Origin of the sequence: Paenibacillus sp. FSL E2-0190 (assembly GCF_037992965.1) — a bacterium.
GTDB lineage: Bacteria > Bacillota > Bacilli > Paenibacillales > Paenibacillaceae > Paenibacillus_AQ > Paenibacillus_AQ odorifer.
This window is the reverse complement of sequence record NZ_CP150306.1, coordinates 4,324,864-5,247,609: the sequence shown is the minus strand read 5'-3', so window position 1 is coordinate 5,247,609 and position 922,746 is coordinate 4,324,864. Positions and strand designations below refer to the sequence as shown.

At 43.6% G+C, this 922,746-nt stretch carries 807 protein-coding genes, 1 tRNA gene, 4 pseudogenes, 4 riboswitches and 2 other annotated features (1 of these 818 only partly in view); of the genes and pseudogenes, 654 read left to right on the top strand and 158 right to left on the bottom strand.

Features of this window, described 5'->3' with window-relative positions; all coding sequences use genetic code 11:
- Window positions 1-1,035, top strand: partial view of an MMPL family transporter gene (locus NST25_RS23090; protein WP_340392567.1) — the final stretch only. The gene continues 1,188 nt to the left of window position 1, outside the view; 1,035 of the gene's 2,223 nt are visible here — the last part of the coding sequence; its start codon lies beyond the left edge, outside the window; the stop codon is at window positions 1,033-1,035.
- Between the two features lie 22 nt (window positions 1,036-1,057).
- Entirely contained in the window at window positions 1,058-1,762 is a 705-nt protein-coding gene (locus NST25_RS23085; RefSeq protein ID WP_340392565.1) for a glycosyltransferase family 2 protein, read from the top strand.
- A 103-nt stretch (window positions 1,763-1,865) separates the two neighbouring features.
- Here the strand turns inward: NST25_RS23085 and NST25_RS23080 are convergent, their stop codons facing one another.
- Entirely contained in the window at window positions 1,866-2,519 is a 654-nt protein-coding gene (locus NST25_RS23080; RefSeq protein ID WP_076279252.1) for a GntR family transcriptional regulator, read from the bottom strand.
- 219 nt (window positions 2,520-2,738) lie between these two features.
- Here NST25_RS23080 and uxuA point away from each other — a divergent pair, with 219 nt between their 5' ends.
- From uxuA to NST25_RS23005, 15 genes are all read left to right on the top strand, one after another.
- Window positions 2,739-3,815 carry a mannonate dehydratase gene (uxuA, locus tag NST25_RS23075; RefSeq protein ID WP_076128893.1) on the top strand — a complete coding sequence of 359 codons (1,077 nt, stop codon included), beginning with the start codon at window positions 2,739-2,741 and terminating at the stop codon, window positions 3,813-3,815.
- Window positions 3,816-5,426, top strand: a complete 1,611-nt coding sequence (locus NST25_RS23070; RefSeq protein WP_340392563.1) for a mannitol dehydrogenase family protein — start codon at window positions 3,816-3,818, stop codon at window positions 5,424-5,426. It abuts the gene before it with no gap.
- 221 nt (window positions 5,427-5,647) lie between these two features.
- A complete protein-coding gene (locus tag NST25_RS23065; RefSeq protein WP_076128897.1) occupies window positions 5,648-7,027 on the top strand; it encodes a sugar ABC transporter substrate-binding protein in 1,380 nt (459 codons plus the stop codon).
- Between the two features lie 150 nt (window positions 7,028-7,177).
- Window positions 7,178-12,259 carry a pectinesterase family protein gene (locus tag NST25_RS23060; RefSeq protein WP_339188095.1) on the top strand — a complete coding sequence of 1,694 codons (5,082 nt, stop codon included), beginning with the start codon at window positions 7,178-7,180 and terminating at the stop codon, window positions 12,257-12,259.
- A gap of 81 nt (window positions 12,260-12,340) precedes the next feature.
- Complete coding sequence (locus NST25_RS23055; RefSeq protein WP_076279248.1) at window positions 12,341-14,098, top strand: S-layer homology domain-containing protein; 1,758 nt, start codon at window positions 12,341-12,343, stop codon at window positions 14,096-14,098.
- Window positions 14,099-14,136: 38 nt separating this feature from the next.
- Window positions 14,137-20,874, top strand: a complete 6,738-nt coding sequence (locus tag NST25_RS23050) for a pectinesterase family protein (protein ID WP_340392562.1) — start codon at window positions 14,137-14,139, stop codon at window positions 20,872-20,874.
- A 152-nt stretch (window positions 20,875-21,026) separates the two neighbouring features.
- A complete protein-coding gene (locus tag NST25_RS23045) occupies window positions 21,027-22,829 on the top strand; it encodes a histidine kinase (RefSeq protein WP_340392561.1) in 1,803 nt (600 codons plus the stop codon).
- The gene (locus NST25_RS23040; RefSeq protein WP_340392559.1) at window positions 22,822-24,093 is read left to right on the top strand and encodes a response regulator; all 1,272 of its coding nucleotides are present in this window, start codon (window positions 22,822-22,824) and stop codon (window positions 24,091-24,093) included. Before NST25_RS23045 ends, NST25_RS23040 begins: the two co-directional genes overlap by 8 nt.
- A 164-nt stretch (window positions 24,094-24,257) precedes the next feature.
- Complete coding sequence (locus NST25_RS23035; RefSeq protein ID WP_076128908.1) at window positions 24,258-25,202, top strand: sugar ABC transporter permease; 945 nt, start codon at window positions 24,258-24,260, stop codon at window positions 25,200-25,202.
- Window positions 25,195-26,034, top strand: a complete 840-nt coding sequence (locus NST25_RS23030; protein ID WP_076128910.1) for a carbohydrate ABC transporter permease — start codon at window positions 25,195-25,197, stop codon at window positions 26,032-26,034. Before NST25_RS23035 ends, NST25_RS23030 begins: the two co-directional genes overlap by 8 nt.
- Window positions 26,035-26,064: 30 nt before the next feature.
- Window positions 26,065-27,624 carry a glycoside hydrolase 43 family protein gene (locus tag NST25_RS23025; RefSeq protein ID WP_076276792.1) on the top strand — a complete coding sequence of 520 codons (1,560 nt, stop codon included), beginning with the start codon at window positions 26,065-26,067 and terminating at the stop codon, window positions 27,622-27,624.
- Window positions 27,625-27,670: 46 nt separating this feature from the next.
- Window positions 27,671-28,654, top strand: a complete 984-nt coding sequence (locus NST25_RS23020) for a glycoside hydrolase family 43 protein (RefSeq protein WP_339188086.1) — start codon at window positions 27,671-27,673, stop codon at window positions 28,652-28,654.
- Window positions 28,655-28,854: 200 nt separating this feature from the next.
- Complete coding sequence (locus NST25_RS23015) at window positions 28,855-30,900, top strand: carbohydrate-binding protein (RefSeq protein WP_339188084.1); 2,046 nt, start codon at window positions 28,855-28,857, stop codon at window positions 30,898-30,900.
- A gap of 737 nt (window positions 30,901-31,637) precedes the next feature.
- Entirely contained in the window at window positions 31,638-31,865 is a 228-nt protein-coding gene (locus tag NST25_RS23010) for a hypothetical protein (RefSeq protein WP_340392557.1), read from the top strand.
- A gap of 33 nt (window positions 31,866-31,898) precedes the next feature.
- Window positions 31,899-32,120, top strand: a complete 222-nt coding sequence (locus tag NST25_RS23005; RefSeq protein WP_340392556.1) for a hypothetical protein — start codon at window positions 31,899-31,901, stop codon at window positions 32,118-32,120.
- A gap of 528 nt (window positions 32,121-32,648) precedes the next feature.
- On the opposite strand, the gene NST25_RS23000 is transcribed toward NST25_RS23005, so the two are convergent.
- Window positions 32,649-33,491, bottom strand: coding sequence for a hypothetical protein (locus NST25_RS23000; RefSeq protein WP_076191803.1), 843 nt, complete (start codon window positions 33,489-33,491; stop codon window positions 32,649-32,651).
- 365 nt (window positions 33,492-33,856) lie between these two features.
- Here NST25_RS23000 and NST25_RS22995 point away from each other — a divergent pair, with 365 nt between their 5' ends.
- The 9 genes from NST25_RS22995 to NST25_RS22955 all read left to right on the top strand — a co-directional run bounded on the left by NST25_RS22995 (window position 33,857) and on the right by NST25_RS22955 (window position 51,919).
- Complete coding sequence (locus NST25_RS22995) at window positions 33,857-37,774, top strand: X2-like carbohydrate binding domain-containing protein (RefSeq protein WP_340394453.1); 3,918 nt, start codon at window positions 33,857-33,859, stop codon at window positions 37,772-37,774.
- A 338-nt stretch (window positions 37,775-38,112) separates the two neighbouring features.
- Window positions 38,113-40,323 (top strand): helix-turn-helix domain-containing protein, encoded by a 2,211-nt coding sequence (locus tag NST25_RS22990; RefSeq protein WP_340392554.1) that lies wholly within the window; start codon window positions 38,113-38,115, stop codon window positions 40,321-40,323.
- A gap of 271 nt (window positions 40,324-40,594) precedes the next feature.
- On the top strand, window positions 40,595-41,527 hold the full coding sequence (locus NST25_RS22985) for an ABC transporter permease subunit (RefSeq protein ID WP_248548341.1): 933 nt from the start codon (window positions 40,595-40,597) through the stop codon (window positions 41,525-41,527).
- Between the two features lie 15 nt (window positions 41,528-41,542).
- Complete coding sequence (locus NST25_RS22980; RefSeq protein WP_036683268.1) at window positions 41,543-42,445, top strand: carbohydrate ABC transporter permease; 903 nt, start codon at window positions 41,543-41,545, stop codon at window positions 42,443-42,445.
- Between the two features lie 136 nt (window positions 42,446-42,581).
- Window positions 42,582-44,207: an extracellular solute-binding protein gene (locus NST25_RS22975; RefSeq protein ID WP_339191256.1), complete on the top strand. Its 1,626-nt coding sequence runs from the start codon at window positions 42,582-42,584 to the stop codon at window positions 44,205-44,207.
- A gap of 96 nt (window positions 44,208-44,303) precedes the next feature.
- A complete protein-coding gene (locus NST25_RS22970) occupies window positions 44,304-45,437 on the top strand; it encodes an SGNH/GDSL hydrolase family protein (RefSeq protein ID WP_339188078.1) in 1,134 nt (377 codons plus the stop codon).
- 66 nt (window positions 45,438-45,503) lie between these two features.
- Window positions 45,504-47,219 carry a right-handed parallel beta-helix repeat-containing protein gene (locus tag NST25_RS22965; RefSeq protein WP_143765002.1) on the top strand — a complete coding sequence of 572 codons (1,716 nt, stop codon included), beginning with the start codon at window positions 45,504-45,506 and terminating at the stop codon, window positions 47,217-47,219.
- Window positions 47,220-47,230: 11 nt separating this feature from the next.
- Complete coding sequence (locus NST25_RS22960; protein WP_076308192.1) at window positions 47,231-49,615, top strand: glycoside hydrolase family 95 protein; 2,385 nt, start codon at window positions 47,231-47,233, stop codon at window positions 49,613-49,615.
- A 249-nt stretch (window positions 49,616-49,864) separates the two neighbouring features.
- The gene (locus NST25_RS22955; RefSeq protein ID WP_340392552.1) at window positions 49,865-51,919 is read left to right on the top strand and encodes an alpha-galactosidase; all 2,055 of its coding nucleotides are present in this window, start codon (window positions 49,865-49,867) and stop codon (window positions 51,917-51,919) included.
- 55 nt (window positions 51,920-51,974) lie between these two features.
- Here the strand turns inward: NST25_RS22955 and NST25_RS22950 are convergent, their stop codons facing one another.
- The gene (locus NST25_RS22950; RefSeq protein WP_076187461.1) at window positions 51,975-52,844 is read right to left on the bottom strand and encodes an AraC family transcriptional regulator; all 870 of its coding nucleotides are present in this window, start codon (window positions 52,842-52,844) and stop codon (window positions 51,975-51,977) included.
- 214 nt (window positions 52,845-53,058) lie between these two features.
- On the opposite strand from NST25_RS22950, the gene NST25_RS22945 reads away from it, so the two are divergent.
- From NST25_RS22945 to NST25_RS22935, 3 genes are all read left to right on the top strand, one after another.
- Window positions 53,059-55,380 (top strand): glycoside hydrolase family 95 protein, encoded by a 2,322-nt coding sequence (locus NST25_RS22945; RefSeq protein WP_340392550.1) that lies wholly within the window; start codon window positions 53,059-53,061, stop codon window positions 55,378-55,380.
- A 242-nt stretch (window positions 55,381-55,622) separates the two neighbouring features.
- Window positions 55,623-57,164, top strand: a complete 1,542-nt coding sequence (locus tag NST25_RS22940; RefSeq protein WP_076281319.1) for a response regulator — start codon at window positions 55,623-55,625, stop codon at window positions 57,162-57,164.
- A 382-nt stretch (window positions 57,165-57,546) separates the two neighbouring features.
- Complete coding sequence (locus NST25_RS22935) at window positions 57,547-62,565, top strand: S-layer homology domain-containing protein (RefSeq protein WP_340392549.1); 5,019 nt, start codon at window positions 57,547-57,549, stop codon at window positions 62,563-62,565.
- Window positions 62,566-64,213: 1,648 nt separating this feature from the next.
- Here NST25_RS22935 and NST25_RS22930 read toward each other — a convergent pair.
- Window positions 64,214-65,938, bottom strand: coding sequence for a sensor histidine kinase (locus NST25_RS22930; protein ID WP_340392547.1), 1,725 nt, complete (start codon window positions 65,936-65,938; stop codon window positions 64,214-64,216).
- Window positions 65,939-66,195: 257 nt separating this feature from the next.
- Between NST25_RS22930 and NST25_RS22925 the strand changes: the two genes are divergently transcribed.
- From NST25_RS22925 to NST25_RS22915, 3 genes are all read left to right on the top strand, one after another.
- Window positions 66,196-67,152 carry an ABC transporter permease subunit gene (locus NST25_RS22925; protein ID WP_051491272.1) on the top strand — a complete coding sequence of 319 codons (957 nt, stop codon included), beginning with the start codon at window positions 66,196-66,198 and terminating at the stop codon, window positions 67,150-67,152.
- A gap of 26 nt (window positions 67,153-67,178) precedes the next feature.
- Window positions 67,179-68,069 carry a carbohydrate ABC transporter permease gene (locus NST25_RS22920; RefSeq protein WP_036683186.1) on the top strand — a complete coding sequence of 297 codons (891 nt, stop codon included), beginning with the start codon at window positions 67,179-67,181 and terminating at the stop codon, window positions 68,067-68,069.
- Between the two features lie 107 nt (window positions 68,070-68,176).
- Entirely contained in the window at window positions 68,177-69,790 is a 1,614-nt protein-coding gene (locus tag NST25_RS22915) for an extracellular solute-binding protein (protein WP_038574721.1), read from the top strand.
- A 71-nt stretch (window positions 69,791-69,861) separates the two neighbouring features.
- Here NST25_RS22915 and NST25_RS22910 read toward each other — a convergent pair whose 3' ends face one another.
- On the bottom strand, window positions 69,862-70,713 hold the full coding sequence (locus tag NST25_RS22910; RefSeq protein WP_076128941.1) for a helix-turn-helix domain-containing protein: 852 nt from the start codon (window positions 70,711-70,713) through the stop codon (window positions 69,862-69,864).
- A 133-nt stretch (window positions 70,714-70,846) separates the two neighbouring features.
- On the opposite strand from NST25_RS22910, the gene NST25_RS22905 reads away from it, so the two are divergent.
- A complete protein-coding gene (locus NST25_RS22905; protein ID WP_340392546.1) occupies window positions 70,847-73,312 on the top strand; it encodes a glycoside hydrolase family 2 protein in 2,466 nt (821 codons plus the stop codon).
- Window positions 73,313-73,547: 235 nt separating this feature from the next.
- Window positions 73,548-75,737 carry an alpha-galactosidase gene (locus NST25_RS22900; RefSeq protein WP_076304597.1) on the top strand — a complete coding sequence of 730 codons (2,190 nt, stop codon included), beginning with the start codon at window positions 73,548-73,550 and terminating at the stop codon, window positions 75,735-75,737.
- 1,741 nt (window positions 75,738-77,478) lie between these two features.
- Here NST25_RS22900 and NST25_RS22895 read toward each other — a convergent pair.
- The 3 genes from NST25_RS22895 to NST25_RS22885 form a co-directional block, all read right to left on the bottom strand.
- Window positions 77,479-78,357, bottom strand: a complete 879-nt coding sequence (locus NST25_RS22895) for an AraC family transcriptional regulator (RefSeq protein WP_076130289.1) — start codon at window positions 78,355-78,357, stop codon at window positions 77,479-77,481.
- A gap of 75 nt (window positions 78,358-78,432) precedes the next feature.
- Window positions 78,433-79,788 carry a response regulator gene (locus NST25_RS22890; RefSeq protein ID WP_076308185.1) on the bottom strand — a complete coding sequence of 452 codons (1,356 nt, stop codon included), beginning with the start codon at window positions 79,786-79,788 and terminating at the stop codon, window positions 78,433-78,435.
- Window positions 79,769-81,499, bottom strand: a complete 1,731-nt coding sequence (locus tag NST25_RS22885; protein WP_076308184.1) for a histidine kinase — start codon at window positions 81,497-81,499, stop codon at window positions 79,769-79,771. The genes NST25_RS22890 and NST25_RS22885 overlap by 20 nt, the downstream gene beginning before the upstream one ends.
- Before the next feature lie 228 nt (window positions 81,500-81,727).
- Between NST25_RS22885 and NST25_RS22880 the strand changes: the two genes are divergently transcribed.
- The 5 genes from NST25_RS22880 (at window position 81,728) to NST25_RS22860 (ending at window position 88,852) form a co-directional block, all read left to right on the top strand.
- Window positions 81,728-82,684, top strand: a complete 957-nt coding sequence (locus NST25_RS22880) for an ABC transporter permease subunit (protein WP_081382600.1) — start codon at window positions 81,728-81,730, stop codon at window positions 82,682-82,684.
- Between the two features lie 36 nt (window positions 82,685-82,720).
- Complete coding sequence (locus NST25_RS22875; protein ID WP_036683169.1) at window positions 82,721-83,596, top strand: carbohydrate ABC transporter permease; 876 nt, start codon at window positions 82,721-82,723, stop codon at window positions 83,594-83,596.
- A gap of 41 nt (window positions 83,597-83,637) precedes the next feature.
- Window positions 83,638-85,311 carry a hypothetical protein gene (locus NST25_RS22870; RefSeq protein WP_076147914.1) on the top strand — a complete coding sequence of 558 codons (1,674 nt, stop codon included), beginning with the start codon at window positions 83,638-83,640 and terminating at the stop codon, window positions 85,309-85,311.
- A gap of 86 nt (window positions 85,312-85,397) precedes the next feature.
- Window positions 85,398-86,822, top strand: a complete 1,425-nt coding sequence (locus NST25_RS22865) for a family 43 glycosylhydrolase (RefSeq protein ID WP_076308183.1) — start codon at window positions 85,398-85,400, stop codon at window positions 86,820-86,822.
- Between the two features lie 26 nt (window positions 86,823-86,848).
- Window positions 86,849-88,852, top strand: coding sequence for a beta-galactosidase (locus NST25_RS22860; protein ID WP_076279232.1), 2,004 nt, complete (start codon window positions 86,849-86,851; stop codon window positions 88,850-88,852).
- Between the two features lie 77 nt (window positions 88,853-88,929).
- On the opposite strand, the gene NST25_RS22855 is transcribed toward NST25_RS22860, so the two are convergent.
- Window positions 88,930-91,218 (bottom strand): AraC family transcriptional regulator, encoded by a 2,289-nt coding sequence (locus NST25_RS22855; protein WP_340392544.1) that lies wholly within the window; start codon window positions 91,216-91,218, stop codon window positions 88,930-88,932.
- A 293-nt stretch (window positions 91,219-91,511) separates the two neighbouring features.
- Here NST25_RS22855 and NST25_RS22850 point away from each other — a divergent pair, with 293 nt between their 5' ends.
- The 22 genes from NST25_RS22850 (at window position 91,512) to NST25_RS22745 (ending at window position 119,633) form a co-directional block, all read left to right on the top strand.
- Complete coding sequence (locus tag NST25_RS22850; protein WP_051491278.1) at window positions 91,512-92,462, top strand: ABC transporter permease subunit; 951 nt, start codon at window positions 91,512-91,514, stop codon at window positions 92,460-92,462.
- A 15-nt stretch (window positions 92,463-92,477) separates the two neighbouring features.
- Entirely contained in the window at window positions 92,478-93,347 is an 870-nt protein-coding gene (locus NST25_RS22845; protein ID WP_076130282.1) for a carbohydrate ABC transporter permease, read from the top strand.
- Between the two features lie 43 nt (window positions 93,348-93,390).
- Window positions 93,391-94,953: an extracellular solute-binding protein gene (locus NST25_RS22840; protein ID WP_248548356.1), complete on the top strand. Its 1,563-nt coding sequence runs from the start codon at window positions 93,391-93,393 to the stop codon at window positions 94,951-94,953.
- A gap of 46 nt (window positions 94,954-94,999) precedes the next feature.
- Entirely contained in the window at window positions 95,000-95,779 is a 780-nt protein-coding gene (locus NST25_RS22835) for a glucosamine-6-phosphate deaminase (RefSeq protein WP_076279229.1), read from the top strand.
- Entirely contained in the window at window positions 95,776-96,936 is a 1,161-nt protein-coding gene (locus tag NST25_RS22830) for an amidohydrolase family protein (RefSeq protein WP_340392543.1), read from the top strand. Before NST25_RS22835 ends, NST25_RS22830 begins: the two co-directional genes overlap by 4 nt.
- Window positions 96,937-96,962: 26 nt before the next feature.
- The gene (locus tag NST25_RS22825) at window positions 96,963-98,768 is read left to right on the top strand and encodes a DUF4838 domain-containing protein (protein ID WP_340392541.1); all 1,806 of its coding nucleotides are present in this window, start codon (window positions 96,963-96,965) and stop codon (window positions 98,766-98,768) included.
- Between the two features lie 167 nt (window positions 98,769-98,935).
- On the top strand, window positions 98,936-101,077 hold the full coding sequence (locus NST25_RS22820; RefSeq protein ID WP_340392540.1) for an S-layer homology domain-containing protein: 2,142 nt from the start codon (window positions 98,936-98,938) through the stop codon (window positions 101,075-101,077).
- Between the two features lie 71 nt (window positions 101,078-101,148).
- A complete protein-coding gene (locus NST25_RS22815) occupies window positions 101,149-104,079 on the top strand; it encodes an insulinase family protein (RefSeq protein ID WP_076304639.1) in 2,931 nt (976 codons plus the stop codon).
- A gap of 156 nt (window positions 104,080-104,235) precedes the next feature.
- Window positions 104,236-104,667: a MarR family transcriptional regulator gene (locus NST25_RS22810; protein WP_036683144.1), complete on the top strand. Its 432-nt coding sequence runs from the start codon at window positions 104,236-104,238 to the stop codon at window positions 104,665-104,667.
- 18 nt (window positions 104,668-104,685) lie between these two features.
- Window positions 104,686-106,068 (top strand): MATE family efflux transporter, encoded by a 1,383-nt coding sequence (locus tag NST25_RS22805; RefSeq protein ID WP_076281334.1) that lies wholly within the window; start codon window positions 104,686-104,688, stop codon window positions 106,066-106,068.
- A 190-nt stretch (window positions 106,069-106,258) separates the two neighbouring features.
- On the top strand, window positions 106,259-107,164 hold the full coding sequence (locus NST25_RS22800) for a sugar ABC transporter permease (RefSeq protein ID WP_036683142.1): 906 nt from the start codon (window positions 106,259-106,261) through the stop codon (window positions 107,162-107,164).
- Window positions 107,165-107,227: 63 nt separating this feature from the next.
- Entirely contained in the window at window positions 107,228-108,010 is a 783-nt protein-coding gene (locus tag NST25_RS22795; protein ID WP_052097522.1) for a carbohydrate ABC transporter permease, read from the top strand.
- Between the two features lie 140 nt (window positions 108,011-108,150).
- A complete protein-coding gene (locus NST25_RS22790; RefSeq protein ID WP_340392538.1) occupies window positions 108,151-109,515 on the top strand; it encodes an extracellular solute-binding protein in 1,365 nt (454 codons plus the stop codon).
- A 104-nt stretch (window positions 109,516-109,619) separates the two neighbouring features.
- Window positions 109,620-111,419 carry a sensor histidine kinase gene (locus NST25_RS22785; RefSeq protein ID WP_339188046.1) on the top strand — a complete coding sequence of 600 codons (1,800 nt, stop codon included), beginning with the start codon at window positions 109,620-109,622 and terminating at the stop codon, window positions 111,417-111,419.
- Window positions 111,394-112,992: a helix-turn-helix domain-containing protein gene (locus NST25_RS22780; protein WP_076194771.1), complete on the top strand. Its 1,599-nt coding sequence runs from the start codon at window positions 111,394-111,396 to the stop codon at window positions 112,990-112,992. Before NST25_RS22785 ends, NST25_RS22780 begins: the two co-directional genes overlap by 26 nt.
- A gap of 24 nt (window positions 112,993-113,016) precedes the next feature.
- On the top strand, window positions 113,017-114,882 hold the full coding sequence (locus NST25_RS22775; RefSeq protein WP_340392537.1) for a DUF2264 domain-containing protein: 1,866 nt from the start codon (window positions 113,017-113,019) through the stop codon (window positions 114,880-114,882).
- Window positions 114,872-115,987 carry a glycoside hydrolase family 88 protein gene (locus NST25_RS22770; protein ID WP_076281336.1) on the top strand — a complete coding sequence of 372 codons (1,116 nt, stop codon included), beginning with the start codon at window positions 114,872-114,874 and terminating at the stop codon, window positions 115,985-115,987. The genes NST25_RS22775 and NST25_RS22770 overlap by 11 nt, the downstream gene beginning before the upstream one ends.
- A gap of 217 nt (window positions 115,988-116,204) precedes the next feature.
- Window positions 116,205-116,870: an amino acid ABC transporter permease gene (locus NST25_RS22765; RefSeq protein ID WP_076186917.1), complete on the top strand. Its 666-nt coding sequence runs from the start codon at window positions 116,205-116,207 to the stop codon at window positions 116,868-116,870.
- Entirely contained in the window at window positions 116,851-117,528 is a 678-nt protein-coding gene (locus NST25_RS22760; protein WP_340392536.1) for an amino acid ABC transporter permease, read from the top strand. Before NST25_RS22765 ends, NST25_RS22760 begins: the two co-directional genes overlap by 20 nt.
- A 22-nt stretch (window positions 117,529-117,550) precedes the next feature.
- On the top strand, window positions 117,551-118,306 hold the full coding sequence (locus tag NST25_RS22755; RefSeq protein WP_076134604.1) for an amino acid ABC transporter ATP-binding protein: 756 nt from the start codon (window positions 117,551-117,553) through the stop codon (window positions 118,304-118,306).
- 19 nt (window positions 118,307-118,325) lie between these two features.
- On the top strand, window positions 118,326-119,201 hold the full coding sequence (locus NST25_RS22750; protein ID WP_340392535.1) for a transporter substrate-binding domain-containing protein: 876 nt from the start codon (window positions 118,326-118,328) through the stop codon (window positions 119,199-119,201).
- A gap of 120 nt (window positions 119,202-119,321) precedes the next feature.
- Entirely contained in the window at window positions 119,322-119,633 is a 312-nt protein-coding gene (locus NST25_RS22745; protein WP_076308237.1) for a hypothetical protein, read from the top strand.
- Window positions 119,634-119,718: 85 nt separating this feature from the next.
- Here NST25_RS22745 and NST25_RS22740 read toward each other — a convergent pair whose 3' ends face one another.
- The gene (locus NST25_RS22740; RefSeq protein ID WP_038572647.1) at window positions 119,719-119,931 is read right to left on the bottom strand and encodes a hypothetical protein; all 213 of its coding nucleotides are present in this window, start codon (window positions 119,929-119,931) and stop codon (window positions 119,719-119,721) included.
- Window positions 119,932-120,176: 245 nt separating this feature from the next.
- The gene (locus tag NST25_RS22735) at window positions 120,177-121,622 is read right to left on the bottom strand and encodes a hypothetical protein (RefSeq protein WP_340392534.1); all 1,446 of its coding nucleotides are present in this window, start codon (window positions 121,620-121,622) and stop codon (window positions 120,177-120,179) included.
- Between the two features lie 85 nt (window positions 121,623-121,707).
- On the opposite strand from NST25_RS22735, the gene NST25_RS22730 reads away from it, so the two are divergent.
- Both NST25_RS22730 and NST25_RS22725 read left to right on the top strand, forming a co-directional pair.
- Window positions 121,708-122,319, top strand: coding sequence for a DedA family protein (locus NST25_RS22730; protein WP_076130264.1), 612 nt, complete (start codon window positions 121,708-121,710; stop codon window positions 122,317-122,319).
- 160 nt (window positions 122,320-122,479) lie between these two features.
- The gene (locus tag NST25_RS22725) at window positions 122,480-122,833 is read left to right on the top strand and encodes a VOC family protein (RefSeq protein WP_076310136.1); all 354 of its coding nucleotides are present in this window, start codon (window positions 122,480-122,482) and stop codon (window positions 122,831-122,833) included.
- Between the two features lie 367 nt (window positions 122,834-123,200).
- Here the strand turns inward: NST25_RS22725 and NST25_RS22720 are convergent, their stop codons facing one another.
- Window positions 123,201-123,641, bottom strand: coding sequence for a MarR family transcriptional regulator (locus NST25_RS22720; protein ID WP_042193018.1), 441 nt, complete (start codon window positions 123,639-123,641; stop codon window positions 123,201-123,203).
- Between the two features lie 120 nt (window positions 123,642-123,761).
- Here NST25_RS22720 and NST25_RS22715 point away from each other — a divergent pair, with 120 nt between their 5' ends.
- A complete protein-coding gene (locus tag NST25_RS22715; protein WP_340392533.1) occupies window positions 123,762-124,733 on the top strand; it encodes an aldo/keto reductase in 972 nt (323 codons plus the stop codon).
- A 655-nt stretch (window positions 124,734-125,388) separates the two neighbouring features.
- Here NST25_RS22715 and NST25_RS22710 read toward each other — a convergent pair.
- Complete coding sequence (locus NST25_RS22710; RefSeq protein WP_179087558.1) at window positions 125,389-125,562, bottom strand: hypothetical protein; 174 nt, start codon at window positions 125,560-125,562, stop codon at window positions 125,389-125,391.
- Between the two features lie 219 nt (window positions 125,563-125,781).
- Between NST25_RS22710 and NST25_RS22705 the strand changes: the two genes are divergently transcribed.
- Together NST25_RS22705 and sigJ are read left to right on the top strand one after the other, a co-directional pair.
- Entirely contained in the window at window positions 125,782-126,966 is a 1,185-nt protein-coding gene (locus tag NST25_RS22705) for an FAD-dependent oxidoreductase (RefSeq protein WP_340392532.1), read from the top strand.
- A 39-nt stretch (window positions 126,967-127,005) separates the two neighbouring features.
- Complete coding sequence (gene sigJ / locus NST25_RS22700) at window positions 127,006-127,869, top strand: RNA polymerase sigma factor SigJ (protein WP_340392531.1); 864 nt, start codon at window positions 127,006-127,008, stop codon at window positions 127,867-127,869.
- 271 nt (window positions 127,870-128,140) lie between these two features.
- On the opposite strand, the gene NST25_RS22695 is transcribed toward sigJ, so the two are convergent.
- Window positions 128,141-128,296 (bottom strand): IS110 family transposase, encoded by a 156-nt coding sequence (locus tag NST25_RS22695; RefSeq protein ID WP_256717512.1) that lies wholly within the window; start codon window positions 128,294-128,296, stop codon window positions 128,141-128,143.
- A 460-nt stretch (window positions 128,297-128,756) separates the two neighbouring features.
- Here NST25_RS22695 and NST25_RS22690 point away from each other — a divergent pair, with 460 nt between their 5' ends.
- The 3 genes from NST25_RS22690 to NST25_RS22680 all read left to right on the top strand — a co-directional run bounded on the left by NST25_RS22690 (window position 128,757) and on the right by NST25_RS22680 (window position 131,542).
- Complete coding sequence (locus tag NST25_RS22690) at window positions 128,757-129,110, top strand: hypothetical protein (protein WP_340392530.1); 354 nt, start codon at window positions 128,757-128,759, stop codon at window positions 129,108-129,110.
- Between the two features lie 619 nt (window positions 129,111-129,729).
- Entirely contained in the window at window positions 129,730-130,206 is a 477-nt protein-coding gene (locus tag NST25_RS22685) for a hypothetical protein (protein WP_076220135.1), read from the top strand.
- A gap of 520 nt (window positions 130,207-130,726) precedes the next feature.
- Window positions 130,727-131,542: an ankyrin repeat domain-containing protein gene (locus NST25_RS22680; protein ID WP_340392528.1), complete on the top strand. Its 816-nt coding sequence runs from the start codon at window positions 130,727-130,729 to the stop codon at window positions 131,540-131,542.
- A gap of 428 nt (window positions 131,543-131,970) precedes the next feature.
- Here NST25_RS22680 and NST25_RS22675 read toward each other — a convergent pair whose 3' ends face one another.
- On the bottom strand, window positions 131,971-132,162 hold the full coding sequence (locus NST25_RS22675) for a hypothetical protein (RefSeq protein ID WP_076220132.1): 192 nt from the start codon (window positions 132,160-132,162) through the stop codon (window positions 131,971-131,973).
- Window positions 132,163-132,352: 190 nt separating this feature from the next.
- Here NST25_RS22675 and NST25_RS22670 point away from each other — a divergent pair, with 190 nt between their 5' ends.
- From NST25_RS22670 to NST25_RS22660, 3 genes are all read left to right on the top strand, one after another.
- A complete protein-coding gene (locus NST25_RS22670) occupies window positions 132,353-133,006 on the top strand; it encodes a hypothetical protein (protein WP_218642216.1) in 654 nt (217 codons plus the stop codon).
- Entirely contained in the window at window positions 132,978-133,493 is a 516-nt protein-coding gene (locus tag NST25_RS22665; protein ID WP_218642215.1) for a hypothetical protein, read from the top strand. The genes NST25_RS22670 and NST25_RS22665 overlap by 29 nt, the downstream gene beginning before the upstream one ends.
- A gap of 348 nt (window positions 133,494-133,841) precedes the next feature.
- The gene (locus tag NST25_RS22660; RefSeq protein ID WP_218642214.1) at window positions 133,842-134,171 is read left to right on the top strand and encodes a DUF6678 family protein; all 330 of its coding nucleotides are present in this window, start codon (window positions 133,842-133,844) and stop codon (window positions 134,169-134,171) included.
- 103 nt (window positions 134,172-134,274) lie between these two features.
- On the opposite strand, the gene NST25_RS22655 is transcribed toward NST25_RS22660, so the two are convergent.
- From NST25_RS22655 to NST25_RS22645, 3 genes are all read right to left on the bottom strand, one after another.
- Entirely contained in the window at window positions 134,275-134,751 is a 477-nt protein-coding gene (locus NST25_RS22655; protein ID WP_076194765.1) for a hypothetical protein, read from the bottom strand.
- An 82-nt stretch (window positions 134,752-134,833) separates the two neighbouring features.
- Window positions 134,834-135,241 (bottom strand): VOC family protein, encoded by a 408-nt coding sequence (locus tag NST25_RS22650; RefSeq protein WP_076279218.1) that lies wholly within the window; start codon window positions 135,239-135,241, stop codon window positions 134,834-134,836.
- A gap of 80 nt (window positions 135,242-135,321) precedes the next feature.
- Window positions 135,322-136,182 (bottom strand): LysR family transcriptional regulator, encoded by an 861-nt coding sequence (locus tag NST25_RS22645; protein WP_340392525.1) that lies wholly within the window; start codon window positions 136,180-136,182, stop codon window positions 135,322-135,324.
- A gap of 183 nt (window positions 136,183-136,365) precedes the next feature.
- Between NST25_RS22645 and NST25_RS22640 the strand changes: the two genes are divergently transcribed.
- From NST25_RS22640 to NST25_RS22550, 19 genes and pseudogenes are all read left to right on the top strand, one after another.
- Window positions 136,366-137,547: an MFS transporter gene (locus tag NST25_RS22640; RefSeq protein ID WP_339244384.1), complete on the top strand. Its 1,182-nt coding sequence runs from the start codon at window positions 136,366-136,368 to the stop codon at window positions 137,545-137,547.
- 276 nt (window positions 137,548-137,823) lie between these two features.
- Window positions 137,824-138,747 (top strand): helix-turn-helix transcriptional regulator, encoded by a 924-nt coding sequence (locus NST25_RS22635; RefSeq protein WP_076130257.1) that lies wholly within the window; start codon window positions 137,824-137,826, stop codon window positions 138,745-138,747.
- A 249-nt stretch (window positions 138,748-138,996) separates the two neighbouring features.
- Window positions 138,997-139,752, top strand: a complete 756-nt coding sequence (locus NST25_RS22630) for a phosphotransferase (protein ID WP_340392524.1) — start codon at window positions 138,997-138,999, stop codon at window positions 139,750-139,752.
- Window positions 139,753-141,010: 1,258 nt separating this feature from the next.
- Window positions 141,011-141,829: a helix-turn-helix domain-containing protein gene (locus NST25_RS22625; protein ID WP_076194965.1), complete on the top strand. Its 819-nt coding sequence runs from the start codon at window positions 141,011-141,013 to the stop codon at window positions 141,827-141,829.
- Window positions 141,830-141,852: 23 nt separating this feature from the next.
- Complete coding sequence (locus NST25_RS22620) at window positions 141,853-143,022, top strand: MFS transporter (protein WP_340392523.1); 1,170 nt, start codon at window positions 141,853-141,855, stop codon at window positions 143,020-143,022.
- Between the two features lie 948 nt (window positions 143,023-143,970).
- Window positions 143,971-144,519 (top strand): RNA polymerase sigma factor, encoded by a 549-nt coding sequence (locus tag NST25_RS22615; protein ID WP_076279283.1) that lies wholly within the window; start codon window positions 143,971-143,973, stop codon window positions 144,517-144,519.
- Complete coding sequence (locus NST25_RS22610; protein WP_081387989.1) at window positions 144,501-145,640, top strand: DUF4367 domain-containing protein; 1,140 nt, start codon at window positions 144,501-144,503, stop codon at window positions 145,638-145,640. Before NST25_RS22615 ends, NST25_RS22610 begins: the two co-directional genes overlap by 19 nt.
- Before the next feature lie 916 nt (window positions 145,641-146,556).
- Window positions 146,557-147,015: a hypothetical protein gene (locus NST25_RS22605; RefSeq protein WP_076130208.1), complete on the top strand. Its 459-nt coding sequence runs from the start codon at window positions 146,557-146,559 to the stop codon at window positions 147,013-147,015.
- 736 nt (window positions 147,016-147,751) lie between these two features.
- Complete coding sequence (locus tag NST25_RS22600) at window positions 147,752-148,606, top strand: hypothetical protein (protein WP_340392522.1); 855 nt, start codon at window positions 147,752-147,754, stop codon at window positions 148,604-148,606.
- 177 nt (window positions 148,607-148,783) lie between these two features.
- Complete coding sequence (locus NST25_RS22595; protein WP_076281344.1) at window positions 148,784-149,227, top strand: GNAT family N-acetyltransferase; 444 nt, start codon at window positions 148,784-148,786, stop codon at window positions 149,225-149,227.
- 95 nt (window positions 149,228-149,322) lie between these two features.
- Window positions 149,323-149,763 carry a DUF6678 family protein gene (locus NST25_RS22590; protein WP_081386470.1) on the top strand — a complete coding sequence of 147 codons (441 nt, stop codon included), beginning with the start codon at window positions 149,323-149,325 and terminating at the stop codon, window positions 149,761-149,763.
- A 183-nt stretch (window positions 149,764-149,946) separates the two neighbouring features.
- Window positions 149,947-150,528, top strand: a complete 582-nt coding sequence (locus tag NST25_RS22585; RefSeq protein WP_076184227.1) for a TetR/AcrR family transcriptional regulator — start codon at window positions 149,947-149,949, stop codon at window positions 150,526-150,528.
- Between the two features lie 23 nt (window positions 150,529-150,551).
- The gene (locus NST25_RS22580; RefSeq protein ID WP_076194975.1) at window positions 150,552-151,175 is read left to right on the top strand and encodes an HXXEE domain-containing protein; all 624 of its coding nucleotides are present in this window, start codon (window positions 150,552-150,554) and stop codon (window positions 151,173-151,175) included.
- 222 nt (window positions 151,176-151,397) lie between these two features.
- Window positions 151,398-152,582 carry a glycosyltransferase gene (locus tag NST25_RS22575; RefSeq protein ID WP_340392520.1) on the top strand — a complete coding sequence of 395 codons (1,185 nt, stop codon included), beginning with the start codon at window positions 151,398-151,400 and terminating at the stop codon, window positions 152,580-152,582.
- A 202-nt stretch (window positions 152,583-152,784) separates the two neighbouring features.
- Window positions 152,785-153,849, top strand: coding sequence for a serine hydrolase domain-containing protein (locus NST25_RS22570; RefSeq protein ID WP_340392519.1), 1,065 nt, complete (start codon window positions 152,785-152,787; stop codon window positions 153,847-153,849).
- A 114-nt stretch (window positions 153,850-153,963) separates the two neighbouring features.
- Window positions 153,964-155,073, top strand: coding sequence for a hypothetical protein (locus NST25_RS22565; RefSeq protein ID WP_340392518.1), 1,110 nt, complete (start codon window positions 153,964-153,966; stop codon window positions 155,071-155,073).
- Between the two features lie 154 nt (window positions 155,074-155,227).
- Entirely contained in the window at window positions 155,228-155,686 is a 459-nt protein-coding gene (locus tag NST25_RS22560; protein ID WP_340392517.1) for a GNAT family N-acetyltransferase, read from the top strand.
- Window positions 155,687-155,714: 28 nt separating this feature from the next.
- Window positions 155,715-157,187: pseudogene (locus NST25_RS22555) on the top strand (amidase family protein).
- Between the two features lie 199 nt (window positions 157,188-157,386).
- Complete coding sequence (locus tag NST25_RS22550) at window positions 157,387-157,962, top strand: dihydrofolate reductase family protein (protein WP_076184220.1); 576 nt, start codon at window positions 157,387-157,389, stop codon at window positions 157,960-157,962.
- 140 nt (window positions 157,963-158,102) lie between these two features.
- Here NST25_RS22550 and NST25_RS22545 read toward each other — a convergent pair whose 3' ends face one another.
- Complete coding sequence (locus tag NST25_RS22545; protein ID WP_076130220.1) at window positions 158,103-158,300, bottom strand: hypothetical protein; 198 nt, start codon at window positions 158,298-158,300, stop codon at window positions 158,103-158,105.
- Between the two features lie 97 nt (window positions 158,301-158,397).
- On the opposite strand from NST25_RS22545, the gene NST25_RS22540 reads away from it, so the two are divergent.
- The 5 genes from NST25_RS22540 to NST25_RS22520 all read left to right on the top strand — a co-directional run bounded on the left by NST25_RS22540 (window position 158,398) and on the right by NST25_RS22520 (window position 161,857).
- Window positions 158,398-159,021 carry a hypothetical protein gene (locus NST25_RS22540; RefSeq protein WP_076130221.1) on the top strand — a complete coding sequence of 208 codons (624 nt, stop codon included), beginning with the start codon at window positions 158,398-158,400 and terminating at the stop codon, window positions 159,019-159,021.
- Between the two features lie 23 nt (window positions 159,022-159,044).
- Window positions 159,045-159,395 carry an MmcQ/YjbR family DNA-binding protein gene (locus tag NST25_RS22535; protein ID WP_340392516.1) on the top strand — a complete coding sequence of 117 codons (351 nt, stop codon included), beginning with the start codon at window positions 159,045-159,047 and terminating at the stop codon, window positions 159,393-159,395.
- 77 nt (window positions 159,396-159,472) lie between these two features.
- Window positions 159,473-159,664, top strand: a complete 192-nt coding sequence (locus tag NST25_RS22530) for a hypothetical protein (RefSeq protein WP_339281257.1) — start codon at window positions 159,473-159,475, stop codon at window positions 159,662-159,664.
- A gap of 278 nt (window positions 159,665-159,942) precedes the next feature.
- Window positions 159,943-160,545 carry a GNAT family N-acetyltransferase gene (locus NST25_RS22525; protein ID WP_340392515.1) on the top strand — a complete coding sequence of 201 codons (603 nt, stop codon included), beginning with the start codon at window positions 159,943-159,945 and terminating at the stop codon, window positions 160,543-160,545.
- Window positions 160,546-160,717: 172 nt separating this feature from the next.
- Complete coding sequence (locus NST25_RS22520) at window positions 160,718-161,857, top strand: 5-methyltetrahydropteroyltriglutamate--homocysteine S-methyltransferase (RefSeq protein WP_340392514.1); 1,140 nt, start codon at window positions 160,718-160,720, stop codon at window positions 161,855-161,857.
- A 393-nt stretch (window positions 161,858-162,250) separates the two neighbouring features.
- Here the strand turns inward: NST25_RS22520 and NST25_RS22515 are convergent, their stop codons facing one another.
- From NST25_RS22515 to NST25_RS22505, 3 genes are all read right to left on the bottom strand, one after another.
- A complete protein-coding gene (locus tag NST25_RS22515; protein ID WP_076217959.1) occupies window positions 162,251-163,192 on the bottom strand; it encodes an NAD(P)H-binding protein in 942 nt (313 codons plus the stop codon).
- A gap of 78 nt (window positions 163,193-163,270) precedes the next feature.
- A complete protein-coding gene (locus tag NST25_RS22510; RefSeq protein WP_076130226.1) occupies window positions 163,271-164,170 on the bottom strand; it encodes a LysR family transcriptional regulator in 900 nt (299 codons plus the stop codon).
- A gap of 91 nt (window positions 164,171-164,261) precedes the next feature.
- A complete protein-coding gene (locus NST25_RS22505; RefSeq protein ID WP_076130227.1) occupies window positions 164,262-165,452 on the bottom strand; it encodes a coenzyme F420-0:L-glutamate ligase in 1,191 nt (396 codons plus the stop codon).
- 147 nt (window positions 165,453-165,599) lie between these two features.
- Here NST25_RS22505 and NST25_RS22500 point away from each other — a divergent pair, with 147 nt between their 5' ends.
- The 3 genes from NST25_RS22500 (at window position 165,600) to NST25_RS22490 (ending at window position 168,401) form a co-directional block, all read left to right on the top strand.
- Window positions 165,600-166,796 (top strand): macrolide family glycosyltransferase, encoded by a 1,197-nt coding sequence (locus tag NST25_RS22500; RefSeq protein ID WP_340392513.1) that lies wholly within the window; start codon window positions 165,600-165,602, stop codon window positions 166,794-166,796.
- A complete protein-coding gene (locus NST25_RS22495; RefSeq protein WP_076130229.1) occupies window positions 166,793-167,740 on the top strand; it encodes a YafY family protein in 948 nt (315 codons plus the stop codon). The genes NST25_RS22500 and NST25_RS22495 overlap by 4 nt, the downstream gene beginning before the upstream one ends.
- 67 nt (window positions 167,741-167,807) lie before the next feature.
- The gene (locus NST25_RS22490; RefSeq protein ID WP_076130254.1) at window positions 167,808-168,401 is read left to right on the top strand and encodes a DinB family protein; all 594 of its coding nucleotides are present in this window, start codon (window positions 167,808-167,810) and stop codon (window positions 168,399-168,401) included.
- 17 nt (window positions 168,402-168,418) lie between these two features.
- Here NST25_RS22490 and NST25_RS22485 read toward each other — a convergent pair whose 3' ends face one another.
- Together NST25_RS22485 and NST25_RS22480 are read right to left on the bottom strand one after the other, a co-directional pair.
- Entirely contained in the window at window positions 168,419-170,035 is a 1,617-nt protein-coding gene (locus NST25_RS22485) for a response regulator (RefSeq protein ID WP_340392512.1), read from the bottom strand.
- Window positions 170,036-170,039: 4 nt separating this feature from the next.
- Window positions 170,040-171,779 carry a sensor histidine kinase gene (locus NST25_RS22480; protein WP_076130231.1) on the bottom strand — a complete coding sequence of 580 codons (1,740 nt, stop codon included), beginning with the start codon at window positions 171,777-171,779 and terminating at the stop codon, window positions 170,040-170,042.
- A 347-nt stretch (window positions 171,780-172,126) separates the two neighbouring features.
- Between NST25_RS22480 and NST25_RS22475 the strand changes: the two genes are divergently transcribed.
- From NST25_RS22475 to gnpA, 4 genes are all read left to right on the top strand, one after another.
- Window positions 172,127-173,602: a carbohydrate ABC transporter substrate-binding protein gene (locus NST25_RS22475; RefSeq protein WP_076302696.1), complete on the top strand. Its 1,476-nt coding sequence runs from the start codon at window positions 172,127-172,129 to the stop codon at window positions 173,600-173,602.
- Between the two features lie 90 nt (window positions 173,603-173,692).
- Entirely contained in the window at window positions 173,693-174,634 is a 942-nt protein-coding gene (locus tag NST25_RS22470) for a sugar ABC transporter permease (RefSeq protein WP_244886367.1), read from the top strand.
- A gap of 9 nt (window positions 174,635-174,643) precedes the next feature.
- Complete coding sequence (locus NST25_RS22465) at window positions 174,644-175,498, top strand: carbohydrate ABC transporter permease (RefSeq protein ID WP_312150139.1); 855 nt, start codon at window positions 174,644-174,646, stop codon at window positions 175,496-175,498.
- 26 nt (window positions 175,499-175,524) lie between these two features.
- Window positions 175,525-177,684: a 1,3-beta-galactosyl-N-acetylhexosamine phosphorylase gene (gnpA, locus tag NST25_RS22460; RefSeq protein WP_340392511.1), complete on the top strand. Its 2,160-nt coding sequence runs from the start codon at window positions 175,525-175,527 to the stop codon at window positions 177,682-177,684.
- A gap of 467 nt (window positions 177,685-178,151) precedes the next feature.
- On the opposite strand, the gene NST25_RS22455 is transcribed toward gnpA, so the two are convergent.
- Window positions 178,152-179,057, bottom strand: coding sequence for an AraC family transcriptional regulator (locus tag NST25_RS22455; protein ID WP_076281361.1), 906 nt, complete (start codon window positions 179,055-179,057; stop codon window positions 178,152-178,154).
- 182 nt (window positions 179,058-179,239) lie between these two features.
- On the opposite strand from NST25_RS22455, the gene NST25_RS22450 reads away from it, so the two are divergent.
- Genes NST25_RS22450 through NST25_RS22440 form a run of 3 tightly spaced genes read left to right on the top strand, consistent with a single transcriptional unit; the run spans window position 179,240 to window position 182,167 of the window.
- Window positions 179,240-180,088, top strand: a complete 849-nt coding sequence (locus NST25_RS22450) for a sugar phosphate isomerase/epimerase family protein (protein ID WP_076130236.1) — start codon at window positions 179,240-179,242, stop codon at window positions 180,086-180,088.
- Window positions 180,089-180,108: 20 nt separating this feature from the next.
- Window positions 180,109-181,122 carry a Gfo/Idh/MocA family oxidoreductase gene (locus NST25_RS22445; protein WP_340392510.1) on the top strand — a complete coding sequence of 338 codons (1,014 nt, stop codon included), beginning with the start codon at window positions 180,109-180,111 and terminating at the stop codon, window positions 181,120-181,122.
- Window positions 181,123-181,153: 31 nt separating this feature from the next.
- Window positions 181,154-182,167 carry a Gfo/Idh/MocA family oxidoreductase gene (locus NST25_RS22440; RefSeq protein WP_340392509.1) on the top strand — a complete coding sequence of 338 codons (1,014 nt, stop codon included), beginning with the start codon at window positions 181,154-181,156 and terminating at the stop codon, window positions 182,165-182,167.
- 77 nt (window positions 182,168-182,244) lie between these two features.
- Here the strand turns inward: NST25_RS22440 and NST25_RS22435 are convergent, their stop codons facing one another.
- Window positions 182,245-182,454 (bottom strand): hypothetical protein, encoded by a 210-nt coding sequence (locus NST25_RS22435; protein WP_340392508.1) that lies wholly within the window; start codon window positions 182,452-182,454, stop codon window positions 182,245-182,247.
- A 205-nt stretch (window positions 182,455-182,659) separates the two neighbouring features.
- Between NST25_RS22435 and NST25_RS22430 the strand changes: the two genes are divergently transcribed.
- The 4 genes from NST25_RS22430 (at window position 182,660) to NST25_RS22415 (ending at window position 185,410) form a co-directional block, all read left to right on the top strand.
- Entirely contained in the window at window positions 182,660-182,974 is a 315-nt protein-coding gene (locus NST25_RS22430; RefSeq protein ID WP_076130239.1) for a hypothetical protein, read from the top strand.
- Between the two features lie 117 nt (window positions 182,975-183,091).
- Window positions 183,092-183,625, top strand: a complete 534-nt coding sequence (locus NST25_RS22425) for a hypothetical protein (protein ID WP_340392507.1) — start codon at window positions 183,092-183,094, stop codon at window positions 183,623-183,625.
- Window positions 183,626-183,722: 97 nt separating this feature from the next.
- Window positions 183,723-184,841: a hypothetical protein gene (locus NST25_RS22420; protein WP_340392506.1), complete on the top strand. Its 1,119-nt coding sequence runs from the start codon at window positions 183,723-183,725 to the stop codon at window positions 184,839-184,841.
- Complete coding sequence (locus tag NST25_RS22415; protein WP_076184206.1) at window positions 184,838-185,410, top strand: type 1 glutamine amidotransferase family protein; 573 nt, start codon at window positions 184,838-184,840, stop codon at window positions 185,408-185,410. Before NST25_RS22420 ends, NST25_RS22415 begins: the two co-directional genes overlap by 4 nt.
- A gap of 65 nt (window positions 185,411-185,475) precedes the next feature.
- Here NST25_RS22415 and NST25_RS22410 read toward each other — a convergent pair whose 3' ends face one another.
- Complete coding sequence (locus NST25_RS22410) at window positions 185,476-186,069, bottom strand: hypothetical protein (protein ID WP_076281367.1); 594 nt, start codon at window positions 186,067-186,069, stop codon at window positions 185,476-185,478.
- A gap of 208 nt (window positions 186,070-186,277) precedes the next feature.
- Here NST25_RS22410 and NST25_RS22405 point away from each other — a divergent pair, with 208 nt between their 5' ends.
- The 3 genes from NST25_RS22405 to NST25_RS22395 are packed head-to-tail and all read left to right on the top strand — an operon-like array spanning window position 186,278 to window position 188,082.
- Complete coding sequence (locus NST25_RS22405) at window positions 186,278-186,934, top strand: ribonuclease H family protein (protein ID WP_076184205.1); 657 nt, start codon at window positions 186,278-186,280, stop codon at window positions 186,932-186,934.
- 44 nt (window positions 186,935-186,978) lie between these two features.
- Window positions 186,979-187,647: a uracil-DNA glycosylase gene (ung, locus tag NST25_RS22400; protein WP_076130244.1), complete on the top strand. Its 669-nt coding sequence runs from the start codon at window positions 186,979-186,981 to the stop codon at window positions 187,645-187,647.
- Window positions 187,648-187,677: 30 nt separating this feature from the next.
- Window positions 187,678-188,082 (top strand): hypothetical protein, encoded by a 405-nt coding sequence (locus NST25_RS22395; protein WP_036683006.1) that lies wholly within the window; start codon window positions 187,678-187,680, stop codon window positions 188,080-188,082.
- 110 nt (window positions 188,083-188,192) lie between these two features.
- Here NST25_RS22395 and NST25_RS22390 read toward each other — a convergent pair whose 3' ends face one another.
- Together NST25_RS22390 and NST25_RS22385 are read right to left on the bottom strand one after the other, a co-directional pair.
- Window positions 188,193-189,302 (bottom strand): AI-2E family transporter, encoded by a 1,110-nt coding sequence (locus NST25_RS22390; protein WP_076130245.1) that lies wholly within the window; start codon window positions 189,300-189,302, stop codon window positions 188,193-188,195.
- A gap of 190 nt (window positions 189,303-189,492) precedes the next feature.
- Window positions 189,493-189,765, bottom strand: coding sequence for a hypothetical protein (locus tag NST25_RS22385; RefSeq protein WP_076130246.1), 273 nt, complete (start codon window positions 189,763-189,765; stop codon window positions 189,493-189,495).
- 251 nt (window positions 189,766-190,016) lie between these two features.
- Between NST25_RS22385 and NST25_RS22380 the strand changes: the two genes are divergently transcribed.
- The 5 genes from NST25_RS22380 to NST25_RS22360 all read left to right on the top strand — a co-directional run bounded on the left by NST25_RS22380 (window position 190,017) and on the right by NST25_RS22360 (window position 195,441).
- A complete protein-coding gene (locus NST25_RS22380) occupies window positions 190,017-190,781 on the top strand; it encodes a DeoR/GlpR family DNA-binding transcription regulator (protein WP_339244350.1) in 765 nt (254 codons plus the stop codon).
- Window positions 190,782-190,898: 117 nt separating this feature from the next.
- Window positions 190,899-191,810, top strand: coding sequence for a 1-phosphofructokinase (gene pfkB / locus NST25_RS22375; protein ID WP_340392505.1), 912 nt, complete (start codon window positions 190,899-190,901; stop codon window positions 191,808-191,810).
- A 39-nt stretch (window positions 191,811-191,849) separates the two neighbouring features.
- A complete protein-coding gene (locus tag NST25_RS22370; protein ID WP_076279190.1) occupies window positions 191,850-193,778 on the top strand; it encodes a fructose-specific PTS transporter subunit EIIC in 1,929 nt (642 codons plus the stop codon).
- 175 nt (window positions 193,779-193,953) lie between these two features.
- Window positions 193,954-194,454 carry a Crp/Fnr family transcriptional regulator gene (locus tag NST25_RS22365; RefSeq protein ID WP_076134543.1) on the top strand — a complete coding sequence of 167 codons (501 nt, stop codon included), beginning with the start codon at window positions 193,954-193,956 and terminating at the stop codon, window positions 194,452-194,454.
- 315 nt (window positions 194,455-194,769) lie between these two features.
- Window positions 194,770-195,441 carry a YitT family protein gene (locus NST25_RS22360; protein ID WP_076130250.1) on the top strand — a complete coding sequence of 224 codons (672 nt, stop codon included), beginning with the start codon at window positions 194,770-194,772 and terminating at the stop codon, window positions 195,439-195,441.
- A 255-nt stretch (window positions 195,442-195,696) separates the two neighbouring features.
- Here NST25_RS22360 and NST25_RS22355 read toward each other — a convergent pair whose 3' ends face one another.
- Window positions 195,697-196,593, bottom strand: coding sequence for a rhodanese-related sulfurtransferase (locus NST25_RS22355; protein ID WP_340392504.1), 897 nt, complete (start codon window positions 196,591-196,593; stop codon window positions 195,697-195,699).
- 300 nt (window positions 196,594-196,893) lie between these two features.
- On the opposite strand from NST25_RS22355, the gene NST25_RS22350 reads away from it, so the two are divergent.
- Window positions 196,894-197,688 carry a TIGR00266 family protein gene (locus NST25_RS22350; protein WP_038572584.1) on the top strand — a complete coding sequence of 265 codons (795 nt, stop codon included), beginning with the start codon at window positions 196,894-196,896 and terminating at the stop codon, window positions 197,686-197,688.
- Window positions 197,689-198,546: 858 nt separating this feature from the next.
- Here NST25_RS22350 and NST25_RS22345 read toward each other — a convergent pair.
- Together NST25_RS22345 and NST25_RS22340 are read right to left on the bottom strand one after the other, a co-directional pair.
- Entirely contained in the window at window positions 198,547-198,969 is a 423-nt protein-coding gene (locus tag NST25_RS22345; protein WP_340392503.1) for a hypothetical protein, read from the bottom strand.
- Window positions 198,970-199,027: 58 nt separating this feature from the next.
- Window positions 199,028-199,177, bottom strand: a complete 150-nt coding sequence (locus tag NST25_RS22340; protein WP_340392502.1) for a hypothetical protein — start codon at window positions 199,175-199,177, stop codon at window positions 199,028-199,030.
- Between the two features lie 243 nt (window positions 199,178-199,420).
- Here NST25_RS22340 and NST25_RS22335 point away from each other — a divergent pair, with 243 nt between their 5' ends.
- The 8 genes from NST25_RS22335 (at window position 199,421) to metE (ending at window position 208,831) form a co-directional block, all read left to right on the top strand.
- Window positions 199,421-199,867 carry an NlpC/P60 family protein gene (locus tag NST25_RS22335; protein ID WP_340394452.1) on the top strand — a complete coding sequence of 149 codons (447 nt, stop codon included), beginning with the start codon at window positions 199,421-199,423 and terminating at the stop codon, window positions 199,865-199,867.
- Window positions 199,868-200,029: 162 nt separating this feature from the next.
- Window positions 200,030-200,731 carry a response regulator transcription factor gene (locus tag NST25_RS22330; protein ID WP_038572574.1) on the top strand — a complete coding sequence of 234 codons (702 nt, stop codon included), beginning with the start codon at window positions 200,030-200,032 and terminating at the stop codon, window positions 200,729-200,731.
- A complete protein-coding gene (locus NST25_RS22325; protein ID WP_076130702.1) occupies window positions 200,728-201,735 on the top strand; it encodes a sensor histidine kinase in 1,008 nt (335 codons plus the stop codon). The genes NST25_RS22330 and NST25_RS22325 overlap by 4 nt, the downstream gene beginning before the upstream one ends.
- An 85-nt stretch (window positions 201,736-201,820) precedes the next feature.
- On the top strand, window positions 201,821-202,591 hold the full coding sequence (locus tag NST25_RS22320) for an ABC transporter ATP-binding protein (RefSeq protein ID WP_076280509.1): 771 nt from the start codon (window positions 201,821-201,823) through the stop codon (window positions 202,589-202,591).
- On the top strand, window positions 202,566-204,515 hold the full coding sequence (locus NST25_RS22315; protein WP_076280508.1) for an FtsX-like permease family protein: 1,950 nt from the start codon (window positions 202,566-202,568) through the stop codon (window positions 204,513-204,515). Before NST25_RS22320 ends, NST25_RS22315 begins: the two co-directional genes overlap by 26 nt.
- Window positions 204,516-204,532: 17 nt before the next feature.
- A complete protein-coding gene (locus tag NST25_RS22310) occupies window positions 204,533-205,156 on the top strand; it encodes a DedA family protein (RefSeq protein WP_076281532.1) in 624 nt (207 codons plus the stop codon).
- 50 nt (window positions 205,157-205,206) lie between these two features.
- Window positions 205,207-206,067 (top strand): undecaprenyl-diphosphate phosphatase, encoded by an 861-nt coding sequence (locus NST25_RS22305; protein ID WP_076130699.1) that lies wholly within the window; start codon window positions 205,207-205,209, stop codon window positions 206,065-206,067.
- Window positions 206,068-206,166: 99 nt separating this feature from the next.
- A riboswitch (cobalamin riboswitch) is annotated at window positions 206,167-206,373 on the top strand.
- 154 nt (window positions 206,374-206,527) lie between these two features.
- Complete coding sequence (gene metE / locus NST25_RS22300; protein WP_076281372.1) at window positions 206,528-208,831, top strand: 5-methyltetrahydropteroyltriglutamate--homocysteine S-methyltransferase; 2,304 nt, start codon at window positions 206,528-206,530, stop codon at window positions 208,829-208,831.
- A gap of 146 nt (window positions 208,832-208,977) precedes the next feature.
- Here metE and NST25_RS22295 read toward each other — a convergent pair whose 3' ends face one another.
- Complete coding sequence (locus tag NST25_RS22295; protein WP_076098619.1) at window positions 208,978-209,130, bottom strand: DUF1540 domain-containing protein; 153 nt, start codon at window positions 209,128-209,130, stop codon at window positions 208,978-208,980.
- Between the two features lie 428 nt (window positions 209,131-209,558).
- Here NST25_RS22295 and NST25_RS22290 point away from each other — a divergent pair, with 428 nt between their 5' ends.
- Window positions 209,559-210,674 carry a DUF4349 domain-containing protein gene (locus NST25_RS22290; protein ID WP_175619032.1) on the top strand — a complete coding sequence of 372 codons (1,116 nt, stop codon included), beginning with the start codon at window positions 209,559-209,561 and terminating at the stop codon, window positions 210,672-210,674.
- 97 nt (window positions 210,675-210,771) lie between these two features.
- Here the strand turns inward: NST25_RS22290 and msrA are convergent, their stop codons facing one another.
- Together msrA and NST25_RS22280 are read right to left on the bottom strand one after the other, a co-directional pair.
- Window positions 210,772-211,758, bottom strand: a complete 987-nt coding sequence (msrA, locus tag NST25_RS22285) for a peptide-methionine (S)-S-oxide reductase MsrA (protein WP_340392499.1) — start codon at window positions 211,756-211,758, stop codon at window positions 210,772-210,774.
- 98 nt (window positions 211,759-211,856) lie between these two features.
- Window positions 211,857-212,477 (bottom strand): VTT domain-containing protein, encoded by a 621-nt coding sequence (locus tag NST25_RS22280; RefSeq protein WP_076130695.1) that lies wholly within the window; start codon window positions 212,475-212,477, stop codon window positions 211,857-211,859.
- A gap of 163 nt (window positions 212,478-212,640) precedes the next feature.
- On the opposite strand from NST25_RS22280, the gene NST25_RS22275 reads away from it, so the two are divergent.
- The 11 genes from NST25_RS22275 to NST25_RS22225 all read left to right on the top strand — a co-directional run bounded on the left by NST25_RS22275 (window position 212,641) and on the right by NST25_RS22225 (window position 223,552).
- On the top strand, window positions 212,641-213,576 hold the full coding sequence (locus NST25_RS22275) for a Gfo/Idh/MocA family oxidoreductase (RefSeq protein WP_340392498.1): 936 nt from the start codon (window positions 212,641-212,643) through the stop codon (window positions 213,574-213,576).
- 23 nt (window positions 213,577-213,599) lie between these two features.
- Entirely contained in the window at window positions 213,600-213,923 is a 324-nt protein-coding gene (locus NST25_RS22270; RefSeq protein ID WP_076184188.1) for a hypothetical protein, read from the top strand.
- Between the two features lie 124 nt (window positions 213,924-214,047).
- Window positions 214,048-214,365 carry a helix-turn-helix domain-containing protein gene (locus NST25_RS22265; protein ID WP_036682958.1) on the top strand — a complete coding sequence of 106 codons (318 nt, stop codon included), beginning with the start codon at window positions 214,048-214,050 and terminating at the stop codon, window positions 214,363-214,365.
- A 211-nt stretch (window positions 214,366-214,576) separates the two neighbouring features.
- On the top strand, window positions 214,577-215,302 hold the full coding sequence (locus NST25_RS22260) for a hypothetical protein (RefSeq protein ID WP_076130692.1): 726 nt from the start codon (window positions 214,577-214,579) through the stop codon (window positions 215,300-215,302).
- A 274-nt stretch (window positions 215,303-215,576) separates the two neighbouring features.
- Window positions 215,577-217,343 (top strand): hypothetical protein, encoded by a 1,767-nt coding sequence (locus tag NST25_RS22255; RefSeq protein WP_312150461.1) that lies wholly within the window; start codon window positions 215,577-215,579, stop codon window positions 217,341-217,343.
- A gap of 27 nt (window positions 217,344-217,370) precedes the next feature.
- Window positions 217,371-217,763 carry a hypothetical protein gene (locus NST25_RS22250; RefSeq protein WP_081387696.1) on the top strand — a complete coding sequence of 131 codons (393 nt, stop codon included), beginning with the start codon at window positions 217,371-217,373 and terminating at the stop codon, window positions 217,761-217,763.
- A 381-nt stretch (window positions 217,764-218,144) separates the two neighbouring features.
- Window positions 218,145-218,840, top strand: coding sequence for an iron-sulfur cluster repair di-iron protein (gene ric, locus NST25_RS22245; protein ID WP_076308971.1), 696 nt, complete (start codon window positions 218,145-218,147; stop codon window positions 218,838-218,840).
- Window positions 218,841-218,990: 150 nt separating this feature from the next.
- Window positions 218,991-219,701, top strand: a complete 711-nt coding sequence (locus tag NST25_RS22240) for a hypothetical protein (RefSeq protein ID WP_076308946.1) — start codon at window positions 218,991-218,993, stop codon at window positions 219,699-219,701.
- A gap of 230 nt (window positions 219,702-219,931) precedes the next feature.
- Window positions 219,932-222,355 (top strand): nitrite reductase large subunit NirB, encoded by a 2,424-nt coding sequence (nirB, locus tag NST25_RS22235; protein ID WP_076308945.1) that lies wholly within the window; start codon window positions 219,932-219,934, stop codon window positions 222,353-222,355.
- Between the two features lie 32 nt (window positions 222,356-222,387).
- Window positions 222,388-222,708 (top strand): nitrite reductase small subunit NirD, encoded by a 321-nt coding sequence (gene nirD / locus NST25_RS22230; protein ID WP_076130684.1) that lies wholly within the window; start codon window positions 222,388-222,390, stop codon window positions 222,706-222,708.
- 52 nt (window positions 222,709-222,760) lie between these two features.
- Window positions 222,761-223,552, top strand: a complete 792-nt coding sequence (locus NST25_RS22225) for a formate/nitrite transporter family protein (protein WP_076130683.1) — start codon at window positions 222,761-222,763, stop codon at window positions 223,550-223,552.
- Between the two features lie 179 nt (window positions 223,553-223,731).
- Here NST25_RS22225 and NST25_RS22220 read toward each other — a convergent pair whose 3' ends face one another.
- A complete protein-coding gene (locus NST25_RS22220) occupies window positions 223,732-224,457 on the bottom strand; it encodes a Crp/Fnr family transcriptional regulator (protein ID WP_036682945.1) in 726 nt (241 codons plus the stop codon).
- A 422-nt stretch (window positions 224,458-224,879) separates the two neighbouring features.
- Between NST25_RS22220 and NST25_RS22215 the strand changes: the two genes are divergently transcribed.
- From NST25_RS22215 to NST25_RS22120, 20 genes are all read left to right on the top strand, one after another.
- Window positions 224,880-227,186: a glycosyl hydrolase family 65 protein gene (locus NST25_RS22215; RefSeq protein ID WP_340392495.1), complete on the top strand. Its 2,307-nt coding sequence runs from the start codon at window positions 224,880-224,882 to the stop codon at window positions 227,184-227,186.
- Complete coding sequence (locus tag NST25_RS22210) at window positions 227,183-229,465, top strand: glycosyl hydrolase family 65 protein (protein ID WP_340392494.1); 2,283 nt, start codon at window positions 227,183-227,185, stop codon at window positions 229,463-229,465. Before NST25_RS22215 ends, NST25_RS22210 begins: the two co-directional genes overlap by 4 nt.
- Window positions 229,466-229,497: 32 nt before the next feature.
- Complete coding sequence (pgmB, locus tag NST25_RS22205) at window positions 229,498-230,136, top strand: beta-phosphoglucomutase (protein ID WP_340392493.1); 639 nt, start codon at window positions 229,498-229,500, stop codon at window positions 230,134-230,136.
- Window positions 230,137-231,368: 1,232 nt separating this feature from the next.
- The gene (locus NST25_RS22200) at window positions 231,369-233,162 is read left to right on the top strand and encodes a histidine kinase (protein WP_076193077.1); all 1,794 of its coding nucleotides are present in this window, start codon (window positions 231,369-231,371) and stop codon (window positions 233,160-233,162) included.
- Between the two features lie 19 nt (window positions 233,163-233,181).
- A complete protein-coding gene (locus NST25_RS22195; RefSeq protein WP_076278412.1) occupies window positions 233,182-234,510 on the top strand; it encodes a response regulator in 1,329 nt (442 codons plus the stop codon).
- 117 nt (window positions 234,511-234,627) lie between these two features.
- Window positions 234,628-235,548: a sugar ABC transporter permease gene (locus tag NST25_RS22190; protein ID WP_076129625.1), complete on the top strand. Its 921-nt coding sequence runs from the start codon at window positions 234,628-234,630 to the stop codon at window positions 235,546-235,548.
- A 1-nt stretch (window position 235,549) separates the two neighbouring features.
- The gene (locus NST25_RS22185) at window positions 235,550-236,422 is read left to right on the top strand and encodes a carbohydrate ABC transporter permease (protein ID WP_036682930.1); all 873 of its coding nucleotides are present in this window, start codon (window positions 235,550-235,552) and stop codon (window positions 236,420-236,422) included.
- A 132-nt stretch (window positions 236,423-236,554) separates the two neighbouring features.
- Entirely contained in the window at window positions 236,555-238,021 is a 1,467-nt protein-coding gene (locus tag NST25_RS22180) for an extracellular solute-binding protein (RefSeq protein ID WP_076129626.1), read from the top strand.
- Window positions 238,022-238,429: 408 nt separating this feature from the next.
- The gene (adhE, locus tag NST25_RS22175) at window positions 238,430-241,051 is read left to right on the top strand and encodes a bifunctional acetaldehyde-CoA/alcohol dehydrogenase (RefSeq protein WP_036682925.1); all 2,622 of its coding nucleotides are present in this window, start codon (window positions 238,430-238,432) and stop codon (window positions 241,049-241,051) included.
- A 254-nt stretch (window positions 241,052-241,305) separates the two neighbouring features.
- The gene (gene pflB / locus NST25_RS22170; RefSeq protein WP_076129627.1) at window positions 241,306-243,567 is read left to right on the top strand and encodes a formate C-acetyltransferase; all 2,262 of its coding nucleotides are present in this window, start codon (window positions 241,306-241,308) and stop codon (window positions 243,565-243,567) included.
- Window positions 243,568-243,784: 217 nt separating this feature from the next.
- Window positions 243,785-244,522 carry a pyruvate formate-lyase-activating protein gene (pflA, locus tag NST25_RS22165; protein ID WP_036682920.1) on the top strand — a complete coding sequence of 246 codons (738 nt, stop codon included), beginning with the start codon at window positions 243,785-243,787 and terminating at the stop codon, window positions 244,520-244,522.
- Between the two features lie 439 nt (window positions 244,523-244,961).
- The gene (locus NST25_RS22160) at window positions 244,962-246,368 is read left to right on the top strand and encodes an extracellular solute-binding protein (RefSeq protein WP_076129628.1); all 1,407 of its coding nucleotides are present in this window, start codon (window positions 244,962-244,964) and stop codon (window positions 246,366-246,368) included.
- Window positions 246,369-246,496: 128 nt separating this feature from the next.
- Window positions 246,497-247,381, top strand: a complete 885-nt coding sequence (locus NST25_RS22155; RefSeq protein WP_036682917.1) for a sugar ABC transporter permease — start codon at window positions 246,497-246,499, stop codon at window positions 247,379-247,381.
- Window positions 247,381-248,211, top strand: coding sequence for a carbohydrate ABC transporter permease (locus tag NST25_RS22150; protein WP_036682912.1), 831 nt, complete (start codon window positions 247,381-247,383; stop codon window positions 248,209-248,211). The genes NST25_RS22155 and NST25_RS22150 overlap by 1 nt, the downstream gene beginning before the upstream one ends.
- A gap of 28 nt (window positions 248,212-248,239) precedes the next feature.
- On the top strand, window positions 248,240-250,093 hold the full coding sequence (locus NST25_RS22145) for a sensor histidine kinase (RefSeq protein ID WP_076179044.1): 1,854 nt from the start codon (window positions 248,240-248,242) through the stop codon (window positions 250,091-250,093).
- Window positions 250,071-250,862, top strand: coding sequence for a response regulator (locus NST25_RS22140; RefSeq protein WP_076134515.1), 792 nt, complete (start codon window positions 250,071-250,073; stop codon window positions 250,860-250,862). Before NST25_RS22145 ends, NST25_RS22140 begins: the two co-directional genes overlap by 23 nt.
- 322 nt (window positions 250,863-251,184) lie before the next feature.
- Window positions 251,185-251,484 (top strand): hypothetical protein, encoded by a 300-nt coding sequence (locus NST25_RS22135; protein ID WP_340392490.1) that lies wholly within the window; start codon window positions 251,185-251,187, stop codon window positions 251,482-251,484.
- 306 nt (window positions 251,485-251,790) lie between these two features.
- Complete coding sequence (locus tag NST25_RS22130) at window positions 251,791-252,783, top strand: ABC transporter permease subunit (protein WP_305953563.1); 993 nt, start codon at window positions 251,791-251,793, stop codon at window positions 252,781-252,783.
- A 15-nt stretch (window positions 252,784-252,798) separates the two neighbouring features.
- On the top strand, window positions 252,799-253,761 hold the full coding sequence (locus NST25_RS22125) for a carbohydrate ABC transporter permease (protein WP_235219483.1): 963 nt from the start codon (window positions 252,799-252,801) through the stop codon (window positions 253,759-253,761).
- 94 nt (window positions 253,762-253,855) lie between these two features.
- Complete coding sequence (locus tag NST25_RS22120; RefSeq protein ID WP_076134514.1) at window positions 253,856-255,454, top strand: ABC transporter substrate-binding protein; 1,599 nt, start codon at window positions 253,856-253,858, stop codon at window positions 255,452-255,454.
- Between the two features lie 74 nt (window positions 255,455-255,528).
- On the opposite strand, the gene NST25_RS22115 is transcribed toward NST25_RS22120, so the two are convergent.
- The 3 genes from NST25_RS22115 to NST25_RS22105 are packed head-to-tail and all read right to left on the bottom strand — an operon-like array spanning window position 255,529 to window position 259,857.
- Window positions 255,529-256,812 carry an extracellular solute-binding protein gene (locus NST25_RS22115; protein ID WP_340392489.1) on the bottom strand — a complete coding sequence of 428 codons (1,284 nt, stop codon included), beginning with the start codon at window positions 256,810-256,812 and terminating at the stop codon, window positions 255,529-255,531.
- 18 nt (window positions 256,813-256,830) lie between these two features.
- Window positions 256,831-258,075: a response regulator gene (locus tag NST25_RS22110; RefSeq protein ID WP_340392488.1), complete on the bottom strand. Its 1,245-nt coding sequence runs from the start codon at window positions 258,073-258,075 to the stop codon at window positions 256,831-256,833.
- A 12-nt stretch (window positions 258,076-258,087) separates the two neighbouring features.
- Window positions 258,088-259,857 (bottom strand): sensor histidine kinase, encoded by a 1,770-nt coding sequence (locus NST25_RS22105; protein ID WP_036682901.1) that lies wholly within the window; start codon window positions 259,855-259,857, stop codon window positions 258,088-258,090.
- Window positions 259,858-260,203: 346 nt separating this feature from the next.
- On the opposite strand from NST25_RS22105, the gene NST25_RS22100 reads away from it, so the two are divergent.
- The 8 genes from NST25_RS22100 to NST25_RS22065 all read left to right on the top strand — a co-directional run bounded on the left by NST25_RS22100 (window position 260,204) and on the right by NST25_RS22065 (window position 269,757).
- On the top strand, window positions 260,204-262,438 hold the full coding sequence (locus tag NST25_RS22100; protein ID WP_248548414.1) for a copper amine oxidase N-terminal domain-containing protein: 2,235 nt from the start codon (window positions 260,204-260,206) through the stop codon (window positions 262,436-262,438).
- Window positions 262,439-262,657: 219 nt separating this feature from the next.
- Window positions 262,658-263,119 (top strand): transcriptional repressor, encoded by a 462-nt coding sequence (locus NST25_RS22095; RefSeq protein WP_036682896.1) that lies wholly within the window; start codon window positions 262,658-262,660, stop codon window positions 263,117-263,119.
- 2 nt (window positions 263,120-263,121) lie between these two features.
- Entirely contained in the window at window positions 263,122-263,385 is a 264-nt protein-coding gene (gene yidD, locus NST25_RS22090; protein WP_036682893.1) for a membrane protein insertion efficiency factor YidD, read from the top strand.
- Window positions 263,386-263,425: 40 nt separating this feature from the next.
- Window positions 263,426-263,686, top strand: a binding site (T-box leader).
- A gap of 47 nt (window positions 263,687-263,733) precedes the next feature.
- Window positions 263,734-265,746 carry a methionine--tRNA ligase gene (gene metG, locus NST25_RS22085; protein WP_340010843.1) on the top strand — a complete coding sequence of 671 codons (2,013 nt, stop codon included), beginning with the start codon at window positions 263,734-263,736 and terminating at the stop codon, window positions 265,744-265,746.
- A 203-nt stretch (window positions 265,747-265,949) separates the two neighbouring features.
- Window positions 265,950-266,948 carry a zinc ABC transporter substrate-binding protein gene (locus tag NST25_RS22080; protein WP_248548416.1) on the top strand — a complete coding sequence of 333 codons (999 nt, stop codon included), beginning with the start codon at window positions 265,950-265,952 and terminating at the stop codon, window positions 266,946-266,948.
- A gap of 34 nt (window positions 266,949-266,982) precedes the next feature.
- Entirely contained in the window at window positions 266,983-267,732 is a 750-nt protein-coding gene (locus NST25_RS22075) for a metal ABC transporter ATP-binding protein (RefSeq protein ID WP_036682888.1), read from the top strand.
- 371 nt (window positions 267,733-268,103) lie between these two features.
- A complete protein-coding gene (locus NST25_RS22070) occupies window positions 268,104-268,907 on the top strand; it encodes a metal ABC transporter permease (RefSeq protein ID WP_036682884.1) in 804 nt (267 codons plus the stop codon).
- A gap of 136 nt (window positions 268,908-269,043) precedes the next feature.
- Window positions 269,044-269,757 (top strand): cytochrome c biogenesis protein CcdA, encoded by a 714-nt coding sequence (locus NST25_RS22065; RefSeq protein ID WP_076129637.1) that lies wholly within the window; start codon window positions 269,044-269,046, stop codon window positions 269,755-269,757.
- On the opposite strand, the gene splB is transcribed toward NST25_RS22065, so the two are convergent.
- Window positions 269,754-270,830 carry a spore photoproduct lyase gene (gene splB, locus NST25_RS22060; protein WP_340392486.1) on the bottom strand — a complete coding sequence of 359 codons (1,077 nt, stop codon included), beginning with the start codon at window positions 270,828-270,830 and terminating at the stop codon, window positions 269,754-269,756. The two genes, NST25_RS22065 and splB, sit on opposite strands and share 4 nt — an antisense overlap.
- A 193-nt stretch (window positions 270,831-271,023) precedes the next feature.
- Here splB and mntR point away from each other — a divergent pair, with 193 nt between their 5' ends.
- The 3 genes from mntR to NST25_RS22045 all read left to right on the top strand — a co-directional run bounded on the left by mntR (window position 271,024) and on the right by NST25_RS22045 (window position 274,412).
- On the top strand, window positions 271,024-271,449 hold the full coding sequence (gene mntR / locus NST25_RS22055) for a transcriptional regulator MntR (protein ID WP_036682880.1): 426 nt from the start codon (window positions 271,024-271,026) through the stop codon (window positions 271,447-271,449).
- A gap of 262 nt (window positions 271,450-271,711) precedes the next feature.
- Complete coding sequence (locus NST25_RS22050; protein WP_340392485.1) at window positions 271,712-273,394, top strand: family 10 glycosylhydrolase; 1,683 nt, start codon at window positions 271,712-271,714, stop codon at window positions 273,392-273,394.
- An 88-nt stretch (window positions 273,395-273,482) separates the two neighbouring features.
- Complete coding sequence (locus NST25_RS22045) at window positions 273,483-274,412, top strand: patatin-like phospholipase family protein (protein ID WP_076129640.1); 930 nt, start codon at window positions 273,483-273,485, stop codon at window positions 274,410-274,412.
- A gap of 87 nt (window positions 274,413-274,499) precedes the next feature.
- Here the strand turns inward: NST25_RS22045 and NST25_RS22040 are convergent, their stop codons facing one another.
- Both NST25_RS22040 and NST25_RS22035 read right to left on the bottom strand, forming a co-directional pair.
- The gene (locus NST25_RS22040; RefSeq protein WP_076129641.1) at window positions 274,500-274,838 is read right to left on the bottom strand and encodes a hypothetical protein; all 339 of its coding nucleotides are present in this window, start codon (window positions 274,836-274,838) and stop codon (window positions 274,500-274,502) included.
- A 7-nt stretch (window positions 274,839-274,845) separates the two neighbouring features.
- Window positions 274,846-275,844 carry a DUF1385 domain-containing protein gene (locus NST25_RS22035; protein ID WP_036682868.1) on the bottom strand — a complete coding sequence of 333 codons (999 nt, stop codon included), beginning with the start codon at window positions 275,842-275,844 and terminating at the stop codon, window positions 274,846-274,848.
- Window positions 275,845-276,000: 156 nt separating this feature from the next.
- On the opposite strand from NST25_RS22035, the gene NST25_RS22030 reads away from it, so the two are divergent.
- The 5 genes from NST25_RS22030 to NST25_RS22010 all read left to right on the top strand — a co-directional run bounded on the left by NST25_RS22030 (window position 276,001) and on the right by NST25_RS22010 (window position 280,384).
- Entirely contained in the window at window positions 276,001-276,492 is a 492-nt protein-coding gene (locus tag NST25_RS22030) for a YqhR family membrane protein (RefSeq protein WP_036682865.1), read from the top strand.
- Between the two features lie 74 nt (window positions 276,493-276,566).
- Complete coding sequence (locus tag NST25_RS22025; RefSeq protein ID WP_036682862.1) at window positions 276,567-277,637, top strand: Xaa-Pro peptidase family protein; 1,071 nt, start codon at window positions 276,567-276,569, stop codon at window positions 277,635-277,637.
- A gap of 46 nt (window positions 277,638-277,683) precedes the next feature.
- On the top strand, window positions 277,684-278,241 hold the full coding sequence (efp, locus tag NST25_RS22020; protein WP_038572538.1) for an elongation factor P: 558 nt from the start codon (window positions 277,684-277,686) through the stop codon (window positions 278,239-278,241).
- 147 nt (window positions 278,242-278,388) lie between these two features.
- Window positions 278,389-278,937, top strand: coding sequence for a dihydrofolate reductase family protein (locus NST25_RS22015; RefSeq protein WP_076129642.1), 549 nt, complete (start codon window positions 278,389-278,391; stop codon window positions 278,935-278,937).
- A 193-nt stretch (window positions 278,938-279,130) separates the two neighbouring features.
- The gene (locus tag NST25_RS22010; protein ID WP_076129643.1) at window positions 279,131-280,384 is read left to right on the top strand and encodes an aspartate kinase; all 1,254 of its coding nucleotides are present in this window, start codon (window positions 279,131-279,133) and stop codon (window positions 280,382-280,384) included.
- Between the two features lie 134 nt (window positions 280,385-280,518).
- Here NST25_RS22010 and NST25_RS22005 read toward each other — a convergent pair whose 3' ends face one another.
- Entirely contained in the window at window positions 280,519-281,385 is an 867-nt protein-coding gene (locus tag NST25_RS22005) for a YitT family protein (protein ID WP_081382367.1), read from the bottom strand.
- A gap of 323 nt (window positions 281,386-281,708) precedes the next feature.
- Here NST25_RS22005 and NST25_RS22000 point away from each other — a divergent pair, with 323 nt between their 5' ends.
- The 33 genes from NST25_RS22000 (at window position 281,709) to NST25_RS21840 (ending at window position 310,492) form a co-directional block, all read left to right on the top strand.
- Window positions 281,709-281,951, top strand: coding sequence for a YqhV family protein (locus NST25_RS22000; RefSeq protein ID WP_036683194.1), 243 nt, complete (start codon window positions 281,709-281,711; stop codon window positions 281,949-281,951).
- 82 nt (window positions 281,952-282,033) lie between these two features.
- Window positions 282,034-283,035 carry a stage III sporulation protein AA gene (spoIIIAA, locus tag NST25_RS21995; protein ID WP_076303984.1) on the top strand — a complete coding sequence of 334 codons (1,002 nt, stop codon included), beginning with the start codon at window positions 282,034-282,036 and terminating at the stop codon, window positions 283,033-283,035.
- The gene (gene spoIIIAB / locus NST25_RS21990) at window positions 283,028-283,546 is read left to right on the top strand and encodes a stage III sporulation protein SpoIIIAB (RefSeq protein WP_076104383.1); all 519 of its coding nucleotides are present in this window, start codon (window positions 283,028-283,030) and stop codon (window positions 283,544-283,546) included. The genes spoIIIAA and spoIIIAB overlap by 8 nt, the downstream gene beginning before the upstream one ends.
- A gap of 13 nt (window positions 283,547-283,559) precedes the next feature.
- Window positions 283,560-283,763, top strand: coding sequence for a stage III sporulation protein AC (spoIIIAC, locus tag NST25_RS21985; protein ID WP_036682849.1), 204 nt, complete (start codon window positions 283,560-283,562; stop codon window positions 283,761-283,763).
- Window positions 283,764-283,770: 7 nt separating this feature from the next.
- Complete coding sequence (spoIIIAD, locus tag NST25_RS21980; protein WP_036682847.1) at window positions 283,771-284,160, top strand: stage III sporulation protein AD; 390 nt, start codon at window positions 283,771-283,773, stop codon at window positions 284,158-284,160.
- 44 nt (window positions 284,161-284,204) lie between these two features.
- Window positions 284,205-285,437 (top strand): stage III sporulation protein AE, encoded by a 1,233-nt coding sequence (gene spoIIIAE / locus NST25_RS21975; protein ID WP_036682845.1) that lies wholly within the window; start codon window positions 284,205-284,207, stop codon window positions 285,435-285,437.
- A 27-nt stretch (window positions 285,438-285,464) separates the two neighbouring features.
- Entirely contained in the window at window positions 285,465-286,241 is a 777-nt protein-coding gene (gene spoIIIAF, locus NST25_RS21970) for a stage III sporulation protein AF (protein WP_340392482.1), read from the top strand.
- Window positions 286,242-286,284: 43 nt separating this feature from the next.
- Window positions 286,285-286,929: a stage III sporulation protein AG gene (gene spoIIIAG, locus NST25_RS21965; RefSeq protein WP_175617305.1), complete on the top strand. Its 645-nt coding sequence runs from the start codon at window positions 286,285-286,287 to the stop codon at window positions 286,927-286,929.
- Between the two features lie 67 nt (window positions 286,930-286,996).
- Window positions 286,997-287,914, top strand: a complete 918-nt coding sequence (locus NST25_RS21960) for a SpoIIIAH-like family protein (RefSeq protein WP_076129647.1) — start codon at window positions 286,997-286,999, stop codon at window positions 287,912-287,914.
- Window positions 287,915-288,061: 147 nt separating this feature from the next.
- Window positions 288,062-288,571: an acetyl-CoA carboxylase biotin carboxyl carrier protein gene (accB, locus tag NST25_RS21955; RefSeq protein ID WP_076098642.1), complete on the top strand. Its 510-nt coding sequence runs from the start codon at window positions 288,062-288,064 to the stop codon at window positions 288,569-288,571.
- A gap of 54 nt (window positions 288,572-288,625) precedes the next feature.
- Window positions 288,626-289,969 (top strand): acetyl-CoA carboxylase biotin carboxylase subunit, encoded by a 1,344-nt coding sequence (gene accC, locus NST25_RS21950; protein WP_076129648.1) that lies wholly within the window; start codon window positions 288,626-288,628, stop codon window positions 289,967-289,969.
- A 115-nt stretch (window positions 289,970-290,084) separates the two neighbouring features.
- Window positions 290,085-290,501, top strand: coding sequence for an Asp23/Gls24 family envelope stress response protein (locus tag NST25_RS21945; protein ID WP_076129649.1), 417 nt, complete (start codon window positions 290,085-290,087; stop codon window positions 290,499-290,501).
- Window positions 290,502-290,575: 74 nt separating this feature from the next.
- The gene (amaP, locus tag NST25_RS21940) at window positions 290,576-291,115 is read left to right on the top strand and encodes an alkaline shock response membrane anchor protein AmaP (protein ID WP_036682827.1); all 540 of its coding nucleotides are present in this window, start codon (window positions 290,576-290,578) and stop codon (window positions 291,113-291,115) included.
- A gap of 15 nt (window positions 291,116-291,130) precedes the next feature.
- On the top strand, window positions 291,131-291,364 hold the full coding sequence (locus NST25_RS21935) for a DUF2273 domain-containing protein (protein WP_036682825.1): 234 nt from the start codon (window positions 291,131-291,133) through the stop codon (window positions 291,362-291,364).
- A gap of 257 nt (window positions 291,365-291,621) precedes the next feature.
- Window positions 291,622-292,074, top strand: a complete 453-nt coding sequence (gene nusB, locus NST25_RS21930; protein ID WP_036682824.1) for a transcription antitermination factor NusB — start codon at window positions 291,622-291,624, stop codon at window positions 292,072-292,074.
- 42 nt (window positions 292,075-292,116) lie between these two features.
- Window positions 292,117-292,974 carry a bifunctional methylenetetrahydrofolate dehydrogenase/methenyltetrahydrofolate cyclohydrolase FolD gene (folD, locus tag NST25_RS21925; protein ID WP_036682821.1) on the top strand — a complete coding sequence of 286 codons (858 nt, stop codon included), beginning with the start codon at window positions 292,117-292,119 and terminating at the stop codon, window positions 292,972-292,974.
- An 11-nt stretch (window positions 292,975-292,985) separates the two neighbouring features.
- Complete coding sequence (xseA, locus tag NST25_RS21920; RefSeq protein ID WP_339187942.1) at window positions 292,986-294,365, top strand: exodeoxyribonuclease VII large subunit; 1,380 nt, start codon at window positions 292,986-292,988, stop codon at window positions 294,363-294,365.
- Window positions 294,343-294,600: an exodeoxyribonuclease VII small subunit gene (xseB, locus tag NST25_RS21915; RefSeq protein ID WP_036682818.1), complete on the top strand. Its 258-nt coding sequence runs from the start codon at window positions 294,343-294,345 to the stop codon at window positions 294,598-294,600. Before xseA ends, xseB begins: the two co-directional genes overlap by 23 nt.
- Window positions 294,587-295,534 (top strand): polyprenyl synthetase family protein, encoded by a 948-nt coding sequence (locus tag NST25_RS21910; RefSeq protein ID WP_339187940.1) that lies wholly within the window; start codon window positions 294,587-294,589, stop codon window positions 295,532-295,534. The genes xseB and NST25_RS21910 overlap by 14 nt, the downstream gene beginning before the upstream one ends.
- A gap of 99 nt (window positions 295,535-295,633) precedes the next feature.
- The gene (dxs, locus tag NST25_RS21905) at window positions 295,634-297,538 is read left to right on the top strand and encodes a 1-deoxy-D-xylulose-5-phosphate synthase (protein ID WP_339187937.1); all 1,905 of its coding nucleotides are present in this window, start codon (window positions 295,634-295,636) and stop codon (window positions 297,536-297,538) included.
- Between the two features lie 45 nt (window positions 297,539-297,583).
- Entirely contained in the window at window positions 297,584-298,486 is a 903-nt protein-coding gene (locus NST25_RS21900; protein ID WP_248548420.1) for a TlyA family RNA methyltransferase, read from the top strand.
- A gap of 331 nt (window positions 298,487-298,817) precedes the next feature.
- The gene (locus NST25_RS21895) at window positions 298,818-299,291 is read left to right on the top strand and encodes a hypothetical protein (RefSeq protein WP_232061423.1); all 474 of its coding nucleotides are present in this window, start codon (window positions 298,818-298,820) and stop codon (window positions 299,289-299,291) included.
- A gap of 31 nt (window positions 299,292-299,322) precedes the next feature.
- On the top strand, window positions 299,323-299,772 hold the full coding sequence (gene argR / locus NST25_RS21890; RefSeq protein ID WP_036682813.1) for a transcriptional regulator ArgR: 450 nt from the start codon (window positions 299,323-299,325) through the stop codon (window positions 299,770-299,772).
- Between the two features lie 46 nt (window positions 299,773-299,818).
- Window positions 299,819-301,546 (top strand): DNA repair protein RecN, encoded by a 1,728-nt coding sequence (gene recN / locus NST25_RS21885; protein ID WP_076129654.1) that lies wholly within the window; start codon window positions 299,819-299,821, stop codon window positions 301,544-301,546.
- A gap of 114 nt (window positions 301,547-301,660) precedes the next feature.
- Window positions 301,661-302,797: a SpoIVB peptidase gene (gene spoIVB / locus NST25_RS21880; protein ID WP_076129655.1), complete on the top strand. Its 1,137-nt coding sequence runs from the start codon at window positions 301,661-301,663 to the stop codon at window positions 302,795-302,797.
- 197 nt (window positions 302,798-302,994) lie between these two features.
- Window positions 302,995-303,810: a sporulation transcription factor Spo0A gene (spo0A, locus tag NST25_RS21875; RefSeq protein WP_036682806.1), complete on the top strand. Its 816-nt coding sequence runs from the start codon at window positions 302,995-302,997 to the stop codon at window positions 303,808-303,810.
- A gap of 216 nt (window positions 303,811-304,026) precedes the next feature.
- Window positions 304,027-304,968, top strand: a complete 942-nt coding sequence (locus NST25_RS21870) for a tyrosine-type recombinase/integrase (RefSeq protein ID WP_340394450.1) — start codon at window positions 304,027-304,029, stop codon at window positions 304,966-304,968.
- Window positions 304,969-305,427: 459 nt separating this feature from the next.
- A complete protein-coding gene (locus NST25_RS21865) occupies window positions 305,428-306,114 on the top strand; it encodes a YdaS family helix-turn-helix protein (protein ID WP_340392481.1) in 687 nt (228 codons plus the stop codon).
- 51 nt (window positions 306,115-306,165) lie between these two features.
- The gene (locus tag NST25_RS21860; protein ID WP_340392480.1) at window positions 306,166-306,735 is read left to right on the top strand and encodes a hypothetical protein; all 570 of its coding nucleotides are present in this window, start codon (window positions 306,166-306,168) and stop codon (window positions 306,733-306,735) included.
- Window positions 306,736-307,117: 382 nt separating this feature from the next.
- Window positions 307,118-307,735 (top strand): hypothetical protein, encoded by a 618-nt coding sequence (locus NST25_RS21855; protein WP_340392479.1) that lies wholly within the window; start codon window positions 307,118-307,120, stop codon window positions 307,733-307,735.
- Window positions 307,732-308,466, top strand: a complete 735-nt coding sequence (locus tag NST25_RS21850) for a hypothetical protein (RefSeq protein WP_340392478.1) — start codon at window positions 307,732-307,734, stop codon at window positions 308,464-308,466. The genes NST25_RS21855 and NST25_RS21850 overlap by 4 nt, the downstream gene beginning before the upstream one ends.
- A complete protein-coding gene (locus tag NST25_RS21845; RefSeq protein WP_340392477.1) occupies window positions 308,441-308,959 on the top strand; it encodes a hypothetical protein in 519 nt (172 codons plus the stop codon). Before NST25_RS21850 ends, NST25_RS21845 begins: the two co-directional genes overlap by 26 nt.
- 372 nt (window positions 308,960-309,331) lie before the next feature.
- The gene (locus tag NST25_RS21840) at window positions 309,332-310,492 is read left to right on the top strand and encodes a hypothetical protein (RefSeq protein WP_340392476.1); all 1,161 of its coding nucleotides are present in this window, start codon (window positions 309,332-309,334) and stop codon (window positions 310,490-310,492) included.
- A gap of 519 nt (window positions 310,493-311,011) precedes the next feature.
- On the opposite strand, the gene NST25_RS21835 is transcribed toward NST25_RS21840, so the two are convergent.
- Both NST25_RS21835 and NST25_RS21830 read right to left on the bottom strand, forming a co-directional pair.
- Window positions 311,012-311,371: a hypothetical protein gene (locus tag NST25_RS21835; protein ID WP_340392475.1), complete on the bottom strand. Its 360-nt coding sequence runs from the start codon at window positions 311,369-311,371 to the stop codon at window positions 311,012-311,014.
- Between the two features lie 106 nt (window positions 311,372-311,477).
- Window positions 311,478-312,416, bottom strand: a complete 939-nt coding sequence (locus tag NST25_RS21830; RefSeq protein WP_340392474.1) for a restriction endonuclease — start codon at window positions 312,414-312,416, stop codon at window positions 311,478-311,480.
- Window positions 312,417-313,080: 664 nt separating this feature from the next.
- Here NST25_RS21830 and NST25_RS21825 point away from each other — a divergent pair.
- The 5 genes from NST25_RS21825 (at window position 313,081) to NST25_RS21805 (ending at window position 316,907) form a co-directional block, all read left to right on the top strand.
- Complete coding sequence (locus tag NST25_RS21825) at window positions 313,081-314,304, top strand: restriction endonuclease (RefSeq protein ID WP_340392473.1); 1,224 nt, start codon at window positions 313,081-313,083, stop codon at window positions 314,302-314,304.
- 48 nt (window positions 314,305-314,352) lie between these two features.
- A complete protein-coding gene (locus NST25_RS21820) occupies window positions 314,353-314,748 on the top strand; it encodes a hypothetical protein (protein ID WP_340392472.1) in 396 nt (131 codons plus the stop codon).
- A 94-nt stretch (window positions 314,749-314,842) separates the two neighbouring features.
- A complete protein-coding gene (locus NST25_RS21815; protein WP_340392471.1) occupies window positions 314,843-315,565 on the top strand; it encodes a hypothetical protein in 723 nt (240 codons plus the stop codon).
- Window positions 315,566-315,909: 344 nt separating this feature from the next.
- Window positions 315,910-316,539 carry an HNH endonuclease gene (locus NST25_RS21810; protein WP_340392470.1) on the top strand — a complete coding sequence of 210 codons (630 nt, stop codon included), beginning with the start codon at window positions 315,910-315,912 and terminating at the stop codon, window positions 316,537-316,539.
- A gap of 8 nt (window positions 316,540-316,547) precedes the next feature.
- A complete protein-coding gene (locus tag NST25_RS21805; protein ID WP_340392469.1) occupies window positions 316,548-316,907 on the top strand; it encodes a Rha family transcriptional regulator in 360 nt (119 codons plus the stop codon).
- On the opposite strand, the gene NST25_RS21800 is transcribed toward NST25_RS21805, so the two are convergent.
- Window positions 316,902-317,216, bottom strand: a complete 315-nt coding sequence (locus tag NST25_RS21800; protein ID WP_340392468.1) for a hypothetical protein — start codon at window positions 317,214-317,216, stop codon at window positions 316,902-316,904. The genes NST25_RS21805 and NST25_RS21800 overlap by 6 nt on opposite strands.
- Before the next feature lie 162 nt (window positions 317,217-317,378).
- Here NST25_RS21800 and NST25_RS21795 point away from each other — a divergent pair, with 162 nt between their 5' ends.
- The 6 genes from NST25_RS21795 to NST25_RS21770 all read left to right on the top strand — a co-directional run bounded on the left by NST25_RS21795 (window position 317,379) and on the right by NST25_RS21770 (window position 325,176).
- Window positions 317,379-317,591, top strand: a complete 213-nt coding sequence (locus NST25_RS21795) for a helix-turn-helix transcriptional regulator (RefSeq protein WP_076193137.1) — start codon at window positions 317,379-317,381, stop codon at window positions 317,589-317,591.
- Between the two features lie 383 nt (window positions 317,592-317,974).
- Complete coding sequence (locus tag NST25_RS21790) at window positions 317,975-319,831, top strand: AAA family ATPase (RefSeq protein ID WP_081387879.1); 1,857 nt, start codon at window positions 317,975-317,977, stop codon at window positions 319,829-319,831.
- A 50-nt stretch (window positions 319,832-319,881) separates the two neighbouring features.
- Window positions 319,882-320,238: a hypothetical protein gene (locus tag NST25_RS21785; RefSeq protein WP_076193142.1), complete on the top strand. Its 357-nt coding sequence runs from the start codon at window positions 319,882-319,884 to the stop codon at window positions 320,236-320,238.
- Between the two features lie 29 nt (window positions 320,239-320,267).
- Window positions 320,268-323,435 (top strand): metallophosphoesterase, encoded by a 3,168-nt coding sequence (locus NST25_RS21780; RefSeq protein ID WP_340392465.1) that lies wholly within the window; start codon window positions 320,268-320,270, stop codon window positions 323,433-323,435.
- A 243-nt stretch (window positions 323,436-323,678) separates the two neighbouring features.
- Window positions 323,679-324,257 carry a recombinase family protein gene (locus NST25_RS21775; protein ID WP_340392463.1) on the top strand — a complete coding sequence of 193 codons (579 nt, stop codon included), beginning with the start codon at window positions 323,679-323,681 and terminating at the stop codon, window positions 324,255-324,257.
- A gap of 559 nt (window positions 324,258-324,816) precedes the next feature.
- On the top strand, window positions 324,817-325,176 hold the full coding sequence (locus NST25_RS21770) for a hypothetical protein (protein ID WP_340392462.1): 360 nt from the start codon (window positions 324,817-324,819) through the stop codon (window positions 325,174-325,176).
- 49 nt (window positions 325,177-325,225) lie between these two features.
- On the opposite strand, the gene NST25_RS21765 is transcribed toward NST25_RS21770, so the two are convergent.
- Window positions 325,226-325,480 carry a helix-turn-helix transcriptional regulator gene (locus NST25_RS21765; RefSeq protein ID WP_340392460.1) on the bottom strand — a complete coding sequence of 85 codons (255 nt, stop codon included), beginning with the start codon at window positions 325,478-325,480 and terminating at the stop codon, window positions 325,226-325,228.
- A 121-nt stretch (window positions 325,481-325,601) separates the two neighbouring features.
- Here NST25_RS21765 and NST25_RS21760 point away from each other — a divergent pair, with 121 nt between their 5' ends.
- The 3 genes and pseudogenes from NST25_RS21760 (at window position 325,602) to NST25_RS21750 (ending at window position 327,863) form a co-directional block, all read left to right on the top strand.
- Entirely contained in the window at window positions 325,602-326,396 is a 795-nt protein-coding gene (locus NST25_RS21760) for a hypothetical protein (protein ID WP_340392458.1), read from the top strand.
- A gap of 271 nt (window positions 326,397-326,667) precedes the next feature.
- Window positions 326,668-326,892, top strand: a pseudogene (locus tag NST25_RS21755) (sporulation initiation factor Spo0A C-terminal domain-containing protein); the annotation flags it as partial.
- A 251-nt stretch (window positions 326,893-327,143) separates the two neighbouring features.
- A complete protein-coding gene (locus NST25_RS21750) occupies window positions 327,144-327,863 on the top strand; it encodes a hypothetical protein (RefSeq protein WP_312149864.1) in 720 nt (239 codons plus the stop codon).
- Window positions 327,864-328,093: 230 nt separating this feature from the next.
- Here NST25_RS21750 and NST25_RS21745 read toward each other — a convergent pair whose 3' ends face one another.
- Window positions 328,094-329,836 (bottom strand): ATP-binding cassette domain-containing protein, encoded by a 1,743-nt coding sequence (locus NST25_RS21745; protein WP_340392457.1) that lies wholly within the window; start codon window positions 329,834-329,836, stop codon window positions 328,094-328,096.
- A 382-nt stretch (window positions 329,837-330,218) separates the two neighbouring features.
- On the opposite strand from NST25_RS21745, the gene NST25_RS21740 reads away from it, so the two are divergent.
- The 11 genes from NST25_RS21740 (at window position 330,219) to NST25_RS21690 (ending at window position 338,773) form a co-directional block, all read left to right on the top strand.
- Entirely contained in the window at window positions 330,219-330,692 is a 474-nt protein-coding gene (locus NST25_RS21740; protein WP_076184159.1) for a hypothetical protein, read from the top strand.
- A 322-nt stretch (window positions 330,693-331,014) separates the two neighbouring features.
- Window positions 331,015-331,791: an RNA ligase family protein gene (locus NST25_RS21735; RefSeq protein ID WP_076184157.1), complete on the top strand. Its 777-nt coding sequence runs from the start codon at window positions 331,015-331,017 to the stop codon at window positions 331,789-331,791.
- Window positions 331,792-332,198: 407 nt separating this feature from the next.
- Window positions 332,199-332,975: an ABC transporter ATP-binding protein gene (locus NST25_RS21730; RefSeq protein WP_340392455.1), complete on the top strand. Its 777-nt coding sequence runs from the start codon at window positions 332,199-332,201 to the stop codon at window positions 332,973-332,975.
- 43 nt (window positions 332,976-333,018) lie between these two features.
- A complete protein-coding gene (locus NST25_RS21725) occupies window positions 333,019-334,029 on the top strand; it encodes an aliphatic sulfonate ABC transporter substrate-binding protein (RefSeq protein WP_076129472.1) in 1,011 nt (336 codons plus the stop codon).
- A gap of 37 nt (window positions 334,030-334,066) precedes the next feature.
- Complete coding sequence (locus tag NST25_RS21720) at window positions 334,067-334,918, top strand: ABC transporter permease (protein ID WP_076129473.1); 852 nt, start codon at window positions 334,067-334,069, stop codon at window positions 334,916-334,918.
- Entirely contained in the window at window positions 334,915-335,727 is an 813-nt protein-coding gene (locus tag NST25_RS21715; RefSeq protein WP_076129474.1) for an ABC transporter permease, read from the top strand. Before NST25_RS21720 ends, NST25_RS21715 begins: the two co-directional genes overlap by 4 nt.
- A gap of 31 nt (window positions 335,728-335,758) precedes the next feature.
- Window positions 335,759-337,117, top strand: a complete 1,359-nt coding sequence (locus NST25_RS21710; RefSeq protein WP_076098651.1) for an LLM class flavin-dependent oxidoreductase — start codon at window positions 335,759-335,761, stop codon at window positions 337,115-337,117.
- 308 nt (window positions 337,118-337,425) lie between these two features.
- A complete protein-coding gene (locus NST25_RS21705; RefSeq protein WP_175618933.1) occupies window positions 337,426-337,584 on the top strand; it encodes a hypothetical protein in 159 nt (52 codons plus the stop codon).
- A gap of 3 nt (window positions 337,585-337,587) precedes the next feature.
- Window positions 337,588-337,956, top strand: coding sequence for a type II toxin-antitoxin system PemK/MazF family toxin (locus tag NST25_RS21700; protein ID WP_076129476.1), 369 nt, complete (start codon window positions 337,588-337,590; stop codon window positions 337,954-337,956).
- A 111-nt stretch (window positions 337,957-338,067) separates the two neighbouring features.
- Entirely contained in the window at window positions 338,068-338,421 is a 354-nt protein-coding gene (locus tag NST25_RS21695) for a cyclic-phosphate processing receiver domain-containing protein (protein ID WP_175618934.1), read from the top strand.
- 61 nt (window positions 338,422-338,482) lie between these two features.
- Window positions 338,483-338,773 carry a MazG nucleotide pyrophosphohydrolase domain-containing protein gene (locus NST25_RS21690; RefSeq protein WP_036676004.1) on the top strand — a complete coding sequence of 97 codons (291 nt, stop codon included), beginning with the start codon at window positions 338,483-338,485 and terminating at the stop codon, window positions 338,771-338,773.
- A 78-nt stretch (window positions 338,774-338,851) separates the two neighbouring features.
- Here NST25_RS21690 and NST25_RS21685 read toward each other — a convergent pair whose 3' ends face one another.
- Window positions 338,852-339,601, bottom strand: coding sequence for an SDR family oxidoreductase (locus NST25_RS21685; protein WP_340392453.1), 750 nt, complete (start codon window positions 339,599-339,601; stop codon window positions 338,852-338,854).
- A 164-nt stretch (window positions 339,602-339,765) separates the two neighbouring features.
- Between NST25_RS21685 and NST25_RS21680 the strand changes: the two genes are divergently transcribed.
- From NST25_RS21680 to NST25_RS21665, 4 genes are all read left to right on the top strand, one after another.
- Window positions 339,766-340,683, top strand: coding sequence for a LysR family transcriptional regulator (locus tag NST25_RS21680; RefSeq protein WP_076134485.1), 918 nt, complete (start codon window positions 339,766-339,768; stop codon window positions 340,681-340,683).
- Between the two features lie 117 nt (window positions 340,684-340,800).
- Window positions 340,801-347,304, top strand: a complete 6,504-nt coding sequence (locus tag NST25_RS21675; RefSeq protein WP_340392451.1) for a phosphodiester glycosidase family protein — start codon at window positions 340,801-340,803, stop codon at window positions 347,302-347,304.
- A gap of 1,007 nt (window positions 347,305-348,311) precedes the next feature.
- Entirely contained in the window at window positions 348,312-348,971 is a 660-nt protein-coding gene (locus NST25_RS21670) for a helix-turn-helix transcriptional regulator (RefSeq protein WP_036676012.1), read from the top strand.
- Window positions 348,972-349,093: 122 nt separating this feature from the next.
- The gene (locus tag NST25_RS21665) at window positions 349,094-349,402 is read left to right on the top strand and encodes a hypothetical protein (protein WP_036676014.1); all 309 of its coding nucleotides are present in this window, start codon (window positions 349,094-349,096) and stop codon (window positions 349,400-349,402) included.
- A 181-nt stretch (window positions 349,403-349,583) separates the two neighbouring features.
- On the opposite strand, the gene sda is transcribed toward NST25_RS21665, so the two are convergent.
- From sda to NST25_RS21645, 4 genes are all read right to left on the bottom strand, one after another.
- A complete protein-coding gene (sda, locus tag NST25_RS21660; protein ID WP_081393959.1) occupies window positions 349,584-349,757 on the bottom strand; it encodes a sporulation histidine kinase inhibitor Sda in 174 nt (57 codons plus the stop codon).
- A gap of 220 nt (window positions 349,758-349,977) precedes the next feature.
- Window positions 349,978-350,313 carry a LytTR family DNA-binding domain-containing protein gene (locus tag NST25_RS21655; RefSeq protein WP_036676016.1) on the bottom strand — a complete coding sequence of 112 codons (336 nt, stop codon included), beginning with the start codon at window positions 350,311-350,313 and terminating at the stop codon, window positions 349,978-349,980.
- 21 nt (window positions 350,314-350,334) lie between these two features.
- Entirely contained in the window at window positions 350,335-350,454 is a 120-nt protein-coding gene (locus NST25_RS21650; protein WP_139329854.1) for a cyclic lactone autoinducer peptide, read from the bottom strand.
- Window positions 350,455-350,958: 504 nt separating this feature from the next.
- Window positions 350,959-351,624, bottom strand: a complete 666-nt coding sequence (locus tag NST25_RS21645) for a hypothetical protein (protein ID WP_139332061.1) — start codon at window positions 351,622-351,624, stop codon at window positions 350,959-350,961.
- A 137-nt stretch (window positions 351,625-351,761) separates the two neighbouring features.
- Between NST25_RS21645 and NST25_RS21640 the strand changes: the two genes are divergently transcribed.
- Window positions 351,762-352,280 (top strand): DinB family protein, encoded by a 519-nt coding sequence (locus tag NST25_RS21640; protein ID WP_076184145.1) that lies wholly within the window; start codon window positions 351,762-351,764, stop codon window positions 352,278-352,280.
- A 64-nt stretch (window positions 352,281-352,344) separates the two neighbouring features.
- Here NST25_RS21640 and NST25_RS21635 read toward each other — a convergent pair whose 3' ends face one another.
- Window positions 352,345-352,914 carry a thymidine kinase gene (locus tag NST25_RS21635; protein ID WP_036676019.1) on the bottom strand — a complete coding sequence of 190 codons (570 nt, stop codon included), beginning with the start codon at window positions 352,912-352,914 and terminating at the stop codon, window positions 352,345-352,347.
- A gap of 136 nt (window positions 352,915-353,050) precedes the next feature.
- On the opposite strand from NST25_RS21635, the gene NST25_RS21630 reads away from it, so the two are divergent.
- Genes NST25_RS21630 through NST25_RS21620 form a run of 3 tightly spaced genes read left to right on the top strand, consistent with a single transcriptional unit; the run spans window position 353,051 to window position 356,872 of the window.
- Window positions 353,051-353,281 carry a hypothetical protein gene (locus tag NST25_RS21630; protein ID WP_036676022.1) on the top strand — a complete coding sequence of 77 codons (231 nt, stop codon included), beginning with the start codon at window positions 353,051-353,053 and terminating at the stop codon, window positions 353,279-353,281.
- Between the two features lie 17 nt (window positions 353,282-353,298).
- Entirely contained in the window at window positions 353,299-355,032 is a 1,734-nt protein-coding gene (locus NST25_RS21625) for an ABC transporter ATP-binding protein (protein ID WP_076184143.1), read from the top strand.
- The gene (locus NST25_RS21620) at window positions 355,013-356,872 is read left to right on the top strand and encodes an ABC transporter ATP-binding protein (protein WP_076184140.1); all 1,860 of its coding nucleotides are present in this window, start codon (window positions 355,013-355,015) and stop codon (window positions 356,870-356,872) included. The genes NST25_RS21625 and NST25_RS21620 overlap by 20 nt, the downstream gene beginning before the upstream one ends.
- 243 nt (window positions 356,873-357,115) lie before the next feature.
- Here the strand turns inward: NST25_RS21620 and NST25_RS21615 are convergent, their stop codons facing one another.
- Window positions 357,116-357,421 carry a DUF2627 domain-containing protein gene (locus tag NST25_RS21615; RefSeq protein WP_076129486.1) on the bottom strand — a complete coding sequence of 102 codons (306 nt, stop codon included), beginning with the start codon at window positions 357,419-357,421 and terminating at the stop codon, window positions 357,116-357,118.
- Between the two features lie 167 nt (window positions 357,422-357,588).
- On the opposite strand from NST25_RS21615, the gene lpdA reads away from it, so the two are divergent.
- From lpdA to lipB, 5 genes are all read left to right on the top strand, one after another.
- Window positions 357,589-359,010 carry a dihydrolipoyl dehydrogenase gene (lpdA, locus tag NST25_RS21610; RefSeq protein WP_340392448.1) on the top strand — a complete coding sequence of 474 codons (1,422 nt, stop codon included), beginning with the start codon at window positions 357,589-357,591 and terminating at the stop codon, window positions 359,008-359,010.
- A gap of 141 nt (window positions 359,011-359,151) precedes the next feature.
- Window positions 359,152-360,183, top strand: coding sequence for a thiamine pyrophosphate-dependent dehydrogenase E1 component subunit alpha (locus tag NST25_RS21605; RefSeq protein WP_076184133.1), 1,032 nt, complete (start codon window positions 359,152-359,154; stop codon window positions 360,181-360,183).
- A 3-nt stretch (window positions 360,184-360,186) separates the two neighbouring features.
- Window positions 360,187-361,173, top strand: coding sequence for an alpha-ketoacid dehydrogenase subunit beta (locus NST25_RS21600; protein ID WP_340392447.1), 987 nt, complete (start codon window positions 360,187-360,189; stop codon window positions 361,171-361,173).
- Between the two features lie 145 nt (window positions 361,174-361,318).
- Complete coding sequence (locus NST25_RS21595) at window positions 361,319-362,689, top strand: dihydrolipoamide acetyltransferase family protein (RefSeq protein ID WP_076193183.1); 1,371 nt, start codon at window positions 361,319-361,321, stop codon at window positions 362,687-362,689.
- 55 nt (window positions 362,690-362,744) lie between these two features.
- Entirely contained in the window at window positions 362,745-363,464 is a 720-nt protein-coding gene (lipB, locus tag NST25_RS21590) for a lipoyl(octanoyl) transferase LipB (protein WP_340392446.1), read from the top strand.
- Between the two features lie 70 nt (window positions 363,465-363,534).
- On the opposite strand, the gene prli42 is transcribed toward lipB, so the two are convergent.
- Window positions 363,535-363,636, bottom strand: a complete 102-nt coding sequence (gene prli42, locus NST25_RS21585; protein WP_094872112.1) for a stressosome-associated protein Prli42 — start codon at window positions 363,634-363,636, stop codon at window positions 363,535-363,537.
- 94 nt (window positions 363,637-363,730) lie between these two features.
- On the opposite strand from prli42, the gene NST25_RS21580 reads away from it, so the two are divergent.
- Window positions 363,731-364,858, top strand: a complete 1,128-nt coding sequence (locus NST25_RS21580; RefSeq protein WP_340392445.1) for a tripeptidase T — start codon at window positions 363,731-363,733, stop codon at window positions 364,856-364,858.
- Window positions 364,859-366,949: 2,091 nt separating this feature from the next.
- Here NST25_RS21580 and NST25_RS21575 read toward each other — a convergent pair.
- Complete coding sequence (locus tag NST25_RS21575; RefSeq protein WP_179088798.1) at window positions 366,950-367,123, bottom strand: hypothetical protein; 174 nt, start codon at window positions 367,121-367,123, stop codon at window positions 366,950-366,952.
- A 77-nt stretch (window positions 367,124-367,200) separates the two neighbouring features.
- Between NST25_RS21575 and NST25_RS21570 the strand changes: the two genes are divergently transcribed.
- The 9 genes from NST25_RS21570 to NST25_RS21530 all read left to right on the top strand — a co-directional run bounded on the left by NST25_RS21570 (window position 367,201) and on the right by NST25_RS21530 (window position 375,483).
- Window positions 367,201-367,773 (top strand): NUDIX hydrolase, encoded by a 573-nt coding sequence (locus NST25_RS21570; RefSeq protein ID WP_036676048.1) that lies wholly within the window; start codon window positions 367,201-367,203, stop codon window positions 367,771-367,773.
- A complete protein-coding gene (locus NST25_RS21565) occupies window positions 367,764-368,963 on the top strand; it encodes an endonuclease Q family protein (RefSeq protein WP_076129492.1) in 1,200 nt (399 codons plus the stop codon). The genes NST25_RS21570 and NST25_RS21565 overlap by 10 nt, the downstream gene beginning before the upstream one ends.
- A gap of 82 nt (window positions 368,964-369,045) precedes the next feature.
- On the top strand, window positions 369,046-369,696 hold the full coding sequence (gene spoIIM, locus NST25_RS21560; RefSeq protein ID WP_036676050.1) for a stage II sporulation protein M: 651 nt from the start codon (window positions 369,046-369,048) through the stop codon (window positions 369,694-369,696).
- A 90-nt stretch (window positions 369,697-369,786) separates the two neighbouring features.
- Window positions 369,787-370,251 (top strand): Fur family transcriptional regulator, encoded by a 465-nt coding sequence (locus tag NST25_RS21555; RefSeq protein WP_036676051.1) that lies wholly within the window; start codon window positions 369,787-369,789, stop codon window positions 370,249-370,251.
- A 163-nt stretch (window positions 370,252-370,414) separates the two neighbouring features.
- Complete coding sequence (locus tag NST25_RS21550) at window positions 370,415-370,648, top strand: DUF4227 family protein (RefSeq protein WP_036676052.1); 234 nt, start codon at window positions 370,415-370,417, stop codon at window positions 370,646-370,648.
- Between the two features lie 159 nt (window positions 370,649-370,807).
- Entirely contained in the window at window positions 370,808-371,701 is an 894-nt protein-coding gene (xerD, locus tag NST25_RS21545) for a site-specific tyrosine recombinase XerD (protein ID WP_340392444.1), read from the top strand.
- Between the two features lie 242 nt (window positions 371,702-371,943).
- The gene (deoB, locus tag NST25_RS21540; RefSeq protein ID WP_340392443.1) at window positions 371,944-373,122 is read left to right on the top strand and encodes a phosphopentomutase; all 1,179 of its coding nucleotides are present in this window, start codon (window positions 371,944-371,946) and stop codon (window positions 373,120-373,122) included.
- A 49-nt stretch (window positions 373,123-373,171) separates the two neighbouring features.
- Window positions 373,172-373,990: a purine-nucleoside phosphorylase gene (locus tag NST25_RS21535; protein WP_036676055.1), complete on the top strand. Its 819-nt coding sequence runs from the start codon at window positions 373,172-373,174 to the stop codon at window positions 373,988-373,990.
- 161 nt (window positions 373,991-374,151) lie between these two features.
- The gene (locus tag NST25_RS21530; protein WP_340392442.1) at window positions 374,152-375,483 is read left to right on the top strand and encodes a pyrimidine-nucleoside phosphorylase; all 1,332 of its coding nucleotides are present in this window, start codon (window positions 374,152-374,154) and stop codon (window positions 375,481-375,483) included.
- Window positions 375,484-375,593: 110 nt separating this feature from the next.
- Here NST25_RS21530 and NST25_RS21525 read toward each other — a convergent pair whose 3' ends face one another.
- Entirely contained in the window at window positions 375,594-376,607 is a 1,014-nt protein-coding gene (locus NST25_RS21525; RefSeq protein ID WP_340392440.1) for a serine hydrolase, read from the bottom strand.
- 373 nt (window positions 376,608-376,980) lie between these two features.
- On the opposite strand from NST25_RS21525, the gene NST25_RS21520 reads away from it, so the two are divergent.
- The 13 genes from NST25_RS21520 (at window position 376,981) to NST25_RS21460 (ending at window position 392,464) form a co-directional block, all read left to right on the top strand.
- Window positions 376,981-378,117: a D-alanyl-D-alanine carboxypeptidase family protein gene (locus NST25_RS21520; RefSeq protein WP_235219379.1), complete on the top strand. Its 1,137-nt coding sequence runs from the start codon at window positions 376,981-376,983 to the stop codon at window positions 378,115-378,117.
- 175 nt (window positions 378,118-378,292) lie between these two features.
- A complete protein-coding gene (gene spoIIAA / locus NST25_RS21515; protein ID WP_036676057.1) occupies window positions 378,293-378,646 on the top strand; it encodes an anti-sigma F factor antagonist in 354 nt (117 codons plus the stop codon).
- A complete protein-coding gene (spoIIAB, locus tag NST25_RS21510; protein ID WP_036676058.1) occupies window positions 378,643-379,098 on the top strand; it encodes an anti-sigma F factor in 456 nt (151 codons plus the stop codon). Before spoIIAA ends, spoIIAB begins: the two co-directional genes overlap by 4 nt.
- Before the next feature lie 11 nt (window positions 379,099-379,109).
- On the top strand, window positions 379,110-379,865 hold the full coding sequence (sigF, locus tag NST25_RS21505; RefSeq protein WP_036676059.1) for an RNA polymerase sporulation sigma factor SigF: 756 nt from the start codon (window positions 379,110-379,112) through the stop codon (window positions 379,863-379,865).
- Window positions 379,866-379,961: 96 nt separating this feature from the next.
- Window positions 379,962-382,892, top strand: a complete 2,931-nt coding sequence (locus tag NST25_RS21500) for a PAS domain S-box protein (RefSeq protein ID WP_340392439.1) — start codon at window positions 379,962-379,964, stop codon at window positions 382,890-382,892.
- Between the two features lie 37 nt (window positions 382,893-382,929).
- Window positions 382,930-383,592, top strand: a complete 663-nt coding sequence (locus tag NST25_RS21495) for a response regulator transcription factor (protein ID WP_076219667.1) — start codon at window positions 382,930-382,932, stop codon at window positions 383,590-383,592.
- A 208-nt stretch (window positions 383,593-383,800) separates the two neighbouring features.
- Entirely contained in the window at window positions 383,801-385,399 is a 1,599-nt protein-coding gene (locus tag NST25_RS21490; RefSeq protein WP_076129498.1) for a methyl-accepting chemotaxis protein, read from the top strand.
- A gap of 41 nt (window positions 385,400-385,440) precedes the next feature.
- Window positions 385,441-386,544 (top strand): chemotaxis-specific protein-glutamate methyltransferase CheB, encoded by a 1,104-nt coding sequence (gene cheB, locus NST25_RS21485; RefSeq protein WP_076220075.1) that lies wholly within the window; start codon window positions 385,441-385,443, stop codon window positions 386,542-386,544.
- Window positions 386,545-386,709: 165 nt separating this feature from the next.
- Window positions 386,710-387,714 (top strand): helix-turn-helix domain-containing protein, encoded by a 1,005-nt coding sequence (locus NST25_RS21480; RefSeq protein ID WP_076129500.1) that lies wholly within the window; start codon window positions 386,710-386,712, stop codon window positions 387,712-387,714.
- Window positions 387,715-387,913: 199 nt separating this feature from the next.
- Complete coding sequence (locus tag NST25_RS21475; protein ID WP_339187893.1) at window positions 387,914-389,329, top strand: MFS transporter; 1,416 nt, start codon at window positions 387,914-387,916, stop codon at window positions 389,327-389,329.
- A 133-nt stretch (window positions 389,330-389,462) separates the two neighbouring features.
- On the top strand, window positions 389,463-390,230 hold the full coding sequence (locus NST25_RS21470) for an ABC transporter ATP-binding protein (protein ID WP_339187891.1): 768 nt from the start codon (window positions 389,463-389,465) through the stop codon (window positions 390,228-390,230).
- Window positions 390,220-392,196 carry an ABC transporter permease gene (locus NST25_RS21465; RefSeq protein ID WP_339187889.1) on the top strand — a complete coding sequence of 659 codons (1,977 nt, stop codon included), beginning with the start codon at window positions 390,220-390,222 and terminating at the stop codon, window positions 392,194-392,196. Before NST25_RS21470 ends, NST25_RS21465 begins: the two co-directional genes overlap by 11 nt.
- Window positions 392,197-392,242: 46 nt before the next feature.
- On the top strand, window positions 392,243-392,464 hold the full coding sequence (locus NST25_RS21460) for a hypothetical protein (RefSeq protein WP_042190339.1): 222 nt from the start codon (window positions 392,243-392,245) through the stop codon (window positions 392,462-392,464).
- Between the two features lie 88 nt (window positions 392,465-392,552).
- Here NST25_RS21460 and NST25_RS21455 read toward each other — a convergent pair whose 3' ends face one another.
- Window positions 392,553-393,560 carry an ABC transporter substrate-binding protein gene (locus NST25_RS21455; protein WP_076276692.1) on the bottom strand — a complete coding sequence of 336 codons (1,008 nt, stop codon included), beginning with the start codon at window positions 393,558-393,560 and terminating at the stop codon, window positions 392,553-392,555.
- A 213-nt stretch (window positions 393,561-393,773) separates the two neighbouring features.
- Here NST25_RS21455 and NST25_RS21450 point away from each other — a divergent pair, with 213 nt between their 5' ends.
- From NST25_RS21450 to NST25_RS21410, 9 genes are all read left to right on the top strand, one after another.
- A complete protein-coding gene (locus tag NST25_RS21450) occupies window positions 393,774-394,832 on the top strand; it encodes an iron ABC transporter permease (protein ID WP_076129506.1) in 1,059 nt (352 codons plus the stop codon).
- Window positions 394,832-395,869, top strand: coding sequence for an iron ABC transporter permease (locus tag NST25_RS21445; RefSeq protein WP_076129507.1), 1,038 nt, complete (start codon window positions 394,832-394,834; stop codon window positions 395,867-395,869). Before NST25_RS21450 ends, NST25_RS21445 begins: the two co-directional genes overlap by 1 nt.
- Before the next feature lie 42 nt (window positions 395,870-395,911).
- A complete protein-coding gene (locus NST25_RS21440; protein ID WP_339187885.1) occupies window positions 395,912-397,627 on the top strand; it encodes an ABC transporter ATP-binding protein in 1,716 nt (571 codons plus the stop codon).
- 42 nt (window positions 397,628-397,669) lie between these two features.
- Complete coding sequence (locus NST25_RS21435; RefSeq protein WP_076129508.1) at window positions 397,670-398,710, top strand: NAD(P)/FAD-dependent oxidoreductase; 1,041 nt, start codon at window positions 397,670-397,672, stop codon at window positions 398,708-398,710.
- Between the two features lie 144 nt (window positions 398,711-398,854).
- Complete coding sequence (locus NST25_RS21430; protein ID WP_076192280.1) at window positions 398,855-400,480, top strand: helix-turn-helix domain-containing protein; 1,626 nt, start codon at window positions 398,855-398,857, stop codon at window positions 400,478-400,480.
- A 132-nt stretch (window positions 400,481-400,612) separates the two neighbouring features.
- Complete coding sequence (locus tag NST25_RS21425; RefSeq protein WP_339187884.1) at window positions 400,613-401,638, top strand: iron-hydroxamate ABC transporter substrate-binding protein; 1,026 nt, start codon at window positions 400,613-400,615, stop codon at window positions 401,636-401,638.
- 156 nt (window positions 401,639-401,794) lie between these two features.
- Window positions 401,795-403,309, top strand: coding sequence for a spore germination protein (locus NST25_RS21420; protein WP_139329852.1), 1,515 nt, complete (start codon window positions 401,795-401,797; stop codon window positions 403,307-403,309).
- Window positions 403,306-404,511 (top strand): Ger(x)C family spore germination protein, encoded by a 1,206-nt coding sequence (locus NST25_RS21415; RefSeq protein ID WP_339168922.1) that lies wholly within the window; start codon window positions 403,306-403,308, stop codon window positions 404,509-404,511. The genes NST25_RS21420 and NST25_RS21415 overlap by 4 nt, the downstream gene beginning before the upstream one ends.
- 37 nt (window positions 404,512-404,548) lie before the next feature.
- Window positions 404,549-405,646 carry a GerAB/ArcD/ProY family transporter gene (locus NST25_RS21410; protein ID WP_339168920.1) on the top strand — a complete coding sequence of 366 codons (1,098 nt, stop codon included), beginning with the start codon at window positions 404,549-404,551 and terminating at the stop codon, window positions 405,644-405,646.
- Window positions 405,647-405,652: 6 nt separating this feature from the next.
- Here the strand turns inward: NST25_RS21410 and NST25_RS21405 are convergent, their stop codons facing one another.
- The 3 genes from NST25_RS21405 to NST25_RS21395 all read right to left on the bottom strand — a co-directional run bounded on the left by NST25_RS21405 (window position 405,653) and on the right by NST25_RS21395 (window position 408,732).
- Window positions 405,653-405,883: a hypothetical protein gene (locus NST25_RS21405; RefSeq protein ID WP_076220622.1), complete on the bottom strand. Its 231-nt coding sequence runs from the start codon at window positions 405,881-405,883 to the stop codon at window positions 405,653-405,655.
- A gap of 142 nt (window positions 405,884-406,025) precedes the next feature.
- On the bottom strand, window positions 406,026-407,042 hold the full coding sequence (locus tag NST25_RS21400) for an ABC transporter substrate-binding protein (protein ID WP_339168917.1): 1,017 nt from the start codon (window positions 407,040-407,042) through the stop codon (window positions 406,026-406,028).
- A gap of 103 nt (window positions 407,043-407,145) precedes the next feature.
- Window positions 407,146-408,732, bottom strand: a complete 1,587-nt coding sequence (locus NST25_RS21395; protein WP_339168915.1) for an AraC family transcriptional regulator — start codon at window positions 408,730-408,732, stop codon at window positions 407,146-407,148.
- A gap of 149 nt (window positions 408,733-408,881) precedes the next feature.
- Between NST25_RS21395 and NST25_RS21390 the strand changes: the two genes are divergently transcribed.
- From NST25_RS21390 to NST25_RS21375, 4 genes are all read left to right on the top strand, one after another.
- Window positions 408,882-409,241, top strand: coding sequence for a (2Fe-2S) ferredoxin domain-containing protein (locus NST25_RS21390; protein ID WP_340010768.1), 360 nt, complete (start codon window positions 408,882-408,884; stop codon window positions 409,239-409,241).
- 243 nt (window positions 409,242-409,484) lie between these two features.
- A complete protein-coding gene (locus NST25_RS21385; protein ID WP_076127413.1) occupies window positions 409,485-410,639 on the top strand; it encodes an AI-2E family transporter in 1,155 nt (384 codons plus the stop codon).
- A 19-nt stretch (window positions 410,640-410,658) separates the two neighbouring features.
- Window positions 410,659-412,131, top strand: coding sequence for a carboxylesterase/lipase family protein (locus NST25_RS21380; protein ID WP_340392430.1), 1,473 nt, complete (start codon window positions 410,659-410,661; stop codon window positions 412,129-412,131).
- Between the two features lie 23 nt (window positions 412,132-412,154).
- Window positions 412,155-412,559, top strand: coding sequence for a VOC family protein (locus NST25_RS21375; protein WP_076306175.1), 405 nt, complete (start codon window positions 412,155-412,157; stop codon window positions 412,557-412,559).
- A 48-nt stretch (window positions 412,560-412,607) separates the two neighbouring features.
- Here the strand turns inward: NST25_RS21375 and NST25_RS21370 are convergent, their stop codons facing one another.
- The gene (locus NST25_RS21370) at window positions 412,608-414,110 is read right to left on the bottom strand and encodes an N-acetylmuramoyl-L-alanine amidase family protein (protein WP_340394448.1); all 1,503 of its coding nucleotides are present in this window, start codon (window positions 414,108-414,110) and stop codon (window positions 412,608-412,610) included.
- A gap of 207 nt (window positions 414,111-414,317) precedes the next feature.
- Window positions 414,318-415,490, bottom strand: coding sequence for a substrate-binding domain-containing protein (locus NST25_RS21365; protein WP_340392429.1), 1,173 nt, complete (start codon window positions 415,488-415,490; stop codon window positions 414,318-414,320).
- A gap of 209 nt (window positions 415,491-415,699) precedes the next feature.
- Window positions 415,700-415,848: riboswitch (FMN riboswitch) on the top strand.
- A 126-nt stretch (window positions 415,849-415,974) separates the two neighbouring features.
- Between NST25_RS21365 and NST25_RS21360 the strand changes: the two genes are divergently transcribed.
- The 13 genes from NST25_RS21360 (at window position 415,975) to NST25_RS21300 (ending at window position 434,801) form a co-directional block, all read left to right on the top strand.
- Window positions 415,975-416,931, top strand: coding sequence for a DMT family transporter (locus NST25_RS21360; RefSeq protein ID WP_340392427.1), 957 nt, complete (start codon window positions 415,975-415,977; stop codon window positions 416,929-416,931).
- 244 nt (window positions 416,932-417,175) lie between these two features.
- Entirely contained in the window at window positions 417,176-420,697 is a 3,522-nt protein-coding gene (locus NST25_RS21355) for a glycosyl hydrolase 53 family protein (RefSeq protein ID WP_340392425.1), read from the top strand.
- A 139-nt stretch (window positions 420,698-420,836) separates the two neighbouring features.
- Complete coding sequence (locus tag NST25_RS21350; protein WP_339281207.1) at window positions 420,837-422,582, top strand: histidine kinase; 1,746 nt, start codon at window positions 420,837-420,839, stop codon at window positions 422,580-422,582.
- A gap of 18 nt (window positions 422,583-422,600) precedes the next feature.
- Complete coding sequence (locus NST25_RS21345; RefSeq protein ID WP_076127424.1) at window positions 422,601-424,241, top strand: response regulator; 1,641 nt, start codon at window positions 422,601-422,603, stop codon at window positions 424,239-424,241.
- Between the two features lie 107 nt (window positions 424,242-424,348).
- A complete protein-coding gene (locus NST25_RS21340; protein ID WP_076127426.1) occupies window positions 424,349-426,067 on the top strand; it encodes an extracellular solute-binding protein in 1,719 nt (572 codons plus the stop codon).
- 234 nt (window positions 426,068-426,301) lie between these two features.
- Window positions 426,302-427,192 carry an ABC transporter permease subunit gene (locus NST25_RS21335; protein WP_036676126.1) on the top strand — a complete coding sequence of 297 codons (891 nt, stop codon included), beginning with the start codon at window positions 426,302-426,304 and terminating at the stop codon, window positions 427,190-427,192.
- Window positions 427,193-427,219: 27 nt separating this feature from the next.
- Window positions 427,220-428,098, top strand: a complete 879-nt coding sequence (locus tag NST25_RS21330; RefSeq protein WP_036676128.1) for a carbohydrate ABC transporter permease — start codon at window positions 427,220-427,222, stop codon at window positions 428,096-428,098.
- Window positions 428,099-428,100: 2 nt separating this feature from the next.
- On the top strand, window positions 428,101-429,147 hold the full coding sequence (locus tag NST25_RS21325; protein WP_339168905.1) for an arabinogalactan endo-1,4-beta-galactosidase: 1,047 nt from the start codon (window positions 428,101-428,103) through the stop codon (window positions 429,145-429,147).
- Between the two features lie 224 nt (window positions 429,148-429,371).
- Window positions 429,372-430,028, top strand: a complete 657-nt coding sequence (locus tag NST25_RS21320) for a stage V sporulation protein AA (RefSeq protein WP_036676129.1) — start codon at window positions 429,372-429,374, stop codon at window positions 430,026-430,028.
- 2 nt (window positions 430,029-430,030) lie between these two features.
- A complete protein-coding gene (locus tag NST25_RS21315) occupies window positions 430,031-430,456 on the top strand; it encodes a stage V sporulation protein AB (RefSeq protein ID WP_036676132.1) in 426 nt (141 codons plus the stop codon).
- A gap of 606 nt (window positions 430,457-431,062) precedes the next feature.
- Complete coding sequence (locus NST25_RS21310; protein WP_076127621.1) at window positions 431,063-432,763, top strand: spore germination protein; 1,701 nt, start codon at window positions 431,063-431,065, stop codon at window positions 432,761-432,763.
- A gap of 126 nt (window positions 432,764-432,889) precedes the next feature.
- Window positions 432,890-434,224 carry a diaminopimelate decarboxylase gene (gene lysA / locus NST25_RS21305; protein WP_340392421.1) on the top strand — a complete coding sequence of 445 codons (1,335 nt, stop codon included), beginning with the start codon at window positions 432,890-432,892 and terminating at the stop codon, window positions 434,222-434,224.
- A gap of 145 nt (window positions 434,225-434,369) precedes the next feature.
- On the top strand, window positions 434,370-434,801 hold the full coding sequence (locus NST25_RS21300) for a peptidylprolyl isomerase (protein WP_036676135.1): 432 nt from the start codon (window positions 434,370-434,372) through the stop codon (window positions 434,799-434,801).
- A gap of 54 nt (window positions 434,802-434,855) precedes the next feature.
- On the opposite strand, the gene NST25_RS21295 is transcribed toward NST25_RS21300, so the two are convergent.
- Window positions 434,856-435,611 carry a TIGR02206 family membrane protein gene (locus NST25_RS21295; protein WP_076127434.1) on the bottom strand — a complete coding sequence of 252 codons (756 nt, stop codon included), beginning with the start codon at window positions 435,609-435,611 and terminating at the stop codon, window positions 434,856-434,858.
- Window positions 435,612-435,854: 243 nt separating this feature from the next.
- Here NST25_RS21295 and NST25_RS21290 point away from each other — a divergent pair, with 243 nt between their 5' ends.
- Entirely contained in the window at window positions 435,855-439,331 is a 3,477-nt protein-coding gene (locus NST25_RS21290) for a collagen binding domain-containing protein (protein ID WP_340392420.1), read from the top strand.
- 87 nt (window positions 439,332-439,418) lie between these two features.
- Here the strand turns inward: NST25_RS21290 and NST25_RS21285 are convergent, their stop codons facing one another.
- The 4 genes from NST25_RS21285 to NST25_RS21270 form a co-directional block, all read right to left on the bottom strand.
- Entirely contained in the window at window positions 439,419-440,927 is a 1,509-nt protein-coding gene (locus NST25_RS21285; protein WP_339168900.1) for a stalk domain-containing protein, read from the bottom strand.
- Between the two features lie 14 nt (window positions 440,928-440,941).
- Window positions 440,942-442,321, bottom strand: coding sequence for an MBOAT family O-acyltransferase (locus NST25_RS21280; protein WP_076184053.1), 1,380 nt, complete (start codon window positions 442,319-442,321; stop codon window positions 440,942-440,944).
- A 128-nt stretch (window positions 442,322-442,449) separates the two neighbouring features.
- Window positions 442,450-443,553 carry a HAMP domain-containing sensor histidine kinase gene (locus tag NST25_RS21275; protein ID WP_076184051.1) on the bottom strand — a complete coding sequence of 368 codons (1,104 nt, stop codon included), beginning with the start codon at window positions 443,551-443,553 and terminating at the stop codon, window positions 442,450-442,452.
- Window positions 443,550-444,260, bottom strand: coding sequence for a response regulator transcription factor (locus tag NST25_RS21270; RefSeq protein ID WP_076127445.1), 711 nt, complete (start codon window positions 444,258-444,260; stop codon window positions 443,550-443,552). Before NST25_RS21270 ends, NST25_RS21275 begins: the two co-directional genes overlap by 4 nt.
- Before the next feature lie 419 nt (window positions 444,261-444,679).
- Between NST25_RS21270 and mscL the strand changes: the two genes are divergently transcribed.
- From mscL to NST25_RS21165, 21 genes are all read left to right on the top strand, one after another.
- On the top strand, window positions 444,680-445,075 hold the full coding sequence (gene mscL / locus NST25_RS21265) for a large-conductance mechanosensitive channel protein MscL (RefSeq protein ID WP_076127447.1): 396 nt from the start codon (window positions 444,680-444,682) through the stop codon (window positions 445,073-445,075).
- A 188-nt stretch (window positions 445,076-445,263) separates the two neighbouring features.
- Window positions 445,264-445,437, top strand: a riboswitch (FMN riboswitch).
- 218 nt (window positions 445,438-445,655) lie between these two features.
- The gene (ribD, locus tag NST25_RS21260) at window positions 445,656-446,756 is read left to right on the top strand and encodes a bifunctional diaminohydroxyphosphoribosylaminopyrimidine deaminase/5-amino-6-(5-phosphoribosylamino)uracil reductase RibD (RefSeq protein ID WP_340392419.1); all 1,101 of its coding nucleotides are present in this window, start codon (window positions 445,656-445,658) and stop codon (window positions 446,754-446,756) included.
- Window positions 446,757-446,811: 55 nt separating this feature from the next.
- Entirely contained in the window at window positions 446,812-447,480 is a 669-nt protein-coding gene (gene ribE, locus NST25_RS21255) for a riboflavin synthase (protein ID WP_248548481.1), read from the top strand.
- A gap of 62 nt (window positions 447,481-447,542) precedes the next feature.
- Window positions 447,543-448,796, top strand: a complete 1,254-nt coding sequence (locus tag NST25_RS21250; RefSeq protein ID WP_076127453.1) for a bifunctional 3,4-dihydroxy-2-butanone-4-phosphate synthase/GTP cyclohydrolase II — start codon at window positions 447,543-447,545, stop codon at window positions 448,794-448,796.
- Between the two features lie 36 nt (window positions 448,797-448,832).
- Window positions 448,833-449,300 (top strand): 6,7-dimethyl-8-ribityllumazine synthase, encoded by a 468-nt coding sequence (gene ribE, locus NST25_RS21245; RefSeq protein ID WP_036676377.1) that lies wholly within the window; start codon window positions 448,833-448,835, stop codon window positions 449,298-449,300.
- A gap of 136 nt (window positions 449,301-449,436) precedes the next feature.
- Window positions 449,437-450,228 (top strand): segregation/condensation protein A, encoded by a 792-nt coding sequence (locus NST25_RS21240; RefSeq protein ID WP_036676147.1) that lies wholly within the window; start codon window positions 449,437-449,439, stop codon window positions 450,226-450,228.
- On the top strand, window positions 450,197-450,799 hold the full coding sequence (gene scpB, locus NST25_RS21235) for an SMC-Scp complex subunit ScpB (protein WP_036676149.1): 603 nt from the start codon (window positions 450,197-450,199) through the stop codon (window positions 450,797-450,799). The genes NST25_RS21240 and scpB overlap by 32 nt, the downstream gene beginning before the upstream one ends.
- Window positions 450,800-450,980: 181 nt before the next feature.
- Complete coding sequence (locus NST25_RS21230; protein ID WP_076127459.1) at window positions 450,981-451,688, top strand: DUF2953 domain-containing protein; 708 nt, start codon at window positions 450,981-450,983, stop codon at window positions 451,686-451,688.
- Window positions 451,689-451,777: 89 nt separating this feature from the next.
- Window positions 451,778-452,266, top strand: a complete 489-nt coding sequence (gene ytfJ, locus NST25_RS21225) for a GerW family sporulation protein (protein ID WP_076127461.1) — start codon at window positions 451,778-451,780, stop codon at window positions 452,264-452,266.
- A gap of 247 nt (window positions 452,267-452,513) precedes the next feature.
- Window positions 452,514-453,713, top strand: coding sequence for a D-alanyl-D-alanine carboxypeptidase family protein (locus NST25_RS21220; RefSeq protein ID WP_175618935.1), 1,200 nt, complete (start codon window positions 452,514-452,516; stop codon window positions 453,711-453,713).
- 36 nt (window positions 453,714-453,749) lie between these two features.
- A complete protein-coding gene (locus tag NST25_RS21215) occupies window positions 453,750-454,415 on the top strand; it encodes a nucleoside recognition domain-containing protein (RefSeq protein WP_076127464.1) in 666 nt (221 codons plus the stop codon).
- 7 nt (window positions 454,416-454,422) lie between these two features.
- Entirely contained in the window at window positions 454,423-454,956 is a 534-nt protein-coding gene (locus tag NST25_RS21210) for a spore maturation protein (RefSeq protein ID WP_036676158.1), read from the top strand.
- Window positions 454,957-455,016: 60 nt separating this feature from the next.
- On the top strand, window positions 455,017-455,361 hold the full coding sequence (locus NST25_RS21205) for an N-acetylmuramoyl-L-alanine amidase (protein WP_076127466.1): 345 nt from the start codon (window positions 455,017-455,019) through the stop codon (window positions 455,359-455,361).
- A 20-nt stretch (window positions 455,362-455,381) separates the two neighbouring features.
- Window positions 455,382-456,140: a pseudouridine synthase gene (locus tag NST25_RS21200; protein WP_036676166.1), complete on the top strand. Its 759-nt coding sequence runs from the start codon at window positions 455,382-455,384 to the stop codon at window positions 456,138-456,140.
- A gap of 120 nt (window positions 456,141-456,260) precedes the next feature.
- Complete coding sequence (locus tag NST25_RS21195; RefSeq protein WP_038572444.1) at window positions 456,261-456,782, top strand: redoxin domain-containing protein; 522 nt, start codon at window positions 456,261-456,263, stop codon at window positions 456,780-456,782.
- Entirely contained in the window at window positions 456,782-458,467 is a 1,686-nt protein-coding gene (locus NST25_RS21190) for a cytochrome c biogenesis protein ResB (RefSeq protein ID WP_076192222.1), read from the top strand. Before NST25_RS21195 ends, NST25_RS21190 begins: the two co-directional genes overlap by 1 nt.
- Window positions 458,464-459,726, top strand: a complete 1,263-nt coding sequence (gene ccsA, locus NST25_RS21185) for a cytochrome c biogenesis protein CcsA (RefSeq protein ID WP_340392417.1) — start codon at window positions 458,464-458,466, stop codon at window positions 459,724-459,726. Before NST25_RS21190 ends, ccsA begins: the two co-directional genes overlap by 4 nt.
- 76 nt (window positions 459,727-459,802) lie before the next feature.
- On the top strand, window positions 459,803-460,519 hold the full coding sequence (locus NST25_RS21180) for a response regulator transcription factor (RefSeq protein ID WP_036676174.1): 717 nt from the start codon (window positions 459,803-459,805) through the stop codon (window positions 460,517-460,519).
- Complete coding sequence (locus NST25_RS21175) at window positions 460,520-461,956, top strand: ATP-binding protein (protein WP_076127471.1); 1,437 nt, start codon at window positions 460,520-460,522, stop codon at window positions 461,954-461,956.
- A 118-nt stretch (window positions 461,957-462,074) separates the two neighbouring features.
- On the top strand, window positions 462,075-463,568 hold the full coding sequence (gene glpK, locus NST25_RS21170; protein ID WP_076184033.1) for a glycerol kinase GlpK: 1,494 nt from the start codon (window positions 462,075-462,077) through the stop codon (window positions 463,566-463,568).
- 14 nt (window positions 463,569-463,582) lie between these two features.
- Complete coding sequence (locus NST25_RS21165) at window positions 463,583-463,798, top strand: DNA-binding protein (protein ID WP_076184031.1); 216 nt, start codon at window positions 463,583-463,585, stop codon at window positions 463,796-463,798.
- Between the two features lie 76 nt (window positions 463,799-463,874).
- Here NST25_RS21165 and NST25_RS21160 read toward each other — a convergent pair whose 3' ends face one another.
- The 6 genes from NST25_RS21160 to NST25_RS21135 all read right to left on the bottom strand — a co-directional run bounded on the left by NST25_RS21160 (window position 463,875) and on the right by NST25_RS21135 (window position 470,252).
- A complete protein-coding gene (locus NST25_RS21160) occupies window positions 463,875-464,867 on the bottom strand; it encodes a ketoacyl-ACP synthase III (RefSeq protein ID WP_076184028.1) in 993 nt (330 codons plus the stop codon).
- 54 nt (window positions 464,868-464,921) lie between these two features.
- On the bottom strand, window positions 464,922-465,272 hold the full coding sequence (locus NST25_RS21155; RefSeq protein WP_076127478.1) for a hypothetical protein: 351 nt from the start codon (window positions 465,270-465,272) through the stop codon (window positions 464,922-464,924).
- 205 nt (window positions 465,273-465,477) lie between these two features.
- Entirely contained in the window at window positions 465,478-465,846 is a 369-nt protein-coding gene (locus NST25_RS21150; protein WP_036676184.1) for a carboxymuconolactone decarboxylase family protein, read from the bottom strand.
- A gap of 10 nt (window positions 465,847-465,856) precedes the next feature.
- Window positions 465,857-467,497, bottom strand: a complete 1,641-nt coding sequence (locus tag NST25_RS21145; protein ID WP_139330031.1) for a thiamine pyrophosphate-binding protein — start codon at window positions 467,495-467,497, stop codon at window positions 465,857-465,859.
- A gap of 155 nt (window positions 467,498-467,652) precedes the next feature.
- Window positions 467,653-467,749: riboswitch (cyclic di-GMP riboswitch) on the bottom strand.
- Between the two features lie 174 nt (window positions 467,750-467,923).
- Window positions 467,924-469,174, bottom strand: a complete 1,251-nt coding sequence (locus NST25_RS21140; protein WP_036676188.1) for a HAMP domain-containing methyl-accepting chemotaxis protein — start codon at window positions 469,172-469,174, stop codon at window positions 467,924-467,926.
- A 121-nt stretch (window positions 469,175-469,295) separates the two neighbouring features.
- Entirely contained in the window at window positions 469,296-470,252 is a 957-nt protein-coding gene (locus NST25_RS21135) for a YafY family protein (RefSeq protein WP_340392415.1), read from the bottom strand.
- A 156-nt stretch (window positions 470,253-470,408) separates the two neighbouring features.
- On the opposite strand from NST25_RS21135, the gene NST25_RS21130 reads away from it, so the two are divergent.
- On the top strand, window positions 470,409-471,242 hold the full coding sequence (locus NST25_RS21130; protein WP_076302765.1) for an SDR family NAD(P)-dependent oxidoreductase: 834 nt from the start codon (window positions 470,409-470,411) through the stop codon (window positions 471,240-471,242).
- A gap of 374 nt (window positions 471,243-471,616) precedes the next feature.
- Here the strand turns inward: NST25_RS21130 and serA are convergent, their stop codons facing one another.
- A complete protein-coding gene (gene serA, locus NST25_RS21125; protein WP_036676193.1) occupies window positions 471,617-473,209 on the bottom strand; it encodes a phosphoglycerate dehydrogenase in 1,593 nt (530 codons plus the stop codon).
- A 243-nt stretch (window positions 473,210-473,452) separates the two neighbouring features.
- Window positions 473,453-473,683 (bottom strand) — a binding site (T-box leader).
- A gap of 110 nt (window positions 473,684-473,793) precedes the next feature.
- Window positions 473,794-474,699 carry a hypothetical protein gene (locus tag NST25_RS21120; RefSeq protein ID WP_076127483.1) on the bottom strand — a complete coding sequence of 302 codons (906 nt, stop codon included), beginning with the start codon at window positions 474,697-474,699 and terminating at the stop codon, window positions 473,794-473,796.
- Between the two features lie 115 nt (window positions 474,700-474,814).
- Here NST25_RS21120 and NST25_RS21115 point away from each other — a divergent pair, with 115 nt between their 5' ends.
- From NST25_RS21115 to NST25_RS21105, 3 genes are read left to right on the top strand one after another with little or no spacing between them, the layout of a single operon-like run.
- Window positions 474,815-475,408 carry a CPBP family intramembrane glutamic endopeptidase gene (locus tag NST25_RS21115; protein ID WP_036676197.1) on the top strand — a complete coding sequence of 198 codons (594 nt, stop codon included), beginning with the start codon at window positions 474,815-474,817 and terminating at the stop codon, window positions 475,406-475,408.
- Window positions 475,405-475,809: a hypothetical protein gene (locus NST25_RS21110; protein ID WP_076127485.1), complete on the top strand. Its 405-nt coding sequence runs from the start codon at window positions 475,405-475,407 to the stop codon at window positions 475,807-475,809. Before NST25_RS21115 ends, NST25_RS21110 begins: the two co-directional genes overlap by 4 nt.
- A gap of 17 nt (window positions 475,810-475,826) precedes the next feature.
- A complete protein-coding gene (locus tag NST25_RS21105; RefSeq protein ID WP_340392414.1) occupies window positions 475,827-476,645 on the top strand; it encodes a metallophosphoesterase in 819 nt (272 codons plus the stop codon).
- Between the two features lie 149 nt (window positions 476,646-476,794).
- Here the strand turns inward: NST25_RS21105 and NST25_RS21100 are convergent, their stop codons facing one another.
- On the bottom strand, window positions 476,795-477,691 hold the full coding sequence (locus NST25_RS21100; protein WP_076192320.1) for a polysaccharide deacetylase family protein: 897 nt from the start codon (window positions 477,689-477,691) through the stop codon (window positions 476,795-476,797).
- A 94-nt stretch (window positions 477,692-477,785) separates the two neighbouring features.
- On the opposite strand from NST25_RS21100, the gene NST25_RS21095 reads away from it, so the two are divergent.
- From NST25_RS21095 to NST25_RS20905, 39 genes are all read left to right on the top strand, one after another.
- Window positions 477,786-478,157, top strand: a complete 372-nt coding sequence (locus tag NST25_RS21095) for a hypothetical protein (protein WP_076141316.1) — start codon at window positions 477,786-477,788, stop codon at window positions 478,155-478,157.
- Window positions 478,158-478,391: 234 nt separating this feature from the next.
- The gene (locus NST25_RS21090) at window positions 478,392-479,006 is read left to right on the top strand and encodes a genetic competence negative regulator (protein WP_036676203.1); all 615 of its coding nucleotides are present in this window, start codon (window positions 478,392-478,394) and stop codon (window positions 479,004-479,006) included.
- Between the two features lie 152 nt (window positions 479,007-479,158).
- Window positions 479,159-479,854, top strand: a complete 696-nt coding sequence (gene prsW / locus NST25_RS21085) for a glutamic-type intramembrane protease PrsW (RefSeq protein ID WP_076134692.1) — start codon at window positions 479,159-479,161, stop codon at window positions 479,852-479,854.
- Between the two features lie 322 nt (window positions 479,855-480,176).
- Window positions 480,177-481,535 (top strand): germination protein YpeB, encoded by a 1,359-nt coding sequence (ypeB, locus tag NST25_RS21080; RefSeq protein ID WP_076127490.1) that lies wholly within the window; start codon window positions 480,177-480,179, stop codon window positions 481,533-481,535.
- A 133-nt stretch (window positions 481,536-481,668) separates the two neighbouring features.
- On the top strand, window positions 481,669-482,322 hold the full coding sequence (locus tag NST25_RS21075; protein ID WP_036676209.1) for a flagellar brake domain-containing protein: 654 nt from the start codon (window positions 481,669-481,671) through the stop codon (window positions 482,320-482,322).
- 207 nt (window positions 482,323-482,529) lie between these two features.
- On the top strand, window positions 482,530-483,240 hold the full coding sequence (gene cmk / locus NST25_RS21070) for a (d)CMP kinase (protein ID WP_254848699.1): 711 nt from the start codon (window positions 482,530-482,532) through the stop codon (window positions 483,238-483,240).
- Entirely contained in the window at window positions 483,237-483,824 is a 588-nt protein-coding gene (locus NST25_RS21065; protein ID WP_036676211.1) for a lysophospholipid acyltransferase family protein, read from the top strand. Before cmk ends, NST25_RS21065 begins: the two co-directional genes overlap by 4 nt.
- Window positions 483,825-483,998: 174 nt before the next feature.
- Window positions 483,999-485,321, top strand: coding sequence for a 30S ribosomal protein S1 (gene rpsA, locus NST25_RS21060; RefSeq protein ID WP_170914203.1), 1,323 nt, complete (start codon window positions 483,999-484,001; stop codon window positions 485,319-485,321).
- A gap of 176 nt (window positions 485,322-485,497) precedes the next feature.
- Window positions 485,498-486,823: a ribosome biogenesis GTPase Der gene (der, locus tag NST25_RS21055; RefSeq protein ID WP_036676212.1), complete on the top strand. Its 1,326-nt coding sequence runs from the start codon at window positions 485,498-485,500 to the stop codon at window positions 486,821-486,823.
- Between the two features lie 12 nt (window positions 486,824-486,835).
- On the top strand, window positions 486,836-487,453 hold the full coding sequence (gene plsY, locus NST25_RS21050) for a glycerol-3-phosphate 1-O-acyltransferase PlsY (RefSeq protein ID WP_340392410.1): 618 nt from the start codon (window positions 486,836-486,838) through the stop codon (window positions 487,451-487,453).
- Window positions 487,446-488,486 carry an NAD(P)H-dependent glycerol-3-phosphate dehydrogenase gene (locus NST25_RS21045; RefSeq protein WP_076127494.1) on the top strand — a complete coding sequence of 347 codons (1,041 nt, stop codon included), beginning with the start codon at window positions 487,446-487,448 and terminating at the stop codon, window positions 488,484-488,486. Before plsY ends, NST25_RS21045 begins: the two co-directional genes overlap by 8 nt.
- Window positions 488,487-488,552: 66 nt before the next feature.
- On the top strand, window positions 488,553-488,828 hold the full coding sequence (locus tag NST25_RS21040) for a stage VI sporulation protein F (protein WP_038572437.1): 276 nt from the start codon (window positions 488,553-488,555) through the stop codon (window positions 488,826-488,828).
- Between the two features lie 197 nt (window positions 488,829-489,025).
- On the top strand, window positions 489,026-489,205 hold the full coding sequence (locus NST25_RS21035) for a DUF2768 family protein (RefSeq protein WP_036676218.1): 180 nt from the start codon (window positions 489,026-489,028) through the stop codon (window positions 489,203-489,205).
- Between the two features lie 34 nt (window positions 489,206-489,239).
- Entirely contained in the window at window positions 489,240-489,608 is a 369-nt protein-coding gene (locus NST25_RS21030) for a 2Fe-2S iron-sulfur cluster-binding protein (protein WP_339187837.1), read from the top strand.
- Between the two features lie 30 nt (window positions 489,609-489,638).
- Window positions 489,639-490,385 carry a DUF3939 domain-containing protein gene (locus NST25_RS21025; protein ID WP_254847661.1) on the top strand — a complete coding sequence of 249 codons (747 nt, stop codon included), beginning with the start codon at window positions 489,639-489,641 and terminating at the stop codon, window positions 490,383-490,385.
- 437 nt (window positions 490,386-490,822) lie between these two features.
- Window positions 490,823-492,301 carry a stage IV sporulation protein A gene (gene spoIVA / locus NST25_RS21020; RefSeq protein WP_036676222.1) on the top strand — a complete coding sequence of 493 codons (1,479 nt, stop codon included), beginning with the start codon at window positions 490,823-490,825 and terminating at the stop codon, window positions 492,299-492,301.
- A 377-nt stretch (window positions 492,302-492,678) separates the two neighbouring features.
- Window positions 492,679-492,951, top strand: coding sequence for an HU family DNA-binding protein (locus NST25_RS21015; RefSeq protein ID WP_036676223.1), 273 nt, complete (start codon window positions 492,679-492,681; stop codon window positions 492,949-492,951).
- Between the two features lie 116 nt (window positions 492,952-493,067).
- Window positions 493,068-493,316: a trp RNA-binding attenuation protein MtrB gene (gene mtrB, locus NST25_RS21010; RefSeq protein WP_051490908.1), complete on the top strand. Its 249-nt coding sequence runs from the start codon at window positions 493,068-493,070 to the stop codon at window positions 493,314-493,316.
- Between the two features lie 94 nt (window positions 493,317-493,410).
- Complete coding sequence (locus NST25_RS21005; RefSeq protein ID WP_076184017.1) at window positions 493,411-493,953, top strand: hypothetical protein; 543 nt, start codon at window positions 493,411-493,413, stop codon at window positions 493,951-493,953.
- Window positions 493,954-494,044: 91 nt separating this feature from the next.
- Entirely contained in the window at window positions 494,045-494,938 is an 894-nt protein-coding gene (locus tag NST25_RS21000) for a heptaprenyl diphosphate synthase component 1 (RefSeq protein ID WP_254857027.1), read from the top strand.
- A gap of 3 nt (window positions 494,939-494,941) precedes the next feature.
- Entirely contained in the window at window positions 494,942-495,694 is a 753-nt protein-coding gene (locus NST25_RS20995; protein ID WP_139329851.1) for a demethylmenaquinone methyltransferase, read from the top strand.
- Window positions 495,687-496,559 (top strand): UbiA-like polyprenyltransferase, encoded by an 873-nt coding sequence (locus tag NST25_RS20990; protein ID WP_076184015.1) that lies wholly within the window; start codon window positions 495,687-495,689, stop codon window positions 496,557-496,559. The genes NST25_RS20995 and NST25_RS20990 overlap by 8 nt, the downstream gene beginning before the upstream one ends.
- On the top strand, window positions 496,559-497,161 hold the full coding sequence (locus NST25_RS20985; RefSeq protein WP_036676229.1) for a flavin prenyltransferase UbiX: 603 nt from the start codon (window positions 496,559-496,561) through the stop codon (window positions 497,159-497,161). Before NST25_RS20990 ends, NST25_RS20985 begins: the two co-directional genes overlap by 1 nt.
- A 4-nt stretch (window positions 497,162-497,165) precedes the next feature.
- A complete protein-coding gene (locus NST25_RS20980; protein ID WP_076127500.1) occupies window positions 497,166-498,026 on the top strand; it encodes a menaquinone biosynthesis protein in 861 nt (286 codons plus the stop codon).
- On the top strand, window positions 498,023-498,991 hold the full coding sequence (locus NST25_RS20975) for a polyprenyl synthetase family protein (protein ID WP_076127501.1): 969 nt from the start codon (window positions 498,023-498,025) through the stop codon (window positions 498,989-498,991). Before NST25_RS20980 ends, NST25_RS20975 begins: the two co-directional genes overlap by 4 nt.
- Window positions 498,992-499,090: 99 nt before the next feature.
- Window positions 499,091-499,534, top strand: a complete 444-nt coding sequence (gene ndk, locus NST25_RS20970; RefSeq protein WP_076127503.1) for a nucleoside-diphosphate kinase — start codon at window positions 499,091-499,093, stop codon at window positions 499,532-499,534.
- A 27-nt stretch (window positions 499,535-499,561) separates the two neighbouring features.
- Window positions 499,562-500,365 (top strand): protein-glutamate O-methyltransferase CheR, encoded by an 804-nt coding sequence (locus NST25_RS20965; protein ID WP_036676236.1) that lies wholly within the window; start codon window positions 499,562-499,564, stop codon window positions 500,363-500,365.
- Between the two features lie 105 nt (window positions 500,366-500,470).
- Window positions 500,471-500,632, top strand: coding sequence for a hypothetical protein (locus tag NST25_RS20960; protein WP_169744788.1), 162 nt, complete (start codon window positions 500,471-500,473; stop codon window positions 500,630-500,632).
- Between the two features lie 192 nt (window positions 500,633-500,824).
- A complete protein-coding gene (gene aroC, locus NST25_RS20955) occupies window positions 500,825-501,994 on the top strand; it encodes a chorismate synthase (protein ID WP_076134686.1) in 1,170 nt (389 codons plus the stop codon).
- A 2-nt stretch (window positions 501,995-501,996) separates the two neighbouring features.
- Window positions 501,997-503,100 (top strand): 3-dehydroquinate synthase, encoded by a 1,104-nt coding sequence (gene aroB / locus NST25_RS20950; RefSeq protein WP_076184012.1) that lies wholly within the window; start codon window positions 501,997-501,999, stop codon window positions 503,098-503,100.
- Window positions 503,094-503,468: a chorismate mutase gene (aroH, locus tag NST25_RS20945; RefSeq protein ID WP_076127508.1), complete on the top strand. Its 375-nt coding sequence runs from the start codon at window positions 503,094-503,096 to the stop codon at window positions 503,466-503,468. Before aroB ends, aroH begins: the two co-directional genes overlap by 7 nt.
- Window positions 503,469-503,900: 432 nt before the next feature.
- Complete coding sequence (gene trpE / locus NST25_RS20940; RefSeq protein ID WP_076127509.1) at window positions 503,901-505,466, top strand: anthranilate synthase component I; 1,566 nt, start codon at window positions 503,901-503,903, stop codon at window positions 505,464-505,466.
- A gap of 40 nt (window positions 505,467-505,506) precedes the next feature.
- Entirely contained in the window at window positions 505,507-506,547 is a 1,041-nt protein-coding gene (gene trpD, locus NST25_RS20935; RefSeq protein WP_175617300.1) for an anthranilate phosphoribosyltransferase, read from the top strand.
- Window positions 506,537-507,367, top strand: a complete 831-nt coding sequence (trpC, locus tag NST25_RS20930) for an indole-3-glycerol phosphate synthase TrpC (RefSeq protein WP_339187832.1) — start codon at window positions 506,537-506,539, stop codon at window positions 507,365-507,367. Before trpD ends, trpC begins: the two co-directional genes overlap by 11 nt.
- Window positions 507,360-508,037, top strand: a complete 678-nt coding sequence (locus NST25_RS20925) for a phosphoribosylanthranilate isomerase (protein WP_076304034.1) — start codon at window positions 507,360-507,362, stop codon at window positions 508,035-508,037. Before trpC ends, NST25_RS20925 begins: the two co-directional genes overlap by 8 nt.
- A complete protein-coding gene (trpB, locus tag NST25_RS20920) occupies window positions 508,034-509,233 on the top strand; it encodes a tryptophan synthase subunit beta (RefSeq protein ID WP_076127515.1) in 1,200 nt (399 codons plus the stop codon). Before NST25_RS20925 ends, trpB begins: the two co-directional genes overlap by 4 nt.
- Window positions 509,230-510,054 carry a tryptophan synthase subunit alpha gene (gene trpA, locus NST25_RS20915; RefSeq protein ID WP_076127517.1) on the top strand — a complete coding sequence of 275 codons (825 nt, stop codon included), beginning with the start codon at window positions 509,230-509,232 and terminating at the stop codon, window positions 510,052-510,054. Before trpB ends, trpA begins: the two co-directional genes overlap by 4 nt.
- 60 nt (window positions 510,055-510,114) lie before the next feature.
- Window positions 510,115-511,212 carry a histidinol-phosphate transaminase gene (gene hisC, locus NST25_RS20910; RefSeq protein ID WP_076127634.1) on the top strand — a complete coding sequence of 366 codons (1,098 nt, stop codon included), beginning with the start codon at window positions 510,115-510,117 and terminating at the stop codon, window positions 511,210-511,212.
- 46 nt (window positions 511,213-511,258) lie between these two features.
- Window positions 511,259-512,353 carry a prephenate dehydrogenase gene (locus tag NST25_RS20905; protein WP_036676253.1) on the top strand — a complete coding sequence of 365 codons (1,095 nt, stop codon included), beginning with the start codon at window positions 511,259-511,261 and terminating at the stop codon, window positions 512,351-512,353.
- 488 nt (window positions 512,354-512,841) lie between these two features.
- Here the strand turns inward: NST25_RS20905 and NST25_RS20900 are convergent, their stop codons facing one another.
- Together NST25_RS20900 and NST25_RS20895 are read right to left on the bottom strand one after the other, a co-directional pair.
- Window positions 512,842-514,146, bottom strand: a complete 1,305-nt coding sequence (locus NST25_RS20900) for an MFS transporter (RefSeq protein WP_081383403.1) — start codon at window positions 514,144-514,146, stop codon at window positions 512,842-512,844.
- A gap of 217 nt (window positions 514,147-514,363) precedes the next feature.
- Window positions 514,364-514,930, bottom strand: a complete 567-nt coding sequence (locus tag NST25_RS20895) for an XRE family transcriptional regulator (RefSeq protein WP_038572428.1) — start codon at window positions 514,928-514,930, stop codon at window positions 514,364-514,366.
- 191 nt (window positions 514,931-515,121) lie between these two features.
- Between NST25_RS20895 and NST25_RS20890 the strand changes: the two genes are divergently transcribed.
- From NST25_RS20890 to NST25_RS20835, 12 genes are all read left to right on the top strand, one after another.
- Window positions 515,122-515,298 (top strand): hypothetical protein, encoded by a 177-nt coding sequence (locus NST25_RS20890; protein ID WP_339187829.1) that lies wholly within the window; start codon window positions 515,122-515,124, stop codon window positions 515,296-515,298.
- Between the two features lie 553 nt (window positions 515,299-515,851).
- Window positions 515,852-516,439, top strand: a complete 588-nt coding sequence (locus tag NST25_RS20885) for a sigma-70 family RNA polymerase sigma factor (protein WP_036676255.1) — start codon at window positions 515,852-515,854, stop codon at window positions 516,437-516,439.
- Between the two features lie 152 nt (window positions 516,440-516,591).
- A complete protein-coding gene (locus tag NST25_RS20880; protein ID WP_051490909.1) occupies window positions 516,592-517,038 on the top strand; it encodes a hypothetical protein in 447 nt (148 codons plus the stop codon).
- A gap of 178 nt (window positions 517,039-517,216) precedes the next feature.
- On the top strand, window positions 517,217-517,804 hold the full coding sequence (locus NST25_RS20875) for a histidine phosphatase family protein (protein ID WP_076127520.1): 588 nt from the start codon (window positions 517,217-517,219) through the stop codon (window positions 517,802-517,804).
- 89 nt (window positions 517,805-517,893) lie between these two features.
- On the top strand, window positions 517,894-518,979 hold the full coding sequence (locus tag NST25_RS20870; RefSeq protein ID WP_076101463.1) for a hypothetical protein: 1,086 nt from the start codon (window positions 517,894-517,896) through the stop codon (window positions 518,977-518,979).
- 244 nt (window positions 518,980-519,223) lie between these two features.
- Complete coding sequence (locus tag NST25_RS20865; protein WP_036676261.1) at window positions 519,224-519,403, top strand: IDEAL domain-containing protein; 180 nt, start codon at window positions 519,224-519,226, stop codon at window positions 519,401-519,403.
- Window positions 519,404-519,587: 184 nt separating this feature from the next.
- The gene (locus NST25_RS20860) at window positions 519,588-520,007 is read left to right on the top strand and encodes a DUF2487 family protein (protein WP_076127523.1); all 420 of its coding nucleotides are present in this window, start codon (window positions 519,588-519,590) and stop codon (window positions 520,005-520,007) included.
- A gap of 239 nt (window positions 520,008-520,246) precedes the next feature.
- Entirely contained in the window at window positions 520,247-520,801 is a 555-nt protein-coding gene (locus tag NST25_RS20855; RefSeq protein ID WP_076127525.1) for a ubiquinol-cytochrome c reductase iron-sulfur subunit, read from the top strand.
- A 5-nt stretch (window positions 520,802-520,806) separates the two neighbouring features.
- Window positions 520,807-521,478 carry a cytochrome b6 gene (locus NST25_RS20850; RefSeq protein WP_036676266.1) on the top strand — a complete coding sequence of 224 codons (672 nt, stop codon included), beginning with the start codon at window positions 520,807-520,809 and terminating at the stop codon, window positions 521,476-521,478.
- A 26-nt stretch (window positions 521,479-521,504) separates the two neighbouring features.
- Window positions 521,505-522,377 carry a menaquinol-cytochrome c reductase cytochrome b/c subunit gene (locus tag NST25_RS20845; RefSeq protein ID WP_076134674.1) on the top strand — a complete coding sequence of 291 codons (873 nt, stop codon included), beginning with the start codon at window positions 521,505-521,507 and terminating at the stop codon, window positions 522,375-522,377.
- A 91-nt stretch (window positions 522,378-522,468) separates the two neighbouring features.
- Window positions 522,469-523,116, top strand: a complete 648-nt coding sequence (locus NST25_RS20840; protein WP_051490910.1) for a DUF1405 domain-containing protein — start codon at window positions 522,469-522,471, stop codon at window positions 523,114-523,116.
- Between the two features lie 155 nt (window positions 523,117-523,271).
- Entirely contained in the window at window positions 523,272-524,174 is a 903-nt protein-coding gene (locus NST25_RS20835) for a sporulation protein YpjB (RefSeq protein ID WP_340010728.1), read from the top strand.
- Window positions 524,175-524,234: 60 nt separating this feature from the next.
- On the opposite strand, the gene NST25_RS20830 is transcribed toward NST25_RS20835, so the two are convergent.
- Entirely contained in the window at window positions 524,235-525,104 is an 870-nt protein-coding gene (locus NST25_RS20830) for a YitT family protein (protein ID WP_076127532.1), read from the bottom strand.
- 167 nt (window positions 525,105-525,271) lie between these two features.
- Between NST25_RS20830 and NST25_RS20825 the strand changes: the two genes are divergently transcribed.
- The 26 genes from NST25_RS20825 to NST25_RS20700 all read left to right on the top strand — a co-directional run bounded on the left by NST25_RS20825 (window position 525,272) and on the right by NST25_RS20700 (window position 550,455).
- Window positions 525,272-525,601, top strand: a complete 330-nt coding sequence (locus tag NST25_RS20825) for a nucleotide pyrophosphohydrolase (RefSeq protein ID WP_036676271.1) — start codon at window positions 525,272-525,274, stop codon at window positions 525,599-525,601.
- Window positions 525,602-525,660: 59 nt separating this feature from the next.
- Window positions 525,661-526,182 (top strand): tetratricopeptide repeat protein, encoded by a 522-nt coding sequence (locus NST25_RS20820; protein WP_036676272.1) that lies wholly within the window; start codon window positions 525,661-525,663, stop codon window positions 526,180-526,182.
- A 34-nt stretch (window positions 526,183-526,216) separates the two neighbouring features.
- Complete coding sequence (gene dapB / locus NST25_RS20815) at window positions 526,217-527,020, top strand: 4-hydroxy-tetrahydrodipicolinate reductase (protein ID WP_036676273.1); 804 nt, start codon at window positions 526,217-526,219, stop codon at window positions 527,018-527,020.
- A gap of 15 nt (window positions 527,021-527,035) precedes the next feature.
- Window positions 527,036-527,458 carry a methylglyoxal synthase gene (mgsA, locus tag NST25_RS20810; protein WP_036676275.1) on the top strand — a complete coding sequence of 141 codons (423 nt, stop codon included), beginning with the start codon at window positions 527,036-527,038 and terminating at the stop codon, window positions 527,456-527,458.
- Entirely contained in the window at window positions 527,455-528,147 is a 693-nt protein-coding gene (gene bshB1 / locus NST25_RS20805; RefSeq protein WP_340392401.1) for a bacillithiol biosynthesis deacetylase BshB1, read from the top strand. The genes mgsA and bshB1 overlap by 4 nt, the downstream gene beginning before the upstream one ends.
- 236 nt (window positions 528,148-528,383) lie before the next feature.
- On the top strand, window positions 528,384-529,544 hold the full coding sequence (gene bshA, locus NST25_RS20800) for an N-acetyl-alpha-D-glucosaminyl L-malate synthase BshA (protein WP_036676278.1): 1,161 nt from the start codon (window positions 528,384-528,386) through the stop codon (window positions 529,542-529,544).
- 10 nt (window positions 529,545-529,554) lie between these two features.
- A complete protein-coding gene (locus NST25_RS20795) occupies window positions 529,555-530,916 on the top strand; it encodes a CCA tRNA nucleotidyltransferase (protein ID WP_340392400.1) in 1,362 nt (453 codons plus the stop codon).
- Entirely contained in the window at window positions 530,906-531,706 is an 801-nt protein-coding gene (locus NST25_RS20790) for a biotin--[acetyl-CoA-carboxylase] ligase (RefSeq protein ID WP_340392399.1), read from the top strand. Before NST25_RS20795 ends, NST25_RS20790 begins: the two co-directional genes overlap by 11 nt.
- Before the next feature lie 336 nt (window positions 531,707-532,042).
- Entirely contained in the window at window positions 532,043-532,909 is an 867-nt protein-coding gene (panB, locus tag NST25_RS20785) for a 3-methyl-2-oxobutanoate hydroxymethyltransferase (RefSeq protein WP_076127540.1), read from the top strand.
- Window positions 532,910-533,800, top strand: coding sequence for a pantoate--beta-alanine ligase (gene panC, locus NST25_RS20780; RefSeq protein WP_076141304.1), 891 nt, complete (start codon window positions 532,910-532,912; stop codon window positions 533,798-533,800).
- On the top strand, window positions 533,793-534,176 hold the full coding sequence (gene panD / locus NST25_RS20775; protein ID WP_036676288.1) for an aspartate 1-decarboxylase: 384 nt from the start codon (window positions 533,793-533,795) through the stop codon (window positions 534,174-534,176). The genes panC and panD overlap by 8 nt, the downstream gene beginning before the upstream one ends.
- Before the next feature lie 111 nt (window positions 534,177-534,287).
- The gene (locus tag NST25_RS20770) at window positions 534,288-534,929 is read left to right on the top strand and encodes a hypothetical protein (protein ID WP_076278335.1); all 642 of its coding nucleotides are present in this window, start codon (window positions 534,288-534,290) and stop codon (window positions 534,927-534,929) included.
- Window positions 534,930-535,055: 126 nt separating this feature from the next.
- Entirely contained in the window at window positions 535,056-537,917 is a 2,862-nt protein-coding gene (dinG, locus tag NST25_RS20765) for an ATP-dependent DNA helicase DinG (RefSeq protein ID WP_076127545.1), read from the top strand.
- A gap of 130 nt (window positions 537,918-538,047) precedes the next feature.
- Window positions 538,048-538,701 (top strand): redox-sensing transcriptional repressor Rex, encoded by a 654-nt coding sequence (locus NST25_RS20760; RefSeq protein WP_036676294.1) that lies wholly within the window; start codon window positions 538,048-538,050, stop codon window positions 538,699-538,701.
- Window positions 538,688-539,989: an amidohydrolase gene (locus NST25_RS20755; RefSeq protein WP_340392398.1), complete on the top strand. Its 1,302-nt coding sequence runs from the start codon at window positions 538,688-538,690 to the stop codon at window positions 539,987-539,989. The genes NST25_RS20760 and NST25_RS20755 overlap by 14 nt, the downstream gene beginning before the upstream one ends.
- A gap of 172 nt (window positions 539,990-540,161) precedes the next feature.
- Window positions 540,162-540,680 carry a DUF5590 domain-containing protein gene (locus tag NST25_RS20750; RefSeq protein WP_036676299.1) on the top strand — a complete coding sequence of 173 codons (519 nt, stop codon included), beginning with the start codon at window positions 540,162-540,164 and terminating at the stop codon, window positions 540,678-540,680.
- 410 nt (window positions 540,681-541,090) lie between these two features.
- Window positions 541,091-541,633 (top strand): hypothetical protein, encoded by a 543-nt coding sequence (locus tag NST25_RS20745; protein WP_076127549.1) that lies wholly within the window; start codon window positions 541,091-541,093, stop codon window positions 541,631-541,633.
- Entirely contained in the window at window positions 541,626-543,128 is a 1,503-nt protein-coding gene (locus NST25_RS20740; RefSeq protein ID WP_076127550.1) for an AAA family ATPase, read from the top strand. The genes NST25_RS20745 and NST25_RS20740 overlap by 8 nt, the downstream gene beginning before the upstream one ends.
- Window positions 543,129-543,261: 133 nt before the next feature.
- On the top strand, window positions 543,262-544,134 hold the full coding sequence (locus NST25_RS20735) for a 3-hydroxyacyl-CoA dehydrogenase NAD-binding domain-containing protein (RefSeq protein ID WP_036676304.1): 873 nt from the start codon (window positions 543,262-543,264) through the stop codon (window positions 544,132-544,134).
- Window positions 544,131-545,339 carry an acetate kinase gene (locus NST25_RS20730; protein ID WP_036676305.1) on the top strand — a complete coding sequence of 403 codons (1,209 nt, stop codon included), beginning with the start codon at window positions 544,131-544,133 and terminating at the stop codon, window positions 545,337-545,339. The genes NST25_RS20735 and NST25_RS20730 overlap by 4 nt, the downstream gene beginning before the upstream one ends.
- Before the next feature lie 21 nt (window positions 545,340-545,360).
- Window positions 545,361-546,659: an asparagine--tRNA ligase gene (asnS, locus tag NST25_RS20725; protein ID WP_036676308.1), complete on the top strand. Its 1,299-nt coding sequence runs from the start codon at window positions 545,361-545,363 to the stop codon at window positions 546,657-546,659.
- 31 nt (window positions 546,660-546,690) lie between these two features.
- Complete coding sequence (locus NST25_RS20720; protein ID WP_076302747.1) at window positions 546,691-547,443, top strand: DnaD domain-containing protein; 753 nt, start codon at window positions 546,691-546,693, stop codon at window positions 547,441-547,443.
- A 71-nt stretch (window positions 547,444-547,514) separates the two neighbouring features.
- Complete coding sequence (locus NST25_RS20715) at window positions 547,515-548,123, top strand: sigma-70 family RNA polymerase sigma factor (RefSeq protein WP_305954008.1); 609 nt, start codon at window positions 547,515-547,517, stop codon at window positions 548,121-548,123.
- Window positions 548,114-548,611 (top strand): hypothetical protein, encoded by a 498-nt coding sequence (locus NST25_RS20710; RefSeq protein WP_339187817.1) that lies wholly within the window; start codon window positions 548,114-548,116, stop codon window positions 548,609-548,611. Before NST25_RS20715 ends, NST25_RS20710 begins: the two co-directional genes overlap by 10 nt.
- Before the next feature lie 15 nt (window positions 548,612-548,626).
- Window positions 548,627-549,733 (top strand): hypothetical protein, encoded by a 1,107-nt coding sequence (locus NST25_RS20705; protein WP_076127557.1) that lies wholly within the window; start codon window positions 548,627-548,629, stop codon window positions 549,731-549,733.
- A complete protein-coding gene (locus NST25_RS20700; RefSeq protein WP_081388300.1) occupies window positions 549,730-550,455 on the top strand; it encodes a hypothetical protein in 726 nt (241 codons plus the stop codon). Before NST25_RS20705 ends, NST25_RS20700 begins: the two co-directional genes overlap by 4 nt.
- Before the next feature lie 50 nt (window positions 550,456-550,505).
- Here the strand turns inward: NST25_RS20700 and proC (NST25_RS20695) are convergent, their stop codons facing one another.
- Genes proC (NST25_RS20695) through proB form a run of 3 tightly spaced genes read right to left on the bottom strand, consistent with a single transcriptional unit; the run spans window position 550,506 to window position 553,812 of the window.
- A complete protein-coding gene (proC, locus tag NST25_RS20695; RefSeq protein ID WP_076308388.1) occupies window positions 550,506-551,375 on the bottom strand; it encodes a pyrroline-5-carboxylate reductase in 870 nt (289 codons plus the stop codon).
- 49 nt (window positions 551,376-551,424) lie between these two features.
- Window positions 551,425-552,672 (bottom strand): glutamate-5-semialdehyde dehydrogenase, encoded by a 1,248-nt coding sequence (locus tag NST25_RS20690; RefSeq protein WP_340392397.1) that lies wholly within the window; start codon window positions 552,670-552,672, stop codon window positions 551,425-551,427.
- A 36-nt stretch (window positions 552,673-552,708) separates the two neighbouring features.
- Window positions 552,709-553,812 (bottom strand): glutamate 5-kinase, encoded by a 1,104-nt coding sequence (proB, locus tag NST25_RS20685; protein ID WP_076308387.1) that lies wholly within the window; start codon window positions 553,810-553,812, stop codon window positions 552,709-552,711.
- A gap of 432 nt (window positions 553,813-554,244) precedes the next feature.
- Between proB and NST25_RS20680 the strand changes: the two genes are divergently transcribed.
- Window positions 554,245-554,442, top strand: coding sequence for a hypothetical protein (locus NST25_RS20680; RefSeq protein WP_076308386.1), 198 nt, complete (start codon window positions 554,245-554,247; stop codon window positions 554,440-554,442).
- A gap of 85 nt (window positions 554,443-554,527) precedes the next feature.
- On the opposite strand, the gene NST25_RS20675 is transcribed toward NST25_RS20680, so the two are convergent.
- Window positions 554,528-555,439, bottom strand: a complete 912-nt coding sequence (locus NST25_RS20675; RefSeq protein WP_076101451.1) for a LysR family transcriptional regulator — start codon at window positions 555,437-555,439, stop codon at window positions 554,528-554,530.
- A 669-nt stretch (window positions 555,440-556,108) separates the two neighbouring features.
- On the opposite strand from NST25_RS20675, the gene leuC reads away from it, so the two are divergent.
- The 19 genes from leuC to NST25_RS20580 all read left to right on the top strand — a co-directional run bounded on the left by leuC (window position 556,109) and on the right by NST25_RS20580 (window position 585,330).
- Window positions 556,109-557,533, top strand: a complete 1,425-nt coding sequence (leuC, locus tag NST25_RS20670) for a 3-isopropylmalate dehydratase large subunit (protein ID WP_076127568.1) — start codon at window positions 556,109-556,111, stop codon at window positions 557,531-557,533.
- A 29-nt stretch (window positions 557,534-557,562) separates the two neighbouring features.
- Complete coding sequence (gene leuD, locus NST25_RS20665; RefSeq protein ID WP_076127570.1) at window positions 557,563-558,165, top strand: 3-isopropylmalate dehydratase small subunit; 603 nt, start codon at window positions 557,563-557,565, stop codon at window positions 558,163-558,165.
- A 186-nt stretch (window positions 558,166-558,351) separates the two neighbouring features.
- Window positions 558,352-559,944, top strand: coding sequence for an N-acetylmuramoyl-L-alanine amidase family protein (locus tag NST25_RS20660; protein WP_081391820.1), 1,593 nt, complete (start codon window positions 558,352-558,354; stop codon window positions 559,942-559,944).
- Window positions 559,945-560,094: 150 nt separating this feature from the next.
- Window positions 560,095-561,537, top strand: a complete 1,443-nt coding sequence (locus NST25_RS20655; protein WP_076127574.1) for an N-acetylmuramoyl-L-alanine amidase family protein — start codon at window positions 560,095-560,097, stop codon at window positions 561,535-561,537.
- Between the two features lie 116 nt (window positions 561,538-561,653).
- The gene (locus NST25_RS20650) at window positions 561,654-562,313 is read left to right on the top strand and encodes a GerMN domain-containing protein (protein WP_076281440.1); all 660 of its coding nucleotides are present in this window, start codon (window positions 561,654-561,656) and stop codon (window positions 562,311-562,313) included.
- A gap of 87 nt (window positions 562,314-562,400) precedes the next feature.
- The gene (locus tag NST25_RS20645; RefSeq protein WP_340392395.1) at window positions 562,401-565,133 is read left to right on the top strand and encodes an S-layer homology domain-containing protein; all 2,733 of its coding nucleotides are present in this window, start codon (window positions 562,401-562,403) and stop codon (window positions 565,131-565,133) included.
- 313 nt (window positions 565,134-565,446) lie between these two features.
- Window positions 565,447-566,127, top strand: a complete 681-nt coding sequence (gene nth / locus NST25_RS20640) for an endonuclease III (RefSeq protein ID WP_036676333.1) — start codon at window positions 565,447-565,449, stop codon at window positions 566,125-566,127.
- Between the two features lie 32 nt (window positions 566,128-566,159).
- Window positions 566,160-566,426 carry a hypothetical protein gene (locus tag NST25_RS20635; protein ID WP_036676334.1) on the top strand — a complete coding sequence of 89 codons (267 nt, stop codon included), beginning with the start codon at window positions 566,160-566,162 and terminating at the stop codon, window positions 566,424-566,426.
- A gap of 344 nt (window positions 566,427-566,770) precedes the next feature.
- Window positions 566,771-570,457, top strand: coding sequence for a dynamin family protein (locus tag NST25_RS20630; protein ID WP_340392394.1), 3,687 nt, complete (start codon window positions 566,771-566,773; stop codon window positions 570,455-570,457).
- A gap of 149 nt (window positions 570,458-570,606) precedes the next feature.
- A complete protein-coding gene (gene purT, locus NST25_RS20625) occupies window positions 570,607-571,797 on the top strand; it encodes a formate-dependent phosphoribosylglycinamide formyltransferase (protein ID WP_340394445.1) in 1,191 nt (396 codons plus the stop codon).
- Window positions 571,787-572,251, top strand: coding sequence for a GNAT family N-acetyltransferase (locus tag NST25_RS20620; RefSeq protein WP_232061416.1), 465 nt, complete (start codon window positions 571,787-571,789; stop codon window positions 572,249-572,251). Before purT ends, NST25_RS20620 begins: the two co-directional genes overlap by 11 nt.
- A 194-nt stretch (window positions 572,252-572,445) precedes the next feature.
- On the top strand, window positions 572,446-574,098 hold the full coding sequence (locus NST25_RS20615; protein WP_076127582.1) for a response regulator: 1,653 nt from the start codon (window positions 572,446-572,448) through the stop codon (window positions 574,096-574,098).
- Between the two features lie 2 nt (window positions 574,099-574,100).
- The gene (locus tag NST25_RS20610) at window positions 574,101-575,930 is read left to right on the top strand and encodes a sensor histidine kinase (RefSeq protein ID WP_080742537.1); all 1,830 of its coding nucleotides are present in this window, start codon (window positions 574,101-574,103) and stop codon (window positions 575,928-575,930) included.
- Window positions 575,927-576,949 (top strand): substrate-binding domain-containing protein, encoded by a 1,023-nt coding sequence (locus NST25_RS20605; protein WP_036685687.1) that lies wholly within the window; start codon window positions 575,927-575,929, stop codon window positions 576,947-576,949. The genes NST25_RS20610 and NST25_RS20605 overlap by 4 nt, the downstream gene beginning before the upstream one ends.
- 198 nt (window positions 576,950-577,147) lie before the next feature.
- Complete coding sequence (locus NST25_RS20600; protein WP_094903385.1) at window positions 577,148-578,218, top strand: galactose ABC transporter substrate-binding protein; 1,071 nt, start codon at window positions 577,148-577,150, stop codon at window positions 578,216-578,218.
- A gap of 146 nt (window positions 578,219-578,364) precedes the next feature.
- Window positions 578,365-579,876, top strand: a complete 1,512-nt coding sequence (locus NST25_RS20595) for a sugar ABC transporter ATP-binding protein (protein ID WP_076101437.1) — start codon at window positions 578,365-578,367, stop codon at window positions 579,874-579,876.
- Window positions 579,877-579,969: 93 nt separating this feature from the next.
- Entirely contained in the window at window positions 579,970-580,977 is a 1,008-nt protein-coding gene (mglC, locus tag NST25_RS20590) for a galactose/methyl galactoside ABC transporter permease MglC (protein ID WP_076127586.1), read from the top strand.
- 1,358 nt (window positions 580,978-582,335) lie between these two features.
- Complete coding sequence (locus NST25_RS20585) at window positions 582,336-584,300, top strand: WG repeat-containing protein (protein ID WP_340392391.1); 1,965 nt, start codon at window positions 582,336-582,338, stop codon at window positions 584,298-584,300.
- Window positions 584,301-584,613: 313 nt separating this feature from the next.
- The gene (locus NST25_RS20580; RefSeq protein WP_036685704.1) at window positions 584,614-585,330 is read left to right on the top strand and encodes a CAP domain-containing protein; all 717 of its coding nucleotides are present in this window, start codon (window positions 584,614-584,616) and stop codon (window positions 585,328-585,330) included.
- A 133-nt stretch (window positions 585,331-585,463) separates the two neighbouring features.
- Here NST25_RS20580 and NST25_RS20575 read toward each other — a convergent pair.
- A tRNA-Lys gene (locus NST25_RS20575) sits at window positions 585,464-585,536 on the bottom strand.
- A 239-nt stretch (window positions 585,537-585,775) separates the two neighbouring features.
- Here NST25_RS20575 and NST25_RS20570 point away from each other — a divergent pair.
- From NST25_RS20570 to NST25_RS20545, 6 genes are all read left to right on the top strand, one after another.
- Window positions 585,776-586,615 carry a GDSL-type esterase/lipase family protein gene (locus NST25_RS20570; protein ID WP_340392389.1) on the top strand — a complete coding sequence of 280 codons (840 nt, stop codon included), beginning with the start codon at window positions 585,776-585,778 and terminating at the stop codon, window positions 586,613-586,615.
- 102 nt (window positions 586,616-586,717) lie between these two features.
- Complete coding sequence (locus tag NST25_RS20565; protein ID WP_036685707.1) at window positions 586,718-587,698, top strand: ABC transporter ATP-binding protein; 981 nt, start codon at window positions 586,718-586,720, stop codon at window positions 587,696-587,698.
- Window positions 587,691-588,680, top strand: coding sequence for an ABC transporter permease (locus NST25_RS20560; protein ID WP_036685819.1), 990 nt, complete (start codon window positions 587,691-587,693; stop codon window positions 588,678-588,680). The genes NST25_RS20565 and NST25_RS20560 overlap by 8 nt, the downstream gene beginning before the upstream one ends.
- 169 nt (window positions 588,681-588,849) lie before the next feature.
- A complete protein-coding gene (gene parE, locus NST25_RS20555; RefSeq protein WP_076183949.1) occupies window positions 588,850-590,832 on the top strand; it encodes a DNA topoisomerase IV subunit B in 1,983 nt (660 codons plus the stop codon).
- Between the two features lie 177 nt (window positions 590,833-591,009).
- Window positions 591,010-593,451, top strand: a complete 2,442-nt coding sequence (gyrA, locus tag NST25_RS20550; RefSeq protein WP_339168788.1) for a DNA gyrase subunit A — start codon at window positions 591,010-591,012, stop codon at window positions 593,449-593,451.
- 192 nt (window positions 593,452-593,643) lie between these two features.
- The gene (locus tag NST25_RS20545; RefSeq protein WP_076127601.1) at window positions 593,644-594,075 is read left to right on the top strand and encodes a MarR family transcriptional regulator; all 432 of its coding nucleotides are present in this window, start codon (window positions 593,644-593,646) and stop codon (window positions 594,073-594,075) included.
- 754 nt (window positions 594,076-594,829) lie between these two features.
- Here NST25_RS20545 and NST25_RS20540 read toward each other — a convergent pair.
- Complete coding sequence (locus NST25_RS20540; RefSeq protein ID WP_340392388.1) at window positions 594,830-595,576, bottom strand: RluA family pseudouridine synthase; 747 nt, start codon at window positions 595,574-595,576, stop codon at window positions 594,830-594,832.
- Window positions 595,577-595,579: 3 nt separating this feature from the next.
- The gene (locus NST25_RS20535; RefSeq protein ID WP_036685718.1) at window positions 595,580-596,443 is read right to left on the bottom strand and encodes a class I SAM-dependent methyltransferase; all 864 of its coding nucleotides are present in this window, start codon (window positions 596,441-596,443) and stop codon (window positions 595,580-595,582) included.
- 231 nt (window positions 596,444-596,674) lie between these two features.
- On the opposite strand from NST25_RS20535, the gene NST25_RS20530 reads away from it, so the two are divergent.
- The 4 genes from NST25_RS20530 to NST25_RS20515 all read left to right on the top strand — a co-directional run bounded on the left by NST25_RS20530 (window position 596,675) and on the right by NST25_RS20515 (window position 599,349).
- Window positions 596,675-597,505: a helix-turn-helix domain-containing protein gene (locus NST25_RS20530; RefSeq protein ID WP_076304048.1), complete on the top strand. Its 831-nt coding sequence runs from the start codon at window positions 596,675-596,677 to the stop codon at window positions 597,503-597,505.
- An 85-nt stretch (window positions 597,506-597,590) separates the two neighbouring features.
- Window positions 597,591-597,956, top strand: a complete 366-nt coding sequence (locus NST25_RS20525) for a VOC family protein (RefSeq protein WP_076304049.1) — start codon at window positions 597,591-597,593, stop codon at window positions 597,954-597,956.
- Between the two features lie 171 nt (window positions 597,957-598,127).
- Window positions 598,128-598,580, top strand: a complete 453-nt coding sequence (locus NST25_RS20520) for a flavodoxin (RefSeq protein WP_076219230.1) — start codon at window positions 598,128-598,130, stop codon at window positions 598,578-598,580.
- Between the two features lies 1 nt (window position 598,581).
- Window positions 598,582-599,349: a hypothetical protein gene (locus tag NST25_RS20515; protein WP_076281448.1), complete on the top strand. Its 768-nt coding sequence runs from the start codon at window positions 598,582-598,584 to the stop codon at window positions 599,347-599,349.
- Between the two features lie 94 nt (window positions 599,350-599,443).
- Here the strand turns inward: NST25_RS20515 and NST25_RS20510 are convergent, their stop codons facing one another.
- On the bottom strand, window positions 599,444-600,289 hold the full coding sequence (locus tag NST25_RS20510) for a GNAT family N-acetyltransferase (RefSeq protein WP_340392386.1): 846 nt from the start codon (window positions 600,287-600,289) through the stop codon (window positions 599,444-599,446).
- Window positions 600,290-600,370: 81 nt separating this feature from the next.
- Complete coding sequence (locus NST25_RS20505; protein ID WP_076134638.1) at window positions 600,371-600,664, bottom strand: GNAT family N-acetyltransferase; 294 nt, start codon at window positions 600,662-600,664, stop codon at window positions 600,371-600,373.
- 1,590 nt (window positions 600,665-602,254) lie between these two features.
- Between NST25_RS20505 and NST25_RS20500 the strand changes: the two genes are divergently transcribed.
- The 18 genes from NST25_RS20500 (at window position 602,255) to NST25_RS20415 (ending at window position 627,482) form a co-directional block, all read left to right on the top strand.
- The gene (locus NST25_RS20500; RefSeq protein WP_076301780.1) at window positions 602,255-603,157 is read left to right on the top strand and encodes a winged helix-turn-helix domain-containing protein; all 903 of its coding nucleotides are present in this window, start codon (window positions 602,255-602,257) and stop codon (window positions 603,155-603,157) included.
- Between the two features lie 234 nt (window positions 603,158-603,391).
- Window positions 603,392-605,140 (top strand): ABC transporter substrate-binding protein, encoded by a 1,749-nt coding sequence (locus NST25_RS20495; RefSeq protein WP_036685737.1) that lies wholly within the window; start codon window positions 603,392-603,394, stop codon window positions 605,138-605,140.
- A gap of 64 nt (window positions 605,141-605,204) precedes the next feature.
- Window positions 605,205-606,158 carry an ABC transporter permease gene (locus NST25_RS20490; RefSeq protein ID WP_339187788.1) on the top strand — a complete coding sequence of 318 codons (954 nt, stop codon included), beginning with the start codon at window positions 605,205-605,207 and terminating at the stop codon, window positions 606,156-606,158.
- A gap of 16 nt (window positions 606,159-606,174) precedes the next feature.
- Entirely contained in the window at window positions 606,175-607,098 is a 924-nt protein-coding gene (gene opp4C / locus NST25_RS20485; RefSeq protein ID WP_036685740.1) for an oligopeptide ABC transporter permease, read from the top strand.
- Between the two features lie 11 nt (window positions 607,099-607,109).
- Window positions 607,110-608,093, top strand: coding sequence for an ABC transporter ATP-binding protein (locus tag NST25_RS20480; protein WP_076130798.1), 984 nt, complete (start codon window positions 607,110-607,112; stop codon window positions 608,091-608,093).
- Window positions 608,086-609,051, top strand: coding sequence for an oligopeptide/dipeptide ABC transporter ATP-binding protein (locus tag NST25_RS20475; protein WP_036685744.1), 966 nt, complete (start codon window positions 608,086-608,088; stop codon window positions 609,049-609,051). Before NST25_RS20480 ends, NST25_RS20475 begins: the two co-directional genes overlap by 8 nt.
- A gap of 210 nt (window positions 609,052-609,261) precedes the next feature.
- Entirely contained in the window at window positions 609,262-609,870 is a 609-nt protein-coding gene (locus NST25_RS20470) for a 50S ribosomal protein L25 (RefSeq protein WP_076130800.1), read from the top strand.
- Window positions 609,871-610,194: 324 nt separating this feature from the next.
- On the top strand, window positions 610,195-612,042 hold the full coding sequence (locus NST25_RS20465) for a fibronectin type III domain-containing protein (protein ID WP_081386409.1): 1,848 nt from the start codon (window positions 610,195-610,197) through the stop codon (window positions 612,040-612,042).
- Between the two features lie 270 nt (window positions 612,043-612,312).
- A complete protein-coding gene (locus tag NST25_RS20460; protein WP_076301777.1) occupies window positions 612,313-612,957 on the top strand; it encodes a YhbD family protein in 645 nt (214 codons plus the stop codon).
- A 12-nt stretch (window positions 612,958-612,969) separates the two neighbouring features.
- A complete protein-coding gene (locus NST25_RS20455) occupies window positions 612,970-613,656 on the top strand; it encodes a hypothetical protein (protein ID WP_076305540.1) in 687 nt (228 codons plus the stop codon).
- The gene (locus tag NST25_RS20450) at window positions 613,649-614,320 is read left to right on the top strand and encodes a hypothetical protein (RefSeq protein ID WP_076305541.1); all 672 of its coding nucleotides are present in this window, start codon (window positions 613,649-613,651) and stop codon (window positions 614,318-614,320) included. The genes NST25_RS20455 and NST25_RS20450 overlap by 8 nt, the downstream gene beginning before the upstream one ends.
- Window positions 614,321-614,360: 40 nt before the next feature.
- The gene (locus NST25_RS20445) at window positions 614,361-615,908 is read left to right on the top strand and encodes an MDR family MFS transporter (RefSeq protein WP_076301775.1); all 1,548 of its coding nucleotides are present in this window, start codon (window positions 614,361-614,363) and stop codon (window positions 615,906-615,908) included.
- 2,830 nt (window positions 615,909-618,738) lie between these two features.
- Complete coding sequence (locus NST25_RS20440) at window positions 618,739-619,698, top strand: ABC transporter permease subunit (RefSeq protein ID WP_076130774.1); 960 nt, start codon at window positions 618,739-618,741, stop codon at window positions 619,696-619,698.
- Window positions 619,699-619,715: 17 nt separating this feature from the next.
- Complete coding sequence (locus NST25_RS20435; protein ID WP_036685756.1) at window positions 619,716-620,612, top strand: carbohydrate ABC transporter permease; 897 nt, start codon at window positions 619,716-619,718, stop codon at window positions 620,610-620,612.
- 91 nt (window positions 620,613-620,703) lie between these two features.
- Window positions 620,704-622,539, top strand: a complete 1,836-nt coding sequence (locus NST25_RS20430; RefSeq protein WP_340392383.1) for an ABC transporter substrate-binding protein — start codon at window positions 620,704-620,706, stop codon at window positions 622,537-622,539.
- A gap of 134 nt (window positions 622,540-622,673) precedes the next feature.
- Window positions 622,674-624,419, top strand: a complete 1,746-nt coding sequence (locus NST25_RS20425; RefSeq protein ID WP_076130772.1) for a sensor histidine kinase — start codon at window positions 622,674-622,676, stop codon at window positions 624,417-624,419.
- Window positions 624,412-625,818, top strand: a complete 1,407-nt coding sequence (locus NST25_RS20420) for a response regulator (protein ID WP_340392382.1) — start codon at window positions 624,412-624,414, stop codon at window positions 625,816-625,818. The genes NST25_RS20425 and NST25_RS20420 overlap by 8 nt, the downstream gene beginning before the upstream one ends.
- Window positions 625,815-627,482 (top strand): extracellular solute-binding protein, encoded by a 1,668-nt coding sequence (locus NST25_RS20415; RefSeq protein ID WP_340392381.1) that lies wholly within the window; start codon window positions 625,815-625,817, stop codon window positions 627,480-627,482. The genes NST25_RS20420 and NST25_RS20415 overlap by 4 nt, the downstream gene beginning before the upstream one ends.
- 52 nt (window positions 627,483-627,534) lie before the next feature.
- Here NST25_RS20415 and NST25_RS20410 read toward each other — a convergent pair whose 3' ends face one another.
- Window positions 627,535-627,954, bottom strand: coding sequence for a MarR family winged helix-turn-helix transcriptional regulator (locus NST25_RS20410; RefSeq protein ID WP_076309285.1), 420 nt, complete (start codon window positions 627,952-627,954; stop codon window positions 627,535-627,537).
- A gap of 164 nt (window positions 627,955-628,118) precedes the next feature.
- Here NST25_RS20410 and NST25_RS20405 point away from each other — a divergent pair, with 164 nt between their 5' ends.
- Window positions 628,119-629,579, top strand: coding sequence for an MFS transporter (locus tag NST25_RS20405; RefSeq protein WP_076190510.1), 1,461 nt, complete (start codon window positions 628,119-628,121; stop codon window positions 629,577-629,579).
- 33 nt (window positions 629,580-629,612) lie between these two features.
- Here NST25_RS20405 and NST25_RS20400 read toward each other — a convergent pair whose 3' ends face one another.
- Window positions 629,613-630,680, bottom strand: a complete 1,068-nt coding sequence (locus NST25_RS20400; protein ID WP_076190512.1) for a glycoside hydrolase family 99-like domain-containing protein — start codon at window positions 630,678-630,680, stop codon at window positions 629,613-629,615.
- A gap of 13 nt (window positions 630,681-630,693) precedes the next feature.
- The gene (locus NST25_RS20395; protein WP_340392378.1) at window positions 630,694-631,731 is read right to left on the bottom strand and encodes a glycosyltransferase; all 1,038 of its coding nucleotides are present in this window, start codon (window positions 631,729-631,731) and stop codon (window positions 630,694-630,696) included.
- Between the two features lie 207 nt (window positions 631,732-631,938).
- Here NST25_RS20395 and NST25_RS20390 point away from each other — a divergent pair, with 207 nt between their 5' ends.
- Window positions 631,939-632,349 carry a hypothetical protein gene (locus NST25_RS20390; protein ID WP_340392376.1) on the top strand — a complete coding sequence of 137 codons (411 nt, stop codon included), beginning with the start codon at window positions 631,939-631,941 and terminating at the stop codon, window positions 632,347-632,349.
- Between the two features lie 90 nt (window positions 632,350-632,439).
- Here the strand turns inward: NST25_RS20390 and NST25_RS20385 are convergent, their stop codons facing one another.
- Window positions 632,440-633,795, bottom strand: a complete 1,356-nt coding sequence (locus NST25_RS20385; RefSeq protein WP_248548616.1) for a PFL family protein — start codon at window positions 633,793-633,795, stop codon at window positions 632,440-632,442.
- A 17-nt stretch (window positions 633,796-633,812) separates the two neighbouring features.
- Window positions 633,813-634,082, bottom strand: a complete 270-nt coding sequence (locus NST25_RS20380; protein WP_036685776.1) for an ACT domain-containing protein — start codon at window positions 634,080-634,082, stop codon at window positions 633,813-633,815.
- 217 nt (window positions 634,083-634,299) lie between these two features.
- Between NST25_RS20380 and NST25_RS20375 the strand changes: the two genes are divergently transcribed.
- The 5 genes from NST25_RS20375 (at window position 634,300) to cysI (ending at window position 643,473) form a co-directional block, all read left to right on the top strand.
- Window positions 634,300-635,931 carry a diguanylate cyclase gene (locus tag NST25_RS20375; RefSeq protein WP_076130764.1) on the top strand — a complete coding sequence of 544 codons (1,632 nt, stop codon included), beginning with the start codon at window positions 634,300-634,302 and terminating at the stop codon, window positions 635,929-635,931.
- A 61-nt stretch (window positions 635,932-635,992) separates the two neighbouring features.
- Window positions 635,993-636,364 carry a response regulator gene (locus NST25_RS20370; protein ID WP_076130763.1) on the top strand — a complete coding sequence of 124 codons (372 nt, stop codon included), beginning with the start codon at window positions 635,993-635,995 and terminating at the stop codon, window positions 636,362-636,364.
- Window positions 636,351-639,611: an ATP-binding protein gene (locus NST25_RS20365; RefSeq protein ID WP_076278762.1), complete on the top strand. Its 3,261-nt coding sequence runs from the start codon at window positions 636,351-636,353 to the stop codon at window positions 639,609-639,611. The genes NST25_RS20370 and NST25_RS20365 overlap by 14 nt, the downstream gene beginning before the upstream one ends.
- 234 nt (window positions 639,612-639,845) lie before the next feature.
- The gene (locus tag NST25_RS20360) at window positions 639,846-641,702 is read left to right on the top strand and encodes an assimilatory sulfite reductase (NADPH) flavoprotein subunit (protein ID WP_340394443.1); all 1,857 of its coding nucleotides are present in this window, start codon (window positions 639,846-639,848) and stop codon (window positions 641,700-641,702) included.
- A gap of 46 nt (window positions 641,703-641,748) precedes the next feature.
- On the top strand, window positions 641,749-643,473 hold the full coding sequence (gene cysI, locus NST25_RS20355) for an assimilatory sulfite reductase (NADPH) hemoprotein subunit (RefSeq protein ID WP_076281461.1): 1,725 nt from the start codon (window positions 641,749-641,751) through the stop codon (window positions 643,471-643,473).
- Between the two features lie 1,381 nt (window positions 643,474-644,854).
- Here cysI and NST25_RS20350 read toward each other — a convergent pair.
- Entirely contained in the window at window positions 644,855-646,498 is a 1,644-nt protein-coding gene (locus NST25_RS20350) for a cellulase family glycosylhydrolase (RefSeq protein ID WP_339187768.1), read from the bottom strand.
- A 399-nt stretch (window positions 646,499-646,897) separates the two neighbouring features.
- Between NST25_RS20350 and map the strand changes: the two genes are divergently transcribed.
- A complete protein-coding gene (gene map / locus NST25_RS20345; protein ID WP_076278759.1) occupies window positions 646,898-647,644 on the top strand; it encodes a type I methionyl aminopeptidase in 747 nt (248 codons plus the stop codon).
- Window positions 647,645-647,698: 54 nt separating this feature from the next.
- On the opposite strand, the gene NST25_RS20340 is transcribed toward map, so the two are convergent.
- Window positions 647,699-648,103: a CBS domain-containing protein gene (locus tag NST25_RS20340; RefSeq protein ID WP_038572361.1), complete on the bottom strand. Its 405-nt coding sequence runs from the start codon at window positions 648,101-648,103 to the stop codon at window positions 647,699-647,701.
- Between the two features lie 178 nt (window positions 648,104-648,281).
- On the opposite strand from NST25_RS20340, the gene NST25_RS20335 reads away from it, so the two are divergent.
- The 6 genes from NST25_RS20335 (at window position 648,282) to NST25_RS20310 (ending at window position 654,215) form a co-directional block, all read left to right on the top strand.
- Window positions 648,282-650,390 (top strand): methyl-accepting chemotaxis protein, encoded by a 2,109-nt coding sequence (locus NST25_RS20335; protein ID WP_339168704.1) that lies wholly within the window; start codon window positions 648,282-648,284, stop codon window positions 650,388-650,390.
- A gap of 683 nt (window positions 650,391-651,073) precedes the next feature.
- A complete protein-coding gene (locus tag NST25_RS20330; RefSeq protein WP_036685790.1) occupies window positions 651,074-651,274 on the top strand; it encodes a cold-shock protein in 201 nt (66 codons plus the stop codon).
- 64 nt (window positions 651,275-651,338) lie between these two features.
- Window positions 651,339-651,566, top strand: a complete 228-nt coding sequence (locus tag NST25_RS20325; RefSeq protein WP_038572358.1) for a hypothetical protein — start codon at window positions 651,339-651,341, stop codon at window positions 651,564-651,566.
- 207 nt (window positions 651,567-651,773) lie between these two features.
- Window positions 651,774-652,583 (top strand): GNAT family N-acetyltransferase, encoded by an 810-nt coding sequence (locus NST25_RS20320; RefSeq protein ID WP_339187766.1) that lies wholly within the window; start codon window positions 651,774-651,776, stop codon window positions 652,581-652,583.
- Window positions 652,584-652,591: 8 nt separating this feature from the next.
- A complete protein-coding gene (locus tag NST25_RS20315) occupies window positions 652,592-653,695 on the top strand; it encodes an LCP family protein (RefSeq protein ID WP_081383220.1) in 1,104 nt (367 codons plus the stop codon).
- A gap of 37 nt (window positions 653,696-653,732) precedes the next feature.
- Window positions 653,733-654,215: a DinB family protein gene (locus NST25_RS20310; protein WP_175617285.1), complete on the top strand. Its 483-nt coding sequence runs from the start codon at window positions 653,733-653,735 to the stop codon at window positions 654,213-654,215.
- On the opposite strand, the gene NST25_RS20305 is transcribed toward NST25_RS20310, so the two are convergent.
- Window positions 654,212-654,421: a hypothetical protein gene (locus NST25_RS20305; protein ID WP_076100132.1), complete on the bottom strand. Its 210-nt coding sequence runs from the start codon at window positions 654,419-654,421 to the stop codon at window positions 654,212-654,214. The two genes, NST25_RS20310 and NST25_RS20305, sit on opposite strands and share 4 nt — an antisense overlap.
- A 279-nt stretch (window positions 654,422-654,700) precedes the next feature.
- On the opposite strand from NST25_RS20305, the gene NST25_RS20300 reads away from it, so the two are divergent.
- A complete protein-coding gene (locus tag NST25_RS20300) occupies window positions 654,701-655,060 on the top strand; it encodes a hypothetical protein (protein WP_076129905.1) in 360 nt (119 codons plus the stop codon).
- 39 nt (window positions 655,061-655,099) lie between these two features.
- On the opposite strand, the gene NST25_RS20295 is transcribed toward NST25_RS20300, so the two are convergent.
- Window positions 655,100-656,371: a serine hydrolase domain-containing protein gene (locus tag NST25_RS20295; RefSeq protein ID WP_339187763.1), complete on the bottom strand. Its 1,272-nt coding sequence runs from the start codon at window positions 656,369-656,371 to the stop codon at window positions 655,100-655,102.
- Between the two features lie 66 nt (window positions 656,372-656,437).
- Here NST25_RS20295 and NST25_RS20290 point away from each other — a divergent pair, with 66 nt between their 5' ends.
- The 4 genes from NST25_RS20290 (at window position 656,438) to NST25_RS20275 (ending at window position 661,675) form a co-directional block, all read left to right on the top strand.
- On the top strand, window positions 656,438-657,121 hold the full coding sequence (locus NST25_RS20290) for a response regulator transcription factor (RefSeq protein ID WP_076301764.1): 684 nt from the start codon (window positions 656,438-656,440) through the stop codon (window positions 657,119-657,121).
- A 2-nt stretch (window positions 657,122-657,123) separates the two neighbouring features.
- Window positions 657,124-658,398: a HAMP domain-containing sensor histidine kinase gene (locus NST25_RS20285; RefSeq protein ID WP_076301763.1), complete on the top strand. Its 1,275-nt coding sequence runs from the start codon at window positions 657,124-657,126 to the stop codon at window positions 658,396-658,398.
- Between the two features lie 158 nt (window positions 658,399-658,556).
- Window positions 658,557-659,330 carry an ABC transporter ATP-binding protein gene (locus NST25_RS20280; RefSeq protein ID WP_076183127.1) on the top strand — a complete coding sequence of 258 codons (774 nt, stop codon included), beginning with the start codon at window positions 658,557-658,559 and terminating at the stop codon, window positions 659,328-659,330.
- 2 nt (window positions 659,331-659,332) lie between these two features.
- Window positions 659,333-661,675 carry an ABC transporter permease gene (locus NST25_RS20275; RefSeq protein ID WP_076301762.1) on the top strand — a complete coding sequence of 781 codons (2,343 nt, stop codon included), beginning with the start codon at window positions 659,333-659,335 and terminating at the stop codon, window positions 661,673-661,675.
- A gap of 64 nt (window positions 661,676-661,739) precedes the next feature.
- Here NST25_RS20275 and NST25_RS20270 read toward each other — a convergent pair whose 3' ends face one another.
- The gene (locus tag NST25_RS20270; RefSeq protein WP_076183122.1) at window positions 661,740-662,168 is read right to left on the bottom strand and encodes a VOC family protein; all 429 of its coding nucleotides are present in this window, start codon (window positions 662,166-662,168) and stop codon (window positions 661,740-661,742) included.
- Window positions 662,169-662,621: 453 nt separating this feature from the next.
- Between NST25_RS20270 and NST25_RS20265 the strand changes: the two are divergent.
- Both NST25_RS20265 and NST25_RS20260 read left to right on the top strand, forming a co-directional pair.
- Window positions 662,622-664,226, top strand: a pseudogene (locus tag NST25_RS20265) (glycoside hydrolase family 6 protein); the annotation flags it as partial.
- On the top strand, window positions 664,218-665,270 hold the full coding sequence (locus tag NST25_RS20260; RefSeq protein WP_340394441.1) for a cellulose binding domain-containing protein: 1,053 nt from the start codon (window positions 664,218-664,220) through the stop codon (window positions 665,268-665,270). The pseudogene NST25_RS20265 and the gene NST25_RS20260, both read left to right, overlap by 9 nt.
- Window positions 665,271-665,328: 58 nt before the next feature.
- On the opposite strand, the gene NST25_RS20255 is transcribed toward NST25_RS20260, so the two are convergent.
- The gene (locus NST25_RS20255; RefSeq protein WP_076129897.1) at window positions 665,329-665,724 is read right to left on the bottom strand and encodes a DUF2871 domain-containing protein; all 396 of its coding nucleotides are present in this window, start codon (window positions 665,722-665,724) and stop codon (window positions 665,329-665,331) included.
- A 186-nt stretch (window positions 665,725-665,910) separates the two neighbouring features.
- Here NST25_RS20255 and NST25_RS20250 point away from each other — a divergent pair, with 186 nt between their 5' ends.
- From NST25_RS20250 to NST25_RS20190, 13 genes are all read left to right on the top strand, one after another.
- On the top strand, window positions 665,911-666,465 hold the full coding sequence (locus NST25_RS20250) for a GNAT family protein (RefSeq protein ID WP_081387118.1): 555 nt from the start codon (window positions 665,911-665,913) through the stop codon (window positions 666,463-666,465).
- Window positions 666,466-666,611: 146 nt separating this feature from the next.
- Window positions 666,612-667,274: an MgtC/SapB family protein gene (locus NST25_RS20245; RefSeq protein WP_094903188.1), complete on the top strand. Its 663-nt coding sequence runs from the start codon at window positions 666,612-666,614 to the stop codon at window positions 667,272-667,274.
- Window positions 667,275-667,739: 465 nt separating this feature from the next.
- Window positions 667,740-668,897 carry an ROK family transcriptional regulator gene (locus NST25_RS20240; protein ID WP_340392371.1) on the top strand — a complete coding sequence of 386 codons (1,158 nt, stop codon included), beginning with the start codon at window positions 667,740-667,742 and terminating at the stop codon, window positions 668,895-668,897.
- 28 nt (window positions 668,898-668,925) lie between these two features.
- Window positions 668,926-669,930, top strand: a complete 1,005-nt coding sequence (locus tag NST25_RS20235; protein ID WP_076281469.1) for an asparaginase — start codon at window positions 668,926-668,928, stop codon at window positions 669,928-669,930.
- Between the two features lie 89 nt (window positions 669,931-670,019).
- Window positions 670,020-671,624 (top strand): glutathione ABC transporter substrate-binding protein, encoded by a 1,605-nt coding sequence (locus NST25_RS20230; RefSeq protein WP_076141089.1) that lies wholly within the window; start codon window positions 670,020-670,022, stop codon window positions 671,622-671,624.
- A 112-nt stretch (window positions 671,625-671,736) separates the two neighbouring features.
- Window positions 671,737-672,660: an ABC transporter permease subunit gene (locus NST25_RS20225; protein WP_340392369.1), complete on the top strand. Its 924-nt coding sequence runs from the start codon at window positions 671,737-671,739 to the stop codon at window positions 672,658-672,660.
- A gap of 66 nt (window positions 672,661-672,726) precedes the next feature.
- The gene (locus tag NST25_RS20220) at window positions 672,727-673,638 is read left to right on the top strand and encodes an ABC transporter permease subunit (RefSeq protein WP_038572342.1); all 912 of its coding nucleotides are present in this window, start codon (window positions 672,727-672,729) and stop codon (window positions 673,636-673,638) included.
- Window positions 673,639-673,651: 13 nt separating this feature from the next.
- Entirely contained in the window at window positions 673,652-674,653 is a 1,002-nt protein-coding gene (locus tag NST25_RS20215) for an ABC transporter ATP-binding protein (RefSeq protein ID WP_076129893.1), read from the top strand.
- A complete protein-coding gene (locus NST25_RS20210) occupies window positions 674,650-675,642 on the top strand; it encodes a dipeptide ABC transporter ATP-binding protein (protein ID WP_139332068.1) in 993 nt (330 codons plus the stop codon). Before NST25_RS20215 ends, NST25_RS20210 begins: the two co-directional genes overlap by 4 nt.
- A 41-nt stretch (window positions 675,643-675,683) precedes the next feature.
- Window positions 675,684-677,123, top strand: a complete 1,440-nt coding sequence (locus tag NST25_RS20205; RefSeq protein ID WP_076307630.1) for a leucyl aminopeptidase family protein — start codon at window positions 675,684-675,686, stop codon at window positions 677,121-677,123.
- A gap of 24 nt (window positions 677,124-677,147) precedes the next feature.
- Entirely contained in the window at window positions 677,148-677,840 is a 693-nt protein-coding gene (locus tag NST25_RS20200) for a copper homeostasis protein CutC (protein ID WP_340392365.1), read from the top strand.
- A gap of 28 nt (window positions 677,841-677,868) precedes the next feature.
- Window positions 677,869-678,819: an ROK family protein gene (locus NST25_RS20195; RefSeq protein ID WP_076301755.1), complete on the top strand. Its 951-nt coding sequence runs from the start codon at window positions 677,869-677,871 to the stop codon at window positions 678,817-678,819.
- Between the two features lie 49 nt (window positions 678,820-678,868).
- On the top strand, window positions 678,869-680,146 hold the full coding sequence (locus NST25_RS20190; protein WP_076301800.1) for an alpha-L-fucosidase: 1,278 nt from the start codon (window positions 678,869-678,871) through the stop codon (window positions 680,144-680,146).
- A gap of 394 nt (window positions 680,147-680,540) precedes the next feature.
- Here the strand turns inward: NST25_RS20190 and NST25_RS20185 are convergent, their stop codons facing one another.
- Window positions 680,541-681,536: a hypothetical protein gene (locus NST25_RS20185; protein ID WP_076129887.1), complete on the bottom strand. Its 996-nt coding sequence runs from the start codon at window positions 681,534-681,536 to the stop codon at window positions 680,541-680,543.
- The gene (locus tag NST25_RS20180; RefSeq protein WP_076301754.1) at window positions 681,523-681,870 is read right to left on the bottom strand and encodes a PadR family transcriptional regulator; all 348 of its coding nucleotides are present in this window, start codon (window positions 681,868-681,870) and stop codon (window positions 681,523-681,525) included. Before NST25_RS20180 ends, NST25_RS20185 begins: the two co-directional genes overlap by 14 nt.
- Before the next feature lie 571 nt (window positions 681,871-682,441).
- On the opposite strand from NST25_RS20180, the gene NST25_RS20175 reads away from it, so the two are divergent.
- From NST25_RS20175 to NST25_RS20145, 7 genes are all read left to right on the top strand, one after another.
- Complete coding sequence (locus NST25_RS20175; RefSeq protein ID WP_340392358.1) at window positions 682,442-683,137, top strand: response regulator transcription factor; 696 nt, start codon at window positions 682,442-682,444, stop codon at window positions 683,135-683,137.
- A 1-nt stretch (window position 683,138) separates the two neighbouring features.
- Window positions 683,139-684,479: a HAMP domain-containing sensor histidine kinase gene (locus NST25_RS20170; protein ID WP_076183110.1), complete on the top strand. Its 1,341-nt coding sequence runs from the start codon at window positions 683,139-683,141 to the stop codon at window positions 684,477-684,479.
- 98 nt (window positions 684,480-684,577) lie between these two features.
- Window positions 684,578-685,291 (top strand): type II CAAX endopeptidase family protein, encoded by a 714-nt coding sequence (locus NST25_RS20165; RefSeq protein ID WP_340392356.1) that lies wholly within the window; start codon window positions 684,578-684,580, stop codon window positions 685,289-685,291.
- Between the two features lie 80 nt (window positions 685,292-685,371).
- Window positions 685,372-685,839, top strand: a complete 468-nt coding sequence (locus NST25_RS20160) for a MarR family transcriptional regulator (RefSeq protein ID WP_076129882.1) — start codon at window positions 685,372-685,374, stop codon at window positions 685,837-685,839.
- An 87-nt stretch (window positions 685,840-685,926) separates the two neighbouring features.
- Window positions 685,927-686,898 (top strand): ring-cleaving dioxygenase, encoded by a 972-nt coding sequence (locus tag NST25_RS20155; RefSeq protein ID WP_076190569.1) that lies wholly within the window; start codon window positions 685,927-685,929, stop codon window positions 686,896-686,898.
- A 26-nt stretch (window positions 686,899-686,924) separates the two neighbouring features.
- Complete coding sequence (locus NST25_RS20150) at window positions 686,925-687,986, top strand: LLM class flavin-dependent oxidoreductase (protein WP_340392354.1); 1,062 nt, start codon at window positions 686,925-686,927, stop codon at window positions 687,984-687,986.
- A 90-nt stretch (window positions 687,987-688,076) separates the two neighbouring features.
- Window positions 688,077-689,171: a winged helix DNA-binding domain-containing protein gene (locus tag NST25_RS20145; RefSeq protein ID WP_340392353.1), complete on the top strand. Its 1,095-nt coding sequence runs from the start codon at window positions 688,077-688,079 to the stop codon at window positions 689,169-689,171.
- Between the two features lie 415 nt (window positions 689,172-689,586).
- On the opposite strand, the gene NST25_RS20140 is transcribed toward NST25_RS20145, so the two are convergent.
- Window positions 689,587-691,512, bottom strand: a complete 1,926-nt coding sequence (locus tag NST25_RS20140; RefSeq protein ID WP_339244149.1) for an FAD-dependent oxidoreductase — start codon at window positions 691,510-691,512, stop codon at window positions 689,587-689,589.
- A 181-nt stretch (window positions 691,513-691,693) separates the two neighbouring features.
- Between NST25_RS20140 and NST25_RS20135 the strand changes: the two genes are divergently transcribed.
- The gene (locus NST25_RS20135; RefSeq protein ID WP_036688994.1) at window positions 691,694-692,215 is read left to right on the top strand and encodes a PadR family transcriptional regulator; all 522 of its coding nucleotides are present in this window, start codon (window positions 691,694-691,696) and stop codon (window positions 692,213-692,215) included.
- Between the two features lie 542 nt (window positions 692,216-692,757).
- Here the strand turns inward: NST25_RS20135 and NST25_RS20130 are convergent.
- Window positions 692,758-694,026: an alkaline phosphatase gene (locus NST25_RS20130; protein ID WP_248548534.1), complete on the bottom strand. Its 1,269-nt coding sequence runs from the start codon at window positions 694,024-694,026 to the stop codon at window positions 692,758-692,760.
- A gap of 128 nt (window positions 694,027-694,154) precedes the next feature.
- Window positions 694,155-694,763 carry an isoprenylcysteine carboxylmethyltransferase family protein gene (locus NST25_RS20125; RefSeq protein WP_076183090.1) on the bottom strand — a complete coding sequence of 203 codons (609 nt, stop codon included), beginning with the start codon at window positions 694,761-694,763 and terminating at the stop codon, window positions 694,155-694,157.
- A gap of 107 nt (window positions 694,764-694,870) precedes the next feature.
- Here NST25_RS20125 and NST25_RS20120 point away from each other — a divergent pair, with 107 nt between their 5' ends.
- The gene (locus NST25_RS20120) at window positions 694,871-695,401 is read left to right on the top strand and encodes a hypothetical protein (protein ID WP_340392350.1); all 531 of its coding nucleotides are present in this window, start codon (window positions 694,871-694,873) and stop codon (window positions 695,399-695,401) included.
- Here the strand turns inward: NST25_RS20120 and NST25_RS20115 are convergent.
- Window positions 695,371-695,919 (bottom strand): MepB family protein, encoded by a 549-nt coding sequence (locus tag NST25_RS20115; protein ID WP_340392347.1) that lies wholly within the window; start codon window positions 695,917-695,919, stop codon window positions 695,371-695,373. The genes NST25_RS20120 and NST25_RS20115 overlap by 31 nt on opposite strands.
- Window positions 695,920-696,174: 255 nt before the next feature.
- Here NST25_RS20115 and NST25_RS20110 point away from each other — a divergent pair, with 255 nt between their 5' ends.
- The 9 genes from NST25_RS20110 to NST25_RS20070 all read left to right on the top strand — a co-directional run bounded on the left by NST25_RS20110 (window position 696,175) and on the right by NST25_RS20070 (window position 706,789).
- Window positions 696,175-696,366 carry a cysteine-rich CWC family protein gene (locus NST25_RS20110; protein ID WP_076129911.1) on the top strand — a complete coding sequence of 64 codons (192 nt, stop codon included), beginning with the start codon at window positions 696,175-696,177 and terminating at the stop codon, window positions 696,364-696,366.
- Between the two features lie 85 nt (window positions 696,367-696,451).
- Entirely contained in the window at window positions 696,452-697,021 is a 570-nt protein-coding gene (locus NST25_RS20105) for a hypothetical protein (protein ID WP_076129874.1), read from the top strand.
- 219 nt (window positions 697,022-697,240) lie between these two features.
- A complete protein-coding gene (locus tag NST25_RS20100) occupies window positions 697,241-698,941 on the top strand; it encodes a molecular chaperone HscC (protein WP_340392345.1) in 1,701 nt (566 codons plus the stop codon).
- Window positions 698,938-700,422 carry a J domain-containing protein gene (locus NST25_RS20095; protein ID WP_340392344.1) on the top strand — a complete coding sequence of 495 codons (1,485 nt, stop codon included), beginning with the start codon at window positions 698,938-698,940 and terminating at the stop codon, window positions 700,420-700,422. Before NST25_RS20100 ends, NST25_RS20095 begins: the two co-directional genes overlap by 4 nt.
- Before the next feature lie 16 nt (window positions 700,423-700,438).
- Window positions 700,439-701,116 carry a DUF1266 domain-containing protein gene (locus NST25_RS20090; RefSeq protein WP_051491590.1) on the top strand — a complete coding sequence of 226 codons (678 nt, stop codon included), beginning with the start codon at window positions 700,439-700,441 and terminating at the stop codon, window positions 701,114-701,116.
- Window positions 701,117-701,725: 609 nt separating this feature from the next.
- Window positions 701,726-702,349 carry a TetR/AcrR family transcriptional regulator gene (locus NST25_RS20085; RefSeq protein ID WP_076129871.1) on the top strand — a complete coding sequence of 208 codons (624 nt, stop codon included), beginning with the start codon at window positions 701,726-701,728 and terminating at the stop codon, window positions 702,347-702,349.
- 42 nt (window positions 702,350-702,391) lie between these two features.
- Window positions 702,392-703,639, top strand: coding sequence for an MFS transporter (locus NST25_RS20080; RefSeq protein ID WP_179088802.1), 1,248 nt, complete (start codon window positions 702,392-702,394; stop codon window positions 703,637-703,639).
- Between the two features lie 31 nt (window positions 703,640-703,670).
- Window positions 703,671-706,010, top strand: a complete 2,340-nt coding sequence (locus tag NST25_RS20075) for an FtsX-like permease family protein (RefSeq protein WP_076307642.1) — start codon at window positions 703,671-703,673, stop codon at window positions 706,008-706,010.
- A 14-nt stretch (window positions 706,011-706,024) separates the two neighbouring features.
- Window positions 706,025-706,789 carry an ABC transporter ATP-binding protein gene (locus NST25_RS20070; protein ID WP_076129868.1) on the top strand — a complete coding sequence of 255 codons (765 nt, stop codon included), beginning with the start codon at window positions 706,025-706,027 and terminating at the stop codon, window positions 706,787-706,789.
- A 243-nt stretch (window positions 706,790-707,032) separates the two neighbouring features.
- On the opposite strand, the gene NST25_RS20065 is transcribed toward NST25_RS20070, so the two are convergent.
- Window positions 707,033-708,895, bottom strand: a complete 1,863-nt coding sequence (locus NST25_RS20065; protein ID WP_179086769.1) for a rhamnogalacturonan lyase — start codon at window positions 708,893-708,895, stop codon at window positions 707,033-707,035.
- Between the two features lie 156 nt (window positions 708,896-709,051).
- Between NST25_RS20065 and NST25_RS20060 the strand changes: the two genes are divergently transcribed.
- The gene (locus tag NST25_RS20060) at window positions 709,052-710,095 is read left to right on the top strand and encodes a phosphotransferase (protein WP_076307643.1); all 1,044 of its coding nucleotides are present in this window, start codon (window positions 709,052-709,054) and stop codon (window positions 710,093-710,095) included.
- A 136-nt stretch (window positions 710,096-710,231) separates the two neighbouring features.
- Entirely contained in the window at window positions 710,232-710,984 is a 753-nt protein-coding gene (locus NST25_RS20055; protein WP_076307644.1) for a hypothetical protein, read from the top strand.
- Between the two features lie 23 nt (window positions 710,985-711,007).
- On the opposite strand, the gene NST25_RS20050 is transcribed toward NST25_RS20055, so the two are convergent.
- A complete protein-coding gene (locus NST25_RS20050; protein WP_076307645.1) occupies window positions 711,008-712,273 on the bottom strand; it encodes an MFS transporter in 1,266 nt (421 codons plus the stop codon).
- Window positions 712,274-712,321: 48 nt separating this feature from the next.
- Complete coding sequence (locus NST25_RS20045; RefSeq protein WP_340033308.1) at window positions 712,322-713,233, bottom strand: LacI family DNA-binding transcriptional regulator; 912 nt, start codon at window positions 713,231-713,233, stop codon at window positions 712,322-712,324.
- 640 nt (window positions 713,234-713,873) lie between these two features.
- Here NST25_RS20045 and NST25_RS20040 point away from each other — a divergent pair.
- Together NST25_RS20040 and NST25_RS20035 are read left to right on the top strand one after the other, a co-directional pair.
- Window positions 713,874-714,425 (top strand): polymer-forming cytoskeletal protein, encoded by a 552-nt coding sequence (locus NST25_RS20040; RefSeq protein WP_076183054.1) that lies wholly within the window; start codon window positions 713,874-713,876, stop codon window positions 714,423-714,425.
- A gap of 620 nt (window positions 714,426-715,045) precedes the next feature.
- Entirely contained in the window at window positions 715,046-715,291 is a 246-nt protein-coding gene (locus tag NST25_RS20035) for a hypothetical protein (RefSeq protein ID WP_036688955.1), read from the top strand.
- A 62-nt stretch (window positions 715,292-715,353) separates the two neighbouring features.
- Here NST25_RS20035 and NST25_RS20030 read toward each other — a convergent pair whose 3' ends face one another.
- Entirely contained in the window at window positions 715,354-715,971 is a 618-nt protein-coding gene (locus tag NST25_RS20030; protein WP_340392339.1) for a histidine phosphatase family protein, read from the bottom strand.
- A gap of 158 nt (window positions 715,972-716,129) precedes the next feature.
- Here NST25_RS20030 and NST25_RS20025 point away from each other — a divergent pair, with 158 nt between their 5' ends.
- The 8 genes from NST25_RS20025 (at window position 716,130) to rbsB (ending at window position 723,405) form a co-directional block, all read left to right on the top strand.
- The gene (locus NST25_RS20025; protein WP_340392336.1) at window positions 716,130-717,032 is read left to right on the top strand and encodes a LysR family transcriptional regulator; all 903 of its coding nucleotides are present in this window, start codon (window positions 716,130-716,132) and stop codon (window positions 717,030-717,032) included.
- Between the two features lie 62 nt (window positions 717,033-717,094).
- Window positions 717,095-717,562 (top strand): DinB family protein, encoded by a 468-nt coding sequence (locus tag NST25_RS20020; RefSeq protein WP_076127369.1) that lies wholly within the window; start codon window positions 717,095-717,097, stop codon window positions 717,560-717,562.
- Window positions 717,563-717,709: 147 nt separating this feature from the next.
- Window positions 717,710-718,690: a LacI family DNA-binding transcriptional regulator gene (locus NST25_RS20015; RefSeq protein ID WP_076127368.1), complete on the top strand. Its 981-nt coding sequence runs from the start codon at window positions 717,710-717,712 to the stop codon at window positions 718,688-718,690.
- A gap of 27 nt (window positions 718,691-718,717) precedes the next feature.
- Window positions 718,718-719,596, top strand: a complete 879-nt coding sequence (gene rbsK, locus NST25_RS20010; protein ID WP_076281539.1) for a ribokinase — start codon at window positions 718,718-718,720, stop codon at window positions 719,594-719,596.
- A 2-nt stretch (window positions 719,597-719,598) separates the two neighbouring features.
- On the top strand, window positions 719,599-719,994 hold the full coding sequence (gene rbsD, locus NST25_RS20005) for a D-ribose pyranase (RefSeq protein ID WP_340392334.1): 396 nt from the start codon (window positions 719,599-719,601) through the stop codon (window positions 719,992-719,994).
- 21 nt (window positions 719,995-720,015) lie between these two features.
- Window positions 720,016-721,497: a sugar ABC transporter ATP-binding protein gene (locus NST25_RS20000; protein ID WP_076218180.1), complete on the top strand. Its 1,482-nt coding sequence runs from the start codon at window positions 720,016-720,018 to the stop codon at window positions 721,495-721,497.
- A gap of 2 nt (window positions 721,498-721,499) precedes the next feature.
- A complete protein-coding gene (gene rbsC / locus NST25_RS19995; RefSeq protein WP_076127362.1) occupies window positions 721,500-722,468 on the top strand; it encodes a ribose ABC transporter permease in 969 nt (322 codons plus the stop codon).
- Between the two features lie 13 nt (window positions 722,469-722,481).
- Window positions 722,482-723,405 (top strand): ribose ABC transporter substrate-binding protein RbsB, encoded by a 924-nt coding sequence (rbsB, locus tag NST25_RS19990; protein ID WP_339187698.1) that lies wholly within the window; start codon window positions 722,482-722,484, stop codon window positions 723,403-723,405.
- A gap of 69 nt (window positions 723,406-723,474) precedes the next feature.
- On the opposite strand, the gene NST25_RS19985 is transcribed toward rbsB, so the two are convergent.
- A complete protein-coding gene (locus tag NST25_RS19985; RefSeq protein ID WP_076218177.1) occupies window positions 723,475-725,340 on the bottom strand; it encodes an LTA synthase family protein in 1,866 nt (621 codons plus the stop codon).
- Window positions 725,341-725,546: 206 nt separating this feature from the next.
- Here NST25_RS19985 and NST25_RS19980 point away from each other — a divergent pair, with 206 nt between their 5' ends.
- The 3 genes from NST25_RS19980 (at window position 725,547) to NST25_RS19970 (ending at window position 727,907) form a co-directional block, all read left to right on the top strand.
- Window positions 725,547-726,095, top strand: coding sequence for a sigma-70 family RNA polymerase sigma factor (locus NST25_RS19980; RefSeq protein ID WP_076218176.1), 549 nt, complete (start codon window positions 725,547-725,549; stop codon window positions 726,093-726,095).
- Window positions 726,085-727,377, top strand: a complete 1,293-nt coding sequence (locus NST25_RS19975) for a DUF4179 domain-containing protein (RefSeq protein ID WP_340392330.1) — start codon at window positions 726,085-726,087, stop codon at window positions 727,375-727,377. The genes NST25_RS19980 and NST25_RS19975 overlap by 11 nt, the downstream gene beginning before the upstream one ends.
- A gap of 68 nt (window positions 727,378-727,445) precedes the next feature.
- Complete coding sequence (locus tag NST25_RS19970; protein WP_340033303.1) at window positions 727,446-727,907, top strand: hypothetical protein; 462 nt, start codon at window positions 727,446-727,448, stop codon at window positions 727,905-727,907.
- A gap of 734 nt (window positions 727,908-728,641) precedes the next feature.
- Here the strand turns inward: NST25_RS19970 and NST25_RS19965 are convergent.
- Complete coding sequence (locus tag NST25_RS19965) at window positions 728,642-728,884, bottom strand: hypothetical protein (RefSeq protein ID WP_340392327.1); 243 nt, start codon at window positions 728,882-728,884, stop codon at window positions 728,642-728,644.
- A 643-nt stretch (window positions 728,885-729,527) separates the two neighbouring features.
- Here NST25_RS19965 and NST25_RS19960 point away from each other — a divergent pair.
- From NST25_RS19960 to NST25_RS19950, 3 genes are all read left to right on the top strand, one after another.
- The gene (locus NST25_RS19960) at window positions 729,528-730,043 is read left to right on the top strand and encodes a GNAT family N-acetyltransferase (protein ID WP_076183033.1); all 516 of its coding nucleotides are present in this window, start codon (window positions 729,528-729,530) and stop codon (window positions 730,041-730,043) included.
- A gap of 48 nt (window positions 730,044-730,091) precedes the next feature.
- Window positions 730,092-730,580: an LURP-one-related family protein gene (locus NST25_RS19955; protein WP_076183031.1), complete on the top strand. Its 489-nt coding sequence runs from the start codon at window positions 730,092-730,094 to the stop codon at window positions 730,578-730,580.
- Between the two features lie 257 nt (window positions 730,581-730,837).
- Entirely contained in the window at window positions 730,838-731,245 is a 408-nt protein-coding gene (locus tag NST25_RS19950; RefSeq protein WP_076201483.1) for a transporter, read from the top strand.
- Between the two features lie 203 nt (window positions 731,246-731,448).
- Here NST25_RS19950 and NST25_RS19945 read toward each other — a convergent pair whose 3' ends face one another.
- Window positions 731,449-732,348 (bottom strand): LysR substrate-binding domain-containing protein, encoded by a 900-nt coding sequence (locus NST25_RS19945; protein ID WP_076183026.1) that lies wholly within the window; start codon window positions 732,346-732,348, stop codon window positions 731,449-731,451.
- 136 nt (window positions 732,349-732,484) lie between these two features.
- On the opposite strand from NST25_RS19945, the gene NST25_RS19940 reads away from it, so the two are divergent.
- From NST25_RS19940 to NST25_RS19925, 4 genes are all read left to right on the top strand, one after another.
- On the top strand, window positions 732,485-732,796 hold the full coding sequence (locus tag NST25_RS19940) for an antibiotic biosynthesis monooxygenase (protein ID WP_076190617.1): 312 nt from the start codon (window positions 732,485-732,487) through the stop codon (window positions 732,794-732,796).
- A 154-nt stretch (window positions 732,797-732,950) separates the two neighbouring features.
- Complete coding sequence (locus NST25_RS19935; protein WP_340392324.1) at window positions 732,951-733,424, top strand: GNAT family N-acetyltransferase; 474 nt, start codon at window positions 732,951-732,953, stop codon at window positions 733,422-733,424.
- Window positions 733,425-733,627: 203 nt separating this feature from the next.
- Window positions 733,628-734,068 carry a 3-hydroxyacyl-ACP dehydratase FabZ gene (gene fabZ / locus NST25_RS19930; RefSeq protein ID WP_340392322.1) on the top strand — a complete coding sequence of 147 codons (441 nt, stop codon included), beginning with the start codon at window positions 733,628-733,630 and terminating at the stop codon, window positions 734,066-734,068.
- A complete protein-coding gene (locus NST25_RS19925; RefSeq protein WP_076127335.1) occupies window positions 734,065-734,664 on the top strand; it encodes a chorismate mutase in 600 nt (199 codons plus the stop codon). The genes fabZ and NST25_RS19925 overlap by 4 nt, the downstream gene beginning before the upstream one ends.
- Before the next feature lie 171 nt (window positions 734,665-734,835).
- Here the strand turns inward: NST25_RS19925 and NST25_RS19920 are convergent, their stop codons facing one another.
- The gene (locus NST25_RS19920; protein ID WP_076127333.1) at window positions 734,836-735,255 is read right to left on the bottom strand and encodes a hypothetical protein; all 420 of its coding nucleotides are present in this window, start codon (window positions 735,253-735,255) and stop codon (window positions 734,836-734,838) included.
- A gap of 325 nt (window positions 735,256-735,580) precedes the next feature.
- Between NST25_RS19920 and NST25_RS19915 the strand changes: the two genes are divergently transcribed.
- The 4 genes from NST25_RS19915 (at window position 735,581) to NST25_RS19900 (ending at window position 738,473) form a co-directional block, all read left to right on the top strand.
- Window positions 735,581-736,819 carry an ATP-binding protein gene (locus NST25_RS19915; protein WP_076127331.1) on the top strand — a complete coding sequence of 413 codons (1,239 nt, stop codon included), beginning with the start codon at window positions 735,581-735,583 and terminating at the stop codon, window positions 736,817-736,819.
- A gap of 122 nt (window positions 736,820-736,941) precedes the next feature.
- Window positions 736,942-737,595, top strand: a complete 654-nt coding sequence (locus tag NST25_RS19910) for a DUF421 domain-containing protein (protein WP_340392318.1) — start codon at window positions 736,942-736,944, stop codon at window positions 737,593-737,595.
- Window positions 737,596-737,689: 94 nt separating this feature from the next.
- Entirely contained in the window at window positions 737,690-737,959 is a 270-nt protein-coding gene (locus tag NST25_RS19905; RefSeq protein WP_248548548.1) for a hypothetical protein, read from the top strand.
- 40 nt (window positions 737,960-737,999) lie between these two features.
- Window positions 738,000-738,473, top strand: a complete 474-nt coding sequence (locus NST25_RS19900; RefSeq protein WP_076127325.1) for a GNAT family N-acetyltransferase — start codon at window positions 738,000-738,002, stop codon at window positions 738,471-738,473.
- Between the two features lie 68 nt (window positions 738,474-738,541).
- Here the strand turns inward: NST25_RS19900 and NST25_RS19895 are convergent, their stop codons facing one another.
- Window positions 738,542-739,951 carry an MDR family MFS transporter gene (locus NST25_RS19895; RefSeq protein WP_076183007.1) on the bottom strand — a complete coding sequence of 470 codons (1,410 nt, stop codon included), beginning with the start codon at window positions 739,949-739,951 and terminating at the stop codon, window positions 738,542-738,544.
- An 88-nt stretch (window positions 739,952-740,039) separates the two neighbouring features.
- A complete protein-coding gene (locus NST25_RS19890) occupies window positions 740,040-740,465 on the bottom strand; it encodes a MarR family transcriptional regulator (protein WP_076183004.1) in 426 nt (141 codons plus the stop codon).
- Window positions 740,466-740,731: 266 nt separating this feature from the next.
- On the opposite strand from NST25_RS19890, the gene NST25_RS19885 reads away from it, so the two are divergent.
- Window positions 740,732-740,812 (top strand): YjcZ family sporulation protein, encoded by an 81-nt coding sequence (locus NST25_RS19885; protein ID WP_232061537.1) that lies wholly within the window; start codon window positions 740,732-740,734, stop codon window positions 740,810-740,812.
- A 95-nt stretch (window positions 740,813-740,907) separates the two neighbouring features.
- Here the strand turns inward: NST25_RS19885 and NST25_RS19880 are convergent, their stop codons facing one another.
- Together NST25_RS19880 and NST25_RS19875 are read right to left on the bottom strand one after the other, a co-directional pair.
- On the bottom strand, window positions 740,908-741,963 hold the full coding sequence (locus NST25_RS19880) for an ankyrin repeat domain-containing protein (protein WP_339187683.1): 1,056 nt from the start codon (window positions 741,961-741,963) through the stop codon (window positions 740,908-740,910).
- Between the two features lie 295 nt (window positions 741,964-742,258).
- Window positions 742,259-743,149: an AraC family transcriptional regulator gene (locus NST25_RS19875; protein ID WP_076143736.1), complete on the bottom strand. Its 891-nt coding sequence runs from the start codon at window positions 743,147-743,149 to the stop codon at window positions 742,259-742,261.
- Window positions 743,150-743,297: 148 nt separating this feature from the next.
- Between NST25_RS19875 and NST25_RS19870 the strand changes: the two genes are divergently transcribed.
- From NST25_RS19870 to NST25_RS19860, 3 genes are read left to right on the top strand one after another with little or no spacing between them, the layout of a single operon-like run.
- Window positions 743,298-744,203, top strand: a complete 906-nt coding sequence (locus NST25_RS19870; RefSeq protein WP_340392313.1) for a DMT family transporter — start codon at window positions 743,298-743,300, stop codon at window positions 744,201-744,203.
- A 43-nt stretch (window positions 744,204-744,246) separates the two neighbouring features.
- Window positions 744,247-744,579: a chaperone CsaA gene (gene csaA / locus NST25_RS19865; RefSeq protein WP_076182994.1), complete on the top strand. Its 333-nt coding sequence runs from the start codon at window positions 744,247-744,249 to the stop codon at window positions 744,577-744,579.
- 50 nt (window positions 744,580-744,629) lie between these two features.
- The gene (locus NST25_RS19860; RefSeq protein WP_076182991.1) at window positions 744,630-745,223 is read left to right on the top strand and encodes a hydrolase; all 594 of its coding nucleotides are present in this window, start codon (window positions 744,630-744,632) and stop codon (window positions 745,221-745,223) included.
- A gap of 70 nt (window positions 745,224-745,293) precedes the next feature.
- On the opposite strand, the gene NST25_RS19855 is transcribed toward NST25_RS19860, so the two are convergent.
- Window positions 745,294-746,106 (bottom strand): undecaprenyl-diphosphate phosphatase, encoded by an 813-nt coding sequence (locus NST25_RS19855; RefSeq protein ID WP_036688882.1) that lies wholly within the window; start codon window positions 746,104-746,106, stop codon window positions 745,294-745,296.
- A 404-nt stretch (window positions 746,107-746,510) separates the two neighbouring features.
- Between NST25_RS19855 and NST25_RS19850 the strand changes: the two genes are divergently transcribed.
- The 4 genes from NST25_RS19850 to NST25_RS19835 all read left to right on the top strand — a co-directional run bounded on the left by NST25_RS19850 (window position 746,511) and on the right by NST25_RS19835 (window position 754,011).
- Window positions 746,511-746,891, top strand: coding sequence for a GNAT family N-acetyltransferase (locus NST25_RS19850; protein ID WP_339187675.1), 381 nt, complete (start codon window positions 746,511-746,513; stop codon window positions 746,889-746,891).
- A 372-nt stretch (window positions 746,892-747,263) separates the two neighbouring features.
- The gene (locus NST25_RS19845; RefSeq protein ID WP_143761875.1) at window positions 747,264-748,772 is read left to right on the top strand and encodes a hypothetical protein; all 1,509 of its coding nucleotides are present in this window, start codon (window positions 747,264-747,266) and stop codon (window positions 748,770-748,772) included.
- A gap of 12 nt (window positions 748,773-748,784) precedes the next feature.
- Window positions 748,785-749,543 (top strand): DUF6063 family protein, encoded by a 759-nt coding sequence (locus NST25_RS19840; RefSeq protein WP_076190642.1) that lies wholly within the window; start codon window positions 748,785-748,787, stop codon window positions 749,541-749,543.
- Window positions 749,530-754,011, top strand: coding sequence for a hypothetical protein (locus tag NST25_RS19835; protein ID WP_340392307.1), 4,482 nt, complete (start codon window positions 749,530-749,532; stop codon window positions 754,009-754,011). Before NST25_RS19840 ends, NST25_RS19835 begins: the two co-directional genes overlap by 14 nt.
- 81 nt (window positions 754,012-754,092) lie before the next feature.
- Here NST25_RS19835 and NST25_RS19830 read toward each other — a convergent pair whose 3' ends face one another.
- From NST25_RS19830 to NST25_RS19820, 3 genes are all read right to left on the bottom strand, one after another.
- Window positions 754,093-754,977: a DMT family transporter gene (locus tag NST25_RS19830; protein WP_256720981.1), complete on the bottom strand. Its 885-nt coding sequence runs from the start codon at window positions 754,975-754,977 to the stop codon at window positions 754,093-754,095.
- The gene (locus NST25_RS19825) at window positions 754,977-755,828 is read right to left on the bottom strand and encodes an AraC family transcriptional regulator (protein WP_076218426.1); all 852 of its coding nucleotides are present in this window, start codon (window positions 755,826-755,828) and stop codon (window positions 754,977-754,979) included. Before NST25_RS19825 ends, NST25_RS19830 begins: the two co-directional genes overlap by 1 nt.
- An 86-nt stretch (window positions 755,829-755,914) precedes the next feature.
- Window positions 755,915-757,378 (bottom strand): ATP-binding protein, encoded by a 1,464-nt coding sequence (locus NST25_RS19820; protein WP_256720974.1) that lies wholly within the window; start codon window positions 757,376-757,378, stop codon window positions 755,915-755,917.
- Window positions 757,379-757,575: 197 nt separating this feature from the next.
- Between NST25_RS19820 and NST25_RS19815 the strand changes: the two genes are divergently transcribed.
- Window positions 757,576-758,298 (top strand): MOSC domain-containing protein, encoded by a 723-nt coding sequence (locus tag NST25_RS19815; RefSeq protein ID WP_076276121.1) that lies wholly within the window; start codon window positions 757,576-757,578, stop codon window positions 758,296-758,298.
- A 92-nt stretch (window positions 758,299-758,390) separates the two neighbouring features.
- The gene (locus tag NST25_RS19810; RefSeq protein WP_339187665.1) at window positions 758,391-760,463 is read left to right on the top strand and encodes a serine hydrolase domain-containing protein; all 2,073 of its coding nucleotides are present in this window, start codon (window positions 758,391-758,393) and stop codon (window positions 760,461-760,463) included.
- Window positions 760,464-760,519: 56 nt separating this feature from the next.
- Here the strand turns inward: NST25_RS19810 and NST25_RS19805 are convergent, their stop codons facing one another.
- A complete protein-coding gene (locus NST25_RS19805) occupies window positions 760,520-760,951 on the bottom strand; it encodes a flavodoxin domain-containing protein (protein WP_076190655.1) in 432 nt (143 codons plus the stop codon).
- 427 nt (window positions 760,952-761,378) lie between these two features.
- Between NST25_RS19805 and NST25_RS19800 the strand changes: the two genes are divergently transcribed.
- The gene (locus NST25_RS19800; protein ID WP_076127294.1) at window positions 761,379-761,720 is read left to right on the top strand and encodes a DUF4181 domain-containing protein; all 342 of its coding nucleotides are present in this window, start codon (window positions 761,379-761,381) and stop codon (window positions 761,718-761,720) included.
- Between the two features lie 302 nt (window positions 761,721-762,022).
- On the opposite strand, the gene NST25_RS19795 is transcribed toward NST25_RS19800, so the two are convergent.
- Window positions 762,023-762,832, bottom strand: coding sequence for a lipase family protein (locus tag NST25_RS19795; protein WP_076127292.1), 810 nt, complete (start codon window positions 762,830-762,832; stop codon window positions 762,023-762,025).
- 133 nt (window positions 762,833-762,965) lie between these two features.
- Here NST25_RS19795 and NST25_RS19790 point away from each other — a divergent pair, with 133 nt between their 5' ends.
- From NST25_RS19790 to nagA, 5 genes are all read left to right on the top strand, one after another.
- Window positions 762,966-764,255 carry an L-serine ammonia-lyase, iron-sulfur-dependent, subunit alpha gene (locus tag NST25_RS19790; protein WP_339187662.1) on the top strand — a complete coding sequence of 430 codons (1,290 nt, stop codon included), beginning with the start codon at window positions 762,966-762,968 and terminating at the stop codon, window positions 764,253-764,255.
- A gap of 199 nt (window positions 764,256-764,454) precedes the next feature.
- Window positions 764,455-765,921, top strand: a complete 1,467-nt coding sequence (locus NST25_RS19785; protein ID WP_340392303.1) for a YdiU family protein — start codon at window positions 764,455-764,457, stop codon at window positions 765,919-765,921.
- 38 nt (window positions 765,922-765,959) lie between these two features.
- Entirely contained in the window at window positions 765,960-766,442 is a 483-nt protein-coding gene (locus tag NST25_RS19780) for a DinB family protein (protein ID WP_339187658.1), read from the top strand.
- A gap of 175 nt (window positions 766,443-766,617) precedes the next feature.
- On the top strand, window positions 766,618-767,403 hold the full coding sequence (locus NST25_RS19775) for a DeoR/GlpR family DNA-binding transcription regulator (protein ID WP_076182961.1): 786 nt from the start codon (window positions 766,618-766,620) through the stop codon (window positions 767,401-767,403).
- Window positions 767,404-767,425: 22 nt separating this feature from the next.
- Entirely contained in the window at window positions 767,426-768,574 is a 1,149-nt protein-coding gene (gene nagA / locus NST25_RS19770) for an N-acetylglucosamine-6-phosphate deacetylase (RefSeq protein ID WP_339187656.1), read from the top strand.
- On the opposite strand, the gene NST25_RS19765 is transcribed toward nagA, so the two are convergent.
- Complete coding sequence (locus NST25_RS19765) at window positions 768,563-769,333, bottom strand: AraC family transcriptional regulator (protein WP_076190665.1); 771 nt, start codon at window positions 769,331-769,333, stop codon at window positions 768,563-768,565. The genes nagA and NST25_RS19765 overlap by 12 nt on opposite strands.
- 19 nt (window positions 769,334-769,352) lie before the next feature.
- Window positions 769,353-769,934: a LysE family transporter gene (locus NST25_RS19760; protein WP_076278710.1), complete on the bottom strand. Its 582-nt coding sequence runs from the start codon at window positions 769,932-769,934 to the stop codon at window positions 769,353-769,355.
- A gap of 116 nt (window positions 769,935-770,050) precedes the next feature.
- Between NST25_RS19760 and NST25_RS19755 the strand changes: the two genes are divergently transcribed.
- The 14 genes from NST25_RS19755 to NST25_RS19690 all read left to right on the top strand — a co-directional run bounded on the left by NST25_RS19755 (window position 770,051) and on the right by NST25_RS19690 (window position 785,698).
- A complete protein-coding gene (locus tag NST25_RS19755; RefSeq protein ID WP_340392300.1) occupies window positions 770,051-770,605 on the top strand; it encodes a GNAT family N-acetyltransferase in 555 nt (184 codons plus the stop codon).
- Window positions 770,606-770,802: 197 nt separating this feature from the next.
- Window positions 770,803-771,282 carry a DUF6530 family protein gene (locus NST25_RS19750; protein WP_038572158.1) on the top strand — a complete coding sequence of 160 codons (480 nt, stop codon included), beginning with the start codon at window positions 770,803-770,805 and terminating at the stop codon, window positions 771,280-771,282.
- Window positions 771,283-771,324: 42 nt separating this feature from the next.
- On the top strand, window positions 771,325-771,684 hold the full coding sequence (locus NST25_RS19745) for a GIY-YIG nuclease family protein (protein ID WP_340392297.1): 360 nt from the start codon (window positions 771,325-771,327) through the stop codon (window positions 771,682-771,684).
- Window positions 771,685-771,873: 189 nt separating this feature from the next.
- Window positions 771,874-772,872: a Gfo/Idh/MocA family oxidoreductase gene (locus NST25_RS19740; protein WP_076127279.1), complete on the top strand. Its 999-nt coding sequence runs from the start codon at window positions 771,874-771,876 to the stop codon at window positions 772,870-772,872.
- A gap of 2 nt (window positions 772,873-772,874) precedes the next feature.
- Window positions 772,875-773,792 (top strand): AraC family transcriptional regulator, encoded by a 918-nt coding sequence (locus tag NST25_RS19735; protein ID WP_254857007.1) that lies wholly within the window; start codon window positions 772,875-772,877, stop codon window positions 773,790-773,792.
- Window positions 773,793-773,809: 17 nt separating this feature from the next.
- Window positions 773,810-774,892 carry a Gfo/Idh/MocA family oxidoreductase gene (locus tag NST25_RS19730; protein ID WP_076190679.1) on the top strand — a complete coding sequence of 361 codons (1,083 nt, stop codon included), beginning with the start codon at window positions 773,810-773,812 and terminating at the stop codon, window positions 774,890-774,892.
- Window positions 774,893-775,030: 138 nt separating this feature from the next.
- Window positions 775,031-775,735, top strand: coding sequence for a response regulator transcription factor (locus tag NST25_RS19725; RefSeq protein ID WP_076127275.1), 705 nt, complete (start codon window positions 775,031-775,033; stop codon window positions 775,733-775,735).
- A gap of 3 nt (window positions 775,736-775,738) precedes the next feature.
- Entirely contained in the window at window positions 775,739-777,124 is a 1,386-nt protein-coding gene (locus tag NST25_RS19720; RefSeq protein WP_339187648.1) for a HAMP domain-containing sensor histidine kinase, read from the top strand.
- A gap of 90 nt (window positions 777,125-777,214) precedes the next feature.
- On the top strand, window positions 777,215-777,748 hold the full coding sequence (locus tag NST25_RS19715; RefSeq protein WP_076182931.1) for a hypothetical protein: 534 nt from the start codon (window positions 777,215-777,217) through the stop codon (window positions 777,746-777,748).
- Between the two features lie 138 nt (window positions 777,749-777,886).
- On the top strand, window positions 777,887-779,008 hold the full coding sequence (locus tag NST25_RS19710) for an FtsW/RodA/SpoVE family cell cycle protein (RefSeq protein ID WP_076278706.1): 1,122 nt from the start codon (window positions 777,887-777,889) through the stop codon (window positions 779,006-779,008).
- Between the two features lie 30 nt (window positions 779,009-779,038).
- A complete protein-coding gene (locus tag NST25_RS19705) occupies window positions 779,039-780,058 on the top strand; it encodes an LCP family protein (RefSeq protein WP_340392292.1) in 1,020 nt (339 codons plus the stop codon).
- A gap of 179 nt (window positions 780,059-780,237) precedes the next feature.
- A complete protein-coding gene (locus NST25_RS19700) occupies window positions 780,238-781,413 on the top strand; it encodes an MFS transporter (protein WP_340392291.1) in 1,176 nt (391 codons plus the stop codon).
- A gap of 252 nt (window positions 781,414-781,665) precedes the next feature.
- A complete protein-coding gene (locus tag NST25_RS19695; RefSeq protein WP_340392289.1) occupies window positions 781,666-784,836 on the top strand; it encodes a GNAT family N-acetyltransferase in 3,171 nt (1,056 codons plus the stop codon).
- On the top strand, window positions 784,823-785,698 hold the full coding sequence (locus tag NST25_RS19690; RefSeq protein ID WP_076104960.1) for an amidohydrolase family protein: 876 nt from the start codon (window positions 784,823-784,825) through the stop codon (window positions 785,696-785,698). Before NST25_RS19695 ends, NST25_RS19690 begins: the two co-directional genes overlap by 14 nt.
- A gap of 137 nt (window positions 785,699-785,835) precedes the next feature.
- Here the strand turns inward: NST25_RS19690 and NST25_RS19685 are convergent, their stop codons facing one another.
- Window positions 785,836-786,225: a hypothetical protein gene (locus tag NST25_RS19685; RefSeq protein ID WP_340392287.1), complete on the bottom strand. Its 390-nt coding sequence runs from the start codon at window positions 786,223-786,225 to the stop codon at window positions 785,836-785,838.
- 273 nt (window positions 786,226-786,498) lie between these two features.
- Here NST25_RS19685 and NST25_RS19680 point away from each other — a divergent pair, with 273 nt between their 5' ends.
- Window positions 786,499-786,888, top strand: coding sequence for a BlaI/MecI/CopY family transcriptional regulator (locus NST25_RS19680; RefSeq protein ID WP_076143756.1), 390 nt, complete (start codon window positions 786,499-786,501; stop codon window positions 786,886-786,888).
- The gene (locus tag NST25_RS19675) at window positions 786,888-788,717 is read left to right on the top strand and encodes a M56 family metallopeptidase (protein WP_340392284.1); all 1,830 of its coding nucleotides are present in this window, start codon (window positions 786,888-786,890) and stop codon (window positions 788,715-788,717) included. The genes NST25_RS19680 and NST25_RS19675 overlap by 1 nt, the downstream gene beginning before the upstream one ends.
- Window positions 788,718-789,385: 668 nt before the next feature.
- Here the strand turns inward: NST25_RS19675 and NST25_RS19670 are convergent.
- Entirely contained in the window at window positions 789,386-790,012 is a 627-nt protein-coding gene (locus tag NST25_RS19670) for a glycoside hydrolase domain-containing protein (RefSeq protein ID WP_340392281.1), read from the bottom strand.
- A gap of 254 nt (window positions 790,013-790,266) precedes the next feature.
- On the opposite strand from NST25_RS19670, the gene NST25_RS19665 reads away from it, so the two are divergent.
- On the top strand, window positions 790,267-791,385 hold the full coding sequence (locus tag NST25_RS19665; RefSeq protein WP_175617282.1) for a copper amine oxidase N-terminal domain-containing protein: 1,119 nt from the start codon (window positions 790,267-790,269) through the stop codon (window positions 791,383-791,385).
- Between the two features lie 77 nt (window positions 791,386-791,462).
- On the opposite strand, the gene NST25_RS19660 is transcribed toward NST25_RS19665, so the two are convergent.
- Window positions 791,463-792,017 (bottom strand): XRE family transcriptional regulator, encoded by a 555-nt coding sequence (locus NST25_RS19660; protein ID WP_339187641.1) that lies wholly within the window; start codon window positions 792,015-792,017, stop codon window positions 791,463-791,465.
- A gap of 114 nt (window positions 792,018-792,131) precedes the next feature.
- Between NST25_RS19660 and NST25_RS19655 the strand changes: the two genes are divergently transcribed.
- Window positions 792,132-792,713, top strand: coding sequence for a LysE family transporter (locus tag NST25_RS19655; RefSeq protein ID WP_076304549.1), 582 nt, complete (start codon window positions 792,132-792,134; stop codon window positions 792,711-792,713).
- Between the two features lie 21 nt (window positions 792,714-792,734).
- Here NST25_RS19655 and NST25_RS19650 read toward each other — a convergent pair whose 3' ends face one another.
- Entirely contained in the window at window positions 792,735-793,724 is a 990-nt protein-coding gene (locus NST25_RS19650) for a ketoacyl-ACP synthase III (RefSeq protein WP_076127253.1), read from the bottom strand.
- A 435-nt stretch (window positions 793,725-794,159) separates the two neighbouring features.
- Between NST25_RS19650 and NST25_RS19645 the strand changes: the two genes are divergently transcribed.
- Window positions 794,160-794,825, top strand: coding sequence for a CAP domain-containing protein (locus NST25_RS19645; RefSeq protein ID WP_081391877.1), 666 nt, complete (start codon window positions 794,160-794,162; stop codon window positions 794,823-794,825).
- Window positions 794,826-795,250: 425 nt separating this feature from the next.
- On the opposite strand, the gene NST25_RS19640 is transcribed toward NST25_RS19645, so the two are convergent.
- The 4 genes from NST25_RS19640 to NST25_RS19625 are packed head-to-tail and all read right to left on the bottom strand — an operon-like array spanning window position 795,251 to window position 799,381.
- The gene (locus tag NST25_RS19640; protein WP_340392277.1) at window positions 795,251-796,357 is read right to left on the bottom strand and encodes an endospore germination permease; all 1,107 of its coding nucleotides are present in this window, start codon (window positions 796,355-796,357) and stop codon (window positions 795,251-795,253) included.
- A gap of 23 nt (window positions 796,358-796,380) precedes the next feature.
- Window positions 796,381-796,623, bottom strand: coding sequence for a hypothetical protein (locus tag NST25_RS19635; RefSeq protein ID WP_340392275.1), 243 nt, complete (start codon window positions 796,621-796,623; stop codon window positions 796,381-796,383).
- Between the two features lie 2 nt (window positions 796,624-796,625).
- The gene (locus tag NST25_RS19630; RefSeq protein ID WP_340392273.1) at window positions 796,626-797,795 is read right to left on the bottom strand and encodes a Ger(x)C family spore germination protein; all 1,170 of its coding nucleotides are present in this window, start codon (window positions 797,793-797,795) and stop codon (window positions 796,626-796,628) included.
- A 5-nt stretch (window positions 797,796-797,800) separates the two neighbouring features.
- Entirely contained in the window at window positions 797,801-799,381 is a 1,581-nt protein-coding gene (locus NST25_RS19625; RefSeq protein WP_340392271.1) for a spore germination protein, read from the bottom strand.
- Between the two features lie 336 nt (window positions 799,382-799,717).
- Here NST25_RS19625 and NST25_RS19620 point away from each other — a divergent pair, with 336 nt between their 5' ends.
- The 7 genes from NST25_RS19620 to hcp all read left to right on the top strand — a co-directional run bounded on the left by NST25_RS19620 (window position 799,718) and on the right by hcp (window position 807,563).
- Window positions 799,718-800,932, top strand: coding sequence for an MFS transporter (locus NST25_RS19620; protein ID WP_340392270.1), 1,215 nt, complete (start codon window positions 799,718-799,720; stop codon window positions 800,930-800,932).
- Window positions 800,933-801,061: 129 nt separating this feature from the next.
- On the top strand, window positions 801,062-801,787 hold the full coding sequence (locus NST25_RS19615; RefSeq protein ID WP_076307676.1) for a LytTR family DNA-binding domain-containing protein: 726 nt from the start codon (window positions 801,062-801,064) through the stop codon (window positions 801,785-801,787).
- The gene (locus NST25_RS19610) at window positions 801,788-803,110 is read left to right on the top strand and encodes a sensor histidine kinase (RefSeq protein ID WP_076127243.1); all 1,323 of its coding nucleotides are present in this window, start codon (window positions 801,788-801,790) and stop codon (window positions 803,108-803,110) included.
- A gap of 110 nt (window positions 803,111-803,220) precedes the next feature.
- A complete protein-coding gene (locus NST25_RS19605) occupies window positions 803,221-803,829 on the top strand; it encodes a CPBP family intramembrane glutamic endopeptidase (RefSeq protein WP_340392268.1) in 609 nt (202 codons plus the stop codon).
- A 201-nt stretch (window positions 803,830-804,030) separates the two neighbouring features.
- A complete protein-coding gene (locus NST25_RS19600; protein ID WP_076127240.1) occupies window positions 804,031-804,588 on the top strand; it encodes a cysteine hydrolase family protein in 558 nt (185 codons plus the stop codon).
- 188 nt (window positions 804,589-804,776) lie between these two features.
- Window positions 804,777-806,177, top strand: a complete 1,401-nt coding sequence (locus NST25_RS19595; protein WP_340392266.1) for an MFS transporter — start codon at window positions 804,777-804,779, stop codon at window positions 806,175-806,177.
- 93 nt (window positions 806,178-806,270) lie between these two features.
- Window positions 806,271-807,563 (top strand): hydroxylamine reductase, encoded by a 1,293-nt coding sequence (gene hcp / locus NST25_RS19590; RefSeq protein ID WP_076127238.1) that lies wholly within the window; start codon window positions 806,271-806,273, stop codon window positions 807,561-807,563.
- Between the two features lie 137 nt (window positions 807,564-807,700).
- Here the strand turns inward: hcp and NST25_RS19585 are convergent, their stop codons facing one another.
- Window positions 807,701-808,459 carry an SDR family NAD(P)-dependent oxidoreductase gene (locus tag NST25_RS19585; RefSeq protein ID WP_076127236.1) on the bottom strand — a complete coding sequence of 253 codons (759 nt, stop codon included), beginning with the start codon at window positions 808,457-808,459 and terminating at the stop codon, window positions 807,701-807,703.
- A gap of 135 nt (window positions 808,460-808,594) precedes the next feature.
- Between NST25_RS19585 and NST25_RS19580 the strand changes: the two genes are divergently transcribed.
- The 9 genes from NST25_RS19580 (at window position 808,595) to NST25_RS19540 (ending at window position 817,703) form a co-directional block, all read left to right on the top strand.
- A complete protein-coding gene (locus tag NST25_RS19580; protein WP_076127234.1) occupies window positions 808,595-808,966 on the top strand; it encodes a MerR family transcriptional regulator in 372 nt (123 codons plus the stop codon).
- Window positions 808,967-809,254: 288 nt separating this feature from the next.
- Complete coding sequence (locus NST25_RS19575) at window positions 809,255-811,186, top strand: AraC family transcriptional regulator (protein WP_076127233.1); 1,932 nt, start codon at window positions 809,255-809,257, stop codon at window positions 811,184-811,186.
- 410 nt (window positions 811,187-811,596) lie between these two features.
- On the top strand, window positions 811,597-812,169 hold the full coding sequence (locus NST25_RS19570) for a hypothetical protein (protein WP_076127231.1): 573 nt from the start codon (window positions 811,597-811,599) through the stop codon (window positions 812,167-812,169).
- Between the two features lie 68 nt (window positions 812,170-812,237).
- A complete protein-coding gene (locus NST25_RS19565; RefSeq protein ID WP_076127230.1) occupies window positions 812,238-812,855 on the top strand; it encodes a hypothetical protein in 618 nt (205 codons plus the stop codon).
- A gap of 180 nt (window positions 812,856-813,035) precedes the next feature.
- Window positions 813,036-813,785, top strand: coding sequence for a hypothetical protein (locus NST25_RS19560; protein ID WP_076127228.1), 750 nt, complete (start codon window positions 813,036-813,038; stop codon window positions 813,783-813,785).
- Window positions 813,786-813,822: 37 nt separating this feature from the next.
- Complete coding sequence (locus NST25_RS19555; protein ID WP_076127226.1) at window positions 813,823-814,389, top strand: hypothetical protein; 567 nt, start codon at window positions 813,823-813,825, stop codon at window positions 814,387-814,389.
- A gap of 63 nt (window positions 814,390-814,452) precedes the next feature.
- Window positions 814,453-815,004 carry a DUF4303 domain-containing protein gene (locus tag NST25_RS19550; RefSeq protein ID WP_076127224.1) on the top strand — a complete coding sequence of 184 codons (552 nt, stop codon included), beginning with the start codon at window positions 814,453-814,455 and terminating at the stop codon, window positions 815,002-815,004.
- A 61-nt stretch (window positions 815,005-815,065) separates the two neighbouring features.
- Window positions 815,066-816,460, top strand: coding sequence for a hypothetical protein (locus tag NST25_RS19545; RefSeq protein WP_076306911.1), 1,395 nt, complete (start codon window positions 815,066-815,068; stop codon window positions 816,458-816,460).
- 34 nt (window positions 816,461-816,494) lie between these two features.
- Window positions 816,495-817,703 (top strand): hypothetical protein, encoded by a 1,209-nt coding sequence (locus NST25_RS19540; protein WP_076307679.1) that lies wholly within the window; start codon window positions 816,495-816,497, stop codon window positions 817,701-817,703.
- 102 nt (window positions 817,704-817,805) lie between these two features.
- Here the strand turns inward: NST25_RS19540 and NST25_RS19535 are convergent, their stop codons facing one another.
- Window positions 817,806-818,279: a hypothetical protein gene (locus NST25_RS19535; RefSeq protein ID WP_339187626.1), complete on the bottom strand. Its 474-nt coding sequence runs from the start codon at window positions 818,277-818,279 to the stop codon at window positions 817,806-817,808.
- A 267-nt stretch (window positions 818,280-818,546) separates the two neighbouring features.
- On the opposite strand from NST25_RS19535, the gene NST25_RS19530 reads away from it, so the two are divergent.
- The 3 genes from NST25_RS19530 to NST25_RS19520 all read left to right on the top strand — a co-directional run bounded on the left by NST25_RS19530 (window position 818,547) and on the right by NST25_RS19520 (window position 821,439).
- Window positions 818,547-819,815: a hypothetical protein gene (locus tag NST25_RS19530; RefSeq protein ID WP_076307680.1), complete on the top strand. Its 1,269-nt coding sequence runs from the start codon at window positions 818,547-818,549 to the stop codon at window positions 819,813-819,815.
- A 343-nt stretch (window positions 819,816-820,158) separates the two neighbouring features.
- Window positions 820,159-820,710: a polysaccharide deacetylase gene (locus tag NST25_RS19525; RefSeq protein WP_076183172.1), complete on the top strand. Its 552-nt coding sequence runs from the start codon at window positions 820,159-820,161 to the stop codon at window positions 820,708-820,710.
- Between the two features lie 78 nt (window positions 820,711-820,788).
- The gene (locus NST25_RS19520) at window positions 820,789-821,439 is read left to right on the top strand and encodes a polysaccharide deacetylase family protein (protein WP_175618995.1); all 651 of its coding nucleotides are present in this window, start codon (window positions 820,789-820,791) and stop codon (window positions 821,437-821,439) included.
- 20 nt (window positions 821,440-821,459) lie between these two features.
- Here NST25_RS19520 and NST25_RS19515 read toward each other — a convergent pair whose 3' ends face one another.
- Window positions 821,460-822,299: an AraC family transcriptional regulator gene (locus NST25_RS19515; RefSeq protein WP_076217885.1), complete on the bottom strand. Its 840-nt coding sequence runs from the start codon at window positions 822,297-822,299 to the stop codon at window positions 821,460-821,462.
- A gap of 235 nt (window positions 822,300-822,534) precedes the next feature.
- Between NST25_RS19515 and NST25_RS19510 the strand changes: the two genes are divergently transcribed.
- From NST25_RS19510 to NST25_RS19495, 4 genes are all read left to right on the top strand, one after another.
- Entirely contained in the window at window positions 822,535-823,443 is a 909-nt protein-coding gene (locus NST25_RS19510) for a chitosanase (protein WP_248548588.1), read from the top strand.
- 88 nt (window positions 823,444-823,531) lie between these two features.
- Window positions 823,532-826,120 (top strand): metallophosphoesterase, encoded by a 2,589-nt coding sequence (locus tag NST25_RS19505; protein ID WP_339187619.1) that lies wholly within the window; start codon window positions 823,532-823,534, stop codon window positions 826,118-826,120.
- Between the two features lie 528 nt (window positions 826,121-826,648).
- Window positions 826,649-827,023, top strand: coding sequence for a hypothetical protein (locus NST25_RS19500; RefSeq protein WP_076182861.1), 375 nt, complete (start codon window positions 826,649-826,651; stop codon window positions 827,021-827,023).
- A 172-nt stretch (window positions 827,024-827,195) separates the two neighbouring features.
- Window positions 827,196-828,827, top strand: coding sequence for an alkaline phosphatase (locus NST25_RS19495; RefSeq protein WP_076307683.1), 1,632 nt, complete (start codon window positions 827,196-827,198; stop codon window positions 828,825-828,827).
- Between the two features lie 131 nt (window positions 828,828-828,958).
- On the opposite strand, the gene NST25_RS19490 is transcribed toward NST25_RS19495, so the two are convergent.
- Window positions 828,959-830,005, bottom strand: a complete 1,047-nt coding sequence (locus tag NST25_RS19490) for a DUF418 domain-containing protein (protein ID WP_076182853.1) — start codon at window positions 830,003-830,005, stop codon at window positions 828,959-828,961.
- Between the two features lie 184 nt (window positions 830,006-830,189).
- Between NST25_RS19490 and NST25_RS19485 the strand changes: the two genes are divergently transcribed.
- The 4 genes from NST25_RS19485 to NST25_RS19470 all read left to right on the top strand — a co-directional run bounded on the left by NST25_RS19485 (window position 830,190) and on the right by NST25_RS19470 (window position 834,524).
- Complete coding sequence (locus tag NST25_RS19485) at window positions 830,190-831,338, top strand: VanZ family protein (protein ID WP_076307684.1); 1,149 nt, start codon at window positions 830,190-830,192, stop codon at window positions 831,336-831,338.
- A gap of 153 nt (window positions 831,339-831,491) precedes the next feature.
- Window positions 831,492-832,259 (top strand): ABC transporter ATP-binding protein, encoded by a 768-nt coding sequence (locus tag NST25_RS19480; protein WP_076307685.1) that lies wholly within the window; start codon window positions 831,492-831,494, stop codon window positions 832,257-832,259.
- Complete coding sequence (locus NST25_RS19475) at window positions 832,246-834,165, top strand: ABC transporter permease (RefSeq protein ID WP_076307686.1); 1,920 nt, start codon at window positions 832,246-832,248, stop codon at window positions 834,163-834,165. The genes NST25_RS19480 and NST25_RS19475 overlap by 14 nt, the downstream gene beginning before the upstream one ends.
- Window positions 834,166-834,170: 5 nt before the next feature.
- Window positions 834,171-834,524 (top strand): YxeA family protein, encoded by a 354-nt coding sequence (locus NST25_RS19470; protein WP_036688737.1) that lies wholly within the window; start codon window positions 834,171-834,173, stop codon window positions 834,522-834,524.
- Window positions 834,525-834,606: 82 nt separating this feature from the next.
- Here NST25_RS19470 and NST25_RS19465 read toward each other — a convergent pair whose 3' ends face one another.
- Both NST25_RS19465 and NST25_RS19460 read right to left on the bottom strand, forming a co-directional pair.
- The gene (locus NST25_RS19465; RefSeq protein ID WP_076307687.1) at window positions 834,607-836,001 is read right to left on the bottom strand and encodes a HAMP domain-containing sensor histidine kinase; all 1,395 of its coding nucleotides are present in this window, start codon (window positions 835,999-836,001) and stop codon (window positions 834,607-834,609) included.
- A gap of 6 nt (window positions 836,002-836,007) precedes the next feature.
- Window positions 836,008-836,709: a response regulator transcription factor gene (locus NST25_RS19460; protein WP_076127196.1), complete on the bottom strand. Its 702-nt coding sequence runs from the start codon at window positions 836,707-836,709 to the stop codon at window positions 836,008-836,010.
- A 313-nt stretch (window positions 836,710-837,022) separates the two neighbouring features.
- On the opposite strand from NST25_RS19460, the pseudogene NST25_RS19455 reads away from it, so the two are divergent.
- The 12 genes and pseudogenes from NST25_RS19455 to NST25_RS19400 all read left to right on the top strand — a co-directional run.
- Window positions 837,023-837,267, top strand: a pseudogene (locus NST25_RS19455) (hypothetical protein); the annotation flags it as partial.
- Window positions 837,268-837,594: 327 nt separating this feature from the next.
- Window positions 837,595-838,458 (top strand): MurR/RpiR family transcriptional regulator, encoded by an 864-nt coding sequence (locus NST25_RS19450; RefSeq protein ID WP_042129113.1) that lies wholly within the window; start codon window positions 837,595-837,597, stop codon window positions 838,456-838,458.
- Window positions 838,459-839,032: 574 nt separating this feature from the next.
- Window positions 839,033-839,938: an N-acetylmuramic acid 6-phosphate etherase gene (gene murQ / locus NST25_RS19445; RefSeq protein WP_076217895.1), complete on the top strand. Its 906-nt coding sequence runs from the start codon at window positions 839,033-839,035 to the stop codon at window positions 839,936-839,938.
- A gap of 57 nt (window positions 839,939-839,995) precedes the next feature.
- Complete coding sequence (locus NST25_RS19440) at window positions 839,996-841,450, top strand: extracellular solute-binding protein (RefSeq protein ID WP_076190768.1); 1,455 nt, start codon at window positions 839,996-839,998, stop codon at window positions 841,448-841,450.
- 104 nt (window positions 841,451-841,554) lie between these two features.
- Window positions 841,555-842,457, top strand: coding sequence for a sugar ABC transporter permease (locus tag NST25_RS19435; RefSeq protein ID WP_060622964.1), 903 nt, complete (start codon window positions 841,555-841,557; stop codon window positions 842,455-842,457).
- A gap of 18 nt (window positions 842,458-842,475) precedes the next feature.
- Window positions 842,476-843,336, top strand: coding sequence for a carbohydrate ABC transporter permease (locus tag NST25_RS19430; protein WP_076127188.1), 861 nt, complete (start codon window positions 842,476-842,478; stop codon window positions 843,334-843,336).
- Complete coding sequence (locus tag NST25_RS19425; RefSeq protein ID WP_340392264.1) at window positions 843,336-844,556, top strand: anhydro-N-acetylmuramic acid kinase; 1,221 nt, start codon at window positions 843,336-843,338, stop codon at window positions 844,554-844,556. The genes NST25_RS19430 and NST25_RS19425 overlap by 1 nt, the downstream gene beginning before the upstream one ends.
- Window positions 844,557-845,528: a GNAT family N-acetyltransferase gene (locus tag NST25_RS19420; RefSeq protein ID WP_340392262.1), complete on the top strand. Its 972-nt coding sequence runs from the start codon at window positions 844,557-844,559 to the stop codon at window positions 845,526-845,528.
- Between the two features lie 2 nt (window positions 845,529-845,530).
- Window positions 845,531-846,238, top strand: a complete 708-nt coding sequence (locus NST25_RS19415) for a PIG-L family deacetylase (RefSeq protein WP_076106428.1) — start codon at window positions 845,531-845,533, stop codon at window positions 846,236-846,238.
- Between the two features lie 98 nt (window positions 846,239-846,336).
- Complete coding sequence (locus tag NST25_RS19410) at window positions 846,337-847,479, top strand: DUF1343 domain-containing protein (protein WP_076306900.1); 1,143 nt, start codon at window positions 846,337-846,339, stop codon at window positions 847,477-847,479.
- Between the two features lie 17 nt (window positions 847,480-847,496).
- Complete coding sequence (locus NST25_RS19405) at window positions 847,497-849,059, top strand: glycoside hydrolase family 3 protein (protein WP_340392258.1); 1,563 nt, start codon at window positions 847,497-847,499, stop codon at window positions 849,057-849,059.
- A 28-nt stretch (window positions 849,060-849,087) separates the two neighbouring features.
- Window positions 849,088-850,005 (top strand): BadF/BadG/BcrA/BcrD ATPase family protein, encoded by a 918-nt coding sequence (locus tag NST25_RS19400; RefSeq protein WP_340392257.1) that lies wholly within the window; start codon window positions 849,088-849,090, stop codon window positions 850,003-850,005.
- Window positions 850,006-850,101: 96 nt separating this feature from the next.
- Here NST25_RS19400 and NST25_RS19395 read toward each other — a convergent pair whose 3' ends face one another.
- Entirely contained in the window at window positions 850,102-851,310 is a 1,209-nt protein-coding gene (locus NST25_RS19395; protein ID WP_340392255.1) for a GNAT family N-acetyltransferase, read from the bottom strand.
- A gap of 343 nt (window positions 851,311-851,653) precedes the next feature.
- Here NST25_RS19395 and NST25_RS19390 point away from each other — a divergent pair, with 343 nt between their 5' ends.
- The 3 genes from NST25_RS19390 (at window position 851,654) to NST25_RS19380 (ending at window position 854,430) form a co-directional block, all read left to right on the top strand.
- The gene (locus tag NST25_RS19390) at window positions 851,654-851,794 is read left to right on the top strand and encodes a hypothetical protein (RefSeq protein WP_179089372.1); all 141 of its coding nucleotides are present in this window, start codon (window positions 851,654-851,656) and stop codon (window positions 851,792-851,794) included.
- Window positions 851,795-852,141: 347 nt separating this feature from the next.
- The gene (locus tag NST25_RS19385) at window positions 852,142-853,230 is read left to right on the top strand and encodes a DUF1648 domain-containing protein (RefSeq protein WP_076307695.1); all 1,089 of its coding nucleotides are present in this window, start codon (window positions 852,142-852,144) and stop codon (window positions 853,228-853,230) included.
- A 210-nt stretch (window positions 853,231-853,440) separates the two neighbouring features.
- Window positions 853,441-854,430, top strand: coding sequence for an aldo/keto reductase family protein (locus NST25_RS19380; protein ID WP_076127171.1), 990 nt, complete (start codon window positions 853,441-853,443; stop codon window positions 854,428-854,430).
- A gap of 8 nt (window positions 854,431-854,438) precedes the next feature.
- Here the strand turns inward: NST25_RS19380 and NST25_RS19375 are convergent, their stop codons facing one another.
- Window positions 854,439-855,338, bottom strand: a complete 900-nt coding sequence (locus NST25_RS19375; protein WP_076127169.1) for a LysR family transcriptional regulator — start codon at window positions 855,336-855,338, stop codon at window positions 854,439-854,441.
- 205 nt (window positions 855,339-855,543) lie between these two features.
- Here NST25_RS19375 and NST25_RS19370 point away from each other — a divergent pair, with 205 nt between their 5' ends.
- From NST25_RS19370 to NST25_RS19350, 5 genes are all read left to right on the top strand, one after another.
- Complete coding sequence (locus NST25_RS19370; protein ID WP_076127168.1) at window positions 855,544-856,551, top strand: zinc-binding alcohol dehydrogenase; 1,008 nt, start codon at window positions 855,544-855,546, stop codon at window positions 856,549-856,551.
- A gap of 15 nt (window positions 856,552-856,566) precedes the next feature.
- Entirely contained in the window at window positions 856,567-857,400 is an 834-nt protein-coding gene (locus tag NST25_RS19365; RefSeq protein ID WP_076307696.1) for a sugar phosphate isomerase/epimerase family protein, read from the top strand.
- A 35-nt stretch (window positions 857,401-857,435) separates the two neighbouring features.
- A complete protein-coding gene (locus NST25_RS19360) occupies window positions 857,436-858,275 on the top strand; it encodes a sugar phosphate isomerase/epimerase (RefSeq protein WP_076304571.1) in 840 nt (279 codons plus the stop codon).
- Between the two features lie 41 nt (window positions 858,276-858,316).
- A complete protein-coding gene (locus NST25_RS19355) occupies window positions 858,317-859,207 on the top strand; it encodes an AraC family transcriptional regulator (RefSeq protein ID WP_076307697.1) in 891 nt (296 codons plus the stop codon).
- Window positions 859,208-859,368: 161 nt separating this feature from the next.
- Window positions 859,369-862,485, top strand: a complete 3,117-nt coding sequence (locus tag NST25_RS19350; protein ID WP_340392253.1) for an ATP-binding protein — start codon at window positions 859,369-859,371, stop codon at window positions 862,483-862,485.
- Here the strand turns inward: NST25_RS19350 and NST25_RS19345 are convergent.
- Complete coding sequence (locus NST25_RS19345; RefSeq protein ID WP_076127162.1) at window positions 862,472-863,017, bottom strand: CDP-alcohol phosphatidyltransferase family protein; 546 nt, start codon at window positions 863,015-863,017, stop codon at window positions 862,472-862,474. The two genes, NST25_RS19350 and NST25_RS19345, sit on opposite strands and share 14 nt — an antisense overlap.
- A gap of 151 nt (window positions 863,018-863,168) precedes the next feature.
- Here NST25_RS19345 and NST25_RS19340 point away from each other — a divergent pair, with 151 nt between their 5' ends.
- Window positions 863,169-864,302: an SGNH/GDSL hydrolase family protein gene (locus tag NST25_RS19340; protein ID WP_340392252.1), complete on the top strand. Its 1,134-nt coding sequence runs from the start codon at window positions 863,169-863,171 to the stop codon at window positions 864,300-864,302.
- 69 nt (window positions 864,303-864,371) lie between these two features.
- On the opposite strand, the gene NST25_RS19335 is transcribed toward NST25_RS19340, so the two are convergent.
- The 3 genes from NST25_RS19335 to NST25_RS19325 form a co-directional block, all read right to left on the bottom strand.
- Window positions 864,372-866,057 carry an ABC transporter substrate-binding protein gene (locus NST25_RS19335; RefSeq protein WP_076127158.1) on the bottom strand — a complete coding sequence of 562 codons (1,686 nt, stop codon included), beginning with the start codon at window positions 866,055-866,057 and terminating at the stop codon, window positions 864,372-864,374.
- Between the two features lie 105 nt (window positions 866,058-866,162).
- On the bottom strand, window positions 866,163-867,773 hold the full coding sequence (locus NST25_RS19330; RefSeq protein ID WP_340392251.1) for a response regulator: 1,611 nt from the start codon (window positions 867,771-867,773) through the stop codon (window positions 866,163-866,165).
- 4 nt (window positions 867,774-867,777) lie between these two features.
- Complete coding sequence (locus NST25_RS19325; RefSeq protein ID WP_036688684.1) at window positions 867,778-869,589, bottom strand: sensor histidine kinase; 1,812 nt, start codon at window positions 869,587-869,589, stop codon at window positions 867,778-867,780.
- Between the two features lie 144 nt (window positions 869,590-869,733).
- On the opposite strand from NST25_RS19325, the gene NST25_RS19320 reads away from it, so the two are divergent.
- Together NST25_RS19320 and NST25_RS19315 are read left to right on the top strand one after the other, a co-directional pair.
- Entirely contained in the window at window positions 869,734-870,690 is a 957-nt protein-coding gene (locus tag NST25_RS19320) for an ABC transporter permease subunit (RefSeq protein ID WP_036688682.1), read from the top strand.
- Between the two features lie 15 nt (window positions 870,691-870,705).
- A complete protein-coding gene (locus NST25_RS19315; protein ID WP_036688680.1) occupies window positions 870,706-871,578 on the top strand; it encodes a carbohydrate ABC transporter permease in 873 nt (290 codons plus the stop codon).
- A gap of 150 nt (window positions 871,579-871,728) precedes the next feature.
- Here the strand turns inward: NST25_RS19315 and NST25_RS19310 are convergent, their stop codons facing one another.
- Window positions 871,729-872,721, bottom strand: a complete 993-nt coding sequence (locus NST25_RS19310; protein WP_076201646.1) for an AraC family transcriptional regulator — start codon at window positions 872,719-872,721, stop codon at window positions 871,729-871,731.
- A gap of 147 nt (window positions 872,722-872,868) precedes the next feature.
- Between NST25_RS19310 and NST25_RS19305 the strand changes: the two genes are divergently transcribed.
- The 21 genes from NST25_RS19305 to NST25_RS19205 all read left to right on the top strand — a co-directional run bounded on the left by NST25_RS19305 (window position 872,869) and on the right by NST25_RS19205 (window position 896,679).
- Window positions 872,869-874,248 carry a PTS transporter subunit EIIC gene (locus NST25_RS19305; protein ID WP_340392249.1) on the top strand — a complete coding sequence of 460 codons (1,380 nt, stop codon included), beginning with the start codon at window positions 872,869-872,871 and terminating at the stop codon, window positions 874,246-874,248.
- Window positions 874,249-874,455: 207 nt separating this feature from the next.
- On the top strand, window positions 874,456-875,928 hold the full coding sequence (locus tag NST25_RS19300) for a family 1 glycosylhydrolase (protein ID WP_340392247.1): 1,473 nt from the start codon (window positions 874,456-874,458) through the stop codon (window positions 875,926-875,928).
- Window positions 875,928-876,935 carry a Gfo/Idh/MocA family oxidoreductase gene (locus NST25_RS19295; RefSeq protein WP_340394438.1) on the top strand — a complete coding sequence of 336 codons (1,008 nt, stop codon included), beginning with the start codon at window positions 875,928-875,930 and terminating at the stop codon, window positions 876,933-876,935. Before NST25_RS19300 ends, NST25_RS19295 begins: the two co-directional genes overlap by 1 nt.
- A gap of 40 nt (window positions 876,936-876,975) precedes the next feature.
- Window positions 876,976-877,464, top strand: coding sequence for a PTS glucose transporter subunit IIA (locus tag NST25_RS19290; RefSeq protein ID WP_340392245.1), 489 nt, complete (start codon window positions 876,976-876,978; stop codon window positions 877,462-877,464).
- 249 nt (window positions 877,465-877,713) lie between these two features.
- Complete coding sequence (locus tag NST25_RS19285) at window positions 877,714-878,361, top strand: FusB/FusC family EF-G-binding protein (protein ID WP_076307702.1); 648 nt, start codon at window positions 877,714-877,716, stop codon at window positions 878,359-878,361.
- 250 nt (window positions 878,362-878,611) lie between these two features.
- The gene (locus NST25_RS19280; protein WP_076127152.1) at window positions 878,612-879,964 is read left to right on the top strand and encodes a sodium-dependent transporter; all 1,353 of its coding nucleotides are present in this window, start codon (window positions 878,612-878,614) and stop codon (window positions 879,962-879,964) included.
- 261 nt (window positions 879,965-880,225) lie between these two features.
- Window positions 880,226-880,897, top strand: a complete 672-nt coding sequence (locus NST25_RS19275; RefSeq protein WP_052097124.1) for a GntR family transcriptional regulator — start codon at window positions 880,226-880,228, stop codon at window positions 880,895-880,897.
- 20 nt (window positions 880,898-880,917) lie between these two features.
- On the top strand, window positions 880,918-882,078 hold the full coding sequence (locus NST25_RS19270) for an amidohydrolase (RefSeq protein ID WP_076278667.1): 1,161 nt from the start codon (window positions 880,918-880,920) through the stop codon (window positions 882,076-882,078).
- A 27-nt stretch (window positions 882,079-882,105) separates the two neighbouring features.
- Window positions 882,106-883,149 carry a methionine ABC transporter ATP-binding protein gene (locus tag NST25_RS19265; RefSeq protein WP_036688670.1) on the top strand — a complete coding sequence of 348 codons (1,044 nt, stop codon included), beginning with the start codon at window positions 882,106-882,108 and terminating at the stop codon, window positions 883,147-883,149.
- Complete coding sequence (locus NST25_RS19260) at window positions 883,124-883,783, top strand: methionine ABC transporter permease (protein WP_036688669.1); 660 nt, start codon at window positions 883,124-883,126, stop codon at window positions 883,781-883,783. The genes NST25_RS19265 and NST25_RS19260 overlap by 26 nt, the downstream gene beginning before the upstream one ends.
- Window positions 883,784-883,813: 30 nt before the next feature.
- On the top strand, window positions 883,814-884,833 hold the full coding sequence (locus NST25_RS19255; protein ID WP_076307703.1) for a uroporphyrinogen decarboxylase family protein: 1,020 nt from the start codon (window positions 883,814-883,816) through the stop codon (window positions 884,831-884,833).
- Between the two features lie 11 nt (window positions 884,834-884,844).
- Window positions 884,845-885,672 carry a MetQ/NlpA family ABC transporter substrate-binding protein gene (locus NST25_RS19250; protein ID WP_076307704.1) on the top strand — a complete coding sequence of 276 codons (828 nt, stop codon included), beginning with the start codon at window positions 884,845-884,847 and terminating at the stop codon, window positions 885,670-885,672.
- A 17-nt stretch (window positions 885,673-885,689) separates the two neighbouring features.
- Entirely contained in the window at window positions 885,690-886,496 is an 807-nt protein-coding gene (proC, locus tag NST25_RS19245) for a pyrroline-5-carboxylate reductase (RefSeq protein ID WP_076127142.1), read from the top strand.
- Window positions 886,497-886,498: 2 nt separating this feature from the next.
- On the top strand, window positions 886,499-887,263 hold the full coding sequence (locus NST25_RS19240; protein ID WP_076127140.1) for a VOC family protein: 765 nt from the start codon (window positions 886,499-886,501) through the stop codon (window positions 887,261-887,263).
- Window positions 887,264-887,640: 377 nt separating this feature from the next.
- Window positions 887,641-888,285 (top strand): Type 1 glutamine amidotransferase-like domain-containing protein, encoded by a 645-nt coding sequence (locus tag NST25_RS19235; RefSeq protein ID WP_076127138.1) that lies wholly within the window; start codon window positions 887,641-887,643, stop codon window positions 888,283-888,285.
- 310 nt (window positions 888,286-888,595) lie between these two features.
- Window positions 888,596-889,744 (top strand): DUF3626 domain-containing protein, encoded by a 1,149-nt coding sequence (locus tag NST25_RS19230; protein WP_340392240.1) that lies wholly within the window; start codon window positions 888,596-888,598, stop codon window positions 889,742-889,744.
- Between the two features lie 296 nt (window positions 889,745-890,040).
- Complete coding sequence (locus tag NST25_RS19225) at window positions 890,041-892,617, top strand: glycosyl hydrolase (RefSeq protein ID WP_340392238.1); 2,577 nt, start codon at window positions 890,041-890,043, stop codon at window positions 892,615-892,617.
- A 53-nt stretch (window positions 892,618-892,670) separates the two neighbouring features.
- A complete protein-coding gene (locus NST25_RS19220; protein ID WP_143761879.1) occupies window positions 892,671-892,862 on the top strand; it encodes a hypothetical protein in 192 nt (63 codons plus the stop codon).
- 159 nt (window positions 892,863-893,021) lie between these two features.
- Entirely contained in the window at window positions 893,022-894,071 is a 1,050-nt protein-coding gene (locus NST25_RS19215; protein ID WP_076309706.1) for an iron-siderophore ABC transporter substrate-binding protein, read from the top strand.
- 1 nt (window position 894,072) lies between these two features.
- On the top strand, window positions 894,073-894,849 hold the full coding sequence (locus NST25_RS19210) for an IucA/IucC family C-terminal-domain containing protein (protein ID WP_076307712.1): 777 nt from the start codon (window positions 894,073-894,075) through the stop codon (window positions 894,847-894,849).
- A 108-nt stretch (window positions 894,850-894,957) separates the two neighbouring features.
- Window positions 894,958-896,679 carry a helix-turn-helix domain-containing protein gene (locus tag NST25_RS19205; protein WP_340392235.1) on the top strand — a complete coding sequence of 574 codons (1,722 nt, stop codon included), beginning with the start codon at window positions 894,958-894,960 and terminating at the stop codon, window positions 896,677-896,679.
- 97 nt (window positions 896,680-896,776) lie between these two features.
- Here the strand turns inward: NST25_RS19205 and NST25_RS19200 are convergent, their stop codons facing one another.
- A complete protein-coding gene (locus NST25_RS19200; protein ID WP_340392233.1) occupies window positions 896,777-896,995 on the bottom strand; it encodes a helix-turn-helix transcriptional regulator in 219 nt (72 codons plus the stop codon).
- 60 nt (window positions 896,996-897,055) lie between these two features.
- Window positions 897,056-897,274 carry a helix-turn-helix transcriptional regulator gene (locus NST25_RS19195; protein WP_076100339.1) on the bottom strand — a complete coding sequence of 73 codons (219 nt, stop codon included), beginning with the start codon at window positions 897,272-897,274 and terminating at the stop codon, window positions 897,056-897,058.
- Between the two features lie 105 nt (window positions 897,275-897,379).
- Between NST25_RS19195 and NST25_RS19190 the strand changes: the two genes are divergently transcribed.
- From NST25_RS19190 to NST25_RS19175, 4 genes are all read left to right on the top strand, one after another.
- Window positions 897,380-897,682, top strand: coding sequence for a DUF6809 family protein (locus NST25_RS19190; RefSeq protein WP_340392231.1), 303 nt, complete (start codon window positions 897,380-897,382; stop codon window positions 897,680-897,682).
- A gap of 435 nt (window positions 897,683-898,117) precedes the next feature.
- Entirely contained in the window at window positions 898,118-898,309 is a 192-nt protein-coding gene (locus NST25_RS19185) for a hypothetical protein (RefSeq protein WP_340392230.1), read from the top strand.
- Between the two features lie 381 nt (window positions 898,310-898,690).
- Window positions 898,691-899,683: a hypothetical protein gene (locus NST25_RS19180; protein ID WP_340392228.1), complete on the top strand. Its 993-nt coding sequence runs from the start codon at window positions 898,691-898,693 to the stop codon at window positions 899,681-899,683.
- A gap of 15 nt (window positions 899,684-899,698) precedes the next feature.
- On the top strand, window positions 899,699-899,959 hold the full coding sequence (locus NST25_RS19175) for a helix-turn-helix domain-containing protein (protein ID WP_036688642.1): 261 nt from the start codon (window positions 899,699-899,701) through the stop codon (window positions 899,957-899,959).
- Window positions 899,960-899,990: 31 nt separating this feature from the next.
- Here NST25_RS19175 and NST25_RS19170 read toward each other — a convergent pair whose 3' ends face one another.
- Window positions 899,991-900,824: a MurR/RpiR family transcriptional regulator gene (locus tag NST25_RS19170; protein ID WP_340392226.1), complete on the bottom strand. Its 834-nt coding sequence runs from the start codon at window positions 900,822-900,824 to the stop codon at window positions 899,991-899,993.
- Between the two features lie 181 nt (window positions 900,825-901,005).
- On the opposite strand from NST25_RS19170, the gene NST25_RS19165 reads away from it, so the two are divergent.
- The 4 genes from NST25_RS19165 to NST25_RS19150 are packed head-to-tail and all read left to right on the top strand — an operon-like array spanning window position 901,006 to window position 905,271.
- On the top strand, window positions 901,006-901,884 hold the full coding sequence (locus tag NST25_RS19165; protein ID WP_340392223.1) for a cell division protein FtsQ: 879 nt from the start codon (window positions 901,006-901,008) through the stop codon (window positions 901,882-901,884).
- Window positions 901,877-903,619: an energy-coupling factor transporter ATPase gene (locus NST25_RS19160; RefSeq protein WP_340392220.1), complete on the top strand. Its 1,743-nt coding sequence runs from the start codon at window positions 901,877-901,879 to the stop codon at window positions 903,617-903,619. Before NST25_RS19165 ends, NST25_RS19160 begins: the two co-directional genes overlap by 8 nt.
- Complete coding sequence (locus NST25_RS19155) at window positions 903,606-904,439, top strand: energy-coupling factor transporter transmembrane component T (RefSeq protein ID WP_339187586.1); 834 nt, start codon at window positions 903,606-903,608, stop codon at window positions 904,437-904,439. The genes NST25_RS19160 and NST25_RS19155 overlap by 14 nt, the downstream gene beginning before the upstream one ends.
- Window positions 904,440-904,473: 34 nt before the next feature.
- Window positions 904,474-905,271, top strand: a complete 798-nt coding sequence (locus NST25_RS19150; RefSeq protein WP_305953529.1) for a PHP domain-containing protein — start codon at window positions 904,474-904,476, stop codon at window positions 905,269-905,271.
- A 308-nt stretch (window positions 905,272-905,579) separates the two neighbouring features.
- Here the strand turns inward: NST25_RS19150 and NST25_RS19145 are convergent, their stop codons facing one another.
- Window positions 905,580-905,804, bottom strand: coding sequence for a hypothetical protein (locus NST25_RS19145; protein WP_339187582.1), 225 nt, complete (start codon window positions 905,802-905,804; stop codon window positions 905,580-905,582).
- Window positions 905,805-905,978: 174 nt separating this feature from the next.
- Here NST25_RS19145 and NST25_RS19140 point away from each other — a divergent pair, with 174 nt between their 5' ends.
- The 7 genes from NST25_RS19140 to NST25_RS19110 all read left to right on the top strand — a co-directional run bounded on the left by NST25_RS19140 (window position 905,979) and on the right by NST25_RS19110 (window position 912,239).
- A complete protein-coding gene (locus tag NST25_RS19140; RefSeq protein ID WP_036688632.1) occupies window positions 905,979-906,818 on the top strand; it encodes a DegV family protein in 840 nt (279 codons plus the stop codon).
- A 155-nt stretch (window positions 906,819-906,973) separates the two neighbouring features.
- A complete protein-coding gene (locus tag NST25_RS19135) occupies window positions 906,974-907,681 on the top strand; it encodes a response regulator transcription factor (protein ID WP_170914177.1) in 708 nt (235 codons plus the stop codon).
- A complete protein-coding gene (locus NST25_RS19130) occupies window positions 907,659-909,077 on the top strand; it encodes a HAMP domain-containing sensor histidine kinase (protein WP_076182735.1) in 1,419 nt (472 codons plus the stop codon). The genes NST25_RS19135 and NST25_RS19130 overlap by 23 nt, the downstream gene beginning before the upstream one ends.
- 41 nt (window positions 909,078-909,118) lie before the next feature.
- Window positions 909,119-910,225, top strand: coding sequence for an AI-2E family transporter (locus tag NST25_RS19125; protein WP_036688627.1), 1,107 nt, complete (start codon window positions 909,119-909,121; stop codon window positions 910,223-910,225).
- Between the two features lie 28 nt (window positions 910,226-910,253).
- Window positions 910,254-910,604, top strand: a complete 351-nt coding sequence (locus tag NST25_RS19120; RefSeq protein ID WP_076127105.1) for an Asp23/Gls24 family envelope stress response protein — start codon at window positions 910,254-910,256, stop codon at window positions 910,602-910,604.
- 80 nt (window positions 910,605-910,684) lie between these two features.
- Window positions 910,685-911,062: a hypothetical protein gene (locus tag NST25_RS19115; protein ID WP_036688624.1), complete on the top strand. Its 378-nt coding sequence runs from the start codon at window positions 910,685-910,687 to the stop codon at window positions 911,060-911,062.
- 160 nt (window positions 911,063-911,222) lie between these two features.
- Window positions 911,223-912,239, top strand: a complete 1,017-nt coding sequence (locus tag NST25_RS19110) for a S66 peptidase family protein (protein WP_339187578.1) — start codon at window positions 911,223-911,225, stop codon at window positions 912,237-912,239.
- Window positions 912,240-912,287: 48 nt separating this feature from the next.
- On the opposite strand, the gene NST25_RS19105 is transcribed toward NST25_RS19110, so the two are convergent.
- The 4 genes from NST25_RS19105 to NST25_RS19090 form a co-directional block, all read right to left on the bottom strand.
- The gene (locus tag NST25_RS19105; RefSeq protein ID WP_036689115.1) at window positions 912,288-912,572 is read right to left on the bottom strand and encodes a YxcD family protein; all 285 of its coding nucleotides are present in this window, start codon (window positions 912,570-912,572) and stop codon (window positions 912,288-912,290) included.
- An 8-nt stretch (window positions 912,573-912,580) separates the two neighbouring features.
- On the bottom strand, window positions 912,581-913,021 hold the full coding sequence (locus NST25_RS19100) for a hypothetical protein (protein WP_076127101.1): 441 nt from the start codon (window positions 913,019-913,021) through the stop codon (window positions 912,581-912,583).
- A gap of 165 nt (window positions 913,022-913,186) precedes the next feature.
- Complete coding sequence (locus tag NST25_RS19095) at window positions 913,187-913,747, bottom strand: carbonic anhydrase (RefSeq protein ID WP_339187575.1); 561 nt, start codon at window positions 913,745-913,747, stop codon at window positions 913,187-913,189.
- Between the two features lie 14 nt (window positions 913,748-913,761).
- Window positions 913,762-914,103, bottom strand: coding sequence for an iron-sulfur cluster biosynthesis family protein (locus NST25_RS19090; RefSeq protein WP_076127099.1), 342 nt, complete (start codon window positions 914,101-914,103; stop codon window positions 913,762-913,764).
- A 162-nt stretch (window positions 914,104-914,265) separates the two neighbouring features.
- Between NST25_RS19090 and NST25_RS19085 the strand changes: the two genes are divergently transcribed.
- From NST25_RS19085 to trmD, 8 genes are all read left to right on the top strand, one after another.
- On the top strand, window positions 914,266-915,783 hold the full coding sequence (locus NST25_RS19085; protein WP_036688614.1) for a carboxypeptidase M32: 1,518 nt from the start codon (window positions 914,266-914,268) through the stop codon (window positions 915,781-915,783).
- A 56-nt stretch (window positions 915,784-915,839) separates the two neighbouring features.
- Window positions 915,840-916,487 carry a hemolysin III family protein gene (locus NST25_RS19080; protein ID WP_036688612.1) on the top strand — a complete coding sequence of 216 codons (648 nt, stop codon included), beginning with the start codon at window positions 915,840-915,842 and terminating at the stop codon, window positions 916,485-916,487.
- A 149-nt stretch (window positions 916,488-916,636) separates the two neighbouring features.
- Complete coding sequence (gene ylxM, locus NST25_RS19075) at window positions 916,637-916,993, top strand: YlxM family DNA-binding protein (protein ID WP_036688609.1); 357 nt, start codon at window positions 916,637-916,639, stop codon at window positions 916,991-916,993.
- A 21-nt stretch (window positions 916,994-917,014) separates the two neighbouring features.
- Window positions 917,015-918,403 carry a signal recognition particle protein gene (ffh, locus tag NST25_RS19070; RefSeq protein WP_036688607.1) on the top strand — a complete coding sequence of 463 codons (1,389 nt, stop codon included), beginning with the start codon at window positions 917,015-917,017 and terminating at the stop codon, window positions 918,401-918,403.
- A gap of 54 nt (window positions 918,404-918,457) precedes the next feature.
- A complete protein-coding gene (gene rpsP, locus NST25_RS19065; protein ID WP_036688604.1) occupies window positions 918,458-918,730 on the top strand; it encodes a 30S ribosomal protein S16 in 273 nt (90 codons plus the stop codon).
- Window positions 918,731-918,752: 22 nt separating this feature from the next.
- A complete protein-coding gene (locus NST25_RS19060) occupies window positions 918,753-918,983 on the top strand; it encodes a KH domain-containing protein (RefSeq protein ID WP_036688600.1) in 231 nt (76 codons plus the stop codon).
- 89 nt (window positions 918,984-919,072) lie between these two features.
- Window positions 919,073-919,597, top strand: coding sequence for a ribosome maturation factor RimM (gene rimM, locus NST25_RS19055; RefSeq protein WP_076190860.1), 525 nt, complete (start codon window positions 919,073-919,075; stop codon window positions 919,595-919,597).
- Window positions 919,597-920,388, top strand: coding sequence for a tRNA (guanosine(37)-N1)-methyltransferase TrmD (trmD, locus tag NST25_RS19050; protein WP_339174549.1), 792 nt, complete (start codon window positions 919,597-919,599; stop codon window positions 920,386-920,388). The genes rimM and trmD overlap by 1 nt, the downstream gene beginning before the upstream one ends.
- A 603-nt stretch (window positions 920,389-920,991) precedes the next feature.
- Here the strand turns inward: trmD and NST25_RS19045 are convergent.
- Entirely contained in the window at window positions 920,992-921,168 is a 177-nt protein-coding gene (locus tag NST25_RS19045) for a hypothetical protein (protein WP_155288145.1), read from the bottom strand.
- A 205-nt stretch (window positions 921,169-921,373) separates the two neighbouring features.
- On the opposite strand from NST25_RS19045, the gene NST25_RS19040 reads away from it, so the two are divergent.
- The gene (locus NST25_RS19040; protein WP_036688596.1) at window positions 921,374-921,604 is read left to right on the top strand and encodes a hypothetical protein; all 231 of its coding nucleotides are present in this window, start codon (window positions 921,374-921,376) and stop codon (window positions 921,602-921,604) included.
- Window positions 921,605-921,662: 58 nt separating this feature from the next.
- Here NST25_RS19040 and NST25_RS19035 read toward each other — a convergent pair whose 3' ends face one another.
- Window positions 921,663-922,613 (bottom strand): hypothetical protein, encoded by a 951-nt coding sequence (locus NST25_RS19035; protein ID WP_340392215.1) that lies wholly within the window; start codon window positions 922,611-922,613, stop codon window positions 921,663-921,665.
- Window positions 922,614-922,746: the final 133 nt, after the last annotated feature.

Below are 922,746 nucleotides of genomic sequence, written 5' to 3'. Positions count from 1 at the left end.
TCGCCGGAATTAACTGAGCGGCGGGCATACGATCTGATGACAGAGGCATACGGTGTTGGGTATCATAGTCCGCTCGTTATCCTAGCCGAAACTGATGGTGGACAAGATGCTGCAGCCAATCTGTCTGGGGCGCTGGAACAACTTAGAACCTATCCTAACATTGGTACGATTGCTCCTGCTGTTCCTGGTCCTTCCGGAAAGATTTCTTTGATTCATGTGATTCCGGCTACCGGTCCTGCAGATAATAAAACGGTAGATCTGGTTAAACAAATTCGCAGTCAAGCAGCAGAAATCGAGAGTCAAAATCATGTGAAACTGAAAGTAACCGGGAGCACAGCCGTAAATATCGATATCTCTCAGAAGCTGAACGAGGCGCTGCCTGAATTCTGTATCATCATCGTTGGCTTGGCTTTTGTTCTTCTAGTGATGGTATTCCGGTCCATCCTGGTTCCCATCAAAGCGGTCCTGGGATTTATTCTTTCTTTGGGGGCTACATTAGGTTTCATTACCTTCGTCATACAGGATGGACATTTGCAAAATGTGTTCCATTTTAATGGGCAAGCTCCCATACTCAATTTTCTCCCAATCATGGTCGTCGGCATTTTGTTCGGACTTGCCATGGACTACGAAGTTTTCCTCGTCAGTAGAATGCGGGAAGAATTTAAGAAAAGTGGGGATGCCAAAAAGTCCGTTCTGGCCGGTATTCATCACAGCGGCGGGGTAGTTACAGCTGCAGGACTGATCATGATCTCTGTTTTCACGGGATTCATGCTGGCAGAAGATCCGAACATCAGGGTGATGAGCTTTGCACTTCTCTTTGGGGTTTTGTTCGATGCTTTTGTTGTCCGGATGCTCATCGTTCCCGGTGTAATGACTTTGCTGGGAAAATCAGCGTGGTATTTGCCGAAGTGGCTCGATCGCTTGCTTCCTAACCTGGATGTAGAAGGTGAGGAAGTGATGAAGGCGGTTGAGAAAAAACAATTAAGACTAGTGAGGGATCCTAAAACCAACCTCTCTACTGAACTCCTAAAATAAGTGGATAGTGAGGTGTTGCTCGATGACTCACCTTTCCGTGGTCGTACCTATTTTTAATGAAGAGGAAAATATATACGATCTTTACTTAAGTATTACTGAAGCATTAAGAGGGAGAATTGAGCATTACGAAATCGTACTGGTGAATGATGGAAGTAGGGATCGTAGTGCCGTGCTGTTAAATGAAATCGCACAGATGGATCAAGCGGTAAAGGTCATTCATTTTGAAAAAAACTACGGGCAAACGGCAGCCATTTGGGCGGGGATGAAAAATTCCCAGGGCGAACTGATCGCCCTTATGGATGCAGCGCTACAGACAGATCCACGGAACATCTTTAGATTAATGCCTTTCATCAAGAAAAGAGATTTTGTAAATGGAAAATGGGCAGATCATAAAGATACGTGGTTTAAGAAAGTTTCTTCAGGTTTCGCGAAAAAAATCCGTAATTGGATTATTGGAGGTTCAATTTATGATATAGGCTGTCCTATGAAGCTCTTCAAAAGGGAGGTAGCTGACAGTTTCTATTTATATAATGGAATGCACCGCTTTTTGCCCACGGTGGCTAAGATGAACGGCTTTTCAGTTATTGAAGTTACGGTAACCTATCAAGCGAGGAAACACGGAAACTCTAAATATGGGGAAATCAATCGTGGCGGTATGGGTTTCATGGATGCCATATTGATTGGCTGGCTCAAAAAGAGAGTCATTCTGTATCGGATTAAGAGATAATTGGATTTAGAGAACGTTATGTAAATTTAACAAGAGACATCACGGAGAATTCCATACGATGTCTCTTTGTTTGTTTTAAGGCAGTAAGCCGTCTTATGGCTGACTATTTCTTTAAAAATTCCGAGAAATTCTCCTGAAAATCCAGTGAATGAATATCTTCCCGGAGATGGTGGTGGATTAGCGGGCCGATTTTGGCGGTTTCTTTTTGCACCATAAGCTCAAGAATGGATTGGTGTTCGTTCCAGATTTCTTCCAGCTTGTCGGTCTTAAGCATGTGCAGTCTGCGGTACCTGAGATAATGCACATTCGACTGCTGGATCAGAGTCCACAGATACTCACGTCCAGCAAGCCTGTACAAGGCCCGGTGAAACTCGTCATCTAAATTAAGGAAAGAATCTACAGCATTCTCCTGCCCGATGATCTCTTTCTGTTTCTTAAGAATTTCTTTAAGCTCGTGCACTCCTGGTAGTAAAAGCTGTGCAGAAAGATCCTTGAGGATCTCCTTTTCCAGTGTGCAACGCAAGTATGTGATTTGTTCAACAGATTCAAGATCAATAAAGGAGACAATATTACCTTTTTTCGGATAGATATCGGTATAAGATTCCAGTGCAAGCTGTTTGAGAACATCACGCAACGGCGTACGTGAAATCTGAAACCGCTCAGACAAGGCTGTTTCACTCAGAATGGTGCCTGGCTTTAACGCCAGCGTGAGGATTTCTTGCTTCAGTGTGTTTAGAATTTCAGCTTTAATTGACATTTCTGTTCCTGCTTTCAATTGTTAATGACAGATACAGTACTAGTATACATGATAAGTTCGTTCATTAAAATCATTGGGATGAAAATAGGGTGGATATTCCTTGATTTCAGGATAAAATTCCTGATCAAATTGTGATTGACAAAGAATTGTTCTTATTCTATGATCAAGTAAATCTTGTATACAAGATAGTTGAAAACGAATTCACAGGAGGGTTTATCAATGAACATGACGTGGAGATGGTATGGCGAGGGCAATGACAATATCACGCTGGATCATATTCGGCAGATTCCGGGTGTTATGGGGATTGTCTGGTCTTTGCATGAGAAAGTAGCCGGAGAAGTGTGGGAAATGGAACGGATCCAAGAAGTGGCGGATCAAATCACCAGCAAGGGTTTCAGCACGGCTGTAGTAGAAAGCGTCAACGTTCATGATGATATCAAAATCGGCTTGCCGACCCGTGATAAATATATCGATATTTATATCGACACCATTCGTAAACTCGCCAAGGTTGGCGTTAAGGTGATCTGCTATAATTTTATGCCTGTTTTCGATTGGACCCGCACAGAGCTGTATAAAGAGTTGCCTGATGGCTCGAATGCTCTCTTTTATGAAAAGGCTGCCATTACCGATAATCCGCGTGAGATGGTGGACCGGATTCTGAAGGGAGCTGGAAAGTTCACGATGCCGGGCTGGGAGCCGGAGCGGCTGGCAAAGCTGGATGAGCTGTTTGCGGCTTATGCGGATGTGACAGAAGATAAACTGTTCGACAACCTCCAGTATTTCCTGGAACGCATTATTCCAGTATGCGAGGAAGTGGACATCAAGATGGCTATCCATCCCGATGATCCGGCTTGGCCGATCTTTGGACTGCCGCGTATTATCCGCAATCGGGATATGATCCGCCGCTTTCTGGATTTAGTGGACAGCCCGTACAACGGTTTGACGTTCTGCACAGGGTCACTCGGCACGAATCCGGATAACGATCTGCCAGCGATGATCCGCGAGTTCCATGATCGTATTCATTTTGCCCATATCCGCAATGTGAAGGTATTTGAGAACGGTGATTTCATTGAGGTGTCGCACCGTGGGCGTGACGGAAGCGTTGATGTGGCCGAGGTGGTCAAAGCCTATCATGAGAACGGATACATTGGTTATGTGCGTCCGGATCACGGGCGGCATCTGTGGGGGGAAGAGAAGAACTGCCGACCGGGTTATGGCTTGTATGATAGAGCTATGGGCATCATGTATTTGCTTGGTGTCTGGGATAGCTTGGATAATGTCAAGGAGGCAAAATAAATGCTGCATCTGACCAGAAGCAGTATCCAAGGGGAAAAAGCAGCTTGGAAAGCTGCTGGAGTGGAGCTTCCGCAGTTCGACTATGAGCAGATAGCAAACAATACACAGCTTAAACCGGAATGGATTCATTTCGGTGCAGGTAATATTTTCAGAGGATTCGTGGCAAATGCTCATCAGAAGCTGCTGGATGGCAGGAAGTCGGATACAGGTATTATTGCGGTGGAAACCTTTGATTTCGAAATGATTGATAAAGTCTACAAGCCCTACGACAATCTGACCCTTTTAGTGCTGATGAATGCTCGTGGTGATTTCCAGAAAAGAGTAGTCAGTAGTATTGTGGAGGGAATCGCAGCGGACAAAAACCGCGAAGCGGAGTACCGTAGATTGATCGAGGTGTTCGAGAATCCCAGCCTGCAAATGGCTAGCTTCACCATCACGGAGAAGGGATACTCGTTGACGGATCCGCACGATAAATATCTTGGCATTGTGGAAAAGGATATTGTGAGCGGACCGGAGCATCCTGTTCATGTCATGAGCATTGTTGCTTCGCTTGCTTATCGAAGATATCTGAAAGGCCAATATCCGATGACCTTTGTCAGCATGGACAACTGCTCACACAATGGCGACAAGCTGAAGAATGGTGTTGTGTCCATCGCTAAGGAATGGGCCCAAAGAGGACTTGTTATAGAAGACTTCGTGCATTATCTGGAAGATGAACGAGTAATAACCTTTCCCTTGTCCATGATCGATAAAATCACACCACGTCCTTCGGAGAGTGTACAGGCAGCGCTTCTGGAACAGGGAATTGGTGATATGGATGTGATCATTACCTCCAAAAACACATATACCGCTCCTTTCGTAAATGCTGAGATCAGCGAATATCTTGTAGTGGAGGATAACTTTACGAACGGACGTCCACCACTAGAGGAAGCCGGAATTATTTTTACGGACCGGGAGACAGTCAACAAGGTGGAGACGATGAAAGTAACGACCTGCCTTAATCCGCTGCATACGGCGCTTGCTGTTTCCGGTTGTCTGCTTGGCTACACCTTGATCGCGGATGAGATGAAGGACGATACTTTGCGGAGGTTTGTGGAGATAATCGGTTACAAAGAAGGCCTGCCCGTCGTAGTGGACCCGGGGATTCTCAGTCCAAAGCAGTTCCTGGACGAAGTCCTTACGGAGCGTTTTGCCAATCCATTTATCCCCGATACTCCGCAGCGGATTGCTACAGACACTTCGCAGAAGGTAGGTATACGGTTTGGTGAAACTATTAAATCCTATATTCGACGGGAGGAGCTCGATCCAGCGCAGCTAACGGCGATTCCACTGGCTATCGCTGTGTGGTGTCGTTACTTACTTGGAGTGAATGATGCTGGAGAAGTCTTCACATTGAGTTCAGATCCGTTACTAGAAACACTGCAAGGTTACCTGCAGGGAGTTTCGCTTGGAGACCAAACTGCAAGTGTGCGCCCCATTCTTGAAGATGAGCGACTTTTTGGGGTTCCGTTGTACGAGATTGGTCTAGGTGATAAGATTGAGATTATGTTCCAAGAAATGATGGCAGGCCCAGGAGCGGTACGGAGAACATTAGAGCACTATTTAAAGTGAAAGCTAGGCAGTTAAGTAGATTTGAATTAATATAGAAGAAAATAAAGCGAAAAAAGTCCCGAGGCAATCAATCGGGGCTTTTTTTTGTATGATTTTAAAAAATCCAAACAAAGTGTGAAAAGAATCTTATGTAAAATGAGAAGGACGAAAGTTAAACTAAACACATGACGAATAACCGGTGTTCGTCAACTGAGCGACGAATTTTGAGGGGGTTCAACACCATGTTCAAAAGAAAAAAAAGCTGGGCACTTGTCATGGCTTCGGTCATGTTGGCTGGAGGCGTGTTAAGTGGTTGCGGAAGCAGTAACAATAACAACAACTCGTCGAATGCCAGTCCCCAGCCAAGCAGCTCGACTAGCGACAGTGGTACTGAAACGAAAGATTCCGGCAAGAAGACAACGCTTACGTTCTGGGCTGCGGCTACTACGCCGGACCGTGATGTATTCTGGCAAAAAGTTACGAAGGAGTTCATGGCTGAGCATCCGAATATTAAAATCGAATACTTGGGCGTGCCTGGAGATTTGAACGGTTATATACAAAAGCTGAATGTCGCTATTGCTGCTGGACAAGGGCCGGACCTGATCAATAACTTTACGTCCGACTTTATTGCACGCGATGTGCTTGAGCCAATCGATTCTTATTTCGATAGCTGGGAAGGAAAGGACAAGATCACAACGGGTTCGGTTACCTCAATGAGAGCAGCGGATCCGGTTGACAAGAAGTTATATGGATTGCCTTATGGCGTTCTGCCTTGGATGGAATGGATTCGTTCGGATTGGCTGAAGGAATCAAATCTACCGAATCCGGACACATGGGATCAATTCTTTGACAACGCACAGAAGTTGACTGACAAGTCCAAGGATCGTTACGGATACTCTATACGGGGTGGAGCCGGAAGTGCTACCTCGCTGGAATATCTTATGTACTCATACTCGGGAATTACGAACTATTTCACGCCAGAAGGCAAAGCCACGATCAACGATCCACTGAATGTAGAGTTTCTGGAGAAATACTTGAGCGGTTATAATGTCAATACACCTGAAGATGACTTGAACAAAGGTTGGACGGAATTGGCTGCTTCGTTCCAGTCCGGCAAGGTAGGTATGATTTTCCATAACCTTGGTTCCGCAAGCGCTCACAGTAAAGCATTCAATGACGATTTAACCAAGTTTACAGCTGTTCCATTCCCTATGGGTGCCAAAGGCTATCGCGTTCACCCCGGCGTTACACCATCGGTGATGATGATGACAAAGAACTCCGAGAATAAGGAAGCAGCATGGGAATTCATGACGTATTTCGTAACGCACAATGATAGTGAGTACGGAGAGCTCTATGGCGAAATTCCGACTTATCTTGATGCTTTGGATGCTGATTGGATTGTAAACGTGCCTTACGTGAAGACGGGCGCAGACCTGATGAGCTCACCGGACACGAAGTTTACCGATAATCCCGTTTATCTGCCGGGCTATAACAAGGTTCAGACGAATATGGAGCCTATGATCCAGAAGGTAATGGCCAAAAAGATGAGTGCCAAAGAACTATTGGATGAATGGGCAAAGCAGCTTGAAAAAGAAAAAGCAAGTTTTGACTCTTCGAAATAAAACAGTTAATATCCCCGAACAATAAATAATCTCAGCAGGCGGGCTCTTGACGATACTTGGGCCGCCTGTCTTTTGAATGACAACTCCCTAATGATTAATGCCACTAATTGACAGCGTTTTCATCACCTGCAAATGAACAGGAGGTAAGTTATGAAAAGAATTAAGAGTGTCCTTATTGCATTATGCGCTTTATTGCTCATCCCGATCGTACCTGAAATCGCCTTTGCCGGAGAGACCAACACGGCTTATGCCGCTGCGAACATTAATGATTCCTTATCGGCTAATATTTACTCCCCGACGGATTTACGAATGGCACCTGCCTCTAATACGGATACAACCGTAGTGTTAGCATGGGAGAAACCGCTATTTTATTCCAACATTACTAAGTACAATATTTATGACAGTGATGGAACCCGGGTTGGTTCGACGGACAAAACTTACTATAAGTTTTTAGGATTAACTCCAGAGAGGACATATACCTACACGGTACGAGCCCAGGATACATCTGGCAACGAATCTTTAGATAGCAATACGGTCCAAATCACAACTAAAAAGACGGGCATCAGGTTTAATGTTAAGGATTATGGAGCATCCGGAGATGGCAACACATTGGATACCGTGGCAATTCAAACCGCGATTGACGCGGTTACTCCAGGAGACACTTTATACTTTCCACCCGGGAAGTATGTGACTGGCGGATTGTTCCTGCACAGCAATATGACTGTATTTGTAGATGCAGGGGCTCAAGTGATGCCTAGTTCACACAAGGCTGACTTCTTGCCGTTCGTAACGGCCAGACACAGTATTGAGGAACCCGAGGCTTATCAAAGTTTATTTAACGCCGGAGTTATGGATCATGACAAGTACGATGATTATAGTGTAACTGATATTACATTCCTTGGACCCGGAACAATTGGTGACGAGGAGAGCGGCTTGAAGCTGCGTGAGGAATACGATAACGACAAGGTTGAAGTTGGAACAACCTACGGTGGTGGACATCTGCTATCTTTTAATAACGCACACAATGTCTATATCGATGGATTGAAAATCCGCAATGGAATGATGTGGACCGTAGTACCTGTATACAGCAAAGACATCACCGCCTATAACCTCGATATTAACACCACGCAACATAATGGAGACGGCTTTAATCCGAATTCTTCCGAGAGCGTTTACATTTTGAATTCTACCTTTCAAACCGGGGACGACGGCAGTGCAATTAAATCCGGGATCAATCAAGAAGGCCGGGATATCGGCAGACCCTCCAGATTTATTTATTATCGCGGAGATACCTTTAGTGGTGGACACGGCGGGGTCGTTATCGGAAGCGAGATGTCTGGCGGAATAAGCGACATCTACGTGGAAGACTGCAATCTGATTCCCCTCGACGTCAAGTCGAACACTGTGGCACCGGGCTTTAAGATCAAAACAAGCACATCCCGGGGCGGCTACATTCGGAACATTCAAGTGAGGGATTCGCTTATCAACAAAATTGATCTGAATTCCAACTATGACAAGCTTCCTGTTCCTGATATTTACCCACCGGACATGAGTAATTTCCGGTTTACCAACCTGCGGAACAACGATATCTCTGGAACGGATAACATTATTTCGTTGACAGGGGCAGCCTCCACTTCAACAGCTGATAACGCTTTGAAGAATTTGCAGTTCATTAATTGTGCTTTTGCTAAAGCTCAATTAGCCTACACGGAGAATATCTTTTTCACCAATAGCAGCTTGCCCAAAGGAATTAGCGCTACGAACAGTGCGAATATCGTTCAGGATGGTGTGGTCGTAACTGATAAAGCCTTCCCGGTTCACGAGGATTTCACTGAATACAAAACCGGGGATACGCCGGGCGGATATTGGAGTGCTTCGAGCTATGCCCCGGGTCTGATCACTATTGCGGCGGACGGAGATTTGAATCCGAACAGTATTTTCCTTAATGACCAGGATAGCGGTTATGTAAGTGCATCCCGTGGTTTTGGTTCGCAGACGGGAACCTTATCGGCAGAAGTGCATATGAAGTTCCCGGCCCCTCCCAACTTAACGAACGGTGTGCCGAACGGTACTTATGCGAACAAACCTACCTCGAATAATCGGGTATTTCAGCTGCTCGGATCGAATGGTAAAGTAGCCGTCTGGTTAAACACTGAGAATTCAGGAGCATTAAGTTATGTCATCAACGGAAAAACATCTCCTATCATCATTCCTGCGATCCCGCTTGATAAGTGGTTTACAGTCAAGACTGTGGTAGATTTTCCAAACAAGCTTGTGGATGTTTATTACAACGGAACGAAGGTGTTAAGCAAACAGCCATTCTATGATTCAACCCTGGCGATGGCGGATATTAGCACCTTCAAATCCATAGGGCCTAATAATAATACGACAGTGGCATCTCAAGTTTACTTGGATAATCTGTACATTAGTGCTTCTGAGGAAGCTACCAGCGGTTATGGAATCCAGCTAACACACTCAGGTTCGACGAATTCAATCTCCGATAAAGGAGGGCGTTTAACCTTTAGTGCCACCAAAACTACGGGAGAAACTTCGCAGGTTACATGGGCTGTCTATAATAGTGATCTGACCCCTACAGATGTGGCTACAATCGACGATAATGGAGTACTGACCGCTAATAGCAATGGTAAAGTCATCGTCGCAGCGACGATGAATGACGGAACAGCGATTATCGGATTGATGCCAATCACCATAACAGGACAAGAAACAGTTGTTGGCTATAAGTCCTTACAGGTAACGACCGCATTAGGCACGAAGCCTAATCTGCCGAATCAGATGCCGATTTTGAGAGAGGATGGAGCGGTAAGTTATGCTCCGGTAATCTGGGATTTAGTTCCGGCGTCTGAATATCAGCAGATAGGAGCATTCACTTTACAGGGTACAGTAACGGGATATTCAGCAAGAGCTGAAATTCAAGTGGAAGTGGTTTCGGCTGGCATGACCGGTTATCGGCCTGTCATCGCGACAACTGCGAAGGGCATCGCACCGAGTTTGCCAGATCACGTAACGGCGATCTTCAATGATCAAATGACCAAATCTCTGCCAGTGTCCTGGGAACCCATCTCTCCAGACTTGTATGCGGATACAAATATTGACGGGTTCAAGGTTATGGGTACGGTACAAGGGTCGGACCTACCGGTTACTGCTCATGTATATGTTCTGTCTGATATCGCTCCAGACGCGAAGGTTATCGTCGTTGCCGCAGATGGAAGCGGAGATTATAAAAGTATCCAAGCTGCTGTCGATGCAGTCCCGGACCAGAACCGCAATCGCATCATTATTTTTGTGAAAAACGGCTTGTATTATGAGAAGGTTCTTATTCCAGATACCAAGCCTTACATCTCTTTAATGGGTGAGAGCAAGGATGGAACGATTCTCACCTACGATGATAATCCGAAAAAAACGGCCCCGGATGGTACCTCGTTAGGTTTGGGCACTTATACGGATTATACGCTCATGATTAAAGGCCATGATTTCTATGCCAAGGATCTAACGGTCATTAATTCCTCGGGTTCCGGAGCAGGTCAATCCGTTGCCGTCGACGTATATGCGGATAAAGCTTTTTTCGAAAATTGCAACATCATCGGTTATCAGGATACACTGTTAACCCGCAATCTGACCGATAACGCGGATCCTAACAACTATGCCAATAATGCAATCATTCAATCCTATCGTTCCTACTTCAAGGATTGTTTCATCTCGGGTTCGGTAGACTTTATCTTTGGTCCGGGTATTGCTGTTTTTGATAACAGCGAGATTCATTCCAGATTGGCTGGGCATGTGACGGCAGCTTCCACTCCTGAGGGACAGGAGTATGGCTATGTATTCCTGAACAGCAAAGTGACCGGCGAAGCGTTGCTTTCGTCTATATCCGCTGTTGATTTGGGAAGACCATGGCGTCCATATGCGAAGACTGTATATCTGAACAGCTATATGGGAGATCACATTGCTCCAAGTGGCTGGAACAACTTCGGCAATTCAAAAAACGAAGCAACCGCATATTACGGTGAATATCAAAGCTTTGGTCCGGGAGCAAATCCGCAGGCTAGAATGAACTGGACCCATCAATTAACGGACACGGAAGCCGAAGCGTATACATTGCACAGTATTTTCAGCGCAACGAGTGCGATCAACGGGAGAGAGGATTGGGATCCTACCCAGCTCGCTTCCGACAATCCAATCGAATCGCTTCTGCCAGTTCATGTTGAGACACCAGTAGGTGTGGCTCCTATTTTGCCAACAGTTGTAGGCGCTGTTTATGCAGATGAAACAGTGAAGCAAGTGCCTGTCGTTTGGGAAGCAATCAACCCTGAGTTATATGCGGTAGAAGGGCGATTTACAGTTACGGGCGCTGTCTATGGCACGGAGTTAAAGGCCGAAGCCAAAGTTACTGTTCGATCGGGAAGTTTTTTAACCGGACCGGGCTCTGTGGAGAAGGGGCAGTCCTTTGAAGTCGTATATGGCATGTCTCGTGTTACAAGTGATGTATATGGCTTGGATTTGACGCTGAACTACGATCCTGAGCAAATTCAGTTCTTGGCAGCGGAATCCTTGCTGGATGGAATTCGTGTCATCGATTCCTTTGATAATGAGGGACAAACACGGATTCTCATGGCAAGCACAACCCCAGGGGTTGGCATGAGCGGCGATTTGCCGAGAATTCTTCAACTTCACTTCACTGCAAAAGATGTAACGGAAGCGACGGTTGCTTCATTAGAAGCGACCCGCATTATTATGAGCGATGGCGAAGGTAATGAATCTTCTGTGGAAGGCACTGCTTATCAGGTTAACATTACTGTGACTGATACAGGTTCGGGAGATGTCATTAGAACAGCACTCCAGTCTATCCTTCACGAAGCCGCCAGCACTTTGGCGTCGGCATCGATGGGTACACTTTGGGGGCAATATTCGCAGTCAGCTATTGCTATCTTTAAGGATGCCATTGCGAACGCAACCGTTGTCTTAAACGACAGCGATGCTACACAAGAGGAAGTGAATCTAGCGGCTCAAGATTTGTCTACTGCACTTCAAAAGCTCGCTACAGTGATGAATCTCGAGGCCGGCATGGATGATCTTCTTCTTCTGAGCTCCAAATATGGCATCACTTCAAGTGATAACGGTTGGAGTGAGGTAAGTAGGTATGATCTGAATAAAGACCAGCAGATCGACATCGTCGATCTGGCTGGAATGGCCCGTAAAATCACTTCAAATTAAGTTTGCTAAATCTGGAGGGCGCTGACTCAACGGCAGCGGCGCTCTCTCCTATCTTGCTATTGAAAGGGTGGATGAATCGAAATGGCTAAACTCAGAATCGCGATGCTTATGCTCCTTGTCTTTTTTCTAGCGAGACCTGTGGTAACGCAGGCTAGTAGTGAACCCAACTTCCAAACTGTGTTATCAAAAGAAAGTCCTATCCTCAACAGTACCTTTACTGTTGAGATTGCAGCGAACCTAATGACGGATTTGTACGCGTACGAGTTGAATCTGACCTATGATCGCTCAAAGCTGGAGTTCGTGAGTTACACAGCAGGCGAGGGCGGCTTCAACATTGACGCCCTATTGACGAATAACGGCGTGCGGCTAGCGCATACAGAGCTTGAGAAGAAATCTGGCAAGAACGGAGATCTAAAACTGGCCACAGTTACTTTCAAAGCGCTTGAGAGTGGCGATGTCAAAATCGTTCTATCCCGTGTGAAGTTAGTAGATTCGCAACTGTCTGCGGTTAACTATACCCCTGATGCATCGGCGATCGCGCATATTGTTAGTATCGATGACAACAACGGAAACAACGGAAACAACGGCAATAACGGTAATAATGGAAACAACAGTAACAACGGAGCGGAAGGAAACGGCAGTTCGATCCAGCCTACAACTCCGAGTAATGTCAACGGTTCTACGATCAAACCGGTGATTCGTTATGACGCAGCTGCACAATCTGTACAATCAACCGTGGATCTAGAATCACTGCAGAAAGCTCTTAACCAAACTACCGCCAACGACAAAGGAGTAAAAAAAGTAATCATTGAAGTCGAGTCGAAGCCCGGGGCAAAAGAGTACGTTCAGACGATTCCAACTTCGGCTATATCCAATGATGTCAAAAAGGCGGAAATTGAAATTGTAACACCACTGGCTAACCTCACTCTCCCTGATAATATGCTGCAAGCTGGGGTTACCTCCAATGAACAAATAAGTCTTCATATCACAAGTGTTGATCCTAAATCCTTGCAGCCGTCCGTGCAAAACCAAATCGGCAACCATCCCGTCATTCAAGTAACTTTAACGTCGGGTGGCAAGATCATAACCTGGGATAATCGCCAAGCTCCGGTCACAGTCAGCATCCCCTACGTTCCTACTGCACAAGAGCTGCTTAATCCAGAGCATATCGTTGTGTGGTATGTAGACAGTCAAGGGAAACTTACTTCGGTTCCTAGTGGTAGATATGATGCGAAGTCCGGTCGCGTCAGCTTTAAGACTACACATTTCAGCATGTATGCAATTGGTTATACGAATAAATCCTTTAAGGATCTTGAGTCTGTGGCTTGGGCTAAAAATCCGATCGAGGTTATGGCTTCCAAGGGAATTATTAGTGGTGTGTCCGATACAGAATTCCGCCCATCTCAAGCTGTTACTAGAGCCGACTTTTTGGTATTGCTCGTTAGGACGCTAGAACTGAGCGGAAAAGCTGGAGATACCTTCGCGGACGTCCCATCCCAAGCTTATTATTACGAGGCCGTTGGCATTGCTCGGGCACTTGGCATTGCGGAAGGCTCAGGAGACAACTTGTTCAAACCGCTTGAGCCAATCACCCGTGAGGACATGATGGTCCTAACCGCCAGAGCCTTGAAGGCGTCAGGTCAACAGGTTACAGGTGGAGATACATCCGTGCTTCAACCGTTCAGCGATGTTGCGAAGATTTCTGCCTATGCGTCTGAATCTGTCGCAAGTCTAGTGAAAGCGGGTTTGATTCACGGGAATGGCCGCCAAATCGAGCCTAAGTCTACGACGACACGAGCGGAAGCAGCTGTGTTAATGTACAACATATATAACCTCTGATAGTATTCGTGCACTTCTATTCTAAGGAGGAAGAAGATATGAACAGGACCGCACCCTGGGGGCAAGAAGACACCATAAGCCGAAAAGTAACGGCTATAGCCATAATCGTGGCGATGATAATGAGTCTTTTATATGGTTATTCTCCGCGAACCGCTGCGGCCGCTGCTGCCAGCTGGCAGGCGAATACCACTTATACGATCAACGATTGGGTCATCTATAATGATCTGGAATATCAGTGTATACAAGCACACACCTCGGAGGAAGGGCTGAAACCTTCAATTGCGGTGGCGTATTGGGCGAAGAATGGCAAGCCGATTCCGGGCAAGCTTGAAGCCGAGAACTGGGACAGCATGCAAGGGGTTCAGAACGAGGCAACCACGGATACTGGAGCCGGTTTAGATGTGGGCAATATTGAAGCCGGAGATTGGCTGGAATACAAGGTAAATGTGGCTTCCGCAGGAATCTACACCGTAGATTTTCGTCTTGCTACGAAGTATTCAGATAAGGAGCTTCAATTGCAAGATAGCAGAGGAACTGTTCTGGCAGCGGTTTATGTGCCAAATACGACCGGTTGGCAAAAATGGACGACCGTAAGTGTGTCGGCAAATCTGAGTGCGGGTCCGCAAACCCTGCGCATCACGACGAATACCGGCAACTTCAATATTAACTGGATGATGTTCACTGATGTATTATCAGCCTCGACCCCGACAGGAGTAACCGGCAAGGCTGGTGATACACAAGCGATGCTTAATTGGCCGGCGGTTACCGGAGCGATTTCGTATAATGTGAAGCGTAGTGAAACAACTGGCGGGCCCTACGAGCTGATTAAGAACATGGATTCCAACCGGTATGTAGATAGCAAATTGATGAACGATAAAACCTATTATTATGTCGTCAGTGCAGTAACCGATTCCGGCGAAAGCCCAAATTCCATGGAAGTAGGCATCACGCCAATTCTGCTACCCGACATACCAGCTGCTCCGACAGGGTTGACGGGAATAGCAAGGGACAGCCAAGTGACCCTGAAATGGGAGTCTGTCGAAGGTGCGGAGCAATACCATTTGCTCAGAAGGGATGACGGAGGGGCTAAGTATTCGGTCATCGCGTCGGATTTGACGGCAACCCAATATAACGACGCCGGATTGACTGACGGAATGGTATATGAATACACCGTTCAAGCTCAAAATGCGGGTGGCTTAAGCGAAAATTCGGTCTCCGCTAAGATTTCTCCAGTTACCCCTTTAGCGAAACCAGCTGGATTGATTGCTGTTCCTGGTGATGCCCGCGTGGATATAACATGGAACCCTGTGCCGGGAGCCTCCTCGTACTCAGTGAAGCGAAGTGTAATATCGGGGAGAACGTATTCGGTCGTGGCTAGCAACCTGACCGCTCCGGAATTTACTGATAGCACCGTACACAACGGAACGAATTATTATTATGTTGTATCTGCCTTAAGTGCTCAGACGGAAAGTATGAATTCCGATCAAGCACGCGTATCTCCGGTTCATTTCCAGCAGGGGGTACCTTCTTCGCCGAATGAAGTAACAGCACAAGCGGGAGTTAGCAAGGTTAACTTGCAGTGGACCGAGGTTGCTGAGGCTGATTCATACCTCGTTAAACGGGCGGCTTCGTTGGCGGGACCCTTTACAACGATCGCTAGCGTAACCCAAACAAACTATCTGGACAACAGCATAACAAACGGTCTGACCTATTATTATGTTGTATCTGCTGTTAATGCGAGGGGCTCGGGAGCAGATAGCCTGATCCAAATCGCCACTCCAGCTAAAGTAATTGTAGTTGCGAAGGATGGAACGGGAGATTATACGACCGTTACGGATGCTCTGAATTCGATTCCAACTGGGAATTCGACCCGGCGGGTGATCTATATCCAAGACGGTATCTATCATGAAAAGGTAGCCGTGCCGAATTCTAAGCCATTAGTTAGTTTAGTTGGTGAAAGCAGAGACGGAACGATTTTGACCTATGACGATTATGCTAATTCCGGAATAGGTACTGGAAACAGCCACACGTTGTTAGTTTCTGCCAGCGACTTTACGGCAGAAAATATGACGATTCGCAATACTTCGTTTGAGAGAGGAAATGTAGGTCCCGCAGTCGCACTTAACGTAACGGGCGACAGAGCAATTTTTACGAACGTTTATCTGGCAGGGTTCCAAGATACCTTGTACGCAAACGGCGGGCGACAGTACTTTAACCGATGCATAATTGAAGGGGACGTCGACTGGATCTTTGGGAATGCTGCGGCTTATTTCTACGATTCGGAGATTAAGTTCGTTGGTGGCTTTGGCGGTCATATGACGGCAGCCTCTACGGATGAGAAAGCTGAGTTTGGCTATGTTTTCATGAACTCGCGATTGACCCGCGGTACTTCTTCTTTGAAGGAATCGGTGACTCATGATCCTTGGAGACCGGAATGGGATATCGACACTAAGCTGGCTGCTACTAACGGTTTGCTAGATCTGGGTAGACCTTGGAGAGCTAACGCCAACGTGAAGTACATTAATACCTGGATGGATGCGCATATCAAAGCAGTAGGTTGGGATAATTGGGGAAATCCTTCTAACGAATCGACGGCGCGGTATGGTGAATACAACTCTTCGGGACCAGGTGCCAATGCGAAGGGCCGCTATCGCTGGTCGAGCCAATTGACATCTGACGAAGCCAATCAATACACCGTTCAGAATGTGCTGAAAGGAGCGGATGGGTGGGATCCTACGCTGTTCGGCACGCTTCCTGGGCATGAACAGAATGAACAGCAACCTGCTTCTCCAACCGGACTGAGTGTGACTTTCCCGAGCGGTGTTGATGCGACATTAGGCGATTCTCCCGTAGCTCTGTCGTGGAACACGGTTGAAGGAGCAAGTTCTTATCGTGTCTATCGCGGAAGCGAAGCGGGTGGTCCTTACTTGCCGATTGTATCCGATCTGATTCCGTCATCCACTTCCCCGCTGGCAACGATCCAAGGTGAGGATTGGACAGCGATGTACGGTGTCAAAACTCAGAATACGAGTGATGAAGGCGGAGGTCTAAATGTCAGTTATATCGATCCGGGAGATTGGATGGATTACGCGATACAGGTTCCTGCGGGTGGATTCTACACCTTGGATCTGCGCGTCTCTGCTCCGGACAGCGGTAAACAGCTTCAATTAAAGAGTGGGAATGGCAGCGTGCTGAGCACCGTAGATATTCCGCAAACCGGTGATTGGCAGAGCTGGACAACGGTCAGTGTGAATGTCAATCTTCCCGCTGGGAATCAAACTTTACGCCTTTATTCCGTAACGGGGAGCTACAACTTGAACTGGCTCCGCTTGACGGAGGGAGTGAAAGATAAGGTTCAATATTCGGATATGGTTGTGAACACAGGAGCTCCTTTTTATTATGTAGTAACTGCTGTGAATGCCAATGGAGAGAGCGTCTATTCAACTGAAGTATCTTTGTCTTCAGCTCCGGTGAAATTTGATCGTAATCATGAGAATCAAGCGGATCTGACTGTATCTGTTAAACGCTCGGGAGACACAATGACGGGAATTATGCTCGGAACCCATGCACTGAATAAGGGGACCGATTACACTGCCAATGGAAGTATTTATACTCTTCGTGATGTCTTCTTGTCTCAGTTGCCGATTGGAAAAAATACACTAACTTTCACTTTCGCTTCCGGTACTAAAATTCTGTTAGCCATAGAAGTTGTGAATTCCACCATGCTGCCGGGACAGACCCTATCGAACATACCGACACTGGAGCTTTATAGCCTTGAGGGGGTAGCTCCATTTTTGCCAAGCATCGTTCCCGTTCAATTTACGGATGGATCGGAGAAAGCATTGGCTGTCGTGTGGAGTTCAATCGATCCAGCTAAGTATGCATCTGTGGGGAACTTTACTGTGCAGGGAACTGTAACGGGCACCGATGTAAAGGCGACTGCGAAGGTTAGCGTCAAATCCGCGGATTCCGTGGGGGTTGTAACGGGCGGGGATGACTTGCAAACGTATCAAAAAGATCTGCCATTCGATATGCCAGCGATTACGCTTCCAACATTTCCAAACGTAGATTTTAATATTGAAGATTATGGCGCTGTTGGAGATGGTATAACCAAAAATACGGCGGCATTCGCAAAGGCAATTGAGGCGGCTACACTGGCAGGTGGAGGGCGTGTCGTCGTACCTGCTGGTGTATGGCTGACAGGAAGTATCCAAATGGCAAGTAATATTGATCTGCATGTAGAGGCTGGTGCACTCATTCAATTTAGTCCCGACTATGATGACTACAATTTGGTGAATGCAAAATATCAACCGATGCTGGCGGCATCGGGGCTCAGCAACATCGCGATCACAGGAAAAGGTGTTATCGATGGCAATGGGCAATATTGGCGTTATGTGAAGAAGGGCAAGGTCACAACCACGCAGTGGAATTATCTGTTGTCCTTGGGCGGAGTGTTGACCGATAACGGCAGTGTTTGGTATCCGTCTCAACAAGCTGTTGGGGTATATCGTCCTATCATGGTCGACATCTATAATAGCAGCAATGTGTTAGTTGATGGACCTACCTTTATGAATTCACCACAATTTGCGACTAGCTTTACGAAGATTCGGAATCTGGTGATCCGTAATTCAACGGTCAATAACGACGCTTGGTACCAGAACGGAGACGGTCTTGATGTCACTTCTTCGCAGAATGTTGTTTTATATCACAACACGGTGAATGCCGGAGATGATGGAATCGGGATGAAGGCCAGCTATGACCCGAGTCCGACAAACGCTTTGTCCGAAGTCGTAATTGCCGACAACATTGTTTTTCGTGGCCATGGCGGATTGTCTATCGGAAGTAACACATCCGGAGGCATTCATAACCTTGCGGTTCGCAACAATCAATATATCGGAACGGATAATGGGATCAATATTAAAAGTTTTGTTGGTGGTGGTGGTCCTATCGAGAATATCTATATCGATGGTCTCCATATGCAGAATATTGGTTATACGGCATTATCCATTAATGATTTCTATACGGGGCACAGCGAAGCAGTGGATAATGCGCAGCTGGGAGTCGATAACCGGGTTCCAGAGGTTAAAAATATCCACATTCGTAACGTTACGGTGGACGGAGCTTCGGAAGCAGTGTCCATCGATGCACTGGCCAATGTGCCTTTGCGTAATGTGGAGTTGACCAATGTAAAAATGTCGACTCAAACTGGATTCGTGTCCAGTAATACGACTGATATTCATTTCAATCATGTTCAGATCGTTCCGGCGAACGGAACCCTCTATACCATGAACAATGCAGCCGATATTTTATTGAATGACGTTCTTTGTCCGCCTGGCACAAGCACCTTTATCCATTTGAAGGGATTCGCGAGTAATATCCTATTGCAGGATACGGATTTTTCGCAGGCGGGGATACCGTTTCACTTGGATTCAGGCATAAGTCCTTCAGTTATTACGGTCTCTAATCCGGGTTCCATTCAGATTCCTAAAGCACCCGCAAACGTAAGTGCAACTACGGGCAGGGCCGAAATCTTGCTACGCTGGGATGAGGTTGCCGGAGCTGATTATTATGCAGTGAAGCGAAGCGTAAATAGCTCAGAGGGGTATGTAACCATTGCCTCCAATGTCACGGACAGCACTTATTTGGACAATGCCGATCTTACTGCTGGTAATTATTATTATGTGATTACGGCAGTTAATGTTGGAGGTGAGAGCGATAACTCTAACGAGGTCAGCGCGATTGTAAATGCTCCGTCCTTAAGTCTTCCCTATGCTACGGTTATGGGAGAAGGAACAACGTTTGCCGGCCAACAATTTGGTTTGGTTTATGGCTTAAATAATGATTACGTTACAGAAAGTGTCAGCACTGTTGTTTATGGTCAAGAGTTGACGTTTGAATATGACCCGGACCTAATTCTTTACGATTCGGTAGAATGCTTAGCGGATGAATGGGGAGTGGAATCCGTCGATAAGGATGAGGTGAATGGAAAAATCACAATCAAGCTCGCAAGCACTGGAGCGGGTATCCTTCCAAGCGGAGACATGCTCAAAATGCTCTGGCATTCATCAAACCTGAACTATGCCGGCGATAAGACGGCCTATCTTCATTTGCACCCCGTTTTGATTGCCGATGGTAGCCAAACGGTATCAAAGCTATCTAATACGATCTATGGCATGAAGATCATGATAGACAAAACGGTCCTGGCCAGCAGGGTTGATGTAGCGAAGAGCCTTACGGCAGATCAATACAATCCATCCACTTGGTTAATCTTGCAAACCTATCTAACCTCTGCGAAAGTGATTCTTGCTGGATCGCAAGCTACACAGAATCAGGTGAATGCAGCTGCCTCGAACTTGCAGTTGGCTATGGATGGGTTAGACGGCGCCTCGGACAAATCGGCTCTGGCATTAAAGATTGCTATAGCACAAGCAACATCCGATTACGCCACTATTGGCAGTAAATGGGGGCAATATACGAAGACGGTAGTGAATGAGCTTAATAATGCAATCGGTAAAGCTATGCAGGTCGTGAATAATCCGAACGCAACTAAGGTTTCTGTGGAGCAGGCAATCATTGATCTGGATGCGGCGCTGGCAACTTTCTTGAGCTCGGCCAATCCAGCAAGTATCGGTGATTTGGCTATTCTGTCCGCTCATTACGGTATAAGCTCCGCACATACGGATTGGATCCGATATCAGATTTATGATCTGAATAAAGATGGTCTTTTGGATATTGTGGATCTTGCGGCGTTAGCCCAGCTTATTCTACATCCATAAAGTAGCCAAAGACGAGTCCCAATCAGGGGCTCGTCTTTTTTTTGAGAAATTGAATAAAAACAAACAAGGTTTGATAAAAAACAAACCCATCTCTTCGAGCTAGGAGTTATTATAAGAGGAGAATCCGAAACGACTTCATTTGGGGGAAATACATGTTCTCGTATCTTTCTAGAAGCCCAATCAAAATTAAGCTGCTTATCTATTTTTTGCCTATTCTTGTGTCATCCGTTGCGCTTACCGGTTTTTTTTCCTATTTCACTGCCGTTAAGCAGCTCGAACAAAACGCTTATTATTTGCTAAGCGATACGACCGAGCAAACGGGCTTTTTTCTTAACGACAAGCTTTATACGATCTTCGAACAGCTGGTGTCAATCGAGAACAATTCGGCTTTTCAATATATTTTATTAGATAATGGACAAGACGAAGGAGAACATCGCTACGATGATATCATCGATCTTCATAAACAGTTCGAGGAAGCCTACCGGAATCATTTGCAAGTCATCGACTCAATTTTTGTCACGTTTAATAATGGCCGGACCTTCAACATACAGAAGGACTTTATTCCCCGGCATGTCGGTGTGAATCTTAATGAATGGCTGGCCCGATACAACCAAAAGGATGCAGAAAGCAGTTATTACTGGTTGAATACGCATGAGGATCAAGTGTTTACTACTGTCACGAAACGTAATGTTGTAAGCGTATTTAAAATTATCGGAAATCTTGATTCCGAGGTCAGTGGCATGGCTCTCATTAATATGAAGGAATCCTATCTGCTCGACATTTTACAGAATGTCAATATTAGTCCCAATGGCTCGCTGGCTCTGATCAGTCCAGATGGGGTGATGTATTCCAAGCCGTTATCCAAAGAGTACGCTATCGGCGATGAGATCGTGAACGATATCCGTAATAACGCTAATCACCAGGGAGATTTAAGGGCGGCCAGCAAGTCGAACCAACGTATGATGATTCACTTTACAACGTTATCGCTGAACGGGTGGAAGCTCGCCGCCATCGTTCCTGAAAGCGATATCTTAGCCAAGGCAAGCCAGATTAAATCGATAACGCTTACAATCGTAGCTGTTATTCTCGTAGTTTTTATTATCATGGCAACCTATTTTGCCAGCAGCCTGACGAATCCCATCCGTTATTTGTCCAAACAAGTGAAGAGTTTTAGACAAGGGAACCTAAATGTTAACTTTCAGCTGAAAGAGCAAAATGAAATTGGTGTATTAGCCAGTGGGTTGGAGAATTTGGTCGATTCGGTTCGCCAATTGCTGGAGCAAGTTAAGGATGAACAGGAACAGAAGCGGCAAATGGAGTTATTAGCATTGCAGTCGCAAATTCAACCACATTTTCTATACAACACTCTCGGATCTATCAAACATATGATTGATTTGGGTGAGAAGGAAAAGGCATCGACTATGGTTAGTGCGCTGGCCCACTTTTTTCGGATCGGCATTAGCAGAGGGCGGGAGGTCATAACGCTTAGAGAAGAGATCGAGCATGTTCAAAGCTACTTGCAAATTCAAAATATCCGTTACCAGAAAGATTTTGAATTTGAGATTCAAGTTGAAGAGAGCATTATGCATCTTCCTATCATGAAACTGACCTTGCAGCCAATTGTCGAGAACGCCATCTATCATGGCATCAAAAACAAGAAGGGAAAAGGGATCATCAGAATAACAGGAAGGCCAAGCGGGGATGCAGCGATAATTGAAGTCTTCGACGATGGTGCAGGGATGGATGTAGAGAAGGTACAGGAGATGAATACTTCTATTCAAGCGCAGAATGTTCAAGAGGCTCCAGTGACATTCGGGCTGCGTAATGTTCACCGACGGCTGGCGCTGCAATTCGGCTACGGGTTCGGGATTCGGCTGGATAGTGAAGAAGGGGTTTATACCATAGTGACTGTAAGGATTCCATATACGAAAAATGAGGTGACGAATCGTGCATAAGCTGGTCATTGCAGACGATGATGAATGGATTAGGGAAGGGCTTCGCAGGAATATTCATTGGGATCAGGGAAACATTCAGGTGGCAGGAGTTGCAGTGGACGGGAAGGAAGCTTGGGAACTTATCCAAAGGGAGAAGCCGGATCTACTGCTCTCGGATATTCGCATGCCTTTTATGGATGGACTGAAGCTTGCCGCCCAAGTGAAGGAGAATGGCTTAGATTTGAAGATTGTCTTCTTAACGGGGTATGATGATTTTTCTTATGCTAAGGAGGCGCTACAGCTTCAAGCGTTTGATTACATATTAAAGTATGAAGATAACGATAAAATCCTGCGGACAATCATGAATGCGTCTGAGGCACTGGAGGAAGAGCGGAGAAAACGTGAGAAGGATATAAAAAGCCATGGTCTTATCGTGAACCAATTTTTTAGCGAGTTGATCTCTGGGTCGGGGAATGAGGAAGCGATTGATAGGGAGGCGAAGCTGCTCGATTTAACGTTTTGCGGCTCGGTGTTCGTGATGGCTGTTCTGAGCTTGGATGGTGTCGGAAGGTTTCTTAAACCCAATAAACCCGTCGATCTGGAGCTATTATTGTTCACTCTCAAAAACCTCTGCAATGAGGTGCTAGAATCTGCAAATTGCGACGGGGTTCAGGTGTATGCGATTCAATATAACCACCGGATCAATCTGTTGTTCAACTACCGAAACGAGGATGCGGAGAAGCTGAAGCAGGATACCGAGCTTATTGCCCGCCGCTTAACAGTGATGATTGAGCAATATCTCAAAATTCACGCCAAGATCGGTATAGGCAGCATTGGTGAAGGGTTTAAACATATTGGCGTCTCCTATGAGGAAGCATTGATTGCGACACAGATGAAGGATGTCCGGATGGATCAATCGATTATTTTCTATGATCAGGTCAAATATTCAAGCAATTCGCATCAAGCTATTCTTCGCACAATTATGGATTATATCGCAAATCATTATCAGAATGAGAATCTGGACTTAAAAGAAGTAGCGGAGACGGTCCACATTACACCATCGTACGTCAGTACTTTGTTTAAAAAGTATACGGATGTTAATTTTTGTGAGTATATTGTCCAAGTGCGAATAGATAAAGCTACTGAACTGCTTGTGCATACCGATTTAAAGGTATATGAGGTTGCTGAGAAAATTGGGTATGTGAATACCCAGTATTTTAGTGTTTTGTTCAAGCGGCATACAGGGTTTACCCCGATGGAGTATAGACAGCAGCATAGCTCGTAATAGTTGGAAAGCGTTCACAAACAACCTTATTCCAGTCAGTGATTGGAATAAGGTTGTTTTTTTGCTGCTATTTTTTATTTTCAAAAAAACAAACAAACTTTGCAAGATATATTATTTAGCTAGCTTCATGCATAGCCTATTATTCTTATTGAGGTGATTATTTCATGAAGGTGAAACAACAATTAGCAACAGGACAAGTGACGGGAACGTCCAAGAGAAAAAACAAGATGATCGGCAGCGACAGGATATTTCCTTACGTTCTGATTATCCCGACTGTCGTTCTCATGGCGGTCATTATGTTCTACCCTATTTTACAAGTCTTCCAACTAAGCTTTCAGAACTATGACTTGACTCGGCCGATGGATGACGGTTTTGCCGGGTGGAGTAACTTTAAGCAGATTTTATTCCATGACGATCTGTTCCCAAGCTCGCTATGGATAACCATCAAGTGGGTGGTTATTGAAGTCGTTCTTCAGCTCGTGTTCGGCTTAGGTGTGGCCCTGCTGCTTAATCAGGCCTTCCGGTTTAGAGGCGTTATACGTTCGCTCGTGCTGATTCCTTGGGCGGTATCAGGCGTTCTTACGACAATGCTGTGGTCGCTCATGTACAACCAGCATATCGGAGTCATTAACGATCTTTTGAAGAGGTTAGGGATTATTCACGAGAATATCGCTTGGCTGTCGAACACCCATACCGTATTCGGTTCGGTTGTACTGGCCGAGTTGTGGAGAGGGATCCCGTTCTTTGCAGTCGCACTGCTTGCTTCCTTGCAGTCTATTCCGAAAGAAGTCTACGAGTCCTGCGAAGTCGACGGTTGCGGAAAGGCAAGAAAGTTATTTTCCATTACCCTGCCTTATCTTAAGGAAAGTATTATTTTCACTACGATGCTAAGAGCCATCTGGGAGTTCAATTCTATCGATATGATCTTCACGATGACAAACGGCGGTCCAATGAATATGACAACCACTCTCCCGATTTATATGTTCCAGACGGCAATTTTGAACGGGAATTATGGCTATAGTTCGGCTATGGGGGTCCTTTCCTTCGCTGTTCTAATGATTTTCGTGGTCGTCTATATGAAATTAAGCAGAGGTGGCCAAAATGAGTAAGCTTAAACGTTTTTTAACCACTTTGTGTTTGTTCTATATTCCTATGACTGTTACGTTGTTGTTTGTCCTGCTGCCTTTTCTTTGGGACATCTCAACTTCCCTTAAACATGAGAATGATATTATCAGCTCCACGATTCGTTACCTTCCGCATCCAATTACGTTTGATAATTTCATAAAGGTGTGGAGTGTCAACAATTTTTCGAGATTTTTTGTAAACAGTCTTTTCATCTGTACGGTGTCGGTGATTTTTATTACATTGCTGTCGATTTTCAACGGCTATGCTTTGAGCAGATTTAAATTTGTTGGAAAAAATGCTTTTATGCTTATGATGCTGGGCACTCAGATGCTTCCGGTTATCTTATTCGTCATCCCGTTGTTCCTGATTTTTAAGAGCATGGGGATTATGAATACGCCTTTTGCGATCATATTGTTCTATATCGTTTCACAGGTTGCGTTCAACTCGCTGTTGATGCAAGGATTTGTATCTGGTATTCCGAAGGAAATTGACGAAGCGGCTATGGTCGACGGAGCAGGAAGATTCCGGGTCTTGTTCACGATCATTACGCCAGTGATTCTACCGGGGATCGTAGCGACTGCTCTGTTCGCCTTTATCGGCTGCTGGAATGAGTTCTTGGTTGCTTTCTCATTCCTGACAGATGCGTCCAAATTTACGATCCCAATCGGACTGAAGTATTTAATCGGCCAGTACAGTGTAGAGTATGGATCGCTCGCAGCAGGCAGCATTATTGGATTGATACCGCCTATTGTGCTCTTTATGTTTATTCAGCGTTATCTGATTCAAGGTCTGACAGGCGGTTCGGTCAAAGGATAAAAAGGAAAAGGACGTGGGGAGGATTACTACATGAATCTTGGAGAATACGCAGAGCCTTGGGTTTCAGATCAGGGAGACGGAACTTATATCAATCCAATCCTGCATGCGGACTATTCGGACCCGGACGTAATTCGCGTCGGTGATGACTTTTATATGACCGCTTCTAGCTTCGGGCACATTCCCGGATTGCCGATCCTGCATTCGAAGGACTTAGTCAATTGGGCAATCATCAATCATGCTGTGCTGGAGATGAACTTGGAGGGGTATGACCGTCCGCAGCATGGCAATGGCATTTGGGCACCTAGCCTAAGATTCCATGGCGGGAAGTTCTGGATCTTCTATGGCGATCCAGATGTCGGCATCATGATGACTTCGGCGGTGGACCCTGCCGGAGAATGGACGCCATTGCATCTGGTTCAGGCAGGCAAAGGCTTAATTGATGCTTGTCCCTTCTGGGATGAGGACGGACAGGCGTATTTGATTCATGCCTATGCGAAGAGCCGCAGCGGCATTAAGCACAAGCTGCGGCTGTGCCGAATGTCCGCTGACGGTAAAGGGCTGCTGGACGAAGGCCGGATTATCTATGATGGAACCGAAAATCATCCGACTCTGGAAGGACCAAAGTTATACCAGCGCAACGGATATTATTATATCCTTGCTCCGGCAGGGGGCGTGGCAACCGGATGGCAGACAGTGTTCCGTTCCCGAAACATCTGGGGCCCTTACGAGGACCGAATCGTTCTGCAACAAGGGCAGACCTCAGTAAACGGCCCGCATCAAGGCGGACTAGTGGAGCTGGATTCGGGCGAATCGTGGTTTATCCATTTCCAGGATAAAGGACCTTATGGCCGGGTCGTTCATTTGCAGCCGGTCAGCTGGGTAGATGACTGGCCTTTGATGGGAGAGCTTCAAGCAAGCGATGGAGCTGGAGTGCCAGTGATACGTTACCGAAAGCCTGAGGTCGGGAAGGCATACGCAGTGTCAGTGCCTGCAACTTCTGACGATTTCGAGTCTTCAACGCTTGGATTGCAGTGGCAGTGGCAGTCTAACCCCAAATCGTCTTGGTATAGTCTCGAGGCAAGAGAGAGCTATCTTCGGTTAAATGCTGAACATAAACCCGTAGACAACAAAGGGCTATACCATAGTCCGCAGCTCTTGCTGCAGAAATTCCCAGCACTTTCGTTTACAGCAGCCTGCAAGGTTGACCCTTCGGGCTTGGGAATAGGGGAGTCCGGAGGTTTGATGATTTTTGGTTATCGTTATTGTTGCTTGGTGGTACGAAGATTAGAGGATCAAGAACTGAAGGGGACGCTAGCCCTATCGCTTATGCAAGGAGATGATACGGGAGAGACAGAAATGTGGTCATATCCTTTGATAGACACGGATAGTCTCTTCTTGCGGGTCGAGGTATTAGAGGATGCGACTTGCCATTTCGGCTACAGCTTGGAGGGTACAGACTTCACTTCCGTACCTGTAGAGTCATTTCAAGCTATAGAAGGACATTGGGTGGGGGCTAAGACAGGTCTATTTGCCGTAGGTTCCGGCAATGGAGGATATCTTGATATCGATTGGTTCCGAATCACCAAGTAAGTGAATAACCAAGTAACCGAATAACCCCAAAACAAAGGAGAAGCTTATGCTGAATGTTTCGAAGCGAAATGAGCCTCTGGTAAAACATATTTACACTGCTGATCCGTCGGCTCATGTTTTTGAGGATAAACTATATATTTATGTGTCTCACGATCTTGAAATCAGCGTTCCCAACAACTTAGATGGAGATCATTATGCTATGGAGGATTACCATGTTCTAACTATGGATGATAGGTCAGCAGAATTCGTAGACGATGGTGAAATACTCCATATGAAGGATGTCCCGTGGGTATCCAAGCAAATGTGGGCTCCAGACGCTGGCTTCCGAAACGGCAAATATTATCTTTATTTTCCGGCGCGGGATCTCAGCGGGGTGTTTCGGATTGGTGTGGCGACAGCGGATTCACCGGCGGGACCTTTTACGCCGGAGGCGGATTACATGGAGGGAAGCTTCAGCATTGATCCGGCCGTATTCAACGACGATGACGACGAGGTTTATCTGATCTTAGGAGGGCTTCGCGGGGGGCAGCTGGAGAAGTGGAGTACGGATACCTACATGCCTGATGGCACAGGGCCGGCTCCACACGAACCTGCATTGGGACCTCGCGTGGCAAAGCTAAGCAAGGATATGTTGTCCTTTCAGGACAAATTAATGGAAATCTCCATCATTGATACTGAAGGACGTCCTATTCTGGCAGGCGATGAAGAAAGAAGATTTTTTGAAGGTCCTTGGATGCATAAATACGAGGGGAAATACTACCTCAGTTATTCTACAGGGAACACACATAAAATCGTCTACGCCATTGGAGACAATCCGCTGGGACCCTTTACGTTTCAAGGCACACTTCTGACCCCGGTGATCGGATGGACAACGCATCATTCCATCGTGAACTTTCGGGACAAATGGTACCTATTTTATCATGATAGTTCTATGTCGGACGGTGTGAGCCATAAGCGCTGTGTGAAGGTTACTGAATTAAAGTATAATGCGGACGGAACGCTGCGAATGATCGATCCAAATTTAGTATAGATAGACTTGTATGGCAACAAGGAATGGTTTTGTAGGATTCCCCTCAGGTAGGCAGTGGAAACAGACCTCATGGTAGATGAGTCTAATCACAGTCAATCGGAGGGGATCTTTTTATATCATTATTGGATGCGCTTTCATTAAAGGGGGTGATCATTCAGGTAGGGTCGTTTCACTAAAATAAGTAGGAGGGATCGGATCAAATGATTAAAAAAGTGCTACGTAGTTTAATGCTGGGAAGTTTATTGGTGACTTTAACTTGTTCTAATCTAGCAGGCAAAGCAGAGGCGGCAGCGGTAAATACAATTCCTAACGCATCTAAGGTTGAGCAGGGTTATGACAGCAGTTTTTTATCAGTTCCTGGTTTTGCATCATTAGGTGTAAAAGATAGAAGCAGTTATGCAGGTACCTCATATTATCGAACGGTCAGCAGTGGCCGAGAGTTTTTACAAGCAATCTTGGATGCAGGCAGTGGTGCTGTAAAAGTTATTGAAGTTACAGATAATCTAAACTTAGGGTGGACTGAATTAGCACTAAATTCTACTGAAATTTCAAAATATAGCTTTGTTACAAAATATCCTGATCCATCAAACGGATTCACGAACCCACTCTTAATAACCTCCGGTGTATCCAAATTAAGCATAGCCAATATTGATGGATTAACGATTTTTTCAGCTTCAGGTAAAACTATTAAACACGCAGAATTAAAATTGCAGAGCTCAGTGAATGATATTGTCATTAGAAATCTCAATTTTGATGAAATGTGGCAATGGGATGATACAGGTGAGCACAAAGAGGTAGGCTGGACTTTTATCAAGGTAAATGGCGCAAACAATGTATGGGTAGACCACTGTAAGTTTTCGATAGCCGCGGATGGAATGATTGATATGGAAAATGGTTCAACGAATGTAACTTATTCTTGGAACGAATTTGGTCTAGCGGCAGCTCAAAATCCAGCGACTAGTAGCTCTATTTATAAGTCAATTGAATATATGGAGCAAAAATATGCAACAGGATCACTGAACTCCTCCACCAGCCTTTATTATAAAATGCGTAACGAAGGGGCTACCAAAAATCAAATTATGGCTTATGCCGCCTATCACTCCAAAGTTCATTTGGTAGGATCGGGTGACAAGGATTATACGAATTATGTGGGTTCTAACGGTGTGGAAATTAAAGATGGAAATCAAAGACTTCGCTTAACTTTAGCATACAATCGTTATACAAATGTTGGGTCGCGTCTGCCAATGATTCGTCAAGGAGTCGGGCATCTATTTAATAATTCTTTTGATAATTCTACACATCAGAATGTACTCGACAGCGTTACTGCAATCTCCAAATATGGTCATGATAAATTATCGCGTGGAATGAACGCCAGAAATGGAGCTTCTATAGCGGGGGACACCAATGTCTATAATGCTTTTAATGAACCGCTGATTGGTGCGGAGCGTCAAGGGGATGATACCGCTAATATGAATGCACCTTTTGACGTATTGTTTAAGGATGCGATGAACCATAGTTTAATTGTAAATTCTACAGTAACAACTAGTAGCGGAACAACCTATACAGGCAGCAGCTGGGATAATAATGGCGTTAATGCCTTTACTAACGGAATGAATTGGAATAACAAAGCAACCATTGGCCAGTGGGCTTGGTCATCATCAATAGTCGGAATTGAAAATATGAGTAAATCAAACCCGCCATCTACGCCTTTTACATTCACTTATGGGTATAACGAGCAATTGCCTTATGCTTATAAAACAGTTCCTCTATCTGGCGTTGTCTCCACAGTAAATCAATATGCCGGGGTCTCAAAAGTTTCTTGGAACACTGCGGAGTGGTTAAAAACAAATTATTATGATGCCTATTCGACGATCGAAGCAGAACGTTATACCAGCATGTCTGGTGTGAAAAATGAAGCGAGTTCCGAAGGCGGTCAGAATGTCGGCTATATAGAGAATGGCGATTATATCGCGTTTAATAATGTTAACTTTGGAAGCGTCGGACCCACAAGTTTCGAAGCAAGAGTAGCGAGCGGTACATCTGGAGGAACTATCGAAATTAGACTGGACAGCTCAACTGGAACTCTGGTTGGAACTTGTCCGGTAGCGGGAACAGGCGGCTGGCAGACCTGGGTGACTAAAACATGTGCAATCAGCGGCGCCACCGGCACGCATAATGTATATCTAAAATTTACCGGCTCTAGCGGATATTTATTGAATCTTAATGGGTTCAAGTTTATTAAGTGATTTTATTAAGCGAGGTTCTGAGGGGGAGTGAAAAACCTTTATGCTGGGGCGGGCAGATAGACCTCGGCTGGAGTGGAAGCGGCGAAAAGGGAGCGGGAGTTATACCGTAGAATGTGGCGGATGGAGCGGAAGTGGCGAAAAGAGAGGCAAAAATGCCTTAGAATGAGGTGGATGGGGCGGATGTAGCGGAAAGAGAGGCAAAAATGCCTTAGAATGAGGCGGATGGAGTGGATGTGACGAAAAGAGAGGCAAAAATGCCTTAGAATGTGGCGGATGGAGTGGATGTGGTGAAAAGAGAGGCATAAATGCCTTAGATTGTGGCGGATGGAGCGAATGTGGCAAAAAGAGAGGCAAAAATGCCTTAGAATGAGGTGGGTGGAGCGGAAGTGGTGAAAAAAGAGGCAAAAATGCCTTAGAATGAGGTGGGTGGAGCGGAAGTGGTGAAAAGAGAGGCATAAATGCCTTAGATTGTGGCGGATGGAGTGGATGTGGCGAAAAGAGAGGCATAAATGCCTTAGAATGTGGCGGATGGAGTGGAAGTGGTGAAAAGAGAGGCATAAATGCCTTAGAATGTTGCGGATGGAGTGAATGCGGCGAAAAGAGAGGCATAAATGCCTTAGAATGTTGCGGATCGAGCGGAAGTGGTGAAAAGAGAGGCATAAATGCCTTAGATTGTGGCGGATGGAGCGGATGTGGCAAAAAGAGAGGCAAAAATGCCTTAGAATGTGGCGGATGGAGTGGATGTTACCGGATCGAGCAAAACGCGGAGAAATGAACGGTATAAATCCCGCAGAATGCAGCTGATCGAGCGAATGTGGCGAAAAGAACGGTATAAATCCCGCAGAATGCAGCTGATCGAGCGGATGTGGCGAAATGAACGGTATAAATCCCGCAGAATGCAGCTGATCGGGCGAATACGGAGAAATCTACGGTATAAATCCCGCAGAATGCAGCTGATTGGGTGAATACGGAGAAATCTACGGGATAAATGCTTTAGAATGCAGCGGATGGAGCAGATGTGGAGAAATGAACAGGATAAATCCCGCAGAATGCAGCTGATCGAGCGGATGTGGCGAAATGAACGGGATAAATCCCGCAGAATGCAGCTGATCGAGCGAATGTGGCGAAAAGAACGGTATAAATCCCGCAGAATGCAGCTGATCGAGCGAATACGGAGAAATCTACAGTATAAATCCCGCAGAATGTACCGGATCGAGTGAAGGTGGCGAAAAGAGAGGCATAAATACCCTAGAAAGTGGAGGATGGAGTGGAAGCAGCGAAAAGAGAGGCATAAATGCCCTAGCATGTGGCGGATCGGGCGAATGTGGTGAAATAAACGGTATAAATCCCGCAGAATGCAGCTGATCGAGCGAATACGGAGAAATCTACAGTATAAATCCCGCAGAATGTAGCTGATCGAGTGAAGGTGGGGAAAAGAGAGGCAAAAATGCCCTAGAATGTGGCGAATCGAGCGAATGTGGGGAAAAGAGAGGCATAAATGCCCTAGAATATGGCGGATCGAGCGAATGTCACCAGATCGAGCATATACGGTGAAATAAACGGTATAAATCCCGCAGAATGCAGCTGATCGAGCGAATGTGGCGAAATAAACGGTATAAATCCCGCAGAATGCACCGTATGGACCGGGACCAATACACCCTAAAGGAGTGATTCCCACCATTAACCGGAGAACCACTCCTTTTTTATAACCAACTTTATAATCCAATCAACGACGACCTCCGTGATGCTTAACTGTGTATTTTGCTGAACTCGATTCGCGAGCTGAAGGACCTGGTAAACTCTTTTTCGATTATTGTTTTCATGATGTTGTGATGCACTTTGAGTTGTGATTGATCGGCGTGGTCTCTAAGGAGTTCAAAGAGCGCTGCTGATTTTTTGAAGCCTGTATCATCGTCTAGCTTGATGCTTAATAACAAGATTTCTAGAATAGTGTTGATTGTATCGTACATATTCTCTTGTTTATAGTAATACATAGCCAGCAAATAAATGTAATCTTCATGGTATTTGATATTCACAATAGTCTCATGTTCTCCTATATCATCAACATTGATTTTGAATTCCTTCAGAATCCAATCAACGGAATAATCATGTATTATCGAAGATTCTAAGATGGTAATGAGTCCCGGCAATAATTCTTCATCATCACTTTTTCTAATAAACTCAACGTATTTATGTAGCACTCCCATTTTGCCTTCCAGCAGATCGATAACGTATGAATTGGCTTTTGCTATATTGCGGTAATATTCGACTTCATAAATGGCCTCTTCATCTAAACCTCCTATCCAGCCAAGGTCAGCATACTTCTGAATACATAGTTTTGCCTCGTCAAACTTACCGGACTTTTGTAGTGCTATACCTTTTGCGCATGAGCTATATCCAAAATAATAGGGGATACTCCGCTTCAGTTTAGGACCTCTTATGAGGTTACTATTGTTTTCATATATGATGGAAATTTGTTCATGTAGCTTGTCTGCAATTTCAATCATGGCATCCCAATTCTCAAATGAAAATGATGCCTTAAGCATCTGAATCAAGGAATCCACATTCAACTCTTCCAAATCCAACTTCAATCCTATCTCCCTTTCTAGAGCATATCATGCATCGATTAAGATAATTGTATTTCATTTCTAAATTATTCATTTATTTTACATTAAATCATGTGATTTCCATCACGTTACATAAGGTCAAAAGGGTCTTTATTAATAATTTTCAAAATACATCCAGCTCACATTATCTTCCTTAAGTTTCTAGTGTTGGAGGAATAATGTTTGTTCCGTTGTTCATTTGTCCCCTTGTTTTTGGGTTATTTGTACGTAAAATGCGGAAATGTACCTATCGTGGAACTCGTTCTTCCTTTATGATCATCCCGTAAAGAAAGCGCTATCAAAGAAATTTTAACCACATTTCATGAGGGGGTAAGGATGATTTGAAGCGAATGGGAAAAAAGCTGGGAATGAGCCTGTTGGTATTTATAATTGCAGCAGCGCAGTTCGGTTTCACAGGAACGCAGGGCAATGTGGCACTAGCAGCAGAGAAAAGTATGGCGCAAAAGCCGTATATGGGTTGGAGCAGTTACAGCATGCAGGTGTACGACGGTGCAGGTAACTGGACCTCGGCCGAAAGCATTAAGAAACAATCGGATGTTATGCATGAGAAGTTGCAAGCCCATGGATATGAATACATCAATATTGATGCGGGCTGGAATGGCGACATGGATGAATACGGCAGACCGATTCCAAGTGAGACCTTATATCCTAACGGATTTCAAGAGGTCATCGACTATGTTCATAATAATGGACAGAAAATTGGAATCTATATGATTCCGGGGGTATCCATCGATGCCTATAATCGGAATCTTGAGATTTACGGGACTGGTGGCCAATGCCGCATACAGGACATTACAGCCAAGCCGCTTACCATTATGGATTATTGGAATTCCTACACTTATAAAATTGATTTCACGAATCCATGTGCCCAGAAGTATGTGGATTCTATTGCCGATATGATTGGCGAGTGGGGCATTGATTTCGTCAAATTTGACAGCGTGACTCCTGGCTCGGGGATTGATAACTTGAGCCGTGATGCGCGCGGCGATGTTGAGGCATGGTCTAAGGCTTTTGACAGAAATAACATCTGGTTTGAGCTGTCCTGGGCGCTCGATCACAATTACGTGGATTTCTGGAAAAAGTATGCCAACGGTTGGCGAATTGACTGGGATGTGGAAGCTTACGATGGCAGTGGGCTGACAGCCTGGCCGAGTATTTCCCGCTTGTTCCCCAAAGCAGCACTTTGGTGGAGGGATGCAGGTCCTGGGGGTTGGAATGATTTTGATTCGCTGAACGTTGGTAACGGATCTATGGATGGTCTGACCAAAGACGAGCGGAAATCCGCGATGACATTCTGGTCAATCTCTTCCGTGCCACTGTATACAGGGAATGACATGACTAGGCTGGACAGCTATGGTCTAGAACTGCTTACCAATGATGAGGTAATTGCCGTAAATCAGGCAGGACGTCCAGGCCATCCGGTATCTATGGATACCCAGCAGCAGGTTTGGTATGCCAATAATGGAGATGGCACTTACAGCGTAGCTCTGTTCAATCTGGGCAGTCGGAGTGCGGAGGTGAAAGTCAAATGGAGTGATCTCGGCCTTGAAGGTCCGGCTTCCGTTCGCGATTTATGGAGTCACACTGAGCTGGGAGACTTTGAGAAGGAATTTAGCGGAGGCATACTTGAACCTCATGCGTCACGGATGCTTAAAGTTACAGCATTAGGTGGCACCTCTACAGTCAATGATGATGATACAGGTATGCGCTACAGCGGGGATTGGAAGCGTAATGGCGGCAAAGAGCTGCTAGAAGGAAAGCAGGATTTGAGCATTACGATCAAGGATTCCTCGTCTGCTCCGTCGATGGCTTCACAATCGGATATTACGAACTATGGGACTGACCCGTCTGAGAATTCGTCTGCTGCGAACAAGGCAACGGTCACCAATGTAGTTTACATTAATGATAATGACAGCGGCATTAAATATAATGGCGCATGGCAGGTAAGCTCATCTCGAGGATTGGGTGATTATAGAGACGATGTGCATTATGCCGAGAAGAACGGGGATTCCTTTGAGTACACCTTTACGGGCACTGGCATTGACCTGCTGACCGAAAAGCATGAATCTCAGGGAGATATGATTATTACGCTGGACAATGAGGCTGCACAGACCGTTAGTGCTTATAAAACTGGATCAAGAGAGGTACAGCAAAATCTGTACAGTGTCTCAGGACTGGCTAACGGCTCTCACAGGCTTAAAGTGGTCAAAAGCTCAGGTGATTTTATGCTGCTTGACGCATTTAAGGTGACTACAGAAACTCCAGCAGGAGAACAGAATAGTACCATTACTCCGACATCTGCTCGATTCGACCAAGCAATAGAACAACAAGAGGATGTTACTGTCACTCTGAATTTGAATGGTAATACACTGAGCGGTATTGAAAATAATGGCGAGGCACTTTCGGAAGACGATTTTACGGTGACGAATGATAAATTGACCATTCATAAGCAATACCTTGCGCAGCAGCCGGCAGGCACAACCGACTTGATTTTCATTTTTAACACTGGTGATCCACAGACCCTGTCGATACAAATTAGTGATTCTACAGGCATTCGTTATGTGATGATTAATAACGATGATTCGACAGTTAAGTACAATGGCATTTGGAACCGCAGCAGTGGCAGAGGATTGGGTGACTATAAAGACGATGTGCAATATACGGAGCAGAATGGTGATTCTTTTGAATATACCTTCAGAGGAACGGGGATTCAGCTGTTCACAGAGGTAGATGAGTCACAGGGTGATATGGATATATATGTTGACGATCAATTTAAGGAAACCGTCAGTGCCTATCATCATGGACAAATGTCACTTCAGAACCTTTACAGCATTTCTGGCTTACCGGATGGAATGCACACGCTCAAGGTTGTGAAGAAATCAGGCAGATTTATGCTCCTTGATATGCTTAAGGTAGAAATTCCGAATATGATTAATCCGATCGCTGCCAGCTTTGATAAAGCTGCTTCCGCTCAGGTAGATATTGAGGTGACATTACTGCAGCAAGCGGAAAGCTTTGCCGGCATTACTAACGGATTATATGATCTGGTTCTCGGGACTGATTATTCAGTAGCAGGTAACCGTGTTACACTGAATAAATCTTATCTTGCTGCACAGCCAGTGGGGACGCTGAACCTTAAGTTTACTGTGGAGGGAGATTATCTTAACGATGTTCACTCCACATCAGTGGACGGTGATTTCTTTGAATATACCTTCAAGGGTACCGGAATCAGCCTGATCACACCTATGGGTCCAGAGCAAGGTGATATGGATATTTATGTGGATGGACAACGGGTCCAAACCGTAAATGCGTATAGTCAGAGCCGCCTGACCCGTCAGGAAATTTATAGTATTTCGGGATTGGAAGGCGGGATACACACGCTTAAAGCTGTGAAGAAATCTGGTGATTTCATGCTGACGGATCAATTGAAATTCACAGTTTCAACGAGTCCTGCTGTATCTCCGACACCAACGCCAAGTCCAACACCAACGCCAAGTCCGACACCGACACCAACACCAACATCAACGGACTCAGGTGGCTCGTACATTCCAGCTCAGCCATCTTCTACACCACCTGCCCTGACACCGACGCCAACTCCGGCAACTGGAAATGAGGATGGATCTGCAGGGAATGGCGAGTCTAATCCGATCCGTCATACCGCATATATCAAAGGTTATCCGGGTGGGTTCTTCCAGCCGGAGCACGAAATTACGCGTGCTGAGATGGCAACGATTCTTGCCAATGTTGCTGAGAAGGAGGCTACTGGAGCAGGGGTTGTGTTCAGTGATGTGCCTTCTGGTTACTGGGGTGCTGATGCCATAACCAAAGCAGCGAAGATGGGACTAATGAAGGGTTACAGCGATAGCACCTTTAAACCTAATCAACCATTGACGCGTGCAGAAATGGCAAGTCTGGTGACCCTGCTTAGACCGGATTCGACGCAGAAGGGTTCCGGTTTCTCTGACATCATTGGACATTGGGCACAGGCGGCGATTTTGCAAGCCCAAGGTACTGGCATTTTCACTGGTTATAATGACGGGACTTTCCGTCCTAATGTCAAGCTTACTCGTGCCGAAGCTGTTGTGGCTATGAATAGGGCTTTGGGCAGAGGTCCTCTAACCAATGTAACAAATCCACAGTGGGCAGATGTTCCGGCAACGCATTGGGCCTTCGGCGACATTGAAGAAGCTTCGACGGATCATGTCTTTACATCTGGATCAGAGGCCAGAGATCAGAAGAAGAACTGATTGTCTAGCCAAAGCATTGAAGAAGGGGGGCCGTTACTGGCCCCTTTTTTCTAAATGACAGGAGGGTCACGCACTATAGATAAAATATCGGAATTGCCGATAAAAGGCAGTGATAACGGCGTAGATCGCTGTTTTTTTTCCATTTCTGAAGAGGTGCAGGAGGGTGAAGTGAGTTCAAACCCTTGACTATGAAGCAAAATGTTTTAATCTATGGTAATGATAGCGCTATCGAAATGTCATATTGAGGGAGGCTAACTACGCTGAAATATTCCAATATCTTTCGTAAATTTCTAATCTCTTATGTGGTCATTTTGGTCATACCCAGCATTGGCGGGTACATGTCCTATCTAACCTCGATCTCCGTGACACAGTCCATCTCGATTGAGAATGGAGTCACTCAGCTTCAGAAAAGTCAGGAGATATTGGAGCGCCGTATGGCGGAGGTTGAAGGCTTTACCAGGCAATTGGCGGTCAACCAGGAGCTAAATGTTCTTATGAATGAAAGTGAAAATGAGACGAATGTGTATGGGATTTGGAAAACGATGCGGAATGTTTTGACCTTCGGCCAGACTAATGATTTTTTGCAAAACTATTATATTTACCTCGCCAACTATAATCTTATCCTAACCCCAGGTTCGACCTATCGTCCGGAGCATTACTATTCTAATTTCAACTATAAGGATCTTTCGTTACAGGATTGGAGAAAAGATGTGCTTGAGACAACCCACCGCAGCGAGATCAAGCCACTTAGTGATTTTGTCAGCAGGGGGATGCAAACCTCGGTTATTACCTATATGCAGTCACTCCCCTTGGATAGCTTTAATGATTCCTCGCCGGCTGTCGCAGTAGTGATTATTGATGAAAAAAATATTTCCAGCCTGCTTTCAGGCCTGACCGAGCGATATGGGGGTTGGGTGCATATTAGTGATGCTAAAGGGAATACGATTGTTCTGCAAGGAAGTGATGAGCAGAAAATGGTCAAAATGCTCGACGATCCAGCTTTTGATAAGAACAAGGTCAGTCAGTTTTATAAGGATGATCTGGTGATTACTACCCGTTCCGATTCCAATGGCTGGGTGTATCAGACCGGGATTCCTCAAGATATTTTGATGGAGAATGCTAACAAAATCAAGAGAATCTCCATACAAATTACGGGAGGCACTCTAATTATCGGTTTGATTGCCGGACTGATATTAGCTTACCGTAACAGCGCGCCAATCAACCGTATGCTCAGTGTCATGAAGGAGCAATTCGGCAAAGAAGAAGCCTCGGAGAGAAATGAATTTGACTTTTTGAGCGGCAATATAGCCGATATGATTACCAAAAATAAGCTGCTCGAGTCCGAGCTTAACCGCCAGCTTCCTCTGGTCCGAGATGCCTTCCTGAAACGGCTGATTGCCGGTGAATTCAAAACGCGGGATGAAATTATCTCTGCCGCCAAACAGGCGGATATCAGCATGAATCAGAATACTGGCTACGTAGGAATTGTTCAGATTAACGGTTATGCGGGTATGGACAGTGTTGAAATTCTGAACGAGCTGAGTGCTTCCCGGCTGCTGCTGAAACAGACCTTGGCTGAGCTTGGCGTGGATGTCCTGATGACGGATATGGGCTCTGATAAAGTTGTAACGCTGTTCTTTTCTAGGGAAGAAGGAGCTGACAAGGAACAGGAAGCAGCGAATATCACCCAGACGATGGAGGAGCTCGCTATAAATGTCTTTAATGAGTACCGCATTACCATTCTGGCGGGGTTCGGGGATCTATTCACAGAGGTAACAGAGGTTAGCCTTTCGTATGATCAATCGAAGCAGGCACTGGAATATGCTGTTTACATGAATAAAAAAGGGATTATCTGGAGCAGTGAAGCTCAAATTGAGAATACAACTTATTATTATCCGCTGGATTCGGAGCAACGGTTAATCAGCACGATTCGAGCCGGAGAGCTAGAGGAAGCCAAACGGATTGTGCGTGCGATTATTGTCCAGAATATGGAGCAGCGAGAATTATCCATCGAAATGAAGCACCAGCTTGTCGGGGAAATGAAGGGGACTTTTCTCAAGCTATTGGATCAAAAGGCATTTACCGAATATTCAGATATCGAGAGTGTCAAACGGCGGGTCATAGACATTGGCTCATCAGAGTCGCTTGAGACGATCCAGAACGAATTTTTTGACATTATGGAAGAGCTGTGCGGACTCATTGCGAATAAAAAGAAAGATATTCATATTCAAATCATCAAGCAGATTAAGGACTACACAGCAAAAAACTACTCGGATACGGAACTAACCCTTTACCGGGTGGCGGAACAGGTGGAGCGGCCGGAAAAATATATTTCCCAGCTGTTTAAAGAGGTCACGGGTGTTAATTTCTCCGACCATTTGATAAAAGTCAGAATGGATCAGGCCATCATCCTGCTCAAAGAGAGCGGATTAACGGTGGATGAGATTGCCGTGCGGGTGGGCTACAACAGTTCACATTCCTTCAGACGCGCATTCAAAAGGTTGATGGGTGTCTCCCCGAGTGCCTATAGACAATCTGTGGATGAATAAAAAAATAGGCCATAACATAAGGCTGCACTGTCCACTTTGGATGATGCAGTCTTTTTCTGATTTCAACCCTGCAATTCGGAAAAATGGCCGTTCTACTGCTATTTTGTGCTCCTCAGATAGGGCGATTTGTACGCTGAAGCACCCAAGTGTACCTTTCTTTTGGAGATAAAAGTCATCTATGATCAATCCGTAGAAAGCGCTATCACAAATCACAGACATCTGCTTAGGGGGAATTGTTCTGGAGAAAGAATTAGTACTACATCGCAAGTCGTTGCCGAAAAGCAAAGGCCCCGTATTCTTACAAAATGCTCGCAAAAGCATAAAAAAGCACTGGCAGTTACATCTGCTTGTGATTCCGCCTTTGCTGTTTTTTATCATCTTCAAGTATTATCCGATGCTGAACACTGTCCTAGCCTTTAAGGACTATAACGTCATAAAAGGGATATGGGGAAGTCCATGGGTCGGATTTAAAAACTTTCAGCTCTTCTTTGAGAATCCGCAGTTTTGGACACTGCTCAAGAATACTATTATGCTTAGTGGCTATCAGCTGCTGGCGGGTTTTCCAATCCCGATTATTCTTGCGCTCATGATTAATGAGGTACGGGGAGGAAGGTTTAAGAAATTCGTTCAGCTTGTATCGTTTGCCCCTTATTTCATCTCGACGGTTGTCATGGTGTCAATCGTTATGCTCTTTCTGGCCCCTCGGCTCGGTTTTGCCAACATTGCACTCAACTTCTTCGGACTGGATTCTATTAACTTCCTAGGAGAACCCGGCATGTTCCGTTCGATTTATGTGTGGTCTGATATTTGGCAGACAGCGGGCTACAGTGCAGTCGTATATTTGGCAGCGCTTGCAGGGATAGACCCAACACTTTATGAAGCTGCCAAAGTTGATGGAGCCTCGCGGTTTCAAAAAATCCGCCACGTCGATTTGCCAGGGATTGTGCCAACCATCGTTATCATTTTGATTCTGAATGTAGGGAATGTAATGGCGATTGGCTTTGAAAAAGTCTACCTGCTACAGAACCCGCTTAACCTCGTTAATTCTGAGATCATTGCCACCTATGTCTACCGTGTTGGCCTGTTGAATGCCAATTACAGCTTTGCAACTGCGGTGGGCCTGTTCAACTCCATCATCAACTTGGTTCTCTTATTTACAGTAAACGGTCTGGCGAAAAGAATCACTAAGAACAGCATCTGGTAGGAAAGGAGCTCATCTATGGCAGCAGCAGTTCAAAAAAAGATTAAAGAATCCGTCGGCGACAAAGCGTTCCTGATCACAATCTATATTGTGCTTACTCTTGTGGTAATCGCTGTACTTTATCCGCTTATTTTTATCATCAGCAGCTCAATCAGTAGTCCGGCAGCCGTGACCTCTGGTCGTGTCTGGCTCTGGCCTGTAGATATATCCTTCAAAGGTTTCAAAGTATTGCTGAATACGCCTGAGATTATCACTGGTTATGGAAACTCAATTTTCTACACCGCAGCGGGAACGCTGATTAGTATAACTTTAACGGTCATGATCGCTTACCCGCTGTCTCGAAAAGGTTTTTTCGGACGAAATACACTGATGATGATCATTACCTTCACCATGATCTTCAGTGGGGGGCTAATTCCCACCTATTTGGTAGTGAAGGAGATGCATCTGATCGACACTCGCTGGGCGCTGCTGATTCCGAACGCCATTTGGGTCTGGCAGGTCATTATTGCCCGCTCCTTCTTTCAATCCTCGATTCCGGAGGAGCTTTTGGAAGCTAGTGAAATCGACGGCTGTAGTGATATGAGATTCATCTGGAGCGTGGTACTCCCGTTATCCAAACCGATTCTCGCAGTGTTGGTGCTTATGTACGCGGTAGGTCAATGGAATGCCTATTTCGATGCGTTGATTTATCTGAAATCAGCAGATTTGTTCCCCTTACAGCTTGTCCTGCGAAGCATCATCATTCAGAACAACAGCGCTGGTGGGGCCATGGACGTGGGGAAACTGGTTGAGAAACAACAGCTTTCCGAGCTGCTGAAGTATTCCTTAATTGTGATTGCCACCTTGCCGGTACTTGTTATCTATCCTTTCGTACAGCGTTATTTTGTACAGGGGATGCTTGTTGGTTCCGTCAAGGGTTGATCTTAGAAATCTCTTTTTTGGAAAGGAGGTATGCCCGGAGTACACACTTAAGGTATCATCGTATCACCTGCTAAATTACAAAAGGGAGTGATAATATTTGAAGAAGCAAAGCTTGATAACTTTACTAATTCTGGTCATGGCATTTACGGTTGTAATTAGCGGATGTGCAAATAAAAATACAGATAACACATCCAGCACGCAGCAGGGTTCTGGTTCGGGTTCGTCTGGCAAGCCGGTTGAGATCAGCGTGTTCTCAGTTCAGGAATCCGGCATCGACCTTCCGACCAATAAATTCACAAAACATGTAGAAGAGAAATTTAATTTCAAATTCAACTGGCAGATCAACCCATCGGATGGTGCTCAGGAAAAACGCCAGATCTCACTGGCGAGTGGTGACTATCCGGATGCTTACCTGCTTACTCACTATATTGATCAATTCTCACAGGCCGATCTACTGAAATACGGCAAGCAAGGTGTACTCATTCCTCTAAATGATCTGATTGATAAATATGCTCCAAATATTAAAGCAGCCATGGAAAAGAACTCTGACCTAAGAACGCTTAATACTGCACCTGATGGCAACATTTACGGACTTGTAGCTTATACAGAATGTTTCCACTGTTCCTATCCTAGCAAAATGTGGCTGAATTCTGAGTGGATGAAAAAGCTTAACTTGGAGATGCCGAAGACCACTGAGGATTTCAAAAATGTACTGAAAGCCTTTAAAACGCAAGACCCGAACGGCAATGGCAAAGCGGATGAAGTGCCGCTAAGCGGTTCCATCGAGGAGTTCGGCGTACGGATCGTTCCTTTCTTGATGAACGCATTTGTTTATGATGATGATCGTAATTACCTGAACATGAAGGATGGAAAGGTGCAATCTGCTGCCATTACTCCGGAGTGGAAAGAAGGATTGACCTATATTAAATCCCTGTTTGACGAAGGGTTGATTGATCCGGGTGCCTTTACACAAAACGCGGAAGCTTTTAAGAAAATCGGTGAAAATGCTGATGCAGAAATTCTAGGTGCAGGTGCAGGTATGCACCCAGCGATCTTCGTAAACATCGACCCGGGGAATACCCGTTCAGCACATTACAACCCGCTGCCTCCGATTTCGGGACCTCAAGGAATTTCCTATGCGACTCATGATGGAGGCGGCGTAGTCCCGGGTGCAAAATTCGTGATCACAAACAAAGCAAGTGAAGAAGCACAAATTACACTGATCAAGATGGTGGATTATATGTTCACACCAGAAGGCCAAACGAATGGCGCAGCTGGCCTGAAGGGAACCGATTGGACAGATCCGGTCGAAGGTGATGTGGCGTTGGGTAAAGATGTTAAACCGATGATCAAACTAATTCCAGGTGAAGAAGGCGCAGCACCACGTAATGCAGGCTGGAGTGGTATGGCTCACTTCTATGAGCCTAAAGAATACCGTGATACTTACGTTCAAGGTACCGACATCTTTGCTTCTGATGGTTATGAACGTAGACTGTATGATGCGACTCTGCTATACGAAGGTCATGAGCCTAAAGAGTTATTCCCCATCTGGTCGATCTGGATTGATCCAAGTGAGATTGATGAAGCCAGCTTGCTGCAGACAAATTTGAAAAATTACATCGAACAAAATGAGCTGCAATTCATTACAGGCAACAAGGATCTGAACAAGGACTGGGACGCTTATGTAAAGGGATTGCAGAACTTGAAGCTTGACCGTTATCTCGAAATTTTACAAAAGGCTTATGATACTTCAAAAAAATAAATATTGAAATCAGAATCAGGTGCTGTATGATAGACCCCGCACCTGATTTCTTGATTTCAGGGGAAAATATGGGTTTTTGTGGATGGAGGTTGAGTTATGACAGACGAGAATCATTGCAATCATTCATTTGTAGTTCCGCGCCGTGGACTACCTCAAGTTAACGGCAGGCTTACGGAAAAAGGGACTGTAACCGTTGCCTTTTTAGGCGGCTCAATTACGGAGGGGGCAGGTGCTTCCGAAGCAGACACATATAGCTGGAGAGCACTCACTGGTAAGTATCTTCAGGAGCGGTTTGCGGATCAGGAGTTCCGCTTCATCAACGCGGGAGTGGGGGGGACGAACTCAACTTTAGGTGCTCATCGATTACAGGAGCATGTCCTGCAGCAGGGCACAATTGATTTGTTATTCGTTGAATTTAGCGTCAATGACGGCAATGACCGGGAAGAATCCATTAGAGGGATGGAGGGCATTGTCCGCCAATGCAGGCGGTTGTCACCGGGCACTGATATTTGCTTTTTGTATACAGCAGCAGAGAAGAATCTCTCCGGGAGCAATCCCTTTAATATTGCTGTCCATGAAGAAGTAGCTGAACATTATCAGCTTCCCTCTGTTAATTTTGCAGCTAGAGTCTATGCGCAGCTAGAGGCGGAACAAATGGAGTGGACTAAGCTGGCACCGGATGGATATCATCCCAATGATGAAGGTCATGCGCTGTATGCCTCTTTTTTGCGAGAGTATCTGGAGACAGCGCTTGTTCCTAACAAGACGAATTTGAGTAGCGAAAGCTCTTTAGATATTCCACCTTTGGCGGAGCAAAATTATGAATACGGCAGCCTGCTTGATTTCCGTGCGGCTGATCTTGTGAACGGTTACGAACTTCGCGAACTGGCTGCAGGAGATTCGCTGATGAACTGGCGTTTTGGAACAGAGCATCTGTATACCCATAGCAAGGAGGCTGTTTTTTCTTTTACAGTGACCGGGCAAAGCGCAGGCTTGATGCTGCTCTACGGACCGGATAGCGGGATTTTTGAATATTCGCTAAATGGCAGTTCTTATAAAGCTGTGAACTTATTCGATGAATGGTGTCCGCTTGCCTTTCGGCCTATTATCGCCATGTTTCCGATCCAGGAACAACGTCAAGAATTGCATGTTTCAGTACGCATTACGGGGCTGAAGGATGAACAGAGTAAAGGCACCAGTCTGCGTATTCTGAAACTGCTGCACAATTGATTATTTTAAGCGGAGAGATTATACTGCCAAATATTAAGCGTTTACAAAAAAAGAAAGGCGGTGCCGATGATTACTTCTGCTGAGAATAACGCCTTAACTACTCCTGCTGTAATCCGCCTAACGGATTATGGAGTGCTGCCGGATTCTGGTTTAGACGCGCAGCCAGCCATGGTTCGGGCTATACAGGCTGTCGCTGAAATTCCCGGTCCAGTACTACTGGATTGCCCGAAGGGCTGCTATCATTTCTATCCGGACGAGGCTATCCGCAAACCTTATTTTATCTCAAATACTGCCAGTGAAGAAGAGAACAGGGATGTCACTAAGACCATCGGTATTTTGCTGAAGGGACAATATAATTTAACGCTGGAAGGGAATGGTTCATTATTTATTTTTCACGGCAAGCAAACGATGCTCCTGCTGGATGGCTGCAAGAATGTGGAGATCCGTAATTTACATACCGACTATGCCCGGCCAACTGTGACGGAGATGACGATTACCGAAAGCGGTGACCATTCGTTCGATGTCCAAGTACATCCCGATTCACGTTATGAGATTAGGGAGGATAAGTTGGTCTGGAACGGTGAGGGCTGGAGCTTTTCTGAAGGCCCAATGCAGACTTATGATCCGCAGCGCAATACGACTTGGCGGATGGATAACTGGCTGGAGCAGGCAGACACTGTCGAGGAACTGGAGCCGATGAAGCTCCGTCTGCATTTTAATTTTCAGCCTGAGGTTATTCCGGGGCATGTTCTACAAAGCCGTGACGGCATCCGTGATCAGGTGGGCGTATTCATTACGGAAAGCTCGAACATCACCTTGAGCGATATTGGGCTACATTTTCTGCATGGACTTGGCATCGTTGGCCAGTTCAGCGAGAATCTCAGCTTCCGCCGTATGGATCTCTCACCGCGTCCGGAAACGGGACGAACGGTCACAGGCTTTGCGGACTTTATTCACATGTCTAGCTGCCGGGGAAAGGTGATCATTGCCGATAGTAATTTTTCCGGTTCACATGACGATCCCGTTAATGTCCATGGTACTTATCTGCGGATCGTAGAGCAGCCATCGGCGAATGTAGTAAAGGTCCGGTTCATGCATCATCAGACCTACGGATTTATGGCTTTCTATCCGGGGGACGAAATTGAATTTGTTCGCTCCGGTTCATTGACCACTTATGCGGCTAATGAAGTGGTCGAAGTGAAGCGGCTAAATCCACGCGAGCTTTTGTTGACGTTGGCTCATCCGGCTCCTGATGATATAGGCAGCCATGATGTTATAGAGAATGTTACCTGGACTCCAGAGGTTGAAGTCACTAATAATCACTTCGCGAGAGTACCCACCCGCGGTATTCTTGTGACAACCCGGCGCAAAGTGGAAATTAAGGGTAACATTTTTGAACGGATGCATATGAATGCCATTCTGATTGCAGTGGATGCTGAGTCCTGGTATGAATCCGGCAAGGTGGAGGATGTGATCATCAGCGGCAATCATTTTCTGGAATGTGGAAGTCAAAAGCATCCGGTTATCTTTATTTCGCCGGAGAATGTGGAGATAGATAAGCGTGCTCCCGTTCACCAGAGAATTGTCATCACGAATAACAAGTTTGAAAGTATTGATGTGTTGGCCCTTAGTGCCAAGAGCACCTGCGGACTGGTCTTTAAGTGCAATGGAATTCTGGCAGGCAGTGGTGAGGCGAGTCTTTCGAATCTTGATGATGCGATTGAATTAAATGCCTGCAGTGAGGTTGAAATTACTGATAATTTATTAAATGACAGATGGTGAGGAGAGCGCGTATGAAACTTCAATATGACAAGCCAGCAAATGTATGGACGGAAGGACTTCCAATTGGGAATGGACGTCTGGGCGGTATGATCTTCGGTGGTGTGGAACAGGAGAAAATTAGTCTAAACGAGGATACGCTTTGGTCAGGATACCCAAAAGAGGGGAACAATCCCGGTGCTAAGAACGTTCTGCCAAAGGTGCGACAGCTGATTCAAGAAGGCCGTTATGTTGAGGCGGACACGCTGACCAGAGAAATGATGGGGCCGTATACTCAATCTTATTTACCTTTTGGTGATCTATTGCTTCGTTTTGAGCATGGCAACGTCTATCATTCTTATCAGCGTACATTGGATGTGGAAAATGCGCTGCATCGCATTGAATATCAGATTGGCAATGTTACTTATACCCGTGAGATGTTCGCTTCTCATCCTGATCAGTTGCTTGTACTTCGTTTGACCGCAAGTGTGCCAGGCGCATTGAATGTGCATGCCACGCTGGAAAGTCCACTCCGGCACAACCTTTATCCGCAAGGTGACAGCTTTGTTCTATCGGGAACGGCACCGGAGCATGTAGATCCAAGCTATTTCGGGAGCGACAATCCCATCCAATACGGTGAATTAGGCAGCAGCAAGGGAATGGCTTTCGAAGGACAACTCTCCGTGACGGCGGATGACGGCCAAGTAACGGTTGATGGCAATGGGATTCATTTGCTGGGTGCGACAGCGGCAACCTTTTATTTCAGTGCGGCTACAGGTTTTAACGGGTATGACCTAATCCCGGGAATTGAAGGAAAAGATGCCTCCACCATTGCAGCTTCCTTCTTGGCAAGTGCTCAAGGCAAGTCTTACACCAGCCTGCTTCAAGCGCATATCACTGATTACCGGGCACTTTTCGATCGGGTGAAGCTTCGGCTGGGCAAGCCGCTGGCACCGGAAGGAATGTCAACCGAGCAGCGGATTACGACTTACTCCGCGCAAGATCCGGGTCTAGTTGAGCTGCTGTTTCATTTCGGACGTTATTTGCTGATCGCAAGCTCGCGTCCCGGAACGCAGGCCGCCAATCTTCAGGGAATATGGAATGCCTCTACTCGTCCGCCTTGGAGCAGTAACTATACACTGAATATCAATACAGAAATGAACTATTGGCCCGCTGAGATTTGCAATCTGGCAGAATGTCATGAGCCACTTTTGGATTTCGTCGGCAATCTGGCGAAGAGAGGGGCGGATACCGCTCGGACCAACTATGGCACCCGGGGCTGGGTAGCTCATCATAACTCGGATCTTTGGGCACACACTGCACCGGTAGGTGATTATGGTGATGGAGATCCAAGCTGGGCCTATTGGCCAATGGGCGGCATCTGGCTGACCCAGCATCTTTGGGAACATTTTGCTTTTGGCGGAGATACTGAATACTTGCGGACTTCGGCTTATCCTGTCATGAAGGAGGCGGCTCTGTTCGCATTGGATTGGCTGATTGACGACGGCAAGGGTAATCTTGTGACCTCCCCGTCCACTTCACCAGAGCATAAATTCCGGACAGCGGAGGGTGTGGCTGCGGTCAGCCCGGGTGCCACAATGGATATATCACTGATCTGGGAGTTGTTCACGAACTGTATCGAGGCATCAGTGATTCTTGGAACGGATGAGGCTTTGCGTGAAGAGCTGAAAAGTACCCGTGAGCGTCTATTGCCACTGCAGGTTGGCAAGTACGGGCAACTGCAGGAATGGTTCTCTGATTTTGAGGATGAGGACATGTACCACAGACATACCTCGCATCTGGTTGGAATTTATCCGGGCCGCCAGTTGTCAGAAGAAGAGACCCCTGAGCTATTTGCTGCGGCAAGAACCTCGCTGGAGCGGCGCGGGGATGAAAGCACAGGCTGGAGTCTGGGCTGGAGAGTCGCTTTATGGAGCCGCTTCCGGGATGGAAACCGTTCCTTGCGTCTGCTCTCCAACATGTTGCGGCTGGTGAAGGACGGGGAGTCGGAGCAATATAATCACGGCGGAGTTTATGCCAATCTGCTCGGTGCACATCCGCCGTTCCAGATTGATGGCAACTTTGCAGCCTCCGCCGGGATTGCCGAAATGCTGCTACAATCTCACCGCGGCTATCTCGAACTACTGCCTGCATTGCCGAATGAATGGCAGGAGGGAAGCGTTGCAGGTGTACGTGCCCGCGGTGGCTTTGAAGTCAGCATTCAGTGGGACAACGGCAAGCTAGTGGAAGCGCAGATCACTTCCCTGCTGGGCACAGAATGTGTGATCCGCATGGATACCCCACTTAAGGTAACCTGTGGCAGTCAGGATATACAGTGTGAACGTTCCGCCGAAGGAAGGGTAAGTTTCGCTACAACCGCGGGACAATCCTACAAGCTTATCATTGGTGATCAGCAATAATCCGTTTTATAAGCGTATGAACAGCAGTAGGACCTGAACGTTTGGTCCTGCTGCTGTTTTTTGCATTTTCAGCATGAAGCTTCAGGGCCAGCAGAGTTTAGGTAGGATGTGTTAGATCGCGGTATGGATCGGAAGATTGTTGTATAGAAAACGCTTTATCCGCTCTTTATAATGAGGTCATACTTGGGGGATACAGCTACTGAGACTGCGGCCTTCAAGGTCCAAAATGCAGCAACAAGGAGGCAAATTATGCTAACTGACAGTAATACAACCGTAAACGTGAATACAGACACAACGTCTCTTATCCGTGTAACCAATGGCCTGGTGAATCTGGAGATTGATCTCGGAACGGGTGAGTCATCCGTTGTCGGCGGGACTTCTGCACATGTAAAGGGGATTCGCAGCGCCTTTCGCTGGCAGGGCCGGGAATATAATACTGAACACTATCAGAGCCACGTGCTGAAGTTGCAGGAAGAGGTTGTTCGTGAAGGTTTTGGTAAAGGTGTTCATCTAGTGATTGTGCATGAAACATCCCTGCTGCCTCAGCTGGAGCAGCATTTTTATATTTATGAGTCCTCCTCATATGTGTTGATGCAAAGTGTGATCGCAAGCGATGAGGATATCAAAGCGAACCGCATGGCGGTCATTCAGAGCAAATCGGTATCCCTCGGCGGCGAGTCAGGTCAACCGGATGAACCAAGCATCCTGCGTGTGCCTTACGACAACGATAAATGGGTCAGATATACAGTGGTGAAGCCACCTATGGATACAGAGAGCTACGAGGTAACGGCAGTGTTCGCACCGGATAGCCGGCGAGGAATTATCATGGGTTCCATAACTCACAAGGTGTGGAAAACGGGTATTCGTATCAAAAGCGAGCGATGCGGCCAGATCGAGGAGCTGGATCTTTACGGTGGGGCTGTGAGTGAATTAACCCGCGACTTTCAGCCGCATGGTTATGTAAAAGGCAAAAGAGTGGAGTCACCGCTCGTATTCGTAGGTTTTTATGATGATTACAGAGAAGGTCTTGAAGCTTACGGACGGGCCAATACATGGATTGAAGCTCCGCTGGCTTGGGAGGGTGGCGTTCCTGTTGGCTGGAATAGCTGGTCTGCTGCAATGGCTGATCTGGATTATGATTTGTATACGTCGACCAGTGAGTTTTTGAAAAAAGAAGTGCAGCCGTTAGGATTCCAGAATGAGGATACGCTGTACATCAACTTTGACGCTTTTTGGGATAATTTCACAGCAGAAGAGATGAAAAATGCACTTGAGCTAGTGCGGAAGAATGGTCATAGACCGGGAACTTACTGGACCCCTTTCGCTTTCTGGGGAAGTCCTACTCAGTTTGGAGATGTCGTGGAAGGTACGAACGGTAAATACACCTATGGCGATATCCTGCTTCGGGACAGCGAAGGAGAGATTCTGCCGGATGTTGATGGAGGGCTAGCCATTGACCCCACACATCCGGGGAACCTGCAAAGAATAGATTGGTATACAAATAAATTCATCTCGGAAGGATTCGAGTATATCAAGCTGGATTTCCTGGCACATGGCGCACTGGAAGGCCAGCATCACAATCCGGAGATTACGACGGGCATTGCGGCGTATCACTACGGTATGTCCTACTTGCAGAATAAGCTGTCTCCAGAGGTTATTGGTCGACCGTTCTTTATTAATCTGTCCATCGCACCGTTGTTCCCTTATGCATTTGCACATAGCCGGCGTGTCTCTTGTGATGTTTTTGGCACGCTGCAGGACACAGAATATATGCTCAACTCTTTGACCCATGGCTGGTGGATGAGCGATTCATTGTACCGTTTCAATGATCCCGACCATTCCGTACTGTACAAGAGCCATAACCAGGAAGCCACGGGCTGGCATGAAGGCCGGAGCCGGCTAACCGCTTCGGTGATCGCGGGAACGGTGCTGCTGCTAGGGGATGACTTCCGAAAAGAGGAAGCCGCCGCCCGGGCTAAAGCTTGGCTGAGCAATAAGGACATTATGGATGTTGCTCGTCTTGGCAAAACCTTCAGACCGATAGAAGGGGACCTCGGCAAGCAATCCTGTGATACTTTTGTGCTCGAATCTTCAGAAGAAAATGCCTTTTATATAGCTGTCTTCAATTACGATGTCACGAAATCTGCTCCTAAATCCCTCTCATTAGAACGGGCAGGGCTGAATGCTCAAGCTGCTTACCAGCTGCTGGACCTATGGGAAGGTGTAGAAGGGGAAACCTCAGGAAAGCTGGAAGTTACGCTTGAACCCGCAGAATCTAAAATCTTCAAATTGACGGCAAAATAACAAAAGAATACGCGCCCTCTGCTTCTTGCGGATAGCGCGTATTCTTTTTTACAACCTATATTTGTTTTCGGCTTTGCGGATTAAGGCGGTATTGTGTGGGATTTATGCCGTAGCAGGCACTGAAATGTCTGGAAAAGGGATGGATCGAAGGATAGCCTAATTTCTCAGCAATGGCAGTAACACTTAGCTCGCTCTCCAGAAGCAGACCTGCCGCCCGCCGCATAACGAGATTATGATGATAAGCGCGCGGCGTCATTCCGGTTTCTCGCAGAAACAGCTCATGAAAATAGGTTCGCTTGAGTCCGCAGAGCTGTGCCCAGTCTTCGATAGATTTACCACGTTCGGGATGAGTGTTCAAATATTCCAACAGGCGCACAATCCGATAATCGCTTGGCTGATGCTGATGGAGGGCATTATACCAGCTTAATATCCAACCGTATAACAAGCTATGAACCGCTTCATTCCGGTAGAATATCGCTTCATTGTATATTTTGGCAATCATCACAAGACTATCGTATAGCTGTGGATATTTAGCTAGCGGGAAAACGCAGGGCAATTCTTTCAGCTCGGCACAGGGGACTTCGGTGGCCTTTTTCTCAAGCCTAAAGGGTTCAGGCGCATGGATAAAAGAAAGATTAGTAGACATAGGCGACTGCTTGTCCCACAAATCAAAATAGACATTGTAGGACGAGAGTGGATGAGAAGGGGAAATATGAAAGGCATGTGGCTGGCCGGGACGGAGAAACACCAGTGTTCTACGCTCAATCGGATAACGAATTCCGTCGATTTCCATGTCACCGGGGCCATCGGTAAACAGATGAAAAGCGTAGGCATTGCCGACGCGCAGATGCTCATTGCTGCTGCCGTCGTACAGATAAGGCATGATTGCTCCAACATACGGTGTGATTTCAGATAGTTTGTTCATACTATACCCCTTTGCTAGCAGCATTTCTTAATTTTGGCCTGTAGTTAAATATTTGGGATAACGGATAAATTGTCAAATGAATGAACGAGTCAACAAAGACTTGTAGTACTGATGATGTTACGATAAATGCGATAAATACACAATGTTAATAACAGAGAAAGCGGATTAATTAACAACAACTTTTGAAGGTCTATTACAGACAGGAGACGATCAAATGAGCGATTTTAAATTGTGGTATTCAACCCCTGCAACAAGCTGGTCGCAAGGGTTGCCGTTGGGTAACGGAAGAATAGGTGCTGTTGTAATGGCAGCGCCGCATCGTGAGGTGTGGAGCATGAGCGAGGTGACCTATTGGTCTGGGCAAACGGATCCCGACCCTGCTCCTGCCGGAGGTAGAACTGCGCTGGAAGAGATGCGAAGTCACTTTTTTGCCGGCGATTATGACAGCGGTGATCGTTTAGCCAAACAGTATTTACAGCCTAAAAAACAAAATTTCGGTACGAACCTGGGATTATGCGAGGTGGTTATTGATTTTGCCCAGGATGCGGATGTTAAATCAGGCGGTGTGTTTCGGCGGGAGCTGGAATTGACAAGCGCAGTGTCTGGGGCGGTCTATGAGAGCGGCGAAACAACAATCCGTCGAGAGGTCTTCGCTTCACATGCCGATGATCTGGTAGTTTCAAGAATTTGGAGCGATAGGCCTGGAGGTGTATCCTTTACGATTGCCATCGAAGGTGGGACAGAATCGTTTACGACTGAGGTTGTGGATGGCGACACTATTGAATTCAAGGGGCAAGCTACAGAAAAGGTGCACAGTAATGGTAAATGCGGGGTATGGGCAAAAGGGCAGCTCAAAATAAGTCTATCCGGCGGTACGATCTACAGGGGGGATGGCCGATTAAGAGTTTCCGGAGCTAATGAGGCCCGGATTTATTTTGGGGTCAGTACCGATTATCGCCGGAGCAATCAGGAATGGGAGACGGAGAGCTACAGCAACCTACGGCAGGCATTAACCAAAGGTTATGCACAGTTAAAAGAAGATCATATTCAAGATTACCGTCAGGATTATGCAAAGGTGGATATTCAATTGGGTAGCTCCGGGAAAGAAGGTCTGCCTACCGATCAGCGGATTAGGTTACTGGCACAGGATCAGGCTGAGGACCCTCAGTTGTTCGCATTGTTCCTCCAGTATGGCCGCTACCTAACCATTGCCGGATCACGAGAAGATTCACCTCTTCCACTGCACTTGCAGGGAATCTGGAATGACGGTGAGGCTTGCCGTATGGGCTGGAGCTGCGACTATCATCTCGATATTAATACACAGATGAATTATTATCCGACAGAAGTCGTGAACCTTGCAGACAGCCACCTTCCATTGATGCGATATATTGAAGATTTATCTCAGGCGGGAAAATCAACTGCACGCGATTTATATGGCAGCAAAGGATGGGTAGCGCATGTATTCTCTAACGTCTGGGGGTTTACAGCTCCGGGCTGGGAAACCTCATGGGGGCTCAATGTCACAGGCGGATTATGGATTGCAACCCATCTGATGGAGCATTATGAATATAGTCAGGATCGTGTATTTCTAGAGCGCCAGGCATATCCTGTGCTAAAAGAAGCCGCAGAATTCTTCCTCGACTATATGACGATTCATCCGAAATATGGCTGGCTGGTGACGGGTCCTTCTAACTCGCCAGAGAACAGCTTCTATCCCGCAGATAGCAGCGAGGGTGCACAGCAGCTGTCTATGGGCTCGACCATGGATCAAGTGCTCGTGCAAGATCTTTTCGAGTTCTGCCTGAAGTCTGCGGTGTTGCTCGATACAGATGTGGAGCTTCAGCTGAAGCTAAAGGAAGCTATGGCTAAGTTACCCCCGCTACAGATTGGTAAAAGAGGTCAGCTGCAGGAGTGGCTTGAAGATTATGAAGAAGCGCAACCTGAGCATCGACACTTGGCTCATTTGTTCGCTTTGTATCCAAGCAACCAGATTACACCGGACAGAACACCGGAGTTAAGCGCGGCAGCAAGGGTAACGCTGGAGAACCGGATGGCTCAGGAAGAACTGGAGGATGTAGAGTTCACCGCCGCCTTATTCGGTCTTAGTTTTGCCAGACTATATGACGGGGAGAAGGCGTATAAGCATATCTCTCATTTAATTAGCGGACTGTGCTTCGATAATCTGTTCAGTTTCTCCAAATCAGGGATTGGTGGGGCAGAGTGCAATATCTTTGTCGTGGATGGCAACTTTGGCGGGACGGCTACCATTGCAGAGATGCTGCTGCAAAGCCACGCGGATGAAATTCATCTGTTGCCAGCGCTTCCGCAAGCCTGGAATACAGGATCGGTGTCTGGATTACGAGCCAAAGGAAAGGTAGAGGTAGACGTAGTTTGGGAGAAGGGGCAGTTGACGGAAGCTACGCTTCGCACCTACGCACCGGGAACGGTGACCCTTCGATGGGGAGATCAGAGAACTACCTTCCAAGCAGAAACAGGAGGAAGCTACTATTTCAACAGCCAATTGGAGCTGTTATAATGATTCGGCGGGGGCGATGAGCCTCCGTTTTCATTATGCGTCCGAATAATGATGAGTAGGTATCGAAGGGCTATCTGGTCTGCTTAGGACCCGATAGCCTTTTTACGAGCACGTTGGGATTAGATCTTACAAAGTAACGATTCATGCCTGAAAATGACTTACATTTATTTGGTCGATGATCGCCTAAGGGGAAAAGAATATAATAGGAGCAAATACAGACAACAAGAAGGAGGGAACCTCAGGTGTATAGTATTTTTTTGGTAGATGATGAAGAAATGGGTCTTGAGATGATGAGAGATTATATCCGCTGGGAAGAGATGGGCATCTATGTAGTCGGAACAGCGAGCAATGGTAGAGAAGCTTTGGAGAAAATAGAGGCTTTTCAACCGGATATTATTCTTACAGATGTTCAGATGCCGATAATGAATGGAATTGAGTTGGCTAAAAAAATACATGAATGTTATGACCAGATGCAAATTATGTTCCTCACCGGACATGATGAATTCCACTATGTTAAATCGGCCCTTAATGTAGGAGCTGTTGGATATTTACTGAAGCCGCTAGATTTGACTGAAATTGAAAGCGTTATCGAAAAGGTTAAAGCGCGCTGCGAAGAGGTTCAGATGAAACAACGTTCTATGGAGGCTGCTAAAACTAAGATTCTTAAGGAGCTTTCTTTTGAAAAAAATGCGGAGCAAGCCGCAGAGCTGGCAAATAACTTCAATAGGCTGACACGTCTCCCAGAGAGTAATCGTTATACCATGGCACTGTTCAGCATTGATCCCAAAGAGGCGGAGGGTGAGCAGCAGAGTCTGGAAGAGTGTATGAGCCGGTTGATTTCTTATCTGGATCACTTTTTTAAGGCGAAAAATATAGAGGTTGTTTTTGTTCCTTACAAGGATGGCGAGACAGGTGTGTTCATGGAAGCGACTCAACAGCCTGGCTATTATGCTTGGGAGGATTTAGCTGTGGCTATTCGTAGTGCGCTGGATTTTACGGTGACGGCAGCAGTCGGAGCGCAGGCAGCAGAATTAGCGCTGGTCTATAATCTGTATAAGCAGACGCGTGTGATTTTAAATGAACGTTTTTATAAAGGCACGGGCTTAATTATTCATGCCGAGGCTATTTCGAATCAGTTCGACAGTGAACATATGCCACCTTTTGAGAGAAAAGAGTGGTTTGAAGCTATCCATCAGCTGGACTTCGAGCAGGCCGCACAAAAGCTGCATCAATATTTCGTGGGACTGGCCACACTGAGAATCAAGAAAAAAATCATCTGTGATTGGGCGATTGATCTTGTTGATGAACTGCTAGAGCAGCTGCATCAGTCTGTTCCCGAGGGCTTTAAGCGGGCGGAGCTCTATCATTCCATCTATAATGCGCTGACTTTACATGAGATCGAGGATTTAATCCTGGGCACTGCGGGTGATGCCGTGAGCATGCTAGGTGAGCGACTTATGGATAAAAATACAAAGCTCGTCCACAAGGTTCGCAGCGTGATTGAACAAAATTACGATCAGCCGATTACGATTAATAGTCTGTCTGATCAGGTTTATCTGTCACCGAACTACTTAAGATCTATTTTTAAGGATAAAACAGGCATCACGATCCACGATTATTTAACCCGTATTCGGCTTGATAAGGCTAAGGAGCTGCTCGCAGACGGGTCACTGAAGATTCAAGATATTGCCCAGAGAGTGGGGTACGAAAGCACGTCTTATTTTATTTCTCTATTTCTGAAGAACCTTGGGGTCACACCTAACGAGTACAGGAAAAATATTTAACCTTCCGCACTTCTGCTTACTGAATAGAAAGAAAAGTCGCTTTCCTTTATGAATTGTAAACTTGCGATATGGAAAGATGCCCCTTTGCTTTTTACAATAAGCATGTATTACAACTCAGCACATGTGAGGGGCTTGATTCATTATTGCGATTAAAGGAAGCTTTTTTACACATCTAATTGCGATAGCGCTTTCAAGAAATCCAGACGGCAATAGTTGGATACAGCATTCTTGAGAGAGTAATCGGTACGGGCCGTACATTCCTTACATGACGTTACTTACAACAAGGAGAGGAGTTCTGAAGACGTTATTTGGAAAGAGGAACAACTGATGAATTGCAACCGGAAGGCTTTTCTTATATCAGAAAGTTAAATGGAGGGATTAAATGTTTGGACGTGTAATGAAAAGAGGGTTCTTGTTCTTTCTTATGATCAGCTTAGTGTTAGGCAGCGGTGGTCAGTTTGCCGGCAAGGTCTACGCCGAGGATACAAATAGCTATGAAGCTGAAGCGGATGGGAATATTCTGACGGGTAATGCGTCAATTTCTGACCACCCAGCGGCTTCCGGAGGGAAAAAAGTTGGCGGCATGTATCAAGGCAGCTCCTTGTTGTTCAATAATGTGACCGTAAGCGAGCCGGGGAATTATAAAATTACAGTGTATTATATTTCTGGCGATTCACGCCCGTTTAATATCAGTGCCAATGGCGGTGACAAGCAATTTGAAGAACCGTCCAAGACTGTGGACTGGGATACGGTAGGCACTTATGATGTGACGCTTCCGCTGAACGCGGGTGCTAATACCATCTTGATCGATGACAACAACTGGTATTCTCCGGACATCGATAAGATCGTAATCCGTGGATTGGACGACAGCGATCCAGGTGAAGGACCCGGAGGTGACTGGAAGGAGAAGCTGCATGGGGTGATCCTGGAAGCCGAGGCTACTGAGAATATGCTTACAGGCAACGCCAAAGTGGCGGGCAGCAGTGTGGGCTCTGGCGGTAAAATCGTAACGGATCTGAACAAAAACAGTTCCTTACAGTTCACAAATGTTGCAGTACCAGCAGCGGGAACGTATTTAATCCGCATCTCCTATATTTCCGGCGATCAACGTCCTGTCTATATGCAGGTTAACGATGGACTGGATGAAATGATTGACCTGCCAAAGACGGCAAGCTGGAGCACCGTGGGAACCTATGATGTGGAGGCCTCTTTGGTAGAGGGTTTGAATACTATCACCTTCTCAGATCATGATTGGTATTCTCCAGATTTCGACCGGATAGAAATTATTCCTTATACCCTCAGCTATGAAGCAGAATCTCCACTCAATGATTTGACAGGCGAGGCCCAAGTTTCCGCTAGCCCGAATGCTTCGGGTGGTCAGAAGGTAGGGTACTTGAATAACGGCAGTTCCATAACCTTCAACAAGATTACAGCCCCTATGACTGGTGATTACCGAATCACAGTCGCCTATATTTCAGGTGACCCACGCAGCTTCTACGTTAGTGCGAATGGTGGAGCAGAGCAGTATTATGAGCTGCCCAAGACACCGGACTGGGATACGGTTGGAATGTATGAACTTACACTGCCACTGAACGAAGGCGAGAATACAATCAAATTTACAGATGGCAACGGGTATGCGCCAGATCTGGACCGGATTATAGTTGAGCCAGCTATGGGTGTGGATCCTAATCCCCCAGTGGAGGAAGACGGTGATTTAGGAACACCGGGCGCTTCTAAGATCTACGGAGCTATCACAGTTACCGAATATACTTACGGACTGCTTGTATCAAATGGCCAATATGAAGTGTCCTATAATACCAAGTCCGGATATGTAAGCTATAACTGGGCTGACGGACAGAAGCTGCATGGGATCTATAGCAGTATCAAAATCGGCGATACGCTCGTTGAGACTACAAGCTATGAGAGTCATACAAGTGTTGGTGCTCCGGTAGACATTCAGGATGGCTTCGGCAAAGGCGTGGAGCTAACTTTTGTCCACACTTCCACAGGAAAACCGACGTTAAAGCAGGTCTACAAGTTTTATGACGATCAAAAGTATTTTCTGACCCGTCTGGATGCGGCCAGCGATACAGCAGTCAAGACCAACTATATGTCACCTATTACCGTAAAACGTACAGGTGGTGTGGATATCGGAGCTAGTGCGGATAATCGTGTGCTTACGGTTCCTTTTGACAATGATGCTTGGATTCGTTATAAATCTCAATCTATGAATCGTGCAGATACCAGCTATGAGATGACGACTGTGTTTAACAACTCGACACGCAGCGGCCTTGTGCTTGGCTCTGTAACTCATGATACCTGGAAGACAGGCATCGACTGGAAAGGTTCCTCCAATCGGCTGAATGAGCTGGTCGTATATGGCGGTGCAGCTAGTGATGTTACCCGGGATACCCAGCCTCATGGCAGCTTAAGTGGAACAAACTTGTCCTCACCTATGATCATGGTAGGGGCCTTCAGTGATTACCGTACAGGGCTTGAGGAGTATGGCAAAGCTAATGCGATCATTACACCTGCACTTGCGCTAAACCCCGAGCTGCCACAAGGCGTACCGGTTGGTTTTAATAGCTGGGGAGCTTACGAGGGTACGCTTTCGTATCAAGATGTAGTGGATGTCTCCAATTACTACAAAGAGAATCTGCAAAATTTCAATAATAACGGCAATGTATTTATTAACATGGATTCTTATTGGGATAATCTGAATGATAAGCAGCTGACTGACGCCGTATCGGTTATTAAAGGGAATGGCCAGCATGCGGGTATTTATTGGGCACCGTTTGTATACTGGGGCAACAATATGGACCAGATTGTAGAGGGAACTGACAATAAATATACTTACGGCGATATTGTCCTTAAGGATGCCGCGGGTCAACCGCTGCCGACTCTGGACGGGGCTTTTCCTTTGGATGTAACACATCCTGGTGCACAATTGCGCATGAACTATTTTTTGGACAAATTTAAAGCGCTGGGCTTCACCTTCATCAAATTGGATTTCTTAACGCATGGTTCGCTTGAGGGGCAACATTTCGATCCAACTATAACGACAGGAATCCAAGCTTATAATGAAGGAATGCGTTATGTGAAAGAACGTCTGGATGGAAAAATGTTCATTAGCGCATCAATTGCGCCAATTTTCCCGAGCCAATATGCGCATAGCCGACGAATTTCCTGCGACACCTACGGCAAGATCAATGAAACCGAATATATGCTGAATTCATTAACCTATGGCTTTTGGCAAAATGGCACGATCTACACCTACACCGATCCTGATCATTTGGCATTGGCCCGTGCTACCAGCTTGACTGAAGCGCGTGCCCGTATGAACTCTGGCGTTATTGCTGGAACAGTACTGCTTGGCTCTGACGATGTTAACGATCCAAAAGCACAGGAGTACATGACCGCTTTGTTCAACAACAAAGATGTTCTCGATTTAGCTTTAAAAGGAAAAGTGTTCAAGCCACTTGAAGGAAATACAAACGCCAATGCCGCCGATACTTTTGTTATGAAGGATGGCAATGATTATTATCTGGCCGTATTCAATTACAGTGCATCTGCTTCGGCAGATAAGCAAGTTGATCTTGGCCGCGCTGGACTGGATACTGCAGAGATTTATACTACGCAAGATCTCTGGACAGGAGAAGTTTCCTCTGCCACAGGAGCTATGAAATTGTCCTTGCAGCCGACAGAGTCGAAACTGGTAAAATTGACGGCTGCACCTAAGACAGTAACCGGTATAACACTGGATAAGACAGAGCTTGCGTTGACCGCTGGTGAAACCGGCAAGTTGACGGCTACAGTATCGCCGGATGATGCGACGGATAAAGCAGTACTTTGGACTTCGAGCGATACCTCTGTAGCTACCGTAGTGTACGGAACAGTAACCGCTGTAGAAGCTGGAAAGGCCACCATTACTGTGGAAACGGTAGACGGTGGCTTCAAAACATCGGCAGAAATCACAGTCAAAGAGGCCTCTACAGGAGAGCCGGGAAATCCGGGAGAACCGAGCGATCCGGGAAATCCGGGAGAGCCTAGTAATCCGGGAGAGCCGGGAAATCCGGGAGAGCCTAGTAATCCAGGAGAGCCTAGTAATCCTGGGAATCCAGGAAATTCGGGAGAACCGAGTAATCCTGGGAATCCAGGAAACAATGGCGGTACCTCTGGCAGCACTTCGGGCTTGGAGAATGCTGCTGGAACCTTGATTCTCATGCCAGATATGCTGAAAGTGGACAGTGCTTCTGGTCAGGTAGTGGTTGAGATTAAAGGGGATATTCAGCAAGTTCAGTTATCCTCTGCTGTAGTCCGACAGTTGGCGAACCACACCCTAGTTTTGAATGCGGGTAAGCTCTCCTTGCAGGTACCAGCAGAGCTAATTCTCCAGCTACAAAACAAGCTGCCAGAGGGACAGTGGGAAGATAGCAAGATTGCACTGAAGATGGTGAACCTCAGCAGCAAGGCCGATGAGTTGGTTGCTACAGTGGTTAGTTCTACTAATGCGGCTGTTGTACTCAAGGGAGACATCTATGAATTTAGTCTTTCTATTACCACCAAGTCAGGCATTACAGACACACTCGCTACATTTGATAAGCCAATAACACTCATCATGCCAGTGGCAGAAGGCTTCAATGCTAAACGAGGCGGTGTTTATTATATCGCGGACAATGGCAGGCTGGAATATATTCAAGCTGATTATGCTAACGGTGTATTAAAAGCTGAGGTCAGCCACTTCAGCAAATATGCTGTGCTGGAGTTGAACCGCATCTTTGTCGATGTTCCGGCCAATCACTGGGCTAACCCAGTAATCCAAGAGCTGGCGTCCAAGCTATATGTGCAGGGCACAAGCAAAGAAAAGTTTGAACCAAGCCGGGCAGTTACACGTGCCGAGTTCACCTCGATGCTTGTTCATGCCCTTGGACTGACCGCGACAGGAAAAGAAAGCTTTGCTGATGTTGCTCCATCCGCCTGGTATGCGGAGCCTATCTCAATCGCTTACAAGGCGGGAATCGTGAGTGGCAGAAGTGCGTCCAAGTTTGAGCCGGGCGCACAAATCACCCGTGAAGAAATCACGGTGATGCTAATGAAGGCTTACGAGCTGAACAACGGCGTAACAGCCAATGGTGCAACAACCGACGGTGCAACAACTAACGGTACAACAACTAATGGCGCAAAAACCAACGGTGCAACAACTAATGGTGCAACAACCAACGGTGCAACTGCCGCAGCGTTCACCGACATGAATCAGGTGTCTGCTTGGGCCGCTGCTTCTGTAAATGAAGCGGCCAGTCTAGGACTGATTCAAGGTCAAAGTCATGAACGCTTTGCACCAAAAGGAATCGCTTCGCGCGCAGAAGCGGCTCAAGTGATCTATAATTTGATTTTGAAGTAAGCTGAAATGACTACAAAAGAGCGACTCTCCATTAACCGGAGAGTCGCTCTTTTTGATAGATCAGTTAATGAAATTAGCTACTTTATCGAACTTTACTAATAGATACTACATTACTATTAGGTACATTGCTATTAGGTACATTACTGTTTGGCAGTTACTAATACCACACTTTACTATCTATCGGAACTTACTCCAGTAAAGTAGAATCCCGTGCAAAAGTCGAGCACACCCCAGCAAAGTAGAATCCCGTGTAAAAGTAGAACACACTCCAGCAAATTAGAATCCCGTGCAAAAGTCGAACACACCCCGGCAATGTAGAATCCCCCGCAAAAGTAGAACACACTCCGGCAAAGTAGAGTCCCGCGCAAAAGTAGATCACACCCCAGCAAAGTAGAATCCCGCACAAAAGTCGAACACACTACGGCAAAGTAGATCATAGTTAGAACACATCGGACCGTATCGCAGCTATTTTGGATATTTGAGTCATTTTACAAAGATTTCGGACTGTATAGCTCTTATTGCTATAAAAATGTCCAGAATTACTGTGCAAATGAGTCAATAGCTGCATCTGAGTCCGATAGCCGAGCAAAATGCCCTGATTCATCGAAATAGGGTCCCCTCGGTCCGATGCGTATGAGGAAGGAGTATAAGTAGAGCACACCTCAGAAAAGTAGAATCCCGCGCAAAAGTAGAGCATACCCAGCAAAGTAGAATCCCGCGCAAAAGTCGAACACACCCCGACAAAGTAGATCGTAGTTAGAACACATCGGACCGTATCGCAGCTATTTCGGCTATTTGAGCTATTCTACAAAGGTATCGGACTGTATAGCTCTTATTGCTATAAAAATGTCCAGAATTACTGTGCAAATGAGTCAATAGCTGCATCTGAGTCCGATAGCCGAGCAAAATGCCCTGATTCATCGAAATAGGGTCCCCTCGGTCCGATGCGTATGAGGAAGGAGTATAAGTAGAGCACACCTCAGCAAAGTAGAATCCCGCGCATAAGTTGAACACACCCCAGCAAAGTAGAATCCCGCACAAAAGTCGAACACACTACGGCAAAGTAGATCATAGTTAGAACACATCGGACCGTATCGCAGCTATTTCGGATATTTGAGCTATTCTACAAAGGTATCGGACTGTATAGCTCTTATTGCTATAAAATTGTCCGAAATTGCACTGCAAAAGCGTCAATAGCTGCATCTGAGTCCGATAGCCGAGCAAAATGCCCTGAATCATCGAAATAGTGTCCCCTCGGTCCGATGCGAATGAGGAGGGAGCATAAGTAGAACACACTCCGTCAAATTAGAATCCCGCGCAAAGTCGAACACATCGGACCGTATTGCAGCTATTTTGGATATTTGAGTCATTTTACAAAGGTTTCGGACGGTATAGCTCTTATTGCTATAAAAATGTCCAGAATTACTGTGCAAATGAGTCAATAGCTGCATCTGAGTCCGATAGTCGAGCAAAATGCCCCGAATCATCGAAATAAGGTCTCCTCGGTCCGATACGAATGAGCAGGGAGCAAATAGTACCGAGCGATCTAAACGATCCCATCGATCCCATCGATCCCATCGATCCCATCATATCCAAGGAGAAGCAAGCCAAACGATCCCCGCAATGGAGAATCCCCTCGTCACCGCTCCTACACCTCTTTTTGGGGTAAACGAATCTGCACAGTGGTGCCTATTCCTAGTCTGCTAAACACTTTAACGCCGTAGTGCTCACCAAATTTCAGTTTGATGCGGCGATCAACGTTAGTGATTCCGTACCCTCGTCCAGGCTTATCCTCAAGCAAAGAGCTGAGGGTCTCGCGGCTCATCCCCATGCCATCATCGATTACTGACAAAATAATATCGTTCGCTTCCATGACACCTTTGATATGAATATTTAGCGGACTTTCTTGGCTCCACACGGCATGAAGCACTGCATTCTCCACAAAAGGCTGTAAGGCAAGTTTGACTGTAGAGTAGGGCAGAATCGCTTCATCTACTGTGTAGGTAATGTTCAGTTGTCCTTTAAAGCGGATTAGCTGAATGGCGTTGTAGCTCTGGGTCAGCTTTAATTCCTCGTGGATGGTCAATATACTTTTCCCTTTATTCAGGGAGATTCGATAAAACTTGGCTAGATGAAGCACCAAATCTTGTATACGCGTATCTTGATGTTTTAGGGCAAGCGACGAGATGGAGCCCAGTGTGTTATACAGAAAATGAGGGTTGATCTGCGCTTGCAGCAGGTCAAGCTCGGCTTCCTTGCTCTGCAGCTCCTTCTGATACACCTCGGTAATGAGACTTTTGAGCCGGGTGGTCATTTGCTTAAAGGCAAAATGCAGCTGGCCAATCTCATCATTTCCCAAATGTTCTTCTGTACTATGATTGAAATCCCCCCGTTCAAGGCGGCGGATCATCCGGATTAAAGTACGGATACGCTTGCTGAATAGCGACGCCGTAATGTAAATCAGCAGGAGGGCCACGCCAATAAAGCCCAGTGAGATTTTGATAATCAGATCTGAGAGTGATTTAGCATCCTGAATAATGCTGTCATAAGGGAAGATGGACACGGTTTTCCATCCATTTTTGAGCGTGTTATAGACGGCGAAAGCCTTTACCCCTTTGTAAGTTGTGTCAAATCTGCCCGATGGCGATTCATCGAATTTCTGATCAAGCAATTCCGGCAGGCTCGTATTTAATAAGTGCTTGTCTGCTGCTGAGAGAATAAGCCCTTTGTCATTAATAATAAAAATATCTTTCCCGCCCGCTTCTTCCTCCATTAAAGAATAGATTACCGATTCGGAGATTCTGAAGACTAGAATACCGTAGGGATATTGATTGCGGTTATTGTTCAAAAATCTTGCTAAGGTAAACATGGCCGGACTATCTTCGGTTTGCGGTGAGGACAGATGAATGATATTCCCGTGTGACTGCTGAAGCTGCTTGAACAGCTCGGTCTTTTTAACCTCAGCTGTTACCGGCTTGATATAATAATCATCTTTGGGAAGTGATTCATTGTCCGAATAAATGAAAACGCTATCAAAATCAGGATAGGCAGTCATTATCGTGTCCATGCGGTTGCCTATATATTGATAGACATCCAGATAAGAAGGATCATCCTGGTATTCACTCGTGAGGTAGCTGGCAAGTCTGTTATCCAGGTAGATGGAAGCTGAAATATGTTCATAGCTGTCCAGCTTGTTTTCCAAATTTTTATTAATCTGAGCTGTTGAATTCATCATATTGCTGTAAATCTGATCCGTTAATTTTGATTTTGTTAATTCGTAGGAAAGGTAGGCGAAAAGCATCATCGGAACAATGGTCACTAGCACAAATACGCTGAACAGCTTGGAACGAAAGCTCAAATCAATAAAAGGCATATAAATATATTTCCTATATATATGGCGCATAGAAGAAGTCCCTTCTTTACTGTAAATTCGCTGTTTGCCATGTTCATCATAGCAGACTAAATATCGAAATCCAATGCTCGAATCTGCCGAAACTCCTTTAAAAAGCGCTATCATTCGGAGGATTGAAGTATAGAAAGCCACCTGTTGCGGACTTAAGATGAATAGGAGAGAAGTTGAATCGAGATGTGGCTCGACATGCTGCACTAAATAAAAAGGGAGGGTATTTGATGCATAAAGCAAGCGCTATCAAAACAGTCAGAGGCAATAATCTGTGGTACAGATTAAAAGAGCAGAAATGGTTATTTTTGCTGATGCTGCCTGCCTTAATTGCGACATTGCTATTTTCTTATGGTCCTATGTTTGGGATGTATATGGCGTTTACGAATTATCAGCCGGGCGGAGGAACGTTTTTTCAACAATTTTTCCATGCAGAGTTTGTAGGCTTCAAGTGGTTTGAGTATTTCTTTACTACCGGAGATTTCTACCGTGTAATGCGTAATACGCTCGCTACAAGCTTGCTGACCTTGTTATTCGGATTTCCAGCGCCGATCATCCTCGCACTTGTACTGAATGAAGCTAGGCAGGGATTTTTCAAAAGATTTGTACAGACGGTTTCTTATCTGCCGCATTTTATCTCATGGGTTATCGCTGCAAACATCGTGATTACGCTGCTGGCTTCCGATGGGATGTTTAACAATTTACTGGTGACGTTGGGCATTGTTCAGGAACCGGTTGCTTTTCTACAAAATGGACCACTATTCTGGTGGATTATCGCTTTGTCTAACATGTGGAAGGAAATGGGCTTCAGCGCCATTATGTATCTTGCTGCAATTTCCGCTATTAATCCAGAGCTATACGAAGCAGCAAGAGTGGATGGAGCCAGTCGCTTCCGGCAAATGTGGCATATTACGTTGCCAGCCTTGCGTCCAACCATTGTTATTTTAGGGATTCTAGCCGTCGGAGGCATTTTGAATGCGGGCTTTGAACAACAATACCTGCTGCAAAATAATACCGTGCTTGAGTATTCAGAGGTTATCGATATTTATGCATATAAATACGGGCTACAAAACAGCATGTTCTCCTACGGGGCGGCCGTTGGGGTATTTAAATCCGTGATTGCCTTCATACTTGTTGTAATTGTGAATCGTATTTCTAGAAAAGTGAACGACCAAGCGTTGTTCTAAACCCGAAAAAGAGAGGAGCGCTTGTGATGATTTCGAATAGATACGGGGATCATATTTTTAAATTTATAGTTTATTTCATTCTTATACTTGTGTTGCTAGTTACCTTTCTGCCTTTTTGGAATATTCTCGTTCTTTCATTAAATGCTGCTGAGGATACCGTACGTGGTGGCGTCTATTTATGGCCCAGAGTCCTCACCTTTGATAGCTACAGTCAAATCTTAAAAGATAGCGAGATTTTGAATGGCTTATGGGTTACTGTCAAACGTACCGTAATTGGAGCGCCGCTATCTGTCCTTGTCATTACGATGCTTGCTTATCCGCTAAGCCGCCGGAATTTGATGGGACGTAAAGGATGGAATCTATATTTTGTCTTCACGATGTATTTTGGAGGCGGACTGATTCCTTATTACATGGTGCTTAAAGCGCTGAATATGATTGACACGTTTTCCGTATTTATTTTGCCAGGGTTGATGAATGTCTTCTATATGATTATTGTCCGTACCTTTATGGAGGGGCTGCCTGGTGAGATCGAGGAGTCGGCGAAGGTAGACGGGGCGAATGACCTGACGATTTTCTTCCGGATTGTTCTACCTTTGACCACACCCGTGCTTGCGACTGTAGGACTTTTTCAGGCAATCTCACATTGGAATTCGTGGTTTGACTCCTATGCGTTTACCTATAGTTCTGACTTAAAGACCTTACAAGCCGTACTCGTAAAAATATTAAGCCAATTCCAAACCGGAGGCATGGTATCGCAATCGCAAATGCTAGCTAACTCGGCTAAGCGGAATGCGGTTTCAAGTGATACTATCCGGATGGCAGCGACGATGGTGGCAACATTGCCTATCGTACTGGTATACCCATTCCTGCAAAAGTACTTTGTTAAGGGTATGACTTTGGGAGCGGTTAAGAGTTAATATGATTAAATAAATGGCGGCCCTGAAGGGGGGTGAGCGGACAGACTTGCTTGGTTGCTTGATAGACTTATGAAGTAACTTACTTAATGGGAGGAATTAGGGTGTCTATGATAAAGAAAAACAAATGGTTGAACGTGAGTATTACTGCCGCATTAGCCGTTGGTGTATTAGCGGGTTGTGCTTCAAATGATGGAAAAAACAATACAAACCAAACGGCCGGAGACGATAAAAAACAAGAGCCGATTACATTGACCTGGTTTGATTCAAATACCAAGGGTGAGCCTTTCACTGATGCTATTGCGCAAGAAATCACCAAAAAAACGGGCATTTCGATCTCAATACAGCAGCCAACGGGTAATCCTACGGAAAAGCTGAGCTTGATGCTAGCCAGCGGTGACTATCCAGATGTAGTTGTAATGAGCCGGGGTGATGCTTCTCTCGATAAATACATTACAAGTGGCGCATTTATAGCGCTCGATGAGTTAATTGAGAAAAGTGGACCAGACATTAAAGAAATGTACGGCGACACATTGATCAAAACACGTTATAAAGATGGAAAAAACTATTACCTAGCTAACTGGTATGGCCTGGATAGTGATCCTGTCTTCGGTATGCTGATGAGAAAAAATCTGGTTGCTGACCTGGCTCCAGATAAGGCAGATGGCTCCACCCCACTCACAACGGATGAGTTTGAAGCACTTTTAAAGAATTTTAAAGAGAAAAACAAGACAATTGATGGAAAAGAAACTGTTCCAATGACGATGAACGGTGAAAATATGGGCGCCAACCTGGGTACATTTAAAGGGATGTGGGGTCTGAGAACCTACTACGATAATAATGGAACATTACAATATGATGTTAAGGATCCAAAGTATCGCGAGATGCTGCTCTATGTGAACAGTCTGTATAGAGAAGGTCTAATCGAAAAAGAATTTGCCATCAGCAAAACACAAACCTGGATTCAAAAGCTGGCTACCGGCGCAGTGTTCTCCACACCAGGCGCATACTGGGACCCAGGTAACGCAAATGGTACTCTGAAGAAGGATGGCGGAGATGATAATCAGTTCTTCCCGTACAAGGTTGTAGCACCAGGCACAGAGACCTCCCAAACAACATTCGGACCAAGAAGCTCACTTGGATGGGATGCTATTGCCATTACGAAAAATAACAAACACCCTGAAGAAACTATTAAGCTGTTCAACTACCTAGCGAGTGACGAAGGACAACATTTGCTGCTATGGGGTAAGGAAGGCGAGCAGTACACCATGGTGGATGGAAAGAGACAACCAGACCCTGCATTCCTGCAAAGCTTCAAGGATAACTGGGACGATGCTGTGAAGAAGAGCGGTGTCCGTAAATGGTTGTGGTTTGTTAAAAATGGTCTGGATGCCAATGAACAGCCATACGATATGGCCGTTAAATACCAACGTAGTGAAATTGACGAAATGGCCATTAAGAGCCTTGGAGATTCCGTATGGGATACAGCAGAATTTGATAACTTAGGTCCTGACGGCGGAACGCCTGAAGCGCTGACCGCGCAAAAAGTAAAAGATATTATGGATCAAAGCATTACGAGAGTAATCATCGCTCCTTCTGAAGCCGAAGCCAATTCTACATTCGACAAGATGCTTGCGGATATGAAAAAAGCTGGGGATGAAAAAGTAGAAGAAATCTTCAATCAGAAGTATAGCGAACGTATGGAATTGTGGAACTCAAAATAATATATTTATCTATGTAAAAGCTTCCTCTCTGCATTTCAGCAGAGGGAAGCTTTTTTTGTTGTATAAAAAAACTAAACCAGCCGATTAACATGTGCATTCCTGCGGAAATCAAGCGGGGCTTGATGATAGAATTTTTTGAATTGATGATAGAAATGACTGACATTCTCGAAGCCGGATTCCAAAGCGATATCGACCACACGCAGCTCGGTAGTGAGCAGTAGGTTGCGGGCTACATTGAGCTTTAGCTGGTTGATATATTCCGTAGGTGTCTGGTTCAAGTATTGCCGGAAGGCGCGGTTCACATGACCGGCGCTTCTCCCTGACAGCTCGTACAAGGCATGAAGTCCACGGTGCAAATTATCCTTTAAATGCATTTTGGTTATGGCATGCTCTAGCCAGAGCGGGAATTCTGGTTGAGCGACTGTCTCTGCGGAGAAAAAATGCTGGGTGAGTGTATCGACGAGCAGGCCTTTTAGAAAAATCCGGGACTTAACCTTGTCTAGGGTTGATAGGATGCGAATGCGTTCCATAGAACGGATGAAACTAGCCATTTCCAGCTGAGATAACATGGCGATTCGGGGGAGAGGCGTGTTGAGCAATCCGTGCAAAAACTCCTCTTCATTCAGATAAGTTAAAGCATCTTCAATGAGGCTTTTGCGGCAGGGAATGTTCAGGAAACGGCAATCGCTATCACCATCTGCTTCATATCTGTGGGTATCACTGGGCCGAATAAAGACAAGGCAGCCCGTCTGAAGCAGCTGCGCTGTCCCGTTAACAATATGCTGACATCTGCCTTCTGTGAGAATGAAAAATTCATAGAAATCATGCGTATGCTCTGGAGATACCTGACTTAAGGACTCCACCCAGAAAGGGTCTGCTAGTAGTTCAGGATTCATATGGCTTGCCTCGGTGTATTTGAGCATGTTCGTCCTCCAGGGTATTAGTGATGTTAAAATAGCACATGATTCTCGAGAACACAACACAAGAAATATAAAGATATTATTGATAGACTTGATCTATAAGAAGGCAAAATAGCACATTTTGGAGGCGGAGAAAATGCATCTTGTAGATCTAAATGGAAAATGGAAAATGAGACGTCTGCATGAGCCGAGCTGGCTGGAGGCTAGTGTGCCAGGTTCTGTCTATCACGATTTATTGAATGCCGGAGAAATGCCGGATCCGTTCTATCGTGAGCAGGAATATGAGGTTCTGGAATTATCCAATGACGATTACGAATATCAGCGTTGCTTTCAAGTGGAAGCTGAAGTGTTACAGCATGACTGCGTATTTCTGCTGTGTGAGGGGCTGGATACGTTATGCGAGCTTTTTGTGAATGGAACTAACATTCTGAACAGTGATAATATGCACCGGACGTATGAAGTGGACATTAAGTCAGTGTTGAAGCAAGGCGATAACACCATTCACGCGATTTTTCGTTCCCCAGTGGAATTTGCTCTGCGGAAGCAAGCGGAGCTGCCGCTTAGCAGTTGTGCTGATGCAGTGGAGGGAATATCCCATCTGCGCAAAGCACATTCCATGTTCGGCTGGGACTGGGGTCCGAAGCTGCCCGATCTTGGAATCTGGAGAAGTCTCTCCATTCAGGGGTATGACAGTGCCCGTGTTGACGATGTTTATATTACACAATTTCACGAGCCGGATAAGGTTACTCTGGATGTTCGGGTAAGAACAGAGAGCTGGCAGGAGGTTGAACGGGAAATCGTAGTCAGTGTTCACACTCCAGCAGGTGTGGCCGTTGAACGTCGTGTGTTCGAAACTGCCGGAGAAGATCATCATATTACACTGGAAATTATCGAGCCAGAGCTGTGGTGGCCGAATAATCTGGGTGCACAACCCCTGTATAACGTCGAGGTTGTGCTGTTACAGAAGGGACAGGAGCTGGATCGTCGAGAACTGCGGATTGGATTAAGAACGATTTCTGTGAAGCAGGAAGAAGACCAGTGGGGACAATCATTCGCTTTTGAAGTCAACGGCGTGCTTATCTTTTCTACAGGTGCTGATTATATTCTGGAAGATAATCTTCTGCCTCGCGTGACTAAGGAGCGCACGGATCGCCTGCTCCAAAGCTGCGTGGCTGCTAACTTTAATACCATTCGCGTATGGGGTGGCGGTTATTATCCTGACGATTATTTTTATGATCTATGCGATGAATATGGGCTTATCGTCTGGCAGGATCATCTGTATGCCTGCGGGATCTATGCACTGACAGAATCTTTTGAGAACAATATCACACATGAGACGATCGACAATATGAAGCGCCTGCGCCATCACGCATCGTTAGGCTTGTGGTGCGGTAACAACGAACAGGAGATGGCTTGGGTCGATTGGGATTGGGAGAATCATTATTCGCTCCAGCTAAAGGCCGACTATATCAAGCAATATGAAGTGCTTCTGCCGGCTATCGCTAAGGAAGTTGATCCCAATACCTTTTACTGGCGTGCCTCTCCTTCCTCTAAAGGAAGCTTTGATAAGCCGAATGACGAGAACTATGGAGACATGCATTACTGGGGAGTTTGGCATGGTAAGGAGCCTTTTACAGATTACCGGAAGCTCTATCCGCGTTATATGTCTGAGTTTGGCCTGCAATCCTTCCCAAGCTTGAAGACGATTGAATCCTTTACGCTGCCGGAGGATCGCAATATTTTCTCCTATGTCATGGAGTCCCACCAAAAGAACAATACCGGAAATGAGAAAATTCTCTATTATATCGGCGAGACCTACAAATATCCGAAGGATTTTGAATCTATTCTCTATGCGTCCCAGCTTATCCAAGCCGAAGGCATGCGCTGTGGCGTAGAGCATTGGCGTAGACATAGAGGGCGCTGCATGGGCGCATTGTATTGGCAGTTGAACGATTGTTGGCCGGTTGCCTCTTGGTCTAGCATCGATTATTATGGCCGGTGGAAAGCAATGCATTATACGGCTAGACGTTTTTTTGCTCCAGTTCTTGCTTCTGCACATGACGAAGGAACCGTAGTTTGCCTGCATGTCTCTAATGAGAGCCGAGAGAAAGTGAGCGGTGAATTAAGATGGAGACTGCTTACTCCGACATCAGAGGTTCTAATGGAAGGTGCGAAGTCGGTGAAGATTGAGGCTTTAAGCAGTGCCGAGTTCGATCGGCTTGATTTTGGTCATGTCTTGGATACAAAAGAGAAGAAACGTGAAGCCTATCTGGAATATGTATTTGAGGTAGAGGGGGAGACGATAAGCGGGGGAACCGTCTTGTTCGTTAAGCCGAAACACTTCAGCTTTGTTGATCCTGAGCTTGAAGCCGTAGTCACAGAGGAAGCAGAACAATTCGTTATTACTGTGAAGTCAAAAGCATATGCCCGTTTCGTTGGACTTGATTTCAAGGAAAGAGATGCGATCTTCAGTGATAACTATTTCGACCTGTCAGCTGGCATTTCAAGAATCGTTACAGTTGCCAAAAAAGATCTCGACAAACCAGCTACGGCTGAGGAACTGCGTGCCCAGCTTACTGTACGTTCCGTCTTTGATATTTAAGCAAAAGGTTATTTTCCTACTATATCCTAGGCTACCAATCTCCAAATGACAGTTTGATGATATATATTCTAGTGGTTTAGATCCTGTGTATAGATAGATCAATATTTTACTATAATAGGTATAGATATTAAGATTGTATACCCTTCCATTTCACTCTAAAATAGACTTCGAAGAAGCATTAACTACAAACAATAAACGTTCTATTGAGCTACCTTAAGGAGAGTGCAAACATATTATGGGTATTTATTATGACGACAACCGCAAGGTGTTTCATTTACAGTCAGAGAAATCCAGCTATATTATTGAAATGATCAAAGGTGTTATTCCAGCGCATGTCTACTGGGGCCCAAAATTGGCAGGGAGAGAATTTCAACACCCGTTGAATTTGGTGGAACGTTGCTCTTTTAGTCCAACTTATTTGCAGGAGGATAAAAATATCTCCCTCGACACCTTGCCAAGCGAATTCCCTTCCTATGGAAACGGGGATTTCCGCGAACCGGCACTGGAGGTTCACCTAGTAGATGGCACGACCGTAACGGATTTCCGTTATAAGAGCTACACCATTAATAAAGGAAAACCTGCACTCAAAGGTCTGCCTGCTACTTATGTTGAAAGTGATGAAGAAGCAGAGACCTTGGAAATTATACTGCAAGATGATAAAACAGGATTGATCGCTGCCTTGAGCTATACCGTATTTAACGATCAGGATGTTATAACACGTTCCGTGCGGATTGAGAATCTGGGTAAGGACAATCTGGTTTTGAAAAGAGTATTAAGCGCGAATGTTGACTTCCATGATTCTGACTATGACATGCTGCAATTATCCGGTACTTGGACTAGAGAACGCCATATTCACAAAAGACCACTCGTTCCTGGCATCCAACGGATTGACAGCAAACGCGGCTCCAGTAGCCATCAGCAGAATCCTTTTATGGCCTTGCTTGCAAAAGATGCGACAGAGGACCATGGCGAAGTTTATGGATTCAGCCTTGTGTATAGCGGGAGTTTCCTCGCCCAAGCAGAAGTGGATCAATACGGAATTTCCAGAGTAGGGATCGGTATTCAACCTTTCAATTTTCAGTGGTTGCTTGAACCGGGCGAATCCTTTCAGGCACCTGAAGCAGTATTAGTAAGATCCAGTGAAGGGCTTGGCGGTTTATCGAGAACCTATCACCGTCTGTATCGGACCCGGTTATGCAGAGGTGAATTCCGCGATAGCAAGCGTCCTATTCTGATCAACAACTGGGAAGCGACTTATTTTAATTTTAATGCGGATAAAATCAAAGAAATTGCTAAAGCAGGAAAAGAGCTAGGCCTGGAGCTGTTCGTGCTGGATGACGGCTGGTTCGGCAAACGTGATAACGACGACAGCTCCCTGGGAGATTGGGTAGAGGATCGTCGCAAGCTGCCTGAAGGTCTTGGAAAGCTAGGCGAAGATATCACGGCAATGGGCATGGAATTCGGATTATGGTTCGAGCCAGAAATGGTATCGCCTGAAAGTGATCTTTACCGTGAACATCCAGACTGGTGTCTCCATGTACCTGGGCATAAAAGTTCATTAGCCCGCCAGCAGCTAGTGCTGGATTTATCCCGTAAGGATGTATGTGATTATATCGTCGAGTCAGTTAGCTCGGTATTATCATCCGCTCCGATTACTTATGTGAAATGGGATATGAACCGGAATATGACGGAGATTGGATCAGCGCTTCTTCCAGCCGAACGTCAACGTGAAACGGCACACCGTTATATCCTTGGACTTTATGATGTGCTGGAACGTATCGTTTCCCGTTTCCCTCATATTTTGTTCGAAAGCTGCTCCGGCGGGGGCGGACGATTTGACCCGGGAATGCTGTATTATATGCCACAGACCTGGACTAGCGATGATACGGATGCAGTGGAAAGATTGAAGATCCAATACGGAACAAGTATGGTGTATCCTGCGAGTTCAATGGGTGCCCATGTGTCGGCTGTTCCTAACCATCAGGTACATCGTATTACACCTTTGGAGACACGTGGTCATGTCGCGATGTCGGGTAATTTCGGCTACGAGCTGGATTTGACCAAGCTTACTGAAGCTGAGCGCGAGGATATCCGCAAGCAGGTTTCGGAGTACAAGGAACTGAGAATGCTGATTCAGTACGGTGATTTCTATCGACTGCTTAGTCCTTTTGAAGGAAACGAGACGGCATGGATGTTTGTTTCCGCTGATAAAAAAGAAGCCTTCGCCACCTACTTCCAAGTTTTGGCCGGGCCTAATCCACCGTTGCGCAGATTGCGTCTGAAAGGACTCGACCCTGCGAAATCGTATAAGCTTGAGCTTAACGGCGGAGTATACAGAGGGGATGAGCTGATGCACTTCGGACTCACGCTTCCACAGCTTGAGGGCGATTTCAGAAGCCTACTTTTCGTGCTTAGAGAAGTTTAATCAAAAAAGGAGGGTGCCCCAAAAGCCATTGGCTGCTGAGCACCTTCCTTTTTTTTCTCCTTTTTTGAGTTCTTTTGTGACTAGCTGCGCGCCCGAAGCTGTTATTGGATGGGGTGTTTAGCAGAATGTTGCCTAGCCTTAGCCGGGGATAGCGGGCTCGAATAAGGGTGTTTAGCAAGATGCTTTGCTAGCCAGGTGCTGCCGTACGCGAATTAGTGCACCTTGTAAGTAGCTTGACGCCACTGAAATTGAGTGTTTATAACTCGAAGTCGGCGGGCTCAAATTGGTGCACCATGTAAGTTGCTTCCCCAGCCAACACGGTGCTATCGGACTCAAATGCCGCTAATCGCTCGCTTTTCACACATTTGGAGTTTTATCGGACCGCATAGTCGCTATTGACTCTAAAAGTACCAAATATGCACCTCTTTCGAAGGAATAGCTGCACTGGAGTCCGAAACTGTGCTCAAAAGGCGGAAAATTGGCAAATAGCGTCATCTGAGTCCGAAAGCGCGGTAGAGGGGGGTGACTCGGTGCTTTCGTATGCGAATTAAGGTGTTTAGCAGGATGTTTACCTAGGCGGGGGCTGCCGTACGCGAATTAGGGTGTTTAGCAAGTTGCTTCCTTAGCCGTGGGCCGCTGGACGCCAATTAGTACGACATGCAAGTTGCTTACCCAACCAACACGGTGCTATAGGACTCAAATGCCGCTAACCGCAGTCTTTTCACACATTTGGAGTTTTATCGGACCGCATAGTCGCTATTGGCTCGAAAAGTACCTAATATGCACCTCTTTCGAAGGAATAGCTGCACTGGAATCCGAAACAGTACTCAAAAGACGAAAAATTGGCAAATAGCGTCATCTGAGTCCGAAAGCGGTGGGGGATGGTTGTGACTCGGTGCTTTCGGACGCGAATTAGGGTGTTTAGCAAAATGCTTTGCTAGCCGGGGACTGCTGGACGCGAATTAGTACGACATGCAAGTTGCTTACCCGTCCAACACGGTGCTATCGGACTAAAATGCCGCTAATCGCAGTCTTTTCACACATTTAGAGTTTTATCGGACCGCATAGTCGCTATTGACTCTAAAAGTACCAAATATGCACCTCTTTCGGAGGAATAGCTGCACTGGAGTCCGAAACTGTGCTCAAAAGGCGGAAAATTGGCAAATAGCGTCATCTGTGTCCGAAAGCGGCGGGGGATGGTTATCACTCGGTGCTGCTGTACGCGAATTAGGGTGTTTAGCAAGTTGCTTCCTTAGCCGTGGACCGCTGGACGCCGATTAGTGCGCCTTGCAAGTTGCTCACCCATCCAACACAGTGCTATCGGACTCAAATGCCGCTAACCGCAGTCTTTTCACACATTTGGAGTTTTATCGGACCGCATAGTCGCTATTAGTTCGAAAAGTCCAAAATAAGCATCTCTTTCGAAGGAATAGCTGCACTGGAGTCCGAAACTGTGCTCAAAAGGCGGAAAATTGACAAATAGCGTCATTGGGATCCGAAAGCGGCGGTAGAGGGGGTGACTCGGTGCTTTCGTATGCGAATTAGGGTGTTTAGCAGGATGTTTACCTAGGCGGGGGCTGCCGTACGCGAGTTGGTACGCCTTGCAATTGTGAGTTGGCACCACCAGATCTGAATGGTTACTACTTGCATCCACCGGCCCCGAATTAGCACGCCACGCCTGCCACGCCTGCCACGCCTGCCACTCAGCTCTATCGAAGCCGAATAGATATGCCTAGCAACATCAATTTTCAAAAAACACATGTTTGGACAGGAACTCTAGGTCCTGCTCGCGGTAAGTGGAGGGGCTAACTCCAAAGTAGGAACGAAAAACTTTGCCGAAATAGCTGGCATTGTCAAACCCAGTGTCCACAGCGATCTGGTAGATCGTCTGATCTGTTGTTTTCAGCATAGATGCTGCCAGCTCGATCCGTCTCCTTCTTAAATACTCAAAGGGCGAGAGATTGATGTTTTTTTGAAATAGCCTGCAAAGATGATGTTTGGAAATTCCAACATGAGCGGCGACATCGTCTAAGCTAAGGTTATTATTGTGCAGATCATTTTTCATGAATTGTATAGCGGCATGGAGTTTGTCATTTTTTATATAGGTGGTTAACAAACTCGGTTTCTTGAGGTATTTCTCCATGGATAATATCCACTGAAAGGCTTTTCCCGTTAGAAAATGCAAATCTCTTTCTTCATCAACCTGGATGTCCTTGAACATACTCCACAATAAATCCATCGGAACCGATTCCTGAGGGAGTTCTATAATAGGACCGCCATGTGCGATCAGCTGGTTCCAGAGTGAAATAGCTAGAGGTCCTCGTACATTCAGCCAAATGAATTCCCAAGGCTCTGTACCTTCCTCCGGATAATAATATCTGTGTATACTGGGGACAGTCACTAGGAAAGCTTTGCCCTTCGTTAATGGGTGAACAACCCCGTCTATTTCAATTCTACCCTCTCCAGATAAGGTGTACTGAAAAATAACACAACTTCTCTCCGTCCGGTTCTGGCCGTTGAATGAATATGCCGGAGTCTCGGCTTGTTCCCAGCCAATAGAATCAAACAGAAGCATAGAAGCTTGTTCTTCCGAGCGAATGGTGTAGGAGGAGCGCAACATTAGCAGGTTTCCTTTCCGTGGTTCGTTACTTCATTCAAAGTGTAAACTTTTTTGTTGATCTGTTCAATTTTTGTTTCATTTAATCTGCTGTCTTCGATATTGATAAGGCGTAATGCCATACTGATCTTTGAACAGCTTAATGAAATATTGTGGCTTTTTGTAGCCGACTAGATGTGAAATATCGAGCACATGTAAGTTGGAATCGATTAATAACTTGGAGGCCTTTTCCAAGCGTTTAGAAGAAATGTAGCTCGATAAATTTTCACCCGTCTCCTGCTTATAAAATTTGGACAGGTAAACAGGATGTAGGTGAACAATTTTCCCTAAGTCCTCCAGGCTCAAGCAATCACTAATATGATTGGAGATATAGGCTTGAATGGTATGAACAATGTTTTGATTGGAAAATTTAGCGCTTCTATCTAATTGGGTGAGACTCTGCAAGATGGATTGAAGAGCCGTATCTGGTTCTGATAATTGATTGAAAATCCAGTCTGCGACCTCACCTGATTGGATTTTATCGGTTGTGGAATACAGCAAATTAATGAATTCGAGCAGGTAGAGGAGCTTTTGTTTTTTGACAGTGAGCTTGGCAAAGTTTTTTAAAATGTTTTTTCTGGTTTGTTCCCATTCTCCAAGCTCTAATTTAGGGAGAGCACTATAGGCACTCAGCATAGTAAAGTCACTGGCCCCAATATTTTCATTAAAAAAGAAATGATAAAAAATATGCCGAACAGCATGCTTTTGAGAAAATTCAAACGGCTCGGAAAAAGAAATGGAATCGACGCTGCTTGCCACAGTTTCGGTATTGGATTCTGGAATAATTCCAGTAATGGCTGATGGAGTGATCCAAATAAAGTCCCGTCCACCATTATGATCTTTTAACATCATTTCATCTTTCCCTCTAGCCCCTGAGACGTGAAAAAAGCAAAAGTGCTCATTCCGTAAAGCAGTATCGAGTGTGCTGTGATCATAACGTAGTGGGGAAGGTCCGCTAATAACAGAAAGCAAGTAACCTAGCCCATCTATGTTTTTCTCTGCCACTGGGGTTTTTGGGGGTTTCTCAGCGATACTCTTAATAACTTGACTCATGGCTTTTTCCATATCCTCTTTATCAACCGGCTTGAGTAAATAATCGAGTGCACCCAAACGAATGGCTTGTTGTGCATAATCAAATTGAGAATAACCGGAAAGGAAAATTACCTTGGTATTGAGCTTTTTCTCATGAACATGATGCAGTAAATCAATGCCGGATACCTCGGGCATACGAATATCTGTAATAAGGATATCTATATGATTCTGATTCAATAGCTCCTTGGCTTCAATCGAATTTGTTGTCGTCTCAATATGCTCAATTCCAAATTTGCTCCAATCCAGCAGGTGTTTTAAATATTCAACGATGTAATGTCCGTCATCAACTATCAATAATCGCATATTGTCCTCCTTCATCCAGCGAGAAATCTATGAATGCCAGCACGGATAAACCACCCCAGTCATTGATGAAGAACCGCAGTCCGCTTAATTCACCATACGCATTTTTGAGGCGATGATGAATGTTCCAAAGACCAATTCCTCTTGATCCTTCAGGTGGGGATTCATTCTCAAGTCTGGCCATTAGCTGGTGTATTTCCTCAGCAGTAAGCCCCTTACCGTCATCGGCAACAATAATTAATGCTCCAGTATCAAGTTCTTTTACATCTATAGTAACGCGATGAGCCCCTTGCTGTTCTTCAATCCCATGCTGGATTGCGTTCTCGACCATAGGCTGGATAATCAGTGGCATAATCAGATGCTCTCCCAGTTCAGGAGGCAGGTTGATTTCATAATTTATTTTTTTGGAAAGTGACATGATGGATAAAAAATGATCGGCAAGCTGCAATTCAGAAGCCAACGTAACATTATCTGAATTCATTTTTGTTAAATAACGATAGTACTCTGCTAAATGCTTGCTCATCTGCATTACGGCTTCCGGTGAAGTTTTTGCCACTGCCATAATAAAAAACAGATTATTGTAAAGAAAATGTGGATTGATCTGAGCCTGTAGCTGTTTCACTTCGGCGTTTCTGCGCAGCTCGGTTTCTATTTTTAATGAAGCGAATAAAGCCTGTATTTTGGCGACCATGTGGTTAAAGCTTTTAAATAGACTATAAAATTGATTGTCCGGGTTCTCACTAATTCTGGTGCTGTAATTCCCTTGTTCCACTTGGTAGAATTTCTTGTCGAGCAAATATACATTACGATAATAGTTTCGATAGAACATAAAAATCACGATAAGACCAATGATCAAGATCATTAAGATGCTGACAAAAAACACCTGTTTATTCCGGTTAAGCGGATTCAAAAAATCACTCATTCGCGTATAGGTAACAAGATACGTATCAATCGGCTCAATATACTTTGATAAAACATAATAATCGTCATCGTTGATATGATAGTCAAACTTTAAAATTTCATGTGCATTGGGTGTTATCGTCTCCTTGGCTTTTTCCTCGATTCGAATATCCACCGCTTTATTGCTAATCATTAAACTCTTGTTCACAAGTAAAAAGGCATTGGAGCTCTCGCCGCCACTCACTGCTTTTTCTAAAAGACTTGTTAAATACTCCTTTTTCAGCTTAACGCCCACGATGTACTGAATATTGGCAGGATTTTTAGGTTCATGAATATAAGGATAGATTGAAAAATAATACAAATTGTTATTAACAATCTGCCAGCCTCGCTGCTTGACTTTCTGAAAGGGCTGTTTGGCAAGCGAATCATGACCCGTAAAAATAAAAGTGCCGTCCGATTTCCAGTAGATACCGATAGATTCAATCGCCTGACTGGAGAGAAGTGGTGCTGATATGCGGTCATAGATATCGTTTTTTTTCATCTGGGCATCGTAATTGTTCATCTCTTGTATTTTGCTTTGATAGAAACGTACGGAGGTGTCGGCTGTATATTGGATGCCATACAAACTTGCCTCAGAGATGATGCCATCCAGAATGCTTTCCGTATAGGCTAGCTGATTTTTGGAGGAGTTAACCAAGCTCTCTTGAATGGTTTTGGAACCTAGGGAGTTCATTACGAAAAACAAACTTAAGGTAAGTAAAAGGAAAAAAACGAAAAAATATATGAATCGTTTCATATTTACTTTTTTAATCATAAGCATTACTCCTGTCGCTAGGACTCGTGTGAATTCATCATAAGCCATATATTCCAAAAGAAAAAGAGAAGAGCTCTCGCAAAATGAAAGCGTTTATAAAGATGTTTAGCGAGTGGTTATGATATTTAATTTGAGACATTTTCGAATGAAAGCGCTTTTGTTAACATTAAACCAGAAAGAAATTAGCAGCCAAGAATGTAAAAGGGGGTAAGCACAATAGCACAGATAATGAATACCCAGCTCAAATGGAGTGAGAAAGCCAACGTTAAAAAAAGCAGAAAGAATCCTTGGAAAAAGGAAATCAAAAAAAATTGGCCATTGTATGTTTTATGTATCCCAGCTTTGGTATTCGTTCTAATTTTTGCCTACGGTCCTATGGTCGGATTAGTGATGGCCTTTCAGGATTACAAGCCCTGGCTTGGAATTACAGGTTCAACTTGGATTGGTTGGGATAACTTCGCAAGAATCTTCCAATATAAAGAGGCAACACAATCCATTATCAACACCCTCATTATTGCTGTAATCAAAATTATAGTCGGAATTATTGTTCCTATCTTTATGGCGATTCTGCTAAGCGAGATTAGAAACATGGGGATTAAAAAGAGTATTCAAACCTTGGTCTATTTACCGCATTTCCTCTCTTGGGTAACCGTTGCCGGAATCATGATTGATATCTTAGGTCTGGATGGGGGCATAAATCATTTTCTTACGAATTTCCTCGGACTGAAACCGATTTTCTTTCTGGGCGATCCTACGCTGTTCAGACCGACGATCATCATCAGTGATTTATGGAAAAACTTCGGATTTGGCATGATTGTCTACTTAGCGGTGATTACAGGGATCGATCCTTCTTATTATGAGGCAGCTGAGATCGACGGCGCGTCACGCCGCCAACAAATAAGACATGTTACCTTACCGAGTATGATGCCGATGATCATCGTAATTGCAACGTTAAGCCTTGGAAATATCCTGGATGCAGGATTTGACCAAATCTTTAACTTATATAATCCACTCGTCTATAGTACGGGGGATATCATCGATACTTATGTTTACCGGTCATCCTTATTAAATGGCCAATACGGTTTTGGTACCGCTGTTGGATTGTTTAAATCCGGCATCAGCTTCATATTAATCGTAATTTCCTATCGAATTGCTTACAAGGTAGCTAACTATAAAATATTTTAAGCCGAAGTTGTTAAGCTTACAAAACTGTTAGGAGGAATGGGAGTGTATTATAAATCCAAGGGATATAGGATATTTTCGATTTTCAATCATATCCTCCTGATTCTAGTAGCCTTATCGTGTTTATTGCCTATGCTTCATTTGCTAGCACAATCATTTAGTAGTAAGACAGCGGTAAATGGGAATTTGGTATCCTTTTGGCCGGTGGACTTTAATATCGAAGCCTATGTGAAAACTTTTAAAAACACGAATTTTACAGGCTCCATGAGAATCTCAGTGGTCCGGACGGTACTGGGGACGTTAATCAGCATGTTCATTATTACAACGGCGGGGTATGCCTTGTCCAAAGATTTCCGTGGGCGTAATGCTTTAATGTGGATTTTTATATTCACGATGTTGTTTTCCGGTGGATTGATTCCTTCTTATATATTGGTTACGAAACTTGGGCTCAAGGACACGATCTGGTCGCTCGTGCTTCCCGGTGCCTTCGGAGCTTATAATTTGATTCTGATTATGAATTTCTTTAAAACAATCCCTAAGGCGCTTGAAGAGGCAGCATTTATCGATGGGGCTTCGTTCTTCGTCATTTTCCGGAAAATCTATCTTCCGCTTTCCCTTCCCGGTCTGGCAACCGTTGGATTGTTTATCATGGTGGGGAGCTGGAACGCATGGTTTGATGGGATTTTGTATATGTCGAATACAACGGACTATCCGTTAGCTTCATTCTTACAGACTGTAGTGGTGCAAGGATCAGCGCAGAGTATGGCACTTAGTCAATCAGAAGCAGCCGCGTTGTCAGAACAGAGTATCAAAGCTGCGCAAATTTTTATTAGCACACTGCCCATTATCCTTGTATACCCTTTTCTACAGAAGTATTTTGTCAAAGGCATCGTTCTGGGTGCTGTAAAAGAATAACGTGACCAACATATAAAACTTTAATTCAAAGGAGCTTATTGATGAAAAAAACAGGGGCCTTAATAACGACTACTGTATTGATGGCAGGATTGCTAGCGGGCTGCGGCTCAAACGGTAAAGAATCTACTGCGGCAGAAGCGGTTCTCAAAGACGGCAAATACGATCCTCCTATTACTATTAACATCGCCAAGCAACAAGATGAGAATGCCGGTAAATATATCAACGGGGAGAGCTTAAATGATAATGTGTTGACCCGCTGGGGTGTCGAGAATCTAGGGATTAACATCCAAACTACTCTTTTGGGCGGTGATGCCTCCCAATATAATACGAAACTTCGTTTAGCGCTCACTGGTTCCGAGAAGCTTCCGGATGTTTTGCCAGTGTATGATACCTCATTAGAAAATGATCTGATTCAATCTGGACTTGTAAAAGATATTGCGGAGGACATTAACAAATATATGCCTGAGCGTCTGAAAGAAATATATAAACAATATCCAACAACGTTCAACCCAGTTATCCAGGACGGCAAGGTTTATGGGATGGCGATCTCGCCCAATCTCACTGAAGGTGAGGTCATGCTTATCCGTCAAGATTGGTTAGATAAATTAAATTTAAAAGCGCCAACAAATATAGATGAATTTGAACAGGTAATCGCTGCTTTTACGAATGATGATCCGGACGGTAACGGAAAAAATGATACTTATGGATTTGATTTCTCGGGAAAAGATTCTTACAACACGGGCTGGGTAAGCGACTCTGTAATGATTTTTAGTGCTTATACAGGGAAGAGTCTCCCCGGCCAATGGTATAACGACAATGGAAAACTCACTTACGGTTCCGTCGCTGATGGGACAAAGGATGCGTTAGCTAAACTTCGCGATTGGTACTCCAAAGGGTATTTAAATAAGGAGTTGGCTACACAGGGTGCATGGGATGCACTGGCGGATTTCACTGAAGGTAAAGCAGGGATTATTATTGGCCGTCCTTGGCTGTACGGCAGTGTTAAAGATGTGGAAACTAACGTAAAAGGGGCTAAAATCAAAGCTTACCCAACAATTAACGGTGTAAGTGGGGATCGAACCTACCAATCCGGTCAACAGAACGATGGTGTCTTTATGTTTAATAAAGACTTTAACAATATGGAAGCTTTCTTCTTGTATTATGACAAGCTTTACGATGCAGCATTTGGTACCGGAGATTTCAAATATGGTTATGCTCAGGGATATGATTATGACATCGTTGGCGATGAAGTGGTATTCGATTCCAAGAAATTCAATACGCCTTTGGATGCCGCTCAAGGTGTAGGTAAAATGGCTTTTACCAAAAATACACCTAGTGTTGATGGTCCAGGTAAATCTTTTTATGATCTTTCCAAAGGTGCAAAAGCTGAGAATGGGGTCTTGATCAGATCGGCATCAAATGATGAAACAGCCAAAGAGGGATATGTGATTTCCTATGAGAATAGAGAGTCACTGCTTCCAAATGCATTTAACGGTCCACCTACCAAGACCATGCAGACAACTTGGGAGCAACTGAATACGATGGAAAAGGAAACCTTCACCAAAATTATTTACAGTAAAGAGCCGCTAACTGCGTACGATGACTTCGTGAAGCAATGGCATGACAAAGGCGGTACGAAAATTTCCGAAGAAATCAACGAATGGTATAACAATGCTAGCAAGGTGGATGTGATGTCTCAGATGGGATTGAAATAAGTTCGCAAGAACAGCAGGTTCAGTTAAGGTCATCCTTGGCCGGACCTGCTTTTTTGTCTAAAAATCTGATCCTCTGGAGGTTAATCATGGACGAAAATGCGAGTACAGTCACCCTACTAAATAGCGCTCCACTTCTGGATATGAGCGGAAATCCTGTACATGCACATGGTGGACATATGCTCTATACGGATGGATATTATTACTGGTTTGGTGAGAACCGGATGGATCGGCGGAGAGTGAGCTGCTACCGATCTGTGGATCTAGTGAATTGGGAATGGCGCAATGATGTGCTCACACTCGATTCACCGGTACAGCCGATTTATCATCGCACCACATTAGAGCTTGAACCCTTGGACAGGGAGGGGCGCCCAACGGGTGCGGTAATTGAGCGCCCAAAAGTACTCTACAACAAACTTACAGGGAGATTTGTTATGTGGATGCATTGGGAAAATGGACGCGACTACTCTGATGCGCGCTGCGCGATCGCTGATTGCGGGACGGTAGATGGGGATTATGTTTACCGGGGCAGCTTTAATCCGATAGGTAACATGTCTCGGGACTGCACCTTGTTCCAGGATGACGATGGGACGGCATATTTTATCTCCGCGGCAAGGGAAAATGCTGATCTTATTATGTATCGTCTGTCACCTGATTACCTCAGCATAGAAGAACAGGTCAAGACCTTGTGGCCCGGACAAGCGCGTGAAGCACCTGCATTAATGAAACGTCAGGGTGTATACTTCCTCATCTCGTCCGCCTGTACGGGCTGGTTGCCTAACCAAGGAACCTATGCCTGGTCCGAGGAATTATTTGGTCGTTGGTCACCCTTGCTGCCTTTGGGCGACATCACTACATACGACAGCCAGCCTGCTTTTATAGTTCCTATTGTAGGAACAGACAATGACCAGTGCTCTTACCTGTATGTTGGGGATCGCTGGGACCCTGCGGATTATTATGCCTCTTCCTATGTATTTCTGCCGCTCGGCTTTCCTTCTGACCGGGAAATGAAGCTTGACTGGGCAGAGCGAACGGTGATTGACCTAAGGAAGGGAATCGTAGCTGTGGAATGCGGCTCTGGTAGTGGTCTGTTCAGATTGAAAAGCTTAGGAATGGGGCTTTATCTGGCGGCGGGAAATCAATCCATTGAACATGAGGAGACCTTGAACGTCGAAGTCCGGACGCTTTCGTATGAAGATCAGCAGCAGAGATGGACGGTTGAATACGGGGAGAAGGGTAGGGCGAGAATTCGAAACAGTGAAAAGGCCTTATCTATTGGCCCGTTGAATTCCTTGCTGCTGGAGCCTATTCGTGACAACGAAGATCAGTTTATATGGTTGCTTACAGAGACAGAAGCAGGTTCACTGACTATTGGGAGCAATGACGGAAGAGTTCTTACCGTAGCAGGAGAACAGCGTGGGGGCTGGGGTTGTGTGTTTCTTGAATCCACACGCTGCCATGATCCCCGTCTAGGTGCAGACCCGCAGCTTTTTCAACTGATTTCAGTAAGGTAAACAGTTTAGAGAAAAGAGGTATACCGATGAGTTTATCTGTCTCCTTCCCTATGGAATGGTTTAAAAGTGACCCCCATACACAACTTACTGCGACTTCCTCTGAGACGTTTCAGTTCATCACTACACCAGAAGGTGGTGGATTTGAGCTTCAGTCAGGGCATCTGGAATCCGCCGCTTGGTGCGATTATGGTTTCGTTAATGCTGAGGTTTACCATGAAAGCCATGACGTTCTGGTGCTGTTATTCAGTTTTTATGATCGGGATCATCGCGTCATTACTTATCATGTAGGAATTTTACCTGGTGTGCGCACGGAAATTTGTTTACCCTTGATTCATTTAAATGGTGAGAAGCTGTTCCTTCCCCGTTATCCGGGTGTGATGCAGACAGTACTGAGGGGAGATGCAGGCATCGATCGCAAGCATATCACCCGATTCTCTATCGCTACTCTCCCTTCAACAACAAGTAGAGCTGTGCAAATTAGTGACTTGGCTCTAAGTCTAACTGAGCCCGTCTTTGAGTATGAACAGCAACCATATATAGATGATCTGGGCCAATTAAAGGGAAGGGATTGGTCAGGGAAAACGGTTGATGCAGAAGCGTTGACGGATCGGCTGCGCGCAGAGCGGCAACTTGCGGCACATGCTGATCACAATGGAGGTGACCTCAGCAGGTACGGAGGTTGGAAGGCGCTGAGATTCGCGGCAACTGGATATTTCCGCACGGAGTTTGACGGCAGCCGCTGGTGGTTCGTTGATCCAGAGGGTTATGCCCTGTTCAGTACGGGGATGGACTGTGTGGGTCCAGCTTGTTCTATGCATGTAACTGGCATGGAACACTTGATACCCTCATTGCCGGAGCGGGAAGGAATCTATCAAGAAGCTTGGTCACAGGATGGCGAGGAATTCAGCTTCGAGATTGCTAATCTGATCACTGCTTTTGGGGCGGAGTGGCGCTCTAACTGGGTGGCTATGACGGATTTTCGCTTACAACAATGGGGATTCAACACCATCGGTAACTGGTCTAATGATAGATTTATCAACGAATCCCAGCTTCCGTATGTTTATCCTCTAGTGGACTTTCCTATGACGGAGCAGACTATTTTCCGGGATTTCCCCGATGTGTTTAGCCCGGAGTATGAGCGGAATGCCGGGAGCTTTGCGGAGCAGCTTCTTCCATTAAGGGAAGACCAGAGAATGGTCGGTTATTTCATGCGTAATGAGCCGCATTGGGCATTCGTGGATGGGTTGAATTTGACCGGGCAGATGCTGAAATCTCCGGTCCGTTATGCCAGTAAGAAGGAATTCATTCGCTGGCTTGCAGAAAAGTACAAAACAGTGGAACGATTAAACATGGCGTGGGATAGCGTTTTTGAAGAATTCGAGGATTTATACGATGTATCGAATGTGAATGTAACCGGGGATAATCTCACTTCTGCCCGAGAAGTGGATTATAACCAGTTTAACCGGATCATGATTCGACGGTATGTAGAAGTGCCAGCCCGTCTTTGCAAGCAGACGGATCCGAATCATCTGAATTTGGGAATGCGTTATGCCTGGGTTGGCAGTGATGAGGTGCTGGAGGGCTGCGAATGGTTTGATGTATTCTCTATGAACTGCTATCAGTTCAGTCCTGACAAGGAACAGATCGCCCAGATCAGTGGACGACTGAACAAACCAGTCATGATTGGGGAATATCATTTTGGTGCGGCTGAAGGCGGCATGTTGGCTTATGGGATCCGTGCGGTGGCAACCCAGAAGGAGCGCGGTGAGGCTTACCGTTATTATGTGGAGCAGGGGGCAGCTATCCCGCAGCTCATCGGAGTTCATTATTTTCAATGGAATGATCAGCCTGTGCTCGGACGTTATGACGGAGAAAACTATCAAATCGGTGTAGTGGATGTCTGCAACCGTCCATATGAACCTTTCGTGCAAGCAGCGAGAAAGGCCCATGACCAGATGTATCAGGTGCGGACGGGTATGACAGCGCCCTATAATATTGTGCCAATGGAGATTCCGAAAACGGGATTCTGATTGCAAATCTTTACAACAAAAAGGCCCCCAGCCAATGGTGGGGCCTTTTTTGTCCTCTCCTCTGCAATGTAGCCTCTTTACAAGCCAAGGCCGGAGGAGGGGAGTGAATCATCACGGGAATAGCGCTTGCGGTATTCGCCCGGAGTTATTCCGGCACAACGTTTGAACATACGGATGAAGGAATTTACGTTCTGATAACCGACCTGAAGCGCGATATCCTGAATCCGCAGTTCCAGATTCATTAGCAGCTCTTTGGCCCGCTCAATCCGCAGATTGTTCAGATATTCACTGAAGTTGATGTTTGTTTTCTCTTTAAAAATGCTGGACAGGTAACCTGGAGTTAAATTTAACTTGTCTGCTACTAGGTTGAGGTTGATGTCCTCGCCGTAATGTTTGTCTAAGTAATCCAGTACAAAGCTGATAATGGGGTCGCGCGACTCCGAGCGGCTACTGATGACCACGAGCACAGGACGAACCAGATCACGCAGCCATTCCTTGTATTGATCCATTGAGTGGAAAGCGTTAAATGGCTCTAGTCGGGGTGGTAAGAGACGCTCCGCTTCCGCTTGGGGCAGATTCAGCCTCGTCACCGTTTTGCTCGTCTGTTCCGCTGCTCCCAAGGCAAATGCCCGAAAATCCGCCGCCGCTGCGTCCTTGTGCTGCAGCTGCTCCAGCTGACGATCCAACCAAGCGAATACAGCCTCCTCATTGGCAGACTGCAGCAGATTGTGCAGCTCCTCTCCGTGTGTCACCTTTAAATGAAAGGATTTGGCGGATGAGGCTCTAGGTTCTACGATAATTTGTGTTTCCCCGTTCAATCTACGCTCATTTAACAACATTGATAGATTATTGTAGGCATCGGTAAATGAGGTTTCGCCTGAATATACCGGACTTACAGCAATAGTCAGATATAAGGATGTCTCCGAATCCAGCAGCTCCTTAAGGGTATCAAGAGCCTGCAGAAAACTGCTCTGCGGTCCGGGATTGAACAGGAGCAGCATGAGCTGATCATGTTCCGGCTGGAGTGCGACGCTTTCGCTTTCACCACCAGTGATCAAGTTTTGAACCAGCTTCCATAACATCAGTGTGTGTTTTTCCAATTCGTCCGGCAAGGTTTTGAAGCTGACCTTGAACAGAATGGAGGCATAGGGCTGTTCGGATTGCCTTACATCTTCAAGCTCCGCGAGGCTTTTACTCAGCGGGATATTTTTCACTTTATGAGTATAGGCATATTGGCGCACCAGTGAGTTCTTATGATCAAGATCGGTCTGGATGAAGCGGTTACTCTCCAAAATGGAGCTCAGGCGTTCGCCGATAATGGCGAATTCCTTCACACTGCTCAATTTTTCAGGCCGGCTGCCTGCCTTACGGTCCAAGGCGGCAATCAGGCGCTGGAGCGGTTGGTTAAGCCGGTGGCTGAAGATTAGGGATGAGAGAACACTGATCAGTACTGCGGCAGAGAGTAATACAGCCAGCAATAGCTGCATCCCCCGCATTTCCGCAGCAATAGCCGCCACCTGGGTCACTCGGATATAGGTGAATCCAGTCTGTTTACCTTTTTCATAGAAGTAATATTGGTCTCCGACCCGCTCATGGGCATTGCCACTTTCCGGAAGCTGGCTTGTTTGCAGTTTACCCTCTGATGTAGAGAACAATAGATTCTTCTGCGCATCCAGGATATAGAACGGGGTATTGCCGGCATCTCCGTAGGCGGCCTGCATCAGCTGCGGATTCAGCATGACAATGCCGTACACTTCCTCATAAGGAATCGCTTTGACCAGCACTGGCATTAACCTTCCGAGCGTACGGGTGGAATGTATGGTTTTCTCGGTAAAGGTTACGGCGGGCATGACTTTTAAAAATTGATTGTCCATCGTTTGCCGGCTCCAGTACTCCGGAGGGTATTCTGCACTGAAGTAGTATTTACCGAACATATCTGCGGCGCTGCTTAGGCCCTCCCTCTCCAGTACATAATTTTCCTTTTTAAAATAGAGAATGAAATTTTCGATATGCAGAAAAGGATTAGCATACAGCGTTGAGAGATCCGATATCACTTCTGCCGGGATATCATATCGACGGTTCTCTTTCAGGTGGCTTAGAATGCCCAGATTGGCAGTCCATGAATCGGATTGGGTGAGGGCAAGAATGATGTTCTGGGTCAACCGGAAATGATTTTCGTAGCCTTCGACCGTTTGTGCGAGGCCAAGCTCATTTTGCCGGATCATCTCCTTATAGATTTTGCCGCTTAAATACAGATGGGAGAACAGATTAAATGATGCCAAAATCAAGATGACACTGAGGAAGCTTAGCATCAGCTTAACGAACAGGGCATTCAGCGCAAATTTGCCTGTAACGGATCCCTTCATATGTATCCCCCTTTGGATGCACCCGTAAAAGAATTGGATTAATTCTATCATAGCGGCAAAAAGCTAACACCAACAATATGCAATTTTGCTGATTTGTACGCTATTCTATGGAAATCCGCAGTTAAGGCGAAATGTTATATAACATGTAGATAGCGCTTTCCAAAGAAATGCAGCTATAATTCGGAGACAAATCCCGGAAAAAAGGGGGAAGTAATCTGACATCTATATGAGTTATGATCATTTTAACAAGAGGAGACATGCATATGGCTCAAGCTAGCGTAGTGCAGGACAAAATGCGAAAGAAAGTGCACCGGCGACCCCAACGACCTCAACGCCACAAAGCGGGAATCCTTCGAACTTGGAATAAAAACAAGGCGCTCTGGCTGCTGTTCCTGCCGTGCCTGTTGTATTATTTGATCTTCCGCTATGCACCGATGTTTGGATTAGTTATCACTTTCAAGGATTACAATCTTTTTAAAGGGATTTGGGCCAGTGATTGGGTGGGACTCAAATATTACAGGATGTTTATAGAGAATCCCGATTTTTGGCCGCTGATGAAAAACACTTTTCTGCTTGGTTTATATAAGCTGTTTTTTGGCTTCCCGGCACCCATTCTGCTGGCGATTCTGCTTAATGAGGTGCGCAAGGCTGCTTTCAAACGAGTTGTGCAGACCGTCAGCTATCTTCCACATTTTATCTCAAATGTCATTGTAGCCAGTATGGTGATCATGTTTTTATCCCCAACCGGAGGGCTGATTAATAATCTGCTTGGTGCCATAGGGATTGGACCGATCAATTTCATGAATGAACCTGGATTGTTCCGCGGTATTTATGTCCTGTCGGAGATCTGGCAGCATATCGGCTGGGAGACTATTATCTACTTGGCCGCGTTGACCGCTATCGACCCGCAGCTGTATGAAGCTGCTGATATGGACGGAGCCAGCCGCATGCGTAAAATATGGCATGTCACCTTGCCCGGCATTTCACCCGCCATCGTGATCACCTTGATTCTTAATATCGGTAAAGTGCTCGAGATTGGCTTCGAGAAGGTGTTCCTGATGCAGAATCCGGCGATCTACGACACAGCGGATATTATCAGTACTTATGTCTATAGGGTGGGTATGGTGCAGGGGAACTTCAGCTATGGCGCTTCTATTGATCTTTTTATGGGCGTGATTAGCTTGATCTTCATCTATACAGCAAATTACATCAGCCGCCGTGTAAGCGAGACAAGTTTATGGTAGAAAAGAGGTGTGGTGATGAGATCACCCCGTTTATCTTGGTTTAATGTCGTGAGCACTTTTATCCTTCTCGTGGTTGTGGTGGTCACGCTTTATCCGTTCCTGCATATGCTCGCTGTCTCTCTCAGTAGTGATGTGCATGTCATGAAGAATACCGTTTCTTTTTGGCCTAAGGGATTTAACCTGAATATGTATAAGCTTGTACTCGGAGATTCGCAAATCTGGGTGGCTTACAAAAATACACTCATTTACACCGTGCTTGGCACCCTTATCTCGCTGGTGGTCACCTCCACGGGTGCCTATGCACTCTCACGCAGTGATATGGCGCTGCGCAAGAGCTTCACCCTGTTGATTGTGGTGACGATGTTTTTCAGCGGAGGAATGATTCCCACGTTCCTCGTGGTTCGCTCCCTGGATCTGGTCGATACCGTTTGGGGCATGGTGCTGCCGGGTGCGGTTAGCACTTGGAATCTGATTCTGATGCGGACCTTTTTCTCCGGCATTCCTAAAGAGCTGGAGGAGTCTGGCCGCATCGACGGACTGAATGATATCGGCATATTTATCCGTATTATTGTTCCGCTTTCCAAGGCTTCCTTCGCCACCATAGCGCTCTTTTACGCGGTTGGCATGTGGAATAACTTTATTTACCCGCTGCTCTACCTGCGCTCACCGGATTTGTTCCCGCTGCAAGTACTGCTGCGCAATCTGGTGCTGGCTGGCAGTGCTAGCTCGGGGGATGTTACTAGCATTGGAGGTGACAACATGGTGATAGAAGAATCGCTGAAGTACGCGACGATTATGGTCTCGACGCTTCCGATTCTGATTGTGTATCCATTTGTACAGAAGTATTTCGTTAAGGGGGCCATGATTGGCGCGGTTAAGGGATAGGCGGGTGGAACCGTCAAAAATTCAGCATAAGGGAGAGATCGTAATGAACAAATGGAAATCTGTACTGCTGCCACTGGTGATTGCAGCAACCGTAGTAACTGGCTGCAGCGGAGGGGGCAATGACACCTCGCCGCAGAGTAATACTCAGGGCAGCAGTACCGCTTCACCTGCTGATTCGTCCAAAACGGAAAAAACCTTCACTGCGCTCTTAGACAACAATGCTACGTTCCCTTATTCGAAAAGCTGGCCTATTTGGAGCTGGCTGAAGGAGAAAACCGGTGTCACACTCGAGGTGCAGACCCCTTCAGGGAAGCTTGAAGAGAGCTTGAACCTGGCGATTGCTTCGAAGGCAATGCCGGATCTGATGTATATGCCTAACCGCAAAGAATCGAATAAATTCGGGCAACAGGGTGCGTTGGTGGATTTGATGGAGTATATGGACAAAATGCCGAATCTGACCGCCTGGGTAAAGAAGTATCCAGAGGAAGCGAAGGCTGCACTATCTGCTGATGGCAAAATGTATATGTTCCCGAATCAGGGCTTTGGCGAGACGAACCGCATGATCTGGTTATACCGTAAAGACATTTTTGACAAAGAAGGAATCCAGGCACCAGCCACATATGAGGAGCTGCATACAGCTCTAAAAACCTTGAAGGCAAAATATCCGGACAGCTATCCGCTTTCGATCCGCTACGGACAAATTCCCGATGAAATGAATGCCAATATGACTGTGAATTACGGGACGGGTGAAGGGGCTTATTATGATTTTGATAAAAAAGAGTGGCTTTTTGGACCCACGGAAGATAGTTACAAGGAAATGGTTGGCATGTGGAAAATATTTTATGACGAAGGGCTGATTCCGCCCGACTTTCTATCTCTGCAAACTAAGCAATGGCAGGACATGGTGTCCACGGGCAAATCGTTTGTGACCATTGATTACATCAGCCGGATCGATTTTTTTAACAATGCGATGCAGCAGGAAAATCCTGAGTTCAACATGCAGTTCATGGCTCCTCCAGCGGGCATTGCCGGCGGCAAGCAACTGAACCCGTATTTTCATTATATGGAAGGTGGCCTAACCGTGGCTTCAACCTCGAAGAACATCGATGATGTGATGAGTTATATGGACTTTTTCTATTCCGAAGAGGGACGTACGCTCAGCAGCTGGGGCGTGGAGGGTGAGACATATGTGAAGGAAGGCGACACGATCAAGTTCAAACCAGAGTACAACGATGTGATCGAAATGCGGAAGCAGACAGGACTTCAGACTAGCGGAACGTACACCTGGATCGACTTTGGTGCACATCTGTCGTTGTTCTCAGACAATTTGAAGTATGCCTTTGAAGAAGCGACGAAATATGATCCGTCCATGATGCAGCCACGGCCTGCATTTACGGAGAAAGAGAATGAAATTATTGCGATAACCGGCCAGGCGATCCAAAAACACCGCGATGAAAGCTTTGCCAAGTTTGTTACCGGCTCCCGAAAGCTGGCCGACTGGGACAAATATGTGGAGGAGATGAACAATCTCGGCGTGGATAAGCTGCTGGCTACTTATAAGGAAGCTTACGACCGTGTTCAGAACATTCAGTTAAACGGGAATTAATCTGTCTGGTGCCAAGGACAATAGGTGCCCGGAAAGGATGAGCGGGATGAATGACATCATTAAGCCTTTAGAGACACACAGAGTGGAGCAGATGTCCGTTCAGGTTTATGAAGATCGTAACCTGATGGGCGCTGCGGCGGCATCGCAGGTTGCGCAGAAAATTAGAGCTTTGCTTCAAGATTCTGCGCGTCAGGTCCGAATTGTGTTTGCTGCCGCACCTTCGCAAAATGAACTGTACGAGGGGCTGGTGCGGGAGCAGGGGATGGATTGGTCCCGGGTCAATGCTTTTCATATGGATGAATACATTGGCCTTGCGGCTTCGGCTCCCCAGCGTTTCGGCCGTTTTTTGACAGATCGGCTATACAGTCGGGTTAACCCTGGCCGGGTAGAACTGCTGGATGGTCTCGCCGCTGATGTGGTGCAGGAATGCCAGAGATATTCGGCTTTGTTGAGCGAGGCGCCTATTGATATCGTTTGCCTCGGGATCGGGGAAAACGGGCATATCGCGTTTAATGATCCGCCAGTCGCTAATTTTACCGACCCGCAGCTGGTCAAAGCGGTCGAACTGGAGGAAGCCTGCCGCCGCCAGCAGGTGAATGACGGTTGTTTTACCTCGCTGGACGAGGTGCCAACCCATGCGCTGACGCTTACGGTACCAGCCTTGCTGGCTGGCCGTCACCTGTACGGAATTGTACCGGGAGTGTCCAAACGCAAGGCTTTACACGCGGCACTTCATGATTCGATCAGCACGGCATGTCCAGCTACTATTCTGCGCACCCATCCGGAGATCACGATGTTCACGGATCGGGCTGCCTTCGGCCTATGAACGCGCCAATTAAGGGAAAGCACTATAAAACTGGGCGGCCGGTTGAGGTAAGTGTCGAGCAGGGGCGAATCACTTCGGTCACCGAACTTGCGGAGAGTCCAGCCAGGGCTGATTGGCCCTGGCTGGCACCCGGGTTGGTGGATCTGCAAGTGAACGGGGGCTGGGGGCTGGATCTCAATACGCTGCCTTTACAGCCTTCCACGGTATTGGAACTATCCGGACTTTTGCTAGGAAACGGGGTAACCAGCTATTGTCCAACTCTGATTACTAATGGCAAAGAAGCGCTGGCTCAAGCGGTCTCCGCCATTGCGGAAGCCGCTTCGCTGTATCCGGAAGATGCTGGGGGGATTGTAGGAATTCATCTGGAAGGTCCTTTTCTGTCACCAGAAGAGGGGCCACGCGGCGCCCATCCAAGGGAACATATTGGCCCGCCGGATTGGGATAGGTTATGCCGCTGGCAAGAAGCGGCTGAAGGGCTTATCCGTATCCTCACCGTCTCCCCGGAATGGCCAAACGCCGCTGCATTTATCGACCGGTGCAGTGAATCAGGCATCCTTGTTTCCATAGGGCATACAGCAGCTTCCCCCGAGCAGATTAGGGAGGCGGTTGCCGCAGGAGCGGTGATGTCTACGCATCTCGGCAATGGCACACATCTGACGCTGCCCCGTCATCCCAACTATTTGTGGGAGCAGCTGGCGGCGGATGAACTATACGGCTGTATGATTGCAGATGGCCAACATTTACCACCCGCTCTGTTGAAAGTAATCCTACGGATGAAGCGCAGCCGCACCATCTTGGTCAGCGATGCTGTATCACTGAGCGGAATGCCGCCGGGAACTTATCACCTGCACATTGGTGGGGAAGTTGTATTAACAGCAGAAGGGCGGCTGCATCTGGCTGGCAATCAGCAGCTGCTTGCAGGTTCCGCCATGATGCTTCCAGATCAGGTGGCCTATCTTGCGGAGGCTGGATTAGCCCGGCTGGATGAAGCCTGGGATTGTGCTTCTGCTCATCCGGCTACTTTGCTGGGGCTGGAGCAGGCGGCAGGGCTTAGGGCTGGAGCACCTGCCGATCTCGTGAGCTTCTGCTATGACGACAGGACACTTACCGTGCTGGAATGCTGGAAAAAGGGTCATAGCAAGGCTTGCAGTAATTAATTACAGCAAAGATTAGGAGGAGAACGATGCAGAGCTTGATACCGCAACCGAAGCAGATCCAAGTGAAAGAGGGCGAAGCTTTTCAATTCAGCGAGGATGTAAGCCTGAGCCTCTACATGGAGCAGCATGATCCGAGACTGGTGGTTCATTGCCGCCACTCGTTTCCGGAGCTGGAATGTACACAGGTTATCTCGGGAAAAGGATATTCACTTATTCTTCAGAGTCTCTCGCAGCCAGAAACGAAAGGAGCACAGCCAGATGAAGTGGATCTGAAATTGCTTAACGGCCGGGCGGAAGGGTACAGGCTGGAGGTGTCGGAGCGCCGGGTGGTAATCCGTGCACTGGATGCGCCGGGTCTGTTTTACGGGCTACAAACGTTACTACAACTGCGTAAGTCAGTAGGGGAAGTTCTTGCTGTGTCTATCACGGACTGGCCTGATACTACCTTGCGGGCGATGAACTTTGATCTTCGCCAGACATTTTCCAAGCCAGAGCTGCTGCTATCGTATTTGGCGGATTTTGCCCGGTATAAAACGAATGCAGTTCTGATTGAATACGAAGATAAATTTCCATTTCAAAAATTCCCGGAATTCGTGCATCCACAGCATTCGTTAAGCCTCACACAGCTAGAGGAGCTGAAACGCACAGCCCAAGAATATTTTATTCAGATCATTCCGCTGCAGCAGAGTTTTGGACATCTGGAGTATGTACTTCGCCACGACACCTGGCGGCACTTGCGCGAAACGGAGTTATCCCTCGGGGAGATCTGCCCGTCGCATCCGGAATCCTTCGAGCTGATTACCGATCTGTTACAGGAGATGATGGATGCCCATCCGGATTCCCGCTACATCCACCTCGGCTGTGACGAGGTATACAGCTTATGTGAATGCGAACGCTGTAAAACGTTGTTCGGAGGGGTACGGGAGCGGGCGTTTATCGCTTTTTTGAACACTTTGATTGAATTTACAGCCAGCCGTGGTAAAAAAGTGATTTTCTGGCATGACATGCTGGACAAATGCCCGCCGGAGGAACTGGCAAAGCTGGATAAGCGGAGTGCGGCGATGATCTGGATATACAACGGACGTAATATTGAAGCTGAGGTTTCTTCTCTAACGGATAAATTCAGGTCACTAGGCATCGAGGTTATGGGAGCCCCGGCGGTTCGCAGCTTTGACTGGGCTGAACATCAGAATTATCCGGTACTATTGAACCGGACGGATAATCTGCTCCAATGGGCGGAGACAGCGGATAAGCTGGACCTCGGGTGCATCGTCGCCACGAACTGGACAGGGCCGTTCAGCCTTGGTGTTCCTTATGGGATCTTTGAGACGACGTGGTATCCGATGCTGCTGCACGCCGATTTGGCCTGGAACCGTAAAGCGGACTCAGCAACATTTATCGATCGATTCATGGAGCAGTTCCATGGCATCGGTCCTAGAACAGGTCACGCACAGCTCGGGAATTATCAGCTGGAAGATTATTATGATGTTATCTGGAAGCTGTTGGACAAGGTGAAGGATCATAAGGATGAAGCAGAGCTGATTGCCATTATGCATGATTTTGAAGCGGCGACGGACCGTTCGCGGGCGATCCACAAATATGTCTACCGCTGGGAGCTCTATCCGGGAGACGAAGCGGAAAGGCACTCGCTGCTGAACAATTACATGCGAAATCGCCGCGGACGTGAGAACGTTTTGCCTCGCATGAAAGCGGCTTTGGAGCGTTACCAGCCATCCGATATGGCGGAGCATTTTGTGAAATCCCGCTTCTATCTTCACGATTATCTGGAGCGGACATTATACCGTGAGCTGGGGTTTGCTCAGGCTGAATAAGAGTTTTGAAAAGATCGTAGGGCTATCGTGTGAGCGGGTAGCAGTGCGGTCTTTTTTTAATTCATAGCTGGATGAAGCTACATATTACAACATATTCAGGAACAAAATCCCAGTTCGCTGCGTCTAACTTATAAAGTTCTAGCAAACTACATTGGAGGAGAATGAATATGAGAGCTACACCCATAAACCGGACTATAAGGAAGGTTACACTTACCGCATTATGTATTTTGCTTGTATTGCTGAGTGGCAGGGTAATGGCGGAGCCGTCTCCGGCACAAAAGACAACCGCGGTATTCACAGCGGAGATGCAGAGTGCCTTGGAAGGGGCACAGAATGTGCTGCTGACGATACAGCCATTCCCGGACGAAGCAGCCGTAGGTTTCTTCAAGAATGGGCGCAGTCTGCCCAAGGGATATCTGGAGCAGACTGCCGATAAGATTCTGGAACAGCGGGGCAAGTTCCCCAAGGTGGCAGAGCTAACTCGAACAGCGCTGGCTTACAGTGCTGCGGGGGGCAACATCAACAACATCGCTGGTATTGATCTTTATCCATTCCTGATGAATCATGCCGGAATTGATTCGGAAGGGGCAGCAGCGGTAGCAGCCGCCTATATTACCTCGAAGAATTCCATTTCAAATTCATTGGAGCGGACAAACCGTTACCCCGATTTGCTGTTTTATCAGTTGCTTGATATGCAGCTAGCGGATGGCAGCTGGCCGCTGGCCGGGCAGAAGCAAGGAGATCTGGTAGCTACTGCCTGGGTACTAACCGCACTTGCTTCGGAAGTGAGTTCAGAACAAACAGCGCAGCCGATCGAGAAGGCTTTGCAGTGGCTTAAGAGCAAGCAGCAGCTAGACGGAGGGTTCGATGGTAAAACTGCGACGACAGCGCAGGTGATTGTTGCTTTATCCTCGCAGGGGGTCGATGCAGCAGATTTCACCAAGGAAGGCGGAGCCTCGCTGCTGGACCATTTGCTGGCGCGGAAGCTTCCGGGTGGCGGCTTTACACAGACAGCAGGCGGAGGGAACGATAGTCCCGCAACTGTGCAAGCCTATCTTGCCCTGACTTCCTATAAGCTGCTGTCCAAGCAGGCTGGCATGCTGTATAGCGGACTGCATCATGCTGGACTTGACCGGGCAACGATTCAGGTCGAAGGACCCGGTGGCACCGTTGCCGGGGGGCATATTGTTGGCGGAGATGCTGTGAAGGCAGCGGCAGCTTTTTTACAGGCGAAGGGTCTGGCGTATAAGCTGAATGCGGATGCAGCTAAACCGGCCTTCACAGCTATCGAGGGGATTCAGAACGGGCGATACAATGGACGCGGAGAATGGAAGATTGCTGTATTCAGCGGGGGCAGTGCATGGATGTATCCTGAGAATAGCCCGTACAGACTGACGATAGGCAATGGGGATCAGCTGCTTGTTTACTACGCGGACGATACAGAACTGCTTGACCGGATGGAAGTGAAATGGAAAGATAAAAACGGCCAGGAAATGGGTGGATACGCAAGCGCCAATATGCCGTTTTCCCTCCATATCACCAAGTCAAACGGTCAGCTGGGCGGTCTTCCGGCTTTCGGCGCTACTGTGACACTTCAAGGAAAAAGCGTAGTGGCTGACAGCATGGGAAAGGTGTCATTTGCCGGCATGAAGCCCGGTGTCTATCCTGTGCAAGTCACCAAATACCGTAAAGATGCCGCTCCAGCACTTTCCAAACGGACGTTTGCGCTGCATGTCTCTTCCCCGGAATTGGCCAGCTTTACGGATGCCAATAAAGTCGCAGCTTGGGCACGTTTGGATATCGCAACAGCGCTCAGCAGCGGATATATTCAGGGCGTGAGTGCCAGCGGAAATGTGCTGGCTCCTAAGCAGAAGCTGACCCGGGCTGAATTTCTGACCCTGCTGCTGCGGCTATTGCATGAGTTCCCCGATGCCAAGGCCACTTCTAGCTTTAAGGATGTTCCGGCGGACAAATGGTACAGCCGTAACATCGCCAAGGCTGAGGAGCTGGGCATTATCAGCTCTCCAACCGGTAAGTTCGAGCCGGACCGCGGTATTACGCGGGAAGAAGCGGCGGTTATGGTAACCAAAGCCGCCCGGTTGTCTACGTACGGCAGCCCGGATCGTGTGAAGTTTGCCGATACTTCCAGTTTGTCAGAGGCGAGCCGCCAGGCGATTCAGGCCGTGAATGAACATGAAGTAATGACCGGCAGCGGGGGCCGTTTCGATCCTAAGCAGATTCTGGTGCGTGAGCAGGCAGCGGCAATTTTAGTCAGACTGCAGAAATTAATCCCGGAAGCCTTCTATTAATGGAATAAACGTCCAGGGATATGATAAGCTTCAGATAGAGTTATCACATCCAGTGCAGAGGAGGCAAATCTATGAGCCGCTTGATCACAGGCAACATATATTATGGATTTCAGGTCGTTAATGAGGAATTTATCCGGGAGATCGATTCCGCCGTATTCACGATGGAACATCTGAAGAGCGGCGCCAGGCTGCTTTTCGTGCAGAATCAGGATGACAACAAGGTATTCAGCGTAAGCTTCAGGACCCCGCCTGAAGATAGTACAGGGGTCTTTCATATTTTGGAGCATTCTGTATTATGTGGTTCGGAGAAATATCCGGTGAAGGAACCTTTTGTAGAATTGCTAAAGGGTTCGATGCAGACATTCCTGAATGCATTTACGTTTGGGGATAAGACGATGTATCCGGTGGCAAGCCGGAATGAGCAGGATTTCTCCAATCTGATGGAGGTCTACCTGGATAGTGTTTTTCAGCCGAATATTTATAAGCAAAAGGAGATTTTTGAGCAAGAGGGCTGGCATTACGAGCTTCAGCAAACAGAAGCTGAGCTGATCTATAAAGGCGTGGTTTACAACGAGATGAAGGGTTCCTATTCCTCGCCGTTTACGGTACTGATGGACAGGATCAAAAAGTCGTTGTATCCAGACACGATTTACCGTCATTCTTCAGGTGGAGATCCGCAGGAGATTCCTGCGCTTACGTATGAGCAATTCCTTGAGGCGCACAGCAATTATTATCATCCGTCCAACAGTTATTTTTATCTGTACGGAGACGTCTCTATTGAAGAGAAGCTGCAATTTATAGACCAGGAATACCTTAGCCGTTATGAAAAAAACAGCTTTGATACCTCCATTCCCCTACAACAGCCTACCGGAATGACGGAGCTGGTAGCGGATTATCCGATTCTGGAAGCAGAAACGGCCGACGACAAAACTTATTTGAGTCTGAACTATGTAATTGGAACCTCTACGGATCGGGAACTGAATCTGGCTTTTGATATTTTGAAAAGCATGCTGATGGACAGCAATGCAGCTCCGCTTAAGCAAGCCCTGCTGGAAAGCGGTCTGGGCAAAGATGCCTTTGCTTTTTATTCCGACAGTATGGTTCAGCCGCTGCTTGGCATTACTCTGACACATTCGAACGCTTCCGCCAAAGATGCCTTCGTGGAGCTGGTGAAGACCACATTAAGCAGCTTGGTTAAGAACGGGCTGGATGAGAAGCTGGTGCTGGCGGCGGTCAACAGCAAAGAATTTGAGCTGCGGGAAGCGGACTTTAGCCGATATCCAAAGGGACTTACTTACAATATCGAAGTGATGAAGTCCTGGCTCTATGACGGTCAGCCGTCTACTCATATGCTTTATGAAGAGGTATTCACTACCATTCGGGAAAAGATAACGGATCGTTATTTTGAGAAGCTGATTGAGGTCTACTTACTGAACAGTGATCATTGCAGTCTGGTGGTGCTGAACCCGTCCAAGACGATTGCAGCCGACAAGGAAGCGAGCACCCAGCGTCAATTAAGTGAATACAAATCATCACAGCAACCAGACCAGCTGGAGCAGCTTGTGCAGAGTACACAGCATCTTCTGGCGCGGCAAGGTCGTGCAGATGCAGCCGAGGATTTGCAGAAGCTGCCGAGTTTATCTCTACAGGACATTAACCGCAGTGCTGAACCTCAGGTGCCATCCCATGAATATAACCTTGAGGGTCTAAAGCTGATCCACCATGACGTATCTACTCAAAAGATTGCGTACTGCAAGTTTTATTGGGATACGAGTGTTGTGGCTCCTGAGCAAATTCCTTATCTTGTGCTGCTGGCAGAGGTATTGGGCCAAATGGAGACAGCTTCTTACAGCATTGAAGAGCTCACTAGTGAAATTGGGATCAAAACCGGAGGCATTCATTTCAAAAATGAGATCTTTGGCGCTGCAAAAGATACTGGGGCCAGTTATCAGCCTAAATTCACTGCGCAGGTTAAGGTGATGGCGGGGCATATTGGCGAATCGCTGGATCTGCTGCGTGAGATGCTCTATACCAGCGCGCTCGATAACTTGACGAAGCTACAGGAAATCGTCCGGCGGGAAGCCTCACAGATGGAATCCGTCCTGAATCAAAAAGGTAATGAAATCGCGGCCAGCCGCCTGATGTCTTATTTTTCGGACATGGGAGCGTATCAGGAACAACAGGGTGGCGTGGCCTATTACCGCTTTATCCGTGAGCTTGCCGAGAAGATCGATCAGCAGGGAGCTGAGGTGGCAGACACGCTGAAGGATATCTGTACGGTTTTATTCAATAAACAGAATTTAATCATCAGCGTGACGGGTACCCCTGATTTGTATGAAGAATTCGCCGCTAATGTAGCGAAGCTGGATATTCAGGATCGGCCAGTGGTGAATAAACCTAAGATTACGGCGCAGGGGCATGCGGATAATGAAGGTTTTATGTCTTCCAGCCAGGTGCAATATGTGGTTAAAGGCTACGACTTCAACAAGCTAGGATTTACGTATTCCGGCAAAATGCAGGTGCTCAAAAAAATCATGAGCCTCACCTATCTGTGGAATGCCGTGCGCGTGAAGGGCGGAGCTTATGGCGGCAGCCTGATGCTGCGCAGAGATGGGATATTGATGTTCACTTCCTACCGTGATCCCAATTTGCAGGAGACGCTGGAGGTTTATGATCAGGCGTACCGATTCACCGAAGGATATGAAGCGGATGCCGACGAGATGACCAAAGCAATTATCGGCACCCTGTCCATGTTGGACCAGCCGCTGAGCCCAAGCGCTCAGGGACGGCGGGCGGACCGGCATTATTTTGAACAGGTGACTGGGGCCGAGCTGCAGCAGGAACGGGATGAAATCTTGTCGACCACACCGGAAGACATCAGACAGTATGCCGATTTGCTTAAGGCTGTGACGGAACAAAATTATTTCACAGTTGTCGGCAATGAATCCAAGCTGAAATCAACAAAAGTCTTATTTGGAAACCTAGAAGAACTTGTGATGTAATTCTCTCTATAAACTCCTCTTCAGTACCTGTCTACTCGACAAGTGCTGGAGAGGAGTTTTTTGTATTTAGTTAGAACCTTGACAGTTAGAGTTCTATCTATTATGATAATGATGTTACTTAGAGTTCTAACTAATCCGCAAGAGGAGGAAATAACAATGAACAAACCCGTGGTAGACACACCATTTTCTAATTTAATACGAGAGATTGGGATAAAAATAAAAGGTACAGCTGACACCAGGTTAAATGAGTTAGGTCTGAACTCACAACAAGGCCGCATGATCGGCTATATTTTTGAGAATCAAGCAGAAGGGGTTATTCAGAAGGATTTAGCGGAGGTCTTTAACAGGAAGGGGGCGAGCATTACCAGTATGCTTCAGGGGTTGGAGAAGAAAGGGTATATCCAGCGTGTCACTCCTGAAAATGATGAACGTCAAAAGAGTATTTTTGTATTGGAAAAAGGTGCTCTTTTAGTGGAAGAGTTCAATGAGATTTTCTCTGAGGTAGAAGCAAGCATTACTAAGGCGCTTAGTCCGGAAGAAACTGCAACCCTAAAGTCTTTACTTCAAAAAGTTAGTTCAAGTTTATAAACGTTCGGAGGTTCACTTATGACAAATGAGTTCTCAAATCAATATTATTTAGAGTCGGCGCCCATGAAAAAAGCGATCGCTCATTTATCGATTCCCATGATGATTGGGATGTCTGTGGGTACTATTTATAATGTAATCAATGCTTACTTCATCGGCTTATTACACAATACCAGTATGCTGACCGCAATCACGCTGGGCCTGCCTATTTTTACCGTTTTAATGGCTTTTGGAAATGTGCTGGGGGTAGGCGGAGGAACATTTATAACTCGCTTGGCGGGGCAAAAAGAGACGGAAAAAGGGAAAAAGGTTGCCGGATATACTTTTTACGGGAGTATTGTAGTGGGGCTTCTTATCGCGCTCATCGCTTGGTTAGCTATAAATCCAATCACGCGAATGCTTGGTGCAGATGCTGCTACCTTAGACTTTACGAAGTCTTATGTGCTCACTCTTTTTGCAGGCGGATTTGCTGTTGTGCTTAATTTTGCTTTGGAACAACTGGTCCGTTCGGAAGGTGCCTCGAAGGAATCGATGTATGGTATTTTTATCAGTACGGCTTTAAGTTTGATTTTTGATCCTTTATTTATTCTCGTGCTGAATTGGCATGTTGCCGGAGCTGCTTTGGCTATGGTTTTAGCAAATTTGGGCTCTGCCATTTATTATATTTACTTTTTGGAAACGAAAAGTGAGCATTTAAGAGGATTTTTGAAGCATTTCAAGATATCTGTACGAGATCAGCTTGAGGTTTATAAAATAGGTACAGCCGAGCTATTGCAAGCCAGTTTTTTAATTGTCAGCACGCTTTTGTTAAATAACTATTCCATTCAATATGGGGAGAGTGTGGTCGCCGGATTTGGTGTGGCTTTAAGAATTGTGCAGATTCCAGAATTTTTATCGATGGGTTTATTTTTGGGATTGATTCCGTTATTTGCTTTTAACTTTGCTAGTAAAAATACGGAGAGACTTAAATCCAGCATCAAATACGCTTTTGCATATATAGGCAGCATTGCAGTTGTTTTTGTGAGTCTAGTATACGTGTTTAGAGGAACGATTCTTCATTGGTTCTCAGGCGATCCTTCTGTGTTAAGCATGGGAACTTATATTTTGGCAGCGATGCTGATCTCCGCTTTATTTAATGGATTTACCGGATTATTTATGAGCATTTTTCAAGCAACAGGGCAAGGCACACCCACTACTATTATGGCGATAAGCCAAGGTGTATTATTTATACCGATGATTATCGTATTGCATTCTATTTTTGGCCTGCATGGTGTGATTTGGTCGATGACTGTGACTGAGGTAATAACGAGTGTGATGGGTGTGGTTTTGTTTATGATTTTTCGGAAAAAGCTGAATAGTGCGGGCGTTGATGGAAAAGGTGCTGTAGAGGTTACGTCGGTATAACGCGATTGCTTTATGTAAAACTCAATATGGATTTTGTTTACTGCGGGAGCTTGGCTCGCGCTTTTTTTGCGTTGTGCAAAAGAATTCATAACTAAAGGATCGGTAAAATTCGTTCCAAAATGAACAATTCTAGTTCTTATGAAGACTGCTTACTTTTTCTACAATTATGGATAAGTAAAGGAGGAGAACTATGATACGCAAAAAAAGGTTTCATCTTAACATGGACACACGCGAAGCGATGGCGGGATATCTATTCGTTGCTCCGCTTATGCTTGGGCTGATCATCTTGACGTTGATCCCGGTGCTGGGCTCACTGCTGTTAAGCTTCACGGACTGGAACTTTGTGGCTGGGTTAGGGGGGATTAAGTTCGCGGGCGTGGATAATTTCATCAGGCTGTTTCATGATGATGCTTTTATGAAAAGCTTGCTGAACAATTTGCTCTTTATTATCACAGTACCGGTTACGATCATCGTTGCCCTGCTGCTGGCTATCCTGATTGATAAACAGGTTTTTCTGAAGGATTTGTTTAAAGTGATTTATTTCCTTCCGTACATTTCCAGTGTAGTTGCCATCGCTATGGTTTGGCAGGTTATGTTTCACCCTTCACTGGGACCCGTCAATCAATTCCTGATGTCACTGGGGTGGAACAACCCACCCAAATGGTTAGCGGATATCCATTATGCTCTGCCGTCGCTGATGTTGATTCAAGTCTGGATTCAGCTCGGTTACAACATTATTATTTTTATTGCAGGTTTACAGAGTATTCCTAAGGATCTTTATGAAGCGGCTGATATTGATGGTGCCAACGTCTGGCGCAAATTCCGCAACATCACGGTTCCCTGCATTTCGCCAACTACCTTTTTCCTGCTGGTAACAGGGGTTATCGGCTCATTTAAAATCTTTGATCTGATACAAGTATTGACCCAGGGTGGACCGGCTAACTCCACGACCGTTATCGTCTACGAGTTATATGATACAGCCTTCAATCAGCTGAAGACGGGTTACGCCTCTAGCATGGCACTCGTTCTGTTCCTTATTTGCCTGATCATTACAGCCTTGCAGATGTTGGCGCAAAAAAAATGGGTCAACTATTAAAGGCGGAAAGGAGAAATTACAGTGAAAAAAGAGCTTTTATCCAGAACCTTCTGGACCATCGCCATGGGACTGCTAGGTATCGCATTTCTTTTACCGTTCCTATGGATGTTATCCACTTCCTTTAAGCTGGAGAAAGATGTGTTTAACTTTCCGATTCAATGGTTGCCACAGCAGTGGAACCTCATTGAAAATTATAAACAGGTGTGGTCGGGTGACTTTGCTCGCTATTATGGAAATTCCATTTATATTACGCTGGCTACGACTATAATTAATGTGCTGATATGCGCACTTGCTGCTTATGGGTTCTCCAAGCTGCGTTTTCCGGGCAGGGATGCGATGTTTATAGTTGTATTGGCACTTTATATGGTTCCTCCGCAGGCATCGTTGGTTCCACAGTTTCTACTGTTTAACTGGCTGAATTTGATTGACACACATTTGGGATTAATCCTGATTAACAGCTTTAGTATTATTGGAGCGTTTATGCTCAAGCAATTTTTTATGGGGGTAAACAACGAGTATCTTGAATCGGCGCGGATGGATGGAGCAGGGCATTTTCGCTCTTTTCTACAGATTGCCTTTCCGCTGATCCGTCCCGCTGTAGCTACTTATGCTATTTTGCGCTTTATTTGGACCTGGAACGACTATCAATATCCACTCATTTTTTTGAAATCCAAGGAGCTGTTTACGATTCAGCTGGGGATCCGGTTGTTCGGCGACCAATACGGGGATGTCTATTCACTCATGATGGCTGGTGCGGTATCTGCAATCCTGCCGTTGCTGATCATTTTTGCACTCGGACAGAAGCAGGTTATTGAGGGAATTGCCCTCGGAGGTGTGAAAGGATAATAAAAGTCAAAATAGTTTCTCTTCGGTAGAATATGAGAACTTTCCTCGTCAATCCTGCATGTTAGGATGTTCTTGTAAGCAGTTACATAGTCACTGGTTATTAAGCGAGTAATGCCCAACACATTTATAGGAGGGTCTATATGAAAAAGAAATTATTATCTGCATTCATCATCACATCGATGGCGTTATCATTGGCCGCTTGCGGCGGAAATGCGAAAACCAATAATGCAGGAGCGACTAATGCACCCGATGCTGGTGGAAATTCAGAGCCTGCAGCAGAGAAGGTTACCCTGAAGCTGAGCACCTGGCAGACAGAAGCCAAAGCGAAATGGAGCACGATTATCGCGGAGTTTGAGAAGACGCATCCCGATATTCATGTGGAAGTAGATTTGCTGAATGAAAAAGGTGATTCGGTTGCCTCTATGCAGAAGCTGGATTTGATGGCGGCTGCGAGCGATACGCTGGATATTGTCGAACTGCCTTATACCAACTATTCACAGCGTGCAGATATCGGTTTGTTGGAACCGATGGATGACTATATTCAGAAGGAAGGTTATAAGCTCGAAGATGAATATCTGGTGGACACTACGGTCAATGGCAAAATCTATGCATTACCGTCTTCCATGCAGCGCTGGTTCGTGCTCCTTAACAAAGAAATGTTAGATGAGGCGGGCCTTCCGGTTCCGACCGACTGGACATGGGCGGATTTCGAAGAGTATGCCAAGAAATTGACCAAGGGTGAGGGCGCAACGAAACGTTTTGGTGCGTATCTGCATAATTGGCCGGATTATTTCCAGCTCCAGCTGATGAGCAAGTCTACGGATAATACTTTTCTAAAAGCTGATGGAACCTCCAATGCACTTGACCCGCAATTTAAGGCTAACCTGCAGATGATGAAGAAAATGATGTACGAAGATAAGAGTGCCACTCCTTATGAGGATATTATTTCGCAAAAACTAGCCTACCGGAATCAGTATTTTAACGGTTTAGCAGCGATGCTTCCGATGGGCGACTGGATGGTTGCGGAATCGGGTGGAACGGATGCCATTCCGGCAACCTTTGTTACCGCGTTTGCGCCGATCCCCCGTCTTGACAGTGAGAGCAAACATTACTCACCCGTACAGCCGACCTACATGGGAATAGCCGCTAAATCCAAGCATAAGGAGGCTGCCTATACCTTTGTGCGCTGGTATACCTCAGAAGGACTGGAAATCGGTGGACGCGTTTTCTCTGGCTGGGCCAAATCGGATACGAATAAATTAGTGGATACAATTGTGAGTGGTTCTAAGGATTCCTCTAAGATTGATGTAGATTCTCTGAAATATACTATGGAGAACTCGACACCTGGTGCAACGCAGGTTCCGGCTAAATATGCGGATGAAGCTAAGAACAACGTTATTCCAGAAGCGGAGATGTATCTCCTTGGCCAACAGGATCTGGATGTCACAGTTGCCAATATCGATAAAAAAATAACGGAAGTTGTTCAGAACAATAGCGGAAAGTAAGCGGAGGCTGATTGTACGCTTTTAAAAGGGGGCTTATAATGTGGGGGCAGGAAAGCATTTCTGCCTCCTGCTCCAAATTCAAACAGATGTGGGGCCTGTAATCCGTGTTTAGAAAGCATCAATCCCTCCGTAAGAAACTTGTCTGGTCATCGCTGATCTGCGTGCTGATCCCGCTTGTCTGCATTTACATGGTTACTGATTATTTGACCCGGGATCTCATTCTGGAGAAAGCGGTTGGTAGCGCAAGAGAATCTTTAAATGCAGCCAGCGCCAATATGAATGCCATATTTGAACAGACACTGGAACAGTCCAACTTTGTGCTCCAGAACAGCGAGATCAGGCAGATGATGTCTGCCGATTCAGAGTCGCTCCGTGCACCAAAGCAGATCATTCAGTATAACCGTATGTCGCGGATGCTGGATGATATGTTTGTTTTAACAGAATATTTGAAGGTGACGTTAATCGGAAAAAATGGTTTGATTTATACCAGCTATCCTTACAGTGACTTTAACCCGAAAAATTTCTACAACAAAAATTGGACATCGTTGCTGAAACAAATTCAACCCATTTCGACTTATTGGAGAGCGGAGCACGATACGTACTACAATTATTCTGATAAAGGCTCAGCTGATTGGGTAACCATTGCGAGGCCGATTCAATCGACCTCCAGCAGTACCATCGGATATTTAATTATTAATATCAATGAGCGTAAGCTCCGTCCTTATCTAAATAACGATAATGATAAAGAGATGATGCTTTTGGATGACAAGGGAACTGTAGTTTCCCATGCTGACAAGACCCGAATCGGAGAGACGATGACGTGGTTGAAAATGGATGGCGAGCTTGACACTGTGGAAATCGACGGAGAGAAGTTTTTATATGTTGATCAGGAGCTGAGCAGTAACAAATGGCGGATGGTCAGCATTATCCCACTGAAGGCAGCCTTGTCCAAAAATAAGCAGATTTTATTCATCAGCCTGGCGGTGCAGATTCTTTTTTTTACCTTGTTTTCCGTTCTCTTAACCGTTCTAATCTCAAAGCTGACTCAGCCAATCGTAAAATTAAGCGCTTTTGTAAAGCGAATAGGTCGTGGTCAGTTGGATGAACGTTCGTTCATTCGAGGGAATAATGAGGCAGCACAGCTCGCCCGCACCATTGACCAGATGCTGGATCGGATCGAGTCTATGATTGAACAAATCACTTATGAACAGACGGGAAAAAGAAAAGCCGAACTAGAGATGCTGCAAGCGCAGATCAATCCACATTTTATGTTTAATCTGCTGAATTCGATTCGCTTAAATATCCTGATGCAAGGCGATCGGGAGAATGCTGAGTTGATTGGTTCGCTGTCGTCTTTGCTCCGGATGACCTTTAACAGAGACAATGAGTTTATCCCGCTTCGTGAGGAGACAGATACGATATCGCATTATGTCACTTTAATGAATTTCCGCCATGCCAATCAGGTCAGGCTGGAAATGAATTTAGCGGACGGTAGCGCTGAAGCACTGGTGCCTCGATTTATGATTCAACCCATGATCGAGAATGCCATCATCCATGGCTTCGAGCAGTTTGGTGGCGAGATTTTTATTGAAGCTCGTATTGTTGCAACTACGGGAAGCTTGGTTATCACCATTAAGGATAATGGGATCGGGATGTCGCCGGAAACTTTAACAAGACTTCGTGAAACCGCATACAGCAGCGAAAAAATTACAGAGGAGGACAGAAAAGGGTTCTCCGGCATAGGTTTACGCAATGTGGCCCAACGCCTCAGTATGATTTATGGCGCTTCTTTTAAGCTGAATATTCAAAGTGAACCTGATGTGGGCACAGAGATTTGTCTGGAGTTTCCTCTGGATTACGGAAAGGTGGGTGTGGAGAATGCTGACGGCAATATTGGTGGATGATGACTATCCGGTTATCCGTTATTTGTCGCAGGCCGTACCTTGGAGTGAGCTCGGTATTGAACTCATCGGATGTTATTATAGCGGTCTCGAGGCTTGGGAAAAAGCACAGCAGAGTCCACCAGATCTTATTATTACCGATATTGGCATGCCCAAGATGAACGGGCTGGAGATGCTGGAGCTATTCAGAGCTGTGCAGCCCGGAATCCGTGCGATTATTCTCTCCTGCCACAACGAATTCAAATACGCCCAGCAAGCGCTGAAATTAAACGTAGGAGAATATATTTTAAAAGAATCACTGGATATTGAGCAGTTACAGCAAGCGATTAGCACCCTTGTGGCGGAAGTGGGACTGAATAGGCAGCAGCATACAGAGATGCTGGTTTATAAGCAAAAGCAGTCTCAAAATCGCGCCGCGCTGAAGGAAAAGTTTCTAAAAGATACCTTGTATCAATCCTGGGATAAGGGGGCTTGGATCGAGCAGGCCCGATCAAACGGAATTATGATCCATGCCAAAAACTATATCCCGCTGGTTATTGTAATTGATCGTCCAGAGGAAGCTTCAAGGGTGCGCCGGATGAGTGAATATACGATTTCTTTTGCGGTTGAGAATATTATGCAGGAAGTGCTTGAGGCTGATCACAGTCTGTTTATTTCGAGATACAGCCATAAGGAGATCGTCATTCTCTTTTGCAGCGACCAGCCTTCTAAAGATCACCAGGCAATCTATCACTCCATTCAAAATGCAGCCTCTGCGGTTCAAAAATATCTTAAACTCTCTGTCTCTTGCTTATTTGGCGCTGAGGCGCGCAGTCCTGAGGAAATTCGCGGAACATTGCAGCGGATGCTGAGGGAGAAAATACAGCGCTTTTATCTCCCTGCGGCGGGAATCCACCGTTTTGAAGAAGTCTGCTTTTCCGGAGAAGATATTTATGCTGAATATGGAACCTTGTACGCTGTTATCAATGATGATATTGCCTTGAACAGGAACACGGAGCTTCGCGTTCATGTAAAGGAATGGAGGGAATGGGTGGCCTCGCAAAAATTCCATCCGAATGAAGTCAAGGAATGTGTGCTTCGCTTGCTGATGGACTTGCAGATGAAGACGAAACAGCTTCTGCAATCTCCATTGCCTATAACTGAAGAAAAGCTATTTAGCGTGGTTGGTGACATTGAAACTCTGGAGCATTTAGAACAATGGCTGGTGCAGTACTTGGAGGAATTAGCGCGGAAAATAAGTATGTTCTCCATCAAGTCTAAACGGAGTGAGGTCATCAAAGCCCAGCAGTTCGTGATTAGTCATGTGACGGAGAAAATAACGCTGGAGGACATGGCAGGCCGCCTTAACTTAAATGCCAGTTATTTCAGCCGCTTATTCAAACGGGAAACAAACCAGAACTTCATCGAATATGTAAATATGCTAAAGCTTCAGAAGGCAAAGGAGCTGCTTAACCAATCTGAAAAGACAGTGGAAGAGATCTCCGAGTATCTGGGATATGCCAACAAAAGTTATTTCATCAAGCTGTTTAAACGGGAAATGGGCATGAGGCCTAGTGAATATGCCGCTTGGCATTGAGTGTGGACAGGAGGAAACATTGCTGTGGGAATAAAGGGCACTAAAAATGAATTACAGATGTTCCTAAATGAACTATATACTCCACTGGAGCGCAGATTTACCTCTGGTTGTGCAGGAATTAATATGGGCGCTACAGGATCGATTTACAATGAAGCTACAGCGCTTATGGAAGCTTTCGCCCGTCCTCTATGGGGCCTTGTTCCCCATGCCAGCGGTGGAGGGGAAAGTGCACTCTGGCCGATGTTTCTGGAAGGGATCATCAACGGAACAGACCCGGAGCATGAAGAATATTGGGGGCAATTTACTACCAAAGATCAGCGTATGGTAGAGCAGGCCGTGTTGGGACTGGGGCTTGCTCTTGCACCACATAAAATGTGGGAGCCGCTGAGCGACACGCAGAAAATGAATGTATATAACTGGCTAAATCAGATTAATCATGTGGATCGTTCCAATCCGAATAACTGGCTGATGTTCACGGTTCTTGTGAATGTGGGCTTCAAGAAAGTCGGATTACCTTATGATCAGAGCATAATGGATGAATATCTAGCGCAGATCGATAATTACTATCTTGGTGACGGTTGGTATTCCGATGGATTGACCGATCAGAGGGACTATTATATTGCTTTTGCTATGCATTATTATACGCTGATATACGCTAAGCTGATGGCGGATGATGATCCTCAGAGAGCTGCTGTTTATCGGGAAAGATCCGCACGATTTGCCGAGGATTTCATTTATTGGTTCGCTGAGGACGGAAGCGCACTTCCTTTTGGTCGTAGCCTGACCTATCGTTTTGCACAGGTTTCATTCTGGAGTGCGCTGGTGTATGCAGATATGGTTCCTTTTTCATATGGCGTTCTTAAAGGAATCATTATGCGCCATTTTCGTTGGTGGTTTGAACAACCTATTATGGGATTAGACGGACTGCTTAGCATCGGATATGCTTATCCGAATCTAGTCATGACAGAGAACTACAACGCCCCCGGATCTCCGTATTGGGCCTTTAAAGCTATGCTTATTCTTGCCTTGCCAGATGATCATCCTTTTTGGCAGGCGGAGGAAGAGCCGTTGCCTATTTTGAAAGAGGTACGGGCTCTCCAAGAGGCGCGAATGCTTGTGAGTCGTCCGGAAGGAAACAGGCAGGTTATTGCCTATACCTCTGGACAGATGGCTAACTTTGATATGGCCCATAGTGCAGCCAAATATTCTAAATTTGCATATTCCACTCTGTTTGGCTTTAGTGTCCCGAAAGCGGGTTACGGGTTGGTTCAAGGCGCTTACGATTCTACACTCGCACTATGCGAATGTGATGAACACTATCGGGTACGCAGATTCTGCGAGACCTGGGAAATCGGGGACAGCTATGTATATTCCCGCTGGCATCCCTGGAGTGATGTACATGTGGAGACATGGATTATTCCGGCAGGTCTATGGCATGTTCGTGTTCACAGCATTCATACTGCCCGGCGGCTGGATGTAGCGGAGGGTGGATTTGCCATTGGCCAGTCAGCTGGCTTCTCGCACAGTGAACGGGAAATCATTAAGGTATCGAACACTGCTGTTTCGGTGCAGCTGCCCTGGGGAATCAGTGCCATACATAGGCTATGCGGCTTTGATCGGGGAGAGTGCGTATATCCCGAGCCGAATACCAATCTGCTGAAGCCGCGGACACTTCTTCCGAGCTTGTGCTCCAGACTGGAACCGGGAGAGCAAGTATTGATATCTGCTGTCTTCGGAGCGACGAATACTCCGGAGAACCAGGCAAGTCTTGCTTCACCACCGCTTATTCAATGGCACTCGGACGGAAGGGTTGCTGTATACGAACCTAGTAACGATATACTTTTGCATACTGTTGATTTAAGGGAAGGGAGAAACAAAGATGTGGAATAAGGCTATTGAGGATGCGATTCACAAAGTTGGGAGCAATATGGCTAACCATCCGGGCAAACTGCCTCATATCGCTGAGGGGCAACAGTACGAATGGGGAGACAACGACGACTGGATAGAGGGTTTCTATGTTGGGATGATGTGGCTTGCTTATGAATATAGTAAGGATTCATGCTATAAGGAGGCGGCAGCCTCTTGGTTAGGGGACTTCAAGCATCGTCTGGATCAGCACATCGCCCTGGACCATCATGACATTGGTTTCTTGTATACACTGACCGCAGTAGCGGAGTGGAAAATAACGGGCAGCGAAGCGGCGCGAGCTGTCGGTCTGCAAGCTGCGGACACGCTGTGCAAGCGCTGGCGTGAACCAGCAGGGGTTCTTCAGGCCTGGGGGCTGGAGAGTGACCCGGAGAATGCGGGACGTATCATTATTGACTGCTTGATGAATTTACCTCTATTGTTCTGGGCAGCGGAGGAAACAGGAGATAAGCGCTATTATGAAATAGCGCTCGAACATGCGTTTAAGAGCCGGAAATTTCTTGTGCGTGGGGATGCCTCCTCTTACCATACTTTTTATTTTGATCCGGCTACCGGAAATGCAATTCGTGGGGGAACACATCAAGGTTATGAGGACGGATCGACCTGGACACGTGGTCAAGCTTGGGGAATATACGGTTTTGCTCTGGCGTATCGCTATACGCAGAAAGAGGATTTTCTTAAGACTTCTAAGAGCCTAGCGGATTATTTTATCAGTCATCTACCGGAGGACGGTGTGGCTTATTGGGATTTCGATGTGCCAGTGGGAGCGGAGACCCCTCGCGACAGCTCGGCTTCGGCGATTGCGGCAGCCGGTCTTTTGGAACTGCTCGATCACCTAGGCGTAGACGATCCGGACCGGACCATTTATGAAGTTGCTTTACACCGTAGCATGAAATCTCTAGTGGAACATTATGCGACATCTGGAAATCCGGAAGCAGAGGGACTTCTAAAGCATGGTTCTTATCATGTGAGAGGTGGACGTGTGCCTGATGGTCATATGATTTGGGGAGATTATTATTATATGGAAGCGCTGATCCGCTTGCAGACCGGCATCCGAGGCTATTGGTAGTGGGATGTTAGGGTGGGGCAAGGTTTATCCTATAGAACAAGGAAACTGCTAAGACTAATCTCTTAGCGGTTTTTTTTGTGGACTACTATACAAGAGTTTTAAAACGTAGTTATTTACTTGGAATAGTATGAATAAAATCATATCACCACGCGTAAGGTTTAATGTAAGATTTTGATAATTATTAGAAATTAAGAAAAGGGGATCGGGTTACTCAGATATGAATTTAGACTGGGAGTTTATCTACGAGAGTTTGCCGCTTTATGGTGAGGCGATGTGGCTGACAGTGAAGTTAGCGTTGTTAGCTATTGTATTCTCACTCCTTATTGGATTACTGTTCAGTATCGTCTTGTACTATAAGGTCAAAATCGTCAGTGATGTTATTAAGATCTACATTGAGCTTTCACGGAACACCCCTTTACTTGTGCAGCTCTTTTTTCTTTACTATGGCTTACCTAAGATCGGAATTCACTTTAGCGAGATGACCTGTGCGATTGTAGGCATGACATTTTTGGGCGGGAGCTATATGACGGAGGCTTTTCGAAGTGGGTTCGAGGCAGTTAGCCAATCGCAGATTGAATCAGGTCAGAGCATTGGACTGTCTAAGCTGCAGCTGGTCAGATATGTTATTTTTCCCCAAGCCTTTGCGATAAGTATTCCTTCTTTAGGGGCAAATGCGATCTTTCTGCTGAAGGAAACCTCTATTGTGGGTGCCATTGCTTTAATGGATTTGATGAATGTGGCAAAAGACTTAATCGGCATGCATTACAAAACAGCGGAGTCTCTGCTCCTTCTGGTACTCGCCTATTTGGTGTTAGTCCTGCCCTTATCGCTTTTATTGACTTGGGTGGAAAGGAAGGTGAGATATGCAGAATTCGGGGATTGAGGTGCTTTTTGAAGGTTCTAATTTCGAACGATTATTAGGGGGCTTACTTGTAACGATTGAAATTTCATTTCTCTCTATTGGAATCGGTACGTTATTAGGGATCGTTATGGGATTGCTCCGGACGCTGGGATCGAGGCCATTAAGGTTTATATTACGTCTTTATTTGGAGACCTTTAGAATTATTCCGATTCTAGTGTGGCTGTATGTAGTACATTTCAGTTTCTCTCCATTACTTCATATCGATATCAGCGGGGAGACTACCTCTATATTGGTGTTCAGCTTATGGGGAGCTGCGGAAATTGGCGATCTTGTTCGTGGAGCTTTGCAATCTATGCCAAAACATCAGGTGGAATCTGCCAGGGCGCTAGGTCTGAGCAGCAGTCAACTTTATCGGCATATTTTGATCCCGCAGGCTGTACGCAGAATGCTGCCGGGAATGATTAATCTTGCCACACGAATGATCAAGACAACATCACTGGTGGTGCTGATTGGAGTGATTGAGGTGGTAAAGATCGGGCAGCAGATCATTGAACTCGGCGTGATAAAAGCGCCCACCGCTTCATTCTGGGTATACGGCTTTATCTTTATATTATATTTTTCTGTATGTTTTCCGTTATCCAGACTTTCGAAAAAAGTAGAAAGCAGATGGCAAAATTAAGGCTTAGGAAGGAACGGTTGTAATGGCAGATTCCGGAGAACTCCTGCTGGAGGTTACACAATTACACAAATATTTTGGAGAGCGAAAGGTTCTGGACGGCATTGAATTGCAGGTGGAAAAAGGAGAAGTAATCGTTATTCTCGGTCCCTCTGGCTGTGGAAAAAGTACGTTTTTGCGTTGTCTTAACGGTTTGGAACCGGTTCAGGAAGGGGCGATACAATATCGTGGGCAGAACCTCGCGGGGGCTGCTGTAGATTGGCGTGAAGTTAGGCAGCATATCGGAATGGTCTTTCAAAATTATGAGTTATTCCCGCATATGACGGTTATGGATAACATTCTTCTAGGCCCTCTGAAAGTACAAAAGAGAGAGCTTAAAGAAGCAACGCAGCAAGCGGAACAGCTCTTAGAGCGGGTTGGGCTGCTTGAGCGTAAACTGGACTATCCACGCCAGCTTTCCGGTGGACAAAAGCAGAGAATAGCTATAGTAAGAGCTTTATGTATGAACCCGGAGATTATGTTATTTGATGAAGTAACGGCATCCTTGGATCCGGAAATGGTTCGGGAAGTGCTTGATGTCATCTTAGGGCTTGCTCAGCAAGGAATGACGATGATCATCGTGACTCATGAAATGGGGTTTGCCAAATCGGTTGGGGATCGGATCGTGTTTATGGATCAAGGCAAGATATGTGAGATCGCTGCCCCGCAACAATTTTTTACCCACCCTGCGACAGAACGTGCCCAGCATTTTCTGGATATATTTCAGTACGAAAAATTATAGAAATAGGAGAGGAAGAGAAATGAAGAAAAGTTTGAAATGGCTAACGTTGCTGGTAGGTGTAAGTATATTATTGATGGGATTGGCTGCTTGCGGAAATAGTTCGGATAACAACGGAAACTCAGCATCTTCTAAATTCACTTCTATTGAACAGCTAAAGAAGAAAGGGAAGATTAAGATCGGCGTATTTGCAGACAAACCACCTTTTGGTTATGTGGACGCTGAGGGTAAAAACCAAGGGTTTGATGTGTATATTGCCAAACGCTTTGCCAAGGATCTGCTAGGGGATGAATCGAAGGTTGAATTTGTGTTAGTTGATGCTGCCAGCCGCGTTGCATATCTTGAATCGGGTAAGGTTGATATCATTATGGCTAACTTTACGGTCACCGAGGAAAGAAAAGAAAAAGTGGATTTTGCTAATCCGTACATGAAATTGTCCTTTGGGATCGTATCCCCAGACAGTGCTCCAATCACTTCCATTGATCAATTAAAAGGGAACAAGCAAAAGCTCATTGTAGCTAAAGGTACGACAGCGGAAACCTATTTTACCAAAGAATATCCGGATATTGAATTGCTCAAATTCGATCAGTACACCGAGATTTTTGCAGCGCTTAAAGATGGTCGGGGGGCGGCAATCGCTAACGATAATACAGAACTCATTGCTTGGGCTAAATCAAATCCTGGATTTACGGTCAGCATTCCTGCTTTCGGGGGTCAGGATACAATAGCTCCAGCAGTGGCAAAGGGGAATAAGGAATTGCTGGACTGGATTAATACAGAACTTGATACCCTTGGTAAAGAACAATTTATCCATCAAGCCTACAAAGAAACCTTAAATGAAATTTACGGTGAAGGATATACTGATGAGCTTGTCGTTGAAGGCGGGAAAATCCAGTAACGGATTGGGAATAACATTGCGGGGGCATCTGAGAAGATGCCTTTTCTACAGATAGACTATTGCAATTTCTATAATGCCGAGTATAATACTGGGTATACACAGAATAAGGAGTCGGTGAAAATGTCTGTCGATGATTATCTGGATCTTCTAAACTACGCCAAAGCAATTAACGATGGACAGTGGCAAGCTGACATCATAGATCGTTTGAATAAGCTGAGTAAGAATTCTCATGCTGAGACAACAGAACAAAGTGTGAAAGAGCTGTGGATTCAATTCGACGATATAAATGCAATATTAATGGATTTATTTAATAAGCTGAGGGAAAGTGCGGATCCAGTAGAGCAGTATCGGTGGAAAGAGAAAATCTGGGAGTTAAAGCAGGAACGGATTAATCTATCGAAGAAGATTCAGAGTAGATATATCAGGATATAATTTAAGCTCACATTGTAATAATAAATAGAAAATAAAAAAAGGCATGCAGTTAGTCTGCTCTGCCAAACTTACGATGGTCTATAGGCTACTTAGACATTTGCATTCCTTCGCGCATCATTGTCATACACATAGTCATCATTTCATCGCAGTCCTGCATTTTTTTCATCATCATATCCATGTTCATATCCATCATGCCCATTTCAGACATTTTTTCCATGCCCATCTTCATACAGTTCATCTTAGACATCATATCATCCATACACATGTTCATCATCATTTCCATACACATCTTGTCCATTTTTAATTCCTCCCTTCTTTTAAATTACCTTTCTTCCATAAAATACTATACAATTTAGGAACAATCAACGCTAGATTTGATATTTTACTAACTTATTTTTCTTATTTGTCGTAATTATGTATATCCTTACCATGCGGATGTTATTAATCAGAATACTTATTTGCGGATCGGTGACTATAGGCTAGATTGCCTCAGGTCAGCGTTTTTTTGCGTTCTACAGAGTGAGGAATTAATGTGCCGGATCATTACTCTGGGATAAACGAGAAGACACTGCCATAGGTCCCCGTAAATACGGGCTGACCGAATTTTTGTGTCCATTCCTTGAGTAGTTTATATGAGACCTTTTTGCTCGTAATTACATAATCGGGCTGATCGTATTTAACGATCTCGGGAAGGTATTCAGAGAATCCGTGCATCGAGCGTTCAAAAGCAGTCCAACCCAATACGCCAAGAGAATCTTTTGTCACGAAGGGATCTTGTCTGCCATCACATAACACATCTCCCCCTCGAAACATGACATAGCCGGATGAACCGTAGTGGGCGAGAACTTTGGGACGTGTACCTTCAGATGTATGCTGTAGAATATAGTCCATTTCATCGACAGGATATTTTTTGGCGTCAATAACTGGTGGTACAAGGAATAGATAAGCAATGTTTAGCAGCAGGCCAACTGCCAGTAACCCTCGTAATGTACTTTGTCGGACTAGAATACCTGTTTTGGTGAATTCAGGAAGCGCATCAAAAAATACAGCCGCAAAATAGGGGATGAACAGCCACATAAACAGGTTTTGCTTGAAGTTTGATACACCGAGGTATAGAATCCCAAGCATAAGAAAAAAACGGAACGGTTTACGCTGGAGTGCAAAAGGAAGTGTGCAGGCAAAGAACAAAAGCAATAGTAAGATGGGCAAATTCTCCAAGCTATTGAACCGAATCGGCTGCCATTCATTGATCAGCAGGTTAAAGTTTTTCTTCGTAACTGTCAAAATAAACAAGAGACTTTTTACGCCGCCTGGATTTAGAATGCCAACGAACCAGACGAGACTGAAGACTATGATTTTACGCCCATTCAGCGTTTTTTGGATCAAGGATTCAAGCAGAGCCATCCCTGTAAATACAGCAATTACAAGCCATACTCCTGCATGAAAATTGGCAATGGCAATAGAAAGAGCAATCATCGCAGCGGCATATTTCTTTTGAGAACTCATTTGATATTCACGTAAATATACGAAAAACCAGACAATCATAAACGAAGAGATCATCTGTGGACGGCCTTTGAAATAATTATAATAAATCCAGCAAGAAATTAGCAGCACAAAAGGGAGCAGGAGAACATGGTCTTCTTGAAGTCCCAGTTCTTTGCGTGAAACCTTACCCAGCCGAAGCAATCCGAGCACTAAAAAGAACAAGCATACAGCGGTCAAAATATACACACCCGGCCATCCAAAAGCTGCATAAAGCGGGGCAACGAACAGCTGGAATCCGAATTCATGAGGGACGTAGGGCAGCTTATCTCCGTAAAAAGTATGTATGGCATGATGTAGAACTTGTCCGTGCCCGATCATATATTGTCCTAGCTCTATATGCCAGAAGGTATCGGGATCATTGTAAGAAAATTTAGGGAACATCAGCAAGATAGCGGCTATAACGAATATGCCATACAAAAATTTGTGTATATTGAATTTCATCATTATTTTGTTTTCCCCCCGTTTTTTGTTCAATTATAAAGAGACTTTCTTAAGGAATAGTAAAATTTATGAAGCGGAGTGAACACTCATGCATCAACTATTTACGTGGATATCTGAATCCGCGCTTCACCTTGTTAATTCTATGGGTATTTGGGGCATCTGGTTAGGGATGATTCTAGAGAGTGCCTGTATTCCCATTCCCAGTGAAGTGATTATGCTCAGCGGTGGCTGGCTGATTGCGCAAGGCTCGCTTACTTTTATGGAAGTTGCTGTCGCTGGGATATTCGGAAACCTACTGGGTTCCATCATTGCCTACTATATTGGTAAGGCTGGTGGACGCCGGTTATTAGAAAAATACGGAAAATATATTCTCCTAAATGAGCATCATTTGGAGCAATCGGAGCGTTGGTTCGAGCGTTATGGCGAGAGTACCGTATTTTTTACTCGTATGTTGCCCTTTATTCGTACTTTTATCTCACTGCCCGCAGGGGTTGCTGGAATGAAAGCTTGGAGATTCATAACATTTACAGCACTCGGCTGTATCCCGTGGAACTTAGCTTTGATCTATCTGGGATACCGCTTAGGTGACAACTGGGGTATCGTGGAGCAATTTATTCGCCCAATCAGTTATACCATTTGCGGAATCGTGGTGCTTCTTGTGTTGAGGTGGTTAGTACGGAGATTTCGTAACCAGACTTAATGCCAGCTCTTCGGGTGTTTTCTGGTGTTTTCTGCTCGGTGAGCCTCCGCAGCTTAATATGGATAAATAAAGGTCAGGAACGTCGAGGCTAGAATTAACTGTTATATGTTGAATGCATTCTATATTCAAGGATAATCTACTTCTGTCTGGGAGGTTTGAAATGAAGGTCAAACGAATCGTCGCCAATATAAACACGAAGGATATCGCGGCAGCTAAATGCTTCTACGAGGATGTGCTCGGTCTTGATTTAATGATGGATCATGGTTGGATTAGAACTTATGGTTTAGACGAGGAGATGAGCATTCAGATTAGTTTTGCCTCACAGGGTGGCTCAGAAACGCCTACGCCTGATCTATCAATTGAAGTCGATGATGTCGATGCTACATTTGAAAGCATGAAGAAAGCTGGATTTCCGATAGAATATGGGCTTATTGATGAGCCTTGGGGTGTTCGGCGATTCTATGTCCGCGATCCGTTTGGCAAACTTATCAACATCCTTGAGCATAGACATTAGAAGAGTGGTCACGGCGTGCAGAAATCTTGATTATTAAACTATCGAATAGCGATAGCTAAATGATGACATAAGGCAGCCGATGAGTGGATCGGCTGCCTTTATTCAATTAACGGGCAGTTTAGTTTAAGATCAAACGCGGTGAACCGTACCATAAGTAGTGGCAAGTTTTTTTATTTTGGGTTGGTGCGTCTTAGTGACAAAAACTTGGATTATAGTCAGAACGGGGTTCAAGCACGTGGCGGGACGGGTAAGGGGAAACATATGACAAGGATGCCTGCGGAGAATCTTCCCTCTGCCCGATAAGAAAGAAAATGCCCTCTCCGCTATTTTGGCGGAAGGGGCCGGTTCCTTACATCAAAAACAGCAATCAGGATGTTGTTGTTCTTTCCGCCAGTGTAGTAATCGACTCAATGTCTTGATCGGTTAATAGATCTAGAAAATGCTTGCGTATTGCCTTTGAGACTATGGGAAGGGCTTCGTCTAAGGCTGACCTTCCGGCGGAAGTAATGATGACTTGAACACCGCGATCTGTGTCTAGAGGTTTCCTCAGAACTAGACCTCGTTTTTCCATTCGCGTTAGGTGATGTGATAGTCGGCTCTTATCCCAGTCCATCGAGTCAGCTAATTCCTGTTGGCGAAGCTTACCATTGCCAAATTGGACTAGCCGGTCTAATACTCCAAAATCACCCTCTGAGAGTCCTGTGTGTTCAGACATCTCTTTTACAACGCGACCGAAGATTCGTTTAAAGGAGCCTTTCCACATATTCCATATCCGCATTTCATCTTCGTTAAGTTCGTTTATATCCATACGATTATAATATCATGGTTGACGCATCAACCACAAGGTGTTACTATGTTTCCTAGGTTGATATGTCAACTTAAAGGCGTAACGCCTTCCCCTACAAATATATAAGGAGTGTGTTATTAAATGGAATATGTGAAGCTTGGACGCAGCGGGTTAGAGGTTTCGAAGTTAAGCCTTGGAACCATGAGTTTCGGCGTACCTGAACGCGGCAATACTCCATGGTCTCTGGATGAGGAGCAAAGCAGACTGATTATTAAGAGGGCACTCGAATTGGGCATCAACTTTTTCAGTACCGCCAACATGTATTCCGACGGAACAAGTGAAGAAATCCTCGGGCGTGCCTTAAAGGACTTCGCTCATCGTGACGAAGTCGTCATAGCTACAAAGGTATTTGTTCCGATGCGCAAAGGTCCGAATGCTATGGGACTTTCCCGCAGGGCCATCTTGACCGAAATTGATAATAGTCTAAGACGACTCGGAACAGACTACGTCGATGTGTACCAGATCCATCGGTGGGATCCAAATACGCCGATTGAAGAGACGATGGAGGCTCTTCACGATTTAGTTAAGGCGGGCAAGGTCAGATACCTCGGAGCATCTTCCATGCGGGCATGGCAGTTTGCGAAAGCTCAGCATGTTGCAGAGCGCAACGGTTGGACACGGTTCGTCTCTATGGAGAATAGATTAAACCTGCTCTACCGGGAAGAAGAAAGAGAAATGCTCCCCCTTTGCAAAGACGAGGGAGTTGGCGTCACTCCTTACCTGCCTTTGGCTGCAGGCCGGTTAACTAGGGATTGGAGTGAACAGACCTCACGATCCGAGAATGACCAGATAGCTAAAGCGTTGTTTATTAAAACGGAAGAGGCTGATCGTAAAGTAGCAGAGAGAGTTGCGGAAGTTGCTGCTAACCAAGGAATTCCACGCGCACAAGTTGCTCTTGCATGGTTGCTGCAAAAAGAAGAGATCACTGCCCCAATTATCGGTTCGACCAAGACCAGCCATCTCGAAGATGCCGTTTCGGCGTTGTCGGTTAAATTGACACCTGAAGAAATTACCAGTTTAGAAGAACTTTATGTACCACATCCATTAGTATAAATTGGACACATCTATACAACGAATACTATGTATTCAACTCTTCATGGATACGATCCATGAAGAGTTGATGCATGGAAACTCCCACGAAAGGGGAGCCACAAAAGGTGTTTGTAACACTTAAGAATTCTACGCCAGTTTCAAAAACATGCCGCTTCAGCCATCGCGGTGAACCGTATCAAGTAGGGGTAAGTTTTTTGGAGAAAAACTCGCAGGAGCCTGTATTTACAGCATACAGACCATAGGAGCAGGGTAGGTCACGCTCCGATCGGAATAGTGAGTAAACAGGCTACTGCGAGTTTATTTGTGCTATATATTGATGATGTATCTGGAAGGGGACTTTTGCCGATTCACAGCCAATGCCCCTTCCGCCATTTCGGCGTAAGGGGCCAGTTCAAAAAAATGCTGTTGCACCTGCGGGTTGAATTTAAGTTCTATGCTTCGCATGTCCTTTGGGACGCCGAAGTGAATCTGCCTGATGACATTCTGGAAATGGTCTTCTGTGTTTCCGGGGGAGAAGTGAGCGGCAACGAGCGGAATTGGCCCAGCAATTGCTGCACCTGCTTCACTGGGATAGGGTCAGAAGCGCATTCCATGAGCCGCTGCTCTACGTTAATTTTACGCTCAAGGAGGCATTCGTTCTGTTCCTTGAACTCGCTTAACCGATCGAGCAGCAGGTTTCGTCCACTCCATCCCTTTCGTAAAGCCTGAAGTATTTCTTGCGCTGAGCATCAATGGTGGCGATTTCCTTGTCGATTGCTTCCTGTTCCTTTTGTAAAGGAACCACGTTCACGGTCCGATCTTTATTCAGCTTCCGCACAACGTCCTCCACAATTTTCGGCTTCTGGGCGACCTTGGCAAGCCGGTCGAGCACGTACTGCTAGACGTCGTCTGCCTTGACGGACTTCTGTCAACTTCTAGATTTGGAAAGAGTCTTTGAGGGGGCAGATTTTTTCAAGCACAGATAATCGGCAGTCATTGACATATCGTTGTTGTCACAAAACGACCCCTTATCTCGTTGTATATGCAAACGGAATAAGGAGTGGTTGTAATGAAAGAATTGACATGCATCGTTATTGGCGGAGGATATGCAGGTATTAATGCAATTAAAGCGATTTGGAAAACATTTAAGGGTCAAGAAAGTAAACGAAAACTCCGACTTATTTTAATCGATAAGAACTCTTATCACTTTCGCAAAGTATTGCTTGTTAAGCCCGCGGTCGGATATGAAGAAATTACTATCCCTCTAACTAGGTTATTTCCCGAAGGGGTTGAATTCGTTCGGGCTACTGTAACGAAAATCGAATCAGAGGAAAGAAGGCTACTTTGTCAGGATGCTGAAGGAAATAAGAATTCGATAAAATATGACCTCCTCGTTTTGGCGGTAGGCAGCGTCGTGCGGCAACCTGACCCTGAACAGGGAGGTATGGCATTAGCGAGTTTAGACGCTGCGTGGAAGATACGAGAGGCGTGGCGCGCGAATATAAAAAAAGCCGTAAAAGAAAAAAGCGCGGAAGAACGTCAGAGATTAATGACCATTGCCGTTGTTGGAGCGGGTATAAGCGGCATCGAGACATCTGCCGAACTAGCTTATTTTATTCGTGAAGATGCGTTATTATTGGGACTTGACCCGAGTGCTGTGAGAATAAAATTATTTAACGCGAATAAGAGGCTTTTCCTAGAAGGACCGGCAAAGATAGGGCTTAAACTGGAACGTTCACTTGACGCTTGCGGAGTAACTACCTTACATGGGAGTAGGGTGTTACAGGAGAAAGAGGGAGTGTTAACCTTATCTAACGGCGAGACGATGTCCGTTGGCTTATGTGTCTGGACGCTGGGGCTGTTACCCAACCCAATGCTGCAAAGCATCGGGTTGCCGATCACTTCGGAAGGATACGTGGTCGTAGATGCAAGTTATCGGGTTCAAGGGGCCCAGGGTGTATACAGTATCGGCGACTGCGCCCGAATCGTAGACCCTGCTAGTGTACGGGTGGATGGGAAGACGTGTAAGGAAGCGACCGCCCAAGCGGCAAGGCTTGGAAAGATTTTGTCGGCGGATATTGCAGGGCGTCAAGCACCTCCACATAGGGGATTTATTGATTTTTTTTGTTTTGCCTTAGGTCCGGAGAAGGGAATGGTATGGATACATCAATGGGGGTTAGATATTACCTTTACAGGAAAGCTGGGTTGGCGAATAAGGAAATTCACATGGGATTCGGGAAGTCTGTTAAAATAATGTAAACAGAGGGTTGGTGGAAAAGGATGGAATTGTAAGATGCAGGAGTTATATGAGCATTATAAAGGGCTGCTATTAACGCTTGCCTACCAACTGACTGGATCGGTCTCCGATGCGGAGGATGTTGTGCAGGACGTATTCCTGAAGTTGCATGATGTAAAGCTGGAACGTTTGGTTGAACCTAAAGCATATTTGTGCAAAATGGTAACTAATCGCTGTCGGGATTTATTCAAATCGGCGCGTAAGAGGCGGGAACAATATTTCGGGCAATGGCTTCCTGAGCCCTTTCTTACTCCTAATGATGTATCGTTTGAATCGGTTGTTCAAGGCGAGATGCTGTCTTATGCTATGCTCGTATTGCTTGAAAGGCTGTCCCTTACGGAACGGGCTGTGTTCGTACTTCGTGAGGCGCTCGGCTTTGAATATGCTGATATTGCCGAGCTCGTTTGCAAAAGCGAAGCGAATTGCCGCAAGCTGATCAGCCGTGCGAGAGGAAAGATGGGGATTACCCCCGATGAACCAGTCAATCCCGAAGCAGCAAGCGAAGAGTGGGTCCGTCGACTCCTAGCAGCTCTCGAACAGGGTAACGTGGATATGGTTGTATCCATGCTCTCCAAAGATGTCGTGTTGGTCTCAGATGGAGGAGGTAAAGCCATCGCCGCCGTCCATCCTATTGAATCGTGCGATCTCGTCGCCCGGTTCCTTCTCGGCTTAATTCGTAAGGCTCCTCATTACGAAGCAGGCGTGCATGTAGAAATGAGGGATATAAATGGCCAAACTGGACTTGTTATCCGTTCAGGAGAGGACAACATAACTGTTGCGCTCATGCATGTCGAGAGAAATTCGATTCGCAACTTATATTTTGTTAGGAACCCAGATAAGCTGAGGCATTTATTGAAATGAAAAGAGGATTGAAAAAAATCGCCGTTAGAATCGTTATGAAGATGCGTATTGCGCATGGTGAGAAAGCAAAAGGGCTTGTCAAAGTAATCTTCGCCTAGAGCCACATACATTTCTTCACGAGTCAACAAATAGTAGGCTATTCTCAACATAGCATGCGCGACAGAGATTGCAGCCCTTTTTCTTCCTTTTCTTGCCGCTATTCGTCTGTACATGGCACCAAGATAGTTCTTTGAGGCTTCTACGGAATGGACTGCTTCAACTAAGGCGGACTTCAAATTTTGTTTCCGGTTTTAGATTTAATAGATATTCTTTTTCCTGCACTTTCGTTATGCCCAGGCACAAGTCCAGCCCATGAGCATAAATGCGCAGCACTGGGAAACTGCTTCTTAATGTTGGTCCCAATTTCGACTAAGATTTGTTCTGACATTCGAGTACTCCTCTGTTCCATCCAGATGCGACACACTACAGATAGCGTACCCCCTTTTTAGCCGACTATGTTTATCTGAAACCATCCTGTAAGCCTGGCGTTCATCAGCAGCCTCTACATATTCCAGGATTTCGCTTCCCGTATCCACGGTGTAACCACTCACACAAAAGTCCATTTCAAGTCACCTCTCTTCTTTTCAGGTAAAGTGCCATATATAGTTCTTCTAATATTTTCGGCTTTTTTTTGAGCGAAAATCTAGAAATGAATACTTTCGTTCAAAAAGAATCACCCAGTTGGGAGGGCCCTTTCTTCTGGGTGGTTCTTTGCTTCATTAATGATGTTAATAACGGGCAGTTTAATGCAATGAATATTTACTTACAATGGATTAATATGGCATAATAATAAGAACGTAAGTTCTTGAGTGATCGTTGTTAAAATTATAAAAAAGGAGAAATGTAGCATGGGGATTTCTGTTTATTACACTTGTATGAGAAACCATAACCTTACCAACAGTGAGGAGCAAGAGATAACGGCCATCATTGATAAATACAATGCGGGTTTTGAAATGAAGGATATTGGAGAAACATTTTGTGTTTATGACTATGAGCAGGATGAACCATCAGTGATCTTTGCAGGTTCAACAAAGCTGCCCTTTTCAGATGATTTTGAAGATACATTGCATGCGCTGTTTTATTGGTTGACTTGTTTGACGGATATTAGAAGAAGTATTTCTAATGGGGATTGGCATGTGCATCTAGATGATACGGATGCCATTTGGGATGAGGAAACGGGTTGGAAAATGCCAGAAGATTAGTATTCATATTCCCAACAAAGTAATGTAGGGATCTTATGTAAGTGCATGTGCGAGGCAAATCGAAAATGCACCAATTACTCATTGAATTAAGTAGGGGAGAAATTCCTCTCTTTACTGCTTTCTTCAGACTGTTTGTTACTGAACTGACGGAGAACTATAGTTGAGGAGCTTGCCATGCTACAGCTCCTTTTTCATTTGTTGAAGTAACTGGCAGTTTTAGCGTAATGGTAAGATGATGATAAAAGATTCGATGGGGTAATGAAATGAGAATGTATGCTCTTCTTACAGAACCAATTGGAAAGATAAGAAAGGTAATGATTTATGAATCTAAGAATGGTGTTTATGTATTTTTATTTGATACCCATGAAAATATTGCATTGAGGAGCTCAACATAGACGAGGGTCAGTGGGTTATTATAAACGACCCAAAAGATGGAGAGCAACACGATATTATTTACTAAACCTCAGCTCCAAATCATTCAACGAACGGGGAACGATAGCACAAAGATGCAGGACTGCCGGCATGAACGGCAGCCTGTTCGGCTAACGGGCAGATGGCATTGGCCCTTGAACGAAAAACCGGGATAATTAAAACTAAAAGCAGGAAGGAAGAGGCAGAAATGAACCCTCTGGATTACATTGAATATTTGGGACACAGCAGCGTTTACCCTCCTTTGGTCGATCAGCTTTCGCGGGACAAGATAACTTGGCGGCCGACTGTGCGGAGGAATCTTGCTACGACCTATTTTGTGAGTGGAGAGGGAGTAGTTCTCCATTTCGATGTTGGCGCTGAAAACAACGGTATCACCAAGAAAAGCGAGGGTGATTATATATTTGACGAATTAACAATGACGATCATGGAAGAAAATAAGAAACATGGAAAATATAATGGTCCGCTTCCCTATGGATTGTTACAAAGTGATTTAAGAGCCCAGATCGAAACTAAGCTAGGTACACCCACGAGGAGAGCAGAGGAATTGGATAACTACTATTTGGATGGACTTGTGTGGACAGCAGCCTTTGAAGGCGAAACGTTTCAATTCCTGAAGTTGGCTGTTCCAACAAATGGAAAACGAAAATATGGTCTCTGCCCATGATGCATTGCCGCAACACTCGAAGGCGTAGGAACAATTGAAGTATGTGAAGATAAGTTTTATAGAAATATTCCCCAGTAAACTTGGTCATGAAATTCGTACAAAACTTAGGAGTATTTCATTAAGCTAACGAACGGGGAACTATAGTTGAACAAACAAGGAGCAGTATGCTACGGCAGCTACTCCTTTCCTTTATTAAGTGGAGTCGCCACAATACATAAGAGGACAAGGCCAAATGCTAACGAATGTTTCTATGAGATTGGATATTTGCGAATTTCGTGTAATATGTTAGACGTAATTGCCTAACCCTTGTAGATGCATGAGAAGAGGCAACATCAAATAACATCGCATTCACACTGCGGTCCAGCAAGTTGTCCTTGGATCCGCCCGATGGATTTCGAAGAGGAATGCGTCGGTAGGCACATCCAACCGGCTAAGAGGCGTGGGTGCCACTGGTACTAGTGACCATAAGCCGCAACGTTATAGAAACTCTTGCAATATATGATTCGAGAGGATGTTTAGTATGACAAAAATGATAATTGAAGAAACTTTACATTCTGCTTGTTACAACCAAAATAAAGATTTGGTTCAAAAACTATTGATTAATGTTAAGCCAAATATACTCAATAAAAAACTTACTGACTATTCAAATCCAATCCAAGGGACTCCGTTACAAATTTGCTGCAAAAACGGAAATCTGGATATTGTGAAACTTTTAATTGAAGCAGGGGCAGACAAGGAAATTAAAGATGTCGGAAGACAAACGCCTTTATCAATTGCTATTACTAACAACCACTACGATATAACCAAATATTTAATTGAAGAAGGAGCAGACATTCATTCTAAAGGCCCTAACAATCTTCAACCAATTCATTTTGCATGTGCTCTCGGAAGTAGGAAGATAATTGAATTACTATTATCCAGGGGCGTAGATATAAATCAAGATGACGGTCTAAAAAGCTCTCTACTTGATTTTACAACGAATCTTGATGGAGGGAATTTAGAAGCGACTAAAACACTGGTAGAAAATGGAATCCATAAAAAGTATTTTTCAACAGCGTTTAAGTGGGCCTGTTGGAGAAATAATCTCAAAATAGCTGAATACTTATTAGCAAATGGGGCGGATTACAAAAGTGAGACAACCCCTAAATCAGAGTTGTTGTTTTGGATTTGCAGTTTAGGATATAAGGAGATAGTTCAACTATTATTAGAACAAGGTGTTGACTTTAAAACACTTGTAAAATTTAAAGGAAAAGTATCATCTTATAATGGAAGCCCTTTGGACATAGCTATTGAAACAAACCAAATCGAAATCGTAAATTTGATTAATTCTAACTAGAGATAGGAGTTTATATAGTGTTCATGGGATCTTTGTATTGAACTAACGGGCAGGATAGTTGAACAAGATAAGTGGAGGTTTTATGTCGCATTTGACACATACTGTGAAGCAAAAGTATTTACAACTTAGATTTCTCTTTATACTTTGACCAATTAATCCAAGAGATGCTTAAAAAACCTAAAGTCATAATAAGAAGTTGTATTGGATCCCGATTAATATCAAATACAATTCCGATGCCGGCAGCGAGAGGTATTAATGTAATACTAATAATGGAGAACCATTTATAAATATTTTGATTTTCCTTCTTTTCGTTCTTCATATTTAACCCCTTTTTCAAAAAAATAGTAATTAAAGAAATATATTATACCAACTTAATCTGATGCCCACTTACTGCATTAGTGAATTTTGAAATATCCAGTTCTGCGGGTTCAAAATTTCTCGGGTTTTGTAATTTTAATTGAGGCTACTTCCCCACACCTTTTACAAAATGTATATATAACCGGGGAGCCAAAAGTAAAAGATTTACCGATTGGCATTACTCTAGCATCCACAGCGTTCACTTCACCTTTAGCAAAGGTAGTACTTCCACAAGCTTTACAAGTTAAGTTTTCTTGATTCATAATAACCATCCTCAATAAAATATTTAACAATTAATACGAATTATACCAAAGGTAGGTTTCATTATTAAAAAGTACTAATGAACAGTACGAAGATATTGTGTAATAAAAGAAAGCGTGCTTGTTCAACTAACGGGAAAGGGAATACCAAATTATGGATTTATAAATGTACATGAAAGGTTGATCCTAGTTTATGAATGACCATAATCTCACCTTCGTAGCCAAAGCGAAAATGATGCTTGTACAACCTCTGCTGCTTACCCTGATCGTTATACTTGTGGTCAGTAGCCTTACTGCCTGCGATAATTCCACCGCAGGCAAGACAGCAAGTAAATCTGCGCAGCCGACTATAGTGACACCTGTGGTAGCGCAAGCATCGGGCAGCATTTATCTGTACGGTGAAGCACACGGCGTAGCCAAGATATTGGACAAGGAATATAAATTGTGGTCTCAATACTACCATAACGAGGGCATGAGGCACTTATTCGTCGAGCTGCCCTATTTTACCGCCGAATACTTGAATCTATGGATGCAGTCGGACAATGATGATATTTTAGAGGAGATTTATGATGATTGGGAACGGACACGTAGTCACAACCCTGATGTCAAAGAGTTCTACAAAAAAATAAAGAGCGAGTGTCCGGAGACGATTTTCCACGGCACAGACATCGGGCATCAATATGAAACTACCGGGAGCCGCTATTTATCTTGTGGCAAACGATCTGGGAGAATCGGAGAAGTATACTTTAACAATGGAAGCGATCCGGCAAGGCCGTGTTTTTTACAGCAAAGAAGACGGCGTATATCGGGAAGACACGATGACGGAAAACTTTATTCGCGAATTTGAGAAGTTGGGCAATGAGAGCGTTATGGGCATTTACGGCTCAGCGCATACCGGGCTTGATGAAATGGACTATAAGACCCAATCCATCCCTTGTATGGGCAATCAATTACAGGAGCATTATGGCGATAACATTTATTCTGAGAACCTAAGTTGGATTGCTAAAGATATTGAGCCATCCAGAGTAGATTACATCTCCTTACAGGGCAAGGAATATGCAGCATCTTATTTTGGTAAGCAGGATTTGAACGGGTTCAAGGATTACGCCTATCGAGAATTTTGGCGATTGGAGGACGCCTATGAAGATATCCAAGACCTTCCACTGGTGGACAATTATCTTCCTTACGATAACTATCTGATGCCGATAGAAGTAGGCCAGGTCTTTGTGGTCAAAAGCACCAAAACAGACGGTTCAGTGCAAAGAGATTACTATCTGTCTAGCGGCCAAGTTGTGGAGGGTGTGAACTCAACACAACAATTCACAGCAGAGTGACGATCAGTAATATGATGATTATCTCAAGTACAACACGCTTGCTCATGCATCGGGCGTTCATAAAAGCTAATTGGGAAAATTGTCACGTGCCGAAAATGAGTGCTCGGTTGATATAAGAGTGGCTCCAAAATTCACCGCTTCAACCAAAGTGGTGAACCGTAGGTATGGGTAAGTTTTTTACTGATTGCATTACGCTAACGGGACACGTTAGTTCAATAAACATGATAAGGCAGCCCGTCAGTCAATGCGATCAGCTGCCTTCATTCAACTACCGGGAAGTTTTGTACAAGAGAAAATGATGAAGTGGAATAAACACGTTCAGTACTGATGGATGAAAAAGGTGAATATATGGATTCAAATGAACTAAAACCTTTAATGAACAACACAAAATGGGAAGAAATAAGACAAGCAATGCTCAACTATGCCTTTCCAACCAAATGGAGGATTAAAGACATTGATACTGGCTATATCAGCCTTTGGGATGGAGATTGGTATTACCATTTTTCAGATGGTGGTTACAAATTTATTGAGTGGTTAGAAATTCATGCTGAAAATGACTCGATAAATGCTGATTTAATTCAAATCTTGAAAAAAATACATGTTCCAGGTGAAGTAACTACCGACTCCATCATAATTTATGGATATAACAAAACTAATGAATTCATTGATTATATATAATACGCTTCACCTCAATGCTTCCAAACACAAAGTACAGTTTGACCATTAAATGTATATCTGTATATAAAAGAAAAAACACTCCTGACAATGGAGTGTTTTATTATTATTCAAATTTATTTGAAGTCCATGTAGCAATTCCATTCATTGGACATGCAACAACTAGCCAGTTATCAGATTCTACTCCCACCTGCCAACATTCATACTTCTCATGAAAACCAATAACAAATAGTATGCTACCTGATTCAAAGCTTATAATTAAATGTGGAGTGCTGTCTCCCAATTGTATATCTATAATCTTTTCACGTCTCATCTTTATGATCTGACTGTATTTTTCTTCCTCAGAAACATCTGCAATTTGACTTTCATTACTAGGGTATTGAGAGGGAACTGAATCCAATATAGTCCACTTTGATTCAATGTTCAGGTACAGTTGACCAGCTAAATCATCGAAGCCTTCATACTTAGTTAAATAAACTTGAGTAGCACCACTTGATACTCCAAATCTAAGACCATCAATTTTTGCCCCAATACAAAGATGTTTAAGAACTCGTTCAGCGAAGTCCCTATTTTCTTTATTCATTCCGTTCCCCAGCTCTTTTCATCAACGTATAAGCCCGAATCATTACACCATATCTTGGATTTGTTGGTGTTGGCGTTTCGCTTCAAATTTCGCGTTTTGGCATTTTGCTCTCATCCATGTACAGCAGATTCCAGCGGTGACCGTCCAGGTCGGCAAATCCTGCGCCGTACATCCAGCCGTCAGTTTCACTTGGCTTGCCAAAGATGTTTCCTCCGGCAGACTCTGCTTTTTGGATAAAAGCATCTACTTCTTCTCTGCTTTCAGCACCAATGGAGAAGATTACTTCAGCGCTATGGGAAGTATCTGCGGTTTTTGAACCAGTAAATTTCTCAAACGCCGCATCCGGGAACAGCAGAATTGTTGTTTGACCTATTACAAGCTTAGCTCTCTCGTTCCCAACACTCACCGCTTGGAATCCAAGCTCATTGAAAAAGGCAGTTGACCTCTCAACATCTTTGACTGGCAGGTTAATCCAAATCTCCTGTGACATGGCTGTAGCCTCCTAATATATTTTCATTCCTACTATACTCTACTTCTGGCAGCAGAAGCGATCTCTTTCGCAACTCACCTTTAATTGAAATACTCGATAGTTTTCTCAATAAATGACTTGGCCGATTTTGTCAGAAAACGGTCGGACCGATGAATGATCTCAAAGTGACGATATGGCGGATCGTCTGTAATTCGGATGCAGCGTAATGTTGGTTCATTCATTGCTTGGATCAAACGGTAAGGCAGCAATGTTCCTCCGACGTTGGCTTTCACCAAGCTAATAATGGAAGTTGCCGAACTGGTCTCCATGATCGTATTTAAGCTGAATCCATATTTACGGCAATAGCCATCAACCAATTCTCTGCCTGTAAATCCTTCGGGGAACATCACAGTTTGGATATTACGCAGTTCCTGGATTACAATCGTGCTTCGTTCAGCCCAATCATGATTCTCAGAAACGACAAGTACATATTCTTCACTGCACAAGGGAATGCGTACAAGCCGATCATCTGGAGCAGAGGTGATCTCGATCCCGATGTCTACTTCATTATCCAGTACTTGATTCAAGACGTAGATCGATGAGATAAGCTTCAGCTGCACCTTGGGGAATCGCGTATGAAAATTCACGAGCAATGGGGTGAGCCGGTAGTCTAGATCGGAAGGGAGAACACCAATTACCAACCGACCTCGTTGATCATTGCGTAATTCAGCTAACGCATCCTGGGTATTCTGTAAATGCCGAATCATCTGTACACAGTGCTCCAAAAACAGATTTCCTGCTTGAGTCATCACAACCTTTTTGCCGACTCGGTCAAATAAGGGAACTCCGAGTTCATCCTCAAGTGCGCGTATTTGTTGACTCAACGTAGGCTGAGATATGCCAAGCTTCTCAGCTGCTCGTGTAAAATGAAGCTCCTCACACACAGCAATGAAGTTTTCCATCTGACGAATCTCCATATGAATGACCTCTAATCATTGGTTTTAGTAATCATTTTAATAGAAACTATAGTATTGTTCAATCATTGTAATGATTCTATACTTAATCGTGCACCTCCCAAAGATCTGTTATTAACAAATAGGATCATGGGAGAATGCATCGATACTACTACCATGAGGTGATTCATAATGAAACTTTTTTATATCGTCTTGGCGCTTATCCTGGCTTCACTGAATTTACGACCACCCATTACATCCATTTCTCCTCTAATGAGCATCATTCAGAATGATTTGGGTATAAGCGGGATTACCGCCAGTTTGTTAACCGCACTTCCGGTATTATGCATGGGCATATTTGCTCCGTTCTCCGTACGATTAAGCAGAAGGTGGGGAAATGAGGGCGCAATTGTTCTGGCTTTAATCCTCATTGGGTTAGGTACGGGATTACGATGGTTTGTTGGTACAACTCCTTTGATGATGTTCACTTCTTTTCTTTCCGGTGTAGGAATTGCATTGGCAGGGCCGCTGTTGTCCAGCTTCATTAAGCAGTATTTCCCTGACCGAGTGGCATCCATGGTGGGTATTTACTCTACAGCGATGGTGATGGGGGCCAGCATTAGTGTGGGACTATCGGTTCCGCTACAGCATACATTGGGTGGTTCGTGGAGAGGCTCGTTGGCTGTATGGGCATTACTGGCAGCCATTGCGTTGCCGATTTGGTTGAGATTAGCCTGGTCTGCGCGCACAGATCGACAATCCGGTAAAATCTCGAGTGTACTTAATGCACCACTTCCGGTGAACAACAAACGTGCCTGGGTGCTGACATTATTCTTCGGGCTGATGGCAGCGATCTTCTATTCGTTGACCGCCTGGCTTGCGCCAGCAATCCAAAGCCAGGGGTATAGCCAAGAAACTGCTGGCAAAATCCAAACTTTATTTACATTGATATCGCTGCCCTCTACTTTGTTCATTCCGATGCTTGTACATCGTTACCAAAGACGTGTATTCTGGCTTGTCGGGTGTGCTTTATTGGAGTTGATGGGTGTCCTGATGCTGAACCTATCCGTTAGCCCCTGGCTCGCGGCGATTCCACTCGGTATTGGAGCGGGTGGGCTGTTCCCGATTGCACTGATGTTGCCCATTGATGAAACAAGTAATGCTCAAGAAGCTAGTAGCTGGTCCGCAATGACCCAATCTGGTGGCTACATTCTCGGAGCGCTTGGGCCGCTAGCGATTGGCTGGCTCCACGATGCAACAGGCAGCTTCGTTCAAGCATTCTATGGTTTGGCTGTAATCATCGTGCTTCAGATTATCGTTCAAATGGCTATAGGAAATAAAAAAAGTTCTCCATCCATTTCTCGTCTCCATTAAAGGTTTCGTGTGATACTTCATGTTGATCAATTAGTGAAGTTGTGCTTGCATGGACCTATGAACGTACGTGGTGTAATTCAACTAGCGGGCAGGATAATGGAAATGAACTGTAGAAAAAAACCTATAAATGAAAGTGACAAAAGTGGAGAATTCTACCGACAGTTGAATAAAGCGCCTATGAAAATTCAACCACCGCTTGATAGGATTGCGTTTGAGGAAATGCTATGCTGTTTTCGACAGTGCGCACTGTACATTTTGTTTTATTGGAGGTATACAATGCTCGACTTGCGTAAAATTGGAGCTTATATTTCGAAGCTTCGCAAAGACCAGGATTTGACCCAATTGGAACTTGCCGATCAACTGAATGTAAGTCATCAAGCGGTATCGAAATGGGAACGGGGCGACTCGCTACCGGATATCGGAACGCTTCCGCAGTTTGCGAGGTTATTCGGCAAAACGGTAGACGACATTTTAAATGCAGGAGACAACTCAGAAAATCGGGAGCACCAGCACCTAGGAACGATCGTTGAGGAGATCGCAGAGAACAGGCCGGACCAAGTTGCAGAGATGGTCAATACCGGTGAGATGAAGGTGGAAGAGCTTGTAGAAGTAGCACCGTTTGTAAAAGCAAGCGCTCTGCATAAGGTTACAGAACGATTAGACAGCAGCGTCCTTAAGTTAGACGTGATCATGCGGCTGGCTCCGTTCCTTGGAACAGATACATTGGATGAACTGGTTCGTCAGGCAGAAGAGGGCGAAATTATGTGGAATGCCATTACTGGACTCGCTCCGTTCGTCAGCAGCGACACATTAAGCCGACTGGTAGATAAATCGATTGACGGTTCCTTAGAAGTGCACAATCTTGTTGGAATTGCCCCGTTTCTTGAAAGAGAACATGTAGATCGGTTGGTTCAACAAGCAGAAGAGGGTAGCTTGAGCTGGCATTTCGTTCAAGGGCTGGCACCCTTTATTAGCAGAGAAACGTTAAGCCGCTTGGTAGACCGGGTTGCAGATGGCACTATTGATGCTAACCGGATCATAAGCCTCGCACCTTTTCTGGACAGGGAAAATCTCGAGAAGTTAATTAGTGGAGTCGAAGCTGAACATCTTAGCCCAGATCTGCTGGCAAGCCTTGCTCCCTTCGTCGATCAAGGGACATTGAGTAGAATGGTGACAAACTTATTAAATAAAGTAAAGTAGACACGTATATCGGAGATTGGTGATGCATAGGCAATGGCATTAAGCTAACGGGAAACGCTAGTTCCATAAACACGATAAAGGCAGCCCGTCAGTAAATGTGATCGGCTGCCTTTATTCAACTAACGGGCAAGTTACCTTAATAAACTAAGTGGTGGATAAAATATAAATATAAGAGTTCTCTCCCGAACTATTAGAAAAAGTCATGGTACGATGTCCTTATTCGGTTGTTTCAGGGGGAGTGGGGAGAACATGTTAAATACTCATGATGTTGCAATAGAAGCATTAACTTGTTATTCGATTACTTATCAATCAATAGCTCATATTGGCCAAAATGCAAACACCATCTATAAAGTGACAGATAAGGAAAGTAACTGCTATAGTTTGCGGATACATCTATCAAAAAATGATTCGATGGAAAGTATTTGGTCTGAGGAAAAAGTCATTCATTCAGAAATGATTTGGCTGCAATCATTAATAAATGATACTGATCTGGTGTTACCGTCACCTATAAAAAATAACATTGGTGAATATGTTACTAAGATAGCTGACATGAACTGTACATTGGTAAAATGGGTAGAGGGTGAACAAAAACAATTTGTTCCAACAGTCAATGATGCCGAGTGCGTAGGTGAATTGATCGGAAAGCTTCATAAACAATCATCTATTTGGAAGGTTCCGCAATCATTTACTAGACCATCCTTTGATAATACTAGAATTTCACAATCATTAGAAAAGCTCAAACAGCTTGCTGACGGTGGTGAGCTCAATAAAAATGATGTGGAAATTCTGCAATTGGCTGGTGAGCGTGCAATTTTAATGATGAACGATATAGAAAGAACACCTGGCAACTGGGGGATAATTCACGCAGACTTGATTCCAAGTAATTATGTGTTTCATAAACAAGAAGCTAGAGCCATTGATTTTGGAGCTTGCGGGTTCGGATATTATTTATTCGATTTAGGTTGGGCACTTTCTTACACCCAGCGTTCAGAAGCCAGTTGCTAGAATCATACGCCAAACAATTCGGCCTGCCTCATAACTATGTTCAACAGTTAGATGGCTTCTTTGTAGCTGCCCAACTCGAAACAATGAATTTTTGGCTTGGGTTGCCTGAATCTAATGAGTGGTTACCCAGTCACATTAGTAGATTAGCAAGTCGGGAATTTAAGTTATATGTAAATAAAAAAGAATTTCTTTTTAGTGGGACTCCTTACTGGGAGTAATTTGTTCTACTAACGGGAAACGTTGTCTCAAATCACGATCAACCAGCTGCGCGATCTTGATCGTATCGGACCGTATTGCAGCTATTCCAGCATATGGGTTCATATTGCGAAGGTTTCGAACTGTATAGCTCTTATTGCCCTTGATTTGCGTAGAAAAGAAGTACATTTGAGCGAATAGCTGCAACTGAGTCCGATAGTGTGGCAAAACGAGCTGAATTGTGGAAATAAGAGCAACTGAGTCCGAACAGTTGGTGAAAAGAACGCCGCCTGCCAAATTTGCTCCTAAACGTGCTACCCAGTGTTTAAACTAGCCGCCTATAGCTCAAGCTATCTACACCGTGCGCGGAATTAGCTAACTACAGCTCGAGCTATCTACACCGTGCGCGGAATTAGCTACCTATAGCCCAACCTAGCTACTCCGTGCGCAGAATTTGTTACCTGTTGCTCAAACTAGCCGCCTATGTCTCGAAACTAGCTGCCCTTTGCGCGATCTTGATCGTATCGGACTGTATTGCAGCTATTTTAGCATATGGGTTCATATTACGAAGATTTCGGACTGTATAGCTCTTATTGCCCTTGATTTGCGTAGAAAAGAAGTACATTTGAGCGAATAGCTGCAACTGAGTCCAATATTGTGGCAAAACGAGCTGAATTATGGAAATAAGAGCAACTGAGTCCGAACAGTTGGTGAAAAGAACGCCGCCTGCCAAATTTGCTCCTAAACGTGCTACCCAGTGTTTAAACTAGCCGTCTATAGCTCAAGCTATCTACACCGTGCGTGGAATTAGCTACCTATAGCCCAACCTAGATACACCGTGCGATAATTGAAGGATGGGCAAAGGTGAAAACGTTTATTGGCTTATAACGCACCAATTAAACCTTGGAAAGAAGCTTAATATAAACAAGAAGGCAGCCGATCAACACGATCAGCTGCTTTTGTTCATCTAAGAGTAATTTCTCAAATAAATAAAAGCATCCTTGACTTTCCCCTGCACGGGAAACTGTATACTCACTTTATGTTATAGATTGGAGATGATATTTTGTTCAAAATTAGTGCATTTTCTAGGCTAAGCAAGGTATCCTTAAAAACACTGCGTTATTACGACCAGATTGGCATACTAAGGCCGAAAAAAGTGGATCAGGATACGTGCTACCGTTACTATTCCGCAGATCAGCTCCTTGAGCTCAACCGAATTTTAATCTATAAGGAATTGGGTTTTACATTGCCTCAAATTAAACAGCTGCTTCAGGAAAATATTTCATTAGAAAATATTCAAGGCATGTTTAAGCTGAAAAGAAGCGAAATCCAGCATATCATCGATACGGAACAAGCTAAACTCGTCAGGATTGAGGAACGTATGCAGCTTATAGAAAAAGAGGGGCAATTCGAAACGGGTCAAGAAATCAGAGTCAAAGCAGAGGGTGCTCAATTGTTTCTTTATCAGAAAGCATGCGGGAAAGAAGAGGACATTCCGGATTTGCTTCGTCAATTTGATCAGTTTATAACGACGGAAAATCGTCAATTCATTCAAGGCCCTCAGGTTGTTTTGTGGAAAGAAGTCGAAGGAAAAGAGGATGAGTTTGAGTTTGAAGTCGGGTATTTTTTAACCTGTGAGCTGCGATCATTTCCAGAACCGTTTCAGCTACGGACTCTTCCTCCTGAACCGATGATGGCCACAATGGCTTTTCATTCAAATACTAGTTTTGATTGTGCGGCCTGTGTTCATTTAGCTAAATGGATTGAGAAAAACAACTATCAGATCAAGGAGAACGAACCGGGCAGGGAGTTATATTTACCGTTATCTCCAGAACGAGATGCACAATTCATAGAAATACAAATTCCCATTATAAATAGATAACAGAAGAAGTGGAGTGGGGGAAATTGAAAAATAAACGGATCATTTATATTCTGGCACTGGCTGTTTTTCTGATTGGAACCATTGAATATATTATTACAGGAGTTATTGAGATGATTGCTGTGGACTTGGGAGTATCTACTTCTGAAGTTGGATTATTGGTGACTGTGTTTGCCCTCTCTGCAGCCATTGTCGCTCCGGTTTTGATTGCATTAACGATCAATGCAGATCGCAAGAAACTACTAATGATCACCCTAGGTGTGTTTATTGCCAGCAATGGACTTATGTTTGTAGATCTTGCTTATGAAACAGTACTATGGATACGTATTATCCAAGGGGCTAGCGGAGGAGTCGCTACCGTTGTAGCCATGGCAATAGCGACCCGACTCGTTGAAAAAGAAAAAAGGGGCAATGCCATCGGTATCATTTTGATGGGGCTTAGCAGTTCACTAGTGCTTGGTGTTCCTGTGGGCACATTTTTTAGTGAGATGTTTGGATGGAGAGTGCTATTTGTTTTAATCGGATTATTAAGTATTCTTCCATTACTTATCATCTATAAAAAGGTTCCGGCAATCAAAGAAGAGGAAAAGGTTACCCTCAGAATGCAGCTCTCTATTTTAAAAAATCCAACCATTCTGATGGCCTTGGTTATTACGTTATTTTATGTCGGCGGCTATTCTACACTGTTTACTTATATTACGCCTTTCTTGCAAGCCACGTCCTCTCTTTCCATGACCGAAATTAGCGGTGTTCTGTTCCTGGCGGGCATTTACAGCTTTGTCGGATCAAAGCTGGGCGGACAACTGGCAGATGCAAAGGGATCGAAATTCACCATTTGTCTCGGGCTCCTGTTACAAGGGACGACACTGCTTTTATTCGCTCTAGCCGGAGTCAATTTGTTGGTTTTAATCTTGGTTTTAATGATTTTTATGTTAGCAACGTGGAGTATTTCCCCGGCCCAGCAACTATATCTGGTTACTCTGGCGCCTCGAAATCCGGACATTGCTCTTAGTGTAAATACTTCGTTCATCCAATTTGGCTTTGCACTGGGATCTGGATTAGGCGGGTTAGTCATCAGTCGTACCTCTGTCCTATATTTGAATTGGTTGGGTTTTGCCGCTGTATGCATAGCTTTACTTCTTGCTAGCTTACTATTTAAAAAAATGAGCAGTAGGACTAAAACTACTATGGTTTAAATAAGAAATGGATTGGAGAACGACAAAGAGAACTTTATCGCCGAATTTTTCCAGAGCCATCTGGGACTGAGTATCAGCATTCCAATTTAATGGACAGAGCTGATGTTGAGTGTTTATTTGATTACTGTCAGATATTAGAAGCGATGACCTCGAAGAATTTATTTTTGAAGTCGAATCACATGTCGATTCATTACCTGAACTTTAAGCTAGAGTGAAACGATATCTTAATAAAAACAAGAAGGCAGCCGATCAACACGATCGGCTGCTTTTGTTCATCTAAGAGTAATTTCTCGAATGAATAAAAGCATCATTGACGTTTCTCAGCACGGGAAACTGTATACTCACATTATGTTGTAGATAGGAGATGACACTGCGTTATTACGACCAGATTGGCATATTTAGGACGAGAAAAGTGGATCACGATACGTGCTATCGTTACTATTGGATAGTTCATGGCGAGAAGTTTGTCGGCCAAAAGTATTTTGGTGTTCTTGTCCGCGAGGGGTTCAAGGGTGCCCAGAGCGGCTAGCTTGTAGTAAAAGTACCGGATTCTATATCGTGGAGTCAGGCTGCTGTCAGCTGCCAGCTAAGCTAAGTGTAACTCCATTTACGTTACCGATCCCTAGGAAAGTCCAGCGAGAGAAAGTCACTGCCGCCAACCCCCACCAATGTTGGTCCTGCCTTTATTTGCGGGGCGCTCCTGAAGACCGGCTATGATGACCCGGATGTAATTCTGATTAAGGTCCATGCCAATGCATCCCAATACTGGAAAAACGGGAACCTGGCTGAGAAGGTGATGCACATGTTCAAGCGGATCACCAACCGGGATTCATCTGTAGGTTTCATTTGCTGTGCAGCCGGAAGAAATAAATGTCACGCCTGAGGCTACTCAAGTGTTATATCTATAGAAACAGAAGAAATAGAAGAAAGGAGACCAACGTGGATTCTATGGAAGAGAAGATTAGGAGAATACAGGCCGGAGATGCCCGCCTGTTCTCAGATGTAATCAAGCTGTACCAGCAGCGGATATACCTCTACTGCTTCCGGATGCTGAACAGCAGGGAAGAGGCGGAGGATGCGGTGCAGGATGTCCTGATTAAGGCCTATCAGAATATCGGGCAATACAAGCCGCAGGCGGATTTCGTATCATGGCTCTACAAGATCGCGTACCACCATTGTCTGAATCAGTTGCGGCGGCAGAAATTTCAGTTTCAATTGCGCAAGCTGCTCTGGCAGGAGGTTGCGGTGAACAGTGCCGAACAAATGGTCGAGGACCGTCTGTTCAGCGAGCCAGTCTCGACCGCCCTGGGGAAGCTGAATGTGGAAGACCGGAATTTGTTGATTCTGCGTATTTATGAAGATAAATCGTTTGCGGAAATCGGCGAAATTCTGGGTGTCAGTACGGCTACCGTACGCAAAAGATATGAACGGACCAAAGGCAAGCTTAAAAAGGTGTTGGAGAGAAAGGAGAAACAACTATGGACAAGAGTGAATTAACCTCGGAGGAGCGGTTTCTGAAGCACGGAGACCGGTCCGCCAATTTCATCCCCGTTGATGTTCATGAACAGGTAATGACAGCGCTCGGGCTTGGCGGGATCTTACCTGCTGCAGAAGAGCAGACCCCTCTGCAGACACTTCCGCCAAACGAAGGGGCTCCTAACGTTATGCGCAGGCTAAAGACAGAAGCCGGAACGGGGCGGAGCCGGAGGAGAATCCTGCGGATTCCGGTGCAGGGCTGGGTGGCGGCACTACTTGTAATGGTCTTGTTGGGCGGCGGTTATACCCAGTATTCCGGTGAACTCCGGCAGGGGGCCCAAATTCAGTACAAGGTGCTGCCCTATAAGCCACTTCTGGCAACGAAATCAGGTGGAATGATAGAGAAGCCGAATGAACCCTTGATTCCCTGGCCGGCCAAAGCGCAGCTGAGCAAAGAGGATGAACTCTACAAGATGAAATATGCAAAGGGCTACAATGCCATTGAGAAGTTGCTGCTTCCTGGAGAGTATGCCACCTATGTTATCAAACGTGAAGACGGGAAAGAAGAATCTCATCTTGGGTTATACTGCCCGCCGATCATAGTCAAGGACTATTCCACTTATAAGACTAGTGTTGAGAAGCACCACGCTCCCGAAGTGAAGCAACCGGGATATATGCCGGACGGGTATACCTTGGACGAGGCGTTTATCAAGCCTTCTTTTATAAAGGTCGAAGATGACAAGCAGTTTAAAGGTGAAAGCGAGATAGACCTAGGAGACAACTTCCGGATGACTTGGAAACGGGAGAAGGCGGAGAATATTGCCTATGATTCTTCTACACTTGTGTACAAGAAGGGGAAGATTCAGGTGAGAATCAGTGCCTCACGTGTTGATGAAAAAGCTACACCGGTAGAAAGCCTGATGTGGACCAAAACGACAAAGGTGGAGAATATTGATATTGGCGGCAAGCAGCTCATTTATCTCGAACCTTCCAGCAACGAAAAGATTGACCTGGGGTATAAGTATAGACTAGTCTGGTCTGACCCGGAAGCGCAGATCATCTATAATGTGTCGGTTCGCCAGGAGAAATCTGAGTTGACCAAGGATGAGGTCATCCGTATTGCTGCCAGTATGATGAATTAAACGAACACAGATATTACGCTCAGGACTGTTTCGCTATCTATGATAGCGGGACAGCCCTCGAGCGTTTTTTGCATATGCGAAGCACTGCATATTCGTGAGATTTTATAAGAATTCTTGCATTGCTCTCATATGAACTTCCGATTCATATTATTAATGTAGCAATGTAGCAAGATAATGCAGATTATAGCCTCTCGGAATAAGGAGCAGCATGGAGGGGCTAAACCAGAGAAAGTGCATAATTAGAGCTGGAAAAGATGGATTATGAAAACCAGTTTCAAAAAAAGGGCAAACCTCAAGTGGGTACAGTGTGCTATACTGCTGCGCAATGTAACACTCGAAGTCTGCCCTCTATACATAAAGACCGTCTTCAGTGGTTCAAGTTTGTCCTCTATGTATAACGACAATCCCGCTGTTCTGTTTTCCAGTACAAGTGTAACACGACTGAAAATCAACGAGGAGGCTGAATAACGATGCGAGGCTGTATCAGCAAATGAAAGAATGAAACCTATGCATACACGATTGAACTCGGGAAACATCCTGTTACACAAAGGAGACGGTAGCGCCTCAAAGCCGGTTTTGCAACATGGAAAGATGCTGAACAAGCCCTAGTGCAGGCATTAGCTCATCTTGGACGGGGAAGTTACGTAGCGTTCCACTGCCCCAGCAGCAAAATTCAAGTGCTTTATGAAACCAATGAAAAAAGTGGTTGGTTTGACTGCGATAAGCTCAAAGAATTTATTTTTGAAGTCGAATCACATGTCGATTCATTACCTTAACTTTACGTTAACGTGAAACGATAACTCAATAACGACACACAGGCAGTCGGTCAATGGATCGGCTGCCTATGTTCAACTAACGGGCAGAATACTTCCAATATGTGGTATTCTAAGGTATGGGATTTGAACAGGGGGGAGCCATGTTGACGGAAATAAAATATCCAGTTAAGAATCCATCCAGAATTGGAACTATTATAGGCATGATTGCTCTTATATCGAGTCAATCTATTCTTGGATTGAGATTATGGAATCAGAGGGGGGTATTCTACACTTCGTTAACTGTGGTTCTTTTGTGTTTAGTTTTATTGTTACTCGCATTGTACAGAACATTTTTTAAGAAACCAACGGAGTTATGCCTATCCAATGAGCAAATTATATTAAATGGAAATATTATTAATTCAAAGGATATTAAAGTGATAATGACCAGGGGGTACTTTAAACCTGTTATTGGGATATTACCTTACAGGAGGAAGATCGTCCCATTAGATATGGCATTTAGGTATTCAAAGGATGAAGATAAAGGTATCTCGGATTTAAAGAGTTGGGCAAAAATGAACAATGTTAAGATGGTCAATAAATCGTTTCAAACGTGGATATAAGTGTATTCAAAAGCACTATTCGGCAGTTAAATGCGGTATTATATAGTACGATTATCCATAAGAGATGAGGTGCCTTTATCAAGAAGAAATATGCTTTTCTAATCGTTTCCATATTATTATTTGTGATGGCTTATACAAAACCAAGTAGTCAATATTATGATAATTACCTCCATAAGGTTCACGGTCTTAAATGTGACAGTTCCGAAAGCTCAAATTGCTTTCATACTATTAATGACTTGAAATCATCAAGTCTCACACATCAGATTATTTTTATGACAGCAGAAACAAAAATTTTTGGAGAGGCAGATAACAAAATACGAGTAGTAGGTATTTTTAATCATTTTTTTGTGATAGAAAATCGTCTTCATCCTAAATCAGATAATAACAATAATATCGAAGTTCCGTTAAGCTAACGGGCAGGATTGTTTAGAAAGTCCCTGATTGTATTTACCTATGCTTACTGTTAATCTAAACGATAGAGATGCTAACAAAGGAGCATAAACCTTATCATGTGGAATACTCTGTAAAGATTAACAATTTGAAAGAATGCCTGAAATAGTGATTACACTATTTTATTAGGTGTGCTTTTCTTTAATCTTACAAGGTGTGCAGGGAAAGGTGTATCATATACCCATCCTGCGGATACCTGATGGTATCCGCTTTTATTTGTGGGAAACAGCATCTCTATTGATTCCTACCTGTTTATCCTTCTACTAGCGAGTGGAGGAAATTTATTATGCGATCGAAATTAGTCTTGATTGAGGGAATGCCAGGATCTGGTAAAACAACAACTGCTCAGCTCGTTCATGAAATTCTTACGGAAGTGAACATTACATCCCAGCTATTTTTAGAAGGTAATTTGGAACATCCTGCTGATTATGATGGAGTCGCTTTCTTTAAGAAAACTGAATGGGATGAATTATTGAATACCCATAAAAAGTTTAAAGATTTGTTGAGTAATCTAATGATTCAACAAGATAACGATTACTTCCTAGAATATCGGAAAATAAAAAGTGAAGTCTGGTCAAGTTTTCCAGATGAATTGCATCGCGCAGTTTTTAAACATGATATTTATGAATTGCCGCTAGATCAAAATAGGAAACTGATAACAGAACGATGGACGAAGTTTGCGGATCGTGTTTTGTATGGCGCAGACACCTTTGTTTTTGATTGTTGTTTTATACAAAACCCTGTAACTATAGGCATGATTAAACATGGTGCGGAGAAGGAAGACGTTATAAGTTATGTTATTGAACTGGCAACAATTGTAGAGCGGCTGAATCCATTGTTGATATACGTACAGCAGAATGATCTTGATCATTCTTTCAGAAAGGCTGTAAAGGAAAGACCTCAGGAATGGTCAGAGGGATTTATTGAATATTACACGAACCAGGGGTATGGAAAAACACAAAATTATAAAGGGTTAGATGGAACACTGCAGGTTCTTAAAGCAAGAAGGGAACTAGAAGAAGAGATTTTTACCAGATTAAACATTACCAAGATAAAAGTTGATAACTCTTCTTATAATAAAAACGATTATAAGCAAGTTTTAGAGGGCATTTTATCAGAATATTATAAATCAACAAACTAATGAGAGATTGGATTCTAGGGATTGCAGGCTGAAAAAGAGGCAATCTATCAAGCTTACGGGAAACGATAGCTGAGGAGCATTGCCATGGCAATGCTCCTTTTTTATTTGTTGAAGTAACGGGCAGGATTGCTTCATCAATTGTCGAATCCTTTGCTTGAATATTTCTATAAGGGGGCGATGGAAATTAAGATACGAGAAGTTGTAGCAAATGATTACACTGAAGTTGTTTTTTTATGGAATGATGTACTTGGTGTTCGCAATGTTAATATTGAAAATTTTCGAGTTACTATGGAAAACATGAATAAGGCTGGGAATTATAAAACATTCGTTGCATTATTTGAAAATGAAGTGGTTGGTTTTGTCACTATAGTTCAGGCGTTATCCGTAGGGTCTTCGAATGGTTATCTACATATTCAAGGGCTTGCCGTTAAAAAGGAATTACAGCATAGTGGGATAGGTACAGAACTACTAAGACACACTGAGAATTATGCTAAAGAAATGGGAATTTCAAGTATTATTTTATGTAGCGGATTTAAGCGAATCGACGCCCATGCTTTCTATGTGCATAATGGCTATGACAAAGATTCATACTGCTTTGATAAGATTATTAAACTTGACTAATTTTGAATTAATTTACCGGGAAACGATAACTCAATAATGACACACAGGCAGGTCAGCGTGGGATTTATGTTGTTTATTCAGGAGGATTTTTGATTGTGGGTTATGAACAGGATTTTAAAAAAAGGGTACATGAAGTTATTAAACAGAAACAACTATGTTCAGTTATGAATGACACTAAGTGGGGAAACTTACAAAGTGATGTACTAAATAAACTACCTTTTACCCCTCCATATCAAGCTAAGTATGTCTTAGACGATATACTTTATCCAGAGAACTTCGAAAACGACGTCTGGTATTTAGGGGATTGGATAGAAGGACTTTCACCTTTTTTTTCTGTAGAATGGATACGGGTTAGACCAAGGTATCAGAAGCACAAGGGGAATCTGCTTCCTCCTGAATTAATTGACATAAGTAAAGAATTTCTTTCGATTTTACATGAATTAAGAATTCCGTATAGAGAAGAAAATAATACATTTTTCATTTATGGATATATATCAAATACAGACTCACTTTTCAAAGGTAATCAATTAAGCTAACAGGAAACGTTAATTTAATAAAAACATGTAAGCAGCCGCTCAAACAACCGGCTGCTTTTTCATTTAAACTTGGTTTGATTTCGGATAAATAAAAGTTGCAAAAAGGAAAAAGATTGCTATACTAAATTTAAACGTTATTTTAAATGTTATTTAAATCAAAGGAAATATACTTGGAGGTTGCGTATGGAGACAGACAAAAAGTTGGAAACAAAAGAGAAGATTATGCGTGCCACACTGGAGTTGACCAAACAAGAAGGCTTTGAAAGGATCACTATAAAAAAAATTGCAGAAGCCTCAAGCACGAATGTCGCTCTAGTTAACTATTACTTTGGGTCCAAAGAAAACTTGTTTAGCGAGTCCATCAAATTGATATTGAACAGCTTTCAGCATACCTTTGCCATACTTGACGATTTCTCTATATCCTCACGAGATAGATTGAGGCAATTTTTACTGGATTATTTGCAAGTGATCCTTCAATATCCCGAATTGCTCTCCAGAATCATCCTGATGGGCAAGACCGTTTTCTCCTCCCAGCATGAATATGGATCATTTTTGAATCTATTGGGGTTTCCTAAGATACAAAATACTTTAAGAGAGTTAACCGATGAGCAGCAGCCAGAGCACCTGATGACCATGACGATGCAGATTTTTGGAGCGCTTTTTCTACCGGCACTTATGAGTCCTATTCTAGAAACAGGAGCTTCCGTGAAGATAGCACCTATAGAGGAACAGATTGACCTGCTCTTTGCAAGATACTTTCATTAATAAACTCAGATTGAGGTGATTAAATGAATTTTTTAAGAAAATATTGGCAGGATATAGGACTATTCATTGGCATTGTTATATGCATGTATCTTCTAATGAATTGGGAAACAATACCGCGGATAAACAGCATATTATGGTTAAGCTTTGTGGCGATCCTTCTTCATCAATTTGAGGAATACCGCTGGCCAGGGTACTTTCCAGGCATATTCAATATAGCCCTTTTTAAAAGTGAATCCCCTGACAACTATCCATTAAATAAACAGTCGGCAATGATTATTAATGTGGTCATCGCCTATGTGTTCTACTTGCTCCCTGTATTCTTCCCGTCAGTAGTATGGCTGGGGATGGCACCTGTTTTAATGGGCTTTTTCCAAATCATTTTCCATGGAGTCGTCATTAATATAAGAGCAAAAAGCATGTATAATCCAGGATTAGTCTCCGCAATTTTTGTGCATTTGCCGGTGGGGATCTGGTACATCAACTACTTATATGAGCATCATTTAATAACCCTCTCAGACTGGATTTGGAGCGCAATTTATTTTGCCATAGCTGTTTATATTTTAATAGTGAAAGGAAATACATGGATGAAAAACAAAAACTCCATTCACAAATTTTCGCAAAAGCAATTATGGTCTTTTCATAAGTAGCTCCTCATAACCCACCAGAAGGTTCGTTGGCCTTTAACTAAACACAGAACATTAATCCTATCGTTACTGGAGGTTGATGCACTGTGTTTTTTTCTGCGGATTTCTTCGTTTGCTTCGCGCTATGAAAATGTTGAAGTTAATATTCTGTTGAGGATCTCATCACTATCTGTTTACGATTCAGAGTTAGAGTTAGAGAAGGCCAAGCAAAAAAGGAGCTTTCTCATGAACACAGATCCTAAAGTGCTTATTGTAACTTCGGTATTTGGAGACGGGCATCTCAAAGTAGCAGAAGCGATTGATCATTCTTTTAGAAGTAGAGGGATCAGCCGGATTGTCACCTTGGATCTTTTCGCTGCAGTCTACCCTACTCTGAATGAGCTGTCCCGCAGATTCTACCTGAACAGCACAGGTTATACTCAAGAATTTTATGGATTAGTGTACAAGTTGACGAGCAAGATGAACCCAGACCAGTTCATGGGCAGATGGATTCATTCTATGGGCAAGCGGAAAGTGCAAAGGATCATCGACGAGATCGGACCGGATATTATCATTCATACCTTTCCTTATTTGGCCGCTGCAGAGCTTGCATCAACAAAGGGGAGACGGATCCCCCTTTTCACTGTCATGACGGATTATGTGGTTCATGGCAGATGGCTTCATCCACAAACCACAAAGTATTTTATCGCTACGGAAAGCATGAAAGCAGAACTGATGTCATTAGGTATTGCTGAAGAAAAGCTTGTGGTTAGCGGGATTCCGATTCGTGAAGCTTTTGAACAGACTCAGGAACGTGAAGCCCTTTTACGTAAGCATGGACTAGATGGAAATCGGCATTATCTATTACTTGCGGCAGGGGCTTACGGCGTGTTGAGTGATATTAACCATTTAATAATAAGGGCGCTGCAGCTATCAAACTTCGATGTAATGGTATTGTGCGGGAATAATCATAAGCTCCAGATGGCTACGGAAGAGCTTTTTCAAGGGAATCCTCGGGTACATATACGGGGTTATACAGAAGAAATGCAGGAGCTAATGTGCATATCCTCCTGTCTGTTGACCAAAGCAGGGGGGATTACCTTGACTGAGGCGATGGCTCTAGCACTTCCTGTAATTGTCTATCGTCCGCTCCCCGGGCAGGAGGCAGGTAATGCAGAATGGTTGTCTGAGCACAATTTAATAGAGATTGCCCGAAACGGGGAGCAGTTAGTAGAGCAGCTTCAGAGATTGGAGCATCTGGGGTACAGGGATGAAAAGGTGCAGGATATGAAGAACTTTTCCCGGAAATCAGCCGCGGATGTTATCGTTACTGAGGCTTTAGAGGTTATCAAGCTGCGGCAGCCGTCTGTTTCAGCTGTAAAATCTATGATTGTTGAAGGGCAGGCGAAGACGATTCGTGGATATTATTAGCAAGGTAGGAAGACCACGCGTTGTGGGTCCTCTAATTGGAGGCTGGCTCGGAAGCTCAGGGAATGAATTGCTGCCTTTTCAAGTAAGCGCCTGTTTATTTGATTATAATTATTTATTACCAGATAAAGGGTTGATAAGATGTTATTATTTGTATGGGTGAATTTATTGAAAATGCTGCTTTATTGTCATTGGGGAGGTCAAAATGTACACGAATCAGAAGTTAGAGGATAGTTTGCATGAAATGCTAATCAAGCTTGTGGAAAATGAAAAGTTTCCGGGATTAGCGGCCGGAATCGTAAAGGACAACCAAGTTCTGTTTACTGGTGAATATGGGACGGCAAATTTATCGACGGGTGATCCTGTAGTTCGTGGCACTTTGTTTCACCAAGCCTCTGTCTCCAAAACCTTCGTAGCAACCGCCATTATGCAATTAGTTGAGCGTGGTAAGGTAGAATTGGATGCTCCCATCACTAAATACCTGTCATATTTTAAGTTAGAGGATGAGCGGTATCAAAATATAACAATAAGACAGCTTATGAATCATACCTCTGGTATGCCTGATGAGGAAGATTACGCGTGGGAACGCCCTGAATACGACGAGCAAAGTCTTGAACGATATGTAAAAGGGATAGGTCACCACAAGCTGTTAAGCCAACCGGGAGAGAAATTTGCCTATAGTAATATAGGATATGAGATCTTGGGAGATACGATAGCAAAAGTCAGCGATATGAGCTTCGAGCAGTATATGGAAAAAAATATTCTGAAACCGACAGGAATGCAGTCCAGTTCTTTTCTTAAACAGGAGGTTGAAGCTTATATTGCTGCACCTCATGTGCTTGGAGCTACCCATGAATGTGGTGGCTGCGTTAGTAGTGTTTTTCCATATAACAGGGCTCATGCACCTAGCTCCACTTTATATACCCATGCCGAAGATATGTGCCAATATCTGCTGATGCATCTAAACGGTGGAACAGCCGGGAACGGCAATGAAGTCCTCCAGCCAGGTAGCTATAATGAAATGTGGAAACCTCATGCACAAACGGGCTATGATCCGGAAAATGCACAGATAGGATTGGGCTGGTTTCTAGGAGAATATAAGGGTTCTCGTATTCTCTCACATTCCGGCTGGGATACTGGATTCTTAAGCAATCTGTTCCTGCTTCCTGATAAAAAAATCGCTATTTCTGTTATGAGTAATTGTGACTATGTCAACATGGGCAGTGTATGCTTCCCAATCCTTGATCTGTTGCTTGGCTCCAATATTTAAAACGAGTCTGTAAATGATTTTACAACTTCATAACAAGGGGCTTCGTACTTTATAACATTCGTATCTTAAAGTACATGTAAGTCAAGCCCACTTACACTATGGAGGTTATGAGAAATGAAGAGTAAAAATGTGAAATCAGCCCTCGGGGTGATCGCGATTTCCGGTGGTCTGCTAGCCCTCACTGCTTTGGCAGTGCCCAAAATCGTCGCTTATACTACAGTGAACCAGAATGTGTCTCAAGCGAACGTTTCCTACACGCAAGAACTCAACCAGAAGCCAGCTGTTCAACTGGCGAGCAGCCAGATCCCGGTACTTAAGGTTGCAACGAAAACACCGGTCTCGACGATCAAGTCGTATTTTGAGCGCACAGTCACTGCTGAAGAAATTAAGCAGATTAATGAGTATGCAGAGAAGGCCAGGCTCACTGGCAAGGATGAACAGCTTACGCGGCAATTTACGGACCAGGAGAATAAGCGGCGGATGTTATTGGATGATCAATACAAGTACGATGGCTTACGGCCCCAGCAGAAGCTACCTTTGAAATCAGGGAGTTCCGAATTTTATCTGGATCAAAGCAAATTTACCTATGTAATTCCTAAGCGCGAACTGACTGATGAAGAAATGCTGCAATTGATCGACTGGAATTATCGCTTTAATTATGTGGTAAGCCTCAATCTTGTCGTGGCACAGCCAGATAAGAAGGACATCAGTCAGGATGAAGCCCTACGCAGAGCAGAAGAGAGCGTAAGCCGTCTATTCGGTGTCGATCTCTCAAAGTTGCAGGCTCAGACCTCATATTATAAACCTTTTCCTGATTCGAAAGGGCAATGGTTCGTTAATTTTCTACCTTACCGTGCAGAGACACTGCAGGCTCAGGATAAGTCTTATTTCATGTATAATACGTTCGTGGATGCAAAGAGCGGGACCGTACTTGATACCACGATAGTGGACCTGTCCTATAAGAGAACGCCGATTACAGCAGCTATGAATAAACAGATTAGCCAGGATTCCAGCTGGCTTCAAGCCGCTAAATCCATTGTGGTGGACAAGCAGGGCGAGACCCGTGCGATAACCAGCACCTCTATCATTAAAGACAGTGCATATGACAAAAGCGGAGTAGTAGCGGTCTTGGTCAAACTGAAAGACGGTAGCTCCTACACGGTAGAGCTGCGCTATCCGGAGAAGACTCTGCGCTGCCTGATCTATACACCGGTTTCCAAGTAATGAAGTGAACCAGCGTTATAAACTACTTTAGTATTTACAACCTACAGCAAGCCCCACTCGGGGCTTGCTGCTCTGTATTTTGAGAGCTGGTGGATGACTATTGTGAGAGCAGGCATGGGTATAGGAATTTCTTTTTACAAGAAGGGATGGTTAGATGCTAGATATTAAATCCTTACAAGAATGTCCTCTTCGTCAAAATGAGCTTATTGAGTATGTCAAAAAACGGTGGCCAAAAGTACAACAAGTTGTGCTCCCCAATATACAAGAAAGTTTAATCTCAAAAGATGAGGAGTTCCCTTTTACATTTTTGCTGTTGAAACATGATGTAATCATCGGGTTTTATCAATTAATTGAGCAGGAATTTATAACTCGAAAAGATTTATCACCTTGGATTGCGCCATTGTTTATTGACGAAAGTAAGAGGGGCAAAGCACTAGGAGCCGTTTTGTTGGAGCATGCCAGAAAAATAGCTGGGCAACTAGGTTATGCAAAAGTCTACTTGGCGACGGATCATATTCTTTATTATGAGAAATATGGATTTAAGGAGATAGGTCTGGATAACTTCGAGTGGGGACGGCCCACCAAAATATATGAACATGACACTATTACATAAATGACCCAAATGGAAAGCAGGAGTTATCATGGAACATATCTTCGAATTAGCAAAAATAAAGAGTGAAGAAATAACGATACTCGAACTGCAGGATGCAATGGATAGAGGGGATGTTAGTTCTAGGGAACTTGTTATGTATTACATGTATCGGATAGCAACGTTTGACCAGAGTGGTCCCATGATAAACTCTATTATGGAAATGAATCCAGATGCGATTTATATTGCCGAGGCATTAGATCAGGAAAGGAAATTAAGCGGAGCACGAAGTCTTCTACATGGTGTGCCTGTATTATTGAAAGGAAATATTGAAACGAATGATAAAATGCATACAACTGCGGGCGCATTAGCTTTGGAAAACCATGTTAGCTCGAACGATGCTTTTCTTGTCCAAAAACTAAGGGATGCTGGGGCCATTATACTTGCAAAAACAAATATGACGGAATGGGCAAATGGGATGTCATCATCCATGTGAGCTGGGTATAGCTCAATAGGAGGACAAACCAAAAATCCATACGGTGATCATTTTCCGGGAGGTTCCAGTACGGGTTCTGCCGCTTCCGTTGCAGCCAACTTTTCAACAGTAGCCGTGGGGACAGAGACGTCTGGCTCTATTTTAAGTCCAGCTGTGCAAAACGCAATTGTTGGTTTAAAGCCAACTGTAGGTCTAATAAGTAGATCAGGCATAATTCCATGGTCATATTCTCAGGATACAGCTGGACCTATGGCAAGGAATGTGACAGATGTTGCGATCTTATTAAATGCGCTTACGGGAAAAGATGAAAGTGATCCTGCTACTTGGAAAAATGAATATTCTACTATGGACTACACAGCATTTTTGGATAAAGACGGATTAAATAAAGCGACCATAGGCGTTTTTAGAAATGCTCTACCTAAGAATTATTGTGACATGGGTGAATATGATGAACATTTATTTAATGATGCTGTGGCTAAATTAAAAGGTTCTGGAACCAACATAATAGAAGATATAGATATTCCATCGTTCCATAGAGAGTGGAAATATAACAAAATGAATCTTGAATTTAAGCATTCCGTTGAAAATTACTTATATAACCTTCCGGCTCAACTTCCTGTCCATAACCTAAATGAATTGATGGAATGGAACGAGCGGAATTCGGAAAAGGCTTTGAAATATGGACAAGATATGCTGAACTATCGATCACAGCTAGATAAACCGTTGAATCATTCGGAATATATAGTAGAGTCTATCTCTGACTTATATTATTCGCAAAATATGGGGATCGATCATGCTTTAGAAAAGTATGGATTGGATGCAATCCTGTTTCCTGCTTATGTCGGAGCTGATTTAAGTGCTAGAGCAGGTTATCCAACTATAGCAGTGCCCGCAGGCTTTCAAGAGAATGGAAGAGCCTTTGGGATCACATTTGCAGGAACGGCATTTAGTGAACCGACACTCATTCGGATTGCATTTGCATTCGAACAACAAACGAAACACAGGAAAATGCCGGCTCTAAAGAAATGAAAGATGAATTGAAAATTAGAAAAAGGTGCATTTACAAACGAACGTACGTTTGCTAATATGTTAATGTGGATAAAAATACCAAAGTGGAGAAAAAAGCGTTTGAGATTAGCAATCCATAAGAAATAAACCAAGTAGAAATCTGCTAAAATGTAGTTAATGTCTAATGTAGATACCCCTCATGAATAAAGGAGAACTGAAAATGAGAAAACTCGTTCTATTTCTTCACGCATCGCTTGACGGTTTTGTAGAAGGGCCGAATGGTGAGATGGACATTGGCTGGGTTTCCTACGATGCTGATTTGGAGAACCATGCGAAAGAAATTCTGAGTACTGCCGACACTGTCATTTGGGGACGCGGGACTTATCAGATGATGCACAGTTACTGGCCATCAGTCCCTTCGAACCCATCAGCTTCGCAGTATGAGCGGAATCATGCCGAGTGGATCGAAAAGACAGCCAAAATCGTTTTTTCCACGACGCTGGAGAAAGTCGAATGGAATAATTCCAGACTTGTGAAGGAAGCTGTCGAGGAAGAGATCAATAACCTCAAACAGCAGCCCGGCAAGGATATGGTCATCCTCGGCAGTCCTAGATTCGCACACCACCTTATGCAGCTTGATTTAATTGATGAGTATAAAATTACGGTTTCTCCCGTCCTGATCGGTAAGGGATTGCCATTATTCCAAGGTCTCAAGGAGAAGAGAAATCTTAAGCTAATTGAAAACAAGACCTTTGATTCTGGAGCCATAGGTCTCGTTTACCAGACGGTAAGATGACTTTTCACTTAAGGTGATTACGCTCACGTGGAACGTTAATGGAACGACAACAGCGGCAGTCTAAGACTTTATTTATCAAGTCTTGGTCCGCCGCTGCTTCTTTTAATGGATCCAGTCTAATACTTTATTTCTACCAAACACTAATCAGATGTTGGTTCTTTCATAAACCATGAAATATGGGTGCATCGCTTACAAATAAGGATGGCAGCGTTTTTGTTCGCCCAGTCAAAGCCTAAAAATGATGCGCCGCTTGTGTTAAGCAGTTTATAATCCAGATCAAAAGTATCGTTTTGACAGCAAGGACAGATTATTGGTGCGCCTGCAGCACTGTATCTCATTTTAAAAACCTCCTGTGGATTTGTATAATACTTTAACGTATTTGAGGTTATTCAGGTTTCGTGCACTTGAACTTACTAGTTAATTTGGGGTGAAGTTATGTATAGCTGGAAAAAAGCTTTGTCAAAGGTATGTGAACTTTATTTTTCATCCAAAATGAATTCGAATTTAGAATGGATCTTGGTTGGCTCGGTCGGTTCGGTTCTTCAGGGCTGTGAAATGACCCCAGGAGACGTTGATATTTATACAAGGAATAAGGAAGGGATTGACCAATTTGCAGAACTTCTTAAAGGATTTTCCCTTTTGGATAAATGTGAATTTCCTCATGGGGATAACTGGTTATCTTCTTTAGAAGAACCTACATTCACTCAAACCTTTTCTTCGGGATTTTCTTGGACAAAAGGGAGTTGGATAATCGATGGATTTAAGGTGGAGGTTGTTCATATTTCCAATTCAGCTGGAATTCCTGATTCTATGGATGGTGATGGGATATGGGAAGGTGGACAATTCATTTGGAGCCATTTCAAAAACGTGGAGATCGGACCGTATACTATTCCTACGGTTCCGCTAGAAATACAGTTGGAATCTAATTTAAGACGAAAAAGATCAGATAGGACACAAGCGATTATCGCTGCATTACAAAAAAATGGCTATGATAAAGAACTAATCGATAAAGCCTTATCAAAGGAACACTTATCTTATTTTTATTCCCAAATTGGTTAGGCTGAGAAGGCGAGGGACTGATTTTGACCCATAATATTATTGAATACTGTTTAAAAAAGAACGGAGCAACAAAGGACTATCCTTTCGGATTCGATCCATTGGTGATTAAGATTGCCGGTAAAATGTTCGCGCTTATTTTTGAGAATAAGGGGAATTATGCTTACATAAATCTAAAATGTGATCCGGTGATTGCAGGGAACTTGCGAGAGCAGCATGAGAGCGTTCGGCCAGGATACCACATGAACAAAAAACACTGGAATACGATTGTTTTGGATGGCTCCTTACCAGAGTCGGATATCTATTTAATGATTGATCACTCTTACGATAGGGTTGTCAAAAATCTCCCTAAAGTCCTCCGACAAACGATATACTGAATGTGGCATTAATTTGTCGTTTAAATGGTAATGGACTGGTATAATATGGTTTATAATCATGGAAAGGAGTTGTTTTTATGTCTGACTTTTTTAATTCAGGACCTAATCCCAATATGACGGACCCTGGAGGCCATAAAGCAAACCATGATGTAAATGCGCAAAAATATCATACTGAAGGCGTTCCTGGATTTTGGAGCGAGGTAACCAATCTGTTGATCGTTGTGGTTATAATTGCCGTCATTTTTTTAGTTATAAGGTTTGTTTTATGATTACCCTGGTTTAGAGTGAAGATATTGACTTTTAGGAGGCGGTTCCATTGGTAACTATCATTAAGTGGACAGAATTTAGAAGGATAACGCCTACTCGTCCATAAACTGCGTATTTCCTTCTTAATGAGGGTACTGGATGCAAGAATATAACATTAGTACAATGAGTGACTTTTCAAAGCATTACATTGACCAAATCCGAATATTAGAACACCTTTGCAAGACGTCCGACAAGTCAAGTTTGAGGGTGGGTGTAGAAAGCCTTAAGGAGATAGACGGAGATGAGGCATTCTTGTGCCACATCAGATATGCAAATGCAAGGCATACAAACTTGCCGTTTTAGGATACCTTCTAATTCTGAATCAGGGATGGATTATATCCGGTATTTAGGGGCAAGTGCTGCACCGTCTGAATTCCTCATGGTTTTTAATCGGGCACAAATCGCTGGATCAAGCCACTCCGGTTTAGTTGTGCGATTGGAAGAAGATCTGGATTTAGAGTTCATGGTTAAATGTTCATCACAAGCCTTTGGTGATTCAGAGTCCTGGACTAGGAATTATTTAACTCGTACAAGAGAACCGGCACGGATTACTTACATTGCTGTGGACAACATGATTCCGGTTGGGATGATCAGAGTCAATGATTTAGATACAAATACTGCGGTTATACATGATTTTTGTGTGCTTCCTTCGTGTCAAGGCAGAGGATACGGTCGTGAAATTCTTTCAGAGGTAGTTAAAATCTTGCGAGATCAGAGGAATACTCAGATTCGTCTTAGCGTGGTCACTCAAAATAGAAATGCATTATCCCTCTATCAGTCGGTTGGGTTCGAGGTTACTGCGGAGTTTAATTACTATGTAATATCCGTCGATATGATTTGTTAAAGAAGAGGCGCTACTCATGCGCCTCTTTCTTTTTTGGCATGCCCTTCTAATTATCACGCTGAATCTAGCTATAGTTAATACTTATAACCTGCCATAGCGCATTGGTAGATCGGTATAGTCAGTCGGTTATGCTATATTAATTCTAATAATTTGTTTACGAGGAGATTAATATATGAGCATTCAGACCAAACCCCAAAAACGAACCGTTACTCCATTTCGATATGATATCGTGGGCAGCTTCCTGCGCCCCCAAGCGTTGAAAGAGGCTAGATTAAAATTCAAGAATGGTGAAATTACTGCCGAGCAGTTGAAGGAAGTAGAGAACGACGAAATCGTTAAGCTCGTGCAGAAACAAAAAGAGGTGGGTCTTCAAGCGGTAACCGATGGTGAATTCCGCCGCTCTTGGTGGCACCTCGACTTCTTCTGGGGACTTGACGGTGTAGATCGGACAATTATTGACCAAGGTTACCAATTTAACGGTGCAGAGTCCAGACCAGAAACAGCCCGACTGACCGGGAAAATAAGCTACAGCAGCCATCCTTTTGTTTCGCATTATCAATTTTTAAAAGATGCTGCTGGTGAGGACGTTGTTGCGCGTCAATCGATTCCTGCGGCTGCACAATTCCTGTTCGAGCTAGATCGGGCGGAAAACAAGGAGAGCACAAATGAATTATACCCGAATCGCGAAGAGCTTATCTCGGATATTGCCAAAGCATACAAAGCATCGATTCTTGCCTTCTATGCAGCGGGCTGCCGCAGTATTCAAATCGACGATTGTACGTGGGGAGCGCTTTGCGACGAACAGTTTATAGCGTTTATGAATCAGATTGGCGTGAACGTAGCTGAATATGCAAGCGAACTTGCAAAATTGAATGAGGAAGTTGTAACCGATCTGCCGGAAGATCTTGTTGTAACGACCCATGTATGCCGGGGCAATTATGTTTCGACTTATGCTGGAGTAGGTGGAGGCTACGAGCCTATCGCGCAAACGCTTCTTAATATCAATAACTACTCGGGTTATTATCTGGAGTTTGATACCGAACGTGCAGGCGACTTCAAGCCATTGCGCTTCTTGAAAGACAATCAGCAGGTTGTGTTAGGTCTGTTCTCATCCAAATTTGGTGAGCTTGAAAGCAAGGAGGATATTCTGAAGCGTATTGAGGAAGCGAAGCAATATGTTGATCTAAACCGGATTTGCCTTAGCCCGCAATGTGGCTTTGCTTCCACGGAAGAAGGCAACCACCTGACTGAAGAGCAACAATGGCGTAAGCTTGCTTATATTAAAGAAATTGCTGAAGAGATCTGGAACTAACTTTAATTAAAAATAGACAGAGATAAAGATAATGCACCTTTAGCCATTCGGATGTTTATCCGTACGGTTAAAGGTGCATTTTGTTCTACAGTGAAATACCGATATACTTGGCCAATTCTATCTATACCGTGACGGGGGATTAGGGAAAACCTCCCTAATAAAAGCCGATAATTGCTCTAAATGAATGAAATTAAGGAATAACTCCCTAAAAACAGAGCAATATCAAGATTTACCGCCAAATCAGTCGAATTTCAGGGAGGAATTCCTTGATTATCTCCAGGGCGAGCATATGATTGAGCTTTACGGAGTTTTTGTGCCACGCTCAATATAAAAGAAATCACCCCCGTTTAATAAACGGGGGTGATTTAGCCTAAGAAGTAAGAGTGGCAGCTTTTAATTGTCTTTAGAGTGTCTTTCGCCAACCTGGAATTCATCGGCATGTTCAAACATATATTTCACGGTCAGAGGGTCTTGACCAGTAAGTTGTTTGAAGTCGTCCGTATAAACATCCATTTTTCCTTCACGAATAGCTTGTCCGAAAGTAACCATACCTTCTGAAGAAAAGGGTGCTTCGGAGCCTTCTTTAAATGCACCATCGGTGGTTCTAGGCACGCCCATTGCTTCGAATACGGCATAATTTTCTTCATCCGTATTTTCTTTGTAGGTGATATGATTGCCCGTTACTTCGTTACCAATCTTAATGAAGTCGGTAATTGTCATCAATTCAAGCCCGTTGATATTTAGAATCGCTTCCTGATAGTTATTGGAGGCTAGGGCATACGCAACGGCTTTTGCGCAATCCTTCCGCGAGATATAAGCCATTTTACCGTCACCTTGATTGTTTGTTAATACCCCGTCACCCTTCACATACGTAAAGTAATTGGTTATCATGGCTTCCGCGTATTGGGAATTCCGAAGGAAGATATAGTCTAACCCAACGCTTTGAATATAACGTTCGGTATACACATGGTCAATTTTTTCTACGCTTGGATTGCTTTCATCGGCTGCGTTGACCAAAGAAGTATAAATGATCTGTTTGACTCCAGCTTCTTTTGCAGCATCAACCACATTTTTTTGTGCATTTTGACGTTTCTCTCCAACAAAAGGCATGGAGATTAGAGCGAGTTTATCGGCATGAGCAAAAGCTTCGGCAAGGCCTTCCTTGTTATTAAAGTTGGTCACATGTGTTTCAATCCCTTGTTCCGCATATTCTTTCAAACATGCCGGATCGTAAGCGCAAAAAATGATTTGGTCTTTATCTACCAGCTCCAACAAGTATTCCGCAGCTTGCTTCCCTAGATTTCCATCGACACCAGTCAACAATAATTTACCCATGATCGTTGTCACTCCTTGTGGATATGATTTATACCCTTATATTATGTGAAAAAAAGAACATAGTCTAACACATAAAACTTATGGTCGATTGCTAAATCCAATTTGGATTTGTTGCAGGAAGGAGGGCAAGGCCGGGTTTGTATTATTTTTGAGATAACCTGCTTCGATTGCAAAGGTATGGTGTGAATCATCTAAAGGAATTAGCCGGACTTCATCTTGAAGATAAGCGAGCTGATAGTTATCCGGGAAAAAGCCAATCAAATTCTCCGTGATGATATAAAACAATTCTGTCTCCACATCGTCTGCGGTTCGAAGAATATTCGGCTGATAGCCGTCTTCAATTGCATGCTGGATCATTAGATGATAAGAGTTTCCAATAGCTGTTGGATTCAGCATGACTAGGGGATGTTCATATAACTCCTCTTTGGCGATCGATTCATGATGAAAGAGAGGATGGTGATGACTCACAGCCGCACAATAACGTCCCTTATATAAGGGATAGGTTACAATGTCCTCTTTTCCCTGAAACTCGGAATCAAAGGCAATAGCCACGTCGTAAATCCCTTTTAGCAAGTATTCTGCAATATCTTTTAGCAATACTTTATTCAGTTCCAGCTTAATATTCGGATGATGATCCTGAAACGAGGGAATCAATTTCAACAAACTTTGGATATCCGTCATCGCCGCATATTCGATACTCAGGGATTGCGTATTATACTTTTGAAAGTTTTCCATGCTCAGCTTCATATGGTTATATTGCTTCCAGAGGATGAGAGCTTCGCCATAGAAAAGCCATCCGGCTTTGCTTGGCTCGATAGGGATCTGCTTTCTGTCAATTAATTGAATGTTGAATTCCTCTTCAAGCGCGGCGATTTGTTGACTAATGGTGGTCTGCGATACATAGTTCTTTTTAGCTGTTTCCGTAAAATTTCTGCATTCCACGAGATCGATAAAATATTTAATCCTTCTTATGTTCATAGTATCCTCCGCCTGCCGCTGTTTGCTTTTATTATAACCCAGAAAGTAAAAAAGAGAGCCTCGTTTAGAGACTCCCTTTGTTGTACTACTCTTATTTTGTATAGTTATCGAAATAACCTTGGATATAAATCATTGGTGTTCCTTTATCGCCACTACCAGAAGTCAAATCAGATAATGATCCAATCAGGTCAGTTAATCTACGAGGTGTAGTCCCTTGGGCTTCCATCGCACCAACTAGATCATCATTTTTATTCTGGATGTATTTAGAAATGGCTTGTTTTAACTCTTCACCACGAAGATGAGAGAAGTTGTTATCGGCCAAGTATTTCAATTTTACTTCATTTGGTGTTCCATCAAGTCCGGCAGTGTAAGCAGGGGAGACAACTGGATCTGCGAGCTCCCAGATTTTTCCAACTGGATCTTTGAATGCTCCATCGCCATAAACCATAACTTCTACAGTTTTACCTGTAATTTCTTTGATTTTTGCTTGGATACCATCCACGATAGGCTGGCAGTTGTTTGGAAATAGCTTTACACTTTCTTCTGTAGCTTTGTTTGATCCTAGCAGACCATAAGCTTCGTTAAAGCCGCTGCCATCGATTGATTGTGTAAGAATATCATCCAAACCAAATACTTTTTCAGCTCCATTGTTTGTGAGAATGCGTTTGGTTCTGAAGCGAGTGTGAATATCGCAAGTTAATACATTTTTTGTATAGTTTAAAATGGTTTTTGGGTTGTTGGAGAAGATGACTTCACAAGCCACACCTTCAGCTTCAATTAAACCTTTATAATATTCAATATAGTCAACACCTGTGAATGGGTGCTTAATATAGCCGAAAAACTCACGGAACTGAGCTTCTGTTAATACATCTGTCCATGGATTGATACCTTTAGCATCTAGTTCGTCGATGTCTACAAGGTGGTTTCCTACTTCATCAGCTGGATAGCTTAACATTAGGACTACTTTTTGTGCCCCTTTGGCAATACCGCGTAAGCAGTTAGCAAACCGGTTACGGCTAAGGATTGGAAAAATGACCCCTACGGTTTCTTCGCCGAATTTCCCCTTTATATCAGCAGCAATATTGTCGATCGTTGCATAGTTTCCTTGTGCCCGAGCAACAATGGATTCAGTTACGGTCACAATGTCACGATCTTCGATCGAAAAACCCTCGACTGTTGCTGCATTCAATACCGTCTGAACTACGATTTCTTCAATGTTATCCCCATTGTTAATGATAGGTCCGCGAAGTCCACGTACAACTGTTCCAACTACTCTTTCCAATATGATCTCTCCTCTAATAAGGGTATACTCTATATTATTAAAATGGTTTTAAAGCCTATATTACTATACCCTTTTAGAGCGATATAAGTAAAATTAATGTTTATAATATCTAATATAAAAATGATTTATAGTTAAGGAGGATTACAATTGGCGCGTGTGTTATTTATTAATGGTGGATCAGAGGGACATATTAATCCCACGATTGGCGTTGTGGAAGAGCTTATTTCTCGTGGCGAAGAGGTAGTGTACTTTTGTATAGAAGCTTATAGAGAACGTATGGAGATGACGGGGGCTACAGTACGAACATTTGACGATCAGAAATTTATACAAGCTTTTATCTCAGGTGGAAGAAATTATGTACTCGAAAGAATCAACGGTCTTTTACTTACGACAGATATAGTTATTCCAAGCGTTCTTGAACAGATCAAAGGGGAGCATTTTGATTACATCATCCATGATTCTATGTTTGGTTGTGGACGTTTGTTAGCTCAAATTCTTAGGCTTCCGGCCATTAGCTCCTGTACTTCTTTTGCGCAGACAAAAGCAGCATTCGATGAAATGTTAGAACAATTTTATACTACAGTTCCTGCAGAAGTAACTAATCCTATAAAGGATAAATTCCAAAGCTTGACGCAAATGGTGAAGGGCAAATATGATGTGGACATCGAATCCCCTTATGAAGTGTTTTGTAATCCTGCCCCACTTACTATCGTTTATACAACTAGGGAGTTTCAACCTGAGGGAGAAGCTTTCGACCCGTCTTATATCTTTGTAGGACCCTCCATCTCTTCACGATTAGCTCCAGAAAACTTCGACCTCATGGCAATTAAGGGGAAAAGTCTAATTTACATTTCACTCGGCACAGTTTTTAACCAAGCCATTGAATTCTATAAGCTTTGTTTTGAAGCATTGGGGAACACGGAGCACACTATTGTGATGTCAATTGGAGATAAAGTCCAAATCACGGATTTAGGGGAAATTCCGCAAAACTTTTTCGTGAAAAATTATGTTCCACAAACGGATATACTGCAATACACAAAGTTATTTATTACACATGGTGGAATGAACAGTATCAATGAAGGGCTTTATTACGGGGTTCCGCTTATTGTAATTCCACAAAGTGCGGATCAGCCAATAATTGCGGAGCAAGTCGTCCAAGTCGGAGCAGGTATTAAGTTACAAATGCAAAGTTTAACTGCAACTCAACTACGAGAAGCCGTAGATCATATATTAAGCAATTTATCTTATAAAAAAGCTGTCTCTAATATCAGTGAATCGTTTCGGAACTCGGGTGGGTATCGACGAGCTGTTGATGAGATTGTTCGGGGAGGGGGAGTCGTATGAACAAAATGGACCGGTTGTTAGCTATAGTGCTTGAACTGCAGCGTAACAAAATGTTACGGGCGGAGGATTTGGCTGCTACGTTTGAAACGAGCGTAAGAACGATCTATCGGGATATTCAGGCACTGAGTGAAGCGGGCGTTTCCATTATAGGAGCGCCAGGGCAGGGTTACTCCTTAATCGAGGGGTATTTCCTGCCACCCGTTAGTTTCACGCTGGACGAAGCAGTGACATTGCTTATCGGAACTGATTTTATCGAGCAGCGGTTTGATGCACACTATGGTAATAAGGCTAGAAGTTCTAAAGCAAAGATAGAAGCCATCCTGCCGGAAGCTATCCGCAGTGAAGCATCACAGATTCGCAAAAGTTTTCGTTTATTTGCATCCGCAGAAGATATAGCACCCATACAAGAGAAGGCATGTTTGGAAGCCATTCGTGGAGCGATATTGGAGGGAAGGAAAATAAGATTTCGTTATTCCAAAAGAATCGCCGAAGCCGATGGGAACCGTCAAAGTATTCGTACGGTTGCTCCTTATGGACTTGTGCTTCATCACGGGTCATGGGTACTCATCGCCTGGTGTGAATTGCGTCAAGACATCCGTCATTTCCGGTTATCCCGAATGAGGGAGCTTATTAATCTGGAAGATGAATTTATACTGCCAGCAGATTTTCATCTGGAGGTATACCAACCTCCTGATGATCGCAACGTTCATGTGCTTATCTTAGTCCAAGCTGACATAGCCGATAAGGTAAGGGAATCAAATAATTTCTATATGGAAACTATTGAGGAGCATGCGGAGGGGGTACTTGTTACTTTTCGCGTTCGCGAGCCAGGGGAATTGCTGCAATGGGTGCTTGGCTGGGGAGGCGGTATGGTTGTGCTGGAGCCCGAATCTTTCCGTGATCAGGTTAGAAATGAAATAGAAATAATGTTAAAACGCTACTGACATAACGCTGTCAGTAGCGTTTTTGTATACTTGGACCATCAATGACTACAGGAGCTGATATATGATGATTACAACAAAAGAAGTCTTACAACGATTTGAAGAAACTGCGACATACTATATTCAAGAATTGGAGCGATTCAATCTGGAGCAGTTGAAGCAAAAGCCGAGTGAAAACGCCTGGTCCATCGGACAGATGTTTCAGCATCTCATTAACTCGGCGCTGTATATGCAGCTTCGTAATATTGATCAATGCCTTGTGCTAGACCAAGATCCCTTAGTAGCTCATGTGGGGAAAACTGAGGATGGTGCGGCTATATTTGCGCAAGGAAGCTTTCCGCCCATTCGTATTCAGGTTCCGCCTTCCGCCCAATATACGCCGGAGCAGCCGGAGAGCAAAGAACAATTAATTCAAGGGTTACGTACAGTCATTCAAAGAATGAGAGAGATCGAACCCTCTCTTGAAAAAGCGTCCAAACAAAATACCGTATCTCACCCGCGATTCGGTGGACTATGCGCGGAGGAATGGTTCCTACTTATTGAAATGCACTATCGTCATCATCTTCTGCAGCTGGAGCGGTTAAACAAAGAGTTGTTGTTTAATTCCATATTTGCACCTAAAGAAGGGTTCATCAATAACATTCAGGTTGTGAAAGGATCATAAAAAGAGTTGGAATGGTCTTAATTTCCTGAACCAAGCGTGGCCTGAACGTGATTCTTATATTCACTAGGATTAACACCAAAGTGTTTTTTGAATAACCGGGTGAAATAAAATTGATCGTGTATACCGATTTGCGTGGAAATTTCTTTAATGTATGGATTCCCTTTAAGTATTAATTCTGCGGCTTTTTCCATTTTCACAGTATTAATGTAGTGAATGATGCTTTGCCCCACTTCTTCTTTGAAGATTCTGGACAGATAGTTCTCACTTAAGTTGACATGCTTGGCAATCAGAGATAAGGTCAGCTTCTTCTGATAATGTGTGTTGATATAGTCAATCGCTTGTTTAACATCTCTATTGTGTGTAGTTACGATCTGTTGCTTTTGATGGGAGAATAGTTGGAACACAAGCTCCATTATAGATAGAACGTCAGTGGTACGTTTACTGCTGGCGATATTTTCTATATAGGTCTTCAAAAGCTTCGGATCCTCGACAATGAGATGAGCATCGCATAAGGGAAGATAATGCAGACAATTTACGATGAACTTTTTGGTTTCAGCAGGATTAATTTGCTTGGATTTACAGATGTCGAGAAATTGCTGAGTTGCTTGATTAACGGCTTCAACCCCTGAAAGCTTCCAGTTCTGAATTAATTGCGTCGAGAAATCATGTACATCCTCGAAGTCCAGCGTATCCTTTAAATGAACATCCTTTGGATCTATAATCGTTATTTCGTTGTAAAATTGGATTTGCAAGGATTCTTTACATCGCTCTAGGGTTCGTTTTGCTTCAGCATATCCCCGTACAGGATCAGAAAAAACAATAGTAGGGGTGATAGAAATATACATTTTGATTAACCGAATGACCCTCTGGATAAAGTCTGTGCGGATAATTTGATGATCGTCTAAGGTATCACAGGAGATTAGAAGCAGCAGCCCATTAGATTCTAGCTGAATAATTTCTAACTGATCTACGGTCTCCAAGATATCCAAGATGATGTTTTCAATAAAGGATACGGAGATATGATTTTGTCTTTCGTTTTGGGTCGCGTTATTCTGCTCAAAAGTAATGTAGAATAAATAACAGCTGCTTTCGCTGAAAGCGAAACTTATAGCATCATGCTGATCAAGCTGCTGCACATCGTAATAAGGATCGGTGAAATAATCTTTTAGCAGCGCATTTTTCACGCTTTTTAAATTGTGCTGCAATAACTGTGTTTGGGTCTCCTGCTGCTGCCTAGATTGAAGCTGCTCTTGAATTAGCTTCGTAGATTTCTCCAGCAAATGGATCAAATCCTCCGTTTTCATACTAATCTTCAGCATATAATCTATAGCCCCAATCACTAAGGCTTCACGAACTAACTCATACTCCCCGTGGTTGCTCGCCACCAGAATTTTTCCTGCAAACCCTCTGTTATTCAGTTCTTTTATCAGCTGCAGACCATCCATATTAGGCATTTTGAGATCTGTAATGATGATATGGGGATTAAACTTGTCTACAAGTGTTAAGGCTTCCACTCCGTCAGAGGCAGTAGCACAGATCATGTATCCAAGCTCTTCCCATGGAATCATGGTTCTGAGCGCGACTTTAACAATAGGTTCGTCATCCACTAGCATTACATTATACATAGGATACATAGTATCACCCCTTAAGTTCGTATGTTTGTTTAGGGATAATTAGGCGGCAGCAGGTTCCATGACCCATTGAGCTTGTGATGAACAGCCCGTAACTCTCACCGTATTGAAGTTTAATGCGATCGGCCACATTTGAAATTCCGATACCCGACAGATTGTCAGCTTTTTCAGATTTGGTGGTGTCAAACCCTTTTCCGTTATCGATGATCTCAATAATAAGGGTGTATTCATTTTTTGCGTATACCTTAATTTGGATTAGAACTTTTCCTCCTATATCTGTAACTCCATGAAGAATCGCGTTCTCTGCGATCGGCTGCAGGATGAGCTTGGGGATCATGCTCTGTAATAAAGACTCATCCAAGTCATATTCAATGTCAAACCTGTCGGCATAACGTATTTTTTGAATGGCAAAATAATGATCCAGATTGTTCAGCTCCTGCTTGATGGTGATTTGCTCATCTTGATCGATAATGGTACTACGCAGCAATTCAGCTAGTGAGGAGATGCCGTCGCTAAGGACGGGAACCTGGTTAATCATCGCCAGCCATCGTAAGGAGTTAAGTGTATTAAAAAGAAAGTGAGGATTAATCTGCGATTGCAGCATTTGCAATTCGAGCGAACGTCTTCTTTTCAGATCTTTCTTTTGATCCTTCATCAGCTGTTCCATTCTACTGACCATGCTGTTAATTCTATTGGCCAACACGCCCATTTCATCGTTGCTGTGATCTTCGATCCGGCTCGATAGATCACCATAAAAAATTTGATTGCAGAAGACGATGATTTGTTTGATTGGTTTCAGGATGCTTTTATACAATACGATAATAATTAGAATACACACGACTACAATGATGCTGACAACAATAAGTAGTCCAGTGGTGATTTTACTTGTCTCTGAATTGATATAAGAGAAGGGCACGGTAGAAATCATGTACCAGCCTAATTGATTATTGTTAATATAGGAGATTTGCTGCATTTTGCCATTGACCATGCCTTGGAAGGAATGGTTTTTCTTTGCCTCTTGTGTCTTGATTTGCTTAAAAAGTTCATCTTTATAATAGGGTTCTCCTAGCGGAGTATCCTTTTGATTCGAGGACATTACTTTTCCCTCCCTATTCATAATAAGGAGACTGGAACCTGTACCTAAATCCACACTGGAAAGAATGACTTTTGAAAATAACTCCCCACCAATAAAAACAAACACATGACCTAAGGGAACGCCAATGTCATCTTGATCAAAAATTTTCCGGCCCAGGACAATGGTATTGTAAGCGCGATAGCTTTTTGCGTAGTTAAGACTGTCATAAGGGGCATTGAGCTCTACTTGTTTCATAATTTCTTCATACTTAGGATTGGGGATGCCATCGTAGCCTAATTCATAAATAGGTTGGTTCTTGGCGTCGATGACCCGAACGTTCTGGACATATCCGGGGTAGATGGTTCTATATAAATTGTCCATGGCATGATTAATGGCAGCATTGCTAGGAGCGGGTTCATTTGGTGCTGCCGATAAACGCTCCTGAATAATACTATTGGTAGAAACAGAGCCTGCAAGATATTGATAGTTGTTAAGTTCACTTAACATCGTTCGATTAAGCAGTGTTAAAGCCTGAAATGTGGATTTACTTAATTTATTGTTAATAGATTTGGAGTAAATGGTGTAGGAGTAGAAACCTATAAAGATGATTGGGATCACGGATACGATTAAGAAAATGACGGTTAAGCGATTTTGAATTTTAACCTTGCGCATGATTTGCGGAGGATTAGGAAAATGCAGCTTCCCTTTGCGTCGACTCAGGTGGATGACCTCCCATTCACTATCTTTTACTTACAAGTTAACATAAAAAGAACTATGGAATATATATGCAGCGGCGAAAAGTGAGAATAATCTATGGAATGGATAATATTATCCATTCCGTTAACGGCTAAGTTTACAGGTTATGTGACCCTGATGAATAAGCTTGTACGAGCTCGCATTGGAAGATGGATAAGATAATACATAGGTAGGTTTGTATTGTAAATGTAAATATAGCGTAAATCCTTCTATACTTAGATTATTAAAAAAGCGTTTACAAGAATATCTTAAGGAGGGCGTTTATGAAAAAGACTATGAGTACATTATTGGCAGTAATGCTGCTAGGTGTGGGGTTGCTCGGCTGTGGGAACAGCAATAATAAACCTGCTGCCTCGAATGAATCTGATTCAACGAAAGCTGCGGGCACCGCGCAAGCTACAAGTACAACGAACGCCGGGAAGACTAAAGAAGAACCTGCTAAAGATTTTGATAACAAGGAACTTAGCATTGCTGTATTCCAAGGGGGATATGGTGCGGATTATTGGAATGAAATTGTCAGCAAATTCGAAAGTGCTTATCCAGGTGTGAAAGTGAACATGACGATTAATCCTAAAGTTGGTGAAGTAATCCGGCCGCAGATTGTTGCGGGTAATCCTCCCGACTTCCTATCCGTTACAGATACAGAGCAAAGTGGCATCGTGCTTTCACTGATTAAAGAAAAAGGACTGCTAGATATCAGCGATGTATTTGAAAGCAAAGCGCTTGATAAAGAGGAGACGCTTAAGGATATGATTCTACCGGGGATGCTGGACAGTACAAGATTTCAGCCCTATCAAGATGGAAAGACGTATCTCGCACCTTTTAATGCTGGACCGATGGGCTTGATTTACAATAAAACACTGTTCACAGAAAAAGGCTGGAGTGTTCCTGAGACTTGGGAGGAGTTCTTTGCTTTAGGGGATGAGCTGAACAAAGAGGAGAACTATCTGGTTAATGCAGATGGAACCAAAACGAAGCGGGCTTTATTCACTTACCAAGGCATCTATCCGGATTATTTGGAGGAAATTCTCTACCCGGCCATTGCGAGTGCGGGGGGAAAAGAAACGCTGGATAAAGTCTTTGCTTATGAGGAAGGTTCATTTAAGAACGACACGATCAAAAAAGTACTGGATATTTTCTATAAAATCTCTAAAGACGGTTATCTGATGGACGGCACGGTTGCCTTGAACCATACACAGTCGCAGACCGATATGATGATGGGTAAAGCTTTGTTTATCGTAAACGGGAACTGGATGGAAAATGAAATGAAGGATTCACCTAGAGAAAATGGATTTGAATTTGGGATGACAACAGTACCTGTGTTCAATAAAGGCGATCAGAAGTATGTGCTTTCCAGCTACGAGCAATTCTCCATCCCTGCTAAGGCCAAAAATCCTGAGCTCGCTAAGGAATTCTTAAAGTTCCTGTATACCGATGAATCTGTAAAACTATTTGCGGAAAAAGCGAATGGGGCGTATGCGCTTAACGATGCGAAGGAGCTGTCTAAGCCATTTTTGACTAAAGGTGTCTATGACATGTTTGAGGCTTATAATGGTTCCATTTCTATTTTACAGGGCTGGCAATCGTTACCGAAGGGTTCCAAGGTTAGTGTAGTCACTGAAATGTTCAAGAATACGGTCACACCAGTGATGACAGGCCAAATGACCACAGATCAATGGATGGATAATGTGGAAAAAGCTTTTGCACAGATTCGTAAAGAGAAAGCGGCTAGTAAATAATCTATAGTATCTCATGCAAATGCATCCTGTTAGGAATGGATAAGGTTATCTATGAACGGGATGCATTTTGTATGAAGGGGAGTGAGAAAGATGTCTGAAATGCAGCTGGCAGAAGTAGCTCCTAGACAGAGGAAATCAAAGATTAGGACAGCGAAAACCAGAAATCCTAAGCTATTCATAGCGGTATGCACGATTCCAACGCTCCTGTTGACCCTCGTATTTATGATTATTCCAACCTTTCGGGCATTTTTTATGTCTTTTACGGATGCTACCGGGATGAGTGATGAGAACAAGTTTATCTTTTTGGATAACTATAAATATATGTTTCAGGATGAGATGTTCCTCAAAGCTCTGAGCAATACATTTAAACTGATGCTGGTCGTGCCAGTGATTACGTTGATTTTTGGGCTGGTGCTTGCTTTTCTATTAACGCAGACGAAGCTGAAGGAAAGAGGATTTTACCGAACCGTATTTTTCTTTCCTAGTATCATCTCATTGACGGTAGTCGGAATTATCTGGTCCTTTGTGTTTCATCCCAACATGGGCATTTTGAATAATATTCTGGGGAGCATCGGATTAGATCAACTGAGCAGACCCTGGCTTGGAGATAGCCGAACAGCATTGTGGTGTGTAGCCGTTACACTGATCTGGCAAGCGGTTGGTTACTATATGGTCATGTATATCGCTGCGATTGATGGGATTTCTGCGGATGTGTTTGAATCGGCGACTATTGATGGTGCGGGATATTTCCGGAAGCTTACCAGTATTACGATCCCTCTGCTAAAAGATATTATTGGCATTACGTTTGTGTTGTCTCTGGCTGGTACGATCAATTTAAGTTTTATAGTTGTAACTGTAATGACTGGTGGTGGTCCGGCAGGTGGAACTACTGTTTTACTCCACTACATGTACACGCAGGCCTTCCAGAATGCGAACTTTGGTTATGCCATGGCTATAGCTATATTTACGCTGGTGTTCGCCTTTGTGCTTTCTTTTCTGTCCAGACTACTTACAAATCGAGCAGAAGGGTAGGGGAGAAGGATGACAAGCAATCAACAGAGTCTTCTAAAAATGAATATTGCTAACTGGATCACGCGGCTGTTTCTGATTGTAGCCACCATTGTTTTGTTATATCCGTTTATATGGAATCTCTTAGCCTCATTTAAAAGCAATACAGAATTTCTGACCGACCCCTTCTCCTTTCCACAAGCCCTACACTTCGATAACTATGTACGTGCTTTTCAGAAATCCAAGATGGGGAGTTATTTCCTGAACTCTATCTTTCTTGTGGTGTTATCCACGGCGATTTTAGTTATTTTTGTGGTTCCTATGGCTTATGTCTTAACGAGATTTAAGTTTTGGGGCTCCAAACTAATCCTTAACCTTTATATGGCCTGTATTTTTCTGCAAGCCTCCTATATTATGGTTCCTTTATTTCTGCAGGTGAATTCGTTCGGGATGTTAGACAATCGCGGGATGCTCAGTTTAATCTATGCTGTTCTGCAGTTTCCCTTTGCCATCTTTGTATTAAGTGGATTTCTGAAGTCCGTCCCTAGAGATTATGAAGAGGCCGCTAAGATTGACGGTTGTGGCAACACAGGAGTGCTCGTCAGAATTGTTGCGCCGCTTGCTAAACCGGGCATTGTGACGGTCTGTATGCTGGCAGCGATGGGCTTTTGGAATGAGTATCCGCTGGCATTGGTCTTAATTCAAAGTGATAGCAAAAAAACATTGCCAGTAGGTTTAGCCAATCTTTTTGAGGTACAACGTTATGCTACTGATTGGAGTGCACTTTTTGCCGCGCTGATCCTAGTGTTGATTCCAACGATTCTTTTATATGTGATAGGACAAAAGCAATTGCTCCAAGGAATAAGCGCAGGCGGAATTAAGGGCTGAACAACAAAGATATGGAGGGAAGTTACGTGGACAAAGGAAGATTTACACTGCCTGGTGAAACAGGGATGGAAGAGGTCATAGCCGATCTCGTCGAAAGATGGGGTGTAGATGCCGTACGTGACAGTGATGGCACGAATCTATCGCAGGACATTCTCGATATGGGTCTGCAAATTTATTCAACGCTTTGTCTTGTCCGTGAGGACAATGAGTGGGCGAAGCAGCATCCGCAATATAGACAGCAGATTTATCTGATGTCTGCTCCAGTAATAGTAACTTCAAAGGTGAAGACCATCGATATTATGGCTGATTATTTTGCCGAGCAATTTATTCCTAACACAGATGTGGATATAAAAAAATATTGGCAGGTTGTAAACCGGACTACAGGAGAAGTATTACCTTCTGAATGTTGGAGTTACGCAGAGGGAATTGTCACACTTGAACAGGCGGTACAATTTCACAAGTATACGGTCAGTTTCTTGGCCTACCAGAAATGGGAGCCGGTCTCCATGTACAACCACATCACGAATGATTGGGATGAGGAGCATCGTTTACCGTTGGATATTCGTTATCCCGAGGCTCAAGAGCATGTTTTGAAGGTGCTGGAGGATTGGCTGAAGAAACATCCCAAGACTGATATCGTACGTTTTACGACCTTCTTTTATAATTTTGATTTGATTTTTAACAAGGAAGGTAAGGAGAAACAGGTGAATTGGTTTGGCTATCTGAGTTGTGTAAGTCCACTTGCGTTAGAGCAATTCGAACAAGCTTATGGGTACCGATTGACTGCAGAAGATTTTGTGGATGAGGGGCGATATAACACACCATTTAAGAACCCGACCCAAAGATATATGGACTGGATGGACTTCAATCAGAAATTCATCGCAGGTTATGCTAAACAATGTGTAGAAATGGTGCATGATTTCGGGAAGAAAGCGATTATGTTTTTTGGGGATCACTGGGCTGGTACAGAGCCTTATGGAAAATATTTTCCGGAGATCGGGCTCGACGCAGTGGTAGGGGCAGCAGGAGATGGCGTTACAACCCGTATGATTGCGGATATACCTATTAAGGATACCGAGGCACGTTTCTATCCTTATTTCTTTCCTGATGTCTTTTTTGAAGGGGGAGACCCTGTCGGAGAGTCCATGCCGATCTGGATCAAATGCCGGCGTGCGCTCATGCGTAAACCAGTTGGCAGGATGGGGTATGGCGGATATTTAAGTCTAGCGCATCAATTTCCGGATTTTATAGATCATGTGACAGAGATTGCGACGCAGTTCAAAGGGATTCATGCCAATGCAGAAGGGACACAGCCTTTTAAAGCTCCTTTTAAAGTGGCGGTTCTGAATACTTGGGGCTCCCTTCGAAGCTGGCAGACACATCAAGTGGCTCATTCATTATGGAATCAAAGATGTTACTCCTACATAGGGGCATTAGAGTCATTGGCGGGCTTGCCGTTCGACATTGAGTTTATAAGCTTTGATGACATCAGGTTAAGTGGGATTGATCCTAGTATCGGTGTGATTATTAACGCGGGTGATGTACACACCTCTTGGAGCGGTGGAGATCAATGGAGCGATCCGCAAGTTGTGGCAACACTTCGTGAGTGGGTGGAGCACGGGGGCGGTTTTATTGGGATTGGTGATCCATCAGCTTATGAACATCAAGGGGTTCTTTTTCAACTAGCGGATATTCTGGGTGTTCAGAAGGAAATCGGATTTACAGCAAGCATCAATAAGCCCAAGGTAACGCCTGTGCAGGGTCATTTCATAACGGAAGATCTGGAAGGTGAGATTAATTATGGTGAAGGGATGACCATGATTTATCAAGCGGAGGCCGGAGCAGAAATATTGGACGTGCACCAAGGCAGCTGCAATCTTGCCGTGAACTCATTTGGTCAGGGGCGGGGCGTTTATATCGCGGGGCTTCCCTATAGTATTCAGAATACCAGACTACTCAGCCGAGCGATCTTTTGGGCCGCACATCAAGAGGAGCAATTGTATTCATGGTTCTCAGTGAATCCGAATGTTGAATGTCACGCGTATCCTGAGACGGGTCGATATTGTGCCGTAAATAACACTTCCGAGATCCAAAAGACGACGATCCTGATGGATAACGCCGTGATCCAAGAAATAGAGTTGGGTGGGATGGAAAGTGTGTGGTTTCAATTTGAGATCACACATTAAGAGTCAGCCGTAACTACGGCGAATAATTAGACTTCCGGCTGCTGTTATCTCCAACTTTCCTGAATTGTACTGCTTCGATAGAGTGATTGGGGAATTTCTCCCTGAAATTCCGGGATATTTGGTCATCAGACTAATAATCAGGGAAAACCTCCCCAAAGTTTAGCTGATTCGTTAGCAATTATAGTTATTCCTCTTATTATTAGGGAGGAATTCCCTGATTTCGTTCATTTAGAGCGAATATTGGCTGTTTTCAGGGAGTTTTTCCCTAATTAGTTTTAGAGCCGTCCCCGCATACTGCATTAACGCAGAAAACACGAACGTTCGCCGCCCCGCATATTGCACATCTCACCGTACAATGTATATTGTTTATCGGCCCCCACAGGTATCACACAAAGCAGATGACCCATCACCCTCAATGTTTTGGGAGTTTTTCTTACTTGGATTGAGATATCTTGAGTTTTCCGTATCTAGAGTATCCGGGACATTTTGCGATAAGCCCGCGGAGAAATCCCCTCATTTGCGGTAAATACCCTGCTGAAATAATGGATATCAGGATAACCAACCTTATCCCCGACCTGTTCAATCGGCCAATCCGTTTCACGCAGCAGCTTGCGTGCTTCTCGATGCCGGATGGAACGGAGATATTCACCAGGAGGCATGCCAGCTACCTCACGAAATAACTTGGAGAAATGGTCTTCATGCATATTCATGGCACCAGCCATGGATTTATTGCTCCAGCGGTCTGCTAGCTTTGAATCCATCTCATCGATTAAAGCTCTGATCCGCCCGGTATGAACGGAAGATTTAGCTGCATTCCGGGAGCTTTGTGTTCGGAGCAGCGAGGTTAGAACGCCGAGCAGTAACCCCCGACAGACCCATTCATAACCGGCAGGCCGCATCGTAAATTCATGCACGAGCTGTTCCATCGCATGGATACATTCGGGTGGCGGGGTATAAATGGGCTCCTGTGACAATGGCATAAAAGGAGCGGTCACAGCTTCCAAGGCAAACTTCTCGTCCATAACCTCCTCCTCATTGACCAGCATGTCTTCATCGCTTGTAATAATCGATTCCCCAAAAAAATCAAAATGGATCCCAATGAGTTTGGTTTCCGAATCTGAGACAATCGCATTTTGATGATATACCCCGGAAGAAAGAAATATCAGTTGTCCTGAATTCAGGATATATTCCTCCGTATCCATCTTTGTTGATAATTTCCCCTGGCGAACGTATAGCAGCTCGAAATCATACAATCTTCTTCTTGGAAAGAGGCAAGGTGAGAGGGTTTGGAATTGTGCGTAGTGAATGCCAGGTGACCACTCCCGGGAGGGGACCTGTTTTCTCAGGGGATAACGGGGTTCTTTTTCAGCCACGAATAAACCTCCCATACAGTATAAAATGAATTTTTAAATAGACCGGAATCGTGCAACAAATCTCTTGTTCACCTAAATAAATTCAACTTACAATCTATTATAATATAAATAAATCAAGGATATAAGCGCACTTAGGGAAAAATCTTAAAAAACGGAAAATAACAAATTTGAGGAGGATTCAGATGAAAAAGGGAATAAACATTTGGTCGTTTCGCGAAGGTACGGAGATCGAAGAATGTGCACGTCTGGCTAAAGCGGCAGGTTTCGACGGAATTGAGTTATCTTTGAATGAATCGGGTGAACTTGGCCTGCAAACCACTGAGAAAGAAGCTATTAAGATCAAAAATTCCATTCAGGAGATGGGGTTAGAAATTGCAGGACTGGCGACAGGACTATATTGGTCATATGCCATGACAAGTGAATCCGCGGCGAACCGGACGAAGGCTATCGATGTATGTAAAAAACAATTGGAGCTGGCAGCAACACTTGGCGTAGATACGATTCTTGTCATTCCTGGTGCGGTTGGTGTGGATTTTATTGAGGGCTGTGAAATAGTCGATTATGAAAAAGCTTATGATCGAGCCTTGAAGGCGATCAGTGATCTGGCTCAGGATGCAAAAATGGCGGGTGTTTCTATTGGGATTGAAAATGTGTGGAATAAATTCCTGCTGTCTCCGCTCGAATTACGTTCTTTTATAGATGCTGTAGGCTCCAATTACGTAGGTTCCTATCTGGATGTAGGGAATATCGTTCATTCTGGTTATCCAGAGCAGTGGATACGGATTCTAGGCCATAGAATCAAGAAGGTGCATTTCAAAGATTACCGCCGGGCAGCCGGAGGACTTCATGGATTTGTTGATCTACTTGCTGGGGATGTGGATTATCCTGCTGTTATGGAAGCACTGCAAGAGATCGGCTACAGCAATTATGTTACTGGAGAAATGATACCGCCATATACGCATTATTCGGAGCAAATCATTTTTAATACTTCTGCAGCGATGGATGCTATTTTAGGACGCACTAGTTACTAAGTTTAAGAGAGGTGAAGGCTGTGCTCAGAGTGGGGCTGGTGGGTTTTGGATTTATGGGCCGAATGAACTTTGATCAGTATGTTCAATTGCAGGAAGACGGCCATCCGATTTCTCTGGTTGCCATTTGTGACCCGCAGATTAAAGTCCTTAAACATACTAAATCCGCGGGGAATATGAACACAGCCCACGAGGTATATGATTTATCCCCTTACAGCCTTTATGAGAATTTGGAGCATATGCTCGAAAAAGAAGAACTAGATGCTATTAGCCTTGCAGTACCTACGTACTTGCATGCTGAAATGACTTGTTCGCTGCTGGAACGAGGGTATCATGTGTTCTGTGAAAAGCCGATGGCGAGACATTCCGCAGAAGCTTGGAAGATGGTAGCGGCGGCGCAAAGCAGCGGAAAAAAATTGCTGATTGGTCATTGTCTTCGCTTCTGGCCGGGATATGAATATTTGAAGGGGGTTATAGCTAGCGGTGAGTTCGGTGAAGTGACAGAGGCTTATTTTTACCGGGGTTCCGGTGCTCCTAAAGGGTGGTTGGTCAATGATGAGCTAAGTGGCGGCTGTATGCTGGATATGCATGTACACGATACGGACATCATCCATCACTTGTTTGGGAAACCGGATAAAGTATCAACGCTTGGGCGGAAGGTTTTACCGGGAAGTGGCTATGATATCGTCTCCACTCATTATTTTTATCAGGATGGAAAAGTGGTCAATGCCCAAGCGGACTGGACACTGGAAGGCGACTTTGGTTTTTACATGGGCTATCGGATTAATTTTGAACGGGGAAATGTAGTCTTCGATGGCGCGAAAGTTAAGGTGAATCCAAATCGTCAACCGGGGTTCATTGCGAAGCTTTCTTCGCATACCGGATATTACAGAGAGTTGGTATATTTCTTGAAAATCATCCAGAACGATGAGCCAGTGACCCTATGTATGCCCGAAAGTGCTGCCCAGTCCATAGAAATCATTGAGGCTGAAATCCAATCGGCTGATCAGGAAGGGGCCTGGATACGGATACGTTAAGTACCATACTTTTAGTAAAGGAGACTTCACGATGTTGAAAATAGGCTTGATCGGCTTTGGATTTATGGGCCGGATGCATTTTGATAATTATGTGCGCTTAACGAAAGAGGGGCAGCCCATTGCCCTTAAAGCCATCTGTGATTTGCGAATTGAGGAATTAAAGGATGGAAAAGCAGCCGGGAATATGAGCACTGCCCAGGAAGTCTATGATTTGTCAGCTTACAATCTATACGATGATCTGGAGAAAATGATAGCCAGTGAGGAACTGGATATGATCGACATTGCGGTTCCTACTTATCTGCATGCGGAAATGACTTGTTCGCTGCTGGAGCGTGGATATCATGTTTTTTGTGAGAAACCGATGGCCAGAACTTCCGTACAAGCGCTGGAAATGGTGGAAACGGCAGCCCGCTGTGGGAAAAAACTGATGATCGGACATTGTCTCCGTTTTTGGCCGGGGTATGAGTATTTAAAAGAAGTGATAGAGAGCGGGCAGTTCGGTCAGGTCACGGAAGGGTATTTTTACAGGGGATCTGGTGCTCCTAAGGATTGGTTTCTTGATGAGACACTAAGCGGTGGAGGCATTATGGATATGCATATTCACGATACGGATATGATTAACTACCTGTTCGGCAGGCCGGATAAAGTATCATCCTTAGGACGTAATGTCCTTCCGGGAAGCGGATATGATATCGCATCGACTCACTATTTTTATAAGGATGCAAAAGTAATTAATGCTCAGGTGGATTGGACGCTGGAAGGTGACTTTGGTTTTTACATGGGTTACCGGGTTAATTTTGAACGTGGAAATATAGTGTTTGATGGCAGCGAGGTCAAGGTCAATCCGAATGACGGGGCAGGCTATTTAGCGGAACTTTCACCGGATGTTGGCTACTATAGAGAGCTTGTATATTTTCTGAATGTTATTATCCAGGATAAGCCTATCATTATTTGTACGCCAGAGAGTACAGCGGAGTCTCTAAGAATCGTGGAAGCAGAAATGAAGTCAGCGGATGCTGAAGGCGAATGGATTGTGCTAGATTAGTTGTGTGTAGAGTGAATAAGGACGTGAGCTGGAAGAGGATCATTCACAATGACCTTTTTCCAGTTCACGTCCTTTTGTCATCGCTGAAATTTGGTGTTGTCTCTTGCATAATGGGATATTGATCCGTCATATCTTCTCAGCCGTACTTGTTCGTCAGAGAACAGTTCAACAATTCCTGAAGCAACCTCTGAATACATTCCATCAGGATCAAGCTGTAGCGCAGAAATATAGGTTTGGGATAAGGCAGCTATAAAAAAATCAATATTTTTCACTAATGTTTGTGGCATGTTATTCCCTCCGGTGACATCTTGTACATGATGATATATTAAACCATAGGAGTTATTTTACCATGATTTATCGTTGAGTTTTAGGAAGAATTCTTTGGTAAAAGTCGAAAATATGAGAAATTTGGTTGAAATTGTATTTAAGATCGTCTTTAATGAAACGAAGAGGGTAATTTTACCACTCTAAATAAATTAAGGGGATTACATAATGAAAGACTATGAAGTGCTGGAAATTAACAAAAAGAGTTTTTTTAAAACAACTATCTATTTTATGATCATTCCTACATTGCTATTGTTTATAGTAGGTCTAGGGATGGTGGTGGTCGGGCTTATCATTAAAGAGACGTTTATTGTTGTTATGGGTATCCCTTATTTGATTATGCCGGTTATTTTGATACTCATTTATGGATTGGTGGGTATGCTGGTAGCGCTGGTATATAACAAGCTGGCGAAGAGATTCGGAGGACTAGAACTGAAAATAGTGGAGAAAACCCCTCCGGTTGAAGCAAACTATTTACCATAACCCGAAGTTATTAAAGGGCAGGTATTGCGATGATTTCGCTACCTGTCCTTTTTTATTTTAATTTGAAAAGAAACCGGGGAATGGATATGATTTGGATAATGAAAGGATGATTGCCAGATGACAGAACCGACACAAAGAGCCAAGGAGCTGTACATTCAGTTTTTGGGTCATTTTTTAAATATGCATAAAGCAGGAGTACTTAAGGAGTACAAGAGTTTTGAAATTCCAAGAGAAGTGGAGCTGGAATGGCTGCAGGAATGGGCTATGGAGCACGTCAAGCAGTTGTCGATACGGGACCGGGATGCGATTACGATACTGGAATCCATCTCGCGGAATTATCAGGATAGCTGGATTGTGGAAAAAGTGGCTTCTTTTGCTTCGCGGAATATTATGAGCGCAGATAGTTTGGTTAGACTGATTTATGCGGAAAAAATGCTTGGAATCATTCGTTCTCATAACCAAGTGATCACAAAAGAACTGTTATTTCAAGGCTGTAAGGTTGCTGTGCAAATTCTCGAGGATGTAATCTCACAGCCGCTGGTCATTGATCCTGGACACGAACTTAAAGAACATAACCTTAAAGATAAGCGCGCGTTAAACAGTCGAGCCCAACAAGGGATTGAAGAGGTAAAGGTACTTATTAATTCTTAGCTGCCAAAGTTGACATACTGTTGTCAAATTGGCTGTGCTACGATTTCCTGACAGAATCAAGTCTGCTGATCTAAAGAAGAAAATGAGGGATTATCGAATGGCTGAACCTTTAAAAGCAATGTACAATGAACAATTTCTGCGTGAGTTCGGCGAAAAGATTCGTGGCGTACATAATGTCTTCGAGACTGAGGCATTTGTAAGCTCAGCCATGACTGAACCGTGGGAAACGCTTGAGCTGAAGGCTAGAATGCGGCGGATCACCGAGACGTTGGGCAGCCACTTAAAGCTTCCTTATGAGGAAGCGCTGGCTATTCTATTCGCCATTGCTGAAGATTGTGTAGGATTTCCTTATTTGATTTTTCCGGATTTCGTTGAGGTATATGGCCAAGGAGACGAACATTGGGAGTTGTCTATGCAGGCGCTGGAAAGTTTCACAGCGAAATCATCGGCTGAATTTGCAGTTAGGCCGTTTCTCTTACGGGAACCAGAGCGGATGATGGCTCAAATGCAGATATGGGCGAAGCACCCTGATGAGCATGTACGTAGGCTGGCTAGTGAGGGCTGTCGGCCTCGTCTGCCTTGGGGACAGGCGCTCCCCATGTTCAAGCTTGACCCAGCGCCGGTATTACCTGTACTTGAGCAGCTTAAGGCGGATACATCCCTGTATGTGCGTAAAAGTGTCGCTAATCATTTGAATGATATTGCAAAGGATCATCCGGAAGTGGTGCTCGGTACCGCTCGGCGCTGGAAGGGTACACATCCCGATACAGACTGGATTGTGCGGCACGGCTGCCGTTCTTTGATTCGTAAAGCTGAGCCAGAGATTATGGCTTTATTCGGATACGCAGAGCAGACGGACGAAGCTGCTCCACTTATAACGAGTGCCTTCATTCTATTGGAACCTTCAATCCTGACCATTGGCGAAAGCTCCGAATTACAGTATAAGCTTCAAGTTCGTGAGGGAGCTCCGGCACGGATTCGGATTGAATACGGAATCTATTTCGTGAAAGCGGCAGGTCGAACCTCCCGTAAATCTTTTTTGTTATCGGATAAGACCGTACCTGGAGGTACAATTCTATCAGGTAAACGGACACATCGTTGGGCTGATTTAACAACTCGGCGTCATTATCCAGGAGAGCACCGGATTGTGCTGCTGGTAAATGGGCGAGAAGTGGCGGAAGTGGCGTTAGAACTTAAAGGGAGTGCTAATATATGAAAAAAGAAGTTTTGATGTTTCTATCCAATGGCTACGCTGATTGGGAAAGCGGATATATTAGTGCCGAACTAAATAAGCAGGAAAGTGAATATAAAGTAAGAACAGTTGCTCTAACTAGCGACAATGTCAAATCTATGGGTGGATTTACTGTTGTACCTGACTATACTTTAGACAGTTTACCTGCTCAGTATGAAATGTTGATTTTAATCGGGGGCACAGGCTGGAAAGATAATTCAGCTATTACTCCAGTGATTGAAAAATGTCTGCAGGAGAGTGTGCCTATAGCCGCTATATGTGACGCTACAACTTTTTTGGCTGAACATGGCTATTTAGACAACATACCGCATACCGGAAATTCATTGGATTATTTAAAACAAAATGCTCCTAATTATAAAGGAGAAGCAAATTATATAGAAAAACAGGCAGTTTCGAGTGAATATATTATTACAGCTAATGGCACAGCTTCTTTAGAATTTGCAAGGGAAGTTATGAAGAAGTTAGAGGGTTTCCCAATCGAAACCGTCGAGGGATGGTACAACTTTTTCAAAGATGGTTTTTATCAAGAATAAGGGTGTATATAAAAAAGGTGATCTCAAGTCTTAACGACTTGAGATCACCTTTTTGAGGTTGAAGTTTATTTTTTCACTTCTGTAACACCAGTTACTTTTCCTTGATCGGATGAATTAAAGGTGGATTTATATTGATCGTTTGCGAAGTAGACATTGCCTTCAACGGTTGCGTTCACCAGGGTAAATCCATCCGCTTCTACGTATACATCTCCAATAAAAGTGCCGCCTTGGATGCGGGCGTTTTTACTCTTGATGGTCAATTTTGGAGCAGTCAGTTTAAAGGAGTTGGTGATGTTGTGATCCGCATCTTGTGTGTATAGAGCAATTTTTCTGGCGGGTTCCTCTTTATTCATGAATTCTCCATCCACCACGAGATCTTCGGTGAAGGTTAAGTCTTTAAGTGTAGCAGCAATCCAGGTTCCTTCTGGACTGATGGCGCGTTTGAAGGCTTCTTCATTATCTACTACGGAAGCTGAGGTTACAGCATCTGTGGTGTTATTTTGATTATTAGCCGTGCCTGTATTATTAGTGGTTCCCGCATTATTCGTGTTCTCAGGAGTGCTTGTTGCAGTAGCATTATTGGCATTGTTTGTTGCATTTCCACATCCGACCATTAACACAAAAGCAAATACCGCAGCAACACTTACTATCTTTCTCATCTGTATAACCTCCCTAAGTAATTGTACTGATATCCTTCGAGCTTACTATAGAGTGATTAGTTAGTAATTTACCAATCAATCTACAAATGGTAATATAGGCCTGGACATCTCTGGCGTATAGTATGACCTGAAAAATGTGATTTATCCGATGAATTCACGAGCAATATGGATTACAATAAGTACAGGCAGTAGAAAAGGAGCATTATCCATGGCCAAACAGAAATATTATGTAGTCTGGGAAGGTAAACAACCGGGAGTCTATAGCACTTGGGCAGAATGCCAGGCACAGACAGATCATTATACCGGTGCAAAATATAAATCCTATGAATCTAAAGCAGCAGCTGATGCGGCATATAAAGCGGGCTGGAAGGGGAATTGGGGAACAGGGGCAGCTGGAGCAGCAAAGTCTAAGGGGACTAGTTCTTTTAAACGCAGTGCTACAGTAGAGACCTCTGAGGAGATTGATTACAACAGTATTTCAGTAGATGTGGGGACTCGTGGTAATCCGGGGCCTGTTGAATATAAGGGTGTAGATACACAAACGGGAGATATCATTTTCTCCTGTGGTCCGATCAAAAAGGGCACTAATAATTTAGGCGAATTTTTAGCGATTGTTCATGCCTTGGCGTTGTTGAAGAAAGAGGGAAGCGATAAAACGGTCTACAGTGATTCAGTAAATGCAATGAAGTGGGTGAAGCAGAAGAAGGTGGCAACAACCTTGCCGCGCGATTCTTCAACAGAGGAAATTTGGGTGCTTATTGATCGGGCAGAGCGTTGGTTGCAAACCAATACATATGACAATAAGGTGCTCAAGTGGCAGACCAAAGAGTGGGGCGAGATCAAAGCGGATTATGGTCGGAAATAAAAAAGCTATATCGCTATGGTTTCGGTTAAAGGAGGAGTTTGGGGATGTTTGGCAACGATTGGGATGAGGTATTGCAGGATGAAATGCAAAAGCCCTATTTTCTAAAATTAATGGACGCACTAACACAAGAATATAAGGAACATACCGTTTATCCGCCCAAAGAATTATTGTTCACAGCATTGAAATTAACGCCTTATAAGGAGACCCGTGTAGTTATTTTAGGTCAAGATCCTTATCATGGTCCCGGACAAGCGCACGGACTAAGCTTCTCTGTCAATCCGGGGGTACGTATCCCTCCGTCACTGCGCAATATTTATGCAGAGCTGAAAGAGGACGTCGGTGTGCCTGTTCCGAACCACGGCTCTTTACTGCACTTAGCAGAGCAGGGAGTGTTGTTGCTGAACACCGTGCTGACGGTACGTGAGGGTGAGGCTGGTTCGCATAAAGGTCTGGGCTGGGAGACATTCACAGACACTATTATGCAAAAGCTAAATGAAAGATCTACGCCCATGGTGTTTATATTATGGGGAAGTCATGCGCAGAAAAAAGGCGCCTTCATCGACCAAAGCCGGCATAAGGTGCTGCAATCGCCTCATCCAAGCCCACTTTCATCGCATCGTGGATTTTTTGGCAGTCGTCCGTTCTCAAAGACCAATCAATTTTTAGAGTCGCAGGGAATGGCAGGAATAGATTGGTTCATTCCGGACTTATAATTTATGGAGTGATGCGAAGGGGAGGTAGCTATGAAGCATTGGGTAGGTAAACCCGTTATAATGTACTGCGGAGAGAAACCTTATACCATTATGAAGGGAATCCTGCGCAAATGGGACCTTTCCGCATCGGTGGCGGTGATTGGCCATCAGGAAATTGCTGTGCCGTTTCGGGATATTGTTGTTATTAAGGCTCTGGCTCCAAAAGAAAGAGCGCTGCCTCCAGTTCTCCATTCCGTGGGTTATGTGATGAGGGATCGGCAGCAATTTGACAATGCAGTGTATTTTAAATCGGCGGTTAGCGTCTGGAAAGAAGATCAGCTTATTGCCTTTAATACGATTATTACCTCACATACGAAAGGTTCAGTTACTCTTCAGAACGGCCAAAACCTGATGAAGGGCAATCACATCTTTGTAGTTCGTTCTTTACGAGGGTGATTTCAGGCACCTGTAAAGAATAAAAAAGGGTACGACTCCGAGTGATTGGAGACGTACCCTTTTTTATTTTATAGATAAGCTCCGCCCGTTCACGAAGTAGATTACAACCGTTATAGCTCCTCTTTTTTGATAGGCTCAGTTTCATCTATCCGGTCTGCAATAATAATCTCATACACGCGCAGGAAAACAATTTTTATAATCATATAAACAGGGAGCGCAATAAGAACTCCGATAATACCGTAGAAGTCTCCACCTATAAGGACAAGGATGACCGTAGTCAGTGGATGAACATCCAATGATTTTCCGTAAATAATCGGTGAGAGTACATTATCCTGGATCTGCTGGGCAATGAAGATTACAACCAGGGACCATATGGCCATCGTCGGTGATTCAATGAAACCCACTATAATTACCGGAATCGCTGCTAAGAATGATCCCACATATGGAATGAAGTTAAGGGGCACTGAAATTACGGCGAGCAACAGGGAGTAAGGCAGTCCGATGATAAGGAACCCTATATATAACATAATACCGAGTACGACATTTAGCACCACGCGTGTGACGATGAAGCTGCTTAAGGCGCTGTCGATATCTCCAAACATCTCTTGCCCTTCCTTACGATATTTTCTCGGAATTAAGCCTTGAAGCTTAGGCGATAGCTTATAGTCATCTTTTAGCATGTAGTACAGAATGATGGGCAAAGTTGCGATTAACACTACAATGCTGGATACAACGCCGATCAAATTGGACATGGAATTGGTAACCCAGGTAATAGTATCGCTAAGAAATTCTGATAAACGGGCTGCGACGTCGGAATCCCCTTTGAAAAAACGCGAAAGTGTCGGATTCTCCCTCAATGCATTGAACTGATCCTGCAAACCTTGCACGAGGTAAGGAGTGTTATCAATAAAGTTCTGAATTTGTTCTTGAAGTGTCGGCCAGACTAGAATCCAGAAGAGAACGAACAAGCCGGCAATCAGAAAATAAATGAGCAGGATGGAGAACGCCCGGTTTAATTTTCTTTTCTCAAGGATTCTTACTAACGGACGCAGCAGGTAGTACATGAACCCTGATAACATCATGGGAACAAGTAATAATTTGAAAATGGCACCCAGTGGGGCGAAGAGAAACATTACTTTGGAGCCTAAGTACAAAATCAGTAAAAAGGCGATAATAGCAAGGCTTGTCCGAAAATACTTCTGTTGTGGCAATAAAAACATCCCCCAAAATTCAAATTTATGTCTATGTAGTTTAATAACCCTAATTTACAAGTATTGATTCAAAAGCGGGCAATTCCTTTTAGGTAGTTCTTGGCATACCCATATAGAGGTTCTAGTTACAAAGGTTACGCCAAGTAAAAAGTTCGCAATTTAACAAGGGGGTATAACTATTTCTCTGCTTTTTCACAGATTATCTTGACTTTCGTCTATGAGATTTTCTAGTGGATAAAGTGAAGATTTCAGGAACTACATCTTCGCCTCCGGTTTCTTTGGTAACTTGTCTTGCTTTAACAAGAGATAAAAAGGAAAAAATCTCACCTAAGGCTACAAGTCCAGCTGCGATGATCTCATAATCCTCAGCGCTAAGTTCTGCGGATTCCACTGGATTATTGTTATTGGTGGTCCCATTCTTATTAGCATTGCTGTTGCCTTTATTTCTCCCGCTGTTTCTTCCATTGGCCATTTCTGATCACCCGCTTTTCCCGGTATGTATTATTAATATGTTATAAATGCCGCATATGAGATAGGCAATTCGGATGTAATTTTGCACTGTCTCTTTTTAGCACTTTACACAGGATGAAAACGCTGTTAAAATCATAAACGAGCACAAACGATCAATAACGGTCACATATAATCAATTAACGGTCAAGAAAATTCATAGATGAGCGCAAGGAATTGCACAGGTCGCGCTGTCACATAAAGGAGCGAGCCACGATGATGTTTGAGGAAGAGAGAAAACAAAAAATCGTGCTTTTTGTGGAAAAGAACTCCAGAGCTTCTGTACAGGAGCTAAGTCAGGAAATGGGCGTATCTGAGTCTACTGTGCGCCGTGATCTGAAGGAGCTGGAAGAAGCCAAGCTATTAAAGCGTACTCATGGCGGAGCGGTTTCCCTGCAGAGCGTCAATTTTGAAGCGGCTTATCCTGATAAGGAAGACCATTTATTGGATGAGAAGCAACGGATTGCCCGTAAGGCCGTGGAGATGATTCAGGAGGGGGACGCAATACTGCTTGATGCAGGAACAACAACACTGCAGATTGCCAGAGAGCTGAAGAACTTTTCGAATATCAAAGTCATTACGAACTCGATTATGGCGCTGAATGAGCTGCGGGATTGCCGCAATATCGAAGTCTCAATTACAGGCGGTATGCTTCGCCCGGATACGATGGCTTTTGTTGGACCGATGACAGAACGTTCCTTAGATATGGTGAGAGTAGATAAAACTTTTCTTGCCACTAATGGACTGGATTTGCGGGAAGGCATCACAACTCCGAACATGTTAGAGGCAGCTACAAAACGCAAAATGATCGCAGTCGCCAAGCAAGTTATTCTACTGGCAGATCACAGTAAGCTGGGGCAGATATCCTTTAGCAAGGTTGCAGATGTGACGGAAATGGATCATTGCATTATAGATTCAGGAGCGTCTGACAAATTCATCCGTGAGATCACGCAATTGGGTGTGGATTTCACGCTGGTATAAATTTTATATAGGATAAGCAATTATGAATTACCGTGTGATCGTTTGGAGAAATTACAGATGCCGTACTTGTGATCGGTAATCTATGGCTTAGAAAACCAACATAATTGAGGGATAATCATGATCTATACTGTAACGCTTAATCCTTCCATTGATTATATCGTGGAAGTGGAAGATTTGAGACTGGGTGACTTGAACCGGATGAAACGTGATTTGAAGCTTCCGGGAGGGAAGGGAATTAACGTATCCCGAGTGCTTAATCAGCTTGGGGTTCAGAATAAGGCTATGGGATTCCTTGGAGGCTTCACCGGCCGATATATTGAGGATTGGTTACACGAAGAGTCAATTTCAAGCGATTTCGTGTTTGTTTCTGATGATACGCGGATTAATATCAAGCTCAAGCATGGAGAGGAAACGGAGATTAACGGTGTTGGACCCGTCATTCATGATCCTGAAGCCAATACACTATTGCAAAAGCTGGCTGCCCTGAACGCGGAGGATGTAGTGATTTTGTCGGGAAGCGTTCCCCCATCACTGGGTGCAGATTTCTATGACAAGCTTATAGCTGTGTGCAAACAGAGCGGAGCGGAATTCGTCATTGACACTACTGGTGCTGCACTTCAAAAAGCACTGGCGTATCAGCCATTGCTGGTTAAACCGAACCATCATGAGCTCGCAGAGCTGTTCGGCGTAACCATAGATACGAGGGAAGAGATTATTACTTATGGACGCAAGCTGCTGGATGCAGGAGCGAAAAATGTACTGGTTTCCATGGCGGGTGAAGGGGCTTTGTTCATTACGGAGCAAGAGGTATACCACGCCAACGCACCATCAGGTAAAGTGAAAAATTCTGTAGGTGCAGGAGATTCCATGATCGCTGGTTTTGTAGGGACACTGTCTTTGACAGGAGACTTGTTGGAGGCGTTCCGTGCAGGCGTTGCCTCGGGCAGTGCAACCGCATTCTCTGATGACTTAGCGGACAGAGAATTCATTGAACAGCTGAGACCGCTGATCCAAATCTCAGAAGTGTAAGCCGACAGCATTCAAAGTACTTAAGGGAGTTTGAGCATGATGAGAATAACGGATTTAATGATAAAAGAAACGATGATCATGGATCTAAAAGCTACAACTAAGGAAGCTGCAATTGATGAATTGATTGCGAGTCTTGCTGCAAGTGGCCGAATTAATGATCCGATCCTTTTTAAAGAGATGATTCTGAAGCGCGAAGAGCAGTCCAGCACTGGGATTGGCGGCGGCATTGCAATGCCGCACGCTAAGACTAAAGCGGTAAATGAAGCGACGGTTGTATTTGCTAAGAGCGCAAAGGGAGTGGAGTTTGAATCCCTTGATGATGAGCCAGCACGTATCTTCTTTATGATTGCCGCTCCAGAAGGAGCAGGCAATATGCATCTTCGTACACTGGCCTCATTGTCCAGACTACTGATCGATAGCGAGTTCATTGAACAGCTTATGAATACTCAGACTCCTGACGAGGTATCAGCTTTGTTTGATGCCAAGCAGGCGGAAGGTGAAGCTAAGGAGAAAGAGAACGAAGCCGCTGAAACTGCCGCGAAGTCAGAGCCTGAACGTGTAATCGTGGGCAACCCGGATTCCCAAGCTTTTGTCGTAGCTGTAACTGCTTGTCCTACAGGCATTGCACACACTTTTATGGCTGAAGATGCCCTTAAGAAAAAAGCTCTGGAAATGGGAGTTAATATCCGTGTAGAGACGAATGGTTCAGAAGGGGCCAAAAACGTACTTACCCCTGATGAGATTCGGCGTGCAAGCGGTGTAATTGTTGCAGCTGATAAAAAGGTGGAAATGGCCCGTTTTGACGGTAAGCCTGTACTGCAAAGACCTGTAAGTGATGGCATCCGTAAGTCGGAAGAGCTTATTCGTAAAGCTATGAATGGGGAAGCGCCGATTTATCACAATGAAGGTCGCGGTGGCAATGACGAAGGGTCTAAAGAGAAATCCGGCAGTATCGGCAGTAAAATATATAAGGACTTAATGAATGGGATCTCCCACATGCTCCCGTTTGTAGTCGGTGGCGGTATTCTGCTAGCAATCTCCTTCCTGATTGAACAAGTAGGTGGAGCAGATCATCCGCTGTTCCAGTTACTGCAGACAATTGGTGGTGGAGATGGTGCCTTCCATTTCCTAATTCCAGTCCTTGCTGGATTTATAGCGCTTAGCATTGGTGATCGTCCGGCTCTGATGCCAGGTATGGTTGGGGGTTACATGGCCTTGAATTCCAACGCTGGGTTCCTCGGCGGGCTGGCTGCTGGTTTCTTGGCGGGTTATGTAATTATCGGATTACGTAAAGTATTTGCAGGACTGCCTAAAACACTTGACGGACTGAAGCCGATCCTGTTATATCCGGTATTCGGGCTTCTAATTACCGGTGGATTGATGTATTACCTGTTCGATCCGGTCTTTAGCTGGATCAATGTAGGACTGATTGATTGGCTTAATGATCTTGGAACTGTTAATGCTGTTATTCTGGGTCTGGTTCTCGGTGGCATGATGGCCATAGATATGGGTGGACCTTTCAATAAAGCTGCTTATACTTTTGCCATCGGTGTATTCACTACCAGTGGCAATACCAACGGCTTCATGATGGCTGCTGTAATGGCGGGGGGGATGGTGCCTCCACTTGCAATAGCACTGGCTTCTACTTTCTTTAAGAATAAATTCACAGAAGAAGAACGTAAATCAGGCTTAACGAACTATGTGCTGGGCTTATCGTTCATTACGGAAGGGGCCATTCCATTCGCCGCAGCCGATCCGCTTCGTGTCCTAACCTCTTGTATTCTTGGTTCGGCCGTTGCTGGAGGTCTTACACAGCTTTGGAATATCAACGTGCCGGCTCCGCATGGCGGGATCTTTGTAGCTGCCCTTTCAAGCCACGCGCTGTTGTTCCTCTTAGCTGTTCTGATCGGTTCGGTCATCTCCGGATTGATGCTCGGATTATGGAAGAAACCGCTTGAAGCAAAGTAACTTTATAAATAAATTGAACTGCTGGGTGCCAGAATTTTCATTCTGGCACCCAGCAGTTTTTGCATGGATTTTAATCACCCACCTCCTCGCCCATAGGTAGATTTATCTCCATAAATGAGGTTTAATTTTATATAATTGAAAATATATATAATCAGAAGGAAAAGGAGCGAGCGAGATGATATTACATAAGGGGGAAGTCTTGTTCCGCCAAGGAGACAGCTGTGATTTTTTATTTAAGGTAAAAAGCGGGCTGTTCAAGGTCACAAGACTTCATGAGAATGGGAACATGGTGTTATTCAACATCCTGTATCCCGGTGAGATGGTTCCCCATCATTCACTCATTTCGCCAAAGGAGGCGCATGGAACGGCAGTTGCGATGATGAAGAGCGAGGTGGAGGCAGTTCCATCAGCAGAATGGTATCAACAACTGCGGGATGATTCTGGTCAAGCGATGGAAATCGCCAGACTGCTTCAGGAGAAGGTGCGGTTTATGCAGACACGGCTGGATCATCTTACTGTAGGTACACCTGCAGAACGTATGGAATTGCTAACCCGCTGGTTTAATGACTACTCTCATGGCGCAGCGCTAACAGAGTTATTGACCCAGGAAGAAATAGGACAATTGATCGGTGTAAGACGTGAAACAATCAACCGTTTGCTGCGGAGTACAGAGTGATTCCTGCTTTTTTCTGGCAAACTGTTTAGAGTAGGGTGGCTCCGTGGTATAATGTAAACAGAACTTATCAAATTAGAGAAAGGATCAGGATACCATGTGTCCCCGAAGGACGATTCCCCAAAGGACGATTTGGAAACGTTATGATCTGTCTTATACTTAGCTTCCCTGTAGAAGGTGCGTAAACCGTTGTTACTTGACGAACCGCCTCTGCGAGGGGAAGGAGTATATATATGCGAAGGAGCAATACCTCCGGTTTTACCCGTCGTAGAGGTTGGTGGGACGTCTAGCCGCCATATACGATAAGGGGAGACCTGTATGAGGAACCACAATTACGGAGTGAATGTACTGCTCCGATTGACAGTCATTTTGTTTGGAACATTTTTGCTTGCATTTACTTATTATCACATCAATTTTCAGAATCATTTGTCAGAGGGCGGATTCGTAGGATTATCGCTGCTTGGCAAATACGTATTAGGAATTTCACCTTCGATTTCAACTCTGCTTCTAGACGTTCCAGTACTCTTGATAGCATGGATGTTCAAAGGGAAAGCGTTCGTGTGCAACACTTTTGTTTCTGTAGGAGCTTTTACAATCTTCTATGGTCTCATGGAACGTTATTCCGGTTTGGTCATCAACTTGCAGGACAATTTGGCATTAGCAGCTCTTTTGTCCGGCGTACTGACAGGTTTAGGAGCGGGAATTATCCTGCGGAGTGGCGGGGCTAGCGGTGGAGACGATATTTTGTCGCTGCTGGTTAGTGAATGGAAGGGAATCAAAGTAGGTACGGTATTCATCATGATGGATGTAATCGTTCTGGCACTATCACTCTTTTATATGCCTGTTAAAGAAACGATGTATACAGTGATGGCAGTAGTCGTAGCCGGCTATGTGATCACCTTTACAACCTCTTTAGGCAAACCAAAGCTAGTGAAGGCGCCAAAGATTCAATCTACACTGCGTAAACCGCATGATGGTACGGTAATGTGAAGAAGGCTGGTATAAACAGCTTATTCGGGGATATACTACATTTAAGGTCAGCCAGAGTTTCTGGTTGACTTTTTTTTGCTGGATATGACGTAATTTAAAGGGTGTAGTCTTTAGGGGCGTTGCTCGGACGTTTCGCTCATAACAAAAGGTGGCGTACAGTGAAAATCCTGTACGCCACCTTTTAGTTAACTTAAGACTCACTAGTGCTCGTAATTGAATCGTGCAGAAACATTTGCGGCCAGCTTGTCCTTTTATTTAGCCCACAGCATTCGTGATAGCTTCGCATTCGTCCGAGCAATGACCACTGTGCTGTGTTTCACAGTCCTCACAGCAAATATGCTGAAGATGACAAGCATCGTTAGCACAATTGATAAATTGGTCAGCTGGCTGACCGCAGTGATGGCATCGTCCGACAACGATATCCTCGTCGGTATGATTAATCTGTACGGAAATCCGCTCATCGAAGACATAACATTTTCCATCAAACAGTTGGCCCTGTACCTCAGGGTCTTTACCGTAAGTCACAATGCCGCCATCCAGCTGGTACACCTGTCCAAAACCTTCCTTCATCATAAACCCGCTTAATTTCTCGCAGCGGATCCCGCCTGTACAGTAGGTCAGGATTGGTTTATCCTTAAGGTCGCTCATATTCTCGCGAATCCAGTCCGGGAATTCTTTGAAGCTGTCTACTTCGGGGCGGATGGAGCCGCGGAAATGACCAAGATCGAATTCGTAACCGGTACGACCATCCAGAATCACCACATCGTCGCGCTGCATCATTTCATAGAAATCTTTAGGCGCCAGATGCTTTCCGGTAATCACGTTAGGGTCCAGTTCATCCTCGACCCGGAACGTCACGAGTTCTTTTTTATAACGAACGAAGATCTTTTTGAAGGCATGACCCTCAGCCTCATCGATCTTGAAGATGATGTCGCTAAACAGAGGGTTTGCGCGCAAATCCTTCATGTATTGCTCGGTTTGGGCAACCGTACCTGATAGTGTTCCGTTAATGCCTTCATCTGAGATGAGAATTCGTCCCTTTACATCAAGCTCTTTGCAGTAAGTCAAATGCTCCTGGGCGAATTGTTCTGCATCCGGCACTTTTACAAATTTATAGTATAGCAGAATTGCATATTCCGATTGTGGATTCATTCATTTCACCTTTATCATTAGAATTAGACTACTAAATAAACATTTAAGTATAAAAAGTATTGTAACATATTATCAAGTATTGACAAGAGATGTGGTACAGTAACCTGAAGAAAGCTGGAATAAATAACATTTTTCAGGGATACCGGATTAAGGTCAGCCAGAACCTCTGGTTGATTTTTTTGCTGAATATAGGCGGTTTTCATGGATAGTTAGGATTAGCGAAACCGTGAATCGCCACGCACGTATATATTTTCATTCATAAGTCACATGTTGACTTTAATTATAAGGAGGAACTGCGGGATGAGTGCTCATGAGATTGATTATGCCATTATGGGTGAGGAAATACAGTGTGTAGAGGTGCAGCTTGACCCAGGAGAGAGTGTAATTGCCGAAGCCGGGAGCTTCATGATGATGGATCAGGAAATAACAATGGAGACGATATTTGGCGACGGCAGCGGAGGCTCGCGTGGAAGTGGCTTGATGGGGAAGCTGATGGGCGCGGGCAAACGTCTGTTGACAGGTGAAAGCTTGTTTATGACCGTCTTTACACACAGTGGTTCTTATGGACGTAAAAGTGTCACCTTTGCTGCTCCGTACCCAGGCAAAATCATCCCGCTCGACCTGCAGCAATACGGTGGAAAAATCATCTGTCAAAAGGATTCATTCCTTTGCGCGGCAAAGGGCGTTTCAATCGGTATTGAATTTCAGCGTAAGCTGGGTACCGGCTTTTTTGGTGGTGAAGGTTTTATTATGCAAAAGCTGGAGGGTGACGGACTTTCATTTGTACACTCTGGCGGTTATGTTATGGAACGCACACTTCAACCGGGAGAGACGCTTAAGCTGGACACTGGCTGTCTAGTCGCTATGACGTCTTCGGTGGATTATAATATTGAGTTTGTAAAAGGGGTCAAAACCGCGCTGTTCGGCGGCGAAGGCCTGTTCTTCGCAACGTTGCGCGGACCCGGCAAGGTGTGGGTACAGTCGCTGCCATTCAGCCGAATGGCCGATCGCATCCTGTCCGCTGCCGGCAACAGCGGTCGGAAAGAAGAAGGAAGCGTACTTGGCGGACTCGGCAATTTGCTGGATGGTAGATAAGTCTGCGTGAGCGCATTGCACAGCGTGGAAGTAGAGGACAATGGAATGTTGAGTGAGCGTGCGAAGTGCTGAGTAGATGAGGCAGAGAGCGTGCGAAATGTGGAGTGAGCGTGGAAATGCTGAGCATATGAGGCAAAGAGCGTGCGAGATGTGGAGTGAGCGTGGAAATGCTGAGCATATGAAGCAAAGAGCGTGCGAAATATGGAGTGAGCGTGGAAATGCTGAGCATATGAAGCAGAGAGCGTGCGAAATGTGGAGTGAGCGTGGAAATGCTGAGCATATGAAGCAAAGAGCGTGCGAAATAAGGAACATACGAGGTATACAACATTACAAGAGGACGCGTCGTTTCAGCGGTGGCGCTATAGGGTGTGGTGAAACAAGGGTAGAAATGCCCTTGTTTTGCTGTAAAGGTTTAGTATCGCGTGAAAGAAGGGCAAAAATGCCTTTGATTTACTCGAATGAGCTAGTATCGCGCGAAAGAAGGGCAAAAGTGCCTTTGATTTGCACGTATTAGCTAGTGTGGTGCGAAAGAAGAGCAAAAGTGCCTTTGATTTGCACGGATTGGCTAGTGTGGTGCGAAAGAAGGGCAGAATTGCCTTTGATTTGCTCGAATGAGCTAGTTTGGTGCGAAAGTAGGGCGAAATTGCCTTTGATTTGCACGGATTGGCTAGGGTGGTGCGAAAGAAGGGCAGAATTGCCTTTGATTTGCTCGAATGAGCTAGTTTGGCGCGAAAGAAGGGCAAAAGTGCCTTTGATTTACTCGAATGAGCTAGTGTGGCGCGAAAGAAGGGCAAAAGTGCCTTTGATTTGCTCGAATGAGCTAGTGTGGCGCGAAAGAAGAGCAAAACTGCCTTTAATTTACTCGACACTGTTAAATGTACGGTATAAATCCCGCAGATAGAGCCGATGGAGCACATATAGCCAAATGTACGGTATAAATCCCGCAGATAGAGCCGATGGAGCACATATAGCCAAATGTACGGTATAAATCCCGTAGAATAGAGCCGATGGAGCACATATAGCCAAATGTACGGTATAAATCCCGTAGAATGGAGCCGATGGAGCATATATAGCCAAATGTACGGTATAAATCCCGTAGAATAGAGCCGATCGAGCGTATACGGTCAGATGTACGGTATAAATCCCGCAGAATGAAGCCGATCGAGCGTATACGGTCAGATGTACGGTATAAATCCCGTAGAATGGAGCCGATCGAGCGTATACGGTCAGATGTACGGTATAAATCCCGTAGAATGGAGCCGATGGAGCATATATAGCCAAATGTACGGTATAAATCCCGCAGAATGGAGCCGATGGAGCGTATACGGTCAGATGTACGCTATAAATCCCGCAGATGAGCTACTCCAACAAGCAATAAGTTACTTATGTTCGATAGGATATCACCGTTCGGCGTCTGCAATATCAACTTTACATTGTCCTCCACTACCGCTATCGCTACTACTGCTACCACCACCACTACCACTACCACTACTACACTATCACCACCACTCCTGTATCTTTAAACCAATTTATAGTTTGTTAGAGCCGTAATGAGCTATGCTCATTTACGGTTTTTTATGTTTTTGTAAGTAATGGTTGGCCGAAGTAGATGACCACTCAGGTACAATTGGGATAGTTTAATTGATAACTATATAATACCAGCTCATGAGTAGCTGGTTCAGTTATGATGTGTTCAACACTATTTCGTACTTTGGAGGAATGTATATTGCTAATGGACGTGGAATTTGGCAAGGAAATTGAGAGTGCTATTTGTTGGGCTAAGGAGCGGCTGGGGTCGCAGGAGTATCCGCTGCGTTGTCTTGCTTTTGTTGAAGATGCATATGAAAGAAGCAATGGGATCGAAATGTGGGGAGGCAGCGATGCACGCGAATCCGCAGAGCTGTACGATGCGCACAAGAATACCGGGGCTCCGCCAGCTGGCGCGTTTGTTTTTTATGCTTGCTCAGGGTTGGTGGACGGTGAGTTTAAGGATTGGGGGCATGTAGCTTTGGCCCTTGGGAATGGCGAGGCCATTCATACCTGGGATAAAGTTAGGATAGATCACTACATGGAAATTTGCCATCTGCAAGCTGCTCCGGGCTGGAGCCAACCAGAACTTATCGGCTGGGCACCTGTAGAGAGAGTTCTTGTCGGGATTCAGAAGAAACAATGGGACTAGTTGATATCCTTAAACCTAACTTATCCAAGAACCTAGAAGGTGCCGTAAACAGGTGCTTCATGGGTTCTTTTTTCTTCCTTCCGATTTGACTAACCCTATGCACGGTGTATATATTATTTGGCAGACCCCCTTATATTGTTAAGGCTGGACCGGAGGCATGATATGTTCAAAATATTTATTATAGAAGATGACCGTGGACTTGTGGCTTTGCTACAGGATTATTTACATAAGTTTGGATATGAAACGCAGGCGGTGAGTGATTTTGAGCGGGTCCGCACTCAGTTTGAGGCGTTCACGCCACATCTGGTACTCCTTGATGTTAATTTGCCAAAATACGATGGTTATTACTGGTGCCGCCAGATTCGCGGAATTTCAACCTGCCCTATTCTTTTTATATCTGCCCGCGATGGCAAAATGGACCAAGTAATGGCGCTGGAAAATGGAGCCGACGATTATATCACTAAGCCTTTTGATTACGAAATCGCGATGGCCAAAATCAAAAGTCAGCTGCGGCGCGCCTACGGCACCTATGCCGGTGGGAATAATGAACGCACACTAAACGTTGCCGGAATGACGCTGGATGTAGAGCGGCTAATCCTTACCCGAGGCGAAGCTAAAGTGGACTTAAGCCACACGGAAGCCAAGATACTAGATGAGCTAATGCAAAAATCAGGCGTCATCGTTACCCGGGACAGGCTGCTCGAAAAAATCTGGGATGATCAAGCCTTCGTGGATGAAAATACCTTAAATGTATATGTTACACGTGTACGCAAAAAACTTGCCGCTCTCGCTATCACAGATGGACTACAAACCGTGCGCGGTCAAGGCTATCGTTTGATTCCGAATTGGGGGGATGAGGAATGAAGTTGTTATTACGGGAACAGTTCCCCCTGATCGTGGTCTATCTAGCCCAGCTAGTCCTGATCACATTAGTGTATCGGCTGGATGGAGGCAGCGGTCTGAATGTAAGTTTATATGCCGCGCTGCTCAGCACTTGTCTACTGATTGGCTACCTCGCTTACCGTTACGTCACCAATCGCACGTTCTATGAACGTTTGGAGACTACGCCCTCCTCTCTCGATGAGGCAGGTGGCCCTACACAGGATTCTCCGCTAGCCGTAAGCTTGCGAGGTTTACTGGGGTCGCAATTCCGCCTCTACAAAAATGATTTGCACAGCTACCGCCACAAATTAGAAGAGCATATTCACTTTATTAATCAATGGGTACATGGCATGAAGACGCCGTTGTCTGTCATTCATCTGATCATTCAGGATAAGGATGGCCCTCCTTTTACGGCAATTGGTGATGAACTGGATCGTCTGAAAAAAGGACTGGATACCGTGCTTTATACGGCCCGTCTGGATACTTTCGAGCACGATTTTTATGTGGAACGGCTGAATTTGGAGACCATCGTACGTGGTGTGACCTCTGAGCAGAAGCGTCTTTTTATTCGAAAAAGAGTATTTCCAGCTATACAAATAGATGAGCAGATTACCGTAACCACGGATGAAAAATGGCTCACTTTTGTCCTTACGCAGCTGATTACGAACGCTGTACGTTATACGACAGAAGAGGGCAAACATGTTTATTTCCAAGGGATGGTCACGGAAGATAAGCAGACTGTGCTTGAGATCCGGGATGAAGGAGTAGGCATACCAGCAGGAGATCTGCCGCGCGTGTTCGATGCTTATTTTACCGGGGTGAATGGACGAACCTTCCAGGAATCTACGGGGATGGGTTTATATCTCGTGAAGCAGATCTGCGGCAAGCTTGGACATGAGGTGAGTATCCGTTCCGAAGAAGGAAGCGGGACCACCGTGCGGATTGTATTTAGGGAGCAGCATATAACAAACCTTACAAATGTGTAAGGGCATTGTAAGTTTCAGAAATAGCAGCCTATGTGTACACTTTGTATAATGAAGGCAATCCAGTCGAAAGAAGGAGAGGTAACACTTGCCCATTCTAGATGTTCATAATTTATCAAAAATATATGAGGGTAAAGTGTCCACTCAGGCGCTGAATCATATCCGCTTTTCTGTAGAAAAGGGGGAGTTTGTTGGCATAATGGGTCCATCCGGGAGCGGGAAAACAACGCTGCTCAACACGATTGCCACCATCGACCAACCGACCTCCGGTCAGATTCTGATCAACGGCCGAGATCCTAATCTGCTTAGCAGAAAAGAAAAGGCGCTTTTTCGCCGTCATGAGCTAGGCTTCGTCTTTCAGCATTTTAATCTACTGGATACGCTCACTGTAGAGGAAAACATCGTATTACCTTTGACGCTTGCAGGTGCTCGTGTCCCAGAGATGGAGAGCAGGCTGAAAGAGGTCACTACCTTGCTTGGCATCGAATATTTGCTGAAGAAGCGCACGTACGAGGTCTCAGGCGGACAAATGCAGCGGGCGGCTATCGCCCGGGCGATGATTCATCGTCCATCGTTAATTTTGGCGGATGAGCCCACAGGCAATCTGGACTCCAAAGCCTCAGGGGAAGTCATGAATATGTTGACAGAGGTGAATAAGGAAGAAGGAGCTACGGTGCTGATGGTCACACATGACGCAGTGGCTGCAAGCTTTTGCAACCGGGTCATCTTTATTAAAGACGGACGTTTCTATAGTGAAATGTACAAGGGCAGTAATAGAGGCGCTTTCTTCCAAAGTATTATTGATATGCTGTCTCTGCTTGGGGGAACCAGCCATGACCTTTCGGCAATTCGCTTATAGGAATGTAACACGTAATAAACGCAAATATGCCGCTTATTTTGTCGTCAGTGCTTTTTCGGTGATGATCTTTTTCGTGTGCGCTTTGTTTATTTACCATCCGGATATTTCAAAGAGCTTAATTTATAGTACGGCGGCTCATACGATGATGGTGGCAGAGGCAATTATTTATGTCTTTTGTTCTTTGTTCGTACTCGTATCCGTTGGATCCTTCCTGCAGTCGCGCAAGATGGAGTTCGGAATTTTATTGATGCATGGAATGACGAAGAGACAGCTGAACACCATGGTTTTTCTGGAAAATATGATGATCGGCACCTCTGCCATCCTGACAGGTACCCTTCTCGGGTTACTTCTGGGCAAATTATTTTTGATGATCGGATCCACTTTTTTGGGAATTCCCCTGTTAACCTTTCATCTCCCATGGCAGGCACTTGTGCTTACGATTTGCAGCTTCGTGTTATTGTTTTTTCTGATATCGCTTTGCACCTTTGTTTTTATAGGCAATGAGTCACTGATGCGTCTGTTTCAGGGAGAGCGTAAGGCAGAAGAAGAACCCAAAGTATCCTTTGTATTATCTATTATTTCTGCTGTACTGCTGATCAGTGGTTATTATATGGCGGCTACTGCAAAAGCTGCTTCCGTAGAGAAAGTCATGTTTCCGGTCGTTGCGATTACGGTTATCGGGACGTATCTCTTTTATACCCAGCTAAGTATTTGTTTGGTTAAGCTGCTTAAGGACATTCGGCGCTTGTATTGGCATCGTACGAATATCATCACTTTATCCGGTTTGTCCTACCGCTGGAAAGAGAATGGCCGAATGTTTTTTATGGTGACGATTGTATCCGCAGTCTCCTTCACTTCCGTAGGGGTATTTGCATCGATACATACACTTTCCAGAGAACTGAAATTGGATTATCCCGCAGCAGTGGGTTATGTAGCCAAAGGAAATCAGGCGGATGTACCCTTTGATCAGCATCTGAACGAAATTAAGGAAGAGCTCAAGACGCACGAACTCCCTTATGAAGCGCTTAGTATCCCGATTAAATATGCTGAGGTTGAAGCTCAGACTGGACCCGATCGCACTTTACGCCTTCCCTTGATTGCTTTCAGTGATTATAATCTCGCCCTGCAACGTGCAGGGTTCCCAACAGATGAGCGTGCTCTGGTGGGCAACGAAGGTCTGGTGATGATTGGTTCACAGCGGGATCGCAGTTTAACAGAAGGCAGAGTAAAAGCGGTCTATTCCTTGCAGCAAGGACTTGCCATTAAAGAAATAGGTTATACCGAGCAAGTTCCCATCGCCGAATATTTATTGCCGGAGCTGGATGGTAGAGATGGCGGGGATTTTAGTGGTGTCGTGATTAGTGATGAGCTCTACAGCGCTATTGATCCCGTGCAGACGGATCTTTATACAGGTTTTTATGTAGAGGATTTTCCACAGACGGTAGGTATCGCTGCTGATCTTGCCCATAAAGGCAAACAGTCCTATGAAAGTGATTCTCCGTATGCGATTGTGATCAGCGGCACGCTGTTTGAGCTTCAGAAAACATTGTATAACACAATGCTTTTTGCTTCCTTGCTGGTGGGTACTGTCTTTTTTATCGCGGCAGGCAGCTTTCTTTACTTCCGGTTATATACCGATCTTGATCATGATCGCAATCAATATTCCACTTTGTCCAAGATGGGACTTACGGATAAAGAACTCAATCGAATAGTTACGATTCAGCTGTCTTTGTTGTTTTTTGTGCCGGTCGGAATAGCTATTTTACACAGTGTGTTTGCCTTTATTGCGCTTCAACGGTTGTTCTACTTATCTATCGCAACGGAGACAGGCGCGGTGTTACTCGGATATTTGGCTGTTCAAGGACTATACTTCTTTTTTATTCGCAGCCGCTATTTACGCAACCTGAAGAAGAACTTGATATGAGAAATGGGGGTAACAAGATGCAAGCATGGATTACAGATTTTATGGAGCAGTTTGGTTACTTCGGTATTTTTCTGATGCTGGCCTTTGAAAATATATTTCCACCAATTCCTTCAGAAGTGATCCTGCCCTTTGGAGGATTTATGACGACTACGACGAGCTTGACGATCCCTGGTGTAATCATTGCTGCCACGGCTGGTTCACTACTGGGTGCAGTAATTCTCTATTATATTGGCCGATTATTGGATGTGAGCCGGTTAGAGAAACTGGTTGAACGCTGGGGTAGCCTAATTAGGGTCAGTAAAAAAGATATCCACAAGGCTGACGCCTGGTTTGATAAATATGGCTACTGGACTGTATTGTTTTGTCGGATGGTTCCGCTGGTCCGCAGTCTGATTTCGATTCCGGCGGGAATGTCGGGCATGAAATTTGGAGTATTTATGATCTTCACAACGATTGGCACATTGGGATGGAATTTGCTGCTTGTGCTTATTGGCGCGGTATTGGGCGAATCCTGGGAAGACATTGCCGTGTACATGGATGTGTACTCCAATGTAGTCTATGTACTAATTGCTGGCGGATTAGTTATTCTTGGGTTTCTGTACTTCCGCAAACGCAGCCGGAGAATGAACACTGAGGGCTAAGCGGGTAGTGGACTGATAATAGAAATGACTATTAAAAAGGAGGGAAACACATGGAGCTATTAACGATTATTAAAGCCATTATTTTGGGGCTTGTTGAAGGTTTAACCGAATTTGCTCCAGTATCCTCCACGGGTCATATGATTATTGTTGATGATATGTGGCTGAAATCACAGGAGTTATTTGGACAATATACAGCAAATACCTTCAAAGTAGTTATTCAACTGGGTTCAATATTAGCGGTTGTTGTGATCTTTAGAAATCGGTTCATTGATTTGTTAGGCTTAAAGCGTTTCAGCCGTAAGCAGTTGGATCCTGTAACAGAGGAGCTACCGCAGTTGGAGCAGGGCGGGCATCTCAAGCTGACTCAGGTTCTGGTAGGGTTAGTGCCTGCAGGTGTGTTAGGTGTTCTGTTTAATGATTATATTGATGAGCATTTATTCTCTACCTCAACAGTGTTAATTGGTCTAGTGATTGGGGCTATATTAATGATTATTGCCGATCTGTTTGGGCCGAAGAAGATCAGAACTGAGAGTGTAGATCAGATTACATACAAACAGGCACTTGGTGTAGGTCTTGTACAGTGTTTTTCGTTATGGCCTGGATTTTCACGCTCGGGCTCGACGATTTCTGGTGGAGTACTCCTCGGGATGAGCCATCGTGCCGCTGCTGATTTTACGTTTATTATGGCAGTACCCATCATGGCAGGTGCCAGTCTGTTGTCACTGATGAAAAACTGGCAATATTTCACCATGGACGCGTTGCCGTTTTTTATTGCAGGCTTTATTAGTGCCTTCCTATTTGCGCTGTTATCGATGCGTTTCTTCTTAAAACTGATCAATCGTATCAAGCTCTTACCGTTTGCTATATACCGTATAATTCTTGCTGCTGTAGTATATTTCGTATTTTTCTAAGTCCGTTATAAGGAATCGATATAACAGAAGCCCCAGTAATCTATTGCAGATTGCTGGGGCTTTCACGTATGATGACATCAGATTAAGACACTCAAATGATGAATGATATCGGAGACAGGTGCTGACCGGAAAATAGTAATTCGGTAGGCTTAATAGGGAAATTCGGTTCGAAGCCGATGCGGTCCCGCCACTGTAACGGAAGAATCTCGAGCAACAGAGGTCACTGGCAATTTACTACTGCTGGGAAGACTGCTCAAGATGTTGACGCCGCTAGCCAGGAGACCTGCCTGTTTCAACAGCACTGCTTCACCTACGGAAGATAGGGAGGTGTTAGACGTTAACCATGGGTATATCATGGGCGTCTTTCCCTTTGACTTTTTTAGGGAAGGGCGCTCTTTTTTATAGGAAAGCAAGTAGCTTTGGAGTTTGAAATAAGAGATGGAAGAGGGAGTGTATCGAGATGACGAATAAAGTAAAAGTAAGCAATCTTGGATATCCGAGAATCGGAAAGAACCGCGAGTGGAAAAAGTCACTGGAAGCCTACTGGCAGGGGAAAATAAATGAAGAGCAATTCCGCTCCGAAATGGCAGCAATTCAGCTGCAGCATTTGAAGACCCAGCAAGAGGCAGGAATTGAGCTTATTCCGGTGAATGATTTTACTTTTTATGACCATGTGTTGGATACGGCTGTTATGTTTGGAATTGTACCTCCACGGTACACGTATGATGGCGGCGACATCGGGCTTGATCTTTATTTTGCAATGGCCCGTGGTAATGCTGAGGCTACTGCCTGTGAGATGACCAAATGGTTTAATACGAACTATCACTATATCGTTCCAGAGATCGGCACACAAACACCACGCTTGACTGAAAATAAACCTCTAGCGGCTTATCGTTTTGCTAAATCGCAGGCAGGGATTGAAGGTAAACCGGTACTTTTAGGTCTGTATACCTTCCTTAAGCTGTCCAAAGGTTACGCAGCGGCAGATATCGCCAAGATTGCTGCACGTTTTGTTCCAGTCTATGTTCAACTGCTACAGGAACTGAAGCAAGAAGGGGTAAGCTGGGTACAAATCGATGAGCCAGCGATTGTTACAGGCATAAGTAAAGAAGAATTAACACTGCTTAACTCGATATACACAGAAATTGCCGGCTCCGTGCCGGGCTTGAATATTATTTTACAGACGTATTTCGAAGCTGCTGAACCGTTGGAGGCACTGCTAGAGTTGCCTGTTCAAGGCTTGGGTCTTGACTTTGTGCACGATGGTGGAGCGAATCTGGCTTCTATCGAACGTCTTGGCTGGCCGAAGGACAAATGGCTGGGTGCCGGAATTATTGATGGACGGAACATCTGGCGTTCCGATTTAGACGCTAAGCTGCAACTGGTAGAAAAGCTCAGCGTTCATGTGCCGCTTGATCGTCTTATTCTTCAGCCTTCTTGCAGTCTGCTGCATGTCCCAGTCACCGTTCAAGGTGAGGTGAAGCAGAAGGCGACAGTTAAGAATGCGTTAGCTTTTGCCGATGAGAAGCTTGCAGAGCTTAGTTTGCTCGGAGCAGCCCTCGCAGATAAAGGAGAAGCTTCTAAAGCAGCGCTGGCCGCTAGTCGTGAAGCTATTGCAGCATTCCGCGCACTACCTGAGCGTGGCCGTAAGGATGTGGCGGAGCAAGTGCTTGCACTTGCAGCTTTGCCGGACCAACGCAGTTTGCCTTTTGCTGAACGCTTAAAGGTGCAGCAAGAGAAATGGCAGCTTCCACTTCTGCCAACCACTACAATTGGTAGCTTCCCGCAGACAGTAGAAGTGCGTCAGGCGAGATTGAAATGGCGTAAAGGGGTCTGGAATCAGGAGCGTTATGATGGATTTGTTCGTGAGCAGATCGCGGATGCAATTACCTTCCAAGAAAAGCTAGGTCTGGATGTTCTGGTCCACGGTGAGTTCGAGCGTACAGATATGGTGGAGTTTTTCGGAGAAAAGCTGGACGGATACTTGTTTACTAGTAATGGCTGGGTTCAATCCTACGGTTCCCGTTGCGTTAAGCCACCGGTGATCTACGCGGATGTTGCATTTATACAGCCTATGACTGTTAAAGAAAGTGTCTATGCACAATCGTTGACGAAGCTTCCGGTTAAAGGAATGTTGACGGGTCCTGTAACTATCCTCAATTGGTCATTTGTACGTGATGATCTCAGCCGGGAAGAGGTAGCCAATCAAATTGCTCTTGCCCTTCGCCATGAAGTAAAAGCGTTGGAAGATGCAGGCATCGAAATGATTCAAGTGGATGAGCCGGCTATACGTGAAGGACTTCCGCTTAAGGCAGAAGACCGTGAGCATTACCTGAACTGGGCAGTGAAGTCGTTCCGCGTTGCTACGAACCATGTGAAGGCTACGACACAAATTCATACGCATATGTGCTATAGCGAATTCAATGACATGATCGATTCCATATCGGCTATGGATGCTGATGTAATCTCCATTGAGACTTCACGTAGCCATGGGGAGCTGATTATCAGCTTTGAGGAGCAGGCCTATGATAAAGGAATCGGTCTTGGAGTGTATGACATCCATAGCCCGCGGGTTCCGGCTGTAGAAGAAATGACGGCGAATATCGATCGTGCGCTGCGGGTGCTGGACCCTGAACAGTTCTGGATTAATCCGGATTGCGGTCTGAAAACACGTGGCTGGCAGGAGACAGAGGATGCACTACGTAACATGGTAAGCGCTGCTGCTATTGCGAGGGAAAAGTCAGGGGTTATTGCATCAAAATAGACATAAATAAATTAGAGCCAGGGTAATTTACCCTGGCTTTTTAGTTCACTTATTTTTTTATAATCAGCTACTTGATAATAATTCTCAATCTTGTTAGAATGAAAAAGAAAAAGAAGGAACCGTGGAGGGTCCCTTCAGGCATTTACTTATTTACTTTCGAAAGTTTTGCAATCTGTTTCTTCTGCGCGTTTTGGTTCTTGGGAGCTGTGGAAAGCTACGAAGATCGATTCAGCGCTGCATTTGTTCTCTTCTGCCCAGTGGGTGCAGGAGTTAACTTCACAAACTACGTCTTTTGCCATGAGGGTTCACCTCCCCTTTTAGTAATTGATAGTATCATTCAATGAACGGCTCTGTTCAGCAAGGTGGAGCTTGTCTCAACAAAGCCGTGTCACGCCCTCATTCATTATGAATAGAGGGTATTTGGCTTTTTTTACTAGGTTAGACGTGGTAATTGTACCAAATAATGAGTTTGTAAGCAAATGAGTTCTTTAACTTTCGGGTCACCCTCCCACATCAAAAATATGTCCAATAAGAGCCGCAGAAATGCGGCTTTTTGTGTATTCAACAAGAAAAACCAAAAGAAATTTACCGAAATTCCATATTCCAGTGCAACCTTCCAAGTTTTGGGGCGTTATAGAAATGAGAGACGGAAGAGATCTGTACAGAACATGACATTCCGTAACGTTACAATGCTAGGGATAACCACTACACTTTTGGAGGAATGAGAATGCGCAAATGGGGTCTGCATTACTTATGTTTATTAATTCTTGCGGTGGTATTGGCAGGTTGTGGCTCGGGTGATAACAATTCGGCGGCAGACAAATTAGCTGGTGACGGCGGAAATACGAGTAATTCTGCTGCAGCAACCACTGAGCAATCTTCGAAAGCTACATTAGCGGATAAGAGCACCTCAGCAGAAGCTGAGACAGCAGCGGGAGGCAACGAAGCCCCAGTTGAAAAAGGTTTGACATCAGAGAACACGGATCAAGGGAACGCGGGATTCACGGGCAGTGATGTCGTGGAAGGATTGAACAAGAAGCTAATCTATCATGCCAATCTGACTATGGAAGTAGAAGATTACGGTAAAGCTCAGACTGAAATCCGCAACATGGTAACGATGGCTAAAGGATATATTATAGAGTTTAACGAAAACATGTCGCAATATGAGCAAGGAGGGACGTTTATCCTTAAGGTGCCTGCCTCCGGGTTCTCTCCTTTTCTGAATAATTTGGAAAAAGTAAAACACGAATCGCTACAGCGCAGTATTCAAGGTCAGGATGTCTCGGAGGAGTATGTTGATCTGGAGTCGCGTCTAAAGGCAAAGCAGTTAATGGAAGCTCAATACACAGAGTTTATGAAAAAAGCAACGAAATCAAGTGATCTGGTCGCCTTTGCAAACGAGCTTGGTTCGATTCAAGAAACGATTGAGCAGATCAAAGGCAGAATGCGATATATAGATCAGAACGTATCTTTTTCAACGGTAGAGCTTAGAGTGTACCAGACGGATGAGAGCTTAGCCGTGAAGGAAAAGGCAGAGCAAGGTCCATTGCTAGAACGGGCATCGGATGCTTTAAAAGGAAGCCTGAACGCACTATCTGTTATGTTTCAGTGGATTTTTGTAATTCTTGCAGGCGCATTGCCGATTCTAATCGGTGCGGGCATTATTTTAGCCATCGTTTGGTTTGCCCGCAAAAATATCCGTGCACGACGGGAGCAGCAGACCCAGCGGATACGGCAGGAAAATCGGGAACTGAACAAGGAGGTACTCCCTGGACCAGCAGAGCCAAAGGTGACAACCTCAATAAAGGATAAGAAAGCTAACGAGGACGAGAATAAAGAATAAGCTTCTATGAATTAAAAAGCCTCCAATTCATGGTATACCGTGAATTGGAGGCTTTTCTTTTCTGTAAGACAGTACAGTATTTCGCTTTTATCGAAGATTAGGCAGGCTGGAAGAGTACACGATACTCGCCATAGCCCTCTTTCTCCAGATCCTCTTTTGGTATAAAGCGCAGTGCCGCTGAATTAATGCAGTAGCGCAGGCCGTTTTCCCCTGGACCATCGTCGAAGACATGACCTAGATGGGAATCTGCTACTTTGCTGCGCACTTCTGTGCGAACCATCAAATGGCTGAGGTCCGTCTTTTCCTTCACGGCGTAATCGCGAATCGGACGTGTAAAGCTGGGCCAGCCACAACCGGAATCGTATTTATCCTGCGAACTGAATAATGCTTCACCAGATACGATATCTACATAAATGCCTTCTCCGTGGTGATCCCAAAAATCATTTCGGAAAGGTGACTCTGTAGCGCTATTCTGAGTGACTTCATATTGAAGTGGCGTCAGACGTTCTTTTAAGCTTAGTTTGTCTTCTTTATGTGTCCAGTGGGTTTCGATAAAATCCTCTCGGCCGGAACCCTTACGGTAACGTTTGTAGTGACCCGGGTTCTTACGATGGTAGCCCTGATGATATTCTTCGGCAGGATAGAAGGTTGCTGCCGGGAGGATCGGGGTAACAATCGGGCTAGCGAATCGGCCGCTTTCTTGCAAAGCTACCTTGGAAGCCTCTGCTTGTTGCTTCTGCTCTTCAGAATGGGTGAAGATAGCCGTTCCGTAAGAGGTGCCGCGATCATGGAATTGTCCACCCGCATCGGTTGGGTCAATTTGCTGCCAGAATAACTCAAGCAGCTTGCTATAAGGGAAAATTTCTGGATTGAACGTAATTTGTACGGCTTCAACATGTCCTGTAGTTTCGGAGCATACCTCTTCATAGGTAGGGTTCACTGTATGCCCGCCAGTATAGCCGGAGACGACACTAATAATGCCTGGCAATTCCTCGAACGGCGAGACCATGCACCAGAAGCATCCACCTGCAAAGGTTGCTTTTTCCGCCTTGGAATTTATATGGTTAGTCTGATGTTCATTCATTAATATCCCTCCATTCATGTAATGCAATTAAATAGATCACAATCTAATTATAAAGCAAATAACCACAGCCTGCCAGCTTCCGCCAAATAAGCTCTCTGTTACCTAGTGTTTTTTACTTCCTGTGAACTGTAACGAAAGCTTAGTCCGGCTATAATAAGCACAATGGCATAAACAATAATGGCTATAATCGCATTACCTGGGTTCTGGAACAGTTGATCCCCAAGGAAGGCATACAAGGCGATGCCTGGGATTTTTCCAATAGCTGAGGCAGCAAGATAACTCCAGAAGGGCAGTCCGGCTGCTCCGGCATAGATGTTAACTGCTGTCTGCGGGATAATCGGCAAGAGACGTGCTAAGACAATAGAAGCAAAGGGCCGCCGTTCTATGCCTTTTGTGAATTTTTCGAGTAGGGGAATAGAAGTCAGATAAGCTCTCGCTTGATCTTGAAATAAGAACTTCACTACGCCGAAAAGGAATGCGGCAGCAAGGGTTGTAGCTACCCAGCAAATTAAAGCACCTGCCAAACTTCCGTATGCATAACCAAAAAATCCGATGACCGCTTTGTACGGTACAACTGGAAAGAGAGCCAGTAAAGTTGCGATCCCTATAGAGCCGAAAAGATTATGATCCTCTTTCATCCAGCTAAGGATGTCATATCTGTAGATAAACGCAAGGATTGTGCCCGAAACATAAAGAATAATCGAGAACCATTTTCTCATAGCTAATATACCCTTTCTTCCACTCATTCATCTCATCATACGGGATAAAAAGTAAATATTGAAGTGAAGATCATTGTCGGCGAACGCCAAGCAGGTATAATAGCATTTATAGAGAACAAAGAGAGAGATAAATTCTTGAATTATAAAGAGGGGAGTTAGATCAGTGATCGTTTCTGCACGCAAAAGAGTCGCCATCATCGGGATTGGCAATATCGCCCGCAAAGTATATTTGCCACTGCTCTCTCAGCATGGACAAGTTGAGGTAGTGGGGGTTCTCAGTCACTCATCCACAACAGTAGAGCAAGCTGTTAATGCCTACCGTTTTCCTAAAGGTACGACAAATTTGGACGAGCTGTTGTCTTGGGATCTGGATGCAGTATTTGTGCATAGCCCAACGACGACCCATTATGATATAGTAACAAAATGTCTCGAACATGGGATTTCGGTGTATGTAGATAAGCCGCTGTCCTATGATCTGGAAGAATCCAGAAGGATGGCAGAGCTGGCAGAAAATAAAGGGCTGCTGCTAGGCGTGGGCTTTAATCGGCGTTTTGCCCCAATGTATGTCACTGCCAAGAGTTGGCTCGAGGAAGCCGGAGGCATTAGCCATTGCCACGCGATTAAACATCGCACGAAGCTGCAGTTAGGCAGCAGCCGTGAGACTGTGCATGACGACTTGATTCATATGCTTGATCTGCTGTTATGGTTATGTGGAGATCAGTATGAGCTGCTTCGCAGTAATCTTCAATCCAATGGAGAGGGGCGACTTGTGCAGGCATCTGGAATGCTGGGTTGGGAGCAAGGCTCAGTGGGGATGTATAGCATGCTTCGTGAGGCGGGTGTTGATTTGGAGAAGCTGGAGCTGCACGGTAATGGACGTTCGGTGGAAGTGGCAGATCTGGACCAAGCCATCCTATATGAAAAAAATGCTTTGCCACGGACCCAGAGCTTTGGAAGCTGGGATACGGTGCTGGATAGAAGAGGTTTTGGTGGAGTGGTAGATCATTTCCTGAACAATATAAATACACCAGAGTTATGCAGTATTGCTGCTTCAGCAGTTCTGCCTAGTCATAGATTGGCAGCTCAGCTTGCTGAATGAGGTCTCTAAGAAAGGAGTAAAATATGGAAGACAACCGTAAATTAGTGGAGGAACAAATCATCGAAAGCTATAAGCGTGAGGAAGAGATGATGATCCTTGTATTCGCCCAGTGGTGCGTGAATCAAGGGCTCGACCCGCACAGTTTATATTTACAGGCTTATCCACAGCAAGAAGGGAATGAAGCCTTGCGAAAAGCGCTTGCCCTAACGGTTTCTGCGGAGGAAGCAGGGGATATTTCTGATGACACAGTTCTGGGCGTACTCTCCTTATTCGGAAATGATGACTTGGCGCAAATCGTGACAGAAGCGATCTCTAAAAGGGAATCTAAAGCACATACAGGGGATTGACAACGAGGATATAATGATAATGTCAGATGAACTTTTTTTAGTAAACGATGTTCATCAGGGATGAAATGTGTTAATATTATATATACTAACTAATAGTAAGTTTCGCTAGTGAGAGGTGAGAACAATGGAAGAACATCAAATTTCGATGTGTCCCAGATTTGAGACAGCCTTCTCTTTCTTAGGCAAACGTTGGAATGGACTTATTATTCAGACATTGATGAGTGGACCGAAGCGGTTTAAAGATATTTCCGGCCTCATTCCTTCAATGAGCGATAAGATGCTGTCCGAGCGGATGAAGGATTTGGAAGGTGAGGGTATTCTGGTTAGACATGTATACCCGGAAACACCTGTGCGTATTGAATATGAACTAACAGACAAAGGCCGTGCGCTGGAGCCTGTTATGCAGCAGATTCAGTCTTGGGCTGAGAGCTGGGTAGAGTAGAAATCAAAGTCGTGTTGTGGCCCTTTTTCCTGAAGAACGGAGGAGGGCTTTTCAATTTTTAAATAAAAACCTTGCACAGATCGAAAAAATCTGTAATATAATAGAAAAAACGTTGTATGTTCCTTGCGTGGAAACGCTTGCAATATTGGTTTTTGCTCAAATCTACTCAGCTGGAGTACAGGCATAGCAAAACTATTAGGAGGCGAGGGAGATGAAGACCACCCTGTTTTCCCGGGAAATAACGTATGGAAAAAAGGATGTTGCTGAGCTGGAGAACGCTTCGATCAAAGTACAGCTCATCTATGACAAGACGTTGTTCATGCTGCATAGCCATCTTCCAGATTCCTTATGGGATGCGTGGATTGGCGTGCCTTACAGCATTATCTCTTCACTCTACAAAGGCAACAATGATAGCGGGACTATTTTTCAAAAATGGATTCAAAGTCCTTCTGGCTGGAAATGTATCGGCTGTGAACGGCATTGCCTGGAGTCGACGGAACCTCTTCAAGAAGTGAATGTGGCGAGTAATCAACGACAATATAAGTTCCATAATGGCATTCGCCAAAGCATGGTGCTACAAGCCCTAATTTGGTCCATGTACGAGAATACCGTATTATTCAAACCCTTTTTAGGGGATGAGCCCTTTTTTGATGAAGATGATTTGCATACGATATCCTCTTATTTCGTGCCAACTTACCTTAATGATCTACGTCTTCTGGAGCAGTCTAAGCCTTGTAAAGAGTACAAAGATCAGAATATACAGATTTATCAGGAATGGATATCCGCCCCTGACCTTGTCCTCAAATGGAACGGAGGCCTAACAGAAGGCAGATGGATGACTGGTGTTTATATGGATCACTCCCGCTTTGCTGGCTTAGGACCTTATTTGAAGGACGCAAAGGGTAAGCGAACGTATATGCAGGCTTATGTTCAATAGAAGATACAGATTTTAGTGTCAGGTCGATTGTGGAGATTTATCTCCATGATTGACCTGTTTTTGTTATCTGCTATTTTCAGGGCAGTAATTAGAATTAAAAAATTAAAAGAAAGGATTTAAAGTAAAATAATGGGAAGTTAAGCCGATATATAGGTTAGATATGCGCTCCTTTTACTTAAGTATTTAAAGATAAAATAGTACATAAAGATCTGGAATGATGAGTCGAAGAGTGTAGCACATTGGATGGTCTAAGTGTAAGAACTGGAGGTCATGAATGGCATCTAACAAAATGGTATTCAAAGAAGACGAAGTTGAACGACTGCAGACAAAAATTAGACAGGTTAGCCAGGACACCAATCGGTTGTACTTGCAACTGAAAGGTCAAATAAATAATTGGGATGGTATCCCGCTGGGATCAAACCAGATAAAAGCCCAAGTGCTTATCAACGAATTGACGGTAGAGGCTGAGAAGCTTGAAGATATTATTCGTTCAGCTGTAAAGGGTGTTCAAGGTGTTCAGGATCAGAATAAACGCCAGATGAATCAACTCTTTCAGCAGTTTGGCGCTTTAGGAAGTATGTTCGGAAGGCTAGGAGGAGACAGCGCAATTGGGCAGTTTTCGATCCCACCAGCAGCTCAGAAGGCGGTCACGAATCTGATCACCTCGATTGCTGCTCTAATGGGAAAGGATGAGCTGGATAGCGATCCTATGGTGAAGAAGCTTCAAACAATTGTTAAGAATTCGGGACTGGGAACGATTGATTCCATTGCCGCACAAAGCAAGCTGAAGGATATCTACCAGGCACGGAATCAAATCGCAAAGGCACAGACCGCCTATGAGGTATATCAGGCGTTTGGAAATCGGACGCAAATGGATGCAATGCATAAGCTGGCGGATGACGCACGTAAGAAGCTGGAATCCTTGGGTATAGGCGAAGTCCAGTACCAGTTGGGTAAGAATTTAAGCGCTAATTTTAAGAGGCCAGCGGTACAGGCGTGTGATTATGATCCATCGATCACGACGTCTAATGTGCCCCTACTCCAAAATGAAGAATACCTCTTACTACTGCGAATGGCGATGCAAAAGGAAGGTGTTGGGGAGCAGGCCAAGAGTCAATTGGCAGGGAAGCGGCTGGAAATCGAACAAGCAGAGAATCAACTAAAGGGCAAATCAGCCTTTGATTTTAGTGAATATGATAAAAAGTTAATGGGGAATACGTGGGTCCTCAGTAAAAACGGTGTGACAGATCAAAAAGCAGCCCAAGCGAGCATCGCCTATCAGGAAGCTATTAGAAATGGAGATATCCAGCTAGAGCGAGAAGAACCAGGTGTGGATATCATACTGGAACAGACGATAGCGGCAACAGAAGGTTATAATTATTTCACAGGAGAAAAGATATCGAAATTACAGGCGTATTCCATTATTATTAGTGGTATACTCTATAATTTCCAAGGAATTAGCGTTAGCCGTGGGGGGCTGAATAAGAACTTAAAGCTGCCTAAAGGTTCGGTGAAAATTCCTAAGCAAACTGTTAAAACACCCGTGATAGAACTACCGGAAGTTAAGGTTCAACCAAGTGACATACACGTGAAGGCGGTTGAGGGGACTGGAAATGTTAAACCTGTTCAACAAATCAATAATAGGTTTCCAAATGATATTCAAACTGGAAAAGAGTTTTCTTTCAATATCGAAAATGGATACTTGAAAAATAACAGTGGTCTTTCCGAGGTTGATTTTGTTGTAGACATGAATGGCAAACTTCATATTGGGAGAGGGCATTCCTTTTTGGCAAATGGGGAGTCTGTTCAAGCGGCAGGAAAGCTAAAACTTAATAATCAGGGACAGGTCCGAAGCATATCTAACTTATCCGGTCACTATACTCCTTCAATTGAGCAAGCAAAATTATTCTCACAAGTTCTTGAGCAAATAGGGGTGAAAACTAAAAATGCATGGCTTGAAATATACACCATAGAAACAACTCCTTCAGGTTACGTTAATACAAATGAACTTGTTAAGATTTCTAGTATTCAGATAAAGTAGGTGATGAACGTGGAAGAGATAAAACAGATGAATAAAGATATTTTTAAAGGGAATTTATTAAAAACTATTGAGGAAATATCAAGAAAGAAAGGATTGATTTTTACCGATTGTAAATTTGTTATAGAGCCTGTGAAAGAAAAAGACAAGCCGCTAAACGGTGCAGATGATATGATGAGGCTAAACATTTTAAGTGAAGAAAACATTGGGAATAAGCAATTAACGCTGGATAAAACTATAAATATACTTTGTGGACTAGAACCATTAGTACCAATATGGATAGATGTAATCTTCATTGAAATGAATGAAGACACGGCTATTTATAAGTTGCGGTGCAGTTTAAGGTTTAGAAAGCCGACTTTATTAAGAAATGCAGAAACTGGACACGCTCCTTTTAAGGCTGTAACAGAAGAAACTTTTTAAGTATTGCTCAAGCTTCTTCTTTTGGTGGGGCTACCGAGTGCCTAAGTAATCTATTATTCAGCCAATAACACATATAATACCTGTATAAAATTTCGTCATTTCGTTTGTACATACAATAATGCTTGGTAATTTTAACCTAAAGTACGCTAAAGCGTTATGTAAACAGGTTGATTGTGGTCAGAGATCACCATAATTGACCTTTTTCGTTCAACAAAGAGATACAATTTTCGTGAGTACAATCACAAGTCAAAACTCCTTTCAGGGTTAAGGTGAACAGGTAGAAAAGATTTTTCAGAACCTGATCACATATCCCGAGGAGGAACTATTATGGAAACTAAACAACCTAATGATAGAATTTCGGATTTACAGCATAAGCAATCGGTGCAACCTGGATTTACTCCAGATGCCCTGGTAAAAGATATTGTGCTGCAATTCCCAAAAGCTGCGGATTATTTCAAGTCCAAACGGATTGATTTCTGCTGTGGAGGCGCCAAACCTCTTGCTGAAGCAGCTGTAGAGCGTGGACTAGATCAAGAGATGATCATTAGTGATCTCAACAAGCTGTTCGAGGAATATCCGGTACCTCAAGAAGAACTCGCATGGAACACAGCACCTTCTGCAGAGTTAATCGAGCATATCGTGAGTAAACATCACCATTACCTGCGGGAAGAGCTGCCCCTAATTAGCCAAAATGTAACCAAGGTATACCGAGTTCATGGCGGAGATTCCCCCCATTTAGAAGAGTTATATAGTTTGTTTAATGCACTTAAGGAAGATCTGCTTCAGCATACAGCTAAAGAAGAGGAAGATGAGTTTCCAAAATTATTAGCGTATGATGCCAATCCAAGTGAAGAAGGGCTGACCACACTTCGCGAGGCATTAATTGAACTCGAGAGTGAACATGACACAGCAGGCGAACTATTGAGACAAATACGCAAAATAACAGCTGATTTCACCCCACCGGCTCATGCTTGTACAACCTATCGTTTGACTTATGCCCGGCTAGAGGAGCTGGAGAGCATGACTTTTGAACATGTTCATCTGGAGAATAATATATTGTTCCCTAGATTCCAGTAAAAAAAATGAGTTTTCATAGAGTCCCTTAGGGGACTTTTTTTATATTTGAGAACAAAGCTTATTTACGTTATTCTTAAATAGACAGTATGCATAACTTACTACAAGCCTGAGACGCTGTGTGGTCATTAGGCGGGACAAGGCGGTGTCACTATGCCCACGAAATATATGTGGAGGTTGTTACTAGGATTAGTCATCGTATTCATAATAGGTGGGTGTTCCACTCTTGCTGACATTAATAATGAAGGGAATAATGGCTTAGCAGGATCAGACGGACCTACGCTTTCGCTTATCGTTGCGGGAAATGACTTGCTTACCAACCCTTTGGACAAGCAGCTTAGCGAGAGCTACAGAAAAGGGATAACGATCTTTGACCTACTGAAAGGTAGTGGGAGGGCCACCTTTTCTGAGGATAACACAAGCATTCTAACGGTAAATAATATTTCACTCGGTCCAGGAATGAATTGGGAGCTGCAAATGGATGGGGAGACCATTGGACCTGAGGATTGGGGTCGAACAGTCGGGCATGAATCAAAATTAGTAATTACGGCGATGTCTAAGGAACAAGAGGAACCCCTTCAAATTGTGTTGTTGACCGTGAATGGTGGAAGTGAGCAAGTGAATTTGAATCATTCATATGTTATGGGATTTACTGAAGATTTAACAGTGAGAGGTTTGTTGAAGAACAGCAGTGTGGTGCAGTTGACCGAAGACAACAAAAAGGTGTTATCCATTGGTGATTATACTCCTCTTAGCAATGAAGTTTGGAAGATGAAGGTGAATGGGAAGCAGCTGCTTGAGAATGGAATGGACATGAAGCTTAGAGTGCAGGATGAATTGGAGATTTTATTGGCTATACGTTAAAAAAAGTACATAAATGCCAGATCAACGGTTGCTCAGAACCCGTGATCTGGTTTTTTTTATTGGAAGTTATAACCTAATAAAGTTGCCTTACTTTTATGTGAAAACATTCACATTTAATGTGACTGTAATCACAATCTCTCTTAAATTTTGAAATGTATAATTCCATTATGTAGAAGAGAAGTTGAAGCAAAGTTCAACAAGAACGGATAAGAATGAGGAGGCACCTAACCATGGCAGCGAAGAGAGAAAAATTAGTATTAGTCGGCAACGGTATGGCAGGCATAGGTACGCTAGAGCAAATATTGAAGCTAGGTGGAGCTTATGACATTACGGTCTTTGGAAGCGAACCTCATCCCAATTATAATCGGATCATGTTGTCCTATGTTCTCGAAGGCAGCAAAACCATCAACGATATCATCCTAAACGACTGGAATTGGTATGAAGATAACAACATTACCTTGCATACAGCAACAACAGTTACACGAATTGACGAGCATTCCAAGCAAGTAATTGCGGATAACGGTATGGCTGTTTCTTACGATAAAGTGATTATTGCAACGGGTTCGAATTCATTTATTTTACCTGTACCTGGTTGTGATAAGGAAGGCGTAGTGGGTTTCCGGGATATTGCAGATTGTGATGCGATGCTGGCTGCGGCTAAACAATACAACAAAGCGGCGGTAATCGGCGGGGGTTTACTTGGATTGGAAGCGGCAAAGGGTCTTGTGAACCTTGGCATGGACGTTACTGTAGTACATCTGATGGAAGATCTAATGGAGCGCCAGCTGGATCGTAATGCCTCTTCTATGTTGCAAGCTGAGCTAGAGCGTCAAGGCGTGAAATTTGCCATGGGCAAACAAACAGTAGAATTGACCGGGGAACAGAGAGTAAGTGGATTACAATTTAGTGATGGCACTTCACTTGCGGCTGATTTTGTAGTTATGGCTGTAGGCATCAAACCGAATATAACTGTGGCAAAAGAAAGCGGAATTGCCGTTAATCGTGGGATTGTAGTGGACGATTATTTGCAGACCTCTATGCAAAATGTATATTCCATTGGCGAATGTGCCGAACATCGCGGAGTTTGTTACGGATTAGTAGCGCCGCTCTTTGAGCAGGGGATGGTTCTAGCTAAACATCTCTGCGGAAGTGATACAAATCCATATGAAGGTTCTGTTGTCTCCACCAAATTAAAAATTTCCGGTGTGGATGTATTTTCTGCAGGTGAGTTTATGGATTCTCCTGAACATACTGTAATCTCAAGCAAAGATGAATGGAAGCGAACCTATAAGAAAATTCTGCTCAAAGACAATGTCATTGTTGGTGCAGTCCTATTCGGGGATGTGACAGAGTCGGCTAACCTGCAAAAGTTAGTAAAACAAGGCGCTGTAATGACCGATGAAATTTATACAGAGGTTATGGGTACGGGCTGCTGCGGAAGTGGAGCCAAAAAGAGCACGTCCGTAGAAGCGATGGCGGACGAAGAAATCGTTTGTGGCTGTAACGGGGTTACGAAAAAAGCGATTGTGGATGCGGTCTTAGAAAATGGTTTTACTACTGTGGACGAAATAAAAGCATGTACAGGAGCGACGCGCTCTTGCGGAGGTTGTAAACCGGTTGTAGAACAAATTTTACAATTTGTCCTGGGTGATAGTTTTGAGCAGTCTGCCAAGCAAGGAATTTGTAGCTGCACAACGCTTAGCCGGGATGAGATTGTTGCTGAGATTACAGCTAAAGGTCTTAGTACTACTAAAGAGGTTATGCATGTACTGGGTTGGAAACAAGAGGAAGGCTGCTCTAAATGCCGTCCGGCGATTAACTATTATCTGGGGATGATAAATCCGGATACACATCAAGACGAGAAGGAATCACGCTTTGTTAATGAACGTATGGGAGCCAATATTCAGAAAGACGGAACCTATACCGTTATTCCACGCATGTACGGCGGGGTAACGACACCGGAGGATTTGAAGAAAATCGCTGATGTCTCCCTTAAATATGATGTGAAAGTTGTGAAGGTGACGGGTGGGCAACGCCTGGATCTAATCGGGGTGAAAAAAGAGGATCTGCCGAAAGTATGGGAAGAGCTCGATATGCCATCAGGTTATGGTTATGCCAAGTCGCTACGTACCGTTAAGACTTGTGTGGGTTCACAGTTCTGCCGTTTCGGCACACAGGATTCGCTGGGAATGGGCGCGCTCATAGAACGTAAGTATGAACGTCTTGATTTTCCTGCCAAGTTTAAAATAGCTGTCAACGGCTGCCCGCGTAACTGTGCGGAATCCTGTACGAAGGATATTGGCATCGTCGGTAATGATGGCGGTTGGGAAGTGTTTATCGGTGGTAACGGTGGGATCAAGCCACGGATCGCTGACTCCTTCTGCAAAATAAAGACCGATGAAGAGTTGATCGAAGTGTGCTCCGCTGTGATGCAATATTACCGTGAGACCGGCAATTATTTGGAGAGAACCTCCGAGTGGGTTGAGCGTATGGGACTTGAGCAGATTCAAATGGTCATTTTGAATAATGAAGATAACCGCAAAGAGCTGGCCGCACGGATTGACTTTGCTCTGACTCAGGTTACGGATCCTTGGAAAAAAATGCTCAATGACAGCAGCACTCGTACTGCGCTTTTTGAAGAAACAAGAGTCTAGCGGATATAACGCACACAGAAGGGGAGAGACCAATGAATAAGACCACACAAACGTATGCAATAGGATCAGTACAGGATTTCCTGCTGCAAATTGGCCGCGTAGTGATTGCTGGAAATGTTGAACTGGCTGTTTTCCGTGCCTCTGACGGAGCCATCTATGCAGTAGAGAATCGCAGTCCTCATCCTAAGGGGGGCCCGCTTGCTGAAGGGATCGTGTCAGGTCACTATCTGTACGATCCACTGTACGATTGGAAAATCGATCTGCGCACGGGTGAGGTGCAGGCACCAGACCAAGGTAGTGTGGTGACTTATCCAGTCACACTGGACGGAGAGAAAGTTACAGTGAGCGTGTAGACACCGAAGAGTGTAGTAATAGATTTAATAGAAAACGGTGGGGTGGAGTATTATGTTTACGCAAAGTGTGGAGAGCATCGTAGAGACGGCAGTCAGTAAGCGGGACAAAATGAATGAAAGCTTGCCAAGATATTTTCTAGCAGCCCTATTGGCAGGTGCTTATGTAGGCATTGGAATTATCCTTATTTTCTCCCTAGGAGCACCACTGGCAGCTGCCAAATCTCCTTTCCAACCGCTTATTATGGGCACATCCTTCGGCATCGCCCTGACGCTTGTAGTATTTGCAGGCTCAGAGCTGTTTACCGGGAATAATATGTTTTTTACTGTAAGTACACTGGCAGGCAGAACCAGTATCTGGGATACCGTTAAGAACTGGATTCTTGTATTTATCGGGAATGTGGTAGGTGCAGTGATTTTAGCACTTTTAATTCGTGGGACTGGGTTGTTCAGTGCTGCGCCGCCGGAGCATTTGATTTTTACAGCCGCTGCTAAAAAAATGAGTCTCCCGTTCTCTGAGCTGTTTTTTCGTGGGATCCTATGTAACTGGCTGGTCTGTTTAGCGCTATGGATGTCCTCACGCGCTAAAAGTGAATCTGCTAAGCTAATCTTAATCTGGTGGTGTCTGTTTGCCTTTATCGCAAGTGGATATGAGCATAGTGTGGCTAATATGACTCTGCTTAGTGTTGCTGTGTTGCTGCCAAATCATCCGGAAACCATTACGATAGCTGGATGGCTGCATAATATGATCCCTGTAACTTTGGGGAATATCATTGGTGGAGGCGTATTCGTCGGTATGGCCTATTGGGTGATCTCACCAGTGCGTGGTGCTCGCAACAACCGTTAAGATCCATTTTTAATTAACTATATTAGAGCTGAACAGATCTTGGGTTTAGCTCTTTTTTTGTTGAATATAAAAAAAAGACACCTGCATTAGGCGCCTTGGACCACTCTATTTTATATTATGCAGAATAATTGGGTCATGTATGTTTCATTGAGGTGAATAGAGGGTATATTATAACGGAATTAGATCCGGCAGATTTCGTTCGGACACAATTCGCAGTGGCAAATTTCTTGCAGCATGCCAAGGTCCTTGATGACAATCATACCGTTCTCATACTCAACAGCATCTTTTTTACGCAGGTCGCTCAGCATCCGGTTAACACTTTCACGAGTGGCACCGATCATGTTGGACAAATCTGTATGCGTAATTTTTTTGTTGATAAGGATATTCTCACCATCGCTGCTCTTCTCACCGTAGGTGTTGCCAAGACGAATGAGCGTGGAGCAGAGTGCACCTGGTTTGCCGTACATCATTAGATCACGGAATTTAGTTTGGGTGAGACGGTGATGAATACCCATCCATTTCATAAAGTCGATAGCAAAGTCACAATGTTGGCAGATGAGAATTTCTAGATCCTTTTGTTCGATGACGCCAACTTCACTTTCTTCAATCACTTCGGCTGTAAAGCTATGCTTAGTGCTGAAGAATGGATCTGCTTGACCTACCATATCACCAGCTTGATACATATAAAGAATGAGTTCTTTACCTTCATCAGTAGATTTAGTTAATTTCACACGTCCACGTTTGATATAAAACAATTTATCCGAGTAGTCGCCTTCCCAGAATAGATGTGAACCCTCTGGAACTATGCGCTCTTTCATTGTAACTAGAAGTCTGTTGAAATTCTGTTCGGAGAAACAGTTTGTATTTCCGTGGGCTTCGATAACATTGTAATGTTCTTTTAGCATAATCGACATCCCCTTTATTCCCTCAGTTTTTCAGTAAATTTTAAATTAATTATACCTTGAAAATCCCTCGAATTGGTTATAAAAAATCGTTTAAAAGTGTCGAATTTTCAACATTGTGATAAATTTCACTTCTAAAGTGTTCGATGTAATATTCTTTTTAACTAAAAAAGAGTAAGTGATCTCACGTTTATGATATATGAACAGCGGCTATCCATTATTCTCAAATACTGGGTTAATCGCTGTTTTTTTGCGTCCCCGTTAGATTGTAACATATAACACAGTTGAAATTCATGTTCAAGAAATTAGTTTTATCTCAACTCCGTATAAATGCACACATCTTCATTACGGTCGGACATTGGCTCTACTGCTATGCAGCGATATCCTGAAATTGGAGCAAAAATCAGGAGAAGGAGAAATCATATATGGCAAAAGTAGCAGACAAATATCTTAAGGTTGATCCGTGGGCAATTATTGAAGAGGGCTTTGATCCAGAGCGAAACCGGACTTCGGAATCTATTTTTTCATTGGGTAATGAATATATGGGTGTACGGGGATATGCAGAGGAAGGGTATTCAGGTGACACCCTGCAAGGAAGTTATTTTAATGGATTAAATGAACAATTGGATATTGGCAATCACTACAAAGGGATTATTCGCTCGCTGAGATATATGGTGAATGCAGTGGACTGGCTGTATACACGTCTATCTGTAGATGGTGAACAGCTTGATTTAGCAAAAAGTAACGTAACGGATTATGTGCGTAGGTTGGATCTTCGTAAGGGTACGTATCGGAGAGAGCTAGTCTGGCATCTAAACGATGGCAAGTCGCTAAAAGTAGTCTTTACACGTCTGGTCAGTATGACTATGTCTCATTTGGGGTTGCAGCGGGTGGAATTTGAACCCCTTAATTTCTCGGGGAGCGTGGACATTTGTGCAGGTCTTGATTTCGGCATTATTCATGAAGAACGCGGCGAATGTATGTGGAACAATCTCCGCAGCGGAGTAAGTGGAGCGTCCTCTGCTATTATGGCGAGTACAGTGAATACTGGGAATAAGCTGTTCTCAAGCTTTACCTTACAATCCTCGCAGCCGTTACAGCTCACTGCTACTGAGAGTGATAAGTTTATTGGACAAAATTTCACCCTCAACCTTACGAAAGGAGAAGTCTCCTATTTTACCAAACTGGTTATGAACTATTCGGATAGTGATTCTGCCCATACAGCTGAAGAGCTGTGGAGCAAAGGTCTGTCTCTTGCTGAAACCGCAAGCCAATTGACGGATACTCAAATAATCGCTGATCAGACAGCTTATTGGAAGGGCATCTGGGAGACAAGTGATATCCGAATTGAGGGCGATCCTGAGAATCAACAGGGTATTCGTTTCTGTATCTTTCAGCTTTATCAGACCTATCATGGCGACCATCCCGGTTTTAATATTGGCGCCAAAGGGCTGACGGGGGAAGTATATCGTGGGTTGGCTTTTTGGGATACAGAATCCTATTGCTTACCGTTCTATATGTTCAATAATCCAAAAGCTGCCCGGAGCTTATTGGAATTCAGATATAAAACATTGCCACAGGCTATGCAGCGCGCTAAAGAAGTGGATTGTGAGGGAGCCTGCTATCCTATTGCTACTATAGATGGAACAGAAAGCTGTGATCTCTGGCAGCACTCTAATCTTCAGCTTCATGTAGGGACTGCTGTTTCTTATGGCATTTGGCATTATGTCAAAAATACAGGTGATAAAAGCTTCCTGCATAGTAAAGGGGCTGAGATGCTGATTCAGATCAGCAGATTCTATGCTACACGTGGTCAATGGGGGCAACGCAGCGGGGAATATGGTTATTTTGGCGTAATGGGTCCTGATGAGTTCCAATTGATGGTCAATAACAACTGTTACATTAATCTGATGGCTCAACAATCTTTTGAATACACCCTAGAGACTCTTCTGGAGATGAAAGAACAAGCTCCTGCTGCTTTTGCAGCTGTGGTAGAGAAAACAGAACTTCATGACGAGGAACTCACCGATTGGGAAAATAAGGCGCAGCATATGCGGATTCCGGTTGACGAAGTGACAGGAGTTTATGAAGAGCATGATGGGTTCTTCGATATGCCACATATTGATATTCATTCGATTCCGGTAACAGAATTCCCATTATATTCGAACTGGTCATATGATCGTTTGTATCGCTATGACATGATTAAGCAGCCGGATGTACTTATGTTTATGTTCTTGTACAGCGGACAATTCTCTAAAGAAGCGAAGCTGGCGAACTACGAATACTACGAGCCTAGATGTATTCATGAGTCTTCGCTGTCACCTTCGATCCACTCCATTTTGGCAAGTGAAATCGGCAAACCCGAGGAAGCATATTCGTTTTTTGAATTTGCTACTCGACTGGATTTAGACAACTATAACCGCAATACCCGTGAAGGGCTGCATACTACCTCAATTGCTGCTGCTTGGATGAATATTGTTTACGGCTTTGGCGGAATGCGATCGGATGGAGCGCGTCTGTCCTTTCAGCCAACCCTGCCAGAACGCTGGGATGAATATAGCTTCCAAGTGTTGTATGAAGGAGTGCTTCTGAGAATTGTGGTCGACAAAAATTCAGTAACAATCACTGCGGTTAATGGTGGAAGTACCGAAATTATAGTGTACGGACAGTCGATTACAGTGGATGTTTCCGGGAAGACGCTTCCACTAGGCGAAGGGATGCTGGCAGGATGAACTGGACCGCAAAGGATAGTTGTTTTGATAAACAGCTGGTGACGACAAACGGTAACAAATATATGTTAGGCAACGGCTACATGGGATATCGCGGCACACTGGAGGAATTCAGTAAAACCGAGCTAGCAGCTGTCACCCTCGCAGGTCTATATGACAGAGCAGGAGACAAATGGAGAGAACCCGTTAATGCCCCTAATGGATTGTTGACCAAAATTTTCTGTAATGATCAGCTCTTAAGTGTGCTTGACCGTGAACCGGTCGCTCATACTCAGGAGTTAAATATCCGAAATGCCATTCATCATCGGAGCACTGAATTTGCTGTATCTGACGGAGGGACGTTGACGTTTACCGCAGATCGTTTCGTAAGCCAGGATAATCTTCACTTGCTCGTTAGTAAATACTCTATTCGCAGCACACAAGACTGTCGAGTAGCCATTGAGACGGGAATTGACGTAGATGTGTGGGATATCAATGGACCTCATCTCTACGGACAAACGGTGCAATTGAAGGACGAGGTGCTGATCTCTTCATCGGTTAGCGGAGAATTGAAGATTCCGGTGGTTGTGGCGGAGAGGGCGGTATTCAGTTTTGGTGAGGAGCTACTGGAAGATGGTGCTGCTGTTCGCCGGATTTCTTTTGATGCCCGTGCGGGTGAGACGTATGAATGGTTTAAGTATGTAGCAGTCTATACTGGACTTGATGCTGATCAGCCGGAGACGGAAGCTGTTAAATCTGTCCATGCTGCTGAGGCGCTGGGTTATGAGGCGTTATTTAAGTCTCACCGTCTGATATGGGATGAGAGATGGTCACACAGTGATGTAATCATCGAAGGTGATGAAGCTGCCCAATTTGCCTTGAGATATAGTATCTATCAGCTGTTAATCATTGCGCCTACAGTTTCGGAGAAGGTGTCTATTCCAGCACGGGGATTATCGGGTCAGGTATATAAGGGAGCTGTATTTTGGGATACGGAAATGTTTATGTTGCCGTTTTTCCTGCACAGTGATCCTAAGGTAGCGCGGAACTTGATGATGTACCGGATTCATACATTGGATGGTGCTCGCCGTAAGGCAGCGGAATATGGATTTTTGGGCGCATTTTATGCTTGGGAAAGTCAGGATACGGGAGACGATGCCTGTACTTTGTTTAATGTGAATGATGTATTTACAGGCCGGCCGATGCGCACCTATTTCCGCGATAAGCAGGTTCATATCAGTGGTGACGTTGTGCATGGGATCTGGAAATATGTTCAATTCACAGGCGATGAAAGTCTGCTTACTAGTGGAGGAGCAGAGGTCATTTGGGAATGCGCTCGCTTTTTCTACTCTTACGCTTACTATAATTCGGTTAAACAGCGGTTTGAGATTCTGGATGTTACAGGTCCGGATGAATATCATGAGCGTGTGAACAATAATGCTTTTACGAATGCACTGGTTAAAGAGACGCTTGAGATTGCCTTGCGTACGGCAGCTTTGCTGCAAGAAAAGTATCCTGAGGATTACATTCAATTGTCCGCTCAGTTTAGCTCAGGGCCATTCCTAGAGGAGTTCAAAACGATGCTGGATAGCTTTTATGTTCCACAGCCTGATCCTGCCAGTCTTGTTATTGAACAATTCGACCGGTACCTCACCTTGGAGGATGTAGAACTAACAGAACTGAAATCACGTGTGCTTAATAAAAATGAGTATTTTGGCGGCGGCAATGGCTTAGCTACCACCACAACCATACTTAAACAAGCAGACGTTGTGTTGATGCTGAATTTGTTCAAGCACTCCTTTAGCAAAGAAGTGAAACAAGCGAACTGGGAATTTTACGAACCGCGTACGGAACACGGATCAAGCTTAAGCCCTTGTATCTACGCTTTGGTAGCTGCTGACATTGGTTCACCGGATTGGGGCTATCCGTATTTTATGCGTACGGCTACCGTCGATCTCACCGGCGAATCTAAGCAATATGTAGGGGATCTCTACATCGGAGGGACTCATCCGGCTGCGAATGGTGGTGCTTGGATGGCTGCGGTTCTTGGCTTCGCTGGGTTGGACTACGATGGAGGGGTTGTGCACATCAATCCATCTCTGCCGAAACATTGGCAGTCCGTTCAGCTTCCGGTTACCCTGCGCGGCGATACCATCCAACTGCGGATTAGTAAGGATGAAGTCACTGTGATCACAACTGCTGATTACAGTGGAGACTTGGTATTCTCGGTGCAAGGCGGAGAAGGCAAGTCTTGCTCCGCAGGTGAGACCCTTCGACTGGCCTTTGACGAAACGGGATTATAAATATTAATACACAACGGAGAGGAAGCAAATCAATGTTGGAAAATATGAAAGGCGCCATCTTTGATCTGGATGGCGTGATCGTAGATACAGCCAAATATCATTATTTGGCGTGGGCGAGTCTTGCAGATGAGCTTGGCTTTAAATTCACGGAGGAGGATAACGAACGGCTTAAAGGTGTGAGCCGGATGAGATCACTTGATATCCTGCTGGAAGTGGGTGGCCTGGAATTTGAGGAAGCAGAGAAGCAGGCAATGGCGGAAAAGAAAAACCGCCTGTACGTAGAATACATTTCTCGACTCGAGGAATCGGAGCTGCTGCCTGGAGTGAAAGAATACCTAACAGGATTGAGATCACGTGGGATTGGGATTGCATTAGGATCAGCCAGTAAGAACGCTGAGTTTATTTTGAATAAGCTGAACATTACAGACTTATTTGATGCAGTTGTTGACGGCAACAAAGTGTCACTAGCCAAACCGGACCCAGAGGTGTTCCTGATCGCGGCTCAGGAGATAGGCTTGCAGCCGGATGAATGTGTTGTGTTTGAAGATGCTGAGGCAGGCGTTCAAGCAGGTAAAGCTGCTGGGATGGAGGTTGTAGGTATCGGCAAACCTGAGGTGCTGAAGGAAGCTGATCTGGTCGTAAAAGGATTGTATGAGCTGCTGACAGACTAAGGCTCTAAATGAACATGGGACCGACTCCAAAGTAGCGGATGACTTTGGGGGCGGTCTTTTTTTGTGCAAAGTCTCTGTATTTAGCTAGCTCAGACTGTCTATCGGACCTCATAGTCGCTATTAGCCATAATACGGCTCATTTGCGAGCCTATCGGACCGCATAGTCGCTATTGGCTCGAAAAGCCCTCATATCGAACATGTTTGGAACGAATAACGCCTCTGGAGTCCGAACCTCCCTGTAAAAGCAGGGATTTGTTCAAATAGCTGCATCTGAGTCCGATCGCTCATCGTGAAGAGTATGTGTGGGAATGCAAAACGTCGAATAAGTAGCTGAGCTGCACATTAAGTAATTCAGATAGTTAGTCTAAAGCTCAGACGGTGATCGGACCCCCATAGTCGCTATTAGCCGTACATTAAGTAATTCAGAAAGTTAGTCAAAAGCTCGGACAGTGTATCGGACCTCATAGTCGCTATTAGCCAAAATTACGCTCATTTGAGAAGATATCGGACTCCATAGTCGCTAATGGCTCGAAAAGCCCTCGTATCGCGCATGTTTGGAACGAATAACGCCTCTGGAGTCCGAAACTCCCCGTAAAAGCAGGAATTTGTTCAAATAGCTGCATCTGAGTCCGATCGCTCATCGTGAAAAGAGTGTGTGTGGGAATGCAAAACGCCGAATAAGTAGTAAGTCGCACATCAAGTAATCCAACGCCCACAACGCCTTATAACGCCACCATCGCACATCAAGCAATCCAACGCACAATAAGCACCACCATCGCACATCAAGTAATCCAGACGCCCAACAACAAAGCACATTCATGTATTGAAGTACTTGAGTGTTCAAGTGTTCAAGGAGATACATGGCGCTTCTTCATTGTGGGAGCATTTCTCCTAGCCCCACGCAGTGTCCTTTATACCGCTCCCACTTTTTCTGTTTGCGGTTTTTAAGAGTTCCGTTGATGGAGTTGCGAAGTGGAGGTTTGGAGCTGGAGAAACGCCAGTGGTCGCCTTTATCCTCGGATTTCTACCGCTCAGCGGTATAAAATCAGGAAATCTGAGGATAACAGCGATCGTAAGCTCAAACGCTCTACGTAGTGGCGAACATATCATCATGCTCTTTTTATCCGCCCAACAGAAAAAACTACATACAAATGAACATAAAAAACTTTAAAATAAACATATGTAAGCGTTTATCACTTTGATATAGTTATTGAACCCGGAGGTGTATCTCGATGTTGTCTAGGCTGATTAGGCCGATTTTGAAGCTAAACGTCAAACAACAGCTTATCCTGCTGTTTCTGATTATGATCTCGCCCATTCTGTTTTTGAACATTTACGGGAATATGAAGGCTGAGCAAATTCTGAAGCGCCATGTGACGAATGCTTATGTAGAGCTGAACAAGCAAAACTTCACCATCATTAACCGAGATATCGATACCGTAAATAAAATTACTACCACTGTAATTCAAAACCCTCTGATTCAGCAGATTAATATGACGGGTTCGGATACCATCCTGGAGCGGGTTAAACGATATGAGACGATAGAGAAGCTGTTGGTCAGTTACTCGCAGGGAGCGGAGCGTGGGGACGGCATCTATTATTCCCTTTATATATACGATCCCGAGGATTATTATTTTTTTGCACCCAATTTCCCGCAGGTTAAGAAGGCGGGGGTATATTTCTTTTCCAAAGCGGAAGAGCCCTATTGGTTCGAGGAGGTTGTCCAGAAAAAGGGTCGCGGATCTCTAAAATTTACAGGGAAGCTAAGTGCACAAGCAGAAAACTTGAAGACACTTACCTACATGAGAGCTGTCAATAACATCTCCAGAAAAGCTGAGACCATTGGGGTTTTAGTCATTACCAAAATGGACGCAAAAATCGGAGAATCCCTCAAATCCATATCGTTGCCTGATGGTGATATTTACTTAACAGATCTGGATAATCGTGTACTCGCTTCTACTACGAATAATACTGGTGAGATCATTACGCTGCCGGAGACGGTCGTTGCTGAGGATTTGGAAGGAACCGTGGATGTTATTACCTCGGATTTTATTTATGTGGTCAATAATAACCATGCCTTAGGACAGAAGCTAGTCTACAAAATCGCCGTAAAAGCGCTGCTGCAGCAACAAAACGAAATGAAAAGTGTGATTCAATACATAACTGTGGCCTATGCTGTTTTTGGATTAATCATGATTACTTATTTCTGGCGTTCATTAATGACGCCTTTGCAAAAGTTAGCTTTTTTCGTCCGGAAGTTTGAGCCAGGCAATCGTGTCCCTGAGACGCCAAAAAGAGGGAGTAACGATGAGGTCAGTGTGCTGATTGGATCTACCTATGACATGGCCCGCAGGCTAAATGGACTAATTACTTATAAATACCAGATGGAGCTAAAACAGAAGGAATCACAGCTTCAACTGCTCTATCAGCAGATCAATCCGCATTTGCTCTACAACACTTTGGAGAGTATTTACTGGAAAAGCTCGCTGGAAGGTAACGTTGAATCCGCCGAGATGATCAAGGAATTATCCAAGCTTATGAAGATTAGCCTCAGTCGGGGAAGGGAGCTGATTAGCCTTGAAGAAGAGCTGGAGCATGCAACGGCCTACATCAAGCTGCAGCAGCACCGGTATGATTATATATTTCGTGTAGTAATGGAGATTCATCCAGATACGAAAAGAAATCTAATTCCTAAAATTACCCTGCAGCCGTTAATTGAGAATGCTATTATTCATGGTGTCAAAAATATGGGCGAGGATGGGGAAATCATCATTAGCGCAGTTTGTGTGGACGATACCGTCGAGATCACTATTGAAGATAATGGCTATAAGACTGTTGATTATCAGGCCATCGAAGCTGTGCTGAATGACGACAGTCCAAATCCGGCCAGCGGTTACGGGATTCGCAACATTAACCAGCGTATTCATTTACACTTCGGCTCTGATTATGGCATCAGCTATACCCCTCGTAAAGAGGGCGGTACATTGGTGACGGTTAAGCTTCCGAAATCAGAGAATCAGGACTAAGGAAGGGGAGCATACAGATATGTTCAATATATTAGTTGTGGATGACGAACCCTTGATTTGTAAAGGGCTGAGCAATTTATTAGCTTCTTCGGGGTTAAACATAGACCATATTTATACAGCAAACAGTGGTTTTGAAGCGCTGGACTGCATTCGGATGGAGGAAATAGACCTGCTCGTTACTGATATTCAGATGGGTGCAATGAGCGGGATTGATCTAATGCAGCATGCAAAATTGGCCAAACCCTGGGTACAGACCATCGTGATTTCTGCACACGAGACGTTTCAATATGCGCAAATGGCCGTTAGGCTTGGAGCGAAGGATTATTTGATCAAACCTTTGAACAGTGAGCAATTTCTGGATTCGGTGCGAAATGTGCTGCTTAAGATGGGGAAACCATCACCAGAATTGGATATTTTCATGTCAGGAATTAACGAAAGCTTTCGGCTGGAAGAGCCGCTTCCGGAATACAGCAAGTTATTGAATGAGCTGCTCATTGAGCCTGAAGGTGTACTGTGTGATGCAGAACGCTTGCAAAAGCTGGATAACCTGAAGCTGCAAGGGCCGTATTTTTCCGTCTTAAAAATTAAGGTGCCTCTGGCTGGAACGAATCAGGAGAAGCACTACACCCTGCGGGACAGACGGCTTCTTTGTTATGCCGCGCTGAATATCGCCAAAGAGCTGATGGATCAGGAGTGGAACTCGACAGCCTTTTACGCAGAGGATGAAGAGATTACGATCATTATTCAGTGGGATGAAAAAAGCTATGAAGATTCGTCTGCCAGCCAAATTAATAGGCTAGATATCCTTGGCCGTAGTCTTCATTTTAATATTCAAAAATATCTGCACTTAAATGCAGTTATCGGCATCAGCCAGATTCTCAAGGGTCTTTCTTTTATGGCTGTATTGAACCGTCAAGCCTCCAAAGCCATTCTCTGGAATAATGAACACAATGACCATTATGTGTTTTACTACGGGGATTTTAATTGGAACAGCTACACAACCGATCCTTCAGTAGAAGAGCTTCATACACGCAGCAATCTGATTGTAGAGAAAGCGAGAGAGTATATTGACGAGAACTATGCGCAAAAAGGATTAACCATCCATGAAGTGGCTAAGAAAAACCATGTCAGCCCCAATTATTTGAGCTATCTGTTTAAGAAAAATACAGGTTACAACCTGTGGGAATATGTAATTAAGCTGCGGATGGAAGAAAGTCGGGAGATGATTTTGAACACAGATCTTCGCAGATACGAAATCGCCGAGCGTGTAGGTTATGAATCACCGGAGCATTTTAGTAAAATTTTCAAAAAATATTATGGGATTAGCCCCAGTGAATTGAAGAAGTAAAAACACATACTACTTCGGTAGATTTAGACATGTTCAGTACAACCCTCATTTTCTACAATTTAAGGTAGGAAGCATTTTGCGAAAAATGCTGAAAGAAAAATGGAATGAGGGAGCCTGATGAATCAAACCGCAGTTGTATCCGAAAATCCGCCGGCGCTGAAGGGTACACCTTACAAGCAAAACCGCTGGAAGAAAAACTTTTGGGGATATATGTTCCTCGTACCTGCTGTGATTATTTTTGTAATGTTCTTGTGGGTGCCAATTTTTAAAGGCTTGTTGTACAGCTTCTACCATGTTGATTTTGTAAAAGGGAATAGCTTTGTTGGCTTTGAGAACTATGCTAGAGCCCTTAGTGATCCGGATGTTTTGACCGCGTTAAAAAATACAGGGTATTACATGCTTCTATGTCTTATTATCGGGTTCTGGGTTCCGATTGCTTTTGCTATTATGATCTCGGAGCTGAGAAGGTTTGGGGGCTTTGTGCGGGTAGCGGCTTACCTACCTTTTGTAATGCCTGGTGTGGTGCTATATGGACTCTGGAGATGGCTTTATGATCCTGTGGGCCCAATCAATGCAGTATTAAGCTCGCTTGGTGTGGACCAGGTTGCCTTCCTGACAGATACAAGGTGGTCGATGATTTCCCTTGTTTTTATGGAGACGTGGCAGCAGTTTGGATCAGGGATGTTAATATACTTGGCTGCTGTACTCAGCATTCCGCGGGATTGGTATGAAGCAGCTGAGATTGATGGGGCGGGTGTGTGGGCACGTATAAAGTACATCACATTGCCTTCGCTGCGTAATTTGATCATTTTGATGTTTATATTACAGATTATCGGGACTTCACAAGGGTATCAGTCACAAATGGCGCTGCTTGATGGTGGACCGAATAATACTACGCTTACCTATGCGCTGCTGATCGTAAAATATGCTTTTACGCGACTCGATTATGGAACAGCGACTGCGCTTGGCATGCTAATGTTCATAGTCCTAGGTGGTTTGGGCATTTTACAGTTCAAGCTTAACAAGGAGGACAACTAAGATGAAGAGCGCAGATAGAGGGATTCTCTCAGAACATGATTTGAAAAAAACAAGCAATAAGATCGTTTATGGCTTGATGTGCGTGGTTATTTTGATTATGGTGTTTAGCATGCTGTATCCGATCTGTATGACGTTATTTAACGGACTGAAATCGAATCAAGAGGTGAACTCATTCCCACCGCATTTTTTCCCGCAGGAATGGCACTTCAGCAACCTTAAAGAAGCGATGAACTACATTGATCTGCTGATGTTCCTTAAGAACACTATTTATATTTTTGTGGGGAATATGGTCGTGACACTAGTCGTATTGGGAATGTCTGCTTTCAGCATTTCTCGTATGAATGTTCCTTACAGAAAGGCAATTTATTTCTTTTTCCTGATGACATTGTTTATTCCGGCGACCAGCTACATGATTCCCAACTTTGTCAATCTAAAAGAGCTTGGATTACTGAATCAGTACGCTGCCTTTTGGCTGCCGGCTGGTGCGAATACATTCTATTTTCTACTCTTAAAGAACTTTTTTGATGGGATACATCCTGAAATTTTTGAAGCCGCGCGGATTGACGGCTCCTCTGAGCCGAGAAGCTTTTTCTCCATTGCAGTGCCATTGTCGGTTCCGATATTTGCTACGCTGGCGATCTTTATCTTTTCTACTGCATGGAATGACTGGTTCTGGCCATCTCTGGTTATGCACAGTGAAGAGAAATATACGCTCGCGACAGCAATCTATAAATACGTTATTAATGTAAAGGCACTTAATACGAATATTAAATTCGCTATCCTATTTATCGTATCGTTGCCGCCGATCCTTGTCTTCCTGATCTTCCAAAAGTTCATTATGCGTGGCGTCGCATTATCAGCAGTTAAGGGATAAGCGCGGATCGACGAATCTAGTCACGGATCGTAAACATGCACATGAAAGGAATATAAATGCACCTCGTTTGTAAACGATTTCTCTTTTATGATCGATATGTAAGATAACTATGAATTGAAAAGGGGAGTTTCAATGCGTAAGTACTCTAGCGTGCTACTAAGCCTCCTTGTGGCCGGATCATTGTTAACCGCATGCGGCGGTAACAACAATAACGGAAACACAACAGGAAACAAGGAAGGGGAAGCGACTACTGCGCCAACGAATGCTGCAACAGATAATGCTGGCAGTGCTACAGCAGCGCCAACTGATGATATCACACAAAGAAAAGTGACCATCAAAATTCACTATCCAACCCCTGACCTAACCGAAGTTAGAGCACAGGAAGATGACAAGATCAAACGTTTCCAAGAGGAGTATCCGAATGTTGAAATCGTCAAAGACGATTGGCAGTACAATGTAAGTGAAATCGGCATCAAAATGGCAGCGAATGAAGCTCCAACCTTCTTTAACACTTACGCTACAGAAGCAAAATTCCTAGTTGAAAAAGGCTGGGTAGCTGACATTACGGATCTGTGGAATAAATACGAATTTAAGGATCAAATTAACCCGGTTCTCCAAAATCAATTTATCATTGACGGAAAAGTATTCGGCGTAACTCAAAAGGGTTATGTAACAACCACAATGATCAACAAAAAAATGCTGGATGAAAAAGGCGTTGCTGTTCCATCTATGGATTGGACTTGGGATGATATGCTGAATACCGCGAAAGGTGTAGCTGATACCAAAAAAGGGATTTCCGGTATTGCTCCAATGGGTAAAGGGAATGAAGCAGGCTGGAACTGGACCAACTTCCTGTTCGAAGCTGGCGGTGAAATTCAGAAGATTGAAGGCGGTAAGGTTGTAGCTACTTTTAATTCTGAGGCTGGGATTAAAGCGCTGGATTTCTACAAGAAACTTAGATGGGAAGCAAACGCGATTCCTCAGGACTGGGCACTGGGCTGGGGTGATGCTGTAGGCGCATTCCAACAAAGTCGTACAGCAATGGTAATGGCTGGATCTGACGGTGTTATTGAGCAAGCGTTGAATCAAGGCGGTCTGAAACCAGAAGATGTACTTACGTATCCAATGCCTGCGATGGAAAAAGGCGGAAAACACACTGGGGTACTTGGTGGTGACTACCTTGTAATCAATCCAAATGCAACACCAGACGAGCAAGAAATGGCATTCCGTTATATTACATTTGATTACTTCTCCGATAAAGGTCTAGAAGCACTGGATGCGGTTCTGCAACAACGTACAACGGATGGCAAATACTTTATTCCGCCGCTCTTAGATTACTATTCTGCAGATTCTGACTTCGGTAAGAAAACAAAAGCTGTGTATGATAAATATACAAATGTATATCAATACAGCCCTGATATTTTAGGCTTGCTGGACGGTAAACCGGAAGCGCAATACAATACACAGGACTACTACGCAACCATGTCCAATGTAATTCAAGAGCTGTTCTCCAAAAAAGGAACAGATTCCAAGACACAGCTTGAAGCTGCTGCAAAAACAGTGCAGGAGAAATTCTTCGATACAATTAAAGTAGAATAGGCAAGGAAGGACAGAACCGGCTCCATTAGGAGTCGGTTTTTTTATGTTTATATTATTGATATTTTTATAAATCAACCCAACGGATGGTTTCCGACTATTTTTTAGAGGGTCATGGGAAAAATAGAGTGTCAACAAAATTAGATTTGCATTTTTAAAATATTTTTGCGAGCGGAAAGGTAGAAAATGGGTATTGGTTCTTGTCTTTTTAAACATAAACTTTAGATTTAAGGGATATTACAGCATAAATAATGGTAAAAAACCTATAAAATGATCGAATGAAAGCGCTTTGAAAACAAATCAAAAAAACTTTATACTTTGTGAAAGATTTCACTATACAAGGTGGAAATGATGTGATAAGATAAATGTGTAGAGAAAAACAACCTAAAAATTGACAGGAGGACGAGGGAGATGGCAGTTAAGAACGAAGTCGCCGCCCAAGTTAAACAAACTACCGCTGAAGAGTATATTCAGACTTTGGTGGATAAAGCGAAAAAAGCACATGAGGCATTCATGGCGCTGGATCAAGAGCAAGTTGACACAATCGTTCATGCAATGGCGTTGGCTGGACTCGACAAACATATGTACCTCGCTAAATTGGCTGTAGAAGAAACTGGCCGCGGGGTTTACGAAGACAAAATTACTAAAAACATCTTCTCGACAGAATATATCTGGCACGGAATTAAATACGATAAAACAGTAGGCGTTATTGAAGACAATGCTTATGAAAGCTTCCAAAAAATTGCTGAGCCCGTCGGAATTGTAATGGGTATCACACCGGTAACCAACCCTACATCCACCACGATGTTTAAAGCGTTGATTTCGATTAAGACACGGAACCCTATTATATTCGGTTTCCACCCATCTGCGCAAGAGTGTAGTGCAGCAGCTGCTAGAATTCTTCATGATGCGGCTGTAAAAGCTGGCGCACCTGAGAACTGTATCCAATGGATTGAAATGCCAACGATGGACAAAACAAACGCTTTGATGAACAACCCTGACGTTGCACTTATTCTCGCAACAGGCGGTTCTGCAATGGTAAAAGCAGCTTATAGCTGTGGTAAACCAGCTCTTGGCGTAGGTCCTGGTAACGTACCTGCATTCATCGAAAAGAGCGCGGATATCGATCAAGCCGTAACGGACATCATTCTTTCCAAAACATTTGATAATGGTATGATCTGTGCTTCCGAGCAAGCTGTTATTATCGAAGAACCAATCTTCGATCAAGTGAAAAAGAAAATGATCGCTAATGGCTGCTACTTTGTTAACAAAGAAGAAGCTGCCAAACTTACTAGCGGCGCTATGAACGTTGATAAATGTGCGGTTAATCCAGCAATCGTTGGACAATCCGCAGTGAAAATTGCTGAAATGTGCGGCATTCAAGTTCCTGCCGGCACTAAGATTCTGGTAGCAGAACTTGAAGGTGTAGGCACTAAATATCCATTGTCCGCTGAAAAATTGAGTCCTGTGCTTGCTTGCTACAAAGTTAAAAACGCAGATCAAGGTATTGAACGCGCAGCACAAGTTGTTGAATTTGGTGGTATGGGCCATAGTTCGGCTATCCACTCCAACAACGAAGAAGTAATCATGAAGTTCTCTAACCGTCTGCAAACAGGACGTATTCTCGTTAACTCGCCTTCCACTCATGGTGCGATCGGCGATATCTATAACACTAACATCCCTTCGTTGACGCTGGGCTGCGGATCTTATGGTCGTAACTCCGTGTCGCAAAACGTTACAGCAATCAATTTGATCAACGTGAAAAGGGTGAATCGTCGTACCGTGAATATGCAATGGTTTAAAGTACCTGACAAGATCTATTTCGAAAAAGGCGCTACTCAGTACCTGACCAAAATGCCTGATATCACACGTGTCGCAATTATCACTGACCCAATGATGGTTAAGCTTGGATATGTTGAGAGAGTTGAACATTACCTGCGTCAACGCCAAACTCCTGTAGCGATCGAAGTGTTCTCGGAAGTTGAACCAGATCCATCGACAACTACAGTTGAAAAAGGTACAGCAATGATGAACAGATTCCAACCGGACTGCATCATCGCACTTGGCGGTGGTTCCCCAATGGATGCTGCAAAAGGAATGTGGTTATTCTATGAACATCCAGACGCTGACTTTAACGGTCTGAAACAAAAATTCATGGATATCCGTAAACGGGTTTACAAATTCCCTAAACTTGGAAACAAAGCTAAGTTTGTAGCGATTCCAACTACTTCGGGTACGGGTTCGGAAGTAACATCTTTCGCAGTTATTACCGATAAAACAACTGAACAACACACTAAATATCCTTTGGCTGACTACGAGCTAACTCCAGACGTAGCTATCATTGATCCAGAGTTCGTATATAGCTTGCCAAAAACTGCTGTAGCTGATACAGGTATGGACGTATTGACACATGCCATCGAAGCTTATGTATCTGTTATGGCGAGTGACTACACGGATGGTCTGGCAATTAAAGCAATCCAATTGGTATTCCAATACCTTGAAAAATCGGCTCTTGAAGGCGACAGAGTTGCCCGTGAAAAAATGCATAACGCATCAACACTTGCTGGTATGGCCTTTGCTAATGCTTTCCTGGGTATTAACCACAGCTTGGCGCATAAATGGGGCGGTCAATATCACACTGCTCACGGTCGTACTAATGCGATCCTTATGCCACACGTTATTCGTTACAATGCTAAGAAACCTACGAAGTTCGCTTCGTTCCCTAAATATTCACACTTCGTAGCTGACGAGCGTTATGCAGAAATCGCCCGTATTCTGGGATTGCCAGCTCGCACAACTGAAGAAGGTGTAACTAGCCTGATCAATGCTATTCGCGACATGAACAAAAAACTGGGTATCGAAGAATCCTTCCAACAATTGGGCTTTGATCCTAAGGATTTTGAATCCCATGTAGATTACTTGGCTGACCGTGCATTTGAAGATCAATGTACAACTGCCAATCCTAAGCTGCCGCTGGTATCTGAACTCGCAGATGTATATCGTAATGCTTTCTACGGAAGATTTGATAATTAATATTTGGTTAAGTAGATAATAGGATGGTTGTGGATTAGATATGAGTGACAAATATCACCGGAAAGGTGATATTTGTCACAGTCTATTTATAGAAAATAAACTAAAATGTTTATATAAACAACGGTCCCATATATGGAACAATGATTGTGAATTTTCGAACAACCATATTTTTCTTGGGATCACGAGACACGGGATCAACCTTCAAGCCCGCGATCTCTACAAATATAATATAAATATAGATGGAGGGATTTAGCATGTCGGTGATTGAAAAAGATGTACAAGAAGTGAAATCCGGTTGGAGAAGTTTTGCAAAAGGTAAATGGTCCAGAAAAGTTGACGTTAACAACTTTATCGCAAGCAACATTAAGCCTTATGAAGGAAGCGAAGAATTCCTCGTAGGACCTACTAGTAACACAACTGAACTGTGGAAGATTATTTCCCAATTGAGCAAGGAAGAAAGAGAAAGAGGCGGCGTATGGGATGTTTCCCTAGATACTGTCTCCACAATCACTTCACATGCTCCAGGCTACATTGACAAGGACAAGGAACAAATTGTAGGCGTACAGACTGATGCTCCTTTTAAACGTTCCATCCAGCCATTCGGCGGGATCAAGATGATGGTTGATGCTACGAAGGCTTATGGCTTCGAGCTTCCACAAAACATCGTTGACATGTTTACGAACATTCGCAAAACGCATAACCAAGGCGTATTTGATGCATATACACCAGACATGAGAGCTGTGCGTAAATCCGGCGTAATTACAGGTCTTCCTGATGCTTACGGACGCGGACGCATCATCGGCGACTACCGCCGCATTGCTCTGTACGGTATTGATTTCCTCATTAAAGACAAAAAACAACAACAAACTGAGCTTGAAGTAGATTCCATGACTGAAGATATCATTCGTTTGCGTGAAGAGCTGTCCGAACAAATTCGTGCACTTGGCGAATTGAAAGAAATGGCAGCTGCTCATGGTATGGATATTTCCAGACCAGCGACCAACTTCAAAGAAGCTACTCAATGGGTATACTTCGGATATCTGGCAGCAGTTAAAGAGCAAAATGGTGCGGCGATGTCCCTGGGCCGTGTGTCCTCTTTCCTGGACATCTATGCAGAACGCGATATTGCTGAAGGTACTTTGACTGAAGAACAAGTACAAGAAATCGTCGATCATTTCGTAATGAAACTGCGTATCGTGAAATTCTTGCGTACACCTGACTATAATGATCTGTTCTCCGGCGACCCAACATGGGTAACTGAATCCATCGGTGGTATGGCTGAAGACGGAACAACTCGTGTTACTAAGAACAGCTTCCGTTTCTTGAACACCCTGTACAACTTGGGTCCAGCTCCGGAACCAAACTTAACTGTACTGTGGTCCGAAAAATTGCCTGAAGCCTTCAAAAAATATTGTGCTAAGGTTTCCATCGAAACTAGTGCAATTCAGTATGAAAATGACGATGTAATGCGTCCATACTGGGGTGAAGATTATGCGATTGCTTGCTGCGTATCTCCAATGCGTATCGGTAAACAAATGCAGTTCTTCGGTGCTCGTGCCAACCTGGCAAAAGCATTACTGTATGCTATCAATGGTGGTGTGGATGAAAAATCCGGAGCACAAGTTGGACCGGAATTCCCAGCGATCACTTCTGAATATCTGGATTATGACGAAGTAATGAAACGTTTCAAACCGATGATGGAGTGGTTGGCTAAGACTTATGTTAACACTTTGAACATCATTCACTATATGCATGACAAATATTCTTACGAACGTATCGAAATGGCGCTGCATGACCGTGACATTCTGCGTACGATGGCTTGTGGTATTGCTGGGCTGTCCGTTGCAGCAGACTCACTAAGCGCAATTAAATACGCCAAAGTAAAACCTATTCGTAACGAACAAGGTATTGCGATCGATTTCGAAACCGAAGGCGAATTCCCTTGCTACGGTAACAATGACGATGCTGTTGACAGCATCGCAGTAGAATTGGTTGAAACCTTCATGACTATGATCCGTAAAAACAAAACATATCGTGATTCTGTGCCGACTCAATCGGTACTGACCATTACTTCGAATGTAGTGTACGGTAAGAAGACAGGTACTACACCTGACGGACGTAAGAAAGGTGAACCTTTCGCACCAGGTGCTAACCCAATGCACGGACGTGACAAGAAAGGCGCCTTGGCTTCCCTGAACTCTGTAGCTAAACTGCCTTACTCCGATGCACAAGATGGTATCTCTAATACGTTCTCCATCGTACCTAAGGCACTTGGTAAAGACGAGGATTCCCGTAAGTCTAACCTGGTACACATGATGGATGGATACTTCCATAACAACGCTCAGCATTTGAATGTTAACGTATTTAACCGTGAACAGCTGATGGACGCTATGGAGCACCCAGAGAACTATCCACAATTGACTATCCGTGTATCCGGTTATGCAGTTAACTTCATCAAGCTGACTCGTGAACAACAAATGGATGTAATCAACCGTACATTCCACGGTTCGATGTAATTTGTTCCTGTCATGAAGATCTTTGAATTAGTACTACTATTGAAATAATTGCAAGGAAGATACCGCCCTTGTCTCAAGGGCGGTAATATCTTGTTTGAGAATTGTTAAAATTTTAAATTTTATTGCCGCGATATAGGGATATGACAGTCTCAAGGACAGGGATCTTCATCGTTGAAAAAGGGACTGTTAGTCTGGCGTGGCGAAAGGATGACATCCTATGATTAAAGGTCGCATACATTCTTTGGAAACCTTTGGAACCGTTGATGGACCTGGTATTCGATTTGTCTTATTTATGCAAGGCTGCTTGCTGAAATGTCAGTATTGCCATAACCCTGATACCTGGGCTTTAGATGAAGGTAAAGAAATGACTCTAGAAGAAGTGCTTTCGGAAATCGAGCCATATATAAACTACTATCGTTCATCCGGTGGCGGGTTAACTGTATCCGGTGGAGAACCAACCTTGCAGGCGCAATTTGTAAAGCAGTTATTTACGGAAGTGAAGAAGCGTTGGAATTTGCACACCACATTAGACAGTAATGGTTACAACGAAGGTGACAAGATTAATGACTTATTGGATGTAACAGATTTGGTTATGCTTGATCTGAAGCATATTGATGAAGAAGCGCATATCAAATTAACCGGTAAATCCAATGATCGAACTTTGAAGCTTGCACGCTGGCTCTCAGACCATAATCGTAAGATGTGGATCCGACATGTATATGTTCCTGGTATTCATGATCGTGAAGAGGATCTCATTAACTTAGGTCGTTATATTGGAACCTTAAATGGCGTCGAGAAATTCGAAATCTTACCTTATCATCAGATGGGTATCTATAAATGGGAAATGCTCGGCAAAGCTTATGAACTGGATGGAGTACCTTCTCCAACAGAAGAAGAAGTGCAACGGGCATATCGCTTGGTCGAAGAAGGTCGTAAGCAAACGGCATTGGTATAATAGAAATCTATTTTTAAGAGAGACCGTACCCTCAGTGGTTGATCATCACTGAAGGTGCGGTTTTTTGTTATGAGTAAGTAAAAAGGGAGGGGTTAAAGCTCCTCTGAGGGGGAATTTTATATTATTCCTAATAAAGACATGCTATAGTTACACGTGGTTTATGGGGTAGATAATAAATGAATATGTCAGGTAATATGACTAATTTTATATTTTAATTAAATGTTTTTAAAGAGAAACAAACTTTTGTGATGAGAAAAACAAATGAATAAAGCGATTTAACATTTTAATGTTATAAAATATAACTTATCATGTAGTTGATTCCGCTTACATTAGAGATTTTTATCCCTATAGTGGATGAATCTTAACCTTACGATAATGAAGTCTGTTTTCTATAATAAGAAGTGTAAAGCACATCAATATATAGGGAGGGTCACAAGAAATGAAAAAAAGTATGACTTTGCTATTGTCCCTGATTTTCGTATCATCAGCTTTACTGACTGGTTGCGGAGGCAACAACAATGCGTCTTCTAACAAAGGAGATGGAAACGCTACCGCGACTAACTCAGCCGCTACAAATGCTCCAGCAACAGAAGAACCGGTAAATAACGAGCCATTTGAAATGACGATTCGTCACACTCAAATCGGTGCAGACAAGCAGAAACGTCTGGCTATTCTCGAAGAAGTAGTTAACAAAGTACAAGAGGATGTACCGGGTCTGACCTTTAAACTCGATGGGGTAGATTCAGATGTAAACCGTAAAGAAAAATTGCGTGGTGAAATGGCTGCGGGTAATCCACCGGAAATCTTCGATCTGTTCGGTAGCCCTGACTCCAAGATCTATGCTAAAGAAGGTAAATTACTTGACCTGACTCCAATCCTTGAGGAACTTGGAATTAAGGATAAATTCTCAAATCTTGATCCTTTCACTTATGAAGGAAAAATCTATGGATTGCCAATCGGTGGTTCTGGTGAAGGTTTCTTCTATAACAAAGAATACTATACAAGCAAGGGCTGGAAGGCTCCAACAACATTTGCTGAATTGGAACAACAATTGGCTGATATCAAGGCTGATGGAAAAGTACCTTTGGCTGGTGCATCCAAAGCTGGTTGGGTACCACTTATGTTAGCTAACCACCTGTGGTCACGTTATGCAGGTCCGGATGTAACTGCTAAATTTGCAACAGGCGAAGCTAAATGGTCTGATCCAAATGTAGTAAAAGGATTTGCGAAATACAAAGAATGGGTTGATAAAGGCTACTTCAAAAAAGGCGAACTTGGCTTTGAATATGCTGAATACACAACACAATTCACTAGTGGTGAAGCGATCCTGCTGTATGATGGTACTTGGAAATCTTCCGTATTTAAAACGGGCCAATCTGGCGAAGGGTTGATCGGTAAAGTTGGATTCTTCAACATCCCAGCAGTTGAAGGCGGAGCGGGTGACCAAACTGCATTGATGCGCGATGTGAACAATGGTTATGGTTTCTCTGCATCTGCTGAGAAAGATCCACGTCAATTGGCTGCTGTGAAATCTTTTATTAAAAACTTATTTAATGAAGAAATGCAATTGCGCGGACTTGTTGAAGATGGCGTATTGCCAGCAATGAAGATTGACCAAAACGTATTGAATGAGAATATTACTGATGATCTGATGAGCGAAATCGTAGGTGTACTTAACAACTCACAATCTTCGTTCCCAGCATTTGACTCACTTGTTCAAGCTGATGTAACTACAGAAATCAGTAACATTCAAATTCAAAAACTGATTGGCGATCAGACGACTCCTGAGAAAATGGGCGAAGCTTTGCAAAAGGTACAAGAAGAAGCAAACGCAGCAGTTGAATAAATAGCTGCAAACTGAATGTACCCTGGTGCTAAATCCAGGGTACATTTTTAAAATCAAAGAAAATATGTGTTTGCACTTGATCTGAAGCATTCACTATTCGCCAGATGTCAAAGCAACCGGAGGTAGTCATGAATAAAGCATTAAGAAATCCAGTGGTATTTTTCCTTTTCGTTCTTCCAGCATTGATATTGTTCACGATGTTTTTCATTTACCCCATTTTTAGTTCTATTTATTACAGCTTTACTAGTTGGAACGGTGTATCGGAGACGGTTAAATCAGCCGGATTAAGTAATTATGAGAAAGCACTAGGAGATGAACGATTCTGGATATCCGTTAAAAACAACGGTTGGTTTATTCTTTTCTCCGTATGTATACAGGTACCGTTGATCGTATTCTTCTCGTTATTAATTTCTAATGTGAAGAAGTTAAAGGGCTTATATAAGACAGCAGTCTTTATGCCTTCCATTATGTCTACAGCGGTTATCGGTATTCTCTGGGGGTTTATCTATGAGCCCAACATTGGACTTTTTAATAAGCTCCTTAGTCTAGTAGGAATTAATCCTATTTACTGGCTGTCAGATGAAAGATTTGCAATGCTTTCTATTTTGTTGACGAATGCTTGGCAGTGGACTGGATTTTATATCGTTATGGTCCTAGCGGCGATTCTAGCTATTCCTGGTGAATTGGATGAAGCTGCAGCCATTGACGGCGCAACTGGATTTCAACGCGCTACTCGTATCACGCTCCCACTAATCGTACCGATCATCTCGGTTGTAATTATGCTATCCATTGCTGGAGCAATGAAAGCTGCGGATATCGTCATCGTTATGACTAAGGGGGGACCTGCAGGTTCAACCGATGTAATGGCAACATACATGATTAAATATGCGATCACGAACTTTAAGTATGGATACGGAAATGCCATCGCTGTCCTGATCTTTGCATTTACACTGGTGGTTACAGTCCTTTATCAGCTGCTGATTGCACGTCGTACAGAAAGGATTGAATACTGATGCCACGCGCCCTGAAAAAGAGTCTGCCACATATTGCCCTTTTATTCTATTTGTTAGTGATCCTGTTTCCTTTCCTATTCGTATTATTCTCATCTGTGAAAAAGGATAATAATGAGATTGCGCTTAATCCTTTTGGCATCCCAAAGGAATTCGTCTTCAATAACTACGTGGAGGCTTGGGTAAATGCCAAGATCAGTACTTACTTTTTCAACAGTTTGTACATTTCGATCCTTGCCTCTGTAGTGTCCATTCTGCTTGCGTCTATGTTTGCTTTTGCGGTTACACGGATGCGTCAGGGGAAATGGAATACTATTTTGTTCTCACTGGTTTTAGTGGGAATGCTCATTCCGAATAATGCTTTAATGCTGCCGATTTATACGATTGTACGTAAGTTAGGAATACTGAACACCCACTGGGCGTTGATCATTCCTTATATCGCCAATGCGATTCCATTTACCATCATTATTTTAGCAGCATTTATGCGAAATTTACCTAGAGAAATAGAAGAAGCTGCGGTCATGGATGGCTTGAAGGCACCGGGTATCTTTGCTAGAATTATTGTACCTCTAACGGTTCCGGCTATGGTTACTGTATTCATTGTTAATTTCCTGGGAAATTGGAACGAGTTCTTGCTAGCTAACTACTTCCTGTCGAATGACGAGCTGCGAACGCTTCCAGTAGGTATGGTCCAATTCCGTGATCAATACCAGATGAACTATGCACAAATGTCAGCCGGTATCGTCTTCAGCGTCCTGCCGGTAATTATCATTTATGCTATTCTGCAGGAGAAGATTATTGAAGGTGTAACAGCGGGCGGCGTAAAAGGATAACTTTATTCTCAGTCAGGAGCACTAGCCGATGAATTTGCGCTATAAATTATTTACGGCATTTTTGGGCCTGATTATCATTCCTTTATTTATTCTAGGCATGCTTATGTTTTTTGTGACTTATAATTCTATTGAGAAAAAGTACAGTCAGCAGTCGGAATACTCACTTAAAGCGATTAGCTACAGTATTTCTAATGTATTAAAAGATATGGATAACGTTACAGACAACGGAATTGCTACCTCGGTATTTCATATGGCCCTTAGTGCAGATGATCCTAACAACCAGGATTTGACTGATGCTGAGCAACTGAATCTGAATGCGAGCCAGCGCAATTTCCGTAGTCTGTTGTTTAATCATCCATCGATCAGCTATGCATTTTTGTACAATTTTAACGGTAGAGGTAACTCTGAAATCGTGTCGCTTTTTAACAAGGAAAATTTCCGAACGCTACCCTATGATACATTCAAAAAAAGTGATCTGTACCAGGAAGTTATGGACTTGAATGGTGTGCCGAAATGGCTGGCTCCTCACGAGTATCCCGAGCTTACGGGTACTGAACCTGTGTTTACACAAATTCGGCTAGTGAAGGAATTGAGCTTCTTTCAAAACATAGGTATCCTAGTTGTGCAGATCAAGAATTGGGAGTTCGAATCCATATTTCGCAATCTAAAAATTGGGGATAGCAATCAGGATGTTTCCTTTATGCTTGTAAATGATGATGGAATGATTCTTTTTGACCCAGATCAAAAGCTGGATGGACAGGACTTCCAGTCTTTCGCGGATAAAGAGATTACCTTTAAAAAAGGGTTTCAGAGTTTCAAAACAGAGTACAACGGGGAGAAAAGCATTCTTTCCATGTATCACTTGAAGGACTATCCATGGAGTCTGGTATCTGTGACTTCTTGGAATACGTTGTCTCATGAAGTTACAGTATTTGCTCGTTGGTTCGTCGCTGTGATTTTCCTTTGCTTATTGGCAGCTGTGATCTTCAATTTATTTTTTATGAACCGGATTACCGGCGGCATCGCTGTCATTGTTCGTTTTATGCGCCGGGTTGAAGACGGAGATCTGACCACTAGGGTAGAAGTTAAAGGAAATGATGAGTTAACGCTGCTTGCTAAGGGTTTTAATGATCTTATGGATAAAATCAATGGGTTGTTTAACAGAATTCATGTGGAGCAGCGTCGCAAGAATCAAGCTGAGATGCGTGTTCTGCAGGCACAGATTAAACCACATTTTTTATTCAATACATTAGAATCAATCAATGTTCTCGCTATACAGAATGAAGGCAAAAAAGTTAGTGAGATGGTCTACAGGCTGGCCAGTATTTTGCGAATCAGCATTCAGGATCGGGAAGAGATTACACTGGATGAAGAAGTTAAACATTTACGCAATTATTTGGATATACAAAAATTCCGCTTTGAAGATTTGTTCGAATACGAGATCGATATTCCGAATGAATTGATGAGTTGCGGTATCCTTAAACTCACTTTACAACCGCTTGTAGAGAACAGCATTCAACATGGGTTTGAGGGCATTGATTACAAAGGTCATGTTTCTGTGAAAGTTTGGGAGAAGCAGGGGGATTTGATTTTACGTATTGAAGATAATGGTATTGGTATTACACCTTCTCAGTTAGCTATTTTTCAATATATTGTGAATGATCCTGTGGAGCAAGAAGTTAAGGTTGAACGGGATAACCGGATGAATCTTGAACGCAGAGGTCTTGGTATTCGCAGTGTAGCAGATCGCATCCGCATTGAATACGGTGACAGGTACGGAATATTTATCTGTTCTAGTCCAGGTCATGGTACTATTATCCAATGTGTCATACCTAAATACGAGCAGGGGGAAGATCATTATGCTAAAAGTATTATTGGTTGATGACGAAGCCCCAATTCTGAATAATCTGAACAGGGTGTTGCCTTGGCAGGAGATGGGGATGGAGGTTGTCGGTATGGCGCGAAGCGGGATGGATGCTTTGCGTATTGCCGAGGAGAAACAGCCTGATCTTGTGTTATGTGACATCCGGATGCCAGTGATGGACGGGTTAACTTTTATCGGTAAGTTGCGGGAGATGGGATTGGATAGCGAGGTGCTGCTTCTTACCGGATATCAGGAGTTTGATTATGCACGGGAAGCGATTCGGCTAGGGGTTAAAGAGTATATTTGTAAGCCGATACATTATGAAGAGCTTGGCAATAAGGTACGGGAGATTGGGGCTAAGATTCGTAGTAAGCAGTTTAAGAATAAACTGTATAATAGCATTCCAATTTTTCAGGAAATTCCTGAAGGTGAAGATGATTCTGGCAAAAAAACACCGGATCAGCTGATGAACCAAGCAGCTAAGTACATCACAGAACATCTCCATTCTGATATTGGGATTGAGGAAGTGGCGAATAAGATCGGGATTAGTGGCAGTTATTTCTGTCTCTTATTTAAGAATCGTTTTGCTATGACCTTCGTGGAATACGTGACCCTACAACGAATTGAAGCTGCTAAGTTTATGCTAACTAACAGCGATAAGAGTATTACGATGATTGGCTCGGGAGTTGGCTATCAGGAGCGGCGTTATTTTACCAAGGTATTTCAGAAGCAGACGGGGATGTCGCCTAAGGAGTATCGCGACCGATGCCGGACCGAAGTGCGGTGAGGTCGGCTGCTGAGTGGTGAGGTTAGCGTCGCTCCAAGGAATGTTTGTTGCTGAGTGGTGAGGTTAGCGTCGCTCCAAGGAATGTTTGGACTTCCGGTCGCTGTTATCCTCAGATTTCTTGATTAGAAACCGCTATTAGCGGTTGAAATCCGAGGATAAAGGCGAACGCTACGCTCCTACAGTTCCAAACTTCCTCTCCGTTCCTTCTCCCTCACCCCTCTTCGTAGTATAGGGGCCGTCCCACACCTACGGATGTGGGCCTCTCTGGGAACACAAGGACTGATTGCCTAGTTAATTTAAGGCAGGAATTATCGACCAGCCCTTGGCTGTGATGAAGAGAAAAGATTATCAACCAGCCTTAGCTGTGATGAAGAGAAAAGATTATCAACCAGCCTTAGCTGTGATGAAGAGAAAAGATTATCAACCAGCCTTAGCTGTGATGAAGAGAAAAGATTATCAACCAGCCTTAGCTGTGATGAAGAGAAAAGATTATCAACCAGCCTTAGCTGTGATGAAGAGAAAAGATTATCAATCAGCCTTAGCTGTGATGAAGAGAAAAGATTATCAACCAGCCCTTGGCTGTGATAAAGTACGAAGATTATCAACCAGCCCTTGGCTGTGATGAAGAGAAAAGATTATCAATCAGCCCTTGGCTGTGATGAAGAGAAAAGATTATCAACCAGCCTTTGGCTGTGATAAATGCGATTAAGGTACATAAGCTATGATTAATTAAATTTTTTACCTCTATTAGAGGCTGAAGAGATGGTTTTCCTCGATTTTCGAGGATAATCGTCTCTTTTTTTATAGAAATATAATATGTTCCCTATACTCCCATAAATTATCATATGTTTTAATTAGAGTGTAAGGAGGATACACAAAACGTTAGGCAAGCAAGAGTAATTGGGGCTTAAGAATGGGATGATGGAGAATGGGGGAACCAAAAATGAGTGTGACGAATCCTTCCGTCAGCTTGTCAGAAGTAAAGAAACCAGGCAGGGGAAGAACGCCGAATTTTCTTAGAGTAATGAAGAAATATTGGGTGTTCTATTTGATGATGTTACCTGCGATAGTGATTCTAATCATCAATAATTACATACCGATGTTAGGGACGGTAATTGCATTTAAGGATATCAATTACCAAAAAGGGATTCTGGGTAGTGATTGGGTCGGGTTAGCGAACTTCAAATATTTAATCTCGACGGAGACGGCCTGGATCATTACGAGGAATACGTTATTGTATAATACAGCGTTTATTATACTGACGCTATTTTTTTCGCTGGCTTTCGCAATTATGTTTAACGAAATGCGCAGCAGATGGCTATCGAAATTCCATCAAAGCGCTATGTTTCTCCCTTATTTTCTCTCTTGGGTCGTCGTAAGTTACTTAGTATACGGCTTTCTGAGTGCAGAGCATGGGTTCATGAACAAGACATTACTCCCGTTCTTTGGGGTGGATCCTATCGAATGGTATTCACAGTCCAAATATTGGCCTGGGATTCTAGTAATCGTGAAGATATGGAAAGAGATTGGGTATACAACGGTTATTTATATGGCCGCTATTATTGGAATAGATAATGAATATTATGAGGCTGCACTAATTGATGGAGCTTCTAAATGGAAGCAGATTCGAAAAATTACACTGCCGCTAATCAGCCCAGTTATTATAGTAATGACGCTGCTGCAGATAGGCAGGATTTTTAACGCAGACTTCGGATTATTCTTTCAGGTTACGAGAAATGCAGGAGCGTTATACTCGACGACGCAGGTTATCGACACATATGTATATCAAACCTTCCTCGCAATCGGTGATATAGGAATGTCTTCAGCCGCGGGTCTCGTTCAATCTGTTGTAGGATTTCTATTGATTTTCTTAGCGAATCTAGCAGTGCGGCGAATCAGTAAAGATGATGCTTTATTCTAAAGGGAGGTGGGAGTGTTGAGCCAGACAGAAACAGCAATAGGGTCGTCACGGCGTACAGGAAAGCGCACAAAACGGCAAAGACAACCCAATGAAATATCTAATATATCTAATTTGCTAATTAATATATTCTTTTGGATATACACAGCGATTTGTGTGGTGCCGCTGATCCTCGTAGTTATTGTATCGTTTTCGGACGAGAATTCCGTTATCCAGAACGGCTACAGCTTTTTTCCTAACAAGTGGGATATTTCTTCTTATGAATTTCTGTTAAAAGATTATTGGCAAATTATCGATGCAGCTTCCGTTTCGTTATTTGTGACTGTGGTGGGCACGATTCTGAGTCTTATCATTATGGCTATGTACGCTTACCCTATCTCACGTGGAGATTTTCCACATCGTAATTTCTTCTCATTTTTTATGTTTTTTACAATGTTGTTTAATGGGGGCCTTGTGCCTTGGTATCTGGTCTACACGCGAATGATGCATATGAAGGATACGTTATGGATTCTAATTATGCCGCTGCTGGTTTCTGCTTTCTTTGTTATCATCTTACGGACCTTTTTTGCCAATACCATACCGCCAGCTTTAATCGAATCTGCTAAGATCGATGGGGCACCAGAATTCCGGATCTTCGTTCAAATTATTTTGCCTTTGTCTATGCCAGTGTTAGCTACAGTAGGTTTGTTTCAGACCCTGGCCTATTGGAATGATTGGTACCTTAGTTTGATCTTTATCTCACCCGAAGGTCATGTCAATTTACAATACCTAATGTATAAGACGATGCTGAATGTTCAATTCCTGACAGCAAGTCCTCAGGCGATGGCTGCCTTGGCTGCACAGGGTGTAGAAATCAATATTCCAACAGAAACGGTAAGAATGGCGATGGCTGTTATTGGTATCGGACCTATCGTGTTTGTATATTCCTTCTTCCAGAAGTATTTTATTAAAGGGCTTACCGTGGGTGCTGTCAAAGGTTAAGGACGATTGTAATGGCTTAATTCGGCCGCTTTATGCTAAGGTGTGAACGGCCGATTCAGCATATATAAATATTTTGAGGGAGGTTATGGTGTATATGAAAGCTGTTAGAAAAAGCGCACTAATGACACTATTGCTAACGATGGTACTGAGTCTTAGTTTAGCAGGCTGCGGTGGGAATAACGGGAATAATGAAGCAGCTTCACCTGCTCCAAGCGAAAATGCAACCGCTACCAATGCTGCTGCTACGGATGAGCCAGCCGCAGATCCTACTGCCGAACCGGCAAAAGAATTGGAGCCTTATACCGTCAAGTTAATTTATGTCGGTGCCGTGCAAAAGGATGAAAAAGCTGTAGAAGATGAAATCAATAAGTTATTGGAACCTAAAATCAACGCCAAATTGGATATCGCACCGATCGATTGGGGTCCATGGGACAATGATGTCAATCTGAAAATTGCGAGTCAGGAAAAATTCGATATCATCTTTACAGCTCAATGGAAGAACTACGTAACGAATGCAGCTAAAGGCGCTTATCTCCCGATTAATGACGATAGTGGCAAATATGGTAATCTCCTAAATGAATACGGCCAAGGGATTCTAAAAAATCTGGATCCACAATTCTTAAAAGGTTCAGCGATCAATGGTGTGAATTATGCTGTTCCTACAAACAAGGAGCTGGCTGCACAAGGTGGGGTTGTCTATCGCTCCGATATTGCGGATGAACTGGGCATCGATATGTCGAATGTGAAATCCATTCAAGATCTGGATGCAGTTCTCAAAGTAGTGAAGGAGAAAAGACCTGACCTGACTCCATTGTATTTCAAACAAGGGGAGACCTTTAACTCACAGTACATGGCACAATACGATACCCTTGGTGATGCTGCCATTCCTGGTGTTCTGCTTAAAGATTCCTCAGATACTAAGATTCAATCGATGATTGAGATGGATCGTTATAAAGAAATCATTAAACTTACTCGTGAGTATATGAAAAAAGGTTACATTAACAAAGACGCAGCTGTTGCTACAAATTCGACTCAGGATGCAATGAAGGCTGGCAATGTCTTTATGACAGTGCAATCGCTTAAACCGGGTAAAGATAGTGAGCTGGCTAACGCTACCGGCTTGGTTGGCAAGCTGAAACAAATTGCATTCAATGATCCAACGATTTCTACAAGTGATGCTGCTGGATCGATGCTTGCGATCTCTGCTTCCTCTGGTGATCCGGCCCGGGCTATGATGGTGTTAGATCTCCTGCACACAGATAAAGATATCAACAATCTGCTTGTTTTCGGTATAAAAGGTGTGCACTATGAAGTCGTAAGTGGTGATACGATCAAAGCTACAGATAAAACAGCTGATTATAATACGGCTGCAGCTTGGATGCTTGGAAGTCAATTCCTGAACCCCGTGTGGGAAAGTGAAGCTCCAGACAAATGGGAACAATTCAAAGCCTTTAACTCTAAAGGTAAAGCCTCTGTAGCGCTTGGTTTCAACTTCGATGCCTCCTCAATGAAGACTGAAATGGCTGCTTGTAAAGCTGTAATGGATGAATACGACATCAGTTTGGATACGGGTTCTGTTGATCCTGATACCGTACTGACTAAGTATGCTGATAAGCTGAAAAAGGCAGGGCTCGATAAGATTATTGCAGAGAAACAAAAACAGCTGGATGCTTTCCTGGCTGCGCAAAAATAAAGCGAAAATGAATTTAAAAAAGGCTCTCCCCGGCAGGCTAATTTAGCCGGGGAGAGCCTTTTTTATGATAGTACTTAGCGGAAGGAGCTGTCTATTTGCTTTGCGGCTTGAACAGCAAGGTTCCAAGCCAGTTCAGGAGTTAGCTCGCCTTTTTCAGCTTTGGTCAAGTATTCGAGCATGCTTGTCTCCACGTCAGCATGATGAGGGCCGTAATAGGTGGGAATTACTGCTTTTGCTGCTGACGAAAGGGTCAGACCAAGCTCTGAATTAGGAAAATAAGGATCATGCAGATCGTGGATCTCTGGGTCATCATAGATTTCGGGGGTGGAAGGGAAAGCCCCTTGTACCTTGAAAGAAACCAATTGCTGCGTTGGTTCGGTTAGCCATTTAATAAGAGCAAAGGATTCATCAGGATGATTACCTGTCTTTGGTAAGGTCAGAACGGAGCCTCCCCGATTAGCGCTGTTTTCTGGGATTTGTGTTACATTCCATAAACCGCTGGCAGTTGGAGCACTGCTCTTGATATGACCAATCATCCAAGCCGGACAGAGCATGACTGCAAAATCTCCGTTGAGCAGGCCTGCACCCCAGCGTTGGGTATCCACTGCAATACTGGCGGACAGATTTAGCTTAAGGGCTTGAATTGAGAAGTCCCAGGCTCGTTTGACCGCTGGATTATTGTCGAGGATCAATTCTTGTGTTGTGGGACTGTAATATTGAAGCTTGGACTGACGTAGAAGGGTGAGATAGAGGTTCTCCAAGTCATTTACAAAAGCTTTTCCTGTTCTCTCCTGTACTTTGGTGCCCGCTTCAAGGAATTGATCCCAAGTTTGGATTTCTTTAGCCACTTCTTCTGGTTTAGTAGGGAGGCCTGATAATGCGAATATATCCGTTCGATATAACATGGCATAGGGACCAATTTCCGTTGGTAATCCAAAAATAAAATCATTACCCAGCACCTCCTGCCACTTCCAATTCAGAAATTGGTCCTTCAGATTGTCAGCATCAAAAGTGTTTAGATTATAAAAATAATCAGGAAACTGTTTGAAGCGATCCAAATAGCTAATATCAATGGCAGCCACATCCGGCGAACTGTATCCAGCTGCGAATGAGGTCTGTAGCTTGGCTGGAAGCTGCGTGGAGGTGGAGGTCTGAATATGAATCTCTAGCTCGGGATGCTGGGATTGATACTGGTCAATGAGCGACTCAAGACCTGATCCAGCAGTGAGCCAGATGTTCAGCTGTATCGGGTCTTGTAAAGCGGTATCTTCCTTGGAAGGGGAGAGCTGACAACCACTTGTATTAAGTAACAAGCCAAATGTTAATAGGACAGTAATCAACTTACCATTTACATTCAAGAGAAACACACCTCTGCTTTATTTGTTGTGCTTCTGAAATTCCTGAGGAGTCATCCCCATGTATTTCTTAAAAATGAGGCTGAAATACGCAGGATCCTTAAAGCCTACTAATTCGCTAACCTCATATACCTTGAGAGTAACATTCTCTAATAATTCAGTAGCTTTTTGAATACGAAGTTTGGTAAGAAAGCTAGAGAATGGTTCCCCTACATCATCTTTAAACAATCGGCCGAGATAGGTAGGATTCATATACAGTTCGTCTGCGATCATCTTGAGGGAGAGATTTTCTTGGAGCCGGGAATTCATAACCTCAATCATCATAGAGATTACCCTGCGCGTTGCCTTTACTTGTAGTTGTTCAGTGAGCTGTGGAGAAGCCGATTGCATGGAGAGGTCTCTGAAAAAGATAACGGATGGCGTACTCTCTTTTTTGACCTGCTGACAAGCTTCCAGACTCTCATGATAGGCGGTTGCGAGTGCCCCCAATTGATAGTGAGGGTTAGAGACCCCTGCACAGAATGGCGATTTCAGAATGCCCGATAGCTTATGCAGCAGCTCTTGTGTCAATACCTCATCAACGCGGTTAGGCTGCTCAAGAGGATAGAATAATAGCATGATGGCTTCCTGCTCCTCTTGAATGCCAACAACGTTGGCATACAGCGCAAAACATTCTTCTAATATATTTATAACCGCTGCATACATGGCTTGTTCCGACCAGTTCTGTGGCATGCCCACTCCAAGATGGTTTACGGTTACGACTACAAAGGAATGAAAAGGAGGAATAAGTTGTTCTTCAAAATAGGGTAACGGGATGCCGTAAAGAAGATCAGATAAGCGTTTCTCCCGAAGGTTTTTTTCTCTTAGCTGCGTTAATTGCCTCTGCTGTTTCTTCAATTGAAGACGTTCATATACGCCTGTTGCGACTTCAAGAATATGTTCTACTGAATTTGGTTTAACCAAATATTCCTTTACACCATAACGGATGGCTTGACTGGCATAGGTGAAATCCTGATAACCTGTGAGCAGCACGGTTTCAGTGTCTGGATAACATTCATGGATATGCTTTGCAAGTTCCAGCCCATCCATGCCGGGCATTCGGATATCGGATATCACCAGATCAACCATATGCTCTTTTAACAATTGCACAGCCTCTAAACCGTTCTCTGCCGAGCCAATAATGCTAAAATTGTGATTCGCACTTCCCAGCATTTCTGACAGAGAACGGCGAACAAAACTTTCGTCGTCCACGATTAACACATTCATCGTTGTGCCCCCTTAACTTTGATCATACTGTAATGGAACAGTGACCTTCACAAATAAGCCACCAAGCTCGCTTGTTGATAGCTGTAGACCAAATTCCTGTCCGTAGATCAGCTCTATGCGATGATTTAGATTAGATAGTCCAATTCCGGTATGAAGCAGCTTCTCCGGATTAACCTCACCGCCGACTAATGCGTCTGCCATACTTTCCTCACTCATGCCGTCCCCGTTGTCTTCTACAGTTAACACCAGAGATGTTCCTTCACTATAGGCACGTATGCGAATTAGCCATACTTCCCGAAGTGTGGGTTCAAGTCCATGAGTAATGGCATTTTCGACAAGTGGCTGAAGGGTTAATTTCATTAGCTGGCCATTCATAACCTCAGGATTTACAAAAAGATCAATCTGCAATTTGTCCTCGTAGCGCAGCTTCTGGAGAAAAATGAACCGTTCTAATTGCTTTAAATCCTCCTCAACTGTAACGAATTCGGATCCGCGGTCAATACTATAGCGGAGCAGATCACTTAGAGCGAGTACCATTTGGGACTCTTCCTGCATGCGTTTGTTGGCGAGCGACCAATAGATTGTATTCAAAGTGTTATAAAGAAAATGCGGGCGGAATTGCGCTTTGAGTGCTACGATCTGAGCTTGCTTTTCACTGATTTGTTTGCTGGATAGGTCAGCGATAGTATGATCCAGGTTTTGGAGCATCGAATTATAGCTTGAATAAAGGATAGCCATTTCTTTGTTCATGGTTGTTTTTACAAAAGGTAAAGTAGTTCCCCGTTCGACATTGCTCAGCTTGGTTGCCAGATTACGAAGGGGCTTGGATAGGGTCCAAGAGAAAAAGAAAGTGAATAGTAGGGCAGCACCCATCCCCAGCAGGCCAATTAAAATTATATTCCGGCGGATCGTATTTAAATCTTTAACAGCGTCTTTAGAATCAATGTAAGCAAAAACGCTCCACTCGCTATAGTCGGAATAGGCATAGGATACGAACAGATTGCGTGAGTTTATTTTTTGTGGAATGATTCTGGCTTTATGATTGCTGAATTGTTTTAGAAGCCCGTCGTTCATATAGAGTCCAATTTCTTTTGGATCTGTGGAATAGACAATGGTATTAAATGAATCAACAACTTGGATTTTCTCATTTTTGCCGAGGTGAAATTGGCTGACAGCGTTATGGATAACCTCGACAGGGAGGACAAGAAACAGGGTTCCTAACCGGTTTAGATCATTCCAATCATTAATTTGTCTGGCTCCCATCACCACAGGGATATTACCGTTCTGCCATACATCTACACCGAACCAGACCATTCGGCCTTTATTCTGTGCTATAGCCGGAAACCAATAAGCATCGCGGATTTCCTTTTCGCTGTCCCATATGACCTTTAAGGAACTGCTGTTGGTATACACCTGATCATCGGACAGCCCGAGCAGCTTGAACTGGATGTCAGAGTTTATGGAACGTGTCTGTTGATCTATGTAACGAGTAATTTCCATGGCGTCTGTACGAGGTGAACGTGACAACGCTAAGTCTCCCAAGGTTTCTTGAATCAAGGGACTGAACATGATCGTAGAAGAAAGCTTATCGTTATCCTGAAGAATTGCGTCCATTTTACCTTGAAGTTGCTTGACGGATTCCAGGATATATTGGTTGGAGCGGTTTAGAACAGCTTGAGAGGAAGAGCGGTAGGACAAAAAAATGGTGAATCCTACGATGGTGAAGATGATTAGAGAGAAGCCCATGATTAATTGAACGAGGATGGAGATTTTTTTGGACATGTTATCCCTCGCATGTAAAAGATATTCTTCCATACATTGTAACAAAAGCAAATGAAAGCGAATATAGTCAGACGAAAAATAAACATATTTATAGAAAAAATCTCATTTTTTTCAGGGGAAACAGCGTGGTTGTCCAACATTATTTAATACAGCGTTAATCTTTCTTTACTTAATAATGAAACTTTTTATGGTGGTATGCGTCTAATACTATGTTTGTTATGACGATCGTGGCAAAAGCTTTTTGCCGCCCTACCGTGGGTGGCAGCATTTTGCGGGGAATATAAGAGGAGTATGAAAAAGACAGAGACCTACTTATATTTACAAATAGGAGCAGAGGAGTTATATCATGGATTTGAAAAAGTTAACGTTAGTTGCTGTTTTGGCCGTATCTCAGGCCGCCGCGGCAGTGCCGGCTTTTGCTGAAGCTGTCAATAATACCCCAAGTAATACTACTGTAGTTGGGACAGTCGTTTCAGCTGCGCCGGAGGTAATGCCAGAATCTACCGATCCATTGCCGCCATTGCCGACGGAGACGCCAGGAGGAGTAGTGTCACCGACACCAACACCAACTCCAATTCCTGCAGAGACAGTTGATCCTACGGCTACTGTTGAACCTACAGCAACAATTGCACCTACTGCAACACCGCTTCCGACTGCAACTCCTGGAGTTACTACAGAACCTACAACAACAGATGGTGCTCGTGCTGTGGCTAACAGTCAGCTTATTCTTATGATGAACAGCAACAAAATGTATCAGAACGGCCAGGAATATTTAGCTAATCAGCCTATGGCAGTGAAAAACGGCGTATCCTACGTTTCGATCCGGGCTATGGTAGAACGTGTAGGCGTGAAATACGTTTATGATTATAAAACGAAAGAAACCATTGTTACCAAGGGAAGCGACGTTATGCGCTTTAAGACCGACAGCAAGGTCTATACAGTTAATGGTGAGAAGAAGACGATGAAAGGTCCAGCTTACCAATACAAGGGGACTTTCATGGTTCCATTGACATCCATAACTGGAGCACTGGGCATTCCATATACCGTTGATAATGTGCAAAAACGAGTAATCCTTACATTAAACAACAAACCTAAAGCTTCCTTCACAGTGCCAACTGAAATTTACGCCGGTGAACCAGTGACCTTCGTAACCTCCAGCTCGTCACCAAATGGTGTAGCTATTGTGGATGAAAGCTGGGGAGGTAACAAGCAGGATATCTATGATCAACCAGGATATTATGTAGTAACCTATTCCGTAATGGATGCGAATCAACAGTGGAGTGATCCTTACACCATGACCATCACAGTGCTTAAACCTAATACACCTCCAGTTGCTAATTTCACTACAGACAAGGATTCATACAAGATGGGTGAAATGATTACTTATACCGATCTAAGTAGCGATCCTGATGGTGATGAAATTACCGTAACTTGGACGAACAAGGCCGAGGCTTTCTTTACTCCGGGTCCAGCGACAATTGCTGTCCAAGTAAAAGATTCACATGGCGCGATCAGCACGTTTGAGAAAACCGTTAATATTTCGGATGAAATCTTGTACAGTAAAGAAGATTTCAACAGATTATTTGCATCTCCGGGCAGTGTGTTTAGCATCGATGGATCGATGGTCCCTACTTGGCAGCAAGTAGCTTATAATCTTTCTTCCGAGCCTTATAAACTAATTCGCAGCAACAGCCCAGAAACGGTGTATACAGAAGGTGTTACTTACCGTGAGACTTCTTTGGGTAAAACCCGCTTCTTGATTCACCACAAGAATAACCTGAATATTAAAGCTAAAGTGTATGTGATTGCTACGAATAACAATTTGTACCCAACGACGCTTACAACCGAATATGTGGGCTTTGCAGGCCCAAGCACATATCCTGAAGGTACTGGTAAAATGTCTGTAGAACGTTATTGGAAATCTATGCTTACAAATGAGCATTATAAAACGATTGTTCTGCAACCAGGGGAAAGTGTCTCAATTCTGACCGATCTAAACCAAATTGCTATGAAACCAAGTGAAATTGTTTCACTTCAAGCGGACTTATTTAGTGATTATCCAATCGATTATAATGTCATGTTGATTGATGCGAATAAAGATCCACTGACTACACTTCCAACACTTCCAGTTCTGGATCGAGACGGAGTGCATAATCGGGGAACTTACGAAGATTCTACTCGTATTATCACGGTTACCGATGAGGTAGGAAAAACTCCTGCAAAACTTCTGCTAGGCGATAATTCCAGTGATAAGAACCTGGCTGGCGTAGACCCCATGGCAGGTACGGAAGCATCCAATGCCGGTAATTTCGGGGTATTATACAAGATCAGATTCGAAAATGTTGCACCAAACTCATTGATTACGTTTAATCCACGTGGCGGTAACTATATGGGGCCGGTTATGGTTAATAACCAAATCGTGCATATGCCAAGCGTGGGAAGTCTCTCGAACGCTGACATGAACAGTGTGGTTTATCGTAGTGGTGAGTATGGAGGTTCTGTGGAGATTTTGTTCACAGCAGCTTCAGGCAGTAACTTGCCGGTCAATTTCCTCATCACTCCACTTCCAGCAAAGAAATAACAAATAGGAATATCCCTATAAGCTCTATTGGGGAATTATCTACAATAAAGGCCCGGCTGAATATTCCGTAAAGGAATACGCAGCCGGGCTTTTGTTTAAATATAATAATTCAGAGGTTGCGTAGGGGCGCTTCATGGTGCTTCATTGACGGGGCATTTATTTTGGGGCATTATTAAGAGAGTGAAATATAAATGAACTGATCTTATGGGAGATGAGCGTATGCTGTCGACAGAACAAATATTAGAAGTCATGTCGGGGCAAGGACTGCGAATCACCGACCAACGCAAAACGCTTGCCCAGTTATTCGGCGAGAATAAGGGATATTTGTCAGCGAAGGATGTATATGAGCATATGGGCCGTAAGTATAGCGGACTTAGCTTTGATACGGTGTACCGCAATCTTCGTGTAATGGAAGAGCTTGGTGTGCTTGAACAGATTGTCTTTGAAGACGGAGTGAAGTTCAAGGGAAGCTGCAATCATCAGGATCATCACCATCATATGATCTGCCTTCAATGCCAAAAGACCTACCCGATTAATTTCTGCCCGATGAATTTAACGGATACACCCGATCAATTCCGGGTAGTCAAGCATAAATTTGAGGTGTTCGGTTATTGCAAAGAATGTGAAGAGAACCGGGAAGAAGAATTAGTTGCAGCATCAGATAAACAAAAGGGACTTTAGAAATGGTGACCCTACGCAGAACGATTCAGGCGCCTATTCGGGTGTATCGCAGGTACATTTCCCCTATTAAACCTGCAACCTGCCGCTTCTATCCAACCTGCTCTGCCTATGCCCTGGAAGCCATTGAAGTCCATGGTCCATTGAAAGGCTCATGGCTTGCAGCTAAGCGGATTGCCAGATGTCATCCCTTTCATCCTGGAGGACTTGATCCTGTGCCGCCTCTTCAAGATGAATCTGCTGAGAAGGATTCTGCCCCTGCGACTTGACATGGGGCCTTACCATTGGGTATATTCACAAGTAATAGTATGAATTCCGAAGAACGGATAAGTAAATCGTTACGTCCATTACAGAGAGCCGGAATATGCTGAAATCCGGTATGGAGCGTTAGATTGAATATGGTCCGGGAGGAACTGTGTTCGAGCGGGAACTGCAATTGTGGTTCACGTAAGATAACAGCGTGATCCAGCGTTAATGGACAGTTCCCGCGAGGGAACTGGCGAAGCCTGCGCTCTGTGAAGAGACAGGAAATTTGGGTGGTATCGCGTGAGTTATACTCTCGCCCCATTATGGGGGCGGGAGTTTTTTGTTTTTTAATAAGAAAGGATGATTACTGAATGAGTGAGAAAAAAACGTTTTACCTAACGACACCAATTTATTATCCAAGTGACAAGCTACATATCGGACATGCTTATTCAACCGTGGCAGGAGACGCAATGGCCCGTTACAAACGTCTGCGCGGCTACGAAGTGCGTTATCTAACCGGTACAGACGAACATGGACAAAAGATCGAGCGGAAGGCAGAGGAAGCAGGAAAGACCCCTCAGCAGTTCGTAGACGACATTGTTGTTGGTATTAAGGAGCTATGGCGTAAGCTGGACATTTCGAACGATGACTTCATCCGTACTACGGAAGAGCGTCATAAAAAAGTGGTACAGGATATTTTTGATCGGTTGCTGCAGCAAGGAGACATCTATAAAGGTGAATATGAAGGCTGGTATAGTATCCCAGATGAAACCTTTTACACAGAAACGCAATTAGTTGATATAGTGCGTGATGACAACGGTGTGATTACTGGTGCAAAAAGCCCAGATAGCGGCCACCCGGTTGAGCTGGTGAAGGAAGCAAGTTATTTCTTCCGGATGAGTAAATATGCGGATCGTTTGCTGCAATTTTACGAGGAGAATCCAGAGTTTATTTTGCCGGAATCCCGTAAGAACGAAATGATTAACAATTTCATCAAACCCGGACTGGAAGACCTTGCAGTTTCCCGTACAACCTTTGATTGGGGCGTAAAAGTTAAGGGCGACGAGAAGCATGTCGTGTACGTGTGGATTGATGCTTTGACTAACTATATTACTGCTCTGGGTTATGGTTCCGAGGATCGCACCTTGTATGACAAGTTCTGGCCTGCGGATGTACACATCGTTGGTAAAGAAATCGTTCGTTTCCATACCATTTACTGGCCGATCATTCTGATGGCGCTTGGTGAACCCCTTCCGAAAAAGGTATTTGCCCATGGCTGGTTGCTCATGAAAGATGGAAAAATGTCGAAATCTAAAGGTAACGTAGTTGATCCTGTGACACTGATTGATCGTTATGGCTTGGATGCATTACGTTATTACCTGCTGCGCGAAGTACCGTTTGGTTCGGATGGCACGTTCACACCGGAAAGCTTTGTAGACCGGGTTAACTATGACCTTGCCAACGACCTTGGTAACCTGTTGAACCGTACAGGGGCTATGGTTGAAAAGTATTTTGCAGGCGAGATTCCGGCATATGAAGGAAATGTAACAGCATTTGATGGTGAGCTTCAAGCTGCGGCTGAGAATACTTATGCCAAAGTAGAAGAAGCTATGGAAAAAATGGAGTTCTCCGTGGCGTTGACAGCTATCGGAATATTCATTAGCCGCACCAACAAATATATCGATGAGACACAACCTTGGGTGCTTGCCAAAGATGAAAATAGAACCGCCGAGCTGGCTTCTGTGATGAGACATCTGGTGGAAGGTCTGCGTACCGCTTCAATCCTGCTGCAGCCGTTCTTGACACAAACACCAGCGAAGATCTGGGAACAGCTGGGTATTGAGCCTGGTGAGTTAACGACTTGGGATAGCGGTAAGACCTTTGGCCTGATTCCGGCAGGAACAAAGCTGGTGAAAGGCAATCCAATCTTCCCACGTCTGGATGTGGAGCAAGAGGTAGCTTATATTGCCGAGGCTATGGGCGCTGGTAAAGCTGCGGCTGAAGTGGCGGAATCGGCTGCTCCTGCTGCTGCGGACTCCGAGCCAGTGGAAGAGCATAAAGAGGAAATCGGCATTGACGATTTCGCTAAAGCAGAGCTGCGGGTAGCTCAGGTTATTGCTGCAGAGCCAGTGAAAAAAGCTGACAAGCTGCTGAAGCTGCAACTGGATCTGGGTTATGAACAACGTCAAGTGGTTTCTGGTATCGCGAAATTCTATACACCGGAAGAGCTGGTGGGACGTAAAGTGATTTGTATCGTAAACCTTAAACCGGTGAAGCTGCGTGGGGAGTTGTCCCAAGGGATGATTTTGGCGGCTTCTAAAGATGACCAGCTAACGATCGCTACCGTGCCGGACAGTATGCCAAACGGAGCAGTAGTGAAATAAGACAATACTGTTGTAGAAATTTTTTAATGAGGTTGCTTGAACAAGGGAATGCTCCTTCAGCCGGGTTGGTTGTGGGAGCATTCCTTTTTTATAAAGGACGATACCGTCTTTCTTCTGAGTGAGGTTTCTTTGTTGACTTATCGTAACGATTACTATTATACTACTAATAGTAAAATTTACGATTTGAGGGGTAGATCAATATAATGGCGGCAATGAAATCACGTATAAGTTTGCTCGTCCTTGCACTGGTACTGGTATTTACACTAAGTGCATGCGGACCTAAGAGCAGTGGAAGTATAGTTGAAGGGAAAGTAAATGTAGTTACAACCTTTTATCCTATTTACGAGTTTGCTAAGGAGATTGGCGGGGAAGATATCAATGCTATTAACCTGCTTCCAGTGGGTGTGGAGCCACATGATTGGACACCGCGCAGTCAAGATATTATCAACACTTCTAAGGCACAGCTATTTCTATATAACGGTGCGGGCTTAGAAGGCTGGGTTCCTAACTTTTTAAAAGGCCTTGATAGCAGCAGTAAAGTTAAGGCGGTTGAAGTAAGTCAAGGTATTGATTATATCATGACCGATGAAGATGACGGGCATGATCATGGGGCAAGTGAGGAAGAGTCTCATCAAAATGAGGACACGGATCATAACAGTAATGCCTCTGTAGACAGCCTGCATACAGACCCGCATACTTGGGTAAGTCCAAAATCAGCCATTGTCATGGCTCAGAATATTAAAGAAAGCCTTCAGTCCGTGGATCCTGAGCATAAAGAAGGTTATGAAGAGCGTTACAATAAGCTTGCGGAACGTTTGCAGGCGTTAGACAGTAAATTCAAAGAGGAGCTTGCTAAGCTGCCCAACCATAAGATCGTAGTATCACATCAGGCTTTTTCTTACCTTGCCCGTGATTATGGATTGGATCAGCATGCGATTATGGGACTTTCGCCAGACGCTGAGCCGCGCGGACAGGATTTAGTGAAGCTTGCGAAAATGGTAAAAGATGAAGGGATTAAGTATATCTTTTTTGAAGAGCTTGTCTCCGATAAACTGGCTAAGACTCTGGCAGCCGAAGCGGGCGTTTCCACTATGGTGCTTAATCCGGTAGAGGGACTTACTGCGGAGCAAGAGAAGAACGGCGACAATTACTTCACTCTGATGGAGAAAAATTTGCAAAATCTGATTATGGCCTTACAATAATAAGGAAAGTATAAGGGAAAGGCGGTACTTAAGCATGCAATCGGTATCCTTGGACTGCCATCAGCATATCATCGATATACAGGATCTTTCTTTTTCATATGGGGAACAGAAGGTGATATCGAATCTTAACTATAGTGTAAGAGAACGAGATTTCCTTGGTATCATTGGTTCTAATGGTGCTGGTAAAACAACATTGATGAAAATGATCGTCGGCTTGCTTCCAGCGAGCAGTGGTGAAATTAAATTATTCGGAACGCCTGTCCGCAAGTTTAAAGACTGGGAACGGATCGGGTATGTTCCGCAAAAGAATGCCTTCAACCCATTGTTTCCAGCAACGGTGCGTGAAGTAGTTCTGTCAGGTCTATATAATAACAAGAATCTGATCCGCAGAGTATCTAAGGCTCAGCATCGTCAATGTGAGGATGCACTTGAAGTCATGCGGATACAAGATATCGCGGAGAAAAGAGTAGGCCAGCTGTCAGGCGGTCAGCAGCAGCGTGTTTTTCTGGCTCGGGCGCTGATTAACCATCCTGACCTGCTGATTTTGGACGAACCTACTGTGGGTATTGATGCCGAATCGCAAGCGGGATTCTTTGAATTAATTACCCATATGCATGCTCATCATCATATGACCTTCCTGATGGTGTCGCATGATATCGACATGATCAAAAATTATTTAGGTCATGAGCCCGTGCAGACAAATGGTAAAATCAACTTTTACTCCCGCCACTCACATGATCTCCAGAATTGCACAGAAGAGAATCTGCAGCACACGCTCTCTTAAGTCATAATTAAACTCTGAGCAGAGGTTTGCCTCTGTTCTCAGTGCATACATAACTTGCGTGTGGAAGTTAGTCAGTAGACAGGGTTTTTACTAGGAGTATTTCGACCTTGTTCCTATTTCTTGTTTTCTCTTATCCTAAGCACCACCAAAGTACAAGCGTGTCCCTCTAGGGACGAAAGCGATCTTTCCCCGACCTATCTATGTTCAGTAACACTAACTCCTACGCTAGTTGCACTTAACGGGTGTCCAGAGGGCAGAGCCCTTGGGGCCCTCCCTTGGAAGGGAGGGTTTGGGAGGGATCGAAAAAGGTTTGAAAAAGGTTTTTAATGTTCGAATGGTTCGAAAAGGTTCCGAAAGAAGGAGAGTTTAAGTTGGAAATACTATTTAGCGATTTTTTTCAGCGGGCGCTTGCGGGCGGACTGCTGATTGGTATAACAGCGCCGCTTATAGGCGTTTTTCTTGTGCTTAGACGATTATCCATGATCGGAGATACGCTGGCTCATGTTACTATAGCGGGGGTGGCACTCGGTTTTCTAACAGGATTTTATCCGCTGGGCGCAGGCCTTATCTTTGCAGTGGTAGCGTCCTTCGCGATTGAAAAGCTTCGCAAGGCTTATAAGAGTTATGCGGAGCTGTCGATTGCCATTATAATGTCAGGCGGAGTGGCGTTGGCTTCACTCTTTTTCACCTTAGGAAAAGGGTATAATGCGGACGTAATGAGTTATTTGTTCGGCAGCATTTATACGCTCGATAATACCGATTTGATCGTTGTAGGCATAGTGACTATAGCTGTTGTAGTGGTAGTTTCGATGTTCTTTAAAGAGTTCTTTTTGCTTAGCTTTGAAGAGGATGCAGCAAGTGTAAGTGGGCTTCCGGTGAAACTGCTTAACATGCTGATCACCATTCTGACAGCACTTGTGATTAGCACAGCCATCAAGATCGTAGGCTCGCTGTTGGTATCTGCTTTGTTGACTATTCCGGTCGCAATCAGCTTATTGCTATCCCGTAGCTTTAAATCCTCGGTCATCCTGGCGGTTATTATTTCGGAGATTGCCGTTGTAGGCGGACTAGTGGTAGCTGGAGTCTGGAATTTGGCTCCCGGTGCAACTATTGTGCTTTTGCTCATATCATTATTGGTATTAACCTTGATCGGTAAAAAGGGATTGCCAGCATAAACAGCGAATTAAGTAATCGGTATCACATTAGGCAAGCATAAACGCCTTCGGTGTCCTTGTAAGGACGATAAGCGAAAAAAAGGAGCCATAAACAGCTCCATGAAGTGACTCGAATGCCGGAAGGAGAGCCGCTATTTTGTCTAATATCAATGCAGGAATTGCTTTAGCCGCAGGGGTGGCATCGTTTATATCGCCATGCTGTTTACCGCTGTACCCCTCTTATTTATCGTACATTACCGGGTTATCCGTTCAACAATTAAAATCAGGCAGCAACTCTAAAGAGGTTCGTGTACGCACCCTAACTCATACATTGGCATTTATATTAGGTTTTTCTGCAGTTTTTTACACACTTGGTTTTGGGGCTGGGTTATTCGGGCAATTCTTTAATGGCCAGCGTGATCTGATCCGGCAATTGTCGGCGATTCTAATTATTGTAATGGGTTTGTTTTTGCTTGGGATTTTTCAGCCGCAGTTTTTACTTCGTGAACGTAAGCTTGATTTAAAATGGAAACCGGCGGGTTATGTGGGCTCCTTTATTTTCGGAATTGGTTTTTCTGCGGGTTGGTCACCCTGTATCGGGCCGATTTTGACGGCAATTATTGCTCTTTCGGCAAGCGACCCAGGCACTTGGTTTACATTGATTACCGCGTATAGCATCGGATTTGCTTTGCCATTTTTTCTTTTAGCCTTTTTCCTAGGCGGAGTGAAGCGTATCCTCAAGTATTCGAATCTGCTGATGAAGATTGGCGGCGTCCTTATGGTATTTATGGGTATTTTGCTGTTCACGGATCAAATGTTCAGGATCACAGTGTGGCTACAAGGAATAACGCCGGATTGGCTGATTTTTTAGGTGAAGTAATCAATACCTGCTTCCGGAAAATGCTCGAAAATCCGCTCTGTGATAAATTCTCGCAGGGCGGTTTGCTGTTCATCCGGATAGACATATTTGTTCTGTCCCCAGCGGCCCCATTTCTTTTTGCGTTTCTCCATGTCCATTTCTAGTTTAGATTTCGGGTAACGTTTCTCAATTACGGTCTTGGCTGTTTTGGTGAATCGGTGCTGAATCATTTCAAAGGTTAGACCTTTTCCGATTTCTGGCGGAAGGGTCTTGGCTAATTTGGCCAGTAGCTCCGCATAGCCTTCCTGCCAGCCGTCATACCAAATAATTGGGGCAATGATGAAGCCCACTGGATAGCCGGCGCGGGCAACCTTTCCAGCCGCTTCAATTCGCTCTTCAAACCGCGAGGTAGCAGGCTCGAAATTTTTGATCACATAGTCAGCATTCACGCTAAAACGAATTCTGGTATGTCCGTTATGCTGCAAATCGAGCAGAGGTTCAACATGTTGGTATTTGGTCACAAAGCGCAGGCGGCCAAGGGGCTCCGCTGCCATGAATGTGATGAGTTCTGACAGAGACCCGGTAATATGCTCCAGTCCTAACGGATCTGAGGTGCAGGCTGCTTCAAAAGTCGTGATTTCAGGGCTGCGCTCCTCGATATATTTTTTTGCGGCGTCAATGATGTCATCGGTGTTTACATATACACGAATGTAAGGCTTTGCCCCTAAAGTAGTCTGCAAATAACAATAATGGCAGTGGCCCATGCAGCCAGTTGCGATCGGAATTGCATAATCTGCGGAGGGTTTGGATTGGTCAAACTTTAAGGTTTTGCGCAGGCCGACTACAAGTGTTCTTTTGGCAATTTTATATTGCTCGACCTCTGTGTCACCCGGGAAATTCATTATACGGTTATGCGATGTAGTCATGCGATAGGGAATATTGTTAGCCTTCACCCATTCCATGATTCGTTCACCTTTCGGGTAATTTAAAGCATCCGGCTCGAAGAAAACAAGCTCGGGGACAAAAAGGGCTGTAGCTTTTCTGGTTCTCTTTACGGGAGGGGTCTCAGGTGTCACTATAGTCATGAATTCACGCTCCTTCTGAAAGATGAGTAAGTTTATTATGCCTAACTGAGTCTCATTAGAAGCATGGCAATCATGGGTAACTCCTCCCCATGTTCTCTTGAAGGACTTGCCAAGGGGCGTTAGAAACATGTATCATTGTTAGAGCAAGGTTTGGCTCGGCGCCAGGTTCATTATAGAAAAGAGGTAAATTTTAATGCCAACACCCAGCATGGAGGATTATTTGGAGCGCATATATAAGCTCATTGATGAGAAAGGTTATGCGCGGGTCTCGGATATTGCCGAGGGACTGGAAGTACACCCCTCCTCTGTGACCAAGATGATCCAAAAACTGGATAAGGACGAATATCTCATCTATGAGAAATATCGTGGGCTTGTCCTAACCAACAAAGGGAAAAAAGTAGGGAAACGTCTTGTTGATCGTCATCAACTATTGGAAGAATTCCTCGGTTTGATCGGAGTACAGCAGGAATTTATCTATAATGATGTTGAAGGGATCGAGCACCACCTGAGTTGGGATTCGATTACACGTATCGAAACGTTGGTGGAATATTTCCGCCGCGATGAAGAACGTCTGCAGACTTTATATGCTATTCACAATGAACTGGCAAGCGATTCTTGAAATGTTTTTTCCCGAAACGGATACCGTCCTTAAAGTTATGCCCAGCAAGGCTTTGGTGAGCATAAACTACTTGATGGTATAGCCGTTTCTATTTTGTTTAGTGCAACCTTTCCCAGTTTTTAGCGTCAAAACGGATAAGTCCTTTTTCTGGCTGAGACTGATACCGCTCTTTTGAAGGGTGGAATCGGTACATCCACTTGGAGGATTGATCCGTTTTTTCTTTTTTTATAGGATACATATTATTTAGATTTGGGGAGGAATTATGAATTATCGTAAATGGATGTTGGGATTGCTAGTATTAGTATTGTTTCTGCCTTTATGGTCTCCTGGGGCACGTGCGGCAGCTGTGCAGATTACCATTGAACTGGATGGCGAGGCGCTGGCAAGCGATGTGCCGCCGTATATCACAGCTTCGAATGTAACGATGGTGCCAATTAGCGTCATTAGTAAAGGGTTGAATGCTGGAGTAGTTTGGAATCAAAGCAGTAAGACAGTAACAATCACGCAAGGAGATACAGAGATCAAGCTGACCAGTGGCCAGAAAAGTGCATTAGTTAATAATGCTTCTGTAGCCCTCGACACCTCAGTACAGATTAAGCAGGGACGGGTTATGGTGCCGCTTCGTTTTGTAAGTGAGCAATTGGGGTTACAGGTTATGTGGGATCAGGCTACCAAACATATTTCTTTGTACTCTAATACAGAGCCGCCGCAGGCTGCTGATCCGGAAACACCAGCAGTACCTACAGCGACTCCAGTCGTTACGCCGACCCCAACCCCTACAGCGACTCCAAAACCGACCTCGCCAACAGTTCCAAGTATTCCTGGTGCGTCGGCTAACAAGGAGATGAAGGGAGCCTGGATCTCTACAGTATTTAATCTGGACTGGCCTTCAGTAGCTTCTGCAGGTAACGAAGCGAAACAAAAACAAGAATTTGATAATCTGCTGGACAAGCTAAAAGCTGTTGGTTTTAATGCTGTTTTTGTACAGGTTAGAACCTCAGCAGACAGCCTGTACCCTTCTGTTCTAGTTCCTTGGTCTAAGGTGCTGACCGGCACACAAGGAAAAAATCCGGGTTATGACCCGTTGAGCTATATGGTCAGCGCTGCACATTCACGCGGTATGCAGTTCCATGCATGGTTCAACCCATTCCGCGCGACAACGGATGCTTCTACATCCGCATTAGCAAGTAATCATGTGGCTAAGTCAAATCCGGAATGGATTGTAGACGCAGGAGGTAAAAAATACATCAATCCAGGGATCCCAGCAGCCCGCCAGCACATTATCGATACAGTGTTGGAGGTCGTCAAAGGCTATGATGTAGATGGTGTCCATTTGGATGATTATTTCTATCCTTCAGGTGTATCTTTTGCCGATGATACTGCTTATAAGACTTATAACACGAAGAACCTGTCTTCTAAGGCGGATTGGCGCCGCGATAATATTAATGAATTCGTCCGTCAATTGGGAGAACAGATTCATAAGGTGAAACCGAAGGTTTCTTATGGAATTAGTCCGTTTGGTGTATGGCGTAATATCAAAAAAGACAGCACAGGTTCGGATACCACAGCTGGAGTTACCGCTTATGACGATATGTACGCCGATGTTCGGACATGGATCAAGCAAGGCTGGATTGACTATGTCGCACCGCAAATTTATTGGAGTCTGTCCTTTAGTACTGCCCGTTACGATAAGCTAGTAGATTGGTGGGTTAAAGAGGTAGAGAATACGAATGTTAAGCTCTATATTGGGCAAGCTGCTTATAAGGTTGGAGCAAGTGACCAGAAAGCAGAATGGCAAAGTGGCGACCAAATCATCAACCAGCTTAAATATAATGAGAAATATAAAGAGGTTGCAGGCAGTATTATGTTCAGAGCAAATGACATTGTAGTCCGCAATCCGTTTGGATTATCAAATTTGCTGACCTTTTATTTTCAGTCTAAATAAGATAACTGTTCTAGATAAGGAGTCATGAATGCTCCCCCGTGCTCATAGATAAGCAATAGAATCTATGGGAAGCGGGGGATTTTTGTGTATGGAGATTAACGCTGTGTTTGAAGGAGGGGGAGTAAAAGGGATTTCTCTCGCTGGAGCAGTTGAAGCCACGGAAAGGGCGGGGCGAACCTTTAAAAAGGTCGCTGGAACCTCCTCAGGCGCAATTGTAGCGACTTTACTGGCTGCGGGTTATGAAGGTGAGGAAATGAGTCGGATGATCCAAGGAACTTCTTTTTCATCGTTTATGAAGCGAGCTCCCATCTATAATACGGCTTGGGTAGGTCCTGCACTGCGAGTGTTATTGAAGAAGGGATTGTATTCGGGTGAAGCCTTGGAATCGTGGATGAGATCGCTTTTGCTAAAAAAGGGAATTATCACTTTTCGTGATCTGCCTCCAGGCAAACTATCTATAATTGCTTCTGACATTACCAATGGCCGGATATTGGTCTTACCAGATGGATTGGAACAGTATGGAATCTCTCCTGAACATTTTGAGGTGGCCAAGGCTGTGCGTATGAGCTGCAGTATTCCTTATTTTTTTGATCCAGTGATGCTCAGGTTAAATGGACAGTCTGCTAGAGGGAAGTCTTTTATTGAGCAATTTGTATACGTTGTGGATGGAGGATTATTAAGCAATTTTCCTTTATGGCTATTTGACGGGATGAATGAGAATAGTAAAGTGACGGGGAAAAGAATCCCTACGGTAGGGTATCAAACAGTAGGTAAAACCGACCCGCAGCCCCACAGGATTAGGGGACCGTTCAGTATGCTGCAAGCTATGGTAAGCACCATGCTGTCTGCTCATGATGAGAAATATATTGAAGATGATAAATATGTCCGCACAGTAACCATCCCAACGCTTGGTATCGGCACGACCCAATTTAATATTACGAAGATGCAAAGCGACGAATTGTATGCCGCCGGACTGAAGGCAGGGGAAGACTTCTTTAAGGAGTGGCGCCCCAGATAACAAGCAAGCTTTATAATATCAGAAAAAAAGCATCCCGCACGTTATTTTGAAACGTGGAGATGCTTTTTGGTGTTTGTTTTTATTTAGTTAATGGTACTTCGGAAGCTGATCATCGTTTTTCCCTTTATTTCCTTCGATGACTTGGAAGGGATAACTTTTACGTTTGCCTGGTACTGCTTGAGTCTTGCGAATCCCAGCAACCTTGGTCATGGTTTTCTGCGAAGGTTTGACTTTGATTCTAGATCCATTACTGCTGCGAGCGTATTTCCCTGGTCCCATTTTGTAAGCATAATAGATAATCGCTAACAGTACTAAGGGGAGAATCAGCTTCGACAGCGTATAGAAAGGCTCAGTCAAGACTCCAATCACAAAACCGAATATTGCAAGAATTACTGAAATCCAAAAAATTAAAGCATGCCTGATCATAGGACACTCATCCTTTCGCAGGATCCAATATGCCGCCTGACACACTTGCCTCCGTATATCCTCTGGCTTCAATCTCTGCATCAAGCTCACGCATACGATTGAAAGAGGCGATGGATACTTCTACCTGATCATCCTTTGGTTCTTTGGTAGTGAGCAGCTGCAGCCATAGTCCAGGGTATCCCAAGTATTTGAGACCTGGAATTTCTCTTACTGCGTTGGTACCCTTCAGAACCTCAAACGAAACACCGATTACGACAGGCAGCAGAATAATCCGTTGGATCACACGTTCCCAAAGATTATCCCAGGGTACTACGGAGTAAATAATAACGCCGAGGATAATCGTCAGCATCATAAAACTGCTTCCGCAGCGGTAATGCAGACGGCTGTATTTCTGAACGTTCTGGACAGTCAGCTCTTCGCCTGCTTCAAAGGCGCTGATGACTTTGTGTTCCGCACCGTGATACTGGAATAGCCGCTTGATCACAGGTGTTTGCGAAATCGCCCATAAATAGACCAGCAAGAGAACCATTTTAATGCCGCCTTCTATGAGGTTGTGCAGTACATAGTTATCAAATGCATTCTTGAATAAAAAATCTTCGACAAATACTGGTACAAGCGTAAAAATGAGCTTTCCGAATAAGAAGGAGAGAATACCCATTACAGCAACGCCAAAAATCATTCCGAGGCTCCAGCCTTCGTCCTTTTTCTTCGGCTTAGCTTTCTCTTTCGCCAGTTCTTCGGGTTCCAATTCATCTTCGGCATAGGATTCAGCCGAATAGTTCAAGTGCTTAGAGCCTTTGGCGCTGGCATCTATAATACTGACAAGGCCGCGAAGCAGCGGAATCTTGCGCAGTTTAGTGACCCAGCTCTTATCGCTTCTTGGCACCTCCAAAAATGTAATCTCCTGATTCTTTCGTCGCACGGCTGTTACATTAATATGCTTGCCGCCGAACATGACGCCTTCAATGACGGCTTGGCCGCCATAGCTGGGAGTTTCCTGGGACAACCAATTCACCTTCCCGTAATTAATATGATTTATATAATACATTGTAACTAATTTTTGAAGACATTACTAGTTGGATCGCCTTTTGCTGCACATACTACCTTATATGGACAAGGAGAGACAAATCGGTATTAAAAATACGGAAAGAGAGGCAATTCTATGAGCAAATCACATCAACAACAATCAGATCATACTAATATTTGGTTTTTTGCGCTCGAATTAGGTTTTTTCGCAGGTTTGATTTGGGGAGGGCTGCACTGGTTAATCTACTGGTTCAGCTTTACCAAGGTTAGTCCTGGTTATTTAGCAGAGCCGTTTTTTAAACATACTTTTCTGACAACAATGTATGGACATCTCGTGGGTTATTTGTTTTTCATCTTATTTTCAGTGATAGCCTCACTGCTATACGTGCTTATTCTGCGCAAGCTGAAGGGACCTTGGCCAGGATTGGTTTATGGTGTTTTGTGGTGGGTAGTTATATTTATTCCCGGCTCGCAAATGTTTCTTATGCAGCCGCCTTTTAAGCTGCCGTGGAACACTGTGATTAGTGAGTTCTGCCTTTTTTTACTTTGGGGGATGTTCATTGGATACACAGCGGCGATTGAGTATACCGACGAACGAAAGCGTGAGCAAGCGACTGCACTTGCCTAACGGCTCGAAAAAACTTCTCAAGGGGATATCCCTATGTTAAAATACAATGTGGCTATTTCGAGAGGAGAATGAAAATGGGTAACGAGCGCGTCTCCAAGCTGCGTAAGGTTTTGCAGGATAAAGGATTGGAAGCAATGTTGATAACCAGCGGTTATAACCGCCGCTATTTAAGTGGATTTACCGGATCGTCCGGTTATGTATTGGTGACAAGCGATGATTGTTATCTGCTAACTGACTTCAGGTACATGACACAGGCTGCGGATCAAGCGGTAGGAGTTAAGGTTGTAGAGCATGGTCCTAAATTTATTGATACAGTACGCGAGTTGCTGCCAACAGGCAGTGAGGTACGTGTTGGTTTCGAACAGGATGATGTCTCATTCAGCGCTTATACCTCATATGCGGAAGCCCTTAAGCCGGCAGTGTTAGTTCCAGTTTCCAAAGCCGTGGAAGACCTCCGTATGTTCAAGGATGCTGAAGAGCTTGCTGTTATGCAACGTGCAGCTGATCTGGCTGATGCTACATTCAATCATATTCTGAATGTGATCAAACCAGGCATGACTGAAAGAGACGTCGATTTGGAAATGGAATTCTATATGCGTACCCACGGGGCAACTGCGTCATCGTTTGATACGATTGTTGCTTCAGGTGAACGTTCGTCCATGCCGCATGGCGTAGCAAGCAGCCGTGTAATTCAAGGTAATGAATTTATTACGCTTGATTTCGGCGCATTACTCGATGGATACTGCTCAGATGTGACTCGTACCATTGCACTCGGAGCTCCAGATCCGAAGCTGAAAGAAATCTATGATATTGTGCTGGAAGCTCAGCTACATACGTTGGCACATATCAAACCGGGTATGACTGGACGGGAATGTGATGCACTGGCACGTGATATCATCGCTAGCTACGGATATGGTGATCAATTTGGACATAGCACGGGTCATGGACTTGGAATGGAAGTTCATGAATGGCCGCGTTTGTCCAAGCTGAGTGACGATATCATGCAGCCGGGAATGGTCGTTACTGTAGAACCAGGTATCTATTTGCCGGGGATTGGCGGAGTACGTATTGAAGACGATATTGTGATCACCGAGAGCGGAATATCGCTGCTGACCCATTCGTCCAAAGAATATACAGTACTGTAAGTAAGAAAAGTAGTAGTTTAATTATCGAATTCAGGAGGGATTTTTAGTGATTTCAGTAAACGATTTTAAGACAGGCTTGACCGTAGAGGTGGACGGTGATATTTTTACCGTTCTTGATTTCCAGCACGTTAAACCAGGTAAAGGTGCAGCGTTCGTTCGCTCTAAGCTGAAAAACCTGCGCAATGGTAACACTGTTGAGCGTACTTTCCGTGCTGGTGAAACTATTGGCCGTGCTATTATTGAGAACCGTGGCGTGCAATATTTGTATGCAAGCGGATCGGAGCATGCTTTCATGGACAACGAAACTTATGACCAATTCGAATTGTCCAGCAAGCAGCTTGAATGGGAATTGAACTTCCTTAAAGAGAACATGACTGTAAACATCATCAGTTACCAAGGTGAAATCCTTGGGATTAACCTGCCTACCAGCGTAGAGCTGAAGGTTGTTGAAACTGAGCCAGGTGTGAAGGGTAATACTGCTCAAGGCGCTACTAAATCGGCCAAGCTTGAAACAGGTCATTCTGTACAAGTTCCTCTGTTCATCAATGAAGGAGATGTGCTGCTTATTGATACTCGCGAAGGTAAATATATCTCCCGCGCGTAGGAAGCATCATACTTGCCGAACTTATAACCAATCAGCCTCCCCCGTTATTACGGTGGGGGGTTTTTGGTATATAAACGAGGATGCATGAGGAACAGTATGGGTGTGGAATGTTATACTTACGAATTAAAGGATTAGAAGGAGACGCATATGAGAAAATTAATTATATCTGAGTTCATATCCCTTGATGGTGTTATGGAAAATCCACAATGGACCTTCTCTTTCGGAAGTGAAGAACAGGAGCATTTCAAGTTTGCTGAACTGAAAGCTGCTGACGCTCTAATGTTAGGACGGACAACCTACGAAGGTTTTGCAGAGGCTTGGCCAAATATGGTTGAGCAGACAGGTGAGTACGGTGAAATGATGAATGGATACGCCAAGTACGTAGTCTCCACAACTCTCGAACAAACAACATGGAGCAATTCAAGCTTGATCAAGGGCGATCTTGCTCAGGAGGTGTCCAAGCTGAAGGAGCAGCCGGGGAGAGATATTCTCGTTTTTGGCAGTCGTACGCTTGCGCAGAGCCTGATGCAGCTTGGCCTTGTCGATGAATATCAGCTTCTGGTCTTCCCGATTCTGCTGGGTAGCGGTCAGCGCCTGTTCGAAAACGTTGGTGAAGAGAAGACGTTGGAGCTAGTGGACTCCAAAAGATTCAGTTCTGGAGTGATGGCCTTGACTTATCGACCAGCTTCTCAATAAAAAACTGGAAGACGAGTGAAATGAGGTCAGCTAGTGTCTTGAAGCTGACCTTATCTTTTTGTTAGCTTCTGGAAAATCAATAATTTTTTAATGAAATCATTAACGCATTACGCTATTTTCGTATTATACTGGTTTAAAGCGGGAAACCGATTAGAAGCAACTACATAGACCGATATGGGGAGTGAGTGGGACTTTGTCACTTTATGTTATGAAATTCGGAGGCAGCTCCGTCGGCGACACAGAACGCATGCAACGTGTTGCCAAGCGCATCGCAGACAAGCAGGATGAGGGACATCGCTGCGTTGTAGTTGTATCTGCTATGGGGGATACAACAGATGATTTGATCGATACGGCGAGGCAATTAAACGGGCAGCCGCCTGCACGTGAAATGGATATGCTGATGACAACAGGAGAGCAGATTTCCGTTGCTCTTTTGTCCATAGCTCTTCATGGGATCGGGCGGAATGCAGTATCTTATACAGGATGGCAGGCCGGGTTCCGTACAGACGAAACCCACGGTAGAGCTCGTATCAATGATATTGATCCACACCGTGTAGTAGCGTCTTTGGAACGCGAACAGATCGTTATCGTTGCCGGTTTCCAAGGGATGACTTTGGATGGTGAGATCACTACCCTGGGCCGCGGAGGATCGGACACGACAGCTGTAGCCCTTGCGGCTGCTATTCAAGCAGATGTATGTGAGATTTATACCGACGTTGATGGTATCTATTCTACAGATCCACGCATTGTGAAAACAGCCCGCAAGCTGAACGAAATCTCATACGATGAGATGCTAGAGCTTGCCAATCTGGGAGCGGCGGTACTACATCCGCGTGCAGTGGAGTATGCTAAGCGTCATCAAGTTAAGCTGGTCGTTAGATCGAGCTTTAATCATAATGAAGGTACTGTTGTGAAGGAGGAAGCAAGCATGGAGCAAGGAGTCGTAGTTAGTGGGATTGCTTATGATAAGAATGTAGCACGTGTCAGTATTCTAGGAGTACCTGATGTACCGGGTGTACTCGCTCAAGTCTTCGGCAAGCTGGCTGAAGAAGGCGTAAACGTAGATATCATTGTACAAAGTGGTGTGCAGAATGAGCAGGCTGACTTCTCATTTACAGTTTCACTTGATGAACTGGACCGTGCGAAGGAAGTCATTAAAGAAATCCATAAAACTTTACCTTACCGTGAAGTAACGTCCGAGGATAACCTCGTTAAGGTTTCTATTGTTGGCGCGGGTATGGTTAGCCATCCTGGTGTTGCGGCTCAAATGTTTGATGTGCTCTCCCAAGAGGGCGTAAGCATTAAGATGGTCAGCACGTCTGAGATTAAGGTTTCTTGTGTAATCGAATCCGGCAATTTGCCATCGATCATTCAGGCGCTTCACACCGCTTATAATCTGGATACAACTGAGCAGGCCTTTGTTGGTGGTCCTAAGGATCGTCGTTAAGAGCCGTTCAATCAATAAAAAGGGAGATCCTACAGCTATTTAGCTACGGGGTCTCCTTTTTGGGCATCAGCAATAAATGAAAAGGAACGCTGCAGGTTTGAATGCAGCGTTCCTTTTTACATCTATATGGGTATTTATCCTAAACGTCTAAACCGGCCTAGAATTTCAACAGTCTCAAGTACATTGACGAAAGAACTTGGATCCGTCTCAAGGATAGTCTTACGCAGCTCTGACAGCTCATAGCGGGTCGTTACGGTCATCAGCATTGTATTGCCCTCGTGACTGTAACCGCCCTCTGCGTTGACTACTGTGATGCCATGAGGCAGCTCTCTAAGACGATTCAGCATTTTATCCCGTTCCTTGGTAACAATGAAGCAGGTTAGCTTAACGTGACGAATATGAATCATATCAACCACTCTGCTTTTCACAAAAATACAGAGCATAGCGTATAAGGCTGAGTCCCAGCTTTTAAAGAAGCCTAAACTCAGAATAACGATCCCATCCATTACGAAGAGTACATTCCCAATAGGAATATCCCGCTTACGTGTAATAATCGAGCCTAATATATCAAATCCTCCAGATGAACCCCCGGCACGGAGAGAAAATCCAACCCCGCCAGCAATAATTACGCCGCCAAAAATACTAGCCAAAATCGGGTCTTTGGTCACTTTTACCGCAGGAATAATTGTCATGAACCAGGTGGTAGCTAAAACGGAAAGCATGCTTAGTAAGATGTACTTTTTCCCCACTGCAATAAATCCCCAGATCAGAACAGGAAGGTTTATCGCAAAATAAATGATTGAGATGTACTTCGGATTAGTTACATACCCGATGACTGAAGCCACCCCTGCTACCCCGCCGCTTAGCAGTTGATGAGGAATTAGAAATAATCTCATCCCTGCGGCGACTAAAAAAGCTGAAAAAATAATGATTGCCGCTTCTCTTACTGGTCTGACTACGGACCGCATGCTGAGCGGTAGCCCGTAATTTCGTACGTGCATGACACAAATCCCCTCTTTTTCTTATGTCTTTTTAGTTTGCCTTTTTTTGAAAATATAAACTCACTATATTTCCAATTAAAAAGGATACCACAGATGAAGGCGTTCGTAAAAATTATTTTATCGTACTGATTATATTTATTTATGAACCCACTCACTATGAATTCTTTCACAGTCTGATCAGCAAATCTGTCATTTCTCATTGTCTAAAGTGAAAAAGCCACGCATATCCATGAGTAATAGAAAGCTAAACAAGCCTCAGATCTCTTTTGGTATGAATGAATTAGTAAAAGGAGTGGAGTAGATTGGACAAGTATGTAAGCTGGATGGCAACTCTGCGGTTGTTCTCGGGCAGTGCAGAGATTATAGCTGCGCTGATAATGCTCAGATTAAATCAGGTCGATAAGGCGCTGGCTGTCAATTCTGGACTGGCTTTGGTAGGCCCGACCATATTGATATTGACGACAGCTATTGGCCTGACTGGGATGGCACAGCAGCTGTCGTGGAGCAAATTAGGCTGGGTGGGCTGCGGTGTAGCCTTTCTCTTAATCGGGATTTTGAAAAAATGATAGATGATAGGCATATTGGGCGCGTACAAGCATAAATATGGAATAAAGCAATTAAGTAGAGGACAGCTTGGGGGTACTTTGTATGGCAGATGATTGGCTGCAATTGTTTCCTGAAAAAGTAAGAGTGCTGTTAAAGTGCCTTCCCCTTCCGCTGCTAGGAATGGTGGAGGAGATTCGTGTCCGTGAAGGTCGTCCGCTGGAAATTAACTACTCTGGTAAATATCACTTTCTAAGAGTGAATGGCAGTTTGACGCAGAGGCCTGAAGAAGCTTACAAGCCGGATCGGGAAGACACTCATCGACTGCTAGACCTGATCAGCAACCATTCGCTATATACGATGGAAGAAGAGCTGAGAAAAGGATTTATTACGATTCCCGGCGGTCATCGGATAGGACTTGCTGGCCGGACAGTACTGAGTGGCGGAGGTGTAGAGCATCTTCGTGATATCACTGGCTTTAATGTCCGTATTGCTCGTGAAGTACCTGGAATCGCAGATGGAGTGCTGCCTTATTTACTGGACAAGGGGCGGCAGCGAATGATGCACACCTTGATTCTCTCCCCTCCACAACATGGCAAGACTACCCTACTCCGCGATCTTGCAAGACAAATCTCCTTAGGGGAATTGGGCAAGCGCGAAGGGATTAGACCGGGGCTGAAGGTGGGAATTGTTGACGAACGGTCTGAAATTGCTGGCAGCCGGCGTGGTGTTCCCGCCTTTGACGTGGGTCCTCGGACAGACGTTCTTGATGGGTGTCCCAAGGCAGAAGGCATGATGATGATGATCCGGTCGCTATCGCCAGAGGTATTAATCGCGGATGAGATTGGGCGTCCTGAAGATGCCGAAGCAGTTACCGAGGCACTGCATGCCGGAATATCTGTCATTGCTTCCGCTCACGGAAAAGATGTAACAGAGTTGGCTCGTAGGCCGGGTCTTGGAGGACTGCTGGAACAAAAGATGTTCGAGAGATATGTCATACTCCATCGTTCAGAAGCAGGCCTCACGTTTCGTATTCTGGATGGCCAGAAAAGAGGAATGCTGCTTATCTCTCCCGGGGATCGACTAGGCGGTGATTTGCATGCTTAAGCTGTTCGGTGCTGTGCTCATTGTGGTGGCTGGTACGCTTGCAGGTCTCCAGTTTGCTCGTCAATATGCAGACAGGCCCAGACATATCAGAGGTTTAATAGCAGCATTACAGCGGTTGGAAACAGAGATCATGTACGGCTTCACCCCACTGCCGGAAGCCATGCGGCGGATTGGGAATCAGTCGAAGGACCCGCTGAAATCGTTGTTTGTCAAAACAGCGGAGGAGATGAGTCCTCCCTATGACAGAAGCGCCCAGGATGCCATCCAGCGGGCGATGGAAGCATATTGGAAGTCTACCGCTATGAAGGGGACAGAAAGAGAGATTCTTCGCCAGCTCAGCTGTACTCTCGGCACAAGCGATAGGTCGAATCAGAGCACTCATATCGCGTTAGCATTGCAGCAATTGAAGCAGGAGGAGTCGGTGGCCAGAGAGGATCAAGGCAAATATGAAAAGTTAAGTAAAAGCCTGGGTCTGCTGCTTGGAGTACTGATCGTCATTTTGATCTTTTAGCGAGGTGCCAGGAATGAATATTGAAGTCAATGCGATTTTTCAAATTGCCGGCATTGGCATAATTATCGCCATGATCCACACGGTGCTCAAACAGATGGGAAAAGAGGATTTCGCACATTGGGTCACCGTGATCGGGTTCGTAGTCGTGCTGTTCATGGTGATTCGGATGCTGGACGGGTTGCTGCAGGAAATAAAAACGATCTTTCTTTTTCAATAGGCGTGCTATGGAGATTATTCAAGTTGTTGGGATTGGGCTGATATCGACCATATTGATTCTCGTACTGAAGGAACAAAAACCGATGTTCGCCTTCCTTCTTGCTACTACAACAGGAATTCTAATTTTTATGTTTCTCATCGGCAAGATCGGAATGATCCTCTCTACACTAGAGCGGGTGGCTGAGTCATCGGGGATGGAAATGATTTATTTGAAGACTGTTTTCAAAATCATCGGCATTTCCTATATCGCGGAGTTCGGTGCACAAATTGTACGAGATGCCGGTCAGGAATCGATTGCTTCCAAAATAGAACTCGCCGGCAAAGTACTAATTATGGTACTAGCCGTACCCATCATCAGCATCATTATCGAAACCGTCATGAAACTACTGCCTGCTTAAAGCAATCGTAAAGAGAGCTGAGCAACGAATCGGGAGGAGAAATTATGCAAGAGCGCAGTGTTTTCCGTCCTCCAAAACTAAAAATAATACTGCTGCTGCTTCCATTCTTTTTCATTCTATGGTTTGCAGGTACAGCACAGAGTGTGCAAGCTTCCTCAACACCAGAATCCGGCAGTTCCTCCCCGGTAGACCAGTGGGTCAAGAGCCAGGTGAATAATTTACCCAAAGATAAAGTCGAGTCGTACTGGGATCAGCTGATGAAGGATTATGGTGGTTTTTTCCCGGACGGGGCCACACCTACGCTAATGGACATGCTGCTTCCAGGAGATAAGGGGCTCAGCTTGAAGGGTGTGTTATCTGGGCTTCTAGGCTTTATGTGGCATGAGGTGCTGTACAACGGAAAGCTGCTCGTGACGATTGTGATGATCAGTGTGCTCAGCATGATTCTGGAGACGCTGCAAACCGCTTTTGAGCGAAAAACGGTCAGTAAGGTCGCTTATACGCTCTGTTATATGGTGGTGCTGGTAATTGCCGTGAACAGCTTCAATATCGCTATTGGTTATGCAAAGGATGCTATCGATCGGATGATCGATTTCATGATGGCGATGATTCCACTGCTGTTCGCGCTGCTGGCTTCGATGGGGAATATCGTTACGGTCTCTGTCACCCATCCGTTAATTGTTTTTATGATTCATACGGTTGGCACCATGATCCACACCCTTGTTTTTCCGCTTCTTTTCTTCTCGGCAGTGCTGCATCTGGTCAGCGCATTGTCAGAGAAATATAAACTAACCCAGCTGGCTAACCTGCTGCGAAACATCGGTGCTGGACTGTTAGGTGTACTGCTAACTGTGTTCCTAGGTGTAATTTCCGTTCGAGGGATAACAAGCTCAGTAACGGATGGGGTCACCATTAGGGCCGCTAAATATATTACAGGGAATTTTGTTCCGGTCATCGGCAAAATGTTCGCGGATGCCACAGACACAGTAATCTCAGCTTCACTGCTGGTGAAGAATGCGATCGGGTTATCGGGTGTCATTATCATATTGTTCCTGTGTGCTTTTCCGGCAATCAAAATCCTGGTGCTTGCCCTTATCTACAACATAGCCGCCGCTGTGATGCAGCCGCTGGGAGAGACACCGATTGTAGTCTGTCTCCAGACGATTGGAAAAAGCATGGTATACGTGTTCGCTGCTTTGGCTGCTGTTTCCTTAATGTTTTTTATGGCGGTTACGATCATGCTGACTGCGGGCAATTTGACCGTAATGATGAGGTGAAGCAACAAAACCTTTAGGAGGGAAACCATGAGCTGGTTAGGCGGTTGGCTGAGGGAGATCATCCTGGTTGTGCTGTTGGCGTCATTTGTTGAATTGCTGCTCCCAAGCAAATCCATGGAGCGTTATGCAAGATTGGTGCTAAGTCTCCTAATCCTGCTCACGATGCTCAGCCCTATCGTCTCTCTCCTGAAAGGTGATGCAATCTCCGAACTGAGTGTCGCTATGGGACAGCAAGAGAAAGAGGGCAGTTTGTTCACTGGCGGAGGGAAGGAAGACCCATCCTTGGAACAGATTCTGGCAGATGGGCAAAAGCTTGCACAAGGCCGTCAGGAACAGAGTCTGCAGCTCGCTGCCGAAGAGGTGGCGGGTCAGATGAAAGAGCAGATTATCAGTGAGACCGGCAAACGCGGGGTTAATGTCACCGTAACGCTGGGCATGGGGAAGTCTGGCGGCACTGGTAACGAAGACGTTCCTGTCATTTCCAATGTAAGGGTCTCTATGCCTCAGACAACGGCTAACTCCCCGGGTACTTCCGGAGCTTCCAGCACAGCGACTACAGCACCCATTACAATCTCTCCTGTAGCATCTGTAGAAGTTAAAATTGGCGCTAATCCGGCAGATAACGTAGGGAGTGAAGCAACATCATCAGCTGAACCTAATAAAGCAGTGAACGGAACTGTAGCTGAAGACAGCGCGTCCTCGAGTGAAATGGAGTCCATTGTAAAGCTGCTGGAACTGAAGTGGGATTTGGATCCCAAAGTCATTCAGGTGGATGGCAGCGTGGCTAGTAACGTCAAATCATGAGCTTGATGTTTCTAAGAAACTATAATTTTTAGGAGGGATGGGAGTGAGCAATTGGCTGAAAAAGCTTGAGCAGTGGGCTGGGGGTGGGGCCGGCAGTCCGAAGAGAAGCCATACCTTTCGCTGGCTGATCATTCTGGGTCTGCTGGGCGCAGCGATCATGCTATTCAATTCCTTCGTCAATGTGAAGAGGATTGATAACGAGAATACAGGGCGTGAGCCGCCGGTGAATCAGTCCTCTCAAACGGCGCTGGTGCAGAGTGATCCAACCACAACGACCAATTCGTTCGACAGCATCGAACTAGCGATGGAGAACCGGATGAAGGAAATTTTGGAGAAAATCGTTGGCGTCGGTACAGTCGATATCATGGTTACAGTGGAGTCTACAGAAGAAATTGTCGTGGTGCGTAATATGAATGACTCCCAACAGCTTAGTGAAGAGACGGATGCCAGTGGGGGGAAACGTCATACGACACAATATACGAGGGATGGCGAAATCGTAACCTACTCGCAATCAGGGGACGAGACACCCATCGTGACGAAGCGGATCAAACCTCAGGTACGCGGCGTACTGGTAGTTGCCAAAGGGGCAGAGAACAAGGTTGTTCGTGGACTTGTCGAGCAGGCTATAGAAAAAGGCTTGAACGTCCCAATCCAGCGCATTTCAGTAGTACCACGCAAACAAGAATAGCAGGAGAAAGTCAATAAGTGAGTGCTTCCGAAGCAGCCACTAGATTAAATTTTAGGAGGAATTAGGAATGAACGGCAAAAGACAAACGATATGGTTGGTTTCTATGCTCAGCTTGATGGTGGTCCTCTCTGCATACTATTTATTCACTGAAGACTCAGGTGCTTCGATTCCAAAAGACACGGCTGGCACAATGCAGGTTGATTCCCTGAAAGACACAGCAGGTGCAGCGTTGCCAACGGTTGGCGACAAAGGTGTTGTTGTGAACGAAGTTGTTAGTCAAGGCGATGTTGTTGCCGATGAAGGCGTTGTAGATAGCACTACTGGCGCCGCTACTACGGACGACAGCGCTACTGCCGCCAAAACGGATGACAGTGCTGCTACCGCTAAAACGGATGATAGCACTACTACTGCTAAAACGGACGAAAGTACAACTACAGCTGCTAAGGACGATAGCAGTAAAGCTGCCGCAAATAGCAGTGACTCAGAGAAGGCAACAACCGACACTGTTGCTAAAGATGCCGCGAAAACAGATACATCTGCTAAAGATACAGCCGCAAATACAACAACCAAGACTCCAGCCAAAAATGACAAAGAAATTCTCGATGAAGTAGCTTCTCAAAGTGTATCGGCGAGCAGTATGTTCACTAACTACCTTTATGAACGTGAGCAAAAGAATCTTAAGAACCAACAAGACTTGCTTGCTTTGATTAATGACATGGATAAAACACCTGCTGATAACGCAGTCGCTCAAGAACAACTTCTTAATCTTGAAGAAAAAGAATCCAAAATTACCGGTATTGAAGAACAGCTTCAACAAAAATATGGAGAAGCGATTGTAAAGGAAGAAGCTGGAGACAGCTACAAAGTAGTCGTTCTCAGCGACAAACTGGATGTAAAGCAAGCGGTTAGCATCGTGGATCTCGTAATGAAGGAACTGAGTGTATCTCAAGATAAAATTAGTGTACAATACGTTTCTGAGCAATAATAAGCTGTAAAATTAAAAGAAAAATGACGAAAGAGCTCGGGTTGCCCCGGGCTCTTTCCATTTTTACCGATTGTGATATAATACATAAAGTTATCTTGTCCGCTTAAGAAGTGGCTTCGAGAGAAAGCTGAAGGAGTGAACTGATATATGTTCAAGTTGAGCGAAATTAAGGAATTGATTAAATTGCTGGACCAGACCTCCTCTGTACATGAGTTGGAGATCGAAAGCGAAGGAATGAAGCTTGCAATTCGCAAACCGGATCGCCCTGAAGCTGATGGAACAGCAGTACAGGCGACTCCTTATGCTGCCTATCCCTTTACGCCTGCCCCGCAGCCGCAGAGCGTACCGCAAGTATCCTATCCGGTAGTAGGTGAAGTTCCTCCAGCGCAGCAGCCACAAGCAGCTGCAGAAGGCAAACTACATAAAATTGTGTCTCCAATGGTGGGGACCTTTTATAGTGCCGCTTCTCCGGAAACGCCTTCGTTTGTTAATGTTGGAGACCGTGTAAGTGAAAAATCAACGGTTTGCATTATTGAGGCGATGAAACTGATGAATGAGCTGGAAGCGGAGATCAAAGGTGAAATCGTGTCTGTGCTTGCTGAGAACGGTCAGCTTGTAGAATACGGTCAACCACTATTCTTGGTTAAACCGGAATAAATACCGCAGACTACTTAAGGAGCGGAAGCTTCGCAAAACTTTGGGAGGAAACGCATGAACATTCAAAAAGTGTTGATTGCCAACCGCGGCGAAATCGCGGTCCGCATTATTAGGGCCTGCCGTGAACTGGGCATTTCCACCGTCGCGGTCTATTCAGAACCCGACCGGGATTCACTGCATGTCCGGTTGGCTGATGAAGCTTACTGCATCGGTCCGATGCCGGCCAAGGACAGCTATCTGAACTTTACAAATATTATGAGTGTAGCCACCTTAACGGAATGTGATGCCATCCATCCTGGCTATGGATTTTTAGCTGAAAATGCGGATTTTGCAGAGATTTGTGAATCTTGCAATATTATCTTCATAGGACCTTCTCCAGATGCCATAAACCGTATGGGTGACAAGGCTGTGGCGAAGGAAACCATGAAACTGGCTGGAGTTCCGATTATCCCGGGCTCAGATGGTCTTGTAGGCGATGTAGAGGAAGCTGTCATGCTGGGCCGCGATATTGGTTACCCGATCATCGTTAAGGCTACTGCAGGTGGCGGAGGTAAGGGAATACGGATTGCTGAGGACGAGGAATCTTTGGTGAAGCAGATTACTGCTGCACAACAGGAAGCACAAAAGGCGTTTGGTAACGCTGGTGTATATCTGGAGAAATTCCTAACAGGTATGAAGCATGTGGAGATTCAGATTATTGCAGATAAACATGGCAATGTAGTGCATTTAGGTGAACGGGACTGCTCCGTGCAGCGTCGTCGCCAAAAGCTGATTGAAGAGGCACCTTGTTCAGTGCTCACACCGGAAATTCGGGAAGCAATGGGTAATGCAGCAGTTCGAGCAGCACTTGCCGTGAATTATTCGGGAGCCGGAACACTTGAATTCCTGCTTGGACCGGATGGACAGTTCTACTTCATGGAGATGAATACCCGTATTCAGGTTGAACATCCAGTAACAGAAATGGTTACAGGTGTGGATTTGATTAAGGAAATGATCTCTGTAGCAGAAGGCAATCCGTTGTCATTCACTCAGGAAGATATCGTGATTAATGGCTGGTCCATTGAATGCCGTATAAATGCTGAAGATCCTGAGCGTAATTTCATGCCTTCACCAGGAAAAATCGGCTTTTATTTGCCACCAGGAGGCCTTGGCGTTCGTGTAGATAGTGCGGCGTACCCAGGATATACGATTTCCCCTTTCTATGATTCTATGATTGCAAAACTGATTGTCTGGGCTCCTACACGTCAGGAAGCGGTTGCGAAGATGAAGCGCGCCTTGGCTGAATTCGCCGTGGAAGGCATTCATACCACCATCCCTTTCCATCAGAAACTGTTGGAGCATCCTGTATTTTTGGATGGTAACTTTGACATTAAGTTTCTTGAAGAGTATGAAATTTAGGACGACTTCGGTTTGTTTGTCATAAAGTTCGTCAAATGATATAGTATGTTTAATAAGAGACGTGCTTTACGCTTGAAATCATGAACAATCTTTCTTGAAAGGTGTGAAGTCTAAAATGAGTACATTGCCGACAGAATACGAACGGACGGAAATCGGTGAAATCCAGATTGCTCCTGAAGTAATCGAGGTTATTGCAGGTCTGGCGACCGTTGAGGTTAAAGGTGTAGCAGGTATGAGCGGCGGATTCGCCGGTGGTATTGTTGAACTTCTTGGACGTAAGAATCTGTCCAAAGGAGTTAAAGTAGAGGTTGGACAACGTGAAGCTGCGGTGGATGTTTCTGTAATTATTGAATATGGCAATCGCCTTCCTGAAGTGGCTGCTGAAATTCAACGTAATGTTAAGCGCTCCATCGAGACTATGACTGGTCTGACTGTTGTGGAAGTGAATGTGCATATTCATGATGTGCAATTCAAGAACAACAACACTGTAGACAAGAACGAAGAAACAGAAACGATTCTTCGTGTGAAATAGCAGTCATCGTTCTTCCATAAACCCCCGACAGCAAAGTCGAGGGTTTACTCTAATTTAAGGAGGTTATGAGACTCGTGGCAAAAATTTTGGACAGACTTTTGCTGTTTGTCTACAGCTTAAGTATCGGAATACTATCTGTTATTGCCATCCTCCTCTTAAGCGGTGCGATTCCTAGAACTTTGGAGATTGAGAATGGACCAGCAGCTTATATTACAGCAATAATAGTAGCAGTTGTCTTGTTCCTTCTGAGCATCCGATTTTTCTACATCTCTCTGCGCCGTGATCGCGCTTCATTGCCTTCGGTCGATCAGCGTACAGAGTATGGGGATATCCAGATTTCAATGGAAACTATTGAGAATCTGAGTCTTAAGGCTGCCGGTAAAGTGAAGGGAATCAGAGATCTCAAGTCACGTATTCGTGTCTCGCAGGCTGGCCTTGAAATTACAATTCGTGCAGTAGTCGACGGTGAGCATTCATTACCGCTGCTTACCACAGAAGTACAACGTCAGGTGCATGATTTCGTGCAGGAGACAACCGGCATTCCGGTTGCTGATGTGTCTGTATATATTGCTAACCTCACGCAGTCTCCAAGCTTCAAAAGTCGAGTGGAATAGAGGTGAGTTTCCCTTATGTCTTGGAAAGAAGTATGGGAAAGTCACGGGGGTAGAATCGCCGGAGTGACTTTCGGCATTGGTCTGGGTTTGATTTATTTAATTTGCGGTTTTTGGGATATGCTGTTCTTTGCACTGGTAGTGTTCATCGGATATACGCTCGGCAAAAGAAAGGATACCGCGCAAGCGCCCCTGTTTCAATGGCAGGAGTTGGTTTCGCGATTATCCGGACGCTGGCGTCCCTTTAAGTGAACCGCGATAGTCTTTTTCCCGGAGCAGGAAACCGTAAGTTTGTGTTGTCCGTTGCCCCCGGAAGAAAGGCTTTGCGGTTTTTTTGCGACAAGGGATAGGTATATTTGCGAGCTTCCTCTGAAGGTATCTTCGCTTTGTGCAATAATCCTCACAGGATTAGGGAAAGAATGAATAAGTGTGAAGCGATATTTGGGTTGTAGACGTTGTTGCAGTACAAGTGAATATTTTAATGCGATATAAGATTTTAGGAGGAACACATGAAAAGACGTATAGCTAGAGAGATTATTGTCCAAAGCCTGTATCAGATGGAAATGAACGATGTGGAAAGCGCGGAAGCCGTAGAAATGCTGCTCGAGGAAGCTTCAGAAGAGAATGAAACCGAACGTGTAATCACGGACGAGATTCAGCTTAAACACTATGTGGTAGAGCATGTGAATGGGGTATGGGAGCACAAGGTAGCGATCGACGATATACTTGAACATTACCTGAAGGGCTGGCAAATGAGCCGTCTGTCACGTGTGGATCGTCAGATTCTACGTTTAGCAGCGTATGAAATGGTGTTCGCCAATGATGTGCCTGCGAAGGTTGCGGTGAATGAAGCGATCGATTTGGCCAAGCATTTTGGAACGGATGATTCCGGGAAGTTTGTTAACGGAGTACTCGGAAAGATGATCCAAGAGATAGATACTATTAAAGCTGACCATTCTTAATTTATAAACCATAGTAAAGTATATAAAAGGGGAGAGACTAACATGACAGCAGCAATCATCAGTGGTAAACAAGTATCCGAGGAAATTCGTATTAGCATTGCCCAAGAGGTTGCTGAACTGGCGAAACGCGGCGTAAAGCCCGGTTTGGCTGTTATTCTAGTAGGTGAAGACCCGGGATCTCAGGTTTATGTTCGCAATAAGGAGAAATCTTGTATCAGCTTAGGATTCCATTCGGAAGTGCATAAATTGGATGAATCCACTTCTCAAGAAGAACTTCTGGCACTGGTAGCAGAGCTAAACGGACGCGATGATATCGACGGAATTCTGGTTCAACTCCCATTGCCTAAGCATATCGAGGAGAAGGCTGTTATTGATGCAATCTCCGTGGAAAAGGATGTAGACGGCTTTCACCCTGTCAATGTAGGCAACCTGGTCATCGGTGCCGACAGTCTTCTTCCATGTACTCCTGCAGGAGTAATCGAACTGATCAAACGTACAGGAACAGGTATGGCAGGTAAACATGCCGTTGTAATTGGTCGTAGCAATATTGTAGGAAAGCCAGTTTCCCTCTTGTTGCAACGCGAAAATGCTACCGTAACTATGTGCCATTCCCGTACAGCTAATATGCAAGAGATTAGCCGTCAAGCGGATATTTTGGTTGTAGCGATCGGACGAGCTAATTTCATTGATGCTTCCTATGTGAAGCCGGGTGCTGTTGTCATTGATGTGGGCATGAACCGTCTGGATAACGGTAAACTCGCAGGTGATGTTGATTATGAAAGTGCAAAAGAAGTTGCCGGATACATCACGCCTGTTCCAGGCGGGGTTGGTCCGATGACTATTACAATGCTGATGAGCAACACGCTGATTGCGGCTAAACGCCGTCACGGCCTGGAATAGGGGTAAGATTCATGGCGGCAGAGCGGCAGGTTTATTCGATCAAAGAACTCAACCGTTATATCCGCATGAAGCTAGACTCGGATAATTTACTTTCGGATGTGTGGATTCGCGGAGAGATATCCAACTTTACACATCATGGCAGCGGGCATATGTATTTTACACTTAAGGACGAGAGCAGCCGCATTAAAGCGATTATGTTTGCTTCTCATAACCAGCGGCTGCCTTTTATTCCGAAGGAAGGCGCTCGGGTAATTGCCAGAGGTAATGTGACCGTCTATGAACGGGATGGGCAATATCAGTTCTACGCCACACATATGCAGCCTGATGGGATTGGCAGTTTATATCTGGCCTATGAGCAGCTGAAGAGCAAGCTTGAAAAAGAAGGCCTTTTTGCAGAAGCTCGCAAGCGTTCGTTACCGCGGTTCCCGAAGTGTATTGGTGTGATTACTTCCCCAACAGGAGCAGCTGTACGAGATATTGTAATTACGCTTCAGCGGCGGTTTCCGCAGGTAGCTATTGTAATCTATCCCGTACTGGTGCAAGGCAAAGGCGCTGCGCCTTCGATAGTGAAGGCGATTGGTGCGCTGAACGCCATGGGTGAAGCCGACGTGCTTATCGTCGGCCGCGGCGGCGGTTCGCTGGAGGAGCTGTGGGCATTCAACGAGGAGGAAGTCGCGCGAGCGATATCGGCATCAAGGATTCCGGTCATCTCGGCCGTCGGCCACGAGACCGATTTCACGATTGCCGATTTCGCCGCCGACCTCCGCGCGGCTACGCCCACAGCGGCCGCTGAGCTGGCCGTGCCTCACGCCGGCGAGCTAGCTGCGCAGCTTCGCCAGCTGCAGCAGCGGCTGCGCCAGGCGCTGCAACAACGCGCCCAGCGTGGACGCGAGCGCCACTCGGTGCTGCAGCGCTCGCTGGCGCTGGCAGGCCCGCGCCGCACGCTGATTCAGCACACGCAGCGGCTGGACATGCTGCGTGAGCGGCTCCAGCGCTCAGTGGATGCACGGCTCAGCCGTTCCCGCGAGCGCAAGGCGGTGCTGCATCACAGTCTGCAGCGGTTCCATCCGCGCGACAGTGTTGCTGCAGCACGTCAGCTCACAGACAGTCTGCGCCGTGAGTTAATGGGCGCTATGCAGGCTCGTTTGCAGGAGAAGCGATCTCGCTATGTGGCGGAGATCCGCCATTTGGATGCGCTTAGCCCGCTTAAAGTAATGTCACGAGGCTACAGCCTAGTGTATGACGAGGCGGAAGAACATTTAATCAAATCGCTGACTGAAGTACAGCTTGGCGATCTTGTGGTGATAAAGATGAATGACGGACAGCTGAACTGCCAAGTATGGGGGATGAAGGAGGATGGCAAAGACGATGACGAAGGAAGCGGAACTTGATTTTGAAGGCGCTATGGACCGACTGGAGGAAATCGTTCGTGAGCTTGAACACGGCGACGTTCCTCTGGAGAAGGCCATCGATTTATTTCAGCAGGGCATGAAGCTGTCGCAGCTTTGCGGCAGCAAGCTGGAACAAGTAGAGCGTAAGATCGAAATGATTACCCAAGAGGACGGAGAACTGCGCAAAAAGCCGTTTGGTGCACGTCTGGAAGGGGACGCCGATGAATCGCTTTGAGAATGATCTGGAGGGAAGCTCCGCAAGTGAAAGCATGCGGCAGCCGCTGGAGGATTACATCGCGTCGATAAGTGATTTGCTCTCACATGAGCTTGAGACTATTCTTCCCGCAACTTGGACGGTTCCAGAAAATTTACAGCAAGCGATGAAGTATTCGCTAATGGCAGGAGGCAAACGCCTCCGGCCGCTGCTTGTGATCGCTGCTTGTGAATCACTGGGAGGCAGCCGTGAAGCAGCCTTGCCTGTTGCAGCTGCGATTGAGATGGTACATACCTACTCGTTGATTCATGATGATCTGCCTGCCATGGATAATGATGATTATCGGCGCGGCAAGCTGACGAATCATAAAGTCTTTGGTGAAGCATCAGCTATTCTTGCGGGTGATGCGCTTTTGACCCATGCTTTTTATAGTGTGGTACAAGCCTCCCGTAAATTTGGCATTCCTGCTGATAATGTTTTATCCATAGTGGAGGATCTGGCGGAAATGGCAGGTCCACGCGGCATGGTCGGCGGTCAGATTGCAGATATGGAAGGCGAGCAAGGACTAACAGATCTTGCGCAGTTGAAGTATATTCATCTGCATAAAACCGGAGATTTAATTATCTTTTCGTTGTTAGCCGGCGGACGTATCGCAGGGGCAACAGAGAAGCAGCTTGAAGCTCTGCGTGATTTTGGTACAAGCATCGGACTAGCTTTTCAAATCCAGGATGATATTCTTGATTTGGTTGGTGATGAAGGAAAGCTTGGCAAAAAAACAGGCAGCGATATCAAGCAGCAGAAGGTAACCTACCCTTATTTTATTGGGTTGGAGGAATCTCGTGCTGAGGTGAAGCAGCTTACAGAAGCAGCCCGAAATGCTGTGCTGAATGGCGGTTTTTACGACAACCAGCGCCTGCTGGAAATTGCAGATTATTTAATGGCACGTGATCACTAAGTATGAACTTTCGAAGCGGCTGTATTTCGACAGCCGTTTCGTTTGTGTTATAATGGTTTTTATATATTTTACAACATCTAGGAAAGCGGGGAACTATTCGTGCTGCTTCCACAAATAAATGATCCACAACAACTGAAATCACTGTCAGTCGAAGAATTAACTACTCTTGCAGAGGAGATTCGACGATTTCTGATTGAGAAGCTTACAGCAACCGGCGGGCACCTCGGTTCTAATCTGGGGGTGGTGGAGCTCACGCTGGCCTTACATTATTGCTACAACAGTCCTCGTGACAAAATGATCTACGACGTTGGCCACCAAGCCTATGTCCACAAAATACTGACCGGCCGTCAAGAACGCTTTGATACCCTGCGCAAATATCAGGGATTGTGCGGCTTTGTTAAGCGCTCTGAAAGCGAACATGATGTGTGGGAGGCTGGACATAGCAGCACCTCTTTGTCGGCAGCGATGGGGATGGCTATGGCTCGTGATCTAAAAGGCGAAGACAACAAGGTGATTGCCGTGATTGGTGACGGTGCGCTTACCGGCGGGATGGCTTTTGAAGCGCTTAACCACATTGGTCATGAGAAGCGCAAGCTGATGGTCATTTTGAACGATAATGAAATGTCGATTGCTCCGAATGTAGGGGCGATGCACAATTATTTAAGCAAAATTCGTTCGGACCGTCATTATTTGCGTGCCAAAGACGAGGTTGAAGGGCTGCTTAAGAAGATTCCGGCCATCGGTGGACGATTAGCGAAAACCGCTGAACAATTAAAAAACAGTCTTAAATATATGATGGTTCCTGGAGTATTGTTTGAAGAGCTTGGTTTTACGTATCTTGGGCCAGTGGATGGACATGATCTGGAGAAAATGATCGACACCTTCCATCAAGCAGATAACGTGGCGGGTCCTGTGCTTGTGCATGTGCTGACGACCAAAGGCAAGGGCTACAAACCGGCTGAGACTGATTTTTATAAATCGCATGCTATTTCCCCTTACAAAATTGAGTCAGGTCAGGCACTTAAAGCTGTAGGTCCTCCAATGTACACCGAAGTATTTGGTAGTACACTGATTGAGCTGGGACGTGAAGATTCGCGTCTGATTGCAGTTACCCCTGCGATGCCAGGCGGTTCAGGTTTGTTTCCTTTTGCGAAGGAATTCCCGGATCGTATGATTGACGTGGGGATTGCAGAGCAGCATGCGGCAACCTTGTGTGCAGCTTTGGCTATGGAAGGGATGAAGCCGGTATACGCCGTGTATTCTACCTTCATGCAGCGTGCCTATGATCAGATCGTCCATGATATTTGCCGCCATAACGCCAATGTTATGTTCGCTATTGACCGTGCTGGATTTGTGGGTGCGGATGGTGAGACTCATCAGGGTGTGTACGATGTTGCTTTTATGCGCCATATCCCTAATATGGTTATGATGATGCCAAAAGACGAGAATGAGCTGCGTCATATGATGAAGACGGCACTTGAATATAATGACGGTCCAATTGCTTACCGCTATCCGCGTATTAATGGAACAGGTGTGGTAATGGACGCTGAACTGCATACCCTTCCTATAGGATCATGGGAACGACTGCGTACAGGAGAAGGATATGCTGTAGTGGCATGTGGTCCTATGGTTCAAGTGGCTGAAGAAGCCGCTGATTTGCTGAAGCGGGAAGGGATTCAGGTGGGCGTTGTGAATGCGCGTTTCCTGAAGCCGCTTGATAATTCCATGCTTCTGGATTTGGCTCATGCTGGAACCAATATGGTTGTTATTGAAGAGGCTTGCCAAGCGGGAAGTCTCGGCAGTGCGGTATTGGAGTTCTACGCGGAGCATGAAATTTATGACGCTCGTGTACATCTGATGGGTGTGCCCGACATCTTCGTGGAGCATGGCTCCATTAAAGAACAACGTCAGCAAACAGGTCTTACCGTAGAAGCGTTATGTGCACGTATCAAGTCCATGATGGCTCTAAGTGCTTATAATTACAAAACGACTTCGTCTTCCTAAGTGGAAGCCGGAAATTAGTAACCCTTGAACGATCGGGAGATGACCATGGAACACCGTAAAGAACGGATTGATGTACTGCTTGTGGAGCAAGGTTTTTATGAAAGCCGGGAGAAAGCTAAAGCTGCTATTATGGCAGGTTTGGTGCTCGCGGATGAGGAACGTATTGAAAAAGCTGGCATGAAGGTCTCGCGGGAGTCTACCCTTAAGGTTAAAGGCTCTGTGCATCCGTATGTCAGTCGTGGAGGCCTAAAGCTGGAGAAGGCTCTTCGCCAATTTAATATTGATCTTACCGGTCGGAACATGCTGGACATTGGTGCTTCCACTGGCGGCTTCACAGATTGTGCGCTTCAGAATGGTGTAAGCCATGTATACGCCATTGATGTTGGCTATAACCAGCTGGATTGGTCACTGCGGAATGATGAGCGAGTGAGCGTTATGGAGCGTACGAACTTCCGGTATACGACACCTACAGATTTGCAGGGTCCTGTTCCGGACTTTGCCAGTATTGATGTATCTTTTATATCCTTAAAAATAATTCTCCCACCCCTCAAAGCCTTGCTGCAACGTCCAGCAGATATCGCTGCACTCATCAAGCCGCAATTTGAGGCTGGACGTGAGAAGGTTGGAAAATCAGGTGTGATTCGTGATTCCGCTGTCCATAAAGAGGTTTTGATTAATGTACTGACTATGGCTGCAGAGTTAGGATTCGGTCTCCATGGATTGACTTTTTCGCCAATTACAGGCGGGGAAGGCAATATTGAGTTTCTTGCTCATTGGAGACTGACGCCAGAAGTGGCGGAAGGCGAAGAATCATCCGTACAGCCGGCAGCTGCTGTTGCAGCAGTCATTCCAGTGGAGGACTTTCCATCCCTTGCTGATGAAGTGATTAAGCAGGCTACGGGTACTTTTAATGTGAGTTCTACTCATGGAAACTCCGCGCGCCGTTAGAGCTTTATGAACACCCCGTCAACCTCAAATGGTCAGCGGGGTGTTTTTTTTGAGCGGGAAGTCTGAAGAGTTCAACCTTGAAAATTCCTCTTCATCTGTTAAGATTGAGGGAGCAGATTTGCTCAAAGGGATTGAATTTATTAAAATAAAGACCCGGTATAAAATCCGGGTCTTTATATTTTGAATCTTTTTTTGGATTTACTGTGCTCGTTGTAATTGTAAATTGCTGAATTAGCGAATAATATCAATTATGCGGAAAGCTTATAAAAAGACAGCTTAGAAGCAGGATTTACCAGGGCTTCACGCGAATAAATCACCGAGGTGATTGATAGTGGCGGGTAGCTCTGACAAGGTCGTTATGGCGTTTATTGGGGTAGCATTATCGATTTTTATAATATATCGGATATATGTATGGCTGCAGAGTTCTCCGCGTTCTTTTATGAAGGATCAAATTCCGTTCAATAAAGTGATTATTCCACATCCCTCTATTGATATACTTGAGGATGAAGGATATGAGGTCGTTGGAGGGAAATTAAAAATCCCCTTGTCTTTCAACGTAAATGGGGCGCAGATGTATAGCCGGTTATTTATAGATTATGTGGCGACAAAAGAGGAAGGATCTTTATATTTAGTTATCCTTTCCAGACCACGCAAGCCTTTGGATTTCACTGGCAGTGGCTTACGTGATACCTTGCTTCCCTACCTGCTGATCTATCCGGAATGCAGCGGCGTTCTATATGTTAATGTAGCAACAGCATCGATCCATGTCATTAAGCTTGGCAAAGACGACGGAGAATCAAACTGAATCCATATTTTTTATATACCAGGAGGCAACAATGAAGGGACAACGACATATTAAGATTCGTGAAATTATTACACAAAAGGATATCGAGACACAGGACGAGCTTGTGGAAGCCTTGCGGGAATCAGGTTTTCAAGTTACTCAAGCCACAGTATCTCGAGATATAAAAGAGCTGTTGCTCATCAAGGTACCCATGGATGATGGAAGATATAAATATTCACTTCCAACGGATCAACGGTACAATCCCATTCAGAAGCTTAAGCGCGTTCTTGTGGATAATTTTGTGCAGATCGATTCCTCGGCTAATCTTGTGGTGATGAAATGTTTACCAGGTACGGCTAACTCTGTCGCTGCTTTAATTGATAATATTGACTGGCCGCAAATTATGGGAACCCTTTCTGGTGATGATACAATCCTTATCATTTGCCGTTTACCTGAGGACAGCAAGACCGTAATTTCACAAATCATGGGTTATATTTCTTAATTATAATTAATCAGATGCCTGTCATCTTCTCGGAGGTGCTCTATTAGTGTTAGAAACCTTGTCTATACGCAATCTTGCCGTCGTTGAGGCGGTAGATGTGCATTTTTATCCTGGCTTCCACGTGCTTACGGGGGAGACCGGGGCAGGTAAATCCATTATTATTGATGCGCTTGGATTGATTGTTGGAGGCCGCGGTTCTGCGGATTCCATTCGTTATGGTTGTGAAAAAGCGGAGATGGAGGCGCTCTTCAGTCTTCCCAGCGGTCATCCCGTTTGGGAGACTTTGGAGCGTCTTGGCATTGAGGCCCAGCGCGAGGAGCATCTTATTATACGACGCGAGCTTACCTCTCAAGGTAAAAGTACATCACGTGTAAATGGGCAGATGGTCAATCTTACCATGCTTCGCGAGATCGGCGAGCAGCTGGTTAATATACACGGCCAGCATGAGCACCAGAACTTGCTGAAGGCGGAACGGCATCTGGGACTGCTGGATACATACGGAGAACCGATTATTGGTCCGCTAAAGGCAGTTTTTCAGGAAAGGTATTCTGCCTTCGCGAAGGTGGAGAAAGAGCTGCGAGAGCTGCAGGAATCCAGCCAGAAGGCATACCAAATGCTTGACTTATATCGTTTTCAGCTTGAAGAAATTTCATCCGCCGGATTAAAACCGGGAGAAGATGAATTACTTACCGAAGAACGGGTCAAACTATCCCACAGTGAGAAAATGATGGATTCCGTATCGGGTGCATATGAGCTACTTTACGACAGACAAGGCTTGGAATCGATCGGTAATGTTATTTCCAGACTTGAGGATGCAGTTCGTTACGATGAGAAGGGTCTGCGAACAGTGCTCGAACAGCTGCAGTCCTCATATTACCAGCTAGAGGATGCTGCTTTTCAGCTTCGTGATTACCGGGAAAATATCGAGTTCAATCCGATGCGACTTGAAGAAATAGAGAATCGTTTGGATTTGATCACTGGACTCCGACGTAAATATGGAGAAAGTGTAGAACAGATTTTGGCTTATTATGAACAAATTCACCGGGAAACTGATTTGCTTGAGAATAAAGATGAATATCTGGAGAAACTGACGGCGAAGCGCGATTCGTTGCTGTCTGTATTAATGGAAGCAGCTACGGAATTAAGTGAAGCACGAAAGCTTTGTGCTGCTGATCTGGCCACCCAAGTGGAGGGTGAGCTCAAAGACCTTCAAATGGAAAGAACCTCGTTGCAGGTCAAATTGGACAGGCTGGAGGACCCGCGTGGAGTCGAATACAATGGTCGGCGTATTCGCCTCACAAGACAAGGGATAGACAGCGCAGAATTTATGATATCCCCTAACCCGGGCGAACCCCTGAGACCTCTTGGCAAAATTGCCTCTGGTGGTGAGCTGTCGCGTATTATGCTGGCAATGAAAAGTATTTTTGCGCGCCATGATGCAATTCCAGTTCTAATTTTTGACGAAGTGGATACTGGTGTCAGCGGCAGAGCTGCTCAGTCCATCGCAGATAAGCTGTTTAAGCTGTCCTCTACCTGTCAGGTGTTCTCCATTACTCACTTGCCGCAGGTGGCTTGTATGGCTGACCATCAGTACTTAATCCGCAAAAAGGTTGAGGATGGAAGAACCATGACTGAAGTGGAATCCCTAACGAACGATGGACGTGTAATGGAGCTGGCCAGGATGCTGGGTGGCGTAGAAATTACCGAAAAAACATTGCACCACTCGCAGGAAATGCTTAATCTGGCCGAGGCAAGTAAGGCTGCAACAAGCTAAGCGGAGCAATGATTGACAGTAATAAAAGCCTGGGGGCAAGGTTATCTTATAGGTACGCAATTGGCGACCACCTTTTTCGTCAAGCGAAAGAAGCAAAAGGGAGCGTGACAGCCATTGAAGCCTAACCTCAGGAAGTTAATGCCAGGCCTTTTATTTGCCTTCTTTCTTAGTTTATCGGGCATAACGGGAACAAACCTAAGTTCTGCTGCACCACTACAAGGTGAACCAGCCAAGGTGACTGCACAAGGAATTCATTCCGAGCTTAAGGTGATCCCGGGAGGTCAAACGATCGGTGTGAAAGTGAAATCAGCAGGTGTTTTGGTTGTTGGTCATCATCTGATTGAAGTATCCGAGAAAACTAAGCTTTCCCCAGGAGAGGTCAGCGGTTTAGTGCCGGGTGATCTGATGATCTCCATGAATGGTGAGAAATTGGACGAGTTGTCCAAGGTGGCCAAGCTGGTGGATCGTGCTGGTAAAGCGAATAACCCCTTGACCATTGTCTTCAAACGCGGAGGTAAAGAGCATACAGCTAAGTTAAAGCCCGCGTATGACATTCATGACAAAGTGTGGCGGTTAGGCCTGTACATTCGTGATTCAGCAGCGGGTGTTGGCACATTAACTTTTTATGCTCCAGAGCAAGGTGTATATGGAGCTTTGGGACATGTGATTACAGACATGAATACCGGTACTCCAATTGTTGTAGGCAGTGGTCATATCGTTCAGTCCAGTGTCACCTCCATATCCAAAAGCCAGGATGGCGATCCGGGCGAGAAACGAGCGCATTTTTTGAAAGAAAGCCAAGTGCTTGGAAATGTGGAGAGCAATACTGACTTCGGCATCTTCGGTAAAATGAGCTCCAATCCCGAGCACAGTCTTTACAAAGAACCTATCCCCGTGGCGATGAGCGATCAAGTCAAGGAAGGTCCAGCTGAGATCCTAACTGTAGTTGACGGACAGCAGGTGGAACGGTTTAAGGTTGAGATCATTCATGTAGCACATCAGCAAACGCCAGCCACTAAAGGAATGGTACTGCGGATCACCGATCCACGTCTTATCGATAAGACAGGCGGTATCGTTCAAGGCATGAGCGGAAGTCCTATCGTACAGGATGGCCGTCTCATCGGAGCCGTAACTCATGTATTTGTAAATGATCCTAAGTCCGGTTATGGATGCTTCATCGAATGGATGCTTCAAGATTCAGGTGTGACCAAACAGGAGAATAGGTATTCATTAAATCTTAAGGCGGTTTAGCCTTAAGATTTTTTGTCGAACGATTACGAAGAACCTCGAACATTGAGATAAAATATTTAATTATAATCCAACGCAGAAAAAAAATAAAGAAAAATAATTTTCGACAGAAGGGAATTCGATCTCCATGTCGAAAACGTAAGAGACAAGAAAAAAATGTTATTTTCGAATAGCAGATATAATTAAGGAGGAAGCAGCCAGTGCAGAATATTGAAGTGTTGTTGGCCGATGATAACAGGGAATTTACGAATTTGCTTTCCGAGTACATTTCTGAGCAAGAAGATATGACCGTAACGGGTATCGCCTACAATGGTGAAGAAGTGCTTCAAATGCTTAGCGAAGCGCGTAAAATTCCCGATGTTCTTATTCTTGATATCATCATGCCGCATTTAGACGGCCTAGGTGTATTGGAACGTCTACGTGATATGGATCTGAATCCTCAACCGAAGATCATCATGCTGACTGCTTTTGGTCAGGAGAACATCACTCAAAGAGCTGTACAGCTTGGTGCATCCTATTATATTTTGAAACCGTTCGATATGGAGGTCCTGGCAAATCGTGTACGTCAGCTTGTCGGCTCTCAAGGCAGCATGAGCTCCTCCTCCAACATGTACAATTATTCGTCGACGTCCAGATCGAATGTAGTGCCGCTCTCTAAGGGCAAGAACCTCGACGCTAACATTACCTCGATCATCCATGAAATCGGTGTCCCAGCGCATATCAAGGGCTATCAGTACCTGCGTGAAGCGATCACCATGGTATATAACAATATCGAGATCCTTGGTGCGATTACGAAGACACTCTACCCAGCAATCGCTGAGAAGTTCAAAACCACGCCTTCACGCGTAGAACGCGCGATCCGCCATGCGATTGAAGTCGCTTGGACACGTGGCAACATTGACTCCATCAGCCATTTATTCGGCTACACGATTAATATCTCCAAATCTAAGCCTACTAACTCGGAATTTATTGCCATGGTAGCCGACAAGCTGCGGATTGAGCATAAGGTTAGTTGAAAGGGTTAGGGGCAGTGCGTGGTAAGGGATTGTGGGTTGCTGGTAGGTGTTTACAGGTAACGTAAGGATACCGATAAATATCCGAAATGGTGCATTTTAAACCGATAAATATTTTTGAGAAAAGCTATTTATAACCGCTGTTTATTGGGTTCCCAAAAATCCAATAAAGGGTGGTTTTTTCTTGTGACGGACTTCGATTTTCAAGTGGACAATTTCATGTTATTTTGTTCCTCCAAGAATCTTTCGCGTAAAACAATGGCAAGCTATGAACAAGCGTTAAAGCTCTTTGGTCAATATTTAAAGCAACAGTTCAAGATTGATGAAGTTACAAAGGTTCAGACTGGTCATATACGTCAATACATCAAGTATTTAAGGGAACGTGGTAAGTATACTGTCGTAAGCACTGAAGAATCAAAAGAAGTTAATCATCCTGAAAGTCGTTCAGATTTCAAGAAAGACATCTCAACGGCAACCATAGCTAACTATGTGCGGAATATCAAAGTGTTTTTCAATTACCTTCATGATGTTGAAAAGGAGATACCGAAGAACCCATTAACCAATGTGGAAAGTCCGAAAATCGAAAGGAAAATAAAAAAGACTTTAGCACCCGAGCAATTAAAAAAAGTCCTTTCCCAATTTGACCTTTCAACTTTTCATGGTTATAGAAATAACGTTATAATGCGGCTTTTGCTTGACACTGGAATGAGAATCGGAGAATGTCTATCGCTTCTACCAGAAAGCATCGATTTTAAACTTAAAAGCATTCACATAATCAATACTAAGAATAAGCAGGAGCGATTTGTATATTTTTCTTATAAAACTGCTAATGAATTAAAGAGATGGATGAAGTATCGAGACAGATACTCGGATTCTCCATTCCTTTTTCCCACTATTAGAGGTACACAACTAGAGGTTAGAAATTATGAAAAAGCACTGCGTGACGCAGGTGCTAAAGTGGGAATACCTATTCATCCACACCAACTAAGAAACAACTTTGCCAAGTATTATATATTAAACAATGGTGACTGGTTTAGTCTGTGCAGAATACTTGGACATTCATCTGTTGAGGTTACACAGAAGGCATATCTCGATTTCACGGATGAAGAGATTGGAAAGAAGTATCAAAAGCATAGCCCACTGACCTTCATGGATATATAGAGCCTCAGAATGCACTAGAAACGATTTAATGGATAAGGTAGTGATTTAGTCAAGGAATGAACATTCGAATGCTCCCACGTTGTTCAGCTAGTGTCAGAAATAATCTGAAACGGATAAATGAAAAAGCAAATCAATTACGACGTCTTAGAATGGAAACATGAGTCTTGACATCATCTGGTTAAGTTGATTCATTAAAAATCGCTTTAAAATGAAGGGAAGCCATGACCTTGTATAAGGTTCATGGCTTTTTTATGGATTTTTTTCACTCATAAAATCACTGTTTTCTGAATTCATGGTGCTCTGATTGTTTCTTAGATATTTGAGTGAGTAATTAGTTAGAGTAATAAAAATAAACTAGTTAATAATTAAACAAAATTAACATTATTTATTTACAATTAATCATTATTCAGTTATTGTGTTCTTAGGAATATTAAATTAATAGATAAGGAGATGGGTAAAATGATTGGATTAGAATATACTTGTCAGGTTTTTAATGTGGAAAATAAGGATCTAGCGGAGAAATTAAAGATTTCACCTCCTAACATTAGTGCGTGGCTTAAGGGGAATAGAGAAATTCCAGCGAAGTATATTCCAGAGTTATCAAAAATTTTCAAAGGTCTTTCGATGGAGTATTTTCAAAAAGAACTCACATATATAGACGAGTTGAAAATTAAAATTCATCATATCGAAACGATGGAGTGGGATGATCGTATCGATGAATTACGGGTATACGATATGAATAATGGAGGGGAACTATTACACGATTTAGATGAGGATACGTACGAAGACGAATTGAAATTTTTATACTCTGAGTTAAACAAGGTTATAAAAATGAACTCTTACCAAGAAAGGGTTAGCCAATTACTAGAACGTGTTTGGGCATTAGACAGTGCAACAAAATACGAGATATTCAAAGATAGAAATCCCGAAGAGTTCATTGTGAGTAGATTAAATAATTACTTAGATTACGCAATGAAGTTTGAAGTTGGTGGTTTAAACGCATTGGAGAGCATAATCAACTATTTAAATTCTTATCATAGTGTTGATGAGGGGAATTGGGAATCTCAAGAACTTTTTCCTAACGAAAAGCTTCTTTCCTTCTATAAGGATTTGAGAGAAGTTTTAGTAAAGCATAAGGTGTTGTGAGTATAAATATAGATTGCTTAATGACATTAAAAAAACAGAAGGGTGATAATAATGAAATTAAAATTTCTGACTAAAGAAAAGATGAAGGAAATGAGCAAAGCTGATATGAAAGAGAGGGTAAGGTTTTTACGAGTAGAAGAAAGAACGCTGAAAAATTACATAAGCAACCATCAAAAAGCCATTAACAAGATACTATCGGATATGTGGCGAATAGGACAAGCCTTTGAATTAGATAATATACATTTTTATCTAAAGTTGTTAAGCAAAGAAAAGCATGTGCTTGAGGATAAACTATCTTTTATTAAATTAGAAAAGCAACTATTGAGATCGCATCTGAGTTTACATCAATATGAGGATACTGCAGATTTCAGAGAAATATTTGATACTTATGTAGAATCCTTCAATGAGGAGTTGGAAACATATCCGCTTGATGATGATACGGTTTGCCATTACGAGTTTGAATATGAAGGTTCACGTTTGACGCTTACTCGTTATTCAATTGAATTTGATATTACACCTATGAAACAAAAGAGATTAGATGATAGAGAAGCTGAAATGTTGGAAAACATAAAGAATAATAAAATATGGGGAAAGTATATGGTGGAAACTATAGGTGTCTAATAATGTAAAAAATTAGAAATGGTGAAAACCCAACAACTTATTATAAATTTACAATACTTGACAATCGAGTGGTTATATGGTATAATATAGATATAAGTCAAAGAGGGGCACTCTGTCTGAGTGCTTCTTTATTTAATTGGAGGAGATTGTAACAAATCTCCTTATTTCTGTTGCGAAAAAATGAAAGGAGAATGAAAGTGTCTGAAAAAGAAAAGTTTAGACTTCTGCGGCTGAAAAAGCGAATTACACTAACGGAATTAGCTAAGTACATCAAATGCTCAAGATGCCACATTGGTAATTACGAAAATCGAAGAGCAAATATGGACTACAAGAAAGTTAAAATGTACAAAAAATATATCCTAGAGAAAAGAGTTGATGAGAAATGAGTTTATGTATTGCGGTTAATAACCCAGGAAATTTCGTGATTATTAGTGGGGACGGGCGCATCACCAGTGGTAGTAGAATTGTAAGCGATTCACATAAGAAACTTACTAAGCTTACTAACCAAGTATCAATGTTCTGTTCTGGTGTGCAAGATTATTGTGAGATTCTACGTTCATTGGTAGCGAAGCAAGTAAATGAATTTACACCTATTGATCAGATTGCGAAAATCGTAGAACGTGAATCTTTGAGAGTTCATGAACAATTCCTTATGGCTTATCCCACCTACTACGATGTAATGCCGAACGGAGCAAGTTTAGCTACTGTATTAGCTTTTTATGATCTAGATAAGAAAGAATGTGGGATGATTGAATATTGCCATAGAACTAGATTTGAGCCACGAACTATAGTCGGATCTGCGATGTCTGCACGAGGTATTGGACAAGATAGAGCATTAGTCTACCTACCAAAACACTTTGATTCTCAGAGTCCAATAGAGAGCGTTCTGGATACGTATAGGATCATAGGTGAGCAAGAACAAAGTGTAGGTGGAGATATTAGCATACACGTAATATCTGAAATAGGGACAAATGAACTGGTATTGGAAGGTGCAAAATGAATGTCATATTGAATTTAAATGATATAGCTAGTAATTCTAGCGGTACGACCTATGCAGCGTTTAACGGTGGGACTAAAGCTAGAACATTGAGGGGGATTGCTAATCTTCAGCTTGGTAGAAATGTGAAAATGGGACCTGATGCGACTATCGATTGGACGCAAGTTACAAATCAACCGCATATTCCAACTCTACCAAGCTATATAAGCGCTACTAAGATTACTCAAACAACAATTGAATCTCCTAGCATATTCGGAGGAACCATTTCTATAGGTAGTGGGAATAACGTTTTGAAAGCGGATTCTAACGGGGTTTACTTAGGTAATGCAACGTTTGCCAGTGCACCTTTTAAAGTAACAATGGATGGGAGACTGACCGCATTAGATGGTACGTTCAAAGGTATTATCGATGGTTCTATAATTACAGGTGGACTAATTAGAACGGCGGATTCAGGAACAAACAGGATAGAGTTATCTGGGAATGGATTAGTTTCTAGAAATGAGCTGAATGAAAAGAATGGAGTAGTTATTGATAGTGGGAACTTCTCAGCTGTTGACTTTTATTACAAAAATCAACATAGAGGTGGTTTGGAGCAGACAGCAGGAAATCTAGCTCTCACGACTACACAAGGCTCAATCATCATTGAAGCTGCTTTATATAGCAGTACCTTGTTTAGAGGGAAAGTAGATTTCTCAGGAGCTACCGTAATTGGCGTTGTTGCAACGTTTGGATGATTTATCAAATATACAAAGGAGAATATTTATGAAAGATAATACAAAAATATGCGGTAGATGTGATCAGCTTCTTCCACTAGGCAATTATTACAAACAATCTAATACAAAGGATGGGAAGGGTAACTACTGCAAAAAGTGTAAAAGTGAATATCAAAAAGAAAGAACAAAGATGTTGAAAGCTAAAGACCCAGCGAAATTCTTATTAAATGAGTCATGTCGTGCAGCTTATGAAAGAGGTGGAGCTACATATAAACGAAAAGGCTATGAACACGTTAGATGTAGTTTCGATAATGTGAGAGATTTTCAAGAAGCATTATGGGATGATGAGGTTTTCAGAAACGAGTGGATAGCTCAAACGGATGTGTATATAAAACTCAATAAGTACAAATATCGTCCAACATTGGACAGAATCAATCCTGAATTAGGTTATGAAATAGGTAACATAAGGATGCTGCCACAACGCATAAACGCATCAAGAGATAAAGCTGTTTGATAAATAAGTCAATTGTAAGTGGGTTTAGTATGAAATAGTAGTATCTTTTACATGTTTCCGTGAAGAGAACGGAAGCTTATTTTATTTGGACATTTATGAAAGGGGATAAGACATGTTTTCAGAAAATGAGTTTTTTTATTGCTATAGCATGAAGCTATTCAAGTTTCTACGTATGGATAGAGAGTTTAGTTTTATTTGTTCAGGGCTTCATGAGATGACGATGCAGAAATTTTGGCAGTTCAAACGAACTGAAGAATTGAATAGAGCATTGTTGGAGTTCAGTCAGCGCCATTATTGTTCTAATGAACAGTAATGGTTAGTGGTCTTAGTGTTAGATTAATTGGTGTTAAATTATAAGGAGAAGTGAGAATTATGGGGAAGAAAGAAAATAAAGAAAATAAAGAAAATAAAGTACCATGGGTCGCCATGCCCATTCAGATGTTTCATTATGATAATACAAAGCTATTTATCCTGAAAGAAGATGACTGCGCTTTCAATTTATACTTTGAACTAGCAAAGCTATCGCAAAATCCCTGGATGTATGGGAGGACAGTCACTACAGTATCTCTACTTAGTGATCAAATGCCGCTAGTTGCAGATAAGACAAAGAATAGAGCAGAGCACAAGCGTTTGCTGGCAGTGCTATCAGATCGAGGTTATATCAAAATTAGTCCTACTAATTACAAAAACGATACACCTATTACAATTGAGGTGCCGAATGCCGCAGATACGATTCAGAAAGAAGAAAAAGACGATAAAGGGTATAAGTTTAAGTTCAATCGTTTCGTCCAACTAACGCAAGAGGATTATGAATCCTGTCTAGGTAACGCTAGATACTTTAGAGCATGGATTTACGCTGAACATCGGATGTTTAGAGGAAAAGAGAATGAAGGTGAGTGGATTTTTTATAATGAAGAATGGCAAAATGTGATGGACATTCAAAGTAAGACTACTGTAGGTAAGATATTCAAGGAAATGCAGTCATTGAATATTATCGATAAGATTCAAGGCAAGACCTACACAGACAAAAATGGTAATGTGAGAACTGAAGGTAGCAGGTACATTCCAGTTAGTAAGGGAGTTCGTGAAGTTCGTCAAGAGCAAGTTGAAGGCAAAGAGAAAGACGAAACGTTAGCTAAATCTCAGAATCGGATAGTTGATGCATTGGTCTCAAATTTGGACGTTACTGATGAACGAGTTCATAAAACGAACCTGATGAACCCTGATACAAACATCAAGCTAAATGGCAAAGATATTGCTATTTACTTGGACACTGATTGTGAAGTCACGAAAGCCCATGTTAAAAAGCGACTAGATGGATTGGAAAAAGCACATCCTGAAGCCTACAAGAGTCTTATGGCGGCAGGACATAAGGAATACGACAAGCTGAAGCAAGAGCGTGCAGGTAAGAAGTGGGTTGAAGAAATGAATAATATCCAGTTGTCACAAGAAGAAATTGAATCTCGAAACAAACCCTTGGTGTATAAGAAGAAAAGTAATGGTGGGGTAGATTTATCAAGTATTTTAGACTAGTTCATATTCAGGATGAAATCATCCCACTATTGAACTAGGGTGGTTCAGTTTTAGGATGAAATCATCTCATTATTGAACTTACCTAGTCCATTTTTGGGATGAAAACGGGCTCAGAAATGGACAGTATAAACAAAAGAACTATAAGAAAGAAAAAACCTACCAGAGACTATTCGGGTAAGGGGTGTTCTCGCTTACGCTCCCTGAAGGTCAAGACCTTAAAACCCTGTCGCTTCGCTCCTGTCGTGCCGTTGGCACTCTAGCATTTAACACTCAGCTCATCTCAACCTTAATGTATTCAATTTCTCCAGTGTCAGCATTCTTAATAAATTGCTTAATGGAAGTCATTTACCTTTGTTTTCTCTTCTCTTCTCTTCCTTCGTAGAGAAGGCTCTTATGCGCGTGTTACGGCGTGGCTGAAACATTCTAGTTGGCACAAATTTGATTTTAGGCTCACTCTCCAGTCCAGCTTCACTCATAGCAAAGACAAGTTTAAGCTTATAAGTGCGGTAGAGGGCTTCTTTAAAATAATCGTTGAACTAATTCTTCTATTGCCCTGAGAGATCCTTTGCCTTGTTTAGCATAATACTCCGTGTGAGCCTTTGCAGCCTGTAATGCATTGACAAAATATTCTTTCCCATAATCATTTAGAATGTTTAATAAGAAATACTCAGTCGCCCTAGTATTCATTGTTCGATGATATTCATTTCCTTGCATCATTTGACTAAAGTCATGAACATAGGCAAGTGCTGAGCCACGTCCCATCCCTGTCGTTGCAACAATTGCATCAAGGGCTTTACCAAGTTCGATTTGTTTATGATATACCTTTTTTGCATTATCATAAGAAACTTCTATCATTTGGTTAGTTATGGCTATACCCATTCTCTGTCATCCCCCACTTAGTCCAGTTCTAAAATGTATTTAGAACTAATTTACGTTGGTAGAAAACTCACTTAACGTAGGCTGTGCCGTATAAGAAATCCGAGTTTTATGTATGTAGATGATATAGCCGCCGTAGTTGAATAATTCTGTCTAAATAGGCTACCCAATTTGACCCTAAATAAAGGTTTAGTAATTTCACAAGATCATCATGATTTATGAGTTCAATACCATTCTTTTCAGCAAACCTTTTCGATTCCAAAGAAAAATTCGAGGTAGCTACCAACACGCCTTTTGTTGCCTTCTCTGAGTGGACAACACCGTATAACGACCTGATGTAATCAGGACTGATATCTGGAAAATGCCTTTTACATTCCACGATAATTTTCTCTGACTTTCCGAGTTCTGTTGATGTAGCAATAATGTCTAGCCCACCATCTCTTGTGATCTTTGTAAGGATGGTTTCATAGCCCATTTTTTCGTAGAGAGCATCTACCAGCAGTTCAAATTCCCTAGGAGTGAGATTGAGGAGGGTTTCTCTTGGTTGTGAAATGTCAATAAACATCTTGCGAATGATAAGAGTTGCATCGTTCAAACCATAAATATCATAATCACTTAGAACTAGTAAATGTGCAAGTTCATAAGCGTTGATAACGTTAATCGCCATTTTGGGGTTATCAGGTAGAAGATCGATAACCCATGATAATCCTTCCCACGCAAAATCGTCGTCCGATGTTAGTCTTCTTACATATTCCGAATCAAGCCCCCGTTTTGTTGATTTATTTGTAATAGCTGATTGATAAAACGGCAGTTTGCTCGTATCCCTTACGGATTCACCTGATCTTACCAAAAAGCGTCTAAGCAGTGTTTTGACCTGTATTTCATTAAAATCATCAGCGCGTTCTATAAAAATATCCGCAAAATCATCACTAGGAAAGCATCTTGAATTATCTAGGAGTTGAAAACTATCTGATAGAATATAATTTCGCCATTCACTAAACTCTAATTCACTTGTAGCAATGGAGTATAAATCAGGTTTATGTTTCAATATACCCATCCTTTTTTGAATATTTTAGGAATCTGATGTCATTATTTGGTTTTACAACGAAACAATATCTGTTCTTCGCTATTTTCTCACCGTTGATACGCAAAGCAATCGTTATTGTTAGACAGCTATAACGACGATTAGCGATGGATTTAACCACGAACAACCTAGTGTTCATTCATACTTATTGAAGGTAAGATTAAATGCCAGTATATTAGGCACGGATCACAGTAGTTGTGTTGCTAGTTCTAAGTAAGAGGGTTCCTTTTTACGTCTTCTAGCCAATTTTTTGATGCTCTTATCCACTTGGATTATGGTAGTATATGTATAGGTCATTATAACTATCTTTGTAGAATTATGGAATACACAAAATCACATATATTAGCAGAATTCGAGGGGATAACCTCATGTGTAGCCCATCTACGGAAAGCATGTGCTTCTTTCTTTTTAAATCCATCTTCATTAATAACGGTCATTTCCGCATTCTACCTAGAGAATTGGATATTGGGTATGTTGAACATACGTCATCCAAAAGTCTTTGCCTGACTAATCTTGGAGACAATCCATCCAAAACTCCACATACATCATTCAAGACAAACTACGGTTCATTGTTAATCATCGCAGGGCTTACATTTTGGAACAAAAACTATTAAAAGGGGGTAATGCAATGGGAGTGGTCATTGGGAGAGGTATAAAGCTATTACTTATTGAATTAGGAGTTATATTCCCTGAACCTATTATAAACTTTGTATTACTCCCTTTGGCTATATTGTTCATAGGGTTACTGCTTATTGGTTGGATAAAATTTTTCATAGATCGACAAGTTTTGAAAAAGTGCAAACATGGAGTTCGTTATGGAGTTGTGGAAGGGATTTGTGTAGATTGTTTCCAGAAGTCTGAGAATAACAAAAACACAAAGCCTCTTGTTGAGGATGAAACCATAGTAAAGGTTAAAGGGACATTGAAAACAATCCCTGGTAAATGCCGATGCTGTTCATCTACAGTGAAAATAAGATATCAACATCAAACTATTCCTGAAGGAACAGAACTTAAATATGACGTTGAAGAAATCAAAGGATGGAAGGAAGAATATAAGAAAGTGTGCCATTTAAGCAGCTACCCCCCACAGAAGTATTATCTTGATCTGTGTGACGATTGCTATAAAGAAATGGCAATTGGGTTCGTTAAAGAAGTTGAATATGGTTCATGGCTGGGTAGCCTTGGTAAGAGTATTATTATTTTTTTTTGGATAGTGCTAATTATTTTGATTTTAGATTTAGTGCAGCTGACGCCAGATACTATTTCCTGGATCGTTGTAAGTTATTTTGGTGCCACGTTATATATTAGATACGTATTTGATAGGAAAACTACGACTGCTAGTACAAAAGCTGCGAAAGCTATGGATGAGTTTAATCGTGAAAGTGATGATATCACCAGAACATTAGCGTTAATTAATCGAATGGATAAAGAAGCTGAAGAGGCTCGTGAAAGAATAAGAGTTCGTAATGCTAGTGGAATCAATGAAATTGATAAGATGTCAGGTATAGAATTTGAACAAAGACTGGCAGCATATTTTATTCATAAAGGATTTATGGTGAAAACAACTGCCACAAGTGGTGATCATGGAGCTGATTTAATAATTGAAATTGGTAATAGAAGAATCGCAATTCAAGCCAAAAGATATGGTAAACAAAGCGTAGGCAATAAAGCAATCCAAGAGGCGATTTCAGGAAGAATTATGTATGATTGCAATGAAGCTTGGGTTATTACAACGTCTACTTTTACGAAATCAGCATATGAGCTTGCTGACAAGGCGGATGTTAAGCTTATTGATCGTTCAGAGTTGATTAAGATGTTAGGAGATTCCCTAAGTGCCGCAGCCACTTCTTGATTTGATTTTGCTGACCTAATAAGAAACCAGATGGGAGTGTAAAAGCTAATGAACAAGTACGGCAATGCAGCAATAAATGCTACGCAAATGTTTAACAACAAAGCAGCCAAAACTCCATTAGATGCATGGAATCAAACGACATTTGAACTGTTTGGAGCGAACACACCTGCGCAACGCAAAGGTTGTCCAAAGAACGCATTCCTTGGTTTATGTGAAGAGGGCTTAGTCAGAGGTGTTCCAAAAGGGAATTATACGTATAGATCGGATAGCTTGAACAAGGCTTATGCTGTTGAAGCTGTAGAGCTACTGAGAGTGAATCCAGAATTAATCAATGATAGAAATGAATTGTGGAAAGAAGTAATGGGAGGAGTCAAGAAGCAACATAATTCCCAAATGGATGTTGTATTGGCATTATGGGAGAACGGGTTAATTGTGTTGGAGTGAAAATTAGTTGGTTCTATTCAATTTACAATTATTCTTAGTATAAATAAGCACGTTACTGGAATTTTCAATTGAATTATTATAGGAGGGCGTTTTCGTGGATGAATCTCATGTAAATAGTCTCACATATAAATTGATTACAGGAAGTGATATTGAATATAAAAGAGAAGCATTTATAGAACTTCATACAGAAGAATTTTATATGTCGATGAAAGATGGACTGTTAACTTGTGAAATGAAAAAACATTATTCTCAAGTTCAAGATGCTAGGAATACTGTTGAAGTACTATTGAAAACTTGGGAAATCGATGTAGCTTTGAAATACGGGGCAGGTGAACTGGGTTTTTTATTTTTGTCTGCTGATGTTATCTCTAGAGATGAAAATAATACGGGGAGTATTACTTTAAGTGTAAAAGGCGAATTATCTGCTAGGATGGTCGTTATAAGAGGGGCATACCCTAAAGTTCCTAAAGATTTTGTGGCAAGTCCTGATGTCGAATTACTTTGGACAAGGTACAAAATGTATCTTCAAGGAAGGGATCAGTTGCTTAGTATGGCATATTTTTGTTTGAGTTATATTGAGAAATTGGCTGGTAATAGGCACAAAGTTCCCCATAAGTATGGAGTGAATTTAGAAGATCTCAAAAGATTAGGGGATCTAACCTCAGCCAGAGGAGATAAATTATCTGCTAGAAAAGGTATTAGAAATACCTTCTTACCATTAACTGATGATGAAAAGGTATGGGTAGAGGATTTTGTGAAGATATTAATTCGTCGTATTGGGGAATATGAGGCTAGTATTTCAGAACAAATAGAATAACTACCCGTTTTACGAATAGACGGTATAACCTCATGCGTAATCCATTTACGGAAACTCTTTGCTTCTGGCTTCTTGGAATCTAAAATCACATCGTACAATCCATCTTCGTTGACAACGTTTGCTTCTTGTGTTCCACCACTAGTTTGAAGGGGGTATGTTGAAATGACCCCCTGATCAAGTCTAGCTTTTACTTGACTTGTATTAGACAAACCTAAAACACCACATACATCATTCAATACAAACCACGGTTCATTGTTAATCATTACGGTTCTTACATTACGATCACCGTAGGAGAATGCATTAGATAATACTAATATTTGTAAAACGATTAAGGAGAATTCCAGATGACAATTCCACAGGGAATAACGCGTGAACATATAATTAGCGCTATAAATGAAGTTAAAAACAACGGAGTTCCTAATCACAGGCATTCTATGAGATATATTCTTGTCTACGAAGGGGAAACATACCCACCTAAATATATAGTTGGACTCGCCAACAAGTATGCGAATGGATATGAATTAGATCGAAAAGATCATCATAGTGGTGCTGAGACTAACCAATTTCTTGGGAGTTTGGGATTTGAGATAATAAAAAAAAGAACTCCAGATAATGGGCTATTACCAGGAGAGTTGCTCGAAAATAATACTTATGTAGAAGGTGCTAAAAAATCAATACTCGTGAATGCTTATGAAAGAAATCCTGTGGCAAGGGAGGCTTGTCTTAAACATCATGGTTATAATTGTGCAGTTTGTGAAATTAATTTCGAGGATGTATACGGGGAAATAGGTGAAGGATTTACACATGTGCATCATTTAAAACCGTTACATGAACTGAAAGAGGAGTATGAAGTTGATCCTGTAAATGATCTTCGACCTGTATGTCCTAATTGTCACGCAATGTTACATAAAAAAGAACCAGTATATACAATTGATGAGCTAAAAGCAATAAAACGCAAGATGGCAAAGCGGTAACGGATAGTTTGAAAATAGCGGAAGTGTTTGGGAAAGATCATGATAAAGTCATACGTGACATTAAAAACCTTGACTGCAGTGAAGAATTTACTGGACTCAATTTTGAGTTGAGTAACTATCATGACAAAACAGGCAGGGAATTGCCTAAATACTACATCACACAGGATGGCTTCTCCTTTCTTGTCATGGGATACACTGGGAAGCTTGCGGCACAATATAAGGAATCCTATATTAGAGACTTCAACCGTATGCGTGATAAGGTTCAACTTGCAAGTGAGGCTGAAAAACAAAATGGTAGAAGAAATAGAACAGCCCACATTCATACTTTGATGTATGATGTGGGCTGTTTTTTTGTTTCTAGTCTATAATTTAATAAGCCCACTCTCTACAATATCGTATCCTGGTTCTATCCATCGAAAAAGACCATCACTACATTCCACTATTTCTGGTATCTCAACTTCATCTACGCATGACCACCACATTAATTCATCTCTACGTGCTAATCTATAGTTTTCATGTTGTTGAGCTTCCTGTTTGTCGAATGTGATAGTTAGCTTCTTAGACTTGATCCGTGCTCCATTGTGGAGAATTTCCTTCAAAGAGCCCTCATAGGCATAAGCTGTTTTTACATTAGAAAATGTGATCGTTATGTCCAACTTAGTTTCGGTATTTATCATTATTTAATCCTCCATTTCAATTGTTGCCCCGTATGTATCGGCTATATTACTAAACTTTGCGATTAGATAAATAAGAATGTATACTAGGGCTGGCTGCAACAATATACCGACATCGGTATATTGTCAACTGCATATTTTCATGGAAAATCGAGGGGAAAACATATGAAATTAAGGATTAAGCTTCAGGATATCCTTGCTGAAAGAAAAATGACTCAGGTTCAGTTGTCCAAGATATCTAATGTGACTCAAGCTAAGATATCTAATTTATGTAATAACAAATTCAAGGAACTCAACATTGGTATTATTGAGCGAATAGCGGAAGCATTGGGGATAGATGACATTTCGGTGCTCATGCAATTGGAGGAGTGGGAGTAGTTAAGGGAGATATTTAGGGGATGTAGTGTTCAACCGCGCTGTAGTGTTATATATTCACGTTAACCTGTCTTATTTTGAAAAATAAAAATGTTGGAAATTCAAAAAAAATTTGCACTCTTACGTTAGCGATTCAACGGCAGAGTGCATTTTTTCGTTCTCCAAGGATTCTGTAGATTCAGCGAAGAATATGGGATATGGTTGACTCGCCAGAGTAGATAAAATTCAAGTTTTATCTATGTTCAATTATACATTAATCTCTATATATTCAGTGAATACATAAAAGCTTACGAAATTTATCTATTTGATATTATGTTATAATGTGGAAATGTTGAGAAAAATGGATATGTTTGATTCTAAAAAATTCATTAAAATTAAGGAGTCGGATGATGTATATTATAAACTCTTTGTTGGTAGAAGAAATCAAAGATTATTACATCTTAGAATCTGAAGAAGAGCGTGAACTCGAAATTTTGGATAATTTATCTAAAATAAATATTTTTGTAGGGTCTAATAATTCAGGTAAAAGTAGAATGTTAAGAGAAATATTTAAAATTGGAACTAATTATATAAAAACAAATTTTAATTTATTAGAGTTTAATCATTTAGTTGAGGCTTTGAAAAAGAATATCCACGAGATTATCCTGAAATATAATATTGCTGATTACAATGGATTTTTGCAAGATTGTAATAATTTAGAAGAGATTGATTTTATTCAAGAGGACATCAATTTTTTACAACCTATTTTATCTTTTATAGTTAGATTGATCAATATGCAGGGACAAGGTTCTATTACGACTAGTAGTTACACTTCGACCTTTTATCAACATGAAAATTTAAATCGTGATCTTAATGAGTGTGGTATTAAATTCAAACTGGAACTTGAAAAAATTATAGGTGATGAACCTGAACAGTACAATTTTAAGAAAATATACATTCCTACGTTACGTGGCTTAAGACCGTTTGAGTCTGAAGATGATATATATCATCTTCGAACTAAAAAAGATTATTTCCGTGATAAAGAGCAACTTGATATATTTACTGGACTTAGTTTGTATAATGATCTAAAAAAATTGCTTCTTGGGAAATTAGCGGATAGAGAAGTGGTTTCGAAATTCCAAAAATTTTTAGGAGATACTTTCTTTGAAGGAAAAGAAGTTACCCTAATTCCATATATAGATTCAGATGTGGTTTCTGTTAAAATTGGTGATGAAAATGAAAAGTCAATCTACAACTTAGGTGATGGCATCCAATCTATTATTATTTTAACATTTCCATTGTTTTTAAATGAAGGTGAAAATATGCTTATTTTCATAGAAGAACCAGAATTGTATTTGCATCCAGGACTTCAAAGGAAATTAATTGAAACCTTTATGAAATTTGAAAATTTTCAATTTTTTATTACCACGCATTCTAATCATTTCCTTGATATGACTTTAGATATTCCTTATGTTTCAGTGTATACGTTTAAAAAAGAATTTGATGAATCTGTTAATTCCCGAGAGAAAGAAGCTAAATTCATAGTTGATAACGTTAGTAATGAGGACAGTAATGTATTGGAACTACTAGGGGTTAAGAATTCTTCAATGTTTTTAGCGAATTGTACTATTTGGGTTGAAGGAATTACTGATAGATTTTATCTGCGTAAATACTTGCAGATTTATCAGGAGTCTTTAGGTGCTGTAGACAATGATAAATTTCGTGAGGATTATCACTATGCTTTCGTTGAGTACAGTGGAAATAATATAACGCATTGGTCATTTCTTGATGATGAGGAAGCTGATGTCGAAAATATAGTAAAATCAATGAATGCTGAGAAAGTTTGCGGAAAGCTATTTCTTATTACAGATAAAGATAGTGACGTAAAGAAAGATAGGCAGGATAGGCTAAAAGAAAAGCTTGGAGAAAGATTCTATTGTTTAGAATGTAAAGAAATTGAAAACCTTCTTAGTGTTGATGTTCTGAAGAAAGTTGTAAGTGATTATGAGAGAAAATCAGCAGTATTTAATCGTAATATTAGTGAAGCAGACTACAAAAATAAATATATTGGTAAATATATAGACGACCATCTTGTTGACAAAAAAAGAAGAGGTAATTATGGAGATAAGTCAGGAACTATTAAAAATAAAGTGAACTTTTGTGAGAAAGCTTTGAGCCATATACACAGTATTGAGGATATGTCTGAAGAGTCGATAGCACTCGCTAGAAAAGTATATGAGTTTATTAAGGATAATAACCAATAATCAAGTATCATTTTTAATTTAAAACGAATGTAAAAGAGGGGAAGAAAAAAATGAGTTTATCAATGTCAGAATGTAAGGTTTGTAATGGATACACAGAATTTGTTATCTATACTGGAAAAGCTTTTAATTCACTTGATGATATATATTCATCGATTTTGGTTGGTTGCAATTTTTGCGAAAAAAGAGGGACAATAGATGAAAAGTTAAATACTGATTTGCGAGCAGATTTCTTTAAGGATCAAATAAAAGAGGAATACGGAGTATCTGCATACATTAGAGCGTTTGAACCTAAATATCCAACATTCAGGCATTATTATCTAACTATGATTCAACCAGCTATCCAAGCAGGCATTAGGAGCAAGCTAGAGTATGATAAATGGTATTCGGATAAGGATAATACTAAATAAATGAATAATAAGTATAAGGGAGTGATCATGTGTTAAGGGTAGTTCATCTTTCTGACTTCCATTTCTCAAAAGATTCTAAGCGTGACTTTGAACTATATTGTATCAAACCCCTAATTGAAGATTTAGCGAGAATAAATCAGGATAAAAAGATAGATTTAATTATTTTTTCAGGAGACTTGATAGATAAAGGTGGATTAAGCTTTGGGCAAGAAAAGATAGATTTAGCATTTTTAGAATTTGAAGACTATGTTATTAAACCAATATTAGAAGAATTAAATCTTTCAAGAGACTCTTTTTTATTTGTACCTGGTAATCATGATATTGATAGAAAAGCAGATACAGAGCGTATGGAGAAAGCTCTTAATGTAACTTTGACATGTACAGAAGATGTGAACAAATACATTGATGATGATGATCTAACAGACGGATCAAAACGAATCATAAAGTTCAAAGAATTTGAAAAGTCATACTATTCTGGAACAAGGCATGATATTAGTAATTTTGCATCGACCTTTAGATTTAATTTTGATGGTTTAAGAGTGGGGGTAAGCTGCTTCAATTCTTCATGGAGATGCTGGGACAGTGATAAAGATAAAGGCAAAATATTGTTGGGTGAGAGACAAGTTGAAAATGCTATTGAAAAATTAGAAGGACTTGATTTGAAACTAGCAGTAATTCACCATCCACTTGATTGGCTAAACCAGTTTGAGAAGAAAAACGTTGAGAATCTAATTCATAAATATTACAACTTAATGTTTTGTGGTCATGTACATGAAGGAGAAAGCGAATACAAAACTAATATGTTTGGAGGGACTCTCTTAGTATCTGTGGCTCCAGCAAACTGGAGTGGTGGAATTCGTAGCGACGATCGTGCGTATTCCAATGGTTATGCATACATAGACTATACATCCGATAAAGTTGTTCTTACTAATAGAACATATTTTCATACAAAGAAATCTTATGGTCCCAACATAGCGTTAGGAAACGATGAAGGAAAGGCTATTTACTATTTACCTAATACCACAGTATTAGAGTCATTGAATAGTGCTAAAGAGATATGTGAGACTATTCGTAATGAGCAATTTTCTCAGACTAGTGAACATTTACTAAGTTTCCGTACTGAAACTTTGGCACCTAAAGAGATAAATAAACTATTTGTATTGCCTTTACTTACTACACAACTGAGCAAAGATAAACAAAAAATCTATACGCTAGATGAAATATGTTCTTTAGAACATCATACGCTTCTCTCAGGACCTAAGGAATCAGGTAAGACAATACTTCTAGATAAGCTTATGATGGAATTCACTGATAATGTATTTAAGTATAAAAAAATACCAGTTTTTATTGATTTGGAAAATTCTTCTAGTCGAATTGAGACTGAGATTAGTCGTTTTTTGAATATAAAAATAAGAAAAGTTGAAGAACTCTTAAATAATCATGAAATTGTATTATTAATTGATCAATTATCTACAATACCAAAAATAAAGACGAAATTAAATGCATTAAATCGATTTTTGGAAGAACACAAAAGTGTCCGTGTTATAGCAACTACTACTTCATTAATTAGTAGCGATATACCTATAGAATTTAAAAGCTATTCGGTACTTTCTCGTATGTTTTCAATACAAATCAATTTGTTTAAGTCTAAACAAATTAGAGAATTGACCAGTAATTGGTTCTCATTAAATCCTCATTATAATAATCCTGACAGTTTAGATGAAATAATTAAAGTTTTCAACAGATTAGATATTCCTAGAACTCCCCTTGCAGTCTCTATGTTTTTATGTATTTTTGAATTTCAACCTGGCATTTCACCTATAAATAACTCAGTATTATTAGAGAATTTTATAGAAATTCTTTTTGAAAAACATGCACCTAAGGAAATGTTTTCAGAAGAATTTAACTATAAAAATAAAATAAGACTCGTTTCAGAAATTGCCTACTTAATGTATGAGCTCAATGATCAAAACAAGAGGATTAAAAGGATTCAACTTATTTCTTTTATACAGACCTACATGATCAACAGGAGGTTTGATTTTAAGGCAGATGAAATATTGATAGGATTAGAGAAGGTTGGATTATTTACTGAAGAATTTGATAAAGGTGAATATTATTTATCATTCCGATTCAAATGTTACTATAGTTTCTTCCTTATGAAGAACATGACCTTTAGAAGTGGATTTAAAGAAAAAGTATTTTCACAGGAAAGATATTTACATTTTATGGATGAAATAGATTATTACACTGGCGTGAAGGGTGACGAAGAAAATCTTTTATTAGAACTAAAGGACAGAATGCTAGAAAAATTCAAAGGCATTGTAGAAGCATATACTCCTTTAAAGAATCTTGATAGTATTTTTTTGAATTCAAACAATATACTTGCAGCAAACTTAAGTGAAGAATTTTTAGAAGTAATAGATACTACAAAAGATGATACAGAAGATTCTTTAGACGAAATAAATGATACAAGGCTGGAAATGTCAGCTTCTCTCCAAGTCTATAGTGAAAAAGAAAATATGGAGTTAACTCCATATCAACAAATCGAAAGGTCATTGATGATAGTTGCAAGAGTCTTAAAGAATACTGAAGAAACAACTGATGGTAATTTGAAATCATCTTGCTATAAAGAATTGATACATTGTTCTTCTGTTTTTATAAGTTTAGTAAGGTTATTATTAGAAGATAATAAATCGCAAAATACTGATGTTATAAATGATGAAGTGAAATTAAGTGAAATTGAGAATTTTTTAATAGATTATTTACCAGTAGGTTTGCAAATTTTCTTGCAAAATTTAGTTTCTTGCTCAAAGCTCTATGTAGTAATGGAGGATGATGTTAAGGAAAAGCTAAATTCACCTAATTTATACTCGGAACTTGAGACTATGATTTCTATTCTTTTATACTCGGATTCAAAATCAACTGCTAATTTGAAGTACTTAAAAGAGTTTTTGAAATTGCATAAACACAAATATATTAAAGAAAATCTTTTAATGAAATTGTTATTTAATTTCCTTACCAAGCCCAAAAACAGTGTGCAGGAAAACGAGTATCTGAATATGTTAGGTGAATTGGCTTCAAAGGGGCAGAGTCAGATAAATAAAGGTATAGTAAAAAGTAGAATAATGAATAAATATAGGGAAGACAAACTTAAAAGAATTCAGAATAATGAGTTAGATCAAGATTTTGAGCAGTGAAAAACCAAATGATTTTCTGAGAACATTATAATTACCGATTAGCTTTTTTGATAGATTACAAGAAAGGATCGTTTTTTCAAAAACGAATGTTTATGAGACTATTTTAGCCGATACGCTAATTTAGCGTAAAAATACTTAAATGATGTATCAAAACCCTTCTCATTATCAAAGTAGCAAAAGACTGGACATTTTAGCTTTTGAAATGTACAGTCTGGGCTGGGTAAATAATGAGGAGGTTTTTTTATGGCGTATATTGGATATGGACGTGTGAGCACCCTTGATCAATCTTTAAATTTACAAACGGATGCATTGACTAAAGCAGGTTGTATAAAGATATTTGATGAGAAAGTTTCGGGGAAAAACGATGATAGACCGGAACTTGCCAAAGCCTTAGACTATCTTCGTGAAGGTGACGCGTTGGTAGTGTACAAACTAGATCGTTTGGCAAGATCAACAAAGAAGCTCATTGAATTGAGTGAAGTGCTTGAACAAAGAGGAATAGAACTAATATCCATACGTGACAACATAGATACGACTACAGCAGTAGGGCGTGCAATGTTCAAAATGCTTGCGGTGATCGCGGAGCTTGAACGTGACATTATTAGTGAAAGAACTATGGCTGGGTTGGAGGCTGCAAGAGCAAGAGGGCGTTTAGGTGGAAGACCTAAAACAGAACAGAGAAAATTGAATCAAGCAATCAAGCTATATGAAAGTAAACAACATTCCCTTAAGGAAATAGTGGAGCTAACTGGTGTGTCTAAGCCTACATTGTACAGAGAATTGCAAAAATTAAAGAGCTTAGTAAAGGAGCCTTCATTGTGAAGGTTTTTTATTTTCAAGAAAGAGAGGGGGGGATAGTTAAAACCCCTAAAATTCATTTTATTACTCGTCAGGTAGGGGGCACTGTAAGGCGGCGCAGATAAAAAAACCTGGAATATATTGATAATTTAATTCGTGTTTGCTATAATTATACATGTACAATTAATTGAATATATACTACCAAACGCAGAAGCACTGCTGAATCTTAGACGTTAAGTCTTTGATTTAGTATGTGCTTTTTTTTCGTTTGTAAGGAAGGAGTGACAAAAATGATAGGTCAGAAGATTACAAGCAATAACGAGTTGCTACGATGTAAAGAACAGCAACAGATTTTAGAAATATGGATGAATGGCGTACTAGAGGAGAGATGCTTAATCGCCAGCTTTAACGAGGAAACAATTAAAACGATGCAAGGATGTTATTATCCGCGGAGTAATATTACTTTGCTAAAAGGTAGAGCGACTAAGGTCTATGAATTTAAAAAAATGATAACATATTGAAACGCTGGATAAATATTCTTCGTAACATAGGCATGGTTAACTTTAACAGTGGAGGAATGGAAATGGATAAACAATTAACCCCTCGAAGAATTATTGCTTTGATTATGATATTAGTAGGTTTGGTTCTTTATTTTGATGGTAGGGACTTGAAAGTGACAGCAGACAATACTATGAGTTATATAATGTCACCAGCAACTGAAATCATCAATAATCCTGAGGCTCTTCCAAACTTTGATGCTGAAACATATCTTAATACTTCAATATCTGGGATGGTGGGGCTGAGTGTTGATATGATTCAATTCGCTGGCGAAGCAGAAACAGGTATAGGGGCGATCTCCGTAGGATTTATTTTATTTTTCGTCCGTACAATGGAATGGGAGAAGAAGTTTTATAAGTACATAGCTTCTTTGTTCTTACCATAAAAAGATGGGAGAGAAGGCATTTGGATAAATCATCCGAATGCCTTTTTATTTAGTATTGTGTCCGATTAGATTGATTCTGTCTTTCAAATTCTATCTCTACGAGTCTCACTAAATCAGAAGGGTTCATACCTAGTCCTTTTGCAATATCAAACAAGCTAGTCAAAGTAGGTTGGTATTTTCCATTTTCAAGTTCTGAAATATAGCTGCGTTCTAATGTGCTGTCTACAGCAAGTTGAGCTTGGGTAATGTTCTTATTAATACGAAGACTTTTTATAACTTTTCCGAATACAGCTTCAAGTGGCAAAGGAAAGACTCCTTTTACATCTATTATCCGAAATATTGAACGTTTTAAATGTCTGGTATACTCGACAAATAGGAATATTATAGAATATAATTATTTAAATAGAACTTATGGAGGGGTAAAAGTGAGAAAGGTAATATTAGGTTTATTTTTTTGTGTAGTATTAATATCAGGGTGCTCATCTCAAATGAAAGAAAAGCCAGCTGACATTAGTCAAGATATATGGAATGAGAGTATCCAATACGCAATCATGGCGGATCAGTTCAAAGGGGTAGATGGTGATATTGATTTAGTCGATTTAATGGCGAATGCAGGGAAATTAAAATATTTAAAAGATCAAAATACGAATGAGCAAGATCTAACTAATAATGTACGTAATATGGTAGTTGGGAAGTTTGAAGAATACTATGGGTATGAAAATGGAGTGAAGAATTTTAAAGAGGCGAGAAAAGCTGTTGTAAGTATTATTGGTGAAGGGATGTTAAACAAGAAGAATCTGAAGGACGATTATGCAAATGGAATAAGTAAAAAGTTGGACGCAGCGGAAGATAAACCTGAGGGGTACTCATACAAAAAAGCCTACCAAGAAGAGCATCGACTAAAAGCTAAGGACGTCCAGTATGACATGAAAAATAATTTGGATAAGGACTTCGTTGTGGAAGGAACAGCTACCATTAATGATTATTATAATTATGGGTTTGGTAGTGATATTGAAGCTAAATATTTTTGTGCTAGGGTAATTCCTGACGATGGATCAGACAGTTGGTACTTGTATTTCCATAGAGATAGTTTCAAGGATTTATTTGAATCTTTGAAATCCAAAGATATTCACGTAACTACAGTATCTAAAATTCCTAGTAATAGGTATGAAGAAGGTCAAGGCAACATGGCGGAGGTTCAAAAAGTAAATTGGAGATAGTTATAAAAGGTTAAGAGCTATGGATGATTCCATGGCTTTTTTGTATTGAAGTGAGGTGTATCGCTCTTATATCAAGGCAAAAAAGCACCATTTTGGTGAATATGAAAGCCGATTAAAGGACTTCACTCTCTTTTCAAACAGTAATGGATAGTATTAGGGGACTGGATTAAAAACATGTGATATGATACTCTGGTTTTGTAAATCGATTTAGGCAATAAATGTTAAGAAGGAAACCCGATAAATAGTGGAAATAGCTCAAAATAATATCGGTACGAAGACACTCTACCCAGCAATCGCTGAGAAGTTCAAAACCACGCCTTCACGCGTAGAACGCGCGATCCGCCACGCGATTGAAGTCGCTTGGACCCGTGGCAACATTGACTCCATCAGCCATTTATTCGGCTACACCATTAATATCTCCAAATCTAAGCCTACTAACTCGGAATTTATTGCCATGGTAGCGGACAAGCTGCGGATTGAGCATAAGGTTAGTTGAAAGGGTTAGGGGCAGTGCGGGGTACAGTCAGTATAAAATCGATAAACTTGTTTTGAACCGATAAACTTTTTTAAATCTCGCCCGATAAACCTAAATGGTTTATTGGGTTTTGTTTTTATTTAAAGATTAGCCATCTTATAAATGGTGAAACTCAAGCAGGGGCTTAGAACAATCGGGCGAGCTGGTTAAATAAACCAATCTTCTATCAGATATAGGGAACTACATTTGTGAGTTAAGTCGGAGGAATCTTCATGAATTATTACGAATCAGGTGTTGAAAGAATTAAGAATATTGATGCGAATTTATACATTGGAATTTCAAAAAAAAGATACGAAGAAGTAAGATCTAGAGGTGAATATGAAGCAGATGCTAATTTGATTGCAGAGTATTACCGTAGAGTCGGCGTGTTTTTGCAGTTTATCTCTAAGGAAGCAGCAAGTATATACATAGGTATGGATATGTTATTAGGTTTTAAAATGGAGGAAAATGAGTGGGACATTTTCTTAGAAACGTGTCCGAATTTTAATAAAATTGATATTATGCTTATGAAATTAATAAGTATACATTATTTACGCTGGTGCTCTTTGCTTGATGCGCGCGACAATATCGCATTGCAGTTTCCAGATATATATGAACCGATGATCAAATTATTTGAGAGAGGTGGGGGACGGATTAATACCCATCACCACGAACTGGTTGGTGGATTTGGAGCTTTTTCACGCTCTATTTATGCAAATAGAGGAGATATGACACCTTTTGATATAAGCGATGTTGCTCTAGAAAATATAATTAAGGAAGTAGAACTAGCAGAAGGTTACTTAGCGGACTACAAGAACGGAAATTTATCAGAAAATAATTGTATCCGCTGTGGTAACAAATTATTAATCCTACCAAAATTATCGGATTATGGTTATAAATGGTATAAAATTATATGCGAGACCAAAGACTGTTTTGATAAAAATTTCTCATGATACTTCATTATAGTTATATCAACCAGAGAGATGAAGAGAAGTTTGGCAAAAAATGTGTTGGGAAAGATTTTTAATGATAAGTGAACCACTGTCCCGGCATGAGCTATCAATAAAATCAATGCAGTAAAAAGACACTGAGATCTATTCATCAGTGTCTTTAATGTGGATACTTTTCCACCAACATTTTATTTCATCGTTCTTGTAATCATTTTCATTCAGAAGGTTGGAATTTAAAGTAACTTAATCAGCTCTTCTAGCTCGTCAACCATACCTTTCGCAAGTTCAAAATTATTGTCTTTTAAAGCTAATTCTATTTTCATTTCAACTGCTTTTTTATTTTGTTCATTTTCTAAATAATCTTTATCAAAATGACTGGCATAAATCATCTTTCTGAATTTTCGCATACTCATTTTTCTAATCGTCTTCTCGTCAATGATTAGTACATAATCCATCCCATTTACTACAGAATAGAAATCATGAGAAATCATGAGAATTGCACCTTTATAATCTTCAATGGCTTTCTCCAGTGCGATTTGTGTATAGGTGTCTAAATGGCTTGTCGGTTCATCAAGAAGCAATAAGTTTGCTTTGCTAGCAGAAACTTTCGCCAATTGCAGTATATTTTTTTCGCCACCAGATAAAGATTCTATCTTTTGAGTAAGAATTTCTCCTTCAAAGCCATAGTTTGAAAGATGTGCTCTAATCTCGTCATAAGTTGCAAACCCGGCATCGATGAAGTCTTCTAGTAGGGTATTAGAATCCTTTAGCACTTCGTCTTGAAGCTGAGAAAGATAAGCCACTTTAATATCAGCATTTATTTCAATTGAATCATGATTATTTTTAAAGATATCTCGGAGTAAAGTCGTTTTCCCGGTACCGTTTGGACCGATAAGGGCTACTTTATCTGTAGGTTTCATCTCAAAGTTAACATTTTCTAAAATCAACTCATCAAAGGAAACACTATAATTATTCACATTTAAAACAGTGATGTCTTCTTCAAATTCATTGTCCACACCAAAACTGATTTTTGGTTGCTTAATATCAACGAATGGCGCTTTAATTTTTCGCGCTTCCAATCTTTCTTGAAACTTAACCCTAGCTTTTAACGCTCTCCCTCTAGATGCTTCTGAATTATAGGTTGCGATCGCTCTAAGATTATCAATAATGTTATCGTATCTCTCTATTTCTTCTTGTTCAGCGACTGCGATTTCTTGTAACTCAATTTTCGTCTGAAGTAATGAGAAGTTATACTCAATATATCGCCCATCGAACTCTTGGATCTCCATGTTTTCAAGGTGTATAATTTTGTTAAAACAATGATTCAATAGATAACGGTTATGCGTAACAACTAGCAATATTCCTTTGTGAGCATTAATCAGATTTTTAAGTGCATTTAGGTTTTCAAAATCTAAAAATACATCGGGCTCATCCATAATCATTAAGTCTGGGCTAGTCAGCATTTCCTTCATCACTTGAATAAGCTTGAATTCCCCACCACTTAGGTCGGATACCCTAACATCTTTTAGCTTCAAGAGGTTGGCTAAATTTAGTTTCTTATTAATATTGCTTTCAAAATCATTTCCATCCATTAAATCAAAGGCATCTAGAGCTAATTGATACTTTTCGAGTAATGAATCAATATCTGATGATGTTTCCATTTCAGTGAGAATCGCTGTTATTTCATTTTGTATCTTAATAAATTCTTCTCCTATATATTCAAAAACGGTTGTTTCTTTAGATTTGTCTAGTTGCGAAAACTGACTTACATATCCAATTTTGCAGGTGGGGTCCATCTCTAGCTTGCCTTCGAACAAATATTTTTCTGGATCCATCAGTATATCGATCAGTGTACTTTTACCACTGCCGCTTGTTCCTATAAAAGCGCAATGTTGTGCTTCTTCAAGCGTAAATGAAATGTTTTTATATAGTTCTTTTTGCGGGAATGCGAAGGATAAGTTATCAACTTTTATCATAGTGTTACCTTTCTTAACTAAAAATAGTGACTATTATAAGATGTATTGAAGAGTACAGATTTTGAGTTTACCGTTGATAGAGTAACATTGTTTACAAGCAACTTCAATCATTTCGCATTAAAGGTATCAAAATCATCTGATAATACAATCTTACAGACTGATAAATCATGGTCATAAAACCTATAAATACCTAATGGCTACAACTCGGAATTGATTGCCTTGGTAGAAGATAAGCTGCGGAAAATATTCCATTTAATGTTATAGTGGAATTAGTAGGATAAATCCTTTGTTATTTTAGATACGTACATGCTTGAATTTATTAAGGAGAATCATAGCTACAGATGTAAATAATCTAAGTGTAATATTTAATTATGGAGGGAATATGAAATTTCATTTGAGATATGTAATACTATCTTTTTGTGTATTCTTCTTTTTGTCAGGATGTAGCTGGAATGCAATCAATGAAAAAGAATTAGATCAATTTATCGAAAGTGAAAATTTGGATTATGTATCTATACAAAAGTTAAACGACGAGGAATATTACATTTTTAGCTTGCCCTATATTTATATTTATCGTAGCGCTTCTGACTATACTAAATCTACGGCTATGATACGAGATGAGATAGCTATTGGTGGTTTAGAGAAAGGTTCAATTGGCCTTGTAATTAATAATACGCAAGTTTTAAAAGATGCTAAAACATTTTCAGTGGTGATTGACAGTAAGACTCGTGAGTATGAATATACAGGTGGAAAATATCTAATTATAAAAGATAGTAGGATTTGGAATCCGACTGCTCAATTAAAAATTATTTTCTCAAATGATAAAAACGAAACAATATTTGAATCAGATTATTAAAGAAGATTTATTGGTGTTTACTACTATTTACATATTCTTATTTTGCTGATTTTCTATTACATGAGTATCACTTGAAAATACATATAAGAACCTTCTTTGCGTATAACCTTCATGCGTAATCAACAAAGTAATTACGTAGATTATGATGATACTTATCTTCAAAGTTAAATTGGTAAACAAATAAGGAGAACTCTTTATGACAATCCCATCAGGAATAACACGTGAACACGTAATCAGTGGTAAAATATTCCTTGGCTATCTTTGTTTATGTTTATAAGAACAAGAGTCATATAAAGTGAATTTGAAAGTGGGAGAATAGTTTATGGATTTAAAGAAAATTAATTCTTTAACAAAGTACCCAAGCATTCTTACATATCATCAATTAGGTGAACGAGGTCGGTTAAATGATGTTTTAACGGAGTCAAGAGGCTTCGCAGAATTAGACGATGTTTTTGTTTACGAAAAAGTAGATGGTGAAAATTCAAGGATCATTTTATTAAAAAATGATAATAACGAAGTTGATTATCTAATTGGTTCCAGAGAAGAATTGTTATATGCAAAAGGAGATAGAATCGGTAATCCTTATGGGAACATTGCGGAATTTCTTAAGCCGTTAGCAGAAAAAGTAATTGCAGATATCCTTCTTGAGGGTGACTGGGCATTAACCGTAATTTATCAGGAATCTTATGGAGGGAAAACTAAAGCATCCAAGAACTATTCTGACAGAAAAACTCAAGGGTATCGTGTATTTGATGTGTTCTCCTTGAATAAGGATGAATTATATAGACTTCTTGAGTTATCGCAGGAGAAAATTGCGATGTGGCGTGATCACGGAAATCAACCATTTTATGATGAAATTGAGAAGAAGAGATTTATTGAAAGTATTGATTTGCAGTCTGCACCACTTCTTGAAACCATAAAGGGTTCCGAGTTTCCAACTTCTCTTGAGAGTACATATTCTTATTTAAAAAGATTCGAAAACACGCAAGTAGGCATCGACGCATCAGGCAAATCAGAAGGAATCATTGTTAGAACAACGGATCGTAAACAAATTAGAAAAATACGGTTTGAAGATTATGAAAGAACGTTTAGAAAGTAATAGCTGGAATTATTATCAATGCTGATATTTTCAGAATTTAGCATAAGGTTCCTTAAGAGATGGCGGTTGTGAACAGCCCTCAAAATACTGCTTATTCATTGGTCCAAAACCAATAAATATGCGGTATTTTTTTGTGCAGTTTTGAACTCCAATTAGATAAATCCCTATCGACTATAACTAATACCATGTCCTTGCCATTCGCAAAACCTCCCCACTTCACAAAACATACACCCATTTGGCAAATAATGTTTGACATGTGAGGAATGTCACTGATAAGATGATGTAAATTAAACCTAGTTGAATAATCGGATAAGGTTCTTCAGAGGATTTCATTATTTTTTTACTCTGAATACCTATTAAATACATAAGTATAGTTTAGTTTAAATTTATCGGAAAGGGTGAATGGAGTGTCGGAGGAAACACTGGTTATCGAACATTTGAATAAAGTATTCGCCGCGCCTGCAGGTGATGTTATCGCATTAAGCAATATTCAGCTGAAGGTGAAAAAAGGCGAGTTGATTACGATTATAGGTCCCAGCGGCTGCGGAAAAAGTACCTTGCTAAAAATTGTGGCAGGATTGGATACGAGCTATAGCGGCACGGTTCTACTGAATGGCAAACAGATCGACGGTCCGAGTATTGAGAAGGGATTTATTTTTCAAGAACCAAGACTTTTTCCGTGGTTGACGGTGGAGCATAATATTGCAGCAAATTTATCGCTTAAAAATCCAGAGGTTCGCAAAAAAGTAGATGAATTGATTGAACTTGTACGATTAAAGGGTTTTGAGAAATCCTATCCACGTGAGCTGTCAGGCGGGATGGCCCAACGAGTATCTATTGCTAGGGCGTTACTCCGTAATCCGGATGTATTATTGCTCGATGAACCTTTTGGCGCACTAGACGCTTTTACTAGATCACATCTGCAAGAGGTACTTCTTGATATTTGGCAGAGCAATAAGACGACTATGTTATTTGTGACTCATGATCTGGATGAAGCTGTATTCCTGGGTGAGCGGGTAGTCATTATGAATCCCCGACCTGGGCATATTCGCAATATTCTTCCCATTGATTTACCGTTTCCGCGAAAAAGATCCAGTACTTCATTCCAAGAATTACGTCGAATGGTTCTGAGTGAGTTTGAGAAAGTAGAAGAACCGGCAATCGATGTTGGAGCTGGTATCTAGATAAAGAGAGTCCATTTTTTTATAAAAAGGGGAGAAATGATCCATGAAATTATTTCGTAATTCACTACTTCTTATGTTTGTTTTGACTGTATTTGCAACAGGCTGCGCTTCGAATGAAAAGAGTGCGGGAAAGAACGACGCCAACAAATATGAAGGTGTGACCATTAAGATTGGCGTGCAGGGCAGCGGGGGGATGTTTGGTAAAGCCCGTGAGGAAAAATGGTATGAGCAAGAATTTGATAAGCTGGGCGTAAAAGTAGAATGGACGGAATTTCAAAGTGGACCCCCAATGACAGAGGCGATCGCTTCTAATAAGTTGGACATAGCGACTCTTGGTAACATGCCGGTGATCGCAGCCCAAGCTGCGGGTATTCCTATTAAGATTATCTCACAAGTATTAGAAGGTACGAATAACGTTGCTCTTCTTGTACCTGGTAGTAGTACTGCTCAGAAACTGGAGGATCTGAAAGGCAAGAAGATAGCTGTTACAAAAGGCAGCAATGCTTACAACTTCCTTTATCGCGGTATTGAGGAATCAGGTCTTAAAGAAGCAGATTTTGAGATTATCCAGCTACAGCCTGATGAAGCACAACCTGCATTTGAAACCGGTGGCGTTGATGCATGGGCTACATGGGATCCGTATATTACTCTTAACGCATTGACCGGTAAAGGGAAGGTTTTGACGGATGGTGAGCAATTGGGTGTCTTATCTCCTTCTTTTGTGATCTCCCGTTCAGCGTTCGCAGAGAAATATCCAGAACTAGTTACGCTTTATTTAAAAGTAACCAACAAAGCTATAGCTTGGGAGACAGATAATCGCGCTGAAGCGACTGAAAGATATGCAGCTGAGCGGAACATTCCGGCAGCGGTAATCGAAGGTACGTTTGAACGTTCCCAGATGATCAACATTCCAATTAGCGATGCTGTTGTTGAAGAATTGCAGAAGACTGCCGATTTTCAATTTAATATTAAGAACATCCGTAAAGAGATTGAAGTTTCTAAAATAACAGACAATCAATATATTGAAGCAGCACTGAAGGAACCTTTGAAGTAACGGATGAAACCACAGATGTAGAAAAGAGGTTGTTTACATGCAATTCAGTGCTGAAAAAGCTGTGATCTCGCCACTAATTCATAAGAAGAATCCAGTAAAGAAGCGCGGACTTTCCATCCAAACGACGAATGTATTGCTTGGACTTATCTTACCAATTGCTTTACTCCTGATTTGGGAGATAGCCGGAGCGATGGGAAAGTTAAATCCTATATTGCTGCCAAGGCCAAGTGAAATATGGCGGGAACTGGTTAGCTTGACCGCGTCCGGTGAGCTGGCGAAACATTTAGGCATATCTGCTTGGCGGGCACTGCTTGGTTTCTTAATAGGGGGAGGGCTTGGCTTAGCGGCGGGTTTGTGGGTAGGCTTCTCATACAAAACAGAACGTTTGCTGGATCCGTCGCTGCAAATGCTGCGCACGCTGCCCCATTTAGCAATCGCTCCACTTTTTATTTTGTGGTTCGGATTCGGTGAAACCTCAAAAATATTGTTGATTGCCAAAGGTTCATTTTTCCCATTATACGTGAACACATTTCTAGGAATCCGTTCGGTGGACAACAAGTTGTTTGATGTTGGGAGAGTACTGCAATTCAGTAAATGGCAGATGGTGAGTAAGTTAATTATTCCAGCCTCACTGCCCAACATCTTTTTAGGTATCCGTTTGTCTGTGGGCATAGCTTGGCTTGGACTTGTCGTAGCGGAGATGATGGGCTCTAGCTCAGGTGTTGGCTATCTAATCAATGACGCGCGATCGTTTTCTTTGACCACAGTGGTATTTGTTGGGATCATCGTGTTTGCTGTAGTAGGTAAACTGTCAGATTCATTAGTGAAGCTGTTGGAATCGAGATTGCTAAGATGGCAGGACAGTTATAGGGGAGATAAAGGATCATGAGCAATCACCTATCCAGTAATAAAATAGAGCGTCACGACGATGGTTTAAGCTGGATTCCAAAAAAACTGCATGGTTGGATTGTACCTCTAGCTCTAGTGGTGATTTGGGAAGTGGCAGCTGCGCTCCATCTAGTCTCTGCGACGACATTGCCTGCTCCATCTACCATTATTGCGCAGTTCTTTTCTTTAATAGCTAGCGGTGAGCTGTTTCGACATCTGGGGATTAGCGCCTATCGGGCAGGGCTTGGCTTTTTATTGGGATCTGCTACTGGACTGCTGCTTGGCTTATCTACAGGACTTGGGAAGTTGGTAGAGCGTACACTGGATCCATCTTTACAGATGCTTCGGACGATTCCATTACTTGCCCTTATTCCGTTATTCATTTTGTGGTTTGGTGTAGGTGAATTTTCTAAAATACTAATGATTTCATTAGGTGCTTTTTTTCCAGTTTATCTGAACACTTTCCTAGGAATTCGTAATGTTGATATCAAGCTTGTTGAAGTATCCCGTATTTTCCAATATACAAGATGGCAGTTGCTTAGCAAAATGATTATTCCGGCTGCAATGCCTAATATTCTACTTGGTATTCGCTTATCACTTGGTGCATCGTGGCTTGTACTCGTCGTAGCGGAGATGATGGGTACAAGTGCGGGGATAGGCTATATGATTCAGGATGCCAGAGCTTATTCGCAAACAGATATAGTATTCGTTGGAATTTCAATCTTTGCAGTGATAGGAAAACTTTCGGATTCCGCAATTCGATTGCTGGAGAGAAGATGGCTGCATTGGCGTGATACATTCAAAGGTTAACGAACTCTAGAATTCGAAAGGCAGGGTCATTATGGGAACCAGAAAAGATCAGCTACATTTAGGTGCATTTATTTATTATTCAGGACATCATCATTATGGCTGGCGTCATCCGGAATCGGGAGCGGATAAGATCTTCAATTATAAATTTTATCGCGAATTGGCAAAAACCGCCGAGCGTGGGAAGTTCGATATGATGTTTTTGGCGGATTTGTTGTATGTGATGGGTGCGGATCAAGCAGCTTCGGGTATGCTGGACCCATTGACGCTGTTGTCAGCCCTTTCGACAGAAACAGAAAAACTCGGATTAACGGCTACCGTATCGACCACGTATAACGAACCTTATAATGTGGCTCGCAAATTTGCTTCTTTAGATCATATTAGTGAAGGCCGAGCGGGTTGGAATATTGTTACCTCCCAGCTTGATGTGGAAGCTTATAACTATGGGAAGCCGGAGCATCCAGAGCACGGACTTCGGTATAAAATGGCACGTGAATTTGTTGAGGTGGCAACGCTTCTCTGGGACAGCTGGGAGGATGACTCTTTAATCGTCAACCGCGAAGAGGGACAATTTGCTGACGCGAAGAAGATCAAAGAAGTGGAATACAAAGGGGAGTGGTATTCTACAAAAGGAACCCTCAATGTTCCTCGCTCACCTCAAGGGTATCCTGTACTTATTCAAGCCGGATCTTCTGGTCCAGGACAAGATTTTGCAGCTAGTTTTGGAGAGGTGATCTTTACGGCACAGCAGTCGCTTGAAGCGGCTAAGGCCTTCTATGAAAGCGTCAATTCCAAATTAGCAGATTATGGCCGTGAACGTGGTAGCTTAAAAATTATGCCGGGCTTGTCTCCGATCATTGGAGCGACCGAAGAGGAAGCCCAAAGTAAATATAAAGAACTGCAGGAGTTGATTCCTCCTGCCGCTGTTGTTGGTATGTTGTCTGGCATGTTGAGGTTTGACCTGTCCGAATACCCAGTAGATGGACAGCTGCCTGAGATTCCTGATCCAGTAGAAGCATCAAATGGAATGAAAAGCCGGGTTCAGCTGATTATGGATATGGCTCGTAAGGACAAATTATCGATATTAGAATTAGGCCGCCGTTTGCTTGGTGCACGCGGACATATGCAGTTTGTTGGAACCTATGAACAATTGGCAGATTTAATGCAATTGTGGTTCGAAGAGTACGGCTGCGATGGATTTAATATTATGCCACCAGTACTGCCGGGCAACTTGGATGAATTTGTGGATCATGTTGTGCCCATCTTGCAAGCACGCGGCTTGTTCCGCACTGAGTATACGGGGAGTACCCTTCGTGAACATCTAGGATTGGAGCGTCCGGATATTCGTCATTTTCAGAATCGTAGAGTGGCTGAAATAGGGGCTGGTAAATAAGGTTGGATTCACTCCTTTATCGGTTTTTGAAGAACCAATAGAGGAGTGTTTTTGTTATAATAGAATAATCTGAATAGTAAAAAATCATTCTATAAATGCCACATTTTAAATGTCTACCGCCCTACAATAAGGTTTATATATGGTAAATATTGTGATAGACTTAAATAGTATTAGAGCACAACTACAGTGTTTGCAGCTGCATTGGTATACTGGTCTAAACCATACCAAAGACGGATATGCTTAAACCAAGCAATAAAATGCTTGGGAGGTGTCATTCTAAAATGTGTGAGAAGGAGGAGGAAAATGGTATGAGTCTTGTACAAAAGAAAAAAAATATCCCTAACTCATTGTCTGAACATCCTAACTTCAAATCGAAAGTACCGCGTTTGAATGTAGTTGATGGAAAGGCTAAAATTGACTCTGATAACCGTCTCCAACAAAAATGGTTTGAGGAATTTAAGAAGTAATAGATGAATCTAAAAGCCGGGCAAGTTTTTTGGTATGAAGTAGATTATCCAAAAACAGGAGAAACCGAAATAAGACCAGTCGCAATAGTGGAAATTATTGATGGATTACCAATTTTTGTTGTTTTCGTTGCATTGACCCACTCTAAAATAAAAGATTTTGAAGGAAAGTATGATAAGTGGAAAATTCCATTATTTAAAGGAAGAGACTGCGGATTAGGGGAAAGTTCATTTGCAAAAGTGAATTGCGTAGCCCAAGCGGAGGCCTCCTCCTTTAATTCATCTGATTACATCGGTCAACTAAACCCAATCGATTTAAAGAACGTTAAGAAAAAATTAATGGAATTCCTCGATTCAGGGGATGGATTTTGGTAAATTATACATAATTTTTTGAAGAACACTTCTTCAACGAAGTGTTTTTTTGTACCATAAAGCTGGAGGATACTGTTCACTAGATAAGGACGTCATGAAGAAATGAGGTTCGATATGATAAATGTTTATCTTGATGACTTACGAGACTGTCCAGAAGGGTTTACCTTGGCAAGAACATTTGAAGACGCTGTTAAACTTTTCGAAAATAATGAAGTGAACATCCTTACGCTTGATCATGATTTAGGTGAAGACGCCGAGGGAATTGAACTAAAGAACGGGTATGATTTTGTGAAATACTTTTGTGAGCATGGTTTAAGGGCGAATAAGATTTATCATCATACGGATAATCCTGTAGGCAGAAGGAATATGTACGAGACCTTATTGGCAGCTCAACGCAGAGGTTTTATAAAGAAGGATATAGAAATTTACTATTATCCCATAACAGTCAATAAGTATAGTGGAGATTGATGGGACTAAGAGATGTGTTAATCTTTACATAACTTTATACCAAAAAGCGAGGCGTAAGGAAATGAATGCAGCAGAGTTTCAACAGTATGTTAAGGAGTTCAGTGAAATCAAAGGGTTTGATACCAGCACCATTGAGCAGAGAATGCTGTACTTAATGACTGAGGTTGGGGAGTTGTCCAAAGAGGTTTTGTCGGTATCTTTTCATCCAGATGCGGAGCGGAAAGAAAACTTGGGATACGAGATGTACGATGTGGTGTGGAATATTTTTGATCTGGCCAATAAACTTGGTATTGATCTGGAGCAGGCGTTTAAACGTAAGCTGGAGATTAATGAACAGAGGACTTGGGAGTAGGGTGTATCTATTGAATACTTTTAAAAAAATCCAAGGACCTCCCTCGAGGGAAGCCTTGGATTTTTTTCACCCTAAACTTTATTTAAATGAAGCATAACCTTCATCAGCCATTACAACACTACCGTTAATTGCACTAGCTTCTGGTAAGGAGAGCAAGTATACAGTGTCTGCAACTTGTTCAGGTAATGTTAGTTTGTTACCCATTACTTTGCTCTTCATTTGGTCAACCATTCCTTGATCTTTATATCCTTGGATAATTGGCGTATCTACAGCGCCTGGAGCAACGGCAAGCACGCGGATGCCATGAACCGAAAGTTCAAGTGCTGCGGATTTAGTCATCATAATGACCGCACCTTTGGAAGCGTGATATGCGAATGTACCTGGGGAAGCTAGGAATCCAAATACAGAAGCTGTATTGATGATCACACCTTTGATGCCGAGCTCACGCATTTTTTTACCAGCAGCGATAATCCCATGGGCTACACCATGCTGATTGACATTAATGACACTGTGATAATCCTTAAGGTCTTGGTCTAGTACAGGAGTGACGCGGCCGATTCCGGCATTGTTGAACATAACGTCAATTCTTCCATAAGTATCTACAGTTTTTTGAACCAGCGCTTCGACATCTTCATATTTGGAAACATCTGTTTTGACGAAAATTGCTTCGCCACCATCTTTAATAATTTGTGCTACCGTTTCTTCACCTAATTGTTGATTGAAATCGGCAACGACAACTTGATCACCTTTACTTGCAAATTTAATGGCGGTTTGTTTCCCGATTCCACTGGCTCCACCTGTTATTACGGCTACTCTTTTGTCTGTCATTTGAGTTTCCTCCTCAAGAAATATAGTTATACTAGAAATGAAAGTTGATATAGTAAAAATGGTTACTTACTAACTTATTTACATTGTAACACTTGTCTAAATTAATTAAAATTTAAGTAAATTTAATAGTTATTAAGTAAAGATTAACTTAAGGGGTGATTCAAATGAATTTGGAGCAATGCGAGAATATTGTAGAAGTCGCAAAGATTGGTTCTTTAACCAAAGCAGCTCAGAATCGTCATATCACTCTATCCGCAATGAGTCAGTCCATTACCATGCTGGAGGCTGAGCTGGGAGTTACTTTGTTCATCCGTTCGCGCGGGCAAAAGGCGGTTCCCACAGCAGAAGGAAATGCCATTATTAGCAAAGCAAATGAAGTCCTGATGAAAGTAAATGAATTAAAAGAAGAAGCACAGATTTACAGCGATACGTTAAGTGGTCATTTGAAAATTGCTACGATACCTGGACCCATGCATCTGATGGTGAAGGTAATCTCCAGTTTTAAGGCAGATTTTCCAAATGTGAAAATAGAGATTTTTGAAAAAGGACCCAAAGAAATTCTGGATAATGTACTTCAGGATGAAATGGACATTGGACTTATGGTCTCACCGGAGGGAATGCCTGACACATATAAGGGGGTTAAGTTTGAAAGGTTAATGGAAGGAAAGATTGTAGTGGGTGTACATCCACACTCACCGCTAGCCCTGAATTCAATCCTTACACCGGATCAGTTAGTGGGGCAGACGTTGGTTTTATACGATGATCCTTACATTAAGGACTATGTAGAGCGATATTTATCTGGCTATGGGCCGATCAATTTGCTTTTTGTAAGTAACAACACACGGGCGATTGAGAATGCAGTTGCAGAAGGACTGGCCATCACAATTGGTCTGGATTATTCGTTTCTTAAAATATCAGAGATGACTTCTGCCTTCATGAAAACCATCGAGTTACGATCACCAGATACCCGTGCGAAATATTCAGGAGCTATTGTCTCTGCTTCAAAACAGACCTCCCAGACCGCCCGAAGATTTATCAACAGGCTAAAGCATGAATTTGATGAAATGATTAGACGAAGTTAACAGTATGCCTTGGTAAATTTTATCTAACCTTTACGCTTCCTAGTTAATATTAACCCTATGATGTTGTCCAAGCTCAGATCGATATTAGGACAGCCAAGTGGGGAGGATGTCAACACAGTGAGAAGGTATCTAAGGCAAATTAATGTTGTTGTTATCTTTGTTTTGTTGATTTCGTTGTTACAACCGGGGGCAATTGTTCGCGCTTCCATCTCTGATTTACCAGCAACAGACTACGGAACCGTTATTGATGTTCGCCAAACAGAGCTTGCACCTGGGGCGATGTATACCTGGATGGATCTCCAGAATGAACGTGGTTTACAAAAGATACATGCAGTGGAGTTCAACCCGCAACAAGGAAATTTGGAGCTGCGGGCAGGTAAGAAGGATGGAAAGGTATACGGTATGAAGGGCATTACAGAAATGGCCACGTATGCGGATTCACCTGGAAACCGAGTGATCGCAGGGATTAACGGTGATTTTTATGAAATCTCCGGTTTTGCTACGGGTGTTCCTAATGGGTTATTTATGGATGAGGGTGTAATCCTGAACAGTTCGATTTCAGCTTTTACTTTCGGTTTAAAAGAAGATGGCAGCTCGATTTATGGGGTGCCGAAGCTGACCAAAAACGTAACGATTAATGGAAAAACAACCAATCTGACCAGCATCAACCGTTATCGAAATACGAATGAGCTGGTTCTTTATACGGAAGATTATAATACAACTACAAAGTCAACCAATGAGGGTGACGAGGTTGTTCTAGATATTGTCGAGGGAGAAGTGAAAAGCGGCCAGACCTTGAAGCTGAAGGTATCTGAAATCCGCAACAATCAAGGCAATACGCCGCTTTCCCAAGGAAAAGTGGTTTTATCTGCCCAGGGTACGTCCCGTGCTGTTCTGCAAAGGTTATCTGTTGGCGATAACGTTACTGCCAGCTTTGCGCTCAGCGGAGAATGGAATGATGTGAAGGTAGCTATTGGCGGCGAGGGGCCGCTGGTAAAAGACGGAGTAGTTCAACAAGGTGTAGGGCCTTTAGGCATTCATCCGCGGACAGCCATTGGGACAAAAGCGGATGGAAGTCTCGTTTTATTCGAAGTGGATGGAAGATCTCCAGGTTTTAGTGAGGGCGTAGATACCGATGAGCTTGGCAACATTCTGAAGGATATGGGCGTAGTGAACGCCATGAATCTGGATGGTGGCGGTTCTTCTACTTTTGTGGCCAGAATGCCGGGTACATCTGGTGTCCGAATGATGAATCAGGGCTCAGATGGTTACGAGCGTAAAACCGGTAACGGTTTATTGCTTGTCAATACAGCCCCTGAGCAACCTTCGGCTTCTAAGCTGGTTGTGCAGCCGAATACGGAACGTATTTTGCAAGGCTCCAGCTTTATATTCAAAGCGGCAGGAGTGGACGAGAACGGCCATCCGGCGCCTTATTCGGGTACGCTGAATTGGCAGGTGGACGCTAACCTTGGTACTGTCGATGCGAACGGAGTCTTCACCGGAGGAATCACTGCCGGCACAGGAACTGTAATTGTAGAGGCTGGGGCAGTCAAAGGCAGTGCTGAAATTGAGGTTGTAGATAAGCTTACAGAGCTTAGGTTTCCTGATGAGATCAAAACTTATTCTTCAGGTGCTGCTGCACAATTAACTGTGAAGGCGCTACGTAATGGACAAGTGATTCAAGCTGACAACCCTAGCTTCGAATGGCGGGTTGAGGGCGAGATCGGAACCGTGGACGAGAAGGGTCTGTTTCAGGCGACGAGTGAGAACGGGAAAAACGGAAAGATTTATGCTAAATACAGGGACGTTGAGACCTCTTTTGAAGTAAATGTGGGGTTACCGCCTGTAATGCTGGAGGATTTTGAGAATGGCATTGATAAATATATAGCCTCTAGTGCAGCAGCTAACAGCGTGGCGATTCAGGAAGTGTCGGATCTGGATTTTGTCCGCAACGGGGACAAAGCCTTGAAGCTGGAATATGATTTTGTTAATAAAACAGGCACATCTGGTGCTTATTTAGCCGCAAGCTCAACCGCCAATCGGATTCAGATTCCGGGGTATCCTGAAAAGATCAGTATGTGGATCTACGGAGATGGCAAAAAGCACTGGCTGCGGGGACAGATTCGGGATGGCAATAATGCGGCAGTGCCTGTGGATTTTACTGATCAGGTAAATGGTGTGAACTGGACGGGGTGGAAATACGTCGAAGTATCCGTTCCTAAGGGGAAAACCACCCCGTTAACGATGGATATGCCTGTCCGCTATATGGAGACAAGCAATCTTAATAAGAGTGCGGGAGCTATTTACGTTGATGATATTCGTGCCATTTATGGCCCGCTAGAGGAGGACAGAACACCTCCTATTCTTAAAGATGCATATCCCGGCGTGAACGAAATTGTCAAAACAGCTACACCGACCCTTTCCGTCAATGGTGAGGATGATGGTTATGATCCAGTGGTGCATCCGGGAACGACCTTAATCGATCCTGACAAAACACGAGTATATGTGGACGATCAATTAGTGGAGCATGGCTTTTATCCTCCAAAAGGTCAGATCACTTATAAACCAAAGGTTCCACTGACAGAAGGCCGTCATAAAGTAAAAGTTGCCATTCGCGATTTAAGCGGTAACCAGACGATAAAAGAATGGTATTTTACAGTAAATTTGGGCTCTCCGTTCTATGTGTACCAAACACCAGAAGTAGTATATGCCGGCAACACTTACACTTTGGACGTAACGGCAGAGAAAGCGAGCAAGCTGCAGGAAGGAAATCTTACGTTTGCTTTTAATCCGGCTGCAGTTAAAGATTTGCAGGTAATTCGGGGGAATATGTTATCAGAAACACAAGTGGAGTCCATCATTGATCCGGTATTGGGCACTGTGCGTCTTAACTTAACGAATATCAATTCTTCCAATCTGGGAGATACGGATCTCATCGGGCAAATTCAATATACAGTTCGAAATGATTTTGTGGGTCCCTACACTCAGGAGCAGTTGGCTGGAGATATTAGCAAAGCTTTTGTAATTGAAAATACATCCGGATCGGTAACTTCTACAGAGGGTACTGGGGTTCCTATTTCTTTTATTGGAGCAGCTGTTGAATCTGTTGTGAAGACACAGTTGATGCTCACTTGGAACCATTATGATCTTGCGAAGGGCTTTGATGCATCTTTTGCGGTAAAAGATCTGAATGGAAGTGTCGTTGAAGGAGCAAAGCTGCTGTTCGATGGAGTGGAGGTACAAGGTGTTGCTTCAGGGGCAAGTGGAACACTAACTACTGACTTTGTCACTTCAGCAGAAGGAATTTTTAAATTGCAGGCGGTAAAAGGAAATACCTATAGTCCTGTAATGACGTTCAAGGTTGCTCCATATGACGCTACTGCAGCTCCGCGTAATGTTAATGTTACGATGGGCCAAGATGCAGCAACTTCTCGCCAGTTCACTTGGCAGACAGAACCGTTGACCATGGATACTGTAGTAGAACTTGTGAAAAAAGCGGAGTTTACAAGCTTTCAAGCTGCGAATGTAATAAAAATTACCGGCAGCAGTTCAATTTACAACACCAACAATGACGGAACGATGCGAGTTCATAAAGCGGAGGCCACTGCGCTTACCCCCGGAACGGAATATGTATATCGTGTGGGTGATGGCGAGTCAAATGTAAGTGAGCAAGGAGCTTTTGTTACAAGTGGTGGTGAGGACACTTCTACAAAATTCCTGTTTATCGGAGATTCCCAAGCAGATTCTAAGGCTGGTTTTGGTCTTTGGGGAGATACGATTGAAGCGGCTTACGCGTATATGCCGGATGCGGAAATGCTGGTTCATGCTGGAGATATGGTGGATAAGGGCTTTGAACAAGAGCAGTGGAACTGGTGGTTTGATGCAGCTCAAAAGCAGCTGATGAATACCACACTTGTTCCGATTATCGGGAACCATGAAGTGATGGGAACCAATGGAGATGGGGATTATCTGGCGCAATTCAATAACCCGCAAAACGGTGCGGCGAGCGTAAAAGGTACGAATTATTCTTTTGATATTAAGGATACGCACTTTGTGGTTATGAATACAGAGCATTCAGGTAGTCCGTTCACTGAACAGGCCGAGTGGTTGGATCAGGATCTTTCCGATACAGATAAAAAGTGGAAGGTGATTTTTTTCCATCAAGGACCGTACGGCAGCATCTATTCGAATGAGCAGGTACAAGCGAAGTGGGTTCCGGTCTTTGATAAGCACAACGTAGATTTGGTGATGAACGGTCATGATCATATCTATTTGCGAACTTTTCCAATGAAGGATGGTAAACAGGTTGCAGAAGACGAAGGCACTCGGTATGTTATCGGCGGTTCCTCGGGTCCTAAGTTCTATGCGCTGACACCACGTTTTTGGCAGGAAAAAATATATGACGAAGATGAGCAAATCTATACGGCTGTTGAGATTGAGAAGAACGAGATTACGGTTACCGCAAGAACAGTAGACGGGGTTGAGATTGACCGTTTAGTGATCGGCAAATTGGTTCCGGAATCCATTACGCTGGATCAAACTGCTGTAGAGCTTGAGCCTGGGGCTAGCCTGCAATTGCAAGCTAAGGTGGGGCCGGATGAGGCTAATCATCTGACAAAGCTTTGGACCATCGTTCCTGATACGGCAGAATCAGTTGTTACTGTAAATGAATATGGCTTGGTTACAGCATTGAAGCCAGGGACAGCTAAGATAAGAGTCACAGTGGCAGGTTACCCGAATATTTTTGCCGAAAGTACGATAACTGTAGATGCGCTGCAAGCAATTAAGCTTCAGGGAAAGAGACAGCTTAAACCGGAAGAAGTCGACCAATCTGTAACAGAAGCTGTCTACGCATCTGGAAAACGTACCGCAATATTAGATGGACTTCATTATTCCAGCTCGAATGAGCATATTGCTACGATCAATGAACAGGGTTTAGTTCAGGCTCATCAGAAAGGGTCCACTGTGATTTCAGTAACCTATAGGGAGTTCGCCTCGGAGTATAACCTTGTCGTAACAAATGATGAAGCACCTATTCTTACAGAAATAACGATGGATGGGCCGGATTCGCTGGAACAAGGAAGTAAAGGCTCCGTTGTTGTTCAGGCGGTATACAGTGACGGCAGCAAGCAAGAGTTGTTCGAGGGAGTAATCTTTGATACATCCGATCATTCCATTGCAATGATTAGTGAGGCTGGAGAACTTCATGCTTTGAGTGCTGGTACAACAAAAGTCAGCGCTGTTTATAACGGTTTGAGCACTGAATATATTCTGATAGTGACTGAGGGCTCGCCGGGTACGACACCAAGCCCAGAGCCAACACCAAGCGCAGAGCCGACACCAACACCGACACCAACGCCGACACCGACACCAACACCAACACCAACACCAACACCAACACCAAGTCCAGAGCCAACATCAACGCCGGGTGCTTGGGTGCCGGGACCTGCGGTGACACCAACGCCAACCGCTACACCAACTCCGTCGGCATCAGCACAAACGGGCGTAGTCACCATAACGGCTTCTCAACTGTCAGAGAGCAAGAATGCTCAAGGTGAAGTTGTGGTTTCTGTTAATGGGGCGATTACGGAATTACTTTTGCCAGGCAATGCAGCAGAGCTGCTTGGACACGCACCGCTTAGAGTGGTTATGCAGGATTTATCCGTTACGATTCCTGCTACAGTACTGGCAGAACTAAGTAAGCTAATCTCAGCTGAGGCTCTTGCCAAGAGTACGATTTCGCTATGGCTGAAACCTGTAGCTGATAATACAGCAGTGGACCTGTTGACTCGTGCAAGTGCACTTGCGGGTGCACAATTGCGGGCGAAAAGTGATCTACGGGAATGGTCGCTTAGCATATTCACACAAAATGATCAGTCCTTCTCGTTAAGACAGTTTGCAGAGCCGATTATGATTTCATATAAGGTCGGTGCAGATGTAGATCGAAGCTTATTAGGTATTTATTTTATCGAAGACGTGGGTAAATTAGAGTATATGAGCAGTACATGGACGAATGGTTATCTATCTGCTGCCGTCAGTCATTTTAGTAAATACATTGTTTTAGAAGTTGATAAAACATTCAAAGATTTGAAGTCCGATCACTGGGCTTACCTTGCTGTGAAGCAGCTTGCGGTAAAACAGCTTGTACAGGGTGTAGCTGCGGACCGATTTGATCCGAACCGTGCGGTTACACGGGCGGAGTTCACAGCGATGTTAGTTCGTGCGCTTGGCTTGAAAGGTCAAGCGGAACCTGGTTTCGCTGATGTAACTGCAGATAAATGGTATGCAGAAGCAGTAGGGTTAGCCAAACAAGCAGGAGTGATTAACGGCCAGACTGCTTCACAGTTTGAACCGGAGGCGAAGATTTCCCGCCAGGAGATGGCTGCAATGCTGGCTCGTGCATATGCTTACGCGAAGAGTAATGTATCTGTAGCTAGCCGTAACATTTCGGCACTTAACGATATTGGTTATGCTCCACAGTGGGCTCAAGAGGCAATCAGCGAAGTGTACAGACTTGGTCTGATGCAAGGACGGGCTGAAGGACAATTTGCACCGAACCAAAACGGAACACGTGCTGAAAGTGCACAGATGATCCTCAACCTGCTGAGTGTTATGGAGTAATGATTGTGGCCAGTCTCAGGTTGATGGGGACTGGCTGTTTTTTTTGATAATTCGATTAGTTGGATATGTGCAGGGTACGCACGCATGTACACAGAGGGGGAAAGCGAATTAAAAGTAAAACAGGTGGTGAGACACAAAGGATTGGAGAAGGGAAAATGGAGAACGGAAAGTTAAGGCACGCTCGCTGAGGCAGGCTAAAGTACGTTTGCTGAGGTACGCTAAAGCTAAAGTACGCTCGCTGAGGCAGGCTAAAGTACGCTCGCTGAGGAACGGCTAAAGCTAAAGTACGCCAACAGCGATGCACACTTGGTAAGTTCGGCTCGGGTGAGCTCCGTTTATCAAGAAAGTTTGTTTTAACAGATAGCCTCGATGGTTTGGGATCGTAACGGACTGTATTGCCGCTATTTTAAGTTTTTGGTCCATATTTCCAACTTTTCGGACTCCATAGCTCTTATTGTCATACTTTTGCCCGGAATCGTAATATATTTTAATGAATAGCTGCATCTGAGTCCGATAGATGAGCAGAATGGCTGAAATCAGCTTAATAAGGTCTCCTCGGTCCGATGAGGTAGAATTGAGTGAGCAAGGTGAGCCAAGTGGAGCTAGGTGAGTCAGGTGAGTCAGGTGAGCTAGGTGAGCTAGTTGAGTAAGGTGAGTAAGGTGAGTAAGATGAGTAATATGAGCTTAGGTGAGCTAGGTGAGTATAGTGAGTGAGGCGTGCAAGTTGAGCTAGTTAAGTAAAGTTAGTAAAGTGAGCAGAAAGCGGAAGGTAAGACCAAGAAGATGGATGGGGCTTAAGCAGAAAGTAAAACTGAGGCGAGTAACGAGCATATTCCAAATCCTTACAGACGAGCGCTGAGTCTTTTTCCGGTATTTTGTAAAGATAGGGTTATATTGGGCGTGGAATACTGGGAATTACTCTTCAGAGGCAAGTAAAAACAAGGAATAATTGTTATTAGCCAACACAAATTGTTATGTTGTGTTATGATAGTAGGGAGGTGACTCCCATGAATGATTTTGAGAACTATCCCGATGAGCTGGGTAATTTCATTCGGCACATCAGAAAGACGAGAGGGTTAACCTTAAGAGGACTGGAAGAAAAGAGCGGTATAAGTTACTCACAGCTTAGCAAAATCGAACGTGGAGAGAGCATTCCGCTTAAAGACAATCTGGACAAGATCATTGAAGCGCTTGGAACGGATCTGAAGAATCGGATGTACCATTTGGCAGATTATATGCCAGATATTGAATATATCAAGACCTTGAAGCAAGGATATGAGCTGCCACAGCTCAAACAGTCTCAAGATTACATCTACGAGACAGCCTTTAACAAGCTTAAGGAATTCAGAGCGAAGGAAGGGAAAGAAACATCGTACGTTTCCTTTGATTCGAATGAAGTTATAGTTTACGAAACGGAATATGGGGCAGGAATGGTAATAGAGAAGATTGAGAAATACAATCTGACCGATGTCCTGAACGATAAGTTTGAGGGTAACCTCGACTCCTTAAGAAAGAGCCCCCGTAAAGGGCGTCAAGCCTTTCTATTTGGCGAGTGGCTACGGGAGTGCGTTTATGAACTGAAGGAAGAGGAACAGGATCAGGTCATACAAGCACTTAAAGAATTTACTCAGTTTAAAGTACAACAAATAAAGGGTGCTTATAAATAATGTATGCCTTTTGCTAATGATCTCAAAAATGAATGAATGTTGCCCTTTCTTGCAGCCATCTATTCATCTTGATCCATAAACTAACAACTAAAAATGGTTTGACAGAAAAGGGGATATTAATAATGAAAATTAACATGAAGTTTACCAGCAAGGGCAAAGTCGCTATAGAAAATTTTAATAACGAGGAATTGCTGGAGATCTTCGCACGTTACATCAAGACATTATCCAAAAAGTATGACATCGAAGTTGATGTTCCTCTTGAAGCGAATCAAAACATTGTTGGTGATGGTGCGGTAATCGCAACTGCAAAAAATGTGAAATGTGATGTTGAAACTTTCTTTAAAGAATTGGGCAGAGATATTAAAGTTCCCTTGAAGAAAAGACTCGGCGGCAAATTGGAAAATGTTTTCAAAACAGAAATTACAGAATAGAGCATTATTTTTATCTCAGATTAACCATCATATGTGCATATAAAAAAGGTAGGGCCGCGGAGGCTCTACCTTTTTTATGTTAATGTAGTTGACTTAAGGCGACCTAAGGAGTTTATTGTTGGTTGAAGCTGAAGAAAAATGTGTACCATGCGTCAGTGTGAATTTAATGGGGAAGGGGATGTTATATACTTTCAGAATCTATGAGATTTCTACTTCTCATGATCTCTTTAATAATTTCAATGAAATCCGGTAACGCATGGGCATCAACCGCTAGCTCATAGATTCTTAGTAAATCCTCGTCAGATATAGATTCCAGAGATGAGGGCCGTGGAGAGGGATGAAAATAGTAATTCATTATGATCCTCCATCATTAATTGTTTTTATTATAGGTTTATCTATATGGTATCATTTGGAATAGGATCCGTCTCCTGTCATTCATCCTACGAATTTATCTTTACATTTGAGGATTATTATGGCATAATGTGCGATTTTGAGGAAATTGCTAAAAAGTTTCAATTTTTAATAAAATAATCCCGGCATGCGTGAACATGCCGGGATTATTAAAAAACTGAATTTTATTCTGACGGTTTTTTCTTTTGTGAAGCAAGATACTTCTTAAGGCGAGGTTCATTGGATTCCGAAACAGTAGTGAACTGCGTACCTTGATTAAAGCATACAATCTTCCGCCCGGGATCATAGCCTTCTATGTTGTTGATATTGACGACATTGCTGCGGTCAAGGCGTTCGAATCCCTTACCCTCATACGCTACGGAAAGATCGGAAAGCGTGGTGGGGAGAATAAATTCGCCTTCTTTCGTATGGACGAATATTGTATTTTTATAATTCGAGAAATACAATATATCTTCCTCTAGAATATCACTAGAGGAACCGTCTTTCTGTAAGACACGCATCTTTTCCCCATCCTTGTTTAATTACTTGCGCAGTTCTTTTGGAATTTCAGGGCTGTAAGCTGCTGGTTTTAGAATTTTTGTAAAAACTTGAGCAGAAGTACCCAGTAGGTTAGAAGCATAACGAGCTAAGGTTTTTTTCATCTGATTGACCTCCTTTGTAATGGGATTATAACTGTAAAGGATTGAACTAAAAATGCCAATCCAATGACAGACGAATGGATCCAAAAATTCAAAGAAACCAGAATTATGGAAATGATCTTTAAACCCAAATACCATTCTTTGGGGATTTGAGCATTAGCATCAGGATTCGGAGCACATAAGATCATTACAAGTAAAGAAAAAAGATTAATCCAAATCAAATGGTTATGTATTAGATAGGTAATATGAGGGATAAGTGAACAGATAAAGATAGATACAATATTGCAGGCTCTTGCGGATTTTAAATGCACACCACCAGATGACATTCTTAGGAGTATGAAGCTGAATAAGGCTAAGAATGTTTCCTTAAGCTGTCCAGTGAGCCCGCCAATGCATAACGAAGTCATAATAATTAATAAAGTATTCATAATAATGCTAAGGGCATAATGCATGATTTCAATAGAATGCGTTTGCTCTGGATTACTTTTCTTAATGAACTCAACAATTTTAAGAGATAAATGATTCATAATTATTTCTGTCCTTTTTGTATGAGAAATATAGATATCCCCATAATAGTATTCCATAGAGAAATGGGATTATGAAAAAGAAACGAGATTCAAAAAAGTAGTTGAGTGAAGTAACGACAATTATTGTAGGAAGATTAAGAGCGAATAATATTTTTTCATTAGTCGTTGGTTTAATTTTTACATCGGGTTTATCAGGTACAAAGTCATATCCAATACGTTTATGACCTACATACATACCAATGAGAATCGCGGTTAATGCTGATAAAACCTGCATTGTAATCATGTTTTTGGTAATCGGATTCAAGATATTTAGAGGCATGATGATTACAGAGTTTAATAGATACATAAGACTGGTCTGAATCACCAAGTATGCTTGATAGGTCATCCCGGTTAATATAGAAGCGTAGAAGGGATGAATCCGGAATAACATCCACATAAAACAAAACATTAGTGCATATTGTGAGAAAATATCTAATGGAAACATCCCATAGTTGATCCTAATTGTATAAGAAGAAAAGCCCATAATAAAACTAGCAAACACCATCTCTTTATGATATAAATCAATTTTGAAGATTTTGAAAGCCAGAAAAAACATTGCATAAGTCTCTAGTATTGAAAATATCATAAAAAGAATAAAATCTAGCATGCCGACACTCCCGATGACTTCTAGTTTAACCAACCCTATTATTGCAAGTATCGTATAAAATGAGCTGAAATACAACAACTACAGTATAATTTTCCTCCTATTTTTTCAAAAAAATTCAAAATGAGAGGGGTTTAGACATGGACCGACGTCCAGAAAGCAGTGAGTATCTCAAAGAATTATCAAAATATGTCGATTTAGTGCCAGCTGAAGGAGACATGATTACTATTTTTAGAGAGCAGACGGATGAGATTTGCACTTTTATTTCGAATCTTACGGAAGAACAAGGGGACTATCGTTACGCTCCGGAGAAATGGAGTATCAAGGAAATGGTCGGACATCTGGCTGATACCGGAAGAATCATGTCCTACCGTTTATTGTGCATCGCCAGAGGGGATACGACTCCACTGCCGGGTTTTGAAGAGAAAGACTATGTACTTACCGCCAATTTCGAAGCGCACACTTTAAAAGCATTGCTGGCCCACTACAAGCTTGTTCGAGAATCGACATTACTCCTAATGGAAACTCTGCCGGAGGAAGCATGGATCCGGAAGGGAATAGTTAACGAGGCTACTCTTTCTGCGAGAGCTCAGGCCTGCATTATGATTGGACATGACCATCATCATTTGAATATTCTTAAAGAAAGATATTTAGGGTAATATCTTCTTAATCAAAAAAGCATTCCAATAGCCTTTATGGCTTTGGGATGCTTTTTATACACGGCTATAGCGGTGGATTCTTGTGACATTTGCGGCATACCGGATAGTAAGCTTCATTGCCACCAATCTGGATTTGCTTGCCGCTATATACGGGCTTGCCGTTTTCTACTCGTAGAGCCATAGTAGCTTTGCGCTCGCAGAACCAGCAGATCGTCTTCATTTCCTCAATTTTATCAGCGTAGATCAGCATATATTTGCTGCCTTCAAATAACTGATTCTGAAAATCATTTTTAAGTCCGAAAGCCATTACCGGAATGCCCAGCTCATCAACGATACGCACTAGCTGGAGAATACATTCCTTGCTTAGAAATTGACATTCATCAATAAGTACACAGTGTGGTTTAGGTTGGTTACTGCTGACGATATTATAAATATCTGTGTTCTCATCGATGGGGATTGCTTGTTTCCGAAGCCCAATACGAGAAGAAATAAAACCAACCTCGTCCCGGTCGTCTATGGATGGAGTGAAAATGAGCACCGATTTCCCCTGCTCTTCATAATTATGTGCAACCTTGAGTATCTCAATAGATTTACCACTGTTCATTGCTCCGTATTTGAAAAACAATTGTGCCACTTCCATCTATCCTTTCGTAAAAAACATTGATTATATCTTAAAAATGCGACCATATTAGAGTATCATATTCGGATCAGATGTATCCAGTGAAAACATTGCGATTGATTGGATGTGGTATGATAAGAGGTAATAAGAGATGGGAAAGGAAGTAATAAGTGTGACTGAAAGATTAGACGAATATAAGGAACGGTTAGCTCTTTTGCAGCAGAATGGAGATTTATCCAGTGACACTGAAAGCTTGCTGGAAGAAATGATGGCGGATTTGGTGGAATTGAATCGGAGTAATAAAGCACTGCGTCGAGCAATACTGAAAACTGGACAGGCTTCCACGATGTCAACTCGGTTAAGGGATGCACTGTACGAATAGAAAAAGAGGGTATGCGAATGGCTTTGATTTTCTCTTTTCTCAAAAAATATAAGGTAGCTGCAATAGCTGCCCTTGTAATGATGCTCATTGAATTGACGGTAGAATTATCACAGCCTTTGATCATTTCCAAAATCATTGACTTGGGGATCCGAGAAAAAGATACCTCTGTAGTATGGCTGTGGGGCAGTGTATTGATCGGCAGCGCGGTAGTTGCGTTTACAGCCGGGGTACTCAGTTCTTTTTTTGCTGCCCATGCAAGTCAGAGCTTTGCGTTCGATCTTAGGGACAAATTGTACGAAAAGGTACAGTCTTTTACGTATGAAGTATTTAATCGTTTTGCTACTTCGTCACTGATTACCCGTCTGACTGGCGATGTATCACAGCTGCAGGATACTATTTTTATGAGCTTGCGCTTTATGACACGGGTGCCACTTGTTGTGGTAGGCAGTGTGATTATGGCGTTAGTTGTTCATGTGAAGCTGGGATTACTGCTGACGGTGGCGTTACCTTTGTTGATTTTTTTCCTCTATTGGATTATGAGAAAAGCTTCCTTGTTATTTCGTACGGTCCAGCAGCGTTTAGACGGAGTTAATGGCGTGATTCAGGAGAACCTTACGGGTATTCGCTTGATCCGCGTATTTGTGCGTATGGGGTATGAGATTGAACGTTTCACGGTATTTAGCGGGAATTTGATGAGATCAACAGTGTCTGCCTTGCGTTTGACTGAGACGACGATGCCTTTTGTTATGCTTATTGTGAATGCGGCGATTTTGGCGATTTTATGGTTTGGACGGATAGCCATTTCCAGCGGGGATGCTACTTTGGGTCAGACTGTTGCTGTTATTAATTACTCCTTGCGAACAATTGGAGCGTTATCAGCTATCTCTGGTCTTGTTGTAACGTTTTCCCGCGCTCGTGCCTCCTCTCAACGTGTTTCAGAAGTTATGGAAGCGGGAGCTGGAGTTCGTGAAGGCGGGACTTTGCAAGGTGAGCCGATTCAGGGCCACGTTAAATTTGAAGGCGTTTGCTTTAAGTATCCTAATAGTGATATCTCTGTCCTGGAGGACATTCATTTTGAAGTAGCTGCTGGTGAGCGAGTAGCGATTATGGGGGCGACCGGATCAGGAAAATCCTCACTCGTGAGTTTGATTCCGCGCTTGTATGAAGAGACAGACGGCACCATTTGGATTGACGGTGAAAAAAGTGCTGATATCGATATTTCCAGACTGCGGAAATCGATAGGTTATGTGCCTCAGGAATTGCAGCTTTTCAGCGGATCAATTCGCGATAATATTGCATGGGGCAATGAACACGCCACACTGGAACAAATCCAACAAGCAGCGGGAGCTGCACAAATTCACGAGACGGTAAAAGGGTTGCCAGATGGTTATGACACGATGCTTGGTCAACGAGGGGTTAATCTCTCCGGCGGACAAAAGCAGCGGTTAACGATTGCCCGTGCACTTGTTAGAAAACCGGCTATGTTGATCCTTGATGACAGCACCAGTGCCCTTGATGCGGTTACGGAAGGGCTTTTGCTGGAGGCGCTAAAGGATATCTCCTGTACAACCTTTTTGATTACTCAGAAAATCAGTTCAACGGCATCAGCCGATTTGATCCTGTTGCTGGATGAGGGACGATTAATTGGCAAAGGCTCGCATAAGGAGCTTATGGCAAGCTCCGAGCTGTACCGCAAGATTTATGAATCACAGGTAGAGGAGGCGAAGCAGCATGTTCAAAGCATTAATTGAACCTTTTCGTCATCCTAAACCGAATTTTGAACTTGGCGTGGGACGAAGTCTAGGGACAGCATCTGGCGGCAAACCCAAAGCAAAGGCGAAGGATTGGTCAGGGACGCTGATCCGGATCTGGAGTTATCTAGCTGAGCGTAAAGCCAAGCTTATTCTTGTACTGATCATGGTTGTCTTCAGCTCAGCGCTAGCGCTGCTGGGGCCATACATGATTGGCAGAGCGGTGGATAATTATCTGGAAGGTACCGGCGGGCGATCATGGGTTGTTTTTCTGACAAGCCTTGCTTGTGTGTACATTTTTTATTCTCTGACTTCTTGGCTGCAAAACATATGGATGATCGAAATTGCTCAAGAAACTGTATTACGGATGCGTACGGAGCTATTCTCCCATTTACACCGTCTGCCTATTTCCTTTTTTAATCGGAGACAGCAGGGGGAAATTATGAGCCGTCTTACCAATGATATCGAGAACGTCAGCTCTACGTTGAATAGCTCGGCTATTCAGATATTTTCAAGTGTCTTAACCTTGCTAGGAACCGTAGGGGTTATGCTGTGGCTTAGTCCCTTGTTGACGCTGCTCACATTCCTCGTAGTGCCTTTGATGTTGTTAGGCATGCGCTGGATTACACGCCGTACAGGCCCACTATTTAAAGAACGTCAGCGCAATGTAGGGGAGCTTAACGGTTATATTGAGGAGACCTTATCCGGACAACGGATTATCAAGGCTTTTTCACAAGAGGAACGCGTCATCTCTGGTTTTCATGAACGCAACAAGCGAATTATGCTGTCAGGCTACTGGGCGCAGTCCATTTCTGGTTTCATCCCCAAGCTTATGAATGGTCTTAATAATCTCAGCTTCGCCATAGTTGCAGGAATTGGTGGTCTGCTTGCGATCCGTGGGTCGATTACAGTGGGTGTGATCATCGTATTCGTGGAATATACCCGCCAGTTTACTCGTCCGCTTAATGATTTAGCGAATCAGTGGAATACCTTGCTCTCAGCGGTGGCAGGGGCCGAGCGGGTGTTTGAAGTGCTGGACGAAGAGACCGAGGCTAAAGATGAAGGTGCAGCCAAATCACTTGAAACTGTACAGGGTGCGGTGAAGTTTGAAAATGTAGCCTTTTCTTATGATGGAGGTTCTAACACGCTGCAGGATATCAGCTTTGTAGCGAAGCCTGGCGAGATGATCGCTTTAGTTGGACCTACCGGTGCTGGCAAAACAACGCTAATTGGGCTGTTATCCCGTTTCTATGATCCTAATCAGGGGAAAATCACGCTGGATGGCTTAGATATCACTTCGATTCGGCGGGAAAGCTTGAGAAGTCATATGGCCTTTGTATTGCAGGATTCCTTTTTGTTCAAAGGGAGTATCCGCGATAACATCCGATACGGGAGGCTGGATGCGTCCGATGAAGAGGTTGAAGAGGCGGCTAAGCTGGCCAATGCCCATTCTTTTATTATGCGAATGCCCGAAGGTTATGAACGGATGCTCTCGGCGGATGGCAGCGGTATAAGCCAAGGGCAGAAGCAGCTGCTCTCCATTGCGAGAGCGATTCTTGCTAACCCCTCTATGCTTGTGCTTGATGAAGCAACCAGCAGTATTGATACAGTGACCGAGATCAAGATTCAGGAAGGGCTGCAGGCGCTGATGAAAGGGCGAACGAGCTTCGTCATTGCTCATAGACTTGGCACGATACGTGCAGCTGATCGAATTCTTGTGCTTCAGGGCGGCAGATTATTGCAGCAAGGCTCTCATGAAGAGCTGCTGAAGCAAGGCGGACTGTACAGCGAGTTGGTACAGGGGCGGCGGAAAGAGGCGCTTGATAAGGCGGGTATTTAAGAAAAAGGCGGGAATTTTCAGGGAGCGCAGATTGCGTCCATGAAGTTCTCGCCTTTATGTTATTTATGATAGATAACGAGCACCAGATCGGGTGAGCTGGGAGGGTTTGAAATATGGGGGAATCTATTGTACAAATTACAATCAGCAGGGTAATAAGGCTTGATTGTGTGCGATTCGAGATTCAGATGATCAGGTGAATAAATGATGAGATGAAAAAGCTGATCCTAAGTTTAGCATAGCCTCTTAAGAGATCGTTTCCTGCGTTCCGGCTTGTTTCGCCTTTTGCTTCTCCTTGAACCTTGGACCTACGTAATTCTTCTTACGGTCCCTAGCCAGAATCCAGCCACCAAGGAAAGTCATGCCAGCTGCGAAGAGCAACAATCCACCACCGAAATGCAGCCAAGCAAAGTGGGGCACAACAGAATCATCACCATGCATGGATATGTAATCAAAAATATCATCCTTCATCATGAGGAAGCCCTTCATTGCTATTAAGCCCGGAAACACAAGAATAAGGATGGCAATGAAGCGTGAAATTAACAGTTTCATAAGTGTCTCCTACCCCTCTTAGCCCTTTAGATTCACCCATATGATAACGCTTTAGCAAGAAAAAGTCCATTTGCATATGACGTTTATAAGTTTTGTAATAGAGCAAAAAGAGAGTACAATATACTAAGTAAAATGAACTTACGTGTAATGACTGGAGGATACATATCATGACAATTTCATGTGACGTGGCCATACTTGGCGGAGGTACTGGAGGGTATGTGGCGGCTATTCGCGCTGCACAGCTTGGAAAGTCCGTTGTCGTCATCGAAATGGACAAACTGGGAGGAACCTGTCTGCATCGGGGCTGCATTCCTAGTAAATCGCTGCTCCGTAGTGCAGAGGTATATGCTGAAATCAATGAGAGCGAGAGCTATGGCATTGAGACAAGCGGTGTACAGCTGGTATTCCCAAAGGTACAGAAACGCAAAGAAGCTGTAGTTGAGCAACTTCATCAAGGCGTACAATATTTGATGCGCAAAAATAAAATACAAGTTGTCAAAGGTAAAGGGCGCGTAACGGGTCCTTCTATTTTTTCTCCGCGCAGCGGTGCTGTAGCTGTGGAACTGGAAGATGGGGAGATGGAAACAGTAGTTTCCAGCCATCTTATTATCGCTACGGGCTCACGCCCACGAGTATTGCCTGGTCTCGAACCAGACGGGAAAGTGATTCTTAGCAGTGATGAAGCGCTCATGCTCGAAGAGCTGCCATCCTCTATCATCATTGTGGGCGGTGGTGTAATTGGGGTCGAATGGGCTTCAATGCTGGCTGATTTTGGAGTGCAGGTGACTGTGGTTGAAGCGGCAGGTCAGTTACTGCCTCAAGAGGATGAAGAGATAGCTAAGGAACTGCAACGTTTATTGAAAAAGCGTGGGGTTAAGGTACTGACTGAAACTACAGTGGATGCTGCAACCTGCCAGGTAACGGAGGATGGAATTTCGATCGAAGCCCGTAAGGGAGAGCAAAGTCAAAGCCTAACGGCAGAAAAATTGCTTGTATCCGTAGGCAGAGTGGCCAACATCGAGAATATTGGACTGGAAAACACAGACATTCGCTTTGACAAAGGGATTATTGCTGTAAACGCTAGTATGCAGACGGCAGAGCCGCATATTTATGCCATTGGCGACTGCATCGGTGGGCTTCAATTGGCTCATGCAGCCAGTCATGAAGGGATAATGGCGGTTAATCATCTATCTGGTGAGAAGCTACATCCTTATCATACACATTTAGTACCACGCTGTGTCTATACTCGGCCTGAGGTAGCAAGTGTGGGCTACACCGAGAAGGAAGCTAAACAGCTTGGACATGATGTAGTGATTGGGAAGTTCCCATTCTCGGCCATTGGTAAGGCAATTGTATATGGCCAGAAGGACGGATTTGTCAAAGTTGTAGCCGATCGTAGCAGTGGAGATATTCTTGGTGTGCAGATGATTGGTCCTCATGTGACGGATCTAATTGGAGAAGCGGCCTTGGCACAGCTACTGGATGCAACACCTTGGGAGATTGGTGAAGCTATACATGCTCACCCTACCCTTTCGGAGATTATCGGAGAAGCAATGTTAGCTGTGGATGGAAGATCTATTGGATTTTAGTTTTTCTTAGCTTTTCTTTTTGGGTAGAAAGGGATTATAATATACTCAAGTCAAGTCTTAGTACCAGGTTTTAAGATCAGGGCACAATTGGTCTTAATTCCTGTAAGACTTCAGGCTTTATGAATAAGGAGGTATCTCTTTATGGAACCCCAAGGTACTGTAGAAACGATTAACAGACATAAGCAGCTTGGACTTAGTGACGGCCAGGTCATCGATATGTACAGATATATGTCGCTCGCTCGTAAATACGATGAGCGCAGTCTGCTGCTTCAGCGCGCTGGCAAGATCAACTTTCATGTCTCCGGTATAGGCCAGGAGGCGGGTCAGGTGGCGGCGGCGTTCGCGCTGGACCGGCAAAATGATTATTTTTTACCTTATTACCGCGATTATGCTTTCGTGCTCTCAGTGGGTATGACTACACGCGAACTTATGTTGTCCGTATTCGCTAAGGCAGAAGATCCAAACAGTGGTGGGCGGCAAATGCCGGGTCACTTTGGCAGCAAACGTCTGCGTATTGTGACAGGGTCAAGCCCTGTAACCACTCAGGTCCCTCATGCGGTTGGCTTTGCTCTGGCGGCCAAAATGCAGAAGAAGAAATTCGTCTCCTTTGTAACCTTCGGTGAAGGTTCCAGCAATCAGGGGGATTTTCATGAAGCTTGTAACTTTGCCGGAGTGAATAAGCTGCCGGTTATTATCATGTGCCAGAACAATCAGTACGCAATCTCTGTTCCTGTTCATAAACAGTTAGGCGGCAAGGTTAGCGACCGTGCACTGGGTTATGGATTTCCTGGTGTGCGTGTAGACGGAAACGATCCGCTTGAGGTTTATCGTGTCGTTAAGGAAGCGCGGGAAAGAGCCCTCGCGGGTGAAGGTCCTACGCTGATTGAAGCGATGATGTACCGTTTGTCTCCACACTCCACCTCAGATAATGATCTGGCTTACCGGACCAAAGAAGAGGTTGATGAGAACTGGAAGAAGGACGGCGTAGCAGGATTCCGTAATTACTTGATCGGTCTGGGATTGTGGAGTGACGAGCAAGAACAAGATCTTGCTGCTGAATGCAATCTTGAGCTTAAAGCGGCTATCGAGTATGCCGATAATGCTCCGTTCCCGAAACCGGAAGACACACTGCTGCATGTATACAGTGATTCCGACCTCAAAGGAGGGGCATAAACCATGGCTATAATGGAATATATCGATGCCATCAGGCTCGCGATGAAGGAAGAAATGGAGCGCGATGATTCCGTGTTCGTGCTTGGTGAGGACGTTGGTCTCAAAGGCGGCGTATTTACCACAACTAAAGGTCTACAGGAACAGTTTGGCGAAGAGCGGGTTATGGATACACCCCTCGCTGAATCAGCGATTGCTGGTGTAGCCATCGGAGCAGCTATGTACGGAATGAAACCAATAGCTGAAATGCAATACTCCGACTTTATGCTTCCGGCGACGAATCAAATTATCAGTGAAGCGGCTAAAATCCGCTATCGTTCAAATAACGATTGGAGTTGCCCGGTTGTCATTCGTGCTCCTATTGGCGGCGGGGTGTTCGGCGGTTTGTATCATTCACAGTGTCCAGAATCGATTTTCTTTGGTACACCTGGATTGAAGATTGTAGCGCCTTACTCCGCTTATGATGCTAAAGGATTGCTGAAGGCAGCTGTACGTGATCCTGATCCGGTGCTTTTCTTTGAGAACAAAAAGTGTTACAAGCTGATCAAGGAAGAAGTACCGGAAGGGGATTACACCGTTCCAATTGGCGAAGCTAATCTGCTGCGTGAGGGAACGGATATTACGGTGATTGGCTACAGTCTCCCGCTGCATTTTGCTATGCAGGCTGCGGAAGAATTGGAATGCGAGGAAGGAATTACAGCACATATTCTTGATCTGCGTACCTTGCAACCGCTGGATCGTGATGCGATTATTGCTGCTGCCCGTCAGACCGGTAAGGTATTGATTGTGCATGAAGATAATAAAACAGGCGGAATTGGCGGCGAAGTGGCGGCCATTATCGCTGAGCATTGTCTGTTCGAGCTGGATGCACCAATCTTCCGTCTTTGTGGTCCCGATGTTCCGGCGATGCCAATCAGCCCGCCAATGGAGAAGTTTTTCATGCTAAGTAAAGAAAAAGTGAAGGCGGAAATGCTCCGGCTGGCACAATATTAATTTGTTGAGTAGATGCGAAGCTTCCTAAAACTCAGGTGATGCTGACGAAGCTTCGTAAAACTTTAAGAATATGCTTACGAAGCAAGTTTTACTATGTAGTCTTTCTAAGAGTCAATGCTTCGTAAAACTTTTAAGGAGTGAAAAGATGTCTGACAACCAAAAGTTGACTGACGTGATCATGCCGCAGCTGGCGGAATCGCTAGTATCGGCGACGATCGGAAAATGGCTGAAGAAACCGGGCGATCCGGTAGAGCAATACGAACCAATATGTGAGCTTATTACAGATAAAGTAAATGCTGAATTACCTTCAACGATAGATGGAGTTATGGGTGAACTATTGGCGGAAGAAGGCCAGGTTGTCAATGTCGGCGAAGTCATTTGTCGTATAGCCGTGCCTGTGACTGCATCTGCTGCTGCAAACGTGACTAACACTAACACAGTTGCAGCTAATTCCTCTAATAATGTTGCAGGACAAAGTGCGACTTCAACTGCTGGCGATATGATGCGTGCACGCTATTCTCCTGCGGTACAGACTTTGGCTGCTGAACATAACATCGATCTGACTTTAGTTGCTGGTACTGGTATGGGTGGTCGGATTACCCGTAAGGATGTGCTGACTTTCCTCGAAAGCGGCGGAGCTAGATCTGCAGCTTCGATTTCTGCTAGCCAGCCTGCCCCAATGGCGTCACAACCGCCTGCTCCACAGTTCGTTCAAGCCCAAGAGAAGAAGGCAGAAGAGCCACTTCGCCATTCGGGTCTACACTTGAGCGAATCTCCTCGTATTCCAACAATTGAAGTTGAGGGTGGCAGAGGCAGCAGTTCTGAATACCTGATTGATGTAACGCCAATCCGGAATACAATTGCTACAAGAATGCGTCAAAGTGTCTCTGAGATTCCGCATGCTTGGACAATGATTGAGGTAGACGTGACTAATCTGGTCGCACTGCGCAATAAACATAAGGATGAGTTCAAGCGTAAAGAAGGTATCAATCTAACCTATCTGGCTTTCATGATGAAGGCTGTTGTGAGTGCGATTAAGGATTACCCGATTATGAACTCTGTCTGGGCTGTAGACAAAATTATTGTCAAACGTGATATCAATATCTCGTTAGCGGTAGGTACAGAAGATTCGGTTATCACTCCTGTGATTAAGAAGGCTGATCAGAAAAATGTCGCTGGGTTGGCTCGTGAGATTGATGAATTGGCACAAAAAACACGCGAAGGCAAACTGAGCCTGGAAGATTTGCAGGGAGGGACTTTCACTGTAAATAATACAGGCTCGTTTGGCTCCATTCTTTCTTATCCAATCATTAACTATCCACAGGCAGCGATTTTAACATTTGAATCGATTGTAAAAAGACCTGTGGTTATTAACGATATGATAGGTGTGCGATCAATGGCTAATATTTGTCTGTCGCTCGATCATCGGATTCTGGACGGAGTCATTTGTGGTCGTTTCTTGCAACGCGTCAAGGATAATATTGAAGGATATACCCCGGATACGAAACTTTACTAAAATAATAACGAGCCAAACTGTGCAGGCATGAGACTGAAAAAGGGGACCTGACGGTATGAATAATTCGGATATTCGTAAGCTGCAGATTTCATATGACCCTACTATGGAGTATGGGACGGCCTGGGAGCTGCAAAAAGAAAGTGTGCATGCCATTGATTCTGGCGAGCAGCCGGAGAGACTTATTCTTTTGCAGCATCCGCCTACCTATACTATTGGTTCACAAAATCATCCTGAACATCTTCTCTTGGATCATGAGCAGCTCGAAGAAAAAGGAATCGCGCTGTTTGAAATCGATCGCGGAGGAGATATTACATATCACGGACCCGGTCAGCTTGTAGGTTATCCGATCCTTAAGCTCGGAGAAGATGGCAAAGTGGATTTGCATGGGTACTTGCGCAGTCTGGAGGCTGTTATTATTGATTATTTGGCATCCTACGGTATTGCCGGAGATCGTAAACCGGAGTACACCGGAGTATGGGTTGGCGATGAGAAGATCTGTGCTATAGGTGTGAAGTTTAATAAGAGTAAATTTAGAAGAGGTTTTATTACCAGTCATGGTTTTGCTTTTAACATTTCTGAGGGGATTGCGGCGCGCGGGTTTCAAGGGATTATTCCATGCGGGATCACCGATTTTGGGATAACTTCTCTAGAGGAATGTGCAGGTCGTCGATTTGAGCTTCAAGAGGTGGCTAGAGAGCTGGTTCCATACTTCTTGAAACATTTCCCATATGAAGAGCTGATGGATACTTTCTGTGATATGGCAAAGGTTGATTAAGAACAAACGTGCAGGCCAAATAGCGGCAAGGTGTTCCTAGCCGCTATTATTAATGCTCCCTGAGCAATGTTTAACCTGCAAGGAACGGCTCGATAACCATAAATAGCGTAGAGGCAATCATGGCAAACAACATGACGTAGATGAAGATCTTGAACCATTTATTACGTTGCATGGGTAACTCCTTTAGATTTAGTTTAAGTTATTAACATGAAGATGGTAATGTCGTACAACCATTGTACCGTATTCACGAAAGAGAGGGAAGTCCAGTGATTTCACAAGACCGATTGATTCAGGAGTTTATGGAACTTGTCCAAGTTGATAGCGAAACAAGAAATGAACGGCAGATTGCCGATGTCCTTAAGAGTAAGTTTAACGAACTGGGTTTAGAAGTGCTCGAAGACGATTCCCAGGAAAGAACCGGACATGGAGCAGGTAATCTATTCATTACCTGGCCAGCTGAGAATGGAGGAGCTGCTCCAAAGCTTCTGTTCACTTGCCATATGGATACGGTTGTTCCCGGACAAAATATCAAGCCTACACTTGGTTCAGATGGATGGATTACAAGTGATGGTACTACGATTCTTGGAGCTGATGATAAAGCAGGACTTGCTGCATTGTTCGAAGCCATTCGTGTGATCCAAGAGCAAAAGCTTCCGCATGGTCAGATTCAATTCGTGATTACAGCGGGTGAAGAATCTGGATTGCTGGGCGCACGTTCGATGGATCCAAGCAACTTGGATGCAGACTTCGGCTTTGCACTTGATTCCAATGGTGAAGTTGGAGCGATTGCGGTCGCAGCACCGACACAGGCTAAAATCACGATGCAAATCTTTGGAAAATCGGCTCATGCTGGCGTGAACCCAGAGGACGGCATCAGCGCAATTCAAGTCGCTAGCAAAGCGATTGCAGCCATGAGGCTGGGTCGTATTGATAACGAAACCACAGCGAATATTGGAAAGTTCGCTGGCGGCGGCCCAACGAATGTAGTGTGCGATCACGTCCAGCTGGATGCAGAAGCACGCAGTATTGTGCAGGAGAAGGTTGGCGATCAAATCGCTTCGATGCGCGAAGCGCTCGAGACAACTGTGCGGGAATACGGCGCAGAATGCGAATTCCGCAGTGAAATCATCTACCCTGCTTTTAGCTTTAATGAACATGATCCGGTAGTGCAGCTTGCACAGCGGGCCATTACTTCTATGGGGCTTACTCCACGTCTGTTCCACTCTGGCGGAGGTAGTGACGCTAACGTGTTCAACGGTCTAGATGTTCCGACTGTTAACCTTGCAGTGGGTTATGAACATATCCATACTACCAAGGAACGGATTAAAGCCGAAGATATCGTTAAAGTGGCTGAACTCGTTGTGAATATTGTAAAAGAGAGCGTAAAGGGCTAACCACCTTATAAAACAGCAGAGCAGCGATTCTACCGTAACGGAGGATTGCTGCTCTGTATTTTTTATGTCGTGTTAGTGTAGCTATATTTAGAGCAATCCAAAAAAGTCATGCGACCTCTAACGCTGCTTTTGGCGAGTCTCGAAGTAGAGATTTTCAGAATTCCCGGATGCCACCCCTCTCTTGAGGCGAAAGGACCCAGATGACGCTATAAGCAAAATTATCGCCATTTGAGCAGAGTATCGGACACGAGCGCAGCTATTCCTTAATAAGAGGACCATATAGTGTGTTTTTCGTGCCGATAGCGTCACTGGGGTCCGATAGAATCGTAAAAGTGGGGAAAAGCCACGTTAAAGGTCAACCGAGTCCGATAGCGCGAGTCACTTCCGATGTCAGAGAGCGATAGCGCCAAGTCCGCCCCCTCTCTTGAGGCGAAAGGACCCAGATGACGCTATAAGCAAAATTATCGCCATTTGAGCAGAGTTTCGGACACGAGCGCAGCTATTCCTTAATAAGAGGAGCAAATAGTGTGTTTTTCGCGCCGATAGCGATACTGGGGTCCGATAGCATAGCAAAAGTGGGGAAAAGGTGTGTTTAAGTGCAGCTGTGTCCGATAGCGCGAGTCACACACAGCAAAGAGTCGCATTCGATAACACAGAGACACATTACACAGCGCAGAGTCAGCAACGAGTCACATTCGATAGTACTGAGACACATCACATAGCACAGAGACACAACCGATAGCGCCAAGTCCGCCCCCTCTCTTGAGGCGAAAGGACCCAGATGACGCTAAAAGCAAAATTATCGCCAATTGAGCAGAGTTTCGGACACCAGCGCATCTATTCCATAAGAAGAGGAGCATATAGTGTGTTTTTTGTACCGATAGCATCACTGGGGTCCGATAACATAGCAAAAGTGGGGAAAAGGTGTGTTTAAGGTCAACTGAGTCCGAAAGCGCGAGTCACACACAGCAAAGAGTCACATTCGATAACACAGAGACACATTACACAGCGCAGAGTCAGCAACGAGTCACATTCGATAGTACTGAGACACATCACACAGCACAGAGACACAACCGATAGCGCCAAGTCCGCCCCCTCTTTTGAGGCTAAAGGACCCAGATGACGCTATAAGCAAAATTATCGCCATTTGAGCAGAGTTTCGGACACCCGTGCAGCTATTCCTTATAAAGAAGAGCATATAGTGTGTTTTTCGTGCCGATAGCGTCACTGGGGTCCGATAGCATAGCAAAAGTGGGGAAAAGGTGTGTTTAAGGTCAACTGAGTCCGATAGCGCGAGTCACTTCCAATGGGCAGAGAGCGACAGCACCAAGTCCGCCCCCTCACTTGAGGCGAAAGGACCCAGATGACGCTAAAAGCAAAATTATCGCCATTTGAGAGGAGTTTCGGACACGAGCGCAGCTATTCCATAAGAAGAGGAGCATACAGTGTGTTTTTCGTGCTGATAGCGTCACTGGGGTCCGATAGCATAGCAAAAGTGGGGAAAAGGTGTGTTTAAGGTCAACTGAGTCCGATAGCGCGAGTCATTTCCGATGGGCAGAGAGCGACAGCGCCAAGTCCGCCCCCTCTGTTGAGGCGAAAGGACCCAGATGACGCTAAAAGCAAAATTATCGCCATTTGAGAAGAGTATCGGACACGAGAGCAGCTATTCCTTATAAAGAGGAGCATATAGTGTGTTTTTCGTGCCGATAGCGTCACTGGGGTCCGATAGCATAGCAAAAGTGCGGAAAAGGTGTGTTTAAGGTCAACCGAGTCCGATAGCGTACAAAGGTAGGCGCAATAGCAACCTAATCAAACAACTTGTGCTAGATATCAGCATCGTGAGCGATCAACAAGTTGTGTCTGACGCCAGCATGGTGAGCGATCAACAAGTTGTGTCACATGCCAGCATCGTAAGCCCATTAGTTGCTTAATCAATCAACCTGTGCCCAATACCAGCGGCCTAAGCGCAATTCCCCCTAATCGGGGCGACGCAAAAAGACTGGGGTGCCCCAGCAGCCATTTCATGGCTTTTGAGACACCCCCTATAGTTGTGTGAACATGTATGGCTAAGTCCCAAAGGAGAGGATGAATTCATCCTGCCTTGGACGGAAGGATTGCGGATTGATCGTGCAGGGAAAGAATGTATGCCATGGGCATATCGCGCCCATACTGCTGGATCCATCCAGCCAAGATGGCCTTTATTTCCTCCGGCTTACCTACCATCATAACTGCGGATGAGCTTGTACGGCTGAAGATTTCGTTCATCTGAAATTCCTTCTTTCCCTTTAAGTTTGCTATAATACACCGTATGCACAATAGAGAAAAAGGAGACCAGAAACTTTATGGGAGAACAACATTTGCACAGCAAACCCGAGCTTGATGAAGTGACATTGTCTACACAGCCTGTTTTTGATGGGAAGATTATATCTTTGCAGGTGGACACAGTGAGACTGCCTGATGGAAATACTGCGACACGTGAAGTTGTGAAGCATCCCGGCGCCGTAGCGGTGCTTGCTTTAAACAACAACAAAATGCTTGTTGTAGAGCAATACCGTCAGCCCATGCAGCGCACTGAGGTAGAAATTCCGGCTGGGAAGCTGGATAAAGGTGAAGATCCATTAGTTGCGGCTGGTCGTGAACTTCAGGAAGAGACTGGATTTCACAGTGGAGATCTGAAATTGCTTAAATCTTTCTATACTTCTCCCGGCTTCGCCGATGAGATTATTCATTTGTATGTGACTACTAACGCTCAACCAGGGGACATGTCACTGGACGAGGATGAATTTCTAGAGGTTTCGGAGCTTACCCTGGAGGAAGCGTATCAATATATGGCTGACGGGCGCATCGCGGATGCAAAAACGATGATGGCAGTGTACGCTTGGCATCTATACACGCTGACAGGCCAATGGAATTAACAACTGAACTGAAGAGTTTCTATTGCGATTTGCATGTTCATATTGGGCGAACGTCGGAAGGTCAGGCTGTCAAAATTAGCGGCAGCCGCGAGCTTACCTTTGCGGGCATTGCCAAAGAAGCTGCAGAGCGCAAGGGACTAGAAATGATCGGTATTATAGATAGTCATTCACCTGGCGTACTGCGGGATATTCAGCGCTCTTTGGAATCTGGAGAGATGACGTTAGCTGAAGGTGGAGGCATTGCTTACCGAGGGACTACGATCATTCTGGGAACAGAGATTGAAATCCGCGAGCCTGGGCGAAAAGAGTGCCATGTGCTCGCCTACATGCCGGACGTGGAACGCATGACCGACTTTAGTGCGTGGATGAGCCGCTATATGCGGAATGTGAATCTAAGTTCCCAGCGCCTGTATGCTCCGGCTAGGGAGCTTCAGGATGAGATTTACGGGCGGGGAGGCATTCTTATCCCTGCACATATTTTCACGCCTCACAAGGGCTTGTACGGCTGTGCTGCCGAGCGTATGGCGGACATCTTTGATCTGGAACGCATAGCTGCGGTTGAACTTGGGCTGAGTGCAGATTCCGAAATGGCTGGATATCTCTCTGAACTGGATGATTTCACGTTTCTAACCAACTCAGATGCGCATTCACTGGGTAAGTTAGGGCGTGAGTATAATGTGATGGAGCTGGCACAGCCTTCGTTCGCTGAACTACGGCTTGCACTGGAACGTAAAGATGGGCGGAAGGTAAGTGCTAATTTCGGACTTAATCCGCGGCTTGGCAAATACCACCGGAGCTATTGCGGGGGCTGTGGAAGTATTATTGATGAGGCTTATGTCAACTCGGATCGTTGCCAGTATTGCGGCAGTCTTAAGCTGGTTAGAGGTGTATTTGACCGGATCCTAGATATTGCGGACCGCAAGACGCCGTTAGTGCCTGCTGACCGTCCACCCTATCATTATCAGGTTCCGCTTGAATTTATCCCGGGGTTAGGGAAGGCGAAGATGAACGCGTTACTGCAAGCGTTTGGAACTGAGATGAACATTTTACATGGTTGTGGTGAAGCGGAAATTGCCAGCGTTGTAGGTGCGGATCTGGCGTCGATGATCGTCCAGGCCCGCTCTGGAATTTTGGAACTATCAGCAGGCGGTGGCGGGACGTACGGTAAAGTGGTTCAGCCCAGAAAGTAGAGGCATTACCTGAAGGACAAGTCATATCGCGGGACGTTTTCTCATATGGTGTAACATGTAACCGGAAAGGGGAACGTCCCAAATGCGTAATTTACGGCTGATGATGAAGGAACAGACGCCTCTGTATATTTTTGTCGGCGTATTATTTCTGGTAGGTGTTGTGTTTGGAGCTCTTATCGTTAGTGCGCTTACGATGGATCAGCAGCAGGAGCTGGGGGATTATCTGGGGAATTTCTTTGTTACGGTTGATCAGCAAGGTCTGCCAGCCGCACCTGATTCGTACTGGAGTATAGCGGCCTTGAATCTGAAATGGATCGGACTGATCTGGATTCTTGGGTTGTCGGTCATTGGGCTGCCGGGAATTTTGATTCTTGATTTTTTAAAAGGGGTACTGATTGGTTTTACGGTTGGCTGTCTGGTCAGTCAATATTCTTGGCATGGGATGTTGTTCGCGTTAGTCTCTGTGGCTCCACATAATCTGGTGCTGATCCCTGTGCTGCTGGTTAGCAGTGCAGCTGCGATAGCTTTTTCCTTGCAGATGATCCGCAGCCGGGTGATGGGACAGCGCCGGACGCCAGTGACTCGTCCTTTTACCATGTACACTATATTGTCATTTGTGATGGCGCTTTTGATCCTGGGTATTTCATGTTTTGAGACCTGGGTTACACCAACCATGATGCGTTGGGTCACGCCTTCACTTGTACAAGCGGTGACGACCTTGACTGTGCAGTAAAAGCGTTTGACTTCTGAAAGCGACACCCCCTATAATGGAAGAAGTGGTTTGAAGACCGGTGCGGTAATTATCCAAGGGGGAGGGAGACAGGTGGAAGCACGGATAGACAAGATTAAGCAACAGTTACAATCCCAAGGATACAAGCTTACACCCCAACGGGAAGCGACCTTAAGAGTGCTGCTGGAGAATGAGGAAGATCATCTTAGCGCGGAAGACGTATTTATGCTCGTGAAGGAGAAAGCTCCCGAGATCGGTCTTGCGACTGTGTATCGTACCCTCGAACTTCTCAGTGAGCTTCATGTCGTAGAAAAGATCAATTTCGGCGACGGTGTAGCCCGGTATGATTTGCGAACAGATACTGCGAAGCATCATCATCATCACTTAATTTGTGTGCAATGCGGCAGTATGGATGAGATTCGCGAGGATTGGCTCGGTCCGCTGGAAGAGCGACTGGAGAAAGAGTTTAATTTCACAGTGCTTGATCATAGACTTGATTTCCATGGGATTTGCTACCGCTGTACTGATAAGAACAATACAGACGGAAATCCATCCTAAAGTTATCTTATATTAAGAATTAACTTCACAAGTCCTCCCCGGTTCCTATACCGGAGGGGGCTTTTTAAATGATTAGTCTATTAGAGCCATACATATCAGCCTTTTTTGGAGCATAAAATGAAGGACGAGCAGAATTCATTTATATGTAATAGGAGGCGTCCTTATGATTGTTTCTGTGCCCAAAACAGTGCGTAAGCTGTATTTTATGATCATGTTTGTGGCTCTAAGCTATTTACTCTACTATGCTATGAGCTGGCTAGGGGAATGGCTCAGTCCGATAGAGAACTATGGAATTCCTGAAGGCACCGCTGTTCGGGCATTTGATCACGCCGAGGTTGGTGATGATGGTCTGGATGCGCGGCAGCGCTTGCGTTTCTATTACTGGTTCGGAGAATGAAAGCTCCGCAGGAAGCAGGAACAAGCGAGAAGAATGTCGAAGAAAGCTAGGGTGGATTTATGCAGAGTAAGCGTTGTGTACACATCTGCTAAAGCCTCATGCTGAATGTGCTGCAGGAAGACACTAAGAGTAGCTGCGCCAGGACAGGAGCGTGAAATAATGAAGTCACACTTGCAGCCTTTTTTACATTATTTGTCCGAAGATAAAGGCTTGTCCCCGAATACACTGGAATCTTACGGTAGGGATGTATCGCAGTTTCTAGAGTTTGCTGAAGAGCGGGGGGTTGAGCAGCCTGAAGAAATCCGAAGATCTCATGTGATGTTATATCTTGGCTCCTTACGCGGAGCGGGAAGAGCCACTGCAACGCTCAACAGAAACGCGGTGTCCCTGCGGGCCTTTTTTCATTATTTGCTGAAGGAACGTTTAATTGAGCAGGATCCAACACTGGACATGGAAACCATGAAGCCCGATAAGAAGCCACCTATGGTGCTTGCGGTTTCGGAGGTTGAGCGGCTGCTAGCTGCTCCAGATGTGAGTACAGCACAAGGGATGCGCGATAAGGCTATGCTGGAATTGCTCTACGCAACGGGGATAAAGGTTTCTGAATTAATTTCTCTTAACGTAGACGATGTGCATACAGACATGAAGTTTGCGCGTTGTACAGGGACTTCGGGCAAGGAACGAGTGGTTCCCATTGGAACCATTGCTGCAGAGAGTGTAGCAGCTTACACTTCTCTTATGCGGGACAAGCTGCTTCGTGATCATCAGGAGGAGCCGGCCATGTTCCTGAATAGCCTAGGTGGGCGTTTAACCCGCCAGGGGTTCTGGAAAATCATAAAAAAATACGCTCGGGAAGCAAACATTGAGCAGGATATTACACCGCATACGCTTAGGCATTCCTTTGCCGCCCATTTACTGGAAGGTGGAGCGGATTTGCGTTCCGTACAACAAATGCTGGGTCATGCTGATATTTCGACGACTCAGATTTATAACGGTATCGCGCGTAAGAATATGAAGGAAGTATATGAGAGCCATCATCCCAGAGCTCGCTGATCATGCTTCAAAGATGCTTTTTGTGAGTAAGATAGTTATGATGGAATCATACTTATAGGATAGACTGGGGAATGGGTAATTTTCCACAGGTTATCCTTTGGCAGAAACGGATACCTGACAGGCGATACATTGTATCGCTAGCTACGGAAGCGTCTGACTTCCGGGAGAAGGTACAGCCGTTTCTTCTTGTTGGTGCAAACGAATGAACGAACGATCTATATTAAAAAAGGAGTGAAGACAATATGTCCTCATTTAAACGAATTGGTTTTATTGTTTTGGATAGTGTAGGTATCGGAGAAGCTCCAGATGCTGCGAATTTTGGTGATGCAGGGTCACATACGCTTGGCCATATTTTGAACCGTGTTCCCGGATTAAAACTGCCTAACCTTCAGCAGTTAGGATTAGCTAATATTGCTCCGCTGCCGCCGCTTGAACCTGTAGCTTCACCAACTGCATATTATGGCAAGATGCAGGAAGTATCTGTAGGTAAGGATACGATGACCGGGCACTGGGAGCTGATGGGGCTGAAAATTGAGGTTCCATTCAATACGTATCCGGATGGATTTCCGGCAGAATTGATTGAGAAATTCGAAGCAGAAACTGGCCGGAAAGTGATCGGTAATAAACCGGCTTCCGGTACGGAAATTTTAGTTGAATATGGCGAAGAGCAGATGAAGACCGGAGCTTGGATTGTGTACACCTCTGCGGACAGTGTATTCCAGCTTGCGGCACATGAAGATATCATCCCACTGGAAGAGCTATACAGCGCTTGTAAAATCGCCCGTGAGCTAACTATGGCTCCTGAATTCTCCGTAGGGCGCGTTATTGCTCGTCCATATGTTGGCGAACCAGGAAAGTTCGTACGGACCTCGAATCGCCATGATTATGCCGTGAAACCACCGGAACCAACGGTAATGAATTCGCTGGCTGATATCGGAAAAGATGTTATCGCGGTAGGAAAGATCAACGATATTTTCACAGGTGAAGGGGTTACAGCTTCTTACCCTACGAAGAGCAATGAACATGGTATCGAAGTTACCATTGAGCAGCTTCGCCAACCGTTCAACGGGTTGCTGTTCACGAATCTGGTGGATTTTGACTCTTTATATGGACACCGTCGCGATCCGGAAGGATACGGTCATGCACTGGAAGTATTCGATCAGGCGCTGCCTGAAATTCTATCCACGCTTGGTGAAGATGACCTGTTGATTATTTCAGCAGATCATGGGAATGATCCAATCCATAGTGGAACAGATCATACTCGTGAATATGTGCCGTTGCTTATTTACAGCCCACGCCTTAAGCATCCAGATAGCTTGGGTATTCGTGAGACCTTCTCGGATGTTGCTGCAACCATTGCTGATAATTTCGGTGCGAAGGCGCCGCAGTATGGGACAAGCTTTTTAGCGAAACTACAATAAAAGGATGTGGGTTGCGCCACAACATTCATTAAGGAGGATCATCCATAGCATGTTAACTCAAAAAGAAATTCAAGAAGCAGCCATTTATATAAAAGACAAATGTCCGGTGGCTCCGGAAATTGGATTGATCCTTGGTTCAGGACTCGGTGTGCTGGCAGACCTGATCACCGATGGAATCAGCATTCCATATGATGAGATTCCTCACTTCCCTGTGTCCACTGTAGAAGGGCATGAGGGAGAACTGCTGATCGGTATGATTGAAGGACGCCGTGTCGTGATGATGAAGGGCCGCTTTCATATGTATGAGGGTTATGGACCGGAAGTTACGGCATTCCCTGTTCGGGTTATGAAAGAACTTGGTATAGCCAGCCTATTAGTAACTAATGCTGCTGGTGGAGTGAACACAGATTTCACGCCGGGCGATCTTATGCTCCTTACGGATCATCTGAATATGACGGGACGGAACCCGTTAATAGGACCTAATGATCCTGCACTGGGCGTGCGCTTCCCGGATATGTCAACCGCTTATAGCCGCCGCCTGATCAAGGTAGCGAAGGAAACGGCAGCGCAGCAGAATTTCGAATTCAAAGAAGGCGTATATGCAGGTCTGCTGGGACCTTGCTACGAAACACCTGCTGAAATCGTAATGCTTCGTCATCTGGGGGCTGATGCTGTTGGCATGTCTACTGTGTCGGAAACCATTGTTGCCCGGCATGCAGGTATCGAGGTATTGGGTATCTCCTGTATTACTAACATGGCTGCGGGAATCCTGGATCAACCTCTCAACCATGAAGAGGTTATGGAAACTGCAGATCGTGTGCGTGAGCGTTTCCTGAAGCTGGTGTTGGGCTTTATTCCGAAAATGTAATTTCGGATACTGCATTTTGAATTTTTGGGAGGTCCAATCTATGACACAAGTGAATGAGCTTGAGCCATTGACGTTTGAACAGATAATGAAGGTAACTAATTTGACTAGACCAAAATTTATCGGACTTGCTCGCGCAATTGTCCGTGAAGTGCAGGTGTAATATGAGAGCTGTAGATATTATTCAGAAAAAAAGAGATGGTGGAGAGCTGAGTCGTGAGGAAATTTCCTTTTTAATTCAGGGCTACAGTAAAGGTGAAGTGCCTGATTATCAGCTCTCTGCATGGGCAATGGCTGTTTATTTCCAAGGCATGAACGCGCGGGAAACCGGCGATCTAACGATGGAAATGGCGATGTCCGGCGATCAAGTAGATCTTAGCCCAATCGCAGGTATTAAGGTCGATAAACACTCCACAGGCGGAGTGGGCGATAAAACAACTGTAGTATTGGCACCCTTGGTAGCTTCTGCTGGAGTACCGGTAGCGAAGATGTCCGGCCGTGGACTTGGGCACACTGGAGGCACGCTCGATAAGCTGGAGTCCATCAGTGGTTTCTCTATCGAGATGGCTCGTGAGCGTTTCTTTGACCAAGTAGGGGAGATCGGGGCTGCCGTGATCGGCCAGTCGGGCAACATTACACCCGCAGACAAAAAGCTGTATGCCCTTCGGGATGTAACAGCAACAGTTGAATCCATCCCCCTTATTGCAAGCTCTGTGATGAGCAAGAAGATTGCAGCAGGTGCAGATGCGATCGTGTTGGATGTCAAAACAGGCAGCGGTGCTTTTATGAAGACGCTGGATGATTCTATAGCACTCGCTCAGGCGATGGTTGACATTGGAACGCATCTGGGTCGGAATACCGTTGCGATTATCAGTGATATGGACCAGCCGCTTGGTTACGGGATCGGAAATGCGTTGGAAATTAAGGAAGGAATCGAGACCTTGAAGGGTCACGGTCCGAAGGATCTGCAGGAGGTCTGTCTTATTCTGGGCAGCCAGATGCTTGTTCTTGGCGGCAAAGCCAAGGATGAAGCGGAGGCACGTTCGATTCTTATGACGCATATTGAAGATGGCAGTGCGCTAGAGAAGTTCAAACAAATCGTAAAGGCACAAGGTGGAGATGTATCGCAAATTGATTCTCCGGAGAAGCTCCCTACGGCTAAGCGATTCATTGAAGTGAAAGCAAAAAGCAAAGGATTCATAGAAGGTATTCAGGCCGAGGAAATTGGCGTTGCAGCTATGCTGCTTGGAGCTGGACGTGAAACTAAGGAATCCGTAATCGATCTGGCTGTGGGGATTCAACTTTCTAAAAAGGTTGGAGATGCTGTAGAGATCGGAGAGACGCTTGCAGTCTTGCATATCAATGATGCCAGTGAGAAGAAAGTAGAGGAAGCTGAAGGTAAGGTGTTAGAAGCCTACCGTATCACTTCTGAACCTGTTCCTGCCCAACCCTTGGTATTTGCACTTGTTACTAAAGATGGGGTAACACGGTACTAGTCAAGGCAACATAAATATTGTCATGGCTATGGCCGTAAACAGACAACAAAGCAGCGATCCTCCCATATCGGGAAGGTCGCTGCTTTGCGTTTTGTTCAAAGGTGCAATATTTATAACTGATTATTGATCTTATTGAAAATCTGCGAAGCCCCGCTGCTTGTATTACATAATACGACTACAGTCTCGCCACTAGCTGGATAGATAGCCGACCGGAAGGAAACACCGGGATCATAGCCCATAATGTGAAATTTGAACACTTTTTCTTCGCGGAGGGTAATCCATACACCATAACCATAATAGCCTTCGCCATCCACATGTACATGGGGAGTAAGCAATAATGAAGTGAGTACTGGACTCAATAATGTATGGTTCATTAACCCGCTCCAGAATAGCTGCATGTCGGGGGCAGTGACGAAAGCACCACCGTCAGCGCCTCCCTTTACCGGGATTGAGTAGATGTTGGTTCTCCAGTTCCCGTTCTCTTCCTCTATGTATCCTAGTGCACAGTTGGCAGGTAAGGCATCTAACGTAAAGTAACCGGATTGCTCCATTCCGCAAGGCTTAAAGATGTGATGCTCTACATACTCGGAAAAAGTCATTCCACTCAATTCCTCCACCAGAAGGCCTAGCACGATATAGCCGGCATTGTTGTAGTGGAAACGTTCGCCAGGAGTCCACATCATGGGAAGGGTCCGGAACATCGGCACAAAATCCTCAAGCTGTCGCAAGGTGTACATAGGCCGTGCCTTCCACAGATCCTCGAAATCATCCATAATTGTTTCATCAAAATAATCCGGAATACCAGAGCTATGCGTAAGCAGCTGATGTATGGTGATGTCGGGACTAAAGAGAGGGAACTCTACCTTTTTCAGATAATCTAATAGTCTACTTTCAAAAGAAATCAATCCCTGATCGACCAGCTGGCAGACAGCGATCGCGGTAAATATTTTACACCCGGAAGCAATGCCGAACCGAGTATGAATATTGTTTTCGCGCTTATCCGACTTATTGGCATAACCGTAACAACTGCTGATGACTTTTTTATCAGGTTGTTGTACCAGCACTACACCAGAGAAATTGTTCTGTTTAGCTTCTGCTTCAATACATTCTGCAAGGTGGTTCATCTGTATATTCACTCCTCTATAAGCAGTTAAGTTCTTAAATACCATTCGTTAAAATATTACATTTTCCTTTAAAGGGGGGTTAAATGAGTACGGAAAAATTGGAAATACTTAAAAATTGAATTAACTTTTGATCTCCCCTATAATAAAAATGCTCTGCAACTGCTGCTGGGCTTTTTTTATTGACAACATCATTACTTCTTGCGATAAATTATTATAGTTATTTACTTGGAAATGGAATAATTTCCACCCTTTCTGACGAAACTGGAACACAGTACCTGTGATATGAAGGTTAACGTTCAGGAGGGGAACCATTGTGAGAAAAATGCGTTTTGCTGTGCTTGTGCTCTGTATCGTTGTGTCGGTTCTAGGACCGATGTCAGGTGCTTATGCTGAGGAAAAAAGCAAGGATTCTGGCAGTAATGCTGCCGCTGTAGATCTTGCGCCTGGTGCGCGTTCAGCGATTTTGATGGATGCAGGCACCGGCACTATTATTTATGAAAAGAACAGCCATGATAAGCTGCCTCCCGCAAGTATTACGAAGATTATGACGATGCTGCTTACGGTGGAAGCACTGGATGAAGGAAGACTGCAACTGACGGATAAGGTGCGCACGAGTGAATATGCCGCATCGATGGGCGGATCGCAAATTTTCCTGGAGCCTGGTGAAGAAATGTCGGTGGATGAGATGCTCAAAGGCATCGCTATGGCCTCCGGTAATGATGCATCTGTGGCGATGGCAGAGAAAATAGCGGGTTCGGAGAGCGCTTTTGTCGATCTGATGAATAAAAGAGCGGAAGAACTGGGTCTGAAAGATACCCACTTTGCCAATTGCAACGGTCTTCCAGCTGCTAATCACTATTCCTCAGCCTACGATATTGCGGTAATTAGCCGGGAGCTTTTAAAGCATGATAGAATTATCAAATATACCGGTTCCTATCAGGATTATCTGCGTAAGGATTCCACCAAACCATTCTGGTTGGTAAATACGAACAAGCTTGTACGTTTCTATACAGGCGCTGATGGACTGAAAACAGGATATACCGCTGAAGCAAAATTCTGCTTATCTGCTACGGCTGCAAGAGACGGTCTGCGTGCTGTTGCTGTTGTGCTGGGTGAACCGAACACGAAGACACGTAACAGTGAAGTGTCGGGCATGTTTGACTATCTCTTTTCGCAATATAAGATCCACACTATTCACAAAGAAGGGGACGCTATCGGTACCCTTAAGATTGAGAAGGGTGTGAAGTCCGAGCTGCCGATTACGGCGAAAGAGACGTATAGTGTTCTTTTGAAAAAAGGTGTGACGCAAGAAGGCATTCGTCACGAACTAGTACTTCCAGAAAGCGTGAAGGCACCAGTGGCTGAAGGCCAGTCCATAGGCAAGCTGGTTGTCTACCAAGGAACCCAAGTGATTAAAGAGTATGAACTTAAAGCAGGGGAAGCTGTGGCAAAAGCAGGCTGGTGGAAGCTCTTTAAACGTACAACAGGCTCGATGTTCGGCATGGATTAAAAAGAGCTTTTTTGTAGATTGCGCCCATGTGCTTTGTAGATTCATAGGGGTTTTCTTCTAGTTTTGTCGTGAGGCAGGATTCCTGATTTGCCACGTAGAAACCTTGTCCTTGAAGAGAATGGGTACTGTCTCTTAAGGCCAAGTTTTCAAAGCAACGAAGAGGAGAGTGGCAAGCATGAATTCTAATGTGGAAATGGAGCATCACAGGGGTGTGCTGATTGTCCGTTTATCTGGGGAACTCGATCATCATGCCGCCGATTTTGTAAGAATGGATATGGATGAAGCGATTATGCGGGGTCAGGTATCGCATTTGATCCTTAGTCTTAAGCATCTGCAGTTTATGGACAGTTCGGGTCTCGGCGTAATTCTGGGAAGGTATAAACTGATCCATAGTAAAGGCGGCAAAATGGTGGTGTGTGATGCAACGGCACCTGTGAAGCGACTTCTGGAAATGTCAGGCCTGTTCAAGATCATGCCCCTATATGACGACGAGAGCACTGCACTCTCGGATTTGGAGGTTGCGTTATGACAAATGGTAAGGCTGGTAACTTCATGAACGTGCAGTTCGCTGCACTCTCGGAGAACGAATCATTCGCGCGTGTAGTTGTAGCGGCGTTCGTTTCTAGGCTTGATCCTACAATGGACGAGCTGAATGATCTGAAGACAGTCGTGTCGGAGGCGGTCACCAATTGTATTATTCATGGGTATGATAGTGATCCGGAAGGTATTGTGACTATTTCAGCTTCGCTGGACAACGAAACGGTACATTTAACCATTGAGGATCAGGGACGGGGCATTGAGGATTTGGAGCTGGCACAACAGCCGCTATATACCTCAAAGCCAGAGCTGGAGCGGTCGGGCATGGGCTTTACCATTATGGAGAATTTCATGGATGAATTTGAAGTCACTAGTGAACCGGGACACGGCACTTCGATCTCAATGAAGAAAACCATCGTTTCGAAAAAAGCTTTATACAATTAGGGGTTGGAGCCATGGATGCAGAGTCAAAAAAAGCTCCGCCGACCTATTTGGACGATGCGGAGGTCAAACGTCTTATCGCGCTCAGTCAGGCCGGAGATAATCTTGCCCGAGACACACTAGTTAGCTGCAATATCCGGTTGGTCTGGTCGGTAGTGCAGCGGTTTATGAACCGCGGGTATGAACCTGACGATTTGTTCCAGATCGGTTGCATCGGGCTCTTGAAGTCCGTTGATAAGTTCGACCTCAGCTATGAGGTCAAATTCTCCACTTATGCCGTGCCGATGATCATTGGCGAGATTCAGCGTTTCCTTCGCGACGATGGAACCTTGAAAGTTAGCCGTTCTCTTAAGGAGATGGCTAATAAGGTCCGCAAGATGAAGGATGAAATGTCTAAGACGCTGGACCGTCTGCCTACCATCGGTGAAGTTGCTGAGGCACTGGGGGTTACCCCTGAAGAAGTGGTATTTGCTCAGGAAGCTAACAAGCCACCGACCTCGATTCATGAGACGGTGTTCGAGAATGATGGCGATCCGATCACACTGATTGATCAAATCGCTGACGAATCACAGGAACGCTGGTTTGATAAGCTGGCACTGAATGAGGCTATCGGAGGTCTCAGCGAGCGTGAACGGCTGATTGTTTATCTTCGATATTACCGTGACCAAACGCAGTCAGAGGTTGCCAGTCGCCTTGGGATTTCTCAAGTCCAGGTATCCCGGCTGGAGAAGAAAATATTGCAGAATATCCGCGAGCAGATTGCTCAGTAGATAATGGCTAAAATGTAAAGACGCTTGCGAAATAGCGAATAGGAAGAAAAAGCCGCCCCGAAAAGGGGGGGCTTTTTATGTGGAGGGAATCTCAATATGCATTCACTTGGCGACAAGGATATGACCTCTTGGTCTATTGACATGGAAGCGAATTTGCTGACAATGCCGAATGTTTTGGAGAAATGGGTGGACTGTTCAGATCATGCTTTAACGCATAACCCCAATTTTTTACGTGAATATGTGTACGGTGAGGATCTTGAACGGTTTGATGCGTATATAGATAAATTATACTCTGGTCACCTATGTAATCTTGAGTATCGTATGCAGTTACCTGCAAAAGCGCTGAAGTGGGTTCAAAGTATAGGCACGCCCGTTTTTAATCAAGAGCATAAGGTTTGTCGAATAGATGGCGTCATCATAGATATCACGGAACAAAAAAATGCTCAAGCCCAGTTAGAGAGTAGCTTTTCTCTGTATCAGCAGATGTTTGCTACGATCGATGTGGCGATTTGGTCTTACGATTACGTATCACGGAAAATGTTATTCATATCGGATGCCATTTTCAATATCACGGGATATTCACCAGAACAGGCGAAGGAAGATGACTTTTGGCTAAGAATTGCTCCTAAAGAAGAGCGGCCTTTAATTCAAGAGATTATAACTACAGTGGGGCAAGGAATAAGCAATCTCAGTGAATATCGGATCATCCATGCCAGCGGTGAACTCCGATGGGTCCAAGTCAGGATCATTCCCAGTATGGATGAGACAGGGGCAGTGGTACGGCTCAATGGGATCTTAATCGATCATACGGAAAAAAAGCAGATGCAAGAGGTTCTATTAAAAAGCGAGCAGCGCTACAAATCCCTGTTTGACCATAATCCAGATATCGTGTGTGAATTGGATATGCAGGGCAGCATTGTGGCTATCAATCCAGCGGCAGAGCAAATTACTGGAGAAGCTTTTAATAGATTCGGAGAGAACTTATCCATTGTGAATTTATTTGGCGCAGAGAATTCGCATATGATGTCTGATTATTTTGAGAAAACGGTTGGCGGAGTTCTGCAGCATTATACGGTTACTTCTGTCCGCGAGAATGGATTAGTTAACCATTGGTCGATGAAAAACATCCCTGTACATGAAAACAATCAAATTGTAGGTACCTTTGTTATCGCAAGAGATATCACTGCATCTGTGGAGGTGGAAAAGCGGCTGGCTCAGCGGGAGGCGGAGTACAGGCTTATTACAGAGAATATGGAGGATATGATTGGGGTTCTGGATCAGCAAGGGAACTTCATTATTGCTTCGTCCTCTTGTGAGAAAATTATTGGGCTTCCTGTAGGTTCAATAAAGAACACAACTATTTTGGAGTATATTCATCCTGATGAACAAGAAGTGTTGCGGGAACAGATCTTGGATATTTTTCGGACAAAAGTATGTAAGATGTTTTACAATCGGTTTATTCACATCAAAGGTCACATTATAGACCTGGAATGCTTGGGTACACCTGTTCTTGGTGAGGATGGAGAAGTAGTTAGTATTGTGATCGTAGCGAGAGACATTACAAAAAGGGTCCAGATGGAGAGTGAACTTAGAGAAAGCGAGGAACTCAATCGGCTGCTTATTGATATGTCACCTGAAGCGGTAGTACTCCATAGTGAATATAAATTCCTTTATGTGAATTTTTCCTGTTTAGGATTGTTTGGAGTTTGCAGTGAGGATCAATTGATTGGCACCTCTATTTTTAATTGGGCCCACCCGGACTATATAACGCTGGCTAGAGATCGGATGCGTGAAATCTATTATGGACCCAATCGGATATTAGCTCCTGTTGAACAAAAGGTCGTGCGGTCAGATGGATCTATTATCGATGTAGAAGTAACAGCTAGCTCAATTCTATATAAGGGTAAGGTTGCATGTATCTCTATCTTTAGGGATATCAGTGATCGGAAAAAAATTGAGGTGGAAAGACAGCTTACAGAGCAGATCATTCGGAACAGCGAGGAAAGGTATTTCAACTTACAGATGAGTCTTGATCAATTCTCGCAAGATTTGTTTGGTGCGATGAAGATCAGTCACATGGAACAACGATTACTGAAAGAAGTTAGAGAGGTCTTGCGGGTTACCAATATTTGTATGGTTGAAGTTGATGATAACCATGATAAAATATGCGAGATTATTGAGACCGAGCGGGGCTATTCACTTAAGATCGGAGAGTTCCGAAGAAAAAGCTATATTCTATCCATTAATGAGAAGTCTATTTTATTAGAAATAAGTTCTGTTCGAGTGTGGCTGAAGACGATTACCCGTTATGTTAGTGTGTTATTTGATAATTTTTTGCTCATAGAAGATCTAACTAAGGACCTTGAGTTAGCGGCTTCCGAGCAAGCTCCGACATGGTTGCTGCGCTTTATGTTTAATTTATCCGAGAATGAACGCAAACGGCTGGCTCAAGATTTACATGATTCAGCCCTTCAAGAACAGATCATCTGGTATCGTAAGCTTGATAATTTTTTAAGTGATAAATCCGTTACGGGGGAACTAAAGGAACAGCTAGAACAGATCACAGAAGGTTTACTCGATGTTATCTATGAACTGCGGATGATCTGCAATGAGCTTAGGCCACCAGCATTAATCAATGAGGGGCTTGCTTCCTCACTTGAGACGTTGTTTGAATTTGCTCAGCTGCGGAACGACTATCAGATTTATTTTGAGTCAAACGCTTTCAGGCATAAGTTAAAAGACGAGATTCTAATAGGTCTGTACCGTATTGTGCAGGAACTTTTGGCTAATGCAGCTAAACATTCCTGTGCCACAGAAGTACGTATCTCCTTAGCTAGCGAAGGGCAACAGGTGCTTTTGGATTATGAAGATAACGGAATTGGAATGAGCCTTTTAGGAGAGGATTCTCTTAAGAGCATGGGGATTTATGGGATGAAAGAAAGGGTTCGCAGTATGGATGGGACCATACGATTTCTTTCGCCAGAGAATAAGGGATTAGCTGTCTTTATATCCATACCTGCAGATTAATCATGGGGCATAATAAGGGGATAGGGGTGTATTAGGCATGATTCGAATTTTGTTAGTGGACGACCATCCCTCTGTCATGGAAGGGACTAAGATGATACTGGAACAAGAGGGAGATATGGAGGTTACCCTAGCCAATTCAGCCCATGAGGCGCTTAACATGGTGGGTAGCCATACGTTTGACGTGATGCTGTTTGATCTTCATATCGCTGATGGGAATGGGATTGATTTGGCGAAGGAAGTCTTAAAAATAAACGCAGACGCGATTATCTTAATCTACACCGGATACGAAATTACAAACAAATTCAACTTGATGATCGAATCGGGTTTGTTTGGATTTATTTCAAAAACGACCAATAGAGAGCAGTTGGTTGCAGCAGTGCGTTGTGCTTTAAGGGGAGATGTCATTTTGCCTCATACCCTAGTTAAACAGTTAAGAAAAGTATCACCTAAAGGAATGGAGATTAATATTGACCAAGCAAACCCGAAGATAAGCAAAAAAGAGCATGAAATGCTGACAGAGATTGCAAAAGGAAAAAGCAACAAGGAAATAGCAGAGATTGTACTTATGAGTCAACGATCGCTGGAATACAGTTTAACGAGTCTGTTCCAAAAACTAAATGTGAAATCAAGAATTGAAGCGGCAATAAAAGCTAAACGACTGGGCATATTGAAGGAGTCCGATTTCAACAATTCACTATGAAAATTCGTAACAAACAAATAGATCAAAATCCCGTTCACGGTGCTGTGAGGCGGGATTTTTTGGTCTGCGCTTTTTTTGCGGGACGACGCAATATTTTTGCGTGGTCGCGCTATTTTTTTTCGGTTACCTTAATCTGCTTACCGTATATGATGAAATAGTTCCTAAGAATTACTAAAAAATGACTAACGCCAATGAGGGGCTGAGGAAAATGAAGTGGTTTTATAATTTAAGGACAGCAGTGAAGTTAATCTCCGCATTTCTGTTAGTATCCGCAATATTGTGCTTTGTAGGATTCTATGGAATTACGAATTTGAGTAAGATGGACCGCTCTATCGTGGACATGTACGAAAATCGCTTAACACCTATAGCTTATCTGGGAGAAGCGAATGAACTATTTTTAACAAATAGAATCAATATCCGTGATATAAACACGATGGCTAAAACAGCGGCAGAAAAGAAAGAATACGAAGATAAAATACATAAAAACGTTCAAAGTATTGAAGAGATCATGGGTAAATATAGCAAGACTGCGTTGAGGGAAGAAGAATTGGCGATAATGAAAGATTATCCTGAGATCTGGCAACGTTATATCACAAGTCTTGATGATACTATTGAAATTGATAAAACAAATATTAGTAATGAAAAATATACAAATTATTTGCGCGAAAGTGATTTGCAAACAGCCACAACAGAGCTGACTAACTTTCTGCAAAAATTAATAGACATCAATATGAAGCAGGCTCAAGGTTCGATTGTTAATGCCAATGACCTTTATCAGTCCTCTCGTTTGATTACGTTTAGCGTTACTATTGTTGCGCTGCTCATCAGTATTGGTCTGGGTCTTCTAATATCGCAGATCATAGCACGGCCTCTAAATCAAGTAATGCGCCTGCTAGGTAAAGTGGCTAATGGTGATTTAAGCGAAACGTCGAATCTGGAATCTAAGGACGAGATTGGAATGCTAGCTTATTCTGTTAATGAAATGGTTCTGAACCTAAGACGCACTGTTAGCGGCATTTCGTCTTCTGCGGAAAGTGTCTCAGCTGCTGCACAGCAAATCTCAGCTAGTACAGAGGAAGTAGCCAGTGGAAGTATGAGTCAAGCTAGTGCAGCACAAACGATGAATGAGTTGTTCCGAGAATTATCTGCGGCGATTAATTCAGTAGCCCAGAGTGCTGAACAGGCTTCTGAGCTTTCAGATCAAACGATGCGTATTGCTCAAGATGGAGGGATCGTGGTTAAGAACTCCGTACAAGGAATGGCAGTACTGGATACACAAATGTCTAGACTTGCGGAAGACTCCGATAAGATTGGTGAGATTATCGCGGTGATTGAAGATATTGCCCAACAAACAAATCTGCTTGCCCTAAACGCAGCGATTGAAGCGGCCCGCGCAGGTGAACAAGGTCGAGGTTTTGCCGTTGTTGCGAATGAAGTAAGAAAGTTAGCTGAGCGGAGCAGTGGGGCTACGAAACAAATCACGGGCATTATCAAAGAAATGCAGAAGAATACGCAGCACAGTGTAAATGCTGTAGTAGAAGGAGTAGCTTTTTCACAAAAAAATGGAGAAGCCTTTGAACATATCCTTACGATGGTGAACGATACCGCTCATAAAGTAACAGAAATTGCAGCTGCCAGTGAAGAACAGGCCGCACAATCGTCTGAGGTGATGTTCTCAATTGAGAGCATATCCGCCGCAACTGAAGAAATGGCGGCAAGCAGCAGTGAAACGGCAACGACCGCCAATGCTTTGGCTCAGCTAGCAGAAGAGTTAAATAGTCTGGTATCTATTTTTAAAGTTAAATAAACAGTGTCAGGGGTATTATCATTGATAGGAGAGGAGAAGTAGTGCAAAAAATAAAGGTGCTCGTTGTAGCTGCTTCAGTAACCATGCGTAAACAGATCTCGAACCTAATTTCGGAGGATTCAAGCCTCGAGGTCATTGGAGTAGCTCGAAATGCATCCGAAGCGATCAGCATGGTTCAAAAACTCAGGCCCGATGTCGTGGCTATAGATATAGAAATGCCGGAATTGAACGGTTTGGTAGCACTCACAAGCATAATGTCTCAGCGGCCAACACCTATACTTATCTTGAGCTCCGCTACAAAGGATGGAATAACAGCAACCATTACTGCTCTACAAAATGGTGCAGTGGATTTCATATCTAAGCCGGCTCAATCTTATGGACCTGGTCTATACAGCATAAAAGATGAGTTATTATTCAAAATTAAGAAAGCCGCTGAAATTCCTTTAAGAACTCTTATTCTTAACAATATAAACATCTCTAAAGTGAAAGCTCGACAAGAGAAACAAAACAACGTTAAGAGTGGATGTACAGAAGTTATTGAGCAGATCGTGGGAATTGGATGCGGAGTAGGGGGGCCGAAGGCATTAGAAATCTTAATTTCCTCGCTCCCGGCGAGCTTCCCGTATCCCCTGCTGGTTGTTCAACATATGCCACCTAAGTACACAAAAGCATTGGCGGAACGACTGAATCGGTTCTCAAGTGTACGGGTGGTGGAAGCCAAGGACAAGCAATCGGTGCTCGGGGGAACCGTCTATATCGCTCCAGGTAATTCTCATATGACCATTATTCAGGAGGGGCAGGATCTCAGAATAAAACTTATGAAAAAGCCTGCAGTGAATGGACACTGTCCTTCGGTAGATATCTTGTTTGAGTCTATATCTGCACTAACTGGTCTACAGCAGCATTTAATCCTAATGACCGGAATGGGAAATGATGGCGCTAAAGGGATGCTGGCTGCCAAACACGCTGGCGCCCAATCAACGCTAGTAGAATCGCAAGAAACTTCTATTGAAAGTGAAATGCCTGAAGCAGCCGCTAAGCTGGGTTGTGTGGATTACGAGCTGCCCTCGCATTTGTTAGCCTCGAAGATTATGGAGGTTACGGGGGAGCTGAGATACCGGAGGGATGCATTTCCATCGGTTTGAACGGTCTTATTTTACTACTAAAAAAGCGTTGGCAGGATAAAATCCGCCAATGCTTTTTTGTGTTTCATGTTGACACTTTCAAGTGATAACAATTATCATTTACGGAGCAAGAGTAGAGATTATGTAACTCATCGTATACAAGGAGCGAAGAAGGAGAGTTTTGCGATGACTTTAAATATATTGAATATGGAAATTCATGATCTTTTTGATCAATTTACAGAACGGATAGAGGGGCATGTTGAACATAACCAATGGGAACAACGGCTTACTATTCCTTCACATATTGGTAAGGGAAGCGTCACCCGTACACGGATTCGTCCAGGTATGGAGATTATGTATACGGACATAACTTACGAACAGGATATGAAGCTCCACATTCAAGAAGCTTGTCCGTTGTTTGAACTAAGCTATAATCTAAGCGGAGAAATCTATTGCGAATGGAACGGCAAGGAAAGTTACACGGATAAACAAATGGGCAATGTCCTTTTTCTAGAGGATGTTCAGGTGTATGAAGAGAAAAAAGCAGGTGTCCCCAATCAATTGCTGGAAATACGGTTTGCTCCTAGTGAACTGCTGAATTACGCCGGAGATTTATCGGAGACACAGCAAATGGAAACCTGGCTTAGACATCATCGTGGAAATATTGATCGTTATCCAGATACTGCGGCAATCCGAAAATGTGTCTCCGAAATGATCCACTGTACCTATCATGGAACATTGAGACGTTTATATATGGAGAGCAAAGCCCTTGAATTTATTGCTTTGTTTGGTGAGTCTGATGGTTACGGTTCTATTAGCGATAGTATGACGCTGCGGCATGATGATATTACTAATCTGAAGCGGGTACATGAATTGGTGCAAATCCATTTCGAACAACCGTTATCTATACGTGAGTTGGCTAAGCGGGTAGGTATCAACGAATTCAAGCTGAAAAAAGGCTTCCGCGAATTATTTGGCATGACGATCTTCGAGCTTGTACGTATAAAAAGGATGGAGAAAGCGCTCTGGTATATGGAGGTTGAAGGTTTGAATATAGGGAAAACAGCTGTTTCGGTCGGATATAGCAATGTCAGCAATTTCACGACGACCTTCCGTAAGCATTATGGCTGCAATCCAAGCGAATACTTAAAACGTATCGAACAACAGAGTTTGGAACGAAACAGGCTGTAGGAAGATTTGTAAATGCAGAAAGCTTAAAGCTTCAGGTGTTAGAACATAGGGTTCGGAATCGAACGTTATCTTCTGCATGCTTGAGGTTTTTTTGTGTTTGCTCCCTTATCAAGGAGTGAACCTCCCTTAACAGGTAGAGAAAAAGACCACTCTAAATGATAATAATTTCATAGATTGCAGATAAAAAGGTGGTCATACAATGGGACAACAACAAGTAGATTCACGCAGGTGGTATGCGCTGGGGGTTATTTTACTGCCAACATTACTTATTTCATTAAATACTTATATGATTCAAGTTGCGCTTCCATCTATGCAATATAGCTTGAACGCAAGCTTTTCGGAAGCACAGCTTATCGTTACCGGATTTTCGCTAGGATTAGCTGTGGCGTTGATTATTAGCGGAAAGCTTGGGGATATATACGGCAGAAAACGGATGTTGATGATCGGGGTGAGCGGGTTTACGGTCATGGCAGTGTTAGGCGGATTGACCTCAGATCCGGCACTTCTGATTGTTATTCGGATTGTGCAGGGATTGGCTGCGGCGCTTATTCAACCTCAGGTTCTATCTACGCTGCAGGTCAGCTTTCTGCCAAAGGAAAAAGGGCTTGTTTTCGGCATTTACGGCGCAATGATTGGCATTGGATTTGCATTCGGATTCATCCTCGGAGGTACTATTGTGAATTGGAATCCGTTCGATCTCGGTTGGCGGACAGTATTTTTTTTCAATGTGCCATTTGGACTTCTCGTCCTGCTGTTAATGCCGATTGTACCTGAAACACGGGCTGAGCAGGCGCACAGTATTGATTGGACTGGAAGCTTCCTTCTGCTGATCGGTTTGTTCCTGTTGATCTATACGTTGTCAGAGGGACAAAAACAAGGGTGGCCGTTGTGGATTTTTGGCTGTCTAATGTTAGCTCTTTTCGTGTTGTTTACTTTTATCTGGGTTGAAAATCGAAAGGGAAAGCAGGGGACGTTACCGTTAGTCGATCTGTCTATTTTCAGAGATCGAACATTTAGCGCTGGTCTGGCAACCGTTCTTGTCCTTTATCTAAGTATGTTCTCTTTCTTTTTTATTTTGAGCTATTATATGCAATTTGGTTTGCACTATAGTGTTCAAGATACCAGTATGGTTTTCTTGCCTATAGGGATAGGCTTTTTTCTGACTTCCCTAATCTCTTCTCGAATGGTCAAAAGATGGGGGATGAGTGTACTTAAGATAGGAGCGCTGATGATGGGGAGCTGTAGTCTGCTGCTTATGTTAGAGCTAAATGTGGACGTTACGCAGCTGCTAGACCCTCGTAATATCCTACTATTATTGATATATGGTTTCGGTCTCGGAATGGCTACTACACCTCTAGTCAACGTTACGCTTAGTTCAGTACCCACAAAGATCACGGGTACGGGTTCAGGCTTGATCACTACCTTTATGTATTTTGCAAATTCGTTAGGAGTGGCGTTAATCGGTATTTTATTCTCCGCTTCGCTAAAGCATTCTCTTTTGGAAGCAGATCTAGCGGATTATGTAAGGGCGTTTTCCTTCTCATTAGCAGCAATCGGAGGACTTGCTTTTACTGGTTTTCTTTGCCTTTGTTTTTTGCGGGAGCGGAAATTATAGAGGAGGTATCCTGCTTTTTTACGCTGTGAGCAATCTAACAAACGAACGCTCTTCTTAGCTTTATAGTAATACCGAGTGATTGAATTCCATTTAATGTAACTCACTCCAAACTTATCAATGAGAAGGTGCCAGGATGTCCATACTGCAAGTAGAGAATCTCTCGAAAGAATATAAAGGCAAAGGTAAAACGAATCGGTTTCGAGCGCTGAACGGGATTAGTGTTAGTGTGGATAGCGGCGAGTTTGTGGCGATTATGGGACCCTCGGGGAGCGGGAAAACAACACTTTTAAATATACTAAGCGGAATAGACTCGGAGTATAGTGGGGTTGTAAGAATTGCAGATATTAGTATAAGTGAGATGCCCAAGAACGAGCTTGCGATTTTTCGCCGGCAGCGTATGGGATTCGTTTTTCAGGATTACAATCTGCTGGATAGTCTGACCCTACGGGAAAATATCATGGTGCCCATGGTGCTGGATGAACAAGAGGCAGTAGATATCAATGCCAAGACAGATGAGATGTTATCGCTATTTGATCTCGATGAGGTGAAGGACAAATATCCTTATATGGTTTCAGGGGGGCAACAGCAGCGGGCGGCGATCAGCAGGGCGATTATTAATCATCCAGATGTGATTTTTGCGGACGAGCCGACAGGGAATTTGGATTCCAAATCCTCGAATACGGTGATGAAGACCTTCGCCAAGCTCAACACTCTAAAAGGAGCAACGATAGTGATGGTCACACATGATCCTTTTGCGGCCAGCTATTGTAATCGGGTGCTTTTTATCAAAGATGGGAAGGCTCTACTAGAGATTGCTAGAGAGAATAAAGAGCGCAGAGCATTTTTGGATCTGATTCTGGAGAACCTGGCCTTTATTGGAGGGGGAGAAGATGACCTTTAGGAGAATGGCATTTCAGATATTTAAGGCGAATCTTAGAAGATATTTGTTATTTTTCCTATGCAGCAGCTTTACGGTCATGATCTTTTTTACATTTTATTCGCTGTACAGTAATCCTGATTTTAATGACCCTTATCAAGTGAATGGGATGGTGTCAGGTAATTTATATGCTCCTTTTTTGGTGATAAGGGTCTTTGCTGTTCTGTTTATTGTATATGCTCAAATGGCCTTTTTAAAATTCAGAAAAAGCGACTTTGGGCTATTAATGGTACTTGGAATGACAAGCCACAATATCCGCAAAATCATTTTGTTCGAGAATAGCATGATCGCTTTAGCCTCGATTCTCACTGGTTTAGGTGCAGGGACAGTTTTCTCGGGTATTTTTTTCTTGATTGTTTCGCTGTTTGTAAATATTGGGGACAGTGCTTTTATACTGACGCCGGATAGTTATCTGTATACCATTAAATTCTTCGCGGTGATTTACATAGTTGTGATTGCAGTCAATTTGCTACTAACTTTGCGATACAGTATTTTACGTCTTTTAAAAGAGTCCAGAACCGCAGAACGCAACCTGATTCATGGGAAAATCACCGGGGTCATCGGAGTTTTGCTCTTGGGAATCTCCGTTTATAATATGCTCACTCATTACAACCCTTCCGATGCTCGCATGATGTTAATAAATCTGGGAATTAGTATGTTAGGCGTTTATTTGCTGTTGTCAGGACTTGGGGACTGGTTGAAACTTTTTATATCGCGATCAAGCAGAGCATATCACAAGCACCTGCTGTTTAGTTCCAATTTGATCTATACCCTTGGTCGCTCCAAAATAGTGCTTTCTCTTATCACCTTCCTCGTTTTCATCACGATTTCTCTAAGCGGGATTATTTTTTATTTGACCTGGAATGCTGAGGATATTCCGATTGCAAACAATCCATATGATATTGCCTATTCAGAAGTATTCGGAAAAAATAGCATCTCACCAAAAATACTAAGCGAGATCACGGATCATGGCGCCACGCCGCTGCTTTCACACCAAAAGCTGGAGTATATCGACTTGTTTAATTTCAAAATATTTCTGGACCAGAATATAAACGCATTAATCGGCACTGATTATCATGTGGAGAAAGATCACTTTCTAAATCTGGCCATAGTTGCACAAGGAGAAGAGTGGAAGAATCAAAGACCGGAAATGCCCACTTTTGATATGAAGCTTGCTGCGGGGAAGCATACGCTGTATTCACAAGGTATCCTATTTGACATGGTATTTAACCCTGTGCCGAATCTAATGAATGGTCTTCATATCATTGTAAACGAAGAGGATTATATGGCGCTGAAAGCGGAAAATAAAAAAGCGATCGGTAATCTTCAGCTCCTGAATTTTAAGGATTGGAAAAAAACTGCGGATATAGATGCTAAGTTAAATGCCGCTTTAGCCAAATATAACAAAGACAATACAGAGTCCTGGTATGGCAATGAACGGCAAGAGGCCCTCGTATTCTCTACGAAGTCTAGAATAAGTGACTATCTACAGTTACAGGAGTCTGGCCGATTTGGAATCTTCGTAATTTCATTTGTTGGTTTAATATTTTTCGGCGCCTCCGGGATAGTGCTGCATTTCAGTATTCAGACCGATTTAGAGCGTGAGCGGATCAAATTCAGGAAGCTGAACAAGATTGGAATTACTTCTAAGGACGTGGCCCGCATTATAGGCGGCCCTTTAAAAGTGCTGTTTTTTCTCCCGTATGCATTAGGTATTGCATTGTCTTCTTTTTATGTTGTTAGTTCTTCCAGGGTTGAAATGTCTGCAGCTCTGGAGCCGATGTGGTTTTGTTTGTTAGTAGGCGGAGCGTATCTTTTATTTCAAGTCCTCTTTTATCGTATATACACCAAAATATACACTCGCAATATGCTGGCACATATTCAGCTACTCGATATTCCCTTAATAGACCAAAAAGAGATTTCAATTTAATCCCAAATATGATAATATTGGTGCACAAAACGTGGGGGGATTCCATTTGAAAAAGATTTTTTCCAGAATTGCAGTCGCATTAATGATCTTGACCCTTGTTGCGATAGTCACTTGCTTTTATATTGGTGAATTCACCTATGCGTATGGATTAATTTTGGTGCTGTTTTTCGTATTTGCGGGGATGGGGCAGCTCTATAAGCTTAAAAATGATGAGTATATGTACAAAAAACTAAATAACACCGATGAGTATAATGAATATACTAGATGATATAAATTTAACAGAAACTTCTTATGTATAGCCAAACACCCCACTTTAGACAGTGCCTAAAGAGGGGTGTTTTTGTATGTGCCTATGTTTATTTCTTACCGTTGCGTTCAAGAATCATATCTACGAACAGATCAATCTGTGCGGTAATCGCAATCGGATCATAGCGGTAGTAGGTATCAAAATCATTGTAAAATAGATGATCGTTCTTCGCAGCATCAAGTCCGTTCCAAACTGGAGATTCCTTCAGTTCTTTCAGCTTATCCCCTTTTTTGTCAGGATCATAAGTGGTGAGGAACATGTAGTCAGCAGCATATTCGGGCAATAGCTCCATGGACAGCTGCAACGTTTGGTTGTCGTTGCTGTTCTTAGTAGGCATTTTTAGCTTAAGTGCGTTATAAAGGGCTTGTCCGCCACGGCCAGCATTATTTCCGAAGGTCCATAGCTCACCTTTATCAGTCAGCTCATAGATTCCAAAAGTATCATTTTCATTTACGACACCTTTAAGCTTCTCGCGGCCTTCAGCAGCCTTTTTCTCAAAGTCAGCAATAAATTGTTCAGCTTTGTCAGGCACACCTACAATGTCACCGAACAGTTTAACAGTTTCATAGATATTTGTAGCGGTTCCGTATGGAATATGAATGGTTGGAGCAATTTTGGATAAAGCATCGTAGTTATCATCGTACATAACGACGATCAGGTCAGGTGTAAGTTCCAGAGCTTTCTCGGCGTTAACTGGAGCACCGACATCTTGTGTATTTGCGAGCAGGTCTTTCAAGAAGGGATTATCAAAGGTACTAGGTTCGACACCTACTACATTTGCTCCTACGGAGAGCAACTCCCCACCATAATAATCTGTAATAATCCGTTGTGGTTTTACAGGTATCTGTACAGTACCCTTAGTGGTTTCATAGCTACGCATTTCAGCAGCTGAAGCCTCAGGAGCAGCCGTTGGCTCAGTGCTTGGTGCTGTAGTTGCTTCTGTTGTTGCTGTTGGTTTATTAGATGAAGCATTGTTCGTTCCCCCGCAAGCTGTCACAAATACAGACAATAACATTATGAGTGCCAGGATGGGGAAGAGGGTCTTTCTTTTTAGCATGATAAACCTCCCTATATATATGTACCAACAAATAATAATGAGAATCATTATCATTATTATTTTCAATTTGAACTTTATCAAATCCTAGATTTCCTGTCAATGCAATAAAATAAATGCCTCCTATTAAATCTATCTATTGCCAAACCTAGGAAGGCTCATTTACAATAGCATAGTGATAATGAGAATCAATTTCATAGAAATAAGGTGGCATTCATGAATCAACAGATATCTTCCAAGATTAGACCTAATAAAGGGTCAGCCATACAAGAGTTCCGTTCACGTCCTTGGGCTGCCACGTTAATCTTGGTTGGCGGTCTGGTACTATTAGCACTAGGTATCGCTGTTTCAGTCTCCTTCGGAGCGGCTGATATTAAACTTTCTGTGGTGTGGGCAGCCGTGTTTCACTTTAATCCGGAGATCATGGATCATCAGATTATTAGGGAATTACGATTACCCCGTGTACTTGGCGGGGCCATGATAGGGGCCAGCTTTGCAGTTGCGGGTGCCATTATGCAGGGGATGACCCGAAATCCACTCGCAGATTCAGGTTTGATGGGCATTAACTCAGGCGCAGGATTTGCGCTGGCGCTTTGTTTTGCATTTTTCCCGAACTTATCGTTTATGTATTTGATCCTATATTCCTTCGTTGGTGCCGGAGTAGGGGCTGGGGTTGTGTATGGGGTCGGATCATTGGCCAAGGGAGGGCTGACTCCTGCACGTCTGGTGTTGGCGGGTGCTGCTTTTAGTGCACTGCTGTCAGCGCTGAGTGAAGGGGTAGCTTTATATTTTCACATTGGGCAAGATTTGGCTTTCTGGTATGCGGGAGGCGTGGCTGGGACGAAATGGATTCAGCTTAAAGTCATGTTCCCTTGGATAGGAGCAGCGTTAATAGGAGCTATGGTATTATCCCGGTCGATTACAATGCTCAGCCTAGGTGACGATGTTGCTAAAGGGCTAGGCCAGCGCACAGGGCTTGTTAAGCTGGCAGGGACTTTAATTGTATTGATTCTGGCTGGATCATCAGTTGCCGTAGTAGGAGCCGTTGGGTTCATTGGACTAATCATTCCCCATTTGACCCGTTTTTTTGTAGGTGTGGATTACAGATGGATCATTCCATGTTCAGCTATTCTCGGCAGTCTGCTTGCAGTATTTGCAGATTTAACAGCACGGATGATTAATCCCCCTAATGAAACGCCGCTTGGAGCCATTATTGCACTGATCGGTGTACCTTTCTTCCTTTATCTTGCACGTAAAGAAAGGAGGGAACTGTAATGATAGAGAAAACTTCATTCGATTCCTTCCAAGCCGCCAAAAATAAACGTGGCTTAGTTATAATGATTATTTTAGCTGTACTGATTGTTATTGCTTTTATTATTAGTATGAATACAGGATACATACGTTTGACACCTATGGAGCTGCTTAATACGTTATTCGGTAAAGGGACGGATAAGCAAGAGTTAATCTTGTTTCAATTTCGGTTACCGCGTATTGTGATCTCCGTTCTGATAGGCGCAGGTTTGGCTGTATCCGGAGCTGTGATGCAGGGCGTCTTTCGTAATGCTTTGGCCGACCCCGGCATCTTAGGGATTAACGCTGGCGCAGGAATTATGGTTATGCTGTTAATTTCTTTTTACCCAACGGCAACCGCGGCTCCGGTGTATCTGCTGCCTATGGTAGCGTTTGTTGGTGCGGCAATTACTGCTGCCTTGATTTATGTCTTAGCTTATAAACGGCATGAAGGAATAAAACCCATGCGCCTGTTGCTGACTGGTGTAGCGGTTGCAGCTGGAATGAGTGCAGCGATGATCGTGCTGACTCTTCGGCTGGATCCGGAGAAGTATCAGTTTGTGGCTACTTGGCTTGCCGGGAGTATTTGGGGCACAAGCTGGAAGTTTGTACTTTCTTTACTACCATGGATCGTAATTCTTGTGCCGTATGTCATCTATAAAGCAAGGGTAATGAACGTCCTTAATTTGGGTGAACAGACAGCCGTAGGACTTGGGGCTGCTGTAACCAAAGAACAATTCCGGCTTCTTGCCGCTGCGGTTGGTCTAGCTGCGGCAAGTGTTGCTGTGAGTGGCGGGATTGGCTTTGTCGGACTTGTCGGCCCCCATTTGGCGAGACGACTAGTTGGACCCAAACATCAGCTCATGCTGCCAACCTCAGCGCTGCTCGGCTCACTGCTAGTCATTATAGCGGATACCATTGGACGCTGGATCTTACAGCCATCTGAGATCCCCACTGGAATCGTTGTTGCTGTAATTGGAGCGCCATACTTTTTGTATTTGCTAGCCCGTACTAAATCTTGATGAAAGAAGATGGTCACTCACCGGAAGGAGCGAATTTTTACAATGTTGCGTCGTTTTTTTGCTTACTATAGACCCTATAAGGGATTGTTTATTCTTGACTTCTCCTGTGCTATTGCTGCTGCACTGCTGGAACTAGTCTTCCCGCTGGCCGTTAACCGGGTAGTGGATGATATGCTGCCAAGTGGGAATTGGAAATGGATTCTCTATTCTTGCCTCGGTTTGCTGGGGATCTATATCGTCAGCGCCTTTATGCATTTTGTCGTCACTTATTGGGGGCATAAGCTGGGGATTAATATCGAGTCGGATATGAGAAAAAAGCTGTTTGATCGTGTACAGAAGCTCTCTTTCAACTTCTTCGATAATAATAAAACAGGCCATTTGGTCTCACGGATGACAAATGATCTGATGGATATCGGTGAGATTGCCCACCATGGTCCTGAAGATTTATTCATAGCAGTGATGACGCTGCTGGGTGTATTCGGTATCATGCTTAGCATTAATTGGCAATTAGCTATTCTGACCTTTGTAATTGTCCCGCTGATGATTTATTTATCCATGTACTTCAGTCGCAAAATGTCAAAAGCGTTCCACATCATGTTCGCGGACATTGCTGACTATAACGCACGCGTAGAGAACAATGTAAGCGGGATCCGTGTTGTGCAAGCTTTTGCTAATGAGAATCATGAAATTTCCCGCTTTGCAGTTAATAACGAACGCTTCCGTATTACGAAGCTAATGACCTACCGAATTATGGCTTGGAATTCATCCTTTAGCTTTGTGCTCATGAAGCTGGTCTCGTTATTCGTTCTTGTGTGCGGAACCTATTTTGTAATCCAGAAGCAGATGACCTACGGTGAATTTATTGCCTTTGTGATGTTGTCTAATGTCTTCTTAGGACCTTTGCAACAGATTAATTCGGTCATCGAGACCTATCCTAAAGGGATCGCTGGTTTCAAACGTTATCTTGAACTGCTGGAGACGGAGCCGGATGTTGATGACGCAAAAGACGCTAAGCCAGTGTCTCATCTGTCAGGGAATATAACCTTCCAGGATGTAGCTTTTGCTTATAGTGATAAAGAAAAGGTGTTAACCCATGTGAACTTATCGATTTCAGCAGGAGAGACCGTTGCGCTTGTGGGTCCATCCGGTGCTGGTAAGACAACACTTTGCAGCTTGCTGCCACGCTTTTACGATGTAAGCGAAGGCAACATCTCTATTGATGGAATAGATATTCGCTCCATGACGTTGGAATCACTTCGTTCCCATATCGGGATTGTACAACAAGATGTATTCCTGTTTGACGGAACTATTCGTGAGAACATTGCTTACGGCAGATTGGGAGCTTCCGATGAAGAAATCTGGGAGGCTGCAGGGCGCGCTCAGCTGGAAGAACTGATTAAATCTCAGCCCGCCGGGCTGGATACAATGATCGGAGAGAGAGGCGTCAAGCTTTCTGGCGGTCAGAAGCAGAGGTTGTCCATCGCCCGGATGTTCTTGAAGAATCCGACGATTCTCATTCTGGACGAAGCTACATCTGCACTGGATACTGAAACGGAGTCCGCTATACAAGAGGCGCTCGCAGAGTTGTCTGAGGGACGCACAACACTTGTTATTGCTCATCGCCTTGCAACGATCAGAAATGCGGACCGGATTGTTGTCGTTGCGGAAGGTGGCATCGCAGAACAAGGTAAGCATGAGGAACTGCTGCAGACTGCCGGAATTTACAGCCGATTGCATGAAGCGCAGTTTGGAGCTTAAGTAGCTGAAGGGATCACTAGAATATAATTTTGGAGGGACACAATGAATAAACAACTGGAATTATACGATGTAACCATTATTGGTGGCGGACCTGCTGGGATGTATACAGCTTTTTATAGCGGAATGAGAGACTTGAAGACAAAGTTAATTGAAGCGAAGGATGAGCTCGGAGGAAGAATGCTTATTTATCCCGAAAAAATGATCTGGGATGTAGGAGGCGTAACCCCAACTCTTTGTCATCAACTAATCGGTCAGCTCAAGGAGCAGGCTCAAACCTTCGATCCGACTATTGTGCTGGGTCAGCAAATTATGAATCAAGAGAGACAAGAGGATGGAACGTACATCCTGACCTCTTCTACTGGGGAACAACATTGGACCCGCACAGTCATTTTGGCCATTGGTTACGGAATTCTGCAGATGGCAAAGCTTGAAATTGAAGGTGCAGATCGTTATGAGGTGACAAATCTTCATTATACCGTTCAAGAGCTGGAGCCGTTCCGCGGTAAAAGAGTGCTAATCTCCGGTGGAGGCAACTCCGCAGTAGATTGGGCGAATGAATTGGAGCCTATCGCTGCAAGTGTGACGATTGCACATCGTCGTGAACAGTTTGGCGGGCATGAGAAAAACATTGTACGGATGAAGGAATCCTCAGTCAATGTCCGTGCGCCATATGCAGTAAGCCAATTACACAGCAGTAATGGTGAAACGATAGATCAGGTTACGATCAGTCATATAGAGACAGGTGAAACAGAGCAGTTTGAAGTGGATGCTGTCATTGTGAATCATGGTCTGAAAAGCGATTTTGGTCCGTTAAAAGAATGGGGTCTTGATATGGGCGAGTGGTGTGCGAATGTAACCGATAAGCTGGAGACCAATCTTCCGGGTATATTTGCAGCAGGTGACTTTGTGGATTATGCAAGCAAGGTTCGTTTGATCGCAGGTACTTTCACTGATGCGGCTCTGGCGCTTAATAGCGCTAAGCTGTACATAGACCCAACCGCGGCCAAAGTCGCTTACGTATCTTCTCACAATGAACGGTTCAAAGAGAAGAATAAAGCGCTTGGAGTCGTTGACGACCACTAAGGATAGAGGCTTCTCAAACCATAAAATCTGAAGTTTTATATAAGGCGTATAGGGGATCTTATCCATTTCGAGCGGAGAGAAACCTTATACGCTTGCTTTATATTTTATGGGTTATTAAGTCTAGCAGTCTGGAAGGGAGCAGGAATGAAGCTATCAAATAATAACCCGGTTCATAGAATTTATCTGTTAAAAGAGGTAGGGAAACGCCAATGCGGTGGCGGTCACATCAGTAAACCCCAAATTGCCCAGTCCCCACTCTTCCTGACACCAATAGAAGCTATCATTCAAATAACCATAGAAGGAGAGACAGTATCTCTTAAAAATGGTGAAATTCTTTTTCTAAGCGCAGGTGCGACATATCAAATTAATGCTCCATTAGAGACTGTTATCTCTGTTCTAGCAATTTCCTATGAGGTATATGGGCTAAGCAATAGCACGGAGCAAGAATTGGTCTATGGACTTTGCCGTGAAATTTTTCCGGTCAATGGGATTTTACCTATACGTACGACGAATAAAATAACTCGCTTATTCAGCGAATTGGAAGACGTTGCTGCCAATAATTTAGAAGCACAGGCAGATAGAATTCAATCCTTGCTGTATCAGCTACATCAACTGGTCGTAGAGGCTGACGCTGAAGCAGACATTACGGATAGTTCATATTTCAGAATGCTCTCTTATATCCACCAGAATTTCCAAAGGGAGATTACGCGGGAGATGATGTCTCGAATAATGGGCTTCAATCCTCGTTATTTCTCAGTATGGTTCCGCAAGCAGACGGGTTGGAGCTTCACCGAATATGTAGCTCATTTAAGAGTAAATAAAGCGAAAAAACACTTGATGTCCAGCAAAGCAACCATACAGGAAATTTCGCAAAAAGTAGGCTATACAGATGGACTATATCTGAGCCGCAAATTCAAGCAAGTCACCGGGATGACCCCAACAGAGTTCCGTTTGCGTCCCAAACCGAAGCGGATAGTAGCGTTGCAATTTTTAGGGGATTTACTTGCGCTGGGTGTGAAGCCTGTCGCAGTTGAAGAAGATGTGATGAATTACTCCTTGCTTTTGCTGCCGGAACTGGCGGGTGTACGATCATTTGAGCTGCAGGGATGTCCGGAGGAAGCGGAATGGCCTGGGCTGGAAGCCGATTTAGTTATTGCACCAACCTATCTGAGCCCCCGTCAGCTTAAATGCATGGAGAAGTTGGGGCCACTCGTTACGGTAGAGTGTGATAAAATGGACCGCCTGGAACAGATTCGTTTGTTCGGCAGACTGCTGGGTGAAGAGGAGCGGGCAGAGGCATGGATAAGGCACTATCATTTGAAAATAGATTTGTCCAAGCAGCGCTTGTCCTCACTAATTGAATCTGGTGAAACGGTAGCGGTGTATGAGATTAGGCAAGATAACAGTATTTATATCTGGAATCATACAGCCCGCGGGGTGTACAATCTGTATCCAATGCTGGGGTTAACTCCACCGGACAAGGTAAGGTCAGATGTTCTGGAGCGGAATGATCATTTATGCATCTCACTGTCGGAATTGCCAATATATGCGGCTGACCATATGTTTGTGGTCGTATCAGGACAAGAGGACTGGATGTCGAAGACGCGTAAACGGATTAGTAAAAGTGCGGTTTGGCGCAATCTTCCAGCATTCAGGAATGGACGCATATATTACCTGAAGCTTGAGGAATTTTGGGGCAGCGAAGGGCTTGCGCTCGAACGCCAATTGGAGATACAGACAGATTTGTTAACCGGCCATAATTTAAGCTGACAATCGTCCATAGCAAAATTGATGTATTAGCGTGTATATATGTTTTCCTGCGGAGACGGTATATTAAACAAAGATCTAAATGATATTGATTATCAATATCATAATAATATAAAGTCTCAAGGGGGATTTACATTGTACAAAATAATATCGTTAGGAAAAACAAGCATGATAGCCGTTATGCTTACGCTGGTGCTGCTGTTGAGCGCATGCGGACAAGCAGCTAATCAGGGGAATGCTCCAGCTAGCACGTCGGCCGAAGTGGCTAAAAGCACTAATGATTCTGTAGTTGCCAGCTCGGAGCCGGCTGCTGATGCAGAGTACTGGACATACGAAAGCGATAAAGGCCCGGTGCAGATTCCACGCAATCCACAAAGAGTTGTGATCCCGGTACAAGACTTTATTGGTGATCTTCTGACGCTTGACGTGACGCCCATTGCCGTTGCCGGGAATGACATCCTGAACCATCCATATTTCAAAGAGGCGCTGACAGGTGTAGAAGTTGTAGGCGATGACATGACGGTGTCCCTGGAGAAAATAACAAGCCTCGAACCGGACTTGATTATCACTTATCAGGAAGATACCTATGAGCAAATCTCTAAGATTGCTCCAACGGTCTTTATTCATTGGGGCAAATACGACTATAAAGAACGATTGATCGAGATCGGGAAAATCTTGAACAAGGAGCAGCAGGCTGTAAAGTGGGTGGCGGATTTCAATCAGAAGCTGGAAGCGAAGAAAGCGGAATTGGCTGATCTGATCGCAGCTGATAAAAAAGTGGCGATCTTTGAAATTGCCGGTAAAGAGCTGTATTTATATGGTTCGTCATATGGGCGTGGTGGAGAGATTATATATAACGGATTGGGGCTGCATGCACCTGATCTTGTCCAAGAGGCAGCCTTTAAAGAAGGCTGGGCTTCCCTCTCACTCGAAGCGTTGCCCGAGTACTTAGAAGAAGCTGATTATATCTTCCAAGGCTTCAGCCGTGGTGTGGAGCAGGATAAGCTGGACATTCTGGACAGTGTCTTCTGGCAAAGCCTACCTGCTGTTAAGGCGGGTCATGTATTCACCTACGATCTTAAAACGTATTATCTCTCCGATGCTTATGCGCTGGACAAGCAACTGGATGAGATAGTTACGTTGCTGAAGTCTCTTCAATAAGTTAATTTCAAAAGAGTATAAGGGGATGTTCGCGGAGCTATAGTAGCTCAAGGACATCCCTTTTGCGTGTTCATATTCCAAGTTAAGCGAGGTTATAGATTCCATTTGTTGCATAAAAAAGCGGTGTAGAACAAATAGTATGAGCAGGAGGTGTTAATGATGGATCCCTTTAACTCTACTATTTTGGACGATAATCTTAAAGAGCTTCAAGAAAGGCTTGGCCATAGCCCTGATATTGTTATTCGTAGAATTAAATCCATAACCACACAGGTTGAGGTAGCTGCCGTATATATTGAGGGATTAATAGAAAAATTGAGGGTCAACGAGTTTGTGGAGCATGCGATGTCGTTTGATAAACTAAGTGAAGAACACCCGGTGGTAAAATCCGCTGAAGATATCTTTTTGTATATGAAAGAAGTGGCGAGAGGAATCGGAGAAGAACAGACGCTTGAAGATTGGGATGTGCTTTTTGAGGCTTTATTCTCTGGAGATACCATTCTTTGGGTCAACGGGATAAGGGAAGCTATCAGAGGGAATACAAGCGGCGGTGAGGTTAGAACGGTATCGGACGCTACAACTCAAGTAGCCATTCGTGGCTCCAAGGAAGGTTTCACAGAATCTATTGGGACGAATATCTCTCTAGTGCGCAGGAAAATAAAAAGCCCTAATCTCTGGGTAGAGTCGATGAAGATAGGTGACGTCACGCAAACGAATGTATCTATTATGTATATTCATGGAATCGTCAATGATAATACCTTACAGGAGCTCAGAACTAAGCTGCAAAGCATTGATATAGACGGGATTCTGGAATCTGGATACATTGAGCAATTTTTAGAAGACACTCCCTTTTCCCCATTCCCAACATTATATAATACGGAACGTCCTGACAGTGTTGCAGGAAATCTTTTAGAAGGACGAGTTGCTATTTTTGTGGACGGGACCCCGTTTGTGCTGATTGCACCTACAACCTTTTTTATGTTTTTACATGCCGTAGAAGATTATTACCAGCGTTATGATATTACGACTTTGATCCGATTATTGAGATTTATTTGCCTTGTTATTTCGTTATTTGGCCCAGCACTCTTTATTGCGATTCTAAATTTTCATCAAGAAATGATCCCAACAGCCCTACTTATTAACTTTGCTTCGCAAAGGGAGGGGGTTCCATTTCCGGCTTTTATTGAGGCTATGCTGATGGAATTTACTTTTGAGATTATACGTGAAGCAGGAATTCGTATGCCATCCCCTATAGGTCAAACTGTATCGATCATTGGGGGCTTAGTGTTAGGACAGGCAGCCGTACAAGCCGGTATTGTCTCTCCTGCAATGGTTATTGTAGTTTCACTTACAGGAATATCCAGCTTTGCTACTCCTGCTTTTAATATGGCTCTTTCCATACGCATCTTGCGTTTCATCATTATGTTTATCGCAGCCTTTATGGGGCTTTATGGAATAACGATCTTTACTTTTATTTTGGTTGCTCATATGTGCAGCTTGAAATCGTTGGGTTTTCCATATATGTCTCCGTTTGGTCCTTTTATCGCTGAGAATCAGAAGGACGCGATCTTGCGTGTGCCCTTGAAATATATGAAAACTCGGCCGCGTCTTATTAGCCAAAAAAATAATACTCGACTTAAGGTGAATGATGGAAAGCCGGGGAGTGGCAAATGAAGGTCGGATGGATGATGCGTTCATTTATTTGTATATGCTGCTTAATGTTGCTGACAAGCTGCTGGAACAGTCGGGAGTTAAACAATTTAGGCATTGTGACCGGTATAGGTGTGGATAAAGTGCCGAATAAAGAGGAATATCATGTTACTTTTCAGATTGTGAATCCATCCTCAACAGCCACAAGTGCAGGAGCTAGCACCGGACAACCCACGGTCACTATTTATTCTTCTACGGACCGTACGATCTTTGGTGCTTTTCGCAAGACTTCAAAAAAGGCGGCAAGACAGATGTTTTTTGCACACACGCAGCTATTAGTTTTAGGCGAATCTACAGTGAAGAGCGGTATTGATGGGATTTTTGACATCTTTGAAAGGTCCCATGAGCTGCGGCTCAACACGAATGTTATTGTAGCCAGAGATACGGAAGCATCCTCTATTCTGAAACTATTGCTTCCCGTAGAAAGCCTGCCTGCAATTGGGATTATTAAAAAGAGTAAAAATACCGCTAGAATATATGGAGAAAGCCGGGATATCAATGTTTTTGAGCTAATTAATGGTATCAGTGGGGAAGGGTCAGTGGTGATATCCGGAGCCAGAATTCTTGGAGACGCTGAAGAAGGAACTAAAAAATCCGGGATGGAGCAAACTCAAGTAAAAGCACTTGTCACAATGAGCGGGCTAAGCGTATTGAAAAAAGGGGTTCTTCAGGGATGGCTGGATGGACCTCTTGCCCGGGGGGCACTGTGGGTACAGAACGAGATTAATGAAACCAGTATTAATGTAGATTCAGATGAGGCTAAAGATTCGATAGCTGTGAACATTAATTATTCAAAAACAAAAATTAAGATTGAACTCCGCAATAAAATACCCGTCATTCATGTGAATGTTGTGGAAGAGGGGACACTTAATGAGACTCAGAGTTATATTGAGCTAAGTGATAGAGAGGTAATCGTTCAATTGGAACAACAAGTGGCTCTTAAAACTAAACAGGAAATAACCCAAGCCTTACAGGCTGCTCAAACTATGAAATGCGATATTTTCAATTTTGGGAATGAACTGAAGCGCACAAATCCAAAAGCATGGGAGACTGTTAAGGACGATTGGGAGTCAGTGTTCGCGGAAGCGGAAGTCGACGTTTCTGTGGAGGCATATATTCGCAGTGTAGGAATGAGATTAGAGCCGCAATTGTTAAAGGAAAAATGACAGGGTTTAGTTGAGAAAGGTGGGAGAAGGCCACTTTATGAAAAAAGAAACCATCAGCGCGAGTCAATTATTTGCTTTGATTTTTTTGTTTGAATTGGGAACGGCCCTTGTGGTACCGATTGGACTTGAAAGTGGCCATGCTGTCTGGATTGCTATTCTGTTAGCTTTGCCCGGTGGACTTCTTTTGTATTTGATTTATGTTTATTTATACCGGCAATATCCGGGCATGATTATTAGCGGGTATACAAGAAAGATACTGGGCAATGTTATAGGCTGGCCGTTAAGCTTAACATACATTCCAATCCTTCTCTTCAATGGCTCCCGAAATCTGCATGAATCAGGTGAGTTGTTAATAGCTGCTTCTTACGACAGAACACCCGTGTTCATCATTTATGCAATGATGGTTGTTGCGGTAATTTACATCTTAAACAAGGGGATTGAGGTGTTTGCGCGGACAGCTGAGATTTATATGCTGATTATAATATTGTTGGGCTTGACCAGTTGCTTTTTGGTTATTGCCGCCGGACTTGTAAAACTAGATAACTTGTTTCCGTTACAGGCCTCGGATTGGAAGAATGCATTAAAATCAGCCTATCTGAATATATGGCTATTTCCGTTCGGGGAGATGGTATGTTTCACTACGATTTTACCTCATATCAAAAAAACCAAGGTAGCAAAAAGAACCGGAATCATCGCAATGACTTTATGCGGATTATTACTCAGTTTTACCCATGCCATCGAAATATCCGTTCTAGGAACAGAAATCTACAGTAGAGCCAATTTTCCGATGTTCACTACGATAACGTTAGTAAACCTGGCTAATTTCATTCAACGTTTGGACGCGCTTGTGCTCTTAACCTTAATCATTGGAGTATTTTTTAAAATGTCAGTATATTGCTATGCTGCAATGGTAGTCACTGCAGATCTATTCAAGGTGCAAGACAGCAGGAAGCTCGCTGTTCCCGTTGGTATTGTTGTTTTGTTCGGGGCTTTTATTAGTTCAGCGAATTATCCGATACATATGGACGAAGGAAGGATATTTCTGAAATATATTTTGCCGTATTTCTGTGCCGCTGTACCTATTCTCTTGTTTATCGTTCATTACATCCGCAGAAAATTAGGAAGCATAGGTTAGTTTATTTTATTTGATGGATTTATTGCTCCTATTTCGGATAGAGGATGTAATTGTATTAACAAAAGGTAAGGAGATAAAAACGAGCATAGTTATTGATTCCTGTATGCTTGTAGCTGCAAAGGAGTCATAGATCGTCCGCATTGAAGTGGTGAGGGTTTCTCCTGATAAAAGGTCGATGATTACTGCCATCAGCAACCCCATAAAAGCAAGCATGAAATATAGTGATAGTAATTTCATAATGATCAACTCCATTTGCTAGATTAATCTTAGGCTAAATGTATTATTACCTCTTGAGTGTTTTTGTAGTCAAAAGAAATAACAAATCCCCTACAGCTCCAACGTTGTTGGAAGCAGTAGGGGATTCTAATTTAAGCGCATTTTATTGTGTAAGCCAAGCAGCCAGCTCTTCGGTCTGGGATAACACGGCAATTGGATCATAGTACCAGGACCGTTCTTCTTTCCATACATAGAGATGGCCATTTTTGACAGCGGGTAGGCTACTCCAGATTGGATCAGCTTTGTAATCAGCTTCTGTACGGTTATTGGAAGTTAAGATAATATAATCTCCTGCGTATTTAGCGAGTGCCTCTGTAGAGATTTCCGCCCATTGCTTCTCCATAATTTCTGCGGCCACAGCTGTAGGGGGCTTGCGACCCAGCGCCTGATAGACAGGCTGTCCGCCTCGGCCAAAGTTATCGCCATAGGCCCAAATGGATTTGCCGCCGTCTTCCATGATGGAAAACGTTGCATCTGCAGGGAGTACTTTGTCTACTTTGGCTTTAGCTTCAGCTATCCGTTTGTCGTAATCTGCAAGCCAGCTTTTGGCTTCCTCTTCTTTACCAAGGAGTTCTCCGAAATAGGTTAATTCGGCATGAGCATCTTTCAGATCACCATATGGCACAACGATGGTTGGAGCAATTTTGCTTAGTGCTTCATAGCTTTCAGCTTGTCCAGAAATAATCAAATCAGGATTAAGTGCGATGATTTTTTCAGGTGACATTTTGCCGTAAGTTCCAGTGTCTGCAACTCCAGTAAGTGCCTCCTTAAAATACATATTCTCCAGTGTTAATCCGGGAGCACCAACAGGGATGGTATCTAGCGCAATCAGACTGCCCAGATATTCCTCAGCGACAATCCTTTTAGGTTGAACAGGAATTTCAATATCACCATTTATAGTAGTGACCTTTTTTAGAGCAGCTGTTTCCGTAGTTTCTGTTGGTTGACTAGTTTCGGTAGGTGCTGTAGTAGCCGATGATGTGTTGCTGGTGTTACTGCCAGTATTCCCCACAGAATTATTGGAATTCCCGCAAGCTGATACGACTAGAATTAATGCCAGCATGAGGGGAAAAAGAAGCCAATGGGATTGTTTGGTGCTATTTTTTCCTGGATTATGCAATTTGTTGTTCCTCCTATGTATATTGATTATCATTCTCAATAAGAACTTTACAAGCTTCACCGGGTATTTACTATGGACGGATATGATCTCAGCTTATGCAAATTTATGATGTCATTACCCGTAGCAATTCTTGAAGCTGTGCCTGTGAGGACAGTGGGTCAAATCCGTAGAACATATCACCTTGGTTCAGAATATATACCCGTCCGTTACGTACTGCATCTAATTGCTTCCAGGCTTTAGAATGTAGTAGGCGAGTAAAACGTTGTCTTCCCTCAGATGATGAAGGGATGCTGGTGATAATAATATGGTCAGCAGGGAACGATACGATATCCTCAATGGATGCCTCTAAGTACCCGGAATCTGTGATCCCTTTTTCAATAATTACGGAGGGGGGCTTGAAGCCAAGATCACCGTATAGAATTTGGCAACCTCTGCCGAAGCTGCTACTGAAACAGTAGGCGGATCGGGAGCTAACCTCCCACACGATAGCCGTACCTCTCTCCATTCCTATTGCATGGTTTAATAACCCGTTGGCGGTAAGACAAAGTCTGTCATAATGACTTAACCATTGTTCAGCACGCTGTCGTCGATTCACAACCTCGGCAATCAGAGCAAATTGCTCTCGCCAACTCATTTGCATAAAGGGCAGCTCAATAACCGGAGCAACAGGAGTCAGAATCTTATTGTCGGGTAGACTGTAGCCGATAATGACGTCTGGTTTTACCGCAGCTACTGAGTCATAGAGTAATGAAAATTTACCTTCGCTCATTTGAAGCTGCTTGGAAGCGGGAACTTGTTCCAAGCTATGCTGCCATTCGGAATAAACCCCGAGTTGAGGCATGATTTCCAGTACTCGCAGGCTAGCGGTGTGATTATAGTTCAAGGCAACGACCCGTTTATTCTTATTCTGGTAGGCTTTAGGTGAAACGCCAACAAGCTGCTTGAATTTTCGGCTCAAATAAGTTCCCTCTTCGTAACCAACCTCATGTGCCAAAGTAGTCAGATTGGGGGAACTGGTGAGAATTCGTTGCTGGGCTTTTCGGATTCTTAATAGTGTAATATAAGCACTGAAGGATAGACCTATTGATTTGCGAAAGGCTCGCGAAAAGTGCTCAGGGCTCACTTCAGCTAAAGCAGCCATTTGATCCCGTGTGATATCTTCATTGTAATGAGCTTCTATATACTCCGTCACTTGCTCCATCCAACTGCTTGATCTTTCTTTACGGGATGTCAGTTCACTATGAAGCTCCACTAGGAACTGGGTGAATAGCTGCTGGACCCTAAACGGCTTTTGCTTATCAGCGTCTATCCAAGCACTGTAAAGCTCACCTGCCAAGGCTGTCAAACGTGTAGAGGCATGGTGGACAGGGGAGTTGTCATTTATAAAAATGTCCTCATCTTTACTCTGGGGTATACAGGAATACTCCATCCATATCCCCTTTAACTGTAATTCAGGTTCCATCTTCAATAAAGAAGAACTACTAAGGGCTATTAAGCTTCCGGCCATGACCTTGTGTAGCTTACCGTCTATTTCAAGAAAACCTTTCCCATCCCAGATCATCATAAGGCTGGAATTAGTAGAAGAAATGTTTGAGGCTGTGTAGTTGGTTATTCCCGATAAGCTGATGACCCGAAGGGGCATATAAAAAGGATGGGATGAATAAGGCATCCCGTCGGATTGGATCTGCATGTAGTAATCCCCTTCTTTTCATTGATAATCATTCTCATTTATAGTATAACAGTCTTTCTTACTATTGACTATAATGATGCTTATGATAGTGTTTAAAATAATCCACGAACGGAATAGGGTTAGCTGATAAGAAGGGGTTGAAGTCATCCATGACGACCTGGAATTTACAAGGAACTGTAAGTCACTTATTAATATGTACCGGTAGCAGCTGCAAGAAACACAAAGGTGAAGAGGTAGCTGAAGCGATAGAAGATGAGATTGAGAAGCAGGGCGCACAAAGTCTTATACATACGACTGTGACCCGTTGTAATGGAAGATGTTCAGATGCTTGTGTGGTGATCGCTTATCCCGAAGGTGTGTGGTACAAAGAGATTACACCTAAGCTGGCGAAATCATTAGTGCGGAAACATTTGCAGGGGGAGAAGCTTGAAGATCACGTGTTATACACCTATGATGGACAATTGATTGCTTCAAATGAAAAGGACGCTAAAGGGAAAAAGAAAAAATAGCAAGGCTTGGGAGTACCTTTTAGTTGCGGTTCTAACCCTGTACAGAGGAATATCTCGTGCAGGGTTATTTATTTATAAACAGGGGAGGATTATGATTGAATCGGATCATGACCAGACTCGTAATAGGACTGTGTGCTTAATTAAGGACATCAAATTTGACTTGCAGGGCTAACGTTGACTATGCTATTAAAAAGTGAATGAAATAACACAGTATATATGATGGTTTATAGGGGAGAGGGTACGATGGAGAGGCTGCAGGTGTGGCCAGAGAAGTTCAAAAAATTTTTTCTGAATAATAAATTTGTAGTAGTGCTGCTCATTATGCTGCTGGTTGGAATTAATATTCTGGTATTCTCCAAAATACCGTTTATTTTTAAGCCGATATCAGTATTGCTGCACACCGTGGCCGCACCATTATTACTGGCAGGTATAGCTTATTATTTGCTGAATCCGTTGGTAGATCGGATGGAGAAAAGATCCCGAATAAAACGTGTATATGCAATAATCATCCTATATTTGTTGATTGCTGGTATCATCACGCTGGTTTTGTTTATGGTCATTCCAATTATACGGACTCAGCTATCAGGATTGATCGACAATTTTCCAAGGTATAGTGAATTAATTCAAGAACGGTTTATGGATCTGACCGGAACGGAGTTCTTTGGGCAAGTTCAAGATAGTATCGGAACGAACCTTAGTGAGATAACATCTAAGATAACGGCGTGGGGCAGTTCTTTTCTGAATAATGCCCTGACAGGTGTTGGCAGCTTTGTAGGAGCCCTTACAGAGATTGTCTTGGCGGTTGTAACGACGCCATTTATTTTGTTCTACTTGCTTCGCGATGGAAAAAAATTGCCGGATTATATTCTGAAGTTTGTACCTACTTCTCTGCAGCCGCAGACTCGTATGGTCATGTCGGAGATGAACAGTCAGGTATCCTCTTACATACGCGGGCAAATTATAGTCAGCTGCTGTATTGGTCTGCTGCTCTATATTGGCTATTTAATCATTGGTTTGGAGTACTCTCTCGTTCTGGCTATTGCTGCTGCTTGTACAGCAGTTGTTCCTTATCTGGGCCCGGCAATCGCGATTACACCTGCCCTAATTGTGGCGATGGTCACTTCTCCATTTATGCTGCTGAAGATGATTATCGTGTGGACGGCTGTTCAGCTGATTGAAGGAAAATTCATCTCACCACAGATCATGGGCAAGACGTTGAAGATTCATCCGATAACCATTATTTTTGTAATTATATTCGCAGGTAAAATGTTTGGGATTCTGGGGATTATCCTTGCAGTTCCGGGTTATGCGGTACTTAAGGTGGTATTTACACATCTTTTTGAATGGTTCCGGTTTCGATCCGGCTTATATAAACAGATTGAAGAGAATAAGGAATAATGTGGAAGGGTGAAATGTAATGGGAGGACCAATAGCAGTAACCTCTTACGGTAAGCTTCAAGGAATACAGGAGGGGGACGTGAACATTTGGCGCGGGATCCCTTTTGCAGCCCCACCTGTTGGAGAACTTCGGTTTCGTGCACCACAGCCACCAGAGGCCTGGGATGGGATTAGAGATGCTTCTGAATTTGGTTCAGTTAGTCATCAGCCAGCGGATACGAGAGGTACTCGGTTCGGTGGCAAGACGCCGCTTCATTCCGAGGATTGTCTGTATTTAAATATTTGGGCGCCAGCAGTTCATGATGAGCCCCTGCCTGTTATGTTCTGGATTCACGGGGGGACGTTTGTGACTGGGGCTGGAAGTCAGCCGCAGTTTGACGGCACAAGCTTCGCTGAGCGAGGCAAAGTAATTTTAGTGACCATTAACTATCGGCTGGGTCCATTTGGATTCATGAATTTGTCTCCATTTGGCCATGGACTTGCTTCTAATCAAGGATTATTGGATCAAATTGCTGCGCTGGAATGGGTAAAACTGAATATTGCTGCTTTTGGCGGGGACCCGCAGCGGGTAACTGTATTCGGAGAGTCAGCAGGGAGTATGAGTATCGCAGCCCTTTTGGCTATGCCAGCAGCGAAGGGGTTGTTCGCTGGCGCGATTATGCAAAGTGGGGCTGCTCAGACGCTGCCTAACGTGCAAGGAAAGTACATTGCAGCTGCACTGCTAGCTGAATTAGGGATTGCCCCAGATGGAGATGCCAGTCTTCTGCAAACATTTTCTTCTGAACAAATTATCGATGCAGCCGCAAGAATGACTAAAAAGTTAACGGGTGGCTCAATTGGCATGTTATTTCAGCCTGTCATTGATGGGGATACACTTCCTGTAGAACCTGCACAGGCTGTGGCAGAAGGATCGGCACATGGTATTCCGCTATTGATCGGAACCAATCGTGATGAGGGCAACTTGTTCTTCAGAGAAGAATCACCTGAGGCAGACTTTGACGAATCACTCAAGGCGCTGGAGCAGATGATGGGTACTGGGAGTCTGAAGGAAATTGCTAACCATTATTCTTCCACCTGGGAGGGACAAGCTGAAATTCTAACGGATCTTTACTTCTGGGCAACCTCGGTGTCTCTGGCGGAAAACCAATTGAATTATGCACCAGTCTGGATGTACCGTTTTGACGGCACGATCCCAGGTCATCCTTTGTTAAATAAAGCTGTGCATAGTGCAGAAATCGTTTATGCCTTTAATAATCTATCTCATCTAACCCATCTTAGGGCAGAAATTAATCCAACGATGCAGAAGTTGGCTGAAGTTATGCATGACGCTTGGATTGCTTTCGCTCATCAAGGAAATCCGGCTACAGCAGAGAGGGTATGGCCGAAATACAATCTGGAGGAACGGGCTACCTTGATCTTTGATGAAGATACGCATGTAGCTTATGATCCTGAGTCAGAGAAACGCAAAAGAATTGTCACTATGCTGGCTTAAGAAGATTGAGAGGCTGAATAAAGATGCAGGTAGAAGGTTTTAACCATGTGACCGTAAATGTCAGTAATTTAGCAAATTCCCTGAATTTCTACACAGGAATTCTGGGCCTTCAGCTAGTTCATAGAGGTAAAACTGATGCTTATCTGGAATGGGGAAGTGCCTGGATATGTCTTCTTGAAAAGCCTGATTATATGGCGATTGCAAATAATGTGGTTGGGATAGACCATATCGCTTTTAGTATTGCAGAGGAACATTTTGAAGAAGCCGTCCAAGGATTGCAAACCCAGAATGTGCCCATAATTAGAGGGCCGATCAAACGGGGAATAGGCTGGACGGTCAATTTTCTAGATCCAGATGGTATACAGCTGGAGCTGCATACCTCGAATCTGCGGGAACGAATGAGTGTTTGGAACACCGCTACCGAATAAAAGATGGGTGTCCTATCAGCCTAAACGGCTAATGGGACACCCATTTTTTTAACGACCTAAATATTCTTTGATTCCTAAAACTACTGCTTCGGCTATTTTATTTTGGATGTCCGGGGTAAACAGCAATGCTTCATCCTGGGTATTGCTTAAGTAACCACATTCTAATAATATTGCTGGCATTTTGGTTTCTCTTGTTACATGATAGTTTGCTTGACGAACCCCTCGGTCCTGCAGTCCTGTAGCAACTGCAAGGTATTTGTGAACGGTTTGAGCGAATAATAAGCTATCATTGCGTGTGTAATAGGTCTCTGTGCCACTAGGGTTACTTTTACTGCCCGCCGGAATACTATTGGCATGAACAGAGATAAATAGATCGGCTTTTACATTGTTGGCGAGGTTAGATCTGTCCTGTAGAGTTGGGTATGTATCGCCACTGCGCGTGAGTATAACCTCGATATTTGGTTCTTTCTTTAGTAATTCTGCAATTTTCAGTGATGTCGGTAAGGTGAAATCTTTCTCTTTAAGCTTGTTAACACTTGAACTCCCTGGATCTTTCCCACCATGTCCTGCATCGATGACGATTATCTTCTTGTCTGTGTTGCCGGTAGAATGTGGAGGAGTTGTAACCGGTACTTCTGGTAAGGTGGTTTCAGGAAGCGTAACGCTAGTCCCATTAAGATCCACAATAATAAGTCCATCATTAGCATTTATCAGACTGTAGCTATTAGCGCTGTTTAGATCAATGACGATCCGAATGGTAGATGGGGAACTGCTGAACAATGAATAGCGAACGGCAGAGACATTAGGATAGTCAGTAACCGTTAACTGTCCGCTTTGGTTCTTTCCTACGGACAGATTCTGATGGAAGTCGGTTCCAAAGCCAGTATTCGGTAAATCCACGACAATTCGGTCTTTGTCTGTCATAGTGAACATGGTAGGTTTTATACTGCCGTTCACTGCAATAACCAGCTGGTTATCGATGAAGCTAAGATTGGTGACTGTAGCTACTGAGCTATTCCCTTCAGTTGCTGTATTTCCGTTTGATCCGTTGTCCGAAGGTGCTGTTGGAGTGGGTTGTGGAACCGTAATTTCCGGATCGCTTCCCCCAATCTCAGGTACTGGAGAGGTTAAATATACGGTTTTGGTTACATTGTCCCAACCGACAGTAGTTCCTGTCTGTTCCCCAACAAATCTTAAAGGAACAAGGGTTGTGCTGCCACTGAGAAACGGAGGGTTGTCCAGTTTGACTTGTTTCCCCGAAGCTTCTGCCATCGTATTATCCACGATCAGCTTTAAAGTAGTTCCCTTTTGCTCAATGATCGCCGTCTTGGTCACATTATCCCATTTCACGGTATAACCAAGCTGTTCCGCAACAACACGAAGAGGAACCATTACACTGCCATTTACAATTTGTACCTGTGCTTCTTTTGAAATCTTAAGATCGTTGCCGTCTAGGTTGATGTGTGTTTCCGCAGAGCCGGCATAACCAGTTCCTGGATGAACCAGCACCAACAAAAGCAGCAGTAACGCCAAAAAACCAAACTTTTTCATCTGCAATCCCTACCATCCCCGTTTATTGGTCTCTAGCAATTCTTACTTTTTCTTCCTTTGATGCCGTTTAAGGCTCGTATAAAGTATAAACGACAATAGTTTCCAAAAGTTGCGCTCTACAACAGATAAAAAGGAAAATTTTCGGTATAAAATTAGAAAAAGAGCCTTCCCAAACATTTGGGATAGCTCTCATTTGCTAGAGAGATTTTATTTTAACGATGTATAACCTGTTTTCTCTACCAATTTCTGACCTTGAGCAGATTGAATCCAATCCAGAAAGGACTGAATATTAGGGTTGTCGCTTCCCGCGGTCACTGCATAAAATTCTGTTGCCAAAGGGTACTGTCCACTACGAATACTTTCCTTGTCTGGTTGGATACCATCGATGGCCAGCAGGGCTATTTCCCCGTTTCGATTCATTTCTGAGGCGTAAAATAAGAAGCTGTAGCCCAGTGCATTTTTATAGTTACGATAGCTGGAGGTTTGTTGAATGATACCGCTCATAATATCCGCTACGTCTTCTTGAGGTGGCTTCATGAGTGGAGTGTCCTTCATAAACTTTTGCAACATCGTCTGGCTTCCGCTATCTTCAGGCCGTTGAAAAGCACGGATTCGGTTATTAGCTCCGCCTACATCTTTCCAATTTGTGACCTTGCCTGCGTAAATATCTTTAAGTTGAGCGGTGGAAAGTCCGGTTACGTCGTTTCGTTTGTTTACAAAAAATACGAAGGCCTCGCGGCCGATCGGCGTTAGCTTCAGTTCGACACCTTTGCGCTTAGCTTCTTTTTGTTGTGCAATTGACGGAGCCGCTACAAATATAATATCGGTTTCTCCTTCAATTAATCTCTTGTAAGCTTCAGGTGTGCTGCTGCAAATTACTTGACTTGCTTGAAAATCATACGGATTATAATAACCCTCAGGATAAGTAGATTGAACGAAAGCTGAATATAGTGGATAAAGTGCGGTTGCGCCGTCCAATCTTGGGAGATCGCTATCGATATGATAGGAAGAAGGTTCGTCCAGATTCACTGCTTTGGTCTTCTCAGCAAAGGGTTCATACTGTAGCAGATTAACCTCCCGATCATCGACCATGGCAATTCTGTTGACGTACGCTTGCTTGATCTCATATCCTGCGGTCGCGAGCAGACTAAGTCCGAGGATAGATAACAATACAATATTGCTTGTTCTTCGGGACAATACATCAAATATGATGAGTACAACATAGATGGCTAATACGATCGCTAAGATCGCCACAAGTGGGGTATAAAACAGCAGTCCTCCGTAAAGCGCAGTAATTATAGCACCTATGAATCCTAAAAAAGCTATTCCTCCAACGGCAAAAATGGAGAACAATAATTTCGTCCAGAATGCTTCTTTCATAACAACCTCCTCGACATGATTACTAAACTATGGAAAAATCAACATAATTTCATTATACAGAAGTTTTTTGGATGAAGCAGTAGAACAATTACGAACAAACATGTAATAAAATGCTGCGAAACATGAAAGTAATGTGTACATTTTCATAAAGTACTGGACGAATGGCAAGAAGAGGTTTATTCTGAGATTGTGAAAAAAACAACGGAATACAAGATTCTCGGGGTAGGGTGAAATTCCCGACCGGCGGTAATGTTCAAAGCGAACTGAGCCCGCGACTCACTTGTTCTGCTTGCAGAGAAGTGACTGATCTGGTGTAAATCCAGAGCCGACGGTAAAGTCCGGATGGGAGAGGATCATAAGATAAAGACGCTAGGAGTCTATCCTTGTACGTCTTTATTGATAATGCCCCCGAGTTTACCTATTTGGTAATTCGGGGGTTTTTGGTCTCTTATCGAGGGTTTGTATCGACAAGGAGAAGGAAATTATGAGTAATGTTACAGCTTCATCATCAACTAAGGTTGGCAGTACATCAGCGCTACGCAGTGGATTTTGGCTCGTTGTGATTGGTGCAGCATTATGGGGCGTTGATCCGCTCTTTCGTATCATCCTGTTAAAATCCTTAACCTCATCGCAAATTGTTCTTCTGGAGCATGTGGTGCTTTTCTTGGCTGCTTCACCTGTTCTTTGGCGTCACCGGGCGGATCTTAAAGGAATTGGATTTCGCCAGATTGGTGCTTTATTGATTGTTTCATGGGGAGGCTCTGCCGGGGCGACGATCCTATTTACGATGGCACTTTCCAGTGGGGATTTGAATGCAGTGCTGTTACTGCAAAAGCTTCAGCCAATATTCGCTATCGGTCTCGCTGCTTTAATTCTTAAAGAACGTTTGCCAAAAAATTTCGGACCACTCATTGTGTTGGCGCTGGTAGGAACCTATCTGCTGACCTTTGGCTGGAGTATCCCTTTCGGACATGTGAATAACTTTATTGGGGTTAGCAGTCTGATGGCCTTGGGAGCAGCTGCACTGTGGGGGGGATCGACAGTCATGGGACGTTATCTGCTCGGTTCTATGAAATATGAGACAGTGACTTCGCTGCGGTTTATCCTTGCGCTTCCTTTACTTTTCGTTATCACTACGCTAGAAGGTGCTCCGTGGCAGATTCATGGCGGGTTTGGTGCATCGGCAGCTATTGCGGTTAATTTATTGCTGCAAGCTTTGCTGCCAGGACTTCTTAGTATGTTGTTGTATTACAAAGGACTTAGCACGACCAAAGCTTCCTTCGCCACATTGGCTGAACTCAGCTTTCCTATGACGGGAGTAATCATCAACTGGATTGTGTTCCAACAGCTGGTCACTATCCCGCAGATTCTCGGATTTGCCTTGATCTGGGTCGCTTTATTCTTTTTATCTAATCAACAGTCCAAACCACAAACGCTCTGAGCAGATTGAAGTGGAATGGTTCTACCTATATAAAGATGATTCGAAGCCGTATGGCTTTCGGATCATCTTTTTTTGTATGTGATTTTACTCCTTGCTTAGATCAAATCGACTGCAAAAACTGCTGAAATGTTTCTAACGTAACATATAGCAGAGTTAATAAAGCGTTTACAATTAGGGAGTGCACAAAATGACTGTGCTGCTGAGTACATAATCCATGATTAAATTATTTAGGAGGAAGCAGACATTGAAAAAATCATTTGTATTATTTATGATTCTGACCTTTCTTATTTCCCCTTTTACGTTTGGGCAGTCTGCTCAAGCGGCAGGAGATGAGAATATTGCCCTAGGAAAGCCTGCTATATCCGATAGTGAGCTTGCAGGATATGAAGCGGGTAACGCAATAGATTCCGATGAATGGAACACACATTGGACGGCGAATGACGGGAGCTTTCCTCATTGGCTGGAAGTAGATTTGCAAGGTGCATATGATTTGTCAGGTGCAACCGTCATCTGGAATGCATGGAGTTACATTAATCAATATACGATTGAAGTATCACGTGATCATAAGGTATGGACAACAGTTGTGGACAAAAGTCAGAGCAGCAGTGTAGAGCAAACTCAGTACAATGCTTTTAAGCTGCGGAATGTTTCTTATGTAAGGGTCAACCTGACCGGCATCAACGGCGGAAAATGGGCAGCCATTAATGATCTGAAGGTCTGGGGTGTTCCCGCAGCCAGCGCGCCGCATGAGCCGGCACAGGGTGAAATACAAACTGTTCTGCCAGTACGGTTGGACACGGAAATTGGGCAAGCCCCTGAGCTTCCAAGTGTTGTAACTGTGGTATATAGCAATTCTGACACGGAGGATGCTCAGGTTGCTTGGGATGTGATCCCACCAGCAGAGTATTCCCGTCCCGGAACCTTTACAGTAAGCGGTTCTATCTCAGGTACTGTGCAGAAGGCAGTGGCGAAGGTAACAGTAGTAGGTGACAGCAGCACGCCTATTGTTGGATTTGAGAGTATAAATGTCAGCACAATTACGGATGTGCCTGCTTTATTGCCATCAGCGGTAACGGCTATATACGAAGATGGGTCAAGCAAACAGCTGCCTGTAACCTGGGATGACCTTACTGAAGCGGAGTACGCGGTTGAAGGAACTTACAGCGTAATGGGGAAAGTTGCAGGGACAGACCTACAACCCACAGCTGATATTCAGGTTACTCCGCTTGTGCTGCAATCCGGGTTCATAAAAGGTGCGGACATTTCCACACTGGAAGCGATTGAGGATGCCGGTGGAAAGTATTACGACAATGGAGTAGAAAAGGATTTGCTGGATATTCTTAAAAGCCGGGGTGTAAATTACATTCGGCTGCGTTTATGGAATGATCCTCAGGAAGCTGGCGGCTATAATGACCGTGAGCATGTTGTGGAAATGGCGCAGCGTGTTAAAGCCAAAGGCTTTAAGCTGTTGCTTGATTTCCACTACTCTGATTTCTGGGCTGATCCCGGAAAGCAAAACAAGCCAGGAGCATGGGCGGATTACTCCTATGATGAATTGAAGCAAGCGGTATATGACTATACCAAAGATGTTATGGATGAGCTAAAGGAAAAGGGAGCTTCACCCGATATGGTCCAAATCGGAAATGAGATTAATGGGGGCTTGTTATGGCCTGACGGCAAATCCTATGATCAAGAGAATGCTTTTGAGAAGGTTGTTCCGCTTCTGGAGAGCGGAGTGAAGGGAGTTAGAGACAGCGAGGGTGCAGGTCAGGATATCAAAATTATGATCCATCTTGCTGAAGGTGGCAAAAATGATATGTTTCGTTGGTTCTTTGACGAATTAACGAAGCGGAATCTTGATTATGATGTGATCGGCGCGTCCTTTTATCCGTATTGGAGCGGAACGATGGATAGCCTGCAGTTTAACTTGGACGATATCTCTAAACAATATGGTAAAGAAGTGATTGTGACGGAAACCGCGTATCCTTACACGCTGGAGGACGGCGACAATTTTGAGAATAACATCGCTCGCCAAGATCAGCTAGACGGCAGTGGCTTCCCAGCTACGGTTGCAGGTCAAATGGCTGAGGTCAAAACAGTAATGAATGTATTGTCCAAAGTACCCGATGGTAAAGGAACAGGCTTGTTCTATTGGGAACCAGCTTGGATTCCAGTGCAAGGTGTAGGCTGGAAGGTAGGCGAAGGAAATGCTTGGGAGAATCAGGCAATGTTCGATTTTGCAGGGAATGCACTCTCTTCATTAAATGTCTTCAAAACCCCGGTGGCCGGTGAGGGGGGCGAAGAGGAACCCGGAACGGGAGGGAATCCCGGTACTGGTGGTGAACCCGGAACGGGAGGGAATCCTGGCACTGGCGAGGAACCCGGAACTGGAGGAAATCCTGGCACTGGTGGTGAACCCGGAACGGGAGGAAATCCCGGCACTGGTGAGGAACCCGGAACGGGAGGAAATCCTGGCACTGGCGAGGAACCCGGAACGGGAGGAAATCCCGGCACTGGTGAGGAACCCGGAACAGGGGTTAATCCTGATCCTATCATCACCGTCAGAGATTCAAGCGTTGTAAATTCAGCAAATAAAGCAGTGGTCGAACATACAGCGGCAGGACAACTTCAGGTGAAGGCACAAGCAGGAATTTCCGGCATAGCTGAGATCACACTAAGTATAGAGGATATCAATAAGGCGCTGTCGACGCTTCCGGCGGATGAAAAACTGGTTATTTCTGTTCTGCCATCGACGGGAGAGCTTAAGGGAGCAGTCGTTCATCTTCCGTTGAGTTCTATACTAGAGCAGGGCAAACATCCTCAAATAGTAATTGTATATGGGACGGCCTCTGTTACGGTTTCTACGGAAGCTAGTGCAGGAATTATAAAGACGGGAGCTAAGGAACTAACGCTCTCACTGGTTCAGGTAGCTACGCCAACCTTGCCTTCACCATTGGCAACTGGAGCAAAAGACTACCCGGCCTATAACATCCATGTGTCAGTAGACGGGACTTCTATCGATGTTTTCAAAAAAGGAGCAATATCGGTAGCCTTCCACTACAAGCTGAAGCTCGGGGAGCAGAGCCAGCGGATTGCTGTTTATTCGATACTTGCTGATGGAAAACACGAAGTTATCAAAGCTGTGCGGTACAACCCAACCGCGGAACAGATTGTGTTTAACCCAAGTCATTTCAGCATTTATGCTGCGGGGTACGCAGAGGTGGGGTACACAGATTTAAAAGCAGCAGATTGGGCCACGTTAGCGATTGAATCCTTGACGGCTAAAGGGATCGTGCAAGGAATAGGAAACGGGATCTTTAATCCGCAAGGGGAGGTTACACGCGCTGAATTTGTCAGCATGCTGCTGTCCGCGCTGGAGTTAAATGCAGAAAGAGGGACAGGTAGTTTTAAAGATGTGAACCTTGATGCGTGGTATAGCTCTGCTGTGAATACTGCTGGGAAATTGGGTGTTGTACAAGGACATACGGATGGCGCTTTTGGCCCGAATGATAAATTGTCCCGTGAAGAAATGGCAGCTATTTCATACCGTGCGCTTAAGTTGGCGGAGAAAGTGAACGGTCAGACGGATGTGAACGTTATTTCTTTTAAAGATAAAGACCTGATCTCGTTGTATGCCAGTGAAGGGATAACAGCGCTTGCGCAGGCTGGGATTATCAATGGATTCGAAGATGGCAATTTCCGCCCGCAAGCCCATACAACACGCGCTGAAGCGGCTTACATCATACTCAATCTTTTGCAGCAATAATAGGCAGACAGGCAATAACTGTGCTCGAAAAGGCAGTTAGGGCCTGTCTTTACCACATTTTTTAGATATTTATCTTTTCGCAAGTAGGGATTGTTTGTACAATAGGGGCTATGACATTTGAGCCGGAGAGTGAAGGAACGTGTATAGATATAATTTATTTACCAAAATCGTGAGTATCATGGTCATTATGCTGATCCCGATAACCATCCTTTACTTCTATTCCAATAAAACGACCACGGATGTGCTGCGTACGGAGTTAAATACTTCGAATAATAATCAGCTTAGTTTTTTTCAGAATCAGGTAGAAAGTAATATGGAGTTATTGTCCTCGTGGCCGATTCTGCTGATCCATGATCCTGATATCCTCAGCCTTAAGGATACTTATCTGGAAAAAGGGCGTTTGAATCTGGATACGATAAACCTGATCAAACGGATTCAGACCAAAATCAGCATTCAAGAAAGCTCCTCCAATTGGAAGAGTAAGCTATATTTATACTCCCCGTCCATTCATCGTATGGTGTCTGAAAATGATGCGAAGTTATACGAAGATGAGGATCTGAAGCGGGAAGTGAAGTCGGGCTGGCATGTGGAGAAAATCGAAGGGCAGGAGGGTGACCGCTTCGTATTCTCATGGTTTTCTTTTACACCTTTTATGTCAGAATTCGCTCCGGAAAAAGTCAAAACGGTTATGAAGGTAGAGTTCGACAGCCGGAACATAGAAGATATGCTGGATAAATTCAAAAGTGATGGCAGAAGAGATCCTTTTTATTATAAGCAGGGAACAGGACTTATTTTTAACCGCAGTGCCGACAAGGTATTAGCAAAAGAATTGGTAGACAGGCTGGAAGAGACCCAGCTGAAGCCTAGTGAGAATCGCACGGTCAAAATAGAAGGTGAATCCTACAGTGTAAATATCGTCTATTCGGACAAAATGGGCTGGTATTTGATCGACTATATGCCGCTGACTGAAATCCTACATCCAATCCTGACCTCTAATCGTTTATTTTATTTTGCGATCAGTGCTTTGTTGTTAATGAGCTGTCTCGTAGCCTATCTGTTATATGTTCAAGTGCAGGTGCCTATAAGGTTATTGGTTGGAGGCTTTCAACGGTTGAAGCAAGGGGATTATTCTGCGCGAGTGGAGATTAAAGGGAAGAATGAATTCAGCTTCCTGTCCGGCCGGTTTAACAGTATGGTAGAACAGATTCAGATGCTGATCGAGAATGTGCTGATGGAGAAAATCCATGTTCGCGAAGCCCGCTTAAAGCAGCTTCAATCACAGATTAATCCACATTTTTTCTATAATTGCTTCTCCTTTATTACAAGTATGGCGAAGCTCGATAATATGGGGGCAGTCGTTGGGATGTCGCATAATTTGTCCCGATATTACAGATACACCACTCGTCAGGAACGTGATTTGGTTGCGCTGTCTGAAGAGGTGGAATTTGTGAATCATTATCTGGAGATCCAGAAGATGAGGATGAGCAGACTTCGTTATGAGATCAATATCCCACCGCAAATGCGCAAAAGAGAGCTTCCGCCGCTCGTACTGCAGCCTTTGGTGGAGAATGCGGTTATACATGGAATTGAGCCCGTCGCCAAAGAGGGACTGGTGCGGATTACGGGTTCCTGTGCAGGCAGAGAAATGACGCTTACGGTTGAGGATGATGGTCAGGGCATGACGCCAGAGGGAATTATAGAACTGGAAAATAAACTAAGCAGGGTGATGGATGAAGAAATGGGCTGCGGTTTATGGAATGTGCATCAGAGAATGCGGCTGCGTTTTGGGGAGACGTCTGGCTTGCGCATCTCGCCTTCTCCGCTTGGAGGATTACAGGTGACACTGCAGTGGTTACTGCCCTACACAGACAATGAAATGGAATGACATCTAGGAGGGGAAAGAATGATAGAGCTGTTGTTAGTTGATGATGAGCCCTATGTTACGGAAAGTTTAGCTCGTACTATTCCATGGGCTGAAATCGGGGTAAAGCAGGTGCATCAAGCGGCATCGGGTGCTGAAGCTCTGCAAATTATGGAACAGCAGGCTATAGATATTATGGTTACGGATATTTCAATGCCAGGAATGACTGGCCTGCAATTAATTGAAGCCGTGAGCGAGAAATGGCCAAATATTCGGTCCATTTTATTGACAGGTTATTCCGATTTTCAATATGCGAAAAAAGCTATTCAACTGCAGGCATTTGATTATATTTTGAAGCCGGTAAGTGATGATGAGTTTATCAAAAGCGTATCCAGTGCGATTGAATCTTTGAAAGACGAATGGGAAGCTCATGATAGATATCATTTGCTGCTGTATAATCGCAAAGCCGATTACAGTGTTTTGCGGGCTAATCTGATGCACGAATTGCTTCTCGGCAGGGTGCTGTCTGAGCGGACACTAGCCATTAAGCTGAAGGAATATGAAATCTCCTTCCAGCCGGATGCTGAAGCGGCGATGCTGCTGATTCAGCTGGGTAAACATTATGCCGCAATGGATCACCATTCGGTCTCTCTCATGGAATATGCGATCGGCAACATTGCCGAGGAGCTTTTTAAGGAACAGTTCCATGTCTGGTTCTGCAAAGCGCCGCATGATTGCTTGATTCTGCTTGTTGAATTAAAGCCAGCTGTACAGCAGGAATTGGAGCAAATGGCTAACTATGAAGCTGCAAGGCAGCAAATCCTAAAAGCGGTGATCGCGAATTTCCGAATTAGTGTAAGCAATTACCTCAAGGGTGAGATTTCACTGATTGTAACGGAGTGGTTCACCTTTCCAGAGGGGATGACGGCTGCCTATCGAAGCGGCCTTAGCTCGATGTATTTGGCAGCACATGATGAATCCAGCTCCGTGCTGTTTTTGGATGACCGCCAGCATCAGGAGACGATCAGCATCAAATCGCTCGAATGTCTTTATCGTCCACCTACACTCATTCATCTGCTGGAATCCAAACAATGGGATACAGCAAGGCAAAAAATTGCTGACGTGTTCCGGGATATGGAGAATGCACGGTTTTCCAGTGAACATCTGTACGAGGTCTTTCTATCGATAACGAATGCATTTATGTATATAGCGCATAAGAGTGGTCAGTTCATCTCCAAGATCGACCAATACGCTTTAGATCCGTTGTTGACGCAGAGTATTATTGTTTCTTTTGATAAGCTTAAAGATTGGGCGTTTGATATGCTCGATAAGCTTCAGAAGGAGCTATCCGAAAGCGATCAGAATACGAAAAGTTATATTATCAAGCAGGTGCATGAGCTGGTAGGAAACCATTCGGGGCATGAGCTGTCCGTCAAAACCATTGCCGATCATGTATATTTGCATCCAGTCTACTTGTCCAAGATTTATAAAGCTGAGACTGGGGAAGGACTTGGGGACTATATTATTCGGATGCGGATGGAACGGGCATTATATCTGCTTAAAAATACGAATAAAAAAATCTATGAAATCACCTCTGAGCTTGGATATCAGAATCCGCAATATTTCAGTAAGATGTTCAAAAAACACTACAATATGACACCAAATGAATTCCGGGACGGATAGAGGTTGAAAAAGGTGCAGAAACCTTGTTTAAATGACGTATTCGGGCTCAGCGTCGTTCCCTATAATTAAAATGTAACCAACACTTATGGAATCCAAGGGGGAACAAAATGAGCGCGATGAAGAGAAAAAGATGGCTGCCGCTCCTGTGCATGAGCATGCTTTTGGCGGGTAGCCTTGCGGGCTGTTCAGGCAATAACGCTGCTAATAGTAAAGACACTGCTGGAGATAAAGCAGCTGGTGAAGCGACTGCAAATACAGCTTCCAATTCTGAAAACGCCTACAAGGATAAATACGATCCTGAGGTGACATTTACAACCGCATGGGGCGTGGACCCTGAGCTTAAATTCAAAAACGGTGAAAGCATTGAGAATAACGTGGCTACAAAATGGGCTAAAGAAAAATTCGGCATCAACATTAAGTCCCTTTGGTCCATCACAGATACGAACGGCGCATTTGGTACGAAGCTGCGTTTATCCATGTCTTCAGGTCAGGACATGCCTGATGTCGTAACCATCGGTACAGCCGACAACACTATTGCACAGGATTTGATCGATTCCGGCATGTATGCAGATGTAGGAACTTTGTTTGATAAATATGCTTCAGATACTTGGAAAGAAGCGATGGCACAGGATCCTAACGTTTGGAACCAATACAGCCGTGATGGCAAAAGAATGGGCCTGCCTGTTCTCGATTATGCATATAACCATGATTACATTCTGTGGATCCGCCAAGATTGGCTGGATAAGCTGAATATGCAAGCCCCTAAGACGATCGATGAGCTGGAAAAAGTGATGGATGCGTTCAAGAATCAGAACCCTGATGGCTTGGCACCAGACAAGGTAACTCCACTTAGTATCGGCTTCAAAACAACAATGAACACTTGGATGGGCGATCCATCTTGGATCTTTGGTGCTTACGGAACCTTGCCACAGCAATGGAATCTAGATGCTGATGGTAAACTAGAATACGGCTCAGTAAATGCTGGCATGAAGCAAGGGCTTGAAAAACTGAAGGAATGGTTGGCGAAAGGTTATATTCCTCAGGAAGCAGCTCTTTGGGATGAGAACAAAACTGCCGAACCAGCAGTTGCAGGTACAGCAGGGATTCTCCCGGGTCCTTACTGGATGAGCGGCTGGCCGCTTCAGGATACCGTGAAGAACTCTCCAGATGCAGTATGGGCTCCAATTGAAATTCCAGCGGGTCCAGATGGAAAGGTTATGCGTCATGGCACACAATTCACTAACGGTGTAACTTTGATCAGCACGAAAATGAAAAATCCAGAAGCCTTCTTTACTTATCAAAACTATCTGTTCGATAACTTTGCTAATCCAACGCCAGGCAGTGAACTGGATAACGGTCTTTTTGCAGGATATGACTATGAGCTGGACGCGAACGGCAAGATGATCGAAAATGATAAAATTGCTGGCGGTTATGTGAATAGTGTTCGTTATATGCTGGTTCGTGACGGTGCCCGGATCCCGGATGCCCAAATGAAAGCACTCCTTAACCTGGCAGATGGCGCAGAGCCAACAACCCGTCTGGAGAAGGACGTAGCTGTGAATTATGGTAAAGATACCCCTGCGGCTGCCAAAGTTCTGCTGGCGCAAGAGGATAAATCCTTTAAGAATATGTTCACAGGTCCTACGACCGAAACTATGAAATCGAAGATGGACTATCTGAACAAAATTGAGAACCAAACGTTTAATGAAATTATCTATGGCAACAAACCGCTGGATGCATTTGATTCCTTTGTAGCAACCTGGAAATCAGGTGGTGGCGATCAAATCACTAAAGAAGTTAACGAATGGTATGACAGCGTAAAATAAGGTTTGGATTTAGTTTGACTAGGTAAAAAGGAGTAAACGGGACCGTCTCTTCAGCCGTAGCATTAGGCTTTAGGGAGGGTCCCTGTTTGCGTTTGAAGTCCTCTTTTTTCAATGTGATAAAGAGATTGCTTTTGTACCATATATATTGGTTTTGCCCGCTATTTGAGGAATTCGGGCGTTGCTATAATTTGAGTATGGTTACAGAAGAACTTGACACGATATGGGGGACCAAGGATGAGAACACTAAAAAAAACATGGCCTTTTCACTTGATGTTATTGCCGGCGATGATATTCCTGATCATCTTCAGCTTTATTCCAATGGGCGGAATTGTGATGGCATTTCAGGATTATAAGCCATGGCTTAAAATTTCAGGCTCGGCATGGGTTGGATTGGACAATTTCCGTTATCTATTTGAACGTAATGACAGTATGCAGGTCATTTGGAATACATTGATTATTGCTGTTCTAAAAATGATTTTCAATCTGGCTGTACCGTTTGTATTCGCCATTTTGTTAAATGAGATTCGCAAGGTATACATACAGCGTACTATTCAGACACTGGTATACTTGCCTCACTTTTTATCTTGGGTTATTCTCGGCGGGATCTTGCTAGATTTGCTTGCTACAGATGGTTTTGTCAATCAGATCTTAGGCAGCATGGGCTTCAAACCAATCTTTTTCTTAGGCGATAACAACTGGTTCCGGTTCACAGTTATTCTCACAGATGTGTGGAAGGAATTTGGTTATAATACGATCGTTTTCTTAGCTGCTCTAGCAGGAATCAATCCATCATTATATGAAGCTGCTGAAATAGACGGCGCTAACCGCTGGAAGCAGACACGTTTTATCACAATGCCATCTCTATTGCCAATGGTTGTGGTGGTAGGTACCTTGGCTCTCGGAAATGTATTGAACGCAGGGTTTGACCAGATTTTTAACCTCTACAATCCACTGGTCTATCAGAAAGGCGATATTATTGATACCTTCGTGTACCGCACGGCTATTCTGAATGGTGAGATGGGCTTTGGTACGGCAATCGGACTGTTTAAGTCGGCCATTAGTATGATCCTAATTCTCGTCTCGTACAGTTTGGCTAAGAAGTGGGCAGGATATCGCATTTTCTAATCTACCAAAGGAAGAGGGAGACAACTTATGTATTACAAAACAAGAGGTTATCGTATATTCAACGTGTTTAATACTTGCTTTCTAATCCTGCTCGCACTGATGTGTATTGTACCTTTGATTCACGTGCTGGCTGTATCCTTTAGCGCGAAGTCGGCAGCGGATGCCAATTTGGTAGGGTTATGGCCAAAGCAATTCTCTCTGGAAGCTTATAAAAAGACAATAAACAATCCGATCTTTCTACACTCCATCTGGGTATCTGTTCAAAGAACCATACTCGGGACTGGACTTACACTTTTAATTACTTTTTTGGCAGCCTATCCGTTATCCAAAGAAAACTCAGCCTTCAAGGGCCGTAATGTTTACTCTTGGTTGTTCGTTTTCAGTATGGTGTTCAACGGTGGATTGATTCCATTTTACATTGTGATTCAAAAGATTGGTTTGATGGATTCCTTCTGGGTACTTGTTCTGCCAGGTGCGGTAAATACGTTCTTGGTGATTCTGATGCTGAACTTCTTCCGTGGTATTCCAAAAGATCTGGAGGAGGCCTCGCTAATAGACGGAGCCGGACATTTCCGTACGTTGTTCAGTATTTACTTGCCGATTTCTCTGCCGTCGATCGCTACGATTGCCTTGTTCAGCATGGTATTCCATTGGAACTCCTGGTTCGATGGACTATTGTATTTGAATAATTCCAAGCAATTTCCACTGGCGACATTCCTGCAGACGGTTATCATTCAACGGGATATGAGCTCCATGAGCATCAATCCAAAGGAAATGGAGCTGATCTCGCAGACGACGGTGAGAGCCGCGCAAATATTTATCGGAGCCGCTCCAATTTTGATCGTATATCCTTTCCTGCAAAAATATTTTGTTAAAGGGATGACACTTGGTTCTGTAAAGGAGTAGCAATGATGACAACCACATTTATCAATGGAATGGATATCTCGTTTCTGGATGAAATTGAGCAGGGTGGAGGAGCGTATTACAGCGGTGCTGAAGAGTCCGTTGAGAACGCTGAGGATTTGCTCTACATTCTGAAAGACAATGGCGTGAATGCCATCCGGCTGCGGATTTGGAATGATCCTCCGGGCGGCTTCTGCAATCTAGAACGTACGCTGAATATGGCTAAGCGAATTAAAGAAGCAGGACTTAACTTTCTGCTGGATTTTCATTATTCGGATAAATGGGCAGATCCTGCTAATCAATCGAAGCCAAAAGCTTGGGAGAACCTTGATTTTACGGGTTTAACATCAGCTGTGTATGAGTATACTCGTGAGGTTCTTGAGCTTTTGCAATCTCAAGGCACAATGCCCGACATGGTGCAGATCGGTAATGAGATTACTCCAGGCATGTTATGGAATGAAGGCAAGGTGGATGGAGAGTGGGATACTACGGAGCAATGGGAACAGTTCATTACACTGGTTCAAGCAGGAATAGCAGGCGCAAAAGCTGTTGCTTCTGATTTGTCCATCATGATCCATATTGACCGTGGTGCTGATCATCCAGCCAGCCGTAACTTTTATGATCGGTTTTTCGAGCATGGCGTAAATTTTGATGTGATCGGATTATCTTTTTATTCTTGGTGGCACGGCACGCTGGATGACTTGCGATCTAACCTGAATGAATTGGCGGTGCGGTACAATAAGGATATTATTGTTGTTGAAACAGCTTATCCTTGGACGCTGAATGCACCTGAAGGTTTCCCCTTAATAGTAAGTGAGGAAAAGCAGCTGCATGAAGGTTATCCGGCTACAGTAGAGGGACAGACTAAGTATATGAAAGATTTTATTAGTGTTATTGAGAATATACCTAACGGTAAAGGTATCGGGTTTTATTATTGGGAGCCAGCCTGGGTTCCTTCGCAAAAGGAATGGTCCGTGGGACATGAGAATGGTTGGTCCAATCTGACCCTGTTTGATTTTGCGGGAGGAAAATTGGATTCGCTCGAATTCTGACGTATTTAGGATTGAAACAAGAAGACAGCTTAAGGTTAATACCTTGAGCTGTCTTCTTTTTAATTTCCAGAAGAAGGATTGGCCTTTTCTGATACCTATAAACAAGCAATATTTCAGTATTTCAAGAAATTGATTCAGAGCAGCAAGAGTAAAAATAAGGCTTTACTCCCATACTACCGTTATCTTGGACCTGAGCTTCACCATAACCTTTAGGAGGAATGCGGATGAAACAACATTCTGCTCCCACCATCTATATACAGCTTAAAAATCGGGTGATGGTTCCCAAGGGTAAAGGTGTCACGTTGGGTGATATTGCTTTTTTGATAGCGGAGCCTGAGCTGAAAGAGTCGTTGGAGACAATTCTCTTAATGAAGCCGGAACAAAGTGACGGCAATCTGATTTTAATTGATCTGTTGATGGTTATCCCCCGGATATATGAACTTATACCGAATGCGGACATTGAACCGATCGGTGAAGGGAGGACGATTGTGCAGATTGAGAGTCAGGTAGAGAGACGGAAACCTTCGGTGGCGATGTTTGTTTTAGTGTGGCTGCTGCTTTTCTTTGGGTCTGCTCTGACAATTATGAACTTTCATGCTGATGTAAATATGCTGGAGGTACAAATTCGAATTGTGGAGATGCTAACGGGTCATCGGGATGAGCATCCCTATATATTTCAGATTGCTTATTCTCTGGGCATCGGGTTTGGGATGGTCATTTTTTTCAACCATTTATTTAAAAAGAAGTGGAATGAGGAGCCTACTCCGCTGGAAGTGGAAATGTATCTGTATCAGAAGAACATCGACCAATATGTCATCAATGAGGAATACAGCAAGATGAGGCGCCGCAGTGAAAACCAATCAGAGAATACGGAGGACTGAAGATGACGGCACCCATAGCACTGGGACTAAATTTGCTGCTGGGCATTGCGGGTGGTATTGCTGTAGGCGGTGGAGTGATCGCTCTATTTGTTGTGCTGGATATGGTGCCGCGTCTGGCGCAATTAACCTCTTCTTACGATAAAGTTCATTGGTATGAAGGCGCGATGGTAGGTGGATCTTTAGTAGGTACTGTTAGTGATTTTTGGAATTGGAAAATTACCTCAGGTCCTCTAGTTGAACTTGGTGTAGGACTATTTGATGGAATTTTTGTCGGGATGCTCGCTGCAGCATTGACCGAGGTATTAAATGTGCTGCCGATACTCGCTAAACGCTTAAATATGACACATTATCTATTCGGTCTGTTAATGGCGATGGTGAGTGGGAAGGTCGCGGGTTCTTTGTTCGACTGGTTTGTATACCGACAGTAAACAGGGGGTTAGGAAATGAGCAAGTTTATTCACAGCGGTGATTCTGCACCGGAAGATGACCATCTGGAAGATAATGCTGCAGCTGCTGCAGCAATGAAGACAACTGCAGAGGATCTAGTTGCAGATCACACAGAACCTGAGGGCGCTTCAGCTATCGGTGAAAGTGAAGATTCAGCGGAAAATTCTACAACATCTGAAACTAGCCAGGACCAGCAGGATGCAGAGGCATCAGCCGAATTAGGCACTGAGCAGCAGGATGCAGAAGTGACTGCGGAGCAGGGAACAGAACAGCAAGATGCAGAAGTGACTGCGGAGCAGGGAACAGAGCAGCAGGATGCACAAGCGACTGCGGAGCAGGGAACAGAGCAGCAGGATGCAGAAGTGACTGCGGAGCAGGGAACAGAGCAGCAGGATGCAGAAGTGACTGCGGAGCAGGGAACAGAGCAACAGGATGCACAAGCGACTGCGGAGCAGGGAACAGAGCAGCAGGATGCAGATGCCACTGCGGAGCAGGGAACGGAGCAGCAGGATGCAGAAGCATCGGATGAGCTCGGCAATCAGGAGCCAAATGAGCCGAGTAAAGGTTTTTTTGCCAGGTTATTTGGTATGGATTCAGAGGATTCAGAATCAGATGATGAGGCACAGGATCAGAATGCTCAGGCAGCAGGAGGAACAGGTAACGATGCTGGTACTGGGGAGGAGTCTCAAGCTCAACCGAAGCCTTCAAAGAAGCAGGCGCAGCAGCAGTCTCAGAACAAAAGTAAAGATAAGCTACAAAACAAACGCGATAGTGAGCATTCTAACTCATTAAAGGAATCCGTTATTTATTGGCAAGGCAATGATCATATCCCAGGTTCTCTACAAGAAACAAAAAACACGCTGACCGAAGTGATGGGGCTGGGAACAAGTTTTGATGTGACGTTTAGAGAAATGTCCTTTGGGGGACATAAGACAGCTTTACTCTGCTTAAGCGGATTCACCAACGAAGATGTGACGGATGAAATTCTGAAACGACTAACCTACCTTTCTTCAGAAAATTTGTCCGCAGGTGTATTAGGTAGCTTTATGAACGAATACATCCCTCATATTCAAGTTGAAGAGGGTAGTGTATTAAGCGAATGTTTCGATAAAGTATTAAAAGGAATGAGCGCACTATTTATTGAGGGTGAGAACAAAGTTATCCTAATGGATACTCGATCTTACCCCATGCGAAGTCCTGATGAACCCTCGATTGATCGGGTGGTGCGTGGTGCGCGCGATGGTTTTACAGAAACCCTGCTTAGTAATATTTCACTTGTAAGAAGACGGATACGTGATCCGGGGCTGAAGCTTGAAATGTTTCAAGTGGGACGGCGGACACGGACAGATGTCTGCGTGGCTTACATCGATGATATCGTTGATAAAACGCAAGTAACGTCAGTCATCGATAAAATCAACAGCATCGATATCGATGGTATTCCACTGGCGGATAAGCAATTGGAGGAAGCGATTATCGGCGGAGGGTGGAACCCTTATCCTATGGTGCGTTATTCTGAACGCCCTGACGTTGTAGCCTCCAATTTATTAGAGGGACGGGTCATATTATTCGTGGATACCTCGCCCATTGTAATTGTTCTTCCGACTACCTTTTTTGATCTTTGCCAGCATGCGGAGGAGAATCGCCAGACTCCTTTTATGGGGACATATCTGCGGTGGGTCCGTTTCATCGGCATCTTCGCTTCCATGTTCCTGCTCCCGTTATGGATGCTGCTTGTTATCCATCCTGAGTTAAAGCCTGCTATGCTGGATTTTATCGGGCCGCAAAAGACAGCGAGAATTCCTATTCTCGCTCAGTTTCTGATTGTAGAGCTTGGGGTTGATTTACTGCGGATGGCCGCCGTGCATACCCCAACACCTTTAGGCTCAGCGATGGGTCTGATTGCAGCCATATTGATTGGTGATATAGCGGTGCAGAGTGGTCTGTTTGTAAACGAAGTAGTACTGTATATGGCGGTAGCCTCAATCGGTATGTTCGCGACTCCGAGTTATGAGCTGGGTCTGGCGAACCGTATAGTCAGGCTTGTGTTATTAATTGCCGTAGCGGCGTTCCAGGTACCAGGCTTTATGATTGGCACGACGTTACTGACTATCTTCTTAACCACTCATCGGTCCTATAACTCCTCATATATGTGGCCGTTTATACCCTTTAATGCAAAGGCAATGAGTGAAATTCTATTGCGTAAACCGGTCTTAAGTTCGAAGGAAAGGCCGTCTTTTAACAAAACCAGAGACAATACCAGAATGCCGCCATCTCAAGAGAATGAGTAACAATCGTAGGAAAATACAAAACTACTGCAAATTAGTCCATTCAATGGAGTTCCCACTGTCTGTTATACTGAATACACTAAGACAGGGTGGAACCTTGATATTCCACAGAAATTGGAGGACTAAAGAATGTTTCTACACGGTACTAGCCGCATTAACGATGCTGGGCATTTGGAGATCGGCGGATGTGATGTAACTGAATTGAAAGCGGAATATGGAACCCCGCTATATATATTGGACGAGCAATTGGTTAGACAACGTTGCCGGGAATATATGGATGCTTTTAAAGCCTCCGGCCTTGGTTTCCAAGTAGCTTACGCAAGCAAGGCGTTTTCAGTAATGGCAATGGTTCGTTTGGCTGATGAAGAAGGTTTGTCACTGGATGTTGTATCCGACGGCGAACTATATACAGCTTTGCAAGCTGGCTTCCCGGCAGAACGCATCCATTTTCATGGCAACAATAAGACATCTGAAGAGATCGAAATGGCGATTGATGCCAAAATCGGCTGCTTTGTAGTCGATAATCTGGTAGAGCTTAACCTTTTGCAGTCCATTGCTGCACGTAAAGAAGTTAATGTAAACATCTTATTGCGGGTGACACCAGGTGTAGAAGCGCATACTCATGAATATACCGCAACGGGCCAGACAGATTCCAAATTCGGCTTTGATATCGGTAATGGATCGGCCTATGAAGCAGTGAAAGCAGCAGTCAGCAAAAAGAATATCACGCTGCTTGGTGTGCATTCCCATATTGGTTCGCAGATCTTTGAAACCGATGGTTTCCAGCTAGCTGTTGAGCGTGTGGCAACTTTTGCCCGCAGTGTTAAAGAAGGCTTGGAAGTGGACTTCCGTGTAGTCAATTTTGGCGGAGGTTTCGGGATTCGTTATGTCGAGGGAGATACCCCATTACATGTTTCTGAATATGTTGCAGCGATTACGGATGCAGTGAAGACTCATTTTGCTGGAATTTATAGTGCTTTGCCGGAAATTTGGGTGGAGCCGGGCCGTAGTATTGTTGGAGATGCAGGTACTACATTGTACACTGTAGGATCTAACAAGGACATTCCTGGCGTGCGTAAGTACGTTGCTGTTGATGGTGGAATGACCGACAATCCACGCCCTGCTTTGTATCAGTCTAAATACGAGGCATTGCTTGCTAACCGTGCTAACGAAGACGCAACTGAGACTGTCTCCATCGCTGGTAAATGCTGCGAGAGCGGAGATATGTTGATCTGGGATGTAGAGCTGCCGAAGGCTGAAAGCGGCGATTTGTTGGCTGTAGCCTGCACAGGCGCGTACAATTACTCCATGGCCAGCAACTATAACCGTCTTCGCCGTCCGGCTTTAGTATTCGTACAGAACGGACAAAGCGATCTTGTAGTGCGTCGTGAAAGCTATACGGATCTTATTGCCAACGATATTGTACCAGAGCGTATCGCCAAACAGACAGTTGTTGCTAAGTAATAGCCTGCTGCTGTAAGGTGGGTAAAGGTGAGCAGCATATAGAGCAAGCAGGAAAGTCTCCTGCTTGCTTTGCTTTGTGCGTGGTTTCATAGTAATATAATTGAGGTATTCTAAATTTGTTAATTTTGAAAGGGGTCATTTACATATGGCAAAGCAAGCGAAAATCACTCTAGAAAATGGCGGCGTAGTGCTGCTGGACTTGTTCGATCAAGATGCACCTAACACTGTAGCCAACTTTGAAAAGCTGGCAAAAGAAGGTTTCTACAACGGATTGACATTCCACCGTGTTATCCCTGGTTTCGTTGCTCAAGGCGGATGTCCTAACGGAACTGGCTCTGGCGGCCCAGGTTACACAATCAACTGCGAAATTAACCCAAACAAACATGAACGCGGAACACTTGCTATGGCACATGCAGGTAAGAACACAGGCGGAAGTCAGTTCTACATCTGCTACGCTCCACAACCACACTTGGATGGAGTACACACTGTGTTTGGTAAAGTAGTAGAAGGTATGGATCTTGTTGATGCTTTCAAAGGACGCGACAAAATGACTTCGGTAGAAATCATCGAAGCTTAAGATTTAATAGTTAAAAGCCAGTCTCCGAATATCGGGGCTGGCTTTTTTGTGTTGTTAAAGAATCCGCCTAACCTGTCTACGCCGTGAATTGCGCCGCTCTGGTAGCCAGAAGAATATCAAATACATAGCTAGAAACACAGTGAAGGCAAACAGCTCTTCAACAAGCAGGTAATAAGGATAAGGTCCAAAATAATCCAATACGGAATAGGTACTAGGTTTCTGGGATAGGAACATGTAGTTTGAGCCTAGGAAGTAATTAGCAGTCCAGATGCAGGCAGCCACAATATTGAGGCCGAGCATGGTGATGAGTAAAGATCTCCAAGTCGGCTTGTAGCCCTCAATCCAGGTCATGTAAAGAGACGCCAGAATAATAGAACCATGAGCTATAAAAAACAGGAGAAAGCGGAAATGAGGGAACGGATAAACTAGGTTAGGGGTGAGCAACGCAATAAATGCTCCGCCGATCCCGGCAAAGTAGAGAAAGGAATAAAGGGTTCGACTGCGTGAAATTAACATGATAATAGACAGCAGTAGAGTGATTCCACAGAGCTCGAACGGTAATGAGGAGCTGGAGCGCCAGATGTTCTGAGAGATGTACCACATTTGCAGCCCGGCTTCTGAGACTACAAGTAGTATGATTAGCAGCAAACGCACGCTTTGCCGAAGTCTTGAATCTGTACGAATTTCAAACCGTAAGCCATAGAGCAGTAGACAACTTAACGTAATGATAGACAGCGCAACCCAATGCGAAGATGAGAACATGATGAAATCCTCCGCGTGCTGGCGATCAAAAAAAGATGAAAGCTGCATAGACGAACCTCCTTTGAACGTGAAAACATCCATCAAAAATAAAGTTTGAGAATTTTAATAATCTTGATTCTAGATATCCATAAAATGGGTATATATGTATATGTTCTGTCAACTCCACCGCATAAGGAAGACTTTTCATTATATTAACATAAGATGGGGCGTAGGGCGCGGAATTACATATGAAGCTTTTGAACATGCAGGGGTGGAAAACAATTAGAACAAGAAAATGGAGGCAACAGGAACATGTTTAAGAAAAAAATAAGTGTAATGGTCATTATTTTGATGCTTGTGGCCCAATATGCCTATGGCATCGGATTTGCTCCGCAAGTAAAAGCGGCTGCGATTGATGACGAAAGAAATATCATCACCAGTGTTTCAATGGCTGTTTACGGGCCAGATGGAATCACGGTCACGAACAGCGTATACGAACGAGATGCTAATGTTACCTTGGATTATAATTGGTCTCTTCCTAAAAATCATAATTACAAGCAAGGTGACACTTTTACTTTTCAGCTTCCAGAACAGTTCCAGCTATTTAATGATTTTAACGGACCCTTGGTCTCTGAAGATGGAGATGTAGGGAGCTTTGAAGTGAGGCAAATTTCACATGAAGTGATAATGACTTTTAATGACTACATAGAAACACATGATGACGTGCAGGGAACGCTGCGGTTAAATACTAAATTCGATAAACAGAAAATCTCGGGCAGTACTATTCAGAATATTTTATTTCCCGTGAGCGGCGGTATTCAGACAGTGACAGTTAATTTTAAACCCAGTGTTGGATCGACTATAGAGAAGAGAGGTATTCCCGAAGGCTTCAATGCGAACCAAATATTATGGACTGTTGATGTCAATAAGTCTTTGGAAGCCGTGGGGAATGCCATTGTGACGGACCCCATCCCTTCAGGCTTATCATTAAATACTCCAGTCACAGTGAGCGTGTATCAACTGAGCATTCAATTGGATGGTTCAGTAACGGAAGGAGCATTGCTCGACACAAGCAAATACTCTGCAGAGCTCTCCGGAGGGTCATTGATTGTCCGTTTTACGGAGCCTGTGATTAAAGAGGCTTACCGTATTGTATATTCCACAGGGATTACTAATGACCATCAGCTAAGCTTCACCAATACTGCAACTTTTTCAGGAGATGGGCAAGAGCCTGCCAGCTCCTCTGCCACAGTGAATGTAGAACGTGGAGGAAGCTTGAAAAAGTATTCCACAAGCTATGATGGGGGCAAGCAGATCATTTCCTGGGCAATTGAATATAACTACAATGAAAAGAACATCCCGCAAGGAAACGCTGTGTTAACAGATTTGTTCGATGATTCTCAAGAACTGGTAGCCGATTCGCTAAAAGTATATGCTGTGCAGCTGGATTCTTCCGGTGGTGCAACGTTAGGCAAGGTTTTGACAAAGGATGTTGACTACACGGTTGTTTCCACGTCAGACGTTCATAAGTCTGGGTTTGTATTGCAATTTGCACACGATGTTACTTCACCATATCGAATCGAATATAAGACAAAAGCGATAAAACGCGTGTTTGAGGATGCCACCATAACTAATACAGTATCTGATAGTACGTATAGTGATCAGGCTACCCGATTAATCCGGTCTTCCATTCTTTATAAGACTTTATCAACCGTAGATTATCAGAATAAAACATTAGGCTGGAAGGTCACATTGAATAGTGATAATTACCCGATGAGCCATGTTACAGTTACCGAATCCTTCCCATTTGGCGGCCTAAAGTTTATTCCAGAATCACTGGTGATTAGAAATCTGAATGGGAATGTTTTAAATCCAAATAACTATGATCTAGTGTACAACTCACCTGTCGAGCCTAATAAAGGCTTCAAGGTAGTGTTTAATTCACCGATATCTGGTCTTTATACGATTAGCTATACTACAGAATTTAACAAGGATTGGATTTGGGCTAAAACTGAAAATTTCAATAACAAAGTTCGGTTAGACTGGATGGACACTACTGAAGCCTTACGCACGATAGAAGCAGAAGGGTTATTCATTCCTAGACCTGAGGCGAAAAGCAATGGATTTAAAGGGGGAGCCTACGATGCTTCAACTAAAAAAATTACTTGGACGATAGGCGCCAATTATAACGGCAAAACCCTCGAAGCTCCGGCGCTTGTTGATATTTTAAAATCAGGCCAGACCTTGGTTCCTGGTTCACTAAAAGTTTACACTATGAATATTGCAAAGAATGGTGACCCTACCAAGGGTACAGAAGTGAATCCTAATAAATATACCTATAGCGTAAATAGCGTAAATAGCGATAATGAATTAAAGGTTATTTTTACAGATAAGATTAACTCCGCTTTCTACATTGAATTTAACACAAGTCTTGAAGGGCAAATAATAGGCACTACTGTTGATAATAAAGCTAATCTCTATGATGGAGCAAAAGTGGTTTCCAAAGATTTGACCGCCTCCGTAAAAATTCCTTTTGGAGAGGATTATGTGCTGAAGGACGGTACACAAAACGGGGATAAAATCGACTGGAGCCTGCAAATTAACCGGGGGCAGTCTACTGTAAAGGATGCTCTAATCAAAGATACTCCTAGTGCTAATCAAATTTTGCTGCAGAATTCATTCCATCTGTATCCTACGGCTGTAGCTGTGAACGGAGATATCACGAAAAGCGGCCCTGAATTGATTCAGGGTATTGATTATAGCGTTGTTATCACAACGGATGCCGATGGAAAACAATCCTTTGAGTTAAGCTTTGCCTATGAAATCAGCAGGGCTTACATTCTCGAATATCAATCCCTGATTGTGGCTAACACTGGAGACAAAGTAATAAATACTGTACATTTCAGTGGTTTTAACGGCAGCGAAATAAGTAAAGAAACCTCTAGAGAAATTATTGTCGGGGTCTCCAGCGGTTCTGGCACAGGCAGCGGGGGAAGAGGCACTCTCAATATTAAGAAGTTAGATGCTGATGATAATTTAAAGGCGCTTGGTGATGCGACTTTTGCATTGTATCGACTAAATGGCACGGAACGTGTACTGATTAACAGTCTAACTACAGATGCAGAGGGTACAGCGACATTTAATAAAATATGGCTGGGTAACTATGTATTGGTGGAGACAGCAGCTCCAAATGGTTACGTGCTCGATACATCCGAGCATCCAGTGGAGATTCGTTCCTCGTCAGCGATTCAACTGGTGATTACGAATCAAAAAGCAGTGGAGCCCACGCCTACGGTAACGCCAGAACCAACCGGTGCTCCAACAACAACACCAGAACCAACCGTAACACCTGCACCATCAACAACGCCAGCACCGACGGTTTCTCCATCACCAGAAGCGACTGCTGCACCTACACCAATCCCTACAAGCAGCACATCTGGAGGTTCGGTGGTACCCACGTCTACAAGCTCGCCCGTACCCGAAGTAATTATTAATGATCCAGCTGTTCCTGCTGGTCCTGGAAATGCGGCCGATCCAGGATCCCTGACATCAACCGATGAGGGAACTCCTGAGCAAGAGATTACCGAAGAAGAAATTCCATTAGGAGAAGTTGATATCGACGATGAAGAAGTACCAAAAGGTACGGTGAACAATAGCACTTCGGGTGCTCCTCAGCTGCCGAAGACAGGTGAGAACAGTCCTTTGCCTCTGTATCTGTCGGGAATAGGGTTGATAACCATAGGATTTGTTATGAACCGAGTATTTAGACGTAGAGGTAAGACAGAGTGATCGGAGATTAGTGTGATTTAAGATTTTTTTGCAAAAGCACCCAGCATGATAAATGCCGGGTGCTTTTGTGCTTTTTTTTTGAAAATTTTATGGCTGATTCTTAAGTGTACCGGCGTTATCTGAGGTGCTTAGGTTATAGCGCAGCCATTCGCCTTCCTTTTCACTTGAGACATTCCAGCCGAGCTGTTCGGCAACAAAGGCTAGCGGGACTAAAACTTTTCCTCCTGCCAGTAGCGGCGCAGCATCAATGGTGAGAGCTTTCCCGTTCACGAGTGCTTTGACACTGCCCACTGTCATAGTAACGGTGTTCTCGGCGGAAGTAAGCGATACAGTTTTAGTGGCCGCATCCCACGTTATGGATGCACCCAGGGCTGTCCCGATATCTTTGGCGGGCAGCCATAATTCTTTATTTCCTTGCACTAAACGGATGTTAAGTGCTAGTGGTAATCCATTTACTTGTACACTGCTGCGATAAACTTTTCCGTTATTATCCATAACGGCGCTTTCCGCCTGTGATTCCAGCGAGCTATTAAGCGCCTTTATGTTGCTGGAAGTTACCCGATATTTGGAATTGTCCTGTCCGATAGCTTCTGCTATCCACGTGTTAACCTCACCATTATGATGGCTTAAATCCTTATAGAGGTCTAGGTTGAATGTCCAATCCGCTTCGGCTTGGAAATCGTATAGCTTCACATTTGGAAACTGTTCAAATTGCTCGAATATCCATTGCCGCATGAAAAGCTGATTGTTAAAGCGAACGGGATTGCTGGCAGACCAAGCGACCTGACGCATAACGCTGTAGGGTGGGTAGTAGAAATAAAACTGGACATCGGGATATTCCTCCAGCAGAGGACGGATATACGTATTAAAATAGCCCTTTACTTGCTCAATGCTTTCCTCGTTAGTACCGTAATCCAGCTCCTTGTCACAAGCCATTAGGTAAGATTCTGCAACGTATTGCTTGCCAAACACTACTTTGTTATCCCAGTTGTATAAATATTCCAAATTCTGGTTAGCTTCACCACTCAGGTTGTTTTTGATGCTGCTTATAAATTGTTTATATACAGATGAATTGAACCAGTATTTGTAGTCGGTCCACAGTTTACCGTCATACAGATAGTCAGGGAAATCTTCCTCATCTTCCGCTGTGGCGAGTTTCAAAGAGAAATAATCCAAACCCCAGAGCACTTGTTTTACTTTGCCTGTCTCCAAGGCGAGTTTGGCAATTTTATAATGCTCATCGACCGTGGATCCTTCCATAGATAACTTTAAGGTTGTCCCACCTAAGCTGGCATCTACTTGAGAGGGAAGAAAGTTCTCTGTCATAGACGTGCCGATGATAATATTGTCGTAGTCGTAATTTTTAGCTAAACCCGGATTCTGATAACGTTCTTCTTCTGACAAGAGTGGGGTATACCACGATGGACGGTGATAGAATTGTAATGGGTCGATAAAAGCAGTAATCAGCGCCGTTAGAAGCGCTAACAAGCTGAAACAAAGCAGGAAATAACCTATGAAACGTTTCGATTTAGTATGAATCCCGGGGGATTTACGTGGGTTGTTATTATTTTGAAGCCGTGATGCAAGCATCATCATTCCTCCTTACAGTTCTAGAAGTTAAAGTATAAAAAGGTTGTAATTCGGCTGAAGAATAACAGCGAGAACAAAATGATAAATGCCATTACAAATGCTGTTTTCCAGCTATACTGAAAATTACGTTTGTTCAACAGATGAAGGGGATTCCAGAGAATGATCGTCATTAAGATGAGAATCAGGATGATTGCCCATTTAAGCGATCCAATAGATTGCAAAGATACCCCGTTAAGTCCACTCATCCCTTTCAACAAACGAAATGCCTGCGATATATGTTCTGCACGGAAAAACACCCATGTGATGTTCACAAATATGAAAGTCAGCAACCATGATAACCATTTGGGAAGGGAGAAGCCCCAGCGTCCCCAACATTTCTCTACAGCTTGTCCTACTCCATGCAAGAGCCCCCACAGGATGAACAGCCAACCCGCACCGTGCCAGAAACCACCGAGCAGAAAAGTAATAATGACATTTCGGATCGAAATCCAGAAGCTTTTCCGGTTGCCGCCAAGTGGAATGTAGATATAATCTCTAAGAAAATGGCTGAGCGTAATATGCCAGCGTCTCCAGAAATCGCGGATGCTTATGGCTCGGTAGGGTTCATTGAAATTTTGCGGCAGATGGATGTTGAACAGCAGTGCTATTCCAATCGCCATATCGGTATAGCCGCTGAAATCATAGTAGATTTGTAAGGTATAGGAAAGGATAGCGACCCATGAATCTACAAAATATGTTGCAGCTGCAAAACCGTTATCAGCATAACCAGCTAGGGTATCCGCTAGGATGACTTTTTTTCCTAATCCGATGCTGAAGAAGAGGGTCCCCTTCCGTATGTTGTTCCAATTCCAAACCTTATTTCGCAGTTTATCGAATTGGGGCATCATATCCTTGTGATGAAGGATGGGACCGGAGATCAGATGCGGGAAAAAAGTCACAAATAGCGTGTAATTCAAAAGATTGTACTCACGCGCTTGGTTCCGGTAAACATCAACGAGGTAGGCGATTTGTGTAAAGGTAAAGAAACTTATGCCTAAAGGCAATATAAGATGGTGCAGAGAAAGGTTGCTTGCGGTTACCTCATTCCAATTTTCTATAAAAAAATCCGTGTATTTGTAATAGCTGAGTAATAGAATATTTGTGCTTAAGCTAAAGATTAGCAGCGGCCGGCGAAGCTTAGCTGTTGTGGAATGAATGAAATGGCCCATAACATAGTTAAATAAGATGGATAACAAGATTAGAGGGACATATTTTATGTTCCAATACCCGTAAAAAACTAAAGAGGCGAGGGTAAGCCATACCTTAGCACAGAGTGTGAGACGAAGACGATTCAGAATAAAATATCCGGCCAGCACGATAGGCAGAAAACCAAACATAAAGGGATACGAATTAAATAGCATAACAACAATCCTCACTTATAGCAGATTTGGTATGAAATCACTATAAGCCAGAGATCTTAAGGCTTTATGTTATGAAATCTTATCATTTTCTTAATGGATGAGATTGTACAAAAAAATCCCTGCAAGCATCATTCGCTCACAGGGAAAGAGGTTTCAAATTCAGTTTGTTTGCGTGTGCTTTTGGCTGTAATGGTTCCGCCGTGAAGCTCTGCAATACTCTTGGCTATGGCCAGCCCTAAGCCACTTCCGCCTGTCTCTCGGGAGCGGGATTTATCGACACGATAAAAGCGTTTAAATAAGTGGGGGAGGTCGGATGCAGGGATAGGAGTACCGTAATTCGTACATAGAGCAACTATTCTATCGTCTTTTCTAACAACAGAAATGTCTAGAATTTTTCCTTCCTTTCCGTATCTTACGGCATTGGTAAATAGGTTCTCATACAATCGCACCAGCTCGTCCGCATCTCCGTTGATAATCAGAGGAGCTGTATCTGTATGAATGCGGTAGGTCATATCTGCTTGTTCCAGTACGGGTGCAAATTCCTCAATCAGCTGTTCGAGCAGCTTGCCGAGATCTACAGGCTCAATATTTAGCGGTAATCCGCTGCTGCTGACGCGAGTGTATTCAAATAAATCGTCGATTAGCTTTTTAAGAGTCAAAGATTTCTCATAGGCAATATTCACATAATAACGCAGCTCAACCTCGTTTTTATAACGATCCTTCTCCACATATTCAAGGAATCCGAGAACAGAGGTTAGTGGGGTTCGGAGGTCATGGGACACACCTGTGATTAGGTCGTTTTTGGCTTTTGCAGCGGCTCGTTCTTCCTCTATAGCAGATTTTAGCTTGCCAGCCATAGTGTTCATATTTTCAGCGAGCTTTCCGAGTTCATCCGTACCTGTTACCGGCACCTTGAAAGACAAATTGCCATCCGCAATGGCCTGAACTCCGCTCGTAATGTTATGAAGATTCTTAGTTGTATTTCTGGACAGTTTTAGGATGAAAAAAATAAATAAAGGAATCCCTATAAGAATCACAACTGGCGTTGATCCAATGGTATTGATCACCCAGAGAATGAGTCTGACTCCCCAAAAGGAGCGTGAAGGATTTAACCACAGCAATAGTGAAGTGCCATAATAGCCGCCCATTAAGATTAAAGCGGTGAGTGCTAGGCTCGTTAAGCTGAAGCCAACTATTTTCCAGGATAGGGTATCGAATCGTTTAAAGTTCAACTAGAAGGACCTCCTTTTTCCAGTTTGTAGCCAACGCCCCATACCGTTTTTAAGTATTGTGGTTTACGCGGATTTTCTTCTATTTTTTCTCTGATTTTACGAATATGCACCATAAGTGTATTGTTGCTTTCCAGGAATTGTTCTTTCCATACTTTGGCGTAGATCTGCTCCATGCTTAGGACTTGTCCCTTATTACGGGCGAGCAGCTCTAGAATCGCAAATTCTCGCGGGGTAAGCTTAACTGGGTGATCATCCACACTTACTTCATGCGTAACCGAATTAATAACCAAGCCATCAATGATGATTTCATCCTGTTTGGCGTTTAGATCTGCCATGTAATTTCGAGTTCTGCGCAGCTGGGATTTAACACGGGCAACTAACTCCAGCGGACTAAAAGGTTTCGTAACATAATCATCTGCACCTACGCTTAGTCCGGTGATTTTATCAAGTTCCTGCCCTTTAGCAGATAACATGATGATCGGAAATTTTTGCGTTTCACGAATTTTAATACAAGCCTCGATGCCGTCCATATTAGGCATCATGATATCAAGAACCATGAGGTCTATAGTCTCTCTATTGATAATTTCGAGTGCTTCCAGCCCGTCTTTGGCAGTTAACAGCCGGTAACCCTCGTTCTCCAGATAGATCTGCATTAGTTTAATAATCTCGGCTTCGTCGTCCACCAATAGCAGCGTTGCGTTGTGCATTTCTCAGCGTCCTTTCTTGCTTGTAAAGCGCAATTCTTGCTATAAGAAGTATACAACATTTTCTTGTTTGGCAGCCTCATTTGAAGACCAGTGAAGGCAAAGGTACTGTATAGCAGCTAATAAATTAGTGGAATAAAAGACCAAATCCCCCACAGCATTATGTCAGTTTGTTTTTTCTTTTAGCTTGCTCTGATTACTGTGCCTCAATCCATGTTTTGATCTGTGGATAATACATTCTCAGCCATGGCTCTAACATGTAAGAAGAAAAATTCTTAAACCTTATTTAACAGGAAACTTCTTAACAGCGGTGGCAGGTAAAAGTAAAGGGAAACTTAATAGTTTCTTAACAAGTCTTAAGAATTAGGAAGCTACTATGCTATAATAATTTCAAATTATATATGTTGGGGGTTATTTGGAATATGTGGAAAGAATTCAAAGCTTTTGCCTTAAAAGGAAATGTTCTTGATTTAGCGGTTGCGGTCATTATTGGAGCTGCATTCGGAAAGATTGTAACTTCATTAGTAAATGACATTATTATGCCAATTGCAGGTTTGCTTACGGGTGGTATAGATTTAAAGGACCGGGTGCTTGAAGTCACTACGGACCTGAAAATACCTTACGGACTATTTTTACAATCGGTTGTGGATTTCTTTATTATTTCGTTCTCCATCTTTCTGGTGATCAAGCTCGCCAATAAATTTCAGCGCAAAGAAGCCGTTAAAGTTGAAGTGGTAGAGACTCCAGCACCTGCAGAGGATATCGTGCTGCTTACGGAAATTCGTGATCTTTTGAAACAACAAGAACGTGGTTTGTAATCCTGAAATATAACCAAGAAGCGCCAGGAGTCCTTGTCCTGGCGCTTCTTGGTTTCCTTTTATAAACTCAGTACAATCTATAATCTAGTTACAAATTTTAAGTAAATATAATAAACGCACTTGCATTTCGCTGGTGTAAGTGATAATTTTGTTAGTAAGGAAAACTTGAATCTCAATTAAATAAAGGATCAATCCTTCAGGGCAGGGTGTAATTCCCTACCGGCGGTGATGCTGTTGTAGAAGTAACTTATTCAGTTCATCTACAGTGCTCAGTCCGCTACCCGGCTCGCGTTGTTGACGCGAACGGTGGACCTGGTGAAATTCCGGGACCGACAGTATAGTCTGGATGGAAGAAGGAGAGGTTGACTGCTTGTCTGCAATGGACTGGCGGATCGCAGTGTTTTCATATAATCATGTGCGATATTTCACAATACCCGTCGATTGACGGCTATTTAAGCACACTTTTATTTGGACTGCCGATGAACTCTCGCATAACCCATCTTGAACTCCTCCTGGAGAATGAGATGGGTTTTTCTGTTTTTTTAGCTTAAGAATTGACAGCAGTGGATAGGAGGAAGAGATGGACAACATGAATGATGAGTTTTATATGTCGCTAGCACTGGACATGGCCGAACGTGCCCAAGGACAGACGGGAATTAACCCTGTTGTTGGCTGCGTTGTGGTGAAGAATGGAGCAATGATTGGACTCGGAACTCATTTACAGCGAGGTACGGGGCATGCCGAGGTGCACGCCTTGAATATGGCAGCTGGGCAGGCACAGGGTAGTACGGCATATGTCACACTAGAACCGTGCAGCCATTATGGAAAAACTCCACCTTGCAGCCAAAGGCTGATCGATGAAGGGGTAGCTAGGGTTGTAGTTGCTTGTGAAGACCCCAACCCCCAGGTGGCAGGAAGAGGAATCCAAATGCTGCGTGACCAAGGGATTGAGGTCGAAGTAGGTTTGTTGCGTGATCGCGCGCTTCGATTGAATGAGCGTTTTATCAAATATATTTTGACAAAACAACCTTTTATTACGCTGAAGAGTGCAAGTACACTTGATGGCAATCTAGCTACCAAATCTGGTGACAGTAAATGGATTTCGAATGGGGAAGCGCGGGAGATCGTACATACGCTGCGGCATCGGCATCAGGGCATCGTGGTCGGTGTGAATACAGTGATTGCTGATAATCCCTCTCTGACAACAAGAACAGAAGTGCCTGGCATTAACCCGACGCGGATCATCATTGATTCCGGGCTACGTATTCCTCTGGATTCGGCAGTTGTTTGTGATGGTCTAGCGCCTACACTTATTGTAACAACCGATGCTGCAGATCCTGCTAAGAAGGCTGCACTGCTGGAAGCAGGCGTTCAAATCGTTGTGTGCGGAGCAGGTCCAAGAGTGGATCTGAAGGCGGCCATGATATCCCTTGGCGAAATGGAAATTGGCTCTATTTTACTGGAAGGCGGGGGGACGCTGAATGGTGCGATGCTGGAGAGCGGGCTAGTGGATCGTGTGATTCTTTTCTTCGCTCCAAAAATTGTCGGCGGTGGTGCAGAAGCGAAAGGGACTTTCGTATTTCCGGGTGTAGAGCTGATGAAGGATGCGATCTCACTTGAAGGATTGGAAGTAAAAGTGCTAGGAGATAATGTATGTATCAGCGGCACTCCGGTACGCTAACAAAAGCTATGCAAGAAGTGAATTTGAGGAAGTAATGCTTTTTAGGAGGGATATCATGTTCACCGGATTAATTGAAGAGGTTGGTGTTTTGCGCAGTGTCTCCGCCGGTGGGGAAATGATGGTGCTGAATATTGCCGCTTCGGTCATCATGGATGATCTAAAAATCGGTGACAGTGTGTCCGTCAATGGGGTTTGCCTCACGGCGACAACTTTGGGCGATCATTCCTTTACAGTGGATGTAATGCCGCAGACCTACCGGAATAGCAACCTGAAGGAACTGAAGCCCGGCAGCCGGATGAATCTGGAACGAGCGATGGCAGCCGGCGGGCGTTTTGGAGGGCATATTGTCCAAGGACATGTTGATGGCACTGCCATTATTAAGAGTGTAAAACGTGATCAGAATGCTGTTGTATTCGAGATTGCACCGGATCGTAAATCACTATTTAAATATATTATCCCCAAGGGATCGATCACGATCGACGGCATTAGTTTAACTGTAGTGAAGACTACAGCCACATCGCTTGCAGTGTCCATTATTCCGCATACGTTAGGGGAAACAGTTCTGACGCACAAACGGGCCGGGGATAGTGTAAATATCGAGTGTGATGTACTTGGCAAATATGTAGATCATTTATTGCATTATGGCTCAGCCGCCCAAGATGAAGAAAGCGAGAGCCGCTCCGGGATTAGTCATGATTTTTTGGCGGCGAACGGGTTTGTTTAAATAAAGAGTTTGCTTACGAAGAAGGAAATAATCTTTCGTAAAGCTTTTAGGAGGATAGGATCATGAGCGAGCAATCGAAAAAGGAAAGTGTCTTGGATCCGATTGAAGAAGCAATATATGACTTAATGCGCGGTAAAGTCATCATTGTAGTGGATGATGAAGATCGTGAGAATGAAGGGGATTTTATAGCCCTTGCTGAACGTGCGACACCAGAGGTCATCAATTTTATGATTACTGAGGGACGTGGATTGGTTTGTATGCCTATTACCCAGGAGCGTGCGGCAGAACTTGAACTGCAAGCCATGGTAACCCACAATACCGATAATCACGGTACGGCTTTTACCGTATCTGTTGACCATAAAGATACAACCACTGGGATCTCTGCGGGGGAAAGATCTTTGACCGTTAAAGCCATGATCGATCCAAAAGCGAAACCTGCTGATTTCCGCAGACCGGGGCATATGTTCCCGCTGATTGCGAAAAAAGGTGGCGTTCTGCGCCGCTCCGGACATACGGAGGCTGCTGTTGATCTAGCGCGGATGTGTGGCGCTTATCCAGCCAGTGTCATTTGCGAGATTATCAAGGAAGATGGCTCAATGGCCCGCTTACCTGATCTAATCGAAATTGCCCGCAAGCATGATCTTAAGCTGATCAGTATCAAGGATCTTATTCATTATCGCAACGAAAAAGAACAACTCGTCACACGCGAAGTGTCTGTACGACTTCCTACCGATTTTGGAGATTTCCAGACTATTGCTTATACAAATGAAGTGGATGATAAAGAGCATGTAGCTTTGGTAAAAGGCGATATTTCCGGCGATGAGCCAGTGCTTGTACGTGTACATTCCGAATGCCTGACTGGTGATGTATTCCACTCCCATCGCTGTGATTGCGGCCCGCAATTTGAAGCTGCACTGCGGCAGATCGAAACTGCCGGTAGGGGCGTGTTACTCTATATGCGCCAAGAAGGCAGAGGCATTGGCCTTATCAATAAGCTTCGGGCTTACAAGCTGCAAGAGGAAGGTCTTGACACTGTAGATGCGAATCTAAAGCTTGGTTTTCCAGCAGATCTGCGTGACTATGGAATTGGAGCACAGATTCTGAAGGATCTGGGTGTGCGCCAGATCCGTCTGCTCACGAACAACCCGCGTAAGATCAAAGGGCTGGAGGGTTATGGGTTGGAAGTCGTTGAGCGCGTGCCGATACAAATGCCGGAGAACAAGGACAACACCAATTATCTCCACACGAAGCAAGCGAAGCTTGGACATATGCTGTCTTTTGACGATATTGAACAAAATGAGGATTCGAAAGCTTAACCATACATTATAAAAAACGAAGGGTAGATGATGGATATGCCGAAATATTTAGAAGGTCACTTAGTTTCTGAGGGGTTAAAATACGGAGTTGTTGTAGGACGTTTTAATGAATTTATTACCAGCAAGCTTTTGTCAGGTGCACTTGATGCCTTTAAACGCCATGGTGTTGGTGATGATGAAGTGGATGTTGCTTGGGTTCCAGGGGTATTTGAAATTCCGTTGATCGCGCAAAAAATGGCTGAAAGCGGCAAATACGACGCTGTAATCACCTTAGGAACGGTTATCCGTGGTTCCACTACACACTATGATTATGTATGTAATGAAGTTGCCAAAGGAGTAGCCGCTATCAATCTTAAGACCGGCGTGCCGACCATTTTTGGCGTAGTCACTACTGAAAATATTGAACAGGCCATCGAGCGTTCAGGAACCAAAGCAGGCAATAAAGGCTGGGATGCTGCGACTGCTGCGATTGAAATGGCGAATCTTAACAAACTGTTTAAGTAAGTCAGCTATTGACGAATCAGTCGAATTCGTGCTTATTTATAGTATAAGAAGAAAGCATGGATTATAAGAGCCCTTTCTACTTGTGTAGCGTCCAGACGGGCGCTGCACTTTACTTTTTTTGGCGGGAGGATGCTTCGTGACTGTATTGTACAAGCTGGAGACGTTTGAAGGTCCGCTGGATCTGCTCTTGCATTTAATTGATAAGGCGGAAATCGACATCCAGGACATTCCGGTCGCCGAGATCACCGAACAGTATATGGAATACCTGCGTAGCATGCAGGAGCTTGAATTGGATATTACGAGTGAATTTCTCGTGATGGCCGCTACCCTTTTATCTATAAAGAGCAAGCTATTGCTGCCCAAACCACCGGTCATTGAGATCGATGATTTTGAATATTACGAAGAGGATGAATTTGATCCACGAGCTGAACTTGTTCAGCGACTGATTGAGTATCGTAAGTTCAAGAGTATTGCTGTACATTTAATGGATATGGAGAGCGAGCGGAGCTTGATTTTTACGAAGGAGCCTGAGGATTTGGGTCCATTCGTGCCAGAAGAGATTGATCAAACGCTAAAAGGACTACATACCTCAGACTTAATAGCCGCTTTTCGTAAAGCGCTAAGTAAGGCTGCCAGAAGGTCTTCTTACCAGCGGATCACCCGGGATGAAATATCGGTAAAAGATCGTATACGTGATGTATCAGATGCGCTGCAGCGCAGAGGAACAGGCGGTAAGCTGCATTTCTCGGCACTGCTTCACGATGAAATGGCACGGCACGAAATCGTAGTTACTTTTCTTGCGATTCTGGAACTGATGAAAATGAAGGCGATTTTTTGCTACCAAGAGAAATTGTTTGATGACATCGTAATGGAGTGGAGAGGAGGAGAACACTTCAATGGATTACAAAACGCTGAAATCGATTATTGAAGGCCTGCTGTTTCTATCAGGGGATGAGGGAATCTCCGTACGCCAAGTGGCTGAAATTACGGAACAGCGCCCAGAGCTTGCGGCCGGAGCCTTAGAGGAACTAAAAGAAGATTATGTAGCACAGGAGCGGGGCTTACAGGTAGTGCAAATTGCCGGGAATTATCGGCTGGCTACATTGCCTGATCATGCCCACTATTTTGAGCGTCTGGCCTATTCACCATCCAGATCAACCTTGTCTCAGGCTGCCTTAGAGACTCTCGCAATCGTGGCTTATCGCCAACCGATTACGCGGGTGGAGATTGAAGAGATCCGAGGTGTGAAGTCGGAACGCGCAATTCATACGCTGAATAACAAGGATTTGATTCATGAGGTTGGTCGTGCGGAAGCGGTAGGCCGGCCAATTTTGTACGGGACGACTAAATCCTTCTTGGAGAGCTTTGGTCTTGCCAGTCTAAAGGATCTGCCGGAACCGACAAATTTTGAGTCCACGGATAATTTGGAAGAAGAGACACAGCTATTGTTCAATAAGCTGGATACTCAAATGACTTTTGAGGATGTCGAGCTGCCTTAGTTCGTACGAGAACGCTAATAATTGTATTGAAGGGACTGCCCTTAAACCATTTATGTGGTTTGGGACAGTCCCTATTTTTATTTAAGCTCATATTTTTTATGCAAACCCCGAATTTTTTCCAGCTTAAATTGCCATACTAAACCAAAGGTTCCCATTATTAAGGTTTCTTGGAGGTGAATACGTGACGTTATGGCTTGCAATTCCCCTTGTTTTGCTTGTACTGGCACTGATCCTGGTCCTGTCTTCATCTATCGATTTCCGCATACGGTGTTATAAACATGGAAAAAATGACCTGCTCGAATTAGATGTTACCTCTCTTTTTGGTTTGATAAAGCTTCACTATGAACTTCCCCAATTGGTCTTTAAGGGATTGGAGCAGGGTGTGTGGGGAAAGTTTAAAGAGACAGGGACTGCGACGACAGGTGTAGATACCGTAAAAGAAGAGATATTTGATAAAGAAAGAGTAATGCACTGGCGCGCCAATGTTAACCAAGCTGTGAAATCTACACGCGGCTTGAAGGAATGGTTAAAAGAGACTGTAGCTCATGTCAAAATATCAAAGCTCGATTGGTCCACCGATTTCTCTCTTGGTGATGCAGCAGACACTGCGACCGCATCGGGAGCGGTTTGGGGCCTGAAATGGAGTATTGTTGGTTTTATTTCGCAGTGGGTGAAATTGCAGCAGCATCCTCGAATTTTTGTTAAGCCTGTTTTTGAAGATGAGCTTTGTTTTGCAATGGAGTTTGTCTGTAAGGGGAAAATGTCAGTCGGCTATACTTTGTATGCCTTAATGCGACTATCTCGGCGTGTCTTGCGTGAAAAAGGCGGGATCGGCCATTGGAGAAATCTGCTGAAACAGATGCGTCAGGAGCCACACGGGAAAGTTTAAAATGAAAGTTACATACAAATGGGCGGATGTGGGGATGATATACGCTGTAGAAGAAAGAGAAATCGTACTCAATTAAAGGAGGAAACAATATGAGCGACCATCCTATTCAAGGCCTAATGCAAACAGCGATGGAAAATATCAAGGGTATGGTAGATGTGAATACCATTGTCGGTGATCCAGTACAAACCCCTGACGGCAGCATTATCCTGCCTATCAGTAAAGTTGCCTTTGGATTTGCTGCTGGTGGTAGTGATTATCGAGTAGAAGATTCTATAAGTGGTTCAAGCTCCCAAGGTGGAGTCAAAATGCTTCCATTTGGTGGAGGTAGCGGGGGAGGCGTCTCCATTCGACCGATCGCTTTTTTAGTGGTAGGTAAGGATGGAGTGAATATTGTCCCTCTGGACAATCAAACTCACCTATTCGAAAAAATCATCGATGCAACACCAGGGCTCATCGACAAAATTCAAACGATGTTCCAAACCGGCAATGCTGCAGCTCAAACGCCGCCAACACCTGCCACACCGGCAGCAGCACCTGTTAAAACCGATCCAAGTACATCTCAATCTTCAACTCATTAGGTACACATAATTCTACAAATAGCCTCGGGGATATCGCCATACACAGGCGGTGTCCCTTTTTTGACGTGTCAGAAAGTATATTTTGATCCCCAAATTACCTGAGAATGTATCGAAGCAAAGCCTCACGTTGTGGGGATATTTTGTGTGGAACATCCCAAGGAGTGGACATACCCTAAGGCTGGTCCGCATACACTTGTACAACATAAACACTTTTACTTAAGATCCGATAAGAAGCCGGAGGATGAACATGAAGACAATAACCCGTAAATGGCCATTCGCCTTAATATTGTGCCTTTCGCTGCTGCTTCTGGCGCCGCTATCTTCAATTCAGGCCGAGAACAGCTCTATCTCTACACATGCAAGAGCAGCGGCACTGATTGATGTGGAATCTGGGCGTATTTTGTACAGCAGCCGTGGGGATGAGCCTATGCTTATTGCCAGCTTGACCAAAATTATGACCGCCCTCGTCGCCATTGAGAATGGTGATTTAGCCTCTAAAGTCAAAGTAGGAAAAAATGCCTATGCGAAAGAAGGCTCTTCTATTTACTTGCAGCAGGGAGAAGAGATGACGCTGGAAAATATGCTGTATGGCCTGATGCTGCGCTCAGGGAATGATGCAGCAACGGCGATCGCTGAGCATATCGGTGGTTCTGAGGAAGGTTTTGTATACCTTATGAACGCTAAGGCTGAGGAGCTAGGGTTAACCCATACTCATTTTGCTAATCCCCATGGTCTTGACGCTGAAGGGCATTATTCTAGTGCTAACGACTTGGCTGTTCTGACCGCTTATGCTCTTCATAATCCTGTATTTAAAGAAATTGTGAAGACGCAGGAGAAAACTGCAGACAATCCAAATGAGAAATGGGATTACAAATGGAGAAACAAAAATAAGATGCTGTATTTATACGAGGGAGCGGACGGAGTAAAGACAGGTTATACCAAAAAAGCACTGCGCTGCCTTGTCAGCTCTGCCACCAGAAACGGCCAGCAGCTTGTCGCCGTTACTATAAATGACGGCGATGACTGGAATGATCATGCTTCCCTGTTAAACTTCGGGTTTAATCACTATCCGCTCAAAACACTGATCGAACGTGGTGATGCCGTGACGGGCTATAACTTTGTAACCTCCAAAACCTTTGCTTATCCACTTGGACAAGGTGAACAAAATAGAGTGATCACGAAACTTGTTTTAAATCAGAAGGAAAGTGCTTCAGCCGAAGCTACACGAGCGAATTTTGGATTGCAAGGGGCGCTTGTGCTGGAGCTGGGCGGAAAAGAAATAGGTCGCGTGCCGGTGTATACTCCTGAGAATCTGCCTCCTGAGCAATCTGCTTATATGAAAAAGTACAGTCCAACACTAGCACAGGCTTACCCGGCAAATAATTGGTTCCAGGCGCTGGGCAGTGCACTGAAGGCTCTATTTGAAATGGGAGCGAGTTCGAAATAAGAAAATGGGCTGATGAATGAAGAAGGAGGCGTATCCATGATTAACGGGATTTGGCTAGGAATGATCATCATCGGTTTTCTGTTCGCCGCCGTTAACGGCAGAATGGATGAGTTTACAGCCGCCGTATTCGACGGAGCCAAGAGTGGGGTAACGGTAAGTTTTGGCTTAATCAGTGTGCTTGTGTTCTGGCTTGGGATTATGAAGATAGCAGAAGATGCAGGTTTGCTTAAAAAGATTGCCAAGGTGCTTGGCCCTGTCGTAGCTTTTTTATTCCCTGATGTGCCGAAAGGGCATCCTGCCATAGGATATATTCTCTCCAATATGAGTGCTAATCTGCTCGGACTAGGCAATGCCGCAACGCCAATGGGCATCAAGGCGATGCAGGAGCTGCAAAAGCTCAACCCTGATAAAGAGACCGCGACACCAGCCATGTGTACTCTTCTAGCGCTTAACACAGCAAGCATTACGCTTATCCCGGCCACACTGATTGCCATCCGGTTAAACTATGGTTCAGCCGATCCCGCAGGCATAGTAGGTACAACACTTGCAGCAACGGCCGTGGCTACACTTGCAGCGATTGCGGCAGACCGGTTTTTCCGAAGGTTGACTTTATTGCGCAAACCGCCGAAGCCCCCTTCAGCAAAGTCCGGGGTTCCTCCTTTGGCGAAGACAACACTCCCTAATTCCTCATTGAAAGGGTGAACGTGATTTGTACCAGTTTATCAGTCTCATATCGGCATGGGCGATTCCGGTCATGATCACGTTCATCCCGCTCTATGCTTTTACGCGCAAAGTGCCAGTCTACGAATCCTTTGTTGAAGGTGCGAAAGATGGGTTTGGCACGGCCATTGCGATTATTCCCCATCTTGTGGGGATGCTGGTTGCGATCAGCGTTTTTCGCGCTTCCGGTGCGCTGGATTTTTTTATGGGCTTCATATCCCCAGCCCTGCGGGGGCTTGGTGTTCCGGCAGAAGTATTGCCGCTTGGTCTTCTGCGGCCGCTTACGGGGACTGGGTCGCTTGCTTACACTACGGATCTAATCCGTGTGCATGGCCCGGATTCTTTAATTGGTATGATTGCTTCCACCATACAGGGGAGCACAGATACTACGCTTTATGTTTTGACCGTTTACTTTGGAGCTGTAGGCGTACGGAATGGCCGTTATGCGCTTAAGGTTGGCCTGTTCTCCGATGTTGTCGGCTTTGTCGCCGCGATCGCTGTGTGTTTGCTATTATTTGGATAGTCACCCCATTGCCCCCCTGAACATATGCTATTGCAGCAATGTGGAGGGGGGCATTCCGCAATGAACTATAAAGGCTTTATTCTGCATCATTCTAGCTGCACATCCATTAACGGTAAAGGTTTTGACTTCTGGGTAGGAGTGGATGGCGCAATTTATGCAGCACCGCTACTGACAGATCCGGAGTATATTCATATTTGTTTGGAAGGTGATTTTGGTAAGAAAGTGGGCGATCCTCCAATATCCGGAAGGCAGGAGCAGCTTTTTGCAACGGCTAAACTCGTTTTAGAATTAGTAGAACGCTACCAAATCTCCCCTTTAATCATCGAACCCCACAATAATTCCTGCCCAGGAGCATTTTTTCCTTGGAATGAACTTGTGATTTATCCCTCTGATGGTTATCATTGATCTGAGGTGACTAGTCGAATATGGAAAGATTACAGAAAATTTTGGCGCAGGCCGGTGTGGCGTCCAGACGCAAGTGTGAAGAAATGATTTTGGCCGGTAAAGTGGAAGTCAACGGGGAACTCGTAACTACGCTTGGCACGAAGGTGGACCCCGCAACAGATATTATTAAAGTTTCCGGTAGACTGATCCGGGGCGAGAACAAAATCTATATTATGTTCAACAAACCTAAGGGAGTAATCACAAGCGCTTCCGATCCAAAGGGTCGTAAGGTTGTAACTGACTACCTAAAAGGAATTACTGAACGGGTTTACCCTGTAGGCCGGCTCGATTACGATACGGAAGGTTTGCTGCTGCTGACGAATGATGGGGACTTTGCTAACTTGCTGACTCATCCGAAGCATCATGTACCTAAGACGTATCATGCTACGGTCAAGGGTATACCGCATGGCACTGCATTGGACAAGCTGAAAGCTGGCATCAAGCTGGAAGATGGCATGACAGCGCCTGCGGAAGTAGAGTACAAGGATATTGATGAGGCAAATAAGGAAGCGGTTATCAGCATCACGATTCACGAGGGACGTAACCGTCAGGTACGACGCATGTTTGATGCGATTTCACACCCCGTACTCCGTCTGAAACGGATTTCATTCGGGGATATTATGCTGCAAAATCTCAAACGTGGCTCTTACCGTCATTTGACCAAGGATGAAATTAACCATCTGCAGCAAATTGCCAAAGCAGGATTGCTTAAAGAAAGAACTCCACGTAAAGAGTCATAAAGACACAGAATATTCACAATTAAACCCCCTAAAGCTGTGACGAAATTCGCTATAATGTTCATAGGATGTTCACACCTTACAACATAAGTATGAGTTGCGTCACAGAAGGGGGCTTTACGTGTGGGTAAAGCAAGAAAACCAATTCAAATCGTGATTCTGTTTCTAATTGTTATAGTGGGCGGTTATGCCATCGGTTCCTCTGTATTTGGGGGAAGCGGCAAACCAGAGGAAGGGAGCAAAGCACCTTCCTTTGATTTGCTTGGGCTTGACGGTCTGGCTCATACCCTAGACGAATATAAGGGCAAGACTATTGTGCTTAATTTCTGGGGCTCTTGGTGTGCACCTTGTGTCAAAGAAATGCCGGCTCTCCAAGCGCAATGGGAGAAATGGAAGGACAAAGACGTAGTGGTCTTAGGCATTAATGTGGGCGAAGACCGGATGACTGTCGAGAATTTTGTGAAGCAGGTAAACATCGATTTTCCGATTTTGATGGACACTGGACGTGATGCTGTACGAAGTTATGGTATTTCTCCGCTGCCAACTACCTTATTCATTAATTCCAAGGGTAAAATTGACAACATTCATATCGGCCAGCTTGATTTGAATTCACTTGATGATCAAATTGGGAAGCTGGTGGATTGATGAGTGAACGCGAGGCATTTATAACCAATACCAAATGTGAATGTGGTCACCAGAACCCTGTAGGTACTGTTTTATGCGAAGCATGCGGGAAGCCGTTGGGGAAGGAATCAGACTGGGGCGAGAATTTGGAAATGCGTTACGATGGCGTAGCTCGCCGATCTCAGCGCGTTAACCCGGGGATTATTGATCGGGTGTGGAACTTTTTCTCTTCCGTCAAAATAGCGATCTACCTGATCGTGTTGACACTTATAGGCTCTATGCTGGGGACGATTTTCCCGCAGGAGAGTACTTTTCTTAATATTGATGCCTCAGTTTATTACAAGCAAGAGTACGGAACAGCCGGATATATTTATCACAAACTTGGACTTTCACATACATACGAATCCTGGTGGTTTGTAACTCTACTCGTAATGATCGGCGCTTCACTTGTGATCTGTAGCTTGGATCGAGTACTTCCGCTCTATAAGGCCTTAACCAGACAGAAGATTCGGAAACATCGTCAGTTCTTAACTCGGCAAAAAGCTGTGTTAGTGACTGAAGTACAAGAGGAACCAGAAGCTTGGGTAGCCCGGGTAATTCAGCCTATGCGTAAAAAGGGCTATCGCGTGAAGACGGATGGAGGGGCTCTGCTGGCAGAGAAACATCGCTTCAGCCGCTGGGGACCTTATGTAATACATATTGGCTTAATTATTTTTTTACTTGCTGTATTAGCAAGAGGATTGCCGGGACTGAACATGGATCAGCATCTTGCTTTCCCGCAAGGGGAGATCACACAGATTCCGGACACCACCTATTATTTGAAAAATGAGAAATTTACCGTGGAGTTTTATACGGAGGAAGAGATGCCTGAGGAATTTCGCGGCAAAAAAATACTTCCAAAGCTATTCCAGACCCAAGCTGTGCTTTATGAATGCACCGCGGATTGTGGAGACCCTTCGAAGGAACCGCAGCTATCCGAGGTGACGAAACATGATATCCAAGTAAATTCACCTTTGGATTATAAAGGATTGAAAGCGTATCAGTTTGATTATGATCTGACCCCTGTGCTGCGTTCGGTACAGCCTGAGCTTAAGAATTCCACCACTGGCGAGGCGTACGGCAAATTTAAGCTGGACATGAAGAACCCTCAGCGGGCAATTCAGGCGGGTCCTTATACTTTAACTTTGAAAGAAAAGTATATGGATTTTGGTCTAAATGAGGAGGGTCAGCCGATTTCCAAATCACCTTATCCGAATGCACCTGCTTTTTTGTTCCTGATACAAGGTCCGGATCTCCCGGTGGAAGGGCAGCAGTATTTCTATTTTCCTAAACAGGTGGATAAGGCGCAGTTTCAACAGGCTGCCATTAACGATAAGCTTGGCGGGAGCAATAGATTTCTTGAGCTTGAAGTGGACAACATGAGCGACGTTGATTTTTCGGAATCGACTACTTACTTGAATATACGTATTGATCGTGCAATGCCGTTTGTATGGCTAGGTGCAGCAATCGTGATGCTGGGTTTAGTGCTTGGCTTCTACTGGCAGCATAGACGTATCTGGCTTACCGTTGCTAACGGGGAGCTTATCCTCGGAGGACATACGAACAAGAACTGGTTCGGGTTCCGCCGTGAGATCGTTTCTATTTTAGAAAAAGTAGATCTGGTAGTCGATGAAAAATCATTAGATAATGGAGGAGGCCTTTCATGAGCTTGCTCGACATCAGCAGCGCTGTCTTTATTGCCGCATTTTTATTATACAGCGGTTCGTTTATGTTATTCACTATCGCCATCATGGGTCGCAAGTGGTCAGGCCGCAAGCCGGAGGAACATACCGCACGTTGGGGCAAAATTGCTTTTATTTTCTCTTCAATAGGTCTTATCTTTCATCTTATTTATTTCTTTACACGCTGGGCGGGCTCAGGGCATATTCCGGTCAGCAACATGTATGAGTTCATGACTTTTTTATCGATGATGGTGATGGTTGCCTTTACTGTGATGTACGCTATTTATCGTAAGGTAATCTTGGGTCTTTTTGCAGTTCCAATCAGTATTATTGTGATGGCTTATGCCGCAGTATTTCCACAGGAAGTACAGCCGCTGATTCCATCTCTTCAATCGAACTACTTAAAGATTCACGTAACACTGGCTGCACTAGGTGAATCCTTCTTCGCAGTAGGGTTTGCGGCGGGACTGATGTATCTGCTGCGAACAGTCAATTTTTCCAGTAAAGAGAAGGCGGATCGCAAGCAACAGAGGCTGGTCGAATTTACTCTCTTTTCAATCATTGTTATAATTGGGTTTCTGGGTTCTGTTTTTGCATTCCGCGGAGCAGGCTATGAAACTGTTTTTGTCCGTCCGAACGTTACGATTGACAGCCCCGGGCAGGAAAATAGTACAATAGAGAAAGTGAGTTATCGAATGCCGCCGATTGTGGCACCTCACAATAGCGAAATTGAGAGCTTCCAGTCGTTTCTTGGCATAAAAGAACCACTCTTTGAGGCACCATCTTGGATGAATGGTGTAAATGCTGGACGGAAGTTTAATACTGTAATTTGGTCACTCCTTTCCGGATTAATCCTCTACGGAGTTCTTCGCTTGATCGTACGTAAACCGCTGGGCACTGCTTTACACCCAGTGATGGACGGAATTGATGAGGGCGATCTAGATGAGATTACGTATAGGGTGATAGCCATTGGCTTTCCTATTTTCACATTAGGCGCTTTGATCTTTGCAATGATATGGGCGCAAATCGCTTGGGGAAGATTCTGGGGGTGGGACCCTAAGGAAGTCTGGGCGCTTGTCACTTGGCTCTTCTATAGCGCTTATCTTCATTTACGTTTGGCTCGTGGATGGCAAGGAAGAAAATCTGCCTGGCTGGCTGTGCTTGGCTTTCTGGTCGTAATGTTTACTCTGGTTGGCGTTAATTTAGTCATCGCCGGACTTCATTCTTACGCGGGGACGGACTGAGCATAGTTTACCTGTTAACGTTGCACAATGGTTTAAAGGTTACGTTCTACTGTATTGATGAAGGGGTTGTAGTGAAATGGCAGATCATTTAAACAGAATTCTGGTAGTGGATGATGAGGAACGCATTCGCCGCCTGCTAAAGATGTATCTTGAAAAAGAAGGTTATGAAATCGATGAAGCGGAAGACGGAGAAATCGCTCTTCGTAAAGCAACAGCAAATGACTACGGTCTAATTTTGCTGGATGTTATGCTGCCTGGCATCGATGGGATGGAAGTGCTGACAAGACTCAGAGGAGTGAAGTCAACACCGGTCTTAATGCTTACAGCTAAAGGCGAAGAGATCAACCGTGTCCAAGGCTTTGAGATGGGCGCAGACGATTATGTTGTGAAGCCCTTCAGTCCACGTGAAGTCATTTACCGGGTGAAGGCTATTATGCGCCGTTCTTCGGCGACTGCTTTCTTGTCCAAGGAGAGCAATTCCAGCAATAACATTGTATTTACTCATCTTATTATTGAGCATGATGCTCACCGTGTGACTGCTGGTGGTGAAGAAGTAAGTTTGACACCTAAAGAATATGAACTTCTGCATTATTTGGCTATTTCGCCTGATAAAGTATTTTCTCGTGAAGAACTGCTTAAGGATGTCTGGAATTATGAATTTTTCGGAGATTTGCGTACTGTAGATACTCACGTAAAACGTCTTCGTGAAAAACTGAATAAAGTATCACCGGAATCTGCAGCGATGATTACGACCGTATGGGGCGTAGGTTACAAACTAGAGGTACCTAAATAAGTGAACTTCTGGAGAAGTCTTGTCGGCAAACTGTGGGTTACGATCATCTGCCTGGTCGCTGTCGTGCTTATTACCTTGGGGTTATTTTTGCTTCCCTACATAGACAGTAACTTTGCCAATTCCGGAGATATCAAACGTTTATTTATGTATACTTGTATGATCGGATTTTCTTTGACGACATTTTTTGCGTTGTTTTTGTTTACCAAAATCACTCAGCCGATGCAGCGTGTCATTGAAGCTGCGAATAACATTCGACGGGGTGAATACGGAACAAGGCTTACGCTTGTCACAAGTGATGAAATTGGCCAGTTGGCGACTTCCTTTAACCATATGGCTGAGGAGCTTGAAGAGAATATCCGCAGTCTGCATCATGAGAAGGGGCATCTGTCTAGCGTACTGCGCAGTATGAGCGATGCTGTGATCACCTTTGACATTGAAGGGCAGATTATTTTGACCAATCCGCACGGCCAAGCTCTGCTAGAGAGCTGGAGCGATTTGCAGTGGGAACATGCGAGTGATGCTGAGCTTCATCCCGAAACGGCTGAGAGTAGTGTTCCACCTCCCCTGCGTCCTTTATTTTTAAGCACCTTGAAGCAAGGTGGCGATGACCGCTCCAATGTACATGTACGGCAGGGCGTCTGGTCTGTTCATATGGCACCGTTATATTCTGAAGGCAGCATTCGGGGAGTAGTTGCTGTACTGCGGGATGTGACGGAAGAGGTGCGTCTGGAAAAGATGCGCAGAGACTTCGTAGCTAATGTCTCCCATGAAATCCGTACTCCATTGTCGATGATGCAAGGGTACAGTGAGGCTTTATTGGACGGGATGGCTTCATCCCCCGAAGAAAGCAGTGAGCTGATCCAGGTCATTCATGACGAATCACTGCGTATGGGGCGTCTGGTTAAGGATTTGCTTGATCTTGCCCGAATGGAAGCCGGACATACGGATATGATGAAAGCTCAGGTGGACATGAATGAACTGCTGGAACGAGTCTACCGTAAATTTTCTGTACGTGCGAAAGAGCGCGATATCCATCTTCACTTACAGCAAGAGAGTGATATTGCTGTTCTGAAGGCAGCGGATGAGGATAAGCTGGAACAAGTCTTAACCAATTTACTTGATAATGCTTTTCGCCACACACAGGGTGGCAAAAAAATCACGGTTCATACAGGAACTTGTGTATTAGAAGGCCGTCGTTATCTTGAGATTAAAATTCAGGATGAAGGGGTTGGAATTCCACCAGAGGATCTGCCGTATATATTTGACCGCTTCTACAAAGCTGATAAGGCGCGTGTACGGGGAGAATCAGGTGGAACGGGACTTGGGCTTGCGATTGTTAAAAATATTGTAGAGTCGCATCACGGGACCATCTCAGCTTCAAGCAAACTAGGCGAAAGTACAACCTTTACGCTAAGACTTCCTGTCGAAAAACAGTAATTCCAAACACAATGTGTGATAGCGCCTCTGACAGCAGAGGTGCTTTTTGTTGAAACAAACACATTAATCTTGTTCATCGTGGAACATATCTTGTAGGTTTTGCTTGGGAGGGCATAGAATGATTTTATCTTTAGACCAAGGTACTACCAGCTCACGAGCCATATTGTTCGATACGGAGGCTAAATGGGTCTCACAAGGTCAATATGAAGTTAAACAATCCTTCCCCCATCCAGGCTGGGTAGAGCATGACCCTGAGCAAATCTGGGCGTCACAGCTCGCAGCGGCAAGAGATGCGATTGCGCGGGGTGGCATAGCAGTTGAGGAGATCTCTGCCATCGGAATAACCAATCAGAGAGAAACAGCTTTAATCTGGGATAAAATAACGGGCAAACCGATATACCCTGCGATTGTGTGGCAGGACAGGCGTACTGCAGAGCAATGTGAAGAACTTAAAAGTAAAGGGCTGGAGCAAGTTATAGCGAGCAAGACGGGCCTTGTTGTAGATGCTTATTTCTCAGCTACCAAAATCTCCTGGATACTGGATCATGTGGATGGCGCCCGAGAACGGGCGAATCGTGGGGAACTTCTAGCAGGGACGATCGACAGCTGGTTAATTTGGAGACTTACTTGCGGAGCCGTACATGTCACTGATGTTACCAATGCCTCACGTACGATGCTGTTTAATCTTCATGAACGGTGCTGGGATGAAGAGCTAATGGAAGAGCTTCGTATTCCGCGTGCCATTCTGCCAGAAGTAAGAATGTCTGGTGGCGAATTTGGAGTAGCAGACAAACAGTGGTTCGGGGCGGACATTCCAATTCGCTCTGTACTTGGAGATCAACAGGCCGCATTGTTTGGACATACTTGTCTAGAACCCGGCAGTGCCAAAAACACCTATGGTACAGGCTGCTTTATTCTAATGAACACAGGCACAGAAGCTGTAGCCTCCAGCCATGGCTTGTTGACCACTGTAGCTTGGGGTATGGGAGATGAACTCTATTATGCTCTCGAGGGCAGTGTGTTCGTGGCCGGAGCGGCCGTTCAGTGGCTGCAGGAGGGGCTTGGTCTTATAGAGGATCCAGCAGGCTCAGAAGATAAAGCACGGGAAGTAGAGGACAGTGAAGGGGTTATCGTTGTGCCTGCGTTTACCGGACTGGGGGCACCCTATTGGGATATGTATGCCCGTGGAGCCATATTTGGCCTTACTAGAGGCACTACCTCAGGACATCTGGTACGAGCTACATTGGAGTCCTTAGCCTTTCAATCTAGAGATGTAATAGGAGCTATGGAAAAAGACGCAGGCATGCCATTGACCGGCCTTCGTGTGGATGGCGGAGCTGTGCGTAACGATTTGCTGATGCAATTCCAGTCTGATATCCTGGGCAGTGAGGTTACTAGAACAACCTATGCGGAGACAACAGCTTTGGGTGCGGCGCTTCTGGCCGGGTTAACATCCGGAGTGTGGACACGTGCCCAGCTAGAGAGCTTCAACAAGGCTGAGAGGGTCTTCTCGCCTGAGATGGGTATAACTGAGCGGGAAGGTCGTTACAACGCCTGGAAGGACGCTGTAGCGCGTACCATGGGTTGGGAGAAGCATGAAGGATATCAGTGATAAAGGGGCTGTATATGTCTATGGTTAACGGAACCGAATCTGATCTGCCGGGCGGACTATCTAAGCCGGCGCTTCGAGCCCTGCATGGGGCTGGATATGTTCAGCTTCAACAATTCAGCAAGCTTACGGAGGCAGAGCTTCTGCAGCTACATGGATTGGGGCCAAAGGCGATCGTTCTACTGCGGAGTGCTCTCGCGGAAAAGGGGCTCACCTTTGCAAGTAAGTCCTGATGTTGCGTTCATATTTATATTAAAAAGCGGCAAGCTTAGGTGAATCCCTAGCTTGCCGCTTTTTGTTATACAGCTCCTAATATTCAATAACAAATGCTACATTTTGCCAACCGGCGCCCACTGTCCAGAACAGGACTTTATCACCACGTTCGATCTTTCCAGTAGTTACAGCTTTATGTAGAGCAATAAATGGGCTGCTGGTAGAGGTATATCCGAATTCATCCCCTATGTATACCGCTACATTGCGATCAATGCCGACTTTCTCACACATCTCTAAGATATTAGGCAATGAAAACTGTGAGAAGCAGGCTGCTTTAATGGCTTCAGGCGCGATATTGTTGTTAGACAGTAGAGTACGAATAGACTCAGAAGCAGCATCTATGCAAATGGAATCATCAAAAGGAATAAACTTCACATTAAACTCTCCAGCCGCTACACCTTGCTTACCCAGTTTAGCCAGGCCTGCGCACGGGAATTTGGAATTATCGCAAACACAAGGATCCGTTTGGTAGATAGAGTCAATGAAACCGACTACATCCTCAGCCTGTTCAAGAATGACAGCCGCCGCTGCATCACCGAAGTTAGCGTAGTAGACTGGATCATTCTTATCGGCATGAGGGGTTACATAATCGGAGCCGATGACCAACGCTCGTTTAATCCTAGGATTCGCTTGCATCTGACGGCTAACCTGTTCCACAGAAGCCGTCATACCCGCACAATTAGCATTGCTGTCAATGCAGATTGTATGGGATGCGCCTTTGATCAAACGGTGAATCATTAATGAGTTGGTAGGAAAGATATACTCAGGAGTTTGACTTGCATAGGCAATAAGGTCGATATCGGCACCTGTGAGACTACTTTTCTCCAGAACATTCCTGGCAGCCTCAAAAGCCATCGTAAGGGAATTCTCATCCGCATCCTTAATACTATACCGTGTAATACGACCTAATGCGGATAATAGACCTCGAATATCAATGCCTTTTTCGTCAAAATGCTTAATGAAAAAGTCGTTACCAACTATATTGCTGGGATGATAGATATCAATGCCTTTAATACGAATTCCGGTCATAATACGCCTCCAGGAAAGCAGTAAAATGTGGCCTACATATTAAGACTAAAAGATCTAGACTGTAACCGCAGAAATGATCTCGATGTTATCGAGTCCAGCTTTACGGCCAAGACGGGAAAGCTGCATTTTGAGGATCGGGTTATTTTCAAGCGTTAGATTTACTTTTACAAATCCATCATTCTTAAACATTACAAAGCAGCTTTCTAAAAGAGGTACAACATCTGGTGCAGTTACATTTAGCTTTCTGCAGTCGATTTTTAGTTCATAGTCAGCTGGAGTAATTGGATTGATAGTTTGTTGATAAGCTTGAATAGATTTTAGACCATCTTCTTCAGAAAATGTTCCATCTAACTCAATGTTAATAACCTTGTTTGTAGTGTCTGTCTTCAAAACGAAACTTCCCATGCCTAAATCTCTCCCATAGATTGAATTTGTCCAAAACAGTTCGACTGCAATATCCAGCCATGTATATCCATTTAGCTGTTTTATAAAAGTCAAAATTCGACACTATACAGCAAGTAATGGGATATTCCGACTCTATTATAGGCATATTTTTCAAGTATATGCAATAATAAAGTCGAATTTTGTATATTGTTGTCGAACTGTTGGGTTATTGGATTTCTTCTATGGTTGCAAGCAGGATATTAAAAGCTGTGATGATTCTAGGTGCCCCTATAACGGGTACTAAGTGTAATAGAATACCTTTAAGCTGTTCTACGGTGACTCCAACACGAAGGGCCATGACATAATGAACGCCCAACTGTTCGAATTGACCCATTGAAATTAAAGATGAAATGACTGCGATTTCCTTCCAGTCAGGGGCTATAGTATTACGTTGAAAAATATCGCCATAGGCATTCCCCATAATAAATTCAGCCAAGTCAGGGAAGTGGTCTTTAATTGGAGCTAGTGCTTTTGCGCCATAGTCTCCTGATAGATTCGTGAAGTGGTTGAGACCACTGTTGATATTTTCCTTCATGGTTAGCCTCCTAGTTTAGGTTCAAAGTACGGTGTGCAGTCGGAGGGACTTCATCACGGTCTGTTAGTAGTTCAATAACGGCAACATGGTTTAGAGCTACCGCATCTTTAATTGCAGCTGTGAATTCATCCGCAGTCTCACATTTGTAGCCTTTAGCACCTAGAGATTCAGCGAATTTCACGGCGTCCATTGGTACTTCATATAGAGTTCCATCGATACGACCTGTGGTTTTCTCCATACCCTTAAGAGCCATATCTAGTTGCTTATTATTGACCACGATAAAGATGACAGGGATATCTTTGCAGACAGCGGTGTTAATCTCAGCGCCGAGCATCATGAAACAACCATCACCTGTAATGCAGAGGACAGTTTCTTCAGGAGCTGCAACTTTTGCACCAATAGCCATGCCGATCGAATTACCCATGCAAGCAAAATACGCATCAAAAACAAAGCTGCCCGGTTTCTTAACCTTGTACCATTTTGCAGCGTGGAATCCATGACTTCCATCATCAACGAAAATTGAATTATTATAAGGGATCAAATCACTTAAAGTGCTCATTACGGAAGCAAGGGAAAGATTCTTGAGGGTTGGAAGCTCTTCTGAATAATCCGCATCGGCCAAAGCCTCACGTTTGGTGATTGTGCTTGGGTCAATATGATTTAGGCAGTGCACCAAATTATCGCGCAGGTCCCCAGTGACCGGTATCGTTTTGGACAATAGTATTTTTCCGACAAAGGTTGGATCAATATCAAATTGAATTAAAGTTGCTGGATGATTCTCCCGTTTAAGATTACAGATGGTCATATCACTTAAACGTGATCCAAGCACTATAAATAAATCGCTTTTATTCAATAAATCGTCCCCGTGGGTCGAACCGCCAACGCCAATAGGACCATGATAGAGTGGGTGATCCCAGACTATAGCCCCTTTTCCACCAGGAGATGTTACTACAGGAATATTAAAAGTTTCTGCGAGTTGAACAAGCTCTTTATGTGCTCCGGAGCGGTTAATTCCTTTACCCGCAATAATCAAAGGATTCTTAGCAGCTTGAATAGCTTCGATGACTCTATCGATATTAGCTTGACTAATTAGAGACTCTCTTTCTGGGATTACTATATTGCATTCTTCCAATACTTCAGTTTGTACATCAAAAGGAATACAAAGATGAACAGGACCCCGTTTGGTCAGGGCCACAGAAATCGCATGATTAAAAATAGTACCAAAGTGATCCCCACGTTCAACCAATTTACTGAACAAGGTGGCAGGTCTGAACATATCAGCTAAATCAGCCAGAAAAGAGGTGGAGTCCTGACATTGAGGAATTCCAAGCTCTGTAATGGATTGGTGGCCGGTAATAAATAGGACAGGTAGGTTGTTAGCTTTCGCATGTGCTGCTGCTGTAAGCAGGTTAGTTCCCCCAGGACCCGAAGTACCAAATGCTACGCCTAGGTTACCCGTTTTCAGCGCATACCCTGCTGCTTCGAATCCGGAGCTTGCTTCATGTCTGCCGGGAATAAATTCAATACCGTAATCCACCATCTTTAGAACAATTGGACAAATGGATTTGCCAATGATCCCAAAAGAATGGGTGACTCCAAGGTTACGTAGTGCTTCCGCCATGTAATCTGCGACTGTCTTCAAAAGAAACACCTCACAAGTTTTTTGATATATATTAGTTATTAATCTACCGAATAGATACGATAGATCAATATACTCAAAAAGTAAAAACCTGTGCTCTATAGTAAGCACAGGTTGGTGGCATAAGGCACCGCTAAGACTGAACAATAGTTCAGCCGTCCTGGTTCCTCTGCAACCTGGCAATCATGGCCTCAAAAGAAAAAATGAGGCTGTAGATCCATGGTTTTGCGTCATCCTCTTTCGAGGATTTTGCCAATATTAATTTATAGTTGATAAGAATAATTTTCCTTTACAATATATTCCTCATTAATTTTTGTCAACATAATCCGCTAAAAAAACTCGAAATTTGACGAAAGTCTTGTCCAAGAGATGAAGTTTTACCTCGCGAAAAAAACTGCCACCTAAGACTCAGCTTAGGTGGCAGTTGATAGTTTTGAACTAGAATTTAAAGATATGAATGGTTTTTTGCAGATTAAATACGGCCTGGGTCATTTTTTCCGTTTCTTCTGCAACAGACTGCAGGGCATTAATCTGTTCATTCATAGCCGCCGATACCTCTTCCGTGCCAGCAGCAGTTTCTTCGGTGATTGCTGAGATATTCTCAATTGCACTGGAAATTTTCAAGGCACTTTCTAGCATAAGATCACTCTCCGCAGAGAATGAAGAGATTTGCTCGGTAATGTACTGCACGCTTTGTACAATTTGTGCGAAAATATGGGCAGATTGAGTGATCATTTCATTCTGAACCTGCACAACCTCTTCATTGATGGCAATATTATCGATGGCTTGTTTAATATCTGACTCAATGCTGCGGACCAAGCCGAATACTTCTTTTGTGGATGCCGTAGATTCCTCAGCAAGCTTGCGAACCTCTTGAGCTACAACGGCAAAACCCCGACCATGCTCTCCGGCACGAGCAGCTTCGATGGAGGCATTCAGTGACAGCAGGTTGGTCTGCTCAGCGATCTCTGTGATGGTCTTGGTGATCATCGTAATCCCGCGGGCATTTTGTGAGAGAGCTTCAATAGTATCAGCCACTTTTTGTGTAGCCTCTATGTTTTTACGCATGCCTTCAGCCTGTGTATCTACGGATTGGCGCCCTTGCTCAACAAGTTCTAAGGTATGTATTGAACGTCTGTTCATTTCTTTGGTGGAGTTCGTATAATTGGATACTTTGGTCTCAATGTCTTTAATGGATTCTGTCATATCAGCGATATCCGTAGATATTTCATTTGCACCAAGAGCGAGCTCAGTAGAAGAAGAGGCTACTTGTGCCATGACAATTTTCAGGTTCTGGTTCTTATCTTCGATTCCGCGGCTTGCATCCATAACTTGACGGGTGATCTGCGATGCATCGGTCAGAATCTTCTTGAGCTTATCAATCATTGTGTTAAAGGAGCGGCTTACGTCACCCATTGAACCATTTTCGTCCGCTCTGCTAGTGAAATCACCCTTTGAAATACTGTGAGATACATTAGCAATATCATCAAAAGATGATGTAAGCGTTCTCTCCACGAAGCGAGCAACAGGTAAAGTCAGACCTGCAAGAACAACTACTAGTATAATTCCTACGAGAAATTGACCTAGAATCATTAACGTAACTAAGACAGGAATAGCAAACAGTGCGGCAACGAGGTAACATCCGGCAACAATTCTTTGTTTTAACGGAAGTTTGTGCATCCAGCTCATTGGTAAAATGTCCCCCTTATTAAATTTTATGTAATGGTGTTATTATAGGGGATTTATAGGTCATTGGTCTATAGAGAAGTGTCATAAATCTTCTTTAAGTAGTAGATATTTAGAATTCATGTCAAAATTCCTCATATATTGTGGAAATTGTTTTAATAGCAGACTTTACCATCCCTACTAGTTCGATAGGAGCTAAAACAATAACTGAAGGAGAGAAAGAGAGTACGATACGACAGGCAGATTCTATAGCATTAAACTCGGCTTCCACGTTCATCCACCCAGTATTAGCAGAGGGTTCTACTAAAGTTATAGTTACATATCTTTCACGTTGTAATTCTTTAAGAATAGACTCATTCACCTTTAAGTTCACTACATATTTTGGCAGTGCTGCTTTAAAAGCTAAAGTCGATTGTTCCCAGTAGCTTTTTAAATCAAAAGCCTCAGGTCTGACAAATGATTCATAAGTTGCGTCAGCTTGTATTAATCTCGACACGCGAAAAGTCCGCATTTCAGCCTCGGTTCGTGCCACTACATACCAAACTCCACGTTTTGCGACTAACCCGAGAGGTTCAATGAAACGCTCCTTCATCTCGTCATTCCGTGGGTAAGTGATCTTCACTTTACGGTCTTCCCAAACAGCTTCCTGCAGGACAGATAGGAACGGATATGTCTCGTCGGAAGGGTGCCAGCTGGCACCATCTATATGAATGCGCTGGCTCAGGTAACTGGCTGGATTATTCGGCCTTGATGGGGAAGCAGCCTCCAGCTTAAGCACGGCGGAAGAGAAGTCGTTTTGTATACCCAGATCTTTTAAGATTGAGGAGTCTGCGGACAGCAGCAGAGTTGCAATCTCTGAGGGCTTCATACCCGTTAAGGAGGTTCGGTATCCTTCTGTGAGCATCCAACCCCCTTCACGTCCCCGTTCGGCAAGAATAGGTATTCCTGCTGTACATAAGGCTTCCATATCTCTAAACACAGTTCGTTCAGACACTTCTAAGGTCTGGGCTAGCTCACGGGACGTCATCTTTCCACGATTTTGCAGCAAAAGTAAGATGGATAACAAACGATCGGCTCTCATTAAGGGACACTCCTCCTCCTAATAAATGTTGGCTAGTTCTTAATTAATTATTACATTATATATGTCAGTTGATGTCATATTAAAGAATTATACTATATAAGGTAAGGATTAAATACAGAACATTAGAGAAAAACAAGTGTAGAAAGGATTGAGAACATGACTTTAAAAGGAAAAGTAGCATTGGTCACCGGAGGCAGCAGAGGTGCTGGTAGAGGAATTGCATTGGAGCTGGCAAGGAAAGGTGCATTCGTTTATATTACGGGCAGAACGACAGAGGCTTTTGGGACAGAGCATAGCAAGCGGAGCATTGATAACGTACTTAGGGAAATAAAAGCGGAGGGAGGGTCCGGCAGCGCCATACGATGTGATCATACCAAAGATCAGGAGACAGAGGCGGTCATTCGCCAGATTGCTTCAGAGCAAGGAAAGCTTGATATTTTAGTCAATAATGTATGGGGCGGCAACGATTTACCTATTGAGCAGAAGTCTTTCTGGGAGCTTCCTACAGCGCATTGGGACAATATGTTTAATGCGGGTGTGAGGGCACAGTTGATAACAAATTATTATGCAATACCATTAATGCGTGAGGCAAAAGCTGGCGGTCTAATCATCCATACAACCTTTTGGGATCGTTACAAATATCTAGGAAATTTCTATTATGATCTTTCTAAACATACACTTGTGCGTATGGCCTACGGGTTATCGAATGAGCTTAAAGAGGACAACATTGCAGTTATTCCGCTTACTCCGGGCTGGATGAGGACAGAGGCGGTGTTGGAGAGCATGAACACGGATGAGGAGCATTGGCATGAGGTTGAAGAATTGCAGATGACTGAATCCACAACCTATATCGGTAGAGCAGCCGCTGCTCTAGCAGCCGATCCTAAGGTTATGTCTATAACCGGACAACCGCAGCAGGTTGCTAAGCTGGCTGAAAAGTATGGATTTACAGACATCGATGGTCGGACTGTTCCCGCATTCTTAGTCTAAACAGCAAACTTGATCTGTTTGATCCCATATGTGCGTATGAAGCAGTATAGGACACAGCTGATCTATAATGCAGCATTTTCGTATGTTTAGAACGCTATCGGTCCCCAGAGACGCTATTGATAGGCAAAGCACCTGATTTAGCTCTCTTCTTGAGGAATAGTGGCACTAGAGTCCGAAACCCTGCTTCAAAGGCGAAATTATTGCATATAAGGTCATCTGGGTCCGTAACCTCAAGGGCGTACGTAAGCCTCCACGAGGGTACTCGATTCGATATTGTAAATGAAGCAGAAATAGGTCGACGATCAACAACAAAAGCAGCGAAACTCCTATAGGGGGAGAATCGCTGCTCTGTTGTTTGATTTCTATCGTATTGCTTACAGAAGAATGATTTCTTCGGCAGTGTTGATTTCTGGTAGGCCAGCAAGCTTCACAAGCACATGAGTAGGTACAGCTTTATCAACGGTCAGCAGCATGATTGCTTCGCCACCAACGATTTTACGTCCCACTTGCATGGAAGCGATATTAACATCATTTTCGCCCAGCAATGTGCCCACAAGTCCGATAATCCCTGGTTTGTCGTTATGGGATACTACAATTTGATGTCCTTCAGGAGCGATATCAACCGGGAACTTGTTCACTTGAACAATTCTTTCTCCATAACCTTGCAGCAATGTTCCGGCTACGAGACGTTCTTGGTCGTGATCTGTTTTAAGGGTCACGGTAATCAGATTAGTGAAGCCTTTAGTTTTGGAAGCTTTAGTTATTACTACATTAACGTCGCGTGTTTTTGCCAAGTGCATGGAGTTAACGATGTTAACATCCTCAGCGAAGTGGCGGGAGAGCACGCCTTTCACAATATAGCGGGTAAGTGGTTGGGTATCGACATCTGACAGATCACCCGCATACTCAACATGGATTTCACGAATAGCACTATCTGTAATCTGGGTAACAAAGCTGCCCAGCTTCTCACCAAGTGTGAAGTAAGGCTGGAGTTTGTTCATTACGCTTGGAGCAACTGGAGGAATATTTACAGCATTGATGAACGGTTCATTACGCAGAATATGCAGTACTTGTTCCGATACATCGATCGCTACATTCTCCTGAGCTTCAATTGTAGAAGCGCCCAAGTGAGGAGTCACGATAATTTTTGGATGCGACAAGAATGGGTGATCTGCTTGTGGCGGTTCTTTTTCGAATACGTCAAATGCAGCGCCAGCAACAATACCGCTATCAATAGCTTCTACTAACGCCATTTCATCAATTACACCACCACGGGCACAGTTGATGATGCGCATTCCCTTTTTCATCACTTCAAATTGCGGGCGGGAAATCATATGGCGTGTTTCCGGAGTAAGTGGAGTGTGCACAGTAATGAAGTCTGCTCCGCGGACTACATCGTCAACGGAAGCTAATTTTACTTCCAGTTTCTCCGCACGCTCAGCAGTTAAGAAAGGATCAAAAGCAAGGATTTCCATGCCGAAAGCTTTGGCACGTTTTGCCACTTCGCTACCGATTCTGCCCATTCCCAGTACACCTAAAGTTTTGCCGCGAAGTTCTACACCCACGAAGGTTTTTCTATCCCAGGTTCCACCAATTGTTTTTGCATAAGCTTGTGGAATGTGACGGGCCAAAGCCATCATCATTGCAAAAGCATGCTCACAAGTTGTAATGGTATTTCCATCAGGAGCGTTGATAACAACAACCCCACGTTGAGTAGCAGCTTCCAGCTTGATATTATCTACACCCACACCTGCACGACCAATGACCTTTAAGTTTTTTCCAGCTTCGATAATTTTTTCAGTTACTGTAGTTTGACTGCGGACGAGTAGACCATCATATTCACCGATGATTGCAACGAGCTCATCTTCACTGAGACCTGTTTTTTTGTCTACAACTACATCTGTTGCGTCCATCAATTGCTGAATGCCCAAATCACTGATTGGATCCGATACTAATACTTTAAACATGGTTTCTTATCCCCCTTAAAGTTGAAAAGCTTTATATGTCGAGGACGCCCTGATGGGCAGTCCACAATACCAGAAGGTTCACGAACTAGTAGAGAAAAACATGTAATAATAGTAGATCAACGCGGTGTCGCACAAAAGAAACAGCGTGCAAGAGTACCGCGAAATCGGTAACTTTGGGCATAAGGTAGTATTTATGGGGGATTAGGGAATTAAAAAAACTCCCAACCCCATACTACTGCCGTAGTAAGGGACGAGAGTTATCTTCGTGGTACCACCCTAATTCACTGCAACTTGGAAGAAGCAGCCTCATTGGCCTGCATAGGCCACACTGTTAACGGAGTTGATCCGATTGTACCTACTTTAAGGTTCGATACAATATCTCAGGAGCGCTAAAGATAGCTGTTCGTCACCGGTTTGCACCAACCACCGGCTCTCTGAAGACTTCCAGGATCTTTGTTCCATCATCGGTTTTGAATGATTAATTTTTTCATAATGTAACACGGTATGCAAGTTGTGTCAATAGGCTTTGCAAGCAGCGTTTCTTGAAGTGAACTTCATTTTTCGTTATGATTCAATAACTGGTTCTATTCAAAAAAGAACGGAAGCTGTGGAAGTGTCTCCCTGTTATAATACTGTTCCCGCCATTTTACAAAATCCTGTTCCTGCACAGCACCTGTAGAAATCAACAAGGTTACTGAGGACTGGATATCCGAAAGATTTAATGAGCTTGCAGTGCCTGAGTAAATCATATCGTCTATTTTAGCAGTGATGTCCTGAGGATCATAACCTGCAAAAATTCCGCGATTCAGCATCATGTCAGCGATAGAAGCATTCTTCAAAAGCAGGGGCATTTTTTTCCACTGGATGAAAGACATCGTTTTTAGTTCGCCAGGTGCAGAAGGTATTTTCTGGTTTGTCTTAGAGCCCCATTTTAGCATAGAATCATAGAAGTTCTTTTGTGCTAACAGACCGTACTTCACGGCGCCGGTTGTAAATTCATCATTTTTCAATAACTTGGCTGTCTCTGCACCAGAGGCACTAGTAGAGACTTTGCCGGAGGCCTTAGAAAATAAAGTTAAGCTTTTGAGTACATTGACCTGTGACTGATGTAATAGAGGAGAGTTAGTGAAAATTGAATCTTGATTAACTCTTTCATATTGCTGGTCTGCTAGAATACTTAGATTCTTCATTACTGCCGCATTCATACGAGCATCTGTGCTGCGCGCTAACTTATCTACTTGAATGTTCCAATTCCGCTTGAATTCCCGATAGGGCAAAAATACGTTATGATAGAAAGTAACAAGATCCTGCTGTTGATACGAGCCCGTGAATTCTACTAATCCATTCATGCTTGATTGATTGTCATATTTGGCTTCAGTTTTGTCTGCGCCAACCTTGACGCCAGTAAAAAATGCGGCGAAGGCGCAAACTAAGAAAAACAAAAAAACTAGCGTGTATAACATTTGATTGCGGGACTTACGTTTGCTCATAATAAATGCTCCTTTTTCTGGGGGGATTATCCTATGTATTATGTATTGATAGCAACACTATGGACGGTTTCTCTCTCGGAGCGGCCCGAAAAAAATAAAGAACAGGCAGGTCACGATGAAAAAATTCAAATTTGGCGAGATTAAGGTTAAAAAGGTAGAACCAGGCCAGTTGACAGACCGTCTTCTGCTGCTCAATCTCTATATCACTCAGGGGCTCACATTAATTATCGGTTTGATATGGATATTATTTCAGAAAAGAAATCCTTTTCAGCTATTAATTATTCCAGAAAAAGTACATTTTGTGGCATGGGGCCTTGGTCTTGCTGCTGCAATGCTAATTGTTGACTATTTATTGACACATATTGTCCCTGAGGAAAGTATGGATGATGGTGGAATAAACGACCTTTTATTTCGAAATCGCCCTGTGTGGCATATTATCGTCATAGCAGCAATTGTATCGGTATGTGAGGAGCTCTTATTCCGCGGAGCCATCCAATATTCCATTGGCCCTTATTGGACGAGTATAGTATTTGCTCTTATTCATGTCCGTTATTTACGTCACTTTGTACCTACCGGCTGGGTATTCTTAAGCAGTTATGGTCTTGGATATATTTACATTCAATCGGGCAGCCTCTGGGCCCCTATACTATGTCACTTCTTCATCGACCTGATCTCAGGTCTGGTGATCCGCTATAGGAGGGAATCATGAGTGAGGAATTAAGCCGGGTAAAGTCTCGACAAAAACAACACAAAAGTGAAAGCAAACATCCTGGCAAAAGTAAAAAAGAGAAGCGGACTTCGGAGCCTGTAAAAAAGGCTACTCCTGAAAAGAAGTCTACTCCTATAAAGAAAAATGCTACCGCTCGGGTTTCTACAGCAACTTTATCAAGAAAAGCTCGCCGCCCAGCAGGTTCTGCAAAGCGCTCTTCCACAGGAAGTAAAGAGAAGGACGAAGAATCTGTTCCTTCTCGTTCAGATACTTATTCTTCAGAAAAAGTTCGTCTAAGCAAGATGTTTGTAAATTCTTTGATTTTTATCTTTGTTATTTTGCTAATCGGGCTGCTTTGGTGGGGAATTGAAGGAGCGCCTCCGCTGAGTACATTATGGTGAGCACATGGGCATGGGGAATGGCTTTGGTCATTTTATTGATAGCTGCGGCCGTTGTCATAATTATGGTGATTAATGCTTTTAGAAACAGAATTATTACCGAGGAAATAATGCTAGATTCGCTACCTGAAGAGTTTGATGGATTTCGTATCTTGTTTATAACAGATATCCATCGCCGCCGCCTTCCTTCCGCGCTTCTGACACCATTAAAGGGTGGGGTAGATGTTGTTTTTCTGGGAGGAGATCTAACGGAAAAAGATAGTCCTTTAAATCGTCTTGTCGATAATATGACTCTAGTTACTTCTATTGCATCTACCTATGTAGTGCATGGAAATCATGATTATCGGGCTAATATTTCAAGGGTAGATGAGATTATTCAGGACAGTGGTGCAAAACTGTTAATGGATGAAAATGTGGCTTTTGAACGTGAGGGAGCTAAACTTTGGTTAACCGGAATTGATTTTCCGAAAAATGGGGGCAAAACTCCATACGGTCCTTTTCCGCAATTAACCACAACCCCTTCTGCTGAAGACACGTGTCGTATTATTCTTGTACATGATCCGCTTTGGTTATCGAAGCGCCAGAGTGTGCCAGCGGACCTGATTCTGGCAGGTCATACGCATGGGGGGCAGGTGATCCTTCCATTTGTGGGTCAAAGACATGTAGAGCATTTCTATCATAAATATGACGCTGGAAAGTTTAGTTGGCCAAGAGGGGACGGTACCGCAAAAAATGCCCTGCTGCTGATCAGCAGAGGGTTTGGAACAGCACATCTGCCACTTCGCTGGGGCAGTCCTGCTGAAATGCATGTGCTGACACTGCGTAAATCAACCCAATAGTGCTTACTCTTTCCAGTAAGAAAAACTGGTAGCGTAAAAAGGGGGTTCCAAAGCCATGCAAATGGCTTTTGGAACCCCCTTCTATTTTTGTTTGATTCGAAAACAATTGCACTGAAGAAGCAACTATCGGACATGTAAAGATGAGAAGATCAACGCATTTTTAGCTCAATGCTGCGCGGATCAACAAAGCTGTAGCCTTTACCCTCAAGTGTAGTGAGCAAGGTATCCAGTCCCTCAACGGTCCATGGTAGCTCATGCATCAGGATATTACTGCCGGAATGCAGCTGATCGGTAACATTACTGATCAATTTTTCTGTCTTACCCGTTTCCTTTTCTTTCATTTCCCAGTCAAGTGAGCCTACAGACCAGGTCATGTATAACATTCCATTCTCAGCCGCGACCTTCTTGCCAACATCCCCGCCGGCACCATGTGGCGGACGGAAAAAGTGAGGAGCTTCTCCCAATGTTTCTTTGACAATATTTTGAACATCTTCGATTTGCTTTTTAACCTCAGTATAGGACTTGTCTTTCAATACAATATGATCCCAGCTGTGGTTGCCGATAATTCCACCGCGGTTATGTATTAACTCCAGAAGCTCAGGATGCTCCTTAACACGATAACCATTTACGAAAAAGATGGCTTTAGCTTGATGTTTGTCCAGAACATCCATCAAAGGGTTAATCATTGCAGCATCTTTAGGACCGTCGTCAAAAGTGAGCAGAACCACTTTTTTATTTGTAGCTTCCTCGTTAGGGACGATGTCGTAATTTTTGTTCATATGGTACAGCAGTGGAATTTCAGCGGATGCTTCACCCTTACTGGCTGTACTATTTCCTGTAGTACCTCCATCTGCTGTTGCTTCAGGGGTAGGACTGGCTGTTGCTTCAGGTGCTGGCGCCGTAGTTTCTGCGCTTTGTGTAGCTGCCGCCGTGGGCGGATTGTTTGTGGTGTTTGTTTCCTTGGCTGTATTTCCATTTGCACCGCTGTTGCCACAGGCTGTAAGCAGCAAGGTAGCCAATAGGAGCACTGATGTCATTTTACCCACTTTTTTCAACTCGCTTTCTTGTTATTAGGTTGTATGAGCCGGAATCTTTCCGCGAACACTAAACATGATTTTACCATACAAGGAGGCTGGAAATATGAATACTTCGTCATTTTTATGCGGGGTGCTGATGGGCGCCGCAGCCAGTATGATTATGTCCAAAAAGCGGAATTCTTTAATGTCTTCGCTAGGGCAATCGGGTGGTTCCATGAGTGGGGCTGCAGATAAAGCAAAAGAAAAAATAATCGGTATGGCCACGACTGGTTTTGGTAACACTGCTGTTTCAAGCAGTAATGCTCAAAGTAACGGTTCAAGCAGCGCAACCTCTGAGCATAAGACTGAATCACCAGTGAAGTCGAAGGAATCCAATCTTAAATTGTTAAAGGAATTCATTCGCAGCAATCCTGAAGTAAAGAGCGAAGTAGAGCAGATTCTTAAAGAAACGCATACAACCATACCGGGATTGTAACCGTAAAGGACTCCATCAGAATCATTTTGGGGATGAAATATTCCGCAGAATGATTCTTTTTTATTATTCAGGGCCTTGAAAATGGTTTATTCAATAGAGAGGATTTTATATATTTATTTACGTGCATTTATCTCGGCAAAATGATAACATACTTACATAGTAACCATTTTTGGCTCATTACTCGGGACTCATCATACATTATAATAAATGAGCTTGCAAAAGGAGGATCCTGTCATGAGAATAGAGCGATTAAGTCAAGATAAGATACGGATTTTCCTCACTTTTGACGACCTGAGCGAGCGGGGCATCCAGAAGGAAGACATGTGGCAGGAAGTTCCTAAGGTTCATGACCTGTTTACGGAGATGATGGATCAAGCATATAGTGAACTAGGTTTTGATGCCACGGGTCCGCTTGCCGTAGAAGTTTTCGCATTGCCCGCGCAAGGCATGGTCGTTATAGTGACCCGAGGAAAATATGATCACCATCAGTACGGTGCGTCCGGGGAAGAAGAATTGCCAGAAGAGATTTATGAAATGGAAGTTACTCTTGAACAAAGCGACTCCATTGTATATGCATTCCGCGATTTCGAGGTTCTGGTTGAAGCGGCTCATGTGCTCATCGGTAATATTACTTCCCAGGGGAAACTGTATTCTTATAACAATAAATGGTATCTGTATTTCGATCCAAAGGAATTTGAAGAAACGGCGTTGTCAGGTCTTGTTGGCGTACTTGCTGAGTTTGGAGATTCCTCACCGGTCACAGAAGCTGTTCTCGATGAATACGGGAAAACAGTGATGCCGGAGAATGCGGTCCAGTTATTGTGCACTCATTTTAAGCGTCAGGAGTAATTAGGCAAGACTAGGGGCTGATGACCATTGTTTAGGCCGATCAGCCCTAGTCTTGTTGTTGGTGATATGTCGGTCATTCTTGTATCAAAGTTATCATCTACCTTGCTGTGTAACGGCAGTAATAGGGTTTAGGGGTGTAGGGAGGTTATTCGGTGCTCGTGTTATCGGTCATTACGTCGGCAGTAGCGCCGGGGCTTGCTCTGTTGACCTTTTTTTATCTGAAAGACAAGTATGATCAAGAACCGCTTCATGTAGTCATTAAAGTATTCTTGCTCGGCCTTCTGATTGTGTTTCCAGTAATGATCATTCAGAGAGGGCTGATGCTGGGACTAAATGGTGGTCCCTATGTGGAGTCGTTTCTCATATCCGCTGGCGTGGAAGAATGTCTAAAGTGGTTTGTGCTGTACCATATGATTTACAATCATACCGAATTTGACGAGCCATATGATGGGATACTATACGCTGTGGCGATTTCGCTCGGCTTCGCAACAATAGAAAATGTAATGTACGCTTGGTATAGCAACGCTTCAATCGGATCAATGTTTCTAAGAGCACTTCTTCCGGTTTCTGGACACGCTATGTTTGGTGTGATCATGGGCTACCATATGGGAAGGGCGAAGTTCTCAAAAGGAGTTCATACCCGCAGAATTCTGGTGTTTTCTCTCCTGTTGCCATGGATGTGGCATGGGATATATGACTTTATTTTGAGTACGACAGCCAACTATTGGATATGGTTTATTGTGCCTCTGATGGCTATCCTATGGTATGGCGGTATGGGAAAGGTTGCTAGGGCCAACAGCCGTTCTCCTTTCCGCTTTCTGAAACGTGAAGAAGAGGTTAACCTATAATCGAGATGGACACACTTATATTCGAAGGGCAGTTCCTAGTAAGGAATTCCAGAGAGGAGAGAGGTGTCTTTTTTTGCGTATAAAAGTACGTATCGTTTGCAAACAGTGCGGTGAGACCTACATATTAAGAGGGATTAAAGAGCATGGTGTCATTCAAACCGGCTTTAAACAATGCCTTTGCAGTAATAGCAGTGGCTTTGAGATTGAAGAGAGAGCATGAGCGGACGTTATAGTCACATTGTGTAGCAACTTCAGTGCATAAGACTCCTAGTTTATTGTCAAACTAACGCCAATAAGCTATCGAAAGGAGTCTTGTAGCCCTATGTACAAAAGATTAAGTGCTGTAATGTTCCCGCTGACCGCGCTGCTGCTGATTGGTGCGCTTGTGTGGGGTTATCAGGAGAATCAGGAGAAGAATTCAATACTAATTAAGGCGGAGAACCAATATCAACGCGCCTTTCATGATTTGTCCTATCATGTGGACCGTCTTCATGGTGAGCTTGGAAATACGCTTGCGGTTAACTCTGCTTCTAATGGGATGCACCGCAAAGGACTTGTGAATGTGTGGCGGATGACTAGTGAGGCCCAAAATGAGATTAACCAGCTGCCGCTGACCTTGCTGCCATTTAGCAAAACAGAGGAGTTTCTGTCCAAAATCTCCAACTTTTCTTATAAAGCCGGGATTCGTGACTTCACTAAAAAACCTCTGACAGATGGAGAGCTGAGCAATCTAAAAGCATTGTACAAGAACTCAGGAGAAATCTCTAAGGATTTGCAAGAGGTACAAAATAAAGTCATTGGCAATCGGCTGCGCTGGATGGATGTTGAAACGGCGTTGGCGACAGAAAATAAAGCGGAGGACAACACGATTATTGACGGCTTCAAAACGGTGGATAAACGTGTAGGGGCATACCCTGAGCTAGACTGGGGTCCTTCAGTAGCAAGCATCTACGATAAACGTTCCGTCAAAATGCTCGGAGGTACCCCCGTGACTGCCGAAGACATCAAACGTAAGGCGTTGAAGTTCGCGGATGCGGGCTCCAATGCTAAAGTGGATGTTAAAGAAAATGGGAAGAACACTGAATGGCCATCCTATACAGCAACTGTTAGCGCTTCGAATAAGAAGCACACCATTAGTATGGATTTCACCAAAAATGGCGGGTTGCTGATCTCTTATTATGACAACCGTGAGGTTGGCCCTGCCAAAGTTTCTATTAAAGAAGCCGTTACCAAAGCAGAGCAGTTTCTTGAGAAAAAAGGATATCCCCATATGACTGCAGTCAGCGCTGATCGTTACGATAATATCGGGAATTTGACCTTTGTAACCAAACAGAATGATGTATTGATTTATCCTGAAAAGATGACCATTCGTATGGGGCTGGATACAGGTGATACCATCGGTTTTGAGGCCAGCGAATACGTCAATGAGCACAAGGACAACCGGAAGCTTCCAAAACCAAAGCTTACCCTTGCAGAGGCGAGAAAATTTCTGAATTCTGATTTCAAGGAACAATACAATCGCTTGTCCTGGATTAAAAATGATGATTCCGTCGAGGTCTTGACTTACGAGTTCGGTGGAGGGGTCAATGGCTCAAAGTATCGTATTTACATTAACGCCGAGGATGGCATTGAAGAGTCTGTGGAAGAAATCAGACCTTCTTCGGGGTCTGAGGCAAAATAAAGGGAGGGCGCATCCAGCAGTTGGGTGCGTCCCTTTTTTTTGCAATATCTATAAAATATATCTGACTGGCTGATATTCCCATGCTATAATCAGGGGTAGTGATAATTACTAAACTGATGTGGCGGTGACATCTTTGTATCCTAAAATTAACGAATATCTATACATACAGGTTGCTTCCAGTGACGCTGCTGAAGCAGAAGTTGAATATAGATCAAGAATTGCAGAGACGGAAGAAGACGCATTCCTGATTGAAATTCCTATGCAGGAGAGCAATGGTCGTCTAAAAAGGCTCTTTATGGGGGACGAGCTTTCGGTTTATTTTTTAACTGAGGGTGGCATCAAAAATTACTTTAATACTTATGTACTGGGCTTTAAAGAAGATGTAATTCGTATGGTCCGGATTCAAAAGCCGGAGACAGATTCGATTTTTAAGATCCAGAGAAGAAGCTTTTTCCGAGTGAATGCAGATCTAGAGCTTGCTGTGAAGGATAGCCTTGGCAAACGGTTCCTGGTTCGTACAGATGATATTGGTGGTGGAGGAATCTCCTTTTTGGTGGATAACCAGGTTAAGCTGGAGGTTGGCAATAAATTGTCCTGCTGGGTATTGGTGCCTTATCGAAACGGAAGCACGGAGCATGTCAATTTTGAAGGTGAAGTAGTGCGCATTAAAAAGCTGGAGAATGGACGGCTTTTAGCGATGTTGAAATTTGTCGCTATTTCAGATTTGGAACGCCAGAAAATTATCCGTTATTGCTTCGAACGTCAGTTTGATTTCCGCAACAGATAAGCATTTTTTACAGCTCTATTAAGCTGTCTGATTTTGCACTGAAGTATAAACTGTGGTATAATTTTATAAGTCGCAGGCAATGCCTGCTTTTTTCTTGATAATATCATCAAGCATAACAATTTATGTGTGCTCCTTGATATTGCAGGAATAGTTTTCGTAACGCTAGATGCTTTTTTTATGAAAGAGTGTTTGAGGAGGAATGCCCCGTTGGATAGGCAGGGTACACATACTTATGACAGAATAAACGTCGCCATCGACGGACCTGCCGGGGCAGGCAAGAGCACTGTAGCCCGATTGGTAGCCCAGAAGTTGTCTTATATCTATGTCGATACTGGTGCAATGTACCGGGCAATCACCTGGTATATGATCCAAGAAGGCATTGAACCGGAAGATCAGCATCGAGTGAACGAGAAGGTTCGCGACATGGTGATTGAACTTATCCCGGAACGAGACATTCAGAAGGTGCTGATTAATGGGGAAGACGTGACCCCACATATTCGGAGCCTTCAGGTTAGCGGCCTTGTGTCGCAGTATGCGAAGATCGAGGATGTAAGATCCAGACTGAGTCAATTGCAGCGTCAGATGGCGCTTCGCAAAGGCGTGGTAATGGATGGCCGCGATATCGGTACAACCGTGCTGCCGGATGCCGAGGTAAAGATTTTTATGACGGCAAGTGTGGAAGAACGAGCTCTCCGTCGTTATAAGGAACTGAGAGACGCGGAATCGGTGACGCTTCAGCAGCTTGAACACGATATTGCAAAGCGGGACCGTCTGGATGAAGGACGGGAGATTTCACCGCTGCGCCGTGCAGAGGATGCTATTCTTCTGGATACGACCTTAATGAATATCGATCAAGTTGTGGAGGCCATTGTATCCCACTGTAGATCTCATGTTGACGGGGAGAGAAATCATTTATGATTTATGCAATTTGTGTTGGATTGCTTCGCTTGATTTACGCAATCCTTTTCCCACTTAAGATTGTGGGGAAAGAAAATGTGCCAAAGGAGGGCGGGGTACTGCTCTGCGCTAACCACATTAGTCTGCTTGATCCAATGACTATTGGAATTAAGCTGGACCGTCAGGTAAAGTATATGGCTAAGGCTGAACTGTTTGAGGTTCCGGTGCTTGGCTGGCTCATTAATAAATTGGGTGCTTTTCCGGTGAAACGTGGCGGCGTAAGCAAAGAATCCATAAAAACGGCCCTTAACACACTTCGTAATGGTAATGTCATGGGTATCTTCCCGGAGGGTACGCGTAACTCTGATGCCGGAGTGGCCAAGAAGGGTGCTGCTAGCTTTGCACTTCGAAGTGGCGCAGCAGTTATTCCAGCGGCTATTATCGGCCAGTATAAACCCTTTCGACGCATGGTCGTTGTCTATGGTGCTCCTGTAGACCTTAGTCAATTTGCCGGTGCGGGGAGCGAATCTCTCGAGGCTGTTACCGATGTCATTATGGATCGCATCCGTGAGATGAAAGAGACAGGTAAACCAAGTGCTAGTTAAGGGATGAGCAGAACAACAAATTTTGCTCAATGTTTTGATTAAATAACGGCATAGCCGCTATTTTTTGGAACATACTATCATCAAGTGTAAGTGAAATATTATGCATTGCTTGTTTTGAACTCTGCTATACGCAGGTTTAAATAAATGGGGTTTTGAATCGAGGAGGCTAATCACATGTCTGAAGAAATTAAAAATCAGGAAGCTGCGGAAAAGAATGAATCCGTAGAAGCGGTGGATTCCGCTGTGACAGAAAATAACGGAGCTGTAGAAGAAGTTGCTGCCGTTAACGAAGAAGAAGTGACTAACCAAGCTGACTTGGAAATCATTTCTCTGAAAAAAGGCGATACCGTGAAAGGAACAATCGTCAAAATCGAAGATAACCAAGCTTATGTAAGCATTGGATATAAATACGACGGTGTGATTCCAATTCGCGAATTGTCCGCAGTACAACTGGACAACGCTGCTGCAGCAGTAGAAGTTGGACAGGAAGTAGAATGTAAAGTTGTCAGCATCAACGACAACAAGGAAAGTCTTGTTCTTTCCAAACGTGCTGTTGATAGTGAAAAATCATGGGAAGATCTTGAGAAATACTTCGCTTCCCAAGAAGCTTTCGAAGTTACTGTGGCTGACGTTGTTAAAGGCGGCCTCGTAGCTGATGTTGGAGCTCGCGGATTTATCCCAGCTTCCATGGTAGAGCGTCACTTCGTTGAAGATTTCAGCGATTACAAAGGCCGTACCTTGCGCGTTAAAGTGAAAGAACTTGACCGTGAGAACAGCAAAGTAATCTTGTCTGCTAAAGAAGTTCTTGAAGAAGAATTCGAAGCTAACAAGCTGAAAATTATGGCTGAACTATCTGAAGGCCAAATCATCGAAGGTACAGTACAACGTCTGACTCAATTCGGCGCATTTGTTGATGTGGGCGGAGTTGACGGTCTTGTACACGTATCTGAAATCGCTTGGAGTCACGTAGAGAAACCTTCTGATGTAGTATCTGAAGGTGATAAAGTACGTGTTAAAGTATTGAAGGTTGATCCTGAAAAAGGAAAAATCAGCCTGAGCATCAAAGCTGCTGCTCCAGGTCCTTGGGACTCTGCTGCTGGCGAAATCAACATCGGTGATGTTGTAACAGGCGTTGTAAAACGTCTTGTGAACTTCGGAGCATTCGTAGAATTGCTTCCGGGTGTGGAAGGTCTTGTGCATATCTCACAAATCTCCCACAAACACATCGCTACTCCACACGAAGTATTGAAAGAAGGACAAGAAGTTCAAGTGAAAGTTCTGGACTTCAATCCATCCGAGAAACGTGTTAGCCTGAGCATCAAAGAAACTGAAGAAGCTCCAGCTCCATCTGCTAGACCTGAACGCAGCAATAGCAGAGACAGAGCTCCTAAAGAAGTTCTGAACAACCCTAACGTTTCCCTTAGCAACGAAGGCCTTAGCTTTACGCTTGCTGAACGTTTTGGTGACAAGCTGGACAAATTTAAGGGTAATAACTAATCCCTAAACGAGCTTTTGAATATACGGGTAAAGTAATCGGCGAGCCCTCGATACGGGGGTTCGCCGATTGTCTTTTTTTCGGAACTGGTCGGATTGATGAGAGTTAACATGATTGTTAGCCAATTTAAATGTTTTTTGCTATGATGAGTAACGTAAGGATGACAGGAGGAATGAATATGGCAAGACCCGTTGTGGCAATCGTTGGGAGGCCTAACGTCGGAAAATCGACGATATTTAATCGGCTGATTGGCGATAGATTAGCCATTGTAGAAGATAAGCCGGGGATTACACGTGACCGGATTTATGGTATTTCAGATTGGAACGGTAAGTCGTTCAGTGTGATTGATACCGGAGGTATTGAAATTGATGGAGAAGATACAATTCTGAAATCAATCCGTGTTCAAGCGGAGCTGGCGATTGAAGAAGCGGATGTTATTGTATTTATGTGTGAGGCGAAGAGTGGTGTGACGAATTCAGATGAAGAGGTAGCTCAGATTCTGTTCCGTTCAGGTAAACCAGTCGTTCTTGCCATCAACAAAGTGGATAATATGAAGCGTGCGGATGATATTTATGAGTTCTATAGCCTTGGTTTTGGCGATCCAATCGGAATTTCTGGTAGTCACGGAACCGGACTCGGCGACTTGCTAGATGCTGTAGTTGAGCGCCTACCTGAGAAAATAGATGATGAATACGATGAGGATGTCATTCGTGTAGCTTTGATTGGCCGTCCGAATGTAGGTAAATCCTCTCTGGTTAACGCGATTTTGGGCGAAGAACGTGTTATCGTCAGCGATATTGCAGGGACAACAAGAGATGCTATCGATACTCCTTTTGAACGTGATGGGCAACGTTATGTGCTTATCGATACGGCAGGTATGCGTAAAAAAGGCAAGGTATACGAGAACATTGAAAAATACAGTGTTATGCGTGCTATGCGTGCGATCGAACGGGCTGATGTGGTCCTCGTTGTAATTAACGGCGAAGAGGGCATCATCGATCAGGACAAGCATATTGCTGGTTATGCACATGAAGCTGGTAAAGCATCTATTTTTGTTGTCAACAAATGGGATGCCATTGTGAAAGACGATAAGACTATGCAGAACTTCGAGACGAAGATTCGTGACCATTTCTTGTTTATGAGTTACGCACCGGTTGTCTTTTTGTCGGCTTTAACCAAACAGCGTTTGCAAAAACTGCTGCCTGTTGTACAGCATGTATCTCAACAGCACGCACTGCGCATTACTACACATTTGGTGAACGACGTTGTATCTGATGCAATCGCGATTAACCCTCCACCAACTGACAAAGGCCGTCGCTTGCGTATTAACTATGTAACGCAGGTTGCGGTTAAGCCGCCTACGATTGTGGTGTTCGTGAATGATCCGTCGCTGATGCATTTCTCCTATGAACGTTATCTGGAGAATAAAATTCGCGCAGCATTTAATTTCGAAGGAACACCAATCCGTCTCTTTACACGGCGCAAATCCGAAAACGAAGGTTAGGGGAGAAGAAGTGTGGCGCTTGAACTTCTGGTTATCGTTGTAAGCTATTTGCTTGGTTCTGTCAGCTTTAGTGTACTGCTTGCAAAGTTGCTAAAGGGAATTGATATCCGTCAATACGGAAGCGGAAATGCGGGGGCTACCAATACACTGCGTGTATTGGGTAAAGGTCCTGCAATACTAGTGCTGTTGCTGGATGTGCTGAAAGGGGTGGCCGCTGTATGGTTAGGAATCTGGGTCGGCGGTTGGGGAACCTGGGTTCCGGCTCTTTGCGGAATCGCTGCCATCATCGGACATAATTGGCCGCTCTATTTTCGTTTTCGTGGGGGGAAAGGCATTGCTACTACGATCGGTGTTATGGCTACGCTTTGTTTATGGCCAGCGCTGCTCGCCGGTATCATCGCCATCCTGTCTATCTTTATCACACGTTACGTGTCCCTTGGCTCATTAATTTTTGTAGCACTGACACCAGTGGCTTTATTGTTGACAGGATTTACACAACCTGTGCTCTGGACCAGTATTATTATTGCGGTCTTCGCCTTCTGGCGGCACCGGACGAATATTGTAAAGATCGTAGAAGGCCGTGAGAACAAGATAGGCTCAAAAGTTAAAGGAGGGAATCGTGTTGTCTGATAAAGTTACCGTACTTGTAGCGGGGAGCTGGGGAACTGCGCTGGCTAGTGTGCTGGCTGCAAACCACTCGGAAGTTTATCTGTGGACACGCAACTCTGATCAAGCTGCCGAGATCAATGGCTCTCATACGAATAATAAGTATCTGCCTGGCATCGCATTGCCAGCTAACATTATTGCAACTACGGATATGGAAACGGCAGTGTCCGGTTCTAAGGCGGTTGTAATTGTAGCTCCGTCTTCAGGAATGCGGCAGGTTGCTCGCAGTCTGAAGCCATTCTGGAAGGATGACATGTTATGTGTTCATGCTACGAAGGGCTTTGAGTCGGAGAGCAATAAGCGGATGTCCATCGTAATTGCAGAGGAACTAGGCTGTGACGAAGGGCAGATCGTCGTCCTCTCCGGTCCAAGTCATGCAGAGGAAGTTGTACGCCGGTGTCCTACAACCGTTGTAGTTGCTTCACCTGATGACAAACGTAGCGCCGAAGCGCAGGAATTGTTCATCAACAACGATTTCCGTGTATATACGAATCGTGATCAGGTAGGGGTAGAGCTTGCCGGAGCTCTTAAGAATATTATTGCCCTTGGTGCAGGTCTATCCGATGGCCTTGGATATGGGGACAATGCTAAAGCAGCGCTTTTGACCCGTGGACTCGCCGAGATATCTCGGGTGGGAGTTGAGCTTGGAGCCAATCCTTTGACCTTTGCCGGCCTTGCCGGAATTGGCGACCTTGTTGTGACGGCTACTAGTCAGCACAGCCGTAACTGGCGCGCTGGGTCCATGCTTGGTCAAGGCAAGCCGCTGGCCGAGGTGCTGGAATCCATGGGGATGGTAGTCGAAGGTATACGTACTACCGAAGCAGCTTATGCAATTTCGCTCAAGCTGGGTGTGCAGATGCCGATTACGGATCAGATTTATCATGTGCTCTTTCAAGGAAGAAGCCCACGCAGTGCGGTTGAAGCCTTGATGGGTCGTGATCGTAAGCCTGAGCTTGAGTCGATCTCCCAGGAAACTTGGGAGCAGTGGCATTCCTGATCCTGTTCACCTTTTTCCGCAAATTCTCATATGTTGTAATGGGGATTGACGGAGGAGGGATGAAAAGTGAGCAGAGATTTTTCCAAGGATGCATTGAACGCCATTAACAAAAAGGCGGGCAAGAACATTACGGAAAGTGCCGTCAAAAAGCTAGCCAGTACGGTAAAGCCAGGAACTACGCAGAATGAAGCCCAGCTCCGCCAGTTAATTAAGCAGGTGTCATCAATGGCGAAAGTGCCGGTCAGTGAAGCTACTGTGCAGGAGATTATCAATGCCGTTAAAAAAGGCGGCGCAGGTTCCAGCACAATGGAGTCTTTAATGAAAATGATGCTTAAAAAATAGCTTTAAGTTGGGTGAGCAAAAGAAAACGGATCAATGAACGATTCCGTCGTCTTTTGCTTTTTTTTATATTCCTGATAATTTTCACGAAGCGTAATTTATTTAAAATAATACATAAAAAATGATGTTTTTTTACAGAAAAGGATAAGGTCATGATATAATAGTCCCTAATAAATTACAGGCGAATGGGGGCTTTGACCATGGATCCGATGACGAAAATGTGGTTATCCCTGATTGCGATGCTGATTATGGGATTATCAGTATTTCTTATAACTTTTGCTCGGAGCAAAACCAAGGGATTGCTTAAGGCTGTACTGTCTATACTTGCTTTTGTCATCATGTTAGTGGGCCTATTGGGCGGAGTTGTTTCAATTATGTAAGCAGTTACATAGTGTTGAGGAAGGAAGTAACATCATGAAATCACAAAAAGGAGTTACCGTTGTATTTCAACCAGAAGGTCGTAAAGCTGTTGTGAACCGTGGCATTTCGTTATTAGAGGCCGCTCGTAAAGCAGGAGTGCCAATTACAACTAGATGCGGAGGCAAAGCAGGCTGTCTGATGTGCAAGGTTACAGTCGCGAAGGAAGAGGCTGCTGCAGTAAGGCCTCCCGGAGATATTGAGCGGCGTAAGCTTGGATCGGCCTTAGAAGATGGAACGCGTCTGGCCTGTCAGGCTGCCGTATGGAGCGACGTAACCGTTCAGGTGCCGGAAGATCCACTGAAGGCTGCGGTGCGCCGTAAGCTTGAAGCAGCGCGGCGTAGGGAAGAAGATGAACTGTGGTAGCGTAAGAATGTCACCGTGGGAGGGACTCGGTTGGAGTTTATAGGATATAAAATGAAACTGAAGGCAGGGGCCAAGCTTTTGCTAGGGATGGTATCGCTCGCGCTTACGCTTTCGGGCTGTCTATACCCAGGTGAAGAGAAGCGGGCTAGTGTTAATTATCGGGAAAGTGTTAAACGGATACAAGCAGCCGTTGATGATTATCAACAGGAGGAAGGGGTATTGCCCATTCTTAATGCGGATGAAACTACTCCAAGGTATGAGAAGTTTCGTATTGACCTGGGGAAGTTGAATAATAAGGGATATTTGGATGATATACCGGCTACCGCTTTTGAGCAGGGTGGAAGTGCTTATTTTCTTATTTTGAATGAGGAAATTGATCCTGTGGTGAAGGTGATGGACCTTGTTACGGTTCAAAAGGTGAATGACGTGCAACGACAGGTTAACCGTTATAAATCAGCTCATGGCGGCAACCTGCCTGTGCTTGATGAGCTATACCCCGGATTGTATACCATTGATCATAAGCAGGCGGGTACAAGCTCTATAACCTTAACTAGCGTCTATTCCGGTCAAGTTCTTGACTTTATCATGGATAAGGATGGAACTGTCTACGTAGATTATGTTTTTGATATCATGGCTGCCGTCGATAAGAAGGGTGGAGAGCACGACAAGAATCAGGACTTGCGACTGGATCTGGAGGAAGCTTCATATTACGTTCCCGTAAAGTCTTTGCCGTATCTATGGATTAATAATCAGCCGATCCCACAGCCTCCAAGTTAGAGTTATAGTTTAAAAGCGTCTAAGCTTCGGTTTTATCCGGGGCATTAGGCGTTTTTTGTTTATAACCTTTTAATCTCAGCATCCACTAAAAATAGTTCTATCAACGAATCCTACCTCATAAGATGGATGAGTAAGCTTCCGGGCGTCAGACGCCTTGCGGCGCGCAGACTTAACTTTTTTTGAAATTACATTGTGAAATGCGCGAATATGGGTCATAAATTCGTTCCGGATACATATGATGATACTAGTCCAAATGCATGTCCGAGCATTCGGAGTTTAGCGCGGGGCAAGTACGTCCCGGTCGAAAGCAGCTAGGCTTCGGGCGGGCATACGATAAGTCCGGTTGATGTCCTGCAAGGGTCAGATTACCGGCGGAACGCGAAGTCGATGCTCTTCAGGCATTTTTTCTTCGGAGTAATATGAGGAGGGGATCTCTTTTGGAAAAAGTGGATATTTTCAAGGACATTGCCGAGCGTACCGGCGGAGACATTTATCTTGGCGTCGTCGGCGCGGTTCGCACGGGGAAATCGACATTTATCAAGCGCTTCATGGAAACCATTGTCCTGCCAAACATCACGAATGAGGCTGATCGAGTAAGAGCTGTGGATGAGCTTCCGCAAAGCGCAGCAGGCAAAACGATTATGACGACAGAACCGAAGTTTGTGCCAAACAACGCAGTCCAAATCAAGGTTGCGGAAGGGCTTGAGGTTAATGTTCGTCTGGTAGACTGTGTGGGTTACGCTGTAGAGGGTGCAAAAGGTTACGAGGATGAAAATGGACCACGTATGATCTCTACACCTTGGTTTGAAGAGCCTATTCCTTTTCAGGAAGCGGCAGAAATCGGGACACGTAAGGTTATTCAGGAGCATTCAACGCTAGGTGTAGTGGTAACAACAGATGGTACGATTGCAGAAATTCCGCGGAACTCGTACGTGGACTCTGAAGAGCGCGTCATTGCAGAGCTGAAGGAAGTGGGTAAGCCGTTTGTGCTTGTCATTAACTCCACCCGGCCACGCAGTGAGGAAGCGCAGCAGCTCCGTAACGAGCTAGCCATCAAATACGATATCCCAGTTATGACGCTAAGCGCCGCAAACATGAGCGAAGATGACGTAACTGGTGTGCTGCGGGAAGTGCTTTATGAATTCCCAGTGCATGAAGTAAATGTAAATCTGCCAAGCTGGGTTATGGTGCTTGGAGAAAACCACTGGCTACGTAGTAGTTATGAGAACTCCGTTCGCGATACGGTAAAAGACATTCGCCGCCTGAGGGATGTTGACCGCCTCGTATCTCAGTTCACCGAATATGACTTTATTGATAAAGCTGGCCTAAGTGGTATGAACATGGGTCAGGGTGTAGCAGAGATCGACCTGTATGCTCCAGAAGAGCTGTACGATCAAGTTCTGATGGAAGTGGTTGGGGTTGAGATCCGCGGTAAGGATCATTTGCTCCAGCTTATGCAGGAGTTCTCACATGCGAAACGAGAATACGACCGATTCTCAGAAGCTTTGGAAATGGTCAAGACTACTGGCTATGGTATCGCGGCTCCATCCTTAGCTGAAATGGCACTCGACGAGCCAGAACTGATTCGTCAGGGCTCTCGCTTCGGGGTTCGCTTAAAGGCTACGGCACCATCCATTCATATGATTCGGGTGGATGTGGAGTCTGAATTCTCGCCAATCATCGGAACGGAAAAGCAAAGCGAAGAGCTGGTTCGTTATCTGATGCAGGACTTTGAGAATGATCCTATTAAGATTTGGGAATCCGATATTTTTGGCCGCTCCCTGCACTCCATTGTAAGAGAAGGAATTCAAGGCAAGATAGCTATGATGCCGGATAATGCGCGCTACAAACTGCAAGAAACGCTTGGCCGCATTATAAATGAGGGTTCCGGCGGACTTATTGCAATTATTCTCTAAGCTGAATATAAATAAATTCAAAGAGTGGGAGAAATCCTGCTCTTTTTATTTGTATCTATCCTAAAACTTGATTCCTAGTTCCTATAATAACGGTGAATCTGACTCAATTATTCTGATGAAATAAAGACCTTAAATGCTCCTATAGGTCTAACAAATTAGATTGAATTTAGATAAATATGCAAGGATAGATGATAATTTCTGCTCCTTTTTTGAGTAACAGCTTGAATTTATGGATGGGCTGTATTACTATAAGTTTGTTGCGCTTCAAGGTCTAAGGGCGCCAAAGTTAAGTTTTAAACGGGATTATCACGTATATTTTACGTTGAAACGGAAACAGTGTATGATACCGGAGAATTTACTCAGGGAGGTGAGAAAACATGAATAAATCAGATTTGATCAATGTAGTTACAGAAGCAACTGAACTTCCCAAGAAGGATGCTACTAAAGCTGTAGATGCGGTTTTCGAAGCAATTACAGAAGCACTGCAAAGCGGTGATAAAGTACAACTGGTTGGATTCGGAAACTTTGAAGTGCGTGAGCGTTCTGCACGTAAAGGCCGTAACCCGCAAACTGGTGAAGAAATCGAAATTCCTGCAAGCAAGGTACCGGCATTCAAACCCGGTAAGGCGCTGAAAGACGGAATCAAATAAAGATTTCTACATACCTATCCCATAGTCTTTTTAAGAACAACTATGCCGCCCTCCAAGGCGGCATTTGTTTTTTGAAATACTATGAACTGTATAATAGGTTTAGAGGAGGATGAGTGATGATGGATAAAAATACGGGTACTACTCCGCTTCCAACGGGCAGCGACTATATTGTGGTTAAGGCTAAAGATAATGGCGTTCAGGTCATTGGGTTAACCAGAGGTACAGATACACGTTTTCATCATACAGAGAAGCTGGATAAGGGCGAGGTATTGATTGCCCAGTTTACTGATCATACCTCAGCGATGAAGATCCGCGGTAAGGCTGAAATATGGACAAAGCACGGACAATTGGAAAGTGAAAGCTGAAAAGCAGGCATAGCCTGCTTTTTTTCAAAATATAGTAAAGATAAATGATCGTATTCCGCTAAGAGTGGGAATTATGGATAAGGGGGGCGTGTTCATGAACAAGGCCTGGTGGGTTGGAGCCGTATTACTCTTGACTGCAACCTCTGCTGTAATATTGCCCAAAGTGGCAGATATGGATTCAACCTTACAGCAGCGAAATGGTGCAGTGGAGACTTTTACTGGCGGCCATAACACGGTGCTAGACAACGATAATCTTGTTGATGTTCTTGGCGCACTTCCATTGACCTTATCCATTGATAGCGTAGACTGGGAGGATCACGTTCTGTCTCTGGATTTAAAAGTGAGCGGAAATGATCATGAACCCCAGGAGCTTTATCGAAATATGGCACAGACTATTTCTTTTGCTTTTCAAGAAACCTCGAATGTGGATCAGCTTCTGCTGCGCATCGTGGTCATGGATAAATGGCTGGATAGCCGCCGGCTGCTGCTAGCAGGGGATATCAGACGCGCGGAGTGGTCCGTTGAACTCCAGAATGAACTTCAGTCTGCGGGTAATTTCCCCATTTCCGAGCGTCTCAAGACGGGCTTCCGTATTAGTGAGACTGAGCTCTGGAAGAAGCAGTTCATTTATCCTTGAGAAGAATAAAAGAAACTCAGTTGTATCACAGTGCGTGACAAAAAAACATGTGATATAATAGACAAGATTGTGAACAAAGGAATTAATATAAATGTCAATGGCTTCGGAGGCTGAAATGAAACCGTACTGCATACCGCAACTGGCAAAACCCTACACCGACTACGACATGATTCAGAAGCATACGGATTTGCCGCCGTTTTCTGATGGCCGGGGTCATTTGTTATATATTTTTCTAAACCATGGATCTTCTGTAAAAGGAAGTACTGGTGAGTTGTATACGCTCGTAACCGCACTTATTCAACTTGGACTAGATACACATGAGGTAATTGACCGCTCGAATGATAGACGCGGTGGAGATCCTATGCGTTCCCGTCAATTAAAGGTATTGGCTGGCGATTATTTTAGTAGCTGGTTTTACCATCTGCTTGCAAAGAGTGATCAGATTGAGATGGTTGGAATCTTGAGTAAGGCGATTGCTGATTTCAATGTCTTGAAAGCGAACCTCTATGTGAAGATGAGAGGAATCCGTCTTTCGGCTGAACAATACTTGCGGCACATGGTACAGCTCAATATGCGGCTGTTCCTTTCTTTTACGCCCATGATCGAGAATTCCTTAGTGGAATTGTGGGAGAAGTTATTGACAGAGTTCAGTCAATGCGAAACTGTTGCCATAGAGCTTCAGCGTTGTGATAACCTTGAGAATGCTAGCAATGGTTATTGTTACTGGAAGATGCTGGAGTCAGCGACAGAGGAAGAACGCAAACAGCTTCAAGACCAGAACCTTGATCAGAAGGACTGGAAGATGCTGAAGATGAAATATAAATGTGATTCTCTGCTGACGGACATGCTCCATCAGTCGATTCAGTCGATTCAGGGACTATTACAAAGCGTTAAAGACGAAAGCCTGCTTAGAGAGCTTGAGATAGCGCTGGATCGTATTCTCCTGCAGATGAAAGTCTCAGGACAAGCAGCCGTGGAGGGTTAGTGGATGACTATGGACAAAACTACAACTGCTGTGGGTGATAACAGCAAGCCGAAGGAACAGTTTGTGCACTCGGTGTTTGAGAGTATTGCAGGTAAATATGATTTGATGAATGACATCTTAAGCTTTCGCCGCCATAAGGCTTGGCGTAAGTTCACGATGAAGAAGATGGGTATGAAGCGCGGGGATTCAGCTGTAGACTTATGCTGCGGCACTTGCGATTGGAGCATTGCCTTGGCCGAAGCCTCACAGACAGGGAATGTGATAGGGCTCGACTTCAGTGCAGGCATGCTTGAAGTGGGGCGCCGTAAGGTGGAGGAGCGCAAGCTTCAGGACCGGATCTCTCTCGTACAGGGCAACGCTATGGAGTTGCCTTTTGAAGACAACGCATTTGATTATGCAACGATTGGTTTTGGACTCCGCAACGTACCGGATCTTGTTCAAGTGCTGAACGAGATGAAACGAGTGGTGAAGCCCGGAGGAATGGTGGTCTGCCTGGAGCTTTCCAAGCCGATGAAACAACCGTTTAAAGGTATCTATTTCTTTTATTTTCAGCGTGTACTCCCATTGCTGGGCAAGTTATTCGCTAAAAGGTATGAGCAATACAAATGGTTGCCAGAATCGCTGGCGCTGTTCCCTGACCGGGAGCAATTAGCTGCTATTTTCCGTGAAACCGGACTGCAAAAAGTGGAATCCTTCCCCTTGACCGGAGGCATCGCGGCATTACATATTGGGCTCAAGGAGAACGGGAATGTTTAAGAAAATCGGTATCTTTTTACAAATGATCAAGTTTGAACATACGGTATTTGCTTTACCTTTTGCTTTTATGGGCGCTTTACTTGGTTCCGTTGTCATGTCTGGCACGCTACCTACCTGGAGCCAGATTGGTTGGATCGTAGTGGCTATGTTTGGGGCACGGAGCGCTGCTATGGGGCTGAATCGACTGATTGACCGGATAAGTGATGCTAAGAATCCACGCACAGCGGGAAGAGCTATTCCTGCAGGATTATTGAAGATCGGTGAAGTCGTCATTTTTATCGGCATTTCGTTTTTCTTACTCTTTTGGGCAGCCTTTAAGCTGAATCCTTTGTCGGCCAAGCTCTTGCCGATCGCAGTTTTCCTTCTTGTCATTTATTCATTTACTAAGCGCTTTACATGGGCCTGCCATCTTATCCTCGGTCTGACCATTGCGCTTGCACCTTTAGGCGGTTGGGTAGCTGTAACTGGTAGTGTGAATTGGACTTCAATGGTATTTTATTTCACTATTGTGTTTTGGACTGCAGGTTTTGATGTAATTTATTCTTGTCAGGATGTTGAGTTTGATCTAAAAGAGGGCTTGAAGTCCATTCCGGTTCGGTTCGGGGTTCAAGGTGCACTCTTTATTGCCCGCGTATTTCACATTCTCACGGCGATTGGATTCGTATCGTTGCTGTTTATGACGGATTTAAGCTGGTGGTATGTAGCAGGCATGATCATCGCATATATCATTCTCTTTTATGAGCACTACATTGTATCTCCGAGTGACCTGAGCCGTCTGCAGACTGCTTTTTTCACTATGAACGGCGTATTGAGCATCGTGGTGTTCTCTTTCACTTTGATTGACTTGGTGGTGCAGTTCTACTAATGACGCTTACTAAACCGAAAAACATCGTGGTTGGAATTACAGGAGCAAGCGGTGCGATATATGGTGTTCGTCTAACTGAAACCTTGCTGTCACTAGGCTACTCCGTGCATTTGGTAGTTAGCAATGCGGGCTGGCGCGTATTTAAAGAAGAACTTGGCTATATCGCATCAGACCGGGAGGGCTTTTTGAACGAAAGGTTCAAAGGCTATCCCGGTTCTCTGCTTTATCATCCTGTTGCGGATATCGGCGCATCCATTGCAAGTGGTTCGTTTCGTGTGGAAGGGATGATTATTATGCCTTGCTCTATGGGAACATTATCCGCGGTAGCGAATGGGACCTCTGATAATCTGATGACACGTGCTGCTGACGTTATGCTCAAGGAAGGCCGCCCACTGGTGCTTGTACCTCGTGAGACTCCACTGCATGCTATTCATCTAGAGAATATGTTGAAGCTGTCCCGTCTGGGAGTTCGGATGATTCCCGCAATGCCGGCTTTTTATTTTGGGCCGCAAAGTATGGATGATCTGATTAATTTCATGGTGGGCAAAGTGCTTGACAGCTTTAATATTGAACACAATTTATTTCGAAGATGGGGGGATTGAAAGGATGGACAATAACAGCCACACCATCATTGGCAAAATCAGCTATACCAACTCATGGCCGGTATTTCACAATTTTCATCCCTCTGCACTGAAATATCCTGCAGAGATGGTGAGTGAGGTACCTGCCATTCTTAATCAGGGGATGAGCCGTGGAACTATTCATGTAGGTGCTTTATCCTCTTTTGCTTATGCTGAGGCCAGTGACAAATTATTACTTCTACCTGATTTATCGGTTAGCGCGGACGGTCCTGTGAGATCAATATTCCTTTTTTCCAGGGTGCCATTTGCTCAGATTGGCAGCGGTAAGATCGCTGTTACGAATACTTCTGCAACCTCAGTAAATTTGCTGAAAATTTTAATGGAAAAAGCTTTTGGCAATAAACCGGAGTATATTAGCGCTAATCCTGATTTGGATGACATGATGCATGAAGCGGATGCCTGTTTATTAATTGGTGATAATGCTATTAAGGCCTCATGGCAGGATCAAGGTTATATCGTTACTGATCTAGCTGAGGTTTGGAAGGAATGGACGGGCTTAGGGATGACCTTTGCGGTCTGGGCAGTGAATCGAAAGGCTGCGGAGGACAAACCGGAAGCTATTTCTGAGATTGCAGAGGCTTTTGCCGAGAGTAAAATGCGGGGATTGAGAGATTTAGATCCTATTGTACAAGCAGCTTGTTCTAACATTGGAGGAACAAAGTCTTATTGGGAAGGGTACTTCCGCAATTTATGTTATGATTTTGGAGAAAGGCAGCAGCAAGGTTTGAACCTCTATTTCCGCTATGCCTATGAGATGGGCCTGCTGCCGCAGGAAGTGAAGATGGAGATTTGGAGCCATAAACTGTTGACACGGGTGAAAGAATGAAACGACTGCAAATATTCGGATTACTGAACAGAGATATGGATCAGATTGAAAAAGAGCTGTACCGCAGTGTACAGGGGGATGACGATCTGCTTACAGAAACCTCCCTGCATTTATTAAAGGCAGGCGGCAAAAGATTACGTCCCGTATTTGTCCTAATGGGCGGGAAATTCGGTAAGTATGATCTGGAAAAACTGAAACGGGTGGCGATACCGTTAGAGTTGATCCATAGCGCTTCACTGGTCCATGATGATGTGATCGACGATGCAGAATTGCGCCGTGGTGAACTCACCGTGAAAGCAAAATGGGGCGATAAAATTGCCATGTACACTGGTGACTACATATATGCAAAAGCGCTGGTTATGACTACGGAGCTGAAGAATCCACGAATTCATCAAATTCTGTCTAAGGCGATGATCGAAATGTCGATCGGAGAGATGGAGCAGATTCGTGACTTTTTCAACAGTGAGCAAAGTGTACGTCATTATCTACGGCGTATCCGCCGCAAAACAGCCCTGCTGATTGCAGTTAGCTGCCAACTCGGCGCTCTTGCTGCTGAGGCAGATCCAGAAGTAGCTCGTCTGCTTTATAATTATGGATATAACGTGGGTATGGCGTTCCAGATTCGTGATGATTTACTGGATCTCTCAGGCACAGAGAAACAGATCGGTAAACCTCCGGGCAGTGATATGCGGCAAGGAAACATTACACTTCCAGTGATTTATAGTCTTGAGGATGAGCGACTGCGCGAGTCATTGCTTGAGGAACTGAAGTCTATACGTGAGGGACATAGCACGGTAGGACATGCGATTGATCTCATTCTTTCCGGAGACGGAATCGCCCGTTCTGAGGAGCTCGCTTCACGTTATATCGACAAGGCGCTGGCGGCGCTGGAACAATTGCCTAACAATAAGACTAAGCGCAATCTGCGCGATATTGCGTATTTTATAACAGGTAGAAGTTATTGATCTTCTGGTGAGATTGAAATTAAACGTTTCCAGAAAGCAATGTTTCTGTTAAGATAGCGTCAAAACAACCCTTCAAATGGGAAAATGGAGAGTGCTTCTATGGAAAAGACGTATCTGATGGTCAAGCCTGATGGAGTTCAACGTGGATTAATAGGGCGTATTGTTGCCCGCTTTGAGGATAAGGGGTTTAAATTGGTCGCTGCTAAACTGATTACAGTGAGTGAGGATCAAGCGAAAAGACATTATGCTGAGCATGCAGGCAAAGACTTTTTTTCAGAGCTGGTCTCTTTCATCACTTCAGGTCCAGTGTTTGCAATGGTATGGGAAGGCGATGATGTCGTAACTTTATCCCGGACACTCATAGGCAAAACAAAAGTTGGAGAAGCTCTGCCAGGCACGATTCGTGGCGACTTTGCCAGCCATACACCACTTAATTTAATTCATGGATCAGACTCGCCTGAAAGTGCAGAACGGGAAATTGCTAATTTCTTTGCTCCAGATGAACTGAATCAGTATAACAAAGACATCGCAGTCTGGATGTAAGGTCCAGGTGGGAGGCAGGGGATTAACATGTCTGATCGTAATGTTGCAGCATTAACAACAGATCCAGATTATAGCGGATTTATTCACAACGTTAAACAAAGCACCGGAATTGATCTGGCTCAATATAAAGAAGCACAGATGAAGCGGCGTTTGACGACTCTTCGGATGAAGAATGGTTATCATACCTTCAGTGATTTTTTTGCAGCGATGATGAAAAATAAGGACTTATTTTATGAATTTTTAGATCGAATGACGATCAATGTCTCTGAGTTCTGGCGGAATCCGAATCGCTGGGAAGTTTTGCGGGATATTATCCTCCCTGACCTCCAGCAGTCGGGCCGCAAATTAAAGCTGTGGAGCGCGGCATGTTCCACAGGCGAAGAGCCTTACACGCTGGCTATGATTTTGTCGGACAAGAATATATTGGCGCAGACAGGTATTCTTGCCACTGACATTGATGATGGCGCTTTATCCAAAGCAAAGCAGGGTCTTTATTTGGAACGTTCTTTAAAGGATGTGCCGAAAGACGTGGCAGCACGTTATTTTACGCCGGAAGGCCCTGTCTTCAAGGTCAGCGATTCACTTAAGAAAAATATAGATTTCCGCAAACAAAATTTGCTCTTGGACAAGTTCGACGAAGGTTTCGATCTTATTATTTGTCGCAATGTAATGATCTATTTTACTGAAGAAGCGAAGAACAAGCTCTATCATAAGTTTTCGGCTAGCTTACGTCCGGGTGGTTATTTGTTTGTGGGCAGCACAGAGCAAATCTTTACACCGGCTCAATATGGCTTTGAATCGACGGAAACTTTTTTCTATCGTAAAAAATAAATACTTTTTGCTCCTTCGCCATTAACTTCAAAGGTATACTTTCGCAAAAGTTCAGTGATACTGGATAGTAGAATCTGTACGCTAAGTGAAAGGAAAGTTAAACCGATGGACAAAAGCAAGGTCATTGCCGCGTACAAACGAGGCTTTATCACCGTTCGTGAGTGCGGGCAAATTCTCGGTGTGGAGGAAATGCAATTGGAGCGCCTTCTGCAGCTGGAAGAGCGTAAGTCTACATTCCCTCCACCAAGCCAGCGGCTCGGCAGCTAACAAGCTGAGGACCCAGCCGAGGAGCGCCATTCATACTCTTAAGGGTATGGATGGCGCTTTTTATTTCGGTATACATACAGTGTTTCTAGGGAGATCCCTTTCTTGTCAAAGCGGATTCCCTATACTATAATGAGCAAAGATCATAGGATTTTAGCGGTTTACAGTTTAAAAGTATAAAAGGGGGAAGACATCATGAGTTTACGCTATTTAACAGCGGGGGAAACGCACGGCCCCCAGCTAACGGCTATTATTGAGGGATTGCCAAGTAATTTAACTTTGGATTTTGAAGAGCTTAACTTTCAATTGCATCGTCGACAAAAGGGATACGGACGTGGACGCCGCATGCAGATTGAGAAAGATACGGCACAGATTGTAGGTGGAGTACGTCACGGCTATACTACGGGTGCTCCGGTAGCCTTGGTAGTAGAGAACAAGGATTGGACTCACTGGAAGAACATTATGAATATTGAACCTATTCCAGGCAGTGATGAAGAAAAACGCCGGGTAAATCGGCCGCGTCCTGGACATGCAGATTTGAATGGTGGATTGAAGTACAATCATACGGATCTTCGCAACGTTCTGGAGCGCTCCAGTGCCCGCGAAACCGCAGCCAGAGTCGCATGTGGCGCTGTAGCCAGACAGCTGCTGGCAGCTTTTGGTGTGAAAGTAGCAGGTCAAGTCATTCGCATTGGTGAAATTGAGGCTCCTGCAAATGATCTGCCTATCGATGAGCTGATTGAACGGACAGAACAGTCTTCTGTCAGAGTTGTCGACAAAGAAACAGAACAGAAAATGGAGGCTTACATAGATCAGATCAAGGAAGAGGGCGACTCCATCGGTGGAATCGTTGAATGTATCGTCGAAGGACTGCCCATTGGACTTGGCAGCTATGTACAGTCAGATCGGAAGTTAGACGGGGCAATTGCTGGGGCAGTAATGTCGATTAATGCCTTCAAAGGCGTTGAAATCGGCATTGGGTTTGAAGCAGGTAAATTGCGTGGATCGCAAGTCCATGATGAAATTATGTATGAAGCTTCTAAAGGATACTATCGCGCAAGCAATCGTTTAGGCGGTTTTGAAGGCGGGATGACGAATGGCATGCCGGTAGTGGTTCGTGGTGTTATGAAGCCTATTCCTACCTTGTATAAGCCACTTCAAAGTGTAGATATCGATACGAAAGAACCTTTTACTGCTCAAGTAGAACGTTCGGATGCATGTGCAGTTCCAGCGGCATGTGTGGTTCTGGAAAGCGTAGTGGCATGGGAAGTTGCTAAAGCATTTCTTGATAAATTCGGCGGGGATTCTCTCGAAGAAATTAAAGCGAATTATGAAAACTATCTTGCACAATTGGAGAGTTATTAATCATGCGTACAATCAATGTAGATTTGGGAGATCGTTCTTATCCAATCCACATCGGTAGTGGTCTGCTGCAGAACATTGCCCAGTACTGTGCTGAGGCTGGACTGTCCACTCGTAGCCCGCTACTGGTTGTGAGTGATAGTGAAGTAGCTCCACGGTATTTACCGGCGCTTGAAGAAGCTCTACGTCAGCAAGGTTATACCGTAGTAAGCCATATTATGCCGGCAGGGGAAGCATCCAAATCATTAACCGTGTATGAAGAGGTTATGACGACCGCGATTCAAGCGGGACTGGATCGCAACTCAGCGGTGTTGGCTTTAGGTGGCGGGGTTGTTGGTGATTTAGCTGGTTTTGTAGCAGCTACCTACATGCGAGGAATAGGATTTCTACAAATTCCAACGACGATTCTAGCCCATGACAGCAGCGTAGGCGGCAAAGTGGCTGTCAATCATCCACTAGCCAAAAATATGGTTGGTGCGTTCTATCAACCTTCGCTGGTGCTTTACGATTTGGATACCCTTCGCACGCTTCCGCCGCGCCAAGTCTCTTCTGGCTTAGCTGAAGTAGTGAAGCATGGTCTGATTATGGACAAAGAATTCGCATATTGGTGCCGTGAACATGCTGATGAGCTGCTTGCTCTGAATGCTGAAGCCCTGGGTTATGCCCTTGAGCGCGGTTGTGCGATCAAAGCTCATGTCGTGGCGAACGATGAACGTGAGCATGGACTTCGGGCGATCCTGAATTTAGGCCATACGATCGGCCATGCTATTGAAGCGGTTGGCGGATATGGTGTGTTTTTGCATGGTGAAGCGATTGCGATTGGTATGGCGGGTTCGGCGCTGCTGGCTGTAAAGCTTGGACGTGACCGATCCATTTATGAGGATACAGTATCTATGTTATCTGCCCTTTCACTGCCTATACAGCTTCCTTCTGAATATGATGAAGAGGAGCTAATGGAAGCGATGATGCATGATAAGAAATTCAAAGAAGGCAGAATGACTTTTATTGTGCCTGATGCCATAGGAGCCGTTAGTATTGTAAACGATGTACAGGAATCGCTTGTGCGAGAGGTTCTCGCAGAGCTTAAAAAGGAGGGAAAACCGTGGTAAATCGAGGGATTCGCGGAGCAACTACCGTGATTAATAACGAAGAAACAGAGATTTTGCGTGAAACCGTTGTGCTGCTGCGGGAGATCGTTGAACGCAATAATGTTATAGCTGAGGATATTAGCAATGTATGGATTACGATGACCAATGATCTGGATGCTACTTTTCCGGCAAGAGCCATACGTGAGATTGAGGGCTGGGAAATGGTGCCGCTTATGTGTTCTACGGAGATCCCGGTCAAAGGCAGCCTGCCGATGTGTATCCGGTTAATGGTGCAGTTTAATACGGATAAATCACAGCGTGAGATCCGCCATGTGTATCTGAATGAAGCTCAGAAGCTTCGTCCGGATTTGTCGCAGAGTAAGTCTTAAATTTGAGTTGTGGGTTGTCAATGACCCTTGTCATCATGTATAGTGTAATTAGCCGAGTATAGAAGAGTTTAGTTGAGTTGAGATGAGTATAGTTGAGCAGAGTGCAAGAAATTTTTGCGAATATAAGAAAGTATAAGCTTTGTTCTATACATTCTTATATTTCACGCATATACGCTTACCGTCCTTATAAGGACGCTGAAGACGTTTATGCCTGATTAGCAGTTTTTGTGTACGCAGAGTCTTTATTTTGATATGTACGGGAGTGATATTTCACATCTCTGATGTATCTTATTTAGAGATAAGTCTGTAGGCACAATATAACGATGCTGATCATTGCTCAAAAACATATACTTACTTACACAAACCCTCTACTTTGGTAGAGGGTTTTTCTGTGTTTCGGAAAGATTTATATAACTAAGGGGGCATCTAAAAATGACGAATCCGAGTGTTCAAGAGGTGGTAAAGCTGTCGCAGGATTATAATCTGATTCCTGTTGTGAAGCGGCTGCTGGCTGATATGGAAACACCTATCCGGTTATTCCAACGTTTTGCTGAACGTGACCGCGCGTTCTTACTAGAAAGTGTAGAGGGTGGCAAACAATGGGCCCGGTATTCGTTCATCGGCAGCGATCCCTTTTTAATGATATCGGGAAAAAAGGGTGCGATTAACGTAGAGATCGACGGTAAGAAAAAACAGCTGCATGGAAAGCCGATTGAGGAGCTTAAGGCGCTGCTTCGTTCATACCGTAGCCCTAAGCTGGATGAGATGCCGCCTTTTACTGGAGGAGCTATCGGATTTTTTGGATATGATCTGCTGCAATATTATGAGAAGCTGCCTGAGCATCCAGTAGATGATCTCCAAATGGATGATATCCGGTTTATGTTCTGTGATCGCATCATTGTTTTTGATCATGTGAAACAACAAATTCTCCTAGTTGGCAACCTGCATGTTAAAGACGGTGATACGGACTCAGATATCAAATCCAATTACGAAAGCTTAAGTCGTAAGCTTGAGGATATGGCCGAAGAGCTGCAGAAGGAAGGGCCTAAGGAAAATGTGAACCGCCGCAGTATTCCGCAGGATATTGAGCTGGGTGAGATTCATTCCAACCTTACTAAAGAACAATATATCAACAACGTAGAACAAGCGAAGGAATACATTCGGGCTGGCGATATTTTTCAAGTGGTGTTGTCGCAGCGCCTGCATATTGAAACGGAAGTTTCTCCACTGCATGTATACCGGATGCTCAGGACGCTTAACCCATCTCCATATATGTATTATTTGAAAATGGATGAAGAGATTATTGTTGGAACCTCACCGGAAGCGCTCGTAAAGGTAGATGGAAATCGTGTGGAGACACGGCCGATTGCCGGAACAAGACCAAGAGGTGAAAGTGAAGCTTCGGATCGTGCTTACGCCGCGGAGCTGCTGGAGGATGAAAAAGAACGTGCAGAGCATTTGATGCTAGTTGATCTAGGTCGTAATGATTTAGGAAGAGTGTCCAAATTCGGTTCTGTAAAATGTGATTCCTTTATGGAAATTGAAAGATACTCTCATGTCATGCATATGGTATCGAATGTGTCAGGCACGCTTAGCGAGGATAAAGATTTCTTTGATGCCTTTCTCTCCTGTCTGCCAGCTGGTACTGTCTCAGGAGCACCTAAGCTACGGGCAATGGAGATTATTGCTGAATTGGAGCGAGAAGCCCGTGGTGCTTATGCGGGGGCGATTGGATATTTGGGATTCTCGGGAAATATGGATTCATGTATCACCATCCGTACAATCATCTTCCGTAAGGGCAGAGCATATGTGCAGGCTGGGGCGGGTATCGTTTGGGACTCGGTTCCGGAGAAAGAGTATGAAGAGACGGTGAATAAAGCGAAGGGCATGCTAAAAGCTATTCGTATGGCAGAGGCTATGTTCCCACCCGAGATAAAAGAGAAACAAGTCATCAATCAAGATTACATGTACGCATATACCCCTGAACAGGTGGTTTGATTAATAAAAAAGATTACATTAAGGCTGGAGGATGAACATTATGGATGCAACAAAATTGATACAATCAGGAATCGCTGGACTAATCGAAGGCAAAAGTCTGACACGTGTAGAAGCACGGGATATAATGGGTGCAATCATGCTGGGAGAGGCTTCACAGGCGCAAATCGGATCACTGCTGACCGCTTTACGGATTAAGGGAGAGACCGTGGAGGAGATTACGGGGTTTGCGGAAGCCATGAGAGGTTTCGGCACACCTGTCCTTACTGAAAAAGCGCGTCTGCTAGATACATGTGGTACGGGCGGTTCCGGCATCCATAAGTTTAATATTTCTACCGCCTCAGCGATTATTTCATCAGCGGCTTCGGTACGAGTTGCCAAACATGGCAACCGCTCAGCTTCCGGTAGAGCAGGAAGTGCAGATGTACTTGAAGCTTTGGGCGTCAACATTCATCTGAATGCGGATCAGGCCCGGGAATGCTTGGATCGAATCGGCATTTGTTTTTTATTCGCGCAAATCTATCATCCTTCGATGCGGCATGCGGCGGCACCGCGTAAAGAGCTTGGAGTGCGGACGATTTTTAATATGCTTGGTCCGCTTACGAATCCCGCTGGTGCTGACCGTCAGCTGCTGGGGATTTATGATCGGAATAAGACAGAGACGGTGGCTAATGTACTGAAGGAGCTGGGGTCCAAGCGTGCGATGGTTGTTAGCAGCTTGGATGGTCTGGATGAAATCAGCATCTCGGCCCCTACATTAGTGTCTGAGCTAAAAGAGGGCATCGTAACCACGTATGAGGTAACGCCAGAGGCATTAGGTCTTAACAGACATCCACTGGAAGCTGTGCTGGGTGGAGATGCAGCTGAAAATGCGGCGATTATTACCTCGGTCCTTCAAGGGCAGATGAATCCTTATCGCGATATCGTTCTTGCTAACGCCGGAGCCTGTATATATGTTGCTGGTCTGGCAGATACCATGGCCGGAGGCGTAGAGAGAGCAAAAGATGTAGTGGATTCAGGCAAGGCACTATCCAAGCTTAATCAGCTTGTAGCTATGACGGAGGAACTTAATTATGTATCTTGATAAAATTGTCGCGACTAAGATTAAAGAGGTTGAACTGCTCAGTAAAAACTTTTCGCTGGCACAAGCAGAGCGTGATATTGCGCTTCTTCCGGCAACAAGAGGCTTTCGTAAGGCTCTGACCCAAGGGAAGAACAGAGATATGGGCTTGATCGCTGAGGTGAAGAAGGCTTCTCCTTCCAAAGGGTTGATCCGTGAGGATTTTGATCCTGTTTCCATTGCAAAAGGGTATGAAGCTGGAGGTGCAGATTGCTTATCTGTTCTGACGGACACAGAATATTTCCAGGGCAGCGCAGCTTATCTGCAGCAAGTGAAAGAAGCTGTAAATCTGCCGCTGCTTCGCAAAGATTTTATTATCGATGAGAAGCAGATCTACGAAGCACGTCTTCTCGGAGCGGATGCCGTGTTGTTAATCGTCGCTATTTTGACACCGGCACAACTGTCTCATTTTATAGATATAGCTTCAGGGCTTGGATTGGATATCTTGATTGAGGTGCATGACCGGAATGAACTGGCGGTTGTACTGAGCACAGAAAAGATAACCCAACCTAACGTCCTGCTAGGAATTAATAACCGTAATCTACGTACCTTTGAGACCTCTTTGGAGACAACAGCCGAGCTGGCAGCTCTTGTGCCGCAAGGTGTTCCAGTGATCAGCGAAAGTGGAATTTCCGGGTCAACAGACATCGGCTACCTAAGAACTACTGGTGCTCACGGAGTGCTCGTTGGGGAGTATCTAATGCGTCAAGCTAACGTAGAGGATGCGGTTAACGGTCTGCTCGGTGAGCTTCCTAATGGAAAGGACCGTGTCCGGCATGGCTGAGACATTAGTAAAAATCTGTGGACTTCAGGACGTTGAAGTGCTAAAATCTATGTTACACTTACCACTAGATTATATCGGATTTGTTTTTGCACCTAGCCGCCGGAAGGTATCCATAGAGCGTGCTGCCGAACTGATTGCAGAGCTTCCAAATTGGAAGACTGGTGAAATTCCTAAGGCTGCCGGGGTTTTTGTTAATCCGGAGCTGGATGAGTTGAACGAATTGCTGTCTGTGGTGCATTTAGATGTAATTCAGCTTCATGGACAGGAGAGTCCAGCTTTTTGCCAGCAGGTTCGCCGAGCTTATCCACAGGTTCAGGTATGGAAGGCACTATCCGTTGCGGATCAAGAGCGGGATAAAGCTGAAAATGAATATAGCTTGGAAGATTACGCAGCTGCAGTAGATGCGGTTTTATTAGATACTTATGATCCATTGCAGAGTGGCGGCTCCGGCCGAACGTTCGCTTGGAATAAATTACCTGCTTACCAAGAAATTGCAGTACAACATGACTTGCCCTTGTTTGTGGCTGGAGGGCTTCATACAGATAATGTTGGTGAATTGCTTGATACCTATGCCCCTTATGGGGTAGACGTGTCGAGTGGAGTAGAGACTGACGGCATTAAGGATATTCAAAAAATGACAGCTTTTGTGGAAAGGGTGAAGCAATCATGATACAAGTACCGGACCAGCATGGACGTTTCGGTTCATTCGGAGGCCGCTTCGTGCCCGAGACTTTGATGAATGCATTGATTGAGTTGGAGGAGGCTTACCGTAAGTTTTCGGCAGATCCAGCTTTTCAGGAAGAAATAGATTATCTATTAAAGCAGTATTCCGGACGGGAGACCCCGCTGTATTATGCGGAGCGTCTGAGCAAACATCTGGGAGAAGCTAAAATATATCTGAAGCGTGAAGATTTGAATCATACAGGTGCCCATAAGATTAACAATGCGATTGGTCAAGGGATTCTGGCCAAAATGATGGGAAAAACGAAAGTAATCGCTGAGACGGGTGCGGGTCAACATGGTGTAGCCACAGCTACAGTTGCAGCTTTGCTAGGAATGGAATGTAAGGTGTTTATGGGGGAAGAGGATACACGTCGCCAGGCCCTTAACGTATTCCGGATGAAGCTGCTTGGTGCAGAAGTGATTCCCGTTACTTCCGGATCGCGTACTTTAAAAGATGCCGGCAACGAAGCGCTTCGCTACTGGGTTAGCAATGTAGATGATACCTTCTATATATTGGGTTCAGCTGTAGGACCACATCCTTATCCGATGATGGTTCGTAACTTTCAGCGGGTTATTGGGGATGAAACACGGCGCCAGATTCTGGAGGCTGAAGGAAGGCTGCCGGATGTGCTCGTAGCTGCTGTAGGCGGTGGCAGTAATGCCATCGGTATGTTCTATCCATTTGTTGAGGATGAAAATGTCGGTATGATTGGTGTAGAGGCGGCTGGTAAAGGCATTGATACCCCTTTTCATGCGGCAACAATGAGTAAAGGAACTCATGGCGTATTCCAGGGATCGATGAGTTATCTCCTGCAGGATGAGCATGGACAAGTAACAGAAGCACATTCCATCTCCGCAGGCCTGGATTATCCTGGTGTGGGTCCTGAACACTCCTATCTAAAAGATATCGAACGCGCAAAATATGTCCCGATTACAGATGCAGAGGCGCTAGATGCACTGAAGCTGCTATGCGTAACGGAAGGCATTATTCCAGCGTTAGAATCGGCGCATGCGATAGCACATGTTGTAAAAATGGGTCCAACCCTTACTAAGGATGATATTGTTGTCATCTGCCTGTCAGGCCGGGGAGACAAAGACGTAGAATCCATTATGGCGTATACAGAAGGGAAGGGAACTGAATGACAACCCAAACTACAAACCGGATGGATTTGGTATTCCGGAAGCTTAAAGCTGAGAACCGGACCGCATTGATTCCTTTTCTGACTGTTGGAGATCCAGATTTGGAGACTACTCTTGCCATCATCACTGAACTGGAGACAGCAGGGGCAGATATTCTGGAGCTAGGAGTACCATACTCTGATCCGCTTGCAGACGGCCCTGTAATTCAGCGAGCATCTGCCCGGGCACTGCGGGGTGAAGTTCACCTGCGCACTTGCATGGAGACCGCGTTAAAGGCTCGTGAAGCCGGCAGCAGTTTGCCATTTATCTTGTTTTCTTATTACAATCCTATCCTGCAAATGGGTCTAGATACGTTTTTTGCTGATCTGAACAAGCATGAAATTAGCGGACTTATTATCCCGGATCTTCCCGTTGAGGAATCAGCGGAGATGCGGCGCCGTAGTGATGAAGTTGGAGTCAACCTCATTCCTTTAGTTGCACCCACCTCAAGCGAACGTATTGCAAAGATTGTATCCGGTGCGAGCGGGTTTATCTATTGTGTCTCTTCATTAGGGGTGACTGGAGAAAGATCCTCTTTCCATGCGGATGTAGAAGCCTTTATTGATTCCGTTCGTCAAGCTACGGATCTGCCAGTGGCTGTAGGATTTGGGATCTCTACTGGCGAACAGGTTGCCCGTTTTGCTCAGATTTGCGATGGTGTTGTAGTAGGGAGTGCCATTGTCCGCAAAATAGAAGAGGTAATTCCGTTGCTCGATCATCCTGCTACGCGGAATGAGGGACTGTTGCAAATTCGAGAATTTGTGGCACAATTAAAAAGACCATAACAGTGTCATTCTGACCTGTGTATAGTGGAGTAATCAACTATGGAGAGCGAGGACTATTGTATGAATCCAAAACCGAATATAGTTAATCTCCCTGTCTACAAACCAGGGAAACCTATAGACGAAGTCAAGAAGGAGCTTGGCTTAAGTGAGGTTATTAAGCTTGCATCCAATGAGAACCCGTATGGAGCTTCACCGAGTGCAAAAGAAGCAATTCTAGCAGAACTTGAGAATCTTTATCTTTATCCGGACGGCTCAGCCGTTGAATTGACTTCAGCACTTTCCAGCCGTCTTGGCGTGAATAACGACAATATTATTTTTGGCTGTGGCTCAGATGAGATTATTGCACTTATTGCTCGTGCCTTTTTCTTACCGGGTGATGAGACAATCATGGCGGACCAAACCTTCTCCGTGTATAAGAGTAACGCAGACATCGAAAGTGCGGTATCTATTGAGGTGCCACTTGTAAAAGGTACACATGATCTGGATGGGATGCTGGCCCGTATAACGGACCGCACTAAGGTTATCTGGATCTGTAATCCGAATAACCCAACAGGTACGATTGTTCCAGAGGAAGCTTTGGTTTCTTTCCTGGATGCTGTGCCTTCCAATGTAATGGTTGTCCTTGATGAGGCATACTGTGAGTATGTAACAGATCTTTCATACTCCAATGGTATCCAGTTACTGACTCGTTACAAGAATCTGGTTGTGCTTCGCACATTCTCCAAAATTTATGGCTTAGCTGCATTGCGTATTGGATACGGTGTTGCGAGTCCTGAGATCATTTCGTTGATCAACAAGGTACGTGAGCCTTTTAATACCTCACGACTTGCTCAAGCTGCAGCTCTTGCTGCTTTGAATGATCAAGATTACGTACAGGAATGCCGTCGTCTTAATAGCGCGGGTATTGTCCAATTGCAAGGTGAATTCAAACGTCTGGGTCTAGAATCCTTCCCGGCACACGGGAACTTCATCATGGTAGATGTTCGTAAGCCTGCTACAGAGGTCTTTGATGCTTTGATGCGTAAAGGAATCATCGTAAGAGCGGGTCATCAGGTTTATCCGACTTATATTCGGGTTACTGTAGGCTCGGCTGAGCAGAATACAGCTTTTATCACCGCGCTGGAACAAACTCTTATAGAGAGTGGAGTACGCGCTTAGTAATAACAGCAAGTCAAGACTAAAGAAGGCAGGTAGTTCAAAGAACATGACGACAAAAATAGCAATATTCGGTGTCGGTCTGATCGGAGGCTCACTGGCCCTTTGCTTTAAAGGCAAGGAGGGCCTGACCGTCGTTGGCCATGCCCACCGTCCTGAATCCGCGAGTAAGTATATTAGCAGAGGTGTGGTCGATAGTGCCACATTGTCTGTGGAGGAAGCGGCAATCGATGCCGATTTCATTTTTTTATGTGTGCCGGTGGGTATGCTAGAGGATTATTTGCAGCAGTTAAGCAAATTGCCGCTCAAGCCCGGCTGCATCATTACAGATGTTGGAAGTACGAAAGCTAGTATTGCCGCATGCGCGGTCTCTTTGGATATTCCTGGAGTACATTTTATCGGCGGTCACCCTATGGCAGGATCAGAGCGTTCAGGTGTTGAGGCAGCTTCATCGCTGTTGTTTGAGAATGCCTATTACGTATTAACGCCTCCACCGGGAGTGCCAGACGAGGCTTATCATGCGTTGGAGTCCTTACTCCACCTTACTAGAGCGCAGATTGTACGCCTTAATCCAGAACGTCATGATGAGATTGTAGGCGCCATTAGTCATTTGCCACATATTATTGCCGTTGCGCTGGTAAATCAGATTAAAGCTTATGATGATACTGACTCCTTGTATAGTACGTTAGCTGCAGGGGGCTTTCGGGATATTACACGGATTGCGTCCAGTGATCCAATTATTTGGCGTGATATCTTGTTAAACAATCGTTCAGTGATGCTTCGTTTATTGAAGGATTGGAACGAGGAAGTTTCTTCTTTTGTTCGTTTGCTGGAAAGTGAAGATGGTGTAGGGATTGAAGAGGCATTTCATGAAGCCAATGGCTTCCGTAGTCAATTGCCTGAACGGCGTAAAGGTATGATAGCACCTTTATTTGACCTACATATTGATGTACCGGATCATCCGGGGATTATCGGTCGTATTGCTACAGAGCTGGGGGATCAAGGAATTAACCTTAGCAACGTACAAATTATCGAAAGCCGTGAAGATGTTCCGGGGATTATGCGTCTCTCTTTCCGTCAGGAGAACGATATGGAGCGGGCGAAGATCCTGTTGCAGCATCATGATTATACGGTATACGTGTAGTATTAAGGTTAGTTCGGGTTCATTTTTAAATCATAAAAAACAGTAAAATAGCGATTCTCATGTGAATAGAGAATCGCTATTTTTTTGTTTTTTGGGTTATTGGTTGCTTATTTCAACATGCCGTCAGTATCGTCATCGGCATCGGTACCACCATAAGTACCAGTATAAGTACCAGTATAAGTACCAGTATAAGTACCAGTATAAGTACCACCTAGTACTTACGGACCCTAATGACGTTATTTGCTCGTTTTTTGCCTTTGAAGCAGTCTTTCGGACTCCACAGACGCTATTTCACATAAAGAGGCTTATATTGGGTGTTTTTCGTGCCAATAGCTACTATGCGGTCCGTTAGCATCCCAAATGTGGATTAATGCTGCGTTTAAGGTCAACTGTGTCCGATAGCGTCTTCGTACAAGCTAAATGTTTTTTGATCAACGAAGCAAAGAAAGGAGTGCCGCAAAATGCTTCCGGATTAATACCCGAAGACTCTAATTTAGGTTTGGTTTGTTGCAACTGTTCCCCAACTCGCTTTCTTCATTTCGATCAGTATTTCTTCCAAGAAATTCTCTGGTACTTGAGTTTGTTTCTTCGTAACTAGCTTGGCTACCTACAAAACGATTTCTTGCTGCTCCTAGACCGACAATAAAGAGTAAGACCGAAGCTCCAAGCAGTATGAAAAGTGGCACGTTCCAACTATTTGTCGTGTCATGCAAATATCCTATAAGGGCAGGACCAATTGCGGCAAGCAGATATCCGATCGATTGCGCCATACCAGACAGTTCCGCTGCTTGATGCGCATTTTTAGTACGTAAACCGAAAAACATCATGGACAAGCTAAAGGCACAGCCTCCACCAATTCCGAGTATGATGATCCACAACAGAATGATGTTGGAGCTTCCGTAAAGCAGTCCGAGCGTTCCCGTCAAAAGCAAAATGGTTGTAATGAACACTAACGAACGTTGATTTGACATTCGCCCTGCAATAACGGGGACAATAAAGGTAAATGGAAGCAGTGCTAACTGCATTATTGAGAGGTACCATCCTGATTGGCTTGAGTCAATGCCTTGCTGTTTTAAAATTTCAGGCAACCATGCGATCAGCACATAGAAAATCATAGACTGCATCCCCATAAACAAGGTTACTTGCCAGGCAAGAGGGGAACGCCAAACATTCACATCATTGCCGGTCATCTGTTGACTCGTCGAGGCTGTTTGCTTCGTACGCTTCCTTAATTGAGGCAACCAGCAGAGGATCGATACAAAGCTTAGGATCCCCCAAATTCCCAATGCACCCTGCCATTTTAAACCTGCGTTTGCAGCTAGCGGTACACTGATTCCCGAGGCGATCGCTCCAGATAAACTCATTGAAATTGCAAATACACCAGTCATGGCACCGATTTTATTAGGGAAATCACGTTTGATTAAACTTGGCATTAATACATTACAAACGGCAATTGCAAATCCAAGAATTGCAGTTCCAATATACAGATTTGCAGCCCCAGATAAAGAACGTATTACAATTCCAACAGTCAAAAAGATCAGGGCAAACAAAATTAAAAGTTCAACTCCATACCTACGTCCTAGTTTTGGTACTAGAGGCGATAATAAAGCAAAGGTAAGTAAAGGTACCGTTGTGATCAAGCCTGCTAAAGTATTGGAAATATGAACGTCATCCCTTATGAGACCCACTAAAGGACCGACCGAGGTTAAGGGAGCACGTAAATTTGCGGCAATAATAATAATGCCGAGTAGTAGCAGCCCTAAAGATGATGGTACGAATTTTTTATTCGGCATTCTTCATTTTCCCTCCCAGAATTAATGCGTACTAATATCCGCGCGGACAATGAAAGTATAGTATAGTATATTAAATTTAACAATAAGTATTTTAAAGTTTACTTTATTGAGATGGTTCTATAACTTGAAATGCTTATAATAGATAAAAAAATACAACTCAGAGTTTCCATTTAGAATGGAATACTGAGTTGCATGTAATAGGTGAAATTTTCGACTTTTAGAAACCATATTTTAAGGAGATATGGAGCACTGTTTCGCTATTCGTATGATTGGTATAAGAGTGAGGGCGATCTGCACGAAAACTGATCGTATCATATTGATTTAATGTGTACATTTCTCCATCGACTCGTATTTCAATGGAACCAGTCATTACTGTCGCAATTTCAGTTGTATTCACATGATGACCTTCAGGGTGATACGAACTATTTGGCTGTAAGTAAGCCCGACACATTTCAATATCGTTGCTTACATTTTTAAAGACGGGTTCTATGATCCAATTCTTTTGATCATTAGAAAACCGGAGACCTTCGCCTGCTCGATACAAACTAACAGGGTCTTCAGATTTGAACAAAGCTAATAGGGGCAAAGATATGCCTTTTGAAATTTTCCATATTATCGCCAAAGTTGGGTTTGTCTCGCCACGTTCGATATTCCCCAGAGTAAGTTTACTTACGCCCGTTAATTCCGCTAAGTCGTCTAAGCTCATGTTTTTTTCTTTTCTGTACTTTTTCAAGGCACCGCCGATTTGTAGTACCAGTTGTTTTGATTCATCGATTTCATCCATTTCAAATTCACCTCAACAAATAACTTTATAGCTAGTATATTGTTTATCCTGACTCTTTTCCATACGATTAGGATTAGAGGGTGGATTACACACGCAGCTAAACAAAATCTGACGTCTATGTAACGACCCGTAGGTTTATCACCGTCCCCGGTTTAATCCTTTATTTTTGCAAAAGGAGGGATACCAATGGGGTGAGCGCAGAGGAGTCTATATTTGTAGGTGATCATCCAATGAATGACGTACAAGCGAGCCGTAACGCAGGGCTGCAAGCCATTGGGAAACGTAATGAGCAGATATCTCTTCAAGTGGACGTAGACGGGGTAATAGATGATTGTGGGGATTTGTGGAAGCTAATTCGCTCGCTATAGTAAAAATAATCTAATATAGATCATCTAAAAAAAGGTAGAGCGCTTTCAGGACAAAAAAAGACCGCTTACAAAGTAAGCGGCTACAGTTCACAATAAATTGGAACCGTTAAGTATTGGATAGGAGTGGAGAGAAACCATACTGTACTTTTATTATATGTATACGTTTACATTTTGTCAACAGTTTTTAAAAATTGATAAATGTGTTATTTTTAAAGCCGGATTCTAAGTCAGAAATCCAATGTCGGGTCTTGCTGGCGAGTCGACCTATCTAAAGTCTATTAATGTCATCCTATGAGAATATGTGGTACAATAGAGCAGGTATGTTTCTAGATTCGTTTCTATATTTATGTAAAATTAGAAGTATGCCTTATTTCTTTTTGTCTTCTTCATATACATCATGCCTTAATTATCGGGTAGTTGAATATACATAGGTGTATTTCATAAAAAAACTAAAAATTTGCAGTAACACCGCAACTTTTAAAGCCCAAACCGGTATAATAAGTACGGACCGGATGGGAAAAGACGTGCAAGGGCGAGGAGGGCCAATCTCACCATGACGGATTCCCAGTTGATCCAGCAAATCAAACAAGGAAACACGGAATTATATTCAGAATTAATGCGTCGTTATCAACGTAAAATACTAGCATTTGTATATCATATGCTTAGAAATTCACATATGGAGCTTATCGCAGAGGACCTTTGTTCGGAGACCTTCTACAAGGCATTTCGTAGCTTGCATTCCTTTCGAGAGGTAGATGCTTCATTCTCAACATGGCTGTACACTATCGCCCGCAACACTGTTCTAAGTGAGCTTCGCAAGAACCGTGCCGGTAATGTATCTCTGGAAGAGAGTGGATATACACCAGTAGCACCGTTTGAAGTTGCACCCGAGCAGGCTGCATTGCGCAATGAACGGATGAATTTGGTCCGTGAGGCGATAAATAATCTTCCCGAAAAACAACGCTCTGCACTTATCCTACGTGAATATGATCAAATGGACTATCAAGAAATCGCAGAAATTTTAGATCAGAGTGTAAGCTCAGTGAAATCATTATTGTTTCGTGCCAGGAGTAGTGTGAAGCTTCAACTCGAATCCTATTTCAATGAGCCTGAAGTTGAAGAGCAGGTTGAGAGGGTGTAAGGCGAATGAATTGCAGGGAAGCGCAAGAATGTATTCCGCTCTTGTGGGACGCTCCCCCCACACATCCTAGGCGGATTTTACTTGAAAGACATATTGAAACTTGTCCTTACTGCGCTGCAGAATGGGCTCTATGGCAAGAGAGCAGCCTGCTTATGCAAGATTTGAGGGAAGAGATCAGTGAAGAGCGTGCTGAAGCCATAAATGTTAAGGTCATGGAGCGGATTTATTTAGAGAGTCCATGGTTGATGCCCGGTGACGGGAAATCTGCTGGGACCTCTGCTATTGTTCGCCATCGGCTTAGCTTATGGATCGCATGCTTTCTGGCAATATTTCTGTCCAGCGTTCTTTATTTTACGATGTTCAGAACTCCAGGTGATGCAGTTGTTGCTCAGAGTGGAATTGTGGAGACAGGTGTCGCTGGATCCTCGATGGAATGGCAATCAACGTATCCAATTTTGGGCTCTGAAGGTGGGATCATTGAACCCCTTGTAGTAAGTATGGGACCCACTCATCCTCAATACTGGATGATGTTATCAATGTTAGGTGTAGGCTTTGCAGTATTTTCATTAACTAGGCTGAATCGTTATCGCCGATCATAGAGGGTTATTAGACGTATGTCTTTGCTTCCGTTGTTTATAATATTCAGAACATTGAATGAGTCCCTTTACTTAATGTAATGAGGGGCTTTTTGCATTGTAAAACTCATAAAAAGAAGACTTTTTATTTCATCCATGTTACATTAAGAGACAAATACTTTGCTGAAAAGGGGGAGGCAACATGCTAATCGGCTTGATACGCCATGGATTGACGGACTGGAACGCGATAGGGAAAATACAGGGACAAAGTGATATTCCACTTAATGATGAAGGACGGATGCAAGCTGCAATGCTTGCTGACCGCTTATTACAGGAACCGTACAGCTGGGACTGCTGCGTTACTAGTAATCTTTCCCGCGCTGCTGAGACCGGTAAGATTATTGCTGACAAGTTAGGGATTCCGCTATTAGAACCTGATCAGCGTATCCGGGAACGTGCTTATGGGCAGGTAGAGGGGCTTACTGCCGCAGAACGTGAAGAGAAGTGGGGTAAGGAATGGAGCCAGCTCTCCCTCGGTCAAGAAACCGACGAACAGCTTCAGGCTCGGGCTCTTGCTTTTATGGAAGATATTTCTGCATTGCATCCCAATCGGAATATACTCGTCATATCCCATGGAGGATTTCTTGCTCAGCTGTATACTGCTCTTTACAAGGATAAGTATTCTGAACGAATTGGCAATCTATCCTTGACGATTCTGGAGAAGAAAGAGCGGGAATGGAACCCTATTTTATATAATTGTACTCGCCATATCCTGCAAAATCAGCATTAACCCGGGCTTCGGGTTATTTTTTTTGCAATAAAGGGAATAAAATAGGCAGTATTCCCCATAATGGTAGTAAAACGGTGAGGCGATAAAACATGAATCTGGCGGATATGCTTACTTATGCAGATATTGGACAGCTGACCGCCATAGCGGGCCGCTACCGGTGTGAATGCAAACAGAATTCCAAACACGACTTGATCCAAAGTATTTTGATTATGCTTGGAAGCAGAAGTTTTATGGAGTCTCATATCCGGGAATGCGCTCCGGAGGATTTACGGTTTTTGAATACATTGCTTTTTGATGAACGCACCTACTTTAGTCTTGAGGATTTATTGGCTGTGGCAAGGCAAGCATCTTTTGATGCACCTGAAGGAAAAACTGGAGGTTTCCGGGAGATGGTCTCACGCTTCAAAAGTGGAGGCTGGCTCTTTAGTGGTTCCTCGCAGCAGACCAGATATTTGTACCAGGTACCCAAAGATTTAAAAGAGCGTTTTCGGGAGACGATGAGTGCACATATCAAAGAGAGCATCGCAACTAGCCCTGAACCTGTGATGTATCGCAGTGAAGGAGAATTAATGATCAGTGATCTGGTAATGCTGCTGAGATATATTAAGGACAATGAGCCAGAACTGAATCAGGAAGGGGCAATGTATAGGCGTTATCAGCAAGGTGTGATGAACGCGCTTCATATTCCGGAGGAGCTTCTTAGCAAAGGCGGTTGGAGGTTTGGTTATGGGAGAGCTTGTGAGCATTATCCTCCAAGATTTGCGCTTTTGTATGACTATATTCGTCACCGCCGTTGGATCTCTGAGGAAGGCTTCCGGCTAAGGCTTACTGCGACCGGTGAGGCTGTGTTAAACGATGGAAAATGTGATTCGTTGATGCAGATATTCTCTTTTTGGTTAAGACTATATAAAGGGGCTGTGCCAAATCTACCTTCACTTGTGTATTGGATAAGCATCAGCGCCGGCAATTGGGTGACAGTACCTTCTTTAGTGGATGGTGTGGGGTGGCTAATTAAACCGTTTTATTATGACAGTGCTGCTTCTATTCTAGAGCAACGTATAATACGGATGATGGTGCACCTAGGCATGCTTAAACTGGGCGAGACTTCTGGTGGACTCGCTGTGATGATGACACCATGGGGGATAGAGACAGCCGTGCCTAAGTATCTTCGGTAGAGGTGCGCGTGCGAATGCTTATGGGGATTACATATGCAGAAGTAGGAATCCGTTATTGTTGCTGATGGGTACAATAGAGGAAGTGTTGAGCGGAATGGGCGAATATGTAGAACGAAGACAGGATTGATGAATATGCTTTAGTAGGTGCCGATTCTCTTGAAACCGAAAACATAATCATCTTGATGGATATCAAAATATCAAATAACAAGAAAAAAGGATCTCTTAAACAGCGGAGGTGTATCGAATGGACAAAATGAAGGCTACGTATGAAGTGATGCTAGGACTTGCGGCAGAAATGGTGTGGGATGAAGCGCTGCGAAAGCGTCGCTCCGACATCTTGCACCGTGAGATTGACACGGCGCTGGCTACCGGAGATGAGATGGCTTTCCGAAATCTTACTGAGGAACTTAAAAGTTTGGCATAAAGAAATGCGCTTAGCGCATTTCTTTTTTTGCTTATAATCTACTCAATTTGCTTAATCGAACGAAAATATAAAATCTAAATCTGGACGTTCCTCCTCCTCCTTCAATATAATGGGTTCTATAACTTCAGGAAGCTTTGCGAAAGTACGGAAAAATTAACAATTATACATAGGGAGATGAATGGGAATGAAATTCAGCGATTTTGAAGTGGACACTTGGGAAGAAAATCAAAAATTCTATGATACATGTCTCATACCTTTTACAGGATTAAGTGGACTTGAGAGTCCTCCTGAGACCGTTCAGGCACTCGAAAGATTACGTAATTTCATGGATATGGTGGAAATACCGTTCAAAGGGCGGATCGTGACTTACCCAGCCATTCAGTACGCTGGAGAGGGCTATGTGAATTTAATTAATGAGATTTGCCAAAAAGTCAAATCCAGTGGTTTCCAGCATGTAGTGGTGTTGACAGCGGATGTTCCTCTCCAAGAAAGCCAAATCTATGAAAGCGATTTAGTTCTCTCTCTGCCTATCATTGAGGCTTCTCAAGAAGGGAGGAATAACAGTGAAATTAGTATGAAAATTCAAGACATGTGGCGGGGATGAACTCCTTATAAATGTGACAGAAAATCAACAATTATAGGTTGAAACCGCTTTTTAGCCTGTCACAAATTAGACAATATTCTTGACGGGTTTTGGAGCCTAAGCTATTATTAGGTTGAATCCAAATGGTATGTGATGTATTTCATTGAAAAGATTTGAAAACGGATTATTTATATTGAGACATCTCTGATCGGACACCACAGATACTTTCTTATATCTTGAGAAGGGGGTTATATAACAGTATGAGCAGCCATAATGAACAACAGGAGACATGGCCTGAACAACCACCCAGCCGTAAAGAGATGTCGCGCAGGCAATTTTTGACCTACACGCTTGGTGGCGCCACTGCTTTTATGGGGGCGGGTACAATTCTCCCCATGGTCCGTTTTGTCGTGGATCCGATATTACATAAGAAGGGTGCTGGAGATTTTATCAAGGTTGCTGAGATAAGCAAAATCACCGAAGAGCCCCAGGAATTTACTTTTGAATTGAAACAGAAGGACGGATGGTACGACAGTACAGCGACACTCACTGCGTGGATCCGGAAAGACGCGAAGGGTGATATTTATGCGCTTTCACCGATTTGTAAACATTTGGGATGTACGGTCGGGTGGAACAACGATAAAGCTCATCCGGACGAATATCACTGCCCTTGCCACGGTGCACGTTATACAAAGCTTGGCAAAAATCTCGAAGTTGCTCCTAAGCCGCTTGACCAGTATAAAACGAAATTCGATAACGGGTGGGTGCTTTTGGGAGACATTGTGCCAAATACAGTAGCTCGTGAGGAGGCGTAGTTCTGATGTTTAAAAATGTCTATAACTGGATTGACGAACGTCTGGATGTTACGCCGATTTGGAGAGACGTGGCCGATCACGAGGTTCCTGAGCATGTTAATCCGGCCCATCATTTCTCTGCGTTCGTGTATTGCTTTGGCGGACTGACCTTTTTTATTACAGTCATTCAGATTTTATCAGGTATGTTCTTAACGATGTATTATGTTCCGGACATTATTAATGCTTATGCTAGTGTTGAGTATTTGCAGACAAGTGTTGCATTTGGACAGATTGTCCGCGGGATGCATCACTGGGGCGCAAGTCTAGTAATTGTTATGATGTTCCTTCATACAATGCGCGTCTTCTTTACAGGCTCTTACAAAGCGCCGCGCGAGATGAACTGGGTAGTTGGAATGCTGATTTTCTTCGTAATGTTGGGACTTGGTTTAACAGGTTACTTGTTGCCTTGGGATAATAAAGCTTATTTCGCAACAAAGGTAACTCTTGAAATAGCCAATTCTGTTCCAGTGATGGGGCCGGTGCTGAAGGAACTGATGCAAGGTGGAACGATTGTTGGTGCCGAAACCTTAACTCGTTTTTTCGCATTACATGTATTCTTCCTCCCAGCGGTGCTTCTTAGTCTGCTCGTAGGACACTTTATTATGATCCGCAGACAAGGGATTTCCGGACCGTTGTAAGTTAATCTGAGAGAGGAGGAATACGGATGGCGCATGGAAACAATTCTAAGGAAAAGGTTGTATATGTCGGTGATTCCAGAGTTCGCAGAGGGAACGGATTTATCACACCTCCGGACTACACGGCTTACCCCGGCAAATCGGAAGCCTTTATCCCTAACTTTCTACTGAAGGAATGGATGGTCGGAGTCGTTGTACTTGTAGGAATATTAGTCCTTACTATTTCAGAGCCAGCTCCGCTAGGGTTTCCAGCAAATGCTAGTGCTACGGTTATCCCGATTCCTGACTGGTATTTCTTGTTCCTCTATCAGTATTTGAAGCTCCCATATGCTTCGGGCGATTATATCGTTCTGGGTACACTAGGAGTTACTGGTGTAGCTTTTGGTTCACTTCTGTTGGCTCCTTTTCTGGATACGGGTAGAGAGCGTCGCTTTTACCGTAGGCCGATTGCTTCATCTTTAATGTTCTTGTCACTTGCAGCAATTGTTTATTTGACCAATACAGCCTGGACTGAATACAAACATGAAATGGCTGAAACGGGTCAGATTCCTGAAGATGTTCAAAGGGAAGAAAAGGCGGCGGAGAACAGGGCTAAGGGTCTTCCGACCTCCAGTGCCGTTAAGCCAAAAGAAGTAGCGATTGTGGACAAGGATGATCCTGCTATGGGGCTCTTCAAGCAAGCCACTTGTATCTCCTGTCACGCAGCGGATTTGAAAGGGGCGGGCGGACCTTCACTTCGTGGAGTTGGAGACACTCATGACAAAGAAGCAATCCTTACTATTATAAAAGAGGGTCAAGGGCAGATGCCGAAAATGTACGATACCGCCTTGGGAGCAGGTCTATCAGAAGCGGATATTGATACCTTGGCCGGCTGGCTTGCCAAACAAAAAAGCGAACAGTAAAATAATGATAACGCAACCTGATCGTGCATGCGGTCAGGTTTTTGTATGTCTAAATGCAAAGTGCCATTACTTGGGGAGGTTAATAATCTGTATGCCAGTTCATTGGTTTAACAAACTGTTTAAGAACCGGGGAATTATTTGGTTGTTATTTATCGTAAATTTCCTGGGTACAATTTATGGTTACATATGGTATGGCAATCAACTGGAGTTCACTGCGGCTAATTATCCACACTGGCTGCTTCCATTTGTTCCGGATAGTCCAACCGCAAGTTTGTTTTTTACCTTGGCTCTGTTGCTGATGCTCTTCCCTCCAAAAAGCTACACAGGAAACAATGTAAGGGAACTTATTGAGGCTTTGGCGGTCGTTACGTCAGTGAAGTACGGGATATGGGCAGTGAGTATTATTTTTGCCGGGGGTTATCACGGTGATGTTTTGGTTTGGAAAGATTGGATGCTGGTAATCTCCCATACGGGGATGGCAGTTGAAGCATTGATTTATGCAAGGTTTTTTTCTTTCCGCAAAATGATTCCATTAGCCCTGCTTTGGACACTCGCCAACGATATGCTGGATTATTCTTACGGAATCTATCCGTGGTTACCTTCTGTTTTGAACGATTATGTTATACAGGTACAGTACTTTACAATGGCGCTTACGCTGCTTAGTGTTGCAGCTGCTTGGTTGTTTAGTAGAAGACAAAGACCGGTAGAGTCAATCTATCAGTTCAAGAATAGACGTTAGTAAGCAGTTCTATCCCTTGTCCCCCTGCCATACATTTAGAATTATAAGAAGTATAAGTTTTATACTATGCTTTATCCTTATAATTTTACGAGAAACGAATATCGTCTTTAAAAGACGACAACGTCGTTTCTTCTTAAGTAGGAGGGGGATGTCTCATGCTCCGCGGGAGATATTATGTAGTGGTTGTTCTAGTATTCTGCTGGCTGCTGTCCAGTATGGATGTTGTAAAGGCTTCAGCAGCGCTAGGGGATGCTGGTGAAGGGTCTGGCAAAGCTTCGAAGCAAAGCGCCGACGTTAGTTCGGGCAACGGTTTGGCAGTAATGAGCGGAAAGACTGGAGCGCAGCAGCTGGAACAAGCTGCTGAGGCATTGTATGGGAATGTTTTGGAAGGAGATGTAATGAAGGTCCGACAGGAGACCGAAGCGATCTCCAAGATCTTTGTGTCCTCATCCTTTGAAGGAATGACCTCTGTGGAGGGTATTAATGCATTGTCAGGGGTCATTATGGACCTGAAGGCTACCGTGGCAGGAGCGAAAATAAATCCACAGCAATGGGAAGCGGCAGCCGCCAAGCTACGTCTAGCTGCCAACAGTCTTAATCATCCGCGCCAGCCTATTTGGCTTCAGTACTACAAGCTGATTCGTGAGGATCTAAATGCGATGGAGCAAAGTGCGGTTGCGAATGATATGGCGGGCTGGAAAACAGCTCTGGAAAGACTGCAGGGCAGGTATGATAACATCCGGCCGGCAGTGATTGTCTCCCGCCAGCCTGAAGTTGTGAATGCTTTTGATTCCTGGCTCTCATATGCGGCCGGCATTCCTTCGTCCTCACAAAAGGTTGAACGTGCCCGCCTGCTTGAAATTGTATCTTATGGTCAGGATGCGGTAAGAGTAATGTTCGGAAAAGAGAAGGATGAACCTGCTTTGTCCTTGCCGCTGGCATCGCAAGAATTTGGGATTTGGGGAGGGTTAGCCGCAAGCTTCATTATAGCTGCGTTAGCCTATGTAGCCTATCGCAAGTATCGTGGTCAGAATCAGAATTGGAAGCCGATTCCGTAGGATGAAATTATAAACAGCAAAAAGGAGTGTGGGCTTGAAATGGCCTACACTCCTTTTTATTTAGGTTTCTCGAAAGCCTTCTCCATGTACGTCGTGTACATCACTAATAATTACGAAGGCGCGTGGATCAACGGATTTGACCAGCAGACTTAGCCGGCGGATTTCTTGCCTTGAGACTACACAGTACACCATATATTTGGCTTGCTTGGAATAAGCACCAATGGCAGGGATGAGGGTTACACCACGGTCCATTTCGGCTGTAATCAGATCGGCAATTTGTGGTGCTTCATCACTGATAATTGTAAATGCCTTGGCAGCATAGGCGCCTTCTTGGATAAAATCTATAACTCGTGATGAGATAAAAACTGCGACGAGTGTGTAAAGTATTTTTTCTTTAGGAATGTAGAGGATGGAAGAGCCAATAATAATAATGTCGATGGCCAAAATAATCTGCCCCATGCTCCAACCAAAATTCCGTCCCAGAATTCTTGCGACAATATCTACACCACCTGTTGTACCCCCAAAACGGAATACAAGCCCAAGCCCCGTTCCAAGCGTTACTCCTGCATACAGTGCCGCAAGAATAAAGTCGTGTTCGGTACTGAAGGGGATAATCCATCCCGCAGTAATCATTCGTTCGAAAACCCACAGGAAAAAGGTCAATGCCCCAATCCCTACACCTGTATACACAATTTGCCGCCCGCCTAGAACTTTCCAGCCTAGCAGAAACAAAGGAAGATTGATCAGCAGTGTGGATAAAAAGATGGGAATACTAAAGGCATAATTAAGGAGAAGTGTGATCCCGGTTACGCCGCCTTCCATCAACTGATTAGGAATGATGAAATACAGTAGCCCGAAGGCATATACTGCGGCTCCGAGCAAGATGGGAGCGACTGTCTTGCTGATTGTAATTACCTTTTTTGAATTCATGAAATCCCTCGTTAGGCCTTTTGTAGGCAGTTTTTCTTTTCCTATAATAAGTATACCTTTTCTTGCGTGTGTTAAAATATTCAAAAAAGATTGTCTTCAAAACGTCTTTACGATAACATAGGGGCAAACAGAAGGCAAGATATACAGAGGGGGAGAAGTTACATTTTATGGACAAAAGTCTTGGTGACATACAGCGTGAAGTAGACGCTTATATATCGCAGTTTAAGGAAGGGTACTTCAGTCCACTCTCTATGCTGGCCCGCATGTCCGAGGAAGTCGGAGAACTGGCTAGAGAGGTCAATCATGAGTTCGGCGAGAAGCCTAAGAAGTCTGATGAAGCTGAGAATTCCATTGAACTTGAACTGGGAGATATTCTGTTTATTACCGTTTGTTTTGCAAATTCTCTCGGGATAGACCTGACGGAAGCGCATAATAAGGTAATGCATAAATTTAATACCCGTGATGCGGGACGTTGGACGCCGAAAGACACCGATTAGGCCTCTATAACATATGCTGTACCAAACGAACGGGATTTAGCCGTGAGGATGGTGTGTATATGGATCATAAGGATTATGTAAGAGAGGCCTACCGCTCGATATTGCGCAGTGACTTTGCCGAAGCTATTGTTTGCTTCGAGTCTGCAATTGCAGCAAGCCCTGCTGATGCCGAGGTTAGATATCGTTGTTCCATAACGTATGCCCGCAGTGGTATGCTAGATAAAGCTTTAGTTCATGCTCAGGCTGCTGTAAAGCTGGACACCAGCAAACCTGAGTATAGTCTGCATCTGCAGCATTTGCAGGCTATGATGCATGTACAAGAAGCCAAACGGTTGATAGAAGATGAAGATAACAAAACTCGCAACCCTTATCATCCGATTACACTGCTCAAAGAGGCTATTACCCTTGATCCATTATATGGGGATGCTTATGTATGGCTTGCTATCGCGCATAGCCGAGTGAATGAACATTTACAAGCTATGACTGCCTTAAAAGAAGTGATTTCGTTACATCCGGATGATTCTGGCTTGCGGGAATTGATGAGAGACCTTCAGAAATCCATACAATCGTATATGCAATAACTATATAACTAGTGAGAGCGAGGATGGAAAAAATATGAATAACAAGATCAGGGTCGTTGTATCCGGCGCAGGCGGAAGAATGGGTAAAGAGGTTGTTAAACTTGTATTGCAGGACGAAGAGCTGGAGTTAGCAGCAGCAGTAGATCGTTCTTCGGGCGATATTGATGCAGGGCGTCTGGTAGGTCTGGAAGACTCAGGCGTTATTGTAACTTCTGATCTTGAGGCCGCCCTCGCGGGAAGCAACGGAGATGTCCTTGTCGATTTCACTACACCGCAGTCAGCGTATACGAATACAGCGCTAGCTATTAAGTACGGAGTGCGTCCGGTTATCGGTACAACCGGATTCACACCGGAGCAGATGGTGGAACTGGACAAGCAGTGTCAAGAACAGGGGATTGGCGGACTTATTGCTCCGAATTTCTCCATTGGAGCTATTCTATTGATGAAATTTGCGGCACAAGCTTCAAAGTACTTCCCGCATCTGGAAATTATAGAGTATCATGGTGACCAGAAACTGGATGCTCCATCCGGAACTGCGGTCAAAACCGCAGAGATGATTTCGGAAGTTCGTGAGGAACTTCGTCAAGGTAATCCTAAAGAGGAAGAAACCATTGAAGGTGCCCGTGGTGGTTACTATAACGGATTCCGGATACATAGTGTCCGTCTTCCTGGTGTGTTTGCTCAAGAAGAAGTGATTTTTGGTGGATTCGGACAATCCTTGAAGATTCGCCATGATTCTTATGAGCGTGCAGGATATATGCCAGGCGTTAAGATGGGTATTGAAAAGGTAATGGGATATACAGGCTTGATCTATGGATTCGAGCACTTTATAGAATAGACAGGAGAGAACACCATGTTAAAGATCGCATTTATTGCCCACGATCGTAAAAAAGATGAAATCGTAAATTTTGTATTAGCTTATGAACATGTATTTGAAGGTCATGAACTATTTTCTACAGGGACTACTGGCCAACGGATTATGGATGTAACTAACTTAAAAATTCATCGTTACATGTCTGGTCCATTAGGTGGAGATCAGCAAATCGGTGCCATGGTAGCACAGGATGAACTGGATCTTATTATTTTCATGCGGGATCCATTAATGGCGCAGCCACATGAACCTGATATTTCAGCTCTGCTTCGTCTGTGTGACGTATACGGGATACCGGTAGCTACGAATATTGCCACAGCGGAGGTTCTTGTGAAGGCGATTGATCGTGGTGATTTTGCTTGGCGTGCACTGGTTCACAAATACAAACCGGGTGTTGATGAATGAAGCTGGACATTCTTGTATTTGGTGCGCATGCAGATGATGCGGAGATTGGTATGGCAGGAACCATTGCGAAACATACCGCTGCGGGACTTAAGGTGGGACTTTGCGATTTAACAGCCGCGGAAATGTCATCGAACGGTACAGTAGAACTTCGCAAGCAAGAAGCGCAGCAAGCTGCAGACCTTCTCGGAGCATCCGTGCGGACAAACCTGGGTCTGCCAGATAGAGGGCTTTTTATTACAGCAGAGCATGTGGCGGCTGTGACTGCTGAAATTCGCCGCTTTTCTCCTACGATAGTTTTTGCTCCTTATTGGGAGGATCGTCATCCCGATCATATCGCCTGTAGCAAGCTGGTGGAAGAGGCTGTTTTTAATGCCAAGCTACGTAAATATATGCCGGACAAGCCGGCAATTCCTGCTTCACAGCTGTACTTCTATTTTATCAATGATTTAGGACGTACCGATCTTATTGTTGATGTTACTGAGCAATATGGCTTGAAGGAGCAGGCGTTGTCCTGCTATCGCTCGCAGTTCACCAAACCTCCGGGTGAGGATGCTGTATCCACACCGTTAACGGAAGGCTACATTGAACGAGTCCGTTCGAGAGATATGCTGCTTGGCCAGCGCAGGCTGATTCCTTATGCAGAAGGGTTTGCAACCAAGGTACCTCATACGGTGGAATTGTTTACTTAAGGAACGGATATAACGAAGTTTGTATGATAATATAATAAGCTGATTATGATTGATCCAGGAGCGCTTGGAATGAATACGCCATTGCGCTCCTGAGAGCTTTTTTTGAACAGCTTAGAGAAATGAAGTCCTGTGTGATTTTGAAAGAAACGGTGTTCGCTTCGCTTTTTTGAAAGCGGCCGACAAACAATAGATGATTCATTACACGAATCAATACTGGAGAAGAAGGAGACAGGAAGATGGATCGTATGCTAAAAATAGGAATTACCTGTTATCCGTCTCTTGGCGGTTCAGGCGTAGTTGCGACTGAATTAGGTAAACTCTTGGCCGAGAAGGGTCATGAAGTTCATTTTATTACACATAGTATCCCGTTCCGGTTGGGAACGTTTCAGAAAAATATTTTTTACCATGAGGTAGAAGTAAACGATTATTATGTATTCCGCTATCCTCCGTACGATCTAGCGCTTGCTACGAAGATGGCTCAGGTTGCCAAAATGCAAAATCTGGATCTTCTCCATGTTCACTATGCAGTGCCACACGCAGTGTGTGCTTTCCTTGCAAAGCAAATGCTTGGGAACGATATGAAGGTTGTAACCACTTTGCATGGTACGGATATAACGGTGCTTGGTCAGGATGAATCGCTTAAAGATTTGATTCGTCTGGGGATTAATGAAAGTGATGCCGTTACAGCGGTCTCTCAGGATCTTATTAGAGAAACACGGGACGTACTCGATATTACCCGCGACATTGATCTCACTTATAACTTCGTGGATCATCGGGTCTATTATCCGCGTGATGTAACGGATCTGCGGGGAGATTTCGCAGCGCCTGATGAGAAGATTCTGATGCATATCAGTAATTTCCGTCCTGTAAAAAGAGTCAGCGATGTTGTTGACGTTTTTGCAAAAGTGAATCGTGAACTGCCTTCACGCCTGCTGCTTGTAGGTGAAGGTCCGGATCTTCCCAAAATTCAAGCCAAAATTAGCGAAATGGGTCTGGAAGATAAAGTTCGTTTTCTGGGAAGGCAGGATGAAATCGCTCAGGTGATCTCTTTAGCTGATCTGCTTCTGCTACCTTCCGAGAAGGAAAGCTTTGGTCTGGTTGCTCTGGAAGCAATGGCTTGCGGCGTACCGACGATTGGCTCGCAAACCGGAGGCATCCCTGAGCTTATAGAGCATGGAAAGACTGGATTCCTTGCACCGATTGGCGATACAACGGCTATGGCTAAATATGCAGTTAAGCTCCTGTCGGATGAACGTATGGTGCAACAGTTCAGAGAAGCTTGTTTACAAACAGCCTGCAAAGATTTCTGTAAGGATTCGATAACGAAACAATATGAAGATATTTATTACCGGGTGCTGGGGCGCAAGGTACTTGGACTGGACCCAGTTCGGGGGTAAGGAGTCATATATGGAATGGACAATGGCACCTTCTGCGATGGCAATTGCAGCGGAGATTGTAATTTCCGAGTTAACCCAAAATGGTCACGAGGCTTATTGGGTTGGAGGATGTATTCGCGATGAGCTATTGGGTAGGCCAGTGCATGATATGGATATTACAACCTCAGCACTGCCAGAGGAAGTGATAGCTATCTTTGCGCGCAGTGTGCCAACAGGATTAGCTCATGGTACGGTCACCGTGATACAGGATGGTTGTGGGTTTGAAGTGACGACATACCGGACAGAGAGTGGTTATGTAGACCACCGTCGTCCTGAGCATGTTTTTTTCGTCAACGATGTGAAGGAGGATCTTCGTCGTCGTGATTTCACGATCAACGCGATTTGCTGTGGATTAAATGGGGAACTTATTGATCCTTTTGAGGGTGAGAAGGATCTACAGCTGCAGGTGATTCGCTGTGTAGGCGATGCGGAGGAGCGGTTTGACGAAGATGCACTTCGTATGCTTCGCTGCATTCGTTTTGCATCGGTGCTGGATTTCTCCATCGCGAAGAACACGTGGAGGGGCCTGATGCGCCAGCGGGATAAGCTGGCGCATATTGCTGTGGAGCGTGTCCGCGCGGAGCTGGACCGCATCGTCGAGGGGCCGCATCCTCTGCGCGGCCTCGGCATGCTAGCGCGCTGCGAGCTGCTGGCGCGCGGCAAAGCCCCGTTCCCCTGGACCGGAACCGATATGGCGGCTGCCGCTGCCTCAACGGCCGGGATCGGGGAACTGGAGAGCGCCCGCCTGCGGTGGGCGCTTCTCCTCCATGCCCTGAAGCAATCGGCCCAAGAGGCCGATGTGCTGCTGCGGGCATGGACGTTCTCGGGGACGACACGGAGCGGCGTCGTCCAGGTGCTGCGGGTCCGCGAAGCTTGGACCGCTGCGATAGAGGCCATGCCGCCCGGTACGGGCGGCATGGAAGGTCTGCGGCGGCAATGGATCGCCGCCGTGCTGGCCTTTGGCGTGGAAGCCGCCGAAGGGTGGCTCTCGCTGCTGGCGATCCTGCCAGCCGCCGCACCTTCGCTTCCCGCTGTGGTTTCACTGGCGGCCTCTTCTGCCTTTTCCGTCGTGGAATCGACAGAGGCCTCAACAACACCTGCCGCTGTAAATGTACAAGCGGCAAGAGAATGGATCGCTCAAATGCCGCTAACCAGCCTTTCAGAGCTTGAGATTACAGGCAATGAGCTGGTGGGGGCTTTGGACAAACGTCCGGGACCATGGCTAGGCAAAATGTTAAATGGACTCCTGCAAGCGGTCGCTTCAGGTGATTTACCTAACGATAAACAATTATTACTGCTTGAAGCAAAAAGGATGGATGGACATGAGCGATGATAAAGCGCTGTCGCTAACTGAGCTGAAGCGAGAGACCTCCGCTTCGAATTGGGTAGGCGACATTCAGTTGCTGGAATCTGTGGTGTCCACTCAAGAAGAAGCTAAGTTTTTAGCGGAAAACGGCGCGCCGGAAGGGACAACTGTCATCGCGGAAGAACAGACGGGCGCCCGAGGCCGAATGGGAAGAAAGTGGTTTTCTCCCCGTGGCAAGGGCATTTGGATGAGTATTGTGTTACGGCCCCAATTACCCTTGTCGGAGACTCCGCAGCTGACATTGCTGGCTGGGGTTGCCGTCTGTAAGGCAATTCGACGGGTAACAGGTGTAGATGCCGGCATCAAATGGCCGAATGATCTGCTCGCAGGCGGTCGTAAGATTTGTGGGATTTTACTGGAATCTTCTCTAAGAGAAGGGGAGCTTCATTATTGCATTGCTGGAATTGGCATTTCCGCGAACATGACAGAGGAAGATTATCCTGATCATCTGCAGGAGGTCGCGACTTCACTTCGGATTGAGCGGGGGGGTGCTCCAGTTGACCGTTCTGAGCTGGTAAAAGCAGTTTTGGACGAGCTGGAGATGCATTACGATTTGTACATGAAGCAAGGTTTTAAACCCATCAAAGAACTATGGGAGTCCATGTCAGTGACTTTGGGCCGCCAGATCGCACTGAATAGCCCTCAGGGGCGTTCCGAAGGTGTGGTAGTAGGTTTGGATGAAATAGGTGGTCTGCTGCTTAAAAACAGCTTAGGAGAGATCTCTAACGTATGCTCAGGTGAAATTGAACTTTTATAATATTTTTTATATGACAAGGGTATCATCCCTTGTCATATTTTTTTCGTGTAATTCCGAGCTTTTTTTGTTATACTATGGGTCGGAGGCGGTATCGTTTAACGAACTGTACTCTTGAACTGAAGAACTTTTTTATATTTTTATTATTGGAAATACCTTCATAACTGCGTTTGACGGTTACGTTGGATTCTGCTCTGAGCCGTAAGGACCGAGACAGAAGGGACGATCGCAAGTGACTCTTTTTTGCCCTTCGGACCTTTTTAGCAAATGATTGCTAAAAGGTTTTTTTGTTGCGATTTTTACGGGCAGGTTACTTAAAAAAGGAGGACGAAAAGAGAAATGGCAAACAAACAAGCGCTAAATATTGTAAAAATGAAAAAAATGAAAGCAGAAGGTGTGCCACTGAGCATGCTGACCGCTTATGATTATCCGTCTGCAGTTCTTGCAGAAGAAGCAGGTATCGACCTTATTTTGGTTGGTGACTCTCTTGGGAATGTAGTCCTTGGATACGATACAACTTTACCGGTAACGATTGAAGATATGGTGTACCATACCCGCTCGGTAACTCGAGGAGCACAAAGCACCTTTATCGTGGCGGATATGCCATTTATGACTTATCACGGAAGTGTAGATGAAACTCTGCGGGGAGTGCGCAGATTAATGCAGGAAGGGCGGGCTCATGCCGTCAAAATGGAAGGTGGACTCGAGATTTGTGAGACTGTAGCTACGGTGGTAGCTGCGGGAGTCCCTGTACTGGGACATATCGGGCTTACTCCGCAATCCGTGAATATGATTGGTGGCTACCGGATTCAAGGCAAAGATGCCAAAGATGCGCAACGCCTGATGGATGAAGCTAAGGCGCTTGAGGCCGCAGGTGCTTTTGCAATCGTTCTGGAGCTGGTAACGGAAGAAGTAGCCCAAGCGATCTCTGAAGCGCTTAGCATCCCAACCATTGGGATCGGTGCAGGCCGTTACTGTGATGGACAGGTATTGGTTTTCCATGATTTGCTGCGGTATGCCTCACCTTACCGTGAGAAACGTTTTGTCAAAACCTATGCGGATGTGGGTAATGTAATCCGTGAGGGCATCAGCCAATATGTGAAGGAAGTGAAGGAACGTTCCTTCCCAGATGAAAGTCACGTTTTTAATGCAGATGAAACGGTTTTGGAATCTTTATATGGCGCTGCAAGAAAGGAAGGGAAATAAATGAGAGTCGTCAGAAGCATGGAGCAGCTGCGCGAAGCTTTGGAGTATATGAGACAAGGCGGGCACGCCCCGATTGGGTTCGTTCCTACGATGGGATACTTGCATGACGGACATGCCAGTCTGCTTCGCCGGGCTGGAGAAATGAGCAACACAGTGGTAATGAGCATTTTTGTGAATCCTTTGCAATTCGGGCCAAACGAGGATTATGATTCCTATCCGCGTGACGAGCGTCGTGATTTGGAACTCGCTGAACGTGAGGGAGTAGATATTGTATTTATCCCCAGTGTGGAAGAAATGTATCCGCAGCCTACTCGGACTACGGTCTCGGTATCGGAGCTTACTACCCGTCTTTGTGGGGCTTCCCGCCCTGGGCATTTTGATGGTGTAACCACAGTGGTTAATAAATTCTTCAATATCGTACAGCCGGATTATGCTTTCTTTGGGCTGAAGGATGCTCAACAAGTTGCTGTGCTTCGCCGAATGGTGTCCGATCTTAATATGAATGTCGAAATTATTCCTTGTCCGATCGTTCGTGAAGGGGATGGACTTGCACTCAGCTCACGTAACGTATTCTTGTCTCCAGAGGAGCGTAGTCAGGCATTGGTGTTATCTCGTTCCTTACGTGAAGCACGTCAGTCTATTGAAGAAGGAAAAGTAACAACCGTTGCTGAAGTGCGGGAATTGTTGACATCGGTTATTTCCAGCTCTCCTCTAGCGGTGATTGATTATGCGGAGATCTTAACATTCCCTGATCTTGAAGGATTAGAGGATGAAGCTCTTTTATCAGAAGTGGATGGGGAAATTATAATAGCGCTCGCCGTGAAGTTTGGCAGAACACGCTTGATTGATAATAATGTATTTATTCCAAAGGAGGTTGCTGCACTTGTTTAGACATATGATGAAATCCAAAATTCACCGCGCAACAGTAACGGAAGCGAATTTGAACTATGTAGGCAGTATTACCATTGATGAGAGCTTGATGGAAGCCGCGGACATTCTTGAGAATGAAAAAGTTCAAATTGTGGATAACAACAATGGTTCGCGACTGGAAACCTATGTAATCCCTGGACCGCGCGGAAGCGGAGTGATCTGTCTTAATGGTGCCGCAGCTCGTCTTGTTCAGCCGGGCGATACAGTAATTATCATTTCCTATGCGATGTTGTCCTCGGAAGAACTGGAGTCACATAAGCCAACGGTGGTATTCGTGGATGAGAATAACAAACCAGTGAAGCTGGCTGATCATGAATTGCATGCTACAATCGCTTAATGTAAGGACTTACGCCATGTAATGAATGGCAGGGATGAAAGACCCCGATCTCGCAGAAAATGAAGTCAGGCAAGCTGAACTGATTTCATCTTCAGTAAGGGGGGATCGCCCATGTTTCAACATTTGTTTGCTGAAATGAACAAGGTGCTTCAGGAGATCGTAACAGATTACCCTACAGCGGAGGGTGCCCGCCGGAACGAGCTTTTATGCAATTATAATATGCTGCATAGACTGAGCGACAAAGTGATGGATGAATGGCTCGCTTTTGCTGAGAAGCTTAGTTCCTTTCGCGAAAGTGCGGATTTTACAGCAGTGGTCGAAGAGGAAGTGCCGGAACAGGAAGCACCAGAGCTATGTATGGATTCCTTTGTAAGAGGTCAGGGGTATTATAAGCTGCTGATGTATGGAAAGTGTATTGATCAGTTTAAAGAAGTTATTGCGCAATACCCGGATAGCTTGGCTGCTCGATTATATTTAGCCATCTCTTATCTGCAGGAAGGTGACGGTGAGGCCGCTTGGGGTCATCTGAACCATATGCTGGGCTTGATACGGGAAACCAAGCTGAAAGCCATGGTTTATAATGCTTTAGGCTGCATACGAGCCTCACAGGAACGTTTCAATGAAGCGCAGGAATTATTTGATCTTGCTTTGCAGCATGACCCTGCGCTTCCGGAACCAAACGTTAACTTAGAGGTATGCCGCCGTCGTGGAGGGAAGCTGCATTTTGGAAATCAGCTGGTTTCCCTTTTGTAAAAGAATAACGGTTTTGGAAATTTCCATTCAAGCGATGCATCCCCTGAACCAGTGGTGTGCATCGCCTTTTTTCGCAACTTCTGTTATGCTGATTAAGAGTCTCAATTGAAAGGGAATAGAATTATAATGAAATTTGCCGTGCTTGATTTTGAAACAACAGGAACCCAATCCGTGGGTGAAATTATCCAGGTTGGCCTTGCAATTATAGAAGAAGACCGGTCCATCTCCCGGGTATATGGTTCCTATGTCAAGCCCGGAACGCCGATTCCTCCTTTTATAACAGGTCTGACGGGGATTACCGATGATGATGTTAAGGATGCGCCTGAGCTGGATGAGATGATGATGGAGCTTGTTCCGCTCTTGGATGATGTTGTGCTTGTAGGGCATAATGTCGCTTTCGACTTCCATTTTTTACAAAATGCTTTAGATCGTTGTGGTTATTTGCCATTTCAAGGGCGGATTTTGGATACGATTGATTTTCTGAAAATTTGCTTTCCTTCGCTCACATCTTATCAACTAGGCTCTGTCAGTGCTCATTTTGGAGTGACACATGATCGTCCGCACCAGGCAGATAGTGATGCACTTGCGACTGCTTTAGTGCTGCTGAAATGTCTGGAGGAGCTCTACGAGCTGCCGCTGCTTACGATCCAGAGACTCTGTGAGCTGTTTACCGAAGAGGATAGTGATCTGGGCTGGTACTTTGATGGTCTGCTGCGAGAGCGGGAAGCGGAAACGCTACAGCCCGAAGGTGATCTGACTTTCTATCGTCAATTAGCGCTTGCAGTAGGAGATTGGACGGAGTTAGCGCCACCTAGAGATGAGCATGCTGAGAATCCACTAGCGAATTTATCTTTTACTGATTATATGGACGAAGTAACCAAACGACTTAAAGACACATTACCGCAGTATGAAAGCCGGGAAGCTCAGGATATTATGATCAATGAGGTGATGACGGCACTTGCCGAAGACAAACACCTACTGATCGAAGCGGGCACAGGAACCGGTAAATCGCTCGGTTATTTGTTGCCTGCCATTTATCAAAGCGTTCGCACCAATGAAAAAGTCATGGTCAGCACTCATACCATTAATCTGCAGGACCAATTGCGCGAGCGGGATATCCCTTTGTTAACGCAGGTAGTTCCTTTTCCGTTTAAAGCTGCTATTTTTAAGGGAAGAGGGCATTATTTGTGTCTGCGTAAGTTTGAGCATAAAATTAATAAAAAGGACTTTATAAGCCCAAGGGAAGATGCGCTTACTGCCGCTCAGATGATTGTATGGCTCACTCAAAGTGAATCAGGGGATGATGAAGAGCTGAATTTAAGCGGCCGGGGCGGTGATTTCTGGGAGACGGTGGCAAGCGATACCGATTCCTGTCTGGGCCGTTCTTGTCCTTGGTTCCGCAAATGTTATTATCATAGGGCCAAGCATGAAGCTGGGATTGCTGACGTGGTTATTACGAACCACTCCAAGCTATTCGCAGATGTTAAGGCTGGGCACCAGCTGCTTCCGGCTTACGAGCATCTTGTCATTGATGAAGCACATCATTTAGAAGATGTGGCTGGTAAACATCTTGGCATGCATATGAAGCATTTCACTGTGGCACACACATTATCGCGGCTGTATAAAGATAGCCGAAACGGACAGCTTCCTGCTCTTCGTCAAATATTACAGTCGTCAGGCAGTGAAGAGGCTTCAGAATGGAGCGGAGTCATCGATCGGATCTACCCGGATCTGCTTACCGTCAAAGAAACCTGGGATGCACTCAGCGACAAGCTGTTCAGCCTTTTGCCGGAACGCAGTGATGCAGGGGCAGGGGAAGCGGGACAACTGGTTATGCGGTTGATTCCCGCCCGTAAGCCGAAGGATTGGGATGAATTGGTTGCACTAGAGAACACTATGAATCTGACGTTAAGCGACATCATCCGTAAGGGTGATAAAATGCTTAACGAGATGCGCGACCAGGAAAGCCAATCCTCAGCAGACAGTCTTGTTACTGATATTAGCGGTTTATTTAAGGATTTGGCTTCCATCCGTGAGCAAGTAAGATTCTTTATGGGGCTGAATGACGATAATGTAGTATATTGGCTGGAGGCAAATGGAAATTACCGCAGCAAATCACTGCAGATGTATGCCGTCCCTGTGGATGTTAGCAGCCAGCTTAAAGAGTTGTTCTTCGATAAGAAAAAAAGCATCGTGCTTACCTCGGCGACGCTGTCTGTAGATAAGTCTTTTCAATTTATGATTGATAATCTCGGACTTAACGAAGCTGCGGAAGAAGGACGTCTAATGACCTCACTTCTTCCTTCTCCCTTTAAGTATCGCGAGCAGGCACTGTTAGTTATACCGCGTGATTTTCCTAGTGTGAAGGGCAGTGTGGGCGATGCTCGATTTGTCGATACACTCGTACAGTCATTATCGGAAGCTGCTAAAACAACACGTGGGCGGATGCTGGTTCTGTTTACTTCTTATAAAATGCTGCGTCAGGTATATGATCCGCTTAAAGAGGCTTTAGCCTCACAAGAGATTACGGTGCTTGGTCAAGGCGTAGAAGGTGGCAGCCGGAGCAAGCTGATCCGCCGCTTTCAGGACAGTGCAGCATCCGTATTGCTGGGGACGAGCAGCTTCTGGGAAGGTGTAGATATTCCAGGTGAAGCACTGACTTGCCTGGCCATCGTGAGACTTCCATTTCAACCGCCGAATCACCCGTTGGCGGAAGCAAAGTCGGAGTTATTACAGGCCCAGAAGAAGAATCCGTTCATGAAATTATCTGTTCCTCAAGCGGTTATTCGTTTTAAGCAGGGATTCGGAAGACTGGTTCGCACGGCGCAGGATCGCGGAATAGTTATTGTTTATGATACAAGGGTTATTGAATCTCATTACGGGAAGTATTTCCTTTATTCATTGCCTGGTCCCAAAATGGAGCATATGCTTACTGATCAAATGGTCCCACGCATAGCGGAATGGCTAGAGGATGGCGGCGCTTCTTAAAACGCTCGTCTTCAGTTTAGCTCCTCCTTATCCTTAAGGGCGGTGTGTTACAGTACCGTCCTTAATAAGGAGAGGTAGACGTTTGAATATGGATTTTCACAAGAACATTACTATTTTTAGGAGGAAAAATATGAAATCGGATAAAATATCAGAAGCCGTTGTTCGCAGATTACCTGTGTACTTGCGTTTTTTGAATGATCTCCAGAATCGCGAAATATTAACAGTTTCCTCTCAGGAACTTGGACAAAAGCTTGATCTTAATCCCGCACAGATTCGTAAGGATTTAGCATATTTTGGTGACTTCGGCAGAAAAGGTATCGGCTATGATGTAACGTATCTTATTGAGAAAATCCGTCATATCCTGAAGCTGGATCAACAGCTTAATGTAGCTTTAGTTGGAGCAGGTAATCTCGGACATGCCTTGTCTAATTACAATGCATATCTTAAAGATACTATGAAAATCACGGCTATATTTGATTCGTACGCTCCTAAGGTTGGACGTAAGATCAACTCCCTTACTGTGCAACCGATGGATGAACTAGGCAGCACGATTCGTGAGCAAGGTATTCGCATTGCCATTATTACCGTACCTGATTCAGAAGCTCAAAATGTAGCAGATATTCTCATTTCTTCTGGGATTGAAGCGATTTTGAACTTTGCCCCTGTGATTCTGAAGACACCACCGAATATCCGGGTGCATGCAGCTGATTTTACAACTGATCTGCAAAGTCTTGCTTATTACTTGCGGGATGGAAAGGAAGAAAGCGAACATGAACAACAATAAAACGATAATTAAGGGCGGGTATTTTCTGACTCCGGGAACGGATGAGCCGGTTCTGAGTGGATATATGACTATTGAAGATGATTTAATCACTTACATAGGAAAAGAAGAGCCTCAGATGGAAGCTGGAGTGCAAGTGGTTGATGGCAGCCGTCTGCTGTTCATGCCTGGACTTGTAAACACACATGGTCATGCGGCGATGTCTTTGCTGCGTGGATATGGAGATGATTTAGCGCTACAAGTGTGGCTTCAGGAGAAGATGTGGCCAATGGAGGAAAAGTTCACCGGTGATGATGTATACTGGGGAACCTCCTTATCTGTATTGGAAATGCTGAAGGGTGGAACTACGACCTTCCTCGATATGTATGATCATATGGACCGAGTAGCCGAGGTAGCTGAGTTATCAGGTATCCGTTCCGTATTGATGCGTGGTGTGATCGGGTTATGTCCAGAGGATGTACAGAATCACAAGCTTGCGGAAGCGATTTCTTTTGCCCGTAACTGGCATGGAAAGGCTGAAGGTAGAATTACTACTATGATCTCGCCGCACGCCCCTTATACTTGCCCTCCGGACTTCCTGGTTAAGTTCGTGCAGGCAGCGCATGATCTGGATTTACCGATGCATACGCATATGTCCGAAACGAAACGTGAAGTGGAACAAAATGTGGCGGATTACGGGTTGCGTCCTGTAGCTCACTTAGAGAAGCTTGGCATGTTCACACGTCCCTCGATAGTTGCACATGGTGTTCATTTAAATGATGAAGAGATTGAGATCTTGGCTCGCCATAATGTGGGTGTATCTCATAATCCGGGCAGTAATTTGAAGCTGGCTAGCGGAGTGGCTCGGGTTACTGATCTTCTAAAAGCTGGTGTGAAGGTGTCTCTTGGCACGGATGGCGCGGCAAGCAACAATAACTTGGATATGTTTGAAGAGATGCGGCTTGCAGCTCTCATTCATAAGGGTGTCAGCGGTGATCCAACGGCTGTTCCAGCTCCAGAGGCTCTGCGTATGGCTACAGAATATGGCGTGCAGTCCATCTTTTTAAATAATGTAGGCAGACTTGCTGTAGGGATGAAAGCAGATTTCATTGCTATTGATATCGATCAGCCGCATTTGCTGCCACACACAGATCTGTTGTCTCATGCAGTTTACTCTGCTAGCGCTAAGGATGTTGAGCATGTGTGGGTGAATGGTAAACAGGTCATCAAGCATGGACAATGCTTAACCCTGGATGAGGAAGCTATCCGGCGTAAAGCGCAAGAAGCCTTCGAAGGTTTATTGAAGCGTTAAGTCTGGAGAATAACGAATAAATAATAGGCTGCGACTTTTTGCTTTTAGCAAAAGTTGCGGCCTTTTGTGTATTTTTAAGGCTGGGAAAGCTAGAAAATTATGAAATTTTGGATAAACGCGCGGGTGTGTTATATAATCAAAAAAGATATATTACTAGAAAGGGAGCTGTACCTTGAAGAAAAGGAAAAAATGGATCCTCCTGGGGTCAGTTCTGATTCTGCTCCTGGGGTTTGGACTTATCCAGTTCTATGCCTATATTATGAAAGATCAATGGAACGAGCGTGATATCGCTAAGGATGTTGCCAAAACCAGAGCGGGTCTAACAGAGGTAACTAAAGCACAAAAATCGGTTTGGGATGAAAATGCAGTGTACTGGGTTTTAACAGGAAAAAATGAAGCCGGGACTGCTCTTATGGTCTGGGTCCGCTTTACGGTAGATGGAAAATTTGCTGAAGGCGACGACGCAGTGTTTGCTGAGGAACTAAGTAAAGGAACCTCGGAAGCCCAAATACGCGGCATTATCAAAGCTGATCTTCCGGACATAACGATTGAACGCTTGCTGCCGGGAGTATATAACGGAGAGTATGCTTGGCAGCTTTTTTATAAACAGAGCGGTCGGTATTATTATCAATTTTATCGCTTTTCGGATGGGTCCCGAATGGGCGAAGGTTACAGTTTACCTAAAAGTTAAGCTGAACATAAGGAAATTAAGGGTGGCATAGTAAACAAGCGAACTTATTATAAGTTCGCTTGTTTACATTTATTTGATGTACAAAAGTGATATACTAAGTGATATACTGAATGGGTGGTTATCACCGAATATTCTCTTATATTCACATACGAAAATAGGCCGATTGATTAAAAATCAAGGCCGATTTTGTCGAAAGTGAGGAATTTATTTGGTATTGATGGAAATATTTAAAAAATTAAATTTTAAATATATTCACATTTATTTTGAAATTAGTATATACACCTGTGATATACTACTACTTGTAATTAGAACAGCAATAAGAGACTTCAGTCTCTCTGATGAGCTCTCAAGTAGCTATAAATTATTATAATGAGCTTTATATTTTGTCATCTTTGAGAGGAGGACGTTTCTTGAAATTACGTCTTGTACCTGTGCTGATAACGTCTCTACTGTCGGCTACTCTATTGTTTGGTGGCTTCTTTTTGTATCGTCAGTTTGCAATGCAGGAACCACTTCAGAAGATTGTATCTCAATATGAGGGCGTCAATAATTCTCATATCAGTATTAACCGCAATGAGGTCACTTTGAAACTTGATCTCCAGCCAGGCACGAAATTACGTGAACTGGTTCAGTACGTCTCCCAAGAAGGAAAATCGATGATTGATGGACGTACACTAAAACTTGATGTAGAACAGAACTCCAGTGAACTGCTGGATGAATACTGGGATAAAGCGATGTTCTCTGTAGCCGAAGCCATGGAGAGCCGTAAATATACACTTATACCCACAGAACTTGATGGACTCAAAGCGCAATATCCGCAATATAAAAATGTGATAGCCTCAACAGAAATTGATGACAATAATGTCTATGTAAGCTTGAGTAATGGAAAAGAAAGCAAATTTATTATTTTGCCGCGTAAACCTGCGACATTGGGGGTATGGAATAATGCCTAAATACCTTAAAGAAATTCTAATCGGATTTATTCCTGTCTTGTTTATTTTTATGGCTTTTCTAGGCATTAATATATTCCCGATTGTAATTGCTGCTGGGATGCTCACGGCCTTACTTATCATTGCTCATTTAAGAGGCGGACTTGCGGTAAATGCAGGTGCCGGGAAGAAACGCAAGAAGGATGGACCTTCAAAGCTTACTTTTGAAGAAATTGGCGGGCAAGACAATGCAAAACAGGAGCTTCGTGAAGCGTTGGATTTTTTGATCCGGCATGAGGAAATCAGCAAATTCGGGATTCGGCCTTTGAAAGGGATTCTGCTTACAGGCCCTCCAGGAACAGGTAAGACCCTTATGGCTAGAGCAGCAGCACATTATACAAACTCTGTATTTGTGGCAGCATCAGGCAGTGAGTTTGTAGAAATGTACGTAGGTGTCGGTGCCGGCCGTATCCGCGATTTGTTTAAGGATGCCCGTACCCGCGCCCTTAAGGAAAACAAGCAAAGCGCTATTATTTTCATAGATGAAATTGACGTAATTGGCGGTAAGCGTGAGGGCGGACAGCAGCGAGAATATGATCAGACCTTGAATCAGCTGTTGACTGAGATGGACGGGATCTATAACAACGAAACACCACGCATTCTACTGGTAGCAGCCACTAACCGTAAAGAAATGCTTGATTCAGCATTGCTGCGTCCTGGCCGGTTTGACCGTCATATTCAAGTGGACATGCCTGATAAAAAAGGCCGCAGATCGATTCTCGAATTGCATGCCAAAAATAAGCCGCTTCATGCCAATGTGAACCTCGACAAAATTTCCGAAGAAGCCTATGGTTTTTCCGGTGCTCAGCTCGAAAGTGTTATGAATGAGGCAGCAATTTATATGATGCGTGAGGAATTGACAGAGGTTGAGCAGCGGCATCTGTCGATGGCGATTGACAAGGTTATGATGGGGGAAAAAACGGACAGAGAAACTAACCACGAAGAGAAAAAACGGGTGGCGATCCACGAATTGGGACATGCCATTATGGCAGAACTGCTTCGTCCGGGAAGTGTCAGTCAGGTTACGCTGACTCCGCGGGGGCAAGCCCTTGGTTATGTACGTCACAATCCTCAGCAAGAGCAGTATCTGTACACCAAAGATTATCTCGAAGATCAGATTATGATCGCACTTGGTGGAGCGGCTGCAGAAGAAATGTATTATGGCGGACGAAGCACAGGTTCACGTGGCGATTTTGATCAGGCCCTGAATATTGTCGAAACCATGATGAAATCCGGATTGACTTCGTTGGGTATTGCCAAGCTGGAAATGGTTACCACTGAAGAGCTTATGAAGGAAAACAGTAAAATATTGGACGAGTTGATGGTACGTACTCACGACCACCTTGAAAAGCAACGAAATGTATTTGATTACTCCCTTGACATTTTAATGAAGGAAGAAGTGCTCTCTGGAGAGCAATTTCGATGTCAATTTCGTGACAGCGTGCGTTTACCAGCATAAATATTTATGCTGGTTATTTTTTTTTACTTTTCAGGCATGCTAAGATATCATTATATGTCGGGCTTTATAAATTTTTGCGACAGACAAGGTACAATACAAAAGTATAGATACCTGAAAGGATGGAGACTTTTTTATGAATTTCAAGAAAATTGGTGTCATCGGCGGTGGCACAATGGGACAAGGGATTGCCGAAATGCTGGCAGCCAAGGGCCTGGATGTATTGCTGGTGGAGAAAACCCCTGAGAAACTGGACTACTCCTACGAAATGATCGAGACAAGTCTAGATAAGCAACTGGAGAAATGGGCGATCACTCAAGCTGAGAAGAAGCTGATTCTTAGCCGCATTCAAAAAGTGACACATTTCGCAGAGCTGAGCTCTTGTGACATGGTTATCGAAACAATCGTTGAGGATTTAGAAGAAAAGAAAAAAATATTGAATCAACTGGATCAAGTATGTCCAAACCACATTATTCTTGCCAGCAATACGTCAACACTTAGCTTGACTGAACTTGCAAGTTCTACAATGTATCCGGAACGCGTGATCGGAATGCATTTCATATACCCTGTAGCTAAAGTGGATCTTGTTGAAATTGTACGCGGTCTGAAAACTTCAGATGCTACTTTTGAAGATACAAAATCCTTTGTTGATGAAATTGTTGAGAAAAAAGGTGTAATGATTTATGAATCCCCAGGATTTGTAACATCACGCCTCATTTGCTTGTTTATCAACGAAGCTATGCATGTACTGCAAGAGGGCGTTGCCTCCGCACAGGATATTGACGATGCTATGCGTATTGGTTATCAATTCCAATATGGACCGCTTGAAATGGCTGACAGATTTGGTCTGGATTCGGTTCTTGCTGCACTCGAAAATATGTTCCGTGAATATGGTGAGCTGAAATATCGTCCTTCCACGATCCTTAAGAAGATGGTGCGTGCAGGACAATTAGGTATGAAATCAGGCGAAGGCTTCTTCCAGTACGACAAGGATGGTGACCGTATATGAATATTCTAGTAATTAACTCCGGTAGTTCTTCTTTAAAATATCAATTGTACAATATGGCTGATGAATCCGTTTTGGCTAAAGGTTTGGTGGAACGTATCGGGATGGATTCCTCCATTCTGAACCATAAACCTACTGGTAAAGCTGAAGTAACAGAAGTAAGTGAAATTTTGGAGCATAACACAGCGATTCGTAAAGTTCTAGCTTGCCTAACGGATAAAGAGCATGGCGTTATTGAATCCATTAAAGAAATCAATGCTGTGGGTCACCGTGTAGTACATGGTGGTGAATTCTTCAAAGCTTCCGCACTTGTGGACGCTGATGCCAAGACTAAAATTCGTCAGTTGTTTGACCTTGCACCCCTGCATAACCCAGCAGCAATGATGGGGATTACGGCTTCTGAAGTAAATATGCCGGGTGTACCGCAGGTTGTTGTATTCGATACTGCATTCCACCAAACAATGCCTGAAAAAGCTTATATGTACGCGATTCCTAGAGTACTGTACAATAAATATAAAGTTCGTCGTTATGGCGCACACGGTACATCACACGACTTCGTAAGCAAAGCTGCTGCGGAGTACTTGGAGCGTCCGTTGGAAGATCTGAAGATCATTACTTGTCATATCGGTAACGGAGGTAGTGTAACTGCAGTTCAAGATGGAGTGTCTGTGGATACTTCGATGGGTATGACTCCTCTGGAAGGTTTGATGATGGGGACTCGCAGTGGTGATCTTGATCCAGCAATTGTTCCTTACGTGATGAACAAGGAAGAATTGTCCGTAGGCGAAGTTAACTCCATGTTGAACAAACATAGTGGACTCCTAGCTATTTCGGGCGTAAGCAGTGATATGCGTGATATTATTGAGGGTATGGAAAAAGGTGAGCCTAATTCCACGCTAGCTTTTGAAATGTATGAGTACCGCTTGCGCAAGTATATCGGTTCTTATGCGGCTGCTATGAACGGTGTAGATGCTATCGTATTCACTGCTGGTGTTGGTGAAAATGCTTCATTGCTACGTGAGAAACTGCTAAATAACCTTACGTTCCTGGGTATTGAGTTGGATGTTGAAGCTAATAAAGTTCGCTCCGGCGACCCGCGTCGTATCTCTACGGTAGATTCCAAAGTGCAGGTGCTTGTAGTTCCGACTAACGAAGAGCTTGTCATCGCACGTGATACAAACCGTATTGTGCAAGGAATTAACGGCTAAATTAGAGGAGAGATTGAAGGCATGGCTAACAAGAGTGTAATCAAGAACGTGAATGAACATGTTGGAGAAAGTGTTGTTATCGGTTGTTGGGTAAACAACAAGCGCTCCAGTGGTAAAATTCAGTTCCTGCAGCTTCGCGATGGTACAGGTTATATTCAGGGAGTTGTAGTGAAATCAGAAGTGCCTGAAGAGGTATGGGATGCAGCTAAGAGCCTCACACAGGAAAGCTCATTGTATGTGACCGGTATTATTCGTGAGGAGCCTCGCAGTCAATCCGGTTTTGAAATGACTGTTACCGGAATTGAAGTTCTGCACCTTACAGAGAATTATCCAATTACTCCGAAAGAGCATGGCGTTGATTTCTTGATGGATCACCGTCACCTCTGGCTCCGTGCCTCGAAGCAGCGGGCTGTTCTGGTTATTCGTGCGGAGATTATCCGGGCAATCCAACAGTTCTTCAACGAGAGCGGATTTACAAAGGTGGATCCTCCGATTCTGACGCCAACGTCAGCAGAGGGAACTACTAACTTGTTCCACACGAAATACTTCGATGAGGATGCTTACCTGACCCAAAGCGGACAGTTATACATGGAAGCTGCAGCTATGGCACTGGGCCGTGTATATTCCTTTGGACCCACCTTCCGTGCGGAGAAATCTAAGACTCGTCGCCACTTGATCGAGTTCTGGATGATCGAGCCTGAAATGGCCTTCACAGATCATGAAGAAAGCTTGAAGGTTCAGGAAGAGTTTATTAGCTTCGTAGTACAATCCGTATTGAAGAATTGCCGTGCGGAGTTGGAAGCGGTAGGCCGCGATATTTCCAAGCTGGAGAATATCAAAGCACCATTCCCACGCATTACTTATGACGATGCGATCAAGTTCTTGAATGATAAAGGCTTTGAAGATATTGCTTGGGGTGATGATTTTGGTGCACCTCATGAAACAGCAATCGCTGAAGCATACGATAAACCTGTATTTATTACTCATTATCCTGCTTCATTCAAAGCGTTCTACATGAAGCCGGATCCAAATCGTCCTGAAGTCGTACTGTGTGCTGATATGATCGCTCCTGAAGGTTATGGAGAGATTATTGGGGGTTCACAGCGGATCGATGATCCTGCGCTGCTTGAAGAGCGTTATAAAGAGCACAATCTTTCGATGGATTCTTATAAATGGTACATGGATCTGCGTACTTACGGATCTGTACCTCACTCCGGTTTTGGACTTGGGCTTGAGCGTACTGTAGCTTGGATCTGTGGTCTTGACCATGTACGTGAGACTATTCCATTCCCACGTACACTGTACCGCCTCTACCCATAAGTTCTTAGGATTTGAACAAAGGGGGAAGCACATGGACGGCAAGACATGGAGTACCTGGAGCGAAGGCGTCTCCTTCGGTCTGGAGAACGGAATGGCCGTCATACCTTACGCTTTACTGAAGTATTACCGGAAGCTGAATTTAAGCGGAAGTGAAGCGATGCTGCTGATTCATCTGCTCTCCTTCAGGCAAGTGGAAGGGATTGAGTTCCCTTCTCTGGAGGAGCTTCAGGTCGTAACTGGTCGTAGCATTTCCGTTCTGGCCGGAGAATTGCAGAAGCTCATGAAGGAGGGTTTCATTAGCATCGATGGAGACAACGATGAGCTAAGAGATATCCATTATGAACGCTACAATTTCTCAGGGCTATATGGAAAGCTAGGTGCTTATCTTGCGACAGCTGTACAAGAAAATGAGCAAGATAAGGACAAAGGGGCATATGCAACATCAGCTCCCCGGGCTGCTGCGTCAGGTGGAGGATTCGGAACTCCCCCCACATCTCCTTCTTCACTTGGAGATAAAGAGGAGAGCCGGAATCTATTCAGTATTTTCGAGAAGGAATTCGGGCGCCCGCTGTCTCCAATGGAATGTGAGACGATTTCCAGCTGGGTGGATCAAGACCGATATCCTGAGGAGCTGATTCTGTTAGCACTCAAGGAATCCGTATTTGCGGGGAAGGTTCATTTTCGTTATATCGACCGGATATTGCTGGAATGGGCCCGTAACCGGGTCAAGAACGCTCAGGATGTTAAGACGTATACACAAAAATTCCGCAATGGTGGAAGATAGATCGTTTAGGAGAGAACCGTATTGCTTTAGCTATTGCTAGAGTCTGTACGGTTCTTTTTTTATTTTTTTAGATAAGTGCAGGGGGAGGCGAAGATCTCAGCGTCTATTGCTGTGGGAAGGAGGGGAGAGTCATTGAGGAAGAGCTATTAATCAAGCGGATTTGCCAAGGAGACGAAGATGCGTTTCGCCAGTTTGTAAATACATACAGTCAGCACATATACAAAATCACCTATTCTGTATTACGTGAAGTCAAAGGGGCTGAAGACGCTGCTCAGGAAGCTTTTCTTCAGATGTATAAATCTCTCCCTGACTACCGTTATCAAGGCTTAAAATCATGGATTACGCGGATCGCCTTAAATAAGGCTATTGATGCCAAACGTAAACGTGATCGGCTACGAGAGTTACCTGTTGACTATGAGCTTGTGCTGAGCCAGACACCTTCTAATGAGGAGGATGTACTAGCCACTGTTGTCCGTCGTGACCGGATGAATCGTCTGTCGGGTGAGATCAACAATTTACCGGAGGGTCATCGGGAAATTATGGTGGCTTATTATCTGGAAAATAAAAAATATGAGCAAATTGCTGCTGAAAATGAAATTACTTTGAAGACGGTGGAGTCCAGACTATATAGGGCGAGACAATGGATGCGAAAACATTGGAAGGAGGACGAATGGCTATGATGAAGAGTGGAGAAAACTTAATTCGCCGCGAGCAGGCAAAAGCTTATCTTGAAGGGCAAGAAGATAGTATAGAGCGAGATGAATGGGAACAATTGCTGCTCAAGGATGAAGACACATTTGTTTCATACATAGAGATGCTGGATGAGCTAAAGGAGGATCTGCCTTCATTGGAGAATTCGTCTGCTTTTACTGAGAGAGTTATGGGAGATTGGGTGGCTACGGTGAGATCTTCAGTAGTCATAGAAGAAGTAGCGGGGCAAGAAGAAGGATCACGGCGTTATCGCTGGTATGATAAAACAATCTTTCATTATGCCGTTGCTGCTTCGTTAACGCTGTTGATTATGTCTTCCGGGATGTTTGATAAGTTACTCACGGGTGAAATGGAGCTTATTGTCCCTAAGAAAGATAATTCGCCATCTTATAGCGAACAATTCATGCAAGCCACCAGCGGATGGTTGAGCCGGATTATGGACGGAAGACAGAAATGAGAGGAGAAATGAACAATGCAACAGCAGCGTAATAAAATTAAGGGTCTTTTTCTTAATATGATTCCTGGAGCAGGTCATTATTATATGGGAAGACGACCACAAGGGATTGTTTATTTTTTGCTAAGCTTTGGTGTGTTATTTATGTCATTCTTAATCGCTATGGCTGAAGGGGATGAGGGGATTCTGGCATTGGGCGTGATCGGATTCTTACTTCTATGGATTCTTTCGATGATTCATCTGGTGATTAAATTACTGCAAATGCCCACTCCAATTGTAGCGCCTGATGGATCAATGCTGGATTTTAGTTCTACTATGCCCGTAAAGACGGAGGATAATGAACGTGTGCATGTCATCTTATTGTCTTTCATTCCTGGATTGGGTCATTTTCATATGGGGCTGATGCAGCGTGGACTATCCTTTCTGATTTCATTTTTCGGATTCATGACCGTTATGTTATTCTTGGCTGGAATTACTTCGAGTGATGCATTTTTGCTGCTGTTTGGAGTATTGCCAGTAATTTGGCTGTATTGCATGTTTGATGCAGTTCAGTTGATCCATCGTAAACAAGCAGGAGAAATGCTTGTTGACCGCACATTATTCGAAGAGATGGAGGCTGGACGTGAGGAAGGACGACGCAGCAAAGTATTAGCGACATTACTATCCGCATTTCCTGGCGCTGGACAGATGTATCTGGGACTGCAAAAAAGAGGGCTCCAGCTCATGCTTCTTTTCTTAGGAAGTATCTATGTCATGGATCTATTGCGGTTAACATTGCTCTTTTTCCTTATCCCGGTCATTTGGTTCTATAGCTTATTCGATGGCTTACAGTTAGTTAGCCGATATGGACGTGAACCTTTGCAGGATAAGCCGGTTATCGAAGGTTTCTTAAATCATCAAGGCTGGCTCGGAGCAGTCCTGATGTGTCTCGGATTATACTTTATTGTTGTGAATGTCGCAGTTCCTGCCATCGATATCAGATTTCCAGAATGGCGGCTGGAATATCGCGTAAATGAATATTTTAAGACCATTGTCGTCTCCGTGTTATTGATTGGTGGTGGGGTGAAGCTGATGACTGGAAGTAAGAATAATAAGGGTAGAAAAGGGGCGGGGGGTCAATCTTGAATAATCCAGTAGAAGTAGAGCCGGGAGTCATGGTAACTAGCGAGTTTCCAGTGAACGAAGGGAAATCTAGAAGTTGGCGTGTAGGTACGTTGTCGATGGGACTGAGCCTTTTATTTCTCGGGGCATTAATAATGGTCTCGCAGTGGAAAGGAGCGGATGTGTTCGAGACAACACTTGCTTGGTGGCCGCTCATTTTTATCTTACTTGGTTTAGAAATTGTAATTTACACCTTATGGTTCCGTGGTAAAGGGAAAATGTACTATGATGTGCTAAGTGTTCTGTTCGTCGGATTTCTGGCAGTGTGCTGTTTAGTATTCGCAGGAGTCAGCTCTTTAGGATTAACACAGGAACTTAGACATGTGATCTCCTCTACGGAGGAGAATTATTCCTTGCCGGAATGGAAGGGGAATGTTCCACAGGGTGTAGGCACACTTATAATCCAGGCTGCCGAACCTTATGGAATTATGGTTGATCGAACGGCTGGGAACGAGTTGAATGTATTTGGGAGTTATTCCACGGCAGAAGGGCAACTCAAGCAAGAGCAAGAGAAGCGGCTGTTGCAAACTAAGCAAGTTGGAGACACATTTTACGTCATCTTAGGAGACATACCTAGACATCTAGTATTCGATAACTCCAGGAATGCATTGAACGTGACCGTTGCGGCTCCTGTAAATCTAAAGGTAATCGTAAGAGATAATTATGGAAATGTTGTAACAAGGTAAAAAAAGATCGCTTCCCACCCGATGAGGGGATGGGCTGCGATCTTTTTTGGTTAAGAACGAAGCTCTTTCTCTAGGGCAGCACCCATTTCACGTGAGCGCTCGGCACATCGGTTAACGGCAGCAATCACAGTTTCAAAGAATTCCCCTCGTTCAAGCACTTCTATAGCTGCTTGTGTTGATCCGTTAGGGGAAGTAACCTTCTTACGAAGTGCTGCGGGTTCTTCTCCCGTCTGTTGTACCATTCGGGCAGCTCCCAGCACAGTTTGAACAGTTAATTCGGTGCTTTGATCAAGTGGTAGCCCACCACGGATACCAGCGGCGATCATGGCTTCCATCATGTAATAGATATACGCAGGCCCGCTGCCTGAAATTCCGGTCAAGGTTTCCATACGTTCCTCATCAATGACTGTTGTAAGCCCGACAGCCTCAAAGATATTAAGAGCAAGGCGACGGCCTCTTTCGTCTACTTCTTTGGAGAAGGCTAGACCAGTGGCACCCAGACCGATGGAACTGGAGGTGTTAGGCATTGTGCGAACAATAGGCTGTGCTTTGCCAAGTAGACCTTGAATGGTTCGAATAGATAGACCTGCAATGACAGAAACTACGATTTGATCCGGAGAAAGAAGCGGGCCTAGTCCGCGTAAGGATTCGGCAGCATCTTTAGGTTTCATTGCCAGTACTATTACTGGTGCGTTCCGTAAGTATTCTACTTTTTGTTCGGGATCATTTGTGCCTATTACACCATAACGGCTTTTTAATTCTGCCAGACGTTCACTGCTGCTGCGATTGAGCATGATGACATTATCGGGCTTTACGATATTGCGGCTAATCATCCCGCGAACGATGGCTTCTGCCATGGAGCCTGCGCCATAAAAAACAATATTATGATTCATGAGTGGAACTGAAGGTTGCTGACACATGGCTAAAATCCTCCTAAAAGTTGTGTGATAGAATACTTAAACGTGTATACTAACCCCGAATTTGTCCCGTTCCGTAGATCTTATATTTGGTTGAAGTTAGTGCAGGCAGACCCATCGGGCCACGTGCGTGGAGTTTCTGGGTACTAATACCAATCTCTGCACCGAATCCAAATTCAAAGCCATCCGTGAAGCGGGTTGAGGCATTGTGATAAACAGCGGCAGCATCCACTTCTTGTAAAAAGCGTGTGGCGTTCTCCTGATCTTCCGTTACGATACATTCCGAATGTTTCGTGCCATACTGGGCGATATGCTGCATAGCTTCTTCCATATCACTGACGATTCTAATATTAAGGATATAATCATTGTATTCTGTAGCATAGTCTTCTACGGTTGCAGGTAATACCCATGGGACATGAGAGATGGTTTGTTGACAGCCACGAAGTTCTACATGAACCTCACGGAATGCTTCGGCTAAGGATAACAGATATTTGCTCGCGTAATCCTGATGAACGAGTAGTGTTTCCATAGAGTTACATACCGAAGGGCGCTGAGCTTTGGCATTTAAACTAATGTCCTGTGCCATTTCTGGCAAGGCAGTTGCGTCGAGATAAGTATGGCAGATGCCTGCTCCAGTTTCAATTACGGGAACGGTTGCGTTAAGGACTACATTTTGAATAAGAGAGCTGCCTCCGCGCGGGATAATCACATCTAAAAGTCCGTTCAGCTTTAGCATTTCATCTACTGAAGAACGATTTGGGTCTTCAATCAGCTGAAGCGCGTTAGGCGGCATTGAGGTTTCAGCAAGAGCATTGTGCAGAACCTCGACAATTTTACGGTTGGAGGACAGGGCAGAGGAGCCACCGCGCAGCACAACAGCGTTGCCGGTTTTAAGACATAGACCCGCAGCATCAACAGTCACATTGGGACGTGCTTCGTAGATGATGCCGATCACACCAAGCGGAACACGCAGCTTCTGGATGTTGAGGCCGTTAGGACGTTCAATGCTTTCTAGCGTGTCACCGATAGGGTCCGGTAATACAGCGATTTGTTGCAAGCCTTCGGCAATGCTGTTAATCCGGTCAACATCTAATGCCAGCCGGTCGAGCATGGATTCCGGAGTTCCATTAAGTCTTCCTCGTTCCAAATCCTCCGCATTGGCGGTGATAATGGCGGGAGCTTCGCGGCGAAGTGCATCGGCCATGCCCAGCAGTGCTTCATTCTTCTGGCCAGTTGTTAAGCTTGCTAGAACTCCTGTTGTCTCCTTGGCTAATTTACTCTTATTAATAACTTCACTCATGACGGTTCCTCCCTATATTTGAATTGAAAAAAATGCTTATCTCAGTGTAATCCATTCGTCACGGTGAATGACCTCAAGCCGGTGTACTTCTCCCAGCTTCGGTACAATTTCACGGCTTGGCAGACCTTGAATGCTGCGCAGCTGAGCATCATCGTAATTTACAATCCCACGTCCAAGCAATTTGGAGTCGGGTCCAAGGACTTCTACAACATCTCCTGCGTGAAAACTACCTTCTGTCTGTTTGACGCCTACAGGCAACAGGCTGTGTCCGCCATGTAGCAAAGCTTCTACAGCCCCTTCGTCCACGTATAGGGAGCCGAGAGGGGTAGACATAAAGCCTAGCCATTGTTTTTTGACGGGAAGAGAGGATAGCTTTGTTGCAAAATAAGTGCCCCTGCCTTCTCCCGTTGCAGCAAGCTGTAAATCACCAGGTTCGGTGGCTCTTCCGACAAAGACAGGAACACCACCCCGAGTAGCAATTTTGGCCGCATCGATTTTGGATCGCATACCGCCTGTTCCAACACTAGAGCCAGCTCCACCAGCAATAGCATATATCTCTGGTGTAATGTCATCTACGAACTGATAACGGACAGCATCCGGATGCTTGCGGGGATCTCCACTGTATAAACCATCCATGTCGGTTAAGACAAGCAGTCTAGAGGCTTTTAACAGGTTAGCTACGAGCGCAGAGAGGGTATCATTATCGCCAAATTTCAGTTCATCTACGGAGACAGTGTCATTCTCGTTAAATACGGGCACCGCTCCTTGGCGAAGTAGCTCTTCTACAGTCATCATAGCGTTATTCATGGCTCTGCGGCTGCAGAAATCGGTGCGAGTCAGCAATATTTGCGCGGTAGTAATTCCATGCTGGGCAAAAGCTTCCTGATAAGCCTGCATCAGCAGTACCTGACCCACAGCCGCAGCGGCCTGCTTCTCATGCAGCAGCTTCGGACGTGCTGGATAACCGATACTGCGGAAGCCGGCGGCTACCGCACCAGAGGTTACTAACAACACCTCACAGCCGTTTTTCTTCAACTCGGCAATCTCTGAGGCAAAAAAGGAGACTGCTTCACGATTCAAGCCGCCCTCGGGTCCGGTCAGCGAGCTGCTGCCTATTTTGACCACGATTCGCGTCATCATTTCTATCCACATCCTCTTCGTTTATTAAGTCCTGAAAACAACAAAAAGCCCCCATCCTTAGACTTAGCAAAGGACGAAAGCTTATAAACTTCCGCGGTACCACCTTCATTGATGAGGGATCATCCGACTTCATTCTCATAACGGGAGGATCCGTCCTGTTAGACACAGGCCGCTCGGGGGTAGGATTCGGAACGAAAACCGCGGTAAATTCTTTCAGCCTGTCGGAATCTACTCTCTAGGCGCGGTTAGACTCATTCTTACTGGTCCCGTCTGCACGTTTCACTTATTTTCAATAGAATACCATGGAGCTGGTTGCATTGCAAAGGGAAAACGTAGGATATATTTCTTCATGCAGAAAGCTCTATATATTATGTTTAACCTCAAAGAGAAGGGGTAAAGAACTTATAATCTGTTACCAGGAGGTGGATTAAATTGACTAAAGACAACAATGCCGAGCAGGGACAGAATCAAGATTCAAACGAAGTAGCAGAGCTTCAGAATAGTGTGACTCGTGAATTTGTGGAAGAGCACACCGGGGCTCCAATTGATAAGGGATTGGCTGATTCAAGTAAAGCACGTGTGTCGGATGATCAGAACCGCCTGATTACACAGCGTAATTTGCGTAAATAATCTAGTACTGTTAAAAGAGGTTTACCTGAAAAAGTGCCCCGGCAACCACGCGAATGGTTACTGGGGCACTTTATTTGTATATATTCTATTCTTCCGTTAATTCAGACACGGTTGATTTGAATGTTTCTACAAAAGCCTTTGCGGCCTTGGATAAATATCGTCCGCGTCGATATGCTACAACTAGCGTACGACTAGGCACCGGATCAGCGAGCGGTAAGTAGACTGGAACAAATTCACTCCGCGGTGCACGAGCGATAAAACGAGGAACAAGAGTCACGCCCATACCTGTTGCCACTAGGGATTGAACGGTTTCCATATTATTGCTCTCGAAAACGATTCGTGGCTCGAATCCGGCTTTCCGGCACAGCTCCACAGTCATTTTGCGGAAGCCCTGGCCTTCCTTAAGTACGATGAAAGGTTCGTCCTTAAGCTCTTCAAGTGAGGTCCGTGTTCCATCTAAGATTCGTTTAGCGAGCGGATGTTCAGGAGGGACGGCAAGATCAATTCTTTCCTCTCCAAGCTCTTCATAAGCTAGAGCAGGAATTTCGAGGGGTAAGGAGAGCAGGCTTAAATCGGTCTGACCACTTGCCGTGAGCTTCTCTAGGTTCATCGACGAGTCTTCTAGCAGCGTAATTTCTACCTCAGGATAATTTTGTTTGAAAACTGGAAGCACATGCGGCAGAAGATGTGCTCCTGTAATCGGCATACTGCCCACAACTACACGTCCAGTGCGCAGTTCTGATATGTCGGACATCTCTTGTCGCAGCAGCTCCACTGCGTCAATGATAATCTGGGCTTGTTCAACGAATTTAGAACCTGCGTAGGTCAGCTCAACTGAGCTGGTATTACGCTGAAAAAGCATTACGCCGAGCTCTTTTTCCAGTTTGGAAAGCTGCTGGCTGAGCGAGGGCTGGGCAATATGCAGCTTGTCCGCTGCACGTGAAAAGTTTTTTTCGGCTGCGATTTGCAGCACATACTGCAGTTGTCTCAGTTCCATATATGGACTCCTTAGGGAAATGATTTACTTATAAGTATATCCTATTGGATTATAGTTTTGTATAGGCAACCCGAAGGAGCATTCACTTCTTCGCTCCCCAGAATTTGCCGGGCCTGTTTTCAAGAATTATCCCTACTACACTGATCGAAGTATCCGATATCCTCTCACAATATATTTATTGCGCCGGATCTTGAGAGTATCTATGAGATAACTGCATTCTGTGCAGCTATTTCGTATGCAAAAGGGATGATTTTGGTTTTAAGTGTATTCTATACAACTAAAAACCAGAGTTCCCAGCTATAGGGCGATAATTCAAGAAAATAGCTGCACAAAATACACTTATATTCATTAACGAATGATTCACAGGAATATAGCTGTACAAAATACAACTAAACGCTCCTACACATCCCGGTTGCGCAACGCTCCTACACATCAAGCTTGCGCATCGCTCTTACACATCAAGCTTGCGCCTCGCTCCTATACATCCCGGTTGTGCATCGCACCTACATATTGCGCCTCAACACACCCTAACTCAGCTTATAGGTTCAGACTATCACTTTTATAGATATCATATCTTGGAATTATAAAGACAGGGGTGTTATATTTAGATCATTCAAGAGAGACTCCACGCTCTCTTCCAATGAACGATTCTATTAATGAGGTGAAATTATGAGCAACAAGACAATGTTTGAAAAGATTTGGGAGAATCACGTTATTCATCAAGAGGAAGGCAAACCTAGCATTATTTATATTGATCTGCATTTGGTTCATGAAGTTACTTCTCCGCAGGCTTTTGAAGGGCTTCGCCTCAGCAACCGGAAGGTTCGCCGTCCTGAGCTGACTTTCGCAACGATGGATCATAACGTACCAACTAAAGATCGTTTTAACATTAAAGATCCAATCTCCAAACAACAAATTGATACCCTTTCTAAGAACTGTGCTGATTTTGGTGTAAGACTGTTCGATCTGAACGATATTGATCAAGGCGTTGTACACGTAATGGGTCCTGAAATCGGCTTGACACATCCTGGAAAAACTATCGTTTGCGGCGACAGCCATACCTCCACGCATGGTGCATTCGGCGCGCTGGCATTCGGTATCGGAACTAGTGAAGTTGAACATGTAATGGCTACCCAATGTTTGCAGCAATCCAAAGCTAAGACTATGGAAGTACGCTTTACAGGCAAACGTAACCCTGGCGTAACAGCAAAAGATATGATCCTGGGTGTTATTGCTAAATACGGTACTGATTTTGCCACAGGTTATGTAATTGAGTATACAGGCGAAGCTATTCGTGAATTGTCGATGGAAGAACGTATGACTGTCTGCAATATGTCGATCGAAGGCGGAGCAAGAGCTGGCTTGATTGCCCCTGATGAAACTACTTTTAATTATCTGCGTGGACGTCAATACGTACCGCAAGGCGAAGCTTATGATGCTGCTGTAGAAGCATGGAAGAGTCTTGTAAGTGACGAGGGCGCCCAGTACGATACGGTTGTTGAATTTGATGTGGAAACATTGATTCCACAAGTGACCTGGGGGACTAGCCCGGGCATGGGAACTGACATCAACTCCAGCGTTCCGAATCCGGCGGACTTCACCACTGAAAATGAACGTAAAGCTGCTGAAAAAGCGCTTGAATATATGGATTTGACTCCTGGAACACCTATTTCCGAAATTCCGATTGATTATGTATTTATCGGTTCCTGCACTAACGGGCGGATCGAAGATTTGAGAGCTGCAGCAGTGGTAGCTAAAGGTCATAAGGTGTCTGAAAAGGTTACTGCCATTGTTGTTCCAGGCTCGGGCCGTGTTAAGATGCAGGCTGAGAAAGAAGGACTTGATAAAGTCTTTACTGACGCTGGCTTTGAATGGCGTGAAGCGGGATGCAGCATGTGCTTGGCCATGAACCCGGATGTTCTGCAGCCTGGACAACGCTGTGCATCTACCTCGAACCGTAACTTTGAAGGACGCCAAGGACGCGGAGGACGTACACATCTTGTATCTCCAGCTATGGCAGCCGCAGCTGCGATCAAAGGTCGTTTCACTGATGTACGTGATTGGAATTATAAGACGGAAGCCGTCAGCTCATAGAACTAGAGAGAACACGGGAGGATAAAACTATGGATGCTTTTAAAAAATTAACAGGAATTGTTGCACCAGTTGACCGGGTAAATGTAGATACGGATGCGATTATTCCAAAACAGTTTTTGAAACGGATTGAACGGACGGGATTTGGACAGTTTTTGTTCTATGAATGGCGTTTTGATGAAGAAGGTAACGATAATCCAGCCTTCGAAATGAATAAACCACGTTATCAAGGGGCTTCTGTTCTGATCTCACGCGCTAACTTTGGCTGTGGATCCTCTCGGGAGCATGCACCATGGGCGATTATGGATTACGGGTTCAGAGTTGTAATTGCACCTTCTTATGCGGATATCTTCTACAATAACTGCTTTAAGAACGGCATTCTGCCGATTAAGCTTTCGGAAGAGCAAGTGGATGAATTGTTCAAACGGACAGCTGAGCATGAGGACTACAAGCTGACAGTTGATCTTGAGAACAATGCTTTACAAGATGAATTCGGACTGAGCATCAGCTTTGATCTGGATGAGCACCGTCGTCAATTCCTGCTGCAAGGCTTGGATGATATCGGTTTGACCCTTCAACATGCAGATGAAATTGCTGCTTATGAAGAGCGTCATGCTGCAAAGCTATTCTCTTAAAAAGAGGATATAACTGGTCTGATTCTTAAACTTTACAAAAAATACGCAAAACTTCTATTTCCGGGTGTCGGAAATAGAAGTTTTTTTGCTATAATCGATATATTCATTGGTCATTAAGGAAACATTTGGTGATTTCTGTCGTCTAAATACTTATCTAGGATCTATTACTTGCAGAAGGAGCGGAAAATGAGAATGAGAAGAGCTGGGCTTCGTGTATTGCTGCTTTTGTTACTGCCTTTATTATTTTTAACATCCACCGGACAAGAAGCTGCCGCAGCTGGTAGCAGCACAGGCAGAATTATTATGGACAATCAGGAACTTGCTTTGCCAAAAGGAATTAAACTCGAAAATGTAAATGGTAGCGTTATGATTCCGGTCAGAGTGGTAGTAGAGAATCTTGGATTCGAGGTGTTATGGGAGCAGCAGACCCGGAAAGTAACCGTTCACCAGGATGGTAAAAGCATTGAGCTGGCGGTAGGACGGAAAACAGCTGATGCAGATGGGGTGACATTTGATTTAAATGCAGCTCCTAAGCAGAGTGGCGGCACAGTACTTGTTCCAATTCGTTTCGTAAGCGAGCAGTTCGGCTTAAAGGTGGGCTGGGATAATGTTGATAAAACCGTCTATTTGACAGGTGGACAAGTTAGCAATCCTGCAATGACACCTGAGGGGAATACTACCAATCCAACAGCAACTAATACACCTGCTCCAACTCCAAGTGCTACGCCGGGAAGTGACAACGGGACAACTGCTGGCAGTGTAGTAACTTCACCCAGCCCGACACCAGTTCCACAAACAACTACGGCACCGGGAAGCACAGCAGGAATTCCAACAGGCCCTCTAGTAAACGGGGCAGTATTCACTGAGAACCGACTTATTATCGCTGTGTCGGGGGCTACTAAGCCAAACGTTACAAAAATGAGCAACCCTGATCGAATCGTCGTAGATTTTCCGGGTGCTGCGTTCGATCCGAATTTCATTGGAAGTCTTACGGGTGTTACCACCACTGGCGGTCCACAGGGGAAGCTGGACGTTGCCGGCTACCCGCTCGTTTCTGAGATCCGTTATGCACTGTTCAGTGTGAGTCCGTCCACTGTCAGATTCGTAATTCAAACGGTTGGAAATCAACCGTACCAGCTTAGTACGGATGAAAGCACCGGGCTGGTTACGATTGATTTGAATGTAACTAACAGCGGAGGCAACACCACAGGGGCTAATGGAACGTTAGGTAAGCCAATTGTAGTTCTAGATGCGGGTCATGGCGGAACTCAATCAGGTGCTGTCAGTCTCACAGGTAAGCTGGAAAAAGACTTCAATCTGGCCGTCATCCGCAAAGTACAAACGCTGTTAACGCAGGAAGCATTAGTTGACGTGGTGTTTACTCGAACTGACGATGCTACATTGGGGCTTCAGGATCGCGTGAAAATTGCGGAGGCTGCTAAAGCGAATCTCTTTATTTCAGTGCACGCGAATTCGCTAGAGGTTGGATATCCAAATAGAGATAAAATAAATGGCAGTGAAACCTATTATTCTCGCAGTGATAGTCTGCCTCTTGCTCAGATTATGCATAAGCATTTATTAGCCGCTACTGGTTTTAAAGACAACGGGATTCGTACGAAAAGCCTTCATGTTACACGGGAAACCACAATGCCAGCAGTCTTGCTAGAGGTAGGATATCTTACAAATTCAGGAAATGAATCGGCGATGTATAGTGAGCAGCTTCAAGAGAAATTAGCGAGAGAAATTGTTGCCGGAATTAAGGAATATCTGGGGCTTTAACACTTGCGGTTGGTGAGATTTCTCAATTTTTATGGAATATATTCGCAACCTTTATAGATTACCAGCGTCTAATAGAGGTCTGAGGTTGACGGAGACAGGGGCACCACGATCGCCATTCACAGGCGAATACTAGATTCTTAGAGGTGAAGAATGAAGAAATTCAGTTTGATGTTGTTATTGTTGCTCTTTGTGTTGGTTTTGCCTGAGCATGGACATGCTGCTGCCGCGAATAGCAAGATTTATCTGGACGGCAAAGAGATTACTGCAGGGCAAAAAGTACCGGTTGAAAATGTGAATGATACTATCATGGTACCGTTGAGATTGATCTCCGAGAGTCTTGGTTATACCGTGGGCTGGGATCAAAAAAGCAAAACGGTGACGATTGAACAGCAAGGGAAGGTCATCAAACTTATTGTTAATCAAAAGACAGCTTCGGTTGATGACAAAACAGTACAGCTTACCACTGCGCCTGTCCTGCGGAGTGATACGACACTTGTACCTATACGGTTCATAAGTGAGCAGTTTGGTCTCACCGTCACTTGGGATAATGCGAAGAAGATCGTGTATCTTATTACCCCAGGATCCTCAAATGAAAACGGCAGTTCTGATGGGAACTCTGGAAATGGTGGATCTGAAGTTGTTGTTCCGCCGGTAGATCCTACTAAAAATTTAACCATGATAAATGGTTTGAGCTTTAGTGAGAATCGTTTAAGCATTGCGATGGAAGGTAATTCCGAGCCAAAAGTAAGTGTAATGACAGGGCCGGATCGGTTAGTTATTGATTTTCCTAATGCCACTTTCTCAGATCTGTTTGGTACGGGACAAGTTCTTGATCCTGATCTGAATGGTAAACTGGAAGTGAAGGATTATCCTGATGTATCAGGTGTCCGGTATTCGCTTTATAGCTCCAATCCTTATACTGTACGTTTTGTAATTGATTTGAATTATCCTAAGAATTATAACATCAGCGTATCTGGGACGGATTCTAAGTTGGTTATCATTGACCTGAATGCAGAAAGTACGGATGATACTTCAACACAGCCAGGTAATGATGGCAAGAAGCTCGTAGTACTGGATGCGGGGCACGGAGCCAAAGATTCTGGTGCAGTAGGAGTAACAGGAAAATACGAAAAGAATTTTAATTTAGCTATAGTACTTAAGACAGCAGCATTGCTGAAAAAAGAAAGTAATATCGATGTCGTACTGACACGCAGTGACGATACATTCTTGGAGCTCAAGGATAGAGCGGCTATGGCTAATAATTTAAAAGCAGATCTATTCATTTCTGTACATGCTAACAGTTCCGCATCTTCTGCGGCAAGCGGGACAGAAACGTATTATCAGCGGGAAGCCAGTAAGGCCTTAGCGAAAGTAATGCATAAGTATCTTGTTGAGGCTACAGGGCTTAGTGATCGCGGTGTACGATACGGAAATTTCCATGTCATTCGTGAAACGAAAATGCCTGCTGTTCTACTTGAAGTAGGATACCTTAGCAATAAGAAGGATGAGACATTGCTCTTTACGGAAGCATTACAAAATAAAGTTGCTGCTTCAATAGTGAGTGGGATCAAGGAATATTTGGGTATAAAATAACAGACCAGTGGCAGACGAGCGCCGCAAAGTCAGCTTTCTGCTTTTATCAATAAAAAGGCAAGAAGTGGTTTTGCGGTACCTGTCTGCCCGTATTCATCTAGAGGAGGCGTTTATTAATGTTTAAACAAAAATGGACTATGGTTGGGGTTGCTGCGCTACTTCTACTAGTGATAGCTGGCTGTGGAGATAAGCCTACTGCAGCTCCTGCTAATGGAGTGGAGCAAGATACTACAAACGTTGTAAGTGGTGCGGGAGAAAGTACCCCAGCTCCATCTGATGATCAGGAAACCGAAGTGGCTAGCACTCCGCAACCGACAGCAGATAATACTAATGCAGAAACTCAGCCATCTTCGAAGCCGGTAGAAAATGAGACACAAAAGCAAAGCCAGAGTATTGAAGTTTATTACACTGATTCGCAAATTATGGATTTAGTGCCTGCTAAGACTACGATTAACTACTCTGACGATGTTGAGAAATATACAGAGACGTTCAAAGCACTGCAAAGTAGTGAGAATACAGATCTTGTACCTTTGTGGGGGAAAATTGAACTGAAATCATTAAAATTCGTAGAGGGTCAAATCGTAATGGATATTCATAAACCAGATGAAGCTCAGCTTGGTGCGGGTGGAGAATCCTTTGCCATTACTTCACTTGCCAAAACTTATTTTCAATTTGCGGAAGTAAAGAGTATCGAAGTTTTAGTTGATGGTGAAAAGGTAGAAAGTCTAATGGGCCATGTGGATCTATTGCATCCTATGACTAGAGATAATTCTTAATTGGTTATGCAACAAAGGAATTAGGTATCTAGCTGACGAATTTTTAAACATACTATTTATTTGAGTCATAGAGAGGGGAATAATCTATTGTCCGCGCAAAAAAGGTCAAAACGTCCATTGAAGGCTTATTCTAATAAAGCAGTGTCGGCTGTTATGGCTGGCGTTATGGTTTTTGGTGGTGCAAGTGCAGTGTTTGCAGACACAGCTGCCACTACACCGACATCAACCACTACACAATCTGTAGGGATTTTTAGCGATGTAAAGACAGGCTTCTGGGCTGAAAAACATATTTATAAACTCGCTTCACAAGGAATTGTGGTTGGAAATAATGGATTGTTCCGTCCGGGTGATTCTGTAACTCAGCAGGAAGCAGTGCTTATGGCCCTGCGGTTTATGAAGCTGCAGGATAAAGTGGATGCTTCTTCTGCGGTAGCGTTGCCTACCGATTTTAAAGTTACGAATTATTACAAGGATTATGTTGTGTTAGCTTTTCAACAAGGATTACTCGATAAAGCAACCGAAATGGCTCCAGATAATCTGAAGACTTCTTGGGGAGAGCGTAAAGCATCCCGGGAATGGATTGCGGAGCTGTTAATCCGCTCCCTTGGAAAAAGCGCAGATGCAGCAGGGGCCGCTAGTGAGCCAACAGGCTTTGCGGATGATACCAAAGTGTCTGCCAACAAACGTGGTTACATCAACGTTGCCGTTGATTTAGGCCTAGCAAACGGACTTGATGGCAATCGTTTTGATCCGCAAGGTGCTGTAACACGTGCGCAATTGGCGACTTTTTTCAGTCGTGCTGAAGCTCACAATACGGTTGAATACGACAACGCGGTATCAGGAACGATCAGTCAATTAGCTGATGGGAAACTATCCGTCTATAACAACGGAAAGACTTCTACATATACCCTGGGAGCAAGCACTGCTTATTACACAAGTGCCTCTGAAAGCAGAATCAATCTAAGTGATGTCCAACCCTACACTAAGGTTACTGTAATTGGTGCGACATATAACGCGGCTTATGTTGAAGTGACTGACCCTACACAACAAGTAGAGACTCTGTCAGGAAACTTCGCCATGGTAGCTCCAGGTAATAAGCTTTGGTTAAAGTCACCAACAGGGTTCACTGAATACTACTACGATGAGACTACTTCCTTTGTAGATGTAAATGGAGCTGGAATTGAACCTGCTTCGCTGGTAACAGACAGTGTAGTTTCACTGCAACGTGAAACGTACAGTGGTTCGCATAAAGTAGTGAAGGTTCAGGTGACTTCAGGGGTCATTAACAAAACAACAACAGGCACCATTCAAAGTGTAGATCTTACTGGCAAAAGCATTACTTTCAAAAATACCGCGGGTACAGTAGAAACTTTTAAATGGGAAGATGGAACTTCATTATTCAGCTCCCAAGCATCAGTGCTGAAACCTGCAGATTTGAAGACAGGTAATGCGGTGAAATATACGATTCAAGATAATGTGATCCGCACTGTAGAAGTGACGGAAGGTGTTGAACGGACAGTTGAGGGGGTACTTACCGAGCTGACTAGTTCCACAGTTGTTTACAAAAAAGCAGACGGAAATCGTGAGGTTAAACTGCTTGGCACTAAACCGACGATTGTTATTCCGAACATGAGTGGAGCAGTAGCTGATGATCTTATTGCTGATGCAGTAGGTGGGGACAAGATTCAGGTTACCTTAAACAGCAGCGATCAAGTCACCAAAATTGAAGTGTTAAGCCGCCAAATTGAGCAGTATAGTGGAGCAACAATTGTGGATTACAATAGCAAAACACAGCTCCTTACAGTTATGGACAGCAGCAAAAAAGCCCATGTGGTTCAGTTGGATGAGAAAACAAAGCTGATTTATGAAGGTGCATTGCCTAACTTAACTAATATGGGTGCGAAACTTATCGAGAACCGCAAAGTTAATCTGAAGGCAATAGGACAGCGGGCTTTGTCTTTGGAAATTGTCACAAAGTACGAAGGAACTTTAACAGCTGTTAATTCTACGTCGAAAACTCTTGTTTTGAAGCTTAATGATGGACAAAGTTTAACGATGCCTTATCCGCAACTTGTTGATCTCTTTGGTAAGACTAGTCCTTCCCTAAGTGATATTCCTATTGGAAGCAATGTAACGGCTTCACTGACTACAGGTCAGGATCTGATAGCGGTATTGAAAGTGAAGACTGTGCTGCAAGTTGAAGCGGCAACCGTGAATTCTGGAACCAACCGTTTGGGCATCAAATGGAATGGGGGAACCAGTGATATTAATACTTTGGCAATCCCGTTGACCAATGAAGCTGGTGAGAGCATTAAGCTAACGGATTTAAAAGCGGGAGATTATCTTAATGTGACCTTTGATGGTAGCTCACCGCTGGCTATTCAAGCAGTTAAGCTCACAACAGGTCAGGTAAGTTCTGTAGATGCCGCTGGGAATAGCGTAGTCGTGAAGGATTATGCTGGAGCTGCACAGACCTTAGCGGTAAGTGGAGGAGTCAAAATCATTCGTGACGGCTCGACAACGACTGCTCTTAGCAACTTGACGGCAGGGGACAGAGTAGAGATTCGCAAGGATCCGGATGGATCTACAACGATTCGTATTATGTCTCAGCTCAGTAGAACATTCTCACGTTATGAGAGTGCAACAAACTCATTGGTGACGAAGAGACCTAATTTGAACGATAAATATCAATTCTTTGTTCCTGCTAATGTTTATATTCATCAGGGAGATTCGACTTTATCCGTGCAATCTTTGAAAGAAAATGATAATATTATAATGTATTTCAATAATGATATTTTGGTTGAAATTGTGAAACAATAGTTGCAATGGTGGATTTCTGAGTGAATCACCGTCTTGACACAGGGGGCTTTACCTGCGTCAAGACGTTTTTTTTGAAATATAAGAAAGTATAAGTATTGCTCCTATACTGTATGTCTTATATTTCTCGCTTAAACGCTTACTGTTCTTATTAGGACAATCCAGGCGTTAATACTTGAAATATAATGCCAGTATCGTATCTGTTGAAATGTATGAATCCATACGTTATAATACATACTTTGCTTATATTTCTAACATTTGAGGTGAGACGCTCGATAGAATTTTCTGAGCGTTTTTGCTCCGTGGAGGGGACACTATGAAAGCTGCAGACGTCCGCCACATTTTGGATACGATTGGAGATTTGTTTCCGGATGCACATTGCGAGCTGAATCACAGTAACGCTTTTGAATTGACAATAGCGGTGCTGCTGTCAGCCCAATGTACGGATGCAACGGTGAACAAAGTGACCGAGGACCTGTTCCAAAAGTACAAAGCCCCCATCGATTATATTTCTGTGCCGCTGGAGGAATTGGAGGGCGATATCCGGCGCATCGGCTTATATCGCAACAAAGCTAAGCATATCCAAAGCCTGTGCTCTATACTCATAGAACAGTATGGCGGAGAAGTGCCTGAGGCACATGACTTGCTTGTAACGTTGCCAGGAGTAGGTCGTAAAACCGCTAACGTAGTAGTATCCAACGCATTTGGAGTTCCTGCCATTGCTGTGGACACTCATGTGGAGCGGGTTGCTAAACGACTTGCATTGGCAGGCTGGAAAGATTCTGTCCTGGAAGTGGAGAAAAAGCTGATGAAGGCTGTGCCACGTGATGAATGGACGCTCACGCATCACCGGCTAATCTTTTTCGGACGATATCACTGTAAGGCTCAGAATCCAAAATGTCAGGTTTGTCCGCTCCTTGATGTATGTCGAGAGGGCAAAAAACGTATGAAAACGGCTGTCGTCAGGAAAGCTAAAGATCATACGCCAAAAAGTTAAAAGTTAGAGTTGAAGAAGAGGATGGGATAGAGATGAAATGCATTTCTGTATACACAGATAATTTTGAGGTATTCTCGGATATTTTTGACCGCGTAGTGGAAAGCCCGCTGGAAGAAAATGAAGAGCAAGAAGTAGAGGGCATTACGATCAGTCATTCCGGTGATGTGCCTGAGCACTATCTGGAGCGTATGTCTGTAAAACCAGAGGTTGTCGTAATGAGAGACAAATCTCGTGGATTGACTATTCTGCAGCACGGAAAAGTTTTTGAAATTCTGTTGCCTGTTTTGGAAACTGCATAATTGAGAAGTGACCTGAAATGGAGTCGGCCCTTGGGGCTGGCTCCTTTTTTTATTGAATATCCATATATTTCTACGAGAAACGACTGTTGGCTTTACAGGACGACAACCACGCTTCTTTTTTGGTATCATTTCGTAGGAGATGATAGGTTATTTTGTAAGTAGTGTGTATTTAATTTGTGTCAAACTGGTGATAAACTGTAATTATTATTTATAAAAAATGTTCCGCGCTAAAGTTCAGAAATTGCACCTATATAAGTTTTGCATAAAAAAGAGCTTAAATCAGTATTCATGAATGGATTAAGATCAGTGCATGATTAGAAGGTAACTGTGGAGGTGGAATGTCTGTGGGAGCGGAACAGGTTAGAACTCAGAGAGAAACATTAAGTGAAACAGCATCGCAGCTTTCCCGGCTGAAAGATTTAATGCGCCACTGGGGCGATGAGAGTGCTGAACGAATATATGAAGATTTACAAAATAAAGAGGGTGGGAATGAACTGACCCTTGCTTTTTGTGGGCATTTCTCGGCAGGGAAATCCAGCATGATTAATCTTTTATGCGGCAGCTCAGTGTTGCCTTCCGGACCTGTGCCGACTAGTGCCAATATTGTTTCTATTCGTAGCGGGGCTCCACGAGTGCTTATCTATCCAAGGGTTGAGGGAAGTGAAAATGAATCTACCCCTGTAGAGACAACACCAGAAAGATTACAGGAATATTGTCGAAATGGCGGAGAATATTCCGCGATTGAAGTCTGGAATGAGATTCCTCTTCTAGGGAAGCATGGTGTTCTATTGGATACGCCTGGCGTGGATTCGACGGATGATGGCCACCAGGCAGCCACTCGTTCCGCGCTGCATTTAGCTGATGTCGTCTTTTATGTTATGGATTATAACCATGTTCAGTCAGAGAATAATTTGGCTTTTGCCAAAAATCTCAGTGACTGGGGCAAACCGCTCTATCTTATTGTTAATCAGATAGACAAGCACAGAGAACAAGAAATTTCCATTGAAGAATATAAACGCCAGCTTGAAAATGCTTTTGAGCAGTGGGGGATTCATTGTGCGGGGATTCTGTTTACCTCACTCAAAATGAAAGAGCATCCACTGAATCATTGGGATAATCTGCTGAACCTTATAACAGAGCTGTTGGAGCACAGGGAACAATTGCTTCAATATAGCTTGTCACGTTCCATTCATCATACAGCAGATTCTTCGCTAACCGCGTTCCGTGAAGACCAGCAGGAGGAACGGGAAACTTTTTTAGCTGAGCTAGAGGGTGCAGAGGTTACAGTTGTGATGGAAGAGCTGAAATCGCTGGAAGAAGAGAAGGCACTGCTTGAGGAGCTGCCTCAGCAATCACGAGCTAGCCTGCGAAGTGATCTTGATGCCTTACTCAATAATGCTAACTTAATGCCTGCGGATGTTAGAGAGGCGGCAGGGAGCTATGTGGAGAGTGTCAGCCCAGGCTTCCGCTTAGGTTTGTTCTCTACAGCCGGACGGCGGGAGAAGGAACAAGGCAAACGACTGGATGCCTGGCAAGGATTACTGGTCCGAGAGGTTTCCGCTCAGCTGGAATGGCATCTGATTCAGCTGGTACGTCAATGGGCGGAGAATCTCGGACTGTGGGCAGAGGAGGCAGAGACGACTCTGAAGCAAGGGTTCCCGGCGGTGAGCCAAGAATGGCTGGCGGCTGCAGTTAAGCCGGGAACGGGGAATAGCGGCGAGGCGCTGCTCAATTTCTGCCGCACACTTGCGGCAGATCTGAAGAGCCAATTCCGCCGCGCTGCGCTGTTAGTTGGCGATGAGCTGCTGGCGAAGCTGCCATCGCTTATCGAGGAGCAGCGCGCGGAACTCCAGCGCCGCGAACAGGCCCTTACGCGGCAGGCGAGCGCTGCCCGCGCGCTAGCCGCCCTGGACCGCGCGGCTGACGCCCGCGCGCACGAGCTAGCGGCGCTGCTGCCGCCGCGCCGGACCCTCACCCCCGGCATCCTGCCGGAGGTGAGGGTCACCCCGCGTGCGGCTGCGCAGAGCGCCGCACCGCGGGCGACCCAGCCGCGCGAACGCGCCGCGGCTGGAAGTGCCGCCGCCGCAAGCTGGGCGGCGGGAACGGCTTCGCCGGCGGGCGGACGCCGCCGGCTCTCGGCAGCCGCTGACGCGCTGGCGGCTGCGGCAGAGCTGCTGCGCAGCGAGCCAGCGATGGCATCGGCGGCGCGCAGTCTGGCCGCGCGGGCGGAGGATCTCGCCGGCGGCCGCTTCACCCTTGCGTTGTTCGGTGCGTTCAGCGCAGGCAAATCTTCCTTCGCCAACGCTTTGCTCGGCGAAGAAGTGCTGCCCGTGTCGCCACACCCTGCCACGGCCGCAGTTAACCGCATATTGGCGCCGGAAGGAGACTTCCGCCATGCCAGCGCGGTTGTAACGATGAAGAGCATGGCGGATTTCTGGGATGACATCTGCCATTCCTTCAGCGTGCTGCAGCTTGGAGAGCCGCAACAGGATACGTGGACAGCAGTACTTGCGAGCCTGCCAACACGGGGAATTCACCCCTCTGCGCTGCCGCATGCAGGATTTCTAAGAGCCGCAGCATCCGGTTGGGCTGAAGCTGAGCCGCTATTAGGAACGGTGCGGACGGTTGATTTGGATGAATATCGAAACCTAGTTGCGGAAGAGACCCGGGCTTGCTTCGTGCAAGGGATTGACCTATATTATGCCTGTCCTTTGACGGAGAGCGGGATTGTGCTCGTAGATACACCAGGAGCAGATTCACTGCATGCACGCCACACTGGCGTAACCTTTAGTTACATGAAAAATGCGGATGCGATCTGTTTTGTGACCTATTATAACCACGCCTTTTCGAAGGCGGATCGCGGCCTCTTGGCCCAGCTGGGCCGCATTAAAGATAGCTTTTCTCTCGATAAAATGTTCTTTATTATTAATGCCTCCGATCTCGCTTCAAGCGAAGAAGAACTAGATGAGGTTAAAGCACATGTCGTTCAAAATCTGCGTGCCGGAGGTTTGCGGTCTCCGAGAATCTATGCTTTGTCCAGCTTGCTTGCTCTAGAAGCTAAAACTCAACATAATCACGATCTTTATGAAACCTCCCGCTTCAATGAATTTGAGCAAGCATTATCCAGCTTTGCTGGTGATGAGCTTCCACAGCTTTCACTTAACGCAGCTGCTGAGAGCATCGCATCGGTTCGGCGCCGGGCTGAGGAATGGCAGAATCTGGCTTCCAAGGCGGCGAACGAGCGTGAAGCCGGGTTAAAAGAACTGCAGGAAAGGCGGCAGTTCGCCATGAAGCGGTTATCTCTTTTGGAGACTGAGGAACGTCCTAGCAGAGATCTTATTCATGAAAGTGAAGAACTGATCTATCATGTGTGCCAGCGGATTAGCTTCTCCTTCAACAGAAATTTTCAGGAATCTTTTCATCCCTCCTTACTGCGTGAGGATGCAGGGAATTTAAAAGCCATTTTCTCTGCCTGTGGTGCCGAACTAATGCGTACTACTCAGCGCGAGCTTGAGCAAGAGCTATGGGCAACAACGCTGCGGCTAGAGAGCACGGGACGCAGGCTTGTACATGAAGCTGCTGAAGCGGCAGCTACAGAGCTACTCTTTTCCACGGAGGAATTTCATCTTATGGAGAATGAGGAGCAGGCTTGGCCATCTCCTAAGGATCTGGAATGCCAGCTTCAGCCTGTGCAGTGGTCCGCTTTATGGGGCCATTTCAAATCCCCGCGTTATTTCTTTGAGGGAACTGGGCGGGAGTTGGTCAAAGGTGCGGCAGAGTCGCTTTTGAAAGAAGCGGTTAATCTTGCAGCGGCAGAGCAGAAGGAAAAATTAATCGCTCATTACGTCGAGAATATCAGCAGAGAATTAAAATCTGCTGCCGAAAGCCTGCAAGAAGGGCTTGCGGAGCAAGAGAAAGCGATGTTAGATCTCCTTAAAGGGGGTGAGACTGCAGATCATTGGGGCCAAATAAGCCACCAATTATCACGTCTAGAACAAACTTTCGTTGATAAAGTCGACAAAGTTCTGTGAAGTTTGTAGGAAAATGTCGAAGAACACTTGCAATCTGGCGTATGATGGATGAAAATAAAGAAGCCTGAAAATATACAATGAAACTGTTACGTTTTCTGAAATTCATAAAAACGAGACAGTCAATTTGCCGAAAGAGGTTGGAATCGACAATGTGGGGAGCTCCTTTTTCAGCTCAAAGCCGCAAGCTGTTGCTGCTGGGCAGCGGGGAACTGGGTAAGGAAGTCATAATTGAAGCTCAACGCCTTGGCGTAGAGACCGTAGCTGTAGACCGTTATACCGATGCACCGGCGATGGGTGTAGCTCATCGTTCACATGTAATTGATATGCTGGATGCAGAGGCGCTGAAAGCGCTGATTCGCTCTGAGAAACCGGATGTCATTGTTCCGGAGATTGAGGCAATTGCCACTCATGCTCTTCAAGAGCTTGAAGAAGAAGGCTTTTTCGTTGTTCCGACGGCGCGGGCGGCTCGGCTGACCATGGACAGAGAAGGGATTCGTCGTCTTGCGGCTGAAGACCTTGGACTGCCAACTGCTGATTACCGTTTTGCGGATAGTCTGGAAGAGCTGCAACAAGCTATAGCCGAGCTAGGCACTCCTTGTGTCATTAAGCCGATTATGAGTTCTTCTGGCAAGGGTCAGAGCGTATGCAAAAGCCCTGAGGATGCAGAAAACTGCTGGAGCACTGCTTTGGTTGGAGCGAGAGCTAAAGGAACACGAGTTATCGTGGAGGCTTTTGTTACTTTTGAGAGCGAGATTACTCTTTTGACGGTGCGATCTGTGTCTGGTACGGTATTTTGTCCACCTATTGGACATATTCAGAAGGATGGAGATTACGTGGAATCCTGGCAGCCTCACTTTATGAAGCCAGAGCTGCTTGAAGAAGCGCAATCTATTGCAAAAGCAGTAACGGATCAGCTTGGAGGTTTCGGTATTTTTGGAGTGGAACTTTTTTTGACAGATCGAGGCGTATTGTTCAGTGAAGTGTCACCTAGACCCCATGATACGGGGATGGTCACGATGGCGACGCAGGATTTATCTCAATTTGCAGTGCATGTCAGAGCTATTCTTGGTTTTCCTGTCCAGTCAGTACAATTGCTGACACCTGGTGCCTCAGCTACGCTGAAGGCTGATGGAGAAGGACGAGCCTTTGCTGTGACCGGAATTGGTGAAGCTTTGGAACTGCCTAGGACCCAGGTTCGCGTATTTGGTAAACCGGAAGTTCGTCCTGGTCGGCGGATGGCAGTAGCGTTAAGTGCGGCGAAAGATGTGGAAATCGCGCGGACGATAGCCAAGCAGGCGGCGTCTATGCTAAAAGTGGAGGTATATGAGGATGAACAGTAGTACCATGGCACCTGTACTGGAAATTCGCAAATGCGGCTTGAATGATCTGGAGAGAGTTACGGCGCTTCTGCGGGAATTCGGCTATCCAACAACGCTAAGCGTGATGAAAGAGAGACTGGAAAGCATGGAGAACAGCAATCTCCAATGCACACTTGTAGCAGAGCTGAACAATGAAGTTGTGGGTATGATCGGCCTTAGACAGGTAAGCTCGTATTACAAACAGACAGATTGTATCACTGAGATTACTGCACTTATCGTATCAGAAGAACTCAGAGGAAACGGACTCGGTAAAAGACTTGTGGCCGCAGCAGAAGAATGGGCACGTGAGCAAGGTTGCTGTCAGCTTTTCCTTAGAAGTGGCAACCGCGTAGAACGCGCACCGGCACATGCTTTTTATCGTCATATCGGTTTCGAAAAGACAGCAGGCTATCGCTTTAACAAAGCGTTGCTATAATACTTATAGGTTACCGATCATCCCCATCCCAGCTACGGCGGGATGGTTTTTTTTTGCTCTGGAACTCTTTTTTTATATGTATTTAATATATTAATACCTAAAACTATTTAAATAACTTAACCATAGATGGATTGGTTTGAATCATATACAATAAAATTTATGACATCTAAAACGTTTCCAAAGAGGGATGAGACATGTATAAGCTAGTTCTTGCTGAAGATGAAGAAGACGTTAGGGAAGGCGTTATCGGGCAGATTGACTGGGAGCGTTACGGATTTGAGATTGTCGAGCAGGCGGAGAATGGACGGGAAGCTGCGGATGCCATAGACCGTTTGCTGCCGGATGTGGTAGTTACCGATATCCAAATGCCTTTTATGAATGGACTTCAGCTGGCTGAATGGATTCGTAGTCATCATCCTAACACTAAGATTATCATTTTGACTGGGTATGATGAATTTGAATATGCTCAGAAGGCGATAAAATTGCAAATTGATGAGTATATTTTGAAACCGTTCTCTTCACAGGAATTAATTGAAGTATTGCTTAAGGTTAGAGCCACTATCGAGGCTGAAATTGCAGAAAAAGAAAATGTATTTGTACTCAGTGAGCATTACCGGAAAAGTCTGCCTGTGTTAAGGGAGCAATTTTTATCGTCCCTTATTTCGCGTAGATTGCGTACGGATGAAATTGCTGAGAAAAGCACTGAATATGGCATAAAATTAACGGGACGGTGGTTTCAGGCTTCGGTAATTAGTGTGGATTATATTCGTCCTGAGCGGGAATCTGCTGGGGGTGCAACAGGCGGGCAAATTTCTTTACGAGACACTGGTGAAAAGAATTTACAGCTATTCGCTGTGCTGAATATTGCTGAAGAAATATGCTCGAAGCATGGTTTTGGAAGGGTGTTTATTCATCGTGATGAGGTCGTATTGCTCACAATCCATGAAGAAGGGGAAGAAACTGATATCACTGGAAAGACTTTTGAGCTTCTTGAAGAAATCCGCCAGAACGTACAGCGTTTTCTGAAGCTGACGGTAACGGCAGGCTCCGGAACGGTCTGTTCATCGCCTGCTTTGTTATTTAATTCTTTTGGGGATGCCTTGCAGGCATTAGATTATCGGCTTATTCTCGGCAATAACCGGGTGATCTGGATTGAGGACGTTGAGTCACGTTCCAGCACACTGCTAACCTATGATGAACTAACCCAGCAATCCTTAATCCGGACGATTAAACTAGGTACGGTGCAAGAACTCAAAGAGGTTGTTGAGGAGTTATTTGCCGGTCTTGACGCAGAGCAGGTGTCTACACAGGATTATCAGATTTTTTTGCTGGAGATTTTTACATCTATCCTGCGAGTGGCTAAAGAATCCGGCAGTGAAGCTGCAAAGTATATTGGTTCTGGCATTTCGTCGCTAACTGCCATCAATAAATTTAATAGTATGGCCGAAGCCAAGCAATGGATTATTGCAGTCTGTAGCGGTTTAATGGATACGATTGCATTAGAACGTCAATCTTCCTATAAGCTGCTTATTGATGAAGCTAAAGAATATATACGCAGCCACTATGTTGAATCTGATATTTCCATCGGCAAGGTTTGTCAGCATTTACATATAAGTACCGGCTATTTTAGCAGTATTTTTAAGAAGGAAATGAAAATGACGTTCGTTAGTTATCTTTTGCAAATTAGGTTAGAGGCAGCCAAGGAACTTTTGCGGTCCACGGAGCTGAGGGCTTTTGAAATCGCAGAAAAAATAGGTTTTGCCGATCCTAACTATTTCAGCTTTTGTTTCCGCAAAAAATATGGCCAATCTCCTAAAGAGTATAAAAACAGCTCCAGAGGAGGGTAAAGATGCTGAAGGATAAACCTTATTCCTTTCATCTAAGACCGCAGCATCCCAAAGGCGGAAAACGTCGGTTGTCCTCCAAGCTCCGAAGCATTCAAGTTACGATTACACTCACTTTTACATCTGTTGCCGTGCTGGTAGCTGTCGTTGTCAGCCTTATGCTGTACAACAAGTTTGCCAAGACCGCAGAAGAGAATGCCAATATGAATATGCAGCAGATCATTGAGCAAGTGAATTACAATCTGGGTCTTTATGTTAAGGGAATGCGCAATATTTTTGAGACAGCGGAGGAGCAGATTACGAATAGCCCTTCCGTAGATTCCGCTTTATTGACGGAAAGAATGGCTATGCTAATGGGGAGCAGAGAGGATCTGGTCTCGGCGGCTGTTTTTACACCACAGGGGAAATATGTCGTGGGTACACCCGGTCAGAAGCTGCGCAGCAACACACAGCTGGAGACTCAGAGCTGGTTTACGACGGCGCAAAGAACATCAGAGCTCTCCTATTCCGCACCTCATATTCAGAATTTGTTCAAAGGTCAATATATCTGGGTCGTGTCTATCAGCAAATTAATTCAATATAAGGAGAACGGAGTCTTAAAAACCGGCATCCTGCTGATGGATTTTAACTTTCGAACCATTGATGAGCTGAGCAAGCAGGTTAAGCTTGGCAAAAGAGGATACGCTTACATCCTCGATCAGCTAGGAAATATTGTGTACCATCCCCAGCAGCAGCTGATTTACGCTGGCTTAAAATATGAGAATGTGGAGCCAGTACTGGAATATGCTTTTCGTAGCTATTTGGATGAGTCTACGGGTGAAAAACGGTTTATCACCGTAAGAACACTGGAACAGACAGGCTGGAAGATCGTGGGCGTGGCTTATTATGATGAGATTGTAACCACCAAACGTGATCTAAACACTTTTTTATCCTGGTTTTTAGCGGTAGTCATTTTATGTGTAATTATTGTATCTGTCTTTTTGTCTGCACGTATTGCCCGCCCTATCCGCAAGCTGGAACGGACGCTTCAGCAGGTGGGCGAAGGGGATCTCAACACCCGAATAGATGTCAGTGGGGCGTATGAGGTGGAACAGCTGTCCAAACGGTTTAACCTTATGCTGCAACGTATCCGCCAACTGATGGATCAGATTATTTATGAACAGGAAACCAAACGTAAAGGTGAGCTTGAAGTACTGCAATCCCAGATCAATCCGCACTTTCTGTACAATACCCTGAATTCTGTGATCCGGCTCGCTGAACGCGGCAAGACTGAGGAGGTAGTCACGATGATTCAGTCCTTATCGAAGTTTTTCCGGATTAGCCTTAGTAAAGGGAATAATATGATTACCGTGCAGGAAGAGCTTGATCATGTTCGTCATTACCTTGTGATTCAGAGTTTTCGGTTCAAAAATAAGTTCCGCTACGAGATCGAGGCTCAGGATGAAGTGCTGCAGTGTCAGACGATTAAGCTAATTTTACAACCTATTGTGGAGAATGCCCTGTATCACGGGATTGAAATGATGCCTGATGAAGGTTTTATTTCGATCCAAGCGGAGCTGAAGGATGATCTTGTCATCATCCGCATTCGTGATAATGGACTGGGAATGTCCGAGGAGACTATGAAGGTTCTTTTAACAGGCGGCAGTAAGAGTATGCATGGCTCCGGGGTAGGCGTTAGAAATGTTAACGAGCGTATTGAGCTGTATTATGGGCGTGATTATGGTCTTTCTTTTGAAAGTGAAATTGAAGAAGGCACTACGGTTACTCTTATCTTCCCGGCACTCGCAGCAGGCGAGGGCAATCCTGGACATGAGGAGGATGAGACATCGGTATGAGAATCGTTCGTTTTTGGCTAACCCTGCTGGTATGTGTGGTGTTATGGACCACGATCACGTCGTGTTTCAATTCGGCACCTAATTATATCAACACGAACAAAACCCGCAATATTCATCTTATTGTGAAAATGAACAAAGGCGACTATTGGAATACAGTTAGATTGGGTGCAGAAGCCGCGGCACAGGAATTTAATGTGAAACTAACGTTCAAAGCTCCGAATGCTGAGAGTGATATTGCGGAACAGGTCAGAATGGTTGAGGACTCCATTAAAGAAAAAGCGGACGTTATTATTTTAGCTGCCAGCAGCTACATGGGACTTGCACAAGTGGTTGATCGGGCGGCATATTCCAAGATTCCCGTATTGTCTGTGGATGCAGAAGTCGGTTCGGCCAGAGTAAGAGCCTATGTGGGTTCAAACGGTTATGAAGCGGGACAAAAGTCTGCAGAAAGACTCATTCAGCTGCTAAATGGATACGGGGAGGTCGGCATCATTAACTTCACAAATTCATCTTTGGGGGCGGAGCAGGAGTCTTCAAACGGCATTGAATATGGTGCTAGGGACGCGGAGGAGCGGGAAAAGGGATTTTTAAATTACGCTGCCCGATATCCGAACATACAGGTAGTAGAGATTTCATATACCACTTCGAGTATTAGTGATGCTGAAGAGCTGACACGGTTAATGCTGCTGAAACATCCAAATCTTCGCGGGATCGCCAGCTTGAATGAGACAGCTTCACAGGGGGCGGCAAAAGCTATCCAGAGCCGAGGGCTGCATAATATTAAAATGGTTGCGTTCGACAGCTCCCCGTCAATGATGGAGTTGCTGCAGGAGGGTACGGTTCAAGCGACCGTAATCCAAAATCCTTTTAGTAACGGGTATTTAGCCGTAAAACATGCCGTTGAGGTAATCGAAGGAATGGATGTTCCTGAACGTGTCGATACGGGCACTAAACTCATTGATTTGGACAATATGCTGTGGCCTGAGAATCAGAAATTGTTATTTCCCTTCGTCAGATAGTGGACGGTTTATTTTTGAAAAGACGAATGCCATCCTTAAAATGGGAGGTATTCGTTTTTTGGGTTCAGTAGAATTTTTATAAAAGTGAGTAGGATTTTATATTCGAAACCGTTTTCACCTAAGGCATAATATGGATGTGCCCGAGAGAATTCAGGGTTAAACCAAAAAAAAGAAGTATAAACAGGAGGTCAATGAATAATGAAAAAAATCACTTCCGTTCTTTTAGCAAGCGCAATACTGGGTGCCGCCCTGGCAGGCTGTGGCAATAGCAACAATAATGCAGACAGTGGTAAAGCTACCAACGCTCCAAAAACTGAAAATGCGGGCTCTTCCACTGAAACGCCAAAAGTAGGGGTAGCCATTTACAAATTTGACGATACCTTCATGACAGGTGTTCGTAACGCAATCGACACTGCTGCCAAAGGCATTGCTACTGTAGATATCGTAGATAGCCAAAATTCTCAACCCACACAAAATGACAAAGTTGACTTGTTCATCACCAAAAAATATAAAGGCATGCTGATCAATCCGGTTGACCGTACTGCGGCTGGCGTTATTATCGAAAAAGCAAAAGCGGCAAATATTCCGGTGGTTTTCCTGAACCGCGAGCCGCTGCCAGAAGATATGAAGAAATGGGATAAGGTTTATTATGTAGGCGCTAAGGCAGAAGAATCCGGAACTATGTCCGGTCAACTGATCGTGGATTACTGGAAGGCACATCCTGAAGCGGATAAAAACGGCGACGGTGTCCTCCAATACGTAATGCTAAAGGGCGAACCGGGGCACCAAGACGCTGAGCTTCGTACTACTTACTCCATCCAAGCAATTGAAGATGCCGGCATCAAGGTAGAAAAGCTGGCTGAAGATACTGCGATGTGGGACCGCGTAAAAGGGCAAGAAAAAATGGCAGCGTTCCTTGGCTCCCATGGCGACAAAATTGAAGCTGTGCTTGCGAACAATGACGATATGGCTCTCGGTGCCATCGAAGCTCTGAAAGCTTCAGGTTACTTCACGGGTGATAAATTCATGCCGGTAGTAGGTGTAGATGCTACTGCTCCTGCGATTCAAGCGCTGCAAGATGGAACGATGCTTGGTACCGTGCTGAATGATGCGAACAACCAAGGTAAAGCTGCGATCACAGTTGCTGCTCTGCTTGCTAAAGGAGAAACACCTACAAAAGATAACGTAGGCTTTGATATCACAGACAACCAATACGTGTGGATTTCCTATAAAAAGATCACCAAAGACAATATCGATGACGCCAAATAATAACGCTCTAATCTAGATGGAATTCATGATCATATGGCAGCAACGGGGAGCGGATATTCGCTCCTCGGATTTCTTTCAGGCAGGGAACAGGATGAAACCGCTGTGCCTCTCATGAAAAAAGAAAAAAGCGTAGGGGGCGTAACAACATGGAAAAAGCTGAGTTTTTGCTAGAAATGAATGATATTACTAAAGAATTCCCCGGCGTCAAAGCGCTGGATGCAGTTAGTTTAAAGGTCAGACCAGGTTCGGTGCATGCCCTTATGGGCGAGAATGGTGCGGGTAAGTCCACTTTAATGAAATGTCTCTTTGGTATTTATTCACCGGATGCCGGTGAGATTTTTTTGGAGGGTGAGAAGACCTCTATCGGAAGCTCAAATGACGCTTTGAAAAATGGGATCTCCATGATTCATCAGGAGCTGCATCCCGTGCCGTTCCGAAGTGTGATGGAGAATATCTGGTTAGGACGTTTCCCAACCAAAGGGATTGGACCTTTTCAGTTTATTGACCATAAGAAAATGTACACTGACACGGAGAATTTGTTTAAAGATCTGGATATCGATCTGAATCCCGAGACATTAGTGGGTAAGCTCTCTGTATCCAAAATCCAATCCATTGAAATTGCGAAGGCTGTCTCTTTTCACTCCCGCGTTATTGTAATGGATGAACCTACTTCCTCCCTGACCAGTGTGGAGGTGGAGCATTTATTTCGGATCATACGGGACCTTAGGAGTAGAGGCGTAGCTATTATTTATATATCTCACAAAATGGAAGAGATTCTCGAGATTTCTGACGAAGTTACCATTATGCGGGACGGTAAAAAAATCGGAACCTGGCCAGCGGCGGAATTGACCACAGACCTTATCATTTCCAAAATGGTCGGCCGTGACTTGACCAATCGATTCCCAGAACGCTTTAACGTGCCTGGCGAAGTATATATGAAGGTGGAAGGGTTAACCTCCCCTGAAGAAAGATCGTTTAAAGATGTTTCTTTTGAATTAAGACGAGGTGAGGTTTTAGGGATTGGTGGTCTGGTAGGCGCTCAGAGAACAGAGGTTATTGAGGCATTATTCGGCCTGAGGGCTATCAAATCGGGGACGATTTCTATCGATGGTAAGCGCATTCATATCCAATCTCCCAAGGATGCTAAGAAACACGGAATGGCTTTGCTTACGGAGGAACGGCGTGTCACCGGTATTTTTCCAGTCTTGTCTGTTCATGAAAATGGCGCAATCGCTAATCTGCATCGATACCAGAAACTACTACTTCTACTAGATGGAAAAAAGAAAAAAGAAGAAGTCGATAAAATGATTGAAAAATTACGGACCAAAACTCCAACAACCAAAACGCTAATCATGAATCTTTCTGGTGGGAATCAGCAAAAAGTGCTGCTCGCCAGATGGCTTCTAACCGAGCCCGAAATCCTGCTTCTGGACGAGCCGACTCGCGGTATCGACGTAGGGGCTAAATTCGAGATTTATTCGATTATTGCCGACTTGGCGCAGCAAGGGAAAAGCATCATTATGATCTCCTCAGAAATGCCGGAGCTGCTCGGAATGTCTGACCGTGTAATGGTCATGTCGGAGGGTAGGCTTACCGGAATACTAGAAGGCGAGCAAGCTACGGAAACCGAAGTTATGCGGCTCGCTGCACAGCATTAGGATAGGATTTCAATGATAGTTTTGCTGGGCGAAACTAGATTTGGTTTACGAAGAGAAGTACTCTTCGCGTAACTTTAAGGAGGAACACTACTAATGAACGCTAAACGAGCCCAATCTTTTATTACTCAAAATGCTATTTATATTGTCTTGGTAATTCTAATTATGGGTATTGCCTTATATGAGCCGGCCTTTATCTCTGTAAATACTTTACGGGACATTCTAATTCAGTCGTCAACACGGATTATCATCGCGCTTGGTGTTGCCTTCATCCTTATCACAGCTGGGACGGACTTGTCTGCTGGACGTGTGGTTGGTTTTACAGCGGTAATCTCTGCTTCGATGCTGCAAATTCCGGATTATTCCCGGCGCTTTTTTCCTGATCTGCCGCAGGTGCAAGTGTGGCTTCCGATCCTTATAGCTATTATCGCTGGCCTTCTCTGCGGACTAGTCAATGGTATTGTCGTCTCCAAGCTGAACGTCCCGCCGTTTATCGCAACACTGGGTACGATGGTTATCGTCTACGGCTTGAATTCCTTGTACTTTGACATGGACCCCAACCAATCACAGCCGATTGGCGGTCTGCGTCCAGATTTCACTACAATCGGTTCTGGGTTTATTGGCAAGGGGCAATATTCAATCCCGTATATCGTGCTGATAGCCTTGGGTGTCGCCGCCATCGTATGGGTGGTGTTCAATAAAACTAAGCTGGGCAAGAACATGTACGCTATCGGCGGTAACATGCAGGCAGCAAAAGTATCTGGCATCGATGTTTCCAAGAACTTGATCTACATCTATGCGATTGCTGGAGCCCTTTATGGTTTGGCGGGTGTGCTGGAGGCTGCCAGAACAGGTGGCGCAACCAATAACTATGGTAACATGTATGAGCTTGATGCGATTGCTGCTTGCGTCGTGGGCGGGGTGTCCACAACCGGTGGTATCGGAACAGTGCCAGGTGTTCTGGTCGGTGTTATTATCTTTACCTTAATCAACTACGGCCTGACCTTTATCGGCATCAGCCCTTACTATCAGTTGATTATCAAAGGTCTGATCATCATCGCCGCGGTCGCATTTGATATGCGGAAATATTCTTCGAAGAAGTAGTTGTGTGGGGGATGTGTGGTGATTATAGCGTTTGCTATTTATGGCAAACGCTTTTTGGTTTGTCCATTTCGCTTGCGGATATAAGCAACTCGTAAGAATCAGTTCATAAGTACCAATTCATAAGTACTGAACGTCGCCCCCTTGCTCCTCGCATAGGAAAACTACGCACGAGCACGAAAACTACCCACTAAAATGCCACCACGACCAAATAGTGTCACCACCACTAACACACAGATCATCAATGGCTACTACCAACATGAAACAAATACACCACTAAAACTACCCGCCAAAATGCCACCACGACTAAACAGCGCCAGCAACACTAACATCAACATTACTTACCACCACCAACTTCAATCAACATTGCCACCCCTGCTCCATCAAATCTAATATTGCACCAATAGGACTTACTCCACCCGATAGTTACACCATCACCGCCACGGAACATCTACAGCATCATTACCATCACAAATTAATGTCTTCAATACAAACACGGTTATCACAATCCTCTCAACATTATCAGCATGAACACGGCAATCACCGCCACAAATCAATATCAGCAGTAATAACACAACCATCGTCATCAGGAGCACCACGAAAACACATCATATTCATCATAGCTCACCAACAATATCAACAAACTAATATTAGTAACAGAACAGAATCACCATGAGGTAAAAGAACGGTATAAATCCCGCAGAATTGGCTGAAACGAGCTATGTGTGGCGAATGAACGGTATAAATCCCGTAGAACTAGCCGACCTGAGCTATGTGAGGTGAAAGAACGGTATAAATCCCGTAGAATTGGCTGTAACGAGCTACGTGGGGCGAAAGAACGGTATAAATCCCGTAGAATTGGCTGAAACGAGCTACGTGGGGCGAAAGAACGGTATAAATCCCGTAGAATTGGCTGAAACGAGCTATGTGTGGCGAAAGAACAGTATAAATCCCGTAGAACTAGCGACCTGAGCTATGTGAGGAGAAAGAACGGTATAAATCCCGCAGAATTAGCTGAAATGAGCTAACGTGAAAGAATGAGAGGCAAAAATGCCTTAGAATACGCCGAACCGAGCGACGGAGGAGGAAAGAGAGGCATTAATGCCCTAAAGTACGCCGAAACGAGCTACAGTGGAGGAAAGAGAGGCATTAATGCTCTAAAGTACGCCAAAACGAGCTACAGTGGAGGAAAGAGAGGCAAAAATGCCCTAGAATTCGCCGAAACGAGCAACTATGGAGGAAACACGGTATTTTTATCCTAGAATGCTCCTCTCCCCCTAACCCCAAAGATCAAAAAGCACATAAACCAACGTTCTCCCATATTCTATAGGCAAATGCCTTTATTAAAGGGGAGCGACTGGATGTTAAGGATTAGGTTGAATGAGCTGGGGAAAGGGAATGACAATGGTCTGATACAGGCGGATGTATGGAAATGGGATGGCATTGGCTGGAACGATTATATTACTCAGCAGGATGAGGATTTCATACGCACGGAAGAGGAGTTATTCGTCACGATTCCGGCAGAAGCGGGATTATATCGTGTAGATTACTCTAATAAGCCTTTTGAGGCGCCATACTTATTGCCGGAGTGGGTGGGGGACGATCTGCGGACCACGGGTCTGCATCCGGCGCCGTTTAATCTCAAAGAGGGCACACTTTGGGGATATATTAATGACGAGGGCCGTGTTCAGATTGAACCCCGGTACGAATATGCTGAGGATTTTCAGAAGAACGGTCTTGCCGTAGTTCAGCGAAAAAATAACAGCGGGCTCATTGACAGCACTGGAAGAGAACGAGTGAAGCCGATCTATTCTTTTATTGCGCCTTTTTCGGAAGAGCGCGCGGTCGTGTCGGATGCCAAGGGCTACACTTTTATTGATGAAAAAGGCAAAGAAGTGACGTCCGCCCGGTATGATTATTTGAACTCATTACATGAGGGGCGTGCACTATTTTCAAAACAAAATACGACCGGCGGCCAATCGCTATATGGATATGTGGACGCGCAAGGCAAAGAGGTGCTGCCCGCGATTTATGTAGATGCCAATGATTTTATGAACGGCATGGCTTTGGTTAAAATCAAAGAAGGAGAGTATGCGCTCATCGATCCGGATGGGAACATTCTGCATACGTATAACCATCCTTTCGTTGGAAGTCCGGGAGAAGGTTTGCTAGCCTATCAAGCGACTGAAAACGGTAAATATGGCTATTTAAATACGGATGGTTCTGTAGCTATTCAGCCGCAATTCACCTCTGCTTTACCTTTTTCAGAGGGACGTGCGGTGGTGAATACCGCTGAAAATTATGGCAACGCCTACGGGCTGATTGATAAACAAGGAAAAATGATCATCCCGGCAAAATATTATGAAGTATTGCAGCTAGGTGAAGGCAGAGTAGCCATAGGAACGCCTGTATTCCCCAGCCAGCCTTATCGCGGATCACGTTACGTAATTGCAGATGCGGAAACGGGAGCGGTCCTGAGCAATCACACCCTGCTTGGCGTGAACAATTACCAGGAGGGATTGGCGTCTGTATTTGATGCTAAAGATACTTATTTTATCGATAGAAGTGGAAAAAAGGCAGCCCAGCCCCCAGTTATTCCAGGGGCAGGAACACTCACCCTTAGCGGACGTTTGATAAGAGCAGATGTAGATCAACGCACATCTTATTATGATCGGCAGGGAAAGCAGGTTTGGCGCCAAAATGGAGTCATTCCGCTGAGACCTCCCTATTCCGTAGTGGAGAAGAAATACAAACCGAACAGGGATTATCTGGTGTATTATCCGGTCGTTGAGGGGATTGCAAGTGCGGAAGTTTCGCGAGAGGTTAACGATAAGCTGCGCAAGCTATCCCTTGCTGAAGACGTTGGGAGTGGAGGGGTTTCCCAGGACTTTAGTTATAATGGTGATTTTTCAGTCTCTTTCTTCCGTAAAAACCTGCTGGTGCTGGAGCTGACCGGGTATCGTTTTCCTTTTGGAGCAGCACATGGAATGCCTACCAAAATCTATCCGCATATTAATTTGCGCAGCGGCAGGTTCTATAAGCTGGGGGACTTGTTCAAGCCGGGCAGCAGATATGTGGAGAAGCTCAGTAAAATTGTGGGCAAACAGATCGAGAACGATCCACAATATTCATATGTTTTTCCGGATACGTATAAAGGAATTACCTCGGATCAGCCCTTCTTTGTAGATAATGAAGCGTTGTATCTATATTTCGCACCTTATGAGATCGCTCCGTATTCTGCAGGTTTTCCAACCTTCCGGATTCCTTATGCGGAAATCATGGGATTGATCTCTACGGAGGGCGAGTTCTGGCAATCGTTTCATTAATCGTCAGGTATCCATAGGTTTGCTGAAGTTGCCGTCCTTTCGGGGAGGGCGACTTTTTTCGCTTTTTTTCGCTTTTTTTTCGCGCATAACAGGTAAAATGGTATTTTTAGGCAGGAAAACAGCGAAAGAAAGCGAATGTATCTAGGAATCGGAAATCTTACAGTCAAGACTATTATATGTAAAAAATTAGAAGCGCACATTTGAGAGATTTATGCTACAATGACTGAGGAACAAATTACAACTTTGTAACATTTGTAGATGGTCACTCTAGGCAGAAGCATATATTACACGCAAGAAAAAAGGAGATGGCAGATTGAAGAACAAGACATTAAAAGCAATCATCGGTGGTAGCGTGGCAGCTGTTATGGCACTTAGTATTTCTCTTCCATTGGAAGCAAATGCGGCATCGAATGAATCGACAGTAACAATAAAAGGCACAAGTTATGAGCAAATATTACAATATTTTAAACAAGCTAATCTTGAGGGATTCCCTTTTTCGAATAGCACAATCGTGGTAACTAAGCCGCAAACTGGAACAGTACCAAACAAAGACAACACGACCACAACTACAACTACAAAACCGGTTACAAAGCCAGCAGACACAACTACTGTAACTAAGCCAACTGATAATACAACTACAACAGGTGCTGTGAGCAATAAAGGAACCTATGTTCAGCAAATCGTAACGCTGGTAAACAAAGAACGTGCAGCAGCTGGTTTGTCACCTGTAGCTGGATTGGACAGCCTGCACAAAGTTGCCGCTACAAAAGCTACAGATATGCGTTCGAATAACTATTTCTCACATACTTCACCTACGTATGGTTCACCTTTTGATATGATGAAATCCTTTGGCATCACTTATAAAGCCGCAGGTGAGAACATCGCAATGGGACAAAAAACACCAGAAGAAGTAATGAAGGCATGGATGAATAGTCCAGGTCACCGCGCTAATATTTTGAATGCTAACTTCAATTATATCGGTGTCGGTTATGATAATAATTACTGGGTTCAAGAGTTTATTGGTAAATAATACGCGTAGATGCTTCAGGAAGAAATCGTTCTCCGATGTAAGTCGGGGAGCGGTTTTTTTTGTGTGGTGAAGAATAAAAATGCAACAAAAAAAGAAGTAAGGAACTTGTCCTTACTTCTTCTGTCTAGCTCTATGGGTTATGCAGGGGTCGAACCTGCGACCTGCCGATTAAGAGTCGGCTGCTCTACCAGCTAAGCTAATAACCCGTAATGTCTAAAGAGTCAACGGTGAATATTATATAATGGCATTAATTAAAAAGCCAGTATTTTTTTATTTTCAAAAAAGTCCACACTCGTTCCTCGGCAAAAACACTGTAGCAGCGGGATTTTTTTCTTTGCTAGACATTTGCAAAACTTGTATGGAAGAATTATGTTTATGTAACATAGTTAAGATCTTTGTAAATTGTGGAACAATACATAATAGAACGGCATACGGAGGGATAGCTTTGAAGGATTCGAAATGGACATGGCGCAGCGTCAGCTTGATTTCCATAGTAACAACTATAGTTTTGATGGTTGGTTTAGTTTATGCGGTTAAAGATATTATCTATCCGGTCGGAGAGGTTACCGAGAGCAGCTTGCCTCAGCAAACAGCCGCACCGGTGACGGAGACCGTCAAGCTCCTCAAAATTGTTGCGCTCGGGGATTCGCTTACCAAGGGGACCGGTGATAACACCGGAGAAGGGTTTGTTAAGCGTACGGTTACTGGTTTATCCGCAAAAGGTGTCACAGTAGACTTTTTAGGCAATATGGGGATTAACGGGTTGACTACTGCGGGGCTGTTAAGCAAACTGAACGAAGATGGTGTGGAGTATGCCTTGCGCATGTCGAATGTTGTTTTGCTATCCGTCGGAGGAAATGATCTGTTTAAGGATTCGGATATTCTTGAGAATAATGGGGCGCAACAGGGCAACACAACTTCATCAACCTCTGGGCAGGAGCTGACTCCAGAGTCTTTATTAGCCGCTCTGCCAGAAGCAGCAGCTAGACTGGAGAAGATTCTCGATAAAATCTCACAGATCAATCCGAATGCGCAAGTTTACTATATGGGGCTGTATAATCCCTTTGGCGATATTCCAGAATTACTGGCACCAGGCAATCAAGCGGTAAAGAAGTGGAATAATACGGCAATGGATATTATTAATGAGCATAGCAACATGACCTTGGTTCCTACGTTTGACTTGTTTAACAGACATTTGGACAAGTATCTATCCACCGATCATTTTCATCCTAATGGTGATGGCTATCAGCGAATCGGAGAACGGTTCATACAGGCTGTGCAGTAGTATATAGGTGAGTGTTAAATTTTGCAGTAAGATCATGTAGGTAAATGCCCTTTGAGCAAGTACAAACCGAGAAAATGACAGTCACAAGGAGCTAAATTAAATATGACAAAAGCGAATAGTGAAGACTCCGGCACAGTCGTCTTGTCTGTGGACGGGGTACGTAAAAAAATAGGACGAAAATGGATTATAGATGATGTCACTTTCGATGTGAGAAAAGGGGAGATTTTCGGCTTTCTCGGGCCTAATGGGGCTGGGAAGACGACCACGATCCGCATGCTTGTGGATTTGATTCGACCTACTGAGGGCAAGATTACAGTATGTGGGTACAATGTGAACCGAAATCCGGAAAAAGCATTGCAATATGTAGGCTCTATCGTTGAGAATCCTGAGGTATATACCTATTTGACCGGGTGGGAGAATTTGCAGCATTTTGCCCGGATGCAGCCTGGCGTAGACAATGAACGTATTAGCGAAGTGGTAGATATTGTTCGATTAGATCAGCGGATACATGATAAGGTAAGTACATACTCGCTTGGGATGAGACAACGATTAGGCATTGCGCAGGCGCTGTTGGGACGTCCACGGCTGCTTATTTTGGACGAGCCGACGAATGGACTTGACCCTAAAGGCATTAAAGAGCTGCGAGAATTCATTCGCAAGCTGGCGGATGAAGGGCTGGCGGTGTTCGTATCGAGCCATCTGCTTAGTGAAATTCAGCTTCTTTGCGACCGTGTAGCGATTATTAGTAAAGGGCGTGTATTGGCAGTAGGTGCGGTAGATGAGCTGATCGCTCGTAATTCGCCGTATGTACTTTGGGAGCTGGAGCCTTTTGCTGAGGCCCGGGAAATGCTGGCTGATCGTTCAGATATTCAAATTCAGAAACTGGAAGACGTCACATTAGATGACTCAATTATTGCCGGGATGGGCCCCAATTCTTTAATAACGATCATGGATCAGGATCTGATCCCCGAGATTGTGGCCGTAATGGTTACTGCTGAAATTGAGGTGAGAGCTGTGCATAAAATTAATCCGACACTGGAACAGCTATTCTTGAAACTAACGGAGGGTGAGAATGTTGAGTAACTTGCTTCCGCTAATCCGTAATGAGTGCTTGAAGATTATAAAAAAGAAACGGTTTTATGTTATACTGCTGATTCTGATTGTACTGGTGCCTATGTTCACCTATGCACAGATGCGTTCAGCCGAACGGAGTCGGGAGAAATTTAATTCCGATTGGCGGCTTGAGATCCAGCAGCAGATTATCGATAATCAAAATTCACTGGGCAGTGACCGGATTCCAGAGGAATGGAAGACTTATCGGCGAATATTTGTACAACAGCTTCAGTATTATCTTCACCATGACGTTAATCCGAATGAACCTAGCGGGGTTACCTTTACCCGAGAATTTATGGATAATTCGGTTACATTATTTATTCCGTTGCTCATTATGGCGGTGGCCTCAGATTTGGTCTCGGCCGAAAGGACAACTGGAACTATCAAAATGCTGTTGACTAGGCCGGTCAAGCGTTGGAAGGTGCTTTTTAGCAAAATGACAGCACTGCTAATGTTTGTCTCGCTTATCGTACTTTCCACATTTGCAATCAGTTACTTTATCTCTGGTCTCGCCTTTGGTTTTAAAGGTTTTAATATTCCTGTTTTTACAGGCTTTAAAATCAGTGGTGATTCGCTAGATATGTCTACTGTACATGCAGTGCCCCAGTGGAAATATATGCTTATGCAAGGTGGTTTGATTTGGTTCGTCAGCGTAGTGGTTGCACTGCTCGCGTTCATGATCTCGGTGCTTGTTCGCAGTACTGCGGCGAGTATAGTAGTTATGATGGCAGCGCTGATTGCAGGTAGTATACTGACCAATATGGCCTCTGCCTGGACAACAGCAAAATATTTATTTATGGTAAATCTTGGACTGACCAGCTATTTGTCTGGTACTCCCGCCCCCATTGAAGGGATGTCCTTGTCATTTTCCATGGCTGTGCTGGCTGTATGGGGGGCCGCTTCGGTGATCATTTCATTCGCCGTCTTTACGAAAAGGGATATTTTGAATTAGAATGAACAAAGTGACCAAAACGTTTGTTTGCATTTCTTAGAAATATAGGAGAGTATAATTTCACGTTATATTCTATCCTTAGGTTTTTGGCAGTAACGGATACCGTTCTTAACATAAAGGACGGCCAAGCCGTTTCTTCTTAGTATAGAGAAAAGAAGGAGGAGCATGAATGCTCGAACAGATCGATATGTTTGCTGAAGTTTCTAATAACGGCGAGAATGGCCGTACTGGATACGATGCTGACGACATTCAAGTGCTCGAAGGTCTGGTTGCAGTACGCAAACGACCTGGCATGTATATCGGCAGTACGAGTTCTTCAGGACTACATCATTTAGTATGGGAAATCGTAGATAATGCCGTAGATGAGCATTTAGCCAAGTATTGTACAAAGATTGACATACTGCTTCGCAAGGATGGCTCGATAACCGTTAGCGATAATGGACGGGGGATCCCAACTGGAATGCATAAGACAGGGGTACCTACCCCGCAAGTTGTATTTACAATTTTGCATGCGGGCGGTAAGTTCGGTGGATCGGGTTATAAAAAATCAGGCGGTTTGCATGGCGTAGGGGCTTCTGTCACAAACGCTTTGTCTGAATGGCTCGAAGTAGAGATTTATCGTGAGGGCAAAATCCATCGGCAGCGGTTTGAGTACTGGGTGGACAAGAAGGGCAAGGAGCATGTTGGCGAACCTGTAACTGGTCTTGAAGTTCTGGGTAACACCAATAAAACGGGTTCGAAAATTACTTTCAAGCCAGATATTCGTGTCTTCCCAAATGGAATTGCTCTGAATTATGACACGCTGGCAGAGCGGGTTCAGGAGATTGCTTTTCTGAATTCCGGTTTGCGTATTACACTGCAAGATGAGCGGAGCAACCGTCAGGATGAGTTCTTTTATGAAGGTGGAGCCAGTCAATTTGTGCAGTTCCTCAACGAAGGTAAGGATGTTCTCCATGATGTTATCCATTTCAGTGCAGAAAAGGATGATATCGAGGTAGAAGTAGCTCTGCAATACAACGGAGGCTACACAGAAACCTTGGCTTCCTTCGTAAACTCCATTCCAACTCGCAGCGGGGGCACACATGAGACCGGCTTTAAAACTGCGTACACTCGTGTATTAAATGAATATGCCCGCCGCACGCAATTGCTTAAAGAAAAAGATAAAAACCTGGAAGGCAATGATCTGCGGGAAGGCATGATGGCTGTCATCAGTGTAAAAATGTCCGAGGTTGAATTTGTTGGACAGACGAAGGATCAGCTTGGCAGTGCTTCCGCCCGTAGTGCAGTAGATTATATCGTTTCTGAAAATATGGCGCGTTTCTTGGAAGAAAATCCACAAGTTGCGCAGAGCCTTCTGAAGAAATCGATTCAAGCGTCGAAAGCGCGGGAAGCGGCACGTAAAGCCCGCGATGAGATCCGCACAGGCAAGAAACGCAGCGAAAGCTCGAATCTTGGCGGTAAGCTGTCTCCTGCACAATCAAAGGACGTTACACGTACAGAGCTGTTTATCGTGGAAGGTGATTCCGCCGGTGGTTCAGCTAAGCAAGGCCGTGACTCTAAGATTCAAGCGATATTGCCGCTAAAAGGTAAACCGATGAATCCGGAGAAAGCTAAGCTGCTGGACATCCTGAAGAACGACGAGTATAAAGCAATTATATCTACAATAGGTGCTGGAATTGGTCCGGATTTCACTGTCGAAGACAGCAATTATTCCAAAATTATCATTATGACCGATGCCGATACCGATGGAGCGCATATTCAGGTGCTGCTGCTGACATTTTTCTATCGTTATATGAAGCCTTTATTAGATGCAGGCAAGGTCTTTATCGCTCAGCCTCCACTTTATAAGTTGACCCGCAAAACGGGTAAGCTGGAGACTGTAAGGTATGCCTGGAGTGATGAAGAGCTGCAAAATTACTTAAAGGAATTCGGCAAAAACTTCGAGCTTCAGCGTTATAAAGGATTGGGCGAGATGAACCCCGATCAGCTGTGGGAGACAACGATGAATCCAGAGTCGCGTACGCTGCTTCAGGTACAGATTGAGGATGCTGCTAAGGCGGAGCGCCGTGTTTCAACACTTATGGGTGACAAAGTCGATCCACGTAAACGCTGGATTGTTGAAAATGTCGATTTCACCGAAATTGTAGAGTAATGTCAGTGCTGCAAGTGACGATAATCCCGATTTTCTAAGAGCTTGGTGTTTATGGGACCTAGGGGAATTTTGGAACAGTAGGAGCGATAGTGCCCAGAATTCCAAAAAGCTCTGAAGTACCTGAGAATCACCACACTATTTTAAAACGGGCAGTTTGAGGAACAGAAGGTGAGCAAAGTGAGTAGTTTATCAGAACAATTTTTGCCGGCATTTCTGGAAGAGGTCGTCGGTGACCGCTTTGGTCGGTATTCCAAATATATTATTCAGGACCGGGCAATCCCCGATGTCCGTGATGGACTTAAACCCGTGCAGCGCCGGATTCTTTATGCGATGTACGACTCCGGCAACACCCCTGACAAGCCATACCGCAAGTCAGCCAAAACTGTCGGAGATGTAATGGGTAATTACCATCCACATGGTGACTCCTCTATTTACGATGGTATGGTACGTATGGCACAGCCTTGGAAGATGGGGCATGTGCTAGTTGACGGTCACGGCAACTGGGGCTCCATGGACGATGACCCAGCTGCGGCAATGCGTTATACAGAAGCACGGCTGTCTCCCATTGCAATGGAGATGATGCGTGATATCGAGAAGCGGACGGTCTTGTTTAAAGATAACTTTGACAATACGGCCAAAGAGCCTGTTGTGGTTCCTTCCCGGTATCCGAATCTGCTCGTAAATGGCACGAGTGGGATTTCTGCGGGTTTTGCTACTGAAATTCCGCCACATAATCTGCGTGAAGTAATTGACGCTTGTATCGCAGTGATGCAGAAGCCAAATATTGAGCTGGAAGAAATTATGACCTTCATGAAAGGTCCGGATTTCCCTACAGGCGGCACAATCATGGGCGGAGACGGCATCATGGATGCTTACCGCACAGGTAAAGGCCGTATTTACCTGCGCTCCAAAACAGAGATTGAGAATATGCGGGGCGGCAAGCAGCAAATCGTGATCACGGAAGTTCCATTCCAGATTGTAAAATCACGGTTGGTTACTTCCATGGAGAATATTCGGCTGGAGAAAAAGATCGATGGCATTGCCGAGGTTCGTGATGAGAGCGGCCGTGAGGGACTGCGGATTGTAGTCGAACTCAAAAAAGAGGCTGATGCTCAAGGCGTGTTGGCGTATCTGCTCAAAAAAACCGATCTTCAAATTACCTATAACTTCAATATGGTTGCTATTGTTAACAAAGCACCTCAGCAGCTTGGTCTAAAAGCCATCCTGGAAGCTTATATCGCACATCAGCGTGAAGTTGTGACTCATCGCACCCAGTTCGATCTGGAACGCGCTGAAGACCGTGCTCATGTCTTAGAGGGCTTAGTTAAAGCACTAAACATCCTGGATGAGGTTATCGCTGCGATCAAAGCTTCGAAAAATCGTCAGGATGCTCAGAACAATCTCGTATGGATGTTCGGCTTCAGTGAACGCCAAGCCGATTCGATCCTTACTTTGCAATTGTATCGTCTGACCAATCTGGAGATCACTTCACTCCAGAAAGAGTTAGATGAAATGATGGCAAAGATTACACATCTGCGCGGCATTTTGGATAGCGACAAAAAGCTAGTTGCTGTAATTCGTAAGGAACTGCTGGAGATTCGCGACAAATACGGCATTGATCGCCGTTCTCTGATCCAAGGCGAAGTCGAGGAGCTCAAGGTTAGCCTTGAAGCGCTGGTCAATGCGGAGGATGTGCTCGTTGCTCTTTCAGCAGATGGTTATATTAAGCGGACTAGTATGCTTTCCTTCACCCGTTCTGGTGGGGAGCGTCATACCTCAGGCGTCAAAGAAGGCGATCATATCGTCAGGCTGCTGGATGTAAATACCCGTGACAGTCTGCTGGTATTTACCCGCAAGGGGCAATACTTCTTGCTTCCTGTGCACCAGATTCCGGAGTTTAAATGGAAAGAGCCTGGTACAGCGATTGTGAATGTTATTGGATTGTCTAAAGGAGATGGAATCGTTAGTGTGATTCCGGTTAATAATCTAGATGATCCGCAGCAGAGCCTTGTGTTTGTCACCCGTCGGGGTCAGGTGAAGCGTACAGAGCTCAAGGAATACTCTACAAGCCGTTCTGGAGCTGTAGCGGCCTGTAAGGTAGCCGAGGGTGATGAGATCATTACAGTGGCTTCTAGTACGAATGACAAGGACATTGTGCTGGTCACCCGTGAGGGAATGAGTATCCGATTCCATGAGAATGAGGTTAACCCTATGGGTCGCGTTGCATCCGGTGTAAGAGGAATTCAGCTGCGCGAGGGCGACGAGGTGATTTCCTGCTTCTGGGTCAGCGAAGATGAAGGCGAAATCCTTGCTATTTCTGATATTGGTTATGCGAAACGTTCATTACTTGTGGATTATCCATCACAAAGCCGTGGTGGCAAAGGAATGCCAACCTTCGAATTCAAGGAAGGCAAACGAATACGTCCAAATGGCAGCAGGTTAGCAGGGGCTTTCTATTGCAAGGAGCCATTAGAACTGAATGCCGTTACCCGTGAGAATGCCCACTATACGTTCTCCTCTGAATCAGCGCCGCTGGGCGAGCGTCGTTCTACAGGCAAACAGATTGTAGCTGTGGAGAAAAAGGATGAGATCATAAATCTTTTCCCATCAGTTCATTAAAACTAGCGATTAACAAGTGATTTTATAACGGCGTTTAGTCCGCTCTTTTGGAGGGTTGACTAAGCGTCGTTTTTTATTTTTTTATGCTGAAGGTCCGGCAGATTTATTTTTTCTTCGTTTGCAGGAAATGGAAGTTGTTTCGCGAAAATGTAGATATACCGGATAGAACCGCGAGGAAAGGAAGGAATAAGTGTGCATGCTTCTGAATTCAGTAAAATTTGGCATAAGATTTTAAAAGATTATAAATTACATATGGACAGTAATCTTGCTCCAACGCTGACGGATGCCCAACTTACTGTACTTGAACTGCTTCAGGAACGCGACGCCATGAAGCCTTCTGATCTGGCTCCACATTTGGCGACCAGTCCTGCAGCGGTTACGATGTTACTTGATCGGATGGAGAAACATGAGCTTATTGTGCGGGAAAGAGATGCTTCGGACCGGCGGATTGTATGGGTGAGTATAACGGAGACTGGAATGGAAGAAACTGCACGGGGTCTAAAGATCCGCAGTGATTTTTTTGCGGAAGCGCTTGATCCGATCTCCTCTCATAACCAACAGTTACTGCTCTACTTAATGGGCAAAATGGTTGTTACAACTACACCGGAGGGTTCTACACCTTGAAGCAAATAGCTTGGCTGTATCACTAGTGCATTTAGAGTATGTAGAAGCATTAGAGTATGTAGAAGCATTTAGAGTATGTAGAAGCATTAGAGTATGTAGAAGCATTTAGAGTATGTAGAAGCGTTTAGAGTATGTAGAAGCATTTAGAGTATGTAGAAGCGTTTAGAGTGTTTTAGAGCAATTAGAGGCATCTAGATGTATTTAGTTGTATTTTGTACAGCTATTGTTTGCTATTTACTCGAGTGATGAAATATAACTGTATTTTATACAACTATTTTCTTGATTTACTTCTCTTTTTGCAGTTTCCCTGATTTTTAATTGTAAAGAGTACACTTAAAATCCGATCTATTGCTTTTTTATTCGGAATAAGTGTATAGAGTGCAGTTATCTTACTTTCATTTCAGATTCCAACTAGGATCCACTACTGTACCACTACTGTACCACTGCTGATCCACCGCTAAACAGAGCGGTTGACCGTTAGCTAAGTTCAGGCTGGAAGGTGGAAAGGATGTTTAATCTCTCAAAATGATGTTTAATCTCGAAGGGATTTTTAATCTCAAAGGGATATTCAATGCCCGGCTGGAAAAATCGGACTAAGCATATCCTGCGGAGCTAGAAGAGCACTCCAACGTGGACCCTCTGTCCATAGTCTGTTCAAGTAGCAGACGCAGAAACAAAAACAAGGCAGTGATTCTCCACTAACCGGAGAGTCACTGCCTCGTTTTTATCGTTTCATTGCCTAGAAACGGCTGCTTTAGAACAGCCCTTTTTGTAGTGTTTCACGCGGCCACAGATCCCAAGGATGGGTTTGTGGGGGCAGAGAGATGAGTTCCACTTCTTCTTTAGTAACAGGGTGAGGGAATCCTACAAGTGCTGACCATAACGCAATTTGTTGCCCCGGTCTGTTCACTGAAGCCCCGTACTTCTGATCACCGTATAATGGACAGCCGATCGAACTCAGCTGCACCCGAATTTGGTGGGAACGCCCTGTAAGTAAATCAATCTTAAGCAGGCTGTATCCTTCTGCACTGTCAAGCACTGTGTAATCCAGAATTGCTTCCTTGCCGCCGGGAGTTCCTTTTCGAACCACGGTGACGGTGTTACTCTTTGCGTCTTTAAGCAGCGTATCTGTAAGACGGCCACGAGTGGCTGGCGGTTTACCATGCACAACTGTTAAATACACCTTATGAAAGCCGTGAGTACGGACACTCTCGGATAGTCTTGAAGCCGCTTTGGAAGTCTTGGCAAAAATCATTGCGCCCCCAACCGGTCGATCCAAACGGTGGACCAGACCTATATAGACGTTGCCGGGTTTGTTGAAACGTTCCTTCACATCTTCTTTCAGCAGATTCAGCAGGTCAGGATCGCCTGTTGCATCCTCCTGAACAGGAATATTCACGGGTTTTACAATCCCCAGAAGATGGTTGTCTTCGTATAACACTTCAAAGCGTTGTGATCCGCCGCTTACAGCCTCATTGTTGCCGGAACTATGCTGTGTCATGGCTTACGCCTCCCAGCGACCCAGGATACCACATGGCAGGTTCATGCCGGAGGAGGTGATCGGAAGACCAATTTCGCCGGAGGTAAGTTTTCCGCCATAACGTTTGCCCATGGTCATGGACAACATGTTGCGCAGTACAGTTGGAGAAATTCCAGTGGTGTAGGAATTAATGAGCATGAACAATGGGTTGTCGCTCATAATCTCCATACAGCTCTCAAGGAAAGGGTACAAACTTGATTCAAGCTTCCACATTTCTCCACCAGGTCCTCTTCCGTAAGAAGGAGGGTCCATAATAATCGCGTCATATTTGCTGCCGCGGCGTTGTTCACGTTGTACGAACTTGAATACATCATCCGTGATAAAACGCACTGGACGTTCTCCAAGACCAGACAGCTGAACGTTTTCTTTCGCCCACTGCACCATACCTTTGGCTGCATCCACGTGAACGACAGACGCACCGGCACTCGCCGCTGCCACAGTAGCTCCACCTGTGTAAGCAAAAAGATTCAGCACTGAGATTGGACGGTTAGCCGCTGCAATCTTGTCCATCATCCAGCTCCAGTTGGCTGCTTGTTCCGGGAATAGTCCTGTATGCTTGAAGTTTGTAGGACGTAAGTGGAATTTTAATTTACCATAGCTAATCTTCCAATCGTCCGGAATGGTTTTTTTCATTTCCCATTGTCCGCCACCAGCGGAGGAACGGTGATAATGTCCGTGCACATCACGCCATTTAGCGGTCTCATTATTTAGAGGCCAAATAATCTGTGGATCAGGACGACGCAAGATAATATCGCCCCAGCGTTCGAGCTTCTCTCCACCGCCTGTATCAATTACTTCATAGTCTTTCCAATCGCTCGCTATATACATGATTTAATCCATCCTTCAAAAAAATTCATTTAGCCTTTATTGTACAACATTTCACCTGATTGCTACAAACAAATTACACCTCAGCCAGCTTCACCAATTATTTTGTCCAATGCTAATGAAGTGTATAATATTCCCATGCTTATGCGGCTATTCAACTGGTGCTTCATGACTTGATTGTGTATGATCAGATAGTAGAGTTCTTACCCTATTTACGATCGGAGAACTAAAGCTATGTTCAATCTCTCACCGCTGTATTTCCCTATAACTGCAAAACCCAACCACACTAGTGAGTTTCTGCCCAGCCATGCCTTGCAGCCGTTTATTCGCTGTTTTTGGGGTTCTGTAGATGTGGAGTCTATACAACAACCTGAGACGGAGACAATAATTCCGGACACCTGTATGGATATTATTTGGGATTTGGATAGAGAATCAGGCAATACAAACACTTTTTTCTCCGGCATTAATGACACTCCATTTGAAGTCTCTTCAGACAGAAAGCCAGGGGGGAGTTCAACCTTTGGTATCCGATTTCATTTCTGGGCGGTTCATTTTTTTGCAGATGATCATCTGCGGAATGTCTTGAATGCACATGTCGATGTAGAACAATATTTTGGCACTTTTAAAAAAGAGCTTGGTCATCTATTGGAGAAAGTAAACTCGATGGACGAAAGGATTGCAGCCGCTGAAGCCTATCTGCTTCGTCGTCTAGAGCGTAGAGGGCGGACTAACGATCGGATGATGAACGCAGTCTATACTATGGTTAAACAAAAAGGGATTGTGACCGCAGAGGATTTGGAGACCAGTTCTAATTTAAGCAGACGACAACTTGAACGGCTTTTTCAAGAATATATAGGTGTATCGCCCAAAAAAACAGCAGATCTCGTGCGGTTTCAGAATGTATGGCGTGAGATGTGTCATTTACCTGGGCAGACAAAGAATATGCAGGATCTTATTTTCGCGTATGGTTACAGTCACCAGTCCCATTTTATCAATAATTTCAAAAAATATGCAGGAAGAACCCCACTTGAAGCCTTGGTCTATGCAGACCGAAGAATGTCGTAATTTTGCAATACAAAGCGTGTCAACCTTGTTAGACTAAACCCAAGTAAGAAATGAGACATATTATGAGAATGAGAGGGGACAAGTTATGATTTCGACTTTTGAAGGGACTAACATTTACACTAAAGATACTGCGGTGTCAGCTAAATTTTATACGGAGGTACTAGGAATTCCTATGCCTTTCGAAGGTTACGGTAATTTCGACGGGGCAAAGCTTGGCTTTGGCAAGAAACAGCCGGGAATTATTATTTGGGATGCTGCAAAGTGGGAAAATCTTACGACAGGTTTTGTTAATTTAGTATTCGGCTGTGATAATCTGGATGAGACATACGAGCAGTTGAAAGCTAAGGGACTGGATTGTCAGCCACCTGTTACGATGGAATATGGCGGTAAAGAAATGAATTTTCGTGATCCTGATGGGAATCACATAACCTTGCTGGAAGGTGCTTATTAAGCTTCTTTTTAAGAAAAATGAGACGGAGCGCAAACCTCAACCGTGTGTAATAACGGGAAGTTTGCGTTTTTTTAACTTTATTTATTGACAATGATAATCATTATCAAATAGAATGAGGTGAAGCGTATATGATTTAAATTTAAGGTGTTAGTAGGGGAGGAACAGGAGTTTATGGCTAGAGTGCTTGTGGCATATGCTAGTTTAACTGGCAACACTGAGGAAATGGCTGAATTGATTGTAGAAGGAATACGCCAAGCAGGCGGTGAGGCTGTTTTGAAGTCAGTCACTGAATGTAATGCGATTGAGATAAAATCATATGAAGGCGTTCTGCTAGGGGCATACACTTGGGGAGACGGAGAGTTGCCGGATGAATCTCTTGATTTCTATGAGGAGATGGATGAACTTGATTTGACTGCTATGAAGTCAGCAGTTTTTGGTAGTGGAGATACAGGCTACGCCATTTATTGTGGGGCAGTGGATGTTATCGAGGAGAAGCTAAAGGAGCGTGGAGCAGTCATTTTGCAAGATAGCCTAAAGATTGAGTATGGCCCTAATGCTGCCGAAAAAGAAGCCTGCCGTCAATTCGGACGTCAATTCATCGAAGCCTGTATGGCGGTAACCTAAGATGGGTGGGCCAGTGGGAAGTTGGTTTAACAAACCAAGGGATGTACATAGCCCTCCGTATAAACGGCTGCACGATTATCGCATGGAGCATATTATGCTGGGCGGGACTGAGAATTTAGCTAGCGGAGCTCCAGCGACGGGGCTCCCACGCTGGCGTCAGCAGGTTCAATATGCTGTGGGGCATACACTTAATGACTTCTATAGTCTGTTGCCGGAAGTGCGAAGAGAGACACCTATACAATTTCTGTTAGAACGCCGGTGGCCTCCTAGGGGAGATGCTTTTCCCTCCCTTTTGCAATATTGGGATATCAAAACGAGTGTAGCTGATGAGCTTATGCGTATCGTTTCAAGCAATCATCTACAGGAGATTCCAGTGATGTTATATGAACAGTGGCATGTTCCAGTTCCAGCGCTGAATTTGGAGTTATCGATGATTACGCAGCTGGCTTGGAACTCTTCAAAAAGTGGCCGAAGCGTGAACATTCAGAAATTTATGGTTAATGGCAATGAGGATATCATCACTGGATTTATGCATATGGCCAATGTTTTTTGCCATCATGCTTATGGTGAGCCAGCGGAGACCGTGGAAGTTTTCTCGCTGCTGGATGGACGTAAATACTGCTTTGATGGAGAGGCAATCTCGATTATGGAGTCACTGGATTATGTGCGTCTGTTATCGGTATTTCTTGAGCGGGAAGTGTTAGCTGACGGTTCCTTAAGCTGCAGCGATCGTAGAAATGAGAGAGGCGAAGCGAATTATTTACTATAATAAATAGACCTCCTTATCTGCAGGTTAGAACACCAGCAAGTAAGGAGGTCTTATTGTGACTGCTTTATTAAAATCTCAAGAGTAGGTCTGGGGATTAGCCGATATATCGGTAATAATCCTGTTTATTCTGAATGACAAAGCCGCAGCTCTCATACAGCTTAAGTGCATTGGGATTATCCAGTGCGACCTCCAGATTTACACCATTATAATTTTTGCGCTCTCGTTCGATGGTCTGAAGAAGGGCGCTGCGGCCAATGCCAAGCCCACGTAGCTTTTTGTCGACTGTAAATCCATAGATCCAGGATTCATTATCTTCAGTCCACACTCGCATCTTCCCAACAGGCCTGCCGTCCATCTCGATCATAATATTCTCTTGCATACCTTCCTGTTTGTGCAACTCATACTGCTCTGCAGCATCTTCTGTCTTCATATCAAAACCTCCACAATCCAGTTCGACTAGAATGTGTGCCTCTTCTTCACGAGCTGGCCGTAAGACGACAGTCCCTGTTGCTGAGCTGACATCAGATGACACCATGGAATTGCCATCCCATTTCATTTGATATTCAGCGTGATTGAACTGCAGAGGCAAGGTTTGCAGGAAAGCAGTTCCAGATGAAGAAGCGGCGGGTGCATTTAGAAGAAGAGTAGAGACTTTATTGCGCTTGATTATGGTTTGTGCTCGGTTCCATAGAGAGGTGAAGATTCCGCGTCGACGGTAGCCTGGCCGAACCATGCCACAGACCTCCATATCGCTTCCAAAACCATAGAGTCCCAAGAAACCGACCAGTAATTCGTCCTCATAAGTCACGAGCCATTCCGTATCACCTGCGCTTGATGGCTGGCGGAGCATATCCCAATTCAGTTTTAATGAGATTCCTTCATATTGCTCACAGCGTTGTTGTAATTCCTCAATATTCTTAAAAGTGTCGACAGTCGTCAAACCCGTTTCCCCCTAAAGTGTATTTGAACTATTATAAGTTCGCATAGTTACTAAAAAAGCTTCGCGGAAACGGGAGCAGGTTTAAGCTCTCCCGCCAGTATTCCCGCTCAGCACGTCTTTGTACTCCGGGTGCTTCTCGAATTGATGCGCAGCATAGGAGCATACGGGTACAATTTTTAAATTCTCATTCCGAGCCTTGTCCACAACAGCACGTACAAGCTCTTGTCCAGTACCTTGACCGCGCAGTTCTTCGGAGACACGGGTGTGGTCAATGACTAATTCCCCGGCTTCTTTATCCAAACTGTATGTGATTTCGGCAAGGTCCTTACCGTCATTAGCAACAAAAAAACGTCCGTTTTCATTTTGAATTTGCATCTTATGGCTTCACTCCTAATTAGTTATTGCCTATATTTTACTACCATGAATTGCAAAAAGCGAGGAGCGAACCAGATTGATTGTTCTTCGGGTTGAATGTTGTTTTCCTTGTTACCCGAGGATCGCTGCACTGCATTTTTGTTCATGTGGGCAACATGGCTATAGCAGAATATGAGCAAGTGAGAGTTAACTAACCTCGAGTATTGTTTTGGTAAGTTGAAAACTGGCAACATGGGAACGCTGGTACCCCCGGAACCCCGGAACCCCGGAACCCCGGAACCCCGGAACCCCGGAACCCCGGAACCCCGGAACCCCGGAACCCCGGAACCCCGGAACCCCGGAACCCCGGAACCCCGGAACCATGGAACCCCCGAACCCCGAACCCTTGGAACCTCGGAACCTCAGAACGCTGGATCCAGGGAACCCCGAACCCCTAACTCTCGCTTGTCCTAATCTCTGCGGAATCTAACGGACCCAATTGACGCTATTTGCACATTTTTAGTCATTTGAGCAAAGTTTCGGACCCCAGTGCAGCTATTCCTTTGGAATAGGCGCGAAATAGGCATTTTTAATGCCCATAGCGCCTATGGAGTCCGATAACATGCTGAAAATGGGATAATACTGCGAATAAGGTCAACTGTGTCCGATAGCGTAGGATCCTAATCCGCCGCAGAAGCTTACGGACCAGAGTCCTAATCCCCCGCTGATGCTTACGGTCCAGAATCCTAATTCCCCACTGATGCTTAGGGACCCAGCAGACGCTATTTGCACATATTTAGCCTTTTGAGTAAAGTTTCGGACCCCAGTGCAGCTATTCCTTTGGAATAGGCGCGAAATAGGCATTTTTAATGCCCATAGCGCCTATGGAGTCCGATCGCACGCAAAAAACAGGATAATACTGCGAATAAGGTCAACTGTGTCCGATAGGTGTCCAATATCGTAGGATCCCAATCCGTCGCAGAAGCTTACGGTCCAGAGTCTTAATTCCCCACTGATGCTTAGGGACCCAGCAGACGCTATTCGCACATATTTAGCCTTTTGAGCAAAGTTTCGGACCCCAGTGCAGTTATTCCTTTGGAATAAGCACGAGAAATAGGCCTATTTTATGCCCATAGCGTCTATGGAGTCCGATAGCACACAAAAAAGGGGATAATACTGCGAACAAGGTCCACTGAGTCCGATAGAGCAGAGTCTTGATCTCCCGTTGGAGATTACGGACCCAGCAGACGCTATTAGCACAAGGTCAACTGAGTCCGATAGAGCTGAGTCTTGATCTCCCGCAGGAGATTACGGACCCAGCAGACGCTATTAGCACAAGGTCAACTGAGTCCGATAGCGCAGAGTCCTGATCTCGCGCTGAAGCCTACGGCAGACGCCATTAGCACAAGCTCAGTTGTGTCCGATAGCGTCCACGCTCGCGGAAATGACAGCTAAACCAGCGTGCAATACAGAAAATTCGGAGCAGAAACAGCAGCTAATGAATTTTTATGCACTCCCGTTTATAGAGTAGCTTGCGTATTCTCAGGATAATACAATAAGATTAAGAGAATATCTCACTACTGAAAAGAACCGCTAGCAGGAGGAATCATTGTGGAATACAAGGTTGAGGTTGAATTTGGATCGATTTATGAATTGTTGAACAGCTTACATACTTATCTCTGCAAAAAATCCTATAAGAAGATTGATTTAGGGGTAGCGTGGGCTAATGAAATTGAAAGCACGCTCAGTGAAGAGCTGTTGTCCCGTTTGAAAGAAACCGAACTAAACAATGAGTGGAAAATGTTGAATCTGCTCATTTACTGTTGTCCATTTAAAGATGATGTAGACAGTGTGTTGAAATGGATTGAAGGGTTATCGGTTGGTGAGTTATATGAGACCTTATCAAAGTATGTAAAGGTATTTCCAAGCCATATGGAGGATTACCGTAACCGCGTAGTATTTTTGCTCTCCGAGTGGAACCGCCAGTACTTTAGCCAATGCAATCCTGCGATTTTGAGCAAACTACAGCAGCATGCGGACTCCAAGAACATGGAGCTTAATGGACTGGACACTGCGGATTTCGTGAACAAGACGACCAACGGATTTTACTTCATGCCTACGGATGGGCTTAAGAAGCTCGTACTGATTCCACAGTATCATTTTCAGCCTGCTAATATTATCTATTGCTATGGGGAATTAACGATCTGCCATTATGCGGCGTGGATATCGATGGAGAATGAGGAAATCTCTCCTTTTATGTACAGAGCGATCCGTAGTCTGAGTGAAAAAAGCCGGCTAAAAATCCTCCAAGCCCTTAGTGGTGGCCGTAAGACGTTTACCGAAATTGTTAAGCATGCGGGGATCTCGAAGGGGATTGTGCATGATCATATTTTTAATCTTCGTTGTGCAGGTTTACTTCATGCCTATATTGAAGGGGAGAATGTCACCGGATACAGTCTGCGTCTTGAAGGCATTCATCGGATGAATGAGCAGCTATTCGAGTATTTGAAATAATGATTTTTTAAAAATATAACCGCCTGAAAGCCAGGACTTCTCTTATGCAGAGAGGGTTTTGGCTTTTTTTATTTGTTTTAATTATCGCCTAATTCTGTTTATGGAGAATTTTTTTGAAGTTCTCTCTTTACAGAACTAGAAAACCTTTCTATAATGAACATCAGATGTTATTCATACTTAACGGGTAGGAATTATAGTTATTATTCTATTCAGAGAGAAAAGGGAGATAGGTACATGAGAAAAAATGCGATTGTAATCACTTCATTACTGCTTACGGGGTCACTGTTACTTTCTGCTTGCGCTAACAACAGTAATAACGAATCCTCATCCGCAAACAATGCGGCTGCAGGCTCCAATTCAACCAATGTGGAAGCAACCACTGCACCAGAGATCGTTCCTGCGGGTGCTCTAAGCGAACCTTTTACTGCCACGGATTTATCCAAACTTCCAGCGGTGGCCCAGAAACGTACAGATACCATTATCGTCGGGCTTACGGACCCAAGCGGAGCGTTCACTCCTTATTTTCAACAAAGTGGTTATGATGGCAATGTCTCTTCACTGCTATACGCTTCTCTCGTAACTGTTGATGACAAAGGCGTTCCAACGCCGGAACTTGCGGAGAGCTGGGATGTTTCGGATGATCAGCTTACATACACTTTCCACTTGAGAAAAGATTTGAAATTCAGCGACGGTTCACCGTTAACAGCGGATGATGTGGCATTTACATGGACGATCCAATACGACAAATCGTATGACGGTAGCTCCCAGCTTCCATCGCTAAATGTTAAAGGCGGCAAAGCCTATAAGGAAGGTACATCCCCTACAGTTGAGGGCATTAAAGTAATTGATCCACAGACGATCTCAGCAACCCTTGAGCAACCGAACGCAACGGCGCTGGTACAGCTCGGATCAAACGTACTGTCGAAAGCCTACTATGGCAAGGACTATAAAATTGGAAATCTTGAATACATTAAAAAGCTGCATGAGAAGCCACTTGGCGATGGTCCTTACAAGCTGGAGAAATTTATTCCAGGTCAAGAAGTGCGTTTTGTAGCGAATGAGAATTATTTCAAAGGTAAACCAAAGACGGAGCATTTCATCTACAAAACTACGGAAGGCGACGTATGGCAGTTCGTAGAAACTGGTGAAGTGGACTACGCTTCCTTTAGTGCGACTGACGAGAATATCGAGAAGCTGAAAGCACTCGGTTTTGTGAATATTATTCCTTACACTCCAAGCACCTATGGTTACTTGCAAGTTAACCTGAAGCATGAGCAGCTCAAGGATAAGCTTGTACGTCAAGCTATTGTGTACGGTTTGGATCGTCAGAGTATTTATGTGGATGCAGCACAAGGTGCAGGGTCTATTGCCAACATCCCGGCATCCCCTATCTCTTGGTCTTACACGGAGGAAGGTATTAATCCTTACAAATATGATCCGGAAAAAGCAAAACAATTACTCGATGAAGCTGGCTGGACGGTAGGCGCGGGGGGGATCCGTGAAAAAGATGGCAAACCGCTGTCCATCCATTACCTCGGTTCGAAGAGTAAAAACACAGATATTTTCATCGCTGTAGCTAAAGAGAATTTTGAAGCGCTGGGTATCGAATTCCAGCCTGAGGTTTTCGCAGACTTTAACTCACTGGTATCGAAAGTAGAAGGTGGGGACTACGATCTCGTATCCTTCTCCACAAGCATGTTGACTGATCCGTCTGACGGGTTCATGCAATTCTTCGATGGAGAAATCACGGATTATGACAATCCGAAATTCCTGGAGCTGTACAACAAAGCCTTGGCCACTACTGATATTGAGGCGCGCAAAGCGGTATATAAAGAGCTGTATCAGCTTTTCAATGATGAACTGCCTATTATTTTTACAAGTTATAAAAAGACAGTATACGCCTATAACGGACGTATTGAGAATCTATCGGTCAGCCCGTTCATCGGTCTTGCTGGCAGTCTGCCAACTTGGAGCCTGAAATAAATAAACCAGTGTCCCCTGCCCTGACTGGATTCAAGGGCAGGGGACGAATCATAAGGAGTCTGTCATGAGCGCTTATTTATCGAAAAGACTGTTGTACATGGTCATCATCTTATTTGCGGCATCATTATTGATCTTCTGTTTGTATGCTTCAACTCCCGGTGACTTCATAACCGGAAATATTAAATTGACCGCTGAACGCAAAGCTGAGCTGCGTGAAATCTACGGCTTAAATAAGCCTGTGCTTGAACGGTATGGGATCTGGATGAAGAATGCGCTGCATGGTGATTTCGGGTATTCCTTAGCCCAACAAAAGCCTGTGCTGCAGCTTTTTAATGATTATATTTGGAATTCCTTTCTGCTGGCTGCCGTATCTACGTTTCTGACGTGGGTGATTGCGGTCATTATTGGCGTCATCTCTGCCTATAAGCAATATTCCTGGTTCGATACACTCGTGATGATCGCTATATTCGCAGCAATGTCGCTGCCGTCATTTTTTATAGGCTTATTCCTGATCAAAATCCTGGCCGTCGATCTCAAGTGGCTGCCTCCAGGTGGAATAATCACCACGGGTAGTAATGCTACGGGTTTGGCTTACTTTAAGGAGATCGTAATGCATATGACCCTTCCGGTTGTGGTTATGACCCTTCTGGGATTAGGTTCGCTCACCCGTTATTTCCGCAGTAATATGATCGATGTCTTAAAACAGGATTATATCCGTACGGCACGCGCCAAAGGCCTGAAAGAACGCAAGGTGCTCTTTACACACGCCTTACGTAATGCCTTGCTGCCCGCAATTACACTGGTTGGTTTTGAGCTTCCGGCACTATTTGGCGGATCACTTATTATTGAGAAAATATTCAATTGGCCTGGGATTGGCCAACTGTATATGCAGTCCTTCGGACTAAGGGATTATCCTTTACTGATGGGCTTTACGATGTTTATTGCCATACTTACCGTCATAGGAACGTTGCTTTCGGATATTTTGTACCGGATTGCCGATCCTAGAGTTCGGCTATAGAGAGGAGGAAGCTGACGTGGCAGTTCAAAGTAATGTAGCTGGGATCGCGAAGCCGCAGACCACCAAAGGAAAATCCTCTTTATTCCGGCAATCTATGCGGAGGTTGCTGAAGAACAAGCTGGCGGTATCCGGATTTGTGGTGGTGATCTTTATGTTTGCGCTTTGTTTTATTGGTCCGCTGTTCTCACCCTATACGGATAACAAAATTAATATGGCCATGATGAACAAGGCACCCAATATGAAGCATTGGCTTGGCACCGATGCACTGGGCAGAGATATTCTGACCCGGGTAATGCAGGCGGGGCGCATTTCACTGACCGTGGGACTAGCGTCAATGGTTCTTTCGGTGTTTATCGGTGCTCTTTTGGGGGCTATTGCTGGGTATTACCGCGGTATTGCTGATCAAATCATAATGCGGATTGCGGATCTTCTGTTGACGGTTCCGAGTCTGCCACTGCTCTTTATTTTTGGTGCGTTATTATCGGAGTGGAAGATTCCAACGGATTATCGGATGTATATCGTTATGCTGATGCTTAGTATTGTTAGCTGGCCGGGTATGGCACGTATGGTACGGGGGCAAATGCTTAGTCTGCGTGAACGTGAGTTTATGCAGGCGGCGGTAGTATTAGGCCTCCGTGACCGGCGTAAATTGTTTAATCATTTGCTGCCGAATATCGTTCCGTTGCTGATCGTTATGGCTACCCTTAACATCGGTGGTGCTATATTGAGTGAATCGGTTCTTAGCTTTTTTGGACTAGGTGTTATGCCGCCAACTCCAACCTGGGGCAATATGATTGATGCTGCGAATAATATGATCGACTTTCAGGATCGGCCGTGGCTGTGGATTCCACCAGGGTTATCGATTTTTGCGACAGTGATCGCGATCAATATCTTTGGGGACGGACTCCGGGACGTGCTTGATCCTAAACAGAAGAGGTAGGTGACCCTCAGATGAGTGATTTAATGAATATAGACGGTCTAAGTACATACTTCTTCACGGAAGAAGGAAAAGTGAAAGCCGTTGATGATGTAAGCTTCCGTGTTCGCGAGGGAGAGACGGTATGTATTGTTGGAGAATCAGGCTGCGGCAAAAGCGTGACCGCGATGTCCATCATGGGGCTTGTTGAGGAACCCGGGGGCAAGGTAGCCCAAGGGAAAATTGATTTTCAGGGTGAAGATTTGTTGAAAATGGACAAAAACACACTGCGGACCATCCGCGGGAATGAGATCGCGATGATCTTTCAGGAGCCCATGTCCTCCCTTAATCCTGTAATCAAGATCGGTGAGCAAATCATGGAGCCGCTGATTGTACATTTGAAGATGAACAAGAAACAGGCGCGCATCCGGGCGATTGAACTGATTAAGCAGGTAGGCATATCACGACCAGAGCAAATTGCTGATAGTTACCCGCATGAATTAAGTGGAGGTATGCTGCAGCGGATTATGATTGCTATTGCCATTGCCTGCAGTCCAAAGCTATTGATTGCTGATGAACCGACTACGGCGCTGGATGTAACGATTCAAGCGCAAATTCTGGATATGCTGCGTGAAATTAAAGATAGCTCGGGCATGTCCATTCTACTAATCACCCATGATCTTGGCGTAGTGGCAGAGATGGCCGATTATGTGATTGTTATGTATTCCGGAAAGATTGTGGAGGAGGGTGAAGTTGTTGAATTGTTCAACAACCCCAAACATCCCTATACAAAAGGGCTGCTCAAATCGAAGCCGGTAATCAATCAGCGACAGGATGAGCTGTATTCCATACCAGGTCAAGTGCCAAATCCGCTTGAGCTGGTGCCCTCTTGTTATTTTCATGACCGCTGTGAGCATTGCATGCCTGTATGTGTCAGCCAGCAGCCCCAGCTTAAAGAGGTGGCCAGCAGACAAAAGGTAGCTTGCTGGTTGTATGAGGAGGCGGTTGTTCATGCCTGAAGCACTGCTTGAGGTCAATCATTTAAAGAAATATTTTCCTGTTACTAAGGGGCTGCTTAACCGAACCGTTGGGCATGTAAAGGCTGTTGACGATATTAGCATCACACTTCAACCTGGGGAAACGTTTGGGCTTGTAGGGGAATCTGGGAGCGGCAAAAGTACAGTCGGACGGACGATTTTACGGCTAACGGATAAAACGGCAGGTGAGATCAAGTTCAAAGGGATAGACATTCACTCCCTGTCGCCCGCTGAATTGCGCAATATTAGACCCCAAATGCAGTTGATCTTCCAAGATCCTTATAGCTCACTTAACCCACGGGTTCGTATAGGTGATGCCATTGGTGAAGCTTTACTGGATCATGGTCTATGCTCAAGGTCCGAGGTGCGAGATCTGGTGCTTGAAGCGCTAGCGGCTTGCGGGTTATCTTCTTATCATATTGATCGCTTTCCGCATGAATTCTCCGGGGGGCAGCGGCAGCGGATCGGGATCGCCCGTGCGCTTGTTTTGAATCCTGAGCTGATCATTGCAGACGAACCAGTTTCAGCACTGGATGTTTCCATCCAAGCACAGATTATTAATTTATTCAGTAAGCTCCAGCAGAGTCGAGGGTTAACGTATTTGTTTATCTCCCATGACTTGAGTGTTGTGGAGCATTTGTGTTCAAGAATCGGTGTCATGTACCTGGGCTCTATGATGGAGACGGCTTCAAGAGATGAACTGTTTAAGAATCCGCTCCACCCGTATACCAAAGCGCTGCTGTCGGCTGTTCCGATTCCTATTCCAAAGCTGAAAAGGGAAAGAATTGTACTTAAGGGAGATATTCCGAGTCCGGTAAATCCGCCTTCTGGCTGTAAATTCCATACCCGTTGTCCCTTTGCGCAAGAGGTTTGCAGATCTGAAATCCCGGTATTTCGTGATGTTGGCAGTAACCATTTTGTAGCTTGTCATTTAGTTTAATAGTTGTCACAAATATAGCAATGATTTACTCCTAAGACATGAATAATTAATGTTGAATTGTATAATAATACAATTTGACCTTATTTTTGCCTGGGCTCAAAAGTCGTGAGAGGTTTCAAAGCCAGGTCAATGGGGTAATTAGAGAGTGGTTAGGTTAGGCGTACATATCTAATCGGTCTAGTATAAAATCCCTACTTAGGAGGAATCATCGTGAATACAACAGTACGTTTGACAGAAAGATCCGGCTCGACTTCTTCACAGCGCAGAAAAGGCTTTGTACCGGTAGTCGTGTACGGTGCAGGTTCAGATAGCCAGTCCTTTACAGCGGATGCTAAGACAATTTCAGGTATTTTAGCCAGCAACCCACGGGCTGTTCTTACTTTGGAATTGCCAGACTCGGGCAAAAAGAACGTGGTTATTCAAGAAATCCAACGTCAGCCAATTTCCAAACAACTGCTGCACATTGATTTTCAGCAGATTGATATGAAGGCCAAATTGGATACAAAAGTAGCGTTCCACTTTACAGGTGAACCAGTAGGTGTGAAGAGCGGCGGCGTGCAACAAATTGAATTGCATGAGCTGGATATTCGCACACTTCCAGATAAAATAGCTGCATCCTTTGAAGTGGATATCAGTGGACTAGATATTGGTGATCAATTGCTGGTATCTGATTTGCCGAAGCATGAAGGCTGGGAAGTATTGACGCCTGAGGACACATTGATTGTCCGTATTTCACCTCCAGCAGCGCAAGAGCCAACAGAAGAAGATACTGCTGAACCCGCTGTAGCTGAAACTGCTGGCGAAGATAAAGCAGAATAGTATAGAGATAAATAGTAAAGAGCAGATAGAATCCTTATAAAGGAGCTGTCTGCTCTTTTTGTTTTGTCTTCATAAATATGAATTCATAAAAATGATGCTGGTCTTTCGTATGATTTCTCAAATGGCAATTTTGGTTGTTTCGCCTCATTTAGTTAAAAATTTACATAAAATCGTTGACGAACGGGTTTCTAAGCCTGAAAATGAGGACAATTACCATGGTAAAATATTCAAAAGTCCCTGTTGTTGCTGTTTGAAAACGCTTTAGTTTTTATGCTTCAAAGAACTCTTATTGCCTAGTTCATCATGATTAAGAGGAGGAAAGTTATGAAGATGAGGAAGCTGTTTTCGATCTTAATGACAAGTTTGCTGGTGCTTGGGGTAGCTCTACCCTTTGGTGGAAAAGCGAATGCAGATGCTGCAAGTGACGCTTCAAATCGTGCTTTAATCTGGCTGAAGGCCCAGCAGGATGCAACAGCGGGGTATGCTTTTGAGGGACTGGTAGATAGCTTTGAAGATTTCTGGGGACCAAACAACCCCAAACAGATTGTATACACATATGATCAAGCGGTTGCAGCTATCGCCTTTATTGTAAAGGGTGAACGGACGCGGGCAGAGCAGGTTTTGAACAAAATGCGGGACATTCAAGATCCATCAGGCTTCTGGCTGAATTCTTATTGGTATAACAACGGCTTCGGAGAAGAAATCCGTAAACATGTGGGACCCGTTGTATGGATGGCAATGGCTGCTATGGCTTATGAGAAGCAATATAATGATTCACGGTATCGTCCAATGGCGCTCAAAGCACTAGATTGGAGTTTACAGTATAAAAAGGCTAATGGCAGTATCGCAGGGGGATGGAGTGGTTGGAGTAATTCCGATGAGCCTTGGAGCTCAACCGAGCACAATATCGATATTTACCGGGTATTGCAGTATTATGCTTCGGTGGATTCCTCAAAGGCAGCCACTTATAACAGTGCGGCTTCTGGAGTCAAAACCTTCCTGGATAATTATGTGTGGGATGACACAGTCAAACGTTTCAAGGGGGGCTGGAAAAACGATACAAATCTGATCGACCCCAAAATACCTTTAGACGTGAATCCTTGGGGAGTATTAGCTTTAGGCGTATCCGGAACACATAACTACGGCGCAAGCTTAACCTATGTGGAAAATGCCTCCGGCACCCCGGGAACACTTGCGAATCCGCGTTACAAGCAGACGCTTACTTACAATGATGCTGGGAATACGCTCACCGGATATGATTTTGACTGGACAGATGAAGTATTGCCAGCGTATGACGATAACGGAAATCAAATTGGCAATACGGGTGCTGACGTATGGTTTGAAGGAAGCGCATTCATGTCGCTCGCTTATTATCTGCAAGGCAATGCCTCAAAGGCAGACGCTATTAATACAGAGATTATTAAAAAACAAGGCACAAGCGGTGCTTCGCTTGGGGGTATTCCCTACTCGCTGAAAGGGTCCAGCAACAGTTATTGGGTGATGGCGCAGCAAAACTGTGTTTCCAGCACAGGTTGGTTAATAATGTCCCTGCACCGGTTTAATCCATTCACAGGTCAATATTTGACGGGTGGTGGTAATACTGGGGATACAACCGCGCCAACCGCTCCCGTTAATCTAACGGTAACCAGTAAGACGGATACAGGAGTTAGCTTAAGCTGGTCCGCTTCTACCGATAATGTTGGCGTTACAGGTTATATTGTTTATCGCGGAACACAGCAGGTGTCCACTGTGGGGGGAACTACAGCTACTGTTAGTGGACTTACTCCAAGCACAGCCTATACGTTTACAGTAAAAGCCACGGATGCAGCAGGTAATTTATCCTCCGCTAGTAATACCGCAACAGTTACTACTAATCCCACTGGAGGCAGCGGAGGCGGTGATCATGTGACGGCTGACTTTACAGCAGGGGTAACGAGACTTTCTGCTACAGAGGCGAGTATCTATATTACACCTGTAACCAGTGCCCTTTATGTAGATGTGCATTACAAGATTAATGGGGGTTCCCAGCTTAATTACAGGATGACTAATAACTCAGGAACATGGAAGCAGACGGTGAGTGGATTAAGCGCTGGCAGCAGTATTGAGTACTGGTTCACTTACGAAAAATCCGGCCCGCAATATGATTCAGCACATTATACTTTTGTTCAGTAAGATTAGCAGATCGTAAAAATCATTCTAAGAGAAGGCTGTTCCATGCTGCTATTTATAGCGGCGGGGGCAGTCTTTTTTTGTGGGAAAAATAGTGAATGACCGTTAAATCCTTCTCAAGACGGAGGTCTGCTCTTAAGGTATGCTTTAAAATCTTTGGGGGAGACGTTAGGACACGATGGTTGCTAGCGTAGGTAGGTATGAGGTGAGTTTAATTTATTGGTTTTACAACGTAACAGTGTTATGTTACGATGGCTTCAAGGAGTGATAAGCATGGAAGAGGATTTGATCTCAAAGAAGCAGCTATTGGATTTAACCGGTATATCTTATGGGCAATTGTACCGCTGGAAGCGGAAGCAGTTGATTCCAGAGGAATGGTTTATCCGTAAATCTACGTTTACTGGACAGGAGACTTTTTTTCCAAAAGACATGATTTTGTCCCGTATCGATAATATTGTGAATATGAAAGATGGACTTTCTTTGGATGAAATGGCTGATAAGCTATCAGATAAGGCTTCTTTTGACAGAGTAAGTGTATCTGCTGCGGAAATTATAGAACGTAACATTGTTTCGTCGATGACGCTGGCGAAATTTGGAGAGAGGCTCGGTGTCAAGAATGGATATAGCTTCGATCAACTCACTTATTTATTGGCTGTAGATCGCCTGCTTAGTGCAGGGGAGATGAGTATGGAGGAAGCAGAGCTGCTGTTTCGAACCTTAATGGATAAAGCCTCCAATCTTGAGAGTGGCAGCTGGGAGTTATTTTTTATCCGCAAAATGGGGGTGTCATCCTTTATTCTGGCTCAGGCACCAGCGGAGTTATGGTTCGATGAAGGGGTAAAGCTGGTCAGTAAAATACTAAGTGCAGATGTAATAGAACAATTGAAAGGTAAGCTTGCTTTTAAGCTTGTTGAATAGGGGGTTAGTGTAATGGACAAACGAGAGCTGCCGGATCTGATTATAAACGGAGTCAGCGGGGGGGCAGGAGGTACTTATAACAGCGTGCGAATCGATGGTGTAGGCAAAGTAACGGGACCCATCGTGACACGAATTTTTAAAGGAAACGGGCATATGAATTTGAAGAATGATCTCTCGGCGGAAGAAGCGGAATGCAATGGAACGATGAAAGTGCTGGGCCATTTGCGTTTTAACTCCCTAAAAGTGGACGGAATGATTACTGTCGGAGAGAGCATTCGGGGAGAAAGCTGCACTCTTCATGGAATGCTGAATATCAAGGGTGATTGTGAGCTTGAGGATTTTACGGGGGAAGGAAGCTTTAGTGTCGGAGGTTTACTTAGTGCAGGACATGTAGACTTCAAACTGCAAGGGCAGGGAAAGGCACATGAAATTGGTGTGGAGAGTCTAGTGATCCGGCAAACGAATAGTGGAGTCTGGAGCAAAATGTTAAGTGGAATCATCCCTAAATTAAGATCGGAGCTGCGGGCTCGGACTATTGAAGGAGATTTTATTGATTTGGAATATACAACGGCTGATGTTATCAGGGGCAATATTGTGATTGTAGGTCCAGGCTGTACTGTCGAACGGATAGAGTATCGTGATCAGATCACAGTACATCCTGAAGCAAAGGTTGGAAAGGTGGAGAAGATCGGTGACTGAAGAAACAATTCGGAGTAATTTGAAAATAATGGGCACAACGACCTCAGCGGGAGGCTTTTTTCGGGATATTAAGGTTACTGGGGAAGGTCATTTTGCAGGGGATGTAGATTGTGAGAAGCTGAGCCTGACTGGAAATGCCAGGGTAGATGGAAACCTGCTAATGACCAAAATGAAAATAACCGGTGAGATGACACTTATGGGTAATCTTGAAGGTGATTCCTTGCGGGGGCAGGGGGAAATTAAAGCAGCCTCCGTAAAAATCGACGATATTCATCTTAACGGTAATTTGGAGGTTAATGGTAATTGTGAAGGTGAACATCTGCGTATTTCAGGCGCTCTCAATGTGGCAGGACTGCTAAGTGCGGAGCAACTGGAGATCAATTTATATGGTCTAAGTAGAGCGAAAGAGGTTGGAGGCAGTGCTTTAACGATCAAAAAAAGCAAGACCGGAAAATTCCTGCATTTGATGAAGCAGAATCCTAAAGTGCTTTTTGAGGCTGGGCTCATTGAAGGCGATACGATAGAGCTGAATAATACAAAAGCAAATATTGTCAGAGGAGATCGGGTAATCATCGGTGTGGACTGTGAGATTGATACTGTGGAATACCGTAGTGCTTTGGAGATTCACAAGAATGCAATAGTGAGGCATCAAGTAAAGCTGTAACACATAGTTATAGATCTTTTGACAATGGGGAGTGGAATAAATGAGTGCTGCCAAAGCGCCCAATCTGGGCATTGTAATCGCAGGTCTGCTGTTGGGAATACTGATGGCCTCCATGGACAGCACCATCGTTGCTACAGCAATGGGCAATATTGTTGGGGAACTAGGCGGTATGGACAAATTTGTCTGGGTAACATCAGCTTATCTCGTAGCTGAGATGGCGGGGATGCCTATCTTTGGCAAGCTGTCTGATATGTATGGGCGTAAAAAGTTTTTTGTTTTTGGGATTATTGTATTTATGGCGGGTTCAGCGCTTTGCGGGACGGCAGATACGATTACTCAGCTGGCTGCTTATCGGGCGATTCAGGGAATTGGAGGCGGCGCGCTAGTGCCGATTGCTTTTGCCATAATGTTCGACGCCGTACCGCTGGAGACACGGGGCAAGCTGGGCGGTGCATTTGGTGCGGTATTTGGATTATCAAGTATTTTTGGTCCATTGCTAGGCGCGTATATCACCGATCATATTGCTTGGCAGTGGATATTTTATATTAACTTACCGCTTGGACTGTTGGCTTTTGTGATGGTCGTTTTCTTTTATAAAGAGTCACATGAGCATTCCAAACAACCTATTGATTGGCTGGGTGCGGGCACATTGCTGGGCTCTGTCATCTGCTTAATGTTTGCGTTGGAGCTGGGTGGAAAAGAATACGCTTGGGGCTCATCGATGATCCTCGGCTTATTTGCAGCTTTTGCTATATTGGCGGCAGTGTTCCTTTTTGTAGAGACGAGAGCGAAAGAGCCGATCATTTCCTTTGCGTTATTCAAAAAAAGACTGTACGCCGTCAGCATTCTGTGCGCGCTATTTAGTGGTGCTGCATTTATCGTGGCTTCCGTATATATCCCGATCTTTATCCAAGGTGTATTAGGGGGTTCGGCTACCAATTCGGGACTTGTCCTGCTGCCGATGATGGTCGGCTCAGTAATTACCGCCACAACGGGAGGATTCCTGATGGCAAAAACCAGTTACCGCAATCTGCTGATTCCTACGTTTGTACTTTTGGTGATCGGCACAGGACTGGTAGCAACGCTTACTCCGGAAGCTTCACGTCTCTTGGTTACCTTGTATATGATTTTAATCGGATTAGGCATTGGCGCTTCCTTCTCTGTGTTAAGCACGGCAGCCATTCATGGTCTGACTGCGCAGCAACGCGGCTCCGCCAGCGCAACACTGAATTTCATTCGTTCGCTTGGCATGACCATCGGAATAACCACATTTGGCATTATTCAAAGCCATTATTTCTCGGGCAGTCTAACTAAGTTGCTCACAGCAAATGGAGGAGGAGCTGCTTCTGCGGGGGCTGCTGGGGTTATGGATTTTAAAGATCCGCATTCCCTGCTGTCGCCTGAGACTAGAGCACTGATTCCACCGGAAATTTTGAGCAAAATTACAGAGGGACTTTCCTCTTCCATTGCGAACACCTTCGCTTGGGCGGTTATTCCTGCTGCGTTAGCTTTGCTGGCCTCCTTTTTTATGGGGCGCCAGAAAATGGATGCCTCCGCGGAGGGGAAAGATCAGGCGCCCGGGCATTAGGCAATGGCGGAAGGCGCGGGCATTCGAATGACGAGCGGAAAATAGTGCGCATTATGCGGAATGCATTGAATTGGTTGTAAACAAACTAGGGTTGTAAAGTGATGGAGCAGCTCCTCATTTGAGAGGCTGCTTTTTATGTGTGGTTGGGAGTACAAATGAGCATGAACCCTCGAAGTAAGGGAGCTGAGTTCGAAGGTTGAGTAAATGCGATGAATTCTGGAAATAAGAGCATCTGAGTCCGATAGGATGAGGGAATGCGATGGATTCAAGAATGAGTCAGACAGCAGGTGGGAATGCGATGAATTCAAGAATGAGTCAGACTGCATGAGGGAGTGCGCTGAATTCTCGATAGAAGTGCGCCTGAGAATGATGCGTGGAGTGTTGCGGACCGTATAGTCGCTATTGCTGATTTTTGAGCTACTTTGCCGTAGTTTCGGACTGTATAGCTCTTATCGGCATGCATATGCTCGTATTTGGGCTATATTTGTGTGGATAGCTGCACCTGAGTCCGATAGCACGAGAAAATGTGTTGAAACCCGGAAATAAGCGCACCTGGGTCCGACAGCATGAGCAAATGTGATGAATCCTCGATAGAAGTGTGCCTAAGAATGATGGGTGGAGTGTTGTGGACCGTAGAGTCGCTATTGCTGATTTTTGAGCTACTTAGCCGTAGTTTCGGACTGTATAGCTCTTATCGGCATGCATTTGCTCTTATTTGGACTATATTTGAGTGAATAGCTGCACCTGAGTCCGATAGCACGAGAAAATGTGTTGAATTCCGGAAATAAGTGCACCTGAGTCCGATAGCGTGAGCAAATGTGATGGATCCAAGAATGAGTCAGACAGTATTAGCAAATGCGATGAATTCTCGAGAGAAGAGTGCCTGATTTTGCTGCATGAAGTGTGTTGCGGACCGTATAGTCGCTATTGCTGATTTCTGAGCTACTTTGCCGTAGTTTCGGACTGTATAGCTCTTATTGCCACGGATTTGCTCGCAGTTGGACTATATTTGTGTGAATAGCTGCACCTGAGTCCGATAGCACGAGGAAAAGCGCTGAATTCCGGAAATAAGTGCATCTGGGTCCGATAGCATGAGCAAATGCGATGAATCCAAGAATGAGTCAGACAGTATTAGCAAATGCGATGAATTCTCGAGAGAAGAGTGCCTGATTTTGCTGCATGAAGTGTGTTGCGGACCGTATAGTCGCTATTGCTGATTTCTGAGCTACTTTGCCGTAGTTTCGGACTGTATAGCTCTTATTGCCACGGATTTGCTCGCAGTTGGACTATATTTGTGTGAATAGCTGCACCTGAGTCCGATAGCACGAGAAAATGTGTTGAATTCCGGAAATAAGTGCACCTGAGTCCGATAGCGTGAGCAAATGTGATGGATCCAAGAATGAGTCAGACAGTATGAGGGAATGCGATGTATTCTCGATAGAAGGGTGCCTGATTTAGCTGCATGAAGTGTGTTGGGCACCGTATAGTCGCTATATCTGATTTTTGAGCTACTTAGCCGTAGTTTCGGACTGTATTGCTCTTATCGGCATGCATATGCTCGTATTTGGACTATATTTGTGTGAATAGCTGCGCCTGAGTCCGATAGCACGAGGAAAAGCGCTGAATTCCGGAAATAAGTGCATCTGGGTCCGATAGCATGAGCAAATGCGATGAATCCAAGAATGAGTCAGACAGTATTAGCAAATGCGATGAATTCTCGAGAGAAGAGTGCCTGATTTTGCTGCATGAAGTGTGTTGCGGACCGTATAGTCGCTATTGCTGATTTCTGAGCTACTTTGCCGTAGTTTCGGACTGTATAGCTCTTATTGCCACGGATTTGCTCGCAGTTGGACTATATTTGTGTGAATAGCTGCACCTGAGTCCGACAGCACGAGAAAATGTGTTGAAATCCGGAAATAAGTGCACCTGGGTCCGATAGTACGAACAAAGGTGATGGATCCAAGAATGAGTCCGACAGCGTGAGGGAAAGCGATGAATTTCCGAGAGAAGTGTATCTGGGTCCGACAGCATGAGTAAATGTGATGGATTCTCGATAGAAGAGTGCCTAAGAATGATTCGTGGAGTGTTAGGGACCGTATAGTCGCTATATCTGATTTTTGAGCTACTTTGCCGTAGTTTCGGACTGTATAGCTCTTATCGGCATGAATTTGCTCATATTTGGACTATATTTGTGTGAATAGCTGCACCTGAGTCCGATAGCACGATGAAATGCGCTGAATTCCGGAAATAAGTGCATCTGGGTCCGATGCCAAAACTATGAAGTGTGAAAGACCATAACAAATGAAGAGGACAAAGCGCACCATAGTTGATGTAGCGGACGAAGAGGACAAAGCGCACCATAGTTGATGTAGCGGACGAAGAGGACAAAGCGCACCATAGTTGATGTAACAGACGAAGAGGACAAAGCGCACCATAGTTGATATAACGGACGAAGAGGACAAAGCGCACTATAGTTGATGTAGCAGACGAAGAGGACAAAGCGCACCACAGTTGATGTGGCAGACGAAGAGGACAAAGCGCACCATAGTTGATGTAGCAGACATAGCGACCCTTAACAAAGCATATCCATCAGCGGCAGGATGACGGGAATTCCCTGTCATCCTGCCGCTTTTTATAAGCCAAAAGGCATGTAGGCTCTCCATTACTAGACCTACAGCGATTAGGTAGAAAATGGTCGAAATAGATGCGAATTTGGTTCACAAGCATCAGACGGTTCTCCAGTGAGGCCGTTCTGTGATCTATCTCGTCATACGTAAAGGTTCTGATACTATGAAAACGTAATCAAAATCTGGGTATAGGAGATTCCGACATGGGGGTACCTTCTGGTGAATTACTTCCCAGCGTCGATCCGGTTCATCGATCCCGCTGGAAGATGAAGAACAAACATAAGTTGTTCTTCATGGCTTTTCCGTTTCTTGTTGTCACCTTTATTTTCTATTATCTGCCGATCAGCGGATGGATTTATGCATTTTATGATTTCATTCCCGGAATACCGTTGTCTGACACGCCATATGTCGGGTTGAAATGGTTCAAGACGATTGTATCCAATCCAACACAGACCGCAGAGGTTGTGCGCGTGCTGAAGAACACTCTTGCCATGAGTTCACTTGGACTAATTACCTCAATATTTCCAGTGATCTTTGCGATTTTTCTGACCGAGATTAAGTCAGGCTGGTATCGCAAGATGGTGCAGACGCTAACCACGATTCCGAACTTTATCAGCTGGATTCTGGTATATGCATTGGCCTTCTCGTTGTTTTCCGTTGATAACGGGGTCATCACACACATTTTAGTGCAGCTTGGAATCGTTGATGAGGGTTATAACTTTTTAGCCTCCAGCTCGAATATTTGGGTCACGATGATCATTTGGTATTGGTGGAAATCGTTAGGCTGGGGTGCCATTCTCTATCTTGCTGCAATCGCAGGCATTGATCAGGAGTTGTATGAAGCCGTAGAGGTGGATGGTGCAAGCCGGTTCCGTAAAATCTGGCATATTACCATTCCGGGTCTTATCCCAACCTTCTTTGTCCTACTGCTGCTCTCCATAGGTAACCTGGTCAATAACGGGATGGAGCAGTACTTTGCCTTTCAAAATGCGATGAATAAAGATTCCATAGAAGTGCTGGATCTTTATGTATACAATATTGCGTTCGCTAACAACTTTCCGTTTGCCACAGCTGTCAGTATGCTGAAGTCGGTTGTTAGTGTAATTCTACTGTTCGCGGCAAACACATTATCCAAGATGGTGCGTGACGAATCTATCATTTAAGGCAGGGGTGATCCCATTTGAGAAAGAAAAAACTAACTTCTGGAGAATTAATCTTTCAAATTATTATCTACACACTCTTTGGATTGTTCACCCTGTCATGCATTTATCCATTCTACTATTTGTTCATTAATACGATCAGTTCGAATGATCTTAGCGCAGCAGGGTATATCAAATTTTATCCAAGGCAGATCCATTTTGATAACTATAGTAAGGTTCTAAGAATCAGTGGTTTAGGTCATGCGGCTACAGTCTCTATTTATAGAACAGTTGTTGGTACTTTGCTCACCGTTGGATCTTCGGCATTTCTTGGGTACTTGTTCACCAAAAAGGAAATGTGGGGCCGGAGTATTTGGTACCGCAGTGTTGTAGTTACGATGTATTTCAGTGCAGGGCTGATCCCATGGTATATCACCATGCATAACTTGCATCTGACTAATAATTACCTGGCTTATATTTTGCCAACCATTATTACTCCTTTTAATATCATTTTGGTCAAAACCTTCGTCGAGGCTATTCCTCCCTCACTTGAGGAGTCGGCGTCAATGGATGGAGCAGGTTACTTCCGGGTGTTCTGGAGTATCATTGTTCCTCTTACAACACCTATCTTGGCTACGATTACGATTTTCTCAGCGGTGAATCAGTGGAATGCCTTTATTGATACGGCGTTTCTGATGACAGATACGAAATACTTTACGCTCCAGTTCTTATTATGGCGTTATTTGAACGAATCCAGCTCGCTCGCAGCCTTAATTCGTAATTCGCCAGATATGGCCGCTAGTGCAGCGAATATGCAGACTCCAACCTCTGTGCGGATGACTGTAACGATGATCGTCGTATTGCCGATTTTGATCGTGTATCCGTTCTTCCAACGCTTTTTCGTCAAAGGAATTATGATCGGTGCGGTTAAAGGCTGATGGGTGGCCGCTCTGGACTAGAACTGGGTTTTCCTCTGTTATAAGCAGAGTTGAACTATAAGTGAAGAGATGAAAGGGAGGGTATAAAGCAATGAGATTAAGAAGAGCATCGCTTGTCATGCTATCCGTAATTCTGGTCTTCGTTCTTGCAGCATGTGGCGGGGGGAATAATGCGGCTAACTCGGGCAAAAACACGAGCACAGAGAAACCTACGTCGGCTGCCACGAATGCCCCGGCGGAAGAGACAGCAGCACCGGATGACGGAGCGCTTGATCATTCCAAGCCGCTGAAGCTGACTGTATTCTCAACAACCGCTAACTATGCCGGTCCACAGACCGGATGGTTTGCAAAAATCATCAAGGATAAGTTCAACATCGAAATGGACATTGTAGCTTCAAACCTGACTGGTGGAGATACCAAAATCTCTGCAATGATGGCTTCCGGAGATCTTGGAGATATCATCATTTTCGGTGACGACAAGAACCACTATCCAAACGCCATCAAAGGAAAGCTGCTCTTGGACTGGACACAGGACGGTCTTTTGGACAAATACGGAAAAGACATTTCCAGCACTTTTCCAAAAGCTATTGAGAAAGCAAAGGTAGCTTTTGGCGGTGGATCATCAGTCTTTGGTATGGGGAACAGCGTAGCTTCTAACCCATCCGGACCTTCTGAAGGAAAAGATATGACTTGGGGTCCAGACCTGCGCTTTGATCTTTACCAACAAATTGGAGCGCCAGAAATTACAAAGATTGAAGATTATCTGCCTGTGCTGAAAAAAATGCAAGAGCTCGAGCCTAAGAATGAACAAGGCAAAAAAACCTATGCCTTCTCGATGTGGTCTGATTGGGATGGCAACTATAAAATGACATTGGCTAAACAGTTCGCTAACATGATGGGCTATGACGAAATTCCTGATACTGCTGTGTATGTTAAGGCAGATGAAGAAAAGTATTATGACTTTTTATCCGAAGATAGCTGGTACATGAAGTCGCTCAAACTGTATTTTGAAGCTAACCAGATGGGGCTGGTTGATCCGGACTCTATGACGCAAAAATTTGACGATGTTGTAGCGAAATACAAAGATGGTCGTCTATTGTTCTCTTGGTTCCCATGGCTTGGAGCTGCTAACTACAATACACCAGAAAGAACAGCCGAAGGTAAAGGTTTTGCGCTGGTTCCGTTCAAAGATGAATTGATGTATTCCACAGGCTTCAATGTTTACGGTGGTAACGGTATTATTGCAATCGGCGCAAAAGCTAAGGAACCTGCTAGAATTATGGAATTCATTAACTGGATGTACACACCGGAAGGTGCAATGATTTCTGCAGGAAGTGGTACAGCAGTACCTAACGGACCTCAAGGTCTGACTTGGGATATTGATGCAAACGGCAAACCTGCAGTGACTGATTTTGGTTGGAAAGCTTATACTGATCAACAGAATACTCAAGTTCCTGCTGAATACGGCGGGGGTGACTACTACTATGGCTCCAATCAAATGAACTTCTCGTTTGTGGTTCCGGCGATGGTGAATCCAGAGAATAGTGAGCCATTCGATCATAATCTGTGGACAACAACCCTAGAGCGTAACCCTTCCAAGCTTGATAGTGACTGGAGAGCGAAAATGGGCGTTCTGACTCCTAAGGAGTATTTTGAGAAAAACAATCTATTGGCTGTAGCACCACAAGGCTTCACTGGCAAAGAACCATTAACCATGGATAAAACAGTGGAACAAAAGAATAAACAAATCGGCACGGTTATTCAACAGATTTCCTGGAAAATGGTCTTTGCTAAAGATCAAGCGGAATACGACAAGTTGAATAAAGAAATGCATGATAAGGTAAATGGTCTTGGGTATTCCGAAGTTATGGAATTCTCGATTAAAAAGGCTGAGGAATTGTTCGAGGCCCGTAAAAGCGTTAAATAAACACGGCTAGTAACTATAAAATAAGGCGGGGCGGCGTGGAGGCTGTTCTGCCTTATTCTATTCAATTAAGGATAAATGTGGTATTCTCACATTAATATAAAACGCTTTCAAATAGAAAGAAGAGGATAATCCAGATGGTAAGAGTACCCCTGCGGAGTCATACTCCAGCTGTCAAATCCTTACGCAATACCTTATTTATCTATCTAGTAATCGGAACATTACTTCCGCTTCTCTTAGTAGGATTCGTAACCTACACCTCTATTTACTCCATCCTTTCAGGTAAAATTGGCAACGGGATCAGCGCTAGTCTGAGACAGGAAGCCTCAAGCCTGGAGAATGCCATCGACAATATGGATTTTGCCTCCAAGCAGTTTGCTCTGGACGGTCAGATTGTGCAGGAGATGTCCTCATTTATTCAGGAAAAACAAATTTTTCGCAAATCGCAAATGATGAATTCCATCAACCAGAAGATCAATCTAGTCAATTTTACGAACCCTTATATTGGACTTACAGCCTACATTATGCCGGACAGCGATGATCCCGTTCTGTTCACCAACATGAGCGCACGCAGAAATTTTGATATCAGTACATTGCCGTCTTTTATGCGATATAACGGGGCTGACTATTATGGACCACATCCCACTATGTACGCTGTTGGTGATAATCTCGTATTCTCGGAGCAGCGGATTGTCCGTGTGCCGGGCCAGCATAAGCTTTATATTTATTTGGAGACGAATTATAGTTTGTTTCGCAAAATCTTCAATCAGGAGTCCTACGGAATGAAAGTAAATCATCTGCTGGTCAATCAGCAAGGTAATAGTACAAAAGTGATCGATGGCAAACTTCCGCTAAGTATTATTAAAGCTGCGGGAAGCAACTCCAATCTCACCCATGAAACGCTAAGTGGATATCATCTGTTTCGTTACGCGAGTCCTCAGGGCTGGAAGCTTATTGCCGTTGTGAAAAAATCAGAATTCAACAGTGAAATTTATTCTTGGTTTTATAAAATGATCTTACTTGCCTTCTCCACCCTTCTTTTTGCCGGATTTCTGGCTTGGATCATCTGGAGGAAAATTTATGGTCCGTTGCGTAAGGTCAACCTTGAAATCAACCGAATGGCGGAAAATGTTACCGCTCCGGTAGCCTATACGAATGTGGAAGAATTTGATTTCGTGCTTACCAACTTTCAGCAGATGAAAAAACAGGTGAATGAGCTGATTGTTGCGGTTGCCCATAATGAGAAACAGAAAAGCCAATTTGAGATTGAGAAGTTGCTCAGCCAGATCAATCCTCATTTTTTGCATAATACCTTAAATACGGTACAGTGGATGGCCCGGTTAAACGGCCAGAAGGAGATCGACAAGCTGGTCACTCTTCTTGTAAAGGTGCTGCATTATAATCTGGGCAAGCAAAGCATCATTGTTACCATTGGCGAGGAAATTGAAGCGATTCGAAATTATATGGAGCTGCAGCGTATTCGTTATGATTATGAATTTGAATTTAACGTTGAAGCTGATGAGGATGTATTGTCTGTGGCTGTCCCGAGATTTTTGCTTCAGCCTCTGGTGGAGAACTCGATTTATCATGGATTAAGCGATAATGGCAAGGTAGATGTTGAGATAACGAAACATGGTGAAGGAGAGGTTCAGCTATGTGTGAGAGACAATGGCGCTGGGATGGATGCAGATACATTAGATCAGCTGTTGTCTGATGATGGAGCGAAAAAAAGGGGACTTGGAATTGGTTTTTCATATGTAAACCGGATGCTTAGAACCTATTATGGAGAACAAATGAAGCTAGAGATGTTCAGTAAGCCAGGAGAAGGTACGGTTGTATCCATTGTGATTCCGAGGAAAGGTAAGGAGGACTTCGATGATTAAGGCTGTAGTTGTCGATGACGAGAGACTCGTGCGAAAAGGCTTCATATCCCTGATCGACTGGTCATCCTTAGGGATTGTTATAGTTGGAGAGGCAGGTGATGGTAAATCTGCTTTGGAGCTGCTTCAACAGCAGGAAGTAGATTTATTATTTGTGGATTTGACCATGCCAGGCATTTCAGGCTTCGAGCTCATTAAAATGGTTAGACAACGGTTCGCAGGCATTCGCTGTGTTGTCCTTACTTGTCATCATGAATTTGACTATGTTCAGGAGGCTATGCGTTTAGGAGCCGTTGACTATATTGTAAAAACACTGCTTGAGATGGAAAATGCGGATGAAACCATCAGACGTCTTGTCGATCGTATTAAATGGGAGGACAATACACGGGATGCTCTGGTTCGTGGGGAAAGTAAACGTATGGCTGCTGATAAGGCTCTGCTGTATTTGCCCCTAAATCATCAGTGCAATGAAGAAGAATTATTTCAGCTGTCCAGCGTGAAAAATAATCCGCTCATTACTTTTCATGAGATGTGGATGTCGCCCTTATTACATCGTTTCTCAATAGATGAGAGCAAACGTGAGCTTAAGATCCAGCTATCCGGACGATGGCAGACCGCGCTGATCAGTGGATTGAGAGATCAACCCTTGCAGGAACTGGAGGAACAGCTCACTGCGAAATTACACCGTATTCTATTTTATCATCCTGAACCTGAGGATTTGACCTCATTGAAATATGAAGACATAAAGAAGGAACCAGCGGCTCCCTACTCAAAACAAGAGGCGGATAATCTGCTGGAGCAAGCACAGAATTTGAAGTGGACAATTGATGGAAATGAGTGGGAGAAATTTGTAGCAAACATACTTCAGCAGAAACCCCGTTCTGATCAGTTTCTGGCGTTTGCACACTCTCTAATACAAAGCTGGAGTTCTTTACTTTTAAAGCCTGAAGATGCTGCTCAACTGGAAAGGGACATCTCCCATAATCTGAACTGGTGCCATTGGAAGAACTGGCTGCGGCGATTTTCTGATCATGTGGGACGAAGAATGCTGGAGCTTGGATTAACTAAAGAGGTTATGTCCTGTCTTATTCGTGCAGTTCGTTATATGCAGAGCCATGCAGGTGACAAAATCAATCAGAGCGACGTAGCAGCCGTCATTAATATGAGCCGTGGTTATTTCAGCCAATGTTTCGCTCGTTTTGCCGGAGAGACATTTGGTGAATGTTTACGGGGAATGCGGCTGGAGCTCGCCAAATCACTGCTGCTGGAGACTACTCTTCCCGTCTGTGAGATTGCTTCGCGGTCCGGTTTTGAGGATGATCGTTATTTCAGCAGATTGTTCAGAGAACGTATTGGTAAATTACCAAGTGAATTCCGTGCGGAGGGGAAAAACCAAATATGAAATTTTGGAAATCTATCCTCCTAGTGTGTATGGTCATTGGAATGACATCATGTCGTGACAATATTGGTATTGTAGATTCGGTTGCAAGCCCTCAGGCAGGGGATGAGGCTACTTCTATCGCTTATAGCAAATATGAGGATCCGATTGTGATCCGAGTAGGGTTTAAGGTTCCCGACTCGCGGCTTAATACAGGTGACAGCAACGATAACAATCCAATCACCCGTTATTTAGAGAGCATTACGAATATCAAAGTGGTTCACTCCTGGGAAGCGAAGGGTGAGGATGCTTTTACGCAAAAGGTACAGCTTGCCATTGATAGCAACGATTTGCCTGATGCCATGGTTGTGGATCGGGATCAACTGAAGAAATTAATTGATAATGATATGATTGAAGATTTGACAGAGACTTATAAAATATATGGATCTGAACTTATCAAGGATATGTACAATTCTACAAAGGGGGAGGCATTAGAGGACGCTTCCCGCGATGGTAAACTATATGGATTACCGAATGTAGCTATTGATGCTGACTCTCCCGTGCTGCTCTGGGTACGTCAGGATTGGCTGGAGAAGCTGGAGCTGCAGCCTCCTCAAACTTTTGAAGACATCGAGAAAATTGCCAAAGCTTTTATTGAAAAAGACCCTGATGGAAATGGAAAAAGAGATACCGTCGGTCTAAGCGGCTACAAAAATATCGTATATGGAACTAAACCATTAGTTAATGGTCTGGATGCTGTGTTTAGTGCATTTCACGCTTTCCCCACGAATTGGATTAAGGATAACAACGGCAATATCGTGTATGGCTCCATTACACCAGAGACCAAACAAGCGCTTGCTAAACTTGCTGATTGGTATAAACGCGGGTTGCTGGATCCGGACTTTGCACTATATAAGGAAACTCAGGAGCCTATTATTACAGGTAAATCCGGGATGTTTTTTGGTCCTTGGTGGATGCCTTATTATCCTTTATCAGAGGCAGTGGCTTTGGATACGAAGGCAGAATGGAGAGCATATGCAGCTCCAGTTGACGATTCCGGTAAGTTTGTCGCTCATTTAGCGCCGGTAACAGATCGATATCTTGTTGTGCGTAAAGGGTTTGAACATCCTGAGGCTGTAATCAAGCAATTAAACGTGTTTACAAGACTCGAAAGAAGACAGGATCCTAATCAAGAGGAGGTAAAAAAGCTGGGTGATTTCTCTGCGCAGACAGGCATTCAGCTGCGTGCATATTATCCGTTCGATCTTCTGATAGATTATAGGGATGCGATTGAGAAACATTATGCTGATATCCAGCAGGCTTTGCACGGAAAGATAGACCCGGATACATTAAATTCTGATACCCGGCTCATTTATGATCAATGGGTAGCAGAAACAGAGCAGCCCAAAAAAGATCTTGAAGGCTGGAAAGCAGCAAATGCGTATAAATACGGAGTAGCTGTGTTAACCTCAACTGCTATAGAGGGAGTGCGTGGGGTCTTTTATGGGAACACCCGACTTATGAAGACTAAATGGCCGGAACTGCAGAATCTGGAGAATGAGACGTTCTTAAATATCATTGTGGGTGATTCACCGCTTAGTGATTTTGATGCGTTTGTAGCTAAATGGAAGAGTATGGGCGGAGAAGAGATTACGGAAGAAGTTACTGAGCTCGTAAAGCAAAAGTAAACGTGGGATGCCTCAACAGCTAATGGCTGTGGGACATCCTTTTTCTTATGTTCTATTCTTCGTTTTTGCTGATTTTTTGCAGCAGGAAATGTAGTTGCTCTACTTCTTCATCGGTTAAATGGCCCACAAGGCTTTTATTAAATTCATCTAAGATGGACTGTAAAACTGGGAAGAAATTGATGGCTTTTGGGGTAGGATATAGAAGGTGAGAGCGTCGATCATTAGGATCGTCTTTGCGCTCGATATATCCCGAGTTCTCTAATTGCTTCACAGAACGTGCTGTAGTTGCTTTATCGAACTTCAATTCGGCAGTTAACTGATCCTGAGTAATGCCTGGCCGAGAGAGAATCAATTTAAGAAAGCTATGCTGTCCACCACTACCGATTCCATAGGGGACAAATTGCTTAACCAGTTTCTTTTGATTTTGACGGTGAAGATGGGAAATTAGCTTCCCGATAGGCTCTCTTGCCAATATAGACACCTCTTTGGGTTATATGTTCGTTCATTTGTTGCCTTGAAATAAAGTGTACAATAAAGTCGTTGCGCACGCAACTAAATTGTTGTACACTGGGTATGGCGAGTTTGGTTGCGTGCGCAACTAAACAGTGATTATTAATATTTAATGAGGTGTTAGTTATGAGTTCTGTAAGTGCAACCTATCAGGAGGATAAAGAAATTCAGAAGAAGCGCTGGATGATCTTAATTGTTCTGAATATTTTTACGTTTATGTCCACCCTTGATGGTAGTATTGTCAATATTGCTCTGCCTGAGCTATCCAAACAACTGAAGCTGCCCATGGCGCAAATCGAATGGGTAACAACAGGATATTTAATGGCGATCTGTGCGGCGATCCTTTTCTTCGGCAAGCTTGGAGATATCGTAGGAAAGATTCGAATTTTTAAGATTGGCACGATTGTATTTGTTATTGGATCTATGCTGTGTGGGCTTAGTGTAAGCTTACCAGCCTTAATTGCTTCACGCGTTGTTCAAGCCTTAGGTGCTTCGATGACCATGGCGAACAGTCAGGGAATTGTTACGGATATCTTTCCTGCCACGGAGCGTGGCAAAGCCCTTGGTTTCATTGGTACATTCGTGTCTCTGGGAAGTATAGCTGGTCCAAGTCTAGGCGGGATTATGGTTTCCACCTTAGGCTGGGAGTATATCTTTTGGGTAAACGTCCCTATTGGCCTGATCGCTATATTTTTTGGCTGGAAGGTATTGCCTAAGGATTTAACGAGAGTGAAATCTTCGATTGATGTGCCGGGCAGTTTACTGTTCGCTGTCTTTATTATTACTTTGTTCGCAGGATTATTACTAGGTCAACAGCTTGGATATGGTAACAGCTTAATTGTTACATCAATAATTGTTGCTGTAGTCAGCTTCGTTGCTTTCATATGGATGGAGCTTCGCAGAAAAGAACCGCTGTTGCAGCTGTCATTATTTAAGAATCCGTTGTTTTCTTTAAGTATCTTATGTGGTTTTCTCGTATTTACAGCGAATTTCTGCTTCAATATTATCGCGCCGTTTTATGCACAGAACATGCTTAATTTATCGCCATTCTATGCAGGCTTTTTGTTAATGCTGCTGCCGATATGTATGGTAGTCGTGGCTCCAATGAGTGGAGCGCTATCGGATAAAATAGGCTCGGAATTTTTGACTTTTGCAGGGCTGGTGGTCATGGTTATTGCGCAGTTCGGATTAGCACAGCTTCATGTAGGAAGCTCTGTTGTGCTGGTAGGTGTGTGGATCGCTATGCTGGGGATAGGAAGTGGTCTATTTCAATCGCCGAACAATTCGCTTGTCATGTCTAAGGTACCAAGAACACAGCTTGGTTCTGCGGGTAGTGTCAATTCGTTAGTTCGTAATGTTGGTATGGTTGTCGGCATAACAATTGCTACTACAATACTTTTTCAAGTGATGAGCAGTAAAGCCGGCTATAGGGTGACAGGGCTAGTTCCTGGTCGGCCAGAGTTATTTATCGAGGGCATGCATGTAGTGTTTGTAACCTCGGCATCGATATGTCTAGTGGCTGCTTTATTAACTGGCTGGAGATTGGTGAGTGCAAGAAGTGCCAAAGTGCAGTCATCTGAAAGATAACATAAAATGAAAAAGATCCTTCTGGCGCTACGGCTAAGAAGGATCTTCTTTGTGATGAAACTGTAAGGCTTCCTTAACGGCTTGCAAGTATTGATATTGATAACGTACATCCGGTTCTAGGTAGGCCCCTTCAGCCCATTCATTCCAGGCGTTGATATAAATATATTCACTTTTGAACATTTTTTTGGCGCGCTCAATTTGTCGTGAAAGGTATTGGCCGAATTTTTGAGGATTAGCGCCTAAGGTGCTTTGTCCGGCAGGGCCTTTACGTGGTGTGTTATCCCAGTTGACAAAGGCTCCCGGATATATGATCTCTCCGTCTCTATGGGGTGTCCGCTCCAACATGGATTCCCATAACTCATCATAATCAATTACGATATGCCTCTGATCCTCCACCTGCTTTGAGCTCCATAAATGCTTAACTCCGCCATGTGCGAATGTGTAATGCGGCTCAAATTCCAGACTGGCATCGAATCCTTGCTCTTTCTTTAGGGGGAAACCGCCCAGTGTCCGGACCAGATGAAGTCCTTTAAGTCCGTTCTGCAGAGCCAATTCGCGCCAATATTGAAGCATTTCTTCACAGTGCGGGATACTAGCAGACCGATAAATGATAAAGACAGGCTTATCCTCCACCCGGATATAACGATCATCTTTGAAGGCTTCCAGCAAAGCAAAAAAGTGCATTCGCCAATCCCGTTCTTCTCCGTATTCCTGTGGCATCAGGACATCCTCTTCGGTACCATCCCAGCTACGTGTCCAAGGTTCGTTAGCCCAAGAAAGGCAAAAGGGGAAGTCAGGCTCTTTGCTCGCAAGAATCTGCTGAACCGGTTGTTCCAGTAGCCGCCTGCCATTAAACCAATAGTGATAATAACAAAAACCGTAAATGCCATGAGCCCTTGCCGTCTCTGCCTGCCATTGTTTCACTTTAGGATCCGTTAAATCATAGTAGTAATTATTTAATGGCTTCTTGGGCTGATCATGTTCAGGATAAAGGGCTGCAGCCTTCCTGACATTTGTCCATTCTGTAAAACCCTCACCCCACCAGGAATCGTTCTCTGAGATCTGATGAAACTGAGGCAATACAAAAGCAATGCATTTCAAGTCAGGTCACCCCCTATGGTTCCTTGAATATTTTTCTCAGCAGTAACTTTCCTTGCTGGATATAAGAATGGTTATATTTAAGTTCCTTTAGGGCACGAGAGGCAGAAATTCTTCTTTCTTCACTATGTGAAAAATAGTGCTTAAAGCTATCGGAGAGCTCTTTGAAGTTCTGGAAACGAATGAGATCTTCTTCTGCAATTCGGTAATTATGAAGATGGGGATGATCCTCCACTAACTGAAATACACCGCAAGCGGTGACCTCCATGATCTGCTGCACAGAACCAGTGCAATTGATGACGATTTTTGCTCCATTATAATAGCTGGACATATCTTTACTATGGGTGATATCAATGAAATTTCTGGGGGGTTCCCAACCACGCCCGGCGATCATTACCTTAAGGCCTTGAAGTAGGTCTGAATACGCAAACGTGTAAAGCACACTATCGATTTGAAAATCGCCAAGAATGAGTACGTCACTCTGATAACAGTCCTCCACACGTCTTGGATAATAGAGATCCGTATCCGCAGCATATGGGAGAAAGCTGGAATGTTTGCCCCATAAACCCTGATAATAGATCAGATTAGCTATGTTCTGTGTGAAAATATAATCGAACAACAATGCCAGATTACGTTCTGTTGGAGTAAGACAAGCGGCATCTGCCATCCATACCGCTTTGGGAACGTTGGAAGCTTTCAGAGCAGGGAGGTTCTCCTCCGGAAATAGGGTCTCCGATCCTAGAGCTAATATTAGATCAGGTTGAAAATGAGCTAAATATTCCTCCAGATTATGCTGGAATTTAATAGCAAGTACTTCTTTGACCAAATGCCTTAGTTGATCCTTAAAAAGTCGTACATTAGGCATTTTATCACTTGCCACTGTAGGAACCAGCAGCAATATTCTTAATTGCTTGAGTTCCCGTTGCAAAGGCTCTGCTCTATAAGAGTTCATCTCTAGGATGAGGTTATGGTGTTGCGATGGATTAACTTGGCTGATGGTGACTTCGTGACTTGAAGGCCTTTCAGGAGTGAGCCTATTAGCTGTCTTCTTCATAATTCCTCCTGTATTCTGTGGAGCCAGTCGTCCGCTCTAGCACCGAGTCTTGCTAATCATTATATGTGTAGGGGGTTATTTTGACTTTAGGTATAAGACCATTAATCAGAGTCTCGAAGATAAAAAGCGGATTTAGTGAAAGCTGTATATCTATCTATGACAGGGCTGGCTTGTTTAACATAAGATATACTATAAAACCTGAAAGGGATGATCGCCTTGCCAACCTTCGATAGCGTTCTAGTTACAGGAAGTCAGACCATTCAAAATGATCTGCACGTTAATGGAAATGAGACTATCGATTCGAATCTGCATTTGAATGGTAGTCAGACTATAATGGGAAGCCTAAATGTGAACGGCAGTGAATCCATACTCGGTCATCTGGGGGTAACCGGTGAAATTAGCGGGGCAGGCACCATCAGAGTTGCAACCCGGTTGATCGCTACGAACCAAGCAACATTGCCACCAGGCGCTCCTACCAGCCTGCAACAGGTTCGATACTTTTCTGTAGGTGCTGTAGGTCAGACTGGTCTCGTGCTGAAGGGCACAGATGGAAATGATTATGTATTATTTATCGATTTGACTGGCGGAACACCTAATATCGGCATCCAACGGGCTTAATCAAGGTAAACTAACATGCTCAGCATCCGATTAATAAAAAAACAGCAAGTCTCCTATGTACAAATAGGGACTTGCTGTTTGAGGTTTCTGTTAATTCTTAAAGCTATGAATTGGAGCAGGGATTCGTCCGCCACGATTAACGAAGTTCGCGCAATTGAAGCCATTCACTGCCATAACTGGTGCATATCCGAGCAGGCCGCCAAATTCGACCATTTCACCAACGTCCTTGCCGATTACTGGAATCACGCGAACCGCAGTGGTTTTGTTATTCACCATGCCGATTGCAGCTTCATCCGCGATGATGCCGGAAATGGTCTCCTTGGTGGTGCTTCCGGGGATAGCGATCATATCCAGTCCCACGGAACACACACAGGTCATAGCTTCCAGCTTCTCTAGTGTAAGGGCACCCCGCTGAACCGCTTGAATCATGCCGTGATCTTCACTGACTGGAATAAAGGCTCCACTAAGTCCACCTACATAGGAGGAGGCCATCACGCCACCTTTTTTAACATTGTCATTTAGGATTGCCAGAGCAGCAGTTGTTCCCGGAGCCCCAGCTTCCTCCAGACCCATGACTTGAAAGATTTCGGCAATGGAATCTCCGATTTCTGGAGTAGGAGCTAAGGATAGATCGATAATCCCAAAAGGAACATTCATCCGTTTGGAAGCCTCTTGAGCAACTAGCTGACCGACACGTGTGACTTTGAAGGCTGTCCGTTTAATGGTTTCACATAAGGTTTCAAAATCCTGCCCTCTAACCTCTTCAAGCGCACGTTTGATTACCCCAGGACCGCTGACGCCAACGTTGATGACACATTCCCGTTCACCAACCCCGTGAAATGCTCCGGCCATAAAAGGGTTGTCCTCAACGGCATTACAGAAAACTACCAGCTTGGCGCAGCCGATGGAATCCCGATCCTTGGTGCGTTCCGCAGTTTGGATAATGATGTCGCCCATTAATTTCACAGCATCCATGTTGATTCCACTTCTGGAGGAACCGACATTGACCGAGGAGCAGACTCTTTCAGTGACTGCCAATGCTTCAGGAATACTGTCAATCAAAATACGATCGCCTTTGGTGCAGCCTTTTTGTACAAGTGCAGAGAAGCCGCCGATAAAGTTAACGCCTACCTCTTTTGCAGCCTTGTCCAGGATTTCAGCAACAGGTACATAGGTATCTGTCTTCACCGCACCAGCGGCAATAGCGATGGGTGTGACAGAAATCCGTTTGTTAACGATAGGAACCCCAAATTGTCTTTCCAGATCTTCACCCGTCTTTACGAGCTTTTCAGCGGATCTGGTGATTTTGTCATATACATTTTGATTAAAGGTGCGCATATCCGTGTGGGCACAATCCATGAGGCTGATCCCCATCGTTATGGTACGCACATCCAGATTCATTTCACGAATCATCTTATTCGTTTCTTGTACTTCCACTAGTGATATCATGGTCAGCCATCCTCCTAGATTCGGTGCATAATATTAAAAATATCCTCATGCTGAAGCTTGATTTCCACGCCAATCGATTCGCCAAGCAAATGTAATTCCTCTACAATATTCTCAAAAGCTTTAGTTGAGCTAGAAATGTCTACAATCATCATCATGTTAAAATAATCTTGAACAATCGTCTGCGAAATATCCAGAATGTTCAAATTGTGTTCGGCTAGATATGTACATACTTTAGCGATAATCCCTACTTTATCTTTTCCTAATACAGTAATAATCCCCTTCATGAATACAGCCTCCCTTTGTATTTGTTGATTTCACCGTGTATACGGAATGAACCATTCCAACTATTATTGCAAATGATGAAACAAGCTTCAACCAAAGGTTTTTTGTCAGTTTGATTAAATATTTGTTTTGGCAGCTGAAATTATAGAAAATTCATTTGACAGCCTATAAAAAATGTGATGAACTGAGAGTTTGATATGATAGTCTGAAGGAGTAAATATGACTACACAAAAATATAAAGACATGGTTGAGCAAAGAACGAAGATGACCCTCCAGGAATGGACGGAACAGGCGGAAGTGAAGGAAAAGGACATTTATCGTTTTTTGCATAATTTAAAAGGCACTGCTGGAACTGTCGGATTACCAGATGTCGAACAATTTGCCGAGGATACGCTGCCCTATTTCATGGAAAGCAGTCTTAAGAGTTGGTCAGTCGAGGAATGGGGGGATTATTTATATCCACTGATTCCATTGTTTAATGTCCATTCATTGGCAGCTTCAAGCTCTGTCAAAGCATTGGATAAAAAGGGACCTGCTGAGACGCTCACGCAGAATGATATTCTTCTTATCGACGATGATGTAGAGTTAGTTGCTTATCTGAAAGAGTCGTTGGAGAGGCAGAATTACTATGTAAGCATTGCCTTATCTGCTGAACGGGGACTCAAAATCTTTTATGAAACGAAACCAGATCTCATTCTGCTGGATATTCTTTTACCGGATAAAAGCGGGATTGAGGTGTTGAACCAAATTATCGGCAAGGCTAAAAAAGAACGAATTCCCATTATCATTATAAGTGGGGAGTACTCCAAAGCTACCCAAATGCAGGCGTATTCGCTGGGGGTGATGGATTTTTTGCCGAAGCCTGTAGATATTGATTTATTTCTGGTATTGATCAAAAATCGCTTTCAGCTCAAAAGAGAATGGCAGGAGTCCATCATCGTGGATGATTTGACCGGCGCATTCAATCGCAAACACTTCAATCAAGTCATGAAGCAGCTGATTGGTGATTTTAAGCGGACCAACCGCGTATTTTCGTTAGCGCTGATTGATTTGGATTATTTTAAAAACGTTAATGATACATATGGTCACCTAATCGGAGACGAAGTGCTGCAGGGCTTTTCCGAGCTTGTGAAGAATTCCATCCGTCTGGAGGATACCTTTTGCCGTTATGGGGGAGAAGAGTTTGCAGTGTTCTTACCTCACACGGATGCGGAATCTGCAATGTTGGTTATACAACGTATTCAAGAGCGGTTTGCGGCGACTGACTTTTTTGCGAAAAATGAAATCTTTCATGTGACTATCTCTAGCGGGATTTCTGAGGTAACAGATGCCGAGAATATAGCCGATAAATTGATTGAGGAAGCAGATCAGGCTCTTTATGCTAGTAAGCATGCTGGAAGGAATCAGACAACGCTTTATTCGGACCATTTATCCACTACTAAAAAGCATTCGGTTCTGAATGTGATTGTTGTGGATGACGATACGCTAATTCGGAGAATTGTGACCAGTCAGTTCGCCATTTGGGAGCCGGAGAATATTGCTGAGGTGAAGGTTAGCAGCTATGCGAATGGGCTTGATTTCCTGCAATCGGATTGGTATGCCGTGGATGAGAAGTATATTATTTTGCTGGATGGTGTGATGCCTGATCTGGATGGAGTAGAAGTTCTGGAAAGAATCCGCAAAACGTATCCGGAAGTAAATATATTAGTGATCATGTTGACGGGAAGGAATAATCAGGCGGATATTGTACATGCCCTGCAGATGGGTGCCGATGATTATGTAGTCAAACCGGTCCATATGCCTGAGTTATTGTCGAGGATAGAGCGGTTGGCTCATAGATTTTTGTTCTAATTGGGTTCTGAATATGTTGTGAGCACCAGGAGAGATCTAAAGCGGAGGGAACTAGGCAGCTATGCAAAAGGTAATGGTAGTGGATGATGAAGAAGTATTACGAATGTTAATCGTAGACACCTTAGAAGATTTGGAAGACGTGGAGATCCACACTGCCGAGAACGGATTAGAGGCGCTTTCAAAATTGTCACAGGATCATTATGATTTGGTGATATTGGATTATATGATGCCTGAAATGACAGGGATTGAAGTCCTAGGCCAACTGGATGATGAGAAAAAGAAGGCTACAGCTATTTTAATGTTAACAGCCAAAGCCCAAGATGTAGATCGTCTTCGAGCGGTAGATGCAGGCGCACGTTATTTTATGCCAAAACCTTTTAGTCCGATGGAACTCTTGCAGATTGTGGAGGGGATCCTAAGTGACAAAGGGTAGCAGCTCTAATCACAGTATTAAAAATAGATATTTTCGTATCATTGCCTTGGTTTTTTCGTTAATCATTCTTATGGGATCTGTATTTTTGTTTTTCATAAACAATGAGCAGAATAAATTAAGTAGAGACCGTGAAGTTCTGCAAAATAAGGCGGACACGATTAACGAATTGGCGACTGCGTTAAATGAGGTTTTTTTCCGAGCGAGGGGATTCAGCGCACTTAAGAGTGACAATGAATTAGAGCTCTTAAACTTAGGACTTGTTAACTTTGATAAGATTCTGGATACCTATTCTAATCTCAATTTATCTCCGGAAGAAGCCTTGTTTAGAGATGGTTTGAAAGCATTTTATGTTCAGTACAAAACTAAAGTTTTGCCGGAAGCGATTCGGTTTGTCGAGGCAGACGATTATGTGTCTTTGAGAGCTCTATCCGCAGATGGAAACACGAAATCAGTAAATGATTTTTTAATGTATACAAAAGAGTACAAGCAACGATCCGATGCCGCATTAAATACTATGGCTATGGATTACATCAAACGTGCCAATGAGTTTACCTTTATCGCATTCTTTTTCAGCACGATTATTCTGCTAATCTTCACCTTTATGATCTGGCGGATTCTGAAGAACCTAATAGATCCTATTCTGAAGCTGGAAGGGGCAACCCATTCCCTGGCTGCAGGAGAAGAAATTCTTCTGGGCAAGCTTAAGAATCAAGATGAAATTGGCCGACTTTATGATGCTTTTCTAAATATGGCTAGAAGTATTCAAGATAAAGAAGAAGAATTGATGATGCAGAATGAAGAGCTGCATGCGCAGCAGGATGAACTTCAGGATCAGCAATATAGGCTGCAGCGCTCGCTTAGTGAAATTGAGAGTATGATGAAAGCCTTGGATCAATCGTCTGCGGTAGGGATCCTTACTGCTAAAGGTGTCTTTACCTACGCGAATGATAATTTAAGTGGATATACCCGCTATAAAAAGTCTGAGATTATCGGTTACACCTATAAGTTATTTGAACTTTATAATCTCTCTGATGAGGGTTATCAGAAAATCTTTAACAAATTAAATACAGGCGGAGTGTGGAACAATGAGCTGCAGATTCTAGCCAAAGACGGATTGCCCATCTGGCTGCATCTGACGATTGTGCCGTACCTGAATGAAGAGGGTGTGATTTATCAATACATCCTTATTGCGAACGATATCACCTCAATGAAAAGCGTGCAGCAGGAGCTAGCCGAAACGTTAAAAAACACAGAACAGACCAAGATGATGCTAGAGCTAAATAATCAGCTGAATCATGATATTACTTATACTTTGGATAAACATGAATTTGCTGATAAGTTTATTGAGTTTATGCATCGCCTGTATGCCTTTGATTCGAGTTTCTTCCTGCTTGTGAAAGATAATATCGCGGCTGTGAAAGGCATTCCCCAGGAGAATGTGGAGCGTTATCTTGATCATGAGAATAATGAGATGTTATATCGCTTGCAAGCGGAAAAAACGTACCTAATCAAGCGCCTGGCCACACAATCAGAGCAAGGGATTTCTGCGAGTGAGGTCTATGTTTACGACTTCTACACTACTGTTGTGAACGCAGAGGATGAGATTCTTGCAGTGTTCTGTGGCAGCCGGATTGGTCATTCCTTCAGCAAAGAAGAGATTAATGAGGTTCAAGGGATGATGAACCGCGTAGCGCTGGCGATTGAACGTTTATTCATGTATGAAGAGATTGAACATGGACGAAAGCTGAATCGGGACATCGTAAATAATGTGAACGAGGGCATACAATTTGTGAATACAGAAGGTATGCTCCTGCAGATGAATAAAGCGTTGAGCAACATTTTTAATTATGAGTGGACAGAAGGAGCTTTGATTCCCCGTCAGAAATGGATGGATTATTTCATTGAGCACTCGAATGAGAATCATGAACTTCGGATGTTTTTTGAAAAAGCGATTGCTGAGGATGCTCTGGAATCGAGCAGCATGCAATACTCCATTGGAACTGAATCGATGAAGCATATTGATGTGTATGCGATCCCTGTATTCCGTCGCGAACTGCGTATTGGTACATTGTTTGTCTACAGAGATATCACTAGAGAATATGAGCTGGACCTTATGAAATCTGATCTTGTCAGTACGGTAAGTCATGAGCTAAGAACACCGCTATCGAGTGTACTTGGTTTCACAGAACTGTTATTATCTAAGACCATGAAGCCTGAGAAGCAGCTTAAATATCTGGAGACGATTCATAAAGAAGCTAAACGACTGACGGAGCTCATTAATGATTTTCTTGATTTGCAGAGAATGGAGTCAGGTAAGCAGCAATATATCACGGAGCATTTGAATCTCAGTGAAATTGTATTAGGCGTAATTGATCAATATAAACTGAGCAGTACCCATCATGTACTCCTAGTGGATGAGGCTTTGAATGCGGATGTTGACGTGGACAAGGATAAGATTGTCCAAGTTCTGACGAATCTGTTAAGTAATGCGATTAAATTCTCGCCTGATAACAATGAAGTTAAAGTACTGCTGCATAACGAGTCGGATAGAATTATTGTACGTATCCAGGATAATGGTCTTGGCATTCCTAAGGATCAAATAGGACAGCTATTCCAAAAATTCAGAAGAGTGGATAATAGCGCCTCTAAAAGAATTGGAGGAACAGGACTCGGGCTTGCCATCTGTAAGGAGATTATTGAGAAGCAAAAGGGAAATATCGGTATAGATTCCGTTGAAGGAGAGGGCACTACCGTCTGGTTTAGCCTCCCTATCCTCCATGCGGAAGCGAGCCGGCAACAGGATGAGCTTAATAAATGGAGCACCGATAAAGAGCTCAAGCCTAATGTGATGATCGTTGAAGATGATTACAGTCTATCGTTGCTTTTATCAGAAGAGCTTAAAGGGAAGGGCTTCCGTGTTACCCATCATTACCATCCACAGCAAGCTTTTGATCAGGCCTTGAAAACACCATTTGTGGCGATTGTGGTAGATTTGATGTTGGGTGAAGAACTGGATGGCTGGGATTTGATCCGAATGCTTAAAGAAGATCCAAGAACTGGAAATATACCTATCGTTATTTCTTCTGCTCTGGATCAATCGGATAAGAATCAATTAAACGATGTAATTCAAAAATATTTAACTAAACCTTATCCACCCGGCGAGCTGTCGAATACGCTTGAGGAGATAGTGAAGATTAAGACGGGGAGCGGCGAGGTGTTATTTCCCGAAAGTAAGCAAAAATTATAGCTTTTATTTATCACAATATTTTATAAATAGTATCACTTTTTATAATGAAACCGATCAAAACAGGTTAAATCATACTGTTTTGATCGGTTTTTAAGTACTTTATAGATGATTTTTCAATAAAATACAATTATTAGGGTAAATCGACATCATTGATCGTTTACAATTATTGTGATAGCCTGATTTCATGAGGTACGGATCATCAGAAGATTTCATGTTTAGGAGAGGTGGATATTGTTGCAACTACAGGTAACGAACAGTCCTTTTAACGAGAGCCAAGTCGAGCTACTCAATCGTCTTCTACCATCCTTAACGGAGACACAGCAAATATGGCTTAGCGGTTATTTGTCAGCCATGGGCTTTACTACTGCACCATCGGCAAGTGCCGGGGTTCAAGCAGTACAATCAAATACGATAGGAAATGTGGAAGGTAGTGCCGTTAGTCAACCTGCAGCTTCACGTGAAGTGACCGTGTTGTTTGGGTCCCAGACAGGGAACTGCCAACGGCTGGCTGGGAGCTTGTCCCGCAAGCTGGAGGAGCAAGGATTTCAGGTCACACTCACTGCGATGAACAGCTTTAAGCCTAATGCGCTTAAGAAGGTTGAGAACCTCCTATTGCTGGTCAGTACACACGGTGAAGGCGAGCCGCCAGATAATGCACGGATGTTCCATGAATTTCTCTATAGCAAAAGAGCTCCTCAATTAGAGAATCTGAAGTTCTCAGTGCTGGCACTGGGGGATACCTCCTATGAATTCTTTTGTCAGACCGGCAAGGACTTCGATCAGCGGCTTGAGGAACTTGGCGGCAAGCGGTTAAGTCCGCGTGTGGATTGTGATCTTGATTATGATGATTCGGTTACCGAGTGGTTTGAAGGCGTCATTAGTGCCTTAAATGCACATTTAAATGCTCCGGCCATTGCGGCAAAAGCGGTTCAAGCTGCGGAAGACGCAGATTCTCAGGAGCCTTTGTATACCCGCAACAATCCTTTTAAAGCGGAAGTATTAGAGAATCTAAATCTGAACGGACGTGGTTCCGACCGGGAGACCCGCCATTTGGAGCTATCCCTAGAAGGTTCTAACATACAATTTGAGCCAGGGGATGCGCTGGGTGTCTATCCGGAGAATCATCCTGAATTGGTAGACGCTATTATTCATACTATGGGCTGGAATCCTAATGATATTGTTCCATTTAATAAAAAAGGGGAAGACGGCACCTTACGTGAGGCCCTTCTTCACCACTATGAAATCACTGTATTGACCAAACCGTTACTTGAACAAGCGGCGAAGTTATCTTCTTCTAACCAATTAAGTGATCTATTGTCGCCAGAACGTGCGCAACAGCTTAAGGAATATATTCAAGGCCGCGATCTGCTCGATTTAGTTCAGGACTTCTCTCCATGGGAGGGTTCGGCCAGTAGCTTTGTGACTATTTTGCGCAAGCTTCCGGCACGACTCTATTCAATTGCCAGCAGTTATAAAGCTAATCCAGATGAGGTTCATTTAACGGTTAGAGCTGTACGTTATGAGGCACATGGCCGTGAGCGTTATGGGGTCTGCTCGGTACATTGTGCTGAAAGAGTCCAGCCGGGAGATACGTTGCCCATCTACATTCAACATAATCCGAACTTTAAGCTTCCGACGAATCCTGATGCACCGATCATTATGATTGGACCGGGCACAGGTGTAGCACCCTTCCGCTCTTTCCTGGAGGAACGTGGCGAGCTTGGGGCGGAAGGTAAATCATGGCTGTTCTACGGAGATCGGCATTTTGTGACGGACTTCCTCTATCAGACGGACTGGCAGAGAATGCTTAAAGACGGCTTGTTAACTAAGCTGGATGTTGCTTTCTCCCGTGATACCGAAGAGAAAGTATATGTTCAGCATCGCATTCTGGAAAAGAGCCGCGAGGTCTACGAATGGCTGCAAGCGGGAGCTCATATTTACATTTGCGGAGACGAGAAGCATATGGCACATGATGTTCATTCTGCTCTGATTACTGTCATCCAGCATGAGGGTGGTTTGAGTCCTGAAGAAGCGGCAGCTTATTTGGATAATATGCAGCAGGCGCAGCGCTACCAACGTGATGTTTACTAATGGATAGAGGAAAGTTATCGAATGACTTCGGGGGGAGATAACAACAATGGCAAACAATGAAAAGGTTAAGCCGATCGGCGGGCCTCCAAGCGATGTTGAGCACATTAAGCAAGAGAGTAACTATCTGCGGGGCGCGCTTGTTGAGACATTAAGCAATCCGATTACCGGAGGCTTGCCGGAAGATGATAATCGGCTGCTGAAATTTCACGGAAGCTATATGCAGGACGATCGGGATTTACGCAACGAGCGCGAACGGCAAAAGCTGGAGCCTGCATTCCAGTTCATGCTTCGTGTAGTTGCCCCAGGCGGGGTAGCGACACCAGAGCAGTGGCTAGTGATGGATGATCTGGCACAAAAATACGGCAATGGAACCTTACGTCTGACTACCAGACAGGCGTTTCAAATGCATGGGGTACTCAAATGGAATCTTAAGAAAACCATTCGCAGCATTAATGATACGCTGATGACGACGCTGGCAGCTTGCGGCGATGTTAACCGTAACGTAATGAGTAATCCGAATCCTTACCAGTCAGAGGTGCATGCAGAGGTCTACGAATGGGCGCGCAAAGTAAGTGATCACTTATCACCACGTACGCCTGCTTACCATGAAATCTGGTTGGACGGTGAGAAGGTAGTAGATAGCTTAGGCGAACGTGCGGAAGTAGAACCGATCTATGGACCGGTATATTTACCGCGTAAATTCAAGATTGGTCTAGCGGTGCCTCCTTCTAATGATGTGGATGTATTCTCGCAAGATCTGGGTTTTATCGCTATTCTGGAAAATGAGAAGCTAGTCGGCTTCAACGTTTCTGTAGGCGGCGGTATGGGGATGACTCATGGCGATACCAGTACTTATCCTCAGTTGGGACGTATAATTGGTTTTTGCCGTCCGGAACAGTTGATTGATGTGGCAGAAAAGACCGTAACGATCCAGCGGGATTATGGTAATCGTTCTGTCCGCAAAAATGCACGGTTCAAATATACAATTGACCGCCATGGTCTGGATTGGTTCGTAGACGAACTGCATGAAAGACTCGGATGGCAGCTTGAAGCAGCACGTGATTATCATTTTGATCACAACGGAGACCGTTACGGCTGGGTGAAGGGGACCAACGGAAAATGGAATCTGACACTTTATATCCAAAGCGGACGGATTCATGACCAAGAAGGATACACCTTGATGAGTGGCTTGCGGGAGATTGCTAAGATTCATACTGGAGATTTCCGGCTAACGCCGAATCAGAATCTAACGATTGCCAACGTCACTACTGCCAAAAAACGCAAAGTAGCTGAGCTGGCTAAACAGCATGGACTAACAGATGGAGCACATCTTTCTGCATTGCGGCGCAGCTCCATGTCCTGTGTAGCACTGCCAACCTGCGGACTTGCGATGGCTGAAGCGGAACGGTACCTGCCTTCGTTGATAGATAAGCTGGAGCTTGTTATAGATAAGGCTGGTTTGCGTGACGAGGAAATTGTGATCCGAATGACCGGCTGCCCTAATGGATGTGCTAGACCGGCGCTGGGTGAAATCTCGTTTATCGGCAAGGCTCCTGGCAGATACAATATGTATTTAGGAGCAGGCTTTACGGGTGATCGCCTCAATAAAATGTATAAAGAAAACATAGATGAGAAGGAGATCCTAGAGACGCTTGAACCTATTCTTCACCGATATGCCAAAGAACGTCAACAAGGCGAGCATTTTGGAGATTTCGTGATCCGTGCAGACTATGTTAAAGCCGTTACCTCTGGACTTAATTTCCATGACTAAATGAAAGTAGATTTAAAAAATGTCCCGGGGCCAGTTGATGGCTGCCGGGATTTTTGTGGTTTGGTCGTAGTTAGATGCGCGAGGTGTCGTGTCGTACACATAATGCTCCAGAGGTAAAGAACGGTAGGTGAGCGCAGACGAATAGAAGATGAGTAGTAGATGAGTAGTAGATGAGGGGCAGATGAGCGCAGACGAGTAGCAGATGAGTATTAGATGAGCGATAGTAGAGCAGTAGATGAGCAGTAGATGAGCGCAACGAGCGGCAGTAGACTAACAAGGTGACGGACTCAGGAGCCCTTATTTCCTGAAATCTTGCCAATTTGCCGAGTGTTCGGACACCAGCGCCGTTAAGGGTATGAAAAGAGGCTGAAATAGGCCTTTTTCAGAGGAATAAGGTCTCTCCAGTCCGAAAGTTGCTCAAAACGGCTTAAATCGCACAAATAGCGTCATCTGAGTCCGAAAATCACAACAAAGCGCTCAAAAGGTAAAGAACGGCAGATGAGCAGCAGATGAGCGAGATGAGTAGTAGATGAGCAGCAGATGAGCGCAACGAGCGGCAGTAGACTAACAAGGTGACGGACTCAGGAGCCCTTATTTCCTGAAATCTTGCCAATTTGCCGAGTATTCGGACACCAGCGCCGTTATGGGGATGAAAAGAGGCCGAAATAGGCCTTTTTCAGAGGAATAGCGGCTCTCCAGTCCGAAAGTTGCTCAAAACGGCTTAAATCGCAAAAATAGCGTCATCTGAGTCCGAAAATCACAACAAAGCGCTCAAAAGGTAAAGAACGGCAGATGAGCGCAGACGAGCGGTAGTAGACTAACATTAGAGTAGTGAAAGGGTCATATTAGATAGTGGGACAGAGTGAAATTAGCGCAGTAGGAGCAATTGTAGAGTAATACGCAGAACAGCAGGAGCAATAGTGAAGTAACGCAGAACAGCCAAATAAAAGAGAAGCAACCGACTAGCGGAACAATAGACGAGCGACAGTAGACTAACATCAGAGTGGTGAAAGGGTCGAATTACATCGATAGTAAAATAACATTAGATGGTGAAAGAGTAAAATTAGATTAGATCAGTAGGAGCAATAGTGGAGTAGTACGCAGAACAGCCAAACAAAAGAGCAGCAAACGACTAGCGGAACAATAGACGAGCAGCAGTAAACTATCATCAAAGTAGTAACAGTCCAGCGGTAGACTAACATCAGAGTAGTAACAGTCCGGCAGCAGGCTAACAGCAGTAGATCACCGTTGACTGACAAATCTAGCAGCAGCCTTCATTTGATCTACAATAATCTAGTAAGATCCCAACATCTGCGCTACAACAGATTCAATTTAAAAACCAGCAAGTCTCCAATTCCGGGAGGCTCGCTGGTTTATGTTTTTAAGGAGCGATACCGGAGATCAGTACATCGTTTTGATACAGGGTTACTTTGTTCCAAGTGCTGAAGGAAACTTTGGTTGGATCGAACGAATAGTCATTTGCTTCATTGAAGTTAGACCAGTCGCTTTTGTGCACGCGTAATTGGATTTCTCCTGATTGTCCACCGGCAGGTATGGAGCCCGCGCTAGCATTGAAAGTAAGCTCAACGTAAGAGTCGGCGTTCGTCCCACTTGTGGACCCGAGGGCAACCGATATATTAGAAGCACCGACCTGCGCCCAATCGATTACTCCATTGAGAGAGGTGCTTCCATCTTTAGTAAAGTAATAACGAATTTTCAGTCCATTTAAATTGACTGCCGTTGTTCCGTTGTTATAGATGTTGAAGTAGGGCTTGATTGAGTTATCAGTAGCATTGGTATCTGCTGCACGGTAGTAAAGTGCCAGATTACTGGTTGGCGAGCCGGTAGGAGTGGCTGTAGGTGTTACTGTAGGTGTAGGTGTAGGTGTTGACGTAGGTGTAGCTGTTGGTGTTGGTGTTGGTGTTGGCGTAGGTGTAGCTGTTGGTGTTGGTGTTACTGTAGGTGTAGGTGTAGGTGTAGGAGTAGTGCCACCATCCGGCACAGGTTGGTAACCAGGTGTTGTGTAAATTTTATTAAGCACGGAGGTTGCTAAGGTTCCGTTTGCTCCATTAACGACTGTATTTCCCCAGTTGCTGAGTGTTCCTGCTGGACCGCTGGCTAGATCCAGATATTCAACGCCTCCGCCATTACCATACCAGGACCAGGCGAGCCAGCCCACCTTTTTTTCCTTCGTGTAGCTCATAATGGTGGCTTCATCGACATCTCCACCCGTGTGCTTGTCACCGAATTCGCCGATAATCACAGGGGCTCCAATAGCCAAGGCACTATCGATATTACTCTTAACTGTAGCAGCATTACCTCCAGCATATTCGTACATATGAATTGAGAAAATAGTGTTTTTTAAGGTATCTGAATTAAATACAGCCTGACCACTAGTGAAGATAGATTGTGGGTATTGACCCCATCCCGCTGCATCTACAACTAAAGTGTTCTTAATGCCCGCATTTCTTAACGCAGGAATTGCCGCTTGGTATCCACTAGCCCATGTTGCAGTGTTCCAAGAACCGTACCATTCATTAGCAATATTCACAATGACACGATCTTCTTTACCGATCAAAGCATCCTTGATGCTGATCCAATAGTTTACTGCAGCGTTAAGATCAGAGGTGTTGTCTGAGCCCGTAGCATCATGCACTTCCAGCATGGCAATCATTTTATACTGATCACAAAGCTTAAGAATATTTTGGACATCAGCTAAAGTATCGAGAGACCACTTGCTGCCATTAGAAAGTACAATTCTGACGGTATTGGAGCCAGTCGCTGCGATGGCCGGTATTGCAGTAGCCAGATCGTTTTTGTACCAAGTGTGTGCATGATTCACCCCACGCATTACAAAAGGACTGCCAGTAGCATCGTATAAAGTGGTACCGCTTACATAAAAACCTTTAACAGAAGTGTTTGCTGCCGCTGCCTGCTGTTGAGGTAAAGAAATAGAAAGAGTAAGGATACTAATTAATACTAACAAACTGATTTTCCGGAACGAAAAATGCTTTCTGAATTTCATCAACATTTCCTCCTTAATCAAATAGGGTTGCTTCTTTGATTATGCGTATCCTCCAGGTGGTTGCAGTAAATGCACTCAATTACAGGCATGTATCACCTCCTCAGTTATTTTGAATATAACATATAAAGGAATTTTTAGGAATAATAAATAATTTAACGATAACAATAACTTTATGTTTTATTAGAAAGATAAGAGAAATTGCTGATAAGGCACTCGTCTTTCATCTAACATTCTCATAAGAAATGATGTTATTTTTAGATTCAGGAAGGAAAATATAATTTTTTTTGCCTAATGATTTGGATTTCTCGCGATTTTCTTTCATAATATAAAGGGTAAACTAAATACAAAAGAAGGACCGTTGCCCGAGAGCGATGTGTTCTGTACAGAAGAGGCGATATTATGATTATCATGAAAACGATGGAAGAGATCGAAAAAATGCGTGCGGCGGGAAAAATTCTCGCTGAATGTCATCGTCAAATTGCGCAAATTTTGCAGCCTGGTATTACGACCTGGGAAATTGATGAATTTGCAGAAAAATTTATATTGTCTCAAGGAGCTACTCCTGAGCAAAAAGGATATAATGGGTACCCGTACGCAACCTGTGCATCTGTAAATGATGTAATATGCCACGGATTCCCGAAAAAAGAGCCGCTAAAAGACGGGGATATCGTAACCATTGACATGGTTGTTAACTTAAACGGCTGGTTGGCAGATTCGGCCTGGTCTTACGGGATTGGCAATATTAGTGAACAGTCGACCAAACTTCTAGACACTACTAAGGAATCTTTATTCCGTGGAATCGAGCAGGCGGTTGCAGGCAACCGTATTGGCGATGTTGCGCATGCCATCCAAGTTTATGCAGAGTCTAACGGGTTTTCTGTAGTGCGTGATTTTATTGGCCACGGGATCGGTTCAGAAATGCATGAAGCTCCGGAAGTACCTCACTATGGTCCAGCAGGGAGAGGGCCTCGTCTTAAAGAGGGGATGGTATTTACCATTGAGCCCATGCTGAACACAGGCAGTTACAGAACAAAAATTGATGCGGATGGTTGGACTGCGCGTACCATTGACGGCGGATTGTCAGCACAATATGAGCATACTTTAGCGATTACCCCACAAGGAACGATTATCCTGACTGAACTGTAATTTTGATGAAAAATAAAATGACCAGTCTCCGTAATGGAGATTGGTCATTTTTTATTAATCTGTAATGTTGCGAGTGTAATATTCAATGATATCTTTTCTCCTAATAATTCCAACAAATACACCCTCATTATCAATCACAGGAACGAAATTCTGATCCGCAGCAAGCGTCAGCATATCCTCCATTTCTGCATTAATGAGAACACTTTCGTTATGAACATGCTTTTGGATGTCGCTTACTGGAACTTCCCCTATATTGTCAAAGGTTAAATCTGCTGTGTTTTTCAGCTTCCACAATAGATCACCCTCCGAAAGTGTTCCTACATATTTTCCTTCATTATCAATAATAGGGATAGCCGTGTAATGGTGCTGTTCTAATTGTTCTAAGGCTTCCAGCATGGATAGTGAGTTAGTGATATAGGCGACTTGATCTTTTGGCAACAAAAAAGAGGATATTTCCATCGGCATGAACTCCTTTGTATTATGTTATTTTTTGATTAGGCTACTTTTATTTAAACATACTTTTGGAATGGATAGAATTTTAAATTTTCACCCCTTGAATTATAGGTAATAAGTCCTATTGAATAGAGGTCGTATTTTGTCGATTAAAGATATATTATCCTAGAGTGGAGTTGTTCAGATGGCATTGTATCGAAGGCTTTCATTAACGTTTAAATTTGTTATGGTGGTAAGTTTAGTAATTATTGTGATCTTTTTCTTTAGTTTAGTCGCAAACCTGGCTAATCTGCGTAGTGTGAGCATATCCAACGGTGAACTTCAGGCAGAGGTCGCAGGAAAAAGTTATGCGGAGACCATTCAGAATAGAATGATAGACATTCAGTCGACGGGTGAAGCGCTCGCTGAAGTACTCCTTGAATCAAGAGAACGTCAAACCTTGGACCGTGAAGATGTTGTTTCTACAATGAAAACTATGCTTGAGCACAGACCAGAAATTTTTGGGATGAGCATATTATGGGAACCCAATGCTTTTGATCAGAACGATCAGGCTAATATAAATAAGATGCCATATGATGATGGTACGGGGCGTTTTATTCCTTATGTCTTTAGAAATCAAGGTGCAATAAAGGTTGAACCCTTAAAGAATTATGATGTAGAAGGTGCGGGTGATTATTACCTTTTACCAAAAAAAGAGAAAAAACCGGTATATATTGAACCCTACTCCTATGAGACGACTGGTGGAGCTATAGAGATGATTTCGGTCATGCTGCCAATTTTGGATAAAACGGGTGCATTTCTGGGGACTGTAGGGTTCGATGTTTCGTTAACCCAATTGCAGGAAGAAGCCGTTAACTATAAACCTCTGGGAGGTTATGTTTCTTTAATCACTGCTAATGGCAAATATGCAGCCAACCCAAATGATCCTCAAAGTGTACTCAAAGAATTCGGTGATACAGAAGATAAAACAGTACTGTGGAAGCGTGTGAAGAATGGGGAGGCCAAACTGGGATACACGATAAATTCCAAGGGAGAAGACGTGCTGCGGACTTTTGTTCCGATACCAATGCCTGGAAGTGACCAGGTCTGGTACACACAGACAGCGATCTCTAAGGATGTTATCATGGCTGATTATGAACAAGCTAAAACAGAATTTTTTATCATTATGATTATTGGGATTTTGATTTTAGCTGTTATTGTTGGTCTTCAACTATGGTTGATGGTAGTTAAACCGCTTCGCTTGTTATCTGAGAAATTGCAGCTGATGTCTCAGGGGGATTTGACTCAAAGCCTGCAGGTTCGAAATGATGATGAATTCGGGAAAATGGCTACACATTTTAATCATATGACCCATAAGCTTCGAGAAATGTTTGGACTTGTCGCTGATCTATCAATGTCCGTGGGAGCTACCTCTGAAGAGCTGACAGCTAACGCTGAGCAGACTGGGAAAGCTGCTGAACAAATTGCTGTGGCAATTGGACGAGTAGCCGAAGGAGCGCAGCTGCAGAATGATTATGCGGGTGATTCTTCAATGGCGATGAGCGAGCTGAATGTTGGAGTGCAACGGATCGCTGACTCTTCGTCATCGGTGTCTGCGTCTGCAGATGAAGTTACCGATCAGACGAAAAAGGGCAGTGCGCAGCTGCAAATGGCAGTGAATCAAATGTCGGAGTTAAAGCTGTCTGTAGATGAGACGAGTCTGGCGATTGAACGTTTAGGCGAACGATCTGCTCAGATCAGCGGGATTATCGGCTTGATTTCGAACATAAGTAAACAGACCAATCTGTTGGCACTAAATGCGGCTATTGAGGCGTCCAGAGTGGGTGAACATGGCCGAGGTTTTGCGGTGGTGGCCTCAGAAATTCGCATGCTGGCAGATCAGACTAAAAAAGCTGCCGAACAAGTTACTGCTTTGGTTGAAGATGTGGTGCAAGATACTAATCAAGCTTCACAAGCGATGGCTGTCGGCAATGAAAAAGTAATTCTTGGTGTGCAGAGTGTATCTGATAGTGATCTTTTATTTACGTCGATTCTGACAGAGATGACACAGGTAACCGATCAGATCCAAGAGGTCTCAGCAGCTGCACAGCAGATGACCGCGGGAACGGAGCAAATTTCAGTTACCGTTAAACAATTAGCCGATCTTGCTTCGGAAGCTTCCTCTGACTCCCAAAGTGTAGCAGCAGCCTCTGAGGAGCAGCTTGCTTCTATGGAAGAGATCTCAGCCTCGTCGGAGTCACTAAGCTCAATGGTGCAAGACCTGTTGGATAAATTATCTTACTTTAAAATTTAGATTCCCTTTTCAAATATAGAGAAGGGCTGGCACCTAAAACTATGAAAATGACTGCTGTGTCGAAAGCAGATGCTTAGTCACTGGAAAATACGCTTAGTAACCTGCTAACGGACACAGTGGTCCTTAAAAGTACGATTATCCGATATTTGGTATGTTATCGGACTCCAGTGCAGCTATTGGACCGAAAAATGCTTATTATGAGCCTCTTTCCAAGGAATAGCGTCACTGGAGTCCGAAATCTAGCGGTAAAGAATTAAAACATGTAAATAACGTCTACCGAGTCCGAAAGCCCCGTAGGATAATGAATGTGTAGTCGTAGCAGGCCGCGAATGACCAAAAAACGCCGAACAGCGATTCTTCGATAACAGAAGAATCGCTGTTTTGTTGATTTTAGGATTTTGAAAGTGAGGAGGTCAGTCTCCGCTCGTAGAATCAATTATGGCACAGCTCCTTCTTACCTCCCATTTTCTTCATAATGCAGTAGAGTATCTATTTGGTGTTAGCTGTGTTATAATCAATCTATCGAAAGTATTTACCTGGCGAATTCACATAGCGTAGAGGGTTATTCTTTAGACGTTAATAACCTTGTACCATATGTGAATTTTTATTTTTTTAGAGATTTTGCAAGAGATTTTTTGAGGATAAGAATAACATGTAAATAAAAATAAGGTGGTAATTATATTATGCAAACAGGAACAGTGAAATGGTTTAACGCAGACAAAGGTTTTGGTTTTATCGAGGTTGAAGGTGGAGAAGATGTATTCGTACATTTCAGCGCTATTACTGGTGACGGATTCAAGTCCCTGGATGAAGGACAACGTGTAGAATTTAACGTAGTTCAAGGTAATCGTGGTCAACAAGCTGAGAATGTTGTAAAACTGTAAGTAGTAAAATGAATCCCCAAACGTATCGTTTGGGGATTTTTTTATAGAAAGGTGGCGGATGTAAATGCAGGTGTTTGAAGACTGGAATTTAAAAGTTAAGAAAACCTTTAACGCTACAAGTAACAAAGAAGTATTGACGGTGTCTGAAGCGGGAAGCTTGCTCGGGCTGTCTAAAGACCAAATGAAAAGTTATGTAGATCAGCATAAGTTGACTAAAGTTCCGATCATGAGAAGTGTCGTCAGATATCTTTTACTGAAGAGTGAGATCGATATGATTGTGAAAAAAACCTAAGATCATCATTAATAAATAGGGTAGACCAATCCTTGAAAGGATATGGTCTTTTTTTGTCTCACAAATTTCTTATAAATAGAAACTTATCGACCCTAAGATCGTCTATAATAATGGGATATTTTAGGTAACAGTGTCATCCGGCAAAAAATATCCTCACATACTGGTGGTTATCTATCAAAACATTACGTGAGATCTAAGGAGAAAATTATGAAACGACTAGAGCGTAAAGATTATTACAAAGCTATTGAGCCTTTAGGAAAAGTGAAAATAAATACGATGTTTGCTGAGTCAGTGGTTAAACAAGTCATACCTGGCAGCGTATATGTTGACGATATCGTTAACCCGCGTGCTTTTTACATTGCACACCCTTGTGGAATGTCTTTATTAATTGGAGAGTCGGATAATGAAGAGTTCAAGCGCGATCTTTTTGATTACATAACCAATAAAAATATGATTCGGCATCATCAAGAGTTGCTGCAGGCTGATCCAGCGGGAGGCTGGCCGAAAGTTATCGCTCATTGGAGTGAACAGGAAATGCTCCATAGAAATACAAGGGTCAACTTCAGCTTTAACCGCGAGAAATATCTGGAACAGAAAGCTTCTTATCTTAACCAAGACCTTGAAGTGGTGCGAATGAACAAAGAACGGTTTTTGGCGGCAACAGGAGATGTCAATCCTAAGGCGTTTTGGAGGAATGAAGAGCAATTTCTTGCTGAGGGGCTGGGTTTCAATATTCTTGACGCTGGGGAAATTGCCTCTACGGCATTTTCGGGTTTTGTTAATGAGCATCAACTGGAAATTGGCATAGAAACCTCAGAAGCACATCGGGGGAAGGGCTATGCCTACGCGGTCTGTTCAGCCTTAATAGAATACTGTCTAGAACATCAGCTTGAGCCGGTGTGGGCGTGTCGTCTGGATAACGAAGGTTCTTTCAACTTAGCGCATAGATTAGGCTTTGAGACAACCTACATGATTCCCTATTACCGGCTGGTAGAATCCGTCATCAGGAAGGGTTAAGGATCCGAATGAAAAATAAACAGATTACTCATTCAGCTTCTTCATTTTCTTTAAGTAGAATTGAGAAAAAAAAGGTGAAGAAGAAAACTAAGACCAGCAAGAAAAAAAAGATCTGGCTATTTACGCTTGCTATCGTACTTATTGCTGGGCTAGGATCTTATGTTTTTCGTAAAGAACTGCTGATTTTCGGATTTAATAATGTTGTGGCTCCGACTATTGAACACACGCTTGATGGATCATACGTTCCTTTAGAAAATAATGAAAACGCTGAAGCTCCTGGATTACAACCAACGGCGGATAACAAGGATCGTCCATTTTCTATCCTCCTATTGGGTACTGATCAGCGGGGAAAAGAGAACGGGCTTTCTGATTCGATTATATATACTGTGATTCGGCCAGTTGATCATAAAGTATTGTTCGTGTCGATCCCTCGCGATTCCTATGCAGAAATTATCGGAGCGGAAAAGGTTAAAGGAGCTAGGAAAGAAACCAAGATTAATGCAGCTCATTCCTATGGCGGTCCTCAGATGAGTGTAGACACCGTTAAAAATTTATTAAACGCGCCTATCGAATATTACGCTACTATTAATTTTAACGGTCTTGTGGGCGTTACAGATGCTCTAGGGGGTGTTGAACTTCCGATTACCAAGGTGATTGAGAACAAGAGCCCGGATCATGAGAAATTAAGAATTGAACCGAACAAACCGATTTATTCTGGCGCTGAAGCATTAATGTATGTAAGATACCGCGAGGATTCTGATTTTAAACGAACGGAGCGGCAGCGGATCTTTTTGAAATCTGCGCTTGAACGGATGAAGAGAGTAGATAATATCCTTAATATACAGAAAATCATCGAAATAGCAGGAAGTAATTTCCAAACCAATATGAAGTCAGACTTTATTCTTGATTTGGCGAAAAGAGTAATTCTTGAAGGGGGTACTCCTGAGATCACAAGCCATATGTTGCAGGGTGAGGGCAGACGGAAGGATCAATGGTATTACATGCTTGACGAAAATGATGTGAAGCGTACCCATGAGTTAATTGAGATTTGGTTGAATCCTGACTCTACCGATACGGATCTGGCCGCAGCTTCTGCGGATGACGCAGCATAGATGTTGTGACTGAATTATTATATTTTTCATATGGAGGTTGATCTCTCTGGCTGCAAAAACAAATGAGCAAATGTTACTCGAATTTAAGTCCCTCATCCCGTTCGTAGAATCTTTAGGTGAAGTATCAGACAAACATTGGAATCAGCCTATTGCAGCTGGTAAATGGACTGTAAAGGATATCATCTGTCATCTCATGTTATGGGATAAATATTTTTATGAAGGTGCGATTAAGAAAATAATTCTCCGGGAACCGATCACAACCAAGCATTTGGATTTTAACGAGTTTAATGCTAACGCTGTAGAATATGCTAAATTATTATCTGAACAAACATTAATTGAACAATTTGTACGTTATAGAACTAAAATCATAGATGTAGCTGCAGGGTTAACGGAAGAGGAATTCAATCAGGAATATAAGGATGGAGATCGCAAAAAATTCAGCGTTCGCAAGTACTTGAGAAGTTTTATCCCACATGATAAGCATCATAAAAAACAGATTGAGCAGTTCTTAAAACCTTAAAACTTGGCGCGATTTTGAACTAACTTCATGGATTGGCGTATGAGGATAGGACCAAACATGCTTCCGGCAGAGGCGGCAATTAAGGAATGGAAGGGGAATTTTATAGCAAAATAAAAGACCCATCCAGCAACAATATCAATAAGGATGAACTTCTTGATCTCGGATAATGGTATGGTCACGAAGACAATGGATTGTTTGTTTCTCACAGCAATGACCTCCTAATTTTAAGAAAACATCTTATAAATCCACTGTTCATTCTATTTTGGAACTAAGATGTCCCATTCCGTCTAAATCTACAATCGCATCGTAAAAAAAGGAAGTATGCCTTGCGGATCTTTTTCGCAAAGTGTACTTCCTTTTTTGTATGTGAGGATATTATCTGACTAATATTTGGCAGGGTATGGAAAGTCACAGAAGATATATTCAATCACTAGTACAATGTAAGCGTTATCTTTTGCGAAATTATATCCTAAAGGAGCTAAGCTATGAGAGTGAAGAGACTATCTTTTAACCAGCTTGTGTTTATCTGTTTAGGTTTTCAATACTTGTTAATGCGTTTGTTCTCTGCCGGCGAGGCGATCGTTATCACATCGATAGAGCTAGTAATATATATTGTTTATACTGTCGCCACCCTTGCCGGATTGTTTCTCCGGAGCAGACGAATTGATAGTGAAGCTGTATCCGGGTTGTCGTCGTTATTTTTCAGCGTGTTATGGACGGTATCTTTGTTCTCACAGTTTCGGAAAGAAAGTTATCCAAATGCTTTAACAATCATTAATTCGCTGGGGGTGTCTGCAGCGGTAATCGTGATGCTCACACAATTTATTATTTTGGCTAAGGCTTAGGCTTTAGCTGAAAAAAAGGCGGGTGCCCCAGCAGCCATTTCATGGCTTATGCGGCACTCGTTTGTTTTTTTTCATCCCCAGAAATGAAAGCTCACCCTGTTCATTCCGTTTAAATTCAAATTCACTGTCATGCTTGGTATGATGGAATCTTTTTTCAGAGATAGGATAGAACGGTGTAACCTCATCATCATTCCAGACAAAATAATATTCCTGGCCCCTACGCTCCACGCTCGCTTTGCAGCCAAATCCCTCATAGGTCCCCATATATTCAGCATACATGCTATCATCAAGTGGAAAGGCTCGCGGGAATATCGGCATTTCGGCAGGCTCACCGAATACTAATCCAGATAGAGATTCCGTTAACTTGGTAATGGGGACACAATCATAATTGGTCAACATGATGACGGTTGTCTGCTCTTCTGGATATCTGTGCATTTCACTTCGGAAGCCGCGATAAGCGCCACCATGATACATTCTTTTGCGATCATATCGTTCGTCCAAAAACCAACCAAATCGATATTTGAGATTACTTGAATGAAAAGCCATCTCCAGAGTATCGTGGGATACTAATTGATCGGAGTATAACGCTTGGTCCCACAGGAAAAGATCAGCAGCCGTCGAATACATGGCACCCGCTGACAGGATAGAGCTCATATGTATGTATTCACCCTGAGTATACTCTCCCCATGAGGAATGATAAGGTGAGGCTAATTTTGAAATGATTTGCTGATTGTTATAAACTCCTGTATTTACCATGCCAAGAGGCTGTAATATAAAAGTAGTGATATAATCTTCAAATGTCATGCCAGTAATCTTTTCAATGATCATCCCCAATAAATAATAGCCTGAATTATTATAGGAAAACGATGTGCCAGGCATAAATGCAGGCAGTTGACTCACAAATAGCTGTAACATCTCCAGTGGAGTCAGCTTAAGCTTATTTAATTTTTGATTATATTCGGGTAGAGAAGTGTAGTTGGCTATACCCGAGGTATGCCCCAGCAGATGAAGGATGGTCATCCCCTCGAATGCATGCTGTTCAGGAAGATATTTTAGGATCGGATCTTCCAGTCGCAGACGTTTTTGTTCTTTTAGCATCAGAATCGCCATGCCAGTGAATGACTTGGTTAGTGACCAGATCCGGAATTTGGTATCTATAGCGTTCGGGACCTGATGTTCAAGATTCGCATATCCATATGCTTTTTGTAGCTTGATTTCTCCATGCTGAGCTATCAAGACTGTGCCGCTCAATGGCCAGCTTTGTTCGTATTTATCTAAAAATTGCTCCAGACGCTGGGATTGTTTATCCACAGGTAACCCCTCCTTAAAGGCATATTCTAACATAATACTAAATTCTGTTGAAGCGGAGAGAAATCCATGAGATATGATTGTTTAATTATTGATGATGAAACTGAACTTGCGGAGACCACTTGCGAATATTTTAATTTGTTCGATGTTCAAACCGCGTTTGTTACAAGCGCTGATGCCTGCCGGAGCTTTTTGCGTGAGCATCAGGTCTCAATGTTACTGCTAGATATTAATTTAGGCGGTGAATCCGGCTTCCAGTTATGCAAAGAGCTGCGTCAGACGATGGGGATTCCTATCTTGTTTATTAGTGCCCGCTCCAGTGAAGATGATGTATTGATTGCTCTTGATATCGGAGGAGATGACTATATTCATAAGCCGTATACCCTGCGAGTGCTGCTCGCAAAAGTGAAGGCGGTGCTTAAACGCCACAATAACGAAGTTAGAGCTGAGGCAGCTATCCTCCAAGCCGGCCCTATCCAGATAGACCCCGAACTTAGGAGGGCAAGCCTTAATGGCGTAGCTCTCAAGCTGAAAACGATGGAATATAAATTGCTCAGCTATTTGATTCAGCAGAAAAATAGGGTAATCCCCAAAGAGGAGTTATTTACAGAGGTATGGGGAGATGTTTTTGCGGGGGATGGCACCCTAAATGTACATATCCGTCATCTACGTGAGAAGATTGAGCAGAATCCTAATGATCCTCAGTACATCCGTACAGTATGGGGCATCGGTTATGCTTTTGAGGACAAATAGTTATGACAAAAAAACTGCTGTTGGCCCTTCTGTTTACTATATTTGCCGCAAGTTTAGCGCTCACCTTCCTAATTCTTAATTTGCAGGTGGAGACAGGAACAGATAGAGTGGCGATCAATACCATTGTGAAGCTCACGGAACAGAACTGGGACAAGCTTGATCCGAAGCTGTACAAGGAAAGTCCTTATGAATTTGCCATTATCGATACCGCGGGAGTACTTAAATATCAGACGGGAAATGCGATTTCCGTTACTGTTAACGAAGCCATCAATAATCGGGATACTCTAGTGGACGTTTTTGATCAGGATAAGATGGTGGGGAAGGTGATTATTAATAATGATTACCGTGCGATCTTTATACATATGAAAAAACAATTTATACAAGTTTCTATTGTGATGCTGCTTCTGCTTACGGTTCTAGGCGTTCTCTATATTTGGTTCCTGAATCGATCGGTTCTCCGTCCGTTCCGCAAAATGCAGCAATTCGCGAAGCATATCGCGAGAGGTGATCTGGAAGTGCCGCTGGAGATGGATCGTAATCATCTGTTTGGTGCTTTTACCGAAAGCTTTGATATGATGCGGGAAGAGCTTGCAGCGGCTAGACACAGCGAATATTTGGCGAATAAAAGTAAAAAGGAACTGGTTGCTAGTCTCAGTCATGACATTAAAACACCCGTTGCTTCGTTAAAGGCGATCACGGAACTGATGTTATTAAGCGCAAGGGATGAGAAGACCGGCAGACAGCTTAACACTTTGTACTCCAAAGCAGATCAGATTGATCGTCTGGTGACTGATATGTTCCATTCGACCTTGGAGGAACTAAATGAACTTAAAGTCAGCTTAACGGAAGAGCAAAGCCACCTGCTGATCCAAATTATAAATAATGTAAATTTCTATGAACGGATTTCAGCAGCATCTGTGCCTGACTGTCTCATTACGGTGGACCCCTTGCGGTTGCAGCAGGTGATCGATAATGTTGTGAATAATTCCTACAAATATGCCTACACAGACACACCCATAGATATTAAGTTCGAGATCACGGATCATTATCTGGAGGTAGATATTCTGGACTATGGTCCCGGGGTTCCTGAAGAGGAGCTGCCTTTAGTATTCAATAAATTTTTTCGGGGCAGTCTGGCCGTGAGCCAGAATGGTGCAGGTCTAGGCCTGTACATTTCCCGTTATATGATGCAAAAAATGCAAGGCGACATTCTGTGCTCCAATCGGGAGGACGGATTTACAGTCAAACTGCTAATTCCCTTAGTAGGACAGAATTAAGAATTAGCTAAGGATTGCACAAAGACATGTTAAGAACATTTAACGTACGATAAGGTTGCAATTACGAATGAGCTTGTGATTGCAGCCATTATATTTCGCGTAGAGCTATGATTTTTTTAGCGCAATTAATGAGCATGAATGTAAATGGAGTGTTCAACATGAGCGAAGTGAATAATAAAGTGCTGATGCAGACTAATAAGCTTGGAAAAACCTTCTCCCATGGAGGAACTCAGCAGCATGTTTTGAAAAATCTGGATCTGACCTTATATCATGGTGATTTTACGATTATCATGGGCAGCTCTGGTTCTGGTAAATCAACACTGCTGTATGCCATTTCGGGTATGGATAAGCCAACACTTGGAGAGGTTCTATTTGAAGGTCAGGATATCACAGCCATGAGTAATGATCAGCTTGCGATATTCCGGCGGAAGAATTGTGGGTTCGTGTTTCAGCAGATTCATCTGCTGGATACGATGAGTGTCCTCGACAATGTATTATCAAGTGCTTTTCTTGTACAAAAGGATAGAGCAGGTGCTGTAAAAAAAGCCAAAAAGCTACTCTCTGATGTAGGTCTGGATGACTCTGTCTGGGGCAAGTTTCCGGCGCAAATCTCAGGTGGCGAAGCTCAGCGGGCGGGGATTATCCGGGCATTGATCAACAGTCCAAAAGCGGTTTTCGCCGATGAGCCGACGGGTGCGTTAAATAGTTCAGCAGGAATAGGTGTACTGCGCGTCCTTACTGAGGTGAATAGACAAGGGCAAAGTATAATTATGGTTACTCATGATCTTAAAACCGCGTTGCGTGGAAATCGGATATTGTATTTGCGGGATGGAGTCATCGTGGGAGATTTGCGTCTTACCCCTTATAGCGAAGATAACGGACCTGAACGGCAGCAGCAATTACAGTCCTTTCTAACCGAATTGGGGTGGTAGGGATGAGCAGCCTAATAGGAAAATTAGCTTGGTCCAATATTCGTAAAAGAAAAAGTGCTACGGTTACGCTCTTCATTCTTATCATGATAGCTGTGCTGCTGCTGAACATTGGTCTTACGGTCATTTTGAAGCTCAATTCCTTCCAGCAAGAAAAAATGACTGAATTAAGGACTCCAGAAATAAGTGCATATTTTCCAAAAGATGATTATCTAGAAGAGTATGAGGAGCTTGTGGATAGTTATTCATATACAGAATCCTGGGAGAATGAAGCAGCAATTCTGTTAGCAGATGCTAAAATGAAGTACGGACAAACGGACACTACGGTAGCTTTTATAATTCTTAACATGGATACACCGCGGACCAAGGGACTGTTCAAGACAACGACTCCACCAGGATCTAAGGATGCGAATATGATCTATCTGCCTTATTTGTTCCATGTTGGATCGGGGTATAACCTTGGGGATACTTTTACTTTTGTATACGATAATAACTCATTTTCTTATACCATAGGTGGCTTTATTGAGGAGCCGTTGCTAGGGACGTTAACTAATGGAGCTTTAAAAGTATTTTTGAATGATGAAGGTTATAAACAGTTGGAGGAACGTCTTGGAACTGAAGCTCAGTACAGCTTTCTATCAGCAGATTTAACCGATCCTTCAAAGGATGTAAAGCTGGAGCAAATGCTTAGTGAGCGGATTTTTGCCTCAGGAAGTACGGATCAATTTCAAGTCATGCGGGCAGAGGTTGGGCTCGAAGGGAACCGTGTTTTTGTTAATCTTTTAGCAGCCATTTTAATCGTATTTGCACTGATTATGGTTCTAATCTCGCTTATTGTCATCAGGTTTCAAATATTGGGGCATATTGAAGACAATTTAACGAACATCGGTATTTTAAAAGCTAACGGTTATACTTCATGGCAGATTAAAAATGCGCTTCTGCTACAGTTCACCTCAGTTTCCATCATTGCAGCTATACCGGGAGGCGGGTTATCTGGGCTGGTTATGCCGTTGGTAGGGAATATGATTTCGTCTTCAATCGGACTTCTGTGGCCAATATCCTTTGAAGGGGTCAGTGCAGTACTGAGTTTGGTTATTGTCTCTGGACTAGTGCTACTTGTTACCTATCTGTCGAGCCGGCGAATTCGGAACATTACTCCGATTACAGCTCTGCAGAGCGGAATCCTCACTCACAATTTTAAGCGGAACCCAATTCCACTCGAAACATCCCGGATGAATCTGCAATTCAGCTTAAGCCTTAAAGCTTTAGTAAGGCAGGCAAAACAGAATATGATGATCGTATTGATCGTTGCCGGATTAACCTTTTCTAGTATTTTTTGCTCTATATTGAATTTCAACTTTAAGGGAGATACCTCCGCCGTTATAGAACTGGTAGGTATAGAACGCAGCGACTTTTTGTTATTGCCGAAAAACGGTGACCTACAGCAGGGGAAGTTTACAGAATTAGAAGCCATGCCAGGGGTTGAAAAGTTGACTGTATTGGATAGCATGGTCGCTTCGATTAAAAACACCAGCTTTATGCTCCGGGTATCTGACGATTATAGCAAGCTGGAGACACAAACCATATACAAAGGGCGAGAGCCAATTTATGATAATGAAATTGTGATTTCCGGTGTTATTGCAAAGTTGGAAAATTCAGAAATAGGGGACGAGGTCCCGATCACTTTTAATGGTGTGACGGAGAATTATTTGGTTACTGGCTTAAGCCAGCAGATTAGCCAACTTGGAATGGTGGCGAGTATGACCGGTGATGGAATGAGAAGACTTCAACCGGAGTACACCCCTCTGTCCATCAATGTGTATCTGAAAGAGGGGGGAGATGCGCAAGCTTTTGTGAAGGATCTGGAAGCACGCTTCCCTAAGCAATGGAACATTACTAACATTCGAGAAACGGTTGATAGTACGCTCAGTACATTCACTGCCGCAGTATCTTCTATGACAGCAGTCATCACTGTGGTGACGATTATAGTAGTCAGTCTGATTTTGTATTTAGTGATTAAGACTTTGATTCTGAAGCGGAAACGTGAGTTCGGCATTCTTAAAGGAATGGGTTATACCACTTTTAATCTGATGACGCAGATTACCTTTAGTCTGTTTCCGGTGATTGTGGTGGGAGTAGCTTTGGGGAGCATAGGGGGGTATTTTTTCTCAGACTCAGCGTTTGTACTATTGCTCTCGAGTTTAGGGATTTATAATGTCCAACTGGCGGTTAGTTTGCCTCAAGTATTGCTATTGTGTGCAGCCATTCTAGTAGTAGCTTATGCGGTGTCTATGCTTGTTGCCCGGCGAATTCGGAAGGTTAGTGTGTACGATTTGATTATGGACTAATTTAAGCGAAAAACAAAAAAACAACGAGCAGGAGGTTAGTTACTCCATGCCCGTTGTTTTTTTATTACATATTTATTCGTCCGTCATCATAATTGAATTGCCAGTCGATGCCGAATTTATCTTTTAGACTACCATAACAAGAGCTCCAGAAGGTTTCTTGCAGTTCCATAACTACTTTACCGCCCTCTTGAAGCTTATCGAAATATTTCTTTATGTTATCTAAATCCTTACTAACTACGGAAAGACTAATATTGTTTCCTTCGATAAAAGGCATACCTGGAAAAACATCAGAAAACATTACATTACTACCTTCGATATTCAAGCGGGTGTGCATAACCAAATCTTTAGCTTCCTCAGGAAGAGTGAAATTGGGATCGGGTGGTGTTTCACCAAAGGTCATGATTTGTGGACGTTCAGTGCCAAACACCTCTGCGTAAAACTCTGCTGCGTCCCGACAATTCCCATTGAAATTAAGATAAACATCGATGGACATTTTTTTCACTCCTTAAAGGTTTGTTAGCGTTACTTCGAAAATACTTAAAATTCAAAATACCTTGTCACTTCCACATTGTATCATTTACCAGTTTATAAACAAATATTCTTATAGTCTCATTATTAAACTTTTATTTCATCTACTATCTTCTAATTAAAAATAGGATATGGTAGTATTCAAGAAAAGGGATAATTTTCTATAAATTAAATAAAATTATATTTATGTTAAATAGTTAGATGATTTAGGCTCTTGTTAGATTTTTAAAACGGAGGGGAGGTGATGATGAGTGCGGGTAAGGCATAGAGGAGGTGACCATTCTTTAAAGGAGTGAATACTGCAATTGTAGCATCGCGTGGCTATTAATAAATTATTTACGAATTTATTTAATTGTCGAAAGGAGAATAATAAATGACAAAAGCACTAAGGAAGCAAATGTTGTTATTGCTTACGATCATGGCTTTAGTTATCACCGGATATGCTCCTTCTACCACGTATGCCAGTGAGGCGCATGTTGACAATCCGTTTGTAGGAGCTACAGCATATGTTAATCCTGATTATGCCGCACTGATTGATACCTCTATTGCTCAGGTTACCGATAGTACTTTAGTTTCCAAGATGGAGACCATTAAAAAATATCCGACAGCCGTATGGCTGGATCGAATTGCTGCAATTTATGGCGGGACAGAAAACGGAGGCAGAAAAAGTCTTGAGGAAACATTAGATTCCGTACTCGCGCAAAAGCAACCAAACACGCCGATTACAGCCACATTCGTAATTTATGATATGCCTGGGCGGGATTGCCACGCTTTGGCCTCCAATGGCGAGCTGCCACTGACAGCAGCGGGTTTGACAACCTACAAATCAGATTATGTTGACGTAATCGCCAGTATTTTTGCAAAGCCCAAATATAGTGACATTCGTATAGTGACTATCGTAGAGCCGGATTCGCTTCCGAATCTAGTTACCAATCTCAGCACACCACAGTGTGCTCAAGCTAACTCCACGAATATTTACCGTGATGCTACACGTTACACTTTAAATGCTCTCCATGCCATTCCAAATGTGTATACTTACATGGATATTGGTCACTCCGGCTGGCTCGGATGGGATACTAACCGTGGCCCCGCTATCGACCTCTTTACTTCGGTTGTGTCAGGCACTACAGCTGGACTTGCTAGTGTCGATGGATTCATTACGAATACAGCCAATACCACTCCACTAGTAGAACCTAATCTTCCAGATCCGAATCTTACGATAGGCAGCCAGCAGCTTCGTTCTGCAAGTTATTATGAATGGAATCCGTATTTTGATGAAGCCGATTTCACAGCAGCATTGTATTCAGGTTTTGTAGCAAAAGGTTGGCCTTCCACGATCGGCTTCCTTATTGATACTTCCCGTAACGGTTGGGGAGGACCAAATCGTCCGACTAGTGCAAGCGGAACAACCGTTAACGCTTATGCGGATTCCGGTCGGATTGATAAACGTCTCCATCGCGGCAATTGGTGTAATGCCAGCGGTGCCGGAATTGGAGAAGTTCCACAAGCAGCACCCGCAGGTTATGCAGCCTCACATTTGGATGCATTCGTCTGGGTGAAACCTCCGGGAGAATCTGACGGCTCCAGCAGTGCCATTCCAAATAATGAGGGCAAGGGCTTTGACAGAATGTGTGATCCGACTTATACCAGCTCAAGCGGCACACTGACCGGTGCATTACCTAATGCGCCTGTATCAGGCCACTGGTTCCATGATCAATTTGTTCAGCTGGTACAGAATGCTTACCCTGTAATTCCTCTGAGTAACGGAGGGGGCACTGTAGTTCCTGCGGCACCCACTAATTTGGTAGCGACAGCGGGAGATGCAAAAGTAAGCCTGAGCTGGACGGCATCCAGCAGTGCGACTAGTTACACCGTAAAACGAGCGACCACAAGCGGAGGGCCGTACACCACTGTAGCAACCGGGCTAACGGCAACGAGCTACACCAACACAGGCTTAACGAACGGAACAACCTATTACTATGTTGTAAGCGCAACCAATAGTGTAGGAGAGAGTGTGAATTCGGGACAAGCGAATGCGACCCCAGCGGCGGTGGCGACTGTTCCGACGGCACCCACTACCTTGTTAGCGACAGCGGGAGATGCGAAAGTAAGCCTGAGCTGGAGCGCATCCAATGGTGCGACTAGCTACACTGTGAAAAGTGCAACCACAAGCGGAGGCCCGTACACTACTGTAGCAGCAGGGCTAACGACCACGAGCTACACTAACACCGCCCTAACGAACGGAACAACTTATTACTATGTTGTAAGCGCAACGAATAGTGTGGGAGAGAGTGCGGATTCTACACAAGCGAGTGCGGCTCCAGCAGCAGTGGCGACTGTTCCCGCGGCGCCAACCAATTTGGTAGCGACAGCAGGAGATGCAAAAGTAAACCTGAGCTGGAGCGCATCCAGTGGTGCGACTAGTTACACTGTGAAAAGTGCGACCACAAGCGGAGGGCCGTACACCACTGTAGCAACAGGGTTAACGGCAACTGGCTACATCAACACGGGCTTAACGAACGGAACAGCCTATTACTATGTTGTAAGCGCAACCAACAGTGTAGGAGAAAGTGTGGATTCGGCACAAGCAAGTGCTGTTCCACAAGCTCCAGCAGCAACTAGTCTGACGTTGCAGTATCGGGCGGGAGATACTAATGCGACAGACAATCAGATCAAACCTTATTTTAATATTAAAAATAACGGCACAACCGCAGTGAACTTAAGCGAACTTAAAATCCGTTATTATTTCACTAAAGATAGTAATCAGACGTTAAATGGCACAATTGATTGGGCACAGATCGGCAATAATAATGTTCAAGTCGCCTTTGCAGACAACACAGGCACGAATGCAGACACTTACGTTGAACTTTCGTTTGCTTCTTCGGCTGGTTCCATTCCAGCTGGAGGCCAGTCCGGAGATATTCAACTCAGAATATATAAATCAGATTGGACTAATTTTAACGAAGCCAATGACTACTCCTTTGATGCTACTAAAACTGCTTATACTAACTGGGATAAAGTGACGCTTTATCAAAGTGATGCTCTCGTATGGGGGATTGCTCCGTAACGGAAAGCAGGGGATAATTAAAAGAGCCGCTGGAGTGATCCTGGCGGCTCTTTCTGTATTATTTAATTCGTTTACCGAGTAGCACAAGCAGCCAGATGATTCCAGCCCCAACAATGGCGTGACCAAGCCCCGCAATATGGGGCAGGAAGCTAATATCACTGCCGTTAATTTGCAGCATTCCACGTGTAGCCATTGCACCAATCGTGATTAGAAGACCAATGTTATAGACAATGTACCATGCACCAAAAGATTTAGCCTCATGGATATTAAATAACTTGTCTAAGATCATAGCAATAATAAAGAAAAAGAATCCTAAGACTAGAATGTGAGTGTGAAGCGCAACTAATATAGTATCTCCTGTGAAATCATTCATTTTAGTAATTTCGCGATAGGCCACTCCGGCTATCAAACCAAGAATTGCATAGAAAAAAGACGTGTAATACAATTTTTTCATAAGAATATCTCCTTTGTAGTTATCGTTATGATTGAAGTGTATCAAGCAATTAAGAACGCAATATGAACAAATGATTACAAGGTGAAAAAAATCACTAGTTTATAAAATACATTATATCCTAAAGGAAGTTTCACTTTCCACGACGAACTGTACTACTAGAGAAATGAGAGGAGACTTAAGGAAAATATGATCGATAACGTTGAAGGATTTCCTGTGCTCGAAACAGACCGCTTTATTTTGAGAAGAATTACACTGGATGATGCTAAAGAAATATATAATTATTTTTCAAAAGATGAAGTGACCCAGTATTATGATCTGGATAGCTTTACCGATATACAGCAAGCGATCAACCTTATCGAAAGATGGGATGAACGTTTCAAAGGCAAACAAAGTATTCGCTGGGGAATAGCCAGGCGTGAGGATAATATAATGATGGGTTCGTGCGGATATCATAACTGGGCGCACAGAAATTTCAAAGCAGAGATTGGGTATGAATTATCTCCACTTTATTGGCGGCAGGGTGTGATGACGGAAGTCCTGACAGCTATTATTGCGTATGGCTTTGAGCATATGAAGCTCCATCGAATTGAGGCGTTTTATGATCCGGCTAATATTGCCTCCAAGAAGTCTCTTTTGAAAGCGGGCTTTAAGTATGAGGGATTGTTGCGCGAATCTTTTTTTGAAAAAGGTAGATTTGTAGATGCGGAGATTTGCTCTTTGTTAGCTTCCGATACGAACTAAGAAGTATAAAATTAAAAAATGCTAGTTAACCATAATGCGAGAGGACGTATTATGGTTTTTTGTTTGTGATACAATAAATAGATTATCGAATTTATCCTACGTGGTACTAATCCAACATACATATCATGATGAAAGAAGGTGAAGGTATGGAGTTTGAGTATTTGCTTCGTGTAATTGGCGCGGGAATTTGTGGCGTATTAGTTGGATATGAACGCAAAAGCCGGATGAAAGAAGCTGGAGTTAGAACACATTTTGTTGTGGCCTTAGGTGCTGCACTCATGATGGTCATCTCCAAATATGGGTTTCAGGATCAAGCGGATTGGCCTAATCTTTCTCTTGATCCCGCTCGGATAGCTGCTCAGGTAGTAAGCGGAGTAGGTTTTTTGGGCGCAGGAATGATTTTTATGCAAAGACACACAGTCAAAGGGCTCACTACTGCTGCAGGGATTTGGGCAACAGCCGGAGTGGGCATGGCTATAGGGTCTGGTCTTTATATTCTTGGCGTAGGAGCAACGATAATTATTTTACTTGGGCAAAAGATCTTACACAGTCGTAACAGCTGGCTGGCCGCACCAAAAACCCAACAGCTCGTTATAAGTCTAGCTAACACAGAAGGCGCTATGGGCCGAATTCAAGAGTTGCTTAAAGAACACAAAATCGCTGTTCTAAGTTTTCATGCTGAAAATAACAGTGTAGAATCCGAATTAAACGTAGAAATCGTTGTAAGATTGCCTGAATCATTTAATCCAGTACAATTGTTATCGATGATCCAAGAGGACGCAGCGGTTAAGACCGTTGAGTTTCAATGATTTTAGCACCTTCGATGTAACTAACTCACTTCGCATCAAAAGCTACCTCCTTTTTGAGAGTTTCCTTTTGATGCGAGTGTTACCTTCAATTTACCATCGATTCACACACCCTCACATTAATCCAAGCAAAATACCACTTTCAGTCTTTCTATTCCAATTAATAGGTTCAAGATTCAAATTAAATGCTAATTCACGGGCTTATATGTTATGTCTGTGTTATATATTGAGTGGTTTTTGTGTTGGTTATCTTTCGTTAACCGCTTACATTTATTTTTAAATAAAAAATATGTCATTTATATTGACACATAAACCATGACCCTTTATTATTAATCCCATCACTGGAGAAACTAAATTAAAATTTAAATCAAAGAATACATTATCAGCGCTTTATTTGCAAATAATTTCTTGTTTTTGTGGTTTATTAATCCAATTAATTCACTGGAGAAAATAATTAGGAGAATGCCCGTGAAAAAGCACGATCAGGATTTTATGAAGCGACAAAATCGTTTAACGGTTTTCGAAATTATAAAAAATCAACAACCGATTTCTCGCGCTTCTATTGCTAAACAGACTGGTATGAGTCCTACGACTGTAAGTCGAATTGTCGGAGAGTTGACGGAGGAAGGATATTTACTCGATTCAGAGCAGGTATCATCAGGATTAGGTCGGAAATCAACGTTAATAGGTATGATGGACGCTTCTGTATTATCGGTTGGCGTTGAACTGGATCGCAGTCTTATGTCTATTGGAATTGTGGACTTACAAGGACAGCTTATCTGCAGTAGTCAATTTCCCCGTACACCAGACGAAAGCCCGGATCGAACGCTGGAACGGATTCATGAAGCCATTGAGCAATTGTTCCAGCAGCATGTGATTGACAGAAGACGCATCGTGGGTATTGGCGTTGGACTTCCTGGCATTGTGAATAACGAAGAAGGAATTGTTGTCTTCTCTGTTCAGCTAGGATGGAAAAATGTGCCGTTAGCCAAACGCTTGAAAGAGCTGACAGGTTTTGAAATCGCTGTGGACAATGAGCTGAAAGTAAGGGCTCTTGCTGAACATCTTAAAGGAGCCGCAGTCGGCTCAAGCCGTACGGCATTATTGGGTTTCGGTCAAGGCGTGGGCTCTGCGATGATTCTCGAGGGAGAGATTTATCGAGGGGTGATGAACAGTGCGGGTGAAATTGGGCATACGACAGTGGATCCTAACGGAATGATGTGTGAGTGCGGCAAAGCGGGCTGTTTACAGACCTATATAAATATCAGTTCTTTATTATCTGAAGCTAATCGGATTCGCCCGATCCGTACGATTGAGGAGTTATTCGCAGCAAAACATGCAGGAGAACAATGGGCGATTCACTTGATCGACCGTGCACTCATGTATATGGCCATCACCATTAATAATGTCGTATGCATGTATAACCCCGACAGCGTGATTTTAAGTGGAGAACTCGTGGACAAATTCCCGGATATATACGAAGAAGTTGAGCAGCTGTACCTCTCTCGCTTTACATGGGAGCCGCTTCGTGGTTCCTTTACGATTCATCGCTCGTTGCTGAATGAGAAGGGTGTGATTATCGGATCGGGACTTTTATCGCAGAATCGATTTTTTGCCTTAGATTAAATTAACTACTGCTGGGGAGGTTGTACAGATGGGATTTACAACATTGGTAGAAGAATATCGTGGTGGCCTGCTGGAGAATGTGCATTATGGTGCAGTTAGTGTAGTTGATGAGAAGGGCAACATTTTGTACAAAGCAGGCGATCCGGAGCATATGACTTATCTTCGCTCTGCTGCTAAGCCATTCCAAGCTTTGCCGGTAATGAAACGCCGGATCGATGAAGTATATGGTTTGACAAGTAAAGAAGCTTCGCTGTTTACCGCTTCACACCGGGGAGAAGCCTTCCATATTGAAGCGCTTGAAGCTCTTTTTCAGAAAATGGGATTAAAAGAAGAGTCACTTCATTGCTGCTCTACATACCCGCTGAATGAAGAAGCCAAAGCAGAACGTCACCGGGCAAATGAACCCACTCGTAAAATCTTTCATAACTGCTCAGGCAAACATGCAGGGTTAATGGGCCTTAGCAAATATATGGGTTGGGATATAAACACTTATTACGATCCTAACCATCCTGTACAACAGGAGATTCTTGAGATGATGGCTTATATCGCTGAAGTTCCCAAAGCGTCCATCCCGCAAGGTATTGATGGCTGTGGACTTCCTATCTTCGCACTTCCGCTTCATAAAATCGCTTATTCCTATCTAAAGCTAGCGTGTCCCGATTTAATTGAGGATACGGATATACGTAACGCAGCCGCTGCCATTGCAAAACTTATGAACGATAACCCGGTTATGATTGCTGACACGAAATTTGTATGCTCAGAGCTCCTGAAGGATGACAATCTGACGGCTAAGGGTGGAGCAAAAGGGGTATACGGTATCGGACTCCGTAAGGAACGAATGGGTATATCACTGAAAGTATCCGACGGATCAGAACAAGTCTGGCCATGTATTATCGCATCGATTCTAGAACGTATTGGTTACAGCAATCAAGACACAATTGATCGCCTATATGCACTCGTGCCTAACACGATTGTTAATGATGGCGGTACTGTAGTCGGCGAACGCCGTGCTGTATTTCAATGGGAGATCTAGAGCATAAGGTCAAGAATAATCTTCAAGTTTGGTGATTAATCGGACTAGAAGCTTTTCTAATACATCGTTTGAATAGGGGAGTGTAAAAAATGAAAGCAAAAGGAAAAGTATGGTCAATGTTCATGCTGCTGCTTATTACAGTAGTAGTGACTGCAGGGTGCGGCAACAAAGCGAGCAACGAGGGACAAAACGGCAATACTGCTGGTGGAACTGAAACTAGCACCCCAACTACAAAGAATGATAAAGACATTGTAATTGCCATCAATTCTAACTTTATTACGCTGGACCCTCATAACGCAAGCGATACGCATTCAATCAGCGCTGCCAGAACGATGTACGAAGGTCTGATGGGTTTTGACGAGAATATGAACGTGGTTCCTGTTCTTGCCGCAAGCCATTCCATAAGTGAAGACGGGTTGGTCTACACGTTCACGCTGCAAGAGAATGTTAAATTCCAAGACGGTACTGACTTTAATGCTGAAGCGGTTAAAGTAAACATCGCCCGTATTCAAGATGAGAAGAACAATCTGAGACTGCGCAAAAGCTTCGCAAAGGTAGCGAAAGTGGAGACTCCTGATGCTAAAACCGTGGTTATTACACTCAGTGAGCCGTACAACGCATTTTTAAATAAAGTAGCTATGGCACCTATTATTAGTCCGAAAGCTTTAGAAGAAAATGGCACCGATATTTCGAAAAATCCTGTAGGGACGGGACCATTTAAGTTCAAAGAATGGGTGCAAGGCGACCGCTTGGTTGTCGTTAAGAACCCTGATTACTGGCAGGCGGGCTTGCCAAAAGTGGATAGTGTGACCTTTAGACCTGTGCCAGAGAATGGATCACGGATAGCCATGCTAAAAACCGGCGAGGCGGATTTTATTTATCCAATGCCAACGGAGCAAGTATCTGAGGTTGAAGGTCTTGAAGGAATTACTGTAGATACCATCGATTCGACAATCGTCCGTTATGTAACGTTGAATACGATGAAAAAACCTTTCGATGATGTGAAGGTTCGTCAAGCCATTAACTATGCTATCAATAAAGAAGCTTATATCAAAGTTGTGAAATCAGGTCTTGGTGCTAAGCTTGATTCCACGATGTCTTCCAAAACACAATATTATTCCCCGCAAACAGGTTATGACTATGACATTGAAAAAGCTAAACAATTGCTTGCTGAAGCAGGATATCCTGATGGATTCGAAACCGAAATTTGGGGTGAAAATGAATCTGAAACTATGAAGGGGATGCAATTTATTCAGCAACAGTTAGCACTTGTAGGGATTAAGGTAGACGTGAAATCCATGGAAGGCGGCACATTGTCCGACCAAATTAACTCTGCTAAGACACCAGAAGAAGCGAAAATTCAAATGTGGTATGTCAGCTGGTCTCCGTCTTCAGGTGATGCAGATGGTGCAACCAGAGGGTTGTTCAGTAGTGAAATGTTCCCGCCTGCTGGCTCAAATACAGCCTATTACAAAAATGAAAATGTAGACAAATGGATCGCTGAGGCGAATAAATCTGTTGATCCAGAAGCGGCTAAATCCATCTATGGCAATATTCAAAAAACAATTTGGGAAGATGCTCCATGGGCATTCATGGGCGTCGACCAAATCATCTCAGGCAAAAGATCGTATCTGGAAGGAGTTAAGGTCTTCCCGGATGGTTCCATTAATGTCCTGAATGCAGAAGTGAAATAATGCTAAACAAACGTTAGGTTTAATATCCCAAGAAATGAACGAGGCCGCTTCTGTAGTATGGTGGGAAGCGGCCTCACTAAATCATTTGTCGATACTGAAGGGGGCTTATGAGTTGGGTAGATATGCTTTACAAAGACTCCTCGGGGTTATTCCGCTGTTGTTCATTGTATCGGTGCTTGTCTTTTTGTTTATTCACTTAATCCCAGGCGATCCAGCCCGACTTATTGCCGGTAAAGATGCCACGCTTGAAGAGATTCGTGGAATTCAGGAGCAGCTGGGTCTCAATCTGCCTTTGTGGAAGCAATACATAAACTACATGGGTGATCTGCTAAGTGGGAATCTGGGCAATTCGATCCGGTCAGGGATCCCGGTTACTGACATGCTGGAAAGCAGAGTAATGCCTACGTTGTGGCTGACTTTTCTTAGTATGGTCTGGGCTCTAATTATTGGTCTTCTAATTGGCGTGGTTTCAGCCGTTTATCGCAATCGGTGGCCGGATCATTTAGGGACGTTGACAGCCATTTCAGGGATGTCTATTCCTGGATTTTGGTTAGGCTTGGTACTCATTCAAATTTTCTCGGTAGAGCTTGGTTGGTTTCCAACGGGTGGTGTTGATTCCTGGAAGTCCTATATTCTTCCTTCCATTACACTCGGGATGGGAATTATGTCTATGTTGGCCCGTTATTCTAGGTCATCTATGCTGGAGACCCTTCGGGAGGATTATATCCGTACAGGACGTGCAAAAGGCTTACGCGAGTATGTTGTTATCGGCAGGCATGCGCTGCGCAACTCTTTGATTCAGGTGGTTACCGTAGCTGGACTTCAGTTTGGGTTCCTGCTCGGCGGCTCTGTAATGGTTGAGACGGTATTCAGTATTCCGGGTCTTGGCAGGCTGCTAGTAGACTCCATTTTGTTCCGGGATTATACAGTCATTCAAGCCTTACTGCTTCTGTTTGCTACACAATTTATTCTTATCAATCTATTAGTAGATTTATTGTATGGCGTACTTAATCCGAAAATAAGGTTTTCTCAGTAGCTAATGCGACTAAGAAGCAGAATTTCAATAGATTTATAGGGTGAATTTAGGATCAGGAGGGATATCATGAGTGACAATTCGGCGGTGATGGGAGCAAAATCTCCATTACCCGGAGAGGTACTGGCCCCGGAGAAAACAAAAGGCCGTATGGGTGTTTTTTTACGTAAGTTCAGTAAACAAAAGATGCCCCTTGTGGCCGCATTTTTTATTATATTGCTATTCCTAATTGCAATTTTCGGGCCATTTTTGACCCCGTATAATCCTGATGAACCAAACTACGATGCTCTTATGGCAGGTCCTTCTGCTGCACATTGGGCCGGGACAGACGAATATGGCCGTGATATTCTAAGCCGTTTGATTGATGGTACTCGCTTAACCTTAGCGGTCAGTCTCAGTTCCGTCTTAATCGCAGGTGTACTTGGAACTATCCTAGGTCTGTTAAGCGGATATTATGGCGGTTGGCTAGATCGGATAATTATGCGTGGCAGTGATGTACTATTTTCTTTTCCTGACTTGCTGCTTGCCATTGGGATCGTCGCCATTCTCGGTCCGGGTCTATCCAACGTTGTTATCGCAGTTGCAGTCTTTGGTACTCCATCGTTCGCCCGAATTATTCGGAGCGTAACGCTGTCTGCGAAAGAAACATTGTTTGTGGAAGCGGCTCGTTCCATGGGAGCGAAGCATCGCCGGATTATTTGGCGTCATATTTTTCCTGAGACCGTGCCCAGCATTATCGTTAATCTATCCATGAAGATTGGCGGAGCGATTTTGGCCGCTGCATCATTGAGCTTTCTCGGAATGGGTGCAAAAACAACAGAGCCCGATTGGGGCGCAATGTTAAGTATGGGACGTGATTATTTAAGTATTGCTCCACATATCGTTTATTTTCCGGGGATAGCCATCTTTTTAACAGTACTTGCATTTAACCTGGTCGGGGACGGACTGCGTGATGCTCTTGATCCCAAAATGAAAAACTAAGGAGGGACAAGACATGACTCAACATTTGTTGGATGTACAAGGGCTGAAAACGGAGTTCAAACGCGGCGATGGAAGTATAACTGCGGTTGCGGGGGTAGACTTTGCTATTAAAAAAGGTGAAGTGCTAGGCCTGGTTGGTGAATCTGGTTGTGGCAAAAGTGTAACCTCATTATCGATCATGCGGTTGCTTAAAGATACGCCGGGCAGAATTTCTGAAGGTTCTGTGCGTTTTGAAGGAAAGGATTTGACGAAGATTTCTGAGAAGGAGATGCGCCAAATCCGGGGAAATGATCTGGCAATGATTTTTCAGGAGCCGATGACCTCTCTTAATCCAGTGCTGCGGATTGGGCTGCAATTAACAGAGCCGATTAGACTGCATTTGGGTTATGGACGCAAGAAGGCTCGTGAGCATGCGATTCATATGTTGCGGCTTGTAGGTATCCCTCGCGCAGAGGAATTAATCGATGAATATCCGCATCAACTATCCGGCGGGATGAGACAGCGGGTTATGATTGCAATGGCCATGTCTTGTCATCCAAAGCTGTTGATTGCCGATGAACCCACGACCGCACTCGATGTAACGATTCAAGCGCAAATTCTTGATCTGATGAAGCAGTTGAAAGATGAACAGGATATGGGAATGCTGCTCATTACCCATGATCTTGGAGTAGTTGCCGAATTATGTGACCGGGTAGTTGTTATGTATGCAGGTCGTGTGGTGGAAGAAGCCTCTGTTCAGGAGCTGTTCGCCAGACCGCAACATCCGTATACCAAGGGATTGATTCAATCGGTACCTAAGCTGCGCCAGAATGTACATCGCTTGGAGTCTATAAAAGGGAATGTGCCAGACCTTTCACAAATGCCTGCCGGCTGTAAGTTTGCGCCACGCTGCGAATTTGCCATGGAGCGTTGTCTGTCGCAAGAACCTGAGCTACTTCCGATTGAGGGGCTAGAGCGCAAAAGCCGTTGTTGGCTTACACAGCAGGAGGACACGGAAGGAGCGGGATGTTTATGAAAGAGACTCCATTAATTGAGGTTAAGGGTTTGAAGAAGTTGTTTTCTGTGAAGAAGGGCTTCTTCGGAACGACTAAATATTTACACGCCGTTGATGGGATTTCATTCGCCATTCGTAAGGGAGAAACGTTCAGCCTTGTAGGTGAAAGTGGCTGTGGGAAATCGACTACGGGCAGGCTGGTGACTCGCTTACTGGAACCCAATCATGGAGAAGTATGGTTTAAGGGACAAAATATTAGCCATATCTCAGACAACCAAATGCGGCCTCTGCGCAAAGATATGCAGATGGTGTTTCAAGACCCTTATGCTTCACTTAATCCCCGCATGAAGGTGAAGGATCTTGTCGCCGAACCCCTGCTTATTCATACAAAGCTGTCCTCTAAAGAACGGGATAAACTAGCTTGCGAACTGCTAGAGACCGTTGGATTGAACAGTTTCCACGCCGAGCGATTCGCGTTTGAGTTCAGCGGTGGACAGCGGCAACGGATTGGGATTGCCCGGGCTCTGTCCGTTCGCCCAAGTCTTATTGTGGCGGATGAACCCGTGTCAGCGCTGGATGTATCGATTCAGTCCCAAGTGTTGAATCTGTTACAGGACTTGCAGGAGGAATATGGCCTGACGTATTTATTCATCTCTCATGATCTCAGTGTGGTCGAGCATATTAGTGATCGAATTGGGGTTATGTATCTGGGTTCTCTTGTGGAGACGGCTGATAAGGATACATTGTATGACCGTCCCTTGCATCCTTACACCCAAGCGCTGCTATCTTCAGTTCCCGTGCCCGATCCAAGCTTGAAGAAGGAACGCATTATTCTAAAAGGGGATCTTCCAAGTCCAGTTGATCCGCCGACGGGCTGTCGTTTTCATACAAGATGCCCTTCCTGTATGGAAATCTGTAAGCAACATGTGCCTGTATTCCGGGAAGTTGAACCAGGTCATGAGCTCGCTTGTCATCTGTTTGATGAAGAAATGTTAAAACTAGAACGATAATTTTAAATGTGAGTACACTTTACGGAAAAGAAGGGACAGCTATGAATATCTTGTTCGATTCCGCTAATGGGGCGGATACGCTTATCTACTTAGCCTATGAAGAGGAGCCTTTTCCTCTTCGGCTGGGAGAAGCTCACAAACAGAGTGGCAGTGTGACATGGTTATATGCTCGCTCTGAGGAAGAGTCCGATGTGATAGCTATTGGAATGGGAAAACGCCGGGCTCTTACGCTTGAGAAAGTTCGCCGAGCAGCGGGATCTGCCGCCCGTACAGCCCTAAGAGAAGGACGAAATTCAGCTTCATTTGTTCGTAGGACAGCAGAAAGTGATATTTCCGCTGCGGATGAGCTGCAAGCATGGATTGAAGGCTGGCTTCTCGGATTATATCGTTTTCAAACCTATCGTGGCGTTACTAAAATAGACATTTCAGTTGATTTGCTGCTCCAGACAGCCGATTGGCCTGAACTGACAAAGCTTGAACTGGAAGTTGTACTAAGTACTGGCCGCATGCGTGCTGAAGGAGCAGTGGTTGCTCGCGATCTGGTGAATGAGGTGCCCGGGACTCTAAATCCGGATCGGTTCGCAGAATGGATGGTCGAATATTTCGAGCGTGATAACGCAGCAGTGAAAGTTCATGTCTACCGGGGGCAGGAGCTGGTTGACCTACAGATGAATGGGTTGCTGGCGGTTGGAGCTGGCAGTAAACACTCCCCAGCCCTCGTTGAAATTCGCTATGAGAGTAACCCTGAATTGCCAATGCTGGCATTGGTGGGTAAAGGTGTTACCTTCGATTTGGGTGGGATGAATGTTAAGACCGCAAGTGATATTAGCGATGCACGTATGGACATGGGTGGCGCAGCAGCTGTTCTTGGGGCGCTGGATATTTTAGTGCGGAATCAAGCTCATGTAAATGTGACCGCGTTGATCCCAGTTGTTGATAACGTACCAGATGCTGAAGCAGTGCTGCCATCGTCTGTTATACGCTATCCTAATGGGCTGACGGTTCAGGTTGCAAATACGGATGGCGAGGGGCGGCTTATTATCGCGGATGCTCTTATTCATGCAGCAAATATCGGGGCAACTAAGGTCATTGATATTGCAACACTTACTGGAAATGTTGGCGCAGCGTTAGGATTAGGTATCGCCGGCATATGGGGTGATGGAGAGATGACGCAGAGCCTCGTCGAAATCGGTGAGCGCAATGGAGAACGACTGTGGCCCATGCCGCTTATGGATGAATACGAAGTCGATCTTCGAAGCAATTACGCTGATCTGCGCAACGTTAGTACTTCACCTTTTGCAGGTGCGATTACAGCAGCGCTTTTTATACGGCGCTTTGTAGCGGAATCGCTGAGCTGGGTCCATATTGATATGGCTGGGACGGTTCAGTACAAACAGGATGTGGGGTATTCAGAAGCTGGAGCAACGGGCTATGGTGCTCGACTGCTCGCTGATTATGTTATGAAACAGGCACAACAATAACAACCGGAAGAGTGGAGGAAAGTTATGAGATTGGAAGTCATCGCTACTTGTATGGACGATGCCCTTACAGCAGAAGCGAACGAGGCTGACCGCCTGGAGCTCATTACTGCGATTACGGAAGGCGGATTAACACCAGGGATAGGATTGGTGCAACAAGTTGCCAAATCGGTTAACATTCCTGCGTTTGTTATGGTTCGCCCGCACAGCCGTTCTTTTTGCTATTCAAAGTATGACATTTTGACCATGGCAGCAGAGATAAAGCAAATTGCAGCCAGCGGTGCGGCGGGGATTGTGCTTGGTGCGTTAACCCCGGAAGGGACTATCGACGAGCGAGCGCTTGAAACATTATTGCCGTTGACCGAGGGATTGCAAGTTACCTTCCACCGTGCTTTTGATGAGTTGAAGGATCAAATAGAAGGTTATCGAACGCTTTGTAAGTATCCGCAAATTACGCGTGTACTCACTTCTGCCGGGCCAGGTCCGGCTCCTGAAGCTATTCCTGCTATGCGGAAGCTAGTCGAGGAATCAAGAGGTAAATCGGTAAGTATACTGGCTGGAAGCGGTCTGAAGCCGGAAGGTATTACTTCATTTATACATCAGACTGGAGTAACAGAAGTGCATTTTGGGTCGGCTGTTCGTTATGATCAAGACGCTTTGTCGCCAATCGATCCAGCAGCCTTACGGGCGTTAGCGGAGAGTATTCATTCTAACGGCTAATAATAGATAGTGAAAAGGTGAATGGGTTATGCAGAAGGTTGAGAGCTACGTAGTTGGAATCGATTTAGGAGGCACAAAAATTGCCGCAGCATTGTTCGATTCAAAGGGGACCGTGTTGAAACGGGAATTGATGGAAACGGCTGGGGCACGTACCGCTAAAGAAGTGGTGCAGCGAATGATCGATATGATCCGCTCCGTATCCGAAGGGCGACCACTCAGAGGAGTGGGTCTGGCTTCTCCCGGAGCTGTAAATAGCCAGGACGGGATCGTTATTCACGGCACCAATCTTCCGGAGTGGGACAATGTTCCACTGAAGCACTGGATGGAGTTGGAGCTAGGCGTTGAAGTAAAGGTAGTGAATGATGCGAACGCTGCGGCTTGGGGCGAGTATGTCCGAGGTGCTGGCAAAGGTGCAGACAACATGGTTTATGTTACCTTTAGCACAGGGATTGGAGCAGGTATCGTCATTGACGGCAAGCTGCTTCTTGGCAAAAATTCATTTGCTGGTGAACTAGGTCATAATATTATTGACCCGAACGGAACGGAATGCAGCTGTGGAAGATTCGGCTGCTGGGAAGTTTTCGCTTCGGGCACAGCGATTCGGGATATGGCGCTGCGAAGTATGGAGAGCAGCCCGTCGATGATTACGGAACTGGCTAATATAAATGGAGAAAAAATCACTTCGCGGCACGTATTTGAAGCCATGGCACTTAACGATCCCGTGGCCGTCGAGGTTATTGACCGGAGTATTCATTATATGGCACTAGGTCTAGCCAATGCAGTACATACGTTCAATCCTGATCGGATCGTGATCGGTGGAGGCGTGAGTAAGGCTGGAGATTTGTTATTCCCTGCACTGGTGGAGAAGACGGAGCTATTTGTCATGGATCCTTATAAAGGTACTTTTACAATTGAACCTGCCGCGCTCAAAGACGATGTAGGCCTAATTGGAGCAGCTGCATTATTTCATACCGCTTAGGTGGAGTGAATGATTGATCACAGCTTTCATTAACGGAGGAGTTGGAGAGATGGGTACAAGAGAAGAAAGAACGAAATGGTTCTTACAGGATAGGTTCGGGATGTTTATCCATTGGGGATTATATTCAATTCCTGCTAGAGGGGAATGGATACGCGGCAACGAGCGGATGAGTAGAGAGCATTACATGAGGTATTTCGATGAATTTGACGCCTCTCGATATGACCCGAAGAAATGGGCAAGTGCAGCCAAAGCTGCGGGTCAGAAATATGCTGTGCTTACGACCAAACATCATGACGGGTTCTGCCTGTTCGATAGTAAGCTGACTGATTTCAAAGCGACTAATACGCCCGCTGGGCGTGATCTAGTGCGGGAATATGTAGACGCTTTCCGTGCTGAAGGTATTGCAGTTGGTCTATATTACTCTATCATAGACTGGCACCATGAGGATTATCCCGGTTATGGAGATAAGGCACATCCTGATCGGGATAACGAAGCGGTCAAAGATAAGCCGATTGATTTCGATAGATACTTGGAGTATATGCATGGGCAAGTAAAGGAACTGCTCACCAATTACGGTAAAATCGACATTATGTGGTTTGACTTCTCCTACGATAATATGACAGGGGAGAAGTGGAAGGCTACGGAGCTTATCCGGATGATTCGTTCCATACAACCTGATATTATTATCGACAATCGATTAGGTGGCAATATTCGTGCGGCAGAACCTGAGGAGTATGCTGGAGATTTCTTCTCCCCCGAGCAGATCATTCCGCCTGGCGGCATTGTTGACGTAAACGGCCAATCCATCCCTTGGGAAGCCTGCATTACCCTGAATGACAACTGGGGTTATCATTCCGAGGATAAGAATTATAAATCGACCAAGCAAGTCATCCGTACGATGGTCGAATGTATCAGTAAGAATGGTAACCTGCTCCTCAATGTTGGACCAGATGCCAAAGGTGAAATGACGCGGGAATCACTGGTTATCCTTGACGAAGTTGGGGAGTGGATGCGCCTTAATGGAGATAGTATTTATGGATGCGGGAAGTCTTTGCTACCTAAGCCAGAGTGGGGACGTTATACGCAAAAGGGCAATAAATTGTATGCGCATGTCTACGACCGTGGAATTGGCCCGATCTATTTCCAAGGTCTGAAAGGGAAGATTAAAAAGGCAAGATTACTACGTGATGGTACCGAGCTAAAGGTGGAGGTGCCGTGGATGGCTGAGGAATATTCGGATGTTGACGGTGGAGCTTTTATTACATTAAAAGGCGCGATGTTACCTGATGAGATGGATACGGTTATCGAGCTTGAACTATTTAATTAAATCAGAAGGAGTTGTCCCATATGCCCTGAATGGCTGCTGAGACAACTCCTTTTTTTTACATATACCTTGCTAACATTTGCACATACGAAACACCTATCGGACACAGATGACTCTAAACCCAGAAATATCGCACTTTTGGGATGCCAACGGACTGCATAGCCGCTATTGCCTTGAAACACCCCCGATATGGAGCTGATTCTAGGGAATAGCGTCATTGGAGTCCGAAGCCCTGTTCCAAAGGCAGAAAATGTGCAAATAACGTCATCTGGGTCCGCAACTCTCAGAGGGGGGTGACAATGTTGAAGTTGTTGAAGCATTTGAAGCAGGCATTCAACGAATCAGAATACAAAGCGGCGATTCTCCAAATAACAGGAGAATCGCCGTTCTGTGAATACTAAAGGCGAGCCTTGCGGAAGCCCTCATATATATTGAGGACCGCGACTAAAATCAAGATTGCTATTCCTCCACCTACTAGTCCCGTTTCAAATTGGTTAGCTGTAGTGTTTAATAAATTAGACATGTAATTAATAAATTCTTGGTTGAATACACTCGGATTTATAAGGATAACAGCGAATACAATAAGTACAATGAGCTCAAGGACCGTATTACATAATGCTAATTCTCTAGTCCATTGTCTCTTGATTAATTTATATATAGTTAACGCGACTTCTAATCCGATCACAATAAGAATAATTGGCCAATAATCAAGTAATACATGCTGATTAAAAGCTGGGGCTACGAAGTTAAGTGCGCCTTCACCGCCTCTATAGACTCTGATCAGGTGTTCAGCATTAAAATAAACAGTAGCCCAAATGGCAGTCCACAGTAAACTTCCGAACACTTCGAAGCTTGTAATTGCTTTTTTCTTATGGACAAGCGCGATATCCTTCAAATCATCAGGAGTCCATTTCCTTAATTTTGTAGTAAGAGGATGACCTTCCTTTCCTTTATCCGCCCGTTCGATAATAGCGAACACAACAGTTATCCAGAAAAAGACTTGGATGCCTACTTCAAGAAAGGTTCCAATTCCTGTACTTATAACTGCAGTAACAATATCCGCAACTGTTTTATCGCCGCTGTAGCCAATCAAGTAATCAGCAACCAGAGCGATTAAAGAAACAACTACAGCGATGGGTATAATCATTTTTAATAACGTAACATATAAATCAAAATAGCGTGGGCCGATGAGATACATGGGCTGATCGCGGTACTCACTAGCTAAAATAGCTGGATTGCCCAATTTTGCAAGGACGGCTTTTACCTCTTTTTCGTCATAATCATCCGGTAACATATCCTCGATGGTTGATCGTAATTCTAATGCGATGTCTTCCCGATTTTGTTCTGGTAACCTCCGAGTAACTTCATGAATGTAAATCTCAATCAGCTTCATGGTCATCCTCCCCTTGTAATAGGCCGTAGAGTTCTTTCGAATTCTTAAGCCATTCTTCCTTTAGCTGTAAAAAAATCTCTACGCCATAGTCACTTAGAACATAATACTTACGGGGTCTGCTCTCGGATGTGTCCCAGCTGCTCGTCACTAATTCCTGTTTCTCTAATCGGCGAAGTAATGGATATAGGGTGCTTTGATCGATGATGATGCTGGATTCCTCCAACAATTGAACGAGCGAATATCCATACTGGGGCGTTCGTAATTGACTTAAAACGGCTAGCGTTAACGTACCTCTTCTAAGCTCTGTGATTAAAGTATTTAATAAAGTACTCATTCACCCACCTCATTATTTAAAATATAAGAATTTATAATCTCTTATAAATTGTTCTTATATTTTTGGTTTAAACGCTTGCTGTCCTTAAGAGGACGTCGAAGTCGTTTATACTTACTATGTGTCATACAGTATTCGATCTATACTATGCATCATACACTATTGTTGTTCCAACATCAATTGAATAAAATAATCTTCTGAGAAATAAATAAGAAAATTTATCTATTTTGTGAAGCAGTTTGATTAAAAGGAGGTCGTGAAATGATTCCATTTTTTAGTGACACCCCGAATGCTTCTACATGGGAGGTAGTTGAACCGGTTCATAAGGGCTGAGAGTTATTGTTGAGAACGGCGGAGATTTCCCATTATGATCAGAAAAAACGGGAGTATGATCATTACGAAGTCGAGGAACTTGGAATTGTTGATTTTAATAGATTTGATTATGGTGATCCATTGGTATTTTAATCATGATGTTCCAGATGTATTCTTTAGGCTTTATATACCGAAGTGGTATTGGCAAGTTATACTGAGTGAAAAGACTCAGCTATTTGAGAATAGTTAGGGGAATTAAGCGATGAATATACTGATTGCTGAAGATGAAACTGATATAAGAAAACTAGTGAAAATACATTTAGAAGATCGATCCTATCGAGTATTCGAAGCCAAGGATGGCATTGAGGCTTTAGAGGTTGTTAATCAACATGAAATAAATCTTGCCATTCTGGATATTGTAATGCCCAGGCTTGATGGGCTTAATCTGCTGCGACGGATAAGAGAGAAAAGCCATATTCCGGTTATCTTGTTAACTGCCCGCGGTGAAGAAATTGATAAGATAGTGGGCTTAGGCCTTGGAGCAGACGATTATATGGTGAAGCCATTTAGTGCTTCAGAGCTTGTGGCTAGGGTTGAGGCGCAGCTGAGACGAAGAAATGTATACGATCTTAGCCAATCGATAACTGAAGAAACAATCCAACATAGAGAATTGAAGCTGAATTTAAAGGAATGTATGTTGTACATAAATGAAAGTCCAGTTCTTCTAAATGCCAAGGAATATAAGGTGTTACAATGTCTGATGCAGAGTCCTAATCAAATTTTTACGCCCAAAAAGTTATATGCAGCGGCGTGGGAAGAAGATTACTATAGTGATAATAATACGATTATGGTTACCATCAGCCGTCTAAGGAATAAGATCGAACGGGACCCGCACCATCCCGAATATATCGTTACAGTGCGTGGACTAGGTTACAAATTCTACAACCCAGGTAAATAAGATGAGAAAACAAAATATATCCTATCAATTGTTAAAAAACTATATCGCGATCTTTCTTATAACAACGGTTATAACGATATTGGTGATTGTTGCTTTGTTTTGCATGAACAGGCTGGGATCTAAGGACATTATTTATAATCAGTTAACGGCTGCTAAGCTTATGCAAAATGACTATCAAAGAATTGACACTAGTGTTGTTAATGATGTCGGGGGCAGTTTACAGGTTGTAAATTCCAATTACGAAGTCATACACTCCATTGGCAACAATCCATTTACGTCCAAGCAGATTAGTGTCAAAGAATTTACGGATTTTCTAATGAATACTGGCGCTAACAAAGATATGATCACTGTTGAATATAATGAGCATGAACAATTTTGGCTGATCGTCTCTTTACCTATACAAGTGAAAATGACAGGCAGTTTCCATTGGAATTCAGATTCACCTATGCAGGATCATACCCTTCAAATGCTTGGGTTTATTGGGTTAGGTTATTTGTTGATTCTGATTCTAAGCACGATGATTTATGCGAGAATTACGGCGGTTAGTTTCATTAAACCCTTAGACCAGTTGTCCGCTGCTGTTAAAAAGGTTAAGAATGGGGATTATTCAGTAAGAGTGCAGGTAGGCGGGAATCGGGAGTTTAGTCAACTGGAGCAGGCTTTTAATCATATGGCAGAAGTGATTCAGATCCAGACCTCGTTAAAAGAACAGAGTGAAAACAATCGAAAAAATCTAATATTGGATATATCCCATGATTTAAAAAATCCATTAACAAGTATTATGGGTTACGCAGAGCTTGAACTAAAAGAACAGGGGAGCGGTCGGATAGAACATTTGGAATTTGCCAAAATAATATACGAAAATAGTATCCGTGCCAATGTATTGATTCAGGATTTGTTTGAATTATCGAGAATGGAAAGTCCCGAATTCCGCTTGGATGTTACAACAGATGATTTCTCAGAATATTTGAGAGAAGAAATGATACATATGTTGCCCGAGCTTGAGGCTGCGGGTATGATCCCTGATTTTGTAATCGAGCCAGAAGAAATAATTCTACAGTTTGATAAAAAAAGAATGAATCGAGTATTCTCAAACCTGCTTTATAATGCCATCGCTTATCAGGAGCAAGGTTCTACGTTTCAAGCTGTGCTGGAAAAGGTGAATGATGGAGCCAAGCTTACTTTTATTAATTACGGCCAACCATCAGCCTTGAACCCGGCAGGTTCTGGATTAGGGTTACTCATTGTTCAAAAAATAATAGCTGCTCATGGAGGGACTGTTCAGCTGAATACGCAAGATAACCAGTTTGAAATTATAATTGAGCTGAACCGGCAAATTTAAGGTCTATGTAAGATTACATTAAGTCATATGAAATTTCCCAATGCTAAAATGGTTGATATTCAGTCTATTAACAATTTTACTTGGGGGAATAGATTATAATGATTGATGAAAAATTAAGTAAAAGGCAATTGATCTTAGGCGTTATATTAGCAGTAATGTACTTTTTAGGGTTGTTCTCTATTCTCTTGATCAGGCCGGTTATGGGGATTCTCAACCATGTTTTTATTTGGCAGCCAGAACAACAAAATCGAATGGCCTTACTGTTGAATAGTCTGATCTACATAGGAGTGATTATAGGTTTTAGGGGATTCTATAAACAAGCTATTTATGATTTCAGACAATACTGGGTCCGTAATATGTTATGGATGGTTTGGGGACTTTGTTTGATTATTATCATCGGAAGTATGTTAATCCCCACACTAATTTCCATTTTTCATCCTATTACAAAGTCTGTTAATGAGGTGGATTTACGGGCAATGTTGTCCTCGTATCCATTTATTTTTACAGTGAACGTGGTATGGATTGGCCCCTTGATTGAAGAATTAGTATATCGGGTTACCATTTATAGAACGATCCGCAGGAAGAGTCGTCTTCTGGCTTATCTGATATCCTCCTTTTTATTTGGCTTTCAACATGTCTATAGAGCCGTGGTGTTCCAGAGTAACTATAACGAAATGTGGAATATCTTCTCCTATATGGCTGCTGGATTAATCTTTGCCTACCTATATGAGAAAAGAAAAAATATATTAGTGCCTATAGGCGCGCACATGTTTAGTAATGGTTTATCTGTGCTTCTCTATTTCTTAAGTTAATACGAAACTTGACTTCATATCAGATTACTAGTAAACTGATAATCAAATAGATCCAATTCCAAAGTAATGGATGTGGCATAATGCGAGACAATGGATTCACTGAAGACAACAAACTAAGCTTATTGATCTGGCTGCGGCTGGTAAGAGTTTATGACAATAGTAACGATCTTTCCAATGAGTTCTTGAAGCAGTTTGATTTAACGGTCAGCCAGTTTGATGCGTTAGTACAAATACTATTACATCAGCCTGTGACACAAATGGATATTGCCGAGCATTTAACCATTACTAAAGGTGGAGTATCACATATGCTTGGCAGATTAGAAAAAGAAGGATGGATTGAACGCAAGCAGGATTGGAAGGTGAAGTATATTTCTTTAACTGAAAAGGGCCAGGCGCTTATCGAGAAGGTGCTTCCTTTGCAATCGGATTTCCAAGCTTCGTTATTCGATCCACTGACGGACGACGAGAAGAAAGTATTTTACAGCATGCTTAAGAAGATTCACCGCCATAGCCTGAATGAGAATCGAATTCCACGAGGAGTTCAGTAGTATTGTAAAAGCTTTATTCTGAATAAAGCTTCCTTTTTTCAGCATCAGTTTACTAGTAAACCATAATTATATTAGGAGGAAATTAAAATGAGCCAACCACAAATAACCGGACAACATCATGTATCAATGATTACTAAAGACGCTAAACAAAACCTATGGTTTTATACAGAAGTACTGGGACTAAGACTTGTCAAAAAAACCGTAAATCAGGACGATCCAACCATGTACCATTTATTCTATGGCAACTCTAATGGCGCTCCAGGCACCGAGGTATCCTTTTTTGAAATGCCAAATGCAGGCCAGACCCGGAAAGGAACGAACAGTATTTCTGCAATCTCTCTTCTCGTTCCTAGCGATGAGGCTTTAGTATATTGGGCTAGCAGATTAGATACATTTGAAGTCGCTCATGAAGCTATCGTAAGTATAGAGGAGCGCAATTCGCTTACTTTTCAGGATAGTGATGAATTAACGGTTCATCTGGTGTCCGCAGAAAAAGATAATGTGACTCAGCTGGTAGAACCTTGGATTACTGATGATATTCCACCACAATATGCCATTGTTGGATTGGGTCCCGTTGAATTGACTGTTCGTGAGGCTAGCCGTACAAAGGCTGTTTTGGAGGATATTTTAGGCTATACACAAGTTCGTAGAGTGCCATCCATGGGTGACCCGAAGGTAATGGTGGATATTTATGAAACAGCTAAAGGCGGCTTGTACACTGAACTTCAGCTCAAAGAAGTTAATGATCAAGACCGGGAAAGACCGGGAAGAGGGAGTATCCATCATGTGGCTATAAGAGTGAAGGATCTGGAAGAATTAACCGCATGGGCTGCTAAAATCACAGCTGCAGGGTTCAAGAACACAGGGGTCATTGATCGTTATTACTTCCATTCCTTGTATTTCCGTGATCCGAACCATATTCTTTTCGAGCTTGCTACAGATGGTCCAGGGTTTGAGATTGATGAATCTTTTGACACATTGGGCGAGAATTTGACCTTGCCTTCTTTTCTGGAAGAACGCCGGGAAGAGATTGCATCAAAGCTTCATCCTATCCAATAATACAGCGAAGAAAGTAGGACATCATCATGATGGAACAATATAGAATCGACGAGAATAAGGGTTTAGAAATAGGTTTATACACTTTAGGTGATCATGTTGCAGATGCCTTAACAGGTAAACCAATCAGTGAACGACAACGGATTCAAGAGATCATTGCTGCCGCCAAATTAGCAGAGGATGCTGGATTAGATGTATTTGGAGTGGGGGAGAGTCATCAGCCGAAATTTATTACTTCAGCAGCATCGGTCGTACTTGGAGCTATAGCAAACGCAACGGAACGAATCAAACTTATCAGTTCAGCGACTGTATTGAGCACAGCGGATCCTGTACGTGTACATGAAGAATTTTCGACATTGGATTTGTTATCCGAAGGCAGAGCAGAAATTGTTGCTGGACGTGGATCACGATTAGGAGCTTATGAACTGTTCGGATATGACGTGAGGGATTATGAAGAATTGTTCGAAGAGAAGATTGAATTGCTTATGAAAATAAATAACGAAAAAAGAATTACCTGGGAAGGGCAATTCCGTCCTGCTCTGAATGATATGGAGATTTTTCCGAAGCCTCTGAATGGTAAACTGCCTATCTGGCGAGCGGTTGGTGGACCTCCGGCAAGTGCAGTTAAGGCAGGAAGAATGGGCATCCCGATGATGCTGGCTGTTCTAGGTGGACCTGCTTCAGCGTTCAAGACCTCTGTGAATATGTATCGTCAGGTTGCCGCACAATCAGGTTTTAATCCGGCAGAGCTGCCGGTGGGTACAACCACCCTTTTATATATCGATAAAGATTCACAGCAAGCATTCCGTAACTATTACCCATATTTAAATCACATGATGAAAGAGCTTCGTGGATCAGCGTACCCTAAAGACCAATTTGCTGAAGCCATGAGTGTGAGAAATGCGCTGCTCGTAGGCAGCCCACAACAGGTTATTGAAAAAATCCTTTATCAACATGAGCTGTACGGACACAATCGTTTTCTGGCTCAGATTGATATTGGTGGTTTACCTTATGCTCAGGTTGAGCAAATCATTGATTTGTTGGGATCGGTAGTCGCACCAGCCGTAAGACGGGCCACAGCTAAGAAATAAGAAAAACTATGAGATTGGAAAAAATTATATTAAAATTATTCCAATAAGGTTAGACGATGGTTTGAGAAGGATCACTTAAGGAGGCGAAGTGTGACGAATAAAATGATAGCTGCGCAACGTCTATATAACCAGAAGATCGTTGATTACAAGCTAATCAAGCCTGAACAGGTCGTTAAAGAATTAGGGGCAGTACAGGCGCAGGATTACATGCAGGCGATGTGGGCGATCGGGTTACGTACTCCATCTTCGAATTTAGCTGATATAGAGCGTGCTATCGCTGATCGTAAGATGATTCTGAATTGGACGCTGCGAGGTACGCTTCATTTTGTCCCACCGGAAGATGTAAAGTGGATGCATCAGCTATCTGTGCCGCGTTTAGCGGGACAAACAAAGCGGCGGAATGCAGAGCTTGGGCTAGATGATCAGACACTAGAACGTTGTAGACATATTATAGTTAATGCTTTACAAGGTGGAAAGCAGCTAGATCGTGCACTTCTACTTCAGCTTATAGAAGAAGAAGGTATTCACACAGGGAACCAGCGTGGTTATCATATGTTGTGGAATGTTGCGTACCAAGGGTTGATTTGTTTCGGACCGATGAATGGTAAGCAGCAAACGATTGTTTTGTTAGAGGAATGGGTGCCACAGTTTCGAGAACTTTCTTACGATGAATCATTGTATGAACTCGCTCGGAGATATTTCACTGGACATGGTTTTGCAACTGTTCAGGATTTTGCTTGGTGGGCAGGCATAACCCTTACCGATGCTAGAAGAGGTCTGGAAGCGGCCAAAAGTCAACTGCAATCAGAGGTTATTGATGGCAGTGAGTATTGGATGTCTGCTCATCGGCTAGAGCCAGCTGCTGAGGACTCGGGCGTTCATCTGCTTCCGGGTTTTGATGAGTACATTCTGGGTTATAAAGACCGAAGTGCCGTTCTAGAGCCCAACGTTGCTCCTTTGATAGTTCCGGGGAATAATGGTGTTTTTCTTCCAACGATTGTTGTGGAGGGTCAGGTTGTGGGTACATGGAAAAGAACCCTAAAGACCAAGGGGATTGAGATTATGATCCATCCTTTTGCCGAGCTGGGCGATACGGAAAAGTTGGTACTTAAAGAAGCTGAGCGATATGCGGCATTTATTGGGCTGCCAATAATCAAAATGAATGTGAGTGGTTCATTGAGATGAGTATTTCACTATTCTCACCAATCTCATCATTCTCGACATTCTCACCATTTTCATCTTTCTTACCATACTTTTGTGCGCATCTCTCTCGCTAACGGACACCGTTGCACTTATTAGCACCTAAATGCTGATTTGCTGAGCTTTTCGGACTCCAATGCAGTTATTCCCGTCGCAGCACCTCTTTTGACCCCTATTTTTGCGGAATAGCGGCATCTGGGTCTGATAGATTCGTAAAAAGGCTATTTTTAGCTCAATAGCGTCTCCTGAGTCCGAACGGCATAATGGGTGAAGGGTGAAGGGTGAAGGGTTAAATGGATACCGATTACCGAATAGCCGCTCACGAATGCACTCTGAGTAAAAAATAACCCGGCAGGGCGGAGCTGCCGGGTTATTTTCATGAAGCATATAGTTAGCTTAATTAGATTCGTCTAGCTAATTCAGCGCCTTCCCAAATCGCATTCAGCGCTCTACGCGCTTGCACCGCATCGCCAATTACATGATAAGGGATGGAGCTTTCCTCCAAGAAATCCTGAAGGATTTGTTTGTTGAGGGCGCGTGAACCTACAGCAATTACTACATAATCAGCAGGTAGGCTGTGACGTTCGCCGTCTTTTTCAACAATTACGCTATCCCCTTGAATCGCCATACATTTGCTGTTGGTCATTAATTCAACGCCATGTCCATATAGACTTTCCATGACACAGATTTTCCGCAGAAGCCCTAGATCATTAGCAACATCAGCTTGCATTTCAACTACAGTGATTTGATGTCCTCGCTCTACAAGCAGTTCTGCGACCTCAAGCCCCACTAAACCACCGCCGATAATAACGACTCTTCCTTCTGGATGAACCGTTCCCCATAACACATCATGTGAATTGACCACATGTGAACTGTCGATGCCTTCCACAGGCGGAATAACAGGAGAAGATCCGATTGCAAGAATGACCTCATCTGGAGCAATTTCCTGGATTAATTCAGGTGTAACCTCTGTATTCATTCGAATGTCTACACCTTCTCGTTTAGCGGTTTCTCCCATATTCAGAGCGGCTGCAGCCATTTCCTCTTTACGTGGTGCGGCACCGGCAATATAAAGCTGTCCGCCCAGAATGTCATTTTTTTCGCATAATATTGGATGATGCCCACGTCGTTTCAGGGTGACAGCTGCTTCTAATCCGCCAGGGCCACCACCAGCAATAAGTACTTTTTTTGGGATACCCGTTTGCTGCAATTCATATTCACTTTCACGGCCGGTTGCAGGATTAAACACACAGCTGATAAATGGAACATTAGGATTCACGAATCCATCGAAGCAGCCTTGGTCGCAACCCACACATTTAACGATCGTGTCTGCACGTCCGGCTAAAGCTTTATTGCAGAATTCCGGATCTGCCAGCTGCGCACGCCCAATGGCTACAAAATCAGCCAAACCCTCCGCAATAATCCGGTCTGCAATTGCTGGATCATTAATACGGCCTACGGCAATAACAGGGATGTTAACCACAGATTTAATTTGTGCTGCGTTATCTACATTGAAGCCTACAGGTAAATCGATCGGCGGAACTTCATATTTAATCGCAGCGCCAGCAGGGACCCCACGAGATACATTAACAGCATCAATTCCAGCTTCTTCAGCGAGCTTTGAGAAGAGCTTCATATCTTCCAGCGTAAGTCCGCCCGGTAGATCCTCAATCGCAGAGATTCTCATCAAGATAGGGAACCCAGGTCCAACCACTTTCCGGATAGCCCGGATACAAGACAGTGGGAAGCGGCAGCGATTCTCCCAAGAACCGCCGTACTCATCCTGACGAAAATTCATTGCAGGACTTAGAAATTGTTGGGGCAAATAACCATGGCCCGCATGGAATTCCACACTGTCAAATCCGGCTTTCTTCGCACGTAATGCTGTATCTGCGTAAGCTTGAACCATCTCACCGACTTCATGATGCGCTAGTTCACGTGGTATATGAGTCACGCCTTCAAACGGAACAGGTGAAGAGGAGACCTGAATTAGGTTGGGAGTTACTTTACCTCCATGCCATAACTGCAGACAGCTTTTGCCTCCTGCCTCTCGAATAGCTAATGCTAATTGAGCCATACCTGGAATGAATTTATCATCATAAAGGGCAGGAGCATCATCGGAGGCCGCCGTTGGGTGAATAGTTGTTACTTCTACAGTATTTAAGCCGTTGCCGCCTTTAGCTCGTGCTACATGGTAATCAATCAGACGATCACTGACGTATCCACCCGGCGCGTTCATTTTCGTGCCCATCGCTGGTAAAATGACCCGGTTCCTAAGCTCCATATTTCCGATTGCGCCCTTGCTAAATAGATGTGTGAATTCCATACGATAACTTCCTCTCTACATATAGGTTAAAAATAAATAGGTTATTTTAACCTATATTAGCGAAAGGGTAGGGTGAAAGTATGTGCAAAAAATCACGAGTGATTTGGCAGGAATGTAGTAATTGAGGTAATATAAGAAAATGATGAACCGGATACGTATTCCGGAAGCCCGGAGGATGATTATGGATATTGAAGTTTTGATTCTGGCCCAATTAATGAAAGGGGCCAAACATGGTTATGAAATTAAAAAAAACATTATTTTTGTAATGGGCAATGATAAAATCGTAAACAATAACTCGCTTTATCCAAAGCTGAAATTATTTGAAAAGCGAAAATGGGTAATCAAAAAAACGGAAATTCAGGAACGCCGGCCTAAACGTTATGTATATTCTATAACTACTGAGGGTGAGGAGCGGTTTAACACCTGCTTAACAGAATTTACGCTGGAGACTATTCGAATTGATAATGAATGGTCTATTCGTCTTGCTTATTATGAGCTATTGGATCAGGAGACACGTAGAAGATTGCTTGATTACAGAGAGACTTATATGAACGAAAAGCTGGACCATTTACAGCAGTTATCCAAAGTAGTTGGCAATAGTGAGGATATGGATTACTCTGAGGAGCTCTATTTTTACACCCGAAGTATGGTTTTACGAGAGATCGAGTTAATTAAGGAGCTGTCACGTAAATTAGAAGCATAAGGAAACCGTTGGATTAGCTATAAAAATAGAATTTTATAAACACACCTCGCTGTAATCGTTAATTAACGGTATATTTGTAAAATCGATTCATAGTTTAGCTTTAGGTTTTCCGCTTGTGATTGGTATCATCATCTTTATTTTGGGTTTGATCATATTGGGAATCGAATATTTCACATCAGATTAGTTGAACCCCTCTCCAGAGAGGTGGGCATAGAACTGGATGATGAGAGTGCGCTTTTTCAAGCACTAATGAAGGATTCTGCGGCTTCTATTCCTTATGTAAAGCTTGGTGAAACCATCCACTAATTCGCAGATCGAAAAGCAACGTTTAAACTTGAGTCAATCTGGCAGCCTTTTTGAGTTCAAATAGTAAAGATTATGAGCCTGGAGCAACGATCAGAGGATTTCATCTGACAGGTAAATGGGCGGATCAGACTAAGGATATCCTTTTTGTTGTGCGAACAGATGCTAAGTAAATACTGTATTTTAAAATAAAAAAGACTACCCAGAAAAAAATCTGGCTAGTCTTTTATTATTTGCTTTTATTTTTTGGCTTTAAAACCTGATGCTTGCATAAGCTTGGTGAATACTTCGGTGTTTTCGTAGATTCCAGTAAATAATTGTGCATTTTTGCCCATAGCTGTGATTGGAATATCAACCGCAGTATGGCCTGAGGTCGTCCAGTCCACTACAAAATTGTGTTTGGAATTGGCGATGGCGAAAGGACCGTCTTCTTTGGATATGCCGTCACCGGACTCATCATCTGCGTCAACTGCTTCAATAGAAAATCCGCCGGTCTCATGGTCGGCAAGAACAAGAACCAGTGTATCTGGATTCTTTTTGGCGAAGTCTTTGGCTACTTGCACGGATTTGTCCAGTTCTTGACCTGATTTAATCGTCATTTTAGCGTTGTTTTGGTGTGCAAATTCGTCAGTGCCTTCTTCTTCCACCATAAGGAAAAATCCCTTTTTATTTGTTGCTAGCGTATCTATAGCTTTCTTAGTCATCTCGGGCAGCGATACCACCGGATTATAAATATCTCCTTCACCCTCAGGCTTTTGCTGGAACATTTCCTCGTTTGCGAATATTCCAAGCAGCTTGCCGTCTTTTGCTTTTTGCATATCCGCTTTGTTCGTTACATAGGTGTAGCCCAATTGTTTAGCTTTATCCACAAGGTTACCTTGCGTTCCTTTGCTTTTTTCTGAAGGATCTTCAGCGGGTTCATCTGGGAATTTGCCGGGATTGCCTGCCGGGTACCAGAAATCCTCACCCCCACCGAGCAGAACATCAACCTTGCTCTTTGTCAGAAGCTGAAGAGCGATATCACTTTGCTTTGAGCGGTCTTCAACGTGAGCACCAAATGCGGCGCCAGTCGCGTCTGTAATCTGACTAGTAGTAACGACACCAGTTGATTTCCCGGCATCTTTAGCATATTCCATAATGGTCTTAACACTTTTTTTATCGGCATCCATTCCGATAGCACCATTATAAGTCTTCACACCGCTGGCATAAGCAGAAGCAGAAGCAGCCGAATCTGTAACAGGGACAGTGGAGCTTGTATGAATTAATCCAACGTATGGCATGGAATCCATTGCTAGATTTCCTTTTTCACCTACGGTGGCAAGCCGGATGGCATCACGCTGAGCAGCACCCATTCCGTCTCCAATAAACAGAATTACATTTCTTGTGTTCGAAGATGCTGCGTCTGCTTGATTAGGTGCATTTGTAGTGACTATGCTGGATACAAAAAGAGCAGTTGCCGCTGTTGCTATAATTGCTGTTCTGACGCCATACTTTTTCGGTGATTTCATAATTTCCCTCCTAATGTATGTTTACAGTCTCATATTATAGTAGTTACATTAAGAGAATGTTTTCTTTTCTTGTAAAAAATGTAAAATGATATAGCGAATATAAATTATCGGAGCTGTGATAAAAGATTTTAAAATAAAAAATATCTGGGTGTATTATTGGCATATTGGATATATTCGTCTCCGAATACGGACTTTAAATGTTGCTCTTCTTGAAGAATTAGTAAATGAATCGCGGCAATGTTAAGAATGAATATTAGGAGTGTTAACAGATTGGGGTACATCAGATACAATCCCAAAAACATGAGATCAAACCCGACAAATGCAGCGTTTCTACTATATTTATAAATACCGTGTGTGATGAGTTTGGTTACAGTAGTCTTATCAATCCCAACTCTCCATGAAGTGCGCATAGCAATCATAGCTTGAATGAAAATGGAACATCCGAGGGCAGCTACACCCACACCGCTAAAGTGAATTACAGGAATATCAAACGTTTTGCCTACAAGTGTAACCAGAAAGGACTCTGCTACGGAAAAAACAAACCATGCTGCGCCCCATAAAAAAGTAGAGGTTTTTACCAATAGCTCGGTATAATGGATCTTAGATAGTTTAGCGCCTTTAGCCAGAACGTTTCCTTTAATGTGGTTTTTCTTGTAAAGTATAAGGAGCTTTAATAGATAAGAAATTAGGAAGATGCAGAAAAGAAGTAGAGATAGGATGTTTTTAAGATCGCTCATTATGATTTCCTCCTCACTAATACATATGAATGATTGCTCATATGTTTGTTTATATCTTATTTCCTAATATTGTACATGTCAACTAATTATTGATTTAGGGGGATATCGTGAAAATAAGAGTATACAAAAAACGGTGGCTATGGGTGTTGGTTATCGCGGTTATTGTACTTGCAGGTACTGTAATCGGTATGCTGGTTACGCAAACTGGGCTTGCAACCTTTACTTCCAATGCTTATGGAGTCTCTTTGAAGTATCCAACGGAATGGGTTGTAGATTCAGCAGATGATAAGAAGGGTCAGGGGGAGGATGGTTTTTTTCAATTATCCGCTATGTCTGGAGAGGGACAATCAATAGATGAAGTTGCTGAAATCGTTGCCTCCCATCAGCTGAAGCCTTATGGCTCCAATCCGCAAATTACTGAACTGACATTAGAGAGGTTAAAAGAGGAAGAGAGGGCAAAGTTGATTATGCCTTCTGCTGACCAAGGGGAGGAATGGAATCATCAAGCGGCGCTTATAATTAAATATCCCGAAGCGGTGAAAATAGGAGATGATGTATACTATTATTTTATTTTGCAGGGCGATAAGGAACATGTGGAGGAGATAGGTCAGACCGTAAGATTTACAGGTAAACCGTAAAGTGCTTGCGCACGAAGGTAGTCTATGGGTTTATTTGCAGGGATATCCAAGAAATATTCCGACTGCCATGTTTGCGTTTTTTGAGCTTGGCGACTCGTGGGATTGTCCCAAGGCGGGTAGACTCGAAAAGCTCTTTTTCCACCTTCGCCTTTATCAGATAGAATATCTTGTTCTCCTAGGACAGCTTTTGGAAAAATAAATTGGCCAAAGTGATTCCCATTTCGTGTACTTATAACGAAGAGATCAGCAGGATCTGAGATGTCATAGGGTTGGATGGGATGATCTCCAATTCGCTCCCATAGTGTCACAAATTGCCCGACTTTAGTGGGTGTGATTTTAGCCACCCGGAATCTAATGGCCAGCGCATTTAAGGTAAAGATATATGCTCCGTATTCCGCATTTTGCGGTTCAAGAATTGGTTCGGAGCAATCAAACCTGCAAGGATTATATACTTCTTCCATGGTAGCAAGTAAGTCACTATGTAGGGTATCTAAAAAGCTCATCTTCTTATCATTCATCTGTTATTCTCCCATTTGAGTTCGTAATGTTCACTATCTTAATGCAAGTGAACCGAGTTCACAAGTGTAGGAATAATAGAGAAATTGAACTTATACTAAACTTGGAATCTTCAGAAGTGGTTATGGCGGAAACCTATTCGGGGAGTTGTTTGTTTTACTTACTGACGTTTTGTCATTTGTTGGATTTATTTTATTTTGATATGGTTTTCCAAAGAAAAATAGCTTGTGATTTTTGGGGGAGTAGAAATTTTGGATATGATGAACATACTGGTTGAAGAACGCCATTGTCCTTTATGTAAAGAATTGAATCGTTGTGGCGCTGAAGGCGGTGACTGTTGGTGTTTCCATACAGAAATTCCACTCGAATTGCAAGAACAGATCCCGGAAGAACTGAGAGGGAAAGCTTGTATCTGCCAAAAATGCGTAGAAGCATTTAATAAACATTAACCGGGATTTTAATTAACTCTCGACGAAAACCGTAATTTCATTGTATATAATTAAAGTGTAATCTAAAAAAATAATGGAGGCGCAGATGAGGAAGCCAATAATTGCAGTAGATATGGATGATACAATTTGCCATCTAGTGAAGCGAGCCATATACCATAATAATAATGATTTTCCCACGCATCTGCTGCGGTATGAGGAAATGCTTGATTGGAATACGGATCATTTACGTCATCCGGATTGTACACAAGAGATTTTCTATGGGCGGCCCGGTCTGTATGAAGAGCTTGAACTGTTTGACGAACATGTCGTAGGAGAAATGGAGAAGCTGCATAACGCTTATGATGTAATTATAGTTACGGCAGCCCAACCCCAGTCGGTAGTGGAAAAATGGAACTGGCTGCAGAAGCATATGCCGTTTATTCCGATTGAAAATTTCTTTACCTGTAAGCGAAAAAATCTTATTAACTACGATCTATTGATCGATGACGGGGTGCATAACCTGGTTCCGGCATTGCAGGAGGGAAGAAAAGTGCTTTGTATTCCGCATCCATGGAATTTGCGGGCCCGTGAACAATATGCTTTTCCATTATTGACCTCATGGGAAGGTGCAAAAGAGAAGATAGATCAGATGTTAGGACGTCCAGAGAACGAATGAGACTGTTTTTTATAGATGATGTACAGAAAAATATTCTACGCCAAAAAATGAAGGTATCCCATTAGCCATTGTGGCTTTTGAGATACCTTTTTTATGTCTATTTGCAGAAGCGCAATTTCATTATTATGCTCTGGATGTAAATATGTTGAATTAGTGACATTTCGATTCTTGGACTCTTTTCTTTGTATATTATTGTATATAAAAGGAGTGGAGATAGTAGTGAGAACAATCGGAATTGATTTAGGAACGACCTATAGTCTTGCTGCTTATTGGGACGGCAGTCAGGCTGTAATTATTCCCAATGTACTCGGGGAGCATGTAACACCCTCGATTGTTAGTGTAGATGCAGGGGGAGAAGTATTGGTTGGAAGAATCGCACAGGAAAGACTGATTACACATCCACAGTTAACCGCCTCGACTTTTAAGCGCTTTATGGGATCAGCAAAGAAATACACGCTAGGTACGATGAGTTTTACTCCTGAAGAGTTATCTTCTTTTGTTCTGCGGTCACTGAAAGAGGATGCGGAAAATCATCTAGGTGAGTCCGTAACGAAAGCTATAATCAGTGTTCCGGCTTATTTCAATGATGTTCAGCGGAAAGCAACTAAGAAAGCGGCTGAGCTGGCTGGTTTACAAGTAGAGCGGCTTATTAGTGAACCTACGGCGGCAGCACTCGCTTATGGCCTGCATCAGAATCAGGAGACTTCATTTCTTGTTTTTGATTTGGGTGGAGGAACCTTTGATGTGTCAATCCTGGAGCTTTTCGAAGGGGTAATGGATGTTAAGTCGATTGCCGGTGATAACTATCTTGGCGGGGAAGATTTCACAGAGATACTAGTGGCCTATTTTATCCAAAAGAATAAGCTGGACGCTGAATCGTTAACACCAATAACGAGGTCGATGTTGTATAAGCAGGCTGAGCAGAGTAAACGAATTCTTGGTACAGAGTCTGCTGCGACTATGCGGATAGTTATTAAGAAGGAAGAATACGTGCTGACTATAGAACGCTCAGAGCTTGAGCAATTGGTACAACCGTTACTAATACGTCTAAGACAGCCGATAGAAAGAGCATTGCGGGATGCTTCTCTGCAGCCTTCCGATCTGGATGGGATTGTGATGATTGGGGGTGCGACTAAAATGCCTCTGATTAAGCAAATTATCAGCCGTATGTTCGGGAAAATGCCTTATGCGAATATCAGCCCAGATGAGACCGTCGCACTGGGAGCTGCGGTTCAGGTAGCTCTGAAGCAGCGTGATCAAGCGCTGGATGAAATGATTTTGACGGACGTTTGCCCCTATACATTAGGAACCAGTGTTTTGCGTAGAGGTTCAAGCGGACAAACGTCATCTGGACATTACTTTCCGATCATTGAACGTAACACTCCGATTCCTGTTAGCCGGGTAGAACGTCTATATACAGCCGCAGATAATCAAAAGATCATAAGTGTGGATGTGTATCAGGGGGAGAGTCCTCGCGTTGAAAATAATCTTTTCCTGGGAGAAATGGAGTTTCAGATTCCGCAAGCACCTCGGGGAGAAGAAAGTATAGATGTCAGATATACATATGATGTGAATGGGATTCTTGAGGTGGAGGTTACAACCGTTTCAACAGGTCAGAAGCATCAGATGATCATTGAGCAAAATGCTGGTGCAATGACGAAAAAGCAAATTGAAGCTCGTTTACTGGAACTGCGGAGTATCAAAATTCATCCGCGTGAGCGTACCGAGAACAGGCTTCTGCTTGCTAGAGGTGAGCGTTTATATGAAGAGGTGCTTGGGGACCAACGGAAATTTATCGCACAGTGTCTGAAAGTATTCGAAGATGCTTTATATACTCAGAACGAGAAAGTGATTGAAAAAGCGGCACAAGCTTTCAATGAGCAATTGGCGGAAATTGAAGGGTGGTCATACTTCACATGACAATCTGGAGTATGTTGGAGATTGAACCCACAGATGAACTAGCTATCATCAAAAAGGCCTATGCCAAAAAACTGAAATCGCATCACCCCGAAGATGACCCTGAAGGATACCAGCAGCTTAGAGAAGCTTATGATACAGCTGTGAAATGGGCCCGCTCCGGGCAGCGTATAGCAAGCACTGTCCCTTCATTGGTAGGTGAGGATAAGAAAGAAATAGCAGAAGCAATATCAAAAGAAATAGAAAAAATGGTGATACAAGCAGAAAAAGTAATACGAGTAGATGAAGTTGAGGAGGAAGAAAGCGAGGAGGAAGAACAAGAAGTTGCGGAGGAAGACACCGAGGAGGAAGTAGAAGGGGCTACTACTATACCGCATGAAAACGAGTGGGCGCTGTTTCGCCCACTTCCCATTCAACTTGATGCTGATCTTCAAGAACAGCCAGCAGATATTTTTGACAGACAAATTAGGGAACTGTATGCGGATTTCTCACGGCGGATTCAACAAGCTTCGTGGCATTCACTTTTGAATGAAGATTTCATGTGGAGTATAGAGCATCGTGATCGGCTAAGGGATAAGCTTATGTTGTTCCTTGATCAGTATCGAAATTTGCCTCATGCCGTATGGGAGGCTTTGGATTCATTTTTTCATTTTCGTGAGGACAAGGAAATATTTCTTCAACGTTATGATAATAAGTTAGTTGAGTACATACTAGGGCAGGTCGACGGAAGCATGGAAATGCGTTATGAGTGTTTCCTTTTGCAGGAGTCTCTTGAGTTTGACATAGAACACTATCTAAATCTGAGGCGATCCGCTCAATTCATGCTGATGGAGGATAAACATACTGAAGCGGGTCAACTGCTCGACGAAGCAAATAAGCTGTTTCAGAATGATCCGGATCTGCAATTATTGCGAGCTAAGAATTGTCTGGATACTGCTGATTATATGGAAGCGCTGGTGTGCTTGGACCGAGTAACCACTATGTGGCCTAACGAAAGAGACGGTTACTTATTAAGAGGGCGGCTTCTCTACTATTTGCAGCGTTATGAGGAAGCGATGAAGGATTGTGAATATTTGCTGCAAGAGGATGCTGGAAATAGAGATGTGCAATGTTTAATTCTGGAATGTAAGATTGCATGTTCTCAAATTGAGGAAGCTCTTACACAAACGGAGACTAATGAGCCTAAAAAGGACGAGTTCATTCATTTTCGTTACCTTGCGAATAAGTTCATGTTGAAGAACAAAAAAATGTATCCACAACGTCTTCGTATCTCTTCGCTCGTAAGCATTGGAAAGAGCATTATAGGGTCTATATTATTCTATCTATTGGTTTTCCTGAAATTAAGCTGGTTCTATATTTTGGTATATACCATATATTATTTTTCAGTATCTGAGCTTCCCCCGCTTGTCAATGCGGTGTTCATTCTTATTTTTCTATGGAAAATCAGGAAGATTTGCAAAACAGCATACCTATTCTCGAACTAATATCAGGAGGCTCTACATGCTGAAGGAATACAATGTTAAGCAAAGAAAACGATTGGAAATGTATTTCCGCTGTCTTTCCTCTACCTGCATACGTGGTCTCTTAGGGAGATACTATGTGGTTTATGAGTTTGATTTCAGTAATGTCTTCTTCAAAAGAGGGTTAATCAAAAATGCTTGTGAAAGATGGAATATCGAGGATGCTAACTCCTTTCATCGCCAGATTCGCTGGCTTCTAGAAGATGGCAACCGTGCAGAATATAGATCTTTACATGCTCGATTAGCCACACTTTCCGAAACCTCACGCAGTAAATATCTTGAGGCACATAAGGATCATGAGGATTTTGTTAATCTGAAGGTTGTTGCACAAGGTATACATCAGTTGCCTTCTGGTGACATTTCAGCTTTTGGATTAGCTTGGGTAATTTATCTGAGCCGGATTGGTTATGTTGAGGATTATTTGAAGAAGGAAGAAGCCTGGGAATACAAAATAGAAGCCGCAAGGCAGCTACAAGAACGTTATAGTAGTTGGGCGGATTATTATATAGCCTATTCCTTGGGCAGCAAATTTTCATTAGTACAATCCGGCGGATTAGATAATCTATTTGAGACGGGATTGCAGAAGCTCATGCGAAATAGCAGCATTCTATACAGGGAAGCCGTTTGGGGGCAAAATCTGCAGCCGGAAGCCACTTAGTCCGAACTTAGGTAATTAATACCTATTGATTACCTATTGATTACCTATTGAATCCCTATCCCGTGTTGCTTAAGGACCCAGAGGACGCTATTTGCAAATTTATAGCCCTTTGAGCCGGTTTTCGGACTCCAGTGCAGCTATTCCTTGAGGAAGCGGTCTTTTGTGGTGTTTTTGATGCCAATAGGTGCTATGCGGTCCGTTAGGAATCCAAATGGGGGATAATGCAGCGTATAAGGTCAGCTGTGTCCGATAAGCTGCGTCGTAAGTGCAAATGTGATCCAAGCAAACGAAGTTTAGTAGTTTAGTGTTACAACGCGAGCAAAGGTATCTCCATGGATCAGATCAAAGAGCAAGCTAAAAATAAGATGCAGCAGTAAGACCAAACAGTAAAACCAAACAATAAACAATAAGACCAAACAGTAAACAGTAAGACTAAAACTCAACAGTTAAACCCAACAGTATATCCCAAAACGAGGGAGTTCCAGCTGCTATAACGTAGCTTTTGGAATTCTCTCTTTTTGTGATGCCGGATTAATCTTGACAGGATCTAATGTTTGTATATAATTGGAATAGACCGACGGTCGGTCGATAGAATGGAGGACGTTGCAGATGAGAATTTCCAAAGAAGCGGAAGAACGTAGAAATGAAATATTGGATACAGCAGAAATGCTGTTTTTTACGAAAGGGTATACCAAAACGACAGTGAATGATGTCTTGCAGGCTATAGGTATCGCGAAGGGAACCTTCTACTATTATTTTAAATCGAAGGAAGAGGTCATGGATGCTGTTGTGCTGCGATTTATTGATGCTGGTGTAGCAGCTGCTAAGCAAATTGCTGCAGATCCTAAGCTGACCGTTCATGAAAAGCTGCTGCAAATCATTATGGCGCAAAAGCCGGATACGGACAGAAAAAGCCAAATGATTGAGCAGTTCCATCAGGCTGATAATGCACAGCTGCACCAGAAAAGCTTGGTGGAAACCATTTTGCGGCTAACTCCTGTTTTGACGGAGGTCATTGAGCAGGGCATAGAGGAGGGACTGTTTCACAATCCGTATCCCCGGGAGACGATGGAATTTCTATTGATTACCTCTCAATTTCTTTTTGATGAAGGGATATTCAAGTGGCAGCCTGAGGAAATCATCCAGAAGATAAGAGCTTTTATCTATACGATGGAAATTACGCTGGGGGCGGAGAAGGGCAGCTTCGACTATGTGTTTCAAATGTTTGAGTAGGGGAGAGGGAATATTCTGAACAACAAATCCTTCGGAAATTTTATGATCATTTGGATGGGGGAGTGGATATCCAGTATTGGCAGCGGGTTGACGGCTTTCACCTTAGGGGTCTATGTGTTCCAGATGACGCAGACCGCCTCTAGTGTGGCACTTTTAACCTTATGTGCTTTTCTCCCTTCTATTATGCTCAGTCCTTTTGGCGGCGTGTTAGCGGATCGGTTTGATCGGCGATTGATGATGATAGCAGGGGATTTGTTGTCTGCTTTTGGACTTGTATATGTTCTCATCATCATGCTGCTGGGTGAACCTCAATTATGGCAGATTTGTCTGGGCGTGACGTTTAGTTCGATTTTTGTATCCTTGCTTGAACCTGCCTACAAAGCTACCATTACAGATTTATTAACAGAGAAGCAATTTGCTAAGGCCAGTGGCTTAGTCCAGCTTGCTGCGTCCTCAAAATATCTTCTTTCTCCTATCCTTGCCGGGATTTTGCTTAGCTTTATGGATATAAAAACTATCCTGCTTATAGATATCTCAACCTTTCTAGTTACAGTTCTTGCAGTGATGGCTGTTCGCAGGAATCTACAGACTGAACACAGAGTTCCAACGAATCAGTCGTTTGTAAAAGATTTGAAGGAGGGCTGGGATGCTCTTATTTACACGAAAGGTGTACTGCAGCTTACGATCATTTTGTCTGTCGTTACTTTTTATGTGGGTTTTCTCCAAACCTTATATACGCCTATGCTTCTACCCTTTACGGATACGAAAACTCTAGGCACGGTATTGTCTGTAAGTGCTATAGGGATGTTGCTCGGCAGTCTGATTATTGGAGTTTTTAGCATCGATCGTAAATATATCAAAGTATTAGCGCTCGGCCTAGGATTCGCCGGACTGTTTTTTTCTTTGGTGGGTCTGACCACGAATGTTGCTTTTATTACAGCTGCTGGCTTTTTATTTTTTGCAACGTTGCCTTTTGTTAATACCAGTGCTGATGTTATGATTCGCAATCATATCCCAAATGACACACAGGGGCGGGCATGGGGGATCATTGGCATTTTATCACAACTTGGTTATGTGGCTGCGTATGCTTTTGCTGGCATATTGGCTGATCAAGTGTTTAATCCTCTTTTACGAGAGGGAGGTCTGCTTGCTTCATCAGTAGGTAAGGTGATAGGCACAGGGGAAGGACGGGGAATCGGCTTATTATTTATCATCTCTGGTTTGCTCATCATTATTATGGCATTTGTGATCCCCAGAATGAAATCAATTCGCTGCCTTGAACGTGAATAATTGAACGAATTAGAGAGGAGAAGGCCCGTCAATGCTGCTACGAATTGTAAAAAGAGACCTTCAACGCAATAAAATCATTACCTTCGGATTATTTGTGTTTATCATGTTATCGGCTTTGCTTGTTGCTTCAGCGTCGCAAGTGATTATAGAATTGTCGGGGTCCTTGAATCAGCTATTGATTAAATCTAAAGCCCCTCATTTCGTGCAGATGCACGCAGGACAAATCGACAGCTCAGCAATCGAGAGCTTTACAGCCGCTAATCCACTGGTGAAAGATCAACAAACCGTAGAGATGCTTAACTTGGATGGATCTAACGTTTATCTAGGCAGTAACCAAGGCTCGGAAGCAAACAGCGTGATGGATATCGGCTTTGTAGAGCAGAACCCTTCTTTTGATTTGCTGCTGAATTTAGAGAACAAGGTGATTGAGGTATCGGCAGGAGAAATCGCTGTCCCCATTTATTATATGAAGCAAAAGAATCTGAAAATCGGCGACATAGTTAGCGTTCTAGGTGAACAGTTCGATAAAAAGTTTGTGATTACTGATTTTGTAAGGGATGTCCAAATGAATCCAGCCATGGTCAGCTCCAAACGTTTTGTCGTAAATGCTGCTGACTTTACAGCGCTTAAACAACAGCTCGGCGAACCTGAATACCTGATTGAATTTCAGCTTACAGATCTATCTAAGCTCAATGATTTCCGCAATGAGTATCAATCCTCAAATCTGCCCAATAAAGGCCCCTCCATTGACTATCCTTTATTTAAAACGTTGAATGCACTGACGGACGGGATTATCGCAGTTGTTATTATTTTGGTAAGTGTTCTGCTGATACTGATTGCTATTTTATGTCTCAGATTTACGATGATCGCTACCTTGGAAGAGGATTACAGAGAGATAGGTGTCATGAAAGCGATTGGGATCACGCAGCAAGATATTCGCAGCATTTATTTAGCAAAATATATCGTGATGGCAGCCGTCGCCTCTGTATGTGGATATTTACTGTCTTTAGGTGTGGTTCGTTTGTTTACAGCTAATATTACTTTGTATTTGGGCGTTGCTCCTGCCAGTATCCTTCATTATTTTGTTCCTGTCCTGGCGGTAGGTTTGATCTTTGGAGTTGTTGTATTCTTTTGCCGGATGATTCTTAGACGCTTTAATCGCATCACGGTTGTAGAAGCTTTACGGTCAGGTACGAGGGGTGAAGCAAGGATGAACACAAGCAGATTTTCACTTAGCAAGCGTAAATTTGTTAACGTGAATGCTTTTCTCGGGGTAAAAGATGTTTACGGGCGCTTCACCATGTACGGATTATTGTTCTTCGTATTTGTGATCAGTTTGTTTATCGTTCTAGTGCCAGTGAATATATTGAATACCCTTCAGTCTCCCCGGTTTGTTTCTTATATGGGCGTCGGTCAGAGCGATATTCGCATTGATTTGCAGCAATCGAACCAAATAGAGAAGCGTTTTAATGAGATGATAACCAAGCTTGAAAATGACCCGGACATCTCTAAATTTTCTCCACTGATTACTTCTAGATTTAAGGTATTAGGTAGTGATGGTGTATGGGAATCGCTAAATGTTGAAACCGGTGACTTTACTATTTTTCCGCTCTCGTATGTTCATGGAGGAACTCCTAGAAGTGCAAATGAGATCGCTCTTTCTGACCTGAACGCCAAGGAACTGAATAAAAAGGTGGGGGATATCGTTCATTTAGAGGTTGCTGGGGTGGCAAGAAAATTGACCGTTAGCGGGATCTATCAGGATATAACTAATGGTGGCCGAACCGCAAAAGCGCAATTGCCATATGATTCGAAGACGGTTCTCTGGTATGTAGTAGCTTTGGATGTGAATCCGGGAATTTCCGTCCAGGCAAAAATGGATCAGTACACCAAATTATTTTATCCAGCAAAAATCACTCATCTGCAAAGCTATTTAGCTCAGACATTAGGAAATACAATTCGCCAATTGAAGCTGGTTACAGGCTTATCCATCGTTATCGCATTTTCGATTTCGATATTGATTACCTCTTTATTTCTGAAAATGCTGCTTGCCAAGGATTCTTCGCAAACCGCTATTTTGAGAAGTGTTGGCTTTACGTTAGGAGATATTCGTAGGCAATACCTGGTAAGGATGCTGATAATATCAGGGCTGGGCGTCATTCTTGGTACTTTTGCGGCTAACACTCTCGGGCAAAAAATTGCTCAAATGCTAGGCTCTTTTATGGGTGCTTCTAAGATACAGTTTGTAGTCAATCCGGCGGTAGCCTATCTTATTCTTCCTCTACTTTTCATGCTGATTGTAGCGCTCACCACCGTAACAAGCACGATCTCAATGAGAAAATCCAGTATAGCCAAACTAATTGCCGAATGATAGGAGGTGGCAGAATGTTCATATTAGAGACGAAAGGGTTAAAAAAAAGTTATTCAACAGGGCAAGGAACTCCGCAGTCGATATTAAAGGATGTTCAGCTTCAGGTGTCTCAGGGGGAATTCATAGCTGTCATGGGACCTTCTGGTTCAGGAAAATCAACATTGCTGTATACGATCAGCGGGATGGATAAGTTGACAGAGGGAAGTGTTATTTTTAAAGGGCAGGAGATCAGCGGAGTTTCAGAGAACGAATTAGCCGGTCTGCGCTTAAAGCATATGGGCTTTATTTTTCAGCAAATGCATCTGTTAAAAAACTTGAATATCCGCGACAATATCATCCTGTCTGCTTATCGGGCGAGAACCAGCAGCCGTAGAACTATCAATAAAAGAGCAGCTGAGTTAATGAACAAAACAGGAATATCTGCGCTGGCTGAACGTGATATTACACAGGTGTCAGGAGGACAATTACAAAGAGCAGCAATCTGCAGAGCACTCATTAATCAGCCAGATATATTATTTGGCGATGAGCCAACCGGGGCGCTTAACTCAAAAGCAGCTAGTGAAATCATGGACATATTAGCAGATATTAATCAATCAGGAACAACGCTTATAATCGCCACACATGATGCTAAAGTCGCTGCTCAAGCTGAGCGTGTCTTGTATATGCTAGATGGCAGCATTGCAGCTGAGCAACGGCTTGGAAAATATAATCGCGTAGATGGGGAATTGAAAAGGCGGGAGGAGAAGCTTGCGGCCTGGCTATTAAAGCTGGGGTTCTGATTGGGGATCTAGCGCTGTACGAATGTCAAACAACGTTTTGCAGTTTAATATCTGCCCAGCACTAAAACCTATCCTATATGCAATAATAACCACTCAATGCGAAGGCATTAAACAATTAAAAAAACTATTAACGCACCTCGATCATTGCTGATGCTGGTATAAACCGAACAAAAAAGCAGTTGCCCCGGCACATCCGGATAACAGCAATTGCTTTTTTGTTCACTTACTGATTCTTTAGAAAGCTTACGGCACTACGTATATATTGGGTTTAGACACAGTGGCCATACCGTTGCCTAGGAAAAATCCTGTGTGCGGAGGTTGATTGTAAGCTGTATTCTGCCAGGCAATGCTTAACCGATATACTGGATCATGCATTAAGGTATATATTTTATTAGTGGTGATGTTCGTAGTTGTATAGATTCGTAGAGCCGAGTTATCGGACTTTCTCCAGATAGCCTCTTCGCGCCAGTCTCCAAGCAGGTCGGCCTGTAGGCTTGGCGTTGCTTTGGTACTATTGTTGGATGCTACGCTCGCTCCGGTTAATAAATTGGTAACGGAGTTGCTTGCAGGGTTCCATTTATCAATCTTGACACCATCCAGCAGTTCGCGGGACAAGTCGCCATCCCACCAGATCCCAAAATTCACAGAAGGCATTGAGCTGCTTATTTTGGTGCCTGTAATGGAGTATAGGCCAACGCCGTGAGCCCATACCTCTTCCCCGGGATAATTGGGATCAATATCGGCAGCCATCCCCCGGCCGGTATCTTTTCCCGTGTATACACCCCATAAGACCGTCCCGTTTGCGGCATCCCATACCGCAGCACCATAGGGAGAACTAGTATTTTCCATGACTTTAAAAACTTCGAGACCGGGGCGGTTCGGATTTAAATCACCTACATGCAGCGCGTCTCCATGACCCAGCCCTGTATTGTATAAGGTCGCACCGTTATTATCAATGGTTAAGGCACCATAAATGATCTCATCCTTACCATCGTTATCCACATCGGCTACACTTAAGCTATGATTACCTTGACCGGCGGTTCCAGCATTGGTGGAGCTATTGCTATCAAAGGTCCATTTACGGGTCAAAGCACTGCCATTCCAGTCAAAAGCTACAACGACTGTGCGTGTATAATAACCACGTGCCATAATGATGCTTGGATGTACTCCATCCAGATAGGCTACTCCTGCTAAAAAGCGGTCTACTCGATTGCCGTAATTGTCACCCCAACTGGATACCGTTCCTCTGGCAGGAACATAATCAATCGTGGTTAAGGCTTTGCCCGTTTGTCCGGAAAATACACTCAGATATTCAGGTCCGGTCAGGATATATCCACTGGAATTGCGATAATCTGCACTTGCGTTTCCAAGGGTTACGCCAACTCCGTCAACCGTACCGTCTGCTGTTTTGCAGACTACTTCGGCTTTACCATCATCATTGAAATCATAGACTAGAAATTGAGTATAATGTGCGCCAGCCCGAATATTTTTACCCAGATCAATTCGCCATAGCCGAGTTCCATTCAGCTTATAGGCATCCAGATAGACGTTGCCTGTATAGCCACTTTGCGAGTTGTCTTTGGAATTGGAAGGATCCCACTTCAACACGATTTCATATTCCCCGTCACCGTCTAAGTCGCCCACGCTGGCATCATTGGCACTATAGGTATAACTTACGCCATCTGGCGTAGTGCCGCCAGCTGGAATTTGAATTGGAACGTCCAAATAATTGTTGGCCCATACATTTGCTGCTGGGGAATCAGATTGCTCAATACCGCCAACGATTGCTCGAACTGTATAGCTAGACGAAGTTGTGCCGGCGTTATCCTGATAATTCGTGCTGTCCGTGATTGGGGTAACGTTTACTTTTGTGCCATTGCGGTATAAATTAAAAGAAACCGACAGTTCTTCTGTTCCGAGTAGCCGCCAGCTCACAAATACACCGCTGGATACCTTCACTGCTACTAGTCCCCGATTCAGCTTTTCCGCTTGCCGGGCAGATGCTGCCGACACAGAGGAAAGAGAGCCAAAAGCTGCCGTCCCTAAGGTAAAGACTAAAAACCAAATGATTACAAGATACCCTGATTGATGTAACCGCTTACTCATTAACGAAGCCTCCTTTTCATTTTTGGTTCACGAGGGTTACACAGGATGTCATAGTGAACAGTACATAATATTTCATAAAGATAAAAATATGTTTTAAATTTACTTGAACCATTTTAAATGAGTACGACTTTACTTACACAGAAAGGAATACATAACATGGAAAATATAAGCTATAATTTAAAATTCGCTACACTTTGTGCCAAATATAATCTGGGTCTGTTGATGAATGAACCTGAACCGATAACAGGCGGACTCTTGCACAGAATGTATCGCCTGCAAACGGATAAAGCGCAATACGCAGTAAAGGCCTTAAATCCTCAAATTATGCAACGAGATACAGCAATGTCCAATTATATTTTTTCTGAAATGGTTGCGAATCTGGCTTATCAAAAGGGAATCCATGCTGTTCCGGCAATCGTATCTAATGGCAGTAGTATGCATGAGGTTGAAGGGCAATTTTATTTATTGTTTCCATGGGTTCAGGGGAAGGCATTACCTTTAGATGAAATAGATTTAGATTGTTGTAAAAAGATTGGGGCAATTCTTGCGCAGCTCCACATCATCGATTTCTCACAGGGAACGGATGATCATCACTTTGAAACGCTTAAAGCGTCTAATGCTGCAGTTGCCAATTGGAAGGAGCTTGCTCTCAAAGGAGAGCAGCAGGGTGCAGAATGGTCAAGCTTGCTAGCAGATCACCTGCATAAGATAGAGAATTGGGAGTCATTGATTCATTCTTCAGCGAGTCTATTGACGAATCATTATGTTATCAGCCATCGGGATTTAGACCCCAAAAATGTCTTGTGGGATGAGCAGAAAGTTCCAATAATAATCGATTGGGAAGCAGCAGGACCTATTCATCCTACGTTAGAGCTGATAGATGTAGCTTTATATTGGTCAGGTTCTGAATCGGGAGATTTAAGCAAAAAGGCATTCTCAAATTTGATTAACAGCTATCTGGAGCATGGCGGAGAGATTTATGCGGATTGGCAGGTTGTGCTCAACTATGGCTTTTTGGGAAAATTAGAATGGTTAGCTTACAATATCAGACGTTCGCTAGGACTGGAGAGCTCAGATGATGCAGAACGGGAGCTGGGTACTCGTGAGGTAATCCGTACGATTAATGCATTACACGACTACGCTGATTTTATTCCACAATGTTTATTATGGTTGGGAGATTTAGAGGAAGGTAGTGCCTAATCTATTAAAGGAGAACTTATTTATGAATGTTGTTAACGCTACGATGGAAGATATAAATGGATGAGTGTGTTCCGAAGGACCAGAAGGGGGTTCACGCCAAAAGTTTAAACTGACTGTACGTTAAAAAGGAGGACTTATGAAGAAGTTTATAGTTATATCTGGCGTCTCGCTATTTTTGTTGGCGATTTCTTTTAACCCATTGTTCAACTATATACGTGAGTACATAATCTCTGATCAAATTAATCAGCGTTATGAGATAAAGCATGCTGAAAAAGAATATAACCCAATAAACGTACAAGAGATAACGGTTGATGATAAGAATATTAAAATCAGGGAAGAAAAAACAGGCAGGAAAGCAGATTTGACCCCATGGGATGAAGAGGAGAAGGTCCCGCCTGGTGATATTGTCAAAGTTCAGTTCTTATTAAATGATCAAAAAATCTCCACCCCTGATGAAATATGGCTATCCAATCGGGACAGAGGCAGCAGGTATTTTTCGTGGATAGATATTCTCACAGTAAAGGACCGAAAGACTGGTGAGAATCAAATAAATATAGTCCAAAGACTGACCGACGATAGTCAACTCATGGAAACAAGAAAATGGAAAATCATCACGATTGCACAAGACGGAGAAGTAGACGAAGAGGTTCTCAGCTATGCGCAAAGAAGCAACAATCATTTAGGCGTCAAGCTAATCGAGTTCTCCGGTACCTCCCTTATGGGTATGGGCTATTATTCAGATGTTACTAAGGCCTATCCTAGTATTTTCTTCCCACTCCTATTTCCGTTTCTAACTGGAATAGCGGGTCTCCTGTTATTGATTTTTCTGGTTGTTTTATTACTGTTTGAGCTTCATCTTAGACGCGTTATTAGAAAAAGAGGGCGATAAAGAACACAGGATACGTTCTGAAATTACTTGTAGTTTCGAATTACCTTTAATTTAGTGATAGTTGATAAGGCAAACAGCAGCAGTAAGACCCCGATTGAACCCATGACAGGACCAGGGCTGAAGAGATCAGACAAGGATGAGACAGCAGTAAGACCAATGGATGGAGCTACACTCATGATAGAACCTAATACACCGAACACCCTACCCTGGATGTCTTCTGAAACTTCCAGCCTAAGGATTGTATTAATCAGCAACGTGGAGAATGAGAACATGAAGCCAATCACAAGAATGATAGGAATGGCAAGCGCAGCGGAAGTGACGAATGATAACAGGAGGTACAGGGGACCGAGACATAGCAGTCCAGTCATAATAAGGAAACCTCTGTTTTTCAATTTGGAGCCGAGCAGCAAGATCAGACCGGATCCGATCATATAACCAAGTGGAATACAGGCTTCAATAAGTCCAAACTGAAAGGGAGTGGAATCCCACACTTTGACGGCCATAACCTGGGTTAACATCAGAGAGGGGACAAAAAATAAGGTTAAGGTAGGAAGCATAATCATAACGGCGCGTGCAAAAGGGTACCTCCAAATATAGCGAATTCCATCGATCAAATCCTGTGTGAATTTCCGTTCTTTCTTGGGCACGTTGTTTAATTGAGTTGGCAAAGGAAGGGAACGGACCGCTAATACGAGCAGAAAGGAGAGGAAGAATGTAGCTCCATCAAATAAAATAGCGTCGGCTGCTCCAAAACTCGCTACGAAAATCCCACCGGCGGAATAACCAATAGTCCGGCAGATGTTTTCAGACAAGTTCAACAGTCCTACCGCTTTTTGTAGATGTTCTTTACCAACAACAGTAGTGATAGAAGCTTGGTATGCCGGGGACTGGAATAAAGCTGAAATGGTCGTAAGACCCGTCAGTATGGCGACGATAATGAACGAAGTAGAGGGCAGGGAAATGGCTAAAGCTAGCGTCACTACGAGTCCGCAACTTATCAGATCTGTGATCAGCATGAGGGTTCGACGATTGACCCTATCCGCAAAAGTTCCCCCTATCGATCCGAGCAAAGAACTAAGCAATAAATTGATTATCGTGATGATGGCAATCATTTTGGCGCTGCCGGTCGTTTGCAGTACCCATAAACTTAAAGCAATACTATGAAAAGTGTTACCGAACAAGGAAATGGAGTACGAACTGAGTAGCAGCAGGAATCTCCGATTTCCCCAAAGAGAGGGATGAGCTTGAACAGCAGAGGGAACTTGTTTCACTAATACAGGACCAGGCATAAGTTATGCTCCTTTCAACTTAAACGCTTAAGTGAATAGCCAAAAAAATTATTCTACAAAATAACAATTATTTTCTTGTGCGGAGTAGTCAGAATGATGCAATAATTTGTTCATGAGTTCAAATGCAGTAGCCGCTTTATCCCCTGTGAAAATGAATTTATGAACGTCATCTCCTAATATTTCCGGACAATTGCAGGTGCAAAGAACAGAGAGTTGTTCGAACCTCCCGTTTTTTTCAACGTAACTTCCAATAAACTCATTAATGACAATGGCCTCTTTATAGCCCCCCTCCTGTAAGAATGTATTTAATTCCTCCAAATTGACAACGGTGAATATCGCTTCTTGAGGTAATGGAAGACTGTCCTGAATAAAGCGGGTGAGGAAAGAGTTATTGAAGCTCTCCATAATTAAACATACCTGTGAAAGGTCCTGTGGTTTTACCTTTTGCAGAGCTGCTCGATAGTTGAAAAGGACCTGCTTAAAGAGTTTATCTTCAATCATGCTGTCGATCAGAATCAAAGGAATTCCTTCTACAAAATGCTTGGAGATCGAATAAAAGGCTTCCTCGCGCACATCGATCAGAAATACAGCCTCCAGCTTTCTTTCTACGATAATATCCAAAGAAGGCTGGTCAACATCAAGTGAATATAGCAGCGTATGGTAACCAGCATTTGTTAACCGTTGTTCCAAGGCATGTATAAATGAGAACTGGGCATGGAGCTTCCAGTGTGGGGTATGGGCTGCTGTGTTAACAAGCACACCGACCAATCCTGTTTTCTGATTCGCAAGTGAACGTGCTGCCAGATTCGGTATGTAATGCAGTTCCTCGGCAAGCTGAAGAATCTGCTGGCGCGTTTTCTCAGGAATGGTTTGGTTGCCGACACGATTCAGAACATAGCTCACTGTTGCGACGGAGACATTGGCACGAAGTGCGATGTCCTTCATGGTTGTCTTTTTCACCAGTAAATAGCTCCCTTATCCTTGTGATATTTTCTAAAGATTAACATTCTGATTCTAAAGCGTCAATGGGGGGGAGTGAGCAGTCAGATGACCTTGTTAAGTTGCTAGAAATGGAAGAATGTAGCCCTTGAGATTCAACTCTGGGAAGATCTGCTTGATAATCCTCTTAAGCTAAATTATACGAAACAAGCTTTATGCAAAAGCTGAAAAAATGCTTATTAACCCAATGGTCATCCTTCCGCTGTATTATTTTTATGCTGGAGTTTTGCATAAACCTAACATTAAAAAAGTAAGTGTAGAGTATGATGGTTCCATATCTTTTTCAAGAGGATATCTAATCTAAAGATTTATAGTAATAAAGATTATGAGGATACTTCCGCAGTTATTGGGAGTGTCCTTTTTGTATGGAATTAAGCACCTTTGTGACCTTTCTTAAAATTTGGGTAAATAAGTATTAAGATCCATGAACCTAAAACGGGCAGCGAGATGAGGTGTTACTTATGGATACGATTCCGGATGGAGAGGAGTGATCTTTGTGAAACCGCTTCAGATAACGACACAATATTGTGAAAATTTTCACCTGTTTATTAAAATTTTTAATATATAATTAATTTATAATCAAAAACAAGGGGGATTTCAAATGAAGTTATTTAAAATGATGTTAGTAGCAGGCGTCTCGGTTGCAGTCTTGTCTGGTTGTGGTGCGAATAATAATAATGCGACTAATTCGGCGGCTACTACGGCTCCAACTACAGAGCAAACGGATGCAGTTACTACAGCTTCAATCGTAAATCAAGCAGATGCGTTTACCAAGGCTGTAAGTAAAGATGGAAATTGGATTATTGCCATTCTAAATGATGTGACGATTGCCCAAGATGTTGTTGTTGAAGGCGAATTCCATGATAAAGGGGCCGCAGACGGCGACATCTACCGTAAGATTGCTCTTTATGCCCAAGACGCTGATCACAAAGTTACTGCCAATTACACACTCACTGTACCTAAGTTAACTGTACAAAGTGAAAATTTACGAGTTCAAGGCGGAACCATTAAAGGTGATGTTTATGTAGAAGCGAACGGATTTAATCTGCATGAAACCTCGACTATTGATGGCAATCTTTACTTCGCAAACGAAGATGTGAAAGCAACTGCAGGGATTGAAGGTAAAGTAACTGGGGCAACTGAAGTTAAATAAGTTAGTGATGTTTTCGATTAGTTAGATGTAGAAGTTGAAGGACTAATAGATAGAATTATCCGGATAGGTTCAGGAAAAAGGAATCAGTATGAATGGGCAAACTCATAATGGACTACACCCCATCTAGTTACCATATGAGAGCCGACGGAAGCTGTGAAGTAACAAGTAATGGAGTATTGAAGTGTACAGTAGATGGGTTTAACTGTATTTTGTACAACTAAAATGCTCAAAACGCCCAGCCAATAAAAATAGCTGTATTTAGTACATCAATTTTTCTTGATTTAATACTCTACAGGCTACTTCTCTAGTTTTTAATTGTATAGAATACACTTAAAGTTAGAATTAGCCCTTGTGGATATGGAATAAGTGTATAGAATGCAGTTATCTTACAAATTTCAACAAGATAGTGCGTTACAACGGAGTGGGTATCCGAAAGCTACGAATGATTAAGCTTAGCTCGTAACCTACTCAAGCAAACCACCGCAGACCCAAAACACCAGGCAGTGAACCTCCAACGGAGAATCGCTGCCTGGTTGTTTTTTGTGGATGAATATATGAACTATTGTTGATTTTCTTCATATTGACTTATAATATTACTACCACTACTAGGAGGAACACATATGTCTAAGGAGTATTCGCGCACATATATTGAGAGCGTAAAGCTTGAAATGTTAAATAGGTTGGGATTAAAGCAGGTGTTCTTCAAGGAGCAAATAGGGGATAGCTTAATTTTTGAAGCTGTGGGCTTTGATAAAGGGGCAAAACATCGCTTTTGCGTTAGACCAAAGACGAAAACGATTGATGAATTCATTTCAGGCAAATGGATGAAGGTCCGCAGTTTTATAATCAAAAGTGTGGATATTTAATGTTGAACCCTATAAAGGTAGCCCCGTTAATCGGAGTTACCTTTTTATTTTTTGACCCATAGTCATTGATAATGTGAAGTATCTCCATACAGATCGATGGTTGTATTGTTATCAGTTAGGGTTACTTTACATAATGCTGTAGAGAGAATATCCGGTAACTCTCCAATTTCCTGCAATGATTTATTGAGAAAATAAGCCATAATGACTTTTAAAGTCATCCGATGTGTGACGATGAGCACTTCTAGCCCTACGTTATCGTTTATGATACGCTCCATTGTCGGCACTACTCTTTGTTCAAGCTGCTTGTAAGTTTCACCTGAGGTTAGAGGAATATATAGATCGGGTCTGGTGAAAAAATGGGAATATTGTAAAGGGGATTCTAGTTGTATCTGATCCGTATTCATTCCTTCCCAGCTCCCCATGTTAATTTCCATTAAAGTAACTTGCTGATGGATAGGTAAACTCCGCTTTCCCCGTAAAATCTGCGCAGTATGCAATGCTCTTGGACTAGTACTAGAATAAATTGCGCCTAAGTTTTCTACTTCCAAACGATCTCTTAACCATTCCGCCTGCTGTTCACCCAAGGCTGTAAGCGCAGAATTTTGATGCCCTTGCATTCGTTTTTGTAAATTCCATTCTGTTTGCCCGTGGCGGGTTAAGTAGAATACTGTTTTTGTCATTAACGTGACCTCCCTTATGAATAGTTGTAAGTATAAGATAAATAAATATAAATAAACAATATATAATAGTTAACATCCATAATGTATAGTTATAATAAAATGGCTGAGGATAAGCGGCGAATACAGATATTATTTTATAAAGTGAGGAAGAGTTGACGATGAACTATCATGTATTAAAATTGTTTTATTACGTTGCGATCACAGGTAGTGTGACCAAAGCCTCTGAACGTTTGCATATCAGTCAACCCGCTATATCAGCGCAAATCCGTAAGTTTGAACGGGAGAATCATATTTTATTATTTGAAATTAAAGGAAAGAGGATGGTGCTCACCCCTTTAGGAAAAAGGTTAATCGACCCTCTTGAAAAGTTTTTTGCCATGGGTGATCAAGTCCAGCAAATCATTGAAGACTATCACAAATTTCCTGAGGGGAATCTGCGGATTGCAGGTAATTATTTAGCGACAAGCATCCTCATTCCCCGGTGGGCGTCATTATTCAAACAATCTTTTCCGGAAGTTAACATTCAGATCACTACTACTAATTCTCATGGTGTCATGGAAAAATTAAATAATTTTGAAGCAGACGTGGCGATTTACAGTGATATGGAGTTTCCTTCGCATAATACAGGAGTGTTCGAACATCGGGAGTTATATAGGGACGAGTATGTATTCGTGGTTTCTTCCCATCACCCTATTGCCAATCAGCAGGCTAGCTTTGAAGAAGTAATGTCTGAAGCATTTATTATGAGGGAAGAGGGCAGTGCAGCCAGAGAGCGGCTTGTCCGGTTGTGTGAAGAAAGAAGTGTACAGCAGCCAACGATTGGGCTTCAATTTAATGGAGTGAATGAAGTTATTCAAGCTGTCATTGCCGGTTATGGAATTAGTTATGTATCCGCTTTGTTGGCGAAACCTTATCTTGATCAGGGAACATTAGCTAAAATAGCAGTAGAAAATGTAGTCTCCAAGCATTCGATATGGATGGGCTACAGAAAGAAGGAACTTCAAGAAAGTTATATGCAGTCGTTTATTACGCTCGTTATGAAACAATTAAGTATAAAATAATTTTAGGAAATTAAAGATAATCTCATGGTAAACTATGGATGAAAATATTAGGAGGGGTCATAATGGATCAAATTGTATTCAAACAAATTAAGTTTGTGCGAAGTGTTACTGTGCGTGCTGTCGAGGGACTATCTGAGGGAACTTTGAATAGCATTCCAGAAGGGTTTAATAACAATATCCGATGGAATTTGGGACATATTTATTTGGTGCAAGAAAAGTTTGCCTTTCATTCTGCTCGGGAGCTTATGCAATTGCCGGCAAGCTTTGAACGCTTATTTGCGAAAGGGACTAAACCAGCCGAGTGGAATGAGGAACCGCCAACGCTTGAAGTTTTACTTGAGATGCTTACGGAGCAACCCAAACGGATCCAGGAAGCTTTTCACAATCGCTTAAGTGAGCAAGTAACCCCTCTTACAACAGGAAGTGGATTAACCTTAAATTCAATCGGTGAATTCATAAATTTCACACTTTACCATGAAGGTATGCATTTCAATACAATAAAATTATTAAATCGCTTTGCAGATAAATAAATTCAAATAACAAAAGATATCGATATATAGTTGGTATCTTTTGTTAGCTTTATGATCGAAAAAAAGATTTGTAAATGAAAAGGTTATGTGATAATCTAATTTATGTAATACATGTAACCGGTTACACATTGGGGGATGAATGAAAGAATGATGACGATCAAAGATGTCGCAAAAATAGCTGGAGTTTCGGTAGCAACAGTCTCACGGGTTATAAATGAATCTGGATATGTGAATATCGATACTCGCAAAAAGGTTGAGGCAGCGATCAAAGAAATGAATTATACCCCTAATGAGGTTGCAAGATCATTATACAAGCGGAAATCTAAATTAATCGGGCTGCTCTTGCCTGATATTACTAACCCGTTCTTCCCGCAGTTAGCGCGGGGGATAGAGGATCGGATGCAGGAGCAAGGTTATCGGATCATCTTTGGCAATAGTGATGAGAACGAGGACAAAGAGATGGATTATATTCAAACCTTTATCCAAAACAATGTCATTGGCATGATATCGTCAACCAATTTCCCTGAGAGTGACGTTTATTCTAACTTGAAGATTCCGGTTGTATTTCTGGACCGTACTTCTAATGATAGCCCTTCCGTATACGCAGATGGCAAAAAGGGCGGACGTCTTGCAGCACAGGAGATTATCGCACGGGGAAGCAAAAAAATTACAGTGATACAAGGACCGGCGCATATCAAACCTGCACAAGATCGATTTCTTGGGGCGATTGAAGTCCTTAATGAAATGGGAATCAGCTATAATGTGATCGAAACTTCATCCTTCTCCCATACAGTAGCAGAACAATGGGCAGTGGAGTTATTTGATAAATATATAGATACGGATGGCGTAATTGCCAGTAATGATATTGTGGCGACGGCAGTCATTCATGAAGCGCATCGTTTAGGTAAAAGAGTGCCGCAGGATCTGCAAATCATCGGATTTGATGATATCCCGCTCAGCAGCTTGTTGTCACCTGCTTTATCCACCATTCGCCAGCCGGCACATGATATGGGTAGAGAAGCAGCGGGTTTACTTATTAAGCTAATTGAGCAAGATAAGGTGGAAGAGAAGATTATTCAACTACCCGTTAGCTTTGTGGAGCGGGAAACTACAAGAAGTAAAGAATAGATGACAACATGAGAAAGGTTGATGAATATGGCTAAGATATGTGTAATTGGCAGCTGTTCAATGGATTTAGTAGTGACTTCGAATAAGCGGCCTCACGCGGGTGAGACTGTGCTTGGAGAACAATTCTCCACCGTTCCGGGCGGTAAGGGTGCGAACCAAGCCGTCGCTGCTGCCCGTCTAGGAGCAGAAGTTACAATGGTTGGTTGTGTAGGTGATGATTTCTATGGTACCGCTATCATGGATAATCTGAAAAAGAATCGCGTTTTTACCGCCAATGTGGAACCGGTTACACATGTCGAAAGTGGAACAGCTCACATCATTTTAGCGGAAGGCGATAACAGCATTATCGTTGTAAAAGGAGCCAATGATTTAGTTACTCCTGCATTGGTTGAACGGGCACTTGATAATATTAAAGGCTCTGACATGGTATTAATCCAACAAGAAATTCCGGAAGAGACGGTGTCTTATGTAAGTGAGATTTGCCATAAATTCAATGTGCCTATGTTGCTTAACCCAGCACCTGCTCGGCCTATCAGTGAAACGATTATAAACAATGCCACCTATTTAACTCCCAATGAACATGAATGTGCAATATTATTTCCTGAGATGAGTACTGCTGAAGCTTTACGCAAATATCCCAATAAGTTATTTATAACCGAGGGCAGCAATGGTGTGCGTTATTACGATGGTAAACAGGAAGTTTTAGTTCCCACCTATAAAGTGAATGCTATAGATACCACTGGAGCAGGAGATACTTTTAATGCGGCATTTGCTGTCGCTCTAGCTGAAGGCAAGTCTATTCGAACTAGTGTAAAGTTTGCCAATCGCGCCGCTTCTTTATCCGTCACAAAATTTGGTGCCCAAGGTGGCATGCCAACAAGAGTAGAGGTGGAGGTGAGTCTTTAATTATGAAAAAACAAGGAATCTTAAACAGTCATATTTCCAAAGTGCTTACTGATTTAGGCCACACCGATATGATTGTCATTGCTGATATTGGATTACCCGTTCCATCTGGTGTTCCAAAGATTGATTTAGCGCTTAAATTGGGAGTTCCCAGCTTTCAAGAGATTGTCGAAATCATATCAGAGGATATGGTCATAGAGAAAGTTATCGTGGCAGAGGAATTAGCAGCAAAAAATAAAGGCACTTCTGAATACTTGAATGACAAATTTAAGGAAATACCTATAGAGGCGATTTCACATGAACAATTTAAATTGTTAACCCGGCATGCGAAGGTCATCATTCGTACGGGGGAAGCTAAGCCGTATGCAAATTGTATTTTACAAGCCGGGGTCTATTTTTGATAAAAAGGGGGTTCAAAGCATATGCACATTACGATGAAGGATATTTATAAATCTTTTGGGGCTAACCGTGTGTTGACGGGTGTGGATTTTGAGCTGAAGGATGGTGAAGTTCATGCCCTAATGGGAGAGAATGGTGCAGGAAAGTCTACTCTGATGAACATTTTGATTGGACTGCATCAGCGTGATCAAGGAACCATTAGTATAGATGGTCAGGAAACATACTTTAACAATCCCAAAGAGGCTGAACGTTATGGGATCGCTTTTATCCATCAGGAGTTGAATGTGTGGCCGGATATGACAGTTCTAGATAATCTGTTTATTGGTAAGGAACGAACCTCCAAACTAGGGATCTTAAATATGAAAGAAATGAAAGCGTTAGCAAATGAACAGTTTCGTAAGCTCTCCGTAACGATTCCCTTAAATCAAGAGGCGGGGGAATGTTCGGTAGGGGAGAAACAGATGATTGAGATTGCAAAAGCGCTTATGACTCATGCAAAAGTTATCGTCATGGACGAACCGACAGCGGCATTAACCGAACGGGAAATCCAGAAATTGTTCGAAGTCATAACTTCCCTTAAAAAGGAAGGCGTCTCCATCGTGTATATTTCGCACCGGATGGAAGAGATTTTTACGATATGTGACCGAATAACGGTCATGCGAGATGGGAAAACAGTAGACACGAAGCCCATTCCAGAGACTAACTTCGATGATGTAGTTCGGAAGATGGTAGGGCGTGAATTAACCGACCGGTTTCCTGAGCGTACCTCCAAACCCGGAGAGGTTGTTCTTGAAGTTAAAAATGCCACGAAAAAAGGGCAATTTAAAGATGTCAATTTCTCCGTTCGTTCGGGTGAGATCTTAGGTTTCTCGGGATTAATGGGATCTGGACGAACAGAAATGATGAGAACCTTATTCGGTTTGGAATCGTTAGACCGTGGAGAAATTATGGTGCGGGGAGAAAAGGTCACGATTCGAAATCCCAATGATGCGATGAAGGCGGGGATAGGATTCGTTACGGAGGACCGTAAAGATGAAGGGTTAGTGCTTGATTTCTCTATTCGAGACAATATGGTGCTTACAAATTTATATAGCTTCGCTCCTAAGGGTGTAATCATTGATAAAAAAGAACAAGAATTTGTAGACATACTTATCAAACGGCTACACATCAAGACACAGTCTTCCTCCACTTTAGTCCGGAATTTATCCGGGGGGAATCAACAAAAGGTGGTCATCGCCAAATGGATTGGGATCGGCTTAAGTGTGCTTATCCTCGATGAACCTACCCGTGGAGTGGACGTAGGAGCTAAACGGGAGATCTATCAGCTCATGAACGAATTAACGGAACGTGGAGTCGCCATAATCATGGTATCGTCAGAGCTTCCTGAAGTCTTAGGAATGAGCGACCGGATCGTAGTGGTTCATGAAGGGGAAATTAGTGGAGAGCTATCACAACAAGAAGCTACGCAAGAAAAAATCATGACGTTAGCTACAGGGGGGCAATAGTAATGACAACTATCAAAGGTGAGAGAGAAAATAAAGGTTTTCAAATCGGGCAAATTACACAGAAGCTAGGTCCATTACTAGGGCTGATTATTCTAATTGTTATCGTTACGGTGTTGAACCCAAGCTTTATGGAGCCCCTTAATATCCTGAACTTGCTTAGACAAGTTGCCATAAATGCGCTTATCGCTTTTGGGATGACCTTTGTTATTCTAACGGGTGGTATCGATTTATCGGTGGGTTCTATTCTAGCCCTATCCAGTGCCTTCACAGCTAACCTGATGTTGTCTGGTTGGGATCCTGTCTTAGCCATTATTGTAGGTTGTTTAGCGGGTGGCGTGATGGGGATGGTCAACGGACTGATGATTACAAAAGGTAAAATGGCGCCATTTATCGCTACGTTGGCGACCATGACGATTTTCCGGGGATTAACACTTGTATACACAGACGGAAATCCGATCACAGGTCTCGGAGACAGCATGACCTTCCAATTGTTTGGCCGTGGATATTTACTAGGAATACCTGTACCTGCTATAACAATGATCATCGTCTTCGCAGTCTTATGGGTTGTATTGCACAAAACTCCATTTGGTCGTAAAACCTATGCCATTGGTGGTAATGAAAAAGCATCTATTATTTCAGGGATTAAAGTCGACCGCATTAAAATAATGATCTATTCATTGACGGGTATGTTGTCCGCATTGGCAGGAGCGATCCTGACTTCCAGATTGAACTCAGCGCAACCCACAGCAGGCACATCTTATGAGTTGGATGCTATCGCAGCTGTAGTATTAGGCGGTACGAGCTTAACTGGTGGTCGTGGACGTATCGTGGGCACATTGATTGGTGCACTGATTATCGGGATTTTGAACAATGGATTGAACTTGCTCGGCGTATCCTCTTTTTACCAAATGGTGGTCAAAGGGATCGTTATTGCCATTGCCGTACTCATAGACCGTAAGAAAGCCGTATAAGGGGGATTCCAACATGAAAAAGTTAACTTTGATTCTTACTTCCTTACTATTAATTCTCATGACAGGTTGTTCCTTGGAGCCTCCAGAGTGGGCTAAGCCTAGCAGTGGTGGAAGCCTGGAGAATATGAAGATTGGATTATCCATATCTACATTGAATAACCCCTTCTTTGTATCCGTTAAAGATGGTGTTTTGGCCGAGGCTAAGAAGCAAGGCTTGGAAGTCCTTGTCATTGATGCCCAAAATGATTCTGCTAAACAAAGTAATGACGTCGAAGATTTGATGCAAAAAGGTGTGAATGCGTTATTGATCAATCCAGTGGATTCATCAGCGATCTCGACGGTAGTGCAAACAGCTAACAGTTTAAATATTCCCGTCGTTACGTTGGACCGTTCCGCAGATCAAGGGGATATCAAAGCTCTTGTTGCCTCTGATAATGTAAAGGGTGGCTCTATGGCAGCAGAATATATTGTAGAGCAGCTTGGGAAAGGTGCAAAGGTCATCGAGTTAGAAGGATCCCCAGGAGCGTCAGCGACTCGGGAACGCGGTAAGGGATTCCATGAGATTGCGGACAGCCAGCTAGAGGTCATTGCTAAGCAAACAGCTGATTTCGACCGCACGAAAGGCCTGACCGTTATGGAGAACCTTCTACAAGGAAATCCTGGCGTACAAGCAGTTTTCGCTCATAATGATGAAATGGCGCTAGGTGCTATTGAAGCGATTCAAAGTTCAGGCAAGAATATCCCTGTGATTGGTTTTGATGGAAATGAAGATGCACTTAAATCCATCGAAGCTGGTAAATTAACAGGAACCGTTGCGCAGCAGCCTGAATTAATTGGCCAACTAGCCATTCAAGCCGCTAAGGATGTATTAGAAGGCAAAACCGTAGAGAAGCTGATTGCGGCACCGCTTAAACTAGTTGTTAAAGAGTCAAAATAATAATCATTATAGAAAAAGACTGCGCTCACCGATTTGGTGAGCACAGTCTTTTTTGCTATACATTGCAGCTTATTCTTCAATAACTCTATCCGGTAGCTGTGTAACATAGCTGTCTGACAAATGGAGCAGCTGTAAGGCACGCTCGAATTCGTCTTCTGTGGATTGCAGAGGTTGGTTGCCGTTACCAGATAAAGTATAATGCTGGCCATCCTCGAAGCCACTGCCGGATAAGAAGAGCTCTTCGTTATTTACGAAAGATCCTGTAGGCAAGTAATACCGTTGTGGTAGTAAGTTATAAGTTGATTGATTCAAGAGATCTTGTCCGAAATGAATATGATCTGCAAGAGAGACACCCAATAAATTAGATACGGTAGGTAAAATATCCACTTGCCCGCCTAGTTGTTCTTTTACACTAGGAGTTGTAATCCCTGTCGCTGACATGATCAACGGAATATTAATCAATTCACGTTCCGAATATTCATGGCCGAGAATCTCTTCCAGTAGGAGATGATCATCCTCTTTTAAAGAGAAGATAGGCAGTCCACGATGATCCCCGTACAATACGATCAAGCTGTTATCCCACACACCGTTTTGTTTGAGCTCATCGATAAAAAGTCCCAGCGCATAATCAGCATAATTCTGAGCCCGAATATAATCGCCAACAAGCGTTCCTTCGAATCGCTCTGGAAGTGTCATTTTGTATTTATCCTCTGGGATGGAGAACGGATTATGAGATGACATCGAAATTACATGGGAGTAAAAGGGTTGCTCATTCTGATCCATTCTTGCCAGCTCTGCAGCTGTTTTTTCATACAAAACTTCATCAGAAGCGCCATAGAATACTGTGTCTTCTTCCCCGAAGTAAGTTTTATCATAATAACGATTGAATCCCAAAGCACTATAAAGCTCACCACGGTTCCAAAAGTCGACTTCGTTCGTATGGAATGTTGCCGTATCGTAACCTTGTGCTTGCAGCAGCTTGGGTAAGCTTGGTAGCTCTTTAGGAGCGTACATTTGGGTAGCTGGACCATCAGGGGGTACATAAAAAGAAGTGTTCACAATAAACTCTGCATCTGAAGTGTTGCCTTGTCCAACCTGCTGGTAGAAACGCGGGAAGTAGAAGCTGCTGGCGGCAAGCTTGTTCATATTTGGTGTGATTTCTTGTCCATCAATCTTTAGATTGATTAAGAAGTTCTGGAAAGACTCCATTTGCAGAATGATTAGATTTTTTCCTTTGGCGGCTCCAAATAAAACCGGATTAGAGCTAGCTTGAATTCCTTTAGTTTTATCAATAGTGGATTGCGTAATCTCAGAAACGTCAATTTGTTCTTCCTCTTGATCAGCTAGCAGAGAGTAGGCTTCATAATTAAGAATGCCCATTTGTTCCGCTTTAATCGTTTCGTTCATACTGGCACGGTTTGGAAAAATATTCATTGCACAAATGATGATGGAAATACAGAACAGGACTGCCACCGCTTTACGGTTACTTTTGCGCGACATGGCTTTTTTCCAATCCAGCGCTTTCTGTTTTCTAAACATCACCAAGCTGATGACAATGATATCCACAAAGATAAGCATATATTGAGGACGAAGGACCGAAAATATACTTTTCTTTACGGCTCCCACTTGTTTGACCTGATCTAATACTTGCGAAGTAGCAATGATGCCAAAATGATTATGATATACAATTAATGAGAAAAATAGAGTAGTAATCAATACATTGACAAGCATGTAAATTGCAATTTTTCGTTTCGTAGCGAACCATTCAATCAAGCAAAAGACTAGAAGTACAAAAGGGATTTCTTTAAGCCAAGTGGTCCAAGTAGGGCCATCTTCAAATAGAAAGTACCAGGCAAAATAGCTTTTTACAAGCATAATGAGTGAGAAGAATAGCAGGGATCTTTTACTAAGTGTACGAGGTTCTTTAAACGGCATTGCTTATGCCCATCCTTTTCTTTTTAGATTAGTTCATTCTATTACATTGAAGCGTTTAAAATCAACTAGATTTGGGTATGTCTGAGTGAAATTTTCCTGAATATTACAGTTTAGGTGGATTGAATAGTTCACGATATATAAAAATTTTTTATGAAGATGAACTTTTTACAGTGCTCCTGACTCATATAGGGGAGAGAGGTGAAGGCATGGATGTTGTTCGATTGGTGAAAAAAGCTAAAAAGGGAAATAAAGAAGTTTTGCTGCAATTAATCATGTATGAAAAAGATATTTTTTATAGGCTTGCGTACAGCTATATGGGAAATGCGCATGATGCTATGGATGCCATGGAGGAAATGATAGTTACGTTATACGAGAAGATTGACCAACTTAAGAAAGAGGAGTCTTTTTACAGCTGGAGTAAGACGATTTTGGTAAACGGCTGTAAAAGGCAACTTCATAAGCGAAGCAAGCTGGTGTTATTAGAGGACTGGAGCATCACTGACGAGAAGGAAAAAGCCGATGTTACATCAGGCGATCCTTATCATAAAAGTGAACAGCAAATGGATATGCAGGCGTTATTGTTACATGTGAACGAGCAGCAAAGAGAAGCAATTCAATTGAAATATTTTCATGATCTCGATTATCAAACGATAGCTGAGATCACACAGGTCTCGATCGGAACTGTTAAATCAAGGATCTACAATGGATTACAAACGCTGAAAAATCATTACAGAGGTGATGTTGATGAACAATAACGTCGAACAACGATTAGTGGATGAGAAGAGGAACTTAGAGTCCATAACTGCACCTGAGGGTTTAGAAATGAGATTAAGAAATGCTTTAGACTCGGCACCTCCAAAAAGAATAAAAAGAAAAAGCTCGCCCCTCTGGAAGATTGCAGCCGTCATTATATTAGTGATAGTAGTTTCTGGAAACAGCTATAATGCCTTCGCTTATTATGGAAAAAAGTTATTTGGTTTTGATGAGGTGTTAGAGGGAACTTTACAACAACTCAATGAACAAGGAATGGGACAAAGCATAGACAAAAAGACGACGTTAGCAGATGGAACAGAACTTACGATTAACGGAATTATGGCAGATGCCAATCAATTTATTGTGTATTACACGTTAAACAATCCTAAGGGACTAGAGGAGACGGGAGATCATTTTAGTCCTTCAAAAATAGAAGGGTTTCTCACGAATTCCAACATAAGAAGCGGCGTATCTTTAATCAACGACGAACATACAGAAATAAAAGGCACGATGACATTTGATAGCGTAAGCCCATTCTCGAAAAAACTAACACTTCATTACTGGGGACCTCCACAGAAAGGGCAGATGAGTGAAGGGAGCATAACGTTTTCTTATAATCCAAATCAAGCGATGGTGACTCAGATCAAACAGTCGATTAATAAAAAGGTCAAAGCCGACAAAGGATCAATTACCTTCAAGTCGATCACGGCCACACCCACCATGACTGTGATTAAAGGGAGTATGAATGTCGAGAATTTCGATCGAATAAGATTAGGGTTAGAAGGCATTCAATTAATTGCCAATGGAAAGCCTGTAGAAATATTAGGTAGTAGCAATAAAACCTCGTTGGGTGGGAGATCATTTGATATTCGTTATGACACCTTGCCAAAAGAATTACATTCATTGCAGCTGGTTGTTAAAGAGTTTGTTGGATATCAGAAGCTGGAAGAGAAGTATCCTCTAAATGCTGATAGTAATGAGCCGATTCTACTAGGGGATAAAGAATTATGGATTAAAGATGTGACCAAGACCGCTCAAGGGATTGAAGTAACTATTGCTACAGATGAGGATGTAATGCTGGATGGTGTGTCTATAGAAAATGCTAACGAAAACACGGCTTTAAAAACAACAATTAATCAAAAAGAGTCAGAACAAACGAACGGTAAACTCATGAAGGAACGCACCTTATTATTTGATACACAAACGAAACCTGAAAGTATTCTGATAGAAGGAATACATTATATGAAGGAATATAACAAGGTGATTGAGATTCCTGTGGATTAAAAAGAAGTGCCATATCCATAATTTATGAAATATAGTAAGCTATAATAGTCTGAGAAAGTGAGGGGGTTATGGAAAATATAGGTGCTTATAAAGTGAGTCGTCCGTCGTTAATGTCGCTTCTGTTTTCTATGATTTTTTCAAGTGGCATACTATTGTTAAATACCAGAAATAATATGGAGTATAAAGTATTACTTTATTTTGGTTATATATGGTCGGCTTTCTGTCTGATTGTTGTAATCATATTGCTCTATAGGATCATTACGATTAGAAAGTTCATTGAGGTTCGAATTCATCCGGACGCTATAATAGTAGAAAACAAAGAAATTCAAGCGAATCAAATTGATAATATTTATGTAAAGGGCTATTTCATACCCGTAATAGGCATTAAACCTGTAGATCACAAATTTCCTCCCTATAAATTATGTTTCAGTTTTCTTGACGAAGAATACAAGGGAATGAAAGAACTAACCGCATGGGCCGAAAGTAATCAGATTAAACTATCTAAAAAAAGATTTATGAGATGGCTTTAACCGGGCTCTTACCAGTCCACCATACCGCGCTTTATGCGCACAGCGGAAAGGATGGGTGTCCTAAAAGCCGAAAATGGCTGCTGGGGCACCTCATTTTTTTTGCTCCATCATCGTCCCCCAAACGTCGCTCGTTTTCTCCATCCGCGAATCCTGAAACTTCGTTTGCTTCCTCCATCATCAAGAACCCTCTACTTTTGTCACCTCCGCTATCCCCCAAAAAAAACTACACTTTCTTCGATCACATTTGCACACCCGGAAGCATCTATCGGACTCAGATGACCCTTAGACGCGCCATATCCCACTTTTGGAACCCTAACGGACCGCATAGCCGTTATTGGTCTAAAAAACACCCCAAAAGCAGCCTTTTCGAGGGAATAGCTGCACTGGAGTCCGAAACCTTGCTCCAAAGCCGAAATATTCGCAAATAACGTCATCTGGGTCCGAAAGTAACCATCTTCCATCATCGAATCCCCAAACCTCGCTCGTTTCCACTATCCGCGAATCCTCAAACTTCGTTTGCTACTGCTATCACCGGTTTTCCAAACCCCGCTGACTTTCTCCATCGTAGACCCGCAAATCTCGCCGATCTATTCTCCATCACCGATTTCTCAAAGTTGGCTCACTTCCACTATCATCACCTTTAAGCCACGCTTTCTTGGATCGAATTTGCGCGCCCGGAAGCATAAATCGGACTCAGATGACCCTTAGACGCGTCATATCTCACTTTTTGAATCCTAACGGACCGCATAGCCGTTATTGGCCTGAAAAACACCCCAAAAGCAGCCTTTTCGAGGGAATAACTGCACTGGAGTCCGAAACTTTGCTCCAAAGCCGAAATATTCGAAAATAACGTCATCTGGGTCCGAAAGTAACCATCTTCCATCATCAAACTCCCAAGCCACACATTCTTCGATCACATTTTCGCGCCCGGAAGCATCTAACGGACTCAGATGACCCTTAGACGCGTCATATCTCACTATTGGAATCCTAACGGACCGCATAGCCGCTATTGGTCTAAAAAACACCCCGAAAGCAGCCTTTTCGAGGGAATAGCTGCACTGGGGTCCGAAACCTTGCTCCAAAGCCGAAATATTCGAAAATAACGTCAACTGGGTCCGAAAGTAACCGTCATCCATCATCGAACCCCCAAGCCACACTTTCTTCGATCACGTTTACGCGCCCGGAAGCCTCAATCGGACTCAGATGACCCTTAGACGCGTCATATCTCACTTTTTGAATCCTAACGGACCGCATAGCCGTTATTGGCCTGAAAAACACCCCGAAAGCAGCCTTTTCGGGGGAATAACTGCACTGGGGTCCGAAACCTTGCTCCAAAGGCGAAATATTCGAAAATAACGTCAACTGGGTCCGAAAGTAACCGTCATCCATCATCGAATCCCCAAACCACGCTCGCTTCCTTTTGGAGTTCTGACTGCCGTATAGAGACTGATTACCCCAATACGCTAATAGGTAGAATGAATGGTAAATCCTTAGTTTTTTTTGTTGCAAATACAACAATTATGTTATACTATTTTCCTGTCACATCTGCATAACACCATATAATTAGAGCTCAAAATAAGAGTTTATTTGTAAATTGATATTTTAAAAGGAGAAAACAATATGGCTATCAATATAAAAAAGTGCACGTTCGAAGATCTAGGTTCACTTCAAGGAATTAGTGTTGAAACATTTAATGAGACATTTAGTAATCAAAATTCACCTGAAAATATGAAGGCCTACCTGGATAGAGCATTTAACTTAAAACAATTAGAAAAAGAATTGTCGGATAGCTCATCAGAATTCTATTTTATTTATTTTAATGAAGAAATCGCTGGGTATTTAAAGGTTAACACCGAAGATGCTCAATCTGAAGTAATGGGTAATGATTCACTTGAAGTCGAGAGGATCTATATTAGAAAAAAATTTCATAAACAGGGGCTTGGGAAATATCTAATAAATAAAGCTATAGAAATAGCGGTACAATGTAATAAAGAGAAGATTTGGTTAGGGGTTTGGGAAAAAAATAAAAACGCTATTAGCTTTTATGAAAAAATGAAGTTTGTTCATACAGGAACTCATTCTTTTTATATGGGTGAAGAAGAACAAATAGATTTTATTATGACAAAACAACTATAACATTTGTCTAAAATGATGTTAACTAAGAGGATCGATAGGAGGCTTAGAATGAAGCAACTTTATATAAAACAAAAGGTATTCAGTCTAAGTGGTAAATTCACGGTAAAGAATCAGCAGGAGCAAGATGTCTATTACGTAGAGGGCAGTTTTATGCAAATTCCCAAGACATTCTCCATTATGAATACAACAAGAGATGAAGTCGCACTTATTACGAAAAAAGTGTTCAGTTTTTTACCGAAGTTTTTTGTAGAAGTAGATGGTCGAGAGGTATTGACGATTAAGAAGGAGTTTTCTTTCTTTAAAGCACGTTATACGATTGATGCGGCTGACATTGAGGTACATGGTAACTGGTGGGACATGGATTTTCAGGTTTTACAGCATGGTGTAGTCATCGGTAAAGTGAACAAGGAATGGTTCACTTGGGGGGATAGCTATAAGGTTCAAATATTGAAGGATGAGATGGAGACGCTCATGATTGCGTTCGTTGTCGCTATTGATTGTGTGAAGGCTGACCAGGCATCTACATCACATCAGTGAAGATTCAATATTAAAGTTAAAAACTTAGTAAGGTGATGTGGACGGAATAAATTCAGCAGGTAAAGCTGAGTGTAATTGGTCAGTTTATCTATGATGCGCTGAACGTACCATAAGTAGAGCAAGTTAGGTTTCCGATAGGCCTATGTTAGATCTTATTGTTGATTTTCATTTTTTGAAAAAACGTCTATTGCGCCCAAACGCTCTCTCCGCGAATGCATATGATGATTATGCCTACTCATTGAAAGGAGCGATCACATATGGGATTTTTTCCAACACCGGGAGCCGGCGGAGGATTTCCAGGATTCCCAGGCGGACCAGGCGGACCTGGCGTGCCAGGAGGACCTGGAGGACCAGGAGGACCAGGGTTTCCGGGTGGAACCCCCGGACAATTTCCGGGGGGTGCACCGGGAGGCGTTCAAGCGCCGACGGCTCCTCCACCGCAATTCGTGCCACAAATGTCGTCTACCACATTTGCCATTGATCCCGGCGGGATCAGACGCTGCCTGTTCCGCAACACATACATTTGGCTGAACAACGGCGAGCAATTCTGGTTCTTTCCGGTATTCGTCGGACGTAATTCTATTGCAGGGTTCAGATGGAATGGTTTTTTCTGGTCGTACTTTGGCATTGATTTGAATCGGATTAGCTCGTTCACGTGCTTCTAAGGTAGACAGCGATAGAGAACAGCCAGCAGGCTGTTCTCTATCGCTGTGCAAATTATCGTGTCCCCGGAGTTTTGAATTACGCAAAAGATACATAGTGAAGAATCGTTTCCCCTGACGCTAACGTTAATGCTGGATCAAAAAAGGGACTACTCTGCGAAGGATAGCCTTAAAGCTTGCTGTTACAGACAGCGCGTTGAGCCATCTCATAAATCACGGTAATGCGGAGGGATGGGCACGTTGGTGATCCATTGTGTTATGAATTCAATTAGTTTTTTTGCCGCTGGAGAGGCATTTTTAATGGAGGCGGCTGCAATACCAATAGAACGATAATACTCGCCTTCCAATGGGCGATAACATACATTGTCGGGGAGATGTGACAAAATCATTTCGGGGAGAATACTTAACCCTAAACCATTTTGTACCATGGCGATTATGGCATGATCATCTTCTAATTCATATTTGATCGTGGGTGTGAGTTTATTTTGCGAGAAAATTCGCTTTACATCGGTGTCACAACCCGCAATGGGCATGATAAAAGGTTCATCAATCAATTGCTCAAGGCGGATGGTTGATTGGCGTTCGAGAGGGTGATTCTGCCACATAATGCAGACCATCCTATCTTTTTGAAGAGGGACCACATGAAAAGCATCTCGAGTAGGCAGATTAACAAATCCCAAGTCAGCGGTTCCATCGGCAATCCATTCTTCTATTTCAGAGTAGTTACCATCAAGTAGTTTTATTTCAATATGTGGAAACTGATTTTGAAATTGTTTAATGATTTGAGGCATCCATTGGATCGATACACTAGAGAAAGTACCTATTTTCACAGTTCCGATTTCGACACCCTTTAATGCAGCTACTTCTTGATTGAGTTTTTCATTAAGGTGGAGGATTTCTCTGATATGTGGGATTAAACGTTCGCCATCGTTGGTTAACCGGATACCCGATCTGTTTCTTATGAGAAGACACAGTCCGAATTCAGCTTCTAAGCTAGAAAGCGCATGACTGATGGCTGATTGTGTTAAATTTAATATCTCTCCTGTTTTGGTAATGCTGCCGATCTCAACTACCTTACTGAAAATTTGATATTTTAAAAGATTCATAATGATTTCTCTCCTCAATAATGTATGAAAAAAATTCATTAAACTAACGATTAATATTCATTATTTTTATCTTAATTATAATAGTATAATCTGTTTTATATAAAAACATCTAGGATTAAAGGGGAGTTTGAGCGGAATGGTTCATGAATCAAACGGATCTTATTATGCAGTCATATTTTCAAGTCAACGTACGGAGGGGGATAACGGATATAACCTTATGGCTGAAAAAATGGAGCAGCTTGCGTCCGGGCAACCTGGGTTTTTAGGAGTGGAAAGTGTCAGGGATTCTTCAGGAGCGGGTATTACGATTTCTTATTGGGAGAGCTTGGAGGCGATTAGTAACTGGAAACAACATCAATCTCACAAAGTTGCTCAGGAGAAAGGTAAGAAAGAATGGTACCAAAATTACAAAGTGAAAATTTGTAAAGTTGAAAGAGAGTATTCTTGAGTGGTAAAATATTACTGCAAAGTAATTGGGAAACAATCCATTGAAGCGTACAACAACAATCATTTTATTTCAAAAGGATGCGAAGAAACTTATCCGAGAAAATAGAAGAGTCCGTTACTAATTAGATAGAATATAGATATGGGATGGTTTTTAGATGAACTATCAAATTAAAAGGGCGACCCTTGAAGAAAAAGAAATCCTCAACAACCTAATGCAATTTTATATGTATGATTTCTCCGAGTATATGGATTTGCACCTTGAAGAAAACGGAAAATTTAATGATTATCCTCTCAACGATTACTGGACAGAAGAATCGAATTTCCCATATCTGTTAACTCTGAATGGGAAAAATGCTGGATTCGTTTTAGTCAAAATAAAAAATAGAGATGATGATTTATACTTTTCCATTGCAGAGTTTTTTATTATAAAAAAGTATCGGAGAGTAGGATTAGGTAGACTAGTTGCAAAAGATATTTTTAATATACATAAGGGGCAATGGGAAGTTTACCAAATAGATAATAACGAGCCCGCACAACGCTTTTGGAAAAAGGTGATAGAGGAATACACTGGCGGAAAATTCACTGAACGAATAGAAGCAGGGAGAAAGACACAGGTGTTTGTTAATTAAGTTGAATCTTAAGCTAGGATACAATAGATCAATAAAAAGCGGCAGTCATGGACTTTATTTACTAGTCCAGGGTTGCCGTTGTTTTTTTAGGATCTCCAGAAGGGATGTTATAGGCCAGTTGTCCGGGTATTTTTGAGTAGTACAAAATCACTTCTAATGTTAAAATTACCCAAGAAATATTTTAGGAGGCTAAAACGGGAATTATGCTAAATATACAGAAGATTGTAGAACTTATTCCTCATCGGTATCCGTTTATTTTAGTGGACAGAATTATAGAGTTGGAGGAGAACAAAAGAGCAGTAGGTATTAAAAATGTATCCATTAATGAACCGTTTTTTAGCGGCCATTTTCCTGAGCATCCTGTTATGCCGGGTGTTTTAATTGTGGAGGCATTAGCCCAGGTAGGCGGAATCACAATGTGCAAAAACGAGAAGCTGATGGGCAAGATAGGGTTATTAGTTGGCATTGATAATGCCCGTTTTAAGCGCCAAGTAACGCCTGGGGATCAGCTTCTTCTCGAATTCGAAGTCAATCGGATGAAAGGTGAAATTGTAAAAGGCAAAGGCACCGCAACAGTAAATAGTGAGCTTGTATGTGAAGCTGAGATTTCTTTTGCATTTGTGCAAAAAGGAGGTTCAAAATGAAAAGGATGCCCTTTGTACGACCAACCGAACATTACGATCTGCAAATTAAGGATATTGACGAGCAAATATGTGCATTGATCAAGCAACGAAAGGAAATCTCGAATAATAATCCAGGATTCCCACCGTTTGAATCTATCTCTAAATGGGCAGAAAATTATGAGCTCTATGAGGATTTTTTGAAAGCGGTATTTGGGACGTTGCTAAGTGAAGATCATTTTAAACCGATGGTTGAGCCAATTGATTTTAGAAAACATATTGCAGTTCTTAAATCAATTGAGAAAGATGGATTTTTTTATACACTGACCTCTATACGCCAATATAGTAATGCTAGTGTGGTCACCCTTAATATAGATTGGGACATGACAACTGAGCTTCCAACAAATTCTCATAACCATAGCTTTTTCGAGCTGTTTATAGGCGAAGAATATGATAGTCGAATGATGAATGGCGGAAGTTCAACCGGAAAAGCTTCTTATAATTACGTAATTTCTCCACCGCTCTCTGACGATCCTTCAGGTGTTATATTAGAGTTCAGGGAACATGGTAAACCCTTCAAGAACAATGAGACAGGAAATCAAATTGTTTTTAGGCTGTAGTACTTATTTCTTCTCCGGAAAATATTGCTTATAGCTATCTCCATTGCTATTATCAAAAGTGGAGATCCGAGCGAAGTTAGTTTGACTCCGCTCCATATCACAGTTAACGGATTTTTAGTGAAATAAAAACCGGCCATCCTGAGGGGATGGCTGTTTTCTGTGTAAGACAACTTAATGATTCATTTCCGAATGCGTTCCTTCCTCAGGAGATTTGCCTTCTGGTGGGATCCAAACGATTTGATGAATATTATTGTCTGCTACTAAATAGGTATAAGCCCAGCCCGCTTCATTTTTAAATCTAACCGTTAAATGATAAGGATTATATTGTCTACCTTCTGGCCGGCTAATCTCCCACTCTTGATAAGGGTATTTTTTCTCCAGATATTGATTAAGTTGTTCTGTTTTTTTAGAAACTTGAAACTCAATCCAAACGGGACGAATCGCAAAGGATAAAAGCAAAAGTAATGTTAATATAGAGGCTACGATTAAACCGAGTTTTCTAATCCTCGTAGGTGAAACTAATACTATAACAAAAATGACAAGGACAAACCCAACCGACGTTACAATTTCGATTACGGTTATGGGATGCAATGAAATCCTCTCCTTCTCTCAGATACAGAAAGGTGGCAGCTCTAGAATTATGAGCCCTTAAAAACTACGAAGGTACAGTTTACAATTTAGATATTCAGGAATACGAAAATTGATGACCCCAAACAGATTTCAGATGTCTGTATTTTTTTGCTAATTGTGGTTCTATAGTATGATTTTTTGGGATTATTTGAAAAATGGTTGAGAAATACATAGTGTATAGTCAATACTGTGACTTATAATGTTAGCTTAGGTAATGATCTAAAACTCTTAATATAACCTTGAATATATTCATTTACGCAGCAAAAGGCTGAAAGGAAGTCATCTCTTGTTTGAAACCCTACTTTTAAATTTTTTGTTTTTGCTTTTTCCAGTATTAACATTTCTAATATTCTTTGAGAATCGGGCCTATTCCTACAATAGATTGATTCTCGTTTTTATGTCTGCAGTGACCATGAGTCTCTGTATTGCAAAACCTATCAGACTTGAAATTGGCTATATTTTTGATTTAAGGTACATTCCGTTTATTATTGTGGCACTGTTTGGAGGATATAGGAACGTTCTTCCTCTATATATTATTTTGAATGCTTACAGATTCTATGTGGGTGGAGGTGGAGTATTTTATTCGTTTCTATTTGCGACAGCGATTCTGATTTTGGTGCCGTTATATAAAAATAGATTTTTAAAATTACCATCGAAGGGCCGTGTGATTGCGGCAAGTCTGATTGCTTTGCTAATTATGGGGGTTTATCTGTTAATTTTAGGTTTTGTTCAGGATTCCTTAGACAGGCAATTTTGGATTCTTTCATTAAATGCGTTGACAACTCATGTTGGGGTGATGAGTGTCATTATGATTTTGATTGAGAAGATTATCTCCAATATTAAAAATCGGGAACGGATTGTTCAATCGGAAAGATTAAATGTCGTCAGCGAGCTAGCGGCAAGTGTATCCCATGAAATCAGAAATCCACTTACAGTGACTAGTGGTTTTTTGCAGCTATTAAATAAATCTAAAACGATGACGCCAGAGGAAAAGGGCTTTGTAGAGTTATCTCTACAAGAGCTACAGCGAGCAGAAAAAATTGTAAGTGATTATCTCTCCTTTGCCAAGCCACAATCTGAAAACATGGTTTACTCCAATATGAAGGCAGAATCAGAATATACTAAAAATATCATAATGCCTTATGCCACTATGCACAAAGTAGATGTCCAATTTAGTTTTAATAATTCGTTAAATAAAAACTATGACCGAAACCAGATTCAGCAGTGTCTAATTAATTTATATAAAAATGGTATAGAAGCGATGAAGGAAACCGATGGCGGTACGCTATTTATCGATATATTTGAAAAAAAACAAAATATTATGATCAGTATTAAAGATAACGGAGTCGGCATGACTAAAGATGAAATATCGCGACTCGGTAAGCCGTATTATTCGACTAAAGCAGAAGGAACGGGGCTGGGTATGCTTATGGTCTACAGTACCGTCGATAAAGTGAAAGGAACTATTGAAGTCGATAGTGAAAAAGGCAAAGGGACAACGTTCCTTATAACTATCCCAACATAGGCAAGTTGCAGAGAGTATCTTTTGCTGTTTATACCCCACTAGGAGTGTGTAATACCTCTCATGAATGGATTTCGTGTAAAAAGGGTAACGAGCCTGTACGAGTCCCATCTGGAGGTGCAGCAATGGAGATATTTGTAACTATAGGCGTCAAATTGGTCATCAGCTTTTTTGGTTTGTGGATCATTACCTTTATTACCGGCCGCAAGACGCTTAGTCAATTGACACCACTCGATTTTCTGTCTTCATTGATTTTAAGTGAAATTGTCGGCAATACGATATATGATGATGAGGTGAAAATCTGGCATCTGCTGTTTGCTCTTTTTATTTGGACCGCATTATCTTATCTGTTCGAAAAGGTGACCACCCATTTTGTGAAATTCGGGAACCTGGCGGAAGGCCGGACAGTGCTGCTAATTGACGATGGCAAAGTGAATCAGGATTTGTTGGAGAAATACGATATTGAGTATACCCAGCTATTGTTCATGCTGAGGCAACAAAATATCTTTTCCCTAAGTGAAGTACGGTATGCTCTGCTTGAAACGAACGGCTCTCTATCGGTTATGCGCAAGTCTGAAGCTGAGCAGTCTTCTGCTTTTTCCATAACAGTTATTGATAAAGGCAGGGTACTGGAAGAGTCCATGCGGGGCAGATCGATGAACAAGGAGCAGATTCAGGAACGCGTCAGAGAGCAGGGTTATAATTGCATTGAGGATATTGCCTATGCTGAATATAAAGAAGACGGAACGCTCTATATCCTTCCCAAAAACAAACCATAAATCAACATGATAAGACGCTGGAGCCGAGTGGCTCAAGTGTCTTTATTTGAAATCAGGAGTGCCTAGTGAATAATAAATTTTAATGGAGGTAAGGATGATTAGTTTAGGATTATGGATCTTAACCGCTCTAATTGTGCTAGTTGTTGTAATGTTTCACGCAGGAGCATTATTAGATTTTATCCGGCCTAGTGTCCTACAAACTCAAATTTTTGGTCTTCACATTACATTGTTTGGAGTAGTTGTGATATTGGCCTATGAGGGTGGTCGCGGGATAGGCGTTTTTGTTGGATTAATTGGACTGTTTACGGGGATCTTGGGCTCTTTTAGAGATTCCTCTAAACCGGAGGATAAAAAGAATATCTGACAGCTTATATATTTACTAACTTTCGGAGGGGTATAACTTTATGGAGATTTCTTTATGTAAAGCAGACGCGAGCGACGCAGAGTTTATTCATGAAATGCAAGTCAAAGCCTTTATGCCATTGCTGGAGAAATATAAAGATTATGAAACCAGCCCAGCCAATGAATCTGTGGAACAAATCAGGGATCGAATTAATCAGTCTTTTGCAGATTATTATATGATTAAGTATTTTGATATTGCTGTGGGCGGTGTCCGTATCGTTAAAAAGGATAATAAAGCTTATCGGGTCAGCATCATCTTTATCTTGCCAGAACATCATGGGAAGGGGATTGCCCAGCAGGTTTTTGCAATCATTGAACAGAGATATAAAGATGCAAAGAAATGGGAGCTGGATAGTATTATACAGGAGCAAAGAAATTGCTATTTATATGAAAAGTTAGGGTATAGAAGCACGGGGGAAACCAAAAAAATAAATGACAACTTAACATTAGTTTTTTATGAAAAACATATGAGTTAAAGCCTTAGGGTTATACTTAAAAAAAAGACAGCGGGCAGTTCATGTCCACTGTCTTTTTCACATACAAATCAATACACTCGAATACGCTTCACAAATAACGATATAATCAATCCAATACCTGCAATTGCTGCGATAAATAAGTAAGCATGTGTAATTCCAGCGGTTAATATTTCAGGCTGTGCAGCGGTTGGATGTGTGTTTGCGAATCGTGTTTGTCCGCTAGACATTAGCGTAACAGCGAACGTTGTACCAAGAGCACCTGCAATTTGCTGAAGTGTACTCATAACAGCAGCCCCATCCGGATAGTATTTCACGGGTAATTGATTTAACCCATTGGTTTGAGCGGGCATAATGACCATAGCTAATCCGATAAACATTGCGCAGTGTATTAAAATAAAGGTTAGGCTACTGGTTTCAGTAGAGTTTCTTGTAAATAGAAAACCAGCAATGGTTGCGATAAAAAATCCAAGCGGCAGCAATAATTTCGGACCGTATTTATCGAATACTCTACCCGTAACTGGAGCCATAGCCCCGTTAATAACACTGCCTGGAAGAAGTAGAGTACCAGCCATTGTGGCCGATAACAATAAACCTCCTTTTAAATATAAAGGTAATAAAATTGCAGAAGATAAAATGATCATCATTCCTAAAAAGAGCATTATAAGACCTATCGTAAACATGGGATATTTAAATACCCGTAAATTCAGCATTGGGGTTTCCAATTTAAATTGCCGTAATACAAACAAGATTAAGCTGATGAAACCAACAATAAGAGGCAGCAAAACAATGATTTCACTCAAAGAATGATCAGCAAAGTTACTAAAACCAAAGACGATTCCACCAAATCCAAAAGTAGAAAGCAAGATGGATAAAATATCTATTTTAGGTTTTGTGATGTTGGCTACATTTTTAATGAATGTTAATCCGAAACCTAATGTAAATAACAATAAAGGTAAGCTTATCCAAAAGATATACTCCCACCCAAAATGATCTACAATTAAACCAGATAGAGTAGGCCCAAGTGCCGGTGCACACATAATAACGAGCCCCATCATTCCCATGACAGTTCCGCGTTTATGTGCAGGAAAAATAATAAGAATAATATTGGTCATTAATGGAAGCAATAAGCCTGTCCCTAAGGCTTGCACTAATCTTGCAATTAATAATGAGGTGAAATTAGGCGAGAGGGCAGCAATTAATGTACCGACGATAGATAATAGCAAGGAAGCTGTGAATAATTGTCTAGTGGTAAACCATTGCATTAATAGGGCGGATATTGGAACGAGGATACCTAATACAAGTAAATATCCTGTGGTTAGCCACTGAACCGTTGAGGCGTTGATTGAAAATTCATCCATTAAATTTGTAAAAGCCATGTTTAAGGCGGTTTCACTAAATAGCCCGACGAATGCACCTAACATAAGCGAGAAGGCCATGAGGGCTGGACGTTTAACTTGAACAGTTGATGATGATTCCATAATAATGATGAACCTCTTTTCAGAATTTTGATTCGTATTATTTTTGCATGATAGATGATATATCAACTATAAGGGGGAGAGAAATGCTTTAAGCACTTCTTACATTATTCAGCACATGTGTTAGCAAAGTCTTTAACGTTGAGTAATCTGAAGCAGATAATCCTGACTCGATAATTTCGTTTAAATTGACCGTCACCTCATTTATAGTATTCTCTAATTTCCGTCCTTCTTCTGTTACATATACATTTACCGCTCGGCGATCTTGCGCACTTGTTACTTTGTGTATGTAACCTTTGCTCTCTAAGCTGGCGATCATTCGGGCAACACTGGCTTTGTCCTTACCAAGATTAGCAGCAATCTCGTTCTGAGATAGACCTTCTTTCTCAAGCATCAGAGCCATAAGTAGATGCTGTTCAGGTGCAAGTCGAAAAGGAGCAAGTAACTTTGTTAAATAATTTGCTATTTCTAAATGCAAATCTCGAATGACCAAACCTAAAGGTTCTCTTGAATCCATATGATCTCTCCTAATTGAAGAATAGATGATATATCAACGTTATTGATTTGTCTATATTAGCATAAAGTTATGTATGCTTGTCAAGTTAAAGAAAATGAATTGAATCATAGACTTAGATACAAGCGGCAAAGTTGTTTAATGCCCAATCACTTGATGATACATAGTCATATGCTGTTGTGAAATTTAAAAAAATTAATTAGGGAGGGATTTAAATGGGGTATAACTGTGTTGGGGGCGTTCAAGAACAAAAAAAGGCTCCAGTTTGTATTAATCCTTGGACATCAACGGGTACGATTCTTGTGCTTTACATTCTTCTCGTCATTATCCTTAAAACTTGTTGGATCTAGAATTCATGTAAATTGATGCCCCAAAGTTTTTTCTTCGGGGCGTTTCTTTGTTTTCTTTAGTTAGATAATAGACACGTTAAGGATTCAGGATAGACTTAACGGGAATAATCGGGTTGTGTCATAGAAATAGGCTGAGGATTGGCAAGTACCCATTGCACCGCCAGCTCGCATAATCTGGCTGGTTGCTCATTGCCAGCGATGTTGCGGAACCGTTTGGCGAGTGATGTTGCCTCTTGAAGAAGGACGGGCTCTAAAGGCGTTCCCGTGCTAAAATGCCGTATCAGTGCATCCAGCATTTTACGGTAATCGGCATCCCAGTTTCCTCCGCCATTATTAAGGATTTCATGAGACACCCGCCCTGTGATGCGGATAACCTCACCCTGCACCGTTGTCGCGTGTCCTGAAGCAGGGACGAGAAAATCCCACAGCTCTTGGTGCTGTGCGGGCCATGCGGTTGCCGTTACCTCGATAGGAGAGATTCCATCATGTCTCTGCAGTTTCGCTATAGGCTCGACATCAAATTGCCGGTACAGCTCCAGGAGAGCATTTGCAGTTTCATCCAGTCGATCTTTATTGTAATTTGTTCTGACGAATTCAAAATCCTTGCCGATACGCCGCACGGATTCCTTCATCTCCGGCGTGATTACTGCTCCTGCATCCAGCATAATACGCGAGATTTCTGCCATGTGAACTATATCGATATTCCGGCATTGTAATAATCCTTTGGCGAGAGGTGTGTTTTTTCGGTTATTTTCTGCATGGACATTTGCGCCGCGTACCACCAGATCCCGCACTACTTTTGTTTTGTAAGAAGCAGCTGCTGAGTGCAGCGGTGTCTCATTCTGGTAATCCAGGGCTTCCATATCTGCACCTAGCTCAAGGAGTAAGGGGACATTTCCGGACCAGGTTGCAGCCTGAGCATGAAGAGGGGTGCGCTTATAGTTGTCGGCAGCGTTGATGTCAGCGCCCTGCTCCACAAGCCAGGAAACCATTTCATCCGGTATTTGCCGGAAGCTGAGGGCGGTACCTTTGCTGTAACCCCCACGGGCATCCCATTCGCATAGCTCAAATACCTCTTTTAAGGCAGACATATCATTCGTTTTAACCAGCTCGGCAAAATTGGCGGGTAATGTTTTTTTCTTTTTGCCCATCTCTTTTTTCCGCTCCTTTATTAATAGATAAATAGCAGATAACTTCTTGCAAGTTTATCATATAGGAGAATTGAACACTAATTCATGCAGGACGAAAAGGTTGAAGATATAAACGTAACTTTATTGGAAAATAGTGGGATATCGTTTATATGGCGATCTCGAGATCATAGACTATTAGAAAATGAAAAACATTAAGCTTGTGTCTTGGAAATATATTCGAGATTTACGAAGGACATCGAAATTACGCTAACACTAGGCAGTCAGACAAAGCGATCGACTCTGCTTTTGTTGTTTTTTAAGTTCGTTCATTTCTAATTTTTCTGAACTCCTTAGGAGTTATGTTTAAGTGTTTTTTAAAAGACTGGATAAAGTGATTTGCGTTATTGAAACCAACTCGCTGTGCGATTTCAGTTATCGTGTAGTCAGTTGCTATTAACAAATCACAGCTTTTATTAATGCGATATTTAATTAAGTAGAAATACGGAGTCATATGGATACTTTTCTTAAAACCTCGAGTGCACTCCGATACACTTAGATGTGCTGTATCTGCTATTTCCTTCAATGTCAAATTATTAGAATAGTTTTTGTGAATAAAACTAAGCATTAATTGTAGTCTCTCTTGCTGGAGTCTGTTATATTTAGACGATTCCTCAGAGGATAGAGAAAAATTTGATATAAGGATTAACCATAACTGGACAGTTTTGATAGAAACTTCGTACTCCCATCCCCATTTTTTTTTCGATTCAAATTCTTTTTTCATATCCCAAAGAATTTGTAGGATTTGATTATGCCAGTCCTTATCTCCTTTGATTTCTAAACTTAACAAGAATGAATTGGTATACGGAAGTACATACTTTTTTTCCATTGCACTTTCAGAATAAAAAGCGAGTAACTTCTCTGGGAAGTTAAAACTAACATATTCACCCTCTTGGTTAAGGTACGTAACAATATGAAGTACGCTCTTATTAATAAAGATGGCCTGACCTGCTTCTAAATCATAATTGATTCCGTTGACTTGTATGGTTAGTTTCCCTTTGGTCACTAAAGTAATTTGTAGTTCTTGGTGCCAATGTAGATCGTTAACCCCTCTGCCATTAGGAATAGATTCATAATTGGTATGAGTGTACATGATGTATGGAAATGCATCATCAGGAAATTGAATGGCTTCGTGCAATTGCTTTTTCAAAGTGCTTATTCTCCTTATTTGACGATATTTCTATATAAATTAAAGATATAGTTGCACAATATAGACCCTGACGGTGATATTATTATATCCAGCCTAGACTTATCATACAATTCTGTGCACAGGGATTGTCACACATTTTGGAGGAACTATGGTTAGTTCAAATAAACCGCCTATACTATTTCATCCGTTTATTCTGTTATTTATCAGTATTTTGTCCGTTTCTATCTCTTCAATCATGATTAAACTTTCAGATACACCTACTTCAGTGGCCGGGATGTATAGATTGTTTATTTCTGTAATCATCATGCTCTGTTTTACATCTGGGAAAATGGCTCGTTCTACTGAGATGAATAAAAAAGATTGGGCCATCGTTATTTTATCCGGCCTATTTCTAGGGTTACACTTTTTATTCTGGATGGAATCATTGGTCTATACTTCAGTTGCAAGCTCCATGGTGATCTTATCGTTACAGCCGCTATTTGTTATGATGGGGTCTTACTTTTTATTCAAAGAACATGTTAACCTGCTAACCGTTTTTTGCCTGATTGTTGCTCTTTTAGGTTCGATTGTTATTGCATGGGGAGACATATGGGTTTCGAAAGATGCACTAATCGGCGATGGTTTATCGTTAATTGGCACATTCTTTGCTTCAGTCTATCTGTTGGCCGGGCAAAAAGTAAGCGGCAAAATCAATGCAAATAAATACAGCATTTTCGTCTTTTTTATTGGTGGTACTGTTATGCTCGTGTACAATTTGATAAATAATGTCTCATTAATTAATTATGCTTCATCAGATTGGATTTATTTTTTGCTTCTTGCAATAATTCCAACTATTTTTGGTCAATACATCTTTAACCTTTTGTTAAAGTCGATTGGAGCAACTACTGTCTCGGTTGGGATTATTGGTGAGCCTGTTCTTGCCATTGTCCTTGCATATCTATTATTAGGGGAAACTATATCGTTATTCCAGTTTTTAGGTGGCATAATAACCTTATTCGGTATGGGAATGTATTTTTGGGCGAAATCTTTAAAGTACAACATTCAAAATAAGTAAATAAGTAGTCGGAAAATGTTTTAGCTAAATAGGGGGATGGCAAATGGTAACTATTGATGATTTTTTAAAACTTGATGTTCGTGTTGGAACAATTATTAATGCGGAGTTTTTTGCAAAAGCAAAAATACCTGCGATTAAACTCCAAATTGATTTTGGACCAGATATCGGAAGCAAAACATCAAGTGCACAGATTACTAAACGATATAAGGCCGAAGAGATTGTAGGGCAACAAATCATTGGGGTAGTTAACTTTCCTGCTCGAAATATTGCGGGTTTCCAATCAGAAGTATTAGTTCTTGGAGGAATACCGGATAAAGGGGATGTGGTTCTCTTGAAGCCAGATATTAAATTACCTAATGGGACACCTATTGGGTAATATAGGGTAATTGTAGTATACAAAAATTGATAGTAATCGGAGAGAAGACAATGGAAGAATTAACAAGCTTAGCATCTGAAAGTATTGAGGCAAGTAAAACGGTGCTAGTCGTGATCGACTTGCAGCAGGGAATTGTCCACAGTCCAAAGCAGGGACCGCATACAAGTGCTCAGGTGGTTGAGAATGCCAGCAAATTAGCCCAATCCTTTACGGAGAAAGGAGGATTTGTTGTTTTGGTGAGGGTGTCATGGCTAGATGGGCAAGATATGCTTAAACCTAAAACTGATTTGAAAATGAATTCCGTGACCTATCCAGAAGGTTGGGACAACATCGTACCAGAATTAGCGAATATCAAAAATGCACATCTGATTACCAAACGGCAGTGGGGGGCATTTTTCGGTACTGATCTTGATTTGCAGTTACGACGCCGCGGAATAGACACGATCGTATTATGTGGTATTTCTACCTCGATTGGTGTGGATACTACTGCTAGAGAAGCTTATCAGCTTGGTTATCATCAAGTTTTTGTAGAAGATGCTATGACCGCGATGGCTAAAGAAGAACATGATTATGTATGCAAAACTATCTTCCCTCGCATAGGTAAGATCCGGTCGAGCGATGAAGTAATATCCATGTTGAAATAGTACAAAAAAACCTCATGCTCTCTCTGTGATCTCAGAGATTGTCATGAGGTTTTTTAATTGAAGTTATGTCTTACATAAAGATGAGGAGAAGTATCCCAGCTAAGAAGCAGTAATAAGAGAAATACTTCAAATTACCTTTAGCCATAATCCCCATAAACCAACGCATGGAGAAATAAGTGACGATAAGTGTAGTAATAAATGCAATCAAGTATGGAATGGCTAGCTGCGAGCGGTTAGGATCGTGGGCAATATCAGATGCGCCCATAACGAGTCCGCCCAAACTGACAGGAATATAAAGCATAAAAGAAAAGCGTAAAGCAGTTTCTTGCTTCATTCCCACAGCGATGGAAGAGATGACAGTTGCACCAGAACGGCTTATCCCAGGAATAAGGGCGACTGCTTGGGCAAGTCCGACTATAACTGCATCCTTCGCTTTTAAGTCACCATCTTGTTTACGTCCGCGAAGGTTACGGATCAACCATAAAGCTACCCCTGTAACAAGCAAGGCGATGGATACGGTATGAACCGACGAGAAGATATCCTCAATCTGATCCTTGAAGAGTAAGGCAACAATTACCGCAGGCAAGGTACCGATGATGATGTACAAAGAGAAGAGGAAATCCGACTTATATTCCTCTTTGCGGGTCAGAATAAATTGAACGAATCCAGTGATCAATCTTCCGATATCTTTGCGGAAAATAAAACAAATCGCAATTAGTGAAGCCGTATTTGTTAAAATTTCAAATGATAGCCCATTTTGTTTTAAGCCTAGCAATTTCTGTGCGATGATCAAATGGCCGCTCGAAGAGACGGGGATTGGCTCAGTTGCCCCTTGAACAAACCCTAGAAACAAGTATTTAAGCCACAGTATAATATCTTCCATTTTACCTCCCAGTATTTTTGTAATCTTTTCAATCATATCGTATTCAATAAAGAAATGACAATAGAACCATCGTGCCATATTCAATTGGACGAGTTATACTAATTCATAAGACTATTAAATGAGGTGGAACTATTTGTAGTACATTACTAAAAATTCAGCAGCATGATATTCCAAGAGCAGCCAGTGTTCTGGCCGAAGCATTTGCCAAAAATGATCCGTTATATCAGCATATCTTGCCTGATGAATCAACCCGATTACGCGTGTTGAATATTTTTTTTCATCGTTACATTGAGATGTTGTATCCATATTCGGATTTACTAACGACTTCTACTAACTTTGAAGCAGTGGCTTTAGTGTTCCATTCGGAGCGTCAGACAGGGACAGTGATTTCGAACGTCAGGTATATGAAACAGATAGTCCTTGCGATAATTAAGTCATTGCCGATTTGCCGAATCATTGGGGTGCGAGGATTTATACGTGGTTTATCTATTTTGCGTAGTATGAGTTCCTTGTGGTTATCAATGTTTGGGGATCAGAAGTATAAACATTTGGATATGCTTGCAGTGCAGGATCAATATCAAGGTCAAGGATATGTATCAAAAATCATGACACCGCTACTCGCGGAATGTCGTATGAGCAATACGTTATGTACGTTAGAGACACAGACACCGAGCAATTTGCCCATTTATGAGCATTATCAGTTCCTTACGGTTAAGGTCATTCCTCTACCTAATAGCACACTTGAGCAGTATTGTATGGCGTTTACGCCAGGAGTTGCCGAGTAGTTAATAAAAAAGGGCGGTCCCATTCAGCCATTTCATGGTTTTTGGGGCAGTCTTTTTTTTGCGGAGTCTATAAGGGTTAATGAAGTTTCAACAGAAAAATCAGGGAATTTCTCCCTGTAATTCTGCGATCTTTTGTCATCCGGCTAGAATCAATTATTTTGTTTAACAAAAATAGCATAACCTTTGTAGGATTGTTATAATAGAAACATATATTCCCGTGCTTCAGAACCCTATACAGGATGTATAGGGGTTTTATTTCTTTTAGTGAGGGTGATCGAGAACAAGTATGGGGTTGTCCGTACAGGGAAAAGAGGATCGGAGAGTTCCGCAGGAAATTTTAAATTATGAAGTGATGGCGAGGTTAGCAGAAAGATGAATTGGTCGGATTTTGGCGAACGAAACAAACGATTGAATCCCCTGTGGAATTTGGGGGCTGGCATGAACCTTGGCGAAATCCAACCTTACAAAGAAATGGTATCTTTAAGCGTTCTGCTGCAAGTCTATTATCTGGAGCTAGAATCGAATGAGAGAAGATCCAAAGAGGATATTATTGAGCTTACTTGGACTGCGCTGGAACGTTTTAATATCGCCAATCTTGGGACTACCGAATCCGTAGAGCGTCTCGTGGACGGTTTATTGTGGAGCGGGAATGGTGGGGATTTCGAATCCTTTTTCTATGATGATGTGACCCGGCAAATGTCCGTGCAGAAATATAAGTATTTCACAGTGGACGAGGATGCGACTCGCAGCAGTTGGGAAGAGAACGGCAGAACCATCTATCGTCTCTCTGAATATGCAATGGAGCTCATTTTTATGAGCCATGAGATTATTGATGAATTTCAGATCAGCATCAAACTGCTCGAGATTCAAATGCATATTAAGCATGGGCGCGTAACTCGGGCTCTTCAGGATGTTAATGAACTGATCTCCCGTGTCCGTAAGATGACTCAGCAACAGCAAGAATACCGCAATGCGTTACGCCGCAATCCGAAGCATATTTTTAGTGAATTCGGAGTAGCTCGGCATCAGCGACTCGAAGAGATTCATCATCAGTTCGAGGAGGAACGCAAACATTTTGACAGTATTCACCGTTCTCTGGCCCGGCTGGCCAATGATGAGAAAGACGTGATCGACTTCAATGAGATCCGTATTCTCTCTGAACGAGTCGAGCTTTCTAGGCGTGTACACGATGAGCTGGCTGAGGTAGTGTTGAATATTTTTGAGATGGAGACCAATTTAAGGTTGAACTTCCCTGAATTATTCTGGGGAGCAGCCGGGTTTAACTTCCGTACACATGTATGGGAGGAATGGGTGAAAGAGGAGGGTCTGCCAAGCGGTGACAGTCTTGAACTGCTGCTCAGCGGATTATTCGCTCCGAATCAGGACTTCGTTTATCCGCTTCCTTGGGCTTGGGAGGAACAAGAGGTAGGGTTTATCCCCGACTTAATGATGGATGATTTCGAAGATGAGGTGGACACTGAGCCTGTTCAATATATTCCTAAAGGTATTCCATGGAGAAAAGTAGTGGAGCTGTGGATGCCGGTTTTTGCTGCCTTGGCTGAGCAGGGAAGCTTTACCTTTACTGCAGACGCTTTTTCCGCCGAAGAACTAACAGGGTGGGCTAACACACCGGATGCTGTTGATCTGTGGGTGCAGTTTTTTCATACAGATATTTTAGTGCAGGAACAGGCACCAGAAGGTGGTAGCGGCGTTTCTGATGAATGCCAACAGCTAATCCAATATGTGCTTGCGGAAGATCTTCTGTTGGAGAGTTTACGCGGCAAAACGCTGCGGACGAGCATTGCTCCAGAACCAGCCTCAAGGGTACGGTGTCCTGGTCTGGATATGAGTCCATATATGATTACGATCGTGGAGAGGTGAGAAGTTACTAACATGAGTTATACATTAGAACAGGTACAGCAAGCTTCGCGGCTATTTTTTGAATTGCTCCGTAAAAAAGTAATTCCTCTCGATGACCCTGCAGCGGCAGAATGCCTTCAGGATGCAGGAACTTATGATGCACTTCAGTACGTTGCTAAAGAAGGGGGCTGTCGGGTGATGAATTCCGGGCACCGTCTCCATCTGCTAGTTAATCCGCTGGGATCAGTGTTTGCAACCAACTTCACCCAGTTGAAGAACAAATATTCACGTGTTGAGCGTAAAACTCACTTACATATTATCAATATTATTATTCTGGTTTTTCTGGCCGAAATGGATCAGGATGAGACTCATTTTAAGTCTGGGCAGGACAGTATGTCCTATATTCAAATTGCTGATCAAGTGTCCTCTCTCTTTCAGACGTGGATTCAGATGGATGAGGAAGGACGATTCAGCCAGCAGTGGCAGCTTGATATCCAAGCGATGTTTAAGGTATGGACCAGTCTTTACATGCAGACTAAGAGTCAGGAAGAGAGTGATCTTCTGACCAGAGGCGCAGGCTCACGAATTGGGCTGATTCATGAAGGCATGAAACTTCTGGAGGAGGAGAAGCTCGTATTCATCTCTGAGACAGAGAAGCGTATCTTTCCTCGGGAAGAGCTTTATGAGAGAATGCGTTATTTATATCATGATGTCGATCGATACCAGGAATTAAAGAGCCTCATTGGAAGAACTTTAGCTGAGAAAGACGGTGCTACCTATGCCGCGGATTGAACGCATACGAATTACAGGACTTAAATACGAGAAGATGCTCAAGAAATACGACGACATGATTCTGGACCTCTGTAACGAAGAGGGACCCGCTAATACGCTTATTACGCTCATGAATGGCGGTGGAAAGGGCGTACTGCTGCAATCCATTTTCCAGCTATTGATGCCCAAAACACCATGGGGCAAAGACAGTGAGAACCAGGTTGAGGCATTCTTTCATAATCATAAAAAACAACTTAAACCGTACACTTTTCACGTAGCTATCGAATGGCATCTCGACAACAATGAGCGCAATGAGTATATGACCACGGGAATCGCTATGACGGCACATAATTCGCTTGATCAGCAGGATATCAAAGTGGATTACTTGCTGTACGCACTTACAGATTACGGTGAAGCGGCTGAACTTACGCTATCAACGTTGCCGTTATTTGACGAGGTGACTGCTGAACCTACGAGTTTTGAAACGATCCAGCAATTTGTGCGCGATCGGCGGGGAGAGATTGTACCTTTTGGCAGCCATAGCTCGGATTTGAAAAGATATTATGACTTCCTGGCTACCCGGGATATCCATATCGCCGAGTGGCGTAATATGCGGCGGATCAATGGTGAAGAGGGCGGTATCAAAGGTTATTTTAAAAAGAATGATGCCTTCACCAATCATAACTTGTTCGAAAAGCTGATTATTCCTGAAATCGGATCTAGTCTGAATGAAGGATTAAAGGAAGACGACAATACGCTGCAGCGGATGTTTATCGATACAGCAACAGTGGCTCAGCGCTTGCCGATGCTTGAACAGCGGGAGCAGGTCTATACAGAGTTTCTTAGTATGGCTGCACCACTTTATGAGCTGGTAAAACTAGGCGTGGAAGCAGAAAACGTAGTTCAAGAAACGGAATTACGTGGACGCCAAATCTATACGGTTATCTATGAAGAGCAGAGAAATGCAGAAGTTGAGCGAAGTAAGATTGCTGATGAACTGGCTGGACGTTATCAGGATGCGAAGCAATTGCGCTTTGAGACAGACAATCTTAAATACTTACGCAGCAAGGAAGAAACGGAACTGAAGCAAGAAGAGTTTAAGAAGCTCAGTGATGATCAGAGCCGTGCGCGTGGTCGGCTGGAGGATTCCAAAGCGCAAGAGAAGAAGCTTGAAGTAGCTTATTTTCTGGCTAAACGGTTGCTCCATACCCGGCAAATTGAGCAGTGGCAAAAAGAAATTCAAGCTATCGAAGGTTCTCTGGAGATGAAAGAACGGCAAGAGGTCATTCAGGCAGCCAAGGAACAGCTGCGGAAACAGTGGGATGTGGTGTTTAATCTCTGGCAGCAAACGATCAGAGAGTTTGGGACAGCACAGCAAGACCTAACGGTGGAAGAGAGAAGATTGCGCAAGGAAAGGGAAAGTTTCTTGGTGGAGCTGGCCGGGCTGGATAATCAGATCAATGATTTGACCTTATCTATTCGGCAATACACGGAAGAACTCGGAGCATTCGCAGCCCAATATGGGCAGGATGCCGCCCATTCTCCGGCAGCTGCCCTGCAGCGTACGATCTCAGCGGCCAAAACGATTCTTCAAGACATTGGAGACTTGGAAGAACAGCACAAGCAGGAAGAGATTCGGAAGCTGGCACTGCATAAGAGTCATGCTGAGCTGAGTGAGAAACGGCGTTCTTATGAGCGTGAAGCGGACGAGCTTGGGGTTCTGCTTGAGTCACAGACTCAGAAAGAATCCCAGTTATGGTCACAGCTCGTTGTCCTGCTGGAAATGTATGAGGAGCATAATCGTTTAGGAGCTACCGGCCTTTTTGAAGAACAAGATGTTATCCCGGCACGTTTTATCCGAAAAATAGATGAAGTAGAGCAACAGACTAAACGTTCCAGAAGGGATTACTATAATCAGCTCATGGATGTGGAACTTCAGAACCAATCCTACTGGCTACCCAATTCAGATATTCTGACGGTCAAAGATACACTCGATTCGTTAAAGATTCAATCAACGCTAGGTAGTTCCTACTTAAATGACCGTCCGTATCTTGAACGTGAGGAAGAACTGGAGCAATATCCGTTACTTCCATATAGTTTGATTATGACCCGGCGCGAAGCTGATAAAATTCAGCCGGAACTGATGAAGGACACCTTGCTTAAATCAGCGGTGCCGATCTTTATCCGTGAAGAGATGGCAGCTTCGCATCAAGCATCCTTCATGCTTTTTGCGAATCAAGGGCCGCAAATGGTGTTGCAGCCGGATCGTTTCCAGGATTGGAAGAGCAGTATTCAGGGGAAGCTCAAAGAACAGGAGCAGATCCTTCAGGACTCTGAAGCTTATTTATCTAAGTTAAAATCGGTGCGTCAAGAATATGACCGTTTATTCCAAACTGAGAATACCATGACGCTTACAGCCAAGCATGATGCCCTTATTAAACTGCAGGCTGAACTTCAGCAGAGCATTAACAATCTGAGCAATGAGATGGATGAGAACGAAGGGACGCTTACCCGGATCGGACGGGAGCTCGCTGAGAACAAAGTTCTAAGTGTGGAGCATGAGCAGAGAGCGGGGGTTCTGCAAGCTTGGATTGAACGGACGAAGAAACAGGAACAAGATTATAAGGAAAAACAAAAAATAATCGAACGAAAGAATCTGGTGAGCAAAGAGTTAGCAGGTAAAGATCAGCAGCTTGAACACCTAAAGGTGCAAATGGAAAGCTTGAGTGGACAACGCAATAAATGGACGAGAGAAACCGAATATGCGATGTTCCCTAGACTGCAACGATGGTTTCCTGAGATTGTTTTCCCAACAGATCCCCAGCTTTCTGATGAAGGAGAAGTCATACCTGTAGATCCTGTAGAGCAGAATCTTCTATTGCAGCAGCTTAGTACCGTGGAAAGTCTACAGCAATCATTAACTGAAAATGAACTGGAAGTTCGGACAAGAGCTGCACAGATTAAAGCAGCAAGCGAGAATCTGGCTGAGCTTGAATCCAGCCTGAATCAAGTGGATGTGAATTGGCGGAAGGCGACCGAACCTACGGAAACGTCCGAGACCATTATGGCTGCAAGAAATCGCCAAAAGACGGATACTACTTCGTTGGAGGAAGACTATCAGATTGTTCACGACGGTTACATCCGCTGCCAGACTGAATTGGAGAACTTGCAGAAAGAGTTGCGCAAAGTAGAGAAGGGGATCAAAGAGAAACATGAACGTGCCGTGGAGCTTTGGAATGAGGCGCTAGGGGTTAAGGAGACAGAAATTCAGGAGCGCTGCCAAGCGAATGAGCTTATGCTTAATCAGTGTAAAAGATCCTTGGACCGAATCGATGTCCTCCTTCAGACTTTATCCAATCAAATCAAAATAATGAACGCGCATATTGAGGATCGCGTCAACCTACGGAGTGTGCCAGAAGAAATAACGCTGAGGGTTAGAGAAAGCTGCGAGCCTCTAGTAGCCGACTGGCTTCTCCGCATTAAGGATAGCCGGATTAGACAGGATGAGATCTCCAAAAAGGTGAAGGAAGAGAAAAATTCCTTAACCGAAAAACTTGCGAAAAATGAACGGAATTCCGAACTGGAGACCAAGATTCTAGATCGATTGAATACGGTCCATTGGGATAATTTCGCCATTGCACTGCAAGTCCTAGATTCCATGCTACGCAGTTCGCGCGATCAGATCGAGAGCATTCAAAGCGATAAGGAAGGCATGGATCTCTCCCGCAAGATGTGGGTTGGCCGGGCATCTCTACGAGTGGTACAAATCATTGATATTATGAAGCGAATGGAACGCCGGATGATTATTCATAACGAGAATAATTATGCCTTCCCGCTGGTACGTCTGAATTACAAGAATATCAATGTGCCAAGAACAAGCGATGAGGTAGAGCCGATGGTGAGTGACTACTTCAATCAATGCATCAATGAATTGCTCAAAAAGTATCCAAAGATAGAACAAGTGCCGGCGCTGGTAATCAAAGAGGTTATTAATGACGGACGAATTGTCTATGCGGCGCTGCAGAACCGCTTTCCGATACTTCAAGTGTATAAACCGGTAACGGAGAATTATTTCCTCTACGCCGCACCGGAAGATTATCATTATTCGGACTGGGAGATTATTAATCGCGGCGCACTGGATGAAGCAGTCGGCAGTGGTGGGCAACGTCAATCTGTACAGCTGCTGGTCGCAATGATGATCATGACGCATAAACGGGTGAATCGTGAGAATAAAGGCTGGACGGTCTTTTTATATGACAATCCTTTCGGAGAAATGGTCTCCAATAACGTGCTTGACCCCGTCTTCGAAATTTCCAAGGCACTCAAATTCCAATGGCTGATTGTTACGCCGCCGGAGCTGGTGAAGAATGATGTCAGCGTGCGTTTTGGCGTATATTGGCAGCTTTATTTTGGAGGCGTCAAAGGGGACATGCTGGAATCGACCCTGATCAAGGGAGGAAGAAAGCTTATTCCTGTCTCGTTGTTCTGAGTATGGAATGAAACTTAAAGAAGCTCCAGTATGCATCACGCTGCTGGGGCTTCTTTTTATTAAATGTTAAAGATGGTGTGGTTATTTAGGTTTGCGTTCGGAAATATATGAACCGGTGAGCGTTAAAAAAGTTCCCGTCAGGATTGCCCAGGTGATCTTTTCATTCAGAACAAGGGCAGAAGCTGCCACTGTAATTACAGGCACAATATAGATGTATACACTTGTTTTTACAGCCCCCAGAATCCCTACAGCTTTATTCCAAGTCAAAAAACACAGTGCCGAGGCACCCAGACCTAAGAAAAGCAGGTGAGCTACATTTGAAATCTCTTTGAATCTACTCAGACCCAGCTGGAAATCAAACAGAAACAGAGTAGGCAGCATAAACAGCAGACCATAGAAAAATACTCTGCGGGTAGCCCCTATAGTATGAACCTTTAGTAGGCTTATTTTTCGCATCAACACTGAATATATTGCCCAAACCACAGGTGCCAGCAATGCCAGCAAGTCGCCGATGGGGTTCAGTGGCAGAAGATAACTCCCGTTCAGCCCAATTAATATAATTCCTGCCAAGGCTATCAAAAATCCTATAAAAAACTGCCTATGAAATTTCTCTTCTTCTAAAAAGAAGTGAGCGATAACCGCCGTGAAAAATGGAGCGATGGAGACAATCACACCTACATTGGATGCAAGGGTATAGACTAGGGCAATATTTTCTATAAGAAAATATAACGTGACTCCACAAAGACCTGCTGAGATAAAGAGTAATTCCTCTTTAAAGGATGTAGTTCGGATTGGACGTGAATAGATCAGTAACAGTACAAAGTACCCAATAAGAAAACGGAAGAACAGAATTTCCACAGGCGTAAAGTCTTTTAACAGTATTTTTGTGGAGATAAAGGTGGTTCCCCAGATTAAAATCGTAAGCAATGCCAGCAGATGTCCTGTGTTAATCTTGCGTTGATTTATCATTTCGTAAGTTCCATTGATGACTTTACTCCCGTTTGTTGAACAAATATACGCATATATTGCTTAGGGGTTAAGCCTATGAGTCTTTTAAAAAAATTTGTGAAATGGCTCTGATCACTGAATCCGGTTAGAGAGGCCACTTCTATTGGCAATATTCCTTGTTCTAAAAGCCTTTTGGCGTGGTTGATGCGAATAGTTTCCAAGTAACGGTAAGGTGATATTCCTTTCTGTCTGGTAAATAAACGCAGCAAGTAATATTTACTTAAGCCGCTCAATTCACTTAGCTGGTTCAGCGTAATGTTCTGCGCATAATGTAACTCTATGTATTCGCAAATGATTTTAATTTCAGAAGTAGGCTCTTGAGCGGGACAGAGGGTTTCTGTCTCCGTGTATTCTCTCAGAAGCTGCTCAAGGAGAAATAGAAACAACTCTTCTTTTTGAAAATCGGATTGATCCTCTAATATCATTTGGTGCAGATCGTGTAAAGGGCTCGACAGTTCACTTTGGTAGAGGACATTGTGTGTGAACCGCGGTAAGTAGTCTATGCCGGTAATTTCTAGCACATACTCACGCATGACTTCCGGCTGAATATTGATGCAGCGATAGTCAAGCGTTCTCCCGTCTATCTGTTCACAGGCATGGGGATCCGCCGGATTAAAGATGACCACATCTCCGCTGTTAAGAATATGCTCTTCTTGGTTACATAGCAGATGTCTTTTTCCTTGTTCAATAAAACCTATGACATAATAGTCATGAAAATGGTTGGGAAACTTCTGCATAATACCTTCGAATCGATAGGCCTCAAATTTTAAGTCACGATCGAAAACAACTGTTCGAACTTCACGAGTCATTGCTGCACCTTCTTTTCCAATTATGTATAACCATTATAATGTGAAAATTAGGGGCATTCTTGCATGATGTTGCGATACCTCATCTTCTACATGATAGGTTCCTCAGGTGTAATGATCGTTGGAATACTCACAGTAAAAGTTGTTCCTTGCTCCAGAATACTTTCTATAGAGATCGCTCCGCCATGATTATGTATAATATTTTGTGTGATCATATAACCTAAGCCTGTTCCTGTTTCTTTGGTCGTATAAAATGGTTTGCCGAGGGCATTGATCTGTTCCTCTGTCATCCCACAGCCTTCATCCTGCACACTGATTCGGGCTTCTCTGTCATAGGTTTGCACATGAATATAGATGTTTCCCCCATGATTCATTGCTTCCATCGCATTTTTAAGTAAGTTAATAAATACCTGCTTCATCTGATAAGCCTCACCATTGATCCAAATGGATTGATCAGTACAGACAGGGAGGATCTTGAGATTTTTTAGGGCAGCTTGTCCATTCATTAGTGTGGTGACTTGTTCCAGCAAAGACAATAAATCCACTGGTTTACTAATATGAGTGGTTTGGGGTTTAGATAAGACAAGCAGTTCGTTGACGATGAACTCGATGCGTTTCAATTCTGACTCAATAATGGAAATATATTTATCATTCATCCGCTCGGAAGAGCGCAGTAGCTTCATAAAGCCATTAATGGCTGTAAGAGGATTCCGTATTTCATGAGCGATTCCAGCTGCTAACTGTCCTGCTGTGGATAATTTCTCGGACTGTATCAGTCGTTCATCTTCCAATACTTGCTCGGATATATCTTTGAATATGCCAATGTAGGCTTCGTTTCCCTCATAAATGATCGGCAATGTAATCCCATCTACATATTTCTGCTGGTTATTTAAACAATTAATCAGGTAGCAGACAGAACCTGTTGTTCTATCAGTGTTGAATTTCTTTCTTCGTTCTGAGAGAATTTCATAATTAGAGTAGTCTACAATATCCATAGTCGATAGACCAAGCACTTGATCTAGGCTTTCCGCATGGATTAATTGTAAACCTGCCGAATTTGCATACAGAACAATCCCTCCCCTAGTGATAAGCACGGGCTGAGGCAGTTCCTCCAGCAGCTGTAGAAAAGAGCTCTCTTTTTCAAGTAGATGGGAATTCACAACCTGAAGCTGAGTCTCCATTTCCCTGATCAGGGTTTTATTCTCGAATTGAGTAAAATAATATATGGGTTGACCATTATCACCCAGAAGGATAGATATGGAGACCTTTAAAGATAACCGGCGTCCGGTGGGATGGAAATAATCTACTTCGAGTCTCTGCGGATCAGTGCTCGTAGGTGGAAGAGAACTTCCTAATGAATTGAATTTATGAATCTGATCTAGTAGGGTACGGACGGTTGGAGAGGGTGTCGTTAATTCGGTTTCATCATACCCCAAGAGGTCGCATAATGCTGAATTCAGTTTTAGGAACGTTCCATCAAGCGAAATAAGGGCCATACCCATCACGGCTTGAGTAAAAACAAAGTCAAAACCTTGAAAATCATTTGTCCGCACAGCAGGTTACCTCTCTTCTTTATGGGGGAGTGAGTGTTATTTCAAAATGCAATATGTCTAACAGTCATAGTATAAAACATATAACTCAATAAAACATATAAAATTTCTGGGTTATTAGATATTCATACAACAGTTAAATAAAATCAGGTAGAATAGGAAGATACGTTGCATTTTAAGACAAGTGGAGGCGTTGTATTATGTTATCAGTTGTTGGTGAAATTCAAGGAATTAATCGTTACCCGGTCAAGTCATTTGCGGGTGAAAAATTAGAAAGCTGTATGATTGAACCGTATGGAATGCTTGGTGACCGTTTTTGCTCCTTTTACGATGAGTCAAAAGAGGGCTGGCGAAGATATATCACCGCTAGAAATATACCGAATATGCTTACCTATCAAGCGCAATTTATAGATGGACAAATCCATGTAACGGCATCAGACGGGCGAACCTTTGGATGGGATGATAATCTATTGGAAGAAATCCAAAGCCAAACCAAAACTCCAATCACTATGTCTGGTCTAAAAGCTGCACATCCACAGCCAGAACATCCGCAACTCCTATCCGTGGATGGCGCTAGTATTCTACTCATTACGGATGCCAGCTTAAAAAAACTGGAGGCAACCTGGGGGCATTCCTTGGATCAACGTCGTTTTCGCGGGAATTTTGTTATCGCGCTGAATGATGATTCTCTTTTTGAAGGAGATTGGATTGGACGCCGGCTCAACATTGGGGATGTACAGCTACAGGTAGATAGTTTTTGTGAGAGATGTGTCGTGATTACGATGGACCCGGATAGTCTCCAGAAGGACCCAGTTCTTTTGAAAAAATTACATAAAGAGTTTGATTTGCATTTCGGAGTCTATGCCTCTGTAATCAAAACAGGGGAAATTCGAATCGGAGATAAAGTAGAAATAGTAGATTAGATATATAATCCCAATAGTATAAACTTCCTTTACATTACTCCATGGATAAATTATCCTTTAAAGGATGACGATTTCATATCGGGAGGTTATGTATGAAGAAAAATTTGGCATCCTTATTAGTTGCATTGCTTCTATTGGTGTATGTCCCTACTAGTGTTTTAGCAGCGGATAGCAGCAAAGGGCAAACGTATGTGAACACTCAGAAGGTGGCAGCAGAGAAGGCGGCGTTCTTAACGGAGAAGCTGGGGACGACTAGTCTCCAATATGCTCTTATTGATGGCGATAATATCGTTGTGAGCGGTCAATCTGGATTTAGCCATGTGGAGAGTAAGACAGCACCAAGCGTCACAACGATGTATGGTATTGGCTCGACGAGTAAAATGTATACAACAGCTTCTATTATGAAGCTTGTTGAGCAAGGAAAAGTAGATTTGGACGGTTCAGTCGTATCTTATTTGAATAATTTTACGATGGAAGATTCTCGTTATAAGCAAATCACTGTACGGATGCTGTTGAATCATTCATCAGGTCTTGCTGGCTCGAACTTATCCAATTCTTTCTTATTTAATGATTCCGATCCTATTGCAAAAGATAGTTTGCTAGAGACTTTGTCAACACAACGTCTGAAGGCCGATCCAGGCGCCTACTCAGTATATTGTAATGATGGATTTACGTTGGCTGAGTTGATTGTTGAAAAGGTCAGTGGCACGGACTTTACCACATTCATTCATCAAAATTTCACAGAACCTCTAGGGCTTGAACATACGAAAACGCCTGTAGATTCTGTAGCTTCTTCTCAGCTGGCTAGTGTCTATAATGCTACCTACTCAGCAGCTTTACCTAAAGAAACCATTAACGTGATTGGAACAGGTGGTATCTATTCCACTGCTGAGGATTTGGTGCGTTTTGCAACTATTTTTACAGGCCAATCGACTGGCATTTTGTCAGAAAAGTCTGTAAAAGCGATGGAACAAGAGGAATATAAGCTTGGAATATGGCCTAAAGGAGCCGATAATTCGTTAGCTTATGGATTAGGCTGGGACAGTGTGAACTTATATCCATTTAACCAGTACGAAATCAAGGCTTTGACAAAGGGTGGAGATACAGGTCTGTATCATACCTCATTAGTTGTACTGCCCGAGCAGCAGATGGCAGCAGCAGTAATATCTTCTGGCGGATCAAGTACAACGGACCAGATGCTTGCCAACGAAATTTTACTCAGCGCTTTACAGGAAAAGGGAGTTATTAAGGAACTGAAAGCTACACCTACATTTAAAACTTCGAACAAAGAGGATATGCCGCAAGAATTGCTAAACTATGCGGGTGTCTATGGTGATTCTACGCAACTGATGAAGATAGAGGTTAGTAAAACTGGGGAATTGAGTATATCTTCAATTATAGCTCCTACAATGCCGGCGCAGAAATTTTCCTATAATTCGAACGGAGAATTCTTAGATGCAGAGGGTACAAGTAAAGTTAGCTTTGTGAAGGAGAGCAATGGCCGTATCTATCTTTGGAGTCAAGGGTATGGGGTGATTCCAGGACTTGGTGAAACTGCCGTTACCCAATATGCAGCTGAGAAGCTTGAACCTAATGCCCTATCTCAAGAGGTCACTACTGCATGGCAGCAGCGCCAAGGGAAATTGTATTTTGATGTCAGCGAGAAGTACAGCTCCCAATATTACATGAGTATGCCGGTAGCTGGAATCGCTATGTTCCCTGACGCACCTGGTTATATGGGCTCGAATAAAATAACTGGGCCTAATAAAGCAGAAATGACCGTGCAAATCCCAACCATCGCTGGGCGCGATCTTGCGGATCTTATTTTTGAAGAGAAAAATGGTGTGGAGTATTTAAAGATTGGCAATCAATTGTTTATACATCAAGATGCGGTTAAACCTATTTATGCAGGCCCGCAATCTATGGTAACTATCCAATCAGATGGATATGCTAGATGGTATGGAGTTCCTGAAACGGCAACAGGTAAGATAATGACAGTAGAGCTGCCAACCAAAAGTTCTTTTGCCGTCTATGATGAGAATGGTGTATGTGTGAATTACTTCACCATAAGCGGTCTTAAACAAGTCAAACTTCCTAGCAACGGCAAAATTGTATTTGTAGGTGATGTCGGTGCGAAGTTTGAAGTGACCCTCAAGGCGCAATAAACGTATATAAAAAAAGAATCCTGTTATCAAGATTTTCGTCTTGGTAACAGGATTTTTTATTTGAAATTTTGTGAGAATTCTCTTATTTTATCTACCAAAATCCCTTTTAGCTGATCAGTACCTTCCTTTGGAGCCTTATAGGCCTTATAACCTCCAAAAGATTCAATACAAATCGCAGCTTCTTTCAGATCATCAGGGAAATTTTTCTCTATTAATTCTTCGGTTTTCTTAGGTTTCTCGTTGCAAATGTAGTAGCCCATCTTCTTAGTCAGTAACTCATCTTTATTTTTTTTGATAAAGTCACGAATGGCTTTATATATTTTTTCATCTCTTACTCCTGCTCCTAAAATAATGCTATCAAATGCCTCGATATTCGGCTTCTCTAATTCTATATTGCAAATTTTGCTCTGAGGTAGCTCTTCTGATAATACTTTTGCACATTGTTCTGTTGCTCCAGATTTTGTAGCGTATAGAATAAGTACTGCCATTGTGTTCCCTCTTTTCAGTTAAGATTAATCGTGTTCCCGCATTGAAAAAACTCTCGCATACCAATTATCTTGATTATCAAGATATAGTATATTTTATCGAATATACTGATCATTTGTCAAGCCAACGGCAAGCTCCTGAGTGTTAATTAGATATCCTTATTATGGTATCATGGGAATAATATTAATCTAATGCTAACTATATCTTTAATGAAATATACAAAAATAAGAGGAGTGAACGTAAATTGGGGATCATCGTAATGCTAATCATCTATTTGTTGCTTGGAATATTCGTGATTAAAGTAGGCATCGATAACTCTAGAAGTACGCAACTATCAAAAGAAATATTAAATGAGTTAAAAGAAATCAAAGAACTAATGATCAGAAATAAATACGAATGAATTCTATATAAGAGTGGAGGTGAACGAAAGTGAAAATTGGACTTATACTTATAATCCTTGCTTTTTCTAACCTATTTCTAAGGATATGGATTGTTGGCCCGGATAAAGAAAAACTTCCTGAAGACGGTTATGAGCTTAATATAAAAGGGAAGCTTATACTTGCACTTGTGGGATTAATTACGGGGATTGTGATAATAATTGCCGATGGCCCAGAGGGTACGGTTATGAAGTGGTTTTGGATTGTAGTCATAATAGTAGCAATAGGATTTCAGTCGTTTATCGACTGGAAATTTCTAAAACATACGAAACAGCACATAGTTTCACTTATTCTGTTAGTCCTGGGTGTGGTATTAGTTTATTTTATATTCTGATCTAGTTTCATTCGTACCGGTTTCGGACCCAGATGATGTTAATTGCTAAATAATCGCCTTTTGGGCAGCGTTTCGGACTCCAGTGCAGCTATTCGTTAGAAAGTGACTTATATTACGGGTTTTTTATGCCAATAGTGTCCATGGGGTCCGATGGAATTCTTAAAGTGGAAATATACTGCTGTTAGTGTCAATGGAGTCCGTTAGTGACTTTGTAACTGCTGATGGCATCGAATCATACGAAGAAAAGAGGTGTTCCGGCAGCCAGCATATGGCTTGTTGGGCACCTCCTTTTTGTGTTCACATTATACTTCTGCTTTCGTAGCCACGAGTGGACAGAATCCAGGGTTCGTTATACATAATTCTTGAGCGAATTCCGGTTGGAGCTTGGAGAGCTCGGCGAAATAGCTGCTGATTACGTGATTACCACTTGTAGATCCATTCTGGAAAGACAGTGAGTTAAAAGTATGGACATGATTGTAATAATACTTTTTTTCCCGTTTGGGGAGCTTATAGACATGTGGAGGTGCGTAGGTTACAACATCAAAAAGATTGGCATACCGGTAACTCTTCCGCACATATTGTTTGAAAATATTAACGAAGTCCGGATCACCTACCCGTGGGGAACCATAAGTATATAGGTTAGGTGAGGTGTAAGAGGTATTTGCCGCAATATCTAAGGTACATAAGGTGGCGAGCGCTCCACCGAGGCTGTGGCCCGTAATGTATAGGGTCTTGTCAGGAGATAGCTTGGAGAGCGCAGAGAAGATGCCGTCCCGAGCTGAAGAATAAATGTTGGTGAAGCCACGATGGGTGAGAGAGTCTTCTTTAAGATATTTGAACCGTTCCTGTGAAGCGAGGACGTTGGATATCCAATTGGTCGTCGTACTGGTTCCCCGAAAGGCGATAATAATCTCTTGTGGAGACTCCAAAATAAAGCCGAAACGTTCCCATACATTATTGAAGGATTGTGCTTCAATGGGATGACATAGCTGATAATCTAATGGAATGACGAAAACTCCATCTATATTTGAAAATTGTGTATAGGTTTGCCCGCAGACTGCAGCTAGAAAGATCGCCCTTTGCTCTTGCTCATCCCGCTTACTCACGTACATCCCGCCTTTCTTTCCTACACTATATTAGGGGGATGAAGGAGTGATTCCTAAGAAAAAGGATTCCCTGAAACTTCTCTCTGAGTTACTATATATAAATAAGTCCAACAGCGAGAGAAAAGGGGGAAATGCATACATGAGCAACTTATTGGAAATTTTACACAAGGAAGTCGTGCCGGCAGAAGGCTGTACGGAGCCGATTGCAGTTGCGTATGCCGTCTCCTTGGCGGCAGAGCTTCTCGAGGAAGAAATTACGGGGATTCAGCTGCATCTCAGCGGTAATATTATCAAAAATGCAATGGGAGTGGGCATTCCCGGGACAGGCCAGACAGGCCTGCCCATCGCAGCAGCCCTTGGAGCGGTGGTCGGCCGTTCTCACAAGGAGCTGGAAATTCTGTCAGGTCTGACGCAGGCTGAGTTGAAGATGGCAAATGACCTGCTGGATAGAAAGCTGCTAAAAGTGGAGATAAAGGACACTCCTGAGAAATTATATATTGAAGCCCAGTTGTTTACGCAGAACCATACGGCGACTGCCATTATTGCCAGAGAGCACACCCATATAGAATATTTGGCTCTGGACGGGGAGAAAATAACACCCCGGAATTCAAAAGCCGACTGTGGCAAGCCTGGTCTTTTCGACACGGAAGAGTATGCGGGCTCAGTTGACCAGATATTCGAGTTTATCTGTACCGCTCCTTTTTCAGACCTAAGCTTTCTCTTGGAAGGGGCGCGGATGAACAAAGCGATCTCTGATGAGGGATTGCGAGGCGATTATGGCTTGCAAGTAGGTAAGAAAATGAATCAGCAATCAGCGGTGAATCTGTTCGGCAATGATGTAGCGAACAGAATTATCGCGGCTACCGCAGCGGCTTCAGATGCTCGAATGGATGGCAGTGCAATGCCTGTGATGACAACTGCGGGCAGTGGCAATCAAGGCATCGCCTGTACGCTTCCCGTTATAGCTCTGGCGGAATTGCTGGACAAAGATGAAGAAATGCTAGCTCGGGCGCTTGCACTGAGCAATCTGGTCACTGTGCACATCAAACATTATATCGGGCGTTTGTCCCCATTATGTGGTTCAGGGATTGCAGGGGGAGTAGGAGCAAATAGCGGGATCATTTATCTCATGGGCGGCAGTCTTGAGCAGATCAAGCATGGGATACAGAATACGATAGCTTCTTTGTCAGGCATGATCTGTGACGGTGCGAATTCTACCTGTGCGCTGAAGATTTCCACCTCCACTAATACGGCGATCCAGGCAGCCACACTGGCTATGAACAACATTGCTCCTACAACCAAGGATGGTGTAATTTTCGAAGAGGTGGAAGATACCATCCGCAACATGGAGCGTTTGGTTCAGGAAGGGCTGGCGGATACTGACAAGACCATTCTCAATATTATGCTCTCCAAAGGCGGAGCGAATTAGCTTCCAAATAAGTTGAAAACAAGATAGAACATCATAATTAAGACCGCCCGGTTCCCTGCATAAAATGGGAGGAAGCCGGGCGGTCTTTGTAACACTTCGGCAAAAACATAGGTCTGCGAGAAGATTTGCATTAAATTTTAACATAACTTATTCTGAGTTAATAAAGGCATAGAGACTGAGGGTATAAAAAGGAGATAATATGACAGAGAAAATAGATATAGGCTGGAATTTTGCGAACAGTTATACTCATCTGCCGGAATCAATGTTTACAAGGATTAAGCCAACGCCTGTGCGTAAACCGGAACTGATTATTTTTAATGAACCATTGACTGCTACTCTAGGGCTGAATAGCACAGCACTACAGAGTAAGGAGGGGCTTGGGAATCTTGCCGGCAACGAAGTTCCTGTAGGTACCCTGTCGCTTGCGCAAGCTTATGCTGGACATCAATTCGGACATTTTACCATGTTGGGAGACGGTCGAGCAGTGCTGCTGGGCGAACAGATCACCCCTCAAGGTGATCGTGTAGATATTCAATTGAAGGGTGCGGGAAGAACCCCATATTCTCGTGGTGGCGATGGCCGGGCAGCGCTTGGACCGATGTTACGCGAATATATCATCAGTGAAGCTATGCATGGACTTGGGATTCCTACGACTCGCAGCTTGGCGGTGGTAGCTACAGGGGAGCCGCTAATTCGGGAAACGGAACAGCCGGGGGCGGTTCTGACCCGGATTGCTGCCAGTCATTTGCGTGTTGGAACCTTCCAATATGTTGCTGCATGGGGGACTGTGGAGGATCTGCGTATTCTGGCTGATTACACGTTGCAAAGACATTATCCAGAAGCTCCTGTGGAAGATAATCCATATCTTGTTCTGCTTCGGGAAGTAATGGAACGTCAAGCAGCGCTAATTGCTAAATGGCAGCTTGTAGGTTTTATCCACGGAGTGATGAATACTGATAATATGGCCCTTAGCGGAGAAACGATTGATTATGGTCCATGTGCCTTCATGGATGTGTATAATCCTGAGACAGTATTTAGTTCCATAGACCAGCAGGGTCGTTATGCTTACCACAATCAGCCCGGGATTGGCGCATGGAATCTCGCCAGATTTGCCGAGACTCTCTTGCCATTGCTGGCTGACGATCAGGCACAGGCGATTAAGCTGGCTGAGGAGGCAATTTCAGATTTTTCGGAGCGGTCCTATCAATATTGGCTAACGGGAATGAGAGCGAAGCTGGGAATCTTTAACGAAGAGTTAGAGGATGTTGCTCTGATTGATACCCTCCTTGAACTGATGCAAAAATATCGGGCTGACTACACTAATACATTTCGGTCCTTAACTTTAGGCGTAACGGAAGATGCTGATCTGTTTGGCACCCCTGAATTTAAGCAATGGAATGAGCTATGGCAGGCGCGGCTTAGCAGGCAGCAGGAATCACAATCCTCTTCACAGAAGCTGATGCATAGCAGCAATCCTGCGATTATTCCGCGGAACCATCGTGTAGAAGAAGCGCTTGAGGCTGCGGTAGAGCGGGAAGATTACGATGTGATGGAGAGGTTACTTCAAGCTTTGACTAACCCATACGCCTACTCCTCTGAACAAGAGGAATACTCGGCACTTCCTGAGGAATCCGCATGTCCATATCGTACATTCTGCGGTACTTGATTTGCATATAATTTATCTGGAAAATGGGGGAAGGAAGAATGTTTCATGCTTATGATGTTCTAGCCAACCAGTTGCTGGCCAATGCGAATGATCCGAGTTGGTATGTGCCCTTTGAAGTGGCGGTTAAAGACTTAAGTGAAGAAGAAGCTTTTTGGAAGGTAACGGAAGAAAGCAATAGTATTGCTGAGATTGTGCAGCATCTGCTTTACTGGAATGAAACTTGGCAAACAAGGTATAAAGAAGCCAGTGTTCAGGCGGTTCCTCCAGTGGATAGTAATAATAATACCTTTGTCGTTGCAGAAGGGAAAACGTTCGAAGCGCTGCAAAAACAACTTTTAGAGGTTCTTTTACACTGGCAGGAATTGATTAAGAAAGAACAATTGGAAGCTGATGTTCGAGGATTTCCAGACAGTAAATGGTGGGAAGTTCTAGGAAATGTAACAACACATAATGCTTATCATGTGGGCCAAATTGTTTATATTCGAAAGATACAGAAGAGCTGGAACCGCGATGTGAAGTGACATTGTGAAGTGAATCCTAAAGAATAGACATTTTAAAGACGTTAGCGGATGCACATTCATCTGGCTTTCGTCTTTTTTTACGCATTAATACTTATATATACTTAATTATTAACTTATAAATGCTTGTAAATACTTATAAAATGACTTATGATGACTTTAGGAGGTGAATTTCATTATGTATCAAGAGGAACGATTATTAAAAATACTCGAATATTTGAAACAACACCAATCGATGAGTGTTCAAGATATCTGTACGCAATTTGAAGTCTCAAGAGATACTGCCCGACGGGATATTGTTAGGTTAGTACAAGAGGGCGTCGTTGTTCGGACGCATGGCGGTCTAGCGTTACCTGAATTGCAAAAAGAATTATTATCTTATCAAGATCGTTTGATCGATGAATCCGAGAGTAAGCAGAGAATAGGGAAGATCGCGGCCGGACTTATCCAAGATCGTGAGACTGTAATTTTAGACGTATCGACCACTGTACAGTTTGTTGCAGAACAAATTAGTGCGCAGGATATTACGGTTGTCACGCACTCGATAGATAATGTAGGGATTTTATCCCATCGCGAGGATCTGCTAATTTATGTACTTGGTGGTTACTTGAATGTGAAAAACCGCTTGTTATATGGTTCTTCCATTATCGATAAACTTAGTGAAATTCGTGCGGATAAAGCCTTTATTGGAGCATCGGCGATCTGTGCTGATGGACTCTATTATCCTTATGAAGAAGATGCGCGGGTAAAAAGAGAAATGGCTCGAAGATCTGATCAAGTGATTTTAGTAGCGGATCACACCAAATTTAATGCTAAATCCTTTTATCGGCTAGACTTTGATTTCGTTGATATTTTAGTTACAAATCGAGAGCTTCCAATCGAGATCAGAGAAGTTCTAGATCAGAAGAACATCACAGTTATTGAGTGCCTAGATGAAGCTGAAGAGGTTCGAAATCAAGAGTGATAACGACTGGAGGAGAATGTTTATGACTTATATTTTGCAAAATGTACAAGTAGTGCTTCAGAATAGTATAGTTTCAGCGGCCAATGTATGGATTTCTGAAGGAAAGGTGATGAGGATAGACTCAGGAGATATTTCTATCCCAGAGGGTGAGTATGAACGGATTGATGGCGGAGGGCATTTGTTAGTGCCCGGAATGATAGATGTGCATATTCATGGCGCTAACGGGTTTGATATGATGGACGGTACTGAAGAGAGTATTCAAGAAGTATCGAAGGCTTGTGCAGCTTCTGGTTGCACCTCATTTCTGGCTACCTCTGTGAGTTCTACGATGGAGGATCTTTTAGAGATGATTCGTAGTGTCAAACGTGTCATTGGGTATGAAGTGGGAGCAAAGATCGCAGGCATTCACTTAGAGGGACCTTATCTAAACCCCAAGAGAAAAGGAATGCAAAATGAAAAGTATCTGCGGCATCCTAACTTAGAGGAAATGAAGCTCATTTTCCAAGAAGCTGGATCACTCATAAAAATGGTTACGATTGCTCCCGAGCTGCCGGGAGGCATGGAGCTTCTTTCCTTTTTGAAAGAACAGGGAGTGGTGATAGCGATTGCTCATTCGGATGCCACATATGAGGAAGCCAAACAAGCTTTTGCCGCTGGGGCAAGTCATGTTACGCATTGTTTTAATGGCATGCGGCCGATCCATCATCGAGATCCGGGGATTGTGGTTGCCGCTTTCGAAGAGAAGCATGTGAGCCTGCAAGCTATTGTGGATAATGTCCATCTGCATCCTGCAATTATCCGCTTGATGCATACCATGAAAGGACCGGAAGGAATGGTCTTGATCACAGATGCCTTACAGGCAATGGGGTTAGGGGATGGGAATTATATATTTGGAGGACATCAGGTTACGGTATCTGGTGGCATAGCGCGATTGGAAGATGGCACGCTGGCCTCCAGTACAGTTACCATGAATGAAGCCTTACGTTATACTGTCGATACTGGAATTTCGCTCACAGATGCCGTGCAAATGGCTTCAACTACACCGGCCAATATTCTTGAACTTCAACAAAAGGGGACGATCACCTCTGGCTTGGATGCTGACCTGGTTCTCTTGGATGATGAATTTAAAGTGCTCTGGACAATGGTAGGAGGGCAGATCTTACAGCTGTGACCGGTATTCATGTGCGGTTATTCCGAACACGCTTTTAAAATGCCTGTTCAGATGAGTTAGATCCACAAATCCGCAATCTACAACAGCTGCATAGATATCCTTGGTTCTCTCTATGGACTGCTTGGCACGCTCTACCTTGCAATTTAAGAAAAATTGATAGGGTGATATTCCTGTATGTGTCTTAAACTCGCGAATAAACTGATATTTGGATAGACCAAACTCTGTGCAGAGATCGTCCAGCTTCAGCACATGGTCTAAGCTGCAGTACATCATTTCCTTTGCTTTTTTGAGAAATTTATTATTCGTTCTACGATCGGTAACTATTTCAGTATTAGAGACTAAATGAACCAGAGTGAATAGCAGTTCACTGCACAAAGACTCCTCTTTGCCATTCTGAATGGCATGGTTTAGGGCTAATATGCACTGCGCCAATTTGTCATCGTATAAGATAGGAGTGGCGAAGCGGAGTTCTTTTTTTTCTAGTATCTCTAACATTAGGGTTGGCTTAATATAAAGCATGACATAATCAATGCCACCTTTATCATACGCATTGCCATCATGCGTTTGTTCCGGATTAAACAACATTACGCCATTTTTATGAGAGGACTGCAAACTACCATCAAGATTATATTGCTGAATGCCACGAAGGGTCACACCGAGTGCATATTCCTCATGGCAATGTTTTTTATAGGTGAAATCAGTAAGGCTGGCGGATAAGGACAGGATCTCTGCTGACTTTTTATAGTTAAATTTCTCCACGTTCTTAACCTCCACGACTTTATAGGATTCCCGATATCATAATGGCCGAGTATACTAAAAACAGTGCCATCACGGTATTTAGAACTTTTTGATGATTTTTCATAAATGTTCTGAAGATTGTCCCAAATACAACCCATGTCGTAAATGCAAAAAATCCGATCACAGTTATAATTATAACAAATATAAACAAGGCAAGCGAAGAGGTATAGAATGGCATTACGTAGTTGGGAATAACCGTTAGTGTAAATACTAGCACTTTAGGATTCACAAGCTGCATAAGCACGCCTGAGCGGAAATTGGCATTGGGGTCAGGTTGGTCTTCCATTGAACCCATTTTAAAGATTTTATAAGCAAGGTAGAGCATATATAAACTCCCAATGATTTGCATAATGATCAGGATATTTGGGATGATTTCTACTAGAATACGGTTCAGCAGAGTAGAAAGGATAAGTAATAAGCCAAAAGCCAGCGTGGATCCGTATACATACCCCATTGATTTTTTAGCCCCGGAATGCTGCACGGAAGAAAGAATAACAATATTGGTAGGACCGGGTGTAAATGTAGCGACAACGCAATAGATCAGAAAGGACAATATATTCATGATGACCTCCAGTAAAGTAGTTCTATGAATATAAACCTTTCAGTCTGAATGCTGATAGTATATTATTGCAGGGTTTTTAAGAATTCCGGCCGGGAATAGAAGAGGTGTCCGAATCAATGAATAAGAGTAATCAAATGACCATAGGCACGCTTTCTCCAGCTGATTTTGAATCCACATGCTCTGTTTTTGAAACTTCAATCCAAGATGCCTTTGAAAAAGAAGGGCTTGATCATTTACAAGACGATATCCAAAGTGAAATAGATCATAAAAAGCAAATGGTGATGACTTCACTGGATACTACGACTGGGGAGCCTTACTTCCTTCTTGCAAAAATAGAAGAGCAGGTTGTCGGTACGATTTCCTTTGGACCTTGTGGCGAAGATATTCAAACCTGCACGGATCATCAGTTAGATGAAATAGGGGAATTGGACAGTCTATACATTATGCCAAGTTATCAGGGCCAAGGTGTGGGTTCAGCCTTAATTAAGGAAATGATGATATTTCTAAAAAAGCAAGGGGTAGAGCAGTTTTGTCTGGACAGCGGTTATAAACGTGCACAGGTCAGGTGGCAACGTAAATTTGGGCAGCCTTATAAAGTAGTAGAAGACTATTGGGGACCTGATTCTGTCCATATGGTTTGGTTTTGTAATGTGAATGATCATTTAAGCTAGAGATATATATTACATGAAAATAACAGTCCCTTTGCTACGCGCAGAGGGATTTTTTGTTTTGTTGGATAAAACGGGTGTAATGTCGTTTGACAGATGATCTTTTGCCGGGTAATATGAATCTTATATTTAGTAAATTAGTAATTTAGTAAATGAGTAAATTAGTAAATTAGTAAATCATAAAATGGAGAGTGACTAACATGAAAATTCCAACAACTCTAAAACATAAACCTGTAGTCGTGTCAGAAAATTACGAGCAGGTTGATGGCCGCTACGCCGGGGACACAGATGCAAAAGGTCTGTCCCTAGGATTAGCACAATGGAACGATAGAGGAAAGGTCGACATCTCAGCAAAGGTATGGAGACATACAGGGGACAAATGGTCGAGACAGTCCGAAGAGCTGCCAATGCACAGAGTGCTTGACCTGGCAATTTTGATTTGCAGAAGTAGTTTGTATTTTCAAGAGGCCTATCGTTTTCCAAAAATGTATGATCCCGAGAGCCCTATGATTGATCGTATTGGACTGCAGGGAGATGCAATGAGTGTATCTGTATGTGCAGATAATCCCATGATTGATAATGATATTAAGCTGTTCGCTCAGGCGCTTAGTGATGATGGTGAAATGATCGGAGAACGACTTTCGGTATTGTCCCGTTTATTAAAAGAAATGGGGTACTGAAATTTAGCAGAATGGCCTGTGAAAGGAGAATCATAAATTATAATGGACAAAAGTAAACGTAAAGAACTTCAGGAGCAATATAAGCAGCTCAAGACGTACATGGGTGCTATTCAAATTACAAACAAAAGAAGCGGGAAAATATTCGTTGACAGCTATCCCAACCTGAAGAATAAATGGATGACTATACAGATGCAATTAGATATGGGCAGATTTGCGAATGCAGAGCTGCAAAAGGACTGGAAGGAACTTGGAGCAGAAACCTTCAGCTATGAGGTGTTAGAGCAGAAGGAGTCAGAAGACGTAACCGACGTGCGCTGGGAGCTTAAACTATTGAAAAAGAAGTGGTTCGAGAAACTGCAGCCCTTTGATGACAAAGGATATAATAAGCCACTAACCCATTAAGCCAAGTATAAAGAAACCTTTAGCTTTTATAGCAAGGGTTTCTTTTTTTAGGGATCGTATTTCACTCCGGATTTTATGTGTCGTAATATTATATATGTTTTGTCGCATTTTCCTACTAAAAAAGCTGTTTATTATGTGTTATTTTTATAGCAGATGTCAGAATAACATATATACGGGAGGCACAAGTAAATGACCATTAGAATTGGTAAGCTCAGCTATTGGCATGTGCATGCATGGGATTATACCAAGCAAGCTCAGGAGCATGAAGATACCGTATTAGCTGCAGTTTGGGACGAAAACGTAGAGCGTGGGAACAAAGCTGCGGAAAGCTTGAATATTCCTTTTTTTGAATCACTGGATGATCTGCTTGCGCAAGAGGATATAGATGCCGTTATCGTGGATGCACCAACGAATATGCATAGAGACGTAATCATGGCTGCGGCCAAAGCGGGTAAACATATTTTCACAGAAAAAGTTATTGCCCCAACGTTAAAAGAAGTTAACGCAATTATCGCAGAAGTTAACGAGAACAAAGTGAAGCTAACGGTCTCCTTGCCTCGTTTAAATGACGGCTATACATTAACTATTCAAGAGATTCTAAGTCAGGAACTGCTCGGCAAGATTACTTACGTTAGAGTTCGCTTATCCCATAACGGAGCAACGGAAAGCTGGCTTCCCGATCATTTCTTTAGCTTGGAGCAATGTGGAGGCGGAGCTTTGATTGATCTGGGCTGTCATCCCATGTATTTGGCGAAGCTTTTCTTAGATCAAGATGTGACTGGGGTTAGTGCTAATTTTGGGTATGTAACCGGTAAAGAAGTGGAAGATAATGCTGTAGTGACATTATTTACGGATTCAGGAGCAATTGGTGTGGTGGAGGCTGGTTTCGTGAATAGTCATTCGCCGTTTACTATCGAGGTGCATGGAACTGAAGGAACGCTGCTTTACGGAACACCAGAGAATAAGCTTCTTCTTAGAACGAACAAATCCACAGATAAAGAAGAAGGCTGGAAAGAAGTAGCCCTGCAAAGCAATCGTGAAAGCGCCTTCCATCAATGGGTTGATCATATTCAAAATAATACACTCGCCACTCAAAATGTTGAAATGGCAGTTGAGCTTACCAGATTAATGGAGGCGGCGAACCGCTCGGCTAAAGAAGGCTGTGTAATTCCGATTGGGAGGACTTAACGTTGAGCAGCTTTCCCTATGAGATGATGTTTGAGAAGCAGGACATGCTTGAAAGATTGGATATCACGATTCTATGGGGACATTACGAGATTACAGTGTTTAGATTTCATTTGACATCTTTTCCACCGGGCAGAGTAGTCGAGTTCCATAATCATTCTGAATTTGAGTTTCATTTCATTCCGCGCGGGAAGGGAGAAGTCATTCTTGGGGATCAAAGGTATCCTCTGTCAGAGGGGATGTTCTATCTAACCGGACCAGGTGTTATGCATCGTCAAGAGGCAGCCGCAGATGAATCCATGGAAGAGCTATGCCTGCATGTTGACATCAAGAAGAGGATCCGGGATGATGCGGATCTTTGGGAGGTTGCGGAAGCTGAGACCTGTGTGGAGAAGCTGAAGTGTTTACCCTTGGTCCCAGCACAAGATTATCACGGGGCTATGAAGTGTTTTCGAGAAGCGTACGAAGCATGCGATGGGAAGTTGACCGGATATTATACTTCAATTAAGCATCTCGTGATTAGTATTTTATTAAAGGCCGTTAGAGCGTATGATTCAGGCGGGATCCGCACGGAGGCGCCGGTTAGAGATATGCTGACTTACCGGTATCAATACGCAATGCAATATATGGAAGCGAATTATTCAGGAACGGTTACCTTAGAAAATGTTGCGGAAAAGCTAAATATTAGTTCAAGGCAGCTGCAGCGGGTGTTTAAGCAAGTAAATGCAGAACAATCATTCAGTAGGGCGCTTGAGGACATCCGATTGCAAGCGGTCTGCCGCAAGCTTGAAGAAAGCAATTATCCGATAGAACAAATCGCACAGTCGGAAGGGTTTACCAATGCTACCTATTTGCATATTGTCTTCCGCAAGCGGTTAGGCATGACACCGGCAACTTATCGAAACAGCAAACAAATCCATTAGAGGTGAGGGTGAAGGATATGAGTAAGGTTTTTCGTGTAGGGATTATTGGATGTGGTGGTATTGCGAATGGCAAACATCTTCCAAGCTTGAGCAGACAAAGTAAGGTTGAGATCGTGGCTTTTTGTGACATTATTAAAGAACGTGCTGAAGAAGCAGCGGAGAAATACGGAAATAATAAAGCTACTGTCTATACGGATTACACTGAACTATTAAAAGATCAATCCATTGATATTATTCATGTGCTTACGCCTAATGATGTCCATGCGGAAATATCAATCGCTGCACTAGAAGCCGGAAAACATGTGATGTGCGAAAAACCAATGGCTAAGACAGCGGCAGATGCCAAACGAATGGTTGAAGCAGCGAAACGTACAGGCAAGAAGCTGACCATTGGATATGACAACCGATATAGAGAAGACAGCTTATATTTGAAAAAAGCCTGTGAGTCCGGAGAGCTTGGTCATATCTATTTTGCAAAAGCACATGCCATCAGACGGAGAGCCGTACCGACCTGGGGAGTATTTCTTGATGAAGAGAAACAAGGCGGCGGTCCGCTTATCGATATCGGAACTCATGCGCTGGACCTAACCCTTTGGATGATGGATAACTATAAACCAAAAGTCGTGCTGGGCACTAAATATCATGAACTTTCACAAAAGGAAGAAGCCGCCAACGCATGGGGACCGTGGGACCCTAAAAAGTTCACCGTGGAGGACTCAGCCTTTGGAATGGTCGTAATGGAGAATGGCGCAACAATCATGCTGGAAGCGAGCTGGGCTCTGAATTCACTAGACGTACATGAAGCGAAATGCAGCTTAAGTGGAACGGAAGCAGGCGCAGATATGAAGGACGGACTTAGAATTAACGGAGAGAAATTCAGCAAGCTGTACACTAATAAAATTGAGCTTGGGGCAGGCGGCGTTGCCTATTATGAAGGTAAAGCTGAAAGTGCTCCGGATATAGAATTAAGAAAGTGGATTGAAGCGATTGAACAGGATAAGGACCCGGTTGTAACTCCTGAACAAGCTTTTGTTGTTTCGCAAATATTGGAAGCTATTTATGAATCGGCGCAGACCGGCAAGGCTGTGTATCTGGATTAGATTTTGACAACTATAGCGATTTAGAGTAATATCCACTTGTGATTTAATTATAGGGATCTGAGACAAGACTTTCTCTTTACCGGGAGAGTTTTTTTGTTTTTTTACTTGTTTAGACTCTGGGTAATAGGGGTGGAAATCGTGGATACTATTGATCGCAATCATGTGCTTATTGTGGAAGATGACGATAATATTAGACGTTTTATATCTATAAATTTAACGAATAACGGGTTTGTGGTTAGTGAAGCTGCTTGTGGAGAAGAAGCCTTGCAGAGCTTTGAGGTGAGCCGTCCAGATGTTCTGGTTCTGGATATCATGTTGCCTGATTCTAATGGGTTCGAAATATGCCGAAAGCTAAGAGAGAAAGACGCTGGGGTCATCATCATTTTCTTAACCGCTCGTGGACAGGATATGGACAAAATCAATGGCCTTGAAATGGGTGCTGACGATTACATTGTTAAACCTTTTAATCCATTAGAATTGGTAGCACGTATTAAAGCGATTTTGCGCCGTACAGAATCAGCTCTCAAGCCGCAAAAAACGATACTTCAAGCTGGACCGATTCGGCTGGATCTGAATGCAAACAAGATGTTTAAGCAGGATGACAGCATTGAATTAACTCCGAAGGAATTTCAGATGATGAAGACCTTTCTGGAGCATCCGGATACAGCACTCTCTAGGAATGAATTAATGAATCTTGTCTGGGGAGAAGATTATATTGGAGATCCTAAGACGGTAGATGTTCATGTGCGTAAGTTAAGAGAGAAAATTGAGGTTGATCCTTCTAATCCGCTTTGGATTGAGACGGTATGGGGGCTCGGATACCGCTTTAGAAAGGATGGTTGAAGAATGGGAATTCAGAAAAGATTAGTAGGAAGCTATTTTGTAGTCATCTGTCTTACTGTGCTCATTCTTGAAATCATTCTTAATGTATCTGTACGATATTATTATTTTCATAACATTGAGGAAACCCTGATGAATCAAGCAGAGCTATCGGCTTCTTTTTTTCAGCAATACTTTGGGGACCAGGATCTGGAGGAACAATCGGATAGGTTACTGAAGGGGTTTGCGAGTCATTCCGATGCACAGGTACAGATTATTAATGTTGAAGGCCGGCTGTTGCAGGATTCAAATGGACTTCAAGGCGATCTTACTATGACTGAGTACATAGATGTGCAAGCAGCAATAAAAGGGCAGCCCGGCAGTTGGAAAGGTGCGGACCCTAACACAGAGGAAGCGATTTACGCGGTATCCTATCCTTTACAAGCGAATGGAAACATCGTGGGGGGAGTCAGATTTATCACGTCCTTAACGGAAACTATACATACAGTTAAACAGATTACGGTTTTACTGATCGGGGTGGGGATCATCGTCATTGGCATTGTCACCTTACTTGGATTATTACTGTCTTGGACCATAACCAGATCCATTAAAGATTTGAAGCAGGCAGCAGACCAGATGACCGAAGGTGATTTCAGCATCAGAGTGCATAAGCGCTATCAAGATGAGCTTGGTTCATTGGCGGATACGTTAAATATGATGGCAAGCCGAATCTCCAAGAGTGAACAGCTTAAGAATGATTTTATCGCTTCCGTATCCCATGAACTGCGAACGCCCTTGACCTCGATCAAAGGTTGGGCAATTACCTTAAAGGCGAGTGAGGTGAGTAATCAACCTCTGTTTTATGATGGGCTTGATATTATTGAATCCGAAAGTGACAGGTTAACTCATATGGTGGATGAATTATTGGATTTCTCCAAGTTGGATAACGGAAGAATCGCCGTTCACTTCACATCTGTGGATCTAACAGAACTACTGCAGCATATCGGCAGACAACTTACCCCTAGAGCGACCCGACAAGGCATCTCACTAGATGTAAAAATAGAAGAACATCTGCCAGTGATTCAAGCTGACGAGAATCGTGTGAAGCAAGTCATGATTAATCTCATTGATAATTCACTCAAATTTACTGGTTCATCAGGTCGAATCTTTATCACCGCTCATACGGTTCCAGGGAAAGTCGTGATTTCTGTAAAGGATACAGGCTCAGGCATCGCTGAGACGGATTTAGAGAATGTGCGGCAAAAATTCTACAAAGGGGATCAACAGGCTTCGGGCAGCGGCTTGGGATTATCCATCTCGGAACAGATCATTAAATTGCATCATGGAGAGCTGCGAATAAGCAGCACTTTAGGCAAAGGAACGATTGTCCATTTTGACTTACCGATAGAATAAGAATTCAAATTTAACTATTTCATAACCACTTTCATCTCTTTCACAGATAAAATACTATATATGCGGACAAGCGAGGAGTCGATGATCCAAATGCCGAGCAAATTCATAAAAATAGGTACCCTGTTGACAACTTTATTTTTGCTCGGAGGATGCGGAGTCCCGGCGACACCCGGAGAGCTGATTAAACCTCCATCATCAGAAGCAAATCTGCAGCGAGACAAAACGAGCCAGGAATTTATTAAGTGGCTTCCAGACAAAGCTCAATTGATAACTCCGATGAAGGGACAAGAAGATAATGCCATCTCCTTTGGCGATATGGATGGAGACGGAATCGACGAAGCTGTAGTTGTGTATGAGTACAGTAAAAACAAAGGATACACTATAAAAGCAATGTTGTTGAGGCAGGAAAATGAAGCTTGGCAGAAGATTTCCGAGGTTGAGGGGTTTGGGTATGGTCTAGATTATGCCGGATTCTTTGATGTTGATGAAGATGGCCATAACGAGCTTGCACTGGGCTGGTCATTGGGTGAGGCAGGTAATGGTATGGATATTTATACGCTAAGTGAAGATAAACTTAAGCTGTTATCGAAGAAGGCGTATCAGGGCAAATATGATCTGAGGTAATCATTTAACCTAATCATCCGCAGCGCTTCATTGAGAAAAAAGAAGTAAAAGTGCTCAGCGGATTATTTATAATGCCCATTTTCATGTATATATCCCCTACACAACAAGAAAACTACAGAAATTAAATAGAGGTTGTAAATGCTTATCTCTACCAAAATTGCAAAGCTGGACAGATCCGTACTTTTTCTCACCACCTGCTTAGTTGGCATGGGTACTGTTGCTATTTATGAAGCGACTACGGATACGCGGTTAGACGGTCTTTACATAAGTTATTTGTATTTATTTGCTTTATTTTGCCTACCCATGTTATTCATTGCTTTGGTAGATTATAAGATTCTATTAGGCAGGTTAGCCTATCTCTTTTATGGCGTGGGCATAGGTTTACTAGTACTAGTCAAGCTGGTTGGAGAAAACCTCAATGGTGCTGTGCGTTGGTTAAGTATTGGGAGCTTTCAGCTTCAGCCCTCCGAGCTGGCTAAAATATGTACGGTGCTGCTCATTGCTCATCTATTAGGTACACGAGAGGGCCAGCGGCTGCGATTTTTTCAAGATTTAGTGCCGGTCTGTTTCGTTTTTTTAATTCCTTTCATTTTAATAATGGATCAGCCCGATTTGGGTACAGCACTCGTATTTGCTGGCATATTACTTAGTATGCTGTGGATTGGTAACATCCGTGCTCTATATATGATTCTGATCCTTGGTGTTGTGATTATTTCGATCGGCACGATATTATGGCTGTATTATGCTAACTTCGACCTGTTATCCAAGATTGTCGAGCCCCATCAACTGTCACGAATCCAAGCTTTTTTGGACCCGCAGAGCGATCCAGATAAGTCTTGGCATGTGAAAAACGCAATGATAGCCATTGGCTCCGGAGGATTATCGGGCAGTGAAGGTATTTTTTTGCGAAAAGGATATATTCCATATGCGTATTCCGATTCGATCTATGTAGTCATCGGGGGGAAATACGGTTTTATAGGTTCATCCGTGCTGCTGATGCTTTATTTGCTGCTCGTGTACCGAATGATCTTTATTGCGCTGGATAGTAGGGACCGTGCGGGTACCTATATTGTCACCGGGTTTATCGCTATGTTCATCTTTCAAGTTTCCGTTAATCTTGGGATGCATATTGGGTTACTGCCCCTAACGGGGATTTCATTACCTTTTATTAGTTATGGAGGCAGCTCGTTGCTAACTAATATGATAGCGATTGGCATAGTGCTAAGTGTTAAAGTTCATAAGGATGAAAGCGCTGATTGAATAAGCTATTGGAACTGAGTGGAGGAAATTATGTCTAACAAACGCAAGTGGACAACAACCCGTAAAATTCTGACGAGCATTGGTCTTGTCTTAGGCGCAACTATTATAGGGATTGGAGTATATGCAGGGTATTTATACAAAAAGACGGATGATGCGATACAGTGTATGGCAGCTCCAGTCACCATCCAACCCACTGCTGCTCCAGAGGAAAAAAAGGAGACGGTATCGGTTGAACCTATGATTTTTCTGCTTGCCGGGGTAGATAGCCGGGACGGTGGCGGTGGGGTAATGAATACTGATGTTCTGATGCTTGTCAGCTTCAATCCGGACACGAAATCAACAAGTTTCTTATCTTTACCCAGGGATTTGTTGCTAAAACCTAAATCGTTACCTTCCCGTAAAGCCAATTATTATTATGCTTATCATTACATAAAAGACAAAACAGAGGCTATTCCGAATACAAAAGAGTTTTTCAGCAATTTGCTCGGTCTGCCGATTGATCACATGGTTGTGGTGAATTTTGATGTGTTGCAGGAGACCGTGGATTTGCTTGGCGGACTGACTATAGATGTAGATATGGATATGAAATATACCGATACGGCAGATGGTACACACATCGATTTAAAGAAAGGCTTGCAGAAGCTGGATGGCCAACAAGTTCTTGATTTTGTGCGGTACCGTAAATCGAATCAAGGAACGGCTGAATCCTCCGATTTCCAGCGTAATGATCGGCAGCAGCAAGTAATCAAGCAGATTCTGGATAAGCTAGGAAACTTCCAAGGTGTGTCCCAATGGGGAAATGTATTGGATATCATTGGTGAAAATGTGAAGACGGATATTCCTCAAGCAGATCTGCAGCAGTGGTTATTCAACTTCCCTAAACTTAAACCAGAGCATATTAATTCCTTACATGTAGAATCTCTTTGGAAGAGCCCGTATGTCTATGTGAATAAAGAGGATCTAAAACAAGCACTTACTACTCTGAGTACGGAAGCAGGCGTCAGCTCCGAAAGCTCATTACACTTGGAGAATGTTGGAACGGTGGATTAACATCTCTAACCCTGCTCTTAAGAGCAGGTTTTTTTGTTTGTTCTACTATAAATCCCGCTAACCAGTAAAGTAATCCGCCAAGAGGTAGAGGCCTGACTTCCATGCATAGTACCATAAACACAGCGATTATAACGAATCGTATATTGTTTCTGGTTTACTTGAGAGGAGAAGGGAATTTTATGAAATACAGACGGGGTATTATGTTTCTAATCGTACTTACAGGAATGATCTCAATAGCTGCTTTTAATCCGATTATTGGTCCGCTTGCGCGAAATTTGGGGCTGAGTGATTTTCAATCAGGATGTTTAGTATCGGTGGCGGGGTTATGTTGGCTGCTCGGAGGATATTTCTGGGAAAAACAAACGTTTATGAGCCGAAAGTGGCTGCTTGCTTCGATTATGTTCGTCTATATGGCCACACTCATCATTTTTGCACTATTGGCTGATTATGCAGTAAATGCACAGAGTAAAGAGAGTCTGTTTTGGAGTTTCTTTTTACTTCGCGCAATCGCTGGCTTTTTCTTTGGAGGAATTCCGGCATTAGCACAAGCTTATGTTATGGGCTGGAGTACAAAAGAAACCCGTACACAAGGAATGGCATTATTTGGTGCGGCCAACGGTCTTGGTTTCGTAGTAGGACCCGCAATGAGTGGAGGAATGGCTTCACTGGGCCTGACCTCACCAATGTACGCGGCAGCTATTTTATTGTTCACCTTGGCTATATTGTTTCTGGTGTTTATTCCTAAAGAAAAGAATATTGAGATTCAGCGGCAGGCGATTTCACTTTCCCCCAATGATCGACGGATACGCCTCTATTTATGGATTGGACTTTTGCTTTCGTTTGCTCTGAATATCGTGCAGGTTACTATCGGATTTTTTGTGCAGGATAGCTTGGGTTACAGTACTCAGCAAGCCACTCAGTTAATTGGAATGGGGCTGGCGATCTCGGGAATAATGGTAGTGCTCTCGCAAATTGTAATCAGTAAGTATCTCAAATGGCATCCTAAAAAAGTGCTGCTCGTAGGACTCTTATTTGTTGCCTTAGGCTTGCTGGGATTGTTATTGTTCATCAGATTTGCGTATGTAGACTTTACATTCTTGGGTATTGGCATCGGCTTTACACTGCTCGGCTACAGTGCGGGTGCTTCAATGGCGGTTCAAGACCATGAGCAAAGAAGCGTTGCTTCCTTTATTGCGGCCCTGCAAGGTGGCGGGTCATTCATAGGGCCAGTTATAGGTACGGCCTTATACACCGTTAATATGGCGCTTCCTTATTCTATCTGCGTACTGTTGATATGTATTGTAGGTCTCGCTAATATGAAGAAAAGAGCGGCGGATCGTGTGGAGAGTTGTTAAAGAAGAAAGGCTGCTCCTAATAGCAGCTTCAGGCTGTCGAGGGTGACTCGACAGCTTTTTTTGTAGCTTTCTGCTGGCAGTGAGTTTATGTAGAAAATAAGGAGAAAGAGTTTTTTACCTCGTATTGAGCTTCCAGTTAATAGTATAATAAGAACTCGTAGGAGTTATTTCAATATGTTGTAGAGAGGTTATCCAGAATAACTGTATACGAATACATACTCATATTTTTTTGAGGAATAAGGAGATGAAGACATGACTGTAAAAACTACAGCGGAACAAATCCGCATTATCGAATACGATTCTTCTTATGCTGGGGCGGTCGCAGAAATGTGGAACCGCAGCAACGAAAGCTGGGGCGGAGGCACCAATCAAAGAACTGAGGACAGTGTGCGCCGTGAGATGGAGATCTCGTCCAATCTTAATGCCTTTCTTGCCGTTGATGGCAAAGAGGTAGTCGGGTTCTGCAGCTTCGCCCACTACCGTCAAGATGAAGGGGCTTTGTATGTCCCGCTATTGAATGTACGCCCCGATTATCACGGATACAAGGTTGGCCGCAATCTGATTCTGAACGCTGTTCGCCAAACAATAGAAGCGGGCTGGCCACGTCTTGATCTGTTCACCTGGGCAGGTAATACGAAAGCCGTACCGATGTATAAGAAATGCGGATTTTTTTGGGAGAAAAATGAAGATTACGTCCATCTGATGAATTTCATTCCAACAGTACTGCAAACGGAAGCACTTGCTCCTTATTTTGAAGAACTGGATTGGTATGCAGACAGTACCCGTGAACTCCCCATCCAGCCAGATGGCCGCCAGGAGCGTGGCTTTGATTTCTTTGATTACACTTGGCAAAAGGGAGAACTCTCCTTGAGGGCGGAATTCGAGAAGACTGGCCGCGGTCTGACCGCTCTTGATACACCAGACTATGAAATCTCTACAGAGATAGATGATCATGATCTAGTGTTTGGTTCGACCTACAAGATCCGCTATCGCATCAAGAATCGTTCGACGTCTGAGCTGGCCATTGAGATCGAAGGCCAGAACGATAAAAATATCCGGTTTGCTCTATCTGCTGCGCGAATACTCGCTCCAGGTGAAACGGTTATCGTGGAAGGTGATTTTGAGCTTGATTCGGTTCGGGAAGAGCAAAATGATAAGAAGACACACCCTGTTGTTTTTAGCAAGTGGATCATCGGTGGCAAGCGTGCTGAATTCCGCATTGGCGTTGCTCCTAAATTCCCACTCAAAATGAAGATAGCGCTGCCACACCGGGAACTGTATCTGGGTCTTCCTTCGGAACTGTACCTTAATGTGGAGAATAATTTTGCTGCAGAAGCAGAATTTTCTTTTGATTTGCCCGAAGACGAATTCCTGATGTGGGCGGATCGTACAGTAAGCTTTACTGTTCCAGCTAAGAGTAAGGCTTCTATTCAAGTACCCTTTACCCTAAATTCATACGGTCTTTATTCACAGGCTATTGAGGTAACGGCCGTTCCGGTTGGAGAGAAGGCAGTCACCTTTATCAGCAAGCTATCCGTTCTAATGAAGGGAACGCATGGCCGCTTTGGTGGGGAAAACGGGGATCAGTGGGTGGCGGTGAATGGCGCCTACTCTATTCATCTTAATAATACCGACAATGGAATGTGGATTGAATATCCCGGCTCGAGCCATAATTTCTGGTTGACCCATCCGAAGTTAGGCAAGCCATTCGCAGAAGAATTCTCTAAGAAACAGGCCAAAGAAGTAAAGATCTATTCTGAAGGGGAGAGTCAGGTTCTCGAAGCTCTTTACGAGTCGGAAGAATTTCCGGGTCTTGAGATAAAAAGAGTGGCTAAGCTATTTGCCAACGGAATCGCTGAGTTTTATAGCGAGGTCTGCAATACCAATAGTGATATCCTGGAAGAAGACATGTATCTGTTGACGAATTTCGGCTTTTTCGGTAAACAGCTCATCTTACCATATCAGGGCCAATACGTGGACATGGGCGACGCTTACTCAGGCGATCCAAGTCTTTGGTACAGTGCACAAATTACGGAGAACTGGTTGTTCTGCAAGGAAGAGAACGTCACATGCGGAATCTGCTGGGATCCTTCGCTAAAATTGCTTCGCCCGGAATACCCGCTTGGGCTGGAGCATAATCTTGGCCGAATCTCCGCTGGAGATGTCGTACGGACAAAAACTATGGTGTTTGCTCTTAACACCTTCCTTAAGTGGTCGGAATTCCGCGCCTTTGCCCTAAAACAGCAGAATTCGGTCATACCGGTGTTGGATGACCATCTTGAGCTAACGCTCGGCGGTGGAAATCCTTTTGCGGCAGGGGCACTTCATGCCGAGCTAATCGAACGAAAGATGACACCGCTTGATGGAAGCCTTGAATTGTATGTACAGGCTGATGGAGAAGAGGAGCGAAGTGTCGCTGAGATGGAGTTGCAAAGAGGACAAAATTTGCACTCCGCTGGTTTTGAACTCTCTACTGAGGATACAGAATCACCAGAACACAACGAATCTGGCCGTAAGGTCCGGGTCGTCTATCGTGGTGAGGATCGCATTCAAGAGCGAACAGGCCTCTGGTTTCCACAAACGGAAACAAGCGTTGTTTGTGGGATAGAAGAAGGACCTGCGGGTCCCATTTACACAGTGAGCAACGGAGTTCTATCTATTGCAGCTGCTCCTGATTTCGGCAGCGTTGTGCATTCCTTGAAGCACCAAGGAGAAGAGTGGCTGGACAGCACCTTTCCCAAAGCTGAACCACGTTCCTGGTGGAATCCTTGGCATGGTGGACTCGGTGTGGGGATTTCTGGCATAGGCGGATTTAGCCGGTTGCAGGAGCCAAGAAGCGCAGCTTGGACGGAGCAGATGGATGATCACGGTAACGTCTGGAAGGGATTGAGACTGACCACTTCGATGGAGAAGCAGGAAGCAAACCGGGGGATCACGATCAATCAGCATTACCTCATGCTGCCCGGAGTTCCTGTGCTCTGTGTGTTGATTTCAGTAACCAATGAAAGTGGAATGACGCTGCCGCATTATTCGCTATCCGAGGATAGTTACTTTAAGCCTTCACCAATCTATTCGGAAGGCTGGATGGAGCTCCCAGAGGAAGGCAACTTCCCTATCGGGAAGGTCGAAGCCCATCTGGAATCCAAGGGGCTTATCCGAATCGGTGCAACTTCGCGTAAAGACATGCTGCATGTGGTGCATAGTTATCCTAATCAGAGAGCTATGTCTTACGTGAACAATAAGGTATTCACATATGGTGTGAATCACCATCTACTACTTCTGAACGGAGAAACCGCTTGGACACAGCCGACCTTCATGATCATGGGAGAGCTCACTCTGGATCCAGAGGTAGTTCGTAATCTTATGAAGGTGACCTTTGCTAGTGCTTCTGACAAAAAGGAGACTATAAATGCCAATCATTGATATTCACATTCATCTGTCGGACATCGATAGCTTTCATCAGACAGCACTGGACCTCTCCAAAGTTGATTACACAGCTGCTGGGCTCAAAGCGGAGTTTGACAAGAACGACGTTGTTCTCGGCATTGGTATGGGGGTCACGGAGCAGACGAAGGGAGCCTTCCCTGACTCTGCCTCTCCCAATCCGATGGGACTCGACTTGGAAGCCAGTGTGCCGCCATTCTTAATGGAATGCGTGGGCATTAATCCGAATATGCTCGGAGGAAAGGATGCTTTGGATGAGCTGGACCGAATTGAGGCACGGCTGCAAGCTCCTGAGGTAGCTGGTATTAAGCTCTATGCCGGGTACTATCATCATTACGTTTATGACAAAATCTACTCGCCGATCTATGAGCTGGCCGCCAAGTACGGCACACCTGTGGTTATTCATACCGGTGATACGTATTCGATGAATGGATTGCTTAAGTATGCGCATCCGCTTACCGTGGACGAACTGGCGTTCCAACGGCGCGACGTGAACTTTATGATCTGCCATCTAGGCGATCCATGGGTGATGGATGCTGCCGAAGTGGTCGCCAAGAATCCGAACGTCTATGCCGATTTGTCCGGTCTCGTTGTTGGTGATCGGCCTCATTTTGAGCGGTTCATGAATGAACCCCTGTTTATGGATCATTTTCGCCGGGCGTTGGTGTACTCTGATCACTATGAAAAAATGTTGTTCGGTACCGATTGGCCACTCGCGCCTATTGACCTGTATGCGGAGTTCGTCCGCCGGCTTGTGCCTGAGCAGCACCACGAGAAAGTATTTTATGAGAATGCCTTTGCATTATTCCCACGCATCCAGCAGAGAATTGCAGCGCTCTGAGCGGAGCGGGACAGTATATCTGAAGCGCAGGAAAATAATATAATTACGAACAAGCCATCCTTAGTTAGTACTAAAGGATGGCTTGCTTTTAGATTTGTATGATAACCATGCCTATTTTTAGATTGAGTTTCCAAATTTTAATCTTCCTTTTCTTTACTTAACAGATCAGCTAGCTCAACCGAATTCTTATTTCTTAAATCCAGCATCTTTTCGCTATTGCTAGCTTTAATCAGGAAACCATCTTTCGTTTTAAAATCCATATAAAGGCTGAATCCGGCCACCTTTGAATTAGCGTAGGTAACGGTCATTCGATAAGTTGGTTCACCCACATCAACAGACCCGTGTACTTTTTTTACAGTTCTTATAGCATCTTCGAAGATTTGAAGGCTTTCACGGTCAGTATAAGTAATTTCTGTTGTTTCGGATACAAGATTGACACTTACGATCTTTTGCGTGGGTCTGACTAATACAAATAATAAAATTAGTAAAATTATCAGTGAAAATGATAGAATACTAAATTTTTTCATAACCTGCCTCCTTACTTAAGAATAATGCAGACCAATCACTTAGTTTCCAAAATAGTTATAAATTTCAGCTGAGTGTGCGTTGGTTATCATTGTTGGAATCTTATAAAAATTCCTAGGGTTCTATTTATTATTTGCTACTGGACTTGTGAAACCTTTATTAAAATAATAAACGTCTAAGAATGTATACATATTTTAGAAATAATGTGCTTGCTTTTTAATTACACGTTTGTATAATGAATGTATTACACAAATGTATAATAAGGAGAAATATGGATGAATAACAAAATCAAACGCTTGCCAGATGCTGAACTGGAAATTATGCTGGTGATTTGGCGAGCCGAGAGTTGGGTTAGCTCCTCTTATATTTTGAATCAACTGGGGGACAAACGTAAGTGGGCGCTTGCAACTTTGATGACAGTGCTGTCACGGCTGGTTGAAAAGGGCTTTCTATCTTGCGAAAAAGAAGGGCGGAGCAACCGTTATCTCGCTGCAATTTCTGAGACAGATTATAAAGAGAGCGAAGGGAAGTCTACGCTTGAAAAGCTGTTTGGCAACTCTGTGCAGGATATGGTGATGTCCTTATACAACGGGAAGGCGATTGATAAAAGCGATCTTGCTGAGTTGCGGGAACTGCTCGATAGAGTAGATAAGGAGGAATCCTGATGATAACAGGTCTTTTTACAGATTTTCTGGTTATTTCTGTGACTCTTAGTTTAGTTATTATCGGCTTAATCACATTAACTCCCTTGTTAAGAAAACATTATTCGGCTAAGTTGAGCTATTGGATATGGTTGATCCTAACCTTGCGGTTATTGTTGCCATTCAACTTTTCCTTTACCAATCCTCCTGTGGCGATTCAGCTACCCGAAGGTCAGGCCATAGCAACTGTCTTTCAAAGCTCAGTGTCCCAGAATCTGCAGGCGGATACGCCAGTAATCTCTCAGCCGGTCCAGACAGGGGATGTAAGCCATATCCCTTCTATAATTAATATTTTAGCTTACATCTGGGTTACTGGCGCTGTGCTTTTTTTAGGGTATCATTTGCTGAGTTATTTCTTTTTCAGGAAACAGGTGTTACGTTGGAGCAGCCCTCTTCAGAGAGAGGATATGTTCGCCAAGCTCAAACAAGTCGCTAAAGAAATGCATGTAACAACCGCCATTCCGGTTCTGAGAAGCAGTAAAGTTCCGAATCCGATGCTAATGGGTTTTTACAAGCCAACACTATTCTTGCCGCATGATCAATATAGTGACGAAGAGCTGGAGTTTATCTTAAAACATGAGCTGGTCCATTACAAAAGGCATGACATCATATATAAGCTACTGCTACTGATTGTGCAGGCACTGCATTGGTTTAATCCATTGGTCTGGTTCATGGCACGCGAAGCTGTCCGCGAAATTGAAATTTATTGTGATGACACCGTTGTACGTAAGCAAAATGCGGCATATCGAAAGAAATACTGCGAAGCCATTTTATCGGTTATGCAAAGTAATGCTACACGGCATGTAGCTTTATCAACGAATTTTGCAGGAGGGAAACACTCGATGAAGCAGAGATTTGGCAGTATTTTAAATATGAAAGAAAAACGAAATGGAGTAGGCGCATTTCTTGCGGTCTTAATGGTGGTTAGTGTAACAGCAGTGCTAGCAGCCTGTACCAACCTAACCGGCCAATCTACAGATACGGCGGCGCTCAAACCAGGTACTATTTATTCCTACAGCTCTAGTGGCGAACAAGTGGTTGTGCATGACGCTGGGAATGCGTATTCCATGGACGAGGATGGTAATGTCTCTGTCTCCTATCGGAAAGGGGAGATTCAAGCGCAAACGCCTTTAAAACTTGATACGACTGGAACAGAAATGGGGATGGGGAGAGCGGATACCGGATTTTATATCTCCGAGGACAAAACTGCAATTGTATATGGATTTGCGGATGGTAAAGAATCCCCTCTACATGTATTAATCAGTGATGACATGGGGAAATCGTGGAATAACTACAACATTGCAGGTGCCAAGGGTTATGACGCCAAGTTCATCGGGTTTACTGACAAACAAAATGGATGGATCGTCTCCGGAGGTTCTGCAGGTGTGGGACGCTCATTAAATTATGTATACCAGACCTCTGACGGCGGGAAGACATGGACGGAGCTTGGAAATCCTAACGATTTATACGCGGAAAGTTTAGCCGGGGCAGGGTTTTCTAACAAGGATATCGGATTCTTAGGGTTCAGATATTATGAAGATAATGGGCCTGTTATTTATTGGACCAAAGATAAGGGACAGTCATGGGAAAAGCTCGTGGTATCCCTTCCGGAAACCTTTAATGAATATCAAAAAACGCCGCTTTCACCTATTTTTATTGGAAAAGAAGGATTGTATCCTATTCTGCTCAGCAAAGAGGGCAACACTGTAGGTACCATCTATCTGTCGAGTAAGGACAACGGCCTGAAGTGGACGTATGATCCCGCATATGATCAAATGGGCGATTCTAAATAGGAGCAAGTGGAGGAGGGGGTGATCTACAAAGATCTCGCCCCTTTTTTATACGGAGAGCGGACGAATTTAATATGTAGCGGCTTTTAATTGTATTTCGTACAGCTATTTTCGCTCGAAAAACTCGCTCATGAAGATAGTTGTATTTTGTACAGCTATTTTTTAGTTTTTTGCCGCTAAAGCTGATAACTGTGATTTTTAATTGTATAGAATACAGTTAAAGTGAGAAGTTAGCCTTTTACAGACGAAATAAGTGTATAAAGTGCAGTTATCTCATAGGTTGCATAAAGTTACAGCGATAAAATATACGGGGAGAGGATAGCGGAAGCAAGCTGCTGTCAGTGAAGAAAGCAAGCTGCTATCAGTGAGGAAAGCGAGTTGCTGTCAGTGTGGAATGGATGCTCGATCGTAATTCGGCTGGACATTGGAAAATTCTATGGATTTTTCTCCGAGGGTTGCCCAAAGAAGACATTAAAGTCGGATAGCTACGATTTATGAATATCTGCTTAAACAAACCGCTACAAACCAAAAACACCAGGCAGAGCTTCTCCATTAATCGGATAATCCATGCCTGGTTGTCTTTTTACTATTTTTATAATAACGAGACTTTATTTGAATCTATCATAATCTGCTTTCGTACGACGCCTCGTCACCGATAAAAGTGGAATGAATTACTTTTTCCAGCCTCCACCGCTATGTGAGGAGGACTCTACATAGTCTACGTTGATTTTGCCAGTGCTTGTTCCTACCTCAATGTTGAAATTATATTGTCGCAGGTTCCAATCCTCGAAGTTTCCCTGCCAGTCATTATCTACGATGAAGGTGTAACGTGTTGTGGCGGAATTAGTGCCTCGAATATGAGAGCAGACTGCTCGTGATCCGTAGATACCCATTTTATAGCCTTTGGAATTTTTAGTACTGCTGTCTAGCACTGATTTTATGCCTTGAAAATAAGGTACTATATTGTTTGTGATTTCGGTAGAGGTCATATCGCGGTCTATCGCAAAATAAATCGGAGTGCTGCTGGTTTGTCCCAAATCACTTGCTAATCCTACAGCCGTTTCAGCATCTTTAATCCCATTGGCTTTCGTAAAATGATCGAGCGATTTGCTGATTTGATAAAGGGATATGATATATAATCCCCCATCTGAAATCCGTGTAATCTCAGCTGAGGTGAGACCATCTTGGTATCCTTCCACGCGATTTAAATATCGGCAAACGAATGTGAATTTATTATTTTTAAGTGTAGTTAATCTTGCTGCTGTTACATTTGTAGCTGTATCACAACCTAAAGCCATTGTAATTGCCTTCTTTCAATTTTTTTGTTTAAGGTTTGGCGCCAACCTCCCTATCAATATATGAGAAAATTTTCACAGATTCTTGGGGGAACAACGAAATGGGAGAAAAAGAGGCAGATGAGAGGATGAATAGAAGGAGAGACTTTGATCTTATAATTTACTATTATTGTTAACTTCTAGGAACCTTTGGAATTAAACTGCGTCTATACCCTATGAAGAATTTATGATTTTCTAACATGGAGGTTGATCAAGATATGGATAAAAGATGGTTGCTAGCTCCAATACTTGTTGCATCATTGCTTGCTGCTCCAGTTGCGAATGCGGCATTGCCCGCTTACTTCACTTTCATTATGGATGGAGGCGGGAAAGGTACGAGCGCTGCACTAGTAAAGGATGGGATTACTTATGTTTCAGCCAGTCACTGGGAAGCGGCAGGACTTAAGGTTGTATGGGATAAATCGCATCAAAGAGCGGAGTTTACTGGATGGGGAAAAAAGATAGCCGTTCGTATTGGAAGTAAACAGGGGGTCCTTGATGGTAAATTGGTAAGTGTAGAAGGTGTTCCTTTTGAAATTAATGGTCAACTCTATGTACCTGCCCGTTTTCTTGTAAATTCATTAGGAGGAACAACGGTCAGCTGGGATGCGACGAAGAGGATATATACAGCAACTGGGCTATTGAACTATGCTAGTGCCAGCGCACAATTTGCTGGATCTACTTATACAGTGGATAAAAAAACAGGGGGTTTATATCTAACAGATTCCGCAGGACAAACTCGCTTGCTAACGAACCTTGGTTCGCAGTTATTCGATGCTGTTCAATTCGATTTTCAGAAGACGCCGAAAGGTCTAATCTATCTAACCGTAACAGATGTTTACGGAGAACCACATATCAATAATAAATGGTATACGATGATTATTAAGGATGGAATGGTCATTCGCCACGCAAGTGTAGGATACCATCTTCGTTATGGTGACAATGTGAAAATAGCTGGCGATCAGCTCCTGCTTACCGATGGGAAAATATTACGATTAATTGAAGATGGAACAGGGAACGTAACGGAGACGATTAATCTGAACACCCTAGGTGGTAATTCGGATAATTATTTAGTGGAGGGAATGGACGAGGATTTTCTGCTGATTCGGTCCAATCAGCAAGGTTTCCTCATGATGATAGATCGTAAAACAGGTGCCAAAACATTGTTGTACAAAGCACTTCTTGACGTAGAGCAGCAAAAATATGCCGAAACAAACGACCTTCCTTTTTTTGGAGACAATCTGAAATTCCTGAAAAGAGAAGGGGATGCCCTGCTTTTTAATAATGAATATGCAAAAGACGGTAAGGTTTATAAGTTAATGCTGGACGGTTCATAATGGGGAGGCTGAGCGTTATCTCCGCAGGTTATCATAGTAAGATTTGATCCCAAGGTTTAAGAACCTTGGTTTTTTTGCTAACTAGAATAATATAAGATCATGCTTAAACGGGTCAATGATTGTCCTGGATTATAATATACATGGGGTTTGTCTGCGTTAAACGTGATAGAATCACCAGATTTTAATAGATATTCATTATCATTGACACGCAAAGACAATTCACCATCAAATACAGTGATTAATTCTTCAGTTCCTTCCATATGTGGATTGGCATCAAGGTATCCACCTTCGTCTAACTCCACTGTATACCCCTCAAATCGTTTGCTTTCATCAAATGGGAAAGAGGGATATACCCGATATTTTCCGTTGTCTTCAAGCAATGGTTGAATTTCATTTCTTAATATTAATCTTGTGTCAGGTTTTGGATAATCTATCAGCGCAGAAAATGAAGTTTTTAATCCATTGGCGATCTTCCAAATGGTTGTAATGGTAGGTGCCGATTCGCCTCTTTCGATTTGACCAATCATTGTTTTGCTTACTCCTGTTAATTCTGCCACCTTTTCCAGGCTTAAATCTTTACTTCTTCTAATCTTTTTTATATTCTCCGCAATGATTTGATTTATCTCTTCCACGGTAATTCTCCTATTCCTATTTACTTTATAACGACCAGGATATACAATAAAACGCACATAAGGACGTTATAGCGTCTGATAAATACATTATAACATACAACGAGGTGGAATTCAGTGATTGTTTCTTTGTTTTTATATGCATTTGTGGCTAGCTTTACTCCGGGACCTAATAACATTATGGCAATGACTTTTGCAAACCAGTTTGGTTTACGAAAAACAATGAGATTTTGTTTAGGAGTGGGCACAGGTTTTTTCGTGATTATATTGTTATGTTGCTATTTTAATATACTTCTGATCAATTTTATCCCTAAGATTGAATCTATTATGGCTGTGATAGGCGGAGTCTACATGTTTTATTTAGCATTTAAAATTATTACAAGTAAACATCAAGAAAGTGATGGAAGTGGCGATAAACACAACAGTTTTATTGCGGGTATGCTTTTACAATTTATTAATCCTAAAGGGATATTATATGGAATCACAGTTACATCTACATTTATTCTTACCTCTCATTCTTCCTATTTTAGCTTATTGAGTTACTCTATAGTCTTAGCATTCATCGGTTTTATGGGCACTTTTAGTTGGTGTTTATGTGGTTCTCTTTTCAAAAAAATGATATCTAAATATAGAAGTCAATTTAATATACTGATGGGATTGTTGTTAGTGTATTGTGGAGTTTCGATAGTGATAGGATGAATGAATGAATGGAGCCTCATGTCAATAACGCCATAACATTGAACCGGCTTGATAACCTGACCCCAATGTCCAAAATAATAAGTTGTCGCCACGTTTGATCAAACCATGTTCAATAGCACAATATAAGGCCAGAAAGGGACTGCTTGTGCCTGTATAGCCATATTCGTCGGCTACATAAATAATTTTATGTTGATCCAGGTTCAGCTTAGCTTGAAGTAATTTAATATTAGCCAATGTAAATTGTGAAAAACAAAAAACTTGTATATCCTCGAATGTTAGGTGATGTTTGTTTAATAATTCAACAATAGATGCTTCCGCAAATCGTACACTGTCTATTCCGCTGAATCTCCCCCAGTGTAAGTAGCGGTGTTCAGCCCCATCACGCAAAGACTTAGCCAATCCTTGAGCGGGGTACACAATTTCTTCTGTAAAACGGCTGTCCGAAAGATACCTTACGTCAATTAATCCACTCTCTGAATGATCTTTTTCTAAAATGAGGGCTACGGCGGCATCGCCAAAAATTGAATATGTTATTGGATGTGAAGGATCAGCCCATAAATTTAAAAAATCCGAACCGATAACCAACGCTCTATCTCTATCAGGATCATCGTATAAAGTACGAGCAGCCTGTTCAACCGCAATAAACATTCCTATACAATTACCATTTAAGTCATAGCAAAGCGTATCATCTTTACCTTTGATAGCTTTGTGAATAAGCAATGAATTCGTAGGTGATAAATATTCCGGAGTTGAGCTGGAAAAAAGAATCAGGTCTATATCTGCAGATTTCAATGATGCAGCATCAATTGCCTGTTGAGCGGCATTAATCGCCATCGTCAACGAGTTCTCCTTCGTTCCTTCAATAACATGGCGGTTTTTTCTGCCTGTCTTTTTAAGAATCCGCTTAATATCTATACCTTGCTTTTGAAAATGGTCAATAAAATATTGGTTGTTAATCACTCTTTCAGGACAATAAATGGAGACTTGTTTTATCGAGATACCTTCTAACATAGCATGATCACTCCTTGTAATAATTTTGCAATCACATTACATTAAGTAATCTAAAAGTATCTATTTACCTAACAAAGCCTGCTTATTTCTATAAGCTTGTTTGTCCAAATCTTATTTGATGTTATACTTTATGATCTTAACAAAGCATAACATTAATTAGTAAAAAATTCTATAAATTACTATAAATGTAACTATATCGACGCATCTAAAATATCCACTAAGATTAAGTCCACAGCAACCATGTTGCGAGTGGACTTTTTTGCTTTTTATATTTTTGAATTAGAGATGAATAAATCAGGGGTACTTTACAAAAACTTTATTCGATTAAGTCACTACTTTGCCAAATCAGGAGGGGTTCTAATTAAACCATTTATCGTAATAGTAGCGCTATTACTCGTTACTGCTTGTTCGGGTAATAACTCGGCCAACAACCAAATGACAACTCAACAAACGAAGGTTGACAATCATGCTCGTAAAACTACCTCAAGTTCAACTTTAACGCAAGCATCTTCCATTTCCACGGAGAATGCAGGGAATACAACAATTAAGACTAAACAAGTTCCTGGCGATGTAACGAAATGGCTGGATGGGTTCATCCGTACCAATCCACCTACAGGAAGCACAACAGATCAAACAACGTATCCGCAGCAGTCGGCGAAACCACAATATTCTGCAAATCCGCAACATTCTGCTGTCCCACAGAAGTCTGCAAATCCACAACCATCCACCAATACATCCCAATCGGTACAGCAAGTATTGGATTTGGTGAATAAAGAAAGAACGAATGCAGGCTTGAAGCCTCTTAGCTTAAATAGCGAACTTTCGAAAATGGCTTTGGCTAAAGCGCAGGATATGTATGACAATAACTATTTTGACCATCAGTCTCCTACGTATGGATCTCCGTTTGATATGATGAAAGCATTCGGGATCTCATACAATTCAGCAGGGGAAAATATCGCCAAAGGTCAGTCGAGCGCAGAAGAAGTAATGAACCAATGGATGAACAGTCCTGGTCATCGTGCCAATATCCTGAATAGTAGCTTTACAGAAATTGGAATAGGTTACTATAACAGCGAGTGGGTTCAAGAATTTATTGGTTAGAGCGAGTAACGTAATAAACTTAACAGGGGTGTCCTAATAAGCTAAAAGTGGCTGTTGGGCATCCCTACTTTGCTTCGTTTGATCCAATAACACTTGCACAGACCAAGCCCATCGGACACAGCTGACCTTAAACGTGTCATGGGTCTATATTTTGCATCCTAGCGGACTGTATAGCAGCTATTCCCATAAAAAAACACTCAATATGAGTCTTTTTATATGAGATAGCGTCAGTGGAGTCCGAAACTCTGCTCCAAAGGCCAAAAAATTGGGAATAACGTCCTCTGGGTCCGGAAATCTCAGAATCTTCAATCGCGATGGCAAGCAATTATGTAGAGCAATACTTTTGCTGGCGGGCTGGATTCAAGAAAAGAAGAAGCTGAAGTCTGCGAAATGAGATAGGGGATATTGAATCCGTTTAGAACGGGTTATTTTTTGTGTTGATTTATATGATAACGAATAAAAGTGACCAATAGAATCAGAAGAAACGGCAGGATGTAAGCTAGATTAGTGAGCAAGGGCCATGTAGTATTCACGATTTTCTCAAGCTCAGACTCCTGTGTGTAAGTCGTTACAGATAACAGCAGGCAGACAAAAGCAAGTGGGAAAACAATTAAACGTTCATCATTCAATCTCAGAAGCTCCTTTAGTACTTTAATAAGAATAAGCAGCAGGATAGAAGCCTTGAAATAGAAGCCGATAATGAGTGAAAAACCAATCACGGATTCGATTCTTTCAATGGTTTCCTGAAAATAAATGAGTCTCGCCAACTGATATAATGAATATTTCAAGCTGCCGGACAGTGGTCCCAATACCATAATACTGCTAATGACAGAAGCAATTAACGTCAGGGCATTGATGATGAGTGCAAGATACATCTGTTTTCCCAGTTTAGAATTGTCTTCTTTACGCACGAACGGTAAAATCATCGAAAAAACGATAAGCTCGGAATAGGGAAAGCCATAGACTACATATGTAGCACTTAGGATAGGCCTAAATCCATCAGGCATGATGGGCAGTAGGTACTCGGGATGATACAACCCTGCTACGAGTATCCAGACTAAGATGATAAATCCGAACATTAGTGACATTAGGACGGCTGCCATGCGGGCAATCACTTCAATTCCAGCTAGAGCTGTCATCGCAATCGTTATAAAAAACATGGTGTTTACTGCGTAAGTGGGCGTTTCTTTTAACATCGTGCTTTTGAAAAAGGTTCCGATCTCAATTACAATTCCAGCGACATTCCAAAACAGTACACAAGTGAAAGGAATCAGGAGGACGAGGGTCAGTCCGTTTCCAAGTACGGAGCGGCTTTGTTCCACAAGCGAAAGATCTGGCGCTCGTCGGTTCAAATATAGAATACCGGAAAGCAGAGCCATTCCTATGGCCGAGGCGATTAAGAGGGATATCCAGGCTCCGTTGCCGGCAAAGTTAGTTAGTGACGCAGGGACGATAACGATTGAGGAACCGGTCATAAAGAAGAGAAACAGCATGGACATTTGGATCGAACTAACACGTTCTTGCTTATTCATACGTTCCTCCTCATTCTTTAAGCTTATGAAATGGCAGGGTTGATCCAATGGACGATGTGCTCAGCTGGAGCCGTGAATAAATTGAAGATGGAATCTATATTGGGCCATGGCTTAGCTGCAATAAAGATAAATCCGAGATAAAGTACGGGTAGTAATAATACTCCATAAACTACTCGATCGCGGATGGAGGCTTGCTTAAACCTTGGGATGTCATGGGCTAGCATAGCGGAAGCTAATAAGAGAACGCAGATTATTTTTCCCACCATAGCTACTTCTCCTTTGTTCCAAATATTGTGCCTGAGTTCATTCCAGTGCTTAGCACTTTGACATCAACGCTGATATCGAACTGAGTCTGGGCGAATGTATCCTTCCATTGAGGCTCTAGTTGTTTCCACAGCTGCGGATTTTTCCGGTAAATCTGATTGCCAATTCCGAGTGCGTCGATCTTTTTTGTTTTCAAAAACTTGGTTGCGTGCTCAACCTGTTGTTCAACCTGAGTTATGATACGCTGCTCAAAAAGCTTCATGTCCTTATTGTTTTTTAAATGTGAGCAACGTAATTCTCCGATCATTCCTTCAATAGCAATTTTTACACCGACGGACACAGAACCATTTTTTACGATTGGAGTAAGCGTACTGTTGAAGGTAAGCACTTCAAGCGTTTCTTTTTTCCGCAGCGGTACTTCGGTCTCATCCGGGCAAGGAAATTCTAGTACTCCATAGATATATCTATCCGTCAGCATCATGAATGCTTCTGTATCCTTCTCCTTTAGAATGTCAATCATTTTACCGTCATGAATTACAGCCAGCCCAGATATCAATGGTTTAGGATCCAAACTGGTCTTATGCAGGTAAGGGATGATGGAAGTATTGGAGGGGCTACACATTTGTATAGCCAGCTCATAGAGAGGAATCTTGGAAGTTTTTGCGGCATATAGAGCACCGCTCGTCTCCATTCTCTTATACTGTTGACCAATGGTCTGCTCGATAAACGGGTTGATATCTAAAAATGGTGCCGCAGATTGCTCAGCGATGAGAGGAAGAACGGTACCACGCGGTTCTTGATCCCTGGAGAAAAAATCAAGTACCTCCCGGATGTTCGTGGTTCTGGCTAGTTGCTCCCCGATTAATATGACACGCATATGATCCCATTTGGCTTTTCGACCAAATTTTGCCGGGATCTCCCTTATTGCTTCAAAAAAGGTTTCTCCACTCGTAACGATATTAATTCCCTTGGACGCTGGATCCCCTGCTTGTCCCATTTCTATTTTGGTGGAAGGATTATAGAAATGTGTCGTGATTACAATCCGATTGTCTTCGCTTTGGTCAATGGCGACCGCCTGCACATACCCATACTCGTCCAATTCTTTATTATCCCAGCATCCGCTAGTTAGAGTGAGTACAAGAAGGGAAATTAGTATGGTAGTAAGCCGCTTCACTATATCTACTTCCTTCCCGAAGTCTTTTTATATAGGTGTCGATTCCGTGGTGAATGAAGCAGCAGTCTTCTCGGAAGTAGAAAAATAGAATCACGTACTCTTTTAAGATCTAACGGAGCTAACGAGTCTAAATACGGTTCTCCTAAAGAGCGCAAGGTAGCCAGATGGAGATAAATTAGAATAAAACCGACCATGATGCCAAGTCCTCCGAATGTTGCCGCGAGAATCATTAAGGGAAACCGTAAAATCCGCAGCGCAATTGCCATATTGTATTGTGGTAGCGCAAATGAGGCAATGCCCGTCAAAGCGACGACAATGACCATGACCGGAGAGGCAATCTGCGATTGAATAGCAGCTTGTCCAATGACCAAAGCCCCAACGATACTGACGGCCGATCCAATCGGTCTGGGTAAGCGTATGCCCGCCTCTCTCAATAGCTCAAAGAAAAACTCCATGATCAAAGCTTCAACCATAGCCGGAAAGGGGATTCCTTCGCGTGTGTTTAGAATAGCAAGCAGCAGAACCGTGGGAATTAGTTCGGAATGGAAGTTGGATAAGGCAATATAGGTACTGGGTAACAGCAGGGCGATGATGAAGGCAGCGACCCTAATCAGTCTTATCAATGATGAAAAAATAGTCCGGTAGTAATAATCTTCGCTATTCGTAAAAAACTCCATGAAATTCCCGGGACAGATCAGAATGGAAGGACTTCCGTTAACCATAGCAATAATCTTCCCGTCTAGCAGAGCTGTTATAGCTGTATCCGGTCGTTCTGTATAGCGGACTTGTGGAAATGGTGAGTAGAGCGAATCACCGATCCACTCTTCGAGATAGGAGACGTCAAGAATTTCTTCCTGATCAATACTTGCTATCCGTTGTTTGAATTGATTTAATGTTTCTGCTTTGACTACTCCATCCAGATAACCATAGGACAACGTTCTTTGAACCTGCTTACCAGAGGTAAAGAACTCGAACTTAAGATTAGTAGATTTCAGCAAACTACGAATAACACCTACATTACGCTCCAAGCTTTCTATAAAGCTGACGTGGGGACCTTGAACAGTAGGCTCTGAAATGGGCTCAGAGGTTTGGCGCTGTTCTACATCGAAGGCATAATAGGCAACGGCTTTTTGCCAACCTGTAAAGAAAAGGACAACTTTCCCATCAAGAATCCCCTTAATGGCTTGACCGATATTGTCCATTAATTCAAGCAGCGGTGATGAAACACCATTTTTTTCAAAATAGGAGATGACATCTTCAACGGTTACGTCCAAGGTGGGACCCAGCTCATGCGGAACTAAATTCTGCAAGACATCTTTAAAATAATTTGTAGGGTCAGACTTAGTAAGTGTATTGAAATAGACGGATGAGGCTTCATACTTAAGATCCGGGCCATAATGCCATGGAATAACCTTTAGGTCCGAACAATTGGCAAAACATTTATTAATAATCTGTAAGTTGTCTTCGAGAGACGCAGCGATAGCATGGGAAAAAAGATCCTTCATTGAAAGCTCATTTTCGGCTTCCAATTGAGGGTGCACCTTAGGATTAGACGGAGGTGTCTTGGCGTTAAAAAATTTCCGCATGCAATTCTCCTTAAATAAATGAGATGTTAAGTGATTTTTATCTTCTCCCTTATTTAGGAATTTATTCGGAAGATAGAGATAGATCAAATTTTTCGTAAAAAGAACAATTGGAACTGGCTCAGGGAAGAGATGCGATGTTATAATGAACATAATTTTTTCCAGGAGGTGCTCCTTGTGACCCATTCCATTCGTTTATGGTAATCAGTGGTGCAAGACAAGTGGACTCATTCATTTTTTTGAGATATGGAAATGAGTTTATTTGTGATGTGCCTGTTTCAGTGTGCCTATGCTCATGGAATGAGTTTATTTAAGTTTTTAATCAAAGGAGATGACCTTATGCAAATACAATGGAAAAAAGCCTTCGCCCTTATTTTTAGCGGACAGATTTTCTCGATTCTCACGAGTTCGATGGTTCAATTCGCGGTGATCTGGCACTTGACGGAATCGACAGGGTCAGCGGCAGTTTTGATGATTGCTGGGTTGGCAGCGTTTTTGCCGCAAGCGGTCTTGGGTCCTTTTGTAGGGGTCTGGCTGGACCGTTGGAATCGTAAAATAACGATGATTATTGCTGATAGCGCAATTGCGCTCTTCAGTCTGATATTAGGTATTTATTTCATGTGTGGGGAACCGGGACTTGGCTTTGTGTATGTCATTCTGAGCTTGCGTTCGGCGGCATCAGCCTTTCATGCTCCGGCTTTTCAGGCGGCTGTACCATTGATTGCACCTGAAGAAGAATTGACAAGAGTCGCGGGCTGGCAGCAGATGGTGTTCTCTTTCTCGAATGTAATGGGTCCTGCACTTGGGATAGCGGTTTACTCGGCAACTTCGCTCGGGGCAGTATTACTACTCGATGTGGCCGGGGCTTTGATTGCGAATCTGATGCTGTTCATGGTGAAGATCCATCAGCCTAAAGTGCAGTCTACAGCTGCGCCGTCTTTCGTTCAAGAATTCCGTTTGGGTTGGAACGCACTCATTCAAGCGAAACCCATTGTGTTGATTACGGGGGCTACTGCGGTGTTTAGTATCGCATTTATGCCATTGGCGACACTGTTTCCTTATATGACATTGTCTCATTTTGGCCGTGGAGGATACAGTGCCAGCCTGGTGGAAGCGGTGTTCAGCATCGGGATGATTTTAGGTGGTCTGCTATTGTCGATGTTCTCATCTAAATGGAGCGACATTAGCTATATGAGAGTAGGTCTGCTAGTCATCGGTCTTACCTGTGTGATCAGTGGTTTGATTGGTCCGAATGCATTTGTGATTTTTGCCATTCTCTCGTTCTTGATGGGCAGTGCGGCACCCTTCTTCAATGGTCCCTTCATGGCGATGATCCAACGTTCTTTTGAACCCGAGATGCTTGGGCGTGTCATTTCACTCGTGACCAGCATTATGATGTTGTCCTCGCCAATTGGGCTGCTGTTGGCAGGACCTGTGGTGGATCGATACGGTGTGCAGCTATGGTTCCTCGGTTCAGGAATTGTGGTGATGCTGACCGCTCTGTTTATTTTCATCCAGTTTCGGCGGCTGGCGTCCGCTCTTCCGATGAATTGACTAGGGTAGAAACTTCCCTGTAAAAAAGAGTTTATAGGCCGGTCCGAGAGGATCGGCTTTTTGGCGGTTCTTCATATTTTTTCAAATTATAATATGATAGAATTACGTTCACTTGGAGGGATACACAATATGAATCTTCACATTGCTATCTGTGACGATCAGAGGCAAGATGCCTCGCGGTTGGAAGAATTACTCATGAAGCAGATAACCAGCCTGCAAGGGATGACTGCCTCTATTGAGATTTTTGAATCAGGCCAAACCCTGCTTCAGGCAATGACGAATACCGCATACGATATAGTTTATCTGGATATGGAGATGCCCGAGTATAACGGTATAGAAGTCGCAGAGAAGATCCGGCTCAAAGATGCCAGGGTATTAATTATCTATGTCACCAGCCATACAAGTTATATGAGAAGAAGCTTTGCGGTTCATCCCTTTCGCTATCTGCTGAAACCCATTGATGAACATGAACTGCAGACCGCCACAGTCAAAGCCATTCAGCAATGCATGCAAAGAAACAACGTGCTGTCATTCTCAATCCATCATATGAGCTATAATTTAAGGGTAGATGATATTATGTATATCACGGTAGAACGAGGTAAAAAATTGGTCCTTTGTACTGAACAAGGGACTTACTCGTATTATGGCAAACTGAGAGAGTTGGAAGGACAGCTGGAATCACACGATTTTTGTCGCGTACATACGGGATTCCTAGTAAATTGGCTGTATGTTCGTTCTTTAAGCAAAGAACTTATTCAGCTGAAGAACGGGGTGGAGCTTCCCGTCAGCCGCAGTAGAAGCTCTGATTCTTTACGGTCCTACCATGCCTTTATAGAAAAGAGGCTCTTAAGATAAATGTCTTTCATCCGGGAGATTAGTCCTTACTTTTTTGGTGTATTTATGCTCGTCCTTATATATGTCCCGCAAGGGGTTACATTTTATATTTTTCTCAAAAAATTCCTGATCCTGAGCAGGAGCAAAAATTCATTTATAGGCTGTCTTATTATCTTTTATATAATTAAATCGCTTACCGCTGCTAGCTTACCTCTAGTAGATTCGGTCATCCTTCACCTACTTGTGTATAGTCTGATTACTATTTTTTATTTCCGCGGCAGTGTGCTACAAAAGCTGTTCTTTAGCAGTTTCTATACAGTGTTTACGGTGGTTATTGAGATGCTGGTATGGTCTGGGATTCAGCATATCCCACTCAATGCCGAGGGAATAGATACAGTTAATTTCTGGTGGTTATCTTTTGCTTTCCTATTTGTTGTTTTGCTAAGCATCATGTTATGTCTGCTATTGCTGCGGTTGTTCAAAGTGGATACCACAACGTTACTGTCGAATCAGGATTGGGCTGTGCTGAATCTTGTTTCTGCGGGTTCTTTGCTTATTATTATTGTGAATCTGAGAAATTCCAGTGATAAACCTTTTGATATTCCGTTTGATTTTGTATTCATCCTGCTTGGGATTCTTGTAATTAATGTGGCTGTAATGTTTATATATCAAAAGTTAATGAAACGGATGCAAATAGAATTGCATAATCATGTGCTTCAGCAGCAAGTGAAGGATTACACGAGTAAACTGAAAGATAATCAGGAAGCACAGCGTTTGCGGCATGATCTGAACCATGTGTTGATCCTTATTCATTCTCTGCTGGATGAAGGAGCTGTACAAGAAGCCAAGCGATATATTGCGGAGCTTGCTTCGACACAGGAGGCAGGAGAAAAGTATATTTCTTCTGGAAATATAGCTATTGATGCCATCTATAATGAGAAGTTCGCCAAAGCCGAGCTACATCAAGTTACAATGCAATCTCATTTTTGCATCCCGCAAGACCTGTTACTTGCAGGCAAAGAGGTTGAAATTGCAATTATTTTAGGCAATGCATTAGATAATGCAATCGAAGGGGTTCAGAGATTACCAGAGTCAGAGCAGAATGTTATTGGGCTGGAAGTGATTTATTGCGACGGGTTATTGGTGATTTCTTTAAAGAATCCTGCATCTCTGCTTACAGAGGACGGGCAGGGCTCTTTTTTGTCCAGCAAGCGGAACTTTGGGCGTAGAGGGTTCGGAATCGAAAGCATTGAGTATGCGGTTCAACAGCTTCAAGGAAGCGTCAGTTTCAGATATGAGAATGGGCAGTTCATGATGTTGGCGGTATTACCACTGCCTGAGTAGCAATCCGCAACCAACTACTCCACCTAACCTGCAAGTTACGGTCTCTTCCCGCTGGTAAGCAGCGGTCCATGATATATTGAGGCTGTTCTTATTAAAGGGAGGGTATTCCGTTGACATTGTCATTGCTCATCAGTGCAGTCCTTCAGCTCATCTTATTCAGCATCATTCCCTATACATACTGGTTTTTTACAAGCAGAACAACTTCATCCTTTGCCATGTGGATTGGCTGGAAGAAACCCCAATTGCTTTCTAGGAAGCAGTTCATACTATGGTTTATACTTACCATGACTATATTCACCAGCCTGGGAATGCTTACAGCAATCTATATGCTGGATAAGAATACTTTGGCCAGCTCACAGTTTTATGGTACAGGTCTTAAAGGTTTGATTCCGGCATTGATTTATTCTTGGTTGCAGACTAGCTTGTCCGAAGAGATTCTGTTCCGCGGCTTCATTGGTAAAAGGTTAAGTTCGAAATTCGGATTCGGAATTGGAAACTGTGCTCAAGCTTTATTATTTGGTGTCGTACATGCTGTGCTGTTATACAGCAGTTCCGGATTATTGAATTCTGCTGTTGTAATGTTTCTTACAGGTTTTGTGGGTTGGAGCATCGGAATGTTGGATGAGAAATTATCCGGCGGTTCGATCATTCCAGGTTGGGTTCTGCACGGGCTGACTAATCTGATTTCCACCATTTTTATGATGTATCAATGGATGTAGCAATCAAAGTTTTTAGAGAGTACATTTTAAAAATATGGTAAACTAAAAAAGTCTTAAATTATAAGATTAAAGTTTATATACCATTTTTATTGGGAGGTAGATATTATGAAAAACAATGTCAGCTTGCAAAATGATATGGGGATAACGTTTAACTGATCAAGCGTGTTGACGTTTCCCCACCATTCGAAAGGGGAAAATCATTTGAATCAGGTATTATTAATCATCGATGCACAACAAGAATTAATGGATGGAAACGAAAAGGAAAGTGCAGTATTCAATAAAGAGCAGCTTATCCGGAATATTAATAAAGTGATTGAACAAGCAAAAGAAGCCGATGTCGAAGTTGTGTTCGTTAGGGATCTAGATGTCGCTGAAGGAACAGGTACAGGCTTTCAAGTTCACAATGAAATCAACAGGTCTGCAAATGCCAAAATCTTTGATAAGCTGGCAACGAATTCTTTTCACGGAACTGAGCTGCTACAATATCTGAAAGATCAGCAGATTGAGCATGTGGTGATTATGGGATGTAAAACTCAACACTGCATCGATACTGCGGTTCGGACGGCTACGGTTAGCGGCATGGATGTTACATTGGTCGGAGATGGTCATTCTACAACGGACAATGATGTTTTAAGTGCAGAACAAATCATCAAGCATCACAATAAAACATTACATGGGCACTACAATGTCGAACATTTTTCTATGGTCAGAAGTTCCGAAGAAGATTTGTTTCGCCCAACGCATGACTCTTATAGATAATAATTCAGTGGCGGCACTTAAATGTGCCGCTTTTTGCTGTTTCGCAGGACCTCTGATTTTCCTCACCTATACTGATAGACATATTCGCCTAAACCATTTCCATCCCATCTTTATGGGATTGTTCTTGCAAGGGATCTACTTATAATTGTTAGTAATTCTTAAACAATATGAGTAGGGACGGGATCAACATGATGGCAGCAAAAGATATAGAGTTTAAAAGCACACACGGGCAGCGGCTGGGAATGATGGCGGCTATTTGTATGGGGGCGTTTATTTCCCATTTTACAGCTGGAATTGTGAATGTGTCGCTTCCTTTTATTGTGAATTATTTTCAGACAGAGCTTGGGAAGGGATTATGGATCACAACAGGTTATCTGCTAGTGATTACGGCTCTTCTTCCTGTTATGGGGAAACTAGGCGACCGTTATGGTTTTCGCCGGATTCACAATCTTGGATTTATTATTTTTACTGTTGGTTCTGTCCTAGTCGCTTTTTCACCTAATCTGCCAATATTGCTAACGCTCAGAGTTGTACAAGGAGTAGGAGCTGCAATGTTTCAAGCAACTAATATTGCACTCATTACCATTCATATGCCGAAAGAGCAAAGAGGTCGTGCACTCGGAATTTTAAGTACAGCTGTCGCGCTGGGCGGGATGACGGGACCTATAGCGGGAGGTTTGATTGCAGAGTGGCTGAGCTGGAAATGGTTGTTTTTAATCCATGTTCCTGTGGCGATTGTGGCTACAATTATGGCATATCGGTACATACCGAACCGTGTGCAAGAGCGCAAGCCGGGTGCTATCAGCTTCGTGGGGGCCAGCTTGTTTATGGCATTCATCACCTTGGTCCTTCTCGTAATAACAAATGGGAGCAAATGGGGCTGGGTGTCCGTGCGGACAATGACAAATTTGGTGGGGGTTTCCTTGTTGTTGATTACTTTTCTATTCTGGGAGCGGAAGCAAAAGAATCCTTTTCTACCCTTACAAGCATTGAAAATTCCAACTGTAGCGGGAGGCTTGATCGTTAGCTGTGCCTCTTTTATTTTATCTAATACATTGCTTGTCCTCATTCCATTTTATTTGATGGGGACTTCGGCTCCGTTCTCGTCATCTACGACAGGATATATTATGGCGGCTTATCCCATTGCCTTGGCGTTTGCAGGTCCTCTCGCAGGCTACTGCTCCGACCGTTATGGCTCTCATCGTTTGATGCTTATGGGACTGAGCTGCATGGGAAGCGGGTTTATCTTGTTACTGGTGTATTTAGATCATATACCGATTTATGGAATCGCGGCGATTCTATCTCTTATTGGCCTTGGTATGGGGCTCATTGCCTCTCCTAATAATAGCTTCATTATGCAGCAGACACCACGGGAACACGTGGGTTCGATTGGCGGATTAATTGCTTTAACAAGAAATGCGGGTATGGTCTTTGGCTCAGCACTTGGACTTGGTGTGATGAGTGGAGAGACAGGACAAGGGAGTCAGTTGCAGGCGTTCAAATTGGTTTTTGAGATTAATATTTTCATTTGTTTAAGCGTTATTGTATTAATGGTTGTTATAAATAGAAGGACATTTAAATCTGCTTGATCTAAAAAAATGTGTGTGTAATCACAACTCAAGCTTTGGTGTTCTGTTACGTTGGAAGTAACGAATGATTATCTAGATATGGAGGATAACGATATGTTTTGTTACCAATGTGAACAGACACCGAATGGCGGATGCACCGTTGTAGGGGTATGTGGCAAAAATGAAACCATTGCGAGTTTGCAGGATACGATGATTTTTGCATTAAAAGGAATTGCAGCGTATGCGACACATGCCCGGCAGCTAGGATATAGCGATCCCGAGGTGGATCGTATCACCCACGAAGCTTTGTATATGACGTTGACCAATTCCAACTTTAATACACAGGAACATTTAGAGATGGCGATGAAGGTCGGGGATGCGGCGGTTCGCATCATGGATGTACTGGATCGTGCGCATACGGACCGCTTTGGCATTCCGCAACCGATCACAGTCAGTCAGAACAAAATTGAAGGTCAATGTATTGTTGTAACAGGACATAATTTATATGCGCTGGAGGAATTACTGCGGCAGACAGAGGGGAAAGGCATCAACATTTATACCCACTCAGAAATGCTGCCTGCGCATGGATATCCTGCACTCAAAAAGTATAAGCATCTGAAAGGCAACATCGGCAAAGCATGGTATGATCAGCGTAGATTGTTCGAGAAGTTTCCCGGTGCAATTCTTGCTACCACAAACTGTGTAATGCCGATTAAAGGCACGTATGCAGACCGCTTTTTCTCATATGAAGTAGCGGGGCTGGAAGGTGTAGAGAAAATAACGGGCGACGATTTCTCCCCATTAATTAATCGTGCGTTGTCCCTACCTGCGGCTGATGTAGAGTCAGATCTGGTACTTACGACCGGATATCATCATGAAACTGTAATCGGGTTAGCACCAGAGATCATTCAAGCTGTCAAAGACGGGCATATCCGCCGGTTTTTCGTCATTGCTGGCTGTGATGCGCCAGGTACTGGCGGGAATTACTACCGTGAGTTGGCGACTTCCTTACCGAACGATACTGTCATTTTAACTACTTCTTGCGGAAAGTTCCGTTTCAATGACGTAGATTATGGCACCGTTGGAGACACTGGTATTCCGCGTTACATTGACCTTGGGCAATGTAATAATTCCGGTTCTACAGTGAAGATTGCCATGGCTCTGGCTGAGGCATTTGAGTGTACGGTGAACGAGCTGCCTGTCAGCATCGTGTTGTCTTGGTTTGAGCAAAAAGCAGTAGCCATTCTGCTAGGCTTGTTCAGTCTCGGCATTCAGGACATTCGTATCGGACCAAAGCCACCCGAGTTCATTTCACCAGGTGTACTGGATGTTCTGGTAGAGCTTTTTGGATTGAAGCTAATTACTACTGCTGAAGAAGATATGAACGCGATGTTGGCATTGTCGTAGACTGAAAATCAAAGGTTGCCGCCCGGAAGGGATTGGCAGCCTTTTTTTGATAGGGGATTTAGGTGATACATCATTGTCGAAGCATGGCGATCCGTAATGGATGGTCATGCTTCTTAACTTGCCATTACAAGATGAGCTTATCGCGTGCTCGCCACATAATTATAGAGGGTATCTCTCAACTCGAACTCGTACGTCAAACCATTAACAATCCCCACAACATGATCGTTATCATACAGGTCAAGCATGAATCCAGCCATTTCCTTCGCGGTATGATATTTCGGCACAGTCCCATGATATTCGAATTCGGGGATATCGAAAGAAAGCTTCGCGAATTCTGTTTCTGTTGCGGCAGGTGCTAGCACTTTAGCCTGCATAAGTGCACCTTGACTCTTCAACTCATGAGAGAGTCCTTCAGTAAAGGCACTCACATAGAACTTAGTCGCACAGTACGTAATGGCATTTCCCACAATCGTATAGCCGCCACCGGATGAAACGTTGATTAATTGTGTTCCTTCAACATTGGAATAATCACGAACGAATAGAGAGGAAAGGATCGTCAACGATTCAATGTTCAGATGCAGCATTGCAGAAATTTTATCTAAATCTTGCTTGGCCACTGAAGCGAAATTTCCAAACCCCGCATTGTTGATCCAAGTTTCGATTTCGAACCCTTGTAGATCCTCATAAAGCTTATAAGCATTACTAGAAACGGATAAGTCAGTTACTCGAATAACGACATCTACATCGGGGGAGTTATGATTGATTTCAGATTTTAGCTCCTCCAGTTGCTCCCTTCTGCGGGCTGTAACAATTAAGTTTTTACCGCGAGCCGCAAAGGCTAGAGCGGTTTCAAAACCTATACCTGAACTGGCGCCTGTAATTACAGTATATTGCATGTGAATTCCTCCGTTTTTACAAGAATATTTAGTGTTTCAACAACGATGTAATCATAAAGCTTAGAGTTTACTCTAAGTCAAATATTTTTTATAATTATGGGGACTCTTAAAATCAACATAGATTCGGGGGCTTGTATGTATACGATCAGCGATGTAGCCAAATTACTAGGGATTACCGCATATACACTGAGATATTATGAAAAGGAAAAGATTATTGCTCCGATACGGAATGCGAATGGAGAAAGAATATATGATGACTCCAATCTTGCTTGGCTGCGATTTGTGATGAGGTTGAAACAAACCCAAATGCCGATCTCACAAATTAGAGAATATGCGCAGTTATATTTAGAAGGAGAGCATACGGCCCAAGCCCGCTTGAACCTTCTTGAGAATCATAGTAACTCTATACAGAGCCAAATCAGAAACTTAACAGCCACAGAGAAGATGTTGAAAGACAAAATTGCAGCCTACAAAAATTCCCTTGCGAAAGAGACAGGCATTTACTAAGCAGGCGACATAAAAGTATGCCAATGATTAAGATAATTGTGAGATCAAAAAAAGGGCCCTCACGATTCATTGATAGACGCTAGTTCCGCATGTGTGTTTGCGGATCAGCGTCTTTTGCTTTTGGGCTAGACTCCGGCAAAATAGCCGTATGCCTCGCTATTCGCATCCTCGTCTCATGCGGCAACACCTTATTGACAGCGCTAGACGTATTCGTTATTGTGTTTAGTAACATGATTCAATTGAGAATGATTATCTCTTGAGAATTTAAAGGGAGTTTGCGAATCAGTTATGGACGTTCTGAAACTTATACAAATATGGAACCAGGTGATTATGAGTGTGCTGGACGTACGGCTAAAGCAGGCCGGAAACGACAACGATTTGAATCAATACCGTTTGCCGGCAAGCGCATTTTTATTCGCTTTTCAAGGACAAGGCGAGTTGTGGGTTGACGATGAGGTATGGCTGTGCGATCGTTTCCATGTACTGCACGCCGGCAAAGGCTCTCTGGTGACGGTTCGGAGCCGAGAAGCGCTGAATGTATATATTGTACTCTACAAAGCGTTTCTCCCCGCTTCGGCCTCGCGCGAATTTCATATGATGATGGAGGAATCCGACCCGTTTCTGGAAAGCTGGGGGTTCCCGCCTGGCGAACCGCTGGCCATGCTTGAGCTGCTTCAAACGATACGCGACGGTTGGCTTAAATATGACGACGGATTGACACGGCTGTCGGCCAAGGGAGACTTTATCCGCTTCGTTCACGCTGTCCTGAGGGAGCGTCTGTTCGGAGCCGGCGAGCCATCTTTATCGGAGCAAGTTATTCGACATTTGTCCAGGAATTATCGCCAGCCGATCTCGTTTGAGGAGCTTGCTCGGCAATTGAATTACAGCCAACAATACATATCGCGAAAATTTAAAGAACAGACAGGGCTCAGTCCGCTGGACTACGTCATTCGTTTCCGAATGGAAGATGCGAAGGCTCTGCTGGCCGGCACGATAGCAACACAACAGGAAATAGCATCACATGTCGGTTATCCGGACCTCATTTATTTCAGCCGTATGTTCAAAAAGCATGCCGGCATGACGCCAGGTCAATATCGTAAACGATACGGCCAGTTCGTTTCAGATTATGCAAGGAATAGGTCACAATCGTCCGTTGTTCTAAGCCGGTCATTAAGCTATCCTTTTTATGTGAGTGATATTGATTATCAATTTCAACAGGATGGGGCGAATAAAATGACTAGAGCAACCCGAAGTTTTTATGCAGTGATGCTGTTATGTTTGACCGTGATGTTAACAGCTTGTGGTGGGTCGGTGAACAACGGAGGTGCAACGAACAGCCAGGTTGCCGTCAGCGCTTCTCCAACCATGATCACTCAAGAGTCAGAGGTTTTGGCATCTTCTGAGATCAAGGTAGTCAAGACCGCTTTCGGCGATGTCGAAGTTCCTGCACACCCTCAGCGCGTAGCGGCAATTTCTTATCTCGGCACCGTACTTGCTCTGGAAGTCCAGCCGATCGCAGCCGAATCGTTCTTGATGTCGAGTCCTTATCTCGAGGGAATGCTGGACGTCGTGACGGATGTAGGCGACTCGTTAGAGAAGCTGCTGGAACTCAATCCGGATTTAATCATAACGCATAATCCACAGCCTGAGGTAGTCGAGAAATATCAGATGATCGCACCTACGGTATCGGTTCCTTACAATCAGTTTGTATCCATTCAGGAAGAAATGCTGTATTTTGGCGAGTTGCTGGATAGACGTGAGGAAGCGGAGAAATGGAACGAACAATTCGAGAAGGAAATTGCAGACATTCGGGAGAAAGTCCAACAAGCCGTTCCCAAAGGAGAGACGCTTTCGATTATGCAAGAGTACGATGGAAACGTGAGCCTTTTTGGTCCGAAATCGGGACGAGGCGGCCGGCTGATGTATGAAATAATGGGGCTGAAGCCGCCGACGACGGTTCCAGAATTTATGCTGAAGGAATCCTACTATGAATTTTCGCTGGAGAAACTTTCGGAGTACATGGGTGATTATTTGATTCTGACGACGGAAGCCAGCTTGGAATCGCTGCAGGCTGATCCAATCTGGGGGTCGCTAGAGCCGATTCGCAACAATCGGGTATTTTTATGGACGGAGAACCAATCCTGGTACCGCGACCCAATCGCCGTGAAAAGACAAATCAACGATTTGACCGACTGGATCATCGAGGCAGCGAGTCGGTAACTGCCTAGAGTAAGGATTGATCGAACGGTAATATAAAATCAGAACTTGCCGTTACAGCCAGCGCGCTGATCCTTACCATAAGTGACGACGAAAAAATTTTGTTTTGGAAAGATGAAGAGTGTTGTGGGGGTGCGGAATAGCTCGACAGAGGGTGTCCTAAACGTCATAAAATGGCAGAGGGATACCCTCCTTTTTTTAAGAGCGGAGTGGGGAAGGGACTAGAGATTGTGCTGAACGGTCAAGTTTATAATTCTTTTTGTGCAAAGGTTATTTCTAAAATCCAGGTGAAAAGTAGGTAGACTCAGGACAAGCGATCACTATAATGGAAATATGAGACATTCACAGAACCGATCAATAGGATATAAATAAGAATCCGGCTGATTAAAAAAGCGATTAGAGGAGGCCATTTCGTGGGAAGATCATTTGCAAATTTGCATATCAAGTCGAATAACCTTGAGAAGACTGTCGAAGCATTAAGAGAGCTAAGCGAAGCGCATGCCAAAGTATTAGGCAAGAAAAATCATGAAGCTCCAGAGAGCAAAGTTGTCATGTATGTAAGCAAAAGCAACGAAAACTGGATCAGCGTGCTCCACGATTATTTTGTATGGGGTACGGTGAAGAAGGCCGGTAAAACGTTGTCCCAGCTTACCGGGGAGCCAGTGATGACCGCCGGATATATGAATGAGGAGATATTCGAGTTGTCGTTGTTCGAGAATGGAGACATTCAAGCCGAAAAGATCTTTTGTGAGCAGTGGACGAGGGATGAATATGAACAACTCCGGGAAGAGCGTCTCAATGATGATTACTTGCGAAAAGCGTTGGATATCCGTAATGAGAATTTTGACGGCTTCATTGGCATTACGAGTCCGGGACAAGCCGTAGATAAGCTGTCAGAAATCGTAAGCATGTCTTTATGGAGTGACTGGGAGTGGATCCCGTACGAAGAAGCTCTCAAAAATCGATTTGTGAAATATGAATTTTGAAAATACACGAGTAAATGGCTAAGGACATCTGAGATGACATTTTAATACATGGCGGTGAGCGAAAAGAAATGGATAAATTAAAGAACAGCGGATTTTATAAGCTTAGATTCTTCATCAGGCCGGAAGAGTTTGAAGGCGTTTTGAAGCGTTTTGAACATAAGCAAGCGCAATTTCATCTAATCAATTATGCCCAGACAGAGCATGATCTGAAACAGGTGTATGAAGCATATCAGACCTTTTATCATTATTTTACGGCAGAGAAAAAAAGGAATGAGGGTCCCCCTTTCTTTGTTTATTCCATTTCTGTTACGTCTGATAATGAAAGCTCCGGATTTTTCGCGAGAAATGAGAGTGTCTATTTTCCATATTACGGACAATGGGCAGAGGATGAACTGCCGTGTATCTTGCTATCATTTCCTAAAGGCTTTCAAATAGATTTGGAAGATGAAAAAGGGAAGTATTATATCTATGAGGATATTCGGGATCATAAGCCGTTAACATATACGTTTTTCGATGAAATAACGGGTGCTATTAAAAAAATGACAAAGCCGCTTCGCTTCTCGGCGCATGATGCAGATGCTATGAAGGAGCAAAAGCCTTCTGTGCGTATAAGCCATGGTGCGATTCACGATTTGAGCAAATCGTGGATTTTCAATAAATATGGGCTTGTGATGGGTGGCAAATAGTCCAGGGCAAATTACACCGAGGCATTGGCCAAGCTGGAGAATTCAAAAATTGGGGATTGATATGTTGCACTCTCTAAAATTTCAGTATTATCTTGGATAAAAAAGCTGCTCAACCTGCAATATTTTAAAGAATTCTCTATCTGGAAGAGTTGCATGTTGGGGGCAGCAGGAGGAGTATTTATGTACATCGTATCTCGGCCAAAACCGCTGTCTGATGGTCAAAACCAAGCACTTGCAAAGGAAGACGCCACTGTTTATCCACCGGGCTACCTCCGTTTTTTGCGGCGATTCGGCGAAGGGACTTACAGAGGGTGGCTGAATGTTCAGTTTCCGGATGCGGAGGTGCTTAAACCTTTTGCAGAGTACGGATTATGGGAGCATGACGAGAATAGCCCCATTACTGAGCAACAGATCGGTGAGTGTATCGTTATAGGTACAACGGTGGACGGAGATTTTCTGGCAATACATCCCCAGACAGCTGGGCTGCTTTGGCTACCTCGGCATGCGGAGCACGTAAAGGCGATTTCCCTGCAGGCAGGGGAGCAGGAAGACGAAGGGTTGTACGCCTTGGTGCTGGACGAAATTTATCGTCAGGTGTATGGAATCAGTCAAGGGGAGAGCGTCTATTATGAACCGTGGACGGGCACTCGCAGCCATCGCTTTTTGCGTTTGCCACAAGGGCAGGACCAGCTTACGCTACCCGAACTGGCTGGATTGTGCCAACATGAATTTCCGCCGGATTTGTTTATTGAGAATGCCTATGCTTGTTTCCTGTTCTACCGGCAGCTGGGAGGCTATGTACGGTTGAATTATGCCTACCAGCAAGAGGTGGCCATTTTCTATGAACAGGATATGGGGCAGGCGTTTGCCGTAATGGAGCAGTGGCTCTTGTCGAAAGGCTGCGAAGCGATTTCAGAAAATAACAGCTGATCTGGGTGCTCCGTAAGTCTGGGAGAGGGAGGTATGCATGAAACTAGTTTTTACTTTGGATACACATGGAACGTGTGTGGGTCAATTGAGAGATGAACTGCTGCCCTTAGAGGAATTAGCAAATACATGGGAGTTTCCCTATGATATCTTTTTTGTGTTGCGTGTTTTACCTGAAGGTTATGGTCGAAAAACATCCAGACGGTTTGATAGCAGGGATCATACCCTCGAATTAGATATCAGCATAAGTTATGAACAGTACCAACGGATGTCCAAGCATGAGCAACGTGAGGGATTAGGTATTCACCTTTTTAACTATTTGTCAGAGTCAGTTGCTAAATATAATAAGCATGCAGTTAAGGAAAACCAAAATCAACTACTGGACCTAGTGAAAAAATGGATGCTCGAAAACAATTGGCTAAATGGAAAGTTAAATCAAGCACGGGACCTACTTTCGCAAGACATGGATCTTTATGAAGTCAGCCAGAAATTGCAGATGCCATTAGAAGAGATTGAGTATATCCTTCTCCGTATGAATGACTATGAGCCAACTGATGTTCATCCTGATAACCTTGTAGTAGAAAAAGCACCGCCATATCATTTCTAGAAGGCTGGAGCAAATAGAAGACATCCTGCCTGAACGGATCCACTAACGGAAAGGAGGAAGCCGATGCAAGAAATAGAGAGGCTGGCGATAGAGATCGCCGATGCTGCTAGAACGTCTTTTCGCGCTCTTTTTGAAAATGGCGAACGTTACTATTACTGTACCCTTTACACTACTGGTGAGGGACATGCGCCAAGTATCTCCGCCTGGTCGTGGGAAGCTTTGGAGGTAGAAGCAGCCAGGCAAGGCGTCGAAAGTGACACACCGGCATCGACGATTGCGGAACTTATCAAATGGTCTTATGCGGATTCGCCCTATTGTTGTTTCGGCGATGAGAACTTTGATAATGTTAAACAACGATTTACCGAGCGTTCTTTCATTGCGGTTCTTGAGAATGACGAAGGGAATCGCGAGTTTGATTTGAGGCTGAAGGCCATGGAGCTGGCGATGAAAATACTCGATGATGAAGGTGTGTTTGCCTTGAATCAACTGCGAGAGTCAGTATGCGTCCTTGTCGAAGTCATGCCTCCGGATGAGATCAATACTGAAATCGCCCTCCGTTTGAATCGGGCAGAATCTCCAGCTATGCAAGTATGGTTGGCGGAAGCGGCGGAGTAGAAGCCTCCGCTTTCGGAAATCGTCTACTATATTCGGATTTAAAATGAGAGGAAAATAATTTATGAGCAATCTTTTCAGATTCATTCCTATTAGCCAACTAGCAGATAAATTTCCCGAAGGATCTTGGTGGGCGAAGTTTTACCAAGATTTTAGTGACGAGCAACTTGCCGCTTACTATGAAGGGGATTTGACGCTGCCTTCTCTTAATCTAGATTGGGAGCAACCTTTCCCGCAACAAAAAGAGGTAATCATCATTTTTATAGAAGGAAATTTTACTGTAGACAATCTTTATAATAAAGAAACGGATGGTGCCATAGGGCTTTTGGTGACCGGTAATATGAGTGCGAAAAATATAGCTGTAGGCGGTCAGGAAATTTATGTTTCGGGCAACCTGATGATTGAGGAAATATTATGCGGCTCCTACAATCATGGGGAAACGATTGTTAAAGGTGATCTCAGCGCTGCGGTTTTGGTTCAGGATGACGAGTACAGTTTCAAAGTGGACGGACATAAATCGATCGCCTGCTTAGTAAATGTGTGGGAGGGGGACGGCGTATTTCAGGAGCTTCCGGTAGACATTCATGAAGTGTTGATTGATGAAGTTTTTTTGGATATGGAAGAGGATGAGGAGGACTTTTCCTTTGGCACACTGGTGAACGTAATTAAAGAAGGCCGTTCTGCTCTAAAAAAAATAAAGGAATCCCCCGCTAGCAAGAAAGCTGTTCATTTATATTTCACCCATAACACAATCAATGAAGAAAATATATTGAAGTTGACGCAGTGTATTTTAATGCCAAGTGACAAGCCTTCTTTTAATTTTCGGGAGCAAGACGTTTTTTTCAAAGTTCAACTGGAGCATATTGATGCTGACGGGGATGAGCGGGATCTTAGCGTTTATATGAATGATAACCGGCATCACTATTATATTTGGCTGGAGCAAGATCATTCTGTCGGTTTGTTGAAGAGAACCATAGAAGAAGGGTCTGAGTGGGAGGACATTACAGAAGAGTCTCAGGAACAACTAGCAGAGATTAGCGATTGCTGGACGATGTTGCTGACCTGCGTTAATATGGCTGAGCTTTATTTACGAAACATTGAGGTACAGTATGTGCAAGACATTTTGCAACACACTGTAATTCGGGAATTATATTCGGAAGTGGAGGATAATGGCGGGTTCTGGGACGGCTCTAAATGTTACAGCTTCCGTCAAACGCATACGGACGAGGACGGAGACCTCCTACATGGTCGGATTGAAATCAGGACTCCAGATGAAGCGTATTATTTTTATACAGTGGACAATGGAACTTATGTTTCCCGGCATTATCAGCCGCCCGATCAATATGGCAAGCAGGACATGTCCTATTTGGATCTTAGGCGCTGGGAAGCATCAGAGCGGTATTTTACAAGATTCAAACAATTTATTACTGAGAAGATAGAGTCAGGTGTGAATGGTTAGATCTTGATATGCATTAGAGGAAAGGATGATAGAAATGCCAAATGATAGCCAAGCTGGTCCTTCAGCTGGTTCTGTTAGAGAAGTTGGTAGTTATCCTATCAACCTGACAGGTCCACGTAGTCATACTCTTGTCCTTAAGCCCGGTGTGGGCAGTCTATCCATGGGTCCGTCGCAATTGGGGAAAAAGGTTGACCTTCATGTCGCGTCTGATGCGCCTATCGATTGGACCGTATTCGATGTCTTTGCCACACCGGCTGGCTCTCCCTGGCCGCGATTTCTGCATTATACAGGCAGTGATTCAGGCTTCTTTGACTGGGCACAGAAACGTCCCATTGAAGAGATGACATGGACTCCGATCCTGTCTGCAGACACGGTGGCGGACGCCAGTCAGTCCAATTTGCATGGCTTGCATGTCGAGTTGGAACCATCCGGGAGGTCCCTTAGCCTAATACTTCCGAAGCAGCCTTTCCGCCTGAGTGTGTCCGGCGATCTATCACGCTTCTCGGCCACAGGCGAAATGCCATCTTCTCTTACACTAGCACCGCGCACCGGCCGACGTAAGAATGATCCCCCTTTTTTGCTGCCCGATATGGGGGAGCTGCACCAGGTAACGAGCTTGACGCTACATAACGCACCGCTGGGACAGCCCATCTCGCTAGAGTGTCTAAACCGGTACCCAAACCTTAAATCACTGAGTTTGTGGGGAAACTTCTGCGACCTGAATTTATTAGCTCATCATACCCAGTTAACGAATCTGGAGCTGCGCTTCATGCCTGATCTGGGGGACTTGCCGACCTTGAACGCGTGGCCGTTGCTTGACAGATTCATCGCCTACAATGTCGAAGAAAGCGCTGGCAAGCGTATAAAAAAGCAAATGAAAACTCGCGCTGAAACCCGTCCTTGGACCGACCATGCTTCAGTGAGCCAATTACGAAAGCCAGAGTGGTGGACGACCGAGTTTGGCCGCCCATTCTCCTCCTGGGCTAAACGTCTAGCCAAGCTGGCTAATGAAGCTTACAACGTTGCACAGGTAACCTTGTCCGAAGCCCGTAGCTTTGCTGAAGCCGAGGCCGCCATTACCGCTTTCACCGTGCGCTTCAACAATCTTAAGGGCATCGAAACCACCGAACGAGAAGACCTTGGTGAAGCGGTATGGCAACTTAGCCAGTCTGACCACCTGATTGGCCAGCCTATCACAGAGGAGATGGCTCAACGCTGGTTCGATGCAGCGCGCGATTACTAAATGAATTGAAAGTCACACCCCTAGAATAGAAATCGGAATGACCCAGAGGTTTGTCCAATGTCTATTCTAAGGGGTGCACTTCACTATACTGACGGGGTTTTGTTATACGATCATCCCCATTTCTCGGAGTCTATCTTTAATTTTCTTTAAACGAGCTTCTTTTTCGGTGTCTTCAGTTAATACCTCTACAGATGTTTCGTTATACTTCTTAATGATCCTCTTTAAAGTTAATTCTTTCATTTCCTTTTTACTGTGGATGGTAACATGAGGGACAGCTGTATAGGTTTCTATAGTCTTGGGATCTGCAGAAATTCGTTCTAGTAAACTAAGTAGAAGCACCAGTCTTTGCTGGCCCAACCTCGAAACTTGGTATAGTTTTTTCCATGTGGAATCTAATAGATGTTCAAGATCTGTATATCCCTTCGAGTATAGAGCATTTATGAGGCCTGTTAAATTTGGACCCCGTTCTTCTGCATGCGCCACAGCAACAATACAAGCAATATTCTTAGAATAAAGATGCGCCGGAAGTGGAAAAAAATGTATTAATGCCGCATTTCCGTCGATGATGTCAATCATGATGATATACCTCCATTAAAATATGTGTTCACTATACACGTTTAGTATTCTGGCAAGGTCTGAGTCAGCAGGGTGAATTTTCCTGACTTGTCCAATCGATTGATACACTCTGCATTATTAAACCCCAAGCTACTGATCATTTTCTGAACACCAGCAAAACCCGTTACATAAGATCGTAGAATATGTAGGAGATATGATTCGCTGCGCTTCATAATCATTGCTAAGTAATGATATGATATAGGTATCAATTTTGTGGGGTGCACTGATATGGATTTCCGAATCAAAGAACTAGTTAATGCTACACAGCAAACCTATGGACTGGACAACTACTATTTACATACAAATGAAATTTATCGTGAAGTTACGATGCTGGGAGAAACCGACTATTTGCTTAGTATGGAATGGTTTCCTTCTCACATTAAGGAATGGAAGGAAGATTATAATCCGGAAGGAACTGCAGTCATTACGCTTGACTTGCTATCCAATAACTATAAAAGTGTTATTTTTGTTGGAGGGAAATCTTATGCAAATCGAACACCGTTCCAAAACATTGAATTAAACGGCGTTATTCAGTGGATGGAAGCTGAAGTAGGGCTTGAATATGGTAAACAATTCTACCTATTGAAGGAAGAAAGAGGAGAATATTATTTTGCCGAATGTATAGACGGTATACCTATCTCTCCCGGCGGGCGAATGGAGTTACGCTTCGATGGGGAAGGTAGGATTATTTTTTATAGTGTCTATGGCCAGTTTCCTTCCAGCTCCCTTGTGCAAAAAGAGGATTATTCTCTCACGCTTCAAGCGGTAGAGCTACTGGCTAAAAACCAACTACAGCTTATAGAATATCCAGTGTACGAGATGAAGCATCTCCTGCCGATCTATGGGATAGAAGAAATCTACATTACAAATGATGGAACAACCACAATTCCATTTGAGATGATATCAGGAACGAGAGCACGACTGAGTATTGATCAAGTAATGCAGTGGGAGCAAGCGGACACGAAACAGTTCGCAAGGACGGAGATCCGTCTGCAAGAAGTGGTTACAATCGAACAGGCAATAGCACGTGAGCCGCATCCAGATTCATTTTCAATCACAGACATAGAACAAGCCCAATGTATAACCGCAGTCGAAATTGGTTTAAGCCAGCTCTATCCGGAAGAATCCGGACAATGGATATTGAAGACTTTACATCGGGAAAGAGGACATATTCAAGCGACATTGAGGAAGAATGTGTCAAGTAATCGTATGTTTCAGCGTAAGCTCCTTCTGTTCATCGATACGAACAATTATAAGGTTATAAATTATATGGATAACAAGCTAATGCTCGATACATTTGATGAATTCAAGAGTGAAGGGAAAATTGCTGTGAGCCATGACGAAGCTTATGATAAGCTCAAGGGATGGTTCGAATTAACACCCGTATATGTGTATGATCCTGGGCAGAAGAGGTATGTGCTGTGCGGAAAGCTGGATTGTGATTATGCCGTGAAGGCCACCAGCGGAGATGTGGTAGAGTTGGGTAGTTTGGAATGATAGTGAAACCAGATTGATTTAGTCAAAAAGATAACATCCGAAACTCATGTCCAAGAGACATGGGTTTTTCTTTATGTAGTTGGATTTTCTTGCAGAAGTTGTCTAATTTAAGACCTACTAAATTTTGTCCTTTTTTTAGGTCAGAAAGTTTTTTTAACTAGATGCCAAAAATTTAGATTTACACGCAGAGAAATTCCGGTGAATAGCGTCAAATAGAAGTAGACGTTAGGAAAAAAGAAAGTTTCGTTAGGTACAATGGATGAAATGAGAGACAATAACCGGTTTAAGGATGGTGAAAAAGTTGGGTTTCAAAATACGTAAAAACACGGTGCAGTCCGTCTGGATGATGTGGGAAAAAACTTTTGCGTTGCTTTCACATTTTCGCGGATCACATAAGTCACGCTTTGGTATATGTACCGTGATGCTAAAAAAGCACCGGGGACAGCCTATTGTATGCCAAGACGCCACGGTCATCAATCAGGGAGAGTGGGTGGGAGAACTCCACCTCGACAATGAAAGAATCCTGAAGTTGATCCGGTCCGAAGGATCGGATCGTGCCGCACTGCAAACGGCTCGCATGCTGCGCAAATCAATGCAGCAAATCAATGAAGCGTTCGAATCGCAGTCGGAGTTCAGGCAGGTCAAGGCTTTATTGGGGATTACACTGCTCCATCGGGGATTAACGCACGGTCTTGGTTTTGAACAACAAAATATAAAGTCCGGCGTTTTCGAACGCATCACCACCATCTATCTTCGATTGCTGCTGTCTGCCATGCATCCTGAAGGGAGACAAAGAATCAATCGGCGAACAGAGCAACTGGTCCCGATGTTACTGATCCATTCACGCGCCTCACTGAAAAATCGATTTTCACCCGGACAGAACTACTCTGGATAGGTCTTATGCTTGTTATAAGGAGGTGTAATCATACTTACATATCTGATAGGAGGAATACTATGTGCCGCTACTCTTTACATGTTTATTCCAAGTTTGATTACGCGAGTGAGCGGCTTTGGTGTTTTTCGCAAAGGAACGGTAGAAAAACAGGTGGCATTCACTTTTGATGATGGGCCACATCCGAAATATACGCCGGAATTGCTGGATTTATTGAAGTTACATCAAGTGAAGGCTACTTTTTTCGTGCTTGGATCGCGAGCGGAGCAGTATCCAGATCTGATCAGAAGGATGGATCGGGAAGGCCATCAGATTGGCATCCATAATTACTGCCATACCTCTAATTGGCTGATGCTGCCCAGTACAATTAGGCGAGAACATCTGGAACGCTCCGCTGATATTATAGAGTCTATTGTCGGAATCAGACCCAATCATTACCGTCCACCCTGGGGATTAATCAATCTATTTGATTTCTTTCGGCACAAGCAGTATCGAATTGTTCTATGGTCGCTGAAGGCGAGTGACTGGAACATCCGGGCCTGTCAAACCCGGATGCAGGCCATTTTATTAGGTGGAATCACCGATGGCTCCGTTGTTTTACTTCACGACAGCGGAGAGACTGCGGGCGCGGACCGGCATGCTCCTTATTTTATGCTGCAAGCTTTAGAAGAAGTGCTAAACCAACTACAGGCAAGAAACTTGCAATTTGTTAGGCTTGATGAAATGTCTTGACGTATTCCAGTGATTTGTTATTAAGACTTAAATTGTTTGCGGAAGCAGAGCGGCGAGATGCCCATTATTAATTTGAAGGTTCGTCCAAAGTGGGAGGTGTTATCGAACCCAACCATTCCCGCAATTTCAGTAACATTAAAAGAAGAGCCAACCAGCAAATCACGCGCTTTTTTAATGCGGATGTTATTGATATATTCAATGAAGCTGAACCCGGTGGATTCTTTAAAAGTGCGGCAAAGGTAGGAAGAGCTTATGTCGAATTGCCGTGAAATCTCACAGAGCTTGAGCGGTTCCATATAATGTTGATTTACATAATTAACGATGTCCAGGACTTTCTTATGTGTACGATTGGATTCTACAAATGAAGCTACGCGGCTGTCAAATAGTTTACGATTAAGATAGAGGAGCAGCTCCACCAATAATATTTGTTGGTACTGTTCATATCCGCGGGCTTGCTTCTTCCCCTCCTGGATCATTTTCTGAAAAAGCTGTTCGATGAAATATTGATCCATCCCGGTCATCTTCAAAGCACGGTAATCACTTTTGAACAATTCGAGCAGTTCCTCACATTGACTGCCGGTGCAGAAATGCTGCAGGAATTCTTTTTTAAACAGGAGTGTAACCCGTTCATACATATTGCAGCCGGAATTGACCAGTTTGTGCATTTCGTGAATATCCATAAATAGTAGTGTTCCGCCCGCAACCTGGTAAGTTCTGTCCCCTATAAAATAATAAAAATCCCCGGATATTAAATACAGAATCTCATATGCATCATGATAGTGTCTTGAAGGCATGCTGGTGTATACCTGTTTCTTGCGGCTGATGTCAAAAAGAGTAGACTCATAAAATACTGGTTTCATTCAGCACCTCCTAAGAGGATTGTAGACTTAATCTATGGTTTGTAGCAACATATGTATAAAAATTAATATTTACAAGAAAATACGTGCTGTTTGGACAAAGTTTTTGAGATAAGCTTAAATTGAATTACCAAGTGTTGGAAAAAGGAGGGCTGTCATGCTCAGATAGGTTAGGGATAAGGTTCACTGCCACTAAAAGTTAAAGCGCTTAAACTATTCAATTAAAGGAGAGATTGCGGTGCTAAATTCAACGAAGAGTAAGGTTTCCAAGAAGATGAAATTTTCATTGATGATTCTGCTCAGTTTTTCAATGATTTTTTCTTATGGCTGTCTGTCCAAAACATCTCAACAGAAAAGTTATGCGGCAGGGAACCCTGATTCTAATTTCTCACCGGCAACACTTCAATTCTTGCGTGACAACACAGGTCTGGATGGTGAGCAGTGGAACAATATTATGATGCTTGTCAACAAACCGGAGCAGGACGATCTGAACTGGATCAATTTTTACGGATATTGTGAAGATATTGATGATGACCGCGGGTATACGATTGGAATATTCGGTGCGACTACAGGCGGCTCAAATGATACCGGTCCCGACGGTCCGGATCTGTTCAAGGCATATGACGCTGCCAAAGGCGCGAGTAATCCTTCGGTTAAAGGCGCATTGGCCCGGATCGGTGTTAAGGGTTCGATGAAAGGGAAGATCCTCGAAATCAATGAAAGCGAAGAGAGCTTTTGTAGAAAAATCGGCAATTTGCAAAATGATCCCGAGTGGAGAGAGGCTATGTGGAAAACGTTCTACAATATCTATATTAAATACAGTGTGGAGCAGGCCCGCAAACGCGGCTTTAACTCGGCATTAACTATTGGTTCCTTCGTGGATGCAGCGCTGAACCATGGAGCTACCGGCGGCTCCGAGACCCTTCAAGGGCTTTTGGGTAAATCCGGAAGCAGCACGGATGAGAAGACTTTTATGACCAAATTTTATAAAGAACGGACCAAGATTGTGGATACTAATGAGTACAACTCTCCGCCTAACGGCAAGAACCGTGTGAAGCAGTGGAGCAATTTGCTGAACATGGGAGAGACAGACCTGAAGGGTGCAGATTCAGCAATCCTTCAAGTCACCGACTGGGAACTCCAATAACAGGAAGGTAAGGGTAGCAGAACCGCCGTTCTTCTCGGAGACGGCGGTTCGATGATAAGTGAGATTAAGGAAGAGGGAGATGGGCTGAATGGATAACAACCAATCTTATCTCAAAAATAGATTTTACAAGGTAATCAGTCTAATGGTTATAGGTTTGCTGCTTGCCATGGAGTTGACTGGTTTTGTCTCAGCAGGGAGGGAAGAAATTGAGGAAGACCTTGTAAATGAAGCAACTGCAGTTCAGGAAACGATTGCCCAGTGGATTTTTAAAGACAAAGGCGAAAACGGTGTATTTCCGGCTACCGGCGGGGTATATCAGACGTCTTCATCCATTCGTGATGTAGGAACTAATACGGATGCGTACACCTATGAGTCAAGTGAGAACAGCGTACGCAACCAGGGCTGGCATGAAGGAACGGGCCTAAAATACTGGCTTGCCACGCTTTCTACCCAAGGCTTCGAAGGGATCTTCCTCTCTTCACAGCAAACCTCTTCAAGTACAGGACCTAGGGATTTCAAGGTGCAATACAGTAAAGATCAACAGGAATGGATAGATGTTACGGGCGGCAACCTTGTTCTAGCCCAGAACAATTTTAATTGTTCCAATAATTCCTGCAAATTAACTAACCTCGCTTTGCCTGCCGGAACAAACAATCAAGATGTACTCTATATCCGCTGGGTGGTAAACTCTGCGAAAAGCGTAAGCGGGGGAACGGTGTCCAGCTCAGGCTCAAGCAGAATCAAAGATGTGATAATTAAAGGAACACGCAGCAGCGGCGAACCTGGGGACACTCCCACACTTGAGGTAAGCAAAACTCCCGCTTCAGGGGCTGCAGATGTTCCCCTTAACGCAGAGATCACCGTGAAGTTTAACAAAGCCATCAGTCTCGACAGTAGTTATCAAGTTGTAATCACAGAAAACAATCTTCCTCTTACCAACATTTCTGCTTCACTCCTCGGTCAAGACACAGTCAAAGTCAGCCACCCTAATTTCACTGCCGGCAAAACTTACAACGTGACCGTCCCTAAAGAGCTTGTTAAGGGGACTACGGATGGCCGTACACCTGAGAACGATATTACCTGGAGCTTTAAGACGAAGTCTCCGGATACCGGCATCAAAACTCCAACGCTGCTGAACATGACTTTTAATGGAGACCCGAAGACAAGTATTGCCTTTGACTGGTATACAGCTGAAACCGTCAGAGGTACAGTAGTGCAAGTAGTGGAGGCCGCCAATGTGGGAGGAAGCGAGTTCCCGGAACAACTGGCAGCTTCTTATGAGGGCAGCGCAACAGTTATTGAAACCTTAATGACATCAGGAGACAGAAGCTCCAAAAAGTATAAAAAGTTCGCCAGCCACAAGGTTATTGCAAGCGGTCTTAAGCCTGGAACTAAGTATATCTACCGGGCCGGTAACGGTGATGCGGACGGCTGGAGCGAGGCGGGTTCTTTTACCACGGACAAGGCGGATAATCAGGATTTCCATTTCCTCTATGTAACCGACACCCAAGGCTCAAGTAAATCGAATTTCGATCTGTGGCAGGATACTTTTAAGAAAGCTATTGAGAAAACGGTAGATCCCAAGTTTGTTCTTCTTACAGGGGATCTAACGGATGACGGTGATCTGGAGCAGCTGTGGCAGTGGTTCTTAGGTGTGCCGAAAAAAGAATTTGCCAATGTGCCATTTGCACCGATTATCGGCAACCATGAGATAGAGGATTATCCGAATAACAACTTCTATAACCATTTTAATCTTCCAAAAGATGTCGGGACGGGCGCTCATGACGGGTCGGTATATGCTTTCGAATACGGCGATGCCCTGTTTATGCAGATCAATTCCCAGTACGAAGGGGAGGTCAAGCCGTATAAAGCGGATATTCAGTTCACGAAGCAATTGGAATGGATGCGGAATCAAGTGGCAAAGACCGACAAGAAGTGGAAATTCGTCTCGATGCATAAGGGAGCGTATTCTTCAGGGGATAATGCTTCAGCAGAAAGCGACCGGGTAGAATTTTACCGGAAATATCTAATTCCTGTATTTGATGAGCTGGGTGTGGATATGGTGTTTGAGGGACATGACCATATGTATATGAGGTCTTTTCAAATGCTGAACAACGTTCCGATTAAGAATGTTATTACCGATGAGCAAGGAAATGTGCTGAATCCCAAAGGGACCGTGTATCTGATGGGCAACTCGGCCGCTTCGAAATTTTATGCCATTAATCCAGATGCAGACACTTTTTTTGCAGCAAAAAACGACCAGCCCAATAAGAAAATGTTCGTGGATGTTTCCATTACAAGCGACGTGCTGAAATTCACATCCTACACAGCTGTTAAAGATAAACCTCTTGCCGTCTATGATGCTTACAGTATTAAACGGACTGACGTCAAACCCGGCATTGTAGAAAATCCAAGTGCAGTAAGACAGTCAGGGAACCGTGCAGTTCTTTCGTGGAAAGCGCCAGCAAATAGCTCTGAGCCTGTGCGAGGTTACCGGATTTACGAGAATAATGATAAAGTCAGCACAAATTGGAGCGTGTATGTGCCGACGGTAAGCGGTCAGACGAGTTACAGTTATACATTAAACGGCATAGATTCTGCTAAAGCCTACAATTTCGTGATTAAAGCAGTGGGGACAAGAAATAACTCGCTTCCAGCAGAGGCAGGAATGCAATGAATGGATAGAGGAGGCGTTGACGGAGCTTAGGCATCCGTTAACGTCTTTTTTCATAGTTGTTGAAGCTGTCCATTCCTCCTAGGGTAACTCCTCCAAAAGATAGCTTCACTTTTTACCAGATCATGAGCAGAATCGGCAAGAGGGTTTGGGGTGGGTCCTACGAAACCTAGAATTGGGATGATAAATTTAAGTGCCATCCATACATAGACACCAGGTAAGCCGTGAATCAAAAATACGCAGATCCATGACAGTAAAGCTGTAGCCAACATTGTACTACCTAAATACCCGAATGTTTGAGTTATTTTTTTCATATTCGCTCCTAACGTATAAGAAAGCGTCTAATAGGTAGATGAATATAACTGGAAAATCACTTCGGCTGCTAACATATCCGAGGCTCGACTCGGTGATTTAGATAATACCACCGTAGGGAAATCTGAAAAACAATCATTTGTGCAACTGTATTTGTCTTGTACCGTTCTTTGAAGTTAGTAATAGACTATATCAATCTCAGAGAAGGAGTTGATTTAGTTGGCTAACAGTGATATACGTCTTACTCTTTGGTCGGGTACTAATTTTACCAATCGCCGGATTCGATTCAGACGTGGGGGAGTTGCGGTTCGTGATCTTGGAGCGTTTCGGTTTAACAACGTTCTCTCGAGTTTCCGTCTCAGAAATGTTGTGCAGAGCTCTCAAGTAACGCTTGTACTATTTTCGCGAATTAACTTTCAGGGATCGTTCCGTGTATTCCGTGGCAGCCAAAACGTAGCGAACTTGAATAATTTTAACTTTAACAATGTCACATCTTCGTTGATATTGGTAGGCCGTATCCTTACAAGCTCCGAAATTTCCCAAATTCAAAGCACGGGTAGAGCGCCTCGAGATGTCCTCGTAATAAGACAATAATAATGCAAAGGGTGCCCCTAGGGCGCCCCTTTTTTACAAATATCAGTAGCACAGGTCAAGACAAAATATGCATAGAATTTAATATAAAATAAGAGAATAGGTGCTGCTCCCGCAAACAATCCTCCTTTAAACTAGTAACGTACTTAACAAAATCTGCTAGAGGAGGATTCAAATGCGCAAAAAGGTTACCGGGAGAATTTGCAGTACAGTTATGGTTTGCAGTCTGCTTGCAGCAGGCAACGGAACATCCTACGCCAATAACTCTGATGCTCCTACCAACAAATCGGTCAAAAACGTAATCCTGTTTATTACGGATGGGATGAGCTTATCCGATGTGAACTTGGCCAGATGGTATCAGGGAGGTCAGGCGCTTGCGATGGATAAGTATTTCAGCGGGCTGGTGAGAACCTATTCTACGGATTCACTGACCACAGATTCCGCTGCCGGAGCTACGGCTTATGCCACAGGCCATAAGGTTAAGAGTGAGACGGTATCCATACTTCCAGACCGAATAACGATGCCTTTCGTAAGCGCAGTTAAACCAGAGGACATGAACAAACCTCTGCCTACCCTTATGGATGCAGCGAGAATGGCAGGGAAAAGTACAGGAACGGTATTCACTTGTGAATTAACGGATGCGACACCGGCTACATTTTTAAGTCATGCATACACGCGTGACAATGCGCAGTCTATTGCAGAACAGATGGTCTATAGTGGTGTAGATGTTCTACTTGGGGGCGGTTCCGGGTATTTGGTACCCGGCAAAGAAGACATTAACCGCAAGGACGGAGAAGATTTAACCAAAATCCTGAAATCAAATGGGTATGAATACGTAACGGATAAAGCAGGTTTAATGAATTCTAAAACGAATAAAATCTGGGGACTATTCAACCCCGAAGCACTGGATGCTGATTTTGACCTGAACCCGCAAAAGCAACCGAGCCTTGCCGAAATGACCAATGTAGCGATAGAGAAGTTGTCACAGAACGAGAATGGTTTTATTCTGATGGTCGAAGCAAGCCAGATTGACTGGTATGGTCATGATAACGATCCAGTGGGGATTATGAGTGAGACCTTAGCGTTTGATAAAGCCTTCAAAGCCGCTGTTGATTTTGCAGAAAAGGACGGGAATACAGCAGTCTTATCGGTTTCGGATCATGCTACCGGCGGGCTCAATATGACGAACTATGATTCTACCAAAGATCTAATCTCCGTGCTGAAGAAAGCGAAGCACACCAGTTATTACATTGAAGGCAGTATTAATGAGAGCAATTTCAAAAAGGTCCTTGCGGATAATTATGGACTTAGTGATCTAACCAAAGAAGAAGCGGATCAAGTCAGATTGGGAATGCAGGATAACCTTTCGCCAGTCATCGGTAAAATTTTGGGGGATAAAATAGGTGTAACCTTCTCTACGGATGATCACACATCGGAAGAAGTTGGATTGTTCGCCTACCATCCGGCTAATTTTAAACCGACCGATTTCATGAACAGCGGTGTAATCCAGAATACGGATGTGAATAAGTATATTCAAGAAGTGACCGGACTCAATCTGGCGCAGCTTCAGGATACACTGTACGTATCCAGTGATAAATTCAAGGCCAAAGGAGCTACGATTACCCTAGATAAGACCGATAAGACTAATCCGGTGGTTGTAGTGAAAAAAGCAGGCCAAGTTCTCAAGCTGCCTATAGATAAAAATATCGCCATTCAGGATGGCAAAACAACGAAACTAAATGTGCTGACAGTAATGATTAAAGATAAAGTGTGGATTTCGCAGGATGCTTTGGACTTAATTCTCTAATTCTTAAAGTTCATGTTGTGATCTGTCGCCTAAAAGTTAAAGCGCTTAAACTTGAGAACCCCTTTTTAAAAGGGGTTTTTGGGTTTAGATAAGAAATTTCGACTTGAATTGAGGCGAGGAAAGCGAAGCTTTTATCGTTTTATTGCAGGCTTTGTTCCATAGGTCATCAAGCGCCAAACCTTTTCTAAAGGGCCCATGGAAAAAAACTTGAACCAAATGGTGCTAAAAATGATTTGAATCATATAAATCAGAACTGCGATGTAGAGAATATCTTTTGGTGAAACGACTTCGAGACCTATCATTGAAATGATTGCCGTCCCTATAATGCTTTGTGCTACATAATTTGTAAACGCCATTTGACCCACCCGTGATATGGGTTTCAGGAATTTCACCATTTGTTTATTTTCTAATAGTAGAAATAATGTTGTTAAGTAGAACAAAGTGGTTGGGAGAGATCCTAAGCCCGTAACTGAATCTACATTGCTGTTCCCATTTTGAGAAGCGTTCCAAATCCATAGTGAAAAACCAATGAACAACAGAAATGATACCATTTGAATCCATCTAATGGGTCTTGTTAATTCTTGTATGTGTGTCAGCCAACCTGACTTTGCGGTTAAAAAACCAGCTAAAAACATAATAAAGATTTGTATAGCGTCATTAGAAAAAATATCAAGAATAGATGAGATTGCCCCTTGAGAAGGCAGGAATATTTTTACCACTAAGGAAATGATGTAAATGGATGTCATACCCATAAGCCACTTTTTAAGTGTAGAAACCGTTGTGTGATAAAAAGGGATCAGAAACAATCCGATAATGGCATATGCGGGCAGAATGGTTCCCCAAAAGATAAATACATGAATGATTCCCAGCAGCAAAAGGATTAGTAAACGTCTAGCCATACGCCATCTGGGTTTATCTCCCCGGCTTTCGGCTCTTGAGGCGAAAATGTATAGACCTACACCAAATAGGAATGAAAAAATAGAAAAGAACTTTTTTTGTACGAAGATGATTATCAAGCTATGGATGATTCCATTAATGCCACTATAGTCTGGTAAGGGATCTCCTTCCATAATAACTTTAAAGGCTCCAACATTTATAAGCAGAATGCCAAAAAGAGCAAGTCCGCGAATGATGTCGAGTGAAATGATTCTTTCTTTTTGCGAGATGGAGGGATTCATTAATAGTGCTCCTTTGAAAATATTTTTATTTGCCTAGGAGTCAGTATAAGTTGCGAACCTTACATTAAATTGATGCCAACATTACAGGATCCTTAAATTTGATAAAATGTTCCAACTCCAGTTGAATTAGAATCAGTTTTATGGTTAATATGAATACTAAATCATTTTGGGGTGTGAACTAGAAATGTCAGCATATACTCAACCGATCTTTGTGGCAGCGATCTTTTTTGTGGTTTTAGCATTTGCCTTTTTTATCCCATGGCTCATTTATACCTATAGAAAATATAATTACCTTCCCTTTTCTACCACGTTAATTTCGTTTTCGTTTATCTTTTACTTTCTAGCAGCGTTATTTTTAGTATTGTTGCCGTTGCCGGAAATACGTAACACTTGTTCGCTACAAAAACCGGACACACAACATTATTCACTTATGCCATTTCAATTTATAGTGGGCACCTTTGGGAATAGTGGCATCGTGTTATCACAGCCTGCAACTTATAGGCTATTATTTAGCCAACCCTCATTCTATCAAGCGTTTTTTAATTTCTTGCTATTATTACCTTTTGGTGTTTATCTGCGATACTTTTTTCAAGATAAGAAATATTGGAAGAAAGCTCTAGGCTTCACGTTCTTATTAACTTTATTTTATGAGATAACACAGGTAACCGGCATTTACGGGATTTATAATTGCCCTTATCGTATTTTTGATGTGGATGATTTATTGTTAAATACTACTGGCGGTGTACTGGGGTTCTTTATTGCTCCAGCTGTGTTGGCGTTATTCCCGTCAAAAAAGAAAATTAAGGAGAAAGCGGAAAGATTATTAGCGCTTGATGAAGTAAGAGGGATGTCTGTGTTACTGGCTGTTATCATTGATCTATTTATCAGCAACCTAGTAGTTAAAGTTGTGTTGAGTATGACCAACGTTAATATCGTTAGTGAATTTATTGCGAGCACCATTACACTTTCTGTAACCTTTTTTATTATTCCGATGATTTGGAATGGATCGACAATCGGTACGAAAATAATGCGTTATCGCTATGACAGTAAAATAAGTCGAGTGGAAACTAACAAGCGATTATTTAAACGCTTTGGTGCCCTTTACGCGATGTACTTCATAACAGTCATTGCGAAAACGTTGAATAATGTGGAAATATCAATGGATTCTCCATTTTATAAGGCATCTATATTCTTAACCCTAGGTGCTGGATTGACCTCTCTCATTTTAACGATCGTATTGTTCGTTCATGTTATATTAGTCGTGTTTGGCAAACAAAAACGCCGCTTTTACTTTGATGAAGCTTCTGATTTATATACAACCAGAAAAAAATGAATGCTATTCAATAGCAAAGGGATACTCCGTAGTCTTAAATGGCTACAGGGTATCTTTTTTTTGTAGATTTAAGCTTGTTGTAAGGTTGGCATGAATTTGCTGTAAGGTTCGGTGCCTATAGTATAAGTATCAGCAAATTATGAGGTGAAATGAATGGAACCATTATTAAAAGTAGAAAACGTAAAAAAAGTGTACGGGAAGTTAAGTGCTGCTTACACAGCGTTGGAAAACGTGTCTTTTGACATTCATGAAGGTGAGTTTGTAGGGATTATGGGACCTTCCGGAGCGGGAAAATCAACCTTGCTAAATTTGTTAGCAACCATAGATTCTCCAACAGAAGGAAAGATATATATGAAGAACAAGAGTATTCATGATCTGAAGGAAGCAGCTTTGTCAGACTTCCGGCGTGAACATCTCGGGTTCATCTTTCAAGATTACAATTTACTCGATTCCTTGACGGTAAAGGAGAACATATTGCTTCCCCTGGCGATTGCTAAAATTCCAGCGAAGAAAATTAATCACCTTGTGACTCAGATCTCTAAAGTATTTGGGATTGAAGATTTACTGGGGAAATATCCTTACCAAATCTCTGGGGGTCAAAAGCAAAGAACCGCTGCGGCTAGAGCGCTCGTGACAGAGCCAGCACTGATTTTGGCTGATGAACCAACAGGTGCACTTGACTCTAAATCAGCAACAGATTTATTGGAAAGCTTAAGTACTTTAAATGAAAATAACAATTCGACCATTATGATGGTGACCCATGATGCCTTTGCCGCAAGCTTCTGCCGCCGGATCATTTTCATCAAGGATGGTTCATTTTCAACAGAAATCTATCGTCGTGATCAGACATGCAAAGCCTTCTTCCAAGAGATCTTAGATGTTCATGCGGCCATTGGGGGTGAGGTAGATGACGTTATTTAGTCTAGCAAGAAAAAATATAGCCAGAAACTTCTCGCAATATTTTTTATACATCGCATCGATGGTGTTTAGTATCATCATTTACTTTACATTTGTGACCTTAAAATATAGTGATACGATAGCAGAACAGACGGCTTCATCCCAAAAACTGGGTTCCCTAATGAGTGGAGCGGCAGTCATTCTTATCTTTTTCGTGTTCATATTTATAGCTTATTCCAATTCATTTTTTATGAAAAGACGTAAAAAAGAAGTCGCACTGTATGCGTTGCTGGGGGTACGTAATCGTCAAATCGGTTTTATGCTCTTTTTTGAAAATTTATTATTAGGATTATTCTCTTTAATAGTAGGGATTGTATTTGGCTTCCTTTGTTCAAAAGGATTTATGACGATTTTGATTCATTTAATGGGTTATGACGTTGTAGCACCCTTTACTTTTTCAATGGCGGCAGCGATGAACACGGCTATCGTATTTCTGGTTATTTTCTTAGTGACATCGTTTCAAGGCTATCGCTTGATCTATCAATTTAAGCTGATTGATTTATTTCATGCTTCCAAAAAGGGAGAAGTGGCGCCTAAACCATCTATGATAGTAGCTGTTCTTGGAGTGTTACTTATTGTCTTGGGCTATTGGCTTGCAATGCAGGACCTTTTCACTTCTAAGGTATGGGCAAAAATCGGATTTCTCATGACCGTATTAATTATTTTAACAACGGTAATTGTGGGTACATTTTTATTGTTCCACAGTGTGACTGGCTTTCTGTTAGCAATGATTAAGAAAAATGAAAAGTGGCTGTGGAAGGGCCTTCATGTAATAACCATTTCGCAGCTGCTCTATCGTATCCGTGGGAATGCACGTACATTAACTGTGATTGCTGTGTTGAGTGCTACAACAGTAACTGCCGGTGGAGCGGTCTATAGCCTGTATTACAATACGAACGACTCGGCAAAAACGATTAATCCGAATACCTTTATGTATCAATTAACAGATGCAGAAATGGATAAACAAGTAAGTGCTGTACTGCCAGCTACAAAATACGATGAAAATATCGAAGCGCTATCCATTACATTTCATACGAAAGAATTAAACTCGCGATCCTCGTTCGATAGCTCTGATAAAAGAGGGTATACAGTTATCGATGAAATAACATACAACAACTTAGCAAATGTACAGCATAAAGAAAAATTAAATGTAAAGGATGGCTACGCGGTTATTTTAGATATCGGATATAACAAAAGGTTCTCACCTATGTATACAGGAAAAACTATAACAACAGGCAACGGCCATCCACTCACATTCCAAAGCTTTAAAACACAAACCGTATTAAATGCAGGTACAGCAGGTATAACAGTTGTAGTCTCGGATGAACAGTATAAAGTATTACGGAATGATGGAGAAGTGCTACGCTATCGTGTTCTTGGGGTAGAGGACGCCTCTGTGGATTTATCTGCAAAAATTGCAAACCAATTACCTGAAGAAGCGCTATTTTCAAGCAGGCCTCAAGATTACCAAACAAGCTTGGAAAGTGTGGGTTCTCTACTTTTTATAGGAAGTTTCCTTGGACTCGTATTTCTGGCTGCAACAGGCAGTATCATTTACTTTAAAGTTTTAACTGAGGCAGAAGAAGATAAAGCACAGTACAATATGCTGCATAAAATGGGTGTCAGTGCAAAAGAAATGCGGAAATCCATTGCGTCACAGGTATTCGTTATCTTTGTTGTACCGCTTATAGTAGGGTTATTGCATAGTGTAGTGGCTTTAAAAGCATTCTCTAGTCTACTGATGATAGATTTAGCAAAGCCAGTGTTGCTCTGGATGATTGCTTATACCATAATTTATGGGTTGTATTATTTCTTAACCGTAGCTTCATACAATCGTATTATCACACTAAATAATAGAACAGAAGGATGATTGAGATGAAAAAATTTCTAATTACTATGGGTATTTTGTTTGTTATTGGGGTTGTAGGTGTCTTTGCTCTAGCAAAGATTGATTTCAATCGCATGAATGCCGAAAATTATTATTTACAAATTACAGAGGATGGGGAACCCCATGAATATAAACTGAGTGATGGTACAGTGATGACTTCCTATTCCTATACACTAGAAGCTACAAATGCCAAAGGGAATACAATTCCACTGGAATTTAATGCACAAAAAAATCTTCGTAAAGGCGCCTACTTAAAAATGTATGTAAAAAAAGGTGATCAAGTCTCCTCATATGATGAAGTGAAGGTAGAGGATATTCCGCTAAAAGCAATAAAAAACTAATAAATTGAAGAAGGGCTGTCTCCAATAAAGGTAATGGAGCACAGCCCTTTTCTCTGCCTAATGAGTAAGTAAGGCATTTGTATTATAAAAGTATAGTAATGGTGGTTCCGGTATTCTCAATGCTCGTCATATCGAGTTTCCCCTCATGAGCCCAAATAATGTCTCTTGCGATGGCCATTCCTAAACCAGTACCATGCTTACTCGTTGTGTTTGTACCCCGATAGTAACGTTCGAAAATCTGTTCCAGATCTTTAGCTGGAATTCCATGACCATTATCAGAAATCGAAATTCGGGTATGAGATTCTGGACCTGTATCCACTCGAATCTTCACCACGACATTTTCATCGTTATGCACCAGCGCGTTGTAGATCAAGTTAAGGATCGCTCGTTTTAGTAACTTCTTATCTACTTTATGCATTGCTTTAGCCACATTCGCCTCAAACTCTATCTGCCGTTCACCAAAGGTCGGGTCATTTAAAAGTTCAATCGTCATTTCTCGTAGAAACTGAACGAGATTCACCTCTTCAAATTGCAGGGATAGCTGGTGATTACGCAAACGTGTCGTTAAATTGAGGTCATCTAACAGATCTTTCATATACATCGATTTACTCTTGATAATTGATGTGTATTCCTGTAATTCTTGGGCTGTTAGATCTGTGGCACTGTCGTTAATAAATTCTGCATAACCTTGAATAGAAGCAAGTGGTGTCTTCATGTCATGTGAAACATTGCTAATCCATTCCTCACGCATTTGATCGAGACGTTTACGTTCCTCTTCATGTCGATCGAGCTTTTCAGATAGTTCATTCATATTACGAAAAACATCTTCATAAACACCTTTGGGAGTAGGCATTTTCTTAAAACGTCGTTCCCTGAGCTGTTGAATACCCTCTATTAATGTATGAAGGGGTGCAGTTAACTTTTTCCCAAATAGAAATCCAATGAGGATTACAATAAGCACATCAACGATTAAAAAAATGAAAAGAAAAACATTAACATCTTTGAAAATTTTAGCGTAGTCATAGGTCATTACGTAGCGGCCTATTTTAGGATTATTAATCCCTAAAAAGTAACTGAAATGTTGGGCTTCGCTGACAAAAACCGTCGTGCGTGCATCTAATTCTTTATATTTATACATTTGTACAATTTCAATAGGAGAATACTCTGTTTTCAATTCTTCAGGGGTATAAAATGCTGCTGCTTGCTCCCCTTGGTCATTCAAGAATTGTACCCAGGCGCTCATTTCTTGTAGTTTTTTGAGACCTTCTTCATTCACAACAGGTTTGCCAGCCTGTAATTCTACGTATTGTGAAAAGGTTCGGCTAAAGGTTTCTGCAGATGCTTCTTCAGTGCCAAAGTTATTATTATTTACCTTTATAACGAATAAGGAAAGGAACAAAATCGCGTTTACAATACCAACGATCACAACAATAGTCATAACCGATCTTAAAAAGCGGAGTGTCAATTTCCATTTCAACTAGTCTCACTCCTTGGTATTTAATTTATAACCTAACCCTTTAACCGTCAAAATAAAGGAAGGATTTGAAGGGTCTGCCTCAATTTTTTCGCGTAAGCGCCGAATATGTACCATCACTGTATTATCGGAACCAAAAAAGTCCTCACCCCACGCCTGTCCAAACAAGGTTTCTTTGCTTAGAATCTGATTGGGATGATGCATAAAACAGCTCATTAAACCGACTTCTTTGGCGGTTAGCACGAGGACCTCGCCATTCTTTTTTAATTCTGTCTCATTGGCACTAAGCTCAAAGGGGCCAGCTTGTAAGCTTTTCGGAGCTTTTTTTTCTTCTGTAAAGCCAGCTCTTCTCAGTTGTGCCTTTACCCGATAAGCGACTTCTTTCGGACTGAATGGTTTAGTAATATAATCATCGCCACCTATCGCCAGTCCTAACAGCTTATTAATTTCCTCGTCTTTTGCAGACATAAATAAGATGGGTGCATTTGATGTTTCCCGAATTTTTCTGCATAAGTCATATCCTTCTCCATCTGGGAGCATAATATCTAGCAATATAAGCTCAGGATTATACTCCTGGAACTTGTCCCAACCCTCTGCAACGGTCCCGGCAGTTACAACGTCTGGAACACCTTCTTTATGTAAAACAGCCTTCATCAGACGCGCTAAATCATCTTCATCGTCTATGATTAATACCCATTTACGACTTGCCATTTATTTCCCTCCAAATCCGTCTTTATGTACATTATTACATTATAAAGAACTCTTTATTTCTTGCGCAAAAAAATCGCAAAAGAAAGGCTTGCATGAAGATGGATATTACTTAGACGAACATAGCAAAGCAATATTCGGTCATTTATTAAAATTCATTCTAGATATAGTCAAATCAGGTAAGGAGGAGAAATTGTCTGCACTGTATATGGCCCTTTGAAGAAGTTCGCTAAAATGATGGAAGAAGGTGAGTTACTGTATTCGCTTGAGCTCGAAGAAGAACTTGCAGACAGCTTTTGGAATGCCATTAGATGGCTTGATTGCAGCCCTGGGCGTTGATTACTTCCTGATGATGCGGTATAACGAGCTTGAAGGGGATGTTGGATCACCTGCGCCGCGTTGATTCCTTCGGGCGTAACGACACTTATACAGGTAGCATTCGTATTAATCATTGCACTATTATTACTAAGTGTAGCGGCCATGCCGGTGTTCTTGACTACATTAAAGCAGCTTGCTAGCAAATTAAATGGTTCAAGTACGGTGCTACATCACAGGATGTAGTTGACAAATTGAGTCATATTTAGACGGCAGTGAAATTTAAAAATACATGCGTATTACGTATGCTGAGAACAATAGAAAGAATCTTCGGGGACCTTTGTGGTCCCTTGTTTCACCATATCAGAAAGTATATAATTATCGACTATACCTTACAACTTTATTACGCTATAATCAACGTAAAGTCACCAGATGACCTAAGAGTAGGATGATTTTAATAGATTAATTAATATTAGCTTTGATATGCCGAAACGTATTTTGTTATTGAAATTGGTTGTTTATATTGTTTATGATATTAATAAAGGTGTTAATTAAATCTAGAGTAGGTAGATTATGAGTCTAAATGACAACGTATTAATTAAAATTCGTGATATGCGAGAGAGTTTTACACCAGTTGAACGATTGGTCGGAGATTACATTTTAGAAAATACGGAAGAGATCCCTCATTTGTCGATTAAGGAATTGGCTCAATCGAGTAAGACAAGCGATGCATCTGTCCTTCGTTTCTGTAAGACGATGGGTTACAGCGGATACCGCAATTTTATTGTGAGTATATCGGCATCTTTGGGTTCTCGTGATGAGGATTCAAAGGCTCAATATACAGATATTCAGCCAGGTGATGATCTCTCGACAATTATATCAAATATTTCATTGAATAATTGCAAGTCCATTGAGGATACGCTTAGTGTTATTGATCGAAAAGAAATTACAAGAGCTGTAGAATTACTATGTCATAGTAAGCGAATTGTTTTCTTTGGAATAGGTGCTTCGGGACTCGTTTGTATGGACGGGGAACAGAAGTTCTCGCGAATTAATAAGATGTGTCACGCCTATACAGATGGTCATAGTCAGCTCACGGCAGCAACTTTACTTGAGAAAGATGATGTTGCCATTTTCATTTCTAACTCTGGAGCAACTAGTGATATTATTGATGCACTGGAAATTGCCCAAAAGAATAGAGCGAAATGTATTGCGATTACGAAGTACAATAAAAGTGAGCTTGCGGAGCGGGCGGATATTGTACTGAGCATATCCACACCTGAAATAACAATCCGCAGTGGGGCTATGGGCTCACGTATTGCGATGCTTACGATCATCGACATATTATTTGCTGGTGTCGCAAGTGCAGAATATGAAGAAGTAAAAACCTACTTAACAAAAACGCATAATATATTAAAGAAAAAACTTAGAAATTAGGTTCTGATAGAATGAATGTGAAGGAAAGCATTGATCATGGATCAATGCTTTCCTTTTTTTTGTATTTCATTCGCTTATTCGTGTACTAAAATGTACTACTTATCAATCTATGTCAGATTATCTACATGATGAATACGTTGATCTAATGAATATAATAAGTAGTTTAATTCAATAATTAATAGCTTGGCACACAATAATGAGGAAGAAAATGAATGGAATCGAAGACGAAACATCATCCGGTTGAACGCGGATGATGTAACTTTATGTTTCGTTTGGAGCGATAATCAGCAAATAATGCATTTTTTAAAATCGCTTTAACCTTAGAGCCATAGCGATCAAAGCAATTGGTAAAAATTTAAATTGTATCTTGTAAGCGCTTTATAAATGTGGTATAACATAGTATGTAAGAAATGAAATAAAACATCAGAATTTAATTTCTTTATGAAATTATATTTCAAAATCTATTGACGAAGCGATGGTGTTGTATTAGTATAAGAGCATAATAATTGTAAGTTAATATAACACGTTTTGTTAACTAGGTGACAGATTGAGACTGGGAAGAAGGAGGATGGCTATGAATGACTACCTTGCGGGATTGACAACAGAGGCTGTGAATCCAGACACATTAATGATTGATGAATGTACTACGGAAGAAATGATCCAGTTAATGAATCAACAAGATGCACTGGTCCCCAGAGCTATAACTGAGGAGATTCCGCAGATTGCAAAGGCGGTAGATATTCTACATCATAGGTTGTCTAATGGTGGAAGAATGTTTTACATAGGAGCTGGCTCATCAGGAAGATTAGGTGTTCTGGATGCTTCCGAATGTCCTCCTACCTTTGGTACAGATCCTTCCTTGGTGCAGGGCTATATCGCTGGTGGTGATATTGCTTTGCGTACTGCGGTTGAAGGCTGTGAAGACGATATGGATGAAGGGATCGCATTAATCGAAAGCATTGGTGTAACAAACAAAGATGTACTAATTGGGATTTCGGCAAGCGGTAGTGCAAACTACGTTATTGCAGCTTTAGCGAAAGCAAAGGAACTTGGAGCAGCCACTATCGGTGTTTGTAACAACAGAGGCTCAAAGTTCGAACCCATTGTAGATGTTTGTATAACACCTGTTGTAGGACCTGAGGTCATTAGCGGTTCGACTCGATTAAAGGCAGGAACTGCTCAGAAGTTGGTGCTTAATATGCTGACAACATGCACAATGGTCAAGTTAGGAAAAACGTACAACAACTTGATGGTTGATCTGAAGGCTAGTAATTTTAAGCTCGTAGATCGCTCGATTCGTATCATCATGAACACGACTGGTGTAGATACATCAACCGCCGCAGAAACACTTGATAAAGCATCTATGAACTGTAAGCTGGCAATTATGATGATTAAATCGGGGTTAGATGCAAAAGAAGCAGAACAAGTACTTAACGCAAACGGAGGACGCTTGAAACAGGCAATCGCATCATTGGTTTAGGTGTGAAAAGTGGAATAACAGGATGGATGCTATTAATAATTGAGGGGGCTGTTTTCGATGAAAAAAAGATCACGTGGATTAACTCTGTTTTTGTCAGGAATCATGATGGTATCACTCTTATCGGCTTGCGGAGGAAACGGAAATAACGCTACAACTTCTACAGATTCCGGTAATACAGGAACTAGTAACGGTGGTTCTGAGCCTAAAAAGGATACGATTACAGCACTTTTACCTCCGATATCAGCGAACTATCAAACACGTTTTGCTGATATGGAAAAAGAATTTAATACACTACATCCTAACTTGACTTTGAAAATCGAACCAGCGAGCTGGGAAGATATGACGCAAAAACTTGATACTCAAGTAAATGCAGGTTCTCCTCCAGATATTGCTTTTATCGGTGCTTCAGGAATTTCGAAATATGCAGCACTTAATGTACTAATCGACCTTAACGGTGCCCTTTCTGATGAAGCCAAGGCCGATTATGACGAAGTTCCATTGAAATATTTCCAACTAGGTGACGCTCAATACGGCCTACCAGCATATATGGAAATCCACACTATCGGTGGTAACAAACAATTCCTTGAAGAAGCCGGAATTGATTGGAAAAGCATTCAACAAAACGGTTGGACTTATGAAGAGTTCCGTAATGCAATTTCTAAAGGCGTAGTGAAAAATGATAAAGGTGAAACTACTCGTTATGGTTTCGTGTTCGCAACATCTGGTGTAGCATCTAAAGACTATCTAGCTATTCTTGCTAAAACTGCAGGCTTACCAGATTACTTCGATAAAGATCTTAAATATACGTATACAAGCAAAAACTTCTTGGGGCTACTTACATCTATTCGCGAAATGATCAACGATGGTTCTATGCCTAAAGAGCTAAGCTCTATCGATGCTGGCAAACGGTGGAACATGTTCCTAACGGGCCAAACGATGATCACAGGTAAAGGTTTATCTGCATTTGAAAACTCTGCTCGTCTAAACAATGAGAAGATTAAAGCGAACGATGGTTCAGCTGTTGCAGATTCTATTGAAGTTGATTATATTTCACTTCCAGTCCCAACATTCAACGGTGCCGATTATGTCCCTACTTCAATCGTTGATGGTTATATCGCACTTCGTGGTAAAAAAGCTCCATCTGAAGAGCACATCAAAAATATTGCCCTAGCAACGAATTTCTTGTCTTCTGGTTCAATTGCTGCTAACTACAGTAATGAGCTGTTCTTATCACCAATTACTGAATCTGCACGTAATGCAGAAGTACTTGAAAAATTCCCTCGTAACGAAGATAACGTTGCTGCAGGTAAAGCTATGATGGCAAAAGCGCTTCCGGCTCGTACAGATATTCCTACTGATCTGGCTGCTGAAGCATTAAAAATTGAAACAGAAGTTATTATTCCTAAACTACAAGCCTTACTTGCAAATGAGATTGCTCCACAAGAAATGTATGATGCAGTTAAAGCAGCTGCAATTAAATCTTTCGGTAAAGATGGTATTGTAGTTGACTAGTCTGTCGTAGGCTGACATGTGAAAGCTGTGCGTAGCTAGAACGTACAGCTTTCCTTCTAAATTAGCTAGAGCTTGTACTGTTTTTAGAAGAGAGGTGCGACCCAATGAATCAAACGTTGACTAAAAGAAAAAAATTGAAGCTCGAAAGTGACTCAGGTTGGGGATACGCGTTTATCGCAGTAGCACTTATTGCGTTTTCTTTATTTACCGCATATCCAGTCATCAATGCTTTTATTATCAGCTTACAAAAATATGGTCCATTAGGATCCACTTTTGTCGGCATGGATAACTTCGTTAACTCGTTTTCAGATGAACTTTTCTGGAAAGCGCTGAAAAACACGTTAGTATATACGCTATTAACTGTTCCGTTTAATATTCTTCTGTCATTTTTAATTTCAATTTTGATTATTCCTTTCAAGAAAAAAACACAAACGATCTTTAAAGCACTATATTACTTGCCAGCCGTAGCATCTGGTGTAGCGCTTTCTGTTGTGTGGCTGTGGATCTTCGATCCTTTAAAATCAGGTATTGCCAATAAGCTCGTGAGTTTTTTAGGTATTGAAAATCAAAACTGGCTTGGTTCCAGTGCAACTGCAATGTTCTCACTTGTGTTAATGTCATGGTTATCAAGTCATGGTACAGCAATTATTATTTATATAGCCGCATTACTCGCTATTGATAACAGCTATTATGAAGCAGCTGAAATTGATGGCGCGTCTTTCCTGCAAAAGCTTTGGTTTATCGTTGTCCCTTTCCTTAAGCCAACAACGCTATTCCTACTTGTTACGGGTGTTATCGGTTCCTTCCAAGTATTCCAAAACGCTTATCTTATGACAGGCGGTGGACCAGACCATGCAACAACAATGGTAGGTTTGTTAATCTTTAACAATGCGTTCACATATTTTGAGTTTGGTGAGGCAGCGGCACAATCATTAGTTCTAGCAGCGATTATCGGATTTATCTCATTCCTTCAATTCAAGTTTATAGGTAAAGATGTAGAATACTAGGAAAAGGAGCAGAATACTATGGGTTTGTACAACAATAGCTTAAGAAGCAAAGGGTATCTGTTTATACGTAATGGTGCAAACATTACGTTCCTTATCCTATTCGCCGCAGCTACCATATTCCCGATATACTTTATGGTCATTTCCTCGTTCGGTGATCCGGTAGAAGCTGGTGCAATGAGCTATTCTATCCTACCAAAGAAGATTTCATTTGAATCTTATAAATTCTTTTTTAACTTTAGCCCACATACATGGGACTGGTTATTGAACTCTTTTATAGTGGCAGCGTGTATCACGGTATCTAACGTATTTTTTGCTACTCTTGCTGGATATGCTTTTGCAAAAATGAAATTTAAAGGGAAAAACATTTTGTTCGCTATTTTGCTGGGATCTATGATGATTCCTGTTCAAGTTACTCAGGTTCCACTATATATTTTGATCGTAAATATTTTTGAATTACAAAATACGTACACTGCGTTGATTATGCCGAGCATAGTAACGGTATACAATATCTTCTTGGTTAAGCAGTTCATGTCCTCCATTCCAGGTGAAATTATTGAATCTGCTAAAATCGAAGGTTGTTCCCAGCCTAAAATCTTCTGGTATATCATTATGCCTCTATCTAAAACAATTATGGCAGTACTAGCAATCCTAACGTTCATGGCGGCATGGAATGACTTTTTCTGGCCGTTCCTAGTAACGAATACGATGGATATGCAAACCATTCAGGTCGGCTTGAAAAACTTTCGCTTTGCGAATACAACTTACTTTGCACCGATGATGGCGGGGGCAACCATTTCAGCAGTTCCAATGTTTATTTTGTTCTTCAGTTTACAAAAATACTTCCTTGAAGGGGTAACAGTTGGAGCGGTGAAAGGTTAATGGACAAACAATCAAAAGTGGATGCAACATACTTAGTTGGCTTGATGTCAGGTACATCAGTAGATGGTATTGATGCAGCAGTAGTTAAGCTTTTCCCTTCAGCCGAAAAAGAGCATGGAGTAGAGATTGAATTACTGGCTTTTGAAAACACACCTTTTGAGGTGCAAGTTAGAAACTCCATATTTGAGCTTTTTGATCCCGCTAGCGCTACGATTGATAAGGTTGGCGCAATGAATATGTGGCTTGGTGAATTATACGCCCAAGCCACATTATCCGTTATAGGGAAATGCGGCCTTTCGCCTTCGCAAATATTCGCAGTAGGATCGCATGGTCAAACAATCTATCATGCTCCGGAAGAGAATGTTATGGGCGGCTATAATCTGCATTGTACCGTTCAGATTGGGGATGGTGCAGTTATCGCCAATCGCACAGGGATTCCTTGCGTATCAGACTTTCGAGTTGCTGACATGGCAATGGGTGGACAAGGAGCTCCGTTAGTACCATTTACCGAATACTTATTGTTTAACAATCCAAAGAAAACACTTCTGATGCAAAATATTGGCGGAATAGGCAATGTGACTGTTTTGCCTGTAAATGCCTCACCGGATGAGGTATTTGCTTTTGATACGGGTCCTGGAAATATGATTATCGATGGCCTTGTATCGCAATTATTTATACCAATGACAATGGATGTTAATGGCGAAATTGGTGCGGGCGGTCAAGTGATTGATGAGCTATTGAAATGGATGCAGCAGGATAAATATTATACGATGCCGTTACCAAAATCGACAGGCAGAGAACGGTTTGGCCAACAATACGTGGCACAAATTATTGAAATGATGAAGGTTAATCACTGGAAAGCAGAAGATGTTGTTACAACAGCTACGTACTTAACTGCCTGGAGCATCGTCGATAGCTATGAACGGTATATTGCACCGCAGCACCAGGCTGAGCAATTGTTAATTGGCGGCGGTGGAAGCTATAACAAGACGCTTTTGCGTGATTTGCAGCACTTATTTGCACCGCATAACGTGCAGGTGCTGACGCAGGAGGATATCGGTGGTAATAGTGATGCTAAGGAAGCAATTGCTTTTGCTCTGCTAGCGTATTACACGATGGAGCGCTTACCAAACAATATCCCGCTAGTAACTGGAGCTTCACAGCCAGTAGTAATGGGCAAAATTTCCTGGCCCTATATTGGACGTTCACAGGAGGCTTAAATGATGCAAATCAGATCCTTTTCAATTGAAGATCACTCTGCAGTTGTAGAGCTTTGGAATCGTGAGGCTACAAAATATGATTATAAGCCATTTACAGAGCGAGAGTTTCAAGATACATTCATCGACCATCCTTATTTTGACGCTGACTGTATATGGGTAGGCTGTGACGAAAAAGGGATTGTTGGTTTTGCAGCTGGCTGCTGCGGTGACGATCTCCCTCTTGGAGATGTGGCCGGTTATATTACGAGTGTTATTATAGATACCCATGTGGCTTCTCTGGAGCTTTACGATGCTTTTCTATTGCGTTTAGAAAAAAGATTCCAAGAACTTGGGAAAAGACAAGCGGATGTATTGTTTTTCAACCCTGTTAAGCTGAAGTGGAGTATACCAAGTGCACCTCAGCATGAGCATATTAATGCCCCGGGCATCAGTAAGGACCAGCCATTATATGAAGCTTTAATGGCTAGAGGCTACGAAGATCGAGCGACGCAATGCGGCATGTATTTAAAACTCGGAAGCTTTATAGTTCCCGAAGATATTTTAGATAAGGAAACCAATGCAAATAGCAAGGACTATTACATTACGTCCTATGTCCCTGATTTACATACAGGGCTTGAAGCAACGCTTGCTGCCCTGCAAAATCCGCAGTGGAAGAAGGATATTGTTACTTACGTGAAGGTTGGCGCACCACTTGTAGTAGCTGTGTACGGCAACGAGGTTGTGGGCTTTGCAGGTCCAATTATTTCGCAGCCTGATGGAAGAGCATTTTTTTGCGGTATCGGAGTGCACCCAGAGCATGAGGGGCATGGCCTTGGCAGTGTATTATTTTTCCGAATGGTTGAAGCTTTTCAAAATGCGGGCTGTCAATATATCTCTCTATTCACTGGAAATAATAATCCGGCTCTTCGAATCTATCAAAAAGCGGGCTTTACTATTGAAAAACAATTTTCTATATTGCGGAGGGAACTTTAAAGATGAGCGAAAAATTCACAGTATTAGCAATTGGAGCGCATGTTGGTGATGTGGAGCTAGCTTCTGGTGGTGTACTCGCTAGTCATAGTTTAAAGGGAGATCGCATTGTGACATTAGCGTTAACTGCGGGTGAACGAGGGGTCCCGGCAGGACAGGATATGAAGGAATATCGTCAGCAAAAAGTGAAAGAGGCACAGGTTTTTGCGGATATGCTAGGTGGTGAAGCCATTGTATTCGATGATTATTGTGACGGAGAGTTGCCTGACAATCAAGAAATTCGTATGGAGGTTTGTGATGTAATTCGTCGCGTGAAGCCTAACATTATTATTACACACTGGAAAAACAGTATGCATAAGGACCATGCGCTAACGCATCATATCGTAAATGATGCCCGTTTCTTCGCAAGTCTATCATCCTTTGAACGAGCGCTCCCCGCGCACTTTGCAGCAAGATTATATTACTCCGAAAACTGGGAGGATGCGGTTGATTATGTCCCTTACGTATATGTGGATTTCGATCAAGCGGCATTTGATCTATGGATAGATGCTTTAAGCAAGCATTGGTTTGTGACGAATAGCAAATCTTTCAAATACATGGATTACTATAAAGCACTAGCAGTTGTTCGCGGCTGTGAAGCAAGAAAGACATATGCAGAAGCATTTATGGTGCCTGCTGAAACGGTGAAGGTTAGGCAGTCTAGTCTTTGGTAACTATTCAACTAGCTAAGAGGGAGTGTTTCTATGTATAGCAGGAAACATTCCCTTGTTCTATCCATTTATGCGAAAAAGCAGCTAGGAGGCAGCTTCATATGGTGTTAAATGGGATTGATTCTATAACGAATTATCGTTATTTGTTCGAAGGTAAGCGCGTAGGATTGATTACAGCGCCGACAGGTCTTACGAAGGATTTTGCATCAACGATTACTATATTACATGAAAATTTTAATCTTGCTGCGATGTTTTCACCTGAGCATGGCGTTCGCGGAGATTTGGATGCAGGGGCAGTAGTAGACACTTACATGGATCCTTTTACGAATGTTCCAGTCTATAGCTTGTACCGTAAAGACTCCAAGCGTTTAACAAAAGAAATGCTGAATGAAGTAGACATCATTGTATACGATATTCAAGATGTTGGTGTACGCTATTACACATTTATTTATACGATGCTGTATGCACTTGAAGATTGTGCAAATGCAGGTGTAGAATTTGTTGTTCTTGATCGTGTTAATCCGCTTAACGGGGTAACGGTAGAAGGGAATGTCTTGAAGCCCGGCTTCAAATCATTTGTTGGAAATTACGAGCTAGCCGTGCGATACGGCTTAACAGCAGGTGAGGTAGCAACGATGGCAAATGATCAAATGAATTGGAATGCATCGCTGCATGTCGTTCGTTTGGAAGGCTGGGAACGGAGCATGTCCTTCCCGGATACAGGATTAACTTGGGTTCATCCTTCACTTGGAATGCCACGATATGAAACAGCGTTATTATATACAGGAACATGTTTATTTGAAGGCACGAACTGCTCGGAAGGACGAGGCACAACGTTCCCGTTTGAAATGATTGGTGCTCCGTTCATTCAAGCGCAGCAATTGGCAGATGAGATGAATGCAAAAGGTATCCCGGGTGTGCTTTTTCGTCCAGTTCATTTCAAGCCAACGTCATCTAAACATTGTGGCGAGCTATGCGGCGGGGTACAAATTTACATTACAGATCTCCAAGTGCTGAGGCCTTTAGAAGTTGGGGTAACCTTATTATTTACGATAAGAGATTTGTACGAGCAATTTTCATTCCTGCCTCCTGTGAAGGAGGGCTCTCGTCCATTTATCGATTTGCTGGGGGGAGACAACATGTATCGTACGGACAATATGCAAGCCAAGCAGCTGCTTGAACAGTTTGCAGCGGAAAGCAAGCAATTTGCAGAAATAACACAGCAGTATCATTTATATCGCTAGAGGAAGGTGAATAATTGATGAGAACAATAGAACATATGAGCCTGCGCGAAAAGATTGGACAAATGTTCGTAACAGGCTTCCCTTCAACCGAGATCACTCCTGAGCTGAAGGAAGTTATTGAGCATTATAAAGTCGGCAATATTATTTTATTCTCACATAATATCGACAATAAATATCAATTAGGCGAGCTTGTTACTGAGCTGCAGCAATGGTACACGACACATACTGGTATCCCGGGCTTTATTACGATCGACCAAGAAGGCGGTCGAGTCACTCGTATGCCTAAAGACGCGACCAATGTTGCTGGAGCCATGGCAATTGCTTCTTCAGGACGACCTGAAAATGCGTATGCAGCAGGCAGAATGACTGCCAGAGAATTGAAAGCATTAGGTATTAATTTTAATCTAGCTCCAGTTATGGACGTTAACAATAATGCATTGAATCCAGTCATAAATGTTCGTTCCTATGGTGATTCTGTTGCAACAGTATCCCAGTATGGAATTCAAATGATGAAGGGATTGCTCGATGGAGGCGTCATGTCCTCACTTAAGCATTTTCCAGGTCATGGTGATACAAATGTCGATTCACATATTGGCTTGCCTACCATTGAAAAAACACTTGAGGAATTAGAGCAGCTTGAGCTGCTGCCGTTTAAGGCCGCAATTGAGCAAGGCGCTCAAGCGATTATGAGTGCACATATTTTATTTCCGAAAATTGAAAAATCCGGTGTGCCCGGAACTATGTCTCATACCATTATTACAGAGATATTAAAAGGAAAATTAGGATATAAAGGGTTAGTTGTATCAGATTGTTTAGAAATGGACGCGATCAAACGATACTATGGTACGGCAAAAGGAGCGTTAGGAGCTATTAAAGCAGGTATTGATTTGGTATTCATTAGTCATACTCCTGAGACAGTGAAGGAAGCGATTCATTTGATCGAAGAAGCTGTAGCCACCGGTGATTTGGATGAAGCGCTGATTGATGCAGCTGTTACAAAAATTTTAGCTTATAAAGCACAATATGCGACGATTGAGGAGCTAGATTATGAACTAGTTGGCTGCGATGTACATCGCCGAGCAAATGAGCTAATGCGTACGGAAACGATCTGCCTCATGAAAGGTGAGCTCCAGCCCATTCATACCGGTGACGAGCAAGTGTTATTTATGGGTTCCTATTCATACCGCACCGATCTTGCGTCCAGCAGCTTGAATCAAGCTCTTAGCTTTCCGCAATATATGGGGGAGCATTTTAATACAGCTTATGAGATTATCGACATTGACCCGAGCGAGGAGCAAATCAACGCTGCGCTGCCAAAGGTACAAGGCTACAAGCATATTGTTATCGGCTTGTTCAATGCGCGTGAAAACAAAGGTCAGCTTGCGCTTGTTCAGAAGCTGCTGGCAGCAGGCTGCAAAGTAACGGCCATTACATTAGGTCGCCCGTATGACTTACCGTTAATCGAAGGCGAGTTCTGCGGAATTGCGGCATTTGAGTATACACTTGATGCATTCAAATCACTCCTTCCAATCCTAAATGGTGAGGTTGTACCCACCGCCAAGATTACGATTCAGATGTAGATAAAAAGTACAACAAGGGGACATAGGTATGGCATTTATCGTTGGAATTGATGGGGGTGGCACGAAAACAGCTGCCACCATTACGCATGACCAGGAAGACTCTTTATTCACCTTTACTGTAGGGCCTATTAATTATAACGGTGGTGATGCTGATGCTATTGCCGCCTCCTTTGAGGGAATTTTTAGTCAAACGAAGCTCTACTGCGGTAATTTACAAGAAGTTGCTCATATATGTATAGGTGCGGCAGGAATAAGTAATCCGCTGGTCATCAATTTTTTGGAGCAGCATGTGAGAAATAACGGTTATATCGGGCCATTAACGATTACAGGCGATCAAGAAACCGCATTATACGGGGCACAAAATGCGATGCAAGGCATCATTCTCATTGCCGGTACAGGATCGATTTGCTTCGGGGTCAATGAAAAAGGAGAGCAGCATCGCACAGGAGGCTTTGGTCATTTGATTGATGACGAGGGAAGCGGTTATAGCATTGGGCGCGATCTATTATCCGCATTAGTTCAAGTAGAGGACGGAAGAATAACCGATACGGTCATCCCAGCGATGGTATATGAGCGGCTTGGCTTAAGCACTGTGAAAGAGATTATTGGCTTTGTTTATGATAAAAATACGACGAAAAAAGATATTGCGCAGCTCGCACCGATTATGACGACCGCATGCGAGAAGGGCGATGCACATGCACTAGCGTTAGCGGAGAAATGTGCAGCCAATCTATATGAGCTTGTTGTGCCTGTTATTGAACGGCTTAAGCTATATGAAAGTCCGATTGCGATTGCAGGAAGTGTGCTGCAAAAGTCTCGCTTTGTGAAAGAAGCCTTGGAGCGAAAGCTCGCACAGAGCTACCCGCAAACAAAGCTGATTTTGCCGATTAAGGATGCAGCCTACGGTGCTGTCCTGTTAGGAAGATCAAAAATGAACAACGACTAGTTTTTATCGCTATGGAAAAATAAGGGTGTGTCATAAGTCCGAGCAGTTGGACTTGCGACACACCCTTATTTTAAAATGGTAGGAATCAAAAATGGCTTAAAATTTATCGGTTAAATAAAACACGGCTTGTTGTTTCGGAAATAGAGCTTGAAGGATGTTAGCGTGCTCCGTACTGTCCTTTGCTGCGCCTGCTTCATTATAGCCGAACATGATATAAGTCATTAGCTCGCGTTCATCTACTTCTATTGAAGTATAGGGATTGGTATGATTACTAGCATCGGAGACAGAAAGCTGCTTTTGCTTATAATCCAAGTAGATACAGTCCTCATTGCTGCGAAGTGCAATATGCAGCTCCTGGCCTGCAATTATGTTGCTACGGTTTAGGCGATCTTCTAATTCAGGCTGAAGCTTATGGAAAGTTGAACTGAGATTGATCATTTTCCACATCGCCATATTGATTTGAATTGAATTTGCATGATGCTGTTGGTAATAGGAATATAGCTTATGGTCCTCTGGGAGCATCGCTAATATTTGCTTTGCATTTTGGCGCAGCTGACATAAGGCATGAAACAAAGCTTCAACACCGTTTTCGGCTTCGTTCAAATACAATAATTCATTAATAAATACTTGTTCAGTATCTTTCTTTTCAATGATGCCATAAGCGACGATTTTTCCATTTCTGCGAAGGAGCAAGCAGTCAACTTTCTTCCATTCCGGCCAGGTCAATAAATCATTCCAATACGTTTTACTTCGGATCACGGTGTAGGTACGATTCTTATTAAATTGTTCATAGATGAAACGGATATCATCGAGATAACAGGCTTCAAAAGGAATGATTTCATCACTGCTTTGCTGCTGCTCCAAACTTGCTGGTTTTTCAATTGCGAAAGCAGTCTCGGGAATAAGTCTCCAGCCAGCTTTTTCATAAAACGCATGCTTACTAGCCAAAAGCAAGCTTATATCATAATCGGTTTCTTTCATATAGTTGGTCTGCGCATGAAGAATTTTGTGTGCAAGCCCCAGCCCGCGGTAATTTAGATCTGTACCGACACTCCCCATTGCACCCGTTTTCAAGATCGCTTGACCGACTCTAATATGAAACGGAAAAATTTGTACATTAGATGCAATCTTATCGTCAACCATCGCAAACCATGTTGTATCTGGATCATATGTGGTGTCTAGGTCTAATCTTTCTTGGAAAAAAGCTCGGCCTACGGAAAAGCATTCATCTAAAATATCGTAAATCTTTTCAAGCTGCTCTCTAGTTGGATGGTTCATTACGATGATGTTTGGTGTCGTCGTCATCTTTCATTTCCTCCTGCGCCGTAATGTTGGGATAAATTTAATAAATGAAAAAAAACGGTTTTCTTTGAAATTTAATTTCTCACCTTATAGTTTAATGTTGAAAAAAAATTTCGTCAATAATGGAACGTGGGGAATCATAGAAGTGATACAAAATTTAGATTGCTCAATATAGTCTAAATGAGTATTAGGAAAATAGCGACTTCGGCTGAGCAATTACAAGCACAAAGTGCACAAATGAAGGGGCAGCTTAAAAAGAAGAATGATAAACCGTTCAAGAACTTTTTGCAAAAAATCGGAAATATTTTCATACTGATGATTCCTGCATTTGTTGGAGCGGGTATAATTGCGGGGAAGTATGATTTCGCAAATTGAGCTAGACTTAAATGAATTGCCAGAATCAGAGAAAAAAGTAGCGGAGTACATTCTTGCAAATGCTAAAGAAGTGCTGCATATGACCATGCATGAGTTAATGGAACAAACCTGAGCAAGTACTATATTAAGCATGGACGGACTTATTTATACTCTGACGCAGTAATCCGCACCATTGCAGATAAGAGGCGAGTCCTTTACCAACACAGAATTTCAAACAGATGTAATTGCCATAATTGAGTTGTCAGATGAGTAGCTTTGCGCAGCAAAAAAACTGGATAAATGTTAATTTCACCCCTATAGTCACTAAAATCGATTATAATAAAATTTATGTTCAAGTCGATCACCTATCCTAAGTTAATAGGATCATCATACGCAAAAAGGCATAGCGCTCAATTGCCTATGCTATAAGGGTTATAGAGTTTTCAAATACACACTTATGTATAAGAGGAGGCGAATGATATGACGATAATGCCTGTTATAGTAATGATCTTTGTATTTGTACCTGCCATTGTACTCATGGTATGCATGCCTTATTTAACAAAAGAGACGATTAGTTTTGGGGTCACCGTCAGCCCTGTACAATTCCATAGTGAGCCTCTGCGCCAGATGCGGAAGTCATATGCTAGGATTAGTGCTACCGTGCATACCATCCTATTCATGGTTTGTATCCTCTGTCTAATATACGGTGATGAACATTCCAAGCAACAAAGTTGGATCATTGTCACTTATTCACTCGCCATGGTCGGAATCTCCCTAGTCATAAACATTAGCTATCATTTCAAAATGAAAAGTTTACTACCTATGCTGCCTATTGCTCTGGAACCATCGATCATGGCAGTGGACACTGGATTTCGGAAAAGAAACATTGGCTTGTCTAATAATTGGTTCCTCATTCATGTTTTAATTACTGTTGTTAGTATTGTAACTGTGCTGCGCAACTACGATCTGATTCCTGATCAGATTCCGATCCATTACAACAGCAGTTGGAACGTAGACCGCTATGCAGCTAAATCTTTTAGTTCTGTGTTTATGCCTACGATCATGCAAGTGTTCATAACACTTTTGTTCATATTTGAGAATTGGAGTATTCGCAGAGTAAAGCAGCAGGTTCAACCCAATGATACTAACCGTTCCATCAGACAAGACGCAGCTTACCGCCGTACTTGGTCATATTTTATGCTTACAGCAAGCTTCTTAATAGTTATCCTGTTTTCCGTCGTGCAACTAAACATGATATCTCTGCTTAACATGAGTTTCGCTATCCCTATTATCCTAATCATAATAGCCCTTGTCATCCTATACGCCTTGGCCTTAACGTTCTGGGCTGGTCAGGGCGAAAGCCGCTTGGAGCGATCTGCCGATAGCTCCAATGTCAGACCTGTCCATGACGATGATAAATGGCGATTAGGTATGATTTATTTCAATCGCAAAGATCCAAACCTAATCGTCAAGAAAAGGCTCGGAGTCGGCTGGGGATTAAATTTCGGTCACCCAGTAAGCTGGCTGTTTTGGCTCGGAATTATTGTACTGTTAGTTGTGGTGCGGTAACAAGGCTTGGAGGTTAATACTCACCGGAGTATAGGCGAAGTTAGAGTTTCGAAACAGAATATGTACCGAAAAAAACGCCTAAAGGGCGTTTTTTATTATCTTTAAGGATCTCAGTAATATCTTTTTTGAATTAAATCGCATCTTAAAGAGTATTTCTCGTATTAATATCTCTTTGTTACAATCAGATTGTTATCTAAAGGAGGGTATAAAATGAACTATCGTAAATTAGGAACGAGTGGCTTACATCTAAGTGAGATTGCTTATGGTAATTGGATTACACATGGTGCTCAAGTGGACAATGATACTGCCCATGCTTGTGTTCGCGCTGCATTGGATGTAGGGATCACAACATTTGATACTGCAGATGTATATTCCGATACGAAAGCTGAGATGGTGCTGGGCCAAGCATTAAAAGGAGTGCACAGAGCTGATATCGAATTGTGTACCAAGGTGTGCCATCCCACAGGGACGGGACGTAACGCAAGAGGTCTGTCTCGCAAGCATATTATGGAGGCGTGCCATGCTTCACTGAACAGATTACAGACCGATTATATTGATATCTATTATGCGCATCGCTTTGACGCATCAGTATCCCTTGAAGAGACCTTTTTGGCTTTTTCGGATCTGGTGCGTCAAGGTAAGGTTCTCTATGTCGGGATAAGTGAGTGGACGGCGGATCAGATAGCAGAAGGTGCTATTTTGGCGAGGGAATTGAAGGTGCCATTGGTGGCTAGTCAACCTCAATATTCGATGTTATGGCGTGTGATGGAGACGGAGGTAGTTCAAGCTTGTGAGCGGGAAGGGATTGGACAGGTGGTCTGGTCACCGCTAGCTCAAGGGATTCTTTCAGGCAAATATATGCCAGGTCAACCATTGCCAGAGGGTTCTCGTGCTTCAACAGCTGCGGGCTCACCATTTATGAATAAATTGGCGGGTCAGTGGCTTCGGACTGAGGTGCTTGAGGCGGTCTCGAATCTCTCTTCCATCGCCAGTGAAGTTGGGTTGACGCTTCCGCAGTTGGCTATAGCATGGGTGTTGCAAAATCCACAAGTCTCATCTGCAATTATTGGGGCATCCAAACCTGAGCAGGTTATAGAAAATGCCAAAGCTGCGGGAGTTCGTCTGGATAGGGAAGTGATGTTGGAAATCGATAGGGTGCTAGAAGGACTCGTTGAACGTGATCCTAGAAAAACGGGCTGAATATTATATTATTCACCATTAATAGCTTCTGAACTCATTTGTCCTATGATCTCTAGTAACGCGGATAAGGAGGCACGATCGCAATCGGTTCTCCAAGCGGCATAAAGGGGAATCGATGGTGTGCTTTCTTCAAAGGGACGAAATGCGACACCTTCACGCTGAAAAATAGCAACTGATGAGGGCACAATGGAAACTCCAAGATTAGCAGCTACCAAGTTTACAATGGTGTACATCTGAATGGCTTCCTGTACAACATTCGGATACATGTCGTGTTGGGCGCAGAAGCTCATAATGAGGTCATGAAAAGGAGCTCCTAAATGACGTGGGAACGATATAAATGGCTCTAAAGCTAAAGAGCGAATGGATAACACCGGTAAATGAGCTAGGTGATGCTGCTCTGGCAAAACGGCAATAAGCGATTCATTGACTAAGGGACGATGCTCGATATGTTTGCCCGACTCTGTATAACGTACAAATCCAATGTGAATCGTTCCTTCATGTAAAGCCTGCCACTGCTGAGCAGACGTCATCTCATGTAATGTGAGTTGTACTTGTGGATAACGTTCCCGAAACATTTTTAACATATCAACCAATACTCCACCAGCTGCAGAATCTATAAATCCAATGTTCAAATGTCCGATAATTCCTTGATCGACTAATTGTGTTGTTTTAATAGAGCGTTCCAGTTGAGATAAAATGGATTTAGCCTCCTCTAGAAATACCGCCCCCGCTGACGTGAGACGAACTTGTCTTTTATTCCGTTCTAATAGTTTCACACCAATCTCATTCTCCAGAGCTTGAATTTGCTGGCTTAAGGGAGGCTGCGTCATATTTAGCTTCTCAGCTGCACGGTTAAAATGCAGTTCCTCTGCTACTGCGATAAAGTATTGTAATTTTTTTATGTCCATATTTTTCATTCTCCCTTGAAATGCTTCTCCAAGCAAGTATAAGGATCTTTGAACGAAAATGAAAGGAATGACATGTCGTCTCCTCACTTAAACTCTACCTCCCATCTTACTTTTAGACAAAAAAACATTTTTGCAGTCAAAGACATGATGTCTAAAAACGCATACATTTAAATAGAAAGTTTGAGGATCATGGGAGGTAATGAGGATGAAAAATAGAAAGATAATGTTTATGAGCCCACACCATGTGGAAACGGTTGAAGAGGAGCTTGTACTTAAGGCTTTAGGTGACCATGAGGTACTCGTAAAATTGATTTATTCGCTGATTAGTCCGGGAACGGAGATGGCAATGTTATCTGGCAAAGAGGATTGGGCAAAACTCCCGCTGTGTCCAGGTTATGCAAGCGTCAGTCGTATCGTAGAATGTGGTAAAGGTGTTCAGGAATTTCAAGCGGGCGATGTGGTTTTTCATTACGGAACTCATTGCGAATATCAAGTGGTTGAAGCTAGGGATGTTTTCATTCGAGTGCCGGATGCGCTAGACTTGAAATGGGTACCGTTTACCCGGATGGCTACGGTAGCTTTTACATCGATACGTGTGTCGGATATCGAACTTGGAGACAAAGTGAGTGTGACAGGTCTTGGATTGGTAGGCAATCTTGCAGCTCAATTGGCGCGTTTGCAGGGGGCTACGGTAATTGGTATGGATTTGTCCAAAGAACGGCTGCGGACCGCGCGTCAATGCGGTGTGGATTACACACTGGACAGTGGCGAAGGATTGGTAAAAGAGCAGATTATGACGTTAACTAAGGGCAAGGGTGTTTCCAGTCATATTGAGGCAACCGGTGTTTCCAAAGTTGGGGTTGATAGTCTTCAATACATCGGCTCACAGGGAGAAATCATCTTTTTGGGTAGCCCGCGTGGAGAATACAATACAGATATTACGGATGTGCTTAATTACTGTCATCTGTATAACCGGGGATGCATTACATTTAAAGGTGCTCACGAATGGCGTTATCCAACAGAGCCTAATTCGTTTGTGAAACATTCCTTGGTGCGTAATTCTGGCATTGTCTTCGAGCTTATGCAACAACAGAAGCTGCACATCGAACCTTTGATTAGCCATGTCATCAAGCCGGAGCAAGCTAGCGAAGCCTATGAGGGATTAAGAACCAACAAAGATCAGTATAATGGCGTACTGTTTGATTGGTCATAAAGGGGGAGAACGACGATGATAAGAGGATTAACAACAGCGGGTTTGGGAGAAATTGCTTCTAATGAAGAATATATCAGACTTGCGAGCCAATTCGGGTTTCAGGCCATAGACGTCAATCCATTAGAGTTGGTACAGCAGTATGGCAAGGATGGGGCCATCCAATTACTGGAAAGTCATGGCATCATGCTAGGATCATTTGGTTTAGAGGTAGATTGGCGCACGACAGAGGAAAGCTTTAGGGAAAGTCTGAAATCGCTTACGCTGATGGCTGAGGCCGCTGCTGCATTAAATTGCACCACATGCTGTACCTATATTTTGCCTTCGACAGATCTTCCGGTCGCATCGTTCATGATTGCAGCCACTAGACGTTTAAGACTATGTGCAGAAATATTAGGCGCCTATGGTATTTCGTTAGCCTTAGAGTTCGTTGGTCCTCATCACTTACGTACACAATGGGCAAATCCGCTAATCTGGACGATGCAAGATACGTTGGACTGGATGGATACAATTCAAGTGAGAAATATCGGTTTATTACTGGATTCCTATCATTGGCATACGAATGGATTAACGAGTGAGGACCTGCTGAAATTACAACCGCATCAAATTGCGTATGTCCATATTAATGATGCTAAACCTCTGCCGATAGAGGAATTGCTAGATTCCGATCGATTGTATCCAGGGGAAGGATCCATTGATCTTACCGGATTCTTGGGAAGCTTGAAAAAGATCGGATACAAGGGCGTTATCGCTCAAGAAGTGCTAGCGCCAGCTTCATCACAAAGTTCATCTGAACTATTTTCTCGTTCCAAAGCAGGCTTCGATAAAGTATTCTCATCACTGGAAATCTAACCCCATCGAATCCAACATTGGAAGGAGCGTTAAGGATGAGTCTGTTCAAGGGTAGAATCGCTGCACACACCATCACTTGGGGGCAAGCGCATTTCAAAGCGTTGGAGGAAGTCTCCAGACTGGGTTTCACGGGGATTGAGCCGTGGGCGTCTTTTGCACTTCAATATGAAGAAAGTCCAGAACAATTACAAGAGCTCATGGCTGGGTACGGGCTGGAGATGACTGCGTTGTATGGAGGTACGGCTGGGGGACAGCAGCAAAAATTCGGCAATGCCGCGAACACTTCGAGTATCATTGACTACAATGTGCGACTTGCTAAAATCATAGCGAAGTGTGGAGCAGACATCCTTGTCCTAGGGCCAGGTGGCACTCGGGATCAACCCTCATCGCTGGAAGAATTGAAGGTTGCCGCAGCCACGATGAATGAAGTGGCGAAAAGAACCTATGCCTTAGGGGTAAAGACATGTGTTCATCCGCATTTGTGGACGGAATTGCAAGACGAGAAAGAAATTGAGATTGTGATGAGCCTGACAGATCCGCGGGTGGTATATCTTGCCCCGGATTCAGCACATCTGCTCGGAGCGGGGATGGACCCGGCATCTATCATCCGAACGTATCAGGACAGGGTAGCTTATGTTCATTTGAAGGACCTGACAGACAGGTCTGCCGCTACACTTGATACACAGCTTCCTCATTTTTGTGAGTTAGGCAAAGGATCTGTTGATCTACACGCAACTATTGAAGCGCTGAATGAAATTGATTATTCCGGTTGGATGACACTCGAAGTGGACGAATCGCTAAATAGCCCGTACAATACCATGGAAATCTGCCGAGATTATGTAGAAGATCACTTAAAGATTCCGGTTAGGATATAAAATAAGATCAATAAAATGTCAGAAGAAGGAGAAGATTCGAGGTGAATGAGTCGTGGATGAACAGCATTTCCCCTTATGTTCGAGTAGCCAAAGTCATGGAATCCTCCTTACTAGCAGGTGAATGGTTGGATCAAGATCACGTGTATACCTATATAGATCAGGGAGAGGCGGAGTTTTTCTTGAATGGGGTGAAGTTCCTGGTTCGAGAAGGGGATGTGCTGCTCATGCATCCATGCTTGCCCCATATAATTAGGTCCACCTCGGCTTTACCCTTAGTGCAGTATATCTTTCATTTTGATTTGTATGATAACGAGGATAAAAGCTCATCGGATCAAGCGGATGGACTTAGGCCCGGGATCCAGGATATCATGCCAAGTGAAATGCAGCTTGCTGATATTTATCCGCTATCTCATCTGCAGCTCCCAGATCGAATCGAATTGAAGAGAAGATTCATGCAACTGCAAAAAGAGCTGCTAGATCCAACGTACGGCGGGGTATTAATCAACAAGTCTATCTGTTTGGAATTGTTGTTTCTGTTCTTTAGAAATCAGAACCTGTCCAAAGGAACGGAAGGGAAGAGAACCAAAGGATGGCCTTTAATTGAAGGCGCCATTCATCACATACACCAGTGTTATCAAGATCCGCAGTTAAGTAATGAATCTATCAGTAGGCATGTTGGTGTGACTGCCAATCATTTGTCGTATGTGTTCAAGACTCAGCTTGGGGTGACCATTCATAATTATTTGAAGCATGTTCGTATCGAGCAGGCTAAATTGAGAATCATTCAGGGAAAGCAAAATCTAACGGAGATTGCCGAAGATGTGGGGTTTTCTAGTATTCATCTGTTCAGTCGGACGTTCAAAACAAATGTGGGAGTAATGCCTAGTAAGTTCGCGGCGATGCGATCTGCTTTAATCAATAAATCACAATAAAGGAATCGACCATCTGCTCTTTGGGATGGTTGGTTTTTTTCCTCTGAACATAGGATTACATACGTCTATAGGCCTCTTAATATAGTATAATCATACTGTATTGCTCAAAGTTGGAGATAGGGATATAGCACTATTAAATACTATTGACGAATGAGGAGTCTATGAGAACTTCGGAGAATAAAATTAAGTTAAGTCATATGTTGTACATAGTAGTATTCATCTGCCTGCTGATTGCAATACGCTGGAGCTGGTACAATCATTTTACTCTGTCCAATCCTCCTGTAGTGGAGCAAGGTGTGCTCGATTTGCGGGGAGTAGACCTTGAATCACTAAGCTCCTTTCCATTGGATGGAGAATGGGAGTTTTATCCTGAACAATGGGTGAATGCCGCCAATGTGGATGGTGTTTTAAAAGGCCAGATGCTTCAGGTGCCGGGTAACTGGAATTCTGTATTCAATTCTGCTGAGCAAAAGAAGGCGTATGGATACGGAACTTATCATTTGCGGATTCTGCTAGATCGTCCCTTGTCTGAGCCACTTAGCTTTTGGTTCCAATCCATCTATACTTCTTCTGAAGTGGAGATTAATGGAACAATTCTCTCACGGTTTGGAGTGTTATCTGACGAGAAGGAAGAGCATGTTTATGTGACGAAAGCATTCTTAATCAGTTATACACCTACAGATCAGAAGCATCTGGATCTGTTTGTTCGGACGTCAAACTATGAGTCTCCACTAAAAGGGGGCATAATTCGGTCCGTGGAGTTTGGCATTCAACATGGGGTAGACACTATATACTGGAATTCCATTGGCTTGCAGCTAGTCGTAGGGGTCATGCTTCTTCTACATGGGTTGTATTTATTGATTATCTATCTGATGGATGTACGAAAAACAGAGCTGATTATTTTTTTCCTAATGATGGTCGCTGCGGCTGTATCCATTGGGGTTGAACATAATGGACTGTTGTTCAGGTTTCTTCATGTTGATTTTGCCTGGATGCTGAGGTTAAAGGTTCTTTCGTATATAGGGTTTTGTTTATTCCTTTTATTGATGGGAAGAGAACTATTGGGGAATCGACGGAAAGGCAAGGCGTTTTATAGTTACATCCTGTCAGTTCTCATTTTTACTTTATTTATTATTGTAGGTCCTGAAGAGGCAGTGTTATATATCATCGGAAAAGGGTATTACATGATCCTGTATTACGTTCCAGTGTGTTGGACGGTATATTATTTTTGGAAGATGGTAGCCTTACGAGCTGAAGGTGCTCTATTTTTATTGTTTTCAGTGTTAGCAGTACTAAATAATATGTTGTGGGGGGCTGTCTACTATGCCGGTAGCTCACAATTTATGTTTTATCCCGTAGATTTAATTGCTGCCCTTGCCGCATTTTCCGCCTATTGGTTTAGGAGATATTTTCATCAATCCCATCAAAATGTGTTACTGAACGCTCAATTGGCGGAATCCAATAAATTAAAGGACCGTTTTCTAGCCAATACGTCACATGAGCTGCGCACTCCACTGCATGGGATTATGAATATTGCCCAAAGTGTGTTAACAAGAAAAAAACATGTGCTGGATGAAGAGAGCCAGCGTGACATGGAATTGCTAATTATGGTCAGTCGCCGGATGTCGCTTATGCTGAATGACTTGCTTGATGTTGTGCGATTGCAGGATAAGCGGATTGTGATGAATATAAAGGCGTTGCAAGTGAGGTCATTGGCTGAAGGTGTACTGGATATGTTACGTTTCTTAACCGGTGGGACGAAGGTGGAGCTTCGAATGTCTATAGATGAGAATCTGCCTCGTGTTTATGCTGATGAGGAGCGATTGGTGCAGATTCTGATTAATTTAGTTCATAACGCACTAAAGTACACCGAACAGGGAAGTGTTGAACTGGCCGCAGAACAAGTGGGTGGGGATGTATGGATACATGTTACGGATACAGGAGTAGGTATGGATGAAGCTTTGAAAAAGCGTGTTTTTATGCGCTATGAACAAGGGGCTTACGGTCAAGGCGGCATTGGGCTGGGGCTTAGTATCTGTAAGGAGCTGGTCGAACTGCATGGCAGTGAATTATTGCTGCAATCGCAGCCGGGTCAGGGAAGTAAGTTCAGCTTCAAATTACCTGTAGCTAAAGGGAGCCTGAAGTCATCTATTCCAGATTTTCATACAGAAAAAGATTCGGATCCATTGTCACCATTCAGCACGTGGATAACTGCTGAGAAATCAGCTATGGTGGCTGCCGCCTATAACACAAAGGAAGTAGAGGCACTCTCGAAGCTCGATACAGACGCTGACATCATACATGTGCTAGCGGTTGATGATGATTCGGTCAATTTAAAAGTTCTGCAAAATATTTTATCAGATGGAGCCTATCGGATTGATACAACGACTTCAGCCCGTGAGGCGCTGGATATGTTGCATCATGAGCAGTTCGATTTGGTTATCGCTGATGTGATGATGCCGGGCATGTCTGGATATGAATTGACAAGATTGATACGCGAGCGGTTCACGATGTATGAACTTCCTATTATTCTATTGACCGCTCGCAGTGAGCAGGAGGATGTCTATGCAGGTTTCTTGGCTGGCGCTAATGACTATGTAACCAAGCCAGTAGATGCCATGGAATTGAAGTATCGTGCTTCGTCGCTCACTTCTATGAAGCAAGCAGTCAATGATCGTTTGAGAATGGAGGCTGCTTATTTACAAGCGCAGATCCATCCACATTTTCTCTTTAATACATTAAATTCGATTATGTCCTTGAGTGATTTTGACACTGTCAAAATGAAAGATCTTTCAGATGCATTCACTACTTATCTGCGGATCAGCTTTGACTTCTTAAATGCAGGCAAACTTGTTTCACTGTCGCAAGAGCTGGAGCTGGTCGAGAATTATGTATATATCCAGCAGCAGCGTTTTGAGGAGAGGCTGCAGGTTGAATGGGAGGTAGACGCGAATCTACAGCTACTAATTCCTCCGCTGACCATTCAGCCACTGGTCGAGAACGCCGTCCGGCATGGGATCTTAAGTCGGGCAAAAGGTGGAACCTTGCGTATTCACATCGAGACACATGCGGAGGCTGTTCATTTTATCATTGCTGATACGGGGATTGGAATGGATGAAGCTCAAGTCAGTAAGTTATTGCAACCAAAAAGTCTTAAGGATCAAGGAATTGGGCTCCTTAATACAGATCGGAGATTAACACAATTATATGGACAAGGCTTGAAGATTCAAAGTATTCCTGGGGTGGGAACTACGGTGTCTTTCATTATTCCTGATTAGGAGGGTTGTAAAACCATCCTTTTCTGTCCAGCTGTAATTGAGTGGATGTGATTTGAATCATCAATTCTTCCACGGCGGATAAGGTTGCAACTATACAGACAATGGTTGTCCAAATGGTGGGGTTACTATGGGAAAGCCATATAGGAGTTACAAATAAGAGAAGCCCGGTGAGTTTATTGCCGTAGGTATGGATACTTGCGTAAGTTTTGAATCTGCGGAGGGCAATCCCTGTCGATGTTATGCGGATGGCCGCGATCAAGAAGATCCATAGGATGAATTCGAGGGTAAGACCCAGATACGGATACAAAGTAAATAAGCAGATCCCGATTAGTATCGTGTCGGCAGCAGAATCCAGCTTTGCTCCGAGATGACTTGTTGTGCCTGATTTTCGGGCAATTGGACCATCTATCAGATCGGTGACTCCGCAAAGGATATAAATTGCAAGAAAGGCCGAACTTAGCGGCTCGAAGAATAACAGCATTATTGCCAAAATAATTCTGCCAAGTGTAATACAGTTAGGTATAACTTTCAACTCAATCCCACCTTTGTTCATGACCTCATTTAATTCTATTGTACCAGAGGAAGAGTATATGCTATTTGGAAAAGGATTAGAAGATAGTATTGAAGAAGTAGTGAAGTAGAAGTATAGATTAGGATTCTAGCGGTAAATTAGGAGGGATTTTATGAAGCAGAATACAAACTTAAAGGTACATACATTAGCTGATATCGAACATCTGAAAATTCACGGCAGAACAACAGGGTCACTTTCTCCACTAACGTTATTTTGGACAGGCAGTGCGGTCGAATTAAATGTTAAAAGTTCTGAGCTATGGCTTGAAGTAGAAGCAGATTATGATGTTTATGAACCCTGGATTAGCATCCTGATCAATTCCGTTCCTGTTAGCAGACAAATGTTAGTAGCAGGCAGGTATTGGATTTGTGTATTTAGAGGCATGAATGATCGTGTTGTCAACAATATTCGTATTGTAAAAGATGTGCAGGCAATGAGTGGAGACCCTGGCTGCTCTTTGCAGATACATGCGGTGAAGATGGATGGAAAATTCCTGCCTGTTGCGGACAAACCCCACAAGATAGAGTTCATAGGTGACAGCATCACATCCGGAGAAGGAAGTATAGGTGCCAAGGCTGAAGAAGATTGGATTCCAATGTGGTTTAGCGCCATCAACAACTATACCAGAATGACAGCAGATGCTTTAAATGCAGAATATAGAGTTATTTCTCAAAGTGGCTGGGGAGTCCTTACTAGCTGGGATAATAATCCGCACGGTAATATCCCTGATTGTTATGAGCAGGTTTGTGGTCTTCTAACTGGAGCAAAAAACGAAGCTTTAGGAGCTTTTCAAGAACATTCTTTTGAAACCTGGCAGCCAGATGTTGTGGTAGTTAATCTAGGAACAAATGATGGGGGCGCCTTTCAATCGCCAGAATGGAAAGATGAGGTAACAGGGGAGAGCCATAAACAACGCTTAAATGAAGACGGGACCTATCATGAGGATGATATACAAGCTTTTGTCGATGCCGCTGAGAAATTTCTGATGAAGCTTAGAAAAAATAATCAACATGCACATCTCGTATGGGCATATGGGATGCTTTGTATCCCGATGATGCCAGCGATCTACCGCGCGGTCGATGTTTATAGCAAGAAAACAGGGGACAAGCAGGTTTCTGTATTGCAGCTTCCAAATATGACGGATGAGACCATAGGGGCAAGAAGTCATCCGGGAGCATTAGCTCATGAACAAGCGGCAAAAGAGTTGACGGGGTATTTGAAAGGGATTCTAGCGAGCGAAAGTTAATGAGGAATTCATAAAAAAATAAGCCGGAGCGAAAGGATCACGCTCTGGCTTGTTTTTATTTACTTTAGTCTATTTGGTGGATACAGACTTGAACCATTCGTTAACTTCTTTGGTGATTTGATCACCACCATTTGCTTTCCAGTTGGAAACAAAGGAGTCAAAGGCATCTACAGGAAGCTTACCGTAAATGATTTTGTTGAAGGTTTCCATTTCGGATTGACGAAGCAGATTCCATTTGGATACCATCGTTGGTGTCGCAGCGCCAGTGAAATAGTTCTGTCTACGAATGTCTATTTGTGACATAACAACTTTTGCAGCGGCCCAGTTTTCCGGTTTACGGAACTCAGCCATTTGTTTTTCATAAGGAGTTACAGGGGTTTCACCATCAGCAAGTTTAACCAATGTTTTCATAAACAGATCAGGAATACGAGCCGGTCCAGTTAAGAAAGGAAACTCATTGGAGAAGTCTTTAATCTTCTCTTTATCACTAGTAGGCTTTCCATCAATCATGTCCCAATCGTAGCCTTTAGCAAAGCCGTATTCAAATTCACTACCAGCTGCTGGATTAGCTAGGTTATCAAGCAAGTAGTTGTAGTATAAGAAAATTGCTTCAGGGTGCTTAGCATCTTTGTTAATCATGATACTAGCGTTTACCCCAGAGTTCTGCCATTTGGTACCGATGAGTCCGTCTGGACCTGCTGGAACCGGATAAGCTTTGATCTTCGCTCCAGGTACATTTTTCATAAGATCGGGAGCCGGCCAGTCTGGAACCCAGTTTGCCCCTGGTAGAATACCTGCGGCGCCTTTTGTCCAGCTTTCAGCAGATTTACCTTCATCCCAAAGTGCAGAGTCTGTGTGAATATAACCTTTGTCCATCCACTCACTAAGCTTAGCAAGGGCTTGTTTAGCACCAGGGTTAATGGAACCGTATTCTAGATTGCCGTCGGCATCTTTATTCCATTGTTCCTCAATCGTACCGTAAGCACCGAATAACCAGTCGAGTTGGCCCATCCAGGTGTTTGTATTATTTTTCAAAGAAATCGCAAGTGGGAAAACATCTTTAGGTGCTAGACCGTCAGGGTTTTCGTTCTTAAATTTGTCCATGATATTCTCAAGATCGGCGATTGTTTTTGGAGCCTGAAGGTTCAGCTTTTCCATCCAATCTTCACGTAACCAGAGAAGAGTATCGTCATTATCAGTATATTCAAGGATCGGCATATTGTATTTCTTACCGTCTTTTGTGAATGGATACCAAAGTTCTGGGTGTGCTGCAGCATGATCTTTTAGAATTTTATTAGCATATTTGTCGAACAACTCATCGATAGCAATGAACTGACCGGAATCAATCAGTTGATTGGTCAATACTGCATTGGTTGGTACAGAAACGAAGTCAGGCAGCTTTTCGCCAGAAGCAATGGCAAGCTGAAGCTTTTGTCTGTATTGATCGTCATTGGCAGGATACCAAGTATCTTTATGCTTCATGCCCAGTGTTTCCAGCATCCAGCGATCGTGAACATTGTTTTCTTTGGTATCACCTTGAACATATTTCTTCGGCATCAATACCGAACTGAACTCGATGGGTGGATCGTATTTACCTTTTTCAAAAGCAGCATCTGCTTCAGATAAACTAGTCTCAGACGATGTGGTATTGTTTTGTTTGGCGTTTTCATTATTTCCGCCGCCACTGCCACAGGCTGTGAGTGTGATAAGTGCTGTGACCGTTAACAACGACCACATTTTTTTGAACTTGATCATTCTTTAATTCCCCCTACTGTGTATGATCTTTACAAGTGTAACTTTAACAACTAGTCGGGGATGGCATCTATATGAGATTTTTAGTTTCGATAGGACTCTATCATGCTATTTATTATTGTCTCGATATTCCTGCGGCGTTACTCCGAACTGTCGTTTGAACACTTTTATAAAATAAGCAGGGTCCATATAGCCAATCTCCATGCTGATTTCATAGACTTTTTTAGAGGTAGTCTTCAGCTTATGGCAGGCGCGATCCATGCGCAGGCGCGAGATATAATCGCTTATTCCTTCACCCGTTTCAATCTTATAAATTTTTGATAAATGAGTCGGATGGAGGTTTACATGGTCAGCCAGAACCCGTAATGAAACATCTAAATGCAGGTTTTTGTCTGTGAAATCTTGAATCTTTTTCACATATTCAGACCTCATGTCTTTAATTTCGTTAGACGTTCCCTCTTTCAATTTGCTCAGAATGCTCAGGGACCATTTTCTAAGTTTACCGATGGTCGAGAACGCTTCACCGCTTTGCAACCAACCGAGATCGTCTCCCGCTAAGTTAGCTAGAGTATGCCCATTTCGGTGTGCGAGATTCGTGAAGGATGCAGTGATTAAAAAACCGGCCTCCATGCAATGCTCCCACGATTCAGACCATTTCTCATCCAGCTCCGCGCAGACAGCGAGTAGTTTCTCTTGCGCAGCATCCCAATGCCCACTTTCAAGCAGGTGTATTAGTGTCGGCGGGGTGTAAAGGGCATCCAAAGGTCCTTGGGTAGTGGAAGGTTCAAATTCGCTGACCCGCATTACGAATTCGCGCTCGTCTCCCACGATCTGCCGGAAATAAGCTGTAGCCTGACGGAAACGGCTCGACACCTTCTCGGGAAACTGGAACCACTCGGTGATTACTATGGACAGGGAACCTTTCAGAAATTGCTTAACCTTATACTGAAGCTGTAAAGAAAGCTTTTCTAGGATGGTTTCTTTGCCGATGTCGGATCCTTTCTCTTTAAGCTGAAGCAGAAACACAAGATATCCATGTTCCTCTTTAACGCCCCAGACCTGCATAAACTCACCCATAATCTCTTCAGCCATATTGATGATGGCATATTCAATTAAGGTTTGATCATTATTGTTATAATGGCTAAATTCTTCTTCCATGCGTACAAGCATCAAAGCGCAATCGCCAGAATGGAAGGGCAAATCATAAGTTACGAGCTTCCGTTCCCATTCGCCAGCTTGAAATTGATGACCTTGCAAGGCATCAAGCAGCAGTTGACCACGTAAAAGCGGCAGATTCTCACGAAGGGTAAACTGGGTTCTTTTAAGCGAACTGATAAGTTCCCATTCTGTGTTCAATTGCTCGATGGCAGTTTTGACTGCACCGATAATTTCATCATCGGTAGGTGGCTTAAGCAAGTAATCGACGGCATTATGCTGAAGTGCTTTTTTGGCGTAATCGAACTCCGAATGGCCTGATAAAATAATACATTTAATCTTTTTATCACGTTTTCTTATCCGCTCTATTAATTCAATTCCCGTCATTTCGGGCATTTGGATATCCGAGATCACAATATCAATAGGGTTGGTATCGATAATTTGTAGCGCTTCACGTGCCGAATACGCTTTATGCACCTGTTCAATGCCTAGCGTATGCCAGGGTTTAGTCATGGCAAGATTATCTACCCAGTGTGCTTCATCGTCTACTATAATCATTTGCATGTTGTTATTCTCCTTGATGATTCTTAAATTTAGAATATTCATCCTCCGTAGGGATTTCCCAGATAATCTCTGTTCGGAAACCTCCAAGAGGGGATGGTTTAAAGGTTAGACAGGATTGATTACCGAACAGGTGCATGATCCGCTGATTCGTATTCCAGAGCCCGCAGCCCATTTCTTCCTGCAACGGCTCCTGCATTTTACGATTCAAAGCTTCCAACTGCTCCGGATTCAAGCCAGGTCCGTCGTCATCAATGTAGATCTTGCAGAAGCCGTTCGAAATCTCACCACTAATGCTGATCTCACCCGATGAATACGATTTGGCCACTCCGTGAATGACTGAATTCTCCACAATAGGTTGTAGCATTAGACGTGGCACAGACTGGCTTAACATGTTCTCAGGGATTTCGATATGATAATCAATTCTGGCATTGCGCAGCTTTTGAATATCCAAATAGTTGACGAGCAGCTTGATTTCTTCATCCAGTGACGCGGTTTCCCGTTCCATTCGGGTAGTATAACGGTAGTAAGCACTTAAATTATAAGCCATGGAGACGACAGCGTCCTCATCCTTCATTTGGGCCATATTGATAATATAACCAAGGCAGTTATAGAGAAAATGCGGATTGATTTGCGCCTGCAGTTGCTTAAGTGTAGCTTCGCGGGCACGGATTTTCTCATTGAACACATTCTCTATCAGGTCTTGAATTTGATGGGACATATCATTAAAGCGATGGAATAGAAACGAAAACTCGTTCCGGCCCTCGTTATGAAGACGTACAGAATAATCTCCACGCTGCACGCGCCGTAAGCCTTTAATTAGCTTTTTGATAGGATATTGAACATTTCTGTATAGTAATATGGAAGCGGAAATTCCCATAACAAACAGCAAAATCATCGAGATATAGAACAAATCCTGACTGAGCGAAATGGGTTTTAGGATTTGATATAGAGGGACAACATCTATTAAATTCCAATCCAAATAGGAGGACTTCACAGAGCTGACCAGGTAGTTCTTGCCATTGAGTTTGACTACATCCTGGGTAGTATTCTCAGGTGAGTGTTTATCCAGGTAACGAATGAGTTCTTCAGATAGCTGCTTGTCCGCACTGCGATTCAGAATTGGCGAGTTCCCTTTATGATAGAGAAAAGGATCACCTTGTCCACCTTCCTTGTACGTATCCAGCATGTTCTGAATATTCTCATAACTGAAGCTGGCCTCAATCACCAAGTTGCTTCCCGTCAACATCCCCGGCTGAGCTAAGGAATCTGTATAGAACCAGTAGAAGGATTTTAACTCATCTTTAGATTCCAAGCTGTGATCGCCATACGTCCATTTTCCACTCATATTTCTTTTTAAGTAATCCTCATCATACCCAAATGCTCGATTGTAGTTGGAGATGACATCTTTATTTTGCTGTGAATGTACGGCATATCTGGCAGGCCAAATATCTGCAACCCCAGATTGAAGCACCATCTTTTCCTGAATGACATACCGGGTCTGCATCTGATCATATCGATCAGCCCAAATGTTTAATCCGTTGAAGGCTCTGACATTGGGATCTCTAGAAAGGATAAGGGTGAAGTCCATCATCTGATTAATACGCGAATCAATTTGACTGGACAGAAAAGTGAGCTGCTTCGTATTGGACACCTGCAGCTCTTTGCTTACAACATCGTATGTGACGTTATTTGAAAAGGTATACATGATAATGATGGGGATGAACAAGAGTATGATCAGGCAGTTTATTTTGGCAAACAAACTAAACCGGGATTGTGTTAATTCTCTCAGGGATGTAAAGCGCTTCCAAATATTCATAAATGTACCCTCCAGATGATGTCCTAATAAAACCATATCAAGCCTAACAATGTTATATAGTCAAACCTGAGAAACGCCTGATACTATTTATAGCAGAGATCCCCATCACACACAAAATATTTTTTTTGGGAACAGGAGAGAGCTATGGAGGCTAATTCAATACAGCAGGTAGGCCTGGAAAATAAACCAAGTATAAAAAGAAAAAGAAAAAAAGGCTATAAACAACCATGGGTGCTCCACTTCATGGTATTACCGGCGGCAATTATGGTTTTTATTTTTTCTTATATCCCCATGTCAGGAATACTCATGGCATTTCAGGATTATAAGCCTGCATTAGGATTTTTTGATTCCGAATGGGTCGGACTTAAACATTTTAGGTACATGTGGGAGAACGATTATTTCCTGCAAATTACCTGGAACACACTGTTTTTTGCTTGCTCCAAAATTGTTTTGAACCTGATTATTCCTTTTATATTCGCCTTGTTGCTTAATGAGGTAAGGAATATGGGCCTTAAAAGATCGATTCAAACACTCGTCTATCTACCGCATTTCTTGTCATGGGTTACCCTTTCAGGAATTCTGATCGATATCCTAGCTCAAACAGGGATTGTGAATCAGTTTATTTCGTCCGTTTTCGGCATAAAACCGATATTTTTTCTAGGGGACGGCAACTGGTTCCGATTTACCATCATAGCCAGTGATGTTTGGAAAGAATTTGGTTTCAACACGATCATTTTCCTAGCTGCGCTATCCGGCATTAATCCATCACTTTATGAAGCTGCTGAAGTGGATGGGGCAGGTCGCTGGAAGCAAACGATGTATATTACCATACCAGCACTTATTCCAATTGCTATTGTAATTGCGACCTTGGCACTGGGCAATGTATTGAACGCCAACTTTGACCAGGTATTTAACCTATATAGTCCTTTGATCTATCAACAAGGGGATATCATTGATACCTTTGTGTATAGAGAAGGTCTTCTCAGCGGACAATTCAGCTTTGCGACCGCAGTTAATCTTTTTAAATCAGCAATTAGTTTAATTCTAATCGTTATTTCATACCGACTTGCCTATAGATTTGCAGGGTACAGAATTTTCTAGAAAGGATGACAACAAATGTACCATAAAACCCTTCCATATCGAATATTTAGCATATTCAATAATGTGCTCCTAACTATCCTTTCGGTGCTCTGCTTGCTGCCATTGTATCACTTACTCATGGTATCTCTTAGTGCGTCCGCCCCAGCCAATGCTGGGTTGGTCACCTTTTGGCCAATTGGCTTCACTTTGGAGGCCTATGCAAAAACTTTTAACAACACTAATTTTCTTACATCCCTGTGGGTGTCGGTAGAGCGGACAATACTAGGAACAGCACTTGCACTGGTAGTAAATACGGTTGCAGCCTATGCTCTTTCTAAGGAAACTAGAGTTTTCCGGGCGCGTAATATCTATCTTTGGTATTTTGTCGTAACCATGCTGTTCAGTGGGGGTCTGATTCCGGGATATATCCTGATTCTAAAGCTCGGGCTGATGAATTCTTTGATGGCACTTATCCTACCTGGATTGGTAGCCGTATTTAACATCATTTTGCTGCTGAACTTCTTCCGTGGTGTACCTAAGGACCTTGAGGAAGCAGCCTTTATTGATGGAGCAGGACATTTTAAGACCTTTTTGAAAATATATTTACCAGTCTCCTTACCAGTCATTGCAACAGTTTCCCTATTCATGATGGTGGGCCATTGGAACTCTTACTTTGACGGTATAATCTATATCAGAGATTCGGATAAGCTGCCACTGGCGACGTTTATGCAGACCATTATCGTTCAGGCAGATATGTCCAAGCTTGATCCGTCAGCTGTAGCTAACTTGTCTCAACGAACCATACGGGCTTCACAGATTTTCATAAGTGCGCTACCAATATTGTTGGTTTATCCATTCCTGCAACGTTATTTTGTGACAGGGATTGTAGTCGGAGCAGTAAAAGAATAGTCAAAAAAGAGGGAGTTACTGGACTAGTCCATGTAGCTCCCTTTTTTTTGTAGGTATGGCATGCAAAATGGTGCTGATGTTTTCTGATCGCTATCCTTAAGTGCAGTGCATTAAGCGTGGTAATGTAAATGATGTTAGTATGAGGCCGGGTCAACTATGAACCTGGCGATAATCTTTGGGTGTCATCTCATAAGCAGATCTGAATTTTTGATAAAACGAATTCAAATTGCTTATCTGAACCTTTTCTGCAATGTCTTGAATCGATAATGAGGTATTAACTAAGTAGTAACAAGCTAACTTTAATTTTAAAGAAACTTGAAGCTCTTTGAAATTCTTTCCGGTTTTTTCTTTGATAAGATAAGAAAGGTATTTGGGATGGTATCCAAATTGTCGGGCCAAGGACGTTAATGTGCACTGCAGGTATTCCTTTTCAATGTAACGCAGAATATCAACAATTTTGCCTGAAGCATCATTGGATAACTGAATTTTATGATAGACAGAATCATCCTGATAAATGCGCAGCAGCTCTGTAAATATAATCACCAGATAAGAATTGATAATCTCGGATGAATACATCCGTAAATTATAATACTCACAAAGTAGGTCGGCAAACAAACGTTTGATTTTTTGATTTGCTTTTGTACGGAAGATCAAGAAATTATCATGATTTTGGCTATTAGATATTGCGGAAAGAATTAAGTTGGAGACAATGCTTTGGCTAGCTAGTCGGCTTAGGAAGTTGGTTGATAAAAAATTATCACTCATACTTATATTCATCACGATATCATTCTCACCGATCTTGTTCTTCATACGTATTACGTCTTTATCAAAAATACAAACATCCCCCTCCCTTAAAGTAAGGGTTTTATCATCCACCACATAGGTACATTCCCCTGAATAAATGTAATTCATATTAACATTGGAATGAATGTAAGGAGGCACACTTGTAAAACGGGAATCCTTGCTAATGACGATTCCGGTTTCATTTACACTTAATGGCTTGAGGCGATAGACTTTGTGACCTCTTATATTGACTTGACTCATTTTTTCGTAGATCGAGCTTACTGTATCCGGATGAGTAAGGTATTTTTTTTCACTATCCGTGTATGATTTTAGAAAATGCTCTAATTGGTTATAATCCATATCATTCACCTTACTTTTTGTTATTGTATAGCTTTCTTTATGTTATTGTTACCGCTTCCAAATCGTTCTACAATTTAATTGTAGCATTAGTTATACTTTTTTCACAAATTGAAAAGTGATATTACATCAAGAACAGGGGGAAAGACAATGGATTATAAAGGCGCAGCAAATACCTTAATAGAAGAGGTTGGGGGAAGAGGAAATGTCGATCAGTTAACGCACTGCGCTACAAGATTACGATTCACACTTAAAGATTCAGAAAAAGCGGATCAACAGAAAATTAAGGCGATACCGGGTATCCTCGGGGTTGTTAACAGCGGCGGACAATTTCAGGTGATTGTGGGACAAGATGTGGTTCGAATTTACAATGAGGTTGTTCCCTTACTAAACGAAAATACTTCTGATCACAAAGAGACCAAGAAAGTAGTTTCAGATGTTCCTGAAAAAAAGGAGTCCGTAATTTCGCGATTACTTGGTACGATTTCAGGAATTTTTACTCCCATATTACCTGCAATCACTGGGGCAGCGATGCTCAAAACGCTCCTCATTATTTTAACAATGACCCATATTATGTCCAAAGAAACACAGACATACGCCATACTAAACTTTGTATCGGATGCGGCATTTTATTTCCTGCCTGTTATGCTGGCATTCTCCGCAGCAAACAAATTCAAGATGAATCCAATGATGGCTGTATCATTAGGCGGCGTGCTGTTGCATCCGAGTTTTATAGCTATGGTAGCGGCCAAGGAGCCTGTTCACTTTCTAGGTATGCCTGTATCTTTAGTAGCCTATGGTTCCACCGTTATTCCCATTATTTTAGTGATTTGGATAGCTTCTTATGTTGAACGGTTTGCTGATCGGGTAACGCCAAAATCAGTGCGCTTCTTTATGAAACCGTTAATAACGTTACTTGTGATGGCACCTGTTGCATTAATTTTTATAGCCCCGCTGGGTAATATTGTAGGCACTTATGTTGCACTGGGAATCGAATTTTTAAATAACCATCTCTTATGGGTGTTACCTTTGATATTTGGTATCTTCGGCCCGGTATTTATCATGCTGGGCATGCATTACGCAGTTACCATACCCATTGTAATTCAGTCTATTACATCCTATGGGTTCGATATGATTGGCGCTGGTTTCCTGGTTGCCAACGTTGCACAAGGAGCGGCAGCTTTTGCGGTGGCAAGACAAGTCAAAAATGATCCGGATTTTAAAGTTTTGGCTAACTCTGCAGCCTTCACAGCTCTTTTGGGTGTGACGGAACCTGCGATATACGGAGTTAACCTAAAACTGAAAAAGCCATTTTATGCAGTGATGGTTGCCGGAGGAATTGGTGGATTATTTGTTGGCCTAATGGGAGTGAAAAGATTGGCGCTTGCTCCTACCGGCTTACTGACGTTACCAATTTTTGCGGATCCGAATAATACAATGAATATTATTTACGCAATTATTGGAGCTGCTATCAGTTTTGTTCTGGCCTATGTGTTAACAACCGTACTGTTGAAAAAATCAAAAAATTAATAAAAAAGGCTTGAATCATCAAGACACTGTCTATCTCGATTCAAGTCTTTTTATCATTTGTGGATATTAACCTTACTTTTTGTTATATTCTCTTGATCTTTTGACATTGTTGGAACCCCTCTTACCTTTATATGATTAGAATGAAGGTTCTACTTAGACCTTTTTGAAAAATAGAAAAATGTAAAGAATTGATTGGAGGATAAAAAAATGAAAACAGGATTCCCGGAAAATTTCTTATGGGGCGGAGCTATTTCAGCATCCCAAGCGGACGGAGCTTATAATGTAGGTGGAAAGGGTCTGGATACACAAGACTTACGTTATTTTGACAGTAACTGGACAAAAGAGGAGCGGGACCATAATCGGAACATCAACATGACAGGCGAGCGGTTCAAGCAAGCTTTAACGGACACGAATATGACCCATTACCCTTTTCGCAGGGGAATTGATTTTTACCACAATTATAAAGAGGATTTGAAATTGATGGAAGAACTAGGATTAAAAATTTTTCGGACATCCATCAACTGGGCGCGGATCTTTCCGAATGGTGATGATGCAGAGCCAAATGAGGCAGGTATTCAGTTTTATATAGATTTGTTTGATGAATGCCATAAAAGAGGAATGAAGGTCTTTGCAACGATCCTGCATTATAACATTCCTGTTAATCTGGTTACAAAATACGATGGCTGGAAAAACCGTAAATTAATCGATTTTTACTTGCGTTACGCTGAGGTACTGTTTAAGAGACTAGGAGAACGGGTAGATTTTTGGTTACCCTTCAATGAGATTAATGCCGGAAAATTCAACCCATATAACGGCGTCTGCTTGATTAAGGACCAGGAAGAAGATTATGAGTCTGCAATCTACCAATGTCTCCATCATCAATTTATAGCTAATGCCCTGACCATTAAGCTGGCGCACGAGATCATTCCAGGCTCTAAAGTAGGCGGTATGATTGCCCGGTTCACAACTTACCCGGCCACGTGTAAGCCGGAAGATGTAATGCAGTCTATTTTAGACGAACAATATGCCAACTACTTCTATACAGATATCATGGCACGAGGCAAGTATCCCGCTTATATGGAACGTTATCTTAATGACAACAACATCAATATCCATAAAGAAGCTGGTGACGACAATATTTTGCGGGAACACACCGTTGATTTCCTGAGTTTCTCTTACTATATGTCCATGGTGGCAACAACCGATAAAGATTGGGAAAGAACGGGCGGAAACCTGGTTACAGGCAATAAAAATCCGTATCTCAAAGCCAGTGAATGGGGCTGGCAAATCGACCCGGTTGGTCTGCGGGTATCCTTAAACCAAATGTATGATCGTTATCAACTCCCTATCTTCATTGCAGAAAATGGAATAGGTGCTCTTGATGAATGCACTGAAGCTAAGATTCATGATCCTTACCGGATTGACTATCTCAAGGAACATTTTAAACAAATGAAAGAGGCAATTATTGACGGAGTTGAATTGATCGGATATACCATGTGGGGAATTATTGATATTGTTTCTTGTGGCACGATCGAAATGAAAAAACGCTATGGTGTAATTTATGTTGACGGAGATGACCGCGGACAGGGAACGAATCAGCGTTACAAAAAGGACTCTTTTTATTGGTATCAGAATTGTATTCAGACTAACGGAGAGAATTTGGAAGAGCAAGTGAAATGATGAGAATCGGCACAATTGGGACGGGAAGTATTGTTAATACCTTTCTTTCCGCTCTACAAGAATTTGAAGATGCTTCCTGCGTTGCGATGTATTCTCGTAAAGAGAGCACGGCGAGACCGTTTGCTGATAAGTACAGCATCCCAAATATATATACAGATTTGAATGAAATGCTGAAGGACCCATCCATTGATTGCATTTATATCGCTTCTCCCAATAGTTATCACTATGAACATGCTTTTAAAGCCCTCTGTTCGAACAAACATGTCATTTGCGAGAAACCTTTTACATCGAACGTACGTGAACTTGAAGACCTGATGGGATTGGCAAAAGAAAAACAGCGGTTGTTATTTGAAGCCATTACTACCATTCACTTACCCAATTACAACTTAGTAAAGGAAAATATAAAGAAGCTTGGGCAAATCAAGTTTATCCAGTGCAGTTACAGCCAATACTCCAGTAGATACAATGATCTACTTAACGGGACAACACCGAATGTATTTAATCCAGCTTTTTCGGGTGGTGCGCTGGCAGATATAAATATTTACAATTTGCATTTTGTGATGAATGTATTTGGATCACCTCTGTCGGTCAATTACACTGCTAACAAGCACATAAACGGGATTGATACATCAGGCATATTGGTATTAAAGTATGATCATTTCATCGCCCAGTGTGTTGGTTGTAAAGATACAAAAAGTATGAACTTTGTACTTGTACAAGGTGAGCAGGGATATCTCCATGTTGAACATGGGGCAAATGGTTGCCGAAAGATAAGGATTCATATCGATGATCAGCAAGTGGAGCTGAATGCTCAAATAACGGATCATAAAATATACTATGAGCTGATGGCATTTATAAAAATATACAATGAAAATGATCTAAAGGCTTGTTATGAATTATTAGACTATAGCCATTCAGTTATGAAGGTGTTGGATGCAGCAAGAGAAGTGGCGGGAATTGTGTTTGAAGCCGATAATAGAGCCTTATTGCAGCGTACCAGTACCTAGGTTCTAATTGTTGAAAATCTAAATATGCGGAGGATATACTATGTTTGGATTTAAAAAGAAGGCAGGAGCAGAACATATACTGGAGATTAATTCTCCAATTCAAGGCATACTCCATTCGCTAGATGAGGTTGAAGACGAAGCCTTTTCCAGCAGAGCGATGGGGGATGGGTTCGCAGTTGATCCTATCGAAGGGAAAGTAACAGCACCATTTTCTGGAACGATCGCGCATATCATGGAAAAGAGTAAGCATGCGCTTATTCTTGAGCATGAATCCGGAATTCAGATTCTAATTCATGTCGGAATGAATACGGTATCTCTAAAAGGTGAAGGGTTCACTGCTCACGTAAAAACCGGAGACCGTGTTGAACAAGGACAATTGCTGCTGGAGTTTGACATGACATTAATACGGACAGCCGGTTACTCCCTGTTAACGCCAGTTATTGTACAAAACGGCCAAGACATCGTGAAAGAGGTCCGAGTACGGATTGTATCTGATGAGCTTAATGCAGCGATTAAGGTTGTTTATTGAGGCAACCCGAGATGAATTGCGCCTTCTAAAATACGGTGCTATACTTTTGGCATGAAATATGCTCGGAGGTGGTACAGTGCTAATGTTGAAATGCCCATTAGCTAGAAGTTCCTCACGCAAAGCCTAATATAGGGCGATACTTTGCGTGAGGTGCGATGGATGGATATATCGCCCAACTTAATTTTATCGTTTCTATAAATGGGCTTTGCACCTTATGAACTTTTAATATAAATAAGGGGCTGAAAAGCGATGTGTACACCATTTATTAGAAACCATCAATATAACTTAATTAAGAAACAAACGAAATTTGTTCTGCATACCCTGCGAACCGTTGCGGATCGTAGAGTCTTGGAGACTGTAAGATATAGTGCTGCTACGAACATTATTGAGGCATTTCCTTCTCTTACGGAGAATCACAAGCAGATGCTGGAACAAATATCGACCTTCGAAACTGCAGAAGATTTCCAGAGATATCTTAGTGAATTAGAACCATACCTAGAGTCATATCCGACGATTACGCTGAAGCAGATTCAGAAGCTATTCCCTAAGAATAAGAAACTGAAAGTACCTGATCTACAACTCATCGACTATCGCAACATAACGTATTTGAGTTGGATAGATATTGCCAGTAATAAATTATTCATTATCTATCCGTGCGAAGGACAGTTCATTGGTATTGAGGGTAGAATCACACCAACGCACAAAAAAGGGTACTGCATGTTCTGCAATCGGCATCAAGAGCTTGCATTCTTTTATGTTAAGACCAAGAATGTGAACGTTTCGCCGGATAATATTTCTGCTGTGGGTCAATACGTATGTCTGGATAATCAGGAATGTAATCGGAGCATAACCGATACAGCTAAGCTTGAGAGGTTCATTCTCTCTGTCCGCAAATAATGTTTAGAAAAGGCTCCCTTAGTGGGAGCCTTTTTTGTTAAAAATATTGTCAGGATTTAGACAATCCGTTTCATTGAAGCAATGAGGCACGACATTAGTGGATATAATGAGATTCAAGAGCTGAATAAATAATATAAGCGTTTACAAACAGAGAATTCGAGTGGTTATAAAAATAGTCAGAAAATTTCCATATGACGTGCTTTGTTACTTAAGCTATAATGAGGTCTAAAAAAGAAAACGGGGCGTTATAATGAATCAAATGAAGGGTAACAAAAATCTTCTCTCGGAGAAGGAGGAACGCTTCTCTTCCGCGGGCTTTATTTTTGCCGCCATCGGCAGCTCGGTTGGGCTAGGGAATATGTGGAAGTTTCCTTATATTACAGGAGAAAATGGGGGGGCAGCTTTTTTCCTGCTTTTCATCGTCTGTTTAGTGCTGATAGGGTTACCGGTGCTGTTGGCAGAACTGGCTATCGGACGCAGCGGGCGTGGTAGCGCGGCGACCTCTTTTATGCGGGCTGGAGGCGGGAAGAGTTGGTTTGCAGCTGGAATGTTGCAGGTACTTGCGCCGTTTCTAATTCTCTCCTTTTATATTATTGTTGCTGGCTGGACGCTGAACTATTCGATGATTGCTTTTAATGGACAACTATTCAGCACTACTGATTATGCAGGCGAATTCAATTCGTTTGTCTCTGGATATATGCCGATCGTTTGGCAGGGGATAGCCATTCTGATTACGGCGGGTGTAGTCATCCTTGGCGTATCAGGCGGGATTGAGAAATTTAACAAAGTATTAATTCCTGGTATGGTCGTACTCCTTGTAGTGTTAATGATTCGCGCAGTAACCTTACCGGGTGCATCCGCAGGGGTATCTTTTTTCCTAAAACCGGACTTTTCAGTGTTGACAGCGGAATCTGCGCTAGTTGCATTGGGACATGCCTTCTTTTCATTATCGCTCGGGATGGGGATTCTCCTGACTTACGGATCTTATGTTGATAAAAAACAATCGCTGGGTACCGCTGCAATCGCAATCGGTGCAGGAGATTTGTTATACGCGTTTATCGCAGGCTTGATTATTTTTCCGACGACGTTCTCATTTGGTATTGCTCCTGATCAGGGGCCTTCGCTGATTTTTATCGCTTTGCCAGCCGCTTTCTCGGCTATGCCTTTTGGTGCGCTCTTCGGCGGTTTGTTCTTTATCTTGCTGGCGATTGCTGCTCTAACCTCAGCTGTATCGCTGCTTGAAGTGCCTGTATCCTTCACAATGGAGCGCTGGAATTGGAGCCGGAAACGTTCGGTTTGGATTTTGACGCTGATCTGTTTCCTTCTTAGTATTCCTTTAGCGATGTCACTGGGGATGTTCCCGGAGCTAACGATTGGTGGCAAATCTCTATTTGATGGGCTGGATTTTATCACCTCTAACATTATGCTGCCGCTTGGAGGTCTGCTGATTACCATCTTCGCCGGTTATTTCTGGAAAGGTGCAGCGGAAGCCGCTGGACTACAGGCGCGCTGGTTCCGTGTTTGGCTGTTTATGCTCCGTTATGTGGCGCCGATCCTAGTGTTCCTAGTGTTACTCCATACCTCGGGGATTATTTCCTTCTAATTCTGAAATTTATTTATCCAAAAAAAACTCTACAACCCCTGAGGGTTGTAGAGTTTTTTTGTGTTGAAAAGAGGGGATTAAATTGATTTTTAATTCCTACTTGACTAGGTGGAATAATTGGAATATAGTATAAAAAAGCTTGAACGGTATGGAAGGGAATGTAACTAACCAATCCATTCTTAACTAATAATTGTATACAATTATACAAATATATTATTGGGATTCGGACCCCACAGATTATCGATGAGGAGCAGTATAGAAATGGCGATACGATCACGAAGGTTATCAAAGGATAATACCTACTATGAATTAAAACAAAAAATTATTGATAGCGAGTTTGAACCGAATCAACCTGTAAATGAAGAAAATTTGGCGGCCTTGCTCGGGGTCAGCCGCACACCTCTAAGAGAGGCGATACAGAGACTGGAGAACGAGGATTTTCTGGTTCGACAGCCAAATGGAAGACTGCGGGTAGCTTCAGTAACCCTTAAAGAGGTTGAAGAAATATTTCTTATTCGCAGCATGCTTGAAGGCTATATTGCAAGAAGTGCAGCTAAGCATGCCACAGAGAAAGATATTGTGAATTTAACGACGATGATTACAAAAATGAAACACTCGTTCCAGCTTGGTGATAATCAGAATTTTGTTACATATGGATTTGAGTTCCATGATTATTTGTCAGAAATCAGCGAACTAAAAACCTTCGAGAAGGTTCTGAATCAATTAAGAGATCATTCGCTTCGTTATTGTCGATTCGTCTCTATGCATGGGGATTGGAACACACAAGCGGATGAAGAACATGATCTTATTTTACAAATGATCGCTGCTAAAAATGAAGATGGTGCTGAAAAAGCCATGCAAGATCATATTTTAAGCAGTCTATCGACTGCGCTTGATCGCATCAAAGGGATTGAAGAAAAGCTGGAAGCATAACGAAAGGGGAGACATCACCTATGAAACCACTAAATGAGGTTGAGCAAGCTTTAGCTAATCAATTAATAGAGGTTCGCAGAAACCTGCATCGTGAGCCTGAATTAGCGTATGAAGAGTTTAAAACCACAACAAAATTACGGGAATGGCTGACCCAAGCCAATATTCACATCCTTGACTTACCTTTACAAACCGGACTCATCGCAGAGATCGGGCAGGGTCACGGACCCATAGTGGCCATTCGTTGTGATATTGATGCACTTCCCATAGAGGAACAAACTGAATTGTCCTTTGCCTCAGAGATCCCAGGAAAGATGCATGCCTGTGGTCACGATTTTCACACGGCTACTATTTTAGGTGCTGCATTATTATTAAAGGCTCGTGAAAATGAACTACCTGGAAAGGTTAGAGTATTGTTTCAACCCGCGGAAGAAACAGGGCATGGGGCGGAAAGTGTCTTAGCCTCGGGAGGACTCCAGGATGTGGCGGCTATATTTGGTCTCCATAATTCACCTGACTTGCCAACGGGAGCTTTTGGAACAAGAACAGGAGCTTTAACAGCCGGTGTTGACCGTTTTGAAATTACAATAAAAGGTGTCGGCGCTCATGCTGCTTATCCTGAAAAAGGTGTAGATACGATTGTAACTGCGGCTCAGATCATTACCGCACTACAAACCATCGTAAGTCGCCAAAACAGCACCACTGAACCAGTAGTGTTAAGTGTTACCCGAATTAATGGAGGCTTCACATGGAATGTATTGCCGGAAAAAGTCGAATTAGAAGGTACAGTAAGAACTTACAATGAAGAGATTCGCCGCAATATTCCAATACAAATGACTCGTCTTATCGAAGGGATTGCTGCGGGAGCTGGGGCAGAGGCCCAGTTACACTGGTATCCAGGTCCACCCGCAACGATAAATCATGGGGAATGGGCGGACTTTACCAAAGAGATCGCCTCAGATTTCGGCTATGAAGTACATGATATTCCTCCACAGATGGGTGGAGAAGATTTCTCTTTTTATTTACAACAGATACCGGGTGCTTTTGTGAATATAGGATCGGGTCCAGCCTATCCCTTACATCACCCTCGTTTCGATGTTGATGAAGCTGCGATATTGCCAGCTGCTAAGTACTTCGCTTTATTGGCAGAACAAGCGCTGGTGAAGCTGCAAGAGGAAGCTTAATCCTAAAGATGATTGAGGGGAATGGAAATGATTGAATTAAAGAATGTTTACAAATCGTTCACTCGGAAAGGGACCACTATTGATGCTCTTAAAGGAATCGATTTAAAGGTCGAAAAAGGCGATATATTCGGGGTTATCGGCTATAGCGGTGCTGGGAAAAGTACATTAATTCGTTTAGTCAATTATTTGGAAAGACCCACCAAAGGACAAGTTATGGTCGCTGGACGTGATTTGGGAACATACAACGATAAAGAGTTGCGTACCGCTAAGAAAAATATCGGAATGATTTTTCAACATTTTAATCTATTAGAGTCTAAAAAAGTATTTGATAATGTGGCGATCCCTCTAGTTCTCCTAAAAAAGAATAAAAATGAAATCCGCCAGCGGGTAATGGAGCTGCTAGAGTTTGTTGGATTAAGTGACAAAGCGGGGAGTTACCCGAGTGAGCTATCAGGTGGTCAGAAGCAACGTGTCGGGATTGCCAGAGCGCTTGCCTCGAATCCGTCTATCCTTTTATGTGACGAAGCGACCTCTGCCTTAGATCCACAGACCACACATTCTATCTTACAGCTATTAAAAAAAATCAATGCTGAATACAACATTACCGTGATGATCATTACACATGAAATGTCCGTGATTCAAGAGATTTGTAACAAGGTAGCTGTCATGGAAGAAGGCCGGATTATTGAGCAAGGAAGTGTTCTAGATGTATTCGGAAGTCCAAAACATCTGACCACGCAAAATTTCGTGAAGACGGTTATTCAAAATAGCATGACCTCTAGCGTGCGGAAATCTATCAAAACAGAACCCGGAAGTCAGCTGTACAAGCTTAATTTTGTGGGAGCAAGTGCCTCTGAGCCTATCCTGTTTGAAATGATTCGCTCCTGCGATATAAAGGTCAATATTTTATTTGCGAATACGACGGAGATTCAAGAAACAACACTGGGAACAGTGATCATTCAATTCGATGGTGAGGCAGCAGAGATTAACAATGCATTATCTTTCTTAACAAGAAATGGAGTCGGTGTAGAGGAGGTAGAATCTAATGTTTTCGACCACAGTAACAGGTGATCAATTTCTGCAGGCGATTATAGAAACAATTCAAATGGTAGGGTTCTCCTTGTTTGTTGGTTCCCTGATTGGGATCCCATTTGGGATATTGCTTGTCATCACTCGTCCGGGTGGGGTTTTGGAGAACAAAGCGCTTTACGCCGTACTAAATCCAATTATCAACATCATTCGCTCATTGCCTTTTATTATTTTACTGGTTGCGATTGTGCCTTTCACACGATTGATTGTTCATACTTCAATTGGGACAAGCGCAGCGATCGTACCCTTGATTATCTATATCGCACCTTATATAGGACGGTTGGTAGAGAACTCACTGCTTGAAGTGAATCCGGGAATCCTTGAAGCCGCTGAGGCGATGGGAGCCACTCCTTTTCAAGTCATTTGGTACTTTTTATTGCCAGAGGCGGTTGGATCCTTAATCCTGTCTCTTACTACAGCGACGATTGGTTTGATAGGTGCAACTGCAATGGCTGGAACGGTAGGGGGAGGCGGCGTGGGAGACTTGGCGATCGTATATGGATACCAACGCTTTGACACTGTTGTCGTAGTAGCCACCGTGATTATCCTCATTATTTTAGTGCAAGGTATTCAATCTTTAGGCAACACGCTAGCAAGAAAAATTCGCCGTTACTAGTTACTACATATTCTGGGAGGGACTCGACAGATGAGTGAATGGAGTAAGCAAGATCGTTTTAAAGCATTATTATCTGGAGAACGGGCGGATCGTCCAATCGGAAGTGGTTGGCGCCATTTTATCGACAAAGAACAAACTGCAGATGATTTAGCAGAAACTACGATTTCTTTTACGAAAAAATATGATTGGGATTGGGTCAAGATTAATCCAAGAGCGACTTATCTGGCGGAAGCTTGGGGGAATCAATACGATTTTACGGATTATCAGACCGTATTTCCGAGACAGCAAACGACGGCTATTCCAACAGCGGCTAGTCTGTGGGATATCGACGTCAAAAAGGCAGTCCAGTCAGCCCCTTTGGCAGAGCATTTAGATGCGGTTAGAAAGATTCGTCAAGGGTTACCAGACACCCCGCTAATCCAAACTGTATTTTCACCATTAACAGTATTGCTATTTATTGTAGGGCGTTCTGCTTACGTTACTAAAACGGTGTTTGGTATTGAGCACCCGGTAACTTTGGAATCCTTGTTTAAAGAACATCGAGCGGCAGCACATCATGCGCTACATGCGATTTCCTTAACCTTAGCCGATTATGTACAAGAGTTACAGCAAGCGGGTTCTGACGGTTTGTTCTACGCAGTGACGGGCACAGCTCACCCAGGATTATTTGATGAAGCTATGTTTGACGAACTGTCCAGACCTTATGATTCTATTGTTTTAGAAGCAGCGAGCTATGGAAAAAACATTCTTCATACTTGTGGAGCCTACGCCCAGCCTGAGAAGTTTAACGATTATCGGATTGACGGGATCAGTTGGGATACGGTAGCCGAGGGGAATCCAGGGTTAGAGGCAAATCTCAAGGCTACTAAAGTGGGTGGAGTCGATCATGGGTTGTTTGCGGTAAACGATATTGCCCAAATCAAGCAGCAAGCTGAAGATGCATTAAAGTTAATGAAAGACCAGCCGTTTATTCTATCTCCAAATTGCGCAATCCCACTCAATGTGACGGATGAAGCGTTGGCACAATTTAAAAAATCTATATTGGAATAGGGGAAGTAAGTATGAAAAAGTTAATGTTAGTGATGATGATAGGTGTTCTTGCAGTGTTGACGGCTTGTGGCAATAAAGAGGCGGGGGATTCTGGAGATAAGAAAAAGCTTACCGTTGGATTTGGTGTCGGAACCTATGAGGAACAATTCCGCCAATCGATTCTACCGATTCTAGAGAAACAAGGGTATTCCGTTGACATTAAAACCTTCTCGCAAAATATGCAGGTCAATCCAGCAATGAAGGAAGGCTCCATTGACGCAAGCATATTCCAAAGTACAGCTTATATGGAGGCCATTAACGAAGAAATCAATGCAGATATGGTCGGAATTGCTTATGTTCCAGGTGCTCCACAAGGTCTTTATTCTGTAAATCATACCACGCTAGACGATGTTAAAGACGGTACAACCGTAGCTGTTCCGAACGATCCGGTAAACCAAGAGCGTGCACTGCGTATTCTGGAAGAATTGGGTTGGGTCAAAATTAAAGAAGGGGCAGGCGTAGCGGATTTTAATATTAATAGTATGGAACCGGATAAATATAATATTGATATTAAAATATTGGACCCCGCTCAAATCCTTGTCTCCCTTCAAGATGTTGATTATGGCGTTGTAAATGGTAATTATATTGCTAATTCGGACAGAAAGATTACGGATGCTTTGAAAATAGAAAACACACCTATGGAACACAGAATTATCGTATCGGTTAATAAAAAGGATGAAAATTCTCAGTGGGCTAAAGATTTGAAAGCTGCTTATGAATCCAAAGAGTTTGAAGAATATATTCTTGGATTAGAAAAATATGATGGTTTCATTCTACCTGAAGCTTGGGACAAAAATTAATTAAGGAAGTGAACGGAGTGACCAAAGAAAAGATTCATTTTATTGGTGGCGGACAGATGGCGGAAGCGATCATCCGCGCATGTATAGCGAATAACACCTTGTCTGTAAATCAAATTAGTGTATCGGATATTAATGAAACGCGTCTGCAGTTTTTGAATACCAAATACGGTGTAGATACGGAGAGTTCGCAAGAGCATAACCTGTCTACAGCAGATGTGATTGTAGTGGCAGTTCGCCCACAGGATGATTTAACTACCCTTGGTCAAAACGTACAACAATTCGCTACAGCTTCTGCCGCAATCGTATCGATTGTGGCGGGTGTGACGAATGATCAGTTAGCTGGTTATTTTGGAGCTGAACGGCCCATTATCCGGGTTATCCCCAATACTTTGACCGATACAGGATATGGCTATAGTGGTGTAGCGTTAAATGCTTATGCTACTCGTGATCAAGTGGAGCATTTCCTACTCGGCTTTGGAAAAGTACAATATCTGGATGAGGCGTTAATGGATGTTTTCACTGGATTTGGTGTGGCGGGTCCTAACTATATCTATTATTTCATTGAATCTCTCGTGGATGCAGGTGTACTTGCCGGACTGCCGCGTGAGCAAGCCTGGAAGGTTGCACTGGAGAATATGATGGGCTCGGTAGCAATGCTGCAACAGACAGGGCTGCATCCACGACAGCTGCTGGATATTAATAATTCACCTGGCGGTGTCGGCATGCATGGCTTGTACGAATTAAACAACAGTGATTTCGCAGCGGGTCTGCAAAGAAGTGTTCTGGCAGCCGTAAAACGTACTACTGAGCTGGGAGTGAAGTAAGCATGGCAACGATGAAATGGGATCATTTAGTTCACTATGTCAATGATTTGGCCAAACCGGTTGAGCTCTTTGGAGCTCATGGATTGGTTGCTTTTAAGGGAGGCTCTCATAAAGATTGGGGAACCTATAATGCCTTAAGTTACTTTGGGCTAACCTATCTCGAATTTCTGGGCATTGAGAATCTTGAGCTGGCAAAGGCAACTGAACATAATTTAGTGGTGAAAGATGCAGTAAAACTTCTACCAGAACATGAAGTTCTAAGTAGAGTAGTCATCCGGACGGATGATATTGAAGAAGTAGCGGCTTCCCTGAAAGCAGCAGGCTTATCATTATCTCCAATTATCGATGGTAAGCGTCTAGATAACGAGGGAAGATTAATAGAGTGGCGGATGATGACCATTGCTGGTGACTTTGGGGGACTGGTCTATCCGTTCATCATTCAATGGAGCGGAACGGATACAGAGCGAGTGGAAAGATTAACATCATCTGGAGTCATTAAACCTCATCCTGCGGGAGAAGTCGAAATCGTCCGTGCTGTATTTCATGTCTCCGATCCTGAAGCTGCAGCCAACCATTGGGGAACGATATTCGGACTGCCAGTTACGAAGTCAGAGGATGATACCTTCAGCCTTAAGATTGGCGATAGATCATTTGCTTTCGTGCAAGGAGACGAGAACCAATTTAAGCAGGTGGTTTTTGAAACAGATTCGTTAGACCTGAAAGGGAAGAAGATTTCGATTGGTGATGGGGAGTATGTTTTCGTTTAAGGGACTAGTATCTTTATAATTTTAGAAATAAAGACTTACTTGAAGGGATCGATACCTCGAGTAAGTCTTTTTGCTGTTCACCGAAGGAACTAATGATGCTTGGATTTTTTTGTTTTAATTAATTTGTAAGATTTATTGAATTTCATTATATGGTACGATGTCCATGATATAAAAGGAGGTGAAGATAATCGGTGCAGAACAAAAATACGTGGCCCATTTCCTCGCCGGATAAGCTTAATGTGGATCTAGCGCAGATAAAAAACTTTGATTATGCCTCTAAATTTATATTACTATAGACATTTTTCACTTGCCTGGCGCTATGAATTTTGATAAACATAATGGATAAATTTAGATATTACATATGGAGGTAATTACGGATGAAAACTCACTATTACTTAGATTGGTTTTATGATAAGGGCTTTTCTGAGAAGCTAGTCAATGTGTTGCATGAGGATATAACAGACAGAAAATCGCTTGTTATGATTAGCGCTGAATCGTCTGATTTTAGTGATGAACAAGTTAATATTGATAGTGTTTTTGAAAGGACATGGTTTAATCAGGCTAACATTTATTTTGATGAATATCATTTCATTGATGACCGCACGCAGAAGGAAGATGCCCAGCGATTAATTCAAAACGCCTCTGTCGTTTTTTTATGTGGTGGAACCGCTCGGGACCAAAAGCACCTTTTGACGGAATATGAATTATCGGATTTGATTAAAAAAAGCAATGCTGTTGTAATGGGAACAAGTGCTGGTGGGATGAACATGTCTGATGAATATGTGGATGAATGCACTGTTTGTGAAGGTATGGCTCTTAATCACTTTTCTTTTGAAGCTCATTTTGATCATGATAACACCGCAATGATTGAGGAGCGTTTCCCTTTATCAAATAAAATGGATATTTATGTGGCGGCAGACAAAGATGGTGCTGTACGTGTGAAGGGCAGCAAAATCGACATTATAGGCAATGTATATTTAATTTCCCACTCAAAGATTCAGAAATTGGCTGAGACGCTCTAATTATGGTTGAGTGGTTGTGACACTGACGGTTAACTGAATGGTATTTGTTTTGAGTCCCTATTTGACAGCACCTTACGAGCAAATCGAGTTGATTACTCCTGCGAAAAAGGAAGATTACGCATAACGCGCATACGATGTTCAAGCCAGCAACATTCGATCTTGAATTTATATCATTCGAGATCCATGTGAAGTTATCGAAATCTGCGATGGTAAGGATATGAAGTTTTAAGTGAAGAAGCGTTTGATACACTGAGAGGAGAAATCAAGTCTCTTTTCTTATGTACTGGGTCTAGAAAGGAGTGAATAAGCAATGGAGTGGAAAGGCGATGCAAATGCCAATAAAAAAAGAGAGTCTCAGTTCACTGAGGAACTATCGGAGTCACAATTATCGGCTTTAGAATATGTTACGAATTACGCGCGAACTCGAAAAAGTGAAGCAGTTCAGACCATCCATGAAATTCTTCAAATCTCTAATGTGGATCGGGAAGAGTTTGAAGATGCTGTGGTCAAAATAAAGTCACATGCGAAGATTGCTCTACATTTCCATCCAGATCGACTAGATCCGGTAAAGAAAAGTGTTGCAGAGGCGCTATTGGAGCAAGGTGTGTACAAGAGCCAATTTGAGACCTTGTTATCCAGTGGTAGTGTATCAGCCTATTCTGGCGGTCCACGTGATTTGTGGGAGGAAAGACTATTTGGAGGAGCATACCAACAAGAGGGTGCTTCGAATAGCGAACGCCCTAAATATGGCGCTCTTGATTTGATGCGTCATTCGGATGGGCCAGCTCCGCGCTTTGGCTCCTGCTATTTCCTCCTATTCCCTGAGGTTTCTTATCGCAGTACATACACCTATATGGATTCGCATCAAAACCCTGTACAGAAAGGGACATATGCAGAATTTGATGATATGATGGCGGCATTACTAGAGGAGATTTTCTTAAGAGATTCCGCTCTAGGGGAAAAAGATCTTCAATCACAAAAATTAGTCGACCATCTTCGGGTCAACCTCACAATGCCGTTTTCAGACCCTTCAAAGGGTGAAGCTAAACGTAATCTTAACCACTATATTGAAGCGCAAGTTCATGGAAACATCCGTCTAAAGGAAGATGTGGAAATCTTAGTAGCCGATCCTTCATTCAAGGGTACTCCAACAGGGCAAGTCCTGGAGCAAATATGTTTACAGTATGCCATCCAACTCTATTGGCACATGGGATTCGCGATGTGGGTAGACGAAGTGCCTTCAGATTTTAGAGGGCCTACGATGCCCTCCTTGGCTAAGCGTATTGCTCATGACGGTTATATCGATACGAGCATGATTGGATCTGCTGCTATGCACTTAAAGCATGATCCTTCAGCATGGCGGGACCGAGGAACCGAAAAAGAAGTACTTCAAGAATTAAAACTCTTATGGCATGTTTTGGTACGGTACGGAAAGCCGCTCCGAAACTTTAAGTTGTAAGAAGCCTTGGTACGCTTGAAGTTATGGGCATTTAAGTAAACAAACAAATAAATAAATAAGCGAATTTCCCTCCGTATGGGATATTTGACTTGTCATTGATGGGATGTTTGGGTGAATCAATAGTAAGAAGCTTCTGCCAAAGGAATTGGTGGGAGTTTTTTTGCATGTGGAAATTTTCTCGATTTGATAGATTTACAAAATATGGAATATATGCTATCTTATCTATGAAAGCGCATCCAAGAGATGGTATATTGAACTTTTATTTACCATATTTAACATAGGGAGGAAAGGTGGAAATGAAAAATTTGCTCAAGAAGGCAATCACAATGATGCTGGCATTTACTCTGCTACTTGGATTGATGACAGCGCCGCCCGTTCATGCAGACAACGCACTTTTCACAATTGAAAGCGAAAACGCTCAGCTCACCTCCGATCTTCAAGTGACGACCCAAATTTACGGACAGCCCAAACCCGGATACTCTGGAAGCGGATTTGTCTGGATGCAGAATTCCGGTACAATTTCCTTCACAGTGACTGTCCCAGAAACCGGCATGTATACGATCTCCACACGTTATATGCAGGAGCTCAGTGCTGACGGAAGGCTTCAATCTTTAGCCGTTAACGGCGTTACGAAGGGTTCGTATATGCTGCCCTATACGACCACGTGGTCGAATTTCGATTTTGGCTATCACAAGCTGAATCAAGGCAGCAACACTATTCAACTGAAGGCTGGCTGGGGTTTCGCTTATTTTGATACCTTCACGGTGGATTATGCCGATCTTGATCCCCTGGATGTGCAACCTGTCCTCAGCGATACTCAAGCCACTCCGGAAACTCAGCTTCTGATGAATTATTTAACGGAGGTTTACGGCAATCATATGATCTCTGGTCAGCAGGAGATTTACGGAGGCGGAAATGACGGCAATTCCGAGCTGGAGTTTGATTGGATTCACAATTTAACGGGAAAGTATCCGGCGATCCGCGGATTTGATCTGATGAATTACAATCCGCTTTACGGCTGGGAGGATGGTACGACCGCCCGGATGATCGATTGGGTGAATAACCGGGGCGGGATCGCGACAAACAGCTGGCATATCACTGTACCCCGAGATTTCACCGCCTATCAGCTCGGGGAATTTGTAGATTGGAAGAAAGCCACCTACAAGCCGACAGAAACCAATTTTAATACAGCCAATGCGGTAGTTCCAGGTACGAAAGAATACCAATATGTACAACTGGCCATTGGGGATTTGGCGGAGCAACTGCAGATTCTGCAAAATAACAATGTGCCGGTTATCTTCAGACCCTTCCATGAGGCGGAGGGCAACGGTGGATTGAATGGAGAAGGTGCATGGTTCTGGTGGGCTTCGGCAGGCTCGGAGGTGTACAAGCAGTTGTGGGACCTGCTCTATACTGAACTTACAGAAACGTACGGTCTGCACAATTTGATCTGGACCTACAACAGCTATGTGTACAGCACTTCTCCCGCATGGTATCCCGGCGATGATCAGGTGGATATTGTAGGCTATGATAAATACAACACGATCTATAACCGCTATGACGGTTTGTCTGGTGTGCCCAATGAGGACGCGATTACCTCGATTTTCTATCAGCTTGTTGATTTAACCGGCGGTACGAAAATGGTAGCCATGACGGAGAACGACACTGTTCCAAGCGTTCAGAATCTGACAGAGGAAAAATCGGGCTGGCTCTATTTCTTACCGTGGTATGGTGAGCATCTCATGAGTTCCGCCTTTAATTATCCGGCCACCTTAACAACGCTGTACCAAAGCAATTATGTAATCACGCTCGATGAGCTGCCTGATTTGAAGGTTAACAATCCAATTCCAAGTGCGTCTATCACACCTGCAAACGTCGAATTTGATAAAAATGCCTCCAATCAGAATGACAAAGCCATCACCGTGAATTCAAACGGCAATACGTTAACCGCTCTCCGGACAGGCGCCAATGCATTGACAGCGACTCAGGATTATACCTTGAGTGGAAATACGCTGCTGCTCAAAAAAGCATTTCTGGCGACACTGCCGGTTGGCGAGCATTCGATCATCTTTGATTTTAATAAAGGACAAGATCCCGTATTAAAAGTGAAAATTGTCGATTCCACGCCAAGCGCATCCATTGCGCCCGTGAGCGCTGCATTTGATAAAGCGGCGAATCTAGCCCAGGATATTTCCGTAGCCCTTACCTTAAATGGACACCAGCTTGCAAGTATCACACATGGAAATTCCACACTTTTAGCGAGTCAGGATTATACGGCATCAAGCGCTGCTGTTGTTCTGAAAAAATCCTATCTTTCCACGCTGCCGCTGGGACAGAATACCCTAACCTTTCATTTTATTGGAGGAAATAATGCTGTTCTTACAGTGAACGTAGCGGATAGTAGTGTTCCAGTACCCACTGGAGATTTGACGGTCCAAGCTTTTAATGGCAACACAAGTGCCTCCACCAACGGGATTTCACCCAAAATCAAAGTAGTCAATACCGGTGATTCAGCGATTCAACTAAGTAATGTGAAGGTCCGGTATTACTATACGATTGATGGCGAGAAAGATCAGAGTTTCTGGATCGACTGGGCCAGCATCGGAAATGCGAATGTAACCGGCAATTTCGTTAAGCTGGCGACTCCTGTTGCCAGTGCAGATTATGTTTTGGAAATTGGTTTCACGAGTTCGGCTGGAACACTTAATCCAGGTCAGAGCGCAGAAATTCAAACCCGTTTCTCCAAAACAGACTGGTCCAATTTCAACCAGACTAATGATTATTCGTTCAAGGCATCCAGTAGTCAGTTCATCAATAATGAACAGGTCACCGGGTATATGAATGGTCAGCTTGTGTGGGGGATTGAGCCGTAAGCTTTTAATGAAAAAAGGTATCTTTGTGTAATACAAAGATACCTTTTTTCATTTTGGGAAGAAGCAGGGAGTGCAATGGGAGAACCATTTCTGAAGTAGCCAGATTGCTCGATGATCAGTTTCTGGAGAAGGAAAAGCTTGAATTGAGCGAGATTACCATCGACTGTGTTGGCGTAATTGCAGAACTGGAGCAAAGAAATTATGTTGAAATTAGGGAATTGGGTGCTTGTGAGGAATTTTTGTAGCCAGCCGCGGTTCTCCTGAGTCGTTCCTATGGTGTGCAATGTCGCATTAATCCGGCTGCAATGTCGCAAAAGTACATGGAAATAGAGTATGAAGATAGATTATACTCGCTTTATTGATCTGATAATGAAAATCATTATCATACATAAGGGGGAGTCAGCATGAAAAGAACAAAGAAGAGGCAAGCAACCGGTAGAAAGGTAGATGCTGCCCAAAAAGCAGGACTATTAATGATATGGATGATGGCACTGGTACTTGTGCTAACGGCTTGCGGTACTGGAGGTGGAGCAAATGCGGGCACTGCCGCACTGCCATCTGCTTCAGCCGAGCCGTCACCTACATCTGAGACACAGGCTCAGACTACAGCCTTCCCGGTTACCATCTCGCATATGAAGGGTGAATATACGCTGACTGAGAAGCCGAAGGTCATTGCCGCGCTTGATGTGAAATTTGTCGATCAATTGTTAGCGATAGGCGAGCATCCGGCAGGCAGCGTTGTAGCTGGAGCGAAGGATGCAAAGTTTCCAGAATATTTAAGTGAACAATTGGGTGATGTGAAGGTCCTGGGCACACGCGATGAGCCCAATCTTGAAGCTATTGTAGCGATGAATCCGGATCTTATATTGATGACCGACTTTCAGGAGCAGGTGTATGACAGCGTCAGTAAAATAGCGCCCACAATAGTACTCGACTTCTATGAAGATTGGCGGGATACATCGGCTACCATCGGTATGATAACGGGAAAGCAGGCGGAGGCGAAGGTAGTGCGTCAAGCCTACGAGGACAAAATCGTCGGACTGCGGGAGCAGCTGTCGGCGAAGCTGGGCGACGAAACGGTAGCTCTGATTCGCCCAAGACCGGAAGGTATTCGCGTACACGGTCCCGAACATCGGACCGGAAGCATTCTTTATGAGGATTTGGGATTGAATATCCCTACATTCGTTCAGGAGATCAAAGATGATACCTCCGTTGAAATTTCGATGGAGACCATCGCTGATATCGGAGCAGATCACTATTTCCTGTTATCGGATGAATTGTTTGCCAAAGAGGCAGAGGCAATGGCGAACAGTCCGGTCTGGAAATCTCATGATGCCGTTAAAAATAACCGCGTATACAATGTGAATTCAACGCTATGGATCGCTTATTATGGGCCAATTGCCCTCAACATTATTGTAGATCAAACCGCGGAAGCGCTGTTGGGATCGCATTAAAATGGACAACTATCTGTCGTCTGTCACCTGGAAGCAAATGGCGGAGGAATACCGTCTGTGGGTAGGTGAACCGCCTGAAGGCAACGTTCGGACAATTGCCCTTAGCCAGTTGCACGAAGAAGCTGCATGCCGCGAGTATGTAAGCTGGCTTAAGGGTTATATCGGTGCGCCTGATATGCAGGTTGCCGCTTCCATGCTGGCCAAGCGGATCGGTTATCTGTGGATCGCGCCGATGCTGACCGCTATGACCCTTCATAACCGGGAAGTCTCCATCCCGCTGGAGAACAGCTTCCTCTATCATCCGGCTTCCCCAGCTTTTAAAGGGGATACGCGTTTTCCTTTCCTTGCGCTGAACGGGCTTCGAGCGACGGCGGCACCGGAAGACAGGGAAGCGTGGCGAGAAGAGATCGTAGAGGAAATTTTCGCGGTACGTCTTGCGCCGCTGCTGCATACGCTTGCTGCAATTGGTCCCGTCTCCATGGCAGTACTTTGGGAGAATATTATGGTACGTATTGCTCCGCTGTATTCTCCTAGAACAGGTGAATTAGGGCAAGAAAGGCAACGAATACAAGCAGATTTTGCCTTCCTGACCCGGATAGCTCCCGGACAATTGTTCGGCGCAAGACGCAATCCATTTACCCGGTTCACAGAGAACAATGACCTAGCTCCGGTTGCAAAAAAGAAACGTATCACCTGCTGTTTTTATTACAGGATGTCGGCGGAATATTGCGGGAAATGTCCGAAAATTGACAATGAGAATGAATCTCAATTAAAATGACAACAGCAACGCACTCACTTATGTTGCGGACGCGCTTTCACTAAAGCATGTAATCCTATTCGAGTGCGCCCGTTTAACAGAGGATGCTATTGTCAGGAGATGAGAGAAATGCCGCTGAAAGAACAGGCAAGTTTATGGAGTGATACAACGATCAAGATGCTTGATGTGCGCAGCGGTACTTTGCCACCCGGCGGCGTTATGAGCGAAACCGGATTAACAGCCAATGTGTTGCTGCTGGCAGGCGGCGGGGAAGGTAGGCTTGTGATGAATGGCGAAATTTGCCATATCCAGGCCTATTTCGCTTGTCACGCAGTCAAGGGATCAGCATTTACTTTGACTGCTGGATCAGAAACCATTCATTATACCGTTATTATGTACAAGGCTTTTCCAATGTTGGGGGCTGCCCATGTTCTGTTTCCGCAGCGCAATCACCCGTTACGCACTTCATTTGTTCACCGTCCTGTGCTCCTGGCTGAACTGCATCAGACTGCGGAACAAATCGAAGCCAAATGGAGCCGGGGCGAAGGGCTGGAGCGTTTCCATGCGAATGCGCTACTGCAAGGAATGCTTTACGAGCTTATTATGGAGTATGAATGTGGTCAGAAAGGCACAGAGGCGGATATGGTGGATGTTGTCGCTGCCTATATAGCGGGGCATTATCGTCAGGAGCTGGAGCTTAAGGAGCTGGCAGCGCTTGCCGGATGCAGTACAAGACAGTTACAGCGGCGATTCAAACAGGAGAAGTTACTAGGACCGATGGAATATGTAATCCAGCTGCGGATGGAGAGTGCCGAGCGGATGTTGCGTCATACGGATGCTCCCATCGGCGAAATTGCAGAAAAAACGGGCTATCGCGACATGTATTACTTTAGCAGGGCATTTAAGAAATATCACGGGGTTCCCCCGCAGATCTACAGGCGCACTGCCGCTTCAGGGATCGGTGCTCTCTCAGCATATTCTGGGCTGCCGGATCGCCTGGCCTCATCGTACGAGACGCTGCAAGGCCCGGTAATTTGTCATATGCGAGGCGAATATTGCGTCACCGCTTCTCCGAGGCGTATCGCCGTACTCGACGTTCAATATGCAGACCATTTGCTTGCGCTTGGGATATCTCCGGCAGGGAGTGTAGGAACGGGTAGTGCAGCGTTAAAATTCCCCCAATATATCAGGGAAAGGCTTAAGACAACGGAAATGCTCGGAACTTATGAGTACCCGGACCTGCAAGCTGTTGAACGGCTGCGGCCAGATTTAATTGTCTGTACTGAGGTGCATGCCCAGCATTATGAACGGTTAAGCCGGATTGCGCCAACCCTAATGTTTCAACGGAATGAGAGCTGGCAGACGATTCTGGGCCTGTTCGGTGAATTGACGGACAAGCGGACAGAGGTGGAGCGTATTATTGCGGATTACCTGCGCCGAACAGCATTGCTGTCTGAGCAGCTTGCAACGGCGCTGGCGGGTCAGAGCGTGGCCTTGATCCGTCCGCGTGAGTCGCTGGTACGGGTGCATACTGCCTCCCATCGCACAGGTGCCGTGCTGTACCGGGATCTTGGTCTGCCAGCTCCTCTATTTGTCGCAGACACTTCCGACACGGCTTATCATATTACAGTTGATAGACTGCCGGCTGTGCATGCCAGCCATTATTTTTTACTTAGTAACGAGATGATGCAGGAGGGGATATCTGCGACAGAGCAAAGCGTCCGAGGGATGTTGGATTCCGATGAGCGACCGTATATATACCCGGTAGATGCCGCTACATGGATCGGCTGCTACGGACCGACAGGTATCAATTACATTGTGGATCAGGTAGCCCGTACCTTGCTGGCCTGAGCGGTATCTAAGATCAACCGCTAATTTCAGGCTATTTTTAGCCTAAACGTGAACAGCCCCTGTGATTATCACAGGAGCTTGTTTGTGCTGCGGATTATTATTTGTTGGGATAGCATTTAGAATTATCTGTCTGACCTAAAATATAGTCGATGCTTACTTTATAGAAATTAGCTAGCATAATTAAAACGGCGCTCGGAACATCCAAATTTCCATTTTCATAGCGGGAGTAGGTGGCTTGTATAATATGTAAAAGCTCCTCTATTTGTTGCTGTGTCAGATCTTTGTCTTCGCGTAAATCACGGATTCCTGTGTACAATGCTCATCACCATAAGGATGAAATCCTTTGAAAACTGCGATATCTACTCATTCTTTTAATTTAACTTTTAGAGTAAGGAGTTTTTTGGTTCGTTCTGTTTAGTAAATAGTCAGTACTCGTCTTATGATAATCTGCTAGCTTAATCAGAATGGCCGTGGGAATATCAACATCACCGCGTTCATAATTACTATAAATCCTCTGGCTGCATTGCAAATACTCTGCCATTTGGGTTTGAGTTAAATCTTTATCTTCACGCAAATCTCGGATACGTTGATACATACTAAACACCTCCAAGGCAAGCATATCTTAGCGAATTATTCGCTATTGATTTTTAGCGATAAATTCGCTAAGATGATTGAAGAGATGATTTGGGAGGGATGACTGGTGAGTCTTTTGGAGGATTTATATTACGGGAAAATCTGTCCAAGTGAACTTTTGTGTTTACGCGATCCCGAGTATATACAGAACTCCAAGCTAATCTCAGAGTTTATGGACATCCTAATAGCAAAGTTATCTATAGAAGACTTTACTATGATTGAACAAGCCTTGGATCTGAGTGGCATGCAGAACTCTATCTCATCCGCTTCCGCCTATACTCTCGGATTCAGAATGGGGGCTGCTATGATAATAGAAGTATTAGAACATAAGGATGAACTTATACACTCTAAGGGAGAAGCTATGTCTTGAAAAAATAAAGATAGAGCTATTAGAGGGTAGAAATCGAGAAGAGGAGAACAAAAATTGAACAATATTCCAAACCGCATATGTTGATAGACGAACTTCTTCAGGCAGAAAGTTGGGGCATTATTCAAGCGAAGTTGGTTCCTGCTATTAAGGAAGCTATCGCTATGGGAGAGGTTGAAAAACTCTCTAAACTTAGGACTAAGATTCCATATTCTTTCGAAAATTCATTAAAGCATTTGAAAAAAGCGGAGCGGGAATTCATTCGAAACGGATGACGGAAGTGGGGGAACCTCTTAACATGCGCTGGTTATATGAAAAAGATAATTTGACGATCAGTTTTACCGTAGTGAGAAACTAAGCCAGTCGGAGGCGTAGTTGATATACCGATTAGCTCTCTTTCTTCGCTTAGGACGGATAATAATATCGGTATCGGAAGCAGTGAAAAGGATATCATTGCAGCTATCCCTGGCATCCCGCAGCGAAAAGAAAGTAGATGGTGTTGTTAACTATTGGGTGAACGTTACCAAGCTCGACGAAGGATTCTATCATCCTTCCCTTGCCTTTGTCGTCAAAGAAGACAAGGTTGAAAATCTAGAGTTAACCAAATTACTTATTGATCTGAGTGAATAAAGAAGGCAGGCTCACATGGCCAGCCTTCTTTATTTAGCTTTACAAGGCGACTTCTTTTTTGTGACCAGCCGGATGCTCCAATTGCTTCATTGGCTGCATAAATTCCCGTTAGAACTGATCCTCCTGTTTCTAAGATACCCTGGTTGATTACCGGAAGCAGCTTATAGCCTAGGGTCTTTTTTTTTGGTGCCTGTAAAATCGGGGCTTGACCATTAAGGGCAGGGCCTTCTTTACGTTATTCCAGACCATTGACAATTATTGTAAAGATGGTGTATTGTAAGTGATAAGTAGTAAGTAGTAAGTAGTAAGTTAATCAAACGCTCACCATACGGAATAAATATCATCCTGTAAATACGAATTAATGGATAGGGGTGGATGGTTATGATGGATCTTAAATTAGCACCAAGTTTTTCATTGATCGCGCTTAATGCACAGAGAAGTCTTCAGATGACTACTGTCAAGAAAGTGTCTTTGCGCTGCATGGCAGCAGCGGTTATATTGGAGCTTTACTTAGAGGGATGTTTTACACAATCTGAGATCAAGTTAACTTTGCACAAGGAAGCACTTGATCAATCTCATTCAACACTCTATAGAGAAACTGTTCTACAACCCTTACTTCATAATAGTGCTGAGGTAACGGGTGACCTAAATTGGTGGTTAAAGAAGGCTTCGAGGAAGTCTAACCATCAATTAAAAAAGTTCGAAACCGCGATTTCAGATTATCTTCAAGCAATGAATTTGCTTGAAGATATACCAAGCCTGATAGGAAGCGATATGTATTTTGATTCTGCTGAAGTTGAAATTAGAGCCTATCGCAGTAATATGGAGGCGTACACAAGCATTACAGAGAATATGCGGGCAGAGATTTTGGAAGAAGGCCCAGTAACAGATGAGGTCATTTGTATGTTATGGCTACTTCGTGAATGTGGATGTATGCATGATTTCTTCTCGCTGAACGAATTAGAAGAGGTGAATATCAAATTACATGATCTATACCAAAGTAACTTATGGGCAAAGGCGCTGTTTCCTATACAAATTCGCCAGGGAGTTGAGTTAGGTATCAAACGTTTTTTAGCATTGAAGACAAAGTTTGCGAAGACCTTTATCGGCAGTAGTCTCAATCTTATCTTCCCTGCCCTAGAGCGATCACGAGCTGTCTTTATAGAAACAGAGTCCTGGTTTGATAATTCTAATCAAAGGTTAGACGCAGTTACTACAAGATTCATGTCCTATGGACATGAAGTTAAGGTGCTGGAGAGAGGATCGATTGCGACTCTTAAAATTGATAATTTGCTCTACGATGCGATCCCACATTTTGTAATGATGAAAGTGCCAATTCAAGGTGTGCGTCTTATTCCGAAGCGCCCGCTGTAAAGGAGTTGGTTATCAATGTCTAGACAACGATCCATGGAGAATATTATGGCGTCAGAATATGTATCGATAGGGGAATTAGTAAGAATCACAAATGCTCGTTATAGTACACTCAAACATTATACAGAAGAAGGCATGCTGCCCTTTGAACAGGCAGAGGAGAATTTAACACGCAGATATAAAAGAGAAGAAACCGTCGCGCGCATTCTTTGGATCAAAGAAATGAAAGCAAACGGTTTATCTATCCCACAAATTAAAGAAGCTTTAGGAATGAATTAAATTCCCCTTATCCTTGCAGTCAAATCTAAACCTAACTCCGTGGAAGCTTCCCCCCATACTGCGCGCGCAATTGCTGCAATTTATCCAGCTTGCTTAGACTACTGTCCCTATTCGCTAATCCCACTCCAAGGATCAGATTCTCAATAATATAGGTGGGGCCAACCATGGAATGGAACTCCCAAACCTCACCTCTCCCCGCATAAAGCACGATATCTGCATCTTGGGATCGCGGGTAGACAAGTCTATCTGTGATCAGGATGACCTGGTAATTTGCTTCACGTGCATGGTTCAGTATGACTTCAATCTCAGGCAGTATTTGCACAAATCCAAAGACAAGCAAGACATCTTGTTTGTCAGCATGCATTAAGGTCTCTAGCAGCTCATGGCCGCTGGGGGCCATTTTTTTCATTTGAAGACCAAAACGCGCCATTCGATAGATTATTAGCTCTGCTAATCCGGCGCAAGGTCCAGGGCTGTATACATAAATAATCCGAGCTGTAGATATCGCATCTACTGCACGCTTTAGTACATCGTCGCTTAAATAGCGGCGTGTTTCTTGCAAATGATGTGAACAATTGTCCAGCAGCAGTTGAGGGAGTGAGGTATCGTCTGATCGCTGCATGGCATCACGCATTTTTACAGAAGGTGTGGATTCAAAGCGGAAACGGAGCCGGTTTTTAAAATCTTTGGCATGTTTGTATCCCGCAGCTTTCCAGAACCGTGAAACGGAGGCGATGCTCAAATGCAGCTCGTCTGCCATTTCTTGTTCGGTCATATAGACCACACGTTGCTCATTTTTTTGAATAAAGTCGGCAATTATCCGTTGATTAGGCGAAAAAGCGCGGTGGTTCCAATCTTTATACAATCTCTCAATCCTCCTATGATGATGCGATAGATTGAATATAACGTGTGAATATGTTGTAAATATTTTTACAACGTTAAAAATATTGAAAAAAATATTACTCTCACTTAACAAATGAAAAAAGCTGTGATGACATGGCCTTCTTATAATGAAGATAAATTCTTATTGGGAGGCCAAATATTTCATGAGCACGATAAAAACGCGTTACACACTGACTCAGTCACAAAAAATGATGATTTTTGTACTGTCGATGTCGCTTTACGGGTTGTCCAATATGTTTACCGAGCTAGTGCCTGGGATCAAACTGGGCCCGATTGAATTATCCATTGAATATTTCGCCTTCATTCCTTTGACATTATGTATGTTGTTTCACCCCTTATATGCGGCGGTCGGAGCAGCTGTTGGTGAGGTAATCTTCGGGGAATTGATGTTAGGCCAATTTGGAGGTTTAGGGGAGCTGGAGAAATTCATTACCTTCTCACTGGCGATGTATACCGCAGGCCGTATGGTGTCTGATCCGAAAAATCGAAGACAAGTTGGAGTGGCTGCGATTACCGGCGTGGCGATTCACCAGTTTTTTAGCTCCGTTATAGATATTGTGAAGGTGTGGGTAGGGGTAGAAGAGCTAGAGGCTGTTAAAGGGCTGGCAGAAAGTATCGTTGTAATTGAGGGAGTAGGGTTATTGAATGATGTCCTTTTCTCCGGCATTTTGTTCGCGCTGATTCCTACCATGTATCTGGTTCCGCGTTTATATGGAAAAATTGAACCTTTGCTCGGCATGAAGCCGCGTGAGCGGGATATGAAATATGCAACAGGAGCATGGCTATCTCCTAAGCTGGTCATTGCCGGAACCTTTCTAGTGATGGTAGCGGTGGGGTCAGAATTGTTATCGGAATCGGGCTGGAACTTCGGTGATTTTGAGCTTGCAGGCGCGGAATCGAATGAAAAGACCTTGATTTGGCTCAGTATGTTGGTAGCGGCTGTTGTAGCGGCAACGGCGATTATTGCACTGCTTCGGCGTTCGGCACGAAAAAGACAGGAAGCGGGTCAAGCAGATGCGTAATACAATTCTTGAATTGAACAAAATTAACTTTACGTATCCGGGAGCTGAACAACCAGTACTGCAAGACGTAGACTTACGACTGGGAGAAGGGGATTTTATTGCGATCATCGGCAGTAATGGCTCCGGGAAATCTACTCTCTGCAAATGCTTTAACGGCTTAATTCCACATTATTACACTGGTGATTTCAGTGGAGAGGTGACAGTTTGCGGCCAATCTGCGGATGGAAAAAGTGTAGCAGAGCTGTCCAAACGTATCGGTTATGTTTATCAGGATTTCGAGAATCAATTGGTACGACCGACAGTGCTTGATGATGTGTCTTTTACACCTCTAAATTATGGGTTTACGGATTACAAGGAACGGGGAGAGCGTGCGCTGGCGTTAACCGGACTTAGTGACTTGAGGCACGAATTTATTTGGCAGTTAAGTGGTGGGCAAAAACATCTGCTCGCTCTGGCTGGAGCCCTAGCTATGGATCCGGAAATTCTGGTGATCGACGAACCCGTAGCCCAGCTGGATCCGCAGCATGCCCGTCATATCTATGATATTTTGCAGCGTTTGAATGAGGAGCATGGAAAGACCATTGTAGTGATTGAGCATCATGCGGAATTTATTGCGGATTATTGCAAAAATGTTGTCCTGATGGATCAAGGTAAAATGCGCTGGCAGAAGCCTGTGCGTGAAGCTTTGTCATCTGTACAAGAATTGCTAGAGCTGGGCATATACCCACCGGATGTGACCCGGGCGGCTTGGCTGCTACAGCCTGATGATCAGAAGTCAAAGCTGCTTCCCTTAAATGCTGATGAAGGTAGTACCCGCATGACGCTTCGTCAGGATGCCAAGGAGACACTTCCAATCAGACGTATGCAAGAGCAGCTCCCCAAAGCTGCAAAAGAAAAAAAATCTATCGTTCAGCTGGAGAATGTTCACCTCTCTTACCGTACGATTCATAAGGTGCCACATCCTGTACTGAATGGAATTCAGCTAGAACTGGGGCAGGGAGAGTCCATTGCTCTTATTGGCAACAACGGAGCAGGTAAATCTTCATTAATGAAGCTGATTGCTGGTATTGTCAGACCTACAGATGGAACCGTAAAGGTTAAAGATATGACGGTGAACGGGCTGCCGCCTGAACGTCTCTCCGGTACGGTAGCTTACGTATTCCAGAATCCGGAGGAAATGTTTATCGAGGATTCTGTGCGTAAGGAAATTGCTTATTATCTGAAGGCGCGGAAACTACCAGATACGGATGGAAGAGTGGATGAGATGCTAAAGGCATTTCGCTTAAGCGAGCTGGCTGAACGGGATGCCCGACTGCTAAGTGGAGGGCAGCAGCGCCGGGTATCCTTGGCGATTGGTGCCGCGGTTAGGCCTGCTATCATGTTGCTTGATGAACCGACAGCTAATCTGGACATTTCGACCAAACAAGAAATGGTACATGTGCTGGAGACGCTTCGTAATCATGTGAAGACGGTCGTCATAGCAACTCATGATATGCAGCTTGTCTCTGAATGGGCCAGCAGAATAATTGTAATGCATCAAGGGCGGATAATTGCGGATGGGACGAAGGATGAAATTTTCGCTGACGGCCTTCTTTTACGGCGTGCGGGTCTGGCCCAGACCCAATTGATGGAGCTAAGTCGTATGCTCGGTCTCCCTAGAATTTGCAGTAGCTTAGAAGAGTTTGTGAGTTTAGTGGAAAAGAAGGAGGTAGCTGCAATCCATGGAAGCCGTTAAACGGGCACTTGACCGTATATCTGTAGAACAAATCAAATTGGAGTTACTCGGGACCGCATATAACAGCAGCAGCACTTTTCTGGGCAGGCTGGACCCGCGAACCCTGCTGCTCTGGTATCTCTTTTTTGCCATCGTGCCTTGGTTTGTACATAACCGGACAATCCTGTTAGGGATGTTCGTGCTTATGGTTTTAACGACCGTCCTCTCCCGGGTCAGCCCTTATATTATTTTTATATTATGTCTCGGCTTAATCAGCCAGATTGGCTGGATGTTTATATTGACGCTCTTTTTCGGTGGGGGGATTGAATCCTTGCTGCCTATGCTGACACTGACGCTTAAGCTTTCGGTGATTTCGCTGGCGAGTATAACGGTTTTCTCTAGTCTTGATCCGGAACGACTTAGTGACGGCTTACTGTCTTTAGGAATCCCTGATACCTTTGCATTCAGCTTATCTTATGGCTATCGTATTTTGCCTACTTTACTAGAGGAATTCCATCAGATCCTACTTTCCTTTAGATTGAGAGGGCAACGACCGCTTCAACATGGAATTTTCTATTGGCGAACAATAACGTATTATTTGCGAATCGTCATTCTGGCATTTTACCCGCTCATGTTGAACACAGCTAAACGTTCTCGAACAACGATTGAAGCACTTGAGACTCGGGGATTTAGCTACGGCCTTAATAATAAGAAAGTGAAGAAGATCAAGTTATCTTATTTAAAAATGAAGCGGTCCGACTGGTACTTTTTATCCGGATCCACTGCTTATGTCATCTTGATATTCTGTATTGGTTATCTCTACCCTGAACTGGTGTATTAACATAACTTACAAGCTCAAAGGAGACGAATTAGACATGATGAATATTGATCTGCATACCCATGGTAAATTATCTAAGAAATCTACGTTTTCACCCGAATATTTTGCGGAGATGATGTTCGAAGCCAAGGCGAATGGATTACAGGCTGTAGCATTGACCGAGCATTTTAATACTTCTAATTTCTTTGCGATGTATGATGCGCTGGATCAGACTTATCCCTATAACGGGCATTATTACGATGTGAACGGACTTAAACTGTTTCCAGGCATGGAAGTGGATATCGCGGAGACAGGTCATATCCTGTTGATCGGACTGAAGGAGAATGTTCTAGCTGTTCGCGCTTTACTAGATGAGCATACGCAGGAGGGGAATTTCATACCTTTTAAGCAGTTGCTTGATATGGCCGACGAACATAATCTTTGGAAAATCGGAGCCCATCCCTTCCGAACTTCTACACCTTTACATCAACTGGATCCGGCATTGCTTCAGCGATTAGACGCTTTTGATTTCAACGCTAAGGATATTTACATGCAGGGGGTGGAGACCTATAAAAACCTGATCACGCCCTTTGCTGAGAAGCTGGGTGTGCCTGTGATTGCTGGCAGTGACAGTCATCAGTGTTTGCAATATGGCAGTGTTGTGAATCGACTGCAAGACTCCTGCTCAACGGTGGAAGAATTGAAGGAAGCTATCAAACAAGGGAACTATGAAATAGAGGTTTCTCCGTGTCTTCATACCAAAGTAAAGGCTTCGGTAATGATGAAAAAACTATTGAAGCAGTTAATTGGCGAAGCTCCCTCCAGAGATGAAGCGGAGTTAGGATATATGGCGTAGAAAATAGAAGAGGGTTGTTCCATAAGCCATGAAATGATGAAATGGCTACTGGGACAACCCTTTTTGTTGTTCGCTGGATTTCATTACTTTTGCATGTACAAAGATAACTATCGGACACAGATGACCTTAAACGCAGTTTTACTCCACATTTGGGATGCTAACGGACCGCATAGCCACTAATGGCACTAAAAACACCATATATGAACCTCATTCTACGGAATAACGTCTCTGGAGTCCGAAACTCTGCTCAAAAGGCTGGAAATTTGCCAATAACGTCATCTGGGTCCTCAAATCTCAGAATGTATGAATTATCGTTTGTCTTTCGAATCTTTATTGCTGACACGGGTGGGTCTGGTCACCCAATTCGTGCGATTCATCGGTTTTACGGTATCAATTCTTGAATTGGAAGGTTCATTCGAAGGTTCTGTGGATTTAGTTTCAGTAGAAGCTGCACCCTCTTGATCTACGGTTTTTTTCCTCGATAGTCCTGTACCATCATGTTTGCCTCTGTTCCATACTCTACCCTTACTCATACATACACTCCATTTCTATACGCTTATTCATAAACCATATCATATAAGGACAAGTTAAGGAAGGAAGAAAGACATAACACAGATCGAAGAATTTTTCAAGTTATAAAGGTTACTGGAGATTTCATTTTATGGTGGCTATAATAGTACTGATATTGAAAGGAGAGTACTTATATTATGGCAATCAAGATCATAACAGACAGCGGTTCAGACCTACCCCTTGACTACATGGAGAAGTATAATGTTTCCGTGATCCACCTACCGGTTCATTTTGGGCATGAGTTAATGCCGGCAGATACGGACACGAAAAGCTTTTATGCTCAAATGCGCGAATCCAAGGAGCTGCCTACCACAGCTAGTCCAAGTCCCAACGAATTCCTTGAGAAGTTCAAGCAAGTGGAGGAGGGAACTGACATTATGGTCATTTGTATGTCCTCTAATATTAGTAGCACTTATCAGACGGCTATGATTGCTATGGAAATGTATAAGGATGAAGGACATACCAATGCAATAGAGGTTATAGATTCCAAAAACTTCTCAGGCGGGCTGTCATTGATTGTCGGCCTGGCGGCGCAGTGGTCCTTAACTTGTTCAAGCTTGCAAGAGCTCAAGGAAAAGGTACTTCAGCAGATAGAGGAAGTTAACGCTTATTTTACGCTGGACACTCTGGAGAATGTAATGAAAGGCGGACGTCTAAGTCGGCTCTCGGGAGCCGTAGCGTCTGTACTCAATATAAAGTTGCTGCTCAAAATCAGCGAAGAAGGCACTGTCGAAGTAGTGGAGAAGACCCGGGGTCTTCCAAAAGCACTGAATCGTCTGCTAGCGCATTTGGATGAGAAGCAGCATGATTACGAGAAAGCGGTTATCGCTATTGTACACAGTAATTGTGAGAAGCTGGCACTCGAGATTAAAGAACGCATTTTACTAAAGCATCCCTTCAAAGAAGTCTTACTCTCAAGCATGGGGCCGGTTATGGGAACCTATGCTGGGGAAGGCGGAATTGGCGTAGCTTTTTAAAGTAGTGATCCTCACAATCCAGACAAATTACGATCGTACATGGGACGGTTTCCCGTGTGCGATTTTTATTTTATTACTATGTGATAATTTAGCTATTCTTTAGATTGTGTTTAGGCTCTGTTAATAATCACAGAATATAGTTAGATGGGGGGATTATCATGTATACAATATTGATCGCTGATGATGAAGCAGAAATTGTGGAATTGCTAAGATTATATTTAGAGAAAGAGTACAACATTTTGGAAGCAAACAGTGGTACTGAAGCCTTAACGCAGGTACAGAACCATAAAGTTGATTTGGCAATTCTGGATATTATGATGCCGGGTCTGGATGGACTGCAATTATTGAAAAAGATCCGCGAGGTGCATCATTTTCCAGTGTTATTTTTATCCGCCAAAAGCGAACATCATGACAAAATTCTGGGTCTTGAACTAGGAGCCGACGATTATATTTCCAAACCGTTTAATCCATTAGAAATAGTAGCCCGTGTTGGAGCACTGCTGCGGCGTGTACATCATTTCGATGCGCAAGTCGTTGAGGAAAAAGAAGCTGAACAGATTGTATTAGGTGAATTAATGCTGGATCAAAGCCAGTGTCTGCTCTATCGTTCAGGTGAACCTGTGGTGCTTACTTCTACCGAGTACAAAATTTTGGAACTAATGATGAAGCAGCCTGGACGAGTCTTTACACGCAAAAAAATCTATGAGGCCGTGTGGGAAGATTTCTATGTGTACGAAGATAATAGTATCATGGTACATATCAGCAATATCCGGGAAAAAATTGAGGAAGATTCCAAAAAGCCAGTATATTTAAAGACTATTAGAGGGCTGGGATACAAAATTGAAGCGCCTATGGAGCAATAGAGATCAACGACCTTTACAATCATCGCTGACGCTGGATTTTTTGTTGTTTATCTGTATTTTGTTTTTTCTCGTGATTGTATATTATTTGTTTATTAATCTTGATGTGACCCATATTTTTGAAAAAAATAAAATCGCTGATCCTGATTTGAAGGTGGAAGCTAGTGCTTATCGAGATAATCTGGAGCATGGGATAGAAACCAAACGTCTTCTGCGTAGCGGGGGATGGATCGAGGTCTTGGATCAAGACATGAAGGTCACCAAGGTTGTTGGAGAAAAAAAAGACGGTGTAACCCAATATACCAGTAACCAGCTTTTAAAAAGTTTGGAAAATGGAGAAGATCAAGCTTACTTTTACTCGTTGACCACGCTAAATGCTCAGAGCGAATCGGAGTGGCTGCTCTTGAAGCTGCCGCGGGAAGCTATCACCATCACCATTAATAGTGATCCCTTCGTGGCCTACTTTAATCATTCGCTCTCATACTACGTCTTTTTGGGTGTGGGAATGATTCTTTTGCTAATTATCGTGTACAGCTATTGGGTAGCGCGGCGAATCAGGAAACCACTGCGTATCATCACGCTTGGATTGAAGCAGATGATTCAGGGGAATTATGATACTCGAATCGCTTTATATGCAGAGAAGGAATTTTCGCAAATTGGAGAGACTTTTAATTATATGGCAGACGTAATTGAAAAGACGACCAAAGAAAAACGCCAGGCAGAGGAAAGTAAGAAACGGATGATGGTTGATCTGTCCCATGATCTGAAGACGCCGATAACGAGTATACAAGGCTTTGCACAGGCGCTTGTAGAGGGTAGAGGCGAGGATGAAGAACGCCAAAAAAGATATTTAAGCTATATTTATAATAAATCCTCACAGGTTACTAAGCTGATTCAGAACATGCTGGAGCTGTTAAAAATAGATTCACCGGATTTCTTGCTACGAATGGAACATCAAGAACTGGGCGAATTTATTCGTGAAATCATTGCAGATACGTACGGAGAGATTGAACAAAAGAACTTTGTTTTGCATCTAAATGTTCCCGAAGAGGATGTGTTCTTGAACTTTGATGCGGAGCTGCTCTCGAGTGTGGTTCATAATTTGATCTCCAATGCACTGATCTATAATCCTCCAGGTACACATTTGCGTGTGGAGGTGATCCCTTTGGAGAAAGAAGTCACGATTGAAATCGCTGATACTGGAGTGGGTATTCCAGAAGAGCTGTGGTCCACAATGTTTGATCCGTTTGTTCGGGGAGATAAAGCGCGGACAGCTTCGGGAGGAACAGGGCTAGGTCTCTCGATAGCTATGAAAAATACAGAGAAAATGGGGGGGACGCTTCATCTCAGTCGACGAAAGAAGGAACCTACGGTATTCACCATCCGGATTCCGAAATAACGAGCTGGAAGACATCCAAATCAGAAGACGGGAGAGAAAGTATGGCTAAACTGAACAATTTCATCAGAGTTTGTCTAGCGATTCTTTTAGTGTTAGGCATTGTATTTTTAGGCTCACGCGTAGATTTTTTATTCACACCGATCCTGTCTTTGTTCAGTGTCATTATAGTGCCTTTAATGCTGGCGGGTTTCTTTTATTACCTGCTGCGGCCACTGATCGATACCTTGGAGAAATATAAGCTGAATCGTTCTTTGGCGATTATCATCGTATATGTAGTTATTTTAGTGCTTCTGTTTGCTTTTATTATCGGCGTTTGGCCTTCACTTCGCACACAATTAGTTAATTTCGTCGATAATATGCCGAATCTCATTGCCTCCTTGAATCAACAGCTATTGAAACTAGAAGATAATGAATTTCTGTCTGCGTTGATCCCTGCTGATGCGAATCCAGCCTCCACATTGACGGATTATTTGAATAAAGGGTTTACGCTGTTAACGAATTACGTATCAGGATTGTTCTCTTTTGTTTCGAATTTCGCGATCATTTTATTCACCTTTCCGATTATGTTATTCTACATGCTTAAGGAAGGTGGGAAATTCGGACGTAAGATTGTAAGTTTCTTTCCAAAGAAGTATCGTGAAGAAGGAACTACAATGATGACTGAAATCGACAGTGCGCTTAGTGGCTTTATCGTGGGCCGGGTGCTTGTTAATTTAGCCTTAGGCGTTCTGATGTATATTGGTTTCCTTATTATCGGCCTGCAATATGCATTGCTGTTGACTGTAATCGCAGTTGTGATGAACTTCGTGCCTTTTATTGGTGCGATACTGTCTAGTATCCCTATTTTCATCATCGGATTCATTCAATCGCCGTCTATAGCCGTCTGGTCCATCATCATTGTTCTGGTAGCGCAGCAGATACAGGATAATTTAATCGCTCCCTACATCTTTGGGAAAAAGCTCGATATTCATCCACTGACAACGATTATCCTGGTATTAGTTGGCGGTGATTTAGGCGGGATCATTGCGATATTGCTGATTATTCCGCTGTATATGATTGTTAAAATCGTCTTGACCAAGGCCTATTATTTGTTTGTCAAGCAACGCCGGGTAGAGATAGAGGTAGAGGAGAGTCCTGATATCTCTTAAGTTAATAAAACATTATGGAGGGATTTCTATGAATGAAGGAACGGAGCAAGGACTAATTCATATTTCAGATGATGTGGTGACTTCGATCGTCGGGCAAGTGGTTCTGGACACACCGGGTATTGCCGGCATGTCAGGAAGCAGTATCTCGGACAACTGGGCTAAACGTCTAAGCGGTAAAAATGTAAAAAAAGGAATGTCCGTTGAAGTAAAAGAAGTGGATGTTGCCATCGATCTTCAGGTCATAGTTAATTACGGATGTGTGATTCAAGAGGTCTGCTATATACTGCAGCAAAATGTAAGAAATGCTGTTGAGAATATGATGGGACTGTCTCTAGTTTCCGTAAATGTTAAGGTTGAGAAGGTCGCTCTGCCATTCTAAGAATAGCCCATTTAATAGGCACCGTAATCTAGGCTTCTGCATAGAATGGAGCAAATCCATTTACGGAGGTCAGAACATCCATGTCGACATTTAACACTGGGCAGCAACAGAATGTGATTTATCAGGCCGATCCTGCTGTGATCCGGCACCTGCACGGTGTCCGCGATTCCCTACATCAATCTTGCAAGCCATACCTTAACCATAAGGTGAACGTACAGACAATAGATGGCTTTGTACATGAAGGCGTTATAGCCGGAGTAGATAATAAACACTTGTATCTGAACGTTGCAGCTAATGGGCAAATGCCCCGAGGGTTTTACAACCCTCATCAGCCTTATCATCCTCATCCGGGCCCGGGACCTGGCCCATATCCAGGACCTTATCCAGGTCCCCCATACAATAATAATGTGATTTTACCGCTTGTGTTGTTTGAACTGCTTGCTATCTCTTTAATCTAGTGCTCGGGTTTAATTGAAGAAGGACATGTGCAGGATTTGTGGTCATACGTTGACGCATCCCGCCAGGTCCTTTTTTTGTAGGCGTAAAGTATGTGTTAGAAGAAGGTGTTCTCATTATCACTTTAGGGATATAATGGGTACAAACTCTGGGAGGTGGCATATGATTAGATACCCTTTTTTGAAAAAAAATGCGACGATAGGCGTTACAGCACCTTCATCTGGAGTAGGCATTCAAAATGCAGAACTACTAACACTGGCCTCCAGCCGTTTGAAGTCGCAAGGATTTAATGTCATTATCGGCGAAACGGCATGGAAGCAAGATAAGGCTAAATCTGCACCAGCCAATGTTCGTGGTCATGAGTTTAATGAAATGATCAAAGATGATGGAATCGATGTCCTTATTCCGCCTTGGGGCGGGGAATTGTTAATTGAAGCTCTGGAATTTATTGATTTTGATGCTTTGCAGGACAAATGGATCGTGGGATATTCAGATATAAGCGTCTTGCTGCTTGCGGTCACGCTGACAACCGGGTTGGCTACTGCCCACGGAGCGAATCTCATTGATTTACGGGGAGAGTATTCGGATGATACTACAGCCCTCTGGCAGGCGGTTCTAGAGACACCAGTGGGTGAGTCCATTGTGCAGCATTCATCTCTTAAATATCAGCGGGAATGGCAGCATGATGTGCCTTCGCCATGCGTTTTTCATTTGACAGAGGAGACTTATTGGAAGTCTCTAACTACAGATGCTGTAACGATGAAAGGACGTCTGTTGGGTGGTTGTATAGATGTAATTAGGCATTTGATCGGCACACCTTATGGAAAGCTCCAGCATTTTCAGCAAGAAATGATTCATGACGAACCTATTGTTTGGTATTTGGAAAATTGTGAATTGAACACAGCGGATTTACGCAGATCTTTAGTGCAGATGAAGCTGGCAGGGTGGTTTCAGAATTGTTCGGGGATTATGTTTGGCAGAAGTCCAGCTAATCGGCCTGTGGATAACTATACTGCCGAGGATATCTATGCTGAACTATTTGAAGAGCTTAAGGTACCGATCGTTTATGATATCGATTGTGGTCATGTCCCGCCGCAGGTTACTTTTATTAATGGAGCTTATGCAGAAATTGAAGTGGCAGACGGAGTAGGGACGGTAAAGCAATATTTCTATGAATAGCGTTAAATCAAAAAAGGACAACCCCTCGGGTTGTCCCTTTTACTATCATTAGTTCCCTGTATTTACAATCGCTGTGATTTCCTCATCCAGGTCCAGTCTTACATCTTCACGATAGGCGCGAACACCATATTCACTGAGCATGTAACGTAGGATCGCTTCAATCATATTGGACTCCACTAGAAATTGACTGCGGCCCTGTACCCAAACCTCTGCAGAGTAACCGGTATCTTCTTCCCAGCTCAGTTCTACCTGAACATCCTCTGGGCGAACAGCCTTTCGTTCCGCCATGTGCAGACAGAGGGCATTGATGATCTCATCCATGCTTAGAACAATTGTAGACATTAGTACCGACCATCCTGTTCTTCTAAGCGGCGACGTTCTTTTCTACGACGGAAGAAGGACATCACGAGCATAACCAATACATAGATAGCTAGCATATTAACGGCAAAGCCTAGGAAGTCACCAAAAGCTCCCATTCCACCAAACATTCCACCGAATAATAATCCGGCCAAACCACCGATCATCATGCCTTTCATTAAGCTGCCGCCGCTGAAGAAGCCACGTTTTGTATTTGCAGCAGATCCTGCTGTGGAACTTTTAGTGCTGTCACTTTTTTTGATGTTATTTGTTGTTGTTGATTTTTTTGGAGTTGTTGAATAGCTGCGAGTGCCGGATTTGAATCCGCCGCCACCTCGACGTGCATCGGCAAAGTCTGGAGCAACCACTGCAAAAAACAGAGTGAAGGCCATTAGAATCATCATTACGCGTTTCATTGGTTTCATTTAGTACGAAAACCCTCCTGTGAGCATGAATTTTTGTGTATGGTCGGTAATACGCAGACATGCCCCACAAGGTTTCAATTTTATTTATCATAATTTATACTTTTATACACAAAAAAAGCGTGGATCCAGGATCCACGCAAACAGCAGTTAGAGAGTCGTCATTCGTTACTTATACCCATCAGCGACAAGCTCAAGCGCTCCCGTTGCCGGATCGATGATCATGCCATGGATAGGTACATTAGGGGGAAGCAGTGGATGACGTTTAATCAGGTCCACAGTCTGAATTACCCCTTCTTCGACATTGTCAAACCCACGCAGCCATTTTGTAAGTTTGATTCCGGAATTCTCCAGTGTAGACAGCACTTCTTCAGATACTCCACGTTCTTTAATGGAATTGATCATATGGTCCGCATTGAGGGAGGCCATACCGCATTCATAGTGTCCAACCACGATTACTTCTTCAGCATCTAGTTCATATAGAGCTACCATTACACTACGCATAACACTACCAAAAGGTTGAGAAATAACCGCGCCAGCATTTTTGATGATTTTGACATCACCATTTTTGAAATTCATGGCTTTCGGCAATAATTCAACGAGTCTAGTGTCCATACAGGTGATGATCAGCATTTTTTTGTCAGGATAACGACTGGTTAAATAAGCTTCATAGTCCTTATTCTCTACAAAACCTTTATTAAAGTTAATAATTTCTGATACGTGGCTCATATTAGCTTCCTCCCTTAAATTCCTTGAATTGTACTTACGTTGCGCATATCTCTTACCATGATATTGTTGCCATAAATCTGAGAATCACTGACCAGCTTATAGGAAGAGAAACGTTCCTCTGCATCGAGTCGCATCTTGTCTTCATAAAAGATTTCCTGTTGCCGGCTTACGATAAAGGGAAGAGAATTCGTCTCTATCCTAGAATCGCCTTGCTCCACTTCTGAAACAATCAGTAACACATTAATTCCGTCACACCCGCAGCCTACCGTATCATAAAAGAGCTTGAAAAATCCTGGCTGATCTCCAAGCCTTTCCTTCAACTTCCTTTCTGCGAGAGGTGTAACTTGAATCATCATAGCCCTGTTCACGCTCCTTGATTTTTGTTCGAAGCATGGTCTGCTTCTTATGTAACTCATTAAATATTTAAAATTAGAGATGTATCTCTGAAGTTGATTATACTCATTCAAAAAAGTATCATCAAGAGGAGTCTGTAAAACAGAGAAAGCAGGTGGAGTAGAATGGAACAACAAGTAAAGGAACGATGGGAACAATTCAGCGAGTTATTAGCAAAAATTAGTGGATATTCAGAGGCCATAGAATTAATGCACTGGGATTTGCGCACAGGTGCACCACGTAAGGGAGTAGAAGTTCGTTCCGGTACGATTGGGATGCTGAGTGGAGAATTGTTCAGACTTGAGATTTCACAGGAGATGGGTGACTTTACAGCATTTTTCAGCCGTCCAGAAGTGTTGAGCCAGCTTACAGCTAATCAACAAAAGATCGTCAACGATTGCCGCAAAGAGTATGAGCGCAGTAAGAGTATTCCGTCCAAAAGATTTGAAGAGTACGCTGTCCTGTCTGCTCATTCCCAAACGATCTGGGAAGAAGCTAAGGAGAACAATGACTTTGCTACATTTGAACCTTATTTGAGTAAAATCGTAGCTCTGAAACAAGAGTTCATCGATTATTGGGGTGTTAATGGCACACGTTACGATACGCTACTAGATATGTATGAGCCTGATCTCACAGTAGAAAAGGTGGATGAAGTGTTCAGTCGCCTCCGCAGCCGCTTGGTTCCGTTAGTGGAAGCTATCGCTGCTTCACCTAATAAACCAGATACCAGCTTCTTGCAGCAGATTTTCCCTAAAGAGCAGCAACAAAAGTTTGGTAACTTTATTCTGAAGCAAATGGGCTATGACTTCGACGCAGGCCGCTTGGATGAGAGTGTGCATCCTTTTGCTACAGGGCTGAATCCAGGTGACGTTCGTATTACGACCGCTTATTTACTTGATAACGTGACTAGCGCCGTCTTCAGCTCACTGCATGAAGGTGGACATGCGCTTTACGAACAAAATATCAGCCAAGATTTAGTGGGAACACCGCTGGCTCAAGGCGCATCGATGGGGATTCATGAATCTCAGTCGAGACTATGGGAGAATATGATTGGCCGCAGCCGTGCGTTCTGGCAACGTTATTACGGTGATCTGCAGCAGCATTTCCCAGAGCAGCTTGCTAATGTAGATGTAGAGGATTTCTACCGGGCTATTAACAGTGTGGAAAATTCATTCATCCGAATTGAAGCAGATGAGCTTACATACAATCTGCACATTATTGTGCGTTACGAGATCGAAAAGCTTATTTTTAATGAAGGACTATCTGTCAAAGATCTGCCTCAGGTATGGAATGCTAAATATCAAGAATATTTAGGTATTACACCGCCTAATGATGCGCTTGGTGTATTGCAGGACGTGCACTGGTCCGGTGGAGACTTCGGATATTTTGCATCCTACTCTTTGGGAAATATGTATGCTGCCCAAATCTTGAATACACTCCGCAAGGAGCTGCCGAACTACGATGAATTGATTGCTGCGGGAAATCTTTTGCCGATTAAAGAATGGTTAACAGAAAAAATCTACCGTTTCGGAAAAAGTCTGACCCCTTCGCAAATTATCGAACAAGTAACAGGTGAGCCGCTCAGTCCAGATTATCTGGCTGATTATTTGGAGGAGAAATACACGGAGATTTACAAACTGTAATCCAGTGAGGTCCGCGTGGTATAATAGAAAGAAAGCTTAGACGGAAGGATATGGATATGGCAAATACTCACACCTACACCCGGAGAGAAGAAGTCGCGAATGCGATTACGCACGGGATCGGAGCTGTATTAAGCGTCGCTGCACTTGTCCTGCTTGTTGTTTTTGCAAGTCTGAAAGGAACGGCATGGCATGTAGTCAGCTTCTCCATTTATGGAACGACAATGCTGCTTCTGTATCTCAATTCAACACTTGTGCATAGTCTCAAAGAGGGCAAGGCGAAGGATTTGTTCGAATTTTTCGATCACTCCTCTATTTATCTGTTTATCGCAGGCACGTATACACCCTTTTTGCTAGTAGCTATTCGGGGAACACTTGGCTGGAGTTTATTTGGTGTTATATGGGGAATCGCAGTATTTGGCGTTTTCTTCAAAGCGTTTTTTGTTAAAAAGTTCTTGTTCATGTCTACGGTGTTCTACATTGCTATGGGTTGGCTGATTGTTATCGCCTGGAATCCTCTTTCAGCAGTGGTAGCGGACGGTGGCATGATTCTGTTGATGGCTGGAGGAGTGCTTTATACTCTAGGTACAGTTTTTTATGTATGGAGAGGGTTTCCGTTCCATCACGCGATCTGGCATGTTTTTGTTCTTGCGGGCAGTGTCACACATTTCTTCGCCATATTGATTTATGTACTGCCAATCCAATAATTTCAAGCGGATTTATCGCGGAAAATATGGATTTTTAATAAAGAAAGAGATGACAAGCAAAAGTGCTTGACATCTCTCTTTCTTTTAGGTATCATAAGGGACGTTGTGAAGGTGTAAAGTGTTTTTCCTTGACGAAGGGGTTGTCCTTAATGAGTCAGGAGAATAGGCTCGAGAAAACGAATCGTATCAATTTGCTTTTTGCCTTCTATGAACGACTGCTTACAGATAAGCAGCAAACGTTTCTTAAATATTATTTTCACGATGATTTTTCCTTGGGAGAGATTGCCGCTGAATTTGAAATCAGCCGCCAAGCTGTTTATGAGCATATTAAGCGGGCTGAGCAAGTCCTTGAGAATTATGAAGAAAAACTTGGACTATTAGTAAAACATGAGAGTCGTACTAAATATTTAGAAGAGCTGCGCAGACTGCCGGAGAATGGGATGCTGCCTGAGCAATATAAACTTCGGTTCGCGGAGATCGTGGATCGCTTGCAGAGGTTAGAGTAGCATGAAGGGAGAAATCTGCATATGGCGTTTGAAGGTTTAACCGGAAGATTGCAGAATGTGTTCAGCAAGCTACGCGGTAAAGGTAAAGTATCCGAAGAAGACGTAAACGAAGCTATGCGTGAAGTGCGGTTAGCCCTTCTGGAAGCCGATGTTAACTTCAAGGTAGTTAAAGAATTCGTGGCTAAGGTGAAAGAAAAGTCCATCGGCAAGGAAGTCATGGACAGCTTTACGCCTGGCATGGTAATTATCGACATCGTCAACAAGGAACTAACCGAGCTGATGGGCGGAAGCCAAGCGAAGCTGGCCAAGTCGAACAAGCCACCGACCGTCATTATGATGGCGGGTCTACAAGGGGCTGGTAAGACAACCACTTCGGGTAAGCTAGCTAAGCTGTTACAGAAGGGCAATCATCGTCCGCTCCTGGTTGCGGGAGATATTTACCGGCCTGCTGCTATCAAGCAGCTGCAAGTGCTGGGAGAACAGATTAAGGTTCCTGTATTCTCGCTTGGTGATCAGACTAGTCCGGTAGAAATTGCCAGACAAGCTGTACAACATGCGAAGGATAACGGACTTGATTATGTTATTATCGATACTGCAGGCCGCCTGCATATTGATGAAGAACTAATGGAAGAACTCAAGCAGATTCACAATGTTGTAAATCCTGATGAAGTACTTCTTGTAGTAGATGCTATGACGGGTCAAGACGCCGTGAATGTAGCCGAGAGCTTTAATAAGCAGCTTGAGCTTACAGGGGTCGTATTGACGAAACTCGACGGCGACAGCCGTGGTGGTGCTGCACTGTCAGTAAAAGCTGTTACCGGTTGCCCGATCAAATTCGCCGCTTTAGGGGAGAAGATCGACGCGCTGGAGCCGTTCCATCCGGAACGTATGGCTTCGCGGATTCTGGGTATGGGCGACATGCTGTCGCTGATTGAGAAAGCCCAGGCGAACATTGATACTGACAAGGCTAAAGAAATGGAACGTAAGATGCGTAATGCAGAGTTTACGTTCGATGATTTCCTTGAGCAAATGGATCAGGTGAAGAAGCTAGGCCCTATCGATCAAATTCTTGATATGCTTCCGGGTATGAACAAAGCCAAGGGCATTAAAGATTTAAAGGTCGACGATAAGCAAATGGGACGCGTTGAAGCCATAGTTCATTCTATGACTAAGGCGGAGAAGCAACAGCCTGAGATCATTAACCATAACCGCCGCAAGCGTATTGCAACCGGCAGCGGAACCTCAGTCGCTGAGGTCAACCGCCTCATCAAACAATTTGATGAGATGCGTAAGATGATGAAGCAATTCTCCGGCATGATGGGCGGAGGCGGCAAAGCCTCCAAGAAAAATGCCATGAAGCAGCTTAAAGGTCTTGGTGGTGGAAAAGGGCTGAAATTCCCTTTTAAATGATCTTGAATGTCTGACCAACTAATGTTGGAAACTATTATAAGGAGGTGATTTTTCGTGGCAGTACGTATTCGTCTAAAAAGAATGGGAGCGCATAAAGCGCCTTTCTATCGTGTAGTGGTTTCCGATTCCCGGTCCCCTCGTGACGGTCGTTTTATCGAGGAAATCGGTTATTATAATCCGATTGAACAACCGGCAGTAGTTAAGATCGATGAGGAAAAAGCTCTTAAATGGCTTCAAACAGGTGCGCAAGCATCTGATACCGTCCGCAACTTGCTTTCCAAAGCAGGCGTGATGAAGAAGTTTCATGAGCTTAAGCAACAGAAATAATGACTGATTGCGAGGGTCCTCTATGGAAGAATTAGTTGGAGTAATTGCTAAGGCTTTAGTGGATCATCCAGAAGATGTGACGGTACGGGCTGTGGAGAAAGAGCATTTGATTGTCTATGAGCTGTCCGTACATCCAGATGATGTAGGAAAGGTCATCGGCAAGCAAGGCAGGATCGCCAAGGCGCTCCGTACAGTAGTCACATCTGCAGCAGTCAAGAGCGATAAACGCGTAACTGTAGATATTTTATCTTAAATAATGCGTACAATGAGGGGCTAGGGATAGTATATCCCGGCTCCTTTTTGTTCAAATATATAGATGAAGCTTGTAGAGGAGAGGGTTATATGACGGAAGAATTAACCGTAGGCCGGCTTGTGAATACACATGGAATTCGCGGGGAGATTAAAGTATTATCCCATACCGATTTTCCTGAGGTTCGTTTCGCTAAAGACAAGAAGCTGTTCGTCATTCCTGCGGATGGCAGTGCAAAATTCGAAGTGACTGTAGAATCCGCTCGAGAGCATAAGGGTATGTTTATCGTTAAGCTTAAGGGATATACCAATATTAACGAAGTGGAAAAGTATAAGGGAAGTTTGCTTAAGGTGCCAAGTAATGATCTGGTTGAACTGCCAGAGAACGAATATTACTTCCACCAAATCGTTGGCTGTGAAGTTTATACGGATGATGCTGGAAGTGAACCGCTTGGCACAATTACGGAAATTTTACAGCCAGGTGCAAATGACGTGTGGGTTGTTAAGCCTGCTAAAGGTCAAGACATCCTTATCCCTGTAATTAACGATGTAGTGCTGAACGTGGACATTGAGGCCAAACGAATTACGGTTCACTTAATGGAAGGACTATTGCCATGATCAGAATTGATGTGCTAACGCTCTTTCCGGAGATGTGCGAAGGCGTATTTAGCACAAGTATTCTTGGTAAGGCACGCGAAAAAGGGATTGTATCTTTGAATGCTGTGAACTTTCGTGATTTCTCAGGAAATAAGCACAACAGTGTGGATGATACACCGTATGGCGGGGGCGGTGGTATGGTACTAAAGCCTGACCCGATCTTTGCAGCGGTAGAACATGTATTGGGGATCGAGGCTATTCCTTTGGAGAATGGATCTGAATCTGCAGTCCCGTCGCCTTCCTCTGTGAAGCCGCGCATCATTCTTATGTGTCCACAAGGAAAGACCTATAATCAGAAGATTGCTGAGGAACTGGCACAAGAGCAGCATCTAATCTTTATATGTGGTCATTATGAGGGCTACGATGAGCGGATACGGGAGCATCTGGTTACAGATGAACTGTCGATTGGCGATTACGTGTTAACGGGTGGAGAACTACCAGCACTGACGGTTATTGATTCAGTAGTTCGGCTACAGCCAGGGGCGCTTGGAAACGAAACCTCTGCGATCACCGATTCGTTCAGTACAGGGCTGTTGGAATATCCTCACTACACTCGACCCGCTGAATTTCGCGGCTGGAAGGTACCAGATATGTTGCTGAGTGGCCATCACGCCAACATCGAAGTATGGCGGAGAGAGCAAGCGTTACAGCGTACACTTGAACGTAGACCTGATTTGCTCGAAAGTGCAGAACTAACATTGAAAGACAAGAAAACACTGGAACGTCTGAAAAATGAAATCAAGCCGGAGTAAAATTTTAATAAAACAGGCATATTTTACGTCTTTTTAACGTATCTTACGTTAAGGAGGCGTTTTTGTTATGTTTACTTAAGTATAAGAAGGGCTATAATCTCGTGTTTTTTTTGCGTAATTTCCAAAACAAATTAGCATAGGTGCGTTGAACTCTTCTATTTGGGGTAATAGATAGAGGTGGCGTAATACTATATGCAGCTTACGATGCAGCAAGCTTAACTATTGAAAGGAATGAACTGAAGTGACTACGAAGACGCGTGAAGAATTCAAGCCTAGCGTGGACACGATCCACAAAGATGCGGAGCCGCTCCGCACCGTGAATGATATTATCGATTATTATACAAATCGCAAATCGTAATTCCCATTCGCCCTTTAAAGCTTGAACATATAAGATTAATAATTAAGTATGAATAAGCAAGTCCAATAAAACCATTAGAGTATAGCGAACGAAAGTTCACTACATCTAATGGTTTTATTGTGCTCTACTAAGAGGTCAAACCCTGTGATTCTGATCAGAATGTAAACGCCCACTCTTCAAGGAGAATTAAAAACTCTTTGGAAAGGGGGCGTTTGGTTAACTATAAAAATTCGTGGAGGCGCATTCTACTCTTTGCGAAAGAGGCGATATACTCCTGTAAGTAGAGCGTAAAGCGCAAAACATACGAGAACAGTAACTGCCCATGCATAGTTGCGAACGGTATAGGTAAGCGATGATAAAATAATAAAGATGGTAATACGCAGTACGCCTTCCTTAATAAACTGTTTACGTGCTACATTCATTCGATTGGCCTCCTTGAATGGATAGGATGGTACGGATAACAAGCCGAAAATATGTCTTTCCTTATATATAACCTTTGGGAATACAAAAAATGCAGAGAACGGAAAGTAAATATCGATCCAAACAAATGACCTATGTAACTTAGCCGTTACCGACCTGTACTCCTCACCATAGAGTATATCATTACGAATGAGGAGGAGTACACTAGTGGAGGCTTATTATAATTGCTTACGTTGTAAGAATAGAAGGGTACGTATCCTGACTACTGATGGCAGACAGCATGAAGGTGTGATTACAGATGTGGACAGATATAATGTTTACTTAAGAACAGGATCCAATGGACCTGTGCAGACTTCTGCATTTTTTGGTTACCCTTATGCTGCTGACAATATTTTAACTCTCAGCTTGTTCACACTGTTGGCTATTGCATTAATCTGATATGATGATGCAAAAACAGACCGTCCGCTAATCCGGACGGTCTGTTTTTAGTGGTTGGTTACTCTACTGTAATTGCACCTATATCAGAGCTTAAGGACAACAAAGGACCTCCTCCGTTAACATCACGTTTGCCACCCTCAACCCCGGTGATCTGGCCTAGATCACTTTTAGCCACCAAGCTACATTTCACGCCATCGGCTAGAACAGCATTGAGGCTACCTACATTTGTTGTCGCTTTAAGACGGCTATCACTCTTCATTCCGGCTATATCCATGCGTATGCTTCCTGTATTAGACTCTAGAGTGGACTTACCGGTGATGTTAGCTCCTTCGATATCAATAGCTCCAACGTTGCTGACGACGCGGTAATTTCCGTCCAGATTGCGGAGACGAATTTGCCCGACATTATTGGTGATTTGATATTCATCCATACGGGTGGGGATCTCAATGGTATAGTTAATGCTAAAATCTGAATAACCGTATTTGTCTTGAGCCCAAGTCCATAAATCCTTCTTCGGATTTGATTTGGAATTTGTAGATACCTTCAGAGTATCGCCACTAACGTCTATTGAAATCTCAGCGTCATCCAAAATTTTCTGGCGGTCAGCTTTATGAGCGGAGCCGTTATGGGCTAAGATTGTCGCACTCACATTAATTTGATCACCCGTAGTTGATGTAACCTCTATTTCTCCCACTGCATTGTTCATGCTAAGCACTGAAGCAGAGCCGATCTCTTTAGATAAGGATAGTTCTTTGCTAATGCTGTTTGCTTTAACTTCGTCGACCACCTTGGTAGCTGTATCCTGAACGGCCTGCTCCACGCTTGCAGCGGCTTTACCCAGCTCTTGCTTCACAGCCTCACCAATATTTTGCTGCACATCTTCAGTAATATTCTTTCCTAATTCATTATTAGCGGATTGCCTACCCGGTAATTCTGTGCATCCTGCCAGAAGTACGATGGACAAGACGGCTACAGCTGCCATTACGCTAGTTGTATTACTCTTTTTCATTGAATAAAATCCTCCTTATTTTTGGGTATATGTGTTCTTCCCTAAGCGCTACGTTATGTACGTACTTCTGTAAGTATAGCCTATGGGGATTTATTGTAAAAACGGCTGTAGGCGGGTTAATATACTGGACCAA

What these genes read in the sequence shown, in the direction of transcription:
- NST25_RS19685 (WP_340392287.1), bottom strand. Translation starts at nt 786,225, where the DNA reads ATGAAAAAATTTAGTATTCTATCATTTTCACTGATAATTTTACTAATT.
- NST25_RS21490 (WP_076129498.1), top strand. Translation starts at nt 383,801, where the DNA reads ATGAAGTGGTTTTATAATTTAAGGACAGCAGTGAAGTTAATCTCCGCA.
- NST25_RS21365 (WP_340392429.1), bottom strand. Translation starts at nt 415,490, where the DNA reads ATGAAAGAAGCATTCTGGACGAAATTATTGTTCTCCATTTTTGCCGTT.
- NST25_RS22915 (WP_038574721.1), top strand. Translation starts at nt 68,177, where the DNA reads ATGATAAAGAAAAACAAATGGTTGAACGTGAGTATTACTGCCGCATTA.
- NST25_RS19320 (WP_036688682.1), top strand. Translation starts at nt 869,734, where the DNA reads ATGGAGGCTAATTCAATACAGCAGGTAGGCCTGGAAAATAAACCAAGT.
- NST25_RS21480 (WP_076129500.1), top strand. Translation starts at nt 386,710, where the DNA reads ATGACTTTAAATATATTGAATATGGAAATTCATGATCTTTTTGATCAA.
- NST25_RS21095 (WP_076141316.1), top strand. Translation starts at nt 477,786, where the DNA reads ATGAATACTTCGTCATTTTTATGCGGGGTGCTGATGGGCGCCGCAGCC.
- NST25_RS19950 (WP_076201483.1), top strand. Translation starts at nt 730,838, where the DNA reads ATGGGATTTTTTCCAACACCGGGAGCCGGCGGAGGATTTCCAGGATTC.
- NST25_RS21325 (WP_339168905.1), top strand. Translation starts at nt 428,101, where the DNA reads ATGATGACAACCACATTTATCAATGGAATGGATATCTCGTTTCTGGAT.
- NST25_RS22850 (WP_051491278.1), top strand. Translation starts at nt 91,512, where the DNA reads ATGCGAAAGAAAGTGCACCGGCGACCCCAACGACCTCAACGCCACAAA.
- NST25_RS21340 (WP_076127426.1), top strand. Translation starts at nt 424,349, where the DNA reads ATGAGCGCGATGAAGAGAAAAAGATGGCTGCCGCTCCTGTGCATGAGC.
- NST25_RS21535 (WP_036676055.1), top strand. Translation starts at nt 373,172, where the DNA reads ATGTTAACTCAAAAAGAAATTCAAGAAGCAGCCATTTATATAAAAGAC.
- NST25_RS20180 (WP_076301754.1), bottom strand. Translation starts at nt 681,870, where the DNA reads ATGAGTACTTTATTAAATACTTTAATCACAGAGCTTAGAAGAGGTACG.
- NST25_RS20980 (WP_076127500.1), top strand. Translation starts at nt 497,166, where the DNA reads ATGGACAATAACAGCCACACCATCATTGGCAAAATCAGCTATACCAAC.
- NST25_RS21640 (WP_076184145.1), top strand. Translation starts at nt 351,762, where the DNA reads ATGGACCGACGTCCAGAAAGCAGTGAGTATCTCAAAGAATTATCAAAA.
- NST25_RS19925 (WP_076127335.1), top strand. Translation starts at nt 734,065, where the DNA reads ATGAAAAGGATGCCCTTTGTACGACCAACCGAACATTACGATCTGCAA.
- NST25_RS21120 (WP_076127483.1), bottom strand. Translation starts at nt 474,699, where the DNA reads ATGAGCAAACGTAAGTCCCGCAATCAAATGTTATACACGCTAGTTTTT.
- leuD (WP_076127570.1), top strand. Translation starts at nt 557,563, where the DNA reads ATGGATGCTTTTAAAAAATTAACAGGAATTGTTGCACCAGTTGACCGG.
- NST25_RS19790 (WP_339187662.1), top strand. Translation starts at nt 762,966, where the DNA reads ATGAGCAACTTATTGGAAATTTTACACAAGGAAGTCGTGCCGGCAGAA.
- NST25_RS22725 (WP_076310136.1), top strand. Translation starts at nt 122,480, where the DNA reads ATGAAGGTCAAACGAATCGTCGCCAATATAAACACGAAGGATATCGCG.
- xerD (WP_340392444.1), top strand. Translation starts at nt 370,808, where the DNA reads ATGAAGTCACACTTGCAGCCTTTTTTACATTATTTGTCCGAAGATAAA.
- NST25_RS23020 (WP_339188086.1), top strand. Translation starts at nt 27,671, where the DNA reads ATGCTGAATGTTTCGAAGCGAAATGAGCCTCTGGTAAAACATATTTAC.
- NST25_RS19750 (WP_038572158.1), top strand. Translation starts at nt 770,803, where the DNA reads ATGAAAATTCCAACAACTCTAAAACATAAACCTGTAGTCGTGTCAGAA.
- NST25_RS20620 (WP_232061416.1), top strand. Translation starts at nt 571,787, where the DNA reads ATGAACAGTAGTACCATGGCACCTGTACTGGAAATTCGCAAATGCGGC.
- NST25_RS19475 (WP_076307686.1), top strand. Translation starts at nt 832,246, where the DNA reads ATGACGTTATTTAGTCTAGCAAGAAAAAATATAGCCAGAAACTTCTCG.
- NST25_RS20395 (WP_340392378.1), bottom strand. Translation starts at nt 631,731, where the DNA reads ATGAAGAAGACAGCTAATAGGCTCACTCCTGAAAGGCCTTCAAGTCAC.
- accC (WP_076129648.1), top strand. Translation starts at nt 288,626, where the DNA reads ATGAACATTCAAAAAGTGTTGATTGCCAACCGCGGCGAAATCGCGGTC.
- NST25_RS19935 (WP_340392324.1), top strand. Translation starts at nt 732,951, where the DNA reads ATGAACTATCAAATTAAAAGGGCGACCCTTGAAGAAAAAGAAATCCTC.
- purT (WP_340394445.1), top strand. Translation starts at nt 570,607, where the DNA reads ATGTGGGGAGCTCCTTTTTCAGCTCAAAGCCGCAAGCTGTTGCTGCTG.
- NST25_RS19405 (WP_340392258.1), top strand. Translation starts at nt 847,497, where the DNA reads ATGAGAACAATAGAACATATGAGCCTGCGCGAAAAGATTGGACAAATG.
- NST25_RS20855 (WP_076127525.1), top strand. Translation starts at nt 520,247, where the DNA reads ATGAGCAGCCATAATGAACAACAGGAGACATGGCCTGAACAACCACCC.
- NST25_RS20585 (WP_340392391.1), top strand. Translation starts at nt 582,336, where the DNA reads ATGTTAAGGATTAGGTTGAATGAGCTGGGGAAAGGGAATGACAATGGT.
- NST25_RS22550 (WP_076184220.1), top strand. Translation starts at nt 157,387, where the DNA reads ATGAGAAAACTCGTTCTATTTCTTCACGCATCGCTTGACGGTTTTGTA.
- NST25_RS20340 (WP_038572361.1), bottom strand. Translation starts at nt 648,103, where the DNA reads ATGGAAATATCCTCTTTTTTGTTGCCAAAAGATCAAGTCGCCTATATC.
- nirD (WP_076130684.1), top strand. Translation starts at nt 222,388, where the DNA reads ATGAATAAGACCACACAAACGTATGCAATAGGATCAGTACAGGATTTC.
- NST25_RS21290 (WP_340392420.1), top strand. Translation starts at nt 435,855, where the DNA reads ATGTTTAAGAAAAAAATAAGTGTAATGGTCATTATTTTGATGCTTGTG.
- NST25_RS22270 (WP_076184188.1), top strand. Translation starts at nt 213,600, where the DNA reads ATGGAAGACAACCGTAAATTAGTGGAGGAACAAATCATCGAAAGCTAT.
- NST25_RS20200 (WP_340392365.1), top strand. Translation starts at nt 677,148, where the DNA reads ATGAGATTGGAAGTCATCGCTACTTGTATGGACGATGCCCTTACAGCA.
- NST25_RS20090 (WP_051491590.1), top strand. Translation starts at nt 700,439, where the DNA reads ATGCTGAAGGAATACAATGTTAAGCAAAGAAAACGATTGGAAATGTAT.
- NST25_RS20790 (WP_340392399.1), top strand. Translation starts at nt 530,906, where the DNA reads ATGAGCGATGATAAAGCGCTGTCGCTAACTGAGCTGAAGCGAGAGACC.
- NST25_RS22440 (WP_340392509.1), top strand. Translation starts at nt 181,154, where the DNA reads ATGTTGAAAATAGGCTTGATCGGCTTTGGATTTATGGGCCGGATGCAT.
- NST25_RS19375 (WP_076127169.1), bottom strand. Translation starts at nt 855,338, where the DNA reads ATGGACATAAAAAAATTACAATACTTTATCGCAGTAGCAGAGGAACTG.
- NST25_RS19295 (WP_340394438.1), top strand. Translation starts at nt 875,928, where the DNA reads ATGAGAATCGGCACAATTGGGACGGGAAGTATTGTTAATACCTTTCTT.
- NST25_RS19825 (WP_076218426.1), bottom strand. Translation starts at nt 755,828, where the DNA reads ATGACTCGTGAAGTTCGAACAGTTGTTTTCGATCGTGACTTAAAATTT.
- NST25_RS20870 (WP_076101463.1), top strand. Translation starts at nt 517,894, where the DNA reads ATGAATCTGGCGGATATGCTTACTTATGCAGATATTGGACAGCTGACC.
- murQ (WP_076217895.1), top strand. Translation starts at nt 839,033, where the DNA reads ATGAATGACTACCTTGCGGGATTGACAACAGAGGCTGTGAATCCAGAC.
- NST25_RS22040 (WP_076129641.1), bottom strand. Translation starts at nt 274,838, where the DNA reads ATGATCAGGCATGCTTTAATTTTTTGGATTTCAGTAATTCTTGCAATA.
- NST25_RS19585 (WP_076127236.1), bottom strand. Translation starts at nt 808,459, where the DNA reads ATGCAATATACTGTAATTACAGGCGCCAGTTCAGGTATAGGTTTTGAA.
- NST25_RS21825 (WP_340392473.1), top strand. Translation starts at nt 313,081, where the DNA reads ATGGGAGTGGTCATTGGGAGAGGTATAAAGCTATTACTTATTGAATTA.
- NST25_RS22190 (WP_076129625.1), top strand. Translation starts at nt 234,628, where the DNA reads ATGAATCAAACCGCAGTTGTATCCGAAAATCCGCCGGCGCTGAAGGGT.
- NST25_RS22895 (WP_076130289.1), bottom strand. Translation starts at nt 78,357, where the DNA reads ATGTTGCGCTCCTCCTACACCATTCGCTCGGAAGAACAAGCTTCTATG.
- NST25_RS19420 (WP_340392262.1), top strand. Translation starts at nt 844,557, where the DNA reads ATGATGCAAATCAGATCCTTTTCAATTGAAGATCACTCTGCAGTTGTA.
- NST25_RS22215 (WP_340392495.1), top strand. Translation starts at nt 224,880, where the DNA reads ATGGCAAAAGTAGCAGACAAATATCTTAAGGTTGATCCGTGGGCAATT.
- NST25_RS21855 (WP_340392479.1), top strand. Translation starts at nt 307,118, where the DNA reads ATGAGTTTATGTATTGCGGTTAATAACCCAGGAAATTTCGTGATTATT.
- NST25_RS22655 (WP_076194765.1), bottom strand. Translation starts at nt 134,751, where the DNA reads ATGAATAAAGAAAATAGGGACTTCGCTGAACGAGTTCTTAAACATCTT.
- NST25_RS21455 (WP_076276692.1), bottom strand. Translation starts at nt 393,560, where the DNA reads ATGCTAAAAAGAAAGACCCTCTTCCCCATCCTGGCACTCATAATGTTA.
- NST25_RS19955 (WP_076183031.1), top strand. Translation starts at nt 730,092, where the DNA reads ATGAAGCAACTTTATATAAAACAAAAGGTATTCAGTCTAAGTGGTAAA.
- NST25_RS22875 (WP_036683169.1), top strand. Translation starts at nt 82,721, where the DNA reads ATGGGAGTGTATTATAAATCCAAGGGATATAGGATATTTTCGATTTTC.
- NST25_RS22350 (WP_038572584.1), top strand. Translation starts at nt 196,894, where the DNA reads ATGAGTGCTCATGAGATTGATTATGCCATTATGGGTGAGGAAATACAG.
- NST25_RS22685 (WP_076220135.1), top strand. Translation starts at nt 129,730, where the DNA reads ATGAACCCTCTGGATTACATTGAATATTTGGGACACAGCAGCGTTTAC.
- NST25_RS19540 (WP_076307679.1), top strand. Translation starts at nt 816,495, where the DNA reads ATGCCAAATGATAGCCAAGCTGGTCCTTCAGCTGGTTCTGTTAGAGAA.
- NST25_RS23025 (WP_076276792.1), top strand. Translation starts at nt 26,065, where the DNA reads ATGAATCTTGGAGAATACGCAGAGCCTTGGGTTTCAGATCAGGGAGAC.
- NST25_RS20600 (WP_094903385.1), top strand. Translation starts at nt 577,148, where the DNA reads ATGAAAAAAATCACTTCCGTTCTTTTAGCAAGCGCAATACTGGGTGCC.
- NST25_RS19980 (WP_076218176.1), top strand. Translation starts at nt 725,547, where the DNA reads ATGGATGTTGTTCGATTGGTGAAAAAAGCTAAAAAGGGAAATAAAGAA.
- mscL (WP_076127447.1), top strand. Translation starts at nt 444,680, where the DNA reads ATGTGGAAAGAATTCAAAGCTTTTGCCTTAAAAGGAAATGTTCTTGAT.
- NST25_RS21680 (WP_076134485.1), top strand. Translation starts at nt 339,766, where the DNA reads ATGAATTTGGAGCAATGCGAGAATATTGTAGAAGTCGCAAAGATTGGT.
- NST25_RS20325 (WP_038572358.1), top strand. Translation starts at nt 651,339, where the DNA reads ATGCAGGTGTTTGAAGACTGGAATTTAAAAGTTAAGAAAACCTTTAAC.
- NST25_RS20290 (WP_076301764.1), top strand. Translation starts at nt 656,438, where the DNA reads ATGAGATATGATTGTTTAATTATTGATGATGAAACTGAACTTGCGGAG.
- NST25_RS19785 (WP_340392303.1), top strand. Translation starts at nt 764,455, where the DNA reads ATGACAGAGAAAATAGATATAGGCTGGAATTTTGCGAACAGTTATACT.
- NST25_RS22295 (WP_076098619.1), bottom strand. Translation starts at nt 209,130, where the DNA reads ATGGCAAAAGACGTAGTTTGTGAAGTTAACTCCTGCACCCACTGGGCA.
- ffh (WP_036688607.1), top strand. Translation starts at nt 917,015, where the DNA reads ATGGCGTTTGAAGGTTTAACCGGAAGATTGCAGAATGTGTTCAGCAAG.
- NST25_RS21285 (WP_339168900.1), bottom strand. Translation starts at nt 440,927, where the DNA reads ATGATGATGCTTGCATCACGGCTTCAAAATAATAACAACCCACGTAAA.
- NST25_RS21030 (WP_339187837.1), top strand. Translation starts at nt 489,240, where the DNA reads ATGAAATCACAAAAAGGAGTTACCGTTGTATTTCAACCAGAAGGTCGT.
- NST25_RS21750 (WP_312149864.1), top strand. Translation starts at nt 327,144, where the DNA reads ATGAATTATTACGAATCAGGTGTTGAAAGAATTAAGAATATTGATGCG.
- NST25_RS22560 (WP_340392517.1), top strand. Translation starts at nt 155,228, where the DNA reads ATGCTAGATATTAAATCCTTACAAGAATGTCCTCTTCGTCAAAATGAG.
- nagA (WP_339187656.1), top strand. Translation starts at nt 767,426, where the DNA reads ATGACTTATATTTTGCAAAATGTACAAGTAGTGCTTCAGAATAGTATA.
- NST25_RS21115 (WP_036676197.1), top strand. Translation starts at nt 474,815, where the DNA reads ATGAAAAAATTCAAATTTGGCGAGATTAAGGTTAAAAAGGTAGAACCA.
- NST25_RS20055 (WP_076307644.1), top strand. Translation starts at nt 710,232, where the DNA reads ATGAAGAAGTTTATAGTTATATCTGGCGTCTCGCTATTTTTGTTGGCG.
- NST25_RS22860 (WP_076279232.1), top strand. Translation starts at nt 86,849, where the DNA reads ATGAGTTTATCTGTCTCCTTCCCTATGGAATGGTTTAAAAGTGACCCC.
- NST25_RS20880 (WP_051490909.1), top strand. Translation starts at nt 516,592, where the DNA reads ATGCAAGATTTGAGGGAAGAGATCAGTGAAGAGCGTGCTGAAGCCATA.
- NST25_RS21630 (WP_036676022.1), top strand. Translation starts at nt 353,051, where the DNA reads ATGGGAAAGGAAGTAATAAGTGTGACTGAAAGATTAGACGAATATAAG.
- NST25_RS20605 (WP_036685687.1), top strand. Translation starts at nt 575,927, where the DNA reads ATGAGAATCGTTCGTTTTTGGCTAACCCTGCTGGTATGTGTGGTGTTA.
- NST25_RS20735 (WP_036676304.1), top strand. Translation starts at nt 543,262, where the DNA reads ATGAATTTCAAGAAAATTGGTGTCATCGGCGGTGGCACAATGGGACAA.
- NST25_RS21005 (WP_076184017.1), top strand. Translation starts at nt 493,411, where the DNA reads ATGAACAAGGCCTGGTGGGTTGGAGCCGTATTACTCTTGACTGCAACC.
- NST25_RS20690 (WP_340392397.1), bottom strand. Translation starts at nt 552,672, where the DNA reads ATGAGTGAAGTTATTAATAAGAGTAAATTAGCCAAGGAGACAACAGGA.
- trpC (WP_339187832.1), top strand. Translation starts at nt 506,537, where the DNA reads ATGTATCTTGATAAAATTGTCGCGACTAAGATTAAAGAGGTTGAACTG.
- NST25_RS22330 (WP_038572574.1), top strand. Translation starts at nt 200,030, where the DNA reads ATGTTCAAAATATTTATTATAGAAGATGACCGTGGACTTGTGGCTTTG.
- NST25_RS20270 (WP_076183122.1), bottom strand. Translation starts at nt 662,168, where the DNA reads ATGTCCATCGATGTTTATCTTAATTTCAATGGGAATTGTCGGGACGCA.
- NST25_RS19205 (WP_340392235.1), top strand. Translation starts at nt 894,958, where the DNA reads ATGCCGCTGAAAGAACAGGCAAGTTTATGGAGTGATACAACGATCAAG.
- NST25_RS21470 (WP_339187891.1), top strand. Translation starts at nt 389,463, where the DNA reads ATGTCCATACTGCAAGTAGAGAATCTCTCGAAAGAATATAAAGGCAAA.
- NST25_RS20135 (WP_036688994.1), top strand. Translation starts at nt 691,694, where the DNA reads ATGGATATTGAAGTTTTGATTCTGGCCCAATTAATGAAAGGGGCCAAA.
- NST25_RS22610 (WP_081387989.1), top strand. Translation starts at nt 144,501, where the DNA reads ATGGACAAGAGTGAATTAACCTCGGAGGAGCGGTTTCTGAAGCACGGA.
- xseA (WP_339187942.1), top strand. Translation starts at nt 292,986, where the DNA reads ATGGCGGCAGAGCGGCAGGTTTATTCGATCAAAGAACTCAACCGTTAT.
- NST25_RS21865 (WP_340392481.1), top strand. Translation starts at nt 305,428, where the DNA reads ATGATTGGATTAGAATATACTTGTCAGGTTTTTAATGTGGAAAATAAG.
- NST25_RS21110 (WP_076127485.1), top strand. Translation starts at nt 475,405, where the DNA reads ATGAGTGAGGAATTAAGCCGGGTAAAGTCTCGACAAAAACAACACAAA.
- NST25_RS22015 (WP_076129642.1), top strand. Translation starts at nt 278,389, where the DNA reads ATGAGAAAATTAATTATATCTGAGTTCATATCCCTTGATGGTGTTATG.
- NST25_RS22405 (WP_076184205.1), top strand. Translation starts at nt 186,278, where the DNA reads ATGGCCAAACAGAAATATTATGTAGTCTGGGAAGGTAAACAACCGGGA.
- NST25_RS20540 (WP_340392388.1), bottom strand. Translation starts at nt 595,576, where the DNA reads ATGACACAGCATAGTTCCGGCAACAATGAGGCTGTAAGCGGCGGATCA.
- NST25_RS19380 (WP_076127171.1), top strand. Translation starts at nt 853,441, where the DNA reads ATGAACTATCGTAAATTAGGAACGAGTGGCTTACATCTAAGTGAGATT.
- NST25_RS21525 (WP_340392440.1), bottom strand. Translation starts at nt 376,607, where the DNA reads ATGAACCACCTTGCAGAATGTATTGAAGCAGAAGCTAAACAGAACAAT.
- NST25_RS21575 (WP_179088798.1), bottom strand. Translation starts at nt 367,123, where the DNA reads ATGAACGAAATCTTCAGCCGTACAAGCTCATCCGCAGTTATGATGGTA.
- NST25_RS19435 (WP_060622964.1), top strand. Translation starts at nt 841,555, where the DNA reads ATGAATCAAACGTTGACTAAAAGAAAAAAATTGAAGCTCGAAAGTGAC.
- NST25_RS19760 (WP_076278710.1), bottom strand. Translation starts at nt 769,934, where the DNA reads ATGAATATATTGTCCTTTCTGATCTATTGCGTTGTCGCTACATTTACA.
- pfkB (WP_340392505.1), top strand. Translation starts at nt 190,899, where the DNA reads ATGATCTATACTGTAACGCTTAATCCTTCCATTGATTATATCGTGGAA.
- NST25_RS19715 (WP_076182931.1), top strand. Translation starts at nt 777,215, where the DNA reads ATGCCGAGCAAATTCATAAAAATAGGTACCCTGTTGACAACTTTATTT.
- NST25_RS21700 (WP_076129476.1), top strand. Translation starts at nt 337,588, where the DNA reads ATGAATCTAAAAGCCGGGCAAGTTTTTTGGTATGAAGTAGATTATCCA.
- ypeB (WP_076127490.1), top strand. Translation starts at nt 480,177, where the DNA reads ATGTACAAAAGATTAAGTGCTGTAATGTTCCCGCTGACCGCGCTGCTG.
- NST25_RS20335 (WP_339168704.1), top strand. Translation starts at nt 648,282, where the DNA reads ATGGCATTGTATCGAAGGCTTTCATTAACGTTTAAATTTGTTATGGTG.
- NST25_RS20250 (WP_081387118.1), top strand. Translation starts at nt 665,911, where the DNA reads ATGATCGATAACGTTGAAGGATTTCCTGTGCTCGAAACAGACCGCTTT.
- NST25_RS22790 (WP_340392538.1), top strand. Translation starts at nt 108,151, where the DNA reads ATGAAAAAGAAATTATTATCTGCATTCATCATCACATCGATGGCGTTA.
- NST25_RS22905 (WP_340392546.1), top strand. Translation starts at nt 70,847, where the DNA reads ATGCATCTTGTAGATCTAAATGGAAAATGGAAAATGAGACGTCTGCAT.
- NST25_RS21725 (WP_076129472.1), top strand. Translation starts at nt 333,019, where the DNA reads ATGAAATTATTTCGTAATTCACTACTTCTTATGTTTGTTTTGACTGTA.
- rbsD (WP_340392334.1), top strand. Translation starts at nt 719,599, where the DNA reads ATGAAAAAACAAGGAATCTTAAACAGTCATATTTCCAAAGTGCTTACT.
- NST25_RS22180 (WP_076129626.1), top strand. Translation starts at nt 236,555, where the DNA reads ATGCGTAAGTACTCTAGCGTGCTACTAAGCCTCCTTGTGGCCGGATCA.
- NST25_RS22515 (WP_076217959.1), bottom strand. Translation starts at nt 163,192, where the DNA reads ATGGGTAAATTATTGTTGACTGGTGTCGATGGAAATCTAGGGAAGCAA.
- NST25_RS21135 (WP_340392415.1), bottom strand. Translation starts at nt 470,252, where the DNA reads ATGAGAGCCGATCGTTTGTTATCCATCTTACTTTTGCTGCAAAATCGT.
- NST25_RS22260 (WP_076130692.1), top strand. Translation starts at nt 214,577, where the DNA reads ATGAAGACCACCCTGTTTTCCCGGGAAATAACGTATGGAAAAAAGGAT.
- NST25_RS20190 (WP_076301800.1), top strand. Translation starts at nt 678,869, where the DNA reads ATGGGTACAAGAGAAGAAAGAACGAAATGGTTCTTACAGGATAGGTTC.
- trpA (WP_076127517.1), top strand. Translation starts at nt 509,230, where the DNA reads ATGACAACCCAAACTACAAACCGGATGGATTTGGTATTCCGGAAGCTT.
- NST25_RS21715 (WP_076129474.1), top strand. Translation starts at nt 334,915, where the DNA reads ATGAGCAATCACCTATCCAGTAATAAAATAGAGCGTCACGACGATGGT.
- NST25_RS20530 (WP_076304048.1), top strand. Translation starts at nt 596,675, where the DNA reads ATGTTCAATCTCTCACCGCTGTATTTCCCTATAACTGCAAAACCCAAC.
- NST25_RS20130 (WP_248548534.1), bottom strand. Translation starts at nt 694,026, where the DNA reads ATGAAATCACCGAAAAAGTATGGCGTCAGAACAGCAATTATAGCAACA.
- prli42 (WP_094872112.1), bottom strand. Translation starts at nt 363,636, where the DNA reads ATGCAACGTAATAAATGGTTCAAGATCTTCATCTACGTCATGTTGTTT.
- NST25_RS21385 (WP_076127413.1), top strand. Translation starts at nt 409,485, where the DNA reads ATGGAGAGGCTGCAGGTGTGGCCAGAGAAGTTCAAAAAATTTTTTCTG.
- NST25_RS22475 (WP_076302696.1), top strand. Translation starts at nt 172,127, where the DNA reads ATGAAAAAGACTATGAGTACATTATTGGCAGTAATGCTGCTAGGTGTG.
- NST25_RS21775 (WP_340392463.1), top strand. Translation starts at nt 323,679, where the DNA reads ATGGCGTATATTGGATATGGACGTGTGAGCACCCTTGATCAATCTTTA.
- NST25_RS21550 (WP_036676052.1), top strand. Translation starts at nt 370,415, where the DNA reads ATGATTGTTTCTGTGCCCAAAACAGTGCGTAAGCTGTATTTTATGATC.
- NST25_RS22740 (WP_038572647.1), bottom strand. Translation starts at nt 119,931, where the DNA reads ATGGACAAGATGTGTATGGAAATGATGATGAACATGTGTATGGATGAT.
- NST25_RS20860 (WP_076127523.1), top strand. Translation starts at nt 519,588, where the DNA reads ATGAAATTCAGCGATTTTGAAGTGGACACTTGGGAAGAAAATCAAAAA.
- NST25_RS21910 (WP_339187940.1), top strand. Translation starts at nt 294,587, where the DNA reads ATGAATCGCTTTGAGAATGATCTGGAGGGAAGCTCCGCAAGTGAAAGC.
- NST25_RS22910 (WP_076128941.1), bottom strand. Translation starts at nt 70,713, where the DNA reads ATGCTCAAATACACCGAGGCAAGCCATATGAATCCTGAACTACTAGCA.
- NST25_RS22250 (WP_081387696.1), top strand. Translation starts at nt 217,371, where the DNA reads ATGAATAAAGATATTTTTAAAGGGAATTTATTAAAAACTATTGAGGAA.
- NST25_RS22640 (WP_339244384.1), top strand. Translation starts at nt 136,366, where the DNA reads ATGAAACTTTTTTATATCGTCTTGGCGCTTATCCTGGCTTCACTGAAT.
- NST25_RS22150 (WP_036682912.1), top strand. Translation starts at nt 247,381, where the DNA reads ATGCCACGCGCCCTGAAAAAGAGTCTGCCACATATTGCCCTTTTATTC.
- NST25_RS20245 (WP_094903188.1), top strand. Translation starts at nt 666,612, where the DNA reads ATGGAGTTTGAGTATTTGCTTCGTGTAATTGGCGCGGGAATTTGTGGC.
- NST25_RS22080 (WP_248548416.1), top strand. Translation starts at nt 265,950, where the DNA reads ATGGCGGCAATGAAATCACGTATAAGTTTGCTCGTCCTTGCACTGGTA.
- NST25_RS21475 (WP_339187893.1), top strand. Translation starts at nt 387,914, where the DNA reads ATGGGACAACAACAAGTAGATTCACGCAGGTGGTATGCGCTGGGGGTT.
- rbsB (WP_339187698.1), top strand. Translation starts at nt 722,482, where the DNA reads ATGAAAAAGTTAACTTTGATTCTTACTTCCTTACTATTAATTCTCATG.
- NST25_RS21215 (WP_076127464.1), top strand. Translation starts at nt 453,750, where the DNA reads ATGATTAACGGGATTTGGCTAGGAATGATCATCATCGGTTTTCTGTTC.
- NST25_RS19060 (WP_036688600.1), top strand. Translation starts at nt 918,753, where the DNA reads ATGGAAGAATTAGTTGGAGTAATTGCTAAGGCTTTAGTGGATCATCCA.
- NST25_RS20405 (WP_076190510.1), top strand. Translation starts at nt 628,119, where the DNA reads ATGAGTTCTGTAAGTGCAACCTATCAGGAGGATAAAGAAATTCAGAAG.
- NST25_RS22005 (WP_081382367.1), bottom strand. Translation starts at nt 281,385, where the DNA reads ATGCACGTACGAAATTACGGGCTACCGCTCAGCATGCGGTCCGTAGTC.
- NST25_RS22185 (WP_036682930.1), top strand. Translation starts at nt 235,550, where the DNA reads ATGAAGAGCGCAGATAGAGGGATTCTCTCAGAACATGATTTGAAAAAA.
- NST25_RS19840 (WP_076190642.1), top strand. Translation starts at nt 748,785, where the DNA reads ATGAGTTATACATTAGAACAGGTACAGCAAGCTTCGCGGCTATTTTTT.
- NST25_RS20030 (WP_340392339.1), bottom strand. Translation starts at nt 715,971, where the DNA reads ATGACAAAAACAGTATTCTACTTAACCCGCCACGGGCAAACAGAATGG.
- NST25_RS22580 (WP_076194975.1), top strand. Translation starts at nt 150,552, where the DNA reads ATGAATTTTTTAAGAAAATATTGGCAGGATATAGGACTATTCATTGGC.
- NST25_RS19645 (WP_081391877.1), top strand. Translation starts at nt 794,160, where the DNA reads ATGACAACTCAACAAACGAAGGTTGACAATCATGCTCGTAAAACTACC.
- NST25_RS22360 (WP_076130250.1), top strand. Translation starts at nt 194,770, where the DNA reads ATGAGGAACCACAATTACGGAGTGAATGTACTGCTCCGATTGACAGTC.
- mntR (WP_036682880.1), top strand. Translation starts at nt 271,024, where the DNA reads ATGCCAACACCCAGCATGGAGGATTATTTGGAGCGCATATATAAGCTC.
- NST25_RS23055 (WP_076279248.1), top strand. Translation starts at nt 12,341, where the DNA reads ATGGCTAAACTCAGAATCGCGATGCTTATGCTCCTTGTCTTTTTTCTA.
- ylxM (WP_036688609.1), top strand. Translation starts at nt 916,637, where the DNA reads ATGAGTCAGGAGAATAGGCTCGAGAAAACGAATCGTATCAATTTGCTT.
- NST25_RS22760 (WP_340392536.1), top strand. Translation starts at nt 116,851, where the DNA reads ATGCAGAATTCGGGGATTGAGGTGCTTTTTGAAGGTTCTAATTTCGAA.
- deoB (WP_340392443.1), top strand. Translation starts at nt 371,944, where the DNA reads ATGTCCTCATTTAAACGAATTGGTTTTATTGTTTTGGATAGTGTAGGT.
- NST25_RS20170 (WP_076183110.1), top strand. Translation starts at nt 683,139, where the DNA reads ATGAGAAAACAAAATATATCCTATCAATTGTTAAAAAACTATATCGCG.
- NST25_RS19740 (WP_076127279.1), top strand. Translation starts at nt 771,874, where the DNA reads ATGACCATTAGAATTGGTAAGCTCAGCTATTGGCATGTGCATGCATGG.
- NST25_RS22805 (WP_076281334.1), top strand. Translation starts at nt 104,686, where the DNA reads ATGACAAATGAGTTCTCAAATCAATATTATTTAGAGTCGGCGCCCATG.
- NST25_RS20795 (WP_340392400.1), top strand. Translation starts at nt 529,555, where the DNA reads ATGGAATGGACAATGGCACCTTCTGCGATGGCAATTGCAGCGGAGATT.
- NST25_RS23080 (WP_076279252.1), bottom strand. Translation starts at nt 2,519, where the DNA reads ATGTCAATTAAAGCTGAAATTCTAAACACACTGAAGCAAGAAATCCTC.
- NST25_RS19520 (WP_175618995.1), top strand. Translation starts at nt 820,789, where the DNA reads ATGTTTATTCCAAGTTTGATTACGCGAGTGAGCGGCTTTGGTGTTTTT.
- NST25_RS20060 (WP_076307643.1), top strand. Translation starts at nt 709,052, where the DNA reads ATGGAAAATATAAGCTATAATTTAAAATTCGCTACACTTTGTGCCAAA.
- NST25_RS21835 (WP_340392475.1), bottom strand. Translation starts at nt 311,371, where the DNA reads ATGGGTATAGCCATAACTAACCAAATGATAGAAGTTTCTTATGATAAT.
- leuC (WP_076127568.1), top strand. Translation starts at nt 556,109, where the DNA reads ATGAGCAACAAGACAATGTTTGAAAAGATTTGGGAGAATCACGTTATT.
- NST25_RS19675 (WP_340392284.1), top strand. Translation starts at nt 786,888, where the DNA reads ATGATAACAGGTCTTTTTACAGATTTTCTGGTTATTTCTGTGACTCTT.
- NST25_RS19410 (WP_076306900.1), top strand. Translation starts at nt 846,337, where the DNA reads ATGGTGTTAAATGGGATTGATTCTATAACGAATTATCGTTATTTGTTC.
- NST25_RS19085 (WP_036688614.1), top strand. Translation starts at nt 914,266, where the DNA reads ATGGAACAACAAGTAAAGGAACGATGGGAACAATTCAGCGAGTTATTA.
- NST25_RS21710 (WP_076098651.1), top strand. Translation starts at nt 335,759, where the DNA reads ATGGGAACCAGAAAAGATCAGCTACATTTAGGTGCATTTATTTATTAT.
- NST25_RS20155 (WP_076190569.1), top strand. Translation starts at nt 685,927, where the DNA reads ATGAGCCAACCACAAATAACCGGACAACATCATGTATCAATGATTACT.
- NST25_RS21840 (WP_340392476.1), top strand. Translation starts at nt 309,332, where the DNA reads ATGGGGAAGAAAGAAAATAAAGAAAATAAAGAAAATAAAGTACCATGG.
- NST25_RS20140 (WP_339244149.1), bottom strand. Translation starts at nt 691,512, where the DNA reads ATGGAATTCACACATCTATTTAGCAAGGGCGCAATCGGAAATATGGAG.
- NST25_RS22770 (WP_076281336.1), top strand. Translation starts at nt 114,872, where the DNA reads ATGTGGAATAAGGCTATTGAGGATGCGATTCACAAAGTTGGGAGCAAT.
- metG (WP_340010843.1), top strand. Translation starts at nt 263,734, where the DNA reads ATGAGTGAGAAAAAAACGTTTTACCTAACGACACCAATTTATTATCCA.
- NST25_RS20020 (WP_076127369.1), top strand. Translation starts at nt 717,095, where the DNA reads ATGGATCAAATTGTATTCAAACAAATTAAGTTTGTGCGAAGTGTTACT.
- NST25_RS22050 (WP_340392485.1), top strand. Translation starts at nt 271,712, where the DNA reads ATGAATTATCGTAAATGGATGTTGGGATTGCTAGTATTAGTATTGTTT.
- NST25_RS19720 (WP_339187648.1), top strand. Translation starts at nt 775,739, where the DNA reads ATGGGAATTCAGAAAAGATTAGTAGGAAGCTATTTTGTAGTCATCTGT.
- NST25_RS19575 (WP_076127233.1), top strand. Translation starts at nt 809,255, where the DNA reads ATGGACGTTCTGAAACTTATACAAATATGGAACCAGGTGATTATGAGT.
- NST25_RS19215 (WP_076309706.1), top strand. Translation starts at nt 893,022, where the DNA reads ATGAAAAGAACAAAGAAGAGGCAAGCAACCGGTAGAAAGGTAGATGCT.
- NST25_RS20370 (WP_076130763.1), top strand. Translation starts at nt 635,993, where the DNA reads ATGCAAAAGGTAATGGTAGTGGATGATGAAGAAGTATTACGAATGTTA.
- NST25_RS19810 (WP_339187665.1), top strand. Translation starts at nt 758,391, where the DNA reads ATGAAGAAAAATTTGGCATCCTTATTAGTTGCATTGCTTCTATTGGTG.
- NST25_RS19440 (WP_076190768.1), top strand. Translation starts at nt 839,996, where the DNA reads ATGAAAAAAAGATCACGTGGATTAACTCTGTTTTTGTCAGGAATCATG.
- NST25_RS22780 (WP_076194771.1), top strand. Translation starts at nt 111,394, where the DNA reads ATGCTGACGGCAATATTGGTGGATGATGACTATCCGGTTATCCGTTAT.
- NST25_RS22225 (WP_076130683.1), top strand. Translation starts at nt 222,761, where the DNA reads ATGTTTACGCAAAGTGTGGAGAGCATCGTAGAGACGGCAGTCAGTAAG.
- NST25_RS19470 (WP_036688737.1), top strand. Translation starts at nt 834,171, where the DNA reads ATGAAAAAATTTCTAATTACTATGGGTATTTTGTTTGTTATTGGGGTT.
- NST25_RS22110 (WP_340392488.1), bottom strand. Translation starts at nt 258,075, where the DNA reads ATGAATGTGTTAATCGTGGACGACGAAAGTTTTGTTCGCCGTTCTCTG.
- NST25_RS21330 (WP_036676128.1), top strand. Translation starts at nt 427,220, where the DNA reads ATGTATTACAAAACAAGAGGTTATCGTATATTCAACGTGTTTAATACT.
- NST25_RS20770 (WP_076278335.1), top strand. Translation starts at nt 534,288, where the DNA reads ATGTTTCAACATTTGTTTGCTGAAATGAACAAGGTGCTTCAGGAGATC.
- NST25_RS20520 (WP_076219230.1), top strand. Translation starts at nt 598,128, where the DNA reads ATGGCTAGAGTGCTTGTGGCATATGCTAGTTTAACTGGCAACACTGAG.
- spoIIAA (WP_036676057.1), top strand. Translation starts at nt 378,293, where the DNA reads ATGAATTCTAATGTGGAAATGGAGCATCACAGGGGTGTGCTGATTGTC.
- accB (WP_076098642.1), top strand. Translation starts at nt 288,062, where the DNA reads ATGTTCAAGTTGAGCGAAATTAAGGAATTGATTAAATTGCTGGACCAG.
- NST25_RS19940 (WP_076190617.1), top strand. Translation starts at nt 732,485, where the DNA reads ATGGTTCATGAATCAAACGGATCTTATTATGCAGTCATATTTTCAAGT.
- NST25_RS22955 (WP_340392552.1), top strand. Translation starts at nt 49,865, where the DNA reads ATGCTAACTGACAGTAATACAACCGTAAACGTGAATACAGACACAACG.
- NST25_RS22765 (WP_076186917.1), top strand. Translation starts at nt 116,205, where the DNA reads ATGAATTTAGACTGGGAGTTTATCTACGAGAGTTTGCCGCTTTATGGT.
- NST25_RS20615 (WP_076127582.1), top strand. Translation starts at nt 572,446, where the DNA reads ATGTATAAGCTAGTTCTTGCTGAAGATGAAGAAGACGTTAGGGAAGGC.
- sda (WP_081393959.1), bottom strand. Translation starts at nt 349,757, where the DNA reads ATGAATTACTATTTTCATCCCTCTCCACGGCCCTCATCTCTGGAATCT.
- NST25_RS19530 (WP_076307680.1), top strand. Translation starts at nt 818,547, where the DNA reads ATGGATTTCCGAATCAAAGAACTAGTTAATGCTACACAGCAAACCTAT.
- NST25_RS20125 (WP_076183090.1), bottom strand. Translation starts at nt 694,763, where the DNA reads ATGAGCGATCTTAAAAACATCCTATCTCTACTTCTTTTCTGCATCTTC.
- NST25_RS19545 (WP_076306911.1), top strand. Translation starts at nt 815,066, where the DNA reads ATGAGCAATCTTTTCAGATTCATTCCTATTAGCCAACTAGCAGATAAA.
- NST25_RS20975 (WP_076127501.1), top strand. Translation starts at nt 498,023, where the DNA reads ATGAAACGACTGCAAATATTCGGATTACTGAACAGAGATATGGATCAG.
- ytfJ (WP_076127461.1), top strand. Translation starts at nt 451,778, where the DNA reads ATGAGCGACCATCCTATTCAAGGCCTAATGCAAACAGCGATGGAAAAT.
- NST25_RS19560 (WP_076127228.1), top strand. Translation starts at nt 813,036, where the DNA reads ATGTACATCGTATCTCGGCCAAAACCGCTGTCTGATGGTCAAAACCAA.
- NST25_RS19480 (WP_076307685.1), top strand. Translation starts at nt 831,492, where the DNA reads ATGGAACCATTATTAAAAGTAGAAAACGTAAAAAAAGTGTACGGGAAG.
- NST25_RS19610 (WP_076127243.1), top strand. Translation starts at nt 801,788, where the DNA reads ATGTCTTTCATCCGGGAGATTAGTCCTTACTTTTTTGGTGTATTTATG.
- NST25_RS21600 (WP_340392447.1), top strand. Translation starts at nt 360,187, where the DNA reads ATGGCTATAATGGAATATATCGATGCCATCAGGCTCGCGATGAAGGAA.
- NST25_RS19195 (WP_076100339.1), bottom strand. Translation starts at nt 897,274, where the DNA reads ATGTATCAACGTATCCGAGATTTGCGTGAAGATAAAGATTTAACTCAA.
- NST25_RS21935 (WP_036682825.1), top strand. Translation starts at nt 291,131, where the DNA reads ATGTCTTGGAAAGAAGTATGGGAAAGTCACGGGGGTAGAATCGCCGGA.
- der (WP_036676212.1), top strand. Translation starts at nt 485,498, where the DNA reads ATGGCAAGACCCGTTGTGGCAATCGTTGGGAGGCCTAACGTCGGAAAA.
- NST25_RS19535 (WP_339187626.1), bottom strand. Translation starts at nt 818,279, where the DNA reads ATGATTGACATCATCGACGGAAATGCGGCATTAATACATTTTTTTCCA.
- NST25_RS19395 (WP_340392255.1), bottom strand. Translation starts at nt 851,310, where the DNA reads ATGACGACGACACCAAACATCATCGTAATGAACCATCCAACTAGAGAG.
- sigJ (WP_340392531.1), top strand. Translation starts at nt 127,006, where the DNA reads ATGCAGGAGTTATATGAGCATTATAAAGGGCTGCTATTAACGCTTGCC.
- NST25_RS23060 (WP_339188095.1), top strand. Translation starts at nt 7,178, where the DNA reads ATGAAAAGAATTAAGAGTGTCCTTATTGCATTATGCGCTTTATTGCTC.
- NST25_RS22415 (WP_076184206.1), top strand. Translation starts at nt 184,838, where the DNA reads ATGAAAAAAGAAGTTTTGATGTTTCTATCCAATGGCTACGCTGATTGG.
- NST25_RS22335 (WP_340394452.1), top strand. Translation starts at nt 199,421, where the DNA reads ATGGACGTGGAATTTGGCAAGGAAATTGAGAGTGCTATTTGTTGGGCT.
- NST25_RS22925 (WP_051491272.1), top strand. Translation starts at nt 66,196, where the DNA reads ATGCATAAAGCAAGCGCTATCAAAACAGTCAGAGGCAATAATCTGTGG.
- NST25_RS23070 (WP_340392563.1), top strand. Translation starts at nt 3,816, where the DNA reads ATGCTGCATCTGACCAGAAGCAGTATCCAAGGGGAAAAAGCAGCTTGG.
- NST25_RS20985 (WP_036676229.1), top strand. Translation starts at nt 496,559, where the DNA reads ATGACGCTTACTAAACCGAAAAACATCGTGGTTGGAATTACAGGAGCA.
- NST25_RS22680 (WP_340392528.1), top strand. Translation starts at nt 130,727, where the DNA reads ATGACAAAAATGATAATTGAAGAAACTTTACATTCTGCTTGTTACAAC.
- NST25_RS22645 (WP_340392525.1), bottom strand. Translation starts at nt 136,182, where the DNA reads ATGGAAAACTTCATTGCTGTGTGTGAGGAGCTTCATTTTACACGAGCA.
- NST25_RS21375 (WP_076306175.1), top strand. Translation starts at nt 412,155, where the DNA reads ATGCAGGTAGAAGGTTTTAACCATGTGACCGTAAATGTCAGTAATTTA.
- lpdA (WP_340392448.1), top strand. Translation starts at nt 357,589, where the DNA reads ATGACAATTTCATGTGACGTGGCCATACTTGGCGGAGGTACTGGAGGG.
- NST25_RS20445 (WP_076301775.1), top strand. Translation starts at nt 614,361, where the DNA reads ATGAGTGCTGCCAAAGCGCCCAATCTGGGCATTGTAATCGCAGGTCTG.
- NST25_RS21160 (WP_076184028.1), bottom strand. Translation starts at nt 464,867, where the DNA reads ATGACCGGAATTCGTATTAAAGGCATTGATATCTATCATCCCAGCAAT.
- NST25_RS21420 (WP_139329852.1), top strand. Translation starts at nt 401,795, where the DNA reads ATGATGGATCCCTTTAACTCTACTATTTTGGACGATAATCTTAAAGAG.
- NST25_RS21270 (WP_076127445.1), bottom strand. Translation starts at nt 444,260, where the DNA reads ATGCACAACGCAACGCTGCTATTGGTGGACGACGAAGCCGAGATTATT.
- NST25_RS19700 (WP_340392291.1), top strand. Translation starts at nt 780,238, where the DNA reads ATGAAATACAGACGGGGTATTATGTTTCTAATCGTACTTACAGGAATG.
- NST25_RS20830 (WP_076127532.1), bottom strand. Translation starts at nt 525,104, where the DNA reads ATGAATTCAAAAAAGGTAATTACAATCAGCAAGACAGTCGCTCCCATC.
- spoIIIAE (WP_036682845.1), top strand. Translation starts at nt 284,205, where the DNA reads ATGCAAGAGCGCAGTGTTTTCCGTCCTCCAAAACTAAAAATAATACTG.
- NST25_RS21310 (WP_076127621.1), top strand. Translation starts at nt 431,063, where the DNA reads ATGGATTCAGAGGATTCAGAATCAGATGATGAGGCACAGGATCAGAAT.
- NST25_RS21720 (WP_076129473.1), top strand. Translation starts at nt 334,067, where the DNA reads ATGCAATTCAGTGCTGAAAAAGCTGTGATCTCGCCACTAATTCATAAG.
- lysA (WP_340392421.1), top strand. Translation starts at nt 432,890, where the DNA reads ATGTTTCTACACGGTACTAGCCGCATTAACGATGCTGGGCATTTGGAG.
- NST25_RS20875 (WP_076127520.1), top strand. Translation starts at nt 517,217, where the DNA reads ATGCTAATCGGCTTGATACGCCATGGATTGACGGACTGGAACGCGATA.
- NST25_RS20635 (WP_036676334.1), top strand. Translation starts at nt 566,160, where the DNA reads ATGAAATGCATTTCTGTATACACAGATAATTTTGAGGTATTCTCGGAT.
- lipB (WP_340392446.1), top strand. Translation starts at nt 362,745, where the DNA reads ATGAATAATTCGGATATTCGTAAGCTGCAGATTTCATATGACCCTACT.
- NST25_RS22855 (WP_340392544.1), bottom strand. Translation starts at nt 91,218, where the DNA reads ATGAAGGGATCCGTTACAGGCAAATTTGCGCTGAATGCCCTGTTCGTT.
- parE (WP_076183949.1), top strand. Translation starts at nt 588,850, where the DNA reads ATGCTCGAACAGATCGATATGTTTGCTGAAGTTTCTAATAACGGCGAG.
- NST25_RS20505 (WP_076134638.1), bottom strand. Translation starts at nt 600,664, where the DNA reads ATGCAAATTCAAAATGAAAACGGACGTTTTTTTGTTGCTAATGACGGT.
- NST25_RS22130 (WP_305953563.1), top strand. Translation starts at nt 251,791, where the DNA reads ATGGGGGAACCAAAAATGAGTGTGACGAATCCTTCCGTCAGCTTGTCA.
- NST25_RS19045 (WP_155288145.1), bottom strand. Translation starts at nt 921,168, where the DNA reads ATGAATGTAGCACGTAAACAGTTTATTAAGGAAGGCGTACTGCGTATT.
- NST25_RS21685 (WP_340392453.1), bottom strand. Translation starts at nt 339,601, where the DNA reads ATGACAGACAAAAGAGTAGCCGTAATAACAGGTGGAGCCAGTGGAATC.
- NST25_RS19150 (WP_305953529.1), top strand. Translation starts at nt 904,474, where the DNA reads ATGATGAATATTGATCTGCATACCCATGGTAAATTATCTAAGAAATCT.
- NST25_RS21395 (WP_339168915.1), bottom strand. Translation starts at nt 408,732, where the DNA reads ATGCAGATCCAATCCGACGGGATGCCTTATTCATCCCATCCTTTTTAT.
- NST25_RS19680 (WP_076143756.1), top strand. Translation starts at nt 786,499, where the DNA reads ATGAATAACAAAATCAAACGCTTGCCAGATGCTGAACTGGAAATTATG.
- NST25_RS20165 (WP_340392356.1), top strand. Translation starts at nt 684,578, where the DNA reads ATGATTGATGAAAAATTAAGTAAAAGGCAATTGATCTTAGGCGTTATA.
- NST25_RS22845 (WP_076130282.1), top strand. Translation starts at nt 92,478, where the DNA reads ATGAGATCACCCCGTTTATCTTGGTTTAATGTCGTGAGCACTTTTATC.
- NST25_RS22975 (WP_339191256.1), top strand. Translation starts at nt 42,582, where the DNA reads ATGGCATTTACGGTTGTAATTAGCGGATGTGCAAATAAAAATACAGAT.
- NST25_RS19335 (WP_076127158.1), bottom strand. Translation starts at nt 866,057, where the DNA reads ATGATCAAGTTCAAAAAAATGTGGTCGTTGTTAACGGTCACAGCACTT.
- NST25_RS20720 (WP_076302747.1), top strand. Translation starts at nt 546,691, where the DNA reads ATGGACGGCAAGACATGGAGTACCTGGAGCGAAGGCGTCTCCTTCGGT.
- pflA (WP_036682920.1), top strand. Translation starts at nt 243,785, where the DNA reads ATGATTAAAGGTCGCATACATTCTTTGGAAACCTTTGGAACCGTTGAT.
- asnS (WP_036676308.1), top strand. Translation starts at nt 545,361, where the DNA reads ATGGCTAACAAGAGTGTAATCAAGAACGTGAATGAACATGTTGGAGAA.
- panC (WP_076141304.1), top strand. Translation starts at nt 532,910, where the DNA reads ATGAGAGTCGTCAGAAGCATGGAGCAGCTGCGCGAAGCTTTGGAGTAT.
- spoIIIAC (WP_036682849.1), top strand. Translation starts at nt 283,560, where the DNA reads ATGAATATTGAAGTCAATGCGATTTTTCAAATTGCCGGCATTGGCATA.
- NST25_RS19905 (WP_248548548.1), top strand. Translation starts at nt 737,690, where the DNA reads ATGATTAGTTTAGGATTATGGATCTTAACCGCTCTAATTGTGCTAGTT.
- glpK (WP_076184033.1), top strand. Translation starts at nt 462,075, where the DNA reads ATGATTTTATCTTTAGACCAAGGTACTACCAGCTCACGAGCCATATTG.
- NST25_RS22835 (WP_076279229.1), top strand. Translation starts at nt 95,000, where the DNA reads ATGAATGACATCATTAAGCCTTTAGAGACACACAGAGTGGAGCAGATG.
- bshA (WP_036676278.1), top strand. Translation starts at nt 528,384, where the DNA reads ATGGATCGTATGCTAAAAATAGGAATTACCTGTTATCCGTCTCTTGGC.
- NST25_RS21435 (WP_076129508.1), top strand. Translation starts at nt 397,670, where the DNA reads ATGAATAAACAACTGGAATTATACGATGTAACCATTATTGGTGGCGGA.
- NST25_RS22545 (WP_076130220.1), bottom strand. Translation starts at nt 158,300, where the DNA reads ATGAGATACAGTGCTGCAGGCGCACCAATAATCTGTCCTTGCTGTCAA.
- NST25_RS19555 (WP_076127226.1), top strand. Translation starts at nt 813,823, where the DNA reads ATGAAACTAGTTTTTACTTTGGATACACATGGAACGTGTGTGGGTCAA.
- NST25_RS21410 (WP_339168920.1), top strand. Translation starts at nt 404,549, where the DNA reads ATGAAAAAAGAAACCATCAGCGCGAGTCAATTATTTGCTTTGATTTTT.
- NST25_RS22480 (WP_076130231.1), bottom strand. Translation starts at nt 171,779, where the DNA reads ATGCGCAAGGTTAAAATTCAAAATCGCTTAACCGTCATTTTCTTAATC.
- NST25_RS22900 (WP_076304597.1), top strand. Translation starts at nt 73,548, where the DNA reads ATGGGTATTTATTATGACGACAACCGCAAGGTGTTTCATTTACAGTCA.
- NST25_RS23045 (WP_340392561.1), top strand. Translation starts at nt 21,027, where the DNA reads ATGTTCTCGTATCTTTCTAGAAGCCCAATCAAAATTAAGCTGCTTATC.
- NST25_RS21900 (WP_248548420.1), top strand. Translation starts at nt 297,584, where the DNA reads ATGGAACACCGTAAAGAACGGATTGATGTACTGCTTGTGGAGCAAGGT.
- ribE (WP_036676377.1), top strand. Translation starts at nt 448,833, where the DNA reads ATGCCGAAATATTTAGAAGGTCACTTAGTTTCTGAGGGGTTAAAATAC.
- NST25_RS20080 (WP_179088802.1), top strand. Translation starts at nt 702,392, where the DNA reads ATGATCATTTGGATGGGGGAGTGGATATCCAGTATTGGCAGCGGGTTG.
- NST25_RS21795 (WP_076193137.1), top strand. Translation starts at nt 317,379, where the DNA reads ATGAAATTAAGGATTAAGCTTCAGGATATCCTTGCTGAAAGAAAAATG.
- NST25_RS19730 (WP_076190679.1), top strand. Translation starts at nt 773,810, where the DNA reads ATGAGTAAGGTTTTTCGTGTAGGGATTATTGGATGTGGTGGTATTGCG.
- NST25_RS19900 (WP_076127325.1), top strand. Translation starts at nt 738,000, where the DNA reads ATGGAGATTTCTTTATGTAAAGCAGACGCGAGCGACGCAGAGTTTATT.
- NST25_RS20420 (WP_340392382.1), top strand. Translation starts at nt 624,412, where the DNA reads ATGATTAAGGCTGTAGTTGTCGATGACGAGAGACTCGTGCGAAAAGGC.
- NST25_RS19460 (WP_076127196.1), bottom strand. Translation starts at nt 836,709, where the DNA reads ATGGCAAGTCGTAAATGGGTATTAATCATAGACGATGAAGATGATTTA.
- NST25_RS20865 (WP_036676261.1), top strand. Translation starts at nt 519,224, where the DNA reads ATGGACAAAATGAAGGCTACGTATGAAGTGATGCTAGGACTTGCGGCA.
- NST25_RS20095 (WP_340392344.1), top strand. Translation starts at nt 698,938, where the DNA reads ATGACAATCTGGAGTATGTTGGAGATTGAACCCACAGATGAACTAGCT.
- NST25_RS21770 (WP_340392462.1), top strand. Translation starts at nt 324,817, where the DNA reads ATGGATAAACAATTAACCCCTCGAAGAATTATTGCTTTGATTATGATA.
- NST25_RS19845 (WP_143761875.1), top strand. Translation starts at nt 747,264, where the DNA reads ATGAATTGGTCGGATTTTGGCGAACGAAACAAACGATTGAATCCCCTG.
- NST25_RS21665 (WP_036676014.1), top strand. Translation starts at nt 349,094, where the DNA reads ATGAAAATTAACATGAAGTTTACCAGCAAGGGCAAAGTCGCTATAGAA.
- NST25_RS23085 (WP_340392565.1), top strand. Translation starts at nt 1,058, where the DNA reads ATGACTCACCTTTCCGTGGTCGTACCTATTTTTAATGAAGAGGAAAAT.
- nth (WP_036676333.1), top strand. Translation starts at nt 565,447, where the DNA reads ATGAAAGCTGCAGACGTCCGCCACATTTTGGATACGATTGGAGATTTG.
- NST25_RS21650 (WP_139329854.1), bottom strand. Translation starts at nt 350,454, where the DNA reads ATGAAAAAAACCTTAGCTCGTTATGCTTCTAACCTACTGGGTACTTCT.
- proC (WP_076308388.1), bottom strand. Translation starts at nt 551,375, where the DNA reads ATGTGTCAGCAACCTTCAGTTCCACTCATGAATCATAATATTGTTTTT.
- NST25_RS22100 (WP_248548414.1), top strand. Translation starts at nt 260,204, where the DNA reads ATGGATTTGAAAAAGTTAACGTTAGTTGCTGTTTTGGCCGTATCTCAG.
- NST25_RS22705 (WP_340392532.1), top strand. Translation starts at nt 125,782, where the DNA reads ATGAAAGAATTGACATGCATCGTTATTGGCGGAGGATATGCAGGTATT.
- NST25_RS20475 (WP_036685744.1), top strand. Translation starts at nt 608,086, where the DNA reads ATGCCTGAAGCACTGCTTGAGGTCAATCATTTAAAGAAATATTTTCCT.
- NST25_RS19640 (WP_340392277.1), bottom strand. Translation starts at nt 796,357, where the DNA reads ATGAATAAGCAAGAACGTGTTAGTTCGATCCAAATGTCCATGCTGTTT.
- nirB (WP_076308945.1), top strand. Translation starts at nt 219,932, where the DNA reads ATGGCAGCGAAGAGAGAAAAATTAGTATTAGTCGGCAACGGTATGGCA.
- pgmB (WP_340392493.1), top strand. Translation starts at nt 229,498, where the DNA reads ATGTTGGAAAATATGAAAGGCGCCATCTTTGATCTGGATGGCGTGATC.
- NST25_RS21390 (WP_340010768.1), top strand. Translation starts at nt 408,882, where the DNA reads ATGACGACCTGGAATTTACAAGGAACTGTAAGTCACTTATTAATATGT.
- serA (WP_036676193.1), bottom strand. Translation starts at nt 473,209, where the DNA reads ATGTTTAAAGTATTAGTATCGGATCCAATCAGTGATTTGGGCATTCAG.
- NST25_RS20285 (WP_076301763.1), top strand. Translation starts at nt 657,124, where the DNA reads ATGACAAAAAAACTGCTGTTGGCCCTTCTGTTTACTATATTTGCCGCA.
- NST25_RS22570 (WP_340392519.1), top strand. Translation starts at nt 152,785, where the DNA reads ATGTACACGAATCAGAAGTTAGAGGATAGTTTGCATGAAATGCTAATC.
- hcp (WP_076127238.1), top strand. Translation starts at nt 806,271, where the DNA reads ATGTTTTGTTACCAATGTGAACAGACACCGAATGGCGGATGCACCGTT.
- NST25_RS20515 (WP_076281448.1), top strand. Translation starts at nt 598,582, where the DNA reads ATGGGTGGGCCAGTGGGAAGTTGGTTTAACAAACCAAGGGATGTACAT.
- NST25_RS22800 (WP_036683142.1), top strand. Translation starts at nt 106,259, where the DNA reads ATGATACGCAAAAAAAGGTTTCATCTTAACATGGACACACGCGAAGCG.
- NST25_RS19795 (WP_076127292.1), bottom strand. Translation starts at nt 762,832, where the DNA reads ATGTACGTGAGTAAGCGGGATGAGCAAGAGCAAAGGGCGATCTTTCTA.
- NST25_RS21690 (WP_036676004.1), top strand. Translation starts at nt 338,483, where the DNA reads ATGAATGCAGCAGAGTTTCAACAGTATGTTAAGGAGTTCAGTGAAATC.
- NST25_RS20820 (WP_036676272.1), top strand. Translation starts at nt 525,661, where the DNA reads ATGGATCATAAGGATTATGTAAGAGAGGCCTACCGCTCGATATTGCGC.
- trpE (WP_076127509.1), top strand. Translation starts at nt 503,901, where the DNA reads ATGACGAATCCGAGTGTTCAAGAGGTGGTAAAGCTGTCGCAGGATTAT.
- ribE (WP_248548481.1), top strand. Translation starts at nt 446,812, where the DNA reads ATGTTCACCGGATTAATTGAAGAGGTTGGTGTTTTGCGCAGTGTCTCC.
- NST25_RS19125 (WP_036688627.1), top strand. Translation starts at nt 909,119, where the DNA reads ATGGCTAAACTGAACAATTTCATCAGAGTTTGTCTAGCGATTCTTTTA.
- NST25_RS21860 (WP_340392480.1), top strand. Translation starts at nt 306,166, where the DNA reads ATGAAATTAAAATTTCTGACTAAAGAAAAGATGAAGGAAATGAGCAAA.
- NST25_RS22945 (WP_340392550.1), top strand. Translation starts at nt 53,059, where the DNA reads ATGAGCGATTTTAAATTGTGGTATTCAACCCCTGCAACAAGCTGGTCG.
- spoIIIAA (WP_076303984.1), top strand. Translation starts at nt 282,034, where the DNA reads ATGGCAGATGATTGGCTGCAATTGTTTCCTGAAAAAGTAAGAGTGCTG.
- NST25_RS19515 (WP_076217885.1), bottom strand. Translation starts at nt 822,299, where the DNA reads ATGAAACCAGTATTTTATGAGTCTACTCTTTTTGACATCAGCCGCAAG.
- NST25_RS19250 (WP_076307704.1), top strand. Translation starts at nt 884,845, where the DNA reads ATGAAAAAGTTAATGTTAGTGATGATGATAGGTGTTCTTGCAGTGTTG.
- NST25_RS20465 (WP_081386409.1), top strand. Translation starts at nt 610,195, where the DNA reads ATGAAGATGAGGAAGCTGTTTTCGATCTTAATGACAAGTTTGCTGGTG.
- NST25_RS22810 (WP_036683144.1), top strand. Translation starts at nt 104,236, where the DNA reads ATGAACAAACCCGTGGTAGACACACCATTTTCTAATTTAATACGAGAG.
- NST25_RS21655 (WP_036676016.1), bottom strand. Translation starts at nt 350,313, where the DNA reads ATGCGTGTCTTACAGAAAGACGGTTCCTCTAGTGATATTCTAGAGGAA.
- NST25_RS22425 (WP_340392507.1), top strand. Translation starts at nt 183,092, where the DNA reads ATGACAGAACCGACACAAAGAGCCAAGGAGCTGTACATTCAGTTTTTG.
- argR (WP_036682813.1), top strand. Translation starts at nt 299,323, where the DNA reads ATGAAGGGACAACGACATATTAAGATTCGTGAAATTATTACACAAAAG.
- NST25_RS20840 (WP_051490910.1), top strand. Translation starts at nt 522,469, where the DNA reads ATGCCAGTTCATTGGTTTAACAAACTGTTTAAGAACCGGGGAATTATT.
- NST25_RS22485 (WP_340392512.1), bottom strand. Translation starts at nt 170,035, where the DNA reads ATGTATCCTATGTATAATGTAATGCTAGTGGATGACGAACCTATTGTT.
- spoIIAB (WP_036676058.1), top strand. Translation starts at nt 378,643, where the DNA reads ATGACAAATGGTAAGGCTGGTAACTTCATGAACGTGCAGTTCGCTGCA.
- NST25_RS19650 (WP_076127253.1), bottom strand. Translation starts at nt 793,724, where the DNA reads ATGTTAGAAGGTATCTCGATAAAACAAGTCTCCATTTATTGTCCTGAA.
- NST25_RS21620 (WP_076184140.1), top strand. Translation starts at nt 355,013, where the DNA reads ATGTTCAAAGCATTAATTGAACCTTTTCGTCATCCTAAACCGAATTTT.
- NST25_RS20885 (WP_036676255.1), top strand. Translation starts at nt 515,852, where the DNA reads ATGACGGATTCCCAGTTGATCCAGCAAATCAAACAAGGAAACACGGAA.
- NST25_RS20425 (WP_076130772.1), top strand. Translation starts at nt 622,674, where the DNA reads ATGGTAAGAGTACCCCTGCGGAGTCATACTCCAGCTGTCAAATCCTTA.
- NST25_RS19625 (WP_340392271.1), bottom strand. Translation starts at nt 799,381, where the DNA reads ATGCGGAAATTTTTTAACGCCAAGACACCTCCGTCTAATCCTAAGGTG.
- spoIIM (WP_036676050.1), top strand. Translation starts at nt 369,046, where the DNA reads ATGCGTAATTTACGGCTGATGATGAAGGAACAGACGCCTCTGTATATT.
- NST25_RS23005 (WP_340392556.1), top strand. Translation starts at nt 31,899, where the DNA reads ATGCAGCGGATGGAGCAGATGTGGAGAAATGAACAGGATAAATCCCGC.
- NST25_RS21450 (WP_076129506.1), top strand. Translation starts at nt 393,774, where the DNA reads ATGAATCAACAGATATCTTCCAAGATTAGACCTAATAAAGGGTCAGCC.
- NST25_RS20535 (WP_036685718.1), bottom strand. Translation starts at nt 596,443, where the DNA reads ATGTATATAGCGAGCGATTGGAAAGACTATGAAGTAATTGATACAGGC.
- NST25_RS22200 (WP_076193077.1), top strand. Translation starts at nt 231,369, where the DNA reads ATGTTGTCTAGGCTGATTAGGCCGATTTTGAAGCTAAACGTCAAACAA.
- NST25_RS19160 (WP_340392220.1), top strand. Translation starts at nt 901,877, where the DNA reads ATGCGTAATACAATTCTTGAATTGAACAAAATTAACTTTACGTATCCG.
- NST25_RS19430 (WP_076127188.1), top strand. Translation starts at nt 842,476, where the DNA reads ATGGGTTTGTACAACAATAGCTTAAGAAGCAAAGGGTATCTGTTTATA.
- panB (WP_076127540.1), top strand. Translation starts at nt 532,043, where the DNA reads ATGGCAAACAAACAAGCGCTAAATATTGTAAAAATGAAAAAAATGAAA.
- NST25_RS19755 (WP_340392300.1), top strand. Translation starts at nt 770,051, where the DNA reads ATGAATAAGAGTAATCAAATGACCATAGGCACGCTTTCTCCAGCTGAT.
- NST25_RS19495 (WP_076307683.1), top strand. Translation starts at nt 827,196, where the DNA reads ATGCGCAAAAAGGTTACCGGGAGAATTTGCAGTACAGTTATGGTTTGC.
- NST25_RS19895 (WP_076183007.1), bottom strand. Translation starts at nt 739,951, where the DNA reads ATGGAATCATCATCAACTGTTCAAGTTAAACGTCCAGCCCTCATGGCC.
- NST25_RS21155 (WP_076127478.1), bottom strand. Translation starts at nt 465,272, where the DNA reads ATGGGAAGTTTCGTTTTGAAGACAGACACTACAAACAAGGTTATTAAC.
- NST25_RS20440 (WP_076130774.1), top strand. Translation starts at nt 618,739, where the DNA reads ATGGGGGTACCTTCTGGTGAATTACTTCCCAGCGTCGATCCGGTTCAT.
- NST25_RS20160 (WP_076129882.1), top strand. Translation starts at nt 685,372, where the DNA reads ATGCGAGACAATGGATTCACTGAAGACAACAAACTAAGCTTATTGATC.
- NST25_RS20655 (WP_076127574.1), top strand. Translation starts at nt 560,095, where the DNA reads ATGAAGAAATTCAGTTTGATGTTGTTATTGTTGCTCTTTGTGTTGGTT.
- NST25_RS20115 (WP_340392347.1), bottom strand. Translation starts at nt 695,919, where the DNA reads ATGAATGATAAGAAGATGAGCTTTTTAGATACCCTACATAGTGACTTA.
- NST25_RS20525 (WP_076304049.1), top strand. Translation starts at nt 597,591, where the DNA reads ATGATTTCGACTTTTGAAGGGACTAACATTTACACTAAAGATACTGCG.
- NST25_RS19155 (WP_339187586.1), top strand. Translation starts at nt 903,606, where the DNA reads ATGGAAGCCGTTAAACGGGCACTTGACCGTATATCTGTAGAACAAATC.
- ung (WP_076130244.1), top strand. Translation starts at nt 186,979, where the DNA reads ATGTTTGGCAACGATTGGGATGAGGTATTGCAGGATGAAATGCAAAAG.
- NST25_RS19260 (WP_036688669.1), top strand. Translation starts at nt 883,124, where the DNA reads ATGTTTTCGACCACAGTAACAGGTGATCAATTTCTGCAGGCGATTATA.
- NST25_RS20835 (WP_340010728.1), top strand. Translation starts at nt 523,272, where the DNA reads ATGCTCCGCGGGAGATATTATGTAGTGGTTGTTCTAGTATTCTGCTGG.
- NST25_RS22600 (WP_340392522.1), top strand. Translation starts at nt 147,752, where the DNA reads ATGCGATCGAAATTAGTCTTGATTGAGGGAATGCCAGGATCTGGTAAA.
- NST25_RS22970 (WP_339188078.1), top strand. Translation starts at nt 44,304, where the DNA reads ATGACAGACGAGAATCATTGCAATCATTCATTTGTAGTTCCGCGCCGT.
- NST25_RS22095 (WP_036682896.1), top strand. Translation starts at nt 262,658, where the DNA reads ATGCTGTCGACAGAACAAATATTAGAAGTCATGTCGGGGCAAGGACTG.
- NST25_RS20965 (WP_036676236.1), top strand. Translation starts at nt 499,562, where the DNA reads ATGTCTGATCGTAATGTTGCAGCATTAACAACAGATCCAGATTATAGC.
- NST25_RS22565 (WP_340392518.1), top strand. Translation starts at nt 153,964, where the DNA reads ATGAAGAGTAAAAATGTGAAATCAGCCCTCGGGGTGATCGCGATTTCC.
- NST25_RS21960 (WP_076129647.1), top strand. Translation starts at nt 286,997, where the DNA reads ATGAACGGCAAAAGACAAACGATATGGTTGGTTTCTATGCTCAGCTTG.
- NST25_RS22370 (WP_076279190.1), top strand. Translation starts at nt 191,850, where the DNA reads ATGAGAATAACGGATTTAATGATAAAAGAAACGATGATCATGGATCTA.
- NST25_RS19835 (WP_340392307.1), top strand. Translation starts at nt 749,530, where the DNA reads ATGCCGCGGATTGAACGCATACGAATTACAGGACTTAAATACGAGAAG.
- NST25_RS23015 (WP_339188084.1), top strand. Translation starts at nt 28,855, where the DNA reads ATGATTAAAAAAGTGCTACGTAGTTTAATGCTGGGAAGTTTATTGGTG.
- NST25_RS22000 (WP_036683194.1), top strand. Translation starts at nt 281,709, where the DNA reads ATGGCAACTCTGCGGTTGTTCTCGGGCAGTGCAGAGATTATAGCTGCG.
- NST25_RS22365 (WP_076134543.1), top strand. Translation starts at nt 193,954, where the DNA reads ATGATATTACATAAGGGGGAAGTCTTGTTCCGCCAAGGAGACAGCTGT.
- aroB (WP_076184012.1), top strand. Translation starts at nt 501,997, where the DNA reads ATGCGTACAATCAATGTAGATTTGGGAGATCGTTCTTATCCAATCCAC.
- NST25_RS21645 (WP_139332061.1), bottom strand. Translation starts at nt 351,624, where the DNA reads ATGCTAGATTTTATTCTTTTTATGATATTTTCAATACTAGAGACTTAT.
- NST25_RS19870 (WP_340392313.1), top strand. Translation starts at nt 743,298, where the DNA reads ATGGTTAGTTCAAATAAACCGCCTATACTATTTCATCCGTTTATTCTG.
- NST25_RS20390 (WP_340392376.1), top strand. Translation starts at nt 631,939, where the DNA reads ATGATCGCCTTGCCAACCTTCGATAGCGTTCTAGTTACAGGAAGTCAG.
- NST25_RS20705 (WP_076127557.1), top strand. Translation starts at nt 548,627, where the DNA reads ATGCAACAGCAGCGTAATAAAATTAAGGGTCTTTTTCTTAATATGATT.
- NST25_RS20195 (WP_076301755.1), top strand. Translation starts at nt 677,869, where the DNA reads ATGCAGAAGGTTGAGAGCTACGTAGTTGGAATCGATTTAGGAGGCACA.
- NST25_RS23035 (WP_076128908.1), top strand. Translation starts at nt 24,258, where the DNA reads ATGAAGGTGAAACAACAATTAGCAACAGGACAAGTGACGGGAACGTCC.
- NST25_RS22030 (WP_036682865.1), top strand. Translation starts at nt 276,001, where the DNA reads ATGAGCAAATCACATCAACAACAATCAGATCATACTAATATTTGGTTT.
- NST25_RS20015 (WP_076127368.1), top strand. Translation starts at nt 717,710, where the DNA reads ATGATGACGATCAAAGATGTCGCAAAAATAGCTGGAGTTTCGGTAGCA.
- NST25_RS20000 (WP_076218180.1), top strand. Translation starts at nt 720,016, where the DNA reads ATGCACATTACGATGAAGGATATTTATAAATCTTTTGGGGCTAACCGT.
- NST25_RS22155 (WP_036682917.1), top strand. Translation starts at nt 246,497, where the DNA reads ATGAATAAAGCATTAAGAAATCCAGTGGTATTTTTCCTTTTCGTTCTT.
- NST25_RS19580 (WP_076127234.1), top strand. Translation starts at nt 808,595, where the DNA reads ATGTATACGATCAGCGATGTAGCCAAATTACTAGGGATTACCGCATAT.
- dinG (WP_076127545.1), top strand. Translation starts at nt 535,056, where the DNA reads ATGAAATTTGCCGTGCTTGATTTTGAAACAACAGGAACCCAATCCGTG.
- NST25_RS19805 (WP_076190655.1), bottom strand. Translation starts at nt 760,951, where the DNA reads ATGGCAGTACTTATTCTATACGCTACAAAATCTGGAGCAACAGAACAA.
- NST25_RS19450 (WP_042129113.1), top strand. Translation starts at nt 837,595, where the DNA reads ATGAGTCTAAATGACAACGTATTAATTAAAATTCGTGATATGCGAGAG.
- hisC (WP_076127634.1), top strand. Translation starts at nt 510,115, where the DNA reads ATGAATCCAAAACCGAATATAGTTAATCTCCCTGTCTACAAACCAGGG.
- NST25_RS20460 (WP_076301777.1), top strand. Translation starts at nt 612,313, where the DNA reads ATGGAAGAGGATTTGATCTCAAAGAAGCAGCTATTGGATTTAACCGGT.
- NST25_RS22920 (WP_036683186.1), top strand. Translation starts at nt 67,179, where the DNA reads ATGATTTCGAATAGATACGGGGATCATATTTTTAAATTTATAGTTTAT.
- NST25_RS22750 (WP_340392535.1), top strand. Translation starts at nt 118,326, where the DNA reads ATGAAGAAAAGTTTGAAATGGCTAACGTTGCTGGTAGGTGTAAGTATA.
- NST25_RS20035 (WP_036688955.1), top strand. Translation starts at nt 715,046, where the DNA reads ATGTCTAAGGAGTATTCGCGCACATATATTGAGAGCGTAAAGCTTGAA.
- rimM (WP_076190860.1), top strand. Translation starts at nt 919,073, where the DNA reads ATGACGGAAGAATTAACCGTAGGCCGGCTTGTGAATACACATGGAATT.
- NST25_RS21445 (WP_076129507.1), top strand. Translation starts at nt 394,832, where the DNA reads ATGATAGAGAAAACTTCATTCGATTCCTTCCAAGCCGCCAAAAATAAA.
- NST25_RS20430 (WP_340392383.1), top strand. Translation starts at nt 620,704, where the DNA reads ATGAGATTAAGAAGAGCATCGCTTGTCATGCTATCCGTAATTCTGGTC.
- NST25_RS20850 (WP_036676266.1), top strand. Translation starts at nt 520,807, where the DNA reads ATGTTTAAAAATGTCTATAACTGGATTGACGAACGTCTGGATGTTACG.
- NST25_RS21495 (WP_076219667.1), top strand. Translation starts at nt 382,930, where the DNA reads ATGATTCGAATTTTGTTAGTGGACGACCATCCCTCTGTCATGGAAGGG.
- rpsA (WP_170914203.1), top strand. Translation starts at nt 483,999, where the DNA reads ATGTCTGAAGAAATTAAAAATCAGGAAGCTGCGGAAAAGAATGAATCC.
- NST25_RS19240 (WP_076127140.1), top strand. Translation starts at nt 886,499, where the DNA reads ATGGCAACGATGAAATGGGATCATTTAGTTCACTATGTCAATGATTTG.
- NST25_RS20495 (WP_036685737.1), top strand. Translation starts at nt 603,392, where the DNA reads ATGAGAAAAAATGCGATTGTAATCACTTCATTACTGCTTACGGGGTCA.
- NST25_RS22145 (WP_076179044.1), top strand. Translation starts at nt 248,240, where the DNA reads ATGAATTTGCGCTATAAATTATTTACGGCATTTTTGGGCCTGATTATC.
- NST25_RS19425 (WP_340392264.1), top strand. Translation starts at nt 843,336, where the DNA reads ATGGACAAACAATCAAAAGTGGATGCAACATACTTAGTTGGCTTGATG.
- NST25_RS22575 (WP_340392520.1), top strand. Translation starts at nt 151,398, where the DNA reads ATGAACACAGATCCTAAAGTGCTTATTGTAACTTCGGTATTTGGAGAC.
- NST25_RS19115 (WP_036688624.1), top strand. Translation starts at nt 910,685, where the DNA reads ATGTCGACATTTAACACTGGGCAGCAACAGAATGTGATTTATCAGGCC.
- NST25_RS22730 (WP_076130264.1), top strand. Translation starts at nt 121,708, where the DNA reads ATGCATCAACTATTTACGTGGATATCTGAATCCGCGCTTCACCTTGTT.
- spoIIIAB (WP_076104383.1), top strand. Translation starts at nt 283,028, where the DNA reads ATGCTTAAGCTGTTCGGTGCTGTGCTCATTGTGGTGGCTGGTACGCTT.
- NST25_RS21345 (WP_076127424.1), top strand. Translation starts at nt 422,601, where the DNA reads ATGATAGAGCTGTTGTTAGTTGATGATGAGCCCTATGTTACGGAAAGT.
- NST25_RS21790 (WP_081387879.1), top strand. Translation starts at nt 317,975, where the DNA reads ATGATGTATATTATAAACTCTTTGTTGGTAGAAGAAATCAAAGATTAT.
- NST25_RS21595 (WP_076193183.1), top strand. Translation starts at nt 361,319, where the DNA reads ATGTCTGACAACCAAAAGTTGACTGACGTGATCATGCCGCAGCTGGCG.
- NST25_RS22950 (WP_076187461.1), bottom strand. Translation starts at nt 52,844, where the DNA reads ATGAACAAACTATCTGAAATCACACCGTATGTTGGAGCAATCATGCCT.
- NST25_RS19285 (WP_076307702.1), top strand. Translation starts at nt 877,714, where the DNA reads ATGTGTACACCATTTATTAGAAACCATCAATATAACTTAATTAAGAAA.
- NST25_RS22025 (WP_036682862.1), top strand. Translation starts at nt 276,567, where the DNA reads ATGGGTAACGAGCGCGTCTCCAAGCTGCGTAAGGTTTTGCAGGATAAA.
- nusB (WP_036682824.1), top strand. Translation starts at nt 291,622, where the DNA reads ATGAAAAGACGTATAGCTAGAGAGATTATTGTCCAAAGCCTGTATCAG.
- NST25_RS21140 (WP_036676188.1), bottom strand. Translation starts at nt 469,174, where the DNA reads ATGAGCTGGATGCACAAACTTCCGTTAAAACAAAGAATTGTTGCCGGA.
- NST25_RS20105 (WP_076129874.1), top strand. Translation starts at nt 696,452, where the DNA reads ATGAGGAAGCCAATAATTGCAGTAGATATGGATGATACAATTTGCCAT.
- NST25_RS21870 (WP_340394450.1), top strand. Translation starts at nt 304,027, where the DNA reads ATGTTATTTTGTTCCTCCAAGAATCTTTCGCGTAAAACAATGGCAAGC.
- NST25_RS20235 (WP_076281469.1), top strand. Translation starts at nt 668,926, where the DNA reads ATGGGATTTACAACATTGGTAGAAGAATATCGTGGTGGCCTGCTGGAG.
- NST25_RS20320 (WP_339187766.1), top strand. Translation starts at nt 651,774, where the DNA reads ATGAAACGACTAGAGCGTAAAGATTATTACAAAGCTATTGAGCCTTTA.
- NST25_RS22865 (WP_076308183.1), top strand. Translation starts at nt 85,398, where the DNA reads ATGGACGAAAATGCGAGTACAGTCACCCTACTAAATAGCGCTCCACTT.
- NST25_RS19360 (WP_076304571.1), top strand. Translation starts at nt 857,436, where the DNA reads ATGAGTCTGTTCAAGGGTAGAATCGCTGCACACACCATCACTTGGGGG.
- NST25_RS22430 (WP_076130239.1), top strand. Translation starts at nt 182,660, where the DNA reads ATGAAAGACTATGAAGTGCTGGAAATTAACAAAAAGAGTTTTTTTAAA.
- NST25_RS19710 (WP_076278706.1), top strand. Translation starts at nt 777,887, where the DNA reads ATGCTTATCTCTACCAAAATTGCAAAGCTGGACAGATCCGTACTTTTT.
- mtrB (WP_051490908.1), top strand. Translation starts at nt 493,068, where the DNA reads ATGATGGATAAAAATACGGGTACTACTCCGCTTCCAACGGGCAGCGAC.
- NST25_RS19275 (WP_052097124.1), top strand. Translation starts at nt 880,226, where the DNA reads ATGGCGATACGATCACGAAGGTTATCAAAGGATAATACCTACTATGAA.
- NST25_RS19095 (WP_339187575.1), bottom strand. Translation starts at nt 913,747, where the DNA reads ATGAGCCACGTATCAGAAATTATTAACTTTAATAAAGGTTTTGTAGAG.
- NST25_RS22410 (WP_076281367.1), bottom strand. Translation starts at nt 186,069, where the DNA reads ATGAGAAAGATAGTAAGTGTTGCTGCGGTATTTGCTTTTGTGTTAATG.
- NST25_RS21405 (WP_076220622.1), bottom strand. Translation starts at nt 405,883, where the DNA reads ATGAAATTACTATCACTATATTTCATGCTTGCTTTTATGGGGTTGCTG.
- NST25_RS19140 (WP_036688632.1), top strand. Translation starts at nt 905,979, where the DNA reads ATGGCAATCAAGATCATAACAGACAGCGGTTCAGACCTACCCCTTGAC.
- NST25_RS20710 (WP_339187817.1), top strand. Translation starts at nt 548,114, where the DNA reads ATGGCTATGATGAAGAGTGGAGAAAACTTAATTCGCCGCGAGCAGGCA.
- NST25_RS19855 (WP_036688882.1), bottom strand. Translation starts at nt 746,106, where the DNA reads ATGGAAGATATTATACTGTGGCTTAAATACTTGTTTCTAGGGTTTGTT.
- NST25_RS22435 (WP_340392508.1), bottom strand. Translation starts at nt 182,454, where the DNA reads ATGCCACAAACATTAGTGAAAAATATTGATTTTTTTATAGCTGCCTTA.
- NST25_RS22585 (WP_076184227.1), top strand. Translation starts at nt 149,947, where the DNA reads ATGGAGACAGACAAAAAGTTGGAAACAAAAGAGAAGATTATGCGTGCC.
- NST25_RS21520 (WP_235219379.1), top strand. Translation starts at nt 376,981, where the DNA reads ATGTCAGGTGCTTATGCTGAGGAAAAAAGCAAGGATTCTGGCAGTAAT.
- NST25_RS20210 (WP_139332068.1), top strand. Translation starts at nt 674,650, where the DNA reads ATGAAAGAGACTCCATTAATTGAGGTTAAGGGTTTGAAGAAGTTGTTT.
- NST25_RS21945 (WP_076129649.1), top strand. Translation starts at nt 290,085, where the DNA reads ATGAGTACATTGCCGACAGAATACGAACGGACGGAAATCGGTGAAATC.
- NST25_RS21800 (WP_340392468.1), bottom strand. Translation starts at nt 317,216, where the DNA reads ATGATAAATACCGAAACTAAGTTGGACATAACGATCACATTTTCTAAT.
- NST25_RS19120 (WP_076127105.1), top strand. Translation starts at nt 910,254, where the DNA reads ATGAATGAAGGAACGGAGCAAGGACTAATTCATATTTCAGATGATGTG.
- NST25_RS21705 (WP_175618933.1), top strand. Translation starts at nt 337,426, where the DNA reads ATGAGTCTTGTACAAAAGAAAAAAAATATCCCTAACTCATTGTCTGAA.
- NST25_RS19230 (WP_340392240.1), top strand. Translation starts at nt 888,596, where the DNA reads ATGGAGTGGAAAGGCGATGCAAATGCCAATAAAAAAAGAGAGTCTCAG.
- folD (WP_036682821.1), top strand. Translation starts at nt 292,117, where the DNA reads ATGACAGCAGCAATCATCAGTGGTAAACAAGTATCCGAGGAAATTCGT.
- NST25_RS22195 (WP_076278412.1), top strand. Translation starts at nt 233,182, where the DNA reads ATGTTCAATATATTAGTTGTGGATGACGAACCCTTGATTTGTAAAGGG.
- NST25_RS19100 (WP_076127101.1), bottom strand. Translation starts at nt 913,021, where the DNA reads ATGAAACCAATGAAACGCGTAATGATGATTCTAATGGCCTTCACTCTG.
- NST25_RS19080 (WP_036688612.1), top strand. Translation starts at nt 915,840, where the DNA reads ATGGCAAATACTCACACCTACACCCGGAGAGAAGAAGTCGCGAATGCG.
- NST25_RS20315 (WP_081383220.1), top strand. Translation starts at nt 652,592, where the DNA reads ATGAAAAATAAACAGATTACTCATTCAGCTTCTTCATTTTCTTTAAGT.
- NST25_RS21280 (WP_076184053.1), bottom strand. Translation starts at nt 442,321, where the DNA reads ATGCTATTTAATTCGTATCCCTTTATGTTTGGTTTTCTGCCTATCGTG.
- NST25_RS22160 (WP_076129628.1), top strand. Translation starts at nt 244,962, where the DNA reads ATGAAAAAAAGTATGACTTTGCTATTGTCCCTGATTTTCGTATCATCA.
- NST25_RS22980 (WP_036683268.1), top strand. Translation starts at nt 41,543, where the DNA reads ATGGCAGCAGCAGTTCAAAAAAAGATTAAAGAATCCGTCGGCGACAAA.
- NST25_RS20650 (WP_076281440.1), top strand. Translation starts at nt 561,654, where the DNA reads ATGTTTAAACAAAAATGGACTATGGTTGGGGTTGCTGCGCTACTTCTA.
- NST25_RS22355 (WP_340392504.1), bottom strand. Translation starts at nt 196,593, where the DNA reads ATGAATCCACAATCGGAATATGCAATTCTGCTATACTATAAATTTGTA.
- NST25_RS22960 (WP_076308192.1), top strand. Translation starts at nt 47,231, where the DNA reads ATGAAACTTCAATATGACAAGCCAGCAAATGTATGGACGGAAGGACTT.
- dapB (WP_036676273.1), top strand. Translation starts at nt 526,217, where the DNA reads ATGAATAACAAGATCAGGGTCGTTGTATCCGGCGCAGGCGGAAGAATG.
- NST25_RS22530 (WP_339281257.1), top strand. Translation starts at nt 159,473, where the DNA reads ATGTCTGACTTTTTTAATTCAGGACCTAATCCCAATATGACGGACCCT.
- NST25_RS19945 (WP_076183026.1), bottom strand. Translation starts at nt 732,348, where the DNA reads ATGAATCTTTTAAAATATCAAATTTTCAGTAAGGTAGTTGAGATCGGC.
- NST25_RS22395 (WP_036683006.1), top strand. Translation starts at nt 187,678, where the DNA reads ATGAAGCATTGGGTAGGTAAACCCGTTATAATGTACTGCGGAGAGAAA.
- NST25_RS19255 (WP_076307703.1), top strand. Translation starts at nt 883,814, where the DNA reads ATGAGTGAATGGAGTAAGCAAGATCGTTTTAAAGCATTATTATCTGGA.
- NST25_RS22745 (WP_076308237.1), top strand. Translation starts at nt 119,322, where the DNA reads ATGTCTGTCGATGATTATCTGGATCTTCTAAACTACGCCAAAGCAATT.
- NST25_RS21220 (WP_175618935.1), top strand. Translation starts at nt 452,514, where the DNA reads ATGAAGACAATAACCCGTAAATGGCCATTCGCCTTAATATTGTGCCTT.
- NST25_RS20040 (WP_076183054.1), top strand. Translation starts at nt 713,874, where the DNA reads ATGAAGTTATTTAAAATGATGTTAGTAGCAGGCGTCTCGGTTGCAGTC.
- cysI (WP_076281461.1), top strand. Translation starts at nt 641,749, where the DNA reads ATGGCAAACAATGAAAAGGTTAAGCCGATCGGCGGGCCTCCAAGCGAT.
- NST25_RS19970 (WP_340033303.1), top strand. Translation starts at nt 727,446, where the DNA reads ATGGAAAATATAGGTGCTTATAAAGTGAGTCGTCCGTCGTTAATGTCG.
- NST25_RS20375 (WP_076130764.1), top strand. Translation starts at nt 634,300, where the DNA reads ATGACTACACAAAAATATAAAGACATGGTTGAGCAAAGAACGAAGATG.
- NST25_RS21415 (WP_339168922.1), top strand. Translation starts at nt 403,306, where the DNA reads ATGAAGGTCGGATGGATGATGCGTTCATTTATTTGTATATGCTGCTTA.
- msrA (WP_340392499.1), bottom strand. Translation starts at nt 211,758, where the DNA reads ATGAATGAACATCAGACTAACCATATAAATTCCAAGGCGGAAAAAGCA.
- NST25_RS19385 (WP_076307695.1), top strand. Translation starts at nt 852,142, where the DNA reads ATGACGATAATGCCTGTTATAGTAATGATCTTTGTATTTGTACCTGCC.
- NST25_RS22495 (WP_076130229.1), top strand. Translation starts at nt 166,793, where the DNA reads ATGAACAAAATGGACCGGTTGTTAGCTATAGTGCTTGAACTGCAGCGT.
- NST25_RS21565 (WP_076129492.1), top strand. Translation starts at nt 367,764, where the DNA reads ATGGAATTAACAACTGAACTGAAGAGTTTCTATTGCGATTTGCATGTT.
- NST25_RS20825 (WP_036676271.1), top strand. Translation starts at nt 525,272, where the DNA reads ATGGACAAAAGTCTTGGTGACATACAGCGTGAAGTAGACGCTTATATA.
- ndk (WP_076127503.1), top strand. Translation starts at nt 499,091, where the DNA reads ATGGAAAAGACGTATCTGATGGTCAAGCCTGATGGAGTTCAACGTGGA.
- map (WP_076278759.1), top strand. Translation starts at nt 646,898, where the DNA reads ATGATTATCATGAAAACGATGGAAGAGATCGAAAAAATGCGTGCGGCG.
- sigF (WP_036676059.1), top strand. Translation starts at nt 379,110, where the DNA reads ATGGATGCAGAGTCAAAAAAAGCTCCGCCGACCTATTTGGACGATGCG.
- NST25_RS22820 (WP_340392540.1), top strand. Translation starts at nt 98,936, where the DNA reads ATGAGAGCTACACCCATAAACCGGACTATAAGGAAGGTTACACTTACC.
- NST25_RS21530 (WP_340392442.1), top strand. Translation starts at nt 374,152, where the DNA reads ATGAGAGCTGTAGATATTATTCAGAAAAAAAGAGATGGTGGAGAGCTG.
- NST25_RS22325 (WP_076130702.1), top strand. Translation starts at nt 200,728, where the DNA reads ATGAAGTTGTTATTACGGGAACAGTTCCCCCTGATCGTGGTCTATCTA.
- NST25_RS21785 (WP_076193142.1), top strand. Translation starts at nt 319,882, where the DNA reads ATGAGTTTATCAATGTCAGAATGTAAGGTTTGTAATGGATACACAGAA.
- NST25_RS19400 (WP_340392257.1), top strand. Translation starts at nt 849,088, where the DNA reads ATGGCATTTATCGTTGGAATTGATGGGGGTGGCACGAAAACAGCTGCC.
- NST25_RS20755 (WP_340392398.1), top strand. Translation starts at nt 538,688, where the DNA reads ATGAACAACAATAAAACGATAATTAAGGGCGGGTATTTTCTGACTCCG.
- NST25_RS20075 (WP_076307642.1), top strand. Translation starts at nt 703,671, where the DNA reads ATGCTGCTACGAATTGTAAAAAGAGACCTTCAACGCAATAAAATCATT.
- NST25_RS22520 (WP_340392514.1), top strand. Translation starts at nt 160,718, where the DNA reads ATGAGCATTCAGACCAAACCCCAAAAACGAACCGTTACTCCATTTCGA.
- NST25_RS20300 (WP_076129905.1), top strand. Translation starts at nt 654,701, where the DNA reads ATGAGAGTGAAGAGACTATCTTTTAACCAGCTTGTGTTTATCTGTTTA.
- NST25_RS22605 (WP_076130208.1), top strand. Translation starts at nt 146,557, where the DNA reads ATGTTGACGGAAATAAAATATCCAGTTAAGAATCCATCCAGAATTGGA.
- NST25_RS22595 (WP_076281344.1), top strand. Translation starts at nt 148,784, where the DNA reads ATGGAAATTAAGATACGAGAAGTTGTAGCAAATGATTACACTGAAGTT.
- NST25_RS22290 (WP_175619032.1), top strand. Translation starts at nt 209,559, where the DNA reads ATGCGCAAATGGGGTCTGCATTACTTATGTTTATTAATTCTTGCGGTG.
- NST25_RS22105 (WP_036682901.1), bottom strand. Translation starts at nt 259,857, where the DNA reads ATGTCCAAAAAAATCTCCATCCTCGTTCAATTAATCATGGGCTTCTCT.
- NST25_RS22715 (WP_340392533.1), top strand. Translation starts at nt 123,762, where the DNA reads ATGGAATATGTGAAGCTTGGACGCAGCGGGTTAGAGGTTTCGAAGTTA.
- NST25_RS21440 (WP_339187885.1), top strand. Translation starts at nt 395,912, where the DNA reads ATGTTGCGTCGTTTTTTTGCTTACTATAGACCCTATAAGGGATTGTTT.
- NST25_RS21615 (WP_076129486.1), bottom strand. Translation starts at nt 357,421, where the DNA reads ATGAAACTGTTAATTTCACGCTTCATTGCCATCCTTATTCTTGTGTTT.
- NST25_RS21190 (WP_076192222.1), top strand. Translation starts at nt 456,782, where the DNA reads ATGAGTGAACGCGAGGCATTTATAACCAATACCAAATGTGAATGTGGT.
- rbsK (WP_076281539.1), top strand. Translation starts at nt 718,718, where the DNA reads ATGGCTAAGATATGTGTAATTGGCAGCTGTTCAATGGATTTAGTAGTG.
- NST25_RS22965 (WP_143765002.1), top strand. Translation starts at nt 45,504, where the DNA reads ATGATTACTTCTGCTGAGAATAACGCCTTAACTACTCCTGCTGTAATC.
- NST25_RS20185 (WP_076129887.1), bottom strand. Translation starts at nt 681,536, where the DNA reads ATGAAGCTGATTGAGATTTACATTCATGAAGTTACTCGGAGGTTACCA.
- NST25_RS19485 (WP_076307684.1), top strand. Translation starts at nt 830,190, where the DNA reads ATGTCAGCATATACTCAACCGATCTTTGTGGCAGCGATCTTTTTTGTG.
- NST25_RS19370 (WP_076127168.1), top strand. Translation starts at nt 855,544, where the DNA reads ATGAAAAATAGAAAGATAATGTTTATGAGCCCACACCATGTGGAAACG.
- xseB (WP_036682818.1), top strand. Translation starts at nt 294,343, where the DNA reads ATGACGAAGGAAGCGGAACTTGATTTTGAAGGCGCTATGGACCGACTG.
- NST25_RS22315 (WP_076280508.1), top strand. Translation starts at nt 202,566, where the DNA reads ATGACCTTTCGGCAATTCGCTTATAGGAATGTAACACGTAATAAACGC.
- NST25_RS22990 (WP_340392554.1), top strand. Translation starts at nt 38,113, where the DNA reads ATGTCCTATCTAACCTCGATCTCCGTGACACAGTCCATCTCGATTGAG.
- NST25_RS22255 (WP_312150461.1), top strand. Translation starts at nt 215,577, where the DNA reads ATGGCATCTAACAAAATGGTATTCAAAGAAGACGAAGTTGAACGACTG.
- NST25_RS19860 (WP_076182991.1), top strand. Translation starts at nt 744,630, where the DNA reads ATGGAAGAATTAACAAGCTTAGCATCTGAAAGTATTGAGGCAAGTAAA.
- NST25_RS21105 (WP_340392414.1), top strand. Translation starts at nt 475,827, where the DNA reads ATGGCTTTGGTCATTTTATTGATAGCTGCGGCCGTTGTCATAATTATG.
- NST25_RS21180 (WP_036676174.1), top strand. Translation starts at nt 459,803, where the DNA reads ATGGCAGATCATTTAAACAGAATTCTGGTAGTGGATGATGAGGAACGC.
- NST25_RS19505 (WP_339187619.1), top strand. Translation starts at nt 823,532, where the DNA reads ATGGATAACAACCAATCTTATCTCAAAAATAGATTTTACAAGGTAATC.
- NST25_RS20730 (WP_036676305.1), top strand. Translation starts at nt 544,131, where the DNA reads ATGAATATTCTAGTAATTAACTCCGGTAGTTCTTCTTTAAAATATCAA.
- NST25_RS22305 (WP_076130699.1), top strand. Translation starts at nt 205,207, where the DNA reads ATGGAGCTATTAACGATTATTAAAGCCATTATTTTGGGGCTTGTTGAA.
- NST25_RS19175 (WP_036688642.1), top strand. Translation starts at nt 899,699, where the DNA reads ATGTCTAGACAACGATCCATGGAGAATATTATGGCGTCAGAATATGTA.
- NST25_RS22265 (WP_036682958.1), top strand. Translation starts at nt 214,048, where the DNA reads ATGGAAGAACATCAAATTTCGATGTGTCCCAGATTTGAGACAGCCTTC.
- NST25_RS19315 (WP_036688680.1), top strand. Translation starts at nt 870,706, where the DNA reads ATGTACCATAAAACCCTTCCATATCGAATATTTAGCATATTCAATAAT.
- NST25_RS21670 (WP_036676012.1), top strand. Translation starts at nt 348,312, where the DNA reads ATGAATGATTTTGAGAACTATCCCGATGAGCTGGGTAATTTCATTCGG.
- NST25_RS22660 (WP_218642214.1), top strand. Translation starts at nt 133,842, where the DNA reads ATGGATTCAAATGAACTAAAACCTTTAATGAACAACACAAAATGGGAA.
- NST25_RS21850 (WP_340392478.1), top strand. Translation starts at nt 307,732, where the DNA reads ATGAATGTCATATTGAATTTAAATGATATAGCTAGTAATTCTAGCGGT.
- NST25_RS20990 (WP_076184015.1), top strand. Translation starts at nt 495,687, where the DNA reads ATGTTTAAGAAAATCGGTATCTTTTTACAAATGATCAAGTTTGAACAT.
- ccsA (WP_340392417.1), top strand. Translation starts at nt 458,464, where the DNA reads ATGAGCTTGCTCGACATCAGCAGCGCTGTCTTTATTGCCGCATTTTTA.
- NST25_RS20065 (WP_179086769.1), bottom strand. Translation starts at nt 708,895, where the DNA reads ATGAGTAAGCGGTTACATCAATCAGGGTATCTTGTAATCATTTGGTTT.
- NST25_RS20415 (WP_340392381.1), top strand. Translation starts at nt 625,815, where the DNA reads ATGAAATTTTGGAAATCTATCCTCCTAGTGTGTATGGTCATTGGAATG.
- NST25_RS21745 (WP_340392457.1), bottom strand. Translation starts at nt 329,836, where the DNA reads ATGATAAAAGTTGATAACTTATCCTTCGCATTCCCGCAAAAAGAACTA.
- NST25_RS20995 (WP_139329851.1), top strand. Translation starts at nt 494,942, where the DNA reads ATGACTATGGACAAAACTACAACTGCTGTGGGTGATAACAGCAAGCCG.
- NST25_RS19300 (WP_340392247.1), top strand. Translation starts at nt 874,456, where the DNA reads ATGAAAACAGGATTCCCGGAAAATTTCTTATGGGGCGGAGCTATTTCA.
- NST25_RS22695 (WP_256717512.1), bottom strand. Translation starts at nt 128,296, where the DNA reads ATGTCAGAACAAATCTTAGTCGAAATTGGGACCAACATTAAGAAGCAG.
- NST25_RS19745 (WP_340392297.1), top strand. Translation starts at nt 771,325, where the DNA reads ATGGACAAAAGTAAACGTAAAGAACTTCAGGAGCAATATAAGCAGCTC.
- NST25_RS20960 (WP_169744788.1), top strand. Translation starts at nt 500,471, where the DNA reads ATGGACAAAAGCAAGGTCATTGCCGCGTACAAACGAGGCTTTATCACC.
- NST25_RS21430 (WP_076192280.1), top strand. Translation starts at nt 398,855, where the DNA reads ATGAAGCTATCAAATAATAACCCGGTTCATAGAATTTATCTGTTAAAA.
- NST25_RS20905 (WP_036676253.1), top strand. Translation starts at nt 511,259, where the DNA reads ATGACGACAAAAATAGCAATATTCGGTGTCGGTCTGATCGGAGGCTCA.
- NST25_RS20925 (WP_076304034.1), top strand. Translation starts at nt 507,360, where the DNA reads ATGGCTGAGACATTAGTAAAAATCTGTGGACTTCAGGACGTTGAAGTG.
- NST25_RS21000 (WP_254857027.1), top strand. Translation starts at nt 494,045, where the DNA reads ATGTCAATGGCTTCGGAGGCTGAAATGAAACCGTACTGCATACCGCAA.
- yidD (WP_036682893.1), top strand. Translation starts at nt 263,122, where the DNA reads ATGGTGACCCTACGCAGAACGATTCAGGCGCCTATTCGGGTGTATCGC.
- csaA (WP_076182994.1), top strand. Translation starts at nt 744,247, where the DNA reads ATGGTAACTATTGATGATTTTTTAAAACTTGATGTTCGTGTTGGAACA.
- NST25_RS20175 (WP_340392358.1), top strand. Translation starts at nt 682,442, where the DNA reads ATGAATATACTGATTGCTGAAGATGAAACTGATATAAGAAAACTAGTG.
- NST25_RS19975 (WP_340392330.1), top strand. Translation starts at nt 726,085, where the DNA reads ATGAACAATAACGTCGAACAACGATTAGTGGATGAGAAGAGGAACTTA.
- NST25_RS20455 (WP_076305540.1), top strand. Translation starts at nt 612,970, where the DNA reads ATGGACAAACGAGAGCTGCCGGATCTGATTATAAACGGAGTCAGCGGG.
- NST25_RS20610 (WP_080742537.1), top strand. Translation starts at nt 574,101, where the DNA reads ATGCTGAAGGATAAACCTTATTCCTTTCATCTAAGACCGCAGCATCCC.
- NST25_RS19775 (WP_076182961.1), top strand. Translation starts at nt 766,618, where the DNA reads ATGTATCAAGAGGAACGATTATTAAAAATACTCGAATATTTGAAACAA.
- NST25_RS21500 (WP_340392439.1), top strand. Translation starts at nt 379,962, where the DNA reads ATGCATTCACTTGGCGACAAGGATATGACCTCTTGGTCTATTGACATG.
- mglC (WP_076127586.1), top strand. Translation starts at nt 579,970, where the DNA reads ATGAACGCTAAACGAGCCCAATCTTTTATTACTCAAAATGCTATTTAT.
- NST25_RS19350 (WP_340392253.1), top strand. Translation starts at nt 859,369, where the DNA reads ATGAGAACTTCGGAGAATAAAATTAAGTTAAGTCATATGTTGTACATA.
- NST25_RS21250 (WP_076127453.1), top strand. Translation starts at nt 447,543, where the DNA reads ATGAGCGAGCAATCGAAAAAGGAAAGTGTCTTGGATCCGATTGAAGAA.
- NST25_RS22380 (WP_339244350.1), top strand. Translation starts at nt 190,017, where the DNA reads ATGATGTTTGAGGAAGAGAGAAAACAAAAAATCGTGCTTTTTGTGGAA.
- NST25_RS22830 (WP_340392543.1), top strand. Translation starts at nt 95,776, where the DNA reads ATGAACGCGCCAATTAAGGGAAAGCACTATAAAACTGGGCGGCCGGTT.
- NST25_RS22210 (WP_340392494.1), top strand. Translation starts at nt 227,183, where the DNA reads ATGAACTGGACCGCAAAGGATAGTTGTTTTGATAAACAGCTGGTGACG.
- aroC (WP_076134686.1), top strand. Translation starts at nt 500,825, where the DNA reads ATGAGTTTACGCTATTTAACAGCGGGGGAAACGCACGGCCCCCAGCTA.
- NST25_RS22815 (WP_076304639.1), top strand. Translation starts at nt 101,149, where the DNA reads ATGAGCCGCTTGATCACAGGCAACATATATTATGGATTTCAGGTCGTT.
- NST25_RS19340 (WP_340392252.1), top strand. Translation starts at nt 863,169, where the DNA reads ATGAAGCAGAATACAAACTTAAAGGTACATACATTAGCTGATATCGAA.
- NST25_RS22310 (WP_076281532.1), top strand. Translation starts at nt 204,533, where the DNA reads ATGCAAGCATGGATTACAGATTTTATGGAGCAGTTTGGTTACTTCGGT.
- NST25_RS22890 (WP_076308185.1), bottom strand. Translation starts at nt 79,788, where the DNA reads ATGCGATTATTGATAGTTGATGACGGACATTACATCGTTGAATATTTA.
- NST25_RS22420 (WP_340392506.1), top strand. Translation starts at nt 183,723, where the DNA reads ATGGCTGAACCTTTAAAAGCAATGTACAATGAACAATTTCTGCGTGAG.
- NST25_RS19365 (WP_076307696.1), top strand. Translation starts at nt 856,567, where the DNA reads ATGATAAGAGGATTAACAACAGCGGGTTTGGGAGAAATTGCTTCTAAT.
- NST25_RS22870 (WP_076147914.1), top strand. Translation starts at nt 83,638, where the DNA reads ATGAAAAAAACAGGGGCCTTAATAACGACTACTGTATTGATGGCAGGA.
- NST25_RS20740 (WP_076127550.1), top strand. Translation starts at nt 541,626, where the DNA reads ATGCCTAAATACCTTAAAGAAATTCTAATCGGATTTATTCCTGTCTTG.
- NST25_RS23065 (WP_076128897.1), top strand. Translation starts at nt 5,648, where the DNA reads ATGTTCAAAAGAAAAAAAAGCTGGGCACTTGTCATGGCTTCGGTCATG.
- NST25_RS20025 (WP_340392336.1), top strand. Translation starts at nt 716,130, where the DNA reads ATGAACTATCATGTATTAAAATTGTTTTATTACGTTGCGATCACAGGT.
- NST25_RS22670 (WP_218642216.1), top strand. Translation starts at nt 132,353, where the DNA reads ATGAATGACCATAATCTCACCTTCGTAGCCAAAGCGAAAATGATGCTT.
- NST25_RS20845 (WP_076134674.1), top strand. Translation starts at nt 521,505, where the DNA reads ATGGCGCATGGAAACAATTCTAAGGAAAAGGTTGTATATGTCGGTGAT.
- NST25_RS19960 (WP_076183033.1), top strand. Translation starts at nt 729,528, where the DNA reads ATGGCTATCAATATAAAAAAGTGCACGTTCGAAGATCTAGGTTCACTT.
- NST25_RS20050 (WP_076307645.1), bottom strand. Translation starts at nt 712,273, where the DNA reads ATGCCTGGTCCTGTATTAGTGAAACAAGTTCCCTCTGCTGTTCAAGCT.
- NST25_RS21130 (WP_076302765.1), top strand. Translation starts at nt 470,409, where the DNA reads ATGACTTTAAAAGGAAAAGTAGCATTGGTCACCGGAGGCAGCAGAGGT.
- NST25_RS20350 (WP_339187768.1), bottom strand. Translation starts at nt 646,498, where the DNA reads ATGAAATTCAGAAAGCATTTTTCGTTCCGGAAAATCAGTTTGTTAGTA.
- NST25_RS20150 (WP_340392354.1), top strand. Translation starts at nt 686,925, where the DNA reads ATGATGGAACAATATAGAATCGACGAGAATAAGGGTTTAGAAATAGGT.
- NST25_RS21370 (WP_340394448.1), bottom strand. Translation starts at nt 414,110, where the DNA reads ATGAAAAAGTTTGGTTTTTTGGCGTTACTGCTGCTTTTGTTGGTGCTG.
- NST25_RS19550 (WP_076127224.1), top strand. Translation starts at nt 814,453, where the DNA reads ATGCAAGAAATAGAGAGGCTGGCGATAGAGATCGCCGATGCTGCTAGA.
- NST25_RS22665 (WP_218642215.1), top strand. Translation starts at nt 132,978, where the DNA reads ATGACGGAAAACTTTATTCGCGAATTTGAGAAGTTGGGCAATGAGAGC.
- NST25_RS21605 (WP_076184133.1), top strand. Translation starts at nt 359,152, where the DNA reads ATGGAACCCCAAGGTACTGTAGAAACGATTAACAGACATAAGCAGCTT.
- NST25_RS21360 (WP_340392427.1), top strand. Translation starts at nt 415,975, where the DNA reads ATGAGTAATGTTACAGCTTCATCATCAACTAAGGTTGGCAGTACATCA.
- NST25_RS20380 (WP_036685776.1), bottom strand. Translation starts at nt 634,082, where the DNA reads ATGAAGGGGATTATTACTGTATTAGGAAAAGATAAAGTAGGGATTATC.
- NST25_RS22615 (WP_076279283.1), top strand. Translation starts at nt 143,971, where the DNA reads ATGGAAGAGAAGATTAGGAGAATACAGGCCGGAGATGCCCGCCTGTTC.
- NST25_RS22220 (WP_036682945.1), bottom strand. Translation starts at nt 224,457, where the DNA reads ATGCTAAAAGAACATTACAATGTTATCGAAGCCCACGGAAATACAAAC.
- uxuA (WP_076128893.1), top strand. Translation starts at nt 2,739, where the DNA reads ATGAACATGACGTGGAGATGGTATGGCGAGGGCAATGACAATATCACG.
- NST25_RS22525 (WP_340392515.1), top strand. Translation starts at nt 159,943, where the DNA reads ATGAGGCATTCTTGTGCCACATCAGATATGCAAATGCAAGGCATACAA.
- NST25_RS22675 (WP_076220132.1), bottom strand. Translation starts at nt 132,162, where the DNA reads ATGAATCAAGAAAACTTAACTTGTAAAGCTTGTGGAAGTACTACCTTT.
- NST25_RS21295 (WP_076127434.1), bottom strand. Translation starts at nt 435,611, where the DNA reads ATGCAGCTTTCATCTTTTTTTGATCGCCAGCACGCGGAGGATTTCATC.
- NST25_RS19325 (WP_036688684.1), bottom strand. Translation starts at nt 869,589, where the DNA reads ATGAATATTTGGAAGCGCTTTACATCCCTGAGAGAATTAACACAATCC.
- NST25_RS20330 (WP_036685790.1), top strand. Translation starts at nt 651,074, where the DNA reads ATGCAAACAGGAACAGTGAAATGGTTTAACGCAGACAAAGGTTTTGGT.
- NST25_RS21570 (WP_036676048.1), top strand. Translation starts at nt 367,201, where the DNA reads ATGGGAGAACAACATTTGCACAGCAAACCCGAGCTTGATGAAGTGACA.
- NST25_RS21200 (WP_036676166.1), top strand. Translation starts at nt 455,382, where the DNA reads ATGGAAAGATTACAGAAAATTTTGGCGCAGGCCGGTGTGGCGTCCAGA.
- NST25_RS22470 (WP_244886367.1), top strand. Translation starts at nt 173,693, where the DNA reads ATGTCTGAAATGCAGCTGGCAGAAGTAGCTCCTAGACAGAGGAAATCA.
- NST25_RS21380 (WP_340392430.1), top strand. Translation starts at nt 410,659, where the DNA reads ATGGGAGGACCAATAGCAGTAACCTCTTACGGTAAGCTTCAAGGAATA.
- NST25_RS19880 (WP_339187683.1), bottom strand. Translation starts at nt 741,963, where the DNA reads ATGGGCAAAAAGAAAAAAACATTACCCGCCAATTTTGCCGAGCTGGTT.
- adhE (WP_036682925.1), top strand. Translation starts at nt 238,430, where the DNA reads ATGGCAGTTAAGAACGAAGTCGCCGCCCAAGTTAAACAAACTACCGCT.
- NST25_RS20255 (WP_076129897.1), bottom strand. Translation starts at nt 665,724, where the DNA reads ATGAAAAAATTGTATTACACGTCTTTTTTCTATGCAATTCTTGGTTTG.
- NST25_RS19910 (WP_340392318.1), top strand. Translation starts at nt 736,942, where the DNA reads ATGGAGATATTTGTAACTATAGGCGTCAAATTGGTCATCAGCTTTTTT.
- NST25_RS22840 (WP_248548356.1), top strand. Translation starts at nt 93,391, where the DNA reads ATGAACAAATGGAAATCTGTACTGCTGCCACTGGTGATTGCAGCAACC.
- NST25_RS21165 (WP_076184031.1), top strand. Translation starts at nt 463,583, where the DNA reads ATGTCTATGGTTAACGGAACCGAATCTGATCTGCCGGGCGGACTATCT.
- NST25_RS21150 (WP_036676184.1), bottom strand. Translation starts at nt 465,846, where the DNA reads ATGAAGGAAAATATCAACAGTGGTCTCAACCACTTCACGAATCTATCA.
- NST25_RS20070 (WP_076129868.1), top strand. Translation starts at nt 706,025, where the DNA reads ATGTTCATATTAGAGACGAAAGGGTTAAAAAAAAGTTATTCAACAGGG.
- NST25_RS21735 (WP_076184157.1), top strand. Translation starts at nt 331,015, where the DNA reads ATGGATTTAAAGAAAATTAATTCTTTAACAAAGTACCCAAGCATTCTT.
- NST25_RS19270 (WP_076278667.1), top strand. Translation starts at nt 880,918, where the DNA reads ATGAAACCACTAAATGAGGTTGAGCAAGCTTTAGCTAATCAATTAATA.
- NST25_RS22995 (WP_340394453.1), top strand. Translation starts at nt 33,857, where the DNA reads ATGGGAAAAAAGCTGGGAATGAGCCTGTTGGTATTTATAATTGCAGCA.
- NST25_RS22795 (WP_052097522.1), top strand. Translation starts at nt 107,228, where the DNA reads ATGGGACTGCTAGGTATCGCATTTCTTTTACCGTTCCTATGGATGTTA.
- NST25_RS22465 (WP_312150139.1), top strand. Translation starts at nt 174,644, where the DNA reads ATGACAAGCAATCAACAGAGTCTTCTAAAAATGAATATTGCTAACTGG.
- NST25_RS20900 (WP_081383403.1), bottom strand. Translation starts at nt 514,146, where the DNA reads ATGCCGAATAAAAAATTCGTACCATCATCTTTAGGGCTGCTACTACTC.
- NST25_RS21065 (WP_036676211.1), top strand. Translation starts at nt 483,237, where the DNA reads ATGATTTATGCAATTTGTGTTGGATTGCTTCGCTTGATTTACGCAATC.
- NST25_RS20230 (WP_076141089.1), top strand. Translation starts at nt 670,020, where the DNA reads ATGAAAGCAAAAGGAAAAGTATGGTCAATGTTCATGCTGCTGCTTATT.
- NST25_RS22735 (WP_340392534.1), bottom strand. Translation starts at nt 121,622, where the DNA reads ATGATGAAATTCAATATACACAAATTTTTGTATGGCATATTCGTTATA.
- NST25_RS19690 (WP_076104960.1), top strand. Translation starts at nt 784,823, where the DNA reads ATGCCAATCATTGATATTCACATTCATCTGTCGGACATCGATAGCTTT.
- NST25_RS19225 (WP_340392238.1), top strand. Translation starts at nt 890,041, where the DNA reads ATGAAAAATTTGCTCAAGAAGGCAATCACAATGATGCTGGCATTTACT.
- NST25_RS21695 (WP_175618934.1), top strand. Translation starts at nt 338,068, where the DNA reads ATGATAAATGTTTATCTTGATGACTTACGAGACTGTCCAGAAGGGTTT.
- NST25_RS21035 (WP_036676218.1), top strand. Translation starts at nt 489,026, where the DNA reads ATGGATCCGATGACGAAAATGTGGTTATCCCTGATTGCGATGCTGATT.
- NST25_RS21335 (WP_036676126.1), top strand. Translation starts at nt 426,302, where the DNA reads ATGAGAACACTAAAAAAAACATGGCCTTTTCACTTGATGTTATTGCCG.
- NST25_RS19525 (WP_076183172.1), top strand. Translation starts at nt 820,159, where the DNA reads ATGATGTGGGAAAAAACTTTTGCGTTGCTTTCACATTTTCGCGGATCA.
- NST25_RS19235 (WP_076127138.1), top strand. Translation starts at nt 887,641, where the DNA reads ATGAAAACTCACTATTACTTAGATTGGTTTTATGATAAGGGCTTTTCT.
- NST25_RS21205 (WP_076127466.1), top strand. Translation starts at nt 455,017, where the DNA reads ATGAACTATAAAGGCTTTATTCTGCATCATTCTAGCTGCACATCCATT.
- NST25_RS22825 (WP_340392541.1), top strand. Translation starts at nt 96,963, where the DNA reads ATGCAGAGCTTGATACCGCAACCGAAGCAGATCCAAGTGAAAGAGGGC.
- NST25_RS22510 (WP_076130226.1), bottom strand. Translation starts at nt 164,170, where the DNA reads ATGAACATAAGAAGGATTAAATATTTTATCGATCTCGTGGAATGCAGA.
- NST25_RS22450 (WP_076130236.1), top strand. Translation starts at nt 179,240, where the DNA reads ATGAAAAAGGGAATAAACATTTGGTCGTTTCGCGAAGGTACGGAGATC.
- NST25_RS19180 (WP_340392228.1), top strand. Translation starts at nt 898,691, where the DNA reads ATGATGGATCTTAAATTAGCACCAAGTTTTTCATTGATCGCGCTTAAT.
- NST25_RS19670 (WP_340392281.1), bottom strand. Translation starts at nt 790,012, where the DNA reads ATGGCTTTAGGTTGTGATACAGCTACAAATGTAACAGCAGCAAGATTA.
- NST25_RS21820 (WP_340392472.1), top strand. Translation starts at nt 314,353, where the DNA reads ATGAACAAGTACGGCAATGCAGCAATAAATGCTACGCAAATGTTTAAC.
- spoIIIAD (WP_036682847.1), top strand. Translation starts at nt 283,771, where the DNA reads ATGGAGATTATTCAAGTTGTTGGGATTGGGCTGATATCGACCATATTG.
- NST25_RS20215 (WP_076129893.1), top strand. Translation starts at nt 673,652, where the DNA reads ATGACTCAACATTTGTTGGATGTACAAGGGCTGAAAACGGAGTTCAAA.
- NST25_RS22140 (WP_076134515.1), top strand. Translation starts at nt 250,071, where the DNA reads ATGCTAAAAGTATTATTGGTTGATGACGAAGCCCCAATTCTGAATAAT.
- NST25_RS22650 (WP_076279218.1), bottom strand. Translation starts at nt 135,241, where the DNA reads ATGTCACAGGAGATTTGGATTAACCTGCCAGTCAAAGATGTTGAGAGG.
- NST25_RS22930 (WP_340392547.1), bottom strand. Translation starts at nt 65,938, where the DNA reads ATGCCTTTTATTGATTTGAGCTTTCGTTCCAAGCTGTTCAGCGTATTT.
- NST25_RS21300 (WP_036676135.1), top strand. Translation starts at nt 434,370, where the DNA reads ATGGCAAAGCAAGCGAAAATCACTCTAGAAAATGGCGGCGTAGTGCTG.
- NST25_RS20280 (WP_076183127.1), top strand. Translation starts at nt 658,557, where the DNA reads ATGAGCGAAGTGAATAATAAAGTGCTGATGCAGACTAATAAGCTTGGA.
- NST25_RS23030 (WP_076128910.1), top strand. Translation starts at nt 25,195, where the DNA reads ATGAGTAAGCTTAAACGTTTTTTAACCACTTTGTGTTTGTTCTATATT.
- NST25_RS21465 (WP_339187889.1), top strand. Translation starts at nt 390,220, where the DNA reads ATGACCTTTAGGAGAATGGCATTTCAGATATTTAAGGCGAATCTTAGA.
- NST25_RS22755 (WP_076134604.1), top strand. Translation starts at nt 117,551, where the DNA reads ATGGCAGATTCCGGAGAACTCCTGCTGGAGGTTACACAATTACACAAA.
- proB (WP_076308387.1), bottom strand. Translation starts at nt 553,812, where the DNA reads ATGATGACGCGAATCGTGGTCAAAATAGGCAGCAGCTCGCTGACCGGA.
- NST25_RS19145 (WP_339187582.1), bottom strand. Translation starts at nt 905,804, where the DNA reads ATGAGTAAGGGTAGAGTATGGAACAGAGGCAAACATGATGGTACAGGA.
- NST25_RS19330 (WP_340392251.1), bottom strand. Translation starts at nt 867,773, where the DNA reads ATGCAAATGATTATAGTAGACGATGAAGCACACTGGGTAGATAATCTT.
- NST25_RS19780 (WP_339187658.1), top strand. Translation starts at nt 765,960, where the DNA reads ATGTTTCATGCTTATGATGTTCTAGCCAACCAGTTGCTGGCCAATGCG.
- NST25_RS21090 (WP_036676203.1), top strand. Translation starts at nt 478,392, where the DNA reads ATGAGAATAGAGCGATTAAGTCAAGATAAGATACGGATTTTCCTCACT.
- NST25_RS20275 (WP_076301762.1), top strand. Translation starts at nt 659,333, where the DNA reads ATGAGCAGCCTAATAGGAAAATTAGCTTGGTCCAATATTCGTAAAAGA.
- NST25_RS19595 (WP_340392266.1), top strand. Translation starts at nt 804,777, where the DNA reads ATGATGGCAGCAAAAGATATAGAGTTTAAAAGCACACACGGGCAGCGG.
- NST25_RS20895 (WP_038572428.1), bottom strand. Translation starts at nt 514,930, where the DNA reads ATGGATGAAATCGATGAATCAAAACAACTGGTACTACAAATCGGCGGT.
- splB (WP_340392486.1), bottom strand. Translation starts at nt 270,830, where the DNA reads ATGACTATAGTGACACCTGAGACCCCTCCCGTAAAGAGAACCAGAAAA.
- NST25_RS19265 (WP_036688670.1), top strand. Translation starts at nt 882,106, where the DNA reads ATGATTGAATTAAAGAATGTTTACAAATCGTTCACTCGGAAAGGGACC.
- NST25_RS22280 (WP_076130695.1), bottom strand. Translation starts at nt 212,477, where the DNA reads ATGAGAAAATGGTTCTCGATTATTCTTTATGTTTCGGGCACAATCCTT.
- NST25_RS20675 (WP_076101451.1), bottom strand. Translation starts at nt 555,439, where the DNA reads ATGGAACTGAGACAACTGCAGTATGTGCTGCAAATCGCAGCCGAAAAA.
- NST25_RS22885 (WP_076308184.1), bottom strand. Translation starts at nt 81,499, where the DNA reads ATGATTAAAAAAGTAAATATGAAACGATTCATATATTTTTTCGTTTTT.
- NST25_RS22045 (WP_076129640.1), top strand. Translation starts at nt 273,483, where the DNA reads ATGGAGATTAACGCTGTGTTTGAAGGAGGGGGAGTAAAAGGGATTTCT.
- NST25_RS22935 (WP_340392549.1), top strand. Translation starts at nt 57,547, where the DNA reads ATGTTTGGACGTGTAATGAAAAGAGGGTTCTTGTTCTTTCTTATGATC.
- bshB1 (WP_340392401.1), top strand. Translation starts at nt 527,455, where the DNA reads ATGAAGCTGGACATTCTTGTATTTGGTGCGCATGCAGATGATGCGGAG.
- NST25_RS19165 (WP_340392223.1), top strand. Translation starts at nt 901,006, where the DNA reads ATGAGCACGATAAAAACGCGTTACACACTGACTCAGTCACAAAAAATG.
- NST25_RS20565 (WP_036685707.1), top strand. Translation starts at nt 586,718, where the DNA reads ATGACAAAAGCGAATAGTGAAGACTCCGGCACAGTCGTCTTGTCTGTG.
- NST25_RS22720 (WP_042193018.1), bottom strand. Translation starts at nt 123,641, where the DNA reads ATGGATATAAACGAACTTAACGAAGATGAAATGCGGATATGGAATATG.
- NST25_RS19620 (WP_340392270.1), top strand. Translation starts at nt 799,718, where the DNA reads ATGCAAATACAATGGAAAAAAGCCTTCGCCCTTATTTTTAGCGGACAG.
- NST25_RS21015 (WP_036676223.1), top strand. Translation starts at nt 492,679, where the DNA reads ATGAATAAATCAGATTTGATCAATGTAGTTACAGAAGCAACTGAACTT.
- NST25_RS20085 (WP_076129871.1), top strand. Translation starts at nt 701,726, where the DNA reads ATGAGAATTTCCAAAGAAGCGGAAGAACGTAGAAATGAAATATTGGAT.
- NST25_RS20490 (WP_339187788.1), top strand. Translation starts at nt 605,205, where the DNA reads ATGAGCGCTTATTTATCGAAAAGACTGTTGTACATGGTCATCATCTTA.
- NST25_RS19635 (WP_340392275.1), bottom strand. Translation starts at nt 796,623, where the DNA reads ATGGTGGGAAAAATAATCTGCGTTCTCTTATTAGCTTCCGCTATGCTA.
- NST25_RS19890 (WP_076183004.1), bottom strand. Translation starts at nt 740,465, where the DNA reads ATGGATTCAAGAGAACCTTTAGGTTTGGTCATTCGAGATTTGCATTTA.
- NST25_RS22120 (WP_076134514.1), top strand. Translation starts at nt 253,856, where the DNA reads ATGAAAGCTGTTAGAAAAAGCGCACTAATGACACTATTGCTAACGATG.
- NST25_RS19305 (WP_340392249.1), top strand. Translation starts at nt 872,869, where the DNA reads ATGGATTATAAAGGCGCAGCAAATACCTTAATAGAAGAGGTTGGGGGA.
- NST25_RS21810 (WP_340392470.1), top strand. Translation starts at nt 315,910, where the DNA reads ATGACAATTCCACAGGGAATAACGCGTGAACATATAATTAGCGCTATA.
- NST25_RS20205 (WP_076307630.1), top strand. Translation starts at nt 675,684, where the DNA reads ATGAATATCTTGTTCGATTCCGCTAATGGGGCGGATACGCTTATCTAC.
- NST25_RS23050 (WP_340392562.1), top strand. Translation starts at nt 14,137, where the DNA reads ATGAACAGGACCGCACCCTGGGGGCAAGAAGACACCATAAGCCGAAAA.
- NST25_RS19110 (WP_339187578.1), top strand. Translation starts at nt 911,223, where the DNA reads ATGATTAGATACCCTTTTTTGAAAAAAAATGCGACGATAGGCGTTACA.
- NST25_RS19695 (WP_340392289.1), top strand. Translation starts at nt 781,666, where the DNA reads ATGACTGTAAAAACTACAGCGGAACAAATCCGCATTATCGAATACGAT.
- NST25_RS22390 (WP_076130245.1), bottom strand. Translation starts at nt 189,302, where the DNA reads ATGTTTTTATTGCCACAACAGAAGTATTTTCGGACAAGCCTTGCTATT.
- trpD (WP_175617300.1), top strand. Translation starts at nt 505,507, where the DNA reads ATGGATGCAACAAAATTGATACAATCAGGAATCGCTGGACTAATCGAA.
- trpB (WP_076127515.1), top strand. Translation starts at nt 508,034, where the DNA reads ATGATACAAGTACCGGACCAGCATGGACGTTTCGGTTCATTCGGAGGC.
- NST25_RS22690 (WP_340392530.1), top strand. Translation starts at nt 128,757, where the DNA reads ATGGGGATTTCTGTTTATTACACTTGTATGAGAAACCATAACCTTACC.
- NST25_RS19565 (WP_076127230.1), top strand. Translation starts at nt 812,238, where the DNA reads ATGGATAAATTAAAGAACAGCGGATTTTATAAGCTTAGATTCTTCATC.
- NST25_RS21315 (WP_036676132.1), top strand. Translation starts at nt 430,031, where the DNA reads ATGACGGCACCCATAGCACTGGGACTAAATTTGCTGCTGGGCATTGCG.
- NST25_RS20760 (WP_036676294.1), top strand. Translation starts at nt 538,048, where the DNA reads ATGAAATCGGATAAAATATCAGAAGCCGTTGTTCGCAGATTACCTGTG.
- spoIIIAF (WP_340392482.1), top strand. Translation starts at nt 285,465, where the DNA reads ATGAGCTGGTTAGGCGGTTGGCTGAGGGAGATCATCCTGGTTGTGCTG.
- NST25_RS19665 (WP_175617282.1), top strand. Translation starts at nt 790,267, where the DNA reads ATGGATAAAAGATGGTTGCTAGCTCCAATACTTGTTGCATCATTGCTT.
- scpB (WP_036676149.1), top strand. Translation starts at nt 450,197, where the DNA reads ATGGATTACAAAACGCTGAAATCGATTATTGAAGGCCTGCTGTTTCTA.
- NST25_RS19815 (WP_076276121.1), top strand. Translation starts at nt 757,576, where the DNA reads ATGTTATCAGTTGTTGGTGAAATTCAAGGAATTAATCGTTACCCGGTC.
- NST25_RS19280 (WP_076127152.1), top strand. Translation starts at nt 878,612, where the DNA reads ATGAATCAAATGAAGGGTAACAAAAATCTTCTCTCGGAGAAGGAGGAA.
- NST25_RS19415 (WP_076106428.1), top strand. Translation starts at nt 845,531, where the DNA reads ATGAGCGAAAAATTCACAGTATTAGCAATTGGAGCGCATGTTGGTGAT.
- NST25_RS22880 (WP_081382600.1), top strand. Translation starts at nt 81,728, where the DNA reads ATGAATACCCAGCTCAAATGGAGTGAGAAAGCCAACGTTAAAAAAAGC.
- NST25_RS21320 (WP_036676129.1), top strand. Translation starts at nt 429,372, where the DNA reads ATGAAACAACATTCTGCTCCCACCATCTATATACAGCTTAAAAATCGG.
- NST25_RS20595 (WP_076101437.1), top strand. Translation starts at nt 578,365, where the DNA reads ATGGAAAAAGCTGAGTTTTTGCTAGAAATGAATGATATTACTAAAGAA.
- NST25_RS21625 (WP_076184143.1), top strand. Translation starts at nt 353,299, where the DNA reads ATGGCTTTGATTTTCTCTTTTCTCAAAAAATATAAGGTAGCTGCAATA.
- NST25_RS19850 (WP_339187675.1), top strand. Translation starts at nt 746,511, where the DNA reads ATGAAACAGATAGTCCTTGCGATAATTAAGTCATTGCCGATTTGCCGA.
- NST25_RS20480 (WP_076130798.1), top strand. Translation starts at nt 607,110, where the DNA reads ATGAGTGATTTAATGAATATAGACGGTCTAAGTACATACTTCTTCACG.
- ribD (WP_340392419.1), top strand. Translation starts at nt 445,656, where the DNA reads ATGGACAACATGAATGATGAGTTTTATATGTCGCTAGCACTGGACATG.
- NST25_RS22630 (WP_340392524.1), top strand. Translation starts at nt 138,997, where the DNA reads ATGTTAAATACTCATGATGTTGCAATAGAAGCATTAACTTGTTATTCG.
- mgsA (WP_036676275.1), top strand. Translation starts at nt 527,036, where the DNA reads ATGTTAAAGATCGCATTTATTGCCCACGATCGTAAAAAAGATGAAATC.
- NST25_RS19035 (WP_340392215.1), bottom strand. Translation starts at nt 922,613, where the DNA reads ATGAAAAAGAGTAATACAACTAGCGTAATGGCAGCTGTAGCCGTCTTG.
- rbsC (WP_076127362.1), top strand. Translation starts at nt 721,500, where the DNA reads ATGACAACTATCAAAGGTGAGAGAGAAAATAAAGGTTTTCAAATCGGG.
- NST25_RS22635 (WP_076130257.1), top strand. Translation starts at nt 137,824, where the DNA reads ATGCTCGACTTGCGTAAAATTGGAGCTTATATTTCGAAGCTTCGCAAA.
- fabZ (WP_340392322.1), top strand. Translation starts at nt 733,628, where the DNA reads ATGCTAAATATACAGAAGATTGTAGAACTTATTCCTCATCGGTATCCG.
- NST25_RS20110 (WP_076129911.1), top strand. Translation starts at nt 696,175, where the DNA reads ATGATGAACATACTGGTTGAAGAACGCCATTGTCCTTTATGTAAAGAA.
- NST25_RS19310 (WP_076201646.1), bottom strand. Translation starts at nt 872,721, where the DNA reads ATGGATTATAACCAATTAGAGCATTTTCTAAAATCATACACGGATAGT.
- NST25_RS22075 (WP_036682888.1), top strand. Translation starts at nt 266,983, where the DNA reads ATGCAATCGGTATCCTTGGACTGCCATCAGCATATCATCGATATACAG.
- NST25_RS19210 (WP_076307712.1), top strand. Translation starts at nt 894,073, where the DNA reads ATGGACAACTATCTGTCGTCTGTCACCTGGAAGCAAATGGCGGAGGAA.
- NST25_RS19705 (WP_340392292.1), top strand. Translation starts at nt 779,039, where the DNA reads ATGTCTAACAAACGCAAGTGGACAACAACCCGTAAAATTCTGACGAGC.
- pflB (WP_076129627.1), top strand. Translation starts at nt 241,306, where the DNA reads ATGTCGGTGATTGAAAAAGATGTACAAGAAGTGAAATCCGGTTGGAGA.
- NST25_RS20220 (WP_038572342.1), top strand. Translation starts at nt 672,727, where the DNA reads ATGAGTGACAATTCGGCGGTGATGGGAGCAAAATCTCCATTACCCGGA.
- NST25_RS20660 (WP_081391820.1), top strand. Translation starts at nt 558,352, where the DNA reads ATGAGAATGAGAAGAGCTGGGCTTCGTGTATTGCTGCTTTTGTTACTG.
- NST25_RS19615 (WP_076307676.1), top strand. Translation starts at nt 801,062, where the DNA reads ATGAATCTTCACATTGCTATCTGTGACGATCAGAGGCAAGATGCCTCG.
- NST25_RS22240 (WP_076308946.1), top strand. Translation starts at nt 218,991, where the DNA reads ATGCCCACGAAATATATGTGGAGGTTGTTACTAGGATTAGTCATCGTA.
- NST25_RS22540 (WP_076130221.1), top strand. Translation starts at nt 158,398, where the DNA reads ATGTATAGCTGGAAAAAAGCTTTGTCAAAGGTATGTGAACTTTATTTT.
- NST25_RS19985 (WP_076218177.1), bottom strand. Translation starts at nt 725,340, where the DNA reads ATGCCGTTTAAAGAACCTCGTACACTTAGTAAAAGATCCCTGCTATTC.
- metE (WP_076281372.1), top strand. Translation starts at nt 206,528, where the DNA reads ATGACGAATAAAGTAAAAGTAAGCAATCTTGGATATCCGAGAATCGGA.
- NST25_RS21740 (WP_076184159.1), top strand. Translation starts at nt 330,219, where the DNA reads ATGAAATTTCATTTGAGATATGTAATACTATCTTTTTGTGTATTCTTC.
- NST25_RS19090 (WP_076127099.1), bottom strand. Translation starts at nt 914,103, where the DNA reads ATGATGATTCAAGTTACACCTCTCGCAGAAAGGAAGTTGAAGGAAAGG.
- NST25_RS19290 (WP_340392245.1), top strand. Translation starts at nt 876,976, where the DNA reads ATGTTTGGATTTAAAAAGAAGGCAGGAGCAGAACATATACTGGAGATT.
- NST25_RS22385 (WP_076130246.1), bottom strand. Translation starts at nt 189,765, where the DNA reads ATGGCCAATGGAAGAAACAGCGGGAGAAATAAAGGCAACAGCAATGCT.
- NST25_RS19490 (WP_076182853.1), bottom strand. Translation starts at nt 830,005, where the DNA reads ATGAATCCCTCCATCTCGCAAAAAGAAAGAATCATTTCACTCGACATC.